Source organism: Ralstonia sp. UNC404CL21Col (assembly GCF_000620465.1).
GTDB classification, from domain to species: Bacteria; Pseudomonadota; Gammaproteobacteria; order Burkholderiales; family Burkholderiaceae; genus Ralstonia; species Ralstonia flatus.
In genome coordinates, this window is record NZ_JIBE01000004.1 from 173015 (window position 1) to 1092462 (window position 919448).

Below are 919448 nucleotides of genomic sequence, written 5' to 3' on the forward strand. Positions count from 1 at the left end.
CTGAAGGGGCAGTTGCAGCCAGGCGGCAACCCCTTCGAGCCGTGGCGCTCGCGGCCGTATCCGAATCCGCCGATGAAGGTGCCGTTTGCATCGGCATTGTTCGGCACGGCTGCAGCATCAATGGGATACCACCCTTACATCCAGCCCTCTGCGCTGTGCACGCGCCCCTACGTGAATACCGAGGGGCTGCCGATGAATGCATGCGTGTATTGCGGCTTTTGCTCCAACTTCGGCTGCGAGCATTTTGCGAAGGCGTCCCCGCAAATCTGTGTCCTGCCGGCCGCGCTCAAGCTCAACACGTTTGAGCTGCGCACGAACGCCCACGTGCTGAAGGTCGAGCTGGACGAAGCGCGCAAGCATGCGCGAGGCGTGACCTATGTCGACGCGAGCGGCCAGCAGTTTTTCCAGCCCGCAGAGATGGTGGTGCTGTGCGCGTTCAGCGTTCAGAACGTGCGGCTGCTGCTCCTGTCCGGCATCGGCAAGCCTTACGACGCTGCCACGGGTCAAGGCGTGGTGGGCCGCAATTACACGCACCAGACAACGTCCGGCGTGAACCTGTTCTTCGACGAAAAGACGTGGCTCAACCCCTTCATGGGCGCCGGTGCCGCGGCGGTAACGATTGACGACTTCAGCGCCGACAATTTCGACCACGGTCCGCATGGCTTCGTGGGAGGCGGCTACATCCAGATCCAGGTGGTGAGCGGTGCGCCCATCGGATACCACCCGACCCCGCACGGCACCCCGCAGTGGGGCAGCGCCTGGAAGCGTGCCGTGAAGCGCTATTACAACCATTCCGCGTCGATCACGATCACCGGCTCGGCCATGCCGACGCGCGGCGGCTATCTCGACCTGGACCCGACGTACCGCGATGTTTACGGCCTGCCGCTGCTGCGCATCACCTATGACTTTCCCGACAACGACATCCGCATGTCGGCCTTCCTCACCGACCGTGGGAACGCAATCGGCAAGGCCATGCAGGGTGTGGTGGCAACCGAGCCCGGCCCACGCAAGCGGCCATACACGGCGACGAGCTATCAGTCGACGCACCTCACCGGCGGCGCCGCGATCGGCGACGATCCGGCCACCAGTGTCGTCAACCGCTTCGGGCAATGTTGGGATGTGCCCAACGTGTTCGTGACCGGGGCCAGCCTCTTCCCGCAAAACTCGAATTACAACCCCACCGGTACCGTCGGTGCCACCGCGTACTGGATCGCCGACGCCATCAAGGCGCGCTATCTGAAATCCCCGGGGAAGGGGCTGGTATGACCGAAGACCGCCCGCCCCCGCGCCGCCTGCCGGTCGTTTTATGGCTGCTGCCGTTGCTCGGCATTGCGCTGCCGATCGGCGCGGTCTTCTATGACGTGTTGTCGGATCGGGGCATCCCGTCATTCCGCAGACCAAGTCACGCGGAAGACCGTACGAAACCGCCAGGCAACGTGGCGGAAACCGGCACGGCGGTCAGGCGCGCCACCGATTTCATCCCCAAGCCGACAGCGTGGTCCGCCCTGCTGGCGAAGGCGCCGCAAGAGGACACCGAGCGCGGGCGGATCCTTGTCACACAGGGCAGTGGCGCCGTGCCGCCTGCATGCGCAACCTGCCACGGTGCGAGGTCGGTTGCGCCGCAACCGTTTCCTGCACTGGAGGGATTGCCGGCCGAGTACATCGTCAAGCAATTGCTCGACTACCGCAGTGGCGCGCGGCAATCGTCCGTCATGCAACCGGTCGCGCGCGAGTTGTCGGACAGCGATATCACGGCAGTCGCTCGGTACTACGCGGCGCAAGCGCGGTCGGCCACCGCAGCGTTGCCCACGGATGGCGCCGCCGCGAGCTTGCATTGGTCGGGCGACAACGGGCGTGCCCTGCCCGCCTGCGCAGACTGCCACGGCGCCTCCGGACGCGGCGGCGGCCCCGTCTTGCCGCCGCTGACGGGGCAACCCAAGGGCATGGTCGCTGCGCAGCTCAATGCGTTTCGCTCCGGCACGCGCGCCAACGACGACGACGGCGTCATGCGTGCTTTTGCCCGCCGCCTGACCGCTGCCGAGATCGAAGGCCTCGACAACTTCTATGCCGCAGCTTCCTCCCCGCAGGGCGGCGTCCGCAAGCCAGCGCAGTAGAAATCGACCTGCCACATCCCGGTGAGATGAGACGGAACCGCTACTTGTCCCAAGGCGGGGCGTTTCCGTGGTACAACCGGCGCCAGCGTCTCATTCACTTCCTGCATTCAGGTTGACATCGGCGCACTTACGGCCCGATTCCCCTTGCCTCGCGCCGAGGCACAACGACACCTCCATTTAGAGAAAACCGTGTTCACTTGCATCAACCAGAGCTGCGGCACGCAGTGGCAGCTTTCCGACGTCGTCATCAAAGACGAGGGCCAAGGGCCGCTGTTCCGCTGTGCGCTATGCGGCGCACGCAACTATCTCAAACGCGTCGAAACCAAAGACGGCCGGGTCATCTACAAGCAAATCGAAGGCAAGCTGCTCAAGTGATCCAACGCAACGACATGACCATCGAACCGACCGCCGCGCCTTTCAGCACCCTAGCGCTCCCCCCGGCCGTGCTGGCGAACCTCACGCAGCTTGGCTACACCGACATGACGCCGATCCAGGCTGCAAGCCTGCCGATCGCCCTTGCGGGCCACGACCTGATCGCACAGGCAAAAACCGGCAGCGGCAAAACCGCAGCCTTTGCGCTGGCCCTCCTCGCACGGCTCGACGCGCGAAGCTTCGACGTGCAGGCGATGGTGCTCTGCCCGACGCGCGAGCTTGCCGATCAGGTGGCACAGGAGATCCGCCGCCTGGCACGCGCGGAAGAAAACGTAAAGGTGCTGACGCTGTGCGGCGGTACACCGATGCGCCCGCAGGCCGCGAGCCTGGAGCACGGCGCCCACGTCATCGTCGGCACGCCGGGCCGCATCATGGACCATCTGGAGCGGGGCAATCTCACGCTCGGTGCACTGAAGACGCTTGTCCTCGACGAAGCCGACCGCATGCTCGACATGGGCTTCTTCGATGACATTGCGACGGTCGTGCGCCAATGCCCGACCGACCGGCAAACGCTGCTGTTCTCGGCGACGTACCCGGAAGGCATTGCGAAGCTGAGCCAGCGGATTCTGCGCAACCCGAAAGAAGTGAAGCTTGAAGAGCGCCACGACGACAGCAAGATTCGCCAGCGCTTCTACGAGGTGACCGACAGCCAGCGGCTGCATGCCGTGGGACAACTGCTCAAGCACTATCGACCGGTCAGCACGCTCGCGTTCTGCAACACCAAGCAGCAATGCCGAGACCTGCTCGACGTGCTGCGCGCGCAGGGCATTCACGCGCTTGCGCTGCATGGCGAACTCGAACAGCGCGAGCGCGACCAGGTGTTGATCCAGTTTGCGAACCGCAGTTGCTCAGTGCTGGTTGCGACCGACGTTGCCGCGCGAGGGCTCGACATCGCCCAGCTTGAAGCGGTGATCAACGTTGACGTGACGCCCGATCCCGAAGTGCATGTGCACCGGATTGGCCGCACGGGCCGCGCGGATGAGAACGGCTGGGCGTTGAGCCTCGCGAGCATGGACGAGATGGGCCGCGTCGGCAATATCGAAGAAGCGATGGGCCGCGAGGTCGAATGGCACAAGCTCGACGAGCTTGATACCGGCAACGATGCGCCGCTGCTGCCGCCCATGGAAACGCTGCAGATTCTGGGCGGGCGCAAGGAGAAGATCCGCCCCGGCGATGTGCTCGGCGCCTTGACCGGCGATGCCGGCTTTCGCGGCGACCAGATCGGCAAGATCAACGTGACGGAATTCTCGACCTACGTCGCGGTCGAGCGCGGCATCGCACGCGACGCGCTGCGCAAGCTCAACGCCGGCACGGTGAAGGGCAAGAAGGTCAGGGTCCGGCTGATGGAGGAGTGACGCTCTGCCCTGCGCCGCGTGCGGTTGCGGCTCGCGGGGCGCGTGCGACTCAACCCAGCATGGCAGCGGCAACACCCGCCGCCGCACACAACGCCACCACGATCAGCGGTGGCGTTTTCCATCGTGTCAGCAGCAGGAACGCGATCACCGCGACAGCAACATCGCGCCATGACCGCACGGCGCTCGTCCAGACCGGCGTGTAAAGGGCAAACGCCAGCAATCCCACCACGGCCGCATTCACACCCGCCAGCAGCGCTGCCATGGAAGGACGCGCGCGCAATGCCTGCCAATAAGGCAATGCCGCGACGACCAACAGCAGGCCCGGCAGAAAAATACCCACCGTGGCGAGCGCGGCGCCAGCCCAGTGATTGAGCCCCGGTGCGATCGTCCACCCCAGGGACGCGGCGAAGGTGAATAGCGGCCCGGGCACGGCCTGCGCGGCACCGTAGCCGGCCAGAAAATCGTTCGACGCGACCCAACCGGTTGCGACCGTCTGCTGCTCCAGCAGCGGAAGCACGACATGACCACCCCCGAAAACCAACGCGCCCGAACGATAGAACGCATCGAACACCTTCGCGGGCATCCACGGATAAAGGTCCGCGGCAACCGGGAGCCCGAACAGCAGCGCGCAAAACAGCACGAGGCTCGCGATGCTGGCCATGTGAGACACGCGGAATGCGCTGCCCTGCCCTGCCTGCAAGCCAGCAGGCACCGGACGGGCCGATCGGCACAGCAACAGCCCCAGCACGGCGCCCAGCGCAATCACGACCAGTTGCGCGTAGACGGTCGTCAACGCACCAAGCAATGCAATGTTGATCACCGCAATGCCCGCGCGTTGCCAGTCGGGACAGAGCTTGCGCGCCATGTCCCACACGGCCTGCGCCACTACCGCAACGGCAACGAGCTTCAAACCGTGGATCAGGCCTGCGCCGACCGGGCCGCCCAGGCTCGGCGCGAGCATTGCAAAGGCCAGCAGCAACAGGACGGACGGCAGCGTAAAGCCGCACCATGCCGCCAAACCGCCGCGCCATCCGGCCCGGAGCAAGCCGACGGAAAACCCAACTTGGCTGCTGGCCGGCCCCGGCAGAAACTGGCAGAGCCCGACCAGGTCGGTGAATGTGGCGTCGTCGAGCCAACGACGGCGCTCCACGAACTCGCGGCGGAAGTAGCCGATATGCGCGACAGGGCCGCCGAAGCTCGTGAGGCCCAGCTTGAGAAAGACCGCCAACACTTCCATGGCAGAGCCCGCTTGCTGTGTACGGGACGGTGTGGCGGAAGCGGTCATCAGGGCGGGATATCGATGTTTAAGAAACGCGTATTAGAACATTGCCGCCATGGCTTGGAAGGCAACTAAAGTGGCAGGATAGGCGTCGCCGTCACCGTCATTGGACTCTGCCGCGTATCCCATCATGCACTTTGCCCACACCATTGGCGCACAGCGTCATGTGTTCAACGATCTCAAGACGCTTCTGGCCAAAGCCAGCCCAGCGCGCTCCGGCGACTACCTTGCGGGCCTGGGCGCGGCCAGCGAGGGCGAACGCATGGCCGCGCGGATGGCGTTGGCGGACGTGCCGCTGTCGGTCTTCCTCAACGAAGCGCTGGTGCCGTATGAAGACGACGAGGTCACGCGCCTGATTCTGGATCGGCACGACGCGCAGGCCTTCGAGCCGATCGCCTCGCTCACCGTGGGTGAATTTCGGAACTGGCTGCTCCTGCACGAGACCGACAGCGCGACATTGACGAGCGTCGCCGCTGGCATCACGCCGGAAATGGCCGCCGCGGTCAGCAAGCTGATGCGCAACCAGGATCTGATCGCCGTGGCCCGCAAGTGCCGCGTGGTCACGCGCTTTCGCAACACGATCGGTCTGCCGGGCCGGTTGTCAGTCCGGCTGCAGCCCAATCACCCGACGGATGATCCCAAAGGCATTGCTGCGTCGATCATCGATGGCCTGCTCTACGGCTGCGGCGACGCGACCATCGGCATCAACCCCGCCGGCGACAATCTCGGCGCCATCGTTTCGCTGCTGCAACTGGTGGATGAGCTGCGCCATCGCTACGCCATTCCCACGCAGTCGTGCGTGCTGACCCACGTGACGAACACCATGCGCGCCATTGACCAAGGCGCCCCGGTCGACTTGGTGTTCCAGTCGGTGGCCGGCAGCGAGCAAGCCAATGCGGGGTTCGGCATCAGCCTCGCATTGCTGGGCGAAGCGCATGACGCAGCGCAAAGCCTCTCGCGCGGCACGGTCGGCAACAACGTGATGTATTTCGAGACCGGCCAGGGCAGCGCGCTATCGGCCAACGCGCACCACGGCGTCGATCAGCAAACGATGGAAGCGCGGGCCTATGCCGTAGCGCGGGCGTTCTCGCCGTTGCTGGTGAATACGGTCGTCGGCTTCATCGGCCCGGAGTACCTCTACGACGGCAAGCAGATCATCCGCGCCGGATTGGAAGACCATTTCTGCGGCAAGCTGATGGGCCTGCCGATGGGCTGCGACGTCTGCTACACCAACCACGCAGAAGCCGATCAGGACGACATGGATACGCTGCTGACGCTGTTTGGCGTGGCGGGCATCCATTTCATCATGGGCGTGCCGGGCGCTGACGACATCATGCTGAACTACCAGAGCACGTCGTTTCACGACGCCCTCTATCTGCGCGACACGCTCGGCCTGCGGCCTGCACCGGAGTTCGAGGCGTGGCTGCAAAGCATGGGCATCGTCGATGCGACCGGCCGCCTGCAAGACGCCACGGCGCGGCAACCGCTGCTGCAATTGGCTCACGCACTGTGAACCCGGTGGAGAAGCCGAACATGCCGAAACACCCCCTCGTTCAGCCCAATCCGTGGGCGCACCTGCGCGCCTTTACCGACGCCCGTATCGCGCTGGGCCGCGCCGGCAACAGCCAGACGACCGACGCCGTGCTGGCATTCGGCGTGGCGCATGCCCAGGCGCGCGATGCCGTGCACCTGCCGCTCGATAGCGCCGCGGTGGCGGCAGCACTTGGGGAGGTGGGCTTCACTGCGGTGACGGCACACAGCGCGGCTACCGATCGCGCGGAATATCTGCGCCGTCCCGACCTTGGCCGCCGTCTTGACGAAGCCAGCCGCGCAAGACTCGGCGCATTGCGGCTAGCGCAGCCGTTCGATGTGGTGTTCGTGATTGCCGATGGGCTCTCCGCGTTGGCGGTGCAAAGCCATGCCGTGCCGCTGCTTTGCAGCGTGCGTGAGCGTCTGCCGGCCGGCTGGTCGATCGGGCCAGTCGCCATCGCCGAGCAGTCCCGCGTTGCGCTGGGGGATGAGATCGGTGCGCTGCTGGGCGCGCGGCAGGTGGTGATGCTGATCGGCGAGCGGCCGGGGCTGAGTTCGCCTGACAGCCTAGGCATTTACCTAACCTACGCGCCGCGTGTTGGCCGCTCCGATGCTGAGCGCAATTGCATCTCCAATGTGCGGCCGGCAGGCTTGTCCTATGACCAGGCAGCGAGCCGGCTGGTGTTCCTGCTCAACGGCGCGTTGGCGCTCGGCCGCAGCGGCGTCGACCTGAAGGACGACACCCCACCCCGTTTCTGCGGTTGCCTCGGGTACGGCCCGACTTGCTGAACGGCAGAACCCATGACACACTCCCTCCCGCTGCCCACACCGGCAGCACGCAGGCGCGGCTGACGCACCAACGACAGCTGCAACACGCCGCAGGAGAGACCGGGCCTAACGCGCATACGCGCAACGCCCGGCGCCGATGGAGCAACCACCCCGGAAACTCTCAGGCAAAAGGACTGTGGCGTCGACTGCGAATCTGGAGAGAGGCGTGCACGCGCGCGCCCACCGAAGGGGAAGGCGCCAGCGCTGCTGATGCCCAAGCTCTCAGGTCCCAAGACAGATGGGGTGAGCCGACCGGATCGTCCGGTCATGACATCACTCCATAGGGACCGCCATGACGCACATCGTCATCGTCGGCGCCGGCATATCCGGCGTCACTACCGCTTACACGCTCTCGCAACTCGGCTACCAGGTCACGGTGCTCGACCGCCACCTGTATCCGGCCATGGAAACCTCCTTCGCCAACGGCGGGCAGCTTTCCGCCAGCAACGCTGAAGTCTGGAACAGCACCGGCACGCTGCTCAAGGGCATCAAATGGATGCTGCGCAACGACGCTCCGCTGCTGCTCAACCCCAAGCCCTCGTGGCACAAATACTCGTGGATCGGCGAGTTCGTCGCCAGCATCGCGCACTACCGCCGCAACACCATCGAAACCACCCGCATGGCCATCGAGGCACGCAAGCATCTGTTTGCGATGGCCGAACGGGAGCAGATCGATTTCGACCTGCAAAAGCGCGGCATTCTGCACGTCTATCACGACAAGGCCAGCTTTGCGGCAGCAGGCAAGGCCAACGCCCTGCTCGTTGCCGGCGGGCTTGAGCGCCACGCCGTGAGCCCCGAGGAGATTGCCGCCATTGAGCCGACGCTGCGCGGCAACTACTACGGCGGCTACTTCACCGCATCCGACGCCACCGGTGACATCCACAAATTCACGCGGGGCCTGGCGCAGGCGTGTGAAAAGCGCGGCGTGCGGTTTATGCACGGCGTGGATGTGCGCGATGTGGAAACCACCGAAAGCGGCGTGCGCCTGCTGTTGCAAACCACGCTCGATGACCGCCTTTCCACCAGCGCGGCGAATGTCGTACAGGACCTTGCCGCCGATGCGATGGTCGTGTGCGCGGGCGTGGGCAGCCGGCATATCGCGCAGCTGGTGGGCGATCGCATCAACGTGTATCCGGTCAAGGGCTATTCGATCACGGTCCACCTGGACGACGATGCCAGCGTGCAAGGCGCACCGTGGGTGAGCCTGCTGGACGAGAGCGCGAAGATCGTGACAAGCCGGCTGGGCACGGGCCGCTTCCGCGTGGCGGGCACGGCGGAATTCAACGGCTACAACCGCGACATCCGCGCGGATCGCATCGAACCGCTGGTGGCCTGGACGCGCCGCAACTTTGCGATTGGCACGTCGCGTGTGGTGCCATGGGCCGGCTTGCGCCCGATGATGCCGGACATGATGCCGCGCGTCGGCCGTGGGCGGCACGCGCGCGTGTTCTACAACACGGGCCACGGGCATCTGGGCTGGACGCTGTCTGGCGCCACCGCCGCGATGGTGGGCGACGTGATCGCGCGAGATTGCCCACTGCATTGATCGCAGCAAACGAAAAAGCCCGCCGGGACACTGGCGGGCTCTTTTTCATTGCGGGAACGAACCAAGCAATCAGAACTTGTGCCGCACGCCCAACATCACGCCCAAGCGCGAGTTGTTGCCGTACGTGTTGCCCGAATTGTTGAATGCGGCCGCGCTGTTCAGGGCAACCCAGGCGCCCTGCAGGCGGGTGTAGTCCACTTCGGCGTAGACGTCGGTGCGCTTGCTGAAGGCGTAGTCGAGCATGCCGGCGGTGGTCAGACGCTTGCCGCTGGCATCAAGATGTTTCATCCAGTCGTACTGCACGGTGCCGATGAAGCTCAGTGCGCCGGAGATCGGCACCTTTGCACCAACATAGGCGGCCTGGTTCTTGTAGTCGGCCACGTCGAGACGGCTGTTCGTATAGCCGAGGTACCACGTGGCAATCGACGTATCGAGTTTGCCGCCAAAGCCCCAGACCGTTTGCTTGCTGGCCTGCGCTGCCGGCACCGCCCCGAAGAACGCCGACGACACATCGCGCGTGACCTGGTACACCGCGCCCACTTCAGCCGCCCCCATGCTGTAGACGATCGAGCCGGCGCCGGCCGAACTCTTGCTGAAGCTGCCGGCTGCTTCGCCAAACGTCCATGCGCCGGCAAGCTGCAGACCCCCGAACGACTTGATGTATTTGACCGTGTTGTCGTAGCGCAGGCCGGTGTAGTTGCCGCCTTGATAGCCGACGATGGAGTTATTGGCGAACGCCATCGCCTCATACGAAGACAGCACTTCATGCGCCAGCGTGTATTGGCGGCCCAGGTACAGCTTGCCGTAGTCGCCCTCCAGGCCCACCACCGCGGTGCGCCCAAACAGACGCCCGCCCTGCTGGCTGCCGCCCGTATCGGGGAAGAAGCCCGATTCCAGGATAAACATGGCCTTGGTACCACCGCCCAGGTCTTCAGTGCCGCGCAGGCCCCAGCGGCTGCCGGTCAGCACGCCGTCCATCATTTGCAGATTGCTGTTGCCTGCCGCGTTTTCGTGCGTGCTGTAGCGGATCGTGGTGTCGATCAGCCCATAGAGCGTGACACCGCCCGCGCTTTGCGCCGCAGCCGGCAGGCTCGTGGCTCCGAGCACCAGTGCGGCAATCATGGTCTTGTTCATGGCTCCCTTGTCTCCTTTTTTCGATATGACGGGCGTGGATGTGCGATGGCTGCCCGCGCTGCCTTTGCTGCGTTGAAATCGCCCATGACTGCACTGGCCATTGGCGGGTGATGGATCAATCGATGGATGAGCGGTGCGAGTTCAGCCGCCCGCGTTGGCGTGTTCGCGGCTCAGTTGCGCCTGCACCGCCATGCGCACGGCGGCGTTTGCGGCGCCGTAGCCCAGGTAGCCGTTGCGCTGGACCAGCTCGAAGAAGAAGCGCTCGCGAAACGGTTCGGTGTAGGTGTGCAGGAAATCGCCGTGCGGGTCGCGGTCGTAGAGCAGGCCGTCGTCGTGCAGGCGCGTGACCAGTGCATCGTCGAGCCCGAGCCGGGCAGCGACGTCGTCGTAATAGTTCTCGGGCACGTGCTGCAGGTGGGCGGCACTGCGGTCGATGGCTTCAATGGTTTCGAACAGCCGCTCGGTGCGGAAGGCAATGTGATGCACGCCCGAGCCCGCGTAGGCGGCAATGAACCGGCCGGTGGCCGTACGCCCGCTTTCCGACACGCTGAGCGGAATCCGCACGTTGCGATCGGGGCTCACCATGGCGCGGCTCTTCACAAGGCCGTACGGGTCGGCAATCTCCTGCATCGCTTCAGCCTGCATGCCGAAGATGGCGCGGTAGAACAGCACGAAGCTGTCGAGCCGATGCGCCGGCAGCGCCTGTGCAACGTGGTCGATCGATGCCCACCCTGCTGCCTCGTCCTGCACCTGCGGCAGCAAGACAAAATCGCTCTCGTAGATGCTGCGATCGGCCTGGCGGTCGTCGATCAAATAGAGCAACGTGCCGTCCGGGGCACGCAGCGCCGGAATGCTGCGCTCCCTCGGCCCGACCGGCCCGCGCCATTCCTGGGCGCATAACTCGCGCGCACGTGTCATGGCGCGCTCGGCGTCGTCCACCTTCAGGCCGATCGCGCAGACAGACGCCCCATGCAACTCGAAATGTTCCGACGCCGCGCTGTCCTGCTCCATATTCAGGATGACGTTGACGCCGCCTTGCCGATACAGGTCGACAGCCTTGGAGCGATGGTGCCCCGCAAGGGTAAAACCGAGCGCACGTAGCCGCGTTTCAAGCTCGTGCCCGGCGGCGGCGTCCACGGCAAACTCGAGGAAATCCACGCCGCCAAAACGAGCGGGAGTCGGCAATGGCGCACCGCCCGCCTCGGACTCCAGCCACCGCAGCGAGCGCATGCCGTCGAGCGCCGTCAAGCGCGCAGGCGCCGCACGAAACTCGTCATTGAAGACTTCCAGCGACAGCGGCCCGGTGTAGCCCGCGGCAAGCAGGTCGCGTGCAAATGCCGTTACGGCCAGCTCGCCCTGCCCCGGGAAATTGCGGTGATGGCGGCTCCAGGACAGCACGTCCATCGACAACTTCGGGGCATCCGCAAACTGCACAAAAAAGAGCTTGTCCGCCGGCACCTCGTTGAGACCGTCCAGCGAGTCGCCCAGCGAGAGCGTGTGAAAACTGTCGAGAATCAGCCCCAGCGCCGGATGATCGGCCTGCTTCACGATCTGCCAGGCCTGGCGCCAAGTCCGCGTGTGCCGCGCCCAGGCCAGCGCTTCGTAACCCACGCGCAGCCCGCGCTGGGCGGCCGCTTCCGCCATCTGGCGCAGATCGTCCGCTGCGCGCGCAGGATCGTCGATGGCGATGTCCTGGATGTTGCTGCAGACCAGCACCATCTCAACGCCCAGTTCGGCCATGACGTCGAACTTGCGCTCCGCGCGCGCAAGGTTGCGGGCAAGGAACTCACGCGGCATGGCTTCGAAATCGCGGAACGGCTGGTACAGCATGATCGCGAGCCCAAGGTCTGCCGCCATCTGCCGCACGCGCGCCGGCGAGCCATCGAAGTTCAGCAGGTCGTTCTCGAACATCTCGATGCCGTCAAAGCCGGCAGCAGCTGCCGCTTCCAACTTTTCAGGCAGCGTGCCGGACAGGCACACGGTGGCGATGCATTTGGGATGGCGCGCTGCGCGGGGCGGATTCATGGCGATGCTTCGGTCGGGCGTCTGGCAATGCCCGCAGCGTAGGTGGGCACACCCCGCGCTCACAAGCGGCATTCGCGCAACAGCGTGCGATCATCGTACAATCGTGCGCACATATCGCTCGTTTTTAGGGTTATCGCCATGACGAAGGAACCGCTGAACCGGCGCGACTGGATCGCCGGATTGGAGAAAGGGCTCGCGATCCTGGAGGCGTTCGATCACGAGCACCCGCGGCTGACGCCCACCCAGGCCGCCGAGCTGACGGGCCTGACCCGCACCGCCGCGCGCCGCTACCTGCTGACGCTCGAGCATCTGGGCTACCTCACCAGCGAAGGAACGCTCTTCAGCCTGACGCCGCGCGTGCTGAAGGTGGGCTGGTCGTACTTTGATTCGGCCCGGCTGCCACGCACCGTGCAGCCTTTCCTGCAGCAGGTGACGGCCGCCGTTGGCGAGGTGGCGTACCTCAGCGTGCTGGACGACTGGGAACTCGTCTTCATCTCGCGCACCAGCACCAGCCGCGTCATGAGCACAGGGTTCGTGCTGGGCGCGCGTGTGCCGGCGCCGCTCGCCTCGGCGGGGGTGATGATGCTGGCCGCGCAGCCCGAGCAGAAGGTCAAGGCATGGCTGGAAACCTGCGTGCTGACGCCCTATACGCCCTACACGATCCTGCAGCGGGACCGTCTGTTCGATGAAATCCGCAAAGCCGGCAGGCAGGACTACGCCGTGGTCGAGCAGCAGTTGCAGATTGGCGTACGCGGCGTGGCCGTGCCGTTGCGCGACCGGCACGGCAACGTGATTGCAGCGTTGAGCGTGAACATGCAAGTCGGCGACGAGACCTCCGAGCAGGCCTTGCACCGTGTGCTGCAAGTGCTGCAGGACACCGCGCTTTCAATCATGCGGGTGCTGTAGTTCCACACGCGCCGCGCGCATACAACGCCCTTTCTCTGGCAGGCGGACAGACTCGGAGAAACCCTTGAGTCGTACGTTATTCGCACCATATTGTGCGATTATCGAACGTTTTCAGCCGACAGTCGCTTGTGCCCCGCCATGGCGGCGGACTACGCTGCGGTGCGTGTACAGACGGCCCTTGATTGCACCCATTGCACGACAGGCCGCACAGATAAAACCGGAGACAACCATGACCGCAGCCCCTGCCTACGAGCCTTTGGGCAAGCACCAGTCGAAGAAAGCTGCCGCCAGCGGCTGGATCGGCTCGGCGCTCGAGTACTACGATTTCTTTATCTACGCCACCGCAGCGGCGCTGATCTTTCCGCAGATTTTCTTCCCCAAGGGCGACCCCAAGACGGCCATCATCGCCTCGCTGGCCACGTACGGCGTGGGTTACATCGCGCGGCCGATCGGTGCATTCGTGCTGGGCCACATGGGCGACACGCACGGGCGCAAGAACGTGCTGCTCTGGTGCATGTTCCTGATGGGCTTTTCGACCATTGCCGTGGGCCTGCTGCCGACCTACGACCAGGTTGGGCTGTGGGCGCCAACGCTTCTGGTCATCATGCGGCTGATCCAGGGCTTTGCCGTGGCCGGTGAAATTTCCGGGGCCAGCTCGATGATCCTGGAGCATGCACCGTTTGGCCGGCGCGGGTTCTTTGCGAGCTTTACGCTGCAGGGCGTGCAGGCCGGGCAGATCCTGGCGGCCGCCGTGTTCCTGCCGCTGGCGCACTACATGCCCGCCGAACAGTTCAACACCTGGGGCTGGCGCATTCCGTTCCTGCTGAGTTTCGTGGTCATCATCGCGGGCTACGTGATCCGCCGCGAGGTGCATGAGACGCCGGCCTTCACGGCAGAAAAAGAGCAGCAGGCGCGCCCGCGTTCGCCGGTGCTTGACGCCTTCAAACACAGCACGCCCAACATGCTGCGCGTGGTCTGCATGGCCCTGATGAACGTCATTCCCGTGGTGGCGACCATCTTCGGCGCGGCCTATGCGGTGCAGCCGGCTTACGGCATCGGTTTCGCCAAAGACATCTACCTCTGGATTCCGGTGGTGGGCAACATCGTTGCCGTGCTGATCATCCCGTATGTCGGCGATCTGTCCGACCGCGTCGGCCGCAAGCCGCCCATCGTGATCGGTTCGCTGCTCGCCGGGCTGCTCGCGTTCGCCTATCTGTACGCCATCAGCATCAAGAACGTGCCGCTCGCATTTGCCATGTCGATTCTGATGTGGGGCGTGGTGTACCAGGGCTATAACGCGGTGTTCCCGAGCTTCTATCCGGAGCTGTTCCCGACGCGCACCCGTGTGTCGGCGATGGCGATTTCGCAGAACATCGGCACCGCCATCACCGCCATGCTGCCGGCCATCTTTACCGCCGTCGCGCCGCCGGGTTCCACCAACATCTGGCTGACCGTGGGCGCCATTGCCTTTGGCGTGACCGTGGTTGCCGCCGCAGCCGCCATGAGCGCACGCGAGACCTACCGCATCCACATGGATGACCTGGGCCAGCCCGCCGCCCAACCCGTCGACAAGGCAGAATACGCCCGCCAACGGGCCGGAGCCCTCGTCGCCTGAAACACGCCTTCCCTGAACCATGATTTCTGGAAAAACCACCCTCATCGCCCACATCGGCTACCCGACCGAGACGTTCAAGTCGCCGATGATTTACAACCCCTGGTTCGACCAGAAAGGCATCGACGCCGTTGTGGTGCCGATGGGGGTCAAGGCGGAGGACTACGCGCAGAGCTTCGAATCGATCTGCCGTTTCACCAACCTGCGCGGCGCGCTGATCACCATGCCGCACAAGGTGACGACGGTGGATCTGGTCGATGAAGTCACACCGGCGGTGCGGATTGCCGGCGCCTGCAATGCGGTCCTCAAGCGCGATGACGGCACGTTGCTGGGCGACCAGTTCGACGGTGCCGGCTTCGTGCGCGGCGTGCAGCGCAAGGGGCGTCAGCTGGAAGGCGCGCGTGTACTGCTTTCGGGGGCCGGCGGTGTCGGCTCGGCGATTGCGGCGTCGCTCGCGGCTGCGGGTGTCGGCGAGCTTGCCTTGTACGACACGCGCGCAGAATCGGCCGAATCGCTGGGCCGGCGTCTGCGGGAGCATTACCCCGCGCTGGTGGTGCGCACCGGTTCGAATGACCCGGATGGCTTCGATGTGGTCGTCAACGCCACGCCGGTCGGCATGAAGGAAGACGATCCGCTGCCCTTCGACGTGGCCCGCATCGCGCCGAGCTGCTTTGTCGGCGAGGTCGTCATGAAATCCGAATACACGCCGCTGCTGCGTGCGGCGCTCGACAAGGGTTGCGACGTCCAGGTCGGCACCGACATGCTGTTCGAGATGATTCCCGCGTATCTGGAGTTCTTCGGCTTCGGCACCGCCACCGCAGATGAGCTGCGGCGCAGCGCCGCCATCGCCTATTGACCCGATGACGCGTCGCCCTTTGAGCTTTGCCCTGCTGCTGCCGTTGCTGCTATCGGCACAGCCGGTCGCGACCGACAGTTACCTCCCCACCCTGCCCGCCATCGCCCAGACACTGGGATCGGCCAGCACGAGCCTCACGGTCTTCGCGCTGGCCTTTGGCATTGGGCAGTTGCCGATGGGCAGCCTGGCTGACCGGTTTGGCCGGCGTCAGGTGCTGCTGATCGGGCTTGCGTGCTACGCCGCAGCGGCGCTGGCAGGCGCACTGGCAACAACCGCTTTCATGCTGACTGCGGCACGCGCCCTGCAGGGTTTCTCGATGGCGGCCATCCTGGTGTGCGCACGCGCTGCCGTACGCGATCTGCATCCGGCACGCGAGGGGCCGCACGTCTTGGCGCGGGGGCTTACCGGATTGGGCTTCGTGGCGTTGGTGGCCCCGGTTCTCGGGGCCTTTGTCGCGCAGCACGCGGGTTGGCGCTGGGTGCTGGCGGGCATGAGCCTTTATGCAATCGTGCTATGGGCGATGTGCTGGTACGGCTTTGCCGAAACCCGGCGGGAGACCGGCAGCGAGGCAGGCGGCGTGCGCGAGATTTTTTCCAGCGCGGATTTTCGCGCCTGGGGACTGCTCGCGGCCTCGACCTATGCCGGCATCTTCTGCTTCCTGCTGCTCTCGCCGATGGTCTACATCGCCTACCTCGGCCTGTCGCCCGAGCTGTATGGCTGGATACCGGCCGGCGGCTCGCTCGTCTATATCCTCAGCACGACCGGTTGCCGGCGCCTGCTGCGTCGCCAAAGCCTTGTGCGGACGGTGCAGCAAGGCGCCACGCTCAGCCTGGTCGGCGCGGGCATCCAGGGCTTGGGCTGCTGGGTGCTTCCCGGGCACGCGTGGCCGCTGCTGCTCGGGCACGCCGTCTATTGCATGGGCCACGGCATCCACCAGCCTTGCGGCCAGGCAGGCGCAGTGGGCGAGCTGCCGCATCTTGCCGGGCGCGCGGTGTCATGGTCGGGTTTCATCATGATGCTGGCGGCCTTCTGCCTGGGGCAGACCGCAGCGGCCTTTGACGACGCATCGCACAGCCTGGGCGCCTGGCCCATGGTGGCGCCGATGATGCTTGCGGGCGGCGCGCTGGTGGCCATCGCGTTCCTCTGGCTCCCAAAGCTGCAGCATCGGACGAATCCACAAAGGGCGGCCGCTTAGCGACTGGCGGTTGGGCATTGCCACGTGCGTGGTACACAATGCGGTGTCCTCATTCTTTGCTTCAGCCACAGGAGTTTCACCATGAGCCGCAACGCCGACCTGCCATTCAAGACCGCCGGCTTGGAGTTCATCGAATTCGCTACGCAAACACCGGCCGCGCTCGGCCAGGTATTCGCATCCCTCGGCTTCAAGGCCATCGCGCGGCATGTGAGCAAGGACGTCACGCTGTACCGGCAAGGCGACATGAACTTCCTCGTCAACGCCGAAGCCGATTCCTTCGCACACCGCTGGGCCGAGGAATATGGCGTGGGCATCTGCGCCATCGGTATCCGCGTCGACGATGCCCAGCACGCCTACGACCGCGCCGTCGAACTGGGCGCCTGGCCGGCAGAGGCAGAGCCGATCGGCCCGAGCGAACTCGTGATCCCGGCCATCCAGGGCGTGGGCGATACGCACCTGCACTTTGTGGACCGCTGGCGCGGCAAGCACGGTGCCCGCGGCGGCCTGGGCGACATCTCCATCTACGACATCGACTTCCGGCCGCTGGACACTGCGACTGCGCATGAGGACTGGCACCACGCCGGCGTTGGACTGGCCCGCGTCGACCACCTGACACAAACCGTCGGCCCCGGCCGCCTGCAGGATTGGATCGATTTCTATCGCAACCAGCTCGGCTTCAGCGAAATCCACGAACTGCACGCCAACTGGCACGTGGCGGCCGATTCACGGGTGATGGTCTCGTCGTGCGGGATGATCCGCATCCCGCTCTATGAGGAAGGCACGCACCGCGCCCACCTCATGCACGCCTACCTGCCCGACCACCCCGGCGAAGGCGTGCAGCACATCGCGCTGGCCACCGACGACATCCTGCGCACAGCGACCGCACTGGCCGCCAACGGCCTCACCTTCGTCGAGCCACCCGCGCACTACTACGACACCGTCGACGCGCGACTGCCCGGCCATGGACTGGATCTGGACGCCTTGCGCCGATACGGCATCCTGGTCGACGGCGAGATCGTCGACGGCGTGCCCAAACTGTTCCTGCAGACCTTCATCAAGCGCCATCCGGGCGAGATCTTCTTCGAGATCGTGCAGCGCCGCGGACACCACGGCTTTGGCGAGGGCAATCTGCCGGTGTTGACTGCGGCGGCCTGACCCCGGGGGAAACGTCGCAAACAAAAAGCCCGCCAAGTTTCGGCGGGCTTTTTTTCGTACTGCGGGTGCTGCGATGCCGATCAATAACCAGCTGCCAGCCCCGTGTTGCGACGCGGGTCATTTGCGCCATAGAAGCGGTTGTTGCCGACCGGCTTGCCGCCCAGCGACGGCGCACCGACAATGATCGCCGCCAGATGGTTGGCCGGCTGCGGCGCACCCAGGTTGTGACCCATCGACGTCAGGATCTTGCGCGTATCGTCCGACAGGGCATACGGCTCGACATTGGTCACATCCGGCAGCCATTGCTGATGGAAGCGCGGCATGTCGACGGCTTCCTGCACGTTCATGCCGTAGTCGATCGCGTTGATCATGGTCAGCATGACGGCCGTGATGATGCGGCTGCCGCCCGGCGTGCCCACCACCATGACGGGCTTGCCGTCCTTGGTGACGATGGTCGGGCTCATCGACGACAGCGGACGCTTGCCCGGGGCGATCGAGTTGGCTTCACCCTGCACCAGGCCGTACAGGTTCGGCACGCCGACCTTGGCAGTGAAGTCGTCCATCTCGTCGTTCAGGATCACGCCCGTCTTGGCGGCCGTGACCTTCGCACCAAACCAGTCGTTGAGCGTGTACGTGACCGACACCGCGTTGCCGTACTTGTCGGCAATCGAGTAGTGCGTCGTGTTGCTGCCCTCATGCGGCTCGACGCCCGGCTTGATGTCCTTCGACACGCCCGCCTTCTTCGGGTCGATCACGGCACGGATCTTGGCTGCGTAGTCCTTGCTCAGCAGGCGGTCCAGCGGGTTCTTCACGAAGTCCGGATCGCCCAGGTAGCTGTTGCGGTCCACATAGGCGTGGCGCATGGCTTCGATCTGGTAATGCGTCGCCTGCGCGGAATGCCAGCCCAGGTCCTTGAGCGGATAGCCTTCCAGGATATTGAGCATTTCGCAGATGATCACGCCGCCCGAACTCGGAGGCGGTGCCGACACCACGTGATAGCCGCGGTAGTCGCACTCGACCGGCGCCAGTTCGCGCGTCTTGTAGCTGACGAGGTCTTCTTGCGTGATGAGGCCACCACCGGCCTTGCTCGATGCAGCAATGGCCTGCCCGACCCAGCCCTTGTAGAAGCCGTCGGTGCCCTTGTTGCTGATCTCGCGCAGCGTCTTGGCCAGGTCGCGCTGGACGAGCTTCTCGCCCACCTGGAACGGCTGGCCCTTGTTCAGGAAGATCGCGCCCGATGCGGCGTCTTCCTGAAAGTCCTTGGTTGAGGTGTGCAGCATGTCGACGTCGCCCTGATCGAGGGTGAAACCCTTCTCGGCCAGCGCGATGGACGGCGCGATCAGTGCAGCGCGTTGCATGGTGCCGTACTTCTGGCGGGCGTACTCCATGCCGGACACGGTGCCCGGCACGCCCACGGCCAGATGGCCCTTGGTGGACGCGCCCTTGATGACGTTGCCGTCCTTGTCCAGGTACATGTTGGCGGTGGCGGCCTTCGGGGCGACTTCACGGAAGTCGAGGAAGGTCTTGCGGCCATCGGCCAGCTGGATGGTCATGAAACCGCCGCCACCGAGGTTGCCGGCAGCCGGATAGACCACCGCCAGGGCGTAGCCCACGGCCACGGCAGCGTCGACCGCGTTACCGCCGCGCTTGAGCACTTCCACGCCAACCTTGCTGGCCAGGTGCTGTGCCGAGACGACCATGCCGTTCTCTGCGGCCACGGGGGCGACGGACGCCGCGTGTGCGACGGTCGTGATGCTGATCGATGCGATTGCGGCGGCGATCCACCGCATGCCTGTTCTGGGATTCTGCATAGAAGCTCCTTTGGTACCTTCATGGACGCCGGTCGTGCCAGCGTACGTGTTATGGCGCGCGAACCTTATCAGGCACAGCGCTGCGGCACTATAGCCTCATCCCCGTATTGACGCATTGCGCCGGCGGTGGAACGGCACGCGTCGCTAGCGCAGCGGCACTTCGAGGCCGACCTTCACCCGATTGAGCACCACGGCCGTGTGGTACCACTTGATGTTGTCGTTGTCGTCGAACAGGCGTCGCGCGAGGGCTTCGTACTCGGTCATCGTGGCGACGTTCAGGATGAGGACGAAATCGGCTTCGCCCGTCACGTAATAGCACTGCTGCACCTCGGGGCCCGAGAGTGCCTTCTTGAGCGCAGCCATCGCCGCGGTATTGGTGCGCTCGGCATGCACCTCAACGATCACGGTGATGGGTTTGCCCACCCGCTCGGGGTCGACCACCGCCACGTTGCCGACGATGATGCCCGCCTCCTCCATCCGCTTGATGCGCCGCTGCACGGCGGCGGTCGATAGATTGACCTCCTCCCCGATCACGCGCAGCGGCGTGGTGTAGCACCGCTGCACAGCATTGAGGATGGCGATGTCGAAGGCGTCGAGTTCGAGCGATTTCTGAGGGGCCATGGCCGGGCTTTTGGCGAGAAATTTTTGCGTCTGGCTGGGCAGAATAGCGGAAATTGCTCTGCCGACGTGACATAGGATTTCGTCATCATTTCGTTCGCAGAGGCCATCCAATGCATTGGCAATCCCAGCTCGTCAGCCCGGAAACACTTGCCCCTGGCGGCTTTCGTTCATTGGTGACACCCGTCTACCGCGGTTCAACCGTGCTGTTCGACAACGCGGCGCAGGTGGTGGACAACTGGCGCCATGCGCAGCACGGCTATACCTACGGCCTGTACGGCACGCCGACGGCCATCGAACTCGGCGCGCGGATTGCGCAACTGGAGCGTGCACGCCACAGCTTTATCGTCCCCGGCGGGCAGGCTGCCATCGCGCTGGTCTACCTGGCCTGCTGCGGTGCGGGCAGCCACGCGCTGGTGCCGTTCAGCGCGTACGGGCCCAATCGGAGCATGGCGGAGGGCCTGCTCAAACGCATGGGCATCGAAGTCGAAACCTACGACCCGCTCATCGGCGCGGGCATCGCGGGGCGCATCCGCCCAAATACCGCGCTGGTGTGGACCGAAAGCCCCGGCTCGGTCACGATGGAAATCCAGGACGTGCCGGCCATCGTGGCCGCGGCGCACGCGCGCGGCGTGCCGGTGGCGCTGGACAACACCTATGCGGCGGGCGTGTATTTCGATGCCTTCGCGCACGGCGTGGATATCAGCGTGCAGGCGCTGACAAAGTACGTGGGCGGCCACAGCGACCTGTTGCTCGGCTCCGTCTCGGTCAACTCCGAAGCGATGTTCGAGCGCGTGGGCAGCGCGTTTGCCGACCTGGGCATGGGCGCCTCGCCCGACGATTGCAGCCTCGCGCTGCGGGGCCTGCAAACGCTGGGGCTGCGGCTGGAGCGCCTGCAAGCCTCCACGCTGGCGGTGGCGCGCTGGCTCCATCTGCAGGATTGCATTGCCACCGTGCTGCATCCAGCGCTGCCGTCATGTCCGGGCCATGAACTCTGGAAGCGCGACTTTACCGGCGCAACGAGCGTGTTTTCGGTGGTATTCCAGGAAAGCGTCTCGGCCGAGCAGGTCAACGCGTTCATCGATGCGCTGCACATGTTCCGGATCGGCATGAGCTGGGGCGGCACGAGCAGCCTGGTGATGCCTTATCCGGATCTGGCGCGGCCGAATCGCCACTACCACGGCCGTCTGGTGCGGCTCAATGTCGGGCTGGAAGCACCGGAAGACCTGATTGCCGATCTGCGGCAGGCCATGGCTCGTGCAGCCATCCAGGAGCCCGCTGTCGCCGCATAACGGCCGGCACGTCAGTCAGCGGGGGCAAACGGCGGCGCGCGCCGCTTCACCGTTTGCGCCTTGACGATGGCGGTATTGGTTTCAGCGTGATAGGCCACGCGATCGAGAATCTCATCGAGCTGATCGATCGAGCGCACATACAGGCGGGCGATGAAGCAATCCTCGCCGGTGACCTTGTCGCATTCGCCGATCTCCGGAATCTCTTCGATCAGCTGCTGCACGATATGCAGCTTGCCCGGCATGGGCCGCACGCGCACGATGGCCTGCAGCGTGTAGCCCAGTGCCGCCGGGTCGATGTCGACGGTGTAATTGCGGATCACGCCGCGCTCTTCCAGCCGGCGCAGGCGCTCCGACACGCTCGGGGACGACAGCCCCACCTGCTCGGCCAGCTGCTTGAGCGAGATGCGGGAATCGGTCAGCAGGACGTCAAGAATGCGTTGGTCCAGGGCGTCGATCACGTTCATTTTTCCTTCCGTGGTCCGTTCTGGCGTTTTGCCTTATTTCATGAGAAGTAACGTGGATTTTGCCTTAGAAAAGCAATGGAAGTCAGGCCATCCGCATGCGATCCTTCTTGCATCCAAAGCTCAAGGTGGTTCGCATGAACGATAAGACGCGCGGCACGGTCGAGATGACCGCCGCCATGATTATCTCCGGGACGATCGGCTGGTTTGTCGTCCGCTCCGGCCAGCCCGTGGCCGATGTTGTGTTCTGGCGCTGCGTGTTCGGGGCGCTGACGCTGCTGGTGGTATGCGCAGGGCTTGGGCTGCTGCGCGGCGCGATCACGTGGCGGCGCGCCGGCATTGCCGCGCTGGGCGGCGTGGCCATCGTCATCAACTGGCTGCTGTTGTTTGCAGCGTATCCGCGCGCGTCCATCTCGATTGCCACGGCGGTCTACAACACGCAGCCTTTCATGCTGGTCGGGCTGGGCGCGCTGTTCTTGTCGGAAAAGCTGACGGCGGCCAAGCTCACGTGGCTGGCCCTCGCCTTCATCGGCGTGGTGCTGATCGTGCAGGTGGGGCCTGCCGCCAGCGCTGGGACCGATTACCTGACGGGCATAGCGATGGCGCTGGGCGCGGCGTTTGCCTACGCGGTGGCCGCGCTGCTGATCAAGAAGCTGGCCGGAACGCCACCGCATCTGATCGCGCTCATCCAGGTGTGCGTCGGCGTGCTGATGCTAGCGCCGCTGGCCAATCTGTCGCATCCGCCAGCCGATGCCCATGCGTGGGTGATGCTCGTCACGGTGGGCGTGGTGCACACCGGGTTGATGTACATCCTGCTCTATGGCGCCATCCAGCGGCTGCCGACGCATCTGACGGGGTCGCTGTCGTTCATTTATCCGATCGTTGCGATCGCCGTGGACATTGTTGCGTTCGGACATCGATTGCAACTGGCGCAATTTCTGGGCGCGGCGGCGATCCTGCTGGCGGCGGCCGGCATGAATCTGGGGTGGTCACCATATCGGTGGCTGCGCGCGCGGAGCGAATCCGCCGTTTCCAAATAACGCAATACGCGCAATAGGCCGCCCCACCGGCAGCACGAATGGGCGGCCCAACTGCTGTTATTCTTGTGCGTTTTCCGCTGGCGCCCGGCGCGCCCTGCGCCTGCCTCTCTCTCCCTTTGGCAGCCAGCGGACAGAAACCCCAAAGATACGTACAAGATGAAGGAAGGTCACCCGCCGGAGCCGGGTCGCGACACCGCGATCGCCTGGATCCTGGAACAGATGCAGATGTACGGCCTGTCTGTCGAAGACCTGCAGGCGCATGGCTGCTTTGACGCGCCACCGCCGCCGCCCGCACCGCCCGCGCCCATCGGCCCCGTCTACATGAGCGCAGACGGCCAGCACTGGGACGGCTCGGGCGACATGCCGGACTGGCTGCAACGCGCCGTCAACGCCGGACAGAGCATCGAGCATTTCCGCGTGGGCTGACACGCAGACAGCGCAGGTACGCCGGTTGCGTGGTTGTTGGCGTAAGCGCTGCCGGTTCATTGATCTGTGAGTTGTTCCACTGCATTGCCGGCCGGCGCTCCAACCCAACGGAGGACGTCATCATGCCGGAACGCAAGACCGTAGAACGTGCGCGCGCCGACAAGCGCCACGGCAAGGCCGCCTCGACGCAGGCAGGCAACTTCGTGAAGGAAGAGATGGATCACATCCGCGAAGGCAAGCACGGTGCGAAAAACACCAAGCAGGCCATTGCGATTGGACTGTCCAAGGCGCGCCGCTCTGGCGTTGCCGTCAAGCCGCCTGGGGAAGGCAAGGCGTCAGCCGCCACCCGCAAGAAGGCAGAACACGACGTCAAGGCCGGCAGCAAGACTGGCGGCAAGAAGAGCAGCCACGCCAGTGCGAGCAAGGAATCCACGGCCAAGCGCAGCAAGACCACGACACGCACGCTGAAGAAGGAAGGCCATTCGGCGGCATCCAAGTCGTCGTTGTCCAAGCAGGCGCATAGCGCGGCTTCGAAGCGGTCGAGCAGCGAGCGCTCGGCGGCGGCCAAGAAGGGCGCCGCCACCAAGGGCGCAGCCGGCCGTTCCGCTGCCGCAAAGAAGGCGGCACGCACACGCGCTGCGCACGCCCGGTAAATTTTTCCTGTCCAGCCTGAAGGCGGCCCGTTGGGGTCGCCTTTTTTTTGGCGGTTTGTCTCGCCTTCTTTGCCCTCCCCAAAAAAAACTCAAAAAAATTTCTGTTCTCCGTGTCAGGAACGCTGTCATGCACCGACGAAGGTGCACGGAACACATCTGCGCGATGCCGCAGTGCACCGTACGGCGAGGGATTTCGCCCTGCCAGCCGTTCAACGACACCTGTTCAATCAAGGAGAACACCCATGAAACAACACGCCATGATCGCCGCCGCCCTGGGTAGCCTGCTCGCGCTGGGCGCACTGTCGACGCCGGTGCAGGCCGCCGACGCTGCCGGCAAGGAAAAGTGCTACGGCGTCGCCAAGGCCGGCCAGAACGATTGCGCCAGCCCCGGCAGCGCCCACGCCTGCGCAGGCCAGTCGAAGATCGACAAAGACCCGATGTCGTGGAAGTACGTGCCGGCCGGCACCTGCGCGCAGATGGGCGGCACGATGCAGCCTGCGTCCAAGTAACGCGCGACGCCGGGTGACCGCCATGCAGACTGCTCTGCCAACCTGCGCCGGCGCAGGCCTGCGCGCGCCGCACTTTCCCGCCCTGCTGCGCGGGGAAGCCCGCTTCCCGTGGGCGGAAGTGCACAGCGAGAACTATCTGTATGGCGGCCCCGCACGTGCAGCGCTGCTAGCCGCGCGAGAGCGCCAGCCGGTGAGCCTGCACGGCGTGGGCATGGGGCTCGGCAACGCAGATGGGCTGGACGTCGAACACGTTCGCGCCATCGCTGCCCTGGCGGACGCCGTTGCGCCTGCCGCGATTTCCGAGCACCTGTGCTTCAACCGCAGCAGCGCACAGGTCGTCAACGATCTGCTGCCCCTGCCCTATTCCCGCGAATCGCTTGAGATCGTCTGCGCCAACGTCATGCGCGCACAGGACATCCTCAAGCGGCCGCTGCTGATCGAGAACATTGCCGCGTACATCGACTGCCGCACGCTGATCGATGCCGACGACGCCGTCTCCGAAGGTGCATTCCTGACCGCCCTCGCCCGGCGCACGGGCTGCGGCATCTTGCTGGACTTGAACAATCTGTACGTCAACAGCGTCAACCACGGCGTGACCGTCGAATCGGTGCTCGCCGATATCGACCCAACGCTGGTCGGCGAGATTCACCTGGCGGGCTTCAGTGCGGAAGACGGCATGCTGATCGACACGCATAGCGCGCCCGTCCATGCGCCCGTCTGGGCGTTGTACGACGCGTGGATTGCCAAGCACGGCCTGCGCCCGACGCTGATCGAATGGGACGCTGAACTGCCGCCCGTGGAGATGTTGCTCGGCGAAGTGGCACGCGCCCAGGCGACGCTCGATCGCCACGCCAACGCCGTCATGCAGGAGCCACGCCATGCGACTGCCTGACTGGGAAGCGCACCTCATCGGCGCGCTGACGGACCCTGCAACCAACGAAGAAACACGCGGCATCGCCATCTACCGCAACGCGCGTCTGGCCATTCTGCGCAACGCGCTGGCGGGGGCCTACCCCGTCTGCTGCGCGCTCGTCGGCGAGGACTGCTTTGATGCGCTCGTGCGCGACACGCTTGCCGTGCAGGCCTCCACATCACCGAACCTGCATCGCTACGGAAATGCGCTGCCGGCCGTCATTGCGCAATCGCCGTTGGCGCACAGCGTGCCCTATCTGGCCGATGTCGCGCGCCTGGAATGGTGCGTGCATTGGGCGCATTACGCCCCGGACGCGCACGTTGAAGCTGCGGACGCCACGCTGCTCGCGCAGCCGGCAGACACCATCCGCGCTGGGCTGGTCGAGGGGGTGCAGTGGGTGGCGTCGCAGTGGCCCGTGGTGTCGATTTGGCGCGCCCACCAGCCGGGCGAATCCATCGGGTTCAATCAAATCGACCTTGGGGTGGGCGAAGCCGCAGCGATTGCCGTGCGCGGGCATCGCGTTGCCGTGCTCGATCTCGATCCCCCGAGCGCTACGTTCCTCGCCGCTTGCGAAGCGGAGACCTCGCTTCAGGCCGCGCTCGAAACCACGTTGGCCGAGCGGCCGGATTTTGATCTGACTGCATGCCTGTCCGGCCTCTATCGCTCGGGGCTGCTCGCACTGTCTGCCTGCTCAACAACCTCGTCTACTGGAGACACGCCATGAACACCCTCACCACGACGTTTGCCCCGCTTACGCGCCTGCGCGCGTCGTTCGATCGGCTTGCCGGTCCGCAAAGCACGCTGTGTTCGGTCATCCTGTTGATCGCGCGTGCGTATCTCTTTTACGTGTTCTTCCGCTCCGGCCTGACCAAGCTGCACGACTGGGACACCACGGTGCTGCTCTTCACCGAGGAATACAAAGTGCCGCTGTTGCCGCCCGCACTGGCAGCAGCGCTCGGCACGTTCGGCGAACTGGTTTTCCCTTCTCTGATGCTGGCCGGCATCGTGCCGCGGCTGGCGGCTGCCGGGCTGTTCTTCGTCAACGTGGTGGCGGCGGTGTCGTACTGGGCCAATCTGTCGGCATCGGCCATCGAATTTCATTTTGTGTGGGGCGTGCTGATTGCGCTCGTGGCAACGGTGGGACCGGGTTGGCTGGCGGCGCAGACGCTCTGGCAGCGCCGCACGCGTTAAGCAGATTGGGTGGGCGGCGGGCTTATGATGTTGGCTTGTCGCCCTCTCTTCAGGAGCATCGATGCGCTTCCCTCAGTTGTCCGTCGCAGCCTCGGTCGGTGTGTTGGCCGCAATTGGCGCCGCAGCATTGCTTACGGCTTGCGCGTGGGGCGATAGCCCGAACAGCGCCGGCGCGCACATGCTCGACGATTCGCTGCTCTCGTACCAGGTCAAGGCGGCGCTGGATCAGGACACCGCGCTCAGCACACGCCAGATCCGCATCCGCTCCACCCCCGACGGCAAGGTCACGCTGACAGGCTGGGTCGATACGCCCGAGATGGCCCGGCGCGCCGGCGACGACGTCAAACGCTTTGTTGACTCGGCCAAGCTCGACAATCAGCTGCGCGTGCTGTCGCGCATGCAGGTGCTGGGCGGCGGCCCGTACATCCCGGCCGGCTTGCCTCCCGAGGCACCCGCCAGCGCCCCGGCCGCGCGCTAAACGACGCAAGCAGTCACGCCGCCCGCGCGCCTGCTCGCCCGGGCACGCGGCCCACGGGCAGCGATTGCAGCAGCCCGAAGCCAACCTCCGCGATCAGGAACGGCACCACCAGCAGCGTCGCGCCCGATGCCAGCGCGTATGCCTGCCACGCCGCAAACAGCCAGCGCGCCACGGCGTCGTACCGGCCGAGCGCCACACTCGTCTGTCGGATACGCAGCACCGACCACACGCACACCACCGACCCCATCAGATTGGCCATCAGCAGATGCGTTGGCTCAAATGCCGGCAAGCTGCCGATGCCCAGCGCATGCGCCAATGCGCTGAGCGCCTGATGCAACAGCGCGAACGTCCACGGCGTAGCAAATGGCGCGGTCACGATCAGGTCATACCAGGCGCTGGCCCGCACGATACGCAGGAAGGTCGATTCGGAAACCATGGGGAAACTCCAGAAGTGAAGTGAAGGAGTCGCCACGGTAAAGCTTGGTGTACGCTCCAAGGTCAAGCCCCGACCGTACCCCTCCTCCCAAACCACCATGCCTGCCGCTCTTCCCGCTCCCATTTCCAATGCGCATGCCGGTGACCTGTCCATCGGTGATCTGGCCGCCGCCACCGGCGTCTCACGGGATGGCCTGCGCTTTTACGAGGCACGCGGGCTGATCCGTGCGCGGCGCCGAAGCAACGGCTACCGCGCCTATCCGCCCGAAATCGTGGAACTGGTGCAATACGTCCGCACGGCCCAGCAGCTGGGTTTCACCCTGGCGGAAATCAAGGAAGGCATGGCGCAGGTGTGGCAGCAACCCGACACCGATGCCGCCGTCACCGCGTTGCTGCGCGAGAAACTCGCCACGATCGATGCCCGGATCGCCAGCCTGCAGGCCATGCGCGATGCACTTGCGACCCGCGTCGGCATGGCATGCCCGCTTGCACCGGCCTGAGACGGCCATCATGTCTTGTCATATAACTGTCGCAGACTGCCGCCGCAGGGCGCGTTTTTGCGCGTTTTCTAACGCCCTGACGGCTTGCTAAGTCGTGAAAGGCGCTTGAAAGTTCGCGTCGGTAAAAACGCTCCCGTCTCAAGGGGAGTCTGCTGCAGTGAAACATCGGGGTGCGTTCCATTCACGGGCGAGGGCCGTGCTGTGCGCGGTGGCCTGCCTGCCACTTGCCGCTGCCTGGGCAGCCACGCCGGCAACGGGCCCGGCCGCGGCCAGCATGCCGGTCGCCACCATGCCGCCGATCAAGCCTTCCGCGCCAGGCGTGACGGGCGCCGGCTTCAACCTGGTCGAACTGTTGCAGGAGTTGAAAGGCAGCAACCCGCAGCTGATCCAGGCACGCCATAACTACCTCTCCGCCAAGTCGATACCGCCGCAGCTTGCGTCGCCCAACAACCCGCAGCTCGGCTACATCTGGAACAGCATCCCCAAGGGATTCCCGCTGGCGGTCAACCGCGCTGGCGGCAGCCAGTACAACCTGACGCAGCAGATTCCGTTTCCGGGCAAGAAAGCGTTGGCCGCCGAGATTGCCGATCGCCAGGCGGAATCGCTGAACGCGCAAAACGACGCGCTGTACCTGCAGCTCTACGCGCAGCTTTCCACCACGTACTACCAGGCGATCGCGCTGCAGAAACAAATCGACGTACAGAAGCTGACCATCACGCGCCTCGAGCAGGTCAAGCAGATCACGCGTGTGCGGTACGCCAACAACGCCGCCGCCTACGCCGACTTCCTCAACGCGCAGGTCATGCAAAGCAGCGCGCAGAATGACCTGTTTGCCGCGCAACGCCAGTACGACACCACGCTGCAGACACTGAACACGCTCATCGGCAAGGAGCCGAGCTTCCCGCTCGTGCTGCGCGCTGACGACGAGTCCGTGCACCTGCCGGAGGAACCGCTGCCCGAGCTGGAAAACCAGGCGCTGCGCGAGCACCCGTCGATCAAGGCATCGGCCGAGCTGATGGACGCCGCGCGCAAGAGCGTGACGCTGGCGCGCAAGGCCTATCTGCCCGACTTCCAGGTCATCGCCACCGTCACCACCGACAACCCGCCGTATGGCGTGCGCCCGAACAGCTACCAGATCGAGCTGGACGTGATCATTCCGTTCTGGTTCCTGACCAAGGAAAAGTACGGCGTGAACCAGGCGGTGGAAAGCCAGATTGCCACCGAGGCGAATGACGTGTCGGTGCGCCAGCAGACGTTATTGGCCGTCGATACCGCTTACAACACGCTGCGCCAGACGCTTGCGCAACTCGACTTCAACAAGCAGCGGCAACTGCCGCAGGCGCTGGCGGCGTATCGCGTCACGATGACCAACTATGCCAGCAACAACGCCGATTTCAACGACCTGCTCACTGCCCAGGGCGCGCTCAAGAACGCGGAACTGGCGGTCGCGCAGGCGCAGGCCACGGCCCTGCAGGCCTATCACGCGCTGCTCGCGGCCACCGGCCGCTCGCCGGTTCAAGCTCAATAACATCATGAAGAAGTTCTCTCCCGTTGTTGCAGTCATCGCCCTGGCCGCAGCCCTCGCTGTGGGCGTGGTGGTCGGACGCAAGTGGCCTGCCGCCGTGCCGGCCGAGACCGCGAAACCTGCAGCAGGTCCGGCCTCTGCGCCGGCTGCCGCGTCGCGTCCGAAACCCGACTCCGTTGAAATTCCGGCCGGCGGCTTCGATCCCCAGCAGGTGAAGGTCGCGCAGGTCGGTCAGCTTTCGGTGCCGGTAGAACTGTACACGCCGGGCAAGCTCGCCTACAACGCCGAACGGACCAAGCTGGCCTCGGCGCGCGTGGCTGGGCGGCTGGACCAGATCCTCGTGTTCGAAGGTGCGCAGGTGCGCGAGGGCCAGCCGATTGCCCAGCTGTACGCACCGGATTTCATCTCCGCGCAGAAGGAATACCTGCTGGCCCTGAATACGGCGCGCCAGCTCAAGGGTTCCAACATGAAAGACCTGCAGGACGATGCCGACGCCACGGTGCAGTCCGCCGCGGGCCGCCTGCACGTGCTGGGCATGTCCGATGCCGATGTCGCGCAGATTGCCAAGCGCGGCACCCCCGCTGAACACCTGACGCTGCGTGCGCCCATCTCGGGCACGATCGTCAAGCGCAACATGGATCCGGGCGCCTTCCTGAACGTGGGCGACTCGTTCATGAGCATCGTCGATACGCGTGTGTTGTGGTTCACGGGCAATGTGTATGAGAACGACATTGCCAGCGTGCGCATCGGCCAGCCGATCTCGCTGCACACGTCGGCGTATCCGGACCGCGAGTTCACAGGCCGCGTGAGCTTCATTGCCCCGAACATCGACCCGGCCACGCACACGTTGACGGTACGCTGCGACGTGCCCAACACCGACGGCCTGCTGCGCCCCGAGATGTACGCCACGGCGCGCATCCAGACCGGAAGCGGCCAGGCCACGGTGGTGCCGAAGTCTGCCCTGGTGAAAGACCATGGCAGCTACTTCGTGATCGTCCAGAGCGATGCCACGCACTTCAAGCGCGTGGAAGTGCACGGCAAGGACACCGGCACTGACGGCAACTTTGCCGTGACGGCCGGGCTTGAGGCTTCGTCGCAGGTGGTGGTACGCGGCGCCGCGCTGCTCAACGAGATGATCGTCAAGGCAGGAGCGTAGGCATGGGCTTCAACCCCATCGCGGGCATTCTCAAGCGCCGGCTGCTGATCGTCTTCCTGGCGATCGCGCTGCTGGTGGCCGGCGTACTGTCCTTCCGCGAACTGCCGCTGCAGGCGTATCCGGGCGTGGCGCCGCTGTCGGTGCAGGCCATCACGCAATGGCCGGGCCGCAGCACGACCGAAGTCGAACAGCAGATCACCATCCCGATCGAAAACGCGCTGGCCGGCGTGCCGGATGTGCAGTCGTTCCGCTCGGTATCGCTGTTCGGGCTGTCGGTGGTGACGCTCAAGTTCAAGGAAGGCACCGATAGCTTCAAGGCGCGGCAGAATTTTTCGCAGTATCTGGCGAGTGCCAACCTGCCGACGGGCGTGCAGCCGTCGCTCAGCCCCGACTCGGACGCGACCGGTGAAATCATGCGCTTCCGCCTCGTGGGCGATGGTGTCGACCTCACCACGCTCAAGAGCTACCAGGACTACGACATCTCCAAGGGGCTCAAGCACGTGCAGGGCGTGGCCGATGTCAGCTCCTTTGGTGGCAAGGTGAAGGAGTATCACATCGTGCCGTCGCCCGCGAAGCTGCAGTCGTACGGCATCACGCTGTCGCAGCTCATCACAGCCATCGGCAACGCCAACAACAACACGGGCGGCAATCTGCTGCGCGACGGCGAGCAGCAGTTCGTCGTGCGCGGCGTCGGCCTGCTGCAGACGGTGGACGACATCCGCAACGTGGTGGTGGCCGCCAACAACGGCGTGCCGGTGCGCGTGCGCGATATTGCCGAAGTGGAAGTCGGCAACGTGCAGCGTCTGGGCCAGGTGCAATACAACGATCAGCCCGACGTGGTGGAAGGCATCGTGCTGCTCAAGCGCGACGCCAACGCCACCGAGGTGCTGGCCAAGGTGCGCGAGAAGGTGGCGGAGCTGAACAACGGCGTCCTGCCCAAGAGCATTCAGATCAAGCCGTTCTATGACCGCCAGGTGCTGCTCGACATCACCATGGGCACCGTGGAACACACGCTGGTGGTCGGGATCTCGCTGGTGCTCGCCGTGCTGTTCGTCTTCCTCGGCAACTTCCGTGCGGCGGCCGTGGTGGCGGCGGTGATTCCGCTGGCGCTGTGCGTGTCGTTCATCAGCATGGAGCACTTCCATGTGCCGGCCAACTTGATTTCGCTCGGGGCGATCGACTTTGGGGTGATTGTCGATGCGGCCGTGATCGTGATGGAAAACATCATGCGGCACCTGGAAGAAGGTGCCGAGAAGCTGGATGACGCCATCGTCAAGGCGACCAGCGAAGTGCAGCGCGCGATGATCTTTTCCACCGGCATCATCATCGTGGCCTATTCGCCGCTGTTCTTCATCGGCGGCGTGGAAGGCATCATCTTCAAGCCGATGGCGTTCACGATGGGCTTTGCGCTGATGGCGTCGATCGTGCTGAGCCTGACGTTCGTGCCGGCCACCACGTCGTTCGTCTTCGGCAAGACGCTGCATCCGCACTCGCCGGCGTTCATCACGGCGATCCTGCGCTGGTACAAGCCCCTGCTGCGCAAGCTGATCGCCCGGCCGATGGCGGTCTTTGCCACGGCCATCATGGCACTCTTGCTGACGCTGTACAGCGCCACGTTCCTCGGCACGGAGTTCCTCCCGACGCTGGAAGAAAACAACCTGTGGCTGCGCATTACGCTGCCCAATACGGTCGACCTCGATTACTCGGCGTCCGTGGCAAGCGACCTGCGCGCGTACTTCGTCAAGCAGCCGGAAATCAAGCAGGTTTCGGTGCAGATCGGCCGCCCGGACGACGGCACCGATTCCACGGGCGTGTTCAACCAGGAGTACGGCCTGTATTTCGCGCCGCCCGACCAATGGCCCGCCGGCATGACGAAGGGCCAACTCGTCGAGCGGCTATCTAAGCATCTGGAGAAGATCCCGGGCATCGAATACAACTTCTCGCAGTACATCCAGGACAACGTCGATGAAGCGCTTTCGGGCGTGAAGGGTGAAAACTCGGTCAAGCTGTTCGGCAACGACCTCAACGTGCTCGAAGCCAAGGCCAACGAAATCCAGGCGCAGCTCAAGAAGGTCTCGGGCCTGGTGGACGTGGGCATCTTCCGCGAGCTGGGCCAGCCGACGCTGAACGTTTCGATCGACCGCCAGGCGGCTGCGCGCTTCAACATCAACGTGAGCGACGTCCAGAACCTCGTGCAATACGCCATTGGCGGCGCACCGGTCACGCAGATCCTGGAGGGCGAAAAGTCGTTCGGCCTGGCGGTGCGCCTGAATCAGCAGGCACGTGCGTCTTACGACGCCATCCGAGAACTGTTGATCGATACGCCCGACGGCCAGCACATTCCGCTGTCGATGATCGCCAAGGTGGAAATGACCGACGGCCCGTTCTTCATCTACCGCGAGGAAGGCAAGCGCTACATCGCCATCAAGTTCGGCGTGCGCGGCCGTGACCTGGGCGGTGCCGTGGACGAGGCACAGCGTGTGGTGGGCAGCAGCGTAAAACTGCCCGAGGGCTACACCGTCAAGTGGGACGGCCAGTTCAACGAGATGAAGGTCGCGCAGAGCAAGCTGATGGTGATCGTGCCATTGACCATCCTCGTGATCTTCCTGCTGCTCTACAGCACGTTCGGCAATTTCAAGGATGCGCTGATGGTGGTGCTGAATGTGCCGTTTGCCGCCATTGGCGGGCTGCTCGCGCTGCACCTGGCCAACGAGACGCTGTCGATTTCGGCGGGGATCGGCTTCCTGTCGCTGTTCGGCATCGCCATCCAGGACGGGGTGATTCTGATCTCGTACGTCAATCGTCTGGCGCAATCGGAAAACGTGCGGGAAGCCACCGTCGACGGTGCCGCGCTGCGTCTGCGCCCGGTGATCATGACCGCCATGCTGGCCGGCCTGGGCCTCTTGCCGGCGGCGCTCTCGCACAGCATCGGCTCGGAAGCGCAGCGCCCGCTGGCGCTCGTGATCGTTGGCGGCATGGTGACGACGACGATCCTCACGCTGCTGGTGCTGCCGGTGGTCTTCACCTGGGCGCACCGAAACCGCCGGCCGCCGTCGCGCGATTCGGACGTCAGCCCGACGGCGGCCATGCTGCCTTAAGGCACGCTCATCCCCAAGCAAAACGGGCGCATCGCTTCACCGGCGGTGCGCCCGTTTCGCTTTGAATCGGCATCAGAAATCGGACCAATCTCATGGTTGCGCGCGCGCCCGACGTGCAGAGTGCACCTCTGACTTCATCGCCGCACCGCCACCATGCAGACCACGCCCAACGTCGACGCCAGCATTACCGCACAGTTCCCGCCGCAGGTCGTCGCCACGCTCATCGACCTCTTTGGCGCCGACGTCCAGCAATGGCGTTTTATCGTCGATCTGTTTTCCGAGACGATGGAACAGGATCTCGCCAACCTGGAGAATGCGCTCCGCGGCGGGGACGACGCGCAGATCGTTGAAGCGGCACACCGCATCGTCGGCTCCGCGCGCATGCTCGGCCATCAGCCGATTGGCGACGCTGCCCGCAGCATCGAGCGCACCGCACAGAGCGTGGGCCCCTATCCCGAGCGCGCGGCGGACATGCAAACCGCTCTCGCCCGCCTCCGCACGCTGGCCGATGAATTTCGCCAGCGCGCAAGCAGCTGCCCGTGGCCGGCCTCATCGGTGACGGGCTAACCGCGCTCCACGCTGTGCAGTCCATCGGTTGAACAGCAGCGGCACCGCGCCCACGGCGATGCCGCCCAGGCCAACCAGATTTGTCGTCAGATCGAACGTCGGTACGCTGTAGGCCGCGATCAACCACAAGAACAACGCGCTGCCCAACGGCCAGCCGACCAGAAACACCGCATTGAATACCGAGCGCAGCGCTTCGCGCCGGTAGTGCCACGCGCAGGCGAAGCCCGCCAGCCCGTAGTAGAACGCCACCTGAAACCCGATCGCGTTGACTGAATCCTTGATGATGGCGTTGATGCTTGGGAAGAACGACGCACCAAACAGCAGCACCAACCCGATCGCAGCAATCACGACGGTGGCCACCCATGGCGTGCGCCAGGTCGGGTGCAGCGTGGCATAGCGCGCATGCAACATGCCATCGCGGCCCTTGGCATACAGCGTGCGCGTGAATTGCAGGATGGAAGTCTCGAGGGTGCCCACCGTGCTCAGCATGACGGCCACCACGGCCACGTAGCTCCACGGACGTGGCAGCAGCTTGTCTGCTACGGCGAAGATGACATTGGTGCTGGACTGGTCGATCTCCGCATCGCTCAGCACGAGCAGAATCACGGCACCAAAACCCATGAAGAGCGCCAGCACAATCACCATGGCCCATAACGCGCCACGGCCGGGCGCGCGATTGGCGTCCCGCGTTTCTTCCGTCAGGTTGACTGTCACGTCCCAGCCCCAGAAAAAGAACAGCGCGGTCAGCGCACCGGTCGCAAACAGCTGCGGTGTAAAGGCCGCGGGTGACAGCAACGCCCACGACAGCGCATGTGCCGGATGCGCGCCGAATTTCACCACCGCCAGCACGATCAGACAGACGAGGATGAGCGTCTCTGTCACCGTCATGGCGATCTGCGAATAGCTCGTCAGCTTGATGCCCTTGATGATGACGGCGGTCACCACCAGCAGCCACGCCGCTGCCACCAGCGCCACCACGGCGGGCTGCGCAGCCAGCGACGGGGCCACCAGTGTGAGCGTGGCCGTTGCGGCTGGAATCGTGCCGGACACCATGAACACGCCCGATGCCACCAGCAGTGCCCACCCGGCAAAGAACCCCAATGTGCGATTGAAGATGGCGCCCACCCAGGCATACGCCGCACCGGCATGCGGGTTGACGCGGTTCAGGTGCAGATAGGCAAACGTCACGCCAAACATGATCAGCCCGCAATACAGAAGGCTGGCCGGCGTAAGGGCCCCGACCGCGCCGATCAGCGTGGCCGTGGTGGCGGCAATGCTGAACGCAGGCGCGGTGCCCGCCACGCCCATGACGACGGATTCGCTCACGCCCAGCGCATGGGCCTCAAGTTGCGTATCGACTGCCATCCGCCACCTCCACGATTGCCTGCCGCCGACATGGCGCGCGCCTGGATCTCGTCAATCCAGTATTGGCGCTCAGAATCGGAACACCAATGGCCGCGATCCCGGACGCGATTTGTTTATGTTTTCGGTCACATAAATTAAGCAATTCGGTTGTAAGTTGCGTAATTCGCAATACAACGGGCGCCTACAACTATTGATCTAGAACACGCTGCCCAACTATCTTTTGCGGGCAACGTCGGCGCAGTCCCACTGCAGCCGGCTGGCACGCACCGGCCATGACCGGCGCGGCCGCACCGTTTCACCACACACGTCACAACACGGGCTCAACTTATCCGGGGGGATTCGATGTCCGAAGCAGTCCTGCATCCATTTTTTTCACGCGAGCGCACCGTCGCCGCGGTTGGTTTCAACCGCTGGCTGGTTCCGCCTGCCGCACTGGCCATCCATTTGTGCATCGGCATGGCCTACGGTTTCTCCGTCTTCTGGCTGCCGCTTGGCCGCGCGCTGGGCATCACCAAGCCGCTCACCTGCGGCGCCGACGTCTCGCTGATCGCCGAGCTGTTCACCACCACCTGCGACTGGCGCGTCTCCAGCCTTGGCTGGATGTTTACGCTGTTCTTCGTGTTCCTGGGCGCATCCGCTGCCATGTGGGGCGGCTGGCTTGAGCGCGTTGGCCCGCGCAAGGCCGGCGTCGTCTCGGCCGTGTGCTGGTGCGGCGGCCTGCTGATCTCCGCGCTCGGCATCCAGATGCACCAACTGTGGCTGCTGTGGGTGGGTTCGGGTGTGATCGGCGGTATCGGCCTGGGGCTGGGCTACATCTCGCCCGTGTCGACGCTCATCAAGTGGTTCCCGGACAAACGCGGCATGGCGACCGGCATGGCCATCATGGGCTTCGGCGGCGGCGCGATGATCGGCGCCCCGCTGGCTGATCGCCTGATGAAACTGTTTGCGACGCCCGAATCTGTGGGCGTGTCGCAAACGTTTATCGTGCTGGCCGGCATCTACTTCGTCTTCATGATGGCCGGCGCGCTGGGTTACCGCGTGCCGCCCACGGGCTGGAAGCCGGCCGGCTGGACACCCTCGCCCGCCAAGGCGAAGGACACGATGGTCACGCAACGCCACGTGCACGCAAATGAAGCGCTGAAGACGCCGCAGTTCTGGCTGATCTGGGCCGTGCTGTGCCTGAACGTATCGGCCGGTATCGGCGTGTTGGGCATGGCCTCGCCGCTGCTGCAGGAAGTCTTCGGTGGAAAGCTGCTGGGCGTGACGACGTCGTTCATGGACCTGACGGCCGCGCAAAAAGGCCAGATCGCGGCCATCGCTGCAGGCTTCACGGGTCTGCTGAGCCTGTTCAACATTGGCGGCCGTTTCTTCTGGGCTTCGCTGTCGGATCGCCTGGGCCGCAAGATGACGTACGCGGTCTTCTTCGTGCTCGGCTTCGTGCTATACGCATCGATTCCGTGGACCTCGCACACCGGCAATATCGCGCTGTTCGCACTGGCCTTCTGCGTGATCCTGTCGATGTACGGCGGCGGTTTTGCGACCGTGCCGGCCTATCTGGCCGACATGTTCGGCACGCAGATGGTGGGCGCCATCCACGGCCGCCTGCTCACGGCGTGGTCGACGGCCGGCATCCTGGGCCCCGTGCTGGTGAACTACCTGCGCGAATACCAGATCGCCCATGGCGTGGAACGCGCAGCCGTGTACGACATCACGATGATGATCCTGGCCGGCCTGCTGATCCTCGGCTTCATCTGCAACCTGCTGGTGCGCCCCGTCAACGCGAAGCACTTCATGACCGAAGCGCAACTCGACGCGCTGCGTCACGCTGCGGCAAGCAAGAGCCCGACGCCGTCGGTGGCTGCGCCGGAAACGTCGCTGGAATGGAAGGCGCATCCGGGTTCGGCCGTGGCCGTGGTGCTGGCCTGGGCCGCCGTGGGTCTGCCGTTGGGCTGGGGGGTTTGGATTACACTCCAAAAAGCTGCCGTTCTGTTCTCCTGAATCTGATCCAACGCCGCCCCGCCACCCATGAAGCACCAGAAGATCGAGTTTTACCGTCACCCGGCCGGTGGCTGGGGCGCGCTTAAAAGCGTTGCGCATCAATTGCTGTCGCAAGGCATCGCGGCCAAGGGCGCCAAGACGATGCTGTCGGCCAACCAGCCTGACGGCTTCGACTGCCCGGGCTGTGCATGGCCTGACCGCGACCACGCGTCCACCTTCGAGTTCTGCGAAAACGGCGTCAAAGCCGTGGCCGCAGAAGCGACGTCCCGCCGCACCACGCCGGAGTTCTTCGCCCAGCACACCGTGCGCGAACTGGCCGAGTGGTCCGACTACGCGCTGGAAGACCAGGGGCGCTTGACGCATCCGATGGTCTACAACGCGGCTAGCGACAAGTACGTCCCAATCGAATGGGACGCCGCCTTCGCGCTCATCGCGCAGCACCTGCGCGCGCTGCCCGATCCGAACCAGGCGATCTTCTACACCTCCGGCCGCACCAGCAATGAGGCGGCCTTCCTCTACCAGTTGTTCGTGCGCGCCTATGGCACGAACAATTTCCCCGACTGCTCCAACATGTGCCACGAGCCCTCCGGCACGGGCATGCGGAGCAGCATCGGCGTCGGCAAGGGCACCGTCACGCTCGACGATTTCACCAAGGCCGATGCGATCTTCATCTTCGGGCAGAACCCGGGGACGAACCACCCGCGCATGCTGGGCGAATTGCGCGAGGCATCGAAGCGCGGCGCGAAGATCGTGTCATTCAACCCGCTGCGCGAGCGCGGGCTGGAGCGCTTTGCCGATCCGCAAAGCAAGATCGAGATGCTGACGCTGGGCTCCACGCGCATCAGCACTGAGTACCACCAGGTGCGCATCGGCGGCGACCTGGCGACGGTCAAGGGCATCATCAAACACGTGATCGAGCGCGATGACGTGGCCCGCAGCCGCGGTGAGCCAGCCATCATCGACCACGCCTTCATCGCCCAGCACACCGGCGGCTACGACGCCTTTGCCGCTGACGTGCGTGCCGAATCGTGGGCAACGATCGAAGCCGAATCGGGCCTGCCGGAACACGAAATCCGCCAGGCCGGAGACACGTACATCAAGGCCGGCAGCGTCATCGCGTGCTGGGGCATGGGGATCACCCAACACAAGCATTCGGTCGCGACGATCCAGATGATCGTCAACCTGCTGCTCCTGCGCGGCAATATCGGCCGCCCCGGCGCCGGTGCGTGCCCGGTGCGCGGCCACAGCAATGTGCAGGGCGATCGCACGATGGGCATTTACGAGAAGCCCGCCCCTGCGTTCCTCGACCGTCTTGAGCACGTCTTCGGCATCCAGGTGCCGCGCGAACACGGCTACGACACCGTCGGCGCCATCGAGGCGATGCAGCAAGGCAACGCGCGCGTGTTCTTCGCCATGGGCGGCAACTTTGCAGCGGCCACGCCGGACACCGCCGCCACGTGGGCGGGCCTGCGACAGTGCGACCTGACCGTGCACGTGACCACCAAGCTCAACCGCAGCCACATCGTGCACGGCAAGGCCGCGTTGATCCTGCCGTGCCTGGGCCGCACCGAGATCGACCAACAGGCCGGCGGCACGCAAGGCGTGACCGTGGAAGATTCGATGAGCATGGTGCACATGTCCGCAGGCATCAACCCGCCAGCCTCGCCGCATCTGCTGTCGGAGCCGGCCATCGTGGCGCGGCTGGCTGAGGCGACGCTGCCCGAGAGCACCATCCCGTGGCGCTGGCTGGTCGAAGACTACGACCGCATCCGGGAACGCATTGAAGCCGTGTTCGACGACTTTGCCGGCTTCAACGAGAAGATTCGCGTGCCGGGCGGCTTCCGCCTGCGCAACACAGCATCCGAACGTGTGTGGAACACGCCCTCGGGCAAGGCGGAATTCCACGCGCATGCCGTGCCGACCGACACGCCGGTCCACCGCGCCCGCGAGCGCCATGCCGACGCCACCGTCTTCACGCTCGCCACGGTCCGTTCGCACGACCAGTACAACACCACGATCTACGGCATGGACGACCGCTATCGCGGCGTGTTCGGCCAGCGCCGCGTGGTCTTCATCAACAAGGAAGACCTGCACACGATCCGCATGAAAGACGGCGAGTGGGTCGACATGGTGACGCTGTCCGAAGACGGCACCACGCGGCGCGCCGATGGCTTCCGCCTGGTGGCGTATGACATTCCGCGCGGCTGCCTGGCGGCGTATTACCCCGAGACGAACCCGCTGGTGCCGCTGTCTTCCGTGGCCGACCAGGCCCGCACGCCGACGTCCAAGTCGATTCCTGTGATGCTGGTTCCGAGCCAGGCCGAACGCACCGCTGACGCCACCGCGGCCAACACGGCGGAAGCCTGATGCCAACCGAGCCGGCGTGGTCTGCGCTGCAACTGGCGCTGCTGGCCGCATTGCGCGAAACCGAGGCCAGCAAGCCGGTGTCGCTGCCCTGGCTGACCAAGCGCGTGGGTGAGCGCGCCAGCACGGTGCTGCGCGCGCTGCATCCGCTGGCCGACGCAGGCCTGTTGCGCGTTGCCATGGACGACACGCGCTGGCTCATTGTGCTGCTCGACCCCGGCCGCGCCCTGCCCGATTTTCCTGCATGACTGCCCTGCCCCACCCCGCCGGCTTGCCCGTCGTTTCCACCTCCGCGACGAAACGCACGCGCGCCGGCATGCAAGACGACACCGCCACCGCCGTCGCCGAAGAAGCGCCGGTGGCGCTCGTCTTCAACGGCATCACGCATGCGGTGATGATGGCGTCGCCGACGGATCTGGAAGATTTCGCGCTGGGCTTCGCGCTGTCGGAAGGCATCATCGACGGTCGCGCCGATTGGCGTGGCGCAGACGTGGAAACGCATCCGCATGGGCTTGAAGTGCATGCGGAAATCGCCTCGCATTGCTTCGTCCGGTTGAAGGAACGCCGCCGCGCGCTCGCCGGCCCGACCGGTTGCGGCCTCTGCGGCATTGAAAGCCTGCAGACCTTTGAAGACGCACCGGCGCCGCTGACGCCGCCCGCATGGCTGGCGTCTCTTGCCGACGCGCAGGTGCTGGACGCCATGCAGGCGATGACGGCACATCAGCCGGCCAACGCGCTTACTGGTGGTTTGCATGCGGCCGGCTGGGTGCCTGCAGACGGCAACGCACCGCTGCATGTGCTGGAAGACGTGGGCCGCCACAACGCGCTCGACAAGCTGATCGGCCGCCTGGCACGACTCGGCATCCGCCCCGCAGACGGATTCATCGTTATGACGAGTCGTGCAAGCTACGAGCTGGCGCGCAAGTGCGTGCAGCTGCAGGTGCCGCTGCTGGCGACCATCTCCGCGCCGTCTTCGCTGGCGATCCGCCACGCCCGGGCCGGGCAGTTGGCGTTGCTGGCGTTCTGCCGTGGGGATAGCGTGACGCGGTTTGCGTAGCGCACCACGCGCTGGGCTAAATCTCCACCTTGCTCCCCAACTCAACCAGTCGGTTGGCAGGAATCCGGAAGAAGTCCGACGGCTTGGCGCTGTTGTGCTGCATCCAGGCAAACAGCGACTCGCGCCACATCGCCATCCCAGGCAGCGGCGACGGCACCACCGTGGCGCGCGTAATGAAGAACGATGTTTCCATATCTTCAAAAACGATGCCCAGACGCTCGCCCACGCTGCGCACGATCTCGTCCACGGCGGGGGTTTCCTTGAAGCCGAAATCCACCACTGCGGTGTGGATGTCGTCGCCAATGGTTTTGATGACGAGGCGCTTGGCGGGGTCCACATACGGCACGGCCAGCGTGCGGAAGTGGATGAACAGCACGCGCTTGTGCAGCACGTGGTTGTGCTTGAGGTTGTGCAGCAACGCCAACGGTACAAACTCGATGCTTGGCGTGAGATACACGGCCGTGCCGTCCACACGATACGGTGGATGACGCAGCAGCCCTTCCATGAACGGCTCGAGCGGAATGCCACCCTCGACATTGCGCGCCTTCAGCAGCTGCGTGCCGGTATGCCACGTCACCATCAGGAAGAAGATCAGGCCACCCAGCAGCAGCGGGAACCAGCCACCCGCGGCGATCTTGAGCAGGTTGGCGGAGAAGAACGACAGATCCACCGCCAGGAACACCGCGCCGATGCAGGCCACCAGTGACAGGCGCCATTTCCAGGCGTTGCGCATGACCACCGTCACCAGCCCGGTCGTCAGCACCATGGTGGTCGTCACCGCAATACCGTAGGCGGCCGCCAGGTTGTCGGACTTGCCGAAAGCCAGCACCACGGCCACCACCAGCACCAGGAGCATGTAGTTGACCACCGGCACGTAGATCTGGCCGATTTCCACATCCGACGTGTAGAGAATCTTCATGCGCGGCGCATAGCCCAGATGCACCGCCTGCGCCGTCATCGAAAACGCGCCCGAGATGACAGCCTGAGACGCAATGACGGTGGCCGCCGTGGCCAGCACCACCATCGGGCCAACAGCCCAGTTCGGCATCAACAGGAAGAACGGGTTCTGCACGGCGCTCGGCTCACGCAGCAGCAAGGCGCCCTGGCCAAAGTAATTCAGCAGCAGGCACGGCATGGCAATGTAGAACCACGCATAGCGGATGGGGCGGGCGCCGAAGTGGCCCATGTCGGCATACAGCGCCTCGGCGCCGGTCAGTGCCAGAAACACCGAGCCGAACACGATGAACGCCAGCACCGTATGCCGGAATCCGAATTCGATGGCGTACAGGGGGCTCAGGGCCACCAAGATCTGCGGCGACTTCACCACGGAGGCCAACCCGATCAGCCCCAGCAGCACGAACCAGATCACCATGATCGGCCCGAACAGGCGCCCCACCACGTGCGTGCCCTGCTTTTGGATGAGGAACAAGGCGATCAGCACAATCAGCGCCAGCGGCAAGACCCATGTCTGCAGCGCGGGCGCCATGATTTCCATGCCTTCAATGGCGGAGAGCACGGAAATGGCCGGTGTAATGACGGCATCCCCGTAGAACATGGCGGCGCCCAGCAGGCCCAGCAGCATCAACGTGCGCGTAAACCGGGCGCTGCCGCTGCTTGCGCGCATGGCCAGCGCCGTCAGCGCGAGGATGCCGCCTTCGCCGTTGTTGTCCGCCCGCATGACGAACAACACGTATTTGACGGAGACCACCAGCGTCATCGCCCAGAACAGCATCGACAGGATGCCGAAGACGGTCTGGTCGGAAAACGGCACCCCATGCTCGGGGTTGAAGCATTCCTTCAGGGCATACAGGGGGCTGGTGCCGATGTCCCCGAAGACCACGCCGATCGCGCCCACCATGGTGGCCATCAACGCGGGATTTTTCTTGGTGTGACTGGCTGCGGCTGTCGTCATGGGTAGGCTGCGACTGGAACGACGGGGGCGCACGCAATTTTCGTGCACCTCTGCGGCACCGGTTTTGCTGCGGGCCCCGAGTGCGGCAGAAGCCACTAAAGCTTAGGTGAAAACGCCCGGTTTTGCGCGGGTGTTTGCACCGATGGCAAGACCGCGCCAACCCTGATGCAGCCCCGAAAACAGCGGCTGCGGCCGCTCCAAACGGAAACCTTAAAAAAACAGACTTTGACGGGGCGACGCGCCAAGCATATATTCACCAAACGATCGTTTGGCCGGTTCGGCCGGGTCTGCCTGCTGTGTTTGTATTTGGCCGGCGGCCGATCGATTTCTCAACTTCACGACTCAAAATCATGGCTACTGGTACCGTCAAGTGGTTCAACGACGCAAAGGGTTTCGGCTTCATTACCCCGGATGATGGCGGCGAAGACCTTTTCGCTCATTTCTCCGCAATCAATGCCGCAGGCTTCAAAAGCCTGAAGGAAGGTCAGAAGGTGTCGTTCGAAGTCACGCAAGGCCCGAAGGGCAAGCAAGCTTCGAACATCGTGCCCCAGTAACACGGAGCACGCGGGCGCGGTAGCCCGGTTTTGGCTTGCCGCGCGAGGTTTCCTCTCGCGCGTGTATTGGCCGGGATATTCCGCCAGGCAGGTTGTTTCAGTACGTGTTTGCCATCAAGCAGTCGGATGGCCGCCGGAAGCGGTGGCCTGGTTTGACGAACCCCTTTTGGGAGCATGCAATGGCCAGCCGAATTGAAGAGAACGCCGTTCAATATGATCCGCCCGCCGGGGCAGCTGCAGAAATGCATGCTGCCCCGAGTTTTATTCGGGATTCGGAGATCCAGTTTTCGCGCTCGCAGACATTCCACGAGGGCCAGCGCGTCAGCTTCGATGTAGAAATCGGGCCCGATGGCGAACTCATCGCCGTCAACATCAAACCAATATGACACGCCGGTTTCAACTCGGCATGTTCAAACGATAAAGGGAGGCATTGCCTCCCTTTCTCATGAGCGATACGTCGGCTTACTTGGCTGTCGGCATCACGAATTCAGCGCCCTTGGCGATCGAATCCGGCCAGCGTTGCATCACGCTCTTGTAGCGCGTGTAAAAACGCACACCTTCTTCGCCATAGGCGTGGTGGTCTCCGAACAGCGAGCGCTTCCAGCCGCCAAAGCTGTGCCACGCCATCGGCACCGGAATCGGCACGTTGATGCCGACCATGCCCACCTGGATCTGCCGCGCAAATGCACGCGCCACGCCGCCATCGCTCGTGTAGCACGACACGCCGTTGCCGAACTCGTGGGCGTTGATCAGCTTCACCGCCTCGGCCAGATCGTGCACGCGCACCACCGAGAGCACCGGACCGAAGATCTCTTCCTTGTAGATCGTCATCTCGGGCTTGACGTGGTCGAACAGCGTGCCGCCCGTGAAGAAGCCCTCGGCGTGGCCGTCCACCGTGTGGCCGCGGCCGTCCACCACCAGCTCGGCGCCCTCTTCCACGCCCTTGGCGATGTAGCCTTCCACCTTGGCCTTGTGTGCAGCCGTCACGAGCGGACCCATTTCGCTGTCGGCCTGCATGCCGTTGCCAATCTTGAGTGCGCGGGCGCGTTCGGCGAGGCGCGGGACCAGCTTGTCGGCCACGTCGCCCACCGCCACGGCCACGGAAATCGCCATGCAGCGCTCGCCGGCAGAACCGTAGCCGGCGCCGATCAGCGCATCGACCGCCTGGTCGAGATCCGCATCCGGCATGACGACGAGGTGATTCTTTGCACCGCCCAAGGCTTGCACGCGCTTGCCGCGTTTGGTGCCCTCGGCGTAGATGTATTCGGCGATGGGCGTGCTGCCGACGAACGAGACGGCCTGCACATCCGGATGCTCGAGCAGCGCATCGACGGCGTCCTTGCCGCCCTGCACGACGTTGAACACGCCGTCGGGCAAGCCCGCCTGCTTGAGCAGGTCGGCAATCATGAGGCTGGGGGTCGGGTCACGCTCGCTCGGCTTGAGGATGAACGTGTTGCCGCACGCCAGCGCCACGGGCGCCATCCACATCGGCACCATGAACGGGAAGTTGAACGGCGTGATGCCGGCCACGACGCCCAGCGGCTGGCGCAGGTTCCAGTTGTCGATGCCGCCGCCGATGTTGTCGGTGAATTCGGTCTTGAGCAGGTTCGGAATGCCGCAGGCAAATTCCACCACTTCAATGCCGCGCGTGACTTCGCCCTTGGCGTCGGAGAACACCTTGCCGTGCTCGCGCGTGATGGCGGCCGCCAGGGCATCCTGGTTTTGATCGAGCAGTTCCTTGAACTTGAACAGCACGCGCGAACGCTTGAGCGGCGAGGTCTCGGCCCAGTCGGCGGCGGCGGCGTGGGCAGCGGCCACGGCGGCGCCCACTTCGGATTTGCCGCCCAGCAGCACTTGCGCGCTCACGGCGCCCGTGGCCGGGTTGAACACATCGGCGGTGCGTGTGCCGCTGCCGGCATGGCGTTGGCCGCCGATGTAATGGCTGACGACGGATTCCGTCACGGCAGGATCAATCGGTCGGTTCATTTCAGGCTACCTCTTGCAGAACGGTACGAACGGTGTCGAAGATGCGCGCGATCTGCGCCTCTTCGATGATGAGCGGCGGCGAGAACGCCAGGATGTCGCCGGTGTAGCGCACCAGCACCCCGCGCTCCAGGCATTTCAGGAAGACTTCGTAAGCGCGCGCGCCCACGGCGCCGGGGCGGGATTCCAGTTCGATGCCGGCCACGAGGCCCAGGTTGCGGATGTCCTTCACGTGCGGCGCGCCCTTGACCGAATGCGCTGCCGCTTCAAACACTGGCGACAGCGAACGCGCACGCTCGAACAGCCCTTCGCTTCGATACAGATCCAGTGCAGCCACCGCCGCGGCCGCAGCCAGCGGGTGCGCCGAATACGTGTAGCCGTGGAACAGCTCGATCGCGCCCGGCGCACCGGCGTCGACAACGGTGTCGTGCACCGACTGGCGCACGGCCACGGCGCCCATCGGCACGGCAGCATTGTTGATGCCCTTGGCCATCGTCAGCAGGTCGGGCGTCACGCCAAAAAACTCCGCCGCCGTTGCCGCGCCCAGCCGGCCAAAACCGGTAATGACCTCATCGAAAATCAGCAGGATGCCGTGCTTGTCGCACAGCGCGCGCAGGCGCTGCAGATAACCCTTGGGCGGCACCAGCACACCCGTGGAGCCTGCCAGCGGCTCGACGATGACGGCGGCGACGGTCGATGCGTCGTGCAGCGTGACGATGCGCTCCAGCTCGTCGGCCAGATGTTCGCCCCATGCCGGCTGGCCCTTGGAGAACGCGTTGTGCTCCGGCGCGTGCGTATGCGGCAGGTGGTCAACGCCGGGAATCAGGTTGGCCGAGAACGCCTTGCGATTCGGCGAGATACCGCCCACCGAGATGCCGCCAAAGCCGACGCCGTGATAGCCGCGCTCGCGGCCGATCAGGCGCGTGCGCTGCCCTTCGCCGCGTGCGCGGTGGTAGGCCAGTGCAATCTTGAGCGCCGTATCCACCGCTTCGGAACCGGAGTTGGTGAAAAAGATGCGGTTCAGCCCTGCCGGCATGATCTCGGCGACCTTTTCGGCCGCACGGAACGCCAGCGGGTGGCCCATCTGGAAGGTGGGCGCATAGTCCAGCGTGCTCGCCTGCGCGGTGATGGCCTCGACGATCTCCTTGCGGCTGTGCCCGGCGTTCACGCACCACAGACCCGCCGTGCCGTCGAGCACTTCACGGCCGTCGGCGTCGCGGTAATACATGCCCTGGGCCGACGTCAGCAGGCGCGGCGCAGCCTTGTACTGACGGTTGGCCGTGAACGGCATCCAGAAGTAGGACAGATCGGTGGTTTCCAGCGGGTGCGGTGCGGGTTTCATCGGTCACTCCGAAAAAACAGCGGAAAGGGAACAGGCTGGCGGGCCAGCAGTTGGAGCAAACTGTACAGAGTCGAACGCGACACGGACATGCACAGATGGCAGTTCTATAAGAAACTGTATAGGCGCCCACCACCGCTCCCATGCCGCATCGCAACATGCAACTCGAACTCGATCCTTCTCATCCCCAGCGTACGTTGGTCGACCAGATCGTCCAAGGCATTCGTGCGGCGGTCGACAGCCATGCCTTGGTGCCGGGCACGCGGCTGCCCTCCGTGCGCAAGTTGGCGCAGGCCCACGACGTGAGCACCTTTACGGTGGCGGAGGCCTACACGCGGCTGGCGGCGCTGGGCGCCATCGTCGCGCGGCCGCGTTCGGGCTACCTGGTGGCGGCTCGTACACCAGCCCAACCGGCTTCCGTGGCCCCGCGCTGGGAGCCGCCGACGCTCAACGCGGCGTGGCTGCTGTCGGATGTCTTTGCCGATCGCTCCATCGCCATCAAGCCAGGCTGCGGCTGGCTGCCCAACGACTGGCTGGACGAGCGCGGTGTGCAGGAAGCCATGCGGGCGGTGAGCCGTGTGTCGGCGTTGCGCGTGGCGGGCTACGGACATCCGTGGGGCTATGCGCCGTTGGGCGAATACGTGGCGCAGTCGCTGGCGCTGCGCGGGCTGCCGGTGGAGCGCTCGCAAGTGCTGCTGACCAGCGGCGCGACGCAGGCGCTCGACCTGATCGTCCGCACGCTGTTCAAAGCCGGCGACGTCGTCGCGGTGGATGATCCGGGCTACTGCAACGTGCTCCAGGTGCTGAAGCTGGCCGGCCTGCGCGTGGTCGGCGTGCCGCGCACGCCGGATGGGCTCGACACCGTGGCGCTGGAAAACATCCTGCGCGCCGACGATGCCGACCGGCCGCGCGCCCTCTTCACCAGCTCCGTGCTGCAGAATCCCACCGGCTCATCCATGACGGCACAGAACGCTTATCGCGTGCTGCAACTGGCTGAGCAGCACGGCCTGTGGATCGTTGAGGACGACTTGCACCGGGAACTGGCCGACCCCGCCGCCCCGATGCTGGCCGCGCTCGACGGCCTGCGCCGCACGCTCTACGTGAGCGGCTTTTCCAAGACGATCTCGCCCTCATTGCGCGCGGGCTACGTGGTGGCCGATGCCGCCATCACCCGCGAGCTGGCGCGCACGAAGATGGCCGTGGCGCTCACCTCGTCCGAAATTACCGAGCGCATCGTGCATGCGTTCGTCACCCGGCCCGTCTATGCCGAACACGTGGCGCGACTGGTTGCGCGACTGGGCGAGGCCCACACACGTGTCGAAACCCTCATGCGCCAACATGGTGCCGAGCCGTTCGATACGCCGGGGCGCGGCCTCTTCCTGTGGGCGCGTTTGCCCAGCCATGCAGATGCCGCCGCGCTAGCCAATCAGGCCATCGACCACAACATCTGGCTCGCGCCCGGCCAATACTTCCGGCCGCATGACGAGCCGAGCCCGTGGCTGCGCTTCAACGTGGCGTATTCCGCCGAACCGGCGCTCTGGGAATTCCTCTCGCACGCCTGACAGGCGCATGCTGCATGCGGCGCAATGACGTATTGCATGCAATCAATCACGTTACGGGCACTCAAACGTGAAATTCGCGTGAACGGAAGGTTGCAGCGTCACAAAGGCGCGACACGATGCGCTGTCGCCTACCGTTCTCTTGCGCCGTATCGATTCCCAACGCGACCTGCAGCCCAACCTGCACAAGGAGTGCCATGGACATCAAGACCATCCGCGAAACCGCCTTCGCGATGCCGCTGACGAGCCCCGCTTATCCGCCCGGCCCGTACCGCTTCATCCACCGCGAATTCTTCATCATCACGTACCGGACCGACCCGGCCAAGCTGCGTGCCATGGTGCCCGAGCCGCTAGAAGTACCCGAACCGCTCGTCGCCTACGAGTTCATCCGCATGGCCGACTCCACTGGCTTTGGCGATTACACCGAAAGCGGCCAGGTCATTCCCGTCACCTACGAAGGCAAGCCCGGCACGTACACGCTGGCGATGTACCTGGACGACCACCCGCCCCTGGCCGGCGGCCGTGAAATGTGGGGCTTTCCCAAGAAACTCGCCTCGCCCCGGCTGGTGACCGACAAGGACACGCTGATCGGCACGCTCGACTACGGCCCCGTGCGCGTAGCGACCGGCACCATGGGTTACAAGCACCGCGAGCTGGATCTGGCCGAGCAGAAACGCCGCCTGGAGCGCCCCAACTTTCTGCTCAAGATCATTCCGCACGTGGATGGCAAGACCGCGCGCATCTGCGAGCTGTCGCGCAACTACATGGTCGACATCGACATGAAAGGAGCATGGACCGGCCCGGCATCGCTGGAACTGGCGCACCATGCGCTGGCACCCGTGGCCGAACTGCCCGTGCTGGAAATTGTCGAAGCGCGGCACATCATCGCAGACCTGACCCTCGGCATGGGCGAAGTTGTGTTCGATTACCTGGCGAAGTAAAACCTGCCCAACGCCATTCCTTTCCCGCCAACCCTCGGAGTACACACATGTCTGATTTGAAAGGCAAAGTTGCCGTCGTCACGGGTGCCGCCAGCGGCATCGGCAAGCAGATCGCCCTCACGCTCGCCGATTCGGGCGCGGCCATCGCCATCGTTGACCTGAACGAAGACGGCGCCAAGGCCGTGGCCAAAGAGATCACCGATGCCGGCGGCAAGGCCATCGGCCTGCGCATGGACGTGACCGATGAACAAGCCGTGGACAGCGGCATCGACCGCGTGGCCGAAGAATTCGGCTCGGTCGACATCCTCGTTTCGAACGCCGGCATCCAGATCGTCAATCCGTTCGTGAGCTACTCGTTTGCCGACTGGAAAAAGATGCAGGCCATCCACGTCGATGGCGCGTTCCTGACCACGCGTGCAGCGCTGCGCCACATGTGCAAGGACGACCGTGGCGGCGTGGTGATCTACATGGGGTCGGTGCACTCGCACGAGGGTTCGCCGCTCAAGTCGGCCTACGTAGCGGCCAAGCACGCGCTGCTCGGCCTGAACAAGGTGCTGGCCAAGGAAGGTGCCGCGCATAACGTGCGTTCGCATGTGGTGTGCCCCGGTTTTGTGCGCACGCCGCTGGTCGAAAAGCAGATTCCCGAGCAAGCAAAGGAACTCGGCATCAGCGAAGAGGATGTCGTGAAAAAGGTCATGCTCGGTGATACCGTGGACGGCGTGTTCACCACCGTGGAAGACGTGGCCGAGACGGTGCGCTTCCTGGCCACGTTCCCGAGCGCCGCGCTGACCGGGCAATCGTTCGTGGTGAGCCACGGCTGGTTCATGCAGTAAATCTAAGCACCCGCAAGGAGGTTGGAGGAGATATGCCCGCACCCAAACTACGCGTGGCCGCAACCAAGCGGCCCACGCCGGCAGAGTCGTCACGCCCCGCAGATGCGCCGCTCACTACAGCGCAGCGCATCGTGCTTCCCGAATACGAAAACATCGCGCTGGTGCTGCAAGGCGGCGGCGCACTGGGCTCGTACCAGGCGGGCGTGTTCGAAGGGCTGGACGAAGCCGGCATCGTGCCGAACTGGATTGCGGGCATCTCCATCGGGGCATTGAATACGGCCATCATTGCAGGCAACGCGCCCAAGCATCGGCGAGAGAAGCTGCGCGAGTTCTGGCAGATCATCACGCAACCGACGTTCTCGCCGCCGCTGCCCGACATCCTGGAGAACGCCTGGTTTGACGGCAACGCGCATCTGCGCAAATGGCTGACCGCCATGCAGGCGGCCGACACCCTGCTTGAAGGCCAGCGCGGCTTTTTTACGCCGCGCTTTCCGGCGCCGCTGCCGGCCAACGAGGTCGACCCGCTCGAAGCCAGCTACTACGACACAACGCCGCTCAAAGCGACGCTGGAACGCCTGTGCGATTTCGACCGCATCAACGACGGTGGCATCCGCGTATCGGTGGGCGCCGTAAACGTCCGCACCGGCAACCTGGAAGCGTTCGACAACACCGAGCGCCGCCTACGGGCCGAGCACTTCATGGCATCGGGCGCGCTGCCGCCGGGCTTTCCGCCCGTGCTGATCGACGGCGAGTATTACTGGGACGGCGGTGTCGTCTCCAACACGCCGCTGTCGTATGTGCTGGGCTCCAAGCCGCGCCGCGACACGCTGGTGTTTCAGGTGGACCTCTGGAGCGCGCTGGGTCCGGTGCCCAATACGATGATCGGCGTAGCCAGCCGGCAGAAGGACTTGCAGTACTCCAGCCGTACGCGGCTCACCACCGACTGGATGGAGCGTTCGCAATCCACCCGCCGGTTGATACGGAAGCTGCTCGATCACCTGCCGCCCAAGGAATTCGAGCGCACGCAGTGGTACAAGCACGCGCAGGAGATGGCCTGCACCAAGCGCTACAACGTCTTCCACCTCATCTACGCTGCAAAGGAACACGAAGGGCCGGGCAAGGACATCCAGTTCGGGCCATCCACCATGCGGGACCATTGGGCCTCAGGCCTGGCGGATATTCGCGAATCGCTTTCGCACCCGGAGTGGCTGGAGATGCCCGATAACGAGACGGGCTTCATCACGCACGACATCCACCGCCATCCGGGCTTAGAGCGGGAAGACAAACGGCTCTGAGCCACACTACCGCGATGCGGCCGGCATACGCAGCGCAGTCGACAGCGGCGGCCGCGGCAGCGCGGCCGTCCATGCACGGCGGATCACCGCGCTGATCTGCTTGTAGACCTCTTTCGAGATCACCGTTTCGGCCAGCATCGTGTCGATCTTGCTCTGGCCGATGTACAGCGCGAACAGCACCAGCAGGCGTTTTTCCAGCGCAGCGCTGTAGTCGCCGAACTTCTCGCGCAGCTCGGCCAGGCCCTCCTCCGCCGCCTCGATACGGGTGATCAACACGCCGTCGAGCAGGTCTGCCATGCGCTCGCCCAGCACGGGCTGCAGCGACGTACGGTTGTACGCGCGCAAGCGTTCCAACACCGTCTGGCGGCAAATGAGCAGCTCAAAGCGATCGGCCAGCGCGTTGGCCAGTGGCCGGTCGATATGCGCCACGCGGTGCAGCCACACCGCAAAGCGGTAGCCGGCGTTCTTGGCGAGGATGCGCCGCGATGCGCGCTTGTAACCCAGGCGGCCCTCCGTGCGCGCCGCGTCGATCATGTCGGCGGTGTTGCGCATCATGGCGTCGAGGTTGCGGATCGAGACGAGGCCGTTGCCGTACTCGGGAATCAGCTCGCGCTCCCGCGTGGCGAGCGATACCAGGCCGATGGTCAGGCGCTCGCGCTCGGACAGCGCTTCTTCAAGGTTCAGCTCGAGCGCGCCGGCCGCGACTTCCCGCCGATACACCTCCGCCGCCTGATCGGTGGCGCCCGACGTGAAATGAAAATGCCCGCCGATACGGCGCATGGTCGATTCCACTTCCTCCGTCGACATGCTCAGCGCCTGGCCTTGCAAGGCTTGCTCTTGCGGCGACAACTGATCGAGCCCCAACTGCCGCATCACCCAGCGCAGCGTCGCCCCGTTGAAGAGCACGCTCACCAGCACAAAGCCGGTGGCGAGGATGGTGACGAAATGACGATCGGCTTCGTGCACGGCCTGGTTTTCGGCCACCCCCAAGGCCAGCACCAGCGTGACGGCACCACGCAGGCCGCCCCACGCAATCGCGAGCTTGTACGCATGGCTGACCGGCGCGGAGAGCTTGAGCCACGCCAGCGCGGGCAGCAGGCCGAACAGCACGGCAAGGCGCGCCACCAGTGCCGCCAGCACGATCACCGCGAGCCATAGCGCGTCTTTCCACACCACGCCGTGCAGCAGTTCCGGCACGCGCACCGCCGCCAACAGAAAGACCACCGCCCCAGCCAGCGCCGCAATCTGCTCCCAAATCAGTTGCAGATGCGACCAGTTGCGCGGCGTCAGGCGCGTGCGGCCCAGCGCGCCGATCACCAGCCCGGCGCAGACCACCGACACCACACCCGACACGCCCAGCATGTTTTCCGCCACGAGATACAGGGGATACGGGAGCGCGAGCGTCCACGCGGCTTCCGCCTGGGCGATGCCGCGCAGCGCCGGCAGCAGGAATGCGGCGATGCGCCCGGCGATCAAACCGAACACCACGCCGCCACCAAACGCCCTGGCCAGCTCACGCAGGCCGGCGACGATGGACGCATCGCCGCCGTGCCCCGTCAGCATGGCAAGCAGCACGCCCATGATCGCAATGGCGGCCGCATCGTTCAGCAGCGCCTCGCCTTCCACCAGGCGGATCAGCCGCGCCGGTGCGCCCACATCGCGAAACACCGCAATCACGGCGGACGGGTCGGTCGTGGCAATCATCGCGCCGAGCAGCAGGCACGTGACGATGCCAAACGGCGTGACGGCCGCCGCTGCGAGGCCGATCACACCCGTAGCCACCACCACGGCCACGATGGCGAGCATCAGGATTGGCGCGGCATCCGGCGCCATGCTCCGCACATCCACCGACAGCGCTGCCTGAAACAACAGCGGCGGTAGGAAGAGCCACAGGTACGCCTCCGCCGGCCAACTTGGATCGACCAGCGGCGCGAAGAACGTGGTGGCAAAGGCAGGCGCGCTGCTCCGCAAGATCACATAGGCGCCGCCGATACCGATGCCCGCCAGCGCCAGCAAGGTCGATTCCGGCAACGTCAGGCGCGAGGCCAGCATCTGCACCAGCGCCACCACCGCCAGCAGACCGCCCGCCACCAGCAACAGGATCACGACGCCGTTCACGAGGCGGTCTCCCGCGCGGCGCACCAATCCGCGCGTTCGGCATCGGTCAGGTCCGGCACGACGGCCGTGCCGGTTTCGGCAGCGGCCACGGCGGCTTCGAGCACAGCCATGACGGCCACCGCCTGCACGGGCGGGACAGGATTTGCGCGCTCGCCGAGGATGGCGTCGCGCACAGCGGCGTAGTACGCGCGCTGATCGCCACCAGGCGTTGCGACGGCGGTTTCGGTGGATGTTGCGCCGTCGATGAGCAGGCCCGCGTCGTCGTCGGCGCCCCAGCCTTGCGCGCCGGGTTGCATGCCGGCCAGCAGCTGGGCTTCCTGCTGATCCATCCGCCGTTTGATGAACGAACCGCGCGTGCCGTGGACGATCCAGCGCGGCGAGCCGCCCGCCACCAGCATGCTCGCGTGCAGGACAGCCCGGCGCTCGCCCAATTCCAGGACGACATGCGCCCAGTCCGGCGTTTGCGCGCCTGGCCGCTGGCGTGCGAACGAAGCGCTCACCGCATCGGGCAGGCCAAGCAGTTGCAGCGCCTGGTCGATCAGGTGCGGGCCGAGGTCGAACCAGATGCCCGTGCCCTGCCCCGCCTGCTCCCGCCAGCGCGCACGCACCTGCGGGCGATAGCGGTCGAAATGCGCCTCGACGTGCATGGCTTCGCCGATGGCGCCACTCGCAATCGCTCCTTGCACGGCCAGGAAATCGCTGTCCCAGCGGCGGTTTTGGAATACCGACAGCAAGCGCCCCGTCTCACGCGCGACCCGCGCCAGATGCCGCGCCTCTGCCAGCGTGACGGTGAACGGCTTGTCCACGACGACATGCTTGCCCGCGCGCAACGCAGCTTCAGCCAACGGCGTGTGGCGGTCATTTGGCGCGGCGATGACGACGAGGTCGACATCCGGGTGCGTGGCCGCCGCTTCCGGCGCGCAGACCACAGCCTGCGGCCGATCCGCATGCACCGCCTCCGGCCGGTTGGAGCCGATGACCTGCAAATGCAGCCCTGGCGTGGCGTCGATCAATGCAGCGTGAAAGAGCTTGCCCGCATAACCGTAGCCGATCAAAGCGGCGCTCAATGGCATCTGATGTGATGAATGCGACATGTCGAAAAAATGGCAGAAAACAGGCGAGTCAGACGACGGCGCCGCAACTTGGTGCCCAAAACCTTAGGGCATCGCGTTAAAAAGTTGCTGGACCCGCGGCCAGCAAACGTTGCGCATCGTCAAAAACACGCTTTAACTCTCTTGTAAATAGGAATTGTTCTCATTATTATCTGCGCCTTCACATTCTGAAGGCGCCGCACCTCGGGGGAGGGAGTCGCGTCCTACTTTTCACTTTACGGGAACTGCAATGCCGCCGAAACGTTTGTGCCTGTCTCTGGCCGTCCTTGGAACGCTGCCATTTGCCCATGTGGCAACTGCAGCCGACACCGTTGCCGCAGCCGATGCGGGCACGTTGCCGACGTCCACGGTCAAGGGCACACGCAGCAGCACGAGCTACGACACGCCCATCGCGAACACCGCCACGAAGATTCCCGTGCCGCTGCGCGAGATTCCGCAGTCGGTGAACGTCGTGCCGCGTGCGGTGATTCAGGACCAGGGCGCGCTGTCGATCAACGACACGCTGCGCAACGTGCCGGGCGTGTCGGCCTCGCTGGGCGACGCGCAGCGCGACCAAGTGACCATTCGCGGTTTCTCGTCGATCAACGACCAGTACGTCGACGGCCTGCGCGACGACTCGCTCTACTTCCGCGACCTGTCCAACATCGACCGCATTGAGGTGTTGAAAGGCCCGGCGGCCGTGCTGTACGGGCGCGGTTCGTCCGGCGGCATCATCAATCGCGTGACAAAGAAACCGCTGGCCACGCCGCTGGCCGAAGTGGGCGTCGTGGTCGGCACGGAGCGCCAGAAGCGCGCCGAGTTCGACCTGAACACGTCCATCAACGACGACGCCATCCGCGCGCGCATTACCGGTGCGGTTGAAGATTCGGGCGGCTTCCGCAACGACTACTTCCTGCGCCGTCAGGCAATCTCGCCGTCGTTCCTGTTCAACCTGGCGCCCGATACCAAGCTCACGGTGCAGTTCGATTACCTGCACGACAAGCGCATCGCTGACCAGGGCGTGCCGTCGTATCGCGGTCGTCCGGTGAACGTTCCGATCGAGACGCGCTATGGCTCGGCCGATGCGGGCGCCGGCAATGTGGAATCCACCGTCAAGAGCGTGACCGGCACGCTGGACCACCGCTTCAACGACAAGTGGTCGTTCCACAGCGTGGTGCGCAACTACGAATACTCGCTCGGCCGCAACAACTACACGACGGTCAGCCGCGTCACCGATGGGCCGATCCCGACCGTCACGCTCGCCGTCAACCAGCGCAACCGCAACGACCGCGGCACGCTGTGGCAGAACGAGCTGACCCAGAAGGCCGAGACCTGGGGCATCCAGCACACGCTGCTGTACGGCATCGAGCTGGGCTATCAGGACAAGAGCGACCGCGTGGCCGCGGCGCCAGGCAGCACGACGTACAACCTGTTCAACCCGACGCTGCAGGTGTTGCCGACCGTACCGGGCAACGCGGTGCCGACCAACTACGGCCTCTCGCACAACGAGACGTATGCAGCGTACGTGCAGGACTTGATCAAGTTTTCGCCGCAATGGACGGTGCTCGCCGGCCTGCGCTATGAAATCCTCAAGCAGAGCCGCGACGACCTGACCCCGCGCAATGTCGATCTGTCACGCACCGACAAGCCGGTCAGCCCGCGCTTCGGCGTTGTGTATCACCCGATCGAGCCGCTCTCGCTGTACGCGTCGTACAGCCGCTCGTTCCAGCCGCTGGCCGATAGCTTTACCTTCTTCCCGAACAGCGGCGCGCTGGCTCCGCAGTCGACCACGAACTACGAGATCGGCGCCAAGTACGACCTCTCGGCCGGCGCGAGCGTCACGGCCGCGCTGTTCGACATGAAGCAGACCAACCTGACGGCGGCCGATCCGGTTACGCTGCTGGGCGTGCCCATCGGCACGCAACGCACGCGCGGGCTGGAGCTGTCGTTCACGGGCGAGATCGTGAAGACGTGGTCGCTGATGGCGAGCTATGCCTACCTGAACGGCCGCCTGGAAAACCCGAACGACCGCAGCGGTGGCGTGGCCGTCAACGGCAACCAACCGTCCCTCACGCCGCGGCATAGCGGCTCGGTGTGGCTCAAGCACGATCTGCCGAACGGCTTCTATGTAGCCGGCGGCGTGCGTGCGGAAGCTGCGCGTTATGCATCGCAGTACAACCTGACAACGCTGCCCGGTTACATGACCGTCGACCTGGGCGCCGGTTATCGCAGCAAGCACGTTGACGTCACGCTGAACCTGCAGAACCTGTTTAACCGCGCGTACTACGTGTCGGCGCATGGCGGCGCCGAGAACTACAACATGCCGGGCGCCCCGCGCATGGCGCTGCTCGGCGTGCGCTACAAGATGTAAGCGTCGAACAGGCGAACGGGCGATGCTGCGACGGGTGCTTTTCCGCTTGCACTGGCTGATCGGGTTGTCAGCCAGCGTGGTGCTGGCCATCGTCGGCGCCACCGGCGCCCTGATGGCCTACGAGGATGAACTGCTGCGCGCGCTCAATCCCGGCGTGCTCACCCTGCCCGCGCGCAGCGGCCCCGCGCCGACGCTGCTGCAGGTCGCAGCGCAGGCGCGTGCGGCCATGCCCAAACGCCCCGTCACCTTCATCACCGCTGCGTCCGCCCCAACCGAGCCGTGGCGCGTCTGGTATGCCTGGCCGCCCGGCAAACACGGCGGCAGCAGCCGCGGAGAGCTGCGCTACATCGATGCCGCCACCGGCACGTTGCTGCCTGAAGCGCGCGCGCAGCACTTCTTTGCCACCGTCAAGCTGCTGCATCGAACGCTGCTTGCTGATGAGATCGGCAAGCAAATCGTCGGAGCCAGCACGGTGGGGCTTGTCGTAATGGCCCTCTCGGGCCTGTACCTGCGCTGGCCGCGTCGCGTCACGAACTGGCGAAGCTGGCTCGTGATCCGATGGAGCCGCGCCGGTCGCATTCGCTGGTGGGACGTGCACACCGTCCTCGGTACCCTGGTGTTGCCGCTGTATTTGCTCGCCGCCTTCAGCGGGCTGTATTGGGCGTATGACTGGTACCGCGATGGCCTGCAGCGCCTGGCCGGCATGCCCGTTGTCACCAAGGCAAAACCGGTGGAAGGCGCGCGACAACCGCTCGACGGTGCGGCATTGGAGCGCACGTGGAACGTTTTCCTGGCCAACGCGTCGAACTACGGAACCGCCACCCTGCGTATTGACGATGCCCGCACGGGCAAGGTCGATATCAACTGGCTGCCCGCAGATGCACCGCATGACCGGGCCTTCAACCGCTTGACGCTAGACGCCAGCACCGGCGTCGTCATCCGCAACGAATCCTTCGCCGACAAGCCGCCGATGCAACGCTTGCTGGCAGGCATGTTGCCGCTTCACAATGGACGCTACTTCGGACCGATCGGCGTCGTGCTAGTGTTGATTGGAGCATTGATGCTGCCGGTGTTTGCGGCAACGGGGTGGTGGCTGTATCTCGATCGGCGCCGACGCGCGCAACCGCAGCGCAAACACGCATCCGCAGCGACACGTCCTTGCTGAGAACGCAGGGGCGTCGACGCGATGTCGGGCGCCTCAACACAACAAGGACAACATCATGGTGATCGAAAAATCCCGCGACCTCTGCCTGCGCCCGCTCGAGCGCAACGACCTGCGTTTCGTGCACGAGCTGAACAACGACGCGAAGATCATGCGTTATTGGTTCGAAGAGCCGTACGAAACCTTTACTGAACTCTCGCAACTCTACGACCGCCACGTGCACGACCAGCGCGAGCGCCGCTTCATCTGCGAAAACGATGCCGGCGAAGCCGTGGGTCTGGTCGAGTTGATGGAGCTGAACTACATCCACCGCCGCGGCGAATTCCAGATCATCATCGCGCCCGGCTGGCAAGGTCACGGCTATGCGTCAACCGCGACGCGACTGGCCGTCGACTATGCATTCATGGTGCTGAATCTGCACAAGCTGTATCTCGTTGTCGACGTGGTGAACGAACGCGCGATCCACGTGTACGAGAAATGCGGCTTCCAGCGCGAAGGCGAGCTGATCGAAGAGTTCTTCAGCAACGGCGCGTATCACAACGCGCTGCGCATGTGCGTGTTCCAGCGCGATTACGTCAAGTCGATCCGCGGCGCCACCTGACGCACAACAGCGCGGCCCTACGCCGTGCGCAGCCACGCATGCAATTCGCGCTGCCCGACCTCAGTCATGTTCAGGGCCCGCGAGTGCTTTTGCCGCGCCAGCCACCCCAGCGCGATACAGCACTCCGCCACAGCGGCCCCGAGCGCGCCTGCCAGGTGGGGGCGACGTTCGCTCCAGTCCATGCAGCCATAAGCAAAGCGGCGTCGGCCGTTGCGCAGTGCATTCACATCGACGCCGATGGCGGCCAGCGCCTGCTCACCTTCGGGCGTGACATCGTAGGCGCCGTGCGTTTCATCGAGCTGCGTCAGCCAGCCGCGCGACAGGAATTTCTCCGACACCTCCGTGCCGAGCTGCCCGGCCAGGTGGTCATAGCACAGGCGTGCCGCACGCAGGTTTTCGGGCACGGCTGAGCGCCGCGGGTCCGCCGGCTTTTCAGGCGCGACCACCAGCAGTGATTCGATCATCTCCGCCACCGCCGGAGAGCGCAGCCCGAAGTACTTGTAGCGCCCGCTCGACAACGAGGTGATGAGCGCATCGGCCTCGAGCCGGCGCAAGTGCGCGCTGGCCGTGGCCGGCTCCACACCGGCGCCGTAGGCGAGTTCCTTGGCGGTGAGCGAGCGGCCTTCCATCAACAGCAGCAGCATGCGGATGCGGGTGGGGTCGCCAATGGTGGCGGCCACGCGGCCGATGTCCGGCTGGGTTGTCGATGCGGTGGCTGGGGAAGATGCGGTCATGGTTCGATGGAGACCAAACTGTTGGTGCGTGACAGGCGGGCGGCCAGTCCAGAGAATGGGAGCCATCTTACTCCCGCGCCCCATGCTGATGACCGCCCTCAACACCGCCCCGCCCGCCGACGTGCTGCAAGCCATTGGGCATGCTGATCCCGCCCCTTACTACGCCGAACTGGCCGCCACGCGTCCGTTCTTCTTCGATGCCACCCTCGGCTGGTGGGTGGCCGCCGGCGCCGAAGCCGTCGATGCCGTGCTTGGCAGTGCCGCCTGTCGCGTACGGCCTGCAGAAGAGCCGGTGCCCAAGGCCGTGGCCGCAACGCCCACGGGCGCATTTTTTGGCCGCCTCGTGCGCCAGATCGACGGCCCTGATCACAGCACACGCAAAGCCAAGGTGATGACCGCGTTGGGCCGACTGGATGTATCTGCGCTGGCCGGCCACGCGCAGCGGCATGCGCGCACTGCGCTGCCCGATGCGGCAAGCCTGGACGCTGCGCTGGATTCCGATGCCCACTTTCGCGTGCCGCTCGCCACGATGGCGCAAACGCTGCTGGACGATCACGCCGATGCGCCTGCCTGCCAGGCCGACATTGCCGCCTACCTGGCCGCGTTGGGCCCGGGGGCCAGCGCAGGGGTGGTCGCGCAGGCCGATGCTGCCGTGGGCCGCTTGCAGCAGCGCTTTGCCGCCTCGCCGTTCGCCGACGGTGACAACGATGCCGACATCGCCAATCTCGCCGCCCTGCTCGCGCAAACCTACGACGCCTGCGCCGGGCTGCTCGGCAACTGCATTGTTGCGCTGTCGCGGCACGCCGGGTTGACTGCCCGGCTGCGCACGCAGCCGCACGCCATCGAGCCTTTCGTGCGTGAAGTCCTGCGCCGCGATGCGCCGGTGCAGAACACGCGCCGCTTCGTCGCGCACGATATCGTGCTGCTGGGCCAGCCGCTGCGCACCGGCGACAAGATCCTGGTGGTGCTGGCCGCCGCCAACGTGGATGGCACAACCAACCCGGACCCACTACGCTTCGACATCGACCGCGCAGCGCCGCGCTTGTGGACGTTCGGCGGCGGCGCGCACCGCTGCCCCGCCGACGCATTGGCCACCACCATCGCGCGCGAAACGGTGCAGCATCTGCTGAGCCTGCCGGGTGTCGAGCGATGGCTCGCCGGCCTTGGCGAGGTGGCATACCGCCCCTCGCCCAATGCGCGCATTCCCCGCTTTCAAGCTTGAAGTTGCACCCACGAACGCATCACGAAAACACCCCACAGGAGACTTGCCATGATCGCCGTCATCTTTGAAGTCGAGCCTGCACAAGGCCAGCGCGACACCTACCTCAACCTTGCCGCACGGCTGAAGCCCCTGCTTGAGCAGGTGGACGGCTTCATCTCGGTGGAGCGCTTCCAGAGCATCACGAATCCGGACAAGATGCTCTCGCTGTCGTTCTTTCGCGATGAAGACGCCGTCAAGGCCTGGCGCAACATGGAGCAGCACCGCGGCGCGCAGCACGTCGGCCGCGACCACGCGTTTGCCGACTACCGCCTGCGCATCGCCCACGTGGTGCGCGACTACGGCATGACCGAGCGCGACGAAGCCCCGACCGACAGCCGCGCCGAGCACGCCTGAGCGCAGGGCCGCGCACCTCTGCGGGCCCGATGTGACGCCTTTTGCGCCCGCCGGGCACCACCTTTGCTTAATCAGTCAGAACCCGCACGGCCGAGCGCGCCGCATCACGGCCCCGGCATGCTGCCGTGCGCAACGATTGCAAAGGAATTGTCATGAATACCGCTTCTCATGAGGCTGAACGTGAGCCGCAAGTCGCTCCAGCCCGTACCGTTCAGAGCCCGGTGCGTTATGCCGTGGTCGGCGCGGGGTGGATTTCCCAGGCCGCGTTTCTGCCGGGCGTAGCGCAAAGCGGCAACTCCGTCGTCACGGCGCTGGTCACCGGCGATGAGGTCAAGGCCACCGCGCTGGCCGAGCGCTACGGCATCGAGCATGTCCACGGCTATGCGGACTATGACCAGCTGCTCGCCTCGGGCGATATCGACGCGATCTACCTCGCGCTGCCCAACGACATGCACCGGCAGTACGCCCTCCCCGCCCTCCAGCGCGGCATCCACGTCCTGCTTGAAAAGCCCATGGCCACCAGCGAGGCCGATTGCGAAGCGATGATCGAAGCGGCCCGCAACGGCAATGCGAAATTGATGATTGCCTACCGGCTGCATTTCGAGCCCGCCACGCTGGCCGCCATTGAACTGGTGCGAGCCGGCAAGCTGGGCCGCATTCGCGCGTTCTCGGCCGTGTTCAGCCAATCGGTGGCGCCATCCAACCACCGAGCCAATCACGGCTATTGGGCCGGGCCGGTGTCCGACATGGGCGTGTACCCCATCAACGCGGTGCGCAATCTCTTTGGCGAAGAGCCGGTCGAGGTGTCGGCCTGTGGCGTGCGCGACCCCGACCTCCCGTTCAACTTCGACGACACCGTCAGCGTGACACTGCGCTTTGCCGACCACCGCGTCGCCCAGTTCGTCGTCAGCTACAGCGGCGCAAGCATCGACCAGTACCGCATCCTCGGGACGAAAGGCGATCTGGAAGTTTCGCCTGGGTTCATGTTTGGCGTGGGGCTGAAATACCGCGCCACCATCGACGGCAAGACGCACGAACAGGCGTTTGACGCGACCGACCAGTTCGGCGGCGAGCTGCAGTATTTCTCCGATTGCATCCTCAACAACCGGGAGCCCGAGCCGAACGGCGAGGAGGGCTTGGCCGACGTGCGCGTACTGGCCGCCATCGAGCGCGCGCTGGAGTCGGGGCAGCCGCAAAACCTGGGGCCGTTCCAGCGTCAAGGCCGCATGGAGACTGCGCAGGTGCGCAGGCTGCCGCCCGTGCCGTCGCCAGAACTCGTGGACGCAGCTGAACCCAGCCAGGGATAAGAAGAACCGAAAAAGAAAAACGCCCGCGACGAACGGCGGGCGTGGGTGGGATTCAGGATTTACAGATTGATGCGCTGGACGGCGTCGCGCATGCGCTTGCGGATCGAAACGTCCGAATTGGTGTTGCTGCTGGAGCCGTCGGTTTCCATGGCGTTATCGCAACGCCATTCCGTGGCTTCGCCGTTGTCGGTCAGCGCACAGACGCGGTGGGTCCAGCGGTCCCACACAAACACATCACTGCCGGCCTCACCGGAGAGCAGCGGCTCAAAACGGTACATCCACAAGTACCCGACACCCAGCAGGGTGACCAGGAAGATCGCCATCCAGGACGCTTTGATTCGGCGCCACATTCTCATTTCTCCTCGTGGAGCCACTGCGCCGGACGCACCTGACAGGGCGTCGCTGGGCCAAAAGCGCGGTACTCCAAGGGGCAAATCGTAACATGTGGCATCCCGGCCCCGGCTCAAGCGGGCAGCCGATGCGGCAGCGCCACAACACCAACAACCACCTTATCGGAGCGTCAGTTGAAGACGTCCTGCCGGTAGCGGCCGGATTGCATCTGCGCCGCCAACCAGTCCGACGCGGTCGACAGATCGCTGCCGTAGCGCGCCTGATGCATGCCGATGAGCGTGTCGCGCACCGCTGGCGCCATCGCACGGCCGTCGCCACAGACATACAACGTGGCGCCCACATCGAACGCCGCCCACACAGCTTCGCGCGCATCCCACAGGGCATGCTGCACGAAGCGATGCGGATGCTCGGCCACGCAGGAATACGCGGGAAAGACGCGCACCACGCCTGCCTCTTCCCACGCACGCACAGTGTCTCGGTAGAGAAAGTCGTGCTCGGGGTGACGGCAGCCGAAGCACAGCAGCGACGTTGCCACCGCCTCGCCCGCCGCCTGCTGCGCGGCGCGCTCCTCCAGGAAGCCCCGGAACGGCGCGATGCCCGTGCCGGCACCGATCAGCACCATCGGCTTGCTGGCGTCTGCGTCGGGTGCGAACGACGGATTGGGCGTGCGCACGGCGGCAGCGATCTCGGCGCCTGCATGCAGCGTCATCAGGTAGGTCGATGCCGTCCCGCGATACGTGCCGACGCCAGACCATGCCGGCCCCGACACCGTGCCCACCGTCAGTGCGGCCACACCCGGCGACACTCGCGCCGACGACGCGATGGAATAGAAGCGCGGGCGCATCGGCCCAAGCCGCGCGAGAAACGCCTCCAGCGTCAGCTCGATCGCGGGGAAGCGGATCAACAAGTCGAGCACGCTGACATGCGCGACTTGAATGTCACGGTCGAAGCGCTCGGCCGCGTCATCGCCTTCCAGCCAGACGGCAAGCTGACCGCGCGTGAACGGACAGCGCGTGGCCGCGTGCAGCGCGGTGATATCGCGCACGGTAGCGGTGTCCTGCAGCTCGACGAAATCGCGCAGCAGCTGGCGCACGGACACCGGCTGGTTCAGCGGCAGGTGCCGCACGTGCACATGGCGCGCAGTCAGGGTGACGAGCGCATCGCCCTCCAACGCAAGCCGCGCGATGGCGGCGTCGACACGGTCATCGGCATTGCGCGGGTAGACGGCGAGGTGGTCGCCGGTGGCGTAGGTCGCGTCGTCGGGCAACCGCACCGTGAGATGACGCGTGGGGCCGCGCGGCGCCTCCCGCGTGAAATCCCACAGGCCGGTGGCGTCGCTGACGAGTTCTTCATTGGCGAGCACCGTCATCGTGCGTGCGGCCGGCGGCAGCGTGGCGGCGCGGAGCGCATCAGGCGCAACGTAGTCGACGTGGACGGACGGGCCGTCGGCGTGGGTTTGGCGGGCGCCCAGGGCGCTCCACAGGCTGCGCGTCCAGGCGTCGACGGCAGCATCGAAACCGGCATTTCCGTCCGCCTCGCCACGCGGCACGATGGCTTGCGCGCCGGCTGCAGCAAGCATCGCTTCCACCCGCTTCGGGAACGCCTGGAACGCGGGCCATTGCGAGTTGCCGCAACCCAGGACGGCATAGCGCAATCCGGCTGCCTGCCTGGTGAGCGCATCGGCGGCATCGAGCCGCGCCTCCAAGGTGCGGGCGCTGTCCGGTGCGCGGCCGTTGTAGGTGGCGGCTACCACAATGAGCGTGCCCTGCTGCGGCAGCGCGTCGGCAATGGCGTCGAGCGGCGCCACCTTGGCGTCGAACCCGGCACGCGATGCGGTGGCTGCGAGTTGCTCGGCGATGTCCTGGCAGGTGCCCAGGCTGCCGCCATACAGCACGTGCATCGGCTCACCGCCGCCGGCAAGTGCAGATTCGGCGGCGTCTTGCGTGACGGCCTCGGTGCACGCAGGCGTGGCGATCGACAGCCGCTCCCGCGCGTTGCGCAGCCGCGCGCGCAAACGGAAACCGTCCGGTTTGAGCGTCAGCGTTTCCTTGATCTGGAAGCCGTAGTCGTACGGGTCGGACAGCGCAAAGCGCTGCAGGATCACCGCAAGCGCCAGCTTGGCTTCGGTCAGCGCAAACTGGCGGCCGATGCAGGCGCGCTCGCCGTTGCCGAAGGGCTTGTAGGCGTGCGGGTGGAGCTTGGCTTCGTTCTCTGGCAGGAAGCGGTCGATATCGAAGACTTCGGGGCGATCCCACACCGCCGGATCGCGATGCAGCGCCAGCAGCACGGTTACCACGCGCTGGTCCTTGCGGATGGCGTAGCGGCCGCCAATGCGCGTGTCTTCATACGGCGCCACGCCAAAGCTCGGGGCGGTCGGCCACAGGCGCAGCGTTTCCTTCAACACGCGCTCGATCACATCCAGCTGCGCGAGGTGCGCATACTGCGGCACGGTATCGCCCGGCAGCACGCGGTCAACCTCGGCATATGCCTGCGCCAGCACGGCCGGATGGCGCAGCAGCATGTACAGCGCAAAAGTCAGCAAGCCGCTCGTGGTTTCATGCCCGGCAATCAGGAAGGTGATGACCTGGAAGCGGATGTTGGTGTCATCCAGCGGCTCGTCCGACACGGGATCGCGCGCGTTGAGCATCAGCCCAAGCAAGTCGCTCGCGCCGATGCCGCCATCTTTTGCCTGACGGCGTGCGCGGATCACCTCGTCCACCAATTGATGCATGGCGGCCACGTCCTGCTCGAACCGCCGATGGTGCTCGTGCATGAAGCGGTCTTTGAGCGGCAGGCGCGTGAGCTTGCCCATCGCTTCGGACAGCACCCCCACCATGGCCGCCAGGAACGGATGCAGCTCCGGCGTATTGAACGAATCGAAGCGATATCCGAAACCCGCCAGCGAGATGGTGTCGAGCGTGAGCCGCGTCATGTCGTCGGCCACGGGGATATCGGCGTCTGGCCCCTGGCGCGCCCATTTGTCGGCCAGCGCATTGGCCACGTCGAGCATCACATCGAAGTAACCCTTCATCGCACGCTGGCTGAAGGCCGGCAGCAGAATGCGATGCGCCTTGCCCCAGTTGGGCTCGTCCTGATGCGCCGTGAAGAGGCCATCGCCCGCCCCCGCCCGCAGGAACGAGAGCGGCGGGCCGATCAGTTTGCGAAAACGCGTTTCGTCGCAGAGTTCGGCCACCAGATCGGCGGAATAGACAAACGGCACGCGCCGCCCGGCAAAGTCGAGCTGGTAGAGACCTTGGGGGAACTGGCGGCTGGTTTCCAGAAGCGTCTGGGCCAGGCGGTCTTTGGGGAGTTGCAGCAGGTTGCCCAGCCACGGCAAGCCCTTAGGCTGGGGGATGGGCTCCGCCGCAGCGGGCGAGGCATTGGCGGGTAACTCGGAGGCGGAACGCATGCGCGGTCGACTGCGAAAATGGGTTGTCCGCCAATGTACGCGCCGCCCTGCCCTGCATCAAACAAAGTCGCCATGTTTGAATGCGGCCCCCTAAAAGTGAATCGGGCGACCCGTGGGCCACCCGATCTGGGGACGATGTGAAGCGCTGGATCAGCGGCGGCGCGGCTGTGAATTGAACGGCGCGTTGACCTGGGCTTCGAGTTCGCGAATCTGACGCTGCAATTCGTCGACGCGGGCGCGGGCGGCACGGCGTTCGATATCCAGCGCCTCGGCTTCCGTGCGGGCGACCTTCTGTCGTTCCTGGGCCTGGGCCTGCTGCTGACGCTGGATATCCAGGTCGGTCTTCAGGCCACGCAGCTTTTCCTGCTGGGCGGCAATCTGGCGCTCGGAACGCTCTTTCTGGGCTTCCAGACGAATCCGCTGCAGCTCCAGATCGGCCATCGTGCGGGTTTGCCGGGCGAAGTCGCTGTACAGACGTTCGGCAGCGGCTTCATTGGTGGTCTTGATGACTCGCCAAAGGTCTTTCTGCTGGAACAGTGTGACGTAGTACGTCAGGTCGCTCTGGGCAAACAGCAGGCTGGCGCCGTAGGCCCCGTTATAGGTGGTGCGCAGCTCGGACAGTTCATGCGCCTGCATGCGCTGTTGCAGCTCGAATACGGCGCTGGCAGGTGCCGGACCGTCGGTGCGGGCTGCGCCGGCGGGCGTGGCAGCCGTACTGGCGGCGGGCGCCGTGGCAGCCGGCTGACCAACCGTGGCGGTCAATGCCGGCACAGGCGCGGCGGCGGCAATCGGTGCAATGGCGGTGGGCGGCGCGGCGGGGCTTTGCGCCACGGCTGATGTGCAGGCGGCCGTACCGGCCACGACTGCGACTGCGGCCGCGATGGCCAATCCCCTCTGAAACGCGCGATGCGACGCTTTCCCTGACTGTTTTTTTGTTCTCATCTCGACCCTGTGGATTCTGCGCAGGTGTTGCAGCCGAAAACTATACGCGATCCGCCGCCCGAGTGGCACGCCGGGCGCCCGCCGCGCGGTAGGGTGTTGTATGGCGTCACTCCAGCTCGCGCAGCTCGGTTTCGCCGTCGGCGATCTGGTATTTGCGCATCTTTTCCCACAGCACCTTGCGGCTGATGCCGAGCGTGGCGGCAGTGTCCTGGCGGCGCCAGTTGTTGGCGTCCAGCGCGGCCAGGATACGGCGGCGCTCTTCTTCGCCACCTGTGCCCCCATTTCCACCGCTGCTGCGCTCGCCATAGCCGCCATGGCTGCCATTACCGCCCTCGCGCTCGAAGGCGTCGCGCTGCAGGCCGGCGAACAGCGGCAGGATGCGCGCTTCGTCCCAGCGGCCGAACTGACGCAGGGTGATGCCGATGCGCTCGGCCAGGTTGCGCAGCTCGCGCACATTGCCGGCAAAGTAGGCCCGGGCGACCGATGCCCGCACCCATTCGGGCACCGGCGGCATGGCGTCGAAGGTCTTGTCGCCCAGCAAATGCCGCAGGAACGAGAGCAGCAGCGCGATCTTGTCGTCCGCGCCGCGCTGCTCAAGGCTGGGGATGCGCAGCTCGATCACGGCCAGGCGGAAGTACAGATCGGCGCGGAATTTGCCCGTGGCGACCATCTCGCGCAGGTTCTTGTTGGTGGCAGCCACCAGGCGGAAATCCAGCTTGACGGGCACCGTTGACCCCAGCCGCGTGCATTCGCTGTCTTCGAGCACACGCAAGAGCTTCACCTGCTGATACAGCGGCAGGTCGCCCAGCTCATCGAGGAACAGCGTCCCGCCATTGGCCTGTTCGAAGTAGCCGCGGTGCGCGTACATGGCGCCCGTGAACGCGCCCTTGGCATGGCCGAAGAACTGCGATTCGAACAGCCCATCGGGAATCGCACCACAGTTGACCGCCACGAACGGGCCTTTGCCGTAGACGCTGTTCTTGTCGTGCAGCAGGCGCGCGATCCGCTCCTTGCCGGCGCCGGTCTCGCCGTAGAGCATGACGTTGCTGTCGCAATCGGCAAAGGTCTCGACCTGCTCCAGCAGCCCGTGCATGGCCGGCGATGCGGCTACGAGGTCGCTCTGGTCCTGCGCCTGAGCCTGCGCAGACGACATCGACGGCAAGACCTTGCTGATCTGTGCGCGGAGTTCGGTCGCGCCAAAATCCGGCCCCAGCACATACGTGTATTCGGGCGGAAAGCGGCTGGAATCATGCTGCGTATCCGCCGCCACCCAGATCACCGGCATGCCTTGGGCAGCCTGCCAGTCGAGCACCGTAAAGCCGCCGCTTTCGACCACCGACGCGCTGATCACCGCCACCGCCGGCTTCAGCCGAGGCTCGGCCGGCTGAAAATCGATCCCACCCGCGCGGATCACCTCCGCCCCGAACGGCGCCATGAACCGCGCCACACGATCGGCAATGTCGTGACGGCCTTCCCAGACAAAAATCTCAAGCGTTTCGTACGCCCAGCGATCGGTTTTCATGTCGTCGCTTCCATGTCAGTAAACCAGCTCGACGGCGTCGCAGTCGAGGGAGAGGAGTTTGATGTCGGCGTAGCCGAGTTGGATGCCGAGGACTTCGAGTAGAGGGGTGAGGACGGCGTCGAGGGTCGAGCCAATCAGAGCCAACACCGGCGCCAGAATCGCCGCACCGATCGGCCCCAGCGGAATTCCGAGGACTGTCAATTGCAGTTGATTGAGATTGCTGTTCAGGATCGAGCCGAATACCGCCTGTGTCGCAACGCGCGGCGGTGAATTGCCGCTCGTATCGGTCTGCGGATTCAAGCCGATCTGAGTGGCCGCGATCGTTTCATCGGTCCAACCAGAATTGGCGGCTGGCGACACATTGGCCTTGATGCTGACCGCGCCAATCCCCAGCAAATCGACGAGATGCGCTGGCGTAGCGGAAGAGCAATTCAACGAGCCACTGACTGCTGTATCTGCACCCGCAGCAATACATAGCGAAACAGGCTGCGGCTGTACCGAGATGGTGGCTGTCGAGTTCTGACGAGGAACCACACAGTTGTTCGATTTCGCGTGTCCTTGCGCGCCGGCAACTTGCAAGCCGATCGGCAACGTAATGCCAGCAAGCCCCAGCACGTTGGCATTGATGCCTAAACCCAACCGAACCTGGGCTGTCCGCGCTTGCGTCCGCCACTGCCCAGCGTTCGGCCCTGACAAGAACTGTCCCGGAGGCCCCACCGCGATGGCCGGCGGCTCGATGATTTTCAGCGACAGCGTGACCGCCCCCAACCCAACAAGGTTCAGCGTAACGGGCGCCACATTCACCGCCGACTGGCTGTTGGCAATCTGTGCAGCCGTTGTCAGAAGATCGAGCACGTTGACGGTGGCATTGAGTGCCGCCTGTTCATTGCCTGCCAGCGCCAGCACCTGGAGCAAGCCCGGCGACGAGGCGCCGCCATCGCCGATATTGATTGGCACATTCAAGTCGTTGCCGAACGACAGCGCATTGCTGGCGCCCGCCCCGCCCACAGATACGCCGGCAAGCCCGGACTGCGATGCGACCGAGATGACGGCATTGAAAAGGCTTCCCAGGCTCGGTGACAAGGACAGCAATTGCTGCATCGAACCCGCTCCCAACGCGACCGCCAGATCGGCGAGCCGGATGTTGGTGGTAGCCAGCCCCTGATAAGACGCGGCGTCGAGATTCAGATTCGTGTGAAGCAAATATCCGAGCAGCTGGTTCAGCAGTCCGTTATTGACGGATGCCAAGCCGGACCCGAGCGAGAACGCCACGATGGACGTGTTCTTGGCAATCGCCGTCGCCTGCAACCTCCGCTGACCGACCATGAAGAAATACGGCACGTTTCGCGTGATCGTCACCTGTGCGGCGTTCGTATTGCCGTCCACCGCAGCTTGCGCGGTGAAGTACGTCGGCGCAGTGCCCGCGCTTGCATCCCACACGCCCGGCACGACGGCCAGCGTGATGTTGGTGCCATCCACCGTGAGCCCGTTCTGCACGACGGACTGCTGGGCTGCGGTCGGCAAATCCAGTCGCTGCACCGCTGCCATGGCGGCGAGGTCGGCAGAGCGCTGCAACGCCCGCTGCGTGTAGAACAGATTGCCAATGTCGATGGACACCAGCACCGCCAGACCGACTGTGGCAATAAAGGTGGCCGTCATCACGCTCACCGCGCCGTGCAGGCGGCGGCGCAGCTTGGCGGCTCGACGAAGGCGGGAGGTGGCTCGAGTCACAGCAGCGTTCTGTGAAGGTTCAACGTGCGGTTGTGGCCTGGCTCGAGCTTGTCGACTTCGCGCTCGAGGCCGTCTGCGAAAGGCCGGGCATCGGCCGACTGAACGAATCCAGGTAGCGCTGGTACGCCAGCGCGGCCTGCTCGCCGCGGAGCGGGACGAACTCCCCCGCATACGTGCCATCGCGTTGCGCCTTGAGCAAGGCGCGCGTGGCGTCGCCCATGTCGCTACCCACGTTGGGCGCGGCCTGCGCTGCGTTTTGCGGATTGCCGCCCGAGAAGCCCTGCGCTCCTGCCGGGTTGGTCATCAGCCATGCCGCCGCACCGGCAGCCATCAGAATGCGGTGGATCATTGTGCGGTCTCCAAGGTGTCGAGCAAGCGGCCGCGCTGCAACGCCAGCGGACGGGATTGGGAGGTGGCATTGGTGGCGGCATTGGGCACAGCCGTTACGGCAACGCCGGCGGCGGACGAACCGACCGCGACGGCACGCGGGGCCACCGAAGCGGCGTCGCGCGCGATGCGACGATCGCGCCAGGCGCCGCGAACGCGCGCCACGTCTTCGTCAATGGCCTTGCGCGCGGAGGCGGTCAGTTGTGCATGCGACGCGAGCGACGCGGCATCGTCCTTGCGATCGTTCACGGCCAGCCAGATCACGAGGTTGCCGGCAATCTTCGGGCTGCCGGCGGCCATCTGCTGCGCCTGCATCAAGGGCACACGGGCTTGCTCGACCTCGCCGGCACGCATCAGCGCATAGCCGAGATCGCTGGCCGTGCTCGCATCGGTCGGATTGGCTTGCGCGGCAAGCTGCAGCCGGCGCGCCGCTTCGGCAAAGTTGCCCTGGCGCCCAGCGACGATGCCCAGGCCGCGCCAGGCCGAAGCATTGAGCAATCCGCCTTGCGTGCCTGCGCCCATGGCCGAGGTGGCGCCCACCACCGCGCGGTATTCGGCATCGGCCGCCGCGAGCTGGTCGGTTTCGCGCAGCGCGTCGGCGCGCAGCAGCATGATTTCGGGCGCCCGGCCATAGCGCTGCTGGTAGGCATCGATATGCGCGAGCGACGCGTAATACAGGCCTTGCTCCTGCATCCGTCGGATCAGCGAAAGATACGTCGCCGGACTGGTGATCTCGGCCTTCTCCTGGCTCTGGCGCTGACGTGCCATTTCGATATCGGCATCGGTGCGCAGGCTCATGTCGGATGTGGCCATCGAGCCGCAGCCCGACAAAAGCAGCGGCAGGATCGACAGCGCGCCCAGCCACGCATGTTTGATGTTCGGGAACGGTGCCATCTCAATTTCCCCCGGTATGTTGCAGGCTGCGCATGACGTTCATGAAGCCCGGCCCAGCTGTGATGATCAGCAGCGCCGGCAGCAGCGTCATGACCATGATCATCGTCATCTTGACGGTCAGTTTGCCCACGCGCTCCTTCAGGCGAGCACGACGGTTTTCCTGCAGACGCCCCCCAAACTGGCGCAGCGGTTCCTGCACCGCGCCGCCAAAACGGTCGACCTGGGTCAGCAGCGTAATCAGCCCCTTCAGATCTTCGTTGTCGAACAGTCGAGCGATACGCAACAACGTCTGCTCGCGCGGCCGGCCCGACGCAAACTGCTGATTGGCGCGTCCGAATTCGCCGGCCAGCACGGGCAGCATGCTGTGGAACTCGTTGGCGATGACCTGCAGGCTTTGATCGATCGACAGGCCAACCCCTTGCAGCAGACGCAGCATGTCGACCATGACGGGCAATTCGTCATCCACACGGCGGCGACGGCTCTCCTTGCGGCGGCCCAGCAGCCATTTAGGCCCCAGGTATCCGAGCGCAAAGCCGACAAAACCCCACACGAACACAAACAGGATCGACGTGGCGTTCAACGCGCCGACCACCGCCAGCACCGGCGGCAGGACAATACGCGTGCCGCCAAAAACGGTGCGCGCGTGCTCTCCGTAGTAGCCGCACTCCTCGAGCAGCTTGCGATCCTCTTCCGTGACGATGCGTTGCCCCAGGCTGGTGTCGATCCAGCGCTGGCCCACCTTGGCGATCTGCTGCTGGAGCTGCTGGGCTTCGCGCGTGCCATGCGGACGCGCCTTGACGGCCGGCGGCACGGCCGGTGCGGCAGTGGTTGCGGCGGGGTTGGCGGCCGTTGCCCGAATGTCGGACAACGCCGTGTCGAGTTTGCGCGCACTGCGATAACGCGTGAGCGTTGCCCGCAGCGCCAGGCCGCCGAACACCAGCACCCCCGCGGCGGCGGCGGTCAGGCTGAGCGTGATGAGCGTCTCGTCCATGCGCCCTCCTTAGACCGATTTCGCCAATCTGGCGAGCATGACCGCACCGATGACTTCCATGCCGAATGCCGTCAGGATCAGCGTTTCGCCGAACGGGTCGCGCCACATCGACATGATGTAAGCGGCGTTGAACATGATGATCACGCCCCCCACCACGACGGGCAGCAGCCCGATGATCCAGGCCGACAGGCGCGTCTCGGCCGACAGCGCAAACAGCTCCCGCTGCGCCTGCTGCCGATCGCGCATGAACGCCGCCGTGCGCTCCATCACAATGTCTGCCCGGCCACCGTAGCGCAACGAGAGGCGCAACACCGACGACAGCAGGATCAGCTCATTGACGCGGTACTGCTGGCCGACCGTCAGTACGGCAGCGTCCAGATCCTTGCCCGCACGCTGCATCTGCGTGATGGCGATCAGGCAGTTGCGCAACGGTTGCTCGGTATTGGCGCTTGCGGCCTGAAACGCGGCCGGCACGGCGCTGCCGATGCTCATCAGCCGCACCACGCCATCCAGGAAGCCCGGCAGTTGTTGCAGCAGGCGCTCGTTCATCTTGCGCGTGCGGTTCCAGAACAGGAACGCGACGATCAACACGTACAACCCGAGCGCCGTCACAGCCGACACCACGCTCGACAACGCCCATACGACCAGCGCAATCGCGACGGCCGGCACGATCAGCACGATGTAAAAGCGACGCGTCGGTTCGATATCGGCGCGGCGCAGCGCGTCGTTCCACACGCGGTGCAGTGAATCGGGCACGCTGGCCGGTGCGGCCTCCACATTCGGCTGGTAGCGCGCGTTGATCTGGTCGGTCTGTGCACGCACGAAACTGCGCGATGCCTCGCGCTCGCGACGGCGCACGGCCTCCGCCCACAGCATGAGCGACGCGCCCATCAGCAGCAGCGCCAGGCAACCGAACCAGAGCGTCATGCTAGACATGGAAACGGCCTCCGCCGCCGAATCCGGTCATGCCGCCGTCCATGCCACCGCCTTCGCTGTTGCGCAGGCGGGCGAGCTTGGGCGAATGCGGCTGCAGGCCCAGCGCCGTCCAGCGGTCGACTTCTTCGCCGTCCGGGCCGATGTAGGGTTCGTAGCGATACAGCTCCTGCGTCGAGATGATGTTGTCCCCCAGCCCAGTGACTTCCGTAATCGACAGGATGCGGCGTTTGCCGTTGGACAGCCGCCCAATCTGCACGATGAAATCAATGGCGTTGGTGATCTGCCGGCGCAGGCTCACCTCGCTGCCCTGGAAACCGGCAAAGCCCGCCAGCATCTCGAGCCGATAGAGGCACTCGCGCGGGCTGCTGGCGTGGATGGTGCCCATCGAGCCGTCGTGGCCGGTACTCATGGCCTGGAGCATTTCCAGCACCTCGCCGCCGCGCACTTCGCCCACGATGATGCGATCGGGCCGCATGCGCAGGCTGTTGCGCAGCAGCTCGCGGATCGTGACGACGCCCGTGCCCTCAAAGCCGCCTGGCCGGCTTTCCAGGCGCACCACGTGCGGGTGGTTGAGCGACAGTTCCGCCGTGTCTTCAATGGTGATGACGCGCTCGGTCGTCGGAATGTGATACGCCATCGCGTTGAGCAGCGACGTCTTGCCCGAACTCGTGCCGCCGCTGACCAGGATGTTGCAGCGCGCGCGCACAGCGGATTCGATCAGCGCGCCGATCTCTTCGCTCATCGTGCCCAGGCCGAGCAGATCTTCAGGCTTGAGCGGATCTTTCCGGAACTTGCGGATCGACACGACCGGCCCTTCAAGGGCCAGCGGCGGAATGACCACGTTGATGCGGCCGCCGTCGGGTAGGCGCGCATCGACCATCGGGTTCGATTCATCCAGCCGGCGCCCGATCGGCGCGAGGATGCGGCGCACGATGCGCAGCAGGTGGTTGTTGTCGGCAAAACGCACCGGAATGCGCTCCAGAATGCCGTGCCGCGACACATAAACGTCGAGATGACCGTTGACGAGAATGTCTTCCACCGCCGGATCCGCGAGCAGGTCTTCGATCGGGCCGAAGCCGGCCAGCTCCTTCGTCAGCGCCTCGGCAATCTGCCGGATCTCCGTTTCGTTGACGGGGATGCGGCGCATGCGCGTAAAGCCTTCCACCTCCAGATCGACAAACCGTTGGATGGCCGTGCGCGACCAGCGGCCGAACTCGGCGCCAAGCTCTTCGATGCGCGTGAGCAGATGTTCGTGCGCGGCTTCCTTGATGTCCTGGAAGGCCTGCGAAACGGCAAACACGCCGTTGCCGGCGTCCGCCTGGTTGGAGAACTCGATGGGTTGTGTCATGTCGCGTTCCGTTCGGTGGTCCCGATATCCAGTTCAGTGGCGTCTGCCGACTTGCGCTTGGAACGTCCGCCAAAGCGCCCACCCAGTCGCGCACCCACGCCTGACACCCAACTCGAGACACCTGAGGCGCGCTCGCTCTGCTGCGCATAACCCAGCGTCTGGGCGATCTGGGCAAGCGCGCGCACGTAGGCGTCGGTGGGGTGCGTTTCGGCCAGCATCGCGCCCTGGTTGGACGCAATCACCAGCGCTTCGCGGCGGTTCGGCACGGTCAGCACCGAGGGGATCTCCAACCGCTCCGCGATCTGTGCCGCGTCCAACGACAAGCGTGTATCGAACTTTGAAATGGTCAGGTGCAGGTGGTCGCGGTCAATTTCGCGCTTCTTGAGTTCCTGCATCAGCTCTGCGGCCGAGACGATGGCGCCCACACTCTGCTCGGTCACGAGCATCACGTCATCAGCGGCCTTGATGATCTGTGCGATGAAGTCGATGTTGCCGAAACCGCCCAGGTCAACCACCTGAAGGTCGAAGAACGTGCGCAAGCGGTTGAGCAGCCCGAGCGCCTCGGAGAACGAGATGTCACGCATCTCCGCAAGCGAAATGGGCAGCGGCAGAACGGCCAGCCCGTTCGGATGCCGCGACAGCGCGGTCTGCACGAACACCTGGTCAAAGCGGCGCAGGTTGCGCACGGCTTCAACAAAATGGAAGTTGGCCTGCACGTTCAGGTACAGCGCGCCATCACGCAGCGGCTGGCCGAGGTCGAGCAGCATCACATCGCTGGCGGAGGTGCGGCGCACCACGGTGGCGAGGTTGGTGGCCAATGTGGTGGCACCCACGCCAGGACGGGCGCCCAACACGGCCAGCACGCGCCCGCGGCGGGTCGGCTCGGCTGAAGCGCGCTCGGCCAGCAAACGACGCACCACGCGCACGGCTTCGGCCGGCGCGCCATCCACATCGACGAAATCCTTTACGCCGGCGCGCAAGGCGGCGAGCATCGCGCGGCCATCGGCAGCCGAGCCCACCGCCACCAGCGGCAAGCCCGGAAACAAACGCGTGAGTTGCGCAACAAGCTGCGTGGCCTCGTTGATTGCGTCGGTGCCCTCGCCCAGCTTCTGGTCCTGGTCGGGTACGTCGATCAGCGTGGGGGACGAGGCAAAGCGCACAAACACCACCTCGGGGTTCACGGCGCCAATCTGCTCGATGAACGCGTCGTGGCCCGTCGTCTCTGCCACCAGCACGCCCAGCTCCCGAATCGCCGCGGCCAGCCAGCGGTGCACGCCTGCCGACTGGGCGTCGACCTGCATGCCGCCACGCGCGCCGCCGTGCAGAAGGAAGTAATCCATGCCCGCCCCTTACTTCGAGAACCCGGGCATGGTGGCCGGATCTGCCACCCCCAGAGCAAACGGCCGCCATACCGGCTCGCCCGCGACATCACGATCCTGCCCGCCGCTTCGGCCCGGCAGCATCTTGTCGATCGGCGCATTGCGTGCCATCGGCTTGACCAGATGCGGCGTAACGATGATCACGAGTTCCCGCTCTTCCTGGTTGTAATTCAGTCGCTTGAAGAACGTCCCGATGATCGGCACGTCGCCCAGGAACGGAACCTTGTCGATGTTGGATAGCGTTGACCGGCTGACCAGGCCGCCGATGACAAAGCTCTCGCCATCGCCCAGTTCCACCGTTGTATCGGCGCGGCGCGTGACGATGGCCGGCACCGTCGCGCCATTGAGCGTGATGCCACGGCTGAAATCGAGGTCGCTCGCTTCGGGTGCCACCTTCAGGGCAATGCGGTTTTCCGACAGGATCGTCGGCGACACCGTCAGCCCGATGCCGAACGGCTTGTATTCGATGGTGGTGGTCCCGAGGGCCTGCGGCACGGGAATCGGAATCTCGCCGCCGGCCAGGAAGTTGGCGCTCTGGCCCGACAGGGCCACCAGGCTCGGCTCGGCCAGCACGCGTGCCATGCCGTTCGATTCCATCAGGCTCAGGTTGGCAAAGAGCCCCTTGCTGACCGACGAGACCAGCAGGTTGAACGCCGAGCCGATGGGCATGGTCGATTCGGTCGTCAAGCCGTTGGAGCCGAACGTGACCTTGGAAAGCGACGACGGCGCAAATGTCCGGAAATCGAAACCGCCGCGCGTACGGCCGAACGTGAACCCGGCTTCCTTGAGCACCGTCTTGCTGAACTCCACGACCCGCACGTCGACTTGCACCGTGCCCGGCACGTTCATCGAGGTGGTGTCGATGACGTTGCCGTCTTTCGGCTTTTCGGCGCCACTGGCCGCGGCGGCGGCGCGGCGGGCGCGGCTCAACGCGTATACATCCTTGGGCTGGCCCGACACGACGGCGGTATCGCCCTGCGCAACCACGGTCGGATCGCCCGCCACAGGCGCAGCGGCGTCCACCTGCACGTTGTAAGTCGTCGCCACGCCGCCCTGCGTCCAGACCATCACGTTGGCCGCGCCCGGCTTCTTGGCGATGATCAGGACACTCGTGGCCGCGCCGCGCCCCTTGAGCAACAGCGCATCGGCAATCTCGGGGTTGCCAATCGCAATGCGCTCCAGCGGCTTGCCCAGGCGAATCTCGCGCTGGCTGCCCGTCAGCAGATGAAGCGTCTGGCCGGTCGGTTCTGTCTGGGCCCATGCGGTCGACACGAAGGCAGCGCAGCCCAACGCGAGTACGCCCATCCAACCGCGAACCATGGCGGCATCAGTCATGTTGCTCCTCACGTTTTCCTGCGCGGATGATCTCGACACCAGTGCCGGCGGTGCTGCTGCGCACCGTCGTGCGTGCTGCGGCAACGGCCGGCAGCGGCGGCGCTTGCACAACTGCCGGCCTGCGCGCCGAACCCGTCAGGCTGGCCATCGACACGCCGGCTTGTGCAACGTCCATCGGGTTGCGGTTGGCGGCTGCCAGCAATGCGGCATCCTGCGGCTTGACGGTCGGTTCGGCGTCGTCGCCGGGGTTGCGCAGCGCCAGCAGCAGACGGCCGCTCTGATGGGCCATCGCCAATTGGCTGACCGCCTCCACCGGCACGGCCAGCACGGCCGTCTTGGCTTGATCGACCTTGCGTGTGACGTTGTTGCTCTCCGGCTGCTTCTGCGGCCCTTCGTTGACGGCCAGCGGGCCGAACGCCAGCACGCGCAGATGCGGCAGCAGCAGGCGCGCCTGGCTGTCTTCGATCTCCTGGCCGTCCTTGCGCATCACGAGAAACACGTCGACGTAATCGCCAGGCATGACGCGGTTACCCACGCCGATCACCTCGTCCACGTTGATGGCAACCGCGCGCTGGCCGGCCTCGACCTGCTGAGCCAATCCGGCGGAGAGTTGCGATGCGATCAACGGCACACCCACGCCAATCGGCAGGACGGGTTCGCGCCCCACCACCTTGCTGACGTCCGAAAACGCATCCGTCGGGTTGATGGGCAACCGTTCGATGGCCACTTGGTCGGCCGTGATGGCCTTGCCGGCTTCCAGCGGCTTCACGGTAATCACAACGGGATATACGGTCTTGCCGTCTTGCTGCACGGCCACCGGCGCAGGCGCACGATGCGCGCTCTTCCACGCTACGGCGCCAAGAATGGCGGCAAGCAGGAGAAGTCCGGCGGCGAAAATCTGGAGATGTTTGCTGGTCATCTGGGCGGCCTGTCTAGGCAATCTTGGGTGCGATGTCAGGTGCGATCAATCAAGAGAATCAGCGAACCGGAAGGGCTTACGAACCCGCTACCAACTGCACGACAGCCGAGCCCGTCAGCGTGGCGGGTGCGGGCAGCAGGGGTATCGCAGGCAGCAGGGGGGTGTTGCCGGAAGTCACGGGCAAGGTCAGCACCACGCTCAGGCATTGCATGCCTGCCACGTTCTGGCAGTTCACCAGGGGTGTGCTGCTCTGATTGGTCTGGACCCGCGCGCTCAGCGAGGCAGGCAGTACCGAAGCAACCGCCGCATAGGCCGCGGCGACACGTTGGGTATTGGAAGGCTGATAGCGCAGCGCGGCGCGCGCGCCCTCTTCAGCCGCCAGCGTCAGCATCTGCTGCATGGCGAGGATCACGCCGTAGTACACGATGCTCAGCATGAGCACCAGCAGCACCGGCACGACCACGGCAAATTCAACAGAAGCCGCACCGCGGCTGTTGTGTCGCGCAAGCCGGCTGGCTACTGGCCTGCGCGTATCTGGGTGCAGGTATGCACCCTCCCGTTCCCATCGCAATGTCGGCATGGCCGACTCCTTTTTATAGGCTGGCCGCTTTGCGGCTCTTCTTCAATGCTTGAATCTTCTGGCTACATGCCCGGCAACCAGGGCATCCGCATCGTGGCGGGCACCCAAGGCAGGCTCAGCAATCCGATCGCCATATAGGCTGCATACGGAATACCGCGGCGTCCGGCCTGTGCGGCGTCCCAGCGCTCCAGCGCCGGGCACATGCGCATCGCGAGCCAGGCCGACGGCGATGACACATCAAACTGGCGCAGCATCAAGATTGCGAGTCCATGCAGCCCCGCGATAAGACTGGAGACCAGCCACACTGCGACGAGCCCGTGCCAGCCGGCCAGCAACCCGGCGACCGTGAAGAACTTGACGTCGCCCGCGCCCATCCAGCCCAACATGTAGAGCGGCAGAAAACAGGCGAATGCAATCACCCCGCCAAGCCAGAAGTCTTGCCAGTCATAGGCAAGTGCCTCGACCCCGCCCAGCTTGATCAGCACGATGGACAGCACCACGCCGGCAGCGACGAGCCAGTTCGGCACGCGCCGCGCGCGGAAGTCCCATGTAATAGCCAGAACTGCGAGAACTACGACACTCGCCCAGCCAGCGGTATCTGCATGGCCGTACCAGCGGTCTAGCACGCGGTATTGTTGTTGACGGCCTTGCAGATGTTCGTGAACACGGTGTTGAGCTGGGTGCCCAGTTTGCCGACGATGACCGTGATCGCTGCTGCGATCAGGCCCGCGATCATGCCGTACTCAACGGCAGTGGCACCTTGTTCGTCGCGAAGGAACTTCAGAACGGCGTTTTTCATGATTCTCTCTCCTGTTTGCACTCGCCCGCGGATGTGTTGATCTCGACCAGCTTTCGGCGCTCCAACCTTAGCCAGTTCATATTTGCTAATAATGGATAAAACGCATGGGGATTTACTGCGATGACACAAACCGCAAAATTTTTGCTGCCTGCGTCGTTCCACTAATGGAACGAAATTCAAACCTCACCGAGCGTAATGTCCCGAACACGCCCGAGGATCACCGCACACCCACCCCATGGGCATTTTTTCGCAGCGTGTCACGTATGTCACGTAACACCCCGTAACAACTTTATAGGCGTGCGGCGCCGCAAACAAAATAACTCAACTGAGGTACTTGCCCCAAATTAGAGTGAAGTCTCTATTTAATTTTATTAAAGATGCGCCAACCCTCTGAAAACTAATGGAAATCCCCTAATGAACCTCAGACCAAACTGATTATTTGGACGGGTTTCCCATTAATCTTCGGGATCAGTCGGGACGCTCCCCATTTCTGTCTAGACAAAAAAAAGGATGCGCGAGCGACGGGAACACGCCCGCGCACCTTCAAGAGCACAGACAGGTACTGCTCAGTGCGCCAGACTGCCAACGCCGCCCAGCAAGTTGGTAATGGGAGCCAGCGGGCTGCCGCCCGAGGCTCCGCCGGCTGCGCTCGTCGCGCCGCCCAACAGATTGGTCACAGGGGCCAGCGGGTTGCTGCCGCCGGCTGCGCCGCCCAGGAGGCCGGTCACGGGCGCCAGCGGATTGGAGCCGCCAGAGGCGCCGCCCAGCAACCCAGTCAGCGGGGCGAGCGGGTTGCTGCCGCCGGTGCTGCCACCCACGCCGCCAAGCAGGCCGCCCAGCGGGTTGCTGCCGGCGGAGCCGCCGGCCGTGGTGACCCCGCCGATTGCGGCGACGGTCGTGCCGACCGACGTCACTACCGGACCCAGGTTCGAGACCACCGGCACGCCCGTCCCGGTGATGGTGTTGCCGGCGCCGGCGACACCGCCGCCCACCGTGCCCAAGAGGTTATTCAGCACCCCGCCCAGGCCGGTGGCATCACCCACCATCTGCGTCGCCCCGCTGACTTGCGTGGTGACCGGCACGATGGCCGTGCTCAGTTGCTGCGTCACCTGCTGAACCGCGCCCGAGGACAGCGCGCTGCCCAGTAGCGTGCCACCGCCGATCAGCGCTTGGCCGACCTGCTGAACGCCGCCGCCCACAGGCTGGGTGATCGGTGCCAGCGGCGCGCCCGCGCCCTGACCGAGGCCCTGCACCAGCGAACCGGCGCTCACCGTGGCCTGGCCCAGATCCGTCACGACATTGCCGGTGCTGGCCACCGTCGTGCCGATCGGATTGGGGTTCTGGCCCATCTTGCCAATGCCGGTCTGGATGCCCAGGCCGAGATCGCTGACAGCCTTGCCGGCGTTGTCCACCGTGCCGCCCAACCCGGCCTTGGCTTGATCGGACAGGCCCGGAATGTTTGCGTTCTGAAGCGTCGAACCCAGGCTGCTGACGGCCTGGCCGGTCGCCACAACGGTGTTGCCCGTGCCGTTTGCGACCTTGCCGATGGGCGTCACGCCCGTCGTATCGTTCGGGCTCGGATTGGGCGAACTGCCCGAGCCGGAGCCTCCCGAAGAACAAGCCGCCAACATGAGAGCGGCAACAGCGCAGGCCAACGGCGCAACGCGAATGGAGTATCGAATGTGAGTCATGGTCCGTCCCCTTCTTGGAATGATGTGTCTTGATGTCTGAGCTCGGTACTGCGGACTGCGGGCCACATTCTGCAAAGGGCATGCCAGGTGCATTAGAAACATGACTCGGATTTCGGAGACCGGCCTGTTTATTGGTTTTGTGGGCGATGTATCAGGTGTTACCCCACCCTCAAAACGCGGTGTTACGCCATTCAAATCCGTGTTTCGGACGTTACGGCGTAACGTGACACGGAACATATTCGTTCCCGACATAACCCCGTAGGCAAACGTTTCACCCCCACTTTGGAGGGGTATGTAAATCACGCATTCTGGTTAGTTTTCACAGTTTCTTCATTTTTATTGAGATAACCGCGGCAAATTTCGATACCTCATTACGCATTGCGTAATAATCACGACATGGCACACCGTTTGCAGAGTCCGGCCACCTCACAGCGAGAGTGAGACATTTTCCTGCTGACTAAAGCGGACTTTTAAAACGGGAGATCCATCATGAATAAGAACATCAAGTGCCTGGCCGCCACCATGGCAAGCCTGTTGGTTTTGGGTGGTTGCGCCAGTTCCGGCTCCGGCGACCTCGGCAGCTCGCTGGGCGGTTCAAACGGCGGCGGCTCGAATAACAACGGTGGCGGTTCGACGCCGACGCCTTCCCCGGCTCCGTCCCCTTCGCCGTCGCCTTCCCCCTCGCCGTCTCCGTCGCCCTCCCCGAGCCCGACTCCGACCCCGGCACCCGCGCCGCTGACCCCGACTGGCGCTGTCCTCAACAATACGGGCGGCATTGTCACGAGCGTCGGCTCGACGGTGACCGGTCTTGGCAAGACGATCGAAACGGCGCCGCTGCCCTCGCAACTGAGCGGTGTGCAAAGCGGCTTGGGCGGTGTCGTCGAAAACGCCGGCGCGACGGTTTCGGCGCTGGGCACGGGCGTGCAGAACGGACTGGGCAGCATCGGCCGCAACGCCAATCCGGTTGGCACCACGGTTTCCAGCCTCGGTAATGTGGTGACCGGTGCCGGAAACACCGTCACGAGCGCCGGCACGCTGGTCAACAACCTGGGCACCGGCCCGCTGGCACCGCTGGCCCCGGTGACGACGCCGCTGGCAGGCGTGGTCACGCAGATCGGCCAAGCCGTGGCCAACGGCGGCGGCACGCTGGGCACGGCCCTGTCGACCGGCCCCGTGGAACAACTTACGCAGCAACTGAGCACGGCCATCGTGCCGCTGACTTCGCAGGTCACCAGCGGTACGCAGACGCTGGGCGCGGCCACCGGCCTGGGTTCGCCGGTCAACACGCTGCTGGGTACGGTTGGCGGGGCCGTTGCCAAGGGCGGCACCACGCTCACCGCGGCGAATGTTCCGGTGGTCAGCGGTCTGGGTGGCGTGGTCACGGCCACGGGCAACACGGTTGCCGCGCTGGGCGGCGTCGTGTACTCGCCCACGGCATCGGGTGGTAACCCGCTGGCGCCGATCACCGGTCTGCTGGGCGGCCTCGGTGGCGCAACCGGCGGCAGCAACCCGCTCGCCCCGATTACCGGCGCACTGGGCGGTCTTGGTGGCACTGGCGGGACCAACCCGCTCGCTCCGGTCACGGGCTTGCTGGGCGGTCTCGGCGGCGCGACGGGCGGCGGCAATCCGCTCGCGCCGATCACTGGCGCTCTCGGCGGTCTGGGTGGCGCAGGCGGCTCCAGCCCGCTCGCTCCGGTCACCGGTCTGCTGGGCGGCCTCGGCGGCGCGACGGGTGGCTCCAGCCCCCTCGCTCCGATTACCGGCGCGCTGGGCGGCCTGGGCGGTGCAGCAGGTGGCGCGGGCAATCCGCTGGGCCCGGTCAGTGCAATCACCGCACCGGTCGGCACGGTGGTCACTACGGTGGGCACTGGCCTGACATCGGCAGGTGCAGCAACGCCGCTGTCGCCGGTGACTGGCGCGGTGGGCGGCCTGCTGGGTACGGTCGGCGGCGTACTGGGCGGCACGCACCACTGATCTAGAGTCCACACAGCGGCGGACCAGCTACCACGCCGGCCCGCCGCTGTCGCGTTTCAAACAGACCGACGCCGCGCAATGCGGCGTCTTCATTGGGCTCGCTGGCACGCACGTGCGCACCATCGGTATCGACCTTGGCCGTTGCGTCGCGTGAACGCTCCCTCTATGTGTCTTGTTGTAAAGCACCATGTCTCGCGGTTATCGTTTGATGCAACGCGCGGCTGTACGGCTTCGCGACACCACAAACAAACACCACGGAGGAGACACGCGTGCGGACCACCACCATGCGGTTGGCCCTGGCCACAGGCGTAGCACTGACCGGCCCGGCACTCAGCTGGGCGCAGAGCAGCCCGACCCAAGGCAACCCGATCGACACGCTTCCCAAGGTCGATACTTCCCGTCCGCCCCAGCAGAAAATCCAGGTCGAGGTTCAGCGGCCGAATCCCGCGCTGGAGAATCTGCTCGCCACGCATCTCACCCCGACCAAGTTCCAGATCGAAGGCGTCAAGACGCTGCCGTTTCCTGAGGTCGCTGCGTATTTCGCACCGCTGGCCGGACACGACATCACCGTCGCGCAACTCCTGCAGGCCGCGAACGAGGTCACCAAGCTGTATGCCGACCGCGGTTTCCCGCTGTCATTTGCCTTTGTGCCCGCACAAACGTTTGAAGGTGGCGTCGTGCGCGTCACCGTGGTCGAAGGCTATGTGGCGCGCATGCGGATCGAAGGAACACCCGGGCCGCTGGAAGGCCGCCTACGCGACATCTCGCAGCGCCTGATGAATGAAAAGCCGTTGCGCCGCGAAACATTCGAGCGCGTGACGGGCGTGCTGGCGCTGCAACCCGGTGTGCAGATCACCGCGACCGTGCAGCCGCCCACCACCACCGACGGCGCCAGCGAACTGGTGTTGAACGTGAAGCGCCAGCCGTACACCATCGGCACGGGCGTCGAATATCGCTCGCCGGGTGTGCGGGCCATCATCACGGGCACGCTGAACAGCGTGACGCCGCTGGGCGAGCAGATCACTGTGTCGACCCTGCAACCGCGCGGGTCGGATCACGAGACGTTCTACTCCGCCACGTGGGCACAGCCGATCGGCACGGATGGACTATTGGCGAAGCTCACGTGGTCGCACTATCGCGGCATGCCCGAGAATCTGCCGCTGGAGCAGCTGGGTTATCAATCGCGCTATCTGACTGACACGCAGCGGCTCGGTTTGTCATTGAGCTATCCGGTACTGCTGTCGAACACCCGCAACCTCACGCTGACGGGCACCTTCTACGGCAACGACGACAAGCAGCGCTATACACCGCAAAACCCGGGCTTTGCGCAGACAGAGTTGGATACCAAAGTCCGCGTGGCCGGTGCCGAGGTTCTCTATACCGAAGTCAACCCGGGCGAGACCCGACGTGCGTCGTTGGGCTTGTACCAAGGCATCAACAGCTTGGGCGCCGGCAAGGGCGCCTCGGCCAACGCCAACAACAACGTCGACCTGAGCTTCCTGCGCACGCGCATCACCGCCAGCGAAGCCCACGACTTGCCCCTAGGCTTTGGCGTGGTGGTGTCGGGGGCAGCACAGTACAGCGGCGCGGTGCTTCCGTCGTCGGAGCAGATCAGCTTTGGCGGACGCTTCTTCGGCCTGGCCTATCCGGCCGGGGAAGTGGCGGGTGACCGCGGCTGGGGCGCGTCGGTGGAAATCAACCGCGCATTCCAGGTATCGATGGACTATCTGAAGACCGTGCAGCCTTACGTGCTGTACGACACCGCAAAGGTCTATTCGAACGCCGGCACGCTGGTGCACGACCAGCTCGGTTCGATTGCGCTGGGCGTGCGCTTCTCCGATCGGAAGTACTACACGCTGGACCTGGCCATCGCGCGCCCCGTGGGCGACAAGCCGATCAACTCCAGCTCCCGCAGCCTGCGGTTCAACGCGGCCTATACATACCAGTTCAACTGACGCACGCCGGCATCGTGAACATGTGCAGGAATTTTTTATATTATTTATATTTTCAGCGCTGAAAGTCGCCCATACTCCCCTCTTAGGAGGGGGATACAGCACCGTCCGAATTTGGGAGCATCAGAAGCGGAATGTTAAGTTTTTCCAAAGAGTTGCCGATTACCACAGAAGTCGCGCAAAACAACAATAATCATTACAGCGACGGCGGCATCACGCCGCACCACGCCGACAGCAAGGGATTGCACTCTGAGCTGTCGCAAATACGCACCGGGGGCCATCATGCTGCAACGTCTATCGGATGACGCAGAGTTCCATCGACTCGTCGATACCATTTACGAGGCGGTACTTGAGCCTGCGCAAATGCCGATCGCACTGGCCCTGCTCTCCGTCTACGCCGGCGCCGAGAGCGCTCACTATTTCGTCTGGGACAAGCACACCGACACGCCGCGTCATGGCGTTTCGTCGGGCTGGTGCCAGCACTGCCCGCAACCGGGCCACTGCAACGCTTTCTGCCAAGACCCGCAACTGATCAGTGCCGCGGCCTCTGACGAGAACGCTTCAGCGGCCGTCACCCTCATCGACACGCCCGACATGCGCGTCACGATGCGACTGCGCACGCGCGACGACGATGTCTCGGAAGTCAGCGCGATGGAGCGCGAGTCCCGCCTGCAACGCGTACTGCCCCACCTGCAGCGGGCCGCGCGCATGCAGCAGCGCAACCTCGAGCTGAACGAACTTGCCGCCCTCGGCATGGCCGGGCTGGATACGCTCGACTTTGGCGTAATGGTCATCGAACGCACCATGCGCGTGAAATACGCCAACGCCTGGGCACGCACGATGACCGCAGAAGACGACCGTTTGTCGCTGGATGGCAGCATGTTGCACTCTGCCGACCACACGCACAACGCGGCGCTGCGCAACCTCATCGAACACGCCGCCGGGTCGCTCGGCGTGCAAGGCGCGGCTGGTTCGTGGATGTATCTGGCGCGCGATGGCCGTCCGGTGCCCTTCATTGCCACCCCGCTTGCCCCCTCCGATGCGATGCGCTCGACGTGGGCTTCGCCGCTCGCGCTGGTGCTGGTCGGCAACTCCGAGACGCGCTCTGTCATGGACGCCGGCGTACTCGCATCGCTCTTCGGACTGACCAACAAGGAATGCATCGTCGCTGCCCGGCTGGCTGCGGGCGAAACGCTGCAGGAGATTGCCGAGCGCGAATTCCTCTCGCTGCACACGGTGCGCGTGCATATCCGCGACATCCTGCGCAAGACCGGCACACATCGTCAGTCTGAACTTGTGCGCTTGCTGCATCTGCTGCCCAGCGTCGATCTGGAACGTGCGGGCGCCGCCACGCCGGCTTCGCGTCGACGCGGCCGGCTGAATGCCTGACCTCACGGCCAACTTCCCGCCCCACCCCGCCTGACCGCCGACGCCCAATCACGGGCGTCGGGCCATCCGCGTATACCCGGGTCACGTTTCCGCAATTTCTGCCGATCCCTCTAGAGAGGCGTGGCGCCGTCATGCCGGCTCGATGCGAGGCGGCTGCGGCGAATGATCCCGACACATTCTGTGAATAGCGCACAACAAACGCGCTTTTTCGCGGCCTGAAACGACAGGCTTTTGCGCTATCCTCGCCGCAAAACACAGACTAGGCGCCGGTCGTAGATCGGGGGGCCGCGCCGGATGCGCTCGCATGCATAACGATTTCCATATTGCGCTGCTGCTGTTTGCGTGGGTCAGCACGGGGCTGACCACGTTTGCCGCACTTGACGCTGCGACACGTCTGCCGGGGGGCTCGACGATCGCAAAACGCCGCAACTGGCGCATCGCCTGCGCGGCCATTCTTGGCATTGGGCTGTGGTCCGGGCTTTGGCTCGGCCAGCTTGGCCTGCATCGGCAGGTCGGCACACCCATATCCGCGCCGATTGCGGCGACGCTCATGACGGCGCTGGCTGCATCGCTGGCGGTCTTCTCCATTGCGTTGCCGGACTCGTCGCCCGCCAACGGCGCACAGGTTCCGCAACGACGCAGCATTGCCATGGGTGCCGTGGCGCTGGGCATCGGGCTGTTGACGATGGAGTTGTATCTGACGCGCCCCTGGGTGCATGACGATGCCTTGTCCCTGCGCCGCACGCTGCTGGGCTGGGGCGGCGGCACGCTCGTCCTTGGCGCAGGTGTATGTCTGGCGGTGTGCATGGCGTTTCATATGCCGCCGGCGCAGCGTCGCGCCGCCGTCGGGTTGCGCGCACGCGCCGCCGCGGTGCTCGCCACCACCGCCGTGCTGTCCCTTGTATTGTGGCCGTGCGCGGCGGCATGGCCGGCCGACGCATCGATGACGCAAACCGTGCCAGTCATCATGCTCAGCGCCGGTGGCGTGCTGATTGCGCTGGGGCTGCATGCGGTGCTGATGATGCTTGAAACCCGCGTCGACTCGGCGCAGGCGCATCTTGAAGCATCGCTGGCGCGCGTGGCAAATCAGACGCCCCGGCCCCAGTTCCACGACACGCTGACCGGCCTGCCAAACCGCCTGCATCTGCGCGAAGCGCTCGAGGCCGCAATCCTGTCGTCCACGCGGCGCGGCCGACCGTTTGCCCTCTTCTATCTGGACCTCGACAACTTCGGCCAGATCAACGACCAATACGGCCGCAACGCCGGCGACCGCGTACTGCAAATCATTGCCGAGCGACTGCGTCAGACCATTCGCGGCGAAGACACGGTCGCACGCCTTGGCGGTGACGAATTCGGCATCCTCGTGGAAGGCCTGGCGCTGCCCGAGGCCGCAGCGACGATCGGCGACAAGCTGTTGTTCCGCCTGCGCGAATCGGTGGAAGTGGAAGGCCGTCGACTGCGTGCCACCGCCAGCATCGGCGTCGTCGTCCATCCGCACAACGGCGCCACGGCTGACGCGCTGCTCGAACATGCCGACACGGCCATGTTCGACTGCAAGCAGTCGACCGGCAACGCCTATCGCTTCTTCGAGCCGCGCCTGAACACCACCGCACACCGTGTGCTGCAGATTCAACGTGCGCTTTCGCATGCAGCGCTCAACGGGCAACTCTCCGTGTATTACCAGCCGAAGTACGATGCGCGCACGCAAGCCATGACGGGCGCTGAAGCGCTCCTGCGCTGGAACCATCCGGAGCTGGGCCCGGTGTCGCCGGCGGAATTCATCCCGCTGGCCGAACGCACCGGCACCATCGTCGAACTGGGCGACTGGGTGGTCGAAGAAGTCTGCCGCCAGATCATGCATTGGGATGCCATCGGCATGCCGCCGCAGCGCATCGCCGTCAACCTCTCGCCGCGCCAATTCCAGCAGCCCGACCTCGTGCAGCGCCTGTCGCAGATCCTGCACCGCTATCAGGTGGCCGCGCATCGGTTGATGTTTGAAATTACCGAGACAGCGGCCATGCGCGATGCCGGCCAGAGCATTGCCGCCATCCGCCAGATTCAGTCGCTCGGCTTTGAGGTCGCCATCGACGATTTCGGCACCGGTTATTCCAGCCTCAGTTATCTGCAGCGCTTCCGCGCCCAGCAGATCAAGATCGACCGCGCATTTGTCTCGGCGCTCGACGACAACCCGGCCGAGGCCGCGGCCATCATTCGTGCCATCTGTGCCATGGCGCACTCCCTGGACATGACCGTCGTGGCCGAGGGCGTCGAAACCGAAGCGCAAATGCAGGCTCTGGTGAGTCTGCAGTGCGATCAGGTTCAGGGCTATCTGCTGGCACGTCCGCTGCCAGCCAAGGATTTCCAGGGTTTACTTGGGCTGCAGTACGCCTGAATAAGTGACATCGAATTAGGCGGCACAGAAAATGCGCCTTTTTGATGCATTCAACCGAACCTTTCGGGAACCTTTCACCTTCATATTTGGAAATATTTCGGCGACGCGCGGACGCGATTGCCGAAGTAATGAAGTAGTCACATAAGAAAAAACTGTGTTGGGATTGCGTCGGCTGCGCAGCGCGTTGATTTCAATACGGCCGAATGACTTTGTAATAGTTCATATGTTTACGACTTCACCATCTCGCGCAAACACACGCCCCATGCAGGTTTGCGCAAAGCGCGGTGCGGCAGAAAATCCACGCCGTTGACATGAGGTCTTAACGAAATTCATTTCTCACCTGCAAAGTCGTTATAATGCCCTGGGCTACGGGGAGCGTGCCCATGTTTCAATTGCAAAGTTGAGGAATCCATAATGCCGACTTACAAGGAAATTGTTCAGAAGATCTCTGAACTGCAGCGCCAGGCCGATGAACTCCGGGCAAATGAACAAGCGACGGTGATCGCTGAAATCAAGCACAAGATCGTGGAATACGGCCTGACCGCCGAAGACCTCGGTTTTGGTGCGAAGGGTGCCGTGGCCTCGAAGAAGGCCGGCCGCAAGGTGCCGGTGCGTTACCGTGACAACAATGGCAATACCTGGACGGGTCGTGGCAAGCGTCCGGGCTGGCTGGTCAAGGAACTGTCTTCGGGCCGGAAGATGGAGGATTTTCTGGTCGCCTGAACAGCGCCCTCCAGCGCAGCATTCCGAGCCCGCACAAAGAGGCGCGCCGGAAACCACAAAGAGAAAGGCCGGCAAATTCGCCGGCCTTTTGTATTACTGCCTCGCAGAGATTCGCGCGGTTACGTCTGGAAGCGCCCCACCGCCGTGCGCAGCAATTGCGCCTGCTCTTCCAGCGACAGCGCAGCGGCCGCCGCCTGTTCCACGAGCGCGGCATTCTGCTGTGTGACTTCGTCCATCTGGTTCACCGCCAGATTGACCTGCTCGATGCCGGAACTCTGCTCTTCAGACGCCGCAGAAATCTCACCCATGATGTCCGTCACCCGCTTCACGGCAGTCACGACGTCCTGGATCACCACACCGGCCTCTTCCACCAGCGCCGACCCGTTCTGCACACGGCCCACGGAATCACCGATCAGCTCCTTGATCTCCTTGGCCGCGCTCGCTGAGCGCTGCGCCAGGCTGCGCACCTCGCCTGCCACCACGGCAAAGCCGCGACCCTGCTCGCCAGCGCGGGCAGCTTCAACCGCGGCGTTCAGCGCGAGGATGTTGGTCTGGAAAGCGATGCCTTCGATCACCCCGATGATGTCGGCGATCTTCTTGCTGCTTTCGTTGATGCCCGACATGGTCTCGACCACACGGCCGACCACCTCGCCGCCCTTGACTGCAATATCCGAGGCATTGACGGCCAGCGTGCTCGCCTGACGCGCATTGTCGGCGTTCTGCTTCACGATGCTGGTCAGCTCTTCCATGCTCGACGCCGTTTCTTCCAGCGAAGACGCCTGCTGCTCCGTACGCTGCGACAGATCGGCATTGCCCGCGGCGATCTGCTTGGTCGCACTGGCAATGGAATCCGCCGAGTTCTTGATGTCGCTGATCGTGCCGGTCAGCTGCTGCTGCATCTCCGACATGGCGAAAAGCATGCTGTCCCGATCGCCCGGACGGGTCTGCACCCGCAACGCCAGATCACCTTTGGCAATGCGCGAAGCAATATCCGCGGCGTAGGCCGGCTCACCACCCAACTGGCGTTGCAGGCCGCGCGTGACCGACACCACCACCACGGTCATCAGCAGGCCAATACCAAACAACAAGCCCAGCGATTGGATCAAAGACGTGCGAAACGCCGCATCCACATCGTCGATATACAGCCCTGTCGTCATCGACCAATCCCACGGCTCGTAGTACGAGACGTAGGTCAGCTTCGGCTCAGCCTTGTCGCTGCCGGGCTTGGGCCACAGATAGCGGACGAACCCGCCGCCAGCCTTGGCCGTCTGGGCGATGTCCACGAACAAATGCTTGCCTTCCGGATCGGTTGCGCCAGACATGTTCTTGCCGACCATCTCGGGCTTGATCGGATGCATGACCGACACGGTGTCGGTTCTCGACAGCGAGAAATAGCCGTCGGTGCCGTACCGCATGTCTTTGAGGCGCGCGATGGACTGGGCCTTGGCCTCGTCCACCGTCATCTTGCCCTCCTGCGCCAGCTGGGCGTATTCCTTGATGACGCTGAACGCCGTCGCGCTGACGTTCTGGAGGTCGCGTTGCCGCTCCTCCATCCGCACAGTGCGCGCCCCCCAGGCGCTCCACAATGTGATGACAAGCAGGCACAGCCAACTCAGGACAAGCGGCAGCCACAGCTTCTGACGAAGCGTGAGTCGATTCATCTTCCTTCCCTCCAAGCGTTTTCTTGTGTCCGCAAGGCACTGGTGCATCGCGGCGCTCCCCTGGCGCGATTACACGCGCTCTGTTTGGGGTATCGAACGCGCGGAGGGAAAACTTGAGTAGGGCATGTACTCAAGAAGACGCTGCCGATCGTAAAAGGCAGGAGAAAGAGACTTCAACGCAACGCGTTGGGGTTGATGCTTGGGAGTGCGCCACCGCTGGCCGGCGCAGGCGCAGCTGTCGGCGCGGATTGAGCCGGGACAGCCTCGGCCGCAGAAGAATCGATCGGCGACCACGACTCCCACAAGCCATGGCGACGCAGCGTTTCGGGCGCTTGCGCAACGGTTGAAGAAGCTGGCGCGGCAACTTCTGCCTCGGCCACCTTCACGACCTTGACCGCCATCTCGATATGCGACCCGGCCATTCGCACGGCGTTGCCGCCGGCGTCGCGCACGGCCACACCGTGCGCAGCCATCTGGCGATAGTTGCCGTCCTTGTGCCGCATCCGGAATTCCGCCACGTACGCCGGCGAGTTGCCGTCAACATGCGCCTGGATGCGGTTGAGCACCATGGGCAGATCATCCGGATGCACCAGTCGGAGATACTCGCTGGTGCTCGGACCGATTTCCTTGAGCGTATAGCCGAGCATGGCCGCAAAGCGCGTGGAGAACTGCGCGGCACGGGTGACCAAGTCGAACTCCCACAGGCCGACGTCCGCACCGTCCAGCAGCAGTTGATGGCGTGCGACCAGTTCGGCTTCGCGGCGGCGGTAGCTCTGCTCCAGGTCGTTGAGCGCCTGCACGGTTTCCTTGCGCAGACGAATCTCGCGGGCAGCGATGGCGGCCGCGGTGTCGCCCGTGGCGCGATCCCGATAGCCCAGCAGCAAAGCCGCGAGCACCGTCGCAACCGCCCCCACCACCAGCAGCACCTGCAACCCTGCCGGCGCATTGGCGGGCATGGCGGAGAACGTCGAAAACGAACCCGCAAGCGACGCCGTGTAGACCGCGTCCGCCGTCAGCGCGGTGCCGAACAGCACGCTCACAAACAGGCTCACGCCCGGGCGACGCACCGCCACGCCCGTCGCGCCTGACCGCGCGGACAGCGCAAACTGCAGCGCCGCCGCGCACGCCACCGCCGACAAGACAATGACGATAGCGAGCAGCCCTGCGTCTTCCCATGCGGTGGTGCTGAAGCTCGTTACACCGGCCAACAGCAGCACCGCCACCGGCCCACTCACGCTCAGCAGTACACCCAGCGAAAGCGCACGCACCATGCCCGCACGGCCGCCGAGGACGCACCACAGCGCCGCAACGGCCAGGCTCCAGCAGAACGAAGCCAGCGTCATCACGAGCACGGCGGTGTCTTCGTGCAGCGGCCAACGTGCAAGCAGCGGCAGCAGCGGCACGGCCCACAGCCCGATCGCGGCAAACAGCGCTGTCATGACCAGCGGCACGCGCGTGCGCGACGCGGTAGCGCTGCGCAAGTCATCGAGCAAACGCAGCAGCAAGCTGCCCGCACCGCAGGCCACGACAAATGGCAGCAATGCAGGCAACGACGCGTGCGCCAGCGTATTGACCAGGTGAGCGATCAACACCTCATCCACGACAGGGCGTCTCCTGTGGGTTCGAGCCGTTCAATGAATCAGCCACGGGTTTGAAAGCCGTCCGGATTCATGCTCTGCCAGCGCCACGAGTCTTCACACATGCGCTCGATGCCGTATTGCGCGCGCCACCCCAGCAGCGACGCCGCCAGCGCCGGATCGGCATAGCACGCTGCAATATCGCCGGGGCGGCGGTCCACGATCTGATACGGGACGGGCTTGCCGCTGGCGCGCTTGTAGGCCTCCACCACTTCCAGAACCGAATACCCGCGGCCCGTGCCGAGGTTGACGGTAAAGCCGCGGCCATCGCGACGCAGCGTGTCGAGCGCCGACAGGTGCCCGCGCGCAAGGTCCACCACGTGGATGTAGTCGCGCACGCCAGTGCCGTCAGGCGTTGGCCAGTCACCGCCGTAAATCGAAAGCTTCTCTCGCTTGCCCACCGCCACCTGTGCCACATACGGCATCAGGTTGTTGGGAATGCCGCGCGGGTCTTCGCCGATCAGGCCGCTGTGATGCGCGCCCACCGGATTGAAATAACGCAGGTAAGCGATTTGCCACGCCGCATTGGAAATCTCCAGATCGCGCAGCACTTGCTCGCCCATCACCTTCGTCTGGCCGTAGGGGTTGGTGGCCGAGAGCGGAAACGATTCGGTGATCGGCACGGTATGCGGATTGCCATACACCGTTGCCGACGAGCTGAACACCAGCTGGCGCACATTCGCATGCGCCATGGCGGCACACAGCGTCACCAGGCCGCCCATGTTGTTGTCGTAGTAGGCCAGCGGCTTCTGGACCGATTCGCCGACCGACTTGAGCGCCGCGAAGTGGATGACCGCAGAGATGCGCGAGCTGGCAAAGAGGTCGTCGAGCAGGCGGCGGTCGCGTACGTCGCCTTGCACGAACTTCGGTGTCTTGGCGGTGATCTGCTCGATGCGCGACAGCACGGTCGAGCTGCTGTTGCAGAGATTGTCGAGACCGATCACCTGGTAGCCCGCATCCAGCAGTTCAACCCAGGTGTGCGAGGCGATGTAGCCGGTAGCGCCGGTCAGCAGAATGGTTTCTGTCATGGGGTGCGAGGTATCGAGGAAGGAGAGAGCTAGCGTGCCGGTTTGAACCGGGCATCGTCGTTCTACGCTGCGCCGACCCGCTTCGCATCGCGTAAAACAGCGCGATCATAGCAAAGCCTGCCAGCCGCTTGCGGGCGGTTTGCAGCCTGTGTTGCACAAAAATTGGAACTACGGCTGGCGGTCCGGATGGGCAGCCGCCTGCCACTCAGCATAGGCCGCGCGCAACCGCCATGCCGACGTCGCATCGCGCAGGCCCAGCGCGTACCCCACCTCAGCAGGGTCCGCGCCAGCGTCGAACAGCGCCGCCGTGTAGCCGTTGCGCAGCGTCTGCGGCGAGAGCCGTTCGCTGCGATGCAGCAATGCCGGGAGCGCGGCAAGCCAAGCCTCGACGCGCCGGTAGACCGACGCTGCGTGCATCACGCGTCCGCTGGCGTCGGCAACGAACACGCGCTCGCCCGGCACCTCGGCGTGTGCGCGTACCGCCAGCCACGCCGCCAGCGCGGGGCGCACGGCTTGCAGCACAGGCGCCCGGTAAGACGGGCCGCGCGGGCGCTCGACGGTGATCGTCTCCAGCGCCTCATCCACTTGGCGGAGCAGCAGCGATTGCACCTGCGCGACCTTCAGCCCTGCCCCATGGCAAACCGCCACGAGTGCACGGTCGCGCGCCAGCTTGAACGCACTGGCATTCGCAGCGGCCTCGCTGGCCTGCGCGCCCACCTCCAGCGAAGCCTCGATCGCCGCGCGCTCGGCGGCTGACAGGAACGTGGTCGGGTCGTTCTCGCCTTCGGCCAGCTTCTGCTGGACAGCGGTGCTTGCCGGGTTGTGCGTGCCCGTGCGTTGTTGCTCGATCTGATGGAAAACGCGCTCGATCAGACGCGCGTAGCGATATCGATGCAGCTTGGTCAGGCCCGATTCGTCGAGAAAGGCTGCGATGTCGGCGGCACTCCAATCGGCCAACGCGCGTTGGTGCGACTGGGCCCAGCGCAGCCATTTGCGCCACATCGCGCGATACACCGTCGCCGACGATTCACGATAGCCGCGTGCGGCGAGCCAGTGCTCGAAGGCTTGGGCGGGCTGCTCGGACCAGTCTTGCAGGCTGGGCTGGAACAGGTCCGGAACGGGCGTGGCGGGCGGCGTGAATGCAGTCACTGCGGCAGCGGAAATACAGAAAGACGGGGCGTGGGCGAACCGGGGGGCAGGCAATTCGCGTATCCTGCCGAGCGTAACACGCAGCTCATGTATCCCATTGCGGACCTCATCGTGAAGAAAACCGACCTCGAAAAACTCAAGGGCCTCAAGATCGCCAACAACCTCAAGCGCGACAGCCTGCGCACCGGCAAGCCCGGCCAGGGCAGCGGCAAGGCCATTCCCCAGAACAAGCTGCTGAAAGCGCTGCTCGGCAAGCCGGCTGAAGACGACGCAAAAAAGTCGGGACAATCCTGACGCGCAGTCCACACATCTAGAGCCCCGCCCTGTTGTTCCAACGGGCGCTTGGGTGCTACCGTCCGGCGCGTTTCCACATCATCGCAGCGCCTCCCCTGCGCCGGACATGCCCGCCTCCACGCCCTCCTCGCCTTACCCCAATCTGCTCAGCCCGCTCGACCTTGGCTTCACCACGCTCAAGAACCGCGTGCTGATGGGGTCGATGCACACCGGGCTGGAAGACGGCAACCACTTCGACCGGCTGGCCGCCTACTTTGCCGAGCGCGCACGCGGCGATGTCGGGCTGATGGTCACGGGCGGATTCGCGCCCAACATTGCCGGTTGGACGAAGCCGTTTGCCGGGCGCCTGGCCACCCATGGCGCAGCGCGTCGCCACCGCACGGTCACCAACGCCGTGCATGAGGAAGACGGCAAGATCGCCCTGCAGATCCTGCATACCGGCCGCTACGGCTACCACCCGCTTGCGGTGGCGCCCACAGCGTTGCGCTCGCCCATCAGCCCGTTCACGCCGCGCGAGTTGTCCGCACGCGGTATCGAGCGCCAGATCCGCGCCTTCGTGCGGTGCGCGCAACTGGCCCGCGAAGCCGGCTACGACGGCGTCGAGATCATGGGTTCCGAGGGCTACTTCATCAACCAGTTTCTCGTCACGCACACCAACAAGCGCACGGACGACTGGGGCGGCAGCTACGCCAACCGCATGCGCCTGCCCGTGGAAATCGTGCAGCGCACGCGCGAGGCAGTCGGCAAGGATTTCATCATCATCTACCGCCTGTCGATGATCGACCTGATCCCGGACGGCAGCTCGTGGGAAGAAGTCGTGCAGCTCGCCAAGGCCGTGGAGCGGGCGGGCGCCACCATCATCAATACGGGCATCGGCTGGCACGAGGCGCGCATCCCGACCATTGCGACGAGCGTGCCGCGCGCAGCGTTTGCGTGGGTCACGAAGAAGATGAAGGGCGAGGTGGGCATTCCGCTCGTAACGTCTAATCGCATCAACACGCCCGAGGTGGCGGAGGCCGTACTGGCTGACGGGTGCGCCGACATGGTGTCGATGGCGCGGCCGCTACTGGCCGATGCCGATTTCGTACGCAAGGCCGCCACGAATCGCGCGCAGGACATCAACACCTGCATCGCTTGCAACCAGGCGTGCCTGGACCACGCGTTCAAGGCCAAGATTGCGAGTTGTCTCGTCAACCCGCGCGCATGCCATGAGACCGAACTCGTCATTCGACCGACGCCCGCCAAGCGCCGCTTTGCGGTGGTGGGCGCCGGTCCTGCGGGGCTGTCCGCGGCGATCACGCTGGCCGAGCGCGGGCACGCCGTGGACCTGTTCGACGCAGCACCGGAACTCGGCGGCCAATTGAACATGGCCAAGACGATCCCGGGCAAGGAAGAATTTCACGAGATGCTGCGCTACTTCACGCGCCGGGTTGAGGCCACCGGCGTGACGCCTCGCCTGGGTGCGCGCGTGGATGCGCAGCAGCTGCTTGCCGCCAGATACGACGAGATCATCATTGCGACGGGCGTGTCGCCGCGCAACCCGAAGATCCCGGGGCAGGACCATCCGAGCGTGCTGTCGTACATCGATGTGCTGCGCCATCGCAAGCCGGTCGGCAAGCGCGTGGCGATTGTCGGTGCGGGCGGCATCGGCTTTGACGTGGCGGAATTCCTCGCGCTCGACGGCCACTCGCCCACGCTCGATCTGCAGACGTGGCGTGCCGAATGGGGCGTGGGTGACCCGACCGAAGTGCGCGGCGGCGTGGATGGCATCCGCCCCGAACCGCAAACACCCGCGCGCGACATCGTCCTGCTGCAGCGGCGCGCCGGCAAACTCGGCGGCGGGCTCGGCAAGACCACCGGCTGGATCCACCGCACCAGCCTGAAGAACCTGGGCGTGCGCATGGTGGGCGGCGTCAACTACGAGCGCATCGGCGACGAAGGCCTGCTCGTGAGCTACGGCGAAAAACGCGAAGCCGCCGAATGGTTGCCGGTCGATTCCATCGTGCTGTGTGCAGGGCAAGAACCGTTGCGCGAACTGGTGGAGCCGCTGCAGGCGGGCGGTGCAAAGGTGCACGTCATCGGCGGCGCAGACGAGGCGCTCGAACTGGATGCCAAACGCGCCATTGACCAGGGCACGCGCCTGGCTGCATCGCTGTAACTGAGGCTTGCCCGCGTAGCGCGTTGCATGAAAAAACTCAGCGTTCGCTTCATGTTTCGCGCTTTCAATGAGAGTTAAAAAAATAGACGCATGAAAGCGCTGTCCTGCGCTTGCTGAAGTGCGTGCCGTGACCTTAGATGCCATTGCGCAAGCCGCTCAACCGGCCATCGGGCCGCGGTAGCACGCAATAGGAAGCGGCACGCCTTGCAGTGGGGTGGGACGGTGCATGGGCACGACCACGGCCATTGCCGGAGGATCGCGCCATGCCCGACCAGCCTTCCAACTCCGGATCATCCGATCTGCTGCGTGCCCTCGGCGCAGACCTGTCGACGCATCCGGGTGTGCTCTCCGAGCGCGAGCGCGAACTGCTCGCCAGCCTCGTCGCACAACTCAAGACGCAGACTACCGACCCGAACGTCGGCAACGCGATTCACACCGCGCTGACGAACACGCTCGGCAAGCGCGCCAGCGATGTGCTCGGGGCGGCCATCGCATCGCATCTGCTGGGCGGTGCGAGCCGCGTGCCGGTACATATCAACCCGGCGGCGGGGCCCGTGATAGCGCATCCGGTCGCACCGGTCGTGTCCGAGCCGGGCATCTTCGGACCGGTCGCACCATCGCCCATTGGGCCTGTCGCGAACGATCCGAGCGGTGGGCCCTGGGTGTGGCCGCCGCTGAATCCGCCGCCCCTTTTTCCGCCATCCATTCCGCCGATCCCACCCAACCCCGGGCCGGGCCCGGTGCCGATCCCCATCCCCATTCCCGTCGATCCGCAACCGGTACCCGTGCCGGGCGTGCCGCCATGGTTTCCGATTCCCGTGCCGCCGTCGCTGCCGCCGGACGACCCGTTCTTCCCGCACGGACCGCAGCCGATCTTCCCGCCGATCCCGCTTGGCGACCCGGGTGTTCCGCCGCCTCCGGAGCCCATCGACCCCGGCGATCCGCAACCGATCGACCCGGGCTGGCCGGGCGATCCGCAGCCGGGTGAGCCGGGCAATCCGGAACCCGTCGATCCTGGCGAGCCGGGCCCTGTCGGTCCTGTCGGCCCCGGCGATCCTGGAGACCCGGGCGGCCCAGGCCCCGTTGGTCCAGGCGAGCCCACCGGCCCGATCAACCCTGGCCCGGTGGATCCGGGTGGCCCCGGGCCGGTCGACCCTGGCAGCCCTGGAGACCCGGGCCCAGTCGATCCCGGCCCGTCAGACCCGGGCGCGCCGGAGCCCGGCCCTTCCGACCCGGAGGGCCGCTGGAACGGCGTGCTGGACCCTGGCGCGCTCGAATCCATCATCGACCAGTTCGCCAGCGTGGCGGTGCTGCAGCAGGTGGCCGGCGTAGTGGCAGCGGCAGGCGCGCGCTTCGAAACGCAGGTCGTCTACACGCGTTCGATCGAAGCCAGCGAAACCCTGGCGCCGGCGCCCGTGCGCATCCAGGTGCTGCGCGACACGCCCCAGGTCGACAAGCTGCTTGTGGGGGCTGTGGAGCGCGCCTTGCCGGGCGCCGCCCGCCGGCTTGCTCCGCGCGCGCGTCAAGTGGGCCGGATCCGTGTTTCCGTGTTGGCGTTGCAGCCGGGCACCAGCACGCGCATCGACCTGGCCAACCAGCCCGCCCATGCCAACGACGTGGTGCTGGTCGCAACGCTGGGCAGCACCGGCACGGCCAATGCATCGCTGCGCATGCTGCGCGGCCCGCTGCGCCTGGCGGGTGTCGACCCGCGCCGTGGGCAGATCGTGGTGCCGCTTTCCACGGGGCGCGCCGTGGTCGTGCCCGCATTGCGCCCGGCGGAAATCGTTGCCCCTGCCGGCGCGCACGCCAGGCCGCTGCTGGTCGCCATCGTGCTGGCCGAGCTGTCCGTCAAGTGAACGGAGGCCAGCGTGATCGCACCCATGCTCGACTATCAGCCGGATGTGCTTGCACCGCGCGCGGCGGTGCAGCGCATCCGGGCGCGGGCCATGTCGGATCAGCCGCTGCATATCAACCCGCGGCTGCGCTTCGGGCAGTCCGAGCAAGGCTGGTTGCTGCATGTTGAAGACCCAGACCGCCGCATCGACCACACCTTCGCCATCAGCCCCAACGCCTGGAGCAGCCTGCGCCGGATGCGCCCCGGCGACATCGCCCCGTCGATGGACCCGTTCATGCAGAACGTGCTCGTCGATGCCGGCGTACTGATATCGGCCGCGCAGGTCGATGCGCCGCACGAGCCGCCGCTCGAAGCTGCGCGGGCGTCGTTCGCGCGCGAAAGCTATGGCGTGGTGACCGATGCCCTGCACCCGTACGAGGTGGCGGCCGTGCGCCGCTATCTTCGCCACGGCGTGCGCACCGGCGCCATCCGGTTTGGCGACCCGCAGGTGCCGCGCCGATACCGCGCGCACAACGACCCGGTGCTGCAGACCCTGCAGACGCGCCTCACGCCGCTCATCTCGCACGTGGTCGGCGTTCCCGTCAAACCGTCTTACGCGTACCTCGCGGCCTATACGCAGGGCGCGGTCCTGCACCGCCACGTCGATCGGCCGCAATGCGAATACAGCCTGACCATCGCCGTCGACTACACGCCCGAACCCACGCTCGAAGCCTCATGGCCGATCCGCCTGGGCCTGCCCGATGCTGAAGTACTCGTCTATCAAAGTCTGGGCGATGCGCTCGTCTACGCCGGTCCGCGTGTGGTGCATTTTCGCGAGGCGCTGCCCGAAGGACACATCTCGACCTCGCTGCTGCTGCACTACGTCAACCTCAACTTCCGTGGGTCGCTCAATTGACGCTCGAACCCCAGCACTTGCCGATGGCATCGCCCGACCTGTTACCGGTGGAGTTGGTCCACCCACCGTGGTGGGCGTCATGCGACGAATTCCTGCCGCCCAACGAACTTGAACTCGTGCGCGGAGCGGCGCTCGCCAACCCGGCGGCATATCGCCCGTCTGCGGTCCTCAACGCGGCAGGCGGTGGTGTCGAGCTGGACATCCGCCGCTCACGCGTGCGCTACGACGAGCCGACCATCGTCGCCCTGTTCGAAGAACGCCTGCTCGCCTATGCCGACAACATTTTCGAGCGCCTGCGCATTGCGCCGTTTCCAGTGCAGCGGCTGGAAGTGCAGCTCACGGTGACTGGCCACGGCGAATTCTTCAAAGTCCACAACGACAACACGCACGCGCAGCTGCGCACGCGCCGCGTCACGTTCATCTACTACTTTCATCGCGAGCCGCGCGCGTTTGAAGGCGGCAACCTGCGCTTGTATGCCTCGCGCACCGATGGCCGGCGGTGGCGCGAAACCGCAGATTTCGTTGACATCGCGCCCGTGCAGAATCGGCTGATCGTGTTCCCGAGCTTCCTCATGCACGAGCTGCGGCCGGTGAGCGTGCCGTCCGGCCGCATGGAGGATGGCCGCTTCACGGTCAACGGCTGGTTTCACAGCTGAGGCGCGATGTGCGCCGATGTGCGCCGATGGCCGGCGACGGTGTGAAGGATTTGCATCCCGCTTCCGTTTTTACAAACACGGCCATTGCCGCGCGTGCCGCAAATGGCGAAATGACAACGTGTGGCGCCGCCGCCCTTTGGCCGGCCCGGTTCTTGCGTGAACAGGCGTATCAAGCACATTCACAAGAACCGGTTTGTCCAAGAACGTCTCTCCTCAGTCTTCTGCCAACGCGGCGCCGCTGCCCCCGCTCGATCTGGGGCAAACTGCCCTCCTGCTCGACTTTGACGGCACGCTGGTCGATATCGCGCCGCAGCCCGATGCGGTGCATGTCTCTGCGCCGCTGCGCGAAACGCTGGCCGCGCTGCATGCCGCCAGCGGGGGCGCGTTGGCGATCATCAGCGGGCGCACGGTGCACGACGTGGAGTCGCGCCTGTCGCTGCCCGGCCTCGTCATCGCCGGTGTGCACGGCGCCGAACGCCGCTATGCAGACGGCGGATTCGTCCGCCTGAGCACCGACGCCGACGCGCTCGCCCGGCTGGAGCGCGAGTTGCGCGCTGAACTCACGCAGTTGTCGACGCAGTTTTCCGGCGTGGTGCTGGAGAGCAAAAGCATTGCATTTGCCCTGCACTACCGCCACGCGCCCGAAGCCGAGAACGCTGTGCTGACGCTGGCTGATCGGCTGGCGCACCGCTATGCCGATCACGTGCGCCTGCAGGCCGGCAAGATGGTGGTCGAACTCAAGCCGCGCGGCGCCAGCAAGGGCGATGTGGTGCACACGCTGATGACCGAGCCGCCGTTCATGGGCCGCACGGTGCTGTTTGCCGGCGACGACCTGACCGATGAAAGTGCCTTCGATGCCGTCAATGCGCTGGATGGCTGGTCGATCAAAGTGGGCGCAGGCCCAAGCCAGGCGCGCTGGCGCGTGCAAGACGCGGCGGCATTGCGGGCCTGGCTGGCAACGCTCACGGCCCCGGCCAAGCGAGGTGCCGCATGAGCCGACTCATTGTGGTTTCCAACCGCGTTGCGCCCGTTGCCGAAGGCCAGGGAACGGCCGGCGGCCTGGCCGTGGGTGTGTTCGATGCGCTGCGCGAAACCGGCGGCATCTGGTTCGGCTGGAGCGGCGAAACCGCGACGACCGTTTCGCACGAACCCAACATCGTCACCAAGGGCAACATCACCTACGCCACCGTCGGCCTGAACCGCAAAGACTACGACCAGTACTACCGTGGCTTTGCCAACGCGACGCTGTGGCCAATCTTCCATTACCGGGTGGATCTGTCGCGCTACGAGCGTCAGGAGTACCACGGCTACCGGCGCGTCAACGCGCAGTTCGCGCATCAGCTCAAGGCGCTGGTGCAGCCCGACGACATTCTCTGGGTACACGACTATCACCTGATCCCGTTCGCCGCCGAGTGCCGCGCGCTGGGGCTGACCAACCGCATCGGGTTCTTCCTGCACATCCCGTTTCCGTCGCCGGAAATCCTGACGACGATTCCGCCGCATGAAGACCTCATGCGTGCGCTGTGTGCATACGACCTGGTCGGCTTCCAGACCGAGACCGATCGCGTCGCTTTCTACGACTACATCGAGCGCGAAGCCCGCGGCTACATCGAACAGAAGGAACAGAACGGCCCCGTGCACGCCTATGGCCACACGCTGCGCGCCGAGGTCTACCCGATCGGCGTGCATCCGGACGAGATCGCCCAGCAGGCGAAGGCGTCGCTGGCGCGGCGCAATCCGTTCATGCGGCATGCGAGTGTGCGCGGCGAGCGCATCGCGCCCCAGGGGCAAGGCCAGGGCCAGCCACCCACGAAACTCATCATGAGCGTGGACCGGCTCGATTATTCGAAGGGCCTGCCGGAACGCTTCCGCGCATTCGAGCAATTGCTGGACGATTTCCCGGACCATCGCCGGCACGTGACCTTCATCCAGATTGCGCCCACGTCGCGCCAGGACGTGCAGAGCTATCAGCAGATCCGGCAACGGCTCGAAGCGGAGTCGGGCCGCATCAACGGCAAGCACTCGGAGCTGGACTGGACGCCCATCCGCTACATCAACAAGCAGTACGAACGGCGGGTGTTGATGGCGCTCTTCCGCAGCGCGCAGATCGGTTATGTCACGCCCCTGCGTGACGGCATGAACCTCGTCGCCAAGGAATACGTGGCCGCGCAAGACCCCGAAGACCCCGGCGTGCTCGTGCTGTCGCGCTTTGCCGGCGCGGCGCGCGAGCTGGATGCCGCGCTCATCGTCAACCCATATGACACGCGCGGCATGGCCGAAGCGCTGAACCGTGCGCTGACGATGCCGCTGGAAGAACGCAAGGCGCGCTATGCCCACATGATGGATCGGCTGCGCGCGGCCAATCTCACCATCTGGCGCGAGCGGTTCGTGGCCGATCTGCGCAACGCGCCGTCGCAATAAGTCAGGCGCCCGCGCTGCCGGTGCGCGGCATCCGGTCGGTGGCCTCCGCTGCATCGGGGGATGCGTCGGCCTCGGGCCACAGCATGTCGGTCAGCACGGCATTCATGCGCGCCCAGTGCGAACCGGGCCAATAGATACGTCGGCAGGCGTCGCACGTGCTGAAGAGCCGCTGGCGCTCGCGCACGCGGGGCGGCACGCTGGCGGACGCCTCTTCCGCGCTCAGCATGCGCAGCGGCACATTGCATTCGAGACAGCGTGAAAACGGCTTCGCCACGTCGGCCAGCCGCAGGCGCGTGACGATCTCGCGCATCTGGGCCTGCGGCTCACGCGCACGGATGAACGCGCCACGCCGAATGCCGCGTCGCTTGAGAAGTTCGCGGTCGCGCGACAGCACGATCCAGTCTTCCTCGTAAGCGAGCGCTTCGATGGCCGCGTCGGCGTAATTGTTGTCGTAGGCGGTATCAAAACCGGCCATGCGCAGCAGGCGCGCCGTGGCGCCGAGGTGCGCGTCGCACAGAAAGTGCAGCGGCGCGGTCGGCAACGAGGGCGCCACCGCGGCCACCGCAACACGGCCCTGGGCCGGGAGCATGGCCTCCAGCGCCATGGGCCGGCCATCCACCAGCACGCGCCCCACCTCGGTATGCGGCACGCCAAGCGCCTCGATGGCGTGCTTGAGCGTGGCGCCCTCTGCCCACGCGCGCGCAACGGGATGCCCGCGCAACGCCAGCGGAAGAAGCGGCGTCAGGTTGGAATCGAACGTGAGGACGACGGTCTGCATGCCTGCCACGATACTCCCAACCCAACATGGGTGCCTTGGCACGTTGGCGCCGCAAGGGTTTTACCAAGCGCCCGAACAATAAAAATGCGGCGTAACCGATGAAGTCACGCCGCAAACAGGGAGGAGGAGAAATTCAGTCGCTGCGCGGTTTATGCGCGCGATGCAGCACCGCCGTTCGGATAGCTCGCATCGCCATTCCACGACAGGTAGCCATACGTGTCAGCCTGGCGATCGGCGCCTTGGCTGTACGGGTCAAAGCGATCGTTCTTCCACGACAGATAACCGTAGGTATCGGCCTGGCGGTCTGCGCCCTGCGTGTACGCGTCGAAGTGGCCAGCCTGCGTTGCGGCCGGCGCATCGAAGTTGGGCTGGATGGAAGCCGTTGCGGGCTGCGACAGCAGCGCGGCGGAAGCCGACACGGTGGCCACCATGGCCAAGAGAGCGCGGCGGGAGAAGGCGGAGAAGAGGCGGGAGTTCATGATCGATTCCTTGTTCGTTTGCGCTCGTTGTTGCGCTTGGAAGGCAGAATAGATCGTTGCTCCCGTCTGATAAATGCGACTTTGCAGAAATAACTGTTCAGGCGGCGCTAACAATCTGCAGCCGTGGATTTTCCTTGAGCTGCAGGCACGGGTGGTCGGAAAACAGCGTCGCCACCCAGTCCACAAACACCCGCACCTTGGGCGACAGGTGCCGGTTGTGCGGATACACCACCGAGATGGGCAACGGCTCGGAGATATAGTCCGGCAGCACCTCCACCAGCGCGCCCGACACCAGGTGCTCGTACACCAGGAAGCGCGAGGTCTGCAGCAGCCCCAGGCCATGCAGCGCGCACGCCACTGCCGATTCGGCATCGTTGACGGACACCATGCTGCGCACCTTGTGGATCTGCTTCTGCCCGTCGATCACGAAATCCCAGTCCATGCGGCGGCCGTTGCGCGCAGAGAAGTAATTCACCGCCGTGTGGTCCTGCAGGTCTTCCAGCGTCTGGGGCGTGCCGCAACGGGCCAGGTATTCCGGCGACGCGCAATTGACCATCGACAGCTGGCCGATGCGGCGCGCGACCAGGCTGGAATCCTGCAACTCGCCACCGCGCACGGCGCAATCCACGCCCTCCTGCACGAGGTCGACCGTGCGATCGCTCATGCCGATCTCCAGCTGAAGATCGGGGTACGCCGCGTGAAAATCGCGAATGCGCGGCACGAGCAACCGTTTGCCAATCGACGCAGGAACATCGATGCGCAACGTGCCGCGCGCTCCCGACGCGCTTTGCGAAAACGCAGCCTCGGTTTCTTCCAGATCGCCGAGCAGACGCACACAGCGCTCGTAGTACGCAGCGCCATCGGCCGTGACATTCACGCGGCGCGTGGTCCGGTGCAACAGGCGCACGCCGAGATGCGCCTCAAGGCTTTGCACCAGGTTCGTCACCGTGGCGCGGGGTAACTGAAGGCTGTCGGCAGCCTTGGTGAAGCTGCTGGCTTCCACGACACGCGTGAAAACCTGCATGGCCTGCAAGCGATCCATCTGCGGCTCCTTAGGGACGGACTCCACGGGGCGGGCGCACTGCCCGAATCAAAACGGGCAATGCGCCGGACCTGTGGAATCAAGGGGTCTGCTCATGCTCGAGAACACGCATGCATTCTGAGCATGAGGCGCGATCAGGATGGCGGCGACTACGGGTTTTCGCAGTGCAACAAGATCGGCCTCGAGCTAGGACACTTTGTAGCACAACCGTAAATATTGATTGTTCGGCTGCAACTAATAGTGATGTCTGATTATAGGCATTTATCTGCGTTCGTCTAATCACCATCATTCAGCCCATCGATATCCGGGTTATCCGCAAAGGTAAGCCCCGCCTGACATCATGGGTTCTTCTCCACCGCGCCTCGTTGTTTCGGATCGATCGCTGACCAGCGATGCGGCCCCGGCCGCTGTTCGTCCAGCGCGACCGTACGCAACGCCCGCCACCAAGAATGTTGCACTGAATAACAATTTGCGCGGCGCAGCATCGACGCTGCCTGAGCAAGCTTCTGCGTCGGGTGAAACAGCTGGCGCGGCGCCGCTGCCGCGCGAGGTCACGGCCGAAGATTATTGGACCCAGGGCTACGCCAGCCGCATCCGCCTGCGGGTGTTCCGCCCCGAAATGCATGCCGACGATGCCGCCGCGCCGCTGCGCCGCCCCGGCGTGCTGTACCTGCACGGCGGTGGTTTCGTGCGCGGCTCGATCGACGATGCCGATGCGCCGGCGCGCCACCTGGCCGCCACATTGCCGGCCGTGGTCGTCACGGTCGGCTATTCGCTGGCGCCCGCCGCGCCGTTTCCCGCTGCACCGGAAGATGTGTATGCCGCGCTGTGCTGCATGGCCGACCATGCCGCCGCATGGGGTATTGATCGTCGCCGCATCGCGGTGGCCGGGCATGACGCCGGCGGCAACCTGTCTGCGGCGCTGTCGATGATTGCGCGCGACCGCGGCGGCCCGCACCTGCGTGCACAGGTCCTGATCGCGCCGATGCTCGACCCGACCATGGCCCGCGTGCGCCCCGACCACCTGGCCAACGCCGACAACTCCGCCGAAGTCTGCGCCGATTGCTATCGCCAGTACCTGCCCCGCCCGACCGAACGTGTGCACCCCTACGCCGCACCGGTGGAATCGCGCCGCCTGCAGGGCCTGCCCCCCGCCCTGCTGCTCACCGCGCCGCAAGACCTGCTGCGCACCGAAGCCGAGCGGTATGCCGCGTGCCTGATCGAGGCGGGCGTGGTCACGCAGGTCGTGCGCGTGAACGAAGCGTGCCATGACTCGATCGCCATGAGCGCCGTGGCGCAAGACGAGATGACGTGCTTCCTGCGCTGGCACCTGGGCATGACGCGGCAGGAAGCAGCCCCCCGCAAACGCCGTCCACGTGCGGACCGCAAGGACCGCACCTCCATAGACCCGACCGGGGAGACGCCTGGCTGAACCCATACAACAAGAAACGGAGTGCGAGGCCGCCCGCGTATTTCTACGCTGCGGCCAACGCGCTTTTATCCAGTCTTTTTTCTCTTTGCTTACCCAACAAAATCGAGAGAGTCATCATGAGCCTGTCCAAACGCACACTCGCCATTTCGGTTGCCGCCGTGCTCGGCGTTGCAGCTGTGGGCACCTACGGTCTGGTCTCCAGTGCCGGCGCTTCGCAGCAGCCGGCCGCCGCGCCTGCCGCCACGCCGGTGGATGTGGCGCCGGTGCTAGCCAAGAACGTTTCCGAGTGGGATGAGTTTTCCGGCCGCATCGAAGCCGTTCAACGCGTTGAAGTCCGCCCGCTGGTGAGCGGCACCGTCACTGCCGTCCACTTCAAGGACGGCTCCATCGTCAAGAAGGGCGACGCGCTGTTCACCATCGACCCGCGCCCGTACGCGGCCGAAGTGGCCCGCACGCAAGCCGCGCTGACGGCCGCCAAATCGCGCGTGGCCTACACCACGTCGGAGCTGGACCGTGCGCAGAAGCTGGTGGCCGACAACGCCATCGCGCGCCGCGAGTTCGAAGAGAAGGAAAACGCCGCGCGCGAGGCCCAAGCCAACCTGCAAGGCGCCGCCGCCGCGCTGGAAGCCGCCAAGCTGAACCTGGAGTACACGCACATCGTGGCGCCGGTCGCGGGCCGCGTGTCGCGCGCAGAAATCACCGTCGGCAACGTCGTCTCTGCCGGGGGCGCTGCGCCGGTGCTGACCACGCTGGTGTCGGTCTCACCGATGTACGTGGCGTTCGATGCGGATGAACAAAGCTACCTGCGTTACTCCGAGAAGGCCGCCCAGGGCGCCAAGACCCCGGTCTACATCGGGCTGGCCAATGAAGACGGCTACACGCGCGAAGGCGTGATCCAGTCGGTCGACAACCGGCTGGATGTGCGCTCGGGCACGATCCGCGTGCGCGCCACGCTGGACAACGCCGACGGCCGCCTCACGCCGGGCCTGTACGCCCGCGTGCGCATGAGCACCGGCGCGCCGCACGACGCCATCCTCATCAGCGACAAGGCCATCGGTACCGACCAGGACAAGAAGTTCGTCCTGGTGGTGGATGCGGCCAACAAGACGAGCTATCGCCCCGTCGTGCTGGGCGCCTCCATCGACGGCCTGCGCGTGGTCAAGTCGGGCCTGAAGGCCGGCGAGCGCATCGTCGTGAACGGCATCCAGCGCGTGCGCCCGGGCGACGCCGTGGCACCCAACACGGTGACCATGGATAGCCTCGTCACCAAGCGCGTGGTGTTGCCGGGTGCACAGCCGGAAGCCCCGGCCGCACCCGCCGAAGCCAAAGCCGACACATCCGCTGCACCCGCCGCCAAGGCCGAAACCAAGCCCGCGAACGCCAAGACCGCAGCCAACGCACAACGCCTTCCGGCCGACCGCGCCTGATGGCCCCGATTGCGCTCAATCGCGACTGAACCTCATCGCTCACAGCCATGAACTTCTCTAAATTTTTCGTGGACCGCCCGATCTTTGCGGGCGTGCTTTCCACGCTGATCCTGCTGATCGGGATCATCTCGATCTGGCGATTGCCGATCTCGGAGTACCCCGAGGTCGTGCCGCCTTCGGTGGTGGTGCGCGCGCAATTCCCGGGCGCCAACCCGAAGGTGATTGCCGAGACCGTCGCCTCGCCGCTCGAAGAACAGATCAACGGCGTCGAGAACATGCTGTACATGCAGTCGCAGGCCAACAGCGACGGCAACATGACCACGACGGTCACCTTCAAGCTGGGCACCGACCCCGACAAGGCGCAGCAGCTCGTGCAGAACCGCGTGTCGCAGGCGCTGCCGCGTCTGCCCGACGTGGTGCAGCGCCTGGGCGTGACGACCATCAAAAGCAGCCCCGACCTGACGATGGTGGTGCACTTGCTGTCGCCCAACGATCGCTACGACATGACGTACCTGCGCAACTACGCGGTGCTGAACGTCAAGGACCGACTTGCGCGGATCAGCGGCGTGGGCCAGGTGCAGCTGTTCGGCTCGGGTGACTACTCGATGCGCGTGTGGCTCGACCCGAACAAGGTGGCCGAGCGTGGCCTCACGGCCAACGAAGTCGTCAAGGCCATCCGCGACCAGAACGTACAGGTGGCCGCAGGCGTGATCGGCGGCTCGCCGTCGGTGCCGGGCACGGACCTGCAACTGTCCGTCAACGCACAGGGCCGCTTGAAGACCGAGCAGGAATTCGGCGACATCATCCTCAAGAGTTCGCCCAACGGCGCTGTCACCTACCTGCGTGACGTGGCCCGCATCGAGCTGGCCGCGTCGGAATACGGCCTGCGCTCGCTGCTGGACAACAAGCAGGCGGTGGCCATTCCGATCTTCCAGGCGCCGGGTTCCAACGCGCTGCAGATTTCGGATGACGTGCGCAAGACGATGGCCGAGCTGAAGGAAGACTTTCCCGAAGGCGTCGACTACCGCATCGTCTATGACCCGACGCAGTTCGTCCGCTCCAGTATCGAAGCGGTCACGCACACGCTGCTGGAAGCGGTGGCGCTTGTGGTGCTCGTGGTGATCCTGTTCCTGCAGACGTGGCGTGCGTCGATCATTCCGCTGCTGGCGGTGCCGGTGTCGATCATCGGTACGTTTGGCCTGATGCTGATGTTCGGCTTCTCGATCAACGCGCTGTCGCTGTTCGGGCTGGTGCTGGCGATCGGGATCGTGGTGGACGATGCCATCGTGGTGGTGGAAAACGTCGAGCGGAACATCGCCGAAGGCTTATCGCCACGCGAGGCCACGTACAAGGCCATGCGCGAAGTGAGCGGCCCGATCATCGCCATTGCCCTGACGCTGATTGCCGTGTTCGTGCCGCTGGCCTTCATGACGGGCCTGACCGGTCAGTTCTACAAGCAGTTCGCGCTGACGATCTCCATCTCGACCGTCATCTCGGCCTTCAACTCGCTCACGCTGTCGCCAGCGCTGGCCGCCCTGCTGCTCAAGAGCCACGACGCGCCGAAGGATTGGCTGGCGCGTGCGATGGACAAGGGCCTCGGCTGGATCTTCCGTCCGTTCAACCGCGTGTTTGGCGCCGCATCGGAGTCGTATGGCCGCAGCACGTCGCGCGTGATCGGCCGCAAGGCCGTCATGCTGGGCATCTACCTGGCGCTGATCGGTGCGACCGCGCTGCTGTTCAACAAGGTGCCGGGCGGCTTCGTGCCGATGCAGGACAAGCAATACCTCGTGAGCTTCGCGCAGCTGCCGGACGGTGCCTCGCTTGACCGCACGGAAGACGTGATCCGCCGCATGTCCGACATCGCCCTGAAGCACCCGGGCGTGGAAAGCGCCGTGGCGTTCCCGGGCCTGTCGATCAACGGCTTCACCAACAGCCCGAGCGCCGGCATCGTGTTCGTCACACTCAAGCCGTTTGACCAGCGCAAGAGTGCCAACCTGTCGGGCGGCGCCATCGCCGGGCAACTGAACCAGCAGTACGGTGCGATCAAGGACGCCTTCATTGCCGTCTTCCCGCCGCCGCCGGTGCAGGGCCTGGGTACGGTGGGCGGCTTCAAGATGCAGATCGAAGACCGGGGTTCGGTCGGCTACGAACAGCTCTTTGCCGCCACGCAAGCCTTCATGGCGAAGGCACGCCAGACGCCTGAGCTGGGCCCGTCGTTCTCGAGCTACCAGATCAACGTGCCGCAGCTGAATGCCGACCTGGACCGCGTGAAGGCCAAGCAGCTGGGCGTGCCGGTCACGGACGTGTTCGACACCATGCAGGTGTATCTGGGCTCGCTGTACGTGAACGACTTCAACCGCTTCGGCCGGACGTACCAAGTGAAGGTGCAGGCAGACGCGCCGTTCCGCGCCCATGCAGAAGACATCCTGCAGCTGAAGACGCGCAACACCGCCGGCGAGATGGTCCCGCTGTCATCGCTGCTGCGTGTGTCGCAAGGCTTCGGGCCGGACATGGTCGTGCGCTACAACGGCTACACCGCTGCCGACATCAACGGCGGCCCGGCCCCGGGCTTCTCGTCGGGCCAGGCGCAGGCGGCTGTGGAGCGCATCGCGCATGAAACGCTGCCCAAGGGCGTGCGCTTCGAGTGGACGGACCTGACGTATCAGCAGATCCTGGCGGGCAATTCGGCCGTGTGGATCTTCCCGATCTGCGTGCTGCTGGTGTTCCTGGTGCTGGCCGCACAGTACGAAAGCCTGACGCTGCCGCTGGCCGTGATCCTGATCGTGCCGATGAGCCTGTTCGCCGCCATGCTGGGCGTGTGGGTCTCGCATGGAGACAACAACATCTTCACGCAGATCGGTCTGGTGGTGCTGGTGGGGCTGGCGTGTAAGAACGCCATCCTGATCGTGGAGTTTGCGCGCGAGCTGGAGCTGCAAGGCCGCACCATCGTGGAAGCCGCCATCGAGGCTTGCCGCCTGCGTCTGCGCCCGATCCTGATGACGTCGATCGCTTTCATCATGGGCGTGGTGCCCCTGGTGGTGTCGACCGGCGCCGGCGCGGAAATGCGTCATGCCATGGGCGTGGCCGTGTTCGCGGGGATGCTGGGCGTGACCCTGTTCGGCCTGTTCCTCACGCCGGTGTTCTACGTGCTGCTGCGCACGCTGGCGGCTCGCCGCGGCCAGCGCTCGGAAGACGCACCCGATCGTGATCTGGACCTGGACGGCGCGCTGCCCGTGCCGTCGACCCAGCACTAAGGTCAACACTCATCAAGACATCGTTATGAACGCGTCGACACAACAACAAACAGGTCCGGCCATGCGCGCGGGCCGCTGGACTCCGCTGGCGCTGGCCGCCGCGCTGTTCCTCGCGGCCTGCTCGCTCGCCCCGACCTACGAGAAGCCGGACGTTGGCACGCCCAACGCCTTCAAGGAAGCAGCGCAGCCAGCGCAGGCGACCGATGCACCGCTGGCGGCAAACGAGCAAGGCAAGTGGAAGACCGCCGAGCCCGCCCTGCCCGCCGACGGCGCGTGGTGGAAGATCTTCAACGACCCGACGCTCGACAAGCTCGAAGCGCAGGCCGCTGAAGCCAGCCCCACGCTGGCTGCCGCCGCCGCCCGCGTGACGCAGGCGCGCGCCTTCGTGCAGGCCAACCGTGCATCGCTGTTCCCGGAACTGGACGTGGGCTTCGGCCCGACGCGTCAGCGGGCTTCGGCGGCATCGGCGGGCCTGCCGGTCGGCGCGCCCGTGCAGCCGCAGACGTACTGGCGCGCGCAGTCCACCGTGGCGTATGAGGTTGACCTGTTCGGCCGCGTGCGCAACAACATCGATGCCGCCGGTGCCGACGCCGAGCGCGTCGAAGCGCTGTACCGTGCCGCCCGCCTCTCATTGCAGGCCGACGTGGCGCAGACGTACTTCAGCCTGCGCACGCTGGATGCGGAGGAGGCTTTGCTGTCCCGCACGCTGGTCGGCCGTGAAGAAGCGCTCAAGCTCGTGCAGCGCCGCTTCAACACCGGCGACATCGGCGAGCTGGACGTTGCCCGCGCCGATGCCGAACTGGCCACGGCACGCTCCGACCGCATCGGCGTACAGCGCCGTCGCGCGGTGCTGGAGCACGCCCTGGCGACGCTGCTGGGCAAGGCACCGGCCGATTTCAACATGGACGCACAACCGCTCACCACGCTGGATGTGCGTGTGCCGGCGGGCCTGCCCTCCGCCCTGCTGGAGCGCCGCCCCGATGTGGCTGCTGCAGAACGCTCGATGGCTGCGGCCAACGCACGGATCGGCGTGGCACGCGCGGCATTCTTCCCGCAGCTGCAGCTGACGGGCGGCTTCGGCTACGAGTCGCACGACATTGGCGACCTGCTCAAGTGGGGCAGCCGCACGTGGATTCTCGGGCCGCTGGTGGGCACTGCGCTGTCGCTGCCGATCTTCGACGGTGGCGCCCGCAGCGCTGGCGTGAAGCAGGCGCGCGCCGCGTATGAAGAGAACGTTGCCAACTACCGCGAAAGCGTGCTCGTCGCCTTCCGCGAGGTGGAAGACAACCTCTCGGAACTGCGCCTGCTGGCCGATCAGGCCAAGGCACAGGACGACGCCGTGCGCGCTTCCACGCGTGCCGCGCAGCTGTCCCGCACGCGCTACAACGCGGGCTCGGTCAACTACCTGGACGTCATCGATGCCGAGCGCAACATGCTGTCCGCCGAACGCATCGGCGTGCAACTGGCCGGCAGCCGCGTGAACTCCACGGTGGGGCTCATCAAGGCGCTGGGCGGTGGCTGGGGTGATCTGCCGCCGGCCAACGCGGCCCAGCCTGCAACGGTGGCGCAACAGTAACCAGGCATTGCTCCCTCTCTCTCTCTGGAAAGCGAGATCTGCGCGGCTTCGGCCGCGTTTTTTTTGCTTCCGTTCAGCGCAATTTTCCAGTCCCGCGCGCGTTCCAGCTCATGGCCCACGCATAGAAGCCGACCAGCGTGCCGAACTGCAGGAACACCGCCCACAGCAGAAAGATCTGCGGGTACCACAGCATCGACCCTTTGAGCAGCACCACCGATGCGAGCGTGTACTGAAACGGAATGAACACCGTGAGATACGCCATGCCCATGACGGACAGCACCAGCTTGCGGATCAGGCCGAAGTCCAGCACGTTGTAGATCAGCGCATAAAGCCATGGCGTGATCAGCACCACCACGACCGACGCCTGCGTGAGCGAGCCGATCGAGCCGCCGCCGTCATACGGAAAGCTGGCGGGCCACATGAAGAAGTAGAACTGGGCGCTCGCCTGCACCACGCCAATAAAACGCAGCCAGTACGCCAGCGGCAACGCGCGGCCGCCGATGAAACGTGTGCCGAACAGTAACGCGAGCGTGACGATCATCCCCACCAGCCATTGCACGGCGGTGGGCAATGCGGCGTCGCTGTGCGGATACGGAATCGCACCGAAGCCCGGCACGAGTGCCTTCACGGCCGCCAGCCGCACCTGCCCCTCAAGGGCGACGCTCCAGAAACTGATGATGCGTTCCCACAGCCTGGCAATGGTCGGCCACAGCGCGCAGTAGCCTGCGGTGAGCGCCAGCGGAATGCCGAGCACATCGATCCAGCGCGAGAGCGGAAACGACAGGCGCCGCATCGCGCGGTGCATGACGATGCGATCGCCGCGATAGCCGATCACCCGCTTGGGCTCATGCCCGCGCAGCCGGCGCTTGGTGGGCAGGTCGTCGGTGGGCCCTGCATCGACGGGCTTGGCGTTCATCGGAAGCTCCAGCGGAAGCCGATTTCACCGTAGGTGCGGTTGTAGAAGGGGTTGTGGTAGTACTGCGCGCCGATGATGAGCAGCAGGTCACGCGCGACACGCTCGCGCCACTGGATGGCGTAGCTCATGCTGTTGTAGTCCGCGCGCTCGGTGCCGGTGGTCAGCACCTGGTAGGCCTCGCGGGCGTGTTCCACGCGCAGGACGAGCGCGCGCTTTTCGTCGTTGCCGATCGTGGCCGCAATGTACTGGCTCGGGCCGAACACCATGCCCGGATTGGCCCGGTTGAAACGCAGGCCGCCCTCCAGCACCACCGACGGGAAATACGCCAGCGTGCTGAGCACCAGCCCCTGGTCATTGCGCACGCTGTCCTGGCCCTGCGCGTAGTAGGCGCCGATGCCCGCCACGAAACGGCGGTCGGGGCCGAACTTGCGATAGCCCGCCACATCCACACGCCACTTCGAGAAGAGCTCGCTGTTGCCCGTGCCCGCGCCAACGAGGACGTAGTAATCCTCCGACAGATCCCGCGTAAGCGAGAGCGCGCCGTACTGGCCCGCAAAGCCAAAGCGGCTCTGCCGGTCCAGCTCGGCCTGCCAGATGCCGTACGAGGTGACCATCATGCCGCGCAGGGCCACGGCGGTGGCACCGCCAAAGCCGTCGCTCATATGGCCGGTGTCGAGCACGGCCTCGATGGCGGCGCGCTCCGGGGCGTAGGGTTCAGGCAGCGGCTCTGGCACGGTGGGCGCGGTGGCACCGGGCGTCGGCACGGGCGTTGCGGCCAACGCCGTTGCGTCTGCCGGCGGCGCGGCGCCTTCCGGTGCGGCCGGTTGCTCTGGGTCCGTTGCGGCCTCTTGCGGTGGTGCCGGCTCGGCCGGTTGCATCGCTTCGGCCGCCTGTGTCGGTTGCGCGTCTTCGGCGGGCTTGGCCGCTGCGACCTGTGCCCATGCCGTGGGCGCTGTCATGCCGCAGATGGCAGCCGCCACCATCCACGCAATTGGAGTTCGATCCACGCTGTATTTCCCCGTCTGTTGTCGATGCGGGCGCCGGCCTTTTTTTTGTGCGTGGCGGCGGCCCTCTCTGCTTGTCGTCTTGTGTCTTGTGCTCAGGTGCCGGTCTTCAGCTTGGCTGCAATCGTCAGCTTGCTGCCTGCGCCCGCCACCACGCGCCAGTTGTTGCCTTCCCGAACCACGCTGGCCTGGCCCGCTTCGACGCGCGGCTCGGCATAACGGTCGGCTGCAAACAGCCACGTCAGCTCGTTCAGGGTGTCCGGGTTCTCTGCCGTCACACGCACGTCCCCGCGCTCGGATGTGGTCTGCCACACGGTCTTCTCGCGGCGCTCGGCAAAGTCGGCCATCTGCGTGATGGTGTGCCAGCGGAAGCGCTTGCGCGCCTCTTGCGCATCGGCGGCTTCCATCAGGGCGTCAATGGCGTGCAGGTAGCGCACCGCACCCGGCGGGTGGAAGTAGATCAGGCGGATCTCTCCGGAGTCGGTGGTGAACTTCACCAGCGACGTCAGCCACGCCGCAATCTCCGCTTCCGGAATGTGCGCCATGTCGGCTTCTTCAATGGTCGCGTACTGCCCGTACGTCTGCACCGGGAACGACCAGATGTGCTCGTCGCGCCGGCCGTTGCGATACGTGCGCGTCGGGCCCTGGCCGATGTTGCCGGTGAAGTAGTAACCCTTGACGTTGTGCTCGTCCAGCCAGCGCGTCGCCCACTCGGGCTGGTTGCCGGTGGGCGCGGAATACTCGGTCTGCGGCTTGCCGGTCAGTGCCTCGATGGCGTCTGCGTTCTTCTGCAGATAGGTCTCCATGGTGGCCTGGTTGTCTTCCGTCACGTTCAGGCCGAACCAGTCGTGAATCCAGCCGCCGTGGCTGCCCACCTCGTGCCCTTGCTTCATCAGGCCGTGCACGACCTCCGCAAACGCGGGGTTGTGGGCCAGGTTCACGCCCAGCCCGTCGCCAAACTGGCGCTGGTCGGGACCGGCAGTGATATGGAAGCTGAACGGGCCGCGCTTGAAGACGCCGTCTTCGATCAGCTTGTCGGTGGCGTCAATACAGATGCGCGCATCGCAGTGCCAGTTCAGCACCAGGCCGCCCACGCCCTGCGGCGCCGGCGACAGCCGCGGCTGCTCCAATACGTGGCTGGCAAAGTAGCTCAGGAAGCCGTGCATCAGCACGCCGTCGGTGCGCAGCTTCAGATACGTCAGGGGCAGGTTGACGAACAGCACGTGGCCTTTGCCCACGGTGCGCTCGCCCGCGATGATCGAGTTGTCTTCCGAGCGCAGCAGCACCTTGCCGGCGTAGTCGCCGTGGGTGCGCAGGGTCGGGTACTGCAGCATGTCCTGCCCGTAGCCCGACAGCACGGCGCGCCCATTCGACACGATCCAGCGCCCCGGCGGAATATGCAGATCGACCATCGCATCGGGCTGGCCGTAGACGGTTGCCTGGCTGGCCATCTTTTCGCGCAGCGTGGAATAGAAACCGTATTGCACGCCGGCCAGCGTCGACAGGCGCGAGGCGCCGTCCTCGTAGAAGCCCTTCTCGTTGAGGATGCCGGCGTCGTACACCTGCATCAGCGCGCCGCCGTCCTGCACGAACTGGCCGATCTGGTTGACGAGCGCGGTCGTCATCGAACGGTGCACGGTGTCCGGCAGGATCACGCCGGCAAACACGCGCTCCCCATTCAACCCGTGGCGCACGAAATCCGATGCCGACATGGTGCGCAGGCGCACGCCCTCTTCCAGCGCCGCGTCTTCCCAGGCCTGCACGTAGATGCGGTTGTCTTGCCCGAGGTTGTCGGGCACCACCAGCACGATGTCGTCGGTCTGCGGGCGGCCCGGGCCGGCACTGAGGTTGCGCGCCAGCAGCAGCGCACAGGCAGCAAAGGCGATCAGGATCAGCAGACTGGTCAGGTGCTTGCGCCAGTCGATGCGCTTGGAAGGTGTGCTCATTGGGAAACAGCCAGTGCATGCGAGAGCCCGATCAGCGCGCCCTCTTCCATCAAGTTCCAGCGGCCGGCTGCGCGCCATTGCGGCGCGGCCTGCAGCCACTTCTGCGCGGTCAGCGCATCGCCCAGCGTGTAGGCGGCCCAGGCGATCAGGCCCCAGGGGAACGGGTCCGCCTTGCCCGACAGCCACGTCTGCCCATGGCGGAACATCCACACCGCCCACTTGCGCCGGGCGGCGGAGCCGGTCTCCAGGTCATGCACCCACGGATACACCGGCGCAACCGCCGTCGGGTAGAAGCCGTACGGCGTGGGCGGCAGGCTCACGCGTGCAGGATCGAGCGCGCCATTCAGTTGGTAACCGTAGGCATGGGCGAGGCCGTCCATCATCTGCTTGTGCGACGGCAGCGCGGCCAGTTCCAGCGTGTAGTGCAACGCGGCCTTGGGGTCGGCACGCAGGCGCTTGAGCGCGCCGGCCACTTCCACGTTGTCGGCAAAGTAGGCTTCGGGCCGATCGGCAAACGCCTGGAACGTGGTGCGCTTCGGGTCCCACAGCGTGGCGAGGTGCGCTAGCGACAGGCTGCAGCTGGCCAGCAGTTGCGGCGGGCCGTGCAGGATCTCGTTGACGAGCAGGCACCAGAACACGGCCTGCGAGTCATCCGCATCGGCGTGGCCGCATGCTCGCCACCCGTCCGTGCCGCTGCGGCAAATGCGCGGGAACGTGCCATTGGCCTGTTGATACGGCAGCAGCCAATTGGCGAGCCCCACCGCCGGCGCCTGCACGTCGACACCGAGGCGGTGGGCGACCAGCAGGGCCTCGATCGCAACGTAGGGCTCCACGTAATCGCCTTGGGCGAAGACGGTCATGGCGCCGTCGGGCGTGGTGAAGTCTTCAAACATCGTGGCACCGTGCACAGCGACAGTCGACAGGGCAAGCCCGGCCAGCACCGCGCCACAGCGGCGAACGCAAGCGCGCCAGAACGTGATCATGCGTGGCTCCTTACCCTTCCACACGCGCAAACTCGTGCGCGGTAATCACGCCATGCACGACGCACCCCGGCGAGACGAACAGGCGGTTGCAGACGAGCGTGGTCGGTGCATCGGGGCGGCCGATGCGGCAGTTCGGCCCGAGCACAATGTCTTCAAAGCCGATGAGCGGGCCCAGCACCGCGCTGCCCGCACCGATTTCCAGGTTCTTGCGCGCCGACAGCGTGCCGGCGATGCGCACGCCGTCGCCCGTGCGCAGGTGCCCGTGCGTCTTGATGCTGCCCTGGAGCGCCATGCCACCCGCGACGCGGCAGTCGCCGCGCACCACGTAGTCGCAATCGGTTGCCTCGTTGGCCGCGAGCGTGGCATCGCCGTCGAGCACGCGGCGCTCCGTGGCCGGCTTCGGCAAACCGACCGGCTGCGCTGCGCTGCGCACGTCGCCAAACATCACTTCACCCGCGCCCGCCCGCTCGAAGCGCGCCGGGGCGGCCATCTCGATGCGCTCCTCCGCCGTGACGCGGCCTTCGACACGCACATTCGGCAGCAACCGCACATTGCGGCCATGCACCCAGCGCTGCACCACCACGTTCTCGCCCAGTTCGATATCGCCTTCGGCGAGGCAGGCACGCAGGCGGGTATCACGCTCGACTTCGACATCCTGCTCGACATACAAATCGGCGCGCACGCGGCTGCGCGGGCCCAGCCACGCGTTGCCCCGGAACACGACGATGTGGTTCACCTTGTCGAGCATGCGCGCCAGCCCCGACTGCTCGGCTGCGGGGCGGCCGCGCGGGTCGCGCGCCACGCTCAGTTCTGCGCTCACGGGCACCTGGTAGGCGGCACCTTCGGCACGCATGGCTTCGACATCCACGCCGTACTGCTCTTGCAGCCGGCGGCGGAAGCTGTTGGCAAAGAAGGTGAGATTGTTCGGCTGGTCACGCCGCATCGGCAGCGGCGCGGAATCGGTCGGGCGCAGCCACTCCGACAGCGCCGGCAGGAACGGCAGCACCAGCAGCCCCGCGACCGAGCCGCTCAGCAACAGCATGCTCCCGATCATGCGCCCTCCGTGCCCGTGGGCACCGGCACGTCGCCGGCCATGATGTTGACCACGCCCGCGGCTTCGGTGCGGAAGCGCTCGGTTTTGTCCCACACCAGCTCGCGCTTCTTCACGGCGTCGATCACCTGCGTCACGCCGGCACGTGCGATCGTCATCATGCTGACGAGGAAGCCGAACAGGTTCAGCGGCAGCAGGCGGATGCGGTTGCGATGGCCGTCCAGGTAGGTGGCCGCCGCGATCTCGAAGAAGGCCGCATTCGTGCCGAGCCCGCCGTAGCACAGCAGCGCGGCCAGCAGCACCCAGCCAGAGACGATCGACTGCGCCGCCGCATAGAACAGGATGACGGCCACCACCCAGCCGGCCAGCTGCACCATCGGCATGAGGAAGATCAGCAGCAGCAATGCGCCGTCCAGCCGTTCCAGCCGGCTGATGCGATCGTTGGCGAGCAGCTTGCGGATGTTGTTCACCATCACCTGGTTGTGCCCGCGCGACCAGCGGCTGATCTGTTTGAGCCGCACCGGCCAGACTTCAGGCACCTCTTCGTAGCACTCGGAGCGGTTCTGGTAGACCGTCTTCCAGCCGTGCTGCAGCAGGCGGAACGTCACATCGGTGTCTTCGGCCAGCGTGTCGATGTTCCAGCCGCCGATGTCGTCCAGCGCACGGCGGCGGATACCGCCCACGGTGCCGCCGTATTGCGGCACCAGGCCGAGGTTCATGCGGGCGGTCTGGTCGACCTGGTAGCCGCCGGAACGCTCCAGGTCGAGCAGGCGCGTGAGCAGGTTTGCGCCGGCATTCACCGGCACCACGCGGCCCATGATGGCGCCCACTTCCGGGTCGAAGAACGGCGCCACGAGTTGCTTGATGAGGCCGCGCGCCGGCAGGTAGTCGGCGTCGAACACGATCATGATCTCGGCGTCGATCAACTGCGTGGCATCGCGCAGCGCGGCCGCCTTGCCGGGCCGGCCTTCGGTACGGTGAAACAGCTGGAAGCGCCCGGGGTTGCGCGCCGCAATCTCGTCGATGATCTCGCGCGTGCGGTCCTTGGAGCGATCGTTGACCGGCATGATGGTCAGCTTGTCGCGCGGGTAGTCCACCAGCAGCAGCGCGTTGAGGCAGTCGGCAATCACGCGCTCTTCGTTGTGCGCCGCCACGCAGACCACCACGCTCGGCCACGCGCCCTGTTCGATGTCGAGATACGGCTGACGCTGACGGCCGAACAGCCGGTTCAGCGTGAACAGGTAGTGCCGTGCGGTGTAGACGACGAGCAGCGTGATGATGCAGAACGCAAGCACCAGCAGGATATCGATCGCAAGCGTGGACATGGTCTTCGTTGCCTTCGGCCGTCAGGCCGCTTGAAGTTCTTCGCCCAGAAACTCCTGGACATGCGCACCGCCCAAGGCGGCCACGATGCGCTGCGAGGCGAGCCCGTCGCCGTATGGGTTCAGGCGCTGCGAGAACGCACGCCAGGCGTCGTCGTTGTCGTACAGGTGGCTGACGGCGCCGACAATGCTGTCCACCTCCGTGCCGACCAGGCGCACGGTGCCGGCCTGCACGGCCTCGGGGCGCTCCGTCACGTTGCGCATGACGAGCACCGGCTTGCCCAGTGACGGCGCTTCTTCCTGCACGCCGCCCGAGTCCGTGAGGATCACGTGGGCGCGCTGCATCAGGCGCACGAAGCGGGCATAGTCCAGCGGCTCGATCAGGTGCACGTTCGGCAGGCCTGCCAGCGCCGCCTGCACGGGCCCGCGCACGTTCGGGTTCAGGTGGATGGGGTAGACGATCTGGATGTCGTCGCGGCGCGCCAGCGTGGCCAGCGCATCGCAGATGTTGGCGAAGCCGGAACCGAAGTTCTCGCGGCGGTGGCCCGTCACCAGCAGGACCTTGCGTTCGTCGTTCAGAAATGGGAAATGCGCATCCAGCTCGGCGCGGAAGGCGTCGTCCTTCAGGATGCGCTGCGTGGTCTGCAGCAGCGCATCGATCACGGTGTTGCCCGTCACCAGGATGCGGCCGCCCAGGTTTTCCGCCTGCAGGTTGCGGCGCGACGAATCGGTCGGCGCGAACAGCAGATCGGCACACACGTCGATGGTGCGGCGGTTCATCTCTTCCGGCCACGGCTGGTAGAGGTCGCCCGTGCGCAGGCCGGCTTCCACATGGCCGATGGGGATGCGGCGGTGGAACGCAGCCATGGCCGACATCATTGCGGTGGTCGTATCGCCGTGTACGAGGATGCGATCGGGCTGCACCGTTTCCAGCACGTCGTCAAAGGCGGTGAGCAGGCGCGCGCTCAGTCCGTTCAGCGTCTGGTTCTGCGTCATCAGTTCCAGGTCGTATTGCGGCGTGATGTCGAACAGGTCCAGCACCTGTTGCAGCATCTGCTTGTGCTGCCCCGTCACGCACACGACGGATTCCATGGCCGACTGCTCGGCCAGCGCTTTGACGAGCGGCGCCATCTTGATCGCTTCGGGCCGCGTGCCGAAGACGGAAAGAATTTTCATAACCGGATAGAAGAAGCGCCGCCTACGCGTCGCAGACGCGCACACAGCTCACAGGACTGACGAAGGGAATCGATTGACGCCTCGTCCGTGCCTCCTTCTTGTTGTCGTGCGACCGTGGGGGCGGGGATATCGTGCGTCGTGCAGGCCGCAATTTTCTCAATGAACGCGCCATTGCCGCCACCCCTCGATTTTTTAAACAGAAAGGCTGACTAGGATTACCCCTTCTTTAGGGGTGACGGTAATGAATGGGAAGCCGCGGAGAAAAAGTGACGAATACGCGCGTGCGTTGCTGAAACTGTCCGCGGGGCGCGGAGCCGCACTGGCGCTTGCATTGCAGCCGATTGATTGCCTGAAATTGAATGACCGGGCAGTGAATCAGCGTTTCATGTCCGGTTTGTCTTGAAAACCGAAGCATGCGCAATTGCAACGCAAATGAAAACACAAAACGCCTGAATCATTCCCACCCATTCGAGGGGTATGTCGATTGATCGGCAAAAAAAATGCGCGGCGTCTTCCAAACGCCGCGCGCTGTGCATTATTGGGGGAAGCACAGAAGTTAAATCGATTCGAGTTCGCGACCGCGTGTTTCCGGCAACGTGAGCGCCGCCACAATCAGCAGTCCATAGGCGCCGGCTGCGAAGATGCCGATGGCATGCCCGAGCGAAGAATGCGCACTCACCTGCCCGATCAGGAACGGAAAGCACGCGCCAACCGCCCGGCCGACGTTGTAGCAAAAGCCCTGGCCCGAGCCGCGCACCGACGTCGGGAACAGCTCGGTCAGGAAGGCGCCCATGCCGGCAAAGATGCCCGACGCAAAGAAGCCAAGCGGCAGGCCGAGCAGCAGCATCATGCTGTCGGTCACTTCCAGGTGCGTGTAGGCCAGTGCCACCACCATCGAGCCCACGGCAAACAGGATGAAATTGCGTTTGCGGCCCAGGCGGTCGGTCAGCACGGCGCTGGTGAGGTAGCCGATGTACGACCCGATGATCACCACGGCCAGATAACCGCCGGTGCCGAGCACGGTCAGATGGCGCTCGGTCTTCAGGAATGTCGGCAGCCACGTGGTGATGGCGTAGTAGCCGCCTTGTGCGCCGGTGGTCAGTACGGCGGCGCGCAGCGTGGTGCTCAACAGCCGTGGCGAGAAGATGGCGAAAAAGCTCGTGCGTTCAGAGGCCTGCGACTTTGCTTCCTGAAACACCTCCGGCTCTTTCACCAGCCGGCGCAGGAAGAATACGAACACCGCCGGCACGATCCCCACGAGGAACAACGCGCGCCATGCGGTTTCAGGCGGCATCACGCTGAAGAACCACGCATACAGCAATGCCGACGCGCCCCAGCCCAGCGCCCACCCGGCCTGCACCATGCCGACGGCCTTGCCACGATCCTGCGCGCGAATGGCTTCGCCGATCAGCACGGCGCCGGCCGTCCACTCGCCGCCAAAGCCGAAGCCCATCAGCGTGCGTGCAATCAGCAGTTGCTCGTAGTTCTGCGCGAGGCCGCAGAGGAAGGTGAACACCGCAAACCAGAGGATCGTGATCTGCAGCGCGCGCACGCGCCCGATGCGGTCCGACAGGATGCCGGCCACCCAGCCGCCTGCCGCCGATGCCAGCAACGTGCATGTGCCGATCAACCCCGCATCGGCCTTGGACAGCCCCCACACGCCGATCAACGTGGGGATGACGAAGCTGAGGATCTGCGTGTCCATCGCGTCGAGCGCGTAGCCGACCTTGCAACTCCAGAACGTGCGCCGCTCCTGCGCGGAAATCTCTCCGTACCAGCGGAACAGACCGCCGGAATTGGCTGCGGCTGAGGCGTCCGGCTCGGCGGGCGCTCGCGCAACCGTGGCTTCGGTTGTCATGGTGTTTCCTCCTTGTTACTGATGCTGTCTCGATGCGTTGATCGCTTATTGCTATAGACGAGCGCCTCTGCGTGCGCCAGTTGGAACCCCGATACCCGTCCGTCTTGCCTGTCTTGTCCGTCTTTCTTCCGGCCCTGCGACCGCGTGTTCAGGCGAGCGCTGCGGTGCGCAGGTCGGTGATCAGCATGTGCCCCGGCGCATGCGTGATGCACAGCTCCGGCCGCGCCTGTTGCACCACGGCCTGGGGTGTCACACCGCAGGCCCAGAACACCGGCACCTCGCCCGGCTGCACGGGCACCGCATCGCCCCAGTCGGGCTGGGAGATATCTGCAATGCCGATGGCCGCCGGGTCGCCAAAGTGCACCGGCGCCCCGTGCGCACGCGGCATGCGCGAGGTGATTTCAATGGCACGGATGGCGTCGGGCACCGTCATCGGCCGCATCGACACCACCAGCTTGCCCGCCAGGCGCGACGTACCGACCGTCTCGATCGACGTGCGATACATCGCCACGTTGCGCGACAGGGCGATATGGCGCAGCGGCACGCCGGCTTCCATCAACGCATGCTCGAACGAGAACGAGCAGCCGATGGCGAAGGCGACCATGTCGTCCGTCCACAGCGCTTCAACGTCGGCCGGCTCGTCGGCCAGTTCGCCGTTGCGATAGACGCGATAGCGCGGCACGTCGCGGCGCACGTCAACGTCCTGACCCAGATGGCGGAATACCGGCACGCCGGGCTCGGTCACGTCCAGCAGCGGGCACGGTTTCGGGTTGAGCTGGCAGAAACGCAGGAACTCGTTGGCCCACGTATCGCGCAGCATCACGATGTTGGCCTGCACGTAGCCATCGCACAGGCCGCTGGTATGGCCGCGCAGCACGCCCGAGCGCGCCGCCAGCCGGGCGGAATACGGATTTGCGTAGGCCACGCTGGCACCCGTGCGGGCCGGTGCGGGTGCGGGCGCCGGTTGTTCCGGCATTCTCTTTGCCTGGGCTGTCTCCACTGCCGTTGTCATGCACGTGCTTCCAAAAAGAGTTGTTCGGTTGTTCGTGCGGCAAATTGTGAAAGCGTGATGAAACGCGGTCCAACGAAAGTTTCGGATTGCCTGCGATAGGAAAAGATGATTGCCGAGGCGACTGCAGCACCCGCGTGTAGAATCCTCGCCCCACCGTTTGCCCTCCTGGCCTGACATGGACTACCAAGCGATCCTGGACACCATCCACCGCGACATCCAGCCGTACCTCGGCCGGGGGCGGGTTGCCGATTACATCCCCGAACTGGCCGGCGCCAGCGCAACGGATTTCGGCATGGCCCTCGTCACGCTCGGCGGCGATGTCTACACGGTGGGCAAGGCGGATGTGCCGTTCTCGATCCAGAGCGTGTCCAAGCTGTTTGCCTGCACGCTGGCCTTTCAGCTCGAGGGCGAAGCGCTCTGGCAACGCGTTGGCCGCGAACCTTCCGGCAACGCATTCAACTCGCTGGTGCAGCTCGAATACGAGAACGGCATCCCGCGCAACCCGTTCATCAATGCCGGTGCGCTGGTCGTGACCGACGTGCTGTGCCGGCGCTTCGTGCAGGCCGAGACCGCGCTGGTGCAGTTCATGCGGCGGCTGGTCGATAACCCGCGCATCGACTACGTGCGACGGGTGGCCGAATCCGAACTGGCCCACGCCGACCGCAATCGCGCAATGGCGCACTTCATGAAGAGCTTCGGCAACCTGCACATGCCGGTGGAAACCGTCATCGATGCGTACTGCCGCCAGTGCGCCATCGAGATGGACTGCACGGACCTCGCACGCGCGGTGCTGTTCCTCGCCAACGGCGGCGTCGTGCCGTGGAGCGGCGAGCGCATCGTCGACGCCAGCCCCGCCAAGCGCCTCTCCGCACTGATGCTGACCTGCGGCACCTACGACGCAGCGGGCGACTTTGTCTATCGCGTTGGCCTGCCCGCAAAGAGCGGCGTGGGCGGCGGCATCGTTGCCGTGCTGCCCGGCGAATTTGGCGTGTGCGTGTGGTCGCCGGGGCTGGACGTCAGCGGCAACTCGCTGGCCGGTCTGCAGGCGCTGGAATGGCTGACGACGCTGACCGGGCGCTCGATCTTCTGACGCTGCCGCCACGGCACGCTTGCGTAGTTCAGGCGGCTCAGGCGGCTTCCGAGTTGCGCTCGACTTCTTCGGCGATGGCGTAGCGCGGGCCGACCGACAGGCAGAATTCCCGCGCCATCGTGCGCGCCAGGCCGACGATGGCCTCGTGCACCTCCAGCCCCGCCCCCGCGCGCCACGACGCGATGATCGGCAAGGTGGGCAACGCCGGCTCCACTTCCAGCACCGTCAAGGCGCCGCTCTCGATGCGGTCGCGCACCAGAACGGTGGGCAACGCGCCCACGCCAAAGCCGTCGCCCACCAGGCGCGTCATGGCGGCCACCGAGTTGACGCAGTTCACGCGCGGTGATTCCACCCCGCTCAGGTGCAGCAGGTTGAGCATGTCCTGATGCGGCCGCGAGTTGCGCACGAAGGTGATGAGCCGTTCGCGCGCCAGTTCGCCCAAGCTGCCATACGGATGGGCCAGCCGCGAATTGGTGGCGACCACCCAATGAATCGGGTACTGCGCGAGCTGCACGTTGCGCACGCTTTCGGCACGCAGCAGATCGGTCTGGAAGGCAATGTCGAGCGCGCCCTTCTGCAGTTGCTCGACGAGGTGCATCGCGCTGTCAGCCACGAGTTCGATTTCCAGCGCAGGGAACATCTCGGCGGTGCGCGCGATGAGCGGCGAGAGCCATGTGTGGATGACGCTGTCCATCGCCCCCACCCGCACGCGCCCTTCAAAGCCCGGGCGCTGCGCCACCGCCGCCTGCAATTGGTGCAGCGTGCTCACCATGCGGTCTGCGTATTCCAGCACCTTGTGGCCGTCGGGCGTGAGCTGCACGCCGCGGGTGTCGCGGTCGAACAGGCGCACGCCCAGCTCTTCTTCCAGCGCGGCAATCCGCGCCGAAATGGAGGCCTGCGTGGTGAACAGCTTGTCTGCGGTGAGGCGAAAACTGCGCAGCCGCGCCACCCAGACAAAGGTTTCCAAGAAACGTAGGTTCATGCCCTGCCCCTCGTATTGTTGTATGCGGCTCGCCTGCGTCGCACCCGCAGCGCCATCGCGCCCATGCAGCGCAGGTTACGGATTTTCGTGCTGCGGCGCACGCCCCTGCGCGCCTGTTCGGTGGTTTTTACTCAAGACCCGCCAAAACTGCCACGAGACTTCGTAGTTTCTACAACGCTGGCGTCACCACGGCCACGCTGCACTACGTAATTCGCCAATAGCTGCGTCGCCAACCGGCGTCCAGAATGCCCCTATCACCCGATTGCTTTCAATCAGGCCCACCCCGCATGGGGCGCCGCTGGAGAACACCATGCCCGCCATCGACGAGATCAACGGCCGCATCGTCTACTACCGTCCGCCGCCCCCTCCGCCGCCTCCGCCCACGCCCGAACAGAAACAAACCGCCGCCGACGCCAAGACCAGGACCGACGCCGCGATCCAGACGGCCAACACGGCGGTCAACAACTACATCAACAACGGCGACGACTCGAAGGCCGCGCAGGCCACGCTCGACAAGCCGCTGTCGGACGTCATCAACTCGGTGCAGAACGAGTTGCGCCGGCAGGCCGACGAGGCGCCCGCCGGCAGCGAAAAGAAGGCCATCGAAGACGCAGCCGCCGCCATCAAGAAGCGCGACCCGGATGCCAAATGGCTCGACAAGATCGTCGACGATGCAAAAGACGCGGTGGAGAAGCAAGACCCGAGCCAGCGCACCGCCTCGGAGGCCCGCGACGGCGTGCTCGACGCGCAGGACAAGCTGCAGGACGCGCAAAGCATCAAGGTCACCAACCGCACGATCGCCGAAGACAAGCAGGACTCGATCAACACGGCACAGGCCAACCTGAACAAGGCCATCCAGGATTTCAAGACCGCGCTCGGCAATGAGCTTTCCACGTATGAGAACTTCGGCTCGGGCGACAACCTGAAGGCGGCCAACGACGCCGCGGATGCGCTGGCAAAAGCCCATCCCGACTGGGACGACGGCAGCCTCGCATTTGCCAGGAACATCGCCACAGCCGATGCGATCCAGTACCAGATCAACCACATCAACCCGAACGACCCGACGCTGTCGGCGCAGGACAAGGCACTCGCCACCAACGACCCGGTGCAGTTCGCGTGCGTGCAGCTGGCACGCCCTCACGCCAACGACAAGAACGCCGAGCAGATCTACGAGCAGATCGGCGCCGCCAGCTACGACGTGCGCGTGAACTACACCAAGGATCAGGTCGCGGCCAAGATGAAGGCGGGCGATGCCGAGGGCGCGCTGAAGATCCTGTCGACAAACATGAACGACGTGTCGGTCACCAGTGCCGACCCCGAAGCGCGCGCGCATCTGTACGAAGTGGCCGGCGCACCGTTCTTCAATGCGCACAGCGACTACTTCAACAAGCAGATCAGCGACCTCACCCAGGTTTACAAATACGATCCGAAAGACGCTGACAGCGGGAAGAAGATGGCCGACGGCACGGTCAAGTACGACGCTGTCGGCAAATGGATGAAGGACCTCGCCAAGGTGGCGCCGCCCGAAGTGGCGGGCAACCTGCTGACCACCGTTGAAGACCGCTTCAACGACAACGGCCACTGGTTCCAGAGCAACTCGGGCGATACCTCCGGCCTCATCCCGCACGGGTCGGATTTTTACGGGGGCTTGAGCCTGACCGCAGCCGTGGCCGATTCGCCGCGCTTTGCCAGCGATCAGCCGAGCACCGACCACGCCCAGCAGGTGGCCAACTGGCTGACCACGAACTCCAACGCCAAATCGTTTCTCTACAGCATGCAGACCTCCGGCTCGGGGGGCAGCATGCCGTCGTGGGTGCCGGTGCAGAACGCCGTGGGCGACGGCAATGGCGCCACCGTCACGAACGCGCTGATCCAGCAGCACGGCAAGGACTTGCCCAACGCCGACATGCTGCAACGCGCCTTCGACCGCGGCAACGAGAAGGTCCAGCAGAAGCAGGCGGAAGCGGACTACAAGACGTTCCAGGCGGACCAGAACGGCGGTCTCAAGAACATCTTCGGGCAGATGTCCAAGGCCACGTTCGGCAAGGACAACCCGCTCTACAACGACAAGACGCAGGCCTTCACCGGCCCTGACGCCGATACGCAGCGCAAGAACTACATCGGCGCCGCGCTGATGATCCAGGCCGACAACGCAGGCGCGCAGGCCAGCGGCGACACCAACGCCGCCTGGTACACCAGCGCCAACGGCACCAAGATCATCAACGAGGTCAACAAGGCGATACACGACGCCGGCGGCGACAACCCGAGCGTGAAGGCCATCCCGATCGCCTATGTCGACAAGAGCGCGGGGGTCATGCCGACCGCGTTGTTCGAAGTCGCGGGCAAGGACGGCAAGACCCACTACATCGACGACCGCGGCTGGGACTACAGCAGCCTCGATGATTACCGCCACAACAACGCGCTGTCCGACGGCGGCACGATCTATCTACCCAAAAACCTTGCAGGCAAGGTCGGGCTCGACAGCAACGGCGTTCCAGACGTCGACCACTTCAGCGCGCACATCACCACCACGGGGCAGAAGATCCGGCACGTTGTCGATATCGTGGCCGGTGTGGCGACGGCGGTGGGCGGCGTGATCCTGTCGGTCGGCACGTTTGGCGGTGCATCCATCGTGGGCGGCGCCATGGTGGCCGTGGGCACGGGCTGGATCGTTGGCGAATCGGTCGATCACCTCCATACGCTGGCCGACCACGGCCGCTCGTGGTCGCCCCTCAATCCGGAAGCGACGAACGACTGGTTGGCCATCGTCACGTCCGCGGCCGGCGAATACAGCCTGGCCGGCAAGGGCCTCGTCGCAGTGTCCGACGTGGCCAACGCATCAAGACTGTTCAAGATCACGCGCTCGGCGTCGGACCTCGTGGCCGGAGGCGGCGGCATGATCATGACCGGCGCGCAGGTCAAGGATCTGCTGATGTACGGCGACCGGATGTCGGGCGAGCAGAAGGCCGAGTCCATCATGTTCCTGGGCCTCGGCCTCGGGCAGGTGGGGGCAACGCGCATGCTGGAGCGTGTTGGCCTGTCGCAGGGCACCGAACGCGTCGGCCTGCTCAATGCACTGAAGAACAACGCCGATCGTTACAAGCCGACCGAGATGGCGCCCGAACCCACCACGGTGGCCGCCAACGACCCGGCCAGCGCCGGGCGCCCGACAACCGATCCGACCACCGAGCGGGTGATCACCCAAGCCGGCGGCAAGACCAACGAGCCCACCGGCAGCGCCCCGGGCAGCGAAGGCAAGGACGGCTCGACCGGCAAGCCCGGCACCGACCCGGTCGACCCGGCCACAAGCAAGCCCAAGACCGCAGGCGAACCGACTACCGAACCCGGCAAAACCAGCCCGCCGGGGGACGAAGGCAGCCCGACCAACACGACACCTGCGCGCCCCTCCCGGCCGCTGCCGCGTGCCTTGGATGACCTCGCCAACCCGGAGGTCACGCTGACGAGCTTTACCGACACGCAAAAGGCGCTGGACGCCGGCACGCAGAACGCGCTGTCGCAGCATGCCGATCTGCTGCTGGACGCAGAGAATTACCGCACCAGCGGGACCACCACCGGCCGCCACCCGCGTGGCATTGGCGTGCGGCGTCTGGCCGCCGCGCTGCGCGAGATGAGCGACGACCAGCGCAAGCTCATCCTCAGCAAGGCCGAGTTCGCGCACGACACCGCCAACATCAAAGACCCGGTACGCATGAGCTGGCGCCAGCGGATGCAGCTCTATCGCGGCAAGTCGTCGGTATTCGGACGCACGGCGGACCGCATCATGTCGCCGGTGGACCGCATCCAGGCCATGTTCATCGACCGTGGCATCCGTAACTTCTTCGTCAAGGGCGGAACAGAAGACGCTGCCGCCGCGCTGATGGGCAAGCGCATCCTGATGGTGACGGGCTTTACGGTGGGACGCGATCCGGCAACAGGCCGCCTGCTGCCCGAAACCGATGGCCCAGTCGGCACCGGCGAGAAAGCGGCAACGCTTGCACAGGCGGGCTACGACATCACCGTTGCCACCGATTCCGCCAACATGCCCGTGCTCAAGTCGGTGCTCGATACCTACCCGGGCGGTCACCTCGTCAAGCTCGAACTGTTCGATGCCAAGCGTGGCCAGCCCGCACGCGATGCGGCAAACGAACTGCTCGACCGGGTGCAGCCCGAAGCCGTGGTCGCCATCGAGCTGCCCGCACGCAACGCCGACGGCGATTACCTGAACATGCGCGGCATCTCGGTCGCCGACGTCAATGCGCCGAAAGACCAGATCATTCTGGAAGCCAACAAGCGCAAGGGCATGATCACCGTGGGAGTGGGCGACGGCGGCAATGAGGCCGGCATGGGCGGCCTGCGCAGCAAGATTCCGCCGGTCACGCTCGCTGACGGCAGCACGGTGGATTTCGCGTCGACCGTGCCGGTGGACTTTCCTGTCACGGCGTGGAACTCCAACTTTGGCGCGCAGGCCATCCTGGCCAACATGCTGCGCAACATGGGCCGCCTGGACCTCATGCCCAAGCCCGAGCAACTGCACGCAGCCATCAAGGCTTCAGTGGAAGCCGGCGCGGTGGACGGCGTGAGCCGCAAGGGCGAAGCCAGCGTCGACGGTTTCGCCTCGCAGGTGCACCAGGGCATGCTTGTGCTGCTGCGCAACGCCATGAACCACATGCCCGACGGCAAGACGTTTGACGAGGCCACGCCCAACGAACCCTTTACCGTTGCCGCCTTCGACTCCAGCAACGGCGGGCTGATCGCGGCCAAGAACATGCTGGCCATCATCAAGGCCGAAACCGGTGAAGACCTGCAGATGGTGCCGGTGGTGGACCATGCCAACGCGCCTTACGGCCCCAAGAGCCCCGACACGCTCATTCGCCTGGTCGGCAACGGCCTGCAAACCGCGCAGCGCCTGAAGGCGGCCATGGTGGCGATGGCGTGCAACACCGCGTGCACGGCGTTCCCGAAAGCGCTGGACAACGTGGACGTGCCCGTCATCAACCTGATTGACGTGACCTCGCGCGCGATGGTGGAACACGGCGGCGATCGCCCCGCCGTCATCGCCACCGCGGGCACCGTCAAGAGCGGCGCATACCAGAACAAGGTGGCCGAGCTGACCCATGGCGAGATCACCCCGCAGGCCGTGGCCGCCCACAAGTTTGCGGATTTCGTCAACGACCTCAAGCACAAGAGCGATGACCCGGCAGTGAAGGCTGAGCTGCAAGCCGCCTCCGACAAGTACGTGGAGGAACTCGATCCGAACACCACGTCGCTGTGGCTGTGCTGCACGCACTATCCGGCGATGAAGGATTTCCTCGTGACCTCGCTGCAGAAGCGCGGGATGGATATTCCTGTGATCGATCCGATGGAGTACCAGGCCAAGGCGCTGCTCAACGAAATCGGCAAGAGCGAATGGCACACGCCGAGCGCGGCGTATTCCACCGATCCGTACGTGGTCACCTCGGGCAAGACCGGCCCGGTGAGCGAATCGGCACACAACCTGATGGAGCGCCCGGACGTGCCCGTGCAGCGGGTGCGCAGGTTCGGCCCAGGCAAGACGCTGGACGGGACCATCCCGCCGAATCCGCGCATGGAGCCGACGCCGATCAGCAACGCCGTGATGGCGATGTTCAACCCCGACATGGCGCGCATTGAAAACCCGAAGGGAGTCGACAACGCCGCCGCTGCACTGCAGGGCAGCAACCGCATCCTGGTGCTGGCCGGCTCGCGCAACGCGCATGGCGCTGTCGACACCGACGGCATTGCTGGCGCCGCCGTGTTCGGTCATGACATGCAGGCCGCAGGCAAGCAGGTTGTGTATGTGGTGCCGCACGAGGCGGTGCCGGTACTGGATGCCGCGCTTCAGGCACGCGGCGCCGCCGTCAACGACTACAGCATCGTGCCGTTTGACGCGGCGCCCGGCGAGCAGGCACGCACCACCGCGCAGGACCTCATCCATCAGGAATCGCCGGACACGATCGTCTCCATCAACGTGCACGGGCGCAACGCCGATGGCCGTTACATCGACCAGGACGGCAACGACGTCACCGACCAGACCGTGCCGCTGGACGAGGTGGTCGCCACCGGCTGGAAGACCAACGGCGTGACGACCATCGGTGTGGGCTCGCGCGGGCATGAGGCCGGCATGGGTAACACGCGGCGCACGGCCCCGCAGGTGACGCTGCCCGACGGCACCGTGGTCGACCCGCGCTCCGTGGTGCCGGCCGACCACTACGTGAGCGCGTCGAACTCCAACTGGGGCGCGCACGGCCTTGCCGCATCCGCGTTGAAGGCCGCAGGCCGCACGGATCTGCTGAGCACGCACCAACAGCACATGGACGCGCTGGAGGCGAGTGCCAACGCAGGCGCCGTGGATGGCGTGACCGGCCGCGCCGACCCGACCGTGGGCGGGCACGACACCAACACCTACCAGACCGTCGTGCAGATGATCAACCTGGCCGCGGGCAAGAAGCCCGACGTGCCCCCGCCGACGGCTGCGAATGCAGCGGGACCGAAGGGTCCCGAGGGCCCGCAGCCCAAAGACCCCGCGTCCACCACGGAGCCCACCGGCAGCAAGACCACCGAGCCGATCACCGCAAAAACCAGCGAAGCCGGCAACGACGGCAACGGCACGCCACCGACCGAACCGGACAGCGCCGCCAACGCCGGCGAACCCAAGCGCAAGCCGTGGATCCGCTGGATTTTCGCGGGCTCGCTCACGGGGGCGTTCTCCACGGCGGCGAGTTCCGCCACGCTCACCGGAAGCGCCGCCACGCACGCGGTGTTCGACCCGTCGCTCACGAGCCCGCTCTCGTTCATGTATCGGGGCAGCATCGCGGCGCTGCGTGCCAACAAGACACGCGCGATCAACGAGCAGATCGGCAAGCTCGGCACGGAAGACTCCGCCCCGGCGCTGGCGTGGCTCAAGGCCAACGTGCGTGACCGGGCCGGCCGCTGGGGCCTGTCCAAGACAGACCGTGCGGCCATCGGCGAGGCGCTGGACCACTTCCAGGCCAACCCGGATGCACTGACCGACGCGCTCAGCAAGAAGGACAACCCCGACGCCCAGACCGATCGCAACGTGCAGCGGCTGCAGGCACTGACGAGTGCACCGGCCAAACTGCTCTCGCCCAAGAGCCCCATGGGCCGCGCGAACGACACGCTGCAGCTACTCACGCTGGCGCTGAACAACGGCAACACGGCTTACTGGTTTGCCACGCACGGCGCGCATCTGAACACACCGGCGTTCTGGAGCAACGCGCTGTTCCTGAGTGCCAACCTCGCGCTGTCGAGCCGCAACTTTGCCGGCCGCCTGGGCGCCACGTTCAACGACAAGGCGACCAACACGAGCCCGTGGCTGAACCGCGCACAGGCCTTCACGATGTCGCTATATACGGTCGGTTCGGTGCCGCTCGCCATGAACGACGCCCTCATGCATACGAACAGCCCCGCCATAGGCGCGACCAAGGCGGCCCTGGACCTGGCCTTCGGTGCGGGCGCACTGCGCATTGCCGGCGACCTGATGCCCAAGATCGGCCAGCGGCTGCCCAGCAACGCCATGCTGCCCGGCGGCGTGATCCTGGGTGTGGCGGCCGTCACGCGTTTCGGCATCGAGCTGTTCGTTCCGAACCAGGCGGCCAAACCGGCCGTTGCGCAAGTGCAGGCCAACGGCAACAGCAACGGGCAGGACCAGAACGGCCAGCCCATTAGCGCGTTCCCGCTGCCCGACATGCAGGGCGTGAGCGGCGATGTGCTGCGCGCCAACGCCCCGCACGCGTTGCCATCGGTCGGCACGGCCAGCTCGCCGCAGTACGCCATCGTTGGCCCGGGCGACACGCTCTGGCAACTGAGCGCCGCGGATGCCGCCAAGCTGCTGGGCACCACGGCCCCGGCATCCGACGCGCGTACGGCCGCCGCACTTAACAAACTGCCGCCCATGAACAGCCAGTTCGACTGGGCGGCGCTGGATGGCAATCCGTACACGCAAGGCGCAACGGGGCTGGACCCGGATGTCGTCGTCCCGGGTGACATCGTGCGCATCGGATAGCCCGGAAAGCGGGCAAGGATCGGCGGACGCAGCAGTCGGGCGTCCGCCTTTTTCTTTGTGCTCGTTCGCGCCGTCTCTACGCTTTCAGGAGGTGGACGACACGTACGGATTGCCGACCGCGTCTGCACCTTCGGCCCAGCGCAGCAGCGCTGCCACATCGCGGAACAGCGTGCGGTCAATGGTGGTATCCATCGGCACGGTGTCGTGCAGCCGCTCGGCCAGGCCAGCGTTGGCGGCAGTCGGCACGAGGTGGTCTTCGGCCATCTGCCGGATGCGCTGGACAGCCTCGCCGCTGCCCTTGGCGATCACCATCGGCAGCGTGCCGTCGCCGGGGTAATACAAGGCCACTGCATGTCGCGCGCTGAAGACGATGGCGGTCGCAATGCGCATGCGATCTTCCAATGCGCTGTATTGCACTTCCAATGCAAGCTGGCGACGGCGCCCCACGATGTGCGGATCGCCCTGCAACTCGCGGTGCTCGCGGCGCAGTTCTTCGGTGGACATGCGGTTCTTCTTGAAGAACTCGAAGCGCACGTGCCAGTAGTCCAGCGCGGCCATCAGCACGTACACCACCGCCGCCCAGCCAAACAGCAGAAGAACGAGATGCGCGACGACCGCCAGAATCGCCGCCGGCCGCCCGTAGCCCGCCTGCAGCGGCAGCGCCAACGACCCGCGAATCACCACGAACAGCGTCAGCGCCAGGCAAGCCACCTTGAACAGCATGATGGCCAGGCCGATCAGGTTGCGCACGGAAAACATCCGCTGGATGCCCTCGCCTGGATTGAGCCGCGACATTTTCGGCGTCAGGCGCTTGGGCGCGAACATGCCGCCCACCTGGGCAAACGCACCCAGCGCCGCCAGCACGGTCACCAGCACCAGCACGGCGGTACTCAACAAAATCCACTCCGCCCCTGCCGATACCAGCGCCTGCCGCACCGCCGCAGTCGGATCGCGTGCCTGAGCCACGGCGGTCACGTTCTGTATCAGCAGACCCCGCATGCGTTCGAGCAGCCAGGGCCCGCCCTGCCACAGCAACATGAGCATCCCGATGAAGACGAGCGCGCTCGTCACGTCGGTGCTGCGGACGACTTCACCTTCGCGCCGCGCGTCTTCCAGCCGGCGCTGTGTCGGCTTGTGCTGTTTCTCGCTCATGCGCCGGGGCTGCGCAGCAATGCGCGCAACAGCCAGACCATCTCGCCGTTGCCGGCCAGGAAGGTGCGCAGCGATTCAAAGACAAAGCCGAGGAACAGCACCATCATCAGCACGGCCAGCAGGCTCTTCACCGGCTGGGCGAACAGGAACACGTTCAACTGCGGCACCGAGCGGTTAATCAATCCAATGCCCAGTTCCGCCACCACCAGCACGATGATCACGGGGGCGGCCAGCTTGAGCGTCCAGCCGAGCACGCTATCGGCCTCGTGCACGGCAAACTGCTCCAGCGCAACCGACGCGCTGGGCAACATGCGCTCGATCGGCCAGAGCTTGTACGACTCGAAGAACGCACCAAGCATCACATGCAGGCCGCCGCCCGTGACGAACAGCGTGACGGCCATGAAGCCGAGGAAGCTGGCGGTCGGGCCGCTCTCGTGCCCCGCCACGGGGTCGAAGAAAGACGCGTTGCCCGAGCCGGTCTGGAAGTCGATCAGGTGGCCGATGTTCTCGATGGCCCACAGCAGCGCACCAAACGCCATGCCCAGCAGCACGCCGATCAGCGCTTCCTTGAGCGCAAGCGCCATCCACAGGCCGCCGCCCTGCACGTTCATCGCCGCCCCGGCCATGGACGGGGCCACGAACACCGCCAGGATGGCGATGAACCCGCTGCGCACCATGCCCGTCACCACGCGCCCGCTGAATACGGGCACGATAAACATGACGGGCAGCAAGCGCGGCAGCACCAGCAACGCCTGGCGGAACAGGCCTTCCATGGAGTGCGGATCGAATCCTTGCATCGGCTCAGGCGGTGGTCGTGCGGCAGCCAAACTGGCGCGCAAGCTGCGCCTCGAGCGCGGCGTCTTCTTCCTGCCATTCCGCCGCGCGGCGCTGGGCGGCTACCACACGCTGTTCAGCACGGTCGACGGCTTCGCATTTGGCGTTGGCGCGCGCGACATGCCGCTGGGCGCGTGCCTGCGCCCTCTGTTCGGCTGCCAGCGCCGTGCCGGTCTGCTGCGATTCGACATGCGCTTCGACAATGGCGCGATCCAGCGCCAGCCGCGCGGCATTGGCGCCGCATAGGAGCGCGACGGCACTGCGCGCATCTTCCCGCACGGCCTGTTCAATGGCGGCGTCGTGCGCGGAACGGGCCGATACCGTCTGCTGCAGCCCCTGCTGTGCCGCCGCGTTCTGTGCGGCAGCCTGCGCCACCAAGGCAGCCTGCTTCTGAGCCCGCGCCACGGCACCGAGCTTGCGCGCCTCGCGCACGCGGGCGAGTTGGCGCAGCACGTCGCTCATAGCGCCTCCACCACGGCTTCGAGATCGGCCACGGTGCGCTCCAGCTTCACACGCACGTCGGCGTCCTGCTCAAAGAAGCGCGACAGCGCGGCATGCGCGCGCAATGCGGTATCGCCGAGGGCATCGCTGCCCTCGCGGTATTCGCCGATCTGCACGAGCAGTTCGATCTCCTGGTATTTGGCCAGCAGTTCTCGCACGCGTTGCGCGGCGGCGCGGTGCGCGGGCGTGGTCACCTGCGGCATCACGCGGCTGATACTCGCCAGCAAGTCGATGGCCGGATAGCGCCCTGCCAGCGCCTGCTTGCGTGAGAGCACGATGTGCCCATCGACGATGGAGCGCACCTCTTCGGCGATCGGGTCGCTCTCTTCATCGCCTTCCACCAGCACGGTGTAGAACGCGGTGATGACGCCATGCGCACCGGCGCCCGCGCGCTCCAGCAATTGCGGCAACACCGAGAACGTCGACGGCGGAAAACTGCGCCGCGTGGGCGGCTCGCCGCTTGCCAGGCCCACCTCGCGCTGCGCCCGCGCAAAACGCGTGAGCGAATCGACCAGCAGCAGCACGTTCTTGCCGCGGTCTCGGAAGTACTCCGCCACGGCGGTCGCGACCAGCGCGCACTTCACGCGCTCCATGGCCGGGCGGTCGGACGTGGAGACCACCAAAACCGTCTTGCGCCGCGTCGCCTCCGGCAGACACAGCTCCAGGAATTCACGCACTTCGCGCCCGCGTTCGCCAATCAGCGCGATGACGTTGACGTCGCTCTGCGCGCCGCGCGCAATCATGCCGAGCAGCGTGCTCTTGCCCACGCCCGACGGCGCGAAGATACCCAGCCGCTGGCCAATCCCCACCGTCAGCATGGCGTCGATGGCGCGCACGCCGGTGGAAAGCGGTGCGTCGATGCGGCGGCGTGACAGCGGGCTCGGCGGCTCTGCATGCGTGGAAACACGCTCGTTGGTAAAAAGCGGCCCGCCGTCATCCATGGGCGCGCCGAGCCCGTCGAGCACCCGGCCGAGCAGCGCATCGCCCACGCCAAAGCGGTGCGCACTGCCGGACGGAATCACCTCCGTGGCGGCCGACAAGCCGTGCACGCTGCCCAGCGGCGTCAGCAACGTGGACTGCCGCTCGAAGCCGACCACTTCCGCATACACGCTGCGCTCGCCCGGCGTCCGCAGTTCGCACACCTCGCCCAACCGCGCCTGGATGCCCGATGCATTGAGCATGAGCCCCACCGCGCGATGAATGCGCCCGCGCATCTGTACGCCGGTGCCCACGCCGTCGGGACGTTCCAGCACGTCGCGCAAGCTGCGTTCCAGATCGCCCGCGTCGATGATGTGGCTGACAGCGGGTTCGGTCATGTTTCGTCCCCGACCAGCGCGGCGTGCAGCGCTGCCAGCTGCGTGTCGATGCCGGCTTCCACCACGCCGGATGCGGTCTCCACCACCAGCGCCTCTTCCGACAGGCTGGCGTCGGGCACCACGCGCACGCGGCGGGTGCTGTCGGTCATGGTCTCCAGCACGCGCTCCAGATCCGACACCTGCTGCGGGGCGATGCGCACCGTCAGCACCGGCTCGTGTTCGACCAGCGCTTCGATGCGCGCAAAGGCCTTGGCATAGATGGCCTCGCGCGGCAGGTCGGCCACCAGCTCGCGCACGGTGCGCGTGACGAGTTCGGCCATCAACTGTTTCATGGCCGCCAGCGCGCGCGCGTTGGCGAGCGCATCGGCGTACAGGCGCGTGGCGGCTTCGCGTTCGCCTTTTTCATAGCCAGCGTCGTAGCCGGCTTTGAGTTGCTGCTCGCGATGGGCCTCGGCGTCTTCCAGCAGGCGCTCGCGCTCTTCCTGGGCGTTGCCGAGGATGCTCGTCGCATCAAGCAGCGCGGCGTACTCGTGTTGTTTGAGCACCTTGCGCTCGCTCAGGATCTGCAGCTTGTCGGTGGTAATCAGAAAAGCCAGTCCCATGCCGGCACCTGTTCAGGAATCAAGCTCAGCCGCAGCAGTTCGCCCAGTTCTGCGCGTTGCGTGCGGCCCAGCAAATACGGCGGCCGATCGGCATCGGCGGCGTTGCGCGGAAACTTCAGCGCCAGCCGACGGATGACCGCCGGGCCGAACGGCACCAGAAAATCGGTCAACAGCCGACGCCCGCGGGCACGCAGCGTTTCCACCGCCAGGCGCGGGTACTGACGCTGCGCATGCAGGGTCTCGGCGACGGCCTCGAAGGCGGGCATGCGCTCCAGCGCAAAGGCCACCAGCGGTGCGCCCAGCGCCAGATCGATGGCCTGGCGCGTCTTACGCGGGACGTCGCCTTCGCGCAGCCACTGGCGGTGCAGACACAGGCCACAGCACACGGCCATGCGCTCCAGCGCGTCGGCGGGCAACAGGGCGATGCGCTTTTCCACGGCAGCAAAGTCGTAGTCCCATTGCCCCTGCAACTGATGCGCCTGCAGCAGCGCCCGCGCCAGCACGGCGCGGCCGGCCTCGCCGTAACGGGCCGGGTCGCGCAGCGGGAGCGGCCAGTCCGCTGGCAGCCACGATGCGTCGATATAGCGATCCGGCCGCAGGTTGAACGTGGCGACCAGCCCCGCGAGGCGCGCATCGACGGTCATGACGCGCGCTCCGGCCCACGTCCGGCCAGGTTGTCGAATACGCCGCGCCGCCATGCCACAAGCCCGGTCACCACCAGCGCCGCGACAATCAGCAGGCCCAGCAGCCACACCAGCGGATTGCGCGTGCTGAAGGTGCCGAGCAGCGCCGCGCCCTTTCGCACATCCACCGGCACCGGCTGCGCGCCCTGCAGGAACAGCGATACGTTGTCGTAGCTCAGCCCCTCGATGCTGTGCGCGACGAGGTCTTTCACCATCGGCGCCATGGCGGTGAGGTTCACGCCGGGCCGGTAGCGGATGTACACGGCTGCCGATGCAGGCTTGGCCTTGTCGGCCAGCGGATCATTCTCGGGAATGACGACGTGTACGTGCGCGAGCATCACGCCATCCACATCCAGCAGCGTGCGTGACAGCTCCTGCGATACGCCGTAGATGTAGCGCACGCGTTCTTCGGCCGGCGTGGCCACCAGGCCCTGCTTCTGGAACACTTGCCCCAGCGACGCGAGGCGCGGGCGCGGCAGGCCCTGCGCACGCAGCACCGCCAGCGATGGGCCCATGTCGGCCTGGTCGACGGTGAGCGTCCAGGTGCGGCCCTCCTGCCCCTGGCCGTCCTGCACGAGCTTCTGGCCGCTGATGCCGGCTGAGGACAGCGCGGCCACCATCTCGTTGACCTCGACCTCCGATAGGCCGGTGTACAGCTCCTGCTCGCACCCGGCCAGGCCGAAGAGGCAGGCAAGCGCCATCAGCACACCCAGCAATCGGTTCATGTCAGCCTTCCTGGTTTTTCAGCAGCGAGTGGCTCACGCCGTTGGCGGCCTGCGCAAAGCTCATGTCCATCTGGTACTCGGCCAGCGTCATCGAGGCGAAGTAGCTGAAGTCGGCCAGCTTCACCATCGTCATGGTCACGTCCATGCTGTCGAGCGAATCGAGCATCTCCTGCCGCTTGCTGTTGATGCTGGTGTAGCGCTCGTTGAGGTCGTGGCCGTAATCGCGCCACTGGCCCATCGCACCGTCGGCGCCGGGCCCGCGCGTGAATGAGAACGACACATCCGGCACGGGCGATGGCGTTGCGTGGGCGGCCATCGGAATCGGCTGCGCCGGTAGCGCCGCCAGCTGCGCGGCGCTGGTCGCAACGGGGCGCATCATGCTGCCGAACTGCTGCGCATCCGTGGGCATTGCAGCCTGCGTTGCTGGAGCGCCGATGCCCTGCTCGACCTGCCCTGGCCCCTGGGCCGCATACGCGGCGGGGCTTACCTGCGCAGCCTGGCTGGCGGCGGCAGCGCCGCCGGCTTGGGCCTGTGCGGCTTGAGTCGCGGCAACGGCCGCAATCGCATTTGCTTCGATCGACATCGTGCCCTCCTGAATTCGATGAAGCGGCGGCAGGCCGCGCCCGCCGCCGCTGGGTTGCGCGTCAGCTCGCGCGCGCGCCGTCGCGGACGGCACCGGCGGCCGAAGCTGCCGTGTTGCTCAGCGATTGGGCCGCGCCGATGATGCCGCTGGCGGCGGCGCCCTTGGCTGCGGCGGCCTGCACGGCCGTGGCGATCTTCAGCTGGTCTTCGCCGGACTGGTTGATGCTGCCGATGGCGCCGTCGACGCCGGTAGCGGGTGTGCCCATGGTGCTCTCCTGGATGTCAGTCAAAAAAGTCAAAAGGGTCAAAAAGGTCAAAACGACCTACTTCACTGCCAACTTCTAGCGGTGGAAGCCGACCTCGCATCTGCCGGCCACCTCCGTACGACACACCGGGCGCATAGGAGAAAGGGGACCCTCTGCGCTACGGTGTTTGCGGCTGGATCGGCCATGTGACCGATTGCCCGCCGCGGTCGAGCACCACACCATCTGAAGCGATGCTCTTCACCTGGAGGCCGCCCTTGAGCCGGGCGCCCTCGAAATACAACTGGCCGTCGCGCGTCTGCACAAAGCGCGTGCCGTCTTCGTCTTCGTACGTGCTGACGATGGCGGGCAGGCCGTCGGCGCGCAGCGTTTCCGCCACGATGTTCGGCGGCGGCGGGCCATCCCACGCCACGTGGTCGACCACTTCGACAGCGGGCTTGGCATCGCGCGCGTAATTGCGGATGCGCTGCCATGCCTGGGCACGATCGGCCGTGCCGCTCACCACGATGCGGCCGTGTCCGTCGTACGCCACGTTCAGCGCGGCGGTACCGCTGGTGCCGCCCGCGCCGAAGTACTGCTGCGCGGCGGCCAGCAGGTCGCTCACCACGTACACCTCGCCGATCGACACATCGGACAACCCGCGCGCGCGGCTCAGCAGCGCCTGGTGGTCGGCCTCGGTCGGCACGTAGCCGGAAACGCGCGACGTGCCATCCGACGCGGGCGTCACCACGATCTCCGGCGGGTCGCCCAAGGCGTGCCGCACCTGCGCCGCTCGCGCCGCAGGGTCGCGGCCCCAGAGCGACCAGCCGTCGTGCCCGGCAAACGCCACCACACCGCCGGCCAGCAAAACCGCAAGCCACAGGCCGATGCCGGCCACCAGCCACGTCCGCCCGCGCCCGGCCTTGGTGGACACCCGCGACAGCCACACCGCCGCGGCCAGCGGCAGCCACGACGGCACGCGCTCTGCCAGCACCGCGGCGCCCGCGCCTTCCACCGCAGCGGCCGGCATGCGGATCGTCCCGACCTTCTCGATGCCGACGCGGATGTCGCCCATGGCAATCACATCGCCCGGCACCACGCTGCGGCGCGTCTGGCCGAACGGCTGGCCGTTGAGCGTCGGCTCGGCATCATCCAGCCGCCGTGCAGACACCGCGATGCCGCCGACCTCGAACATCAGTTCGCGCGCAGCGACGCTGCTGTCGGGCACGATGATTTCGCAGGTGGGCGCCGAGCCGACCACGTTGGCGCCCATCCGCAGCGGCATCGATCTGCCGTACAGCGGACCGCTCAGGAAGCAAAGCTTCCAGGGCGATTTATCCGCGTGCGGCGAGGGTGGTGTGGCTGGCGGGTTCATGCAATCGCGAAACAGGCGGCGTGGGCAACGCACCGACACTGGCCGGCGGCTGATTGGGTGCCGGCGTGTTGGGCAGCGGGCCCGGTTTCCAATCGGTCGCCCCCGGCACCGGCATGCCAACACCCGGGATCGACACGGCGGGCACGTCGTTCGGGTTGGTGCTGGCGGTGGTCAGGACGCGCGGGGTCAGCAGATAGAAGCGCTCCATGTGCTGGCCGGTCTTGTTGGTGTACTTGAACAGGTTGCCGATGAAGGGCACGTCCGACAGGAACGGAATGCCCGACTTGGTGTTGTTCAGGCTGTCGGAGTTGAAGCCGGCAATCAGCAGGCTCTTGCCCTCTTCGATCATCGCCTTGGTCACGATCGAGCGCTCCTGCACCACCGGCAGTTGCGAGACGCGATCGTTGGTCAGGTTGCCGTCGTCGATGTCGATCGACATCATCACGCTCATCTGGCCGGCCTCGTTGACGATGAGCGGCGTGACCTTCACGCTCGTGCCCGTCGTGATGCCGTACAGCGATGCATCCTGAAAACCCGACACCGGCACGTAGAAGTGGATGAGGTTTTCAAGGATGGCCTCGGTGTTGTCCAGCGCCAGCACCTTCGGCTTGGCCTGGAGTTGCGCGTTGCCGCTCTGCGTGAGTGCGTTGATGCGCGCCAGCAGGTAATTGCGCAGGCTGCCGCCAATCGACGCGGTGAGCGCCATGCCAACCGGCGTGGTGGTGCCGGTCTGGCCGTCTTCGGTGGTGCCCACGTTGAAGGTGAGCGGCGGGTTGTTGCCGTTGCCGGATTGGAAATCGCCGTGCTTGGTGTGCAGGCGCCAATCGACGCCGAGGCTGTCGAGCGAATCGGTGCTGATGTCGATAATCGTGAGGTTGATCTCCACCAGCCGCGGCTTGGTATCGAGCGAGGCGATCAGGCGTTCGTACTGTGCCATGTGCTCGGGCACGTCGCGGATGAGCACGGCGTTGATGCCGGCGTCGGCCTCGATGCGGGGCAGGTCGGGCGGCGTACCGCTGCCGGATGCGGCAGGCGCCTGCGCACCGTAACCGGAATCGCCTTGCGCGCCGGCCAGCGGGATCTCGATGCGCGGCACGTTGATGCTGTCGCCGGAGCTGAGCTTCATCTGCCGCGTCGGCCCCGTCAGCCGCATGGCGCGGGTGGGCGACGTGCCGGGGCTGCTGGCTGCCGGGTTGGGCGCCCCCAGCAGGCGGCGCATCATGGTCGCGATGCCAGGAATGGTTACGGGCTTGCCGGACCGGTTGATCTCCACATCGCCCGCCCATGCGTACTTGAGCGGGAATGCGCGAATCTCTGCGCGATCCGCACCGCGTGACGGATCGGCAATCGACGCAATGGCCTGCCGCACGAGTTCCACATAGCGCTTCGGGCCAGACGCGTAGACCGTGTTTTCCTTGTCGCTGACGACGAGCGGGAAGCGCTGATCGGTGATCTGCATGGCGCGCAGGATCTGCGCCAGTTCCGGGCCGCTGCCCTTCGGTATCGGGAAGACCTGCGTCTGTGAATCGTCGGCGCGGTCCACGTAGATGAGCGAGCCGTCGTAGTACCAGGTGAGCCCGTAGGTGGCGCACACGGTGTTGAGCGTGCTGGCCGGCGGACCGGAGAACTTGCCGTTGATGGTGCCCTCCACCTTCGGGTCGACGACCGCTGTCACGCCTTGCGATGCCGCCAGCTCGCGGATGAAATCGCCCACCTTCTTGCCTTCGGCCACCAGCGTGTACGACCGGTTGCGCCAGCGCAGCTCGGCCGCCTCCACCACGGCCGCCGACGTCAGCAGCCACAGGCACGCCGCTGATGCACTCCACTGCAGGAATCGATAGCGTTTGTTCACGCGTGTTCTCGCTCGGTTATGTTGTTGTTCGTTCGGCGCCATCTCGCGATCCCCCCGGCTAGAAAGGCGCCACACCGCCGTAAAACACCTGATCGAGTGCCATGCGGGCAAAACGCAGCACCTCGCGTCCGCCCCACCCCGCCAGCACCACGATGGTCACCATCACCGCAATCAGCCGCACCGACAGGCCGATGCTCTGATCCTGGATCTGCGTCACTGCCTGCGCGATGGCAATCAGCAACGCCGATACCGTTGCCACCGCCACCACCGGCAACGAGACCAGCAGCACCAGCAGCAAGCCCTGGCGTGTGGCTTCGAGAATGGTGGCGCTCATGTTCATGGGCCTGTCTCCTTGCGTGTTCCGCGTGGTCTGTGTGTCAGGCCGGGTTCGTCACCCAGCCCACGGTGTTGAGTTCGATGGCTTCGTCGATCTCCTGGTACGACAGCACCGGCAGATCGCCAAACACCGGCTGCAGCATCGTCTTCACGTATCGCCGGCAGTTGAGCGACACCATCACCGCCAGCGGGCGGCCATGGCGATCTTTTTCCAGCGGCCGGGTGCCCCCCAGGATCTTCACCACCTGGTCGGTGATCGCCTGCTTGGCGTCGCGCGTGAGGCTCAGCACGCTGCCCTGTTTGGTGTGCACCACGGCCTGCTCGATGCGCTCCTGCAAGGACTGCTCGAACAGCACCACATCGAGCACGCGGCTGGTGCCGCAGAACTGCTCGGTGATCTGGCGGTGCAGGTCCACGCGCACCAGTTCCACCAGGCCGATCACGTCTTCGGGCTCTTTGGGCGACCACGTGATCAGGCTCTCGAAAATGGCCCTCAGGTTGCGGATCGACACGCCTTCCTGCACGAGCCGGCGCAGCACTTCGGTAATGCGCTGCGGGGGCACCAGACGCGTGAGTTCGGCCACCAGCTCGCCGTGTTCGCGGCGCATGATCTGGATCAGGTTCTGCGTTTCCTGAATGCCGATGAGCGACGCGGCGTTGCGTTCGATAAGCGATTCGACTTCGGCGGCCAGGCGGTCTTCGGCGCGCATGGCGTTATCGGAAATCGCGTCGCGCTCGGGCAGCGTGCCCTCGGCAGCCAACACGTCCTGCACGAGCAGCGCGTAAGCGTGGGCCGGCAACGTCGCGTCCCAGTTCAGTTGCACGCGCGGGAACACCGCGCCGAGCCTGCGCTGCACGCGCGATTTGGCTTCGGCCAGGCGGGTCTGCAAGGCGACGAGGTCTATGTCGCCGCGCAGGTCTTCCGACAGCCGCACGGCGATGGGCGCCGCAATGCCTTCCGACGGCGAGCCTGCTTCGGGCGCGGTCACCCGCCGTGCATCGGGACCGAGCACCAGCAGATCGAGCGGCGGCGCCTGACGGCGCTGGCGCATCCGGAGAAACGCGGCGGCCGCAGTGCCGATGGCCAGCAGCAGGAACGACCACTTCGGAAACCCGGGCACCAGCAGGAACGCCAACAGCACGCCGCTGGCCATCAGCATGCCGCGCGGGTGGGCGGTGATCTGCGCCCCGATCTGCTGACCGAGGTGGCGCGCTTCACGGTCCCGCGTCGCCACGCGCGTGGTGACGATGCCGGCGGCAATCGACACCAGCAGCGATGGAATCTGCGAGGCCATGCCGTCGCCCACGGTCAGGATCGCGTAACGGTGCAGCGCATCGCCGATCGACATGCCGTGCATCAACGCGCCCACGGCAATGCCGGCCAGGATGTTGATGACCGCGATGATGATGCCGGCAATGGCGTCGCCCTTGACGAACTTCATGGCGCCGTCCATCGCGCCGTGCAGCTGCGACTCCTGTTCCAGCGCTTCGCGGCGGCGCTTGGCCTCATCCGACGTGATGATGCCGGCGCGCAGGTCCGCATCGATGCTCATCTGCTTGCCGGGCATGGCGTCGAGTGAAAACCGCGCGCCGACTTCGGCCACGCGCTCCGAGCCCTTGGCGATCACGATGAACTGCACCACCGCGATCACCAGGAACACGACGCCACCAACGACAAAGTTGTTGCCGACCACGAGCTTGCCGAAAGTGTCGATCACATGGCCCGCATTGGCCTGCAGCAGGATCAGCTTGCACGAGGCGATATTCAGCGAAAGCCGGAACAGCGTCGTAAACAGCAGCACCGCCGGAAATGACGAGAACGCCAGCGCCGACGGCAGATAGATCGATACGCATAGCAGCACGATGCTGGCCGCCAGATTCAGCGAGATGAGACCGTCCAAGACCACGGTGGGCAGCGGCAGCACGAACAGCGCGACCACCGCCACCACAAACACGGCAATCGCAATGTCGTAGTTCACCAGCCGCGCCCAGCGCATGCCGGTAAGCGGAACGTCCAACGCTGCAGCAAGATTCCGAGGCTTTGCCATGGAGCGCCTTTGTGCCTGTTTGGGGCCGTGCGGGCCAATGGCCCACGAATGTCCGTAGAAGCCAGACACCGTTCGGCACCCGCTTCCCTTGCGAAAAGTGTAGAAGTGAGGGGCCTGTCCGCTCAACGCTGAAACTCGTAGTCGCACGGTCAATCTCTGACGAACTTTCGGTGTCGACTACGCTTTTCGGTAGTTCATCGCAGCGTGTGCGCGCCACTACAGTGAGTGCATTCACTTGCCACGCGAGAGGCCACGGTTGACTGCTTCGAATGTGGGTGCCGGCGATGTCCGCGCGCCGATCCTGTTTGGCGAAGAACACATCGTGGTCGATGCGGAATCGATCCGGCTGGGTGCGATGGCGCGCGCCGAGTCCTTCTCTGAAACCGCGCAGGATCTGCGGGCCGCGCACGGTGCGCAGGAACGGCAATTGCTGCTGCGCGCCGTCTTGCGCAGCATCGGCTTCGACTGGCTCTGCTACTACCGGCTGACGCGCATTGGCGAATCGATTACGCGGGTGCTGTACTTTCGCGCCTACTCGCCGCCCAACTGGCCGAAGCGCTACGTCGACGAACGGTACTTTGAAGTGGACCCGCGCCTGGCCTTCGCGCTGCGCTACGAATGGCCGCTCGTATGGGATCTGGCCGACCTGGGCGCCACGCCCACCGCACCGGCGGAGGCCGACCGCTTGCACCGTCTGCTGCAAGACGCGGAGCGCTGCGGCCTTCGCAGCGGCATCAGCTTCGGTGTCGTGAGCCCCCGCAGCCTGGAGCACAGCGTCATCTGCTTCGGATCGGGCAACAACGCCAAGGGCTGGATTGCCGACAACGTGGTCGGCCAGGCCTATGCCGTCGGGCTGGGACTGCATGAATTTCTCATGCAGCACGCCAAGCCATTGCATGAAGACACGCACGCGCGGGCGCTCACGCAGGTGCAACGGCAGATTCTGGAGTTCATCACCAGCGGCCTGTCGGACAAGGCGATTGCCGAGCAGCTGAACATGTCGCCGCACAACGTCGACTATCACCTGCGTCAGCTCAAGAAAAAGTACGGTGCGCAGAACCGCGTGCAGCTCGCCTACATGGCCGGGCGCATGTTCGTGACATGAATACGCTGGACGCCCGCATGCTTTCGGCCGTCGACCCGACATTGGCGCGCACGCTGTCGCGCCTGTATCTGGCGCGCGCCGCACTACCGTTTTCCGTAGGGGACACGCCCTACGAAGCGCGTTGCGAGGCCCATGCCGTGCAGGCTGCGGCACAAGCCTACCGGTTCACGCTAGGCGATGCGCCAGGCTGGTTGTTGCTCGATGCCGCCGCCGAGCGCGCATGGCTGGCCGACGCCGCCGATGCGCACGTACCGCAAGCCCTGCGCTGCGCCGTGCTGGCCGATGCGCTGGCGCCGCTCGCACGTGCCATCGAACACCGCAGCGGACGTGCCCTCGCGTGGTTGCCGGAGGCCGCCTCGCCCGACGTACGTCTGGACCGGCCCGACGTGCTGCACATGATCATCTCGCGCCGCGATGGCGAACCGGCCGAAGATGGTGCCGCATCGTGGCAGGCACGTGCGGGGCTGTTGTTCGACGCGCCGCAGGCGTTGGCCGAACTGTGTCCGGCAGAACTCGCTGCCGAGCCCATCCCGCTGGCTGCCTTCATGGGTACGCAGGTGCCGCTGCGCTTCGAGCTGGGCGCCACCTTTCTGTCGCGCCGCGACTTTGCCGGCATCGCGCTGGGCGACATCGTCCGCATCGAAAAATGGCTGCCCGCCGGCGACGCGCTGCGCTGCGTGGCCCGGGTGCGCGGACGGCTGCACCTGCGTGTGTTCGGGCAAGTGCAAGGCAACCGCATCGTCGTGGAAAACGTGGAGGAAAAACCAATGACAACCGACAGCCCCGCCACCACCGCAGCATCCGCCGCGGAGCCCGCCGCGCGCCCGCTTCCCACCGACAGCCTGGATGACATCGAACTGGTCACGACCTTCGAGCTGGAAGAGCGGCGCCTGTCGTTAGCCGAGCTGCGCGCGTTGCGGCCCGGCACCGTGATGGAGCTGGCGCAGCCGCTCAACCAGGCCGTCATCCGCATCCTCGCCAACGGCATGCCGGTGGGCGAAGGCCACCTGATCGCGGTCGGCAACCGGCTCGGTGTGCGCGTATCGCGCTTCATAGGCCAGCCAGCGCCCGGACAGGCATAACGCCCGCCTCGCGCCTCCCTCAACCAGAACAACGCATCGATACATTCGACACGCACATGGGAAACCTGCCCAATCCCGTAGCGATGATTGCCGTGGTGGCGGCACTGGGCATCGCGCCCTTTGCCGCGCTCATGGTCACGAGCTACACCAAGCTGGTGGTCGTGTTTGGCCTGCTGCGCTCGGCGCTGGGCATTCAGCAGGTCCCGCCCAACATCGTGCTCAACGGCATCGCGCTGATCCTGACGGTGTTCATCATGGCGCCCGTCGGCATGGAGATGGTCGACAACCTGCGCGGGCGCAACTTCAACCTGAGCAGCCAGATGAGCGTGGATGACGTGATCGCCATCCTCGATGCCGCACAGCCGCCGGTGAAGAAATTCCTGCAGGCCCATACGCTGGAATCGGAGCGCAATTTCTTCGTCAAATCCGCCACGAGCATCTGGCCCAAGGAGCGCGCCGCCGGCCTCAAGAACGACGACCTGACCGTGCTTGTGCCGAGCTTCACCCTCACCGAGCTGATCAAGGCGTTCCAGGTGGGCTTCGTGCTCTACATCATCTTCGTGGTGGTCGACCTGGTGGTGGCTAACCTGCTGCTTGCGCTAGGCATGCAGATGATCGCGCCCACCACCATTTCGGTGCCGTTCAAGCTGCTGCTGTTCGTGATGCTCGACGGCTGGTCGGTGCTGGTGCACGGGCTCGTGCTGTCTTACCGATAAAGGTGGCGACCATGCGAGCCCGCGCTTTCATCGCTGCCGCCATGACGTTGGGTGCCTGCATGGCGGCCACGGGGGCCACGTCGGCCGTGGCGGGGCCGCGCATTGACGCGCGCGCCTTCGCCACGCTGGCGGCCACCTGCGCGCCGCGCGTGGACCGCCTCACGCTCGAAGCACTGGTGCGCACGGAATCGGGCTACAACCCGTATGCGATCGGCGTGGTGGGCGGCCGGCTGGTGCGCCAGCCCGCCACGCTGGAAGAAGCCGTGGCAACGGCACGTTCGCTGGAACGCCAGGGCTACAACTTCAGCGTCGGCCTCGGGCAGGTGAACCGCTACAACCTCGCCCGCTTTGGCGAGACGCTGGAAACGGCCTTCGACGCCTGCCGCAACCTGCGCGCAGGCGGCACCATCCTCGCCGAATGCTTTGCGCGCTCATTGCCGCGCTATGGCGATCAGCAGCAGGCGTTGCGGGCTGCGCTGTCGTGCTACTACAGCGGCAATTTCGAGACCGGCTTCCGCCATGGCTATGTGCAGAAGGTCGTCGCCAACGCGGGCGACGTGCCTGCCATCGTGCCCGACGTGGCCGGTGGGCGCATCGAGCCGATTCCCGTTGTGCCCGCCGGCGGCGGTACGCCGGCCCCGAGGGCGCCGCGTGCTGCGCCGGCGCCGGCCCAACCGCGGGTGCTGACGGGCAGCGCGTGCACGGGCCAAACCGGTCGGCAGGTCATGATCCTTGCGTGCAACCGCGCCGACGGCACATCCTGCCTGCGCTGCGTGGCGCTGCCGCGCTGAATGTCGCGCTGAACGCCGCGCGGCAGCGCCCACATCGTCCTGCCGTCCTGCCGTCCTTCCCGATCGGATCAGATGAGGTTCAGGCGGCCCGCAATGTAAGCGAGCTGGGCACGGTTGGTCGCACCGTAGCGGCGGCGAATCAGGCGCAGGTGGTAATCCACGTTGTGCGCCGTGGTGTGCAGCTTGATGGCGATTTCCTTGTCGCTCATGCCGGCAGCCAGGCACGTCAGCACACGGCTTTGCATGACGGTGAGCGGCGCATCTTCTCCGCAGGCCCGCGTATTGCGCGTGAACGTTTGCAGCGGCGCCCGCCAGACCTGGTGCAGCGCCATGCCGAAGAGGATGGACTGGCCAAGCACGCTGTCGCTGATCCACTCGCGCCCCGCATGCGGCGCGCTGAGGCTGACAATCGCGTGGCTCGTGCCCTTGCCGGCGCCCAAGCTGAACATCACGCCGCTGCGCAGCCCGTGTTCGTCCATCGTCTGCAGCAGCAGGCGCAACGCCGGCTCCATGCGCGCCTGACCCCGCGCCAGCGATGCCAGATCCCATACCAGCGGCATGCCGGTCGCAAACACCGCAGGAAGGCGCGGGTCGACGGCGAACAGGCGCTCTTCGCAATAACGCTGCAGAAAGCGCGGCGCCACGTAGTTCTTGAGCATGGCGACCGTCGGCGGCGCGTTTTCGTGGCGTTCGGCCAGCGCGTAGGTCAGCGACGAAAAGCCCATCAGCCCCATCAGCCCCGACACAATGCGCGCGCGCTCGGCGACGCCGCGTGCGGCTTGCAACTCGGCCGCCAGACGCAGGCGGCCGGGCTGTGCAGGCACCGGCTCGAACAGCAGCGCGTGCTCGTCCACGGGAACAACGTCGGTGCCCGGCGGCAGCGGCAGGAAAAAGCGATCGCCATTGGCCGCATCGTCTGCGGCCGTGCGCGCAGCCAGGGAATCGGCGTGGCCGGGTAATGGTGCCGTCAAGGGTGCCGTCAAGGGCGCGGCCTCGGCCCTGGCGGACAGCGCATTCAGGTCAATCTGGACGGAAGCGCTTGCGTGGGCGGAACCACCGGACGGCGCGTCCACCTCGTTAAGCGCGGGGCGCGCGTCCATCAGCAGCGCCAGGTCTTCGGCGCGGGGAAAACGTACTGCCTGCAAACCATCTGAGCGATGTGCGGCGGCCATTGCCGTCCTCCGGTCATGTTGGAAACACCCGCTTGGCTGCCGGAATGCGTCCGGCCATGGCCAAGGCTGTTTCCCCCCCGGGGGATGACATTTGCTGTGCGGTGACCCTGTGCACCGCGGGCGCGGATCGTGAAAAGCGACGTCCGGCCTACGTTTTGGCGCATTGTTGCAAGCCGATGGCAACGTTGTCCAACAAAACTTTTTAGTGCCCCACCATCGACGCGGCTTATGTCGCAATGCAGCGAACCTCGCTTCTGACAATGGCTGCAAGTCGCCCCATGCATGCCCCTTGCCGCATGCCGGACATCACTGTGTCAGGATTGACCGGGCGTTATATCCAACCCTATATTGCGGATAACTCACCCAATCTGTCGCCGGCGCCCAACGCGTCACCCGGCCCTTCGCGGGCATCACCCGGCCGGCCGACGGCACCTTCGCAACGTATCCGCATGTCTGCTTCCATCTGGACGCCTCTGCTGCTTTCACTCAAGGTGGCCGGCTGGGCGACGGTTCTCAATCTCGTGCTGGGCGTCGGTGCGGCGTACGCACTCGCGCGCACGCGCAGCCGTCTGCGCGACGTCATCGATTCAGTCCTGACGCTGCCCCTGGTGCTGCCGCCGACGGTGCTCGGCTATTACCTGCTGGTGCTGCTGGGCCGGCGCGGCCCGATCGGCGGATGGCTGGACAGCCTGGGCATCCAGCTCGTCTTTACCTGGCAGGGCGCGGTAATTGCCTCCACCGTTGTGGCGTTCCCGCTGGTCATGAAGTCCGCACGCGCCGCCTTTGAAGGCGTCGATCATCAACTGGAAAACGCGGCGCGCGTGCTCGGCTTGCCCGAGACCGCCGTGTTCTTTCGCGTCACGCTGCCGCTGGCTGCACGCGGCATTGCCGCCGGCGTGCTGCTGGCCTTTGCGCGTGCCTTGGGCGAATTTGGTGCCACGCTGATGATTGCCGGCAACCTGCCGGGCCGCACGCAGACGCTGTCCGTCGCCATCTACGAAGCCGTGCAGGCCGGCGATGACGCCACAGCCAACACGCTGGTGCTGATCACCTCGCTCACCTGCATCGTGGTGCTGGTGGTGGCCAGCCGCCTGCTGCAGGGGCGCGCGCCGAACCTTCAGGAGCAGCTGGTATGAGCGGCGGCATGATCGACCTCGTCGTGCAGAAAACGCTGGCCAGCGCGGCGCGGGTGTTCTCGCTCGACATTGCCGTGCGCTCCGACAGCCGGCGGGTGGTGCTGTACGGCCCGTCGGGCGCCGGCAAGAGCCTCACGCTGCGCGCCATTGCCGGCCTGATGACGCCCGAGCGCGGCCGCATCGTGCTGAACGGCCGCACGCTGTTCGACCATGCCGACGGCATCAACCTCAGTGCGCAGGAACGCCGCGTCGGCTATCTCTTCCAGGATTACGCGCTCTTCAATCACCTGACGGTGGCGCAGAACATCGCGTTCGGGCTCAAGCGCGGTTGGTTCAACCCGCCGCGCCGCACGCACGACCCGCGGGTTCAGCAGTGGATCGACACGTTCGAGCTGGGCGCCGTCGCCGCCAATTTTCCGACGCAGATTTCCGGCGGCCAGCGCCAGCGTGTGGCACTTGCCCGCGCGCTGATCGCCGAGCCGTCCATGCTGCTGCTCGACGAGCCGTTTGCCGCGCTGGACCCGGCGTTGCGCACGCGCATGCGCTCCGAGCTGTCTGCCCTGCAAGCGCGGCTGCAGGTGCCGATGCTGATGATTACGCACGACCCGGCCGATGTAGAGATGTTCGGCGACCACGTATTCGAGCTGCGCGACGGCCGTGTCGTGGCCGACGCCGTGCGGGCGCCCGATGCGCCACCGCTCTCGCCGTATCCGCATCTGACGGCGGTGGTCAACCGCTAGCGTCAGAACACGCCCAACGCGAGCCCGGTCGCCATGGCCTGCCCAAGGGAACGGCAGCCCTCTAGGTCATCTGCGCCAAGTTGTTTTGGCGCGAGGATGGCCTCCGGCGTTTGCGCGTGCGTGCAAACGATGATCGGCTCGGCCACGAGCTTGAGCCGCCAGCCGGTGGCAATGCGTTCAATCTGACGCACCGCGTTCTGGCCATCGCTGCCCGCGCAGATCAGGCACGCGTATGGACGGCCGTTGATGCGATCGAGCGCGGGGTAATAGCAGCGATCGAAGAAATCCTTGAGCTGGCCGCTGATGGCAGCGAGGTTTTCGGGTGTTGCGAAGAGATAGCCGTCTGCGGCGAGCACGTCGTCGGGACCCGCCTGCGCGGCGTGCAGCAAGCGCACAGTCACACCGCCCTCTTCTGCGGCGCCCGCCAGCGCGGCCTCGGCCATCTGGCGCGTGCCGCCCGTCATCGAGTGGTAGACGATCAGCAGTGTCTTGGGCGTCATGGGCGCTTCAGGCCAATCCCAGAATCACGCTCGACGCTTCAAACACGGCCACGGCTTCCACGCCTTCGGCCAGTGCCAGCGTTTCCACCGCCGTGCGCGAGAGCATGGCCACCAGCACGGTCTCGCCTGCGGACGCGGCAGTCGCATCCAGCAGGCGCAGCCGCACTTCGGCCTGCACCGCGCCATCGCGGATTTCCGTGACCACGCACGGCAATTGGTTCTCTGCCGAGACGCGCCACTCGCCGGCGCCGTGCATCAGCATCACGGCAGGCGCCTTGACGAGTGCAACGGCCTGCACGCCCGGTGCCAGCCCAAGCACGCGCGTGCTTTCCTGCGTGATGGTGGCGGCGACAGGCTGACCGCCAGGCAGGCGCAGCGTCACCACATCGTTGACAGCGCCCGGTGCGACCGATTCGACCGTGCCGAACAGCGTATTGCGCGCGCTCGTGCGCAGCATCAGGCGGCGCAGCAGGTTGACGTCTTCACTGGCGGCTTGCGCGGCGGCATCCAGGCGCTCGACAAAGCGGCGGTGCTCGGCTTCCAGCGCGCGAAAACTCTCGATCAGCCGTTGCGCGCGCGGCGTCAGCACGCTGCCGCCACCGCCCTTGCCGCCCGTGGTGCGCACCACCAGCGGCTCGCCGGCCAGGTTGTTCATGGTGTCGATGGCGTCCCACGCGGCCTTGTAGGAAAGACCCACGGCTTTGGCGCCTGCCGTGATGGAGCCGGTCTGCCCGATGGCAGCCAGCAGTTCGATCCGGCCACGCCCGCCCCAGTTGTCTTCACCGGCGCGCAGCCAGATGGTGCCGTCGAGTTCCAGCATGTTGTCCCGTCTTGGATGGAGATTGCAACATGCAGGATGTTAACGTGTTAACGCCGATGCGCCGGCTCAAGCCGCCGACAGGCGCGGCGTACGCACATGCAGCAGCACCGAGCGCGAGAGCAGCAGACCGCCCAGGAAGCCGAACAGCGCGCTGAACAGCGCCATGAAGCTGCCGGAGTGCGAGACTTCCGGGTGCATCGCCAGCATCACGTTGTAGGCGTAGCGGGCAGAGAACAAGCCGACGATCACCACCATCGGCACCCAGCTTCCGGGCACGCGTACGGTGTCGGCAGTCTCGGACACGGCACCGTCGGGCGGAGACATGTACGTCAGCAGGAATGCCAGCAGAACAGCCACCAGCCACATCGTCAGTGCCAGCGCGCTGCCATGGCTCGCCATCGACACGCCATAGAGCGAGTACGCGGCCACCACGAGCGGCAGCACGATCAGGCGGCGGCGCGACACGATGCGCGACTGCATCTGACGCACCCCGATGCCGATCAGCACGGCAAACACCACGAACACCCAGGCGGGCGTATGCGACACGATGGAGGTAATCGACTCGAGCATGGCGGTCTCCCTGTTGGAATGACGCCAGCTTAGGTGCCGGCCCCCGCACGCGGGAGCGGATTGCGACGAACGGCAGAAACGCCGGTATGAACGGTGGAAAAGGCGCGTTTCCGGCCGGACCGTCAGCCCAGCGCGGCGCGCACGCCGGCATCCACCACCGACAGGTGCGCCCGCAGCAAGCGGTCGAAACCTTCGGCCGTGACCGGCTTGCCGATGTAGTAACCCTGGATTTCCTGGCAGCCCGCCTTGGCAAGAAACTCCACCTGGTCGGCGTCTTCCACGCCTTCGGCGGTGACCGTCATGCCAAGGGCGCGGGCCATGGCGACGATGGCCTCCGTCAGCGCCACAGAATCCGGATCGCCCGGAATGCCGGTGATGAACGAGCGGTCGATCTTCACGTTGCTGATCGGGAAGCGCTGCAGATACGACAGCGACGAATAGCCGGTGCCGAAATCGTCGATGGAGATCCGGATGCCCTGCGCGGTGAGCGCATCGAACATGGGGCGCACTTCGTCCGCACCGCCCATCAGCAGGCTTTCGGTAATTTCGACTTCGAGCGCGGTGGGCGGCAGGCCGGTGTCGGCCAGCGTCTGCTCGATCATGGGCACCACGTCGCCGGCCTGGAACTGGCGCGCCGACAGGTTGACCGCCATGCGGAAGTCGTAGCCAAGCGCCTCGTACCAGATCACGGCCTGCTCGCAGGCACGGCGCAGGACCCATGCGCCAATCGGCACAATCAGACCGGTCTCTTCCGCCACCGGGATGAACTCCACTGGCGAGATCGCCCCGAGCTTGGCGCTGTTCCAGCGCAGCAGCGCCTCGGCGCCGACGATGCGATGGCTGGCGAGGTCGTATTTGGGCTGATAGACGAGCTGCAGCTCGTTGTTCTCGCGCGCGTCGCGCAGCGCGTTTTCCAGCATGTAGCGGCGTTGCAGGCGGGCGTTCAGTTCAGCCGTGTAGAACTGCGCGCGGTTGCGGCCGTTCTGCTTGGCGCGGTACATGGCGGCATCGGCCGAACGCAGCAGGTCGGAACCCGAGATGCCGTCGTGCGGATACAGCGCCACGCCAATCGACACGCCCAGGTAATACCGCCCGTTGACGGTATCGAACGGCTCGCGCATGGCCTGCAGCAAACGTTCGGCCAGCAGCGCAATGCGCTTTCCCTCGACACGCTGGTCGATGAGGATGACGAACTCGTCGCCGCCCAGACGCGCGATCACGTCGCCGGGGCCGATGCAATCGGTCAGGCGCGCGGCGGCGCTTTGCAGCAGCGTGTCGCCGCAGGCATGGCCCGCCGTGTCGTTTACGCTCTTGAAGCGATCCAGGTCGAGGAAGAACAGCGCCAGTTCGCGGCTCTCGTCACGCGCGCCTTCAATGGCGCTTTCGAGGTGCGAGATGAAGAAGCTGCGGTTGGTCAGCCCCGTGAGCGCGTCGTGCGCGGCCAGATGGCGCAGGCGCTGCTCGGCGCGCTTGATGTCGGTGATATCGGCAAACGACAGCATCACGCTGCTGGGCGTCGGCTCGGCGTGACGACGGATGGGAATGATGTTCTGCCGCACCCACATCAGTTCGCCCGTCTTGAGCAACAGCCCATACACGCGGCCGAAGATGGGCTCGCCGGTGCGCAGCACGTGAGCGGACGGCATCATGGTCAGGCCGACTTCCTTGCCGTCTTCATCGACCACGCGTTGAATCGGGTCGAGCCGGTTGCGGCCGACCAGTTGCCCGGGACGCACACGCAGGATGCGCTCGGCGCTGGCGTTGGCCGCCTGCACCACACCGTCCGGCGACATGATGACGACGCCTTCGTGCAGGTTCGAAATCGCCAGGCGATAGCGCTCTTCGCTTTCGGCCAGGCCGCGTTCGACGTTGTCTTTCTGGATGGCAACGCCCGCCAGGTGCGTGACGTCGTCAAGGAAATGCTGTTCTTCTTCCACGGGCATGCACGGCTGTCGATAGAACAACGCGAGCACGCCAAGCTTGTCCCCGCGCGATGAACGGATCGGCAACGCCCAGGCGGAAGCAAAGCCGGCCGACAATGCTGCCGTGCGCTCATGCTGCCAGCGCGGGTCGGTCGCAATGTTGTCGATGAGGACGGTATCGCCCAGGTACACGGCGCAACCGCACGCACCGGCGTCGGGGCCGACAGGATTGTTTTCCAGTGTGGCGGCGTAGGCCGCGGGCAGCGTGGGGGCGGCGGCCACGCGCAGCGTCTGGGAGGCGGCATCCAGCAACAGCACCGCCGACATGGCATTCGGATAGACCTGCTCGACGTACAGGCACAGGTGGCGCAGCACGGTCGACAGCGTCGCATTGGAGGCAAGTTGCGCAAGCACGGCATTCTCCGAAGCGAGCAGGCGGCGCGCATGCAGCGCCTCGGCGCGGGCCTGAACGGCGTGTCGCTCCAACGCATGGCGCGACACGGCTTCACGCAGCACGAGCATGACGGCGGGCTGGCCCTCGTGCTCGCACGCGGCGGCTTCGCTGGCAACCAGAACATGCGTGTAGTCGGCGCGCACGAGACGGTGCTCGACGGGCTGAGAAGATACGCCGCTGCTGACCATACCGGCCAGGCGCGGCACCGTCTGGGCCACGTCGTCGGGATGAATCAGGCCGGCGAGTTGCAGGCCTGCCAGCTGCGTGGGGTCCTGGGCGCCCAGCAAGCGCGCAGCGGCGGGGTTGGCCCGCACCACGCGCCCATCCACGGTCAGCAGGACCGCGTCGGATGACAGCCGAGACAGCGCATCGAAATCGGTATTGCGCACGTCGGCCATCGCCCCGGCCATGACCGCCACCGGACGTTGCGCGGCCTCGGGGCTGGGCGCAACGTCTGCAGGAGAGGCTCCGGCCTGGGCCGGAAGGAACTGGGTCATGGACAATGCGATGGCGTGAGCGATAACGGCAACAGCGACGGCAATGGGAAAGCGAGTCGCGAGACTACACGTGTCTCGACCCTAACCACAACGGCGCGCTGCTGGAAAACTGAAGGGTGTTGCCTGCGATACCCCTGCCGCGCATGTGGTGGCCGCCCTACGTTTGCACGGCCCAAGAAAAAACCCGCGCTCAGTTGACGAGGCGCGGGTTGAAATCTCTGGACCGTGTCGATCTGTTCCAGAGAGGAGAACCGACCCATGGGGCAATCGACGCAGTAACGCGTTGCATCGCCATGTTGTAAATCATAGTGGCCCCCTCGGAAAAACAAAGGGCGGAAAAGACCGGGTATTCCATCCCATTTTCATTTCCGCCGACCCATTTGTTTTTGGCACTGCACGAACCCCACTGCTGCTTGTCCCGTCTGCTTCCATCGCCTGCATGCGCGAGCCTGATGTGCAGCCCGTTTCACGATACCGGCGACGCCGGAAAAATCTCCCCGGCATATTGTTGGTCGCTACATTGATAAGAATGTTCCGGGCGCCGCGATTATGTCGGTCACATGAAGCATTCTGTGCGCATCAAATCACGCTTGAGTGACCTGTGAGGCAGATTGCCGCGTCAAGTTCGGACGCGGCGTGCCGTTATTGGTCGAAAGAGCGCGCCTGTCCCGTGACGTTGCAGGCGCAATTTGGATGCCCGCGTCTGGACTGTCATGCCATCTCTGTCTCCCCCCACTCGACCGCTTTCGCGGCGCACGACACGGTTGCTGATTGCCGTGAGCGTCCTGGCCGCGCTCGTCGCGCTGCCGCGCGCGCACGCTTCCACGACGCCAGCGCCGGCGACTGCTTCCAGCCGGCCACCGGTTGCCGTGGCGGCACCCACGCCCATTCCGGCCGCCAAGCCGGCCAAGGCCACCACGGTGGCTTCCAACGCCCCGACCTGTCACGCGATCATGCAGCGCCTGTCGGGCAGCCTGGCCGCCACACCCAGCACGGCCGACAAGCCCGGCACCGTGATGATCGACGTCGACAAAGCTGGCGTGATGATGGCCTGCAGCCATTCCGACTCGGTGGCCATTCCCGTACCGGGCGGCAAGGCCAGATGACACCGTTCGTGTTCGCGCGCCGCGTCATGGCCGGCATGCTGGCGGCGCTGGCAGCGCTGTCCATGCCGGTGGCCGGCGCCGAACGCTGGGTCCCGCTGCCCGACCAGCCGGACAGCCACGCGTCGCTCGACGTCGGCAGCATCCAGCGCATGCCCAGCGGCCCGGTCAGCGCGTGGGTGCGCGTGGAAGCGTCGAACCGCGCGGGCATGCGTTCGCTGCAGCGCATGTTTGGCGCGTTTCGTGGCGACATGGCCGATTTCTTGTACACCGTCGATTGCCGCAGCCGGCAGTTTTCGGTTTCGCAGGCCAAGCTGTATCAGGGCGCGCTGACCGTCAGCGAAAGACAGATCGCCAACGACGCCGGCTGGCAACGCGTGGATGGCGTCGGCCTGGCGGGCGAAGTCGCGCGTCAGCTCTGCAGCGGATAGCGCTCCGAGGCGCTCCGAGGCGCTGCGTCGCATCGCGGTGCCATCGTTGGTAACATCGACGCGTGCGCCGCGCTCCCTCTTCCCCATCGACCCAACCAACTGATCCTCGCGTCACTGCAGACGCGAGCGTCTTCGGCACGCTTGCACGCGGCTCGCACGCGTCGCTGGAGCGCGTCGCGCATCTGGGCGATGGCGTGACCGCCGCCATCTGGCGCAACGAGCACGACGAGGCGCGCTACATCCAGCCCGAGCACCACACGCTTTCGGTCTATCTGCAGGGCGGGTACACCACGCACCGCCAGGATCTACCGCACCTGTTCGGTGCGCCGGGGCGCGTCTGCATGCTGCCGGCCGAACACCAGTCGAGCTGGGTGATCGAGCAGCCGATGCGTTTCGTTCATCTGTATTTCACGCCGGACGCGTTGGCCGGGCACGCCGTGCGTCTGCTCGACGCAGAGCCCCGTCTGTTCACGCTGCACGACCGCACCTTTATCGAAGACGCGCTTCTCGCCCAAGCCTGCGCGAACATCGCTCAGCTCGATTGGGCCGACCTGGACGACCGCATGCGCGCCAACGCGCTGGCCAACGACACGCTGTCGTATCTGGTGCAGACGCAGGGCCGCACGCGGGCGCTGGCCGTGCGCGGCGGGTTGGCGCCGCACGTGTGCCGGCGCATTGCCGCGCGCATCGATGCCGAACTGCATCTGCCCCTGTCGCTCGGACAACTCGCGGCCGAAGCAAACCTGTCGGAATTCCATTTCGCGCGGATGTTTCGCATGTCGTTCGGGGTGGCGCCGCATGAATGGGTGCTGCAGCAGCGCATGGCGCGCGCGCAAACGCTGCTGCGCACGACCGGCCTTGCGCTGGCAGCGATTGCAGAGCAATGCGGCTTTGCCAGTCCGAGCCATTTCAGCCGGCGATTTGCGCTGCAGCTTGGCGCGTCGCCGTCGCGCTACCGGCAGGCGTGGCAACGCGGGTAAGCCGCAATCTGCCACGTCAATATCCGAACGACCGTGCATCGCGACGGTGCCATCGTAGGGCCGTCATATCGGCCGAAATGCTGTGCTGCACTAGCGTTTTCCACGATAGAGGCGCATGGGCCGGCGCAGTAACGTGGAGGCGGGTTCCCCATGGAGACCGCCATGTTCACCCATATCCTCCTGCCGACCGACGGCTCCGAGCAGTGCCGCAAGGCCATCGACGGCGCGCTGAAGCTGGCGCGCGCCACCGGTTGCCGCCTGACCGCCTACACGTGCATTGAAGAGTTCCCCAACATGGCGTATTCCGCCGGTGTGGGCGAGTGTCCGCATGCGCACTACATGGAAACGGTGCAGGGCCATGCCAAGGACTGCATCGAGCGCATTGCCGAGCGGGCGCGCGAAGAAGGCGTGCAGTTCGACAGCGATGTCTCGCAGTTTTCCGAGCCTTACCTGGGCATTCTTGACGCGGCCAAGCGGCACGCGTGCGACGTCATCTTCATGGCATCGCACGGGCACCGCAGCCTGATGGGCCGACTGCTGATTGGCAACGAGACGCGCAAGGTTCTGACCTACGCGCACGTGCCGGTGGTGGTTTACCGCTAGGAATCCGGTCACGGGCCGCTTGCCGACCGTGAACCGATTCCAGGGCAGCTCGCAGATCGCCGATCGCCGATCGCGCCTCACGCTACATCGCCGCCAGCCCCGGCATCGGCGCACCTTCGTCCTGCTCCGGCGGGAGCCCGGCCACACGCTGGGCCTCGCGATCGGCGATCTGCTTGCGCTGTTCAGGCGTGAGCACCTGCATGACCTTGGCACCGGCCTGCGCACGCAGTTGCGCTTCACGGGCCACGGCGCGGCCGAGCGATTCGGTCAGGCTGCGGGCACGCGCTTCGTCATACTGGCCGGCAGCCACCATCTGATGCAGCTCGCGCCGGGCGTGCTCGATGGCCTTACGCTGCTCGCGCGCTTCCGGCATCTGCGCATATTCGATGGCAAAGATCTTGTCGCGCTGCTCTTCGCTCAGGGCCAGCCCGCGCAGGAAAGGCGCGCCGCCATGATGCGGCCCCATGCCCCGGGGGTGGCCTGGGCCGCCTGGGCCGCCCGGTCCGAATGCAGGGCCGGGCCCCATCATGCCGGCGTCATGCGGCGGCATCGGTGAGAGCGGAGCCGCGCCCGGTGCAGCAGTCTGGGCCATCGCGGCACATGAAAGAACGAGCCCGGCAGCAACAGCGGCCAGGCGGCGGGAAATCACAGCGGTCATGAAGAAGCTCCTGGTAAGAACGTCGGCCGGACACGCCGGCCATACGCTTACTGTAGCCACCGACCCTGCATGAAAAGTGGGCGAACCGTGGAGTTTTCTTGAACCTCAGGCGTCGAGCCGGTAACCCACGCCATAGACGGAATGGATCAGGTCGGTGCCCGGGCTCACCTGCTCCATCTTGCGGCGCAGGTTCTTGATGTGGGTATCGACGGTGCGGTCGGTCACGATGCGGTGGTCGTCGTAGATCTGCTCGAGCAGGTTGGAGCGCGACAGGATCCGCCCCGGCGCAGCGGCCAGCGCCGCCAGCAGGCGGAACTCCACCGGTGTGAGGTCAAGGCGCTGCCCGCGCAGCGTTGCGGCATAGGCGGCACTGTCGATCTGCAACGCGCTTTCCGGCACGCCGCCGCCGCGCTGCACACGGCGCAGGATGGTCTTGATGCGCGCCACGAGTTCGCGCGGGCTGAAGGGCTTGCAGACGTAGTCGTCGGCACCCAGTTCGAGTCCGAGCAGGCGATCGATTTCTTCCACGCGCGCCGTCACCATGACGATGGGCACCTCGCTGAAGGCACGCACCTCCCGGCAGATTTCCAGGCCGTCCTTGCCGGGCAGCATCAGGTCGAGCAGCACGAGTTCGGGCGCCGTCTCGCGAACGCGCTGCGTCGCGTGCGTACCATCTGCCAGCCACTCGGTCTCGTAGTGAGCGGCGCGCAGATAGTCGGTCATCAATGCAGCCAGCTTGGGTTCGTCTTCAATGATCAGAATCATGGTCGGCTAGCGGATCAAGCACATCAAGAACAGGCAGGCGAATGGCGATCCACAGCCCGCCCAACGGCGAATGTCTGGCTTCAATGGTGCCGCCATGCGCGGCGACGATCGTCTGGCACAGGCTCAGGCCCAGGCCGGCCCCGCCCTGCGCCCGGCTGCGAGACGCATCCACACGGAACAGTCGGTCGAAGATGCGCGGCAGCATTGCGTCGGGCACGCCCGGCGCGCTGTCCTGCACGTCGATCTGCTGCCAGCCGCCCTCCTGATGGACATGCACGCGCAGCGTGCCGCCCGCGTCGGTATAGCGCAGCGTGTTTTCCAGCAGGTTCTGCATGACCTGCCGCAGGCGCTGCGGGTCGCCATTGACCATCGTGGCATGCGACGGCGCGGCCGGCACGTCCAGCTGCAGCGCGATGCACTTTTCCATCAGGCGCGGCGTGAAGCCTTGCACGGCGCTGCACACGGTGTCGGCCAGGTCGAGCGGCTCCATGTGAAAGGCGAGCGCACCCACATCGGCCAGCGAAAGTTCATACAAGTCGTCGATGAGCTTGCTGAGCGTCGACACCTCGGCCTGCAATGACGCGAGCGACGTAGCGGTCAACGGGCGCACGCCATCTTCCAGCGCTTCGAGTTCGCCCCGCAGCACGGCCAGCGGTGTGCGCAGTTCATGCGAGATATCGGCCGTGAGCTGACGACGCATCTTCTGGTTGGCCTCCAGCGACGCGGCAAGGTGGTTGAAATCCGCCGCCAGCTCGCCGAGTTCATCGCGCGAATGGACGTCGACGCGGGTGGCGTAGTCGCCGTCGGCCATGCGGCGCGCGGCATCCGTCAGGCGACGCATCGGGGCCAGCAGACCGCGTGCGAGCAGCACCGCCACCAGCGCCGCCAGCAGGACCGACAGCCCGGCGATGATCCACGTAGCGCGCAGCTGCTGCGCCTGGAAGGCCTGGTCGGCGCCTTCGGGCACGCGCACGCGCGGCGGCATGGCCAGCCAGCCGACGGTCTGGCCGTTGTGGTGCAGTTCCTGCCAACGCGCATTGGGGCCCAGCGGCGGCCCGTCGCCAATGATGACGTTGCGCTGGGCATCAAGCAGCCAGATCGGCGAGTGTGGGGTCGGCGGCTCGCCGGGCGGGTGCGGCGGCATGCGGCCTGCAGTGGGCGGCCCGGGCGGCGGCGGCGCGTCTTTGTCCATGCCGGGCGGGAGCGGATCGAAGCGATGGCCTGGCGGCAGGTCGAAGCGGTCCCCGCCCATGCCGTTGGCGCGTGCCCGCGCGCCTTCGCGGCGCAGCAGGCGGAACCACGCCATGCGATCGTCGCGCAGGAAATCCCAGCTGCCGTGCTGCGCGTAGGCGGCCTCCACGCCTTGCGCGAGCGAGGCCATGCGCTCAGCCTCGCGTGCGTTCACGTAGTCGAGAAAGTTGGCGTCGAACCGCCAACGCACCGCCGCGCCCATGGCGAGCGCAACGACGATGCTCAGCATGAACAACGCAACGAACAGCTTGGAGGTGATACCGAAAGACGGGCGCATGGATCAGTCAGGGCTGCGGGGCGCCGCCGGCGGGCGCGGCTCCCGGCCTGGCCAGCGGCAGGCACGGCGCCATCTTACCGGGCGCATTGCCGCAGAAAACCGCAGCATACCAACCGCCCGTGCGCAAAAAATGAGCGAAATGCGAAGAAAGCGTATGCTGCTGCCACGCTGCACCTCCACAGAGCACAGATTCGCGCATTCCCTCACAAGGAACCGCCCTTGTCCAACCGGCCGGCCAATCTCGCGTTTTCGATGCACCGCTGCGCCATGCGCGGCGTGGAAGCCGTCGCCGCCGATTCCGGCCACGCTTTTCCGCGTCACACGCACGGCCAGTTCGGCATCGGCATCGTCGATCGCGGGGCGCAGAAGTCGTTCAGCGGACGCGGCACCGTGGAAGCCGGCGCGGGCGACGTCATCACCGTCAATCCGCTTGAAGTGCACGATGGCACACCCATCGGTGATGGCGGGCGCGCGTGGCGAATGCTTTACCTTGACCCCGGCGTGGTCGCCGACATGGCGACGGACCTGCACCCCGGCCACTACGGCGACGCCGAGTTTGACCGCCCTGTCATCCGCGACGCCACTCTCGCACCGCGCGTGCGCCTGCTCTTTGCGCAGATGACGATGCCCGCCGCCCGAAACGACGCCCTGCTGCGCGAGCAGTTGCTGCTGTCCGTACTGGCGGACGCGCTGCATCCCGCAAACCGGGCGACCGGCAAACACGGCGACGCAGCCCCCGATGCCATCCGGCTTGCCCGCACGCGCATCGACGATGACCCGGCCGCGGCCATCTCCCTGCTCGACCTCGCGCGCGAGACCGGCCTGAGCCGCTTCCAGGTATTGCGCGGCTTTGCCCGCGTCACGGGCCTCACGCCCCACGCCTATCAGGTGCAGCGTCGCGTGGCCCTGGCGCGTCGGCTGATCGCCCAAGGCGAGCCGTTGGCGGACGTGGCGGCCGCTTGCGGCTTTGCCGATCAAAGCCACATGACGCGGCAGTTCGTGCGCAAGTACGGCGTATCGCCGGGCATGGTGGCGGCGGCGCGCTAGGCGGGTCTTTCCAGCCTCGCTGCAATTTCGTTCAAGACGCGCGCATCGCGTGCGCCCATCCTGCGGTTTCCACACTTGCAGGATGCGATATGCCAAAACTGTCCGGACGACTTGAAGGTTGCCTCTACCTTGCCCTCGCGATGGTGCTGGTGGGCAGCACCGTAGCGGCCAGCAAGATCATCGCGGCGGGCTTGCCGCCCTTTACGGCGACGGCGCTGCGCTTTGCGATGGCACTGCCGATGTTCCTCGTCATCATGCGCATGACCCGTTCGCGCTGGCCCGTGCTTGCACGCCGCGACTGGGTGCTGCTCTTCCTGCAGGCGGCCGCCGGCAGCGTGGGCTATACGACGCCGCTCATTTCGGGCCTGCGGCACACGTCTGCCGCAGACGCGGGCGTCATCATCGGGACGCTGCCGGTCATGTCGGCGCTCATTGCAATCGTGCTGCTGGGCGAACGGCCCGGCCGCGCGGTGCTGGGGGCGATTGGGCTGGCCACCGCCGGCGTGCTGACCATCGCCCTGCAACCGCGCGGCGACGCGGCACATCCGCTGCTCGGCAACCTGCTGGTGATGGGTGCCGTGGTGTGCGAGGGGCTCTTCATCCTGCTCAACAAGCGGCTGCGCACGCCGGTACCGCCGCTGGCCCTGTCGGCATTGATGAGTGCGTTCGGTTTGCTGACGGCGCTGGCGCCCGCGCTGTGGGAAGCGCCGTGGCAGTTGCATGCATCGGCGCAGACAACGCACGCGCTGATGGCGGTGGCGTACTACGCCATCGTGCCGACAGTGGGCGGTTTCGTGCTGTGGTACGCCGGGGCCGCGCGCGTGAGCGGTGCGGAAGCATCGTTGTTCACCGCGCTAGCGCCTGTGGCAGCCGTGGTGTTTGCCGCCGCGCTGCTCGGCGAGACCGTCAGCACGCGCCAGATCGGCGGCATTGCGTGCGTGCTGGCGGGTGTGCTGAGCCTGGGTCTGGCGCGCGCGCCCAGGCCGGCCACATCGACGACGTCCTAGGCTTAGGCTTCCGCCTCGGGTGCCGTCACGTCTTCCATGCGCTCGATGCGCACACGCACGATGCGGCGGCTGGCGGCTTCGAGAATCTGGAAACGCAGGTCGTGGCGCACCAGCGTGTCCCCCACTTCGGGCAGGCGGTCCCACTGGTTGAAGAGATAACCGCCCAGGCTCGTGGCGCCGCCGCCTTCGTCGAGCAGCCAGTCGACGTGCAGCACATCTTCGAGCTGCCGCAGGTCAGCCTCGCCAGCGACCTCCCAGCAGCCATCGCTGACTTCCACCACGCCGGGGCGTTCGTCTTCATCGGGGAATTCACCCGCAATGGCTTCGAGCACGTCGATGGGTGTCACCACGCCCTGCACCACGTCCAGCGGATCCGTCACCACCAGCATGCGCCCGCGCGCACGCTTGAGCTGATCCATCAGGCGCAGGATGCCGATGTTGTCCGACACCTTGAGCGCGGGCTTGACGCTGCGGTCTACGTCGATGGCGCCGCGCGTGTCGAGATCGCCCATCAGGTCTTTGGCGCGGGCCACGCCCACCAGGTCGTCCAGCCCGCCGCGGCATACGGGAAACTGGTTGTGCGGCACGGCCAGCAGCAGCTTGCGCGTGACGGCCGCGTCGGCGTCCAGATCCACCCACGAGATATCGTGGCGCGGCGTCATGATCGAGCGCACCGAACGCTCGGCCAGGTCGAGCACGCCGCTGACCATGCTGCGCTCTTCCGGGCGGAACACAGCCTCGGGCACGGGCTGGCCGGCCTCGTGCGAAACCGCCTCGTGCGATTCGGACTCCGCCGGCGCGCCGCGACGCTCGCCCAGGAGGCTCAGCACGGCATCGGCGGTGCGCTCGCGCAGCGGGCGGCGGCGCTCGTAACGTACGGTATTGCGCTGGGCCACCTGGTTGAAGAACTCGATCAGGATCGAGAAGCCGATGGCGGCGTACAGATAGCCCTTCGGAATATGAAAGCCCAGGCCCTCCGCAACGAGCGAAAAGCCGATCATCAGCAGGAAGCTCAGGCACAGCACCACCACCGTGCGATGCGCGTTGACGAACTCCGTCAGCGGGCGCGAGGCAAACAGCATGGCGCCCATGGCGATCACCACGGCCGCCATCATCACCGGCAGGTCGTTGACCATGCCCACGGCGGTGATGACAGAGTCGATGGAAAACACCGCATCGAGAATCACCACCTGCGCGATCACGTTCCAGAACTTGCCGTGACCGCTGCCGTGGCTTTCGTCCTGCGGCTGGCCGTCCAGACGCTCGTGCAGCTCCGACGTGGCCTTGAACAGCAGGAAGAAACCACCCAGCAGCAGGATGATCGATCGGCCCGACAGGTCGACCGGCCCCAGCGTGAGCAACGGCTTGGTCAGCCCGATCAGCCACGACATGGCGGCCAGCAGCACCATGCGCATCAGCAACGCCAGGCCCAGACCGATCATCCGGGCACGGTCGCGCAGCGCTGGCGGCAGCTTGTTGACCAGGATGGCGATGAAAACAAGGTTGTCGATGCCGAGAACGATCTCGAGCACCACCAGGGTAAACAGGCCGATCCAGATGGACGGGTCAGCAAGCCAGGTCATAGCGGGAAGTAGAAGACAGCAGAAAGACGATCCGCCGATGATAACCGCAGCGCACGCGCGGCCTTGCGCGAATCCCCCGCAAGGTGTTGCAACAAACGGGCCGCACGGGGCCGCTGCGGACGCTTAGCGCTGCGCAACGCGGCTGCCGCCTTGGGCGCCGGATTGCGTTGTCCGCACGGGGCGGTAGCCGTCGGTGAGCGTCTTGAGGAAGGCAACGATGTCGCGCACGTCGGCCTCGGACAGCACCGGCCTGTCGCCGGGCTTGCCCCCGAACGGCGGCTCCATGTTGACGTTGGCGCGGTATTGGGCGGGCAGATCGTCGAACTTGTCGACCGTGCCGTCGGCCTTGCGCGGGTACCACTTCTGCGGCTGCGTGTCGCGCTGGGCGTAGAAGCGCACCGCATCTTCCAGCGAATGGATGGCACCGTTGTGGAAGAACGTCTTGCGCAGTGCCACGTTGCGCAGCGAAGGCGTGCGGAAGCGGCCGCAATAGTCGGCGCGGTCTTTCAGATCGGTCCGGTCCGGGCCGCACAGGCCGAGGTCGAAGAACGTCGGATCCGCATTGGCGGCCAGCGTGCGGTTGCGTGGAACGCCCACGGCAATATGGCCAAAATCGGTAAAGGCCGGGAACGCGCCGTCCTGCTTGATGGCGCTCACGTGGCACGAGGCGCAGTTGCCCTTGGCGGGATCGGCGAACACCTGCAGGCCGCGCATCTCCTGCGGCGACAGCTTCACCTGCTTGCGCAAAAACGCGTCGTACTTGCTGTCGTACGGATAGAACTCGGCGGGCGTTTGCTGGAAGACTTCGAGCGCCATCAGCGCCGCGCGGAAGGCCGTGTCTTCGTTGTCGAGGATGTCGTTGCCGAATACCTGGCGGAACGTCTGCGCGTGGCGGCCATTGCGCAGCTTGGCCACCACGGCGGCCTGCGTGCCATTGGCCATCTCGTGCCCCGACAGCAGCGGGATGCGCGCCTGGTCGTGCGTGGACGACACACGGCCGTCCCAGGTGTAGCCGCCAGTCGGGCCTTGGTCTTCCGAGTCGTTGCCGTCGTTCTCGTAGAAATGCTCGGTGAATGCAGGAACGTTCTGGAGATAGCGCAATGACGGCGCGGCACGCACGCCCGTTTTGTTCATGCCCGTGCCACCAAGCTGCACCGACAGATCGTTCGGCGGGCCATAGGCGTGCGTGGGGCTATGGCAGCTCGCGCAGGCCTGCTTGCCCGAGGCCGACAGGGCCGGATCGAAGAACAACGCCTTGCCCAGCGCCGTCATCCCGGGCACCGACGGGCGGCGCGTTGCCATCATCGTGTAGAAGGCTTTCTCGTAGGCCGGTGCCGCCGCTGGCTTGCCGGCCGTTGCTGCTGCGGGTGCCGCTGCCGGCGCCGCAGCGGCCGGTGCAGACGCCGCCATGGTCGCGGCATGGGCTGCCGCCGGCTCCCCTCGCCCGCAGCCACTGAACCCGACGACCGCCCCGGCAAGCGCCGAAACAGCGATCATGCGAAACGTTGCAGCGGGCAGGAAACGAGGCATTTTCGACGGACGAAATTTTGGGAGCCTTGCAACTTAGCATGGCGCCCATGACACTTTGATGTCGTCAAACGCATGTCACGTCAGCCCTTGGAGAGGTCCCATGGTGGCAAATGTCTTCAAACGTTCGGTGGTGCCCCTGCTCATCCTGACGATGGTACTCGCGCTGAACTGGAGCGAAATGCGCTCCACGCCTGCGTTTTCATCATCAACTTGTCACACACGAAGCACAGACTCCGGCTCGCTTTCGTCCCCCACACAACAATCCAGGGAAATCATGAGCCGAGCGCTTCGTCTTCTGCCGCTGACCGCGTTGGTCGCGGCCAGCATGTCTGCCTGTGGTGGCAGTGACTCGAACAGCAGTGCCTCCGCGTCCACCTCGGGCGTGGTGACGGGCAGCTACTTCGAGAATGCCAAGGTCTGTATCGACGCCAACAACAATGGCAAGTGCGATGCCGGTGAGGCCAGCACGCGCACCGACAAAAACGGCGCGTACACGCTGCCGGGTACAGGCGCGATCACGGTGGAAATCGGCACGGACGCGTTCCGCAATGACCCGGACACCGGTGCCCGCACGGCTATCACGCAGCCGCTGGTGTTCCGCGCACCGGCCGGTGCCAACGCCGTCGTCAGCGCCATCTCGACTGAACTGGCGGCCCTGATGGACAGCAACGGCGGCGACATCAACGCTGCCAAGACCGCACTCGCCGCACGCCTGGGCGTGACGATCGACAAGCTGCTGGAAGACCACAACAAGGAAACCGATGCCGGCACCAAGGCCGCGCTGCAGGCTGAAATCGAGCAGGCAATCGCGCTGATCGCCGATGCCGTGGCCAACGGCGGCGACTTCGGCAAGACGATTCGCGACGGCGTGGCCAAGCGCATGGCGCTGACCAACAACGTCAAGACCATCGTGGTGATCTACGCAGAAAACCGCGGCTTCGACAACCTGTACGGCTTGTTCCCGGGCGCCAACGGCATCCCCGGTGTGAACCCGACTTCGACGGGCACTGCCGTTGCGCAGAAGGACTTCGACGGCTCCGTGCTGCCGACGCTGCCGCCCACCTGGGGTGGTGTCACCGCAGGCGGCCAAAGCGTGCAGATCACGCAGGCGTCCACCGCCAACATGCCCAATCAGATGTTCCAGATCGACAGCGCCTCGGGCTTTGGCAGCACGGGCACGGTGGTCGGCCAGAACGTCATCACGCGCGACCTGTGGCACCGCTTCTATCAGAACCAGATGCAGATCAACGGCGGCAAGAACGACAAGTTCGCCGCCTTTGCCGATGCGGGTGGCCTGACGATGGGCTACTACGACGGCAGCAAGATGGCCATGTGGAACATCGCCAAGCAATACACGCTGGCAGACAACTTCTTCATGGGCGCGTTCGGTGGTTCGTTCCTGAACCACCAATACCTGATCTGCGCGTGCGCACCGATCTACCCGAACGCCGCCACCTCCCCGGCCAAGGGCAGCATCGCCAACGTCAAGACGAATGCAGACGGCAGCCCGACGCTCATCCCGGCGGCAAGCTCGGTGATGGCCGGCGCGCCGACGTCATACGCAGGCGCGGGCGACGATGGCAACGCCACGAAGGACGGCAACCTGACGCCGGTCGACAGCAACGGCAATTCCTACGCCGTCAACACGATGCAGCCGCCGTACCAGCCGTCGGGCAACGCCGTGGCCAGCGGCAACGCGGCTTACGCCGATCCGACCAAGGCCACCACCCTGCCGAAGCAGTCGACCACCAACATCGGCGACCTGCTGACCGCTCGCGGCGTCGACTGGGCCTGGTACGCCGGCGCCTGGAACGCGGCCATCGCCGACGCCCCGAACGCTACGCGCAGCGTGATCTACAGCGGTTCGATCCAGTTCCAGCCGCACCACCAGCCGTTCAACTACTTCAGCCGCTTCGACCCGGCCACGAGCACCGGCGCCGCTGAGCGTGCGGCCCACCTGCGCGACTACGACGCTGCGTTCCTGCAAGACGCCGCCGCAGGCAAGCTGCCCGCCGTCACGTTCTACAAGCCGCAAGGCAATCTGAACCAGCACCCGGGCTACGCCAACGTGACCGACGGCGACGCGCACATCGCCAACGTGATCGCCCAGCTGCAGAAGAGCCCGCAGTGGAAGAACATGGTGATCGTCGTGACGTATGACGAAAACGGTGGCTTCTACGATCACGCCACGGTGCCGAAGGCCGACCGCTGGGGCCCGGGCACGCGTATCCCGGCGATCATCGTCTCGCCGTTCGCCAAGAAGGGTTTCGTTGACCACACCCAGTACGACACGGCTTCGGTCCTGCGCCTGATCACGCACCGCTTCGACCTGCCGACGCTGCCGGGTATCAAGCAACGTGACGCCGCGCTCGTCTCCAACGGCAACAAGCCGATGGGCGACCTGACCAACGCACTGGACTTTACGCAGGCGCAATAACGCTGCAGCACAGTCCTCATGAAAAAGGCGGCCGGAGCAATCCTGGCCGCCTTTTTTCTTGCCCGCTATTTGCCCTTCTTCTTGCCGGCGGGCTTTTCGCTCTCCAGCGTCTCGAGCCGCATTCCAACCTTGATCGTCACCTGCCAGTGCGCGATCCTGCCGTCGACCAGATGGCCGCGTGTTTCCAGCACTTCAAACCAGTCCAGGTGCTTGAGCGTTTCGCCCGCACGCGCGATGGCATTGCGAATGGCGGCATCGCTTGAGTCGGGTGAAGAACCGACCAGCTCGATCATCTTGTAGGTATGGGAACCCATATCGCCTCCTTGTTGGCATGGTTGGAACGTCGGCAGGGTGCCTGCGAGGCGCGATGTGCATGCGGTTGGTTCGATGCGCGCGCCATGGCACTTACCAGAATGGCACCTGTCCCCGCACCTTGATAGCCCGGATTTGCACGGGGCCGACAATTCCTGGCGGTTAATTGCGTTTACAAATCTGACAAATCTCGTCAACGGACCGACGCGTGACGTCAAACCCTCGCCAATCCCGCGGCTGCGACCGCAGCCGATGTGCCACTTTTCGGGCGGCCGTACGATGCGGCCACGTCGAACCGGGCTGGTACGGAACCTGCGTTGCGTTGGATACCCGTGTCCCCCAAAGAGGAGGCGCCATGCGCCATCCCGAACAACAAGCATCCGCCTCATACTCGCCGCTGTCGGCCGTGCCGCCGACACCGCCGGCTTCGCACGACACCGCGCGCCTGATCGCCGAGACCATCCCGTTTCATATCGAACGCGGCGGCCGCAGCATCGAGGCCACCTATTCGACCCGCAACGGCATCGTGACCGTCAAATACCGGGGCAAGACGCTCTCTACCTATTCGCCGCAGGGCGACGAAGCCAACTACAAGGCCGTCGCTCGGCAGCTGCTCAGCGTCATGCTGACCATCTGAGCAACACCGCACTGCCTCAATGGCGGACTTTGGCCGCGCGCTGCGCCGGGCGGCCAAAGTCAGCACGCAGTGCATCCTTGGCACGTTCGAGAATCCGGCGCCGCCCGGCGCTGAGGTTGTGCCCCGCCCGATTGATATAGAACGTCAGCATTGACATGGCCGACTGGAATGCCGTCCCCTTGCGCCGCCGGCTGTGCTCGGCGGATGCCTTGAGCGAGGCTGCAATCCGCGCGGGGCTGCGTGACTTGAAGATGTCGGGCTCGATATCCAGCGCGTCGCTGGTTTCCATCACATGGTGCGACCAGCGGTGGGATTTGGACTTGGCCTCCGATTTGGCCTGCGAGGGCTTCGACCGGGTGCGATGCGTGGCCATGATGAAATCTCCTGTAACGATGTACCGGCAGTTCCGCAAGCCGCGTACCCGTGCGGGCGGCTACAGAAGGCGGACTTCCGTTACGATGACGGTCGCTTCACGCCTCCTTTCCGCTTCCTTCATTGATCGCCGGGTTCCGGCGCACATCCAACGTGTCTGGCGACGCCGGTCTTTCCCCCGCTTCCTCTTCCGCATCTGCGCAAACGCTGTCGCATGCGCCATTCTCCTACCCCGCCTTCCGGCTGTTCTGGTTCGCCAGGCTGTCCACCACGTTCGCCTACCAGATGTTCGGGGTGGCCGTCGGCTGGCAGATCTACGACCTCACACGCAGCGCCTATGTGCTGGGGCTGGTGGGGCTGGCGCAGTTTCTGCCGTCGGTGGTGCTGGTGCTGGCCTCCGGCCATATTGCGGACCGCTACGACCGGCGGTACGTCGTACGCGCCTGTCAGGCCATCGAGGCGTTGGTGGCGCTTGCGCTGGCCGTCATGGCAGCGAATGGGCATGCCGGCGTGCAGCCCATCTTCCTGTGCGTGGTCGTGATTGGCGCAATGCGCGCGTTCGAGACGCCGACGCTGCAAGCGTTGTTGCCGACGCTCGTGCCGCCGCAGGCATTGCCGCGCGCCGTGGCGCTGTCCAGCTCGGCGGGGCAGACCGGCGTCATCCTGGGGCCGGCGCTGGGCGGCTTTCTGTACGTGGCGGGCGCGCCCGTGGTGTATGCCACGGCAGCCGGGCTCTTTATGCTCGCGCACGTATTGCTGGCGCTGGTGCGGATGGAGCGCGCCGTGCCGGTCAGCACGCCGGTGAGCCTCGCATCGCTGTTCGCCGGCATCGCGTTCATCAAGGGGCGGCCGGTGGTGCTGGGCGCCATCTCGCTCGACCTGTTTGCCGTGCTGCTCGGCGGTGCGACGGCGCTGCTGCCGATCTACGCGCGCGACATCCTGGGCACGGGCGCCTGGGGGCTGGGGCTGCTGCGCTCGGCGCCGGCGGTGGGGGCGCTGGGCATGGCGCTATTCCTCGCGCACCGTCCGCTGGATCGGCATGTTGGCCGGGTGATGTTTGCCGCCGTGGCCGTGTTCGGGCTGGCGACGCTGGTATTCGGGGTGTCGCGCTGGCTGCCGCTGTCGATGTTCGCGCTGGTGCTGCTGGGCGCGTCGGACATGATCAGTGTGGTGATTCGCACTTCGCTAGTGCAGCTCGATACGCCCGATGCCATGCGCGGGCGCGTGAGCGCGGTCAATTCCGTGTTCGTGGGCGCGTCCAACCAGCTGGGCGAATTCGAGTCGGGCATGCTGGCCGGGTTGCTGGGGCCCGTGGCCTCGGTGGTGATTGGCGGTCTGGGCACGCTGTTGGTGGTGGCCGCCTGGATGCGGCTGTTCCCCGCCCTGACGCAGCGCGACCGCATGCGCGATCCGCACCCGGAACCCGCCGGACACCCCTCTTCAGGGGGATAATCCCGCCAGGCCGCGCCACTGCTGGCCTGCGCAAGAATCGGGCGCTGTCTTGCAAGCGTGTCAGCGAAACCCCGATGGCACCGATGGCGACCAGTTCGTATCCTGAGTCACCTTTGGCTGCTCTGCTCTCTGCCCGGTGCTGCAACCGACTGTGACGTCCATTCCGCCCTCCTCGCCCCGCCCGTCGGATACGCGTGCTGCCGGCCCCGCCCGGCTGGCGGACCCCGGTCCCTTCAGCGCCAGCGGGTTCAACGCTGCACCGGCCATTCGCCCTTCGGCATGGCTGGTAGCGATCGGTGCAGCCGCGGTCGGCACGATCGGGCGGGTGCTGCTCGAATCGGCGATGGGCATCCATCTGCCGTTCTACCTCGCCTTTCCGGTGGTAACGATTGCCGCGTGGTACGGCGGTTTCTGGCCAGGCATCCTCGCCATCGTCTGCTACGCGGGGCTGTTCATGGGCTTGGCCGCCCTGCAAAGCTGGCCTGCCGCGGTGCCGCTGACGTCGGTCCAGCTGACGGTGTTTGGGGTCGGTGCGCTGCTCATCTGCGCGTTGTGCGAGCAGTTGCGCCGCGCCCGCGCGGGGGCTGAGCGGCGCGCGCGGGCTGAAACCCAGCAACGCCTGTCGCAGCAACGCCTGCTGGCCGCGCTGCAGGCTTCGCCCATTTCCCTGTACGACGTCGACAACACGATGCACTTCACGTGGGTGCACAACCCCGTGTTCGGCCTGCAGCCCGAACAGCTGCTGGGGCGGACGGTGCGTGAAGTGTTCGGCCGCCGCGCCGCATCGCGCCTGACCGAAGCCGGCCAGCGCGTCATCGCAACGGGCACGCCGACGCGCGTGGAGTTCGCCTTCCGCCGGCGCCACACGCAGCGCGTGGTCTACGACGTGGTCGTCATGCCGCTGCGCGACGACACCGGCGAGATCATCGGCCTGACCAACGCCGTGATCGACATCAGCGAGCGCCGCCAGGCCGAGGCTCGCCGCACGCAGCTGCTCGAAGCCGAATCCCGCGCACGCGAAGAAGCCGAGCGCGCCAGCCGCCTGAAAGACGACTTCCTGGCAACCGTCAGCCACGAACTGCGCACGCCGCTCAACGCGGTGCTGGGCTGGGCGCAACTGCTGAACATGCGCGCCTACGATGAAGCGATGTTCAAGCGCGGCATTGAAGCCATCGAGCGCAGCGCGCGCACGCAGGTTCACCTGATCGACGATCTGCTCGACATGTCGGCCATCCTCTCGGGCAAGGTTCCGCTGGAGATCGGCCCCGTGGACCTGGCCGACGTGCTGGAGCGCGCGCGCGAGACCATCGAGCCCATGGCGCGCCAGAAGAACATCACCATCGAGACCGAATTCCTGCCCGTGCCGACGCTGCAAGGCGATGCCGGGCGCCTGAAGCAGGTGTTCTGGAACCTGCTGGCCAACGCCGTCAAGTTCACGCCCGAAGGCGGACACATCCGGCTTTCGGTGCATCCGGCGCCCGAAGGCGTGGTGGCCACCGTGCGCGACACGGGCATCGGCATCGAGCCGGCCTTCCTGCCGCATATCTTTGACCGCTTCCAGCAGGCGGATCTGTCCAGCACGCGCCGCCACGGCGGGCTCGGCCTGGGGCTCGCGATTGCCAAGCAACTCGTCGAGCTGCATCACGGCCGCATCACCGCCGCGAGCAGTGGCGCAGACCGCGGCACCACCATGGCCGTGTCGCTGCCGCTGCATGCCGCACAACCGGGCGAACAGGCCAACCGCACGCCGGGCCTCGTCGCAGGCACGGGCATGCCGACGCTGGACGGCATCCGCGTGCTGGCGGTGGACGACAACCCCGAATCGCTCGGCGTGATCGCACTGATGCTGGAGCGCTATGGCGCCGAGGTGGTCACCGTACCCAGCGGTGCGGCGGCGCTCGACGCACTGGAGGAGGCGGTTGCGAACGCCTACCCCTTCGATGCGCTGGTCAGTGACCTTGCCATGCCGGGCATGGACGGCATGCAGCTCGTGCGGGCCGTGCGCGAACGCGGCTTCACCGACCTGCCCGCCATCGCCGTGACGGCATTTGCCGATCCGATCCGCCTCAAGGCAGCGAAGGAAGCCGGTTACCAATCCGTCATCACCAAGCCGATCTTCCCGGGCGAATTGGGGCACGTGCTGGCCGCCAATGTGCATCGCAAGACGGGGCCCGAAACGCTGGCATGACACATCGGCAACCATGCCTTGACGGAATGGTTGACCGAACAAAAGTCATTGGCGCAGTTCGTTGCACATCCGCATACTCGACAGCCTGTGCCGATCGGTGGGCATCTCTCCCCTAGCAGTTGCCAGCACCCGCTCAACCGATCGGCCAGCTTGCCCTTCCCATCAGCCGCGCTCGCGGTTGTCTGCCGTATCCATAAGAACGCCCGAATCCTTCCCTGTCCGTGTGGACTGCGCTGGCATGCCGGGCTCAGAGAGGAGACTGCATCGCCATGCCCATCCGTTCGCTTCCTGTTCTGTTGTCGGCCGTCGCGCTCGGCATGTCCGCGCAGGCCCTCGCCAAAGACACGCCCCAAGCCACCACGCAGAGCATCGTCGTACCGGGCCTATCCAAGGCCGCTGACATCCTGATCGACCGCTGGGGCGTACCGCACATCTATGCCAAGAGCGAAGACGACGGCTTCTTCGTGCAAGGCTTCAATGCCGCGCGAGACCGCCTCTTCCAGATCGACCTGTGGCGCCGCCGGGGGCTGGGCCAGTTGTCGGAAGTGTTCGGGCCGGCGTATGTGGAGCAGGATCGCGCCACGCGGCTGTTTCTCTATCGCGGTGACATGCAGGTCGAATGGAATCACTACAGCCCCGACGCGCAGCGCATTGCCACGCGCTTCGTAGCCGGCATCAATGCGTATGTCGACTGGCTGGCCAGGCATCCGGAGCAGATGCCGTTCGAATTCCGCAAGCTGAACTACGCGCCCGCGCATTGGGCGCCGGAAGACGTGGTGCGCATCCGCAGCCACGGCCTGACGCGAAATCTGCAGTCGGAAGTGGCGCGCGCCAACGTGGCCTGCAAGGCCAACCTCGCCGACGACACCGTCCGCTTCGGCCTGCAGCCCGCCTGGCAAACCCAGTTGCCCGAAGGTCTGGACCCATGCCTGCCGAAGGATCTGCTGAAGGTGTTCACCCTGGCCACGCAAGGCGTGAAACTCACGCCGGAATCGCTCAAGGGTGTAGACGTCGACAGCACGCGCGTCGCTGCCGCGGCCAACCTCGAAGAGACGATGGAAGGCAGCAACAACTGGGTGATCGCGCCGGGCAAATCCACCACCGGCCGCGCCGTGATGGCCAACGACCCGCACCGCGCCTATTCCGCACCGAGCCTGCGCTACATCGCCCACATCAGCACACCCACGCTCGACATCATCGGCGCCGGAGAGCCCTCGCTGCCGGCCGTGTCGATCGGGCATAACGGCCACGTCGCGTTCGGCCTCACCATCTTCAACATCGACCAGGAAGACCTCTACGTCTACGAACTGAATCCGGCCAACAACAGCGAATACCGCTACAACGGCGGCTGGGAGCCCTTCACCGTGCTGCACGAAACCGTGAAGGTGCGCGGCGGTGACTCCCGCCCCGTCGACCTCACCTTCACGCGCCACGGCCCGGTCATCTACGTCGACGCCGAGAAACATCGCGCCTACGCGGTGCGCTCCGCGTGGCTGTCGCCGGGCATGTCGCCGTATTTCGGCTCGGTCGGCTACATGCGCGCACGCACCTTCGCGCAGTTCAAGCAGTCAATGATGAACTGGGGCGCCCCCACCGAAAACCAGGTCTATGCCGACACGAAGGGCAACATCGGCTGGGTGCCTGGCGGCCTCGCCCCGATCCGCCCCAACTGGGACGGCCTGCTGCCCGTGCCCGGCGACGGGCGCTTCGAATGGGCCGGCTTCTGGCGCGGCGATCAACTGCCCAGCAGCTACAACCCGAAGTCGGGCTATTTCACCTCGTCCAACGAGATGAACCTGCCGGCGGATTATCCGTACCGCGAGCGCAAACTCGGCTTTGAGTGGACCAACGGTTCGCGCCACGCACGCATTGACGAAGTGCTGGCTAGGCTCGACAAGGTGTCGATCGAAGATTCGATGCGCCTGCAGAACGACATGGTGTCGATCCCGGCGCGCAGGCTGATGGCCCTGCTGGCGCCGCTGTCGTCCAACGACGCCGACACGCAAGCCGCGCTCAACCTGTTCAAGGGCTGGAACGCGACCATGCTGGCGGATTCCCCGCAGGCCGCGCTGCATGAGGTCTGGTTCACGCATCACCTGGGCCGCGCATTCAAGAACGCCGTACTTTCCAAGGCCAGCGCCGAGGCAATGGCCGCGCCCGACACGGACGTCATGCTCGATACGCTGGAGCACCCGCAAGGCAGCGAACGTAAATTCGGCGAAGACCCGCAACAAGCCGCCGCCAAACGCGATGCCGTGCTGCTCGACAGCCTGAAGAATGCGTGGACCGATATGGTCAAGCGCCAGGGCCCGAGCCCGCAAGCGTGGAACTGGGGCCAGCTGCACCACAACCTGAACGCCCATCCGTTCGCCGCCATCGTCGACGAGGCCACGCGCGCCAAACTCAACGTCGGCCCCACGCCTGAAGGCGGCAGCCCCTACACGCCCAACCAATCGACGTATCGCGCGAGCGATTTCCTGCAGACGAACGGCCCCTCGTTCCGCACGGTGGTGGACGTCGGCAACTGGGACAACTCCCGCGCCGTCAACCTCCCCGGCCAGTCCGGCAACCCCGACAGCCCACACTACCGCGACCTCGCACCGCTGTGGCTCAAGGGCGAATACTTCCCGCTGCTGTATTCGCGCAAGGCCGTGGAAGCCGCGACCGAGTCGCGCGTGCATCTGGTGCCGGGGAAGTAAGCGCACGATGCGCAAGCAAAAACGCCACCGCAAATACGCGGTGGCGTTTTTTTTCCAACAGCTGAAACGTCGACGCTAGCAACCGATCCCCGATGGGGTGGCCGTACCCTGCCCTAGATGGCGCCTTGAATTTCTGTGAGCGGGCGGAAAAAGGAAGGAGGCCTGTCTGAGCGCAGCGAGTTTGCCTCCTTCCCCGCACGGTCACATAAATTCAAGGAGTGGGTCTCCATCTCGGGCGCGCCTTTCTTTGCTTACTTTCTTTGGCAAGACAAAGAAAGTGAGTCAGCCCCGGCAGGGGATGAAACACCAGCGCATCAACAACATCCATTCAGGCAGTCCGCGTGGACGCCAACACCGCCCGCACAACCTCCGCCCGCGGAATCGGCGCCACAGCGCTATACCCCGTCGTAGAAATCGCAGCCGCCACATTGGCATACCGCGCCGCCTCTGCAGGCGGATCCCCGGCAACAATCCGCGCCACAAACGCACCACCAAAACAGTCCCCCGCCCCGGTCGCATCGACGGCATTGACGGTATGACGCGGCACCAGCGTACGGGACTCCGGTGTGGCCACGTAGCAGCCTTCCGCGCCCATCTTCAGCGCCACCAGCTTCACGCCCCAGCCGAGCAGCGTATCGACAATGCCGTCACGGTCATGGCAGTCGAGCAGCACGGTTACATCATCCCAACTCGGCAGGCACAGATCGCACGTGCGCATCGCTTCCTGCATCACGGCGCGGGCACGCGCGAGCGGCCACAGGCGCAAGCGCAGATTGGTGTCAAACGACACCAGCACACCCGCCGCCCGCGCATGCGCCATCGCTGCCAAACCCGCATCGCACGCGGTGTCGCTGATGGCCAGGCTGATCCCCGACAGGTGAAACGCCTTGGCCGCCGCAATCGCCTGCAGCGGCAGTTGCGCGGTCTGGAAGCGGCTCGCGGCCGAGCCTGCACGCAGGTAGTCGAAATGGTGACCGCGCGCGTCGTGCGAAACGAAGTACAGGCCGGTGGGCGCCTGAGCATCGGTGTGCACGTAGGTGTGGTCGACGCCTTCGTCCTGCCACAGCGCACGCAGCGCCTGGCCGAAACGGTCGGCGCCTACCGCGCTGATATAACCCGTGCGCGCGCCCTGCCGCGCTGCAGCAATGCAGAAGTTCGACGTATCGCCGCCGAAGCCGAAATTCCACGACGTGCTGCCGGGATCCGCCTGGTTGAACTCGATCAGCGCTTCGCCATAGGCGAGGATGTCAGCCATGGGCGCCCCGCTCAGAAGTAGGTCTGCACAACGTCGACCACGTTGTAGGCGTCGTCAACGACAGAAATCTGGCGCCACTTGTCGAACGTGAGGCATGGGTGCGAGATGTCGAAGGCGATCATGTCGCCGACCTTGATGTCGTCGCCCGGGGCGATCTTCAGGTAGGCATGCTGATCCATCATGCCGGTGACTTCCCAGTGCGCCGGCGTAGCCGACGGCGTCTTGTCGCCCGGCCGGAAATGCAGCACCGGCAGCGGCAGACCGGCGTCGAATGCAGCATCGCGCTTGCCCAGCGCAATGATGGCGCGCTCGCCCTCCGGCACGGACTGCACATAGGCCCACAGTTGCAGCGCGGGCAGCAGGCTCGAACGCATCTTGTGCGCGATCGGGTTGTTGGCGTCGATACGGGCCTGCGCGGCGCGGTAGATGCCCACGTCGTGCGTCAGATAGCAGCCGGGGCGCAGCACCACATCCAGCGGCTGGCCGATATTGGCTTTGGCGAACTCCTCGGCCACGACGTCGTACCAGGCTGAACCGGCACCCGTCAGCACGGCCGGCGTGCGCTGCAGGCGCCCGTCCTTTGCAAGGTCACCCATCACCTTTACTGCGCGCTGCAGGAACGTGCGGATATCCGCCTCTTCCTTGATCACGCCTTCATAAACCTCAACGCCCGCGAGCTTGACGGCGCCATCGGCCCGCGTGAGCGCATCGAGCACCGATTGCAGTTGCGCGTCGTCGCGCACGCCCGTGCGACCGCCCTGCACGCCCAGTTCGATCAGCACCTGGATCGGGCGCCCCGCCTTGCCGAAGAAGGCGGCAAGCTGATCGACCTGATCCGCCGCATCCACCAGGCAGAAGAACTCGAAGGTCGGATCGGCCAGCAACTCGGCCAGGATCGCCATGTTGCGCTTGCCGACCAGCTGGTTGGCCATCAGCACGCGACGCACGCCGTGGGCATATGCAATGCGTGTCTGGTGCGCCGTTGCCAGCGTGATGCCCCACGCACCGCCGGCCAGCTGACGTTGGAACAGGCGCGGCGCCATCGTCGTCTTGCCATGCGGTGCGAGCTTGGCGCCGTATTCGCTCACGAAGCGCTGCATCCATGCGAGGTTGTGCTCCACGCGCGACTGCGAGAGCACCGCTGCGGGCAGGTTCAGGTCTTCGTTCAATACGTTCCACCGCTGGGCAGCGATCTGCTCCGGCGTGCATGCGGCTTCCAACGCACCCAAGCCCTTGTCGAGCGGGTTGACGACGGCGTTGGCGTCTCCTTGGTACTTTGTATCACTCATGGGAATGGACTCGTGTTCCTTTGGGGGTAAACATCGGGTTGACACAATGATAGCGGCGAAACTATTCTCCGGGCCAGCCTGTTACAAAGTACCAAAGCACTCTCAAAGCCGCTATCCGGACGACTACCGGGGGCCAGAATGCGAGACCCTAAGCCCGACCCGATGCGTGAACCGATGGACATCGTGACCCGACTCTCCCAGCGTGCCGCTGAACTGCGCCCCGCCGAGCAAAAGGTCGCGCAGACGGTCCTGAGCGACATTGCAGAAGCCGCCGCCGGCAGCATCCAGACGCTCGCCGAACGCGCTGGCGTGAGTGAGGCCAGCGTCACCCGTTTTGCCAAGGCGATGGGTTGCCGCGACGTGCGCGAACTCAAGCTCAAGCTAGCGCAGGCAGCCGCAGTCGGCCAGCGCTTTCTGGATGGCGGTGCGGACCGCCCGCCCTCCAGCGCAGACGGCATCCTGGCCGACATCAGCAATGTGCTGGAGGCCAACCGCGCGCTGGTGCAGCCCGAGGCCTTCCGCACTGCCGCTGTCGCACTGGTGGCGGCGCGCATGATTGCCGTGTTCGGCATGGGCGGCGGCTCGACCACCATGGCCGACGAAATGCGCTACCGGCTCGCCCGCCTGGGACGGCCGGTCACCACCTATCATGATTCGATGCTGCAGCGGATGGTCGCGGCCACGCTGAGCCCGGACGACGTGGTGGTCGTGTTTTCCGTGACCGGCCACGTACCGGAGGTGATCGACAGCGTGACCATCGCGCGCGAGTACGGCGCCCGGATCGTCGCCATCACGGCCATGGGCTCGCCCCTGGCGACGCTGGCCGATGTCTTGCTGCCGATCCAGGCCATGGAAACCGATTTCATCTTCAAGCCGTCGTCATCGCGCTACGCCATGATGATGATGATCGACCTGCTGGCGACCGAGGTCGCGCTGCAGCAGTCCGATCGCAGCAAGGAGCTTTTACGGCGCATCAAGTACGTGCTCGATGCGCATCGCGGCGGCGGCAATCGCCAGCCGCTCGGAGATTGACATGCAGCAGTACGACACCGTCATCCGTCAGGTCCGCATTGTGGACGGCAGCGGCCACGAACCCGAGGCCACGCTGTTCGACGTGGCCATCACCGACGGCCGCATCGCCGCCATCGCCACATCCGACTCCACCGCGTGGCTGGGGGATGAGGAAATCGCGGGCGAGGGCCGCGTCCTTGCTCCTGGCTTCATCGACGTGCATACGCACGACGACACGAACGTGATCCGCACGCCCGACATGCTGTGCAAGGTGTCGCAAGGCATCACGACCGTCATCGTGGGCAACTGCGGCATCAGCGCGTCGCCGGCCACGCTCAAGGGCGACCCGCCCGACCCGATGAACCTGCTGGGGCCTGCCAGCGCGTTTGCGTATCCGACCTTCGCCTCGTACGTGGACGCCGTGGAGCGCGCGCAACCGGCTGTGAACGTCGCCGCGCTGGTCGGGCACACGGCACTGCGCAACAACCATCTGGACCGCCTCGACCGCCCCGCCACCGCTAACGAGGTTGAAGGCATGCGCGCGCAGCTGCGCGAGGCGCTCGATCACGGCGCGCTCGGCCTGTCGACCGGCCTGGCCTACGCCAACGCCTTTGCGTCGACCACCGAAGAAGTGATGGGCCTGGCGGAGCCGCTGGCCGAGGCCGGCGCGATCTACACGACGCATCTGCGTACCGAATTTGCGGCGATTCTCGATGCGATGGACGAGGCGTATCGCGTCGGTAAACATGCACGCGTGCCGATCGTGATCTCGCACCTGAAGTGCGCAGGCGCTGCCAATTGGGGCCGCGCGGGCGAGGTGCTGGAATCCATCGAAGGCGCGCAGCGCTATCAGCCGGTGGGCTGCGACTGCTATCCGTACACCGCCAGTTCGTCCACGCTGGACCTCAAGCAGGTGACGGACGAATTCGACATCTTCATCACGTGGTCGGAGCCCGAACCCAGCATGGCCGGGCAGACGCTCAAGGAGATTGCTGCCGCGTGGGGCACCGACCTGATGGACGCGGCGCGCCGCCTGCAGCCGGCGGGCGCCGTGTACCACAACATGTCGGCGCAGGACCTGGACCGCATCATCACGCACCCCGCCACCGTCATCGGCTCCGACGGCCTGCCGAACGATCCGAAACCGCATCCGCGCCTGTGGGGCGCCTTCCCGCGCGTGCTCGGTTACTACAGCCGGGAGCGCAAGCTGCTCTCGCTTGCAGCCGCCGTCCGCAAGATGACGGGCCAGTCAGCCGAGCGCTTCGGGCTGAGCGAACGCGGCCTGGTGCGCGAGGGCTACTGGGCCGATCTCGTGCTGTTCGACCCGGAAACGGTGCGCGATGTCGCCACCTTTACCGACCCGCAGCAACCGGCGACGGGCATTGCGGCCGTGTGGGTCAACGGCCATCTGTCGTATCAGGGAGGCGCCGCGCAGCCCGCTGTGCGGACACCCGGCGCGGGTCGCTTCCTCAAGCGCGGCCCGCGTGCGCCGGCAACGGCGGCCGCCGAGGTCCACTGAATCCAAGTTTTGTTTGCAAGTTTGAAAGAAGGAACGTAGCGATGACGATTACCCGAATTGGCGTTGAAGGCGGCACCGGCACCGGTGGCCAGCACCTCCCCTTTGCCCGTGCGGCGGGCGCAGACGGCTGGCTGTTTGTGTCGGGCCAGACGCCCATGGTGAACGGCGAGGTGGTCGGCAACGGCATCGTCGAGCAATCGCACCAGACCATCAAGAACGTGCTGGCCATCCTGGCCGAAGCCGGCTACGGGCCGGAGCACGTCGTGCGCTGCGGCGTGTGGCTGGATGATCCGCGCGACTTCCAGTCGTTCAACAAGGTGTTCAAGGAGTACTTCGGTGCCAACCCGCCCGCGCGCGCCTGCGTGGTGTCGAGCATGGTCATCGACTGCAAGGTCGAAGTCGATTGCGTGGCCTACAAAAAGCCGTAACCCGCATTTTTCATAAGGGCGCCCTGCACGACGGGGCACCCAGACAACAAGAGCCGTGAATATCCCTGAGGAGGAAACCCGATGGTCCCGATGCAAGGCAACTCGCTATTGCTGACCGCCGCGCTGGCGGTGGTCGCACTGATCTACCTGATCGCTGTCCAGAAACTGAACCCGTTCGTCACGCTGATCGTCGTCTCGCTCGTGCTGGGCGTGGTGGTTGGCATGCCGATGGGCAATATCGTCAAGGCGTTCGAAACCGGGGTGGGCAACACGCTCGGCCATATCGCCTTGGTGGTGGGCCTCGGGACGATGCTCGGCAAGATGATGGCGGAATCAGGCGGGGCCGAGCGCATCGCCAAAACGCTCATCAGTGCCTTTGGCGAGAAGAACGCGCACTGGGCCATGATGGTCGTGGCGTTCATCATCGGCTTGCCGGTGTTCTTCGAAGTCGGCTTCGTGCTGCTGATCCCGATTGCCTTCAACGTGGCCAAGCGCACGGGCACGCCGATCCTGCTGGTGGGCCTGCCGATGGTGGCCGGTCTGTCGGTGGTGCATGGTCTGATCCCGCCGCACCCGGCCGCGCTGCTGGCCGTGACGGCGTATCAGGCCGACATCGGCAAGACCATCATGTATGCGCTGATCGTCGGCCTGCCGACCGCCATCCTGGCCGGTCCGCTGTGGGCGATGCTGGTCTCGCGCTACGTCAAGCCGGACGAGAACAACCCGCTGGCCGCGCAGTTTGTTGAAGCCGACCAGAAGCGCGAGCTGCCGGGCTTTGGCGTGACGCTGTTCACGATCCTGCTGCCGGTGGTGCTGATGCTGATCGGCAGCTGGGCCGACCTGATCGTCCCGCCCAAGACGCTGGCAAACGACATCCTGAAGCTGGCCGGCAACTCCGTGATGGCCCTGCTGATTGCCGCCATCGTGAGCTTCTACACGTTCGGCAAGGCGCGCGGCTTCAATCGCGACACCATCCTCAAGTTCACCAACGAGTGTCTGGCACCGATCGCCACGATCACGCTGGTGGTGGGCGCAGGCGGCGGCTTCGGCCAGATCCTGCGTGATTCGGGCGTGTCGAAGGCCATCGTGGCCGTCGCCACCGATGCCCATCTGTCGCCGCTGCTGCTGGGCTGGGTGGTGGCCGTGCTGATCCGCATCGCCACGGGTTCGGCCACGGTGGCCATGACGACCGCCTGCGGTATCGTCGCCCCGATCGCCGCCGCCTCGGGCGCCGCCGTCAAGCCGGAGCTGATGGTGCTGGCCACCGGCGCAGGCTCGCTGATCCTGTCGCACGTGAACGACGGCGGCTTCTGGCTGGTGAAGGAGTACTTCAACCTGACCGTGCCGCAAACTTTCAAGACGTGGACGGTGCTGGAAACCATCATCTCGATCGTCGCGCTGCTGCTCACGCTGGCGCTGGCGACCGTCGTTTAAGCTTGTTCCGTTGAAGTTGATCTAGGAGAACGTTGTGGGTATCGATTCCGTCGTCAAGGCCGGCCCGGTCATCCCGGTGCTGCAGTTCCAATCTGTCGATGAGGGCGTCAAGGTGTGCCGCGCGCTGTACGAGGGCGGTATCCGCACGTTCGAGATCACGATGCGCACGCCGGTGGCGCTCGACGTGATCCGTACGGTGGTGAAGGACCTGGGCAGCGATGCCATCGTCGGCGCCGGCACGCTCACGCGCCCGGAGCATTTCCAGCAGGCGAAGGATGCGGGTGCAGTGTTCGCGGTGTCGCCGGGCATTACGCCGATGCTGGCCGTGGCACAGGCGAAAGCTGAACTGGACTGGCTGCCGGGCATCGCCACGCCGTCCGAGCTGATCCTGGCACTGGAGTTCGGGCTGACCACGCTGAAGTTCTTCCCGGCCGAAGCGGCTGGCGGCATCCCGATGCTCAAGTCGCTCTACGGGCCGTTTGGCGATGTGCGTTTCTGCCCGACCGGCGGGATCACGCCGCAAAGCGCGCCAGACTATCTCGCATTGCCCAACGTCGTGTGCGTGGGCGGCTCGTGGATGGTGCCCAAGGACAAGGTCGCGGCCGGCGACTGGGCAGGCATCACGGCGCTCGCCAAGGAAGCCGCCGCGCTCAAGCGGTAACCAGCGTCACCTCTCTCGCGCGGCCGGCTGGTCGTCAGACAAAGCTGACCGCGCGCTCCATCTGCTCCCGATATTGAACGATGTCTTCAATGGTCAGCACCGGCACGTTGTGCTGATCGGCGAAGCGCACCGCGTCGTCACGGCGCGCCATGGTGCCGTCGGGCAGCATCAGTTCGCATAGCACGGCGGCCGGCGGCAAGCCTGCCAGGCGTGCCAGGTCGACCGAGCCCTCGGTATGACCGCGCCGCGTGAGCACCCCACCCTCCTTTGCCACCAGCGGGAATACGTGCCCCGGACTGACGACCGATTGCGTATCGGCATCCGGCGCGATGGCTGCGCGGATGGTCGTGATGCGATCCGCCGCCGATACGCCGGTGCTCACGCCGGTGCGGGCTTCAATCGACACCGTGAACGCCGTGCCGTACTGGCTGCGGTTGTCTTCCACCATCGGGCGCAAGCCGAGCGACGCGCTCTTCTCCGCCGTCAGGCACAGGCAGACGATGCCGCTGCATTCGCGAATCAGCATGGCCATGCTGGCCTGCGTGAGCTTGTCGGCGGCGACGATGAGGTCGGCCTCGTTTTCGCGGTCGGCATCGTCGAGCACGACGACGGGCACGCCAAGCCGCACCGCGTCGAGGGCGGCGGCCATGCGCGCGGGCATGTCGGCCGGATCGAAGCGGGCTTCGATGGCATCAAACGCCACATTCGCGGAAGGCAATGCGGGCGGGTGAACTGCAGGGGATTGCTGAGTGGACAACATGGAAACGCTCCTCGCAAGATTGGCGACAAGACGTTCCAGGGCAAGCAGACAAACACGCGCGAGCCATGCAGCCACGCAGCCCGGCACAAAGCCAGGCGCGCTCCTGTAGCACGCGCGTGTTGTTCCGCACATCTTCTTCCATCCGGACTCTGACCGTCGGCCCCGGCATCTCACCGGATCTGCTGACCCTTGCATGCAGGCGCATGCAAGGCGCTCGCGGGCTCACGGACGCACGGTCCGCATACCGCCGGTGGGGAATTTCACCCCGCCCTGAAGACGTACTGAACCGGCAGGATCGCCGGCAAACGCAATGCTACCGCAACAAGTTGCAACGATTCGACCCTACTGACGGGTCGGGCAAAACGCTATGCCGTCATATCGTTATCACGCCATTTCGCTCACCGCGCCCGGGCCAGCATGGCATGCAGCAGCACATCGGCGCCGCGCGTCACATCTTCGGGAAGCGCGTCTTCCGCTTCGTTGTGGCTCAGACCGTTGACGCACGGGATGAAGATCATCGCTGTCGGGCAATGCTTGGCAATGTGGATGGCGTCGTGCCCCGCGCCGCTCACGATGCGCTGATGCGGGTAGTCGAGGGCCTCCACCGCATCGGCCACCGCCTTCACGCAGGCGGGGTCGAACGGCGTGGCCGGGCTGACCCAGTGCTGGTCGATCTGCACGGTCAAGCCGCGGCGCTCTGCAATGTCGGCAAAGCGTTCACGCAGCGCCGCTTCCATCTCGGCAATGCGCGCGTCTTCGTGGTGACGCAAATCCACCGTGAACGTGAGATCGGCGGCGATGGTGTTGCGCGAGGCATTGCGGATGCCGAGTTCGCCAATCGTCACGAGGCCATGCGGCGCAAAGCTGTCGACCAGTACTTCCAGCGAGGTCGCCATCTCCGCTGCCGCAAACATCGCGTCGCGGCGGAAACGCATGGGCGTGGTGCCTGCATGGGCGGCCTGGCCCTGCACATGCACATCGAGCCAGCGGATCGCCTGCCCGCCCGTCACCACGCCAATCGGCACGCCGTTCTCTTCCAGGATCGGCCCTTGCTCGATATGCGCCTCGAAGTAGGCGTCGAACGGTGCACCGGGGATGGCACGTTCGCCCGCGTAGCCCGTTGCCGCCAGCGCTTCGGCCACGGAGATGCCCTGCGCATCACGCGAGGCCAACGCCTGTTCCAGCGGCATGACGCCTGCAAATGCAGCTGAACCCAACATGGCCGGCGTAAAGCGCGCGCCCTCCTCGTTGGTCCACACGACAATCTCGATCGGCTTGTCGGTTTCAATGCCCGCGTCGTTGAGCGTGCGCACGACTTCCAGCGCGGCCAGCACACCGTAGACGCCATCGAAGCGCCCGCCTTCGGGTTGCGTGTCGAGATGACTGCCGCTCGCCACGGGGCGGGCTTGCGCCGATTTGCCGGCGCGACGCGCAAACAGATTGCCGACGCGGTCAAAGCTGAGCGTCATGCCCGCGTCTTTGCACCAGCGCGCGAACAGCGCGCGGCCGGCCGCGTCTTCTTCCGTCAGCGCAAGGCGCCGCACGCCGCCTTTTGGCGTGGCACCGACCGCCGCCATTTCCATCAGGCTCGACCACAGCCGCGCCCCGTTGACCTTCAACATGTCTCCATTCCTTTTGCATGCGCGCCGACCGGCTCGGCGCATCCAGCCGCCTTTATCTGGCAATCGCAAAATGCGCGTCAAATTGCGAATGCTTATTCGGCCTATAAATCAGGCAAATACTGCTGGCCCGAACCGTGCATCCACCCATTGCCAGCATCGCCCATACGCACCGCAATGGCGCGATCAAGGCGTGCAGCTCCCAATCCCAGGGCATAAGCCCGGCTAATACGGGGAATCAAAAATGCGAATTTGCCGCCGCCCACGTCGATGCGCATAAATGGCGGCGTCGGCTGACGACCGACACCCCGCTTCCGCGACACAGACCGATGCCTGAACATCGGCGGCGCGCTGGCGGGGCCATGCCCAAAAGAGGAGGACGCCCCATGTCAACGCTGCAACCATCCACCGCGACGCACCAGCCCGTGCGCGCGGCCACCGCCGCTTTCATCGGCACCGCCGTCGAGTTCTACGACTACTACACCTACGCCACGGCCGCCGCGCTCGTGCTGGGCGAAGTGTTCTTTCCAAGCAGCAACCATTTCCTGAGCACGATGGCGTCGTTCGCCACGTTCTTTGTCGGCTTCATCGCACGGCCGTTGTCCGGCGCAGTGTTCGGGCATCTGGGCGACCGCATCGGCCGGAAAAAGATGCTGCTGGTGACGATGTTCCTGATGGGCATCGCCACCACCGGCATCGGCCTGTTGCCCGGCTACGCGACCATCGGCATCTGGGCGCCGATTCTGCTGGTGTTGCTCCGCGTGCTGCAGGGCATTGCGGTCGGCGGCGAATGGGGCGGCGCGGTGCTGATGGCAAGCGAGCATGCACCGAAGGCCAAGCGCGTGTTTTTCGCGTCGTTCCCGCAGATGGGCAGCCCGGTCGGGTTGATCCTGTCGCTGCTGTCGTTCCGGCTGGTGTCGTCGCTCGACCATGAGAGCTTCATCACGTGGGGTTGGCGCCTGCCGTTCCTGGCCAGCTTCGTGTTGCTGCTCGTGGGAGTGGCGATCCGCATGGGCGTGAAGGAATCGCCCGAGTTCGAGCGCATGAAGCAGAACAACGAGGTGCTCAAGAACCCCGTGGGCGAAGTGCTGCGCACCGCGTGGCGCCCGATCGTGCTGGCGGCCATGGCCACCACCATCGGCTCCGCAGGGTTCTTCTTCACCAACACCTTCATGATTTCGTACGTGACGACGTACCTCGGCATGTCGAAGGCACTGATTCTCGACTGCCTGTTCGTCGTGACGATCCTGCAGCTGCTGTCGCAGCCGGTATCGGCCCTGCTGGCGCAACGCTACGGAGACACGCGCTTTCTGACGTGGGCCGCGTTCATTTCGATGCTCACGCCGTATCCGATGTTCCTGCTGGTGAGCACGCAGAACCCGGTGGCGATGGTGGCTGGCATCACGCTGGCGGTGGTCACGCTGTCGGCCGTGTATGCCGTCATCGCAGGCTTCATGACGCCCGCCTTCCCGACGCGCGTGCGCTACTCCGGCATCTCGATCGCCTATCAGGTCTGCACCATGATTGCCGGCGGCACCACCCCGCTGATCGGCACGATGCTGGCCGAACGCTACAAGGGCGAATGGCTGCCGCTGGCGCTGTTCTTTACGGTGCTCTCCGCGATCTCGCTGATCGGCATCATCGGCCTGGGGCGGTATCGCGACGGCAAGCAGCCTGAAGAATCCACGGCGCTCGCCACAAATTGATGTCTACCTCCATCCGCATTCCCATGGAAGCCCAACCCGTTTCGCTGCACACGCGCCGCCCCGCGGCCTTCTCTGAAACCGAATGGCAGATTCGTACCGATCTGGCTGCGCTGTATCGGCTCGTCGATCATTTCCGCATGACGGACATGATCGACACGCACATCACCGCACGGCTGCCCGATGAAGACGGCCGCCCGACCTTCCTCATCAACCGCTACGGCGTGCTGTTCGGCGAGATGCGCGCATCGGATCTCGTCAAGATCGATCTGGAGGGCAACGTCATCGACGAACGCGCCGATGCGGACCCCGAGCACTACGCCGTCAATGCGGCTGGCTTCACGATCCACTCGGCCATCCATGCAGCGCGCGACGATCTGCATTTCGTGGTCCATACGCATACGGCCGCGGGCATTGCGGTGTCGGCACAAGAACATGGCTTGCTGCCGATCAGCCAGCATGCGCTGAAGTTCTACGGCAAGCTCGCGTATCACGACTATGAAGGCATCGCGCTGGACCTGGGCGAGCGCGAACGCCTCGTGCACGACTTCGGCCAGCACAAGGCGATGATCCTGCGCAACCATGGCCTGCTCACCGGTGGCCACACGGCAGCAGATGCTTTTCACGAAATCTACTTTCTCGAGCGCGCCTGCCAGGCACAGATTCAGGCACTGGCCGGCGGCACGCCGCTGCGCATGCCGCCCGAAGACGTGCGCCAGCGCACCGCGGCGCAGTTCAATCGGGAAGAGTCGCCCGTCATTGCGCGCCGCGCATGGCTCGCGGCGCTGCGGCTGATCGACACGTCCCGCTCCGATTACCGGAGCTGATGCGCATGACGACCCTCGCCCTCATCAGCCGCGACTACGACATGTCGCACCTGGTGCCGTCCATCCTGCGCGCCGCGCCCGAGTTCGACGTGCGCATGTACGGCGAGCCCGCCGCGCGGGACGCCGAGATCGCCGTCTGCTGGAACCCGCCCGAAGGCGCCATCGCCGCCATGCCGCGCGTGCGGCTCGTGCACAGCATCGCCGCGGGCGTCGACAACATCCTCATCGACCCGACGTTGCCGGCGGTGCCGCTCTGCCGCGTGGTCGACCCACAGCACGCACGCGGCATGGCGGAGTTCGTCACCTGGGGCGTGCTGCATTTCCACCGGCAGTTGGACCGCGTGCTGGCCAACCAGCGCAGCGCCACATGGTTCCGGCCCGAACAGCAGCCTCCGTCGACCTGCACCGTGGGCGTGATGGGTCTGGGAGAAATCGGTTCGCATGTCGCCGGAGAGCTGCATCGCCTCGGCTTCAGCGTGCGGGGCTGGGCGCGACAGTCGCGTGATTTGCCCGGTATCGGCGTGTACTGCGGGCAGGCCGGCCTGCCGATGTTCCTGGACGGCACAGATATCCTGATCTGCCTCTTGCCGCTCACCGACGCCACCCGCGGCTTGCTGAACGCCGCCACATTCGCGCGGCTCAAGCCCGGTGCCAAGCTCATTCATGTCGGGCGCGGCGAGCATTTGGTCGCAGCGGATCTGCTCGACGCATTGCACACCGGCCACCTTGGCGGCGCCATCGTCGATGTGTTTCCGAACGAGCCGCTGCCCGCGAGCGATCCGCTCTGGCGCGCACCCAACCTGATCGTCACGCCGCACATGGCGTCCGTCGCAAGCGCCGACACCATTGGCTTACAGGTCGCACAAAACGTGCGGCGCCTGCTCAGGGGCGAGGCGCTCGCCAACGTGGTCGACGTTGTGCGCGGTTATTGACCGCCCATCGTCCCCGACGCAGTCTCCGGATAGCGCGCATCGATAAAGCGATGCAGCGCTTCCAGAAACGCCGCTTCCGCCGCGCTGAACTTGCGGTCGGCCATCCATAGCAGGTGCATGTCGACGTCGGCCACGCCGGCTTCGGGCGGCAAGCGCTGCAGGCGGCCCTGTTCGACGTCGTCCTGCGCAACATGCTCGGGCAGGCAACCGATGCCAAAGCCCGCCACGATCAGCCGCCGCACTTCCCACATGCTCGAAGACGAGCCGACCACGGGGCCGGTCAGGCCCATCTCGTCGCGAAAGAACGTGAGCATCGAGAGCGGATCGCCGATCTTGTCGCCCGTGAACGAGACAAACTTCTCGCCGGCCAAATCGGCAATCTGCACATCGGCGCGGCCGAACAGCGGGTGATATTGCCCGCAGAACAGGGCATAGCGCTGACGGAGGAACAACCGGTGTTCGATCTTCTTCGGCAGCGCGCGCTTGGGCGATAGACCCAGCGTGGCCGTGCGCAATTCCAGGCTGCGCACCACGTCGGCGCTGCGCATCTCCTGGCATTCGAGTTCAATGCGCGGGTAATCGCGGTGGAAGCGGCCGAGAAACGCGTCGTACTCCGGAAAGTCCAGGCCGCTGACGATGGCCACGCGCACCATGCCGGCAATCTCGTGCCCGCCTTCACCACTGGCTTGCGACAGGCGCGAAATGGTGCCGTAGACTTCCTCGGCAATCAGCCGGACCTCCTCACCCGCCCGCGTGACTTCAATGGGATTGGCCTGGCGGTCGATCAATTGCAGGCCGAGCTGATCTTCAAGCCGCTTGAGCGCCTGGCTTACCGCCGGCTGCGTCAGGTGAAGGCGCGTAGCGGCACGGCTGATGCTGCGTTCCCGCGCGATGGCAAGAAACGTGCGCAGCAAATTCCAGTCGAGGCGGTCATTGAGGTAGGTGTCGAGCTTGGCCTTGCTCATGCGCGTTACCGGGAAGGATCATAGACATTTGGCCAGGCTAACCATCCGCTAATCCGGCATCGACTAGAATCCTACCCTTTCCGACCGTGCCCGCGAAGTTCATCCCAGCATGGAATCCCGCCTTGTTTCTTCCCGCCGCTCGCCGTGGATGGCGTTGATCGTTGTCGCGCTCATCGGCGTGTTCCTCGCGCTGTGGACGGACGACCTCTTCCAGCGCTCCACCCTGTTCCGGCCCGATGAAGGCCGCTATGCGGAAATCCCCCGCGAGATGGTGGCCTCCGGCGACTGGGTGACACCGCGTCTGAACGATCTCAAATATTTCGAAAAGCCGCCCCTGCAGTACTGGACGACCGCCGCGACGTTCGAGGCATTCGGCGTCAACGCATGGGGTGCACGCCTGTGGCCGGTGCTGTTCGGCTTGGGCGGCATCCTGATGACGGCATGGACGCTGGCCGTCTATCGCGGTGGGCGCACGGCGGCGACGGGCGCGGCGATTTTGGCCTCGTCGCTGCTGTATCTGCTGTTCGGACAGGTCATCACGCTCGACATGGGCGTGGGCTTTTTCCTGACCGTCGGTGCGTGCGGCTTTGCACTGGCGCAGCGGTCGGGCGCATCGCGTGGCGGACGGCTCGCCTGGATGCTGGTGGTCTGGCTGGCCCTGGCCGGTGCAACCCTGACCAAAGGACTGATCGGGCTGGTCGTACCCGGCCTGATCGGCGTGGCCTACCTGCTGATGACGCGCGACTGGGCGCTGATCCGCCGCATGCATTGGCTCCCGGGCCTGGCGCTGTACCTGATCGCCACGGTGCCGTGGTTCGTGATCGTGCAGCAGCGCAACCCCGAGTTCTTCAACTTCTTCTTCATCCACGAGCATTTCCAGCGCTTCCTCACCAACGAGCACCATCGCAGCGGCAAGTGGTGGTACTTCATCGCGGTGGGCGCGGCCGGGTTGCTGCCGTGGACGCCGCTGCTGTTTGCGGCCATCGGCCGGCGCCTGGGCCGCGTGGCTGATCTCTTTGTCGGCACGCGCCAGTTTGACCTGATGCGCTGGTCGATTGCCTGGGCGGGGATGATCTTTCTGTTCTTCTCGGCCTCCAGTTCGAAGTTGCCCGGCTACATCGTGCCCGCCTTCCCCGCGCTGGCCATTGTGCTGGCTCTGGCGCTGGAAAAAATGCCGACGCGCGCCGTTGCGTGGTCGCTGGGTGTCAATCTGCTGATCGCCATTGGGCTGTGGTTTGCCGTGCCGACGATCGGCGCCAAGGCCGGCGCGAAGATGCCCGCCGAACAGGTGGCGCTGGCCATGCCGGCACTGCGCGAAGTGATGGCCATGCTGGCCGTCGGCACGTTGGTCGCGCTCGCAGCCTTGCGCTGGCAGCGGCGCACCGTCGCCGTGATCGTGCTGTCGATCTCCGCCCTGTTCTGCTGGGACCGTGTGCTCAACGCCAGCGAGATCTTCCGCGATGCGTTGTCTGCCCGCGATCTCATCGAAAAGACGCTGAATGCGACGGGCCCGATTCCGCCCGAGACGCCGTTCTACTCGGTCGAGTGGCTGGACCAGACGGCCATCTATTACTTGGGTCGGCCGATGACACTGGTGTCAGGCTTTGACGAACTCGAAATGGGCGCCGGGCTTGAACCGAGCAAGGTCGTTGCCACCACCGACGAATGGATCCGCCGCTGGACCGACGGGCCGCCGGCCTACGCCTTCATGCGCCGCACGACATGGCAGAACCTGCAAGCCGCTGGCGTGCCGATGCGGCTGGTGGCGGAATCCGCCGACAAGGTGGTGGTGGCGCGGCGGTAAGCGTTGCCAAACCGATCGCATCTTCCAAAACAAAAGGGCCGCAGACGTTGCGGCCCTTTTTGTTACCTGCAGCGACTGCCGGCGCTTACCACGTGCAACTGCCGCGCAGGAATGCCCATTCCTCGCATTCATCCCCGCCGGGGCTCACGCAGGTGCCCACCTCGGCGCCATTCGCACGCGTGGAAAATTCAAGCTGACCGCCGCGCTGCAGGCAATACGTGGATGCCGGATTCGCCATGCCGGGCGTTGCGCGCGGCGGTTCGGTGTCAGCAGCAGGCGGTGCGGTGTAGGTCGGCGGCGGAGTCTGCACCGGCTGCATGGCAGGCGAAGGCGGCAGCGTCGTGGCAGGTGCAGGTGCAGGTGCTGGGGCCGGCGGGGGCGGCGGCGCGGGTTGGATGATCGTGCGCGGCGGCTCCCACGGAGGCATCGGCGACGAGCAACCCGCCAGACCCATCGCCAGCACACATGCGGCAACGGCAGCGGTCATGCGGGCCTGGCCAGCATCCTTGACGAGACAGACAGCGCGATTCATGCGTTTCCTCCCGGAGTTCTGGTGAGCGCACGCAACAAGCGTGCTTGCCTCGCCTAGGATAGCTTACGCAACCGCGTGCCCATATGTCAGTCGGGCGATTGGACGAATGGACAATCGGGCGATCAAGTCGCCGCAGTCGACACCGGAAACCGCATGGTGATGCGAAAACCCGGCGCGGACGCATCCGCCGCCGTCGGTCCAACCGCGAGGTCGCCGCCAAGATGACGCACCAGCCGATCGACGATCGCCAGGCCCAGCCCGCAGTGCGCGTTGCCGCCCCGCGCCGGGTCCAGGCGCACAAAGGGCCGCATGACGCGGTCGAAGTCGGCCGCGGGGATGCCGGCGCCGTGATCTTCCACCGTCAGCGTGTAGCCGGCATCGTCCACGGCGGTGCGCACGTTGACGGGCTCCGCGCCATACGCGAACGCGTTGTCGAGCAGATTGACGACAATGCGCTCCAGATGCGTCGGCTTGAGGCGGAAGCGGTCCCCCGCATGCAGATCGAGCGCGACGTGCTTGCCCTGCTCGGCAAACGGCTGCACCAGGCCGCGCAGATGGCGGTCGACTGACACCTCGCGCGCCTCGCTGTCGCCGCTTTGGGCATAGGCAAGAAACTGCTCGACGATGGCCGACATGGACTCGACATCGCGTTCGATACCGGCGCCGGCTTTCTGGTCGGCCAGCATTTCGGCGCGCAGGCGCAGGCGTGACAGCGGCGTCTTCAGGTCATGCGCAATGCCGGCAAGCATGGTGTTGCGCTCTTCGTCGGTGGCTGACAGGTCTGCCGCCATATGGTTGAACTGCTCGGTCAGCTGGCGAAGCTCGTAGGGGCCGCGCTCCTTGAGCGGGGGCACGTATCGACGGCGCGCCAGCGCACCGGCTGCATCGGCCAGCTCGCGCACGGGGCGCTGGATTTGCCACGCCGCGAAGAGCGAGAACGCAATCGCAATCGCGAGCACCACCATCACGCCGGGCACCACGGCCGAGATGGTGGGCGGCGCATGCACCCACACCAGCGGCATGGCGATCCACTTGTTGCGCTGCGGAAAGCGCACAAACACGCGCGGCGTGGGGCCCGCTTCGAGCCGCAGCTGCGTGTCGGAAGGCAAGCGGCGCGCAAGCTGACGCACCAACTCCGCAGATTTATCGGAGGCCGACGAAGCGTCGCCCGCCGGGGGCTCGGCGGTTTCGGTCACGAGGTCCGGCAGCTTGACCTTCAAATGACCGTCCATCGCTGCCTGAAACGCCTGCAGCTGGAACGCCATCTGGTCTACCGACGCCTGGAACTGCCGCTCGCGCCGCTCCGCACGCAGCACGCCCAGCCACGAAAAATGGCTGAGCACGAGCACCACCACGATCAGCACGGCCAAGCGGCCGAACAGCGTGTCGAATCTGGGGCGGATCTTATTGAACTTCATTGACCTCTTCCCGCTCGTCCGGCACGAAGGTGTAGCCGCGGCCGCGTACGGTCTGGATATAGCGCGGGCGCTGGGCGTCTTCTTCCAGCACGCGACGCAGGCGCCAGATCTGCACGTCGATGCCGCGGTCGGACACGCCGCTGCCCGGCCCGTACATCAACTCGACGATGTGCTCGCGCGTGAGCACCTGCATCGCATGCCCGATCAGCAGTTTCAGCAGCGCGAATTCGGTATCGCTGATGGACAGGGCGCGGTCGCCGCGAAACAGCGTGCGCATGCGGAAGTTGAGCTTGAACGGGCCGAAGCTGAAGCTGTCGCGGTCCTCCGGTGCGGAGGCCGGCACGGCCAGGCGGCGGCGCAGCACGGCGTTGATACGGGCGAGCAGCTCCCGCGGCGAGAACGGCTTGCCGAGGTAGTCGTCGGCGCCGATTTCCAGGCCGATGATGCGATCGATCTCGTCGCTACGGGCGGTGAGCAGGATGACCGGCACGTCGTCGTTGCGGGCGCGCAGGTCGCGCAGGGCGGACAGGCCGTCCACCTTGGGCATCATCAGGTCGAGGACGACCAGCGCGGGGCGCTCGCGCTCAAGCCGGGCTGCCAGCCCATCGCCGTCGTGCAGCACGGAAACGGCAAAGCCCTGCTGGGTCAGGTATTCGCGCAGGAGGTCGCGCAGTTCGACGTCGTCATCGACGACCAGGATCTTGGTGCCGCTCATCTGTCTGGTGGAGTGTCTGGTACACGCAGGAAGGTGTGCTCATGATAGCGACTGTGGCCGTCACGAATCCGGCGCACTTTCACCATATTGTTTCTCCCCGTAACACCGCAACGGATTTGTAATCTGACGTAATAGAACCCGCTGCGCGACTAATTCAGCGCAAAGACGTTGCCTTTAAGCTGCGGTCTGACTGGCACGGGCGCCCGCTATCATGTGCGCTCGTCCCCATATTGCTAAGAACAGGAACGCCAACATGTCCGATCCCAAGGACCAGAAGCCCGGCCAGTTTGACGACGCCGGTCGCCGTACACACGACGGGAAAGAGACGCCCCACGAGGTGTCTCCGACGCTGCTGCCGCCTCCGCGCGAGGGTGGCAAGCGCCGCCGCTGGGGCATCTGGGTGGTGATCATTCTCCTGGTGCTGATCGGTTATGCGGTCTATCACGCGAAGTATCGCAACGCGGGCGGGCCGGGTGGGCCCGGTAGCCGGGGCGGCGCTGGCGGACGCGGCGCCGCCATGGCCAACAAGCCGATGCCGGTAATGGTCGGCACGGCCGTCAAGGGCGACATCAACGTGGTGCTGTCGGCGCTGGGCAATGTCACGCCCGTCAACAACGTGACGGTCAAAACACGCGTGGACGGCCAACTCGTGCGCCTGGCATTTACCGAGGGCCAGACCGTCAAGGCCGGCGACCTGCTGGCCGAGGTCGACCCGCGCACCTATCAGGCGCAGCTCGCGCAGGCGGAAGGTCAGCTGGCGCGCGATCAGGCGCTGCTGCAAAACGCGAAGCTCGACCTGCAGCGCTATCAGACGCTGCTCTCGCAGGATTCGATCTCCAAGCAGCAGGTGGATACGCAGGCCGCGCTCGTGCGCCAATACGACGGCACGGTCAAGCTGGACCAGGGCAACGTCGACAACGCACGCGTGCAGCTCTCTTACACGCGCATCACGGCGCCGGTGTCTGGCCGGGTTGGCCTGCGCCAGGTCGATCCGGGCAACATCGTGCATGCGTCGGACACCAACGGCATCGTGGTTATCACGCAGATCGACCCGATCACGGTCATCTATTCGATTCCCGAAGACAGCCTGCCCAAGGTCATGCCTCGCCTGCAGTCCGGCGACAAGCTGCCGGTGGAGGCATGGGACCGCAGCCAGACCACGCAGCTCGCGCGCGGCGTGCTCATGACAGTGGACAACACCATCGACAACACCACCGGCACGGTCAAGCTGCGTGCGCAGTTCCCCAACCAGAACGCGATGCTGTTCCCCAACCAGTTCGTGAACGTGCGCATGCGAGTGGATACGCTGCGCGACGTGGTGATCGTGCCGGGCGCCGCCATCCAGCGCGGCACGCAGGGCACCTTCGTCTACGTGGTCGGCGACGACAACAAGGTGGCGCTGCGCGTGGTCAAGCTGGGCGTGACCGAAGGTGAGCGCGTGTCGGTGGCGCAAGGCCTGCAGCCCGGCGAGCGCGTGGTGATTGACGGTGCCGACAAGCTGCGCGACGGCTCGCCGGTTGAGGTGATCCAGCCGGGAGCCGCCGCCGCAAGCGCCCCCGCCGCCGGCCAGGCCCATCAGGGCGGGCGTCATCGCCGCGGCCAGGGCGGTGCTTCAGCACCCGCCGCGAGTGCCCCGGCCGCCAAACCGTAAGCCCTGAGTCGTGCATTGCGTGCACGCGCCTGACGAAGTCTTCTGTTCCGAGCTGGCATGAATCCCTCCCGAATCTTCATCCTCCGGCCCGTGGCGACCACGCTGTTGATGGTCGCCATCCTGCTCTCGGGCCTGGTGGCGTACCGGATGCTGCCGCTCTCTGCGCTGCCGGAAGTCGATTACCCGACCATCCAGGTGACGACGCTATACCCGGGCGCCAGCCCCGACGTGATGACATCGTCCATCACCGCGCCGCTGGAGCGGCAGTTCGGGCAGATGCCGGGGCTCAAGCAGATGACGTCGTCCAGCTCGGGCGGGGCCTCGGTCATCACGCTGCAGTTTGACCTGTCGCTCTCGCTCGACATTGCCGAGCAGGAAGTGCAGGCGGCCATCAACGCGGCCGGCAACCTGCTGCCGAACGACCTGCCGATGCCGCCGATCTACAGCAAGGTGAATCCGGCCGACGCGCCGATTCTCACGTTGGCGATCACCTCCAACACGATGCCGCTGCCCAAGCTGGAAGACTTGGTCGACACGCGCATCGCGCAGAAGCTGTCGCAGTTGCCGGGCATCGGCCTGGTCAGCATCAGCGGCGGGCAGCGGCCGGCTGTGCGCATTCAGGCGAATACGTCGGCGCTGGCGGCGCTGGGGTTGTCGATTGACGACATCCGTACCGCCATCGGCACCGCCAACGTGAATGGCGCCAAGGGCAGCTTCGACGGCCCGGCGCGCGCCTCCACCATCGACGCGAACGACCAGCTCAAGTCGGCCGCCGAGTACGGCAAGATGATCGTCGCCTACAAGAACGGCGCGCCCATCCGCCTGACCGATGTGGCGCAGATCGTTGACGGCGCGGAAAACAGCAAGCTTGCCGCGTGGTCCAACACCACACCCGCCATCATCCTGAACGTGCAGCGCCAGCCGGGCGCCAACGTGATTGAAGTGGTGAACCGCGCCAAGGCTCTGCTGCCGCAGCTCAAGGAGACGCTGCCCGGCAACGTGGAAGTGTCGCTGCTGACCGACCGCACCACGACCATCCGCGCCTCGGTATCGGATGTGCAGTTCGAGCTGATGCTCGCCGTGGCGCTGGTCGTGATGGTGATCTTCCTGTTCCTGCGCAACGTGCCGGCCACGGTCATTCCGGCGGTGGCGGTGCCGCTGTCGCTCGTCGGCACATTTGGCGTGATGTACCTGGCAGGTTTTTCGATCAACAACCTCACGCTGATGGCGCTGACCATCGCCACGGGTTTCGTGGTGGACGATGCCATCGTCATGATTGAAAACATCGCACGCTACATCGAAGACGGCGACCCGCCGATGGAAGCCGCGCTCAAGGGCTCAAAACAGATCGGCTTCACCATCATCTCGCTCACCTTCTCGCTCATCGCGGTGCTGATTCCGCTGCTGTTCATGGGGGATGTGGTGGGGCGGCTGTTCCGCGAGTTCGCCATCACGCTGGCGGTATCGATCCTGATCTCGGCGGTGGTGTCGCTCACGCTCACGCCGATGATGTGCGCACGCCTGCTCAAGCACATTCCCGAAGCCGAGCAATCGCGCTTCTATCACGCTGCGGGCGCGTTTTTCGACAACGTCATCGCGCGGTACGGCCGCATGCTGCAATGGGTGCTTGACCGGCAGAAGACGACGCTGCTGGTGGCCATCGGCACGCTGGTGCTGACGGGGCTGCTGTATGTGGTGGTGCCCAAAGGCTTCTTCCCGGTGCAGGACACGGGCGTCATCCAGGGCATTTCGGATGCGTCGCAGTCGATCTCGTTTTCGGCCATGGCGGAGCGGCAACAGAAGCTGGCCGAAGTCGTGCTCAAGGACCCGGCGGTCGAGAGCCTGTCGTCGTTCATCGGCGTGGATGGGGTGAACACCACGCTCAACAGCGGCCGCATGCTGATCAACCTCAAGCCGAAGGATGAGCGCGACGCCGACGCCACCGAGATCATCCAGCGCCTGCAACCCGAACTGGCCAAGGTGGCGGGCATCTCGCTGTACATGCAGCCGGTGCAGGACCTGACGATTGAAGACCGCGTCAGCCGCACGCAGTACCAGTTCACCGTGGAAGACCCGGACCCGAACAACCTCTCGAAGTGGGTGCCGAAACTCGTTGAACGCCTGCAGCAGACCCACGAGCTGCGCGATGTGGCAAGCGACCTGCAGGACAACGGCTTGCGCGCCTACGTGCAGGTCGACCGCGACAAGGCGGCGGTGTACGGCATCACGATGGCGGCAGTCGACAGCGCGCTGTACAGCGCCTATGGCCAACGCCTGGTGTCGACCATCTTCACGCAATCGAACCAGTACCGCGTGGTGCTGGAAACCGACCCGAAGATGCAGCTGGGGCCGCAATCGCTGTATGACCTGCACGTGGCATCGAGCAGCGGCCAGCAGATTCCATTGGGCGCGTTTGCCACGGTGGTGGAGCAGCCCGGCTCGCTCGTGGTGAACCATCAGGGCCAGTTCCCGGCGGCGACCATTTCGTTCAACCTCGCGCCGCGTGCATCGCTGGGCGCAGCGGTCGACACCATCAATGCGGTCGAAGAGGAAATCGGCTTGCCGGCCAGCATGCAGACGAGTTTCCAGGGCGCGGCGCTGGCGTTCCGCGCGTCGCTGTCGAACCAGCTGTGGCTGATCCTTGCGGCCATCATCACCATGTACATCGTGCTGGGCGTGCTGTACGAAAGCACGATTCACCCCGTGACGATCCTGTCGACGCTGCCGTCGGCCGGCGTGGGCGCCCTGCTGTCGTTGCTGGTGTCGGGCAAGGACATGGGCATCATTGCCATCATCGGGATCATCCTGCTGATCGGCATCGTCAAGAAGAACGCGATCATGATGATCGACTTCGCCCTGGAGGCCGAGCGCGAGCAGGGCATGGCCCCGCGCGATGCCATCTACCAGGCGTGTCTGCTGCGCTTCCGCCCGATTCTGATGACGACCATGGCCGCGCTGCTGGGCGCCCTGCCCCTGATGCTCGGCACCGGCGTGGGCTCGGAGCTGCGCCAGCCACTCGGCATCACGATGGTGGGCGGCCTGCTGGTCAGCCAGGTGCTGACGCTGTTCACCACGCCGGTCATCTATCTGGCCTTCGACAACCTTGGCGCACGCATGCGCGACTGGCGCGCGCGCCGTGCCGCCCGACGCCACGGTGCGGCTGGTGCCAACGAGTCTGGCGGGCCGCGATGAACCTGTCCGCCACTTTCATCGCACGGCCGGTTGCCACGGCGCTGCTGACCATCGGTGTGGCGCTGGCCGGTATCGCGGCGTTCCGCCTGCTGCCCGTGTCGCCGCTGCCGCAGGTGGACTTCCCGACCATCTCGGTCAGCGCATCGCTGCCGGGCGCCAGCCCAGAGACCATGGCGGCCACCGTGGCGACGCCGCTGGAGCGCTCGCTCGGCCGCATCGCAGGCATTACCGAGATGACCTCGTCCAGCTCGCTCGGTTCGTCGCGCATCACGCTGCAATTTGATCTGTCGCGCGACATCGACGGCGCGGCGCGCGATGTGCAGGCGGCCATCAATGCTTCGCGCAGCCTGCTGCCCTCCGGCCTGCCTAGCAACCCGACCTACCGCAAGGTCAACCCGGCCGACGCGCCGATCATGATCGTCGGGCTGACGTCCGACACGAAGTCACGCGGGGAACTGTACGACGCGGCCTCGACCATCCTTGCGCAGAAGCTGTCGCAGATCAACGGCGTGGGCCAGGTCACCATCGGCGGCGCGTCGCTGCCGGCGGTGCGGGTCGAGCTGAACCCGATGGCGCTGAACAAGTACGGCATCTCGATGGAGACCGTGCGCACCGTCATCACCAGCACGAACGCGAACAAGCCCAAGGGCATGATGGAATCCGGCGACCGCGTCTGGACCATCTACGCCAACGACCAGGCCAAGAAGGCCGTCGAATACCAATCGCTCATCATCGCTTGGCGCAATGGCTCGCCGGTGCGGCTGGCCGACGTGGCGGAGGTGACTGACAGCGTGCAGGACATCCGCAACTACGGCTCGGCCAACGGCAAGCCTTCGGTGCTGCTCATTATCAGCCGGCAGCCGGGCGCCAACATCATCGACACGGTCGACCGCATCAACGACATCCTGCCGTACCTGCGCAACACCATTCCCGCGCAGATCAACCTCGATGTGATGATGGACCGCACGCCCACCATCCGCGCCTCGCTCAAGGATGTGGAGCGCACGCTGGTGCTGTCGATCGCGCTGGTGATCATGGTGGTGTTCCTGTTCCTGCGCAACGTGCGGGCGACGCTCATTCCGAGCGTGGCGGTGCCGGTCTCGCTCATCGGCACGTTCGGGGTGATGTACCTGTGCGGCTACAGCCTCGACAACCTCTCGCTGATGGCGCTGACCGTTGCGACCGGCTTTGTCGTGGACGATGCCATCGTCGTGCTGGAAAACGTCTCCCGCCACATCGAAAACGGCATGCGGCCCATGCAGGCTGCGCTCAAGGGCGCGCGCGAGGTCGGTTTCACCGTGGTGTCGATGAGTTTTTCGCTGATTGCCGTCTTCATCCCGCTGCTGATGATGGGCGGCATCGTCGGCCGGCTGTTCCGTGAGTTTGCGGTGACGCTGTCGGTGGCCATCCTGGTGTCGCTGGTGGTATCGCTCACGACTACGCCGATGATGTGCGCACGCTTGCTCAAGCCCGCCGCCGAGGAACAACACGGCTGGTTCCATCGCAAGACGGAAGGCTTCTTCACCCTCCTGCTCGACCTCTACCGCAACTCGCTGGCGTGGGCGCTGCGGCACAGCTGGCTCACGCTGCTGATCCTGTTGGCCACCGTGTGCCTGAACGTCTACCTGTACATCATCGTGCCGAAGGGGTTCTTCCCGCAGCAGGACACCGGCCGAGTGATCGGCTTCATCCAGGCGGACCAGTCGATCTCGTTCCAGGCGATGCGCACCAAGTTGACCGACTTCATCACCATCGTTCGGCAAGACCCGGCGGTAGAGAACGTGGTTGGCTTTACGGGCGGCAGTCAGCGCAATACCGGGCAGATGTTCATTCAGCTCAAGCCGCTGGCCGAGCGCAAGATGTCCGCCGACCAGATCATCAACCGGCTGCGCGGCAAGCTCGCGCGTGAGCCGGGCGCGAGCCTGTTCCTGCAATCGGTACAGGACATCCGGGTGGGCGGTCGGGCCAGCAACGCGCAGTACCAATACACGCTGCAGGCCGACGACCTGAACGAGCTGCGCGCGTGGGATCCGAAAATCAAGCAGGCGCTCACGCAGGTGAAGTCGCTGACGGACGTCAACACAGATACGCAGGACAAGGGCTTGCAGACTTCCCTCGTCATCGACCGCGACAAGGCGAAATCGCTCGGCATCAATCCGAGCGATATCGACAACGCCCTGAACAACGCGTTCGGGCAGCGCCAGGTATCGACCATCTACAACCCGCTCAACCAATACCGTGTTGTGATGGAAGCCGCGCCTCAGTACTGGCAGAACCCGGACGGCCTGCGCGACATCTACATCATCACGTCGACGGGTGCGCAGGTGCCGCTGTCGACCTTCTCGCATTACGAGCCCACCAACACGGCGCTGGCCGTCAATCACCAGGGGCAGTTTGCGGCCAGCACGATCTCGTTCAACCTCGCGCCGGGGGCATCGCTGTCGGGTGCCACGCAGGACATCCAGGACGCGATGAACCGCATCGGCGTGCCGTCCTCCGTGCACGGCAGTTTCCAGGGCACCGCCAAGGCGTTCCAGGATTCGCTCTCGAGTCAGCCGGTGCTGATCCTGTTTGCGCTCATCACCATCTACATCGTGCTGGGCGTGCTGTACGAGAGCTATGTACACCCCATCACGATTCTGTCGACGCTGCCCTCGGCCGGTGTCGGGGCGCTGCTGGCGCTGATCATCACCGACACGGATTTCTCGATCATCGCGTTGATCGGCGTGATTCTGCTCATCGGCATCGTCAAGAAGAACGCAATCATGATGATCGACTTCGCACTCGAGGCTGAGCGCAGCCAGGGCATGAGCCCCGCAGATGCGATCTTCCACGCCTGCGTGCTGCGCTTCCGGCCGATCCTGATGACGACGATGGCCGCGCTGCTGGGCGCCCTGCCCCTGGCGCTCGGCCACGGCGACGGCGCGGAGCTTCGCACGCCGCTGGGCATCTCCATCGTCGGGGGGCTGCTGGTCAGCCAGATCCTCACGCTCTACACCACGCCGGTGGTCTACCTGGCGCTCGACCGGCTGCGCCTGCGTCGCGCCGGCCGCAGCAAAGACGCACCGCTGCCCGCATTGGATTCGCAAGGAAGCTGAACATGACAAGAGGCACTCAAGCCCTTCGCACCTCGTTGCTCGCGCTGGCCGCGTGCGCGCTCGTCTCGGCCTGCGCGGTCGGGCCCGATTACAAGCGCCCCACCGCCGAAGTGCCGCAGCAATACAAGGAAGCCGGCGACTGGAAAATCGCCGACCCGAGCGACGCCATCGCCCGCGGCAAGTGGTGGGAGATCTTCAACGACCCGCAATTGAACGCGCTGGAGGAACAAGTCGCGGCCGCCAACCAGAACATCCTGGTGGCCGAGGCGCAGTACCGCCAGGCCCAGGCGCTGGTGCAATCGGCGCAGGCTTCGTTCTTCCCGACGCTGGGGGCCAGTGCGTCGGCCACGCGCAGCCGTTCCGTGCGCACGTCGGTCAATCCGGACGGCAGCCTGTCGACCGGCAACCCGAGCCTGCTGAATTCGCAGAGTCTGTCGCTCAACGCCAGTTGGGAACTGGACCTGTGGGGCCGCATCCGCCGATCGGTGGAGTCGAACAAGGCCAGCGCGCAAGCCAGTGCAGGCGATTTATCGTCCGCTTTGCTGTCGGCCCAGGCGACGCTTGCGCAGAACTATTTTCAATTGCGTGTCACGGATACCCAGAAGGCCGTCCTGCAGCGCACCGTTGCAGACTACGAGCGCTTCCTGAAGCTCACGCAAAACCAGTACGCCGTGGGCGTGGCGCAGCGCTCGGATGTGCTGACCGCGCAGACGCAGCTCAAGCAGTCGCAAGCGCTGCTGCTGGATACGGAAGTCACTCGCGCACAGCTTGAGCACGCCATTGCGGTGCTGATCGGCAAACCGCCGGCGGAGTTCTCGCTGGCCCCGGCCACCGCCACCACCGTGGCCGACTTGCCGGCGCTGCCCGCCATTCCGCTGGAAGTGCCATCGGCCGTGCTGGAACGCCGCCCCGACATTGCGGCCGCCGAGCGCCGGATGGCCGCTGCCAACGCGCAGATCGGCGTGGCCAAGGCCGCGTACTTCCCCACACTCACGCTGGGGGCATCGGCCGGTTTGGCGGCCAACACGCTTTCGCGCCTGGCGACGCTGCCCAGCCGCGTCTGGTCGATCGGCCCGACGCTGGCGGCCACGCTGTTCGATGGCGGCGCACGTGCCGCTGCCGTCGACAAGGCCGGCGCTGCTTACGATGCGTCGGTCGCAACGTATCGCCAGACCGTGCTCGGCGCATTCCAGGATGTCGAAGACAACCTTGCCGCGCTGCGCTGGCAAACCCAGGAATTTGGCGTACAGGCCGATGCGGTCAAGGCCGCGCAGGAAGCCGCGCAGCTCAACCTGAACCGGTATCGCGCCGGCACGGTGAGCTTCCTGGAAGTCATCACCGCACAAGCCACGGCCTACAGCGCCGAGCGCACGCTGCTCACGCTGCAGGGCAAGCAGTATTCGGCAGCGGTGCTGCTGGTGAAGGCGCTGGGCGGTGGCTGGCACGGCGAAGTGCCGGTGGTCGGCAAGGCAGCGCTGCAGCCCGCTTCCGCCCCCGCCGCCCAATAACCCTTCTGGCATTGCTGGTGGCCGACGACGTTTCGCCGCCGGCAATGTCCCCTTGTGCGTAAGCACGCACGCAGTCGGATAGTTCCCCCTATAATCGTCGGAATTTGTTCCGGACCGTCCCGATCATGTGGGCCGGCGGGTGCAGCAGCAGGCGCGCAAATTGCGTCGTCCGGTGCCTTGCAAGCCCGCCCCGGTGCGATCCCGACCGTCCGTTTGCCTGCCACCATGTCCGCCGCGCGCGTGGTTGCCGACGCAGTTGCCCCGATTCACGCGCGCCGTTCAACTGATTTCGCTCTCTCTGATGATCCGATCCGCGCTTCCCCGCTCCGCCAAGTTGCTGGCCACCGCCCTGGGCGCCGCCACGCTGTTCGCCGCCCTGCCTGCCCAGGCTGACCCTTCCGTGCGCGTCATCTACGGCCGGGACAACAGCCACGGCATCGAGAAGTACGGCGTCGATCTGGATTTCGATTCGGGCTTCCACTGGGGCAACCCGCAAGGCTGGTTCGTGAACCTGGATTGGGAAGTGGCTCTCGGCCAATGGCGCTCGACCAAGGGCACCAACCGCCAGAACCTGACCGAATTTGGCGTGACGCCGCTGTTCCGCATCGAAAAGCGCGGCGGCTCCTGGGTGCCGTTCATTGAAGCTGGCATTGGCCCGCGCCTGCTTTCGCACACCCGCACGTCGGATGAGCACAATTTCAGCACGGCCTTCCAGTTCTCCGACATGATCGGCGTGGGCGTGGCCTTCGGCAGCAAGCAGCAGTTCCAGATGGGCTATCGCTTCGAACACCTGTCGAACGCGTCGATCAAGCGTCCGAACCCGGGCACGGATCTGAACGAGCTGTACTTGCGGTACACGTTCTGAGTTTCGAGCGTTTGCAACGCTTGAAGAAAAAACGGCCTGCCTTGCGGCGGGCCGTTTTGTTTGGGTTCGCAGTAGCGGATCAGCGCGCGTCGGCTTCGCCGTCGAGATCGAGATCGCGATTGCGCGATCGCATGCCCATCAGCCGCTCGTAGTTGAGCGAGGCATGGAAGCCGAGGCCATTGCCACCTGCACGTTTGACTTCATACATCGCGGCATCGGCATTGCGGATGAGCGACTGCGCGTCATGCCCGTCAGTCGGGTACAACGCCACGCCGGCACTCACGCCCATCGACAACACATGGCCTTCCACCCGGAACGGCGTCTGCAATTGCTCGATCAGGCGTTCCACGGTTTGCGTGACATCCTCGCGTGTGGCGCAGTGCGTGAGAACGGCGACGAATTCATCGCCGCCCAGCCGCGCGACCGTGTCGGAGGCGCGCAGCCCGCTGCGCAAGCGCATGGCCGTGGCCTTCAGGACGAGGTCGCCCACGGCATGGCCATACTCATCGTTGACGGGCTTGAAGCGATCGAGGTCAATGAACACCACGGCGACCTGCCCGCGCGCGCGACGCGCCGCCTGAATGGCGACGAACAGGCGATCGCGAAGCAGACGTGCGTTCGGCAAGTCCGTCAGCGGATCATGCAGCGCGAGGTGATGGGCCTGATCGAGCGCTGCGCGCCGCTGCGTCACGTCGAGCAGCGTGCCGCTCACGCGTGTGGCCACGCCCCGGGCATCGCGCTCGGTCACGCGCCCACGCGCGGCCACCCAGATCCATTGGCCATGGCGCGCGCGCATGCGCTGCTCGATTTCAAAGCTGTCGGCATCGCCCCGCATATGGCGATAGATGCGTCGCGCGCTCAAGGCGGCGTCCTGCGGATGCACCATGGCGTACCACGCATCCGGATCGTTAGGCAGATCCGTCGGCTCGTAGCCAAGCATGTCGGCCGTCCGGCGGTTGAACGACACATGCCGTGCGCGCGTGGACCAGTCGAACGTACCCAGCCCCGCGCCGTCGAGCACATAGGCCAGCCGTTGCTCCGACGCGCGCAGCGATTCCAGCGCCAGGCGCCGCGCAGTCACGTCCTGCATCTGCACGACGAGGTGCTGGCTGCCAGCATCGCGCGCCACCGCCACGTCGGTCTGCACCCACACGGTGGTACCGTCCTGGCGCACCAGGCGCGTTTCCATCGAGAGCGCATCGCGCTGGCCGGCGAGCAGCGACTCGACACCATGTCGCGTACGTTCAGTGTGATCGGGGTGGCAAAGGTCGAACAGATCGCGCGTGCGCAGCGCCTGTGCTTCGTGACCGGTCAGCGCGCACAGCGCACGGTTCACGTCGAGGAAGCGACCCTCCGGCGCGCACAGGCCGATTCCTATCGGCGAATGTTCGATCGCAGCCTTATACAAGTGGTGGTCCTCAAGCATGGCGATGCTGTTTCGCGAATGCGGCAGTCCCGGGGGTGTGCTGGTGTGATGGCCGTTGCGCCGCAGATGCTCCATCACGCAATGCTTTGCGCTGGGCCCCTGCGGTGGTTGCTGGCGTGATCCCCGTAACCGGTCTCGTGGTCTGCGTAGCCCGGCTGGCAGCCGGCAAACAGACCTTGGTGCGTTGCAAGCGCACGAATCGAGGCGGACTATAGAAGCCGCGAGTTAACGGGGCAATCCCTTCCCGCGAGGGGACATGGACCGCACACGCGCTTTGGGTCCCCTCGTACGCGAAATGACGCGAAGGAAACGCGCCCCGCGTCATTCCCATCTGCGTTTGTCGACGTCCATTGTCGACACCCGTCCAGCGTCGCCGGACAGGCGACAACTCTACACGGGTCGCCCCTGCGAGGGAGCTAGCCGTTCGGCTAGGTCTGGCTGCCGCGGCCACCACGCAACCGTTTGCCGCCTCGGCGTGCGGCACTCTCCACAATGTGAATGTCTGGAGGTGGAGACAAAGCCCCGGACTTCATCCGGAAGGACGAAACGCGCAACCGGGCAGCTCCGTTACTATTCTTCAATATCGCTTCGGGGGGCGAAGTCAGACACGGCGAGCCGCGGCACATCCGCACGCGGTTGTGGGAGGTTGTATGGAATTGAGCTTTGTCGCCCCCGGCACGCACACGCATCGTTACGCGCTCAAGCTTGCTGGCCTGCCCGAAAGTACCGAACCGGGCTCGAAACCGGTCGATCCAGCGTGGGTCGACGATGCGCTCACCGCCGCTGTGCGCGTATTCGATGCGCACCGCGTGCACTTTGCCGATGCCTATTTCGCCTATCGCGCACGCGAGACGGCGCAGCATCCGCCCCGCACCGGCGGCCAACCCGGGCCGGCACGCGTGGCGGGCGATCTCCACGATGACACGCCGCTCCTCGCGGATACGTTTGCGATTGCGCAGTTGGCGGCACTTGTTTCGCTGGAAGCGTCCGGCGTGGCCGATGTCATTGACGTACGGCTGGTCGTGGAACGTCTGCGCGACGACAGCCCCATCCCGCCAACGGACGGCATCGGCGAAGTCACGTTCGTGGCGGAGCCGACCACGGGTCTGCAGAGCGTGGCAAGCCGGCATTAACGCCGCGGGGCCGCTCACGGCCCTTTGCGCGGGGGCCGCTCCAGCACGATGTCCGGTTGCGGCTCCGTTGGCGCACCGACGGTGTCGGCGTCGCGGAACGTCCAGTGCCGGTGGACGAGGAAGTTGAAAACGGCCGTGATGGCCGAGGCGAACACCTGGGCGATCAGGTAATACAGCCCGAGCCCCAGGCCGATGGCCATGATCGTGGCGTTGCAGCCAAGCGCGAGAAAGGCCACCAGGCCAAACCGCACCATCGCCCCGATATGCCCGCGCGTGCTGTTGAAAACGGCCTGCCGGCTGATGAAGTAGTTGAGCGTGGCCCCGATCACGCTGCCCGCCACCGACGCCCGCCACGGCGAGACCCCCACCTGCACCAGCCCGAACAAGATCACATAGTGCGCCAGCGTTGCGCCGCCGCCGATCACGATATAGCGCGCAAACTGCTCCACCGCTGCCCGGAAATGCTGCCGAGACGCCATCCGCGCGCTCACCCCGTTCACTTTGGAACCGACATTGTGCTCGATCATGGCTGCCGGGCCGCAACTCGCGTGCCAGCCTCTGCACAATAAGTGCGCTTAAAGTTGTGCAACATTTGGCCGTATAGAAACGTGGGGCCCCGCGCGGGTGTGGGCTCCCCATTGCCATGCTCGAACTTCAACCTCTCGACATTCCGCTTGCGATTCCCCTGCCGTGGCCGATGCTTGACGCCGACGGGCAGCTGCTCGTCCCGAAGGGCGACGTCATCCACTCGCCGGAGGAAATCGACCTGCTGTGCACGCTGCACCGCCCGCATCGTCAGGCGGACGGCACGCCCGCGCCTGCGCCGGCATTTGCCAATACGCAGTTTCCGAACACGATGTTCCCCGACATGGCCGACGACCCTGACGGGGAACGTACGATCGCGATGGAGCTGCTGGGCCTGCGCCCGGGCGGCATGCTGACCGTGCGCCTGACCGCAGGCGCCGGGCAGACCAAAGGTGCCGCGCGCGTCATGGGGTACAGCCCGCAGCGGCATCTGCTCATCACCATGCCCACCGATGGCGGCCGCACGGTCATGCCGGTCAAGGATGAATTGGTGGAGATTCACGCCTTCTCGGGCGAGGGCATTGCCACTTTCGAATGCACGGTCATGGCGGTAAGCCGCATTCCGTTCGAATACGTCGTGCTGTCGCCGCCGCGCCGGATCAAGAACCGCACGTTGCGCAAATCGCTGCGCGTGCGCGCCAATGTGGTCGGCAAGATGCTGGTGAGCGGCGATCCGCCGCGCATGATCCACATCTCCGACATCAGCACGACCGGCGCGTCGTTCCGCTCGGCGCATCGGCTGGAAGTCAGCGGAGCGCCTGCGCGCCTGCGCTTTCGCGTCAAAACGCGCGACTACCACTCCGAGCTGGTGGCGGCCGCCCTGGTGCGCAGTGAAAAACCGGCCGACCTGCCCAACGTCTACCAATACGGCGTGGAATTCGTCGAACTGCTGGCCGCGCAAAAAATGCTGCTGCAGTGCTTCATCTATGAACAGTTGCTTTGGGGCGGTCAGCGCATGGTGTAACGTGCAGACAGAACTGATATTCGTATCGCTTTGATCAGAATTAATTGCTGCTAAACGTTAAAAAAGTCTACCCGGCCCACACGAAAACATGCCGGGAAACGGCCACCATGGCCGACTTTCCGCTTATGATGCCGCAGGCTTGCTTGTGACAAAGCTATACAATTGACAGTGCATCAAGCGCACGCATTTCCGTTTTAAAGGCATTTGCAGGACGATCCCCATTTATGAGCCGCGCAAGGTCTGCCGCGCCATCGCGTCTGGATCCCATCTCCGGATTGCCGGACCGCGAGCGATTCGTCCAGCTGCTGGCTGCCATGCCGCAACCCGCACGCGCGGATGCCATCGGCGCGCTGCTGCTGATCGGCTTCGACCATTTTGCCGAGGCGACCAACACCCTCGGGCCGCTGGCGGCGCGAGACGTCATCGTCGAATGCGCATCGCGCCTTGAAGCGCTGAGCGTGCCGGCCGCGAATGGCATCGCCCCCATCGTCGGGCGCATCGGCCCCGAAACATTTGCCGTTGCCTGCGCAGATTTCGCCTCAGTGCAGGATGTGCACGATCTCGCGCGGCGTATCTCTGCGGCGCTCACACGGCCCTTCATCACGCACGGTTACGAGCTGGTCTGCTCGTGCAGCATCGGTATGACGCTGTTCGAAAGCATGCCCAGCGATGCGGCGCGGCTCATTGAACAGGCCGACCGCGCGCTCTACGGCGTGCAGCACGGTGCCGAACAAAGCCCTGCGCTGTATGCCCCGGCGGCCATGCCCCCGCGCACGGCCACCGGCACTGGCGATCCGGGAGATGGGGACGATGCAGGCCACAGCGACGGATACGACGCCATCGCCGAACATCCTCGCCTCGCTGCGCAACTGCGCCATGCGCTTGCCCGCCGCCAGTTCAGCCTGAACCTGCAGCCCCAACTGAGCCTGACCGACGGACGGATCGTCGGCTACGAATTCTTGCTGCGCTGGATCTCTCCGGAATTGGGCGGCGTGGCACCGGCCGCTTTCCTGCCGATCCTGGAGCAGACCGGCGACATCCGCCAAGTGGGCCACTGGGTGCTCGATAACGCCGCGCAGATGCTGGCCGGGCTGCTGCGCGAAGAATCGCAGCGCGCGGGGCGCAACAGCCGGCATCAGCCAGGCGTGCATGCGGCCGTCAATTTGTCGGTTGCGCAGCTGCTTGATCCGCAATTGAGCGATGTGGTGCGCGACATCGCCGCGCGCCACGCGGTGCCGACCACGCGTCTCGTCTTCGAGATTTCGGAACATACGCTGCACCGTGCCAACGGCGCCGCGCAAAAGGCGGTGGAAGCGCTGCACGCCTGTGGCGCGCGCGTGGCAGTGGAAGACTTTGGGGCCACTGCGCACAGCCTGGATTGCCTGGCAACGTTCCGCCCGGATCAGGTCAAGCTCGATCAGGCCGTCGTCAACGCCGTGACCAACACGAGCGATCAGACCATGCTGCAACGCCTGGTGACGGCCGCGCATGATGCGGGCGTGCCCGTCACCGCTACGCGCGTGGAAACCGCAGCGCAGCTCGACGCATTGCGCGCCTGCCGGTGCGACGTCATCCAGGGATATTTGCTGTCGCAACCCTTCCCGGCGCGCTGGATCGACGACACACAAGACGTGATTGCCGAGCGCGCGCGCGATCTGATGCCGTAAAGGAAAACGCCCTCCCGCGTGCAAAGCGGAAGGGCGCTGCTGGCGCCTGGGTGTGCCGAGCGGTTTATGCGTGCTCGACGCGGAAGACCGCCACTGCGCTGCGCAGCGCCTCGGCTTGCTCTTCCAGCGACTCCGCTGCGGCCGCAGCCTGCTCGACCAGCGCGGCGTTCTGCTGCGTCACCTGATCCATCTGCGTGACGGCCTGGTTGACCTGCTCGATGCCGCTGCTCTGCTCTTCCGACGCGGCGCTGATCTCGCCCATGATGTCGGTCACGCGGCGCACAGCAACGACCACCTCCTCGATGACCGTACCGGCTTCGGCCACCAGCGTCGAGCCGTTCTGCACGCGGCCCACTGAATCGCCGATCAGTTCCTTGATCTCCTTGGCCGCCGTGGCGCTGCGCTGCGCGAGGCTGCGCACCTCGCCGGCAACGACGGCAAAACCGCGGCCCTGCTCGCCGGCGCGTGCGGCTTCCACCGCGGCATTCAGCGCCAGGATGTTGGTCTGGAACGCAATGCCCTCGATCACGCCGATGATGTCGGCGATCTTGCGGCTGCTTTCGTTGATGCCGGCCATGGTGTCCACCACGCGGCCCACGACTTCCCCGCCCTTGACGGCGATGTCCGACGCGTTGACCGCCAGCGTGCTCGCCTGACGCGCGTTGTCGGCGTTCTGCTTCACGATGCTGGTCAGCTCTTCCATGCTGGAAGCGGTTTCCTCCAGCGACGAGGCCTGCTGTTCGGTGCGCTGCGAGAGATCGGCATTGCCGGCTGCAATCTGCTTGGTGGCGCTGGCGATCGAATCCGAGCCGGTGCGCACCTGCCCGATGATCTGCTGCAGGCTCGTTTGCATGGACGACACGGCGTGCATGAGGCGGGCGGTTTCATCGCGGCGGCCGGCGGCGGTCTGGCCCTCCATACGCGCGGCAAGATCGCCCGATGCCATGCGCTCAAAGACCTGAATGGCACGTTCCAGCGGACGCACCACCGTGCGGCTGAGCACGCCGCGCGCCACGATCGACAGCACCAGCGCGGCGGCCAGCAAGCCACCGGAAATCCAGATGCTCATCGCATAGCGCGATTGGGAATGGTCGAAGCGCTGCTGACCGTATTTGAAGCGCGCCCCGACCAGCGGCCCGAGCGCCGTGTCGTAATCGACGAAGAGCTTCGGCACCAGGTTGGTGTTCAGCTCACGGTACGTGGTGAGGTCGCTGCGCTCCAGGGCGGCAATGGCCGGCTCCAGCGCGGTCTTGACGAACTTGGTGCGGGCGGCGTCGGCAGCTTGCAGCTGCGCGCGGTCGGCATCCGGAATCGGCAGCTTCATGAACTGGGCCCACGCATCGTTGGCCGAGTTGACCATGGTGTGCGCATCGGCCAGCAGCTTCTTGAGTTCTTCCGGCGACGAGACCGAATCGAAATTGGTCAGGTGAATGCGCGCCCACAGCAGGTTGATGGTGTCTTTCGCCAGCAGGTCCAAGCCTTTGGCGTCTTCCAGGTACACCGCGCGCAAATCGTCGTTGGTGGCCCGGCCGGTGGTGATACCCGCGAAGCCGACCACGGCAATCATCACTGCAAATACCGCGACCAGGAACGTCAGCCGCGTGCGAATGCTTGTGTCCATCCACTTCCACATGTCTTTTTCCCCTGCATGGTTGGGCCGTGCAGCGCTGAAACGGTCTTCCCGCGCCGCTCTTCGGGCACCCTGTTCACTCCCAAAGGTGCTAACGGCAGCGGACGGCAGAAATAGAGGGCAGCGCCCCGAATGTCCGGAATGCGCCGCAAGTGATATGCAAGGCGATAAAAAAGATGCGGGGGACGCACCCCACGTGCGCGGGGTGGCACTAAAATGCGGGTTACGCCACCGCCTTGGTGGCAATCACGCGAACATCGTGCGGGATACCGCACGGCTCACAAGGGGATCGAGATGAAGAAACTGATCGCACTGCTGGCCCTGGGCTGCGCCGTTCTGGCTGGCTGTAACACGATGGCAGGCATGGGCAAGGACATCCAGACGGGTGGCCAGAAGCTCGAAAACGCTGCTGACAACACCAAGCAGAAGATGTAATGAAGCAACGGCCGGGCAACCCCTGGCCTGCACTGCAAAACGCCGCCCTTCGCGGCGTTTTTCTTTTGGGGCCCTACAGCAGTTCTTCCGGCGTAAACGGCGCCAGCAGCTGGATCCACGTCCGGCGGCCCAGGCCCACTTCGGGCTCGTGATCGACGACCACGTCCTTGCCGTTCTGGCGCGTGGTCCAGCGCAGCCGGCCGTCTTCCTTAGTCACCCGATAGGCGCTGTCGCGCACCGAGTCGTCAAACAGCTTGGCCACCGCTTCCGACAGGACCGGGCTGCGGATGATGAGCCCCGTCTCGGTATTCAACCCGATGGAGCGGGGGTCGATGTTCATGGAGCCGACAAACAGCGTGCTGCGGTCCACCACAATTGACTTCACATGCAGGCTCGCCTGCGACGAACGGAACGTGCCGATCATCCTGGGGCGATCGCCCAGCGTCGGTCGCAGCTCGTACAGTTCAACGCCGTCGTCGACCAGCTCGCCACGATATTTGGCATAGCCCACATGCACGATCGGCGCGTCGGTCGCCGCCAGCGAGTTGGTCAGCACACGCAGGCGCACCCCGCGATCCTGCAAACGCTTCGCCACTTCGAGGCCGCCCTTGCCGGGTACGAAATACGGCGAGATCAGCACCACCTCGCGCTTGGCCTCGTCGATCAGACGCAGAAGCGTCTGGGCAAGGCGCTCGCCGCCGGGTTCCACCTTGTCGCCCGACACCTTGGCCGGACGATCGACAATCACCTGCGCGGGCGCCCACTCCAGGCGCAGGCGGCCACGGGCGATCTGGTCGGCGAGGAACCAGTCGCGCGGGGCAGGCTTGAGCGGCAACGGTTGCTCCGGCGCCGGGTTGGCGAGGTCGGTCTGGTTGCGGCGTTGCTCGAGCTGCGAGATGGTCTTGTCAGGCGAGGCCTTGCCGGAACCGGAGCCCGAACCCATGTCGATCGGCCGGGTCGGCACGTCGATATGCTGGGGCGGCCCTTCCGGCCGGTTCGACATCGTCACGGGTGCGGGATAGTTGCCGTCTTTCTGCACGGGCGGATGCGCCGTGCTCGGCTCGGGCGCCAGCGCCTGCACCGGATAGGCAAATTCGCTGTTCCAGTAGGCATCGAACGCCGACGACAATTGCCGCACCGCCGGCCCAGCGGCCAGCACGTCCAGATCGACAAAGTTGGTGGTCTCGTTCTGCGTGAAATACTCGGCGCCCAGATTGCGTCCGCCCGTCACGGCCAGCGCGTTGTCGGCAATGAAGGCCTTGTTGTGCATGCGCCGATTGACGCGCCGGAACTCGGCGGCGCCGCTCAGGTACCGCGTGACGTTCGACATGCGGCCGCCCGGAAACGGGTTGAACAGGCGTACGTCGATGTTCTTGTGCGACGAGAACTTGAGGAACGCCAGATCCCGCCCGTCGCTGTGCAGATCGTCGACCAGCATGCGCACGCGCACGCCGCGTTCGGCAGCGGCCAGCACATGACGCATCAGCTCGCGCACGCTGTTGTCGCTCGCGATGATGAAGTACTGCAAGTCCAGCGTGCGCTCGGCGCGGTCGGCCAGGGTCAGCAACGTGGCGTAGGCTTCTTCGCCCGACGGAATCAGCCGGAAGCCCGACACATCCGTCGACGGCGCATTCGTCTGCACCAGGCGCCCCAGCGAGCTGGCCGACTCGGCGTTCGGCAGCGCCGTCGTAACGGGGCGATCGACGTGCTCGGGCAGGCTGGCGCAGCCGGTCAACAGCGCGATGGCCAGGCAGGCAAACCAGGCGCGCAGATACGCGATCGGGAAGTTCCTCGGGTGCCGTTGCATGTTCGATATCGTGTTGGAGACGGCGCGTCGACAGGACGTCGACTTCACACCAGCATGCGGCGTGCCTGGGCCGACCGCCCCGCCAGACTACGCGAGTTGGCAGCCGCGGCAATATCCGTGTTTGTCCGACGCCACCTGCGGCGTGTCAAAATGGCCCACGGTGCGCCCTCTTCCCGCTGCGTTCGATGCTGACCAACACCACGGCATTTGCTGCCTTTCTCTTTCTTGTGCACTGCGTGGGCGTGCTCGCCGCCATGCATGCCGTGCTGACCGTGCGTACGTCGCAGGGCGCCATCGCGTGGGCCATTTCGCTGGTCACGCTGCCGGAATTCACGCTGATCCCGTACCTGATCTTCGGGCGCAGCACCTTTGCCGGTTACGTGGATGCACGCCGCTTCCACAACGCCCGCCTGCGAGAAATCACCCTGTCCGACGACTGGCGCCGCCTGCGCGACCATGAATCGAGCGTGGTCGCGCCGCAGCACACCTGCATGCAGGCCTTGCCGCGCCTGACCGGCACACCGTGCCTGGCGCGCAACCGCGTACGGCTGCTCGTCAACGGGGCGGAAACCTTCGATGCCATCTTTGCGGCCATTGCGCAGGCGCGCCGGGTGCTGATCGTGCAGTTCTTCATCGTGCACGACGACACGCTCGGCCGCCGACTCGCCGAACTGCTGCTCGACCGCGCGCGGGCCGGGGTGCGCGTGTACTTTCTCTTCGACAGCATCGGCTGCCACGCACTGCCCCGCCACTATGTGCATCGGCTCGTCGAAGGCGGGGTGCACGCCAAGCCGTTCTCCACGCACGCCGGGTTCGTCAACCGCTTCCAGCTCAACTTCCGCAACCACCGCAAGCTCGTCGTGGTGGACGGCGAGCGCGCTTACGTTGGCGGCCACAACGTCGGCAACGAATACATGGGCGAAAAGCCGCCGCTTGCGCCGTGGCGCGATACGCATATCGAGATCGTCGGTGCCGCGGTGATGGACCTGCAGCTCACCTTTGCCGAAGACTGGTACTGGGCCGCCCGCGAAGTGCCGCAGCTGATCGTGCCCGAACTGCGGCCCGAAGAAGACATGGTCTGCCAGGTGGTCGCCAGCGGCCCGGCCGACAAGCAGGAAACCTGCTCGCTGTTCTTCATGGAAGCCATTCAGTCGGCGCGCAAGCGGCTGTGGATCACGTCGCCGTACTTCATTCCGGACGAAGCCGTGTTTGCCGCGCTGCGCCTGGCCGTCCTGCGCGGCGTGGACGTGCGCATCCTGATCCCGTCGCGGCCGGACCATCACATGGTCTTCCTGGCGTCCTCGCTGTACGCGTATCAGGCGATCCGCGCGGGCGTGAAGATTTACCGCTACCTGCCCGGCTTCCTGCACCAGAAGGTCGTGCTGATCGACGACGAGGCTGCCGCCGTGGGCAGCGCCAACCTCGACAATCGCTCGTTCCGCCTGAACTTCGAGCTGATGATCATGACCGCCGATTCGCGCTTCGCCAACGACGTCGCGCAGATGCTCGAAGCCGATTTTGCCGAAGCCGCCCGCGTGGGCCGTGACGAATACGAACACGCACACCCGCTGCGCCGCGTGATCATGCACGTGGCCAAGCTGTTCGCGCCCATCCTGTAGCCACGGTCGCGCTCCGAATTTGCCCGCAAGAAGCGGAGCGCATCCAGACATCGCCGCCCCTACCCTGAGCGAACGTTTTCAGGAGTGTGCGATGTCCGATCCCCATGTCCCTGCTGTCGACCGCCTGCCGCCGGGCTTCAACCGGCTGGCCGGTTCCAACCTGGCCGCCCAGTCTGCCGAGCAGATTGCGCTGGCGGCCATGCCAATGGTTGCTGTGCTCACCCTGCATGCCGACGCCAGCACGGCGAGCTGGCTGCAAGTGGCGCTCACGCTGCCCTTCGTGCTGTTTGCCATTCCCATCGGCATGCTGGCGGACCGTTGGCCCAAGCGCGCGTTGATGGCCGGTGCGGAGGCGGTGCGCGCACTGGCGTTGTTTGCTGTGGCGGGGCTGCTGATGGCCGGGCGGTTGAACCTGACGGCGCTGGCCGCGCTCGGCTTTGTGGCGGTGTGCGGCACGGCGGTGTTCAGCGTGGCAGCCCCGGCGCTGGTGCCGTCGCTCGTGCCGGCCGCGATGCTCGCGCGCGCAAACGGCCGCATCGAATTGGCGCGCACGGTTGCATTTGCGTGCGGCCCGGCCATCGGCGGTGCGTTGATCGGCTGGACGGGCGCGATGGCAGCGTTCGTGCTGGCGGCGGCGTTGTCGGCCATGGCGTCGGCAATGTTGGCCGGCGTGACCGCTCGGGAGCCTGTGGCACCGCGCGCAGCGCATCCGCTGCACGACATTGCGGAAGGCGCGCGCTTCGTGTTTCAGCATCCGCTGCTGCGGCCGGTATTCATCACGCAGTTGGTCTTCACCATGTCCTTCTTCATGGTGTCGGCCATCTTCGTTCCGTATGCGGCGCATCGGTTGAATCTCTCTGCGCAGGCGATCGGGCTGACGCTCGGCATGTACGGCGCGGGCATGGTGATTGGTGCGCTGCTGGCCGCGCGGATTCTCGCGCGCTGGCGTTTCGGCCATGTGGTGGCGACAGGCCCCGTATGCGGACTGGCGGGCGGTGTGCTGCTTGCGGCCACGCTGTGGCAGCCGTGGCCCGCGCTGGCTCAGGCCGGCTTCTTCCTGCTCGGTTGCGGGCCGATTCTTTGGGTGGTGAGCACGACCACGCTGCGGCAGACGGTGACGCCGCCCGCGCTGCTGGCGCGCGTATCCGCAGTCAACGTGATGTCGTATGGTGCTCGACCGGTCGGTGCGGCCATGGCCGCGTGGCTTGCCGCACATGCCGGTGTCGGGGCGTGCCTGCTGGTGGCGATGGCGGGCTTTGCGCTGCAGCTGCTGTGCATCCTGCAATCGCCCGCGGTGCGGCTGGCGCGTCAGCCGCGTGCGGATGACCCGTCGGCCGGGCTGGAGCCTGCCTGAGCCGCGTCGCCAACCCGATCACCGCGCTGCGCATCGCGCCACGCGCGCGGCGTCATGCCAAAGTGGGCGATGAACCAGCGCGTGAACGACGCCTGCCGCGTATAGCCGAGCAGCGCTGCCACCCGCCCGATCCGGTAGCTGGGGTTGGCCATGTAGCGAACGGCAAGGTTGTGCCGCACCTCCTCCACCAGATCGGAGAACGTCATGCCGGCCAATTCCAGCTGCCGCTGCAACGTGCGCACGCTCAGGTGAAGATGATCCGCCACCTGCTCCACCGAGGCTCGCTCCAACGGCAGCAGCAGATAGATCGCGCGACGCACGTCCTGCACCACCGCCTCCTGCGCCGATACATTGAGCGGCTCCGCAAGGCTCTCGGCATAGCGCACAAGCGCCGGATCGGCAGCGGGGTTGGGCGTTTCCAGATCGGCAGCCGCACACACGATGCCGTTGAAGTCGCTGCCGAACACGATGGGGCAGCCGAACACGCGCCTGTGCAGGCTGAGGTCGGCGGGGGCGGTATGTGAGAAGTGAATGCTGCGCGGCTTCCAATGCACGCCGAGCAGCGCACTGCACGTCCGGGCGAGCACGCCGACGGCCAGCTCGTTGGCCTGCCGCAGCGGCACCGGCGTCTCGGTGATGACCTCTTCGCGAATTACCACCATGTCACCGTCGGATTCCAGGTAAATCGCCAGCGCGTCGTTCAACAGGTGGCGGTACTGGATGATGGCCTGCAGCGCCTCGCGCAGCGTGCGCTTATGCGCCAGCAGCAGCCCCAGCACACCGAAATCCAGTTCCTGGCGCGCCTCGGCCATCTGCAGGCCAAGCGTCGGGCACGGGGCACTCGCGGCGGTGATCTCCATCAACTGGCATGTCGCCACCACCGGCACGGGCTGCTCCGGATCGGCCAGCTTGGCCGGGTCCAGCCCAAGCTGCCGAAGGGCTTCCTGCGGGTTGAAACCGAGCCGACGCACGACCTGGAAGTAGCCGTTGAGCGAGCGGGCACGCACCATCGTTTCCATCGATTTCAAGGCGCTCCGAGCCGTGTTGGTGTTTACGCGGAATGGCGCGTAAAGAGAAAAACTTGGCGCCAAATGAGAAATTCAAAGCTACCGCTTCCCTATAGTGAAGTCCAGCCGAGACATCCCCTACAGGAGCCCCCACATGCAATTCCTCGATGATTCGCTGCACCCCGAAAACCAGGACAAGGTTGTCATTACCGTGGCGCCGTACGGCCCGGAATGGATGCCGGAAGATTTCCCCGAAGACATTCCGGTGACGATGGAAGAACAGGTGCAGAAGGCCGTCGATTGCTACAACGCCGGTGCGACGGTCCTGCACCTGCATGTGCGCGAGCTGGACGGCAAGGGCTCCAAGCGGCTGTCGAAATTCAACGAGCTGATTGCCGGCGTGCGCGCGGCGGTGCCCGACATGATCATCCAGGTCGGCGGCTCGATTTCGTTTGCGCCGGAAGACGAAGGGCAAGCCGCCAAGTGGCTGTCCGACGACACCCGCCACATGCTGGCCGACCTGACGCCCGCGCCCGACCAGGTGACCGTGGCCGTCAACACCACGCAGATGAACATCATGGAGCTGCTGTATCCGGCCTACCTGGAAGGCACGTCGCTGGCCAACCCCGCGCTGGCCGCCGCCTATGCGGAGATGACCGTGCCCGCCGGCCCCGCCTGGCTGGAGGAACACCTGCGCCGCCTGCAGGCCGCCGGCGTGCAGCCGCACTTTCAGCTGACCGGCATCCACGCGCTGGAAACGCTGGAGCGCGTCGTCCGCAAGGGCGTCTACAAGGGCCCGCTCAACCTGACGTGGATCGGCATTGGCGGCGGCTTCGACGGCCCCAATCCGTTCAACTTCTTCAACTTCATCCACCGCGCCCCGGATGGCTGCACGCTGACGGCCGAGTCGCTGCTCAAGAACGTGCTGCCCTTCAACATGATGGCCATGGCAATGGGCCTGCATCCGCGCTGCGGCATTGAAGACACGATCATCGATCAGCACGGCAAGCGCATGACGTCCGTGCAGCAGATCGAGCAGTGCGTGCGCGTGGCCCGTGAACTGGGCCGCGAGGTTGCCAGCGGCAAGGAGGCCCGCGCCATCTACCGCATTGGCGTGCAATATGACAGCGTGGAAGAAACGCTGGCGAAGAACGGCATGTCTCCCAACCGTGCCCCCAACGTGAAGAACCTGCCGCTGCGCGCGGCTTAAACTGAACGCCGCAGCATCACCGGGCCAACACAGGCGGCGCTCAACGCAAGCGCCGCCACTCGGAGACAACCATGAATCTGCATGCCGCCGACCCGCGCGCAGACCACGACGACTACCTCGTCAGCCGCCCCCAGGCGTGGTTTGCGTTTGCGATGACCTTTGCACTGATGCTGTTCGATTACATCGACCGGCAAGTCATCGTGTCGCTGTTTCCGCATCTGAAAACCGCCTGGGCGCTGTCCGACAAGCAGCTTGGCGCGCTCGTCTCGGTCATCTCGATCGTGGTGGCGGTGGGCGGCTTGCCGGTGGCGCTGCTGGCGGACCGCTTCAGCCGCGTCAAGAGCATCGTCGTGATGGCCACCGTATGGAGCCTCGCAACGATCTCGTGCATGTTCACGCGCAATTACGCACAGCTGTTCACCGCCCGTGCCATTGTTGGCGTGGGCGAGACGGGCTACGGCTCGGTGGGCGCGGCGCTCATTGCCAGCCTGTTCCCCAAACGCCTGCGCGCCACGTTGATGGGCGCCTTCTTTGCGGCGGCCTCCGTCGGTTCGGTGTTGGGCGTGCTGCTCGGCGGCGTGATTGCAGCGCGCTGGGGCTGGCAAGCGGCGTTCGGCGTGGTGGGCGTACCGGGGCTGGTGCTGGCGTTGCTGTATGTGTTCGTGCCGGATTACAAAACGGTGGCGATCGCGCCGGGCAACGGGCACGTGCGGCAGCCTGCAGGCACGCTCCTGCAGCGCGTGGCGGGCGCGCTGACCAGTTCGCGCACGCTCTGGTGGACGTGCCTGGGCGCTGCCTTCCAGTTGATCGTCGTGTCGACCATCTGGTCGTGGCTGCCGAGCTACCTGAATCGCTATCACGGCACGCCGCCGGACCGCGCCGCCATGCAAGCCGCGCTGGTGGTGCTGTGCGGCGCGCTGGGCGCCTTCGTGTGGGGCGTGGTGGCCGATGTGGTCGCGGCACGCCGCCAGCGCAACCGGCTGATTGCGGTGGCGGTGCTGGCGGTGGTCACGCTGCTCGTCTTCATGACGGCGTTCGGTACCGCCATGCCGGCCAACCAGCAGTTCCTCATGATCGCCTTCGGCGGCTTCCTGATGACGTGCACGGTCGCGCCGGCTTCGAGCGTGGTGTTCGACGTGGTACACCCCGGCGTGCGCTCGACAGGCGCCGCGGTGCTGTCGCTGTTCCAGAACCTGTTCGGCCTGGCGATCGGGCCGTTTGTGGGCGGCGCCATGTCCGATGCATGGGGCCTGCAGACCGCCCTGGCCGTGATGCCGGTCTTCGGCGTGGTGGCTGCAGCCTGCTTCTTGCTGGCCGCACGCAGCTACGAAGCTGAACTCAAGCGCGTGGCCAACGTGTCGATCGACGCGGCACCTTCCGCCGCACCCGCCGCCGTGGCTTCCGCATGACAGCCTTGCTCCGCTAACCGCGCGCCGCCTTCAAGGCACCCCATCCCCTCTCCGCTTTGACCGCGTCTCCTCAGCGAGCCGCGCGGGCGGCGCGCACCCCGAACATCTGAAAAAGTAATCCAGGAGATATCCATGGCAACCGCAATCCGCTTTCATGAAACCGGCGGCCCCGAGGTCTTGCGCTGCGAGACCGTGGAGGTCGGCCAACCCGGCCCGGGGCAGGTCCGTCTGCGCCACGAGGCCGTCGGCCTGAACTTTGCCGACACCTACTTCCGCTCGGGGCTCTACCCCGTGCCGCGCCCGGCCGGCATGGGCGTTGAGGCGGCAGGCATCGTTGAAGCCGTCGGCGATGGCGTGGCCAATGTCGCCGTGGGCGATCGCGTGACCTACACGGGCTTCATCAACACGTTGGGCGCGTACAGCACGGAACGCCTCATTCCGGCCGCACCGCTCATCAAGCTGCCCGCCGCCATCGCGTGCGAAACCGCCGCCGCGATGACCATGCGCGGCCTGACGTCGGCCTACCTGCTGCGCCGCATCTACCCGTTTGCGAAGGGCAACACGATCCTGCTGCATGCGGCCGCCGGCGGCGTGGGGCTGATCGTCTCGCAGTGGGCCAAGCTGCTCGGGCTGACGGTGATCGGCACGGTATCGAGCGAAGCCAAGGCGGACATCGCCCGCGCGCACGGCTGCGACCACGTCATCAACTACGCGCACGAAGACGTTGCAAAGCGCGTGCGCGAACTCACCGATGGCTTGGGCGTGAACGTGGTGTTCGACAGCGTCGGCAAGGCCACCTTCGATGCCTCGCTCGATTCGCTCAAGCGACGCGGCCTGATGGTGTGCGTCGGCACGGCGTCTGGCCCGATCCCGCCATTCAACCCGCAGCTGCTGGCGATGAAGGGATCGCTTTACCTCACGCGTCCGGCCCTGGCCGATTACATCGCCGATCCGGCCGAGAAAGCCGAGCTTGCCGGCGAGCTGTTCGATCACGTCGCCGCCGGTCGCATCAAGATCGAAATCCACCAGCGCTATGCGTTGGAAGATGCCGTGCAGGCGCACCGCGATCTGGAAGCACGCAAGACGACGGGGTCGTCCGTCTTCGTCATCTGAGGGGCCGTCATGCGCATTGAACAACTGACCAACGCCCTGGGTGCCGAGCTGACCGGCGTGCAATTGCGCGACGCCATCGAAGACGATGGCCTGTTCGGCGAGATCCGCGCCGCGCTGCTCAAGCACCGCGTGATCTTCCTGCGCGACCAGGACCTGAGCCGCGCGCAGCACGTCGCGTTTGCCCGCCGCTTCGGCGATCTGGAAGACCACCCCGTGGCCGGCAGCGACCCCGAACACCCGGGCCTCGTGCGCATCTACAAGACGCCCGATCACCCAAACGACCGCTACGAAAACTGCTGGCACGCCGACACCACCTGGCGCGAGGCGCCGCAGTTCGGCGCTGTGCTGCGCTGCGTGGAATGCCCGCCCGTTGGCGGCGACACCATGTGGGCCAACATGGTGCTGGCCTACGAAAACCTGCCCGAAGACGTCAAGCACGACATTGCCGGCCTGCGCGCGCGCCACAGCATCGAGGCAAGCTTTGGCGCGGTCATGCCGATCGAAAAGCGTCTCGCGCTCAAGGCGCAATATCCCGATCCGGAACATCCTGTGGTGCGCACGCACCCCGAGACCGACGAGAAGGTGCTGTATGTGAACGGCTTCACGACACACTTCACGAACTACCACACACCGGCGCGCGTGCGCTTCGGACAGGACGCCACCGGCGGCGCGTCGGAGCTGCTGCGCTACCTCATCAGCCAGGCCTACATTCCTGAATACCAGGTGCGCTGGCGCTGGAAACCGAACAGCGTGGCGATCTGGGACAACTCCGCCACGCAGCACTACGCCGTCATGGATTACGCGCCGTGCCATCGCAAGATGGAGCGTGCCGGCATCATCGGCGGGAAGCCGTTCTAACGACCGTCGGGACACATCGGACCCGTCGGCGATCACACCAAGAGGAGACCCTGCAACATGAAGACGAAGCACCTCGCCCCCGCGGCGCTGCTGGCCTGTGCCGGCGCGGCCTGTGCGCAATCCGGCGTCACGCTGTACGGCGTCATCGACACCAACATCGAATATGCGACGAACCTGCCGGGCGCCACACCGGGCAGCTCGGGCAATCGCGTGTCGATGCAAAGCGGCGGGTTGTCAGGCTCGCGCTGGGGCCTGCGCGGCGTGGAGGATCTGGGCGGCGGACTGAGCGCGCTGTTCGTGCTGGAAAGCGGCTTTGCGAGCGACACGGGCCAATCGCAGCAAGGCGGACGGCTGTTCGGGCGTCAGGCCTACGTTGGGCTCAAGAGCAGCACGGTCGGACAGCTCACCTTCGGCCGCCAGTACACGACGCTGTTCCAGTTGCTGGCCAACTTCGAGCCGATGGCGTATTCCACGCAATACGAACCGGCGGCCGTGCAGACCGGCGTCAATTTCCGCTCCGACAACACGGCGATGTACACGGGCAACTTCGGCCCGGTGACGGCGCAGGCCCATTGGTCGTTCGGCACCGGCGCGCCGAGCACCAACCCGACCGGCGGCGGCAACGGCGAAGTGCCCGGCCAGGCGCGGCGCGACAGCGGCTACGGCGCGGGGGTGGCCTATTCGGCGGGGCCCCTGGGCGCCACGCTCGCGTACGACCAGTACAACCCGAGCACGCCGCTGGGCGGCGGCGCATTCAGCTCCGGCACGTTGCGCAAGGCAGCGCTGGCGGGCAGCTACCTCGTTGGCGACGTGTTCAAGATCATGGGCGGCTACCGCTGGGGCCAGAACAAGAACGCCAACGGCAGCGTGGCACTGCGCGACGACTACTTCTGGGCCGGCGCCAACTACCAGGCGACGAACGCGCTGATGCTCTCGCTCGAATACTCGTATCAGAAAATCAAGACCATCAACAGCGCACCGTCGACACAGGCCAACCCGTGGCAGGTCGCGTTCATTGCCGACTACACGCTTTCCAAGCGCACCGACCTGTATCTGACGACGGCGTATGCGCGCAACGCAGGCCTCGCGCTGGATCAGGCCACGGTGGATCTCAACGCCACGGGCTATGGCCTCGCCGCGGGCAAGACCAGCATGCTGGGCGCGGCCGTCGGCATCCGTCACAAGTTCTGAGCGGCCGGTCTCCAAAAGCACCACGGGAGGCGGACTCCGCCGTCTCCCCGGTCGGCATTCGAGGAGGGCGACCTCCTCGTTTTTTCTGCATGGCGTTTCATCATGACGTTGTCCAACACCGCTTCCACCCTCCTCTTCGTACCCGGCCTGCGCGACCACGTAGCCGAACACTGGCAGACGTTGCTCGAAGCCGAACTCCGGGCGGCAGGCCACAAGGCTGCGTCGGTCCCGCCGCTGGAGGTCGACAGGTTGAGCTGCGCAGCACGGGTCGCAGCGTTGGACAAGGCCGTCAGCGCCATCGACGGTCCGGTGATTCTGGCAGCGCACAGCGCGGGCGTGATGATCACCGTGCATTGGGCCCGGCGGCACACGCGCAAGATCCACGGCGCTTTGCTGGCCACGCCGGCCGATCTCGACACGCCCCTGCCTTCGGCCTACCCCACGCAGGACGTGCTGCAAGAAAACGGCTGGCTGCCTTGCCCGCGGCATCCCCTGCCGTTTCCAAGCATCGTCGCCGCGAGCAGGAACGACCCGCTGGCCTCGTTCGAACGCGTGGCCGGCATGGCCGCCGACTGGGGCAGCCGTCTGGTCGATCTCGGGGAGGTCGGACACCTCAATCCGGCATCGGGCTTCGGCCCGTGGCCGGGGGCACAGGCACTCATCGCTGCCCTGCGCTGACTCGGGAGGCCAGCATGTCGCACGCGGTGTCGATCCCCTTGGCGGAACTGCCGCAGGGTCAACGCAAGCTCATATGGATGGCAGACAGGTGCATCGCGCTGTTCAACATCGACGGCGCGGTCTACGCCATCGACAATGCGTGCCCGCATCAAGGAGCCGCGTTGGCCAACGGGCCACTGGAGGGCACGTGGCTGCGGTGCCCCGCGCATGGCCTGCGCTTCAATCTGGCGGCACCGGCGGCGGGCCTGTGCCTGACGCATGTGCCGATCAGCATCGCCGACGACACGCTGACCGTCACGCTCGGCGGCCCGCCAAACAGCGCCTAGCTCCGCGCGCCCATCACACCATGCGGCGGATGCCGAACCGCTGCGCGCGGCGTCGCCACACAAGCGCGTAATACAGCCCCTGCATCACGAACATGGCGAGGAAGGCAGCCGGATACGCAGCCCAGATGCCGTCGGTGCCGATATGGCGGCTCAGCACCCAGGCCACCGGCACTTCCACCGCCGCAATGGCGAGGATGGAAATCGCCGTGGGCGCCATCACCGTGCCGCTTGAGCGCATCACGCCCGAGAAGACGCTCGCCATGCCAAAGATGACCGAGCTCCACAGCGAAATGTGCAGCAGGCTCTGGGCAAGGCTCATCACTTCCGTGTTCGTGGTGAACCAGCCGATGACGGCGCGCGAGAACAGCATCGCCATCAGCACCAGCACGCCGGTAATGGCCACGTTGAGCCACAGTCCCGTGCGCGTGATGGCGTCCAGCCGCTCCGTATTGCCCGAACCGATGGCCTGCGCCCCGAGAATGGACGCCGTGATCGCAATCGACATGGCGGGAAACTGCACGTAGCTGATGATCTGCGTGCCGGCGCCGTACGCAGCCGTCGCGTCGGAGCCGAAGCCGTTGACGAAGGACAGCAGCGCCAGCTCGGCAATCGAAATGACCACAAGCTGCACGCCCGTCGGCACGCCGATCCGCAGCACGGTTTGGAGCACACCCAGATCGACCCACAGATGCCGCGCCAGCACGGCATCGGGCGCGAGCGGATGGTTGCGGCGGCGCAGGAAGAACGCGAGCCACACCAGCGCGACCGTGAACGAGATGATGGTCGCCGCGGCGCCGCTTGCCACACCCAGCTGCGGCAAGCCGAACCAGCCGCGAATGAAGGTCGGCGTCAGCACCAGCCCGATCGCCGTCGACAGCGCGAGCGTGCGCAGCGGCGTGCGTGTGTCACCCACGCCGCGCATCATCGCCGTGGCCAGCAGGTAGACGAACAGGCCCGGCATGGCATAGAGCATGACGCTAGCGTAGAGCGTGGCGTCTTGCAGGATGTCGGCCGGCGTGCCGAGCCACCCCAGCAGCGCGTTGGCGAAGGGGCCGCCCAGCAGTGCCACCGCCAGCCCGACGATGAAGCCCACCGACAACGTTGTCCCGGCCACGGTCTTGACCGCCTCGGGCTTCTTGGCGCCCCACGCTTGCCCGATCAGCACCGCCGCACCGGACCCGAGCCCGATGATGAAAGCGATGAAGAAGAACAGGATCGGGAAGAACGCCGACACCGCGGCGAGTGCCTTCACGCCCAGCATGTGCCCCACATAGACGTTGTTGAGCGTGCCCGACAACGATTGCAGGATGTTGGCCAGGATCAGCGGGCCGAGGAATGCGATGAATGTTCGCCACAACGGGCGAGCGGCAGGCGCTGTCATGCAGCCTCCTGTTGAGGATTGAAGGCCCGGCTTGCCAGTTCGCGTGCAAAGTCGCGCACGTCGGCGGGCCAGGAGTGTGTGAGGGACTCGAACGCCGCGGCATCTGCGGCAAACAGGGCGCGCGTGGCCTCTTCAAAGCCCGCGGCGTTGCCGGCCATCGCCGACATGAAGCGGTACGCCGCCTCTTGCGCAGTCCGGCGGCGGTCGGCGCCTTCGGCAGCGCGCCGGGCATCTTCCACGAGCTTGCGCAGCGTAACCGATGCCCCGCCCGGCTGCGCGGCCAGCCAGTCCCAGTGGCGCGGCAGCAAGGTGACCTCGCGCGCAATCACGCCCAGCTTGGGGCGGCCAGGACCACGCGGGCGACTATCGGACTCTGCCGGTTGCGTGGCAGACGGTGCGGTTGGATCGAGGCGCGCAAGCACGTCTTCCACTGTGCCGCGCAAGTCGAATTCCACGGGCTGTGCGGTGGTGCGGTCAAACACCAGCACCTGCGATTCGGGGTATGCATCGACGTGGATCTTGACGGCCCGGGCGACGTCGCGGACGGGCCCGGCGGCCAGGCACTGCGTGCCGGCAAACGCCGTGCAGATCACAACGGGTGTGGGATGCATGAACTTGCTCCAGAAATACAATGAGCCAAATTCTATCCGGGTTAAATTAGATAAGCAATATCGCCCGGGTGAAAAAGCTGATTTAGTTAAGGAATAGTTAGCCGGCGCACGCCCACGCGTATCCGTACACGGGCAGCTCACCGCCGCCCAACGCATTGCGTCAAGTTTCGTCAATTCCATTCCGGTAGCGCGACAGAGCCACGAGGATGTTTCCTCTTGACCTCTACTGGGAGACCGCTCGTGAGCCAAAGCGCCGCTCGCATCAATCGCCCCGCGAACGTAACCAACACCATCCCTCGATCCGATCCTCACCGCACAGTCAAAGCCACGAGTGCTGCGATCCCCGAGTTGCTGGGCGTGCCGCAGTTGGAGTTCGTGCGCGTGAGTGGGCGCGAAGCCCTGAGCGAGCTGTTCACCTACACGGTCGACCTGCGCCCCGTTTCTGTTGGCGCAGCGCAAGCCATGCTCGAATCGGATCTGGACGACGCCATCGGCCTGGAGATGACGCTGACGATTGAGTTGGACGGCATCGGCACCGGCCTGATGGGTGGTGTTGGCGCCGGCGAGCGCCAAATTACTGGCGTCATCAGCGCTGTCGAACAAGTTGGCGGTGTGAGCGACAACCGCCTCTACCGCTACACCCTGCGCCCCTGGCTCTGGCTCGCCACCCAGACCGCCGACTACAAAGCCTTCCAGAACAAAAGCGTCATCGACATCCTTGATGAAGTCCTGGCCGACTACACCTTCAGCGTCGACAAACGCCTGGACGAGAGCGCCTTCCCCAAACTCGAATGGGAAGTCCAGCACGGCGAAACGGATTTCGCCTTCCTCCAACGCCTCACCGAAGAATGGGGCATCACCTACTTCTTCGAACACGATGGCGGCCACCACCGCCTCGTGCTGGTGAGCGAATCCGGCGCCTGGCGTAGATTTCCCAGCGCTGCGTATCACACGCTGCCGATCTACCCGCAGGGCTTCAAGGTTGACGAAGAGCACCTCACCCGGTTCGAACCCATCAATCGCCTGCGCACCGGCAAGGTCACCCTCAAAGACTACGACCCGCGCCAGCCCAAGGCCGATCTCACCACCGGCGACAGCTTGCCGCGTGACACGTACCACTCCGAGTTCGAACGCTACGAATATGACCCCGGCGTCTACACAAGCCGAGACATCGGCAGCCAGCGCGCCCGCATCCGCATGGAAGAGCGCCGCGCCAAAGGCCGCCGCATGCGTGGCGCAGGCGGTGCGTGGCGTCGCTGCCGGCTGCACCTACCAGATCGCCAACCACGACAAGGATGATCTCAATCGGGAATTCCTCGTCGTCAGCACCGAGCTTGAACTCGAAGACGTCGCCGTCCAATCGGGCAGCATCCAGCGTTACGCCTGTCATGTCCGCTTTGAAGCCCACCCGACGGATGAAGTCTTCCGCCCGCCGCTGACCACCGCCAAACCGCGCGTCAAGGGTATTCAGCGCGCCGTCGTCACCGGCCCCGAGAACCAGGAAGTCTGGACCAACGACTTCGGCTGCGTCAAAGTCCAGTTCGAATGGGACCGCTACGGCCAATACGACCAGAACAGCTCCCCCTGGATACGCGTCGCCAATGGCTGGTCTGGTGACCAGTTTGGCGCCATGCACATCCCGCGCATCGGACAGGAGGTGCTCGTTGACTACCTCAACGGCGACCCGAATACGCCGATCATCATTGGGCGGGTGCCGAATCAGTTGAATCTGCCGCCGTGGCAACTGCCTGGCCAGCATGCGCTCAGTGGTATCGCCAGCAAAGAACTGTTCGGCAAGCGGCGCAACCACCTGTTGATGGACGACACGCAAGGCCAGATCCAGGCACAACTGTCGTCAGACCACCAGACCAGTCAGCTCAACCTTGGCTATCTGACTGGGGTGCCTGGCAACCCGGGGCGCAAAGACCAGCGAGGCGAAGGCTTTGATCTGCGCACCGATGGGCAGGGTGCTATCCGTGGTGCCAAGGGTTTGCTCCTCACCACCGAAGGGCAGATTGCTGCCGTGGGCGGCCACCTCGACCGGCAAGAGTTCATCCGCTGCATGGAGGCCGCGCTCGAAGCCGCCAAATCGTTGGGTGAGTACAGCAGCCAGCACGAAGCCCTGAAAACCGACGCCGGTCCGCAATCGACCCTCACGAAAGCCATTGAGGAATGGGATGCCGGGGCCAACAACCATCAGGACAAGCCAGGCCGAGGTGGCCAGCCCCTGCTGGGCGCCTACGCGCCAGCTGGGATCGGCTTGGCTACACCCAAAAGCCTGACCAGCTACGCGGGCCAGCACATCGACACCGTATCCAAGCTGAACCAGCAGCAAACGGCAGGACAGCAGTACCTCGTCAACGCCGGCACCGGCATCAGCCTGTTTGCCCACAGCGGTGAATGGAAGGGCATCGCTCACCAGGGACAGCTTGTGCTGCAAGCGCAGCAGAAGAGCATCACCTCCAATGCCAAGCAGGATGTGGTCGTCACCGCCACGGACGGCACGATCGTGCTCAATGCCAAGACAGGCATCACGCTCATGAGCGGCAACGCGGGGATCCGGATTGCGGGTGGGAAGGTCGAGGCCTTTGGGCCGACGCTCATCCACCTGCATACGGGGAACTTTGATGTGCCGCCGGCACAGGGCATTGACGGAGCGCTGCCGCAGTTTGATTCGGGCGACACCAAGCGCAGCTTTGCGCTGGTGCGCGAGATCGATGGCGAACCGATTTCCAGCACCGCATACACCTTGACCACTGCCGATGGCAGCGTGGTTGGCAACGGTGTTGCCGCGGATGGCGTCACCCCGGAATCAACCTTGCAGCAGATCGAACACCTGCAAGCCGCCTTCAAGCTTCCCAAACTGTTCTGAGCACCTGCACCGTGAGCACACAAGAATTCAGCCTCTCCGAAACGAACGTCATCGCCCGCGCCCGCGACATCACGCTGCCCGGTGGTGGCGTGTGTAAGACCCCATTCAACGCGCTGCCCGGCATCATCATCTTCGTGCACGGCGTCAATTCCACGGGCGAGTGGTTCGATGCCACCGAAGCGGGGTTGTGCCAGGGACTGAATGAACGCCTGCACCGTAGCGAGTTCGACCAGGCACATGACACCAGCCTTGCCGCTTTGCTACATGCCGCGCGGTATGGGCCCGAACTCACCCCTGACGGCTACCTCGCTCGGACCAAGAGCGACACTGGCGTGCCAGCCAGCGAGTTCGTCAGTGACGAAGCTGCCAGCCCGGTGATCCGCTTCCGGTGGGGATTTTCCGCTAATCAATCCGACTTGAAAAAGGTCGGCCCTAACATCCTGCTCGACGAAGACAACGCCTGGGGCGGTGGCCCATTTGCGAACGGTTGCACCGCGCTGCCCGACATGTGGGGCAGCGGTACCGCCACCGACTTGCTGATGGGCCTGACCGTACAAGACCTCAACACCGAGAGCAGTCGCCTCGTCTTCGACTGCCCGCCCCGGCACTACCAGGCGCACGCCGCGTGGCGTCTTGCCGCTCTCGTCGCGGAGGCACGCAAGCGGCATCGGAATGAATACGACGGCGCGAAAGAATGCCCCATCACCATCGTCTGTCACAGCCAGGGCAACATGGTCGGCATTGCCTCTGCCTTCATCGGCAAGGCAAGGTTTGGTGGCGACGGCGTGGCCGATACCTACATCCTCGCCAATCCGCCTTACGGCGTGTTGCCCAACTTCTTTGACAACTTCGCGCAATACGATGAAGTCACGGGAGAGGGACGCGTCACCGTCTTGGCGCGGCGCAAGACGCTGGACTCGTTCTTTGGCATCGTCAACGAACGTAAGGGCAAGACCGGCAACCTTGCCAGCCCCGCTTGTGTTGATCTCTACCTGAGCAACAAAAAGGCGCCGTGGAGCCAAGCGCAAGACCAGAAGACCTACCCGACACACGGCAACGTCTTTCTCTACGCCAACCCGCATGACCAGGTGATTGGCGTCGCTTCGGTCATGGGCATGGGGTGGCTGGGCTTGCCGCAGGCCGTACTCGCAGGCAAGGACGACGACGCGGGCGACAAGCCCCACGTTTTCAAACACGCACACGGCGTGCTCTACCAACGCATCTGGGCGCAGGGCAACCCGCTCAAGTACAAGACCGAACCCTTCAAGGTGGGTGTCGCCCCCGGTCAGGATTTCGTCTACTACGACAAATACCACCCTGAGCGGGCCGACACCATTCAAGGCAAGAGCGGCGCCTTCTGGCTGCGCACACCGCTCAACGCCCACGTCCACTTCACACGGCCCTGGAAAGACAATCGGCGCAGCATCCCCTCGAAGATCGGTGCCACCTTCATCGGTGGCGTCATCACCCTTGGCGGCGTTCTCATCAAAGTGCTCACCCTGGGTCAGAAGGGCGATATCCCCGTCAACGCCGATCCACCCGACGGCTGGAAGGTCAATATCAACGCTCACGCCGTGCCCAACCCGGTGGTACCTATTGCGCACCACCTGTACCACCCGCAAACCGACGCCACCGGCCAGCAGCCCAAGGACGACGGGCAAGCACGGCTGGACGGCGGAACGCCCGCCAGCGGCAAGGTGGCAGGCGTTTTCGACCAAGGCCCGCAATCGCACACCGACGCACTCCACCGCGGTGCCAGGACCAATGACATCTATGACCAATACCGCGTACAGGGCCAGGGCGGTGTTGGGGACGAAGCCGCGCTGCGCTACGAGCACAACGCCAGCGTGCGCCAGCTTGCGCGCGGCGTGCGAGGCAACCCATTTGACAGCGCCATCGACCAGATGCGCCGCGGCGGCGACCTCTCGGGCGAAAAGCATGCCGCCTTCCGCCAGTTCGATCAGAACGTGCGCGAAGACTTTTTGAAGCAGGCCGTCAACCTGAACGCCAGCAACCACTCCACCATCCTCACCAACCCCGAGCACGCCAGGAGGGTGCTGGCCTACGACGTGAATGTCGGGTTGAACGTGCTGCCCGTGCGTCAGATGAACTGGCTGCGGCAATTTGCGGACTGGCGGTATGGGGATCCGAAGGATCCGGTGATGGCGGAGTGGTGTCCGTACTACCGAACCGGGCGATTGCCTCAAAACATGAGGCTTGAAAAGCACGAGGACTACCAATCCGAAACCCCCGCAACGCTTGGTATCGACACTGAGCGCAGCAACAGCGGCGGGTTCATACAAAGCTACCGCGAACCACACCCCGAGCCGGTAATGCTGCGCGAGCGCAGCCCGGGCGAGGAGTTGCGCGAAGCTCGTCGTGCCGAGCTACTGCGGCAACGGCAGCACCCAAGCGACATTGATCGAGTCTTTGGATCGGGCAACGCGCCGCAGCACGAACTTCCTGGGCCGAGTCGCTCCGAAATTGACCATGTCTTTGGATTGGATACCCCCAATGAATGACCTTCAGCCAAACCGCCCACGCCGGGCGACGCTCGCCGGCCTGTTGGCCGCCACCCTGCTGTTCTCTGCCTGTACTGGAATTTCCATGTCGTCGCAATCCCGATACTTCCGCTTGCCTACCCCCTATCCGCTGCCCGTCAAAACCCCTGTAGAAACCGGCCCCAACGCGCCCGCCGCCTATGTGTTGGGTGTGCTGTGGCGCAGCCCCCTCATGTGGATCGACTACCCCACACACTGGAACCTGTTGTGGACACAGGGCATGGCCGAGCGCAACCCCAATGACACCGACAGCCCTGAGCTCAAGCTGGGCGACCCGACGGGTGTGCTGGTGCGCCCTGTGCGCGTGGTGTGGAAAACAGACAACCCCAACCCGGTCTATTGGCGGACCTTGGTTGAGTTGATCCGCGATCCGCTGTACCCCCTGGGCTATCACTACGCGGTGGACCGAAACTATTTCTACTCCATCCAGCACGGCACCAACCGGCCGGACTTTGCCGACATCAAGGTGTTCGCCGGCATGCCCCGCGCGTGGATCGATACGCCGACCTATATCAAGGAAGAGCGGTATCGCAATGGCAGTGACCGCCTTTCCCGTCACTTCCGTTTGGGCATGCCCGCGCCATCGATCCTGGCCGAGAACGAAGCCCATGCCGAAGCACGCATGCCGGACTTCTTCACCAAGATGTACATCAATCGTGGCGAGCCACAGCGAGGTCTTGGTGCCGACCAAGAAATGACCATCGGCCTGCCCACCTTCACCCTGAAGGCGGCTCGACGGTTGTTCACCAGTGAGGTTTTCAGCGAAGCCAACGCAATGGACCTGGAGTCGTTCCCGCAAACCAAAGTCCCCGACGTGACGGTCATGGCCGGCGAGGAAACGGTCGGCTTCTATGACCTGAAGGAGGCTATCGCCTACCTGAACGCCAACCCGCGCAAGACTGTGTGGGTCTACACCATGGATGCGCCGGGCTACCCGAAGGGCGGGCGCACCGACGAGAACTCGGTCCTGCTCATCCTCGGCCACCCGAATGCCGATTGGGGTTACACACCGCTGTCGGCCCTCTACATCCCGCAGCAACACGAAGGCGGCATTGGCGCCAAGGCGGCCACGCCGGGCGGCGCCTGGAGCGCGCTCATGCAGACCATGCAGGCGCAAGCCCCGTCAGGTCATCCGGTCGGCCGCGTCTATCACGACGTGGACAAGCATGCCGCCAACGTCAACACGTTGATGAGACCGCTGCGCGCCGCTGTGCACCAACAGTGGCCGGACCTGGACCCCATCGAGAACGTGCGCAGCGTCTCCGAACACGCCATCGGCGGCCTACGTGCCGCAAGTGCTGGTCTGAACATCGCCCGCGCCACGGCGTTTGCAGACCAGACCGGCAACAGCGCCGTCGTGACCAGCGCTGCGAATCCGAATGACGCATGGAGTGTCTTGGTGGCGCCGCCGCCGCACTGGGTCAAGCGCGATCCGCCCAAGCAGTGGCCACGCGCTGGTGGACGGACCAATGCGTATCTGCCTTGGTTTGGGCAATGGACTGGCGACCAATAGGTCCTCTTGATTGATAACCAATACAGTGAACGGCAACCGCAGTATGAGCGGGCGTTCAGTTCACGGATTTCGGCTCTTGCGCCCCACTGCCCTTCGCGCGATAAGTGAGCAAACTGCACATGCGAACCGTCGTTACAGCCATGATGGCAACACGGCGCAAAACCTGCTCGCCAAGCAAAGTCACGCCGCCTGCTGCACGCGCGCCTCCACCAGCAACCGCTTCAGCTCCGGCACGCACGAGCCGCAATTGCCGCCCGCCTTCAGGCAGGCCGTGATCTCGCCGGTGGATTGCAGGCCCTGCGTGCGGATGGCATCGCAGATGGTGTTGCGGCCCACGCCAAAGCATGAGCAGACGGTGGGACCGACGTCGACGCCCGCTTCGATCGGCTGGCCGAGCAGCACGCCCGCCCGATCGACGTCTTCCAGCCGTTCTTGCGCGAACAGGCCGGCCAGCCAGTTGCGCGACGGCAGGTCCGGGCGCGGCGAGAGAAACACACAGGCTTCGATGCGGTCGTCCACGACGTGCACGGCGCGGTAGACGCGCGCGGTGGCGTCTTCGTATTCGAGCCAGTCGGCGTGCGGATCCGCTACGCCGAGCAGCGCACGCGCCCAATCGTGTACGGCACCCAGTTGCTGGCGACCGGCCAGCTCATAGCGCACGAATTGCTTGCCCTGGATGCGCGTCCACCACGTTGCATCGTCGGTGTCGAGCGCGCGGCGCGAGAGCACAAAGCCGTGCCATGCCACGTCGAACGGCTCGACCATCACCGGCGTGTGCTTGAACTCGGGCTCGCCGGACACCGGGTCGACCACCGGATTGACGACCGCACCCACACGCGCATCGGAAGCAAACTGGCCGTTCCAGTGGATCGGCACGAACACGCTGCCGCGCGCGATGCCGCCCGTCATGCGCACACGCGCCACCACGCTGCCCCAGCGCGAGGACACGCGCGCCAGGCCGCCCTCACGCACGCCGGCCAGCAGCGCATCGTGCGGGTGCAGATCGACGAACGGTTCGGGCACGTGATCCGCCAGCTTGGGCGCGCGGCCGGTGCGCGTCATGGTGTGCCATTGGTCGCGCACGCGGCCGGTGTTGAGGATGAGCGGATATTCGCTATCGGCCGCATGCGCGGGGGCACGGGCCGGCGTCGGCACGAAGCGCGCGCGGCCATCGGCGTGGGCGAAGCGGCCATCGCTGAACAGGCGCGCTTCGCCCTTGCCCGACGTTGCGATGGGCCATTGCACCGGCGACATGCCGTCGTATGCATCGGCATCGAACCCGGCCAGGCCGCCGAGGTGGAAGACGCGGCGAATGCCGCTCGCACCGTTGGCGTAGGCGGACAGTCGCGCGTGTTCGTCGAACACATCGTGCACGCGCTTGAAGTCGAAGCCCTCGTAACCCATGCGGCGGGCGACGTCGGCGATGATGTCCCAGTCGGCGCGCGCCTCGCCGGGCGCGGGCAGAAAGGCGCGCTGGCGCGAGATGCGGCGCTCGGAGTTCGTCACCGTGCCGTCTTTCTCGCCCCAGCCCAGCGCCGGCAGCAGGATGTCGGCCAGCTCGGTCGTGTCGGTGGCTTCAACGATGTCGGATGCGACGACGAGTTCGCACCTGGCGAGTGCACGGCGCGCCTGGTCCGCATCCGGCAGGCTGACCACGGGGTTGGTGCCGATGATCCACACGGCCTTGACGCGCCCGTCTTCAATGGCGTTGAACAGGTCGACTGCCTTGAGGCCCGCCTTGTCTGCCATGCGCGGCGCGCCCCAGAACGTCTGCACGAGATCGCGATGCGACGGCTCGTTCAGCTCCATGTGCGCAGCCAGCATGTTAGCCAGCCCGCCCACCTCGCGGCCGCCCATGGCATTCGGCTGGCCGGTAATCGAAAACGGCCCCATGCCCGCGCGGCCGATACGGCCCGTGAGCAAGTGGCAGTTGATGATGCTGTTGACCTTGTCCGTGCCCGCCGTCGACTGATTCACACCCATCGAGAACGCGGTGATGGTGCGCTCGGTGTCGGCAAACCAGCTGTAGAAGGTGAGCAGATCGTCGAGCTTGAGCTTGCAGGCCTTGGCGACGGCTTCGACGTCCTCGCTCTCGGTGCCGGCGGCTTCCAGGGCGGCGTCCGGGCCGTTGGTGTGCAGCGTGACGAAGTTGCGGTCAACCACACCGCGCCGCGAGAGGAACGACAGCAGGCCGTTGAACAACCGCACATCGGTACCGGGCTTGATGGGCAGATGCAGATCGGCCAGCTCGCACGTGGCCGTGTGGCGCGGGTCGACCACCACCACTTTCATCTCGGGCCGCGCTTCCTTGGCACGCACGATGCGCTGGAACAGGATGGGGTGGCACCACGCCGTGTTGGAGCCGACCAGCACGATGAGGTCCGCCATTTCCAGATCGTCATAGCAGACGGGCACGAGGTCTTCGCCAAACGCGCGCTTGTGGCCGGCCACAGCCGACGACATGCACAGCCGAGAGTTCGTATCGATGTTGGCCGTGCCGATGAAGCCCTTCATCAGCTTGTTGGCGACGTAGTAGTCCTCAGTCAGCAACTGGCCGGAGACGTAGAGCGCGACCGCATCTGGGCCGTGTTCGTCGATGATGCGGCGGAAACCCTGGGCGACGGTGTCGAGCGCGGTGTCCCATGTCACGCGCTGCAGCGGGGCAATGGAGGCGTCGACGTCATGCGAACGTTCGCGGATGGCGGGATAGAGGAGGCGGCCATCGAGGCTGACGGTTTCCCCCAGCGCGGCGCCCTTTACGCACAGGCGACCTGCGTTGGCGGGGTGGGTCGGATCGCCTTGAATGCTGACACTGCCATCCGCTTGCGGGGTCGCGAGCACGCCGCAGCCGACGCCGCAGTAGGGGCAGGTGGTGCGCACGGCGTTTGTTACTGGGTGGATGGGGATGGTGGTCATCGTCGTCTCTGTGGTGCTTTGCTTGATTGGTGCATCCCTTGTTTCATCCCCTGCCGGGGCTGACTCACTTTTCTTTGTCTTGCCAAAGAAAAGTAAGCAAAAGAAAGGCGCGCCCGAGATGGCGACTTCCCCTTGGATTTTTGTAACCGGGCGGAGACGGGGAAAACTCGCTGCGCTCAGACAGTTCCCCGTCTTTTTTCCGCCCGCTTACAAAAATCCAAGGCGCCATCTAGGGCAGGTAAGTCAAAGGCCACACCGGGGGCGTACGAAGGGTGTTGCCGGTTTCGTATCTTGCCGGTGTTCATTACGCGGCTTCCGCTTCGCAGAGCGCTCGGCCAAACAACAGGCGCTGGCGGATCGACGTGATGGGCACTTCGCGTTGGATCAGGTCGAAGTACCACGGGCCGTCGGCCACGTCGCCGTACAGCACCGCGCCGACGATGCGGTCTTCCTTCAGCACAAGGCGCTTGTAGACGCCGCGGCGCGGGTCGCGCAGCACGATGTCTTCGGTGCCATCGCCGCCGATGAAATCGCCAGCGGAATACAAGTCCACGCCCGTGACCTTCAGCTTGGTCGCCGTGGCCTGCTGGATATAGCGGCGGTGTCCGGCGCCAGCCAGGTGCGCGGCACACACGCGGGCCTGGTCCCAGATCGGTGCAACGAGACCGAACGTTGCGCTGCGGTGTTGCACGCATTCGCCCACGGCGTAGATACGCGGGTCGTAGGTCTGCAGCGTATCGTCGACGATGATGGCGCGTTCGCAATGCAGTCCGGCGGCCTTGGCAAGCTCAATGTTCGGGCGTACGCCGGCAGTCATGACGACGAGGTCGGCGGGAATTTGGGTGCCATCCTTGAAGCGCACGGCAGTCACGCGGTCTGTGCCAAGCAGCTCGGCCGTGTGCGCGCCCAGCAGGAAGCGCAGGCCCTTGGCTTCCAGCGCCTTCTGCAGCAGTTGTGCGGCGGGCTTGTCCAGCTGGCGCTCCATCAGCGTGTCGGGCAGGTGCACGACCGTCACGTCCATGCCCTGGCGCATCAGCCCGTTGGCCGCTTCGAGCCCGAGCAGGCCGCCGCCGATGACGACGGCATGCCGATGGTTGCGCGCCGCCTCCAGCATCGTCTCCACGTCCTGGATGTCGCGGAAGGCGATCACGCCCGGCAGCAAATGCCCCGGCACCGGCAGGATGAACGGCCGCGAGCCGGTGGCGATCAGCAGGCGGTCGTAACGCATCTCCACGCCGTCTCGCGAGCGCAGCGTGCGGCGCGGGCGATCGATGGCGACGACCGGGTCGCCGGCATGCAGCGTGATGTGGTTCTGTGCGTACCACTCACGCGTGTTGAGCATGATGTCGTCAACCTGCTTTTCGCCTGCCAGCACAGGCGAGAGCAGGATGCGGTTGTAGTTGCCGTGCGGCTCTTCGCCAAACACGGTGATGTCGTACAGGTCCGGCGCGAGCTTGAGCAATTCCTCGACCGTGCGCATGCCGGCCATGCCGTTGCCAATGACGACCAGCTTGGGGCGCGCCGACGTCATGCTCACACTCCCACCCAGATAGTGCCGTTCTCGACCTTGGTCGCGTACGCGTGCACGGAGTTGGCCGGCGCTTCCAGACACTCGCCGGTGGTCAGGTCGAAATGCTGCTTGTAGATCGGCGACGCCACGACGATGCGCTCGCCCAGATTGCCGATGAGCCCGCGCGAGAGCACGGCAGCATGGGAATTGGGGTCGTAGTTGCCGATGGCGTACACGCCTTGCGACGTGTTGCCGGCCACACGGAACACAGCAACCTGGTCACCGTCCACCAGCGCGCAGACGCCGGTGTTGGGAACGATGTCGTCCACGGCACAGATGGGCGTCCAACGGGATGCTTGCATGGCGTTCTCCTCTTCTCTCGGGCTCAAGCGGCTTCAGCAACAACGGGAATGCGCACGCGCCGCGTCTTGGCACGCTCCTCGACCGTGGCGGGGCGGATCTGGCCGCGCTCTTCAACGAAGACGACATTCGCATCCTTCGCTTCGCTGTTGACGAAGTGGCGGAAGCGCTTGCGCACGTCGGGGTTGGTCACGGCCGTCTTCCATTCGTCCTGGTAGGTGTCGACCACATGCTGCATCTCGGCTTCGAGTTCGGCCACGATGCCCAGCTTGTCGTTGACGACCACGTCCTTCAAATAGTCGAGACCGCCTTCGAGGTTGTCGCGCCATGTGCTGGTGCGTTGCAGGCGGTCGGCCGTGCGCACGTAGAACATCAGGAAGCGGTCGACATACTTGATGAGCGTTTCCTGGTCGAGGTCGGCCGCCAGCAGTTCGGCATGACGGGGCTTCATGCCGCCGTTGCCGCACACATACAGGTTCCAGCCTTTCTCGGTGGCGATGATGCCGACGTCCTTGCCTTGTGCCTCCGCGCATTCACGCGTGCAGCCCGACACGCCAAACTTGATCTTGTGCGGCGAGCGCAGGCCCTTGTAGCGGTTCTCCAGCGCAATCGCAAAACCGACCGAATCACCCACGCCATAGCGGCACCACGTCGATCCCACGCACGATTTCACCGTACGCAGCGATTTGCCATACGCGTGACCCGACTCGAAACCGGCCGCGATCAGTTCTTCCCAGATCAGCGGCAGTTGCTCCAGGCGCGCACCAAAGAGGTCGACACGCTGGCCACCGGTGATCTTGGTGTACAGGCCGTATTTCTTGGCGACCTGGCCTACGGCGATCAGCCCGTCTGCCGTGACCTCGCCGCCCGGCATGCGCGGCACCACGGAGTACGTCCCATCCTTCTGGATGTTGGCGAGGAAGTAGTCGTTGGAATCCTGCAGGCTGGCGTGCTCTTTCTTCAGCACGAAGTCGTTCCAGCACGAAGCCAGGATGCTCGCCACAGCCGGCTTGCAGATGTCGCAGCCCATGCCGCTGCCGTGCGCTTCCAGCAGCGCTTCAAAGGACTGGATGCGGCCCACGCGCACGAGGTGATACAGCTCCTGGCGCGAATACGGAAAGTGCTCGCAGATGTGGTTGTTGACGGCCAGGCCTTGCTTCTTCATCTCGGCCTTCATCACCTGCGTCATGAGCGGCACGCAGCCGCCGCACGAGGTGCCGGCCTTGGTCGCGTCCTTGAGCGCACCCACGGACATGGCGCCGGCACACACGGCCTGGCACAGCGCACCCTTCGACACATCGTTGCACGAGCAGATCTGCGCGCTGTCGGGAAGTGCATCCACGCCCAATGCGGGGCGCGCGTTGCCATCGGCCTGCGGCAGGATCAGGAATTCCGGCGCCTCAGGCAGCTCGATGCGGTTGAGCATCATCTGCAGCAGCGTGCCGTATTCCGATGCATCGCCCACCAGCACGCCGCCCAGCAGGTATTTGCCGTCTTCCGACAGCACCAGCTTCTTGTAGATCTGCTTGCGCTCATCCGTGAACAGCACGCTGCGGCTGCCCGGCGTCACGCCCTGCGCATCGCCCAGGCTGGCGACGTCCACGCCCATCAGCTTGAGCTTGGTGCTCATGTCGGCACCGCTGAACTCCGACGCGTCGTCCGCCGCCAGGATCTGCTTGGCGGTGATGCGCGCCATCTCGTAGCCGGGCGCAACCAGGCCGTAGACCTTGCCGCCCCACAGCGCGCATTCGCCAATCGCGTAAACATCCGGCGCGGAGGTGCGGCACTCGGAGTCGATCACGATGCCGCCGCGCTCGCCCACGTCCAGCCCGCAGGCGCGCGCCAGTTCGTCGCGCGGGCGGATGCCGGCCGAGAAGACGACCATGTCGGCTTCCAGGTGCGTGCCGTCGGCAAAGTTCAGGCGATGCGTCGCCGTTTCGCCGTCGACGATCTCCGACGTGTTCTTCTGCGTGTGGACGGTCACGCCCAGGTCTTCGATCTTCCGGCGCAGCATGCGGCCGCCGCCGTCGTCCACCTGCATCGCCATCAGGCGGCCGGCAAACTCGACCACGTGCGTTTGCAGGTTCATGTCGCGCAGCGCCTTGGCGCATTCCAGCCCCAGCAGGCCGCCGCCGATGACAACGCCCGTCTTGGCGCGCTGGCCGCATTCGGCCATGGCTTCCAGGTCTTCGATGGTGCGATAGACGAAGCAGTCCTTGCGGTCGCGGCCCGGTACCGGCGGCACAAACGGCGACGAGCCCGACGCGATGACGAGCTTGTCGTACGGCAGCACTTCGCCGGTGGAAGCCGTCACGGTTTTGGCGTTGGTGTCGATGGCCGTGGCGCGGGCGTTGAGCTTGAGCACCACGTCATCGCGATCAAAGAAGCCCGGCGCCACGAGCGAGAGATCATCCGCCGTCTTGCCCGTGAAGAATTCCGACAGGTGCACGCGATCGTAGGCGGGGCGCGGCTCTTCGCACAGCACCGTCACCTGGAGGTGATGGCCGGGTGCATGCAGCAGGCTTTCCAGAAACTTGTGGCCCACCATTCCGTGGCCAATGACGACGATCTTCATGGTCATGGTGATGTCCTCTTTCAGGCGTTGCCGGCGGCGGCCAGCGTGTTGTCGTACAGCGCTTGTTCGCGGGCCTTGTGCTCTGCCGAGAAACGCACGGCAATGGCGCAGATGGCCGACAGCGCCACCAGCACGCCAAGGATGGACAGCGTGGCCTGCGTATCGGCCATGCCCTTGAGCAGGAAGCCCGCCGCCACCGCGCCCGCGTTGCCGCCCGCGCCGATGATGCCGGCCACACCGCCCAGCGCACGGCGATCGATAAAGGGCACCAGCGCATACGTGGCACCGCACGCCATATGCGTGAAGAGGCCGAAGCCGAGCATCGCCAGAATCGCCACCGGCACGCTGCCCGCATGGGCAAAACCGAACAGGCCGAGGCCCTCGCCCAGCATCAGCAGGCACAGCAGTTGTGTGCGCGCATCCAGGCCGCGCTTGGCTGCCACGCGGTCCGAGACGATGCCGCCCAGCGCGCGGGCAAACAGTGCGAGCAGGCCGAAGCTGGCCGCGGCCATGCCGGCAGCCGAGAGCGACAGGCCAAAGTGATCGACGTAGTAAGTAGCGGCGATGTTATGGATGAAGATCTCCACGCCAAAGCACGCGCCGTAGGTGATGAACAGCAGCCACACGCGGTAGTTGCCGGCGGCCGTGACGAAGCTGCCCCAGCCACCCTTCTTGCCGCCGTCGATGGTCTTGCCGGCGGCGCGCAGCGCGCTGAAGTTGCCTTCCGGGCAGTCCTGCGTATAGCGCCAGTACAGCGCCGCAACGATCAGCATTGCCACACCGGGCACCACCATGGCGATGCGCCAGCCCATGCTCTGCGTGACGCCCATCATCACGATGGCGGTCAGCAGCAGCGGCATCGTGCCTTGCGCCACACCGCCGCCTGCGTTGCCCCAGCCGGCCGCCGCCGCGTTGGCCGTGCCCACCACGTTCGGCGCGAACATGACCGACGTGTGGTACTGCGTGATGACGAAGCTCGCGCCGATCGCGCCGATGGCCAGGCGGAAGAACAGGAAGGTCTCGTAGCTTTGCGCCAGTGCCACGCCCAGCACGGGGATGGCTCCCAGCAGCAGCAAGCCGGTGTAGGTCTTGCGCGGCCCGAAGCGGTCGCACAGCGGCCCGACAATCAGCCGCACCAGGATCGTCACCGCCACCGCGGCGATGTTGATGTTGGCGATCTGGCCAGGTGTGAGATGGAATTCGCCCTTGAGCACCGGCATGAGCGGCGCGCAGGCAAACCACGCGTAGAAACACACGAAGAACGCGAGCCACGTCAGATGAAAGGCGCGCATCTGCGGCGTGCGCAGGCTGAACAGGTCGATTCGGGTCGCTTTGCCGGTCATGTTGAATCCCATCAATCAGGGGCCGAAAAAAAAGAAAGGCGTCCGAGAGCCCGGCTGCAGTAGCCGGGGTCTGGGACGCCGTTGTCCAAGTAGCCCTGAGCACCAGGGCCTTCACCACGAAGCGCGCGAATCGCCTTTGACCCGCGCCATGGTGCTATGCAACAGGTATGCCAAGGAGGCAAAGCCTTGAGCTATCGCGGTTTGCGGGAAATTGCCCAGAAATCGGGCGGGGCGCTTGCCTCATGCGCGGGCACCGCGCCGCACGGTTTCGGTGCGAGCGCGATTCGGGATGGTGCGGCACAGCAAATGCGTCGGCCGCCGCCACGGGCAACCGGCACATCACAAGCAGCGCTGACGGGAAGGGACGCTGCCGATCTGGTTTCGGCGTCAGTAGCCGTGCGTCACGATCGACAGCACCGACAGATCCGGATGCGAGCCGTCGACAATGCTGCGCGCCACGTGCACGGCTTCCTCCATGGCCTCTTCGGGGCTGCGGAAGGTGTCATCGCCATCGGCATGAAAGGGTACGACATGACCGGGCAGGTGCGGATCGGCGCCGGGGTGGCACACGTAGCCGGTGTAGGTGTAGCGCGTGGAGTTTGCCCGAGTCGGGCTTGGCACAACGTGAATTTCGAACCCTTCGTAGAGTTCTTGCGGTGCGGTGGTGAATTGGTCAGACATGGTGGCCTCGCCGGGTTAGCGTGTACCGGCCCCGCCGGCGCTTGTGGCGCGGCGGGGCTGCCCTTTGGTTCAACCAGTCTAGGTGATGCGGTGCATGTTGAAACCCGGCGGTTGGATGACATGCGCATCCACCGCCGTTCTTGGCGCCGGTGCTGGCGCCCGCTAGGCGCGCTTGATCAGCCGGATGATGAACAGCAGGATCACCGCACCGATCACCGCCGTGATGATCGAGCCGATCCACCCGCCGCCCAGCGAGATGCCCAGCACCCCGGCCAGCCATCCGCCGATGAACGCGCCGACGATGCCGACCACGATGTCGACGAAGATGCCGAACCCGCCGCCCTTCACCAGGATGCCGGCCAGCCAGCCCGCCACCGCGCCGATGATCAACCAGGCAATCAAACCATGTGAGGCCATGTTTGCGCTCCAGAGAATGTGCGTTTTGAGGGACGTTACTGCATAGGCATAGTAGGCGAAGACAGCACAATCGCCATGTGCGTTCGACGGCGTTTTTGCAATTGCCTCGGGCTCAACGGAACACGTTCACCGCCTCCACCAGGCGCGTGGCCTGAATGCGCAGGCCCTCGGCCGCAGCCGCGCTCTGGCCGACCAGGGTGGCGTTCTCCTGCGTGACCTGATCGAGATGGTTGACCGCCTGGCTGACCTGCGTGATGCCCTCGGTCTGCTGCGCCGTCGCCAGGCTGATGTCGGCAATCATGGCCGAGACCTTTTTGACCTGTTCGACGATGTCGTCCATGGTCTTGCCGGCATCGTCCACCAGCCGCGAGCCCGATTCCACCTTGTCGACGCTGGTGCCGATCAGCTCCTTGATCTCCTTGGCGGCGCCGGCACTGCGCTGCGCAAGCGCACGCACCTCGCCTGCCACCACAGCAAAACCCCGCCCCTGTTCGCCAGCGCGCGCGGCTTCCACCGCAGCATTGAGCGCCAGGATGTTGGTTTGAAAGGCGATGCTGTCGATCACGCCGATGATGTCGGCGATCTGCTTGGCGCTCTGCGAAATGGCGCTCATGGTCGCCACCACCTGCTCCATGGCGCGACCGCCATTGACCGCCGCCTGCGTGGCCTCCCCAGACAACGTGTTGGCCTGCCCCGCGGTCTCGGCGTTGCTGGCCACGGTGGCGGTCATCTGCGTCATCGAGCTGGAGGTTTCTTCCAGGCTGGCAGCAGCCTGCTCGGTGCGAATGTTGATGTCACCGTTGCCCTTGGCGATTTCCTGACTGGCCGATTGCACGTTGACGACCTGCTCCGCCACATCGTCGATCAACCAGCGGAACATCAGGCCAAGCTGGCTGATCGTGCGCAACGTCATGCCGATCTCGTCCACCCGGTCTGCAATGGCGACTTTCCGGCTCTCGCCCGAGGCCACACTCAGCGCCAGCTCCTGCAGCTTTTCGAGCGGCGTGGCGATCTGAACCTTCAACGACCACGACGCCAGCGCCAGGGCCACAAGCAACGCACCGGCAAAACCACCGAGCGCCGCACCGGACATGCCGAAGCCCCACGCCAGCGCCACCAGCGCGGGCAGCAATGTGAGAAAAGTGAGCCGAATGCGCCAGCGCACCGGCATGACCTGAAAGCCCGAACGCCACGCCATCAGCCCGGTTCTCACGATCAGGCCCTTGTGAAACTTGCGGCTGCCCGCTTGGCCCGTGCGGAAATCCTTGTAGAGCGCCTCGGCCCCCGCGATTTCCTCGCGCGTGGGTTTGGTGCGCACCGACATATAACCGCTGGTCCGGCCGTTACGCACCACGGGCGTCGCGTTGGCGCGCACCCAATAATGGTCGCCATTCTTGCGGCGGTTCTTGACCAGCGCCGTCCACGGTTGCCCCGCCTTGAGCGTGGCCCACATATCGGCAAATGCCTCGGGTGGCATATCCGGGTGGCGGACGATGTTATGCGGCTTGCCTTCAATCTCTTCGCGGGAAAAACCGCTCACCTCCACAAACGCCGCGTTGGCATAGGCGATGTAGCTCTGTGTGTCGGTGGTCGACATGAGCGTGGCGTTGTCCGGGAACTCGTATTCGCGCTGGGTAACAGGTTCATTGACACGCATGGGGAATCTCCTTTGATGATTTGCTTCGCAACGGTTATCGGCATGAAAGCCGCGTTATTAAGACCGAGATAACCCCATTTTTTGTGAAGGCTGTTTTCTTGGCATCGTCATTTGCCCAAGCAGTTATTGCAAGATGAAAATGATGATTGGGTGCCTACCTCATATCCAGTAAGCCTTTACCGTAAATCGAAGCGGATTACCTCAGCCCACCTGCTCCGTTAATCCCTCATTTGCGTTAATTCTGGCCGTCTTAATGCGGTGCATATCGCGATAACAACACGCCATACGTTTTCATGTGAGGACGACTCACATGTACGGGGCACGGAACGCCCCCCTGCAACGTCTGCACGCCCGCGACAGCGCGTCACATTGCACCGCCCGTCAGGACGCCTAAAATTTCAGAAATTCCTGAAAATTGAGAAAGATCAAAACAATGCAACTCTCTCCCTTGAAACAGCGCTTCGTCCTGCATTTCGGCGAGATGGGCAGCCGCTGGGGCATCAACCGCACCGTCGGGCAGATCTACGCGCTGCTCTACGCCGCGCGCGAGCCGATCAACGCGGACGAGATCGCCGAGGCGCTGGGCTTCTCGCGCTCGAACGTGAGCATCGGGCTGAAGGAGCTGGAGTCCTGGAAGCTGGTCCGCCTCTCGCACAAGCCGGGCGACCGGCGGGAATATTTTTCCGCCCCGGACGACATCTGGACCATCTTCCGCACGCTGGCCGAGGAGCGCCGCAAGCGCGAGATCGACCCCACGCTCTCGCTGCTGCGCGACGTGATGCTCGAATCCCCGACCGACCCCGACGACCGCCACGCCCAGGCGCGCATGAAGGAGATGTACCAGCTCATCACGCTCATGACGAACTGGTTCGACGACGTGCAGAAGCTCGATGCCGAATCGCTGCAGCAACTCATGAAGATGGGCGCCAAGGTGCATAAGTTGCTGGAAATGAAGAACAAGCTTGCCGTCGTCGTTGGCGGCAAGTCCAAGTAGCCCCCGAGAAAGCCCATGTCACTCGATCCCGTTGTCCTTGCGCGCGTGCAATTCGGCGCCAATATCACGTTCCATATCCTCTTTCCCACCATCAGCATTGCGCTGGCGTGGGTGCTGCTGTTCTTCAAGCTGCGCTTTCGCAAGACCGGCGATGCCGCTTGGATGGCTGCGTACCGCCTGTGGGTGAAGGTGTTTGCCCTGACCTTCGCGCTGGGCGTGGTGTCCGGCGTCACGATGAGTTTCCAGTTCGGCACCAACTGGCCCGGCTATATGAATACCGTCGGCAATATCGCGGGCCCGCTGCTGGCGTACGAGGTGCTGACCGCCTTCTTCCTGGAGGCGAGTTTCCTCGGCATCATGCTGTTCGGCACCGGCCGCGTGAGCGAACGCATTCATACCTTCGCGACGTTTCTCGTGGCGCTCGGCACGACGATTTCCGTGTTCTGGATCATCGCGCTCAACTCGTGGATGCAAACACCGGCCGGTTACGAAATGATCGACGGCCGCGCCCATCCGGCAAGCTGGCTCGCCATCATCTTCAATCCGTCGTTTCCGTATCGATTCACCCACATGCTGCTGGCGTCGGGCCTCACGGTCGCGTTCCTGCTGGCGGGGCTGTCGGCGTATCGGTGGCTGCGCAACGATCGCGCTGCCGATGTGCGCGCCACGCTCAAGACCGGCGTGGTGCTGGCGGCCGTGTTGATCCCACTGCAGATTGCCGCCGGCGATGCACACGGCCTCAACACAATGGAGCATCAACCCGCCAAGCTGGCCGCGATGGAAGGCATCTGGCAAACCGAACGCGGCGTGCCCGCCGTGCTGTTCGGCATTCCGGACGAAGCAACCCGCAGCAATCGCTACGAAATCGCAGTGCCGAAGGCGGCATCGCTGTATCTCACGCATTCACTGGACGGCGAGGTGCGCGGGCTGGACCAGTTCGATCGGCATCCGCCAGTGCTGCCGGTGTTCTCCGCGTTTCGCCTGATGGTGGGCGTGGGCCTGCTGATGTTGGCCGTCTCGTGGACAACCGCCTGGCGCCTGCGCCGCAACGGTGAACTGCCACGCTGGCTCGCACGCGTTCTGGTGGCGATGACGTTTTCCGGATGGCTCGCAGTGGTGGCCGGCTGGTATGTCACCGAAATCGGTCGCCAACCCTGGCTCGTGTATGGCGTGCTGACCACCGCGCAGGCAGCGTCGTCCGTGCCGGCCGCGATGATCGGCAGCACGCTCGCGATGTACCTAGCGCTGTATGCATTCCTTATCGCCGCCTACATCGGCGTGGTCTTCTATCTGGCCCGCAAGGCCGGTGGCGTGATCGACCCCACCGACCCCGATGCCACCGGCACGCCCGTCATCGAAACACCCAACCCGGTCTTTGCCCAACCCGCCCGGAGCCAAGCATGAACGCCATCCCCGACCTCACCCAACCCGCTGGCTGGCTGCCGGTGGTCTTCATGGCCCTGATGGGGATTGCCGTGCTGGCTTACGTTGTCCTCGACGGCTACGACCTCGGTGTCGGCATCCTGCTGCGCCGCGCAGACGACGCCGAGAAGGACACCATGATCGCCTCCATCGGCCCGTTCTGGGACGCCAACGAAACGTGGCTCGTGCTCGGTGTCGGGCTGTTGCTGGTGGCGTTTCCGGCCGCCCATGGCGAGATCCTGGGCGCGCTGTATCTGCCGGTGGCGCTGATGCTGTTCGGCCTCATCCTGCGCGGGGTTGCATTCGACTTTCGGGTCAAGGCGCGCGCGCACCACAAGCCGTGGTGGAACCGCGCGTTCTATGCAGGTTCCGTCATCGCGACGGCGGCGCAGGGCCTGATGCTCGGGCTATACATCACCGGCTTTCAGTACGACGCCGCCAACGTCATCTTTGCGATCTGCACAGCGGGCGGCCTGATTGCCGGCTACCTGCTGCTGGGCGCCACGTGGCTCATCATGAAGACGGAAGGCGCGCTGCAGCTGCGTGCGGTGCAGTGGGCACGCGGCAGCCTGTGGTTCACCGCGCTGGGCGTGGCCGCCGTGTCGCTGGCGACGCCGTGGGTCAGCACACGCGTGTTCGACAAGTGGTTTGCACTGCCGAACATCATCCTGCTGGCGCCCGTGCCGCTGGTGACCATCGTGCTGTTCCTGCTGATCGACTGGGTGCTGCGCCGCCTGCCGCAGCAGATTGCCAAGGGCGATGAACATCTGATCTGGGCGCCGTTCGTCGGTACCGGGGCCATCTTCCTGCTTGCCTTCAATGGCCTCGCCTACAGCCTCTTCCCGTATCTGGTGGTGGATCGGCTCGACATCTGGCAGGCCGCCAGCGCGCCGGAATCGCTTGAATTCATGCTGGTGGGCGTGGCGATTGTGCTGCCGACCATCGTCGGCTACACGATCTACTCGTACAAGGTGTTCCACGGCAAGGCGACGGAGTTGCGCTATTACTGATACTGAACACGCCGCCCGCACACGGCATTGACCGGACTGCGGGCGGACGTTTAGGCTGGTGCGCTTCCGACCTCACCGCACGCGCCATGATCACCTGCTACCTCCGCTACATCATCAACCCGGCACGGCTGGCCGAATTCGAAGCCTACGGAAAGATGTGGATTCCGCTCGTCGAGAAATTCGGCGGCCAGCACCACGGCTACTTTCTCCCATCGGAAGGGGCGAACAACGTCGCGCTGGCCTTGTTCTCGTTCCCGAGCCTGGCCGCCTACGAGGTCTATCGCGAGCGCGCCAAGACCGACCCCGATTGCGTGGCGGCCTTCCAGTACGCCGAAGACACCGGCTGCATCGTCAGCTACGAGCGCAGCTTCTTCCGTCCGGTATTTTCCTGACAGCCGTCTAGCCTTGCGGCCTGCGCTGCGACAGCACCCACAGCATGGCGCCCACCGCCTCCGCCTGCGAGCGCGTGCAGGTCTTTTCAAAGATGGCCCGTAGCTGCGAACGCACGGTCGACATGGCGACGTTGGCATTGGCCGCGTATTCGTCAGGCGTCTTGCCGGCGATCAGCGCTTCGCCCACCGCCGCTTCTGCCGCTGACAAACCGAACGCCTGGCGCAACTGCATGGCCGTTACCGGTGCGGCATCGCCCTTGCGGCGCGCTGTCACGAGCATGGCGGCATCGCCAAATGCGGCATGCGCAGCGTTGGCCGGCAATTGCGAAATACCGAGGAAGACTTCGTGCGGCGCCCCGAGTGCCGGCCGCACGGCAAGGCTCTCGCCCTTGCGTGACTTCGCCACCCGGGCCAGCGCGGCTTGCAGGCCATCGTTGTCGGCAGCAAACGCGGCAGTCAGCCGGCCATGCTCCAGCCGCAGGCAAGTCGATGCGCGCAGCAACGCCTCGGCCTGTGCGTTGGCAAACAGCACACGCTGATCCCGCCCGAGTGCGAACACGGCCAGGCCAAGCTGCTCCATCAGTTCTGCGCCGAGGGCTGCATCGCGATGCAGCACGCGCGTGTCCTGCCAGAGATTGATGGTGCGCTGCAGGTGGCCGGTCATGCCAGCCGCCGTGGCGCGCTCCTCATCCGAAAACGGAGCGCGGCCGTTGGCGCGCAGCATGCCCAGCAGGATGTCGCTGCCGCCAGGACGCGCCAGCCGCACGCCCATCAGGTAGCGAAATCCAGACGGCAGCTGATAGTCCTGGTAGAACTCGCTGCGCTCGACATAGGCATCCGACACGTAGTCCTGGCAGAAGGCAAATTCACCGAGCGCACTACGTGCGACGTACTCGCGCCGCGGATCAAGCGCGCCGTAGTACTGGTCGTAGCGGGCAATGATGTCGTCCCACCCCCTTCCTGGGGAGTAAGTCGAAAGATGGGGCGCATTCCGAACGGGGTCCCAGCTGAACATGTGGAACACGTTGGCGCCCAATGCCTCGGTGACGTCGTGAAACACCTCCAGGAAACCGTCCTGCGTCACCGCAGCTTCGTACAGATCACCAATGAGCTGGTCTTTGAGCACGCGTCCCTCCCCCGAAGGATGGCTGTCTGGCCTTGGCGCCCGCCGTGCTCACCCCATGCAAGCGAAGTGGCAGCGGACATGTTATGTGCGCAAACGTAGCACGTGCGTGCGCCGATCAACATCGTTCATTTGGCAGCACTTTCCTCCAAATGAATGATGCGGACGCTTGGGGCGGGCTTCGAGAATCTCCGTGCCGAATAACGGGATAACGGCGTCGCACGCACGGCGCACCCACGATCCAGGGAGGACTCCATGAAACTCACCCCCATTGCAATCGCACTGGCCACGCTTGCCGTATCGGCCTGCGGCGGCGGCGATTCCGGCAGCAGCGCCAGCACAGCGCCGGGCACCAATGTCCCGGCAGCGCAGACCGTCAGCGGCGTCGCCGCCACGGGGGCAGCCATGCAGGGCGCCACGGTCACGCTGATGGATGCGACCGGCAAGTCGGTCGACTGCCCGGCCAACGCCACCACGGGCGCCTTCCAGTGCACGGTCACCGGTCTTGCCGCGCCGTTCGTGCTGTCGGCGGCCGGCAATGTTGCCGATTCGCAAGCCACGCTGATCGCGCTGTCTGCCAGTGCCGGCACGCAGACGATCAACATCACGCCCATCACCAACGCCATCGCCGCCACCATCGTCGGCGACAACCCGACCAAGCTCCTGGGCAACACGGGCCTGCTGCAAAGCAAGGTAACCGCGCAGACCGTCTCCAGCACCGTCGCCGCCTACGCCGCCGCGCTGGCCGACCTGCTGGCCGCCACCGGCAACACCGGTGCGGACCTGATCTCGGGCCCGTTGACGGCGGGCGCCCCGGGGTTGGACCGATTGCTCGATCAGGTGCGGGTGAACGTGCTGCCGGACGGCAGCGTGCAGATCAGCTCCGTGGCAGGCGCGTCGAGCGATACGCCTGCGCAGTTGCAGCTCTCGCCAGGCGTCGCGCCCCAGCCCAGCGACAAGGCCAGCCTGCCAAGCGTGGCGACCATCAATGGCAACCCCGTCTCGAACCTGCCAACCGCGTCCGATCTGGCGGCGCTGCAAACGGCGCTCAATCAGTGCTTTGCGGGTTCCACGGGCGCGGCGCGCACGGGCGGCAGCGTGCCCGTCTGCGGCCAGATCTTCGTGGACGACGTGGCCAGCGGCGCGCTCATCAACGGCGTGCCCTCGGCCTACCTGAACAACGGCCTGACTGCCGACAAGGAATTCGGCCCCGCATTGGGCGGCGGCGCGCCCGGCCTGTTTGCCGATGACGCGATGAACAACGCCAGCTTCAGCCTGCCGGAGATCATCCGCGTGGCATCCAGCAGCGGTGACACGCTGTGGATCAAGCTCGCCTGGACCCGCGCCGACGGCCTTCGCGACGGCATGCAGCAGCACGTGCAAGTGGCGGTGCAGCCCGCCTCGCGCGCCAGCGGCGACAACGGCTGGCGCATCGTCGGCAACCAGCGCGCCGTGTTCACCAAGGTCAACGCCAACGCGCAGAAGTGGGACTGGTTGAACAGCGCCACCGCAATGACGGGCACCAATGCGTTTGTCGATTCGATCAACATGCAGGTCGGCATCGTCGACGCCGCCGGCACGCCGGTCGATTTTGCGATCGTGACGGGCCCAGGCCTGCGCAATGGCGTGTTCCTGCAGCCGTCTTCCGGCACGTGCGACACGCTGAACATCCGCGCCCAGATTGGCGCAAGCCAGACCCCGGCGCAGCTTGCGCTACTGGCCAAGCAAAGCGCCTGCCGCAACAACTTCCGCCTGGCAGGCGTGGCGCAAGACCCGGCCAACCAGGGCAGCTTCACGTGGCCAGGCGACGCACCGCGCAACAACACGGCCTGGGCCAAGCCGCAACTGACGGCAACGGAGCTGGCGACCATCACGCCGTTCAGCGCCTACACGATCGCCATCTATCAAGGTGGTGTCACCAGCCAGCCGTCGAAGACGTACACGGTGCGCCTGCGCACGCCATCGCCCTCGCCGGATGCGCTGCGCCAGTACACGTGGCAGGACATCTCGCAGGCGACGCGCGACATCCTCACCCCGGGCACGGCATCGACGTTTGCAGGCGGCCCCACCCTGCCCGTCACGTGGACGACCAAGGCCGGCGTGCCGTTCGTGAAGCGCGTCAATGTGCAGATCCGTTCCACGATGTCGGGCCAGCCGACGGTGTTCGTCAATGGCGTGGGCCGCGCCTCACCGGCGGCACCCGGCACCACGCTCACCGTGAACGTGGCGGGCGATCAAGGAACGGCCTTCCCTGCGGTGGCAGGATGGACGGGCACGCAAGACATGTCGTTCACCAACATGTCGTGGGCCGATCCGATGGATCTGAACTTCACGACGTCGGTCGAATACGACCGCTGATACACCGCTGACAAGCAGGGCACACGGGGAAGTGCGGTGATCGGGCCCGCGAGGTGTTGGCCGCCTTGCGGGCCCCGATCAACCCACCGTCGCCTCGAACACGCGCCGGTAGTTGCCGCCCAGGATCTGCCCAACTTCCCCTGACGTGAATCCCGCCTTCAGCAACGCCGTCGCCAGCGCCGGCAACTGCGCATAGCCCGTGAACACCGGCGGCCGGATAAAGCCCAGCATGTCGGTGCCCAGCCCCACGTGCGCCACGCCCACCACATCGGCCATGCGCTTGATGCCCAACGCCATGGCATCGAGGTTGGGAAAATCCGCCGCATTGGGCCATACGCCGATCACGCCGCCCGTCTCCGCCACTGCGCGTGCATGGTCGGCGGAAATCAGCCGGCTGCGCGACCTGGGCGCCCGTGACAACGCCGTATGCGACAGCACCAGCGGTTTGGTGGTCGTCGCCGCGGCCCGCTTGACGAGGTCATACGTGCCGTGCGCCACGTCCACCACAATGCCCAGCGCGTTGCAGCGGCGCACCACGTCTGCGCCGAAATCCGTCAGGCCGCCATGCACCGGCGGTTCGGTCTGGATGTCGCCCAGTTCATTCACGCGGTAGTGCGTCAGTTGCAGGTGCCGCAGACGGTGCTGCGTGTAGGCCTCGTCCACGCGTTCGATGCGGCCCTCCAGAAAGTCCGCACCTTCCGACGCGATGATGACGCTCGGCCCTTGCGTGCCCATGGCGGCCAGCGAGGCGGCGTCGGTCACCACATGCAGTTGCTCACGCTCGATCAGCCGCTGGGCACGCGCAAACTCTGTCATGCCGAGCTGGTAAAGCTCCCCGGGCTCGGGCGTGCGGAACGCCTCGAAACGGTTGCCGCCAGCGCCCACGTGCACGGCCGTGGTGTCGGTCACGATGGCCAGGCAGATGACCTGCATGCCGCCGGCGCGCATCGGCTCCGCCACCGGCAAGAAGGGGCGGTTGGCGCCGATCTTGGGATCGCGCGAGACAGTCACGCGCCCGGCGTGGCTGTGCATATCGACGGTCAACGTGCCGGCCGGCGGCGCCCACATGGACGACGCCTCTGACGGCGCATCGGTGTAGTTGGCAAAGCGGCCCGGCGCGCAAGCTGCCAAGCCCATCGCGGCACCTGCCGCAAGGAACACGCGACGGCTGATGCGCGGCGATCCGGCCGCAGGCTGCCCAGGCGAGAGCGCCGCATCGACCAATTGATAACGCCAGCCCGCAGGGTCGTCGTGCAAACGCACCAACCGGCCGCGGACGCGCGTCACGTCCCCCACCGGCATCGGCTGCGCTGCAAACACCTCGATGCTGGCGGCCGGGTTGCGCGACACGCAACCGCCGCAGCACGGCGCCTCAGCGCTCAGCAGGAAATAGTCGGCAGACTGCGCCGCGGCGTCCAGCGGCATCGCCCAGCCTTCCACGTCGACGATCGTGTCGTGCAGCGCGTCAGCCTCGCGCGTGGCGATGAGGGACCAATCGATGAGCATGCACACTCCGCGAAATTGAGCTGCGGTATTGTGCGCGCGATCGGCCCATCGCTCTATCGACGTTGGTTACACGGCCCTACACGGCATGACCGACGCCGCGACGGAAACACGGGGCCCAACGGCCCCATTTGCGCTACGCTTACAGCCTTTCGCCCGACCGGGCTTTCACCGCCTTTCGCGTCACCTCATGCCCGCCCTGCAACACGTCGACCTCCGCACGGACCCCGCCGCCCGCCCCTTCGTCAAGGATGAGATTGTCCACGTCGACTTTGCCGTCGAAGCCGGCGAGCTGATGAGCCTGGAAGGCCCCAATCGCTACGCCTCCGGCGATGCGCTGATCACCGGTTCAACCGGCGACCGCTGGGTGGTCTCGCGCGAGCGTTTCGATGCGAAGTACGCTCCCGCCGATGCATCGCTCGCGCATGGTCAGGCTGGCGCCTACCGCAACCGGCCGAGCGTGGTGCTGGCCAAGCAGATGCGTGAAGCGTTCTCGATGGCGCGCTCCGAAGCCGGCGATGTACTGCACGGCGAGCCCGGTGACTGGGTGCTCCAATACGCCCCCGGCGACTACGGCGTCGTGCAGGCGCAGCGCTTCGCCAAGGTCTACCGCCCGGCCTGACTTACCAAGAGCGTCACTGCGCCGTCTGCTGGCGCTCGATTTCGTGGTGCTTCATCTGCAGATAATCCTGCCGTTCGATTTCATGCAATTGGCGCGGGTACTGCTCGGTGGCGCTGAACCAGGTGTTCAGCCGCTGCTGCAAGCGCTTGTCCGCCGGTGCCGACAGCGACTTGAGGTAGGCGTCGATGGCGAGGTAGTAGCGCATCGTGTTGCGCTCGAGCAGGCCGCGCACGCCGCCCACATATTCGGGCTCCCCGCCCGATGAAGATTCCGCCGTCTTGGTAAAACCGACCTTGCCGCTGCCCACGGTGGCAAGGTATGTGCGCATCGCCAGGCGCCCCGCCGCGCCGTAACCGTATGCGTAGGTCAGGTGCAGGAAGGTGTGGTTGCCGGCGCCCGGCGCGGGAATGGCCTCCAGCATGATGTGGTAGTCCCGCGTGCTGAGCGGGCCGGAAGCCGCGCTGAGTTCCACGCGGAAGTAATCCGCATTGCTGACAACAGGGTGATAACCGAACTCGAGGCGATAGCTGCTGGACAGCGAGTCCTCCACCTTGCGGCCGAGGTTCACGTTCAGCACGCTGCCATCCGTGCCCTGCGTGGCGTGGCAGTACTTGATATTCAGATGCAGGATGAGGACGTCGCACCAGTTGGCAGCGCCATGCTCCGGATCGCCCAGCGCGCTCTTGACGGTGGCGAACGGGTAGTCGAGCACGCTATAGATGTCGCTCTTGAGCCGTTCGGGCGCTTCGGTGGATTCCAGCACCAACGGACGATGGAACACGTTATCGGCCAGCTGGGGCGCCACGGTCTGGTATTTGTCGCGCAGCGCTTGCGCGTTGTCTGCCGCACGCGCGGGGAGGCTCAGGCACAGGCTTGCCATCAAGGCAATCACGGCAAGCGAGCCAGACCAGGCGGTATGTCGACGGGGGGTCATAGGCATGGCGTTCTCGTGGAATCGTTCTTCATTCTAGGAGGCGCGGATGCACATGCCGTCGCAACAAATGGTCCTGCGCCGGCACATCGTCCATGCGGCGTTCTGTCATCACGGCTGCCAAGGCATGCGCCGATGCGGCTCGGTAAAATGAACGCTTCTTCGCCTCGTGCTTCCCGGCACTTTCGGCACCATGCCCTCGCCATTCGACGCCATTCGCGAACGCATCGCCAATCAGGTCCGCGGCCTGACGCGCGCCACCGGCAGCCTCACCCTCGACATTGCTTCACCGCCCGGCGACCCCGGCCTGTTCGGCCCCGATGCAGTCTGCTGGAAGGTGCACGCCGATTTTCCGGCGATGATGGCCGGCGGCATCAGCGCGTTGTTGTTGCAGGCGCTGCACCCCCGCGCGCTGGCCGGCGTGTGGGACCACTCCAATTTTCGTGAAGACCTGCAAGGGCGCCTGGGCCGCACCGCGCAGTTCGTGGCCGGCACCACGTATGGCAGCCGGCAAGATGCGCTGGCGCTCATCGACCGCGTGAAGACCATCCATGACCGTGTGCAGGGCATCGCGCCCGATGGCCGGCCGTATTCCGCCAACGACCCCGACCTGCTCACCTGGGTGCACGTGGCCGAAATGTCGAGCTTCCTGGCGGGCTATCTGCGCTATGTGGATGCCGGCCTGAGCGGCGCGCAGCAGGATCGCTACTTTGAAGAGACCGCGCTGGTGGCCGAGATGCTCGGCGCGCGAGACGTGCCGAAATCGCGGGCGGCGGTGCAGACTTATCTGAACGCGATGCGCGCCGAGCTGGTGGCCAGCGATCGCACGCGCACGGTGGTGGACGTCTTGATGACGTGGCAGGCGCCGCGCCCGGGGTTGCGTCCAGCGGTCCGCCTCTTTCTGGACGCGGGCATCCAGCTGTTGCCGCCGTGGGCCATCCAGATGCTTGATCTGAAGCGGCCGCCGCTGCAGGCGGCGTTTGCCTCGGCGGCCATGCGCACCGTGGCACCGACGCTGCGCTGGGCGTTGCATGACGGCAGCGTGGCGCGCCGCGCTCGTCGGCGCGCGCTGGCGCCTGCCGCGAGCTAGCGCGCTCGTCTTTTACTCGATGGCTTCGGCAAGTGACACCTTGCCGCGCAGCGCCTTCTCTTCCAGCCGCACGATCAGCAGCGGCGAAATTACCGACACCGCCGCGGCAAAGAAGAACAGATGCCGGAACGCGCTTTCGCCTGCGCGTTGCAACGCCTGGGCGTCGGCGCCATTGCTTGCCAGGGCCGCGTGGAACAGGTCCATCAGCACGTCGCCGCCGGCCGCCACCTGGGCGCCGGGCGCAGCCTGCCGCAGCAGCGCAATCAACACGGAGGTCAGCACCGCCACGCCCACCGCGCCACCCAACAGGCGCGAGAAGGCGGTCAGCGCCGTGGCCAGGCCCACCGTCTGCGGTGGCACCGCGTTTTGCGTGGCGACCAGGCCAGTCGGGAACTGCACGCCGATCGCCAGGCCGAGCACGATCATTGCCAAGGTGAGCGCCAGCACGCTGTGCGGGTCGAGCAAACCCAGCGATGCGACGGCGAACGGCACCACGCTTGCGCCAATCAGCATCAACGGCTTGTAGCGGCCGCTGTGCGTCATCCACCGGCCGGCAATGAAGGCGCCAAGCGGAATCGACAGCGTGAGCGGCACGAGGCGCAGCGCGGCCGCATCGGGGCTGGCACCGGCCACCATCTGAAAGCGCAGCGGCATCAGCACCGACGTGGCAATCAACTGGAAGAAACACAGGAACAGCGCCAGGCAGCAGATCGTGACCGTGCGCACACGGAACATCGACAGCGGAATGATCGGCTCGACGGCACGGTTTTCCTGCCAGACGAACGCGCCCAGCAACACCACCGCGCCCGCCAGTAGGCCTAGGTTGTCGGGCTGCGTGAGCGGCGTGCCCTGTCCCACCCGGGTGATCATCAGCAAGAGCGCGGTCAGCCCCGCGGCAAACAGCAACACGCCCGGCACGTCGATCGGGCGACGCTGATGCGCCACCGGCAGATGCCGCAGCGTGCGGCGCACGACGAGCAGCGCGACGATGCCCAGCGGCAGGTTGATCCAGAAAATCCAGCGCCACGACAAGTAATGCGTCAGGTAACCGCCGATCACCGGCCCGGCGAGGCTGGCCATGGCCCACATGCCGCTCACGTAGCCCTGGTAGCGGCCCCGCTCGCGCAGCGGCACCACATCGGCAATCGTGGCCTGCGACACCGAGATCAAGCCGCCGCCGCCCAGGCCCTGCAGCACGCGCGCAACCAGCAGCATCGGCATGCTGGTCGCCAACGCACACGCCACCGACGCCAGCACGAACAGGACGATGGCCGTCGTCAGCATGGCGCGGCGGCCGTAGAGGTCGCTCAACTTGCCGTAGATGGGCGTGACGACCGTGGACGCCACCAGATACGCCGACACCAGCCACGCCATCAGCGCAAAGCCGTTGAATTCGCCCGCGATCACGGGCAGCGCCACGGCAACGATCGTCTGTTCCAGCGCGCCCAGCAAGATGGCGAGCATCAGCCCGCCCATCACCGCCATCACCGGAATGTCGGCAACCGGTAGCGCGTCCAGCGGGCTGGATGCCGCGCTGGGTGCCGACGCGATTGGCGCAGTGGGCGTGTCGGGCTTGGGCGGTTCAATGCTGGGGCGGGAGGACATGGGAGAGTGCGCGCATGCCGCTCGGAGCATGCACGCCAATGGGGGAAGCGAAGCCATTGATGATACTGCCGATTCGCATTCGTTGCAGAGTCAACGATCGGGTTTCCGAACGATGTCTTCATAACAGCGGCTGACATTCGCCGTGATGCCGGGCAACTCCTCGGCCAGGAATTCGATGAACGCGCGCACAGCCGGCACCAGCCCCCGGCGTGACGGAAATACCGCGTGAAACTGGTGCACCGGCAAGCGGTATTCCGGCAGCAGCACGACCAGCCGACCGTCGCGCACGGGCTCCGCGCAGAGGTTGAACGGCAGTTGCGCCACGCCAATGCCAGCCAGCGCGGTCTGGCCCATCAGGTACAGGTCGTCCGTCACCAATGCGGGGGTGTATTCGATATCGACCGCACCGCCTTCGGCTGTGGTCAGGCGCCAGCGCGTCCGCTCGCCTGCGGCGCCCTCCACGCCCACGCCCATCACGCCGCGCATCGATTCGGGCGTCTCAAACGGGCCATGCTCGGCAACAAACGACGGGCTGGCCACCAGCACCTGGTCGCTCACGCCAAAGCTGCGCACGACGAGGTTGGAATCGTCCAGCGTCGAGCGCACGCGCAGCGCCACGTCGTAGCCGTCGCCGATCACGTCGACACGGCGGTTCGTCACGTCCAGCTCCAGCCTCACATCGGGCTGCGCGCGCAGGAATTTGGACAGCACGGGCGCGATGAACACATGCGCCACGCCCACCGGACAGCTCACGCGCAGCCGGCCCGAAGGCTTTTCGCTCGCGTGCTCCGCCACTTCGAAGGCGGCGCGCGCGGCCTGCGTCATCGATTCGCAATGCGTATAGAACGCCGAGCCCACGTCCGTCACATGCACCGCCCGCGTCGAGCGTTGCAGCAGCCGCACCCCCAGGCGCGTTTCCAGATCGGCCACGCGCCGGCTCACACGCGATTTCGGAATCCCCAGCGCCCTGGCGGCGCCGGAAAAACTGCCGTGGGTCACCACGCTGGCAAACAGGACGAGGTCGTTCAGGTCTTCCATGGCCGTTCTCCAAAGGACCGGCGCATTGTCTCACTCATAGAACGATGTGTGTCGATTCGACCCACTACTGGAACTCGCTGCATCGCACTATCTTTGCAGCAACCCACCTTTTTCTTGGAGAGACACCATGCAAGTCCTTCACATTGATTCCAGCATCCTCGGTGACGCCTCGGCTTCGCGCCTCCTGAGCGCCGCCATTGTCGACGAGCTGCGCCGCGAAAACCCGAGCGCCACCGTCGTCCACCGCGACCTGTCGGTCGAAGCCATCCCTCACCTGGACGGCGCCATTGCCGCCGGCTTCCGCGCCACGGGTGCCGACGATTTTGACGACGCGACCCGCGCCGAGCATGCCCGCTCGGAAACGCTCGTGAATGAACTGCTCGCCAGCGACGTGATCGTGGTCGGCGCGCCGATGTACAACTTCTCGGTGCCGAGTCAGCTCAAGGCGTGGATCGACCGCGTGGCGCAAGCCGGCCGCACGTTCAAGTACACGGAAACCGGCCCGGTTGGCCTGGCCGGTGGCAAGAAGGTGATCGTGGCATCGACGCGCGGCGGTATGTACTCCGCCGGCCCGGCCGCCGCCATGGACTTCCAGGAGGCCTATCTGAAGACCGTGTTCGGCTTCTTCGGCATCACCGATGTGCAGTTTGTACGCGCAGAACGCCTGGCGATGGGCCCGGACGCTCGCGCACAGGCCTTGGAAGCCGCACACGCCGCCATGCGCGACGTTGTAAGCCAGGCCGTGGCAGCCTGAGCGAACGGGATGGCGGCGCAACGGGACGCGCCGCACCCTGCCTCGCACAATGCCAAACGGGCGCCGCATCGCTGCTGGCGCCCGTTTTCGTTTTCTACTGCCGTGACAACAAGGTGCGATCGCCCCGGTGGGCTAATCGGCCGATTACTCGTCGCGGTGTTCGCGCGCCTGATGCATGGCTTCGAGCACACGGCGCGCCCGCAGCTTGCTCCACATGACCGGCACAACGATCGCGGTGGCGATCAGGCACGGTGCAGCCCAGGCGATGGTGGATTCCAGAAAATTCGTCATGATGCATCCCCCCGATATGTTGCCGATGCGCACCGTTGGGTAGCGCGCATCGCATGGTCCCCGCAGGGCTTGCTGCCTCGACTGGGCCGAGGCGCCCTGACATCTGTCTCTATATAAACGGCTATCGGCGCCGCGCGTTCAAACTTGAAGCACAACGTTTGCCGTTTGGTGTATTTCCCGCCTATCTCGACGATCTGTCAATAGTGTGACGATAAGTTCGTGGAACATTGTGGCGCTGCACTGACAGTGCCCGAGCAGGCGCGCGGTGCTCCACAGTCCCGCCGCAAAGGTAACGGCAAATTACGGCGCCCCCGATCCGCGCGTTGCCAATGCGGGCGGGAAGACGGATTACCGGCCTGGACGTCACAGTTTTTCTTACAAACGGTAAAGCGCGGTTGCGAGGCATTTCCATACAGTGAGGCCAGATCAACGGTCACCATCACCACGGAGCCTCATCATGAAACGCACCATCGCCCTGCTCATCCTTGCTGCTGCCGCCACCTCTGCGCTGAGCGCCTGCGTGGTGGTGCCGGCGGGCGGCTATTACGACCGCCCGCATTACTACCACCCGTATTACCGCGGGTATTGATCCGCAAACCGGAGGCTCAGGCCTTGCGCGCTTGCAGCATGCGGATGCGCGCGACGGCCTGGTGGTCGGTCGTGGCGGCGTCATACAGGCGCGCGAGGTCGGCCTTCAATGCCGTGCGGGAGCCGCCATCCAAATACACCATGTGCCCCGACGGATAGAACCCCGCCGACAGGTTCTTGCGCACATCGGCATCCAGCAACGGCATCGCCTTCAGATCCAGCATGGTCTGGTAGAACGGCGTGACGAAGTCGTAGTAGCCGTTGGCGGAGAAGACTTTCAGATCCACGTTCAGGCTCATCGTGGCGGCCAGGTCGCCGGCGGTGTAAAGGGCGACATTGCCATTGGCATCGAGCCCCTTCTGCGCGCCGGTCGGGTCGGTGTGGCGGAAATCCCAGTGGCGGAAGGCCTGGTCGTTCAAGTCCGTGAAGGCGGAGTTGGACGTGAACTTCAGGTCGTCGTTCAGGTAGGTGTTCCACATGGCCGTGTAGACGCCGGACACCGCCGTCATGGTCGGATCGTTGCCGCCCGAGTTGGGATCGACACTGGCCGCAATGCCGGTGTGGATGCCCGTGACGCGGCCGTCGTACGCACCCAGCGACAAGCCCTTGTCTGCCAGCAGTGTGGTCAGGAACAGCGACGTGCCTGCGCCGTCAGACGCGGCCACATCCAGCCGCCAGCCCTGCAGCGTGGCCGCGTCGATGCCGGTGTAGGCCGCCAACGCTTTCAGCACGGCCGGATCGGCATGCGCGGGCTTGGCAAGCGCTTTTTCGTAATCGGTACTGGCAAATACGGCGGCGGCTTCCGCAAAGTCGCCCACGTCAGCGGGCAGCGGCCCGCCTTTGGGCGAGGTGGCACGCTTGTGGAACCACGCGTCCGCCGCGCACGTCGGCAAAAGCCCCACCGGATTGCCCGCCTGCGTGTAGTCGAGGATGGACGACTGCAGCGTGATGCCGTTCAGGTCGACCCCGTCCTCGTGCAGCACATACGAGAGCACGCAGGAACGCGCCGTGCCGTAAGACTCGCCAAACAGAAACTTGGGTGAATTCCATCGATCATTGGCCGTCAGCCAGCGCTTGATGAACTGCGCGATGCTGCGCGCGTCCTGGTCAACGCCCCAGAAATCGAGGTTGCGCTTGGGCGCGATGGCCGTCGAATAGCCGGTGCCGACCGGGTTGATGAAGACGAGGTCGGAGCGATCGAGCAGGCTGTCGGGATTGTCTTCCATGCGATACGGCGCGGGCGGCGTGAACGACGGCATCGACGTCACGATGCGGCGCGGCGCAAACGACCCGAGCAGCACAAACACTGCCGAAGACCCCGGCCCGCCGTTATAGAAGAACGTGACCGGCCGCGCCTGCGCGCCGCCTTCCGGTGCATCGGCCACAAAGGCCACATGGAACATCTTGGCCACCGGCTGCGAACTGCTCGGGTCGACCGTGACGAGGTGGCCGGCGTGCGCGGTGTAGGCGATGTCGCGTCCGCCGATGCGCACGGTGTGGTGCGTGATCGCCATGCCCTCGCTGGTGTCGGTCACGCTGTCGTCGGGGCCGTTGCCGTAGGCGGTGGGGTCGAAGAACGGCTGGTCGGTGGTGGTCATGCGTGCCTCGCTGCTAGAAAAGGTTCGCGATCGCGTCGCCCTTGGGACTGCCCAGGCCGGTGCAGGCGTCCCAACCGGGCGCCGCGGCAAAGGTGCCGTTGTTGCCCTGCTTGATGTCGTTGAACGCGCCGGGGTTCTGATACAACCGCGCATGCAGATAACCGACCGGCCGCCCCTTGATGGCATTGATGCGCGCGATGAGCGCAGCCCACAGCGGCGCGGCCGCGCTGGTGCCACCCACGACACCGGTCTCGCCATCCACGCGGACGACGTAGCCCGTCAGCGGGTCGGCATCGGCCGATACATCGGGCACGCCGCGCCGCGCCAGCGGCACACTCGCGCCCCGCGTCTGCTGCGCCGCCAGGCCTTGCTGCCAGCTTGGTAGCGCAAACACCGCGCTCACCCCGCCGCCGCCCGCACCGCCCTGCGCGCCGGCGTTCCACACCGTTTCCTCTGCGATGCGGTTTCCGCTGGCGCGCACGCTGGTGCCGCCGCATGCGAGCGCGTACGGGCTGGAGGCGGGAAAGTCGACGTGGTCCGTGCGATCAGGCAAGCCGTCGGTGGAGCCGCTGTCGCCCGAGGCCACACACACCGTCACGCCCATCGTCGCTGCGCTTTGCAGTGCGGCGTTCACGGCTTGCATGGCCTGCGGCGTCCAGGCGCTTTCGGGCGCGCCCCAACTGATGGACACCACCGATGGCCGCAGCTTGGTGTCATGGATGGCAGCGTTGATGGCCTGCACGAAACCGGCATCGGTATTGACGGTGAAGTACACGGCCAGCGTGGCGCCCGGTGCCGCAGCGCCTGCCACCTCGAGGTCGAGCATGACTTCGCCGTCCGGGCCGCCCGGGTCGCCCGTTGGCCGATTGGCGCCCTGCCCGACCGGCACAGCTGTCACTGTCGGCATCGGCACGCCAAGCTCCTGGAAGTACGCCCGCAGATCGTCTTCCCGATAGCCGCCGCCAAGTTCAATCAACGCAATGCACTGGCCCGCGCCATCGCCCTGCGGAAAACCGTAGAGCTGCGCGAGCTGCACCGGCGTGTACGACGCCGTGGGCGCTGCACGCGCGGGCCGGATGCCTCCGGGCTCAGTCGTTCCCGTGGGCAGCGGCACGAAACGGAAATGCGGCTCCGCCTGCGGGCGCGAGTCCAGCCCCAGCACGGCAACGACCACGTCCTGCAACGACTCCGGCAAGCGCAGCGGGCCGGAACGCCCGCGGTATTCGCAATCGCCATGTGCCACGCGATGCAGATGCGTATCGAATGCCTTGCAGAACTGTTCGACGGCGCCTTCGAGCGTGACGGTGGCGGCGGCCACGCTCACGTCGACGACTTGCAAACCGTGTTCGCGGGCGAAGTTGCGGACGGCGTCGATGTCGTCTGTGGTGGCGCCAAACTGGGCGGCCCATTGTTCGCGCGTGAGGGGCGTGGGCGGTGGCGTTCCGGCTGCATGCGCGTGTGCAAATCCGGACAGGCGCGCATCCAGATCCGCCTCATTCGGACGGCGCAACTGCACGAGCGCGCGGATCTGCTCCGCGGGGTGCGCATCGCCGAGGATGCGGGCGTCTTGAGGAATGGTGCGTTCGCTGCCGCGCAGGGGGTGCCGGACCATGGGCCATCTCCATGTAGGTAGGTGGCCCGTGCGTCGCAACCGGCGTGCCGAAGGCGCTCAAGAATGCCGACAGGATGCGGCGCCACCTTCAACCACGTTAGGCGATGGCTTGCCCGCTTGACCTACGGGGCCTGTCAGTCGGCGAAATCGGCGCTGCCGGCGCCTTCCGCAGGATGCTGCGGCTTGCCGTCCGCAAAGGCACGGCGGATCAGTGCGCCGCATGCCGCGCTGCGCACATAGGCGCGTGGGCCGAGCGTCTCGCGTACCAGCATGCCGTAGTAGCGTTTGTCGGCGGTAATCCACGGATAGAAGCCAAATGCCCCGGCCGAGCTGAACGCGCCATCGCCGCCGGGCTGATCTTCGATCCAGTAGTTGAGCGCGTAGTGCCACGGCAGCGCGGCCGGCGTGCTGACCGCCGTCGGGCAGGTGCCGGGCTCGGTGCAGACGGCATGCTGGCCGAGCATCTTGCCGAGCTGGTATTCGCCGCGGATGAGGCGGCGCAAGAACTGCCCATAACCGGCAGGCGTGGCGATCATCCCGCCGGCTGGCTCGGGCGCGAGGTAGCGGATGCCGAGCGGCTGGCCGCCGTCGCGCAGGCCGGGTGCATTGGCAAGCTGGCGGTCGAGGTCGTTGTTGAGCGCCTCGGCGTCGGCGCGGCCCAGGCCGAGATCGATCAGCAGCTTCTGGTCATGGCCGCCGTTGTAACTGAAACGCCCGACGTGCCCTGGCGTAAAGGTCGCGTTGCGGCCGCGCTCAAAGCAGCTCTGCACCGTGTCATTACGATTGCACAGCAGCGGATTCAGCCCGTCGTAACCCGAGCGCATGGTGAGTGCATCGATTTCGGCAGGTGTGGGTTTGCCCTTGGCCCGTTCGACCACGTAGGCGCCAAACACCCATTTGGATGCCGATGCCAGCCGCACTGTCTTGTTGGCACCGATGCGCTGGCCCTGCTGCCCGCGCATCAGCACGCCACCGGCGTCGCCAATTTCCCAGTAGTAATCGCCCAGATGCTGGCAGCTGGCCGCACGCGCCAAGGTCGACTCCACGGCGGCGCGGCGCGTTGCCAGGCTTGGCGGGGCAGCGAGCACGGCGGTCGTCACCACCCATGTTGTCGATGCCACCAGGGCGGCGCTCCCCAAACGCCCGAACCCTGCGAACGCCCTGATGTTCCGGGCGTGTCTTGCTTGCGTCATGTTGATGTCCTGCACGTTCTCTCATGCCTTGCCGGCCCGGCGGCACTGTACCGCAGCCGGCGTTGCATTCTTGCTGTTTTACGCTGGAGCGCCCGTTTCTGTGCAGACTTGCAACATGCCCCAACGAAGGCGCATGACTGTATCGGCGGTACCTTGCAGGCAGGTTGCGAGGCACGATCGACCGGCGTTTGAAACGTAAGCGTTTGCGCGTCGATTAATCGTCTTGGCGAGTGATGAATATCACTTCATATTTGCACCCCCAATATGTCCTAAACCTCCCGTTTATGAGCCAAATGGAGGATAAGAATCATGCCAAGAGGCGCTGGCGGTCTGCATAGAGTGTCCTAGAATGCAATCGAAGAAAAGCAGAATTAAATAAAACTAAATACGCGGCATCGACGAGCTTTCGGGAGCGAGCCATGGGAACAATGAAACGGGGAACAGCGGGCTTCACTGCTCGCCTGGGGTGGGAACGTCACACTGCCAATTGGCAGGTGATTCCTACGCGTCGGCGCCTTTTTCAAACGCGCCTCCCCACGCGCGCCTCTACCGTGTTTCTTTGGATGCTGGCCATCTCGATCGCCGTAGGTCTCGGGCTGCTGCACCGATTGTGGTAACCATAAAAACATAAGCAAATTTTGTACGGGGAAGGTCGCAGCGCGAGAGCGAATCGCAGTCAAACACCGAATTGACAGACCGGCATAACGGCACCGAGGGATAGTCCGACCCGCTTTACTGGGTCAACCGCATCCGGATGGATTCAGCATCTGGAGCATCGTCATCCCTCCATTCGGAAATCACGCTCCTGCATGTGGCCACTACGCCGCGAAAGCGGCATGTGGGGCACGCCGCTCATCCGGCGCGCCTGGTCAATGGGGGGAGCATCATGAACATTTCATTCACCGGCAAGACCTTCAGGTCCGTAGGCGACCTGTTCTTCCAAGCCATCGTCGACGGCAAGGTCGTGAGCTGTTTCGTCACATCCGAAGCCCTGTCGCTCTGCGATTGCGCACATCAGAAGATCACGGCCGAAGAGGTCTATCGAAATTACCGCGACTGGATCGAGCTGGCTGCGTCGGACCTGATCCGCGCTGGCTCGCTCGCGCCGGTCATCGTACGTGGCCGCGACCTGGCCGCCTCACGCGCATCGCTGCCGCACGGCGGCGTCCCCGCTTACGACCTGGATCGCGTGCGTCAACTGCGCCTGGTCCCTCGCTCGTCGCGCTGACGTCCCTCAGCGCTGGCGCAGCGGAACGTGCGGTCGGGGGGCCGCACGTTCCGTGGGTGCCAAAACGCCCAAACGCCAGAACAGAACGCGCACATCGCACATCAGTCGGTCGGGAAATCCTCTTCCCAATATTCCTGCAGGTTGCGTACGCCAGCGGTGTTCTCGCTGCGCGCGGCTTCACGCATGCGCAGTTCGACGCGCCGGATCTTGCCCGAGATGGTTTTGGGCAGATCGGCAAATTCGATGCGGCGCACGCGCTTGTATGAAGCCAATCGGCTGCGGCAAAAGCGGAGGATGTCGCGCGCCAGTTCCGGCCCGGCTTCGTGCCCCGCACGCAGCACCAGGAAGGCTTTCGGCACGGCCAGGCGCAGCGGGTCGGGGCTCGGCACAACGGCGGCTTCGGCGATGGCCGGGTGCTCGATCAGCACGCTCTCCAGCTCGAACGGGCTGACTCGGTAATCCGATGCCTTGAATACGTCATCGGCGCGGCCGACGTAGGTCAGGTAGCCGCTGGCATCGCGCGCCGCAATGTCGGAGGTGTGATACACGCCGCCGCGCATCGCTTCGGCGGTTTTGTCGGCGTTGCCGGCGTAGCCTTCCATCAGGCCGGTCGGCCGTGAATTCAATTCGATGCAGATCTCCCCCTCTTCCGCCTCGTGGCCGTCGGGGTCGCGCAGCGTGATGCGGTAGCCCGGCAGCGGGCGCCCCATCGAGCCCGCCTTGACGGGCTGCCCCGGGCTGTTGCCGATCTGGCAAGTGGTTTCGGTCTGGCCATAGCCGTCGCGGATGGTGATGCCCCACGCGGCGCGCACACGTTCGATCACCTCCGGGTTGAGCGGCTCGCCTGCACCAACGAGTTCGCGCAGCGCCGGCTTCCACGTGGCCAGATCTTCCTGGATCAACATGCGCCATACCGTGGGCGGTGCGCACAGTGTCGTCACCTTGGCGCGGCAGAGCACGTCGAGCGCCGCCTTGGGTTCGAAGCGCGCGTAGTTGTAGATGAAGACGGTGGCGCCGGCATTCCACGGCGCGAAGAAGCAGCTCCACGCGTGCTTGGCCCAGCCGGGCGAGCTGATATTCCAGTGCACATCACCGGGGCGCAGACCGATCCAGTACAGCGTGGACAGATGCCCGACCGGGTAGCTCGCATGCGTATGCATGACGAGTTTGGGTTTGGACGTGGTGCCGGACGTGAAATACAGCAGCAACGGATCGCTGGCCTGCGTGGGCGCATCCGGCGTGAATTCGGCGGACGCATCGTAAGCGTCTTCAAAGCGGTGCCAGCCGGCGGGCGCCTTGTCCGTACCGACCGCGATGCGCGTGAACGTGCCCGATACCGCGTCGAGCTTGGCGCAATCTGCCCCGCCCACCACCACGTGGCTCACCTCGCCCATGGCGATGCGTTCGCGCAGGTCTTCGGCGGTGAGCAGCGTCGTGGCCGGGATGATGACCGCGCCGATCTTGATGCTGGCGAGCATCACATCCCAAAGCCCCGGCACGTTGCCGAGCATGAGCAGGATGCGGTCACCGCGCTGCACGCCCAGTGCCCGCAAATGGTTGGCCACGCGCGCCGAGCGCTCGGCCATCTGCGCGAACGACAGCCGCGTCTCGTTGCCCTGATCGTCGACGACCCAGAGGGCGAGCGCGTCGTTGCCGCGCGACATGGTGTCGAAATAATCGAGCGCCCAATTGAAGCGGTCCAGCTCGGGCCACGCAAAGTCGCGCACGGCGGTGTCGTAATCCTCACGGTGCGCGAGCAGAAAGTCGCGGCACCGCAGGAAGGCATCCAGCGATGTCATGCCTGTCTCCTGAGGTTCGGAGCGTGTGATGCACGCTCCAACAGCACGCCTCGTCCGGGCGCTACAGTCCGGGCGCTACAGAAACGCACCTGCAACCGACATCGCCACTTATAGGAGGAATTCCTTCGCCAGACCAGCCCGGATTGTCCCGAGCCATGCGCTCATTGCGAGCGCGGCGGAAAGCGCAACGAACGGCCACCGCCCAGGCTCAGCCACGCCCAGGCCGTTGCGGCCATCACCACGCCCAGCACGACGATCCATTGCGCGCTGACGAGCATCAGCTCGATCGTGCCGGCCATGTCCGGCAATATCTGCGGCCACGCGGGGGCTAGCCAGCCATCGGCGTCGAACCATGCGCCGCGTCCGGCACCCGTGGCGAGTTCCACCGCCAGCAGCGCCGCGTTGATGGCCGCGAATGCCATGCCGCTGTGTGCGAGCAATCGGCTGAACACCGGCAGCTCATACAGCGGTCTCATATATTGGATGTGCCGCGTGAGCGACCACGCGCACACGATCAGCAGCGCCACGCTGATGGCCACCATGGGCGCCGGGCTGCGCAGGCACACGCCCAGCGCGATCCACGCCAGCGCATTGATCTCGTGGCGCCGATAGATGCGCAGCGCACGCGCCGCGTGCAGCAGGCCGATCGGCGGAACACCTGGGGGAACACCGGCAGACGCCATGATGTGCTCCATGAGCGGAGGGTTGGTGCGGCGCCGCACGTCAGTGGCTGGACGGCCCGCAACTGCTTGCAGTGTACCGACGCGTTTTCAGCGGCGCGAGTTCAAACAGCATCTCTCCGCCAAATGACGGACACGCACCCCGCTCAGGCCTCGCGCAAATGCTCGATCAGCTGGCGCGCAAAGACGGGCAGATCGTCGAAATGACGCACGCAAATCCGCAGCAGGCGCGTCGCCCAGGCGTCGGTCAGGCGCACACGGCGGATGGCCATGGAGCGCTGCAGCCGGATCGCCGCATGCTCGGGAATCACCCCGACGCCCACGTTGCGTTCCACCATGCGGCAGACGGCGTCGAAGCTGCGCAACCGCACGCGGTATTTGAGCCGATGGCCGGCGCGCGCAGCATGCCCTGCCAGATACGCCTGCAATGCGTTGTCGCCCGTCAGGCCGACAAAATCTTCCTGCAAGGTTTCAACGAAGGCCAGCTCGCGGCGCTCGGCCAGCGGGTGGTCGCGCGCGGTCACCAGCACGAGGCGGTCGTGGCGGAACGGAAAGGTCTCCAGCCCCGACAGATCGACCGCGTCGTTGACGATGCCGATGTCGGCGCGCCCCTGCGCAATCGCTTCGACAATCTCGTGGCTCACCAGCTCTTCCAGGTCGATATCCACTTCCGGATGCGCGGCGAGAAAAGCGCTGAGCGTTTCCGGCAGGAACTCCGTCATGGCGGCCGTGTTGGAAAGCAGCCGCACGTAGCCCTTCAGGCCACGCGCGTATTCGCCCAGCTCACCGCGCATGCGGTCCATCTGTTGGAGGACCACGCGGGCGTGGTGGACGAGCGTGCGGCCGGCAGCGGTCGTTTCCACGCCGCGCCGGTTGCGCGTGAGCAGCGGCACGCCCAGTGTGTCTTCCATCCCGCGGATGCGCGCGCTGGCCGACGCCAATGTCAGGTGCGCGCGCTCGGCGCCCGCAGTGATGCTGCCGGCTTCAGCGGTGTGGAGGAAGAGTCGGAGGTCTGTGAGGTCGAAGCGCACGATGCGTCTCAAAGTTGGCGTCAGCCTCAGTCCTGCGCTGAGGCTCGGTCAATGTATCGCAGATTGTCGCGGGGTCGCCAGTGCCCGAAACTGAGGCACCTAAAAACAAAACATCTCAGACATCGCCCCCAATGGAATCCACCACGCCGTTGCTTTTTGGCGCGGGCCTGCTCGCCGGCATGATGAATGCGCTGGCGGGCGGCGGCTCGTTTGTCACCCTGCCCGCGCTCATGTTCGCGGGTGTGCCGTCGGTCTTTGCCAATGCGTCGAGTACGGTCGCGCTGCTGCCGGGCGCGGCCACGTCGGCCTGGGCGTATCGCGCGGACTATCGCGGCTTCGGGCACGTCTCGATGCGCGCCATGGTCGCGATCAGCCTGGTGGGTGGACTGCTCGGCGCGCTGCTGCTGATGAACACGTCGTCTCGCGCGTTCGATTTCATCGTGCCGTGGCTGCTGTTGATCGGCTCGCTGGCATTCACCTTCGGCAAGCAGGCCGGGGCGTGGCTGCGCCGGCGCGTGCAGATCGGGCGCACCACGCTGCTGATCGCGCAAGGCGCGCTGGCCATCTATGGCGGCTACTTTGGCGGCGCGGTCGGGATCATGATGATGGCCGTCTGGACCCTGTTCGGCCACGACGACATCAAAGCACTGAACGCCTCACGCACGCTGCTGGTGGGCGCGACCAACCTGGTGGCGGTGGCCTGTTTTGCGCTGGCAGACATGGTGTGGTGGCCGCAGACGGTGGTCATGCTGGTGGCCGCGGCGCTGGGCGGTTATCTCGGCGCGCATGTCGGCAAGCGTCTGCCGGTGCCGGTGGTACGGGCGTTGATTTCCACTTTCGGTTTTTCGATGACGGCGCTGCTGTTTTGGCGCGCCTGGTCGCACGCTTGAGCATGAGGAGAACCGCCATGTCGCACGTGCAGCCTCATCCGACACGCCGCACGCCCGCGCCGCGGGCCCATCGCGATCCACTACCCTACCGCGCCGCGCGCAGTGCCTGGCACGCCCACGTTGCCGAGACCCCATCTGCCGAACCGGAAATAGCGGGGGCGCAAACGGTGTTCTACATCGCGCGCGGTCTTGCCGTCTTGCTGGCCGCCGTGGCCGTGGGCCTGGGAGCCACGTCCAATGACGCGGAACACCCATCCACGGCATACCCCTCTTCTTCGCACGCGACAGCGCGCTGAGGGCGCGCTATCATCCGCCCCCGCCACCGCACAGTCCCGGACAGTACAGATTCAGTATCGACCGGGCAAAGAAAAAGCCCGCGGGCCGGGGGGCGAGCGGGCTTAACATCTTCAGCCTTTGACGACGAAAGATGGTCGGGTGTGCTTTGTGAACGAGCAATGCGCCGGAATTCACAAAGCGAGGCCATTATAAAAAGTGCACGCCCCCCGCCATACCCCAACAACGAGGGGGGTCCGTGTCGTTTTCTGATTAATCCCTGAGCGCTGTTTCCAATAGTTGGGGCGTCAGCAAGCCGCTCGATGCGTGGCGCTTACCGTCCGGGCGCAGGATGATCGTACGCGGCATCTCGCCCTGCCAGCCGGGGTCGAGCGCGGCGCGCAGGCGTTCCGGCATGTCTTCGGCATTGGCGTATTGCGGCACGCGGGCAATGTCGATCTTCCTGTCGCGGGCCAGCGGCGCCAGGGCGCGGTTCAGCATCTCGGCCTGCTCGGGGCCGTCCATCGAGACCATCACCACATCGACGTTCTTCTTGGCCGTGCGCCGCCAATGCGCGATACGGGCGATGTTCTCCCGGCAGTAGCTGCATTCCAGTGACCAGATTTCGACGATGAGCGGGCGCGCCTGTGGCGTCTGCAGCAGTGCCGGCACATCGCGCGCATGCAGCGGCTGGAATTGCAGCGTGCCGGCGGCCTGCGCTGCAAAAGCGGCGGCGGCCAGCGCTACGCCCATCGCAAACGATTTCCATCGTCCCTTCATTTCGATGCCTCCAATGATGGATTGGACGGGCTGACATTGCCGATATCGATCAGCCGGTAGCCCTCGGCCTGCGTGCGCCAAGACAAGTAGACATGGCCGTCGCGCGCGAGCAGTTGCGGGTGGTCGCTGCCGCCATTGGTGCTTGCCGCGCTGGCGGGCGCTGTCCAGTGTGCGCCGCCGTCCGTGGATTTGCGCAGCAGGATCTGCATGCGGTCGTCGGCAAATTGTTTCCAGACCAGCCACAGCGCGCCGTCCGCGGCGAGCAATGCGGGGTGCGATGCCTGCGCGCCGGCTTGTGGCGAACCGGCAAAACCCCAAGCCTCGCCGATCGGTTTGCCGTCGGCCGACAGCCGGCTGTAGAACAGGCCGGGCTTGTCCTGCTGCACGGAGAACCACGCCATGTGCCGCACGCCATCGGCCGTAACGGCCAACGCGGGGCCATGGTGCGGACACGCATCAACGCGCCACTCCGAGAACGTCGCGCGCGTGACGGCAAGCGGCGCATTACCAATCGGTAATGTTGCCAACGCGTGATCGCGAATCTGCCCGGCAAACACGTTGCGCCACAGGGCGAGCATGTGGCCGTCGGCATCGGGCGCGAGCGCAATGCGGCAGCATTCGCAGGTCTGGTCGATGATCTTGCGCTCGGGCGCAAAGGTGGCGCCGCGGTCGGTCGAAACGGTGTAGTACACCGCCGCGCCGTCATACGGCTGTTTGGCCGCTTGCGCGCGCAGCAGGTCGCGCTTGTCGATCCACGTGACGAAGATGCGGCCGGCGCTGTCGACGGCAATCGAATCGAAGCGGTGCGTGATCGGCTGGCGATCGTGGTGGACGGTGACTGGCGCGCTCCACGTCTTGCCGCCGTCGAGCGAGCGCGAGAAACGCACGAAGCCCGTGTACGGCGCATCGAGCGGGCGCGACCAGCTCACATACAGCGCACCGTCAGGGCTGGCGATGACCTTCGGGCGGTTCTCGCCGTCGGTATAGATCGGCTCGGGTTGCGGGTTCACGCGCTGCGGCGCGGACAGCGTTTTGCCGAGATCGTCGGACGAAGCGATCACCACGTGCTGCCCTTCCGCCCACGTCACCCACAGGCGCCCTGCCTTGTCGAACGCGGCCGTCGTGGCGAGCTGCGGTTTGGCGGCCGGCTTGCCTGCCATGGCGCCGTGGTCGTGGCCTTCGTGCGCGGCCGCCACCGTGGCCGCCAAGGCCAGCAGCGCACCGGCAAGGAATCGAGGAATCGACTGCATTACAGACGCCATTTCAGTTGCCCATAGAAGGTGCGCGACGGATACGGGTGGTACACGAAATACCGCCGGTCGGTCAGGTTGTCGACGCCCAGCGCCAGCGTGACGTGCTTGTCGATACGGTAGCTGGCCTTGAGGTCCACGGTGAAGAAGCTGCTGGTGCCGCCGTAGACATTCGGCAGCACATCGGTGTTGTCGAGCGTGCCGTATTGGCGGCCGGAGTAACGCACGCCCGCGCCGACCGTCCAGTCGGGCGTGGCATGCCAACTCGCAAAGAGATTGGCACGCACGCGCGGCATGCGCGGCCAGGTCTCGTCGACGTAGGTCGGGTTGGCCGCATCGGCCAGCGTCTTCGATTGCGTGAAGGCGACGTTGGCTTCGACGTCCACGCCACGCACGCCGGCGCCCTGCAAGACGTCCTGCCCCGAGTACGCCAGTTCGATGCCGCGCGTGCGCACGCGATCGACGTTCTGCACGTTCGTCACGTTGGGCGTGACGGTGATGTTGGTCTGCGTGTAGATGCTGTCGCGCACGTCGCTCTGGAACAGGCTGGTACGCAGCACGCCGTAGGGCACGGCCTGCTCGACGGTGAAGTCGAAATCATTGGCGCGCTCAGGCTTGAGATTCGGATCGTTGTTGACGATCGTGTTGCCGCTGATCGTGCCCTGGAACAGCTCCGCCACCGTTGGAAAGCGCACCGCACGGCCGTACGACAAGCGCAGCAGCGTGTCTTGCGTGGCCTGCCATTGAATGGCCGCCTTGGGCGAAAACGCGTCTTCGGTACGGCTGGCGTAGCCCAACGTGCTTGTGCCGTTGCCGAGCTGGCCGTTGTAGGCGCGCCAGCTTTCGTAGCGCAGGCCCAGGGTGGCAAGCCAGCGCGGCGCAAACGCCCAGGCATCCTGCAGGAACACCGCCTGCGTTTGCGTGTCGCCCTGGTAGCTGGATTTCAACGTGGATAGCGTTTCCGCCGACCAGTTCGTCGCGTTGAAGGTCTGGTTGCGCAGGTGGTATTGGTCGTAGTGGTAACCGGTCGTGAAGGTATGGCCGGACACCGTGGGCGACGTCGCCTTGATGTCGAAGTTGGACCAGCCGGTGCCGTCGCCGTAGAACACCGTGCCGGGTCCATTGCCGGCCGCCGTGTTCGACGCGCGCAGGATGTCGCGCGAAACGTTGTAGGCCGACGCGTTGGTGTCGATCTTCCAGCCGCCGATCTTGCCCTTCACGCCCAAGCCGTAGAGCCAATTTTCCTGGTCGCCGTTTTGCGGGGCGAAGGTGTTCGGGGCGATCGTGTACGGCGTGCCGTTGATCAGCACATTGCCGCCCGTGACGGTGTTGCCGGCCGCATCGCGCAGGAAGCTGAGCGCCTGGTCGTTGAAATGGTTTTCCCAATGGCCCAGCGTGAGCGATGCTTCCAGGCTGTCGCTGAACACGTAGCCGAATCGCAGCGTCTCTTGCAGCTGCTGCGTGCGCTCAAGCATCTGCGGCCCGAGAATCACGCGCGGCTGGCCGTTGGGGCCAAGATCCTGCCGCGCACCCGTGACCGGCACGGGCGTGCCGCCCGCAGTGAACCTTGAGTTGGGCGTGGCGTATTGCATCGGCTGGCTGTCGTTCTCCAGCCGGTCGACCGACAGCGCATACCAGAACTTGCCGATCCGGTCACCCAGCGACGCACTCTCGTGGTTGCCGGTGACGTTGCGCGAAAAGCCGTAGGCATCGTTGTAGTGCTGGCTCATGATCTGCGTCTGCGCCGCGGCCTCGAACTTTTCGGGACGGCGCAACGTCATCGCAATGGTCGTGCCCATCGAGTTGCCCGGCAGCAGCGCAGAGAACGGCCCATACAGAATATCGACGCGCGCAAGGTCGTCCGGCCCGACCATCGACCAGCGCGGCGGGAAGCTGTAGCTCGACCCAAGCAGGTTCGAAAGCAGGATGCCGTCGGCATACAGCAGGCCCCGCGCGCTTTGAATCTCGTTGAAGTCGCGGCCGGCGAAGATGGAGTTGCGGTCGCCAATGAAGCGGCGGCGCACCATCACGTTGGGCTGGTATTTGACGGCGTCTTCGGTGGTGACGACGTTGCGGTCGGCGAGCTGATCGGCCGTGACGCTTTGCACGACCGCCGGCGTATTGCGGGCGAACGGCGCGGGATTGGCGTTGGCCCGGACCACGGTGGGCGCGAGTTCCTGTGTGACAGGCGGGGGCACGGAGGCCGCATCGTCGGCGGCAAAAGCAGACAGCGGTGCCGCTGCGCTCAGCGCGAGCGCAGCACGGCACACCAGCGTGCGCTTAGGGGCAGCGGCCCCGGTGCGCTTGTGGAATGACATCGGAAAGGTCTCCGGATTGCGATGGCGTCGGCCCAAGCGGGGCCGAACGCAAAGGCGCCACGGCGTTACGTCCGCAGGCGCGTCAGATCGACAACGACGGAAACACAGGAGGCGCGCGCGACTCGGCCACGCGCAACGCACTGCGCGCGTACACGGGTGCCGGAGTGGCCGGCTGCCGCACGCGATAGATGAAATGGGCGGAAGGAACATCCAGCGCCGGCAACGAGGCCAGCGCCAGCCCGGCAGCAAACCCCGGGCAATACAGACAGTGCGCCACGCTGTGGTGGGCGCCCGAACCGTCGGCGGAGCCATCGCCTTGCAGATCGATGGCAACCTGCACGGTGCTGCCATGCGGGGCCGTTGCGCTGCACAGCTCGACGTCGAGCGTGCCCGTGGCCGCCGCGCGTGCGGAGGCGAGCACCGGCGACAGTACGTTCAGTACGATCGCAAGCCAGACGAGGAAGAGCCAGCGGCGATGGAGCATGAATAGGCAACGTCAGAATGTGTGGAGTATAGCGCTGCACACAGTTCCCCGAATTGCCTGCGGCACAGTGCCGCGCAATCGCAAATCGGGCCGAGCCGACTGCAATCCGGCTGGCAATTCGGGCGGAATTAGCCTTAATTATTGAATCGACTATAATTTATACCGACTTCCATAATCGAGTCTAAAACAGGGCTTTCCATGGATTCCGACACTGATACCGGCCGCTTCAACTTCCACCGCCAGGACCTTGCCAACACGCTGTGCGACAGCCTGGAAGGCAAGGGCCTGGCCGATGCGCGCTCCGGCTTGTTCCTGGCAGCGCCCCGGCGCACCGGCAAAAGCACCTTCCTGCGCGAAGACCTGGTGCCGGAGGTCGAGCGCCGCAAGTGGATCGCCATCTACGTGGACTTATGGGCCGACCGCGCCCGCGACCCCGGCCTGCTGATCGCCGACGCCATCAAATCGAAGCTGGCCCAGTTCGACGGGCCGATCGCGAAACTCGCAAAGCAGGCCGGCATGGAGAAGGTCGACGTGTTGCGTACGTTCACGTTCAACCTCGGCAAGATCGGGCTGCCGCCGGGCATCACCCTGGCCGACGCGCTCGATGTGCTCTACAAGGCGGTGCAGCGGCCCGTCGTGCTGATCATCGACGAGGCGCAGCACGCGCTGTCCACCGAGGCCGGCACCAACGCCATGTTCGCGCTCAAGGCCGCGCGCGACCAGATGAACCAGGGCGTGGTCGAACCGCGCCTCTTCCTCGTCTTCACGGGGTCGAACCGCGACAAGCTCGCCAACCTGCTGCTCAATCGCACGCAGCCGTTTTTCGGCTCGCGCGTGACCAACTTCCCGCTGCTGGGGCGGCCGTATGTGTCGGCGTACACCGCGTGGGTCAACCAGCACCTGGCGCCCAACAACCAGTTCAAGGAAGACGACATGTTTGCCGCCTTCCAGCTGGTCGGGCACCGGCCGGAGATGCTCAAGGGCATCGTCAGCGAGATCGCCCTGGAGCTGGGTGAAGCCGCCAGCCTGGGCGAGCTGCTCAAGCGCGGCGCGCAGGGTTTTCGGGACCGCATCTGGGGCGAGATCGAAAGCGATTACAGCGCACTGACCGAAATCCAGCGGGCCGTGCTGGCGGTGCTGATCGAGCGTGGGCAAGGCTATTCGCCGTTTTCGGAAGAGTCGATGAAGGCGTATGCGGCCAAGCTGGGCCACAGCGAGTTTTCTACCGCCACGGTGCAGGCCGCGCTGGACGCGCTGCGCGACAAGAACCTGATCTGGAAGGAATCCCGCGGCGCCTACGCGCTGGAAGACGAAAGCCTGGCGCTGTGGTTTCGTGAGACGCGTGGCGCGCATGCCGTGCCGCCGAAGCTGAGCGAATAGCGCGTCCGAGGCGATCATCCCGCGGCACGCAATGGCTTGCGCCCGCTACACTGGACAGACGACACAACAATATTCGGGGAGCAGCCAAATGGCACGCAATCACACCACGTGGCGCGCGCTCGCGGCCGCGTTTTTCCTATTGGCGGGCGGCGGCACGGCTGCCGCGCAAGACGCCACGCCCGCACAGGCACCGGCACCGGCATCGGCTCCGAACTGTCCGCCACCCGCCTCCAGCTTCATCCCCAAGGACGGCTGGGCCGCCGCCGCGCAACGCGCGACCGACCACGGCTTGCTCTGGCGCATCGAGAAGAATGGTCACACCTCGTGGCTCTACGGCACGATCCACGTGGCGCGGGCCGACTGGATGCTGCCCGGTCCCACCGTGCGCAGCGCGCTTCAGCAAGTCGACAGCATCGCGCTCGAACTCGACCTGCTCGACAAGGACGCCGACCGCAAGCCGCTGACCGCGCACAACAGCGCAGAAGACCGCCGGCTCCTGACCGGCCGTCGCGGCGAACGCTTCAACAAACTGCTGTCCGCGGCTTGCCTGCCCGACACGGCCCTCACACAGATCCGCAAGTTCCAGCCGACCATGCAGCTGGCCTCGCTGGCGGTGCTGGGGGTGCGCACGGACGGGCTCTATCCCGATTTCGGCATCGACCTGTTTCTCACCACCTACGCCAAGAGCGTGCACCTGCCGATCGTGCCGCTCGAAACGCTGGCGCAGCAGGTGCGCGTGCTCAACGAGATCGTGCCGAAGAACGAGGTTGCGCAGCAGTTCGATACCGTGCTCGACGCGATTGAATCCGGCGAGGCGCGCACGCAGACGCTCACGCTCGCCAATGCCTGGGCCGACAGCGACCTCAGCACGCTCGAGCACTACCCGCAGTGGTGCGATTGCCTGAAGACGGCGTCGGACAAACGCGCCTTCCAGCGCCTGGTGACGAACCGCAACCGCGCCATGGCCGAGAACATTGCGCGCGTGCACAACAGCGGCCAGCGTGTGTTTGGCGCCGTGGGGGCGCTGCACATGATCGGGCCGAAAGGGATTCCGGCGCTGCTGGCAGCACGCGGGTACAAGGTCACGCCGGTGTTGCCGGCACCCGAGCCGCGTTAGGCGGCGCGCGTTTTCGCTATTCGGTCAGCGCTTTTCCGGCGGCGTCGATCCAACGGCCGCCGCCAATTCGGCATGCGCGGCCAAGTCCGCCCGGCGATGCTTGACCGTCGTACTGGCCGGATACTTGCCCAGGAAGTTGCCGTTCTTCCAATCCTTCGCCGGGCGGATCGGCCGCGCCGTAAAACCGCCGCCGCAGTTCGGGCAGACATTGCCGAACACGCCGTCCGCGCACGTCGCGCAGAACGTGCATTCGAATGAACAGATGCGCGCGTGGGTCGCGTCGGGCGGCAGTGCGGTGTTGCAGTGTTCGCAGGTCGGGCGGAGTTCGAGCATCGCGTCCTCGGTGTGGTGGGTTCAGTCCAATGCAGCCAGGATGCGTTGCGCGCAGGCTTCGTCGGTCACCAGACCGGTCAGCCAGCCGCCTCGCAACGCCGCCCCAATCGCGCCTGCCTTCGCCACGCTGCCGGCAACGGCGATGACGGGGCGAGACGGCATCGGATTGAGCGGCAAGCTGGTAATGCGGGTCTGCAACGGCACATCAAGCAAACGGCCCTGGGCATCGATCGGCCGGCCGATCAGCTCGCCCGCGGCGCCATGGGCGAGCAGATCGTCCACATCCTTCGCGCTGATGAAGCCGTCGACCTGCAATGGGCAACCCGGCCCGATCGTGCCGACACCGATGAAGGTGACATCCGCCTGCGCTGCCAGATCGGCCACCACGCCGTAGAGCCGGTGGTGGCACCACTGGCGCGTGTCTTCGGCGCTGTCGGCAACGAGTGGCGCGGGCAGGAGGTAATAGCGGCTGCGGGTTTTCTCCGCGGCGGCGAGTGCAACGTCGTAGCGGTTGGACGACCCATCCGCCGCAATGGCCCCGACCATCGAGACGATGCGGTGTTGCGGCCGGTCAAGGTCGGGCAGTTGGTCGATCGCGGCGCGCAGCGTGCGGCCGGAGCCGACATTCACCACGCGCGGCGCGTCGGCCAGCAGGTGGCGCTCCATGATTTCCGCGGCGGCCACGGCAATCATGCGTTGGGCGGCGTCGGCGTCGTCGGCATTGGCCGGCACCACGTGGCAGGTCTCCAGCCGGAAACGGCTGCGCAGGCTCTCGGCCAACTCCAGACACGTCGACACCGGGTGCGTCACGCGCACCTTCACCAGCCCGTGCTCCACCGCATAGGCGACCAACCGCTGGGCGATCTGGCGCGACACGCCCAACTGCTCGGCGATGTCGTGTTGCGTGTGGTTGCCCACGTAATAGAGCCACGCTGCGCGGGCGGCCTGGTCTCGTTTCTCTTGCTGCTTGGACACGCAGCGCCTCCTCTAGTACCTCGGCGATATGAGACGCATCGTAGCGTGCTTTTGCTCTTTCAACGAGCATTTGCTTGACAAGCGCAACATCGCATCCAATTATTTGCTCACAACACGGACAATTGCTCAAATCCCGAAGCAAGTCCAGGCGGTGCGCCCGCATCGCCACATTCCAAGAAAGGAGACGACTGCATGTTCCGCACGCTTCTGCGCGGGATGGCCCGCCCATCCCGGCTACTCAAGCTGACCGCCTTCGCTGCCCTCCCGGCCTTCACCGCCATTTCCGCGCACGCCGCGCCCACCACGCTCACCATCGCCACGATCAACAACCCCGACATGATCGTGCTGCAGAAACTGTCGAGCCAGTTCGAGCAGGCGCATCCCGATATCAAACTGCGCTGGGTCACGCTGGAAGAAGGCGTGCTGCGTCAGCGCGTGACGACCGACATCGCCACCGGCAGCGGCCAGTTCGACCTGATGACGATCGGCGGCTACGAGGCGCCGCTGTGGGCCAAGAAGGGCTGGCTCACCCCGCTGGACATGCCTGCCAGCTACGACGCGGCTGACCTGCTGCCGACGGTGCGCGACGGCCTCTCGCAGGGCGGCAAGCTGTTCGCCGTGCCCTTCTATGCCGAAAGCTCGATGACGTATTACCGGCGCGATCTGTTCAGCGCGGCCGGCCTGAAGATGCCCGAGCAGCCAACGTATGACGACATCGCCCAGTTCGCCGCCAAGCTCCACGACCCGGCCAAGGGCGTGTACGGCATCTGCGTGCGCGGTCGTGCGGGCTGGGGCGAAAACATGGCGCTGGTGTCCACGATGGTCAACACGTTCGGCGGCCGCTGGTTCGACGAGAAATGGCAGCCGACGATCGACACGCCCCAGTGGAAACAGGCAGTCAACACGTATGTCGACCTGCTGAAGAAGTACGGCCCGCCCGGTGCAAGCAGCAACGGCTTCAACGAAAACCTGGTGCTGTTCTCGGGCGGCAAGTGCGGCATGTGGATCGACGCCACCGTCGCGGCCGGCATGGTCAGCAGCGCGAAGGATTCCAAGGTGGCCGACAAGGTCGGCTTTGCGAATGCGCCCATCGCCAGCACGCCCAAGGGCTCGCATTGGCTGTGGATCTGGGCGCTCGCGGTGCCGAAGTCGTCGAAATCGCCGGAGGCTGCCAAGACGTTCGCGGCCTGGGCGACATCGAAGGACTACATCCGCGCCGTGGCCAAGGCGCAGGGCTGGGGCGAGGTGCCGCCGGGCACGCGCGCGTCGACGTATGACGACCCCGCCTACCAGAAAGCCGCGCCGTTCTCGGGCTTCGTGCGCCACGCCATCGAAACGGCCAACCCGAACGATCCGTCCGCACAGAAAGTGCCCTACACCGGCGTGCAGTTCGTGACGATTCCGGAGTTCCAGTCGCTGGGCACGGTGGTCGGCCAGGCGATTGCCGGCGCGCTCACGGGCAAGACGACGGTGGACGACGCGCTGCGTGTCTCGCAATCGCAGGCACAGCGTGCGATGCGCCAAGGCGGCTATCTGAAGTGATGCAGCCGCTGCTGCGCCCGGAGGTGTCATGGAACATGTATTGGAGTCGCGGGTGAACGGCATGGGCGGCACGCCGTCACCCGCCCAGCCCGTACAACCACAAAACGGCGCACGGCGCTGGCTGCCGACGCTGCTGGTGTCGCCGTCGGTGCTGGTGCTGCTGTTGTGGATGACGGTGCCGCTGGCGATGACGCTGTATTTCTCCGTCAGCCGCTACAACCTGCTCAACCCCGATCAGACCGGCCTGGCGGGGCTCGACAACTATCGCTTCCTGATCGAAGACCCCGCCTTCTGGCCGGCCATCGGCAACACGCTGGTGCTGATCGGCTCGGTGCTGGCGATCAGCGTCGTGGCCGGCACGCTGCTGGCGGTGCTGTTCGACCAGCCGTTCGCGGGGCGCGGTGTGGCGCGCATCCTTGTCATCAGCCCGTTCTTTGTCATGCCGACGGTGGCCGCGCTCATCTGGAAGAACATGATGCTGCACCCCGTGTACGGCCTGGCCGCCTGGGTGGCGCGGCTGTTCGGCGCCGAGCCGGTGGACTGGCTGGCGACGCATCCGATGCTCTCCGTGATCATCATCGTGGCGTGGCAGTGGACGCCGTTTGCCTTCCTGATCCTGCTGACGGCGCTGCAATCGCTCGACCCCGAGCAGAAGGAAGCCGCGCAGCTCGACGGCGCGAGCCCCGTGCGCATCTTCTGGCACATCGTGCTGCCGCACCTGAAGCGCGCGATTGCCGTGGTGGTGATGATCGAAACGATTTTCCTGCTGTCGATCTTTGCCGAGATCCACACCACCACCGCGGGCGGCCCCGGCACAGCCACGACCAACCTCGCCTACTTCGTCTACAGCCTCGGCCTGCAGCAGTTCGACATCGGCATTGCGTCGGCCGGCGGCATCGTGGCCGTGGTGCTGGCAAACGTGGTGGCGTTCTTCCTGGTCCGCATGCTGGCCCGCAACCTGAAGGGAGTGCACGAGCAATGAGCACCCTCACCTCAACCTGGCGCACGCGGCTGGCCGGTGTGCTGGCGTGGGCGATTGCCCTGGCACTGTTCTTCCCTATCGCCTGGGCAGCGCTGACCGCCTTCAAGACCGAGCAGGACGCCTATACGCCCACGCTGTTGTTCACGCCGACGCTCGACAGCTTCCGCGAGGTGCTGGAGCGCGCGCATTACCCGAGCTTCCTCGGCAACTCGCTGGCGGTATCGATCATCTCCACGCTGCTGGCCCTGGCGATTGCCATTCCGGCGGGCTACGCGATGGCGTTCTTCCCGAACAAGCGCACGCAGCAGGTGCTGCTGTGGATGCTGTCGACCAAGATGATGCCGGCCGTGGGCGTGCTGCTGCCGGTGTACCTGCTGGCAAAAACGGCGGGGCTGCTGGATTCCATCACCGCGCTCGTCATCGTCTACACGCTCGCCAACCTGCCGATTGCCGTGTGGATGGTCTTCACCTACTGCAACGACGTGCCGCGCGAGATTCTCGAGGCCGCGCGCATGGACGGCGCCAACCTCTGGCAGGAACTCGTCTACGTGCTGCTGCCGACGATGCTGCCGGGGCTCGCCTCCACCGCGCTGCTCCTGCTGATCCTGTCGTGGAACGAAGCCTTCTGGAGCCTGAACCTGACGAGCATCGATGCCGCGCCGCTCACCGTGTTCATCGCGTCGTACTCCAACCCCGAGGGGCTGTTCTGGGCGAAGCTGTCGGCGGCCTCGGTCCTGGCCATTGCGCCGATCCTCGTGCTGGGCTGGCTGGCACAACGGCAACTCGTGCGTGGCCTGACATTCGGGGCCGTGAAATGACGCCACATGCCAACGAATATGCCAACACACGCGCGCCCGCCTACCTGATCTGCGATTGCGACGGCGTGCTGATCGACAGCGAGTCGGTGGCGTTGCGCGCGCTGATCCGCACGCTCGGCCCGCACGTACCGCATCTCTCATCCGCCGCGCTGGAAGAAGTGCTCGAGCCGCGCCTGGGCATGAACACGATGGCGCTGCTGACGGAGCTGCAGAGCAGCATCGGCTTTCATCTGTCCGACACGCAACTGGCCGGCGTGCTGGCCGATGTCGAACACGACTGCGCCACGCAATCGCAGCCGGTGCCCGGCATTGCCAACCTGCTGGCCGCACTGCCGCAGCCCAAGGCCGTCGCAAGCAACAGCAGCCGTCCGCGCATTGAAGCAAGCCTGCGCAGAGCGGGCTTGCTCGATATGTTCGGCCCGCACATCTATAGCGCCTACGAAACACCGCGGCCCAAGCCGGCACCGGATGTGTACCTCGCCGCCTGCGCGGGCCTGGGCGCCAGCCCCGCGCAATGCCTCGTCATTGAAGACAGCGACACCGGCGTGCGCGCCGCCCGAGCCGCCGGCCTGACCGTATTCGGCTTTGCCGGTGTCGCACATGTACCGGCAGTTGCCACACAGCGCCTGCTGGCTGCCGGCGCACGCCACGTCTTTACTGACACGCGGGCACTGGCCGATGCGCTGACGTCGACGCTCGCCACGCCCGCCTGATCCGCACACAGAACACGCCCAAGGAGACCTCGCCATGGCCAGCCTGACCCTGCGCAATCTGCAGAAGCGTTACGAGCAGAACACCGTCCTGCACGACATCAACCTCGACATTGCCGATGGCGAATTTGTCGTCTTCGTCGGCCCATCGGGCTGCGGCAAGTCGACATTGCTGCGCACGATTGCAGGCCTGGAGGGCATCGATGCCGGCGACCTGCTGATCGGCGACACGCGCGTGAACGACGTGGTACCCGCCAAGCGCGGCATTGCGATGGTGTTCCAGTCGTACGCGCTGTATCCGCACATGAGCGTGTACGACAACATGGCCTTCGGGCTGAAGCTCTCGGGCATGAAGCGCGAAGCCATCGACGCTGCCGTACGCCGCGCTGCCGAAGTGCTGCACATCGATGCGCTGCTGGATCGCAAGCCGCGCCAGCTCTCCGGCGGCCAACGCCAGCGCGTGGCCATCGGTCGCGCCATCACCCGCGAGCCCAAGGTCTTCCTGTTTGACGAGCCGCTCTCCAACCTCGATGCCGCGCTGCGTGTGAAGATGCGCCTGGAGTTTGCCCGCCTGCACGACGCGTTGAAGACGACCATGATCTACGTCACACACGATCAGGTGGAAGCCATGACGCTGGCCGACAAGATCGTCGTGCTGCGTGACGGACGCATCGAACAGGTCGGCTCTCCGCAAACGCTGTATCACCATCCGGCCAGCCAGTTTGTGGCGGGCTTCATCGGCTCGCCCAAGATGAACTTCCTGCGTGGCGTCGTCGATCGTGTCGATGCATCGGGCGTCTCCGTAGCGCTCGCGGGGGGCCAACAGCCGGTGGCCGTGTCGCCGGGTGAGCTGCGCGCGGGGGATGCCGTCACGCTCGGCATCCGGCCGGAGCATCTGCATCTCGACGCGGCGGGCACCCTGCGCGGCACCGTCACGCATATCGAGTCCCTGGGCGACGTGGCCTATCTGCATGCCGACTGCGAAGCCGCACCCGACGGCCTTGTGCTGCGCGTGCCGGAATCGACCCGGCTCGCGCACGGCAGCGCCATCACGTTGTCCGCCGACGCCGCGCACTGCCACCTGTTCGACGCCGAAGGCCGCGCGCTGCCGCGCTTGCAGGCCCCGCAGGCCCAACAGTCCCAAGAGGCCGCCTGAGGTTCACACCGCCCAACGTTGCACGCCCCGACCATGCCTTCCCCCAACGATTCTTCCACCTGGCTGCACCTGGGTGCCGGCTCCTTCCACCGCGCGCACCAGGCGTGGTATCTGCATCGCCTTCGCGAGACCGGCGACACATCGTGGCGCCTAGCGCTTGCCAACATCCGCGACGATGCCGGCACGCTGCTGCATGACCTCGTTGCCCAGCACGGCGCCTACACACTGGAGACAGTCGACACCGCCGGTCATCGCCAATACACGCGCATCGAGTCCATCGATGCGGTCGTGCCGTGGGATGCCGAACTTGCGGCACTGTGCGAGATCGGCGCGGCGCCCGACACGCGCGTGATCTCGTTCACCGTGACGGAAGGCGGCTACTACCTCGACCAGCAGCACCAGCTCGACGCCACGCAGCCGGACATCGCCGCCGACCTGCGCGGCGGTGCCAGCACGCTCTACGGCGCACTGGCGCGCCTGCTGCGCCTGCGTTTGCAGCGCGGCGGCGCTCCGCTCACGCTGCTCAATTGCGACAACCTGCGCCACAACGGCGAGCGCTTCCGAAGCGGCCTGCGCCAGTTCCTCACGCTGCGCGGCGAGCCCGGCGACAGCGACCTCATCGCATGGCTCGACGCGCACGCCAGCACGCCCAACACGATGGTCGACCGCATCACGCCGCGCCCCACCGACGCCTTGCGCCAACGGGTGGCCGCACAAACCGGCTGGCAAGACCGCTGCCCCGTGATGGCCGAGACCTTTGCGCAATGGGTGGTGGAAGACGACTTCCGCGCCGGGCGGCCCGCGCTCGAACGCGTGGGCGTGGAGTTCGTCGCCTCGGTGCTGCCGTACGAGGAAGCGAAGATCCGCGTGCTCAACGCCAGCCATAGCTGCATCGCGTGGGCCGGCACGCTCCTGGGGCTGCACACCATCGATGAAAGCGTGGCCGTGCCGTCCATCCACCGCATGGCGAGCGCCTACGTCACCGACGATGTCATCCCGTGTCTCACGGCCAACCAGCCCAGCCCCATCGACCTGGCCGCCTACCGCGACACCGTGCTCGACCGTTTCGCCAATCCGCACATCCGTGACACCAACCAGCGCGTGGCGGCAGACGGCTTTTCGAAAATTCCCGGCTTCATCACGCCCACGCTGGCGGAATCCTTTGCGCGCGGGCATGTGCCCCTTGCCACGGCGATGCTGCCGGCGCTGTTCTTCGTCTTCCTGGAGCGCTGGCAAGCGGGCACGCTGCCGTATGCCTACCAGGATGGCCAGTTCGATCCGGTTGCCGCGCACGCCATGCTGGAGGCCGACGACCCGGTTGCCGTGTACTGCCGGAACACTGCCCTGTGGGGCAGCCTTGCGGGCACGGAAGCGCTCACTGGCCTTGTCCGCAACGCCATCGAGCGTGTGCGGGCGTGGCTGGCAGTCGAACAAGCCGCCACTGCCGGCTAATCATCAGCAAACGCAACGGCGGATTCGCGCGACAATCCACGGTTCAAGCAACCGGACCCGGCGGCCTCATGTACCTCGGCATCGATCTCGGAACCTCGGAAGTCAAAGTGCTGTTGCTGGACGCGACGGGCACCATCGTCGGCACGGCCGGCGAGCCGCTCACCGTATCGCGGCCGCATCCGGGCTGGGCCGAGCAGACGCCGGAAAACTGGTGGCAGGCCACCAGCGCCGCCATCGGCAAACTGCGTGATGCGGCGCCGGAAGCCTTCGCTGCCACCCGCGCCATCGGCCTGTCGGGCCAGATGCACGGCGCGGTGCTCCTCGACGCGCGCAACCGTGTGCTGCGCCCCGCCATGCTGTGGAACGACACGCGCAGCACCGCCGAATGCCTGGAACTCACCCGCCGCGTGCCAGACCTGCACGCCGTTGCCGGCAACCTGGCAATGCCGGGCTTTACCGCGCCAAAGCTGCTGTGGAGCGCGCGCCATGAACCCGACGTGTTCAGCGCCATCGATTGCGTGCTGCTGCCCAAGGACTACCTGCGCCTGCGTCTGACAGGCGAGCGCGCTTCCGACCCCTCGGATGCGGGCGGCACGCTGTGGCTGGATGTTGCACGACGTACGTGGTCTGACGAACTGCTCGCCGCGACGGGCTTGTCACCCAGCCAGATGCCGCGCCTGGTGGAAGGCAGCGCGCCCAGCGGCGCCTTGCTGCCCGAGGTGGCCGACGCATGGGGCATGGCGCGTGGCGTCGTCGTAGCTGGTGGCGGTGGCGATGGCGCGGCCAGCGCTGTGGGCATCGGCGCGACCCAGCCTGGCGATGGCTTTCTGTCGCTGGGCACGTCGGGCGTGATCTTTGTCGTCAATGACCGCTTCCGTCCAAACCCGGCTCAAGCCGTGCACGCGTTCTGCCATGCGCTGCCGGGCCGCTGGCACCAGATGAGCGTGATGCTGTCCGCCGCGAGCTGCCTGCGCTGGTTCTGCCGGCTGACGAGTGTGCCGGAAGCCACGCTGCTGCCTGAAATCGCTGCGCTGGCCGCCACGGAACAAACGGAACGCCAGTCAGCGCCGTTCTTCCTGCCCTACCTCAGCGGCGAGCGCACGCCGCACAACGATGCGTTTGCGCAAGGCCATTTTCACAACCTCACGCATGCCAGCGACCGCGCCGCGCTCGGTTACGCCGTGCTCGAAGGCGTCGCCTTTGGCATGGCGGATGGCCTGGACGCCTTGCGCGCAGCCGGCACGCAGGTGGCCTCGCTCTCGTTTGTGGGCGGCGGCTCGCGCAGCCCGTTCTGGGCGCAATTGCTGGCCGACACGCTCAACACCGAACTGACGACCCATGTCGGCAGCGAAGCCGGCGGCGCGCTCGGTGCCGCGCGCCTGGGGTGGATGGCCGACGGCGGCATCGAAGCGGCCGTCTGCGCCAAGCCGCCCGTGCAGGCCACGTATCGGCCCGATGCCGCACGCCACGCGCGCCTTGCCGAACGGCTGTCGACATTCCGTGCGCTGTATCGGCGCGCTTCACCGCTGCCGGTCACGCCTTCTGCCCAAACCACCGATCTCCCCTTGCCTGCATGAGCGACGCCCTGCCCTTGCCCCGCCTCGTCGTCTTTGGCGAAGCGCTGACCGATTTCCTGCACCAAGGCAACGGCCAATGGCTCGCCCGGCCAGGCGGCGCATGCTGGAACGTCGCCCGCGTGGCAGCGCGTCTGGGCATGCGCACGGGTTATGCCGGCGCCATCAGCAACGACGTGTTCGGCGACGCGCTCTTCGCCGATTCCCAGGCCGCCGGGCTCGACCTGCGCTATCTGCAGCGCGTGGATCGCTCGCCGTTGCTGGCGATGGTCACGTCGACCCAGCCGCCGCATTACTTCTTCGTCGGCGATGACAGCGCCGACCTGCATTTCGATGCGCAAGCCCTGCCCGCCGGCTGGCAGACCGCCGTGGAAATCGCCCACTTCGGCTGCATCAGCCTGGCGCGCGAGCCGCTCGGCAGCCGCCTCGTGGCGCTGGCCGAAACGCTGGCCGCGCAAGGCACCCGCATCACCTTCGACCCGAACTGGCGCACGGCGATGAACGCACCGCACTACGCGCCGCTGCTGCTGCGCATGGCTGCCATCGCATCGGTCATCAAGGTGTCGGATGAAGACTTGCGCCACCTGTTTCCCGGGGATGCCGATCCGCTGACCACGCTGCGCACCCTCGCGCCGCAGGCCGACATCCTGCTCACGCTCGGGGCCGAGGGCATGGAATGGCTGGCAGCGGCGCACGGCGGGCAAGACGATGCGCGTATCGCCCAACCGGCCTTTGCCGTGCGGGTGGCAGACACCGTCGGCTGCGGCGATGCTGCGATGGGCGCTTGGCTGGCGAGCCAGCTGCAGTCGCCCGAGGCGCCACCGCAGGCGCATCTGCGCCAAGCCGCAGCGGCGGCCGCCCTCACCGCCACGCGCGCCGGCGCGTATGCGGGCACGCAAGCCGAGATCGATGCGCTACTGCAGGCGCACACCGCCTCGCCCGCCTGAGGTCGAGTGAGACCGCGTGGCAGCGCCGCCCCACATGCCACAATCGGCGCCGTCTACGTCTTGATTGCTCCGGGGCCCGTTTTGGAACTGCTTCGTATTGCCGTGCTGTTTGCCGTCACCGCCGTCGCGGAAATCGTCGGTTGTTATCTGCCGTGGCTCGTGCTGCGGCAAGGCAAGCCGATCTGGCTATTGCTGCCGGCGGCCGCCTCGCTGGCGCTGTTTGCGTGGTTGCTGACATTGCACCCGACCGCGGCCGGCCGCACCTATGCCGCATACGGCGGTGTGTATATCGCCGTGGCACTCGTGTGGCTGCGTCTGGTCGACGGCGTGACGCTCACCCGCTGGGACATCGGCGGCGCAGCCATTGCGTTGGCAGGGATGGCCGTGATCGCCCTGCAACCGCAGGCCAATTGATCGGATTGCACGCGATATTTAGGTTTTCCTGAGCGAAACGGAACCCTAAGCCGCCGCCAGGATCGGAAGGTGGATCATTGCTGCGGCCATCGCGCTGCACGCCGGTCGCCCCTCATCCAACGCTTTGTCCTGGAGGCCGCGATGCCTGCCAACACCCTCAAACACCTCGTCGTGGCCACGATGCTGATGTCCGCAGCGATGACCGCCTCGGCCCTGACCACGTCAACGTTCACCTTCACCGATCAGGATCTGCAAGGGATGCTTGCCCACAGCCAGTCTGCCAAGCCCGCCCAGCAGGCCAAGCCAGCGGAACCGGCCGAACGTGCCGCTACAGAGAGGCTCCGCGTCGGCCTGAGCGATCCGGGCACGCAGCTCGTGCTGCCCTGGTTCCTGGCGGATCTGGTGGATGCGGTCAACCGGCGGGCATCGCCGCAGGATTTCGCGAAAAAGCTGCGGGACGGGATCTGATCGGCCACCGCCGTCAGCCTCCCGTTCACCACCCTCACTTTCCACAGGCAGGCATCACAGTGCTGTATATTCATACAGTTATTTTTTGTGACGCCCTGCCGTGCTTGCCGCTTCCCCCACCCCAGACACCGCCACTGTGCCGGCCACGCCCGGTTACCTGGCCCAGCTGAACGACCAGCAGCGCCAGGCGGTCGAGTTCGGTATTTCCGGGGCAGACGCGGCGGAAACCGGCCCGCTGCTCGTGCTGGCCGGTGCTGGGTCCGGCAAGACGCACACCCTGGGCTGGCGCGTGGCGCACCTGGTGGCCAACGGCGCCGATCCGCAACGCATTCTGCTGCTGACGTTTTCCCGCCGCGCGGCCAGCGAACTGTCGAACCGCGCCGGCCACCTGCTCGCGCGCGCCATGCAGGGCGAGCGATCGAACCACGCGCTCAATTCCGCGGGCACGTCGTACAAGACCACGCTGCCCTGGGCCGGCACCTTCCACGGCATCGGCGCGCGCCTGCTGCGCGAATACGCCGACCGCGTCGGCCTCGCGCCCGATTTCACCATCCACGACCGCAGCGACTCGGCCGATCTGCTCAACGTCGTGCGCCATGAACTGAACCTGTCGACCAAGGAACGCCGCTTCCCGCTCAAGCAGACCTGCATCGCGATCTACTCGCGCGCCATCAACGCCGAAAGCTCGCTGAACGCCGTGCTCAAGCACCACTTTCCGTGGTGCGCGATGTGGGAGACGCAATTGCGCACGCTGTTCGATGCGTATGTCGAAGCCAAGCAGGCGCAGCACGTGCTCGACTACGACGACCTGCTGCTCTACTGGCACGCGATGGTGTCCGACGCAGAGCTGGCGGCCGAGATCGGCGCGCGCTTCGACCACATCCTCGTCGACGAATACCAGGACACGAACCGGCTGCAGTCGTCCATCCTGCGTGCGCTGCGTCCGGACGGCCGCGGCGTCACCGTGGTGGGCGACGACGCGCAATCGATCTACGCATTCCGCGCGGCGACGGTGCGCAACATCCTCGATTTTCCGCGCCACTTTTCGCGGCCGGCGCACACGGTGCTGCTGGAGCGCAATTACCGTTCGACGCAACCGATTCTGGATGCCTCGAATGGCGTGATGCGTTTTGCCACGGAACGCTTTGCCAAGACGTTGTGGACGGACCGCGCATCGACGCATCGTCCGCGTTTGATTTCGGTGCGTGACGAGGCCGAACAGGCGCGTTGCGTGGCCGAGCGGGTGCTGCATCACCGGGAAGGCGGACTGACGCTGAAATCGCAGGCGGTGCTGTTTCGCACCGCGAGCCACAGCGCGCCGCTGGAGATCGAACTCACGCGCCGCAACATCCCGTTCGTGAAATACGGCGGCCTCAAGTTTCTGGAGGCGGCGCATGTGAAGGACGTGCTATCGGTGCTGCGCTGGGCCGAGAACCCGCGCAACCGCATTGCCGGGTTTCGCGTGATCCAGCTGCTGCCGGGCGCTGGCCCGGCCACGGCGGCACGCGTGCTCGACGCCATGGCGGAAGCGGCGGACCCGATTGCCGCGCTGCTCGCCTATGAGCCGCCGGCACGGCTGGCTGGCGACTGGTCTGCGCTGATGGCGCTCATGCAAACCCTGCGTACGCCCAAAGACAGCCTGGAATGGGCCGCTGAACTCGAAGCCGTCGGCGCCTGGTACGCACCGCACATGGAGCGCCTGCACGACGATGCGGCCGTGCGCCAGGGCGATCTGGACCAGCTCGCTCGCATGGCCACCACCTACGCCACGCGCGAGCGCTTCCTGACCGAAATGACGCTCGACCCGCCCGAGCTGACCAGCGATGAATCGGGCGACCCGTACCGCGATGAGGACTACCTGATCCTCTCGACGATCCATTCATCGAAAGGCCAGGAGTGGAAAGCGGTGTATGTGCTGAACGCCGTGGACGGCTGCATGCCGGCCGATCTGGGCGCGGGCTCACATGAAGAGCTGGAAGAAGAACGCCGGCTGCTTTACGTGGCGATGACGCGTGCGCGCGAGCATCTGGACATCCTGGTGCCGCAGCGCTTCTACGTCACGCAGCAAACGCCCAACGGCGACCGGCACATCTACGCGTCGCGCACGCGCTTCATTCCGCCTGCGCTGCTGCCGCTGTTCGAAGCGTGCGCATGGCCGGAACCGGAGCCCGGCGCGGACCCCGCAGCCGAAGCGCGTGCCGCGGCCAAGGTCGACCTGAGCAAGAAGATGCGCGGCTACTGGAAAAAGTAGTCGGCCGAATCGCCGAAGTGCACCCTCCCTCAGTGCACTTCCATCTCGGGCCGCTTGACGACGTGCGTTGACTCGAAGCGCGAGAGCTGCGCGAAGATCCACGCGGCCGCGCAGGTCATGACACCCACGCAGACAAACGTCTTGTGGAACGCCGCCAGCGTGTCGCGCCCTTCCGGGCCGGCGGTGAAGTCGGTAAAGCCCGTCAGCAGTGCGCCGGCGGCGGCCACGCCCAGGCTCATCGACAGCATCATCACCATCGACAGCATGCTGTTGCCCGCGCTGGCCAGCGGGCCGGTCAGGTCCTTCAGCGTGAGCGTATTCATGGCCGTGAACTGCATCGAGTTGAAGGTGCCGAAGATCGCCAGTTGCACGATGCGCAACCACACCGGCACGTTGGGCGTCATCACGGCAAAGCTCGCCATCATCAGGCCGACCATGACCGTGTTGACGGACAGCATGCGGCGATATCCGTAGCGCTTGATGGCCCACGTGCCCAAAGGCTTGGCGGCCATGCCGGCGGCAGCCACCGGCACCATCATCAGCCCGGCCTGCAGCGGCGTGTACCCCAAGCTCACTTGCAACAGCAGCGGAATGAGGAACGGCATCCCGCCGCTGCCGATGCGTGCAAACAGGTTGCCGAGCACACCAATGGAAAAGCTCGGAATGCCGAACAGCGTGCGCGGAAACAGCGGCCCAGCCACGCGCCCCGCATGCAGCCAGTAAGCCGTGAGCGCCGCCAGACCAAAGATCAGCAGCACCAGCACCGTCGCGTGCTGGAAGCCCAGCTCCGACAGCCCGTCGAGCGAGAACGACACCGCCGCCATGCCGAAGGCCAGCATCAGATAGCCCGACCAGTCGAAGCGGCTGTCGTCTTCAGCATGCACATCGGGCATCACCTTGAGCGTGACGAGCGCGCCGATCACCCCCACGGGAATGTTGATCAGGAAGATCCAGTGCCACGACACGGCCTCCACCAGCCAGCCTCCCAGCGTCGGGCCGATCAGCGGACCGATCAGCCCCGGGATGGTGACGAAACTCATGGCCGGCAGGAACTGCTCGCGCGGCACCACGCGCAGCACGGTCAACCGCCCCACGGGCATCAGCAGCGCGCCGCCCACACCTTGCACCACGCGCGAGGCAATCAGCATGGTCAGGCTGCGCGATTCCGCGCACAGCAACGAGCCAATCGTGAACAGGAAGATGGCGGCGAAGAACATCTTTCGCGTGCCGAAGCGATCGGCCATCCAGCCCGAGGCCGGCATCAGCATGGCGGTCGTCAACGTGTAGGCGATGATGACCGACTGCATCTTCAGCGGGCTTTCCGACAGGCTGCGGGCCATGGCCGGCAAGGCGGTGTTGACGATGGTGGAATCGAGGGTCTGCATGAACAGACCCATCGCCACCAGCCAGAGCAGCGGTTTCAGCGATGGGTCGACGGAGGCGGAGGGCGTGGTGGGCATGGGGCGGGGCAGAAGCAGCAGGATGCGACGCAGCCGTCATTGTGGCGCGCCTCGCCTGTGCCCGCAAACCGTGTACCCGGCGCGCCGGATTGCGTAACGTGCCGCCATACCGCCCCTACCACCAACAAGGACACCGCGCTCTGCCTATACTGGAGCGTTCATCCCAGTCACCCCGTGCCATTCCTCTGCCATGACGACCCGTACCGAACGCGACACCTTTGGCCCCATTGAAGTCCCTGCGGACCACCTGTGGGGCGCACAAACGCAACGCTCGCTGCAGAACTTCGACATTGCCGGCGACCGCATGCCGCGCGAGCTGATCGACGCGCTCGCCCGCATCAAACGTGCCAGCGCCGTCGTCAACCAGCGCCTGGGGCTGCTCTCCGCGGACAAGGCCAACGCCATCGTCAATGCCGCTGACGAGGTCATCGCGGGCAAACACCCCAATGAATTTCCGCTGGTGGTCTGGCAAACGGGCTCAGGCACGCAGACCAACATGAACATGAACGAGGTGCTCGCCAACCGCGCCAGCGAGCTGCTCGGCGGCGAGCGTGGCGAAGCGCGCCTCGTGCATCCGAACGATGACGTGAACCGCAGCCAGTCGTCCAACGATGTGTTCCCGACCGCCATGCACGTCGCCGCCGTGACGGCCATCACGCGTCATCTCCTGCCCTCGCTGCGCACGCTGCGCGAGACGCTGGCCAAGAAGGCCGCCGACTTCAACGACATCATCAAGATCGGCCGCACGCACCTGCAGGACGCGACGCCGCTCACGCTGGGCCAGGAGTTCTCCGGCTACGTCGCCCAGTTGCAGCACAACGAAACGCATCTGAACGCCGCCCTGCCGCACCTGTGCGAACTCGCGCTGGGCGGCACGGCGGTCGGCACCGGTCTCAACGCACCGGCCGGTTACGCCGAACAGGTGGCCGAAGAGCTGGCGCAACTGACCGGCCTGCCCTTCGTCACCTCGCCCAACAAGTTCGAGACCATGGCGTCGGCCGATGGCCTGGTGCATGCGCACGGCGCGCTGAAAACGCTGGCGGCCAGCCTGACCAAGATCGCCAACGACATCCGTTGGCTGGCGAGCGGCCCGCGCAGCGGGCTGGGCGAAATCTCCATCCCCGAGAACGAGCCGGGCTCGTCGATCATGCCCGGCAAGGTCAACCCCACGCAGAGCGAAGCCGTGACGATGCTGTGTGCGCAGGTCTTCGGCAACGACGTCGCCGTGAACGTGGGCGGCGCCTCGGGCAACTTCGAGCTGAACGTGTTCCGCCCGATGATCGCGTACAACTTCCTGCACAGCGTGCGCCTGCTGGCCGACGGCATGCGCAGCTTCAACGATCACTGCGCCGTGGGCATCGAACCCAACCGCGACCGTATCGACGAGCTGGTGCAGCGCTCGCTGATGCTGGTGACGGCGCTCAACCCGCATATCGGCTACGACAAATCGGCGCAGATCGCAAAGAAGGCGCACAAGGAGGGCACCAGCCTGCGCGAGGCCGCACTGGCGCTCGGCTATGTCACGCCCGAGCAGTTCGATGCGTGGGTGCGGCCGGAGAACATGGTGGGCCGCTAAGTGATCTGTCATGGGCCCGCAGCTTGCGACGCGTGGCCTATCCTTCTTCCTTTTCCATTGCCCGTTTCAAGCGCGCCGGCCCGGCCGGCGCCCCTTTGCGCATGAAACCCGCTCCCATTCCGACGAACGAACCCGAACGTCTTGCCTCGCTGCAAGACATGCTGTTGCTCTCCACACCCGACGAGGAGTTGTTCGACCGCGTCACGCGCACGACCAAGCGCGTGTTCGACGCACCGATCGTGCTCGTGTCGCTCATCGACGCCCAGCGGCAATGGTTCAAATCGTGCATCGGGTTGAACGTGCGCGAGACCGGGCGCGACATCTCGTTCTGCGGCCATGCCGTGGCCGAGGAGCAGATGCTCGTCATTCCCGACACCAAGGCCGACCCGCGCTTTGCCGACAACCCGCTCGTGACGGGTGCGCCGCATATCCGTTTCTATGCTGGGCGGCCGGTCAAGAATCTGGCGGGCTATGCCGTCGGTACGCTCTGCGTGATCGACCAGAAGCCGCGCCCGTTTGAACAGGCCGAGCGGGAGCTGCTCAATGACCTGGCCAGCTGGGTGGAATCGGGATTCCGCGAACGTGAACTGAGCGAATCCCAGCGCTCCATCCTGACCGAGCTGCAGGTGGCACGCCACGAAAGCCTGACCGATCCGATGCTGGGCATCTGGAACCGGCGCGCGGCGATGGAGCTGCTCACGCGCGAATGCGGCCACGCCATGCTGCACGGGCAACCGCTTTCCTTGCTGGTGGTGGATGTGGACCACTTCAAGCGCGTGAACGATACCTACGGCCACCCCGCAGGCGATGCGGTGCTGGTTGAGATCGCACGCACGCTGCGCGTGAATTCGCGCCCCGTCGACGCGGTGGGCCGCTACGGCGGCGAGGAATTCCTGGTGGTGCTGCCGGATACGACCACACTGCAGGCCACCGGCATTGCGCAACGGCTACGCAGCGCGGTGGAATCGCTGGAGATCGCCACGCCAGAGGCCAACATCCGCTGCACCATCAGCGTGGGCCTGGCAAGCTGCGAGGCGGGCAGGAACCTGTGCACGCCCACAGACCTCATCATGCGTGCCGATGCCGCCCTGCTGGCGGCCAAACGGCTGGGGCGCAATCGCGTGATATTCGACGGTCAGCCGGTGTAGCTCAGTTTGACGGGGGCGCAGTCCCGCGACGGGCGACGCGCACATCAACACGTTGCGGCGTCAACGCGCGCTCGAACACTGCGCGCGCGGCATGCGTCGTGCCGGTGCCGCACATGAATGCGTCGATGGCGGCAAAGCCGTGCTCGGGCCAGGTATGAATCGAAAGGTGCGACTCAGCGAGCAGCAACACGCCCGTCACGCCGCCCTGCTCGCCAACGGGCAAACCCGTGCGCACAGAATCGAAGCGATGCAGGTGCGCATGCAGGATGGTCGCACCGAGCGCGTCGGCCGCATCGCGCAGCGCGGTTTCCAGCGCCGCCGCATCGCGCAGCAGTGCGGGTGCCACGCCGTAAAGATCGAGCAGAAGATGCTCGCCTACGGCGGCGGAGGCTTCCTCCGCAGACAGCGCTGCGTCGGTCCGCGTCACTTGTGGCCCCCGCTGAAACCGCCGCCATAGCCGCTACCGCCCGAAGAACCGCCCCAATAGGACGACCCGCCCGTGCTACTGCTGCCGTACGACGGCGTGCGCGGTGCGGCAAAGCCGGCCTTCCAGTCCATATACGTCGCGCCGATCACCACGGCCACGGCATAGAGAACGAACCAGTTCTTCATTCCCCGCCCCCAATCTTGGCGACCAGCCATGCGGGCACCAGCAACAGCAGCGCCGCGAAGAACGTGATACCGAACACCGAGCCAGGCGCCATGAAAAACGGCACGAGGTTCAGCAGACCAAGCAGCACGCAGGCGACCACCGCCACCGTCATGTAGTTCGACGACGATGCCTTGACGGGCTCGGCGACCACCTTGCCGAACCACGCCTTGATCTGCGCGGCGCTGACCGGCGTGCTCTTGGACCACGTCAGCTCATGCGCGTCGCTCTCCGCGGCGAGGCTTTCCTCGCCTGCGGTGTATTCGACTACGCGCGTCTGGTCGCCCGATTGGACACGCCAGTTGAAGGCGCCAGCGGCGTATGTCACGCGCGAGGTGTAATCCTCATCGCGGGCGTAGACCTTGCCGTCGAGCACCGCGGTGCGGCCGTCGCGCTGGGTGGGCCAGCGGTCGAGCACGTTGGCGCGGAACCAGCCGTCATCGGTTTCAACCATCCAGCTGAAACCGCGCTTGGGCGTGTAAAGCAGATATTCGAACCACTCGCCGCCGCCGTCGACCACCGTGCGACGCATCACGCCGATCACCTGCCACTGCAGGCCGTCGATGAGCGCCTTGTCGCCCAGCTCGAGCGTGGTGGCGACCTGCGGCACCGAGCGTGCGCGCGCAATGATGTCGCCGCGCGGCGTGGCCGCATCGATGGCCGCGCCGCAGCCGGGGCACAGCACATGGCCGGTCACGCCGGGGCTGAACGCGATCGACGTGCCGCACTGCGGGCAATCGAGATTCGTCAGCTTGCCGGGCACGCGGCCGGCGGTTTCCTTGATCTCGGCGTCGGTGCGCAGCAGCTGGCACTTGAGCACGTCGAGCGTGGTGGCTTCACCCACGTAGAGCGTTGGCGCCGTACCGTCGGAGTAGTCCAGCGTGATGAAAGCGTCTTCTCTGCGGCCATCGGCCACGCGCGCATGCCAGCCTTCGCCCACGCGGAACGGCAATTCGCCCTGGCCCCCGGTGCAATCGGCTTCGCGTACGTCGGACAACACGTACTGCTTGCCCTCGGCGTCGTACAGCTGCCCCGGGCGCAGCGCCTCGAACGCGACCGCATTGGCGGGCGTGCCGCGCGCGAACGTCATCGTGACGTGCCCGGACGCTTCGGCGAGCCAGCCGTCGGTGCCGTCGTCGAACAGCACGTACCACTCGTTCCAGAAACCCGCGTCGTAGCGCAACTGGATGCGGCCGACGACGGTGAACGCCTTGTTCTTGTAGCGCCCGGTGGTGCCGATCTGCACGCGTGCATAGTCCTCGAGCACGGCAGACATCTTGCCGATGTCGGAAAGCGTCTCGCCGTCGCGCAGGAGCGTGCTTTTGCAGAAGCTGCACACCGCCATCACGGCCGCGGCAGACTTCAGTTCCACCGGCGCGCCACACGCCGGGCAGTTGGCATGAAACATGGTCAGGTCGTTCGATTGCGCAAAAGATTGCGCAGAAAAACGGGCGGCTTGCGGTGCCGCCCGGTCATCCGGTCAGCGGGGCCGAAGCTCAGCCGCCGGTCAGCGCCTTGAGCACAGCAGCCTTGCCGGCATCAAAGTCGGCTTGCGTGATGAGGCCCTTGTCGAGCAGTTCCTTGAGCTTGGCCAGGCGCGCGGTGGGGTCGTCCGCTGCAGGAGCCGCGGGTGCGGCGGCAGCGGCAGGTTGAGCCGCCGCACCGCCGGCGTTGCCTTGCACCGCCGTGCGCAGGCTGTCGGCCATCGCCTGGCCCATCGCCAGGCCGGCTGCCAGGCCGGCGCCCGTGCCCGCGATGCCGCCTTCGTTGCGTGCGGCCAGCGGCAGCGATTCGGCCGTCTGGTATTGCGTGAAGCGCTGCATGTCGCCGGTCATGTCCATGCTGATGCGGCGGTCCAGCGCGGCCTGCAGTTCGTCCGGCAGCGTGACGCTGGACACCTGGAAGCTGTCGAGCGCCAAGCCGTACTGCGTGAACTGCGGCAGCAGCGCCTCGCGCACCTTGTTCGACATCAGCATCTGGTTGGCGGCCAGGTCCAGGAACGGCACACCGGATTCGCCAAACGCCGTGGCCATCGCACCCATGATGACCGGGGCAAGTTGCGCCTCGACTTCATCCACGGTGTAGATGTCGCGCGTGCCGCTCACCTGCTGATAGAACAACTTCGGGTCGGCCACGTGGTAGGCGTACACGCCAAACGCGCGCAGGCGGATCATGCCGAAATCCTTGTCGCGCACCGTCACGGGCTGCGGCGTGCCCCAGCGGCGGCCGAGTTGCTGGCGCGTGCTGAAGTAGTAGACGTCGGACTTGAAGGGGGACTCGAACAGCTTGTCCCAGTTCTTCAGATACGTGAGAACGGGCAGCGTCTGCGTGGTCAGCTTGAAGGTGCCGGCGCTGAATACGTCGGCGATCTGGCCTTCGTTGACGAACATCGCCATCTGCGAGTCGCGCACGACCAGGGTGCCGCCGTTCTGGATTTCCATGTCCTGCATCGGATAGCGCCAGGCGAGCACGCCGTCTTCGCTTTCCGTCCATTGCAGGATGTCGATGAACTGCTTCTTGATAAAACTGGACAGGCTCACAGCAAACTCCTTCGCGATGATTCGCGGGGCAGGAACAATCAGGACAAGGTCAGGACAGGCACGCCGCGTTGATCACGCCCACGGCCAGCGCGCTCACGCCAAACAGCATACCGGCGGCGATATTGTTGTGCTCGATCTGCAAGCGGTAGTCCGGCATCAGCCGCGTAAGCACCAGAAAGACGACCAGTTGCACCACCGACGCCATCACCGCCCAGAACAGGAACGGCACCAGGCCATCGGCATGCGTGATGCTCGACGCGATGGTCAGCACGAAACCGAGCAGCGCCCCGGCCAGCGACAGCGCCGCGGCGATATTGCCTTCGCGGATCAGCTTGAACTCGTCATACGGCGTCAGGCGCAGGTAGACGAAGAAGAAGCCGGAAAACACCACGGCGCCCGCCAGCAGGTGCGAGGCATAGGCGATCACGGAAGCGGTCATGTCAGGCATGGGGAGGGGCCGTGCAGTACATAGGTGGCGCCACTATAGCGGCTGATGCGCCGCTTGCGTACCCCCCGATGCGGCCACGCAGTTGCCGGCTCGCCGGGAGGGAAAAAAGGCGGCACAATCGCGCTCGCCTTGGCATCCGCCCTTTGTTAACGCCCCTTCATTTTCCACCTTCGCAGCATGTCGACGCCGCAGCCTGACGCCACATACGAACCCACGCAGCCTGCCGGCCGCGGCAATGCCCTGCTGGTCCTCGCCGTCTTCGTGGTGGCCTCGTGCGGGCTGGCGTACGAATTGATTGCCGGGGCATTGGCTTCGTACCTGCTGGGCGATTCCATCCTGCAGTTCTCTTCCATCATCGGCGCCTATCTGTTTGCCATGGGCATCGGCTCATGGCTCTCGCGCTACGTGGCGGACGAAGCGCTGCTCGCCCGCTTTGTCGATCTGGAATTGCTGGTGGGACTGTTTGGCGGCGTGTCTGCGGCGGCACTGTTTGCGTTATTTGCGTTGGAATCGGCGCCGTTCCGGCTGGTGCTGTACGCGCTGGTGACGGTGATCGGCGTGCTGGTCGGCATGGAGATCCCGCTGGTGATGCGCATGCTGCATCGCCGTCAGGCCAAGTTTTCCGATCTCGTCAGCCGCGTGCTGACGTTCGATTACCTTGGCGCGCTGGCGGTGTCGCTGTTGTTTCCGCTGGTACTGGCGCCGCGCCTGGGGCTGGTGCGTACCGGCTTCCTGTTCGGCCTGTTCAATACGGCGATTGCGGTCTGGACGCTATGGCACTTCCGCACCGAGCTAGCGCTCACGGCACGTATGCGCACGGCGATGGCGTGGCGCGCCGGCGCGGTAGCGGCAGCATTGCTTGCGGGCTTTGGCGCATCGGACAAGCTCACGCATTGGTCGGAGCGCGCGCTTTTTGGCGACGAGATCATCCACGCGATTTCCTCGCCGTATCAGCGGCTGGTGGTGACGCGCTGGAAGGACGACCTGCGCCTGTACATCAACGGCAACCTGCAGTTTTCTTCGCGCGACGAATACCGCTATCACGAGGCGCTGGCGCTGCCCGCGCTGGAATCGGTGCGCGGTGCGCGGCGCGTGCTGGTGCTGGGCGGTGGTGACGGCCTCGCCCTGCGGCAGATCCTGAAATACCCGCAAATCGAGCACGTCACCCTGGTCGACCTAGACCCGCGCATGACGAACCTGTTCTCGCACGCGGAAGCGCTGGTCGCGCTCAATCAGCATGCGTTCAGCGACCCGCGTGTCACGGTGGTCAACGCCGATGCGGCGCAATGGATGCAGACTGCCACCGACATGTTCGACGTGGCCATCGTCGATTTTCCGGACCCGTCCAACTTCAGCATCGGCAAGCTGTATTCGGTGCCGTTCTACCGGTTGCTGTCGCGCCATGTGGCGGATACGGGCCTGGTCGTCATTCAAGCGACGTCGCCCTATTTCGCGCCGCGTTCGTACTGGTGTGTGGATGCGACGCTGAAGGAAGCCGGCTATCGCACGTGGCCCTATCACGCGCTGGTGCCGTCGTTTGGCGAATGGGGCTTCATCCTGGCCGCACCGGGCCGCGCGGATTTCAAACCGCCCATGTCGTACCGCGTGCCGACGCGCTTCCTGGACGCCGACACCACGCACCAGATGTTCAGCTTCGCGCCCGACATGCCGCGCCCGCAGGTAGAACCGAACCGGCTGAACAACCAATCGCTGGTGCGGTATTTCGAAGAAGACTGGCACGGCGTGCTGCGCTGATGGCAACGCGACGCAGCTTTCTTGTGGGTGCAGCTGCGGCCGGTGTGGCTGCGGCCGGTGCCGCTTCGTGGGCAGGCTTTCGCGCCTTTACCGAAATCACGCCCAACGTGCGCATGCCGGGCCAGGCTGCGGGCCATCGGCTGCGCGACCTGCGCGCGCTGCCGACACCATCGGAAACGCGGCGCGTGGGCGTTGCCATTTGCGGCAGCGGCATCGGCGGATTGAGCTGTGCGTGGCGACTCGCAAAAAGCGGCCGGCGCGACGCAGTGGTCGTAGAAGGCCCGGAGCGCTATGGCAATGCCGCTGGCGGCGCGTTCGGTACGCAGCGCTTCCCGACGGGTGCGCATTACCTGCCGCTGCCGTCGATGGAATCGACGCACGTGCGCGAGATGCTGGCCGACTTTGGCGTGATCGAGCGCGACCCGTTTGCCCTGCGCCCGACGTACGACGAACGCGTGCTCGTTCACGCGCCCGATGAACGCTTGTGGCTCGGCAATCGCTGGCAAGACGGCTTTGTGCCGCATGAAGGCATTACCGAGGCGGAACGCGCCGAGCACACACGGTTCTTCGCCCACATCGACCGGCTGCGCCAGACCACCGGCGCCGACGGCCGCCGCGTCTTTGCCGTGCCGACGGCGCTCTCGTCCGCAGACCCGGCGTGGCGCGCGCTAGACGCACTCACCTTCCGCGACTGGCTGCACCGCGAGGGCTACCGCGCCGCCACGCTGCACTGGTATGCCGACTACTGCTGCCGCGACGATTACGGCGTCACCGCCGATCACGTTTCCGCCTGGGCCGGCATTGCCTATTTCGCCAGCCGAGGCGGCATGGCCAGCAATGCCGAACAAGGCACCGTGCTCACGTGGCCAGAGGGCCTGGACTGGATGGCGGAGCGGCTGTTCGAAGCCGCCGGCCTGAATAAACCCGGCCGCCTGCTGCCGGGCAGCGCCGCGCGCATCGGCACCACAACCGAGGCGGGCGCCCGCGTCTTCGCCGATGTGCTGCAAGCGGATGGCCGCGTCGTTCGGCTGCTGGCCGATCACGTGGTCAGCGCGATGCCGCTGCACGTTGCCAAACACATCGTCGACGGCTTTGACGTGCCCGACGCCGAGCTGCCCGAAACCGCGCCGTGGCTGCTCGCCAACCTGCTCATCGACGGCTTTCCGCCCGAACACGACGACACGCCGCTGGCGTGGGACAACGTGGTGTATCGCGGTACGGGGTTGGGTTATGTGGTGGCCAATCACCAGGACATCCGTGTTGGGCCGCCCGCGCAGAGCGTGTTCACCGCCTACGTGGCGCTGTCGGACATGACGCCAAAGGCGGCACGTGAATGGCTGCTGAAGGCATCGCCGCAAACGCTGCTCGATCGCGCGCTGGCCGATCTGGATACCGTGTACGGCATCCGCCTGCGCACGCAGATCCGCCGCGCCGACCTGACGCTACGCGGCCATGCGATGGCGATTCCCACACCCGGTTTTCTCTCCCGACCGGGCATTGCGCGCTTGCGTGAAAGCGCCGGGCCGATCCACTACGCGCATGCGGACCTGTCCGGCTATTCGGTTTTTGAAGAAGCGGCGTGGTGGGGGGATCGTGCGGCGCGGCGCATTCTGGGCGGCTGATTGCGCTGCCGCTGGCCTCTAAGGCAGCCGCTCGACCTCGGCCATCAGTTCCCACGTGGCCGGATCGATATCGCTGCGCTCCAGTGCCAGCGACACGTATGCGCCGATCATGTCGACAAACCCCCGCGCAAATGCGGGCGGATAGGCGCTGCCGGTGTACTCCATCAGTTGCTGCCGCAAGAGACGTGGCCGATGCTGCCCGAACTCGAGCACGTAGGCCTGCGTTCGGCAGAGGAAGGCTCGCGCTTCCAGCGCACCATCAAGGTAGACGCGGCGTTTGGTGAGTGTCATGGGCGGCTCCCGGCTCGCAACGGAACGGGACACTGCCGAGGTGGAGAAGGAAAAGACGCGGGGCGACGCCCGCTGAATACAACAGTCATGGAGCCGCCTACGGATTGCAAAAGGCCCGACTAGTCGCTGCTAAACGAGGGTGGCGGGCCCGACGACAGGGTTAGCAGACCGGCCCGTAGGACGCCGGCGACCCGAAGGTCCCCTGCCCGGCCCGCCAAAGTACAAGCGTGCGCGAGCACGGACGTAAAAAGCCGCACAAGGCGGCCGTCCGGCCATACGGTAAGAATAGGCTGCTAAACCCAGCTGCCGTTGGTGCGGCAGCGCCGTGAATTATAGCGGCGGCAACAGCGCAGCCCACATGCGAAATTGCAGCATTTCGTGATCGCGCCGTACCGCCAAACCCGCCGTCCTGTGTGGGCTTACCAGAGCGTGCGGCCGAAGAACGTCAGCGCGCGGTCCCAGGCGTGTTGCGCCCACACCGGGTCGTATTGCGTGATGGCGATGCGGTTTTCGCCCACGGCCGTTTCATTGGCGAATGCGTGATGCGCGAGATAACGATGGAAGTCGACATCGACGCCGGCATCGACGAGCTTCTTTTCCAACGCATCGACCCCTTCGATCTTGAAGGCGGTGTCCTGCGTGCCCCAGTGGCCCTGCACCGGCACCTTGATCTTCGAGGCGTCGATGTATTCGAGCGGAGGATAGCCGTACCACACCACGCCGGCGTCCGCCTCCGGCACGTTGCTCAGCGTCAGGAGCGTCAGCGCGCCGCCCATGCAGTAGCCCGTCACGCCGACGCGGGCGCAGGTCTGCTTGAGGTATTGCACGGCGCCGCGCACATCCTGCGTGGCAGCGTCGCCAAAGTTGAGGTTGGTCATCAGGTGGTGTGCTTCTTCCTCTTCCACCGTCATGGTGCCGCGATAGAGATCAGGCACCAGCGCCACGTAACCCGCGCGCGCGAGGCGGTCGGCCACGCCGCGAATCTGGTCGTTCAGGCCCCACCACTCCTGGATGACGACGATGCCCGGGGCGCCCTCCGCCTTGGCCGGCTTGGCCAGATAGCCCTGGAGTTCCTGCCCATCCGGGCGCTTGAACGTAATCATGGATCCTTGCGATGCTGTCATGCGATGGCTCCTCTGCCTGGAACGAAAGCGCACAGGATAGTCCTCGCCGATGAAATTTGCAGCCGACGCTCGCGGGCAAAGGGGATTGCGCGCCGCTGCCGCGCTGATACCCCACCATCCGGGTGCAGGCACGCGGCACAAAATCTCTATCATGGCGGCACGTTCACTTTTGATGACCGCCATGATCAAAACCCTCGCCCTGCTCGTCTATCTGCTCGTGCTGCTGATCCACGTCTACATCGTCGTACTCGAGATGGTGCTGTGGAAGACGCGCGGCCCCAAGGTCTTCCGCATCACGCCCGAGAAAGCGGCCGAAACCGCCGCCATGGCGTCCAACCAAGGTTTGTACAACGGTTTTCTGGTGGCGGCGCTGGTCATTGGGCTGGTCGCGCCGGACCCGGCCATCAACGCTGCGTTTGCGCTGTTCGGGTTGATCTGCGTGGCGGTGGCCGGCATCTGGGGCGCCATCACGGTCAACAAACGGATTCTCTTCGTGCAGACGGTGCCCGCGGTGGCGGCATTGGCGCTCGGGTGGTTCGCTTAAAGAACTGGGCGATCCGCCTACGGTTTAAGCGGTGATGCGGGCGTTTCTGCGCCGCCCGGCACGACCGCGCCGCGGCGAAACAACGCATACGGCACACCGCGCTCCGGATGTGCCGTTGTCTCGTCGATGAAGCGTTCCACGTCGGGCACCTCGCGCAGCGCGGTCATGAACGGCGCCAACGTGTAGCCCGGCGCTACGCAGCCCTGCACGAGCATCCAGCGCTGCCATATCGTCACCCACAGCGTGGTGTTCTGCTTCCATCCCGGCACGTGGATGGACATCCATTGCAGGCGCCGCTTGGCCGTCTCGGCAATCTCGTCGTCGTAAGAAAACGCGTTGGGCAAGCGGCAGCGGCCTTCGACCCAGCAGTGGTTGCCGTGCTCGATGCGATGGTGCGAATCGCGTTTCCACTCGGCTTCGCTGATGCGCGGACCGGCAGGCTCAGGGCAGTTGGCAACACCGGAGGAAATCTGGAAGAACGGGTCGTGACCGCGGTTCTGGAGGTCGTCGTCTGCGTGGGCGGCGGGCGCCGCCAGCAGCAGGGCCACAACAAGACAGCGCAGAGCAATCATTACGGCGGCCTCCTCGCCCGCACACGGCGTCGGCTTGAGCAATGCTGCCAAGCATAGGCGGTGGGCGGCTCAGCGGCCAGCGATCAACTCAGCGGAATCTCGAAAATCCACTTCAGCGTCCAGCGGTCTGAGGCGCGTGTCAGGCCCCGGCCGATGCCAACGTTAAAGACGAAAGGCTTGCGGTCCACGTCGAACGCCAGAAATACCGTGTGCTGCTGCTCATGCAATGGCGCGATGTGGTTGATGGGGCCCAGCCCGGCGTAATACTCCGTGCCGGCGCGCACGCCTGCCGCAACCGTACGCGCAATCTTGAAACTGGGCGCGGCCTCCGGCACACCGCTGCGCCCATCCCCCGAAAGGTTCCAATCGAGCACCGGGTTGACCGCCCAAAGCCAGCGGTCGTTCTGATACCCATAGATCGGTCGAAGTTCTACAGCGTTTTGGGATGCCTCAAAGCGGCCCGCCACGTGGGCGAGTTCGACGTTGATGCCTGCAAAGTTGCCCACGCCGTCAACCGGCCGCACCGGCATCCATTTCACCCGCACCTTCGGGCCTGTCACGTAGAACGTGTTTTCGCGTGTGAGCGTGGTCGGCACGTAGAGCCCCAGCTCCAGCGAGGGCGTCAGGCCATAGGAGAATTCCGCCGTGGCGCGCCAGCCGTGCGGTGTCGTGATTTCGCCTGGATAGCCGGGCGCGCCGATGCCGCTGGGCGTGGTATTGACATGCAGCTCCAGCCCGAACTCGCCCGGCGCGTTGATATCCCCGGTATAGACCTGAATCTCGTCTGGCAACACCGCGTGCGCCGGCAGCGCACACGCCGAGAACAGAACCGCTGTTCCAATCACGCGCGCAACGTGTGCAACCACCATGATGACCTCCAGAGCAATCTCGAGATCATAGTGAGGCGGTCGCGTGCCGTGCGGAATAACCGGGCGCCGCAGATAAAAATCCGCATAAGAGGCATTCGCATTTGCAGGTAAGGGCTGCGGGCCGCTACCTTGACTTCACATGCGCCGCGAGCATCGACGCACACACATCGTGCAGCTCGGTCTTGCCGAAACGCTGCTCTGAAACACCTTTCTCGACATCGATCTGTCCGGCATTCACCGCGTCGTACAACTCGGTGATGAGCTGCACGTGGTTCGGGCTCAGACCGGCGCGTTGCAGCATCGGCGCCCACGCGGTGCGCGGTACGGCTTCGGCAACAATGTCGCGGCCGACAACGGCGCTGAATGCGCCTGCCACATCGATCAGGCTGACGCGGCGCGGGCCTTCCACGCTGACGATACGGGGCGTCTTTGTCGACGGCGCCTCCAGCAACAACTCGGCCGCCAGCGCACCGACGTCCTGCGTGGCGACGGTCGCGAAGGCGCGATCAAGCGGTTGATGCAGGCTTGGCAGCCGCCCGGTTGCGAGCATGACGGGCAGCATCGCCGCCCAGTTCTGCATGTGCTCGGCTGAACGCAGCAGCGTCAGGTGCGTCGCAAGGGGCTTCAGCCGCGCTTCCAGCAGATGAAACAGCCGCGTCAGACCCGTGCCCTCGTCCAGCTCCGCGCCGTAATCCGACAAGGCCAGCACAGCGGGCGGCGGGTCGGCACGCAGCGCGTGGGCGGCCACGTCAATCATGCGCTCCATGGTCGAGGCCGGCTCGATGTCGCCCACCGGCACAGGACACAGAATCTGCACGGCCGCGGCACCCTTGATGGCCGAGGCAACCGAGGCGGGATCCGTCAGATCGGCAGTCGCCATTTCACAGCCGATCTTGGCCAGCGCCTCGCCTTGCCGCGCGCGGCGCACGACCGCCCGCACAGGCCGCCCTGCATTGCGCAGCGCAACGGCGGTCGCGTGCCCAACCTTGCCCGATGCCCCAAAGATGACAAACATGTTCGTGCTCCTCTCAAGTGGGAGGCACGAGCTTAGGGCGCCACCGCAAACCCGACTTGCAGGAACGGAGGAATTTGGCAGATTCGGTGGATGGACTACGCGGCAGGCGTGTCGGCAGCGACGGCCGACGCCTTGCCGGCTCGGATGACCTCACGTGGCGTCGCGCCGAGCAGCCGCTGCATCCACTGCGTCAGATGGCTCTGGTGCGCAAAGCCGACTTCAAGCGCGATCTGCGACGCACTGCGGTGGCCTTCCAGCAGCAGTGCTTTCGCGCGCTCCACCCGGCGCTGCACGACGTAGCGATGCGCCGGCACGCCCAGCGTTGCACGAAACAGCGCGTTGAAATGCGGCACGCTCAAGCCGGCTTGCGCAGCCAGCTCGGTCAGCGTCAGGCGCGCATGCAGATGGGCTTCGATGTAGTCGATCACGCGCGTGGCCACGCGGGGCGCCAACGTGCCGGCGCTGTGGGCCATCCCGCCAGCCACGTCCCGGCTGCTGCTCAGCAGACGAACGACCAAAGCCGTGCACAGGCTTTCTGCATACAACGCGTTGGAGGTGTCTTCCGCCTCCAGCTCGGCCCCAAGCGCAGCGGCAAGATGATGCACGCGCGCATCGCGCCAGTGCAGACGTGGCGTGATGTCGGCCCGCACGCCGACCTGTTCGCCGATGCTGCGTACAAACGTGTCGCTGAGGGCGATGCGCAGAAACCGACAGTCGGCGTCGTCTGTCCACATGCCTGGCACGCCGGCGGGAATGACGTCCGCATCGCCATGCGCCTGGATGCGCGAAGTGCGGCGGCCGTCGCATACGCAATTCGCCCGCACGGGTGGGCCGACATGCACGCTGATCCGGTGATGCGCCATGGCGGGCACTCGGTACGTCCCGGGACGGATGCTGAGCAGCGTGGCGGCAAAGCCGTCCCAGCCGAGCCCTTCGCTGGAGCGCAGGCTGACGGGGGCGGGTTCAAGCAAGGCGGCGGGCGTGATGGCGTTCATGGCAGGCGTGGGCAGTCTTCGCTTCGACATTCTGCGCCAACGCCGTCGCATCGGCTGGCGACGGCTCGCCAGCCGCGACACACCTCAGGCCGGTTGGGAATCAAGCGCGCGCGGGATACTGCGCGAGCACCTTGTCGCGGATCGACGGCTTGATGTTCGCCAGCGACATGTTGCCGTTGTAGTGCGCCACCACGCGCGGGTTCATCACGCGGAACCACAGCGGCGGCACATAGGCGATCAGGATCATCGCGGCATAGCCGGCTGGCAGTTGCGGCGAATGCTCGAAGTGCCGCAGCGCCTGGAATGACCGCGTCGGGTTGGCGTGGTGATCGGCATGCCGCTGCAGTTGATACAGGAACAGGTTCGTCACCACGTGGTTGCTGTTCCACGAATGCTGCGGCGTGCATCGCTCGTAGCGGCCGCTGGGCAATTGCTGGCGGCACAGGCCGTAGTGCTCCAGGTAGTTCACCACCTCCAGCAGCGATGCGCCGTAGATGGCCTGGATGATCAGGAACGGCACCGCCTTGGGCCCGACAAACGCGATGCACACGCCCCACAGCACCACCGTCATCGCCCAGGCGTTGAGCACATCGTTACGCCAGGACCACACCGAGTGGCCGTGCTGCTCCAGCCGACGCTTCTCCAATGCCCACGCCGATTTGACGCTGCCCACCACCGTACGCGGCAGAAATTCCCAGAACGACTCGCCATAGCGCGCGCTTGCCGGATCGGCCGGCGTGGCCACGCGCACGTGGTGGCCGCGGTTGTGCTCGACGAAGAAGTGTCCATACGCCACGGGCGCGAGCGTGATCTTGGCCAGCCAGCGCTCGAAGCCGTCGGTCTTGTGGCCAAGCTCATGGGCGGTATTGATCGAGATGCCCGTCACCACGCCCACCGAAAACGCGAACGCAATGTAGTCGTACCAGACGAGGTCATACGTGCGCAGCACCCACATCGCCACCGCAAAGCTCACGTAGAGCACGGTGGTCGCGAGGTAGACGATGCGGCGGTAGTAACGCTGTTTTTCCAGCGTGGGGACGACGTCTTCGGGCGGGTTGTCGCGGTCGTCGCCGATCAGGAAATCCAGCAGCGGGATGATCGTGAACACGATGAACGGCCCCGCCCACCAGAGCGGATGCCAACCGGTCGCGAGCGCCGAGACGGCCGCGACGATGGGCAGCGTGATGGTCAGCGCGCCGAGCATCCAGAGATAGCGCTTGCCGTCGGTCCATTCCACGGACGCGACCATGCCGGGTGTTGCCATGTGTCTTCCTCCTGTTTTGCCCCGCTGGGTGGCTTGGCTTGTCTACGCACATGCGTGCGCCGCCGGGGTCGTGCCCGACATCTGCGTTATAGGCGCAGCAGGAGAAGAGACCAACGCCGGAAACTAGGCGCGAAACTCCAAACAAAAGGGCCGCCGGGCAGCCCTCTGAAGGCGGGAAAAAAGCAGGTGATTGAAACGAACGATTTAAAAACGGTCGTTCGATTTTGGTGCGACGCACCTGAACGGAGGCTCGGTGCGAATGCCGATGCCGTGTACTTCGGCCATCTTGCGAACGCCCAGGATCAGGCGGAGGCGCTCAGGAAGGCGTTGACCGCGGCGAGCACCGCCGCTTCCTGCTCCCGATGCGGCACATGCCCGCAACGCTGCACCAGCTTGAGCGTGGCGGGCGCGCCAGCCAGCGTGACGATGCGCTCCGGCTGCGCGGTGGAGCCGTATTCGTCTTCGGTGCCATGCAGCGCCAGCACCGGGCTGCGCACGGCAAGCAGCGCATCGTCCAGGCACCACTGCGCAAATGCCGGAGACAGCCACGTGTTCACCCACGCATCCAGCACCCATTGCGCCTTGCTGCCGTGGTACCGCTCGAGCCGGCCCATCTGGCCGGGCTCTGCAAACTGCGCCTGGGCGATACGGATGCCTTGGCGCGTTTGCTCTTCCACAAACGCCTGCGCCGACTCGGTGATCAAGCCCGCGCAGCGGCCCGGATACGCTGCGGCAATCGACACCGCCATGCCGCCGCCGACGCTGTGGCCGAAGACGATGAAGCGGTCCACGCCGAGCTGGTCCGTCAGCGCGGCAAAGCCACCGTACGCTTCCTGCTGAATGAAGCCCGGATCCAACTGCCCCGGATATGCGTCGGATTGGCCAAAGCCGAGCCGGTCATAGGCGATGACTGCATGCCCGGTCGACTGCGCCAGACGCTGCGGAAAATCACGCCACAGCGCCACGCAGCCGAGCGAATCGTGCAGCAGCACGATGGGCGGTTTGGCGGCATCGTCGACCGGGCCGCCCCATTGCCGGGCATAAAGCCGGCCATCGGGCGTGGTGATCCAGGCTTCGGTCCCGTCAACGGACGGCGCGGAAAGCGATTCGGCCATCCGCGGCTCAGAACAGGCGGTCGAGCCAGCCGTGCGGGTCCGGTGCGCGGCCGTTCTGCAAGTCCACCAGCGCCGCCTTCAGCTTGCTCGTCAACTCGCCAGCCTTGCCATCGCCGATGGTGAAGTTGTGCTTGTGGCCCTTGACCTTGCCGATGGGCGTGACGACCGCTGCGGTGCCGCAGGCAAAGGCTTCACGCAGGCGGCCGCTTTGCGCGTCGGCCTGCCATTGGTCGATGGAGTACGGCTCTTCGCGCACGGTGAGGCCCATGCCGCGCGCCAGCGTGATCAGCGAATCGCGCGTGATGCCCGGCAGGATCGTGCCGGTGAGCGGCGGCGTCTGCAGCGAGCCATCGTCGAAGACGAAGAACACGTTCATGCCGCCCAACTCTTCAATCCACTTGCGCTCCACCGCGTCGAGGAAGACGACCTGGTCGCAGCCCTCGCGTGTGGCTTCGGCCTGGGCGACCAGGCTGGCAGCATAGTTGCCGCCGCACTTGGCATCGCCCGTGCCGCCGGGGGCCGCGCGCGTGTAGTTGTCCGACACCCAGATGGTGACGCCCGACGACGCATCGCCCTTGAAGTACGCGCCCACCGGGCACGCGATCACGCAGAACAGGTATTCGGCCGAAGGCTTCACGCCCAGGACGACTTCGGTGGCGATCATGAACGGGCGCAGGTACAGCGCCGAGCCCTGGCCCGACGGAATCCAGTCGCGGTCCAGCTTGACCAGCTCGCGCACGGCCTGCAGGAAGAGGTCTTCGGGCAGCGCGGGCATCGCCAGGCGCTTGGCCGAGTTCTGGAACCGGCGCGCATTGGCTTCCGGGCGGAACAGCGCACCGCCGCCGTCCGGCAGGCGATAGGCCTTCATGCCTTCGAAAATTTCCTGCGCGTAGTGCAGCACCAGCGTGGACGGATCGCACTGGATCGGGCCATGCGCGCCGATTTTGGCGTCGTGCCAGCCCTTGCCCTCGGTGTAACGGATGGTGGCCATGTGATCCGTGAATACGCGGCCGAAAGCGGGGTTTTCCAGCAGGCGCGCGCGCTCTTCCGCCGGAACAGGGTTCGGGCGCTTCTCGATCGAAATGGCCGATTCGACAACGTTGTTCATACCGTCTCCATGAGTGCAAGGGGGCGCAAAAACGCCCAAACCGCTATTTTGCGCCAACGGCGATGCAATTTGGTTGCGTATTCACGCACATACGGTATTGCCGGCGGCGGAAAAACGAGGCGCCCGACTTGCGCGCGGGCACCTCCAGCACCGTCGCTCAACGGCCGGGACGCCGCTTGGCCGAGTCAGAACCCGCTGCGCCTGGCGAGGCGTCCAGACAGGCCCGCAGTGCTCGCGCGAGGCGCCCGGCGTCCTTCGCGTCAGCCACGTTGGCAAACCCCATGACCAAGCCGCGCGGCGTGTGCCGCAAACGCGCACTGGCGTACCACCACGACAGCGCACCAACGGCAAGGCCCGCGTCGCGAGCGCGCATGGCAACAGCAACGTCGTCGACCGGGCCATCGGGACCGACGGTGAAGCGCACTGGAAACTGGATGCCGCCGTGGGGCATGTCGACGATCATCCGGTCGCCAAACGCCTGCTTCAACGCATCGGCAATCAGCGTGCGCCGTTCGCCGTACAGCGTCCGCATGCGCTTGATGTGCCTGGCGAAATGCCCCTGCTCGATGAAATCGGCCAGGGCGGCCTGTAACAACGCCGGCGATCCGGCATTCATGCTGCCGGCCACGCGCTCGACGCGTTCAACGGCGCGCTCGGGCACCACGGCGTAGGCCAGCCGCAAGCCGGGAAACATCACCTTGCTGAACGTGCCGCAGTAGATCACGCGGTCACTCTTGTCGAGGCTCTTGAGTGCCGGCAAGGGGCGACCGACATAGCGGAATTCGCTGTCGTAGTCGTCTTCGATGATCCAGCGCGATGCCTTCTCGGCCCAGTCCAGCAACGCCATGCGCCGCGCAAGCGACAGCGTGTAGCCGAGCGGCGCCTGATGCGAGGGCGTGACCAGCGCAAAGCGCGCCTGCGGGTCAAGCTCCATGCCGCGCGCGACATCGATGCCGTCTTCATCCACCGGCACCGGAACGAGCTGCACGCCTGTTTCCGACAGGAAGCCGCGCGCAAGCAGGTAGCCAGGGTCTTCAAACCACATGCGGTCGTTCGGGCTCGCCAGGCTGCGCAAGACAAGCTCAAGGGTTGCGCGGTAGCCGCTGGTCACGAACACCTGTTCCGGCAAGCACGTGACGCCGCGCGACAGGCCGAGATACGTGGCGATGTGTTCGCGCAGCGCCGGATAGCCCATGGGATTCGGGTAGGCAAGCATCGCGCGGTCGCCGCTACGCGCACGGCGTGACACCAGTCGGTTCCAGAGCTTGCGCGGAAACACGTCGAGCGCGGGCAGCCCCGGTTGCAGCGGCCTGGGCTCGCCGCTCATGTCGACGGCAATGGGGAGTTCGCGCCGCATCGGCTGGCAGCCCCGCGGGGCGCTCCCCGCCGTCGGCGCGCCCTGCCGGTCTTGCCGGCCTGGCCCACGTTGCGCGCGCGTTGCCGCTTCCGGCAGCGACGGCGACACGAACGTCCCCGCCGCCCCACGCATGAGCAGATACCCCTCGTCCACGAGGATCGTGTAAGCCAGCTCCACCGTGCCCCGCGCGGTATTCAACTGCATGGCAAGGCCGCGTAGCGCGGGCACGCGATCGCCAGGGCGCAAGTGCCCCGCCGCGATGGCGGTACGAAATCGTTCGCAGATCTGCAGATAGATCGGCACCGGTTTCTGTCGATCGATCTCGATGCTCAGGGCGGGCGTTTTTACGGTCATGGCAATCTTTCCGGCAACTGAACTTGGCCTAGTCGAATCGATATTTCTTGGCCCTTACTCCTGGGGCATGATTCTTCCACACTGTCTCCATCCAAGCGCTATGCGCATTTACATTCATCCACGTCCTCAGGAGACTCTGTCATGAAGATCGTCGTTATCGGTGGTTCGGGCCTGGTCGGCTCGCGTCTTGTCAAGCGGCTTGCGGAAGCCGGCCATACGGCGGTTGCCGCCTCCCCGCGCACTGGCGTCAACACCATCACAGGCGAGGGCCTGAGCAACGCCCTGGTCGACGCAGACGTGGTCGTGGACGTCACCAACCCGCCGTCATGGGAGCCGCAGGCGGTGCTCGATTTTTTCCGCACCTCCGCTCGCAACCTTGGCAAGGCGGAAGTGGCCGCCGGCGTGCGCCACCACGTGACACTGTCGATTGTCGGCACCGACCGCATGCCCGAAAACCCGTACTTCGTCGCCAAGGTCGCGCAAGAAGAAGCGGTGGAAGCGTCCGGCGTGCCGTACACCATCGTGCGTGCCACGCAGTTCATGGAGTTCATCGGCGGCATTGCGGATCTCAGCACCAACGACGGCACGGTACGCATCGGCGACGGTCTGTTCCAGCCGATTGCCGTGGACGACGTCGTGGCCATCCTCGCGGAGGTGGTTCTGGGCGCCCCGCTGAACGGCACCATCGACATTGCCGGCCCCGACCGCGCACCGTTTGCGGAAACCGTCACGCGCTATCTGAAGTCGGTCGGCGACGCACGCCCCGTCGTGAAAGACCGGAACGCGCGATACGTCGGCGGGCAGGTCGAGGAACTGTCGCTCGTGCCACTCGGCGAGGCACGCATCGGCCGAATCGGTTTCCAGCAATGGCTGGCCCGGAATCACGCGGAGTAACGCCATGCCGTTCCAAGCCATGAAAACCGTCGTGTCGTGTGCGGCAACGTTGATGCTGCCGCTTCTGCTGGCTGCGGCGCCGGCGATGGCCGCACCGCAAGCGAGCGTCACGCCGTTGCGCACCGATACGCTGCCCGAATACCCGGGCAAGGAAGTGGAGATGATCGTGGTGGACTACCCGCCGGGCGCGGTCGACCCCGTGCATCGCCACGACGCCCACGCGTTTGTCTACGTGCTGGAGGGCAGCATCGTCATGGGCGTCATGGGCGGCAAGGAGGTCACCCTCAAGCCGGGCGATACGTTCCATGAAGGCCCCAACGACATCCATACCGTGGGCCGCAACGCCAGCGCGACGCAGCCGGCCAAGTTCGTGGTGGTGCTCATCAAGAACAAGGGCGCGCCGATCTTGACGCCTGTGAAGTAACGGGAAGCGTATGTGCGCGGGCCCCGGCCACACCGGCGCCCCGCTACGCGGCCCGCAGCAGGAACTGCAGCCGTGTCAGGAAATCCTCGAAACTGGCCCGGTCTTCAAAGAGCCGTTCCGAGACCTGCGTTTTGGCATCGCCGCTGTCAATGGTCAGGATGCGGGACGATTTCACGGTCTGCATTGTCATGCCGGCGATGTCGCGCAACGGCACAACGGTTTTCTCCGACGTGGAATACCGCACCGGAATGGCGATGTCGCTGGACGAAAGCGTGATGCACCGCTCCTTCGCGAGCGCAAGCCGCATGCTGGCGAACCCCAGCGCCACAAAGCCCAGCAAGACCAAGGCGATCAACCACCAGAAAACCCCTGCGCCGTCCAGATCAGGGGCGATCAGGCCATCGAGGACCCAGCCCGCGCCATTGTCCACGGCAAGATAGCCGGCAAACACCGCGCAGAAGAGGAAGAACCCCGTGCCGAGCAATGCGCTTTCGAAGGTGGGCCGGTAGCGGTAGTCGATCGTTCTCTGCGGGTTCACGCTGCGCCTCCTGTGCAGTGCTTGCCAAATGATACAGATTGGTATCTTTTGGCGTCAATCGCACGGCCCCTCCGCACCTGCGCTCGTGCCGTCAGGACTGCCGGGGGCCTGAGGACCGGGCATCACCCCTGCGTGATATGAAGCCCTATGGTACGGTTGTCGGAATGAACACCATGACCCGCCATCCCCTGCTGGTGCACGGCGGCACAGCGGTGCCGCCAGGGAGCGTCACGCACCATGAGTGATGCGAAACACGATCCGCGCCGCCAGATCCACGCCGAGAAAGTCGCCGTCAGCCGCGCCTTGCGGCTCAGCGTGCCCGCGGAGGCACGGCCCGCGCCGGTGAACCGAAAAGACTGGCTCCGGCAACGCAAGGAACAACTGCAGGCCGCCCGCGTGGCCGCCAAACAGCGACGTGATCTGCTCAAGGCGGAAATCCTCTCGGCCGCCCAGGAAATCGCCCGCGAAGAGCGCGTGGCTGCACGGCTGGAAGCGGAACGCATCAAGGCGGAAAGCAAATCGGCCAGCGTGCATGCCAAGGAAGATGCACGTGCGGCTGCCAAATTCGAGCGCAGCAAGCCCGCCCGCTCCGCGTCAAAGCGCAAGACGCTGGGACCAGGAAAACGCAAATTGGTCTCTTACGCCGATCTCTTGCGCATGCGCGGATAAGTTGCCCGCCCTTCTGCTACGGCCAGATACCAACATCACGCCGTACGCCAGCGACAAACCTCCACCCGATATAGACGGAATTCCACCTGATTGCCCGCCAGCGCGAATTACGATGCGCCGAGAGATATCGCGTCTGGACGACGATGCAGGTCCAGGCCTCACGCATGGCGTTCCACGATGGCAAGCACAGGTATGGAGCAGGAGAGCCGCAACCGGCTCATTCGCAGGGCAACGCAACTCTTTTCGGAAAGAGGCTTTCACGTTGTCAGTATCGGCCAGATTGTTGGCGCGTCTGACGACTTGCGCAGTGCCATGCAGCGCAACTTCCGCAGCAAAGAGGAACTCGTGCAGGCCGTGCTGGAACAGCGTTACGACGACATCCTGGGCAGCATCGCACAACGTCTGAAGGCAGTGCCTAATCCGGTCAGCAAGCTCGAGGCAATTTTCGGCTGGTACGGCGATTGGTTTCGTACGCCGGAGTTCTCAGGGTGCCTGTTCGAGCGGGCATTGTCGGAATTCGGTGTCGACGCCGCTGGCATCTCCGATGTGTCGATCCGCTACCGGAGCACGCTGCAGAATCAGATGGCGGACCTGCTGCGCGCGTTGATTCCGCACGCACGCGCCACGCGGCTGGCGGCCACATACATGATGCTCTTGCATGGTGCGACCACGGCGGCGCGTGCCCATGGAGCGCCGGAGGTGGCGCATCATGCATGGCAATCCGCGCACGCGCTGCTCAATGAGGCCAAGCGCGATTGAACAGCAGCGATTGTCAGCGTCTACGCGTTCAGCGATGATCTTCCGCATACCGGGAAAAATTCGTCGCCATGGCCTCGCTGGATGCTGTCCCCGTCTTTCAATTTGCTACCGCAGACTACCCCGAGCGGGACCGCTTTCATCTGTGGGTGAAAGACAACCTCTGCGACTGCAAATTCGAGGATGACGGTTACGGCGCGTTCAACGCCGAAGCCACGGGCGCTGCACTGGGCCCCCTCGTCATCTCCGGGCGGCGCTGGCCGAAACGCCCCAAGCCGCTCGCCTACCTTGTCCACCGTAACCCGCGCCGCATTCGGCTGGATGGCCAGGATTCGTTCCGCTTCACGCTGCTGCTCGGCGGGCGCGTTACGTGCCGCGCCATGGGGCCGGATTCGGTCAAGAAGGCCGGCGATCTGTTCTTTTACGATGTCGCGCAGATCAACGATTGCATGGTCGAAGCCGGCGACGTGATCAGCGTTGTCGTACCCCGGCATCTTCTGCCGAGTCACGCTGCGCTGCTGCATGATCGCGTGCTGACCAGCGGTATCGCCCGGCTCCTGGGCGATCACCTGCTTTCGCTGTTTCGCAACCTCTCCACACTGCGCGAGCAGGACGTCGCCAGCGTTGTGCAGTCGACGCTGCTGCTGATGGCGGCGGCCGTTTCACCGACCGTCGAGGCGGTCCGCGCCGCGCACACGCCGATCAGCACCGCGTTGATTGAACGGATTCGACAGTACATCGATGCGCATCTGCTGGAGCCCGACCTGACGCCCGAGCGCATCTGCCGCGACGTTGGCCTGTCGCGTGCCAAGCTCTACCAGCTGTTTGAAGAAGACGGCGGAATCATGCGGCAGATTCGCCGCCGAAAACTGCGCCATGCCTATCACGTGCTCAGCGATCCGCAGCGTCAGCATGTCCGCATTGCCGAGGTGGCCTGGGCGCACGGCTTCTCAGACGAAAAGTACTTTTATCGCCTGTTCAAGGCCGAGTTCGGCCATACCCCCAAAGACACGCTGGAGCAGCGTCGCGGCCCGGTGTTTCTGCCGTATGGCGACGCCGCAAATGCACCATCGGATGCAGGCAGCCTTCCGGGGTGGACGCTGCCGTTCGGGGTGCTCAACAACTGATTGGCATCGGCGTGAAGCGTGCAGGGATCAGCGCGCCTGCACAGCTTCGGCCTCTACGTTCTTGGCACGCGCCGGCTTGGACTTGGCATCGAGCTTGCGGAAAATCAGCGCAGAAAACGCAGTCACCACGCCCATGGTGAAGAAGGCCAGCCGATACGCCGGCGCTGCCACGCCAAGCTTGACCGAGAACAGGCTGACAAGCCCGCCACCAATCGATACGCCCAGGCCGATGGCGAGCATCTGCACCATCGAAAACAAGCTGTTGCCGCTGCCGGCATCCTGATGCGACAAGCCTTTGAGCGTGATGCTGTTCATGGCCGCGAACTGCATCGAATTCGCCCACCCGAACACCGACAGTTGCACGATCGACAGCGCCAGCGGCCAGCCCGGCGACATGGCCGCAAACGAGGCAATCGAGATGCCAACCACCCACGTGTTGACCTGCAGGAACACGTCATATCCGAAACGGTTCACAAGGGGAACGACCCAGCGCTTGGCGAGCATGCCGGCAATGGCAATCGGCAATAGCAGCAACCCCGAATGGAGCGGCGAGTAGCCAAGCTGCAACTGGAACAGCAGCGGCAGCAGGAAGGGCACGGCGCCCGAGCCGATGCGGCAGAACAGGTTGCCGACGAGCCCAACGCTGAAGTTCGGTTCGCGAAACAGCGCAAGCTGGAACAGCGGCGCCGCACGCCGCTTCGCGTGCGGAATATAGAGCAGCGCGCTCACCACGCTCACGGCGATCAGCACCGCGCTCCACGGGCTCTGCGCGCCGTTTTCGAGCGCCAGCGAGAACGCCACCATGCACAGCGACAGCAGCCCGCAGCCAAGCCAGTCGAATGGCGCCACGGCGCGCACGGCATCGTGCGGCAGATAGCGCCGTACCGCGAACAACCCTACGAAACCCACCGGCACGTTGATCAGGAAAATCCAGTGCCACGAGACATCCTGTACAAGCCAGCCGCCCAGGGCCGGCCCCAGGAGTGGCCCCACCTGCCCCGCTACCGACACGAAGGCCAATGCCGCGATGTACTGCTCGCCCGGAATATTGCGCAACACGGCCAGCCGGCCGATCGGCAACAGCATCGAACCACCAATCCCCTGCAGCACGCGTGCGATCACCAGTTGGGGCAGCGTATGGGCCGTCGCGCAGAACACCGAGCCGAGAACAAAAATCAGGATCGCGGTGAAATACACGCGCCGCGTGCCGAACTTGTCCGCCAGCCATCCTGATGCCGGCGTCAGCATCGCCATGGTGAGCGTGTAAGCCACCACCACCGATTTCAGGTCGAGCGGCTTTTCGCCGAGGCTGCGCGCCATCGACGGCAACGCGGTATTGACGATGGTTGTGTCCAGCGCCTGCATGAAAAAGCCGGCGAAGACGATCCACAGCATGGCGTTTTGCGAAGCGCTCTGTGGGGCGGCGGGAGTGGGGACGGTCTGCATGTGAATCCTGGAATGCCTGTCCGGAAGGCGCCGGACATCCACCCGCAATGCTACCGATGGCGAGCCAATCGGGAACCCCTCTAGAGACGTTGACTGTTATCGAAATCTCCGATGACAATGCGCGCATGCTCAATCCCGTCTGGATCCAAACCTTCGCCACCGTGGCCGCGGCCCATAGCTTTACGGAGGCCGGGCGGCAGCTCGACCTGTCGCAATCGTCGGTCAGCGATCACATCCGCCGGCTGGAACACAGCGTGAACCGGCGCCTGTTTGTGCGCGACACGCATTCGGTGTCGCTCACACCCGACGGCGAGGCGCTGCTGGTCCACGCGAAGTTGATCCTCGAATCCCTGGCCCGCGCCGAGCTGCAGTTCAGCGCGCCCCGATTGCAGGGCCGTGTCCGGCTCGGTTCGTCGGAAGACCTCGCGCAGGGGCCGCTGCCCAATCTGCTGGCAGCGTTTCGGGCGACGCATCCGGATGTCGAACTCGAGATCACGATGGGCATGACCAGCAAGCTGTACGAGGGTATCGAAGACGGCTCGCTCGACCTGATTGTCGGCAAGCGCCGTGAAGGCGGGCGACGCGGTGTGCCGCTGTTCCGCGGGCAGCTCGAATGGCTGGCCCGGCCCGGCACCGTGGTCGACGTGAGTCAGCCGCTGCCGCTGATCCTCGTCAACGAGCCGAGCGTGACGCGCTCGATCGTGCTGGACACGCTGGCCGCGACGGGGTGGCTGTGGCGCATCGTCTGCACCAGCAGCAGTCATTCCGGATGTATTGCCGCAGCGCGCGGCGGGTTGGGGATTACCGTCCGTGCGCAGAACCTGGCGGGCGGCGGGCTAGTGCCGCCGGTCAACGGCGACGTCTTACCGCCGCTGCCGGCCATCGAATTCATCACGTTGTCGGCACGGCGCCTGAGCAAGCCTGCAGAGACGCTCTTGCAGCTCATCCGCAAGAGCGACCTGCGCGCCGGGCGGGCGGACTGAGCAACGCTCAACGTTACGACAACACGGCCTCGTCAACCTGGCCCGCCGCCTGCGCGACCTCAAGCCGATTGCCGCCCAGCGATTTGGCGCGATACAGCGCCTTGTCCGCCGCCGCCAGGGCATCCGCGAGCGACGGCATGGCCGCGTCAAACTGCGCCATGCCGATGCTGACCGTCGCCAGGATTCCAGCGCCGTCGCTGCGGCGTTGAACCGCCTCGGCAAAGCACCGGGCCACGGCCTCGCCGCGCGCCCTGGCGTGGCACGCATCGTCGCCGGACAGCAGCGCTGCGAATTCCTCACCGCCGATGCGCGCGAGCATCACGTCGGGGCCGAGCACGTGTTGCGCGATCTCGGCAAACACCTTGAGGACGGTATCGCCGGCCTGATGCCCGTAGCGATCGTTGATGGCCTTGAAACGGTCGAGGTCGAACACAAGCGTGGCGACCGGGCGGCTGCCCATGCCTTCGATCAGCCGCGCGCCCTGCTCGAAGAACCAGCGGCGATTGCCAAGGCGGGTCAAATAGTCCGTCTGGGATTCGGTCAGGAGCTGGCCGTGGGCCTCGTCGCGAATGAGCTTCAGCAGCGTCATCGGCAAGACCATCGCGTACAGGACGCCCTCGATCATCGTCAACTTGCTGGCCGCCGCCTGCATGGCAGGCCCATAGGCTGAGACGAGCCACGGCAGCGCTAGCGCACGCGCAAGGTAGAGCACCGCATGCAGGGTCGTCACCGCCACGACAAGCTGGCGCGGGCGCAGCGGTTTCATCGCGTCGCATCGCCACATTTCGCGGGCCGTCATCGCGCTGACCAACGCGATCGGAATGGCGCTGACGTGGTTCCAGAGCACGTCTTGCCACTGCGCGCCCCACACCACCCAGACCAGGGCCATGCCGATCAGCACGCCCGCAGCGGCACCGCGATGCTGCCGCCCGCTCAGCGCCGCAACGCCGGACAGCACCAGCAAATAGCCGCACAGCATGATGAGGTTGCAGAGTGCAGCGCCCGTCGCACCCGGCAGCGCGTGGCGGAACAGCACTGCCGTACAGCCGAACGCAAGCGTCGTAAACCCGGCGGCCAGAAGGCGCAACGCCTTGCTGCGCCGGGGGTTGGTCCGATGCTCCCAGAACAGCATTCCCGCGCTGGCGAGCAGAATTCCGACAGCAAGGAGATAAAGGGTCAGGAGATCGACGTACATCCGGATATCAAAACTGGGCGCCGGGCATGGCAGCGCGCGTTCCGGATTTTACGTGGGAAAGCCGCTGTGCATCGGCCGCTGCAGCCCCCTCCCTAGGGGGTGATCGCGCTACCATGCGCCTTCCTGGTGCGCACCGCGGCAAGGTGTTCCTGACTGCCTGTGGCAGCGGCGGCAGTGTTGCTGCACGCGCACCCCGGACTCCAAACCAACGCAGGGGCCAGGGCTGCCACGGCTTTCGCAGGCGGCGCCAGGCACGCACCGGAGCGCATGCATGATCCCCACCATTACTGCCTTTGAACGCTCGCCCGATGGCGGCAAAGGACTGGCGCGCGACACACGCGTTCGCTGGGCCCTGGAAGAGGCGGGCCAGCCCTACGACGTGCGGCTGGTTTCGTTCCAGGCGATGAAAGGCCCCGCGCATCTGCGCCTGCATCCGTTCGGCCAGATTCCCACCTACGAGGAAGGCGACCTGGCCCTGTTCGAAACAGGCGCCATCGTCTTCCACATTGCCGAGCGGCATGCGGGTCTGCTACCGCTCGACAGCCATGCCAAGGCGCGGGCAATCACGTGGATGTTTGCGGCGCTCAACACCATCGAACCGCCGATTCTCGAACTCGCCACCGCCAAGCTCCAGGAAGGCGACAAACCCTGGGCCCCCGAACGCCTGCCGTTGATCATGGACCGCATCCGCGGCCGGCTCGATCAACTCTCAGCACGCCTGGGCGATGCGGATTGGCTCGATGGCGCATTCAGCGCGGGGGACTTGCTGATGGTGTCCGTACTGCTCCGGCTGAGGCCATCGGGGCTTCTGGACGAATTCCCGAGCCTCGCCGCCTATGTCGCACGCGGCGAAGCCAGGCCCGCTTATCGGCGCGCTTTTGAGGCGCAACTGGCGGTGTTCGCCGGACAACCGCCAGCCGGCTGACGAAACTCAGGCCGCCTTGGCCTGTTGCATGGCGTCGAGCTGATCGCCGCCCAGGCTGGCGACGAGGTCGCTCAGCATCCGCGCCAGTTCGCCGGTCATGAGCGCGACATCGGAGTCGAAGCGCTCGTCGTCGTTCTGCGCGGTGGGGTCTTCGGCTTCCTTGATCACGTCGAGCGGCGTCACACGCTTGATGAGGAGCGACGGCGTCAACACGAACGAGACCCGGTCGTCCCACGTCATGGCGAGGCGCATGCACTGCTTGCCCGCCTCGATGTGCCGGCGCATGTCTTCTGCTTCGAGCGCGTGGCCAACGTATCGCACCGTGGCGCCGCCCTCGCCCGTCGAGCGCAACTCGGCGTCCTGGTCGACGGTGAAGCCCCCGGGCGCCTCACCGGAGAGCAGCCACTCCGTCATGGCGGCCACCGGCGAATGCGCGACGTGCACATTGGTGAGCGGCAACTGATCGATCGACTTCACGAGCAGGCCGCGCACGTCGTCGGCCACCGCCTGCGAAGCCGCATCGATCACGAGCCAGCCGTTTGCCGTATCGATCCACACCCGCGTATCGCGGCGAATGCTGAAGGCGCGCGGCAACAGTTCGTCGGTCACCTGCTCCTTGAGTTCGCGCAGCTGCTTGCGGCCGGGCTTGAACCCCTGCTGTTCCTCCAGCTCCAGCGCCCGGGCCTTCGTCACCTGGTTGATGACGGACGCCGGCAGCAGCTTCTTTTCGGCGCGGAACACCAGCAGCATCTGCCCGTTGTTCGAATAGACGAGCGCGCCGTCTTCGCGCGGCGAAGCCCAGCCGGAGGTCTGTTTCTCTACGCTGTTGCCCGGTTGAAACGCGTGGGGTGCCAGCCACTTTTCAAGCTGGTCGGGGGTCACGGCCCAGGGCGCTGGCAGACGATGAAGCTGAAGGTTTTTGAACCACATGGCAGTACGGGCAAAGTCCGCGATTCTAAAGGATGGCGCGCCCCTCCCCCCGATGGTCGATCGCCGATGTCCGGCGCGGCGTGTGCGGCGCGTTCGGATGGCGCGGGTACTAATATGCAAATCCTGACGCTGGCAAAGCCGGAGTCAACCCCGGGGCGAGCTGTTCAACGGACGACGACAGGACACGATATGCCTGAACACGACACAAAGCTGCACGGCAGTTGGCGGTTGGTCTCTTTCGAGACCGAGCTTCAAGACACAAAGGAGCGCTCGCAGCCCTGGGGGCCGGATCCCAAGGGTTCACTGGTCTTTGGCGTTGATGGGCGCATGATGGTGCTTCTGACCGCAAAGGCGCGGGAGCCCGGCAATACGGACGAAAAACTGTTGGCGCTGTTCCGTACGGTGATGGCCTATACGGGGCGGTATCGCGTCGAGGGCGATCGGTTCATCACGAAGGTCGACGCGTCCTGGAATGAAGCCTGGACCGGCACGGAGCAGGAGCGGTTCTACACGCTGGACGGAGAGACACTCGAGGTCCGCACGGCATGGATGCCGAATCCGCTGATGTCCGGGCATCCGACGGGAAGAGGCGTACTCCGTTTCACGCGCGAGTAAGCAGGTCTACGAATTCGACGGCGGGTAATCTAGCGCGATGCACAATCCAACACTGACGTTCCGCAGCCAGCAAGCCTGGGAGGCTTGGCTCGAAGCCAACGGCGAGACGGCGGCCGGCGTCTGGCTCCGCATCGCAAAGCGATCGGCCGAAGACGCCACCGTGTCGTATGCAGAGGCCGTTGAGAGCGCCCTGTGCTACGGATGGATCGACGGGCAAAAGCAGGCAGAAAACGAGCACTACTGGCTGCAGCGGTTCACACCCCGAACCGCCAAAAGCATCTGGTCGAAGATCAACACCGCCAAGGCCGAAACGTTGATTGCCGCTGGAAGGATGCGCCCGGCGGGTCTTCGCGCCATCGATCTTGCCAAGCAAGACGGACGCTGGGAGGCTGCCTATTCGTCTCCCAGTGCATCCACGGTGCCCGATGATCTGCAGCAGGCTCTCGACGCCAACCCGAAGGCCAAGCGATTCTTCGCCACGCTAAACGGCCAGAACCGGTACGCGATTCTGTTCAGAATCCAGAACGTGAAAAAGGCCGAAACGCGCGCAAAGAAGATCGCTCAATTCGTCGATATGCTGAACAAAGGCGAGACGCTTCATCCCTAGCCTTGGCCGAGGCTAAGCCTGATCGATTGCCGAGACCGCCGCGCGCAGCGCCAAAAGGTAGCTCTGCACGCCAAACCCGCAGATCTGCCCGCTGACAATGTCGGCAAATACCGAGTGATGCCGGAACGGCTCGCGTGCGTGGATATTGGACATATGCAATTCCACGACCGGACACGTCAGGATCGCCAGCGCATCGCGAATGCCGTAGCTGTAATGCGTCCACGCGCCGGCGTTGATGAGCACGGCGTCCTGGCCGTCTTCGAACGCACGGTGAATGCGCTCGCACATCGCCCCTTCGCTGTTCGTCTGGAAGGACTCCACCTGCACGCCAAGTTCGGCGCCCAACGCCTGCAACCTTGCGTCGATCTCGGCCAGCGTGATCGTTCCGTACTGCACGGGGTCGCGCTTGCCGAACATGTTGTGATTGATGCCATGCAGCATCAGGATGCGCTTCATTCGGGCCTCCGTGGTCGATTCACTCAATCAAGCGGGACGGTCAGCCGATCGATCACCGGGCGCGTGTCCGGACGCACGCCGCGCCACCACGCAAACGCCTCAGCGGCCTGTTCGACCAGCATGCCGACACCGTCGGCAAGATTGCGCACACCCGCGTTGCGGGCAAGCCGCAGGAACGGCGTCAGGCGCTTGCCATACGCCAGTTCGTAGGCCATCCCTTCCGGGCGGAAGATGCTTGGCGGAACGGGCGGCAGGTCGCCCGTGAGACTGGCCGAGGTGGCATTGACCACCAGATCGAAGCGGCCCATTCCCTCCAGCTCGGCATATCCGCAGGCGACGACCACGCCGCGCCCGGCCACCTGCGCGGCCAGCGCCTGCGCTTTTGCGAAATCGCGGTTGGCAATGACCAGCTCCGCCGGCTTGGCCTCCAGGAACGGCAGCAGGGCGCCGCGCGCGGCACCGCCCGCCCCGAGCATCAGCACGCGCTTGCCGGACATCGGCAGCCCCAGGTTGATCTCGATGTCGCGAACGAGCCCAATGCCGTCGAAGTTGTCGGCGAGGATGCGGCCGCCTTCGAACTTCATTGCGTTGACGGCACCGGCCAACGTTGCGCGCTCACTGCGCTCATCGGCCATTGCAAACGCCTTGAGCTTGAACGGCGCCGTAACGTTCATGCCCTTGCCACCGCCCGCGGCGAACGTGCGGACGACATCGGCAAACGCGGTATCCGGTTCGACCGGGCCCTCGATGGCCGTGTATTCCATGTCCTGCCGCGCCTCTTGCGCAAAAAGGCCGTGAATGAGCGGCGACTTGGTGTGTGAGATCGGGTTGCCGATCACCGCATAGTGGTCAGTCATCATTGACTCGCTTCGAATAGAGAACGCCTTCGGCCTGCATCGCACGGATCTCGTCCGCGTCGAAACCCAGGGCGCGTGCCACTTCGGCGTTGTGCTCGCCCAGGTCGGGCGCCACGTCGCGCACGGTGGTATCGCAATCGGAGAACTTGAACGGCAGGTTGGGCAGCCGCAACGTGCCATAGCGCGGGTGCTGTTGCTCGACCACCATCCCTCGCGCCTTGATTTGCGGATCGGCCAGCACCTCGTCGATGCGCTGCACCTTGGCGCATGGCACATCGATGCCATCGAGCAGTTCCAGCACCGATGCCACCGAACGCGCAGCAACCCAGGGTTCGACCACAGCGAGGATTTCCGCGCGGTGCGCGTTGCGCCCGGCGCTCGCATGAAAGCGCGTGTCGGCGCCAAAGCCCGCCGGGCCGCCATGCGCTTCGAGCAGCGCAGCGAAGCGCTTCCACGCGTCGTCCACCTGCGCCGCAATCACGAGGTCACCGTCCGCCGCACGGAACACGCCGTAGAGCGTCGAGGTCGGCATGTCGTGGCCGGTCTGCTCGGGCAGCACGCCCTGCAGGGTGTAGCACTGCACCGCGTATTCATGCATCGACACCAGCGTGTCGTACAGCGCCATGTCGATGTGCTGTCCGCGCTGGCTCTTCACGCGCCCCAGCAAGGCCGCGTTGATGGCGGCAACGGCGTGGATGCCCGTGTACATGTCACCGAGCGAGATGCGCAACAGCGGCGGCCGCTCGCCGGGCGTGCCGACCATCTGCATGATGCCGCTCTTGGCTTCGGCAATCAGGCCGAAACCGGCGCGATGCGCATCCGGCCCGGTATGTCCGTAGGCCGAGATCGAGCAATAGACGAGGCCCGGATTGCGCGCCGACAGCTCGGCATAGCCCAGCCCGAGCTTGTCCAGCGCGCCGGGTCGGTAGTTCTCGATGAACACGTCTGCGGAATCGCACAACCGCTGCATGAATGCCTTGCCGCGCGGGTCCTTCATGTTGACGCTCACGCCGCGCTTGCCCATGTTGAGCTGCAGGAAATAGCCGCTTTGCTGGTCGTCGAGCACGGTGGCGTGCTGGCGGCCGGCATCACCGGTGCCGGGGCGCTCGACCTTGATCACCTCGGCGCCGAGTGCAGCCAGGCATCGGCCAACGTAGGGGCCAGCAAGAAAGTGGCTGTAGTCGACAACGCGAATTCCTTCCAAAGGACGGGCCTGCATCAGAACGCTCCCGGCCGGCGCGGCACCATCAGGCGATGCTCGCCGCGTTGGACCACCTGACCGTCCTGGTTGATCAGCTCCGATGGCAGCACGACGATGCCCCAGCCCGGACGGCTCTTGCTTGCCCGCATCCCGCCGACTTGGAACTTCACATGCAGCACGTCGTTCACCTTGATCGGCAGCAGGAAATCCCAGGTCCAGCCGAGCGACATGCCGGGCAGGAAACGGTAGTCGCTCTGCGTTTTCAGGCCGTCGGCAATCGACAGCCCGAACAAGCCATGCGCGACGATGCAGCCGAAGTGGCTGGCATTGGCATAGGCCTCATCCACGTGCACCGGCGTGTGGTCACCGGTAAGGTCCGCGTAGGCGAGGATGCGTTCCTTCGTGACCGTGTAACTGGGGCTCACACACGTGTCGCCCTCGCGGGCGTCATCCCAATATTTTTCGACGATGGTCATGGTCATGTTCATGCCTGTGCGCGTGGGTTGATGGCCAATGCCTGCGCCACGCAAGACGCCGGCTTGGCCTGAATGAGTTCGACCGCCAGGCCGTCCGGCAAGCGCAGCCAGTTACGGCCTTGTTGCATTTCGCTGACGCCGAAACCCTGTGCCAGGGCCAGCGCCGCTTCAAGGTCTTCGCACATCACGCCCAGGTGAGCCAGCCGGCCCTCCGGCCCCTCGAACTCCGGGGCGTGGATGAACTGCAGACCGCCGAGGGTCCAGTACTGCCGGGGTGCTTGCGGCGTGCCGTCGATCTCGCGCAGGGTCATGCCCAGCACGTCCTCGAAGAAGCGGATGTGCCAGTGGATGTCCTTCACCCAGATGGCAACGTGTTCCAGATAGGCCTTGGGGGCGTTCATGCGGCGGCCTCCTCGCGTTGACGGTCAGCCATCGCGCGCTCGATGCCCTTGATGCAAGCGACCAGCGTGGCATTGACCGGCGTCGGCACGCCGTACTGCTGCCCATAGCGCACGACCGAACCGTTGATGAAATCGATCTCGGTGATCGACCCTTTCTCCAGGCTTTGCAGCATCGATGTCTTGAACGCCGCGGGCAGGCCCTCGGCGGCAAGCGCCCAGGCCTGCTCCGGGTCTGTCATCGAGAGCTTCACGCCTGCGGCCTGCGCCGCCGCGATCGCCTCGGCCACCGCCGCAAGCGAGGTGGCCTTGAGCAGCGCATCTTCGTAGAGCTGGCCGTAGGTCAGTCGAGTGATGCCGGTCAGCGCGCCCGTGGCGACGTTCACCAGGAGCTTGTCCCACATCGTGCCGACAATGTTGTCGCTGACGGTGGTTGCCAGTCCGGCGGCGTTGAATGCTTCTGCGATGGCCTGCACACGCGGTGTCAGGCGGCCGTCGAGTTCGCCGATGTACGTTGCCTTGCCAACCACGCCGGATTGAATATGACCGGGGCCACGCAACACCCCGCCCACGTAGGTCTTGCCTGCCAGCACACGTTCACGTCCCACGATGTCCGCCAGGATCGCTTCATGCCCCAGGCCGTTCTGCAACGACAACACCAGCGTATCGGGCCCAACGAGTGCGGCCGCGCCGCGCATGGCCGCATCGGTCTGGAAGGACTTGACGAGCACGATGACCAGTTCCGCAACGCCAACCTCTGCCGCTTGCGTCGCTGCAAGCACCGGGATGCGGCGCGTGCCCTGCGCGTCGTCAACCCGCAGGCCCTCGCCGCGCATGGCGTTGACATGCGCCGGTGAACGGCTGATCAGCCAGGCCTCATGTCCACCTTCCGTGAGCGCGGCACCGATGGCACAGCCCAGTGCACCGGCGCCGAGAATCGCAATCTTCAATGGCGTCTCCCTGTCATGTGGTTGCACGATAGGAGGCGGCACTTATACTGACAATACAATGATCAAAATACCGTTATTGCCATGGACAATAGTGCCGCGTTGCTGGCCGATCTGCCCGACCTGAAGCTGCTGCAGCTGTTCGACCTGCTCTACGACGTGCGCAACGTCAGCCGGGTTGCCGAGCAGCTCGGGCAGAGCCAGCCGACCGTCAGCATCTGGCTTGGGCGCTTGCGCGACTACGTGCGCGATCCCCTCTTCATCCGCACGCCGGGCGGCATGGCACCGACGCCGCAGGCCGACGCCCTGATCGGGCCGTGCCGGGAAATCCTCGAATCGTTGAGGCGTTTTACTGCGTGGGAGATTGCGTTCGACCCGGCGACGGCGCAACGGCGCTTCCGCATCTGCATGACAGACGCGAGCCACATCACGCTGCTGCCGCGCCTTCTGGCGCATGTACGCGCGCAGGCGCCCGGTGTCCGGCTGGAAGCTGCTCGAATTGACGGCAATACGGAACGCACGCTCGAATCCGGCGAGGCCGACCTTGCAATCGGCTACGTGCCCTGGCTGAGCGGCGGCATCTATCAGCAGCAACTGTATGAGCAGGACTGGGTATGCCTGGCCAACCGCCATCACCCGAGAATCCGCACCCGGTTTGGCGTGAAGCAGTACTGCGCAGAGGGGCACATCGCCGTCACAGCGGGCACCGGGACGCAGCTTCTCCAGCAGGCGCTGACGCGCGAGCGCATCGAGCGCCAAGTCGTGCTGGAGCTACCGGGGTTTCTTGGGCTGGGTGCGATTGTGCAAACCACGGACTTGATTACCACGCTGCCCCGCCACATCGGCGAGACGCTCGCCCAGGCAAATGACCTGGCCGTTCGCGCGTGTCCATTTCCGGTGGAGGGCTTTGCCGTGCGGCAGCACTGGCATGCCCGGTATCACCACGAAGCCGGCAACCGTTGGCTGCGCGGCGTGGTCAGTCAGCTCTTTGGTGGGTCGCGCTAGCTGGCAGTACCAGCGTTGCGTTGGCGTTGCGTTGGCTGCGGTGTGGACCCAAGCAGCGGACGGGCACACCCACGCTCGCGCCACCCCATCTACGCAACTACTTGGGCATCGGCTGAATCGACGTTCCAGGGACGAAGCCATCAATGATGGCCTCAGCCATCTTCATTGCCGCCCGTTTGGCCACGCCGATGCTTTCCCAATGGTCGGCCGGCAACGCGAAAATACGAGAATGTTCGGTAGTTGGCAGCTCGCCTTCGTCGCAGATCAGCACGGAGGCACTGTAAGACCGGTCCGGACGCCGCTCATGCCATTCACGAGGGGCATCAAACAGGTAGATGAGGGGGTAAACATCGAACCCCTTGTAGCGGCAAATCGGATAGGCGTCCACAGCAATCTCCGTTGAAAGGGGTGGCCCCACTGTACGCTCTTTGTGCCTGCTCCATAGAACTATTCGCGAACAAGCAAATGCGGACGAAGCGGCCTTTGTACGCCACGGGACCCCGCCGGTCTCAGATCTCCCAACCAAGGCTGCACACCCATATCGAGGGCATGGTCGCCTTGTGCCGTTTTTTCGTGGAGGCTGTCTCGTATCACTTGCCCGATGGCCAGGCGACACAAGGCTTCAACGCTACCGGTGGCCACCGATGCCAGGTCCGACGCATTCGCTACGACCCTGAAAGACCTTCTTCCGTCACCCACGAAACTGGTGAACTGCACACAGTTCGGCTGCCCATCGCAGATAAAGCCGACGGTGATGGAATAGGCCATGCCTTTTGCCGCTCCGGGGAGTGTGCAAAGAAAGCTCGTGTTGTCGGACGCGGCAGTCATGTTGTTTCCTGGGTGGTCATGCAAGGCGCCCCTCGCCAACGCGCTATCAAAAAGCTCAGGGGAAAGGACAACAAAAACGGGACGACGTCTTCGCCCACGTGCATCCGCCGGTTGGCTGAAGGTCAGGAATCCACCCCGAGATGGTCGACGGTGATCACGAACGTCTGACCTTGCAGCTGCGCCTGCGCGTGCATGCCCAGACGCGCGCGCAGAAAGCGGTCAAGCACGCACTGCAGCTGACAGAGGTCTTGCCGATCTGCGTGCATCAACTGAGTCATGACATCGTGCGTGAATGCGATATTCAGCGTTCTCACACGCCAGATGCGGCTACCCAGCTCAGGCACCTGCCAGTTTGCCGCCAGCACACCAGGGCCCGTGTTCCAGGTGCGCACATCCTGCCCGGTAATTTCATCGAGCACCGGCTTGATAAACGCGACAAGGTCGAGCATCACGGATCTCCATGACTTACATCGCGAGTCGGGGCATCAGCAGGCAGGCGTCCGTGTGCGGAACAGGCGAGGATGACGGTGTGCAGGGCGTGATCTGCCCAGAAGGAATCACCGAGCGCGGTGATCAAAAAGTGCGGGTAACCGTGCTTTCGTACCAATCTTTCGTGCCAACGGAAGCACGATCCTGCGCACCGTTGTCGATGTGCCACTGTACTCCCATCCATGCACGGCGGTATGACGATCTTTCCAGGTGGCGGACAGCGTGTTGTGCGCTCGCAGTAACCGGCCTGGCCAAGCAGACGGGAAAAAACAACGTGTGCGCCTGGACATGTCGATCAAGACGGCGCAGGCGTTACGAGAAGCTGTTACCATGCGCAACCTTCGCCCGTCGTTCGAACCGATCGGGCTGGCTGCCCAGCAAGAAGACTTACAAAACGCTGGTCACCCGTCGGGCGTACACCCGAATCATCCTGGGCCACGCGGCCCACCACCTAACTGACCGGCGATTTATCCGCTCCGTATGCAGCGCGCATGTACTAGGCGCGGGCCTACGCAAGTACGGTCACTCCGTTTCCAATCGCTTGCGCCATGCATTTGCATGCATGATCCGAAAGCGTTGGCCTTACCCATCGTGGCGTAGCGCATCTGCAGGCATTGGTTTGCTCAGGCACTCCAAGGCTGCCATCTGCTCTCGTCCGAAACCTGGCAGTGCATTGAACACAATCAACTCCCCGTACACCGTCTCCGTGTACCCAATTGAACAAGAACCCGGCGTCTGGTTTGCCACCTATCTCATCAACGAGTACAGGGATGGCACTGAACGCATCCTCGCTAACGTCTCGTTGCGGCATAACGTGCATGGCTCCGAAGCGCTCGCAACGCATGCCGCGCGCGTTGCCGGCAGAGCCGACATCGCACGCTTGGCGCCCCATCACAAAAAGAACTGAACCATGCAAGCCGCGCCGGACCGAATTTTCCGGTCGCGGCGACACAGGCACACGTCAGCCAACAACACGAAGGAAATCACCATGTCTATTAGCGAAGAATGGGAAGAGTTGCATCTGACCCCCGATGGCTGGAAAGATGGCAGCTATCGTCACGTGCCGGGTGAAGCGATCATGGTCGCGCCACCGGCCGATGACGTGCTGACGGTGCGCAGGCATGTGGCCGCGGTCTATGGTGGGCCGTCACGCGTGACAGAAGATAGAACACCGCGCACCGACGACATGAGCCAGATCGAGCAGTTACTGTTGAAGTACGGCGCGCCTGTCTTTGGCGTGTAGAGGGCTTTTGCGCCATATCAGATCCACATTATTCGAGAGAGGAATCGGCATGACACTCTGCTCCGCTTGCCTTGCGATTGAAGTCCATCAGCTTGGTGCGCCAGGCCATGCCTTTCTGAGAATCACCGACACCCAGCGCATCAAGGTTTCCAAGGCTGCAGCCGTCACGGTCAGCACGTTCATCTGCCGCACGTGCGGCGCGAACTGGACCTATCGCGAAGGCAAAAATGTGCCCAATCCCGGATGGTCGCTTGATCAGCAAGCACCCTAGCCGAGGCTTTGAAAAACGCTTGGCGGCACGTCAGGCAACTCACTCCAGGAGTGCATCACCGTGCATCGCCCATCGCAGTTCGCCCAACGCGCGCTACCCGCTCTGTTGAGGCTGTTCGCCTCGCTGCCGCTCCCCGTCATTCACGGCATCGGGCGCGCGGGCGGGCGGCTTCTCTATGCCCTACCGGGTGGGTACCGACGTCATGTCCAGCGCAATGCCGCGCAGGCCGGATTCAATGCGCCCCGCTTTGCGCGGGAGGCAGCAGCGGAAACCGGCGCGATGATGAGCGAACTGCCGCGGGTCTGGTTTCAGAGCGATGCATGCATGGCCCAGGTGATTTGTGAAGACTGGAACGTCATCGAAGAGGCCCTGGCCGAGCGCAATGGGCTCATCATGCTCACGCCTCATCTGGGTTGCTTTGAACTGGCCGCACGCTATGCGGCACGACGCATTCCCTTGACGATCATGTTTCGCCCGCATCGTAAAGCCATGCTGCGCGGCTTGCTGGATGTCGTGCGTGCAACTTCGAACCTGAAGGCCGTGCCGGCAACATCGGAAGGTGTTCGATCGTTTGTACGCGCCTTGCGCCAAGGTGATGCTGTTGGCCTTCTTCCCGACCAAGCCCCGAAGGGTGATGGTGTGTGGGTCCCATTCTTCGGCCGGCTTGCCTACACCATGACGCTTCCGGGCAAGCTCGCCAAGCAGACGAACGCTGCCTTGATCATCGCTGCCGGCGAGCGCCTGCCCAATGGGCGCGGCTGGCGGATGCACGTGAAGCGCCTGACAGGGCCGCTTCCCGAGGGCGCTGAAGCCCAGGCAGCCTGGATCAATGCAGAAATGGAAGAGATGGTCGGGCGCTTTCCTCAGCAATACCTGTGGGGCTACAACCGATATAAAGTGCCGGCCGGGGCGCCGGCAGCTCCCACGGGCATCAACTAAGCGGATTTGCTACTGAAGGGCCCGAACGATTGATCCACCATTCAAAAAACCAAATATCGCCGGGGCTCGGAGACGCAAATGCAGGTGCTGGACCACGAACCGCACAGCTGGTTTCTATTTGAAGCGAAGGGCGCGCTGTATCTCGATGCCAATTGCAATCATGGAGCTTTCGGCTACAGCTTCATGATTCGCCTGACCGCGGCGGAGGTTCAGCGGTATCGCGACGAAGGTCGGGATTACTTGAACTGGCTCGCTGAAGACATACACAATTCCGCGCCGATTTTGTCCGCCAGTTCGTCGCCCTATCGAACCCGGAAGGTGTCTCAGGAAGAGGAAGCCCAGGCGCGCACTGTGTTCGCGGGATGGCAGGCGGAGCGGATTCAAGCGATTCGCGGGGCCAGGTAAATCAGCCCATCGCTGCCGCCGAAGTTAAAGCAGCCAAGCTAATGAAGGCGGCTTGTTTCATGCAGATGAAATAAGCGCGATCGTCACCTAACCAAACGGTTATCCCACGATGTAGGGATGGATTCCCCCCACGTTTTTCCTTAGCATCCGCTTGCGCGAGCGCACTCGCCCGCGCACATACAGACGTTGCTGCATCACGCCTTTCTTTATCGAAAGCGGCCATTTGAGCAACGTCTTGAAAAAACAAAACAGGGGGGTTTTTGATGAAAGCAAGGTACGCCAAGAGTCTCTGGCAAATGAGTTCGGCTGCGACGGCCATTGCATTGGCTGCGGTCACGCTGGTTGCCGGTTGCGGTGGCGGCGGGTCGGATAGCGCTGCTTCGGGCGGCACCAACACCATCACACCTGCAGCCGCAACGCTGACCGGCACCGCGGCCACGGGTAGCGCGCTCGCCAACGCCAACGTTGTCGTGACCGACAGCACCGGCAATTCGCCGTGTGTTGAAACCGCCATCACCACCAGCGCTCTCGGCACGTACACCTGCACGCTCAAATCTGGCGAGACGGCACCGTTCTTCGTGGTCGTGACCGACCCGACCGGCAATACCGCGCCGCTGGTCAGCGTGACCACGACCACCCCACCGGCCGGCACGCCGCTCACGCTCAACGCCACCCCGCTGACGACTGCCATCCTTGCGCAACTGGCTCCGGACGGAAATCCGCTGACGCTGGTCAACGCAAAGACGGTGGATGCAAATGCGCTCAAGGCCGTTACGGCGAACGTCGTGGCACAGCTGTCGTCGGTGCTCAGCGCCATCGGTGCGCCGGCCAACTATGACCCGTTTGCCACCAGCATTTCCGCTGCCACCGCGTCTGGCGTCGGCAACACGGCTGACCAGATCCTGGACGTGGTGACGGTGTCGAAGGACCCGGCCACCGGCCAACTTCGACTGGGTACGGTCGATGGCACCCCCGTGCCGCTGGCGACCGCCACCGGCGGCGGCTCGACGCTGCCCGCACCGGCGTCGAACGTTTCGAGCCTGCCGCAAGGCGCGCAAGCGCTGGCGAATGCGCTGACTGCCTGCTTTGCACTGCCGGCCTCGCAGCGCGTGCTCGGGACCGACTTCACGGTGCCCGCCACGCAAGGCGGCCCGAAGGTGACGTCGCTGGCGCCTGCCTGCCAGAACATTGCATCGGACCCGAGCAATGCCGGCGGCATCGCCTTCCTGCACAACGGTTACGCGTTCGGCCAGTGGATCTTCGGTCTGCTCAACAGCGACGCCATGACCGGCGCGCAGTTCAACGTGCCGGAAGTCATGGCCTTCTATCCGGGCTCGAACACGCAGTTACCGACAGCCGTGTCCCCGATGTCGGCACCGCTCCCAGATCAAGCCGTGCTGAACGCCAAATATGTGGACGCCAACGGCAATCCGGGCAACATCATCTTGATGGTGCGCTACATCGCCTCCGGCACGTCGAACGCGCATCCGTCCAAGTGGTGGGTCGTGGGCAACCAACAACCGGTGGAGGTGATCGACCGCTTGCAAGTTCGCCGGATCGAGCAGGTCAACCCGAACTTTGCGGGCACCAGTGCCAATAGCAACAACTACAGCCACTTCCAGACGGGCATCCAGTTCTGGATCAACGCCAAAGGCCCGGGCAGCGTCAACAACAACGGGACCCTGAGCTTTGCGCGTATCAAGGGGCCAGGCCTGCCCACCAGCGGTCTCGTCTACATCGCCCCGACCGGCGACAGCAACGAGCCCACCCAGGTGTACATGGATGTGAGCAACAAGACCGGTACCATTCCTGGCACGACGCGTTGCAGCAGCATCGCTACGACCTACAACTGCCCCAACTTCTGGCTGGCCCGCACGGCAGGCTTGACCGGCAGTACCGCCGCCACGCTGGCGACCCCTCCGGGCAGCGCAAACAATCCGGTATGGGCGCAGCCGGCGTCAGATACGTTGGATCCGAACCCCGTCGTGAAGGGTGCGCGGTATCAGGTCGAACTGTTCTACGGCTCGCAAACCACGCCTGACCGCGTCTACAGCAAGACGCTGCTGACGGACTTGGTGCAGGCAACCCAGGCCGTGAACCTGCCGTGGAATACGGCGGGCAACCAGACGCTGGCGGCGCTGAATCCGTCCAATGCCGCCACGAACGGCGTGCTGTCTTCGGTGGCGCTGGATTGGGCGCAGAACCCGTCGGCTGAGCAGATTGGGGGTGCGGCTGTCACGGTGGATCTGAAAGGCACCTACAGCGCCACAACCAACGTGGCCCGGGGCGCGACATCGGCGGTCATCAACCTGCCGAACCCGCAACAAGTGCCGGCGCTGACCAGCTCGGGCACGCGCTCGGTGCTGTTCAACTACCGCATGCTCGACAACAGCCTCAAGAGCATGGTGTACACGTACAACTAAGCGCAAAGGTAACGCGCAATCCGGCCGGTCCGCACGCTGCCAAGACGGCGTGCGGAACACAGCGGATCGATCATGACTAGGCGTGCCAGACGGCACGCTTTTTTTTGCCCATTGAGGCTTAAACCGTCGACTGCCGACCCTCAACCCCGCTAGCCGCCCTCCAAGCCCCAACCGTGGGGCTTTTTGCCTCGCCGCTGCTGCTTTCTGCAGCAATGGATCGGACCTTTGACCTCGGCCCATGGCGTTCCGAACGCCACGCATGGGGTTCTGAACTCGACGCATGACCCTTTTTGCCTCGCGCTTGCTGCTTTTTTGGGCACGGTCGCGGTTCTGAACTCGACGGTTGAGGTTCTGAACTCGACTGTTGCGGCTCGGAACCCGGCGTGCCAGGCTTTTTGCTCGGCGTTTGCGGTTCGGAACTCGGAGATTCGAGTCCGGAACCCGGCGCGCGGCGTTTCGGACTCGGCAGTTGCTCCAGGCAGCGACAAACCGCAACTTGCCGCCGCCGCTTGCCGCCCCTAAACTCTGTCCCGCTCGCGCAACCAAGCGCAGCCGGGACTGCAATCCCGAATTCAAGTTCACCCGTGAGTGCCGTTATAGCGCTCGCGTGCCGTCGTTCGTCCCTATGGGCGGGCCCGGCAGGGAGGGCCTCGGCCCTGCCGGTTGTGGTGAACTTGATCGGTATTGCAGACCTTGTCGTGTGCCCGCCCACCCTCACCGGTGGGTGGCTCCTCACTCAAACCAGAGGGCAAGACAATGGATCAACCGACCCAAGCCGTACCCATCCCACGCGGGCATCGCCCCGCACACTGTCAGTTCACCCGCATCGCGCAACGTCTTCCGTCCGGAGGGGCCCGATGAACATCAATGAAAATCTCGTATACGCACAGGGCGCCTTGGCCGCCAAGGAGTATCTGCACAAAGCGCAGATGGATATGAAGGTGAATCGCCGGTTCCAACCCCAGACGTTGCGCTTACATAAGGAGGCCTACCTAAAGGACAAGGCACCCGAATTCCAGGCCGGGTTTATGGACGCGATCGGGGCGTTCATTCTTAGCTCGCTGGATGGCGGGACGGTGGACTTGTTCCGGTGGGATGTTCTGAGCGTGCTGCAGCGCGCGAATCGCAAGAAATAACCAAAACAGCAGGAACGCGACCCCGAGACGGGCGGGGAAGCTTGCAGTCGAGGCGCTATCGAGCGCATTCAACACAGCCGGCAAAGGCGGATGCAGCAATCGGACGCATTCAGTCAAAGCGGGCGCTTCTCAGTGCCGTGATGTAGCGCACTCCAATCGCCTGAAAAGCGATCCACTTCAACTCCACGCCTCCACCCCGGGCACCCGCATCCCCTCCACCTCCGGCAAGTCAATCCCAAAGTACTCAGCCAACAGCCCCCGCAACGCCCTCCGGTCTTCCAATTCAAACCTGTGCGGCGTATTCCCGCGCCAGATCGTTGCATCCCGATTCATCACCGTCACGCGTCCGTCGTCCGTCAAGGCGCGCATCAGGATGCGATTCATGAACGGCGATGCGAGATACGTTGACGTGTAGTGGTTCGCCATTTCGAAGTCGACCGGATAGTCCTGCTCCATCGTGGTGACCCAGGCGTCGACGGGCGTGTCGCTACGTACTTGCGCGCGGAGTATCCAGCGGTCTTCGTCGCGCACCATCCAGTGCAGTTCGCCGTCGATGTTGGCTTGCGTGCCATCCAGCGGCACCGGCACGCGAGGCGCCAGTGCGCCAAAACCGGGATCGACGACGAAGGTGCCTTCGGGCAGCGGCACCGTCAGGAACATGTGCGTGCGGGGTGCTTCAGTGCGCGGGGAAAGCAGGACCACGCGCGACGAATGGCGCGTTGGCTGAAAGCCAAGCTGCTCCAATACGGCGGCAAACAAGGTGGCGTGCTCGAAGCAGTAACCGCCGCGGCGCGCGTGGACGAGCTTGTTCTGCAGGCTTTCCAGATCGATCCGGATGCCGCGTCCGAGCAATACGTCGAGGTTTTCGAACGGGATGTGCCGCATGTGCGCACGCACCAGTTGCGCGAGCGTGTCGTAGGTTGGGCTGGCGCTGCCACCCCACTGGATGCGGTTGAAATAGGCGTCCAGGTTGAGTTGCGATGTCACGTGCTGTCTCCTTGTGCGCCTGGGGCGACGCAAGGTCAGCCCGGTTTGCGGCGGCGGAATTGCTGTTCGGTTACGGTGCTACCCCACTGCGCGCCGGCTTCTTCATGCGTAAGTTGAAAGCCGAACGATTCGTACAGGTGGCGGGCAGCATCCAGGCCCTTGAAGGTGTTGAGGTAAGTCTCGTCAAAGCGCTCGTCGACAAAGCGCATGGCTTGCGACATGAGCTTACGGCCAATGCCGGTGCCACGCAGGGAATCATCCACGATGAACCAGCGCAGGTGTGCAACGCGCGTGTCCGAGTTTCCGTCAATGGCGAGCGATGCGAGGCAGCGGTTGTTCTCCACACACAGCCAGAGTGCCTTGTTGGCGTCGGGCAGGGATTGCGCAAAGTCGGCCAGTTCCTTGGCGACACGGCGCTCGAAGAACACGCCAAACCCCCAGTGCTGCGCGTAGAACCGGCCATGCAGGCTGGCGATATCGCCAATGCAGCCGGGCACGTAGCCTTGCACGATCTGGGGGCCGGCATCGGCGCAGGCATGCGCGGGCGTGTGGTCGTTGTCATCGGCCAGCGCGCTGACGTACTGCGACAGCGACGCGACGAGCCGTTGCTGGTCTGCCGGGGTCAGGTGGCGCAGCGCGTTGGAGACCTGTGCGGAGGCAAATGCGTCGATCTTGCGGCGCACTTCCTGGCCGCTTTTGGTGAGATGCAGTTCGGAAGATCGGGCATCGTCGGCGCACGTGCGGCGTTCGATCAGCCCGGCCGATTCGAGCCGCGTGACCTGGCGGCTGGTGCTCGATTTGTCCAGCCGCAGGCGTTCGGCCAGATCGCGCGCCTGGATGCCGGGCGCACCGGCAATCTCCAGAATCGCGTGTACGGCAGAGGGCGGCAGGTCGCTCTCCGCCAGCGTGTTGCGCATGAAGCCGAGTTCGCGGACAAGCTTGCGCGAGACCTCGCGCAGCTCGCGGATGGTCTGTTCGCGTGACTGCGCGGGGGCTTCGATGATGTCCATGCCGGGCCTCGGTTAGTTGCTTCGTGCAACCAATATAGTTGCACGAAACAACCTTTTCAAGGCCAGCATGCCTACGGAAAAACGTGACTGCGTGCGCCTAGTTGAAAGGCGGTACGGCGTGCGACTGCATGAGGATGGCCGAGGCCGGGGTGTCCTTGGCCGTCTCGTTCGACGGCCGCGCCGGCCGGTGCGGAGTAGACGTCGGCAATGCCGCGCCGCGTTGCGCGCGCCCCAGGAAACGCTGCATGAGGCAGAACACGCAGAGCAACACGCCAATGGCAATGCGCGCCCACCAGGAGCTGAGCGTGCCGTCAAAGGTGATCAACGACTGGATGACACCGAGCAACAGCACGCCCACCACACTGCCGCTGATGAGCCCCACGCCACCGGTGAGCAGCGTGCCGCCGACCACGGTGGCGGCAATGGCGTCCAGTTCCATACCTTGCGCGTGCAGCCCGTAGCCGGACAGCATGTAGAGCGTGACCAGCACCCCGCCCAGCGCCGAGCAGAAACCGCTGAGCACATAGACGAGGATGCGCGTGCGTGCCACGGGCAGGCCCATCAGCAAGGCGGACCGTTCATTGCCGCCCAGCGCGTACACCGTGCGGCCAAAGCGGCTGCAATGCGCAAGCCACGCCGCCACGGCAAACACGACCAGCGCAATCACCACGCTGGGCGATACGTAGTTGCCGCCGCCCACCTGGATCTTGTACTGCGAGAGCGCGGTATAGATCGGGTCTGTAATGCTGATCGAATCGATGCTGATGAGGTAGCACAGCCCCCGCGCGAGGAACATGCCGCCCAGCGTGACGATGAACGGCTGGATGCGGAACACCTGGATCAGCACGCCCATCACCAGGCCGAACAGGCAGCCGACGGCTAGCACCAGCGGCACCACCACACCGATCGACCAGCCGTGATGCTCGACCAGCGCGGCGGAGATCATGGTGGTGAGCGCCACCACCGCCCCCACCGATAGATCGATGCCGCCCGACAGAATGACGAACGTCATGCCGATGGCAACGACGATCAGGAACGCGTTGTCGATCAGCAGATTGAGAAACACCTGCACGCTGAAGAAGCCCGTGTAAGTGACCGAGCCGAAGCCGAACAACAGCGCAAACAGAAACAGCGTGACGTAGAACGGCAAGCGCCGTGGATTGATTCTCATGACTGCGCCCCCGCACGGCTGTGGCGTTGAAAGAGCATGCTGCGAAACGCCGGCGATTGCGCCAGGCACACGGCAAACACCACCACGGCTTTCACCACGAGGTTGATTTCCGGCGGCACGCCCATGGAGTAGATCGCGTAGGTGAGCGTCTGGATGATGAGCGCCCCGATCACACTGCCCCACAGGCTGAACTTGCCGCCCGCCAGCGAGGTGCCACCCAGCGTGACGGCCAGGATGGCGTCAAGCTCCAGCAGGAGTCCGGCGTTGTTGCCGTCCGCGCTTTTGACGTTGGAGCAGATGATGAGCCCTGCAACACCGGCCATGGCACCGCAGAACGCATAGATGCCAAACAGCAGCGCCTTGGTGTTCAGCCCCGCAAGCCGCGCGGCCACGGGGTTGATGCCGACCGCCTCGATGAACAAGCCCAGCGCCGTGCGATGCATCAACAGCAACAGCAGGGCCAGCACAGCGGCTGCGATGTACAGCCCGAACGGCAGCCCGAACAGATAGCCGTTGCCCACGAAGAAGAACGGCTCGTAGTAGACGGTGATGATCTGCCCGCCGGTAATGAGCTGCGCCACGCCGCGGCCGGCCACCATCAAGATCAGCGTGGCGATGATGGGCTGCATGCCCGCGCCCGCCACCAGCAGGCCGTTCCACATGCCGCACACCAGCGCCGCGCCCACCGCCGCCAGCAGCGCCAGGAGCAGCGGCATCTTGGTCACGTAGACGGGCAGGCCGTTCTGCACCACCAGCGTGCCGCCGACAAGCGATGCCGCAATGGCGCCGGAAATGGCGACCACCGCGCCCACCGAAATATCGATGCCGCCCACCGCAATCACCAGCGTCATGCCAAGCGAGACGAGCATCAGCGGCGCCGCGCGGTTGAGGATGTCGATCAGGCTGCCGTACAGATGCCCATTACGAACGTCGAGGTGAAAGAAATGCGGGTTGAACCACGCGTTGAGCAAACACAGCAAAAGCAGCGTTACGCCGGGCCAGAACAATCGGTGGCCGGTCAGCGCGCGCAGATTGGCGGGGTTCATGCAGCGCCTCCGGCGGTGGTGGACTGGGTGCTGGACTGGCTGGTGGGCACGTCGCCGCCGGCAATCACGTGGCACAGGTTGTCTTCCGTCACATCGGCGCCGGCCAGCTCGCCCACCTTCTTGCGATCGCGCAGGATCGCCAGCCGGTGGCTTACGCGCAGCACCTCCGGCAGCTCGCTGGAGATGAACAGGATCGCCATGCCCTTGCGGCACTGCGCGGTCACCAGGTCCATGATGTCGAGCTTGGCGGCGATGTCGATGCCGCGCGTCGGCTCATCCAGGATCAGCATGGCGGGATCGGTCGCCAGCCAGCGCGCGAGCACGGCCTTCTGCTGGTTGCCGCCCGAGAGCTGGCCGATGGGCTTTTCAGCGTCGGGCGTCTTGATGCCGAGCTGGGCGATGTACTGGTCGGCAATCTCACGCTGGCGCTTCTTGGGCAGATAGCGGAACAGGCCGCGCTTGGCCTGCAGCGCGAGGATGATGTTCTCGCGAATCGACAGCTCGGCAATGATGCCTTCGGTCTTGCGGTCTTCCGGGCAAAAGCCGATGCCCTGCCGGATGGCGTCACGCGGCGAGCTGAACTGGTGCGACCGGCCCTGCACGTTGATCGAGCCTGCATCGTTGCGGTCTACGCCGAACAGCAGGCGCGCGGTCTCGGTGCGGCCCGAACCCAGCAGGCCGCCCAGGCCCAACACCTGCCCGGGGCGGACGTCCAGATCGAGCGGCTGCACCACGCCACGGCGGCCCATGCCGCGTGCGCTCAGGAATGCTGGCGCCGTGTCGTCCACGGGCGGCACTTCGGTGCGCTCGAAGCGGCTCGCGTCGATGTCGCGCCCGACCATCTTGTTGATCAGTTGCAGTTGCGGCAGATCGCGCGCGGCGTATTCGCCTTCCAGCCGGCCGTTGCGCAGCACGGTAATGCGGTCGGCAATCGCGTACGTTTGCTCCAGAAAATGCGTGACGAACAGCACGGCCATGCCACGCGCCTTGAGTGTGCAGATGGCGGTAAACAGGCGCGCGACTTCGTCATCGTCCAGGCTGGAGGTGGGCTCGTCCAGGATCAGGATGCGAGCTTCGGTGGAAAGCGCGCGCGCAATCGCCACCATCTGCTGGATGGCCACCGGATACAGCGACAGCGGCAGCGTAACGTCGATGTGGATGTTCAGATCAGCAAGCAACGCCTGCGCCGCCCGGTTGGTGGCCCGCCAGTCGATGCTGCCCAGCCGCATGGGAAAGCGGCCGATGTGGATGTTCTCCGCCACGGTCAGGTTCGGGCAGAGATTGACCTCCTGATACACCGTGCTGATACCGAGCTTTTGCGCCTCCAGCGGCGAGCCCGGCGCGATGGGCTGACCGCCGAGCAGGATCTCGCCCGCATCCGGCGCTTCAACGCCGGTCAGCACCTTGATGAGCGTCGACTTGCCGGCACCGTTCTGCCCCATCAGGGCATGGACTTCTCCCGGAAACAAGCGGAAATCCACCCCGGCCAGCGCCTGCACGCCGGGAAAGTTCTTGCAGATGCCGCGCATGTGCAGCAGCGCGCCGCGTGCATCTGTCGCGGCGGGTTGATCAACGTGATCGGACATGGCTGTGGCCTGTTGAGGGTGCATACCGGCAAGGCGAGTCACCGTCACCCGCCCTGCCTGCATTCCCCGATTCAGCAAAGGGCTTGCGAATGGCCCCCCTCAGTACTTGCGGTTCGGGAACTCCTTGGCCGCCACTTCCATCGGGAAGATGCCTTCCTTGGTGACGATGCGCTTGGGCACGGTCTTGCCTGCCAGCACGTCGCGCGCGGTTTCCATCAGCTGCGGCCCGAGCAGCGGGCTGCATTCCACCGTGACGTTCAGCTTGCCGGCCATCATGGCTTCAAACGCGCCCTTCACGCCGTCGATCGAGATGATGACGATGTCCTTGCCCGGCTTGAGCCCCGCCTCTTCAATGGCCTGGATGGCGCCGATCGCCATGTCATCGTTGTGCGCGTACAGCACGTTGATCTTCTTGCCCTCGGCCTTCAGGAAGGCCTCCATCACTTCCTTGCCCTTGGCGCGGGTGAAGTCGCCGGTTTGCGAGCGGATGATCTTGTAGTGCGGGTCGGCCTTGATGATCTCTTCAAAGCCGCGCTTGCGGTCGATGGCGGGTGCGGAGCCGACCGTGCCTTGCAGCTCGACGATGTTCACGTCGCCCTTGGGCTTGACGTTCTCAAGCAGCCAGCGGCCCGCCTTGCGGCCTTCCTCGACGAAGTCCGAGCCGATGAACGTGGTGTAGAGCGAGGTGTCTTTGCTGTCGATGCCGCGGTCGGTCAGGATGACCGGGATCTTGGCGGCCTTGGCTTCTTGCAGCACGGTGTCCCAGCCGGATTCCACCACCGGCGAGAACGCAATCACATCGACCTTCTGCGCGATGTACGAGCGGATCGCCTTGATCTGGTTTTCCTGCTTCTGCTGCGCGTCGGAAAACTTCAGGTTCACGCCCTGCGCCTTGGCCGTCGATTTGATGGACTCCGAATTGGCGGTGCGCCATTCGCTCTCGGCACCCACCTGGGCGAAACCCATGGTGAACGACTTGTCGGCCGCGTGAGCCGCTGTCGTCAAGCCCGTGGCCAGCAGCACGCCGGCCGTGGCCAGGAAGGTCAATACGGTCCGTCTGGCGCACGCAGCGCTCGTTTTTTGCATCGTTTGTCTCCGTTATGGTGGAACGCAGCCGGTGACTACCCCCGGGGCTGCGCACGTCGTCTTTGCAACGCGATACACGAGTCGAATCCGGCATGCGGCGCGCATCTTGCCGTGCCGGTGATTCGTGCTGAGCCATGGTATGGACAGCGAGACATGACCGTCTAATGCTTTTTTGGGGCCTTACCGATATCGGTTTTGATATCAGACGGTGCGTTTGCGCATCGTGCGGCGCACCAAAATCGCGCGCGCAGGTGAAGGGGCGACGCAGGGGCGGCAGATCAGCCCGATTCGGCCAGCGATGCCGCCACGTGCGAGAAGGCCACGCGCTGGCGCCGGAAGTCATTGGGCGACAGGCCCTGCCGGCGGCGGAAGACCACCGCAAAGTGGCTCGCGCTTTCGAAGCCCACCGCGGTTGCGATCTCCAGGATGGACATGCGCGTCTCGGTCAGCAGACGGCTGGCAAGCTGCAGGCGGCGCTCGGTCACGTACTGATGCGGCGTGCGGCCGCTGGCCTCTTTGAAGCTGCGCGCGAAGTGATGCACGCTCAGGTCGGCAATCTCGGCCATGTCGCGCACGCTGATGGGCTGCGTCACGTTCGCTTCCACAAAGTCGATCACGCGGCGCAGGACATGCGCGGGCAACGACGCGCGCGTGGCGATCTCCTTGTTGCGCTGGGCGCTGTCGCGCGCCTCTTCCAGATGCGTGCAGGCGCGCACGATGATGCGCATGGCGCCGCCCATCACCGTGTCGTTCATCCACGCGCGGTCTGGCCTGGAAGACGACAGGCTGCAGAAGACGATCCAGGTTGAGCGCGGTGTCATCTGATGGCGCAATGGCGCGCCCCACACGATGCCGCTGTGCAGGTTGAAGCGCGCCAGATCGGCAAGGAAGGTTTCGACGCGGGGGTCGCCCGGGCTGTTGCCGACGCGCTCTCGCAGGTAGGGCATGTCCCACGCCAGAGGCAGGCCGCAGTCGCCCTGCAGTGCGATGCGCGGGTCGATCTCGAAATGGCGCTGCTCCAGATAGCGCTCTTCCCAGCCGGCGGGGGAATGGGTGTTGTAGAGCACGCGTTGCTCGCCTCGCTGCTTGCCCGCCTCGCCGATGTATTCCATCAGGCCAAACGAGAGCCACTCGAAGCCGACGTCATGCATGGCTTGCCGCAACGTGTCAGCAAAGCCGGCAGAAAAATCTTGCAGGCGCGTGCCCTGGTCCATCACCCGTATCCGTTGTTTTCGTGCGCCGTCTGAAGTGCGGCGCTCCATGCGTCCGGTGCCGGCCCGCGTGTGCGGTGCGCGGCGGCTCAAAACACTCTCGTCACTATAGCTGCGGCGCACGTCAGAAACCGAGCATGCATATCGAAAAAGCTTCGTTCCGCTGCATACGTCTGCTTTTTACACTGGGCGCACTTGTTATGACGAGTTGCGCCCATCGATGACCACCTCTAATTTGCACCGCCAACCTGCCCCGCCGCTCTATGAGCGCATCAAGGGCACGCTGCGCGAGGGCATTCTCAGCGGCCACTACGCGCCGGCCTCGCTGCTGCCTTCGGAGGCGGCGCTGGGCGAGCAGTTCAACGCCAGCCGCATCACCGTGCGCCAGGCACTGGCCGATCTGCAGAACGAAGGGCTGATCTTCCGCCGCCACGGAAAAGGCACGTTTGTGAGCCAGCCAAAGGCCTTTCAGAACGTGACGGCACTGCAAGGCTTTGCCGAGGCGATGTCGGCACAAGGCCACGCGATTCGCAATCGCGTGCTGACGCTGCGGACCGTCCCGGCGCCGACCGACGTGGCACAGGCGCTGCAGTTGGCGCCCGGCACGGCCGTCGTGGAGTTGCATCGCGTGCGCTTGCTGGACCAGTTCCCGGTGTCGCTCGAGGTGACGTGGCTGCCGGAAGCACTGGGCAGCGTCGTCGCCCGGGCGGACCTCGTCACGCGCGATGTGTTTCTCGTGTTGGAACAGGACGCGGGTGTGGCGCTGGGCCACGCGACGTTGGCCATCGATGCGGCATTGGCCGATCACGCGACAGCCACCGCGCTCGACACGGGCGCAGGCGCGGCACTGCTGCGCGTGGAGCGCCTGACGCACGACGCACAGGGCGCGCCCATCGACTTCGAACGGCTCTATTTTCGCGGCGACGCCTTCCAGTACCGGCTCCGGCTGGATCGGCAGGTGGCGGCGCATGCGCAATCCATCCTTCCTTTGCAAGGCACCGTATGAATACGCTGGAACTGGAGTACGACCTCGTCGTCGTGGGCGGCGGCACGGCCGGCCCGATGGCGGCCATCAAGGCAAAAGAACGCAACCCCGCGCTGCGTGTGCTGCTGATCGACAAAGCGCATGTGAAGCGCAGCGGCGCGATCTCCATGGGCATGGACGGGCTGAACAACGCCGTCATTCCCGGGCATGCCACGCCGGAGCAATACACGGGCGAGATCACGCTGGCCAACGATGGCATCGTCGATCAATCGGGCGTATATGCCTATGCGCAGCACAGCTTCGCTACCATCGAGCAGCTTGACCGCTGGGGCGTGAAGTTCGAGAAGGACGAAACCGGCGACTACGCCGTCAAGAAGGTCCATCACATGGGCAGCTACGTGCTGCCGATGCCAGAGGGGCACGACATCAAGAAGGTGCTGTATCGGCAGCTCAAGCGTGCGCGGGTGGAGATCACGAACCGCATCGTCGTCACGCGCGTGCTGACGGATGCCGATGGGGCCGCCTGCGGCGTGCTCGGCTTCGATTGCCGCACGGCGGATTTTCTCGTGGTGCGCGCAAAGGCCGTGGTGCTGAGCTGCGGCGCCGCCGGGCGGCTTGGCCTGCCGGCTTCCGGCTACCTGATGGGCACGTACGAAAACCCCACCAACGCGGGCGATGGCTACGCGATGGCGTATCACGCAGGCGCGGAGCTTTCCAACCTGGAATGCTTCCAGATCAACCCGCTCATCAAGGACTACAACGGCCCCGCCTGTGCGTATGTGACCGGCCCGCTGGGCGGCTACACCGCCAACGCGCGCGGCGAGCGCTTCATCCAGTGCGACTACTGGAGCGGCCAGATGATGTGGGAGTTCTACCAAGAGCTGCAAGGCGGCAAGGGGCCGGTGTTTCTCAAGCTCGACCACTTGGCCGAAGAAACCATCCAGACCATCGAGACCATCCTGCACACCAACGAGCGCCCGAGCCGCGGCCGCTTCCACGCGGGGCGCGGCACCGACTACCGCACGCAGATGGTGGAGATGCACATCTCGGAAATCGGCTTCTGCAGCGGGCACAGCGCGTCTGGCGTGTATGTGAATGCGCGCGCGGAAACCACCGTGCCGGGCCTTTACGCAGCGGGCGACATGGCCGCCGTGCCGCACAACTACATGCTCGGCGCATTCACGTACGGCTGGTTTGCGGGGCAGAACGCGGCGGACTACATCGCCGGCCGGCAAGGCGACGCCCGCGTCAACGACGCGCAGATCGAACGCGAGCGCACGCGCATCTTTGCGCCGCTGCAACGCGACCACGGCCTCGCGCCCGCGCAGGTGGAATACAAGCTGCGCCGCATGGTGAACGATTACCTGCAGCCGCCCAAGGTCACGCGCAAGATGGAAATCGGCCTGCGGCGCTTCGACGAGATTGCCGAAGACATCACCCACCTGCACGCACGCAATCCGCATGAGCTGATGCGCGCGATGGAAGTCAGCTTCATCCGCGATTGCGCAGAGATGGCCGCGCGCGCCTCGCTCTTCCGCACCGAAAGCCGCTGGGGCCTGTACCACCATCGCGTGGACTACCCCGAACGCGACGACGCCAATTGGTTCTGCCACACACGCTTGTACAAGGACGCACACGGCGCCATGGCAAGCCGCAAGCAGGCCGTCGAGCCGTACGTCATCCCTGTCGATGTGCTCGGCACCGATTCCTACGCGCACATGCGCATTCCGAAGGCTGCATGACCATGCAACAGACGACCGTTCAATTCACCCACACGCCGCACGACATCACCTCGCGCAGCAGCGCGCCCGTAACCATCGACGAAGCCAAGTGCATTGCCGACAAGGGCTGCACCGTGTGCGTCGATGTCTGCCCGCTCGACCTGCTCGCCATCGACCTGACCAAAGGCAAGGCTTTCATGCAATTCGACGAATGCTGGTACTGCATGCCGTGCGAGCAGGATTGCCCGACCGGCGCGGTGAAGGTCGACATCCCGTATCTGCTGCGCTGAGGCCGCGATGACGACAACCCTCCTGGCGCGCCTGCACGACGCCGACGCCGCCACCCGCCGCGTCGCCCTCCTCCAGCTTGCCGATGCGGAAGACGCCGACGCGCTGCCCGATGTGATTGCGCTGCTAGCGCAGGACCCGGCGCCGGAAGTCCGGCTCGAAGCCGCGCGCATCCTGGCGACCTGGGAACAGCCGGACACCGTGGCCGCCCTTGCCCGTGCGCTGGAAGACGTGGATGGCACCGTGCGTGACGCAGCGGCAATCGGCCTGGCGGATTTGAAATCGCCCGACTCGGCGCCCGCGCTGTTGCCTTACGTCGACCATGCCAGCGCCTTTGTGCGCGCCGCCGCGTTGCGTGGGCTGCGTGAGCTGCGCGTGCCCGAGAGCGAAGCGCCCGCGCTGCACGCGCTGCAAGACGCTGACGCCGCGGTGCGCCGCGAAGCCGTTGCGGTGCTCGGCTGGCGCAAGCATGTGGGCGCATTGCCTGCGCTGGCGGAACGCGCACGTCATGACGCAGATGTCGACGTGCGCCGTGCCGCAGTCGGCGCCCTCGGCCTCGCCACCGATGCCGCCGTGCTGCCCGCGTTGCTCGCTGCGCTGCGCGACACCGCCTGGCGCGTGCGCGAGGAGAGCGCCAGCACGCTCGGCAAGCTGCGGGCACTCGCTCCCGACTCGCACGTCACGCAAGCGTTGGTCGAGGCGCTGGCCGATGCGTATTGGCAAGTCCGCCTGCAGGCTGCACGCGCGCTCGGCCGGTGGCGTGCTGCGCATGCCGTCGATACGGTCGCCGCGTTGCTCACGCACCCGATCAGCAATCTGCGCAAGGAAGCCGCGCTCGCCTTGGGCGAAATCGGCGAAGCCGCTGCCCTGCCCGCCCTGCGCAGCGCAGAAACCGATGGCGACCCGGAAGTCGTCAAGGCGGTGCGGATTGCGCTGGCACAAATCGAGAGCGCCCGTGCAGCCCCCTGAGCGCATCGACAACAACGTCGCACAAGGCCGGCTGCGGCTGCACTGGGCAGACGCCGTGGTCGCGCTCGACCACGCGGCATTGCGCAAGGCGTGCCGTTGTGCGGAGTGCCAGTTCAAGCGCCATCACGGCACGCCGATCCACGTGCCGGCAGCCGTGCGCGTCACCACCATCGCGCCCGCGGGTTACGGCGTGCAATTGGTGTTCAGTGATGGACATGCGCGTGGCATCTATCCGTGGGCCTACCTGGCTGAACTGGCTGCCATAGCAACAGGCTGACGCAGCCGCGTCTATGCACATGCAATCTTGTTCGTTCCTTCGCGCGTGCGCGGTCCGTAGCATCGACCGCACAACACCTGACTCGCTGGAGGAATCATGCAAACCCAATCGCCCCATACCGCCACATCGGCTGGCCGACGACGCTGGCTTGCCGCGCTGCTGGGCGCCGGCCTCGCCCTGAGCGCAGGCCTCACCCAAGCCGCAGATCCGGCCGGCACGGTGCGCGTCGGCTTTCAGAAAGCCGGACTGCTGGCAGTCCTGAAAGCGCAAGGCGCGCTCGACAAACCGCTGGCCGAGCTTGGCTACAAGGTGGAATGGAAGGAATTCCCCGCCGGGCCCCAACTGCTGGAAGCACTCAACACCGGCAGCATTGACTTCGGCTACACCGGCGCGCCGCCGGCCGTATTTGCGCAGGCTGCAGGCGCGCGCCTTGTCTATGTGGGGGCCGAGCCGGGCGGCAAGACCAACGAGGCGCTCTTCGTGCTGGACAGCTCACCTGCGCACAGCGTGGCGGACCTGAAAGGCAAGCGCATCGCGTTGCAGAAGGGCTCCAGCTCGAACTACCTGCTGGTGCAACTGCTTCGGCGCGCCAACCTCACGGTGCAGGACATTCAGCCGATCTACCTGCCGCCGGCCGAGGCGCGGGCCGCCTTCGAGAGCGGCGCGGTCGATGCGTGGGTCGTGTGGGATCCGTATTACGCGCTGGCACAGAAGGCGTTGAAGACGCGCACGCTGGGCGATTTCAGCGAGCTGCCGGTATTCAACTTCTACGAAGCGACGCCGGAATTCGTGAAGACGCACCCGCGCGCGGTCAACGCCATCCTGGCCCAGTTGCGCACGGCGGGGCTGTGGGTGAATCAGCATCCGCAGGAGACCGCCGCCCTGCTGGCGCCCAAGCTCGGCATCGAACAGCCCGTTGTCGAGACCTGGCTGCGCCGCGTGCCCTACGGCGTCACGCCGGTCACGCCGCAGATCGTGGCTTCGCAGCAGCAGATTGCAGACCTGTTCCTGCAGCAGAAGCTGATTCCGAAACCGGTGAACGTGCAAAGCGCTGTCTGGCAGGCGAGCTTCCCCGTCGCGGGGTTGTGACCGCATCTGCCGTGGGTTGTCGTTGTCATGCAGTGCTAAGGTGCGGCACCGACACGTAATCGGAGCCGCATCGTGATTTCGAGAATCCCGTTTCTGGCAGCGCTCTTGGCGCTGTGCGCCGCCGGCACCGTCTGCACCGTCGGCACGGCAAGCGCTGCAGACATCAGCGTCCTCACGGCGGGCGCATTCCGGCCCGTGCTGGACGCGTTGGCACCGTCGATCGAACGCACGGCCGGTGTCCACCTGATCATCGCCAACGGCACGGCGGGCGAACTGGCCAAGCGCATTCAGAACGGCGAAGCCTTTGACGTGGCGATCCTGCCCGAGCCCGTGGCAAAGGCCCTCAGCACGTCGGGCTATCTGGCCCCCACGCTCAGCAACGTGGGCCGCGTCGGCATTGGCGTGGCGGTGCCCGAGGGCGCATCCAGGCCCGATATCTCGACGGTCGAGCAGTTCAGACAGACCTTGCTGGCGGCGCCCTCGGTGGCGTATCTGGACCCGGCAGCCGGTGGATCGTCTGGCATGTATCTATCGAAGCTCTTCGAGACGCTCGGCATTGCGCAGGCGATTGCGCCGAAGGCTGTGCTCGTTCACGGCGGGCTGGTGGGCACGCGGCTCGTCGACGGCAGCGCCGCCCTGGCCGTGCATCAGATCAGCGAACTGCTTGCGGTGCCGCGCATCCAGTACGTCGGGCCCTTGCCTGCAGCCGTCCAGAACTACACCGTGTATGCCGTGGGCGTGAGTCCCCATGCGAAGAACCTTGCAGACGCACAGACGCTGATACAGGCGCTGCATGGCAAGGACGCGGCTGCCCTCCTCGAGCGCAAGGGCATGGAACCGGCGGCGCCACGGTAAGCGCGGCGGCCAGCGTCTTCTCTTCAGAAGTTGCCGAAGCGGCCGATCCAGGCGGCGGCGCCTTTGCTATGCCCCTTGATGGCGGCGTCGAGTTCAGCCCGCGTCAGCCCATTGGGCAGCGCGTCCGGCGCCAGATCCGTGGCGATCAGCACAAAGACGTAGTGGTGCATGCCCGTGCCCTTGGGCGGACACGGCCCGAGATACGCCGGCTTGCCGATGGCGTTCTGGCCCATGCGCAGCCCGCTGTCGGTGCCGGCACCTTCCGCCAGGCTCGTCTGCGTGGCCGGGATGCCGTACGCCATCCAGTGGTTCACGCCCAGGCCGCCCGCGCCCTGCGGGTCGGTGGCAATCAGCACGAGGCTGTGGGTGCCGGCCGGGACGTTGGACCAGTGCAGCGGCGGCGAGACGTTGTCGCCCGTGCAATTGGCATTGGCGGGGTTCTTCCCGGCGTACTTGCGGTCCATGACGCCGTTGTCGGCAAAGGCAGGCGATTCCACGGTGAACGTGGTATCGGCCTGCGCATGCACATGCGGCACGGCAGACAGGCACGCCAGCGACAACAACGCGCGAAACAAGGTGGGTTTCAAGGCGGGTCTCCTCACAGGGAAAACAGCGAACGGGCACCACAATACGCGAATGCGCCACGCCTGCGCAGAGACACCGGCGCACAGATCCCCGTCAGATTGCCGTGCGACAATACCGCGCCCCAGCACGCGCGTTTGCCGCGCGCTTTTGCCCGACCTGACCATAGGAGAACCGGACGCATGTTCGGCGATATCACGCGTTTTCTGCTCGACACGATCTTCTCGCTCTTTGGCGCGGCGCTGCTGCTGCGCGCCTGGACGCAAGCGGTGCGGCTGTCACCGCGCAATCCGCTGTCGCAGGCCATCTTCCAGCTGACCGGCTGGCTGGTGCACCCGCTGCGCCGGGTGATTCCGGCCACGGGCTATATCGACTGGTCGTCGCTGGTGGCGGCTTACCTCACGGCGCTTGTGTATCTCTTCCTGCTGCTGGCATCGGTTGGCTTGAGCCCGATTGCGCTTGTGCCGATGGGCTTTGTGGCCGCGCTGTTCACCGTGCTCAAGTGGGCGTTCAACGTGCTGGTGTGGGTGACCATTGCGTCGGCCGTGCTGTCGTGGATGGGCCCGGCATCGCCCATGGGCGCCGTGCTCAACACGCTGGTCGACCCGCTCTTGCGCCCGATCCGCCGCGTGGTGCCGCCGCTGGGCGGGCGGCTCGATCTGTCTCCGCTGATCCTGCTGGTGATCGCGCAGGTGATCGTGATCGCGCTGTCGCATCTTTCGCTGTCACCGCTGTTCATGTGAGCGCGGCACGCGCTTTGCTCGACTGAGGGATATGCCGGCCACTGCTTCTGGCCGGCGACTCAGGAGGACATCATGAATGCATGGAAGACAGCGCTGATATGCGCACTTGCCGCGCTGGCGCCCACGCTCACGGCGTGTACGGCCGGCGGCGCGGTGGCAGGCGGTGTGGCGGGCCACGAAATGACGCACAGCACAGCCGGGACGATAGGAGGTGCCGCAGCCGGCGCCGTCATCGGCCACGAGCTGAGCAAGTAAGCAACACACCACAGCGGCTGACCAGCCGCTTTTTTTCTTTTCAGGCTTGCGCAAACAAGGCGCGGTAAGCGCTGGGCGACGTGTGATACGTCCGGCTGAAATGCTGCCGCAGCGACACCGCGCTGCCGAACCCCGCCAGTTGCGCAATCGCTTCGACCGGCTGGCGCGTGGTCTCCAGCATCCGCTGCGCATAGGCCAGACGCTGCCCCAGCAACCATTGACCGACGGTGGTTCCCGTCAGCTCACGGAAGCGCCGGGTGAAATTGCGGCGGCTCATGGCCGCCCGCTCGGCGAGCGAGTCCAGCGAGTGTGGCTCCGCGAGGTTGGCCACCGTCCAGTTCAGCAGATCCGACAGGCGATCGCCGCCGGGGGCATCGTGCAGCGGTTGCTCGATGTATTGCGCCTGGCCGCCCTGCCGGTGCGGCGCAACCACCAGCCGCCGTGCAATGCGGTTGGCCACCTCCGCACCATGCCAACGGCGCACGAGGTGAAGGCAGCAATCCAGCCCGGCGGCCGTGCCTGCGGAGGTCACAAGACGGCCGTCGGCAGCGTCCAGATAGAGCACATCCGGCACAAGCTTTACGCGCGGGTAGCGCTGCGAGAACGCATCGGCGGCGCTCCAATGCGTGGTCGCCTCATGGCCGTCGAGCACGCCTGCTTCGGCCAGCACAAACGCGCCCAGGCACAGGCCGACCACGGTGGCACCGCGCGCATAGGCATCGCCCACCGCATTCACCATCGCCGCCGGCGGCCGCTCGTCCGTATCACGCCATGACGGCACGATCAGCACGTCGGCGCGGGCGGCATCTTCGAGCGTGAACTCCGTCTGCACGGCAAACCCGGCTGTGGTGCGCAGGCCGCCCTTCCTCGCGGGCTCGTCGGCGCAGATCCGCAGGTGGTAGGACGGCAGCCCTGCCCAGACGCGGTCTTCAAACACAAGACACGGCACGGAAAGGTGAAACGGGCTGATGTCGTTAAAGGCTAGAACGGCGATTTGCTGGGGATGCTGAGATGGCTGGGCTTGCATACAGGCTCCGCGCTTTGGCCCGATTCTTTCGATAAACGTCTTTCGGGCCACTGTCGGGAAGGATAGTCATCCGCGAAGATGCTGTCCACGGGCTCACGCAAATGCCCGATCCAACCGACCTTGAGGAGTCAGCCATGACTACGAACAACACCCCGAAGCGCGCCCTGATCGTCATCGATGTGCAGAACGAATATTTCACCGGCGGCCTGCCAATCGAGTATCCGGACCCGCAGCAGACCGTCGCCAACATCGGTGTCGCCATGGATGCGGCACGCGAGGCGGGCATTCCGGTGATCGTCGTGCAGCAGACCTCGCCGGCCAGCTCGCCGCTGTTTGCCATCGACACCGACGGCTGGCAATTGCACCCAGTGGTGGCGTCGCGCCCCCATGACCACTATCTGCGCAAGCTGCTACCGAGCGCCTATCCGGAGACGGACCTGGCGCAATGGCTGGAAGCGCGCGGCATCGATACGCTGACCGTGGTCGGCTACATGACGCACAACTGCGATGCATCCACGATCAATCACGCCCTGCACAACGGCACGGCGGTGGAATTCCTGCACGACGCATCGGGCGCGGTGCCGTATCAGAACCAGGCCGGCTTTGCGAGCGCGGAAGAGATCCACCGCGTGTTCAGCGTGGTGCTCCAATCGCGCTTCGCGGCGGTCATGTCGACCCAGGAATGGGTGCACAGCGTGAAGACCGGTGCGGTGCCGGTGCGCGACAACATCTACAAGTCGAATCAGCGGGCGCGGGGGCTGCTCAAGGACGGGGTGGCGCAGCAGGCTGCGTGATGCTGCACGCGCAGGCTCAGCGCGGGCTGGTTCGATGTGTGGTCCGATGCCTTAATCACGGCCCGTCGTGCGGCATTCAACGGCTTGGAAGGTGAAATCTTCACCACGCCTGGTCACCTGGCCGATACCGGGAAAGTCGAGATGCGCGCCCGCGACGTAGTAGTCCGGGCGCGCTGTTCTTTCCAGGATCGCCTTGCGCGTAGCACGTGCCTTGGGCTGGCTGTCATCAAGCTCCCAGGTCAGTTCCGGACGCCCGAATTGAATGGACGGTACGTGAATGATGTCGCCCCACACCAGGAGGTGCCCGGCACTGCTTCTGACTTCATAGACGGTGTGCCCTTGCGAATGCCCGGCGGCCCGCACGGCGGTGATCCGATCGCTGACGATCAGCCCATCGTCAACCGGTGCCACACGATCGCGCACTGGCGCGAGCCGCCCGGTGATTTCCGATACCTCTTCCTTCGGGATCAGGATGCGTTCCGCCTTGGGAAATGCCTCCGAACCATCCGGAGCAATAAGCCCGTGCACATGGTCTTCATGCGTGTGCGTGACCGCTACCTGAGTGATGGTGTTTCTGTCGATGCCGCATTCCTGCAATCCGCTCAGGAGGCCGCCCATCGAATCGTCCAGTGCGTTCGATGCGCCGGTATCGATCAGGACAGACGTGCCCTTGTGGACGACCAGGAACGCGTTGACTGACAACCGCAGCTGACCGTTCACGACGGGAACGCCGGCAGGCAGCGTGTCGAGGGGCTCGCCGGATGCCTGGCACAGCCGTGTCGTCGGCACGTCGATGTAGCCATCGCGCAGCGCGACGACCTGGACATCGCCGAATTCAAAGGCAGCGTAGCGCTGGCCTTGCGAAATCAGTTTCATGCTGCCCATGCTTCGCCTCCATTGGTTTATTTCTAAGAAATCTATCTTCTATAGAAGACATTTACAAGAAAAAAATGGCATTTTGACTTGGACGTTCTTCCATCGTGGACATAATGTCAGCCTGGCGAGTTTGCGTCGGTAAGGCAAAGGAGGCGTGTTGGCAAAGCAGGATGAAGACGTGAGGCAGCAAGATGACGACGAGGCGTCGTCGCGTGCCTTTGGTGGGCGTGTGCGCAAGCTGCGGGAGGCCGCCGGGCTGACGCTGGAACAGTTTTCCCAACGCTCGGGCGTCAGCCGGGCGATGCTGTCCAAAGTGGAGCGCGGAGAAAAAAGCCCGACCATCGGGATTGCAGCCAAGATCGCCCACAGCCTGCAGACCTCGTTGACGGAGCTGGCCGGGGGCGGTGCATCAGAAGGCGCGGTGGTGCGCATGCGCCGAGCTGAGCGGCCCGTCTTCCGCGATCCGGAAACCGGCTTTGAGCGGCATATCGTTTCACCGGCGACGGGCGGCGGGCGCGTCGAACTCCTCTATCACTACCTTCCGCCCGGCGTCTCAACCGGGATACTGCCCGGCTACCCTGCCGGGGCCGAAAAGCAAATCGTGGTAACCATCGGCAACCTCGTCGTCGAGTTCAAAAACACCAAGGAATACCTGGGGCCCGGCGACTCGCTGTTCTTTGAGGCGAACGTGGAGCACGGCTTCGCCAATCAGACGGCGGAGCCTTGCGCGTACTTCATGGTCGTGTCGCGCCACGCGTGAGCAAAGTACTCAGCCGGCCACACCTTCTTCGGCCGGCAAAAACCCACGGAACGACACTTCCACCTGCTCCACCATCGACGCCGATGTGGCTTCGCGCAGGGCCGCCAGCAGCGCATCGAACGCGCTTTCCACGGAAGCGCGGTCGGTGGCCTCCACCAGGCGCTGGCGGATCGGATGCTCGGCCGAGCTGAATGTGCGCGCCGCAATGTCCATGAGGTACATGCGCGCCGCCGCCAGCGAACGCTTGCGCGCCGGCGCAGCCGGCTTGGGCGTCTCGGGCTGCGGCTCGGCCACCTGAACGAAGGCGGGCTCGCCGGCAACATCGGTTGCGCTTTGAATGAAGCCTGCCTGCACCAGCTCGAACACGGCCTGCGCTTCCAGGCCGAGCTGGCCGGCACGTACAGCGAGGTCCTCGCCCGTGACTTGGCCATCGACCATGATGAGCAGCGCGCGGCTTGAGCGGCTGAGCACGCCGCCGCGCGTGGCGATTTCACGTCGCCCCGCGTCAGTCTTTTCGAATCGTGCAGATAACGCCTGCATGGCAGCCCCCATCCTCCCCCCGAAGATCGGCCCAACATAGGGCGCGTTGTTTGCAGAATCGTGAAACCGCAAGCCCTCCCCCACTAGCCGGGGGAGCGGCAAACGCTTGCGCTCAGGCAGGTGTCAGCAAATCCAAACACCCTCTCCGAAAGCAGGGCTGATAACACGCGCTATTGCCTGCGCCTTCTTCCGGCTCTACCATGCGTTGTTACCGGTACCAAAATTGCATCCCAGGCTTCCGGAAAGCGCCTCGCCGATTCCCCGTAGAGGGAACCGCCCACCACATAACAACCGAGACACCATGCCCGCCCAACCTCCACGCCGACTGCGCAGCCAGCTTTGGTTCGACGACCCGAGCCACGCAGACATGACCGCCCTCTACGTCGAACGCTTCATGAACTACGGCCTGACGCGCGAAGAGTTGCAGTCAGGCCGGCCGATCATCGGGATCGCGCAGACGGGCAGCGACCTGGCGCCCTGCAACCGGCACCACATCGAGCTGGCGCAGCGTGTGAAGGCCGGCATACGCGACGCGGGCGGCATTCCGATGGAGTTTCCGGTTCACCCGCTGGCCGAGCAGAGCCGCCGACCGACTGCCGCGCTCGATCGCAATCTCGCGTATCTCGGTCTGGTCGAGATCCTCCACGGCTTCCCGCTCGACGGCGTCGTGCTGACCACAGGGTGCGACAAGACCACGCCCGCCTGCCTGATGGCCGCCGCCACGGTGGACCTGCCAGCCATCGTCCTGTCTGGTGGGCCGATGCTGGACGGCTGGCACGAAGGCAAACGGGTCGGCTCCGGCACCGTCATCTGGCATGCGCGCAACCGGCTGGCTGCCGGCGACATCGACTACGAAGGCTTCATGGAGCTGACCACCGCGTCGTCGCCGTCGATCGGCCACTGCAACACGATGGGCACGGCGCTGTCGATGAACAGCCTAGCCGAAGCGCTGGGCATGTCGCTGCCCGGGTGCGCCAGCATTCCGGCGGCGTATCGCGAGCGTGGGCAGATGGCCTATGCCACGGGCAAGCGCATCGTCGACCTCGTGCGTGAAGACATCCGGCCCTCGACGATCATGACGCGCGCGGCATTCGAGAACGCCATCATGGTGGCTTCGGCGCTTGGCGCGTCGACCAACTGCCCGCCGCACCTCATCGCAATCGCGCGCCACATGGGCGTGGAACTCAGCCTCGAAGACTGGCAGCGCCACGGAGAATCGGTGCCGCTGCTGGTGAACTGCATGCCGGCCGGCGAATATCTGGGGGAGAGTTTTCACCGTTCGGGCGGCGTGCCCGCCGTGCTGCGCCAGCTCGACGCGGGCGGGTTGCTGCGGCGCGATTGTCTTACCGTCTCTGGCCGCACGATCGGCGCGATTGCCGATGCCGCGCCCGACGCCGACCGCGATGTCATCTTCCCTGTGGACGCGCCGCTCAAGCATCGAGCGGGCTTCATCGTGCTGTCGGGCAATTTCTTTGACAGCGCCATCATGAAGATGTCGGTGGTAGGTGAAGCATTCCGGCAGACCTACCTGAGCGAGCCCGGCGCGGAAAACGTCTTCGAGACGCGCGCGATCGTCTTCGATGGCCCAGAGGACTATCACGCCCGCATCAACGATCCTGCGCTGGCGATCGACGAGCGCTGCATCCTCGTCATCCGCGGCTGCGGAACGGTCGGTTATCCGGGCAGCGCGGAGGTCGTCAACATGGCGCCGCCGGCGGCACTGGTCAAGCAGGGGATCGAATCGCTGCCGTGCATGGGCGATGGCCGGCAGAGCGGCACCTCGGCGAGTCCGTCCATTTTGAACATGTCGCCCGAGGCGGCGGCGGGTGGCGGCCTGGCGCTCCTGCGCACGGGCGATCGCATCCGCGTGGACCTCAACGCCCGCAAGGTCGATGTCTTGGTGGACGCGGAAGAGCTTGAGCGCCGGCGTGAAACCGCAACGTTCAGCGTGCCGCAATCGCAAACGCCTTGGCAGGAACTCTATCGGCAGTTTGTCGGGCAGCTTTCGACGGGCGGATGCCTGGAGCCGGCAACCCTGTATCTGAACGTGATCGAGACACGCGGCAATCCGCGGCACTCGCATTGACGTTGTGTATAAAGCCGCCGGCTATGCGCTCTCGCGTTCGACCACGCTGAAGTCGATGCGCGAGCGCTTGGGCGCGCCCGTGGCCTCGCCAACGCCGAGTGCATCGAGCAAGACCTCGCCCGTGCGCAGGCCGATGCCATAGGCATCGACGGAAATCGTCGTGATGGTCGGATGGCAGCACCACGCGACTTCAAAATTGCCGAAGCCCGCCACAGCGATGTCGCCGGGCACCGACAGGCCGCGCCGGTGGCATTCCATGATGGCGCCGAATGCGGACATGTCGCTCACGCACATCACGGCATCGGTATCGGGCCACGCTTGCAGCAAAGCGGCCATCGCGGGGCCGCCGTGGCTCATCGTGATGGGCGATTCGCCCAGGCGGATCACACGCGGCTCGCCTAGGCCAAGCGCCTTGATTCCGCTGACGTATCCGCGCATGCGGTCGGTGCCGCGGCGGTCCAGTTCGCTGGCGCCGCACAGGAAGCCGATGCGCCGGTAGCCCCGTTTGTGCAGGTGATGCACCATCGCGAGCGACGCCTTGGCGTTCGAGAACCCGACCGCCCTGTCGATCGGGCGCTCAGGCAGATCCCACATCTCGACGATCGGGATCCCGGCGCGCTCCAGCAGCGTGCGCGTGCCTGCACTGTGGTGGCGCCCGGTCAAGGCGATGCCACGCGGCTGATGGCGCAGCAGCGACTTCACCAGCGCCTCCTCCTGATCGAGGTGGTAGTCGGTATCACCCAGCAGCAGTTGCAGACCATGGGGCGCGAGCGCATCGCTGAGCCCGCGCACGGTATCGGCAAAGTTGGAACTGGCCAGCGAAGGCACCAGGGCGGCGACGAATTCCGATCGGCCGCTGGACAGCATCCCGGCCGCGGCCGTGGCAACGTAGCCGAGCGCGTCGATGGCCTCTTGCACGCGCGCGCGGGTTTCGGGCGACACGCTGCCGCCTGCCAACACACGTGACACGGTCATCTTCGACACGCCGGCAACGCGCGCAACATCGGCCATGCGAGGAGGAGTGGTGCCGGTGGTCATGAGAAACGCCTACGCGCCAAAGGAAAGAGGAAAGAAAAAAGAGGAGTGGCGATCATAGCGGAACCGGCCACGCAGCAGCCCGCCGCTATGCCTGCGCGAGCGCGCGGCCGATGCGGTCCGCCATGCCTGCAACACCGACGACGAGGCGCTTCTCCCGGCGGGCGTCCAATCTGCTGACAGGCACGCTGGAACTCACCGCAACGCGCTTTCCCAGCGGCGTCACACCCACGAACGCCGCAAAGCAGGCCAGCCCCGCCACCACCTCCTCGCGCTCCGTCGCAAGGCCTCGCACGCGAATGCGCTCAAGCTCATTGAGCAAATCGGCGCGGCGCGTGGTGGTGTGCTCCGTCATGGCGGCAAGACGCGCCGGCAGCAGCGCACACACCGCTTCGTCATCGAGGCTCGCCAGCAGCGCCTTGCCCAGCGCGCAGCAATGGGCCGGCAGGCGCAGGCCGACATCCGATACCAGGCGCACCGGCCGCGGCGCATCCTCCCGCGCGATATAGACGACCTCCGTGCCGTCGAGCACGGCGAGCTGCACGACTTCGTTGTGCGTGGCCACGAAAGCGGCGGATTCGCGCCGGAACGCTGCCAGCAGGCTGTCGTGACGGAAATAGGCGTTGCCCAGCTCAAACAACGTCAAGCCGATCAGGTAGCCGTCGCCCCGCTTCTCGATCCAGCGTCGCTTTTCGAGCGACTCCAGCAGCAGGTACAAGGTGCTTCTGGACATGCCCGTCGCCTCCGCCAACGCAGCCGGCCGCACGGGCGACGTCGCCGCACAGAGTATCTCCAGCACGTCATGAATGCGCTTGAGTGCTGGCACCTCATAGTCTGTCTTCACTGGAAACCTGTCCCGTTCATGAGTGGCTCGATTGTCCAACAGGTTGGAAATTGCGTCACAGCGTTGGACACCCTGCATCGCCGTCTCTACGATCACGCGGGTTCCCTGGCAACAGGGGTGTCCTACTCACGGAGTGCACATGACCGACATCGCCAACTATTTGCCGCACGATCTTGAGCATGCAACGCTCGTCGGTCGAGTGTGGCGCACAACGGCCAACGGCGAGGGGCCATCCGTCGTGGTGGTACGCAACGGTGTCGTTTTCGATATCACGGAAGCCGTGCCGACCGTGTCGGATCTGTTCGAGCATCCTGACGCACTGGCCGTCGCCCGGCAGGCACCCGGGGAAGACCTGGGCCGCGTCGAAGCGCTGGTCGAACGTTCCATGGCCGCCGATCGTGCAAGCAACGCTCCCGCCCTGCTCGCCCCGAATGATCTGCAGGCGATCAAGGCCTGCGGCGTGACGTTCGCCGTCAGCCTGATCGAACGTGTGATCGAAGAACAGGCCGGCGGCGACCCCGCCAAGGCCCGCGACGTGCGCGAATCCATTGTCGGCGTGGTGGGCTCCGATCTCTCGAAGATCAAGCCCGGCTCCGATGCCGCCATGCGGCTCAAGGAAGAACTGCAGCGCCGCGGCGCGTGGTCGCAATACATGGAAGTCGGCATCGGCCCCGATGCAGAAGTGTTTTCCAAATCGCAGCCGATGTCGGCAGTCGGGTTCGGCGCCGACGTCGGGCTGCATCCGGCCTCACGGTGGAACAACCCGGAGCCGGAGATCGTGCTGGCTGTCAGCAGCGCCGGGCATGTCGTGGGAGCGGCGCTCGGCAACGACGTGAACCTGCGCGACATCGAGGGGCGCTCGGCGCTGCTGCTGGGCAAATGCAAGGACAACAACGGCTCCTGCGCCATCGGCCCGTTTGTGCGCCTGTTTGACGAGCACTTCACGATCGACACGATTCGCACGACGCAGGTATCGCTGCGTGTTGAGGGCACCGACGACGGCTTCGTGCTCGACGGCGTGAGCCATATGAGCGAGATCAGCCGTGACCCGCTCGACCTCGTCGCGCAAACCTGTGGGCCGCACCATCAGTATCCGGACGGCTTCATGCTGTTTCTCGGCACGATGTTCTCGCCGATCAAGGACCGCGACGCGCCGGGTGCCGGCTTCACGCACCACCTCGGCGACCGCGTGACGATCAGCGCCCCGCCCCTCGGCGCGCTGGTCAACACGGTGCGCCTGTCGACGGAGATCGCACCGTGGACGTTCGGTGTCCGCGCCCTGTATCGCAACCTGGCAGCGCGCGGGCTCTTCCGTCAGGATTGATCGGACGTCGCTGCGGAAACGTCCACGGCACATTCCGTGGATGGGAGCCCCTTGACCGGCGCGCGAAACATAAACAAGCCGCCCGCAAGCGGCTCCTTCTGCAACGCCTCTTCCGTCAGGCCCTTTCGTGCGGTGGTTGCATAGACGGTCTGCAAATCATCGCCGCCGAACGCGAGCTTGGTGATGTTGGAACACGGAAAGGCGACGCGCCCGACGCTTCGGCCGTCGGGTGAGAACCGCTCGATCCGGCCTCCGCCAAACAACGCGATCCACACACACCCGTCTTCATCGACAGCCATGCCGTCGGGGTAACCGGTGCCGTCGATGGCGGTGAAGACGCGCTTGTGTTGCAGGCAGCCGTCGTCACCGAGGTCGAAGGCATAAACCACGCGCTGCAAGGTATCGGTGTGATACAGCGTGCGGCCGTCCGGGCTCGCGGTCGGGCCGTTCGTGATGACGTAGCCCGAATCGCGCACGCTCAACCGGCCATCCCGACCGACGCGGTAGAGCTGCCCGCTCGCCTCGCGCTCCGCATCGTCCATCGAGCCGAACCACAGCGCCCCGGTGCGATCGACATAGCCGTCGTTCAGGCGGTTTCCCGGCCGATCGGTCTCTACGGGCAGCATGCGGCTGAAGGTACCGCTTGCGAAATCGAACCGGTAGAGACCGCCCTGCACGCCGCAGACCCAACTGCCGTCAACGCCGGGCAGCGCAAAGCCGATCTGGCCGGGCGCGACCCAGCTGCGGCGCACATCGGTATCCGGGTCATAGCGATAGAGCCGCCGGCCCTTGATGTCGACAAAGACCACGCAGCGCGATGCGGCGTGCCACACCGCGCCTTCCCCCAGCGTGGCACCGACGCGCCAGACGCATTCCGGAATGATGGGCGCCATCATCCGCCGTACCACCCGCCATCGACGAAGTACTCCCGCGCCGTGCAGCGGGCAGCGTCGTCCGATGCAAGAAACAACGCCATGCGCGCCACGTGTTCCGGCTCGACGCGTTCATGCAGGCATTGCTCGCCCAGCAGCTTGGCTTCGCTTTCGGGGGATTGCCAGAGCGCCATCTGACGCGGCGTGCGCACCGCGCCGGGCACGATGCAATTGACGCGAATGCCGAACCCGCCAAGATCGCGCGCCAGGCCGCGCGTCAGGCCTTCAATGCCGGCCTTGGCCGTCATGTAGATGGCGAGGTCCGGCTGGGCCAGGTGCCACGAAATCGACCCGAGGTTCAGGATCACGCCGCGCCCTTGCTTCTTCATGCTGGGCAACACGGCTTGCGCGCAGAAGAACTGATGGCGCAGGTTCACCTCGATGCGGTTGTCCCAATACGCCGGCGTCACGGTTCCGATCTGATGGCGGTCATCGTTCGCTGCGTTGTTGATCAGGACGTCGATGGGACCGGCGTCGGCCTCGATGTCCGCGAACGTGGCGTTGAGCGCGTCGATATCGCGCAAGTCGCAGTGGCGGAAGACCGGCGGATGCACGCATTCGCCCAGCGATGTCGCCAGCGCTTCGGAGTCAGCCCGCGCGATATCCAGAAACGTCACGCGCGCCCCCTGTTTGGCAAAGCCTTCAACGATGGCCGCACCAATGCCGCTTCCCCCGCCGGTAATCACAACGTTCTTGTTAACGAGGCTCGGATAAATCGCATAAGACATAGGAGATTCCTGTGACAGCAAAGGAGATAAAACGTGTAGCGCAGCCTCAGCGGCGGACGGAGCGCGAGATGACATCGACCCAGACGGCCAGCACGAGAATCCCGCCCTTGACGATCATCTGCCAGTAGGCGTCGACGTCGAGCATCGACATGCCGTTGTCGAGGCTGGCCATGACGAGCGCACCGACCAGCGCGCCGTACACGGTGCCTGCGCCGCCGCGCATGGACGTGCCGCCGATGAAGCACGCCGCAATGGCATCCAGCTCGCCCATGGTTCCGGCGGAGGGCGAACCGGCAGCAAGACGCGCCGTATTCACGATGCCGGCAAACGCGCACATCAGCCCCATGAGCCCGAAGATGGCCAGCTTCACGCGATCGGTGTTGATGCCCGACAGGCGCGTGGCCTCAAGGTTTGACCCCACGGAGTAGATACGGCGGCCGAACACCGTCTGGCTGGCGATCCAGGAAAAAATACCCAGCAACGCCAGAACGAGGAGAACCGGCACCGGGATGCCGCCATAGCTGTTGAGCGTGGCGACAAAGGCGACGATGACCGCGCCCGCCACAACAAGCTTGGCGACGTCCTGCCAAAGCGGCGCAACATCGAGTTCATAACGGCGATGCTCACGCCGCTGCCGGATCACCACGAAGATCAACAGGCAGAAGATCAGCACCGCCATCAGGTCGCCCACGCGGCGCGGCAGGTAGCCCTGGCCGATCAGCACGAAGCTGTCCGACACCGGCGCAATCGTCGAGCCATGCGTCAGGCCGAGCAGGATGCCGCGATACGCGAGCATGCCGCCCAGGCCGACAATGAAGGACGGCACGCCCCGGTAGGTCGACCACCATCCGTTGAACAGGCCCATGCCCACGCCGAGCAGCAGCACCACGGGCACCGTCGCCGTGATCGGCCAGCCCAATCCTTGATCCAGAATGGCCGCCACGCCGCCGAGCAAGCCAAGCAGCGAACCGACCGAAAGATCGATCTCGCCCGCGATGATGACGAACACCATCCCGCAGGCCAGCATCCCCGTGATCGACATCTGGCGCAGCAGGTTGGACAGATTGCGCGGCGAGGTGAATGCGCCGTTGGTCAGCATCGAAAAGAACAGCCAGATCGCGGCCACGGCGATCAGCAACGCCAGGATCTTGTAGCGTGCGAACAGTTGCCTCAGGCGCTGGCTTGCCTTGAACGTATTGCGCGAATCGGCGACCCTGCCGGCGGCTTGTGGGCTGGTTTGAGAAGTCATGCGTGACCTGCCTGATGGAGAGTGGGTGCGTGCCCGGGTGTGTGCCTGGGTGTGTGCCGGACTGGCTGAATGGCGGCGGTCAGAATGTGTTCCTGTGTCAGTCCGTCGTTCACGAAATCGCCGCGCAGTTCACCCTCGCCGATCACGAGCACGCGGTCCGAAATGCCAAGCACTTCGGGCAACTCCGACGAAATCACGATGATGGCCATGCCACGCTTAGCGAGATCGCCGATCAGCTTGTAGATCTCGTATTTGGCGCCGACGTCCACGCCGCGGGTCGGCTCATCCAGAATCAGGACGCGCGGCTCCGTGAGCAACATTCGGGTGAGGACCGCCTTCTGCTGATTGCCGCCCGACAGGCTGGCAATGGGAAGCATCGGATGCGCGGCACGCACGGCGAGCCGCCGCATCTCCTTGCGGATCGTGTCGAGTTCGGCCGCGCCGTCGATGCGACCGAGACGCGCGAACCGCTGAAGGACGGCCAGCGTGATGTTGTGCCCGACGCTCATCAGCGAGACGATGCCGTGACGTTTGCGGTCTTCCGGCACCATGGCGATCCCCGCACGAATGGCATCGAGCGGCGCGCGGATTTTCAACGGCTTTCCGTCCAGGACGAGGTCCGCCTCACTGGCACCTTCATACGCGCCAAACACGGCCTGCATCAGCTCGGTGCGCCCCGCACCGACCAGCCCCGCCACGCCGAGGATTTCGCCGCGCCGCACCGCGAAGGACACGCCGTCGACCCGCTTGCGCGCCGGGTTGTTGACGTCGTAGCACGTCACGTTGCGCGCCTCGAACACCACCTCGCCAATGGGATGCGGTTCACGTGGGAACAGCTGCGTAATTTCGCGCCCGACCATGTGCGCGATGATGCGGTCCGTGGTGAGCGCATCCATCGGCGCGGTGGCCACATGGCGGCCGTCGCGGATGACGGTGACCGTGTCGCATACCGCCTCCACCTCATCGAGCTTGTGCGAGATGTAGACGCACGCAATGCCGCGCGCTTTCAGGTCGCGCACGATGTCGAGCAGGATGCGCGTCTCCGCCGCCGTGAGCGATGACGACGGCTCATCCAGGATCAGCAGCTTGGCGCGCTTGTTCAGCGCCTTGGCGATTTCAATCAACTGCTGGTGCCCGCCGCCGTAGTGCATCACGGGCAGCGCCACGTTGATGCCCTGGATGTTCAGGTCACGCAGCAGCTTGTCTGCGCCCTGGTACATGGCCGCGTAGTTCATACGACCGCCTGGCAGCGTGATTTCGTTGCCGAGGTAGATGTTCTCGGCCACCGACAATTCCGGCACCAGCATCAGTTCCTGATGGATGATGACGATGCCGGCGCGCTCGGTGTCGCGAATACCGCTCGCGTGCAGCGGCCGCCCCTCCCAGAGGATTTCGCCATCCCAGGTGCCGCTCGGGTAGACACCCGAAAGCACCTTCATGAGCGTCGACTTTCCGGCGCCGTTCTCGCCGCACAGGCCAACACACTCGCCCGGCTTCACGACCAGGTTGATACCGTCCAGCGCCTTCACACCGTCGAACGTCTTGACGATGCCGCGCATCTGCAACAAAGGTTCAGACATGCCCCGTCCTTGAGGTACGAACGCGGCCGGCGATGCAGCGTTGGCGCATCGCCGGCACAAAGCGGTCCTGACTGCGGGACCTTACTGGCCGCCGATCTGCGCCTGCGTGTAGAAGCCGTCTTTCACCACCAGGTTGACGTTGTCCTTCGTGAGCTGGGTGGGCTGCAACAGCACCGTGTCGACCTTCTTCTTGCCGTTGTCGTACTGCGCGTTGTACTTCGGCTTGTCACCCTTGGCGAGCGCCACCGAAAGCTGCGCGGCCTCGGTGGCAATCAGCTTGAGCGGCTTGTAGACCGTCATCGTCTGCGTGCCGGCAATCACACGTTTGACGGCGGCAAGGTCGGCATCCTGCCCCGACACCGGCACCTTGCCGGCCAGCTTCTGCGCAGCCAGCGCCTGGATTGCGCCACCGGCCGTGCCGTCGTTGGAGGCGACCACGGCATCGATCTTGTTGTTGTTCGCCGTCAGCGCGTTTTCAACGATACCCAGCGCCGCAGAAGCGCTCCACTCCGGCACCCATTGCGAGCCGACGACCTTGATGTCGCCGCGGTCGATGGCCGGCTGCAGCACCTTCAACTGGCCCTGCCGCAGCATCTTCGCGTTGTTGTCCGTGGGCGCGCCGCCCAGCAGGAAGTAATTGCCCTTCGGGCGCACGTTGTAGACGCCCTGCGCTTGCAGCTCGCCCACCTTCTCGTTGTCGAACGAAATGTAGGCATCAACGTCGGCATCGAGAATCAGGCGGTCATACGACACCACCTTGATGCCGGCCTTCTTGGCTTCGGCCACCACGTTGGTGAGCGCCTTGGAGTTGAACGGCACGATGACGATCACGTCGACACCGCGCGAGATCAGGTTCTCAATCTGCGAGATCTGGCGTTGCTCGCTGGCGTCCGCCGATTGCACCGACACCTTGGCACCCAGCTTTTCCGCCGCTGCGACAAAGTAATCGCGGTCGCGCGACCAGCGCTCCACGCGCAGGTCGTCGATACAGAAGCCAATTTCCGGATGCGCCTTGCTCGCGTGCGCCAGCGGCGCGGCCATCGACAGGCTGGCGAGCACTGCACCGCAAAAGGCGGCCCTCAGAACACAACGGCGTTGGTTCGATTTCATGTCTCACTCCATCTTCTTTTGTTGGTGGGTACCGACGTGGCGTCTGCTGCGCCGCAATAGATTTCGGCCGGCTCGACGGCAGTCGCATGGTGCATGCGCCGCCTTGGCACCGGCAATTACGAAATTGCCCAACCGCCCTAACATTTCTTGCCACCCGGCGGGCATCGTCTGACAGCGCCGCATGCAGCCCATAGAATGTGCGGGCGAGCGGCACGCCCCAGCACCGCCGCCGTATGGCAAACCCCCGCCACCGCGAGCGCCCAATAGCCCATGCACCGTCAATTGCCCGATCCATCGCAGCACGCGCGGATTCATCGCATTGCGCTGCTGTTCAACGCCAACAAGGTGTACGACCGCGAGATCATCGCGGGCATTGGCGACTACATGCGCTCCACCCGCGTGACGTGGGACCTGTTTCTGGAAGAGGACTTCCGCTGCCGCCTGCCCGGCATCGAGCGCTTTGACGGCGACGGCATCATTGCGGATTTCGACGACCCCGCCGTCGCCGAAGCGCTACGTGGTTGCCCGCTACCGGTGGTGGCCGTCGGCTCTTCGTATGAAGACCCGGCGCACTACCCCGCAAAGGAGCCTTATGTCGCCACGGACAACGGCAAGCTGGTCGCGCTCGCCTACCGGCACCTGATCGAAGCCGGCCTGCAGCACTTTGCGCTGTACAGCCTGCCCCAGGCGCCGGAAAACCGCTGGGCACAGCAGCGCGAACTGGCCTTTACGCGCTTGCGCCGGCAGGACAATCCCGCCACGCCCGTTGACCAGGAGATTTACCGGGGCCTGTCGACCAGCGCACCGACCTGGCATCAGGCGATCAGCCAGTTGATCGAATGGCTGCGCGGCTTGCCCAAGCCCATCGGCATCATCGCCGTAACGGATGCGCGGGCGCGGCATCTGCTGCAAGCCTGCATGACGGCAGGGTTCGCGGTGCCGGAAGAGATCGCCATCATCGGCATCGACAACGATCCGCTCACGCGCACGCTGAGCCGGATCCCGTTGTCATCGGTCATTCAGGGCACCGTGGAGATGGGGCGCACCGCCGCACATCTGCTGCACCAGATGCTGGGCGGCGCGCGCCTGGCAGGTCGGCAGATTCTCGTGCCACCCGTGGGCATCAATGTGCTGGCGTCGTCTCGCCATCAGCCGCTTGCCAGCCCGTATGTCATGCGGGCGCGGCACTTCATTCGGCAATACGCCTGCCAAGGGATCAAGACCGAGCAGGTCGCGGACTACGTCGGTATCTCGCGGTCATCGCTCGAAGAACACTTTCGTCGTGAATTGCATTGCACCGTGCACCAGGAAATCCTTCGCCACAAGCTCGACGCGGCCAAGCACATGCTGGCCAGCCGTGATGTCGCTACCGCCGAGGTGGCGGTGCGCTGCGGCTTTACCTCTCCGCAATACATGCATGCCGTATTCCGCCGTGAGCTGGATTGCACGCCGCGCGAATACCAGGAACGCGCCACCACGGAGAGCCAATCATGAGCATCGCGCCCGCGCTCTCCGCACACGCGCCGCTCGACGGCGCCATCTCGTCGGCAACGTGGGGGCACTTGCCGGACGGTGAACCGGTTCGGCTCTTCACGCTGCGCAATGCCTCGGGCATGCGCGTTTCCATCAGCGATCTGGGGGCGACGCTCGTCTCCTGGCAGGCGCCGGATCGCAGCGGGCGTCTGGGCGAGATTCTTCTCAACCATGCGACGCCTGCCGCCTACCTTGAATCGGGCGGCTATCTGGGGGGCTTGATCGGACGCTGGGCCAACCGGATTGCCGGCGCGCGCTTTACGCTCGACGGCATCGACTACGTGCTCGACCGCAACGAGGGCGGCAACCTGCTGCACGGCGGCGCGAGCGGTTTTCATCGGGCACTATGGGACGCCGAGGACCAGGACGGCGCTCTGGTCATGCGGCTCACGTCTCCGGAAGGCGATGCCGGATTCCCCGGCAATGTCGCCGTGCGAGTTCGCTATGCGCTAGACGACGATGGCACGCTGTCGATCGACTACGAAGCCCGCACCGATGCGCCCACGCCAATCAACCTGACCAGCCACGGGTATTTCAACCTCAGCGGCAGACCCGGCACCGACATCCGGGGCCACATCCTGTCGATCGATGCCGATGCCTTTCTGGAAGTCGATGCCAAGCTGATCCCGACGCGAGCAATGAGTGTCGCGGGCACGGCATTCGACTTTCGGCAGGGGGCGCCCATTGGCGCGCGGCTGGACTGGCCCAACGCGCAGTTGGCGCAGGCCGGCGGGTTCGACCATTGCTTCGTGTTGCGCAATATGGCGCCGGACGATCGCCCGCATGTGCGTCCGGTCGCGCGGCTGTATGAACCCGGCAGCGGCCGCGAATTGACCGTGCTCACCGATCAGCGCGGGCTTCAGTTCTATTCGGGCCACATGCTGTCGGGCACGCACGCGCAACGCAGCGGCTTATGTCTGGAAGCGAGCGCGTTCCCGAACCAGGTCAACATGCCCGATGCGGAAGCGGTCATGCTGCGCCCGGGCCAGGTCTACCGGCAGCACACCGCATACCGCGTCTCGGTTGCCGGAGAAACCTGAACCGCGTTGAAGCGCGGCGTTGGATGTTCAATGCGCGGCTGCGGCCGCACCGTGCATGACTTCGTGCGAGCCGCGGATGCCGTTGAACCAGGCGTTCAGCACCACGGCCACCAGCGTGCCCATCACGATGCCACTGTGGGTGATGGGGCGCGTCCAGTCCGGGAAGTGATGGAAGAAGGCCGGCGCCAGCGTCGGCATCATGCCAAAGCCGACCGACACCGCGATGATCAGCAGGTTATGGCGCTGCTGCTGGAAATCGACCATGCCCAGCATGCGGATACCGGCTGCGGCCACCATGCCGAACATCACGATGCCCGCCCCGCCCAGCACGTATTGCGGCACCGATGCCACCACGTACGACAGCTTCGGAAACAGCCCCAGCACGATCAGCAGCACCCCGCCGGCGGCCGCCACATAGCGTGACCGCACGCCCGTGATCGACACCAGCCCGATGTTCTGCGAGAACGACGTATGCGGGAACGTGTTGAACACGCCTGCAACAACTGTCGCCAAGCCGTCGGCACGCAGGCCGTTGGTCAACTCGTTGCGCGAGATCGGCTTGCCCACCACGTGCGCCAGCGCGAGGAACATGCCGGTTGATTCCACCAGCGTGATCACGATCACGATGCACATCGAAATGATGGCGGACAGCTCGAACTTCGGCATGCCGAAGTAGAACGGCGTCACCAGCGTCATCAGGGGTGCGGCGCTCGCGTCGGCCAGCGACACCTTGCCGAACGCCGCCGCCACCAGCGTGCCCGTCACGATACCCAGCAGCACGGCGATGTTGCACAGCAGTGCGTTGCCGAACTTGGTCAGCAGCAGGATCGTCACCAGCACAAGCGCGGCAATGGCCAGGCCGAACGGATCGCCAAACGCCGGGTTCGGCACCATGTGTTTCACGCCGTCCACCACCTGCGGAATCATCTGCTGGCCGCCTGCGGCCCAGTTGATCCCGACGCTCAGCAGCGAAAAGCCGATCAGCATGATGACCGTGCCCGTCACCACGCGCGGGAACAGGCCGAGCAGCCGCCCCATCAGCGGCGCAACGGCAATGCCGAACACGCCGGAAACGATCGACGCCCCGAAGATGCCGGGTAGCCCCATGCCGGGCTCCACACCGATGGCGATCATGGGCGCAACCGCCGCAAACGTGACGCCCATCATGACCGGCAGGCGGATCCCGAAAATCAGGAAACCGAGCGATTGGATCAGCGTGCCGATCCCAGCCGCAAACAGGTCGCAATTAACGAGATACGAGAGATCGCTCTTCGACAGGCCGAGCGCATTGCCGACAATCAGCGGCACGGCGATCGCGCCGGCATACATCACCAGCAGGTGCTGCAGGCCAAGCGCAAACAGGCGCGGCAATGGCAGAAACTCGTTGACGGGATCGGCAATGGCGCCGGTGATTGTCGACGAAGAGGGCGAGGGTTGGCCGGGGGATTGGCGCATTGTCTGTCTCCTGGGGCCGCCCCCGTGTCAATGCCGGGAGCGTGCTTTAGGCGGATGGGGCGGGTTCCATTCGCCAGCATTCATGCGGCGTGATGCCGCGTATTTGCCGGAATCTTGGAGGGGCGCCATTTTTCTGTCAACAATTCCATACGTTTTTTGTGTACATATTTTGCGTTCTGAAACGTATGTGCGCTTCGAGCTTCATCCGACGCTCCTCGGCGCAAAAACAAGACGGAAACCGGTCACCCGTGGGAGGCATCCAACCGCACAGCCTCGGAATGTTCGTAGGCCTGCTGCCGCCGGAGCGTGACTAGACTGGCTCGGTCTATTTCTTCACGAGCCCCACCATGACGATGATCGACGGCGCCAGCATCGGCTATTGGAAAGCGCATGCCCCCACGCCGGAAACTACGGCAGCGTTGGACACACTGAGAAACTTCAACGCCTCGCATCCGCTGAACGGCGGGCCATCGCAAGTGCTCACGACTGCAAAGCTGCTCGCCACGAAGACGTCCGAGCCTGGCGCCAGCGCGGCCATGGAGGCCGTCAACCGTGAGCGCGAGCAGGTCAGCGCGGCAGAGGATGCGTGCCGCACGCTGGTCGCCCAGGCGCGTGCCGGAAAACTCGATACCGACATGCTGCGCGAGGTCCACTCGCAGACGCAGCAGTTTCAGGACGTGGTCAGCGCAGAGGCCAACAGCGGCAGCGAAGCCATCAAGGCGAGGGGCCGGAACTACATGGCGGACGGCAAGCCGGCAGACTTCCTGGCCGACTTCCAAGTCGAGACCCAACGCGCGGACGACGTCAGGAACATCGTGGGCGCACAGAACAGCAGCCCCTACACCGTGATGGACACCGACAGCTATGCGCACAACACAGTCGCACCGCTGCTGGACCAGACCCGACAGGACATGCAGGCAGTCGCGCAATACCTGCCCGGCACCCCGGAAAAAAAGGCCGCGTTGGTCAACCTGACGCATGACCTGAATGAGTTGAAGACCACCCGGCAAACGCTCGAGCAGGATGGCGCTGCCGCCGGCAACATGCAGAACCTCGGCGGTGCCCTGCAAACGCAGGCTACGCAGCACATGACGTGGGGATTCAACCAGTTGAATCAGCTGGAGCCGCTCATGCGGGACGCTACTCAAGTGCAGCGCCAGGGCGTGATCGATGTGGCGATCACGCATACGCCGAATCTGGCGGGGCTGCGTGACAACGCTCTGGCGGCCCTGAATGACGTCGAGGCGGCACACAAGAGCGTGATGGACCCATCCAACGCTGTGACCACAGTCCAGCAGCTGTTGGGCGACGTGATTGACCCGACCACCGGCAAGGCGATGCTGCAAGCAGACATTTATTCAAGCGGTGGACTGGAAGCGCTTATCAGCGATCCTTCGTTGCGGTGGTCGCGCTGATAGGCACCCCGATATGAGAAACACGGTCGCGCAGGCGGCGGGAACGCCGCAAGCTTGCGCGACGGGCATCTTTCTGAAGCCCCCCGCCTGCGCCTCCGTCCCAACATCCTCCTACTGAGTCCCTCCGGTTTCGTCGGTACGTTCCACCAGCGCTGAACGCAGCCGCTCTTCGCAATGCCGCATCTCCCCCAGCAGGTCGCTCAGCGGGGCATCCAGCGCATCGATGTCCTGCAGTGAATCGATCTTCATAAGATCGTCGTGCATGAACCGGACCATGTGTTTGTAAGTGGCGACCAGATCCTGCGTGACAGTCGGCTCCTTGTTGATGACGACGACCTCTTGATCGCCGTCCTTCTCGAAGGCCGAGCGCGATTCCTGGAGACCGCTCGCGCTGGAGGCATCGGCATAGCCCTCGATCGTCTTGCCAAATTCGGCCGTGGCTTCCGCCATCCGCGCCGCCGCGCGCCTGAGCAGTTTGTGGATGGCCGAATCCGACATACCACTCGCATCGGCGTTGAATACTGTCTCAAGTTCCTCAATCATTTGCCCGAGTTTTTCCCACGCGTTTTCGATGTGGCTGATCACGTCTTCGATGGAGTGCGGCTTATCCGATAGCGTTTGGGATGCCCCCTCGGCAGGCTTGGAGCCGTCGCGTGCATATACCCGCTGAAGCAACGCCAGCCTGGAAGACTCCAGATCGGCGCGCTGCGCAAGTTCCTTGCTATACGTCTGTACGGCGGCCGCCAGCTCGTTGCGCGCGCCCTCATAGGCTGCCCGCGCACGTTCGTCTGCCACGCCATCACGGGTTCTAAGCCAGCGGGACAACTGCTGGGCGCGCTGTGCAAGATCAGCGAAGCGCAGTTGCTCCTTTGCAGGCAGCGTAGTCAAACTTGGATCCGAATAGATCTTCAAGGCCGCCCCGTCCAGGACCAACTGCGTAGCACTCCGCTGCTCTACACGGCTGGAGTACGGCTGAACGGGCTCAAGCCTTTTCTGCACAGCGTTGAGCAGATCGCGGGCGGTGTTCGTCTGCGCCAGCGACCGCGCCAGCGACAAATGAGGCGGCAGCGCGCACGGCTTACCTGCAGAAAGGGCCGCTCGCTGCAGATAGCCGCTATAGGTATTCAGATATCTGCGTGCGACATCGAGGTCGCGCGTCAGCCTGGCATACCGCTCGTGGGTGTTTTCTCCAGCTTTGTTGGTCAGCGCGGAAGGGGCCGTCAGTGCCCGCAGATCCTGGAGGATCCCCTGCACGAATGCGCGATCCTGTTGTGCGAGCCCGGCAAGGCGACCCCGCCATTGCGCATCGGGCGAAGCAAGCCGCCTCGATAACGCATCGACCACCCCGGCCGCCCGCCTGACCTGTGCTTTGCTGATCAGTTCCGAGGGCATGCGCCGATGCTCAATTGCGGCTCGGATGAGCGTCACCACGGCACGTGCCAGGTCACGCTGCTCGGCTTGCCCGTCCTCGGCCTGGGGCGGACTGGCGTCGGGCGCACCGATCCCCTCATCTTCGGAACCAGGTTTGCTTGCGAGGTGATCCTCATTGACGGCTGTCTCTGGTGCCGACGGGGCTTCCAACTCAGGCGTACCGGCGCCCCCTCCAGGCCCGCCTATTGGTTTGGGATCCGGGTCTGTTCCGGTGGGGCGGATACCGCCTGTGGGTGGGTCCGGCGGTTCAGGGTCATCGCCGGATGCGGGACTTCCCGGCGGCACGTCAGGCCCCGCATGCGTGGCCGTCTCAGGTGCGTGATCGGCCGCATACCGCTGGGCCTCGGTCAGTACTGCCGGGATAGAAAAGGCTGGATCCTCTTTCACGCGCGTACCGAGGGCCAGCAGCTCGTCGCCCATCTGCATCTGCCATTGCGTATCACCCATCACCCACAAGTCAGGGTGACGATGATTTCGATAAAAGCCGCTTGACCCGATCAGCGTATCTGCAAAGTCCTCGCGCAGCGTACTGGCATCGCCATTCATGCGTGTAGTTGGAAAATCGCCATGTTCCTGGATCAACTCCAGCGCGTGCGCCATGGACGTCACAACCAATGGCGGCGACCCGGCAGGAAGCTCGCGATTGAGATGCTCGATCAACTGAGCCAAGGGCCGGTCAAAACCGGCGCTTCTGCGGCTGAGGTTCTCCACGCTGTTTGCGATGGATGTAGTCAGCCCGGTGTTGCGCCGTAATGAGGCGAGGTCCGTGCCGTGAAACAGCTTCTGCACATGCAGGTGACGCCCACCCGGCACGATCAGCTGTCCACGCGTCGCTTCATCGAACGTGGTCGACATGATCCCCTCATAAACCGTCTCGAGAAACACGGGATCTGTGTGGCCAGCGGCTTCCAGTTGCCGCACGACCATGTCGGCGGATACCCGTTCATCGTGCCCCTCCGGATTCGTCGCCATGCGGCCGTGACCGAGTTGCCCATCGTGGCCGGCGTAACCGACGGCGGTAGCAACCCGGTCGTCGGCGGAAAACAGCGGCGGCAACCCCTCACGCACACGGCGCCCGTCGAGCATGTCGATATTGGCCTGCGCATCTCTTACGCCCAGTCCGCTATGAGCCCACCCGTGTGCGGCGGCGAGCGCGTTGATCTCCGCGCTGCCGCTATAGAACAGAAATTCCTCTTCACCCCTGCCAAACAAGGCGTTCACCACGTAGAGATTTCTGGCGGCAACCAGCAGTTCGGGGCGTTGACGAAGCTCCGGTTGCATGCACGCTCGAACAAAGTTCAGCTGGGCTGCCAGCAATTCCGGCGGCAAGGCTGCAGTGCCATACAGATGCTGTCGAATCAGTTCGAGATCGCGTTCATCGCCAGGCGCCTGCCGTCTCAGCATCTGCGCGTAGGCGAGACTTGGGTCCGCCACGCGAACACCTTGATCCCAATAACCGCTGCCAGCAGCATGAATGTCTGGCAACGCCTGCCCGGCCCAAGATGTGGTTACGTGGAAACCCGCCGCGGTCAAAATGCGGGAACCATCCGGGCGTGCTTGCTCTGTCCAGCCCTCTCCTTCTCGCAGGGCTCGATAGCGTTCCTCGGACACCAGCAGGTGGGTCGGCTGGGCAGGGCGATCCGCCTGATACCCGAGCATGTCGACAACCGAATTGCCGACAACAGCCACCTCGCTCTGGGGCAGCCCCAGAGAACGGACGGATCGATGGATGTCTCGGTCGCGATCGAAGGCGGCGGTGAGTGATGACGCAATACCTCTCAGCTCCCGACTGCCTTCACCGCCTTCATCGCCCGGCAAGCTCAATGGAGAGGAATCACTGGGCGGGATCACTGGCGGTGGCATATCGTGAGCGGCTCCAGGCTCGGCCGGCCCTCCCTCGCTGGGCCCATTTGTGTCACCCGTCGCGCCCCCGCTCTCGCTGCCAGCCCCCTCACCAGCCTGATCGATTGCCACCAGATCCATGCGCAGCGCTTGGTTGTCGGCCAAGACAGATTGCTGCTCTTCGCGTCTGGTGTTGAGCCGTTGGATCAGCATGGCATACGTTGCCAGAGCCTCATCGTCCAAAAGCCCTGTGACTTCGCGGATGTCGAGCAGATTGTCCGTGATGGACTCCGGCACACCACTTTGGGCGAGGTGAGTTCGCAACGCGCCCGCTGCAAGGATGACCGCACGCTCGCTTTCGGCCAACTTCTGATCGTGCATCGCGATAAGAAAGCGCGAGCGCAGTTCGTCGGAGACGACACCCTCTGCGCGTATCAGCTCCAGTTGGACCTCTCTGAGGCACTTCTCGGCATGGTCGAGCAGATCGAGGTTGACGTTGTTGAATGCTGCGTGATCGCGCAGCAACTGCGCGGTCGGAATCTCTTCGGAAAGGATGGTGAAGCGACTGGGGGCAGGAGTCTTTGGCTGACCGACATCTTCTAACGGGACGAAAGCGCCCGCGTCCCGCTGTTGCGCATACGACTCGACAATTTGCAGGAAGGCCTCGCTCAGCACCTGGATGCCCCGCACTGGACATCCCTGCCCAGTCATTGGCTTATTTGTGTAGGCGTAGTCATCTGTCAGCGCATTGTTCTGCTGACGGATAGCCGACTTGAGTTTTGGATTCACCACAGGCTTTCCGTCAGTCCAGACAATCAGATCGGTGTATGCGCGTCCCTGCAGCAGCGTTGGCCCAAGCGCTCCGAAACCGAATCGCAAGGCGAGTTCATCGGGAATCTTGTGCTCGATGATCAGGCGCAACGCCTGAATCGGGTCGTCTGGCCCGCCGTTCTTCCTGGCCAGCGATTGAATGGCTGCATTGGCCACCGAGTCGATTCCATCCAGGAAAACGCCCATCGCGGTTCCCAAGTCGGTGTGAGCAATCAGCTCTCCGTCCTTTGTCTGCATTTGCAAAACCTCATGCGCCAGAAGCCGGCGGGCGGCATTCTTCATGACGACTGAGGCTCGCATGATGTCGGCGGAAAGCTGCTCTCCGTATTCCCCGACCGGGATCGCGAGGTTATCGTTGATGGACGCCTGGTGGTCACCGTCCGGGATGGGCAGGAGTGCTTCCTGAAAAGGCATGCTTGGCAACATGTCCTGCTTACCGACCGGCGCCATGGAGGCAAAGCGCCCCCGCAAGGTATCGACGTAACGCATCGCCTGCAACAGGCTGAAGCCCGTGACGCCATCTGGGAGGACATTGCGAGGAAGCTGATTCTCGTCAAACAGCACATCGGACAGCGGCATCCTCACCATCTTCTGCATATCAAGCGGCGCGAATGGGTTGGCTTGCGAGGCGTTCTCTGCATGGAAGAGCGCGAGCTTCTCGGCCAGAGAAAAGCACAAGGCGGTGAACCCTTTGCCCAGTCGTTTGGCCTGTGCCTTTTTTATCTCTTTGGTTTCAGCCTCCGGCTGGCGCGGCTCGTCATAGCCGCTCCCCGCTTCAAACCAGGCTCGCCGGATACCTTCGGGCAACAGCTTGCCTTCTGCCCGTGTGGCGGCATCCGCTGCATCGGACAGCGCTTTCGAGAACACGTCGTCGTGAACAAGCCGCCCAGTCCAATCCGCGTCATCGAATCCGACTTCCCGAGCAATGAACGCCAGCGCACGAATGCGCGCCAACCGCATTGCCGTGCGTTCATTGACGCTGAGATTGTCCGAATAGCGAGGCCCATACAGCGCCGTACGGCGAGCGTGGCGCTGCGCATGGACGATCTCTTCACACAGTCCAGTGAGTCTCTGCTCAAACGGCGCATCCAGTGCTGCGGCATCCATCTCGATGATCCGCTCCCCCTCGTCCGTCACGTAGAACGCCATCCTTGCGGTATTACCGATCACTTTGCCTTGCTGCCCGGGGCGATGGATCAGGTGTACAGCATCAACGCAGTCACTCAATGCGCCGCCTGACATCGAAGCCTGCGTCGCTTGCCCGATCAGCTCGCGCAATGCAGGCTCCCTGTCACGTAGCGAAGCCGGCACATCGATATCAATGGCGTCTGCGCGCAGCGCGCGCGTTCTTCCTGCCTCCACATGCGGATGAACAACGGCGAGATCGATCTCCGTATCCCCGCGACCAGAGGCATCCGCGTGCCGCGTCGCATCCGCACTGCTTACCGCCTCCTCCGCGTGCATGCGGGCCAGCATGTCCGGCGGCACGTGGATGTTGCTCTCGCCGAGTTGCGCATAGCCGGCGTGGCCCGGCACGGTGCGACTCGCGTCGGTATCGGCCCGCGCGGCCGCACGCCGCTCCCGCAGCGCACGCACACCACCCATCAGCGGCGCCATCCCAACCATGGCGGCAAAGTTCATCACCTGCATGAACAAGGCGTGATCACGCTGCTCGGGGTCGTCCCACACGGCAGCCAATTGCTGCAGCCCTTGCGCTGCCTGCAGGCTGCCCGTCACGCCTGCCACCGCGCGCAGGCGCTGGGCGGCTCGCGCAAGAACGGGGCGCAGGTCCGCTGCGGGTGCGCCCGCGGCAACGCCGTCGACTGCGCCCGCCGCGTGCACACCGGACACTTCCGACGAAACCGCCTCCGTCCCGCTGCGCCCGACTGCGGACGCGTTGCCCGCGACATCGGCTGCTTCAGCCGCAGAGCGTGCCGCCGCCGGCAAACGTGCGCCCCACTCCAGCGTGCGAGCGAGACCCGCGGCGCCGGCCGCCGCCACCATCAGCTCCGTGCCGATCGCCTCCCCCGACGTCAGCGAGCGGCCGTGCCCCGCCATGTTTGCAAGATTGGCCAGTCCCAGCGTGGCTGTGGGCAACGCGATCAGCAATTCCGCCGCCAGGCCCACAGGCCCCGTCGACAGCGCAGCCACCACGCCCAGGGCCAGGCCACCGATCAGCATCGGAATGCCCGTCGCGTCGTTGATGTCATCCAGGGTCGAGTTGATGTGGCCGGCCACCGTCTCCATGGCAATGGCGCCATTGGCACCGCTGCGCGCAACGTTGCCCCCTTTCGGCATGACCAGGCGGTCCTTGGTCGTCAATGCGGTCTGCGTGCGGAAATCTTCCAAGGTGCTGGATGTGGCCGTCGGGTCGTCGGCGCTGCCGCCGCGGCTGCCGACGTAGAACGTGGTACCCCGGTCGCCCTGCACGCGCACGAGCGCCATCTGCGTCTGCCCGGACTGCTCGCCATAAGCGCGCATGGGCATGACGGTGAGCGACCACCGCTCTCGAGGCGCGCGGTTTCTGAACGCCGTGGCGTCGGCCTCCCGGATGCCATTTGCAATCGCCGTGTCGAACGCGCCGATGACGTTGCCCGCATCGGCCAAGCGGTCGCCGGTAAACCACTCCGTGGCTGCATCGATGGGCGCTCCTGGCGTGTTGAGCCATTGCTCCACGCGGTTGGCGCGCGCCTGGGCATCGGTCGACGTACCGATGTTCGTCATGCCGAGCGACAGGCCCAGCGCATTGTGGAAAGCGGTCGACCCGGGCGTATAAGGGGTCTCGCTGATACGTCCCACCAGCGTTTGCAACTGCCCTTCCGCAGCATGGTCGGGAAGCGCCTGATAAGCGGCCCATTGTGTCTTCGCATACGACGCCCGGTCGTCACGGGTCAGGTAGCCCTTGCCGGACACGAAGGATTGCAGCCCGCCCTGGTAGTAGTCATCCAGGCGCTGTGCCGCATCGGGGTCGACCGGCTTGAGCGCGGCGCGCAGCGCTTCGGGAAGCTGTTGGTCGCCGTTGGCGCCCATCTGCTGCGCGCTGGCCAGCAAGGCATCGCGCGTGGTGGCGTCGTAACGCGCCAGAGTCGACTGCGGGCCCGTGAGCCACGTTGCAAACTCGGCGCCACGATTTCTCTCGGGCAGCGCTGCCTGAACCAGTGCGGCAACGCCTTCGTACCACGCGCCTGCATCGGACAGCGCTTCGGGGTTGTTGTCGAACCAGTCTTCCTTGTAGTTCGCCTTGATCCAGTCGAGCGCGCGGCTCGCATCAGCCGCAGACATGTACGGCGCCAACTGCTTCATGAACTGGCCCACGCGCACCAGGCCGACCGTCTGCAAGCCCATGTCGCGCCCGGATGGCTGGAGCAACTGCCCGATCTGATCGGACCAGAATGCGAGCCCAAACGTCGATGCCGTCATTTGGTCAATAACGCCGGCAGCGGCTGGCGTGAGCGCGTTGTTGCGGTTGATCGCTGCGATCTGCATGGCGCTCTGCACGGCGCCGATATGCGATGGGTCACGCGGGTCGCCGGCCGGCGCCTGCGCATTGCAGTGTTCCTGCACCCACAGCACACGGGCATCGTCCGCAGCGGCCACCCAACGGCCCATGATCTGCTTCTGCTCGGGCGTGGCGTGCTGCGCTGCCCACGGAAATGGATCGCGCTGCACTGCCGGGTCGTTCCAGTCGAGCGTCACGCCGGCCAGCTTGAGGATGGCGAGCTGCTGCAGCCGGCCCGCAACCTGCTGGGTGCGACGCGGGTCGGTAAACGCGGCGTCTGCGCTGGAGAGCGAGCCGAGCAACCACACGCGCTCCGCTGCAGGCAGTGTCTGCACCTGGGTGAGATCAAACCGGCTTGTGCGCACCAGACCGAGCGTGACGGTGTCGCACCCGGCAAGGGTCTGCTCGAATGCCGTCAGGCCGGGGGTGCTGCGCGTGAGAGGCGCCGCGGCGCCGTCCACCTGCCCACGCAACGATGCGCGCGCAATCGCCTCGTCCAAGCCTTGTCCGGCATGGGCGCGCTGGGCAGCGGCAACGCCCTGGTCCCAGTCGGCTTGGGGCACCTGAACGGGCTTGTTGGCCGCAGCGGCGTTCTGTTGCGCCTGGGCATCGCGCGCGGTGCGCTGCGCATCGTGAAGGCTGCCGAGGGTGTCCTGCTCTTCCGCCCGGCGCAGGCTTGCGGGCACGGCGCGCGACGCCGATGCCGCGCGCTGTGCGGTCTGCAGCGTAGCGTGGGCGTCATTCGCGTAGGCCTGTGTCGCGTCCTGCGCCACCTCGTTGCCCAGCGCCCGCTTGAAATCGGCCAATGCGCCGCTCGTCGCGCGTTGCAGGTCGGCAAGCGATGCCGCATCGCTCGAGAGTTCCGGCGCGCTGGCCGGCAAGACGACATCCTTGCCCGCGGCAGCGGCCTGCTGCTGCGCCTGCGCGTCGGCCACCTCGGCATTGGCTTGCATCAGCTGACGCTGTGCCTGGTTGAGCGCGGCAGTGTCGGAAGGCGCTTCGGCGCGACGCAGCCTGTCCGGCAACTTGCGATTGCTGTGGAGCACCGTCTGTGCTGCATCCACGCGCGCTTGCGCGGCCTGCAGGTGCTTCTGCGCCAATGCTGCGTAGGTGTCTGCAGCCGCGGCACCCACGTCGGCCGCGGCGCCTTGATCGACGGCCAGCAGATAGAGCGCCATATTGGAATGACGCGTGGCAGACGACTCCGCCAGCACTGCCTGCGCGGCCTGACGGTTGCAGTCGGTCAACTGCTGGTGCAGCTCCGGTGTAGCCGCGGCCACGCACGTTCTAGCGAACGCGTCGACCAGGCCCGCAGCGGCGTCGGCATCGGGCGCGTTGTCGGCAACGCAGCGCATGCCGTTTGTCACCGCGCGCTGCAGGCGCGACAACGCTGCGTTGGCCCGCGCCAACTTGCTGTCTTGCTCACCGGCGGGTGCACCGCTGCGCTCGGCTTCGCGGTAGTCGGCCACGGCTTGATTGCAATCGTCTGTGCTGACAGCAATGTCGGCTTGCGAGAAAGCCAGCGTGAGCGTGGCGGCAGGAAAGGTCGCACCCAGATCGCGCATGGCTAGCGGCAACGCGTTGGCAACCGAGCCACCATGTTCTGCGGCGTCCGCCATCAGCGCGGCCACGGCCAGGTCCAGATCGGTATCCGGCTGTTGGCTCGGCGCCTCCGCGCGCAGCACATTCACGGCTTCTGCGGGCGTCGCGCCGGCCTGCATCTGAACGCGTATGCGGTCTACCAGCGCGGGTGCCGGAGCATGCAGCCGCGTCAGGTCGGGCTTGCCCGCAGCCAACTGAACGGGCCGCTTCAACGATTGGCCCGCCTGATCGACCACCTTTGCATCGAAGACATGCGCATCGGCAACTTGCCGGGTGGCACGATCGATGAGATCGGCGGGTGGCTTTGTCCTCGTATTTGCACGCGCCGACTGCTGCGCCTGTTGGGCCGCCTGCGCGGCAATGGCAGCCATCGCCAACTGTTCGGCACTCGCCAGCGGATTGCTGGCCTGCGCGGCGTGCACGGCGTCTTGCAGGCTGCAGCCCTGGGCCATTCGGCCTTGCACCTGGGCAGTCAGAGAAGGGGGAGGCGGGGGCGCCGGTTCTGGCGCACGCGGCACGACAAGGCCGTCAGGGCGATAGGGAAACATGGGGGAACAAGGCAACGAAAATGGCCACGGCGCGAGACGCCGTCGTGGGCGGGGGCATTGTCACAAGCACGGGCACGCAGCTTGCCTACAACCCTTCGTAAAGTTCTGCGTCTGCGGCGCGTGCCACCCCGGAAAACCAGCTGGGCGATTCAACAATCCCGATGCATTGCGGTTGGCACACGCCTTACGAATCCATGTAGTGCCGGCCGGATGCAGCGGCGGCTACGCTAGGCCGTCCTGTTTGTCTGCCCACGCGCGCCGTGCGATGGGCCACGCCTATGCGCCGCCTTATCGAATACCTCGTCCTGGCTGCTGCCATCGTCGCCATGGCCCTGGCCACGCCGACGCTGATCCGCGCAAGCGAGTACGGCATTTTTCTGGAGCTGACGCACAAGCCTGGTTTCCAACCTGCGTGGGACGCCATGCTGCGCGGCGAAACCGGCCTCCCCGCCTGGCTTCGCGCCGGCAAGGGAACGAGCAGCGAGTACACCGCGCGCACCACCGACGGCCAGACCTTCATCACGGGCGACATGTGCAAACCGCATGACTGCCCTGCGCAGCAGATCTTCGGCGCCTTCCACATGGACACGCCGGACCACGCCAGCGCCGCCTGGGCGGTGCTGGTCGATGTGCAGTACCCGCACCCGACGGACCGCCCGGCATCTGCCTACGCAAAGCTGCGCTGGCTCGGCCATCCGGATGAGCCCATCAAGGCATTGCTGATGAAGAGCGTCCGTCGCGCCAACCCCGATTGGGATCACGCATCATGAACCGCTCGCCCATCGCCGCATCGGCTTCACTCGCCGCGCGCATCCGCTGTGTTTTGGTTGTCGTGCCGCTGTGCCTGGCGGCCTGCCAGACGCCTTACCAGCCGGACCTGGGCTACGGCGGTTTCTCCGAGCAGCAGGTCGGCCCGCGCACGTGGGAAGTGCGGTTTCGCGGCAACGATACGACCACCACATCCACGGTCTACAACGGGCTGGTGTTGCGTTGCGCCCAGATTGCAGTGGCACACGGCTATCGCTATTTCGTGCTTGAGGGCAATGCCGACGCAAGCGAGTTCCATCCGTTCTACACGCCGGACAAGGTCTATGTGGGCCGTCACGGCCGCGTGGTCGGATATGAGCCCGGGCAGGACCTGAGCACCGTGGCGCCCGGGCAAATCTATCGCATCACGCTCACCAACACGCTCACGAAGCGCAAGCCGATGGGCGATGCGCGCGCCATCCTGGCAGCGCACCCGGAACTGGCCGGCGGCCAGGCACGCATCGACTACTGACGCCCTGACGACGCTGCGGTCCCGCCATCGACCTTTCGGCGCGGCCACATGCGGTACACCCAGTTCGACATGAAATAGCAAAGCAGGCCGCCGATGAACACGCCCATGGGCGTAGTGCGGCCAACCCAGAACAAGCCGATCGTGACCACCGCGAGCATCAGTGTGCTGATGGCCGTCACGACCGCCGGCAGCACGGAGGTGATCTCGACATCGGCCTCGCCGACGGCCTCGACGCCCTCGCCTTCCACGATCAGTCGGTCCCGCGCCAACGCGGGGTCATACCCGCTGATCACGACGTGCCCGCGCCGCGCGCCGAGCCGTGCCGCACGCACCCGCGCCCCCAGCATCGTCAGCGCCATCGACAGCGTCATGGTGAGCACCGCCCAGCCCATGCCGACCACCGCCATCAGCGGCGTGGAGGCACGCACCTGCGTACGCAGGATATGCAGGGCAATCGTCCAGCAGATGACGACGCCCACCAGAAAAGCGCCGCCAACCACGATCAAAGTGATGTACGCCTTCCGGCGCGGTGGGCTCGAAGCGTCGCGTTGCATGACGGGCTCCAGAACAGGAAGAAGATGATCCGCCGATTCTGGCAGCGGCCCGCCGGCGCGGCGCCTCCGAGAATTCGTGTTGTGCATCGCCGAATCAGCGCGCTACGACAATCGCAGCACAGTCCGCCACCGCATGGGCAAGCTTGCGCAAGGCCGTAGTGCCTTCGATGAAAGCCGCTCGCTACTCTCGCCTTAAGCGCCACCACGAGCGTGATCGCACAGAAAAGCACAACGCCCCATTCGCATGCGCTGCGAAGCCCGGCGCGAGAGGAAACCCACGGCATGACATCCACCCATCTTGGCCTGGAAGCGGAACACCCGCTGCATTCCCACATGCGCGCGCCCGGCACCCGCGCAATCGTGACGGCGCTGCATACGCTGCCGGCCGCCCATACGCGGCACATCTACGGCTTTGTGCGAGACCACCTCGATGCCGACGCCCACATCGAGCACATCAGCGCGCGCGGCATGACCATCGTGCGTGCCGAGTGCCACGCACCCGCCGAGCCGATGCGCCTGCACCCCGACGTGCTGGCACAGGACTATCGGCTCTACCAGCGGTGGGCCACCGCATCCGCACCGAGCCACGATGTCACTTGGCACAGCGCTGCGAGCCGGCGCATGCGCGTGGCGATCTTCGTCTCGCGCACCGAGCACTGCCTGCAAGCGTTGCTGCAGGCGCACGCTGCCCTCACGCTGCCTTGCGACATCGCCTTCGTTGCCGGCAATCATCCCGAACGGGCCGCGCTGTGCAGCCAGCATGGCGTGCCCTTCATACATGTCGACCATCGGCACGGCCAGGAAGCCGCCGAAGCCGAGCTAGACGCCTTGCTCCAGCTTCACCGTGTGGACCTGATCGTGCTCGCGCGCTACATGCGCGTGCTCACGCCGGGCTTCGTTGCACGGCATGCGGGACGGATCATCAACATCCACCACTCGCTGCTGCCCGCGTTTTCCGGCGCCGACCCATATCGCCGTGCCTACGCCAGGGGCGTGCGCTACATCGGCGCGACCGCGCACTACGTGACCGCCGATCTGGACGAGGGGCCGATCATCGAGCAAGCCATGTCGCGCATTGCCTCCGACGACGGCCCCGACGCGCTGATCGCACAGGGCGCCGCGCTGGAGTGCCAGGCGTTGGTGAACGCCACGCGCTGGCATCTGGAACACCGCATCGTCACCGTTGGCGGGGCCACCGTGGTGGTGCCGCCCAAACCGATCCCCAACATGGAGGCTGTGACATGAGCGCACGCCATCTTCCGCGGCCCACGCCGCGCCGCGTGGCCGCACGCATTGCCATTGCAGGCGCAGCGGCAGCCGTCGTTGCGTGGATGTTTGCCAACGGCTCCATGCACATGGCCGGGGCGAGTGCCGGCGTTGCGCAGGACACGCCGCACGCGCCGGCAGCATCGGCGCACGCGGCCGCCGCGGTCCCCCGCTACTTCGGCGACGAGTACGCCGACGCCGAAGCCCGCCTGCAGACGCAGCCCCAAGGCGTGCAGCCACCCACGTTCTGAACCACGCCATGGCCTCCGCTCACGCCCTCGCGCCGTTCGATGCGGATCTTGGCGCCGCGCCGCCCGCACTCTTCGTGCGCTATGCGCGGCTGTACCTGCGGCTGATCCGACTGTTGTCGCACGATGCATCGGCTGCCGACGAGCCTGTGGTGATCGTTGCCCTGGGCATGGTCCAGCGCCGCGCGCGCGCCCGCCTCGGCACCTGCCCCGACTACGCGCGCGTGCTGACGCGGCTCGTTCTCGTTTTCGGCGATGTGCTGCAGCGTGCCGACGCACTGCCTGGGCTTTCCGGAAGCGACGCGCCGGCCTTGCCGCAAGCCTGGCTGTATGCCTGGGCGGTGGCGCCCATCACCGCCTGCCCGCAAACCGGCTGCGCCGCATTCGCGTGCGAACTGACGGAGCATGCCGCGGCGCTCGCATGATGTGACTACCCGCCGGCCGTCAAGGGCAGACGGCTGCCGCCGCGCCGGCTCGATACGCCACCCACATCGCATCGGCAAAACGGCTGCTGTAGTAGCCGTCGTTGCGGTTGGTTCCGTGTAGCGCGGGGTAACGGCCAGTTCCATCGGAAGCATCTGTGTCGAGCGCGCCGTTGCCGTGCGGTGCATAAGGGTCGGGCTGCGTCCACGCCCCGAAGTTGACCCAACGGTCCGCATAGGCGATCAGGTCTGGGTTGTTCCACAGGCATTGCAGGTGCGGCATCAGGTGCAGGATCAATGCCGTCGCCACCAGCGGCTTGGTGGTGCAGCAGAACTGGTATTCGCCGCCCGGTGTCTGGCCGCCGTCGATGCGGTCGTAGGGGTCGCGGCAATCGCGCGAGCCGCGCGTCGTGTTCTGGTTGAACCAATAGTCGTCGGTGGAACATGGCGCGCCCCATAGCACTTGGTTCGCTACGGGACTGAAATGCAAGTCGCCGTCTTCCTGGTACGTGTTGTAGGGCGCGTCATGAACGAGCGCGGCAATGCCTGCATCGTCGAGCAGCTCCGCGGCAAACGCCAGCACCACCTTGCGCCCGATGCGATGACCACCGTTGGCTGCAAACTGCAGCCCGCCGTGCCGCGCTGCCGCCAGGTCGATGCCGTATTGCAGGTAGCCGACCATCGCCGGCATCTTGGCCTGCAGGCTGTCGGCCAGCATCAGGCGCAGGCCGGCGTCCGCCGTATCTTCGGCCACCTGCGCGCCATAGTCGGGCAGGTTCTGCACGGGGTGGATGTCGGCGCCGGTCCAGTCGTTCATGTGGTCGAGCTGCACGCGTGCGAAGCGGCTGGCGATAGCGTCCAGCGAGGGCGCGTTGTCCACCGCCGCTAGCTTCGGCAGCCGCTCGGTATGCACCCGCGAGAGCGGAATCAACGGCTTGTCGGTCCCGAAATACGGCGGCCGGAACAGGTTGGCGCCGCCCTCGGCCGGGATGGCGTCAAGCACGGTCAACACGGCGGCGCTGTCCAGGAACGTGCGCCCCGCGGGCGAATCCACCAGCGAAATGCTCTTCACCACCGATTCCCCACCGTGCGCGGCATACGGCAACGCAGGCACCAGCGTGGGGTCGAATCCCTCCGATCGGCTGTCGAACCCCTGCCTGTCGACATGCGCCGGGTTGACCTCGAAGCCGTTGCGCGAGCCGGTATAGGCCGGGCTGATGGCGGTGATGGTGACCACGCCACCCGCCGCATCGGGCGCGACCCAGTGGTCACCGTTGGCAAAGGTGCCGCAGGCATAGGCGCGGTCGAACGTGAAGGTGATGCCGTACTGCGCCACCTCGCGGCACGTGGCAACGGATTGGGGTGGCGGGCTGGGCGTGCTGACCGGCGGCGGAGCACTGCTCCCCTGCTGCTGTGAGGACGCGCCATCGCTGCCCCCGCCGCACGACATCAGCGCAGCCACCACGGCCGCGCCGCCCATCAAACGCCCCCATCGCATGCTCATGATTCCATCCCATCGTCTGCCAACGCGCACATGGCCGCCACTGTAGAGACGATCGGCGGCGTGCCGCGCTACGGTCAACCGTAGGCGGGACGGGCCATCGGGGCGCGCTGTCGGCGTTTCGGGGAGCGCGTCGTGCACTTTCATGAACGAGGAGACGGCACCGGGGCGGTGCAAGGCGGCAAATCCATGCCTTTTCAGCATAAGCACAGGCGTTTTAGTTATTGCTCCCAAAACCATCGCCAGTGCTTTTGCCACGCCCAATGGCAGGAACCCGACAATCGTCGCAAGAAAGCGCGCACGCCTCATCAGGCAACGCGCTATCGTTTTCGCAGGCCCTTGTGCAGCCGTGTCTTACGAAAAGCCGGACAACTGCCCAAGTCTTGAAGACATACCCTAGCGTGGCGAATGAACGCCCTGTTTCACGATGTGTACGCGCATGGATCTGCGACAGCTTCGCTATTTCGTTACGGTTGCCACGACGGAGAACATTGCTCAAGCGTCTGAACGCCTGCATATCTCGGCGTCGCCGCTCAGCCGGCAGATCATCCGCCTGGAAGAAACGCTGGGTGTGATGCTGTTCGAGCGCGAGCGCAAGCGCCTCAAGCTGACCGAGGCGGGGCGCAGGCTGCTGACCGAGGCGCGGGCCCTGCTCCAGCAGGCCGACACGCTGGCCCGGCGCATCGTCCAGCCGGACACCAGCCAGACCGACGCCGACGCCGAGCAGCAGACCGAGCCGCAGACCGAGCCGCGTACGCCGCTGACCTTCGCCTATACGCAATCGTCGCTCATGCCCGGCATGCCCGCGGCACTCCAGCGCGTGGTGACGGCCTTGTCGACGAGCGCGCCCGGCATGCGTGCCGACATGCTGGTGATGGCACCGGAACGCATCGTCGCCAACGTCATGCGCGGCGTGTTGCACGCCGGCCTGATCGCGGGCTACGCGCCCGTGCACGACGGTCTGGACCAGGTATCGGTTGCCTACGAACGCGTGACGCTGGTGGTCTCGGTCAACCATTGGCTGGCCCGCCAGAACGTGGTGGACGCCTGGCAACTCGACAACGTGCCCATCGCGCTGGATGCCGCCTTGCACGACGGCCTGTTCGGCGCACTGACGCACTGGTGCGGCCGACACGGCGCCACGCCCGGTCCGCTGCTGATCACGCCCGACGCTGCCGGCGCCAGCGACCTGGCCGCCAGCGGCATCGCCGTCACCCTGCAGGTGGGCCAGGCACATACCGCGCTGCCGCCGGACCTCGTGCGGGTGCAATTGGCGTGGGACGCCCCGCAGATCCACACTGCATTGGTGTACCCGAAGGTCGACTGCCATCCGGTCGTCCGTGCAGTGGTATCGGCGCTGGGCGGCACGCATACCGAAACCGCACCGCCCCCGCAGTCGAAACTCCTGTCGGTGCCCGGCCTCGGTGTGCTGACCGACAAGGGCACGCCCGTCACACCAGCCACCGCCCACATCGAGATACCGACCACCGCGCCGTGCGGAAGCACGGTGCTCGTCGACGACCACCTGGGCTTCATGCACTCCATGCTGGCCTGACGCGCGCCCTATCCGTAGCAGGCGGCCTTCACCAGCTGCACGCGGGTGGTCACGCCAAACAAGGCGCGCAGGCGGCGCAGGTGGTAGTCGACGTTGTGCGTGGTGAGTTCGAGCAACTGGGCGATCTCGCGATCGGTCATCCCCTTGATGAGGCAATCCAGGATACGCTGCTGCACCGGCGAGAGATGCGGGTCACCGGGCAGCGGTCGACTCGGCACCAGCTCGTAGGCGCTCAGGTATTCATGCACCGCCATGCCGAGTGCCAGCGCCTGGCCGATCACGGCGTCAGAAATCCAGCGCCGGTTGCGGTTGCTGGAATGAAAGCGCACCACCACGCGCGCCCGCCCCTCCGGCGCCGGCCAGCAATACGTCACGCCGCTCGACACGCCAAAGGCCGCGCAGTCCAGCAGATACGCCTGCATGCGCGCGAGGCCCGGCGTGCGCTCCGTCCACGCAGCAAGGTCGTCGGCATCCCACACCAGCGGAGTGCCGCTGGCCAGGCACCGTTTGAGGCACGGATCGATCTCGTGATAACGCTGCGAGAAATAGCGATGGATCCAGTCAGGCTTGCCGTACGTGGTGAGGCTGGAGAGCACTTCCACCGTGCCGGAAATCATGCGCGCGACGCTGTACTCGAAGCTGTCGAAGCCGATGCTGGTCAGCACCTCCTGGACCTTCTGGCGGCGCTGATACGGTTGCATGCTGGCGGCCAGCTGCGCGGCGAGCTGCGGCGCATGGACGGCCAGCGTGTGCGGCGGCTGGCGCGTGATGATCTTCTGGTCGTCGAACAACAGAACGCCGCCCAGCGTGCGCATGTGCACGGCATCATGCAGCCCGGCGGTGGCCGACTGGGGCGTGAAGTAGGAAGCTCCGGCGTTATCGCTGGCACTCGTCATGGTGGGTTCCGGGAAAAACCGCAATGGCTCTGCGTAGTCTTGTGGTTGCCTATGCCGCTGTCCATTGCCGAATGAGAACGAGATCGGACGCGTGCGGTCCGATGTTCCGCTCAGTGCCCGAGGCAGCGCACGCAAGTCCCGCGGCCGCAGCTGACCAGCATGACCTGCCGGCCGGCGGGGCAACCCGCAGACGATGTCATCGGGCGTGTGGACAACGGCGACGGTGTGGGCGCTGGCATGGGCGTCGCAGCGGCCTGCACGCGCCGCGACGGCTCCGCCAGCGGGATCGGTTGCGCGCGTGCGGGGGCCACGTCGATCGGCGGCACGCTCGCTTGCGCATTGGCCACTACGCGGCTCACGTAACCTTCTCGGTACCCCACGCTGAAGCCTCCGGAGTAGTAGCAGGACAGCGCGTGCCGCAAGGCTTGCTGTTCGATGGCAGTGCTGCGCGTGGCCCGCGTGAAGCATTCGCCCAGGATGCGCTGGCCGGCGGCCAGATTCCGGCACGGGTCGAGCACCGTGGCGGTGGTCTCGCCCAGGCGGGCAAGGTTGCGCCGGTTGATCTGCGCAAGGCCCAGGCTGAAGTCGTAGCCGCGCTGCTCGAGCATCTGAACGGTGGCCTGCGCTTCTTCCATCGACACCGGTTGCCGCGCCAGCCGCGCGCCCACCACGCCGATCGCGTAGGGGTTGTAGCCGGACTCGGTGCGCACGAGCGCCGCCAGCGTCATCACATCCACGCGCGGTGCGCACTGCTGTGCCACCTGTGCAAACTCCGCAGCTGAAAGCGCGGGGCCTGCATGTGCGGTGGCGGCGGCAAACCCCAGCACGCACATCAGCACGCCGAAAAAGACACGAAACCGCATGGCTGCCCCTTCCGTGTTGACGGTTCAGTGGTACGACAGCACCAGCCCGTGGATCAGCACGGCCCAGCCGTCCAGCATGACAAACAGCAGCAGCTTGAACGGCACCGAAATCGTCGTCGGCGAGATCATCTGCATGCCCAGCGCCAGCAGCACGTTCGCCACCAGCAAGTCGACGATGACGAAGACGATGTAGACCACGAAGCCGATCTGGAACGCCTTGGTCAATTCGCTGAGCGTAAAGCTCGGCACCAGCACCGTTAGGTCATCGGCCTGCAGGTTCTGGGCACGCCCGCTGGGCCAGATGTTGGTGGCGGATTTCAGGAAGAAATTGCGCTCGCGCTCCTGCGTGTGCTTCTGCAGGAAGGCCTTGATGGGCGGCACGCCGGCGTCAACGATGGCCATGACGTCGTCCACGCTGAACTGCGCGCCGGAATTGAAGTTGCGGCCCTTGAGGTTGTTGACCATGTCGCCGCCCACTGGGGCCATGATGAACAGCGTCAGGATCAGCGCAATGCCGTTGAGCACCAGGTTGGGCGGCACCTGCTGGATGCCCAGCGCATTGCGCGTGAGCCCGAAGACGATGACCAGCTTGGTGTAGCACGTCACCATGAGCGCCGCGAACGGGATCAGCCCGATCGCGACGATCATCGCGATCATCGGTACGGGGTTCGGCAGGCTAGGCATGGTCGGGCGTGTCGTGCACGAAGGCGGCGACGCGCACGGCGAGCCGGTTGCCGACGGCCACCAGCTGGCCGCTGCCGACCAGGGTGCCGTTGGCGCGGATCTGCACGGTCGTGTGGTTCAGCGGCTGCTCCAGCTCGATGACCTGCCCTGGCGCCAGATTGCGCAGCACGTGCAGCGGCAGCGCCTGCTCGGCCAGTTCGAACGTGGTCAGCACCTCGATGTCGTCAAACGAGGCCACCGGGGCGCCTGCTGTGGCCGCACCGGGCAAGCCCTTGGCCTGCACCGGTTTGGCGGGGTTCCTCTCATCGGGCATGTCGCGCTCCGTGTGGCGGACGGCGTCCACCATGATTTGTTTGCCGAGTGCATGCGCGGCGATGCCCAGCGTGGGAATGCCCGGCACCGTGCCGACGCACTCCAGCGCCGCACCGCGCGAAGTCCATTTCTCGATGGCGATGATGTCGCCCTTGGCCACGCCACGCAGTTCGGAGGCGCGCAGCTGCGTCTGCCCGATCGAGAAACGCACACCGATCGCCAGGCGTTCCATCCATTGCGGGGCGCGGTTCGCAGTATTCGCAGGCGCGTCGCGGTGCGCTTCTGCACCGGTCACTTCTTCCAGTGCCTGCTGCCAACGCTGCCAGCCGGCAAGGTCATCCATGGCGATGGCACCGCTGCCGCGCGTGGCGCCGTCATCAGTGCCGACGGTAAAGCCCACGGCGTGCTGCATGAGCCATGCAGTGGTCGGGCGCATGCTGACGTCGGGCTGCCAGCGCACCGGCTGGCGCAACTGCGTCTCGACCGCGCGCGACACGTTGCCCAGCGCATCGGCCGCCAGCGCGCAGAAGATGGCATGCGGCACATCGGGCTGCACGCCGTCATCGGCCAGGCGCGTGGCCAATGCCACATCCGCCAGCAGCCAGCCTTCATGCTTGCCCACCGCAAAACGCAATGCATGCCAACCCGGCAGCGGCCCATCCGCCTGGGTTGCCGCATCGGCGCCCAGCGGCGTCCAGCGCAACCGCCAACGCTCGGTACCGACCTGGATTGGCGGCAGCAACACGTCTCCATGCGCCTGCACGTACGCCCACGACTGGGCCCGCGCAACGCCGCTGTCCAGGTGCAGGAGTCCTTCGGCCTGCGCGAGGTCAGTGACCGACACGGGCATCTCTCGCTTCACGTTCTTTCGCGGCTCGCGGTTCGTTGGGAGGGTGGCTGGAAAACGGAGCCACTGTAGTGCCGATGCCCCCCCACGCCCGCTACTCGTTCTCGTAACCGTCGCAAACCTGACCTGCTGCCGTTACGTGAGTTCGGACGCGGCGCCGCGAAGGGCCGCTCTTACACTGGGCTCGCCTTGCAGCACGCCCTGCACCGCATGTGCAGGACAGCGTTCTTCAAAGCACTGCTGCCCCGTCGTGCCCTGCACGCCGCCAACAGATAAGGAAGGTTAGGAAGGCCATGCCGAGCATCCCCAACGCGCAGGAAGCCCTCGCCAAACTGCGGTCCGACCCGAGCCATGCTGCGTTTGCCAGCGGCCTGCTGCGCTATGACCTGCTCATCGCGCTGTTCATCGGGTCCGTGGTGGCGCTGTTCGTGCTGCCGCTGCCCACGGTCGTGCTCGACGGGCTGATCTCGCTCAACCTGGCGGCGAGCGTGATCCTGCTGACAATCTCGATCTACCTGCCCTCGGCGCTGGCGTTTTCTTCGTTTCCGTCGCTGCTGCTGTTTACGACGCTGTTCCGGCTGTCGCTGAACATCGCCTCGTGCAAGCTGATCCTGCTGCAGGCCAACGCCGGCCACGTGATCGATACGTTCGGCAAGCTGGTGGTGGGCGGCAACGTTGTGGTGGGCGGCGTGGTGTTCACCGTCATCGCGATCGTGCAGTTCGTGGTCATTGCCAAGGGTTCGGAACGTGTGGCGGAGGTGGGCGCGCGCTTCACGCTCGATGCCATGCCCGGCAAGCAGATGAGCATCGACGCCGACCTGCGCGCCGGCATCATCACGTCGGACCAGGCCAAGCACCGCCGCGAACTGCTCGAACAGGAATCGCAATTGCACGGCGCCATGGACGGCGCGATGAAGTTCGTCAAGGGTGATGCCATTGCGGGCATCCTCATCGCCGTGATCAACATCCTGGCCGGCATTGCGGTGGGCGCGCTCATGCATGACATGTCGGTGGCCGATGCGCTGCACCGCTATGCCGTGCTCACCGTCGGTGACGGCATGGCCTCGCAGATTCCCTCGCTGATGGTGTCGATTGCGGCGGGGGTGGTCACCACGCGCGTGTCGTCGCGCGAGATGAACGACCGCCACCTCGGGCAGCTGATCGGTGCGCAGATCGCCGCACACCCGCGTGGCCTGCTGATGGGCGCCCTGGTGCTGTTTGCGTTTGTGCTCGTGCCCGGCATGCCGAAGTGGGCATTCCTGTCGCTGGCCTTGCTGGCGGGTGCAAGCGCGATCCACTTCCTGCGCGAGCGCCAGGCGCCACCCATCCTCAACCTCCTGTCGGTCGGCGCCGAAGGCATGGGCGCGCAACCTGGCCGCCCCGAAGAAGTGTCTGCGGCGGCGGGCATTGCCGCGCCGGTGGCCGTGCGCCTTGCCGAGAACCTGCGCAAGGACATCAAGCTGGTGCCGCTGCAGAACGCGCTGGCCCGCTCCAAGGCGGCCGTGGAAGACGACATCGGCCTGGTGTTTCCGCGGGTGCACCTGACCTACAGCGCGCAGACGCTCCCCAATCACTACCGCATCTACGTGCAGGACGTGTTTGCTTCAGAGGGCACGCTGCAGGTCGCGCATCGCCTCTGGACGGAGGCCGCGCCGCCCGCCGGCGTGGACGCAGAAAGCACCGTAGCGTTCGGCCCATTCACCCACGCGTGGTGGATGACGATGCCGGCATCGCAGGCGGATGAGACCGCCAAGGCTGCATGGGGCCAGGCGCTCGAGCCCGAGCAGGTCGTGGCGCGGCACGTGGAGGCCGTGATCCGCCGCCATGCCGCGCAGATGGTCGGCATCCAGGAAGTGCAGAACATGCTGCAGCTCGTGCGCCGCGACCGCGCCGAGCTGGTCGGCGAACTGACGCGCCTCGTGCCGCTGCAGCGCGTGACGGACGTCCTGCGCCGCCTTCTGGACGAAGGCATCCCCATCCGCAACCTGAACACGATCCTCGAAAGCCTCATCGCCCGCTCGCCGCACGAGCCGGATGACGTGACCATGCTGGTGGAGTTGGTGCGCATGGACCTGCGCCGGCAGATCACCGATCACTTCTGCGGGCCGGACCGTTCGCTGAACGTCGTGCTGTTCGAGCAGAGCCTGCAGGAACGCATTGAAGATGCAGTGGTGCGCACCAAGCAGGGCAACCTGCTCGGGCTCTCGCGCGAGGTCCGCACCAACATTGCCGACCAGGTCCAGAACGTGACCGAAGCGGTGCGCCACGGCGAGGCAACGGCGGGCCAGCCGCGCACCGCCATCATGGTGGCGATGACGTGCCGCGCCTATGTGCGCCGCCTGATCGAAGCGACCCTGCCCGACCTGCCGGTCGTCTCCCTGCAGGAGATCGAAGCCGACGTGCAGCTGCACACCGTCGGCTGGGTGCGCAACCCGCCCGAGGATCGCCCCAAGGCCGACCCTGCGGCCGCCGCCGGAGCCACCGCATGATGAACGCCGCCACCGTGATCGAGATCACGCGCCATGCGCTCACGCTCGTGCTGGTGCTGTCGCTGCCGGTGATCCTGGTGGCCGGCATCTCGGCGTTGCTGATCGCGGTGCTGCAGGCCGTCACGCAAATCCAGGACCAGAGCATCGGCCTCACGGTGCGGATGATCGCCGTGATGGTGACCGTGCTGCTCATGGCCGGATGGGCCGGCCAGGAACTGCTGCGCTATGCCGGCGGTGCATTGGAACTCGTTTTGACGGGCCGTCCCGGCCTGCTTTGAGCACGCAGTCTTCATCCACCTTTCTTGAGCACCTCTTCGTGAACCCGCACCGTCTCCTGTGCCTCGCCGCACTGCTGGCCTGCTGTACCGTCGACTTGTCCTCCTCGGCTGCCGCGGCCGAGCTGCACTGGCGCAATCGCCCTTACCAGATCGTGGCCGAGAACAAGCGGCTGACGGACTTCCTGCGCGAGCTGGCCGCCGCGCAGGGCGTCACGGCCGTGGTCGACAGCAAGATTGACGCGACGATCAGCGGACGCTTCTCGGGCTCGCCCGCCAGCACGCTGAACACGGTGTGCGCCACCTACGGGCTCACCTGGTATTACGACGGCTCGTTCCTCTACATCGACCGCGCAGAAGAAGCACAGACCCAGGTCTTTCCCATTCCGAAAGGCAGCGCCGAGCAGGTCGGCCAGGTGCTGCAATCCATGCAGATCACGGACAAACGTTTTCCGCTGCTGGTGAGCGACAAGGACAGCACGGTGTATGTGTCCGGCCCGCGCCGCTATGTCGAACTGGTCAAGCAATCCATCTCCAGCGTGGGCGACGGCGCGCATTCGGGCGAGCGCGCGGAGATTCGTGCCTTCCCGCTCAAATACGCATGGGCGACGGACTTCCAGGTCAACCGCTCAGGCCGCTCGGTGACCGTGCCGGGCATTGCCACCATCCTGCGGCGCCTCTACGGGCAAGGGTCGAGCACGTCGAGCACCAGTGCGGCGCCGCGCCTTGGCAGTGCCACGCGGCAGGTCAAGCTCGGCCAGGGCGCCATGCTCAGCATCCCCCGCATCGACACCAGCAATTACACGGAGCCGCCTGCTGATTCCGGCCCGCCGCTGCTGGCGTCGAACGGCCCGGGGCCAGACCTGCCGCGCATCGAACCAGACCCCGGCATCAACTCGGTGGTGATCCGCGACCTGCCCGAGCGGCTGGCGCAGTATCAGAAGGTGATCTCGTCGCTCGACATCCGCCCGCGTCTGGTGGAAATCAGCCTGACCATCATCGACATCAGTGCCGATTCGCTCGACAGCCTCGGTGTGGATTGGCGCCTGCACACCACGCACGGCGACTTCCAATCGGGCAACGGGCAGAACCCGCCGCTCACCTTCAGCGTGGGCAGCACCGAGCAGGGCTCGACCGGGCCGAGCACGCCCAACGGCATTGCGCTCACCGCGTCCATTGGTGGCAGCCTGCGCAACTACCTGCTCGCGCGCATCAACGCCCTGACGCAGAACGGCAACGCCCAGACGCAGGCCAAACCGAAGGTGCTGGCGCTCGACAACACCGAGGCCATTCTCGAAAACCTCACGCAGTTCTACATCCCGGTCAGCGGCTTTCAGGATTCGTCGCTCTATACCGTGCAAGCCGGCACCAGCGTGAAAGTGACGCCGCTGGTGGTGGATGAAAACGGCAACAAGAGCGTGATGCTCAGCATCAGCATCGACGATGGCAACGTCACGCAAGACACCGTGCAGAACCTGCCCGTGATCCAGCAGCGCGCCATCGTCACGCAGGCCATGGTGGAGGAAGGCAAGAGCCTGCTGATTGCCGGCTTCAACGCCGACGAACAGCACTTCACCAAGAGCGGTGTGCCGCTGCTGTCGGACATCCCCATCCTGGGCAACCTGTTCAAGTACACGACCAAGTCTGGCAAGCACATGGAACGCTTCTATCTGCTGACGCCGCGGCTGGCCACCACGCCGTTCGCGGAGGCGGATGTGCCGGCCTTCCCGCAGCCGATGGAAGGCCCCAACGCGCCCCGCCCGCTGCCGGTGCCGAGCAGCGATGCACCGCCTGTGCCGCCTGCGCCACCGGTGCCGCCGCCCACATCGCCGGCGGCAGACCAACCCGCCGCGCAGGCGCCGCGCCCCGTCGCCACTCTGCTGAAGACGCCGTATGCAACCGACCGCCTCGCTGCCTAAATCGCCGTGGAGCCTGCGCTTCCTGAGCGGGCCGCTGTATGGGCGGTCGATGCCGCTCAAGCGCGGGCAGAACTGGGTCGGCTCATCGGCCGATTGCGATGTGATCCTGCCGGACCGCGCCGTGGCGGGCCGCCACCTGTGCCTGGAGGTAGGCGACATTGCCGTGGCCGTGCGCAACGTGGCAGACACGCCGGCAGGTGCTGAAGCCACGCCCGTGCAACTGGGCGGCACGCCGCTGCCGCAGGGCGTGCGGCGCACGCTGTCACCCAGCGATGCGGTGGACCTCGGGCCGATCCGCTTTGGTGTCGAGCGCATCGGCGGCCCGGCAACGGCGGTGCCGGAACCGCCTGCGCCCGTACGCGAACGGGGCGTGCGCTGGCTGATCGACATGGCTGGTGTGGGGCGCTTTCTGCGCGGCCGAGGGTCGCGCGCCGCGCCCGCGCTGGTGGCGCTGTGGTGCGTGCTGGCCATGATCACGCTGCTGGCGGCGGTGCTCGCCATTCGCGGCGAATTCCGCTTTCGCAGCGAATCCACCGCCGAGCGCATCGCGCAGATTCAACAGGCGCTGGGCAATCCACGTGAAATCGTAGTGGCCCCGATGAGCGATGGCACGTATCAAGCAAGTGGGTACGTCGAAACGCAGGCCGACCGCAAGACGATCGGCGAACGCGCCGCGCGTATCCCCAAGCTCACGCTGGGCGAGATCTATGTGGTGGGCGATCTGCTGGCCACCGCGCAGCAGTTCGTGAGCGACGGTCGGCTCAAAGTGGAATACGCCGGACACGGCCGCGTGGTCGTGTCGGGCGAGACAAACGATTACCGGGTGCGCGACCACCTGCGCGTGTTTGCGCGGGACGCACGCCCCGCCATCGAGGTCGTGGACAACGTGCAGTACAAGGACGGCGGCCCCGTCGAGGTGGGCCAGAACGTGGACATCGCCAAGAACAGCATCGTGGGCGTGTATGCCGATGAAGACGGCATGCGCTTTGTCACCACGCGCGACGGGCAGCATTACTTCGAGGGGTCCCGCATGCCCGACGGCGACGTGATCCGGCAGATCTCCACCACGGGCGTGACGTTCGACCACGGCGGTACGGCGTTTGTGCGGCCGATCCAGGGCGGGGGTGTGGATTTGCAGGCGGCCAGCGCGCCGGCTGCGTCGGACGTGACTGCGAGTGCGGTCAATGCTGCCACCCCGCCCGGGTTGGCGTCCACTTCAGCCCCGGCAGCGGCACCCACACCATGACGCCAATCGCCAACGCCTTTCGAACCCTTTGTGCGCTCGTGCCGGCTTGCCGGCATGGCGGGCAACCGTTGCCTCTCACGAGGCGCCTTTCCCCTTAGACCGATCTGGAGAAAACCATGACTTTGGATGTGAACATCGGCAACACCACCAACACCGCGGCGGCTTCGAGCCAGGACACCATCAACCAGATGCAGGAGAACAACAAGATCCAGATGCAGCTCGCCAAGGTGAGCAGCGACGGACAGTTGACCACCATGCTGTGCACCACCCAGGAGCACAACGCGGAAAACCTCAAGCAACTGGCGTCCGAGGGCTCGCGTCCCCAGTAATACACAAAGGGAGGACCGTACTGCTGCGTCCTCCCTTTGTTTCGGGACGTCGCCCCTCTTTTTCTTCCGGGGGCCATCCCATTCCTCATCAGGAGAAAACACCATGTCGACTGAAATCGCGGCCGCAGCAATGGCGCCCAGCATCAACGCCCCCGCCCCACCTGCGCAGGCCGCCGCACACACCGCGCCCAACCGGGCGGGCGACGTGCAGCAGTTCGACGCCATGATGGCCAACGCTGCCATGTCGAATGCTTCCGCCCATGCCAGCGCGCCCGTATCAAGCTCCGGCGTGATGGTCGAGTTGCGTCGTTACGGCAAGGACGTGGCAAACCGCTATGCCGATCTGGAAGACAAGATCACGCAGGTGCATCGCGCCTCGCAAAGCGGCGACATCATGCAGATGAGCGCTGCGAATACCGAGGCCAGCCTGCTGATCGCTTCCACCACCGCAGACCTGCAGATGAATTACGGCCTCGCCAACGCCGCGAACGGCACCCTGAAATCGCTGCTGCACAACTCCAGTCAATGATGATGGCAATCCCTACCGGCTCGGCCCGCTGGCTGCGCTTCGGGCTGGCATGCGCCGCCGCCCTGCTCCTCTGCAGCTGCGACAAGGAACTCGTCTCCAACCTCGGCGAGCCGCAGGCCAACGAAGTGCTGTCCGCGCTGAGCAACGCCGGCATCGGCGCGCGCAAGGAGGCCGTGGACGAGCACGGCTGGCAGGTGCTGGTCGACGACTCCGACATGGGGCAGGCGCTGGACGTGCTGCGCGCACAAGGCCTGCCGCGCGAACCGCTCGCACGCCTGGGCGAGATCTTCCGCAAGCAGGGCCTGGTGGCGACCCCGGCAGAGGAGCGCGTGCGTTATCTGTACGGCATGTCGGAAGAGCTTTCGCGCACGCTGCAGGCCATGGACGGCGTGGTCACCGCGCGCGTGCACGTGGTAATTCCCGAGAACGATCCGCTGTCCGACAAGGTGCGGCCCTCCTCTGCCGCGGTCTACATCAAGTACCGCGACGGCGTGAACCTGCGCGCCATGACGCCGATGGTCAAAGACCTCGTCGCGCACAGCATCGAGGGGCTGAATTACGACAACGTCTCGCTCGTGCTGCAGGGCACCGATCTGGGTGCCAACGAACGCCGCTCGCGCGCAGCCACGTCGCCGTATCTGCTGATCAATGCGCGCAACCCGCTCGTCTGGCTGGTGGGCGTGCTGATCGTGCTGGGCGTACTGGCGGTGCTGGCCACGGCATTGCGCCGCGGCTGGGAGCCCCGCTGGCCCGGGCCGCGCGGCCTGGGCGGACGTCGCGCGGGGCAGTTTGCCAATGACGGCGACCAGGCCGGCTGACCACAACAATGACCGCCGCCGGCATGCTCACGCCCGACAGCGCCCGCCTGGCGCGTCTGCTGTGCGCGTGGAACCTGCACTTTGACCGGGCGCTGCACCCCAGCTGGCTGCCCGCCGAATGGCCGGCGCGCTTTCGCAACTGGGACCGTTTCGGCCCGCAGGGCCGGCGCGTGCTGATGCAGGAATTGCGCCGGCACGAGCCCGCGCTGGATGGCTTCATCGCCGATGTGGATTCACGCGAGGCACGGCTGTGCCTGCTGCCGCGTCAGGCGCTGATACAACTGTCCACCGCCTGCGGCATCGTGCTGCACCGCGCTTGGATTGAAGACATGGCAGGCAAGCGCCTCACGCGCGTGCTTCACCTGGCGCTCGGCAGGCCGCTGATGGAATCGGCCCTGCAGCATGCGGCCGCCTTCGATGCGGTGGCGGAAAGCCTGTCGCCGTATGCCAACACACCGCGGCAGGTGATCGATGTCTTGCAGGAGCGCGGCGCCCGCCTGCTGATCGACCTGACGATGCGCGCGGCACCCGAGCACGGCCAGCGCCTGGCACTGACGTTCGCGCGCGCAGCGTTCGAGCGCGCGCCGTACACGCTGAACGCGCAACAGTGGCAGCAAGTGGCCGACCTCGTTTTCCTTTGCTTCATTCCTGAACAGCTACCGGCATGGGACTGGCTTTTCTGATCAGCAGCGAACACCTGCAAATCCTCAGCGAGCGCAAGGTGCTCAAGGAGCGCGAATACACCGCGCTGCTCGACGCCGAGGCGCTGCTGGGCGCCGCGCAGGCCGACCGCAAACGCCACGAAACCGAAGCCAAGCGGCAATACGCCGAACAGCGTCAGCTCGGCTACGACGACGGCTTCCAGGCTGGGCGCACCGAGGCCGCGCAATCGACCTACGCGACCGTTCTTCAGGCGGCGGCCATGTTGCAGGCCACGCGCGGCAAGATGGCCGAACTGGTGGTGCGCGCCGTCTCCGAAATCGTGGCCGACGCCGACCCGCGCGCCATCATGCTGAGCGCCGCCAAGCGCATCGCCCAGTATCTGCAGGACGAGACGTATCTGCACATCCGCGTGCATCCCGGGCGTGTGCACATGATGCAAGAGGTGCTTGCGGCGCTGCCGGGCGACCATCTGGAGCGACGCACCATCCGCGTGACGGGCGACCCCGCGCTGCGCTACGGCGACTGCTCCGTGCAGACCCCGTCGGGCACCATCGATGCGGGTGTCGACAGCCAGCTCGCCGCGCTGCGTAAGGCGCTGACCGGAGACGGCCAATGACCTCGCCTGACTCGCAGAGCGCGTTGCCGGACTGGAGCCGCGCATGGGGTGACGCATTAGGTGGCGTATTTGATGCGCAAGCGCTGGAGGCCGAACTCTCGCAGGCGCTTGATCGCTTTGCGCCCATCCAGACGCAAGGCCGCGTCACGCGCGCCGTCGGGCTGCTGCTCAGCGCCTCCGGCCTGCAAGCACGGCTGGGCGAAATTTGCCAACTGCGCACGCCCGGCACGCCGGACACGCTGGCCGAGGTGGTGGGCTTTTCTCGCTCGGGCACCTTGCTCACACCGCTTGGCGAAACCAGCGGCCTCTCGGCTGCCACGGCCGTCATTCCCACGGGGCGCGATCACAGTTTCCCGGTCGGCCCGGCGCTGCTCGGCCGCGTGCTCGACGGCTTCGGCCAGCCGCTGGATCGCGCAGGGCCCGTCGCGGCCGTGACGCGCGCCAGCGCGTACGGTGCGCCACCCAACCCGCTCGATCGTCAGTTGGTGGACAAGCCGCTCGCCACGGGCGTGCGCGCCATCGACGCGCTGCTCACCGTGGGCGTGGGGCAGCGCGTGGGCATCCTGGCACCTGCCGGTGTGGGCAAGAGCACCCTGCTCGGCATGATCGCGCGCGGCGCCACTGCCGATGTGAACGTCGTCGCCCTGATTGGCGAACGCGGACGCGAGGTGCGCGAGTTCATCGAGCACCATCTGCCCAAACAGGCGCGCGCACGCACGGTGCTGGTGGTGTCCACCTCCGACCGCCCCGCCATGGAGCGCGTCAAGTCTGCATTTGTCGCCACCGCCATCGCCGAGTATTTCCGCGACCAAGGGCAAAGCGTGCTGCTGCTCATGGATTCGCTCACGCGTTTTGCCCGTGCGCAACGCGAGGTCGGCCTTGCCAGCGGCGAGCCCCCCGCGCGGCGCAGCTTTCCGCCATCGACGTTTGCCATGCTGCCGCGCCTGCTGGAGCGCGCCGGCCCGGGCGCCAAGGGTTCCATCACGGCGTTCTACACCGTGCTGGTAGAAGGCGAGGAAGAGTCCGATCCGATTGCCGAGGAAGTGCGCTCCATCGTCGACGGCCACATCGTGCTCACGCGCAAGCTGGCCACCGAGGGGCAATATCCGCCGATCGATCTGCTGGCGAGCATCAGCCGCGTCATGCCCAACGTGGCCGACGCCGGGCATATGGAAACCGCCAGCCAGCTCAGACGCTGGCTCGCGCGCTATCAAGAGATCGAATTGCTGCTGCAGATTGGCGAATACAAGGCCGGCAGCGACCCGGATGTCGACCGCGCCGTTGCGGCCCGCGATGCGCTGCGCAGGTTCTTTGCCCAGCGCACCGACGAGCGCGTGCGCTTTGAAGACGTGCTGACCGAAGGCCGCCAATTGGTAGAACGCTATGGACACGACACTGGCCACCCTGCGCCGCGTGCGTGACATCCGCCGCCGCAAGGCACTGGCGCGTACGCTTCAGGCCGCCCACGTGGTGCGCGATGCGGAAGCGACCGTCAATGCGTCGCTGCAATCCATCCGCACGCAGACCGACTTCCGCCAGCAGCGCGCAAGGCTGCTCGATGCGGCGCCCCGGGGCGAGGCGTTGACGGTGGACACGCTGGCAATCGCGCATTACGAGCAAGCCAGGCTGCGGCATATCGTGGCCAATGTGCAGACGACGCTGCAGGAACAGCGCCAATCGCTGCAAAGCGGCCAGACGCAGTTGCAGGAAGCGCGCACCGCCTTCGGCCGCGCAGAAGCCGCACGCAGCCGCATCCAGCATCTGGCCGAGCGCGCCAGCGCCCGGAGCGCCGCCCGTGCCGAACTGCGGGCCGAAGACCAGCTCGACGACCACAACGCCCTGGCCTACGCACGCGCGCTCAGCCTTGCCGATGCCGAGGAGCCACCCGCGACATGACCCCGTCCTTCAGTGGCTGGATGGAAACGGGGCACAGCGTCACGCTGGTGCTGCCGCGCCTGTTGCCAATGTTCTTCGTGCTGCCCGTGTTTGGCGAGCGCATGCTCACGGGCCTGGTGCGCAACGGCCTGATTGCCGTGGTGGCGATGTTCATTTCGCCGCTGGTGCCGCTGAGCGTGCTGGGCGAGCAGACACCGGTCATGTGGATGCTGCTGTTGATCAAGGAAGCGGCGCTTGGCCTGCTGCTTGCGATGGGCGCGTCGGCCATGCTCTGGGCGGTGCAGAACGTCGGTTACCTGATCGACTTCCAGACCGGCACGGGCAACGCCACGTTCTTCGATCCGCTCTCGGGGCAGGAAAGCGGCCCGACCGCCAGCTTCCTGGGCTTTCTTGCCATCACGCTGTTCCTGACGGGCGGCGGCCTGCACGTGGTGCTGGGCGCCTTGTTCGAGTCGTACCGTGTGTGGCCCGTGCAGGCCCTGCTGCCCGATGTGCACGTGGCGCTGGACCAGTTCGTCATCCGAGAAGCCGATTCCATCATGACGTGGACGATCAAGCTGGCCGCACCCGTCGTGCTGCTGTTGCTCGTGGTGGAGATCGGCCTGAGCGCGATCAGCCGGTCGGTGCCCCAGTTGAACATCTTCATGTTCTCGCAGCCGATCAAGAGCGGGCTGGCGATGCTGATGATGGTGCTGTTCCTGCAGTTCCTGTATGACGCCCTGCGCCAGTTCATCGACACCGACAGCGGCATGCGCGGCCTGTTGCAGCTGCTCGGCTTTCCGGCGGCCGGACCATGAGCGACAAGCCGCATCAGCCCACACGCAAGCGCCTGGAAGACCGTCGCAAGCGCGGCGAAGTCGTGCGCAGCCAGGAAGTGGTATCCGCGCTCGTCTTTACGTGCATGGTGGGCGCCCTGTCGCTCACGCCCGCCTTGTGGATGGACAGCATCCGCGCCGGCCTCGCCACCCTCGGCCGGGTGCTCGCAGCGCCGGAGCCCGCCAAGCTCATCGGCCCGCTGGTGGCCGATCTGGCAATCCATGCCGCAGGGCTTGCCGTCGGCATCATCGCGCTCAGCGGGTTCATCGCCGCCTTGACCGCGTTCGCGCAGGTGGGCGCGCTGATGAGTCCGGCCAAGATCACGCCCGATCTTTCGCGGCTCAACCCGGCCAATGGCCTGACGCGCATGTTCTCGATGCGCAATCTGGCGGGGCTCGGGCTCATGGTGCTGAAGGTGCTGTGCCTGCTCGGCATCCTCTTTGTGGTGGGTGCAGGCGCCATCGACGCACTGCTCTCCGCCGGGCGGCAGTCGCCTGCGCAGATCCTGCAGGTGGGTGCGCACGTGGTGCTGGTGCTGCTGTCTTGCGTGGCCATCATGCTGCTGGTACTGGCCGCGGCCGATTACATGGTGGTGCGCGCGCAATACCTGAAGGAAGCGCGCATGACGACCGAAGAAATCCGCCGCGAATACCGCGAGAACGAAGGCGACCCGCACCTGCGCGCCCGGCGCCGCCAGCTTGCCCGCGAGGCGCAGTGGAGCGCCCTGCCCGACCGCATCCGGCTGGCCGTGGTGGTCGTGTACTCGCCGCAGTACGCCGTGGCACTGTGGTACGGCGGCCAGGGCACGCTGCCGGTGGTGGTGGCCCGCGGCGAAGGCGAGATGGCCGAGCGCATCCGCAAACTGGCCGAAGCGCAGCTCATTCAAACGCACGGCAACCCGGGGCTTGCAAGCAAGCTCTACGAGCAGGTTCAGCTCGATGCCGCGATTGACCGGACGCTCTTCCGCGAGGTGGCCGAGACGCTGCGCTGGGCCACCGGCGCGAGCCAGACCAGCGCCTGATCTGCGGCACCTTTCCTTTGACTGAGCACATCGGACCGAAGCGGTCCGTTCTGTGTCCAAAGCGGACGTGGACGGCACATGGGCCGTCAAGTTTCAATGTACGCATTGTCGTCGCCGCCCCGCCGAAACACGCACCAGAACTGCGTTTTCCCGGACTGGGGCGGTCGGTCAAAAGACCATGGCAATGCGCAGCAGCATCGGTTGTCGGGACCCGCGCATCGCACATCAGGAACGGCAGCCCGCAAGGGCATCGGTTGGGGGATTGTTTGCACAATCAGAACATCCCGGAGCCACGCATGGACCTCTTGCACACGCAAGACCTGGACCGCACGTCCACCCTCCGGTTCGATTCCGCCCTGCCGGATTTCGAACTGGCCGCTGAACAACCGCCCATCCAGTCGCACGTGCGGTTCTTTACCGAAGAAGAGCTGACCGTCTGGCGCCCCGACGAAGCACCGCGTGGCACCGTCAACCTGCTGGTCGAGCTGCTTTCCTGCACAACCGCTGCTGAACGCAAGATGCTCGTGCGCCATCTGCTGTTCGACATGGGCTTCGACTCGATGGTCTATGCCATAGCGCGCGCCATCAACGCTCGCTCGACGGCGCGCACCTGCCTGGTGAGCTACACCGACGAAGACTGGGCCCGCCGCTACTTCGAAGAACGCTTCTTCGAAGTAGACCCGCGCCGTGAATGGGTGACCCGCAGCGGCATGCCCATGATCTGGGAAGCCGACGACCTGCGTCGCGCCGCCCACGCCGAGCAAGATGCCGAGCGCAAGCGCGCATTCATCGAGATGTCGCTGGCGTCGGGCGTCAGCAGCGGCGTGTTCATCGCCCTGCCCGGCGCGCAGCATGGCACGCGTGCCGTGATCAGCCTCACGTCGAGCGTGCCGGGCCGGCGCTGGATGTCGGATGCGGTCACGGGCCGCGCGCTGGTGCTGGCGCTTGGCATCCACCAGTTCATCTCCGACTACACGAGCATGTCGCGCATGCTGCTCGGTATGGGCCGCAGCATTTCGCAAACGCAGAAGCGCGTGCTGGAGTGCCTGGCCAGAGGCATGCGCGACAAGGAGATCGCGAGCCAGCTCGACATTCCCGTGCACAACGTCGATTACCACCTGCGGCGCCTGCGTGGCGTGTTCGGCGTGCGCAACCGCGTGCAGCTGATCGAAGCCGCGCTCGAGCAACTGGCGTTCTAGCAGGCGGCGTTCAGGCGCACACGCGAGCGGACATGCAGCGGGACATGTAAGCGACGCGGCACGCATATGGCACCGTATTCCAGGGCGGCTTTGCGCCAACAGCGCAGGCGCCCTTACGGAAAGTCGGCGTTGTGTGGCATGCGGCGCGGCCCCAGCATGAACCGGTGTGGCGTGCGTTGCAGATGCTCCGAGCGCACCCACTACCCACTGTTCATCTAGGAACGGCGTGCATGGGACCGAACTGGCCAGACGGCATCAAACCCCCGGATAGCGTTCTCCAGGCGCAACGCGAAGCGCAGGCCGCCTATGCTCGTGCGCAGGAGCAGGCCGCTGCCGCGCAACGGCAAAAGGCCGCCGAAGACGCGCACAAGGCCACGGTCGACCAGCTCGGCAAGCTGAAGCAGGCCGGCAACCCGACCGCGCTGAACCAGGCCGTGAGCGCCGAAATGGCCGCGCTCTACACCCAGGCGCACAACACGCCCTACAACAGCGCCGACGCCAAGCAATTTGCCGAAGCGTTGGCCCTGTTGCAGAGCGCGCACGACAAGGGCAGTGCCGACACGCTGTTCGCCTCGGCCTGCGCCGATGCCGCCATCGACCGCGCCAACAAGGCCGTCAATGGACCGAAGCAGGACTACGCGGCCGCCATGCGCTCGCTGGCCGGCGACCTGGACGTCAATCACGCCACGCCGGACGTCCTTAACTTCACGCTGGGCGACACGCGCACGCGCGACATCGCCAACCACGCGCGTGGCAGCTCGGCCGACGACCTGAAAAACATCGCCCAGTCGATCACGCGGCCCGATGCCAATGCGCCGGAGTTGCTGGCCATGCTGGTCGACCAGCAGCCGCTGGAAACGCTCACGAACCAGTCCGTCCGCAGTTCGGACCCCGCCGCAAAACACGACGCCCTGCTCAACGACCTGATGTTCATCAGCCAGCGGCTGCAGGGTGCGCGCAAGACGAGCTACTCGCCCAGCGGCGAGGAGTTGAACGATCGGCTGGCGCAATCGCTCGCGCATCGGCTGGAGAACGACCCGCTGGTCGATTACACCGGCAACCATCTGGACACGCAAGGTGAAACGTTTGGCATCAAGCAGCTCGTCGACAAGGGTGCCGATCCGACGCTGATGTTCAAGGTGGCGGACCAGATCGGCCGCGACGGCCAGGCAGGCAAGCTCAACAGCCGCGTGGAAAGCCTGTTCGAGGGCGGCACGCGCAACATCCTGCTCAAGGAGCTGGCCGGCAAGACGCACGACAAGCCCATCCAGGCGCCGGTGGCGGCACCGATCAATCCCACGCAGATCCAGCAGATCACCGGCAAGATGCTCAGCAACCTGCCGGGCAATGGCACCACGCTGGCGCCGGGCGTGGACCCGCTGCAATACGCGGCCATCCTTACGCGGCTGCAGGCCGGCGCGCACGCCGACCCGACGGCATTCCAGACCGCGGCAACCGCAGCACAGGAACAGCTCAAGCCCGAAGACCCGCACATCGATGCAAACCAGCGCACCGACGATGCCATCGGGCAGGTCAGCAACCTGCACCTGTTTGCGGACACACCGGCACCGGCCATCCACCAGCTGCTGGATGCGACACCGGCGCAGCAAGATTCCCCCGCGCTGCAGGCCGATCGACATCAGACCGACCAGGCCTGGAACGACCTCACGCAAGCGCAGATCCGGCAAAAGCAAGCCGCCGACAGCCATGGCGACGTGACGAGCGCCAACCAGGCGCTGGCCACCGCCACCACGGCGTACAACAAGGCGGTCGTCCAGGAACTCAAGGACACGTATCCGCAGATTCCCGGTGACGATCTGCTGCGTTACGGCTTGAGCGGCGTCTACCAGAACGACCTGCAGGCCGCCGTGCAGCAGCTCTACCAGCATCACGATGCACAGGTCCCGCAGTTGTCGGGCACCTATCTGCAGGCGGCCATCGTGACGGAGCTGGTAGACAACACCATGCGCAGCACGCCGCCGGGCCAGGGCGCGGAGGCCCCCGAATTCAAGGGGCTGGAGGCGCTCAAGCAATACACGGCCGCCATGGACAACGCGCCGGGCGGCAACACCGTACGCGACGCCATCCTCGGCGACAGCCGCATCCAGCACATGCGGCAGAACGTGGTGAACACCGTCATCGACCCCGTGCGTGGCGAGCCGCAAGACCGCATCAAGGCGCTGGACCAGATGAGCCACATGCTGTCGTCGTATCTGCCGGTGGATTTCGACCACGCCATCCAGAACGCCGTGGAGAACGACCCGACCGTGCAGCACATGGTGGACGAAACCGCCCGGCTCACCACCACGCTGCCGCCGGCCGACGGCATCGCGCGCACCGCAGACCTGCTCGACAGCCTGGACACCACGCCCAACCTGATGGCGCGGCTCTACGCCGTCATCGACCCGCCCGGCGGCAAGCCGCCCTCGGCGATGATGAACTGGATCGCCAACCACCCGCGCGACCAGAAGGCCGTGGATTACTACCGCAACCTCGCGCGCATCGGCAATCGGCTGTTCAACGGCGGACTTATCTTGGGCAATGGCGAGAACGCACTCGTGGATGGCTACGGCCGCCTTGTCCACGCATTCCAGCAGCGCCTGACCGGCGACAAGCCCGTGCTGTCGGACTACGGCGGCACCGAGGCCGGCATGCTCAGCGTCGACACGAACCTGATGCCGACCATCAGCAAGGCGCTGGAAGCCGGGGCACCGCCCAAACTGTTCCTCTCTGCGCTCAACGGCTACAGCTACCGCGACAAGACGGGTGCCATGACGCAAGCGGCCGCCGGCATTGCGCCGACCGACCGCGTGGTCGATCCGATGAACATGGCGCTCAAGGACGCCAAGGGCGGAGCTGCGTCAGACGACAGCCCAGCCGCCAAGGTCAACCAGTCGTTCTCGTCCGAGTTTCAGCAACTGGCCAAGGCCAGCGGCCTGGCACCGCGCAGCTTCGCCACGTTTTCCGATTTCAGCGATTACGTCGGCCAGCAGGCCGGCATCAGTGCGCGCACGCCCGTCACCGCGGCCGACTGGCAGGCCGTGCATGACGGCACGTTCCGCTACTACGACCCCAACCAGCTCGTCTACCGCAACCAGGACGGCAGCGGCACCACGCTCGACGACCTCGCCCGTGCAGCGTGGCAGGCCGGCGGCGGCGACACCGGCCCCGTCACCGTCACCGGCCTCACCTTTGTGCTGGCCGAAGGCAGCAACGACCCGCAGCAATCCGTGCTGCTCGACGTGCGCCGCGACGGCCACGACCGCTACGTCAGCGCCAGCACCGACAAGGCCCACAAGACCCGCGTGTACGACAGCTGGAGCGACTGGGTCAGCAACAACGATTTCGGCATCGGCCAGGTGTCGTACCTCGTGGGCGGACAGGCGACCTTTGACGACCAGGGCAACGCCATGGCGCTGGTGGCCACGCACGAGACCGGCCACGAACCGTGGCTGACGCCCGAGACGGCGATCATGATCAGCGCGGCCGTGGTGTCGATGGTGGCGGCACCCTTTGCCGCGCCCGAGATGGTGCTGCTGGCGATGGCCGCGCGCGGCACGATGTTCGCCATCGGCGCCATGCAAACGAGCGAAGCCGCCGTGCGCGTGCTGGAACACCCGGACAACGCCGCGGCCTGGGCCGATGCCGGCTTTGCGCTGCTCATGACCGCCACCGACGGCATCGGCACGCTCGGCAAGATCGGCCGGGTCGGCATGATCGGCCGCACTGCCGACGACGCCCGCGCGCTCGAACGCTGGCTGGCCGCACGCCCCGTCAAAGGGTTCGCCGACGAGGTCAACACCTTCGCCGAAGACGTCGGGCGCACGCCGCTGTTCAAGGTCGCCAAATACGGATCGATGGCCGGCATGGGCTGGAACATGATCCAGACCGGCGCGCAATGGAACCAGATGACGCACCAGCAGCGTGCTGTCGCCATCGGCCAGACCTTCGGCTTCCTGGCCGCCGGCATGATCGAACAGCCCGGCGAGGCGCTCATGCTGCGCAAGGTGGCGCGGCGCAACGGCAACGCGGTCGGCACAACGTACGCGCCGATGAACGACGAGCAAGCGACCGCGGCGGACGCGTTGCTCGATCAGTTGCATCAATGGATGCCCAAGCCGGGAGAGGGCCTGCACCCTGTCGTTGCCAAACTGGGGGCGGATGCATTCGACCATCTGCGGGACGCGCTCGCCGGCAGACAGCTGGATGCACCGGCCGTGCGGGCGCTGGGCCAGCTCGCAGCGATGACCAACGAGGCTGGCGCGCTCGCCAACACCACCGTACCCGTCGCGGCCTTGAGCGGCAACGTGATCCAGCTCGATGGCGACCCGCACGACAAGGCTGCCCATACCGAACCCGAGGTGCTTCCCAGTGATCGCCCCAGGCGTTATGGCACGCCGGGGCTGCATTTCGAGGACCTCGCCGACCCGCGTGTTCTGGCTCGGGAGCGTGTTGCCATCCTCGACGACCTGCACGAGGAGATCAACCGGCTGTATCTGTACAGCGGCGAACCCCACGCGGGCATGGGGATGGTCGTCTCCCGCTCCACGCCCGAAGAAGTGCAGCAGCATGGCCTGGACGCGCGGCAGATCCATCGCAACGTGACGGCCTTCGGCTTGTTGATGCACATGGAGCCCGACGAGTATCTCTATCTGCTCCCGCTGGGCAACCTGCGCGTGTCGGACGAGCCCGTGGCGGGCCGACGCACCGAGAACGGCAGGCCCGTCGCCGACGGCCTGCCCGTGGCAAGCATGCAGCCCGCCAGCAAGATACTTGGCTATATCCCATCTGCAACTGCAAGCCAGGGAGGGCCCAGGATCGAGCTGAACTACGATCCGGCTGGCTCCATGCAACCGTACGACGGCAGCCTTGCATTCCTGCCGACCGTCTACCGTGCCGCCTGTGCCGACACGCCGCATATCAATCTGATCGACCCGGAGTTTCCGGACTCCGCGCCGTTCCTGATGCACTTCCCGCAGCGCCCCGCCAACCTCAGCGGCGTACCCACCGACGTGCCGATTCCGTATGGCAGCCCGGCACCGGGCAAAAGCGGCATCACGCCGGCCTATGTGATTGCCGGCGAGGTGGAACACCACGGCATCTGGCTCGACGTGAAATCGGCCTACGGGTCCATCGACGACGTCCCCGCCGGCTTACCCATGCGGCAGTCCGATCACGGGCCGCAGGTGCGGCTGGACGGCGTCGCGCTGGCCGAACGCGTGTGGAACGATCAGACCTTCAGCATGGAGACGACGAGCCACATCGTCGTGCTTGGCTGCGATACCCGCTCGGGGACAGCACCGCCGCTGCTGGTGAATCTGTCGAACGAACTGTCCAACCGCATACGCCAGCGACGCAGCGCCGACGGGCAGATTGCCGACCCACGCCCCGGTATTCGCGTGCAGGGTCAGGACGGGCTCGACTGGCTGCAGCTTTCCGACGGAGCACAAGACGGGCGCCGGCACGTCATCAACGCCCATTTCGATGGGCAGACGCACGGCATCGTGGCGCTGCCCGTCATCTCACATGCCGATGCGCTCTATGCCAAGACGAAAGAGCGGCTGCGCATGCTGTATGACGGCGATGAGCCGGTCTTTCCCGAGGGCGACAGGATGATGCTGCTGCTCGACGAGGCGCACAGCCAGATCGCGGCGGCAAACGACCTGGCGCAACACGGCACGCCGTCGGGCGCCTACAGGACAGCGAGTGATCCGCTGGAACTCCTGGTGGGCTCGCCCGCATCGCACGTTGCCGATGCAGTCAACCAGCGGCCGTTCGCAGACGCCTGCAACCAGATTCTTTCGCTGCTCAATGCGGACCTCCCATCTTCCGTGCTTCGGATGCGGATTGCGGATGTGCTTGGCAGGGTGGTCGCGCATCCTCACCTCACCTACAAGCGCGAAGTGCCCGCCATGCCGGCGCTGGGCAAGCCGCGCCCGGTTACGCTCACGCTCCACGCGAAGGGCGCGCCAGACCCGGCCACCCCCGCGGTTCTCGTTAACGGGCGGCCTGCCTACGACTGCACCGCCTGGGACGACCTGCCCGCCCAGCCGCTGCTCGTGAACGCCAGCACCGCGTTCCACGACAACATGCACTTCCCGGCGGGTATGGTCGGCGCGGCGTTCGACGGGCACGGCCCGATCGTCAACAGCGCAGACAACGCTCTCCTCACGCCGTTCGACATTGCGCGCGCGCTGATCGACACCCCGTTCGACCAGATCCGTTTTGAAGGCACCACTCGCACCCGGGACGTTGGCACCGACGGCGCAATGCTCACGTTGCGTCGCGTGATGGAGATGAATCCGGAAATGGAGGTACCTGGGTTCTTCGTCGCGCTCCAGCATGGGGGCGCAATCATGCCGGAAGTAGCGCGCTGGCTGGCCTTCCTGCTCAAGCGTGACAACGTGCGCGTGTTCGGCCTGGACGGCCAGCGCGCGCCGCTGTCTGGAGGCGTCTTGAGAGACCCCGAAACCGGCAAGCCGACAAGTGAACGCGTCCGCACGGTGCACGAAGACGGCACCGAAGGGCGCATCGTCCTCTACACCGCAAAGGACGGCAGCGACACACCGGCGCTTCCGAGCATGATCAAACCCCGTACCGCCGATATCGGCGCGAAAGCCATCGGCGGCATGCGGTACGCCTTGCCGGAAGACGTGCTGATCGTCGAGGGCAAGCTGCTCGATGGCGACCCGAATGCGATCTGGCTCGACGGCATCGTTGAAAAAAATGGGCGGACCGAGCCATCGATTTTCTCCAGTAGCGAACTGGCCGAGTTGATCAGCGCCCGGCTATGGGCCAAAGGCTTCGAGAACGCTGATGCCGTGCCCGTCGTGTTGATGGTCGACAACGGGCTCAAACTCAGTCAGCGTCTCTCCGAGGCAATGCCCAATCCGGTGTTCGCGACCGAACACAAGATTGACCGCTCGCAGATACACAACCCAGACTGCCGCGTCGTTCCCACGCACCCAGACGACCCCGCGTTCGCCGCTGCCCGCCAGCCTGGATGGAAACTTGATCCAAACGGCCGAGCGTGGCCGCCTTCCGAAGAAACGCCCTACGTACCGCCTACCGAGGCGTCATCCGAGCCACGAACACCACAGGCAACCCGAGAAACACCGCCCGACGAAATGCCGGGCGATCCGGACGTCATCACGCTCGACAGTGGCGGCGGTCCGTCTGCATCGCAACCAGCCTCGTCCTCCGGCGGAACGAGCCAGAGCCCGACCAGCCAGCCGGTGCCAGCGGACAAACCGCTCAGCCGGTTCAAGCGTGTAACGCGTGGGGTGCAGGACCTACCCGCCCGCGCCGCCGTTGGCGCCATGGCCGGTCCCCGCCGCATGCTCGCCCTCATGCCGATGCGCACGGCGGCGGCGCGCGTGGAGCGCGGCCGCGCGCTGCATGTTTCGGGTGAAAACTTCCACCAGGTCGCCATGTCGCACAGCAATGGCGCGCTGGATAGCACGCGCCATTTCACCTACGCATTTGCCCGCAATGAGAACGGGCCGGATACGCTGCTCGGGCAGGTTGTGTTCGACGATAAGGGTGTGCCGTCCTGGCGTGCCCTGGATGCCGGCAAGCGCCACTTCGACGGGCTGGTCCCCATGGCGGACAGCCCGCTGGGCGCACGGACCTCCTACACGCCCGAAACCCTGTTCGTGGTCAGCCAGCGGCCACCTGCGGAAGTGGCCATCGATCAGAGCGTCAAGGAGCTGGGCCGAAAGCGCACGTATCGCGGCGCGGGGCTTGCTGAGTCGGACAAGGCGTCGGTGCGGCCGGAACTCGCCGCCATCGTCGACACCGCAGGCACGCAGGGCAGCAAGATCAAGGAGCGCGGGATCCGCAACGTCGATGCGCCGGGCCTGGCCGCCGTCACGAAGCGATCCCGTCAGAACAGCGATCTTCCGTTGCCTGCACGCATCCGACGCACGTTCAAGGAATCGTTGTTCGTGATGCGCGACTACCCGACCGTGGGTCTGCTGCGCGAGCAGACTGCGCTCAAGCTGCTGGAGAACGCCTGCAGGGTGCTCGGCGTGCCGTTCCCGCGCAAGCTTGCCCAGCACTTCAGCGTAGCCAGTACGGCAGACCGCCGCGCCGTACGCGCGTACCTGAACCTGCCGCATAAGGAACAGGATTTGGTCACGCTGGCCGCGCGCACAATTTCTCCGTCGAACATCGAGACTGCCGGCGAGGCGCTGCTGTGCAAGAACATCGGCGTGATCACCGAGATCCGGGTGGTGGCAGCAGAAAGCATGCTGTCGGCCGCCGGTCTCGGACGCCCGCTGACGCACGTGCGCCGCATGTGGCAGGCCGCAATGCGCGAGCACGGCAATGTCTCGTTCGATGAGAACGTCGGCGGGCTGGTCAACAAGGACGGTGTGATGGTCGTCGCGCTGGACTGGTTGAACCAGGACTCCGTCAACAAGATGCTGGACTTTTCAGCCAAGACCGGCGCGCAGGTCACCCTCTGGATGGACCCGGCCAACATGCGCGTCGGCACCGATGGGCGCCCGGTGCCGGGGCCGAACCGTCCCATCAACATGGTGCGGTTTGGCAAGGCTTATGAAGCCTGGATGCTCGACAATCCCGGCAAACACCCCACGGTGAATGTGTTCGGCACCGGCAACGACAACGTGCTCGATCCGGTGGAGGGCATCGCTTCGCTCAAGGTCGCGCGCACGCTGCTGGACAGCCCGTACATGACCGATGTGCATATTGCGCTGGACGGTACCTCCGACTACACGCGTTCGCAGGAGCTGACGCGGGCCACGGCGGAGTTGATCCTTGAGAACGACAACTGGAAGCGCATCCACTTCGATGCTGCGCTCGGACGGCCGTTGAACCGCCTCACAAAGGAGGACATGTCGATCCTCTACGAGCCCCTGATGAATCAGGTGCGTGAGGTCATTGACGAGCGCAACCTGCAAGTCAAGTTCGAAGACGTGCGTCGCGCACTGTTCGCGGAGAACACAACGCATCGGGTCGAACAAGCGAAGTACAGCACGATCCAATGGGCGCGCTCGAATCGCGATGCACTCGGCGTGCAGTCCAACCCGCGTGCGGACGCCCATGCGCAGCGCTGGCTCGATGAGCACGGTGATCGTGTGCAGCGTAGCCACGTGGCCCCCGCAGAACCTGCACATGATGCCGTCCTGACCGACTGGGACGGCTTGATGACCGACCCTGAACTCGACCCGGCACGCTACCAGCAGCACCGCGACCTGACACCGATTCCCGTGGCAGAAGACGATGCCGATGCCATGCTGCGCGCGCTCGGCTACGGCCCGATGCGCGCGCCTACCAAGCTGCTGCAACGCACCGATGCGCCGTCGGCCTATGGGTCACTCAACCAGCGGGCGCTCCTGCAGATCGGCAAGGCGGTCGCGGCCGGCGCAGGCGGTGCCGCCCTCTCTGCCCTGCTCGTCAGCCTGGGCAAGGTGGACCTGCGCGATTCGGCCTCACTGGCGCGAGCGCTGCCGGCGTTCGGTCGCACGGCACAGCAATGGCGCGCCATCCTCAGCTCGAGCATCCAGCGCGGTGATACCGCGATGATCGAGAACAAGCTCATCGCGTATTACGCAGGCATCGAACGCTATGCCAAGGCACGTGATGTCTCGCCCGAGCGCCTGCCCCACATCCGCGCGGTCATGGAAGAAACGCTGGCTGCCATCGGCATGCTGCGCGACCGGGCCAAGCCTGGTGCCCAACCCCGTCTCAGCGAGGAAGAGCGCGATACCCACATTGCGCGCGTCACGTCCACCTGTTTGCAACTTGTCGACGGCTATCTCGGGCTGCCCGCGTCGCAGATGCACTTCATGCATTCGGGCGTGCGGTCGGGCCAACTTGGGCGCCTGGCGTCCACGGTAGGCGGCGTGGTGGGCGTCGGCGCGTGGGGCGGCATGATGCTCGAAGGCGTTGTGCCACCGGCGCTGGCGATCACCATGATGGCGGGCAGCACCCTCAACGCGTTCTATCACGGCCTGCTGCGCTACAGCTTCCGCCGCGGCTTCGACTTCAACAACAGCGATGTCGTCCGCTCGCTTGTGCACGGTGCGTACACGTTGTCTTCCACGGGCACCATCGTCTCGGCGATGACGCACCCGCCAAGCGTCGCCGGGGCCGTATCGGTGGGCGGTTCGGTGATCTACCTGATGTCGACGCTCAAGGCCGTGGTGCCAAACTTCATGCCGGGCGTGATCCGCGCCAGTGCGGGCCTCACTGCCTTGGCTGAAACCACCGCGCTGATTTCAGCCTGGATCAACTCGGGGCAGGGAGCACAACCCGTGCAGCCCAATCAGCCGCCCCAACAAACCGGCCCGGCACAGCCACCGCCCCATACGCCGGTCCTTCCGCCACCGCCACCCGTGCCGCCCGCACCGGTGACGCACCTGGTGCCCGCCGTCACGCACGACGTACTGGCCGGCGAATCACTCTCGCGCATCCTGCGCAACGAGGCGAACCGCGGCACGATCGTGGTCGGCCCGACGTATCGCGAGCTGGAAGCGGTGATCGACGAGGTTGCGCGACTGAACCAGCTTGCGAATCCCGATCTGATCCATATCGGGCAGAACCTCATCATCGTGCCGGCGCATCAGGCGCCGGGACCCGGCTGAGTGCGAGCGTGCGTGTTGCCGTGTCTACGCACCAGCGTAGTCGCACACGCCCACGCGCCACCCTACGCTGCACATTCCCCTTCACTACGGAGCACGCTCCATGTCGACCCATCACGCATTCCGTTCCCTTCAACCTGCCCTGCGTACTGCGCTGATATGCGCCGCCTTGACGGCTTTGACCACTGCGCCGCAGCTCGCCCAGGCACAGGTGGCGCCGCGTTTGGCGGTGTCGCATTACGACGTCCTGCGTACGGAGTTGTTCTCGGGCATTCCGGTCACGGCGGTCTTCTCGCCGTCGCAATGTCCGAATGGACAAGGCGCCGGCGCCAAGGCAGCGGCGCCGGTGGTGCACGGTGGTTTTGCGGTGCGTGACTTCCTTGAAGTCGAGGGCAGCAACATCGGCTTCTCTAACCAGCATCTGACGCTGCGCCCCGACGGCACGCCTGTACTGGAACTTGCGCAGTACCGCGTGACGCCCGACGACAAGGCCACGGTGACTGTGTCGTTTCTTTCGCCGCTGACGTATCAGGCCGTGTCGGCGCCGCAGACGTTCCAGTGCGCGATCGGCGCGGGCCTGGACTTTTCGATTGGGCTGGCAGGTCTGCTGCGGCGGTAAGCGGACGCGGCCTGCGCGCGCTCACCCCTTGGCGATGTCGCGCAGGCCGGGCAGATCGAGCAGTTCGATCTCGCCATAGGCAACCTTGAGAATGCCGCGCGCCTGAAAATCCTTGAGCACGAGATTGACGGTCTGGCGTGACAGCGCGAGCAGCAAAGCAAGCTGCTCCTGCGGAACGCGCAGCACGCGGCGGGTGCCGAGGCGCAAGTCGCCGTAGCCGGCGGCCATCAGCAACAGGCGTCGCGCCACCCGCACTGAGGCCGGCAACAGCGCCGTTTCTTCCAGCACGGAAAAAGCGAGGCGCAGCTTGTGCGTCAGCAGCAACGCAAAAGCGTGCGTGTGCTGCGGCGCACGTTCAAGCAGGTCCATCAACGCGGCCTGCGGCATGTGCAGCAGCACCGAATCGCCCTCGCCCCACGCATCGTGTGTGCGCGCCTGGTTGTCGAACACGCCGATCTCGCCAAACCAGTTCACGGGCTCCAGCACGGCCAGCAGCGCTTCGCGGCCATCCGCCGTGGTGGCACGCACCCGAATGCCGCCTTCCACCACGCAATACAGCCCGTCGGGCGGATCGCCGCGCCGAAACAGCACCTCCCCGTCGGCCAGCCGGCGCACGATCGCCATGTCGATGAGGATTTCCTGCAGGGGCTTGCCCAGACCGCCAAACCAGTTGCTGGCGTGCAGGCGGTCCCGGTACAGCGCCGCTGAGAGCGGGCCGGGAGGTGGAGTGCTTCGGGCGGGGGCGGAATCCATGGGCGCGGGGCAGTGGAATGTGGCGGATGCGACAGGCCCCAAACACGAATGCGCTGTCTGCGCCACCATCCGGCACGCGACGACACGCTCAACGCATGGCACTGTCTGCGACTGGACGATGATAACGACGGCACCGCCAGGACGTCCACGCCGTACTTGCGTAAGCTATGCGCCACCAGGCATGACTTCAGGTGGACCGCCCCGCCACCACGGAACGCCACGGAACACTTCGCCCATGAAGAATCCCGACTACAACCCCGCCAAGCCGCACCACACGCCGGACGGATTCCGAAACCGCTATCCGCACCCGCGCCCCGACGCCGATTTCTGGCAATGGCAACGGGAGCGTCGCCGCCTGAAGCTGCCCAAGCCGCCCACGCAAGACCTCTCCTGCATCGCGCCCAACCTCGGGGCCATCCACCAACCGCCCGAAGTTCCGCAGCTCACCTGGATCGGCCACGAAACGCTGCTGCTGCAGATCGACGGGCTGAATGTGCTGACCGACCCGGTGTTCTCCAAGCGCGCCTCGCCGCTGCCGTTTGCGGGGCCGCGCCGCCATCAACCGCCAGGGCTGTCGCTCAAGCAGTTGCCGCATATCGACCTGGTGCTGATCTCGCACAACCATTACGACCACCTCGACCGCGCCAGCGTGCGTGCGCTGATGCGCCAGCCCGGCGGCGCGCCGATGTTTTTCGTGCCACTGGGCATCGACCGCTGGTTTGCGCGCAACGTGCGCGGCACACGCCTTGCCGGCGACCAACCCAACGTGCGCGCATTCGACTGGGACGACGAAGCCCGATTCGGCCCCTTCACCGCGCACTTCTGCGCCGTGCAGCACTGGTCCGCACGCGGCCTGTACGACCGCAACCGGACGCTGTGGGGCAGCTGGGCGCTGCTGCATCCACACCTGCGCTTCTGGTTCTCGGGCGATCTGGGGTATTCGCAAGACACGCGCGACATCGGGGCGCGCTTCGGCCACTTCGATGTGGCGGCCATTGCCGTGGGCGCCTACGAGCCGCGCTGGTTCATGAAGGCGCAGCACATCGACCCGGCCGAAGCCGTGCAGGTCATGCAAGACATCGGTGCCCGGCAGGCCGTGGGCATTCATTGGGGCACGTTTGAGCTGACGGACGAAGCGCTGGACCAGCCCATCACCGACCTGGCCCACGCGCTGAAGGCCGCCAACGTGCCCGCCGAGCGCTTCCTTCTGTTCAAGCACGGCGAGACCCGCGTGTGGGATGCCGCCGCCTCGCGGCTCGTGACCGATGTGACCGACGTACCCAAAGAAAAAGCGCGGCCGCGAGATGACTCGCTGGCCGCGCAGTAAGAAACTGGCAGGTCAGGCACAGACCCAGCGTCGCTCGCCATTGGCAGCGGCGCTCGGGTGATATCGGATCAGGTCGGCGTCGGCAGCCATGCGCGATCGCGCAGGCGTGAGCGGATGCGGGCAATCGCCTGGCTATGGATCTGACACACACGCGATTCCGACACGCCCATCACGGCGCCGATTTCACGCAGGTTCAGATCCTGCTCGTAGTAGAGGCTCATCATGAGCTTTTCTCGCTCGGGCAGTGCCTCGATGGCAGCCACAACCGATTCGCGCAGGTCGTGGTCCAGCAGTTGGTCCAGCGGCGTGGCGTCGTTCTCGGGGGCGCGGTTCTCGATGAAGGCGTCGGCGTCTTCGCGGTCGAAATCTTCGTAATACAGCAGCTGGCTGCCTTGCAGGTCGACCAGTTGCTTCTGGTATTCGGCCAGCGACATGCCCAGCGCTGCGGCAATCTCGGTTTCCGTGGGGGCACGGCCCTTCTGCTGCTGCAGTTTCTGGATCGCCTGCTCGATCGTGCGGGCATTGCGGCGCAGGCCGCGCGGCAGCCAGTCCGAGCCGCGCAGTTCGTCCAGGATCGCGCCGCGGATACGCTGGGCCGCGTAGAACTCGAACTGCACGCCCTGTGTTTCCTCGTAGCGCGACAGCGCATCGAGCAAGCCCATCATGCCGGCCTGGATCAGGTCGTCCAGCTCAACGCTGGCCGGCAGCTTGACCATCATCTGGTTGGCAATGCGACGCACCAGGGGTGCGTACGTGGCCATCTCGTCGGACTTGGTCTTGCGACCGGTTGCGGTGTACATATCCATGCCTGCCTTTGACGCTTCGTTCATGCTGCGCCTCAATAAACCAATTCGGCCGCGCGTGCGGTGGCGCCGGGTGTCGCTGTCGATGCCGACATTGACGTTGCTTGCGCCGATTCATCTGCCGGCTCCTCAGCCGGTGCCCGCGCCGACATGACCACCCGTGACGGCGCACTGCCATCACCGGCTTGGGCCTCGGCGCTGGCCCAGCTCAACATTTCTTCGGCAAGCTGGCGGAAGGCCATGGCCGAAGGCGATGCGGGAAACGCACTCGCCACGGGCTTGCCGAGCGAGAGCGCGAGTTCTACGTGCCGGTCCTCGGGGAGGTAGCCGGCGAAATCGATCCGGGTGTTCAGGTACTGGCCCACGGTGTTGGCCAGGTTGCCGAACACGCGCACGGCGGAATCGACCGAATGCGCGCCGCACACCACGGTGCGGATGCCGGCGCCGCCTTGCAGCACGGCGGTTTTCTTGAGCAGCGTGTACGCGCTCTTGATGCCTTCCGGGCCATCCGAGAAGGTCAGCAGCACGTCGTCGCACGCTTCGGCCACGGTGCCGAGCGCCCGGGTGCCGAAATGCGCGGCCACCAGCGTCACATCCGCCGTCTCGTCGTGCTGTTCGAGCACGCCGGCCATGGCCAGCACGGTCTGCGCGCTCACCACAGCGGTATCACGTCCCATGCCGGACAGCGCGATGCGCAGGTTGTCGACAAAGTCATCGACCTGCTCTTCCGCGCCGATCACGAGCACGCGGCGGGCAGCGGCATGACCGAGCATGCGCCGCAGCCCTGCGGCTTGATCCTTGGCGAATGGCGTCGTCATGGTCGCCCCCTTTGTCAGGCGAAATCGAAAGCGGCCAGGCCGGGTTCGCGGTTGCCTGCGTTGCGTAACACCGCACCTTGCGCCACGAGCAACGATTCATCCGAATCGAGCGTGAACGACGACTGCTCCGCACCGGCCCGGAACGAGCGGTGGATCAGCAGCTTCTTGTTCGGCACCGCAATGTCTTCCGGCACGCGCTGGCCGTACGACACGTAATGCAGCGGCAGGCGGCGGCGGATCATCACGTCCATCGCGTGGCCAACGGAAGCGGCCTCGTCGATCTTGGTCAGGATGCAGCCGGCCAGATTGGCGTCGCGGTAGGCACCCACGACTTCATCGAGCGTCTTGCCGTTGCTGGCAGCGTTGAGCAGCAGCAGGCGCTTGATCGACGGGCCCACGGCATGCAGCATCGCCATCTGTTCGGACACGGCGCGGTCGCGCTGGCTCATGCCGATGGTGTCGATCAGCACGACGTGCTTCTCGCGCAGGTCGTTCAGCGCCAGGCTCAGGTCCTGCGCGTCCTTCACGGCATGCACCGAGACGCCCAGGATCTTGCCGTAGATGCGCAGTTGTTCATGGCCGCCGATCCGGTAGCTGTCGGTCGACAGCAGCGCCACGCGCGATGCGCCATGGCGCAGCACGAAGCGCGCGGCCAGCTTGGCGGTCGTGGTGGTCTTGCCCACGCCGGTCGGGCCCATCAGGGCAAACACGCCGCCCTGGTCGAGCAGGCTGTTTTCATCCGACACGGTGCTCAGGTTCTTTTCAATCGCACGCTGCACAAAATCCAACGCGCCTTCGTACGTGTCGTGCTGCGGCATGTTTTCCAGCACGTAGCGCGTGAGCTGCGCCGAGAACCCTGCGTTGAGCATGGTCTGGAACAGGCGCGTACGCACCGGGTCGCCCAGCTTCACGCCCAGCGAGGCGAGGCTCGACATGGCGTCGTTCAGCGTGCTCTTGAGCGTTTCGATCTCGCCGACCATGCGGCGGGTCATCACGTCGGTCTCGGCACGGATGCTTTCCTTCACGTCGGCCTGGATGGCCGAACGCTGCAGGCTCACGTCATCACGCGGGGCTTCGGGCTGGGCCATCGTGTCCTCCACGCGGACGAAAATATCGGACGACTTGCCTGCGTCGGCTTGCGCGTCGATACGCGCCTTCACAGGCGCTTCGGCCTTCCGCTGTTCTGCACGGAGCGTGCGTGCCTGGGCTTCCACGCGCTCGGCAAAGCTGCGCAGCGTGACCGGGCGGTCGTCCTGTTCGCGTGCCTGTTCGCGGCGTGCGGCAAAGCGGGCCGTCGATTCCATCTCCGGCTCGTCGTCTTCCACCGTGGTACGGCGCGCGATGAACTGGGCGGTGCTGGCCATGGCCCGCTCTGCGGATTGGGCAACCTCTGCGTTGGCGCGGTCCAGCGACAGACCCGCCAGCATGCGGGTGGACGCGGCCAGCGCATCTTCTTCGCCAAACGCCACGTCGTCGTCCACGCGCGTTTGCAGCGTGCGGCCGGCCGGCTTGGCGGCCTGAGTAACCGGGGCGACCGGCGCTGCCGGTGCGTCTTCCTGTGCAGGCGCGCGGCGCGAAGCGATGAAGCGGTTGCGCAGACGGGCCAGTGCGTTGGGTGCCGGGGTCTCGGCCTGCGGGGCTTCTTCAGCAGGTGCCTGAGCGGCCGCCACGGCTGCGGTTGCAGCGGCAATCGGTGCGGGCTCGGGAATCGGGGCCGGTGCCATCGGACGGCGCTGTGCCGCCTTGGGCGCCGACGACTGCGTGTCGACCAGCGCATCCACGTGCGAATCGGATGCCGCGATGATCTCGATGCCGCCCGGAATGGCGCGGTTCGACAGGATCAGAGCGCCATCGCCCAGTTGGTCGCGGACCTTGCGCAGGACGTCACGCGACGTCAGTCCGGTAAATCGATGCATTTTCATGCGCGGCCTCCAAGCATGGCGACAACCTTAATCGTTCGGTGATCTGGAATTTCTGCGTGCGACAGCACGCGCAGGCTCGGTGCGGCACGCTTGAACAGGCGGGCAAGCATCGGGCGCAGTGCGGGCGGTACGAGCAGGACGCCCGTCTGACCCATCTGTTCGTGCTGCCGCGACGAGTCCGCTGCTGCTTGCATGAGCGAGTCAGCCAGTTGCGGTTCGATCGGGCCGGCGTTAGAGCCAACGACGCTTTGCAGCAAGATGTTCTCCAGATTCGGGTCAAGCGTGACGACCTGCATTTCGGTCTTGTTCGGGAAGAGCTGCTGGGCAATCGCCCGGCCCAGCGCCACACGCACGGCGGCGGTGAGTTCGGCGGGGTCTTGCGTCCTGCCTCCGTGTTCCGCCAGCGTCTCGACGATGGTGCGGATGTCGCGGATATGCAGGCCTTCGTCCAGCAGGTTCTGCAGCACCTTCTGCACGGTCGCGACGGGCAACAGCTTCGGCACAACGTCTTCGACCAGCTTCGGTGCTTCCTTGCCCAAATGATCGAGCAATTGCTGGACTTCCAAACGGCCGAGAAGCTCGGTGCTATGGGTGTAAATCAACTGATTGACGTGCGTGGCGATGACGGTGCTGCAATCGACCACGGTGTAGCCCTCGGCCTGCGCGCGATCGCGCACATCGGCGGTGATCCACATGGCCGGCAAGCCAAAGGTCGGATCCACGGTCGGGGTGCCGGGCAGTTGCGTGCCCAGGCGACCACCCATGCCACCCAGGCCGCCCATGCCACCGTGGCCGCCCAGGCCGTCCTGCCCACCCGGATTGATGGCGAGGAACTTGCCCTGCTGCACTTCGCCGTGGCCGATTTCCACGCCCTTGAGCGTGATGCGGTACGACGACGGGCCCAGCTCCAGGTTGTCGCGGATGTGCACGACCGGCGCCAGGAAACCCATGTCCTGCGTGAATTTCTTGCGGATGCCCTTGATCCGGCGCAGCAGCTCGCCGTCCTGGCTCTTGTCGACCAGCGGGATCAGGCGGTAGCCGATTTCCAGACCCAGCACGTCGACCCACGACACGTCGTCCCAGCTCGCCTCGGGCGTATCCACCGGGGCAATCGCCTGCAGCACGGGCTCGACCTCGGGCACTTCGCGCTTCTTCTTGAGGTACCAGCCCAGATAGCCCAGACCGCCGCCAAACAGCACGAACGGGATGTGCGGCATGCCCGGCACCAGGCCCAGCAGGCCGAGCACGCCGGCGGTGGTCATCAGCACCATCGGCATGGCAAACAGCTCGCTCGACAGTTGCTGACCGACGTCCTTGTCGGTGGAGACGCGGCTGACCATGATGCCCGCCGCGGTGGAGATCACCAGCGCGGGAATCTGCGCGACCAGGCCGTCGCCGATGGTCAGCAGCGTGTAGTTGGTGGCGGCGTGGCCCACGTCCATGCCGTGCTGGAGCACGCCCACGGCCAGGCCGCCGACGATGTTGATCAGCAGGATGGCGATACCCGCCACCGAATCACCGCGCACGAACTTGCTGGCACCGTCCATGGAGCCGAAGAATTCGGCTTCCTGCGCGATGGCCGTGCGGCGCTTGCGGGCTTCGTCTTCGCGGATCAGGCCGGCGTTCAGGTCGGCGTCAATCGCCATCTGCTTGCCGGGCATCGCATCGAGCGTGAAGCGCGCGCTGACCTCGGCGATGCGGCCCGCGCCCTTGCTGATCACCATGAAGTTGATGATGACCAGGATGACGAACAGCACGATGCCGACGGTGTAGTTGCCGCCCACCAGGAAGTGGCCGAACGCCTCGATCACCTTGCCGGCGGCGTCGGGGCCGGTGTGGCCCTCCATCAGCACCACGCGGGTGGACGCCACGTTGAGCGACAGCCGCATCAGCGTGGTGATCAGCAGGATGCTCGGGAACGACGAGAAATCCAGCGGCTTGAGCGTGTGCATGCTGATCAGCAGCACGATGATCGACAGCGCGATGTTGAACGTGAACAGCAGATCGAGGATGAACGGCGGCAATGGCAGCACCATCATCGCCAGAATCAGGATGATGAGCACCGGGCCCGCGGCGGAGCGGTAGTCGCCCTTGCGCAGGATGTCGGTGACTCGGAGCAGTGCGGCGTTCATTGGAGGGCGTGCAGCGGGGGGCTTTTCGATGGATGCCATCTTGCAGGGGGCGCCGCCAAATCGAAGACGTGAGAAAGCCGCCCAAAAGGCGGCTTTTCTCTGAAATACCCTCCCATCGGGGGGTGCGCTTCTACCCCTTCACGCCGCCAGCGGGGCCGGGGGTGCGTCGTACCAGACTTTCATACAGAATCGCGTACGCAACCAGGCTGTACCCATCCTGTCCCTCAACCGCACCCCTTTCGATACCCTCGCGCTGCAGCGGCGGCGTGGTCGTATGCGCCATGCAGCCCAGGACGCTGGGTATGGGACTTGCAAATCATCCTGAAACGCCGCCCACAAGACCCGGTTCCAGGCATCACCGCACGAAGGTGGTGCAGTGTCCGGTGCGTGGATGCACCAACCCGATCATAGGCAACGTTCAATGAAGCACCCCACCTCTGGATTACCGGACATCCATGATTGTTTGCCGGACTGGCCGTTCATCCGATGAGCGGCGCCATGGACCATCAGCTTCATCACGCAAGCAGCGCCGTTGCAGCAAGCCCTCCCCATGCCGCCCGACACACGATGCTCGAAGACGTCTACGGCATGGCCGTGGGCATGATGTTCATCGTGACGGGGGTGGTGCTGCTCAGCGCAGCCGGACTCGTGACCGGTGGCATTGCCGGGATCGCGTTGCTCGTGTCGTACGTGGCGCCGCTCTCGGTTGGCACCATTTTCACGTTGGTCAACGTGCCGTTTTTCGTGTTCGCCTATTTCGTCATGGGCCCGCGTTTTGCCATCAAGTCGACGCTGGCCAGTTGTGGGATCACCCTCCTGCTGGCGGTGACGCGGCAGGCGTTACACATCGATTTTGAGAGCCCGCTGTTTGCGGCGGTGGTGGGCGGAACGCTCAACGGCATGGGGGTGTTGGCGCTCGCCCGGCATGGCTCCGGCGTGGGTGGCACGGGCGTTCTGACGCTCTGGCTGCAGCGCACGCGGGGGATCAATGCGGGGATCGTGCAGGTGGCCATCGACTCGATGATTCTGCTGACATCGCTCCTGGTGATTCCGACCGGCCGTGTGGGCTGGTCGGCGCTGAGTGCAGTTGCCATGAGCGCGATGGTGATCGCGTGGCACCGCCCGGGTCGATATAACGTCGTGGTGCGGTAGCGGCAGTCGGGGCCTCACCGGCGAAAGCGTCTGCATCAACGTTGGGATTGCCGATCCGTCAGGCGTTACCGGTGACGTCGTCATCGGCGTCGTCCGCGCCGGGCTGCGGCCCCGGGTCCATATCGGCGGGCACCGGGAGGTCGGTCGGGCGCACCGGCACACGGCCGCCCACCTGGTGCAGGCGGCGCAGCTGATAGACATAGGCGAGCACTTCGGCCACGGCGGCGTACAGCGCTTCGGGAATCTGGTGACCGATCTCGGTATGGCGGTACAGCGCACGGGCCAGCGGGGGCGCTTCCAGAATGGGAATCTTGTGCTCCGTCCCCAGCTCCCGAATCTTGGCTGCGACCATGTCGGCGCCCTTGGCCAGCACGCGCGGCGCGCCGCCTTCCTTCTCGGAATAGCGCAGCGCGACGGCGTAGTGCGTCGGGTTGGTGACGATCACATCGGCCTTGGGCACGTCGGCCATCATGCGGCGCTGGGCAGCTTGGCGCTGCAGGTTGCGGATGCGGCCCTTGACGTGCGGATCGCCTTCGGACTCGCGGTGCTCCTTGCGCACTTCTTCCTTGGTCATGCGGTGCTTGCGCGCGTATTGCCACAACGACAGCGGCACATCCACGGCCGCCACCAGCATCATCACCGCCGCCATGCAGAGGAAGGCCACGCCGGCCACGTGCAGGGTGTCGCGCATGGCCACGCCCAGGTCCTGCTGCGGCAGTTCGATCAGGTCGCCCCGGTAATACCGGACGAGCAGCCAGCCCACGCCGGCAATCAGGAACAGCTTGATCAGCAGGCGGGGCAGCTCCATCAGCCCCTCCAGCGAAAACATGCGCGTCAGCCCCTGCAGCTTGAACAGGCGCGAAATATCGGGGGCCAGCGGCTTGAACGAAATGGCCCCGCGCGTGAGCGCCAGCGGCGACAGCGCGGCAATCACGAGCATCAGCATCAGCCCGCCCAGCACCAGGGCGAGCGGCATGAACTGGCCCGTGACGTAGTTCCACTGGTCCTGCCCGCTCGTGTAGTTGTAGCGGTGGAATTCCAGGCAGCGCGCCAGAAACGACGATGCGGCCCGCACGATCGAGTCGCCCATCACCCACAAACCGCCCGCGGACACCGCCGTGAGGGCGAACGAAGCCAGTTCCCGTGATCTGGGAACGTCGCCTTCCTCGCGCGCCTGCTCGAGGCGCCTCGGAGAGGCTGGTTCGGTTTTTTCGAGATCGCTGTCGTCGGACATGCCGGGATGCGAGGGGTGACGGGGGTGGAATGAACAGCATCGGCCCCATGGCCGACCCTTGCATTATTCCGGCACCCCCGTCTGGTCGAAGCGTGGAAAAAGCCGCCCCGGAGCGGGTTTTTCGATGAAATGGCGCTGGCTGCGGCGCAAACGCCGTCCATTCAGAGCTGACGTGGGGTTCGCAATGGCGCGGCAACGGCCTGCCGACCGGCAAGACGCCTGTCCGTCATATCGACCTGCGGAAAACTTCGTCGCCTTATGCAGGCGGCGTCCATAGCATGACCCGTTCTCCAAACCAGAATGCAGAACGGATCAACCGTCATGTCGCCCGATCGAGCCAACTCCCCTGCCTTGCCCTTGCGCCAGCGCATGCTGGCGGCCCTGCTCGCCACCGCCCTTGCCACGCTCAGTGCGTGCGGCAGCGATTCGCCGCCCGGCACGTCCACGGCCGGCACCGACAACAGCACACCGGACACGCCGGCCCGCAAGCCGAACATCCTGTACATCATGGCCGACGACCTCGGCTATTCCGACATCCATGCCATGGGCGGCGAGATCGACACGCCCAACCTCGACGCGCTGGTGCAGTCGGGCCGGCTGCTGACCAACCACCACGCGGGCACCGTCTGCGCCATCACGCGCGCGATGCTCATCTCGGGCACCGACCACCACCTGGTGGGCGAAGGCACCATGGGTGCGCCCAACGATGAGCGCGCCGGGCTGCCCGGCTACGAGGGCTATCTGAACGACCGCTCGCTGTCGGTCGCGCAACTGCTGAAGGACGGCGGTTATCACACCTACATGGCCGGTAAATGGCACCTGGGCAACGGCATTGCGGGCAGCGCCGCCAACCTGGGCAAGACGCCTGACCAGTGGGGTTTCGAGCGCTCGTATGCGCTGCTGCCGGGTGCGGCCAGCAACCACTTCGGCCATGAAAACGCCAACGCCAGGAACTACACGGAAGACGGCGCCTATGTGCAACCGGGCCAGCCAGGGCAACCGGGCGGCGCGGGAGGCAGCCCGGCAGTGTTCTATTCGACGGATTTCTACACGCAGAAGCTGATCAGCTACATCGACTCGCACAAGGGCGACGGCAAGCCGTTCTTTGCCTATGCGGCCTACACCTCGCCGCACTGGCCGCTGCAGGTGCCGGACCCGTGGCTGCACAAATATGCCGGCCGCTATGACGCGGGCTACGACGTCATCCGCGATGCGCGCATCGCGCGGCAGAAGGCGCTGGGCATCATTCCGGCCGATTTCACGCCGTTTGCCGGGCTGCCCGGCACGACCACGCGTTCGGCCGCATCGCCCAACAACGGCACCGCCAATGCGCGCTACATCAACGCCAACCACGGCCCCGCGCAGGGCTATACCGACTACGGCCCCGGCTACGTCAACAAGAAGTGGAGCGACCTCACGCCGCTGGAGCGCAAGGCGCAGGCGCGCTACATGGAGATCTACGCCGGCATGGTCGAGAACCTCGACTACAACATCGGCCTGTTGATCCAGCACCTGAAAGACATTGGCGAGTACGACAACACCTTCATCATGTTCCAGTCGGACAACGGCGCTGAAGGCTGGCCGATCGACTCCGGCGCCGACCCGAAGGCCACCGATGAAGCCAACGCCACCGAGCCGGTCTACTCCAGGCTCGGCACCGATAACGGCCTGGCCAACGCGCAGCGCCTGCAATACGGACTGCGCTGGGCCGAGGTGAGCGCCACGCCGTTCAACCTGGTCAAGGGCCATGCGGCCGAAGGCGGTGTCTCGGTGCCGGCCATCGTGCGCCTGCCGGGCCAGACCCAGGCGCTGCCACCCATCACGCGCTTCACGCATGTGACCGACAACACCGCCACCTTCCTGGCCTTGGCCGGCATTACGCCGCCCAGCACACCTGCGCAGCCGGCCGTGGACGGCAACGGTGTGGACCAGAACAAAGGCAAGGTGCAATACGGCAGCCGCGCGGTGTATCCGGTGACGGGCGTGTCGCTGCTGGCGTCGATCCGGCAATCTGCCGATGCGGGGCCCATCCACACGCAGCCCTTTGGCGACGAGTCGTACGGCCGCGCCTATCTGCGCAGCGCAGACGGCCGCTGGAAGGCGCTGTGGACCGAACCGCCGCTGGGTGCGGCCGACGGCCACTGGCAGCTCTTCGACATTGCCAGCGACCGTGGCGAGACCAACGATGTCTCTGCGCAGCACCCTGACGTGGCCGCCACGCTGTACCAGCAATGGCAGGACTACATGCGCAGCGTTGGCGGTGTAGAGCCGCTGCGCCCACGCGGGTTCTACTGATGGGTGCCGTGGTACAGCAGCGCAGGCAGCGGCGCGTGCGGTGGGTGTTGGCCGGTGCGGCGCTGGCCGCGGTGACCGCCGTTGCCTTGCACCCGGCCGGCGGCAACATGGCGGCCCGCGCCGCGAACGTGGTCACCGCGCACACCGCCCCACGCCTGCCGCTGGGCACCACCGACGCCTGTGCCCGCTACGCCGGGTTGCCGCCCGGCTGGCGGCAGGACACGCGGGCCGGCATGGTGCACGTGAGCAGCGGCAGCTTCACCTTCGGCACCACGCTCGGCTATCCGGACGAACGCCCTGCGCAGCGTGGCGGTACTGCCGCCCAGACGCGCGTGCGCGGCTTCTGGATCGACCAGACAGAGGTGACCAACGCCCAGTTCGCCGCCTTCGTTGCCGCCACCGGCTATGTGACCGACGCCGAGCGCCAGGGCGGCGCGGTGGTGTTTCACGTGCCCGATTCGGCGGAGATGCAGGCACGCCCCTATGCATGGTGGCGCTGGGTCAAGGGCGCGGACTGGCGCCACCCGACAGGCGCCGACAGCAGGCTTGCCGATGCCGACAACCAGCCCGTGACGCGCGTCACCCAGGCCGATGCACTGGCCTACGCCCGCTGGCTGGGCCACGACCTGCCGACGGAAGCAGAGTGGGAATACGCCGGCAAGGCCGGCCGAGACGGCGCCGATCTTGAAAAAGCCCCGCGCGATGGCAGCGGCAAACCCGGCGCCAATTACTGGCAGGGCATCTTTCCCGTGCTGGACACCGCGGAGGACGGCCGCGCAGGCATCGGCCCGGTCGGCTGCTATGCCGCCAACGGCTTCGCGCTGTACGACATGATCGGCAACGTATGGGAATGGACGCGCGACGCCTATACCGGCCCGCATCAGTCGCACGCCAATGGCGACACGCGCGCCGTGGCAGCGCTGGACCAGCCGCAACGCCTTGGTCACAACAACAGCCAGCCAAACCGGCCGGTGGTGATCAAGGGCGGCTCGTTCCTCTGCTCGCCGGATTTTTGCGTGCGCTACCGGGCCTCTGCACGCGAGGCGCAGGAAGCCGATCTGCCAGCCGCGCACATCGGGTTCCGGACCATCCTGCGGGATTGAAGGGGAAAGACAAAAAACAAAACGGGCGTTGCGCACATCGTCGCAACGCCCGTTTTGTTGTGTCCGGCGCCGGGTTCAGAAGCCCAGGCTTTCCAGCAGGTCGTCCACCTGCTCCTGGTTGGCAACCACATCCGGATGGTCCGGATTGATCTGCGGGCCGTTGAGCAGCGACGTCGCAACATGCGCGGCTTCCACGCGCAGGTGTTCCGGCGCGTTGTCGAGCAGGATGCCGACGAGCTGGCTTTCGATGAGCTGGACGACATCCAGCACCTTCTTGATCACCTGACCCGTCAAGTCCTGGAAGTCCTGGGCCATCAGGATTTCCATGAGCTGCTGGTTCGTGTCGCGCGTTTTTTCAGGCACGCTGCGCAGGAAGCCGTTGGTCTGGCCGACCAGCTCGCGGATCTCGTCGTCGCCCAGTTGGCGGTCCATCCACGACTGCCAGCGGTTGACCAGCGCCTGGGAGTCGGACTCCAGCGCGTCTTGCACGGGCCGCGCCGCGTCGATGGCGTTGAGCACGCGGGTGGCCGCCTGCTCGGTCATGTTGGCGATGTAGTTCAGGCGGTCGCGTGCGTCGGGGATGGCCGATGCGGCCTTCTCGACACCCTTGTCCAGGCCCAGCTCGCGCATGCTTTCACGCAGCATGCGCGTGAGGTGGCCGATGCGCTGGAGCATTTCGGGCATGTCGCCGTGGTCTGCACCTTCGGCGGCCGGCGCCTGGGCGCCATCGTGCATCTCGCTCATCACGCCCCCTTTTCGAGCTTCTCGAAAATCTTGCCCAGCTTTTCGTCCAGCGTGGCGGCCGTAAAGGGCTTGACCACGTAGCCGTTGGCTCCTGCCTGGGCGGCGGCGATGATGTTTTCCTTCTTGGCCTCGGCCGTCACCATCAGCACCGGCAGCTTGCTGATGGCGGTGTTGGCGTCGGCACGGATGCTCTGCAGCATCTGCAGGCCATCCATGTTCGGCATGTTCCAGTCCGAGATCACGAAATCGAACCGGCCTTCCTTGACCTTGGCCAGGCCGGCGGCGCCGTCTTCGGCCTCGTCGACGTTGGCAAAACCGAGTTCCTTGAGCAGGTTACGCACGATCCGGCGCATCGTCGGGAAATCGTCGACGACGAGGAATCGGTACTGGCTCTTGTCCATGGACACAATCTCCGCAAACTTACTGAATTGGGGGGTTTCGGGCTTCCTTGGCAATCTTATCGGCGCCTGGGGCCGATTCTTGAGCGCCGGAATGGTTTGGGGCGCCTGACTGCTGCGCCCCGCAACCAATGTACCCGCAAAGTGCAGCGTTAAACCCGCGTCACGCGGCCATGTGCCGACAGCTTGGCCAGCACGTGCGGGCCGATCTGCGACAGCGGCAGGACTTCGTGCACGCCGCCGTGGGCCACGGCTTCCTTCGGCATGCCGTAGACCACGCAGGACGCCTCGTCCTGCGCCACGTTGTAGGCGCCGGCGTTGCGCATTTCCAGCATGCCGACCGCACCGTCCTTGCCCATGCCGGTGAGGATGACGCCCAAGGCGTTGGCCCCGGCGTTGCGCGCGGCAGAGCGGAACAGCACGTCCACGGCCGGGCGATGACGATTGACCGGCGGGCCCTGATCCAGCTCGGTGACGTAGTTGGCGCCGCTGCGGCCCAGCGACAGGTGCATGTCGCCCGGCGCAATGTAGGCGTGGCCGGGCAGCACACGTTCACCGTGCGCGGCTTCCTTCACGCGGATGCGGCACAGGCCGTCCAGCCGCTTGGCGAACGACGTGGTGAAACCCGCCGGCATGTGCTGCACGATCAGGATGCCGGGGCAGTCGGGCGGCATTTCCAGCAGGAAATCCTTGATGGCCTCGGTGCCGCCGGTGGAAGCGCCCACGATGATGAGCTTTTCCGTCGACGAGAAATGGGTACGCGCAGGGGCCGGCGCGGCGGCTGCGTGGTCCGCGCGAACGTGTGCGCCGGGTGCCGATGCCGAGCCGGCCGCTGCAACCGGTGCGGCAGCGCGCGGACGCAGCCTTGCCCGGGCTGCCGCGCGGATCTTGTCGGCAATCTGGTCGGCGTATTCGTTCATGCCGTCGCGCATGCCCAGCTTGGGCTTGGCGACAAAATCCACCGCGCCCAGCTCCAGTGCGCGCAGCGTGGCTTCAGAACCGCGCTCGGTCAGCGAAGAGATCATGACGACCGGCGTCGGGCGCAGGCGCATGAGCTTTTCCAGGAAGTCGAGGCCGTCCATCTTCGGCATTTCGACGTCCAGCGTGAGCACATCCGGGTTGGTCTGCTTGATGAGGTCGCGCGCGATGATCGGATCGGGCGCCACACCCACCACTTCCATGTCCGGCTGGCTGTTGATGATCTCCTTCAGGATGCTGCGGATCAGTGCGGAATCGTCGATGCACAGCACCTGAATCTTGCGTTTGTCGTTCATGTTCGGGAGCAAGTCTTCTGAATGTTGAGACCGTTGCAAAACGAAGCGAAGCGGTTCTGATGGATCAGCGCCGACGCAGACGGTACAAGTCGCACGGCAAGGCGGTGCTGGGCCGTCAGAATCGTTTTTCAGCGGTCTCCTAGGTAAAGAGTTGGAGGCGCGAGGCTGGCTTTGTCGTGATGGACTTCGACAGCTTGCTGGCGTATTGCGCCTCGCTGTCCAGCTCGGCCGCCGAGTTTTGCGAGCGCAGCTTGCGCACCATGATCTGGCCGGTGGACGGTACGAAGTACACCTTGCGCGGGTGCACGTCGAACAGGTCTTTGGCGGCGACCGTCAGGCCTTCGTTGCGCAAGAATTCGAGGACGAACTTGCCGTTGCGCTCGCCCACGTCGAGCGTACTCATGCCGGCCAGCACGGCGGCGCCGCCAAACACCTTGATCTCCAGGCGCTCGCGCTTGGCGCCCGCCTTGTAGAGCTGGTTGAGCAGCACTTCCATGGCGTGCGTGCCATAGCGCATGGAGGGCGACAGGATCGATTCGCCTTCGTTGCGCGAAGGCAGCATGAAATGGTTCATGCCGCCAATGCCGAGGGTCTTGTCCCGCACGCAGGCGGACACGCACGAGCCGAGCACCGTGACCAGCATCAGGTCTTCGGTGGTGACGGAATACTCGCCGGGCAGCACTTTCATGGCGCGCCGGCCGAAGGTGGTGTCGTAATACGCGTGGGTGCTGGCGGACGATTGCGCAAGCGTGGCCATGGCGCCCGCGCTCATGCCGCTGCTCATGCCGCTATCGCCGCGCACGGCGTCGGCCGCCGATTGCGGGGTCGCGCGCTTGCCGAATTCGATCATCGTGCCCCCATCTTGGCGCGCAGCTCGGGCGCGACTTCGTACACGGTCTTGCCGCGCAGCGTCCACGCCTTGGTGACCTGCAGGAAGCTCTCCGAATGGCCGGCAAACAGCAGACCGTCGGGTTTCATCACGTCGATGAAATGCTCAAGAATCTTGGCCTGCGTGGGCTTGTCGAAATAGATCATCACGTTGCGGCAGAAGATCACGTCGAACTTCTGCTGCAGGGGCCAATCGCGGTCGAGCAGGTTGATCTGGCGGAAGTCGATCATGGCCTGCAGCTCGGGCCGCACGCGGGCATAGCCTTCCTGCTTGCCGGTGCCGCGCAGGAAGTATTTCTTCAGGCGCTCGGGCGACAGGGCCGCGACGCGCTCCATCGGATAGATGCCGGCGCGGGCGCGCGCCAGCGCGTTGGTATCCACGTCCGAGGCGATCACGCTCACCTGGCTGGGCGACATCGAGCCAAAGGCCTCGGCAAGCGTGATGGCGATCGAGTACGGCTCTTCGCCCGTCGACGACGCCGAGCACCACACGGTAAACGGCGTGCGCTTGGCCTTGGCGTGCTCGTGCAGGATGGGAAAGTGATGCTGCTCGCGGAAGAACGCGGTCAGGTTGGTGGTCAGGGCATTGGTAAAGGCCTCCCACTCGTCGGGCAGGTGGCCTTTTTCCAGTGCATCCAGGTAGTCGCGGAACGAGCCGAGGTTGACCACGCGCAGGCGGCGGGCCAGCCGGCTGTAGACCATTTCACTCTTGCGATCGGACAGCGAGATACCGACGCGGCGGTAGATCAGATCGCGAATGCGGCTGAAATCTTCAGCGGTGAATGAAAACTCGCGCGACGCGAGCGTCGGCGAAACTGGCGCCAAGGTTTGTGCCATATGTAACTACCCCGTAATTGCGCGAGTCTTGATGCCCGCTTTCAGTGTGTGGCGGGCACCGTTGCCGCTGGCCGCGCCAAGTTTGCTGTTGGCGAGGCTGGCGTCAGAACGTGCTCCAGTCATCTTCATCGGCAGAACCGGTGCTCAGCTTGAGGGCCGGGGCGGCGACAGCCTCGGAAACCGCTGCTGCAGCCACAGCGGCAGCCAGCGGCGCAACCGCGGCATGTGCCTCCTGAGGCGCTTTTTCTGCTTGCGCGGCGGCGGGCGCCTGCTCCGGGGCAGCCTCCGGCGCCATGGCCGGCTTGGCCGGCTTGGCCGGTTTGGTGGCCTCACGCGAAGCCAGGGCGCGCGCCACGGAGGGCACGACCTCGGTCTTCTCCGGGCGGACCTCGCTGCGGACGGCGGGGGCGGAGGCGGAAACGGCAGCCGGCGGCGCCACGACGCGTTCTGCCGAGGCATCGGTGCGGAATGTCGCCACGGCATCGCGCAGCAGTTGGGCCTGTTCTTCCAGCGACAGGGCGGCGGCCGCCGCCTGCTCGACCAGCGCGGCGTTCTGCTGCGTGACCTCGTCCATCTGGTTCACGGCCTGGTTGACCTGTTCGATGCCCGAGCTTTGCTCGTCCGACGCAGCCGAAATCTCGCCCATGATGTCGGTCACGCGGCGCACGGCCACCACGACTTCTTCGATCACGGTGCCGGCTTCGGCCACCAGGGCCGATCCATTGCGTACACGGCCGACGGAATCGCCGATCAGTTCCTTGATTTCCTTGGCCGCCGTGGCGCTGCGCTGCGCGAGGCTGCGCACCTCACCCGCCACCACTGCAAAACCGCGCCCCTGCTCGCCCGCGCGCGCCGCTTCCACAGCGGCATTCAGGGCGAGGATGTTGGTCTGGAAGGCAATGCCTTCGATCACGCCGATGATGTCGGCGATCTTCTTGCTGCTCGCGTTGATGCCGGCCATGGTTTCGACCACGCGGCCCACCACCTCGCCGCCCTTGACGGCGATGTCCGACGCGCTACCGGCCAGCTGGCTGGCCTGGCGCGCGTTGTCGGCGTTCTGCTTCACGATGCTGGTCAGCTCTTCCATGCTGGAAGCGGTTTCCTCCAGCGACGAGGCCTGCTCTTCCGTGCGCTGCGAGAGGTCGGCATTGCCGGCCGCGATCTGCTTGGTGGCACTGGCAATGGAATCGGCCGAACTCTTGATGTTGGTGATCGTGCCGGTCAGTTGCTGCTGCATCTGCGCCATGGCGAAGAGCATGCTGTCATGGTCGCCGGGGCGGGTCTGCACGTGCACGGCCAGATCGCCGGCGGCGATACGGCGGGCGATGTCGGCGGCGTACGACGGCTCGCCACCCAGCTGGCGCGACAGCCTGCGGGCAACGACCAGGCCCAGCACGATGCCGAGCAGCGCGCCCGCACAGGCCATCACCATCATCACCAGGCGTGAGCGGTGTGCATCGTCCCGCGCCTTGACGGTGGACGCGGCGGAGACCTCCTCCACACGCTTGACCATCTTGTCCAGCGTCTTTTCAAACGCCGCGGTGTCGTCCAGCAAGCCGACGTTCTCTGCGGTGACGCGGCTGTCGAACTGGGTCGGGTCCAGGCCCTGCTTGTCCATCAGGGCCACGAAGTCGGTCATGCGCTTGCCCCAGACGGGGTAGATGGCATCGACCTCGCGGATCATCTTCTTGCCTTCGTCCGAGGTGAACAGCGGGCGCACGGTCTCCACACCGTCTTTCAGGTGCTGCATGCTGTCGGCAATCTGCGTGCTGAGCGTCTTGCGCTCGGTGAGCGTGGTGGCAATCAGCAATGCGGTCTGCGCACGGCTGGCATGCGCCAGGCTGTTGGCCGCGCTGCCCATCTGCGTGATGGCGCGCATCTGCTTTTGCGCCAGCTCTTCGCTGGCTTTGCTCAACTGCGTGATCGTATAGATGCCCAACCCGCCAATGGCTGCGCCCATGGCCGCCACGATCAGGAAACCGCCCGTGAGTACCGTGGACACCGGCAAACGCTTGATCCAACCCATGTTGTCTACCCTCTTCCTGTTTTTATATGCCCCCTACCGCTATCGGCCTGCGGGGGACGGCTCTTTAGAACCGCCATGGGGTCATGCCACTTCAGTGGGGGGTCGCCCCGGTTTCAGCAGGCACTAGCCCAGGCAAAAAAAAAACCTGCCCCGGAGGGCAGGCTGCACACCACAAACACACACGAGAGAGCTTTCGCGAGCAGCGAAGATCCCGTGCATACATGGTCAAAAGGTCTCCCAGTCGCTATCGTCGCCGCCAGCGGCAACGAGCTTGGGTACGGGCAACTTGGGCGCTGACGCAGCCGCTTTGGTGACGGCAGCGGCGGCGGTGCGCTCGCGTTGTTGTTCTGTGGCGCCGGCCGGCGCTGCGGATGCAGCGGCGGTCTGCGCGACGGGTTCAGCGGTATTGCGTGCTGCGGCCTTCGGCTTGGCGGCACGGCGCGGTGCGGCCTTGGCCTTCGGCGCCGGCTTGGCAGCCACGCGTGCAGCCATGGACACCGCCGGCGCCACGTTTGCCTGCGTTCCGGCCTGCGTCCGGAAAGCGGCCACCGCCTGGCGCAACCCGCTGGCCTGCTCCTGCAGCGACATCGCAGCGGCGGCGGCTTGCTCCACCAGCGCGGCGTTCTGCTGCGTGCCTTCGTCCATCTGCGTGACGGCCTGGTTGATCTGCTCGATACCGGCGCTTTGTTCGTCCGATGCGGAACTGATCTCGCCCATGATGTCGGTCACGCGCTTGACGGCAACGACCACCTCGTCGATGACGCTGCCCGCTTCGGCCACCAGCGTCGTGCCGTTTTCAACGCGGCCAACCGAATCGCTGATGAGTTCCTTGATTTCCTTGGCCGCCGTGGCCGAGCGCTGGGCCAGGTTGCGCACCTCGCCGGCCACCACCGCAAAGCCGCGGCCCTGCTCGCCCGCACGCGCAGCTTCCACGGCCGCATTCAGCGCCAGGATGTTGGTCTGGAAGGCAATGCCTTCGATCACGCCGATGATGTCGGCGATCTTCTTGCTGCTGTCGTTGATGCCGGCCATGGTGTCCACCACCCGGCCGACCACTTCGCCACCCTTGACGGCGATGTCCGAGGCGTTGCCGGCCAGCGTGCTGGCCTGACGCGCGTTGTCGGCGTTCTGGCGCACGATGCTCGTCAGCTCTTCCATGCTCGACGCGGTTTCTTCCAGCGCCGAAGCCTGCTGCTCGGTGCGCTGCGAGAGGTCTGCGTTTCCGGCGGCAATCTGCTGCGTGGCACTGGCAATCGAATCGGAACCCGAGCGCACCTGCCCCACCATCTTCTGCAGGCTTTCCTGCATGCGTTGCAGCGCCTGCAGCAGACGGCCGGTTTCATCGGCGCGGTCCACCTGGATGGTGTGCGTGAGATCGCCCTGCGTAATGTGCTCGGCCTGCTCGATGGCGCGCATCAGCGGCACCGTGATCGAGCGGCGCAGCGCCCACGTCAGCAGCCCGCCCACCAGAATGCCGCCCAGCAGCAGGCCCGTGGTGAGCGCAGTGAGATTGTGGTGCTCGGCCTGGCTCGCTTCGTAGCTGGCTTTGGCCAGGTCCATCTGCATGCGGTTCATGGCCGCGACCTTGTCCCCCAAGGGGCGGTACAGCGCGGGCATGACGTCCATGACGGTCTTGTTGATGCGCGCTTCGTCGTGCGCCTGCACGGCCTGCATCAACACCTGTGCGCCGTCACGCAGAAAAGCGTCGCGCAGGCCCTCGGCCTCGTCGGCCAGCTTGCGCTCGTCTGCCGCGGCGGGCAGCGCACGGTAGCGCTTCCAGGCCGCGTCGGACTTGTCCAGGAACATCTTGGCGCGCTCGATCGACTTTTCCACGCCGGGCGCGTTGGGCGCCATGGCTGCACGATCGAGGACGATGCGAGCGCTCAGGAGATTGGAATCGGATTCGGCCAATGCCACGGTGCCCGCCAACTGCACGGCATAGCCGTCCTGAACGCGGGTATTGGCGTGTCGCATGCCGATGAGGCCCGACACGCCCACGATAACGGCGAGCACACCAATGCCCGCCATCATCAGCCCCAAACGGAGCCGGATGGTCATTTTGCTGAACATGCTTCCCTCCCCTAACGGCGCCGCACCTGTTGTTACGGTGTCTTGTCGCCCGCTGGGCCACGTGGGCCCTGCCCTCATATGCCGTGAGCACGTCGTCCGTGCCCCGGCTGGATTCATGTTGCGATCAGGCGGCTTCTGCTTCGTCGCACAGTGCCATGTCGGCCGACATCAGCAGGCGCTCGATGTCCACCAGGATCAGCATGCGCTCGTCGATCGAGCCCAGGCCACGGATGTATTCCGTGTCCAGCGCGCCCGAGAACTCCGGCGCCGGCTTGATCTGCTGGCTTTGCAGCGTCAGCACGTCCGACACGCCATCCACCACGATGCCGACCACGCGGTCCTTCAGGTTCAGGATGATGACGACGGTGTACTGGTTGTACTCGACGCGATCGAGCTGGAACTTGATGCGCAGATCAACGATCGGCACGATGATGCCGCGCAGGTTGATCACACCCTTGATGAAATCGGGTGCATTGGCGATGCGCGTGACGGTCTCGTAGCCACGGATTTCCTGCACCTTCAGGATGTCGATGCCGTATTCCTCGCGGCCCAGCGTGAAGGCCAGGTACTCCTCCCCGCCGGTGTCTTCGCCGATCGCGTGTTCCTTGACTTCCATTGCGGCTCCCCTCGGCCCGTTGGGCCACTCAATTGAATTCGTTGTGGGGTGGAATCCCACCCTGCCAGGCGTGAGCGCTTATGCCGCGGCCATCGCCTCGGTCGAGAAACGACCGCCCTGTGCCTCGCCCATCTCGTGCTTTTCGGCAGTAACGGCACGCATCGCGTTTTCTGAATGTCCAGCGCGGGTCTCGCGCATCAGTGCCGATACGTCGACGATCAGAGCAACGCTGCCGTCGCCCAGGATGGTCGCGCCCGAAATGCCGGGCACGCGGCGGTAGTTGGTCTCCAGGTTCTTGACCACCACCTGCTGCTGGCCGACCAGTTCGTCCACCTGCAGCGCAATCTTCTTGCCTTCCGAATCCAGGATCACAACGATGCCTTCCGACGGATCGGGCAGCGACGGCGTGATGCGGAAGCGTTCGTACATCGGCACCAGCGTCAGGTATTCGTTGCGCACCTTCAGCAGGCGACCGCCGCCCGGCACGGCCTTGATGTCTTCCGGACGCGGCTGCAGCGATTCGGCCACGCACGACAGCGGGAGGATGAACACTTCGTCGCCGGTCTTGACGGACATGCCGTCCAGGATCGCCAGCGTGAGCGGCAGCACGATGCGGATCGTCGTGCCCTTGCCCTTCTGCGACTGGATCTCGACGTAGCCGCCCATCGACTGGATGTTCTGCTTGACCACGTCCATGCCGACGCCGCGGCCGGAGACGTCCGTCACCTGGTCGGCCGTGGAGAAGCCCGGCGCGAAGATGAGCTGGTTGATCTCGTCGTCGGTCATGTTGTCCGACACGGGCAGACCGCGCTCGCGGGCCTTCTTGAGGATCTTGTCGCGGTTCAGGCCCTGGCCGTCGTCGCTGACTTCAATAACGATGTTGCCGCCCTGGTGGGCTGCAGACAGCAGCAGCTGGCCGGTGGCGTCCTTGCCGGCGGCCACGCGGGCCTCGGGCAGTTCGATGCCGTGGTCCAGGCTGTTGCGCACCAGGTGCGTAAGCGGATCGATGATGCGTTCGATCAGGCCCTTGTCCAGTTCGGTCGACTTGCCGAACGTCGACAGCTCGACCTGCTTGCCCAGCTTGTGCGCCAGGTCGCGCACCAGGCGCGGGAAGCGGTTGAACACGTAGTCCATCGGCATCATGCGGATGGACATGGCGGCTTCCTGCAGGTCGCGCGCGTTGCGCGTGAGCTGCGACAGGCCGGCAAAGAGGCGTTCGTTGAGCACCGGGTCGAAGGCCTGCGCGGTTTGCGCCAGCATGGCCTGCGTGATGACGAGTTCGCCCACCAGGTTGATGAGCTGATCGACCTTTTCCACGCCCACGCGGATCGACGTTTCGGCGGCTACGGCCGGCTTGTGGTCGGCAGCGGCCGGCCGGGTCGGCATCGGGGCGGCAACGGCCGCAACCGGCTGTGCCGGCGCAGCTTCGTTGGCCGCCGGGGCGTGCACTTCCGTCTGTGCGGCAGCGGGGGTCGGTGCTGCCACCACCGGCGCAGCGGCTTCAGCAGCCGGCGCCACGCCACCGACGTGCGGCGTGATGACGATCTGGTCGGCATCGATGATGAAGCAGCTCACCGCGATGATGTCGTCGGCGGTGCAGGTGCTCTGCAGCACGATGTCGCTGTTGCGGCCGGTGCGCGCGTGGCGCAGCACGGTCCCCAGGTGCTTGAGTTCAGTGACGATCAGCTCGCAGTCTTCGTTCGAGACGTCGATGAGCTTGATGTCCAGGCCGCCTTCGATGTCGCCCACGACTTCGGCCGCAGGCGCTTCGACCACCACCGGCTCGGGCTGGGGCGCGACCACCGGTTCCGGCGTCGCGGCCACGGGCGCCGCAGCTGCCGGCGCGGCAGCAACAGGGGCGCCGTCCTCGGCAGTCAGGCTGTTGAGCTTGGCCACCATGTATTCGAGCGTGGCCGTATCGATAGGGTGCTCTTGCCGGTAGGCATCAAGTTGGCTTTTCAACACGTCTTTCGTTTCCAGGAAGGCATCCACCATGTTTTCGCGCAGCTGCAAGGTACCGGTGCGAGCGCGGTCCAGAATCGATTCGGCCACATGCGTGAGTTCCGTCATGTGTGTGAAACCGAACGTCGCAGCACCACCCTTGATGGAGTGCGCGCAGCGGAAGATGGCGTTCAGATCATCAGAAGAAGGATTGGCGACATCGAGGTTGAGCAGCAGCCGCTCCATGTCGACGAGCAGCTCTTCCGCCTCTTCGAAGAAGGCGCCGAAAAACTGGCTAAGGTCGAGGTTCATATCTGTCGTCTCGGTCGTTTAATGCGTCGATGCAGACCCGTGGGTCTGCGCATGCCATTCGAGCAACTGCATCACCGAATCCGTCAGCCCGTCCGGGTCGAACGGCTTGGGCAGGAAGCCCGTCGCGCCGGCAGCACGTGCCTGGTCGCGGATGGTGCTGTCTGCCTCGGTGGTCAGCATGAGGATCGGGGTGTCGGCGTAGGCCGGCAGCGTGCGCAGCGCACGGATGAGGGTCAGGCCGTCCATCGACGGCATCACCTGGTCGGTGATCACAAGGTGGTGGCTGCCCTGGGCCGCGGTGCGCGCGGCTTCCAGCGCGGCGGTGCCGTCGCCGGCTTCCGTCACGGCAAAGCCGCACTCGCGCAGGCACGCGGCAATCATGCGGCGGATCGATGTGGAATCGTCCACCACCAGGATGTGTTTCTCGCTCATTGACTGTTTCTCCCCTCGGCGCTCTTTATGGCTTGGCCGCAGTCACCGCGTCTGCCACGCCCGTGGCACGTGCGGCGGCGTCGGTCAGCGTGTCCTTGCCGTCATTGCGCAGGTCGGCCACCGGCTCGACCCCACCCGAGCGCACGGCTTCAGCGGCGCGTGCGTTGAGCACGACGATGCTGATGCGGCGGTTGATCGGGTTGTAGATGTTGGCCTTGTCCAGCGGCACCGATGCCTCCAGGCCCACCACGCGGCTGACCTTCTCGGGCTTCATGCCGCCCGCCACCAGCTCGCGCCGCGATGCGTTGGCGCGGTCGGCCGACAGCTCCCAGTTGCTGTAGCCGTGCTGCGTGGCGTACTGCGTGGCATCGGTGTGGCCCGACAGGCTGATCGGGTTGGGCACGTCGTTCAGCGCCGAGCCCAGCTCGCGCAGGATCGTGCGCATATACGGCTGCACTTCGGCGCTGGCATTGGCAAACATCGGGCGGTTCTGCTGGTCGACGATCTGGATGCGCAGGCCTTCGGTGGTCATGTCGATCAGCAACTGGTGCTTGAACTGGCTCATCACCGGGTTCGTCTCGACCATCTCGGCAATCTTCTGCTTGAGCTTGTTCAGCGCCGCGTCATCCGACTCATCGCGGATATTGCGCTGGCGTTGCACGGTCGGGCTGGGGCTCGGGTTGGGCTGCGGCATGTTCTGCTTGAGCGCCGGGCTGCCGTTGAGAATGCTGGACTGGTCGCCCGAACCGGCGCCGCCGAACAGCGCCACCTTCAGCGGCGTGCGGAAATACGTTTCAACCGACGACAGCTCGGCCTTGGTCACCGAGCTGAGCAACCACATCAGCAGGAAGAACGCCATCATGGCGGTCACGAAATCGGCGTAGGCGATCTTCCACGCGCCACCGTGGTGGCCGTGTCCGCCTTTCTTGTTGCGCCGAATGACAATGAAGGTCGGCGTGCTGGACTTGCTCATGGTCCGTTCCCGTCGGTGTGTGCTGCGTCGTTAATGGCTTGGCTCGTTGGCCACGCTCTGTGTCATATGGGGTTCAGCGCTACGCTGTCTTGGCGCCACGGACGTGGTCTTCCAGCTCGGCAAAGGACGGGCGCTCGGTCGAGAACAGCACCTTGCGGCCGAACTCCACGGCAATCGCCGGGGCGTAGCCGTTCATGCTGGCCAGCAGCGTGACCTTGATGCACTGGAACAACTTGGTCGATTCTTCGGCGCGCTGCTCCAGCAGCGAACCCAGCGGCCCGATGAAGCCGTACGCCAGCAAGATCCCGAGGAACGTACCGACCAGCGCGGACGCGATCAGCTTGCCCAGCTCTGCCGGCGGCAGGCCGACCGAGCCCATGGTGTGCACCACGCCCATCACGGCGGCCACGATGCCGAAGGCCGGCATGGCGTCGCCCACTTTGGTGATGATGCGGGCCGGTTGTTCGGCTTCGTGGTGGTGGGTGTCGATTTCCTGATCCATCAGCGCTTCGATCTGGAACGGATTCAGGTTGCCGCCAACCATCAGGCGGAGGTAATCGCAGATGAAATCCAGCGCGTGGTGATCAGCCTGGATGGCGGGGTAATTGGCGAACAGCGCGCTTTCGTGCGGGGCTTCGATGTCGGCTTCAATCGACATCATCCCTTCGCGGCGGATCTTGGACAGCACCACGTACAGCAGCGCCATCACTTCCATATAGAGGGCCTTGGTGTACTTCGAGCCCTTGAACAGGCCCGGCAGCGCCTTGACGGTGGCGTTGATGGCCTTTTTGTCGTTGCCGACCACGAAGGCGCCAATGCCGGCGCCGAAGATGATCAGCAGTTCGGTCGGCTGGAACAAGGGCCCGAGGTGTCCTCCGGCCAGCATGTAGCCGCCGAACACCGACGCGAGAATCACGATGTAACCGATGGCAACTAACACGGGGCGAACTCCTGAATGGGCGATCCTTCGATCAATACAAGAGGGAATATCGGCATCCCCCCGGTTAACTGAAGGCTTGAGCGCCGGCTTTTGCTGCTGCGCGGTGCTTGGAAAACCCTGCCGCCGCGCCCTTCTTCACCAAGAACGGCAACAAAACGGGCGGCTTGAGCACCACCTGGCTGAAAGAGGGCGTTCCCCTAGGCGGATCCAAAGAAAAAGGGACGGAAATCGCTTTCCGTCCCCACTTTTCGCCCGTCTTCCTTCTTTCTACGCGCGGCGGCAAAAAAAATGCCGGTCCGCAGTTTCCCGCGACCGGCCTACCCCCTTCCCCTTTTGTCCTGCCTGAGCCCCTGTGCTTTCCTGCTCTGTGTTCCTTGCTCTTTTGTTCTTTGTATTGTTATGTGCCGGTCTGGCCGGCTATTCGGCTATTCCCGTATTTCCCGTACTGCTACCCGTATTTCCCGTCCGCCCTTTTTTGACCATCCCCCGGCGGTTCTGCAACTCCCGTACTCCCGTACTTCCGACTTCCCGTATCCCTGCAATGCCGTTATCAGGCGTCGATCGTCTTTTCTGCGATCGCATCGACCGGAGCAGCGACGCGCTTTTTCTTCCCTGCGCGTGACGGCGGCTGGCACACACCGCACACGAAATCGTGGTGCAGGTCGTCTGCGTGGGCCACGAAATGGCCGGTGCAGCGCTTGCACTTCACGGTGTGCAGCATCTTCCCCTCGAAGAACTTCAGCATCATCCACGCGCGGGTGATCGACAGCACCTCTTCCTGTTCGTGGACGTGAATGTGTTCCTGGTACAGCTTGTAGGCCGAGATCAGGCGGCGCACTCCCGTGCTGCGGCTGTTCTCGCCCAGAAAACGGTAGATGTTCAGGAAGATCGACGAATGGATGTTCGGCGACCACGTCAGGAACCAGTCTGCCGAGAAAGGCAGCATGCCCTTGGGCGGCGATTCCCCGCGGATTTCCTTGTACAGCTTGACCAGACGCTCACGGCTGAGCGTGGTTTCCTGTTCCAGCAGTTGCAGACGGGCACCGAGCGAAATCAATTCCGCTGCAAGGTGGATCTGCTGAACTTCGTTCATGACGCTGGTGTGACGCATGGCACTGCTCCCGCTTCGCTTGCTACTCATCCAAAGTGCAATCCCTGAACCCGGCGGAACACCCGCCGCAAATGGCTCAGCTGATCTGCTCAACCGCCTGACGTGCCAGCAGGATCGACATTTGCGATTGCTGCAGGCCCTTGTCACGGTGCGGCTGGGTCACCAGACCCAGGATGGCGTGATCGTCGAAGCGGAAGCGGCACAGCATCATGTTCGTGCTGGCCAGCTTGACGATCTGCGCGGGCGACATCGTCAGCAGGATGTCAGCCAGTTCTTCAGAGATGCCGAGGCGAAAGAGTGCGGCATCGCGATCCTTGGCCAGCATCTGCTGGGCAAGCATCAAATAGGTGAGATTCAGCTCGCTGATCTCGGAAACAATGTCTTGCGTGTCCATGTATGTCCCGTCGTGTGCAGTAAAAGTACAACTTGCATCCGGTCTCGCATGGTGATGTCCGGTTGGCGCTATTTTTTTGCGCCTACCCTCGCCGGGCTGTTCACCAATCCCCACAGATCGGATGTTTCCTGCAGTCGGCGCCGTTGCCGGCACTTCCTGCCCCTTCTTACTCACGTCGCTAAAGACATGGCGAAGTTGTTTTCTGTTGAACACATTGTGGTTTGTGGTCCGGGGTAAGTAAAGAAGGGTGGACCCCTACGTTGGAGGGGTGAGGTAATCCGTTTTTTTGTAAGCCGTTTTCCTACAAATCTGTTAATAAACGTTGCAAATGAAGCCTTTGCCGACGCAACAGGCCTGGGTGGACCATGCGCTAAAGCGGGTGTTTGACACGTATTTACCCCAATGAACGGCGAAAGATAGCAATTAAATTGCCTAAAGTTGTCGGAAATCAACAAAGAAGGCGTCGCACTTCTGCGACTGTGAGCATTGGATGCCGGGTTAACCGCTTGTAGGACACTTCTGACCCACTCCTACACGCCGTGTAGGACAGTTCCGACCGCTTTTGGCCCGGTTTTGTAGGAGCACTCCTACAGTGAAATGGCGGTTTTGTAGGACGGCTCCTACCTTTCCGTTTCTCATGTCGAGACACGTCTCACAAAACGATACAAAAACGATCTGTAAAAGCAGTGCGCCCGGGCTAAAAAGGACGAGCCCAGCACTTCTTCTGTTGCAGTGCGCAAAAAAGTGCCGTATGGGCGTCTGCGGAACGAAAAAACGAAGGAATTTTGACGATCTGACAGCCGCCCCGATGTAGGACAGCTGTAGGACAACGTGGGCTGCGACAACAGCCCGCGTTTGCGCTCAGTCGTGGCGGGGCGGCGTCCAGCGGGCGCGCAATACGGTGCCCGTGGCGGATTCGGTGATGACGAGCGAGTGCCCGTCGGGCGTGAGTGCAACGTTGGTAGTGGTGCGCCCCCGGCACGATGCGATGCGCGCCAGTGGTTCGCCATGCGGCGAGACAACGAACACCGCGCCCAGCGATGCATGCGCGACGAAGAGGTGGCCGGCTGCGTCCATCGCCATGCCGTCGGGGCCGCTGGTGCCGTAGAACTGCGCGAAGCGGCCGACCTTGCTCGTGCTGCCGTCGGCGAGCAGCGGCAAACGCCAGACGGCGTTGTCACGCGTCATGGCCACGAACAGCGCGGATTCGTCGGGCGTCAGCACCAGACCGTTGGGGCTCGGGCCATTGGCGAGCAGACAGTCGAGCCGGCCATCCGTGCGCAGGCGATACACGCGGCCGGTCGGGTCATGCAGGCCAGTCTGGCCTTGGTCGGTGAAATACACATCGCCGTTGCGCGCGACGATCAGATCGTTGGGGCCCTTGAAGCGTTCGCTGTTGCGTCGCGTAAGAAACGGCGTGACTGCGCCCGTCGCGGGGTCGAGCGACAGCAGACCATTCTTGTAGTCCGCAATCAGCAGCGTGCCGTCGTGGCGCAGCGCCAGGCCATTCGGTTCGCCGTCGTATTCCGCCACCACATCCCAATCGCCCTGCGAAGAGACGCGCAGGATGCGGCCATGCGGAATGTCGACCAGCCAGAGATTGCCGTGCGCGTCCCAGCACGGGCCTTCCAGGAAGCAATCGACCGGCGCGCCGCCTTTGTTGGCGCGCGACCATTCGGTCGGCACCGGCCGACGCAACGCGGCCGGCATCTCCGCAAAGACGGTGGTTTCGACGATGGGCCAGTTGAAATACGTCATGGTGCGGTGGCCGGCTCGGCTTGCGCCAGATGCCGTGCGGCATGCCCGGTATAGCGGTACGGCAGCTGGCGCGGCATCGGGCCCTTGTTGCGCTCGCCGCGGCCGCTTTGCTCCCAGGCGTGCGCCAGGATGCCAACGGCACGCGACAGGCAGAACACGCCGCGCGCAAGCGGCGCCGCAAAACCCAGTTCCGCATAGATGACGGCCGTGGCGCCGTCGATGTTCATCGGAATCGGCTTGCCCTTGCGGCTGGAGAGCAGCGCTTCGATAGCGCGGCCGATGGCGGCATACCGCCCGCCGACCACGCCGTCCTGCGCTGCCTCGTCCACGAGGGCAAGCAGGCGCCCCGCGCGCGGGTCGACCGGGTGAAAACGATGCCCGAAGCCCGGCAGGTATTTGCCATGCGCAGCGATGAACGCGTCGACACCCGCCGCCGTGGCCGCCTCCAGCGAAGCGCCGTCGAACATGCGCGCCTCGATATCGTGGAACAGCTCGACCGCCTGCTGCCCCGCTCCGCCGTGCACGTCGTCCAGCGCATTCAACGCAGACGCCATCGCGCCGTTGAGCGGCAGGCCACAGCTTGTCGCCATCTTTGCGATCGCAATGGATGGCGCATGCGGGCCGTGATCGACCGACGCCACCAGCGCCGCTTCCAGCAAGGCCGCCTGCCGCTTGGCCGGCAGTTCGCCGCGCAGCATCAGCCAGATCATTTCGGCAAAGCCGATCTGGCCGATCAGTTCCTGGATCGGGTAGCCGCGTACGTGGATGCGGCCGGGTTCGATGTCGATGATGTCGGTGCGCCAGTAATCGGCGGCGAGGCCGGCGGCGTCCTGTGTCGGTGCGGTCGTCATGATCAGATGGCGCCTTCGGCGCGCAAGGCTTCGATTTGGTCGTGGCGGTAACCGAGCCTGGCAAGCCAGTCGTCGGTATGGGCGGAGAGCGATGGCGCCGGTGTCTGCGGGCACGGATCTTCGCCCGAGAGGCGGAAGCCCGCGCGCGTCACGTGCTGCCCGGCCTCGGGGAACGAGGTGACGAAGCCGCGGCCCGTCACCTGTTCGTGCGCCAGCACGCCAGGCACGTCGAGCACCAGCCCGGCCGGCACGCCGGCTTCGATCAGCAGCGGCTCCCATTCGGCGGCCGCGCGCGCGGCCAATGCCGCTTCCAGGGCGTCGTTGAGCTGCTGGCGATGTTCCTTGCGTGCATGGCGCTCGGCAAAGCGCGGGTCGGTGGCCAGTTCCGGATGCCCCACCACGCGGCACAGCGCGGCAAACTGCTTGTCTTCGTTGGCGGCGATGTTGATCAGCCCATCGCCCGTGGTGAATGTGCCCGACGGCGCGGCGGTGAAATTCTGGTTGCCCATCGGCTGTGGCGTCACACCGGCGTTCAGGTAGTTGGAGACGACCCAGCCCATGGTGGCGAGCGTCGATTCCAGCATCGACACATCGACCATGCAGCCCTGCCCCGTACGCTGCGCGCCGAGCAGGCATGCGGTGACGGCCAGCGCCGCCGTGATGCCGCCCACCGTGTCGCTGATCGGGTAACCGACGCGCAGCGGCGCTGACGCGTCGTCGCCCGTGACGCTCATCACGCCGGAAATGCCCTGGATGATCTGGTCGTATGCGGGTCTGCTGCTGAGCGGGCCGTCCTTGCCGAAGCCCGAGATGGCGCAGTAGACGAGACGCGGATTGACCTCGCGCAGCACGTCGTAGCCGAGTTCCAGGCGGTCCATCACGCCGGGGCGGTAGTTCTCGATCAGCGCGTCGGCCTGCGCCACCAGCTTGAGCAGGATCGCGCGCCCCTCGGGGTGCTTCAGGTTGACGGTGACGGACTGCTTGCCCGCATTGACGGCGACGAACGAGGCGCCCATCTTGCGGCGCGCCTGCTCAGGATCGGCGCCCAGACGGCGGGCGAGATCGCCATTGCCCGGCACCTCGATCTTGATGACTTCTGCGCCGAGCAAACCCAGCTGATAGCCGCAGAACGGCCCGGCCAGCACGTTCGACAAGTCGAGCACGCGCAAACCCGCGAGAGGCAAAGCCATGAAAACAACTCCTGCTACACAGTCGGCTCCGCCCCTCGCCCCGCTCAGGAGGTTGGGCGTCTTGGCGCAGCCTAGGTTTTAGAGATCAGTTGGGCAGCGAGACGCAGCGGCGCGGGGTCGCCACCCAGCGTGGACGTGATTTGCGCGGCGTGCTCCAGCACCGGCACGCGCCACGATTGCAGCAGCGCCCCGTCGATGCGCGAGGCCGGACCGGCAAGGCACAGCGCACCCCGCAGCGCCTGCTGCACACCAAACACCGGCACCGACAGGCCCACCGTTTCCCGATCGCGCTCGCCGATCGACACGTAGTAGTGATCGCGCCGGATCGCGTCGTACGTGGCGCCCTGCATGCCCGAGAACGCGCACAGCACACGCCCGCCCGAACCGCGCTCCAGCGGCAGCACGTCGCCCTCGCGCACGTGATCGCGGATCGAATGGTTCGAATCCACGCGGTGCAGGCAGACACGCACATCGCGCTCGCGGATATAGAGCGACACCGCCTCGCCCGTGGCCTCGGCCAGGGCGCGCATGTGCGGCAGCACCACGTCGCCCAGGCGCATGCTGCGCTGGTAGAGCGCGCCGAGCATCAACGGCGCGGCGCCGATCTGGTAGCGGCCGTCTTCCAGCCGAAACAGCATGCGGTGCTGGATGAGCGAGCCGGCAAGCCGCAGGATCGTGCTCTTGTAGAGCCCGGTGCGCGCGGCCAACTCGGCCAGCGTCAGCGCGTAATCGCCGGGGCGGAACGCAAACAGGATCGAGAACGCGCGGTCCAGCGCAGCCACGCCCGACTGCCCCGGCGTGGCGGCATCGCCCTCGTTGGCGGCGGGCGTGATCTCGTTCTGGGTGGTTTGGCGCTCTGCGGTCATGGCGGGTTGGGCGAGACGGTTCACTTGACCGTCTTCAGGGCTTGGTCGACGAAGCGGTTAGTGTACGTTTTCGCCAGGTCGATCTTGGCGTTGCGGATCTTTTCGTCGTAGCTCGAGAGCACCGTCAACGCCACCTTGGCATCGGCATCGGTCATCAGGCCGTCCTTGGAAAAAATCGGCTTGGAGTGGCGCAGCGCATCGACAAACACGTCGCGCCCGCCCACCTGCTGCTCCTTGGGCATCTTGTCGGCAATGGCCTCCGGCGTGCTGGCGTCGATCCATTTGAGCGTGCGGATGAAGGCGTTCACCAGACGCTGCACGGTCTCGGGATTCTTCGTCACGAAGTCGCGCGTGACATACAGCGTGGCGGTCGGGTAGCGGCCGCCGAACACGGCGTTGGAGCCGGCATCGGTGCGCGTATCGACGAGGAACTTGGCGGCGCGGCGCTTCTCCAGCAGGCTGGCTACGGGGTCGAAATTGACGAGCGCATCGATCTCCTTGCGATCCAGCGCCACCATGCCCGGCGCGCCGGAACCCACGGCGATGTACGACACGTCGTTCACCTGCAGGCCGCTCTTGATGGCGTAATAGCGGGCAAACAGATCGGTGGACGAGCCCGGTGCGGTGATGCCGATCTTCTTGCCCTTCAGGTCCTTGCCGTTCTTGATATCCAGGTCGGGCCGCACGGCCAGCACGATGCCGGGCGTAACGTTGAGCAGCGCGACCGAGACAATGTCCTTGCCCTGCGCCTGAATGTGGATGGTGTGGTCATAGAAGCCCACCACCGCATCGGTCGATCCGGCAATCAGCGCCTGCAGCGCCTTGCTGCCGCCGGCCTGGAAGTTCTCCACCTTCACGTTGAGCCCTTCCTTCTGGAAGTTGCCCAGCGACTGCGTAAGCGGCACCGGCATGTAGTTCAGGATCATCGAGCCGACCGACAAGCTCACGTCCTTCTTCTCCGGCTCGGCGGCGTTGGCTGCCGTGCAGACGGCCGCACACAACAGGGCCGAAATCCATCGCTTCATGGTTGTCTCCATCATTGTGATTGGGGCTCAGGCGCCCGTTTCGGGGTCGACCTTCGGGCGCCACACCAGCAACTTGCCTTCGAGCGCATCGACGCTGCGGTCCAGCGCAATCACGAAGGCCGACAGCACGACGATTCCCGAGAACACGCCGGTGGCATCGAACACGCCTTCGGCCTGCGCAATCAGGTGGCCCAGGCCAGCGGACGAGCCGAGGTACTCCGCCACGATCGCGCCCATCACGGCCATGCCGACGGAAGCGCGCAGGCTCGAGAGAATCCAGCTGGTGGCCGACGGCACATACACGTGGCGCAGCAGGCTGATGCGGCTGGCCTTGAGCAGCCGCGCGTTGGCCAGGATGACGGGGTTCACCTCGCGCACGCCCTGGTACGTATTGAAGAACGTGATGAACAGCACCATCGTCGCGCCCAGCGCCACCTTGGAGGTCAGCCCCAGACCGAACCACATCACGAAGATGGGCGCGAGCAGGATGCGCGGGATCGCATTGAAGACCTTGATGAACGGGTCCAGCACCTCGGCCGCGAGCTTGGACAAGCCGAGCCACAGCCCCAGGCTGATACCGAGCAGCGTGCCGATGCCGAACGAGAGAATCGTCTCGGCCAGGGTGATGGCCAGGTGCGTGTAGATGTCGCCGGCGGTGAACCACTCCCAGATGCGCGCGACGATCGACGACGGCATCGAGAAATAGAACGGATCGACCACGCCCGCGCGGCCGAGGCCCTCCCACGAGCCGAACATCCACACCACCACGGCCAGCTGGAACAGGCGGATCTTGGTCTTGTGCGCGAGACCGGCGCGCTGCGTGCCCACGGTAGGCATCGTGTTAGTGCTGGACGGCATGGCTCTTCTCCACTTCGGTGCCGAGGATCGACCAGATCTCGCGATACAGGCGGATGAACGCGTCGGACATGTTGATTTCAGACACGTTGCGCGGACGCGGCAGCGTGATTTCGACATCGCCAACCGGCCGGCTGGCGGGCCCGGCGGACATGACGACCACGCGGTCGGCCAAGGCAATGGCCTCCTCCAGGTCGTGCGTGATGAACAGCAGCGATTTGCGGTCTTCCTGCCAGAGGCGCAGCAGCTCGCTCTGCATGAGGTGGCGCGTGTGCACATCGAGCGCCGAGAACGGCTCGTCCATCAGCACGATCTTGGGCGAGAGGATCAGCGTCTGCGCCATGCTGATGCGCTTCTTCTGCCCGCCCGAGAGCTGATGCGGATAGCGCGCCTCGAAGCCGGCCAGGCCGACCTTCTTCATCCACGGACGGGCGCGCTCGCGGGCCTCGTCTACCGGCATGCCCTGGAACACCAAGCCGAGCGCGACGTTGTCGAGCGCCGTCTTCCAGGGCAGCAGCGAGTCCTGCTGCATCATGAAACCGGCATTGCCGTTGAGCCCGGTCAACGGCTCACCAAACACCGTGACGCTGCCGCCAGCCGGCTTGAGCAGCCCGGTCACCGCATTCAGCAGCGTGCTCTTGCCGCAACCCGTCGGCCCGACCACGGCCACGAATTCGCCTTCACCAATCGACAGGTCAACGCCCTGCACCGCGGTGAAGCTGCCGAACCGCACCGAGACCTGATTGAGCTGGACCGCCGGCAACCCGGCGTGGAGTCGGCCACTGGCGGCCGGAGGGGAAGAAAGCATGGGCGTCTCCTTGAACGCGCCTGAGTCGATGCGTTCTGTTTGATGGAATTTAGTTCTATTTTATAGACCATAACCGACCCAGTTAACGGGCGTAAACCCGTAAACTCCGCACAAACTTGAGATGAGGACGGAGATCAACAGGCTTTCTTGTACAGATATGTTCTTTCTGAGGAAATAATGTTCTTTCTGTCAGAACAACAAGATTCAGGACCCGTCAGATTTATTGGCCTGGAGGCTAAAGTTTTCCGCCCGCCATCCGATGAAAGGCGTACCGATCAGCGAGATGGCCATGCAACTTTCCTCACCTTCCGTTTCTACTGCGACCGCCGGCGCATCGGGCAGCGGAAGCAGCTCGGGCGCCGACATCGAGCGCCTGCAGCGCCAGCTCAAGAACCTGCAGAAGTCGATGCAGGATCTTCCCGCGCAGAATCTGCCGCCCGATCAAGCACGCGAGCAGGCGCAGTTGCTCAGCCAGCAGATCCAGATCGTGCAGGCGCAGATCGCGCGCCTTCAGGCGCAGAACGGCCTCGAGCAAGCCGAGACCCGGCTGGAGAACCGCCACAACACCTCCAAGAACGCTTCCGGCACCGGCAATACCGATGCGGCCGCCAAGGCCCGCACGACAGACAAGGTCACCGGTTCGTCCACCGTAAGCGACACCCGGCAGCACACCCGTGAGGCAGCGCAGGCGCAGGCGGCACAGTCCGCCCACCCCGCCAGCGCAGAGGCCATCACGCCGGCCAAGCCACCGCTGGTTTCCGTCAGGGCTTGACGGGCGCAACGCGGCGGCGGCTTTTCCTGGATGACGCCGTTGCCCGCGCCTGACCGCCCCGCTCTTCACCCCCTCCCATCGGGGGGACGCCAGCTTGCAGCGCCGGCAGCGACAATCGCCGCGCCGCCCTCCCGTGTGCGGCACAGAGAACACGCATGACCTCCGCCGCCAGCGACGCCGCCCTGCCCCCGACCGCCCCTTCCGATCCGCATCCGGAGCGCACGCCATCGCGCAATTTCTTTGCACGCCACTGGCGCGGCGACTACAGCCTCGCCCGGTCGTACTGGCTGCACACGGCGCTGATGCAGTTTGGTGTGGTGGCGCTCAGCGCCGGCGTCACGCACGCGCTGGCACATAACGCACCGGCGCGCGCGGCGTCTGCCGCACTGCTCGTGATTTACGTGATGGGATTGGCGCTGTGGATCTGGGCGGTGGTCGGCACCTGGCGCTCGGCCGATCGGGAGCAGGCGCGCAACCGGCTTGCTGGCTTGTCAAACCCATGGCCGCTGATCGCGAAGGTGATGATCGTGCTCGGCGCCGTCGGCACAAGCTCGCGCGTCATCAACGATGGGCCGCGCCTGAGCGCGCATCTGCGCACCGCGCTGGGAGAACAGGCGGCGTCGCCATTTACGGTGATGCCGCAACGCGATGGGCGCGCCATCCTGTTCAGCGGCGGCATCAACGACGGCGCCGCCGATGCCCTGGAAGCCGCGCTGCGCAAGGCGCCGAATGCCACCGCCGTCGTGCTGCGCTCCGAAGGCGGCTGGCTGCGCGAGGGGACGCTGGTGGCAGACGTCATCCGCCGCCATCATCTGCGCACGTATGTTGAGCGCAGCTGCGCTTCTGCCTGCACGATCGCCTTCCTTGCAGGGGTCGACCGCGCCGCTGCGCCGGGCGCGCGCATCGGCTTCCACCGCCCGCGTGCGGTTGGCGCCGATCACGATCAGAGCCCCGGCTCCACCGACAGCGAACTCTGGCGTGCCTATTCAGATGCCGGCTTGCCCGACGCCTTCGTGCGCCGCGTGCAGGACACGCCGTTCGACCAGATGTGGTTTCCGTCCGCGCAGGAATTGCTGGCCGACCATGTCGTCACGCGCGCTTCGCCCGGTGGTGAATACGCAACCATGGCCACGCAGTTGAACACCCGCGAAGCCCTGGCCGCGGAACTGCGCAGCGCCCCGCTATATGCAGCGTTGGAGCGCAAGTACCCCGCGCACTTCAGCCGCTTGATCGACACGCTGTGGCCAGAACTGCAGCGCAACGTGACGGATGCGCAAGCCATGACGCTGCTGCGGGAGCAGACAGGCAAGCTGTATCGCGCGCTGATCCCGACCGCGCCGAATGCGCTGCTCTTTGCCAACGCCCAACTCACGCTGGAGCAGGCGCAGGCCCTGCAGCGCGTGAGCGCGGAAGCCTGCGTGGCTTATCTGGATGGCACGTCCGGGGCAAGCGCCGCCGCCGCGCGATTGCCGCGCGCGCTGGTGACCCGCGAGCAGGCCTTGTTTTCGGACCTGATGCAGGCCGCCGACCCGGACCACGCGCCGGTTGTCACGCGCGCACAAAGCCTGCCGGTGCTGCAGCTCGCCGTGGCCGCGCTGCCGCTGGCTGAACAGCGCGTGCTGACCGTCCCCGCGCTGCGCCACGCCGCGCCGCCGGCCGAACGCTGCCAGGCGCTGATCGGCTTCTCCCGCTCCATCCTGGCGCTGCCGGAAACCGAACGCGCGCTGGCGCTGCGCGGCATGTACGCCGATACGTCCGCGCCCGATTCGTAGCAAGACGCTTCAGGCCGAACGCAACGCAGCCAGCGATGCACGCTGGCGCCCGTCTTCATCGAAGTTCTCCGGCGACAGCCATTGCTCGAATGCGGCCCGCACCTGCGGCCAATCGGCGTCGATGATGGAGAACCAGGCGGTATCGCGGCTGCGGCCCTTGTAGACCACCGCCTGCCGGAAAATGCCCTCGAACTGGAAACCCAGCCGCTGCGCGGTCTGCCGCGACGGCGCATTCAGGCTGTCGCATTTCCACTCGTAGCGCCGATAGCCGAGATCTTCAAACACGTGCTTCATCAGCAGGAACTGCGCTTCCGTCGATGCGGGCGTCCGTTGCAGCAGCGGCGAGAAGGTCACGGCCCCCACTTCGATCACACCGTGGTCAGGCGTGATGCGCATCAGCGCCAGCGTGCCGACCGGCCGGTCGGTACGCGCGTCGATCACGGCGTACTGCAGCGGATCGCGCTTCGCCGCAATGCGCTCGATATAGGCAACGTGTGCGGCGATATCGGCAAACGGGCCTTCCACCATGTATGTCCAGACGCGATCGTCCTGCGCCTCGCTGAACGCATCGAACAGCGCGTCGGCGTGCCGGGCAGCATCAAGCGGTTCCAGTCGGCAATAGCGGCCGGCGAGCGGCGTGTGCGGCGGCAGCGGTCGGGGCGTCCAGCCGGGCAGCGGCGCGCCGATGGGTTGCTGATATGCGTTGAGCGTGGTCATGCGCAAAACCTGGATCGAGAACATCGAAGAACGAAGAACGAAGCACCTTCACGCTACCGAACATCCTGGCTCCATGAGAAGAGCCATGGAAGCCCATCCTGATAGAGCCACATCGCCCCCCCCCACGCGCGGATTAATCCGTTCGATGCCCCGCCACACGCCGGTGGCGCACCTGCATGCCAATCGATATGTTGAGGGCGGGGGAAGACGGCGCCACGAATAGGCGCGGGCATACGCATTGCTGTGCGTAGGTATGCACACGCCCACGGAATCGTTCGCCATCTTTTCTGCCAGGAGCCCGCGAGTGGCGCCGTACATCGCAACGTGGTACCGCCGCTGGGGCGGTTGTGTCGGATACGCATGCGCAGCCGCATGGATCGCCGCGCTCGGCATGGTGCCGTGGACATCGGCCCGGGCGGCGCCCAGGTTCATCTACCCCGTGACGCAGCGCATTGACGCCAGCGCCAGCATCGCCCTGCCACGCACATGGGGCCCATTGCGGCTGACCAGCGAAACGCCCATTCCGTCCGTTGCGGCCACCATCAACTCACCCTTTGGCCCGTCGCGGCTGGTGTTTGCACAGCAGACCGTCCCGCCGGATAGCTTTGCGCTGGTGACGGTACGCAAGTCCGATTTCGACAAAGGCACGCCGGATTATCTGGAAACCGTGCGCCCGCGCGATCTGGCCATCCTGCTCAACCACATGGAATCGCGCGTGCATGGCGATCGCCCCGCCTGGGCTGCCCGGCTCGTGCGCGGCAAGGCCCCGACCCAGCAGGTTCTTGCCGGCCGCCGGTTGATCTACTGGGAAGGCGAATGGAACACCTCCGCGGCCCGGACTGTGGTCGTTCGGGGGTATGCGTTTTTCGGCAACGGGGCGGTTTATCTGCTGCGCGTATTCGGCACCGCGGGGCATGACAACCCCACTGAGTTTGCCGAAGAAGCCCGTTTTGCCGATCTGGTGGCCGCGACCTTCCGGACGAAATAGCGGGGGCGCCCGACGTCAGTTGTTGCAATGCAGCAACAGATCTGGGCACATGGCGCGGGCGTCTTGCAAGCGCAGAGGCGTCCACGCAAGGGCTGAAATCTGTTGTTACTCTTGGAACAGTCTGTTCACCCCACGCCGTATTGTTCTTCCGCATTGCAACACCTACACTTCGTGACAGTTGTTCAGACATCGATTGCCTGAACAAGCAATGCAAGTGTTGTAAGGAGAACAATGATGAAATGGTTGGATATTGGCGCCGTCATGGCCGCCTGGATTGCGAGCTGCGTGGCAGCCGGCTGGCTCATCAGCGCCGCCGCTTTCCTGGCTTAATGCCCTGCCCCAAGGCATAAGGCAAAACGGCCGAGCGGGAACCCCTTCCCCGCCCGGCCCTGAACACCCCGGTTGATCGATTCGTCAGGCTGGCTTCTGACCCGCCCACTCGACGAATCGGTCGACAAACCCCTGCAAGAACTGGCGCGTCCGCGCATCCGTCACCCCGCCCTGGGCATCAAAGGGCTCCCCCGCAAAGTGGAAGAACACCTCCGGCAACGGCAAGACCTTCACGCCGACCGCCGCGAGCACATTACGTAATTGCGCCTGCGACAACGCCGTGCCGATCGCGCCCGGCGAAGCCCCCGCAATGCCGGCCGGTTTACCGCCCCACACGCTCTGGCCGTACGGCCGAGAACCCCAGTCAATCGCATTCTTCAACACGCCCGGGATGCCGCGGTTGTATTCCGGCGTGACGAATAACAAGGCATCCACGCCCGCCACCGCCGCCTTGAAGCGCTGTACCGGCTCGGGCAGGCTCGCGTCGAGGTCCTGGTTGTAGAGCGGCAGCTCGCCAATTTCGATGAACTGCGCCGTCGCCCCCGACGGCAACAAGCCCGCTAGCGCCTGCGCCAGCTGGCGGTTGAACGACGCCTTGCGCAGGCTGCCGACGATCACTCCGATAGTCAGATTGCTCATGAACACTCCTTGCGTGCAAAACAGTTCGGGATGGCGCTGACGCTCAATCCGCCGTCGCCGGCTCCGGGGCCACCTCGCGCTTGAGACGGTTGATCAGGGCAAACATCAGCGGATTCAGCAGAATCGACAGGATCGCCGCCGACAACAACAGCCCCCGCGCGCGGTCGGGCAGGATCTCCAGGCTGATCCCCAGCCCGATCAGGATGAACGAAAACTCGCCGATCTGCGCGAGGCTGGCGGAAATCGTGAGCGCCGTGCGGTTACCGTGGCCAAACGCGCGCACCACCGCAAACGCCGCCAGCGACTTGCCCACCACCACGATCAGCACCGTGCCCAGCACAGCCCAGGGGTCTTCGATCAGCACCCGCGGGTCGAACAACATGCCCACCGACACGAAGAACAGCACCGCAAATGCGTCGCGCAGCGGCAGCGATTCTTCCGCCGCGCGCTGGCTGAATTCGGACTCGGCCAGCACCATCCCCGCAAAGAACGCGCCGAGCGCGAACGACACGCCAAACAGCACCGTCGCGCCATAGGCGACGCCCAGCGCCGTGGCGAGCACCCCCAGGCGGAACAGCTCCCGGCTGCCCGTCATGACGATGCGCTCGAGCATCCACGGGATCACGCGGCGGCCCACCACCAGCATCAGTGCGGCAAAGGCCACCACCTTCGAGAGCGTGACGGCCAGCACCTTGACGATGTCCCACGTGCTGACCGCCGTGCTGCCGGCGCCGCCCAGCGCCCCCGCCAAGGCCGGCAGCAGCACGAGCGTCACCACCATCACGAGGTCTTCCACGATCAGCCAGCCGACGGCGATGTGGCCTTCGTGCGAGTTGTCGATACCGCGATCTTCCAGCGCCTTGAGCAGCACCACCGTGCTCGCCACCGAGAGCGCCAGGCCGAATACCAGCCCCGGGCCCCAATCCCACCCGAGCAGCCACGCCAGCCCCATGCCCATGAGCGTGGCGAGCGCAATCTGGCCGATGGCGCCCGGAATGGCGATGGCCTTCACCGCCAGCAGCTCCTTCATCGAGAAGTGCAGCCCCACACCGAACATCAGGAGGATCACGCCCAGCTCGGCCAGTTGCGGCGCAAGGCTTTGATCGGCCACGAAACCGGGCGTGAACGGCCCGGCCACCACGCCCGCCATGAGATAGCCGACCAGCGGCGGCAGACGCAGGCGCTGCGCGATGGTGCCGAAGATGAAGGCCAGCACGATGCCACCGATGATGGTCGAGATGAGCGGGGTGTCTACGTGCATGCGGTCCTGAAATGGGAATGGGGCGGGTTCAAAGACGGGCGGAGCGGAAACGCTGGGAAAGTGGAAAGGGCCGGGCGGCCCTTGTGCGACAAGTTGGGGGCGGATTTGTTCACATTGCGTCACAACTATAAGGATTGGCCTTTGCGAAACCTTACGAAGCAAATGTCATGCAGAAGACATCGCGGCAGAAACCGCGCTCCTACACTGCGCCGCAGACCCGCTCGGCCAGCGCGGCCAGGGCGATCCCTAGGAGACACCACATGCGCTACGCCAACAAAGTCCTTCCCGTGGACGAGGCCATCGCCCACGTCCGCAGCGGCAGCCGCCTGATGCTGGGCGAATTCGTGGGCGCCGGCGAGCCGGCCTGCTGCATCGAGGCGCTGCTCGCCAGCGGCATCGGCCAGCTCACGCTCATCACCAACACGCCGGGGCTGCGCGGCGGCTTTCTCAAAGCCCGGCTGTTCAGCTCGGGCCAACTGGCCGAGTTCATCGGCACGCACGTCGGCACGACCGACGAATCGACACAGGCTTACCTGACCGACTCCGTGCGCGTGGCCGAGTTCTTTCCGATGGGCACCTGGGCGGAAAAAGTGCGCGCCGGCGCGCTGGGCCTGGGCGGCGCCCTCGTGCCGGTGGGCGTGGGCATCCTCGACCAGCCCGGGATGTTTCCCAAGCGCGGCGCCCCCAAGCAGACGCTCACCGTCGACGGCACGACGTGCTTCGTGGAGCCGCCCCTGCGCGCCGACGTGTCGATCATCAAGGGCTGGCGCGCCGATACCTTCGGCAACGTGGAGTTTCGCGGCACGGCACTGCAGAACCAGCGCGACATCGCCATGGCCGGCGACTACACCATCGTCGAGGTGAACGAGATCGTCGAAGTGGGCACGATTCCGCCCGAGCGCGTCGGCTGCCCGGGCGTGTTCGTCAATGCGGTGGTGCAGGGGCTGTCGCTGGACGACCAGCACGCGCTGTACAGGCACCACTGGACGAAGCTTGGCCGCCTGCCCGCTGCCGAAGCGTGATCGTCAGACCCACAACGAGGAGACCGCCATGCAAGCCCTGCCCGAAACGCCCAAGCAACGCATTGCCGCCCGCTGCGCGCTGGAACTGCGCGCCGGCGAAGTCGTCAACCTGGGCCTGGGAATCCCCACGCTCACGGCCAACTATCTGGACGCCAATGCCGGCGTCATCTTCCATACCGAAAACGGCGCCTTCGGCTTTGGCGGACGCCCGCCGCTGGACGCCGTCGACAGCGACCTCACCAACGCCGGTTGCGAGCCCATCACGCTGATGCCGGGCGCGGCGCTCATGGACCTCGCCACCTCGCTCGGTGCGATGCGCAACGGCTACATCGACGTGACGATCCTCGGCGCGTTGCAAGTGGACGCGCTGGGCAACCTCGCCAACTGGGCGTGCGATCGCAACGGCAAATGGTGGCCCGGCATTGGCGGGGCAATGGACCTCTGCTACGGCACGCGCAAGGTGATTGCTGCGCTGGCGCACACCGACAAACACGGCAACTCCAAGATCCTGCCGCGCTGCACGCTGCCGCTCACGGGCCGGCGCTGCGTGAAGGTCATCGTCACCGAGCACGCCGTGTTCGACGTGACCGACACGGGGCTGGTGCTGCGTGAAATCCTCTCACATGCGACACTCGACGACATTCGCGCCATGACGGCAGCGCCCTTCACGCTGGCGCCGCTGCTGCAGATGCGTGCAGCCTGAGGAGACTCCATGCCCACCACCGTCGATTGGTTCTTCGATGTCATCTCGCCGTTTGCCTACCTGCAGCTCGAGCAGTTCGATGCGCTCCAGAAGGCGAACGACATCGTCATCCGCCCGCGCCCGCTGGTGCTGGGTGCGCTCCTGCATCACTGGGGGCAAAAAGGCCCGGCGGAGATCGGAGCCAAACGCGTGTTCACGTATCGGCATGCGCTGTTTCGCGCGCAGCAGCTCGGCATTCCGTTTCGCATGCCGCCCGCCCACCCGTTCAACCCGATCAAGGCATTGCGGCTGACGATTGCGATGGGCGGCTCGCTCGACGCCGTGCGGGCGGTGTTCCGGCATATCTGGCGCGACGGCAACGATGTGGCGTCGCCCGAGGGCTTTGCCGCGCTGTGCGAGGCGGTCGGCTTTGCAGAAGGCACAACCGCTGTCGAACAACCGGCCGTGAAAGACGCGCTGCGTGCGCACACCGATGCGGCCATCGCGCTCGGCGTGTTCGGGGTGCCGACGCTGGTGCACGACGGCGAACTGTTCTGGGGTGAAGACGCGACCGACATGTTCCTGCAGAGCCTGCGCGCTGGCTGGCTCTCCACGCCCGAAGCGCAGCGCGTGAGCACGCTGCCGGTAGGCATTCAACGTGGCTGAGCACGACACCAACTCGCGCCCCGGCATCAGCCGCGCACGGCTGGCGCATATCGCGGCGTGGTCCATCGATCTGCCCGCGGAAGAAGCCGACCGCGCCTGTGCCGGCATCGTTGAGAAAACCTACGCGCGCGGCGCCTGCATCTGTCCAAAAAACACGTTGCTGGAGAGCTGGACGGGCGTGGTCACAGGCCTCATCAAGATCGGCACGGTCTCGCCTGAGGGGCGCAGCGTCACGTTTACGGGCGTACCGGCGGGCGGCTGGTTTGGTGAGGGCACGGTGCTCAAGAACGAGCCGCGCCGCTACGACATCGTTGCGCTGCGCGACACGCGCATGGCCTTCATGGACCGCTCCACCTTCATGTGGCTGGTGGAAAACAGCGTGGCGTTCAACCGCTTCCTGGTGAAGCAGCTCAACGAGCGGCTCGGGCACTTCATGGCGCTGCTGGAATACGACCGGCTGCTGGATGTCACGCCGCGCCTGGCGCGTTGCATTGCGTCGCTGTTCAACCCGGTGCTCTACCCCGGCGCGGGCGACCACCTGGAGATCACGCAGGAAGAACTCGGCCTGCTTTCCGGCATGACGCGGCAGGTGGCCAACCAGTCGCTCAAGGCCCTGGAGAAGGACGGCGTGGTGCGGCTGGAGTACGGCGGCGTGACGGTCGTCGACCTCGATCGGCTGCGCAGCTATGGCGCCTGAAGACGCCACCTTTATTAACGAATCTTCATCCGGCAGAGCGGACCGCACCCGCTAGAATCGCGGCACAACAAGACAAGATCATTACGCTGCGGCATGCGGCCCGCGCCGCCCGCAGCCGGAAGAGGGAACAGGGCCGCGCACCCCGTGCGTGCCCGCATCTATGCTGCCGATTCATCTGCTTTCCACCGGCAAGGCGCTGCCGGAGCAACAAGTCACGTCCGCTGAACTGGATGCCCGCCTCGGCCATCGGGCTGGGTACGTGCGCAAGAAGTCCGGCATCGACGTCCGCCACCATGCCACGCTGGCCGAGCACCAGTCGGAACTCGCCGGCGCTGCCGTGCGCGATGCACTGCGCCGCGCCGATGTTCCGGCTGCGTCCATCGACCTCCTGATCTCCGCCTCGGGCGTGCAGGAACAGGCGCTGCCCAACACGGCCGCGCACATCCTGGAGCCCGCCGGGCTGCCGGCCGGCACGCCTGCGTTTGACGTCAACGCGAGTTGTCTGAGCTTCGTGACGGCGCTGCATGTGGCGGGCAGCCTCCTGACCACGGGTGCGTACAGGCGCATTGCCGTGGTGGCGTCCGACCTCGCCTCGCGCGGCATCGACTGGGACGACGCCGAGACCGCATTGATTTTCGGCGACGGCGCAGCAGCCGTCATCGTTGAGGCAGCACCGTCGCAATCCGGCGCGGGCATCCACGCCTACCGCATGGAGACCTACCCCGCCGGCAAAACCTATTGCGAAATCCGCGCGGGCGGCACGCGCCGCAACCCGCGCACCGGTGCGCAACCGACCGATTACCTGTTCCACATGGACGGCAAGCGCGTATTCAAGCTCGCCTCGCAACTGATGGACGGTTTCCTCGATCGGCTGTTCGCGGGCAGCCAATACACGCTGCGCGACATGCATGTCGTCGTACCGCACCAGGCGAGCCACCTTGGCATGCAGCATCTGCGCAAACGGCTGGGTGTGCCGGAAGCCAGCGTGGTCGATATCTACGCGCAGCACGGCAACCAGGTGGCCGCGTCGATTCCCACCGCGCTGCATGAAGCGGTGACGACCCGACGCATGGAGCCCGGCAAGCCGGTTCTGCTGGTCGGCACGGCGGCGGGCCTGACGCTCGGCGGCATGGTGCTGACGCTATGACAACGCTGGTGACGGGCGCCACCGGTGGGCTCGGCCGCAATGCGGTCGATGCACTGCTGGCACACGGCGCCGGCGTACGCGCGACGGGGCGTGATGCCGCGCAGCGCGAGGCCTTTATCGCACGCGGTGCGGACTATGTACCGGCCGACCTCGCACGCCTGACGCCGGCCACGCTCGATGCGCTGCTCGATGGAGTCGACACGGTGTGGCATTGCGCCGCGCTGTCATCGCCCTGGGGCGCGTATGAAGACTTCTACGCGGCCAATGTGCGCGCCACGGCGGCGCTCGCCGAAGCTGCCGTCAAACGTGGCATCCGCCGCTTCGTGCATATCTCCACGCCGTCGATCTATTTCGACTACCAGCATCACGCCGATCTGCCCGAGAGCTATCGCCCTGCGCGCTTCGCCAATCATTACGCGGCGACGAAGATGCTGGCCGAGGCGGCCATCCAGCAGCAGGTCGCCACGCAGCACCGCACGCACTTCGTCATCCTGCGGCCGCGCGGGCTGTTCGGCCCGCATGATCGCGTGGTCCTGCCGCGCATCCTGCACTTGCTGGAGCTGCGTGGCGGCGTGCTGCCCCTGCCCCGTGGCGGCGCGGCGCGCATGGACCTGACCTATCTGGAAAACGTTGTGCACGCCATGCAGTGCGCCACCTCGGCGGACGTGCCTTCCGGCGCCGCCTACAACATCACCAACCACGCGCCTGCCACGCTGCGCGATCTGCTCGATCAACTGCTGGGGCAACAGCTCGGCCTGCGTTATCGCATCCGCGCGGTGCCGTATCCGGCCATGGCATTGGCCGCACGCGTCATGGAAGCCGGCAGCGCCGTCACGCACCGCGAGCCGCTGCTCACGCGCTACAGCGCCGCGGCCCTCCACTACGACATGACGCTCGCCAACGACCGCGCGCGCATCGAACTCGGCTACGTGCCGCCCATCGACATGGCCGAAGGCATCCGCCGCACGGCTCACTGGTTACGTGAACATGGCAACGTTGTCCGTTTTTGAAGCCGGCTATTGCACGCATACGGCATGCGTGGCGCTGCGCGGCGCGGGACTGCGCACCTGCGCGTTTCCTGCACGCGCCTGGCTGATCGAAGCCGCCGGGCGGCGCTGGCTGTGGGACACGGGCTACGCCTCGCATTTCCATGACCACACGCGCAGTGGCCTGTTTGCGATCTATCGCAAGGTCACGCCCGTGTATTTCGACACGTCGGAATCCATGGCGGCGCAGCTTGCGCAACAGGGCGTGCGCCCGGCTGATCTGGATGGATTGATCGTCTCGCATTTCCACGGCGACCACGTTGCCGGCCTGCGCGACTTTCCAGGCGTGCCGGTCATCTGCTCCGGCGAAGGATGGATGCACCTGCGCGCGCTGCGTGGTGTTTCCGCGTTGCGGCGCGCTTTTGTGCCCGGACTGATTCCCGAAGATTTTGAAACGCGCACACGCTTTGTCGAACAGTTCGAGCAAGTCGCGCTGCCCTCGGAGCTGGCGCCGTTCGCATCCGCCTGGGCCTTGCCCAACAGCAACGGCGACGTGCTGCTCGTGCCGCTGCCCGGCCACGCCGCCGGGCACCTTGGCGCGTTCGTGCGCACGCAGGAAGGCTGGGTGCTGCTGGCCGCCGACGCCGCCTGGTCGCCGCTGAGCTATCGGGAGCTGCGTGGGCCGTCGGTACTGGCGTATTCGATCATGGAGGACCGCCATGCCTACTTCGACACGCTGCGCAAGCTGCACGCGCTCGATGCGGGCGGCCACGTGCGCATCCTGCTCACACACGAGGGGGCGTTGTGACAGCGTTGCACCGCCTGCTGTGGTCGTACTGGCAAACGCGCCGGCTGCGGCTGCCTGATCGCGCCGCGCTGGAAGCGCACCAGCAGCGGCAGATCTCGCGCTTCACGCAACGCGTGCTGACTCGCAGCCCGTATTTCCGCCCGTTCGCATCGAAGCCGATGCACGAATGGCCGTTGATGGACAAGGCCACGATGATGGCCAATTTCGACGCCATGAACACCGCCGGCCTGCGCCTGAACGACGTGCTGGCCTGCGCGCAACAGGCCGAGCAGTCACGCGATTTCCGGCCGACGGTCGGTGCGTATTCAGTGGGCTTGTCGTCAGGCACCTCCGGCGGACGCGGCGTATTCGTCGTGAGCCCGACCGAGCGTGCGCAGTGGGCCGGCATTCTGCTCGCCAAGCTGCTGCCGCGCGGGCTGTTGCACGGCGAGCGCGTCGCGCTGTTCCTGCGCGCCAACAGCAATCTGTACACGGCCGTGCGCAACCCGTGGCTGACGTTCTCGTTCTTTGATCTGTTTGCGCCGTTCGAGTCGCACCGCGCGCCGCTGGAAGCATTGCAGCCGACCATCATCGTGGGGCCGGCGCAGGTGCTGCGTGCGCTTGCCATGGAGAAGCTTGCCGGCCGGCTCGACATCGCGCCCGTGCAGGTACTGTCCGGCGCGGAGGTGCTGGAGCCAATGGACCGCGCACTACTTGCACAGGCCTTTGGCAACGTCGGCGAGGTCTATCAGGCCACCGAAGGCTTTCTGGGCGCGACCTGCCCGCACGGCACGCTGCACCTGAACGAAGCGCACGTGCACATCGAGCCGCAATGGCTGGACGCGCGCCGCTTCGTCCCCGTCATTACCGATTTCACACGCCGCACGCAGCCCATCGTGCGCTACCGGCTCGATGACATCCTCATCCGCCGCGACCCGGCGCTGGGCGCCTGCCCCTGCGGCAACCCGGCGATGGCCATCGAGCGTATCGAAGGCCGCTGCGACGATACGCTGGTCCTGCCCGCGCTGGGCGGCGGCACCGTCACGCTGTTTGCCGACGTGTGTTCGCGGGCGCTGGCACAGGCGCTGCCGCTGCACGCGGATTACCGCCTGGTGCAGACCGATGCGAACACGCTCGCGTTGTCCATTCACCCGGCCGACGCCGACATTGCGCGCGCGTGCCGGGCGCACCTGGCCGATGTCTTCGCCTGCCAGGGCGTCGATGCATCGCGCGTGACGTGGCACGCCACACCCGAGCGCATCGCCACCGATTTCACCACCAAGCGCCGCCGCATCGTCCGGCTCGCGGCGCCAGGAGCGGCACGATGAGCCCGCTTGCCACGCGCCTGCGCCATATGGCCTTGGGCTGGTGTTCGGTGGGCCTCGTCTATGGTCTCTGCGGAGCGCTGCAAGGCGTTGGCACGGTCGTGCCGGAAACCGCACTGGACCGCGCCATTCCGTTTAGCACGTCGGGCATCTGGCTGTACGTGTCGTTCTTCGTGCTGATTCCGCTGGCGTATCTGCGGGCCGACGTGTCGCGCCTGCCTTGGCTGGAACGCGCCATGCAGATGAGTGCGCTCGTGAGCGGTGCGGTGTTCATGCTGTGGCCGACCACGCTGCACTACCCGCCGCTGGCGGATGCATCGTTGCCCGGCAGCGTGCAGCGCATGCTGATCGCCATGGATTCGAGCCAGAACTGCCTGCCCTCTCTGCATGGGGCGCTGACGCTGCTCTCGGTGTGGGCGCTCGCGGATTCGCGCAAGCCGATGCGCACGGCGCTCGCGGCCGCCTGGGGGCTCGGCATCCTGTACGCCACGATCCAGACGCGCCGGCACGTCGCACTTGACCTGTCGGCAGGCGTGGCCGTGGGCGTGCTGTGCGGCGCGGCTGTCCGTCTATGGTTGGCGCGGCGCGCGTCAACGCTCTCCATCGAACCGGTGTCCACATGAATGCTTTTGCCCTGCCGCTTGCATTGATGCTCGGCTGCGTGCTGCTGGAACTGGCAGCGCTCAAATGGTGGCGCGGCCAGCCGCTGCCGTGGCGCGACGTCATCCTCAACCTCAACTCCGGCCACGTGCTGATGTGGCTGTGCCGCGGCGTGGAAGTCGCGGGCTTCACGTGGCTATATAGCCATGCCAGCCTGCATTGGGCGGATGGCTGGCACCCGGTTGCGGGTTGGGCCTTCACGTTTGTCGCTTGGGATCTCGGCTTCTACTGGCTGCACCGCATGCACCACAAGCTGGGCTTTCTGTGGGCGATCCACGCCGTGCATCACGAGGGCGAGCATTTCAACCTGTCGCTAGGCGTGCGCAACGCGTGGCTGTCGTCGCTGACATCGCTGCCGTTCTTCGTGCCGCTGGCGCTGTTGGGCGTCACGCCGGAGATGTTCGTAGCGGTGTCGGGTCTGCATTACTCGGTGCAGTTCTACAACCACTGCGGACTGGTGGGCCGCTCGGGCGTGCTTGACCGCATCATGGTCACGCCCGCCAACCACCGCGTGCATCACGGCTGCAACCCGGAATACATCGACCGCAACTTCGGCGGCACGCTGCTCGTGTGGGACAAGCTGTTCGGCACCTATCAACGCGCGCTGGCCGACGTGCCGATCCGCTACGGCGTACACAAGCCCACCCACAGCGACAACCCGTTCTGGGCCAACGTCGTGCCGGCATTGCAATGGCTGGGGCTGCGCACGCCGCATTTGCAACGCGATACGCGCGCCACGCCCGCCGGCTGGATCGCCACCGGCGGTGTGCTGCTGTTTGGCGTGGTGATCGACTACGTGCGCACCGATGGCCTGTGGCCCGGGCACTACTGGCAAGCGGTCTGGTTCGTGCTCATCCTGCTCCTCACGCTGGCGCTGGGCGGCCTGTCGGATGGGCGCGGCTGGGGGCGCTGGCTTTGGCCGCTGCTGGCGCTTGCGTTGCCCATGTTGATGATCGGCATATGCGGCGCGGGCGATGCATTGTCCGACACGTTGGCGGTTGCGCTTGGGTTGCATGGTCTTGCTTGCGGACTGTGGCACGCGCTGCGGACCGAATCGCCGCTCTCTTCTTCGCCGCATGCCGAATCTCGCTAAGCTCCGCTACGCTTCACCGCGCGCCTCGTCGCTGGCCGAAGATTTGCGCCGTGCCGCGCACGACCATCTGCAGGCGCACGGCGACCATCGCTTTGCCGATGTGCAGTTCATTGCCAAGGGCGCCTTCCTCGTTGTGGTATCCGCGCTGCTGTATGGCGTCATGGTCACGGCCACGCACGCGACGGCTTTCGTGCTCGCCTACATGGCCTTTCCGTTCATCGCGATGCTGCTGGCCATGAACGTGCTGCACGACGGCGCGCATCGGGCGCTCTCCCCCTGGGCATGGCTGGATGGCCTCATGACGCGTGTGACCGCCATCCCGCTCGGCATCGAACCGGCCTACTGGACGGTGCGCCACGTGCACTATCACCACGCGCATGCCAACGTGGAGCACTACGATCTGGACACCGCCGCAAACCGCTTCCTGCGGCAAACGCCCTTTCAGCCGTGGTATCCGCAGTTTCGCTATCAGCATCGCTACTGGCCGCTGATTGCCGCCCTCTCGCTGCCGTACATCAACTGGATCTACGACTGGTCGGATCGCCTTGGCCTCACGCCGCTGGCGGCAGACCGCGTGTTGCCCGGCCTGCGCGGCTGGGCGACGTTCCTGTCTGCGAAGGCGTTGCACTTGCTCATTGCGGTGGCGGTGCCGGCCTGGGTGGCACATCGGTTCGGCCTCGGCTGGGGCTGGGTGGCATTCGGCTACTTCGCGGGGCAGATGCTGGCGTCATGTGTGCTGGTCGCGTTGATCCTGGGCACGCACTGGGCAGACGTGACGTTCTATCTGCCGCCCGAATCGGGCCAGCTGCCGCACACGTGGCACGAACATGCATTCCACACCGCGTGCGACTGGCAACCGCAACCGGCGTGGATCGGCTACTGGCTCGGGGGCCTGAACTGGCACCTCACGCATCACCTCTTCCCGACGTATAGCCACCGCCACTATCCGGCGCTGGCCGCACGTGTAGCAGAGGTGGCGCGCGCCCATGGACTTGACTACCGCGCGCTCACCTACCGCGAGTTGCTGACCGCGCAGCAGACCTTTCTGCGCGCCATGGGCCAACGCCCGAACTGACGCGCAGGCAACACGCGCGGCCTCAGTTGCGCGCTTCGACCGCGTGCACCGCGTCCAGAATCACCTTTGCCACATCCTGCGGCCGCGACTGCTGCGGCACGTGGCTCGTCGGCAGTGTCGTCACCTTGGCGCCAATCTTCCTGGCCATGGCGCGTTCCAGATCCGGCTGGATCATGCGGTCGTGCGCGCTGACGATGAACCACGACGGCTTGCTTTGCCATGCCGCCACCGTGGTGCGCTCGCCAAATGCCGTGGCCTTGATGGGACCTTGCGTCGCGGCCATCACGCGTGCCTGGGCGGCTGGCACATCCTGCGCAAAGTCGCTCGCCAGCGCCGCAGCGGGCAGTGACAGATAGCCGTTGGCGTCCGCGACAAGCTTGCCGATGCCCGGCGCGGGCGCATAGTCCTTGCCCACCTCTTCCGTCGACTGGCCGGCGTCCGGCGCAAACGCCGCCACATACACGAGGCCGGCAACCTTGCTGTCCGCGCCGGCTTCGGTGATGACCGTGCCACCCCATGAGTGCCCCACCAGCACGACCTTGCCCGGCTGGTTGCCGATGGCGCGGCGCGTGGCGGCCACGTCGTCGGCCAGCGAGTTCAGACCGTTCTGCACCGCCTGCACCTTCACGCCCTTGGCCTGCAGCAGCGGGATCACCTTGGCCCAGTCGGACCCATCGGCAAAGGCGCCGTGCACGATCACGACGGAAGGTTGATCGGCGTCGGCCGTCGTGGCGGCCAACAGGGGCGCACTGGCGGCCATGCCGAGTGCCAGCACTGCGATGGAAACGGCTTTGCGGTTGAACATGTCGCGTCCTTGTTGTCTGTTCGGTTCTCAGTGGGATGGGGTTGCGCGTGCCGCCGCGTCAGGCGTGCGCACCGTCGTAGTACGGGTTCGCGCTGCGGGCACCGTCGGTGTAGATGTCGGTGGAGCGCGCACCGTCCGTATAGACGTCGGACGAACGCGCGCCCTCGGTGTAGGCGTCCACGGCGCTCTGCACGGCGCGGGCGCCTTCGGTGTACGGGTCGCGAGCGCCGACGGATGAAGCCGCTTGCGCACCGGCAGCGGCCACAGCGAGGGCAACAACAGCAAGAGTCTTGGCGAGATTGCGGGTCATGATCGTTTTCCTTTTGAACGGTTGGGTTGGGAGTGCGGCCCGCCGGTGCCTTGCTTGGCATCAGACCGGCGTCGTGGCCACGGAATGCATTTAAGGCGCCTGACGTATCCGCCACGTAGCGACGTGCTGCCCGTTTTGTCTGGACGTGTACCGGAGCACCCACCGGATACAAACGCATACAAAAACCCCTCCCATCGATCCCATTGCTACAAAGCAATACAAATCGGCGGCATCGTGAAACCGACCGGATACATCGCGGGCGCCCAATGCTGGAAACGAGGTGAGCAAGAACCGCCTCGTCACCACCGTTGACCACTGGAGCCGTCATGCAACCGAATCGATTGACCACCACCTTGCTCGTACTCGCAGGCGCGCTGGGTTCGCACAACGCATTTGCGCAAGCCGCCGGCGTGCATCGGACCGACCTCGTCCATCACGACCTGAGCACGCCCGGCCGCGAAACCCTCCAAGTGCGCGTGGATTTTGACGAGCGTGCGTTTGCCCCCGCGCATGTCCACCCCGGCGAGGAAATCGCCCACGTCCTGCAGGGCACGATCGAATACCGGCTGGAGGGCCAACCGCCCGTGACGCTGAAGACCGGCGATTCGCTGTTCATTCCGGCCGGCGTTGCGCACTCGGCAAGAAACGTCGGCAGCGGGCAGGCCTCGGAACTGGCGACGTATGTCGTGAAGTCCGGTGAGCCGCTGGTCACGCTCGTTCACTAACCCGCTGTCCCCTCCCCCACAAAGAGAGAACCCCCATGTCGAACCCCGTCAACCTTCGCCGTCGCCGCCTCTTGGGCACCACCATCGCCAGCATTGGTGTGCTGGATCTCGGGCTGGCCGAACTCGTGCAGGCGCAACCGGCACCGTCCTCCAGCGCAAGCACGCTGCTGAGCGGGCAGGCCAACCCGTTCGGCGCGCTGCAACAGATCGATGCCGGCGTGCTCAACATCGGCTATGCAGACCTGGGCCCCAAGAACGGCCCCGTGATGATCCTGCTGCACGGCTGGCCGTATGACATCTACAGCTATGCAGAGGTGGCACCGGCGCTGGCGGCGGCGGGCTATCGCGTGCTGGTGCCGTACCTGCGCGGCTATGGCACGACGCGCATCCGCTCGGCAGACACGCCGCGCAACGGGCAGCAGGCTGCGCTGGCCGCCGACATCATCGCGTTCATGGACGCGCTGAAGATCAAGCAGGCGCACTTTGGCGGATACGACTGGGGCGCGCGCACGGCAGACATCATCGCCGCGCTGTGGCCGGAACGCTGCAAGACGCTGGTGTCTGTGAGCGGCTACCTGATCGGCAGCCAGGAGGCGAACCGCAAGCCGCTGCCGCCGGCCGCGGAATTTGCGTGGTGGTACCAGTTCTATTTCGCGACGGAACGCGGCGCGCAGGGCTACGCCGCCAACTGCAAGGAATTCAACCGGCTGATCTGGAAGCTCGCTTCGCCCACGTGGAAGTTTGACGACGCCACGTACGACCGCAGCGCCACCGCGTTCGACAACCCCGACCACGTCGACGTCGTCATCCACAACTACCGCTGGCGCCTCGGGCTGGCGCAGGGTGAAGCAAAGTACGACGCGCTGGAACAACGCCTGGCCGCGGGCCCGGCCATCACCGTGCCGACCATCACCATGGAAGGCGACGCCAACGGCGCACCGCACCCCGAGCCGTCGGCTTACGCGAAGAAGTTCACGGGCAAGTACCAGCACCGCAACATCGGTGGCGGCATCGGGCACAACCTGCCCCAGGAAGCACCGAAGGCGTTCGTGCAAGCCATGCTGGATGTGGTGAAGCTGTAGCGCATCGGGGCGACCGGCGCATGCGGCTCACAGCGCCGAGAGCAACCCTTGGGGCAATCCGCGTGTGAGCGCCAGCAGCGTCATCACGGCCGGCATGGCCGCCGCGGCCATCACCGTCTGCGCGGCGGTGATGCCGGCCATGAGCGGCGCATCACCGCCCAGCTGGCGCGCCATGATGTACGACGAAGAGGCGGTGGGCAGCGCCTGGAACAGCAGCGCCACGATCAATGCGGCATCGGTCAAGCCCAGCGCGTGGCCAAGAGCCAGCGTCAGCACGGGCATGGCCAGGAACTTGATGATCGACGACACGATCACCGGCTGCGCCCACGACCTCACACCGCTGAAGTTGAGCGCGGCCCCCACACACAACAGCCCCAGCGGCATCGATGCCAGACCGAGCGCGCGCACCGCCGGCTCGATGGCCGCAGGCGTCTGCAGCCCCAGCAGCTGCATGGCAATCCCGAGCGAGCAGGCGACCACCGGCGGGTTCGTCACGATCTGACGCACCAGCGCGCGGCCGGTGAGCCGCACCGACCCATAGCGCGCAAAAACGAGCACGCACAGCAGATTGACGGTCGGCACGATCGCTGCGTTGCATACGGCCGCCAGCGCAATCCCCTTGGCGCCGAAGAGGCCCGTGGCGAGCGACACGCCGACGTAGTTGTTGAACCGCACGGCCCCTTGGAACACCGAGGTGAAGGCCGCCCCGTCCACCTGCATCCACGGCCGGGCCAGCATCAGCGCGACGGCCACCAGCAATGTCGCGCCCATCAACGTCAGCACCAGCGGCAGCACGGGCAAGGCCTGCATGTGCGCCGTGGCCAGCCCATGCATGAAGAGCGACGGCAACAGGACGTAGTAGCAGAGCCGCTCAGCCTGCGGCCAGAAGGTTTCAGCGATGAAAGCGGAGCGCTTGAGCCAATGGCCGAGCGCCACCAGAAGGGCAACGGGCGCGAGCGCGAGCAGGATGGCAGCGGTCATGGCCGTGCTCCTGCACAGCGGTGTGCCCGCACTGCGGACGAGAGGCAGGGAAACTTCCGGAACAGCATGCGGGTGCTCTGCAAAAACGGGAACACCACCAAGCTATCACGCGGTCGCAGCAGCAATAATTGTTATTTATCTGGCAATCAATGAGAAATTCTCATTGCAGAAGCGACGACGGCGTCAGCCAACGCCTGCGTAAAGCGCTGCGCCGCCCGCGATTGGTGTTCAAGCAGAACCACCGCGCGATGCAATTGCGGTTGCCCGAATGCCAGTCGTGCGATGGGCGGCAATTGCGTCAACTCGGAGTCGGAAAGCGCCACCACGGCGGCCCCCAATCCGCTGGCCACCATCCGCACGATCGTGTCCTTGTTGTCCAGCACCATCTCTTCACGCACCCGCACGCCCAAGCGCCGCAGCTCAGAAGCGATCATGCGGCCAGCCCAGGCCTGCGCATCGAAGCGGATGAACGGCAGTTCGGTCAGCAGCGCACGCGCATCGTGATCGGCATATTGGGCGGGCGCAAGCAGCCAGAAGCGGTCTTCATACAGCGTTGTCCAGACAAGCTCGGCCGGATGCGGCCGCACTGGGTGCGACGTGATCGCGGCATCCAGCTCACCATCGGCCACGCGTTGCGCAAGCTCGGCCGACATGCCGGCGGCCACGTGCACGCGCAGGCCTGGATGCGCCGTCCGCAGAGCCAGCAACGCATTGGGCAGCGGCCCCGACAGCGCGGTCTGGATGGCGCCGATGCGCAACCGCCCGACCAGCGCCTTCTCATCGCTCAGTGCATCGGGAATGCGGTCATACAGGGCGAGGATCTGTTCGGCCTGGGCGAGCACGATGCGGCCGGCTTCTGTCAGCGCGGGCTCGCGGCGCGAGCGGTCGAACAGGCGGACGTTGAACTCCTCCTCCAGCGATTTCACCTGCAGGCTGACAGCCGACTGCGTGAGCCCGATGGCCTCGCCGGCACGCGCAAACGTGCGGTGGCGGGCGATGGCGACGAGCGTTCTCAAGGCGCGGAGAGACATGGCAGAGGCAAATTCGGGTCCGGTACAGAAGCGCATCGTACCTCCCGCCGCATGCCGCGGCGCCTGCGCCCTGCCGGCCCGCATCCGTTCACGCCACGCGCTGGGCCGCAGCGCTGGCCGCCATGGCTGGTCGGCGCAGTTGGGGCAGCACCGGCTCAATGCTCAGAAAACGCGGCCTTCCTTCAGGTGCTGCGTTTGGCCATTCAGGTGGTAATCCCCCACCACCCGCGCCTTGTGCAGCAACGGGTTGTGGCTGAAGATCGTCCGCAGGTTGCGCCAGTGACGGTCAAAGTTGTGCACGCGCGCCGTCATGGATGCACCGCCCGCTTCAAAGAGCTGCTGCGCGGCATGCAGCGCCAGCTTGCCGACAACCAACTGCGTTTGCGCCGTGGCCAGCGCGCCTTCCAGCACCAGCGCGTCGGCGTTTTCCGCTTCATTGCGGATGGCGTCGGCGGATCGATCCAGCACGCGCGCGTTCTCGCGCACCAGGGCATCGATGGCATGGCTGTGTGCGGCAATGTCGCCCACCACCTGCTGGATGAAGTGGTCTTCCCGCGCGGACGGCGCCGGGCTGTGCAACACCGGCCGCCCATGGTTGACCACATACCGCCGCGCGTCGGCCGCCACATTGCGCACAATGCCTGCCGCCACGGCCACCAGATGCAACTGGCGCAGTGCACCGGTATGGCGTCCCACCAGCGAGCTGCTGACGCGCGAGGCCACCTCGTCTGCGCGCACCTGCACGTGCTCGAACACGATGCTGCCGCTGGCCGTCATGCGCTGGCCCATCCCGTCCCAGTCGTCGATCACCTTCACGCCCTCGCGCGTGACCGGAATGATGATCTGCACGTTTCCGCCTGCGTCATCGTTGACATTGAAGCGGCCGTAATCGGCGAACGCCGTGCCGGTGGTGTAGTACTTGCGGCCGCTGAGGCGGTAGTCGGCGCCGTCGCGCTGGAGGGTCGTGGTCACCTCCCCCGGGCGCGACGTGCCGCGCTCGGTTGAACCGCCGCCAAAGAGGGCGCCCTCCAGCAGCCGATCCAACTGCGTCCGGTGAAACGCATCGAGCGGCGACAGACGGATGACCTCGGTCAGGTCGTAATGAATGCGCAGCGCATGCGCGACGTTCGATTCGTGAGCGGCCAGCGTGCTGATCGTCTCGAACAGGTCGACGAGCGAGCCGCCCAGACCGCCCCACTCCACGGGAATGCGCAGCAAACCCAGGCCCGACGCGCGAAAGTGCGCAAAAGCTTCGTACGGCAGCACGCGCCGCACTTCGCGTGCAGCGGCATCCGTCCCGATGCGCTGGGCCAGGGCGGGCAGCTCGGCAAGGGCTTCCTGCAGGCGGTCGGGGAGATGAAGATCGCGTGGCGTATTCATAAGATCAGCACGATAAAAGCGGCTATGCAGCCGCGCGATTGGTCGGGCGACCGACAGGCCGCGCGAGGCCGAAATGCTCGCGCAGCGTGTGTCCGGCGTATTCGGTTCGAAACAGCCCGCGTTGCTGCAGGATGGGCACCACGCCATCGACGAAGTCCTGCAGCCCGCCCGGCAAGGCGTCGGGCATGAGATTGAAGCCGTCGGCCGCGCCGTGGCGGAACCAGTGTTCGATGTCGTCGGCGATCTGCTCGGGCGTGCCCACCAGCACGCGGTGCCCGCCACCGCCGGCCAGTTCGCGAATCAGTTCGCGTACGGTCAATTGCTGACTGCGCGCCAATGCCAGTGTGGCGTTGAAAAACGTGTGATTGCCATTGCCGTTGTTGGGCAACGGCAAATCGTCCGGCAGGCGTGCGTCGAGTTGCAGGCGCTCGACCGGCACACCGAGCGTGCCGGCCAGCCGCGTGAGGCTGTAATCCCATGGGATCAGGTCGACCAATGCATCGCGCCGCGCGCGGGCCTGCGCCTGCGTGGCCCCGATGATGGTGGTCAAACCGGGCAACACACGAATCGCCTCCGGCCCTCGCCCCAAAGCCTGCGCGCGTGCCTTGAGTCCGCGCGCATAAGCCAGCGCTTCTTCAAAGCCTTGCGATGCGGAGAACACGGCCTCCGCGTGGCGCGCAGCCAGCTCGCGGCCATCGGCCGAACCGCCCGCCTGCACCAGCACCGGATAGCCCTGCGGAGAACGCGGCAGGTTCAAGGGGCCCTGCACACGAAAGAACTCGCCACGATGGGCAATGGGATGCACCTTCCGCACATCGACAAAGCTGCCGCCGACCTTGTCGCCAACAAAGGCATCGTCTTCCCAACTGTTCCAGAGATCCTTGACGACGCTCGTGAATTCATCGGCGCGGGCATAGCGCTCGGTGTGGTCGGGCACGGTGTCCCGGCCGAAATTGCGTGCCGACGGCAGATCGGCGGTGGTGACCACGTTCCAGCCCGCGCGGCCGCCGCTCACATGGTCGAGCGTGGCAAAGCGCCGGGCGATGTTGAAAGGCTCGTTGTAGCTGGTCGACGCCGTGCCGATCAGGCCGATGTGCGTGGTGGCCGCTGCGATGCTGGCCAGCAGCACGGTAGGTTCCAGCGCGGTAATCGGCCTGAAGTGGATCTGATCGACGATGGCGGCGTTGTCTGCCAGGAACACGGCATCGAACTTGGCCGCCTCGGCAATCCGCGCCACCTTCACGTAGTGCTGCACGTCGGCAAAGGCGTACGGATCGCTCTCGGCCAGTCTCCAGGCCGACGGTACAAAGCCGGAGTGCAGGATGTTGACGTTCAGGTGCAATTGACGCGGTACCTGCGTGTCGCTCACGGGAAACCTCGGCGCTTGGACAAGCGCTCACCATACCGGCCATGCCGTGTCGCTCCAACGAAGCAATCGTTGCTTCGATATGCGGATTCACGGCGGTGAACATGCTGCGAATTTGCTACTTCGGTTTTGTTCGTGGACCAGCACTGCACGCCGCTTCTAGACTGGGCCACGTCTTCACAACACACGAGCCGCCCCATGAAACGACGCCCTTTCTTTTACGCCCTCCTGGCCGCTGCGACTGCCCTGACGCTGGGCGCCGGCTCCGTGCTGGCGGCAGACAAACCGATCAAGGTCGGTGTGCGCGGCGGTGTTGATGAAGAAATCTGGGAGGTCGTCACCCGCGTGGCGGAAAAGCAGGGGCTGAAGGTCCAGCCCATCGTCATCACCGGCACCGCAAGCCCCAACGAGGCGCTCAACAACGGTGATCTCGACGCCAATGCGTTCCAGCACATTCCTTTCCTGCGCGACCAGATCAAGCAACGCAGCTACAAGCTGGTGACGGTAGGCAACACGCTCATCTCGCCCATCGCCTTCTACTCGCGCAAATACAAATCGCTCGAAGCCCTGCCGGTGGGCGCCCGCATCGGCCTGCCCAACGACCCGAGCAACCAGACGCGTGCGCTCGTCATCCTGCGCGATCATGGCCTGATCAAACTGCGCGACGGCTTCGATCCCTTTACCGGCACGGCCACGCTGGCCGACGTGACGGCCAACCCGAAGAAGCTCGAGTGGGTGGAGAGTGCATCGGTGGTGCTTTCGCGCTCGCTGCCCGACGTCGACACGGCGGCCATCGTCAACACCTTTGCCTACCAGGCCGGATTGATTGCCACGCGTGACGGCATCGCGGTGGAGAAGAAGGAACGCAATCCGTACGTCAACGTGATCGTGGTCCGGGAACAAGACAAGAGCGCGCCGTGGGTGGCGCCGCTGGTGAAGGCGTATCAGTCTGAAGAAGTGCGCCAGTTCATCCTGAGCAAATACCAGGGCTCGGTCATCCCGGCGTTCTGAGGCAGCCGATCATGCCCCCGCTCGCGCCGCACCTCACTGCATTGCCGAACACGGCAGCCCCGGTCATGCCGCACATTGCGTTCGAACGCATCAGCAAGACCTACCCCGGCGCCAGCACGCTCGCGCTCGACAGCATTTCGTTCACTATCGCGCGCGGCGAGGTGTTCGGCATCATCGGCCGCAGCGGTGCGGGGAAATCCACGCTGCTGCGCACGGTCAACATGCTGGAACGCCCCGACGCGGGCACGATCCGCATCGACGACATCGATGTCGGCCGCCTTGACGAAGACGGCCTGGTCGCGCTCCGCCGGCGCGTCGGCATGATCTTCCAGCATTTCAACCTGTTGTCGGCCAAGACCGTTTTCGAGAACGTTGCGCTGCCGCTTCGTGTGGCGGGTGTGCCGCGCGAAGCCATCGGGCCGCGTGTTACAGAGCTGCTCGATCTGGTCGGCCTGTCCGAAAAGGCCGGCGTGTATCCGGCGAAGCTCTCCGGTGGGCAAAAGCAGCGCGTCGGCATTGCCCGCGCGCTGGTGCATCGCCCGGAGATCCTGTTGTGCGACGAAGCGACGTCTGCGCTGGACCCTGAAACCACCGAACAGATTCTCCTGCTGCTTGGCGACATCAACCGGCGCCTGGGGCTGACCGTCGTGCTGGTCACGCATGACATGGCGGTGATCCGCGACGCCTGCGATCGCGTCCTGGTGCTCGATCAAGGCCGCATTGCCGAGCACGGCACGGTCGATCAGGTGTTCGCCGATCCGCATGCAGATGCCACGCTGGCACTGCTGCGTCCGCTGCGCCAACGCTCTGGCATGACGTCCACCAAACCTGTTGCCCTCTTGGCCGATCCGCCGGGTCGCGCTTACGCCCATGCTTGAAAAATACCTGCGCGCGTTCGGCGAAACGCTCTTGATGGTCAGCAGCGCATGCCTGGTGGTATTCGTCGTCGGCCTGGCGTTGGCCATCGTGCTCACCACGTCGGCGCCGGGCGGCTTGCGGTCCCGGCCGCGCCTGCACCGCGTGCTGTCGGTACTGGTCAATACGTTCCGCTCGATCCCTTTCATCATCCTGCTGGTGGCGATGCTGCCCGTCACCCGGCTCATTGTCGGCACGACCATGGGCACGTGGGCGGCCGTGGTGCCGTTGAGCGCCCATCTGATTCCGTTCTTTGCGCGTGTATCGCAGGTGGGCCTGAATGAGGTCGATCGCGGCCTGGTGGAGGCCGCGCGCGCCATGGGCTGCCGCCGCTGGCACATCGTGCGGCACGTGCTGCTGCCCGAGGCGTTGCCCGCGCTCATCGGCGGCGCCACCGTGACGGTCATCGCCATGATCGGCGCTTCCGCCATGGCAGGTGCGGTGGGCGCCGGCGGGCTGGGCGATCTCGCTATCCGCTACGGTTACGAGCGTTACGAAACCGCCGTCATGTTCAACGTCATCGCCATCCTCATCGTGCTGGTGACGGCCGTGCAGCTGGGCGGCGAGCGGCTGGCGCGCCAGTTCGATCACCGCGGCTGACGGCGCCCACCGAGGCCCGCCGATACCGTCAGTTGTGGCAGACCAGCCCATCCTGCAACTGGCTCACCTCGAAGGCAATGTCGCCGGCGCGCTGTGTGCGGGCGAGGGCCAGCGCACCGCCGGTCTTCCAGACGCGCACTGCACGGTCCACATAGCCGGCAGACACGGCATCGCGGGTGCGCAGGGCGATCTGCGCCGCAGTGTTGTCCGGGGCGATGTCGTCTTCCAGCGTGCGGTAGAAGCGCCATTCCGGCAATTGCACCAGCCGCGCCAGCGCTTGCGCATCGTCTGCCAACGCCTGGCACTCGCCCGAAAGGAATCCCCAAATGGCACGGACCGCCGACGGATATTGCCGGGGGATGGCGCCATCACGCGCAGCCAATCCGCTGGCATACGGGCTGCCCTGTGCAACACAGACCGTACGTGCGCGCAGATCGGCGGCGAAGCGATACGGAGCCTTGCGCAGCACCACCAGCGCGCCCTGCCCGCCGGTGTACGCCGTGGGCACGGGCTGCCACGCAGCAGGCGCCGGTTGGCTGCCGGCGACGATCAGGTCGACATGCGTGTCGTGAGGCATTAGGCCGTCTGCCGGCAGGTTGACCAGCCGCAATTGCAATTGCAGGTGCTGCGCCAGCGTGGCTGCGAATTCGGCATCAAAGTGATCGGGCTCCATCGGTGCGGTCACCCCGGGCGGGGCCGGCCGCGCATAGGCGCGCACCGCGACGACCAGCTCACCATTGCGTTGCGCATCGCGCAGCACCGGGCCCAGCGGCAATGCGGCCCAGTCCGGCTCCGCTTGACGCTGTGCCAGCCAGGCCTGCATCGGCAAGGGCAAGCGCTCGGGCCAATGCGGAACGTGGGACATCAGTGCCGGCGCACCGAACCAGGCCAGCGCGCCTGCCGCTGCAATGCCCAGCGCAGCCAACCAGGGCCTGCGCAGGCGCCGTGCCTGCGCAATCGGCGCGGTCAGGATTGGCACGCGCCATGTGGGCGCACGCTCAGGCATTGAGCGTCAGGCCCTTGCGCCAGCGGGTCAGGCGCCGCTCGATCGATGCCAGGATGGTGTTCAGCACCAGCCCCAGCACGGCCAGCAGAAGAATGCCCGCATACATCGTCGGGATCTGGAACACCTCCTGCGAATTCAGCGTCAGGAAGCCCAGCCCGGAATGCGCACCGATCATCTCCGCTGCCACCAACGCCGTCACGCAATACGTGCCGGCCAGGCGGATGCCGGTGAAGATCGACGGCGTGGCCGCCGGCAACACCACCTTGCGGAACACGAACAGGTTCGACGCGCCCATGGAGCGCGCCGAGTGGATCAGCAACTTGTCGACCTGCCGCACCCCGCCGATCGTGCTCAGCAGCACCGGCCAAAACGAGGCCCAGAAGATGATGGCCACCTTGGACAGCTCGCCGATCCCCAGAAAGAGGATGAACACCGGAAACAGCGCAAATGCGGAGGTCTGCCGAAACAGCTGGAGGATGGGATCGACAATCGCGTCGAAGCGCGTGAACCAGCCCATCAGCAAGCCCAGCGTCACACCCAGCGCGATGGCCAGCAGCAAGCCCCACAAGGAACGCTGCAGACTCGCGGCCACGTGCTTGAGCAGCGCCCCGCTATGCGCGAGTTGCCAGATCGCCTCGGCCACCTGCGACGGCGGGCTCAGGTAGGCATCGCTCACGATGCCCAGGCGCGGCACCAGTTCCCATAGCAGCAAAAATCCTACGATGCCGGCCAACCCCCATGCGTGATCGCCAAGACGGACGGTCAACTTGCGCGTGCTCATCGTGCAGCCTCCGCAACGGCAATCTGGCCGCGGACGTCGTGCTCTGCGGCGTGCAGCACGGCTTCACCTTCCGCGCGCTCCCGCGGATCGGCAGTGGCGCCAAGCGGCCGGGGCGCGGCGCCCGGGTTGGCAAACTGCACTTCGTCCTTGAGGATGTCCCACGCCTGCTGGCGCAGCGCGACGAACGCCTCTGAATTGCGCAATTCCGGCAGGCGCGGGCGCGGCAACGGCACCTCCAGGATCTGCTTGACGGTGCCGGGCCGGCGCGTCATCACGGCGATGCGGTCCGACAGAAAAATGGCCTCATCCAGGCTGTGCGTGATGAAGACGATGGTCTTGCGGTACTGCTCCCAGATGCGCAGCAGTTCGCCCTGCAAGATCTCGCGCGTTTGCGCGTCGAGCGCGGCAAACGGTTCGTCCATCAGCAGCACATCAGGCTTGTAGGCCAGCGAGCGCGCGATCGCCACACGCTGCTTCATGCCGCCCGAAATCTCGTGCGGATAGCGGGCACCCGCGCCCGTCAGGCCCACCAGCTCCAGATGCTCCTGCGCGATGCGGCGGCGTTCCGCCTTGGGCACGCCACGAATCTCCAGACCGACTTCGATGTTCTCCAGCACCGTGCGCCACGGAAACAGCGCGTAGCCCTGGAACACCACGCCTTGCTGCGGGTTGATGCCCGTGAGGGGCTGGCCGTCGATACGGATACTCCCGCCGGTGCGGTCGGTGAGCCCCGCCAGGATGCTGAGAAACGTCGACTTGCCGCACCCGGACGGCCCCAACACCGAAAGGAACTCGCCGTCGCGAATGTCCAGGTCGAAGTCTCGCAAAACGGCCACGTCTTCCCGTTGCCCTGCATCGTTGCGTACGCTGTAATCCATGCGCACACCGCGCGCCACGATCTTGCTGCTCATCGTCGTGTCCTCGTCGTGCCCTTCAAGCCTTGACGTACGGGTTGAACTCGTTGGTGTAGATATCGCGCGCGGCCACCTTGCCCTTCGCAAGCTTGCCCTCGCGTTCGAGCACGTCGATGTAGTACTGAATGGGCGGCTCGGTGATCACCAGATCGTCCACATACGCATAGCGATCGACAAACTGCAGATCGAGCTTGATGCGCTGCGAGACCAGCTTGCGCGCATCCTCCGGGTTGGCGTTGACCCAGTTGCCCGCCTTGGCCAGCGCCGTCACCACGTCGCGCACTGCTTCGGGCTGTTCCCGGATGAACTTGCCGTGCGCGCTGTACGGCGCCATGCCGCCCAGGCCGCCGTCGAGGTCGTAGTCGCTCCACAGGCGCACGAGGTTCTGCGCATGATCGGCGCGGCCCGAGAATGGCGCATGGATGATCGCCAGATCGGTGTTGCCTGTGGCCAGTGTCTGCTCGGCCTGGTCATCGGGAATCACCACGAAATTGATCTTGTTGACGTCCACGCCCTTCTGCCGCAGGAACGTCTTGGTCACAAACTCGGCGCACGCGCCGAAACTGTTGAAACCGACCGTCTTGCCTTCCAGGTCTTTCGGCTGGCGAATCCCGGAATCCTTGCGCACGAAATACTTCATGTGGGGCGCTTCTTCCAGCGTCTTGCCGCCGGCGGCCACCACCTTGATATCGGCGCCGCTGGCATAGGCCGAGATGACCAGGGGCACCATGCGCGAGCCGAAGTCGATCTCGCCCGTACCGACCAGCGGAATGATCTGCGGCGCCGCCACCTTGCCGATGTAGTTCGGCCGCGTGTTGGTGCCGTCGAAGTAGCCGAGCTGGTCGGCCAGGTAGATCAGGTCGAAGGCCGGGTTGTCCGGATATTTGAAACTCACCTTGTCGCCGGCTTTCTTGATGACGGCCGGGCCACTGCCCGCCTTGGCGTTCTGCTGACCATCGCTGCGCGAACAGGCTGTCAGGCCCAGCCCGGCGCTGCCCAACGCGGCAAGCGTTGCAAGGTGTTTCAACGCCCGGCGGCGCGACGTGAGAGAGAAGGCATTGGATGACATCAGGCGTTCCGCAAAGGTGGAGTGTCTGCAAGCGCCCACAGCATGGGCGGAGCCTAGTATTGGATAGGCCATCCCGCACGACAACGAAGCTTTTCGCGCATCCATATCGGTTGCGCGCTGCGCCCCACATCCCGGCCCAGGCCACGGGTTTTCCTCTAATGCCGGCGGCCCTCAAGCTCCCTACAATGACGAGTCATATAGATGAATAGTTGACCACTTTTGATACCCATGCCCGCCGATCTCCGCCTGCCCCGCTATCAGCAATTGCGCGACGATCTGGCCGCGCAGATCGCCCAGCAGCACTGGCGCCCGGGCGACGCCATCCCCACGGAGGCCGAGCTGGCCAAGACGTACAACGTGGCGGTCGGCACGGTCCGCAAAGCGGTCGATGTCTTGGTGGCCGAAGGCCTGCTCGAACGCTTCCAGGGCCGGGGCACCTTCGTGCGGCGCGCCAGCTTTGCCAGCTCCTTGTTCCGGTTCTTCCGCTTCCAGAGTGAAAGCGGCGAGCGGCGCATTCCTGAGAGCCGCATCCTCAAGCGCGATGTGCTGGATGCGCCGTCTGCCCCCGCTGCGGGCCTGCAGATTGAAACGGGCGCCCCCGTCATTCGCCTGACCCGACTGCGTCTGCTGGATGGCGCCCCCATGCTGGCCGAAGAAATCTGGTTGCCGTACGACCGCTTTGCGCCGCTCGCCACGTTGGAACTTGAGGCGTTTGGCGACCTGCTGTATCCGCTGTACGAATCGCACTGCGGGCAGATCATTGCCAGCGCTGAGGAAACGCTCACCGCCGAAGCCGTCAACGCAACGTATGCGCGGCTGTTGCGCATCCAGGCCGGCGATCCGGTGATGGTCATCGAACGCGTTGCGCGCGGCTACGACCGGGTGCCGCTTGAATGGCGGCGCTCCCGCGGCGCGGCGGCGCACTTCCGCTACCACGTGGATATCCGGTAGCGCCGCATACGCTGCAACCCAATCCGACAAAAACACACACAGGAGACAACCATGCAGGCCAACTCACCGACCGCGCCGCCGCTGCTGGACGTGCGCGGCGTCACGCTGCAGTACAAGACACGCCAGCATCTGGTGACGGCCACGTACCGCGTCGACTTCCAGGTCTATCCCGGCGAGCGCTACATCCTGCTCGGGCCGTCGGGCTGCGGTAAATCGACATTGCTCAAGGCCATCGGCGGCTACCTCACGCCCACCGAGGGCGAGATCCGCCTGAAGGGCCAACCCGTGACCAAGCCCGGGCCGGATCGCATGATGGTGTTCCAGGAGTTCGACCAGCTCCTGCCGTGGAAGACGGTGAAAGAGAACGTGCTGTTCCCGCTGCTCTCCACGGGCAAGCTGGGTGCGCGTGAAGCCGAAGAACGCGCGCTGCACTACATCAACAAGGTCAACCTCACCAAGTTTGCCGACCATCACCCGCACATGCTGTCAGGCGGGATGAAGCAACGCGTGGCCATTGCGCGCGGCATGGCGATGGAGCCCGACGTGCTGCTGATGGACGAGCCGTTCGCCGCGCTCGACGCGCTCACGCGCCGCAAGATGCAGGACGAGCTGCTGCAGTTATGGGACGAAACGCGCTTCACCGTGCTGTTCGTCACGCACTCGATTCCGGAGGCGATCCGCTGCGGCAGCCGCATCCTGATCCTGTCGCCGCATCCGGGCCAGGTCCGCGCAGAGCTGCCGAGCCTCGCGCGCGGCGATGATGACCCGGAGCGCTTCAAAGCGCTCGAAGCCGAGATCCACGACATGCTGTTCGCCCGCGCAGTGGAGGAAACCCATGCAGACTGAAACGCTTTCCATGCCAGCCGCCACCGACATCAGCAACCGCGCGCCCGTCTACAGCACGCCCGTGGCGTTCGAGCGCATCGGCGTGGTGGAAAAACCGCTCTCCATTGCCGAGCGTTTGTACGAACAGGCATGGCTGCGCAAGCTCGTCATCCTCGTCGTGCTCGCACTCGTATGGGAAGGCGGTGCGCGCTGGCTCGACAACCCGCTTCTGCTGCCCACCTTCTCTGACACGGTGCAGGCTTTGTGGGCTGGGTTAGCGAGCGGCACGCTGTTCGCTCGCATCGGCACGTCGATGCAAACGCTGCTGGCAGGCTACGCGCTCGGCTTGGCGTTGTCCTGCGCGCTGGTCGTGCTGGGCATCAGCAACCGGCTCGGGCAGGACTTCCTGGAAACGCTCACCGCCATGTTCAACCCGCTGCCGGCCATTGCGCTGCTGCCGATCGCACTCGTGTGGTTCGGCCTCGGCAACGGCAGCCTGATCTTCGTGATCGTGCATTCGGTGGTGTGGGCGGTGTCGCTCAACACGCATGCCGGTTTCCTGTCGGTATCGAACACGCTGCGCATGGTGGGCCGCAACTACGGGCTCTCCGGCATGGGATACCTGACCAAGATCCTCATCCCGGCCGCGTTCCCCTCCATCCTCACCGGCCTGAAGATCGGCTGGGCCTTCGCATGGCGCACGTTGATCGCATCCGAACTGGTGTTTGGCGTCAGCTCCGGCCAGGGCGGCCTGGGCTGGTACATCTACGAAAACAAGAATCAGCTGCAGATTCCGGAAGTCTTTGCCGGCCTGCTGACGGTGATCATCATCGGCCTGCTGGTAGAGAACCTAGTATTCCGCACGCTGGAAGCCCGCACCGTCAAACGCTGGGGCATGCAGAACTAAGGGAGCCCGCGCGACTACCGAAACCGTCCAGGCGCATACGGTCGCCCCCAGACGGTTTGGCCGTACCCTGCCCTATGCGGCGCCTTGAATTTTTGTGAGCGGGCGGAAAAAAGAAGGAGGCCTGTTTGAGCGAAGCGAGTTTGCCTCCTTCTCCGCACGGTCACAGAAATTCAAGGAGTCTTTCGCCGCATCGGGCGCGCATTTCTTTGCTTACTTTCTTTGGCAAGACAAAGAAAGTAAGTCGCCCCCAGCAGGGGGTGAAACAAGGGATGCACCACCAACAAACAACCATATCGACAACAACAAGGAGACAACACATGCAGCACCCCCGCCGCACCATCCTCCGCCTGACAGTCGCCGCCACGCTGGCCACATCGCTCCTGGCCGGCGCCATCACCACCGCCCACGCAGAAGCCACCGAAGTCCGCATCTCCCACGGCTACGGCATCCTCTACCTGCCCATCATGGTCATGGCCAGCGAGCACCTGCTCGAGAAGCAAGCCAAGGCCGCCGGCCTGGGCGACGTAAAGGTCAGCTACCGCATCCTCGACGGCGGCAACGTCATCAACGACGCCATGCTCTCCGGCGCGCTCGACATCGCCTCGTTGGGCGTGCCCGGCTTCCTCACGCTGTGGGACAAAACCCGCGGCAGCGCGATGGAAGTGCGCGGCCTGTCGTCGCTCAGCTCGTCGTCGATGTACCTGATGACGCGCAACCCCAACGTCAAAACGCTGGCGGATTTCTCCGACAAGGACCGCATCGCCGTGCCCGGCATCAAGACCTCGCTGCCCGCCGTGGTGCTGCAAATGGCCGCCGCCAAGACCTTCGGCGACAAGCAGTTCAACAAGCTCGACCCAATCACCGTGCCGCTGCCGCACCCCGACGCCACCGCCGTGATGCTGGCCGGCGGCAGCCAGATCAACAGCCACATGGCCTCGCCGCCGTTCTCGTACACCGAGGCGGCAGCCCCCGGCCTGCACCGCGTGTTCAACACGGTCGACGTGCTCGGCAACATCACGCTGGACATGACCTACACGAGCAAGAAGTTCTACGAGGCCAACCCGAAGCTGTCGGCGGCATTCGTGGCGGCGCTGGACGAAGCCAACGCATTCATCGCCAAGGACAAGACCAAGGCGGCGCAGATCTACATCGCCCAGTCGAAGGTGAAGAGTTCGCCGGAAGAGGTGAAGAAGATTCTCGATGATCCGGATTCGCGCTTCACGACCACGCCGGTGGGCGTCGCACACTATGCTGAGTTCATGCAGCGCGTGGGCACGCTCAAGAACAAGCCGGCGTCGTGGAAGGATCTGTTCTTTCCGACGGTGCAGAGCCGGCAGGGTTCGTAAGCAGGCCGCGCGCAGCATCCACACGGAGACATTCCATGGCACTACGCATCGTCCGGCTCGGCGAGCCGCGTCACCCCGACGAAGGCTTGCGCATCGGCACTGTGCGGCGCCCGCCGCGCGGCGTGCCCAAGGAAGAATTCGCCAGCCGCGATTTCTATGACGTGTGGATGCCGCTGCTTTCGCCCACGCCCGAACTCGTCAAGCAAGCCCAGGCCGCGCAATCCCAGCACGATGAAAAAGCCTGGCAAACCTTCGTGCGCCACTTCCGCACCGAAATGCGCGACGGCAATGCAGCGCGTCTGCTCGACATGCTGGCCGCGCTATCGCACCAGACCAACCTGTCGGTCGGCTGCTATTGCGAAGACGAGGCGCATTGCCATCGGTCGGTGCTGCGCGCGTTGCTGGAGGAGCGTGGGGCGAAGGTGGCTCCATGAACGATCTTTCCACCTGCACAAGGAAACTCATGCCGAACCTGCCCCGTACCTCGCGCTCCGCAGTCTCATCTGCCCTCTTGCTTGCGTTGGCCATGGCGGTCTCGCAGACGGTGACGGCGCAAACCGCCCCCGCGGCGCTGCAACCGGCCGAGTCTCACCACACCGTCGCCACGCTATCGGCCACGGGGGTGCAGATCTACGTTTGCAAGCGCGACGGCGATAAGCCTCTGGCGTGGGTCTTCAAGGCGCCGCTGGCGGAGCTTTACGACGCGAGCGGGAAGCTCGTCGTCAAACACGGTGCGGGCCCCAGCTGGGAAGCTTCTGACGGCAGCAAGATCACCGGAAAAGTCTTGCAGCAGACCCCCAACACCGCGGAAGCCGGCGCCATTCCGCTACTGTTGCTGCAAGCCACCCATGCCGGCGGCGCGGGGCTCTTGAGTGGTGTGCGATACGTGCAGCGGCTCCAGACCCATGGCGGCATCGCGCCGGCACTACCCTGCACGGAAGAAGGCCAGGAAGGCCGCAGCCCCTACCTGGCGCAGTACGTTTTCCTGGACTGACGCGGCGTCGCACAGACAGCGTCCTACCCCATACAGGGGACGCCGCGCTCCCCTGGCACCCCTATAACGAAGAGACACGCGACCGGTCGTTTACCGCGTCGCGCCGTCGTCATTCGTCATTCCAGGAGCACCGCCATGGGCCGCCGCTACATCGATTGCCGCGCCTTCCCCAGCGAGACCAACTGCTCGGTCGCCATCAGCGCCGACAGCGATGCCGAACTGCTGGAGGCGGCCGTGCAGCACGCCGTTTCCGTGCACAAGCACACCGATTCGCCCGAATTGCGGGCGCAATTGCAGACCCTCTTCCAGGACGGCACCCCTGCCGTGGCGCCGCCAAAGATGGCCGCGGCCTGACACAGGCGCGCAAAAACCTACCGGCGCGCCGACAACGCGAGCATCAACCGCACGACATCGCACTGGCTGTGCGTGTTGGTCTTGCGGTAGACGTGCTTGAGGTGCGTGCGCACCGTGTCGAGTGAAATGCCCAGCGTGCGGGCAATGCAGGCTGGGTCGGAGCCGCTTGCGAGCAAGTCCGCCACATCGGCTTCGCGGCGCGTCAGGTGAAACGCATCGGTCAGCCACAGGCTGGCCGGCTGCGCAGGCGAGATGCCCGCGCGCGCTGCAACGCGTTGCCAGCACAACGGCAGCGCCTGCGCAAAGTGCGGCAGTAACGCTTGTGGCGCCGCGCCATGCTGCATGGGCGGCACGCCCGCCCTGCGGTAATCGAGCCATACCGCGCCGCGCACTTCAGCGTCGGCCATCGGCCACACGTCAACACCATCACCTCGCACGGCACGCAGCAACATGTCTGCCGCGCGTGCGCCGCGCGACGCCACCCAGTGCCAGCGTCCATCGACGCGCCACCGGATCATGGCCGCAGCATGGTTCGCGCCGCACGCATCGCGCAGCACATTCATCACGCCCGCAGCATCGCCCGCGCAGGCAGCGACGTAGCACTGGCGCAGCACGGTTGCCGAGGCATGGGATGACGTAACAGAAAGACGCAGCATGAAGGCAATACGGGCGCAGCGGCTTGCGGCCGCGGCGCCCGTTTCGAAAGGGACTTCATTATAGGAAGCGTGTCACCTCCCGCACTGGCCCTTTTGCCCTAAGCCCATGGTGGATCAGGCCAGCGCGCGGCGCGACACCCAGCGTGCGCGCAGATGGTCGTACGCAAGGTTGAAGAAGAACGTGTACGGCAGGAAAAGCAGCATGATGCCGATGTCGAGCACGAACGCTTCCCACAGACCCACGTCGAGCCACCAGGCGGCCAGCGGCACGAGCATCAAGACCAACCCGCCCTCGAACAGGCAGGCATGCACCACCCGCAGGACCACGGTGCGCGAGAGCCTGTAGCGACGCTCCACGCGCTCGAAGATGGCGTTGAACACCATGTTCCACACCATCGCCACTGCCGCAAACATGAGTGTCATCACGCCCATTTCGGCCAACGGCAAATCCATCAGCCAGCTAAACAGCGGGGCGCAGATCAGCATGGCAACCAACTCGAACGTCAGCGCATGTACGAGGCGCTCGGCTGGCGTTTTTTGTATGACTTGCATTGCATATACCTCCAAAGAACGAGGGTCATTTTCATCGGTATGAGCCGCGTGATCCAGTTCATTACTATCGGTTTTTCCGATATATTGACCGGCACACCGCCGTCCGGAGTGTCGAATGCGTCATTCACCTGAAGCTTTACTGGCCTTTGCCGAGGCCGCTACGCTGGGTTCCTTTTCCGCCGCAGCCCGTAAATTGGGCAAGCGACAATCCACGATCAGCGAGGCGATCGCCAATCTTGAAATCGACCTCGGGCTGACACTGTTCGACCGCAGCACGCGTCAGCCCACGTTGACCGAAGCGGGCCACGCGATGCTCACTCAAGTGCGCCGCGTGCTCGACGCCAGCGCGCAGATGGACCGCCTGGCCGCCCAAATGGCCGGCGGTCTGGAAGCGCGCCTGACGCTCGTCGTGTCGGACACCTACCAATCCGATCGCTACGAGCAAACGCTGGCCACACTTGAACAGCGCTACCCCGACCTTGAACTCGAATGCCTGATCGCCGAACACGAAGACGTGGTTGACATCATCCAGCTGGGCCGTGCGCAGATCGGTTTGGTGGCCGCGCAGGCCGCCTATCCGGCCGATGTCGGCTGGGCGACCATTGCAGAGCAATCGGAGATCGGACTGTTCGTCGGGCTGCAGCACCCACTCGCCCGATACGGCGACGAGGAAGTGCCGCACGCCATACTGCGCGAGGCGCGAGAGCTACGGCTGAACACCTTCGTCGACCCGACGGGGCCTCGCACCGACGCGGTGCCCGTGCGCAGCCTGCGTCGCTGGTCTGCGCCGAGCTACCTGATGCTGCTGGAGATGGCCGTGCTGGGCTTCGGATGGACGGAGTTGCCGCGCTGGCTGGTGGACCACTTCGCGGCAGACCGGTTGCATGAAGTGCGTGCGCGGGGCTGGCCGCGCCTCGTGCCGGTTGACGCCGTATGGTCACGCAATCGCACACTCGGCCAGGCCGGCGCCTGGCTGCTGGAGACGATGCTGGCGGGCTAGGCGCTCATGCGTTCTCGTCCAGCCGCTCGATGATCAGATGCGAGAGCTGGGCTGTCTGCTCTTTCGACAGCGTGAATTCCACGCCAAACGAAGGGAACGCAGATGCGGTGGCGCCCAGCGCCGGCGAGCCGCTTGCCACCCGCCCGGTCAGGGCAAAGGTCTCCAGCTGGCCGTCCACGTAGGCGTTGAAATCCAGGGCGAGTCTGTCGCCGGGCTGGAACGCAGGATTGGCGCTCTGCACCAGCGCACCGTTCAGGCAGATGTCGCGGATCACCGCGACGCGATCCGCAGCCGACGCGGCCTGCCCCTGCGCACGCACGCGCGCCCCGATCCGAACCTGCACGCGCTTGGCACGGCGCAACGGCATCTTCTGCATCTTGATTGGCGCAGACAAGACCAGATACGGCGAGGGAAACTGCCCCACCGACACCACGCTGCACATCATCGTGAACACGGCGCGGCCAGAGAAACCGCGCAGGATGAGCACGTCTCGGGGCTCCGGCCGCAGCGTGCGTTTGGCGTCGGCCGGTTGCGTGACAAACAGCGCCTCGCCTTCGATATAGCCGATCAGGCGGCACGGAAGGAGGCCACGCAGCGGCGCGGACTTCTCCTGCACCTGCAATACGGTGCCCACCGTCAGGCCGGCCGACCCGAGCCGGGGCGGCGCTTCTGCGGGCGCGGCGGCAGGCGCAGCGGCAACGTCATCGCCGTCTGCCAGCGCCAGCACCGGGCCGTGATGGAACAGCAGGCGGACGTCTTCGGCATCGGGCACGACGGCACCGGCAGGCAACAGAAGCCGACCCACGCTGTCCGCCAGCGGAAACGGCAGCGGTTGACCGACCGGAACGTCTTCCTGCGTGAGTTGCCGCGTTTTTTGAAGGGTCATGTGTGGCGAAGGACGCGTCTGATCTGTCATGGGCGGGCCAAGGCCAAAGCCAATGCCTCGGCAGGTACGCCCGCCATTTTGTAACAATGGCCGGCAAACCGCCGGAGATCAACTCGCACGAACCCTTCCCACCTGACGCACGTCAACGGCAAGCGTTTGCGTCACCCCGCCATGGCCGTTGCCTCGATCTCGACGGCCAGCCCGTAGTGCAGCGTCGGCACCGGCACCACCGCGCGCGCCGGGCGCAGGTCGCCGATCCACTCGCGATAGAGCGCATCGAACGCGGGCCAGTGCGTTTCCATGTCGGTCACGTACACACGCACCTGCACCAGACGCGAGCGGTCCGTGCCCGCGGCGGCAAGCACGGCGTCGAGGTTCGACAGCACCTGCCGCACCTGGGTCTCGAACGGCGCATCGACGAGCTTTTCGCCGGTAGGCGTCACGGGAATCTGTCCGGCGACGAACACGAAGCCATTGGCGCACACCGCGTGCGAGTAATGCCCCGCAGGCGGGCGCAGTTGCGGCGCGTCCAGGTAGCGTGCGCCGCTCATTTCGCTGCCTCCGCGCCCAGCACCAGCTTGGCGAAGAGTTGCAGATCCACATTGCCGCCCGACAGGATCACGCCGACGCGCTTGCCGCGCACGTCGACCTTGCCGTTCAGCGCGGCAGCGGCAGCCAGGCAGCCGGTGGGCTCGACCACCGCCTTCATGCGCGAGGCGAAGAACTGCATGGCGCTGACGAGTTCTGCATCGCTCACCGTCACGATGTCGTCGACCAGCTCGCGAATCACGGCAAACGTGTGGTTGCCCAGATGCTGCGTCTGCGCGCCGTCGGCCAGCGTCTTGGGTGTATCGATGTGGACGATCTGGCCCGTGCGGAAGCTCTGCTGGCCGTCGTTGCCGGCCTCGGGTTCCACGCCGAAGATCTTGCAAGCCGGGTTCAGCGCGCGCGCCGCCGTGGCGCAGCCGGAGAGCAAACCGCCGCCGCCCAGCGGGGCCAGCAGTACATCGAGCGGGCCGATCTCTTCGATCAACTCCTTGGCCGCCGTGCCCTGCCCGGCCATCACGTGCGGATGGTCGTACGGCGGGATCAGCGTAAGGCCATGTTCTTCGGCCAGCTTGCGGCCAATGGCTTCGCGGTCTTCGGTGTAGCGGTCGAAGAACACCACCTCGCCGCCGTAGCCGCGCGTGGCCTCCACCTTCACGACGGGCGCGTCCTTCGGCATGACGATGACGGCGCGCATGCCGAGCAGCCGGGCCGACAGCGCAATCGCCTGCGCGTGGTTGCCCGACGAAAACGTGATCACGCCCGCCTTGCGCTGCTCCGGCGTGAATTGCGACAGCGCGTTGTACGCCCCACGAAACTTGAACGCCCCCATGCGCTGGAAGCTCTCGGCCTTGAAGAACAGCTCGGCGCCCGTCATGGCGTTGGCGGTGACCGACGTCAGCACGGGCGTCTTGTGGGCAACGCCGTGCAGGCGGGCGTGGGCGGCAACAACGTCGTCGTAGGAAATGGGCAGGCTCATGCGAGGTCCTCTGGAAGGTAGGTGTAGACGGTGGAGCGCGCCACGCCCAGCGTTTGCGCGACTTCGGTCAGTGCGCGACGCAAGTTCAGCAGGCCGCTGGCGGCCAGTTCGCGCATGGCCTCTCGGCGCTGGTCGAGCGTCATGGCCATGGGCGTGGTGTTGCGTGCGGCAGCAAATTGTTCGAGCGCGATGCGCACGTCTTCCACGCGGCGCGATGCGAGCGACTCGGGCACCGGCGGCGCAGCAACGTCGATGCGCATCAGCTGCGTGAGGCTCGACGTCATGGCGCCGAGCATCGATACATCCATGTTCAGGCAGATAGCCGCCACGTAATCGCCGCGGCTGTTCTTCAGCCCGATCGATGTGCTCTTGGCGGGGCGCCCGTCGGGAAACCGGTTGGCGTAGTTTTCGATGACTTCCGGGAAGTCGGGGTCGGCCAGGCGCGCAAGGCCCAGCTCCGTCACGGCGTCGCCAACCTGGCGGCCGGACAGGTTGTTGGCGATGGCGACGACGGCATGATCGGGATCGGTCAGGTCGTGCAGGACGACTTCCACCAGCGGCGCCAGCGTCTTGCCCAGCGCCTCGACGATCTTGCGGCCTTCGCGCAGCAGAAGGCGGTTTTCTTCGATGGGCTTCATGGCATTGACGATACGTCAATTACTGACATTTCGTCAATGCCATGTTGGCGGCCCTGCGCGAGCGTGACGCCCGATGAGAAAAGAAAAAACGCCTGCCCGAGGGTCGAGAGAGAACGGAGGTAACGCGGGCAGGCGACTAAAACGCTATTCAGGGAGCAGCTGTGCTGCGCCTTGCGCGGTCTCTTGCAGCGGAGGCTGCACATGGGCAGCGTGGGCGGGCCGGATCTTGAACCAGATGGAGTACATCGCCGGCAGAAACACCAGGGTCAGGATCGTCCCGGCGAACGTCCCGCCGATCAGCGTATAGGCGAGCGCGCCCCAGAACACCGAATGCGTCAGGGGAATGAAGGCCAGGATGGCCGCCAGCGCCGTCAGAATCACCGGCCGCGCACGCTGCACCGTGGCTTCCACCACAGCCCGGAACGGATCAAGCCCTTCGTCCTTGTTGTGCTGAATCTGCCCGATGAGGATGAGCGTGTTGCGCATCAGGATGCCCGACAACGCAATCAAACCGACCAGCGCGTTGATGCCAAATGGCTGCCCGAACAGAATCAGCGTGGGCACCACGCCAATAAGGCCCAAGGGGCTGGTCAGGAACACCATGACCATGGCCGGGATGGACCGGACCTGGAAGATGAGGATCAGCAGTGTGACCGCCAACATGATCGGGAACAGCGGCAGCATGGCCTTCGTCGCCTTGCCCGACTCTTCGATGGAACCGGCTTGCTCAATGCGGTATCCGCTCGGCAGTTTCTCGATGATCGGGGCAAGCTGCTTGCTGATGGCCGTCGACACGTCGGGCGGTTGCAGCCCATCGGCAATATCGCCGCGCACCGTGATGGTCGGCATGCGGTCGCGCCGGCGCATGATGGGCTCCTCCATGCGCACTTCGATCTTGCCGACTTGCGAGAGCGGAATGCGCTGCCCGTTGGCGCCAGCCAGCGTAAAGTCGCCGATCCTGGCCGGGTCCAGTCGCACGTTGCCGGCTGAGCGCGCGGTCACCTGTACCGTACGGATGTCTTCGCGCACGGCCGTCACCGGAATGCCGCTGAGCAGGAATTGCAGTTGCTGGGCGACAGCGCTCGATGTCAGCCCCACGGCTTGCAGGCGGTCTTGCTGCAAGGTGAAATGCAGCGTGGGGACGCGCGTGCCCCAATCCGTATTCACCGTGCGCATCATCGGGCTGGCGTCCATGACATGCTGCACATCAGCAGCGATACGGCGCAGCGTTTCCGCATCCGGGCCAGTGACGCGATAGGCCACGGGGAACGGCGAATACGGACCGAACACGAGCTGCGTGACACGCACACGCGCCCCTGGGGCAAGGCCATCTGCAACGGCCTGACGCAGCCGCTGCTTCAACGCGTCGCGCTCTTCCTGACTATCGGTGCGGATCACGATCTTGGCGAACGACGGGTCCGGCAACTCCGGCCCCATCGCCAGATAGAAGCGCGGCGCGCCCTGACCGATGTAGGCCGTCACGATCTTGGCTTCCTTCTGCTTGGCCAGCCACGCTTCGAGCTTGGCGGTGGCCGCGTCAGTCTGGTTGATCGACGTGCCATAAGGCATCTGCACCTCGACCAGCACTTCCGGCCGATCCGAAATCGGAAAGAACTGCTTCTTGACGATCGCCATGCCCCCGATGGCCAGCGCGAAAAGGCCCACCACCGCGCCCGCGACCAGCCATTTGCGCGCGATCACGCGCCCGAGCAATCGGCGGAAACGGTTGTAACGCGGCGTGTCGTAAATCGCATCGTGTCCGCCTTCGACCCTCTGGAAGTTGGGCAGCATCTTCACGCCCAGGTAGGGCGTGAACACCACCGCCACCACCCACGACGCAATCAGTGCGATACCGACAATCCAGAACATGTTGCTGGTGTACTCCCCGGCCGTCGATCGCGCGAAACCGTTGGGCATGAAACCGACCGCCGTCACGAGCGTGCCCGACAACATGGGCGCCGCAGTGTGGCTCCACGCATAGGCCGATGCGGCCACACGGCTGTAGCCCTCTTCCATCTTCACCACCATCATTTCGATGGCGATGATCGCGTCGTCCACCAGCAGACCGAGCGCGAGGATCAACGAGCCCAGCGTGATGCGGTCGAAGTTCTTGCCTGTCGCGGCCATCACAACAAACACCACGGCAAGCGTCAGCGGCACGGCCGCAGCCACCACCAGGCCGGCGCGCCACCCCATGCTGACAAAACTCACCAGCATGACCACGAGCAGCGCTGCAAAGAACTTAAGCATGAACTCGTCGACGGAGGCGGCGATGTTGACTGCCTGGTCCGTCACCTTGGTCAGGCTCATGCCGAGCGGCATGTCCGCGTTGATGGCGCCGACTTCCTTGTCGAGCGCCTTGCCCAGGTCCAGGCCGTTCCAGCCTTCGCGCATGACGATGCCAAGCAGCAAGGCAGGCTGCCCACCATTGCGCACCATGAAGGTGGCCGGATCCTCATAACCGCGCCTGACGGTGGCAATGTCGGACAGTTTCAGCGTCCGCCCCTGCGAGACCACCGGCGTATCGCGAATCTTCTGCAGCTCGTCAAACGCGCCATCCAGGCGAATGAACACCTGTGGCCCCTTCGTTTCCACGGAGCCCGCAGCGGCCAGCGCATTCTGGGTGTTGAGCGCGGCAAAAACGTCTTGTGGATTCACCCCTAGCGTCGCCAGCCGGTCATGAGAGAACTCGACGTAGATGCGTTCCGCCTGTTCGCCGATGATGTTGACCTTCTTCACGCCCGGCACGTGCAGCAGGCGCTGGCGCAGCGTCTCGGCATCGCGCACGAGAGCACGTTGTGGCTCGCCCTGCGCCTTGAGTGCAAACAAGGCAAACGTCACGTCCGAATATTCGTCATTGACGATCGGCCCGATCACGCCCGACGGCAGGTTACCCACCTCGTCGCCCACTTTCTTGCGCGCCTGGTAGAACTCCTCCTGCACTTCCGACGGCGGCGTGCTGTCAAGCAACGTCAACGTGGTGAACGCCAGCCCTGGCCGCGTGTATGTTTCCGTGCGGTCATACCAGCGCAACTCCTGCATGCGCTTTTCAATTTTCTCAGCCACCTGGTCCTGCATTTCCTGCGCGGTGGCGCCTGGCCACACGGTGACGATGTTCATCACCTTGACCGTAAAAGCGGGGTCTTCTGCACGGCCCAGCTTGAAGAACGAAATGAGACCTGCCACCGATATCAGGCAGATGAGGAACAGCGTGACGGCGCGCTCGCGTACGGCGAGCGCAGACAGGTTGAAGCGGCCTTGGCTCACAGTCGCACCCCCGCGATGGCAGTGCCGGCATCCTGGCCCGCGACGCGCACCCGCTGCCCTTCACGCAGCAGTTGTGCGCCGAGCGCGACGATGCGGTCGCCCTGCTTGACCTGCCCGCCGACGTGCGCGCCCTCATCCCCAACCTGCGCGATGGTGACGGAGCGCCACGACACCTTGGCAGGTTCACCCTGGATGACCCATACGCCCGGACCCTTGCCGGCGTCGAACACCGCACCGAGCGGCACCTGCACGTCGCCTTGCGCAGTGGCCAGCCGATCGGCAATCTGGATCGTTACGGTGGCGCCGAGCGGCGCATTGGCCAGATCGCCGTCCAGCACATAACGCGCTTCGAAGGTGCGGGTCAGCCGGTCGGCCGCGTCCGAAAGCTGTCGCAGCTTGGCCGGTACGCCGGCGCTTTCGGTGCCAAAAAGCGTTGCCTGTGCAACCGAGCCAATCGCCGGCCGCAAGGTTTCCGGCAGCTGGACTACGGCTTCGCGTCGGCCCGCGTGCGCGAGGCGCACCACAGCCTGCCCAGCGTTGACGACCTGGCCGGGCTCGGCCAGCGTTTCCATGACCACACCGTCGCCGTCTGCGACAAGCTCGGCGTAGCGGCTCGCGTTGCGCGCCACATCCGCCTGCGCTTCTGCGGCGCTGAGTTGCGCTTTGGCCGCGTCCGCCGCAGCCTTGGCCTGGTCGTAGGCCGAGGCAGAAATGGCTCCGGTGCCGCGCAGATCGCGGTAGCGCGCCTCGTCTTCGGCCGTCTGCTGCGCGCGTGCCCGTGCGGCGGCCACGGTTTCCTGCTGCGCATGCGCGGCGAGCTTCAGATCGACGGGATCGATCCGCATCAGCGGCTGCCCGCGCTTGACGGTCTGCCCTGCGTCAACCAGCCGCTCCAACACTTTTCCGGGCACGCGAAAGCCGAGGTCGCTCTGCACCCTGGCAGCCACGACGCCCGTGAAGGAACGCGATGCGGAAACCGCAGGTTGAACGACCACCGCACGGACCAAGGGCGCCTCGGTGCGCGGGTCGACGGGGGCCTTTTCGCCGCACGCACTCAGCGCGAGGGGCAACGCAAAAGCAACGGTAGAGGTAACAAAGCGACGCGAAAACATGAAAGCCCCATCGACGAGATGATCTGGGCTTTCATTCTGGTTCTAGTGACCAAAATAGTCAATGGTCACAAAGAAAAAATCTGTGCGTCACGGGGAAAGACTCCGAAGCACCAGACTGGAGAGCAGGCCGGGCGCCGTCTCGGTGTAGTCAAAGCTGTACTGCAACAGCAGCGGATTCATGTACGGGCGCATGACCAGGTAGATGGCTGCCGTGGCTTCATCCAATGGCGTCTTGCGCTCGAAGTCTCCGGTCTCGCGGCCCTCCTGCAGCACATCGCGCAGCAACGTCTGGATACGGCCTTCATAGGCGATCACAGACTGCCAGCGCTCGGTCGCTGCCGAGGCGGCAATTTCATACAGTTTGCGGTCATGGGAAAACAGCCGCAGGCTGGCCTCCGTCAAGGCTTTGAACATCCGCCGCAGCTTCTCGGGCGGCGAGCCTGCCTCGGCCAGCGCCGCGTTGACGTCGGTCTCGATTTCGCGCAGGCAGTTGGCGCAGATCATCTCGCCAATGGCCTGTTTGGATTCAAAGAACTTGTAGATGTAGGCCTTGGAAAAACCGATGGCCTTGGCCAGATCGGACACGGCGGTCTTCTCGTAGCCGTAGCGGCTGAAATGTTCGGTGGCAGCGGCGACGATCTGGTCCCGCACGTCGTGATCCGCCGGACCGCGGGCGGAAACGGGGTAAGGAGTGGTCTTCATGGGCGTCAGCTTACGCGAGTCGCAATCATTGAACAACTTGTGACCAATTTGTACTATAGTCACCAAAAGTTTCGATGGAAGCCGCCCATGTTGCCAAAACACTCCCTTACCGCACTCATCGTTGCCGGCCTGGCAGCGGGTTGTGCCGTCGGTCCGGACTATGTGAAGCCCGAGATGCCGGCTCCAGCCACATTCCTTGGCCAGACGGCCGTGGAGCAGCGCAGCGCCACCACCGCAGCCGATCTGTCGGCGTGGTGGGCAGGCTTTGGCGATCCGCAACTGACGCGCTTCGTGCAGCTGGCGCTGGAACAGAACCTGGACCTTGCCCAGGCCTTCGCCCGCGTCACGCAAGCTCGAGCAGGCCTTGGTGCCGCCAACGCCGCGTTGCTGCCTTCGGGCAACGTCACAGGCCAGGCGGCGCGCGCCTATCAGTCCGTCGAGACTCCGTTGGGCCGCGTCTTGAACTCCCGACCCGGCTTCGACCGCTATGGCAATGCCTTTGAAGCGGACGCCAATGCCAGCTGGGAGCTGGATGTGTTCGGCGGCCTGCGCCGTGGCCGGGAAGCCGCGCTGGCGGATTACGAAGCCTCCCAGGCGGGCGCGGTTGCCACGCGGTTGGCCGTGGCCGCACAGACGGCTGACATCTACATCACGGTCCGCGGCTTGCAGACACGCCTGCGCGTGGCGCGTCAGCAGGTAAAGACGCAGCAGGAACTGCTTTCCACGGTGAACCTGCTGTACGGCAAGGGGCTGGCGGCAGAACTCCAGGTGAGGCAGGCCGAGGGGGCGCTTGCCCAGGTGCGCGCTTCCATTCCGCAGCTTGAGACGGGCCTCGACGCGGCGATGAACGCGCTCGACGTCATGCTGGGCTCACTGCCGGGCACACACCGGGCCGAGCTTGCGCAAGACGGCGACATCCCTGCCGCGCCACGGATTTCGATCAGCGGATCGCCGGGCGAACTGTTGCGGCGGCGCCCCGACCTCATCGTCGCCGAGCGCCGCCTCGCGGCTTCCAACGCACGCATCGGCGTCGCCATTGCGGAGTACTACCCGAAGTTCTCGCTGGGCGGCCTGCTGGGCAGCGCCACATCCGTGGGCGCGGGCAGCCTGTTTGGTGGCGGGGCCAGCCAGTTTGCCGGCGTGCTCGGCCTGCGCTGGCGCCTGTTCGACTTCGGGCGCATCAACGCGCAGATCGATCAGGCCAAAGGGCAAGAGGCTGAGATGCTGGCCGCATACCGGCTTGCCGCGTTGCGGGCCACGGAAGACGTGGAAGACGCCTTTTCTGCCCTCGTCAAGCGGGAAGAGCAGGCAGCCGTGCTCGCGCAAGGCGTGGATTCGCTGGGCCGCGCGCGCAACGCCTCGTTCGCTGCGTACCAGAAAGGCGTCGTCAGCCTCATTGAAGTTCTGCAGGCCGACGAAAGCCTGTTGCGCGCATCCGATGCGCGCGCCCAGGCGCAAACGGAATCGGCACGCGCTGCAATGGCGGCATTCAAGGCGCTGGGTGGCGGCTGGAATCCGAACGAATCGACCGCCGTTGCCAGCAAATAGCCGCACACCCCCACAACGACCGCCTCCCACCGCACGTTTTCACTCACTGAAAAAGAAATCGCCATGTCGAATTCCAACGTTGTCGTCATCACCGGCGTGTCTTCAGGCATTGGCCGTGCCACCGCTGCAAAGTTCGCCCTGCGAGGCTGCCGGGTCTTCGGCACCGTGCGCAACCTCGCCCGAGCGCACCCGCTGCCGGGCGTTGAGCTGGTCGAGATGGACGTCCGCGATGAAGCATCGGTTCAGCGCGCCTTCCAGACCATCATCGCGCTGGCCAAGCGCATCGATGTGCTGGTCAACAGTGCCGGCGTAACGCTGCTGGGTGCGACCGAAGAAACGTCGATCGCCGAAGCGCAGGCGCTGTTCGACACCAACGTGTTCGGCATCTTGCGGACCACGCGAGCAGTGTTGCCCCACATGCGCACACAGCGCTCGGGGCGGATCGTCAATATCAGCTCGGTGCTCGGCTTTCTGCCTGCGCCCTACATGGGCCTGTATTCGGCATCCAAACATGCCGTGGAAGGCATGTCGGAGACGCTGGATCACGAAGTGCGCAAGTTCGGCATTCGTGTCGCGCTGGTCGAGCCCTCGTTCACCAAGACGAGCCTGGACGCCAACGCGCCCGATGTGGCGGCCAAGGTCTCGGCCTACGACGCGGAGCGCGGCGCAGTTTCGCAGACGATTCGAACGAGTGTTCAAAAGGCTCCGGAGGCCGATAGCGTCGCGAGCACGGTCGTCGAGGCTGCGCTCGGTGCATGGAAGATGCGCCGCACGCCCAAGGGCGAGGCGACGCTGCTGAGCAGGCTGCGCCGCTTCATGCCGTCAGGCCCGGTGGACTCGGGCTTGAGGAAGACGTTCGGCCTGTCCTGAGACTGAAGCTGCAGCTCGAGCGTGTTACCTGAAACAGACCCGGCGGCCCATCGTCGACATCGGAAGAATCCCATGACGCCTCTCGACAGCGCAGCACCCGGAGCATCTGCCACGATTACCGCGGCGTTGCCCACCACACAGACCGACACCGCATCGCCGTGGCCAGTGTTCTGGATCGCCAGCGTGGCGGTGTTTCTGGTCTCGATGGACGGCACGATGCTGTTCGCCGCCTTCAGCGCTTTACGCGCTGGCTTTCCTCACGCCACGGCAGCGGACCTTTCGTGGGTGCTGAATGCCTATACCGTAGCGTACGCGGCAACGCTCATTCCATCGGGCGGATTGGCGGACAAGCATGGGCGCAAGAAGGTGTTTCTGATCGGTGTCGCATTGTTCCTTGCGGCGTCCGTTGCGTGTGGCCTGTCGCCGAGTGTCGGGTGGCTCGTCGCAGCCCGCGTGCTGCAGGCTGTTGGCGCAGCGTTGCTGACGCCCGCGTCGCTCTCGCTCGTGCTGGCGGCGTTCCCCGTCAGCAAGCGCGCGGTGGCGATCAGCCTGTGGGGCGCGGTCGGTGCGCTGGCCGCTGCGGTGGGCCCAAGCCTCGGGGCGTTCGTGATCGCATCGATCGGCTGGCAGTGGGCGTTCTATCTGAACGTGCCCCTGGGCCTGACGGCGATGTGGCGTGGCGCCACCCTTCTCGTCGAGACAAGACAGCACGGCACCAAACGCCCGCTGGATCTGTTCGGGATGGGCCTGCTGATGATCGGCACAGCGGCTTTGGCGCTGTCCATCGTGCAATCGGAGTCGCCGGGATGGTCGCGCGATGAACTCCTCGGGATTGCCGCCATCGGGCTCGCGTGCATCGTCGGATTTGTGGCGTGGGCTCGCGTTGCACAGGCGCCGCTCGTCGATTTGACGCTGTTTCGCAACCCGACTTACCGATACGTCAATCTCGCCACGTTGAGCTTCGGCACGGCGTTCTCGATGATGTTCTTCGGCTTCTTTTTCTACATGAAGTCGATCTGGCATTACTCGCTGCCGGTGGCGGGGCTGGCCATCACGCCAGGGCCGCTGCTGGTGATTCCGGTGGCCATGCTCTCCGGCCGGATCGCGAGCCGGCATGGCCATCGCCCACTGTTGGTCGCGGGCAGCGTGCTCTATGCGAGCAGTGCCGTCTGGTTTTTGCTGGTGCCCGGCCTGACTCCCGCCTACCTGACCCACTGGCTGCCCGGCATGCTGCTCAGCGGCGTGGGCGTTGGCATGGTGCTGCCGTCGCTGTCGGGGGCCGCGGTCAGTCATTTGCCTGCCGAGCACTACGCGGTCGGCGGCGCAATCAACCAGGCGATACGGCAAATCGGTTCCGTCATGGGCGTCGCCCTGACGGTGCTGCTGCTCGGCGGCACCGGTCTGCAGCGCGCCGACTTCAATGCGCTCTACCTCTGCCATATGAGCCTGGCACTGCTGACCGCAGTCCTGTGCCTGCCCGTCAACACGCTGCCCCGGGCCCTTGTTCGGTCCAGGTGATTCGCCCGCCCGTCTGCCGGCGAAACCCGCGCAATTCGTAGAGCACGTGGCAAAGCGTGGGGTGAATTCCGTGAGCGAATTCACCCTACACAACTCAGTCGGCCGCGCGCGAACGCATGTTGGTCTCGGCTTGCGGAGCGTTGATGAAACGCACCAGCTCGGTCATGGTGGCCTCGGGCGCCTCTTCCATCAGCCAGTGGCCGGCGCCGTTGATGGTGACGCCGTTCACGTTGGTCGCCACCATCCGAGCCTGCTCGATCAGGAAGGCGCCGGAAGCCTTTTCGCCCGCCAGTACAAGCATCGGCATCTTGAGCGGCGTCTTGGCAAAGCCCGCAAAGTCCACCGCATCCTTCGGGAAGGCGTGGAAATATTCGAACCCTGCCGCCATGCGCCCGGGTTGGCCGTAGGTGCGCGCGTAGAACTGGCGGTCGGCTTCGGGCACCGAGTGCTTGGGATCGGCCGCAAAGTCGTTCCAGAAGTGCTCGAAGTAGATGCGCTCGCGGCCTTGCACCAGCTTGAGCGGCGTGTCGCCATAGAAGTGGAAGTGCCACAGGTCGCGCAGCAGCCAGACCTTCTGCCAATCACCCACGCCGGGCAGGAAGGCGTCCATGAGCGTGATGCTTTCCACTTCGTCGGGGTATTGCGCGGCATAGGCGTACGCCACCATCAGACCGATGTCGTGGCCGACCAGCTTGACCTTGCGATAGCCCATGGCCTGCACCATGGCGTGGATATCCTGCGCGAGCGTCGTCTTGTCGAAGCCCGACGCGGGAATCGACGAGGTGCCCGCGCCCGGCAGGTCTGGAGCCAACACTACGCGGCGGTCGGCCAGACGCGGAATCAGCGGCAGCCACATGTGACTGGTCTCGGCATAGCCATGCAGCAGCACAACGGGGGTTTCGGAGCCGTTGCCGGCCTGCAGCGTGTGAATCTGCAGGCCCGCGGCGTCGACCATGCGGTCATGCACGGCGGGTGCGGCATGCGCTTGCAGCGCCGCCAGGCCGATGAGGGCAGCGCCCAGGTGGCGCACCAGGTTGGGAAGAATCTTCATGATGATCTCCAGCCGTGCCGCACGCGGTGTGCGGCACGCCGTAACAAGGATTGGGTTAGAGCTGGCTCATGCCGCCGTCGGCAATGATTTCCGTGCCGACAATGAAGGCCGATTCGGGTGCCGACAGGTGCAAGACCGTCAATGCAATCTCTTCCGGCTGACCAAAGCGGCCCAAGGGGATCTGGCTCTGGATCTGTGCGGCGGTGGCCGATAGCGTGTCGGCATCCAGGCCGAGCTTGCCGTACAGCGGCGTCGTGACCGGGCCGGGGCTGACCACATTCACGCGGATGCCCGCGCCGATCAGTTCGCCCGAGAGCGTCTTCGCCAGCGAAATCAGCGCAGCCTTGCTCGCCGCATAGACCGACGAATTCGGCATCCCGATGTGCGCGTTGATGGAGCCATTCAGCACGATCGACGTGCCCTTGTTGAGAATGGGCAGCAGCGCCTGGATCTGGAAGAACGCACCCTTCACGTTGGCGTTGAAGGTCGCATCCCACAGGGCTTCGTCCACGTCCGGGACGGCAGCAAACCTGGCCATGCCGGCATTGATGAACACGGCGTCCAGACGCACACCCGCCTCCTGCAGCTGACGGTTCAGCTCGCGTGCGGCGGCCACGGTGCCGGTTTCATTGCGGATGGCGATGGCCGCATTGCCGCCCACCGTGCCGAGCGTGGCGCGCGCCGTTTCCAGCGCTGCCGCATCGCGGCCGGTAATGACCACGCGGGCGCCTTCCCGCGCAAATGCCTGGGCGGCTGCCAGGCCAATACCGCTGTTGCCGCCAGTGACCAGAACGGTCTTGCCTTCGAAGCGATTCATGATGTCCTCCAGTAGGAAAGTTGAACTTGAACAATCGCGTGACTGCAGTGTGGACGCGGGCAAGCGGTTTGCCATACGATCCGGACGATGAACACGTTCGAAGGAATTGCACATGTTGACGGACGAAGAATTGGCGCTGCTGGAAGCCATCCGGCAAACCGGCAGCCTGTCGCGTGCGGCAGCGCACTTGGGCAAGGCGCCGTCGACCGTGTCGTACGCCGCACGGCAGCTGGAGCAGCGCTTCGACGCCCTGCTGTTTGACCGGCGCCGCTACCGGCTGCAGCTCACGCCCGCCGGGCAACTGCTCGTGGAAGAAGCCGCGCGGCTGGCGCAGGACGTCTCGCGCGTGACGCAGCGCGTGCGGCAGGTGGCCAACGGCTGGGAAGACCGCTTGTGGATCGTGACGGACGAACTGCTGGAGTTCGAATCGCTCATGCCCGTGATGCACGCGTTCGATGCGCTGCAATCGGGCGTGGCGCTGCGCGTGACGCACGAAGTGCTGGCCGGCACCTGGGAGGCCCTGCGCGATGGCCGTGCCGATCTCGTCATCGGGGCGACCAACGAGCCGCCTTCCATCCCGAACCTCGGGTGGTTCGAGTTGGGGGTGGTGGAATGGGTGTTTGCCGTGTCGCCTCGGCATCCGCTTGCCGCCATCGACGCGCCGCTCACGCGCGAGGAAATCGCCCGGCATCGCGCCGTGGTGGTGGCCGATTCGGCGCGCACCACCGCCGGCCGCGCCTACGGCATGCTCAGCGGGCAGCCCACGCTGGCCGTGCCCAGCATGCGCGCCAAGACGCTGGCCCAGCGCGACGGCCTGGGCGTCGGTTGGCTGCCGAGGCACCGCGTGGCCTCCCTGCTTGCGCGCGGCGAGCTGGTGGAAAAGCGCACCACCGATCCGCGCGAGCCGAACCTGCTCTACGTCGGCTGGCGCAGCGGCAAAGGTCAAGGGGACGGCGACGGCGAAGGCCGCGCACTGCAATGGTGGCTTGAGCAGCTACGGCAGCCACGCCTGGCCAAGCGGCTGGTGCAGGGTGTCGACGTGTTCGCCTGAAACTTCGCCGGGCCGCCTGATGTTGCCTATGCTGGGATGGCGCCGACGCCGCATTGCCCGTCTGCGCCTACAGGCGACGTCGACTGTTGCGGAATGATCAACGTTGCGGCGTTTGTCTTCTGACAAACCCTCGGTTTGGTCAACGCGCGCTGTCGGCCAGCGTTAATCGATCACGCACGTATCTCCGTGCCTCGTTGAGGGTCTCGTTATGAAACTGTCTGCGTTGATGTTTTCGATGGGTGCGCTGGTGATGGGGTCGGCGTTTGCGCAGGGCACGGCTGCACCTGTCACCGCACCGGCAGCCGCCCCGGCGGCCGTTCATGCGGTTTGCAAGGACGGCACGCCCTACAGCGGCGCGACGCTCAAGGGCGCTTGCCGCGGCCATGGTGGAGTCGACAAGAAAGCCAGCGCAGGCGGTGCCCCGGCAGCCGCGCCGGCCGCGCCCGCAGCAGCACCTGCCGCTCCGGCTGCCGCCAAACCTGCGGCTGCAGCGCCGGCTGCACCTGCCGCAGCACCCGCTCCAGCTCCGGCGCCCGCAGCCAAACCCGCAGCCGCAGCGCCGGCCAAACCGGCCGCAGCAGCCGCCACCGTTGCCCCCGGCGGTGGCCCCGACAAGGTGTGGGCCAATGCCAGCACCAAGGTCTACCACTGCCCGGGCGATCGCTACTACGGCAAGACCAAGCAGGGCGAATACATGACCGAAGCCGATGCCAAGGCCGCCGGCATCCGCCCAAGCCGCGGCAAGGCCTGCACCAAGTAAGGCACGCCTGACGCCCGCCCGCACGCCGCGGCCCCACCGGGTCGCGGCGTCTTCCATTTCAGCCTGATCACCGCGTCGCATGCCGCCGAGCACCGAACATCCCGCCGCCGCCCTGCAACACCCCGAGAGCTTCGCCCCGCTGGATGCGCCGCCCCAGCCGCCACAGCAGCGGGTCGTGCGCGACGTCATCGCCGGGTTCTCGATTGCAGGTCTGTTGCTGCCCGAAGCCGTTGCCTATGCGGGCATCGCAAGCCTGCCGCCGCAAGCCGGGTTGATCGCGCTGATGTGCGGCCTAGTGGTTTATTCGCTGCTCGGCACGAGCCGCTTTGCCATTGTCTCGGCCACGTCGTCGTCAGCGGCCGTGCTGTTTGCCACGGTGTTGTCGGAACCGGGGGCCAGCGGTGCGACGGCGCTCACGATGGCGGCGGCGCTCATCATCGCCACGGGTGTGCTGTTCATCCTGGCCGGTGCGGCTCGGCTGGGCGGCATGTCGGATTTCATCGCGCGGCCGGTGCTGCGCGGCTTCACGTTCGGGCTGGCCCTGACGATTGCCATCAAGCAGCTGCCCAAGATCCTCGACGTGGCGGTTCATCACAGCGACACGCCCCGCGTTGCGCTCGACCTCATCGCCGGCGCGGCTGGCGCCAATCCGTACAGCGCAGCATTGGGCGCCGTCGCACTTGCCCTGCTTTTCGGCCTTGGGCGCTGGGGGCGCATTCCGGCCACGCTGGTCGTCATCGTGCTGGCCATCGCGGCCGGCTACTGGGTCGACTGGCACGCGCACGGCATTGCCGTCGTCGGCCATATCGACCTGCAGAACATCAGCTTCGGCGTGCCCGACCTGGGTCGCGCGCAATGGATGCAAAGCGCCGAACTCGGCTTCGCACTCATGCTGATCCTCTACGCCGAGTCCTACGGTTCGATCCGCAACTTCGCGCTCAAGCACGGCGACAGCATCTCGGCCAACCGGGACCTCGTCGCACTCGGCTGCGCGAATCTGCTCTCCGGCCTGCTGCACGGCATGCCCGTCGGCGCCGGATACTCAGCCACGTCTGCCAACGAAGCCGCGGGCGCGCAATCGCGTCTGGCCGGGCTGTGCGCGGCGGCCGTGGTCGCGCTGATCGTGTGGCTGTTCCTGCCGCAGCTCGCGCGCATTCCCGAGCCGGTGCTGGCGGCCATCGTGATCTTTGCAGTCAGCCACTCGCTGCATCCGGCCGTCTTCAAACCGTACTGGGCGTGGCGCCGCGATCGGCTGGTGGTGATTGCCGCGTTGCTCGCCGTGCTGGTGCTGGGCGTGCTGCACGGGCTGCTGGCCGCGATCGGCGTGAGCCTGCTGCTCACCCTGCGCCAGCTCTCCGAGCCCAACGTGAGCGTGCTCGGCCGCCTGCGCGAGAGCCACGATTTCGTCGATGTGTCTCTGCATCCGGAAGCCAAGCCGCTGCCGGGGGTGCTGATCATCCGGCCCGAGGTGCCGCTGTTCTTCGCCAATACCGAACGCGTGCTCGGCAAGGTGCGCGCGATGCTGCAACAGCCGCACGAGCCCGCGCTGCGCACCATCATGCTGAGCCTGGAAGAAACGCCGGACGTGGACGGCTCGGCCATCGAAGCGCTGCGCATCTTTGCCGCCGAATGCGCGGCGCGCGGCCTGCAACTGATGCTGGTGCGGCTCAAGCCGCGCGCATTGACCGTCTTGCAGCGCGCGACCGACAACACGCTACGCCCCGAGATGCTGCACGAATTGAGCGTGGACGAGTGTGTGCAGTCGCTGGCGGCAGCGCCGAGCACACCCGCTGGCGCCCAGGTCGACAAGGCCACGGCATCACCGTCAGCCCCGGCGCCGGCAGACTAACGCGGGGCGTTGCCCGCTACGCGCGCACCTTCGAGAATGATGCGCGCCAACTTAGCGTAATCGCCATCAAAGTGATGGCCGCCCGGCAGCTTCACGAGCTGCACCTGCTTCGGGTCGAGGCCCGGGCAGTTGGTGTCTTTCTCTTCCTTGCCGTAGATGCACATGCCAATGCCTGCCGGCAGCTTCTGCACCTCGGGCAGGATCAGCAGGCCGGACGCGCTGCTCGACACCCAGTTGGTCATGTGGAACTCGAAATCGGCGCGCTTGCCCAGGCCCATCATCACGGCCAGCGCAACATGCTCGCGCGACGCCGCCGGCAACCGGTTGACGATGAAGGGCAGCACGTCTGCGCCTTGCGAATAGCCGATCAGCAACGCCTTCTGCTTCTTCCAGCGCGCGGCGTAAAAGCGTACGAGGCGGTCCATGTCGGCCGCAGCCGAAGCGGGCGTGCGCGGCGTCCAGAAGTAGCGCAGCGAGTCGATGCCGACTACCGGCACGCCCGACTTGGACAGCGCAGCAGCAACCTCCTTGTCCAGCCCTGCCCAGCCGCCGTCGCCCGACAGCAGCACCGCGAACAGCTCGGACGACGTACCGGGCTGCGCGGGCACTTCGATGATCGGCAGGTCGGACACCGCTGCGGGCGGCGGCGGGGGCGGCGGTTTGCGTTGTGCGACGAGCTTGGCGAAGGCCGACTTGAACGGCTCGACGGCGGTCACGGGCGGCGCACTGGACGCCTGTGCCGCGGCCGGCAACACCAGCGATTGCGCACCCGAAATCGTATCGATGAAGGCTTGCGTGGCACGCGCTTCGCACAGCGGGCCGGAGCGCCGCGCAAACGACGTCGGCGTGGCCGATTGCAGCGCCACCCACGGCGCAGACAACTTCGTGGCCGGCAGCAGGACCACACCGGCGTTTTCAGGCGGCTTGACGCGCTTGGCCGTGGTGCGGCTCTCGCTCATGCGGCGGCTGAAGTGCACACCCTCGCCTTTGCACAGCGGCTTGCGCAGCTCCAGCACGGGGCAGAACTCCATCGACATGGCGGCGGCAAAGATGTTCGGGCGCGCCTGGGCAATCATGGCGTAGGCCAGCGCACCGCCTTCGTTGTCGCCAACCAGGATGGGCGGGTAGTAGCCCGGCACCTTCTCGTAGGCCTGCAGGAAGCGGCTGAAGTTTTCAAGATCGCCATCGGGGAACGCACAATCGCCGGGGTCGGCTTCCAGGCTTGCGAAGAGCGCGGGCGTCGACAGGCCTGCCACCAATGCGCCCTGCTGGGCGAGGCTTTCTGCCATGCGCGATGCGGCGGGCGTCCAGCCCAGATCGCCCGACAGCATCAGCACGACGGAGCGGATTTCGCCCTTCGGTTTGTAGACCGGCACATCGCGAAAACGCCCATGCGTGACGAACTCGACCGCGCCCGGTGCGGCGGCGGGTGTGGCGGGCGCCACCACCGGCAGCGACAGCACGCCGCCATTGGCGGCCTTGTTGGCCGTCACGGCGGCCCCGCTCATTTGCAGCCGAGGCGGCATATCACCGCGCGGCGGCACTGCCACGACACCACTCGCCCCTGTCATGCCGACGGGCGGCACCAGAACCGGGCCCTGCGCGGGCGCAGGCTTGGCTGCAGCCGGAGCATCGGCGGCGATGACCGAGGACATGGCCAGCGCCATGCCGACCGCACTCACATGCCCGACCCAACGCAAGCCTTTGCGTAGCACTCCCCGATGCCGCGCCTCTTGCGTGCGCGGTGCTTGCCAACTCATTTGGAGATCACTCCCTTCAAGCCACCGCCGATCAGCGCAGCGACGTCCGTCAATGTGAACAGCGGCGCAATACCGCCACGTGCGAGCAGGTAGCGGGCTTCCCACACCGGCTCGAACTTGTCCTTGAAATTGCGCAACCCTCTGAAATTGTAGAAGCGCGCGCCGTGCCGGAACATCATCCGTCCGAAGCGATGCCAGCGCGGCGCAAGCTGATGCTCAACCATGCCCGACATCGGCGCCATGCCCAGCCCGAAACGCTGATACCCCTGCGCCTGGAAGTGGAGGATGACCTTGCCGAACAGGAAATCCATCGTGCCGGGCGGCACGTCGCTGCGATAGCGCATCAGGTCGACGCTCGCCTCGATGCGCAGCACGTCGGGGCACATCAGCGTGGCAAACGCGAGGATGACGCCCTCGCGGCGCACCACGGCGACGGGCTGGCTGCAGATGTAGCGGTCTTCAAATGCGCCGAGCGAGAAACCCTTCTCGCGCGCGTTCTGATTGCGCAGCCATTCATCGGAGATGGCGCGCAATTCGTCGAGCACGGTCGGCACCTCCGCCGTCTGGATGATCTCGAACGACAGCCCTTCGCGCTCGCCGCGCGTCACGCCATGGCGGAGGTTGGCGCGGCGCGAGCCCTTCAGGCTGAACTCCGGCAGCGACACATACGCCTCTTCGCCCAGCTTGTAGGCACGCAGCCCCGCATCGAGATACAGCGACAGCGTCTGCGGCCGCGTCTTGTAGAACGCGGCGCGCCCGCCATGCGCGTCGGCCATTTCGATAAAGCGCCAGATCAGCTCGGGCCATTCCTGCTGCGCGCCCACGGGGTCGGACAACGCCACCCACGAGCGCCCCTGCTTGGCGTACATGATGAACGCGTTGCCCGACGGCGAGAACAGCAGGCTCTTGTCGCCCATCAGCGCGAGCGTGGCATCGGCCGCGGGCTGCTTGCGGACGATCTCGGCCGCGCGGGCGAGTTCTTCGTCGCTCGGGAAGGTCGTAACGCCGGGCTCCTTGCGAAAGAGCTGCCACATGCCGAAGCCGAGCCCCGTCACGGCCACGGCCATCAGCGCGCGGATGGAACGCGGCGCATCGCCGTCGAACGTGAATTGCCACCAGAGCTGGTTGGCGTAGGCCACCTCGCGGTAGGCGAAGAAGAGGATCCACACGCACGCCGCAAACACGCAGACCATGGCAAGCAGCCATCCGGCCTCCAGCCGCTGCGAGAACAACGACGACGGCCGGTCGAACTGCCGGCGCGAGATGACGAGCAGCACCGCCAGCGTCACCAATACCGCCATCTCCGACACGGCAATGCCCTTGGGCAGCGCCAGCACGCCGGTCAGCAGCGACAGCACCAGCGCCGCCCACCACGCGGCGTCCAGCCGGTGCAGCAGCCCGCGCGCGACAAACAGCATGATCAGCCCCGCCACGCTGCCGATCATGTGCGAGGCTTCCACCACGAACAGCGGCACGTGCATGCGCAGGAGGTCTTCCGCCTCGTCGCTGGCCGGGGTGACACCCGAGATCAGCAGCATCACGCCCGCCACCATCGTCAGCGCGGCCAGCAGCCCCGGCGACAGCTTGACCGCAGCGCGGCCGAACGGAGCCCCGGCGCCGGCACGCAGCTCGAACGCGCCGAGCATGGCGGCAGCCACGACAAGCGGCAGCAGGAAATAAATGACGCGGTAGAACAGCAGCGCGGCCAGCACCTCGGCCGGCGGGGCCTGGCCACTGCAGCCCAGCAGGATGACCGCCTCGAACACGCCCAGGCCGCCGGGGCTCTGGCTCAGCACACCCAGCGTGACCGCCAGCGCGTAGAACGCCACGAACGTCGGCAGATCGACCGCGCCGGCCGGCATCAGTACCCACAGCGCGGCCGCCGCCGCGATCATGTCCGCCGCCGAGATCGCAAACTGACGCGCGGCCAGGCCCGGCGGCGGCAGGCGGATTTCCCATCGGCCGAACAGCGTCACATGGCGCTGACGCATGCACAGTACGAGCAACGCCACGACGCCGGCCAGCACCAGCAGTGCCACGACTTCGAGCAGCGCTGCCGGCAAATGCGCAATTGCAGCGATGTGCGGCGCGCCCCACAGCAGCCCGACCGCGCCAAAGGCCGTGGTGGACACGCCCAGCGCCCCAGCATCGAACGCGACCGCCTCCGTCACGCGGGCGGCATCGACCCCGGCCGCCGTGTACAGGCGCGAGCGCACCGCACCGGCCGTCAACGAACCGAGGCCGACGGTATTGCCCAGCGCATAAGCGATAAACGAAGTGGTCGCCACCGTGGCGGGGGCCACGTGCGCGCCGGCATAGCGCAGGCCGGACGCGTCGTAGCCGGTCAGGGCGACGTAACTGAGCGCCGTGGCCAGCACAGCCAGCAGCAGGTGCGAGCGTGGCGTGGCCTGCAGCGCGGCGACCATGTCGGCGTAGTGCACGTGGTCGAGCAGCGCGTACAGGCTGTCGAACACAAGCGCGCCGAGCACGAGCACCACGCCGACCACGATCCAGCCGGCCAGGCCCAGGCCCGAATCGGGTCGGACAGGCGTGGCGGGCGCGGCAGGTGCAGCGTGGGCCGATGGTCGGCGGGGTGTTGGACTGGCGTCGTTGGACGCGGCGTCAGGCATGGTGAAAAACGAAATCCTGCTGGCTGGGCGGAGTGCCGGGTCGAAGCGACATGCGAATCCGGACACCCGGAGGCGGAAGAGCGCGGCAGACCAACCCCCCGAAGCTCACACTTCGGACGTTATCGACTTCTTGATTGGACCTCGGCCTATCGGCACGGGCTCGCGGCGCGCGCCGGCGTTCTCCCGACTCGCGCCGCAAACGGCGCGTGTGCTGGATTCGCACGCTGTGGGCGGTCAACGTAATACGGCTGAAGTGGCCGATCCGTTGACACGCGTTTGTGCATTTTACGGTTTGGGCGCGCTCTCCGGCGGCTTGGGCGGCACATCGGGCTTGCCGGCATCGACGGAAACCGGGTCGCTGGCCGGAAAGGTTTCCTCGATGCCTTCGTCGAGCAGCGCCTCTTCATGCGTATCGGCCACGGGCGGATGCGGATTGGCGGGCGTCGGCGTGGGTGAGGCGCGATCATCTGACTCGGGCATGGCGTTCTCCAAGGATGCTTACCCAGAATAGGCAAAGCCGGTTTGACAGGATGACACGGAGGGCGGCATGGGCATATGTCGGTCGTGGGGCGTGCACGGCGCCGCAGGTGCGGCACTCAGCCCATACTCAGCAAGCCGTGAGCCAGCCGCTCCGAAAAACGTTGCACAAACGGGATCGAATGCGCGTCCGCAAACGTTTTCTCTACGGAAAAGGTCTTAGATAGTATTGCGTAGGAAGGTGGAGTCCGGTACACAATTGAGGCGACCTTTTTCAATATTTTCACAATTCTGCGCATGCCTTTACAGCGCGCCACCGGTGCATTCCTGCGGCGGCCCTCTCTACTGATCATCGGCGCTTCAGTGCTTTCGCTGATGCTTGCCGCACTCACCGCGCTGTCGCTGTGGGAAATGCGCACGGACGCCCTGGCCCGCGCGCGCGATGCCGCCGACAACCTCTCGCTGATCCTGCAGCGCGACATCGCCCGGAACATCGAGGTGTACGACCTCTCGCTGCAGGCCGTGATCGACGGCGTGCGCGATCCCGCCATGCTGGCGCTGCCGCCCAACGTTCGCCAGCTCGTGCTGTTCGACCGCTCGACCAATGCGCAGGACCTGGGTTCGCTGCTGGTGACCGACAAGGCCGGCGACGTGGTCCTCGATTCGCGTTCGGTGCCGCCCCGGCGCATTTACCTGGGCGACCGCGACTATTTCCAGGTGCATCAGGGCTCCGACAACGTCGGGCTGTATATCAGCGAGCCCTTCATGCCGCGCGCGACCGGCCTCGACCGATCGCTGGGACTCAGCCGGCGCCTGAACGGCCCGCACGGCGAATTCAACGGCATCGTGGTCGGCACGCTGCGGCTGAACTACTTCCGGCGGCTGTTCGACGGCATCAACCTGGGGCCCCACGCCACCGTCACGCTGATCCGCACCGACGGCACGCTGCTCATGCGGCGCCCGTACAGCGAAAAGCTCATCGGCCGCAGCCTGGCCGATGCCACCGCGTTCCAGAAGCGGCTGCTCGCGCCGGAAGGCTCCTATGTGGACGTCGCGGGCATTGACGGTATCGAGCGGCTGTTCAGCTTCCGTCATATCGGCGACCACCCGCTGATCGTCACCGTCGGGCTCGCCACCGAAGACATCTACGCCGAGTGGTGGCAGCGTGCGTGGGTGATCGGCGGCATCGTGCTGATGCTCGATGCGGTGTTCATGGCGCTGTCGATCCTGTTTGCGCAGCAGCTGCGCAAACGGTTCGAGATGGAGCAGCAATTGCATCTGCTGGCCAATACGGACAGCCTGACAGGCCTCGGCACGCGCCGCGCGCTGGACGCCGCACTCGATGTGGAATGGCGCCGGGCCAATCGACATCACACGCCGATGGCGGTGTTGATGATCGACGTGGACGACTTCAAGCGCTACAACGACCGCTACGGCCACGCCGCCGGCGACACCGCGCTGCGCACCGTGGCGCGCTGCGTGAACGACAGCATCAAGCGCCCCGGCGACTTTGCCGGCCGCTACGGCGGCGAAGAGTTCTGCGCCGTGCTGCCCAATACGGACCTCAGCGGCGCCGTGCGCGTGGCTGAAGCCATTCGGGCCGCTGTCTTGGCCGCCGACGAGCCCAACGCGGGAAGCGCGTACGGCAAGCTGACGGTGAGCATCGGCGTGGCTGTGCATTCGGGCGTTGCCGCCGAAGACGACACACTGGAGGACCTCGTTCGGCTGGCCGACGGACGCCTGTATGAAGCCAAGGCCGCCGGCCGCAACGTGGTCATGCCCAGACAGGAGCGGCCAAAGCTGGCGGTGGTGTGACCCCGCGACTTACGGCAGCACCGGATGCGCCGTGGCGTAGGCAACCGCCGCATCCGCATCGGCCTGCAACAGGAAACGCCGCGCCACCAGACTGCTTGCCGCCGCCGTGACGGCCGCCACGTAACCGCTTTGCGTGCCATAGCGCTCTTCAATGGAAGGGCGCGGATCATTCGCACTGGCGCGCGCAGCCGCCGTCTTCTGCAACGGGAAGAATGACCCCACCAGCCCCGCCTGATCGACGATGCCCGGTCGGTTGACCATGTTCCACCCCGTGTTGGTGGCCAGAGGCACGGCCACGTCCACGCTGCGAATGCCGGCGATGTCGTTGCCGTCGGCGTCCACCTGCGGCACGAGGATGGCGTAGTCGCGGCCCAGGTATGCCGGCGGCACCTGCGTGGCAATGCCGGTTTCATCCTGCGGCGTGTATTGCGCGCCCCAGTCAAGCAGGTGGTACGTGTTCACCAACCCCGTATACGTCACGCCCGGAATCGCCGGAAACGCAACCTGCTCAGGCGCAACCAGCGTGGCATCGGCAATGCGCGGCACTTGGCTGTCGGGCGGCTGCGTGCCCCGCACGACCCAGTCTTCCAGATCCTGATATAGCGCCCGGATGACCGGCACCACGCCGGTGTTGCCGTTGGTGGCGTACAGCGCGTTGTACGCCGGCCCAAAGACCGAAGCCGCAGAGGCAGCCGGCACAGACGGCGCGCCCAGCAGATGCTGCGAGCTGGCGTAGTAATACACGCGTGCATTGTCGGGCTGGACCAGATCCTTGGTCCCGAACGCGTCGGTCAACATGGGCGAGCCCTGCAGCGTCCAGAACTCCGTCCCGCTGAAGCCGACGAACAGTTTCGGGCACGTGCCCGATGCATCGCAGCGGGTCATGATGCCGCCCTGCCGGCCCGCCACATCATCGACATAGTCTTTCGCCAGTCCGCGCCGGCCGCCCTGGCCAAACGCGGTGTGATCGGCACGCACGCCCCCGCCGCCTCCCGGCACGGCAAAGCGCATGTTGATGTTGGTCTGCCGCGCGGCGATCTGTGCGAACACGCCGTCGAACACTTTTGAGCCGTCGGCAGCCTGGTTGAAACCCAAGTTGATGAACGTCTTCATGAAGTTGCCGCATTGCGAGACGCCCGAGCCGATGGCGTATCGGATGGCGCCCGCGACCGGGTTGGCGACGCCCGACGCGTCGGCCGGTGCACGGCGCAGGAACGTGACCATGTCGCGCACGGCGGCCAAGCCCAGGCCCATTACCTTCGGGTCCTTGGCAACGTAGACGAGTTCATAGAGATATTGCGGGTCCCACCCGCCCTTGACGCAGATGTTGGCCGGGTCCGGCGTGCCGGGAAACGGCACAGTGCTGCTGCATTGGGCGAACTTCCAGTCGGTGGCGGGAATGAGCTGGCGCGGATCGCTCTCGTTGATGCGGCGCGTGAGCACGTAGCCGGGTTGCGTGTTGTCGAGGCTGGCCGGCGCGTACGGCACCATCGCTGCGTTGAACGCGCCGCCAGGCAAGGTCAACGACGCCGTGGTCGACACCGTGGGCAGCAGTTCGGCGCGGTAGGTACCGGTGATGGACGAGCCGTCGGCGTTCTTCGCAACCGGCACCGTCAACGTCACGCGGCCAGCGCTTTCCGGCACGTCGCCCTGCCACGCCGCCGACAGGAAGACGTAGCCGCGCGACGCGAAGTACGGATCGAGATTGACGATGTTGCCCCGGTTGGGCGCGTCATAGCGCAGCACGCCGTTGGCCTTGGACATGTCCACCGGTTTGAACAGCACGAACTCCGAGGTGTATTCCACCTTGCCGTGGGCGTTGCGGGGCGCGAGCTTGAGGTCGGTGATGATGCCGTTGCGTGCATCGGCGGCGTCGACTTCGCCGGTAAAGGTGCCGGTGATCTTCTCGTACGCGCCAACGCTGCCGTACGTGCCCGTCACCGGCTCGGTCTTGCTGATCGTGATGCGATAGGCCGGCGCCGAAGCTGTGCTCGCCACGGGGGCTGGCGGGCCGTCATCCGAATTTCCGCCGCAAGCGGCCAACGCGCAGGCGAGCGCGAGCGTGCCTCCCAGAATCGGAAGCTTCATGGTTTGGTCTCCTCTGTTGGTGGGTCGCTCTTCTTGGCGCGCAGCCTAAGCAACCTGGTCTGCGGGCTGTTGTGTGGTTGTGCGCAGAACTCTAGAAAGCTTTCGTTGATCGGTGAAATGGAATGTTTCGATCAACTATGCGACGGGCGCGATGAATGAAGGGCGCCCCTCCCACGCCCCTCCCCCCGCGTAAAATGCGCGGCTTCCAGCGGATGGCCTCTGCGCATCCGCGCCCTTCTTCAGATCAGGACAGCACACCATGACCAAGGCCACCGGCAGCTTCGAAGCGCTGGCCGCACGCGAAGGCGGCCTGCAGCACCGCCTCTCTTCCGCGCAACTCACCATGATCGCCATCGGCAGCGCGATCGGCACCGGCTTGTTCCTGGGCAGCGGTGCAGCCATTCAACTGGCCGGCCCGGGTGTGATTGCCAGCTACGCCATCGGGGCGTTCATCGCGCTGCTGCTCATGGGCTGCCTTGCAGAAATGGTGGTGGCGCATCCGACCACCGGCTCCTTCGGCGCCTATGCCGAGCACTACGTGAGCCCGCTTGCCGGCTTCCTCGTGCGCTATGCGTATTGGGCGGCCGTCGTCTTCGTCATCGGCGCAGAAGTGACCGCGGTGGCGGTGTACATGGCGTACTGGTTTCCGGGCGTGCCGGCGTGGGTGTGGATCGTCGGGTTCTCGGCCATGCTGGTGTGGATCAATGCCAGCAGCGTCGACGTGTTTGGCGTGGCCGAATACTGGTGCTCGATGATCAAGGTGGTGGCCATCGTCGCGTTTCTGGCGGTGGCCAGCTACGCCATCTATCGCGCACCCGATGGCGGCCCGATCGGCTTTCAAAACTACGTGAGCGCGGGCGGCTTCCTGCCGCACGGCTGGAATGGCGTGTGGTTCGGCGCGGTGGTCAGCATCTTCAGCTTCTTCGGTATCGAGCTGATTGCCGTGGCCGCGGGCGAGGCACGCGAGCCCGAAGCCGCCGCCACCAGCGCCTTCCGCTCAACGCTGTTCCGGCTGGTGTTCTTCTACCTCTGCACGCTCGCGCTGATGCTGGCCGTCGTGCCGTGGCAGCAGGCCGGCACGGGCAAGAGCCCCTTCGTGCGCGTGATGGAAATCCTCGGTATTGCCGGGGGTGCGGGCGTGATGAACTTCGTGGTGCTGACCGCGGCGCTGTCGTCGATGAACGCGCAGCTGTATGTATCGACGCGCATGCTGTTCAGCCTCGCGCGGGGCGGACAGGCGCCTCAGGCGTTGGGTGCGGTGAGCCAGCGCGGCGTGCCGTTGCGCGCGCTGGTGGTGTCCAGCTCCGGTGCGGCATTGGCGGCCGTGCTGAGCGTGGTGCTGCCGGGGCACTCCTTCCTGCTGATGATGTCGCTGGCGATGTTCGGTGCGCTGTTCACGTGGTTCGTCATCTTTGTGACGCACTTGCGCTTCCGGCGGGCCGCCGAGCGCGAGGGGCGCGCCTTGCGCTTTCGCATGTGGGGCTTTCCGGTGCTGACCACGCTTGGCGCGATCGCCATGGCGGTCATCATCGTGAGCACCGCTTGGATGCTTGATTTCCGGATGACGCTGGTGGTGGGTGTGCCGTTTCTGGTAGTGCTGGCGGTGGTGTTCCGCTGGGTGCGCGGCCGGCAGTGAACGCCTGACCGCGCTCCGGCATCAGGCGCGCGCCAGCGCCTGATCCAGATCGGCCAGCAGATCATCGATATGCTCGATGCCGATCGACAGCCGGATCGTCTCCTGACGCACACCGGCCTTGGCAAGCTCCGCCTCGGACAGCTGCCGGTGCGTGGTCGATGCCGGATGCGTTGCCAGCGACTTGGCGTCGCCAATGTTCACCAGCCGTGTGAACAACTGCAGCGCATCCTGAAAACGCGCCCCGGCAGCAAAGCCGCCCTTCACGCCAAACGTGAGCAGCCCGGGCGCCTTGCCTGACAGGTATTTGTGCACGAGCCCGTGGTCGGGGTGATCGTCCAGGCTGGCGTGGTTGACCCACTCCACCTTGGCGTGGCCGCGCAGATGCCGGGCGATCTGCGCCGCGTTCTGCGTGATGCGGTCGATGCGCAGGCCCAGCGTTTCGATGCCCTGCAGGATCAGGAACGCGTTGAACGGCGACAGCGCCGCGCCGGTATTGCGCAGCGGCACCACGCGGGCGCGGCCGATGTACGCCGCATCGCCGAGCGCTTCCGTATAGACGACACCGTGGTAGCTGACATCCGGCTCGTTCAGCCGCTTGAAGCGCGCCTTGTGCTTGGCCCACGGAAACTTGCCCGAATCGACGATCGCGCCGCCCAGGCTCGTGCCGTGGCCGCCCAGGTACTTCGTCAGCGAATGCACGACGATGTCGGCGCCATGTTCGAAGGGCCGCGCCAGGTACGGTGTCGGCACGGTGTTGTCGACGATGAGCGGCACGCCGTGGCGGTGCGCGATCTCGGCCAGCGCGGCAATGTCGGTGATGTTGCCGAGCGGGTTGCCGACGGTCTCGGCAAAGATGGCCTTGGTGCGATCGTCGATCAGCGCTTCGAATGAAGCGGGGTCGCGCGGGTCGGCAAACCGCGTGGTGATGCCCGACTGCGGCAGCGTGTGCGCGAACAGGTTGTAGGTGCCGCCGTACAGCGTGCTGGCCGAGACGATGTTGTCGCCCGCTTCCGCAATCGTCTGGATCGCATAGGTCACGGCCGCCTGCCCCGACGCCAGCGCAAGCGCCCCGATGCCGCCTTCGAGCGCGGCGATGCGCTTCTCCAGCACATCGTTGGTCGGGTTCATGATGCGCGAGTAGATGTTGCCCGGCACCTTCAGGTCAAACAGATCGGCGCCGTGCTGTGTGTCGTCAAACGCAAACGCAACGGTCTGGTAGATCGGTACCGCCACGGCGCGGGTGGTCGGGTCCGCGCTGTAGCCGCCATGGACAGCCACGGTGTCGAGTTTCCAGGCAGGGGCTGTGGTCAGCGATTGCTGCGTCATCGTTGCGTCTCCGGAGGATTGATCTCCGGCGAGCATAGGGTGTGCCCTTCAGCGTGCGAACGACCGTTTTTGTCTTTGGTTATGCGTTCCGCCCCTCTTGCACGCCCCTTGCAGGGCACTCGGTCTGCCAGCGCGTGATCAACGCGCGCAGCGCCGCGTCTCGCACCTCCAGGATGGCGAATACGCCCAGGGCATCGAGCGCGGGAACCGCCTCGCGCATCAATTGCGCCGCCTCGGCACGCTGGGCGCAATCGATGTCGGGATTCAGCCAAGCCTGCGCGTTGGCCAGGAAGGCGGCCACCGTGCCTTTGCGGATGGTCAGTCCATCGAAGTCGGCATGGCTGGCGGTGTCGGGAAGAACATCTTCGGGACGCATGGTCTGTGTGCTCCTGGGTCATTGACCACGCCACTGTAGAGCGGGTAGCTTGGCGTTACTCCGTGATCACCGCCAATCAATACGCTTTTTGAGCCATGTCTTCCAAACCGCTTCTTCCAACTGCGCGCGTGCACTCGGCTGGTGGTCGATGGATCTACGCGGTGGACCAGGCCAGCGCCGCGCCGCGCGCGACCGCACCCCACAGTCATGCGCGCGGGCAGTTGTTCGGAACGGATGTTGGCGTTTTGACCGTGCAGACGGGCGCAAGCCGTTGTGTGGTGCCTGCAGCGCAGGCGGTATGGATTCCGCCCGGCGTAACGCACGGTGCGCAAACGCATGGGCCGTTCGTCGGCTGGGCCGTCTACCTTGCGCCTGATGCATGCGAAGACTTGCCAGGCGCCCCCTGCACGCTGTCGATGTCTGTGCTGCTGCGCGCCGCCATCGCGCGTGCGGCGACGTGGACGGAGGCGCCGCTCGACCCGAAGCAGCAGCGCATCGCGGCGGTGATTGCCGATGAAATCCGCGCGCTCGCCCCGGCGCCCACGGCGTTGCCGATGCCCGTCGACACGCGACTGCGCAAGATCGCCGATGCGCTTATTGCCGATCCTGCAGATACCCGGCGCCTGCAGGAATGGGCCGACTGGGCCGCCGTGGCCCCGCGCACGCTCACCCGGCGCTTTGCCGTCGAGACCGGCTACGCATTCGAGACCTGGCGCCATCGGCTGCGCATGATGTGCGCACTGGAACGGCTGGCCGCCGGCGCAGCGGTGACAACGGTGGCGCTCGATCTCGGCTACGACAACGTCAGCGCGTTCATCGCCCGGTTTCGCGCAACGTTCGGCATCACGCCGGGGCGATACGCCGCCGGCGGATGCGCCGGGCTCACATTGACTTCTTGACCATCGCGCAAGCCGACTCCGCCAGCGTATTGAACGCCTGCTCACCCGGAATCGTCTGCACAAGCTTGTAGTAATCCCAGGCCCGCGCCGACTCCGACGGCTTCTTGACCTCGAACAGGTAGATGTCGTGGATCATCATGCCGTCGGCGCGCACGTAGCCGCCCTGGGTGTACATGTCGTCGATCTTCATCGACTTGAGCTTGGCCATCACGCGGTCGGAATCATCCGTGCCGGCCGCCTGAACGGCCTTCAGATAGGTGAGCGTGGCCGAGTAGTCTGCCGCTTGCAGTGCGCTCGGCATCTTCTTGAACTTGGCATAGAACCGTTCGCCGAACTTGCGCGCGGCCTCGCTGGCATTCCAGTACCACGGGTCGATCAGCTGCATGCCCTGGGCGGTCTGCAGGCCCAGCGCGTGGATTTCGTCGATCGTCATGACCAGGCCGACCACGCGCATTTTCTTGTCCAGGCCAAAGTCCTTGGCGGCCTTGATGGCGTTGATGGTGTCGCCGCCCGCGTTGGCCAGCGCCACGGCCTGCGCGCCGGAGCTTTGGGCCTGCAGCAGGTAGGACGAGAAGTCAGGCGCACCCAGCGGGTGCCTCGTGCCGCCCACCACCTTGCCGCCACCCGCGGCGATCACGCGGCGCGATTCGGCGTCCATGTCCTTGCCAAAGGCGTAGTCCACCGACAGCAGGTACCACGCGTTCACCCCCTGCTTGCGCAGCGCGCCGATAGTGCCGCGCACGTGGGCGTTCGTGTCGTAGGCGTAATGGACGGTGTACGGCGTGCATTCCTCGTTGGTCAGGCGCGGTGTGCCGCCGCCCAGGTTGACGTACACACGTTTCTTGTCTGCCGCGATGCGGTTCATGGCCAGACCGGCGGCCGAGTTGGGCCCCGCAAACAGCACGTCCACGCCTTCGCGGTCGATCCACTCGCGCGCCTTGGAAGCCGCCACGTCGGCCTTGTTCTGATGGTCGGCAGAAAGAACCTCGATGGGCTTGCCCAGCACCTTGCCGCCAAAGTCGGCCACCGCCATGCGGATGGCTTCCAGCCCGCCGGGGCCATCCAGATCGGCATACACGCCCGACATGTCGGTGACGAAGCCGATCTTGACCTTGTCGTCCGAAACCTGGGCGTGGGCAAATGAGGCTGCAATGGCAAGGGCCATCGCAGCCATGGCGTGGCGTGCGGGCATGTGTGTCTCCGGTGTGTTGTGTTGTCTGCGCGTGCTCTGCGGCGCGCGGCATTTGGGAGACATGGTAGCGAGGCCAACCGTGACGAACAGCCTCGCTGGAGGGGACACTCTGTCAAAACGGAGTCAACAGTGGCCCCGCCCGGAAACCGCCTAGGCGAAACCGTAGAGCTTGACCGGATTCGCCACGAAGATCATTTGCTGCCAATCCGCACGGTCAATCCACGCGGCAATCGTATCGAGCAGCGCCGCATCGTCAGGCTTATGCGTCTTCTCCGTCGGATGCGGCCAGTCGGTGCCCCAGAGCATCCGCTCGGGCGCCATGTTGATGAAGGCCTTGGCCACGGGTTCGACATCGGCATAAGCGGGCGCACCCGTCTTGGAATCGACGTAAGGACCAGACAGCGTGACCCACGTGTTGCCCTTGTCGACCAGGCGCTGCGCCGTGCGCATGGCGTCGGACTGCATGCCGCCCGGCTGTGGCACGTGCGCAATGTGATCGATGACAAGCGGACACGGCAGCGCAAGGAGATGCGGCTCCAGCGCGGGCAACTTGGCGCCCTGTACGACCAGTTCGATGTGCCATCCAAGCGCGCTGATGCGTGACGCCAGCGGTGCGAGCATCTCGACGGTGGTGGCGCCCGGATAGCTCAGGTTGAAGCGGATGGCCCGCACACCTGCGGCGTGCATCTCGGCAAGCTGGGCCTCCGTCACGGACGTATCGACCACCGCAACGCCGCGCGCATTGGGCCCGAAACGCCTGAGCGCATCCAGCGTGCAGCGGTTGTCCGTTCCGTACGTCGACGGCGTGACGACCACGTTGCGCTGCACGCCCAGACGCGCCTGCACCTTGCGATACTGCTCGATGCTCGCGTTGGGCGGCCGCAGCGTGGTGCCTGGGGCGCTGGGGAATCGGTCATCGTAGATGTGCATGTGGCAATCCACGGCGCCGGCCGGCAGCTTGAACGTCGGCGGGGCGCTGCCGCTGGACCACAACTCTTCTGCTTCGGTAAGCCCCGGAATAGCGGCCGCCACGGCACCGGCACCGGCCATCTGCAGGAACCGCCTCCTGCTGAATGCGCGCATGGTCAGGCGGTCTCCGTCTTGCTCAGCACCTGCGCTTCCGGCGTGGAGCGGCTCAACAGCAGCAGCGTCGTCACGCTCACCAGCGTCAGCACGGCCAACGGCATCAGCGCCAGTGCATAGCTGCCGGTGGCCTGCTGGACCCAGCCGTACACATTCACCATCAGGCCGCCGCCGATGAGGTTGGCAATCGCGTTGATGGTGGCAAGCCCCGCAGCGGCTGCGCTGTTCGAGAGCATGCCGGAGGCCAGCGCCCAGAACGGCCCCTTGAACGAATACGCCCCGACCAGCACCGCGCACAGCATCACCATGGTCGGCACGAGCGACCCGCTGAGCGACGTGCCGAACAGGCCCAGGCCGATCAGCAGCATGGGAATGGCGGTGTGCCAGCGGCGCTCCTTCAGGCGGTCTGAGCGGCGGCCCCACAGCACCATCAGCACCGATGCCACGGCATACGGCACGGAGTTCAGCAGCCCCGTCTGCATGACGGTCAGCCCGAACGATTTAAGAAGCTGCGGCTGCCATACCGACAGCGTGCTGCCGGCGGCCGATGCGCACACGTCTACCAGCGCAAGGCACAGCACGTAGCGATTGCAGAACAGCTTCGCCAGCGGCATCTGCGCAACTTTCTTCGGCCCGCGCGCTTCACCGGCCAACGTATTCGTGAGCCACTGGCGCTCTTCGTTCGACAGCCATTTGGCTTCCTCGGGCCGATCGCTCAGCACGCGCAAGCAGGCGATGCCCAGCAGCACCGTGGGGATGCCCTCGAGGATGAACAGCCAATGCCAGCCGCGCAGGCCGGCAAACCCATCCATCTGCAGCAGCGCGGCGGAGATGGGCGAACCGATAAAGCTTGCCGCCGGGATTGCAACCATGAACGTCGCCACAATGCGCGCACGGTGTGTTGCCGGAATCCAGTACGAGAGGTACAGCAGCACGCCGGGGAAGAACCCGGCTTCTGCAGCCCCCAGCAGGAAGCGCAAGGCATAGAACGAGACCGGACCGCTCACCAGCGCCGTGGCGGCCGAGACCAGCCCCCAAGTGATCATGATCCGCGCGATCCAGATGCGTGCGCCGTAGCGTTGCAGCGCCAGGTTGCTCGGCACCTCGAAGAAGAAGTACGACACGAAAAAGAGGCTGCTGCCGAAACCGAACACACGGGCCGTCAGCCCGAGGTCATGGTTCATCTGCAGCGAGGCCATGCCTACGTTGCCGCGGTCAATGAAGGCCAGCAGATAGCAGACCATGAGAAACGGCACGAGCCGCCAGACCACCTTGCGAAGGGTCCGCTGCTCGATCTCGGTGACGCCGGTACCGCCGGTCACTTGCATGTGTGTCTCCTGGCGCCGTCGGGGTGCTGTGCGGCGCTGTTTGAATGTCTAGGTAGAAAGGTACTGCGATCACACGATCAGCGTGTTGCGGCTTCACCGGCATCGGCGCCCGGGTCGCCCAGCCAGGCGATGGACAGTGCGCCGATGATCAGCACAGCCGACACCGCCAGCAGCGGTGCCGTAAAGCCCTGCGAGTACTGCTTGATGGCACCGACCATCGACGGACCGACAAAGCCGCCGAGGTTGCCGACGGAAACGATCAGTGCCAGGCCGCCCGCGGCCGCACGGCCCGTAAGGAAGGTGGACGGAATCGCCCAGAACGTGGCCTGGAATGCCAGGATGCCGCTCACCGTCACGCACAGCGCCGCGAGCTTGAGCGCCGGTGCATCCAAGGCCGTGCTGGCCGCCAGCGCAACCGCTGCAACCACCAGCGCGGCAGCCACATACGGGACGCGGTTCTGCGCGCGGTTTGCCGTGCGGGCCCACCACAGCATGACCACCGCACCCAGCGCATACGGGATGGCCGTCAGCCAGCCGACCACGGTGTGCTCGACACCAAACTGTTTGATGATCTGCGGCATCCACAGGCCCACGCCGATGGAGCCCACGATGCCGCAGAAGTTGATGAACGCCAGCACGAAGACGCGCCAGTTGGTCATGGCATCGCGCAGGGTCGCGCCGTGTTTGCTGGCGATGTCGCGTTGCTCCATGGCGAGGCGGCGCGCGAGTACGGCCTTCTCATCTTCGGTGAGCCATGTCGCCTTTTCCGGCCGATCCGCGAGCACGAACAGGCACGCGATGCCAAGCAGCACGGCCGGCAGCCCTTCGATCAGCAACAGCCATTGCCAGCTGCGCAGCCCATGCAGGCCGCCGAGTTCGAGCAGCGCGCCGGAAATGGGTGAGCCAATCATGTTCGCCACCGGAATGCCCACAAGGAACGCAGCCGTCACCTTGGCGCGCCACTTGCCCGGAAACCAGTGCGTGAAGTACAGATAGATGCCCGGCGTGAAGCCCGCTTCGGCCAGACCCAGCAGAAAGCGCGCCGCCGCAAAACTCTTGGGCCCGACCACGAACGCCGTGGCCATCGAGAAGATGCCCCACGTGATCATGATCCGCGCGATCCAGATGCGCGCCCCCACCTTCTGCATGATGAGGTTGCTCGGGATCTCGAACAGGAAATACCCGATGAAGAACAACCCTGCGCCGAACCCGAACTGCTCGGCCGTGAGGCCAATGTCCTTGTTCATGGTGAGCGCGGCAAAGCCCACGTTGGTGCGATCGAGATAGCTGATCACATAGCAGGCGAAGATGAACGGCAGGATGCGGCGGAACGCCTTGGCCAGCGTGCGTTCGCTCGCCTGGTAATCCGCATCGGGCAGCGTGGCGGCGGGGCGCGCATCCGCGCCATGCGCTGGCGTGGTGGCACTCAAAGTCTGGGACATTTGCATGGTCTCCTCCATCGCGCTTCTGTGAGCGCTCAGGGTCGGGTATCGATGAGCTGGGCTAGGGCGTTGGTTGGGTCTGCCTTGCGCGATGCGGCAGCGGGCCGGCGATGTCCATCTCGGTCTTGAGCACCGTGCCGGACACCGATTCGATCATGAAGAGCGTCTTCATTTCGCGGCCACCGAAGCACAGGTTCGTGAGCGATGCACCTTCGGGGCTGGTCAAGACCATGTCCGGCTCCGCACGGTGGTTCAGTACCCATGCGCGGCCGAGTCCGGGGTTGGCCACGAACAGCCGCCCCGCCGTGTCGATCGTCAAACCATCCGGGCCGCTCGGGCCGTACGACGTAAAGAACTGGCCGACCTTGCTGACGGAGCCATCGGCCTGTAACGGCACACGCCACACGCAATTGCCGCGCGTCATGGCGACGTAGAGCACCTTCTCGTCGGGCGACAGCACAAGCCCGTTGGGGCTGGGGCAATTGCCGAGCAGCATGTCGAGCCTGCCTTCCGGCGAGAGGCGATAGACGCGACCCGTCGGGTCTTGCAGCCCCGTCTGGCCCTGGTCGGTGAAGTACAGGTTGCCGCGCGAGTCGAACGTCAGGTCGTTCACGCCCTTGAAGCGCTCGGAGTTGCGGCGCTCAAGATACGGCGTGACTTCGCCACGCTTGATGTCGAGCAGCATCAGCCCGTTGCGGTAGTCGGTGATGAGCAGGTGCGCATCGTCGACGAACTTCATGCCGTTGGGCTCGCCGTCGTATTCGGTCACCAGTTCCCAATCGCCCGCCATCGAGATGCGGAAGACGCGGCCGTGCGGGATATCGGTCACGTACAGATGACCGTGGCCGCGGCCGTCCGGACACCACACCGGTCCTTCCAGAAACGAGTCGGTGGCTTGCCCGCCGCGATTGGCGCGTGCCCATTCCGTCTGGACATCGGGCTTGCGAAACCTGGCAGGCATGCGCGTGAAGACTTCGGCTTCACGCACCGCCGGTGGCGAGAGCAGGAACATGGACATCACGCTGCCGTGCGGGCACGTTCCTCGATCACTGCGAGCACATTGGCCACCGCGCCCTTGCCCATGTTCACGTAGGCCGCATCGCTCACGCCGCCGACGTGCGGCGACAGGATGATGTTCGCAATACCCTGGAACGGATGCGGCACCGTCATCGGCTCCACATCGAAGCTGTCGAGCCCTGCTGCACGGAGTTGGCCGCTGGCCAGCGCGTCCACCAGCGCGGCTTCGTCAATGAGGCCGCCGCGCGCCGTGTTGACCAGGATCGCGCCGGGCTTGAAACAGTTGAACGCGTCGCGGTTCAGCATCTTGCGGTTCTCGGCGGTCAGCGGGCAGTGCAGCGACACCACATCGGACTGCGCGTACAACTCGCCAAGGCTCACCAGCTTGACGCCTGCCGGCGCCTCCTTGGCGTACGGGTCGAAGGCGATGACATTCATACCGAACGCCAACCCGATCGTGGCGGCCCGCCGGCCGATCGCACCCAGGCCGACCAGCCCCAGCGTGCGGCCATCCAGCTCGACCGACTTGTGCGTTGCCTTGTCCCAATGCCCGGCACGCATGCGCGCGTCGAGGTGCGGGACAGACTTGGCACACGCCAGGATCAGCGCCCACGCATGTTCGGCCACGGCCGCAGCATTGGCGCCCACTGCAGCCCGCACCGCGATGCCACGCGCCGCGGCAGCATCCTGATCGATGACGTCGATACCGCTGCCGTGCTTCGAGATCACCTGCAGGTTGCCGCCGGCTGCATCCATGATGCGGGCGTTGACCTTGCCGTAGCGCACGATGATCGCTACCGGCTTGTGCCGTGCGCAGAGCGCGAGGATGTCGTCTTCGGTGGGCTGCTTGCCGGCAAACACCACCTCGAAATCACCCAGCATCTCCATTGCTTGCGGGGCCAGGTCAGCTGCCGTGACCAGCAGGACGGGCTTGGTTGCAGTCGTGCTCATTACAGTGCCTCGCCTTCGGCCAGCATGCCCGCCGCGCGCAGTTCTCTCTCGAGCCAGCCCGGGCGTGTATCGCCCTTGCGGATCGCCGCAATGCGGGCCGCTTCGGCGTCCACCTTTTTCTGTGCGAGCACGAGAATGCGCTCAACGTCGGCACGCGGGATCACGACCACGCCATCTGCATCGCCCACCACCAGGTCACCGGGGTGCACCGTTGCGCCGGCAGCGGACACGGGCAGGTTCACGCGGCCGGCCACGCTCTTGGTCGGCCCGCACGGGTTCAAGCCGGCAGAGAAAACGGGGAACGTGCCGTGCGCCAGCTCGTGCGAATCGCGCACCGCGCCATCGATGACAAACCCGGCGATGCCAGTGGCCTGCGCCTGCGTGGCCATGATTTCGCCGATCAGCGCGCAACTCTGGTCGCCCTTGCCGTCGACCACGATCACATCGCCGGGCTTGGCGACGGCCAGGGCGGCATGGATGGCGAGGTTGTCGCCGGGGCGCACCTCCACCGTGACGGCCGGACCGGCCACTTTCATGGTCGGCGCGAGCGGTTTGACGCGACAGTTCAGGGTGCCGCGGCGGCCGGCAACGTCAGCCAGGATGGCCGCCTGGAAGCGGGCAGCCGCCTCGACCAACGCGGGCGAAACGCGCTCGATATCGCGAACGATGGCGGAAATGCTGTGCGAAAGGGTACTCATGAAAAACCTGCCTCAGACTGTGATGTTGTATCGTGTAAAACTCTGGTGTACTTGGTGAAATCACTATAGCCACGACAGGCAGGTCGATCCACTAGCGTTTACCCTTCCGGCAGATACAACGGCGTTGTACATAGTACAATCACGCCGTTCGGAGTTCGGGGAGTCGGAAAATGGGAAATGACGGCGTTGCCGCAGTAGAAAAGGCGCTGGCCCTGCTGGATTGCTTCAAGCCGGGGGCGGAAGCCCTGTCACTCGCGGCCTTGGCACAAGCATCGGGCATGCACAAGACCACGGTGTATCGGCTGATGAACTCGCTGGAGCGCATGAGCTATGTCACCCGCTCCGAGTCCGGCGCGTACTCGCTCGGGCCGCGCCTGCTGTATCTCGGCAAGCTCTACGAGCAGTCGTTCCACTTGTCTTCCGTGGTGGAGCCAGTGCTGCATGCGCTGGCGGCGGCCACGCGAGAAAGCGCATCGTACTACGTCGTCGATCACGGCCGGCGGCTGTGCCTGTTCCGCGCCGAGCCGTCCGAAGGCCTGCGCGAAACCCGCCTGCCCGGCACATCGCTGCCGCTGGACGACACGGCCATCAGCCACGTGCTGCGTTATTGGGGGCTGGGTGAAGCGCTGTATGACGGCATCCCTGAATTACCGCTCTTCACCTCCGGCGCGCGTGACCAGCACACGGCGGCGTTTGCCACGCCCATCTTCGGTTCCGGCGACAAGTTCATGGCTGCGCTGACGCTGTCGGGCGCAGCCTCCCGGCTGGAAGCGGCACGCACGTCTGGGGATGTCGTCACGAAGCAGTTGCAAGCGGCGTCCGACCTGTCGCGCAAGCTCGGCGCAAGTACGGCGTTGTGCGAACGCTTCTACGGTGTGTGACACAAGCCATGAGCCAGCCCACGCCCGATCTTTTCCAGCCGACCTTGGTCGGCCAGCACGTTGAACTGCGTCCGCTTCTGGCGCACCACGCCTCGGACCTCGTTGCGGCCGCGGCCGATGGGGCGTTGTGGAATCTGAAGGTGACGGTCGTTCCTGGCCCCGAGACGATCGACAGCTACATTGCGACCGCGCTGAAAGGGCGCGACGCCGGCAGCGTCATGCCGTTCGTGATTGTCCGGCGCGACACGGGCCGCATCGTCGGCAGCACGCGCTTCTGGAAAATTGACCGCACCAACCGCAAGCTGGAGATCGGTCACACATGGCTGAGCGCATCGGCGCAACGCTCCAACATCAACACCGAAGCCAAGTCTCTGCTGTTGACGCACGCGTTCGAAACCATGCACTGCGTGCGGGTGCAGTTCACCACGGACGAACTGAACGAAAAGTCCCGCGCGGCCATCCTGCGTATCGGCGCGAAGCAGGAAGGCATCGTGCGGCACGAACGGATCATGCCGGACGGCCGCAAGCGCAACTCGGTGCGGTTCAGCATCATCGACACCGAATGGCCCGAGGTGAAGGCGCTGCTCGAAGCCAAGCTCGCGCCTCCGCGCTAAGAGCGCCCGGCGGATTCAGCCGGAGCCTGCGCCGCCGGTTCCGTTTCGGACGGACGCTTCGCATGGCCAATGCGCTGCGCGTGATAGATGCCGGTGTGGCCCGAGAAGAGATAGCTCACCACGCAGGCAATGCCGGCAAACGTGCCGACTTCGGGGCCGAAGAGTTCCATCGCCATCAAGGTCGACGCGATGGGCGTATTGGCGGCCCCCGCAAACACGGCAACGAACCCCAGGCCCGCCAGCAGCGGGAACGGCAGCGGCAGCACGTAACCCAGCGCATTGCCCAGCGTGGCGCCAATGTAGAACAGCGGCGTGACCTCGCCGCCCTTGAAGCCGGACGCCAGCGTCACGATCGTGAACGCCGCCTTGCCGGCAAAGTCGTACGCCGGCAGCGGAGTGTGGAACGCATCCACGATGACCGGAATGCCGAGGCCGAGATATTTGTCCGTCCCCAGCGCCAAGGCCGCCGCCACGACCACGCTGCCGCCCAGCACGGGGCGCAGCGGCCCGAAGGCGATGCGATGCTTCAACACGCGGCTGAGCCGATGCGTGAGCGCCGCGAATGTCATGCCCGCCAGACCGAAGACGATGCCCGCCACCACGACCAGGCCGATCGCGATGGGCGTGAGATGCGGCACAAACGGAATCGCATACGGCGTGTGGTGCACGCCCAGCAACGGCGGCACCAGGTCGCCCACGATGGCCGCGATGAAGCACGGCAGGATCGCGTCATAGCGCAGACGGCCGATCGCGAGCACCTCCAGCCCGAACACGGCGCCGGCCAGCGGCGTGCCGAACACCGACGCGAAACCCGCGCTGATGCCCGCCATCAGCAAGATGCGCCGGTCCGCCGGGGCCAGCGAGAACAGTCGCGTGAGGTAGTCCGCAAAGCTGCCGCCCATCTGGACGGCCGTGCCTTCACGCCCGGCCGATCCGCCAAAGAGGTGCGTGACCACGGTGCCCAGCAGGATGAGCGGCGCCATGCGCTTGGGCACAACCCGCTTCGGGTCGTGGATCTCGTCGATCAGCAGGTTGTTGCCACCTTCCACCGCGCGCCCCGTGTAGTGATAGAGCAAGCCGACGGCAAGGCCCGCCACGGGCAGGAACCACAGCAACCAAGGATGAGCAATGCGCGTGTCGGTCGCCCAGTCCAGCGCCAGCAGCAATACCGCGGAGCCCAAGCCCGCAAGCATGCCGACAAGCGCGCCCAATGAGAGCCAGCGCAGCAGATACCCGAACATGAGCAGCGGCTCGGAGCGTGTGACCATTTTCTTCATGATGACCAGATTCGAAGAACTCAAACCTGAGCGACAGAACGTCGTTTGGGCGTGTGCCTACAACTTCCTTCGTCCAGGAACTTGTAGGCATCATCAGCCGGACGCGTCATCCGCAACCCGGCGGTTAAGGGAGGCATGCCATCTCCGCAAGGCTCAAGATTGTGCCCGAAGCCAGTTGCTGCCACAACCGGGAACGTTCACCCGCGCTGCCCCAAAAAAAACCAGCCCGGGCATCGTGCCTGGGCGGGCTTTTCCGGCTTCAGGGGTGCCGCCTACTGCCGCAAACCCTTCACGCGGTCAGCGGTGAGATCGGCTGGTTGCCCGCCAAAGCTCGTCCGCAGGTAGTTGGCCAAATCGGCCAGTTCCGTATCGTTCATCTGCGCAAAGCTCGGCATCTCCTGCATGGCTTCCGTGCCCGGGAAGCGCTGCGCTTCAATGCCGTCGAGCATCGAGACGATCAGGTTATGCGCGTCGGCATTGCGCACGGTGGCGTTGCCCAGCATCGGCACGGCCACATGGGGCTTGCCTTCGCCGTCGCGGCCATGGCAACCGGCGCAGACGGCGAGGTAATGCGCGCGTCCGGCCTTGAGCTGATCGACATTCTCGGGCGTGGCGGCCACCGGCTTGAGCGCCTGCGGCGCAGGCGCCTTGTCGCCCAGCAGATAGGTCGTCAGTGCCGCCACATCGGCCTGACTGAGGTATTGCGTGCTCAGGTGGACGACCGGGTACATCTCGCCAAACGCCGAGCCCTGCGGCGCGATGCCCACACTGAAGAACGTCTGCAGGTCGTTCTGCGTCCAGCCCCGTGACACCAGGCCGGCAGGCGTGATGTCCGGCGCGACCACTCGGCCCAGCGCCGCGCCGGCAAGCGGTTTGCCGGCATCGAGCTGACCGGCAAATCCGCGCGGGCTGTGGCATTCCGCACAGTGGCCCAGCGCGTTGGCCAGATACCGGCCACGCTGCCACGCTGCTGTGTTGCCCACCGATGCATCGGGCAGCGCGTTCTTCAGGAAGAACACGTTCCAGCCCGCCATGGCAATGCGGATGTTGTACGGAAAGCGCAGCTCATGCTCGCGGTTGGCAACAGCCGCCGGCTTCACCTGCTGCGTCAGGTAGGCGTACATCGCATCGGTATCGCCGCGCGACAGACCGCGATACGACGTGTACGGCATCGCCGGATACAGGTGCTTGTCGGGCGTGACGCCGTCGTGCAGCGCCTTGTAGAAATCGTCCGCGCTCCACTGGCCGATGCCCTGTTCCTTGTCGGGCGTGATGTTGGTGCCGTAGAAGGTGCCGAACGGCGAGGCCAGCGCCACGCCGCCGGCAAACGGCGCACCGTCCTTGGCCGTGTGGCAGGCTGCGCAGTCGGCAGCGCGCACAAGGGCGCGGCCGCGGTTGATCAGGTCGGCGCCGGTCAGCCTGGCCGGGGGCGGCTGGTCGGCGGCGGGCGGGATATCGGTGGAGCGGTCACCGCAGGCGGACAACGCCGCGGCGGCCAGCAATGGCAGCAGCGCCTTTCGCGTCCATTGAGTGAATTGCGTCAGTTCAGCCATGGCCATCACTTGCTGTCCTTGACGAGCCCGGGCGTGCTGAGGACAACGTCCTTCACAGCCTCGAAGTAGCGCACGTAGCCGGTGCAGCGGCAGATGTGGTCGTTCAGCGCTTCGGTGATCGTCTCGTCAAGCTTGTCGCGCGCTACGGGCTCGCGCTTTAGGCGCTCCACCAGCACCGTCGCGCCATTGACGAAGCCCGGCGTGCAATAGCCGCACTGAAAGCTGAAGTGCTCCAGGAACTTCTGCTGCACGAGCGTGAGCGACACCACCTCGCCCTTCTCATCGCGCTTGGCGTGCCCTTCCACCGTGCGCACCTTCTTGTTCTGGAAGAAATGCGCGCCGGTAATGCACGTGCGCACTTCTTCGCTGGTGCCGTCCGGCTTGTCGAGGATGACCGTGCAGGCGCGGCACACGCCCTGCCCGCAGCCGAGCCTCGAGCCGGTCAGGCCGGCGTATTCGTGCAGGAAGTCGATCATCATCAGCCCCTCGGGCACTTGCGTGGGGCCGACATCCTTGCCGTTGATATGAACGGTGAGCGGTTGTGTCGTGATGGTCGTATTGCTCATGCCAGTACCTCCTGAATCTTTTCCGCGGTCACTGGCAGGCTGGTGAAGCGGTGTCCGATGGCATGCGCGATGCCGTTCACAATGGCGCCCACCACCGGGATCATCACCACCTCGGCAATGCCCTTGGGCGGATCGGTTTCCGACACGGGCGGCAGCACAGTGCCGGTCTGCGTCCACACGGCCACGTCTTTCGCACGCGGCAAGTGGTAGCGGTTGAAGTTCCACGTGCCGTTGCCCGGGCCGTCTTCGTACAGCGGCAGCGCTTCATGCAGCGCGTGGCCGATGCCCATGGCGAGCCCGCCCTGCAATTGCCCCGACACCAGCTGCGGCGATATCTGCGTGCCGCACTCCATGATCGTGTGGTGCGACAGCAGATCGACCTTGCCGCTGGCTTCGTGCACCGACAGTTCGACCAGCGTGCCGACCGCGCTGTAGTACGTGACCGACGCGTTGTTACGCTGCGTCGGCGCGATGTAGACCTTCTTGCGATCCAGCACGTGATACCCGCCCGGAGTGGTCATCTTCGCCTTGCGTGCGGCGTCGGCACCCTCGCCGTAGCGCACGGAAAGCCCGTCGATCGGCACGCGCGTGGCTGCGCCGTTCACCTCGAAATCGGCCTCCGACCATTGCCAGCGGTTGAACACGTGCACCACCGCGCCCGTCACCAGGCCCAGCTCGTGCGCCTTCTTGACGATCTGTTCATAGGGCAGCGCCTCCAGGCCGCCGGCCGTGAGCTTGCCGTCGACCCAGCGCGCGTCTTCCACGCGCACCACCAGCGACGCCGCCTGGCCGCCGCCGATGCCCTGGCTCCAGATCGCCATGGCTGCCGGCCACAGGCCATGCATGAAGACGATGCGCGCCGCCTCACGCGTGCTGTGCGTGAAGTAATACGCCGAGTTGGTCGCGCTCGACGGCGACGCATATGCCGGAGACCAGCGCGGGTTGGCCGATGCCTTGTCCTGATCGGCCTGGCTCATGAGGTACGGGTCGCCGCTGGTCACAACGGGCAGGTCTGCCCAGTCCGTCACGGCCACGCGCACTTCCGCTGCGGGGCGGCCCAGCCAGCGCGCCACGGCCACGGCTTGCGAGGTCGACATGCCGGTGCCGATTTCCGCCGCCACGTGGTGCAGCGCGATCTGCCCGTCAGCGCGGATTTCCACCTTGGCAAACGACGCCTCGGCGCCCGTGCCGAAATCCTTCTGCACGCACGCGAATCCCACGCCGTAGCGCTTGCCCGGGTGGGCGGCCTCAAACTCGGTTTTCTTCTTCGCGCGATTCACCCACAGCGGATGCACCTTGGCCGCCTGCAGCACTTCATCCACGCGGATGGCGCCGGCGGGAATCGCGCCCTGCGTGTTCTTCATGCCCGAACGCAGCGCGTTCTTCAGGCGGAGCTCGATCGGGTCGAGCTTCAGTTGCTCGGCAAACTCGTCGACCATCACCTCGGTGGCGGCCATGCTCTGCAGCGTGCCGTAGCCGCGCGCCGAGCCTGCGTCGATGGCGCGGGAGGCAATCGCCACGGCGGTCAGATCGTTCTTCGGGAAGTAGTAGATCGACTGCGCGGCCGTTGCGCCCACCATCGCAACCGACGGCGAGAAATTGGCTCGCCCGCCGCCATTGGCCTCGAAGTGCCCCTGGAACGATTGGAACAGGCCGGTCTTCCTGTCCACGGCGATGCGGTACCGCATCTTGAATGCGTGCCGCTTGATGGAAGTCTGGAACTGCTCGTAGCGGTCATTCGCCAGACGCACCGGCTTGCCGTCGGCATACAGCGCCGTCACCAGGCCGTAGAACGGGAAGTTGTAATGGTCTTTCGAGCCGTAGCCCACCGTGTAGCACGGATGCACGATCACCTGCTTCACCGGGAACGCACCGCGGGCCTTGGCGATCATCTCGGCCGCACTCTCACCCACTTCCACCGGACTTTGCGTGGGCACGATCATGTGCAAGGTCTGCGTGGTGCTGTCGTACCAGCAGTTGGCGTTGTCGTTTTCCAGCGCGGCGGTATCAACCGATTGCGTGTTGTACTCGCGTTCGAGCACCAGCCAGTCCGCTGGCGGTTTGTCGAGTTCTGCGGCGATCTGGTTGGCGTAGAAGATGCCCTGCTCGCCGAGCTTGCCGTGGTCAACACCGTCGGGCCACACGGGCTCGTGCTTGCGCATCATGCTCGGAAAGATCGGCGCGTTCTTCAGGCTCGAGAACACATCGTCGTCATACGGGCCTGCGCCGCCCACGCGCACAAAGCGGAAGGTGCCCCAAGGGTCGCGCTCGAGCGGCCCCGTCTGCGCGCCGTAGCGGATGATCTTGTCCTGGAACTTGAGCTTGTCTTTCGCAAAACGGAAGCGCGCGAAGTCGTGATAGATCAGGATGGCGACGGCGTGGCCCAGGTAGGCGGGCGTCTTGCCGGTGGGCAGCAGCATGTCGTCGCCGTAGAACGCAGGGAAGGCGACGCCATCGCGCGCCAGGTCGTCTGCGGTCACCACGCGATCGGGCTTGAGGGCCTCGCCCAGCAGGCTCAGGTCGAAACCTTCGTACGTGCGATCGGCCAGCGTGGTGCGCAGGATGAACGCGTGCGACTGCTGCTGCGGCCAGTGCGGCATGTCGCGCGAGCGGATGTCATGTGCGAAGACCTTGTCGCCCGTCACCTTGGCAATGCCGTCGATGCGGAATTTTGGCGTGCCGGTTTTCGGGTCCCACTGGACAGGCGTGAGGATCTTCTCTTCAAACAGGGCCGCAAAAGCGCGGCTGCCCAGCGGTGCGATGACGACCGAGACGCCGGCCACGACGGTCGCTTTGAGAAAAGCGCGGCGTGACGGATGGGTAAGCGGCATGAATTCTTCCTCGACGGGAGGATGATGTGGGGAAAGAAAGGCGGCCAGGTGCGGGTGTTGCAAGCGGCTGCGCCTCTTTCGATTTTGGTGCGCGCGTTGCCGCAAAACAAGGCAGGGGTATGAATACCCTCTATTTGGCGTACGTTATCTGCCTTGGCATGGTCTTGTGCATACGCAGCATTCCAGCATCGCCGCTCGTGCCGCCACGCACGCGTTGTCCAATTGCGTTCACCAGTGTGCGCAATTGGCCGTGGATTGTTCAAGGCTGCTCGATCCGGCATGCTGCATGGATTCAGCAGCCGTCCACCAGAGACCTCGCGCAGGAGACACGCATGACCGCCCACCTGATCTTCGACGATCGCCCCACCGATGCCGATACGCTGCTCGCGCGCGGTGCCGCCCTTGCGGGCGGTCTGCGCCGCATGGGCGTGCAGGCGGGCGACGTGATCGGCGTGCTGCTGCGCAATGCACCGGCTTACATCGACGTGATGCACGCCTGCCGCATCGCGGGGTGCTACTTCTGCCCGATCAACTGGCACTTCACGCCGGCCGAGGTGGAATTCCTCGTGCGCGATTCGGGCGCCAAGGTATTGATCGGCCATCGCGATCTCGTCGACGCGGCCGAACCGCTGCTGCCGGCCCATGTGCAGCTGCTGCGCGTGGACGCCGAAGGCACCGACCGTGCCGACGGCTATGCCAACTGGCTTGCGCTGCAGACGCCGTACGACGGGCCGCTGGTATCGCCGCGCGGGCACATGGCCTATACCTCGGGCACTACCGGGCGGCCCAAGGGCGTGGTGCGTCAGGCCGTGCCGCTCGACCAGCTCGACGCGCATCTGCAGAAGGCACGTGCTGTGGTGGCGGCCACGTTCGGTATCGTGCCGGGCTGCCGTGCGCTGGTGCCGGCGCCGCTCTATCACAGCGCGCCCAGCCTCTTCGCACAGCAAGCCGCGCAGATGGCGGAGCTGCTGGTGGTGAACGCGCGTTTTGATGCGCTGCGCGTGCTCGAGCAAATCGAGCGCTACCGCATCGATACCGTCTACCTCGTGCCGATCATGTATGTGCGCCTGCTCAAGTTGACGGACGAAGAACGCAGCCGCTACGACCTGTCTTCGCTGCGCTTCGTGGCGTCCACTGGTGCACCGTGCGCGCCGGAGATCAAACGCAAGATGATCGAGTGGCTCGGCCCCGTCATCTATGAAACCTATGCGTCGAGTGAAACCGGCATGATCACGGTGATGGACCCGCGCGACGCAGCCGCCCGCCCCGGCAGCGCGGGCCGCCCGGTGTGCGACGCGCGCGTGCGCATCCTGCGTGAAGACGGCACGCCCTGCGCCACTGGAGAGGTCGGCCTGATCTACAGCCACCAACCCGCCTACCCCGATTTCACCTACCGCGGCAATGACGAGGCGCGCGGCAAGATCGAGCGCGACGGCCTCGTCACGCTCGGCGACATGGGCTATCTCGATGCCGACGGCTACCTGTATGTGTGCGACCGCGCATCGGACATGGTCATTTCGGGCGGCGTGAACATCTACCCGGCCGAGATCGAACATGCGCTGCTGCGCCACCCCGATGTGGTCGACTGCGCCGTCTTTGGCGTGCCGTGCGATGAATACGGCGAGCGCCTCGTCGCCGTGGTGCAGACCGAACGCAAAGACCCGCAGGCCGAACCCGTGATCGAATGGCTGCGCGGGCAGATTGCAGGCTTCAAGATCCCGCGCCAGATTGAATTCACCACAGCACTGCCGCGCGACGACAACGGCAAGATCGCCAAGCGCCGGCTGCGCGATGCGTGGTGGGGCGACCGGCAGCGACGCGTATAAGGCTGCACGCACCGCCGCCGGCATCGGTCACGCGACCACCGCCTCCTGCGCTGTGCCCGACTTGGCGAACAGCGTGCGCTCGGTGAACTTGATGTTCTGCGGATCGTAGTACGGGTCGGCCCATGCGCCGGTCGGCTTCAGCACCAGCGGCTTGTCGGCCGTGGCCTTCGATTCCCCCGCGCGGAAGCGGTAGTGGTCGAACAGGCGGATGGCCTCGATCGCATAGGCTGTGACAATGGCCGGGTCGTAGATGGCGATCAGGCTGTCGCCGTTCTGCTCTTCGCCGCCCTTTGACAGGTTGGACGAGCCGCAGAACACGACCGGCTCATCGCCATTGAAATCGCACACGACAAACTTGTGGTGGATGTGCTGGCCGGTGCCGGCATCCACTTCCTGCTTGAACGGCGCAGGCGCTTCGTCCTTCAAATACGCGAACGACACGGTTTGCGACGGCACATCGCGGCCGGGCGCAAAGGCATCGACACCACCCCGCTTGTCGATCACGCCCAGCGAGAGCAGCCCAGCCTTGTGCGGCACCACCTGTTCGAGCGTGGTCAGCATCTTGCCGCCGCCATCGGTGGCCATCACCGCAAACAGTACGGACGACAGCGCGCCCTTCACGCGGTCGGCCGCCTCCGTCAGCAACGCATCGGTCTGATGCGGCGAGAAGCCGAAGCGCGCACGCGGCGTACTGCCTTGCGGCACCGCCTGCCAGCTGGCGGCCAGCGCGTCGGCGCGGAAGGCTGCGGCCACCTTGCGGCTGCCGGCAGCGTTTTCGCCGTATTGGCCGATCCATCCCCACAGACGCTCGAACACCTGCGCATACAACTGCGCAACGTCTTGCTCGAACACGAGCACGCTGTTGGCCTGCACATACAACCCGCGCAGCGAGAAGTTGGCAGAACCGGCCAGCACGCGCACCGGCTTGCCGGCCGCATCACGCAGCAAGATGGCCTTGTGGTGCTGGAACCGCGCCAGGTGCGTGCGGCGGACATCCGCGCCGGCTTGCCGGAAGTATTCGGCAGCCTGCGTCTCAAACGCGTTGTCGGTGCCGTGGCCCGTCGGGCTGGCGCCGTTGCCGACGTAGTTGTCCTGAATCACGCGGACCTTGCGACCGTTCTGCGCAAGCCACGCAATCGCCCGGATGATGTCGGGCTCGTCCAGGTCATAGGCCAGCACGTCGATGCCGTAACCCTCGGACGCATGGCACTGGTTCAGCAGATCGATGATGAGACGGCGGCCGGTGGCGCCCAGGTAGGCGTACTTGTTCTGATACGGCTGCGTGTCGTACAGCAGCGGCGATTTTGTCTGCGCGCGCTTGTCCGGTGCCAAGGCCGTGTTGCCGCCGTAGTGATCGATGAACGCCTGCGACGACACATACCCACGCACCATGCCGACGGTGGCCCAATCGCTCATCGGCTGCTGCAGCGTGACGGTGACGGTGCGCGTGGCGCGCGTCTCCAATTGCACAGGGTTCGTCGACGCGAAGTAGCGCGCGTGCACGGTGTAAGTCAGCTGCGCAGCGGCATGCGGCGGAAAGTGGACCCAGTGGAACGACTGAAACGGCGCGTCAATGGAATCGGCATAGTGGCCGGCCTTCAGCGGCGCATCTGCATGGATGGGCGTGTCGAAGGTCAACCGGTTGGGCACCCAGTAGGGCGCCCCGCCCTGCGGCGTGCACTGGATGGCAAAACCGGCCAGAGCGGCGCGATCGGCATCGGCCACATCAAAGGCGAACAGCACGGCGCTGTCGCCCTGATACACCTTCACCTGAAATGAATCGACGGATGTCGCCATGGGAGCCTCCTGGGGTGGCAGAGCATCCGTCCAGTTAGCACCGCGATTGTGACAACCATCTGACGCCGGGCACCGAAACCCAATTGCCATGCGGGTTGGCAGGCCGTGACTTCAACGCGGTTTCAATCCGATCTGCGGATTCGGGCGGCAGGTGCGAGTACGACCGCGCAAAAAACCGGGCAAAAAAAACGCAGCGGAACCCGCTGCGTACGATGAGAACGTGAGGGGTGACCTCTCCTCGCTCGTGTAAGTTACACGTAAGTGATGACAGAAATTTGTCACGAAACCGACTTATTGCCCTGGGCGGTCTGCAGGAAATGACGGATCCGCTGCTTTTGAGGCATGCCGGTCACATGCCGGTTCAACCAAGCCCCGCCAACGGGTGCACCTCCGCCCGCCAGGGCGACGTCAGAAAATGCCGCACCCGCTCGGGCCGCACCTGCGGCAGCGTGGCCGGCGCCCAGCCGGGCCGGTGATCCTTATCCACCAGATGCGCGCGCACGCCTTCGCAGAAATCGCCTTCCTGGATTCCGCGCGCAACGATGCCCAGCTCCATTTGGAAGCATTCCGCCAGTGACAACTGCCGCCCCCGCAGCAGCGCTTCGCGCGTGACATGCAGCATCGTCGGCGAATGCGTGGTCATGGCGTCAAGCGTCGCCTGCAGCCACTGGCGCGGCTCGCGTGCCGATTCGCGTTCGAGGCTCTCTCGCAGCGTGGCCACAATGCGATCGACCGAAGACCGCCGGTCGAAATAGCGCAACACCCACGGCATCGCCTGTGCAAGCGGCGCGTGCGGAACGATGTTGCACGGCGGCTCGAATACGCGGCGCAGCGCCTGCATGAGGTCGCCATCGTGCGGCATGCGCTGCAGGCGGTCTTCGAACGAGGCGAGCCATTCGGCAGGCACGCACACATCGGCCAGGTGGCAATGCAGCGCATCGGCGCCGGTCAGCGTCACGCCGGTCAGGCCGACATACAGCTCAAGCTCGGGCGACATCACGCTCAAAAAGCGCGTGGCGCCCACGTCGGGCAGAAAACCGATGCGCGTTTCCGGCATCGCCATCTTCGTGCGCTCGGTCACGACGCGCAGCCGTGCGGCCTGCCCAAGGCCCATGCCGCCGCCCATGGTGATGCCGTCCATCAGCGCAACGATGGGCTTCGGAAACTGGTGCAGCGCGTAGTCGAGCCGGTATTCGTCGACGAAGAATTGCAGCCAGCCGTCGTCGCCGTCCATGCGGCCCTGTTGCGCAAGCTGATAGAGCGCGCGCACATCGCCGCCGGCGCAGAAGCCCTTCTGGCCCGCGCCGCGCAGCACCAGGGCGGCGATGCCGTCGTCATGGCGGCATTGCTCCAGCAGCGTGGCCAACTGGCGCACCATGCCGTGCGACAGCGCATTCAGCGCAGACGGCCGGTTCAAGGTAATGACGGCCACGCGGTTCACCACGCGCATCAACACCTCGGGCTCGGCAGCGGCGGGCTGGGGCGCTGCCGCCTGCAGTTGGACGGCACTCATTGCAGCGTCTCCGATTCGTGTGTGGAATGCCAGCGCGGCGCGCGCTTCTCAAGGAAGGCGTTCACGCCTTCGCGCTGGTCCGGATGGTCGAACAGATCGACAAAGCGCTCGCGCTCCACGGCCAGCGCCGCGCTGCGCGGCACGCCATTGCGCGCCTGGTGAATGAGCTGCTTGCTGAAGGTGACGGCCTGCGGGCTCAACGTCGTCACCCGCAGCGCCATGGCGATGGCGGCTTCGCGTGCAGCGCCCGTTTCCACCACCTCTTCCACCAGGCCGATGCGCAGGGCGGTCTGCGCATCGACGCGCTCGCCGGTCAGGATCATGCGCTTGGCCCAGCCTTCATCCACCAGCCATGGCAGCGTCTGCGTGCCGCAACCGCAGCACAACAGGCCGACGGCCGTCTCCGGCACGGCCAGCTTGGCATGGGCCTCGGCGATGCGGATGTCGCATGCCAGCGCGCACTCCAGGCCACCGCCCATCGCAAAGCCGTTGATGGCAGCGATCACCACCGGGCGCGCATTCTGCAGCGCCTCGAACGCGGCACCGAAACGTGCAGCGGCCTCGCGCGCGACATCGCGATCGCCATCGGCAAAGGTGTTGAGGTCGGCGCCCGCGCTGAAGAACTTCGGCCCATCGCCGGTGACGACGATGGCGCGCACGCGTGCATCGGCGTTCAATCGCTCGACGGTGCCTTGCAGCTGCAGCAGACCTTCCGGGGTGAACGCGTTGGCCGGCGGACGCTTGAGCGTCAGCACTGCGACGGTGCCCTCATGCAGCGTTTCCAGTTCGATCATCACGCCGCTCCGTCTTTCCGATACAGCTTGATGACGGCGGAGAAATCCAGCTTGCCATCGCCCTTGCTGCTCACGGTTTGATAGAGCTGCTGCGCCAACGCGCCCAGGTAGACCGGTTGACGGACCGACTTTGCTGCGTCACCGGCCAGGCCCAGATCCTTGAGCATGAGATCGGTGCCGAATCCGCCCGTGTAGCCGCGCGACGACGGCGCGGTCTCGATCACGCCCGGGAACGGGTTGTAGGTGTCTGAACTCCAGCACCGGCCCGTCGACGTGTTGATGATGCCGCCCAGCACCTTCGGGTGGATGCCCAGCGCCTCGCCCAGCGACATGGCTTCGGCCACGCCGGCCATGGTGATGCCGAGCACGAGGTTGTTGCAGATCTTCGCGCCCTGGCCCGCGCCGGTGTCGCCGCAATGCACGAGGTTCTTGCCCATGGCGGACAGCACCGGACGCACCTGCTCGAACGCCTGTGCGGTGCCACCGACCATGAACGTCAGCGTGCCGGCTGCCGCGCCGCCCGTGCCGCCCGAGACCGGCGCATCGACAAAGGTGTTGCCGTGCTCGGCCGCCAGCGCGGCAAACGCCTTCACGCTGGCCGGGTCGATGGTGCTCGAATCGATGATGGGCACGCCCTTGGCGATACCCGCCAGCACGCCGTCTTCCGCCGTCAGCACGTGGCGTACATGCGCGGCGGCGGGCAGCATGGTGATCACGGTTTCCGCGCCCGTCGCGGCGTCCTTGGGAGACGCGGCGGCCATGGCACCGGCTTCCACCAGCGCGCCCACGGCCTGCGTATTCAGATCAAAGACGGTCAGCGCGTGGCCCGCCTTGAGCAGGTTGCGCGCCATCGGGGCGCCCATGTTGCCCAGGCCGATGAATGCGATTTTCATGTCAACGCTCCCGGTGCGATCAGCGCAGGCTGATGGTGGTATTCACGCCACCGGCATCGACCGCGTCGTCAAACCAGCGCGCCGTGACCGTCTTCGTTTGCGTGTAGAACTGCACGACCTGCTTGCCGTACGGGCCCAGGTCGCCCAGCTTGGAGCCGCGCGAGCCGGTAAAGCTGAAGTACGGCACGGGCACCGGAATGGGAATGTTGATACCGACCTGCCCCACGTCGATCTCGCTCTGGAACTTGCGCGCCGCCGCACCGCTCTGCGTGAACAGGCCCACGCCGTTGCCGAACGGGTTGGCATTGACCAGCGCAATCGCATCGTCCAGCGTAGGCGCGGTCAGCACCAGCAGCACGGGCCCGAAGATTTCGTTGGTGTAGATGTCCATATCGGTCTTCACGTCGGTAAAGACCGTGGGGCCGATGAAGTTGCCGTCTTCGTAACCCGCGACGCGCACATTGCGGCCGTCGAGCGCCAGCGTGGCGCCCTGCTGCACGCCCGATTCGATCAGGCCGAGAATGCGTTGCTTGGCGGCGCGTGACACGACGGGTCCGACATCGGTGCCCGGCTCGACACCGGCATTCACCTTGAGCGTTTTTGCCTTGGCGATCAGGTCCGGCACCCACTGCTGCGCAGCGCCCACCAGCACGACGACGGAGGTCGCCATGCAGCGTTGCCCCGCTGCGCCGAAGGCCGCACCCACCAGCGCATTGATCGCCTGCTCGCGATTCGCGTCCGGCAGCACCACGGCGTGGTTCTTGGCGCCCATCATCGATTGCACGCGCTTGCCGTGCTCGCTGCCGAGGCGATACACATGCGTGCCGACCGCGGTGGACCCGACAAACGAAATCGCCTTCACATGTTCGTGCGTGCACAGCGCATCCACCACGTCCTTGCCGCCGTGCACGACGTTCAGCACGCCCGGCGGCACCCCGGCTTCCAGCGCCAGCTCAACGAGCTGCATGGTCGACAGCGGATCCTGCTCCGAAGGCTTGAGCACGAACGTGTTGCCGCACACGATGGCCATCGGAAACATCCACAGCGGAATCATGGCCGGGAAGTTGAACGGCGTGATGCCCGCGCACACGCCAATCGGCTGGCGCAGCGTGTAAGTGTCGACCGCGCCCGCCACGTTCTCCAAGAATTCGCCTTGCTGCAGCGAGCCCACCGAGCACGCATGCTCCACCACCTCCAGCCCGCGGAAGATGTCGCCTTCCGCATCGGGCAGCGTCTTGCCCTGCTCGGCCGTGAGCGTGCGGGCAATGCGCGGCGAGTGCTCGCGAATCAGCGCCTGGAACTTCAGCATGATGCGCATGCGCGCGCCGACCGGCGTGTTTTTCCACGTGGCAAACGCAGCATGTGCGGAGCGGATGGCCGCGTCCACTTCGCCGGCCGTGGCAAAGGGCACGCGCGCCAGCACTTCCTGCGTGGCGGGGTTCACGATGTCGCGCCATTCCTTCGACTGCGATTCGACAAACTCGCCGCCGATCAGCAGCTTGACGGTGGGCGGGGTGTCCTGCTGTGCAGCAGGCTTGGCGGAAGCGAGGGAAGCAACGGCGCTCATGGGAGTCTCCTGGCGATTCGGTATCGGTTGCGGTGGCGGTAGCGGTAATGGGTTCAATGCGGGACGGGCAAATCAGGCGAAGTCTTCTTCCCAGTACTCGCCGGGCAGGCGAGCCGGTTGCGGCGTGCGCTCAAGCTCCAGCCGGCGGAGTTCGACGCGGCGGATCTTTCCCGAGATCGTCTTGGGCAGCTCGCTGAACTGCAGTCGGCGGATGCGTTTGTACGGCGCGAGCTTTTCGCGCGAGAAGAGGAACACGGCGCGCGCCAGCTCGGGGCCGGCCTCATAGCCTTGGCGCACCGTCACGAACGCCTTGGGCACAGACAGCCGCAGCGGATCGGAACTCGGCACCACGGCGGCCTCGGCAATGGCCTCGTGCTCGATCAGCACGCTTTCCAGCTCGAAGGGGCTCAGCCGATAGTCGGACGACTTGAACACGTCGTCGGTGCGACCCACGTAGACGAAGTAGCCGTCGTCGCGGCGCATCGCCACGTCGGACGTGTGGTAATAGCCGTTGCGCATGGCCTCGCCCGTGGCTTTGGCGTTGTTGGCGTAGCCCTGCATCAGGCCGAGCGGGCGGTGCGAGAGCGGCAGCACGATCTCGCCTTCGCTGGCGGGCTGATCGTCGTGGTCGACCAGCTCCACGCGGTAGCCCGGCAGCGGGCGACCGACCGACCCTGGCACGACCGGCTGGCCCGGCGTGTTGCCGATCTGGCAGGTGGTCTCGGTCTGACCGAAGCCGTCGCGAATGGTCACGCCCCAGGCGCTGCGCACGCGCTCGATGATCTCGGGGTTCAGCGGCTCGCCCGCACCAACGATCTCGCGCAGCTTGACGGCGTACGACGCCAGCGGTTCCTGCACCAGCATGCGCCACACGGTGGGCGGCGCGCACAACGTGGTCACATTAAAGCGCACCAGCACATCCAGCGTGTCCTTCGGCACGAAGCGCGCGTAGTTGTAGACGAACACGCAGGCCTGCGCATTCCACGGCGCGAAGAAGCAGCTCCACGCGTGTTTCGCCCAGCCGGGTGAGCTGATGTTCCAGTGGATGTCGCCGGGCTGCAGGCCGATCCAGTACATCGTCGACAGGTGGCCGACCGGATAGCTCTGGTGCGTGTGCTCGACCAGCTTCGGCTTGGACGTGGTGCCCGAGGTGAAATACAGCAGCAGCGGATCGGTAGCGCCCGTCGCACCGTCGGGGACGAACTGCGCGGGCGCCCCGTAGGCTGCGCCCAAGTCGATCCAGCCGCCACGCTGCGCGCCAACGGCGATGCGCATGACGCTCGCATCAACACCGTCGAACTTATGCAGCTCCGCCGCATCGACGACCACGCAGTTCGCGCCGCCCAGTTCAACGCGGTCACGCACGTCATCCGGCGAAAGCTGCGTCGTGGCCGGCAGCACCACCGCGCCCAGCTTCATCGCCGCAAGCATCACGTCCCACAGTTCGACGCGGTTGGGCAGCATCAGCAGCAGACGATCACCGCGCACGATGCCCAGCCCGCGCAGGAAGTTCGCCATGCGCGACGAGCGCTCCGACATCTGCGCAAACGAGAGCTTCAACCCACCGCCCTGCGCGTCATCGACGATCCACAGCGCCGGGTCGTCGTTGCCGCGCGCCATGACATCGAAGTAGTCGAGCGCCCAGTTGAACGTGTCCAGCTTGGGCCACGCAAACTCGCGATACGCGCGGTCGTAGTCGGTGCGATGGCGCAGCAGAAAATCGCGCGCTTCCACAAAACCCTGTGCTGCAGATACCGCTTCGTTCATCGTCGTCTCCTGGTCGGCGCGTTTGCGCTCTTTCGTATGCGGTCGATGTGCGCGGTGCGTGCTAGACGTGCCGTGCGATCACCATCCGCTGGACTTCGCTGGTGCCTTCGTAGATCTGGGTGATGCGTGCATCGCGGTAGTGGCGCTCGACGGCGTAGTCGGCCAGGTAGCCATAGCCGCCGTGGATCTGGATGGCGTTGGAGCAGATTTCTTCCGCCAGTTCCGATGCGTAGAGTTTGGCCTGCGAGGCCTCCGACAGGCACGGTTTGTCTGCACTGCGCAGGCGCGCCGCGTGGTGGACGAGCAGGCGCGCCGCATTCAGGCGCGTGGCCATGTCGGCCAGCATGTTGGCGATGGTCTGGTGCTCGCGCAGCGCCTTGCCGAACTGGATGCGCTCATTCGCGTAGTTGCGTGCCGCATCGAACGCAGCGCGCGCAATCCCCACGGCCTGCGCGGCAATGCCGATGCGCCCGCCTTCCAGGTTCGACAACGCGATCTTCAAGCCCTCGCCACGTTCGCCCAGCAGGTTCTCTTCGGGCACGGCGCAGTCTTCCAGCGTGATCGGGCAGGTGTCTGATGCTCGAATGCCGAGCTTGTGTTCGGGCCGCCCAACGTGAAAGCCCGGCGTGTCCGTCGGCACGATGAAGGCCGAGATGCCGCGCTTGCCGGCTTCGGGGTCCGTCACGGCAAAGACGATGGCGATGTTCGCGCGTGCGCCGTTGGTGACGAACTGCTTGTTGCCGTTGAGCACCCACTTGCCGTCGCGCAGCACCGCACGCGTGCGCAGGTTGTTGGCTTCGGAACCGGCATGGGGCTCGGTCAGGCAGAACGCACCAATCGCGCGGCCGGTGGCCAGATCTGGCAGGTAGCGTGCCTTCTGCGCCTCGGTGCCGAACTTGAGGATCGGGCCGCAGCCGACCGAGTTGTGCACGCTCATCATCGTCGCGCTGGCAGCGCAACCGGCGGCCACCTCTTCCAGCGCGAGCGCATAGGCCACGTAGTCGGTGTACGAACCGCCCCACTCCGCCGGCACGATCATGCCGAGCAGGCCCAGCTCGCCCATCTCGCGCACCACCTCGTCGGGCAAGGCGCCGTCACGGTCCCACTGCGCGGCGTTGGGCGCCAGGCGCTCGGTGGCAAAGTCGCGCGCAGCGTCGTGGATCATCCGCTGCTCTTCGGTATAGAAGTCGTCCATCGCTTGGCTCTTGCTTGTTTGCTGACCGGTGCCGCGTGACGCTGCCTGTGCAGGCGCCTTACACTGTGCAGCCCGCGGCGCTCGGGTTCGATGGGGAAAAAGTGTAGGCACGCGGCTGGGCGGCTTCGATGCCCGTCACGATCAACTTGCGTGAGCGGATTTGCCATACCGATGAAAAACAACGAAAAAGGAACCGTCTCTGTCAGCCTCGTCAACGAGGCCGTGGCGCGCGCCCGCGCGCACGGCGTGGACATGCAGCCCATCATGGCCGCCGCGGGCATCACGCCGCAGATGCTGGCGCAGCCGCGCAGCCGTGTGTCATCGGCGCAGTACGGTGCGCTGTGGGCCGGCATTGCGCAGGCCATGGACGACGAGTTCTTCGGGCAGGATGCGCACCCCATGCGCTGGGGCAGCTTCGTTGCGATGACGCAGGCGGCGCTGACCGCGCGCACGGGCCGGCAGGCGCTGGCCCGGGCCACGGGTTTTCTGCGCCTGGTGCTGGACGATCTGCATGTGCGCGTTGAAGAAGACGATCAGCGTGTGCGTCTTGTCTTTGTGCACCGCAAGGGCACGCGGGTGCCTCCCATGTTCACCTACGCCACGTGGCTCATCATGGTCTACGGCCTGGTGTGCTGGCTCGTGGGGCGGCGCATTCCGTTTATTGCCGCGCGCTTCCGTTGTGCGGCGCCGCCAGACGCGCAGGAATATCGCCTGATGTTCTGCGACGACATGGCGTTCAAGCACGATGCGTCGTTCGTCGATCTTTCGCCGGCTTTCCTGGAGCTGCCCGTCATCCAGACGGCAGCGTCCATCAAGACCTTCCTGCGCGATGCGCCGGGCAACTTCATCGTCAAGTACCGCAACCCGGATTCATTTGCGGCGCGCGTGCGCAAGACGCTGCGCAACCTGCCGGTTGCGAGTTGGCCCGCGTCTGACGCGATGGCACTTAAACTGAACGTGGCCGAAGCGACGATGCGCCGACGCCTGAAGCTGGAAGGCCACACGTATCAGTCCATCAAAGACGACTTGCGGCGCGACATTGCCATCGGCCAGTTGCAGGACACGCGCCGCACGATCGCCGACATTGCCATCGCTGTGGGATTTGCAGAGCCGAGCGCCTTCCACCGCGCCTTCCGCAAATGGACAGGCATGCGCCCAACGGACTATCGGCTGGCCGGCGCAGACTGAGGCTGCGCAGCGGCGGCGCCTTCGCTCGTGCCGCTGACTGCGCGCAGCGTCTCCAGAAAGGCCTTGAGCACTGGCGAGTGATCGTCCACGCGATAGTGCACGTACAGCGGCACGGCTGGCAGCGCGGGCTCCAGCGGCCGGAAAACCACACCCGGCGGCGCCAGGTTGGCCGTGGAGCCCGGCAGCAGTGCCACGCCAAAGCCAGCGTTCACCAGCGCCAGCAGCGTCTGCACCTCGGTCACCTGCTGGCGCACGAGCGGCGCAAAGCCCGCCTGGATGCATAGATGCAGCAGGTGATCGGCAAAGCGCGAGCGCTTGGACTCGAATGCAACGAACGGCTCGCCGGCAAAATCGCCGAGCGCGAGGCTGGCGTGGCCAGCCAGGCGGTGCGTGGCGGGCAACGCCATCACGATCGGCTCGTGCTGCAGCAGCTCGCTGCGCACGGCGGGGTCTTCGTGGCCCAGCCGGAAGATGCACGCGTCGATGCGGCGCTCCTTGAGCGCGGCCACCTGCGCGGCGGGCGTCATCTCTTGCAGCCGCCATTCAACGCCGGGGTAGCGCTCGCGAAACTGGCGCAGCGCTTCGGGCAGCAGCCCCACCATCACCGAGCTGATCATGCCGATTTCCAGCTCGCCCACCTGGCCACGGCCCGCCTGCCGGGTGAGGTCCAGCGCGCGGTTGAGCTGTGCAAACACGAGTGGCGCTTGCTCTTTGAGCGTGCGGCCGGCCGCCGTCAGTTCTACGCGGTGGTGGCTGCGCACAAACAGCGGCGTGCCGATCTCGTCTTCCAGCAGCCGGATCTGCTGGCTCAGCGGCGGCTGCGACATAAACAGGCGCGCCGCCGCACGCCCGAAGTGCAGCTCGTCGGCCAGCACCGAGAAATAGCGCAGCAGGCGGATGTCCACGGTATGCGCTACGCCTTCAGGTCGAAGTTGAACGGCGTCTCGCGCTGGCGCTTGCCGGTCAGCCGGAAGATGGCGTTGGCAATGGCGGGCGCCACCGGCGGGTTGGCCAGTTCGCCCACACCACCGGGCTTGTCGCGGTTGCCATCGATGATGACGATATCGATGGCGGGCATGTCAGACATGCGCATGACTGGATAGTCGTGGAAGTTGCTTTGCTGCACGGCCCCGCCCTGAATGTCCATGCGATCGAACAGCGCATGGCCGAGGCCCCACATCAAGCCGCCGTAAAGCTGCTCTTCCACGCCCGTGCGCGAGACGGCCAGGCCCACGTCCGCCACGCAGGTGAGCTTTTCAATCACAACGCGGCCGTCCTTGCGGGCGACTTGCGCCACGACTGCGATGTAGCTGTCATACGCTTGGTGTGTCGCCACGCCCAGGGTGTGCCCATGCGCCGCCTTGCCCCACCCGGCGCGTTGCGCGGCGGTGCGCAGCACGTGCACATGCCGCGGCCGCTCGGCCATGTGTGCGACGCGAAAGTCGACTGCGTCGCGCTTGGCCGCCACGGCCAGCTCGTCCATGAAGCTCTCGGTGGCGAACACGTTGGGGATAAAGCTGACCGCCCGGTACCAGCCAGTCGGGATACCGGTCTCGTGCCGGACCCAGCCGATATCCATATGGTTGGCCCGGTACGGAAAATCCCACTTCGAGATGGCCTCGGTGGTGCTGTAATCCATGCGGTCGGGGCGGTCGAAGTAGCCCGGCTCCCACTGTTCCGGCGATGCGGGCGACACCGCGCGGATGCGCAGCGCATCGAGCCGGCCCTGCGCATCAAGCGCGCCTTCGAGGCGGTGATACGTGGCGGCATGGCCGTACAGCGCGCGCATCTCGTCTTCGCGGCTGTTCATCAGCTTGATCGGCACGCCGGTCTTCTTTGCAAGATAGCTCGCCTCGAACAGCCAGTATTTGCTCTCGCGCGCACCAAAGCTGCCGCCCGACACCATCTCGTGCAGCACTACCTTGTCGCGCGGCACACCGCAGATCGTCTCGGCCGCTTCCATGGCGGTGGATGGCACCTGGATGCCGCCCCAGTATTGGATCGCGCCGTCCTTGAACCATGCGGTGATGTTGACGGGCTCCAGCGGGTTCTGCTGCTTGTAGGGCATGCGGTAGGCCGCGTCGATGCGCTTTGCGCCGTGGGCCATCGCCACGTCCGTGTTGCCGGTCTGCACGGTGTGCACAACGCGCGCCTTGCCGCTGGCGAGCCAAGCGGCCTGGTGCTGGGCGACATGGCCGCTGTCGAAATCGGCGAAGGCGCTGTCGTCCCACTCGACCTTGAGCGCCGCGTGGCCCTTGTTGGCCGCCCAGTAGTCGTCGGCCAGCACGGCCACGCCCTCCTGATTGCCGCCCAGCACATCGGGCCGCATCGGGATGGTGATGACCTGGCGCACGCCGCGCACCTTCAGCGCCTCGGCGCTGTCGATGCGGCGCACACGCGCGCCGGGCATGGGCGCACGCTGCACCACTGCCACCAGCATGCCTGGCAACGACACGTCGATGCCGTATTGGAACCGGCCTGTGGCCTTGGCCAGCGCATCGCGCTTGTGGCGCAGCTTGCCGATGTATTTGAAATCCGCCGGGTTCTTCAGCGTCACGTTGGCAGGCGCAGGCAGGCGGCCCGCAGCATCGGCCAATTCGCCGTAGGTGGCCTTGCGGCCGTCACTGCAGATGACGGTGCCGCCGGCCGTGCCGCAGTTGGCGGCGGGCACACCCCAGCGTTGCGCCGCTGCACTCACGAGCATTGCGCGCGCCGTGGCGCCGGCTTGCCGCAGGCGCGCATATTCGAGCGACACACTGGTGCTGCCGCCGGTGGAATACACCTTCCAGATCGGGTGGATGTATTCAAGAAAGAACGGGTCTTCTGGCGTGATGACGGCAATGTGCATCGGGTCGACATCCAGCTCTTCGGCCACGCACGCCGCCAGCGCGGTTTGCGTGCCGGTGCCGGAATCGTGCTTGTGGACGACGATCTTCACGGTGTTGTCGGCCAGCACCCGCACCCAGGCATTGGGCTCGAACTCACCCGCAGCCACATCCTTGCCGGCAGCCAGCGCATCGGGCATGCGGAAGCCGACTGCCAGGCCCGCCGTCAGCAGCGCGCCTTGCTGCAGGAAACGGCGGCGCGAGGGTGCATGCAAATCACGCGGCGCGTTCATGCCTTGCCTCGCTCGTCGGCGGCACGCTTGATGGCCTGGCGAATGCGCCCGTAGGTGCCGCAGCGGCAGATGTTGCCCGCCATGGCATTCGTGATGGCTTCGTCGTTGACGGGCGTGCCTGCCGCCAACAACGCCGCAGCCGACATGATCTGCCCCGACTGGCAGTAGCCGCATTGCGGTACGTCTTCAGCTACCCAAGCGCGTTGCAGCGGGTGCGTGCCGTCTTTCGACAGGCCCTCGATGGTGGTCACGCTGTGTCCGGCCGCTGCCGATGCCGGCGTGATGCACGCGCGGATCGGCGCACCATCCAGATGGACGGTGCAGGCCCCGCAAAAGCCGCCGCCGCAGCCAAACTTGGTGCCCGTCAGTTTGAGCCGATCGCGCAGCACCCACAGCAGGGGCATGTCTGCATCGGCGTCATCCAGCGCGTGGGGCGCGCCATTGACCATAATCTCGGTCATCATTGTCTCCTCCAGAATCGGGCCGTCTCATGCGGCCGCGCCTGGCTGCAATATGAAGCCGCGCACGGGCACCCCGCCAGCGACGATTTCTGCCAGCCCGTGTAAGTCGAACTAACAGCTCACCTGCCGCCGCCATGTACAAGCGTTATCCGTCGATCCAGTCGATGCATGCCTTCCTGCAGGCCGCGCGCACCGGCAGCTTTACCAAGGCCGCGCAGCAACTGGACCTGACACACAGCGCGATCAGCCAGCAGATCCGCTCGCTGGAGGAGTTCATCGGCCAGCCGCTGTTCGTGCGTGAGGCGGGCGGCATCGTGCTGACCGATGCGGGTCAGCTCTTCGCGAGCATGCTGACCGACGGCTTCGGGCAGGTGGACCGGGCGCTGTCTTCGGTGCGCAACCGGCACGTGCCGCAAACGCTCATCGTCGATGTCGACAGCGAGCTGGCGCAGGGCTGGCTCAATGCGCGCCTGCCGCAGTTGCTGGCGGCGCTGCCCGGCTACCAGGTGATGTTCCTGTCGACCACGCGCGGCGAACGGCCGTCGTTCGAGCGCGTAGATGTCTCGCTGCGCTACGGCTATGGCGAGTGGGATGACTGCGAGATGGCCCTGATCTGTGGCGACCACGTCACCGCGGTGGCAGCGCCGGCACTGCTGGAACGCCATGGCGTGCAGGCGCCACTGGCCCCATCGGCCGCGATGGCGCTGCCGTTGCTGGGCTACACGCGGCGCTCGTGGATTCCGTGGCTTGACGCCGCCGGCCTGGAGCCGCTGGAACCCGCCGTGGTGGCGGCCTTCGACAACGCCGCCAACATGGTCGCCGCAGCTGAGGCCGGCATTGGCGTGGCGCTCGTCCGCGGGCTGCTCGCAGCCGATGCGCTGCAGCATCGGCGCCTCGTCCCGCTGACGGACGTCGCCATCCCCGCGCACTACAACCTGTATGCCGTCTGGCAGCGCGGGCAGGGGCAGCGTGCGCAGGCCGTGGTGAGCGCGGTGCAACAACTCGCACGCGACACGCTGGGCGGCTGAGGCCGCTTCTCCCTCCGGCCGCTTGCCGATATCGACAACGTATCAAGACCGCCGCCAAATAGTATTGGCCGGCCCCCGGCCCTGACTCCGATACTGCGCCCCAAGCAGCACGCATCCGGCATCACGCGATCCGGCGAGGGGAAGGCACACGCCTAGCAAAGAGCGCCGCGCTGCAGGACGTGCCTGCCCTCACCGGGAAGCCATCACGCGCTTCCTCCCAGTCATCAGGAGATCCAACGATGATCATCGACATCAGCTGCTACCCCACCGACCTGGTGGACCTCGCGTGGTGGCACGACGGCGACCCCTTTACCGGCGAGCGCCTGCTCGAAATGATGGACGGCCCTTACATGATCAACGGCAAGCCGCGCCGTATCGACAAGGCCTTCATCCAGCCGCCGCAGGGCAACACCATCTACACTTGGACGGACGGCGAGCTTTCGGGCCGCGAATCCATCGACGCCTACATGGCGTACACGCTCAAGATGGTGCAGACGTACCCCGACCGCTTCCTCGGCTGCTTCGTCTACAACCCGCGCTGCGGCGTGCAGAACGGCGTGGAGGCCATCGAGCGCTACGTCAAGGAACACGGTTTCAAGATGGTCCAGATGCAGGCCAACATGCATGCATACCGCCCCGACCGCGCGCTGGACTGGGTGATGCCCGCGTTCGAAAAATGTGCCGAGCTGGGCGTGCCCGTCAAGCTGCATACGGGCGACGGCCCCTACAGCATCCCGTCGGAATGGATTCCGATGATCAAGCGCTTCCCGAACGTCGATTTCATCATGGCGCACTTCGGCGTGCAGACCGGCGGCGTCTACGTGTTCGAGCCAATGCAGTGGGCAATGGAGCTGCCCAACGTGTATTGCGAATCGGGCTGGTGCCTGCAGTCGCGCATCGTCGAATTCGCCAAGGTGCTGCCCAAGCACAAGATCCTGTTCGGCACGGACACCCCGCCCAACGAGCCCGGCATGTGGCTGCGCCTGCTGGAAGTGTTGTGCATGGACCCGCCGCAAGGCCTGAACCTCGATGAAGACACGCTCGAGGATTACCTGGGCAACAACATCGCCCGCATGATCGGCCTGGAGCCGACCCGTCCGCCCAAGACCGTGGCCGAAGCCGAAGCGCAGCTTGCGCTGGCTGCCGCCTGAGCCACCGCAGACCGCACGGAGCGCACACATGATTATCGATACCCATCTGCACCCGACCAACCTCGTCGACGAGGCCTGGCGCCACACCGGCACGCCGTTCAACGGCGAACGCATGATCCAGCTGATGGACGGCCCGTACATGATCAACGGCAAGCCGCGCCGCATCGACATGGGCTTCATCCAGCCGCCGCCGGGCAACACCGGCTACCGCGATGGCAACCGCCGTGGCCGTGAAGGCATCCGCGACTACATGGCGTACATCGCCGAACTAACGCAGAAGTACCCCGACCGCTTCATCGGCAACTTCACGTACAACCCGCGCTGGGGCCCGGAGAACGGCGCGGCGGAGCTGGAATTCCACATCAAGGAATACGGCTTCAAGATGGTCAAGCTGCACGCCAACATGCATGGCTATCGGCCCGACCGCGCGCTCGACTGGCTGCGCCCGGCGATGAAGGTCTGTGCCAAGTACAACATCGTGGTGCTGATCCACACCGGCGACGGCCCGTACACCATCCCGACGATGTTCTACCCGATCATCCGCGAGTTCCCGATGGTGAATTTCATCATCGGCCACTTCGGTATCCAGACCGGCGGCAACTACTCGTTCGAAGCGTTCTGGATGGCGATGGATACGCCCAACGTGTACTGCGAATCCGGCTGGTGCTTCCAGTCGCGCATCGTCGAATTTGCGAAGCAGTTGCCGCGCGACAAGATCGTCTTCGGGACCGATTCGCCGCCCAACGAGCCCGGCATGTGGCTGCGCGAGCTGGAGGTGCTGTGCTCGGCGCCGCCGCAGGGGCTGGGCATCGATGAGGACCACCTCGAAGACTATCTGGGCAACAACATTGCGCGACTGGTCGGCATCGAGCCCACCAAGCCGCCCAAGGACCTGGCCGAGGCGGAACTGCGCCTGAAGTCGACTTACGTCCAGACAGCAGAAGCGGCCTGAGCGCCGATCCCGCGTGCGCCGCGCCTCTGTGGTGTTCGGCGCCCGCCTTTAGCGAGGTGTGCCAATGAGCATGACCCGTCTTGGCGAAGGACAGGATTTCCACATCTTCGCCAACCTCTATCGCGAGCTGTACCCCGACGACGTGCTGACCCTGCGCAATGGCGTGAGCGCCGACCAGGATGTCACGGCCGTCATCGACCGGCTTGCCGCATGCAACCGCAATCCGATGCTGATCTGCGAGCAGGTCAGCGGGCTGCAGGTGCCCCTGGTCACCAATGTCTTCGCCTCGCGCGCACGGCTGGCACGGCTGTTCGACGTGCCGCCCACCCAATTGCACGACGCGTTCCAGGCACGCGCCAATGCGCCCATCGCACCGCGTGTCGTCTCGCACGGCCCCATCACCGAAGAGGTGATCGAAGGCGACGCGGTCGACGTTGCGCTGCTGCCGATGATCAAGCACTTCGAGAGCGACCGCGCGCCCTACATCACCAACGCCATCATCGTGGCCGAGGACCCGGTGACGGGCGTGTCCAACATGAGCTATCACCGTTCGATGCGCCACGCACGCAACGCACTGGCGACGAGCCTGCACTCGCGCGGCCACCTGTGGCGCATGCTGCAGACCGCGCGCGAACGCGGCGACGTGCTGCGCGTGGCGATGGTGGTGGGCGCGCATCCGCTGTTCATGCTGGCCGCCGCCGCCCGCCTGCCCTTTGGCGCCGACGAACGCGCCGTGGCGGGTGGCCTGCTCGGCGCGCCGCTCGATATTGTCCGCACGCCGCGCTACGGCATCGGCGTGCCGGCGGCAGCGGAGTTCGTGCTCGAAGGCACCATCGACCCCGCCGCCTATGCCGAGGAAGGCCCGTTCGGTGAATTCACCGGCTATTCGTCCGACCGCTCCACCAACAATGTGCTGCGCATCGATGCCCTGATGCGCCGGCGCGATGCTTGGCTGGTCGACGTGGTGGGCGGCCCGTACGCCGAGCATCTGACGCTGGCCCGCCTGCCGCGCGAGGCCGAGATGAGCGAGAAGCTCAAGGCGCGCTTCCCATCGGTGACGGCGCTGCACTATCCGAACTCGGGCACGCACTTCCATTGCTACGTGGCGCTCAACCCGACGCGCGACGGTGAAGCGCGTCAGGTCATGCTCGCACTGCTCGGCTGGGACCCATACCTCAAGACTGTGATTGCAGTGGATTCGGATATCGACCTGCAGCAGGACGAACAGGTGCTGTGGGCCATGGCGACCCACTTCCAGCCGCACCAGGATGTCTTCATGGTCGACGGCCTGCCCGGCAGCCCGCTCGATCCCTCTTCTTCAGTGCACGGCACGACTTCGCGCATGGGCATCGATGCCACGCGCGGTGCCGGCTTCGAGGGCATCCGCGCGCGCATCGATCCGCAGGCCGTGGCGCGGGCGACCGATATCCTGCGCCAGGCAGGCGTGCAGTCATGAGTGGGCGCCATCTCCGCCCGCCCGCGCCACCACGCATGGTGGTCGGCATCAGCGGCGCGTCGGGCTTCATCTACGGCGTGCGGCTGCTCGAACTGCTGCGCGCGCTAGATGTGGAAACACACCTGGTCGTCACGCGCTCCGCAGTGTTGACGATGACGCACGAAACGCCGTTCAAGCTCGCTGACGTGATGGCCCGCGCCACGCATACGCACCGCGCCGACGACATGGCCGCCGGCATTGCCAGCGGATCGTTCCGTGCGCTCGGCATGATCGTCGCCCCCTGTTCGATGAAGACGCTTGCGGAGATCGCCACCGGCGTCTCGTCGACGCTGCTCACCCGCGCAGCGGACGTCACGCTCAAGGAGCGCCGGCCGCTCGTTCTGATGGCGCGCGAGACGCCATTCACGCTCGCACACCTGCGCAACATGCAGGCCGTCACGGAGATGGGCGCCATCGTCGCGCCGCCCGTACCGGCCTTCTACGCGCGCCCCAATACGTTGGACGACATGATCGACCACACCCTCGGCCGCGTGCTCGATCTGTTCGGGCTCGATGCCGGCACCGCCCTGCGCTGGGGCGAAGAAGCCTTACCTGCCTTAGTCCGTACCCCACCCACGCTCGACAAGGAGACTGCATGAAACCCCAAGCCACGGCCCACGCCACGCTTCCCGGCCCGAACACCAAGATTCCGGTCACCATCCTCACCGGCTTTCTTGGCGCCGGCAAAACCACGCTGCTGAACTTCATCCTGCGCGAAAACCACGGCCGCAAGATCGCCGTGATCGAAAACGAGTTTGGTGAAGTCGGCATCGACGGCGGCCTGGTCATGGCCTCGGAAAACGAAGAGATCTACGAGATGGTCAACGGCTGCGTGTGTTGCACGGCCGAGGTGCGCGAAGACCTCGTGCGCATCGTGCGCCAGCTCGTCGCGCGGCCCGAACGGCTGGACCACATCCTGGTGGAAACCAGCGGCCTGGCCGATCCGTATCCGGTGGCGCAGTCGTTCTTCATCGACGACCCGATTGCCGAACATGTCGAGCTTGACGCCATCGTGACCATGGTCGACGCCAAGCACATCGCCGCGCATCTGGACGACCTGCAGCTGGACGGTGTCGACAACCAGGCCGTCGACCAGATCGTCTGCGCCGACCGTATCGTCATCAACAAGGTGGACCTTGTGGGCCGCGACGATATCGACGCGCTGCGCGGGCGCATCCGCGGCTTGAACGCCACGGCCGACATCGTCACCTCCAGTTATGCCGAGGTCGATCTGAACAAGATCATCGGTGTCGGCGCGTTCGAGGCGACACAGAAGCTGCTGGAGATCGGCGCAGACGCCGGCCACGGCGAGCATGGCGCGCACGAACATGAACATGACCACAAACATGAGCATGCTCACGCCGACGCTCACGAGCATGACCATGACCATGACCATGAGCACGAACATGAGCACGACCACCAGCACGATCCGAGCGTCTCGTCAGTGGGTTTTGACGTGCCGGCCGACGTGGACCTCGTGCGCTTCCACACGTGGATCGACACCCTGCGCGCCGAGCAGGCGGAAACGCTGTTCCGCATGAAGGGCATCCTGGCCGTGAAGGGTCAGCCGCAGCGCTACGTGCTGCAGGGCGTGCACAGCCTCATCGACTTTCGCGCAACGCAGCCGTGGGGCAGCGAAGCGCGCAGCAGCAAGATCGTCTTCATCGGCCGCGACCTCGATCGTGCGGCCCTGCAGGACGGTTTCAACGCGTGTCTGGCGGCGTGAGCATGCCATGACATGACATCCCCTGACCCGAGGGCGGCTCCTGGCACGCCCCGGGCATGACAACGATAGGAGACAACCATGACAACAGCCGTACACCCGGTCGACCAGATTCTGTCGACCCGACAGATGTTGACGTTGGGCTTGCAGCATATGGCGGTGTCGTACATCGGCGCCATCGCGGTACCGATGATCATCGCGTCGGCGCTCAAGATGTCGCAGGCGGACACCATTGTGCTCATCAGCACCACGTTGTTCTGCTCGGGCATTGCCACGCTGTTGCAGACCATCGGGTTCTGGAAGTTCGGGGTGCGGTTGCCGATCCTGCAGGGGGTGGCGTTCAGCAGCGTGGGGCCGGTGATTGCCATCGGCACCAACCCTGCCGTAGGTTTCGCGGGCGTGTGCGGTGCGGTCATTGCGGCCGGGCTGTTTACGCTGCTCGCCGCACCGCTGGTGGGGCGGCTGCGGCGATTTTTTCCACCGGTGGTCACGGGCTGCATCGTGACCGTCATCGGCCTGCAGCTCTTTCCCGTCGCGTATGACTGGGTGGGCGGCGGACGCAACGCTGCCAACTTCGGTGCGCCGTCGTTCCTGCTGGTTGCCGTGGTCGTGGTTGCCACCATCCTGCTCATCAACCGCTTCGGCAGCCCGCTGCTGCGCAACCTTGCTGTGCTGGTGGGCATGATCGTCGGCACGTTGCTCGGCTGCGCCATGGGCATGGGCAACTTTCACGGCGTGGCAGACGCGCCGTGGGTCACGCTGCCGGTGCCGTTCCACTTCGGGGTGCCCGTGTTTGCCGTGGTTCCCGCACTCACCATGATCGTGGTGATGATCGTGCAGATGGTCGAATCGATGGGACTGTTCCTGGCTATTGGCGACATTGTCGAAAAGCCCATCGAAGAAGAGGAAGCCATCAACGGCCTGCGCGCCAACGGCCTGGCCAGCGCCATTGCCGGCATGTTCGCGGCCTTCCCGTTCATTGCGTTCATGGAGAACGTCGGGCTGGTGGTGCTGACCGGTGTGCGCAGCCGCTGGGTGGTGGCTGTGAGCGGCGCGCTGATGTGTCTCGTAGCGCTCGTGCCCAAGGCCGGCGCCGTGATTGCGGCCACGCCATCGGCCGCATTGGGCGGCGCCGGCATTGCCATGTTCGGCGTGGTGGCCGCTGCGGGCATCCAGACCCTGGCGCGCGTCGACTATGAACACAACCGCTACAACGTCCTGATCGTGGGCTTCACGATTGCCGCCGCGCTGGTGCCGGTGCTGGCGCCCACGCTGTTCAAGGCCCTGCCCGACTGGACGCAACCGTTCCTGCACAGCGGCGTGGTCATCGCCTGCCTGGTCTCCGTAGCGTTGAACCTGCTGCTCAACGGCACCGAAGAAGCGCACGTGCCCGCGTCTGTGGTGCGTACGGCCGGCCGCGCCTGATTTTCCAATGGACATTTCCATGCACAACACGCCTCAAGACATCCTCATCCGCCGCCCCATGGCCGTCATGACCGGCCTGCGCGGTGACGCCGCACGCGCCGGTGCGGTCGATATCCGCATCGCCGGGGGCCGCATCGCCGAGATGGGCGCAGACCTCACGCCCCGCCCCGGCGAGCGCGTCATCGACGCCAGCGACTGCATCGTCTACCCGGGCTGGATCAACACGCACCATCACCTGTTCCAGAACCTGCTCAAGGCCGTGCCGGAAGGCATGAACCAGGACCTGCAGGGGTGGCTGGCCAGCGTGCCGTATCCGCGCCTGCCGCTGTTCACGCCCGAGCTGATGCGCACGGCTGCGCGCCTGGGCATGGCGGAGCTTCTGCTGTCGGGCGCCACCACCTGCGCCGACCACCACTACCTCTATCACGCAGGCGGCGGCACCGAATCGGGCGACATGCTGTTCGACGTGGCAGACGAGTTCGGCATGCGCTTCGTGCTGTGCCGCGGCGGCGCCATCGAATCGGCCAGCAGCCACCCGGGCTTCTCGAAGACGGCGCTGCGGCCTGAAACGCTCGACCAGATGCTGGCCGACATCGAGCGGCTCAAACACCGCTATCACGACGACGCCCCCGATTCGATGCGCCGCGTGGCGGTGGCACCGACCACACCGACGTTCTCATTGCCGCCGGCATTGCTGGTCGAGCTGGCCCATGCGGCGCGCGGCATGCACTTGCGCATGCATACGCATTTGTCGGAGACCGACAACTACGTTCGCTTCTGCCGCGAGAAATACAACTGTCTACCGGTGGAGTTCGTGGCCGAGCACGAGTGGCTGGGCCCGGACGTCTGGTTTGCGCACCTCGTGCACCTGCAGCCGTCGGAGATTCGCATGCTGGCCCAGACGGGCAGCGGCATCGCGCACTGCCCCGTCAGCAACAGCCGGCTGGGCAGCGGCATCGCGCCGGTACCGCAACTGGCCGCGGCCGGCGTGCCGGTGTCATTGGGCGTGGATGGCGTAGCGTCCAACGAATCGGGCAGCATGACCGGCGAGGTCAACACCGCCTGGCTGATCCACCGTGCCGCGCAAGGCGCCAGTGCCACCACTGCTGAAGATGTCATTCACTGGGCCACCGCAGGCGGCGCACGCGTGCTCGGCTTGAGTGAAGTCGGCACGCTGCAGGTCGGGCAAGCAGCCGATCTGGTGCTCTACGACATCAACCATCCGCGCTTCTACGGCTTCCACGACCCCGCGCTCGCGCCCGTGGTGGCCGGCGAGCCCATTGCCGTGCGCACCAGCATCATCGGCGGCCGTGTCGTGGTGGACGAAGGTGTGGTGTGCGGGCTGGATGTGGCACGCATCCGCGCTGAAGCCCGCCAGGGTGTGGCGGACTTGATGGCATGCGCCTGACGGTTTAGACGTCGAGTCGCAGCGCCATGTGCTCTTCGTCGTAGAAGCGATCACCGACACGCATGGCGCGGCGCTCGATGCCGAAGGTCTCGAAACCCGCGTTGCGATACAGCGCTTGCGCACGCGGGTTTTCGGCATTGACACACAGGTGGATCTGCAACACGCGCGCCGCACGCGCATGCGCAATGGCGGCGTCGAGCAGACGGGCCGCAATACCGCCCCGCCGATGTGCCGGGTCAACAAACACGCCCCACAGCACGGCCTTGCGGGCAACCTGCGCCAGCGGCTCGCGACGCAGTCCGGCAATGCCGATCAGCTCCGGCCCCGCAAATGCACCGAACACGATCTGATGCTCGGTCGCCCGGATGCGGTTACGGGTTTCCTCCAGCGTGCGGCCCGACTCTTCATCGTGCGTCGGCCAGATAGCGGTCGGCGAATCCTCAATGGCTTTCAGGCGCAGGGCCTTGAACGCTGCCGCATCCTCAACGATCAACGGGCGGATGGCGATGTCGCTCATGGCTGTTTGGCCTCCACGGTAAATGCATCGCCGGTTTCGAAGAACGCGCCGCCCGCCAGGTAATGCACGGTCTTGCTGCCCGCATCGGTAAAGTGCCAGCGGCCGTTGCTGAACAGCGCCGGGTCCGCCCAGGCGGCGGTCACTTCAGCAATGAAGAGGTCGTAGCGCTTCTCGTTGTGCGGTTCGGGAATGACACGGCATTCCAGCCACCCTGCGCAGCCTGCGACGAGCGGCACATCGATCGTGCGGGCTGGCACCGTGGCCAGGCCGAGCGCATCGAACTTGTCGCCGTCCCGGCCAGACAGCGTGCCCACCGTGAGCGTGGTCTCGGCAATTGCGCGGGTGGGAATGTTGAGCGCAAACACGCCCGAGGCTTCGATCAGCTCGCGTGTGAGCGTGCGGCTGTCGACCACGACCAGCACCTTGGGCGGGTCAAAGTCGAGCGGCATCGCCCAGGCTGCTGCCATGACGTTGCGCACGCCGTTGTGGGCGCTGGTGACCAGCGTGGTCGGGCCGTGGTTCAGGAGGCGGTAGGACTTTGCGAGCTCTACTGGGGCGAGTGTGATGGGGTTGGGCATGATGGCGCAGGGACTCAGGGGGAGACGTCATCATAGGGCAATGGTGTTGGAGGGGGTGGGCGGGGGTTTCTGCCTTGTTCTTTTGTTGTTGGTGCATCCCTTGTTTCATCCCCTGCCGGGGCTGACTCACTTTCTTTGGTCTTGCCCAAAGAAAGTAAGCAAAGAAATGCGCGCCCGAGATGGCGAAACATTCCTTGAATTTATGTCGCAGGGAGGGAGGGGAGGCAAACTCGCTGCGCTCAGACAGCCTCCCCTCTTTTTCCTCCCTGCAACAGAAATTCAAGGCGCCATCTAGGGCAGGAAAGTCAAAGGACAAAAGCCGAACCATCTGGGCACAGGCCCAAACGACAAAGGCCAACCGCGCGATGGGTTGGCCTTTCTCTTTTGACGTTGAGCCCTTGATGGCGCCTTGAATTTTCGTAAGCGGGCGGAAAAAAGGCGGGGAACTGTCTGAGCGCAGCGAGTTTTCCCCGCCTCCGCCCGGTTACGCAAATTCAAGGAGTCTTTCGCCATCTCGGGCGCGCCTTTCTTTTGCCTACTTTTCTTTGGCAAGACAAAGAAAAGTAGGTCGTGCCCGGCAGGGTACGAAACAGGGATGCACCACAAAAACAAAACCCGGCGAACCCCCATCAAAGGGGGCCAAAACTCATTCCGCAACGCGCCGCGCAATATGCTCCAGCGCCTCCTCCACCTGATCAATCAAAATCAGGCAGAGATCACCGGGCTGCAACCGCCCCAGCGCGGTGTCGATGGCCAAAAATTCACCACGGATTTCCTCAACACGGCTCGTGCGCGAGGCACCCTGCAGCCCTTCGCGCAGCAACGCAAGCACCTCACCGTCAGCACGCCCACGCTGGCATTGGTCTTCGTACAGCACGACATCGTCAAACACGCCGCCAAGAATCTGCGTCTGCTTGCGGATATCTTCGTCGCGGCGGTCGCCGGCGCCGCTGATGACCACCATGCGGCGCTGCGCCGGCATGGTTCCCACTGCGTTGCACAGCGCCTGGATGGCATCCGGGTTGTGGCCGTAGTCGGCAATGAGCGTCGCGCCCTTGTAGTCGAACAGGTTGAAGCGGCCCGGCGCGGTAGCGGCGTCATTCACGAAGGTGGCGAGGCCGCGGCGGATGATCGTCCAGTCGATGCCAAGTGCCCATGCAGCGGCAATCGACGACATCGCGTTCTCCACCTGGAAGCCGATCGTGCCGTTGCGCGTGAGCGGAATGTCGGCCAGTGCGATGCGCGTTTCGTTCCCACCTTCGGTAGCCACAATCTCGGCGCCATCGACAAACACCACGCGCTTGCCCTGTGCGCGGTGCAGCGCCATGGTCGGCAGGCCCGGATCGTGCGCGAAGAACGTGACCGAACCCGGGCAGCCGTCGGCCATGCGCGCGACCATCTGGTCGGCTGCATTGAGCACCGCCATGCCGCGCGGCGCCACGTTCTGCACGATCACGCTCTTGAGCACAGCCAGGTCTTCCACCGTGCTGATGTAGTTGAGGCCCAGATGGTCGCCTTCGCCCACGTTTGTCACTACCGCCACGTCGCAGCGGTCGAACGCGAGACCTTCGCGCAGCAGGCCACCGCGCGCGGTTTCGAAGACAGCGGCGTCTACGTCCGGATGCAGCAGCACGTTGCGCGCGCTGCGCGGGCCGCTGCAGTCGCCGGTGTCGATGCGCTGGCCCTGGATGTACACACCATCGGTGCCGGTCATGCCCATGCGCAGGCCGCTGGACGCCAGCAGATGGGTAATCAGGCGCACGGTGGTCGTCTTGCCGTTGGTACCGGACACCGCCACCACGGGAATGCGGCCGTCGTCGCCATCGGCAAACATCGTCGAGACGATGGCCTCGCCCACCGCGCGGCCCTTGCCGTACGAGGGCTGCAAATGCATGCGCAAACCCGGCGCGGCGTTGACTTCCACGATGCCGCCGGCCTGGTCCTCGAACGGCTTGAGCATCGTTTCGCACACGGCGTCCACGCCGCAGATGTCGAGGCCGACCATCTGCGCTGCCGCCACGGCACGCGCCGCGATGGCGGGGTGCACGTCGTCGGTCACGTCGGTGGCTGTGCCGCCCGTGGAGAGATTCGCGTTATTGCGCAACACCACGCGCGTGCCCTTGGGCGGCACGGCGTCGGCGCTCAGGCCCTGTTTGGCGAGCGTGGCCAGCGCAATGTCGTCAAAGCGGATTTTCGTGAGCGACGTGGCATGCCCTTCGCCGCGTCGCGGGTCGCGGTTTACTTCGTCGACCAGCTCACGCACGGTGTGCTTGCCGTCGCCAATGACTTGTGGCGGATCGCGGCGTGCGGCGGCCACCAAGTGCTTGCCCACCACGAGCAGGCGGAAATCGTGGCCGGGGATGTAGCGCTCGACAATCACGTCCGACGAAATGTCGGCCGCGACCTCATAGGCCGTCATCACTTCTTCGCGCGTGCGAATGCGCACGGCCACGCCCTTGCCCTGGTTGCCGTCGCGCGGCTTGACCACGACCGGGCCATGGATTTCCTGCGCGGCTTCCCACGCCTCTTCGGCGCTGCGCACCGAACGGCCCAGCGGTACCGGCACGCCGGCCGCGTGCAACAGGGTCTTCGTCAGATCCTTGTCCTGCGCAATGGATTCGGCCACGGCGCTGGTCATGTCGGTTTCGGCGGCTTGGATACGGCGCTGCTTGCTGCCCCAACCAAATTGCACCATCGAGCCCTGCGTGAGACGGCGGTACGGAATCCCGCGCGCCACGGCGGCGTAGACGATGGAGCCGGTGCTGGGGCCCAGGCGCACGTCTTCGTCCAGCTCGCGCAGGCGGTGCAGCGCGTCGTCCAGATCGAACGGCTGGTCGTCGCGTGCGGCCAGGCAAAGTTGGCCGGCCAGCTCGAATGCCAGTCGGCCCACCTCCTCTTCGCTGTATTCCACGACGACCTGATACGTGCCAGGTTCGAGCGTGGGCTCGGTGTGGCTGAACGTCACCGGGCAACCGGCGGCAGCTTGCAGGCCCAGCGCCGCGGCTTCCAGCGCGTGCGCAATCGATGGCGCATCGGCTTCGTCATCCGGGCGCAACGGGCCAATCGCCGGAAAGCGCGCGCGCAGGCGGTCTTCAAAGCCCGGCAGTTCGGCCAGCAGTTGGGATTGATCCGAGCAGGCCACGATGGCTTCGATGGCCGTATGGCGGCACCAGAGGTTTGGGCCGCGCAAGGCCCGGATACGAGAGACTTCCATGCAATCAGCTTTCCGTTGTGCTTTGGGCGTTCTGTTGGATTCAGGCCCGATCGTCAGTTCTGGGATTCGGCGCGGCCCATCCACTGGTGTACCTGCTCGACGGTGCCCTCGATGGCGCACTCGTCGCATTGCAGGACCAGCAGGTCGCCTGCCGTGAGCTGCGAGAGCGCCGCATCCACGACATCCCGGCGCTTGGCCCCTTCGACGACGACTTCAGCCACGCGACCGCCTGCCTGCAACCCTTGCTTGAGCAGCGCGCGTGCTTGGCGATCGAACTCGGCATCGGTGCGCTTGACGCTGGCGTCTTCGCATAGCAGCACGCGATCGAACGTCTGGCCGATGACGGTGCCTTGCGCAATCAGGTCTTCGTCGCGACGTTGCAACCCGGCGCCAAATACAAGCGTGCGGCGCTCGGCCGGGAAGTTGTCCAGCGCAGTGGCCAAAGCTTCCAGCGCCGAGGCGTTGTGCGCGTCATCCACCACGATGGTGGCGCCGTGGTGCTGGAACAGCGTGAAGCGGCCCGGCACGTCGACCTGACCCACATCGAAAGTCAGGATGCCGGCGCGCATCAGGTCGTTCGAAATGCCCAGCGCCCAACCCGTCGCCACGGCCGCCAGCACGTTTTCCAGCTGGAACGGCACGCGGCCGGCGTAGGTCAGCGGAATGGAGGACACGTCGGCCAGCGCCAGTTCGGTCGGGCCGGTGGCGAGCACCACCTTGCCGTCGCGCACGAACACAGCCCGCTTGCCCGCGGCGCGGTGCTCAGTAATGGCCGGCAGATCGCCCGACAACGCGAAGAAGATCACATCGCCGTCGCACAGATCGGCCATTTCAACGAGACGCGCATCGGCGGCATTCAGCACGCCGACGCCGGTCTTGAGCACAACGTCGATCTGCGTGCGCAGGACGCTATACATGCGGTCTTCATCTTCGACGTAGAAGTCGCCCAGGTGATCGGGCTTGCCGAAGTTGGTGACCACACCCACCTGGCAGCGGTCATACGGCAGCCCCTGCGAGAGGATCATGCCGCTGTCGCTCTCGAACACGGCCGCTTCCACGGCGCGGTTCATCAGGATGCGATGGCAGGCGTCCCATGCGGCGCGGTCGGTGCGCGCGCCGGATTCCACCTGGCGGCGATCGAGGTAGAGGCCGTCGCTGCAGCCCAGCCCCGTGTGCCTGCCCGACAGTTGCAGCATCTGCGCGACGAGCTTGGCCACGATGGTCTTGCCGTTGGTGCCCGTGATGCCGACGATGGGAATGCGGCCATCGTCCTGCGCGCCGTCCTTGCCGGAAAACAGGTGATCGACAATCGCGCGGCCCACCGGGCGTGGTTCGCCCTGTGCCGGCCGGATGTGCATCAGCAACCCGGGCCCGGCGTTGACTTCGACAATGGCGCCACGCTGCTCATCCAGCGGGCGCGAGATGTCGTCGGCCACCAGGTCCACGCCGGCAATGTCGAGCCCGACCACGCGTGCGGCCAGCGATGCATGGGCGGCCACGCTCGGGTGCACGCGGTCGGTCACGTCAAAGGCGACGTTGCCGTTGCGCTGGATCAGCACGCTGCGGCCCGCGGGCGGCACGGCGCTGCCGTCGGCATAGCCCTGGCGCTTGAGTTCGAGCCGCGCGGCGGAATCCAGGCGCACGCAGTTCAGGGGGTGTTCTTCGGTGTTGCCGCGGCGCGGGTCGGAGTTGATCTGCGATTCGATCAGTTCTTCGATGGTCGAAGTGCCGTCGCCGACCACCGACGCGGTCTCGCCCATCGCCGCCGCCGCCACGCGGCCGCCCACCACCAGCAGGCGGTGTTCGTTGCCGGAGACGAAGCGCTCGACGATCACGCCGTTGCCTTCCTCGATGGCCACGGCGTAGGCCGTCTCCACCTCTTCGCGCGTCATCAGGTTCGTGAACACGCCGCGGCCGTGGTTGCCGTCGTACGGCTTGACGACCACCGGCACGCCGATGTCTTCGGCCGCGTCCCAGGCGTCTTCGGCGCTGTCGACCATGCGGCCTTCCGGCACCGGCACGCCGCACGACTGCAGCAGGCTCTTGGTCAGGTCCTTGTCGCGCGAGATCGATTCGGCGATGGCGCTGGTGCGGTCGGTTTCGGCCGTCCAGATGCGGCGCTGGCGAGCGCCGTAGCCGAGCTGCACAAGGTTGCCGTCCGACAGGCGGATCGACGGGATGTTGCGGTCATCGGCGGCATCGACGATGCAGGCGGTGCTGGGGCCGAGGCAATGTTCGTCCACCAGGTCGCGCAGCGTTTCGACGGCGGCGTCCACGTCGTACGGGCGGTCTTCGATGGCCGCCATGACCAGATCACGGGCGGCGAACAGGGCAGCGCGGGTCACGTCTTCGTGCCATGCGCGGACGATCACCTTGTAGACGCCGCGCACCGGCGTCTCGCGCGCCTTGCCGAAACCGCCAGGCATGCCGGCCAGGTTCTGCAGCTCGAGGGTGACGTGTTCCAGGATGTGGCCGGGCCAGGTGCCTTCCTTCAGACGCATCAGGAAGCCACCGCGCACGCCGGGGCTGCAGCGGTGCTCGATCAGCGTGGGCAGCCATGTCGACAGACGCTCGTAGAACCCCGGAATCGTGTTGGAAGGGAAATCCTCCAGTTCACCAATATCGACCCATGCCTCCAGCACTGGCCGATATGTCCACATATTCGGGCCGCGCAGCGACATGACATCGAGAATCTCAATGTCCTTCTTCTTCATTGAATTTGCTTGGAAGCAGGGGGCGATGTACCCGTGAATTGGTCCGTGAAATCGAACCGTTACCTTTCAATAACGTTACAACGGCGTCGGCGTTGACGTCTTGAGCCCGGAGTGCGTTGTGCAGCGCACCAAATGCCGTGCTGGCGTGGCTATGTATACTTGCGAGCAAAATTTGCAGGCCGCAACAATTGCGACGCTGCACTCCTGCCTCGATTTATGTTCGTCCTTTTCCCGTTTTGGGCTGTTTTTTGGCCATTTGGACGCGCTTTTTGAATTCTTTGCGCCACTGATGACCCAGTCCTCCCCATCGTCCGCCCCCATCGTCGCCAGCGCTCAGGAACCCTGGAGTGTCGTGCTGGCCCCGAGCCTCGCTCCAGAAGAAACCGTCCTGGCCGGGCTGCAGCTGGATTTGGACGCAAGGCTGCATTTTACCCGCGGGTGGCTGGTTGTTACGAACCGCCGCCTGGTCGGCCAAGCGCCCGGTGAAAAGGATTTGCAAAGCTGGGACATCGCTCCTGGCATGACGCTTGCCCATAGCGACCACGCCGGCGTAGGCACGCTGGAGCTGTCCGACGGACAGCGCCGGCTGGCCAGCTGGCGCTACACCCTGGGCCGCAACACCGACGCGCTGCGGCTGGCCGACGCCTTTGACGCCCAGCGCAACGCCTTGGCCACCGGCGCCCAGGCCGCGCAGCCCGACGCAGAGGTCTGCCCGACCTGCAAGGCGCCCCTGCCGCCCGGCGAAGACAACTGCCCGCAATGCAGCCGTGAACTGGAGCAGCCGCCCTCGACCTGGGCGCTGCTGCGCCTGTGGCGCTTTGCCCGGCCGTATCGGTGGGAATTGCTGGCCGGCTTCGCCCTGCTGCTGATCGGCACGGCCGCCACGCTGGTGCCGCCGTACCTGACGATGCCGTTGATGGACAAGGTGCTGATTCCCTACCAGAACGGGCAACCCGTCGATTACCGGCTGGTGACGCTCTATCTGTCGGGCCTGTTTGGCGCCGCGCTGGTGGCGTGGGTGCTAGGCTGGGCGCGCACCTATCTGCTGGCGCGCGTGTCCGAGCGCATCAGCGCCGACCTGCGCACGACCACCTACGAGCACCTGCTCAAGCTGTCGCTGGAATACTTTGGCGGCAAGCGCACCGGCGACCTCATGGCGCGCATCGGTTCGGAAAGCGACCGCATCAGCGTGTTCCTGTCATTGCACCTGCTCGATTTCGCCACCGATGTGCTGATGATCGCGATGACGGCCGTCATCCTGGTTTCGATCGACCCGTGGCTGGCGCTCGTCACGCTCGTGCCGCTGCCGTTCATCGCGTGGATGATCCACCTGGTGCGCGACCGCCTGCGCCACGGCTTCGAGAAGATCGACCGGATCTGGTCGGAAATCACCAACGTGCTGGCCGACACGATCCCGGGCATCCGGGTGGTCAAGGCCTTTGCCCAGGAAAAGCGCGAAGTGACGCGCTTTGCCGAGGCCAACAAGCACAACCTGGCGATCAACGATCGTGTCAACGCGGTGTGGTCGCTGTTTACCCCGACCGTCACGCTGCTGACCGAAGTCGGCCTGCTGGTGGTGTGGATCTTCGGCATCTGGCAGGTGAGCCACGATGCGATCACCGTCGGTGTGCTGGTGGCGTTCCTGACCTATATCAGCCGCTTCTACACGCGCCTGGATTCCATGAGCCGCATCGTGTCCGTCACGCAGAAGGCGGCGGCGGGCGCCAAGCGCATCTTCGACATTCTCGACCACGTATCGAGCGTGCCGGAGCCGGCAAAGCCCGTGCACATCGAGAAGGTGAACGGCGCGATCGAGCTGCGCGACCTGGGCTTCCGCTACGGCAACCGCGCGGTGATCCGCGGCCTGAACCTGTCGATCCAGCCGGGCGAGATGATCGGGCTGGTTGGGCACAGCGGCTCGGGCAAGAGCACGCTCGTCAACCTGATCTGCCGCTTCTACGATGTGTCGGAAGGCGCGATCCGCCTGGACGGCACCGACATCCGTTCGCTGCCCGTCTCGGAATTCCGCCGCAACATCGGCCTGGTGCTGCAGGAGCCGTTCCTATTCTTCGGGACGATTGCCGACAACATCGCCTACGGCAAGCCCGACGCCACGCGCGAAGAGATCATCGCCGCCGCACGTGCCGCCCATGCGCACGAGTTCATCCTGCGCCTGCCGCACGGCTATGACTCGCTGGTGGGCGAACGCGGCCAGGCGCTGTCGGGCGGCGAGCGGCAGCGCATTTCGATTGCGCGCGCGCTGCTCATCAACCCGCGCATCCTGATCATGGACGAGGCCACGTCTTCCGTGGACACGACCACCGAGAAGGAAATCCAGAAGGCGCTCGACAACCTCGTGCAGGGCCGCACAACCATTGCCATCGCGCACCGTTTGTCGACGCTGCGCAAGGCAGATCGCCTGGTCGTCATGGATCGCGGTCAGATCGTCGAAGTGGGCAACCACGATGAGCTGCTCGCGCGCGAAGGGGCGTACTACAAGCTGTATCAGGCGCAGGCCCGCAATGTCGACGCCGACACCGATCTGACCAGCGACGGCGAGCGCGTGGACGCCGCCGCGCCGGCTTACGCGCAGTGATCCCTTATCCGAAATGACTGCGATGCAAACGCCCGATTTCGCTCTGAGCCGCAACGGCTTCGGCAAGCTTGTCATGACCCTGGCCGACGGCACCGTCCATGAAGGCGTGGTGCCCGTGCGCGCCTTCCCCATCTCCGCCGCCGACGAGGGCTTGAGCCTGATGAGCACCGACGGCCGCGAGCTGGCATGGATCCCGCACCCGGCAGCGCTGCCCGCGCCGATGCGTGCGCTGATCGACGCCGAACTCGGCGCGCGTGAGTTCATGCCCGAGATCCGCAAGATCGTCGGCGTATCGACCTACGCCACGCCGAGCACGTGGACGGTGCAGACCGACCGCGGCCAGACTGACTTGGTGCTGCGCGGCGAAGAAGACATCCGCCGCCTGACCGGCACCACGCTGCTCATCTCCGACAGCCACGGCATCCACTACCTGATCCGCGATCTGCTGTCGCTCGACAAGCACAGCCGCAAGATCCTCGACCGGTTCCTGTAGGGCCGGGTCAACCGCTCAACCGCTCAACCGCTCAACCGCTCAACCGTGCAGCCGCGTAGCCGCGGAGCCGTTAATGCGGCGCCGGCTGTACGGCGGTCATCACGTCGTTGAGCAGGTTTTCGGCCTGCGTCCAGATTGCCCGCTGGTTGTAATCGCCCGCCGTGATGACGACCACCATGTCTAGGCCCGGCACGATCCACAGGCGCTGGCCGCCGTTGCCGATGCCGCCGATCCACGCGTATTCGGCGCCGCCCGCCGCCACCTTGCCGAGCCACCACTGATAGCCGTACTGCATGCCCATGCCCGTGTCGATGTGGGGCGCCGTTGATTCGGCAATCCACTCGGCGGGCACGAGTTGCCGCCCATTCCATTGACCGTGCTGCAGCACGAGCTGGCCGATGCGTGCCAGGTCTCGAGGCCGCAGGCGGACGCCGGCAAACGCCAGCGGGCGGCCGCGGTAGTCATCGACCCATTCCCAGTCGGTGATGCCCAGCGGTTCGAACAGCTGTCTGCGCGCGTACTCCGGCAACGGCATGCCGACGCGCTCCGCCAGCAGCAGCGCCAGCACCGCCGTGTTGCCGCCGTTGTAGTTGAATTGCGAGCCCGCCGGCGCTGCAATCGGCCGGTCAAACACGTAGTGCGCCTGAGACGTGTGCCAGAACAATCCGAACTCGTCGTTGTTGAACAGGCTCGTCGCACGCCATTCGTTCCAGGCCAGGCCGCTCGACATCGACAGCATCTGGGACAGCGTGATCGCTTCGCGGCCGTCGCGATTCAGCTCCGCCAGCGCCGGAAACAGCGACAGCACCGGCGTGTCGAGCGGCGGCGTCTTGCCCTGCCCCTGCGCAATGCCCCACAGCAGGCTGGTCACCGATTTGCTGATCGAGCGAACGTCGTGAAGCGTGCTGGCGTCGAACGTGCGCGTGGTGCGGAACAGGTCCTTCACCCGCTCGTCCTTGCCTGCACGATAGACCTCCGCGACCAGGCGTCCATGTCGCACCACGAGCAGGCTGTGGACATTGATATCGGCGTCTGCAACCTTGTGCAGGACGGCACAGAGCTTGCGGGCGTCGAAACCCGCCGCGGCCGGTTCCGCCTCGATTTGCCAGCCGTCGTTCAACGGGGCAGGCGCGTCGCAAGGTGCCGCCTGCGCGCTGCATAACGCGCAGGCCAATGCCAAAGCGATGCCGATGCTGCGAAAGCGTTGCGTCATCCGAGCCCCCAGGTCGATGTGCCGCCAAGTATCGCAACCGGCACTTCAAGGCGCAAACCCGCTGCGACGAACGGTCGATTTGGCCGCCTGGGCCGCCTGGGCCGCGACGGATCGGCCATCCGGACGACCCTCAGCCCGCGTCGGAACCCCGGTGCGCGTTACCATGTCGGACCATTCTTATTCACCCGCTACATCACAGGCACCTATGGTCACACGTCGAACCCTTCTTGCCTCCGCCTCGGTTACCGCCACGCTGGCAGCCCTCGGCATCACGCCCGAAGCGCTGGCCGCCGATCGCGTCAAGCTCGGCGATGCCGCGCCGTTTTCTTTCGATGCACTGATCGAGCGCGCCCGCACGATGGCCGGCAAGCCGTACACGCCGCCTGCCACGGCGCCGGCCGACATCCTGTCCAAGATCGACTACGAAGCGCACGGCAAGATCAAGTTCGACACCGCCCACGCGCTGTTTGCTGACGGCCCCGGCCAGTTTCCGGTGACGTTCTTCCATCTGGGCACGTTCTTCCGCGCGCCGGTGCGCATGCACGTGGTGGAAAAAGGCGCCGCACGCGAAATCGTTTACGACGAGTCGTACTTCGACATGCCTGCCGACAGCCCGGCGCGCAAACTGCCGCGCGGCAGCGGCTTTGCCGGTTTCCGCTTCCAGGAAAGCCGCCTCGGCGACCAGAAAAAACTCGACTGGAAGAAGAACGACTGGGTCGCCTTCCTGGGCGCGTCGTACTTCCGCGCCATCGGCGAGCTGTATCAGTACGGACTTTCCGCACGCGGCATCGCGCTCGACGTGGCGCAGGCCGGCAAGCCGGAGGAGTTTCCAAACTTCACGCACGTGTGGTTCGACACGCCGGCAGACAACCGCGCCGATTCCGTGACGATCTATACGCTGCTCGACGGCCCGAGCATCACCGGCGCATACCGCTTCGTGATGCACCGCACGAAGGGCGTGGTGATGGACATCGACACGGCCATCTTCCTGCGCAAGGATGTCGACCGCTTCGGCATCGCGCCGGCCACGTCGATGTACTGGTTCTCGGAAACGGCCAAGGGCACCGCCACCGACTGGCGTCCCGAGGTGCACGACTCCGACGGCCTGGCTCTCTGGACCGGCAACGGCGAACGCATCTGGCGCCCGCTGAACGATCCGCCGCGCACGATGGCGTCTGCCTTTGGCGACAACAACCCGCGCGGCTTCGGCCTGCTGCAGCGCGATCGCGATTTCAACAACTACCAAGACGGCGTGCACTACGAGCGCCGCCCGAGCCTGTGGGTCGAGCCGCTGGAAGGCTGGGGCGAAGGCGCCGTGCAGCTGATTGAAATCCCGACCGACGACGAGATCCACGACAACATCGTCGCGATGTGGGTGCCGAAGGCACCGGCGCGTGCGGGCAGCCAGTATCGTCTGCGCTATCGCCTGCACTGGCTGGCCGATGAGCCGTATCCGACGCAACTGGCGCGCTGCGTGGCCACGCGCATGGGCAACGGCGGGCAGCCGGGCCAGCCGCGGCCGCGCGGCGTGCGCAAATTCATGGTCGAGTTCAAGGGCGGCCCGCTGGAGAAGCTGCCGTTCGGCACCAAGCCGGAGGCCGTGCTCAGCACCTCGCGCGGCACGTTCTCGTATGTGTTTACCGAAGCCGTGCCGAATGGCGTGCCGGGGCACTGGCGCGCGCAGTTCGACCTGACGGTCGACGGGAAGGAACCGGTCGACATGCGGCTGTTTTTGCGTGTGGATGGCAAGCCGCTGTCGGAGACGTGGTTGTACCAGTACCACCCGTTCCAATCGCCGGTGGGGCCGGTGGCGTCGTAACGCCGTCGCAACGGTCAATCGCAACAGTCCACAAACAAGGCGGGGATTTCCCCGCCTTTTTCATTACTGGTAGGACAGCGTCACCACCGCCAGCGCTGGCTCCGTCCCCGGCGCGCGCGACAAGGTCAGCGTGCCGTTGTTTGCCATGAGCAGGCTGGCGTTGAAACCGCCGTATTTGGCCAGGACGTCCGCCTTGCTGCGTGCATCGCCCACCCGCAGGGGCCTGAGCGACGATGCCCCACGCGCCTCCACCGACACATCGACCGGCACGGCCCGCACCGCCGTCGAGCGAAAGTCGAGCACCACCTGATCGCCGGACGCGGATGAACGCGCCTGCAAACCCTCGCCCGCGCCCACCGCCCGTAGCGCCGGCTGCACACGGAACCCCGCCTCGACGATGGCGCCCGTGAAATAAATCACGCCGTCCTGGCTGCCGCCCGCAAGCGCGCCACTCGCTCCGACGGCCGTCGTGATGGCGACGGCCATTGCCTTGTAGACCCTGAACATAAGACCCCCCGGATGCTCGCCCCTCGGGCGATGTTTCGCGTCTGGCCCCCTTCCGGCGGACCGCCGCAATAGTTTTTTACGATTTTCATCGTCCTCCGGATCCATCTCATTGTGGAGTGCGGGCATCCCTAATTGCGGGTCAGATAGAGGAACCTACAGGCGCGCGTCTCACGGCGTCGGCCACACCTCCAGGGCCTGCATCAACTGCTTGCCCACCGGAATGCGTTTGGCCATATCGCCCTCGCGCGGCATGTCGATGTTCAGCGCAAACGCATAGACCCGCCCGGCACGCTCGACCCAGCCGACCCACCAACCGATCTCCGGCTGGTATTCGGTGGCGACGCCGGTCTTGGCATACAGCGCGGCATCGCCCTGCTGCTCGATCAACAGCATGCGGTGGACCATGTCCCACGTGCGCGGTTTTACCGGCAACTGCTTGAGGGCCATGCGGCTGGTGAAGCGTGCTTCTTCAAACGCGGAAATCTCCAGCGGGCCACGCAGCCAGAACTGGTCGATCACGCTGCCGAGCTGGCGATTGCCGTAGTCGAACGCGTCGACGTAGGCCTGCATGCGCTCAAACCCAACACGGCGCGCGACTTCCTGATAGATCGGCACGGCCGACAGGCGAATCGCCTCGGGCAACGCCATGTCGTGCTCCCATTGCTTGTAAGGCTGCGGCTTGCCGCCGTAGGGCAGCACTTCCTGATCGTCGCGCACGGCCCCGGTGTCGAAGGCGATCAGGCTGTTCGGAATCTTGAACGTCGATGCCGGATGGATGCGCCGCGCGGCCCGCGCCGGATCGACGACATACGTACGGTCGGCGCTGATGTCTATCAGCACGAAGGTGCCGGAGACGCCGGCGTCGTCGAACACGCGCTTGAGGTCATTGCGCACGACCAGCTCAGCATGAGCGGTGGCGGTGCTGAGGGCAACGGCGCAGGCCGTGAGGCCAAACGCGAAGGTCTTCGACCAGTGAGAGAACATGAGGGGCTCCATGAAATGAGTGAATGGCTGCCGGCTCGCGTCGATGCGGACAAGAGCCGGCGCTGCGCATCGTAGGGAGCGCGCCATGCAGCCGCCAGCGTGCAAGGCAAGCCTCACGTCACGCGCGTAACGCCTGTAACAATGAGCTTGGCGCACAATGGCGCCACGTTTTCGCTTCGCCCGATTGTTTGCATGACGCCTCCGCCCCTGCCCGCCCTCCATGTCGAGCTGACCACGCCGCAAACCGTCGACGGCCGGCGTGCGCCGTTCCAGAGCCTGTGGCTGCTGGTGCGACTGGCCTACGCCTATCGTCTGTCGCCGGAACAACCGCTGGTGCGACTGGCCGACCTGCGCGGTGCCGTATCGGACGCCAGCACGCAGCGCATGATGATCAGCCGCGCCTTTCGCGACTGGCAGAACTGGGGCGTGCAAGCCGGCTGGGGCGAACAGCGCGATCGCGAGCCGCGCTTTCTCAACGCAGACAAGCGCAGCCAGGGCCCGTTCTGGCTTACGCCCGAAGACGCGGCGCGCGTGATCTGCCTGGTGGAAGGACGGATTGCCGATGACACCGATGTGCGCACCTTCCTCGGTATCGCCGCGCCGGAGGGCAGCCCAGATATCGGCGCTGAACCCAACGCCAGCGCACTGTCCGGGCCTGCACCCGGCACGCCAAATCCGGCTTTCTGGCACGCCTTTCTGACGGCGCGCCACGCCATGCGCGAAGGCCGCCTGCTGCATGCGCTGAGCACCGGCACGAGCACCGGCACAAGCGCCTCCGACACCGAGCGCGGCGGCGCCCTGCTCGCCTTGCGCCACGCCGGCGACGCCGCGGACAACGACTTCCAGCGCGCCCTCGTCACCCTGGGCGAGGCAATGGCCGCGCGCCGGCTGGGCGACTCGACACGCGCCAGCGCCTTGCTCTCGCAACTGCGCGCGCACCGCCGGCAGCGCCATGTGCTGGGCAACGATTACCTCGCGGCCATGGAGCGCATCGTCACCGCATGGTGCGCGTATGACCGGCGCGACCTCGACCTTGCCGCGGGCCTGCTCGCGCGCCTGGCCGACGCCGAACCCGGCCGCAGCCTGCTGCGCTATCACCCGCAGATCCGTTTCGAGTGGAACAACCTGAGCGCACTCATCGAACGCGCCCGCCTGCTCTACGCCGATGCCGACGGCATTGCATCGGACGTACGCGCCCAGGCCGCGCAGCGCATCGTCGCGCAGTTCGAAACCGCGCTGGCTGCCGCGCTGGAAAGCCAGGCCTCCGACGCCGTGCAGCAAGTAGCCGCCAACCTCGGCATGACGTGCTGGCTGCTGCGCGATGTGCTTGGCAACGCGGTGCATGCCGACGGCACGGTCGATGCCGTCCGTTGGCTGGCCATGAGCGAATGGCAGGCGCTGCGCAACGGCGGGCCACTGCAATCAGCGTGGAACGCCATCGCACTCATGCGCATTGCACGCGCCGACACAAGCCGCACTGCGCTCACGTTGACCGACCTGCGCACGCAGGCCGGACCGTTTGCCGAAGCCTTTGACGCGCGCTACTGGCCCCAGCGCTGGACCGACGTGGCGGCGCTGCGTCTGCGCGAGCACGACAGTGGCCGTCATCGCTATGGCCACGTCCAAGTGAGCGGCTTGCTTCTGGAGCTGGCGTGGTTTGCCCACGCAGACCGCGATCACGCCACCGCGCGCACGACGATGGAGCGCCTCTCGCAAACCATGCAAGACCTGGCACCGCACGATCGCGCGTACTTCGTCCAGGCACTGAAGCAGCTGACGTAGATGGCGGAAACGCCGCCCTGAGCCGTACGCCGTGCTTCACTCCCAGCAGATCGATGGATGGATAAATTCGTTGCATCCCTAACGATCCGTCGCTAGACTGCCGCACATGTTTGATCACTGCCTGTACTTCAACACCACCGCGCTGGCGCGCTCCGTCGAACGCGAATGGGCGGCAGCGTACGCGCCGTTCGGCCTGACGCCGCCGCAAGGCTTTGTGCTGCGCGTGGTGCTCAAACGGCCCGGCGTGCTCAATCGCGAACTGGCCGAAGTGCTGGGCATTGCGCGGCCCACGGCCACGCGTCTCGTCGATGGCTTGGTCGCCAAGGGGCTGGTGGAGCGCCAGCCGTCCGCAGAGGATGGCCGCGAGTGGAACCTGTTCCCCACGGAAGCGGCCCGAGCAGTGGAAGCCGCGCTGCAGGCGGCCAGCGCCAAGGTGGCGCGGCGCTTGCGCGAGCACGTCGGCGCAAGCGCGTTCGACGATACGGTGCAGGCTATCCGCGACGTTCGGAGTGCACTGAACACGTAAGACAAACGGGGGCGGCCATGGCCGCCTTTTTGATCGGAAAATAGTTGCATCGCTACGCATATCAACCAGGAGCGCGCGCATGACTACCGTTCTCGTCACCGGCATCGAGCCGTTTGAATCCGACCCCACCAACCCTTCGTGGGACATCGCGCAGGCACTCGACGGCACGCAGGTGGGCGGCGCGGTTATCGTGGCGCGGCAGCTGCCGTGCGTGTTTGGTCTCGCCAACGAACAATTGGTGGACGCCATCGAGGCAACATCGCCGACCCTGGTGTTCGCGCTCGGGTTGGCAACCGGCCGAACGGATATCTCGGTGGAGCGCGTGGCCATCAACGTGATCGACGCACGCATTCCGGACAACGCCGGCAATCAGCCCGTCGATACGCCTGTGGTGCCCGATGGGCCGGCGGCGTACTTTTCCACGCTGCCGATCAAAGCGATCGTGCAAACGCTGCGCGAGGCCGGCGTGCCGGCGGGCGTGTCGCAAAGTGCCGGCACCTACAACTGCAACCACCTGTTCTACGGTTTGATGCACCACATCGCCACCCGCGCGCCGCACGTGCGCGGCGGCTTCATTCACGTGCCAACCACGCCCCAGCTGGCGGCCCTGCATGCGGGCCGGCCCAGTCTGTCGATCGATACGCAAATCGAAGGGATTCGTCTGGCGGTGCGTACAGCGCTGGCCACGCGCGCAGATGTGAAGGTCAGTGGCGGGGCCGTCCACTGACACGTGCACCGCCGTGGCCGGGCCCGACGCAATCAGGCAACCAGCGGCATGAGCAACATCCGCGCGGCCAGTTCCTGCCGGAACCCTTCGAAGGCCTGCATGGCGGAATCGGCGCCGCGCGCGGTGTTCTGCAAGCGGATGCCGGCAACTTGATGGATGCCCACCGTGGCAAACACGTACCGCAGATACGGCATCAGGAAATCGGTCTGCGCGTGGGCACCATCGAAGTTGCCGCCGGAGGCGGACACCACCAGCACCGAGCGATCGGTCAGCGTGCCGACCTTGCCCTTTGGCGTGCGGCGAAACGTGCGCTCGGGCCGCACCACCAGATCGATCCACGCCTTCAGCGCCGAAGGCACCGTGTAGTTGTGCACCGGCGTAGAGATCAGCACGGCGTCCGCCGCCTCCAGCTCGCCGATCAGCGTTTCCGACAGGGCAAGTTGCGCGCGATGCGCTGCGGTGCGCTCGGCGTCGGGCATGAGGCTGGCCTCGACAAAACCGGCATCGGGATGCGGCAGCGGCGTCGCCGCCAGGTCGCGCTCGATGATGCGCAGGCCACCGGAGGCTTGCGCCAGTTGCGCAATCACGAACTGCGCACCGCGCCGACTGTGCGAGCGATCGTCGCGGGGGCTCACGGCCACATGCAGCAGGGTTGTCATCGCGTTGCTCCAGGTTGCGTGTTCATGCCGAACCGCAACGCACCCGCGAGCAGCCCGTTGCGGTAATAAAAGCGGTGGCCAAGCACGTTGGACAGCGGCGTGTCGAGCACCAGCCTCGCACAGCCCAGACGCTCCGCTTCGGCCTTGAGATGGTCCATCAGGACGTTGCCGAGACCACTGCTGCGCAGCTTGGCATCGGTCACGAGATCGTCGACATACAGGAACGGCCCGTAGACGAGGTTTTCCTGCTGGCGATAGCCCGCCAGGGCAACCGGCGCGCCGTCACGCCAGACGGCGATGAGGCGATAGCCGTCTTCCACCTGCCGGCGCCAGCGCGCGGCCAGTTCGTCTGCGTCGGCAAGGTGCGGCCGCAATTGATGCATGAGGGGAAAGCACGCACGCAGCGCGGCTTCGTCTTCGATGGGGCGGATGGCGTCCATGGTCATGCACCCTCCGCTGCCGCCGCGGCCGGCACCTGTGGCGCAAAACGCATCGCAACGGCAATGCGGTTCCACGCCTGGATGTTGGCGACAGCGGCCGTGAGAAAGGCGACTTCCGTCCGGGAAAAATGCTCGAGCACGGCATCGTATTCGTGGTCTTCCACGCCGTGGCCGGCGGCGCGGGCCAACGTGGTCAGCGCTTCCGTCCAGGCAAGCGCGGCGCGCTCCCGCGGGGTGAAAACGGCCGGCGTGTCGCGCCAGACCGCCACCAGATCCAGCTTGGCCGGCGCCACACGCAGCTTGCGCGCGAGGTTCAGGTGAAACTGCACGCAAAACGCGCAGCCGTTGATTTGCGAGGCGCGCAGCTTGACGAGTTCGGTCAGCGGTTTTTCCAGCCCAGAGGCGTCCACTGCCTTGCTGAGCGCCTGCAACGCCGGCGCCACGCCGACGGCAGTATCGACAAATTCCGAGTAATCCATGCGCGGGGAAAGATCTTCCATGGCTGGCTCCTGAAGGGGTTCGGGTGGGAGGAGTGGTAATATCAGTGTTCGAACATCATATTCGAACTCTTACATCATGAGCAAGCGCACCCCTGTTGCCACCCAGGAACACGACACATCCGCCAACGCGCCCGCCATTCCGGAGCCCGGCCAAGGCAAACGCGGCGAAGAGGGCTATCTTGGCTACCTGCTGCGCCAAGCCAGCGCCGCGCAGCGGTTGCGCATGGAGCGCGCCATGGCCGACGTGGGCGTCACACTGCCGCAATTCCTGGTGCTCACGATGCTCCGCGCCTACCCGGGCATCTCGAATGCCGACCTCGCCCGGCTCGCCATGCTGACGCCCCAGACGGTGAGCGTGATCGTCACCAACCTGGAGCGCAGCGGCGCTATCACCCGCCGGCCCCACGCCGTGCACGGCCGGATCCAGCACATCGACGTCACGCCGGAAGGTTCCGAGCTGCTCGCCGCGTGCCGAGACCGCTCTGGCGGCATCGAGCAGGATCTGGTCAATGGGTTCACGCCGGAAGAAGAAGAGGTGGTAAGGCGCTGGCTCGTACACGTCGCCAAGCTGGGCACCGAGAAACCTGCCGCCTGATCCGAGGCCGGTTTTTTTCCTGCCGCCGCCACGGATGTCCTTGACTTCTGGATGGCCGCCACTATCATGCGATGTATCTTAAGATATATCTGATGATGCTCTTCAGGAGAACGGCAATGCGCGGATGGTTTGGACATCACCCCAGAATGTGGATTGAGAAACACTTCATGATGGGCCGGCACGGTCATGGCGGCCATGGTTTCGGGCGCGGCATGGGCGGCTTTGGCGGCCCCGGCGGCTACGGAGAAGGCGATGACGAGGGCGGCAGCCCCTGGCGTGGCCGACGGCTCAGTTCAGCCGATCTGCAACTGGTGCTGCTGGCGCTCCTGAAAGGCACCCCGCGCCACGGCTATGAGTTGATCAAGGCGGTGGAAGAGCACTCGCTTGGTTTCTACACGCCAAGCCCGGGCATGGTCTACCCGGCCCTGTCGTACCTGGAAGATCACGGTTTTGCTTCCGTCACCGTCGAAGGCAACAAGAAGCGCTACGGCATCACGCCCGAAGGCGAAGCTTGGCTGGCCGAGCGCCAGAACAGCGCCGACGCCATCCTCGCGCAGCTGCGCGCCATGGGTGAGCGCGTCAAGCGCATGAACGAAGCCATGGCCTTCGACCGCGAAACCGACAACGCCGCCGAATGGACGGACACAGGCCACGACCCGCTGCGCACCGCGCGCTGGCGCCTGAAGTTTGCCCTCATGGAAAAACGCTTCGCTTCGCGCGAAGAACAGCAACGCGTGGCAGACATCCTGCTACGTGCCCTCAAGGAAATCACCGGCGAGCGGTAAGCGGCCAGCAGCATCTGTTCAGCCGCCCCGGGCGATGTTCGGTCGCCCGGGCCACCGCGTCGGTCCAGTCGGTTCATTCCGCAGCCATCTATGTTTGCCTTCAATCGCACACAAGGTCTCATGTCGCAGCTGCTCAGTTCTGTCAAACCCGCCACACGCCGCGTGCGTGTGCGCGCCATCCATACGTTGTCGCCCCGCATGCGCCGCGTGGTCTTTACCGGCGTGGCCGCCACGGATCTCGAGGATCTCGCCGAGGCGCCCCCCGGCGCCGCCATCAAGCTGATGTTTCCGCACGATCGCGCGGGCAGCGGCCGAACGCTCGGTCGGGCCTACACCATCCGCCGCTATCACGCGGCGCGCGGCGAACTCGAAATCGATTTCGTCGTGCACGACGAAACGCCCGCAGCCCAGCACGGCCCTGCCGCACGCTGGCTCGAGCATGCCGCGCCCGGCGATGAAGTCGAATTTGCTGGCCCGAAGCGCGGTTTCCGTGCCGATCCCGCCGCGCCTTGGACGCTGCTCATCGGCGACGAAACCGCGTTGCCTGCGATCTTCGCGATCCTGGAGACGCTGCCTGAGCACGCGCAGGTGCTGACCTACATCGCCATTGGCGACGCCCGCGCCCGGCTGCCGCTGGAAGGCGCCTTGGCCGCGCACCCGCGCAGCCGCAACATCCATTGGGTGGAAAGCGACACGGCGCACGCCGGCGCCATGATGGTCGGAGCGCTCAGCGCGCAAGCCATGCCGGCCGGCACGCCGCAGGTGTTCCTGGCCGGCGAGGCGTCGTTGCTCAAGCAGGTGCGCACGCTGCTCGAGGGCGCCTGGGCCGTCCCGCACGACGCCATCGACGCCAAGGGCTACTGGACAGCCGGCCTCTCGCGTGAAGAACGCAAGGCGAGCGAGGCGCGCTGATCTTCGCGTCGCGTCAGGTCGCGACTTCTGCCTGGGGTGTGGTGCCCCTCACCCACTCCCGCAACAGGCGCTGCCCGTGCAGCAGCGCCGCGTCCATCGCTTCGCGCGGCGAGCCGAAGGTGCATCCGGGCCGCACCGGCTGCGAGCCCGACAACGATTGCCCTTCGGCCCCGCGAAACACCACCTCCACGCGTGCCTCCCAGCCCCGCCCGCCGGCAGGCACCACGCGCGGGACGATTTCAACGTCTCCACAGATCTTGTGCACTCGTTCCTCCATCTGCAGCGCCTGGACGGCGCATTGCCAGCAACGTAGCAACGGCCATGCCAATCTGCGCCGCGCCCGGAATTTGATCCAGATCAACTCGCGGCGCCGGCATCACCTTTAGGCCGCCCGCAGCATGCCGATGCAAAGAAGGACAGCGAGCCTTTCAAGCTCACGCCTCCTTCCGATACTCCGCGCCCACGAAGCGCGGCACCACCATGCGCAAGAACCTGCCGGTCACCCCAGCCGAAACCGCCCTCAACCCGACGGACTACCTCATCTCCCGCACCGATCTCAAAGGCCGCATCGTCTTCGCCAATCCGGCGTTCGTGCGCATCAGCGGCTACACGCAGGAAGAGCTGGTCGGTGCGCCCCACAATCTCGTGCGCCACCCCGACATGCCCGAAGCCGCCTTCGCCGATTTGTGGGCCACGCTGCAAGCCGGCAAGGCGTGGCGCGGCTTCGTCAAGAACCGCCGCAAGGACGGCGGCTTCTACTGGGTGCTGGCCAACGTGACGCCGGTGTTTCAGAACAACGTGGTGGTCGGCTATACGTCGGTGCGTTCCATGGCGACGCCTGCGCAGATCGCGCGCGCGCAACGCGCCTATACCGCCATCAACGAAGGCGACACGTCGTACACCGTGCGCGCGGGCCGCATTCTGCGCACGGGATGGCGGCGCGCCGTCAATCTGTTCCAGATCGACAGCCTGCGCTTCAAGGTGATCGGGCTGCAGACGCTGATTGCATCGGCCATCCTGATCGGCACGGGATGGGCGCACATCGCGCTGGAAGCCGCCGATCTGCATGGCGCAGCGTGGCTCGTGTTCAGCCGCGACTGGCTGTGGCTCACCGGCGTGGGTTGCGCCGGGCTGGCGACGATGTCAGGCGTGCTGCTTGCACGCACGCTGATCCGACCGCTGGAAGAAGCCGCCACGCTTGCCACGCGACTGGCCGCCGGCGACCTGACCACCGTGGTCGAAGTCCGCTCCAGCGACGAGCTGGGCGAAGTCATGCGCGCCATGGGCACCATGCGCGCAAGCCTGTCGTCGATCGTGCGCGACATCCAGGACGGCGCCGCCAACGTCGCGCACAGCACGCTGCAGATTTCCGCCGGCAACCATGACCTCTCCGCCCGTACCGAGCAGCAGGCCGCCGCGCTGGAAGAAACCGCATCGAGCATGGAGGAGCTGACATCGATGGTCGCGCAGAATGCCGACCACGCCCGTGCCGCCAGCGCCCTCGCCGAAGAGGCCTCCACGATCGCGGCCGACGGCGGCCAGGTCGTGCAGCGCGTGGTGCAAACCATGGACGCCATCCGCGCCGACAGCCAGCGCGTGACCGAGATCATCGCCACCATCGAAAGCATCGCGTTCCAGACCAACATCCTTGCGCTGAACGCCGCGGTGGAAGCCGCCCGCGCGGGCGAAGAAGGCCGGGGCTTTGCAGTCGTTGCCGGCGAGGTGCGCAGTCTCGCTCAACGCAGCGCGCAGGCCGCCGCACAGAGCAAGGAGATCATCCGCGCATCCGACCAGTCCGTGCGCGACGGCGTTGATCTCGTCCACAAGGCCGGCGCCACCATGACGCAGATCGTGCAATCGGTGCAGACCGTCACGCAGCTCATGTCGGAAATCTCCGCCAGCTCGCGCGAGCAGAGCAGCGGCATTGCGCAGATCAATGCGTCGGTTTCGCAGCTCGATGGGGTTACGCAGCAGAACGCCACGCTGGTGGAAGAAGCGGCGGCCGCCACGTCGGTGCTGGCCCGCCAGTCGGAAGACCTGAAGCACGCCATCGCCGTGTTCCGCGCGTAGCGCCGCAGCGGCAGCGCTGCCTTACACGGTGAAGCGCGTGTCGCGTTCCAGCAAGGCCGTCACCGCCTCAGGCAACAGCGGCTCGCTGAAGTAATAGCCCTGCAGCACGTCGCATTGGTGGGAGGCCAGGAAGGCCGATTGCGCAGCATCTTCCACGCCTTCGGCACACACCTTCACGCCAAGGTTGTGGGCGAGCACCACGACGGTCGTGCAGATGGCAGCATCGTTGGAATCGCGATCGATGTCCTTGACGAAGGCGCGGTCGATCTTGATGAGGTCGATCGGCAAGCGCTTCAGATACGCCAGGCTCGAATACCCCGTGCCGAAATCGTCGATGGCAATGCGCACGCCAAGCTGGCGAATGGCCGTGAGGTCTTCAATGGTGCGCTCGGTGCCTTCCATCAGCATCGACTCGGTCACTTCCAATTCAAGGAAGCCGGAGCCGAGGCCGTACTGGCGCTGCAGCTTGAGCAGCGTCGGCAGCACGGTGCCGCGCTTGAACTGCAGCGGCGACACGTTCACCGCGAGCGTCAGGTCATCAGCCAGGCCGCGCTTGTGCCATTCGGCGCGTTGCTGCGCGGCTTCGGTCAAGACCCAGTTGCCGATCTCGACGATCAGCCCGCTCTCTTCGGCCACCGGAATGAACGCAGCCGGCGGCAGCAATCCGCGCGTCGGGTGAATCCAGCGAATCAGCGCTTCCAGCCCGCACACGCGGCCGGTTTTGGTGTCGATCTGTGGCTGGTACAGCAAGCGGAACTGGCCCTGCTCCAGCGCAGCACGAATCTGGTGCTCCAGATTCAGCCGGTACGACACGCCGATATCCATTTCCGGCGCGAAGAATTCCAGGCGGTTGCGGCCGTTCTGTTTGGCGTAGTACATCGCCATTTCGGCATGGCGGATGAGGCTATCGGCGTCGGCGCCGTGCGCCGGGTATTCGGCCACGCCGATGCTTGCCGTCACGAACACCTCGTGCCCTTCCACACGCACCGGCTCGGCAAACAGATCAAAGCCGAAGTCGACGCCGCGCGAACCGGCGTGCGAGATCACCAATGCAAACACGTCGCCGCCAAAGCGTGCAACGGTGTCCACCGTATCGGCGGCATCGCGCAGGCGCTCGGCCACCCGGCGCAGCACCTCGTCGCCCAGCAGGTGGCCGAGGCTGTCGTTGACGACCTTGAAACGATCGATATTGACGAGCGCGACATAGAAGCGGCTGCGCTGGCGGGCGGCCATTTCCACCGACTGCTGCACCCGGTCGGCTAGCAGCGTGCGGTTGGGCAGCCCCGTGAGGGGGTCGATGGTGGCGTGCTGGGCCAGGCGCGTGCGCGTCATCTCTTGCTCGGTCACGTCATCCTGGATGCCGACGTAGTGCGTCACCGCGCCCTTGGCGTCGCGCACCGGCGAGAGCAGGAAGTTGTTCAGGAACGCGTGGCCGTCCTTGCGGAAATTGCGCAGCAGCACGCGGATCTCGCTCTCGTCGCGCAGCGCGGTCCGCACCTCGTTCAGCGCGGGCTGCCCAGGCTCGGACGAATGCAGGAAGCGCGCGTTGCGGCCCAGCACTTCTTCTGCGCGATACCCCGTCATGCGCTCGAAGCCGGGGTTCACATACACGATCGGCAGGTCAGGCTCCTGTGCGTCGGCCACGGTAATGCCCGACGGCACCGATTCGACCACGCGGCGCAGCAGGCGCAGCTGCTCGTCGGATTCACGCCGCTCGGTGATGTCCTGCATGGTGCCGAACAGCGCGATGACCTCGTCGCGCTCGTTGCGCTCGATGTTGCCGCGCGAAAGCACCCAGCGGTGCTCACCGTCGCGGCGGATCATCTCCAGCTCCAGCGAGTACGGCTCTCCTTCGGTTACGGCGCGGCTCGCGGCATCGCGCAGACGGTTATAGCTGTCGGCGGTAAAGAACTGCGCCTGCTGGGCGAAGGCCGGCGGCGCACCGGGCGGCATGCCCGTCAACACGTACATGCCCGACGACCATGTCGTCGAGTCACGCAGCACATCCCAGCGCCAACTGCCGAGGAGCGCAATCTGCTCCGCCACGCTCAGGTTCGCTTCGCTGCTGCGCAGTTCCTGCTCGATCGCGGAGCGCTGCGAGATGTCGGTCACCCCGCCGACCATGCGCACGGCGCGGCCGTCCTGATCGCGATACAGGCTCGCGCGAATTTCCACCGTGCGCGTGGCGCGATTGGCGTCGATCACTCGGCAGACGTGCTGCCAGCTGTCACGGTCCGAATTCAGTACGGCGCGCAGGTCCTGGGCGAAGGCATCGACATCGTCCGGATGTACGAACTGGTGGAAGGTCAGCGTGCGCGAGGTGCCGCCCCCGGTGCCATCGTCGTCGCCCTGGCCGAGCAGGGCATCGCTGCCCAGCAGCCGATGCAGGCTGGCGTTGGCCCAGGATTCGCCGGTCGCGATATCCCAGTCGAAGATCCAGTCGTTGGTCGCGCGCGCCACGCGCTGGAAGCGTTCGGTCAGGCGGTGGACCGTGGCGTCGTGGCGCTGGATGGCGGCGCGCATTTCGTTGAAGGTGCGCTCCAGCAGCGAGAGTTCATCGCGCGAGGCGCCGTGCTCGGGCACGCGCGCCGAAAAATCGCCGGTTGCGTAGTGGCGCGCGGCGTCGACGAGCGCGTCGATGCGCGGCATGACCATCCGCCGCAGCGCCATCTGGATCAGCGCGAGCAGCATCACGACCATCAGCAGAATGGCGCCCCCGCCGGCCAGCGTCACGTTGCGCTGCTGGCGAACGATGTCGGTGGCATCCACGCCGCGCACGATGCGCAGATGCCCGCCGGCAGCATGCGGCACCACCATGGCGGCGTAGGCGCGGCGCACGCCGTCGGTGTCGTCCAGCAGCAGCGGCTCGCCGGGCTGCTGCCCCGCCGAAGCCAGGAGCGGCCCGCGCACAACGGCCGGCACTTGCGCCGCAGCCAAGGTGCCGTGATTCGAGAGCACGTTGCCGTCCGCATCCACCAGATAGACCGGCGCTTCCGGCACGCCTTCAATGGCGGCCGCAATCAGCGCGCTTTGCCGTACGGCCGCATACGCCACGCCGCGGATGGCGCCGTCGCCGCCTGCCATCGGCCGCGCCAAAATCAGGACCGCCTGGCTGGAGGCGCGCCCGGTCACGAACGTCGACAAGGAAGACCGCCCCGTCGCCAGGATCTCGTTCAGGTAAGGCCGGTCCGACAGATCGATGCCAAGCTTCGCTGTGTCCGGCGTGCATACCAGCTTGCGGTGCACATCGATGATGCCGAGGTTCGCGAGTTCGCTCTGGTTATGGAAGACGCGGTTGACGAAGCTGCTGCACTCTTGCGGCTCCATGCGCAGCGCCGAATCGTCGGCAAGCACCACCGAGAGAAGCGTATTGGCGTTGGAGAGCACCATGCCGACGCGCGCCGCGGCGGCCTCCGTTTCGTGGGTCAGGTGCTGGGCAAGGTGGTCATTGAGCCGGTCACGGTAAAGCGCCACACCGGCAATCGCCACGACGATGGCCGGCAAGGCGGCCACCGCGGCCAAGGCGAGCAAGCGGCCGCGCAACGTGGTGGGAAAGAGAGCGTGCTTCGGCACTTGAATGACCGGTAGAGCCTTATGTGGAGAGCGGATGCACTCTGCGGTTGCACGATGCGCGGCTCAAGGACCATCCCTCGGCGCACGATGCAGTTGCGGCATCGTGCCGGCTGACGGCTGACGCAGTGCGCAAGCATTTTGCTTGCAATTCCTATCGCACGCAACTTGTGGATAGTCTGTAGTCGACCCGGCCGCAAATCGGCGTGGCAGGCCGCGCGAGGGGTGATGGCAGTGTATGCAGTGTGGCGCGCCAACTGTCGTTGCCGCTGCCTTGGCCGACCGCGATGCACGTCCAGGGCTGCAGCATGGGCACCGCTTGGAGCAGGTCGCTGCGCGGGGCACGCGCCCATAGAAAAAGCCACCGGATAGCGGTATCCGGTGGCTTCAAGAATACGCTTTGAACGGGGAAGTTCAGCGCAGTTGAAGGATAGGCAAGGCCCCCGGTCAGGCCAATACCCAGGATAGGGTAATTTGGGAAAAACCCTGCATGGGCAGCGGATTTGGTCGCTCGCCCCTTCCGCGTGTGCCTTCCGCACAACGCCCGGATCCGTAACAACCGTCCTCCGAAATATCCATCCTGGCGACCAGGTGCCGCAGCCCGTCACATGGGATGTTGCGTTATAATGAAAACGATTCGCATTTAGCTTCTTTGCTGTACCACGTTAAGTTAACGATCACGCACGATGCGGCTTTCCGAGCTTTCCCGCCGGGCGACGGCGGTGGTGGATCACGTTGAAGACCGTGAACCCGCCGATCCCATCAGCCAACGCCTGCGCGAACTCGGGTTCGTGACGGGCGAAGAGGTGCGCGTGGTGGCCGTCGGTCCTTTCGGCGGCGACCCGCTCGTCGTGCAGGTGGGCTTTACCCGCTTTGCACTGCGCCGCCAGGAGGCTGCCCGCGTGCGCGTGCACGCCGAACCGGCCACGCAACCCGCCGCCGCCATCACCGCGCCCGAAACGGCCCCGCCCGCAAAGGTGCGCGAGGCGGCATAGCCCGCCTCCCATTGCCGCAGCTTTACGGCTCCGCTTATCCGGCTTCATGCAGATGCACGCTTCTTCCTCCTCCGCTTCCACCCCCGCATTGCGCGTTGCCCTGGTGGGCAACCCCAACTGCGGCAAGACCGCGCTGTTCAACCTGCTGACGGGCAGCCGCCAGAAGGTCGCCAACTATGCGGGCGTGACGGTCGAGCGCAAGGAAGGCCGCTTTACCGCCCCGTCGGGCCGCCATGTGCAGATTCTCGATCTGCCCGGCGCCTACAGCCTGGTCGCCACCAGCCCGGACGAGGCCATCACGCGCGATATCTGCCTTGGCACGTTCCGCGGCGAGTCGCGCCCCGACATGCTGATCTGCGTGGTCGACGCCACCAACCTCCGACTGCACCTGCGCTTCGTGCTGGAACTGCAGCGCCTCGGCTTGCCGATGGTGCTGGCGCTGAACATGGTCGATGCGGCCGAGCGGCGCGGCATCCGCATCGACCGCGCCAAGCTGGAAGCCGCCCTCGGCGTACCCGTGGTGCAGACCGTGGCCATCAAACGCAATGGCGCGGCCGACCTTGTCGCCCATATCGATCACGAACAGCTGCCGGCCGTGCCGGTCGGGCTACCGGCCGATGCAGATCCGCACGTCGAAGTGAAGCGCCTGCTCGATACCGCCGTGACCATGCCACGCAGCACGGCCGAGCTGGACGACCGGCTCGACCGCATCGTCCTGCACCCGGTGCTGGGCCTGATGCTGCTGGCCGTGCTGATGTTCTTCATGTTCCAGGCGGTGTTCTCGTGGGCGCAGCCGCTCATGGACGGCATCCAGGGTGCCGTGGAAGCCGTGGGCGTGTGGGTCGGCAACGTCATGCCCGACGGCATGCTCAAGAGCCTGCTGGTCAACGGCATCATCGCCGGCACGGGCAGCGTGCTGGTGTTCCTGCCGCAGATCCTGATCCTGTTCTTCTTCATCCTGTCGCTGGAAGAATCGGGCTATTTGCCGCGCGCGGCCTTCCTGCTCGACCGGTTGATGGCGGGCGCGGGGTTGTCGGGGCGCTCGTTCATTCCGTTGCTGTCGAGTTTCGCGTGCGCGATTCCCGGCGTGATGGCCACGCGCACGATTCAGGATCCGCGCGACCGCCTGGTGACAATTCTCGTGGCGCCGCTGATGACCTGCTCGGCGCGGCTGCCCGTGTATGCGCTGCTGATCGGCGCGTTCATCCCGGTGCGGCAGGTGTGGGGCCTGTTCAATCTGCAGGGGCTGGTGCTGTTCGGACTGTACATGGCGGGCATCGTGTCGGCGCTGGTCGTGGCCTATGTGCTCAAGTACCTGAAGCGCGATCGCAACGAGCACCCGCTCATTCTCGAATTGCCGTCGTACCGTCTGCCCAGCGTGCGCAACCTGATCGTCGGCCTCGTCGAACGGGCGCGCATTTTCCTGCGCCGCATCGGCACGGTCATCCTCAAGATGATGGTGGTGCTGTGGTTCCTTTCGACGTTCCCGGCACCGCCGGCCAACGCCACGCTGCCGGCCATCGATTACAGCTTTGCCGGGATGATCGGCCGTGCGCTTGAAGTCGTGTTCGCGCCGATCGGCTTCACGTGGCAGATGTGTATTGCGCTGATCCCGGGCATGGCCGCACGTGAGGTGGCCGTGGGCGCGCTGGCGACGGTGTACTCGCTGTCGGCAACGCATGAAGATGCGGCTGCGCAGCTGGCGCCGATCATCTCGCAGCAATGGTCGCTGGCCACGGCATTGGCCTTCCTGGCTTGGTACGTCTACGCGCCGCAGTGCATCTCGACGCTGGCCACCATCCGCCGCGAGACCAACTCGTGGAAGGTCATGGCGGGCACCGCCGGCTACCTTTTCGCGCTGGCCTACCTGGCCGCTTTCGCCACCTACCAGATCGCACGGGTGCTGACATGAGCGTGTACCACGTTGTCGAAACCGGCGTTGTCGCCACCGTCGTGGCGCTGAGCGCGTTGTCGCTGACCGGCCGCTATGCGCCAGCGATGCGCGCCCGCACGGCGGCGCGCGTGGCAGGCTGGTGTGATCGGCCGTCGCGGCCGGGCTGGATGCGCGCCTTCGGGCAGCGCTTGCTCACGCCGGGCGAGTCGCCTTCCTGCCACTCCGATCCGCTGTCGGGCAGCGCATGCGGCAGCGGTTGCAGCGGCTGCGCCTCGGGTGAATCGGCATCCGCCGCGCCGGCCGAACAGCCGATCCACTTCGTGCGGCGCAAATAACAGCCGACGCAACGCCACAACACTCACGGGCTCGCATCACGCGGGCCCGTTTTGTTTTTGCGCAACGCAGGCGTAGACTGGTCCAAACCTGAACGGGGGACGCGTCATGACCGAAGAGCTGCTGGTCCAGTTGATTGCGGAAGTCGAGAAGGAAGACCCGGTGGATTTCGCCAACCTGCCCTTCGACGAGCAGATGTTGCGAGACCTGGTCTGCAAGCTGGTGTCGCGCCAGCTGACGCAAATGGAAAATGCCCACTTCAGCCAGGACGAGGTGATCGTCTCGCTCACCGCGAGCATCGCCAAGCTGGTCCTCGAGAATCTCGTGCTGAATGCGCGCCTGCTGGCACAGCAGGGGCACGGCGAAAGCGCACGCGCGCTGCTGGAGCGGATCTCCCGCCAGGCGAAGGGATAAGCAGCGCGGTTACCGGGCCGGCACCACGTTGTACTGCGTGCGGGCGCGGGTCAGCAGGCGCTTGGCGACGGACAGGCCGCGAATGGCGGCGGCATCGTCGTCCACGGGAAAATCAAACTCGGCGCTCCAATTGCAGCCGGTGTGATCGGGGCGGTGAATGCACATCGCGCGCAGTTGGCACTGTGCGCATTCGGGATGTTGCTGGACGCAGCGGGCCAGCAAGGCCTTGAGTTCATCTTCGGACTTCAGACGGCGTTGCATCGGCATCTCCTGAATAACAGGGAGTTGGAACCCCGAGCGCGCGGTGAGTTTCGCCATGATCCCGTCGATACTGTTTCAGCAAGTTACCGGGTCACATCACGCATTCAACCCAATCGCGCCGGCCACGCCCGCAGTCGCCTGACACGCCGGGCAAACGCCGTAGAGCGCCAGCGCGTGATCGCGCAGCACGAAGCCGCGCTCGTTGGCCACGCGCTCCTGCCGCGACTCGATGGCGTCGTCGTGAAACTCTTCCACGCGACCGCACGTCAGGCAGATCAGGTGATCGTGATGCGCACCCTCGTTCAGCTCATACACCGCATGACCGGCTTCGAACGTATGGCGCAGCAGCACGCCGGCATCCACCAGCTGATTGAGCACGCGATAAACCGTCGAGATGCCGATGTCGAGTTCCGACGTGAGCAACTGGCGGTACACATCTTCTGCGCTCAGGTGACGGCCTTGTTCCGTACCGGCGGTGAGGATTTCCAGAATCTTGACGCGCGGCGACGTGGCTTTAAGCCCCGCCCGGCGCAGGTCGGTCGAGTTTGGCATGGCGTTCGTTGGGGCGAGATTTGGGTACAGCAGGCGGGGCGTTACAGCGGGCGAGAACCCAAAACGGCAACGTTGCACGCATGCACGCCGGTCGCTGAGTTCTTGAAGAAAAAAAACGGCATGGCTGGCAGCCCGGAAAGTCGCAGTCGGGAAAGCGGGGTCTGAGTGCTTTCCCGACTGTCGGGCGGCTTGCTACTGCCAAACGCTCTGTGTGTCAGAGCGGTCCCCACAAAAGATCGGTTGCCGGGCGCCGGCCCATGAAGCAGCGGGCGCGCAGCGAAATTCGGTTCGATGCGCCGTGCCTTGGAAGATGTGCCCCGGGGAGCGGATCCATCGGCTGCAGCGCTGTCGATGGACACACTATAAATGCGAATGATTCGCATTACAAGCGTTTTCTTTGCGGACCGTGAAAGGCCCCTCCTGGGGCGTGGTCACCTGCGCAGGGCGCGCGTTACACCGGCCCGATCGCGCGGGCGTAGCCGCTGGGGGCAAAGCGCAACGTCGTTACCATCGACGCGATCACGATGGCAATCAGCAGCGCCCACGGCAGCTGGAAACCGCCCGTCAGCTCGCGCAGCCAGCCGACTGCGTAGGGAATGATCCCCGTGATGATGAAGCCGATGCCTTGCACGAACGCTGCCAAGTAACCGGCAGCGCGCGCATCGGGCAGGTGGTCCAGCGTGAGCGTCAGGCACAGCGAGAACATCGACCCCAGCCCACCGCCAATGAGCGCCACCCACAGCGTGGTGCCGGTTTGCGGCGCGAGCAGCAAGCCGACCATGCCGATGAGCTGCAAGACCAGCACGATCGCCAGCCACGGGCGCCGATCGGGCCAGCGGCGCGCAAGCAGCGGTGCAGCCAATGCGCCGATCACCTGGAAGATCGTCATCAGGCCGATCAGGCTGCCTGCGTCCTGCGCGCTCCAGCCGAGCTGACGGTAGAACATCGGCAGCCACGCGATCATGCTGGTGTAGCCGCCGTTGGCCGCGCCAAAGTAGATGGCCAGCAGCCATGCGCGCCGGTTGCCGAAGAAATTGAGCACTGGTCCGCGCTGCGCGGGTGCGGCGGCATCACGCGGGCGGGCTGTCGTCCACAACACGAAGGCTGCCAGCGCCGGCAGCGCCCACACGCCGAGACCGACATGCCAATCTGCGATGTGTGTAATGCGCGGGCTGAGCGTCGCCGCGATGCCGCCGCCGGCCATCAGCGATGCTGAATACAAACCCAGCGCCATCGGCACACGCTGCGGAAACCATCGCTTGACGAGGCCCGGTACCAGCGCCTGGACAATTGCCACGCCGGTGCCGGCCAGCGCGGCGCTTGCGATCAACGCGGCGCCGTGCCCGGCCCACAGGCGCCACACGCATGCGCCCGCAATGGCCAGCAGACTGCATGCCACACCGCGATGCTCGGGCAACCAGCGCGCAAGCCAGGGCAGGAACAGGGCGACGCTGCCCATGCACAGCACGGGAATCACGGTCAGCAGCGAAGCGCCCTGCAAGCCGAGCCCCGTGCCCGCGCGAATTTCTGCCAGCAGCGGCCCGATGGTCGTGAGAATCGGCCGCAAGTTCATCCCAAGCGCAACCACGACCACCACGCCGAGCCAACCGGCATCAGCGCGCATCGACGGAGCCGCGGCTTGAGGTGACGCGTCGGCGGCGGTGCCCTGTGCGGCCACGTCACTCACGCTTGACGTGCCTGCCATGCTTCGTAGAGGCCCTGCTCGCCCGTCGGCCGGCACGAATGCAGTTGCAGCTCGCCGTGCTCCGGTGCTCGGCGCATCTCGGCATACAGGGCGGCGGTCGACATGCCGAATGGCTCGCCATCTTCGTTCGAATACGCAAAGTACGCCGTGCGAATGCCGCAGCGGCGCATCGCGGCAAAGCACATCGGGCATGGATGGCCGCTCGCGTACATCACCGCGCCGCGCAAGTCCGGCGTAGCCAGCGCAAGGCTTGCCTGGCGGATCGCCTGCATTTCGGCATGGGCGGTCGGGTCGTGGGTGGCGCGCACCTCGTTCACGGTACGGGCAACGATCTTGCCGTCGCGCACGAGCACCGCGCCAAACGGCAGCCCACCGGCGTTGACGTTGCCGCGCGCCAGCTCCACCGCCTCACGCATGTACTGCTCATCGGACATCGAGGTTCTCCACAGACGAAATTGCGGGTCGATTATGGTTGCGCCCCTAAACATGTTCAAATTAAATAGTGAAATGATCTTCAGTGGATTTTCAAATGATTGATCTCGTCTTGCTGCGCAGCTTTGTCACGGTCGTGGATACGGGCAACTTCACCCGGGCGGCGGAGCATCTGCATCTGACGCAGTCGACGGTCAGCCAGCAGATCCTGCGGCTGGAGCAGCAGTTGGACTGTCGCCTGCTCGACCGCAGCCAGCGCCAGGTGCTGCCGACCGAAGAAGGCGATCGGCTGCTCGGCTACGCCCGCCGTCTGCTGCGCCTGGCCAACGAAGCGAGCGAGGCGCTCAGCCCAGAACACACCGGGGGCGTGCTGCGGCTCGGCGTGCCCGAGGACCTCGGCAGCGGCGCGCTGATGCCGCTCATCGCGAGCTTTGCGCGCGAGCGCCCCCGGCTGCGGCTGGAAGTGGAAAGCGGCCTCTCACACCACCTCCTGCGTCTGTATCGCAATGGCGATCTCGACATGCTGCTCGTCAAGCAATGGGGGACGGACAGCGACTGCCATGCGCGCTGGGCGGAGCCGGTCTGCTGGATCGATAGCGCCGAGCGGCCGCACACGCTGCCGCTCGGGCCATCGCAACCGTCCTTGCCGCTGGTGGTGTTTCCAGTGGGCGCGCTGTATCGGCAGGAGATGCTGCATGCGCTGGAATCGATCGGCCAACCGTGGCGCATCACGTATTCGAGCCCGAGCCTGGCGAGCCTGTGTGCTGCCGTCAGCGCGGGGCTGGGCGTGAGCCTGCTGCCGGCCAGCACGGTGCAGGCCGGGCATCGCGTGCTCGGCGCTGCGGATGGTTTTCCGGAGATCGGGGGGCTGGAGCTGGCGCTGTTTGCGCGACCGGATCTCGACAGCGCGGGGCGTGCGCTGCGCGATCGCCTTGTCGAGATGTGCGCGGCGCGTGCGCAGGCGCTGCAGTCGGCTGCCGGCTGAGCGCCGAAGCACCAAAGAAAAAGCCGGACCCGCTTATCGCGAAGTCCGGCTTGGTACGGGTACGGCTGCGTTCAGCTTCAGGCAGCTTCAGCCAGCGGCACGCGGATCAGATGGTCGAACGCCGACAGTGCGGCCTTCGCGCCATCGCCGGTGGCGATGATGATCTGCTTGTACGGCGTCGTGGTCGCATCGCCTGCGGCAAACACGCCTTCCGCGCTGGTCTGGCCGCGTGCGTCGACGACGATCTCGCCAAAGCGGTTGCGTTCGAGCGCGCCGTCCAGCCATTCGGTGTTGGGCACCAGGCCGATCTGCACGAACACGCCTTCCAGCGCGACCGTGTGCTCAACGCCATCGACGCGGCTCTTGTAGCGCAGGCCATTGACCTTCTGGCCGTCACCGGTGATCTCGGTGGTCTGCGCATTGGTGACGATGGTCGCATTCGGCAGGCTTTGCAGCTTGCGCACCAGCACGGCATCGGCCTTCAGCTCGCTGGCGAATTCCAGCAGCGTGACGTGGCTCACCAGGCCGGCCAGGTCGATGGCCGCTTCCACGCCCGAGTTGCCGCCGCCGATGACCGCCACGCGCTTGCCCTTGAACAGCGGGCCATCGCAGTGCGGGCAGTACGCCACGCCCTTGTTCTTGTATTCCTGCTCACCCGGCACGTTGACGTTGCGCCAGCGTGCGCCGGTCGACAGGATGACCGAGCGGCCCTTGAGCACCGCGCCGTTGGCGAGCGTCACCTCGGCAAAGCCGCCCGGCTTGTCTGCCGGCGTGAGCTTCACCGCGCGCTGCGTGTTCATGATGTCCACGTCGTACTGGCGCACGTGCTGCTCCAGCGCGGCGGCAAACTTCGGCCCTTCGGTCTCCTGCACGGAGATGAAGTTCTCGATGCCGAGCGTGTCGAGCACCTGACCGCCAAAACGTTCGGCCACCACGCCGGTGCGCACGCCCTTGCGTGCCGCGTACACGGCAGCCGCCGCGCCGGCCGGGCCACCACCGACGATCAGCACATCGAACGCTTCCTTGGCGGCGAGCTTTTCAGCGTCACGCGCGGCAGCGCCGGTGTCGATCTTCGCGAGAATTTCTTCCACGCCCATGCGGCCCGTGCCGAACGTCTCGCCGTTCAGGAACACGGTCGGCACGGCCATGATCTGGCGTGCCTCGATTTCGCCCTGATACAGCGCGCCGTCGATGGCGACGTGCTGGATGCGCGGGTTGATCACGGACATCACGTTCAGCGCCTGAACCACGTCCGGGCAGTTCTGGCACGTGAGCGACATGTAGGTCTCGAAGCGGAAATCCCCTTCGATATTGCGAATCTGCTCGATGACGTCGGCTTCCAGCTTGGGCGCATAGCCGCCCACTTGCAGCAGCGCCAGCACGAGCGAGGTGAACTCGTGGCCGGTCGGGATGGCGGCAAAACGCACGCTCACATCGGCGCCGGTGCGGCGGATCAGGAACGACGGTGCGCGCTCGGCGGCATCGCGTTGCTCGGTCAGCACGATCATGCTGGACTGCTCGGCCACGTCGCGCAGCAGGTCCATCATGTCGCGGGAGCCCTCGCTGTCATCGACGTTGGCGACCAGCTCAATGGGCTGCACGAGGCGTTCGAGGTAGGCCTTCAGTTGGGCCTTGACATCAGCATCCAGCATGACGACTTCCTTTATTCGTTTTGATTCAGTGACAGGGCGCGGCACGTGCCTGCGCCCTTAAGCAAACGGCCGGCAGAGCCGGCCGTTTTTTCTCGCTGCATTTCTGCAGCAAACAGCCTTACAACTTAGATCTTGCCGACCAGGTCGAGCGACGGCTTGATCGTCTTGGCGCCTTCGTTCCACTTGGCCGGGCACACGTTGCCCGGGTTGTTGGCGACGAACTGGGCAGCCTTGAGCTTGCGCAGGGTTTCCTTCACGTCACGGGCGATGGCGTTGTCGTGCACTTCCATCGTCTTGATCACGCCTTGCGGGTCGATCACGAACGTGCCGCGCAGTGCCAGGCCTTCTTCCGGAATGTGCACGCCGAATGCGTTGGTCAGCGCGTGCGTCGGGTCACCCACCAGCGGGAACTGTGCCTTGCCCACGGCCGGCGACGTTTCGTGCCACACCTTGTGCGAGAAGTGCGTGTCGGTCGTGACGATGTAGACCTCGGCGCCAGCCTTCTGGAATTCAGCGTAGTTGTCCGCTGCGTCTTCCACTTCGGTCGGGCAGTTGAAGGTGAACGCGGCCGGCATGAAGATCAGCACGGACCACTTGCCCTTGAGCGACTCATCCGTGACTTCGATGAACTTGCCGTTGTGGAACGCTTGGGCCTTGAACGGTTGGACTTGAGTATTGATCAGCGACATAGTGGTTTTCGGTTGGGTTGCTTGGTTGACAACGGAGTGGATCGTATCGTCGATCGGTGCATTGCACAAGTTGATTGATATGATTTTACCGATTGTTTTTTTCTATTGCCCCGGCAATCGAGCGCCGCCAGCCCGAAGCGCCGCACGCGAGCAACGTGCGCCTGCGCGCATAGACGAAATTACACAGCGCACCCGCAGGTTGCACACGCTGCACGTGTTATCGCAGCGCACACATCACGTCCGGCCTAGGCGGCGTGAGCGACGAGCCACCGTCTTGTCAGCGTCTGTCTGACTGGCATAGGTCTTGCGCGAGGAGGTCGATCGCAAACCTCCGCCGCGCATCGGCGCCCTCCACTGTTCATGCAGCTGGATGACGGCCCGGCAGGCGAATTCCCCCGGGAGCATGACCTTGTCGCTGAACGTTCTCTTCGTCGCTTCTGAAGCTGTGCCGCTGGCCAAGACCGGCGGACTCGGAGATATGGTCGGAGCGTGCGCGAGCGCGCTTCGACGCGCCGGCATGAAAGTCACCGTGATGCTGCCAGGCTATCCCGACGCCATCACGCAGTTGCAGCACACGCGCACGGTGTGCGAGTGGACCGACCTGCCCGGCGGGCGCGCGCGCCTGTTGAGCGGGCACATGGGCGCACAAGGCATTCCGGTCCTGCTGTTCGACGCGCCGGCCCTGTTCGCGCGGCCGGGCAATCCGTATCTGGATGCACATGGCGAGCCGTATGAAGACAACGCCCTGCGCTTCGCGGCGTTCAGCCAGGCTGCTGCGCGCGTCGCCGCAGGGGTGCCGGGTGTGCATCGCTCCGACATCGTGCAGGCGCACGACTGGCACGCGGGGCTGGTGCCGCTGTTCGTCAAGCGGGCGCAGGTGCCGGTGAAGACGGTCTTTACCGTCCATAACCTCGCGTTCCAGGGCAATTTCCCGATGCACGTGGTGCCGGACATTGGCGTGCCGCCCGATGCGGCGCATGAAGCCGAGTTCTGGGGCCAGTTCAGCTTCCTGAAGGCGGGCCTCCTGTGGGCCGATCGCATCACCACGGTGAGCCACGCCTATGCGCGCGAAATCCTGACCGACACGGCGGGTTGCGGCATGCAGGACCTGCTGCGCGCGCGACAGCAAGACCTGGTCGCCATCCTCAACGGCATCGACAACGACGTGTGGAACCCGTCGAAGGATCCCCTGCTGCCGCAGCCATTTGTGGCGTCCAACCTGAGCGGCAAGCACACCGCCAAGCGTGTGCTGCAGCAACGCTTCGGCCTGCCGGAAGACGCCAAGGCGCCGTTGCTGGCCCTGGGCAGCCGCCTGACGCATCAAAAGATGGCCGACGTGACGTTGCAGGCGCTGCCCCAACTGCTGGAATCGAACCCGCAATTGCAGGTGGCCGTGCTTGGCTGCGGTGAACACGCATACGAGACTGGCATGGCCGAACTGGCGGCGCGCTATCCCCGCCAGGTGGCCGCCAAGATCGGCTACACCGAGGCCTATGCCCACCTGCTGCACGCCGGCGCCGATATCCTGCTGCATGGCAGCCGCTTCGAGCCGTGCGGCCTGACGCCGCTCTACTCGATGCGCTACGGCACCGTGCCGATCGCCTCGCGCGTGGGCGGCCTGATGGACACCATCACCGACCACGGCTCGCCCGAAGCCGCCATGCACGGCGCCACAGGTTTCCTGTTCGACGGCGACACCGCCGACGCCATGGTCGCCGCAGTGGAACGCGCGCTGCACGTCTTCGCCCAGCCGCAGGCGTGGCGCATCCTCCAATACAACGGCATGACGACCGACTTCGGCTGGTCGCAGCCTGCCCGCGAATACATCGCGCTGTACCGCACGCTGGTGCCGGCCGCCACGCCCATGCCCGCTGTGGCGCTGGTGCAGGCGCCCGTCGCACCGGACGTTGTGCACACGCCCCGCCCCGACCAACCTGTGCGTACGCCGGCGCGGCGACGCTCGACGGCGCTGTCCGACGAGATCCGAGCGCACGCGGTGGCGCGCGCCGCCAGTGCCGAAAAAATCCGTGCCTGACCGCGCCTGACGCCCTGCCCCGCTTTCACGCATGCCAGAGACCAAGTCGCCCAAGCCCGCTACGCCTCGCAAAACCACTGCCGCACTGAAGGCGGCCAAGCCGCCCGGCAGCAAAGCCAAATCGGTCACGAAGCCGGCCGCGCCGCCCGCCGAAGGGCCGCCGGCTGCGGTGGACGCTCCGTATGCGCCCGCCATCTGCTACGTCCATCCACTGCAACTGGGCAGGCTCGACCGGTGGGACGGCGTGCTCGATCGCATTGCCGCACTGGGTTTTGACCATGTGTTGATGGCGCCGCCGTTTGCCGTGGGTGCGGCCGGCAACGTCTTCGTCACGCGGGACCATGCGCAACTGCATGCAGCATTGGGCGGCGGGCCGGCCGACGCCGCGCTCGCCACGCTGGCCGAAGGCTGCCGCGCGCGCGGGCTGACGTTGTTGCTCGACCTCGTGATTGACCGCGTTGCCGTTGACGCGCCGCTGCGTGCCGACCACCCCGACTGGTTCGCCAGCCACGCCGAAGACGGCGACGCGCTCGACCCGCGCCTGCCGCCGTCGCACCTGGAGGTCGCCTCCTTCCGACACGACGACCCGCGCACCGCCAGCGCCATCCTCACGTGGTGGACGCAGCAGTTGCGCAACTGGGCCGCATTGGGCATCGGCGGATTCCGCTGCGAAGCGCCGGCCCGCCTGCCTGCCGAACGTTGGCGCACGTTGATTGCCGACGTGCGCAAGGAGGCCGCCGCCGTCCGCTTCCTGGCGTGGACGCCCGGCATGGACGGCGCGGCCATCGACGCACTGGCGGGCGCCGGCTTTGACGCGACGTTTTCGTCGCTGCGCTGGTGGGACTTCCGTGCCGGCTGGATGGTGGAAGAACACGCCCGCCTGGCGGCCGTCGCACCGCCCATCGCCACAGTGGAAGCACCGTTCGGCACACGCTACGGCCAGGCGTTTGGCGACGCGATGATCCGTGAACGCGCCTACCGCCGTCTCCTGCACGTGGCAGACACGCTCGATGCCGGCTGGCTGATGCCGCTGGGCTTCGAACGCGGCGCCCTGCTGCCGATGCTGGCCGAGCGCGGCGATCCCTCCGACCAGCAATGGATCGACGCGCATGCCGCATTCGACCTGAGCGATGCGGTGCGCGATGTGAATGCGACCATCCGCGCCGCACGCCAGACGAACACCGTCGCGCCGCACGCCGAACTGCGCATGCTGACTGGCCCCGACGCGCCCGCCACCGCGCTCTTGCGCGCAGATGGCCCGGACCTGCGCGCAGGCGATGCCGCCACGCTGACGGTCATCAACCCCGACCTCTACATGGGCGTATCGGTGCATGCCGACCACTTCCTGCCTGGCGTGGCCGGCGGCTTTACGCGCGGCGTGGCGCTCGATCTGTTGACGGAGCCGGTCGGCAGTTGCGACGACACCTTGCGTGCCAATGCACGTCCGTTAGCGGAGATCGATCTGCTGCCCGGCGATGTGCAGGTCTGGCGCGTCTTCCGCAATGCCCCGGTGCGCACGCCCGCAACGGGCAAGCCCGCCAAGAGCCCGCGCGCCAAGGCCAGCGAAGCGAAGGACCCTGTCAACGCAGCCCTCGCCTCGCCGCGCATCGGTATCGAACAGGTACAGCCCTCCGTTGAAGAGGGACGCTTTGCCGTCAAGCGCCTGGTGGGCGACGACATCGTCGTCGAGGCCGATGTGCTGATGGACGGGCACGACAAATTGGCCGTCCACCTGCTGTGGCGCGCTCAGGATGAAGACACCTGGCAGCACGTGCCGATGGTGGCCCTGGGCAACGACCGCTGGCGCGGCGCATTCCGGCCGGAACGGCTGGGGCGGCACGTGTACGCCGTTGCTGCGTGGCGCGATGCCTTCGGCACCTATCGGTCTGAGCTGGAGAAGAAGCACACGGCCGGCGTTGACGTGACGCTGGAGCTGGAAGAAGGCGCGCGGCTGGTCGCACAGGCAGCCGAGCACGCCCCGCAGGACGCCGCCGCCGACGCGCTCCACAAGCTGGCCCGACTGCTGGCGGATGCCGATCACGCGCACCGTCTCAAGCTGCTGCTGGACCCGGTGACCGCACAGGTGATGGCGCAGGCCTCGCACTACCGGCCGTTCTATGTCGAAAGCGTGGCGTACCCGCTCGACGTGGAGCGCGCCGGCGCAGCGTTCGCAAGCTGGTACGAACTGTTCCCACGCTCGGCATCGGATGACGAACAGCGGCACGGCACGTTCGACGACGTGATCCGCCGCCTGGGCGCCATCCGCGGCATGGGCTTCGACGTGCTGTACTTCCCGCCGATCCACCCCATCGGCCGCACCAATCGCAAGGGCCGCAACAACAGCCTGCGCGCGGAGCCCGACGACCCCGGCAGCCCGTACGCGATCGGCGCTGCCGAAGGCGGACACGATGCCATCCATCCGCAGCTCGGTACGTTGGAGGATTTCCGCCGCCTGATGCGCGCGGCGCGTGAGAAGGGCCTGGAACTGGCGCTGGACTTCGCCATTCAATGCTCGCCCGATCACCCTTGGCTGCGCGAGCACCCCGGCTGGTTTGCATGGCGCCCCGACGGCAGCATCAAATACGCCGAGAACCCGCCCAAGAAGTACGAAGACATCGTCAACGTCGACTTCTATGCCGACGACGCCAAGCCCAGCCTGTGGACGGCGCTGCGCGACGTGGTGATGTTCTGGGCCGACGAAGGCGTGCGCCTGTTCCGCGTCGACAACCCGCACACCAAGCCGCTGCCGTTCTGGGAATGGATGATCGGCGAGGTGCGTGCGCGCTATCCGGATACGGTGTTCCTGTCGGAAGCCTTTACGCGGCCCAAGGTGATGTACCGGCTGGCGAAGGTCGGGTTCTCGCAGTCGTACACGTACTTCACGTGGCGGCACACCAAGCAGGAATTCATCGATTACCTGACCGAGCTGACGCGCACGCCGGTGCGTGAATATTTCCGCCCGCACTTCTTCGTCAACACGCCGGACATTAACCCGGTGTTCCTGCAGACCTCGGGCCGGCCGGGCTTTTTGATTCGTGCAGCGCTGGCGGCCACGCTGTCGGGCCTGTGGGGCGTCTATAACGGCTTCGAGCTGTGCGAAGGCGCCGCGGTGCCCGGCAAGGAGGAGTACCTCGACTCCGAGAAATACCAGTTGCGTGCGTGGGACCACAACCGCCCCGGCAACATCGTCAAGGAAATCGCCCTGCTCAATCGCATCCGCCGGGCCAACCCAGCGCTGCACTCGCATCTGGGCGTGACCTTCCAGCCGGCCTCGGGCGACCAGATCCTGTTCTTCAGCAAATCGACGCCGCCCGTGCTGCCCGCGCGGTTGGAAACCGCACCGGCCGAACTGGCCGAACTGGCCAATGCCCTGTCACCGGACCGCTTTGGTGACAACACGGTGTTCGTCGCCATCAACCTCGACCCGCACCACGCGCACGAATCCGACATCGAACTGCCACTGTGGCAATGGGGCCTGCCCGACCACGGCGCGCTGATGGCCGAGAACCTGGTCAACGGCCAGCGCACGGTCTGGCGCGGCAAGTGGCAGCACATCCGCCTTGAACCCGAGCAGCCGTTTGCCATCTGGCGCGTGCGCCCGGCCCTGCCTTCGGAGGAAAACCCGTCATGACGCGCAATCCGACCGCGCTGCTGGTGGACGACGCGCTCTGGTACAAGGACGCCGTCATCTATCAGCTGCATGTCAAATCGTTCTGCGATTCCGACAACGACGGCGTCGGCGACTTCCCCGGTTTGATCTCCAAGCTCGACTACATTGCCGAGCTGGGCGTGGACGTCATCTGGCTGCTGCCGTTCTATCCGTCGCCGCGCCGTGACGACGGCTACGACATCGCCGAGTACCGCGGCGTGCATCCCGATTACGGCACCATGGCCGACGTGCGCCGCTTCATCGCCGAAGCGCATGCGCGGGGCCTGCGCGTGATCACGGAGCTGGTCATCAACCACACGTCGGATCAGCACCCGTGGTTCCAGCGTGCGCGGCGCGCCAAGCCGGGTTCTGCGCTGCGCGACTTCTACGTGTGGTCCGACAACGACAAGAAATACGCCGGCACGCGCATCATCTTCATCGATACCGAGCCGTCCAACTGGACGTGGGACCCGGTCGCCAACGCGTACTACTGGCACCGCTTCTACTCGCACCAGCCCGATCTCAACTTCGACAACCCGCGCGTGCTCAAGGCCGTGATCGGCGTGATGAAGTTCTGGCTCAACCTCGGCGTGGATGGTCTGCGGTTGGATGCCGTGCCGTATCTCGTGGAACGCGAAGGCACGTCGAACGAGAACCTGCCCGAGACGCACGAAGTGCTGCGCAAGATTCGCGCGGCCATGGACGGTGAATTCAAGAACCGCCTGCTGCTGGCCGAGGCCAACCAGTGGCCGGAAGACACGCAGGAATACTTCGGTGCCGGCGACGAATGCCACATGGCGTTCCACTTCCCGCTGATGCCGCGCATGTACATGGCGATCGCGCGTGAAGACCGTTTCCCGATCACCGACATCATGCGCCAGACGCCGGAGGTGCCGCCCGGCTGCCAATGGGCCATCTTCCTGCGCAATCACGATGAATTGACGCTCGAAATGGTGACCGACGCCGAGCGCGACTACCTCTGGGAGGTCTACGCCAGCGACCGCCGTGCGCGCCTGAACCTGGGCATCCGCCGCCGGCTCGCACCGCTGCTCGAACGCGACCGCCGCCGCGTCGAGCTGATGAACAGCCTGCTCTTCTCCATGCCCGGCACGCCCGTCATGTACTACGGCGACGAAATCGGCATGGGCGACAACATCCACCTGGGCGACCGCGACGGCGTGCGCACACCGATGCAGTGGTCCCCCGACCGCAACGGCGGCTTCTCGCGCGCCGACCCCGAACAGCTCGTGCTGCCGGCCATCATGGGCTCGCTGTACGGCTATGAATCGGTGAATGTGGAGGCGCAGAGCCGCGACGCGCATTCGCTGCTGAACTGGACGCGCCGGCTGCTGGCCACGCGCAAGCGGCATCGCGTGTTCGGCCGGGGTTCCATCCAGTTCCTGCAGCCTTCGAACCGCAAGGTGCTGGCGTATATCCGCGCGCTGGAAGGCGAGGCGCCCATCCTCTGCGTGGCCAATCTCTCGCGCGCCTCGCAGGCTGTGGAGCTGGACCTGTCCGCCTTTGCGCAGCGGGTGCCGGTGGAGCTGATTGGTGGGACGGCGTTTCCGCCCATCGGGCAGTTGTCGTATCTGCTCACGCTGCCGCCATACGCCTTCTACTGGCTGGAGCTGCGCGAGAACGAGCCGGGGCCGACCTGGGCGCAACCGGCTGCAGAGCAGTTGCCCGAGTTCACGACGCTGGTGCTGCGCGCCGGCCTCGATGCGGTGGCCGACACGCGGCAGCGCGAGGCACACCGTCAGTTGATCGAACGCGAAATCCTGCCGACGTATCTGCCCAAACGCCGCTGGTTTGCCGCCAAGGACAGCGTGCTGCGTAACGCGAAGTTTGCGTGGGGCGCGACCGTGCCGGTGGATGCTGCATCCACCAACCGCCCGCTGGCCGGGGCGACGCGGCCTGAAGTGTTCCTCAACGAAGTGGCCGTCACGTTAGGCAGCCCCGACGGCACCGAGCGCGTCGAGCGCTACCTGCTGCCGCTGTCCATCGCCTGGGAATCGTCCACGCTGCCGGCCCTGCCCATTCAGCTGGCGCTGGCGCGCGTGCGGCGCGGCCGCCATGTCGGCTACCTGACCGACGCCTTCACCACCGAAACCTTCGCCCGCGCGCTGCTCACCAACCTCGTGCGCGGCACCACGCTGGAAGCCAATGACGGCACCGTGCATTTCGAGCCCGAGCCGAACCTCGCGGAGCTGGCCCAACCTGCCGAGGCGCCGGAAGCCGGCAGCAAGCGGCCTGCGCCGCTGCCTCTGGCGCCGGACACGCCCATCCAGTGGCTGGCAGCAGAGCAATCGAACAGCTCGCTGGTGATTGGCGAGTCCGTCATCGTCAAGCTGATCCGCCGTATCGCGCCGGGCATCCACCCCGAAGTGGAAATGACGCGCCACCTCACGCGCGTAGGCTATGCGAACACGGCGGCGCTGATCGGCGAGGTGTCTCACCACGCTGCCGACGGCGAACGCGCCACGCTGGCCGTCATGCAGAGCTTCGTTCCCAACCAGGGCGATGCGTGGACGTGGGCGCTCGACTACCTGCGGCGCACCATCGACGAACTCGCCGTGCAGATGGAAGGCGTGACCACGGGCGATGGTGAATCGTCTCCGGTGGCCGTCTCGGAAGCGCGCGTGGATACGGACGAGGCGTTGGCCGGCTACGTCAACTTCATCGGCGTGATCGGCACGCGGCTGGGCGAACTGCATGCCGCACTGGCGGCGCCCACCGAAGACCCGAACTTCGGCGCGCGCATTGCCGACACCGACGATGCCGCCTACTGGATCGCCCGCGTGGGCGAACAGCTCACCCGGGCGCACGACAACCTGACGGCATGGCAACGGCAAAACCCCGACAGCCCGTTGCAAGCCGACGTGCAATGGCTGCTGTCGCAACATCAGGCGCTGCTCGACGCCGCCCGCACGCATGCCGAAGACGGCCTGGGCGCCACGCTGTCGCGCATCCACGGCGATTTCCACCTCGGCCAGGTGCTGGTGGCGCAGGGCGATGCTTTCCTGATCGACTTTGAAGGCGAGCCTTCGCGCCCTGTGGAAGAACGCCGGCGCAAGACCAGCCCCCTGCGCGACGTGGCCGGGCTGATGCGCTCACTCGACTACGTGGTAGGCGCCATGCGACAAGGCCCGGAACATGTGGCCGGCCCAGCTCAGGAGCGTCGCAACGTCCTGCTGGAGCGATTCCGTGCTGCGTCCACCGAACGCTTCCTGGAGGCGTATGCCGCCGCCATTCGGGGGCCCGATCTGAACGCGCTGGATCAGCCCGTGGTCGACTTTCACCTGCTGGATCTTTTCCTGCTGGAAAAGGCCGCGTACGAGGTCAACTACGAAGCGTCCAACCGCCCGACCTGGCTGCCGATTCCGCTGGAAGGCTTCACGCGGGTGGCACGTCGCCTGCTGCATGCAGAGCCACCACCGCCCGCTGCGGAAGACTCGACCGGAGGCCCACCGTGACCGCGCTCGACTTTGCCACCCCAACCAAAACCGCCACCGAACCCGAGGCGCCGATCGTGCTGCCACCGGGCGTCGACCAGATGCGCGTGGATGCGCTGACGCATGGCCGTCTGGGCGATCCGTTTGCCGTGCTGGGCCCCCATCGCCTGGACACGGAGGACGGCACGCGCTGGGTTGTGCGCGCTTTCTACCCGGGCGCGCGACGCGTGCAGGCCATCGACTCGCGCGGCCAGATCATCACGGAGATGACACCGGTCGGCCGCACGGGGCTGTTCCACGGCCCCCTTCGTGCCGATGCGCAGGACGTGTATGGCCACCCGGAGCTTTATCGCCTGCGCATCATCTGGCCTGCGGGCACCGGCCATGAAGCCGTGCAGGAAACCGAAGACCCATACGCCTTCGGGCTCCTGCTGGGCGACCTGGACCTGCATCTGCTCAACGAGGGCACGCACTGGGCGCTGGCAAGCTGCCTGGGCGCGCAGGCGATGCGCATCGACGGCATCAGCGGCGTGCGCTTTGCGGTGTGGGCGCCGAATGCGCAGCGCGTGTCGGTGGTGGGCGAGTTCAACCAGTGGGACGGCCGCCGCCACCCGATGCGCCTGCGCCATCAGGCCGGCGTGTGGGAATTGTTCCTGCCCAGCGGCCTGGGCGTCGGCCCCGGTGCGCGCTACAAGTTCGAGCTGATCGGTGCCGACGGCCGGCTGATGGTCAAGGCCGACCCCGCCGCCCGCCAGACCGAACCGCCGCCTGCGACCGCCTCCGTCGTGGCCGACCCGGCGCCGCTGCGCTGGAACGACGACGCGTGGATGCAAACGCGCGCCGAACGCCAGAAGCCCGGCGCGCCCATCAGCATCTATGAAGTGCATGCCGGTTCGTGGCTGCGCGATCTGGAAGACGGCGGCCGCAACCTGCAATGGGACGAGCTGGCCGACCGGCTGATTCCGTACGTCACGGCGCTCGGCTTTACGCACATTGAACTGCTGCCGGTGGCGGAGCACCCGTTTGGTGGCAGTTGGGGCTATCAGCCACTGGGGCTGTTTGCACCCTCTGCGCGCTTTGGGGCGCCCGAGGCGTTTGCGCGCTTTGTCGACCGCTGCCATCAGGCGGGCCTGGGCGTCATCGTCGACTGGGTGCCCGCGCACTTCCCGACCGACGCGCACGGGCTGGCGCAGTTTGACGGCACCGCGCTGTACGAACACCAGGACCCGCGCGAAGGCTTCCATCAGGACTGGAACACGCTCATCTACAACTTCGGCCGCAACGAAGTGCGCGGCTTTTTGATCGCCAGCGGGCTGGAGTGGCTGGAGCGCTTCCATATCGACGGCCTGCGCGTGGATGCCGTGGCGTCGATGCTGTATCGCGACTACTCGCGCCGCGCCGGCGAATGGGTTCCCAACCGCTATGGCGGCCGCGAAAACCTGGAGGCCGTGGCGTTCATTCAGCAGATGAACACGGTCGTGCACGAACGCTGCCCCGGCGCCATCACCATCGCCGAAGAATCGACTGCGTGGCCCGGCGTGACCGCGCCGGTGGAGTTCAACGGCCTGGGCTTCGACTACAAGTGGAACATGGGCTGGATGCACGACACGCTGCACTACATGCAGCGCGACCCGGTGTACCGCCAGCACCATCACGACGGCATGACGTTCGGGCTGGTGTACGCGTTCTCCGAGCACTTCATCCTGCCGATCTCGCACGACGAGGTGGTCCACGGCAAGGGCTCGCTGCTGGGCAAGATGCCCGGCGATGAATGGCAACGGCTGGCGAACCTGCGCGCGTACCTCGCGTTCATGTGGACGCACCCGGGCAAGAAGCTGCTGTTCATGGGCAGCGAGTTCGGGCAAGTGGGCGAATGGAACCACGATGCCTCGCCGGAATGGCATCTGCTGGACGACCCGCGGCACCGTGGCGTGCAGCGGCTGGTGCACGACCTCAATGCGCTGTACCGGAACGAACCGTCACTGCATGCGCGGGACACCGCGCCGGAAGGGTTCAACTGGGTGATTGGCGATGACCGCACCAACAGCGTGTTTGCGTTCCTGCGGCTGGATGGCGAGGGGCGGCCGATGCTGGTGGTGGCGAATATGACGCCGGTGCCGCGGGAGGGCTATCGCATTGGCGTGCCGCCCGCGGACGGGGCCACGCAGTGGCGCGAGGTGCTGAACACGGATGCTGCCGTGTATGGCGGCAGCGATTTCGGGAACGGCGGGGCGGTGGATGTGGACCACGTGGCGGCGCATGGGCAGGGGCAGTCGTTGGTGTTGCGGCTGCCGCCGTTGGGGGTTGTGGTTTTGAAGGTTTGAGTTTTTGCTGGTGGTGCGTCTCTTGTTTCATCCCCTGCCGGGGCTGACTCACTTTCTTTGTCTTGCCAAAGAAAGTAAGCAAAGAAAGGCGCGCCCGAGATGGCGAAAGACTCCTTGAATTTATGTCGCAGAGAGGGGAAGGGAAAAACTCGCTTCGCTCAGACAGTTTCCCTTCCTTTTTCCTCTCTGCAACAGAAATTCAAGGCGCCATCTAGGGCAGGGTACGGCCACACCGTCGTGGCACTGGCGTTGCAGTGGGAGCACACCGCCTCGTGCGCCGTGCCCTTGCTGCGACTTGGGGTCCGCGCTTCAACTTCGAAGTTCAGAACGCGTACATCGAAGTTGTGAACGGGTGCTTTGGAGTTGAGAGACTTCGACTTTGAGGTTCTGAACTCCGACTTCGGGGTTCCGAACTTGAGATTTGGGGTTCTGAACTCGGACGTTGCGGTTCTGGACTCCGACTCTGAGGTTCTGAACTCGGACTTTGAGGTTCTGAACCTGAATTTTGAGGTTCTGAACCTCAGCTTTGCGGTTCTGAGGCTTCGACATCAAGGTTCTGAACGCCAGCTTTGAGGTTCTGAACGCCGACGTTGAAGTACTCGAACGCCAACGTTGATGTTCCGAACTCCAGCGTTGAGGTTCCGAACGCCAACGTTGACGTTCAGAAGCCCAATCCCGGGGCTTTGAGCCCCGACAGAAAGAAGCACCCAGCGCCACGGGCGGTGCCCAGCCGGTTTGGCCGTACCTGCCCTAGATGGCGCCTTGAATTTTCGTAAGCGGGCGGAAAAAAGAACGGGAACTGTCTGAGCGCAGCGAGTTTTCCCGTTCTCCGCCCGGTTACGAAAATTCAAGGAGGGGTCGCCATCTCGGGCGCGCCTTTCTTTGCTTACTTTCTTTGGCAAGACAAAGAAAGTGAGTCGGCCCCGGCAGGGGACGAAAGCGAGGCAAACCACCAAGGCAAAGACAACCCTGAAATCAATCACGAATGCTCCGCTTCCCCAAAACCCTCTCCCCCGGCAAACCCTTCCCCCTAGGCGCCCAATGGGACGGCCTGGGCATCAACTTCGCCGTCTTCTCGGCCAACGCCAGCAAGATCGAACTCTGCATCTTCGACCCCACCGGCCGCAAGGAACTGACCCGCTTCGCCCTGCCCGAATGCACCGACGAGGTCTGGCATGGCTACCTGCCCGGCGTGGAAGCCGGCCTCGTCTACGGCTACCGTGCCTACGGCCCGTGGGAGCCGCAGCACGGCCACCGCTTCAACCCGCACAAGCTCCTGCTCGACCCCTACGCCCGCCGGCTGGTGGGCTCGCTGCGCTGGTCCGATGCGCTGTTCGGCTATCGGCTCAATTCCAACCGCGGTGATCTTTCATTCGATCGCCGCGACAGCGCCCCGGCCATGCCCAAGGCCGTGGTCACCGACGAATCGTTCAACTGGGGCAACGACATCCGCCCGAACACGCCGTGGTCGCGCACGGTCATCTACGAGAGCCATGTGCGCGGGGTGTCGATGCTGCGAGAAGACCTGCTGCCGCCGGAGCGCGGCACCTTCAGTGCGCTGGGCGACAGTGTCTTCATTGAGCATCTGCAGCGGCTCGGTATCACCGCCATCGAGCTGCTGCCCATTCACGCCTTTCTGCAGGACCAGTTTCTGGTGGAGCGCGGCCTGCGCAACTACTGGGGCTACAACACGCTGTGCTTCTTTGCGCCGGAGCCCTCGTACCTGTCGGCGCCCTCGCTGCACGAGCTGAAGGTGGCGATACGGCGTCTGCACGCAGCGGGCATCGAAGTGCTGCTCGACGTGGTCTACAACCACACGTGCGAAGGCAGCGAACTGGGGCCGACGCTGTCGTTCCGCGGCCTGGACAACGCGAGCTACTACCGTCTCGTACCCGGCCAGGAGCGCTACTACATCAACGACACAGGCTGCGGCAACACGCTCAATCTGTCGCACCCACGCGTGCTGCAGATGGTGATGGACTCGTTGCGCTACTGGGTCAACGCGTTTCATGTGGATGGTTTCCGCTTTGACCTGGGCGTCACGCTCGGGCGCGAGGGCAACGGCTTCGATCCGGGGTCGGGCTTCTTCGATGCCGTGCGGCAGGACCCTGTGCTCTCCACCGTCAAGCTCATCGCCGAGCCCTGGGACGTCGGCCCCGACGGGTATCAGGTCGGCAACCAGCCTCCGGGCTTTGCGGAGTGGAACGACCGCTTTCGCGATGGCATCCGCCGCTTCTGGCGCGGTGACTCGGGCCAGCGACCCGACCTGGCAGCACGCCTGACCGGCAGTGGAGATCTTTTCGACCGCCGCCACCGCCGGCCCTGGGCATCGGTCAACTACGTGGCCTCGCACGACGGTTTCACGCTGCACGATCTCGTCAGTTACGCCGACAAGCACAACGATGCCAACGGCGAAGACAACCGCGACGGCCACAACGACAACTGCAGCGCCAACTGGGGCGCCGAAGGCCCGACCGATGACCTCGCCATCCAAGCCCTGCGCGAACGCGTGACGCGTGCACTGCTGGCCACGGTGTTCTTCTCCAACGGCACGCCGATGCTGTTGGCAGGCGATGAATTCGGCCGCACGCAAGATGGCAACAACAACGCTTATTGCCAGGACAACGCCCTGTCGTGGCTCGATTGGTCGTTGCTGCAGAAAGACCCCGGGCAGGCGCTCGCCCGCTATACGGCGCGGCTGATCGCGCTGCGCAAGGCAAGCCCCGCGCTGCGCTGGCCGCACTACGTGCACGGCAACACTGAGATCCTGCCGGGCGTGCCGGACATCGCCTGGTTCGACGAGCGCGGCCAGGTGCTCTCGCCCGACGCGTGGAACGACAGCGAGGCGCGGGCGTTGGCGCTGCGCCGCGCCTGCGTCGAGACCATCGACGCGGAGGCACGCCCGCATGTGGCGTTGCTGCTCATCAACGGTGCGGCGACGGACCTGACATTCACGCTGCCCGAGCCGGCCATGGACTGGCTGCTCGCCATCGACAGCGCAGCGCCCGAGGAAGACGCTCGACCGCACAGCGGCAGCACCCTGAAAGTGGCGGGGCGCAGCGTTGTGCTGCTGCTGGCCACACAGCTCGCCACGATCGCGCAGATTGCGGGGCAGCCGGATGCAGACGCCAGCGGCGAAACCCTCGGGCAGGTTCATGACGCGCACAACGCACCCGAGAACGCACCGCAGAACGCACCACAGAGCGACATGCCCGAACAACCTGCGACCGACGACGAGCGCGCCGCACCGACCGCCGGCGAAGCCGCCAGCGATGACAATGGAGACGCCACGCGATGACCGCACCCGCCCCCCGGTTTGCACACGACATGCCGTTCGGCGCCACCGTCCTGGCTGACGGCAACACCCGCTTCCGCCTGTGGGCACCGGACGCGACCGCCGCCTGGATCGACATCGACGATGTGCGGGGCAACGAGGCCATCCGCATGGATGCCGAACCCGACGGCTGGTATGCAGCCGTGGCGCCCGTGGGCGCCGGCACGTGCTACCGGTATCGCCTCACCAATCAGGACGGCGTAACGCTGTCGGTGCCCGACCCTGCGGCCCGCGCGCAGTGGCAGGACATACCGGGCCCGAGCCTCGTCGTCGATCCGCAGCGCTATCGTTGGCAGCACGCCGACTGGCAGGGCCGGCCCTGGCACGAGACGGTGCTGTACGAACTGCACGTCGGCGCGCTGGGCGGCTTCAAGGGTGTGCGCGGGCGGCTGCCGGAACTGGCGCGGCTGGGCATCACGGCCATCGAGCTGATGCCGGTGGCGGAGTTTCCGGGCGCGCGCAACTGGGGCTATGACGGCGTACTCCCTTTTGCGCCTGACGCCAGCTACGGCACGCCGGACGACCTCAAGGCGTTGATCGACACCGCGCACGGGCTCGGCATGATGGTGTTTCTCGATGTGGTCTACAACCACTTCGGGCCCGACGGCAACTATCTGCACCACTACGCGCGCAGCTTCTTCCGCGACGATGTGCATACGCCCTGGGGTGCCGCCATCGATTTCCGCAGGCCGCAGGTGCGCGAGTTCTTCATCCAGAACGCGCTGATGTGGCTGATGGAATATCGCTTTGACGGCCTGCGGCTCGACGCCGTGCACGCCATCACCGAGCGCGACTGGCTGGGCGAACTCGCCGCCCGCGTACGGCTGTCGGCCGAGCCCGGCCGGCATGTGCATCTGGTGCTGGAGAACGAGCACAACGCCGCATCGCTGCTGCGCGATGGCGACACCCATGGCGACTTCGATGCGCAGTGGAACGACGACGGCCATAACGTGCTGCACGTGCTGCTGACCGGCGAACGCGAAGCCTATTACGCCGCCTATGCGGACGCGCCCGCGCAGCGCCTGGCGCGCGTGCTGCAAGACGGCTTCTGCTACCAGGGCGAGCCGTCACCGATCCACGAAAACGCGCCGCGCGGCGAACCGAGCGCGCACTTGCCTCCCACCGCATTCGTGCTGTTCCTGCAGAACCACGACCAGATCGGCAACCGCGCCTTTGGCGAACGGCTGACGCAGCTCGCCCACCCCGATGCGTTGCACGCCGCACAGGTGCTGTTGCTGCTGAGCCCGCAGATTCCGATGCTGTTCATGGGCGAGGAATGGGGCAGCACATGCCCGTTCCAATACTTCACCAGCCACCACGGCATGCTGGCCGAAGCCGTGCGGGAAGGCCGGCGCAAGGAGTTTGCGAAGTTCGCGGCATTTGCCGACCCGCACCAGCGCGAGCGCATTCCCGACCCGAACGACGAACTGACCTACCTCGCCTCCTGCCCCGGCGAGGCCAACCTGGCCGAACCCGGACAGCTCAACACACTGAACCGCATGCACCGCCTGCTGGCGCTGCGTCACGCAGAGATCATCCCGCGGCTGCCCCAGGCACGCGCGCTCGATGCGGTAGCACTCGGCAACGCCGGCGCCCTCGCCCGCTGGCGCATGGGCGATGGCAGCGTGCTCACGCTGATGGTGAATCTGTCCGATCAAGCCGTGGCGGTGCCCACGGTGCTGGCGGGCAGCCCCGCGGATCTGTTGCACGAATCGCGCGAGGGCGCCGCCGCTGCGCTCATCGCACATCGCCTGCCGGAGCGCGCGTGCGTGGCATTGCTGCACACGCCATCACCCACCTGACCGCCGACAACCGCAACGCGCCGACGTATCAACGCACCCGCACACCATCCATGGATCGCACGACCAACTTATCCGGCACGCAACGCACCCCGCTCCAGCAACTGGCCACCGATGCCGGCTTGCTGGTCGACTGGGAAGACGCGGCAAGCCAGCCCAAGCAGGTGGCCGACGACGTGCTGCGGGCCGTGCTGCACACGCTGGGGCTGCCGGCCGGCACGCCGGCCCAGGTGTCGGAAAGCCAGGCGCGCCTGCGCGCCGAAGCCGAAGAGGTGGCCATACCGCCGCTCGTGACCGGCGTGGTCGGACAGCCGATCGTGCTGCAGACTGCGGCGCCGCAGGCGGCCTTGCTGGACGGACAAACCTATCGCGTCGATCTGGAGCCAGGCGGCAGCACCGACGGCAACATCAGCGTCAGCGCAAGCGAGCACCATGCAACCCTGCGCCTGGGGCCCGTGCACACCGTGGGTTACCACCGTCTGACCATCGTCGGGGGGCCGGGCACGGTGATCCAGGCCACGCTCGCGATTGCGCCCGCGCGTTGCTATGGCGTGGCCGATGCCCTGCGCCAGCACGATCGCCCCACCGACACCCGCGTGTGGGGCGCTTCCGCGCAGCTCTATGGCTTGCGATGCGGGGCTGAACGCGCCGCCAGCAGCGCCGGCCTGGGCGACTACACCGCGGCCGGCACGCTGGCGCGGCACCTCGCGCAGCACGGTGCGGATGCACTGGCGCTCAGCCCCGTGCATGCCATGTTCACGGCCGACGCGCGTCGCTACTCGCCGTATTCGCCATCAAGCCGGCTGTTCCTGAACGCATGGATGATCGACCCCACCGCGCTCTTCGGAGAGGAAGCCGTGCGGCAAGCCGTGGTCGACTGCAACCTCGTCGCAGACTATGCCCGGCTGGAGGCTGCACCGCTCATCGACTGGCCGGCCAGCGGGAACGCGCGCATGACGGTGCTGCGCGCGTTGCATCACCGCCTGCTGCAGGCGCCGCTTGGGGACACCACCGCGCAGAGACTGCTGGATGATTTTCGTGCGTACTGCATCGACGGCGGCGTCAGCCTGCGCGACCACGCACACTTTGAAGCGCTGACCGCGCACCTTGGACCCGCACACTGGAAGCAATGGCCCGAGCAGTATCAGGACCCGAGCTACCTGGCGGTGCAGGCATTCGCACGCGAGCATGAAGACGCGGTCAATTTCCACCTGTTCCTGCAGTGGGCGGCAGCGCGCCAGTGGGCCCTCGTGCAGCGCACCGCGGAAAGCGCCGGCATGGCCATCGGCCTCATCGCCGACCTGGCGGTGGGCACCGACAGCGCAGGCAGCCACGCGTGGGCCCGTCAGCGGGACTTGCTGATCGGCGTCACGGTAGGCGCGCCGCCCGACCTGTTCAACGCACAGGGGCAGGGCTGGGGGCTGACCACCTTCAGCCCGCGCGCCATGCGCACGCAGGGCTTCTCGGCCTTCATCGAGATGCTGCGCGCGGTGATGGCGGTGCCCGGCGGTGTGCGCATCGACCACGTGCTCGGGCTCATGCGGCTGTGGGTCATTCCGGATGGTGCACGGCCGCTCGACGGCGTGTACCTGCGCTACCCGATGCAGGATCTGCTGCGGCTGGTGGCGCTGGAATCGTGGCGCAACCGGTGCATCGTCATCGGCGAAGACCTTGGCACCGTGCCCGCGGGCCTGCGAGACAAGCTCGCCGAGGACGGCCTGTTGGGCATGCGCATCCTCTGGTTCGAGCGCGAATACACGCGCGACGAGGCGCCCTTCAAGGCCCCACGCACGTGGGCGCCGGCGTCCGTCGCGATGACCAGCACCCACGATCTGCCCACGCTTGTCGGCTGGTGGATCGGCAACGATCTGCGCTGGCAAGCGCAACTCGGCCTGCTGCCCGCCGGCATGAGCGAGAGCGAGGCGCACGCGCGCCGCATGGACGATCGCGCCGCGCTCGTCGCCGCCTTTGCCGAGCACAACCGGCTGGTGCTGGCCGATGGCGGTGTGCCGATGATCGGCGTGGCGCCGCTGCAGGCTGCGCTGGAACAGGCGCGCGCCGCCAACGCCGCGCAAGCCGACGTCATCCTGCAAGCCAGCGCGCAGGACTTTGCCACGGCGGCCACGGTGTTTACGGGCGCCGCCAACACGCCGCTGGCGCTGGTGCCGCTGGAAGACCTGCTGGGGCTTGTCGAGCAGCCGAACCTGCCGAGCACGATCGACACGCACCCGAACTGGCGCCGCCGCCTGCCGGCGCCCGCCCCGACGCTGCTCGACGCGCCCACGGTCCAGGCGCGCCTGTCAGCGCTGACCAACGCGCGCATCAGCCTGTCATGAGCGAACCGACCACACCCCTCACGCCCCTCACATCCCCCGCGCCTGTCACCCTCCAGCGCGTGCCGCGTGCCACGGTGCGGCTGCAACTGCACCGCGACTTCACATTCGACCATGCGCGCGCGCTGCTGGACGACTTCGCCGCGCTCGGCATTTCGCATCTCTACACGTCGCCCATCACCACGGCACAGCCGGGCTCCACGCATGGCTACGACGTTGTCGATCCGACACGCGTGAACCCCGAGCTGGGCGGCGAACCTGCGCTCGAACGGCTGGTGGACGCGCTGCACGCGCGCGGCATGGGCCTCATCGTCGATATCGTGCCGAACCACATGGGCGTGGGCGGCGCACACAACGCGTGGTGGCTGGACGTGCTCGAATCCGGCCCTGACAGCGCCTACGCCAACTTCTTTGATATCGAATGGCAGCCGTCCAACCCGGCACTGCGCAACAAGGTGCTCGCGCCGTTTCTGGGTGAAAGCTACGCCGACGCGCTGGCCGGCGGCCGACTGCAACTGGCCTACGACGATGCGGCCGCGCGACTGGCCATTGCGTACTACGACCACCGCTTTCCGATTGCGCTGGCCGACTACCCCGCGCTGCTTCGCGCCGGCAACACGGACACCGCCACGCATGCGGTGGCTGATCGCTTTGCCGCGCTCGGCACGATCCGCTCACTGCGCACCCGTCGCGAGCGTGCAGACGAAGCACGCAACGCGCTACGCGACCTTGCCACCACCGAAGCCGGCGCCGCACATATCGCCGAAGCCGTGCGCACGCTGAACGCGCAGCCCGATCAACTCGATGCGCTAATGACGCGCCAGCATTGGCGCCTGGCTCACTGGTGCACCGCCAACGACGAGATCAACTGGCGCCGCTTCTTCGACATCGGCTCGCTGGCCGGCCTGCGCATGGAGCGCGCCGAAGTCTTTGAAGCGACGCACGCGCTGCTGTTCCGGCTCTACCGCCTGGGCTGGATCGACGGTGTGCGCATCGACCACGTTGATGGCCTGGCCGACCCGGCCGCCTACTGCCGCCAGCTACGCCGCCGTCTGCAAGCGGAGCACGCTGCGCGTCCTGCTGACCGGCTCACGAGTCACCCGTGGATCGTCGTCGAGAAGATCCTCGCCCACGATGAAGCGATGCGCAGCGACTGGGGCGTCGACGGCACCAGCGGCTACGACTTCATGAACCAGGTGGGCGCGCTGCTGCACGACGCGCATGGCGAGACGGCGCTCACGCAGGGGTGGCTGGAATGGATCGGCGCGCCGGCGGCCGAAGCGCCGTTTTCGGCCACCGCCGTAGCGGCACGCCGTCAGATCCTGCATGCGCACTTTGCGGCAGAACTCGATGCAGCCGCGTCGGCGTTGCATGCGGTGGCACAGCAGGAGCGCAGCAGCCACGACGTGACGTGGCACGCCATCCGGCGCGCGCTGGCCGAGGTGATCGTCCACTTTCCGGTGTATCGCACCTATGCGAGCACGCAGCAACGCGATGCCCAGGACACGGCCATCCTGCAATCCGCGATGTCGGGCGCGGCTGCCTGCCTGCGACGCATCGACCAACCTGTGCTCGGCTGGCTCGACACCTGGCTGGGCGGGCAACCCGCCGGGCAGGACAAGCTGCGCCAGCTCGCATTGCGGCGGTGCCAGCAGTTGTCGTCGCCGGTGGCGGCCAAGGCGGTGGAAGACACGGCGTGCTATCGCTACGGGCGGCTGCTGTCGCGCAACGAGGTCGGCGCGGATCCGGGCGAGTTCTCGATGAGCGCCAACGCGTTCCATCACGCCATGCAGAAGCGCGCCCTCACATGGCCGCACGCCATGCTGACGACCGCCACGCACGATCACAAGCGCGGTGAAGACGTACGCGCGCGGTTGGCCGTGCTGTCGGAGCGGCCCGCGCAATGGCTGGCCGCCGCGCATCAATGGCGTACGGAGCACGCTGCGTGGGTCCGTCATCTGCCGACCGGCCTCGCGCCCTCGCCCGCTGCGCAGTGGATGCTCTATCAAACGCTGGTGGGCATCTGGCCGGCGGGCCTCGACTGGCATGACACCGATGCCGTGCGCGACCTGGCCGAACGTGTCGCGCAGTGGCAAGAAAAGGCGCAGCGCGAAGCCAAGCTGCGCACCGACTGGTTCGCACCCGATGCAGAGTACGAAGCCGCCAGCCGCGATTTTGTCTTGACGCTGCTGACGGGCGAAGCCGCCCAGACGTTCCTGCCGTCTCTCTCGGCTTTCGTGCAAAGCGTGGCCCCGGCCGCGGCCATCAACGGCCTCGCCCAGACCTTGCTGCGCACCACGCTGCCCGGTGTGCCCGACCTCTACCAGGGCGCCGATTTCTGGGACACCAGCCTCGTCGACCCCGACAACCGTCGGGCCGTCGACTATGCCGCACGGCACCGAGCACTGCGTGCATTGCACGCGCATGCAGACAACAGCCTGGCGCCGCTGCTTGCGCATTGGACCGACGGCCGCATCAAGCAAGCCGTGCTGGCACGTGCGCTGGCCCTCCGGGCGGCACTGCCAGCGGTATTCGAATCGGGCGACTACCAGCCGCTGGTCGTAACCGGCAGCGGCGCGCAGCACGTGTTCGCGTTTGCGCGTACGCATGGCGCCGATGCGATCGTCGTGATCGTGCCCCTGCACGCCTCCGCCCTGCTTGGCCATACCGCCACACCAGCGTTTGCGACGGGCGTATGGCGAGACACCACGGTTTGCCTGCCGTCCGCGCTCTCGCAGATTGCCCTGCATAGCGCGTTCGACGGCCAGGCACTCCAGAGTCCGCGCCTTGCGCTCGGCCAGGTGCTGGCGCATCTGCCGGTCGCCCTGCTGCATACCTGATCCCCGCTTCACCCCTCCGCACGGGTTAACACCGACTGCATCGCCTTGGGTCTCGCCCTAAAATTCCTCCATTCATATAGATGACTAGAGCAATGTGTACCGCACATGTCGCTCACGTCACCCGGAGGAGACGGCATGTTCGGCTGGTTCAAAGAGATTTCGAAAGGGGAAAAGCGCACGTTCTGGGCCTGTTTTGGAGGCTGGGCGCTCGACGCGCTGGACGTGCAGATGTTCAGCCTCGTCATCCCGACCATCATCTCCGCCTGGCACATCGGCAAGGCCGAGGCTGGGCTGGTGTCGGGCGTCACGCTGGTGGCGTCCGCGCTGGGTGGCTGGATTGCCGGCGCGCTGACCGACCGCTTCGGCCGTGTGCGTACGCTGCAGATCACGGTGCTGTGGTTCTCGCTGGCCACATTCGCCTCGGCCTTCGCGCAGAACTTCGAGCAGTTCCTGGTGCTGAAGGCCATTCAAGGCTTTGGCTTTGGCGGCGAATGGGCGGCGGGCGCCGTGCTGATGGCCGAGAGCATTCGCGCCAGCCACCGCGGCAAGGCCATGGGCACCGTGCAGAGCGCATGGGCCGTGGGCTGGGGCGCCGCGGTGCTGCTGTATGCGCTCACGTATTCCTTCATCGAGCCCGACCTCGCCTGGCGCGTGATGTTTGCTGCGGGGTTGCTGCCGGCGCTGCTCATCATCTATATCCGCCGTGGCGTGAAGGAACCGGTGCCGGCCGCCAAGCCCGATGCGAACGCCAATGCGATGCCGATCTCGCGCTTTCCGCTGCTCGACATCTTCCGCCCGCAGGTGCTGCGCATGACGCTGATCGGCGGCCTGCTTGGCGTGGGCGCGCACGGCGGTTACTACGCGCTGATGACGTGGCTGCCGACGTATCTCAAGACGGAGCGCCACCTGTCGGTGCTCGGCACGGGCGGCTACCTGGCGGTGATCATCTTCGCCTTCTGGTGCGGTTGCGTGGCCAGCGCGTGGCTGCTGGACGTGCTCGGCCGCCGCGGCAACATCCTGCTGTTCTCGTGCTGCTGCGTGGTGACGGTACTGGTGTATCTGCTGGTGCCGCTGTCGGACGGCGCGATGCTGGTGCTGGGCTTTCCGCTGGGCTTCTTTGCGGCGGGCATTCCGGCCAGCATGGGCGCGCTGTTCAACGAGCTGTATCCGCAGGGCGTGCGTGGCACGGGCGTGGGCTTTTGCTACAACTTCGGCCGCGTGGTGTCTGCCGCGTTCCCGGTGCTGGTGGGCAAGATGAGCGCCTCGATGTCGCTGGGCACGGCCATCGGCATCGACGCGGCCATCGCGTATTCGATCGTCGCAGTGGCGGTGCTGATGCTGCCCGAGACGAAGGGCCGCGATCTCGCTGCCGTTACGGTCTGAACGCCCATCACAACATCATGACGACGCACTCGATCCGTCGCCGCCAGGAAACCCCATGCCCACTCGCCGCGCCTTCAACACCGGATTGCTTGCCATGCTAGGTTCCACCGCCCTTGCCGGCTGCGCCGCCACCGGCAGCAGCGACGCCACGCGCGGCACCTCTGGCCGCATCACTGCCATCGACACGCATGCGCATGTATTCGAGCGCGGCTTGCCGCTGGCGGATGCGCGCCGCTATGCGCCCACGTATGACGCGCCGCTGCCGGCCTACCTGGCGCAGCTCGACGCGCATGGCGTGTCGCACGGTGTGCTGGTCCAGCCGAGCTTCCTGGGCGTCGACAACAGCTACCTGCTGGCTGCGCTCAAACAAGCGCCGCAGCGCTTGCGCGGCGTGGCCGTCATCGACCCGGCCGCGCCCGAAACCCTGCTCGCGCAGATGAATGCCGAGGGCATCGTCGGCATCCGCCTGAACCTGATCGGTGCGGCGGACCCGCAGTTGAAATCGCCCGTGTGGCAAGCCGCGCTGGCACGCCTGCATGCGCTGGGCTGGCATGTGGAACTGCACGTCGAGGCACGCCGCCTGCCCGCGCTGCTGCAGCCGCTGCTGGAAGCGAAGGTGAACGTGGTGGTCGATCATTTCGGCCGCCCCGACCCGGCGCTCGGCGTGGACGACCCAGGCTTTGCCGCCTTGCTCGCCGCCGGCCGCTCGCGCCGCGTGTGGGTGAAGATTTCCGGCGCATACCGGAATGGCGCCGACGGACGCGGGGAAGCCATCGCGCAGGCCGCCATGCCGCGCCTGAAAGACGCACTCGGCCTGGACCGCCTGGTATGGGGCAGCGACTGGCCGCACACGCAGTTCGAATCGCAGATCAACTACGACAAGATGTGGGCCTTCGCTGGCGTGCTGCTGCCCAGCGCAGCGGACCGCAAGCAGGTGCTGGTCGACACGCCCGCGCAGTTGTTCCGCTTCGTCTGAACACGCAATAGCTGCAGCGCGCTTGCGCGATACCCCGTTTCGCGAATCACGAATTTCGCCGCGCGGGCCGCGCTCCTACACTGGCTGCTCCTCATCCCACAAGCCGTAAGGAGCAGCCATGCAGCAGCATCGACTCGTCGACCAGCAATTCGGCCAAGTCGCCCAGGCCTACCTGACCAGCGCCGTGCACGCACAGGGCGCCGATCTGGACGCGCTGGCCGCGCTGGCGCAATCGGTGCCGCACGCCAAGGTGCTCGATCTGGGCTGCGGCGGCGGGCACGTGAGCTTTGCCATGGCGCCGCACGTGGCCACCATGGTGGCGTACGACCTGTCGGAAGACATGCTGAGCGTGGTGGCCGCCGAAGCCGCGCGCCGCGGCCTCGCGCAATTGCACACGCAAGCCGGCCGCGCCGAGCGCCTGCCGTTTGACGATGCCGCGTTCGACATCGTTGCCACGCGTTTTTCCGCTCACCACTGGTACGACGTGCGCAAGGGCCTGGCCGAAGCACGCCGCGTGCTCAAACCCGGCGGCACGCTCGTCGTTGTGGATATCGTCGCGCCGGAAGTACCGCTGCTCGACACGCTGCTGCAAACCGCCGAGGTGCTGCGCGATGCGTCGCACGTACGCGACTACCGTGTGTCTGAATGGCAGGCCATGCTGGTCGAGGCCGGTTTCCAGCCCGGCACGCCACGCACCTGGAAGCTGACGATGGCCTTCGACAGCTGGATCGCCCGCATCCGCACCCCGCAGGTCCGGGCCGATGCCATCCGCGACCTGTTCGACCGCGCCGCCGACGAAGCGCGCGCCTACTTTGCCGTGGCGCCCGACCATTCGTTTGCGATCGACGCGATGCTCATCGAGGCGACCTGAATCGTTTGAGCGGACGAGGCGCCTTCATCCTCCCTCATCCTTTTTGTCACACCCGTTGGAGGGGTGGCCTGATACGGCGCCATTTTCAGGCTTTCGCTTAATCCTGAATGAAAAAAATGTGATATCGGAACACGTGTACGAACGCGGGGTTGCCGGTAGCCTTCCGGGTTACCGTCGACTCCGGTCGCCATTGGCGCGCGGCCATCGCGCCGACTTCCGATTTCCATGTACGCCCTGTTTCCCGCCTTCGTCTCGTCGCTCTTCCTGTTCTACGGCGTCTACGTCGTGACCACGCGCGGCCGCACGCGCGCGAGCCTGGCGTTTCTCGGCATGACCACGCTCACATGCCTCTGGCAGGGCATCTGGGCGTTTCTCTTCCAGACGCATGACGTCGGCACAGCCCAGGTGCTCGCCAAGCTCGGCTGGATCGCCATCCTCGTCATGCCGACCATGCTGTATCACTTTGCCGTGGAGGTGGCCGAAGCGCCGAGCGAGCGGCACTGGCTCCTGGCCGCCTATGCGCTGGATGCCGCGCTGATCGCGCTGCTGCTGACCACCAACCTCGTCATCGATGGCGTGCACGCGTTCCACTTCGGTTTCTATCCGAAGGCGGGCGTGCTGGAGGCCGTGCATATCGCCCAGACAGTTGCGCTGGTCACGCGCGGCATGTGGGTGCTCTACCGCGAGCAGCGGCATGCCACCGCCGAAAAGCGCAAACGGTTGCTGACGTGCCTGTTCGGCGTCGGGCTGATTTCGCTGGCAGCGGCCGACTACGCCGTCAACTACGGCGTTGCGTTCTACCCGCCGGGCGTGCTCCCGCTGGCCATTGCGCTGGGCATCATCGCCGTGGGCGTGGTCAAGTTCGACCTGATGCGCCCGTATGCACTGGCCGCCACCGTTGCACATGAAGTGCGTACGCCACTGACGACCATCCGCCTGCAGGCCGCCGAAATCGCGCGCGCGTGGCCCGACGTCTACCGCGGCTATCAGCTCGCCATCGACAACGGCCTGTGCCAACCGCCGCAACATCCAGCCATGCTGGATCGCCTGTCCAAACTGGCGGGCGCCATCACGTCGGAAGTCGCATCCGCGCACAGCGTGATCGAAATGGCGTTGGCCTCCGTTACGCTGGAGCGCCTCGACCGGCGCACCTTTGCGGCCCACTCGCTGCGCGAATGCGTGGAGACAGCCGTGGCGCAGTATCCCTTTCAGGCCGGCGAGCGCGAACGCGTGCACGTGGAGGCCTTCAACGCCGACTGGCGCTTCGTGGGCTCCGACACGCTGCTGGTCTATGTGCTGTTCAACCTGTTGAAGAACGCGCTGCACGCCATCCAGATCGCGCGCAAGGGGCACATCGAAATCTTCGCCCGTCACGATGGCGACAGCTACGTGCTCGTGGTGCGCGACAGCGCCACCGGCATTCCGCCCAGCGTGCAGCGCCGCATGTTCGACCCATTCTTCTCGACCAAGCATGTCGGCAAGGGCTCGGGCGTGGGGCTGACATTCTGCCGCCGCGTCATGCAGGCATTCGGCGGGCGCATCCAGTGCGAATCCGTGGTTGGGGAATACACGCTGTTCTCCATGCGGTTTCCCCAACCTCCTGCTATCTGACGTTCACACCTTCAGAGCGTCAGGACACGTGCGCCAGCTCCGGCAGCGTGTCCAGCTCGTACGCCTTCACGCGCGTGCGCACGTGGTCCGGCAACCGCTGAATCACGCGCTCAGCGTTGGCGCACACCACCTGCTGATACCCCAGCGACACCAGCCGCCCGCCTGAGACAAACCGGAACACCATGTAGAACGAGCACGGCTGCACCCGGAAGGTGTTCAGGTGGCATTCCACGCGCTGAAACGGAAATGTCTCTTCAACGAATTCCTGATGCGCCAGCTTGGTCACGAAGATCACGCGTCCGCTCATGAGCAGATCTGCGTCAATGCATTCGTGGAACCAGCGCTCGCGCACCACGCCCTGCCACTCGAAATACCGGGCGAAATACGTATTGGCGTAGGCGTTGGAATCCTTCAGATAGACATCGAAGGCGTGTTGGAACGTCTGCTGCGCAGAAATGGCTTCGGGCAGCTCGGCATTGCGCAGATAGTGGTCGACAACTGTGGCAATGGATTGGCCTGTCGGCATCGCATACTCCAAGAATGGACTGGCTGCTGGCGGCAGCCGCGCATGTGCGGTGGTCCCGCGCATGTGTCCATTCTTCCGATGCACTTGCCGTTGCGTAACAAGGCAATGCCGTAGCCCTACGAACGGGCGGTCTACTCCCGGCCCGCAACACTCCGCAGCCCCGGCGGCCCCTGGTGAAAGCGGAATGTATTGCGCCCGTTGCGCTTGGCATCGTAGAGCGCCGCATCGGCCCATTCGAAAAGCACGTCCAGTCGTTCGTCGCCAGGCGTGAGCGTGACGGCACCGGCTGACAGCGTGACGTACGGCGCAGCAACGGAAGCCGCGTGCGGTTCGGCACGTTCAGCCACCATGGCCACGGCGCGGGCCACCGCCTGCCGGGCGTCATCGCGGTTCAGGTCGAACAGCATGGCCACGAATTCTTCGCCGCCCACGCGCGCGATGAAGTCATCGGGGTGACGGCACGCCATGCCCAGCGTGTCGGCCACCATGCGCAGGCATTCGTCGCCTTGCAGGTGGCCGTAGGTGTCGTTGTATTGCTTGAAGCAATCGATGTCGAACAGCGCCAGCGTGACGGGGCGATTCTCCCGGCGGGCATGGTCGAACAGGCGCGGGGCCTGTGTCTCAAAAAAGCGGCGATTGAACAGCTGCGTAAGCGCGTCGCGATTGACATCGTTCTCGAGCACGCTGAGCTTGGCCTGCGTACGCTGCAGCTCGCCGCGCAGCGCGTCCTGGGCGCTGGCCATGCCCGCACGCTGCATCTGCTCGACCGTCACGTCGCGCAACAGCAGGAACATGCCCGCGTGCCGGCCGCGCGCGTCGCTCAGGCCTTCGAGCGTGACTTCCAGCGTGCGGCCCGTGTCGGGCAGCCAGACCTGGTGGCGATTGGGCAGTCGCGTCCGCTCGAATTCGCGCAGGATGCCCGCCACGTTCAGCACGGCGGGCGGCATTGCATGCATCTGGGCGCTGGGCAGCAGATCGCGCGCGGCGGCGTTGATACTCGCAATGGAACCATCGCGGGCCAGCACGATGCAGCCGTCCCGCATGGCTTCGACGATCTTGCCCCGTGCGTAGGCGGCGGTATCACGCAGGCGCGGCCGCAGGACGACCCAGCCCAGCAGCGCGGTGCTGACCGCAAACGTGGCCGGTGTGAGATCGCCGCCGATCGCCGTCGTCCAGCGTTGCAGATACGCCAGGTGCGCCACCAGCGGCAGCAGTTGCCCGATGACAAGCGCCAGTCGCACCTGCGTGCGCGACGACACGTAAAGCCCCGAGCCCGCTTCGTCGATGGGGAACACCAGCAGCACAAGGCTGATGGCGAGCAGCACGTAGTTGTAGGCCGTGCCGATCCAGAAGACCCGCCCGTGATCGAACACGGCGCGCTGCATGCCGTCGATGACGACAAAGCGCGCATCAAGCCATACCAGGTGGTGCAGTTCATTGGTGGCGACCAGCCCGATGAACGCAGCGGCCACCAGCAGCGCCAGCACCCAGCCAGCCCGCACCAGCGGCAACGCATTGAGTTCGGGCCGTATGAGGCCAATCACCATGCGCAGCCACGCCGCCGGCACCATCATGATCCCGAGATAGGCGACCTTGGCCCAGCCCACGCGCACGGGCATGTCGAAGGTCACGACCTCCATGAGACGTGCGCCGCTCCACAGCGCGGTGCCGAGCGCAAGCAGCATGAAGGCCGCGACTTCCGTGTCGTCACGGCGCGGCCATGACAGGCCGATCAGCGCGATGGAGACGAGCGCAGCGCAAGCCAGTGCTGCGATCAGCATGATCGGCACGCCGCGCGCGCATGGCGATGCCGGCGAATGACGACGCCAGCCGGTTGGTCCACGTGTATTCCCCGTTCGTTTGTTGTTCTTGCAGCGTATCGGGCACTGTTGTCGGGTGGATGACTGCGCGATGCGCCTCCACTACCCGTTCCTCCTATCGGCAGGAATTGTAAAAACTGAAGGCCAGCGCGGCTTTGCAGCGCATGGTGGCGCCGTTGCGTGCCGGCATGCGTATATCGATCTGCCAATGAATTCGTTTGCGCGGCGCAGCAATCACCCTACGCTTGAACCCCTAAAAATCATCAGGGGGTTGTCATGCAAGCAAGCGTTTCGGGCGCGTTCTCGTTGTCGGGTCTGGCGCAGGCGTTGGCAAGGTCGTCGCGCCAGGCGGTGGGTGTGGTCATCGGGGCGGCGCTCGCGGTGGCGGTGCTCCACGCGCCACAAGCCCATGCCGACAAGCTGGACGACATCAAGAAGGCGGGTGTGCTGCGGGTGGGTGTGTTCGACGCCAATCCGCCGTTCGGTTACGCCGATGCCAAGACCGGCCAGCCTGTTGGCTTGGACGTGGACTACGCGCAGGAAATCGCCAACAAGCTGGGCGTCAAACTGGAATTGCGCGCCACCAATCCGGCCAACCGCGTGCCGCTGCTCACGTCCGGCAAGGTCGACATCGTGGCCGCCAACTTCACCATCACCGATGAGCGCAAGAAGCAGATTGAATTCAGCACGCCGTACTTTGCCAGCGGCCTGCAGTTCATCGCCAAGAAGGGTGTACTCAAGCAGCCGGACGATTTGAAGAAAGACGGCATCCGCCTGGGCGTCGACAAGGGCACCACGCAGGAAACCACGCTGCGCGACGGCTATCCTAACGCCCGCGTGATTGCCTATGACGATTCCCCGCTCGCGCTCACCGCACTGCGCACCGGTGCCATCCAGGCATTTGCGCAGGATGGTGCCAAGCTGGGCGCGCTGCTGGCCACGCTGCCCAATCGCAGTGAACTGGAGATCTCGCCTTTCGTGCTGACGCGCGAGTACATGGGCATCGGTGTGCCGAAGGGCGAAACGAAGCTGACAGCCACCATCGACCAGATTCTGCAAGGTCTCGAGAAGGACGGCACCGCCGGCCGCATCTATGACCGCTGGTTCGGTCCGAAGAGCGCCGCCCCGCTGCCGCGCGACTTCATCATCGGCAGCACCAAGTGAGCTTGAGCCTGCCGGCCCTCCTCCAACCCCTGCCGCCGCGTTATCTCGGCTGGATGCTGGAGGGCTTCGGGATGACGCTGCTGGTGTCGGCGGCTGCCATCGCGGGCGGGCTGGCCATTGGCCTGCTCCTGACGGCGCTGCGCGCGAGTGCTCAGCCGTGGCTGCACTTGCCGGCCCGCGCGCTGGTGGCCTTCCTGCGCAAGACGCCGTTATTGGTCCAATTGTTCTTCTGGTATTTCGGCGCGGCGCAATTGCTGGGCGAAGACGTGGTCGGTGCCATCACCGGCTGGGGCGGCATCGCCGTGGGTGCCTGGCGATTGCCTGCGCCGTCGTTCGAATTTCTGGCGGCGGCGTTCGGCATCGCGCTGTACGCCGGCGCGTTCTTCTCGGAAGAGCTGCGCGCCGGCATTCGGGCGGTGCCGCGCGGGCAGCGCGAGGCCGCGCTATCGCTGGGTTTCACGCCGCGTGCCGCCTTCCTGCGTGTGGTGCTGCCGCAGGCGCTGCGCGTGTCGGCGCTGCCGCTGCTGGGGCAATGTGCCAACACCATCAAGAACACCTCGCTCGCCATGGGCATCGGGCTGGCCGAGCTTGCGTATAGCGCGCGACAGGTGGAAACCGACACGCTGCTCGCCTTCCAGGCCTTTGCCGTGGCAACCGTGCTGTATGCAGGGCTGATCCTGTTGCTGCAATGGGCCGCGCCCCAGTTGCTGCGGCGGCTCGGCTGGGCATCGACATCGACGCTGCCGAACGGAGCGCCCTCGTGACGACGGAAGCCGTGCTCCTGCACCTGCGTTACCTGCTGATCGGTCCGTATCCGAATGGCCCGCTGGCCGGCGCGGCGCTCACCTTGTGGATGGCGCTGTGGGCGTGCGTGGTCGCCACGGCAGCGGGTGTTGGTGCGGCACTGTTGCTCGACCGGCTCGACGCCATGCCAAGGCTGCGCCGACTGGCGCGTCTGCTGCGCGGGCTGCTGGCCACGCTGCGGGCCATCCCGGTACTGATGCTGATGTTCTGGGCGTACTTTCTGATCCCGATGGCGCTGGGCGTGGCGGTGCCGGAAACCGCCACGGTCGCCGCCGCGCTTGCCGCCGTGGGCGCTGCCTACATCACCCAGAGCATGGAGGCCGGCTTGCGCGCCGTCGGTGCCGGGCAGCGCAACGCGGCGCTGGCGCTGGGCATGTCGCCCACACAGGCGTTGCTGACCGTGGTGCTGCCGCAGGCGTGGCGTATCATGCTGCCGTCGCTGGCCAATCAATGGGTGTCGACGGTCAAGGACACATCGCTGGCCTACATCGTGGGCGTGGTGGAATTGTCCACTGCCGCCAGCCAGGTCAACAGCCGCACCGTGGCCTACCCGGCGGAGGTATTCGGCGCGGTGGCCGTGCTGTATTTCCTGCTGTGCACCGGCATCGAGGCCTTGCCCAACTGGTTGCGCGCGGGCCCCCGCACGCCCGTGGCGCAACCAGCCCACATGTCGACCTGGCAACGCTTTTTGCGCTGGCGTGAACGCCCTGTTTCAGATGCCGTGACATAGGTCACATCGCTATCTTGGGTTCACAAAACGTCGGTATCATCGAGAACATGACCGATACCCGCGCCTCTACCCATCTCTATCCCGCGCACGACCTGGCGATCTGCACCGACGCCAACACTGCCGTCGAGCGCATCACCGCCATCTACGAGCGCTCCGCGCAGGCGATCCGCGATCGCTTCCACGCCTTTGCGCGCGGAGAGGACTGCAGCGAAGACCTCGCCGCCTGCTATCCGTATCTCGGCATCACCGTCGACCCGAAAACGCTGGTGAGCGACGCGCGGCCGGCGTGGGGCACGGTGGCGTATCCGGGCGTGTACGGCACGACGCTCACGCGACCGGACTTGTTCCGTGATTACTACCGCGTACAGATTGAGCGCCTGCTGCACTATCACAACAGCCCCGTCGTGGTGGGCGTGAGCAACCGGCCGATTCCACTGCCGTTCGTGGTGGAAGCGTCGACGGTGGACATCACGCCGGAACAGGCGCGCGCGCTGGGGGGCGCGTTTACGCTGCCCGACCTTGCGCAGATCGACGATTCCATCGCCAACGGCACATACCGCCCGATTGGCGACGAACCGCAGCCCTTGTCGATGTTCACAGCCGAGCGCGTCGACCTGGCCCTGCAGCGCCTGTACCACTACACCGCCACGCACCCGAAGCACTTCCAGCGCTTCGTGCTGTTCACCAATTACCAGCGCTATGTCGATGAGTTTGCCGCCCTCGGCCGCAAGCTGATGGAGGACGGCAACGACGAGGGCTACATCCGCTTTGTCGAGCCCGGCGACACCGAACACGAACTCGGCACGCCCGCGCCGGACGACTCCCACCGCATCAAGGGCCTTCCGCAGATGCCCGCCTACCACCTGGTGCGCGAAGATCGCCTGGGGGTGACGCTGGTGAACATCGGCGTGGGCCCGTCCAACGCCAAGACCATCACCGATCACCTGGCCGTGCTGCGTCCGCACTGCTGGATGATGATCGGCCACTGCGGCGGCCTGCGCCGCTCACAGCAGCTGGGCGACTACGTGCTCGCCCACGCCTATGTGCGCGACGACCACGTGCTCGACCAGGACCTGCCCCCTTGGGTGCCCGTGCCGCCCATCGCCGAGATCCAGGTGGCGCTGCAGGAGGCGGTGGCGCGCATCACGGGGCTCTCGGGCGCCGACATGAAATCGCGCATGCGTACCGGCACGGTGGTCTCCACCGACGACCGCAACTGGGAGTTGAAGTACCAGGCGCTGTACAGCCGCTTCAACCAGTCGCGCGCGATTGCGATCGACATGGAAAGCGCGACCATTGCCGCCAACGGCTTCCGCCTGCGCGTGCCCTACGGCACCCTGCTGTGCGTGTCGGACAAGCCGCTGCACGGCGAACTGAAGCTGCGCGGCATGGCCAACCTGTTCTACCGCCAGCGTGTCAGCCAGCATTTGGACATCGGCATGGAAGCCGTGCGCCTGTTGCGCGAAAGCGGCGTTGAAGCGCTGCACTCGCGCAAGCTGCGCAGCTTTGACGAACCCGCGTTCCGATAGCGCGGGTGAGCACCGACTAGCGCCGGTTAGCGCGGGGGCGGCTCCGGCAGCGCCTCGCGCAGGAAGTCCAGAAATACCCGCACCACCTCGGGCAAGGTGCGGCCCGCCAGGGTCTGCAGTTCCACGGTCCGCCCCCGCATGCCGCGCTCGCGGATCTCCGCGGCATGCAATTCACCGCGCTGCACGCGCTCGCGCACGGTGATTTCCCCGGCAATGCCCAAGCCGCCGCCTTGCAGCACGAAACTCAACAGCCCGTCGAAGCGGTTGCTGACCAGCACCGGCTCGAACACGAGCCCACGTTGACTGCAGCCCATGTCGAACAACTGGCGCACCGTGTTGTCCGGCCCGGAAAGCGCAATCGGGAATGGGTGCATCTGCGCCAGCGTCACGCTGCTGAACTTCGCCAGCGGGTGGTCGGGCCGCATGATGGCAAACACCGAGCCACGCTGCTGATACGCCACGCGAATGCCGTGCACGGCGGCGCGGCTGTAGGTCAGGCCGATGTCCACGTCGCCACGCAAGACGGCCTCGGTCACGCGCATGGGCTCTTCGGCGCGCAGGTCGAACTGAATGCCGGGATGCCGCTCGCGAAACGCCACGATGGCGCGCGGCACAAACTCGATCGCAAAGCCATCGGAACACGCAATGCGCACGCGGCCGCGCTGCAGCCCTTGCAGGCGTTGGATATCCGACACCACGCGCTCTGCTTCCAGCGCCCCGCGCAGGGCATGCGCGGCAAGCAGCTCGCCGGCTGCGCTGGGTCGCATACCGCGCGGTTGACGCTCGAACAGCGGCACGCCGAGCAGCTCTTCAAGCATCGCCACCTGCCGGCTGATGGCGGAGGCGCTGACATGCAGGCGCGCGGCCGCTTCAGTCAACGAGCCCGTGCGCACGACCTCCAGAAAATAGCGGAGGGACGTCTCCTGCAGGCGATGAGATGACATAAGCGACGTAGGCGCAAGGCCCTTCTGCTTTGCATGAAACGCAAAGATATCCCAAGAAAATTCTAATGGTCAAAAAGGTGCGGTATGCGCAGACTCACCCGGAACTGTTCGACCAGCGGAGTGTCCTGATGTCCCTTCAGCAAGCAGCACGTCAATCTGACGCCCCCCGCGCATCCCGTCGCCTCCGGGCGCTGGTGCCGGCACTCATGTTGGGTGCCGCTGGCCTGGCCGGCGCCGCCGAGCTGTCTGCGGCTGATGCCGAACGCCATGCCCAGGCCACCTACCGCGAGTACTTCGAGCTGCTCTCCCTGCCCAACGACGCCATCGTGCCGGAGGATGTCCGCAAGAATGCCGACTGGCTGGAGCAGGCGTTCCGCAGGCGTGGTTTCACGACCCAACAGTTGGCGAACAACGGCAAACCGATGCTCTACGCCGAGCTGCCGAACCCGGATGCCGCGCGCAAGACGGTGCTGTTCTATATGCACCTCGACGGCCAGCCGGTGATTCCCGCGCAGTGGGCGCAAAAGAGTCCGTGGACACCGGTGCTCAAGCACAAGACCGCACAAGGCAACTGGGAAGAGATCGACTCCGCGCAGCTGTTCAGCGGCCCGCTCGATCCGGAATGGCGCGTATTCGGCCGTTCGTCCGCCGACGACAAGGGCCCGATCATGATGATGCTGGCCGCCATCGACGCACTGAAGGCCAGCGGCGGCCAGCCCGCCGTCAACGTCAAGATCATTCTCGACAGTGAAGAAGAGAAAGGCTCGCCGTCGATCAGCAAGGTCATGCAGGCAAACCGCGAGCTGCTGCGCTGCGACGCTATCGTCATCCACGACGGCCCCATGCATGCGAGCAACCTGCCCACGCTGGTCTTCGGTAACCGCGGTGCGGCCGAAGCCCGGCTCACCGTCTACGGCGCCAAGGTGCCGCTGCACAGCGGGCACTACGGCAACTACGCCCGCAATCCAGCCCAGCAGTTGGCCAACCTGCTGGCATCGATGAAGAACGACGCGGGCCGGGTGACGGTGCCCGGCTATTACGACCACGTGAAGATCAGCGCGGCCGACCGCAAGATCATGGCGGCCGTTCCCGACGACCAGGCAGCGCTCAACAAGCGCCTGGGCATTGCGCATGCCGACAAGGTCGGCGCCAATTACCAGGAGGCGATGCAGTACCCGTCATTGAACGTGCGCGGCATGGCGTCTGCGGCGGTGGGCGACAAGGTGGCGAACATCGTGCCCGACAAGGCCGTCGCCGAACTGGACCTGCGCACCACGCCCGACTCCACCGCGGGCTACCTCGGCAAGCTGATCGAGCAGCACATCGAGCGCCAGGGCTACCACCTCGTCAAGAACGCCCCGACCGACGAAGAGCGCAGCCGCTACGACAAGCTGGCCACCTTCACGTATCAGAGCGAGGGCGCGGATGCCGCGGGTTCACCCATCGACTCGGCAGTGGGCACATGGGCCTACAAGTCGCTGACCGACACCTTTGGTGCGAACCCGGCGCCGGTCCGCATCCGCATGATGGGCGGGACGGTGCCCACGGCGGAAATCGTTGGCGTGCTGCAGGTACCGTTCGCGATCATTCCTCTGGTCAATGCCGATAACAACCAGCATGCCGCGAACGAGAACCTGCGGATGGGCAACTACGTGAGCGGCGTGCGCACGCTCTACGGCCTGCTGACGCACCCGCTCTGACACGCCACTACGGTCAAGCCGCGCGAAACAGCCCATGCAGCCCGAGCGGCGCCACGCCGTTCAGGCTAGCCATGGCGACGGGCCCCGCAGAAACCCTCTGTGCATCGAACGCCGTCAATCTGGTGCACCCGGCGTCTACATCGAACACCGTGCCGATCAGCCAGCCCTCGCCTTCGCGGGCGCCGGCCGATGCCGACACGAATACGTGTTCTTCCACCAGCGTGCGGTGGCCGAAGCGGTACTGCTGGACCTGGCCCGAATCCGTATCGACGCGCATGACGGTGTCAAAGCCGTGCAGCGCCTGCGGGCCGCCATCCGACGATGGCGCCGTGTGGGCCACCATGAACAGCGCGCGATGGCGCTGTGCGGTGCGCCGCGAGTCGATCTTCGGGAATTCAGCAACGTGGTCGGTGCTGAACTGCTCGGCGCGGCCCGTTCGCAGATTCAGACGCACTTGCGTGAGACGCGCGCCGGGCGACGGGCGAATCTGCCCGCGCATCAATTCACGCAGCGACGTGGTGACGACCGAGGCATCGTCGGAGCGGATGTAATCGAGATGGATCTCCTGTCCGTCCGGCGACGACCACGCATTGCCCAGGTGGAAGACAAAGCCCGCCGGCAACGCCAACCAGCGCATGCGCGTGACGTCGTCCTTGTCCAGCACCAGCACGCGCATCCCCAACTCCGGCCGCCACACATGTGAATCGAGAAACGACATGCCGGCGTGCGAGCGTTCAACGTCGTACACGAACGGCGGCAGCAGAAACACCAGATGGCGCTGCGTCACGGCAAAGTCGTGCACCATCGCCACGTCCGGCACCTTGATGGACTCCACGCGCTTGAGTGCGCCGTCTGCGCCCACGCAGTAGACGGTCAGCAGACCGGCCGCGCTGCTCACGCCAAAATTCCACAGCGTGCCGTCGGGCTCGACCTTGGGGTGGGCGGAAAACGGCATGCCCTTGTAGTCGTCGCGCCAGGTCTGCACGCCAAGCGTGCGCAGCGAATCCGGATCGACACGCGTGGCCGAGCCGCCTTCCCACAGCGCGAGCATCTCGTCGCCGTGCATCACCAGGCTCGTGTTGGCAACGTTGATGCTGTCGGGCGAGGCCACCGGCTCCATGTCGGGGCTGGCGGTACCGAACGTCGCGCGCAACGGCCGGCCGGCGGTGGTGTCGGCGATGAACTTGTCGGTGCGCACGAACACGCCGCGGTGCGTCACGCCCTGCTCGCTGATGTCGTAGCGCTGGATCATGCCGTCGCCATCGAACAGATGGTGATAACGCACGCCCCCGATCTCATGCCGCGCCGGGCCGTTTCGATAAAAGGCGCCGCGCAACGCGGGCGGGAAGACGCCCTCCACCTTCAACGAGCGGGTCGGCATGTCGGCGCCCACACCCTGATAACCGGCAAGCCATGGAGTTTGCGCACGTGCTGCGGCAAACCCGGCAGCCCACGGGTCGGGGGTGGCGGCCATCACGTCGGTCAAGGTCAAACCAAAGGGTGCGGCGCCCAAGGCCGCAAGAAAGGATCGGCGTTGCATGACGGGCCCTCGCTCAGCATCAGTGCAAGTGAATCGTCACGCGCTGGTCACCCTGCACGTCGATGGCGGCATCGTCAAATGCGGGCGGCCCGAAACGGCCGCGAGCATCACGGCTGAAGCCGTAAGGCTCGATGGGAATGCCGGCCGGGTTGGTGCCAAGTTTGCCGTCGTTGTTGGCGTCATGGAAGACCGACAACGCGTAGCGCCCCGCCGGCAGATTCGGATAGACGAAGGTGACGTTGCTGCCAGACACGCTTTCGAGCGCGGCAATGTCAGCGCGGACGGCCGAATCGGGCTTCAGCCAACCGGCGGTGTCGCGGAACATCGCGGCGCGCACCGCGCCTTGACGCCCTTGTGCGCCCTCCACCACGACAGTCAGCGTTGCGGCGGATGCGCTCGCGGCAAGCGTCGTCGCCAGCAAGGCTAGGGCAATGCGCGGCAAAGAAAACATGGCAGTCATGAACGTCTCCTGAGTGGCCGGCGATGCATTGATGGCCGGCGGTCAGGAGGCAATGTAGGCGGGAGCCCCGCCCGCAGTCAGCGAGCATGCGACGAAGGGCGGATGCCGGGGCGCAAACGGTCGCTTGCGGGCGATGAACGCATCACAGAATTCACAGGACATGCACGTCTGACGTGCCAACGAAAACGCCCGCCGGAGTGGGCGGGCGCTGATGGCGTGGGAGGCTAGTGCGGCAAGCTGGACAAACGATGCTCGGCAAGCAGCACGCTGGCACTCAACGCCAGTTGCGGCGAGATGAAGCCCTCGGGCATCTCGATGTCTTCCCAATCGCACACGATGTGACCGGCACGACAGATTTGAAAACGGGCCGTCCAGCGATGATCGTCGCGTTGCAGCGGGTCAACGAAGATGACATGCGCTCCATGTGTCACTTCCTGAATCGCCATTGTGGTTCCCCGTTGTTGGTCGTTGGAAGACCACCTTAGCAAAGGCCCGTGACACAAATCTGTCCGCCGCTCACCTACAAATGGGGGAGGGCGCACCTCAACCGACCAGCGGATCGGGCCGCGCCGACGAGCGCGTTCCCGGCAGCGGATGGTTGTTGGGGCCGTAGTACGTAAACACGGCCGAGAATTTGACCGCGCCCGTTTGGTTGGCACGTGCGGCGTGGAAGGTGTTGCAGTGGAAAAGCAGGACATCGCCGGGCAGCAGCGGCACGGGGCGCGCGGTATCGATCAATGCGCGGTTTTCCGGCAGTTCCTGGCGCAGGAACAGCTTGGCGTCGAACCGGTCGGCAGGCAGGTCAAGCTTGTGGCTGCCTGGAATGACCCACAGACAGCCGTTATCGACGGTCTCTTCCACCAGGGCCAGCCACGACGACACCAGTTCGTTCCGTTCGAACGACCAATAGCGGCTGTCGCGGTGCCAATGCGTGGCGGTGCCAAACGCGGGATGCTTCGTCATCACGCAATTGTGGTGCGCGAGCGAAAGGTGCACGGGGCCACCGATCAGTTGCGCAATCGCGCCGGCTACGCGTGGGTCGCGGGCCCATTCGGTATACGGCGTGCCGCGTGAATCGGCGTCGAGCAGGCGGCGCACTGTCTGGCCGCCCTCGGCGTCGCGCGAAAGGGGGGCGCCGGCATAGCCGACATCGGTTTCCAGCTCCACCGGCGCCGCAGCGCGGGCCAGCCCGTCCTGCGCAGCCGCAAGCAACGCGGCGGTCACCTGCTGGCTGACGAAGCCGCGCAACACGACGTAGCCGTGCTCCTTGAAGAAGGCTTGTTGCTCGTCGGAAAGCGGGTGTGCGTGGGTGGTGGTGGGGGCAGACGCGGACATGGCGACAAGAGCGTACGGAGACGGCGAAAGACAACGAGTGTAACGCGCCGCCGTAAGCGTTGCAGGCCCGACATACGGCGGGCCTGCTCAGGATCAAACGTGGGGAGTGCTGTCCTGCTGGAGCCTTACCAAAACGCCTGCTGGCCGGACAACCGGAAATACTTTGCGATCACCATCAAACCGAGCAGGCGCTCCTGGTCGCGATCCATGAACTGCGCCACCCACCGGTTGGCGTTGCGGACAATCGCCAATGCATCGCCCGGGTATTTCCGGTAATGCTCCATTTTCTCCTGAAGATCGGAATAATCGTCTTTCAGCAGAACATAATGCACGTCGGGAATCAGCCTTCCCTCCATGAACCACGTCTCATACCGGGGCCGCCTCATGAAGCACAGCGAATTGGACGCCATGATCCATTTCAAATTCGTTGCAACGTCATTTCCTTCGACACTGACAATAAACTTATATTGCAATTGCTCTGCAATCGTCATGGGCGATTTGTAAGTCGCTTTCCCAATTTCCGATTTCCGAGTATCGCCGATGTTGACGTGCGGCAGGTCATGGCATCGCGCCACAAAGGCTTGGCGGTGTTCCTGATGGCAAGGGCCACGGAACACCGCCATGGGCTTCTTGTCGTGAAAGTCGATCGTGTCGCGCGCCAGCGAAAAATGCCGGATGGCGTCGAGCTTCAAGAGAATGCCATTATGGGCGCTGCTCTTGATCGGCCGGCTTTTTACGAATGCGGGGTGGGTAGGCTCGGCCGTCACGTCGCCGCAGTCGTAGTCAAAACTGTAGCCCGGGCCGAAATAATCCATCAGATCGACGAGATCATAGAAATAGGTGCTCCCGATTTCACAATCCTTGTCGACAATGGTGCTTGTAGAGGATTTCAGCAGGAACTTCGAATACTCCACGGCATTGCGGCTCGGGTCGAATGTCTCCGAAATCGAGTTGTAATAGCTCAACCGATCGAAGACGTCCTGCATACGCCGCTGGCCAGTTCTACTTTTTAGAAGTCTCTCGGCCTTTCCATTTTTTGTAGCGGGCGCGAGAAAATGGCTTGAGGCATTCGAAAAGTAATACCAGAATTTTCTTGCAGAGACCCTGCTCAAGCGGTATTTGAGATGACGCATGAACCAAAAGATGCCGCGGAAATTAAACTCAGGGCGTCACTTTTCGGGTGAAAGTTCGGAGCCCATGTACAGAATAGGTGGCGCTTGAGCCACTTTTGCATGCCGCTGATGCACGGTGTCGCCGATCACGCTTGCCCTTCAGACAGCGCGGCGGCCCGGTGATGCTTCGCATCGGCGGCGGCCCTCACTTTACCGTAAGAATCTTGCAACTCATTCCAATTGTGGCCAGCAGGCCGCCGGCTTCCGTACAGAGCCCGTTGCCCGCCGCATGACCGTTGTCATGGCGTCACACTTTTCAGCCACCCCAGGCTGGAGCGCTTTTCCCTCCGACGGCATTAAAGACACGGGCAGGCGTGCGCCCGCCCGCCTTCGTGTTACTGCACGTCCAAAGCCGTTACGGTCAATGCACCGTTCACTTTATCGGCGATAAATCGCACTTTGCTGCCGACCGCTACCTTGGAAAGCATGGCCGGATCCTGGACGCGGAAGACCATCGTCATGGGCTCCATGCCCAGGTTGTCGAGCGGGCCATGCTTGATGGTCAGCTTGCCGGCAGCGGTGTCGATCTTCTTGATCTCGCCTTCGGACATGGGGGCGGCAGTGGTGGCCGCAGGTGCGGAAGCAGCATCCTCAGCTGCGTGGACGAACGGTGCGCCGGCCAGCAGCGCAGTCAGTATCAGGGCGTGACGAAACATGTTGGGCTCCTTGTCGAACGAGATGGTTGGGGAGGGGTCAGGACTTGTTGCCGCGCACCTGCACGGCGCCGCGCATGCCGGCCTCGAAATGGCCGGGCTGCAGACAGGCAAATTCCACCGAGCCGGGGCGCGTGAAGCGCCAGACGATCTCGCCGCGCTGGCCTGGGTCTACGGTGACGGCGTTGGCGTCGGCATGCTCCATCTCGGGGTGCCGGCGCATCTGCTCGGCGTGGGCAACGAGGTCGGCCGGCGTGCCCAGCGTCATCTCATGCCGTACCTGGCCGCTGTTGACGACTTCGAAGCGGATGGTCTCGCCGCGCTGAACGCTGATCTGCGCGGGCGTAAAGCGCATGGTGTCCGCCATGTCGACGCGCACCGTGCGCGTGATGCGGGCGGCGTCGCCGGGTTCACCGATAGCGGCATCGCCATGGTCATGCCCGCCGGCGTGATCGCCGGATGCGTGTGCAATGGCGGCCATCGACATCAGCGCGGCCAGGAAGGTGGAACGGATCAGATTGCGTTGCATGTTTGGTCTCGGTCTACGTTTCGTACGGGATGTGGATTCAGCATCGATCAGTCGTCGATGCCGGTGCCGGTGTATTCGTAGGCGACGGTGCCCTTCGGGTGCTTGTACCAACCGGGGTCGGCGTAGCTGTTGCGCGGCAGATCGCGGCGCACCTTCATCACGGTGAACATGCCGCCCATTTCGATGGCGCCGAACGGGCCCTGCCCCGTCATCATGGGCAGCGTGTTGTCGGGCAGCGGCATTTCCATCTCGCCCATGTCGGCCATGCCGGCCTGGCCCATGCCCATGTAGTCGGGCACCAGCGCGTTCATCTTCTTGGCGAGGTCTTTTTGCTGCACGCCGATCATGGTCGGCACGTTGTGCCCCATGGCGTTCATCGTGTGGTGCGACTTGTGGCAGTGGAAGGCCCAGTCGCCGGGGTTGTCGGCAATGAACTCGATGGCGCGCATCTGGCCCACGGCAATGTCGGTCGTCACCTCCGGCCAGCGTGCGCTTGGCTGGACCCAGCCGCCATCGGTGCCCGCCACTTCGAACGTATGGCCGTGCAGATGCATCGGGTGGTTCGTCATGGTGAGGTTGCCCATGCGGATGCGCACGCGGTCGCCCAGACGCACGGGCAACGGGTCGATGCCGGGAAAGACGCGGCTGTTCCACGTCCACATGTTGAAGTTGGTCATCTCGGCCACGCGCGGCGTGTAAGAGCCGGGGTCGATGTCGTACGCGGCGAGCAGGAAGACGAAGTCGCGGTCGACGCGATGCTGCGCCGGGTCTTTCGGATGCACGACGATAAAGCCCATCATGCCCATCGCCATCTGCACCATCTCGTCGGAATGCGGGTGGTACATGAAGGTGCCGGACTTCTTCATCTCGAACTCATAGACGAAGGTCTTGCCGGTTGGAATGTGCGGCTGCGACAGGCCACCCACGCCGTCCATGCCGGCGGGCAGGATCATGCCGTGCCAGTGCACCGTGGTGTGCTCGGGCAGCTTGTTGGTGACGAAGATGCGCACGCGATCGCCTTCCACGCATTCGATCGTCGGGCCGGGGCTCTGGCCGTTGTAGCCCCAGAGATGGCCCGTCATGCCCGGTGCAAATTCGCGCTCGACGGGCTCGGCCACGAGGTGGAACTCCTTCCAGCCGCCGCGCATGCGCCACGGCAGCGTCCAGCCGTTGAGCGTGACGACGGGGTTGTAGGGCCGGCCGTTGGGCGGCGCAAGCGGCGGCTGCGTGGCGGGCTTCGATTGCAGCGGTGCTTCGGGCAGCGAGGCCGCGCCGGCGCGCGAGACCATCGCTGCGCCCAGCATGGCCGCGCCCGTGCCGCCGAGAAATTGACGTCGGGAAACCATGTTCAATGTCCTTGAGGAGGGTTCGGCGCTGTGGTGGCCGCATTCGCTTCAGCCGGCGGCAGCTTGCCGCCCAGCGCCATCTGCAAGTCAGTCTGCGCAATCCAGTAACCGCGCAGCGCGTCGATGTAGCCGTTCACGGCATTCACCTGCTCGCGCGCATCGGCCAGCAGTTCGAACACGCTCACGAGCATGCCGTTGTAGCGCAGTAGCATCTCGTCGGAGATGCGCTTGCGCACGGGCACGACCTCGTCGCGGTAGTGGCGCGTGAGGTCATATGCGGTCTGGTAGCGCACGTACGATTCACGCACTTCCGAACGCGCACGCACGGCGGTGTCGGCAAGCTGGTCGGCCACCTGCATGTAGATCGCCTGCGCGCGCGCCACGCGGGCACCGCCCCAGTCGAACAGCGGGATCTCGATGCTGATCTCGTAGCCCGTTTCACGTGGCTCGTTGGATTTGCTGTTGCGCACGTAGCCGAGATCCAGCACGTTGATGAAGCGCGTGGCCTGCGTGAGCCCCAGCGACGATGCCAACCCCTCGACCTGCAACTTGCCCGCCTGGATATCGAGCCGGTTGCGCAACGCATAGGCTTCGATCTGCTGCAATTCGGGGCGATCCTTGGGTAGGTCGGGCAGCCGTTCCGGCAGCTTGAAGTCGGTATCCGCGCCCCACACACCCAGCAGGTGGATCAACGCTTCGCGCTCGGCCTGCGCCTGCTGCCGCGAGCGCGCCAAGGTGGCGGTGGCCTCTGCATAGAAAGCGTGCTCACGCGCGCGATCCAGCTTGCTGAAGTTGCCCGCAGACGCCAGGCGCTTGGCGAACTCGGCCCCGGCTTCGGCAGCTTGCTGAACCTGCTCTGCATAGCGTGCAGATTGCTCCGCAGCGACGGCATTAACGTATGCGCGGCGTGTCTCTGCGGCCACCTGCAGCATCTGATTGGCGACAAGCAGCTTGGTCTGTTCGAAGTAACGGCCTTCGATGCGCATGGCCATCGGCAGCGTCAGCAGGTTCAGGAACGACAGCGAGAACGTGCGTTCGATCGACACGTCGTCGCCGCTGCGCGTGCGCTTGAAACTGAAGCCGGGATTCGGCAGGCGGCTGGCCTGCACGAGCGCGGCTTCCGAGAGCCCCAGCTCCGCATACGAAGCCTGCAGGCCACGGTTGTTCAGTAGCGCGATCTGCACGGCGCTGTCCATCGTCAGCGGCTGGGCCAGCAGCTCGCGCGTGCGTTGCGCGGCGCTGTCGCGTGCTTCCGGTGAACGCTGCCAGGTGGCGTCCTTGCCCAGCCGGTCGCGCGCCACATCGGCAACGGTCTTAAAGCCGCTGTCTTGCGTGATGGTGGCGCAGCCGCTCAGCAGCAGCGTGCCCGCCAGCGCGCACAGGGCGAGTCGGCGGTTGGAGAGTTTGAGCATGGCGCCGCCTCAGTGGTGGTGCATGCCGGGCATGGACTCGCCGGCAGGCTTGTTGGAGGAGGCAGCCGGCGCGCTCGCGGGCATGCTGTGCCCCGCGTGGCCGCCATGCGCGGCGCCGCCCGGCGTAGGGCCCACGGCTGCGTTGGTCTCGCGCCAGGGCGCAGGACCGGTATCGCGATACGCGTGGTAACTGTCGAATGTGCGCGGCACGGCGACGGCCGGCACGGCGACGGCCGGCACAGCGGCGTCCGCGTTCAGGGGATCAGGCGGAGATGCCGCCGGCGCAGATGCGGCGCCCTGCGCGACTACCCATGGCGGCACCAGCGCCAGCAGCGCGGCGGCTACGAACCATCGTTTGAAAAGCATGAGAAACCTCGATCAGGCGTGATGACGTACGGCCGCATGCGGTGCATGGAGCCGTCAAACCAGAGGCCAGCCCGTTCTATGGACGGACTGGTGGCGTCAAGCGCGAATCGAGGGTGGACGTTGCAGCGCTTCGGGAATGAAGCTGCGGAAGGAAACAGCCAAGCCACGCGGCGCAGCGGCCGGCAGCTTGATCAGCGGCACGCCAAGGCTGGCGGCCAGGGGAACGACCGAACCCAGCGAACACGTCGCGCAGATCGGGCAGGTCTTGCAGTGCGACTGTGCCGGCGCTTTCGACTCGGCACCGGCGGCCATGGCGTCTTCGTGCTCATGGCAGGCATCGGATATGACGGTAGCGTCATCCGGCGTTGCCAGGGCAACCATCGCATCGTCCATGGCACCGCCGCGCGCCATCATGGCCGTCGCGGCAAACCCTTGCAGGGGCAGTGCCAGGACGACCAGCCAGAGCAGGAGGCGGGTCAGCAATCGGTGCATGGAAAACAGGAGGGCCTGAAAATCATTTGCGGCGCAAACCGGTAGTGTAGCGCGATGCCATCAAATTTCACGCAATGCAGCACAACGTGCGTCGCGCACGGCACAATGGCTGCCTGCTGCGTACCCATTTCTGCGCACCCTGCTTTCCCCATCATCCCTGCTTCAACGCCCCATGAATACGCAATCCCACCAGCTCAGCATGACCGTGCTGATGACGCCCGACATGGCCAATTTTTCCGGCAACGTACACGGCGGCCACATCCTCAAGTTTCTCGATCAGGTCGCGTATGCGTGCGCGAGCCGCTATGCCGGCCGCTATGTCGTGACGCTGTCGGTGGACCAGGTTGTGTTCCGCCAGCCGATTCACGTGGGTGAACTGGTGACGTTCCTCGCGTCGGTCAACTACACCGGCCGCACGTCGATGGAAATCGGCATCAAGGTGGTGACGGAGAACATCCGCAACCAGGTCGTGCGCCATACCAACAGCTGCTACTTCACGATGGTGGCCGTGGACGACGACGGCAAGCCGGCCGACGTGCCGCCGCTGGTGCCCGCCAACGCCGAAGAACAGGAACGCTTCGAAGCCGCGCAGCAGCGCCGCGCCCTGCGCCAGGAAATGGAAGCCCGGCACAAGGCGATCAAGGCAACCTACGGCCCGTCCGGCACGCGCAACTAAGCGCGCGTTGAAATCGGCAGTGCCGCGACACCCCGCGTCGCGCCTGCCTGCCTACGCAGTCAGCAAGGAACTGCGAGCCGCGTGGTATCGCGGTCGCGCATTGTTATCCACAGGCTTACCCACTGTTTCTGTGGATAACGCGCGCAAGCCTCAACGCGGCTTACGGTTGCGGCAGCCCGTGCAGAAATGCAAGCACGGCCGCATTGAACAACGCGGGGCGCTGCAACGGAGCGAAATGGCTCACGCCCGGCAGCAACACAAACTGCGCATCAAGAAGGGTCCTCGCCAAATAGTGTGCGTGCTCGGGCCGGATGAACTCGTCGTGTTCGCTCTGCACGATCGTCACCGGCACGCGCGTCGCGGCAAGCTCCGCGGCCGTGGCGTTGGGTTGCGTCTGCATCATTTCGGTGACGGCCGCGACGAATGCATCGAAATCGTCGGGCGTGGATGAGAGCGCGGTGTAATCCTTTCGATGGCGCTCGAAGCAGCGATCGATGACGGGCGTGGGCGAAAAGGGCTTGGCGCCGGTCGGGTCCATGTTGCAGCCGAAAAAGAACACGCCCGTGGCGCGTTCCGGCGTCTGCATGGCGAGGGTGAGCGCAACGCAAGCGCCGTCGCTCCAGCCGATGAAGGCGGCGCGGTCGATGTGCAATGCATCCATGACGGCCCGCACGTCGGAGGCCATGCGCGTGTAGGCGTAAGGCTGCGCATCGCGCGTGCTGCGGCCGTGCCCACGGCTATCGATGACGATGGGCCGGTAGCCCGCGCTCATGAGTGCCGGCACCTGATTGCCCCAATTGCCGCTATGGCCGAGCCCGCCATGCAGCAGGATCACAGGCATGCCGGCGCCGAACGTGGCATACCAGATGCGGGCGCCGTCGTGTTCGACATGTCCCTCCTCAAGGGCGGCCGGCAGCGGTGCAGCACCGTGGGCCGCAAACCGGGACAGATCGTCGTCGAAGGGGCCCATGTCAATCAGGTATCACGCCGTGTAGCCAAGCGCCGCGAACTGCTGCTTGAACCACCAGTAACAGAGCGCCGCAGCCGCCGCAAAAATGGCCACGAGCACCCAGCCAAGTGGCGTGAGGCGCTTGCGTTCGGCGTCACGATAAGCCAGCTTGTCGCCGCCTGCCAGAAACGCCAGCCCGAACACCAGACACCCCGGCACCAGCACCATCGCCTTGAGCGAGTAATGCACCGTCGGCGCGCCCGCCTGCGCCTGATGCAGCGGGCCAAGGATGAAGAACCATCCGATCACCGCGCCGAGGATGAGCACCAGCACGCCGCCCAAGCGAGTCTTGAGGTCTTGAGACATGGAAGTTCCGAGGGATGGATTGGCCAGCGCCACATCGGCGCCAGCGTGATCCCGCGAGGATAGGGAAGCCCCATCGGCCATGCAACTTGTGTTAAGCCCGTTAACACAGGCCGCCATTCCGCGTCGGACTAGCGCGCCGCTTCGTCTTCGATCTGGATGCCCAGTTCATTGAGCACTTCGCGCGCGGATCGAAAGGCCTCGATGGCCGCTGGCGCGCCGGCATAGATGGCGCTATGCAGCAGCACTTCGCGGATCTCCACCGCCGTTGCACCGTTGTTGATGGCGCCGCGCACATGGCCCTTCAGCTCAGTGCTGCGGCCCAGGGCGGCCAGCATCGCGCAGGTGCACAGGCTGCGCGTCTTGAGGTCGATGCCGTCCCGCTGCCACGTGCTGCCCCAGGCGTGCTCGTTGAGCCAATCCTGCAGCGGCGCCGAGAACGCATCCAGCCCGCTCATCGCGCGTTCCACGAACGCGTCGCCCATCACCTGCGCGCGGCGTGCGCGTCCGGCCTGCTTGTCTTGTTCCGACACGATGCCCTCCTCCGTTCTGAAAGAAACAGTCAATCAGGCTGGCTTGACCAGCAGCATCATCAGCGCGGTACCCAGCAGCACGGCGCAGAACGCCAGCCGCAGACGCCGCGCTGAAAACCGATACGCCAACGCCACACCCCACGACACGCTTGCAATTCCACCGGCCGCCAGCGGAATGCCTGTACCCCAATCCACATGGCCGGCATGCGCATACGTTGCCAGTGCGATGAGCGAGCCGGGCACCACCAGTGCGAGGGCCATGCCCTGGGCGCGTGTCTGCGGCATACCGAAGAACGTCACGAGCGCCGGCACCACCACGAGCCCGCCACCCACCGTGAAGATGCCCGACATCGCCCCGCTGGCAACGCCCATCAATGGCAAGGCTGCGGCCGGCATGGCGCGTGGGGCAGCGTGCGTGGCATCACCGGCATTCGGCTTCTCTTTGAGTTGCGAGGCAAAGTACACCGCCAGCGCGATCAGGAATACGGCAAATGCCGTATGCAGCAGATGAGCATCGAGCCCCGCCGCAAAACGCGCGGCAACGTAGGTCGCCGCCATCGAGAACACGCAGATCAGCGCGACAGAACGCAGATGCACCGGATGCCGCTGGTGATACCGCCAGAAACCGATCAGCACATTGGGCGCAATCATTACCAGCGCGGTGCCCTGCGCCAGGTGCTGGTCCATTCCGTACAGGTAGCCGAGCACAGGAATGGCGATCAGCCCGCCGCCAATGCCGAGCAAACCGCCTGCAACGCCAAGGCCCATGCCGAGCAGCAAATTGACCAGACCCGTGAGAACCGCGTGAGACGCCATGCCGACAAGAAAGGAGGGACGAGAAACAAACGCGGCGGCGCGCTGTATCTGCTACAGCGCGCCGCCGGAAGTGAAGCTCAGATTGTAGCGCCCGCCGTTACGCCGGGGTCTCGGCAAGGTGCGCAGCGAAGCCCGATTTTCCGGGTGCGATTCCGTCCCGCAGCGTGAGCGCCGGAATCTCGTAATCACCGGCGTTCTGCCGCCGGAACGGGATCGGCGCGGTGGTGAACAAGGTGTCGAGTCGCTCGCCCAGCGCGCGCGTCGTCTGTGCAAAGCGCGCCTCGTCCATGCGGCCGGTGCGGTAGCTCACGAACGGCGGCACCACATCGAAACCGGGGTAGTACAGGATGCCGTGCTGGATCGGAAACAGGATGTCGTCGATCGGGCCGTTGATGCCGCGCGGGCTGTAGTGCGACTCCCACCCGCCCGTCGTCACGATCAGCATGGCGCGTTTGCCGGCGAGTGTGCCTTCGCCGTAGCGGTCGCCCCAGTGGGTGTCGGAGTGCTCGCCAACGCCATAGGCGAAGCCATACGCATAGACGCGCTCGACCCAGCCCTTGAGGATGGCCGGCATCGAAAACCACCACAGCGGAAACTGCAGGATCACAGCGTCGGCCCAGCGCAGCTTGGTTTGCTCTGCGGCGATGTCCGGGGACTGCAGGCCGTTCTCGAAGGCGTACTTGGAATCCAGCGACGGGTCGAAACGCGAACCCACCGGCGCGACAGTGCTGTCGCTGGCATCAAGCACGGCCTTCCATTGCATGGCGTACAGATCCGATACCTGCACGGTGTGCCCGGCGGCCTGCAGACGCTGGACGGCAAAGTCCTTGAGGGCACCGTTGAGCGACTTGGGTTCAGGATGGGCGTAGACGATCAGGACATTCATGGCGGCAGCTCCAAATGAGGAATTGGCTCCAGAATGCGGTTCGCCCAGGTATATTGGAAATGAATTGTTCATATTCCAGGCATAGGCATGAATAATCTTAGACGGTTGGACCTGAACCTGCTGGTGACACTTGATGTGCTGCTGACCGAGCACAACGTCACGCGTGCGGCGGAGCGGCTGAACTTCTCGCAGCCTTCCGTGAGCGTGCACTTGGCCAAGTTGCGCGCCATCTTCGGCGACCCGCTTTTGCTTCCGGGCCCGCGCGGTATGCGCCCCACGGCGCGCGCTGAAAGCCTGCGCGAGCCCCTGCGGCTGGCGCTGGAAGCACTGGAGCAGGCGGTCGCGCCCGCCAGCCCGTTCGACCCGGCACACGCTACCAACACGTGGCGCGTGGCCGCCACGGATTACGGCGAATCCACCATCGCGCTGCCGGCGCTGAACACGCTGCGATCAAACGCGCCGGGCACGCGGCTCGCCATACTGGAGCTGGTCCCTACTCGCCTGGAAAAGCAAGCGGAGCAAGGGGAGATCGATCTCGCGTTCCACACCACAGACGCCGCGCCACCGGGCCTGCGCCGCCGTACGCTGTTCACTGAACGCTATGTGCTGATCGGCCGCGCGGGGCACCCGCGCCTGAAGCGCAAGCCCACACTGGCGCAGTTCTGCACGCTCGATCACGTGATCGTGTCGCCCGATGGCGGTGGCTTCTTCGGCGTGACAGATGAAGCGCTGGCGGCAGCCGGTGCCACACGACGCGTCGTGCTGTCGGTGCCGCACTTCCTGTTTGTGATGACAGCGGTGGCGAGCACTGACATGGTCGCCATGCTGCCCGAGCGGCTCGTGCGGGGCGCCAGCGCGCTGCAGGTGGTCGAACCGCCGGTGGAGGTGCCCGGCTATGAGATGTCGATGCTGTGGCATGAGCGCGTGCATCGAGACCCCGGACATCAGTGGTTGCGGGATGTGATTGCAGGCGCGGTCTGAAGGACCGCGCCACCGTTCCCCTATTTGCACTGCTGCTTCTTGATGGAGACCTCCTCCAAATCGGCGGCGGTGTAAAGCGCCGGCACGTTCGGGTCGCCGGCAGCCGTCATCGCCGCGTTCAGGTTCGCCAGTGCCTGAAGGTGGCCGGCCTCGCCGCTTGCAAAGCGCTGCTGCTCCGATTTCGATGCGCCGTACATGCCGTTGCACAGCAGCGCCTTGCGGAAGATTTCCAACACCGCGATCCGCGCAAAGTATGTCTCGCGCCGCTCCGACGCAGTGGCGGGCGCGTGGTTGATCTTGGCGTAGTGGTTGGTGCACTGCGTGCCGAGAATCGGGTACGCCTCCTTGATGCCGTCACAGGAAGCAACCTTCGCCGGCGGTGCAGCCAATGCGGCCGCGGCCGCCAGCGATGCGATCAGGGACACCAACGCCAGCAGCGCGATGCGGATGACGGGCACATTCGAGCGGATGTTCATTGCAGGTTCTCCTCAGTCAGATACGTGAACAAAAAACGCAGCGGCAACCGGTAGCGCTGCGTGAACTGACGATACGGGGGAGGTCTGTGGCGGCGGAATGCACCAGACGTTCTGGCGCAGGCCAGGGGAAACGCGGCACGGGAGAAATGGGCCAAGCCGCCCCACGTGCATTTGACGGCGACGGTTGATTGCCATGGCAACGCGCAACGTGGGCTGCCCACAACGCTTCATGCGGCTGCCAGCCCGTTTGCGCAATCTCCGTTTGCCGGGCTGGCGCGGCCCCGGTAGAGTCTTTCCCCAATGGGTTCACACCCAGAGGTCTGGGCAAAACCGGAGTGATCCGGCGACGCAAAGCTATAGGGACTTCGCTGGACGAAGTCAGCCAGTTGCCCGCCAACCCGCAACGGGAGCGGGCCTGATGACACACGCAAAGAACGGCGTGGTCGGGGGCACATCATGAAAACGATACAAACGGGGGGGCGTTCGCCCGCATCCGCCACGCTGGCCGTGGCATCGCAAACGGGCAACGCAAAGCGCAGGTTCGCGCGGGCCGCCTATGCCGCATTCGCCCTGGTGTCCGGCGCGCTGATGGGCGCATCGCATGCCAGCGCTGAAGGGCTGCTGGTGCCGTCGTACATCTATCCGTCAGGCACAGGCGCAACGCAGTGGAGTGCGCTGGCCACAGCGGCAACGTCGGTACCCACCACGGTCATCCTCAACCCGAACAGCGGCCCGGGCACCACGCAGGATGCCAACTACGTTACCGCCGTCGCCAAGGTCCGTGCCGCAGGCGGCAAGGTGATCGGGTACGTCTCCAGCTCGTACGCCAACCGGTCGTTGTCGGCCGTGGTGCAGGACATCAACACCTACCAGGCGCTGTACCAGGTCGACGGCTTCTTCATCGACGAGATGACCGCCGACAGCACGACCGCGCACATCCAGTTCTATCAGTCGGTCTACAACTACATCAAGGGGTTGTCGCCCAACTACACGGTCACAGGCAACCCGGGCACCAATGTGCCGGAGATCTACGCCAGCCTGCCGGTGGCAGACCAGCTCGTGGTGTTCGAAGACAGCGCCAAGCACTACGCCAGCTATGCGCCGTTGGCGTGGCAGGCCAACTATCCGAAGGCGCGCTTTGCGCACATCGTCTACGCTGCGTCGGCCACGCAGATGCAAACTTTCGTTCGCAACGCGTCAGGCAAGGGCGCTGCTGCGGTGTTCATCACGAACAAGACGTTGCCGAACCCGTATGGCGCGCTGCCGAGTTACTGGAGCCAGGAGGTGTCCGCCACGGCCGTTGCCCCGTGACCGCGCGGGCGTGACGCACGCCGCATGTGCGGGCTGATGCTCCGCACATGCTTTATATTCGGGCCACACCACATCCCCCCTTCGCCGCCTGCCGGCGTTGAGGCAACAACAAGGAGAACCCCGTGGCCCTTTCTTCCAACAAGCTGCCCCCCTGGACTGTCGCCGCCCCGCTGCTCGCGTGGGTGGTGCTGGTCGGCGGCTCGTTCATGACGCCCCCCGGCTGGCTCATCGCACTGATGGCGCTGGCACTGGCGGGGGCCGTCTTCGCTGCCGTCCACCATGCCGAAGTCGTCGCGCACAAGGTGGGCGAGCCCTTCGGCACGCTCGTCCTGGCAATCGCCGTGACCGTGATCGAAGTGGCGCTGATCGTGTCGGTGATGCTCTCTTCCGGGCCGGAGAAAGCAGGCTTGGCGCGCGACACCGTGTTTGCCGCGGTCATGCTCATCTGCAACGGCATCGTGGGCGTGTGCCTGTTCGTGGGCGGCCTGCGCCACCGCGAGCAAGCCTTCCAGGCGCCGGGGGCCACCGCCGCGCTGGCCGTGCTGGCTGCACTGGTCACGCTGACCATGGTGCTGCCCAATTACACGAGTTCCACGCCGGGGCCGGTCATGACCTCGTCGCAGTTGGCCTTTGCCGGCGTCACATCGCTGGTGCTGTACGGCTGCTTCGTCATCGTGCAGACCATCCGCCACCGCGATTACTTCCTCGTCGACAGCGCCAACGAAGACGTGCATGCCCCGCCGCCGCCAGCACGCGTGGCTGCGCTCAGCGCAGTGTTGCTGATGGCGTCGCTGGTGGCCGTCGTGGGGCTGGCGAAGGTGCTGTCGCCTTCGGTGGAAGCCGCCATCCTGAATGCCGGCGCGCCGCCCGCAACGGTCGGCATCGTCATCGCCGCGCTGGTGCTGCTGCCGGAATGCCTGGCCGCTCTGCGCGCCGCCAATGCAGATCGCATTCAGACCAGCCTGAACCTCGCGCTGGGCTCGGCGCTGGCGAGTATCGGCTTGACCATCCCGACCGTGGCCGCCGTGTTCATCTGGATCGGCCGCCCGCTCGAACTGGGCCTGGGCCCCAAGGAAATGGTCCTGCTGTTCCTCACGCTGATCGTGTCGTCGCTCACGTTGGGCAAGGGCCGCACGACCATCCTGCAAGGCGTCGTGCACCTGGCGATCTTTGCGGCGTATCTGTTTCTCTCGATCGTGCCCTGAGCAAGGCGCACGATCGCAGGTCGATGTATGGGGCGCCGGATAGGCGCCCTTTTTTTGGCGCCACGTCAGGCGCTACTGCACCGGCTCCATGCTTTGCAGCAACGTGGGAATCAACTCCGACACCGTCGGGTGAATGTGCATGGCGCGGCTGATGGTCGTGTACGGCGCCTTGGCATACATCACGTCAAGGATCGAATGCACCGCCTCGTCGCCGCCCACACCGAGGATCGACGCACCCAGGATTTCGTGCGTCTGCGCATCGACCACGACGCGCATGAAACCCTGGCTCTCGCCCTTCTCCACCGCACGGCCAACGCGCGTCATCGGGCGGTTGCCGACCAGCAGCTTGCGTCCTGATTGCTTCGCTTCCGAGAGCGACATGCCGACGCGCGCAAGCGGCGGGTCGATGTACATGGCGTACGCCTGAATGCGGTCCGACACCTTGCGCGGATCGTCGTCGAGCAGATTGGCCGCGACGATCTCGTAATCGTTGTAGGCCGTGTGCGTGAAGGCGCCGCGGCCGTTGCAATCGCCCAGGGCCCAGATGCCGGGCACGTTGGTGCGCAACTGATCGTCAACGACAATATTGCCGCGCTTGTCGGTTTGCACGCCGGCCTTGTCGAGGCCCAGATCGTCGGTATTGGGCACGCGCCCGACAGCCATCAGCAGATGCGAGCCCGACACCTCGCGCGCGCCGCTGCCGCACTCCAGGCCGACCACCACGTTGGCGCCGTCGCGTCGCACGCTCAGGCAGTCGGCGTTGACCTGCACGTCGATGCCTTCCGCTTCCAGAATCTCGCGCACCGCCTGCGATACGTCTTCGTCTTCGCGCGCGATCAGGCGCGGGCCTTTCTCGACAATCGTCACGCGCGATCCGAAGCGGCGGAACATCTGGCCGAACTCGAGCCCGACGTAGCTCCCGCCGATCACGACGAGGTGCTCGGGCAGAAAATCCACGTCCATCATGGTGGAGTTGGTGAGGAACGGCACCTGGTCGAGCCCGGGCATGGGCGGCACCAACGCCCGACCGCCGACGTTGATGAAGATGCGCTCGGCTTCGAGCAGTGCGTCGCCAACGCGCACGGTGCGCGCGCTTTCGAAGCGGGCATGGCCCTGGAAGACCGTGCAGTGCTCCAGGCCGCGCACCCATTGCTCCACGCCGTGGCTGGAGCGGCCGGAAATCTCATCCTTGCGGGCCTTCACGCGCTGCATGTCGACGGTGACACCGCCGTCGATCATCACGCCGTATTCGGCCGCACGCTGGGCCATGCGCGCTGCATAGGCGCTGGCCACCATGGCTTTCGTGGGGATGCAGCCGGTGTTGACGCACGTACCGCCAAAGCGGCCGCGCTCGACGATGGCGACCTTCATGCCGGCACCCGACAGGCGCGCCGCCAGCGGAGGGCCGGCCTGGCCGGTGCCGATGATGATGGCGTCGAAGCGTTGCGTCATGGCGCTCTCCTTCGTGTGGTTGCCGACGGCAGCCGTCTCGCTATGGTAGGCGGCGCACGTGGCAACGGCGAGTCGCGACGACCGGTTTTGCCGACCGCGCCGTCGCCGGAAGGAAAGCAAGAAAGCGGCCGGTGCGCTCAGTGGCGAGCGCACCGGCGCATCAGATCAGTGGTGGTGATGGTGCTTGCCGTGGCGACGGTAGCCGCGGCCGCGGTCGTCGCGGTCGGAGTACGAATTGCGCTGCACGTTGCCGCCCAGTGCTGCGCCCGCACCGCCACCCAGGCCAGCGCCCACGATGCCGCCCGTGTGACCGCCCATGGCGTTGCCTGCAGCCGCGCCCACGCCGCCGCCCAATGCGCCGCCCACGATGGCGCCCTTGCGCTCGCGGCCGTTGGCCGTCAATGCGCCGCCCGCGCCGCCGCCGATCGCCCCGCCGATCACCGAGCCGGTCTGCCCGCCGAGTGCGCCGCCCACGGCCGCACCGCCAGCGCCACCCAGCGCGCCGCCCAGGGCATTGCGCAGGTCATCCGCCGCTGCGGGCAAGGCCGTCAGGCCGACGAGCGTTGCCACAATCAGGGCCGGTGCAATTTTCTTCAACATGGTGTTCTCCTTATGCGCAAATGCAGGATGCGGCACTCGACTCAACAGTGAGGGGCCGATCCGGGCTCGATGAGTTCGGGGCGGAGAATACAAGTCGCGCATCAGGGCGGGTTAAACACATTCGTCAATCTCGTAACAGAATGTTGCTAGTTCGAGCCCATCCGTAAGCCGTTGATAAGACAGACAAACACGAGAACAGGAGAACCCATGCCCAGCTACATCGCCTTCCTGCGCGCCGTCAACGTGGGGGGCACCGGCAAACTGCCCATGGCCGAGTTACGCGCGATGTGCGAGTCGATCGGGCTGACCGGCGTACGCACCTACATTGCCAGCGGCAACGTGGTTTTTCAGAGCCGGCTGGCCGAAGCGACCATCAAGGCGAAGCTGGAACGCTGCCTGGAGGACTACGCCGGCAAACCCGTGGGCGTGCTTGTGCGCACGGGCGCCGAATTGGCAGCGGTGTTGGAAGGCAATCCGTTCAAGACGGCGGCGCCCAACCGGACGGTCGCGATCTTCCTGGATACACCGCCGCCCGCCGATGCGTTGGCCGCCGCCACCGGCCTTCGGACGGAAGAGATGGCCCTGGGCACCCGCGAAATCTACGTCCACTACGGCGACGGCATGGCCGATTCCAAACTGAAGATCCCCGCCGCCAAGACGGGGACGGCGCGCAACATGAACACCATCGCCACGCTGGTCGACTGGGCGGCCGAATAGCGGCGCTCAGCGCCGGTCATTGCGCTGTCGACTTGCGCTTGGTCATGTGGTGAAAATACGCCAGCAGATCGTTGAGCTGCGCATCGGACAGCGTCTTCTCGTCGATGGCCGACATGCGTGCGTTGGGCCACCAGCGCAGGGATTGCGGATCGCGGATCAGGTGGCGCAGTTTCTCGTCGCCGAGGTATTCCACCGGGCTGTACGGCACGTTCAGGTCGGGGCCCAGGTTGGCATCGCCAGCGCGATTGAGCGTGTGGCACGAAAAGCAGACGCGCTGGAACGTGGCGAAACCGCGCATGACCGGGCCGTCTGCGGGCAGCCCCGCGGCGGGCCGGATGGCCGCGAAGCGCTCGCCCGGCAGCGCGGCCACGTCAATGCGCACGATGCTGTACGTCCACAGGCTTTCGTTCACGAGCGACGCCTTGGCCGGCGGCGCCGTCCAGATCAGCCGGAACGGGCCAATGTCCTGGCCCTTGAGCGTCGGCCACGGTGCGGCAGGGTCTTCCACGGCCAGCCAGGCGCGCGGGCCGTCCGCGCGATCGCCGAGCAGCAAACGCATCGGCAGGTGCGAAACGTAGCCGTCGCTGGCGGCGGTGGTGGCACTGGCGTCGGGGCTGATCGTCTGCCCTTGGAACAGCGCCGTCACCGGGATCGCCTTGAAGGTCAGGCGGCGCTTCAGGTTCTGGTCTTCCACGGTCACGCTGGTCAGGCGTGGATCGTGCAGCAATGCCTCGCGCGACAGCGTGCGGTGCTCGGTGCCGATGTTGACGGTCAGCGTCGCGCCGTCATCGGGGGCATCGGCTGCATGGGCGGCGCTGCTGAACGCCACGCATGCGCAGAGCGTCCATCCAGCGATCGTCGCAAGCCAGTTCTTCATGGGGTCTCCTGTCGGCAAATCGGGCCGGAAATCGGCCATTTCGTTGCGACGAGAGTGTAGGCAAGCGCACGAGGTTTGGCACGGTTTTCGTTATCGATCCACCTGCGCCTGCACGTGCTGCCTGACGGTCTGCAACGCGGCGTCGAGCCGGTCGAGCGCGACGGAGCCCAGCGCCAGCCGCAGTGCATGCGGTACCTGCTTCGATGTCGCAAACGGCTCTGCGGTGGACACGGAGATGCCGTCTTGCTGCAGCGCCACGGCAACGCGGTCGGCGCGCACCTCGGGCGGTAGCGCAAGCCAGACAAAGTACGAGGTTGGATGCGTGACCAGCGTCAGCCCGGCCAGCGCCTTGCGGGCAATCGCTTGACGGGCCGCGGCATCACGCCGCTTCTCGGCCTCCAGGCGCTCGACCGTGCCGTCGTCCAGCCATGCGCAGGCGAGGCTCGTGACAATGGCCGGGGTGTTCCACGTCGTGGCGCGGATGGCGCGTTCCAGCTGCGGCACCCACGCTGCCGGCGCGGCAACGAAGCCGAAACGCAGGCCGGTAGCCACACTTTTGGACAGGCCGGCGATGTAGAGCGTCGATTCCGGCGCCAGCGCGGCCAGCGGCGCGGGCGGGTTGTCTTCCAGAAAGGCGTAGGCCGCGTCTTCCACGGCGAGCAGGCCGTGGCGACGCACGATGGCCGCCAGCTGGCGCCGCCAGCCGATGCCGCTCACCCAGCCGAGCGGGTTGTGCAGCGTCGGCATGACGTAGACGGCGCGCACACGGCGGCGTGCGCACAGCCGCTCCAGTGCATCCAGGTCCAACCCTTGCTCGGCGGCCGGCAGCGGCGCCAGTTCCAGATGCAGCATCTCGGCGACGACCTTGAAACCGGGATACGTCAGCGCGTCCACCGCCACCACATCGCCGGGCTTGAGCAGCGCCATCGCCGTCACGGCCAGGCCGTGCTGCGCGCCGTCGACCACAAGTACGTTGTCCGGCGCGACAGGCAAACCGCGCCGTGCCAGATGGCGCGCCACGCAGCCGCGTTCATGCGCGCGGCCGCCATGCGGTGCATAGCGCAACAGCGCCTCCAGATCGCCTCCGGCAGCCAGCTTGCGCAGTGCGCGGCTCAGCAGCCGGGCTTGGCCGGGCAGCGACGGGTAGTTGAAGTTCAGATCCACCACGCCGGCCGCTACGGCCTGCTGGTCGATACCGAGGCCGCGCGGCAGCGTGTTTTCGCGCACGAACGTGCCGCGCCCCACTTCGCCGCTCACCAGGCCCATCGCTTCGAGTTCGGCATACACGCGCGTGGCCGTGACCAGCGCAACGCCGTGGCGCTGCGCCAGTTGCCGGTGCGTGGGCAGGCGTGTGCCGGGCGGCAGATGGCCGGTGCGGATCTGCGTGGCCAGTTCGTCGACGAGCGGCTGGTAGCGGGCCTGGGTCATTTCCGGGGTGTACTAAGGACAATTTTTTGATTGTATTGCCCCGTGCGCCTAGCATCCGGTCTATTCCGACGCTGCAGCACATCAATCATGCACATCGCCATCCTGACCTTCGACGGCTTCAACGAGCTGGATTCGCTCATCGCCTTTGGCGTGCTTCACCGCATCAAGAAGCCGGACTGGCGCGTGAGCCTGTGTTGCCCGCACACCGAAGTCACGTCGATGAACGGCGTGACGATGCATGCGCAATCGATGCTGGAAGACGCCCGCACCGCAGATGCCGTGCTTGTCGGCAGTGGCATCCGCACGCGCGATGTGGTGGCCGATCCGGCGTTGATGGCGCGGCTGGCGCTCGATCCGTCACGCCAGTTGATCGGCGCGCAGTGCTCCGGCACGTTGATATTGGCCAAGCTGGGGCTGCTCGGCAGCGTGCCGGCCTGTACGGACCTGACCACCAAACCCTGGGTGCAGGAAGCCGGCGTGGAAGTGCTGAACCAGCCGTTCTACGCCAACGGCAATGTGGCGACGGCAGGCGGCTGCTTTGCTTCGCCCTACCTGGCGGCATGGGTGATTGCGCGCACGGAAGGCATTGACGCCGCCGCAGAAGCCCTGCACTACGTCGCGCCCGTCGGCGAGAAAGAAGCCTACGTAGAAAACGCCCTGCGCAACCTGCGGCCTCACCTGCCTGGCTGATCGCGGTGGCGCGAGCAGGCCGATAGACTGGTTGGCCCTTCACGCATCGCAGATACGCGATCAGGAGTCACTTCTTGAACACGCTGACGACACTGAAGACGCTGGCCCTTCCCGTTGCCGTGGTGCTGCTGGCCCACAGCGCCGGCGCGGTTGCCGCGGAGAGCCTCGCCAACGGCGTCAAGCGCCGTGCGCCGCAGGGCATTTCCACCAGGCTGTATGCCTGCGTCGACAAGGCGCCGGATAACGCCGACGCGATCGGCGCATGCCTCTCTGCAGAAAAGGCCGCGCAGGACGAGCGCCTGGACCGTACGTACAAGACACTGCTCGGCGCATTGAACGGCAAGGCGAAAGACGCCCTGGTGAGTTCTCAGCAGGCGTGGCAGGACTTCCACACCAGAACGGCGGCCTTGGAGACTGCCATTTACGGCAAAGGCAAGCTCGACGATCTGCAGCGCCTGGAGAATGAAGTCTTCCGCCTGAGCGAGCGCGCGAACGCACTCGACAAGTACCTGGCCGCGAAGGGGCAGTAAGCCTTTCAGGCGTTGGCCGTCGCCGACAACCAGTTGCGCAGGATGGCCACGCTGTAGCGTGAATCCACCTGCGCGATGAACTGCGCGAAGTCGACGCTGGCCGCGTCATCCGCGCGGTCGGAAATCGTCCGGATGGCGGCAAACGGCACGCCCCACTCGTGGCACACCTGCGCCACGGCGGCGCCTTCCATCTCGACGGCCAGGGCGTCGGGCAACGCCGTGCGCAGCACCGCGCTTTCTGCCGAGGTGCAGACAAAGCGGTCTCCGCTGACGATCAGGCCGCGATGCACCTGCGGCGCCGCAATCCCGAACGCGCGCATGACATCCGGGCCGAGCAGCGCATGCGGGTCGGCCAGTACGGCGCCGGCGCTTTCCAGCAAGCCGTTGGCGAGCGACGTGTCAGCGGGGAAACGAGCCATGCCGGTCAGCGGAATCTCCCAGCGCGGGAACAGCGGCGACGCGTCCACATCGTGTTGCAGCAGTTCCTCCGACACCACGACGTCGCCCACTGCGACGCCCGGCGCCAGCGCGCCGGCCACGCCGGCAAATACCACCGCGCGGACGTTGAACTGCGTGATCAGCACCGCGGTGGTGGACGCCGCTGCCACCTTGCCGACACGCGACAGCACCACGACCACTGCGTGGCCATCCAGCCGGCCCGTCCAGAAATCACGGCTGCCGATGTGGATGCACTGCGCATCGGACAGGCACGTCAGCAGTTCGTTGATCTCTTCATGCAGGGCGGCAACGATGCCGATCGGGCCACAGGCGTTGGGCTGGGAAGACGGTGGGTTCATGCGGGATGCGGCGCCGGCTTGGGGCGTGGATATGTCGAAAGACGCCATTGTCGCCGCAATCAGCCTTGGCCCGGCGCCGGCGCTCAGAGGCGCTGCGCCGCGCGTTGCACGGCGTCATGGCGATCCGCGCGCAAGCGGTCCAGCCGCGACGTCACCGCTTCGAGAATTTCCGGTGCCGCACGCTCCGGGCGGCCGCAATCGAACGGCGGCGCAGGGGCGTATTCGATACCGAGCTGCACGGCCTGCGCATGCTCGGCTCCGGCAATGTCCGCCATGACCGTCAGCGCCATGTCGATGCCGGCCGTCACGCCGCCGCCGGTGATGAGGTTGCCGTCACGCACCACGCGGGCTTCATCCACAGTGGCGCCAAACGCGGGCAGCAGGTTGCGCCATGCCCAGTGGCAGGCCGCGCGCTTGCCCTGCAGCAACCCCGCCGCGCCCAGCACGAGCGAGCCACTGCAGACGGACGTGACATAGCGTGCGCCGTCGGCCAGCCGCCGCACCTGGCGCACGAACTCAGCGTCTTCCATGGCTTCGATCACGCCAAAACCGCCGGGCACGCAGATCAGGTCTGCGTGCGCAATATCGGCCAGCCGCTGCACGTTCGAGATCGTGAGACCGCCGTCGGCATGGATGTCGCCACCGGCCGCGGATGCCACCACGCATTGCGCGCCGGGCAGCCGCCAGAACACTTCGTGCGGGCCGGTGAAATCGAGCTGGGTGACGCGGTTGTACAGCGCAAAGACAACGATGAACGGGGAAGTCGTCATGGTTCGGCTCTCCTGAAAGTGAAGTGATGTGATGGCGGGTTGACGCTTCACAGGATCGCGCTCTATCGTGTTGGCAGCAATGACCTGTCTCCCACTTTTTCTGCCATGGCCCATCGCATCGCTGTGCTGATCTTTCCGGACTTCCAACTGCTCGACGCTGCGGGGCCGGTGGCGGCGTTTGAAGTCGCCAGCCGGTATCGGGACGACCACTACGCGCTGCGCACGATTGCCGCGCAGGCCGGCCTTGTCCGCAGTTCTTCCGGGGCGCGCTGGGATGCTGACGCCCTGCCCCCGGCCAGCCAGGTCGACACGCTGCTCATTGCCGGCGGCGACGGCGTGGATGCGGCCATGGCCGATGCGCGCACGCGCCGCTTTGTGCAGCGCTGCGCGGCCCGCGGCGCGCGCGTCGCCAGCGTGTGTTCGGGCAGCCTGCTGCTGGCCGCAACGGGCTTGCTCAACGGCCGGCGTGCCACCACCCACTGGAGCCGCAGCGAGCAGTTCGCGCGCACGTTTCCGCAAGTGCAGCTCGAACCCGATCACATCTACGTGAACGACGGCCCGATCTGGACCAGCGCCGGCATCAGCGCCGGCATCGACCTGGCGCTCGCGCTCATCGCCGACGACCTGGGCGAGCGCCTAGCCCGCGCGGTCGCAAGGCAGTTGGTCGTGTACTACCGTCGGCCCGGCGGACAGTCGCAGTTTTCAGCGCTGAATGAGATGGATTCGGCACGCGGCCGCTTCAAACCGCTGCTGGACCACGTGCGCCGCAATCTGGGCGAGCCGCATCGCGTGGGCGATCTGGCCGAGCACGCCTGCATGAGCCCGCGCCATTTCGCGCGCGCGTTCCAGGTCGAAACCGGTCTCACTCCTGCAAAAGCCGTGGAAAAATTGCGCGTTGAAGCAGCCCGCGCCGCGCTGGAAAGCGGGGCTGTCTCCATGCAGCGGGTGGCCGCCGAATGCGGTTTTGGCGATACCGAGCGCATGCGGCGCAGTTTTCAGCGCTTGCTGGGCGTGCCTCCGTCATCGTTGCGCGCACGCTGACACCGCTAAAACCCGCGCCACTCCGCCATCTGGCCTTCTCAGGTCCGAACTTTGCGTCCGAGCCCCGCGCCGCCCGATATCGACAAGAAAGGGCGGGAGCCACGGACACAAGCAACGTAAGGAGCCAAGGAGGAGATGCAAATGGACACTCGGGAAATGCTGGCCATCGTGGGGGTCACGCTGGCCGTGATTACGGCGTATTCGCTGGCCCGCGATCTGACCGACGAGCCGCTGGGCCTGCGGGCACCGCAAACCGGCCTCGTGCACGTGCAAGCGCAGGTGAGTGCGCCGCATCAGTGACGCGCATGGGGCGCAAAGGGCAACCGGCATCCCTGATCGAATGGCCACCGCGCCTGGTAGAAGACATCGCCCGGCGCCGCGCGGTGCTCTTCTTCGGGTCGGGCATTTCGGCCAACGCCCGTTCTGCCGACGGCACACGGCATCCGCCCACCTGGGCGGAGCTGCTGTGCCTGGCCGCAGACGCCATTGCCCCCAGCGCATCAAGACTGGCGGAAGAGGTGCGCGCCTTTGTCGCGCGCGGCGATGTCCTGACCGCTGCAGAAATCGTGCGCCGCGTCCTGGGCCAGCGTCGGCTGACCGCGCTGTTGCGACGTGAACTGGTCACGCCGCGCTTTGAAGCGGCACCCATCCACGACGCGTTGATCGCGCTCGATTTCCGCATCACGCTCACCCCCAACTTCGACACGCTGTACGAAGCGCGTGCCCACTCGCACGGCACAGCGCCGGTCGTGGTGTGCGACTACAGCAACCCCACGGTGGCGGCACGCGTGCGTGAAGACTGCAACCTGATCATCAAGACGCACGGCTCGATGAGCCACCCAGCCTCGCTCATCTTTTCTCGCTGCGACTATGTCCGGGCGCGAGCGCACTACCGGGCCTTCTACGACCTGGTGGAGGCATTGCTGCGCACGCACACCTTCCTGTTTCTCGGCTGCGGCATCGACGACTCCGACATGCGCGCGCTGCTCGAAGCCTACGGCGCCGAACACCCCGGCGCCGAACGCCATTACTTCGTGACCGCCGCCGACACGTTCTCAGACATCACCGCCGCCGTGCTGGAAGACGCGCTCAACCTGCACGTGCTCCGCTATCAGGCGCAGGCATCGGACCATTCAGCGCTGCTTGCGGCTGTCCGTGCACTCGGCACGGCGGTCCAGCGCGAGCGCACGGCCATGCGCGGCCATCACCCGCGCGGCGCCAAGCGATGACCATCCGTATCGGCATCTCGGGTTGGCGCTACGAAGGATGGCGCGGCGTGTTCTATCCGGAAGATCTGGCGCAGCGCCGGGAACTGGAATATGCGTCGCGCCAGTTCGACACCATCGAGATCAACGGGTCGCACTACTCGCTGCAATCGATCACCAGCTGGCAGGCCTGGCATGACACCGCGCCCGACGGTTTCGTTTTTGCCGTCAAGGGACCACGCTACCTGACCCACATGCTGCGCTTTCGGGACGAGACCGCGGTGCCGGCGCTGGCCAATTTCTTTGCCTCCGGGGTGCTGGCGCTGCGGCGCAAGCTCGGCCCCTTCCTGTGGCAATTTCCGCCCAACTACCGGTTCGATGCCGAGCGGTTCGAGCGCTTTCTTTCGCTGTTGCCCCAGGACACGTCAGGTGCGCGTGCGTTGGCGCGGCAGCACGACGGACGCGTCAAGGCTCCGTGGTTTTCCACGCGCGATCAGCAGCCCCTGCGCCATGCGGTGGAAGTGCGCCACGACAGCTTCTGCACCCCGGAATTTGCCGCGCTCCTGCGCCGGCATCACGCTGCGCTGGTGGTCTCGCACGCCATTGCGGATTGGCCGTACTTTGAAGACGTGACAAGCGATTTCGTCTACCTGCGCCTGCACGGCGCCGATGCGCTCTACACCGGCGCCTATGCCGATGCCGCACTGGACCGCTGGGCCGACCGCATCCGCCAATGGGCCGCAGGCCGTGAGCCGCCCGATGCACAACGCGTTGGTACACCCGCCAAACAGCGGCGCGGCGGCCGCGACATCTATTGCTACTTCGATAACGATAAAAAGGTCGAAGCGCCCTCCGATGCGCGGCGCTTGCTCGAACGGTTGCAGCGTGCCGAGTGAGACGGCGGCTCAGGGCGAGCGCGCATTGCCCTCATCGCGCGGTTACGACGCAACCACCTGACCGAGCCGCACCTGCGCCACCAGACCACCGCCTTCGCGATTGCGCAACGTGAGCCCACCGCCTGCAGCCTCCGCCAACTGCTGTGCGATCGCCAGGCCCAACCCCGTGCCGCCCGTTTCGCGGCTGCGCGAATTCTCCAGCCGTACAAACGGCTGCAACACCGCCTCAAGCTTGTCTTCGGGAATACCGGGACCGCGATCGCGCACCTCGATCACCACGGCGTCGCCGTCGCGACGCACATCCATTTCCGCCGCGCCGCCAAACTTGATGGCGTTGTCGGTCAGGTTGGTCAACACGCGGCGCAAGGCATGCGGGCGCGTGACGATCGCGCCGGTGGCGTGCTGCTCCAGCGTGACGGGCTTGCCGGTGTCCTGGTAGTCGTACACCAGGCTCTCGACAAACGATCCGACGTCGATACGCGAGGGCTTTTCACCGTCGCCATGCGCGCTGCGCGCATAGGCCAGGCCCTCGCGCACGAGCGTTTCGATCTCGGCCAGATCGTTCAACAGCTTGCGCTTCTCTTCGGAGTCTTCGCCCAATTCGGCGCGCAGCTTCATGCGTGTGATGGGCGTCTGCAAGTCATGCGAAATGGCGGCCAGAATCTGCACGCGCTCTTCGACAAAGCGGGCAATGCGCTGGCGCATGGCGTTGAACGCGTGCGCCGCGCGCGCCAGTTCGGTCGGGCCGTTCTCGTCCAGCGGCGGCGTCTGCGCGTTGGGGTTGAGCGCATCGGCGGCATCGGCCAATGCCACCAGCGGCCGGATCGACAGCCGCACCGCAAACCAGCAGCACACGATCAGCAACAGCAATTGCACCACCAGCACATACGGCAGCCACTGCGCGATGGGCGTCATGCGCGGATGCACGTCAATGGTGAGCGTGCTGCCGTCGCTGAGCGTGAGGTGCGCCTGCAGTTGCTTGCCGTCGCCGGGAATCGACTCGACCGTCACGGGAAAGCGGCCGCCGCTGGCCTCGCTGATGCGCGCGGCGATGTCCTTGCCGCGCTGGGTCATCTCCGGCACGCCGGGCAAGCCCGGGCCGAGGATGTACTGATAGTTGCCGCGGTTCAGACGCGGCAGCCACTGCGGGCGCTCGTCGGCAGGCAGGCGGTCGAGGATGGCGATGGCGGTGGACACATCGGTTTCCAGCGTGCCGAGCATCACCTCGCGCGCGCTCATGTAGCGCTCGGAAAACAGCACGGCAAACGACAGCGCATACGCCACCACCAAACCCGCCAGCAGGATCACAAAGAGGCGCGAGCCCAGCGTGCGTGGCCATGCCCAGGCACGCGTGCTCATGGTTGCGGTCATTGGCGTGCCTCCTTGATCTCCACCGGCTTGGCAAAGACATAGCCCTCGCTGCGCACGGTCTTGATGTACGCCGGATCGCGCGCATCGTCGTTCAGGCGCTGGCGCAGGCGGCTGACGAGCAGATCGACGGATCGCTCGAACATCTCCGCCTCGCGGCCCTGCGTGAGGTTGAGCAGTTGATCGCGGTTGAACACGCGCATCGGGTGGTCGACAAACACGCGCAGCAGCCGGTATTCCGCGCCGCTCAGCGCAACGATGGTGCCTTCGGCATCGATCAGGTGGCGTGCGGTGGTGTCGAGCTGCCAATCACCAAAGGCCAGCATCTGGCCCGCTTCGGAAATCTGCAGGTTGGGCGGCAGCATGCGCGTGCGGCGCAGTACGGCCTTGATGCGGGCAAGCAATTCGCGCGCGGCAAACGGCTTTGCCAGGTAATCGTCGGCGCCCATTTCCAGGCCGATGATGCGATCGGTCTCGTCGTCGCGCGCGGTCAGCATCAATACGGGCGTCGCCTTGTGCTTGCCGGCGCGCAGTTCGCGGCACAGCACCAGGCCGTCGTCGCCGGGCAGCATCAGGTCAAGCACAATCAGGTCGACGGTGTTGGCCTCCAGGAACGCACGCATGTGGCGCCCGTCGGGCGAGGCGGTCACACGCAGGCCGTTCTTGGTGAGATACGTCGAAACGAGTTCGCGAATCTCGCGGTCATCATCGACGATCAGGATGTGGTCGACGTGGGCGTCCATGGGGGGTGACCTCGGCACGATGGAAGGTGGAAGGAAGGCGCCATTTTGCGCCTCTCCGAGTGACGCAGCGAGCCCGTGTTGTATCGCAGTGCATCTGGCGGATGCGTTTGTACAGTTCGATACAAAGTCACCCCTGCCGTGATACATGCCAGCTACGCGCGCGGCGTCTGATGGAGGCCATCCCGATCCCTTGCGGAGGAATGTCGACCATGAGCCTGCTGATACTCGCCTACCTGGGCGGCGCGCTGACCATCCTCAGTCCGTGCATCCTGCCCGTTCTGCCGTTCGTGCTGAGCCGTACCAATCAGCCCTTTGTACGCGGCAAGCTGCCCATGCTCGCCGGCATGGCACTCACCTTTGCCGGCTTTGCGACGCTGCTTTCGGCTGGCGGTGCGTGGGCGGTGCGGGCCAACGAGGTGGGCCGGTTTGCGGCGCTCGCACTGCTGGCGGTGTTCGGGCTGTCGTTGCTATGGCCACGGCTGGCCGATCTGATGGCGCGGCCCGCAGTGGCGCTGGGCAACCGGCTGGCCGGGCAAGCAGCGACGGGTGGTACAGCGGCCGAGCCTTCGGTGGCGGGCTCGCTGCTGCTGGGCGTCGCCACGGGGATGCTGTGGGCGCCATGCGCCGGCCCGATCCTCGGTTTGGTGCTGACCGGCGTGGCGCTCAACGGCGCCAGCGTGTCCAGCGCACTGGCGCTGGCGGCCTACGCGGCGGGTGCGGCTACGTCATTGGCGGCAGCGCTGGGGCTGGGCGGCCGCGTGTTCAGCGCCATGAAGCGCTCCATGGGGCTGGGCGAGTGGGCGCGTCGCATCATGGGCGCGAGCGTGCTGGGCGGCGTGGCGCTCATCGGCCTGGGGGCAGATACGGGCCTGCTGGCGCGCCTGTCTACCGGCGGCACCACGCAGCTTGAGCAAGCGCTGGTCAACGGGCTGGGCGTGAACCGGCCGGCGCCGCAAGGCAGCCTCAACGTGGTGTCCGAAGCCAACGCCGCGCCCGCGGCCAAACCCAGCGGCTTGCCCGTAGAGGGCCGCCTGGCTTCGTTCGACGGCGCGGTGCAGTGGCTCAACTCCCCGCCGCTCACGGGCGACCAGTTGCGCGGCAAGGTCACGCTGGTCTATTTCTGGACGTACTCCTGCATCAACTGCATCCGCACGCTGCCGTACCTGCGCGCGTGGGCCGACAAGTACAAGGACCAGGGCCTGACCGTCGTGGGCGTGCACACGCCGGAATTCGCCTTCGAGAAGTCGCCCGAGAACGTCGCCCGCGCCGTCAGCGGCTTCCGCGTCAATTTTCCGGTCGCCATCGACAGCAACTACCGCATCTGGAACGCCTTCCACAACAGCTACTGGCCCGCCGCGTACTTTGTCGATGCCCAGGGCAATATCCGGCACCACCAGTTTGGCGAGGGGGACTACGCCGCCTCCGAACGCGTCATCCAGGCCTTGCTGGCCGAGGCAGGCAACCAGCAGGTGGCGGGTGGCGTGGTCGTGCCCGACGCGCCCGGGGCGCAAGCGGCGCCGGACCTGGACAACGTCCGCTCGCCGGAAACGTACGTCGGTTACGCGCAAGCCACGCGCTTTGCATCGCCGGGCGATGCGCAGGTCGGCACATCGCACGCATACCGCGTCGGCAAGCTCGGCCTGAACGACTGGGGCTTGTCGGGCCAATGGACCATCGACGCCGAGCGGGCCACCCTCGACCGCGCTGGCGGCGGCATCGTCTACCGATTCCACGCGCGGGACCTGCACCTCGTGCTCGGGCCCGCCGCCGATGGGGGTGCCGTGCGCTTCACCGTCACGATCGACGGCAAGGCGCCCGGCGACAGCCACGGCGCCGATACCGATGCCCACGGCAACGGCGCCGTCACGCAAACGCGCCTCTACCAGCTCGTCCGGCAAGCCGGCACGGTGGGCGAACACACGTTCGAGATCCGCTTCCTCGATGCCGGGGCGCATGCCTACGCCTTCACCTTCGGCTGACGGCGCGCCGCCGTTTTGTACGCGTTTGTATCCGGCCACAACACAGATACGTACCCAGACAAAACGGCCCTGCCACGCTACTTCAGGGATACGTCGGCCTTCTTTAATACGTCTCGTGGCCCCGGCAACCAGCGAGCACCCAGCCGCTGACGCCGGGACGCAAATCCAACCTTCAAGCCTTTCCCTTTCATCAAAAAGGAGATCAACATGACCCGCATCGAAAACGTTCTGTACACCGCCAAGGTCAACGTCACCGGCGGCCGCGACGGCCAGGCGCACAGCGATGACGACCGCCTGAACCTGAAGCTCTCGCCCCCGGGCAGCAGCGGCCGCGGCACGAACCCCGAGCAACTGTTTGCCGCAGGCTGGTCGGCCTGCTTTATCGGTGCGATGGGCCGTGCGGCCAGCCAGATGAAGATCAAGCTGCCGGCGGATCTGGCCTTGAACACCGAAGTCGACCTGGGCACCACCGACGATGCGTTCTTCCTGCAGGCACGGCTGAACGTGAGCCTGCCCGGCCTGGACCGCGACGTGGCGCAAGCCGTGGTGGAAGCGGCCCACCAGCTCTGCCCGTATTCGAAGGCCACGCGCGGCAACATCCACGTCGAGCTGAACCTGGTCTGACGCACCACACGGCCCACCGCACGCTACATGCCGTACGTCGCAATCGGCCGGCGGGCTTCCGCTCTCAACCTTTTACGGAGTCCACATCATGCGCACAACGTTCCGCGCCGCCCTCGCGGCACTTGCCATCGGCGCCGTCTACTTTGTCGGGACGGGCGCGCCCGCCTTCAGCCAGACCGCCGCCACCGGCGCCGCTGCGCCAGAATTCACAGGTATCAACCAGTGGCTGAACTCGCCGCCGCTGTCCATGAAAGACCTGCGCGGCAAGGTCGTGCTGGTGGATTTCTGGACGTACTCCTGCATCAACTGCCTCAACACGCTGCCGCACGTGAAGCAGTGGTACGACAAGTACAAGGATCAAGGCCTGGTCGTGGTGGGCGTGCACACACCGGAATACGCGTTCGAAAAATCGACCGCCAACGTGCAGGAAGCGCTCAAGCGCCTGGACGTCCGCTACCCGGTCGCGCAGGACAACAGCTACGCAACGTGGTCGGCCTTCCACAACCAGTTCTGGCCCGCGCTGTACCTGATCGATGCCGACGGGCGCATCGTCTACCAGCACTTTGGCGAAGGCCGCTACGCCGAAACGGAAGCGGCCATCCAGAAGCTGCTGGCCAATCAAAAACCCCAGAAGCCCGCGTGACGGCGCCGCGCGAGGCAACCCGCCCCAACCGTGCTTACGAGCGCCAGCGGGCGGGGCGTTTTTCCAGGAAGGCGTCGATGCCCTCCCCGGCGTCTTCTTCCATCATGTTGCGGGCCATGACGTCGCCTGCGTACGCATAGGCATCGGCAAGCGGCATCTGCCGTTGCCGGTAGAACATCGCCTTGCCGTAGCGAATGGCGGTGGGGCTTTTCGAGACGATGTCCGCCACCTTGCGGGCAACGGCGTCATCCAGCTCCGCCGCCGGTACGGCCTCGTTGATCAGGCCCCAGTCGGCCGCCGTGGCCGCATCGATAAAGCGGCCCGTCACGAGCATGTCGAATGCGCGCTTGGGGAGCACGTTGCGCGACAACGCCACTGCCGGCGTCGAACAGAACAGGCCGACGTTGATGCCCGACACCGCAAACCGCGCCGCATCCGAAGCGATGGCGAGATCGCAACTGCCGACCAACTGGCAACCCGCCGCGGTCGCCACGCCATGCACGCGCGCAATGACCGGCACCGGCAGCACCTGGATCGCCTGCATCACCACGCTGCAGCGCGCAAACAGCGCCTGGTAATACGCAAGCTCCGGCGTGCCGCGCATTTCACGCAGGTCGTGCCCGGCACAGAACGCCTTGCCCTCGGCGCCCAGCACCACGCAGCGCACCGTCGCATCTTGCGCAATGTCGTCCAACACGCGCTGCAGCGCATCGAGCATGGCTTCAGACAACGCATTGAACTGCAGCGGCCGATTCAGCCGCAGGGTGACGACGCCGTCGCGGTCATCGCGCAAGACAGGCGGTTCGACGGCAGTCTGGGTGGTGGGTTGAGGTTGCATGCGCACTCCTTTGCAGGGTGGTGCCGTGGGGGCACCAGTCTATTCCCGCGCAGCGCGGGTTGCACTCGGGCGTTCCCCGTAACACCCTGCCGGGCACCAGCGGCAGCAGGCCTGAAAGTTCTACCCCCTTGGCCGCGTTGACATCGGGCAGGCCACTGACTATCACGCGTCTATGACGTCGGTTGCCCCCGGGCAACGCAATCACATCGCAGTCGCACGGCAAGTCACACCACAAGCGAACGCGTGACGCTGTCACCGCAAGGGGGCCAACGTGATGTCGGAAACGCTGGACATGCAGCGGGGCTTGTTACTGAGCCTCTCGCCAGGACGCCGAACGTACTGGATGGCGCAAGCCGTGGCCGTGCTGTCGCTCGTGGTGCTGGTGTCCGCCGTGCCGTTTGCGAAGGTGCAGCTGGCGCAACTTCCGTCGTTCGTACCGATTTACGAATCGGCTCTCATCCTCAATGACCTGATTACCGCCGCGCTGCTCTTCGGGCAGTTCGCCATCACGCGGTCGCGGGCGATGTTGGCACTCGCCAGCGGTTACCTGTTCACGGCCACCACGGCGCTGGGGCATCTGCTGTCGTTTCCGGGGCTGTTCGCCCCTGGCGGGCTGCTTGGGGCGGGGCCGCAGAGCACTGCGTGGATCTACATGTTCTGGCACGCGGGCTTTCCGCTGTTTGTCATCGCTTACGCCGTGCTCAAGGGGCGCGAAGAGCGCGAGCCCGATCGCTTTCCGGCCTACACGCTGACACGGAAAACAGCGCTGTGCACCGTGGCCGCCGTGCTGGGCGCATCCGCCGCGTGCGTGGCACTCGCAACCGTCGGCGAGCACCTGCTGCCACCCATCATGGCCGCCAACCGCTACACGCCCACCATGGCAATCGTGGCCGGCAGCACGTGGTGCATTTGCGTGGCCGCGCTGGTCGTACTGTGGCGCACCCGCCCGCACTTGACGCTCGATGTCTGGCTGATGGTGGTGCTGTGCGTGTGGATCTGCGATGTCGCGCTCAGCACCGTGTTCAACGGGGGGCGGTATGACCTCGGCTTCTATGCCGGCCGCGTGTTCGGGCTGCTGGGCGCGAGCTTTGTGCTGCTGTCGTTGTTGATCGAGAACACCGTGCTGCATTCGCGGCTGGCGGCAGCGCGGGCAGAACTCAAGCAGCTTGCGGCGGGCAACGTTGGGGATCGGCAAGGCTGACGGCTGGGTCTTTCCTTTACATGCTGCTATGCCCGCTCTAACGGAGCAGAGCCCCGCTTGGTACGAGTCGCCGGCTTCCTGCTCGTAACCTTCTTTGCACCGCCATTTCGGGACGCGCTCACCTTTGCAGCTTTCACTTTGGCGTTGGCTCCACGCTTGCCGACCTTCATATTTTCTTGGGAGACGGCCGGCTTGGCCTGCAAGTGCAACCCAAGTGCCTTCATGACCTGCAGTACCGTCGAGAACGCCGGATTCCCCCCTGCGCGCAGTGCCTTGTACAGGCTTGTACGTCCAAGGCCCGTTTCTTCTGCAATTTGAGCGATGCCCTTCGCTCGAGCGATCACGCCGATCGACTCCGCAATAAAAGCGGCATCCCCCGTTTCGAGCGCCGCTGACAAAAATTCGGCCATGGTCTCTTCACTGTCCAGGTATTCGGCAGCGTCAAACTCTCGCGTTGCGATACTCATGGTGCTCACCCTTCAACCTGTTTGGCCATTTCTCTGGCCTTATTGATGTCTTTGCTCTGGGACCCCTTGTCACCTCCACAAAGCAAGATATACACGGTGTCGCCACGTTGCGTGTAGTACACCCGGTAACCGGGGCCGTGGTCGATTCGCATTTCGCACACCCCTTCCCCGACGGATTTCCAATCACCAAAGTTTCCGCTCCTGGCGCGCTGGATGCGGGAAGCAATGCGGGCGCGAGCTAACCTGTCAGCCAAGCCCTGAAGCCAGTTGGCGAATGTCTCGGTCTCATGGATCGTATTCATTCGCAAAATTGTATCCGTCAGGATACAGACAAAAGTTGCAAATTGTCGAGTTCCTATGATTCGGGCGACGCCGCGATATTGGGGTAATCCGCCATTTCGGCCGGCGCCCACCTTTTCGACACTCCTGCCACACCACCAAAAAAAACAAGGGGCGGAGACAGGTATGGACCGGAGGCAATTCGTACGGAGTTCAGTAGCACTGGGCGGCGCAATGATGCTCACGCCCCTGGCGCGCGCGGCGGAAGCCGGCGTGTTTGCAGACAAGATCGTCTTTGGGCAGACGGTGGGGTTCGACAGCGTATGGGGTGGGCTGTACAAGAACTACACCAACGGCCTGCTGGCGGGCTTCGAGCAGGTCAATGCCCAGGGCGGCGTGGCCGGCCGCAAGCTGGTCGTCAAGCGGCTGGAAGACAACTACCTGCCTGACAAGGCGGTAGCCAACGTCAAGGCGCTGGTGCAGGAAGGCGTGTTCGGCCTTGTGTGCATGGGCGGCACCGGCAACACCATCGCCGCCTTGCCGCTGCTGGAGCAATACCGCCTGCCCATGGTGGGCGCCATGACGGGCGCGGGCGCCGCGCGCAAGCCCAGCGCGCCGCTCTTCCACACGCGCGCCAGCTACGCAGACGAAGTCGCGAAGATGGTGCAGCACGCCACGACCATCGGCCTGAAGCGCGTGGCCTTGGTCTACCAGGACAACCCCTTCGGCGCCGGCAATGCCGACGCCGCCAAGGCCGCTGCGGCCAAGTTCGGCGCGCAGATCGTCGCGCTCATCCCGCACAACGCCAAGGGAGATGACATCGACATGGTGGTCGACAAGATTGCCGCCGCCAACCCGCAGACCACGCTGCTGTTTACGTCGCCTGCATCCGTCGCCGACATGCTCACGCGCTATCAGGCCAAGCACGGCCCCGTGCCGCTGCCGCAGCCGTGGATCCTGTCCGTCACCACGCCCAAGACCGTGTTCGAGAAAGCCGGCCCGCTGGCGCACGGCGTGGCTGTCACGCAGGTCATGCCCGGGCCCAATGCTCGCACCCAGCCGCTGGTGCGCGCGTTTCGCGAAGCCAACGACAAGTTTGGCGACCACAACAACCAGACCTACGAAGCGGTGGAAGGCTTTCTCACCGCCCGCGTCATCGTGGAGGGCCTGCGCGCCTGCGGCAGCAACCCCACGCGCGACGGCTTCATCCAGGCGCTGGAAGGCTTCGGCACACGCGACTTTGGCGGCGTGCGCGTCCACTACGACCGCACCAACCACGCCGGGCTGGACTACGTAGACGTCACGATGATCGGCAGCAACGGCCACCTCGTCGGCTGAGCGGGGCGCAAAAAAGCCAACAAGGCAACAAGGCAACAAGGCAACAAGGCAGTGCGCAGCGGATAGCGACTGCAAAAAGGTTGGAGCGGCGGCGTAGAATCCGCTTGCCACGGAAGCCCCGCCCAACCATGCCCGCCCGCGCCATCGCAATACGCTGCGTCGCAATCCTCTGTGCCATCGCGCCTCTCGCAGGTTGCGTGAGCTATCAAGACCCGCGCACGCCCGAACAGCAGAAGCTTGCGCTGCAGCAGGCCGCCAATGAACTGGTCGGCCGCTACACCATCACAGACAGCCGCAACGACGATGGCCGCGGCTACACGCAAGCCATCGTCAGCAGGCAAGACGGCTCAGACCAGCTCAGCCTGCAGTTGATGGGCCCGGCCACCGGCGCCGTCACGTTGGCCGGTTCCGACTGCCGGGGCTGGTATACCGAGAACCACCGCTATACCGCCATGCAGTGCGATGCGCTGACCGGCGAGGTCAACTTCTTCGCGCTGATGCGCCAGGCCAACCCGGCGCCCGTGAACTCCGGCACCATACCGGCTTCATTTGCGACGATGACGGTTCCGGAAGGCAGCTACCGCTTCGACATTGCAGACCGCGGCGGGCGGTATCACCACTACGTGCTGACGAAGACGCCGCTGCAGCAGGTGAGCGAAGCGCCAGGTGCCCCGCGGCGATGGCCGGCACCGCCGACGCCACGCGCATCACAGTAGGCATTGCCGGCTTAGCATTCAGAACAGAACACAACGCAACAACGCACGTTTCAAAGGGGTAGGAGTTGTCGAAAAAGATCATCTCTCTGGTCTTGGCCTGCGCTTGCAGCATGAGCCAAGTGGCCTTCGGACAAATCTCGATGGAGGCGCCGCTGACGGACGCGCCGCCAACCGAAGCGCTGCAGACGGAAATCCTTCAGGCCGGCACACCGCAGGCAGACGCACCCAAGGTTGAAGCAGCGCCGCAAGCCGAAGCGCCCGCGCCCGAGCCCGCGCCAAGGGCGGAGCCCATCGTGAAGGTCGAACAAAGCTATTGGGCGGCCGAAGGCCTGAGCGCGCGGATGCGCAAGGCGCGTGCGATCACGCTGTATTTGATGGACCCCGCCCTGGCGTCGCTCAAGGCCGTGGATGAAGCGCACCTGAAAGACGCCGGCTGCGAATACCGCACCGAAGACGCCGCACTCATCGCCAACTTTGCCGATACCGTGGAAAGCGCCAGCGTGCGCAGCAGCTCGTTCTCACTGCAGTTCGAACCGCGCGAAGCCGTGTACCTGGCGCTGGGCGGCGGCAGCGAGATGAAGCTGCTGTTCGAGAAGCCCTACCCGAATCAAGCGGAAGTGCTGGGACAGATCAACGGTCAACCGGTCTCGGCCAGCAAGAGCCTGGTGGAAGGCCTCTATCGATGGGCCGCAAAGGTGGGGCGCGTTCGGCGGTGCGAGGGCTTTGTGGGCCGATACCGCTAAGCCACCCACGCCGTCCCCTCAAAGCGCAGGCGCAAACGCCCGCAGATTGGCCTCCAGCACAAACTGCTGGCACACGCTCGGCGCCAGCGGGCGGCTGAAGAAATACCCCTGAAACCGGTCACAGCCCAGCGCCGACAGGCGCTTGAGCTGCTGCTCCGTCTCCACGCCTTCCACCACGGTGGACAGGTTCAGCGTGCGGCTCAGGCTGGCAATGCTGCGCACGATGTGTTCATTGACGCTGCCGGCGCTCACGTCGGCCAGCGAGCGGTCGATCTTTACGGTGTCCAGCGGCAGCTCGCGCAGGTAGTGCAGTGACGTATGGCCCATCCCGAAATCGTCGAGCGCGACTTTCACGCCGGCCTCGCGCAGCTGCTTCAGGTTGCCGATGGCGTTGATGTCCGGCAGCAGCATCGTCGATTCAGTGATCTCCAGTTCAAGCTGCGTGGGCGACAACCCCTCGCGATGCAGGATGTCGAGCACGTTCCGATACAGCCTGCAGTCCAGCAGCTGCCGTGGCGACAGATTCACGGCGATCACGAAGTCGTCCGGCAGCACGCCGCGCCAGGCCGCGCGCTGCTGGCACGCGAGCGACAGAATCCGTAGACCCAGCTGATCGATCTTGCCAATGTCATCGGCCAGTGCCACGACGATGGGCGGGGCCACGCGGCCCAGCACCGGATGCTGCCAGCGCAGCAGCGCCTCGGCGCCGAACACGCGCCCGGTGGCGCAATCCACCTGCGGCTGAAACTCCAGGAAGATCTGCCCTTCTTTCTTGATGGCGTCTTCCAGGTCGCTGGCCAGTGCCACCGCCATGCGGCCTTCGTCGCCGGGCAGGTCCAGACAGCGCTTGCCCTTCAGGCTCACCTCGGCCGACTCGGCAATCTGCAGCAAAGACGCCAGCACATCCTGACTGCGCCGTGCGGACAGCACATCCGACATGCGGACGAAGGGCAGGTAAATCGCCGCCCCCACCACCAAACCGACGAGCTGCACCACCGCGCCCCACACCGAGCCCGTGGCCGCATAGCCGCTGAACAGCGCCGGCGTGGTCCACGCCACGGGGTAGCTCGTCTTGGGCAGCAGGTCGGCAATGGTGGCCGCATAGGCGATCAGGATCTGCACCAGCGGCGTGAGCAGGAACGGAATCGCATAAACCGGGTTGAGCACCAGCGGCAGCCCGAACAGCAGCGGCTCGTTCACGTTGAACAGCGCCGGCAGCATGACGACCAGCGCCATCTTGCGGCCGCGCTGCGTGCGCCTGGACATCAGCAGCGCCAGCATCAGGCTGAGCGTGCCGCCCGAGCCGCCCATGCGCGCAAACACCGCGAAGAAGTGATAGGTAAAGATGAACTGCGGCTGCCCGCCCCCGGCCACTGCCGCCGCATTGGCCTGCGTGGCCGGCTCCAGGATGTGCTGATGCACCGCGTACAGCGCGTTCGGCCCATGGATGCCGAACAGCCAGAGCACCTGCGCCACGGTTTCGTAGGCCAGCCCAAACAGCAGGCTGTTGGCGACTTCCGAATACGGCGCTGCCAGCAGCGCATCGCATGCGGCCATCAGTTGCGACCAGCCGGCCCACGCCACGCCGGCTTTGAGCAGCGCAAACGCGAGGATCGTCAGCATGCCGGCGGGCACCACCGACAGCACGTCGCCCACCAGCAGATCGTTGCTCAAATGGTGGGACGGAATGCGCAAACGGCGGATGCTGCACAGCTTCAGAAACAGCGTGCCGCCCAGCGACGCCACCACCAGCGCCCCAAACAGCCCCTGCCCCAGCGAAAGCCACGGCATCAACGATGCATCCGTACCCGGCGCAATGAGCGTAAAGAAGCACGACACCACCACCACGGCCGCCACGGTGGGGTTGACCACGCGGTGCCCGGCGCGCTGGTTGTGCAACTGCGCCAACACATCGGCAAACCCGAACAGCGCGACCAGCGCGCCGATGCCGATCGTGCCGGCCAGCACGCTGTCGCAAAAGGCATCGAGCCCGGGGCCGAAGGCCTGCAGCAGCAGGTGGCGCATGCCGGCGGTAGGCGGATTGCGCAACAGCAGCGCCACCGCGGCCACCATGATGAGCGGCAACGAGAGCGCCAGCCCGCGCCGAATGGCAATGAAATACGGCCCACGGTCGAAGCGCTCGGCAGCGCTCAACAACCTCAGCCAAGGCGATAGCGCCTGCGTCGTCATAGGACTCGATCTTTGTTCGAGGTGGATCGGCAAATCCCGGGGCAGCCCGAAGTGTTGCCTATGGGGCTACGAATCCTAATCGACATGACCCGGAATGCACTTAAGTGCGCGTTTGTGCAATACGCAAAAAAGGTCATCCGCCCATGGCAAGCTTTGTGCAATACCTAGGGGAAACCCGGAGTCTTGCCGTGCTCGCCGCCTCCAAAGCGCACCACGGCAAGGCACCGGCACCAACGTGGCGCCCATCCTGTGTACGGCGCGCCCCAGAATCTGCAACGATCTTGCCTATGTCGATTTCCCTTCGTGCGCCCCGCACTGTGAAACTGCCTGCACCCTTTCTTTCCCTGCTCCGCCTCGTGCGCGATCCGCACCGGCGCTATCGGCACGCGCGGTACATCCATGCCACGCGCGTCGGCCTGGGCGTGCTGCTGTCCATTGCCGTCACGGCGGGCTTTGGCTGGCCGCATGGGGAGTGGGCCACCATCTCGCTGCTGATCGTCATTGCCGGTCTGCAGCACCACGGCAACATCCGCAAGCGCGCGGCGGAGCGCGCCTGGGGCACGCTCATCGGCGCGGTGGCGGGGCTGTTGATCATCGTTCAGCAGACGTGGCTGGGGCACCTGCCGCTCACGTATGCGCTCACAGCTATGGCGTGCGGCATCTGCGCGTATCACGCCATCGGCAGGGGCGGCTATATCGCGCTGCTCGCCGCCATCACGCTCGTCATTGTGGTCGGCCATGGCGACAACAACCTGCTCGACGGCGCGTGGCGCACGCTCAACGTGCTGGTGGGGATTGCGATTGCGCTGCTGTTCTCGTTTGCGCTGCCGCTGTATGCCACGTATTCGTGGCGCTACCGGCTGGCCGATGCGCTGCGCGAATGCGCCCGGGCGTATGCCAATCTCGGCCAGGCAGGTGATGCACCGAGCGAGCGCAGCAAGCAGCTCGGCAAGCTGAATACGCTGCTGGTGCAGTTGCGCTCGCTCATGCCATCGGTCTCGAAAGAAATTGACGTGCCGCTGGAGCGCCTGGAGAACATCCAGCGCAGCCTGCGTATCTGCATCAGCACGCTGGAGTTGCTCAACGCAACGCGCGGCGCGCCGGGCCAACCGAGCCCAGCCGCACTGCCCGCCGCCGGTGCCGGCGCCCGGCGCATTCGCGACACGCTGATCGGCATGTCGCGCGCGTTGCGCTTTGGCACGCTGGCGCGCTTGGCACGGCCGCGCGCCGCCGACTCCGCCGACGTCAGCCACGCCCCCGGCACGCCCACCGTGGAAAGCGCGCTGGCCGACGGCTTTGCCAACGAGATCGACAACCTGCGGCGGCAACTGCTGGCGATTGCGCCGCAGTGGAATATCGGGTGAAGCGCGGGCGCCTGGCGCCCCTTGCAACGTGCCTTGGCGGCGGCCTCGACCTCCGCCAAGCACTGCGGCCTCACCTCGTCTCAACTCACATCACATCGCGGCCAGCGCCGCCACCTCCGCCGCGCTCAATGCGCCCGCTTGAACGCGGAAATCCTGAATGCGGCCGTTGAACGACGGGTGCGCCCAATTGCGGCCCAGGAAGGTGACCTGATCGCCAATCTGGCGCGGCGACAGCAGCATGTCGTCGGACCTGCCCACCTCAGTGCCGTCAACGTACAGGCGGCAGGTATTGCCCTGCAGGGTGACCGCCACATGGACCCAGCGGCGAATCGGCATGGCCCACGGGGCTGCCACAACCTGCGCGTCGTTCGCTCCGGCGCCGAAGATTCCGAAGCGCAGCACGCCACTGCCGGACTGAGGGGCGATGAACATGGAGCTGAATCCATCCTGCCCCGCGAAGAACATGCAGGTGTCCCAGTGCAGTCCATTCGCGTAGGCCCAGAAAGACAGGCTGAAGTCGTCCAGGTCGCTGAACACGCCGGCGGGCAGCTGCAGGCCGGCCTTCTGACCGTCAAACACGATGGCCTTGTCGTTGCGGTGCCCGTCGCCCCAGGTTGCGCCGTCCAGCAGCGTGCCCTCCACCAAGGTCGTGGTGCCGGCGGCGGTGAGCAGCGCGCCGACCGTGCCGGTGCCGTTCGGATCATTCAGCGGCATCGACAGGCGCACCTCACCCGGCACGGCAATGCGCGCCACGTTGGAGCCGGCGCTGGGGGCGCCGCTGCCCTGGGCGGTGATCTGATAGAACCAGACGCCGTTGGGCGGTGTATCGCTGTAGGTGAGCAGCTCGCTGGCCGAAACCGTGCCCAGTTGGGTGAACGGCCCATTGGCCTGGCTTGCGCGCTTGACCGCATACGAGGTCGCACCCACGCTGCCCCACCACGACAACACGACGCGGTTGCCGCGCAGGTACGCCGTGAGGCCAGACGGCGGCTTCATCGGGCTGGCATAGTCGGGGCGGCGATGGACCAGCGTCGGCCACATGACGTCATCGCTGCTGCCGCCGTACTTGGGCTCGACCAACTTCACGATGCGCGAGACGTTGGGCGCCGCCAGCCCCATGCGGTTGACGTAGTGGTTGTAGATCGGCTCCCAGGCGTTGCGGCCGTGCTGGAACGACTGGTTCACCTGCGTCCACAGGTTCGTGTGCGGCTGCGACGGATCCTGTTCACGCGCATAGGGCATCGGGTAGGTCTTGCCGTTCTCGTCCAGCAGGTTGGAGCGCGCCACGTATTCAGCAGCGGCAAGGAAGCGGTTGTTGTGCAGGCTGTAGAGATCGTCGCCCTGGTTCCACGCCATCTCAAGGAGGTCGCCGCCCAGCGACATGCCCAGCGTCGAGTGCCCCTGGTCGCGGCCGCTCTCCTCCCACTGCCCGAAATGGCCCGGGTGCATGAAATAGACGCTGTGCACGATGGAGCCGTTGCCGAACATCTTCAGCGTGCCGCGGTTGTTGCCCGCGTAGTAGTCGCAGGCCAGGCGATAGAGATCGGGCCGGTCGCAGAACACGCCAATCGCCAGCGCACCGCACAGCGATGCCATGTCCCAGTTGGCGTGCGACCCCAGCGCCGCGTTGTTGAGACGGTTTTGCGAGATGCCGGCGAAGACGTTGAGCAGCATGTCCTGAAAGCGCTTCAGGCGCTCCGGCGCCCAGCCGGAGTAGGTACGCAGCACCTCACCGATCTGCGCCAACTGGTGCCCTTGTATGCCGGCCAGGATGATGAAGGTGTGATCGTCATGCGCAGTGGAACCGGGCGGTACCGTGCCAACCTCCTTCAGCGTGTTGGCCCAGGCGTCCAGGAACTCTGCCGCCTTGTCGGCATAGCGGTTGTCCTGCGGGTCAGACAGCTTCCAGCGCAGTACCAGGGTCCAGGCGTGCCGGATGTCACCGTACAGCGCGTACTTGGTGCTGTCGGCCCGGTACACCGCCGGCTGCGGATTGGGCTTGGCGTTCAACGAGGCATTGGGCTCGGCGCACAGCTTGTTCCACCAGCCCGCCCACGGCTCCTGGCCTGCCTTGATGAGCGCGCGGATGCGGGTGAAGTCGTCTTCGGTGGCCAGCAGCCCCGGGTGGCGGAAGATGCCGCTCTCCGAAGCCGGCACGGGCGCCGGTGCGGGGGTGGGCGTTGCGGGTGCAGGAGCGGTCGGTGACTGCCCCCCTCCGGTCTTCTCCTGCGTCTGGCCGACCCCTGTTGCGGAGGCATCGTCCACACCCGCGCCACACCCCGGCAGCAGCGGCAACATGGGGAACAGACCCAGACCCAATGACAACGCCCGACGTATGGGATTGGGTATTTCGTTGAGCCTTGCGTGCTCGACTGACTTTTTGGACATCTTATTGACCCGACTGTTTTTTATATGTGGCGCAACCGTAGGTCAGGCAGCGAATACGCGTCAACGCAATCGCCCAGTCGGTGAGTATTTTTGAGTCTTCGTTCGCACCTTCACCATGCAAGGAATCAGAAGCGATCAGGGCCCACCCAGCAAAAGCGAGCGCCCCCCTTGCGAGCCGTTCAATCCACCACTTCGGCAATCTCGTCCACGTCGAGTGTCCTGCCGAACTTGTTCTTCAAACCCTGCCCCCATGCATGCACGTGCACGCCGGGTGTGAGGTACGACGCCAGCTCTGCGGCCGCATGGGGCGGCATGCGCAACGAGGTGCCATCGTCCAGCAACGCGCCGCGCAGTTCGCCCTTCGGCCCGAAGAGCGACAGCTTGACCTGCCCCGTGGCCTCCATCGGCCGACGCGCACTTGTGCGCTTGGCAGGCTTGTCGCCCTTGGCGGGCGGACCTTCATCAAGGATGACCTTGCCGCGCTCTGTGGTGAGCGAGATCGCGGCGATCATGTCGGCGCCGCGCGGCTTCACCCCGCGTATGCGGACCTTGTCGCCCAGCACGACATGCCGGGCCAGTTGACGCGACAAATGCGGCGGCACGTGAACCTGCCGAAGTGTGCGACCACCCAGCACAAAGCCGTCGACGTCGCCTTCAGGGTTGAGAAGGAAGTTGCGGACCGTGCCGCGGACTTCCGGAAGACTTTCAGGATCGATCCAATGCATTGCGTGTCCTCCTTTGCTCGCTGTGCTTGCCATGAGAAGAGTTGAACGCGCCGCAATGAACATGCCCATGCACCGCAGCCCGCAGAGGCGTGGAGCGCTGACTGCCACCCCGCGGCGACACGCATTCCTCAATTATTCTCACCAGCGCATGCGGGGCAGAGGCACGTAGGTAGACTCGCCCGTAGCCATCTGTTCACGAGCCTCCGTGAAGAAAGTGGTCGGGGAGCCCCGGGGTTGACCACCTCGGGGCTTTTTTTCTTGTTGGGAGGTTGCGGGGCACCAGCGGCGGACCATGCTTCGCGCCACTGCCACCTTGCTGCATGCGAGCCGATTACTTTGGTGTGTCGCCTGCGTTGGCGTTGAGCGCAGCCAGGCCAATCGCACAGCGCGAGTCCACGCCCACCTTTCTCATGATGTGCCCGACGTGCGTGCGCACCGTCCAGTAACTGATGTTCAACGCCAGGGCAATCTGCTTGTCTGACATGCCCTTGAGCATCAGGTGGCAGACCTCGCCTTCGCGCGCGGTCACGCCAAACCGCTGCTGGAACCACGCAGACGAGCCCACCACGCGCGCGAGCAGATGCACCCGAACGACCGGCGCGGCGTTGCCGTCCTCGGCCGGGCGTTCCACACACAACCCGAAGCCGTTCCATTGCCCGCCGCGCAACCCGTTGGCGACCGCGGCCAATTCGGCATAAAGCGCATCGCGCTCTTCACTGCTGACGCCGGCCATGATGGCGCGCGCCTTGGTGTTGGGCTGGGGTGGCGACGTGCCATCCAGCACAAACGTCGGCATATGCATCTCTGCATCAGCGCCCACGTCTTCCGCTTCCTGAACCACGCGAAGCTGCTGGGCATTCAGCAGATGCGGCTTCAAGAGGTTGAGCAGCAAGGTTTCTCGGTCGCCAAACTGCTTGTTGGGATCGCTGGTGCTGAATCGATAGTCGAGCAGCATCCCGTTGGCATCGGGCAGGCGTAGGCTGATGCCCGGATACGCCTGATGCCGGCAAAGATAGTCGGTGAAGTACTCCGAGCGGCCCCATTCCGAGCGGGCGATCTTTCGCTCGATCACCACCGGTTCAAAGCTGTCTTGCAGCAGCTCCGCAATGCAATCGACCGCGTGGAAGTAGTGCCGATATTCCACGCGCATGCCCTGGTCCCGGCCCCACAAGGCGCTGGAATGCGGATGATGCGCACCGCCCGGCCACCAGAACAACTGCGCCATGAGATCTACATGCAGCAGCGCCCCGAGCTTTTGGGCCAGTTCGGGGCGTTCAACAAGGCTGCGGCTCGAGGGCTCGTGAAGACGCCCCGTGATATCGAGCAGCGCGCGCAATTCTGCTGTGGAGAGATCCATCAATCGCTGGGCCGGCTTGTTGCCGGGTCTTGAGTCTGGGAATCCGTTGTGCTGATCCGGTCACGCGTGTCCGTGCAAAACCAAACCGCTCTATCGCGCTCTATCGGCATGACGGCGCGGGGCTATAGCCAATGCACTGTCATGGTGCCAAGCGTTGCGGATGTCAGGCGAAAGCAGGATTTGGCCCACCCCGCGTAGCGCAGCCGCACCGCGCTGACCATCGCTAAGGATAGCGATGGTTGCCCGCCACCCCGTTTTGCGATAGTGCGCCTGCGGAGGAATGCATGCGGCTACGAGCCGGCACCCCGCCACCTTCACTGTTGAAGTTGCATTGTGTTTTTCCGGGGGACCCACATGCCAGCGCCACTACTCACGTCGACCAGCCCGCCGCACTTATGCCGCCCCGGCCTTGCATCGACTGCCATGGTTGCGCGTTGGGACTCGGTTCCCTCCTCATCGCTGGCCGTCATCTTCCTGGATACATCACTCCTCAACGACGCCACCTGGAACTGGCTGCCTTCACACCCCAAGCTGCAGCCGATGGCGCTGGAAGACGTGCAGCAGATGCTGAACGGCGCATTGCAAGGGCCTGCGCCGGCAAGCGGCATCTCAGCCAGCGCATCGCCCGCCGCCCGCGAGCCCAAGCCTCAGTCCAGGCCCCTCACCCGCCGCCAGTGCGACGTACTTCAAGAGGTGGTGTGCGGCCGGTCGAACGCCGAGATTGCGGAGCGGCTGCACATCAGCGTGGAAACCGTCAAAAGCCACATGCGCCAACTGCTCGTGCGCATGGGGGCGCGCAACCGCACTGAGCTGGCGACGATTTATCAGCGGAGTCGGTAGGGATTGCCGGACACAGCAATTGCATACGCTGCAGCACACCTGCTTGGGCCGCCGCGAGAAGGGCAGACATGCGCCATCGCCCCGAGGCCGAAGGCACCCGGGCATACACGTTTGCGGTGAACAAAAAAAAACGCCCTGCACACGGGCGTGACCCTCACCCCTCAAATGAGGCGTCTTAAAACGCAGGAAACGCAAAAGTGAGGACCAATGAGCATCCTGCGTATTCACATTATCGACTGACGTGGCAGAAACTGAATCACGAATAAGACGTAGCTTTGGATTAAGGCCTTCCCCAGGCCCTTGCCTCAGTTTTGCAGTCATGCCTGCACAAGGCGTGTAAACCCGCATGTGCTCAGGCCAGTACATTTCGCTCCGGCGCTGGTACATTCGCTGGGGAGCCCGCGCTCCCCATTGCCTTGAAGGCGGTCCATTTCTCTCCGGACCGCCTTTATTTTTGGCATCTCGTCTATGCCGTCCGAACAAATCCGATTTATGCGGCTACTTGACGCGTCGCTGGGCTTCGATAATGGAAGGGCTTGTCTGTGGCGTGACGGCCGGCAACGGACCAGGGCGACCTAGCAGATAGCCTTGACCCTTGCGTACACCCAGGTCGACAAGCAGACTTTTTTGGTCCGGATCTTCAATGCCCTCTGCGATGAGGTCGCAGCGGATTTCGCTTGCAAACGTCACCATCGCCTTGACTAGCGCCCGCTTGGTGGCGTCGTGTTGGAGGTTTGTAGTCAAACGCGCGTCGAGCTTGATGAGGTCGGGTTTCAATTCAACGATGTGCCGCATCGTCGCGTAGCCGGAGCCCGCATCATCGATGGCGATACGAACCGACTTGGTCCGCAGTGGCCGCAGCGCCGACTGCAGGTCGGGGTAGTCTTCGACCAGTGCGTGCTCCGTAATTTCGAGCACGACGCGGTCGGCGGGAACGTTCTCGAACATGGCTTCAAGTTTGCCGGTGAGGATCGTGCCAGGAGAAGCGTTGACGGCAAGATACAAGTCTGGAAAGGTCGGCAGCGCCCGTAAGCCTTTCCGGATTGCCAGCATCTCGAGTTCGGCCCCCAACCCTGCTTCCCAGGCGTCGGAGAACCAGAGGTACGGTGGTCTGTCTTGCCCGCCTGGAAATCGGGAGAGCACCTCCAAGCCGACCAACTGCGAATCGACAAGCGACCGTATCGGCTGAAACACCACCGTGAGGTTGTCATGCTCGATCACGCTACTGACGCGCGCGTGCTTTTCGCTCAGTTCGCGTTTCGCTTGGTGATGCCGTTCGATCTGCCGGCTGATCACCTTGGAGAACGCAGACATCAGTTCCAGGTCACGAGAGTTCAGTGAGTGGTCGGACCGGTCGCTGAAACAGCAGAACATCCCGAAAATCGAGCCATCGGCGCGCTGAACAGGCACGCTGATATGTGCGCCGACTTGGATCGCGGGCGTGGGAGGAAGCTCCCAGCCCTGCAGCTGGGTCGCATCGTGGATCAGCCTCGGCAGCCGGCCTTCTGCGACGCGTATGCAAAAGCTCTCTGCAAGCGGGTCCGATCTTCCAACCCGCAATGGTGAAGGTTCAACCCCGCTGTCGACATACCGGAAAACGCGCTGCCCGCCGACAAACTCCGAGACGAACGCGAACGGCATGCCCAAATGCGTCCGGACGGTGCGGACAATTTGTGTGATCAGCTCTTCGGCTTCTGCATCTGGTGGCACGAGGCTACCAGCAAGAAAATCCTCCAATTTCTCCTCCTGGCGGACTGGGCGCCTCTCTCCGTAATACCCCGAGCATTTGACGCCGCTATTTCCTCATGGAAAGTATGAGTCGCAATTTCTTCTCCCGCAAAAAAAACATACCGAATGTGATTAATAGGATGCCCACTTTCGCCGCCTAGGGATTTCCACTTATCTGCCTGGGCAAATCCGTGTCGATATGTATATGGACGGTGCCGTTTTGAAACGTGACTCCGCATAGACATGGTGGATTTATCGCGGCGGTGAGCATGGCGAACATTACTCAATCCCAATTATCGGAAGCCATCGCGCAACTTGTGAGTTGCGGCGTGTTCTCCGTGGATCGAGAGATGCGCTTCCTTTCATGGAACCGCTTCATGCAGTACCACAGCGGCCGCTCCGGCGAGGACGTGTTGGGGCGCAATATGTTCGAGCTGTTCCCGGAACTGCCAGAAAAATGGCTGCGCAAGAAAATCGAGAGCGTTTTTGTTCTGGGGGTCTCTGCGTACACGTCGTGGGAACATCGACCCTACCTGTTCCGTTTCAGGCATACGCGGCCAATTACGGACACCATGGAATGGATGCAGCAAAACTGCAGCTTCATCCCCATCGAGGATGAAAATGGCGTCGTCATTGCGGTGGGTGTTACGTTGCTCGATGCCACGGATGTTTGTCTGGCATATGGAGAGCTTCGCAAACGCGAAAAAATCGCCACCGACGCGCTGCAAGAACTGACGGTGCGTAACGGGCAGTTGTCCGCGCTCAACGAAGAACTTGCACAAGCGCATCAGCAACTGCTGCAGTCTGAAAAACTCGCTGCCATCGGGCAGCTTGCTGCCGGGATTGCCCATGAGATCAACAATCCCGTGGGCTTTGTGCTGTCGAATCTCAACACCCTGCAGCGCTACTTGAGCACATTGCTCGACTACGCCCGCGGCATGGAACAGTTGATCACTGACGCGGCCCCGTCGCTGGAGGGTCAGCTTGCTCACCTCGCCCGCACTGCCGATATCGATTACTTGGCCGAAGACGCGCCCGCGCTGGTATCTGAATCTCGTGAAGGCTTAACCCGCGTACGAGACATCGTGGTCGACCTGCGGGACTTCTCTCGGGTAGACAGTTCGCACCAGTGGGAACAGGTCGACATTCACCGCTGCATCGAGTCGACGCTGAACATCGTCCACAACGAAATCAAGTATCACGCTGACCTCGTGCGGGAGTACAGCGAGTTGCCGCAGGTCACCTGTATTCCGTCCCAGGTCAATCAGGTGGTGCTGAACTTGGTGGTCAACGCGGCGCAGGCATATGCAAGCAAGCAGGCGCAAGGCGGCCAGCGCGGAACGATTGCAGTGCGCACCGGGTGCGACGCGGATGATCCCAAGTCGATCTGGTTCGAGGTGGCCGACGCCGGCTGCGGAATACCGCCCGAGAACCTCAAGCGGATCTTCGATCCGTTCTTTACGACCAAGCCTGTCGGCAAAGGCACCGGGCTTGGGCTCTCACTCACATACGGCATCGTCAAAGCCCATGGTGGCCGAATCGATGTGGCAAGCCAAGTTGGTGAAGGAACGACGTTTCGTGTGGTATTGCCGCTGTGCCACGAAAGCAATGCTCCTGCCGCCGACCAGCGCGCGGGCTCACTCGCGCCAGCATGATTTTCAAGTATTTACCCTGAAGGGATATTCACCATGGCGCTACCAGTCATCGTTGCCGACGACTCTTCTTTGGCACGCAAGCTTTTGATCAACGCACTACCGGAAGACTGGGATGTCGAGGTGACCCAGGCCTCCAACGGCGCGCAGGCGATTGAGCTCTTCCGCGCGGGCAAAGGTACCGTGGTCTTTCTTGATCTCACGATGCCCGATATGGATGGCTTCCAGGTGCTGGAGCATATCCGTCACGCGGGCGAGGATGCCTTTGTGATTGTTGTGTCGGCGGACATTCAGGCAGGCGCTGTCGAACGCGTCAAACACCTGGGGGCAATCGGGTTCGTTCCGAAGCCCGTGTCGGCTGAGCGGATTGTTCCGATCCTGCGGGGGTATGGCCTCTATGAATGACTTGGCACTCAATGAAGAGCAGCGCGATGCGCTGCAGGAGATCGCCAACATCGGCATGGGGAAGGCAGGCGCGGCCCTGGCTGCCTTGCTTGGCGAATTCGTGACCCTGTCTGTGCCGGGCATCAAGCTGGTCGACGCTGCTCAGTTGCGGACGGATCTGCTCGGCGGCGACATGGCTGGAGACACGCCTCCACCGGTTCGGCAAGCATTCCAATCCGACATCTCCGGTGAAGCGATCGTGCTCTTTGGCAAGGACGGCCGCGAAGAACTCGAAGAGTTGATGGGCTATGACAACGCAGACGTCAATGTGGGGAGCGAGGCGTTGTCGGACATTGCAAACCTGCTCGTCGGTGCCTGTGTGCGTAGTGTGTTTGAGCAACTGGGGCGGAATCTGTCGTTCTCTCGTCCGAGCTTTGTGCCGCCGTCGGCTCTTCAGCATGCGCTGTCTGACGAGCAGCTCGGGCGCTGGGACGTAGCCCTGCTGCTGGAAGTGCGCTTCACGCTGGAGCGGGGCGGGTTCGTCGCCAAGTTGGTCATGCTGCTGCCCGAAACCGCTATCCGAAAAATGAAAGATGCCCTGGAGCAATTCCTGCAGGCGCTCTGATGAGCCCCGGAACCCCAGACGAAACTGAGAGACCCCGCCATGCTTTCCTACGAAGAAGAAGCAGTGCAAACCATCGTGCCGGAGCCGGGCGTGCAGACGGACGCGCAGCCGGCATCGACCGTGGCCTCCGCTGGCACGCCTCTGATCCTGCTCGTTGACGATGAGCCGGGCGTACTTTCATCGTTGCGGCGCCTGTTGCGGCCCACGGGCTACCGCGTACTCACTGCCGAGAGCGGCGCTGCAGCGCTGGATATGCTGGGCGTCTATCCGGTTGATCTCGTCATTTCCGACATGCGCATGCCTGGCATGAACGGCGCCGAGTTCCTCGCACGGGCCCGTGAGCGCTATCCGGACGTCATGCGCATTCTGCTCACCGGTTATTCGGAGATCGACTCGGCGGTGCGCGCCATTAACGAAGGTGGCGTTTATCGCTACCTGAACAAGCCTTGGGACGATCAGGATCTGCTCCTGACCGTCAAGCATGCGATCGAGCAGCGTGGCCTTGCGCAAGAAGCACAACGCCTTACCGATCTGACGCGCCAGCAGAACGAGGCCTTGCAGCGGCTGAACACGGGGCTGGAGGCACAGGTTCAATCGCGTACCGAGGAAATCAGGCAGACGGTGATGTTTCTGGAAGGGGCGCAGCGCGACCTTAAAACCAACTTCACCAACATGGTTCAGGTCTGCGCCAGCATGATCGAACTCCGGTGCGGAGCGATGGCCCGCCAGTCACTCCGCGTGGCCAACCTGGCGCGACGGATCGCGATGGAAGCGGGCCTCACCGGGCTTCAGGTGCAAGACATTTTCCACGCCGGCTTGCTCCACGGCATTGGCAAGTTGTCGTTGCCGGACGCCTTGCTGAACACGTCGCTCGATCGGCTATCCCCTGAGCAGGCCCAACAGTTTTACCAACATCCGCTTCGCGCTCAGATGGTGCTGACGCCTGTGCCCCAGCTCGAGCATGTGGCGCTGATCGTCCGCCACCAGTACGAGCGGTTTAATGGTCGTGGAACTCCTGATCAGTTGGTGGGCCGGGGCATTCCCATCGGAGCGCGCATCCTTGCCGTTGCCCGGGATTTTGAAGGGCTGCTGGCCGGGGAGATCATTAAGCAACGCGTGCCCGCTGACCAGGCACTGGAGATGATTAAAGCGCAATCCGCCTTGCGTTACGACCCAGACGTCGTGGTTCGCTTCGTGGCTGTTCTGAAGCAGCAAGGGGAAGTGATGCCTGTACGGCAGATTACATCTGGCGAGCTGCGAGAAGGCATGCGGCTTGCCGACGATGTGTTCACTCGACGCGGCGTGCTTCTTCTCACCAAGGACAGCGTCGTCAATGCGCATCAGGTCTTGCAAATTAAGCGCTTTGAGTCGCACGAGGATTTGCCGTTCACCATTTTGATCTACAGCCCAGACAACGCCGCCTGACGTGGGTGTAGCCAGTGCGGCGCCACTATCGAGATGGTAGGCAGGGCAAGCTTCCTGACGCAGAAGCTTGCCTATGGCCGGTCTGGCGGCCCCTCTCTCCGGACCGTCTGTTTTTCTGTGCAGCCCTCGCTCGTTCGGGCGATATCTGCCTGCGAAGTTCGCGCGCATGATCTGCCGCGTGCCGCTTGCTGTGCCGCGTGGCACTCCGGGGTTGACCCCCTGGTTGTCCGAAGCCAAGCGCGTCCGCTTGGCTTTTTTTTGTTCCAGGAAAGAAGGGGGTTGTTGGCAGCCCTCTCGATTTGCGACGCATAGCCACGCTGTCTATGTCTACAAGAGGTTTTCACGGCTGGCGCACTGGACACACCGCAGAGGCAAGAACCAGCGCTACGGCTGCCAGCAACAGTGCTGCGAGGCCGTGGTCGACACGGCCGCCCGTGACGGCCCAAAGCAGAAACCAGATGCATCCGGAACAGGCGACAACCATCGAGATTGCGAAGGGGGCGCTCTGGCGCCATGTCACGCGTCCGTCCTGAATCTGTTCAAGTGCATCCTTTGTCGCGCGGAACAAAAGCCACCACATGCCGCAAAAGAGAAAGGCGGCGCAGCTCCACAAGAGAACGTCGTCTGTCATGCTCACGGCGGATAAGTCGAATGCGGGTGCGGGATAACGCCACGGAATAGCAAACGACATGCCACAGCCCTAGCGGCTACCCGTCGTGGGCTTCTGCGGCTCGGCTGCCGACAGCCCTGCCTGACAGGTCCCTTGATCTGAACGACATTGCTGTCTGAGCCCGACACTCCGAGTGTCTGACCCCCACCTTCGGGGCTCTGAACTCGACCTTTGGAGTTCCGTCGGGCCTTGGAGGGTCGCGCTCGGCCCTTGGGGCTCGGCACGCGAAGGGTTGGGCGTTGTCCCGTACATAGCGCCCCCGCCCGTCTCGGGGTCGCGTTCACTGCTGTTTTAGTTATTTCTTGCGGTTCGCGCGCCGAAGCACGCTCAGAACATCCCACCGGAACAAGTCCACCGTCACGCCATCCAGCGAGCTGAGAATGAACGCCCCGATCGCGTCCATAAACCCGGCCTGGTACTCGAGTGCCTTGTCCTTGAGATAGACCTGCTTATGACAGCGCAGCGTCTGTGGCTCGAACTTGCGGTGCATCTTCATATCCATCTGCGCTTTGTGCAGATACTCCTTGGCGGCCAAGGCGCCCTGTGCGTACAGGAGATTTTCGTCGACGTTCATCGGGCACCCCCAGACGGAGGCCGCTGCGCGATGCGGGTGAACTGACAGTTTGCGGGGCGATGCCCGCGTGGGATGGGTACAGCTTGGGTCGGTTGATCCATTGTCTTGCCCTCTGGTTAAGTGAGGAGCCACCCACCTGGGAGGGTGGGCGGGCACACGACAAGGTCTGCAATACCGATCAACTACTCCAAAACCGGCAGGGCCGAAGCCCTCCCTGCCGGGCCCGCCCATGAGGACGAACGACGGCACGCGAGGGCTATAACGGCACTCGCGGGAATAGTTGGATTCGGGATTGCAGTCCCGGCTGCGGTTGTTGCCGCAGCGGGGGGAGTTTAGCGGGAGCCGTACATCCGGTGCAAGACGAACGGCTAAATTTAAGAAACCTCGCCCCTTATAAATCGACGGACTATGTCCTCGTATATTTCAGCGCCAAACTCCTGAAACTCAAAAAGCAAAAAGAGTGGTTCAACAATACGACGAACATCATCAACAATTGTTTCTTTAATTTTCCCCAGAACAACAACAATCTCCGACTGCGATATATCCTCGTGACATACGCGCGGGAAAACAAGGCGACTACCAGTACTACTGAGAGTTCGCCCAGCAAGTCCGTGGTGAGAGACTCGAATACTTAACGTCGCCTCGGGTGGCACACCAAGATTTGAATAGAAATTTGACGCAAACATCAACGCCTCGGCGACACGAACGATTCTTGTATTAAAGAATATTTTTTTATCCCCGCGCGTATCTTCGAACAAGCTTTGCAACAAATAGAAATCACCATTCTGCCGTGCCGCCCAATAATCGTAAGTCTGGCGACCGAGAAGCGAGTCCTTTGAAATCTCTATCTTTGCCCTCACCCCATCAGAGTAAGGCCGTGGCCGATATTCATCGTTATTTTCCAGAACCGCTCCTATCGGCCATCCGAACGTATGGACCTGGGATTTTCGAATTGAATTCAGCAAATCAAGCTGGGACTTAGAGACTAGCTGATGAAGCCCGAATCGTAGTTCCATAGAGCCACCAAGCCCCATCCGGGCCATACCAGCCCGGGCCCCCTCGCACAGATTGTCAAACCATGGCTCATCCAAAAGCCTGCCTCCCACCCGGAAGATACCTGTAGGTTCGACCACGCGAATAGGCTCAGCATCTTTTGGCAATTCACTCGAGAAGGGATTCATCCCAAGCGGAGGCTTGGCATTTGCTGGAACCCCTAGCAGTTCCCGCAGCAACTCATCGCGCTTGGCTTCATAGGTAGCGTCATCGTTGAAATCTATATAAAGGCGCGGCCCGAGAAAACGAGGAATTCGTGGTTCCGTCGGATTGGCACGGACTAGCGGCACAAATTTCTTCGTATCGATTTTTTGAACTACTTCTCCGGAAACTATAAGCCGCTCAAAGCCAACACCACCAGCTCCACCTTCGGCTTTCTCTACATAGCTTCTTGAGCAAACCAGAATCACTCGATCCGCATCAAGAATGCCTTTCTGCATAAAATTGGTAACATCCTGTCCTGGGACAAGGTCCCATTGATCGAGGGTGGCATCCACCCCCCGCTCACGAAGGTCAACCGCCAGCCGGAGCACCCATGCCTTGTGCTCTTCAGAGTCGTGAGAGTATGAGATGAAGACGGAAGGAGCTTTCACATTTATCCCCAATACCTAAAACTGCATCTCGCTTAAATCCTTATTTAAGCGACTCAATTTCCTTTGAGATTGACTGCAATTCGGCGTAGATATCTTGATTTGATACATCTTGAACCTTTGGATCAATAACTTGGAAGTACTCCCTTGCACCGCGCAAACGACCGCCTTGCTTATTTAGCTTTGGCTCAATAATTTCTATTAAAATTCCCTCTATCTCGTTCAAAGCATCAGAGTACTGAAATCCGGAAACCAATGACTTGACTGACTGCTGACTGCTTAAGGATCCGTTGGCATTGACATCACGAAACCCTACCCAACTGAAATATTCCCATCTATTCCATAAAGCCCCATTCATGTGATGCCGAAGACGGGTAAACAACGTTGCGTTTCCATTTCCTGCTTGGCCCACATACACTATGGATTGATTCCGATCATACAGAACATAGACACCGATCTGGTCTCGAAAGTCGGCTACAAATTTATTCTTCGTGACCCCCTCCAGGTGTCCTGAGTTTCCATTACCGCCAGAGCCTCGATGAATGTATTTTCTCTCCCACAGGAATCCAAAATTCTTTATAATCGGCATTTCTGTTCCAATAATCTTATTGATGATATCCAATTAATAAATTAGCCTTAATCCGTGTACTCGTCGGCTCAGCCCTTGGTTACGAAATTATTCGAGTTCGTTACATCCCTCTCCCCATCTGCAACGTATACCGACACCCCGTCCGATAGTTGCTACACCCCCAAAACGCCCCACTCTTCCCATTCCGCGCCACCAACTTCACCCCGCAAGCCGGGCACGAAGGCGTCCGGTAATCCCCCTCAAACACCCTCGCCAGCAGCGCGGCCTGCTTGTCTTCGGCCAGGGCGCGAATGCGCTCAAGCACCGCCGGCCCGTCCAATAGCTGGATACCGGCAAGCCCGGAATACTCCTGCACCGGGTTGCCGACATAACCGGACAAAGACCAGAACACGCCCCGCTTGACCTTGTGCGCCAGCATGGAGCCGCCCAGCGCTCGCACCTGTTCCACCTTCACGGGCTTGGACCACGCCTTGCACTGGACCACCGCCACGGGCGCGCTCTGGCCAGCCATGTACAGCGTGGCGTCAATGCCACCGTCTGCGCCGTGCGGCACCGTCTTCACCGTAACCCCCATCTCCTCGTAGTACTGCACGCACAGCAGTTCGAACCGCTTCCACTCAAGTGCGTGGATGGCCTCCAGCGTCCAGCTTTGGGGCGCGGCGGGTTCTGCCGGCGTGGCGCCTTGTGGGGGCGTGGGGGTGTTGCGAGTCGGATTAGGCGGATTGGGCGGGTTGGGCGTGCTGCCGCCCGCTGCGTTGCGGGAGGGATGGGGCGGCGCCTTCGGCGGGCGGGATCGCCCAGTCGGTTCAGTGCGCGGGGGGCCGAGCCGGGCATCGGCCTGCTGGCTGCGCTCCCGCAGGTACGACAGCACGGCAAAGAAGCCGAGCAGCAGCGCAGGCATCCAGGCCAGCCCGCTCGCCAGCATGCCGACGCCGCTCAATATCGGGTTGGCCGCAAACGCGCCCGGCAGGATGTTGTGAAAAATCAGGTAACTGGCGCCCGCGCCAATCGCCAGCATCCACCATGGCAGCGACAGGAGTACGTCGCTGGTGGATGCTTGTTTTCTCCTCCGCCCCATTAACCGCCCCCGGCCTAATGCTTTTAGTTATTTAGGACTAGGCGCTTTCTCTGATAATCCGCTTCAAATCAGGGCGCCCGTTTTTAATTGGAAAACAGCATAGGCGATGCATCGGGATTGCGCTGCCCCCGTTGGTGGGGTCTTTGGAGGTTTTTTTGGCGGGGGTTGATAAAGATCGAATGCGGAATACTGATTTATGTTTGGCGAAAATCTGAATTAGAGATTGAGCATATCCGGGGTGCAGTGACGCGCGGCGCTGTATGGCCGGAACCAGCCTTCCGTGGTGGCAACCCGCGGTGTAGCTCGCCCTTCAGGAGGTGGGTGGTTGGTGCGCGGCAGTGAACATGGCGACGGCCGCCCGGCAATAGGATTCGATTTCGTTGTCGTTCTCTGCTCGCGCTTCATCGAAGCGTGCAATAAGCAGCAGATCGGCTCCTTTGAAAAGCGCGGCAAACAAGCGGGCGGACAGGAGCGCATCGGGCACGTGCAGCATCCCTTTCGCGTGCAGCTGACGCAATACGGCCTCGATGTGGGCGACAACATTGGCCGGCCCGGCTTCGTAATGGAGCTGGCTTAACGCCTTTTGATTCGTCTTGTCGGCCAAGACCATGGCTTCGACACTGCGGACGTCCGGGCTCAACAGCGTGCGCAGCAAGGATGAGCCCACCGCCATGAGCTGATCTTCGGCCGAACCGTCGACGCCTTCAGAAAGGGCCTGCGGCGCAAATTGATCGCAGCGGGCCACCATGGCCGCGCTGAACAGCGCCTCTTTGTTCTCGAAGTGCCGATAGATGCTCAGCTTGGATATCTTCGCCCGCTGCGCGACCTTGTCCATGGTCGTTGCTTGAAAACCCAATTCCACAAAGAGTTCGCAGGCGGTGTCGACAATCGTTTGGCGAAGCGCTTCGTTGGCGGGCCGGCCGCGCCGGCTTTGGTTGTTTTCGCTCACGGCAATTACGGTACTTGACAGTATTGAAATTGGTCAATACGATACCACTCAGTATCGCAATGTGCAAGCCAAGGGCAGGTTTCAACCGGTTGTGCAGATCAGGTTTTCCCGGCCCACCCCTCATCCACAACACGGAGCCCATCACCATGAATGACGTCATCATCATCGGCGGCAGCTTTGCCGGCCTTGCCGCCGCCCTGCAGCTTGGCCGTGCCCGCCGCAAAGTCACCGTGCTCGATACTGCCCGGCCGCGCAACCGCTTTGCCGGCCATTCGCATGGCCTGCTTGGCCACGATCACAAGCCGCCGATGGATATCCTGGCCGAGGCGCGGCAGCAGCTGGCGCGCTATCCAACGGTCAGCCTCGTCAACGCGCGGGCCGAGAGCGTGTCTGGCGCCATCGACGATTTCTGCGTCGTCACCGACGATCAAGAAACCCTGAGGGCGCGCCGTCTGATTCTGAGCTATGGCGTCGTCGACCAGATGCCTGATGTGCCGGGCTTTGCCGAAAGCTGGGGCACGTCCATCGTGCCGTGCCCGTATTGCGACGGCTTTGAAGTCGCGGGCCAGCACTGGGGCCTTGTCTGGTCCAGCCCGCAGTCGTACCAGTCTGCCAAGCTGTTCCGCGATTGGACTGACAAGCTGACTGTCTTCGCCGATGGTCGTGACATTGCGCCCGATATTCAGGCCGATCTGGCGCGCCGCAACATCCCTCTCGTCGATGGCCGGATCGTCGAGATCGCCCATCACAAGGGCCGGATCGCCACCGTCAACCTCGATACCGGTCGCAATGTCGCGGTCGACATCCTGTTCGCCAATCCGCGCAACAAGCCGTCTGCAAGCCTGCATGAATCCCTGGGCCTCGCCACGCTCGATACGCCCACCGGCGTGGTCCTCAACGTCGACGACCGACGCCAAACCAGCATGCCCGGCATCTACGCCGCCGGCGACCTCGCCACGCCCTTCTTGCCGTCCGTTACCCAGGCATCCTCGCAGGGTGCGATGGCGGGCATCTTCGCCCAGCAGTCGATGGTGGTTTGAGAGCGCAGGTTCTTTTTCTCCCGCGGCGGCGTCGCCTTCGAAACGGTTGGCGTAGATCGGCGCGGTGAAGGGCAGACCGTCGAGTCGGTGGATCGACTGATTGATCGATAGGCCGGAAGGTGGGGACTCCGCAGCGCTGCGGTAGCCGGTACATTTGGCCGGTGCGCGGCGGCTCGTGCTTGCCACCTCCTACCAAAGTGGGGTGTCACGCCCTGGGCGCGATAAGACGCCGCACGCCAGGCAGGCGTCAACGCCATCTGTTGATTGCCGAGTTTGCTTGAAACTGAGCCTGAACCGCCGGATGGCGTTGGCTTTGCGGGCGGGCTGAAGCGCCATGTTGGTGCGCATAGAACACTCAAGCCGTGGGTGACGTGTCACCCGACAAACTTATAATGTCGCCCGGCTATCCACCAACGCCGCCACCGCCTGCCGCGCATGAAACTTGCGCCGCACCTGCAGTGGCACCGCCGGGCCGTTACACCATCCGGCCAAGCCCTTTTGCCCAACGCCATGCCCTACCGCTTCCGTCCGTTGTCCGTTTTGTGTGCCGCTGCCAGCTTCGCTGCCGCCCTGGCTGCGTGCAGCTCTGCGCCCACGCCGCTCTATCAGCAGGAGCAGTTCGATGCGGCGGCAAGCCCCTATGCGCGCACCTTCCACGCCAAGTCCGATGCGACGTGCGAGGCGGCACGCCGCGCGCTGCTGAGCCAGGGCTATGTGTCGACTTCGCCGCGCCCGGACACGATCGACGGCAGCAAGAATTTCCAACCGAGCAACGATTCGCACGTGGTGATCTCGTTCCACGTGGTGTGTGCAGAGGCCAATGCAGACGGCACCTCCAGCACGGCCTATGTGAATGCCGTGCAAGACCGCTACGCGCTCAAGAAGACGAGCACGTCGGCCAGCGTGGGCTTGAGCATCCTCGGCTCGGTGTCGCTGCCCATCGGCTCGGGTGACGATTCGATGGTGAAGGTGGCCAGCGAGACGATTCCGGCTGGCGTGTTTTACGAGCGCTACTTCAACCTGGTCGACCACTTCCTGAAGGTCGACCCGGCGCGCAAGGACCACAAGGTTGCCAAGGCGGCGGAGAAGGAACACGTGGCCCCGCTGCCTGAGCCCGCGCCCACACCGCAAGGCGAGCCGATGAAGATGACCACGCCCGTGGTGCCCACGCCGGCCGCGCCGCCTGTGCCGGTGGTGGCGCCGGCTTCGGCTCCGGCGGCTACGCCGGCACCGAAGGCGCCTGCTGAGGCTGCACCGGCATCCGCGCCTGCAGTGACCACGCCGCCGGCACCCGTACCCGCAGCGGCACCGAGCCCGGCACCTGCGTCTGAACCCGCCAGTTCCACAACGGGTGGGGCGAGCTGAGGGGCTCCATCAAAAAACAAAGCCGCCTTTGAGGCGGCTTTTTTCTTGGGCGTCGTATGCCGGCATTCACTCAACCCGCCAACGGCGCATGCCGCGCCATCAACGCATCCACCCAGCCCATGAACGCCCGCAGCTTTGCGCTGACATGCCGGTTGGGCGGAAACACCAGATACATCGGCATGGGGGTGAGGTGCCAATCGGTGAACAGCGGTACCAGTTCGCCGCGCGCCACGTGCGGCTCGCCCATGTAGTGCGGCAACCAGATCACGCCCATCCCGGCCACGCCGGCCGCCAGGTAGGCATTGCCGTCATCCAGCGCCACCACATAGCGCGCCCTCACGTTGAACGTTTCGTCGTCACGCTGCAGTGTGAGCGGTCGGAGCTTGCCGCTGAGCGTGCTCAGAAAACCGACGACGCGGTGGCGCGGGTCTTCCAGCTCGCTGGGGTGCAGGGGCGTGCCGGCCTGTTCCAGATAGCTGGGTGCTGCATACACGCCAAGCTGCAACGCGCCCACGCGGCGGGCCTGTAGGGAAGAGTCGGCAAGCTCGCCGCCGCGCAGTACGCAGTCGACGTTGTCGCCAATCACGTCGACCATGCGGTCGCTCGCGCCAATGTGAAGCTGGATGTCGGGATACCGCGCGTGGAATTCGGGCAAGGCGGGGGCGAGGATCAACCTTGCAAACGGGGTGGGCACATCCACACGCAGGCGCCCGCGCGGGGCGGCGGATGCGGTGGACAGGCTGGTATCAGCGTCTTCAAGGTCGGCCAGCAGGCGCACGGCGCGCTCGTAGTAGGCAGCGCCATCGGCGGTGACATTGACCTGGCGCGTGGTGCGGTTCAGCAGCTTCACGCGCAAGCGGGCCTCCAACTGCTGGACGAGTTGGGTGACGGTGGTCTTACTGATCTCCAGCGTCTGCGCAGCCTTGGTAAAGCTGCCGGCCTCCACCACACGGACGAAGGCCTGCAGTGCATCGAAACGGTCCACGTCGGCTCCTGACTCGGGAAGATTGTTTGGCAACGGCAAACAGTGATTGTAGGCATGGGCGGTTTATTCGCGGGGTGCGAATGCATACAGTGCCCTGGCTGCGCAGCCCTTTAGCCCAACCCTTTTTACCCAGCAAGGAAGCGATTCATGTCTGCACGCGATGTTGTGTTTCCGGCCGCGCGCCAAGCGCTGTATGAGCAAAACCGCTATTCACCGGCCATCCGCTCCAACGGTTTTCTGTTTGTGTCGGGCCAGGTGGGCAGCCGGCCGGATGGCTCGCCCGAGCCCGATCTGCAGAAGCAGGTGCGGCTGGCTTTCGACAACCTGAATGCGATCCTCTCTGCCGCCGGTTGCACGTTCCAGGACGTGATCGATGTGACGGTCTTTATCGTCAACCCCGAAACGCAATTCGAGCCGATCTGGAAGGTGGTCGGGGAGCATTGGGGCGAGGCGCCCTACCCCACGCTCACAGGCATTGGCGTGACGTGGCTGTACGGCTTCCAGTTCGAGATCAAGGTGATCGCCAAGCTGCCCGAGCCGGCATGACGCGGGCGCCAAACCTACGAGAATCAGTACCCGGCGCACGCGTAGGAATGTGAGAGAGTGCAAGCCACGGCAATCGCAACGGCAATGGCACCCACGTCACATCACGGGCGCGCGCAACCTGTGGAATGCCTCGACCGCACATGCCGGCGCCCGCCCCTTGAGGAGACATGCATGGTCAGCAAGAACACGATCTGTCTGTGGTACGACCGCGATGCGCTGGACGCGGCCAACTTCTACGCCAAGACCTTCCCAGACAGCAAAGTCACCGCCGTGCACCGCGCGCCGGGCAACTACCCCGCCGGCCAGGAGGGCGACGTGCTGACGGTGGAGTTCACGGTGGCGGGCATTCCGTGCCTGGGGCTGAACGGCGGCCCGCAGTTCAAGCACAGCGAGGCGTTCTCGTTCCAGATTGCGACCGACGACCAGGCGGAGACTGATCGGCTGTGGAACGCCATCGTCAGCAACGGCGGGCAGGAAAGCGCCTGCGGCTGGTGCAAGGACAAGTGGGGCCTGTCGTGGCAGATCACGCCGCGCGCGCTCACGGCGGCCTTTACCGACCCGGACCGCGCAGCGGCCAAGCGCGCCTTCGACGCGATGATGACAATGCGCAAGATCGACATCGCCACGATTGAGGCGGCGCGGCGGGGCTGAGCGTTCATCGCTTACTCGCTTGCTGCATCTGCATTGCCGAGCGCCAGCTGCGGCGGCTCGGCAATGCAGGCCGATGCTTTGGTCAAGCTGCGCCGGTTTGACGGAGCAGCGTGGGCTGCGTGGGCTGCGTGGTCTGCATGATCACTTCTGTGCCTGCGGTGCCGCCCCTTGGTTCTGACGCGGGTCATACCCCGTGAAGTACCAATGCCCGTCGGCACCCAGCTGGAAGCTCACCTTCTCGTAGACGACACGGCCATCGGTCAGCTGCGTCGCGAAGTCGACGTTTGCATACAGCCCATCGGGAACCTCCTTGACCTTTGTATAGGTCAGCCGCGTGACGGATGCCCAGCCGCGCTGCCGGACCGCCCCGACCGACTTGCGCGCTTGCGTGAGCCCGCTGGCAAAGCGATCCGGCGTAAAGACGCCGCGCACGAAAGGCGCGGTCTGCTGCCACAGCGCGGTGTAGTCGCCCGCGTCAATGCGCTTGAGCGCGAGCGCGGCGTTGCCGAGCAACTCGTCGGCGGAGTCACCCGCTTCCGCGCCGTGGGCCAGCACAGAAGCGGCGGCCAGGGCGCAGGCGGCCACCATCTTGAATGCGCTGTTAAAACCGTTCATCAACGTCTCTCCGTCTGATCTGGGTGTGTCTGGTGACTTACTGGGCGGGCTTTGCCGGTGCAAAGGTCTCGCACTGCGGGTCGGCCCATCGCGTCTTGGTTAGGCGGTTGTCGTCGTCAAACTGGATCTGGTACTGGCACGTGACGGGCTTGTCTGCGCTGCGGAAGTGGAACAGGTAGTTCCACACGCGCACGCGGAACACGCTCTCATGAAAGTGCGGCACGCCGATCAGCTCATAGACCTGGCCCTTGGTCATGCCGGGCTCGACCATGCGCAGGTGGTCAACGTTGGGGAACGAGCCCTCGGGCGTCATCGCCGTGTCCGGTTTGGGGAACGCGGTGTCGGTGGGGCCGGGGCCCGCGCATGCCGCAAGGGCGAAGACGCACGAGAGCGTGGCAATGCAGGCGGGGATTGAGCGCTTGTTCATATCAGGAATCCGAAAGAGGTCACGTTGCGGTGGTTGCTGTGTTGGGGCGGGCCTCACCACTGATACCCGGCACCGACCACGGCGCCATACGTGCCGCGCGTGTTGGTGGAAACGGCGGCCTTGTAGATCCAGCGGTTGTTTTCCGACACCGTTGAGATACCGACCGCCTGACCCGATTGGCCGTTGTACACACTGCCTGCCACCGCCACCATGCTCTTGCCGGGGCCGGTCGGTTGCGGCAGACCGGCCATTGCCATCGCCATGGCGGTGCCGCCGTCGGCATCGCGCCGGTACGAATCGATGCTGTTGCGCAGGCCCGCGACCTGGTTGTCGGTGTAGTTGTTGGCTTGCGTGATGGCGTTGTTCAGCTGTGACACGTTGACGGCATCGGTGGGTGCCGTGCCGGCCGCTACGTTGATCACCTGCCGCGACAAGGTGGACGAGCCCACCGAGACGACATCCGTACGGCCGCCGTCATTGCTGCCCGCGCCAATGGCGGTGGACCCGCTGCCGGTTGCCACTGCGCCCGTACCCACGGCAGTGGAGTTGTTGGCGGTTGCCTGCGAGCTGTTGCCCAGCGCCGTGCTGTTGGAGCCCGACGCCACGGCGCCCGTGCCGCCCACAGAAGAGTTGGGGCCCGGCGTGGCGGGGGGCGTGTTGTTGGTGCTGCCGTTGGGCGAGGTGGACGTGAAGGTTCCGCCGTTGTTGTTGATGTACGTCGTCAGTTGCTGCTGAACCGCCTGCAACTGCGACACGTTGACCGCATCGGAGCCCAGGCGGCCGGCCGCCACGCCGGTGATCTGGCGGTTGCCCACGTTCAACTCACCCGACGAGGTTTGCGGCGCCGTCAACCCGAAGGCCATGTAGTTGGTCAACGCGCCTACCGAAGTAAGCGACCCGGCGCCCAGCGCAACGCTGTTGGCAAACGTGGCGTTGGCGCCCGAACCCAGGGCCATGGCATCCACCGCGTTGCTCTTCGCACCCGAGCCGATGGCGATGCCGCCCGCCAATGCCGCATTGGCGTTCGCACCTTGCGCGATGGATTGCGCGCCGTTGGCCGTCGATCCGCTGCCCAGTGCAATCGCATCGGCCTGGCCGGAGGTGGATGCCTGGCCGATGGCAATGCCGCCCGGCGCGGTTTGCTGGACGATCGCGCCGTTGCCGATGCCGACGCCGTTGTCGCCGTTCACCACCGTCGTCGGCCCCACAGCCACCGACTGCGAACCGACCGCGAGCGAATCGGCCGCCGCCGAATTGGCGTGGAAGTACAGCGTGGGCGTGACCGCGAACGATTGCAGCGCGCCGGTCAGTTGGCGGATCGTGGCTGCATCGTGCTGGCCGGTGCCGTCGGCCACGTTGGTCAACTGGCGGTACGTATTGCCTGCGGCGCTACCAAACGACACGGCGCCCAGCAGCGTTCCGTCGGATGTGTTGAACGGCACGGCCTGACTCCCTGCGGGAATCGACCCGATACCAGAAGCAATGGGGCGGTCAGAGATCGCGCCGGAGCCGATCGCCACACCGCCTGCCACCGACACCGTCGACAGCGAACCGAGCGCGAGCGCGTTGGCCGTTTGCGCCTGCGCGCCATTGCCCGCTGCAAGGCTCGTGGCGCCGGCTGCAACCGCCAGCGGCCCAATGGCCACGCTGTCGGTGCCCGTGGCCTGGCTGTCAGCCGCCGTTGAGTTGGCGTGGAAGTACTTGATGCCGCCGCCGTTCTGGATGTTGGTGATCGAGTTGCCGAGGTTCGTGACGTTCTGGTTGGTGGCGAAGAGCTGCGAGCCATTCACCGCATCCGTGCTGGTGGCATTCAACGCGCCCGGTGCAACGTTGGTGATGACGTTCGGGCCCGTGCCGCCGTGGTTGGCGCTGAAGGCGCCCGTACCGCCGTTGGCGGTCGGGTCCCACAGCAGCGCGTCGTTCTTGGTCTGCGTCAGCTCGGTTTGCACCGATTGCAGCTGGCTCACGTTCACGGCATCCGTTGCCGCCGAACCTGCAGCCACGTTGGTGATACGGCGCTCGTTGCCAGCCGACCCCACCGAGACCTCGCCCACCGGCGAGGTGCCTGCCAGCGCTGCCGTGCCGGGGTTGTAGGCAGCGGCGCCCAGGTTGGCCGTGGTGGTGGAATTGGCGCCGAGCGCGACGGAGTTGGCAGCCGTGGCCCGCGCGCCGTTACCCATGGCGACGCTGTTCGCGCCGCTGGCCACCGCCTGCGGCCCAACGGCCACGCTTTCCGTGCCGGTGGCCTGGCTATCGGCCGCCGTGGAATTGGCGTGGAAGTACTTGATGCCTGCGCCGTTCTGGATGTTGTTGACCGTGGTGAAGATGCCATCCACCGCCTGGTTGGTCGCGAAGAGTTGCGAGCCGTTGACGGCATCGGTGCTCGAATTGCTGAGGCGGCCTGCGGCGACGTTGGTGATCTGGCGTTCTGCGCCGAGCGCGCCGACGCTCACGACGCTGGTCGGGTTGGTCCCTGCAAAGTTGCGCGTGGCGCCGGCGATGACGGCACTCGCCGTTGGGTTGGATGCGGCGGTGACGGAACCGGAGCCGAGTGCCACATCGCCGGCATTGGTGGCCCGTGCAGTTGCGCCCAGTGCCAACGCGTTGGCGGCCTGTGCCTGGGCGCCGTTACCCGTCGCAACGCTGTTCGCCCCAGTGGCAACCGCGAGCGGCCCGACGGCGACGCTGTCCGTGCCGGTGGCCTGGCTATCGGCCGCAGTGGAATTGGCGTGGAAGTACTTAATACCCCCGCCGTTCTGGATGTTGTTGACCGTAGTGAAGATGCCGTCCACCGCCTGGTTGGTCGCAAACAACTGCGAGCCGTTGACGGCATCGGTGCTCGAATTGCTCAGGCGGCCCGCCGCAACGTTGGTGATCTGACGTTCTGCGCCGAGCGCACCGACGCTCACAACGCTGGTCGGGTTCGTCCCTGCGAAATTGCGCGTGGCACCGGCGATGACTGCACTCGCCGTTGGGTTGGATGCGGCGGTGACGGAGCCGGAGCCGAGCGCCACGTCGCCGGCATTGGTCGCACGTGCAGTCGCGCCCAGTGCAAGCGCGCTGGCGGCTTGCGCTTGCGCACCGTTGCCGGCTGCCACGCTGTTCACCCCGGTGGCAACCGCGAGCGGCCCCACGGCCACGCTGTCTGTGCCGGTGGCTTGGCTATCGGCCGCCGTCGAGTTGGCGTGGAAGTACTTGATGCCCGCGCCGTTCTGGATGTTGTTGACGGTGGTGGAAACACCATCGACAGCCTGGTTGGTCGCGAAGAGTTGCGAGCCGTTGACGGCATCGGTGCTCGAGTTGCTGAGCTGGCCCGCAGCGACGTTCGTGATCTGGCGCTCTGCACCGACTGCACCGACGCTCACAACGCTGGTTGGGTTCGTCCCCGCAAAGTTGCGCGTGACACCGGCGATGACGGCGCTGGCCGTTGGGTTGGAGGCGGCGGTCACAGAACCGGAGCCGAGCGCCACGTCGCCGGCATTGGTGGCCCGTGCAGTGGCGCCCAGTGCAAGCGCGTTGGCGGCTTGCGCTTGCGCGCCGTTGCCGGTGGCGACGCTGTTCGCCCCACTGGCGACCGCGAGCGGGCCCACGGCGACGCTGTCCGTGCCGGTGGCCTGACTATCCGCCGCTGTGGAGTTGGCGTGGAAGTACTTGATGCCGGCGCCGTTCTGGATGTTGTTGACCGTGGTGGAGACGCCATTCACCGCTTGGTTGGTCGCAAACAACTGCGAGCCGTTGACCGCGTCGGTCGAGCTGCTGCTAAGCCGTCCGGCTGCGACATTCTGGATCTGCCGTGGGGCGGCGGCCGAGCCGACACTGACAACATCGCCCGCCGCCGGCGCACCGCCCGCGAACGTGTAGGTCGTCCCTGCGATGGTGGCGTTCGGCGTCTGCACGGCTGCCGATACAGTCGAGGCATTGCCGAGGACGACTGCGCCGTCCAGGCCACCGGCTACCGTCACGCCGTTGCCCACGACGAACGCGTTGTTCGCATTGATCGTGTTGTTGTTACCGAGCGAATACGAACCCGAGCCCGTGATGGTGCTCGGATCGCCGATCGCCCCGGAATTCGCACCGCTGACGACGTTGTTTGTGCCGATGCTCACGCTGTTGGTGGCCGTAGCCCGCGCGCCCAGACCCATCGCAACGGCATTCGTGCCGGATGCCACCGCGTTGTTTCCGATGGCCGTGCCTGATACACCCGACGCTGTTGCGCCGCTGCCCATGGCAGTGGCGCCACTTTGCGAAGCCACCGACGCGTTGCCCACCGCCACGCCAAAACCGCCCGCGGCTGTCGACTGAACCCCGATGGCGATCGATCCAGTGGCGGATGCCTTGGCGTTCAAGCCGACCGAGGTGGTGCCGTTTGCTGTTACGCCGATGCCCGCGTTCGTGCCGATCGCGACGTTGTCGTTGCCGGATACCAAGTTACCCGCGGAAGCGGCCAGCGTGCCGTCATACGTGACCGTGCCATCGCCCGTGCCGAACGCGACGTTGCGCGTGCCGGTGACGCCAGACCCCGCGCCGCGCATCGCGCTCGCGATACCGCCGCCGACTGCGGAGTTCTGCGCCCCGCTCACGAGCGTGCCGGTGGCGATACCGACGGCAACCGAGCCGGTGTTGCCGGTGGTCGAGCCTGCGCCGGCGCCCTGACCCGCCGCAACGGTACCGTCGCCGATGGCGAGCGCCTGCCCGCCGAGCGCGAGAGCCGTGTTGCCGCTGGCTTTTGCGCCGTTACCGACGGCGGTGGCGGCGGCATTGGTCGCCTGCGCGTTTGTGCCAAGCGCGACGGCGTTGGTTGCGGTTGCCTTGGCCAAAGCGCCAAGGGCAATCGCCGAAGTACCGCTGGCAGCCGCCTGCACGCCCACGCCAATGGCAGAGGTGGCGTTTGCAGTGACATCGGTCCCGATGGCGATCGTCGAATCGGCAGTTGCACCGGTACCCGGAGCGGTACGCGCACCCACGTTGATGGAATTGACGCCGGAGGCAATTGACTGGAAGCCGACTGCCACGCCGTTAAGCCCCGTACTGTTGGCGCCATAACCGACGGCCGTGGCCCCGCCTTGCGTGGCTGTGGACATAAAGCCGACGCACGTCATGCTGCCGCTGTAAAAATTGTACGGGGCCGTAGCGCAGTTCGCCTGCGCCAGCGCCTCTTCCGGCACGGCCGCGCCAAAGACGGCGACCGCCGCTGCAATCAATGTCATCGCACCGCTGGCGGAGTTCAGGCCGGAAGCGCGCCCGATACGCCGGACCGTACCGCCCTTCCCTTTCGCCTTATCCAGCTCCGACGCCGCCACCCAGGCGCCCAGCGCCTCATTCCAGATCGTTTTGTAGGATTTGTTCATTTGGATTCCACCGTGCTCGCCGAGAGCGCAAGAAAAAAGAGAAAAACCGGGTTAGCCACCGCGCGGCACACACCACAAGGACGAACACGCCCTAGGCGCCCGCAAAAGCTGCGGTTCCCGATGATTGGAACTGCCAGAAATTCAAAGGCTGACCACCACGCGGCTTTAAAAAGGACGCAGCAACTCGCCGCTCCGATCAGGAGCGTCTTCAATACGGCAGGCGTTCAATGCTGGTCCGCTGAGCCGAATGTTCAGTGGTCAACGGTTTGGCCCGTCAGGGCGCGAGGAATCAGGGCGGATCGAAAGGCCACTTGATCGCGACTTGAATTGTGCGGGCGGGGCATGGATCGACACGTGGCGCGTGCCTTGTATTTGCCCAAACGTTTGCCCAGACCGTGTAGCTCGTCGTACTCATAGCTACCGTACCCCCGGTAGATGCGGCTTTTTTATTGACGAAGGAGCGCCAACTCAAGCACACACCGTCTTGTTGTGCAGGGGCTGAGCGAGCGCAGAAGGAACACTCTAGATTCTGAACAAAAGTAGACGACTTTGCGAATTGTGTCTAGATATTTAGGACTATGAATATCGGTGTTTTTACAATTGGAAAGGCCAAGTATGCGTGTTTTGGTAAACCAAATGATTTAGATATGCTGGTCACAGAGAATTATTAATAAAAGAAAATATTCACGCGGTATCGATGGATAAAACCACATGCTTATCGGGGCTAATATCATCGATGACATTTCCAAGAACGTTTTTTGCGCAAAGCATAAAAAAGCGGCACGCCTCGGTATGGAGCGTGCCGCTTTTTAATTGCGCACGAATTGGGTGACCTGGAGGACCGCTCCGCGAACTGTGTGTGCTCGTGCCGTTGGACGAACGCCTTCACTGCGCCGCGGGGCGCGGCACCGCCGCACGAAACCGATGCGCGAGCGTGTGATAGAACGACGGCGTCAACGCCTTGGAAACCTGGCTGGACAACAACGCCACCGCCATGAGCGGCAAGACCATCTCGTGGCCGTCGATCATCTCCATCACGATCACAAACGATGTGATGGGCGACTGCGTAACCGCCGCCAGGTAGCCGACCATGCAGAGCGCGGCAAGACTCGGCAGCGGGATCGCCGATGTCACAAGCGACATGACGTTGCCGAGCCCCGCCCCGATCGCTAGCGACGGCGCGAAGATGCCGCCCGGGATGCCGGACAAGTACGAGGCAATGAGTGCCCCGAACTTGAGCACCGCATAGAACGGCGAGAGCGCTTGATGCGTTTCGAGCAGGCCCCGCGCTTCGGCATAGCCGCTGCCGAACGTGGTGCCGCCTGACACCAGGCCAATCAGCGCGATGGCGACTCCGCACAGGAAGGCAAACCAGACCGGTTGCGTCTGCCGGATATCCACCAGCCGCGCAGGCATCCAGCGGGGTATGTTGAGCAACAGCCAGCAGAACACGCCGCCCACCACGCCGCAGAGGGCACTTGCGCCAATCACCACGGGCACCAGCGCCAGATGAAACTGCCCAATCGCCTGGATGCGCCCGAAATACAGGTAGTTGCCTTGCAGGCCCAGCGCGACCACGCCGGAAAAGATAATGGCGGTGATGAGCGTGCCGCTGTTGCGCGCCACAAAACTGCGCGTCAGCTCTTCAATGGCAAACACGACGCCGGCCAGCGGCGTATTGAACGCAGCCGCAAGCCCTGCCGCTGCGCCGGCCAGTGCGAGTTGCCGTTCGATGTGTTGGCTGCTTCGGCGATAGCCCCGCCGCATGGCGTACATGAGCGATGCGCCGATCTGCACCGTGGGGCCCTCTCGCCCGATCGTGAAGCCACAGAGGATGCCCAGGAACGACACCACGATCTTGCCGAACATGATCCGCAAGGAGAGCAGCGAACTGGACAGCCTCCCATCCTCCAGCGCCGCAATGACCTGCGGAATGCCGCTGCCCTCGGCACCGCGAAAGAACCGGCGCGTCAACCAGATGGCGAGTGCCGCACCCAGGGGCGTGATGACGATGGGCAGCCAGAACGCGTGCGAGACGATGCCGCGAAACAGCTCGAATCCAAGATCGATGGCCTTTGCATAAGCGACGGATACCAGACCCACCAGAACGGCACCGAGCCAGAAGACGCCGTAGTTTGCCCAGAGTCTCCTGGCCCGACGCACGGATTGATCTGCGATGTGGAGAGGAGAAAACATGGGGCGGCGGCGTCGGTTCGGAGGAAGCGGAGATTATAGGAGCCGACGCATAGCCGGTGCCCGCCTCACGCCGCGCTCTGGCTGGCCGCCTCGGCGCCCCGCACGTATTGCGCAACGTTGACCGCATCGATCTGTTCGGGCTGCATGAAGCGCTCGGCGTAGCGCAGATACACGCCGCTGCTCAGAAACAGATCAAACAGCTCCGGGTCGATATGCTGCTGGTCTCTCGCCATTGCCATGATCCGCACCGACTCTGACAAGGTCTTCGCCTTCTTGTAAGGCCGGTCGGCAGCGGTGAGTGCTTCGAACACATCGGCAATGGCCATCATGCGTGCGAGCGGGCTCATCTGCTCGCGGCGCAGCCGCCTCGGATATCCGGTGCCGTCCATCTTCTCGTGGTGGTTGCCTGCGATTTCCGGCACATCCCGCAGGGCCTTGGGGAAGGGCATGCGCGAGAGCATGATCTGCGTCTGCACGATGTGGTCTTCGATCTTGAAGCGCTCCTCTTCCGACAGCGTGCCCCGGCTGACCATCAGGTTGTGCAGCTCGCCGCGGTCATACAGGTGCGCGGGCGTATTCAGCTTGAAGCCCCACGGGTTGGCCGGCGCAATGGTGTCGTGTGCAGTGCGTTCAATCACGTGCTCGGGCTTGTCGGCCAGGAGCGGTTCGGCTGTCGGCAAAGGGGGCGCCGGGTGCCGTGCCTTGCGCGCGAGTTCTTCTTGCGAAACGCCCAGGCGGTCGTCCAGCGTGCGCGTCCAGGTACGGGTGGCGATGCGAAGCAACCGCTCTTTCTGCGGCGCATCCATGAATTCACCGCCCAGGTTGCAGGTGGCGACAAACCGAAAATCGTCATCCAGCGCCGCCAGTTCGGTGTCGCGCCGGTGCCGGGCAATGTCGGGGGGCTCGCCGGCGGCGATGGCGTGCAGGCAAGCGATCTCGGCATCGCGCTTGAGTACCTCAAAACGCATCCGCACTTCGTGAATGCGGTCATGCAGCGTTTCGAGCTTGGTCGCCTTGTCGATGACGTATTCGGGCGTGGTGACCTTGCCGCAGTCGTGCAACCACGCGGCCACATGCAGGGCGTGCCACTGTGCCTCCGTCATCTGAAAAGCCTTGTAGGGGCCATCCGTGGCATCGCAGGCGGCGTGCGCGAGCATCTTGGCAAGTTCGGGAACGCGCCCGCAGTGACCACCGGTGTGCGGGCTCTTGGCGTCGATTGCGCCGGCCATGACCTGGATGAACGCATCGAACAGTTTGCGCTGCGCCTCGGACAGTTCCCGCACCTCCAACGCGCCCGCACACAAGTTGGCGAGCATGCCGACAAACGCAAGCTGAGCCGGTTCAATGGGTGTGTCGCGCAAGACCAGGATGACGCCTTGCAGCGCATGCTCGCGCGTGACGAGCGGCACTGCCGCTGCGTGGCACGACGCGTCCGCCGTCAAGGGTGCGAGCCCAGCCGCCCGGATGTCGTCGGGCGTGATGACGCCGGCCCGCGGTGTCATCGCACCGGCCGTGAAGCGGATCAACGGCAGCGCCTGATCCTGACCGGCCGGCACGATCATCGACGCCACGTCGTTGCCGGCGCGGTCGAACGCCACGCGTGCATTCAGCGCATCGTCATTGGCGAGGTACAGCACGCCCGCGCTACCACCGGCTGCGTTGAGCATCTTGCGCAGCAGTACCGGCAAGAGCTGCTCCAGCCGTGCTTCGGCGGAGACCGCCTGCACGATGGTCAGGAAGCGCTGAATCGTCTGCCGCATGTGTTCAGACGTTTCGCCCAGGGCGCTCACCTCGCTGATGCTTGATCGCACGGCAATGGGCTGCTGGAAATCGAAGTGCCGGATGGCGTCCATGCCGTCGGCCAGTGCCTCCATGGGATGCGCAATACGGCGGGCCGACCACCAGATCAACGGCAACGAAAAAAGGATGACCAGGCCCGTCGCGCCGATGCCCAGCCATGCCTGGCGGCGTGCATCCTTCAGCAGTTCGTCTTGCGGCACCGCAGAGATCAGGAACAGTGGCGTGCCGCCGGTTGGCGTGAGCTGGTCGGTGCTGGTGTACCAGGCCTCTCCGCCGGCGGAGATGAGCGCTTGGCCCGTGGGAGATGCCCCCGGGCTGCGCAGGTTTGCGGCCAGTTGCGTGAGGACGGGCAGGCCGTAGTCGGCAGGCGCGGCGAGCAGGCCCGACAGAATGTTGTCCGGCGCGGAGGCAGAGGCAGGTGGCGAACGGTCAATGGCGATGACCTGACCGTTTGCATCCAGCAGCGCAAGCAGACCACGCTCGACAGTCTCCTTGCGCGCGAGCATGCGCCCGAGCAGGTCGAGCCGAACGTCCCCACCCACCACGGCACGACGCGAAGCGGTCGGCACGGCCAGCGTGGCGCCGGCCTGCCGGTCGGAAAAGAACATGTAGGGCTCGGTGCGGATCAACCCGCCCTTTGTGATGGCAGAGACGTACCAGGGCCGCTGCCGGGGGTCGAAGCGCTCGGCAAAGTCGGAAGCGTCGACAGTCTTCACCACGGCCAAACCGGCATCCAGGAAAGTCAGTTTCCCTTGGGCGACGTTGCCCGCGCGCTCCACCGTGCGCACCACATAGGCCGCCTGGCTTGGGGCCTTGAAGACGTCGCGGTCCGCCGTTTCGCGCAGCGGCCGCACGTAGAAGAAACTGCCGTCGTCATAGCCGACATACAACGATTGCAGCACCGGCGATGTGTCCAGCGCATCACGTACGAGTGCCAGGCGCTCGAGCCGTTCGTCGTTCGACACCGCATCCGCCAGCGAGCTGTGACTGACGAGCTTGACCGCCATCTGGGCCGGGGCGAACAAGTCCTGGACCTCGTCCAGCGTTTCGCGACTGATGCGGTGGGTGGCTTCTGTGGCGGCGCGCTCTCGCTCCGCCTTGCTCATGAGGAAGTGGATGCCGCAGATGAGCGCGCCAAGCACCAGTACCAGCGCCCCGAACAGCACCCACAGATGGACATGAAGCGGATAACGCCTGCGCATTTGCATGGCCCCCTCCCTCGACGGGGTACTACACGGCGGTTGCGATGCTGTACAGCACAAGCCCAGGCTGACACGGGCACCGCACAAACTGTCCAGTCCAGTTTCGGTGCCGTCCGGGGGATCGTCAAGGCGGGAGCCATCGGCCCGTTGAAATCCACACAGGCACGCGTGATAGAGTCGACCGCCCTCCCCACCCGGATCGTGTAGCCCTATGTCGACATTCGCGCTGGTTCCCAAACAAACGGCGTTGTTGGTCATGCACTACCAGACCGACATCATGGCGTTGTTTCCGTCGGTGGCACCCGCGCTGCTCGCCAACACCCGCACGCTGTGCGACGCGGCGCGAGCAAAGGGCATCAGCGTCTACTTTGCGAAGTTCCACTTCAGCCCCGGCTATCCGGAAGTCAGCCCGTTGAACAAGAACGGGCAAGGGGTCAAGCAACTGGGGCTGTTCGTTGAAGACCGCATCTCGCCGGAACTCGGCCCGCGGCCCGATGAGCCGATCATCATCGCGCACCGCGCCAGCGTGTTCTACGGCACGGATCTGCAGGTGCGGTTATCCGCCAAGGGCATCGATACGTTGATCATGGCGGGGGTTGCGTCAACGGGCGTGATGCTGTCTTCCGTTGCGCATGCAAGCGATGCGGACTACCGCCTGTTCACCGTGAAGGACTGCTGCTACGACCCCGACCCGGTCGTGCACGAGCATCTGTTTGCGACGGCGTTTGAGTCGCGCACGACGGTGCTGTCGCTGGCCGATGCGCTATCGATGCTGGAGTAAATGGCAAGAGGTTGTCGGCGCGCTCAGGCGCTGACCACCTTGTTCTTGCCGGCGCGCTTGGCCTGATACATGCCACGGTCCGCGCGATGGATGGCGGCCATGGGCGGTTCGGCCTTGCCGACTTCCGCCACGCCGGCAGAGAAGGTGATGAACAAGCGGGTGTCGCCCGCCGCAAAGAAGCGCTGCGTGAGTGCGCGCTGCAGGCGGACGATGGTCTGCACGCCCTCTTCCAGCGACGTGTCTGGCATCAGGATCACGAATTCCTCGCCGCCAAAGCGGGCGAGCGTGTCTTGCGGGCGCATCGATTCGCGCGCCACCTGGGCCAGGTGTGAGAGGGCATCGTCGCCAAAGCTGTGGCCGTGCGTGTCGTTGATCGACTTGAAGTCGTCGATGTCCAGAAACGCGATGGAGAGCGCGCTGTTCTGGCGCGCCGCGCGGGCGACTTCGCGCTCCAGCGCTTCTTCCAGCCCCTTGCGATTGAGCGCGCCGGTCAGCAGATCGTGACGCGCCGACGCCGATGCCATATCGAGCGCCTTGCGCAGTTGCGCCACTTCGGCGGCGGCCTCCTCGGCCTTGACTTTCATTGCCGACAGCACATCGCGATTGCGCGCCGACTCCAGTGACATCCAGCGCGTGGCCGACAGCGCGTCTTGAATGGCCGGGGCGATGTCGGCGATGCTGTTGGCCGATTCGATCTTCTTGGCGCAGGCCTCCATCTGGCGGTGATGCTCGCCCGAGGTTTCGGCGGCGGCCGACAGGCGCTCCATGAAGGCCGCCAGCAGCCGCTTCATTTCTTCCTGGGCTTCGAGCGACTTGCTCTTCAGGGAGCTTTGCTTCTGGATGACCTCCATGAGGCGGCGGCGCAGATCGTCCAGCCGGCGCAGGCTCACGGGCGCTTCGCTGGCTTTCATCAGGGCTTCGATCTGGCCACGCAGCCAGCGGTCGTCCAAGGACAGCTCGGCGATGTTTTCGAACACCAGTTGCAGCAGGCTCAGCAACGCCCGGCGGATCTCGCTCTGATCTTCCGCCGCGAGCGACAAGCGGTGGTTGAACGTCGACAGCTTGGCGTTCAGGTTGGCAAGGCTTTCGAATTCGGACCGGCAGGCCCGGATCAGCGCCCAGGCGGCGGGGCCGATGCTGGCATCGTCTTCGCCGAGCACCGGCAGGCAGCCTTCGACCGTGCGCGCAAGCTGCTCGCACAACTCCCGTACAAGCGCCATCCGTTCAGCATCCTGGGCGTCTGCGTCGGGCTTGCTGCCGGCGATTTCGTAATAGATCGAGGCAAAGTTGTCTGGCGTGGGCGCCAACCTGCGTGAGGCCAGCAGCTTGAGGGCGTGCCGGGCGGTCTCCGAGGGATTGTTTTCTGTCATTCCGAACTACAGGTTGGCGAGCGGGGTTGGAGCGCGATTTTCCACGGTTCCGGGCCGACCGAAAAGCCGTCCGAAGGGTTATGTGGGCATTGCGCTGCAAGGTGGACGCCCGCCAAATTGGGTGTCGCGGCAAGCATCAGTGCGAAGAGCGTGACCCCGTTTGAAATGACCGGTCGAAACCGCGTCTCGGTGGTTCGGCGCATGCCGCGCCCGTTCATGCGGCGCGTCGCACGCCGTCATCAAAGCGCCTGGATATGCCGGAAGAATCCGGGGGATTGGCCCCGCACGCCATAAAACCGGATGACACCCGACACGTCGCCGTACTGCTGTACCAGGTCTTCAGTCGCGGCACGAATGCGCCGCACCCCCGACACGTTCTTCAGAAAGCAATCCACCAGCGCAGGATCGAAGGAGCGACCGCTCTGGTCTGCCAGCGCCTCGAGTGCGTCGTCTTCCGGCATGCCTTCGCGGTAAACGCGCGGCTCGAGCATGGCGTCGAACGCATCGGCAACGGCAACGATGCGCGCGGCCAGCGGGACACCTTTCCCCGCAAGGCCATCCGGATAGCCGCTGCCATCAAAATGCTCGTGATGATGGCGGGCAACGCTCGCGGCCATTTGCAGCAGCGGATCGGCCGTGCCAGCAAGCAGGTCGGCGCCGATATTCGAGTGCCGCTGCATGATCTCGTGCTCTACGTCGGTCAACGAAGCGGGCTTGAGCAGGACGTCATCGGGAATGCCCAGCTTGCCGATGTCATGCACGGGCGCGACCAGGTAAATGCGCTCCTGCTCGGCGTCGTCCAGCTCCAAAACGTTTGCCAGATAGGCCGCGACGGCCGCAGTCCGGACGAGGTGACCAAGCGCAGAGGGATAACGCGATGCGCCAGCAAGCGTCAGGCTGGCGAGCATGATGTGGGGGCGGTTTTGTTGTGCCATGGTGTTGACCTTCTTTGACCTTCTTGGTCGCGCGCCAGCAGGCACGCGGTGAGGCTCGATGGAGGACTGCACGATAGTCATGGCGCCGGTCGACCGCAACCACCCACGGTGCTCATGTTTGATCTATCCCATCTGCAAGCGCCGCCACAACGTGGTCTTGCTGATCCCCAATGCTGCGCAGACGGCATCCCGATTGCCTCCGTGGGCTGCCAGCGCTGCGCGGATCTCTTCCGCTTCAACGCCCCGGCTGCGCTCGCGCAGCGTCTGGGCCGCAGGTTTGCCGGCCGTGGCGTGGGCAAACACTTCGGGTGCAATCAGCCGCAGCACATCTTGCGTGATGGCGTCGGTGTCATCGGTGTAAGCCAGTTCCACGGCAATCCGTTCAACCACGCTCTGCAGTTCGCGCACGTTGCCGGCCCAGGTGTAACGCCGCAGCGGCTCCGCAATGCCAGCCAGCACGCGGGTAGCGTCTTCGGTGTCGGCAATGCGCAGCAGTAGGCGTGGCTCGCGGCGCGCGGCTTGCACGAGCAGTTCGGCGGCCAGGGGCATCACGTCGTCGGGCCGTTCGCGTAGCGAGGGCAGCGCAATGCTGAGGATGTTGAGGCGGTAGTACAAATCTGCGCGGAAGGTGCCGGCTTCCACCGCGTCCGTCAGCGCGCGGTGCGTGGCGGCCACCACGCGGATATCAACGCGCGTGGGCTCGGTTGAGCCCAGCCGCACCACCTCGCGCTCCTGCAACACGCGCAGCAGGCGGCTTTGCAGCGGCAGCGGCATCTCGCCGATTTCATCGAGGAACAGCGTGCCGCGGTGCGCCGCTTCAATCAGCCCGGTCTTGCCGCCCTTGCGCGCACCGGTGAAGGCGCCCTCTTCGTAGCCGAACAGCTCGCTTTCCAGCAGCGCTTCGGGAAACGCGCCGCAGTTGATAGCGACAAACGGAAAATCGCGCCGCGCGCTGAGCTGATGCATGCCCTGCGCGACCATCTCCTTGCCTGTGCCGGATTCGCCCAGCACGAGCACCGTGGCGTCGGACTTGGCATAACGGCGAACGAGCGTACGCACACGCTCCATCGGCAGCGATTCGCCGACCAGGTCTTCCAGACGGTAGCGGGCGCTGAACTGCTGCGGGCGCTGGCGTGAGCGCAGCGTGCGGTCCAGTCGCTCCACCGCGCGGGATTCCTGGAAGGTGAAGACCGTGCCTTCGGGGGCGCCCGCGCCGGCGCTCGCCAGTGGACCGCGGTGGATGACGTAGTTCACGCCCTGCACGGTGCCCAGCGTGTCGCCGTCGCTATCGGGCAGCAGGCCCAGCAGGTTGGGGGCGATGCTGAGCAGCGGTTGCCCGATGGCCAGCTTGGCTTCGATACCCAACGCCGTAGCCAGCCGCTGGTTGATGGCTTCTACGCGGCCCTGCGCATCCAGTGCGACCACACCGTCGCGCAGATGCTGCAGCAGGTTGTCCAGCCGCTGGCGGCGCAGCGTTTCGCGGCGCGTGGCCTGTACGACTTCCAGCGCGGTATCGAACGCAGCCCGCACCGAATCGCGCGAATACAGGAACACGGCGTTCATGCCGGCCTGCGTTGCCAAGTCCGTCACCAGGCCGGGGCCGACCACCACGCCCACGCCGCGGTCGCGCAGGTCCAACACGCAGCTCTCCGCACCCTGGCGCGAGGTGTACGAGGCAAACACCACGTCCATCCCATAGGCGGCGACAAAGCGGCGCACCTCCTCGGGCGTGTCGCCATGGGTGACGAGCGCCACCGATTCCGCATCGCGGCGGGCGCGGGCCAGCGCGTGCATCACGTCAAAACCCGTCGGGTTGATGACGACCACGGGCAACGACAGGCGCGGCTTCAGATAGGCGCCGTTGGACCCGCCCGCCACCACCACGTCGGGTCGGTCCGCGCCCGCTGCGTCGATCTCGCGCACGATGTCTTCAAAGCCGCGCGTGATGACGCGCAGCTCGGCGCGGTCGTTGTACTCGGCGGCAATGTCGAGGAAGAGATCGCTCAGGCGGCTGATGCCGCAGGCCCAGATGCGGGGGCGGTCGGTCAGGTCGGTTGCAGTGGGGCTCATGGTGCGGCGCGGCATGGAAAAACAGCAGTCCGGGCATTATGCGCCGCGCGTTTCCATATTGAAATTGCAGGTTTCATTTCTGAAATGGAGTGCACGCGGGCGGCAACGTCACACCCATACAAATCAACGGGTTACGTCGGCCTGCAAGGGTGGCCCGCTTCCTGCTCTCCTAGGCCGTTCTTTCTGGAGCCACACATGAGCACAACGCAACGACACCCCACCAGCGCCGGCGCCAAATTCCGTGCTGCGGTGGCTGAATCCCAACCGCTGCAAGTGGTGGGCGCCATCACCGCCTACGCCGCCAAGATGGCCGAGCAGACCGGCTTCAAGGCCGTGTACCTGTCGGGCGGCGGCGTGGCGGCCAACTCGCTGGGCATTCCGGACCTGGGCATCAGCACGATGGAAGACGTACTGATCGACGCCCGCCGCATCACCGACGCCGTGCAGATTCCGCTGATGGTCGATATCGACACGGGCTGGGGCGGCGCCTTCAACATCGCCCGCACCATCCGCTCGTTCATCAAGGCCGGTGTGGCCGCGGTGCATCTGGAAGACCAGGTTGGCCAGAAGCGTTGCGGCCATCGCCCGGGCAAGGAAGTCGTTTCCACCGACGAAATGGTCGATCGCGTGAAGGCCGCCGTGGACGCCCGCACCGATGACGACTTCGTCATCATGGCCCGCACCGACGCAGCCGCCTCCGAAGGCATCGACGCCGCCATCGAGCGCGCCGTCGCGTACGTGGAAGCGGGCGCCGACATGATCTTTCCGGAAGCCATGAAGACGCTGGACGACTACCGCCGCTTCAAGGCCGCCGTGAAGGTGCCCATCCTGGCCAACCTGACCGAGTTCGGCAGCACGCCGCTCTTTACCACCGACGAGCTGCGCAGCGCCAACGTCGACATCGCGCTGTACTGCTGCGGCGCCTACCGCGCCATGAACGCAGCGGCGCTCAACTTCTATCAAACGGTGATGCGTGACGGCACGCAGAAGGCGGCCGTGGAAACCATGCAGTCGCGCGCCGATCTGTATCAATATCTCGGCTACCACGCGTACGAAGACAAGCTCGACGCGCTGTTTGCCGCACAAAAATAACGCCTCCGCATCCAAACCAATTCAACGCATCCAAGGAGACCACACCATGAGCGAAGCCGATAACAGCACGCCGAACGCAGGCGCCTTCAAGCCGAAGAAATCCGTGGCCCTGTCGGGCGTGACGGCCGGCAACACCGCGCTGTGTACCGTTGGCCGCACCGGCAATGACCTGCACTACCGCGGCTACGACATCCTCGACCTGGCCGGCGCGTGCGAGTTTGAAGAAGTCGCCCACCTGCTGGTGCACGGCAAGCTGCCGAACAAGGCCGAGCTGGCTGCCTACAAGGCCAAGCTGAAGGCGCTGCGCGGCCTGCCCGCCAATGTGAAGGCCGCCCTGGAATGGGTGCCCGCCTCCGCCCACCCGATGGACGTGATGCGCACCGGCGTGTCGGTGCTGGGCACGGTGCTGCCCGAAAAGGACGACCACGCCACCCCCGGCGCACGCGACATCGCCGACCGCCTGATGGCCTCGCTCGGCTCGATGCTGCTGTATTGGTATCACTACAGCCACAACGGCAAGCGCATCGAAGTCGAAACGGACGACGACTCCATCGGCGGCCACTTCCTGCACCTGCTGCACGGCGTGGAGCCGCCCAAATCGTGGGTCGATGCCATGCACGTCTCGCTCAACCTGTATGCCGAGCACGAGTTCAACGCATCGACGTTTACCGGCCGCGTGATTGCCGGCACGGGCTCGGACATCTACTCCGCCATCACCGGCGCAATCGGTGCACTGCGCGGCCCGAAGCACGGCGGCGCCAATGAAGTCGCCTTCGAGATCCAGAAGCGCTACGACACCCCGGACGAGGCCGAAGCCGACATCCGCCGCCGCGTGGAAGCCAAGGAAGTCGTGATCGGTTTCGGCCACCCGGTGTACACCGTGTCCGACCCGCGCAACAAGGTCATCAAGGAAGTGGCGCGCAAGCTGTCGAAGGAAGCCAGCAACACCAAGATGTTCGACATTGCCGAGCGCCTGGAAACCGTGATGTGGGACATCAAGAAGATGTTCCCCAACCTGGACTGGTTCAGCGCCGTGTCGTACCACATGATGGGCGTACCGACCGCGATGTTCACCCCGCTGTTCGTGATCGCACGGACGTCCGGCTGGGCGGCGCACATCATCGAGCAACGAATCGACAACAAGATCATCCGCCCGAGCGCCAACTACACCGGCCCCGACGACCTGAAGTTCGTACCGATCGGTAAGCGCCCGTAAGAAATAGGAAAGAAGAAAGGAGCGTCAACACAAACCCACCGACGGTGTGGCCGTTGACGTTCCTGCCCTAGATGGCGCCTTGAATTTCTGTAAGCGGGCGGAAAAAAGAAGGAGGCTTGTTTGAGCGAAGCGAGTTTGCCTCCTTCTCCGCACGGTTACATAAATTCAAGGGGAAGTCGCCATCTCGGGCGCGCCTTTCTTTGCTTACTTTCTTTGGCAAGACAAAGAAAGTGAGTCGCCCCCGGCAGGGGGAGAAACAAGGGATGGACCCACACCATGAACACAGCACACCGCAAACCCCTCCCCGGCACAAACCTCGACTACTTCGACGCCAGAGAAGCCGTCGAAGCCATCCAAGCCGGCGCCTACGACAAGCTCCCCTACACCTCCCGCGTCCTCGCCGAGAATTTGGTACGCCGCTGCGATCCAGCCACCCTCACCGACTCGCTCAAGCAACTCATCGAACGCAAGCGCGACCTGGATTTCCCGTGGTTCCCGGCGCGCGTGGTCTGCCACGACATCCTGGGCCAGACCGCGCTGGTCGACCTCGCCGGCCTGCGCGACGCCATTGCCGACCAGGGCGGTGACCCCGCCAAGGTCAACCCGGTCGTGCCGGTGCAGCTGATCGTCGACCACTCGCTGGCCGTAGAGTGCGGCGGCTTCGACCCCGACGCCTTCGCCAAGAACCGCGCCATTGAAGACCGCCGCAACGAAGACCGCTTCCACTTCATCGACTGGACCAAGCTCGCGTTCAAGAACGTCGACGTGATCCCGGCGGGCAACGGCATCATGCACCAGATCAACCTGGAGAAAATGTCGCCCGTTGTCCAGGCGCACGACGGCGTGGCCTATCCCGACACCTGCGTCGGCACCGACAGCCACACGCCGCACGTGGACGCACTCGGCGTGATCGCCATCGGCGTGGGCGGCCTGGAAGCCGAAAACGTGATGCTCGGCCGCGCCTCGTGGATGCGCCTGCCGGACATCGTCGGCGTGGAACTGACCGGCCAGCGCCAGCCCGGCATCACTGCCACCGACATCGTGCTGGCACTGACCGAATTCCTGCGCAAGCAGAAGGTGGTCGGCGCCTACCTCGAGTTTTACGGCGAAGGTGCATCCAAGCTGACCCTGGGCGACCGCGCCACCATTTCCAACATGGCCCCCGAGTACGGCGCCACCGCGGCAATGTTCTCGATTGACGACAACACGCTCGACTACCTGCGCCTCACCGGCCGCAGCGACGAACAGGTCAAGCTGGTCGAGACGTATGCCAAGACCGCGGGGCTGTGGTCCGACACGCTCAAGAACGCCGAATACGAACGCGTGCTGCGCTTCGACCTGTCGAGCGTGGTGCGCAACATGGCCGGCCCGTCCAACCCGCACGCACGTGTGGCAACGACCGACCTGGCCGCCAAGGGCATCGCCGCCAAGTGGGAAGAAACGCCGGGCCAGATGCCCGATGGCGCGGTCATCATCGCGGCCATCACGAGCTGCACGAACACCAGCAACCCGCGCAACGTGATTGCCGCGGCGCTGCTGGCGCGCAACGCCAACCGCCTGGGCCTGACCCGCAAGCCGTGGGTGAAAAGCTCGCTGGCGCCGGGCTCCAAGGCCGTTGAGCTGTATCTGGAAGAAGCCGGCCTCAAGCACGAACTGGAGAAGCTCGGCTTCGGCATCGTCGCGTTTGCCTGCACCACCTGCAACGGCATGAGCGGCGCGCTGGACCCGAAGATCCAGCAAGAGATCATCGACCGCGACCTGTACGCCACGGCCGTGCTGTCGGGCAACCGCAACTTTGACGGCCGCATTCACCCGTATGCCAAGCAGGCGTTCCTCGCATCGCCGCCGCTGGTGGTGGCCTATGCGATTGCCGGCACCGTGCGTTTCGATATCGAGCGCGACAGCTTCGGCACGGATGCCAACGGCAAACCGATCCTGCTGAAGGACCTGTGGCCGACCGACGAAGAAATCGATGCCATCGTGCGCGCATCGGTCAAGCCGGAGCAGTTCCGCAAGGTATACATCCCGATGTTCGAGCAGCGCAGCGCGTCGGTGGCCAACGTGAGCCCGCTGTACGACTGGCGCCCGCAGAGCACCTACATCCGCCGCCCGCCCTATTGGGAAGGCGCGCTGGCCGGCGAGCGCACGCTCAAGGGGCTGCGCCCGCTGGCGGTGCTGGGGGACAACATCACGACCGATCACCTCTCGCCGTCCAACGCCATCCTGGCCAGCAGCGCCGCCGGCGAATACCTTGCCAAGATGGGCCTGCCGGAAGAGGACTTCAACTCGTACGCCACGCACCGCGGCGATCACCTGACCGCGCAGCGCGCGACGTTTGCCAACCCGACGCTCATCAACGAGATGGCTGTGGTGGACGGCGTGGTGAAGAAGGGTTCGCTGGCGCGCATCGAGCCGGAAGGCAAGGTCACGCGCATGTGGGAAGCGATCGAAACCTACATGGACCGCAAGCAGCCGCTGATCGTGATTGCCGGCGCCGACTACGGCCAGGGCAGCTCGCGCGACTGGGCCGCCAAGGGCGTGCGCCTGGCCGGCGTGGAGGCCATCGTGGCCGAAGGCTTCGAGCGCATCCACCGCACGAACCTGATCGGCATGGGCGTGCTGCCGCTGGAGTTCAAGCCGGGCACCACGCGCCTCACGCTCGGCATTGACGGCACCGAAACCTTTGATGTGATCGGCGAGCGCAAACCGCGCACCGACCTCACGCTCGTCATCCACCGCAAGAACGGCGAACGCGTGGAAGTGCCCGTCACGTGCCGCCTGGACAGCGACGAGGAAGTGTCGATCTACGAAGCCGGCGGTGTGCTGCAGCGCTTTGCGCAGGACTTTTTGGAATCGAACAAGGAGGCAGCATGAGCCACCCCGCGCAAGTGAAGATTCCCGCCACCTACATGCGTGGCGGCACCAGCAAAGGCGTGTTCTTCCGTCTGCAGGATTTGCCGCCGGCCGCGCAACAGCCCGGCGCGGCGCGTGACGCGCTGCTCATGCGCGTGATCGGCAGCCCCGACCCGTACGGCAAGCAGATCGACGGCATGGGCGGCGCCACGTCGAGCACCAGCAAGACGGTCATCCTCAGCAAGAGCACGCGCCCGGACCATGACGTGGATTACCTCTTCGGCCAGGTCTCCATCGACAAGCCGTTTGTCGACTGGTCGGGCAACTGCGGCAACCTCTCTGCAGCGGTTGGGCCGTTCGCCATCAGCAACGGTCTGGTCGATGCGAGCCGGGTGCCGCAAAACGGCGTCGCCATCATCCGCATCTGGCAGGCCAACATCGGCAAGACCATCATTGCGCACGTGCCCATCACCAACGGCGCGGTGCAGGAGACGGGCGACTTTGAACTGGACGGCGTGACCTTTCCGGCAGCGGAAGTGCAGCTCGAATTTCTCGACCCGGCTGCCGAAGAGGAAGGCGACGGCGGCGGCGCGATGTTCCCCACCGGCAACCTCGTCGACGACCTGGACGTGCCCGGCGTGGGCACGCTCAAGGCGACGATGATCAACGCGGGCATCCCGACGATCTTCATCAACGCAGAGGCCATCGGCTACACCGGCACCGAGCTGCAGGACGCCATCAACGGCGATGCGAAGGCGCTGGCGATGTTCGAGACCATCCGCGCGCACGGCGCGGTGCGCATGGGCCTGATCAAGAGCATTGAAGAAGCCGCCACGCGGCAGCACACGCCGAAGGTGGCGTTCGTCGCGCCGCCGAAGGACTACGTGGCATCCAGCGGCAAGAAGGTCGGCGCAGGCGATGTGGACTTGCTGGTGCGTGCGCTCTCGATGGGCAAGCTGCACCACGCGATGATGGGCACGGCAGCGGTCGCCATCGGCACGGCAGCGGCCATTCCGGGCACGCTGGTCAACCTGGCAGCGGGCGGTGGAGAACGTGGCGCGGTGCGCTTCGGGCATCCGTCCGGCACGCTGCGCGTGGGCGCGGAGGCCAAGCGCGTGGACGGCGAATGGACGGTCACCAAGGCCATCATGAGCCGCAGCGCGCGCGTGTTGATGGAAGGCTGGGTGCGCGTGCCGGGCTGAAACGGCGGACCGCACATGCAAAGCAAAACCGCCGCATCCGGCTGAGGGCTGGATGCGGCGGTTTCTTTTTTGCTCTCGGCACTCAGCTTGCGCCGGTGTTCTTCATGCCGAGCACCTCGATCGGCGCAATCTCGGGCGGTGAGGCCAGCAACTCGGCCGCATTGGCCATGAGCGCCTTGGCAATCGGGCCGTCGAGATGTGCCTGGCGATCCTGCTCGCTGGCAAAGGCATCGAAGATGCCGAAGACATTGGGCGCAATGCGCAGCGCAAACCAGATGGGTGTGGTCGCTTCCTGGTTGGCCATTTGCAGACCCGCCGAAAGGAAATCGGCGACGGCCTGTTCCTTGCCCGGTTTGGCAATCAGCCGGGCAAACAATGCGTGCTGGATCATTGAAATCTCCTGATACGCGCGGAGGGCCACGCGGTCAGGCGTACTGTATGCCCAAAGCAGCAGGCCGCGTCATACGAACACGCGTACGCGCCGTTCCACAGGGAGCGGAAACGGCTCGAAGACGGGCCAGGCGCACAGGCCGGCCCGCCGTGTTGCCTGCGCTCAGTGGTGCAACGCGCCGCCCACGGTGGTCAGTGCGCCACCCACCGCACCCGTGACAGGCGCAAGCGGCGTCGCAGCCCCAGTGGACGTGAGCGACGTGCCGACGGTGGTGACAAGCGAGCCGACCGGCGCAGTCGCGCCCCCGGCCGTCGTGCCGCCGCCGGCTGCACCGCCCAGGGCGCCCGTCACGCTCCCCAGCGGATTGCTGCCACCGCCCACGCTTCCCACGCCGCCGAGCGCACCGGTAATCGGTGCCAGCGGGTTGGCCGACGTTGCGCCGCCCGGCGTGGAGGTCACCCCGCCCAACGCAGCCACCGTGTTGCCCGTGGCCGTGACCACACCGCCCAAACCGGAGACGACCGGCGCGTTGGTCGCCGTCAATGACGTACCGACATTCGCCACGCCGCCGCCTACCGTCTGCAGCAGATTGGTTGCCGGAGCGCCGAGGCCCGTCGCGTTACCCAGCGTCTGCGTGGCGGTCGTCACCTGCGAGGTGAGCGGCACCACGGTCGAACTGAGCTGCTGCGTGACCTGTTCCACCGGCCCGGTCGACAAGGCCGTGCCGAGCGTGCCGCCCGCGCCGGCCACCGCCTGCCCCACCTGCGAAACCGCACCGCCGACCGGTGCCGCGACCGGCGAAAGCGGCTGCAGCGGTCCGGTGCCGAGACTGCTGACGAGGCCGCCCGTGGCATCGACGGTGTTGCCCACTTGCGTCACCACGTTGCCGGTACTCGATACCGTGGTGCCGATCGGGTTCGGGTTGGTACCGATGCTGCCCAGACCCGACTGCACGCCGGTGCCCAGCGCCGACACCGTCTTGCCTGCGTTGTCGACCACGTTGCCCAACCCCGATGCCCCCGGCAGATTGCTGCCGCCGATGGTCGAACCGAGCCCGCTGACGGCACCGCCCGTCGCCGTCAGCACGCCACCGCCCTTGTTGGCCACGTCGCCGGTGGGTGTGGTCGATGCGGTGGTCGTCGTGCCGCCCGAGCCATTGGAACCTGAGCCGCCACCGTTGTTGGCCGAACTGCCGCCGCTGCCGGTGGTGCCGCTCATGTCGCCCGAGCCGGAGCTGGCGCAACCGCCCAGCGCAAGCAGGCCGGCCAAGGCCGCCGAAACCAGGGTCCCTCGTTGCAATGTCTTCATGTCTGCCTCCCGTTTCAAATATGCGCTTGATAATGCGCCGCCCCGCCCTACTCGGTGTTTTATCGGTGCATTTCCCGATTAATTGGATAGCACGTTCAAATTAAGTCTATTCACCGATGCGGTGTCAATTGCAAACATTGTCAAACGCTGGAAACCCGCGTCATTACGACGATTTGCGTCAGAAGATGACCTCCGAGCGCGGTGCCACCGGTGCGCAAACGTTCGCGCCTTTCCGAATGCACCGATTATGTTTGGAGGCCTTGCTCTAAATTACCCAAAATGAGTTAAATCCCAGCCTTAGGTTATCGGGCAGCCGTTCGCAAAAATGGCAGACGCGGCATTGAAAGACCGGGGGTGCGCTGCGGCACGGTCGCATCAAAGTGATGGCGTTCGATGACGATGCCGCGCGCGGGCGCTGCCTCGATGAAGTGCTCGACCATCTCGCGCACGTCGGGGTCGATGTAATCGGCTCGGGCGGCGTCGACGATGAGCGTGGCCTGATCGGGCACCTGCGCCAGATAGCGCTTGAGCGGCACCTTGCCCATGAACGACACATCCTTGCGGAATGTCAGCAGGAAGTGGTCGTGATGGCGCGCCATGACAATCGTGCGGCGCAGGTTGGCGCGAATCGCCAGCGCGATGCTCAGCGCAATGCCGATCACGATGCCGATCAGCAAGTCCGTCAGCAGCACGCCGACGATGGTGGCGATGAACGGCGCAAAGCGGTCCCAGCCCTGCCGCGCCACCGCCACGAAGAGCGACGGCTTGGCCAGCTTGTAGCCCGTGAAGATGAGGATGGTGGCCAGGCACGCCAGCGGAATCAGGTTGACGATGGCGGTCAGCGCAAACACGCTCGCCAGCAGCAGCGCGCCATGCACGACGGCCGACCAGCGGCTCTGCGCGCCGGCGTGTACGTTGGCGGAACTGCGCACGATGACGGACGTGATAGGGAGCCCGCCCAGCAGGCCTGCCACCAGGTTGCCCACGCCTTGCGCCTTCAACTCGCGGTCCGGCGACGCGGCCCGCTTCTTCGGGTCGATCTGCTCAACGGCTTCCAGGCACAGCAGCGTCTCCAGACTGGCCACGATGGCTAGCGCCACGGCCACGCGCCAGACATCCGGATTGCCCAGCGCCCCGAGCGTGGGCGACTCCAGCGCGTCGAGAAACGCCCCGAACGACGCGAGCGACGGCAGATCGACACGATGCTCGGCCGGCACTGCGATGCCCGGCGCCACGCCTTCGAGGAGCAATGTCACGCCAATGCCAAGTGCCACCACGACGAGCGGCGAAGGCAGCGCGCGGACCACTATGAAACGCCGCAGCATCGGAGTGTCCCAACCGATGAGCACGGCTGCCGACAACAGCGTCACCAAGAGTGCGGCCACGGACATCGGGCCCACCGGCGTGGCGACCATGCCCGCACCGGCCGCGCTGACCGCGCCGTCGGCCCCTGCCAGCCCAAGCGCGAGCGGCACCTGCTTGATGATCAGCAGCAGCCCGATCGCCGCCAGCATGCCCTTGATGACCGACGACGGCACATACGCCGCAAAGCGCCCGGCGCGGAGCATGCCGAACACAAACTGCAGCGCGCCCGCCAGCGCCACCGCCACCAGAAACGCCGAGAAGCCGCCCAGCTTGGCAATGCCATCCACGACGATCACGACGAGGCCGGCCGCCGGGCCGCTCACGCTCAGTTGCGAGCCGCTGAGCAACGCCACCACCAGGCCGCCGATCATGCCGGAAAGCAGCCCCGCGAGCGGGTCGACGCCCGACGCATTGGCAATACCCAGGCACAGCGGCAGGGCGACGAAGAAGACGATGAGCCCGGCGAGCATGTCGCGCGGGAAGAAAGCCGGTGAAGTTGGTGTCTGCATGGTCATTGGAGTTGTATGCACTGCGCACGCGCGAACGCCTGTCTGCGGGCGGGGGCACCGCCGGCATGCGTGAGGAGAAAAAACGTCGGGAAACGGCGGCGGCCGGAAGGGCTACCGCCGATTGGGTTAAGCGATGGCCTCGGCCGGCATCAGGATGTCGCCGCGGGGGGCGTGTTCCGCATCGGGGTCGCCCGAAGCCAGTACGCGGATATGCCCGTCGGCCAGACCGAAGATCCAGCCGTGCACGCGCGGCGGTCGCTCGGCCTCGCGCACGATGGCGCTCTCGCGCAGACAGCGCACCTGTTCGAGCACGTTGAGTTCGGCCAGGCGATTGACGCGCGCGTCCAGATCGGGGACGGCATCGAGTTCTGCACGGTGGTGACCCGCCAGCGCACACAGCGGCGCAATGCGGCGCGCCACGTGCGGCAGTCCGTCGGGCGGCGGCAGCAGCGATGCACGGACGCCGCCGCAGCCGTCATGCCCGCATACGATCACGTGGGCGACCTTCAGCACGCGCACCGCATATTCCAGCACGCTCATCGTGTTGTCGTCCGCCGGGCAAACGAGATTGGCGATATTGCGATGGACGAATAAATCGCCTGGATTGGAATGGGTAATGGTTTCAGCGGGCACGCGGCTATCTGCGCAGCCGATCCATAACACTTGCGGTTGCTGGCCTTGGGCCAAACGCGAAAAGAATTCAGGGTCGCGCGCAGCGGTTTCATGCGCCCACGCGACATTCTCGACAAGCATGCGTTTCGGTCGATGCATTGGTATGGCTCCTGCGGAATCTGCGAAGCCGCTGCAAGCCGGAAACCCAGTCGGGGTTGGCGTTTTCGGCAACGTTGCAGTGCAGCGGAAACGTTACGAAAACCATCGTATGAGAAAGGTTCCCGCAGTGCCAGTGCGGGCATCCACGTTAAACCGGATCGAATATGCACCGATAACGCGCATGCCCTGCGTAATTGTGTCGCACCGATTATCTTCAATCGGGAAAGTGCGTGCAGTTATTGCACGGGCCGAGTTATCTATCCGAAATATTTAAACCTCGGATCGGAAAATATTCCATCACAGGTGAATGACTGGCACGCTCGATAAACCGCCTGGGCGCCCGCTTTTGGGGCACGCTCTTTAAGCCGATTAACAGCTTGGGCGTTCAGCTCAGGCGAACTTGCGCAACGGCTTCGCGCCATTGCGTGAACCGGCGGGCACGCGCCTGTGCGTCGCCGTCGTCGCGGCCATAGCGCAGGGCGACGTAGCCGGCGGCGGCATTGCGCAATGCCTGCGCCGCTTGCGGAAACTGCGCGGCAGCGCGCTCGGCGTAGGCCATCGGGCCCTCCGCCGGCCCACGCGTGCAGCCATGCCGCGCCAGCCGATCACACAGGCGCTGCCACTGGGCCTGCACGGGGTCCGGCTTGGGCTTGCGCTGCTGCCACAGAAGCGGCAGCGCAGCGAGCAGGAAGAGGCCCGACACGCCCCACAGCACCGCGCGGGGGTCCGCTGCGTCCAGCCCCAGCCAGGCGAACAGGCGTGCCTGGCGGTTGCGGTCGTAGCCGAGCACCCAGCTGTTCCAGCCGCTGACAAGGCCATCCAGCCCCCAGCGCACGCTGCGCAGCCAGCTGGGTTCTTCGGCACGGCGCGAACGGAATTCACTGGCAGGCACAGCGGCGGCCAGGCCGCGTTCAACGCGTTGCGGCGCGACGGCCGCAGTCGGGTCCACACGCACCCAGCCGCGTCCGTCGAGCCACACCTCGGCCCAGGCATGGGCATCGGACTGGCGCACGATGATATCGCCGCTGACGGCATTCACCTCGCCGCCGAGGTAGCCCACCACCACACGCGCCGGCACACCCGCCGCGCGCATCAAGAAGACGAAGCTGCCCGCGTAGTGCTCGCAGAAGCCGCGGTGCGTGCGGAAGAGGAAATCGTCGATCTGCTGATCCCGCAGCGGCTCGGGTTCAAGCGTGTAGGCAAACGGTGCGCGACCGAACAGCTTGAGCGCGGCCGATACGCGCTCGGGCGGCGGCAGCTCAGCCCATTGCGCCGCCAGTGCGCGGGCCTGAGGGTTGCCAGCCGGCAATGCCAGCGCCATCTGCTGCGTCAGCGGATCGAGCGTGGCCGCGTCGTCCGCGCGATTGCGCCCAGGCAACCGCGAGCGCGCGTGATAGCGCACGCGCTGGTCGAGCGGTTGCGTGCTGATGAACTCGCCGTCGACGCTGCGGCCGGTGCCGTCGCGTGCCTTGATCGACTGGCCGCGATCGAGCGCAAACAGCCAGCGCTGGCGCGTCGGTTCAAGCGTGATGTTGTAGTCGAACACCCCCGGCGCACCGCGGATTGCGTCCGCAGAATTGGGTACGCTTTCCAGCGCGGGACGTTGCCGCATCGATGCAGCCGTCCACGTCTGGCCATCGAAACGCCACAGCACCATGCCGCGCCAGTAGAGCGTATCGACCGGTGGGGGCGCACCGACAAAATCAACGCGGAAGGCCAGATCGTCCGAGAGGATCAACTGGCCGACGGAGCCGGGCGCCATGCGGTCGGACAAGCCGCTGACGGCGGTGTCGGCCGTTTGCGGCAGGCGCCATAGCGGATGATCGAGCCGCGGAAACAACAGGAACAGCACCGCCGCGCACGGCAAACCCATGAGCACCAGGCGCGCCAGCACACGCGCCGGCGACACCCGCGCACGCGCCTGCGGATGCAGCAGCAACAGCCAGTTGCGCAGCAGCAGCGCCACGGTCCCCAGCATGGTCGCGGCCAGCCAGGGCGGCTGGTCAAACAGCACCTGCGAGAGCAACAGGAAACAGCACAGCTGCGTAACCAACACACCGTTGCGCACCGTGTGCGATTCCATCAGCTTGAGCACGAGAAACGCGCCCAGCAGCGCCACCGACAAGTCCCGCCCGATGTTTCCGCCGGTACGCATGGCGAGTGCCAGCGTCACGACAAGCGTGGCCACGCCCGTCAGCCCCAACACCCACTTGCCGGGCAACGGCGCACGCCGCACCCACAACAGCGCGCGCCAGAGCAGCAGCACGCCGAACACGGCACACGTGACAAGCGGCAGCGCACGCAGCAGCGGCGCGAGCACGACGGCAAGCTGTGCAATGAGCCAGCCGTGTTCGCGATGGGTCAGCGCGCGGGCGGAGCCGAAGGCGGCTGCTTCGGTGCCGATGGTGGCAGTGGTGGTCATGCGGCTTCGCCTTCCGGCATCACAGGCTTGCCCCACAACGCCAATGCACGCAGACACGCATCCCGATGCGCGGCACCGCGCGCCGGGCCAATGACAACGCCTGGCAGGCTCAGCGTGTATTCGGGCTCATCGCCGGCGGGCGCGTGCTCGGCGGCCAGCACCCAGGCACACAGCCGCGACAGGCGTTGTTCCACGTTCATCGACGGCGGCAGCGCCTCCCAGGCGAGCACGCATTGCGCGTGACGCACTTGCTGGCCGGTGCGGCTCATCCAGGTGTCCAGCCGTGCGCTGTGTTTCCACGCAATGCTGCGCAGCGCGTCGCCGGGGCGGTAGGTGCGCAGCTGGTCTGCAGCTTCTTCGACATGGGTGCGCGCGGCGCGCGTGTCGTCTTCGTCGCCAGGGTCGGGCGCAAAGCTCGCGGGCAGGGGCGGCGCTGACGGTTCCGGCGCGGGATAGACGAGCACGGTCAGCGGCGCATCCGCATAGCTCCACGCGCGAAACAGGCCGAGCGGAAAACGCGTCGACACCGTCAGGCGCGGCAGCTTGAACCAGCCGCGCGGCTGATCGGCGAAAGACAGCGCGGCCACGATGGCGTCCTGCGCGTCGAGCGAGGTTTCCACGGCAGCGGCTTGCGCGGCGCTCACATCCACCCCCACGCGCGCCCACGGGGTGACGTTGGCCAACGCCACACCCACATTCAATGCATGCCCGGCAAACACGGCTTCGCCCGCCGCGCCGCGCACTTCCAGATCGACGAGGTTGCGATGCGTCTGCCACATGGCGGACGCCGCCACGCCAGCCAGCACGAACGTCAGCAGAAAACCCAGGCTCACGTTGTAGTTGAGCGAAGTCAGCAGCATCACGACCAGCAGCAGCGCAAAGCCGCCGCCGGCCGCGGTGGGGAGGATGTAGACGTGATTGCGGTCCAGGCGGATGCGGCCTTCGCGTGGCGTGCGCGGCCGCTGCAGAAAACGTTGCACGCGCGCCCGTACAAAGCGGATGCCGGGCAGCACCGCCAGGCCCGCACCGAGCAGACGCAACGGCGCGAGCAGCAGAGAACGCAATCGCGCCATGGCGCTGCCTACTTAGGGAATGGCGACCGTATCGAGCAGCCGCTGCGCCAGCGCGGTCGCCGACAGCGTGCCGCCCGTCGGCAGCAGGCGATGCGCCGCCACGGCCTTGAACACGGCTTGCACATCTTCGGGCAGCACGGCGTCGCGACCGTCGATGAGCGCCCACGCGCGCGCCGCGGCCAGCAATGCCAGCCCCGCACGCGGCGACAGGCCCATCTGCACCTGCGCATCGGTGCGGGTGGCGTTCACGAGCGCGAGCACGTAGTCGACCAGCGCTGGCGCCACGTGGACGGCATCGGCGGCCGTCTGCAGCGCCACGACTTGCGCAGCCGTCAGCACGGCTTCGATGTCCTGCGGCGCACCGCCGCCCAGGTACAGCGCGCGCTCCGAGCTTTGGTCGGGATAGCCGAGCGACAGCCGCATCGTGAAGCGGTCCAGCTGCGACTCCGGCAGCGGATGCGTGCCGATCTGGTTCAGCGGGTTCTGCGTGGCGATCACGAAGAACGGCTCGGGCAGCGGATACGTCGCCCCGTCATGCGTGACCTGCCCTTCGGCCATCGCTTCGAGCAGCGCGCTTTGCGCCTTGGGCGTGGCGCGGTTGATCTCGTCCGCCAGCACGACCTGTGCGAACAGCGGCCCTGGGTGGAATTCGAAGGCGCCCTTTTCTTTCACGTAGATCGACACGCCGATCAGGTCAGTCGGCAGCAAGTCGCTCGTGAACTGCACGCGCTGATATTGCAGGCCGAGCGTGCGGGCCAGCGCATGCGCCAGCGTCGTCTTGCCTACGCCCGGCAGGTCTTCCAGCAGCAGATGCCCGCGTGCCAGCAGACACGCCAGCGCCAGACGGATCTGCAGCGGCTTGCCCAGCACGATGCGATCGAGCGCGCGCTGCGCCTGCGACAACGCGGCCGGCAAGGTCAGCGGCGTGGCGGGCGCCGTACGAATGGGAGAAAGCGGGGCTTGGTTGGGCGTCATCGAGGTGCAGCCGAGGCAACAATGCCAGCGAGTGTAGCGGCATCGCACGACACCCGCGCGCCCATGTCTTGTCTGCGTGAGCGCGCTACAACATCAGTCCGGTTTGCGCGCGGGGATAGCCGCATCGAGCAACACGCGTGCCGTGCGCGGCAGGCTCTTGATGAGGCGCGGTGCATCGGCGCCGAAGGTCTGGCTGGCGGTATAGCCGCCTTCGATCAGGAAAGCGAGGTCGTCGGCCAGCGCATCGGGGTCGGTCGCGCCGGCGGCCTGGGCGCGGTCCCGCAGGCGGGCGAGCAGCAGCGCCTTGTTGCGCTGAACAAACTGCCGCGCCGGATGCGTCATGTCCGGAAACTCCGCCGCCACATTCACAAACGGGCAGCCCCGGTAGCCGGGGCGTGAGGCGCGTTCGGATACGTCGATGAAGAACTGCAGCAGTTGCGCGCGCGCATCGTCGGGATGCTTGGCCACGCTCGCGTTGAAGTAACCCCAGAAGCTCTCGTCGCTGCGCTCGAGGTAGGCGATGACGAGATCGTCCTTCGACTTGAACTGCCGGTAGAGGCTCATCTTGTTGACGCCGGCCTTCTCCACCACGGCTTCGACACCCACGGCCCGCACGCCTTCGTAGTAAAACAGTTGACGAGCCGCCTCGAGCAGGCTGGCGTGCGCGTCCTCACCGCTGATACGGCGCGGCGTCGGCTTGGGTTGATCAACGGGGTCAGCGGTGGAAACCGCGGAAATTGCGCGGGGTCCGCGACGGGCAGCGGTGGCCATGGTGATACTCCTGCAGGCGCGGCGTGAGGCAAACCCCCAGCCACGCCGGTGTCATTCGAATGCTGCTTGACATGTTACCGAGCGGTACCTACTATCGCAACCACGTTGTTACCGACCGGTAACGAATGCGATATTGTTGCCCCCACAAGAATCGAATCGACAAAGAATCGAAACCATCGGACACCTCATGCAGCGACTTGCCCGCCTTATCGCCCCACGTTTCCACTACAGCTGGCTCGCGCTCGCAGTGGTGTTCCTGATCCTGCTGTGCGCCGCCGGCACGCGCGCCACGCCCAGCGTGATGATGCTGCCGCTCGAGCACGAATTCGGCTGGAGCCGCAGCACGATCTCGCTGGCCATCTCGATCGGTATTGCGCTGTACGGGCTGACCGGGCCGTTCGCGGCCGCATCGATGCAGTATTTCGGCATCCGCCCGACGGTGCTCGGTGCGTTGGCGGTGTTGGTGGCGGGCACGGCACTGTCGGCGATGATGCATGAGCCGTGGCAGATGGTGCTGCTGTGGGGCGTGATGGTGGGTGGCGGCACGGGCGTGGCGGCCATCACGCTGGGCGCGACGGTGGTCAACCGCTGGTTCACGTCGCATCGCGGCTTGGCCATGGGCATCCTGACGGCCAGCTCGGCGACGGGGCAGCTCGTGTTCCTGCCGATGATGGCGGCAGTGGTGGAGCATTACGGCTGGCGCCCGGTGGTGCTGATCGTGGCCAGCGTACTCGCGCTGCTGCTGCCGGTCGTATGGCTGCTGCTGCCGGAATCGCCCAAGAGCGTGGGCCTGCGCACGTATGGCGAACCCGCCGATGCGCCGGAAGCCGATCACGGCCCGCGCGCCAACCCGATCACGCTAGCCATGCAGACGCTCGTGCAGGCAGCCCGCAAGCGCGATTTCTGGCTGCTGTTTGCGAGCTTCTTCATCTGCGGCGCGAGCACCAACGGCTACATCGGCACGCACTTCATCGCCATGTGCGCAGACCACGGGTTCTCCGAAGTGAAGGGCGCAAGCCTGCTCGCTGCGATGGGGATCTTCGACCTGGTCGGTACCACGCTGTCGGGCTGGTTGTCCGACCGCTACAACAGCCGTGTGCTGCTGTTCTGGTACTACGGCCTGCGCGGGCTGTCGCTGATCTACCTGCCGTATGCGTTCGGCTTCGAGTTCTTCGGCCTGCCGGTGTTCGCCGTCTTCTACGGCCTGGATTGGATTGCCACCGTGCCGCCCACCGTGCGCCTGACCAACGACGTGTTCGGCAAGGCCGCCGCGCCCATCGTGTTTGGATGGATCGTCGCGGGGCACCAATTGGGCGCGGCATTCGCCACGCTGGGTGCAGGCATGATGCGCGCCTCGCTAGGCAACTACACGCTTGCCTCGATGATCTCTGGTGGGCTGTGCGTGGCGGGCGCCTTCCTGGTGCTGCGCATTCACCGCACGCCCAAGAAGGACGCCGAGCGCGCAGGCCAACCCGCCACGGCGTGAGTGATTACGGCTTCAGGAAACCGTATTTACCCAGCACCGCCTGGCCCGCCGGCGACAGCACGTAGGCCACAAAGTCGGCCGCCTGCTGTGGCTGCTTCGTGCCGGATGTCACAGCGATCGGGTAGGTGAGCGGCACATTCAGCGGCACGGGGCTCGCCACCTTCACCTTGTCGGCGGCGATGGCGGCATCGGTGGAGAACACCAAGCCGGCCTCGACCTCGCCGCGCGACACATAATCCAGCGCCTGGCGCACGTTCTGCGCCAGCACCGCCTTGGCCTCCACCGGCTCCCACAGCTTTGCCGCTTCCAGCGCACGCTTGGCATAGCGGCCCACCGGCACCGACGCCGGATTGCCGATCGCCACGCGCTTCACGTCGGGCCTCGTCAGATCGGCCAGCGCATGCACGGGCACCGTGCCGGCGGCCGGCACGATCAGCACCAGCTGGTTGGCGACAAAGTCGTGGCGCGTCTCCGTCTTGATGACTTTCTCCGCTGCGGCCTTGTTCATCGCTTCCTGGTCGGCGGAGGCAAACACGTCAGCCGGGGCGCCCTTCACGATCTGCTGCATCAGCACATCCGACGCGCCGAAGTTAAGCACGACCTTGGTGTCCGGATGCAGCGCTTCGTACTGCTGGGCGATCGTCTTGAAGGCGTTGGTCAGGCTGGCGGCGGCAGAGACAACGAGGTCCGCCGCCCGTGCTGGCGCTGCAAAACCCATCGACAGTGCAGCGACCAGGCCAATGGCGCGCACGTGCGCACGAACCGAGAAACGTTGCATGAAAGACCCGGAAGTGGATGAATGACCGGGCGTAATATACGAGCCGATATAACGCTTGGTCAACGCGGGATCTGAATGCCGGATATCACGCGCTCACCATGGAGACTTCAGGTGCGTTCGGCGCGTGCGGCTTCGTCAATGCAGTCGGCAAGTCGCCCCGCAATGGGCTGGCGGCTATGGCGCGGGCGCTCGATCAGGCCGATCTCGCGGTAGAACGTGGCATCGCCCAGGCTGACGGCGCGCGTGCCGGGTGGCCAGGCGGCTTGCGCGGCGGTCTGTGGGGCCAGTGCCACACCCTGCCCGCGCGCCACGAGTTGCGTCATGCCTTGCAGCTCGTCGAGTTCGATTACGTCGTGCGGGGTGATGCGCTGGTCGCGCAGGAACTGGTCGACGCGGCGGCCGCCGAACGAGCGGCGGTCATAGCGGATGAACGGTTGATGGGCGAGCAGCGCGCGCCAGTCGTCGCCGGGCACGGTGGCAGGCACCAGCAGCACGAAGGGCTCGGCCACCAGCGTGCGCCATTCCAGATCGGCCGGTACCGCAAACGGCGGGCGGATCAACACCGCGAGGTCGATCTCGCCGGCATCCACCAGGCCGAGCAGATCCAGCGAGACCCCCGGCACGATGCGCGCACGGCAATGCGGGAATTCGCTGCGAAACTGCACCAGCGCCTCCACCAGGAACGACGTCTGCACTGAGGCAATCGCGCCGATGCGCACCAGGCCGCGCTGCTCATTGCCGCCAGCCTGGTCGCCCAGACGGTCATACAGCGTGACGATGTGTTCGGCCAAGGCCAACGTATCGCGCCCGGCGGCATTGAGCGTGGCCGAGCGGCCCGTGCGATCGAAGAGTTGAAAGCCGAGCGATTCTTCCAGCCGCTGGATCTGCGCGCTCACCGCCGACTGCGTGAGGCCGATGCGCTCGCCCGCACCCGCAAACGTGCCATGCCGGGCGACGGCGATGAAAGTCTTGAGTTCTCGAAGCATGAGGCGCGCGGATCAGTGAAGAAGCGCAAGGATACGCGCGCCGCGCGGCCTTACTTGGCAAACAGCGATGCCATGTTGGCAAACGCCTTGATCTCCATCGCATTGCCCGACGGATCGAGGAAGAACATCGTGGCCTGCTCGCCCACTTCGCCCTTGAAGCGGATATGCGGCTCGATGATGAACTCGATGCCGGCCGCGCGCAGCTTATCGGCGGCGGCTTCCCACTCGGCCATGGAGAGCACCACGCCGAAGTGGCGCACGGGCACGTTGTCGCCGTCGACGGCGCTCGTCTTGCGGTGGCCGACTTCATCCGGCGCGAGATGGGCGACGATCTGGTGGCCGTAGAAATTGAAATCCACCCAGTCCGGCGAGCTGCGGCCTTCCGGGCAGCCGAGGATGCCGCCGTAAAAGGCGCGGGCCGCGGCAATGTCGTGCACGGGAAAGGCGAGGTGGAATGGGGCAAGCACAGGCGTGACGTTGCTCATGTGGGGGCGCAGGCCGGGAAGAGTTGGAATCAGGCAGCACCGGCACGCAGCGGGGGGGCCGCTTACGCACCGGGCTACGCGAACGAGTCTATGCGCATCCATTCATGCACAAAAGCGATGTTTTTTTGCGCTGAGCAACATTAGATTTGATCAATCAGGCAAAAAAGAAGCCGCCCAACGGCGGCGAAAGAGACACACGGTAAGCGCACCTGCATCGCGTGCAGGCGCGCGAAGACGAATATCAGGCGAAGGCGAACGGCGTCACGGCCATTTCGGCCTGGGCGAGCGGCAGGCGCACGGTGCAGACCGTGGCGTCGCCCGGCACATTGGCCACGCGGAAACCCGCGTCGCGCGCCAGGCTGATCATGCGGCGGTTGATGGACAACACCTCGCCGAAGACTTCCCGCGCGCCGGACACCCGCGCTGCGCGGATCAGCGTGGCAAACAGGCGTCGCCCGACGCCCTTGCCCTGCCACGCGTCCGCCACCAGGATGGCGAACTCGGCCACGCCGTCTTCCACGACGAAGCGGCCGTCGGCGATCAGGTCTTCACCGGTGCCGTCGGCGCGCGCCACGCTCACAACCAGCGCCATGTGGTTCACGTAATCGATCTGCGTATAGGCGGCGAGCATCTCGTCGGTCAGCCGGCCGCCGCCCACCAGGAAGCGCGCATAGCGCGACTCGGACGACAGTCCCTCGACCAGGGCGGCCTCAAGCGGGGCGTCTTGCGGCAGAATCGGGCGCACGGTGGCGATGGAGCCGTCGTGCATGGTCCAGCGGTCGATCCATTCGGCGGGATAACGGTGGATGGTGTAAAGCATGGGGATCTCCTCACGCGATGGATCGTTGTTATTGGCCGTCAGCACGGGATCGCCGTCTGACTTTCTAATTTGAAGCTAGATTAGCAGAAACCCTGACTTTTGCAAGTAAAGTCAGAATTGACTATGCTTTTGCCATGAGAATTCCGGAACCCTTCCCCGTCCCAGCTGCATCCGAGGTCGTGACATCGATGGAAGAGCCCTGCTCGATTGCGGCGGCCGTATCGATCGTGGGTGAGAAATGGACGCTGCTCGTGCTGCGCGAGGCGTTTTCGGGCGTGACGCGGTTTGATGAGTTTTTGCGCCGCACGGGGTGCTCGTCGGCGATCCTGTCGTCGCGGCTCAAGGCGCTGGTGGCGTACGGCATCCTGCGGCGCGTGCCGTACCAGGAGCCGGGCGACCGCGTGCGCGATGCCTACCGGCTGACACGGGCGGGCGTCGACCTGCTGCCCGCCATCGTCGCGCTCATGCAATGGGGCGACCGCTACCTCACGCCCGATGGCGAAGGCCCCATGTTGTTGCGCGACCGGGAAAGCGGCACGCCGATCCACGTCGCGCTGGTCAATGCGCTGGGCGAGCCGGTTGCGCCCAAGAACTCGATGCGCGAGCGCAATCCGCGTTATGGCCAGGGCCAAAAGCCCCCCGCCACGGCCACGGATACGCCGCCGGCCAACGGGTAACACACAACTTTACAGGTCCGGCAAAACCCCCTATCGTCGCGGATGAATGGGCAAACGGCCGCGTACGACCCGGCTTTCCGACGCATCCGCGCCTATGTGCCATCGCCTGATGGCCGCCCCTCCCGACTTCGCCCTCGACCACGCTGCTCACGCCCGGAACCACGACTGCCATGCCTGATGCCGTGGTACCGCTCTACCACCAGATCTACGTCGTCCTGCGCCAACAGATTCTTGAAGGCCGGTTCAGCGACGGCCCGATGCCGGGCGAGATCGAGCTGGCCCGTCAGTTCGGCGCGTCGCGGGTCACGATGCGGCGCGTGTTCGACTACCTCGTCAAGGAAGGCCTGGTGCGCCGCCATCGCGGCATGGGCACGTTTGTCGTCAAGCCCGATGACCCGGTGACGATGGGCGGCGGCGCCCAGACGCTGCTGCAGAACATCATCGACGTGGGCGAGCGCACCTCCGCCGTCGTCGTCGAATTTGAAGACGTGCTGGCCCCGCCCGACGAAGCCAAATGCCTGGAAGTCGCCCCCGGCACGCCAATCAAGAAACTCGTGCGTGTGCGCCACCTGGAAGACACACCCATGGCACTCATCACCACATGGCTGCCGCTGGACGTGACGAGCAAGCTCACGCTCGACCGCCTGGCGAACCAGTCGCTGCTGCGGCTGATCGAGGGCTCGGGCGTGCGGATCGATCGTGCATCGCAGGTGGTGTCTGCACGGTTGGCCGATGTGGCGACGGCGCAGTATCTGGATGTGTCGGTGGGCGCGCCGCTGCTGTCCGTCCAGCGCATCGTGCGTGAGATGAGCGGGCGCCCCGTGCAACTGCTGCAGGGTCTCTACCGGCCCGACCGCTACGAATACCGCATGGAGCTGTCGCGCGTGGGCGAAGACCGCGCCCGCCTGTGGATCGACAACGCCGGTCACGACGTACAAGGCGGTCACAGCGAAGACGTGGAAGAGGCGCCCACCTCGGCCGCATCCCCGGCCAGCCAGCGCGCCTGACACCACCCCCAGCAAGGTTATTGGCCCTCAGCAGGCGCAGAGGAAAGTTGTTAGCATCGCCGCTTCGCTGCGATGCAGCAATCCCTACATGAGGTTCCCATGTCGACCTCGCCTGCGTCCCAAACGCCTGCCACTGCCACCGCCGCACCTGACACCAAAGGGCTGATCCGCCTGCTGACCGCCGGTGCAGGCATCAGCGTGGCGTGCATCTACCTGAACCACCCGCTCCTGGGCCTGATCGGCCGCGACCTCGCCATCGCACCGCACGCGTTGGGCGTGCTGCCCACGCTGACGGCGGCGGGCTACGCCAGCGGCATCTTTTTCTTCGGCCCGCTGGGCGACCGCTACGACCGCCGCATCGTCATCCTCTGGAAGGCGGTGCTGCTCACGTTGGCGCTCATCGCCAGTTGCCTCGCGCCGAATCTGACACTGCTGGCGGCGGCCGGCTTTGCGGTGGGGCTCTCCGCCACCATCGCGCAGGACTTCGTGCCCAGCGCCGCCGCCATCAGCACCGACCACAATCGCAATCGCAACATCGGCACGGTCATGACGGGGCTGTTGATCGGCATCGTCAGCTCGCGCGTGTTCAGCGGCATCGTGGCGGACCACTTCGGCTGGCGCGCAGCCTTTGGCGTATCCGCAGTGGCGATCGTCGGGCTGGCGATTGCCGTGCGCGCCGCGCACTTTGGTGTGGCACCTCCCGCGACCATGCGGCAGCCGTACCTTGTGCTGCTGCGCTCGCTCGGCACGCTGTTCGCGCAGCACCCGCGGTTGCGCGCGTCCGCCATCACGCAGGCGTTCATCGGCATTGCGTTCTCGGGCTTCTGGTCGACCGTGGCATTACATCTAACGGGTACGCTCGGGCTATCGACGGGACAAGCCGGGCTGCTCGGCTTTGCCGGTGCCGCAGGCGCGCTGGGCGCGAGCATTGCCGGGCGATTGTCGGGCCGCGTTGCGCCCGGCCACATCGCAGCGGGTGGCGCGTTGCTCATGGCGGTGACGTTTGCCGCGATGGCGCTGTTTCCGCAATCGCTCATCGCCATCGTGATCGGCACGCTCGTCTTTGACGTAGGCGTGCAGGCCGCGCTCGTATCGCACCAGACGATCATTTATGCACTGGCACCGGAAGCGCGCAGCCGCATCAACGCGGTGTTCATGACGGCGCTGTTCATCGGCATGTCGTTGGGCGCGTATGGCGCGAGCCTGGCGTGGACGAACGGCCGCTGGACCGGCCTGATGGCGTTCTGCACGGCGGCGGCGCTGGTGGCGCTCGGGTTGCGCGTGATGTTCAACGCGCGGCAGGGGGCGCGGTAACAAGTCTGCTCGGCATTGCGGCTGTGACCATTTGTGAACTATAGTTTACAGATCGAAGTGCGATCCTTGGCATCTCCGCATGCTGACGATCCGCACTACCAACGCTTTCGACACCTGGTTTTCGAAGCTGCGTGACAAGACTGCGCAGCGCCGTATCCAGGTACGCATCGACCGCTTACAGCTGGGTCATCCGGGTGATGTGAAGCCCGTCCGAGCGGGTGTCAGTGAGCTACGCATCAATCACGGCCCCGGCTACCGGGTGTATTTCGCCCAGCGTGGCGCAGTGCTGATCATCCTGTTATGTGGCGGTGACAAGTCGACACAGGAAGCCGACATCCGACGCGCGATTGAGTTGTCGCGCCATCTCGACGTGGAGTGACCATGCCTACCGACAAACCCGTCAAAACTCGCCCGTGGGACTCCGCTGAGCATCTCAAGACCGAAGCCGACATGGCCGCATATCTGGACGCGTGCCTGGAGGAAGCGGCCGACGACCCCGCATTCATCACGCATGCGTTGGGCGTAGTGGCCCGAGCGCGCGGCATGACGCAACTCGCCCGTGACACCGGCATGACGCGCGAAGGGCTGTACAAGGCCTTGTCTGAAGAAGGCAACCCGAGCTTTGCCACCGTGCTCAAAGTCATGCGGGCGTTGGGTATCCGCTTGCATGCGGTCGCGGTGTAAAAGGCTGGGGCGTACCCGTTTCTGCGTGACCTCTACACGCCTGCCGCACGCCTGACGCAACACACCATCTCACCCATCGGGGCAACTCCGGGGCGCGACAACCTGCGACATGTCGCTACAATTCTGAGGATCAGCTTAGGCTGCCCACAGAACAACCACACCGAGACGCCCTCATGGATAGCACTGCCACCCCGCATGCGGTTGACCCGCACGACACACGTCGCCGCATCTTTGCCATCGTCGGCGCGTCGTCGGGCAACCTCGTCGAATGGTTCGACTTTTACGTCTACGCGTTCAGCTCGCTGTACTTTGCGCCAGCGTTCTTCCCGAGCGGTGACCGCACAACGCAACTGCTGAACACAGCCGGTGTGTTTGCGGCAGGCTTCCTGATGCGGCCCATCGGTGGCTGGCTCTTCGGCCGCATTGCCGACAGGCACGGCCGCCGCACCGCGATGATGATCTCGGTGCTGATGATGTGCGGCGGCTCGCTGCTGATCGCGGTGCTGCCAACGTATGCGCAGATCGGTGCGTTGGCCCCGTTCCTGCTGCTCGTGGCGCGGCTGTTCCAGGGCCTGTCGGTGGGCGGGGAATACGGCACCAGCGCAACCTACATGAGCGAGGTGGCGCTGCAGGGCCGGCGCGGCTTCTTTGCCTCGTTCCAGTATGTGACGCTGATCGGCGGCCAACTCTGCGCCGTCCTCGTGCTCGTCATCCTGCAGCAACTGCTGACGACTGCAGAGCTGAAAGCCTGGGGCTGGCGCATTCCCTTTGTGGTGGGCGCCCTCACCGCGCTGATCGCCCTGTACCTGCGCAAGTCGCTGCACGAAACGCAGACGACCTCCGCGCGCAAGGTCGAGCATGCCGGCACGATCCGCGGCGCGTGGCAGCACAAGGGCGCGTTCCTGCGCGTGATCGGCTTTACAGCCGGCGGCTCGCTGATCTTCTACACGTTCACGACGTACATGCAGAAGTACCTCGTCAACACGGCGCACATGGAGACGAAGACCGCCTCCAACGTGATGACGGGCGCGCTGTTCGTCTACATGATCCTGCAGCCCGTATTTGGCGCGCTGTCCGACCGCATCGGCCGCCGCAATTCAATGCTGCTGTTCGGCGCCCTGTCGGTGCTGGGCACGGTGCCGCTCATGAATGCGCTGGCCACGGTGTCGACGCCGCTTGCTGCCTTCGGCCTCATCACGCTGGCGCTGGCCATCGTCAGTTTCTATACGTCGATCAGTGGCCTGATCAAAGCCGAGATGTTCCCGCCGGAAGTGCGTGCGATGGGCGTGGGCCTCTCGTACGCGATTGCGAATGCGGTGTTCGGTGGCTCGGCGGAGTACGTGGCGCTGTGGTTCAAACAGGCCGGCAGTGAATCGACGTTCTATTGGTACGTGACGGCGCTGTGCGCGGTGTCCTTCATCGTGACGTACTTCATGCCCGATCCGAGCAAGGAAGGGTATCTGCGCCACGAGCCGTAATCGCGGCCCGGCGTTTCAACCACGCGCCCATACCGCGACCTCCGATGTCTCAAACGGTGTCGCGGTCGGGCTTCCTGCATCAGCTTCCGGCTAACCCATCGCGCCCAACGCAGCAGCCACCAGGCGACGCTGCTCCGCCTGATGCGCGCGCACCGACGCATGCGCGCCCGATGGTGTCGCGCTGCGGCATACACCGGTCAGTCGGCTCCCCTGCGGAACACAGGCCTCCAGCGCCTCGCGCACGAAGCGCCATGCGCCCTGGTTGGCATCCTCCTCCTGGGCCCAAACGATTTCCTTCAGGTTCGGGAATACCGCCAACGCAGCGGCGAGCGCCTCCTGCGGAAACGGGTAGACCTGCTCCACGCGGACAAGCGCCACATCCGTACGAGCCTCCCGCTCGCGCTGCGCCTGCAGTTCGTAGAAGAACTTGCCGCTGCACAGCACCACCCGCGTAACGGTTTGCCCGTCCACCACCGAGGCGTCCGCCAGCACCGGCATGAAGCACCCGTCGATCAGGTCCTGCACGCGCGAATGCGAACGCCCGTTGCCATGGAGCTGCGTCTTCGGAGACATGACGATCAGCGGCTTGGGCGTTGCCAGCGCGGCTTGCTCGCGCAGCAGGTGGAACCATTGGCCCGACGTCGACGGCATGACCACGCGCATGTTGTCATCCGCGCAAAGCTGGAGAAAACGCCCCAGGAATCCGTTGGAATGCTCCGGCCCGACACCTTCGTGGCCGTGCGGCAGCAACATCGCCAATGCAGACTGGCAGCCCCACTTGTATTCGCCCGAAGCGATGTACTGGTCGATGAAGACCTGCGCACCGTTGACGAAGTCGCCGAACTGGGCCTCCCACAACGTCAGCCGCGACCGGGTCTGCACGCTGTAGCCGTATTCGAAGCCCAACGCCGCTTCTTCCGACAACGGCGAGTTGACGATGTCGAACGTGCCCTGGCACGGCGCCACGTGCTGCAACGGAACGTACCGTCGGCCTTCGTCGGACAGCGTTGCCTGGGAATGCCACACCGCGTGCCGATGCATGAACGTGCCGCGCCCGACGTCCATGCCGGACAACCGGATGCTCTGCCCGTCTTCCAGCAGCGTGGCATGGGCCAGGTTTTCAGCCAGGCACCAGTCGACCGTATGCGCGCCGCTCGAGACCGCCGTGCGCCAGCGCTCGCACAATCCGCGCACGACATCGTGCAGCAGCACGCCGTCGGGCGGCGTAGTCAGCGTCTGCGTCAATACCTGCACGCGGTGCAATGACAACGGCTGCAACTGGCGGCGCGCCGCACCGTGCGGCAGCGAAGCGTCGGCTTCACCCGGGGCGGCACCGGGGCCTGCGTGCAAATCGCGCACGGCCGCGTCACGCAGATCGGCCAGCCGGGCGGGTTCCGCGCTGGCCGCGTGATACAGCTCCGTGACGGTCGGATGCGCGGCAATGGCCGCGTGCAGCGCGGGTTGCGTCACGGCGGGCGTGTCGTGCTCCGAATGTCCAAGGCGGCGATAGCCGATCAGATCGATGACGATGTCGGCGCCATGCTCCATGCGGTACGCAATGGCAATCCGAGCGGCACGCATGACGGCTTCCGGGTCGTCAGCGTTGACGTGCAGCACCGGCGCGTCGACCATGCGCGTCACGTCGGTGCAGTAGTCGTGCGCACGCACGTCCATCAGGTTGGGTGTTGTAAAGCCGATCTGGTTGTTGACGATCACGTGCACGACACCGCCTGCCGTGTAGCCGCTGCGGCGGGTCAGGTTCAGTGTCTCCATGACAACGCCTTGCCCCGCGAACGCCGCATCGCCATGCACCATCACGGGCAGGCACGGTGTGCCGGGGTGCTCGTCCACATGCGCACGCGCCATGCCACACACCACGGCGTACACGCTCTGCAGATGCGAGGGGTTGGGCGCCAGCACGAGCGAGACCTCATCGCCCGCAACCATCCGGCGCGCAACGTCACCAAGGTGATACGGCAGATCCCGCTGGGTGAATGCGATGTCCGAATCCGGATCGAGCCGATCGAGCATGCCGCGCGCCCCAAACCCCATCACGTTGACGAGCGTATTCAGGCGCCCGCGATGCGGCATGCCGAGAAACACCTGCCGCACGCCGTGGCCGGCACCTTCCTCCACCAGCGCATCGAGCAGCGGCACCAGGCTCTCGCAGCCCTCCAGGGAGAACCGCTTGGCATGCGCGAACGTGCCGCCAACAAGACGCTCCCACATCTCCGCCGCCACCAGCCGGCGCAGCAACGTGCGCTTCTGGTCAGGTGCGAGCGGCGGTGCCAGCAGTTCTGCCTCCATGCGCGCGTAGAGCCATGCGCGGCGTTGGCGCTTGCGCACGCTGCTGCAATCGAGGCCGATGGCGCCGCAGTACACGCGCTTGAGCTGCCATTCGAGTTCCTGCATCGTCGTCGCGGTGGGCAGAACCGCGCTGGCGGGATCGCACTTCTGCGCCGGGTCGAGGCCATGAAACCGCAGGCGAAGCTCCGGCACGTCGGGCAGGGGCACGCGTGCGAGCGGGTCCAGCCGCGCGCGCCGATGCCCGTGCTCGCGATAGGCGTCGATCAACTGGGTGACAGGGGTGAGTGGGAGCGCCGTAGCAGGGCCGGCCGGCGCGTTGGACAGGTCAAACCCTGCGGCCGGACCCGGGTCGGCCATTTGAGGAGCGTGGGAGGACATGGTTGTTCAGGAGATAAGAGACACCGTGGGTGGGTCCCGCCATCGGCACGCCGGCGCACCCGCGCGCGCAATCCTCCAACCAGCACAGCGGTTGCGCAGCAGACACCTGTTCGGCAAATGGCGGGACCGTTCGAAACGCCAAAGCAAAGCGCTACGTCGATTCCTTCTGTAACGAGCCGCTTGGCGGCGACCCGTGCCTCCTCCGTTGGACTGCTGACTGCAACATCACTGCGACAACAACTGCGAATGACAAACGTGGTTAAGCGCGCGCCCAGCCAGCTTGCGTCAGCGTGGCCGTCCCGCTCTGTGCGCCCTGCGCATGACCCGACATGTCGCCATGCAGCTTGAACGCGCTGACCATGTCGGCCAGCTGATCGGCCTGGTCCTGCAGCGCCTGTGCCGAGGTCGCGCCTTCCTCGACCAGTGAGGCGTTTTCCTGCGTGACCTTGTCCATCTGCGTGATGGCCTCGTTGATCTGCTCGATGCCTTCGCTCTGCTCGCGGCTTGAAGCGCTGATCTCGGCAACGATGTTGGTCACGTTCTGGATACCGGCCACCACGTCGCGGATGATCTGGCCGGCCTCTTCCACCTTGGCGGTGCCGGTGCCGACGTGGTTGACCGAATCTTCGATCAGCGCCTTGATCTCCTTGGCCGCAGCGGCACTGCGCTGCGCCAGGTTGCGCACCTCGCCCGCCACCACCGCAAAGCCGCGACCCTGCTCACCGGCGCGTGCAGCTTCCACTGCGGCGTTCAGTGCCAGGATGTTGGTCTGGAACGCGATGCTGTCGATCACGCCGATGATGTCGACGATCTTGCGTGACGACGCATTGATGGTGCTCATGGTCTCGATCGCCTCGCCCACGGCATCGCCGCCCTTGGTCGCCACCAGCGATGCATTGGATGCCAGGCGGCTCGCTTCCTGCGCGTTGTCAGCGTTCTGCTTGACGGTAGAGGTGAGCTGCTCCATGGCCGCCGCCGTTTCTTCCAGTGAGCTGGCCTGTTGCTCGGTCCGGCTGGAGAGATCGATGTTGCCGCTGGCCACCTCGCGCGATGCGCGCGCGATGGTGTCCGTACCGACTCGCACACGGCCGACGATCCCGTGCAGGTTCTCGGTCATGCGCTTGAGCGCGGCCAGCAAACGGCCGATCTCGTCTTGCGCGCCAACCTCCAGACGATGCGTCAGGTTGCCCTGCGCCACGGCTTCGGCCAAGTGCAGCGCACGGTTGATCGGGCCGGTGATCGTGCGGGTGATGAACGCGCCCGTGGCAATGGCAAGCAAGGTCGCCAGCACGGCAAGCACGATCATCTGAATCTTCGCGTTGGCACCTTGCTCGGCGGCTTCGCCGACGTCGTGCTCCATCTCGCTGGCCTGGCGGTCCACCATCTTGTCGACCAGCACGTAGTACTGGTCTTGCAGGCGGCTCATGTCACCCTGGTACAGCACGCGAGCGTCTTCCGGCTTGTTGGCATCGATCAGCTCAAAGAACTTGCGCACGCTCGCACCGTAAGCGGAACGCGCGTCGAACTGTTCCTTGAAGAGCGCCTTGCCCGCATCGGTCGTCAACATCTTCTCCAGCCGCCCATACGCCTGCCCGTTGGCCTGCCGGATGGCTGCGTAGTCGTTCATGTACTTCGCTTTCTGGTCGGCCGACGTGGCCAGCAACAGATTGCTGAGAATGCCGTTGGCCTTGTAGCCGTTGTTCTTGATCTGGTTGCTCAGTGCGATCAGCGAATAGCGCTCGCTGACGATCCGGCCCATCTTCGTGTTGTTGTCGTCGAGCCGTTGGATGCCGACGGCGGCGGTCCCGATCAACAGCGCCACGACAAGCGCGAACGCTGCACCAAGGCGCACCCCGATCTTCATATCCGAGATTCTCATTTGCTTCATTCCTGTTTCAGCGGCGTCAGAGAGAGACGTCATGACCTGGGCAATGCCATCGCTACAGCCATAGCCATAGCCATCTGGCGATGCATCAGGTGCATGCGTTGAAGCAGGAGCATCTTGAAGACAGGTGCGGCTGTCGTTGACCGATCTTCAAAGCCGTCGCGCTGCAAGATTGCCCAGGCTGCTTTGACCGGAAATGACGGCACGGCAAAAGGATTCTTGAATGCGATGCTGGGGCAGCAGCGCGCTTCAAACCTGTGCACTCGGCGGGAGAGGTCCGTGCAGATCTTGACCTGCGTGGCGCCAGTATTGGCCTGGCGGCACATCGGCGCCAAACGAAGAGAAGGAACGCGCACCAAATGCGCGCTTTTGTGAACCGTGACGGCGCAGAAACTTCGGATCTGAAATTTTTTTAATTCTCGTATACGGACCGAAATTGAGCTGCCGACTGTGCTGTTACGCGCGCGTTGGCTCCATGCTCGGCGGGCGCGCATCGGACGTGCTGGAAAAGCGGGCCGTCACACGGAAGCAGTCAGCAGACGAACATCCTGCAGCTACGTGCCCCCCGCAGAAGAGGAAGGCACACGCAAACGCGCCGCGATCGCGGCCCCGCCGAAGACCGGTTCATGAGGTTGTCAGATACACGGGGCGAATGATGATTCGCCGGCTTCTTGATGCGCTTTTGCGCAAATACGTTTCATGAGATGCGGATTGACATGTTCAATTGACAATTGCACAGTCAACAAAAACGCAATCAGATCTAAACGTGATTTCACTCTTTATAGGGATGTGTGAGCAAATTGTGAACGTTATGCTTGGCCCCAGTTTGAAGCGCCGTCTGCAACGATTCTTCAGCGCAGCGGCCTGAAGGGGGAAGCACCATGAAGTTCGCCATATTGACCTCAAACCCATCCAGCTTTACCTACGTTGCAAGCTGCCTGTCCAGCCAGGACGCAGAATGCGTCCGCTTTGACGACGCCCTGGCGCTGCTGCGTGCGCGCCGCACGGAAACGTTTGACCTGCTGATGATCGACGCGCAGCACTTCCGTACCGCCGGGCAGCTCGTGCTTTCGTGGCGTGAGTGCAATGCCGACATGCGCTGGCCCACCCTGGTGTTCGGCCAGTTTGCGGATCGCGGTGACATGGCCTCGGCCTTCGATGCGGGCGTGGACGACGTGTTGACGGGCCACTTCACTGCCGAAGAGCTGCAAGCCCGCGTGCAACGGGCCCTGCGCCGCGCCGCGCCGGTGCGCCAGAACGCCGGCATGCACGTCGTGGTGGGGCCGTATCGCCTGTGCCGGCTGACCCGCACGGCGACGGTCAACAGCATCCCCATTCGCATGACGGCGCGGGAATTTGCGACGGCATGGCTGCTGTTCTCCTCGCCGGGTTCGTTCCTGTCGCGTCAGCAGATCGCATCGGCCGTGTGGGGCGCAGACGCCAGCATCGTCGAGCGCTCGATCGAGCAGCACATCTACAAGCTGCGCAAGAAGCTCCAGTTCGGGCCCGAGACCGGCGTGGAACTCAAGACGGTGTACGCACGCGGCTACCAGCTTGCCGTGCAAGCCGCCGGCAACGGGCCGGCAGACGCACCGCCGCCGCCCAGCCTGGCCGCTTAAGCGAGCCTTTTGCGCAAACGATTGCGGCTTTCTGGGCCCAGCGCGCCCACAGCAATCGTTTTTTAGCGTTTCTTAATAACATCATTCAAGACAGACGCATTTGTGCTGGCTTATTCAATCCAGCGCTTGTTTAAAAACGATTGCCTTGTTAATTGTTATCGCGTTAAGGATTTCCTGCTAAGGGAATTCACAGCGCATTGCTGCTATCGCGCACCCCATTCGGTTCAATTGCATCCTGCAAATGGATCGGGGCGTTCTGGAAAAATCTGGCATTCCCGCCCGTCACGGGAATGCGTCAATCCGTTGTTATTGGCTGTAGCCCCGCCGCTCGATGGCGGCTAACACATCCCACGTCTGCGGATCGACGTCGCGGCCCCCGAGCGACATCGAAACGTACGCGTCAATCGCATCCACAAAGCCTTTGATGAACGCCGGCGGGAACGCATGTGCGGAGAGGTGCTGAAGCTCCTCACGCAGCATGCCAGGGCGGCATTGGCCGTGGTTGCGCATGGCTGTGCGTGTGCGCTTGAGATACGCCTGCGCCGCCATAGCGCCGTTCAGATAAGTGCGATTTTTGGTGAGCGTGCCTGCGTCGGATGACGTGGGCGCTGGACTGGGGAGTGGTGCTGGTGGAGATGGATACGACGCTGGTCGCGTCTCGTCTGCAATAGGCATGGAGCCTCCTTGGGATTGAAGGAGCCTCACCATCTCGGCGCTAAACGAGGGTGGCGGGCCTGACAATGGTGTTAGCGACCCGGTCCCAAGGAAACCGGTAGACCCGAAGGTCTCACCATCCGGCCCGCCAAAGTAGGCGCGAACGGAAGCAGCAGTGCGACTGCATGCAGCAATCGTCCGCCTTGGTGTTTCAGGTCGCTAAACCAGACTGCCGTTGGTGCGGCAGCGGGGTGGATTATAGCGAGGGGGGCTGCTTCCAACTTCCGATTCTGTGAACCCAACCTCCGGGCTCCAATGGCCCCCGCGCAGTGCGAAACGAGGCCCAACGCGAGGGGCCGTTGGCCCTCCGCCAAGCACGTCCGCCCTTCTGCTCCTCGCCGTTGTCCTGCAGACAGCCGAGCGCCGCCGTTTTAGGCGCGTGTATGGATCTCAAACATTCGATCTCGACAGTCCGAGAGCGACATGCCACCGTCAGACAGTGGCGCATGGCCCTCGGAGGCCCGAGCACGGCCCAAAAACATTCGACACATCGGACCTCCGAGACCCGAGCTTGGCCCTCAAACATTCGACGTTGGCCCGTTGAGGCTGACGTTCCACCGTCCAAGGGTCGAAGCCGGCAGTCAGAGGTCGAAATTTTCGAGCTTGGACGGTGGAAGGTGTGTGTTTGAGGCCCACGCTCCGCCTGCAGAGGTCCAAGCTTGGCGGTTGGAGGTCCACGTTCGGACCACCGAGGCTCGTCATCGGCGGTTTATGGCTCGACCTCCATCCTTCCGGAAACGTCACCCCAGTTCCCCATACCCACGCATGCGCGCCTCGCGTGCCATCACGGCGATGGGCCGGTAATGCGCCAACGTGGTTGGCACGATGTCTTCCAGCCGTAGCCTCGCGCGCAGGCCGGCGTCATCGTGCAAGGCTTGGCGCATTGCGTTCCTCACGCGCTGCACCAGCGTGTCGCCCGCGCGGCGTGAGGCGATGAAGGGCAGGCCGGCCACATGCCGTGTCGAGCCGATCTGCCGTAGCCCCGCAACCAGGTCTGGCCTGTGCTCTGCGGCAAAGGCCAGCGTGACGCAGTCGATGGCGGCAACGTCGGCCTCGTCGTCGGCCACCGCCGCCAGCGACCGCAGGTGCGAGCCCGTGTGCACGACGGCCCCGAAGAACCGCGCACCGCGCACCAGCGGCGCAACGGCGTGGCGCAGCGCGTTCATGCCGCTGTGCGAATCGGGGCTGTTGCAGGCCACGCGCGCGCCCCGGCATGCGGCCAGGGTGGCGGGGCCATCTTTGGCGCGCACCACGATTGCGCTGCTATAGGCTTCCTGCTGGCAGCCGGGCACCACAAAGCGCGGGGTGCCGATCAGCTGCACCCGCGATGCCAACCCGCGAATCAACGGGTAGCCGCAGGTTTGCGACAGCAACACGTCGTCGCGCCGCCAGAATGTGTGCAGCGCGTCGGGGCTCTCGCCCGGGTCCACGGTGTCCAGCATCACGGGCGACGTGCCACGGCCGAGCGCCTGCGCTGTCCGCTCGATCAGCGTAGCCCAGTCGTCCCGCAACGACGCAGAGACGTTGTACATCGGGAGGGCTGCCACCCAGCGCTCACGCTTCGCCATATTCGCGATATTCCCCAGGACCATGGAACAGCGGATGCGCAACGGGCGCCGCCACGCGGAGCGCATAGCGGATCAGCCATTCCCGATAACCGCGGACATGGAAGCCGCCGTTGCGCGCGAGGTAGTCGTCGGCGCGGCGCCGGTAGACCCACGCCAATGCAAACCACGGTACGGACGGCAGGTCGTGGTGCACCAGATGGTAGTTGTTGTTGAGAAACAGCAAGCGCCACATCAAGCCGGCGTCGTTGATGACGCTGCGGGTGGCGTGGGAATCCGCCGCGCGATGCTCTTGGAAAGAGCGGATCGCCGCCAATGACAGCGCCGGATAGGCCACGCCCAGCAGCATGAGCCAGGCGGGCAGGCCGCAGGCCGTCTGCAGCCAGACGAGCAGCGCCGCGACGGCAAGCAGGTGGGCCGCCCACATCGGCGCGTCGCGCCAGTCGCCCGAGCGCAGCGTTGCGAGAGCATCCGCCGCAATGGCGAAGATCGAGAACGCGGGCTGCAGCAACATCCGCCCCGCCAGCGTATTGCGGGCGGCATACAGCTTGCGCATGGCCGGACTGGCCGCATACCAGTCGACGGCGAAGAGGAAGTAGCTCTCCGGATCGGTGTCGGGGTGCGTGAGTTCAGCTTCGTGGTGCTGCAGATGCAGGCGCCGGTACAGGCCATAGGGCAGCCAGATGCCGAGCGGCGCGGCGCCAAGCAGGGCATTGAGCCACGGCAAGCGTGTCGGGTGACCATGCAGCAGCTCGTGCTGCAATGACAGGTACCACGTGGTGCACAGCGTGAGCAGCACGCACGCCAGCGGCAAACCGAGTTGCCGCACATGCGTGGCAATACCAAACCAGGTCGCATAGACCGTGGCGATCAGCAGCCACGTCGGCAGCTCCGTGCGCCACAGCCAGTGACGGGCGGCCTGCGCCAACTCCGTGCGCTGTCGGTCGTCAAGATAAATGGCCATGCGTGCAGGCTTGCGTTGTGGAACGAAAGCACAGCATACGGGCCGGTCCCGCACGACCGGAACGAAGGATTGCCGATAACGATATGTGGCAGTCGGCCGCTAGCGCACATGGCGTTCAGGGCCTTCTTTGATCCGCATGCAGCGCCGTGACGCAAAGTGCGCATCTGCTGGTCGATGCGATTTGCAGCCCGGTCGCTGCCGCAATAGCAGACGATCGCTGCATCACAAGTGCGCGAATATGCATGCTCCCAATCCTTCGTTGGCACGCGTACACCGGCAGCCCATAGTGATTGCTTCTCGAGTGCAATGAGCGATGGAGCAAACGATGTCTGTGCTGCTTGGATGGCGACGCTGGGTGGTTCGCGCAATGTGGGTGGCGGCAGCCGGTGCTGCCGGACCGGCCGTGGCGGCACCGGCCTCGGGCGAGCCCCTGTACTTTGGCGTGTCCGGCCCGCTGACCGGCCAGAACGCGCAGTACGGCGCGCAATGGAAGGCCGGCTTTGACCTGGCGCTGGAGCAGATCAACGCTGCCGGCGGCATCCACGGGCGACCGCTGCAGTATGTGTTTGAAGACAGCCAGAGCGACCCGCGCCAGGCCGTCGCCATTGCGCAGAAGTTTGTGAACGACCGCCGCATCCTCATCGAACTGGGCGACTTCTCCAGCCCAGCGTCGATGGCGGCCTCGCCGATCTACCAGCGCGCAGGGCTTGTACAACTGGGCTTCACCAACTCGCACCCGGACTTCACCAAGGGTGGTGATTTCATCTGGAGCCCGTCGGTCAGCCAGGCCGATGCTCAACCGCTGCTGGCCGACCTGGCCGTCAAGACCGAAGGCTTCAAGCGCGTGGCCGTGCTCTACCTGAACACCGACTGGGGCCGCACCAGCAAGGATGTTTTCGTGACGGCTGCCAAGCAGCGCGGCGCGCAGGTGGTGGCCACCGAGGGCTATCAGCCCGACGAGAAGGATTTCCGCTCCACGCTCGTGCGCGTGCGCGTGCGCGACGCCAAGCCCGACGGCATCGTGCTGATCTCGTACTACGCAGACGGCGCGCTCATCGCCGGGCAGTTGCGGGCCACGGGCATCCAGTTGCCGATCGTGGCGGCCAGCTCGGTGTATTCACCCAAGTTCCTGGAGCTGGGCGCGACGGCCGTCAACGGCGTGGCCACTAACACCACGTTCTTCCCCGACGAGCCGCGGCCCGAGGTGCAGACCTTCGTCAAGCAGTTCCGCGCCAAATACCAGCGCGACCCCGACGCCTTCAATGCCTTTGCGTACGACGCCGTCATCCTGGCCGCCGAAGCGCTGAAGGCGGGCGGCACGGACCGCCGTGCCATCCGCGATGCCCTGCCCAAGCTGCGCGACGTGCCCAGCGTGGTGTTCGGCCGCGCCACATTCGACCCGGCCACGCGCCGCGTGCTGGGCGTGCGCAGCGTCAACGTGGTGGTCAAGGACGGCAAGTGGGCGCTGCTCGATCGCAAGACCACGGTCGCCGCGCAATAACGGGGCGGATGGATCGAAGATGGAATCGCTGCTGCATGGGGCGTGGCTCGACTACACGGTCAACGGGCTCGTCGTCGGCAATATCTATGCGTTGCTGGCGGTGGGGCTGGCGCTGATCTTCGGCGTCTCGCACCTGATCAACTTTGCGCATGGCTCGGTCTATACGGTCGGTGCGTTCATCGGATGGTTTGCCATCACGCACCTGCATGCGCCGCTGTGGGTGACGATCGCGCTGGTGATCGTCGGCTCGGCGCTGCTCGGCATGGGCATCGAGCGTGTCGGGTTGCGCCCGCTGGCAAATGCACCGCGCATTGCGCCGCTGCTGGCAACCATCGGTTTGAGCTACGTGATCGATCAGGCCGTCCAGTTGCTGGCCGGGCCAGACCCACGTGCGCTGCCGAACCCCCTGCCCGACTGGCGCCTCACGTTGGGCGGCGGCAGCATCGGTGCGCTGGACGTGCTGATCGCGGCGCTCGGCCTGGCCAGTGCGACGGTCCTGTTTGTATTTCTGCGCTACACGCGGCTGGGTTGGGCCGTGCGCGCCACCGCGCAGGACCGTGATGCCGCGCGGCAGATGGGCGTGAGCACGCACGCGGTCAACCAGGCCGTGTTTGCCATCGCCTCTGCGCTGGGTGGGCTGAGCGGGCTGCTGGTCGGCATGTACTACAACAACATCAGCCCCGCGATGAGCTTTCAGGCCACGCTCAAGGGCGTGGTGGCGGTCGTGATCGGCGGTGTGGGCAATGTGCCCGGGGCGATTGCGGGCAGCCTGCTGCTCGGCCTGACCGAGAGCTATGGCGTCGCCCTGTTCGGTACGCCGTATCGCAACCTGTTCGCCTTCCTGCTGCTGGTGGGCGTGCTGGTGTGGCGGCCGAATGGACTATTCGCGCGCAAACCCGCGCTGTCGCCCGAACCGCTGACGGGCACCTTCATCGCACCGAGCCGCCCGATCAACGTGCCGCGTTGGGTGTGGCCCGTGGCAATTGCCGTGCTGGCTGTGGTGCCGCTGACCGGCGTGTCGTCGTATGTCGTGCAGGTACTGACCAACGCATGGCTCTACGCGCTGCTGGCGTTGTCGCTCACGCTGGTGGCGGGCACGGCCGGGCAGATCTCGCTTGGGCATGCGGGCTTGCTGGCCATCGGGGCCTATGCCTCGGCGCTGCTGGCCATCGATGCCCAGGTGCCCGTGCTGCTTGCCGTGCTGCTGGCGGGCGTGGTGACCGCCGCGCTCGGCACGCTGCTGGTGCTGCCGGCATTCCGCTTGCGGGGGCACTACGTGTCGATCGCCACCCTCGGCATCGGCGAGATCATCGCGCTCGTCATCCTCAACTGGGAAAGCGTCACGCGCGGCCCCATCGGCGTGGCGGGGATTCCACCGTTGGCCGCCGGCAACTTCGCGCTCGACTCCGCCGCGGCGTTCTACTGGGTGGGCCTGGCTGCCGTGGTGGCACTGGGGCTGCTGCAGCGGCGCCTGCTGGGCACGCACCTGGGCCGCACCCTGCGCGCGATCCGCGAAGACGACGTCGCAGCGCGCGCCTACGGGGTCTCGCCCGCACGCTACAAGGCGCTGGCCTTTGGGGTGGGCGGCTTCCTGGCGGGCGTTGCCGGCGCGCTGACCGCGCATCTCTACAGCTACATCAACCACGAGACCTTCGGCTCGCCGATCTCCATCCTGGCGCTGACCATGGTGATCCTCGGCGGCCTGGGCAGCGTGGCGGGCGCGGTGATCGGCGCGGTGGCGCTTGTCGGCCTGCCTGAACTGTTTCGCGTCACGGCCGAGTACCGCATCCTGATCGTCGGCCTCACGCTTCTGCTGCTGGTCCGCTTCCGCCCCCAAGGCCTGCTGGGGACGGTCTGACCCGCCTTGTCGCACCACTCGGCACCACTCGGCACCACTGCGCACCACTCACACGAGGATCCCATGAGCACGCTCAACGATTACCTGATCGAAAAACGCGCGGCCGTACTGGCACGCGAAGCACGCATTGCGTCAGGCGCCTTTGAACCGGTGCGCCTGGCCGCCAGCGTCAGCGCTGAAGGCCGCAGCGGCGTGCGCCGCGTACGCATTCGCGAGCACCAGATCATCAGCGACAGCCCGCCCGACTTTGCCGGCTACAACCTCGGGGCCAGCTCTCCGGAACAGCAACTCGGCGTGCTGGGCTCGTGCGTGACGCATATCTTCCTGATCCAGGCCGCGCAGCATGAAGTGCCGATCGATTCGCTGGAAGTGGAAGTCACGGGCCAGATCGACGCCCGCGCCGGTCATCTGGGGTACGAGCACGTTCCGGTGTATCCGCACGACATCGGCTACACGGTGCACATCGCCTCGCCCGCATCGCGCGAGCAGCTCGACGCGCTGTTCGAAGCGGTCGAGCGTACCTGCCCGATCCTGAACCTGCTCAAGCATCCGCAAACCATCCGCGCCACGCTGCAGCACACGCGCACGGGCGGCGCCGACGGCTCGACCGGCAGCGCGACCGACCCGCAGGCAGACCATGCCGTCCCGGCTTGAACTGCGCGGCGTCACGCGTCGCTTCGGCGGGTTGACAGCGGTCGACGGCATCGACCTCGACGTAGCCGACGGCGAAGTCGTGAGCCTGATCGGCCCGAATGGCGCAGGCAAGACCACGCTGTTCAACCTCATCACCGGCGTCGACACCCCCGATGCGGGCACGGTGCGCGTGGATGGCGCCAGCACCACCGGCTGGCGCGCCGAGCAGCTTGCTGCCGCGGGCGTGGCACGCACGTTTCAGCACGGCCGCGTGTTCGGCAACCTGAGCGTGCTCGACAACGTGCTGATCGGCGCGCACACGCAGCTGCGCGCAGTGCGGCCGCGGTGGCCGGTGATTGGTCCGCTGGCCGAACTGGCGCTGGCGCTGTGGCGGCCAGCACGCGTGCGCGATGAGGAAGCCGCACTGCACCAACAGGCGCTCGACATCCTCGCGCTCTTTGGCGAGCGCCTGCTGCCGCGTCTGCATCAACCGACGTACACGCTGTCATACGCCAACCGCCGCCGCGTGGAGATTGCCCGCGCGCTTGCCGCGCGCCCGCGCCTGCTGCTGCTCGACGAGCCCACCGCCGGCATGAACGAAAGCGAAACCGCCGAGATGCAGCAGATCATTGCCGCACTCAAGGCACAGGGCCAGACCATCCTGTTGATCGAGCACAAACTCGAACTGGTGATGCAACTCTCCGACCGCGTGATCGCCATGGACAACGGCCGCAAGATCGCCGAAGGCCGGCCCGATGCCGTGCGCAACGATCCCGCCGTCATCGAAGCCTATCTCGGCCACCGCAGCGTGGGAGCGTTGGACACATCCGCCACCGGGCCCACCGCCCTGGCCGCATGACCATGACGACATCCATCGCCACGCCTCCCCCGCTGCTGCGGTTTGCCGGCATCCACACGCACTACGGCCCGGCCCAGGTGCATTTCGACGTGAACCTGGAGGTGCGGCCCAGCCAGATCGTCAGCCTGCTGGGCGGCAACGCCAGCGGCAAGTCCACCTCGATGAAGCTTATCCTCGGCCTGCACAAGCCGACCGCCGGCGACGTGCAGATCGACGGGGTGTCGACGCTCAAGCTCTCGACGCCGCAGATCATTCGCCTGGGCGTGGCGTCAGTGCCCGAAGCCCGCAGGCTGTTCGGGGCCATGACGGTGCGCGAGAACCTGCTGATGGGCGCCTTCACGCGCAACCCGCACCGGGAGCGCACCGCCATCGCAGAAGACTACGAGCGCATGCTCACACTCTTCCCGCGCGTGAAAGAACGCCTGCATGCGCTGGCCGGCACGCTGTCGGGCGGCGAGCAGCAGATGGTGGCGATGGCTCGCGCGTTGATGGGCCGCCCGCGCCTGATCTGCATGGACGAGCCGACCATGGGCCTGTCGCCGCGCTATGTCGACCATGTGCTGGACCTCATCGCACAAGTCAACGCCACCGGCGTGTCGGTCTTCATGGTGGAACAGAACGCCAGCCTCGCCCTGCGCATCGCCCACCATGGCTACGTCCTGCAGAACGGACGTATCGTGCTGTCGGGGCCGGCGCGCGAACTGTTGCACGATGCCCGCATCCGCAGCGCCTACCTCGGCGGTGAAGCCGCCTGACGCCTGACGCCGGACACCACTCGCATCCCTTCGAACCGGAACCACCATGAGCCTGACCCTGGACCACATCGTCATCCGCGTGAATGACCTGGAGCGCGTCATTGCCGACTACACGGCGCTTGGCTTCACCGTGCAGCGCGGCGGCACGCACGCCGACGGCGTCACGCACAACGCGCTGGTCGGTTTTGCCGACGGCAGCTACCTGGAGCTGATCGCCTTCCTGCAACCCGCGCCCGAGCGCCGCTGGTGGTTGCTCGGCGAGCGGCATGGCGAAGGCTATGTCGACTTTGCCCTGCTGCCGCACAACGTGGGCGCCGTGGTCGATGCCGCGCGTGCGCGTGGTCTCGACTACGAAGGCCCGCTGCCCGGCGGCCGTCTGCGCCCAGACGGCGCCAAGCTCGTCTGGGAACTCGGCCGCCCTGCCACCCCCGACCTCCCCTTTCTGTGCGGCGACGTGACCCCGCGCCACCTGCGCGTGCGCGAAGGCCAGGTGCGCGAACATGCCAACGGCGTACAGGGCATCGCTTCAGTCACGGTGGCTGTTCGGGATATCGAGACCAGCCTGGCGCGGTATCGCGCGCTGCTCGGATCGGCACAGGCGCCGCAAACGGTAACGTTGGCCGGCGTGGGCATCGCCTCGGCGGCGGTGCCGGTGGGCGACGCGGCCGTGGTGCTGGTCAGCCCGCTGCCGGATAGCGGGCTGCCTGCCGCGCTGGATCTGGAGCATCACCTTGCTACCCGCGGTGAAGGCGTCCTGGGGCTGACGCTGTCGAGCAGCGTCGCGACAACGGCCTCGCTGCCCGTGGAGCAGACGCACGGCGCACGGATTTCGGTATATCCGACTGCTGACGCGCGGCACTCAGCAGAAGGTGCATTGGCGGAGGCGACGCTCGCCTGATTCCGGTGGCGGCAGCGATTTTTGTTCGGGTTCGTCAATCAACGAACGAGAGACACGGAGTCTGGCCACCGGCGCGGCGTCTGGTTGGCCAGACTTTTTATCTGTCTACGTTTCAACAGTGGATCTGACGTTTGCGGACCGCCCTAATCCGGCACCACCGCCGTCACCTCAATCTCCACCTTGGCCCGATCCTCAACCAGCGCCGCCACCTCCACCGCCGTCATCGCAATGCTGAAGCTGCCGATCAGCTCGCGGAACGCCTTGCCGATCTCGGGGTAGGCCGCTACGTAGGCCTTCTTGTCGGTCACGTACCACGTCATGCGCACGATGTGCTCGGGCTTGGCATCGCCGGCGGCCAGCACTTCGACGATGTTCTGCAGCGCCTGCCGCACCTGACCGGCCAGGTCATCCGTATGGAACACGCCCTGCGCGTCCCAGCCGATCATGCCGGCCACAAACACCATGCGCCCGCGCGCAGACACACCGTTGGCATACCCTTTCGGACGCGGCCAGTTGGGAGGGAGGAGTACTTCCATGATGCAATTCCTTCTGGTTCTATTGCGACTGCGGTTGAACGCTCGCCTCGATCGCCTGCCGCACATCGGGCGGCATCGGCATCGCGCGATGCGTATTGAGATCGGTAAACACCAGCACCTGCTGCGAGCGCACGCGCTGTTCGTCGCCGGCCCAGCAATCCAGGCCCAACGTGAGCGACGCATTGCCCAGCCGCTCTAGCTTCAGCTTGAACTGCACGTCGTCGCCCATGCGGCTGATGGCGCTGAACTCGCAATGCAGCTTGACGATGGGCAGGCCGATGCGGCGCGGGCCCAGCATCTGCGCATACGAAACACCCAGGCCGTCGGTAAACCAGTCTTCGACCAGGCCGTTGAACAGCACGAGGTACTGCGGAAAGTAGACGATGCCGGCCGGGTCGCAATGCGCAAAGCGGATGCGCGCGGCGCGCTCGAAGTGGTAGTCGCTCATGATTTGTTGTGTTCGCGCAGGCGGTAGCGCAGCAGCTTGCCGACCTCACTGCGCGGCAGGCTCGCGCGAAACTCGATGGCGCGCGGATACTTGTACGGGGCCACGGTCTGCTTCACGAAGTCCTGCAGCGTCTTGACCATCTCCGGCCCCGCCGTGTGGCCGGGGTGCAATACAACGAACGCCTTGACGATCTGCCCGCGCTCTTCATCGGGCTCGCCGATCACGCCGCACTCGGCCACGGCCGGATGCTGCATCAGCGCGTCTTCCACCTCGGGCGCGGCGATGTTGTAGCCGGACGAGATGATCATGTCATCGGTGCGCGAGTGGTAGTGGAAGTAGCCTTCCTCGTCCATCACGTAGGCATCGCCCGTGAGGTTCCAGCCGTTGCGCACGTACGCGCGCTGGCGGTCATCGGCCAGGTAGCGGCAACCGGTCGGGCCTTGCACCGCCAGACGGCCCACGGTGCCCGGCGGCACGGGGTTGCCGGCGTCATCCACAACGCGCGCGACATAGCCAGGGACGGCCTTGCCGGTGGCGCCGGGGCGCACGTCGGCATCGGCGGCGGAGATGAAGATATGCAGCATTTCGGTCGCGCCAATGCCGTCAATCAATTCGATGCCGGTGGCGTTCTTCCACAGCGTGCGTGTGGCCACCGGCAGGGCTTCGCCCGCCGACACACAGCGGCGCAGCGGCGTCGCGCGCAACTCGTCTCCGCGCGCTGCGATGTTGCGGTACGTGGTGGGCGCGGTGAACAGCACCGTCGCGCCAAACGTGCGGATGCCGTCGACCAGATCGTTCGGCGACGCCTTCTCCAGCAGCACCGTCGATGCACCCACGCTCATGGGAAACAGCAGCAGGCCGCCGAGCCCAAACGTAAACGCCATCGGCGGGCTGCCGATGAAGATGTCGTCCGCGCGCGGTTGCAACACATGCGGCGGCCAGCACGCGCAAATGGCGAGGATGTCCCGATGAAAATGCATCGTCGCTTTCGGCACGCCCGTCGTGCCCGACGTGAAGGCAAGCAGGCACGTGTCATCTGCCGCCGTATCCACGTTGGTAAAGGTGTCCGGCTGGCGTGCCATGGCAGCCTCCAGCCCTTCCGGCGTGTCATCGTGAAAGCACAGCATCTGCACGGGCTTGGCGGCTTGCGAGACCGCATCGCGCAACTCGTCGACGAGCCGCGCATCGCACAGTGCGAAGCCGATCTCGCCCTTGCCCAGGATTTGGCCCAGCTCTTTGGCGCGCAGCAGCGGCATGGTCGTCACCGCAATGGCGCCCACTTTCATCACGGCAAACCAGCACGCAGCGAGCATCGGGCTGTTGGGCGAGCGCAGCAGCACGCGGTTGCCCGGCACAACGCCCATCTCATTGACCAGCACGTTCGCGATGCGGTTGGCGTGCGCCTGCAGATCCGCATATGTCCAGCGGATGCCGGGTGCCTGGATGCAGAGGCGGCCGCCCTCGCCAGCAGCAACGCGGCGGTCGAGCAGTTCGGTTGCGCAGTTGAGCTGCGGCGGAAACTGCAGCGCCGGCAGGTCGAAGCGATACACCGGTTGCAGCTCTGCCGGCGGCAGCCGGTCGCGGGCGAAGGTGTCGATATGGGCGCTGGGCATGGAGGACTCTCCGTCTCTGGCGTGGGCGTGGGCGTGTTCAGGACTTGGCGGGTGCCGCCGCACGCAGCAGTTCGCGCGCGATGATGAGTTGCTGCACTTCCGTCGCGCCTTCGTAGATCCGCAGCGAGCGAATCTCGCGGTACAGGCGCTCAACCGGCTGCTCGCTCACCACGCCCAGGCCGCCCCACATCTGCACGGCGGCGTCGATCACCTGCTGCGCGTTCTCGGTAGCGGTCAACTTGGCCATGGCAGCCTCGCGCGTCACGTTGCGGCCCTGGTCGCGCTGCCACGCGGCGCGGTACGTCAGCAGCGCCGCGCTGTCGATGGCGGTGGCCATTTGTGCGAGCTTGGCCTGTGTGAGCTGGAAATCCGCCAGCACGCCGCTGAACATCTTGCGGGTGGTGGCGCGCGCCAGCGCTTCGTCCAGTGCGCGGCGCGCAAAACCCAGCGCGGCTGCCGCCACCGACGTGCGGAACACATCGAGCGTGCGCATCGCCACCTTGAAGCCCTCGCCTGCCGCGCCCACGCGCTGGCTGGCCGGAATGCGGCAGTTGGTAAAGCGCAGGCGCGCCAGCGGGTGCGGTGCAATCACGTTGATGCGCTCCGCAATCTCAAAGCCCGGCGTACCGGCCTCGACGATGAACGCACTGATGCCGCGCGAGCCCGGTGCCTCGCCCGTGCGGGCAAACACGACGTAGAAATCGGCAATGCCGCCGTTGGAAATCCAGGTCTTCTCGCCGTCGAGCACATAGTCGGTGCCGTCTTTGCGGGCGGCGCAAGCCATGGCGGCCACATCGGAGCCGGCACCCGGTTCGGACAGCGCAAATGCAGCGATGGCCTCGCCACGCCCAACCTTCGTCAGATAACGCTCGCGCTGCTCGGGCGTGCCGTGCAACGAGATGGCGCCCGAGCCCAGCCCCTGCATCGCAAAGGCAAAGTCGGCCAGGCCGGAATGGCGTGCCAGCGTCTCGCGGATCAGGCAGATGGCGCGCGTGTCGATGGTCTCGCCTGCGCCGCCGTGCGCGGTGCCGCCCACGGCGTGGCGCAGCCAGCCAGCTTGCCCGAGCGACTTGACCAGCGCGCGGCATTCGGCATCCACATCGGGGCCGTGGTCATGCGGGATGTGCTTCGTGGCCCAGGCGTCGAGTTCGGTTTCGAGCTGGCGGTGCTTTTCGTCAAAGAAGGGCCATTGCAGATAGTCCTTGTCGCTCATCTCAGTTGCCCTCGAATACCGGTTTTTGCTTGGCGACAAACGCGTGATATGCCCGCGAGAAGTCTTCGGTCAGCATGCAGATGGCCTGCGCCTGGGCCTCGGCCTCAATGGCCTGCTCGATCGTCATCGTCCATTCCTGGTGCAGCATTGTCTTGGTGATGCCGTTGGCGAAGGTCGGGCCGGCGGCCAGGTCGGCGGCCAAGGCTTGCGCTTGGCTCAGCACCTCGGCCGGTTCACACAGGCGGTTGAAGAAGCCCCAGCGCTCGCCCTCTTCGCCGCTCATCGAGCGGCCGGTGTAGAGCAGTTCGCTCGCGCGGCCCTGCCCGATGATGCGCGGCAGGATCGCGCAGGCGCCCATGTCGCAGCCGGCCAGGCCAACGCGGTTGAAGAGGAACGCCGTTTTGCTGCGCGCCGTGCCCAGGCGCAGGTCGGAAGACATCGCCAGGATGGCGCCCGCGCCGGCGCACACGCCGTCAACTGCAGCGACGATCGGCTGCGGGCACGCGCGCATCGTCTTCACCAGTTCGCCCGTCATGCGCGTGAACATCAGCAGCTCGGGCGCCTTCAGTTGCACCAGCGGGCCGATGATCTCGTGCACATCGCCGCCGGAGCAGAAGTTGTCGCCCGCGCCGGCCAGCACGATGGCCTTGACGTCATCCGCCCATTTGAGCTGATGAAACAGGTCACGCAGCTCGGCGTACGAATCGAACGTGAGCGGGTTCTTGCGCTCGGGCCGGTTGAGCGTGATGGTGGCAACGCCGCCTTCCACGCTCCACAGGAAATGCTTGGCTTGATAGCCCGCCAGCGGTCGGCGGTTGCCGGCCAGCAGGGCCGGGTCCACATGGTGATTCGGGTCGGTCATGGTTGGGTCGGGTTCGTTCAAGGTTGATCTTCGCGGGCGTCCAGCTCTTGCTCGCGCTGCGCGAGGTGGACGCGCAGGTGGCCGAGCTGCGCATACAGCGCGTCTTTGTTGGCCATGCCAAGGCCGTCGAACATCTCGATCAGCCAGCGTTCGTGTTCGGCGGCCATCTCGGCAAAGTGCCGGCGGCCGGCATCCGTCAGCAGCACGCGAAAGGACCGGCGATCATCCGGATCCGCCTCGCGTTTGACAAGCCCTTCCTTTTCCAGCTGGTCGGTCAGGCCGGTGACGTTGCCGCCGGTCACCATCAGGTAGCGCGACAGCACGTTCATGCGCAGCCCGTCCGGATGGCGATCGAGTTGCGCCAGATAGTCGAAGCGCGGCAGCGTGGTGTTGAAGCGCGTGCGCAGGCGCTGGCGGATCTGTTGTTCGATCTGCGTGCTGCAGGCCAACAGGCGCAGCCAGATCTTGACGTCCATGTGGTCGTCCACATGCGCGCGGGCTTCCAGGCCGATACGTTCATCGCCCAGCGCATGCACAACGGCGTGGTGGCCTGAGGCACGCGTGGCGAGTGCAGTTTTGCGCCGGGTGCGTTCGGTGCTCACATCACCTCCCCGCCGGATACCGAGATGGCTTGGCCCGTGATTGACGACGCGCCTTCGGAGCACAGCCACACCACGGCGTTCGCCACTTCGTCGGGCGCGATCAACCGACCCTGCGGGTTGCCCTTCACCAGCTCGGCCCGCGCTTCTTCCGCGCTGCGTCCGGTGCGAGCGACGATGCGGTCGATGCTTTCACGCACGATGTCGGTTTCCGTATAGCCGGGGCAGACTGCGTTGACGGTGACACCGCGCGCCGCAAGCTCCAGCGCCAGCGAGCGCGTGAGCCCGATCACCCCATGCTTGGCCGCCACATACGCCGACACATACGCATAACCGCGCTGCCCCGCCGTGCTGGCAATGTTGACGATGCGGCCGCGGCCCGAGGCTTGCACATCGGCCAGCGCCGCCTGCGTGCACAGGAACGTGCCCGTCAGATTGACGGCCAGCATGCGCTGCCATTGATCGAGCGTGGTCTTGGCAAACGGTGCACTCTCGGCCTGGCCCGCGTTGTTGACCAGGATGGAGATGGGGCCCAGCCCCGCGCGTGCGGATTCGAATGCGCCTGACACACTTGCCTCGTCCGTCACGTCGCACGTCACGACTTGCGCGCGGGCGCTGTCGGGCAACGTTTTGGCGGTAGCGTGCAGCACATCGGCGTTGCGGCCCATCAGCGTGAGCGTGGCGCCATGCGCCGCGAGTTGCGCGGCAATCGCGGCGCCGATCCCGCGCCCAGCGCCGGTAACGACAGCGTGGTGCCCGCTGAGCATTGCAGGTGTCGCCATCTCAAACCCCCTGCATGCGGTTGGCCTGCTCCAGCGGAGACAAACCCGCCGCCTGCGCCGCCATCGCACGTTCGCGCTCCAGGTTGCGCTCCAGCTGCAGCTTGCCCGCGCGGTATTGCTTGGGCCACGGCATGTCGAGGTAGCCGATGCGCGCGGCTTCGTTCAGCGTCCAGGCCGGGTTGGCCAGGTGCGGGCGCGCCACGGCACACAGGTCGGCACGGCCCGCCGCGATGATGCTGTTGACGTGGTCTGCCTCGGAGATGGCGCCCACCGCGATGGTTGCGATGCCGGCCTCGTTGCGCACGCGGTCGGCAAACGGCGTCTGGAACATGCGGCCGTACACCGGCTGCTCTTTCTTGCTGACCTGGCCCGACGAGCAATCGATCATGTCCGCGCCCGCAGCCTTGAAGACGCGTGCGATTTCCACAGCATCGTCCGGCGTGATGCCGCCCTCCACCCAGTCGTGCGCGGAAATCCGCACTGACATCGGCTTGTTGCTCGGCCACACCTCGCGCACCGCGTGGAAAACTTCCAGCGGAAAGCGCAGCCGGTTTTCCAGCGAGCCGCCATATTCGTCATTGCGCTGGTTCGTCAGCGGCGAGATGAACGACGACAGCAGATAGCCGTGCGCGCAGTGCAGCTCCAGCCAATCGAATCCGGCTTCGGCCGCCAGCCGCGCGGCGTGGACAAAGTCGTCACGCACGCGGTCCATGTCGTCGCGCGTCATTGCGCGCGACCACTGGCTGACGCCATCCAGATACTGCTGGGGCGATGCGGAAATCAGCGGCCAGCTCTGCCCGTCTTCCAGCGGCAGATCAATGCCCTCCCACGCCACGCGCGTCGAACCCTTGGCGCCGGCATGGCCAAGCTGGATGCCCAGCTTCGCATCGCTGTTGGCGTGCACGAACTGCACGATGCGCGCCCAGCCGTCGCGCTGGTCGGTGTTCCACAAACCCGGGCAGCCCGGGGTGATGCGCGCATCGGGCGACACGCACGTCATCTCGGCCATCACCAGGCCGGCACCGCCCATGGCGCGCGCGCCCAGGTGCACAAGGTGGTAATCCGCCGGCTGGCCGTCTTCGCACGAGTACTGCGCCATGGGCGACACCACCACGCGGTTCTTGAGCGTGACGCCGCGCACCGTGAACGGCGTGAACATCGGCGGCACAGGACCGTGCTGCGGCCCGCGCCGAGCGCCTGCCTGCTCGGCAATCCAGTCTTCAAACTGTTCGAGATAGCGCTTGTCGCGCTGGCGGAGGTTTTCGTGGCTGATGCGCTGGCTGCGCGTGAGCAGCGAATAGGCAAATTGCTCGGTCGGCAGGTTGGCGTAACGCGCGACGTTTTCAAACCATTCCGTCGAATTGCGCGCCGCGTTCTGGATGCGCAGCACTTCCACGCTACGCACGGCTTCATAGTGTTCGAGTGCTGCGCGCAAATCCCCCGGGTGCTGGCCGATGCTGCGTGCCAGTTCAATCGAATCTTCCAGCGCCAGCTTGGTGCCGGAGCCGATCGAGAAATGCGCCGTGTGCGCGGCGTCGCCCATCAGCACCACCGGCGTGCCATGCGCGTTGGTATGCACCCAATGCCGGCAGACCACGCGCGGAAAGCGAATCCACTGCGCAGAGCCCCGCAGATGCGTGGCGTTGGAAATCAGCTTGTTGCCGTCAAGGTACTTGGCGAAGAGCCGCTCGCAGTACGCGATGGCGTCTTGCTTCTCCATGGTTTCCAGCCCGGCGGCGCGCCACACCTCTTCAGGCGCCTCGACGATGAAGGTGGAGGTCTCGTCGTCAAAGCGGTACGCATGCGCCTGGAACCAGCCGTGCTCGGTCTCTTCAAACGCAAACGTGAAGGCCTCGAACAGCTTGTGCGTGCCCAGCCAGACGAAGCGGCAGCGGCGCGTGTCGATATCGGGTTGATACGTAGCGGCGTACTTGGTGCGGATGCGGCTGTTCAGGCCGTCGCTGGCGATGATGAGGTCGGCATCGGCGTAGGCGCCATCGCTTTCCAAATCCTTGTCTTGCACGTCGGTTTCAAAGACCAGCTTGACGCCCTCTTCCTCGCAGCGCGCCTGCAGGATGTTTAGCAGGCGCTTGCGCCCGATACCGCAGAAGCCGTGGCCGCCGGAGCGCACGACCTGCCCGCGGATGTGGACTTCAATGTCGTCCCAGTGGTTGAAGGCGTCGAGGATCTGCGCAGCGCTCTTGGCGTCGGCGCGCTGCAGGTTGCCCAGCGTCTGGTCAGAGAACACCACGCCCCAGCCGAACGTGTCATACGGGCGGTTGCGCTCCACCACGGTGATGTCGTGCGACGCGTCCTGCAGCTTCATCAGCAGGGCAAAGTACAGGCCGGCCGGCCCACCACCAATACAGACAATCTTCATGACAACGGCTCCGCATTTGATGCGGTATTACCTTAGTCATGAATAGTTTAGTTGTAAAGCAATTTGCTGAGACGACGCCCCGGGGTTTACACCGAACCGGGCGGCGCCGGGCTCACACACGCATGTGAGCCCCCACTCAGCCCAGGCGCTGCCGGAAGAACGCCAGGATCTCGTCGCGAGCGTCCAACGTTGGCTGGCCGGCCGCGTCGATCAGGTGGGCGGTCACCACGCTGTGCGGACAAGGCACGTGCTCGGCAAAGAACGATGGCGGGTTCGGGTGCGCGGCGCTGTCGGGCAGCACGCGCGGTACAAAGCGCGGGCCCAAAGCGTCCGCATACGCGGCAAAGCGCTCGGCACGGCAGAAGCGGTCGCCCGCAAACCGGTAGGCCAGCACGGTCAGGTCTTCCTGCTCCAGCCGCTGCCGCACGGCGGCCGCTTCGTCCGGCGCGATCTCGATCCCGCCTGGCGCGTTCAGCGGCAAAGACGGCTGACACAGCACCGGCGCCAGCATGGCCGGCTCCAGCATCATCGTCAGCGCGAAATTGCCGGTGAAACACATGCCAATGGCGCCCACGCCCGGGCCGCCGCACTCCGCATGGGCCAGCCGCGCCAGCGCGCGCAGCCATTGCGTGACGGGGCTCGACTGGTTGGCGGCAAACGCACGGAACTCCGCGCTCACGCACGCGTGGCGAAACACCTCTGCCCCCGCCTCCGCTTCGGGCACCGCGCCATCGCGCCCGAACAACGACGGCATGTAGACCGTCAGCCCCGCATCGCGCACCCAGCGTGCAAACCGCGCCACGTGCGGGCTGATGCCCGGCATCTCGGCCATGACGATTACGCCCGGCCCCGTGCCGGCCACGTACACGGCTTTGGTGATGCCATCCAACGTGATCTCACGGCGCGTGAAGTCTTCCAGGCTGTCATCCTGCTGCGTGTGCTGGCTTGTCATGCGTGGGCTCCGTTGGAATGGCCTGGCTCAGGCGACGAGATGCTGAAGATGCGCATAACCAGCCGCCCTGGCGAAATCGGGCAGCGTCCACAGCGCGCCGTTCACACCCCAGGTGCCGTCGGGCACGTCATGCACCATCACGGAGGTCACCACGCGCCGCGCATCATCGGCCGGCAACGCCTGCGCAAACGCCTCGTGCATGTGCTGAACGAAGCGTGCGCGCGCAGCACCATCCAGCACACCGGCCGGCACATGGGCGACGGCCAGGCACGGCACCACCTGCGTTGTCACGTCCGCCCCGCCGCACCACCAGGAGGCGCCCGGCACCTCTTCCACCGTCACCCAGATCGTGGCGCGCCGGCGCGGATCATCGGGAATCTGCTCGGCCTGCGCGGCCGCCTCGGTGATGCGGCGTGCAAGCGTCGCGCGCGCGTCGCCGCCCAAGGTGTTGGCAGGAATCTTGACGAGGATGTTCGGCATGTGGGCACTCGTGAGCGTTGTTGACATGCCTGCATTGAACCCGCGCAGCCGCTAGACTGGCAGTGTCGATTTCGACATCTTTCGGGCAGCTTCGGTCATGGCGGATTTCACCATCCTCGTACTCTCCGGCGCGTACGCCACCAGCGTGGCGGCCACACTCGACATCCTGCAGGCCGCGTCGACACTCGCTCCGCGTGTGAAGGCGCCGCGCCCGACCTGGCGCGTCGTGTCAGCCGACGCGCCCGGCGTGCAGCTCAGCAACGGCATGCAGGTGGAGGCCGCCGCCCTATCAAAGCGCCCGCGCCCCGATGGCAGCACCTGGATCGTGCCGGGCGTAGGCCTCGACCATGCCGGCGTGATCGCCACGCGCCTGACGCAGGACGATGCCCGGCGAGCAACGCGCGCCCTGGCCGCGCAGGTCGCAGCCGGCGGGCAGGTTGCGGCATCGTGCTCGGCGGTATTTCTGCTGCAGGCGGCCGGCGTGCTGCCCGGGCGCTGCGTCACCACGTCTTGGTGGCTGGCCCCGACGCTGCAGCAATGGGAACCCGCATGCACGGTCGACGCAGACCGCATGGTGTGCGCCGACGGCCCGATCACCACCGCCGGCGCCGCCTTTGCGCAGACCGACCTGATGCTGCATCTGCTGCGCACCCGCTTTGGCGTGGCGCTGGCCGATGCCGTGGGCCGTGTGCTGCTGATCGACGGCCGCCACGCGCAAGCGCCGTTTGTGGTGCCCGCCATGCTGGCCAACGGCAACGCGCTGATTGCCCGGCTGGTGGCGCGCATTGAAGGCGCCCTGCCCAACCCGCCCAGCGTGCAGGCGCTGGCCGACGAGCTGGCCATGTCGCAACGCACGCTGTCGCGGCACGTGCGGGAAGCCACCGGCAGAAGCACCCTTGCCCTGGTGCAGAGCGTGCGCCTGAACCGCGCCCGCATGCTGATCGAATCGAGCCGCATGACGATCGACCGCGTGGCCGAAGCCGTAGGCTACGAAGACGCCACCGCACTGCGACGCCTGATGCGCAAGGTGTCGGGCACCAACCCCAGCCAATATCGCCCGGCCGTCTAGGCGCCCGGGGTTACAGGCCGTTACACAAGAAGCTGCCGCGCTTTAATTTTCGTTTAAGACTTGACGCCTAACTTGGTCACGTCGCATCCACCCAGACAGGACCCCACACCATGTCCCCGCAAGAACAGCAAGCGCTGGAAAATTTCCTGGCCCAACTGACGCAGGCGCGCGCCGGGGCCAAGGACCCGCAGGCCGAAGCCCGCATCCTCGACGCCGTGGCCCGCCAGCCGGACGCGGCCTATCTGCTCGTGCAGCGCGCCATGCTGCTCGACCAGGCGCTGGCATCGGCGCAGGCACAGATCGCCACGCTGCAACACCAGTTGCAGGCGGCGCGGGCCGGCCGCGGTACGTCGTTCATGGACTCGGCCAACAACTGGGGCAGCCACGCCGGCAGCCCGGCACCCGCGCCCGCATACGCCCCGCAGCAGGCCGCCCCGGCGCAGATGCCGCAGATGCCGCCGCAGGCCCAACAGGCCCAACCGGCCCCGGCGCAACCGGCGCGCTCGGGTTTCTTCAGCGGCGGCCTGGGCAGCACGCTCGGCAGCGTCGCGACCACGGCAGCCGGCGTGGCCGGCGGCGCGCTACTGTTCCAGGGCATCGAGAACATGTTCCATCACAACAGCAGCAGCGGCGGCGGCTTCTTCGGCCAGCAGCCCGTGATGGGCGGCACCACGGAAACCGTCATCAACAACTACTACGACAGCGACGGCAACGGCAACGGCAACGGCAACAGCGGCAATACCGACACGGCCGCGCGTGGCGACAGCCTTGGCCTGATCGACGACAGCGACCTGGGCGGTAGTGATTATTCGGACGATGATTCGATGTTGAGCTAGGCACGCGACGCCCGCCGCGCAGACTCCGGTCCGAGGGCGCACGGCGGACGCGTTTCTTCGATCGGAGTAGGGCATTTCCGGCCCGGAATGCCTTCATCCGTCGTTACTGCTCGCTATAGCCACGCCGCTCGATGGCGGCGAGCACATCCCAGGCTTGCGGATCGACGTCACGGCCCCCAAGGGACATCGACACGTACACATCGATTGCGTCGATAAAGCCCTTCACGAATGCGGCCGGAAAACTGTGAGCCGAGAAGCTCTGGAGCTGCTCGCGCAGCATGCCAGGCCGGCATTGCCCATGCGTGCACATCGCGGTGCGCGTGCGCTTGAGATAGGCCTGGCCCGCGAGCGCGCCGTTCAGGTAAATGCGATTCTTGGTGAGCTTGCCCGCTGCCGCTGACATGGCGTCGGCGCGAAGGGCGGAAGGTGGTGGCGAGGGGTATGAAGCGATTGGCATAGAGCCTCCTTGGGTAGTTGGAGGCCCGCCGCTCATTTCCACGTGAGGGTGGCGGGCCCGACAGCGGAGGTGGAAAACTGACACCCAAGGAAGCCAGCCAGCCCGTAGGCTGCTCCGCCCGGCCCGCCATAAAACAGGCGTGCGTAAGCGTCTCGGACAAAATGCTGTCCGCCTTGGGTCAATGTCGGGTTTCCACGCCCGGCTGCCGTTGGTCCGGCAGCGGAGGGATTATAGCGACGGGGCCGGCAGCCGAGGTCTGATTTGTCCTTGTCGGGGCCCGGCGCCACACAGCCCACCCCCAAACCCTCGCGCCCCACTCCCAGACACTCAAGCTCGACCCTCAGACACCCAAGCGCCAACCCCAAAGCCCCAAGCTCGACCCTCAAACACTCGATCTCGACCCTCCGAGCGACGAGCCTCACCGTCAAACACTCGCACGCCACAGTCTGAGCCTCGCGCTCGACAGTTTGACCCTTGCGCACGACTCTCGGAGGTCGAAATTTCGAGCGAAAACAGTGGCGTTCCACGGTCTGAGTGCCGTGCCTGAGCCTCCTACTGTGGAAGACGGGTCTCCGAGGGCCGAACGCCGCCCTTCAGCTAAATCGCCTCGGCGCTCGGCTATGTGTCGGTGGCTACCCGCTCTGGCGCCATCATCGATTGCAGCGCCTGCTGCAACTGATCCAGCGTGTAAGGCTTGCGTAGCGCCGTCCACCTGAACGCAAAGCGGTCATGGTCGGGGATCGGGTTGCCGGAAGCGAAGACCACCCGCAGGTCCGGATGCAGTGCGGACGCGCGCTGCGCGAGTTCAATGCCAGACATGTCGGGCATGACCACGTCTGTGAACAGCACGTCGAAAGACCCCGCCTTCAGAGCGGCCAGTGCCTGCGCGCCGCTGGCCGCCTGCTGGGGCATGATCCCGATCAGCATCAACAGCTCGCACACCGCGCCACGCAAGGAAGCGTCGTCCTCCACCACGAGCATGCGCACGCGCGCTGGTTCCCACACCGGGCCGGTGTCGAGGTCGGGCGGCGCGTCACCTTCATCGGGCCCGGTCGCTTGCACCGCGTCACTTCCGAGCACCTGGCGAATCTTGAAGGCGAGCTGCTGGCGGCTGTACGGCTTGCTCAGCAGCTCGACGCCCGGATCGAGCCGCCCCCCATGGACGATGGCGTTCTGCGTGTAGCCAGACGTGTACAACACCTTCAGCGCGGGCAGCATCTGAACCGCCCTGCGCACCATCTCCGGACTGCGCAGTGCCCCTGGCATGACCACGTCGGTAAAGAGCATGTCGATGTGCACGCCGCTCTCGACCACGGCCAATGCCTGCTCTGCATTGTTGGCCTTGAGCACGGCATAGCCGAGGCCGCTCAACAGATCGACCACGGTTTCGCGAACCTTTGCGTCGTCTTCCACGACGAGGATCGTCTCGTTGCCGTGCTTGAGCCCGCTGGCCTTGGAGCGTGCAGGCTCGACCGCCGTGCCGGTGGAGCGGGGCAGATAGACCCGCACGGTCGTGCCCTCCTCAACTTCGCTGTAGAGCCGGATATGGCCGCCGCTCTGCTTGACGAAACCGTATGCCATGCTGAGCCCGAGCCCCGTGCCCTCACCCTCGCGCTTGGTGCTGAAGAACGGGTCGAACGCCCGATCCATGACGTCGGGGCTCATGCCCGTGCCGGTATCCGTGACGGCGAGCATGACGTACTGCCCGGCCGACACATCGGGGACCGACATCACATATTCGTCGTCGAGCGTGGCATTGGACAGTTCCAGGGTGAGCTTGCCGCCCTCCGGCATCGCATCCCGGCCGTTGATCGCCAGATTCAGGATGACGTTCTCCAGTTGATGTGGATCGACCGCGATATTCCAGAGGCCGCCCGCAACCACAGATTCGATCTCGACCGCTTCGCCCAGTGCCCGCCGCAGCAAGTCGTCCATGGCGCGCAGTTGCCGGGCAGGGTTGATCACGACAGGCGCGAGCGGTTGCTGACGGCCGAAGGCAAGCAATTGGGCGGCGAGCTTGGCGCCGCGGTCGACGGCGTCGATGGCGTTACTGAGCCGCTCGGCGCTCCAGGCATCACGGCCATGCCGGCTTTCGAGCAGTTCGAGATTGCCCCGCAGGACTTGCAGCACGTTGTTGAAGTCATGGGCAACACCGCCCGTGAGTTTGCCCAGCGCTTCCATCTTCTGAGCCTGGAACAGCGCCCTTTGCGTTTGCTCGAGCTGCTCGTTGGTGTGCCGCCGTTCCGTGATGTCGCGGGTGACCTTCGCAAACCCGACCAGCTCGCCATCTTCGTAGATGGCATCGATGATGACGTGCGCGAAGAAGCGACTTCCGTCACGCCGCACGCGCCAGCCTTCTGCCTCGAAGCGCCCGTCGCGCCGGGCGGTCTCCAGGCCCCGGAACGGTACGCCCGCCGCGACATCCTCAGGCGTATAAAAGCGCGAAAAATGCGAACCGATGATCTCGGCCTCGGTATAGCCCTTGATGCGCCGCGCCCCCGCATTCCAGCTTGTGATGTGCCCGTCGGTCGACAGCATGAAGATGGCGTAGTCCGTCACGCCCTGAACAAGCAGGCGGAAGTTGCGTTCGCTCTTCAGCACCGCGTCGTGAGCGGTCTTCTTGTCGCTGACGTCCCGGATCACGGTCCCGAACCCGATCAATGCGTTGTGGCTGTCACGCAGTGCCGTCATGGCGACGTTCGCCCAGAAGGGCGTGCCGTCCTTGCGCATGCGCCATCCCTCCTCGACATGCCGCCCGGTCTCGGCAGCGGCTTGCAGCGCGGCCTCTGGCGCACCCGCAGCTCTGCTCTCCGGCGAATACAAAAGTGCGAACGGCTGGCCAATAATTTCATCCGCCTGATAACCCTGCATGAACTCGCCACCCGGATTCCACGTCGAGACAATGCCCTCGATCGACAGTGCAAAGATGGAGTAATCCAAGGTCGATTTGGCCCACAGCTGAAGCCATGCAGAGCCAAATTCTGAGGACGGAGAGGCGGCGGCGTTCATTCAGTTACCAGGTAAGCGGACAGCGCCGCAAGGAGCGCCAGGCGCAGCAATGTGCCCAGGGCTGCCCCTCACGCACCGGCGCGGTCAGCGGTTGCGGGGCGGAGAGCATCTCCACACCCGGCTACCAACTGGAACGCAGTTTGCATACCTTGGAGCGGTAATACGGGCCATCGACCCTTTCAACGGTGTGGGCAATGCCCCCCTCGGCGCCCCACATCACGTCTCAACATGGCTTTCGCAACCGTCGAGGAAATCCATGACGCTATCTGACTTTATCGAGGCAAACCTCGCGGCCCTTCTCGATGACTGGACGGAATACGCACGCACGATCATCAGCGGCCGTGCCAGCCTTTCTGAATCTCAATTGCGCAATTCGGCTCGCGACCTTCTCGGCCGGATTGCCGCCGACATGCGCGAGCGGCAGACGCCCGAGCAACAGCGGGCCAAATCGCGGGGCGACCGGGCGCCCTCGGAGTCCGGCTTCAATGAAGCCGCCCACGAACATGCCGACGACCGTCTTTCCCACGGTTTCGACATCGACGATGTGGTGGCGGAATACCGCGCCCTGCGCGCCAGCGTGCTGCATCGGTGGCAGCAGTTTGCACAATCGGACCCTTCGGCGTTCCAGGAGATGATCCGATTCAACGAAGCTATCGACCAGATGCTTGCAGAATCGGTGCGCCAGCGTGCCCAGCAGACCGAGCGCATGCGCGACCTGTTTGCCGGCGTGCTGGCCCATGACCTGCGCTCGCCGCTCGGCGCGATCCTAGCGTCTGCAGAAACCCTGCTGCACGACGATGGCCTGTCTTCGCGCAGCGTTCGGGCGGTCGCCTTCATCCAGCGCGGTGCGATGCGCGTGCAACAAATGATCGACGACCTGCTCATCTTTACACGCACGCGCCTGGGCGATTTCCTGCCTACGAGTTTCAGTAGCCAGGATATGGGGCGACTGTGCAGCGATGCCATCGACGAAGTGTGTGCGTCGTACCCCGACGCGCAGATCGACCTGCGTCTGGCCGGCGAACTGCGTGGCAAATGGGACGGCAGCCGGATCGGCCAGCTGCTGGTCAATCTGTTGGCCAACGCGGTGCGTTACGGGACGGGGCGCGTCGGTATCGAGGCGGCCGGGCGCGACGGGCAGATGACGATTGCCGTTTCCAACGAGGGCAACCCCATCCCGCCTTCTGCTTTTCCGACGCTGTTTGACCCGCTCACCCGCGCGCAGCGGCCGGACCAGACCGGGAGCGCGGCCGGCATCGGGCTTGGCCTGTACATCTGCCGCTGCATCGTGCAGGCGCATCACGGGACGATCGATGTGCAGTCATCGGAACACGGCACGACGTTCACCGTGCGGATTCCTCTTTTGGTAACGGCTTGACCGTTGCCGGTCGCCCAGCATGAAAAAAAAGGGCCGGCACCCTGAGGTACCGGCCCTTTTCTCTTCCTGCTTGCTGCTTGCAAATCGGCAGCGTCGATCAGCCCGCCTGACGCAGCGCGGCGGCTTGCTCGCCACGCTTGCCCATCAGCAGCTGCACGACCACCGCAACGATGATGTTGAAAGCCAGCGCAGCGAGGCCCGTGTAGACGGTGTACTTGTCGCCGCCAATCACAAAGGTGTGCACGGGCTTGATGCCGTCGGAGAAGGCCAGCCAGCTGCCGGCGATCATGCCCGCCGCCCAGCCGGCCAGCAGCGCCGGTGCACGGAAGCGGTTCGAGATGTTGAACAGCCCGAACACCACCGACGGGAAGGTCTGCACGATCCACACGCCACCGAGCAACTGCAGGTCCAGCGCGAACTTGGTCGGCAGGAACAGGATGAACACCAGCGCGCCCGCCTTGACGATCAGCGAGATCACCTTGGCCACCTTTTCCTCGCCGGCGTGCGAGAGGTCCGGGGCCACGTAGGGCTTCCAGAAGTTGCGGGTGAACAGGTTGGCCGCACCAATCGACATGACCGCCGCCGGCACCAGCGCACCGATGGCGATGGCCGAGAACGCAAAGCCCGTGAACCAGCTCGGGAACAGCGCGTTGAACAGCGCGGGCACCACGTCGTTGTTGTTGGTGACCTTGATGCCTGCGGCGTAGGCCATGAAGCCCAGCAGCGCGATCAGGCCCAGCAGCACGGTGTAGGCCGGCAGGAACACGGCGTTCTTGCGGATGGTGTCTGCACTGCGCGCGGCAAAGATGCCCGTGAGCGTATGCGGATACATGAACGCCGCCAGCGCCGAGCCAATCGCCAGCGTGGCGAACGGCAGGAACTGCGCAGGCTTGAGCGTCAGGCCCGTGGCGCCGCCCTTGATGGCAAACGCATCGTGCGCATTGGCGAACACCGCACCGTAGCCGCCCAGCTTGGCCGGCACCAGCACCACCGCCACCAGCACCACGATGTAGATCATGATGTCTTTGACGAAGGCGATGAGCGCAGGCGCCCGCAGGCCGGCGGAATACGTGTACAGCGCCAGGATGACGAACGCCGCCGCCAGCGGCAGCTCGCCCGTCAAGCCCAGTGCCTTGATCACGACTTCCATGCCGATGAGCTGCAGGGCGATGTAGGGCATCGTCGCCACCACGCCCGTCAGCGCCACCGCAAACTCCAGCGCGCGGGAGCCGTAACGGCCGTACACCGCATCGGCCGCCGTGACGTGACCGTTGGCATGCGCCACCTTCCACAGCTTGGGCATGATCAGGAAGACGATCGGGTACACCAGGATCGTGTACGGCAGCGCGAAGAAGCCATACGCGCCCACGGCATACACGAGTGCCGGCACGGCGATGACGGTGTAGGCGGTGTAGAAATCGCCGCCCACCAGGAACCACGTGATCCAGGTGCCGAAGTTGCGGCCGCCCAGGCCCCACTCTTCAATGTGGGCGCCCTTGTCGGAGTTGCCGCGCTGCCAGCGCGAGGCGATGAAGCCCAGCACCGTGACCAGCGCGAAGAAGAAGATGAAGACGCTGAGCGCCGTCCAGTTGATCTGTCCGTCCATCATTCTTCTCCTTTGCTCTGACCGTTCTTGAAGACGATCCAGATCAGCAGCGAGGTGAGCGGCACCCACAGGAACTGGTACCAGTAGAAGAACGGAAAGCCGAACAGCGCAGGCGTTTCCTGGTTGTAGAACGGCACCCACAGCAGGCCGATGAAAGGCAGTGCGAGCAAGAACTTCATGGGTTGTCTCCTAGTTCGGGGACTTCGGATGTTGTTTTGAACCGGTGAGGTGCCACGCCCGATGCGTGACCAGACGGATGTCTGACGGTCTGCTTTCCGTCTTTGTTGTTATCCGGCGAACTGTGAGCGCGCGCCCTCCGGAGAACCATCCGCACCTGTACGCAGCAGCCACACGTAGTACTACGCAGTAAGCCTAGACTTTTCGCGTGAAATAACCAATCGCTAAGGTGGGCGCAGGTTTCCTAGGGTTTTCACGAATTCCTGTCACGACAGACATCGGCCGATTGCATGCGCCCAACACGCAAGCGGCCGCGGTGCCGCATGGCACCAAGCACAACGGGGAGCCGCAGTGGCTCCCCGTTGGTTGTTGTGGCGCAGCATAAGCCCTGGCGTGCCCAGGGTTTCTGCAAGTGCAGCGCTACTGCGTTGCCCATTCTGTGCGGCCACACGTGCCCCGCGACATTCATCAAAAGGCAAAGGTCTGCTCATGCAGAGGGGCGCGTGCAGCGGGGCGCTTCGCACCAACCGATCCGTACGAATCGATAACGAAAGATGGAATCCAATTAACGTATTTATTCAAATCGAATTAAATCCATCCATGATTATTTATTTCCGTTTTTCCACGCTTTATTTGCTTTCTAAGCGGTGAATTTTGCATAGATTCCAGCCAAAGGAAATCGTTTGCCACTCACCCCGCAAATGGCGCAGTTATCAGGAAAAACCCGTACACGAATAGACATTCAAGCGCCTGTTTCTTTAGAGCAAACACTCAAAAACGTGTGATGTTTTGAATTTGTTTTCAATCTTGCCGAAGAAATACTTGTAAGGTGGATCCATCGTACGGATTCACATCCCACTTAGCCCGGCAATCCCCTCGCCGGGTATTTTTTTGGGCGCTATATCAGATCGCTTCGGGGGCGATGATCCGCCGTAAAACGTAGGACATTGGGAAGCGCTCAGCGGCGGTCAGCACCATGCCGCCATGCCACGACAGCGCATGCAAGTTGCACCGCGCCACCGCACAGCATCGCCACACGCAAACCCGAGGCGCCGCTGCCGCATACGGCATACACCGCGCCCAGGATCGCCACGCCCAGCGTCGCCCCGCTCATGCGGGCCACGTTCACCAGCGCCGACGCCGTGCCGGATCGCTCCGGGCCCACGGCACCCACGGCTGCGCCCATCAACGGCCCGGTGGCAAAGCCCATGCCGAGCCCCGTGAGCGCCAGCCCGATGGCCGCCGGCACGATCGATGCCACGCCGGCAAACGCGCCCAACGTGAGCAATCCCAACGCGATGATGCCCACCCCACCCGCAGTGGCCAGCCGCACGCCATGGCGGCGCGCCACCGTGCCGGACAGAGGCGATACCGCCATGAAGACCAGCGCCATCGGCATCAGCGCAATGCCCGCGCCAATGACGCTGAAGCGCCCGGTGCTCTGCCACATGAGCGGCAGCAGGAAGAGCGCGCCGTACATGCCGAACGTCATGCCGGCCGTGGCGACGATGGCGCCGCGAAACGCGCGCACGCGAAAGAGTTCCAGCGGCACCAGCGCCTCGCTGCCGTGGCGCGCCTCTACGCGGATGAACCACGTCAGCGCGATGAGGGCCACGGCCAGCACAGTCGCCGCCACAGCGGGCGCCTGATGCGCTTCGATGGCGGCGAAGGCGAGCCCGCCCAGCGTAATGGCACCCAACACCTGCGCCAGCGCATCGAAACGGCGATGCGCGGCGTCGGATGATTCCGGCACGACGCGCACAGCCAAGGCCATGATGGCCACGCTCACCGGCACTACCACCCAGAACACCGCGCGCCAGCCGAAGTGCGTGACCAGCACGCCGCCGGCCGTCGGCCCGATCGCCATGGCCAGGCCGTTGCACGCCGCCCAGACACCCAGCGCATGCGCACGTTCGCGCGCGTCGCGCCACACCACCCGCAAGATCGCCAGCGATGCCGGCAGCAGCAGCGAAGCGCCCACGCCCGCCATCGCCCGCGCGCCGATCAGCCACCCGATCGACGGCGCCAGCGCGCACAGCACCGATGCCACCGAGAACACCGCCGCACCCCATACAAATGCTCGCCGCCGGCCGTACAGGTCGGCCAGCAGGCCGCCGCTGAGCAGCAGTGCGGCATAGGCGAGGTTGTACGCGTCGATCACCCACTGCAGCGGGCCGACCGCCGCGTGGAAGAACTGGCCAATCGGGCGCACGGCCAGGTTGACGACAGCGGTGTCGATCTGCGCGACCAGCACGGCCATCGAGAGCACGCACAGCACCAGACGCTGATGTGTCGCGGTGTTGGCATGCGTTGGTTGCATCGTGTATCCGTCCATCTCGGGGCCCTTTGCTTTTGGCTTGAGCAAGCGATGGCCCAGCGTAGTGCGGGCAGACCCGGCAACGCTTCGATGCGTGTCGAAGCATCGCGGCGCGCGGCTCCCTAGAATGGCCTCATGACGAGGAGCCCGACATGTCGCATCTGAACAGCTTTTCCGGCACGGCCTTCCTGATTGCCGACCCGGCACGGGCCGCCATGCTGACGGCGTTGCTCGACGGGCGTGCGCTGCCGGCGGGCGAGCTGGCGCATGCAGCGGGCGTCACCGCGCAGACGGCCAGCACGCACCTGGCCAAGCTGCTCGACGGTGGCTTGCTGGTGGTGGAAACCGAGGGGCGGCACAAGTACTTCCGGCTGGCCGGCGCCCATGTGGCGCAAGCGTTGGAACACCTGGCGGCCATTACGCCCGCAGCGGCCGTGCGGCGCGCCACGCCCAGCCCAAAGGCGCGTGAACTTGGCTTTTGCCGCTGCTGCTACGACCACCTCGCGGGGCAGGTGGGCGTGGCCGTCACGCAGGCGCTGCAATCACGCGGTTACCTGCTGCCGATGCCCGACAAGCAGTACGAGATCACGCCTGCGGGCGTCATGTGGTTTGGCGACGTGGGGCTCGACGTGCGCACCATTCGCCCGACGCGCCGCGGGCTGGCGCGGCAGTGCCTGGACTGGACGGAGCGCACGCATCACCTGGCAGGTCCGCTGGGGGTGCAGTTCCTGCGTCGCCTGTGCGACGTCGGCTGGATGCTGCGCGCACGCGATTCACGCGCGGTGCTGGTCACGCCCAAGGGCTGGCAGGAGCTACGTCAGCGCCTGGGCGTGGATGAAGCATCGGTGCGCAGCCAGGCCGCGCACCGTCATGCATGAATGACATCGTTGGTTAGTGCCCGGCAAATGCCAGCACTTCCGGCAGGCGCGCAAGCAAGGCATCGCGCGAGCGGATACCACCCGATGTCGGCTCAACCTTGTCGTCCTGGATCAGGTTGGCAAACACGTAGGTCTTGTCACCCTTCCTGGCCCAGCCCACAAACCAGCCGTAAGCGTGCGCCTGGTCCCACGTGCCGTCGGGCGACGTATTGCCCGGCGCCGGGCCGGCGGTGCCCGTCTTGCCCTGCACGGTCCAGCCGCCCGGCACCTGCCAGATCTGCACGGTACGGTCGACCATCTCGTAGGTGCGCGCAGACACCGGCAACTGCCGGTTGACGATCCTGCGCATAAACCCGACCTGCTCCTCCGGCGAAATCTTCAGCGACGAGGTGATCCACGAGCGATCCATGCCGTTGTTCTTGCCCGGATCGCCGCTCACGTCCATGTTGCCGTAGTGGAGCTTGCGCACGTAGCCCTGAAAAGTCTGCGCGCCCATCGCATGCGTAATGCGCTGCGAATACCAGACCACCGAATACTTGAGCCACAGCGCCGGGTCGACGGGCTGGCGCCAGGCTTCGCCGCCCCAGTCGGGGTCGCCGCGCCTGAAGTGCTCGACCGGGGTGTGCTCGTCTTTCAGGAAGCCGTGGTCAAAGCCCATGACGGCCAGTGCGAGCTTGAAGGTGGAAGCGGGGGTCACGCGCTCATCGCACTTGCCTTCGTGCAAAACGGCCTTGCCCGTGGCGGCATCGGCCACGATCGTGCAGATCGGGTGCTCGGCGTGGGCAAAGGTGGCAAGCGCGGCCAGCAGGGCGCCGGTGGCGGCGTGGCGGAGTTTCATCATCGATCAACCTCATGTCGGGGGAATGCGGACAACTGCGCGGCAGCGTAGCAGCGAGGTCCCTGCGCTGCTGACCGCCACACGCGTAACGGCTGTAACGCCAGCGCGCCGGTGGAATAGCCGAGCAGAAAAGAAGGGCTTGCAAATTTTTTTGGGGTCGGTAGAATGCGCCGCTCACCTAGCCCAGGTGGCGGAATTGGTAGACGCACTAGTTTCAGGTACTAGCGGGTAACTCCGTGGAGGTTCGAGTCCTCTCCTGGGCACCAGATACAGTCCCAAGCAGTTCAGGGGCGACAAAAAACCCGCGTGGCGATGAGCCTCGCGGGTTTTTTGTTGTCCGGACGGATTCAGCGCGGGGCAGCGGTTGCGCGCCGCCCGGATGCAGCGCGAGCGTGCACCACTAGGCCGGCATCAGCTTAGACTGCGCCACCCGGTTACGGCCCGTCGCCTTTGCGTCGTACAGGGCTTCGTCGGCCGCACGGATGACGGCCGACATGTCAACGTCCTGTTCCGGTGTCCACGCGGCCGCGCCGATGCTGGCGGTGACCCGGCCATACTCGCTGGCCCGATGCTCGATGGCGAGGTTGGCAATCGCCACGCGTATCTTTTCGGCAATGGAGGCCGCGCCCTCTGGCGACGTATCGGGCAAAACCACCACGAACTCTTCACCGCCATACCGTGCGGCACTGTCGGACGGATGGCGAATATTGTCGCCGATGCATTTCGCGACGGCCGCCAAGGCATCGTCGCCGGCTTGGTGTCCGTAGGTGTCGTTGTACATCTTGAAGCGGTCGATATCGACGAACAGCAGGGACAGCACGCTGCGCGTTCGCTTGGCGCGACGCCATTCCTGATCGAGGATCTCGCCCAGGGTGCGACGGTTGTTCAGCCCCGTCAGCCCATCGGTGCGCGCCAGCATGGCCAGCTCCGATTCCGCACGCATGCGGCGCCGCAGCTGCGCCGCGAAGGCGAAGGACAGCCCGATGAAGCCCAGCGCGAGCGCGGCCATCAACGTCGCGATGACCAGCGCGCGATGCTTCCAGGCCGCGTAGATGTCAGCGTGGGCTTCCGCCACCATGATGATGAGCGGCAGGTTGGGCAGGTTCTTGAAGTAATACAGCCGCTCGACGCCATCGAGGGTCGATATGTCCGAAAAACTGCCCTCCGGCGCCAACAGGAACTGCTTGAAGGTACTTGCGTTGCGGATGTTCCGCCCAATCACCTTCACATCGTAGGGCTGCCGCATGACCATCGTGCCGTCTCGCGCAATCAACGCCACCGATCCGTGCGGCCCGAGAGACAGCGCGGCAAACAGCTTGTGGAAATACTCGAGCTGGATGGCAATCAGGACCACGCCCGCAAATGAGCCATCCGGCCGCGAAAGCCGGCGGCTCAGCGGGATGCTGGGCGCGCCATCCCGCAAACGCGACGCGTAGGGATCGCCAACGTACAGCCCGACGTTCGGATTGTCGCGATGCACTTTGAAGTATTGGCGGTCGGAGAAGTTGGCTTTGCGCGGCACATCGCCGGCGGAGTCGATGACGATGTTGCCCTCGGCGTCCAGCACGAGCATCGAGCCCAGATACGTTGCTGTTGCAGCGCGGTCGAACAACGCGAAGCCGCGCAGCCGGGGGGACGCGTTCATCACTTCAGGATCGTTCACGCCATCGACGACGGCCTGGAGCGACAGCGCATAGAGTTCGAAATTTCTTTCGATGTCGCGCTCCGCCAGCAAAGCGAGGTTGCGCGAAGTCTCGGTGGCGCGGGCCATCGCGTCCAGCCGGCTCTGATACAGCACCACCGCGCAGATCACCACCATCGACAGCGCGATGACGACCCCCGCCGCCACGATGGCATGGGGTGTCGTCACCTTGCGGTGATCCCAATGGGAAAAAAGCCAGCGAAGTCGATTGGTCTTGTGATTGCCCTTCACCGTGATCGCCATATTCGTGTGCTCTTGTCAGAAAGACCGCGAAACGCGCGAATACATCATTGCCCTCCTCGCCGGGGCCGTCTGACGCCGTCATAGCCGCCGCAGCCCCGTCAGAAACAGTCTAGAAGATCGATGATCCTCCGTGCCGGACAGCCGATTCAAACGCCTGACTTCAACACTGCCCTAGGCGATATGGCTGAGACGTTGACGTCTCAAGGTTCCAGGCGGTGCTCCGTTATTCCCTTGCATATCAGTAAAATGCAACGGGATTCCCATGACGCGGATACGTATGATCGGTGCGACTTGCGCTGTGCTGTTTCTGTTCGGCTGTGGCGGCGGCGGTGCCGATGGAGGCGAGACTGCAGCGACCGCAGCCGCCCACTCCGCACCGGCGGCCACGGCAACGTCTGCCAAGCTTGTTCTGGGCTATGCGCTGAACACGGCGGCTTCCCTGGCCTCAGCCACGAGCAACGCCAACCCGGTGAATGCCGTATCGATCGATGTTCTGCGCGTCTCCAGCACCGGCAGCCTGATCGGGACGCTGCCGTCCGACCTGCTTGCCAGCAACGGTGCCGCGGGCAAAGCTTCATACGCCTGTATCACCAACCACGGCACGGCGGGCTTTGATCCCGATATCGGCCACGCGGCGCTTGTGACCAATCGCGCCACGACCCTGCAAAGCATCGTCACGCTCGCGCGCACGCAAGGCCTGGCCGGCATCAATCTTGATTTCGAAGGTCTGTATCCTGCAGACCGCGCCGCCTACAGCAGCTTTGTGGCCGACCTGGCCTCGCAACTGCACGCGATTCCGTCCAAGCTCATATTGAGTGTTCCGCCCAAGCTGGCGGACACGTCCAGCAACACCTGGACATGGCCGTACGATTTTGCGTCGCTGGGGCAGTCTGCCGATTTCCTTCAGGTGATGACCTACGATCAGCATTTCAGTCGAAGCGCACCCGGCCCCGTGGCGGGCATCGATTGGATGCAGACCGCCCTGCAATATGCGACCAGCGTCGTACCGGCAAGCAAGGTTCTCCTTGGCCTTCCTGCATACGGCTACGACTGGAACCGGACGGCCAACACCGGCGTGTCGGTCGCATTCAAGAACATGCAGACCCTGATTACCGCGACCAATGCCGTACCGCAGTGGGATACGGTCAGTCAGTCTGCCCACTTCAACTACGTCGCGACCGACGGCAGTGCTCATGAAGTCTGGTACGAGACCCCGCAAGGGCTTCAGGCCAAGGCCCGGTTGGCCAATACCCTGGGCCTGGCGGGTGTGTCAGTCTGGGTATTGGGCAGCGAAGACGGGAGCTTCTGGACGGGCATCTCCACCGCGCTGAAATAATTCGGGCGCGGGTTCGGGCTTGGCGCTTGGGCCGCGCGTGCCCCATTCGCCCACGTCGAAGGTGCACAGCGCCAGGATCGTGATGAAGAACGAGTCGACCATGAACCAGAAGCCGAGCAACGCCACCCCGAACGGGCTGACGCGCTGCTCGGGGTTGTGCATGCTCGCGTAGAGAAAGAAGATCACCCCCGCTGTAACAGACATGCTGATGTGCAGTTGCGTGGCGACAAAAAGCTCTTGCCCCAACCATCCGGTCGACAACGTGTAGGCATGCATGACGGGCCACATCAACGTCAGGGCCCCGGGGATCAGCATGTTGATGAGCGTCAGCGGGTGCAGCACCTTCATGTTGGAGCGAAACATCCGCAGCGACCAGAAGAAGTCACGCAGGCTGCCGCGCCGCCACCGCAGTTGCTGCATGAACAACTGCTTGAGGTTGTTGGGCACCACCGTCCAACACTGCGCTTGCACATCGCAATATGTCTTGAGGCCGCTGAGTAGCAGCAGATGGGTCATGTAGCGGTCTTCGCCATCGCGCACGCCGATTCCAAACCAGTTGCGCTCCTTGACCGTTTGCTCGATCGCCATGAAGTGCTCGCGACGCACGGCAAACAGGCAGCCCGAGATGCACATGACGTTGCGTGTCCAGTTCTGCATCATCTTGCTGACCTGGAAGGCGTAGTAGTAGACCAGTGTCTGGCAGCGCGTGAGGATGTTCTCGGTGGGGTTGCTGACGCCCACCCGTCCACCGACTGCACCGATCCCAGGGTCTGCGAAGCACGCCATCATTTCCTTGATTGCCGGGCCGTCGAAGATGCAATCCGAATCAATGCAGATCAGGATCTCTCCTGACGAATGCGACAGCGCCTTGGAAAGCGTGTGATGCTTGCCCGAGTTGACCGCGTTCCGGTGCGCCTGCACGTTCGGCCACCGTGCCGCAGCCTTCTGCACCCAGGCAAACGTATCGTCGGAAGAGCAATCGTCCACCGCGACGACTTCGATCTTTTCGCTCGGGTAATCGCTCGCGAGAATGCTTTCGATGGTCTTGAAAACGTGCCGCCCTTCGTTGTAGCTGGGCAGCAGGATGCTGACGCTCGGCTGGAGACCGTAGTCCTTCTTGATGAAGGTGGACTTGACGTTCCATCGGAACACCAGCGCCAAGCCAAAGTTCATCACCAGCACGAACCAGGGCAGTGCGAAAACGAGGGAGACGATTGCGTCCATCGGCCTTCTCTCTGTCTACCGTTTCAGTTGAGGCCCAGCACCGGCTGGACAGGAATTGCCGTGACGCGGTCAATGCCGCTGCTCGTGCGCAAGGAGCCTTCCGCCAGCCGTTCTGCGCGAAGCCGGGCCAGACGCTGATCCATCTCGGCCGTCATCAGGTTGAGCCGTAGATGCGCCCTGACTCGCCAGGCTTCAGCGGAATCGATGTCACGCACGCTCGCCAGTTCTTCCTTGAGCCGATTGACCTCGGCATCCAGGGTGGGTTGCGATGTACGCAGGAGGTTCTGCGTCTCGTCGATTGCCTGGCGTATCACGTCGACCTGATGGAACAACTCGTCGTTCTGCTCTCGGCGCAACGCCATCATGGACGCCGTTGCAGCTTCCAGCTTGTGCCCGTAATCGATGGCGTTCAGGTTGTAGTTGAAGGCCAGCGACGCAAACGGCCGGGCATTGGTCGACGAGCCAGACGGTTGGCCCGAGATCGGCTTCTGCATGCCCACCACCACTGATAGGTCCCACGCTTGCAGCTTCTGCTTGCGATTGAGTTCATTCTGTAAATCCAGCGTCAACGCTTCGATCGACTGAATGGCCGCGTCCATATCCACCGGCGGGACCTGTGGAATGCCCGGCTTGTTCGCGTCATCTCTGGCACTCATATATTGGCTGTAGATCTGCTGGCGGCGTTGGGTCAGCGAGACCACATCTGCCAGCGTCGCGTTGCCGCTGCGCTTGCGTGCATTGGCCTGGACGATCTCTTCGTCAGTGGTTTGCAGGATGCGTTGCAGATCCTGCACACGCTGCGTCGCCACATCACGATCCACGGCGGCCATGCGGTATTTCACCGCGCGCCCGAGGTCCACGGTCTGCGCATACAGCCTGCAGTCCAGCTCTGCGGCACGCATGGCGGCGTTGCCCTGCAGATGTTTGGACAGGCTTTTCGATACACCCACCACGGCCTGCTTTTCAGTCGGATTGGAATCGGACTGCCCAAAGCGGCCAAGACCCTGCACACCCGTGGCGAGCGTCTTCTCCGCCGCTGCTCCGTCCATGACGTATTGGCAGTAGGCCTGCTTCTCGCGCTCGGCCACCGTCTGACCATGCGCGAGCCAAGTCGCGCACACCCCAATCAGAAATATCCCCGTTGTTTTCATGCTGTGCTCTCTCTGGCGTTTTTTGTCTGTGTTTTTATCGTTGCCGTACATCAATGCCTGCAATGCTGCTCAGAAAAGCAATGGCTTGCGTCCCAAGAAGACAATGGGCGATTCGCTGGCGTCCGGATCGGTAAATTCAATGCCGGCGAACTTGCCCTTGATGTCGCTCTTGAACAGCGGATGCCGTGCGTATTCTTCTGCGTCATAGACCTGCGTGACCGTGCCCACCTTGCGGCAAAGCACGACCTGCAGATAGCAATCGAACACCGGCGAACCCGGCTGCGCATTGCTCAGGTTGTCGTACTGGATGAACACGACCGGCACTTTCTGGTTGAGCGCGCGGTAGTACGGAGACTGCTTGGCGATCTTCAACACGCGTTCGCCCTCGTCCACGGTGCGCTGAATCTGCGCGACAGATTCCTTGGCCGTGCTTGCTTCCACCAGCGCCTGCGCCACTGCCATCTTGAGTTGCGCGCCGCTGGAGAGGGATTGCAGCGCGCTCAACGACGCCGCGTCGGCCTGGGTCAGCGTGCGGCTGCTGGCGCGCGCCATTCGCGCCTGCTCGCTCAGCACGACCAGATTGGCACGGGAATCCGTCAAGGCGTTCTGTGCGGACTGGATGTCCATGCGGCGGCGCGCGGCCTCATCCTTGGTGATCAGCCCGGCGGCCAGCTCTGCGTCGAGCGATACCAGCATCGGCCTGACATCATCCACCGCGGCGGCGGTGCGCGTAATGTCGTCGCGCTTCTGGCGCAGCACGCGCTCGAGTTGAGCGTTCGTGGTGGACAGCGCCGCCGCCTCGGCATTCCCTGCCAAGTCGAAGTACTTTGTCAGCGCCTGCATCTGCGTGACCTGTTCGGTGATGGCGATGTACTTGTTGTTGGCGGTATTGAGGTCGACGCGATTCTTCAGCAGGTTCGCTTCGAGCGTCGCAACCTGCGGCTGGAACGAAAGAACCTTCTCCTGCGTTGGCGACAGGATGATCGGCGCGGCCCAATTCCGATTGAGGGCGTAGAACGCGATCAGGAACAGATAAGACAGCACGCCCGCCACGATGATCAGCAGAACGCCGGTCATCACCACGCGATACCCGGAAATGATTCCCTTCTGAAAAAATTTGAACGACATGGTCTGGCTCGGTATGGGTCTGTTTTTACGTGCCACCTTCAGCCACGCAGGGCGGTGCCGGGTGACAGCCATTCCTGCCCGTACAGAGACGGGCAGGCGCAATGCAACACAGCGGGTCTAGCGATGGGGGGCTTGCTGCTGCCGCCCCCGGATGACGATCAACTCAAGGCCGCCACAGCACAGCCCGGTCCGGGCAGGCATCCCGATCCAGCACCGCCTTGAGGTCGCTCACCACAAAAGGCGACCCGGGCCTGGCGAGCGACTCCACCAGCGCCCAGCCGCCCTCGCGGTACTCCGTGTGCGGCACGGCCAGCACGATGGCGTCGGCGGCCTTGGCATCGGCCAGACGCGTGAGGCGGAAGCCGTATTCGTGCGCCACTTCGTTGCTGTCCGCCAACGGGTCGATCACCTGCGTGCGGATGCCCAGCGCGCCGAGCTTCTTCACGATGTCGGCCACCTTGGAGTTGCGGATGTCGGGCACGTCTTCCTTGAACGTGGTGCCCAGAATGGTGACGAGCGTGTGCGGCCCGAGCAGATGGCACTGCGTCATGCGGCGCATGAGCTGGTCCACCACGAACTGTGACATGCTGTCGTTCGTCTCGCGCGCAGCCAGGATCAGGCTCGCGTTAAACCCGCACGACGCCGCCTTGTGCGTCAGGTAATACGGATCGACCGAGATGCAGTGCCCGCCCACCAGCCCCGGGCGGAAATCCAGGAAGTTCCACTTGCTGCGCGCGGCGGCCAGCACGTCGTGCGTGTCCACGCCGAGCGCAGCCAGCAGTTGCGACACCTCGTTCATCAGCGCGATGTTCACGTCGCGCTGTGTGTTCTCCAGCACCTTGGCCGCCTCGGCCACCTTGATGCTCTTGGCCGGATGCACCTGCGTGACGGCACCGTACAGGCTGACCAGCGCCTGAAGGGTTTCGGGTGTGTCCCCGGCCACGATCTTGGTCATCGTGGTGAGCGTGTGCACGCGGTCGCCCGGGTTGATGCGCTCGGGCGAATAGCCGACGTGGAAATCCTTCAGATGCTTCAGGCCGCTGTGGCGCTCCAGCAGCGGGATGCAGATTTCTTCGGTCACGCCGGGGTAGACGGTGCTTTCATACACCACGACCGCGCCGCGCTTCATGTGCTTGCCCACCGAGATGGACGCCTGCATCACGGGGTTGAGATCCGGCACGCGGGCCTGATCGACGGGCGTGGGCACCGTCACGACAATCACGTCGGCCTGGCCGAGCACCGTGGCGTCGGTGGTGAAGCGCGCGCCGGATTCAAGCAGTTCGTTGCCGGTCAGTTCGTTGGTGCGATCGCGCCCTTCGGTCAGCTCGGCGACGCGCGTGGCGTCAATGTCGAGGCCCGACACGGCGAAGTGCTTCGAGAACGCTACGGCCAGCGGCGCCCCCACATAACCGAGCCCCACCACCGCAATCTTGACCGTGGCCGGCTCGACCGCCGGCGTTATCGGGTCCGGCCAGCGCGGCGCCGGCTTGATGAACAGATTTTCTGCAAACGTCGACTCGCCACCCCGTGACATTGCCCGCTCCCCTCGTTGAATCCGATCGGCTACCCGTGGGCCGATCCGTTGTGATGGCTCACGCAGACGCTGTTCCGGCGGCGGCTGGTGACCATTTTTATGAGGCCATTTCTGCAAAGTGCGTGCCATGCGCGGTTACAACATCACCTAAACCAGATGAAAACGTTGCCGCACAAGGCGATGCGGGGCAGACAAAGTGTCGGAATAGTCAGTAAAAAATGCTTCTCAAGTCGCTTAAAAACGTTTCGCGTTACGTAACATCCGCACACGCAAACCATGCGCACAGCGGAAAGAATCACGGAATTCGCATAATGCGCCGCACCATGCCGCCGCGCGTTGACACAACGGCGAGCGCCCAGCTGTAGCGCAAATGCGCTACACGGGTGGCCGGCCGGCGACCGTACAATCGACGATCATGCAATCCGTCCGTACCGGCTCCGAGCCGCATCCCATCCACGTCGCGATCGTCGAAGACGACCCGGGCTTCAGCGAGGCACTCAGCCGCGCGGTGCAGGCCGCGTCCGACATGCGGCTTGCCGGCATTGCCATGTCGCGCGCAGATGGCCTTGCCCTGCTGCAAGGTCCACCGGCAGATGTTTTGCTGGTGGACCTCGGCCTGCCGGATGGCTCCGGGATTGACGTGATCCGCGCGGCGGCGCAGTTGTGGCCAAGCTGCAGCATCATGGTCAGCACCAACTTTGGCGACGAGACGCACGTCATGCGCTCGATCGAGGCGGGCGCCGCAGGCTACCTGCTCAAGGACAGCTCGCCCGCCCGGATGGCGGAAGAAATTCGCAGTCTGGCAAGCGGCGGCAGCCCGATCAGCCCGATCATTGCGCGGCAGATTCTGGCGCGCTTCCAGCAAGGTTCAGCGGGCACCGCCACGCGCTCGGAACCGGAGCCGGCTGCGGCCGAGTCGTCAGCACCGCTGCTCTCGGCACGCGAGAAGGAAGTCCTGGACTACATCACCAAGGGCTTCACGACGCAGGAAATCGCCAAGCTGATGGAGCTGTCGCACTTCACGGTGCGCAGCTTCGTGCGGCGCATCTATAGCAAGCTGAAAGTGACATCCAAAGCGGAAGCCATTTACGAAGCGAGGAATCTCGGGCTGCTGTCCGAATAGGCCGTATCGCAGGCGGGGCTGAGCGCACCGCCTGATGTTGCCCCCCCGTAAGCAGGGGTTCCCAAGCTGCGCCCGAACGCATCTCATATTGGCCCGTCCATCTCTTCGAGCGTTGCGACACGCGCGTTGCATGAGAACCCGTCCTGCGTCCCTCTTTGCCAAAGCGGTGTTCGTTTTCTCGCTGACGTTGCTGGTGATTGTCGGCGTGTTCTACGCAGATGCTGGCAGTGGTCCGTCATCGGCCGAGAGCCTGCACCTCAGGCAGGCCGATTGGCAGACCACGGATGGATCGGGCTTTCAGGCGCCGCCGCCCACCGTCGACAGCGCATCGTTGCCGAACGCCTGGCAGCACGCCGCGCTGCCATATGCGCCCCCGATTGCGCTGCTGCGCCAGGCCGGCGCGAAGGCGCAGTCCGGCGTCGTCCATACGACCTGGATCAGGATCCCGGTACCCGCATCGCCCAGGCATTCGGTGCCGCTGGCGCTCTACGGTGTACGCATCAAGACCGACGGCACCATCGCCGTGTATGTCAACGGCAGGCTCGTGCATCGGGCGCAGGAACGGGGGCCGCTGTGGAACAGCACACGCACGCCGCTGTGGGTGGCGCTGGACGAGCCCGGCGACGACGTGCCCGTGCGCGAGATTCTGCTGCGGCTGGAACACACGCAGCGCACGCAGGTGGCCGTGTCGTCGCTGTGGCTGGGCCCGATGGATGCGTTGAAGAGTCGCTACAACGTCCGCCAGTGGCTGCAGCAAGAGTTGCCGGCCGTGCTGAGCGCTGCGTTCCTCGCCATCGGCGTCTTCGCGTTGTTCGTCTGGTTTCGGCGCGGCCACGAAACCGCCTATCTGCTGTTCTTCAACCTGGCTGTCACCTCGTTCCTGCGCGGGCTGCATTTCTACGTGGCGCAGCCGATTGCCAACGACTGGTTTGCCTGGCGGACGGTCAATTCACTGCTGTGGCTCGTGCTGGTGGTGCACTTCTTCCTGCGCCAACTGCATGGGCGGTCGCTCGTGTGGTTCACGCGCACGCTCGTCATGGTGACCGTCGCGAATGGCGTGCTGACGCTGCCGATGCTGGCCGTACTGCCCAACACGCCCAAGGTGACGCCGTTGATCTACCCGATTGCCGCCCTCATGGGCGCCGCCGTTGGCGGGGCCGGCGTGGCCAACGCGTGGCGCCGTTCCAACGAAGGGGTCATGGTGGCCATTGGCGTTGGCATCTGCACATTGCTCGGCGTGACCGACTGGCTGCTGCAGAACAATTTCAGCAGCCCGGAAGGCTGGTATTTCGGCGCGTACACCAACGCCATCACGTTCGGCATTTTCGGCACGCTGATGTACCGGCGCTACGTCAACGCCATTCGCGAAGTCGAACAGGCCAACGCCAACCTGGCGCAACGCCTGAAGGCGCGCGAAGCCGAACTCGAAGTCAGCCACCGGAAGCTGCGCGAAGCCGAGCGGCAGCGCGCCATCAGCGCCGAACGCCAGCGCCTGATGCAGGACATGCACGACGGGCTGGGCGCATCGCTCATCAGCGCGATCCGCTCGGTGGAGCGCGGAGCCCTGAGCGAGGTGGATATTTCGCACATCCTGAAGGGCTGCCTGGACGATCTGAAACTGACCATCGATTCGATGGAGCCGGTCGAGGCCGACTTGCTGCTGTTGCTCGCCACGCTGCGCTTTCGGCTCGAGCCGCGGCTGGACGGCACCGGCATCGCGCTGCTGTGGGAGGTCCAAAAGCTGCCGACGCTGCCGTGGCTCGACCCGTCCAGCGCGCTGCATATCCTGCGCATCGTGCAGGAGTGCATTGCCAACATCCTGCACCACACGCGCGCCAGCGAAATCCGCGTCGGTACCGCTGCCGATCCGGATGGCGTGCGGGTCATCATCGAAGACAACGGCCAGGGGTTCGACGTGGACCGTGCCCTGCGCGACGGCAAGGGGCATGGCCTGCGCAATCAGCAGCGCCGCGCGCAGGCGTTGGATGGTTCGGTCGACTGGGCGTCAGGACCTGATGGAACGCGTTTTACGCTGAGGCTGCCGCTGGCGCGCAGCGCCTGACGTACCGGCACCATGGCTGTCAGGCGCGCACCGCTGTTCCCGCTATGCAGTGCGCGCCGCAGCTCTCCCCCGTTTTGACTGATGCTGTGCTCTTTTTCTTCTTGAAGCCGTCGCAGCATAGCGACGCGCGCTGGATTCGTCTGTGGAACAAATGCGTTACATGGCCCCGCATCAAGCCGCAACGGCTTCCTGCATCCCCAGCAGGGCCAGCGCCTGTGCAACACACGCTTCAACGGATTGCACGCCGGTATCCACCATCAACTGTGGATGTAACGGCGGCTCGTAGGGTTCTCCAACGCCCGTGAGGTTGGCGATCGTTCCGGCTCGGGCCATGCGATACAAACCCTTCGGGTCGCGCGATTCACACACTGCTAGCGGTGTGGCCACGTGCACCTCGAAGAACCGTGACGCGCCCACAATCTGTCGCGCGCGCTCCCGGTCTTCACGGTATGGCGAGATGAGCGCGGCAACGGCCCACGTCCCGGTGTTGTTCATCTGCGCGCACCACTGCGCCACGCGGCGCGCGTGTTCGCTGCGATCCGCGCGCGAGAAACCAAGGTCGGCGCAGAGCTGCTGACGCAAGGCACCGCCATCAAGTACGCGACACGGCAAGCCGCGCGACGTCAGCGTTTCGGCCACGGCCAGCGCCAAGGTGGTTTTGCCGGCGGCGCTCAGCCCGGTCAGCCAGAGTGTGGAAGGTGTGGGTTGCATGTCATGTAGCCCGCCGCAGATGCGCCATCGCGCTGCCACGGCGGGTTCAACTGGCCTGGTGCAACCAAGTATACGAACGCTATACGGCGCCGCTCTGTAGAACAAATGTGCTACAGCGCGCCGCCGGACGGTGCATTTACAATTCCGACACCTTGCCGCTGACGGCGCTGGTTCCGAGTCGCTCCCCGGCCTATCGGACGCGTCAGACGCGACTGAGGCACATTCGGTAGATTGGATTCAAGCAAAAGGCCCGCGGTATTCCTGCGGGCCTTTTGCTTTTTTGACATGCCGGGCGGACGACTCACCAGCCGTGGAACCGCGCCCACATGTGCACCACACCCCGCGGCGACACCGCCTGGTATTCCGGGAACTGCGCGCCCGTGGCGCACGCATGGTTCGGCAGCACACGCAGCTTCGTGCCGACCGGGAAACGCGCCACCAGGTCGTCACGCACCGAGCCATCGCTGGCCGCCAGGATGCCGTGCTCCTGGTTCGCGCCGATCAACGTAAGCCCGTCGAGCGGCGTGCCGTCGAGCGCGCACGGCTGTCCATAGCCAAAATCATGCGACTGTTTGGCCGTGCCACGGTCGCGGCTCATCGCCATCCATCCGGCGTCAACAATCACCCAGCCTTTGTCGGGCTGATGGCCGATCACGGTGGTCAGCACGCTCAGCGCGATTTCGTCCATCGCGCACACCCCCACGTTGTGCATGACCAGATCAAAGAACACATAGACGCCCGCGCGCACCTCCGTCACGCCTTCGAGGTGTTCGGTGGCCAACGCCGTGGGGGTGGAACCCACGCTCACCGCTGCGCAGGGCACGCCGGCTTCGCGCAAGCGCTGCGCCGCGCGCACGCAACCGGCACGCTCCTGCTCGGCCAGGGCCGCCAGCGCGGCACGGTCGTTCAAGTCGTAGCTGGAGCCGGCATGCGTCATCACGCCGCCCACGTCAATACCACCGTCTTTCAGGATGCGGCCGACGTCCAGCAGCGCGTCCTGCTCGGGCGTGATGCCGGAGCGGTGCCCATCGGTGTCGACTTCGATCCACACTTCGCAGCGCTCGCCGTGCGTGCGGGCGTAATCGACCACAGCGTGAGCCGCCTCTGCGTTGTCGACGACGAGCTTGAGATCGCAGCCTCGCTTGCGCAGCGCCATCGCGCGCGGCAACTTGGTGGCCACAATGCCCACCGCGTAGAGGATGTCCTTGATGCCGGCGGCAAAGAAGGCCTCGGCCTCCTTCAGCGTGGACACGGTAATGCCCTGCGCGCCGGCCGCCACCTGTGCGCGTACGACGTCGAGGCACTTGGTCGTCTTCACATGCGGGCGGAATTTCACGCCCAGCGCGTTCATGCGGTGCTGCATGCGGGCGATGTTGTGCTGCATGCGCGGCAGGTCGATCAACGCTGCGGGCGTGTCGATGGTTTCCAGTGTGTACGTGTCGGGGGTCATGGTTGCATCCTCATGCGGCAAAACGGCGGGCCCAGGGCAGCAGGTCGTCCAGCGTGGGCGACGTGATTTCCGGCAGCTGAGCCCCCGGCACCGGCATCAGCCCGATGCGGTTGTGCCAGTACGTGCGCAGGCCGACCACCGCCGTGCCGAACATGTCGTAGCTGGAGCCCGCAACAAACGCCGCGTCGGCTGCCTCCACGCCAAGCTGTTCGAGCGCCATGCGATACGGCTTCGGGTCAGGCTTGTACACGCCGGCCCGCTCAGCCGTGATGACGACATCCCAGGTGACGGGCAACAGCGCGGCGGCTTGCCGGCCCAGCCGCTCCGAGCAGTTGGTAACCACGGCCAGCTTGCAATGCGGCTGGAGTTCGGCCAGCGCTTGCGCCGCGCCGCTCCACGGTGTGAGCTGCAGCCAATTCGCTTCCAGCGCTTCGGGCGCGGAAGCCGGCAAGCCGACGTTCTGCGCGGCCTGCCGCACCATCGCTTCGTAAGGAACGTACGCGCCGCAGCCGTACGTCAGCCGCAGATACTCGGCGCGCCATGTGCGGCCCGCCTGTTCGGAGCCGGCGGCGCGGTTCCACAGCGACCACGAATCGAGCAACGCGGTCAGCAGATCGAAGAGGATGGCCTTGGGATAGCCGGAGTCGGGAGAAACGGTAGAGGCGGTGGAAGCGTTCACGTGGTGACCTGCAAATCGGTGGACATCGATGCAACCGATTGTAGGCACCGCACGCCGGCTTTCGGTGAAGCCAGCTTGAATCAAAGATTCAGTGGTGCTACATCAAGCGCGCCAGGGCGGCTGCGGCTTGAAACGGCTTTGCAGCGCCTGCATGAAGTGACGCGTACGTTGCGGCAACCCTGCGCGGTTGTGCGTGAGGGCGATCACGTTGGCGTCCGGCGCCTTCCAGCCGGGCAGCAACCGCACGAGGCGGCCTGCGCGCAGGTCGTCGGCGACGTCCCATTCCGAGCGCAGGATCACGCCGCGCCCTTCGCACGCCCATTGGCGAATGACATCGCCGTCGTTGCAGATGAGTTGCCTCGGTACCCGCACGCTGCGGCTCGTGCGGCCTTTGCTGAAGTGCCAGAGCGACACGTCTTCCTTGTTCTCGCGCAGCACGATGCAGGGCAGCGCGGCAAGGTCATCGGGCGTTTCCGGCAAGCCGAAGCGCTTCACAAAAGCGGGTGACGCGCAGACAAAGCGCGCGTTCGGCGCAATCGCATGGCCGACCAGGTTCGATACCTGCAGCGCGCCGATATGCACCACCACATCAAAGCGATCCGCCGCTTCGACAAGGGGCGCATCGGAGAGCGCCAATTCAATGTCGACATCAGGATGCTGCTGCTGAAAATCCGCAATGACGGGCGCCACGTAACGCCGCCCAAACCCCAGCGGGGCATTCACCTTGAGCGTACCGACCAGGCCGCCCCGGCGTGTGTGCAAATCCTCTGACAGCGCGTCGAGCTGACGGATCAGCTCTGCCCCACGCTCGCACAGCAGCGCGCCCTCTTGCGTAAAGCGCAGGCTGCGCGCGGTGCGATCGACCAGCCGTGTGCCCAGCTTTTTCTCCAGCTGCTGCAGGCGCTGCGACACGGCCGACGGCGTCAGATCCAACGCGCGCGCCGTCACCACCAGGCTGCCGTTGTCCTGGATGGCGAGCAGGAAACGCAGGTCGGCGGAATCCGTCATGAATTACTTACCGGCAAAGCGGTCCGTTGCGGCCAGCAGCTGATCGAGAATGCCCGGTTCGGACCACGCATGGCCGGCCCCTTCGATCAGGTGGAAGTCCGAATCCGGCCAGGCATGATGCAGCGCATATGCATAGCGCGCGGGGCATGGCATGTCGTAGCGGCCATGCACGATCACGCCGGGAATGCCCGCCAGCCTATGCGCCTCGCGCAGCAGCTGGCCCTCTTCCAGCCAGCACTGGTGCGTGAAGTAGTGGTTCTCCAGCCGCGCGAAGGCCAGGGCGAAATGGTCGTCGGCGTGCTTCGCGCTGTTGGCGGGGTCGGGCAGCAGCGTGATGGTCTCGCCTTCCCACACGCTCCACGCGCGGGCGGCTTCGATTTGCCTGGCGGTGTCGTTGCCGGTCAGCACCTTGCGATAGGCGGCAATCATGTCGCCGCGCTGGGCTTCGGGAATGGGCGCCTGGAAACGTGCCCATTTCTCGGGAAACATCTCCGACACGCCGTACTGGTAATACCAGCGCAGCTCGGCCTGCGTGACGGTGTAGATACCACGCAGCACCAGTTCGCTCACATGCTGCGGATACTTCTGCGCGTAAGCGAGCGCCAACGTCGAGCCCCACGAGCCGCCGAAGACGAGCCAACGATCCGCACCGGCAATTGCGCGCAGGCGTTCGATATCGGCCACAAGGTGCCACGTCGTGTTGGCCTCCAGGCCCGCATGCGGCGTTGATCGCCCGCAGCCGCGCTGGTCGAACAGCATCACGTCGTAGCGTGCCGGATCGAACACGCGGCGGTGGTCCGCCGAAACACCACCGCCCGGCCCGCCGTGCAAGAACACCGCGGGCTTGGCGCCGGGCGTGCCGACGCGCTCGTAATAGATCGTGTGGCCATCGCCCACGTCCAGCATGCCGGTTTCATACGGTTCGATTGGGGGATACAGCGTGCGCAGTGCAGACATGGTCGGTCCTGTCGAAAGGTTGCCGGGAGAATGGGCTGATTCTACAGACGGGTTTCCGCTTGCACATATTTTTGAACGACGTATAAAATTGCACGTCGTTTAATAATAGCGAGCCCACCATGTCGTCCAGTCTGTCCCCCATCGAAGCCGGCCGCCGCGAACGCAAGCGCACCCAGACGCTGGACCACCTGGCGGCCACGGCGTTTTCCCTGTTCGAGCAGCATGGTTACGACGCCGTGACGATGGAGCAGATTGCCGCGCAGGCCGATGTGTCCAAAGGCACGCTGTACAACCACTTTCCAGTCAAGGAAGCCCTGCTGGCGCACCAGTTCCACGCCGAGCTTGCGGCGGGCGGCGCGCAATTGCGTACGCAGATCGAAGCCCAGCCGGATTTCGCATCGCGCCTGGCGGTGCTGCTGTCCGCCTCGGCCGATTGGTGCAACGTGCGCCGGCCCTATCTAGCCGCATATTTCCGCTACCGTTTTGCCAGCGCCGACCTGGCCGCCCGCAACCGTGACGCAGACAAGCGCAGCGGGCTCGAAGCGGTGTTCATGGCACTCATCGACACAGCGCAGCGCTCAGGGGAACTCGACACGCGGCTCGATGCGGAGCACCTCGCGGCGCTCTTCGAGTATTTGTACCTGGGCGCGCTGATGCGCTGGCTTGCACGTCCGGACACCGACCTGCACGCGGGTTTCTCCGCCGTTATCGACCTGTTCCTGCACGGCATGGCCCGCAAGGAGACGTGATGAACCCGCTCGTGCTCGATTGGCCGGCTGCGGCCGCGGCCGGCGCCGCAGTGGCCGGCGGCAAGGGCTGGCAGCTTGGACGGATGGCGATGCTCGGCGTGCCGGTGCCCGATGGTTTCGTGCTGGCTGCAGATGCCAGCCGCGGGCGCAGTCGCGGAGATGCCGTGCCCAACGCCGTGCTGGCTGCCATTACCGAAGCGCTGACGGCGCGCGGCTGGCAGAACACGCCGCTGGCTGTGCGTTCGTCCGCGCCGCAGGAGGATTCCGCGCAACGCTCGTTCGCGGGCATTCATGAGACACGCCTGAACGTCGTCGGTGCGCAGGCGCTGGCGGACGCAGTGCGCGCCGTGTGGGACTCCGCGCACGCACCGCAGGCGCTGGCATACCGCGAGCGCTTTGGCATCGACACCACCGACCTGGCGATGGCCGTGGTCATCATGCCGATGCTGCCGGCGGTGGCCGCAGGCATCGCGTTCACGGGCGACCCGCTGACCGGCCGCGACGACCACATCGTCATCAACGCGCACTGGGGCCTGGGCGAAGCGCTGGTGGGCGGCCACGCCGACGGCGACGTCGACCGGCTGGAAATCGCGCCCCAGGACGACACGCTGCGCGTGGTCGAACGCCAGATCGGCACCAAGCGCCGCATGACGCGCGGGCTGGCCGAAGGCGGCACGGCACTCGCCGACACCGCGACCGAAGACGCCCGCCGTGCCGTGCTGGACGACGCGCAACTCATCACCTTGGCCAGGGTTGCACGCGATACGGCCCGCGCGCTCGACTTTGCCCAGCCCCGCTACGACATCGAATGGGTGTGGGACGGGCAGCGCTTCTGGATCGTGCAGGCGCGCCCGATCACTACGGCCGCCCGCTCCACCTACCCCGCCCTGCAAACCCAACCGACGTTCTGGACGCGCGGCAACACGCGCGAGATGTTTCCCACACCGCTGTCGCCCATCGACTGGTCGCTGTACGGCCATGCGGCCAACCGGATGCTGACGCTGGCGTACTCGCTGGCGGGCTACGCGCTGCTGCCGGGCCTGGAGCGCGCCAGGCTCTTCGGCGGCCACGTATATCTCGATGTCTCGTTGATGCAGTGGGAAGCGTTTGACGCGTTCGGCATTGCGCCCAATGCCATCAACCGCATGCTGGGCGGCACGCAGCCCGAGATTGCGCTGCCCCGCACCACATGGCCGCAGCGGCTGGCGCGCGGCGCACGGCTCATGCGATATCTATTGAGAGCAGGCGCGGCGCGCCGCCATGCGCAGAGCGATCTGAACCGGGCCCGCAAGCAAGCCGCGCAATGGCGTGAAGACGCATGGCCAGAAACAACCGCCGAGCTGGCCACCTGCCTGCGCGAGCGCTTCAACATTGCCCGCCGCGCAGACAGCCTGTTCTTCCTGCAGGGCTCGGCGGGCGGCGCCGTTTCGGGGCTGGTCGACGTGATCGAAAAACAGTGCCCCGGCGAGGGCCACGCGCTGGCCGCCGCGCTCATGGCGGGCGCGGAACCGAGCGTCACCGCACAGCAGAGCTACGACCTGATGGCGCTGGCACAAACGGCCGCCGCCGACATCGAAGCGCTCGCCTGGCTTCGCGCCGACAAACGTATCGGTGCGCAATGGGCGCAGCAACTGCCGCCGCACAGCCCGTTCCGCCAGCATTTCAGTGCGTTTCTGGAGCGCTACGGCCACCGCGCCATTGAAGAGAGCTACTTCCGCCACCCGCGCTGGCGCGAGCAGCCGGACTACTTGCTGGACCTCGTAGTTGGCCTGATCGGCAGCGATGCGCGCGCCGTGCGGCAACGGCAGCAGGCGGCGTCCGAGCGTGCGTGGGTGCGCCTGCCGTTCTGGCTGCGGCCGATCGTGCGGGGCATGCTCAAGAGTGCCGTGCGCGACAGCAACCAGCGCGAAGCGGCACGCAGCGCGCTGGTGGCGTATCTGGAGGCGTTGCGCACCGGCCTGCTGAAACTGGCTGACCGGCTTGTCGGCGAGGAAGGACTCGATGCGCCGGAAGACATTTTCAACCTGACGCTGGACGAATGCGTGGCCGCGGGCACCGGCGCGTTGCCGCTGCGCTTTGCCGCCCAGCGTGCGCGTGAACGCCGCCAGCAGTTGAACGATTGGGCGGCGGTGCAAGAGTCAGACATCGTCACCGAGCACGGCGACGCGCCCGTCGCTTCCACTGCGCCAATCGCTCTCTCCGGAGAGACCTGGACCGGCACCGCGGTGGGCGCGGGCTCGGCACAGGGGCTGGCACGGCTGGTCGACCACGCTGCGGCCGGCACGGCGCTGCAAGCGGGCGACATCCTGGTCGCTCCCAGCACCGACCCGGCTTGGACGCCGCTGTTCCTGAAGGCCGGGGCGCTCGTCATGGAAACCGGCGGCTACCTGTCGCACGGCGCCATCGTGGCGCGCGAGTTCGGGATTCCGGCGGTGGTGAACGTGCCCGGCATCCGGGCCCAATTGAACGACGGCGAGACGATCCGCGTGGATGGCAACGCCGGCACGGTCAGCAGAGTGGCGGGCTAGCCACATCGATGTGGCGATCGAGCGACACTGTCAAATGCAGTTTGCTGCGCTGCAATATCGCGACTAAAATCCGGGTATTCCCTACTAGGGTTATCCCTAAATCAGTCCGCAGAAGGAATCGCCATGAACACCGTCGCTCTCAAAGCCGCCCGCACCTCGCGTTTCGTCCGTTTCTGGCAAATCGTGCGCCGTGAAGCCCGCCGCGCCGTTGCGCTGCACGTGGAAAGCTGCGGCATGATGGCCGAGCTGTATCGCCGTTCGGGCCACTGAGCCGAGTCAGCCTCATGAGCCCCATCGCGCGGCGCTCATGAACATTGCGCCGCGCCATCCCCGATGCGGCGCGGCACGCTCAGATCAGGTCTCGCTCCACTGCCGCATCAGGTTGTGATACACGCCGATCAGCGTGCGACGCGCGGTGGCATCCGCGTCGGTCTGGTTGAGCGTCTGGATGGCGTTGTCCAGGTCGAACAGCATGGCGCGCTGCGCGTCGTCGCGAATCAGGCTCTGGATCCAGAAGAAGCTCGCCACGCGCACCCCGCGCGTGATGGGCGTCACCTGATGCAGGCTCGTTGCCGGATAGATCACCAAGTCACCGGCATTGAGCTTGACGCTGTGCATGCCATACGTGTCTTCAATCTGCAGTTCGCCGCCGTCGTAGCTGGCGGGGTCTGACAGAAACAGCGTGGCCGAGATATCGGTACGCAGCTTTGTGCCGTTGTGCGGGTGGATGCGCACACTGCCATCGACGTGCGCGCCGAAGGTCATGCCCTCGCCGTAGCGGTTGAACATCGGCGGGTACACCACGTTGGGCAACGCCGCGCTGATGAAGCGCGGGTGCCGCTCCAGCACGCTCAGGATGAGCTGCTGGCACTGCAGGGCCACTTCCGCGCCCTCATCGATCTGCTGGTTGACCTTGACCGGCGCCCCCGAATATCCGGCCGACACGCGGCCATCCACCCAGGCGTCGCCCGCGTTGTCGAGCAGATCGCGCAGTGCAGCCACCTGCGCGGCGTTGAAGACGTTCGGAATGCAGACAAGCATGGCGCTCTAAGAAAACGGGGATGCGGCCGAGGGCCCATCCCCCAGCCATTACATCCGATACACCACCGACAGCATCGCCGCACGGCCGGTGCCCGGCACGGCGCGGCCGCCATCGGACGGAATCAGCGCATCGTAATACGTCTTGTTGAACACGTTGAACAGGTTCAGACGGACGTCGTATTTCGGCTGGTGGTAGGCCAGCATCGCATCCCAGCGCACGAAGCCGCCCACCTGCACCGTGTCGGTGTTGTTGGCGTAGCGCTGCGACATGTAGAACGCGCCTGCGCCCACTTCCCAGTTCGGCAGGAAGGCGTAGCTCGTCCACACCGTCGCGGCGTGCTTGGGCGTGTTGGCCGGCGTCATGCCCTGCGTGCCCGCGGCGATGCCGTTGACGATCTGCGCGTCCAGGTACGTATAGCCCGCGAAGATCTGCAGCTTGTCGGTGACGTGGCCCGTCGCACCCAGGCGCGCACCGCGCACGCGGATCTTGCCGGCCGAGGTGTACGTCGTGCTGTCGATCTGCGTGCGGGCGTTGTCCTTGGTGATCTGGAACAGCGCCGAGCTGACCGACAGGTCGCCGTTGAGCAGATCCCACTTGCCGCCCGCCTCGTACGACTTGTTCTTCTCCGGGTCCAACCCCTGCTGGCCCGTGGTGCCCACGAGTTGTTCCAATGACGGGTTGAACGACGTGCCGTATGACACGTAGTACGACTGCCAGTCCGTCGGCTGCCAGATGCCGCCCAGGCGCGTGCTGACAAAGTTCACGGTCTGCTGCGCGTACGGCAGAGCCGTGATCTTGGCCGACGCCGGCGTGTTCGCCGCATTCAGCGAGTTCGAAATGCTCGCCACGTAGCGGTCATAGCGCAGGCCGGCGACGGCCTTCCATTGCTTGGTGAATTCGATCGAATCGTTGAAGTACGCCGCCACCGTGTTGGCCGAGCCGCCCTGCAGGTTGCCCAGGCTCGACGGCGTGCTCGCCGGCGACGTGGTGTAGCTCGGGCTGACCAGCGGCTCGCACGAGACAAAGCCGCTCGTCATGCTCGACTGCGCCAGCGGCGTACCGTTGCACGAACCGTTGCGATAGTAATTCTGGTTGTCGTAGCCGTCGTGGCCGAACTCGGTGCCGACCAGCAGCGTGTGCTTGACCGAACCCGTATCGAACTTGGCCGTCAGCTCGGTCTGGTTGAACAACGAGTAATCACGGATGCGGCGGTCGTGGCTTTGCAGGCGCACCGACAGCGCCGAAAGCGGCAGATTGCTGTTGGTCAGCGCCGTGAACACGCCCGACGAATTGACCGTACCCACCGCGTTGGGCGCTGTCTCGCGCGCGTCGGTCTGCACGTAGTTGAACTGCGTCTGGTTGCGCAGCCGCAGGTTGGGCGAGAACTTGTGATCGATATTGGCCGAGAACGACGCCACGTCCTGCGTGGTGCGGTCATCGGTGTAGCCATAGTACGTCTTGGGGCTGACGTTGACCGGGTGGCCGTTGAGGTTCGGCAGGCCGTAGTCGGGCATGTCGCGGTTGTGCTGCAGCAGCGCGGACAGCGTCACCTCGGTCGGTGTGCCGATGCCGAAACGCCACGACGGCGCGATGCCGAAATCCTGCGCAGTCATCTCGTCGCGCGTGCTCGTCTTGCCGTTCTGCGCCATCGCGGCGATGCGGAAGGCCGAAGTGTCCGACGTCGGCGTGTTGACGTCGGCGGTGGCACGCACCAGGCCGTTGGTGGTGACCGAACCGGTGATTTCCGTGGCGGCCTTCAGCTTCGGCTTCTTCGTCACCTGGTTGATGACGCCGCCCGTCGAACCGCGGCCGAACAGCATCGACGACGGGCCCATCAACACTTCCACCGAATCGAGGGCGAACAGGTCACGGTAGTACTGGCCGCGATCCCGGAAGCCGTCGAGGTAGATGTCGGTGCGCGCAGAGAAACCGTTCAGGTTGATGTTGTTGCCGATCTGCCCGCCTTCGGCCGCACCGATGGTGATCCCGGGCACGTTGCGCAACGCATCGGCCAGCGAGCTGCCGCCTTGCGCATCGGTCAGCGCCTTGGGCACGACCGTCACCGATTGCGGCACATCGCGCAGGTTCTCGGGCAGCTTGGAAATGGAGCTTTTGGCGGCGTTGTAGTCGTCGCGCGGGGCGGCGCCCTTTACAACGGCTTCCGGCAACGTGGCGGTAGCGGGTGCCTGCGCAAGCGTGGCCTGCTGGGCAAGGGCGACGGTGGGCGTGGCAAACAGGGCCAACAGGGCGCTGGCGACGGGCGTGCGGCGGTTCATTGCGTGGTTTCTCCGGCGGCGCTCTTCTATTGAGTGCCAGCCGGGACGGAACGCCCTCCTGCGCCCGTGCCGCCGTGCACGAGAGCGCACTACGTATTGCGGACGCAAATATAAATGATAACGATTCGCAACAGCAACAAATTGTCGCAGTATCGCCTAAAAGTTCCCGAAAACGCACACCAAAAAGCAATCTATCAATCGCTTTTTCTTCGATTTAGCTGACAAGGCAAGCTTGTCGCGTCGCAATGTCTATGACGGAGCGATCGATCAGCGTTAAAGCGTACCTATTTCTGCGTGCCGTCTGATGACGCTGGAAGGTGCCCGGCATTGTCGCCCGTGTCCTCACGATTGCGCGCCAGCGCACGCGCATACACGGACGGCGCGCGCGCTGCATGGGCCGTCACATAGCCGGTAATGCAGGCCAGCATGAGTGGCAGCACCACTTGGTACGACAGCGTCATCTCGAAAATCATCAGGATCGACATGAGCGGCGCGTGCGTGGTCGCGGCCAGCAGCGCGCCCATGCCGACCACGGCGTAACTGACCGGCACCGGCGCCGCATCCGGCAGCAGCGCGTGCATGCCTGTGCCATACAGCAAACCCAATGCAGCGCCGCAAAACAGCGTGGGCGTAAACACACCGCCCACCGCACCGGAACCTGCACTCGACGCCGTCGCCACCACCTTGCAGATCAGCACCAGCGCCACCGTCTGCCACAGCCATGGCTCGTGCAGGAAGGCATTGACCACGCTGTAGCCGTTGCCCCAGACCTCGGGCACGCCCGTGGACAGCGCACCAACGATCAGCCCGCCGGCAGCCAATCGCAACGTGAGCGGCAGCTTGGTACGTGCAAACGCATCGCGCGCGCGGTCGATCAAACCGAGCAGCAGCGGCCCCGCCATCCCCGCGGCCAGACCCAGGCCCACATACGTCAGCACTTCCCAGCCGGAAACGAAATCGAAGTGCGGCATCTCGTAAACGGCCCCGTAGCCGAAGAATTGGCGCACGACGATGTCAGCGGTGACCGCCGCCACCAGCAGCGGCCCGAGCGTCGCCGTGGTGATGACACCAAACACGATTTCGCAGACGAACACCGCACCCGAGATGGGCGCGTTGTAGGCAGACGTAATGCCGGCAGCGGCACCGCAGGCGACCAGCAGACGCAATTGCTCCACTGGCACGGCGGTCCAGTGCCGCAGCACACGGCCGACCAGCGAGCCGCACATTGCCGCCAGCTGCACCATCGGCCCTTCGCGCCCGATCGATGCGCCGCTGGCCACCGAGCACAACGACGACGCACTCCGTACCAGACTCTGCCGTGCGCTCAGCACGCCATCGCCCACCGCAATGGCTTCCATATAGTCTTCAGCGCCTTTTCGCGGAATCCACTTGAGGCCGACCTGGAGCGTGATACCGGCCAGCAGTCCACCCACGGTCGGCACCAGCAGTCGCGCCCACCAAGGCAGCGCCCGCGCCGTGGCCACCAAACCCTGGTCCGTACCTGAGAGCCACCATTGCAGTTGCCGCAGGCATTCGCGAAACAGGATCGTCGACAAGGCACCCGCGCAGCCGATCAGCCCGGCAATCACAAACACGAGATGCTCGCGACCGAAGGGCAGTCGGGCAATCGCGCGCCGCCACCATGGCTGGCGCGGCATATCCGGTTGAGGCGGCGGCGTGTCGGTCATGTCGATTCACATCAGGACAGGTCGACATGATAGCGACGGCGCCGCGCCGGTTTTAAGTCGATGTCGCGACCACGGCGTCTGGCAACCACGCCTGCGGTGTGTCTGCGCTGCGACGATTCGGGCCCCACGTAATGACGCGCACCTGCACGAGGTTTTCGATCACGAAAGGATCGCGCGCGACGATGGCGTCGATCTCTTCGCGGGATTCGGCACGCGCCAGGATCCCACCACCTTCACGCGGGAAGAACGGCCCCGACATCAGGAAGTGGCCGCTCGCATAGTGGGCGTCCAGATGCGCGCGGTGCGCAGGCAGCACACGATCGAGCGCTTCAAGTGGTGCGGTGTAGTTGAAAAGAATCAGGTACAGCATGCGATGGCTCCTTATGGGATGAGGTAACACCTTCGAAACGCGAGACCCGGCGGCGTGAAACAACCACGCTCAGTGTCCCGCAGAAATGGGTACGCTTTGCGCGGAAACCCTTCGCCGCGCAGGGTTCTCAAGGGCGCAAGAGCAACGCGCCGACGGTCTGTCCGGCCTCCAGTGCAGCGTGTGCGGCAGCGGCGTCTTCGAGTGCGTAGGTACCGCCCACCGGCACGCGCACGCCATCGAGCATGCGCTGCAAGGCGGCCTGCACCCCGGTCCGGTAGTTCGACAGATCGGCCATGTACCGGATGACACCCGGCCGCGCCAGCGCAATGGATCGCGATGGCCCGAGCGCCGCAAGATCGACGGCATTCGTCTGGGCGTTGCCGACATCGCCTGCTTGTCCGATGCTCGCCACCATGCCGAAGGGCCGCGTCACCGCCAACGAGGTCTGCAGCATGGCGCCGCCAATGCCGTCGATCACGTAGTCGACACCTTCCCCGTCGGTGAGCTGGAGCACGGCTTCGCGCACATCTTGCTGGCGATGCAGCACGACGTGGTCCGCGCCGTGGCCGATGGCGACGGCGGCCTTCGCTTCGCTGCCGACCGTGCCCATCACGCGCGCCCCCTGACGTTTGGCCCACTGCACCAGCAACGCGCCCAGGCCACCGGCCGCCGCATGCACGAGCAGCGTATCGCCGGCGCGCACCTGCCGTACCCGCGTCAGCAGCATGTGCGCGGTGATGCCGCGGACCAACGTGGCCGCCACGGTTTCGTCATCCAGCGCATCAGGCAAGGCAATCGCCCGCTCCGCGGGGATGTTGCGGTGGCTGGCGTAGCCGCCGGGCGCGCCGTCCATCAGGCCAGCCCAGGCCACGCGCTGGCCCACCACAAAGCCGCGCACCTCCGTACCCATCGCTTGTACCACGCCGACGGCCTCCACTCCGAGCACCGCCGGAAACGCGGCCACCGGATACAAGCCGGTACGGTGATACACGTCGACAAAGTTCACGCCGATGGCCGTGTGCCGCACCGTCAACGCATTCGGCCCAGGCGGCGGCAACATCAGGTTGGCGGCCCGCAAACCCAATGCTGGTCCGGGTTCACGGAGTTGGATCACCTTGGCATGCATGGCAGAAGTCCTCGCAGAAATGGGTACGCTTTTTGGATTCGTCGATGACGGGTACTGCGTTCGTCACGTTGTGAAACAAGCGTAATCCGTTCAGAATCACCCGGGAATTCACAAAAACCGATCAGCTTCTGTGCAAAAAAGCCCAGGTCGGCCAAAAAATGCGCGTGCCTTGGCGCGTGCGGCAGCGGCCGAACCTTCTTCTTCGTTGCAGTGGGATGACGTGCGCTACTTTCTCGTGCTCGCGCGCGAGGGCAGCCTGTCGGCTGCTGCGCGGCGACTGGCGGTGGAACACACCACGGTGGCGCGGCGCGCAGACGCACTGGAGCAATCCCTGGGCGTGCGCCTGTTCGACCGCCTGCCGCGCGGCTGGCGCCTGACCGCCGAAGGCAACGCGCTGGCCGAGCGCGCTGAACGCATGGAGCAGGAAGCGGCCGGCTTTGCTCGTGCCGCTGCAGGCGCGGGCAGTTTGCGCGGGACGGTGCGTATCTCTGCGCCGCCCACGGTGGCCAGCCACGTCATCGCGCCCAACCTGGCGACGCTGCGCCGTCAATGGCCCGGCATCGACCTCGTGCTGCTGGGTGAAAAACGCAACGCCAACCTGATGGCGCACGAAGCCGACCTGGCAGTGCGCTTGTCACGCCCAACCTCATCGGCCCTGGCGACACGGCCGCTGGGCGACCTCGGCTACGGTCTGTACGCCACCGCAGAAGTGCTCGCTCGCCCCGAATCCGAATGGGAATTCATCGGCTACGACGAAAACCTGCGTCACGTCCCGCAGCAGCGCTGGCTGGACAACTACGCAGGCGAACGTCGCGTGGTTTTACGCTGCAGTGATCTGGCCGCGATGCACCAGGCGGCGCTGGCCGGACTGGGTGTCGCGGCGCTGCCTCACCTGCTCGGCGCGCCCGCAGAAACGGGTACGCTTTTGCGCCGATTGCCCATCGACGACCCTGCGTTGCATCGAGAAATCTGGTTGGTGATCCATCCTGACGTTCGACGATCACCGCGCGTGCGGGCCGTAGCCGACGCATTGATCGCGCTGTTCGAGGCACAGCGACACGTTTTGGCGGGGAATTGAACGTACGCAGAAACGGGTACGCTTTGGGATGAAAATGAACCGCAAACCCAATGGATATGCGGTTCTTGCGCCTCGGCAATGTTGCATGCCGAGGCGTGTTCGAAACGCTCAGCCGCCCAGGTAGGCTTCGAGCACGCGCGGATTGCCCAGCAGGTTTTTGCCGCTGTCAGCCAACACGATCTCGCCGGTTTCCAATACGTAACCGTGTTGCGCGATCTTCAGCGCCTGGCGCACGTTCTGCTCGACCAGGAAAATCGTCAGGCCCTCGGCATTGATGGTGCGCAGGATGCGGAAGATCTCCTGCACGATGATCGGCGCGAGGCCCATCGACGGTTCATCCAGCAGCAGCACGCGCGGGCGCGCCATCAGCGCGCGGCCGATGGCCAACATCTGCTGCTCGCCGCCCGACAGGTTGCCGGCCAGACCGTCGATGCGCTCCTTCAGGCGCGGGAACAGGTGGAATACGCGCTCCAGGTCGGAGGCGATCTGGCCCTTGTCCTTGCGCGTGTAGGCGCCCAGCTCCAGGTTTTCACGCACGGTCATCGTGGTGAGCGTGGCGCGCCCTTCGGCCACCTGCACGATGCCGCGTTCCACACGCTTGTGGGCAGACCACTGCGTAACGTCTTCGCCTTCGAACAGGATCTGGCCGCGCACATCACCCTGCGACTTCGGGATCAGGCCCGAAAGCGCCAGCAGCGTGGTCGATTTGCCCGCACCGTTTGCGCCCACCAGCGAGGTGATCTCGCCGGCCTTGAGTGCAAAGTCGATGCCCTTGACGGCTGCGATGTGCCCGTACGACACGTCCAGCCCTTTGACTTCCAGCAACGTGGTCATGCCGTCTCCTTCTGCGCGGCATTGCCGTTCGCTTCATCGTCGTCATCGCGGCCCAGGTACGCCTCGATGACTTGCGGATCGTTGCGGATCGCTTCGGGCGGCCCTTCAGCGATGATGCGGCCGAAGTTCAGCACGGCAATGCGTTCGCACAGGCCCATCACGAAGCGCATGTCGTGTTCGATCATGAAGATCGTGTAGCCGCGCGCCTTGATGTTTTCGATCTCGGCCATCAGGTCGACCTTCTCGCCGGTGTTCATGCCGGCGACGGGCTCGTCGAGCAGCAGCAGCTTGGGTTCGGTCGCCAGCGCGCGTGCCAGTTCGAGCTTGCGCTGGTCGCCGTACGAGAGGTTGTCGGCAATGTCATGCGCCTTGTGGTCGAGCTTGACCCACGAGAGCAGCTCGAGCGCACGGTCGCGCGCGCGGCGCTCGGCGGCGCGATACTTGGGCAGCGAGAGCAGCAGGCCCGGCGCACCGTAGTCCAGATGCCGGTGCATGCCCACCACGACGTTCTCCAGCAGCGTCATCTCCTTGAAGATGCGGATGTTCTGGAACGTGCGAGCGATGCCCATCTGCGTGATCTGGTGCGGCTTCTTGCCGACCAGGTTATCGCCGTTGAACGTGAGCGAGCCACCGGTGGGTGCCAGCAGGCCCGTGATCAGATTGAACACCGTCGTCTTGCCGGCGCCGTTCGGGCCGATCAAGCCAAAGATGCTGCCTTGCGGCACTTCAATGTTGACGTCCTGCAAAACCGACAGGCCGCCAAAGCGCTTGGAAATGGAAGTGAGTTTCAGCATGGCGGCCTCAGTGCGATTCATTGGAAGCAGCCGGGGTGGCGGCCGTGCCAGGCATGGTGCCGCCGCGCTTGATGCCGAACCAGCGCGCGAAACGCGCCGGATCCCAGATGCCCTTGGGCAGGAACAGCACAATCACCATCAGGATCACGCCGTTGACGACCAGGCGGAAATCCTTGAACGCACGCAGCAACTCCGGCAGCAGCGACAGGATCAGGCTGCCCAGCACCGGGCCCGTCAGGCCATTCGTGCCGCCCAGAATCGTCATCGTCAGAATTTCGACGCCGCGGTCGAAGCCGAATTCGTTCGGGCCGATGAAGAACGTGAGGTGCGCATTCAGTGCACCGGCCAACCCGGCGATGGCCGCACCCAGCGTGAAGGCCAACAGCTTAGTGCCGGCCACGTTGATGCCCATAAGCCCTGCAGCGGTTTCGTCTTCCTTGATGGCCTCGAATGCGCGGCCCACCTTCGAGCGACGCATGCGTGCCAGCACGAACAGCGTCGCCAACACGGCCACCGCCACATGCCACCACTCGGTCAATTGCGGAATGCCGTTCAGGCCCAGCGCGCCGCCGGTCCAGTTCTCGGTGTTCAGGATCAGCACGCGCACGACCTCACCGAAACCCAGCGTGGCCATGGCCAGATACACGCCCGAAAGGCGCAGCGTCGGCCGCCCGATGACCACGGCCACCACGGCCGGCGCCGCCATGCCGCCGAGCAGCGCGACGGAAAACGGCATCTCGGCGTTCATCGTCAGCAGCGCCGCCGTGTACGCGCCAATGCCCATGAAGGCCGCATTCGCCATCGCGAGCAGGCCGCACGACAACGTCAGGTAAATGGACAGCGCCAGCAATGCATTGATGCCCAGCGTGAGCACCAGGTTGCTGTAGACCGACCAGAAATTGTCGAACCATTCCATGTCGGTCTCCTTAGGCCTTGCGTTCCAGCACCTTGCCGAACAGCCCTTGCGGCCGCACCAGCAAGATCAGGAACAGCAGACCGAACGCCACCGCGTCGCGCATGGTCGAGCCGATGTAGGCCACCGACAGCACCTCGGCAAACCCGAGGAACAGCCCGCCCAGCATCGCGCCGCGAATATCGCCCAGGCCGCCGAGGATGATGACCGCGATGCCCTTGTGCAGCATCGGCTGGCCCATCAACGGGAAGACCGCGTTGGAGTACAGGCCGATCAGCACGCCCGACAATCCGCCCAGCGCGGCCGCTGCAAACGAGGTCAGCAGGAACAGACCTTCGACATTGATGCCCAGCAGCGCGGCGGCTTTCGGCGACTCCGCAATCGCGCGCAGCGCGCGGCCGAGTTGCGTGCGCTTGAGCAGCAGCATGAGCGCGGCCATCAGTGCAAACGACAGCACGATGATGCTCAGCTCCAGCGGGGTGAGGTGGATGCCGCCCAGATCCAGCGAGGCATCCGAGACGAGCCCGGCCGGGAAGCGCAGGTTTTCGGCCCCGAACACGCCCTGCATGGCGTTGTTGATGGCGATGCCCGCGCCGATGGTGGCAATCATCGGGATCAGGTGCGGCGCGTTGCGGCGGCGCAGCGGGCGCAGCAGCAGCACATCGATGATGAGGCCGGCCACGCCGCTCACGGCAAAGCCCACGGCCAGTGCGGCCCAGAGCGGCAGCTCGAAGTGGAGAACGACCTGCAGCGCCGCATAGGCACCGAGCATGAAGACCGCGCCGTGCGACAGGTTGATCACGCCCAGGATGCCGAAAACCAGCGTGAACCCCAGGGCGAACAACGCATACACGCACCCGAGCGACAGCGCATTGACGAGTTGCTGTTCCAGCATGATGAATCAGAGTGAGGTGCGGCCGAACGTGACCAAGGCAGTCACCGGGCAGCCACAAAAAAAGCGATGGGGCGTAGGTTTAGCTACGCCCCGCCTGTCTCGTTCAAAGGGTTTCAACGAGAACCGAAGATTACTTCTCGATCGTGTACTTGCCGTTCTTGGTCACGCTCACGATCGGCGTCTGCACGGCGTCGTAGCCGGCCGGCTTGCCACGCGCGGTGACCTGGCGGAAGGCAAACGCGCCCGTCGCGCCGGTGTGCTTGACTGCCGGCAGTGCATCGCGGATTGCCTTGCGGTCGGCTTCGAGGTTGCCGCTGAACTTAACCGTCTTCAGCGCCTTGCTCGCGATGTACATGGCGTCATACGCCTGCGCCGCAAACTGGTCCGGCGCTGCCTTGTACTTGGTGGTGTAGGCGGTGATGAACTTGCTGTTCTCGGGCGTGTGGTTCTCGATCGACCACGGGCTGCCCACCCACAGGTTGTCGGACTTGTCCTTGGCCAGGTCGAACACCTTGACCGAGTTCATGCCGTTGCCGCCGATGACCGGCACGTTCAGGCCAAGCTGGCGCGCCTGCACCATGATCGGACCGCCTTCGGCAATCAGCGCCGACAGCACGATCGCATCCGGGTTCGTCGCCTTGATCTTGGTGAGCTGGGCCTTGAAGTCCACGTCGCCCTTGGCGAAGGTCTCGGTGGTCGTGACCGGAATCTTCAGGTCTTCGAGGGCCTTCTTGAAGTTGTCGTAGCCGCTCTTGGTGAAGACGTCGTCGTTGCCGTACAGCACGGCAACCTTCTTCACGCCGGCCTTTTTCACAACGGTCTGGATGGTGGCCGGCAGCACATCGGCTTCGGTCACGGAATTGCGGAAGACGAAATCGCCGATGCTGGTGATGCCGTCTGCGGTGTTGGAGGTGCCGAAGGCCACCGTCTTGGCAGCCTGCGCGATCGGGTCAGCCGCCTGGGCCGAGTTGGACAGCGTGGGGCCGAACACCATCGCCACCTTGTCCTGGAAGATCAGCTTCTTGAAGACGTTGATGGCCTCTTCCTTCTTGCCCTGCTCGTCTTCGATCACCAGCGCGATCTTGCTGCCGTTGATGCCGCCTGCAGCGTTGATCTCATCAGCCGCCAGCTGGAAGCCGTTGCGGATGGCCACGCCGTATTGGGCTGCACCGCCCGACAGCGCTTCTGCCACACCGATCTTGATGTCCTGGGCCGCGAATGTCGTGCCCGTTGCGATTGCCGCCCCCGCAGCCACTGCCGTCAACAGCAGCCGTTTGATCATTTTTTGCATGCGAACCTGCTCCTTGTTTGTCCGTCGCGATTGCTTGAATGCGATGCGTCTCGAAGATGCGCTGGCCCAACACCGTCGCTCCCCCGCATGCGCCCTGCATCGCGTCCGGACGCTCGCCTGCCGGTTTCGCGCCACGCATGACAACGTTGGCGAAACGGCGGAAGACCAGCCGGGCGAGCGATGCCGGATCGGGCATGCGCGCACCGAAAGTGCGTCGGAGTGTGAAGCGAAGGCGCCATGGGTGCAGCGCTCTTGTGCGACGCGCCGGGGTGGCCGGCGCGTGCAGTCAGTCGCGGGACTTTACCGGAAAGCGCACGACCGTGCGATAGGGGATTGTCCGCCGCCCGGCCTGGGGGGCCGATGTTGCGTTGCAATATTGCCTGCGCAATACCGCCGGATCGGCGCCGAGCGTACCCGTTTCTGCGTGCCGTGCGGCGCTGCGAAATCAGCCCGTCGACAGCTCGTCGGCGCTGACAAACAATCCCTTGCCGCGCGATTTGGCTTCATACAGCGCCTCATCGGCGGCTTCGAAGACAGCGCTTTGCGCCAACGTACGCGCGTCGAAAGTCGCGATCCCGATGCTCGCACCGACCTGCACCATCGCCTCGCGCAAGCGAAACGGCTTGTTGCATGCGGAGAGGATATTGGCCGCAACCGTCTTCGCGTCGTCCGGGTGCGACAGGTGCTCCAGGATGACGGCGAACTCGTCGCCGCCAAAGCGCGCCACGCCGTCGTACGGGCGCACCGCCCGCGCCAGGCGCTGCGCGAAGGTGCGCAGCAGCGCATCGCCAACGGCATGTCCGTGCGTGTCGTTGACGACCTTGAAGCCGTCGAGGTCGACCAGCAGCAGCGCGCCGGTGGATCCGGTCACACGCGCCTGGTCGAGCGCCGCCAGCAAACGCTCTTCAAAGCCGGCGCGGTTGGCCAGGCCGGTGAGGTGGTCGGTGGTGGTCAGCGCGCGCAGGCGCAGCTCCTGTTTCTTGCGCTCCGTGATGTCGAGCGTGACCGAATGCACGCCGGCCACGCGGCCTTGCGCGTCGAACTGCGGAAGGTAGCTGACCTCTTCGCAGCGGTACAGATCGCGGCCGCGGAGTTCGCGCTCGAAGACCATCGTCTCGCCGCCCAGCGCGCGCCGCAACGCATCACGAAGGAGGCTGTAAGCGTCGTCACCCACGACTTCACGCAGCGTCTGTCCGAGCATGCTCGAGGCTGAGCGTCCGTACGCTTTCTCGTAGGCGGCATTCAGGAAACGGAAGCGCTCGTCGGTGTCGATGAAGGCCACCAGCGCTGGCAGCGCATCCGTCACGGTCTGCAGCGTTTCGCGGCTGCGCTGCAGCGCTTCCTTGGCGGCCTTGTCCTGCGTGATGTCGCGCATGACGGACGAGAAGTACTCCATATGTCCGGCCGGATCGCGGTGCGCGATGATCATGTGGTTGATCGGGACGACCTGACCTTCGGCGCCACGCACCGTGGTTTCGCCAATCCAGACGCCATCGCGCGCAGCTGCCGGCACGGCCACCTCGCGCAGCCAGCCCATCGTCTCGGGCGGGTAGAAGTCTGCAACGGTCAGGCCTTCGAGATTGGCGTCCAGCGGGATGCCGGCGAAGCGGCGGCCGGCCGGATTCATGTACGTGACGTTGCCCTGGATGTCGCTCTGCGCGACAAAGTCGGTGGTCGAATCGAGGATCTTGGTCAGCACGCGCGACGCCTGTTGCGCACGCGCCCGGACGGTGATGTCTTCCATGGCCCCGACGTGGCCGACCACCTCGCCATCCACCCGCACCGGTGCCGTCGTAACAACGAGCAAGCGCTCGCCGAGACCCGGCACGATCACGCGCTGCTCGGCGTGGTAGCCGGCCCCGCGCGCGACCGCATCGCGCCAGCCGGCCATGATGGCATCGCGGTCGTCCGGATGCAGGCGCGCCAGCCATACGTCGGCCAGCGCCTCTTCATGCGTGGCGCCGAGCAGGCGGCGATACGCCTCGTTGGTATAGACGGTCCGGCCGTCCGCATCCGAGCGAAACAGCCCGAGCGGGGAGGCGTCGTTCACGGCTTCCAGTTCTGCGCGCTGCCGGACGACCTCGCCCATCAGCCTGTGGAACGCCGTCGACACCGCGTCGATTTCGGCTGAGGCACCGAGCCGCTCAAGCGGCGGCGCATTGCGCAAGTCCGTGGCGGAGAGCTGCGTCATGGCGGCATGCAGCCGGCCGAGCGGGCGCAGCAGCCACAGCATCGCCGCCCACACCGACACGCCGATCAGCGCCGCCAGCACTAGGAGCGACCACCGAAAACGCTGGCGCATGAGGAAGAGCTGCCGGTTGGCCTCGGCGCCGGGCAACACGGCAGCGAGCGTCCAACCAGCGGCGATGATGTCTTGCGTGGTGACCACGTCGCCGCCGCGCTCGGGCAGCGCATCGGGGTCCGCGCGGAAGGCTGCGGCGGCCTCCGGATCGGCATCGAGCGGTGCAAGCGTCTTGTCGGCCTCGGGGTGCACGATATAGACCGGGTTCTCACCTCGCGTGGCCAGATAGACATGGCCCGTCTGGCCCACCCGCATGTCGCGCAGATCGCCCAGAAAGTTCGGCTTGAGCAGGTACAGCGACGCGCCGATCAGCCCGACGAGATTGCCATCCCGATCATGCACGGGCGCGGCCATGATGACGATAGGCTCGCCGCCCACGCGGTTGCGCAGCGGTGCGGAGATGGTCGGCTGATCGACCACCATGACCTGCCTGAAGTAGTCCCGATCCGAAATGTCGATGCCGACCACGCTCGCGCGGCGCGTCGAGGTGGTCGTCACCTTGCCGTCGGCCGAGGCCAGGAACACGCCGTCGAACAGGCCGCTTACCGGCTGGATGGACTGGTAGAACGCGGCTTCCTCGACAGGGCTGTTGAATCGCACAGTGCGCATCTGCTGCGCGGTGCGCTCGAGCACGCCGAGATACGTGTCCAGCCGCTGCTTGAGGTCTTCCGCCGACTCCTTGACGAGGGCCGTCTGCTGCACCTTGATCTGCGCCATCACCTCGCGGCGGATCGGCTCGCGTTGCGACCAGCCGAACAGGCTCACCACCGTCACGCTGATGACGGTCGCCATGATGGCCGCCTGCGACTTCAGGGTCAGTTTCATCGGACGGTCGGCTGGCACCGGCGCCCCTCGCGGCCGGCGTCTTGTTGTAGTGGGAGGGCAGACACCATAGTGCGCTGCCCGCCGGTCATTGTCGAGCCGCCGTGGCGTCTAGCGGCGGCCGCAGACGTAAGCGGCCGAGCGCGACGCCAGCGTCCCGGAGCGGATGCGCATCCAGTGTGCGCCGGCTGCGGTGTCGCTATCGAGCGTGGCGCCATCTGGACCGCGGACGACGTAGTCGACCAGGCGAATGCGCTGGCGGTGGCAGTCGATCTCCTGGCGCGAGAGGATGACCGTGCCCGGCCGATAGCGGGCGCCGTGGGCGCGACGTTCGCTGCGCTTGAGCACGGTGCGCGCCAAAAATGTCTTGTGACCTGTGCGGCTGGAGCGCAGCGACGTGCGGTCGATGGAAGCCACAACGGAGGTGGTCGTCAGGTACTCGTGCCAGCGTGCGGCCTGGGCAGACGCCGCCATGCCGAAAGCGCCGACGCCGACACCACATATCCAGATCCACCGCCACATCATGCGTTTCACGACCGTCCGTCCTGCCATATCAAAAGCCAAGAAGCGGCACTGCTGCCGCAGGCACGTATTGTAACAATCGATCCGCAAGACTCGCGCCTGGCCCCTCAGGTAGCATGCGGCCCAATTCGATCGCTCCAACCGCCATCCGCCATGCCCACCGTTGCTTTGTCTGCCCTCGTCTCCCACGCTGCCGCGGCCTTGCTGATCGCCAGCGTGCCGGTCGTCGCGTGGTTCTGGCTGCGGCGGCGCTTTGACCTGGCGTGGCGCGACATCGGTGTGGGCGCAGCCGTGTTCGTCGTGTTTGCGCTGGTGCTGGAGCGCACGCTGCACCTGTATCTGCTGCAACTCAATCCGACGACGGCGCATTGGCTGCGCATGCCTGCGCTGTTCGTCATCTACGGCGCGCTGATGGCCGGTGTGTTCGAGGAAAGCGGCCGCTGGCTCGGCCTGCGTTTTCTCGTGCGCAAGCCCGGAGGCGCCGCGACACCCGTGGCTTACGCGCTCGGGCACGCGGGCATCGAGGCCTGGCTGGTCGGTGCGGCATCGCAGGCGCAGATGGTGATGTTCGGCATTGCCTCCAACCGGGGCGAGCTGGAATCGCGCCTCGCGGCCAGCGGCGCCGAAGCCATGACCGGGACGATTCACGCCATGCTCGCGCAGCTTTCGCCGTGGCTCGCGCTCGGTGCGATCAGCGAGCGCGTTGCGGCGATGCTGATCCAGTTCACGCTCACGCTGGTGGTGTGGCACGCGGTGCGCCAGCGGCGTTTTGTGATCGTCGTGCTGGCGGTCCTGCTGCATGCGCTGGCGGACTTGCCGGCTGCGCTGTACCAGGTGCATGTGCTGCCCCTGGCGGTGACCGAGGCGATCTACGCGGTGGCCGCCGTGCTGCTGGCAGCAACGTGCTGGCCCCCGCAGGGCGGCCGCAGGATCGGCGAATCTTCGCTGCGCTAACTACTGCGGAACCGGTCCGGCTCGATGCCGTGCCGGTTGAGCTTGTCGTACAGCGTCTTGCGCGGCACGGCCAGCAAATCCGCCGCGCGCGCAACGTTCCCCTCCGTGGCGCGCAGCGCTTCTTCGATGGTGGCGCGTTCGACTGCCATCATGCGTCCGGCCAGGGAATGCTGGCTCGATTCGGACGCCACCAGGCCATCGTCCAATCCGAGGCAAAAACGCTCGGCCACGTTCTTCAGTTCACGCACGTTGCCGGGCCAGTCGTGGTGCTGCCAGCGCATCATGTCCTGCGCAGACCAGTCGGGCGCGGGGCGCTCGTAGCGCACTGCGGCCTGTTGCAGAAAGTGCGCCATCAGCAGCGGAATGTCTTCCGCACGCTGACGCAGCGCAGGCAGCGCAATCGATACGACATTCAAGCGGTAATACAGGTCCGCACGGAACTGGCCGTGATCGGATGCCTCCTTCAAATCGACCTTGGCCGCGGCCACCACACGGCAATTGACGGGCACGCTCGCGTTGCTGCCCAGCCGTTCGATGCTGCGTTCCTGCAGCGCGCGCAGCAGCTTGGCCTGCAACGCCAGCGGCATCGATTCGATTTCATCCAGGAACAGCGTGCCGCCATCGGCGTATTCCATCTTGCCGATGCGGCGGCGGTTGGCGCCCGTGAAGGCGCCGGCTTCGTGGCCGAACATCTCGCTCTCGAACACGGATTCGGGCAAGGCCGCGCAGTTGAGTGCGACGAACGGGCCGCGACGTCGGCTGCCTTCGTGAATGGCGCGCGCGAGCACTTCCTTGCCCGAGCCGGTCTCGCCCGTGACGAGGATGTCCGCATCGGTCGGTGCCAGTGCCGTGACGAGCCGGCGCACGTTCTGCATGACGGCGCTCTGCCCGATCAACGGGTACGCCTGCCGGCCCTGCAGCGCTTCGCGCAGACGCAGGTTTTCGGACGTGAGCCGGCGTTTTTCCAACGCGCGCCGCACCACGTCGACGAGGCGCTCTGAGTGGAACGGCTTCTCCATGAAGTCGTAGGCGCCGGCGCGCATGGCCGCCACCGCCATCGTCACATCGCCATGACCGGTGATGAGAATGACCGGCAACTGGCGGTCGTGCTGCAGCATCTCGCGCAGCACGGCCAGGCCGTCGCGGCCGGGCAGGCGCACGTCGGTGACGACCACGGCCGGCGTCTGCGTGGCAAGCGCAGCCAGCGCGCTTTCCGCATCGGCAAAGGACTGCACCGGCACATCGGCCAGCGAGAGTGCCTGTTCGCAGCCCAGGCGCACGACATCATCGTCTTCGATCAGGAAGACGGGCGCGTGGTCGATGGGGGAAGGATCGGGCGTGCCGTGTTCAGTCATGTGGGTTTCACAACGCGTTCAAGCTCGATGATGAATTCTGCGCCCGGCGTGCCGTCGCTGGCATTGCGACCTTCGAGCCGGCCGCCAAAGTCTTCGATGATCGCCAGCGAAATCGCCAGCCCGAGCCCCAGGCCCTGACCATCGTCCTTGGTGGTGAAGAACGGCTCAAACAGACGCGGCAATACATCGGCGGGAATGCCCGGGCCGCAGTCGCGCACGGTGATGCGTACCCATTTCTCGATGGCCTCGACACTCACGCGCACGATCGCCGATCCGGCAGCGGGCGCCTCGGCGGTGGCGTCGATGGCGTTGCGGATGAGGTTGACGAGCACCTGCTCGAGCCGCACGGCATTGGCCCACACAGCAAGGTCTGCCGGCACCGGCTCGATCACCACGGTGACGCCGGCCTGGCGGCGACGCGTCTCGATCAGCATCAGCGCCTGGCGGATGGCTTCGTCCACCGACACCGCTGCGCGTGCCGCATCGCCCTTGCGCGAGAACGCCTTGATGTGTGAAACGATGCGGCCCATGCGTTCGGCAAGTTGGCTGATGTGCGTGAGGTTGCCGCGCACCTCGTCGATGCGGCCGCGCTCGGCAAGCTGGTTGGCGTTGTCGGACAGCGTGGTGAGCGCGGTGAGCGGCTGGTTGAGTTCGTGCGTGATGCCGGCGGCCATCTGGCCAAGCACGGCGAGCTTGCCGGCCTGCACGGCGGCATCGCGCGTTTCGCGCAGGATGCGTTGCGCAGCGTCGAGCGCCTCGACCTTGCCGGCGAGCGCGGTATTGGCAGACGTCAACTCGGCGGTGCGCTGGGCGATGCGCGCTTCCAGGTCGCGCTGGACTTCGCGCAGTGCGGCGCGCGCGCGGTGCTGCTCTTCGCGCCGACGCTGACGCAAACGCAAAGCGACGAGCACCGCAAAGATGAGCGCCATCGCAAACGCCGCGCTGGCCCCGGCCACCAGCGCAGTGCGCTGCTCGTCGCGCGGGTCGATCAGCACGGCGACCTGCCAGCCGAGCAGGCCCACTGGGCGGTACTGCACACGCAGTGTCGATACCGATTTTCCGGGCAACGCCACGCGCACAGTCTGCGGCGGCTGGTCCGCAGAAAAGGGTACGCTCGCGCCTTGCCCGTCGTTCATGCCGAGCGGCGCGAGGATGTGCGGCGCGTATTGGCGCGTCGCGTCGAGTGCGGCGCGCTGGTCCGCGCTCAAGGTGCCGAGCGTGCGGTATTTCCACTCCGGTACGGACGATAGGAAGATCACCCCGTGGCGATCCACCAGCAGCACCGTATCGCCGCTGCGCGACAACGTGGCCTCGAACGCATCGAGGTTGACCTTCACCACCACCACGCCGATCGGCGTGTTGTCTTCGCGCACGGGCGCGGCGACGAAATAGCCCGTCTCGCCCGTGGTGTTGCCGACGCCGTAGAAGCGACCCAGCCCTTCGCGCATGGCTTCGACAAAGTACGGGCGGAATGCGTAGTTCTGGCCGACGAACGAGGTCGGCAAGTCCCAGTTGCTGGCGGCAATCGTGAGGCCGGTCGTATTGATCAGATGAGCGGCAGCCAAGTCGGTGGCCGCCTGGACTTCTTTCAGATAGGCGTTGGCCGCACGGCGCGGAACGGCGTCGCCGGCCTCGGGGTTCTCCAGAAGCGCGACGTGCAGCACGTGCTCCAACGCAGCCAGCCTCGGCAGCGATTCATACCGCGCCAGCGTGCTGCGCAGATTCTGCGCGTAGAAAGTCGTGCGCTGGCCGGCCTCTTCGGCACGCGCGGCAACGTAGCGTTGCAGGGCGATGGCGTAAGCGCCCCAACCCGCCGCCGCGCAGCACGCCGCCATGGCCAGCGCGACGGCCACGCGCCACCCTCGCCCGCGTGCGGGTGGGGCAAGGTCGGCGTGGCCGTCGGTTGGCGACATGGGTCAATGTTCGATGCGGGAATGCTTGCGAGTATCGCGCATGAACACGTACACCAACAGCGACAGGAAGATGGTGCCCGTCACGTACCAATAGAACAGCGACTCGTGGCCCGCCTGCTTGAGCCACAGCGCGATGTACTCCGCCGTGCCGCCAAAGATCGACACCGTAAGCGCATACGGCAGACCCACGCCCAGCGCACGGACTTCTGCGGGGAACAGCTCCGCCTTCACCACCGCGTTGATCGACGTGTAGCCCGAGACGATCACCAGCGCCGCCATGATCAGGAAGAACGCCATCCACACGTTGGTGGTCTGGCTGATGCCGGTCATGATGGGCACGGTGAAGAGCGTACCCAGCACGCCAAAGGCAATGAGGATCGGACGACGGCCGATGCGATCGGACAACCCGCCCACGATCGGCTGCAGCATGGCGAAGAGCAGCAGCGTGGCGCCGGACACCAGCGTCGCCTGGTCCTTCGACAGACCGACCGTGTTGGCCAGGAACTTCTGCATGTAGATCGAGTACGTGTAGAACGCCACCGTACCGCCCATTGTCAGGCCCACGACCGTCGCGACGGCGCGCGGATGCTTGGCCAGCTCCGACAGCGTGCCGCGTTTCTTGTTGGCCTTCGCGGCGGTAAAGGACTGCGTTTCCTCCATGTGCGAGCGCATCCGCATCGCCACCAGCGCACACAGCGCGCCGATGAAGAACGGAATGCGCCAGCCCCACGCCTCAAGCTGCGCCGGCGACAGCACGAACTGCTGCAGCACGATCAGCAGCGCCAGCGCCGTCAGTTGGCCAGCGATGAGCGTGACGTACTGGAAGCTCGAATAGAAACCGCGGTTTTCCTTGTTGGCGACTTCGCTCAGATACGTGGCCGAGGTGCCGTATTCCCCGCCAACCGACAGCCCCTGCAGCAGCCGCGCCAGCACGAGCAGCACCGGCGCCGCCACGCCGATCGTCGCGTAGCTCGGTGTGAGCGCGATGATGAGCGAGCCGGCGCACATGAGCACTACCGAGAAGAACAGCGCGCGCTTGCGGCCGTACCGATCGGCGTAGATGCCCATCAGCCAGCCGCCCACCGGACGCGCCAGAAAGCCCACCGCAAACACCGCCGCGGTATTGAGCAGCTGCGCGGTCTGGTCGCCCTTGGGGAAGAACGACTTGGCAAAGTACAGCGCAAACGCCGAGTAGACATACCAGTCGTACCACTCGACCAGATTGCCAACCGAACCGGAAAAGATGGAACGCAGACGGCGGCGAACATCTGCGGGAGTGTCTTTGGTGGGGGCGTGCGTGGGCGACAACTCGCCCGTGACCGCGCCAGCCTGAGGCTGCGTCATGGTGTCTCCTTGGAGCGTTGGCGGCGACCTTTGCTTGTGACATGTCGGCACACTTGGCTGCGTGCGCGACGTCCGAGCGGTCCGCCGGTTTATGGGTGATCGCTCTTACTCAAGAAGCATTCCATGCGAAAAGCAGACGCGCCGATGCGCCGCAAATGCCCATGGCACAGGGCTTTGCGGGAAATCGACGGAACAGGGAACGACGGGAGGAGTGTGCAGTTTCTCAGAATCGACCGGGGCAACCTGTGCGGAAACCCGCACGACCGATTCTGAGAAAGAGAGAGGCTAGGCTCAGGCGGCCACGCTCAGCGGAATGGTGTCGCGGACCAACGAATCCATCTCGGCAGAAACATCCTGATGTGTTTGGGCCATGCCCAGGCGGTCATGCAAGTACGCCTCGAAGTCAGCACGCACTTCCGGATGGCGCAGGGCAAACTCGACGGTGGCCTGCAGGTAACCGAACTTGCTGCCGCAATCGAAACGCTGACCACGATAGCGATAAGCCAGGATCTGCTCTTCAGCCAGCAGGCTCTGGATGGCGTCGGTCAATTGCAGTTCGCCGCCGGCGCCCGGCTTCAAATTGCGCAGATGGTCGAAGATGCGCGGCGTCAGGATGTAGCGGCCGACCACGCCCAGGTTCGACGGTGCGTCCTTCGGTGCCGGCTTCTCGACGATGCCGTCGAGCTTGACGAGGCGGTCATCCCATTCACGGCCCGCCACCACGCCATACGAACGCGAGGCTTCCGGCGCAATCGTTTCGACGCCCACGATGGAGCACCGGTAGTGATCGTAAAGCTCCGTCATCTGCTGCATGACAGGCGGCTGGTTGTCCAGCAGGTCATCCGCCAGGATCACGGCGAAGGGTTCGTCGCGTACCAGTTTCTGCGCGCACAGCACCGCGTGGCCGAGGCCCAGCGTCTCGGGCTGGCGCACATAGAAACACTCGACGCCGGCCGGCTTGATGGACTGCACCATCTCCAGCAGCGCCTGCTTGTTCTTGGCCGCCAGTTCGGTTTCGAGTTCGTACGCCTTGTCGAAATGATCTTCGATCGCCCGCTTGGCGCGGCCCGTGATGAAGATCATTTCCGTGATACCCGCAGCGGCCGCCTCTTCCACCGCATATTGGATCAGCGGTTTATCGACGATGGGCAGCATCTCTTTCGGGCTGGCCTTGGTGGCGGGGAGAAAGCGCGTACCGAGCCCCGCCACGGGAAACACGGCCTTGGTGATCTTCTCGTTCATGACAACTCCATTGGTGGGACGTAGCGTCATGAGCAAGTCATATGCCAGTGCCCGCCAACGCGTTGAAGCTTTGGCTTGCGCGTGTTTTGGGGCGGAGCGAGGAGGCTTACTGCCTCTGGCTCGACGCCTTTCCTACAACGGGTTGCAACTCCGTCACACGAACTTTCAGCGCCGAAAGTTGAAAAGCGTACCCAATTCTGCGTGCCTGTCTTTGGGATATTGACCCTGTGCAGACCAGTAAGCGCCCGCTAACCGCGCATCAGAACATCAGGAAGATGGTTTGACCCAGCCGCGCGAGACCGGCGCTGCGCGCTCTGCCGTCCGTCGGTAAGCATCGATCTGGGCGTTCAGCTGCGCGACCTCCGCCTCGAGCGTGCGGATGCGCTGGCGCAGTTGATCGGCTTCGTTTTGCGTCTGCTGGCGCACCGCATCGTTCTGCAGGCGCAGAAAGCGCTCCGTACCCGCCAGTGCGCTGGCCGCGCCCTCGAGGCGGGTGACGGTTTCCATGGTCTGTTCAAGGCGCTCGAGCGTTGCATCCGTCAACTTGGGCGGCACGGCCGGCGCCGTCGCGAGCGCCTCGCCAAGACGCCGCTCCAAGTCGGCCATGGCCGCCTGCAGCTGCCGATTGCGGGCGGCTTCGTGTTCGAGCGCGCGCTCCGCGACCTCGGCGCGAATGCGCGCTTCCATCCATTCGGCGCCTGCACCGGGGGCGCCAATGGCGCGTGAGGCGATGCGATTACGCTCGTCGCGCGCAGAAAGCGTACCCGTTTCTGCGTGCAATGGAATCGGCCACGGCTCCACCGCATCTGCCGCCGCGACGTTATTTGCGGCCGGGTTGCGGCCGTGCGCCCGATCCACGGCTTTCTGCAGCGTCGTATTGCTCGGACGTCGGCGTACGCCCGCCTCCGCCAACCACTGCACATATCGTCGAACGCCATAAACGCGGCGCGTCACCGCTTGAACGGCTTCGATGACCTCGTCCAGGAACACCGCGTTGTCATGCGGGAACGCAATATCCAGCCGCTGGATCGCTTCAACGATCCGCTGCTGCTGCTCTGCAGAGAAATGGAGTCCGGGTCGCGCCATGGGGTTAATCAGGTGTATTTATAGTGTACATGAAGGGTTAAAAACATCAAGGCACTTGATAAACACGTCATTATTTGAATATAGCTACATTCTATTTGTAGTACCGTTCTGCAATGGAAACGGCCCCTGCAGCCCACCAAACAGACCTTTTTTGCAACGATTTGGCGAGGCGGGAGGCAGCTGGTGGCGTTATGAGCGAGGCGCCGCACAGAGAACGCAGAAACGGGTACGCCCCGGGCGCTGTGGCCCTCCAGCGCAAGGAAAAGGCGCAAAAAAAAAGCGCCCTTGCGGGCGCTCTTCAGCATGTCTGCGGGAGAACTACAGTAGAGCGACGTCCAGGCCAAAGCGGCTTTTCAGCGCTTCAACCAGCGATTCGCGTGCACCACGATCGCCCAGCTTGACATCGAGCATGACGCGGCCGGAGTCCCATTCCTTGATTGTGCCGAGTAGATCACCTTCAGCGCTACGGATCTTGTACTGGCGGCTGACTTCCTTCACCTTGCGAGTGCGTCCTTCCTGAGCCACCTTGCGGATCTGCTCCACATCGCGGCTCGACAGCCCTTCTTCCAAGACACGGTGTACCAACTCCCGCGTGCGGTCTTCGCCGGCGCTCTTGAAGTACAGGGTCAACTCATAACCGGTGGCGATGCCGATTCCGGCCGGCCGCTCCTTCATCACTTCGAGCACGGACTCCGGCAGCTTCAGCAAGGCGAGGGTCTTGTTGACCGTGCCCGCAGATACACCGGTAATTTCACAAATATCTTCTTCTTTTTTAACTTTTCCTTCGTCCAGTAGCTGGCGCCAGGCGATCGCGTTGTCCAGTACGGACTGGCCGGAGCGCTGCTCGTTGAGGACGAAGGAGAGACGGTAGAAATCGATGTCGGACAGGCCATCTTCGATGAAGCAGTCCATCTCGGCCTTGCCGGCGGCAGCCAAGGCGCGCTTACGGTAGTGTCCGTCGATCAGGACATACCAGCCCGGGCGCGCTGGGTCTGGAGCCGCCAACCCCGGCGTCTGCTGACCGTGCGTGGCGATGGAGGCAGCGCGCTCCTGAACGATCTGCGGATCGTAGATGCGGCGAGCGTTGAGCGGATTCTCTTGCAATCGCTCAAGCGGAATCTTGATGACGCGGCGTTCGGAAGCGTTCGAAGCGGCCGGACTTTCAGCGCTGAAAGCAGGAGCGGGCGCCGGTTGCCCCAACAGGCCGCGCGGGTGGGATGTAATGGCTTTTTCTGCCAACGCAAACCGATCCACCGGTGCCGCCTTGGTCTTTTCGGCGGCAATGCCAGCCAGCATGCCGTCCTTGAGCGATTTCAACTTCGCGCTCATACACGTTCCTCCTGCAACAACTGCAACACCTCGTCGATCAAGATATCGACTTCATTAATCGCCTCCCGAGCGCCGGACACACCGTGCACCGTGGCACCGATCGCTTGGCACTCGCGAAATGCCGAGCGGGAACCGATCATGGAATCCATCAAAGGAATATCACCATCATCACCAAGAATTTCAATTGCTTGCTTGGCGAGCGAGACACGCCGCTGGACCATGTTCGCCAGGACACGAATACGCAGCGTCTCATTGGTGACCTGAGCCTGCTGAGCCAGGGCTTTGGCGGCCACGGCCGCCCAGAGGTCAGGCGGGGAAGGCACAACAGGGATGAGCGCAATGTCTGAGATCAACAACGCGCTGGACGACGACGGCGAGTGAACCGCCGGGGGGCAATCCACAACGATGTAATCGTAGTCCGCCACAAATTTGCGGACCTCGCGATGCATGGCGCCTCCAGAAGGCGCCAGACCGATGACCGAAGCCGGGAAGGGCTTCTCTTCCGGAGCCTGGGCGGCCCACCGTGTGGCGGTTCCTTGCTCGTCCATGTCGACGAGCAGCGTTTTATTACCGCGCAAACCGAGGGTGCCTGCGATATGCATGCTGACCGTGGTCTTGCCGCAGCCGCCCTTCTGATTGAATACCGTTACGATCTTGGCGCTCACTGGCCCTCCACTTTCAGCGCTGAAAGTCAGCAGCGCTCATCTTAGGGAAGACGGCATGAAAACACAAGATCGATAAAATTCAATTCATACAAATTTCATCGAAAAGGACGCGCACAAGAAGCGCCGGGCAGGCGGTTTTCAATCCACTTAAATTGAGATGTAAATGCGGCCTTTGGCGCATAACTACATGCATTCAACACTGCATTTACAGGCTTCCTAGGTGTTTACCAGTGAGATGCATAAAAGCGACATTTCGGAAAAATGCCGCCCATCGACACTCTGCCCCAAACTCGTTATGATGCTTAGACAGTCGTCTGAAGACTTTGTCTACGCAAGATTCGGAATCAGCCGGTTCTTCGTGCGATGTCCGGATCGGCTGGACGACGTGTTTTTTGTTTTTTAAAGGAATTTTTGCATGGCCACGGGTACTGTCAAATGGTTTAACGAAACCAAAGGCTTCGGCTTCATCACTCCGGACGGCGGCGGCGCAGATCTGTTCGCGCACTTCTCCGAAATTCAGGGTTCGGGCTTCAAGACCCTGAAGGACGGCCAGAAGGTCACCTTCGAGGTGAAGCAAGGCCCGAAGGGTCTGCAAGCCTCGGCGATCAAGCCGGAATAAGTTTCAGGCTGATCGCCTGAGATGAAAAAAGGGGAGCTTCTGCTCCCCTTTCTTTTTGCCTGTCACACCCGCTGGGCTTCAGGCCAATTTCCGCACGCTGGTACGCGAAGGCTGCAGAATCAGCGCCTTGGAAGAGTCGGCATCCACCTTGGCGTCCGGATAGACAACCAGCACATCCTTCAGCGCCTTGCGGAACAGTGCACGGAATTTCCGCTCGCTTTCGGTCTCGGTACCAAACTGCATCTGCAGTGCTTCCCAAGGGATCTCTGTACGCTTCTGGATCGTAAAGAAGCGGTAGGTGAGCCACGAATACACATCCAGCGCAAACGGCGACTGCTTGAGCGCCTTCAATGCCCGCATATCCACCGGCACGGGCCGATTCACCAACTCGTTGAAGAACGGCTCGGACAGCACCACAAAGCTCTCGAACATCGAACCTTGACCCGGCTGCATCGGATCCCACCAGGTCGACAGTTGATCAGCCAGCAGGTAACCGATGCGATCGATCGATAGCGGTTCCTGGTTCTGATTCTGGCTGCTCGGTGCCGACTTGTTCTGCACGATGGCAATCGTGGCCGAGAACAGACGAATCATCTGCTGGCGCACCAACGTCATGGTGCCCCGCTTGCCGCCGGTGGCCATCGGGATGCCCAAGTTGTACATGAACTCGGACAACGAGTTACCCAGCGAAATGCGTCGATCTTCCACCGTACCCTGGAACTCGCCGCGCTTTTTCTTGGCCATGATCTCCTTGCCGATCCATGCCAGCATCAGGCGCGGATACGAGCCATAGGGATAGCCGAAGGAAACGGTTTCAGAAACGATGCGCTGCCGCCCATTGCTGGCCCGCTCCGAACGCTGCTGCGTGAAGTAGCCTGGCTGGATCATCAGCGAGATGTTGCCGCTGGAACGCGTCCAGACGGGCGGCGCACCTTTGGGCGCGCGGTAGGGGAGGGTGACCTGCACGCTCGCGCGGCTAAGAAACCCGACCTCGCCGCTTTGCCAGGCGTCTTCGCGTTCCATTGCCTGCGCCTCGTCGAACAGACGCTGAAATTTCTCCGGCGCGGCAATGACTTGCCCTCCCGAGGGGACGATGATGCGGCCGGGCGAATCGTCGTCCGGTTTCCCATTGGGTGTGAGGCGTTTGGTGACCATGGTGGGCAAGATTTGTTCAGAGCCTTTGTACTAAAACGCCTTCGGCTTGTCACGCAGAATTGGGTACGTTTTCCGAATTTTGCTCGTTGTCGCGGGAAGGGCATCGGTGGGCAACCGTCAAGGTTGTCCACGGAAGACCTTTCCTCACTACAAGCCATATATACCTTCTACGTTTACTACAGGTAAACCGTATACGCGGCCCGCAAACCCTTGTCAGTGCTGGGTTCAGAGGGGTAAACCGAACCAGATTCTGCGAAGGTGCGAACCAGATTCTGCGCGATGGCGTACCCGCTTCTGCGCGAAACCGTACCCGCTTCTGCGCATTGGGCGTACCGGAATCTGCGGGGACAACATCATGTTGTCCACAGTGTTATCCACAGAAAACCGACGCACGCCGGCGCAATTCGATGCGTTTTTGCGGTTGCGTACCCGTTTCTGCGCTCGATTCGTCGATTTTTGAAGCCCAGGGAGCTTGATCGCCACTAAAGCGAACCCGTTTCTGCGTACGCGAGCGCAGTTGCAGCGTGCGCGTGCGTACCCGAATCTGCGTGCGAAAGAGCATCTGCCATTTCCATGCTCCTTTTGATTCCAGTACTTTGCTTGAAAGCAAGCACACGCTTCGAAAGTGTCACCCCAGTCTTCATGCGTACCCGTTTCTGCGCCGATCCTTTGGGCGGTTTGCGCATGGGTGCGTTGCTCCAGGTGCTCCGGGCTTTAAGTCCGCGGGAAGAATCAGAACTTTCATCGCTGAAACCTGGGCGACAGGACGTGGTTCGCCGAGCCCCCGGACGCGTGGCCGCAGGCCACCGTACCTGTTTCTGCGGGTAAAAAGCCTTATCAGCCAAGGGCTTGGCGTGGCAGCCTGCAAAAGTAGCGTACCTGTTTCTGCGTAGGTGTTCGCAGAAACAGGTACACCCAAATCCGGGCCTTTGCGCAGAAACGGGTTCGCGTTGGGCCACGGGCGGAACGCAATCGAGCGCAGAAACGGGTACGGACCAACTCTCCACGGATCCGCAGAAACGGGTACGCCGTCGCTTTGTCATCCTGTACTCGCGGATATTGGGAAATGTGTACCCGTTTCTGCGAGGGCAGGCGCAGAAATGGGTACGCCAATCGCTGCGCAGGCCGCGTCGTTTCGGGCTTTCGCAGAAACGGGTACGGTTGCTCGCTGGGCGTTGACCTCCCGTGGCCTAGGCGGCGCGCTACCCGGGGCGTGCACGCCCATGGGGTTTCGGGCATGATGCGCATCCCGCGCGCCGGCCTGGCACTTGGCTGGCGCGTTTTCCATCATTCGATTCGCATGAACCGTATTTCGACCGTGCCGCCTGCGGGCGCCGGAATCTTGCTAAGAGTAGCCTCGCCCCATGGCGGGCGTGCGTCGGGGGAGCGGAGCGCAGGACAGCGCCAGCCAGCGATGACACTTCACAACAAGAGGAGACAACCTGAATGACCTGGATTGCGCGCACCTTCAAGCTCGAGGAACACCAGACCAACGTCCGCACGGAAGTGCTCGCGGGGCTGACAACGTTCCTCACGATGGCGTACATCATCTTCGTCAACCCGAACATCCTGGCCGACGCCGGCATGCCGCACGACGCAGTGTTTGTCGCCACCTGCATTGCCGCGGCGATCGGCACCATCATCATGGGGATGTACGCGAACTACCCCATCGCGATGGCGCCGGGCATGGGCTTGAACGCCTACTTTGCGTACGCGGTGGTCAAGGGCATGGGCTTTACGTGGCAGGCGGCACTGGGCGCGGTGTTCATTTCCGGCTGCCTGTTCCTGCTGGTGAGCGTGTTTCGCATTCGCGAGATGATCGTCAACGGCATCCCGCATTCGATTCGCGTGGCGATCACGGCCGGCATCGGGCTGTTCCTGGGCATCGTGTCGCTGCGGGGGGCGGGGCTGATCGTCGGGAATCCGGCGACGCTCGTGACGCTGGGCGATGTGCATCAGCCCTCGGTCATCCTGGCGGTGATCGGCTTCTTTGTGATCGTGGCGCTGGACCACCTGCGCGTGAAGGGCGCCATCCTGATCGGCATTCTGGCCGTGACGGCCGCGAGCTTCTTCTTTGCGGGCAATACGTTCCACGGTGTGGTGTCGATGCCGCCGTCGCTTGCCCCCACGCTGATGCAGCTCGACATCATGGGTGCGCTGTCGGTGGGCATCCTGAACGTCGTGCTCGTGTTCTTCCTGGTGGAGCTGTTTGACGCGACCGGCACGCTGATGGGCGTGGCCAACCGCGCGGGCCTGCTCAAGCAAGGCAAGATGGATCGCTTGAACAAGGCGCTGCTGGCGGACAGCACGGCCATCATGGCGGGCTCGCTGCTGGGCACGTCGTCGACCACCGCCTATATCGAGAGCGCTTCGGGTGTGCAGGCGGGCGGCCGAACGGGGCTGACTGCGCTGACGGTGGCCGCGCTCTTCCTGCTGTGTCTGTTCTTCTCGCCGCTGGCGGGCGTGGTACCGGCCTATGCGACGGCGCCCGCGCTGCTGTATGTGTCGTGCCTGATGTTGCGCGAGCTGGTCGACCTGAACTGGGAAGACACCACCGAAGCCGTGCCGGCCGTGCTGACGGCGCTGATGATGCCGTTCACGTATTCGATCGCCAATGGCGTCGCGTTCGGCTTCATCACCTACGCGGGCCTGAAGCTGTTCACGGGCCGCATGCGCGAGGTGCCGGTCATCGTGTGGATCATCTCGGCGGTGTTCCTGTTCCGCTTCTTCTATCTGTCCGGCGGGCACTGAGCGCCGGCCCTTCAAGCGAGCCACAACGAACGCGGACTTTCAGGTCCGCGTTTTTCTTTGGGCGTTTGCGCCGAAGCGTACCCATTTCTGCGTGCGATTGCGCAGGCGAGCGTACCCGTTTCTGCGTGCTGCCGTCGACGATTCAACGGCAAAGCGTACCCAATTCTGCGGGCGAGGTAAGCGACAACTGTCGCGCAAATCGCGCCGACAATTGGTGTCGACAATGCGTCGATACGGCACCCACGCAAGCTGGGCGTACCCGTTTCTGCGCGATGTGTGGAGGAATGTCAGGTGGACGGCACGGCCAGTTTGCGGGCGGCGTCGGCAATGCTGGCGGCCAGATCGGCTTCGCGCGCACGCACGGCGACGCTCGGCAGCGCCGCAAGGCCGAGCGCGTGCGCAATGTTGGCTGCCGGCTCACCGGTGGCAAGCCGCTCGCGCAAATGCGCACCGCGCACGCTGCGCAACGAGGCATTCTCGAGGCGCCCAGCCGCGTCGGCGTGGCCGATGGCGCGGGCGTATTCAGCGGCTTCGCCCAGCATGGCCTTGACGATGAGCAGCAGTTGCGAACGTGAGGCGATGCCCTTGCGTTCGCCGAAGTCGCGGCGCAGGGCGGGCGAGTCGATGATGGTGCCGTCGGCGCGTCGCGGCGAACGCTTGCGCACCGACAGCAGCAGCGGCGTGGCCTCGTCCGGCAGCGGCAGTGGCGACAGGCCGAAGGCCGTGCGGTACTCACGCAGCGCAGACATCAGCGCATCGCATGGCAGCCAGCGCTGCGCGCGGCCCGTACCGACCGCCAGAAGCCAGACCGATGCCGGCAGCTGTGCGCCGGCTGTTGCGTGCGAGGCCGGCACGGCGTGCAGCGCCACGTCGCCCATTCGCGCGCTCACCAGTTCCGACACACGCATCCCCGCCTGGGCGAGCAGCACGGCGAGAAAGTGATCGCGCGCCTGGCGCAAGCGCGCTTCCCGGCCAAGGGCCACCCGCGCCCGCACGGCGTCGATCACCAATGCCATATCCGACGCGCCCAGTGCGGTGTCCACGTCGGACGTTGCGAGCGGTCTGTGCGCGGGCGCATGTGGCGCTGGCGCGGTAATGACGATCGCGTCGTCATCGAGAAACGGGTTCGCGCGCAGATAGCCCGTGCGCAGCAGCCAGCCGCAGAGGTTCGCCGCGATGATGCTGCTTTGCCGCGCGGAACGTGCCGAGAGCGGACCACGCAGCGGCGTCCAGTTGGCATCGTCACGTTCGGTGCCGCGCGCGCTGACCGCCCATGCAGGCGGTTCTTGCAAAAAGCGCAGATAGGTCGATGCGTCGTCGCGCTGCCAGCTTGCGATCGGCTTACCGACTGTGCGCGCATACCAGCACACGCGCTCGGCTTCCACGCGGTACTGCGACAGCGTGGAGGCACTCACCGCGCGCGCGCCCGAAGCCCGCGCCGCAAGCCACGCCTGCACGCGCTCGCGCTCTTGGGCGAATGCCTGCAGAGCGGCCTGGGAAGCGGCGTTATCGGGACGAGGCGCGGCGTCGGCGGGGCGCGGTTCGAGCATGCGAAGCGGGTGTGGCGCACAAAGAAAAAATAGATCGCGCAAGTATAGCGATCCGTACTCGCAGGCGGCCGTGCGTGCCGATTCGAGGAAGTCTTCAGGCGCATTGGGCACGCGCCATGCTCAATGCGGGAACGTCGCTTCGTGTGTCGGACGCCTCCGACAAAACGATCGGAACCGGTTCGATAGGCGCGCGGAATGTGCGCGTTTATCTTCAGCTCCGCAAGTCGACAACAACGACCATGGGCGTGCGATGGTTGCGGCCCGATTCATGAAAAGACTCTCCCTCCGAGGTGCAAGATGAAGATACAGATCAGGAAGATCGTCGCCGTGTTGGCGCTGGGTTCGTTGGGTGTATTGGCAGGGTGCGGTGGCGGTGACGACGACATCGGCCAGATCATCGGCACCAGTGCGCCGCAGTACCGCACGGTGCATGCGAACCCGTTCATCGGCAACGTCGATTTCGGGGTGAACGGCACCACGAAGATCTCCAATGTCGCGTTCAAGAACGTCAGCAACTACTTCGGCATCGACGCGACAGCCAGCACGGGCACGGTGTCGAACACGGGCAGCAGTACGCCGCTGGCTTCAACGGGATTCACGCCGGCCAACGGCCACCGCTATACGGCGCTGGCCATCGTGGGCGCCAACGGTTCGGCCACGAGCCTCGCGCTGATCGATGATCCGTACAACAAGTCGATCCTGTCGGACAAGGCGCGCGTGCGTGCCTTCAACGCTTCGTACAACGCGCCCAACGTCGACGTCTACGTGACCGCGCCGAACGTCGATCTTTCCGCCGTCGCACCGACCATGAGCGGGGCCGCCTATGGGGCCGCATCGCCGGCCAGCACGCAGGATTCGATCTACGTCGATGGCGGCACGTACCAGGTGCGGGTCGCGACGGCGGGTACGAAGAACATCATCTTCACCTCGCAGCCGTTCAGCCTGGGCAACAACGCCGACTGGCTGATCACGACGCTGCCGGCGGGGGGCGTGGGTGCCGTCACGCCAAACGCGATTCGCGTGCTCGTGGCGCAGGCCAATGGTGCCTCGCAGACGGCGTCCGAATTGCCCACGCAGTAACGTCGCTGAACGCCCTATGATGCGGTGCTACGGCACCGCATTTTTTTTCGACGGCGCCCTCAGGAATGAAAACTGCTAACGAAGGGCGCAATGAGTGAATCCGTAACGGGCTGGTCGGCACCCGTGCGCGCAGCGCGCGAGACGCGTACTGCACTGGCCGCCACGAAGCAGGTTGATGTGTTCTGGGTAGACGATCCGTTGACGGGAACACGTTTGCACGTGAGCGCCGGTGCGCAGACGTGGGGCGTGCGGGCCGACGCCTTGTGCGGTGTGCGCGACCGCTGGCTTGCCCATGTGCATCCGGACGACCATGTCGCGCTGCGTGCCGCCTGGGACGCCCTGGCGCAGGGGCAGGCCTTTGCGATCGAATACCGCTTGCTTGGCTCCGATCACGGCGAGGTGCGCGAATACCGCGTCCGCGAACGCGGCTACCTCATGCCCCCTCTCGACGGTGTCCCTGCCCACGCCGTCGGCCTGGTTGAAGACGTCACGCAGGGCCAGCAGACCCTGGCCGCGCTCGCCGAGTCGGAATTCCAATTGCAATGGCTGACCGAAAGCGTGCCGTTTCCGCTCGTGCAGATCGACCCCGAGCACCGCGTGCGCTTTGCCAACCGGGCTTACGCACAGCGCTTTGGCTTCGGGTCTGAAGACGTGCTGGGGCGCCATCTGCGCGAGCTGATGGGCGAGGCGGCTTATGCCCGCGTCCTGTCGCACCTGAACGATGCCTTCTCAGGGCAGCGCGTCGAATTCGAAATGGAGTTGCCGTATCCGGCCAGTGTGGGCCGTCGTTTCGTGCATGCCGCGTATTCGCCGCAGCGTGGTCCGGACGGCCGCGTGCAGGCGCTCGTCTGCGTGGTGGAAGACATTACCGAGCGCAAGGACGCCGAGCACGAGCGCTTTCGCCATCAGCGCGAATTTGTGACGCTCGTCGAGAACGCACCCGACGTGATCGCGCGGCTCGATCGCGAACTGCGCTGCGTATATGTCAATCGCGCCGTCACCGAAGCGTTTGGCGTGACGCCTGCCGTGATGATCGGCAAGACGCTGGCGGCCTCGCCGCTCTCGGCTGACGTCGCGCATCCGCTGGAGGATGCGGCGCGCCGCGCCTTCGCGGCGGGCGAGGAGCAGACGCTCGCGCTGCATTTGGAAGTGCAGGCCGGGCGTCCGCGCATTGCGCACTACAACGCGCGTGTCATTCCGGAAGCCGATCGGAGCGGCGTGACGGAATCGGCGCTGCTGATCGTCTATGACGTGACCGAGCGTACCGAGGCCGAGCGCGAGCGCGACGCGCTGTTGCTACGCGAACAGGCCGCGCGTGCCCAGGCTGAAGCCGCAGCGCTAGCCCGCGATCAGTTTCTGGCGGTGGTGTCGCATGAACTGCGATCGCCGCTCAACGGGATTCAGAATTGGGCGTACGTCTTGGAAAGCCAGGTGGCCGGCGGCGCGCCGCTCATGCAGCGCGCGCTGGCGGGCATCAAGACCGGCGTCGAGCAGCAGGTGCGTCTGATCGAAGACCTGCTGGACGCCACGCGCGTGATGAGCGGCAAGCTGCGCCTGACGCGCGAACCCTTCGTGCTGCGCACCGCCCTGGAGGGCGCGCTCAACAGCGTGCACGCGCTGGCCGCCGATCGCCGCATCACGCTGCACACCACCATTGATGTGAACGAACACGAGATCGACGGCGATGCCGATCGTGTTGAGCAGATCGTATGGAACCTCCTGACCAACGCCATCAAGTTCACGCAGGAAGGCGGCGACGTCTGGCTGTCGGCCGATCTACTGGGCGAGGTCGCGCGCATTGTTGTGCGCGATAACGGCCGCGGGATTGCACCGGCCTTCTTGCCGTATCTGTTTGATCCGTTCCGGCAGGCCGATGGTGCGCACACGCGGCGCACAGGCGGGCTTGGGCTGGGGCTGGCGTTGGTGAAGCGGCTGACCGAACTGCACGGCGGCCGCGTGTATGCGCGCAGCGAAGGCGACCAGCATGGCGCGACATTTACCGTGTACCTGCCGCTGCATGCCGGCGCGGATCTCATTACGCCGCTGGCCGAAGACCCCGAGCGCACGGGGCCGTTGCCGTCACTGGCGGGCCTGCGTGTGCTGCTGGTCGACGATCAGCAAGACGCCCGCGACGCGCTCGCCACGCTGCTCACGCAGGTTGGCGCGGAAGTCGGCAGCGTGGGTTCCGGCCACGAGACGATGGCGCTGCTCGATGTCTGGGCTGCACGCGGCGAGGCAGGGCGTCCGCAGGCGGTGGTGTGCGACATCGCGCTGCCCGATGAAGACGGCTACGCGATCCTGCAGAGAATCCGCGCGTGGGAACACGAGCATCTGCCCGCGGGGGCAGCGCCGATGGTGGCCATCGCGCTGACCGCCTTTGCACAGCCGCATGATCGCGCCCGGGCGCTGGCCACCGGGTTTCAGGAACACCTCATCAAGCCCGTATCGCCGTACGACCTCGTGCGTACGCTGCGTACCCTTGCGATGTCGGTTTCGACGGCATCGTAGTCGGCCCGGGGGCACAACTTTTGCGCAGAGAACGGTGAACCACTTTCTCTGCCATGCCACCCGACCCGACGCCCCCCTCCGCCACGTCCGAACCGCTGCATGCCGGCCTGCTTGATGGGCTGCGGCAGCCTGCATGGCGCGTGGCGATGGTGCTCGTCGCCATCGGCGGCACGCTGGTGTTTCTGCAATGGGCGCGCGCGTTTCTGGTGCCGTTCACTTTGGGCGTGGTGCTCGCGTTTGCGTTGAATCCGGTGGTGGTGTGGTTGCGGCGCTGCCATGTGCCGCGCCCCATCGCTGCAGGCCTCGTGGTACTGGGCCTGTGGATCGGTGGTGCGGTGCTCGTCTTTGGGATGCAAGACGGGGTATCCGCCATGGCAGCCCGGCTTCCCGTTGCGGTTGAGCGCATGGCGCAGGCCGTCGACGGTATGCGCGGCCACATGGGCGGTGCGTTCGACAAGGTGCGCGAGGCCACGGTCGCACTCGAGCATGCTGCCGAGGGCGTGCAGGGCAAACCGGCACCCGCGCCCGCCCGGCGTTCACCGGCAGCGGCGCCGGCCGAGCCGCCCACGACGCAGCCCGTGCTGTCGCTGCGCGAGTTTCTATGGACCGGCTCCGCCAATCTCTTCGCACTGGCGGGGCAACTGGTCGTTGTCTCGTTTCTCGTCTACTTCCTGCTCGCTTCCGGCCAGGCGCTCAAGCGCAAATGGGTGCGCGCGGTGGGCACCACATTGAGCGAGAAGAAGCGTGCGGTGCGCATGATGGCGGTCATCGGCACGCAGATCCAGTATTCGCTGCTGGTGCTGTTTGCGACCAACATCGTGCTGGGCATCCTCACCACGGTGGCCTTTGTGCTGCTCGGCATGGAGGACGCGGCGGTCTGGGGCTTGGCGACTGCGGTGCTGCACTTCGTGCCATATCTAGGTTCAGTGGTGATTGCCGTGGCCAGCGGCATTGGCGCGTACCTGCAAATGGGTGCGTGGTCGGATGCGCTTGTGGTGGCGGGCGTCACGCTGCTGCTGGCCACGCTGGTCGGCACGCTGCTCGTGACGTGGCTGCAGAGCCGTGCGTCCAAGCTCGATCCGTGCGTCGTCTACATCGGCCTGCTGCTGTGGGGGTGGCTATGGGGCCTGTGGGGCTTGCTGCTCGGAACGTCCATCACGGCGATGATCAAGGTCGTATGCGATCACGTCGACCGGCTGCGGCCGCTGGGTACGCTGCTGGGCACGACTGACGCGCCGGCCGGCGTATCACAGCGGTTGCTCGATCGAATGCGAGAGCGCCATACGCGACGCTCGCGACGCGTGCGCTGATTCCCCTGAATCACCTTGCGCAGCAAGCGTTACAAGCGCGCATGTAACCCTTACGCAACCATCACACCGTGACGTGCGCCAACACGTCGGTACGTTGCCGCGCCTTCGTCGCGCCATTGTGCAGCGGTGGTGCCGGTCTTGTCGGTGCAGTGATGCACACATGGATTGCGGGCACGTCGGTTGCGGTGCGCAAGGCATTCAGATCACGTCCGCAGGAGGGCGCCATGAATCGACTCCGCCCCGCCTTATGCGGCCCCCATCAGCGCGGCGAACGTCAGGCGGGCACGAACCCGCCGCGTGCGCCCGGCGCGGGCCAAAACATCGAGAGCATCGACAAGATGCATGGCGACGCCGAGCGCGGCGAACCGGCGTCGAGCGCGGCCGAGCGGCTGCCGCACGAGCGCGACCAGCATGTTGAAGAGCAGGGTTCCGAACCGCGCAGCAGCGCCAAACAGGCTGCCCGCGACATCGAAAACGGGCAGCTCGATACCGACCTGCACAACACCCCCGGCGTCGAGCGCGTCGTGCGCGACCGTCATTCAGCCAACCGTGACGATGGCGATCGCCAGGTCGCCAACCGCAGCGCAGACGACCTCGCGCACAAGCGAGGACAGACGGCCGCCCCCTCGCACCGCCGCGACGAAGACAAAGGTTGATCGATCCATGCGCATTGCTTATGTGACCGAAACCTGGCCGCCGGAACTGAACGGCGTGTCGCTCACTGCAGCACGCACCGTGGCGTTCCTGCAGACGCGCGGGCACGACGTGATGCTCGTGCGTCCGCGCCAAAGCGCCATCGACGCCGGCAAGCCTGCACTTGCGGACGACACGTTGCGCGTGCCCGGCGTGCCGATTCCGTTGTATCCGGATTTGCGTATGGGCTTGCCCGCACGCCGGCGGTTGCTCCGCGCCTGGAGCACCTACCGGCCCGAGCTGGTGCATGTGGCCACCGAAGGGCCGCTCGGCTGGTCTGCCATTCGGGCCGCGCGGCAACTCGGCGTGCCGGTCACGTCAGATTTCAGAACGCGCTTTGACGAGTACGGCCGCCACTACGCGTGGGAGGGCGCCGTGACGTTGGTGCGCGCGTATCTCCGCGCCTTTCACAACCGCACTGACCGCACCTTCGTTCCCACGCGCGAACTGCAGCGGCAGTTGAGCGACCTCGATTTCGAGCGCCTGACCGTCAGCACGCGCGGCGTCGATGCACACCGCTTTACACCGCAGGCCCGCAGCGATGCCTTGCGCACGCAGTGGGGCGTCGCGGCCGATACGCCGGTCGTGCTGACGGTCGGGCGTTTGGCGTTGGAAAAGAACCTGGGTGTCGCACTCGATGCGTTTGATGCTGTGCGCGAACGCGTGCCGCACGCCCGCCTCGTCATGGTGGGCGATGGTCCGCAGCGCAACGCACTGCGCAGGCGCTGCCCCGATGCCATCTTTGCCGGCACCCAGCATGGCGAAGCACTGGCAGCGCACTACGCATCTGCGGACCTGTTTCTCTTTCCCAGCCTGACAGAGACCTTCGGCAACGTGGTCGTCGAAGCCATGGCGAGTGGCTTGCCCGTGGTGGCCTTCGACACCGCTGCGGCGGGCATGCACGTGCGCAGCGCCGAGAACGGCTTGCTCGCGCGCGTTGGTGATGCGGCGTCCTTTGCGCGGCATGCCGTCACCCTGGCCACGGACGCCGGCTTGCGGCAACGCTTGGGTCAGGCAGCCCGCGCGACGGCGCAGACGCTCGATTGGCCCCGCGTGCTCGAGCGCTTTGAAGACGCGCTCATCGCCGTGCACGATGCAGCCACCAACGGGGAGGCCTACCATGGCGACCCACGCCTGGCCTGACTGGAAGCGCTGGCGCGAGCGTGATCGGCAGCTCGCCGTGGCGCTCAACCATGTAGCGGGCAATGCGTCGGCGATGCGCTTCTATCGCGGTGTCAGCCGCCTTGGCGACGGCATGCTCTGGTATGCGTTGATGGCGGCGTTGCCCGTGGTGGGCGGTGAAGCGGGCTGGGAATGCGCCAAGCAGATGGGCCTCACGGGGCTGCTCTCGCTCATCATCTACATCGTGCTCAAGCGCGGCGTGTGCCGTCCGCGACCGTATCTTTCCTGCGAAGAAATCCACCTGTGCGGGCGCGTGCTCGATCAGTTCAGTTTTCCATCGGGCCACACGCTGCACGCGGTGTCGTTCAGCATCGTGATGGCGGCGTATTACCCCCGCATGGCGCTGGCGCTCGTGCCATTCACGCTGATGGTCGCCCTTTCTCGCGTCGTGCTCGGCCTGCATTACCCGAGCGACGTGCTCGCGGGCGCCGGCCTTGGGATGCTGATCGGCGGATTGTCGGTGTGGCTGTTCTAAGGCCCGCGCTCAGTACGACGTTTGCGCCTGCCCGGTGACGGTGGTTTCCGGGCCGCCCATCCAGGCCTGCGCCAACACCTGCGCAAAGCCATTCTTGGTGACGGGCGTGCGCGTCTCCAGGCATGCCGCAAGCAGCTCCTGCCAATGGCGAATGACATCGGGATGGGCCGCGTCGGCCGGGTGCAATCCCAGGCGCAGCAGCGGTGCGTCGGCATGCCGCTGTGCCAGCCAGCGCAGGTAATACCGCGACACCAGCCGGCGCGCCGGCGAGCGAACGCTATACGTCAGGCACGGCGCCTTGAGCGGGCGGCGCGGGTGCAGCAAGTAGAAGCGCCGCAGCGTGGTCGTGTAGCGCAGTGGCAGCCCGTCGAGCGCTTCCCACGTGGCCGGGTTCATCAGCCATGCCGGCGCGACAAAGCCATGCAGCGGCCAGCCGTTGGCGGCAAACCACGCGGCACCGGCTTCGATGCGCGCACGCGCCGCTGCCAGCGGAATCGCAGAGAACTCGCCTTCACCGGCCGTGTAGCGCGTGCGGATCAGTTGGTCGATCAGGCCCCCGGGAGGTTGGTCGTCGAGGTGCGCATAGCCGTGCAGCACAAGTTCATCGCCCTCGGCCAGGCATTCGCTCATCACGCGGCAAAAGCGCTCGCTGTTGCGGGCGGTCGGGCCGCGATAGAAGTTTGGGATGACCAGCAGCGATTTGGGTACGCGCGCCACCTCGTCCAATGCGGAGAGCAACACCTTGCACGCAGGCCACGTGGCCGGCGTGACATCGTGCATGGCGAGGATGAGATAGCGCGACATGATGGACAGATCGGTGTGGATTACCGGCCGCGCGATGCACGCACGCGTTCGCGTGCCGGCGGGAGAGTTGTTTCAGCGGCGGTGCCAGTCTGGCGGCCGAGTAGAGCGAGATAGCGTTGCAGCAGTTGCGGCAGCACCGACCGCCAGTCGTATTGCATGGCATGGCGGCGCGCGGCGTGCGCGAGCGTCACGGGGTCTCGTTGGCGCAGCGCATGGAGCGCCTGTGCAAAATCGTCAGCGACGCAGCGTGGGACGGCATACCCGACGTGCTCGTCCACCAGCTCGCTCAAGCCTCCGGCCGCACAGGTGACGACCGGCACGCCGCTGGCCATCGCTTCCAGTGCGACGAGGCCGAAAGTCTCCTGATCGCCCGCATGCACGAAGACATCGGCACTGGCCATGGCGGCGGCCAGGTGCGCCGCATCACCTTCATAAGCGAGCGCGCGCACGTTCTTGCCGCGCGGAGGTGTCGGGCCCGAGCCGATGGTGACGAGCACGCTGCCGTCGTCGAGCTTGTCCACCGCGTCGCAGAGTACCTGCAGGTTTTTCTCCGGCGCATAGCGCCCGACGTAGAGCAGCACGCGTGCATCGCGCGGCAGGTCGAGCTGTTCGCGCCAGCGCAGCGAGCGCCGTGCGGGGTGGAACAGGCGCGTGTCCACGCCCAGCGGCTGCAGTTCAATGCGCTGCACGCCCAGGTCGGCCACCTTCTGCGCGATGTAGCGGCTCGGCACGAAGACCGTATCGAAGTGGGGATACAGCTTGCGGGCATACGCCGCTGCGGCCAGTTCGGCGGGCGGGCCACCGAGCCGGCGGAAGAAGGCGGGCAGATCGGAGTGATAGAACGCCGCCACGGGCACCTGCAGACGCGCGCCGGCATGGACCGCCGCCCACGACAACCGGTATGGGTCGCCGGCTTCGATCAGGTCCGGCGATAACGCACACAGTGCACGTACGGCAGGCCCGGTGCGCAGCGGAATGCGATAGCCGTGCGAGAGCGGCAGCGGCACGCCCGGCACCACGGCGATCTCGTTGCTGGCGTCGTCCGCCGTGCCCGGCACAACGAGCGTGTGCCGCCAGTGCGTGGAGCGCAGAAAGTCGTGCTTGGACCGCAGGTAGCGTTTGACGCCACCGCTTTCCGCTGCCCAGAACATCGTCACGTCCGCCAGATGCAACGAGGCGGCCGTGGCATCGCCGTCGTGGCGATGCGGATAGTGATCGGTGGGCAGCTTGCGCACGGTGGTCAGACCTGGCGCCGCATTTCCGCCGGCGCAATGCGCATGAGCCCGCGATACTTGGCGACGGTGCGTCGCGCAACGATCACGCCCTGCTCGGCCAGCATCTTTGCGAGCGACACATCCGAGAGCGGCGCGTCCGCGTCTTCGGCTTCGATCATCTCCTTGAGCAGCGCCCGCACCGAAGCCGCCGAGCATGCGCCCCCCGTGTCAGTCGCCAGCTGGCGCGAGAAGAAGTACTTGAATTCGAAGATGCCGCGCGGCGTGGCCATGTACTTGTTGCCCGTGGCGCGCGAGATGGTCGATTCGTGCAGGCCGAGTTCTTCGGCCACATCACGCAGCACCAGCGGCTTCATGGCGACCTCGCCGTATTCGAGGAAGTGCTTCTGGTGCGCGACGATCGCCTCGGCCACGCGCTGGATGGTGGCAAAGCGCTGCTGCGCGTTGCGGATTAGCCAGCGCGCCTCCTGCAGCTGATGCGCCAGCGGCGTGCGATGGTGGCCGCGCGTCTGCGCAAACAGCTCGGCGTACACCTTGTTGATGCGCGCGCATGGCGCCACAGCGGGATTCGTGAGTGCAATCCACTTGCCCTTGATCTTGGTGACGATCACGTCCGGCACGATGTAGCCGGCATGTGCCTGCGAGAAGCGCAGCCCCGGGCGCGGGTCCAGCATGCGGATCAGTGCGCAGGCATCGCGCAGCTCGTCTTCCGTACAGCCCAGCGCACGACGCATCTGCGTGAATTCGCGCTTGGCCAGACGCGGCAGGTGGCTGCGCACGATGTCCTGTGCGATTTCCTGAATGCGCTCTTCGGCTTCGGTGTCAGCGGGGCGCGCTTCGATCTGCAGGCGCAGACATTCGGCAAGGTCGCGCGCGGCCACGCCCGGCGGATCCAGGCTCTGTACGAGCGCCAGCGCAATCTGCATTTCCTTCTCGGTCGGCGGCGGCTCCACCGGCGCCAGCGGGATCAGTTCGGAAAGCAGCTGGCGCAGGTAACCGTCGTCGTCCAGCGCTTCGATCAGCGTCTGTGCGACCAGGCAGTCGCGCTCAGACAGGCGATAGCTGCGCAGCTCCTGATGCAGATGCTCGCGCAGGCTCGGCGTGGAGTGCACCCACTCGCCGATGTCGCTGTCTTCACCGTCGCCGTGGTGGGCGCCGCCGTGGCTGTAGTAGGTGCTGAAGTCGGTAGGAAACTCTTCCGATGCGGCCAGCGTCGCGTCGGTCTCGATGGCGCTGGTGGTGGTTTCCAGCGGGGCATCGTCGACAGGCGTGTGGTCGGCCGCGGCGCCGTCCAGATCGGCAGAAGTGGCAATGTCGCCGGTGCGTGCGACATCAGGCTGCGCACCTGCTTCTTGCTCGACTTCTTCCAGGAACGGATTGCTTGCGAGCGCTTCTTGCATTTCCTGCGCAAATTCGGTTGCAGACAACTGCAGCAGCTTGACGGACTGCTGCAGCCGCGGCGTTAGCGCGAGATGCTGCTTCGCACGCATTTCCAGAGCGGCCTTGACCATTCGCCTTGCCTCCTTTGGTGAGTGGGCGTCGACATTGCCGTCGACAGGTCACCGCATCGATGCAAAGGGTATGCCATGTCAACAAACCCAGTCGCCACAAGGCTTTACGGGCGGCTGGCACGCCGGTTTCTACATGGTCATGTCGTTTTTATATGCGCAGTGTTGCCGGCACATGACAGGGCGGGCGTGGGCACGCGCTGCGCCGGCCGGGCCAGATGGGTGGCACCGCGGGTACATGCGTTGCTGCGGTAGGAGACGGGAGACGCGCCGCAGTGCGCTTCCGTTGCCTTCTTATCGAGCATCACATCCCAGGAGAAACCACATGCGAACACGTTTCCTGAGCGCTGCGCTTGTCAGCGCCATCTTCAGCCTTGGTATGGGTACCGCTATCGCCCAGACGACGGCCGCCCCGGTCGACAACCAGGAATCCAGCAACCCGACCAAGGCCCCGGGCAAGCGCACCGACCCGCCGTCGTCGACGGCCGATCGCACAGCCAATACACCGATGGCCGGCAGCGAAGCGGCACCTGCGGCGGGCGGCAGCGATACCAGCAAGCCGATGCACAAGAAGCATCGCAGCCACAAGAAGTCCGGGTCTACCGTGCCGGGCGGTACGAACAGCGCGGGCGACATGTCGCACTCGGGCGTGCAGGCCGGCGGCAATGACGCCGCCACGACGACCGGTAATTCCTACCCCGGCAGTTCCAAGCAAGGTCAGTAACGTTCAAAGGAAAGGGCTCGCCATGCCGATGACACTCACCACCGCCGTCCGCACGGGCCCGCGCGCCCGCGCGGAAACCGAACCGACACCGCGCCGGCCCGCACCCGAACCGCAGGAGCGCCGACGCCACGAGCATCCCGGCGAGCGCGCGCACGCGCATCCGCGCTAAACCTCAGCGCGGATGCAGGGGTACGGCGTTACCAGGTTGAGGCTTGGAGAAGCGCCGCAGTCAGGCCGCCATGGCGGCGGCCGCGGTGCTTTGATAGAGGTCGAGACGGTTGTACAGCGTTTTCAGGCTCACGCCGAGCGTCTTGGCGGCTTGGCGCTTATCGCCATGAAAATGCTCGAGCGTCGCGAGGATCATCGCCCGCTGCGCATCCGCGAGTGTCACGCCCACCGACAGGCTCAGCACACCTTCCTTGACCGTCGGGCGCGCCGGGCCGCGTGCTGGTGCGAGCGGCGTGGCCAGCTCGACGGTTTTCTCGCCGAGGATGTAGCCGCGCTGCACGGCGTTGCGCAGTTCACGCACATTGCCGGGCCAGGTCTGGCTGCGCAGGGCGGTCAGGGCCTGACGCGAGAACACCTTGTCGGTCTGGTGCGCGGCATTGAACTGGGCGAGAAAATGCAGGGCCAGCTCTTCGATGTCGTCGCCGCGATCGCGCAGCGGCGGCACATGCAGCGGCACCACCGCCAAGCGGTACATCAGATCTTCGCGGAAGGCCCCTTCGCTAACCGCCTCAAGCAGGTTGCGGTTGGTGGCTGCGATGATGCGCGCGCGCGTCTGGATCGGCTCGGTGCCGCCCACCCGCATGAACACGCCGGTTTCTAGCACGCGTAGCAGCTTGACCTGCATCTCGACCGGCATCTCGGTGATTTCGTCGAGGAAGATCGTGCCGCCGCAGGCGTGTTCGAAGTAACCGATATGGCGCTGGGCAGCCCCGGTAAAGCTGCCCTTTTCATGGCCGAACAGTTCCGATTCGATCAGGTTGGGCGAGATGGCGCCGCAGTTCACGGCGATGAAGGCTTGGTCAGCGCGCGGGCTCATGTCGTGCACCGTGCGCGCGATCAGCTCCTTGCCGGTACCCGATTCGCCCATGATGAGCACGGTGGCAAGCGTGCCGGACACCTTGCCGATCTGGTCGTACAGCGCACGCATGACCGGCGAGCGGCCGTAGAGGTGACCGAAATCCGGCTCGGCAACAGGTTGGGCAGGAGGCGTTTCAACGTCGGGCGCTACACCCTCTGCGTCGTCAAAGTCGGCCAGGGCAGGGGGATAGCTCAGGCGCCCGGCGGTCACGGCACGTTCGTCGGCGAAGGCTTCGCTCAAGGACATGGCTCCCTCGTGGTTGATCGCGACGGGGACGTCCTGGCGAGCGGCTGCATCTTCAGCGATGCAGTCTCCGGAAGGCTGGGTACGTCGTCATCCCGTCACATTGTGTTGAAAAGTTGAGCCATTATCAGGGCCGCCGAAGCGCGTTGTATGTCGGGCATGCGCTGACGTTTCTTCCATCCTGTCGGCCAAACGCTGACAAGAAACGGGCCTGAGAGGCAGATGCCGCGCGGCTTTCACATTTTCATGCGGCGAGAAGTGTCCATTTCGGCCCGAGGGTGGCGCCGCGCCGACCATCTCAACTATGCTGACTGCTACGTAGTTCCGGGACGGCCGCTGGAGTGATGTATTCGATCCATTTCTTGCACGTGCGCTTGTAAAAATTACCGACGCCCCTCTTGCCGACGCGGGTTTTGAAGCGCGATGGCAGAGGTTGTATTGGATGGAATACTTTTTGCACCTGCCGCCGGTTCTGCAGCCAGGCGCACCGTCGCGCCATGCATGACCGCCGGCAGATGCCGGCTCATCCAACCACATTGAGATGCCACATATCCTGATTGTCGAAGACGATGCCAACGCGCGGGCCGCTCTGGGTGAGCTGGTGGGTGCCGAGGGCTTCACCACCGCGCTGGCCGGGTCGCTGCGCGATGCGCGCATTCAGATGTCGCGTCACAGCCCCGATGCCGTGCTGATCGATCTTGTCCTGCCTGACGGCAACGGCATGGATCTGATGGAAGACATCGCGCCGCACTCCGGCACCGAGATCATCGTCATGACGGGCCACGCCAGCGTGGAGACCGCCGTCGAGGCGCTGCGCATGGGCGCGGCCGACTACCTCGTCAAGCCGGTCAACTTCCAACGTTTGAAATCGGTCCTGGCACGGATTCCACGCCCGGGCGATCTCAAAGCCGAGATCGGCAATCTGCGGGGCGAGCTGCGGCGCCTGGGCCTCTTCGGCCAGATGCTCGGCAACTCGACGGCGATGCAGACGCTGTACGACCAGGTCAGCCGCGTGGCGCCCACCGAGGCGACTGTGCTGCTCATCGGCGAGTCGGGCACCGGCAAGGAGCTGGCCGCGCAGACCATTCACGACCTCAGCCTGCGTCGCAAGCAGCCGTTCCTGCCGGTCAACTGCGGCGCCATTTCGCCCAACCTGATCGAGTCGGAAATGTTCGGCCACGAGCGCGGCAGCTTCACGGGCGCGGATCGCCAGCACAAGGGCTACTTCGAACGCGCCAACGGCGGCACGCTGTTCCTCGATGAAATTACCGAGATGCCGATCGAGCTGCAGGTGAAGCTGCTGCGCGTGCTGGAAACCGGCGTGTTCATGCGCGTGGGCACCAACCGCGAGATCGACTCCGACGTGCGCGTGATTGCCGCCACCAACCGCGACCCCGAAGAGGCCGTGGCAGACGGCAAGCTGCGTGCCGACCTGTATCACCGCCTGAACGTGTTTCCGCTGCAATTGCCGCCGCTGCGCGAGCGCGGCAAGGATGTCGAGCTGCTGGCCCAGCATTTCCTCGACCAGCTCAACGCGCAGAGCAATACCAAGAAGGCATTCCTGCCGCCCGCCATGGAGACACTGCGCAGCTACCACTGGCCGGGCAATGTGCGCGAACTGCGCAACTACGTGCAGCGCGCGTACATCCTGTCGGACGACGCCGGCATCGATACCGCCAACGTGCCGCTGCAGGTGTCGAGCACGCAGACCACGTCGGGTTCCACGCTGACGATTTCGGTCGGCACATCGCTGGCGAGCGCCGACAAGAAGCTCATTCTTGCCACGCTCGAGCAATGCGGGGGTGTGAAAAAGCGTGCGGCCGAGCTGCTCGGTATCAGCCTGAAGACGCTTTACAACCGGCTTGAGGAATACGGCAACAGCGGCGGTGAGGACGGCGGCGAGGGCAACAGCGCTGGTTCCGGCCGCGCGCATGCCACCGAGGCATAACCCGACCTCCTGGCGCGGTACGCGGCTTGCTGATCCCGTGGGGTATCCGCCCCATGGCGGCAAGCTCACTCAACTGCACAGGAGGTCACCATGCTGCGTTATGCAGTCGTCTTTTTCATCATCGCCCTGATTGCGGCCGTGCTCGGGTTTGGCGGCATCGCTGCCGGCGCAGCGAGCATCGCCAAGATTCTGTTCATGATTTTCGTGGTGCTGTTTGTGGTCAGCCTCATCTGGGGCCTGGTCGCGGGCAGAGGATGACGCCGGGATGATGCGCACAGCTTTCAACCCGGCTCTCACGATGCCATGCAACTCCAGGAGCGCTGACTGATGGAACCGTCTCAAACCAACCCCTTTCCCAAATCCGATGCCAACGGCAACCTCATCCGCGGCGACGTGGCGCAAGCCGCCGAGCGTGTGAAGGCGACCACCGCACAGGCCATCGACCGCACTGCCGACGCTGCGGCCACCGCGCTCGACGAGGCCGCTGCCAAGCGCGAGCAACTGCGCGCTTCCCAGCAGCGCCTGATGAGCGATGCGGCCGAATGCATGCGGTCGCATCCGCTTGCGACGATTGGCCTCGCGTTCGGCGCGGGCTTTCTCATCAGCCGGTTGCTGGGCGGCGGTAACGACTGAGGGGCGAAAGCCTTCCTTCGACGGCGGCCACGGTCGCGCGCTTGCGCGCGCGCCGTGCGCTGACTAGGCTCAAGGTCCAGGCCGGCATTGCGCTGGCCGCATCGCTTTGCAAGGAACCTCCATGCGCCTGGCTGCCTGCTTCGACCGTGCCCTGCTCAAGCGATCTGCCCAGGTGCTGATCGGGGCAGTGCAGCAGTGGTCTGCGCATCGCGCCGCGAGCAAGGGCGCGGCGTTGTCGTTCTACACGTTGTTCTCGATGGCACCGGTGCTGGTGCTCGTGATCTCCATTGCGGGCTTGTTCTTTGGCGAACAGGCTGCGCGCGGCGAAATCTTTGGGCAGATCGAAGGGCTGGTCGGCGCGCAGGGTGCCTCCGCGGTGGAAGCCGTGCTTGCAGCAACCCGGCGCTCGGGCAACGGCCTGTTCGCGGCCGTCACTGCCGTCGCGCTGTTGTTGGTGGGCGCCACCACGGCGTTCTCCGAACTCAAGGACAGCCTCGATGAACTTTGGGACGTTCCGCCACGCCAGCAGCCCGGGCTGTGGGGGCTCCTGCGTTCACGTCTGTTGTCCTTTAGCCTGATCCTCGTGCTGGCGTTTCTGCTGCTGGTGTCGCTCACCATCAACGCGGCGTTGGCGGTGGTGGAGCGCTTCTGGGGCGCCTTGTGGTCGGGCTCCGCTTCGGGCATTGCGCTGCTGGCGGCCCAAGTGGTGTCGTCGGCGTTTTCGTTTGCCGTCGTGGCGCTGCTGTTCGGCACCATTTTCAAAATGCTGCCGGAGACGCGCGTGGCGTGGCGCGACGTCGCCCTCGGTGCTGTCGTGACGGCGCTGCTCTTCACGCTGGGCAAGCACCTCATCGGCCTGTATCTCGGCAACAGCGCGGTGGCATCGTCTTACGGGGCGGCAGGCTCGGTGGTGGCACTGATGCTGTGGATTTACTACTCGGCGCAGATCTTCTTTTTTGGCGCGCTGGTCACGCGGCAATATGCGTTGCAGTTCGGCAGCCGTCAGTACGAAGCGGCGGGCCGGGCCCATGCCGCCGCGCAGGCGGCATTGCTCAACCCGGCGCTGGCCGCCAACCTGTCCAATGGAGCGACGACGGGCAGCACCGCCAGCGCCCCACGCGACGGGCGCTAGGGCGCCCGCTCAATCCCGCGTCAACTGCTCCAGCAGCATCCCCGCCACAAACGCCAGGCCGACCGTAATGACCGGATGCTGACGCACGGAGCCGCTCGCCTGCTCCGAGACATTCGCGTGCAAGTTCTTCAACTGCTCAGTGCGTTTGTCGAACTGCGTGAGCGCAGTGGAAAGGACGCTCGCGAGCCGGTCGATCCCCTCGGCGGTCGCGTCTTTCACGCGCTGTGCGGTGTGGTCGATCTGCGGATGCAGCGTGGTGACGGTGGCACCGTTGGTGCCGTTCGCGCCATTGCTGCCGGGCGACTTCGGGTTCAGTTCGGTCATGTGGGCCTCCTGAGCTGGGTAACGTCACCCTGGTGGCAAGCAACCGCCATGCCCCCAACGTTGCGCGATGCCAAAAGAAAAGGGCCACGACTGTGGCCCTCGACACGGTGAGGAACTGCGCGGCTAGCCGACCGTCACCACGGTCTTGCGCACGGCCCAGATTTCAGCTTGCAGGGCGAGTGCGGCGAGTGCCTGCAGGCTGTCCTGCGGCAGGGCCTTGATCCGTTTGCGGCGATTGGCGGCACGCTGCTGACGCGCCGCGCGCACGCTTTGCTCGTCGAGTTGCCACGCCTTGCGGGTGGTCTCGAGGATGCGTTGCACTGCCGGATCGACAGGGATTCGACTACGCACGATGTTGGACTCCTTGCTTCTTTGCTTCTTCAATGTCGCGGCGTACCCAACGGCGGGTTTCGCGACGGACTCCACAATACGGGAGCTTCATGACAACTTCGATAACACCGGTTCCGAAAGGGTTGTCAGTGCATTCCCACAACGGGTTGGTCTCCTCCGTCCGGGGGACGGTTCCTAGGGAGTTTCCCGCGCTTGCGGCCCGGATCAGTTGATCCTAAGCAAGGGCGCCGATCGCGTACAATCTCGGCTGCTCCGGATTGACAACGCCGTCCGGGCAGTCCATCGGCCGCCGGGATGACCCGCCAGCCAGCGCACGTGCCACGTGCGCAACCATCCGCATTTTTCACTTCTTCCCTTTCGGTTTTTTGCCCGTGAGTACGCTGCAGCAGGAGATCCGGCGCCGCCGGACGTTCGCCATCATTGCCCACCCGGATGCGGGTAAAACCACGCTGACCGAGAAACTGCTGTGGTTCGGCGGCGCCATCCAGATGGCCGGCGCCGTGCGTGCACGTAAAGCCAACCGCCACGCCACCTCCGACTGGATGGAGATGGAAAAGCAGCGCGGCATCTCCGTCACGTCCTCGGTGATGCAATTCCCCTACCGGAACGACGGCGGCGACTACATCGTCAACCTGCTCGACACCCCGGGCCACGAAGACTTCTCGGAAGACACGTACCGCACGCTCACGGCCGTCGACTCTGCCGTGATGGTGATCGACTCCGTCAACGGCGTGGAAGCGCAGACCATCAAGCTGCTCAACGTCTGCCGCCTGCGCAGCACGCCCATCCTCACGTTCATCAACAAGCTCGACCGTGAGGGCCGTGCGCCCATCGAGCTGCTCGATGAAATCGAAAGCGTGCTGCAGATCCAGTGCGCGCCGATGACCTGGCCGATCGGCATGGGCAAATCGTTCAAGGGCGTGTATCACCTCGTGAACGATACGGTCCAGCTGTTCGACCCGAATGCCGACAGCGAGAAGGGTGCCACCGCCGGCCTGATTCAAGGTCTGGACAACCCCGAGCTGGACCGCGTGCTGGGCTCGCAGGCGGAAGAACTGCGCATCGACATCGAACTCGTGCGCGGCGCATCGCACACGTTCGACAAAGAGGCGTTCCTGGCGGGCAAGCAGTGCCCGGTGTACTTCGGTTCGGCGGTGAACAACTTCGGCGTGCAGTCGCTGCTCGATGCGCTGGTCGATCAGTCGCCCGAGCCGCTGGCGCGCCCCACCGAAACCCGCGAAGTCAAGCCGATGGAAGAGAAGTTCACCGGCTTCGTCTTCAAGATCCAGGCCAACATGGACCCGAAGCACCGTGACCGCATCGCGTTTGTGCGCGTGTGCTCGGGCCGCTTCGAGCGCGGCATGAAGCTGCTGCAGGTGTCCACCGGCAAGACGGTTGCCATCAACAACGCCATCACGTTCATGGCGCAGGACCGCAACACCACGGAAGAGGCCTTTGCCGGCGACATCATCGGCGTGCCCAACCACGGCACGATCCGGCTGGGCGATGCCTTCACGGAAGGCGAGGCGCTTAAGTTCACGGGTATCCCGTCGTTTGCGCCGGAATTTTTCCGCCGCGCGCGCCTGAACAACCCGCTGCGCCTGAAGCAGCTGCAGAAGGGTCTGCAGCAGCTGGCCGAAGAAGGCGCCACGCAGATGTTCCGCCCGCTGGCATCGAACGACCTGGTGCTGGGCGCCGTCGGTATCCTGCAGTTCGACGTGGTGGCGCACCGCCTTGAGCACGAATACGGCGTCGATGCCATCTTCGAACCGCACGAATGCTCCACCGCCCGCTGGCTGCGCGGCAAGCAGGAAGATATCGACAAGCTGATCGACAAGGCCGGCCACAACGTGGCCCTGGATGGTGCGGGTGACTACGTGTACCTGGCGCCGAGCCAGGTGAACCTGCGCCTGACGCAGGAGCGCTTTCCGGACATCCAGTTCATGGAAACGCGGGAAATCGTCTAACGGGCGATGGGCGAAAGAAACGGGGCCATGTGCCCCGTTTTTATTGACCTGTTCGGCGTGACACCGGGCAAACCGCTTCAAGCTGGCGGGCACCGCTGTCGGCGTTTCGCGGTGAGAGCTGCAGAAGCTGCAGAGGCTGCGGGTCTGCCCCGGCCACTTTGACCGTGACCGGCTTGCCTGTATGGAACAACGCGTAGAAGCGCGCCCGCGACTTTACATCACCCCCGGCATAGGCTTCCATGTCGGACACTTCAAGGCGCGCCGGAATCGTTAAGCGCAGAGGGCCGGAAGCGAATTGGATGCGGAGGGCCGTACCGTTTTGCTCCGGTTGCGCACTTGTGAATACCGCAACGTGGAGCCGCCCGTCCTCGCAGTTGGCGTAAAAGCTCAAGCCATCGGTTTCATAGCCGCCATACGTCAATGACTGTGCGACGTAGTACCAGCTTGCGAGGTCTTCTTCGGCGGTTTCCGTGGTGGCCGCCAACGCGGAAGTGGTCAACAAGGTGGCGATGGCAGCAATGGACCGGACGCGCAATTCGGGGCCTCTCACGAGCGATGAAATCCGGCGCGCAACGATGCCGGAATGCCACTGAAAAGTCCATGACCCAGATAATTCAAAGGCCGTCCCCGCGGCGTTGGCGCTGTATCCGCACCCGCACCGCATCCAGCCCGGCGCCCGCATCCAACACAGCCTCTGCGGCAAACACACCTTGCGCCAGGCGCGCCAGAGTGCCGCCGCCCGGCACCTCCACCGCCATGTTTGCGCCGCGTTCCAGCGCATGCCGCAGCGTGTCGTGCCACAACACCGGCCGAGCCATGTTCCAGGCGAGATCTTCGACGATGAGATTGGCGCGAAACAGCGCCCGCGCGCGACTGCTGCTGACGTAGGTGAGTTGCGGTGCGTGGGCCGTGACCTTTGCGGCAGCGGTCGCTAACTCGGCAGCCTGTGCGTCAAGCAACGGGCAGTGCGACGGCACCGCCATGCACAACCGCGTCGCCTTCGATGCGCCGTGGGCCAGCGCGCGTTCGGCGACCCGCGCGAGCGCTGCGTCGTTGCCGGCCACGACGATCTGCCGTTCCGCATTCACATTGGCGACATAGGCCGGCGTGGCGGTGGCGTCGACTTGCGCAACGATGCCGCTGACCTCCGGTTCGGCGAGGCCGATGATGGCGACCATGCCGTAACCGCTTGGGTAAGCGTCTTCCATGAGCTGAGCCCGCAGGCGCACCAGGCGCAGCGCATCGCTGAACTCCAGCACGCCGGCGAGAACCGCCGCAGGCCACGCGCCAATGGACAGGCCCGCCACCATGTCCGGTCCTGCGTCCTGCCGAGCCAGCGTGCGAGCGACGGCCGCGCCGGCAATCAGGAGACAAAGCTGTACGGCCACCGTCGACCGCAACGCCTCTGCGGTATCGATCGTGAGCGGATCGACGCCGAGCACGTCGCCGGCTTCGGTCAACGTCTGCGCAACAACCGGGTCATCAGGCAGCGCACGCAGCATGCCCGCGCGCTGGCTGCCCTGGCCGGGAAACATGAACAGGATGCTCATGCCGCGTCGCTCCATGGGTCTGCGACGAGCCGGGGGCCGTGGTCGGTCTTGAGCATCGTTTGATGCGGCGATGCCAGCCAGTCGCGTAACGCGAAGCCGCCGTAGCCGGTGTCGATCTGCAAATCGACGCGGCACTCGGTATCGCTCAACAGGCGGACGAGCTGATCGCGTTGCGCAGTCGACGGGGCACGCGGCATGCGCACAACGAGATCGATATCGCTCTCCGCATGCAGCACAGGCAACCCGCTGGCGAGCGCAAAGCCGGCGCCGCCCGTCGGCCCCCACGCCCAGCCGAGTGCGTTGAGTCCGGGCGCAAGCGCACGCAAGGTGCGCAGTGCCGCAAACGGCGCATCGGGCGCAATGGAGGCCGTTGTGGCGGCCAGCGCCTCGGGCGAGACGACACGCGTGATGCTGTTGGCAGCTGCCGTCGCCGCGCAGCGTTCATGCCGGGCGACGCCGCGCAGGCCGACCGGCACGGAACCATCGGTGCCGCGCGGTGCGCGTCGCACCACGACAGGCGCCCCTTGCCGGCATGCCGTGATGGCCCAGTCCGGCAGGGGCGCGCCATCCGTCGCCACGGGTGTCTCAGACACCCACAGCAGATCGTGCGCGCGCAGCGGCGAGGGTGTCATCGCAGCAGCGCTTGTGTGGCCAGGAACAGGATCGACGGTCCGAGCAGGCAGCCGAGGCCCGTATGGAACGTCGCCACGAGCGAGCCGTACGGCACCAGCCGCCGATCCGTGGCGGCCAGGCCCGCCGACACCCCGCTGACCGTACCCGCCAATCCGCCGAACACCATGGCCGCGCGCGGGTTGTTCAGGCCGAGCGCCTTGGCCGCGAACGGCGTGCCGACCATCACCAGGATCGCCTTGACGAGGCCCGTCGCAATCGACAGTGCCATCACATCGGAGGTGGCACCCAGCGCCGCGCCGGTCACCGGCCCGACGATGTACGTGACGGCACCCGCGCCGATGGTGGTGACGCTCACCGGATCGGTGTAACCGAAGGCGTAGGCAACGCAGGCGCCGACGATGAACGGCAGCACCGTTCCCAGCAGCAGCGAGATGGCGCCGATCATGCCGGCCTTGCGTGCCTCGGTCACCTGCACTTCAAAGGCCGTGGCCACGATGGCGAAATCGCGCAGCATGGCGCCGCCCATCAGGCCGATCCCGCCGAACAGCTTCAGGTCTGCCAGGCCACGCTCGCCGCCGGTCTGCATGCCGCCCCAATAGGCGAGTACCAGCCCGATCATGATGGCGATGGCCGAGCCGTGCACGCGCCCGAACGTCAGCTTCTTGGACACCCACATCGACAGACCCATGACGATGCCGACCAGCGCGAACGCCGCGACCAGCCCGTTGTGCTGCAGAACTTTCTCTAGCATTGACAGCATGGTGCGGCTCCTTAGGCGCGGGCTTGTTCGGATTCAGGCAGTGGCGGCAGCGGTTGTCGGTTTTCTGCCTTGCCTGTGCGGTTGATGACCGCGATGCACGCACCGCACACGATCACCGCGCCGATGGCACCGAGCAACGCAACGGGTCCGCCGCGCAGTGCCGTGACGACGTTCTGCGTGGCTGCCATGGCCACCACTACGGGGATGTACATCGCGCCCCAGAATGAGACGCCCGCCTCGGTGGCGGCGGGCATCAGGCCGCGCTTGTGCAGGTAGAGCCGCGCGAAGATCAGCAGCAGCATGGCGATGCCCACGCCGCCGACATTGGCCTTCACGCCGATGGCCTGGCCGAGCAGGTCGCCCAGGAAGAGGCCGGCGATATGACAGAGCGCCAGCAGGGTTGTACCGTAGATGATCACGTCTTTGTCTCCTGAAGGAACGGCGATGGGTCGCCTGTTGTGGTGTTTGGGTGATCGAGGGTTGAGGACTGGTTGTTTTTGCGTTGATTGCGTTGATTGCGTTGATTGCGTTGATTGCGTTGGTGGTGCATCCCTTGTTTCATCCCCTGCCGGGGCTGACTTACTTTCTTTGTCTTGCCAAAGAAAGTAAGCAAAGAAAGGCGCGCCCGAGATGGCGAAAGATTCCTTGAATTTCTGTCGCAGAGAGGGAGAGGAGGCAAACTCGCTTCGCTCAAACAGCCTCCTCTCTTTTTCCTCCCTGCAACACAAATTCAAGGCGCCATCTAGGGCAGGTACGGCCAAACCATCGGGGCGCATGTGTTCGCGCCCTGATGTGTCTGCTATTCGCTATGCGCTTTCTGGCTGGGCGTTCCATTGCTCGCGCAGGCGTTTGCGGACTTCCGACGATGCGTTGCGCAGCGGTGCGCCCAGGCGGCTTTCCAGGCCGCGCGATGGGTCGGCTGCGATGTCGGCCAGTGCTGCGGCGAGTGCGGTCTGCACGGTGTCGACGTCGCTGGCGTCCGGTGCGTCGGCGGATTGCACCTTCAGCAGTTTCCACAGCAACCCGAGCGACGCGAAGCTGGCGATGTCGTACGCCATGGGCGGAATCTCTTGTGCGAGGCGTTCCAGGTCGGCGACGGAGCGCAGGGTTACGCGCGCGGCTGCGGCCTTGCCCATTGCGTGCACCATCACGTCGGCGTCGTCCAGTGCGAGCAGGCGATTGGCCTGGTAGCCGTGCGCGAGCAATGCGCCCGACATGGCGCGGCCGACGATGAGGCCGATGACGGGGTGGCCGGCCAGGCGTGCGGCAGCGTAGGCGTCCGCCGCTGCAGCCAGCGCGAGGTGGATGCCGTAGGCCTCCTCGCGGCGGCCGTAGGCTTGGCTTGCCACATCGATGACGGCGACGATGGCGCGCTTCTTTTCCTGCGCGGCATCTGCAGTCATGACATCGCGCACGGCACGCGCGAGCTGCCAGCCTTCGACGAGGCCGACTTCACCGTTGCGTGCGCGAGGGAAGCGGTTCTCGGCATCGGGCACGACGGCGATGTAGCGCGCGGGCTGGCCCGCGAGCGCGGCATCGACGACTTGCAGCGTGCTGCCGTAACCCGGCACCGGTGTGCCGACGGCGAGCGCGCGCATCCAGGTCGCGCCGCGCGTGGAAAGTTCGTTCTGGCTCATGCGACGTCCTTTGCGTAGTGCGCGCGTACATCTTCTGCCGTGGCTTGGCGCGACGTGTCGACAGCGGCGAGTTGTGCGAGGTAGTGGTCGATCTGCTCGCTGCGCTGGCGCGCGGGTGCGCCGGCACGCAGCCACTCGATCACCTGCGCGCGGATCGTGACGGAATCGTCTTCGATGCAGACATCGGCCAGGCCGGTGGCGGCGCGTTGTTCGCCGCCGGTGAGGCTCCAGATGAAGGGACGATCGCGCGAGTCGTATTCCTCGATGCCGGCTTCCTGTTCGATCACCTGCGGGCCGTTCAGGCCGAGGCGCGCCTCGCGCGTCATCAGCAGATAGCTGCACAGGCCCGCGGCGATGCTCATGCCGCCAAAGCAGCCGACCACACCAGCGGTGATGCCGATCACTGGCCCGTACTCGCGCAGCGCACGGATGCCTGCGTGGATTTCAGCAATGGCGGCAAGGCCCAGGTTGGCTTCCTGCAGCCGCACGCCGCCGGTTTCGAAGACGATCACGGCGCGTGTGGGAATGCCGTTGCGGTTGTCTTCCACCGCCAGCTCCAGCGCGCCGGCAATCTTGGCGCCGGACACTTCGCCCATGCTGCCGCCCTGGAAGGCGCCCTCAATGGCAAGCACCACCGCGGGCTGTCCGCCAAGCGTGCCGCGCGCCACGACGACGCCATCATCGGCCTGCGTAACGATGCCCTGACGTGGCAGCCACGGCGAGGTCAATTGTTCGAACGGGTCCAGCAGCTCTCGGAAGGTGCCGGGGTCGAGCAGCGCAATGGCGCGTCGGCGCGCATCGCGTTCGATAAAGCTGTCGCGTTCAATCGGGTTGCGTGACATGGCTTCTCCTTATGACCCGAGCGCGTTAAGCGATTCAAGCGCCTGCTCAAGCCGCAACCGCACCACGGCCGGTGTCGCACCGAAGTCGTTGATGGTGATCTTGGCCGCCGGCCACGCGTGCGAGCCGAACACACGCGCAAGCTGCGCCTGCCACGTCGCGCTCATGCCATTGACGGACGTGGTGATGGCCACGTCGATCTGGCCGGCGTTGCCCGGCGTCAACAACACTTCGAGGTCGCCCGAGCCGACCACGCCGGCGTATGCACGGCGCCCAGCGGGTGCGCCGCCGGTGAACTGAAAATCAAGATGCTCCATGTTCGGTTTCCTGATGAGCGGATTCGGTGTCAGACATTGCGGGCGCGCTTGCGGGCAGGCGGTCGAGAAAGAGGGCGGCGGCCAGCAAGTCGGCGGCACCGCCGGGTGACACGTGCAGGGCCAGCATGTCGTGTTCGAGCGAGCGGAATGCGCGTCGGCCCTGCGGTGTTGCAAGGCCGCCTTCTGCACGCACGGCGGCCGCGCCCGCTTGCACAACGCGCAGTGCTTGGGCACCGCCGCGTGCGAGCACGCAGGTGTCGTCCAGCGCGGCCATGACGGCGAGCAATGCATCCACGCGGGCGTGGTCTTCACGGATGCCGGCCGCACGCGCTTCGCGCAGCGCAGGCAGCGCCACCTTGATCACGTGCGGGAAGCCGGCGCAGGCCTGGCCCTTGGCACCGCCGACGCCGTAGTCGTTGCAGGCGCGCTCGCCTTTGTGGCCAGTCGAGACGGGGGCAAAGCGATCGGGAATGTTCGCCAGGCGCGCGGCGTGGCCCGCAACAGCGGCCGCGCTTAACGCATGCGGCGCCTGGCTCGCAGCCGTGACCAGCAGGCCGAGCGCCCAGATGGCGCCCCGGTGCGTGTTGATGCCGCCCGTGGCATCGAGCATGGCCGCTTCACCTTCGCGCCCCAGGCGGCCGATGCGCTCGCGCAGGGCAAGTTGCGCACCGGGCTGCATTTCGATTTGCGCGCCGGCCAGCGCCATGGCTTCAAACGCAGGGCGCAGCGTCTGCGCGGAATGCACCATCAGCGTCCAGTCCAGATCGTGATGTGCGCCGTTGCCACGCACATCCACAAGACCGGGCTTGGGCGACAGCGTCACCTCGTCGATGAGGGCGGACTCAACCAGCGCGGCTAACCGCTTTGCACGCGCTTTAGGGCTGGCCGGCAGAGGCCGTTGCAATGTCTTCTCCATTACCAGCTCCGGAAGCGTGCGGGCGGTTCGTACAGGCCGCCGGACCATTCGACCAGGTCGGCGATGCTCTTGGCGGCGAGCAGCTCGCGGCTGGCATCGCTGCGGCGCACGTCGAGGTCTTCGGGCAGGGCGATCAGGCCGTCGCGGCGCATCTGCTCGGTCTTGGACGTGTCGTGGCGCAGACCGATCGACGTGACACCCGCCACCGCGGCAATCATGGCGCGCCGCTCTTCCAGCGAACGTGCCTTGTAGAGATACGCAATGCCGTCTTCGGTCAGCAGGTGCGTGACGTCGTCGCCGTAGATCATGATGGGCGCGAGCGGCATGCCGCTTTGCTTGGCCACGGCCACTGCATCCAGCGTGTCGACGAAGGTCGGCTTGCCGCCTTCCTGGAATGTCTCGACCATCTGTACGACGAGCTTCTTGCCGCGCTCGAGCATCGTCACCGGTTCGGTCATGTCGAGCCACGCGGGCGTGGCGTGACGGCGGCCGCGCGGGTCGTGACCCATGTTGGGCGCGCCGCCAAAACCGGCCAAGCGGCCGCGCGTGACGGTGGACGAATGCCCGTCACCGTCCACCTGCAGCGTCGCGCCAATGAACAGGTCCACCGCATATTGGCCGGCGAGCTGGCACAGCATGCGGTTCGAGCGCAGCGAGCCGTCACGCCCGGTGAAGAACACATCGGGGCGCGCGGCCACGTAGCGCTCCATGCCCAGTTCGGTGCCGAAGCAATGCACGCTTTCCACCCAGCCGGATTCGATGGCGGGAATCAGCGTCGGATGCGGATTCAGCGTCCAGTTGCGGCAGATCTTGCCCTTGAGGCCCAGGCGCTCGCCGTAGGTCGGCAGGATCAGCTCGATGGCGGCCGTGTTGAAGCCGATGCCGTGGTTGAGCGACTGCACGTTGTGCCGCTGGTAGATGCCGCGAATGGCCATCATTGCCATCAGCACGTGCACGGGCTTGATGAGGCGCGGGTCGCGCGTGAAGAGCGGCTCGATGTAGAACGGCTTGTCGGCCTGCACGATGAAGTCGACCCACGAGCCGGGAATGTCGACGCGCGGCAGGTCGGCCGGGTCATCGACGATCTCGTTGACCTGCACGATCACGATGCCGTCGGAAAACGCCGTGGGCTCGACCAGCGCCGGCGTGTCTTCCGTGCTGGGGCCGGTGTAGATGTTGCCGTCGCGGTCGGCCTTGAAACCGGCCACCAGCGAGACATTCGGAATCAGGTCCACCACCAGCCGTGCATACAGCTCGATGTAGGTGTGGATGGCGCCGACTTCCAGCAGCCCGTCGGCCAGCAACTGGCTGATGCGCAGGCTCTGCGGCCCCGCAAACGAGAAGTCGAGCTTGTGCGCGATGCCAGCTTCGAAAATGTCGAGGTGTTCGGCGCGGCTCACGCTCGGCATGATCATGTGCAGATCGTGCAGCCGCTCGGGGTTCACCTTGGCGAGTGAGCGCGAGAGGAAATCCGCCTGTTTCTGGTTGTTGCCTTCCAGCACGACGCGGTCGCCCGGGGCGAGCAGCGCTTCGAGTGCGGCGATGATATCGCCGGTGGGAATGACCTTGCCGTTGGCAATGCGGCGCGCTGCAGTCAGGCGGCGTTCTTTTTCGTCGCGCCGCCGGCGCCATTGCGGCGGGATGGGTGCGTTGACCCCGTTTGCCGATTGGTTGGGCATCGGTTGCATTGGGTGGCGTCTCCAGCCTTGATTGATTTGATGCCCTGTACCGTAGGCTGTAAAAAGGTGCACTTCAATCAACCTAGGCGCGGTTTCATTAACTTGAAGTTAATGAAACAATGGCCAATTCTGATAGCAGCGCGCCCGTAGAACGCGCCCGGAGGAGCCCCTGCCATGGCAATCGATGAAGACATCACCCTAAAGAAGCTCGAGGTCTTCCAGTCGTTCATGACGCTGGGCAACATGGCCCGCGTGTCGGAGGCGTTGGGGCAAAGCACGGTGAGCGTGCACCGCGCGCTGCATTCGCTGGAAGAGGGTTTGCGTTGCCCCCTGTTCAAACGCGATGGGCGCAAGCTGATTCCGCTGTCCACTGCCTATGTGTTTGCCGAGCACGTGGAGCGCATCCTTGCCGAGTGCGAAGCCGGGGTGCGCCGCACGCGCGAAGCTGCGGGCTTTTCGTCAACGACGCTGAAGATCGGTGGACTTTATTCGATGACGGTCGGCACGTTGCCGCGCATCTTTGCGGGCCTGAAAACGCGCCGCTCCGCGCTCGACATCGAACTCACGCTGGGCTCGAACCGCAGCCTGCTCGCCAAGCTGGAAGACGGGCAACTCGACGCCATCGTCATCGCGCTGGGCGAGCCGCTGCGCAATCCCGATCTGCTGACCGTGCCGATGTTCGACGACGAGATTCTGTTTGCTGCACCGCTCGCCTCGCCGTACGCAGCATCGGCCGAGATCGACTTGCAAACCGTGCGCCGTGAAAAGTTCGTCGCACTCGGCGATGACTTTGCGACGTACCACGACTTCATGGCCGCCTTCGACAAGGCCGGCTTTGCCCCACAGATCGCGCTGCGCGTGGGCGACATCTTCTCGCTCATGAACCTTGTGAGCGGCGGTATCGGGTATGCGCTGCTGCCGCGCCGTGTGGCCGATTTCAGCCCCAAGGTGCAACTGATTCCGCTGGCCGCGCGCTATGCGATCAGCCAGCACATCGTGCTGGTGATGCAGCGCAATCGGGAGCGCGATCCGAATCTGTTGGCGTTGTCGGCGGAGTGTCGGTTGCTGGGGGCGAGATAGCGCCGGTGTAAGGGCGGGCGAGCCCAGACAAGCCCAGGCGCCGACGCTGCAACATCGGCAGCCGCAGGCCTGATGCGCCTGGGTCGCCCATCAAGTCAGCGTTGTGGCTTGGAGTGTTCCAGCGTATCTGTCGCGCTTGTAGCGCACGCGTTGCCGGCAGCGTTGCGGTTGAACACTGCGCGTGAATAGGTGGCGCGGGAGATCGAGCGGGTCACGGCATTCCTCTTCATGTGATGAACGGAACCGCGCCCTACCCTTGGGAGGGGTGGGCGAGCACAGGCAGGTTTGGAACACAGAGACATAACGACTTGCAAAGTTGGACTCAAAGGCGGGCGGTCACCGGCGCTGTCAGTCAGATATGCACCCTCATAGACCGCTCCACTTTCGCAGTCCCTCCTGCCATTAATCCAGCGACCCTCCCTTCCTGAATATCGAGAAGGACTTTGATCGCACTCGGAGATGGCGGCTGCATCAGTTGTCCCTGTTCTATGGTCATCACCTCGTCCTTGATGCCCATCTTCTCGTATAGAAAGCACGCCAAAGGACCTGCTGCTGTTCCCGTTGCAGACTCTTCGTCAATCCCGAATCTTGGCGCGAACATTCGTGTTGCCGCTTGACGACCAGCAGTCCGTGTCGATGTCGAAAAGAGGTAATAGCCGATCACGTCGAGTTCGTCGCTAATTGCTTCGATAGCTCGTTGATCTGGGCGGACGGCGGCGACCGAGTCTTCATCGGGTAACGCAACGATAAGGAAGCCATTGCCCGTATTGACGACTGTTGGCTCTGCCGTGCCATAGATATGGGCCGGTTGCATCCCAATCGATTTTGAGATTTTTGCAGCGAGATCGGAATCCCGCCGGATCGGGTAATACACCGGAGCCTGCTGCCCCATCAAAATGACGTCGCCGTCGACAAGAATGGTCCGACAACCATCGATCGTTTCTTTTGACAGTTTCCCATCGGCGACCCTACCGAGCTTCCTCAACAGCGAGAAGGTAGCAATCGTTGCGTGTCCGCAGTGAGCAATCTGGCGTGTTGGGGTGAAAAACTCCAGCTTGATCGTCGCTATGCTGGACTGCGACACGAAGGCTGTTTCTGATAGTCCGACTTGCCGAGCAACCTCCAGCTTCTGGTCGACTTCAAGCGCATCCGCGTCAATCACAACACCCGCCGGATTTCCTCCGCTTTCTCCGTCAGTCAACGAGCTAACGATCTCCACATCGATTTGCATTGATTCTCCACATGCCAACGGCACGTAACAACAGCCTGAATAGTGGCGCGGATTTTCAACGATCTGGCCGCGGGCGTCGAGCCTCCATGGCGATTGATCGGCACCATCGCGGCATCGCTTTCTCTACCTGCCCTCTGGAACGTCGACAACTATTGCCGCAGACCAAACAACCCCTGCCAGAACGACTCGAACGCACGCCGCGGCGATGCAGACTCGTCGATTTTGGAAGCGGGTGCGTCTTCAGGTGTCGGCGCTGGCTGTGCGTCGGACACCACCGTTGCAGGTTCGGGCGAGCGCCGTGCTTCCTGCAAGGCACACACGCTGTCGGCAATGCGCGCGGCGAGTTCTGCATCGCAATCCCTGCCGAGGAGCACGCCGAACAGGACGTCGCGATTGTGGCCGGCGTCGGCAAAGCGCATCGCGATCGCCACCATCTTTTCGTAGTGTTCCTGCGCGAGGCGTTCGCGCTCGCGTTGCGCTTCGCGCTCCTGTGCTTCCTGCGCATCACGCTCCGCTTGCCAGCGCTGCATTTCCTGCGCGAAGACCTTGTCGTAGACGCGCCGCTGCTCAGCGTCGGAGAGGATGGCGTAGGCCTCGCGGATCTCCTGGAACGCCGCATAGGCCTCGGCTTCGCGGCCGGGGTTGCGATCGGGGTGCCACTTCATTGCGGCGCGGCGATAGGCGCGCTTGATTTCGTCCAGGGTCGCGTCCGGCTGCACGCCGAGGGTCGCGTAGATGGTCGTCATGTGCGGTGTGGCGGCTGCCGGGGGGAAGGTCATCCTAGCATGGGTATGTGGACACTTTTGCGGGCCAACGTCGCGCATCGGCACGCGTCGTTGAGCGCGCTTGCATCGACGGATTCTCAAGCGTATAGTTAGCCAAATGGATAACAATGGAATTGCGCTAGACGCGGTATTTCACGCGCTTTCGGACCCAACGCGCAGGGCGGTTATTCAACGGCTCGGCGAAGGGCCCGCGACGGTCAGTGAACTGGCAGGGCCATTCGACATGGCGCTGCCGTCGTTCATGAAGCACATGCGGGTGCTGGAAGGCGTCGGGCTGGTCCGCTCGGAAAAGAGCGGACGAATCCGGACGTGCATGCTCGAGCGCAAGAAGCTGGCTGCCGCCGAGCGCTGGTTTGAGCAACAGCACGCGATCTGGGCGAGCAGGTACGGCAATCTGGACAACCTCTTAGAGAAACTCCAAGGAGAAAGCAATGAAGGCTGATCTTCGGTTTGATTTCGTCGTCGACATGCAAAAGAGCAGCCTCACCGTGAGGCGAGAGTTCGCGGCGAAGCGCCAGCTTGTGTGGGATTGCCATACGAAGCGCGAACTGCTCGATCAGTGGTTTGCGCCCAAGCCGCTGACCACCAAGACCAAGCATATGGAATTCAAAGAGGGCGGCTACTGGCACTACGCCATGATCACCCCCGATGGACAGTCGTTCTGGAGCCGTCAGGACTATCAGAAGATCAACCCGATCGACGGCTATTCGGTCCTTGATGCGTTTTCTGATGAAGCCGGCGCCGTGAATCCGGATCTGCCCCGCGCCCGCTGGGATGTGACCTTTGCCGATGCAAACGAACGCACCCTCGTGACGACCGTGGTGTTGTACAACTCGCCGGAGGATGTGCAGAAGGTCATCGACATGGGTATGAAGGACGGCATGACCTCCACCCTGGAGCGACTCGACGAACTGCTGCTGACCTTGGCCGAGCGCGACGCGCTGGCCTAAGACCGCGCTCGCAGATGAAGACGCCCCGACCTGTTCGGGGCGTTTTGCGTTGGGTATGCGGCGCTGCGCTTCAGGTGACGGTCAGCGTTCCATTCATCGTCTCGTGGCCCGAGCCGCAGAAGATGTCGCACAGGAAATCGAACGTGCCTGTCTTGTCGGGTGTGAGCGCCAGCCGCACGGTCTGCCCCGGCACCACGTCGGCCCGTACGTTGAAATCCGGAATCGAAAAACCCATCAGGATGTCCTGCCCGGTCAGTTCGAACACCACGGGCACACCCCGCTTGAGCGTGATCTTGTCTGGCGCGAACGTGAACTTGCGCGCGTGCACGCGGATGACCGCCGGGCCCTCGCCGTGCGCAATGCAGGCGAGCGCCGCGCCGGCCGCCAGCACGGTGAACTGACGCAGCGCCAAGCGGCGCTTGGGGTTGTGTGCGATGAGGGCGCGCATGTCAGGTGGTCTCCGGGGTTTTGGTGGCGGTGGCTTCGCTGGTGGGTTGGATCGGCTGCTCGGCCAGCGCCCAGGTGGCGGCGTCCTGCTTGCCGTGCTCCGCGATGCTGCGCCAGCCGAGGCCGCGATACGGTGCGGCGGCATCCCAAGGGATCGGGTTGCGTTTGGCCTGCGAGCCCGGCGCGGGCGGTGCGGGCAGCGGGAACATCAGCGAGCGCGCCGAGTGGTGCGCGATGTGCCCGGTCATGTGGTGATGTTCCTGGTGGATGTGGCCGTAGAACACCGTCACGTTGGGGTGCGGCATCAGCAAGTCGATGACCTGCTGGCCATCGCGCGTGGCCCAGTCCCATTGCGGGTACAGATCGAACAGCGGCCGGTGCGTGAACACGACGATGGGCGTGTGCGCCGGCACGGAGCGCACATCTGCCGCCAGCCACGCGAGCTGTGCATCGCCCACGCGCGCCGACGGGTCCGACACGTTGTCGATGGCGATGAAGTGCACGCCCTTGTGATCGAACGAATAATGCGTGCGGCCGAAGAGTTCGATATAGGCCTCGCCGTTGTCGAGCGAGGCGTCGTGCTCGCCCGGCATGTAATGCACCACCGGCACCTTGATCCGCGCGGCAATGTCGCGAAACTCGGCCAGGCGCTTGCGGCGCTCGGCAGGGTCGTCGCTGATGTGGCTGAGGTCGCCCGTAAAGATGACGAAATCCGGCGCCGGCGACAGCGCATTGACCGCCGCAATCGCCTTGGGCAGCGTGCCTTGCGAATCGGGGTTGGGCGCGCCCTTGAAGCCCCAGTGCGTGTCGGATAACTGCACGAAATAGAAATCGTCTGGCTTGGCGCCGGCGGCGCGCGTGGTGGCCGCCATCGCCTGCCAGCCGGGCAGGCCGGATGCGTACACCAGACCGCCGACCGCGGCCAGTTGCAGGAACTGGCGTCGTCCGGGTTGCTTGCTCATGGATGTCCCCTGCAATAGATGGCTGAGTTTGGGAAGGCCCAGCGCGATGGAATTGGATAGGGAGGAAGCGCCGGTCCTGCCTGTCATACCGGCCGGCGTGCCGGCGTATTCCACGAGATTCGCGTTTTCACAAAATTTCTTTGGGGCGGGAATAAACTGGATTGCACCCAGGTATACGGAGGTCAACCGCCTCCAGGCCGCCATGCCCGACCTGCCCGACTTGCCGGACCCCACGCCCGATCTGCCCACCGATGCGCAGCGCTTTGCGCAGGCGGTGTTGCCGCATGTCGATGCCGCCTACAACCTGGCGCGCTGGCTTTCGGGCGACGCGCAAGACGCCGACGACATCGTCCAGGAAGCCTGCCTGCGCGCATTCCGGCTATTCGGCGGGTTTCGCGGCGGCGATGGCCGCCCGTGGCTGCTGGCCATCGTGCGTAACACGTGGTTCTCGGAGTGCGCGCGCCGCAAGCAGGCCCCAGCCCAGCCGTGGGACGACGATGCAGCAGCAGGACAGGCGCACGACGACAGCGCCAGCTACGGCATCGACCCCGCCGCGCTGCTCGCCCGCATCGACGATGTGCGCCGCGTCCATGTCGCGCTGGCGCAATTGCCGGTGCCGTATCGCGAGGTGCTTGTGCTGCGTGAACTGGAGGACCTGCCGTACCGCGACATTGCCGCCGTGGTCGATGCGCCCATCGGCACGGTCATGTCGCGGCTGGCACGTGCGCGGCAGCAGCTCGCACGCCTATTGACGGAAGACACCGCGCCACCGCGCACCAATGTGACGCCCATCCGCGCATCGGGCGGCATGGGAAACAGCACCAAGGAGGCCCGCCATGAACTGTGACGACATCCGCGCGCTGCTGGCCGCCCGCGCCGATGGCGAACTCGGTGCGGCCGACAGCCTGCGCATGGAAACGCATCTGGGCACGTGTGCCGCTTGCACCGACATCGCAGCGCGCCACGATGGCGTGGTGCGAGCGCTGCGCCAGGGGCTGCGTGCGCCGGCGCTGTACATGAAGGCGCCGGCGGGTTTGAACGAGCGGGTGTTGCGCGCCGTGCAGGCCGAAGCCGGTGCGCGGCCCGAACCCGCTGCCACGCGCGCGCCGCGCCGGGCGGAATCGCCATGGCAGCGGCTGGCGCACTGGCTGGTCACGCCATCCCGTGGGCTTGGTCTGGGGGCGGGCGCACTGGCCGCGGTGGCGCTCGGGGTGGGCGTTCTCGTCGGGCGGCCCGATACGGCGGCGCTCACCGCGCACGACATCACGGCCAGCCATGTGCGGGCGCTGCTGGGTGCGCGCGAGACTGATGTCGTGTCATCGGATCGTCATACCGTCAAGCCGTGGTTCAACGGCCGTATCGACTACGCGCCGCCTGTCACCGACCTTGCCGCACGCGGTTTCCCGCTGATCGGCGGACGGCTCGATTACATCGACGGGCGTCCGGTTGCGGTGCTGGTCTACCGCGCGTCGCAGCATCCCGTCGACTTGTACGTACGCCCTGAGGCCGGCAGCGACACCGAGCCGGCGGTACGTACCGAACGCGGCTATCAGCTTGTCGTCTGGCGCAGCGCAGGCATGGGCTACTGGGCCATCACCGATGCGTCTGCCGATGTGGCGCAAGCGTTTGCGCGGGCCGTGCGCGGCGATTGAGTCCGGACAGCGGGCGGCTTGCGTGTGCGCGCACGTGCTCAACGGGCCGCGCTTTGATATTGACCGGGCACGGGCTTACCCTCGTATTGGCGCCAAATCACAAAGGTTTCGGTTCCGGTGACCGATACGTTCCTTTACCATTCCAAACAGTTCTGTGTGGCGGCTTTGCGCCCCTTCCAGGACTTTCTCGCCGCTGTCTTCTCTTTTGGCTTCTTGTAGGTTTCAAACATGGTCTCTGCGACGCCCCGCATCAGCAACGCAACCCTGTCAGGCATGCTTCGCGGCGGCCGTTTTTCCCTTGGCAACCGCATCGTCTTCAGCTTCGGCATGCTGTTCGTGCTGATGGTGATCATGGCCGTGGTTTCCTACAACCGCCTGCGCGCGATCGATCAGGAAGCCCTGAGCCTCGAGCGCGATTCCGTGCCGGGGCTGTATCTGTCGACATCGCTGCGGGCCACCACGCGCAACAGCCACGCGATGCTGGAGCGCGCGCTGTTCGTGGATGCCGACCCCGAGCTTGCCAATCGCGATTTGGAGCGCGCCGCACAACTCGTGCGTGACCTCGACAAGCATTCGGCCGACTACGAAAGCACCATCTACCGCGACGACGACCGCCAGCGCTTCCGCGTCTATCGGGCAGTCGTCGACAAGTACCTGCCGATGTTCAACGAGGCCATGCAGCTCGCCCGTACGTCCAAGCCGGCAGCGCAGGCCGTCGCCCGGCGCGCCGTGCCGGTCTGGGAGGAAGCCACGGCGCTGGCCGACAAGCTCGTTGCCGACAACCGGGCCGTGGCCGACGAGTCGGCCCGCCAGATCCGTGCGTCCGTGCAAAGCACCGAGATCACACTGGCCGTGGCGCTGGGCGTGGTGCTGCTTGCCGCGCTGGTGTTGGGCTATGCGCTGTTCAAGGCCATCACGGTGCCGATGGCGCGTGTAGTGGATGCGCACGACGACATGCGTACCGGCAACCTGTCTGGCCGGCTCGACCTGCGCCGCAACGATGAATTCGGCACGCTGGAAGAAGGCTTCAACCGCATGGCCGAAGAGCTGGCGAGCCTGGTATCGCAAGCGCAGAAATCTTCGCTGCAGGTGACGACGTCCGTGGCCGAGATTGCCGCGACCTCCAAGGAGCAGCAAGCCACCGCCGCCGAAACGGCCGCGACCACCACCGAGATCGGCGCAACGTCGCGCGAGATCTTTGCCACCTCCCGCGACCTGTTGCGCACCATGAACGAGGTATCGAGCGTGGCCGAGCAGTCGGCCACCCTGGCCGGCGCCAGCCAGAGCGGCCTGACCCGCATGGAAGACACCATGCGCGGCGTGATGGAAGCGGCGGGTTCGGTCAACGCCAAGCTGGCCATCCTCAACGAGAAAGCGACCAACATCAACCAGGTGGTCTCCACCATCACCAAGGTGGCCGACCAGACCAACCTGCTGTCGCTCAACGCCGCCATCGAGGCCGAGAAGGCCGGCGAGTACGGCCGCGGCTTTGCGGTGGTCGCCACGGAAATCCGCCGGCTGGCCGACCAGACAGCGGTGGCCACGTACGACATCGAACAGACGGTCAAGGAAATCCAATCGGCCGTATCCGCCGGCGTGATGGGCATGGACAAGTTCTCGGAAGAGGTGCGGCGCGGCATGCGCGACGTGCAGCAGGTCGGCACGCAGCTCTCGCAGATCATTACCGAAGTGCAGACGCTGGCACCGCGCTTCCAGATGGTGAACGAAGGCATGCAGACGCAGGCCACCGGCGCCGAGCAGATTACGCAGGCGCTGTCGCAGTTGTCGGAAGCCGCGCAGCAGACGGCGGAATCGCTGCGCCAGTCGTCGCAGGCCATTGATGACCTGACGCTGGTGGCCAACCAGCTTCGTACCGGCGTGTCGCGCTTCAAGATCGAAGCCTGATCCGACGCGCGTGCGCATTGAAGTGTTTTTGCCGTAGCGAGAATCGCCATGCTTTACCTCCTGTTCCAACTCGATGGCGACCGCTATGCGCTGAACGTGGCGCAGATTGCTGAAGTGCTGCCGCTGGCCGCCACCAAGTCGATTCCGGGTGCGCCTGCGTGGGTGGCGGGCGTGATCGAGCGGCATGGCTCGCCTGTGCCGGTGATCGACTTGCCGCAACTTGCGTTGGGCCGGCCGGCACGGCCGCTGCGCTCCACGCGTCTGGCGCTGGTGCGCTATGAAGCCGAGGTCCGGGGTGACGACGCACCGCTCCTCGGCCTGATGCTCGAGCATGCAACGCACACACGCCGCATCGACGATGCGCGCTTTGCCGACAGCGGTGTCGCGACGCCCAACGCACGCTGGCTCGGCCCCGTGGCAAGCCTGGACGATGGTCTCGTGCAACGCGTGGATACCGAGGCGATGCTGGACGCGCACGTGCGTGCGCTGCTGTTTCCGGCAGCCGTCGGCTGAGCATCATGGTGGCCGTCGACCCCCGCTTTGAAGCCTGGCTCTCACATGAGACCGGCATTGACGCGCCGTCGCTCGGCACGAACGCGCTGGAGCGCGCTGTGCTGGACCGCACGCGCGCCATGCTGGCCGCGCGCGGTATGCCCGACACGGTGGACGCGGTGGATGCCGCAGCGCTCGACGCGTACTGGCTGCGCCTGAACACCGCGCCCGACGAACGGCAGGCCCTGATCGAGGCGCTGGTGGTGCCCGAGACGTGGTTCTTCCGAGACCGCGAGGCCTTTGTCACGCTGGCCCGCGTGGTGGGCGAAAAACTTGCGCGCGAGCCGATGCGCGTCCTGCGCATCCTGAGCGCGCCGTGCTCGACCGGCGAAGAGCCGTATTCCGCAGCGATGGCGTTGCTCGATGCCGGCATCGACCCCGCCCGCTTCACCATCGATGCGATCGACATCAGCACGCGCGCCATCGAACAGGCCCGGCGTGCGGTGTACGGGCGCAATGCCTTCCGCGGGCATCCGCTGACCTTCCGTGACCGGCATTTCACTGAAGCCGCCGGCGGCTGGCAATTGAGCGATACCGTGCGCGGGCTGGTGCGCTTTGCCCAAGGCAATCTGTCCGACGCGCCGGCCGACGACACGCGCTACGACTTCATCTTCTGCCGCAACGTGCTGATCTACTTCCACCGCGATGCGCAGGACCAGGCGATTCGCCGGCTCGATTCGCAACTGGCGGAAGACGGCATGATCTTCGTAGGCCCCGCTGAAACGGGCCTGATGATGCGCCATGCCATGACTTCAGCGCGGATTCCGCTGGCGTTTGCATTTCAGCGCACGGCTGCGGGAGAGACCGGTGCGCGGGCGTCCCTGCCGTTCCGTTTGCCGTTGCCGCCGGAGACCGCCGCTTCCGCGGTCGGGCTGCCCGGCGTGGCGTTGCCGTCGGTGCCGGTGCGGCCCGTGGCGGCGCGCGTGCCCGCCCCATCCCGGCCTAGCCCGGCGCCCAGCCTCGCGACACGCCCGCTGGCGCACCCGTTGGCACGCCCCGTACTGCGCACCATTCCCGAGATTGAAGCCGTGCTGGGTGAGCCGCCCACGGTGGCGGAAGCGCGGCGGTTGGCCGACGCCGGCAATCTTGACGAAGCCGAGCGCGTGGCGCTGGAGATCGCCAACCTGCGCGCGCCCGAAGCCGATACGTTCTACCTGCTCGGCCTGATTGCCGATGCGCGCGGCCGCCATGCCGATGCCGGCGATTTCTACCGCAAGGCGCTGTACCTGGAACCTGCCCACTACGAAGCGCTGACCCATCTTGCCGCGCTGCTCGACGTGGCCGGCGATACCGTGGCTGCACGCCAGCTGATGCTGCGTGCGGAGCGCGCGCTGGCGCGTCAGGGCAAGACACCTTCCGCATCATCCGAATCCGGAACACCGGAGCACACACGAGGAACGCATGGCGCACGCCGTCCATGACCACGCGGGCGTCACCACGCTCGTTGATGACTGCTGGAACCGCATCGGCACGCGCGGCGATCAATCCTGCCCGCGCCTGGCCGAGTATTCGCGCTGCCTGAATTGCCCCATCTTTGAAGAGGGGGCCGCGGCGCTGCTCGATCGCGCACTGAGCGACGCCGACCTGGAAGCCGCCGCGCAGGCGCATCGCACGGCCGTGCCGCTGCGTGCGCTGGAGCACGCGGGCGCGGAGCTGGCCGTGCTTGTTTTCCGCATCGCCGACGAATGGCTCGCGCTGCCGGCTGCGGCGCTGCGGCAGATCGATACGCCGCGCGCCATCCACACGTTGCCGCATCGGCGTAACCGGGTGGTGCTGGGGCTGGTGAACATTCGCGGGGCGCTGACGGTGGCGGTGTCGCTGGGCGAGCTGCTGGGGCTGGATCGCACGGGCAACAAGTACGCCGGGCGCAACGGCTACGCGCGGCTGCTTGTGGCTGCGCACAACGACGAGCCCGCCGTCTTTCCTGTGGACGAGGTGGAGGGCGTGCTGCGCTTTCCGGCCACTGCGCTGCTGCCGGTGCCGTCCACACTCACGCACGCCACCACGGCCCACGCACGCGGCGTGCTGGCGTGGCGCGATGTCACCATTGGCCTGCTCGACACCGATCGCGTGTTCGATTCGATTGCCCGGAGCCTGCGATGAGCGTGGATGACGATCTGGGACGCCAATCGCTGCTGGCCCTGTTCCATGAGGAGGCGCAGACGCAGACGCGTGTGCTTTCCACCGGCTTGCTGACACTGGAGCGTGCGCCCACCGATGCCGCGGCGCTGGAAGCCTGCATGCGCGCCGCACATTCGCTCAAGGGCGCCGCGCGCATCGTTGGCCTGCAGGACGGTGTGGACGTTGCGCACCGCATGGAGGAGTGGTTCGTGGCAGCACAGCGCGCCACGCTCGTGCTGACCGCCGCGCATATCGACGTGCTGTTGCGCGGCACGGATCTGTTGCTGCGCGTCGGCCAGCCCGGCACCGCAGGTCAGCTGCCGCGCGCCGAAGTGGAGGCCGTGCTGGCTGCGTTTTCCGCGCCGGAGCGTGCCGCCGCTGCGCCCGCCGCTACAACGTTTGCCGACCCTGACGCGGCCGCAGAAGACGCCACGATGAAGGCTGCGATGGCGTTGTTGAACGCCGAGGTGGCCGCCTTGTCGGCTCCGCCCGTGCCGGCGCCCGAGCCCGCCGCGCCTGCACCGCATCGTGCACCCATCGGCACCACGCGCGATCCGCACCGCATGCTGCGCGTGCGTGCCGACAACCTCGACCGTCTGCTCAGCCTGTCGGGCGAATCGCTGGTCGAGTCCCGCTGGCTCAAACCGTTCGGCGAGTCGATGCTGCGCGTCAAACGCAGCCACCGCGCGGCCGCGCTGGCGCTCGATGCGCTCTACGAAACGCTGGTCGAACGGCTCGACCGGCATGCCGACGCCGACACGCACGCGGCACTCAACGACGTGCGCCAGATGCTCGGCCACATGCAACAGACGCTGGGCGAGCATATCGACGATCTTGACCGGTTCGACCGGCGCAGCACGCATCTTGCGCAGCAGTTGTACGACGAGGCCCTGCAATGCCGGATGCGGCCCTTCGGGGACGCCACACACGCCTATCCGCGTGTGGTGCGCGACCTCGCGCGCTCCCTGGGCAAGCATGTGCGCTTCAACATCGTCGGCGAGGCCACGCAGGTCGACCGCGACATCCTCGACATGCTTGACGCCCCGCTGGGCCACCTGCTGCGCAACGCCGTCGACCATGGTGTGGAAGCGCCGCAGGCCCGTGAGGCGCAGGGCAAGCCGGCGGAAGCCGCCATTACGCTGGAAGCGCGGCACAGCGCCGGCAAGCTGCTGATTACCGTGGCGGATGATGGCGCCGGCATCGACCTGGAAGCGGTGCGTGCGGCGGTGGTGCGGCGCGGCCTGTCCGATGTCGATACCGCAAGCCGCCTGTCGGATCACGAGTTGCTTGATTTCCTCCTGCTGCCCGGCTTCTCGATGCGTGAGCAGGTGACGGATGTGTCCGGCCGCGGCGTCGGGCTCGATGCCGTGCACGAGATGGTCAAGGCGGTGCGCGGCACTGTTCGCATCCACAACGAGCCGGGGCGCGGCACGCGCTTCATGCTGCAGTTGCCGCTCACGCTGTCCGTCATCCGCAGCCTGCTGGTGGATGTGGGCGGCGAGGCCTATGCGTTTCCGCTGGCTTACGTGCGGCGCACGCTCGAGCTGGCCCGCTCCGAGATCGACATGCTCGAAGGGCAGCAGCATTTCAGCTTCGAAGGCCGCCCGGTGGGTTTGGTGACGGCGCATCAGTTGCTCGGCACGCAGCCGCCGGGCGAAGCGCGCGACAGCGTGCCGGTGGTGGTCATTGGCGAAGGCGCCGAAACCTACGGCATTGCCGTCGATCGCTTCCTCGGGGAACGCATGCTGGTGGTCCAGCCGCTGGATGCGCGGCTGGGCAAGGTGCGCGACATCGCCGCCGGTGCATTGATGGAGAACGGCGACGCGGTGCTGATCGTCGATGTGGACGATCTGCTGCGTTCGGTCGACAAGCTCGTCCGCGGAGGCCAGCTCGACAAGGTGCAACGCGCGCAGGGCGTGGCCGTGCAGCAGCGCAAGCACGTGCTGGTGGTGGACGATTCGCTGACGGTGCGCGAGCTGGAGCGCAAGCTGCTGGAAAAGCGCGGCTATGCGGTCACCGTGGCGGTGGATGGCATGGACGGTTGGAACGCCTTGCGCGGCGCCGACTTCGACCTCGTCGTGACCGACATCGACATGCCGCGCATGGACGGCATCGAGCTGGTCACGCTCATCAAGCGCGACGCTGCGCTCAAAACGCTGCCGGTGATGGTGGTGTCGTACAAGGACCGCGAGGAAGACCGCCGCCGTGGCCTGGATGCCGGCGCGGACTACTACCTCGCCAAAGGCAGTTTCCACGATGAAGCGCTGCTCGACGCAGTGCGCGACCTGATTGGAGAAGCGCGGACATGAATATCGGCATCGTCAACGATATGCCGCTGGCGGTGGAAGCCATGCGTCGGACGGTCGCGCGCAGGCCCGAGCACCGCGTGCTGTGGGTGGCGACCGACGGGGCGCAGGCGGTGGAGTTCTGCGCCGCGCAACCGCCTGACGTGGTGCTGATGGACCTGATCATGCCGCGCTTTGACGGCGTGGAAGCGACCCGCCGCATCATGGCGTCGCGCAACCCGTGCGCGATCCTGGTGGTGACCAGCAGCGTGGGCGCCAACGCGTGGCGCGTGTACGAGGCGATGGGCGCCGGGGCGCTCGATGCCGTGGATACGCCCACGCTGGGCGGCCCGGATGCCGATGCCAACCACCCGTTGCTGACCAAGATCGACCAGATTGGCCGCCTGCTGGAAAAGCCCGTTGCGCCGCGGCCGCGCATTGGTACGCCGGGGCGCGACGGCGCGGTGCCGCTGGTGGCCATCGGCGCTTCTGCCGGCGGGCCCACGGCGCTGGCGACCGTGCTGGGCAAGCTGCCGGCCGACTTTGCGGCGGGCATTGCCGTGATCCAGCACGTTGACCAGGCGTTCGCAGCGGGGATGGCCGAATGGCTGAACGGCCAGACTGCGCTGACGGTGCGCGTGGCCGCGGAAGGTGACCGGCCACGTGCGGGCGAGGTGCTGCTCGCAGCCACCAACGACCACATGCATGTGCTGCCCGGCGGCACCTTCGGCTACACGCCGGAGCCGGCCGGCACGCCGTATCGGCCGTCGGTGGATGTGTTCTTCCACAGCGTGGTCGAGCACTGGCGGGGCAACGCCATCGGCGTGCTGCTTACGGGCATGGGCCGCGACGGCGCCATCGGCCTCAAGGCCATGCGCGCCAAGGGTTATCACACCATCGCGCAGGACGCGGCGACCAGCGCGGTGTACGGCATGCCCAAGGCGGCGGCCGCGCTCGATGCGGCGCGCGCCATCCTGCCGCTCGACCGCATCGCCGACGAACTCATCACGCTCGTGCGCGCATGAAGCACGCACGGGCCATCACACATACATAACCAGAAACGGGGAGCATCACATGACCAACCACCCAACCGAGATGCCGGACGATCCGGACGGTCCGGACGAAACCAAGCCCATCCCCGCAGCGGAAGCGGCACTGGAAGCCGCACGGGCGCTGCTGCGTACGCCGGCCGCCGCCGATGTTCCGGTGATGGTGCTGCTGGTGGACGATCAGGCCATCGTGGCCGAGGCCATTCGTCAGGCCCTGGCCGGTGAAGACCGCATCGATTTCCACTACTGCGCGCGCTCGGACGAGGCGATGATCGCCGCCATCCAGACCCGCCCTACCGTCATCCTGCAAGACCTGGTGATGCCCGGCACCGACGGCCTGACGCTGGTGCGCGACTACCGTGCGAATCCGGTGCTGCGCGACGTGCCCATCATCGTGCTGTCGACCAAGGAAGAGCCGGTCATCAAGAGCGCCGCGTTTGCCGCCGGTGCCAACGACTACCTCGTCAAGCTGCCGGACCGCATCGAACTGCTGGCGCGTATCCGCTATCACTCGCGCTCGTTCGTCAACCTGCTGCAGCGCGACGAGGCCTACCGTGCGCTGCGCCAGTCGCAGCAGCAGTTGCTGGAGGCCAATCTCGAGCTGCGCCGCCTGACGAATTCCGATGGCCTGACAGGGCTGGCCAATCGCCGCTACCTCGACGAATACCTGAGCGCGGAATGGCGGCGCGGCGCACGCGAGGGCACAACGCTCTCGTTCCTCATGATCGATGTCGACAACTTCAAGCTCTATAACGACACCTACGGCCACGTGGCCGGAGACGAGGTGCTCAAGCGCATCGGCAGCACGGTGGAAGCGTGCCTGGGCCGACCCGGCGATCTGGCGGCGCGTTTCGGCGGCGAGGAATTTGCCGTCGTCCTGCCCGGCAACAGCGCCGAGGGCTTGACGCTGCTGGCCGAGAAGATCCGCAGCGCGATCGAGGCCCTGCAAGTGCCGCACATGCATTCGTCCACGGGTGGATATGTGACGGTCAGTATCGGCGGCGCGGTGGTGACGCCGGTGCACGACGTTCCGACCACGACGCTCATCGAAGCCGCAGACCTGGCGCTGTATCAGGCCAAGCACGAAGGCAAGAACCGCGCGGTGATTGGCGAAGGCGCAGGCGCAGGCGCGGCCCGCAGTCTCTAGTCGGGGGGATGACCGCCACTGTGACGGCCTGCGAATGACCGAATCGGCCCGCACCGCGCCGCTTAGGTTTCCGCAAGCTGCCCGTTGACCACAAAGGCTTCAAACGCAGCAGGCGGCACCGGCGGGCAGAAGAGGTGGCCCTGGCCGTAATCGCAACCTGCCGCCACCAGGATCGCCTTCTGCTCCTCGGTTTCGATGCCCTCCGCAATCACCTTGATGTGTAGCGCGTGGGCCATGCTGACGATGGCGCTGCACAGCGCGATGTCCTTCGGGTCGTGTGCGAGGCTGCGGACGAAAGACTGATCGATCTTGATGTAGTTGATGTCGAAGCGCTTGAGATACGACAGTGACGAATAGCCCGTGCCGAAATCGTCGAGTGCGATGTCGACACCCGCGCGCCTGAACTCGTGCAGATGCTCGACCACCTCGTCGCTGTCCGCCATCAACGAGCCTTCGGTAATTTCAACGACCAGGCTGTGCGGCGGAAGCCCCCGGCGCTCGATCACCTTTGGCCAGGACTCGGTGCTCGACAGGTGCGCGCGAAACTCCAGCGGCGATTTGTTGACCGACACCTGCAGCGTGTTGTCGAGCCTGGCATGCCACTGCACGAGCTGATCCAGCGCCTGGTTCAGCACCCACTTGCCGATTTCGACGATGAGCCCGCTGTCTTCGGCCACCGGAATGAAATCCGCCGGATCGATCTCGCCCCGCACAGGGTGCGTCCAGCGGATCAGCGCCTCTGCCTTGCGCACCTTGCCCGTCAACAGATCGACGATCGGCTGATAGTGCACCGCAAGCTGGCCCTGCGTGAGCGCGACGCGCAAATCGCTGGTCACGCGCAGGCGTTCCTGTTCGGCGCGCTGCAATGCCGGGGTAAAGACGGCCCACTGATTGCGCCCCGCGCTCTTCGCCGCAAACATGGCCTGGTCCGCGCGCACGAGCAACGATTCCGCGCTGTCGGCGTCGCGCGGGTACAGCGCCACGCCAATGCTGGCCGACACTTCCACGCTTTCTTCGCCAAGCTGCAACGGCGCCGCAATGCGTGCGAGCAGCGCGCGGATGATGGGCGTGGCCGCTCCGGCATCGGGCAGTTCGGGCAGGATGATCGTGAACTCGTCGCCCGCCAGCCGCGCGACCGTATCGGTGCCGCGCACGATGGCCGAGATGCGTCGCGCGATTTCCTTCAGCAGGACGTCGCCCTGGTCGTGGCCGAGCGTGTCGTTCACTTCCTTGAAGCGGTCCAGATCAATGAACAGCAGCGCCAGTTGCGTCGACGCCTGGCGCGCTCGCGCGATCTCCTGGCGCAGGCGGTTGTAGAACATGTGCCGGTTCGGCAGCTCGGTGAGCGTGTCGAAGTTGGCCTGCCGCCAGATGACCTCTTCGGCGCGCTTCTTCTCTGTCATGTCGTGGATGAGCGCAACGCGGCGCGGCTCGCCCAGCGCGCTGTCGGCAAAGGTGTCGACGGTGAGCAGCGCGGGGAACTCGCTGCCGTCCTTGCGGCGGATCAGGTATTCGCCGCTCCACGAGCCCCGGGTTGAGACGCCCTCGCGCATGGCGTCGATCACGGCGCCGTCATTGCATTCGGAGCGGATGGCGTCGCTGGATTGGCCCTTGAATTCCTGCGCCGTATAGCCCGTGGTGACGGTAAAGGCCGGGTTCACGTCGACCACCTGCCCGTCGAGCGTCGTCACCATCATCGCTTCGCTGCTCGACGCATACACCAAGGACGCCAGGCGCATCTCTTCAAGGTGCCGTCTGCGCTCGGCGCCCTGGTAGCGGAGCGTGAAATACAGCAGGGCGAGCAGCAACGTGGACGCGGCCGCCTCGACCAGCGCGGTGCGTCGATAACCGTCGTAAGGTGCCAGCACCGAGGCCACCGACTCCCCAACCAGGAAGTACAGCCCGATTTCAGGAACATGGTGATAGCCGATGATGCGCTCGACGCCATCGGTGCCCGACACCACGCGGTAGCTGCCCGTTTCCAGCGCGCCCGGCTGGTTGAACTGGCGGCGGCGCGGCGGCTTTTCGATACCCGCGGTCGGGTTCGGCACGCGGGCCAGGATCTGGCCGGACTCGCGGATGATCGTAGCCGCGCCGTCCTTGCCGATCGCGAGCGTGTTGGCAAAGCTGGCGAATTGTTCCGGGCTGACCGACACGACCACCACGCCGGCAAACTGCCCGGCCTTGAGGATGGGCCGCGTGAACTGGATCGACCACTTTTTCGAGACCTTGCCCTGTACCGGGTCGCTGATGAACAGCACGTCGCGGCCGCCCGATTCCTTGTGCACGCGAAAGTGCTCGCGCTGGCTGAGGTCGATGCGGTCTGTCACGGGGCCGATGCTGGAATAGAGCAGCATCCCGTTCTCGTCGATCACGGCCACCTGGAACGTCAGGTCGCGCACAATTTCTTGCCGCTCGCGGATGACCTGCTCGAACACTTCGCGACCGGCCAGCCAGCTTGCGCGCAGATCGAGCAGGAATTCCGACACGCGCCGCGCGCTGCCCAGCGAGTACTCGCCAAACGCCTGCGCTTCGACCTGCGTGCGCGCCTGGGCATCGCGCGTCAGCCGGTCGCGTTCCTGGGTGAGCTGATGAAACGTGAACGACCAGATGAACAGCAGGGCCACCACGGCACCGATGTTGAGCGGCGACAACAGTTCGCGCCGCCATCCTTGCCGCGGCGGGCTGTCTGTCGTGCTATCAGAAGAGGCCTTTGATTGCTCCGCGGGCATCCGCACTCCAGCGTTTGCGTGTCGAGTTGTCTCGGGCACGCGCGCGGCGTGTCCGGTGTCGGCAGTGTCATGTGCCTCTCACTCTATATCGGAGCGGACCACATGTGTCTGAACCCGACCGACGAGGCAGGCCAACTGGAGCGCAATCGTTTGCTGGGGGGCGGCAGACCCCGGACTTACCCTTGGTTGTGGTTTGGGCGGCGCAACGCCTGCAGAAAGCGTTGCGCCGCACGCGGTGCGTTCGCCCGACGGCCCAGGTTTAGCGTTCGTAAAACGCGACGTGTTTGTCTGCCATGTCGCGCAGCAGGGCTGGCGGCGCGAAGCGGCGGCCGTGCTGCGCAGCCAGGCGATCGCACTGCTCGACAAATGCGCTGATCCCCACCCGCTGGATGTGCGACACCGGCCCACCGCGGAATGCCGGAAACCCCCAGCCGAGCAGCGCCCCCACATCGGCATCGCGCGGATCGGTCACCACGCGTTCATCCAGGCAACGTGCGGTTTCCACGGCCTGCACGGTGATGAGGCGGTCGACCAGCGTCTGCACGTCGGGCTGCGCGGCGGCGCTGGGGTATTCGGTCGCCAGCCCGGGCCACAGCATCTTCTTGCCGCCTTCCGGATAGTCGTAGAAGCCGCGGCCCGCCTTGCGGCCGATGCGGCCCAGCACCACCATGCGCTCGGCCACGGCTTCGCCCGGGCGCTCGATGTAGGCAACGCCAAGGTCGGCGCGGGTCTGCTGGTTGACCTTGTGGATCAGTTCGCTCGAAACCTCGTCGATCAACGCAAGCGGCCCCACCGGCATGCCGGCCAGCAGCCCTGCGTTTTCGATCAGCGCAGGCGCCACGCCTTCGGCGAGCATCGCCAAGCCTTCGAGCACGTAGGTCGAAAACACGCGGCTCGTATAAAAGCCGCGGCTGTCATTCACGACGATGGGCGTCATGCCGATGGCCTTGACGTAATCGAGCGCCTGCGCAAGCGTCGCCCGCGTGGTCTGCCGTGCCACGATCACCTCCACCAGCGGCATCTTGTCGACCGGCGAAAAGAAATGCAGCCCGATGAAGTTGCCTGGGCGCTGGCTTGCTTCGGCGAGCCCCGTGATCGGCAGCGTCGATGTGTTGGACGCGAAGATGGCATCGGGCGATAGCACCGCTTCGGCCTGGCGCGTAACGTCGGCCTTGATGTCGCGCTGCTCGAACACGGCTTCAACGACGAGCCCCGCGTCGTCCAGGTCGGCGTAGGACGTGGTCGGCTGGATGCGCGCGAGCAGCGCTTCAGCTTCGTCAGCATGCAGACGGCCGCGCTGTACCTGCTTCTCGACGAGCTTGCGTGAATAGTCCTTGCCGCGTTCGGCGGCTTCTTGCGTGGTGTCGAGCAGCACGACGGGCAACCCTGCCTTGGCGGTGACGTAGGCGATGCCGGCGCCCATCATGCCGGCGCCCAGCACGCCGATCTTGGCGTAGCGCCGCGCAGGCACATCGGCGGGGCGTGCGGCCAGTTTGTTGGCGGCGTTCAGGCTGAAGAAGAGGGTCCGGATCATCGCCCGTGCCTCCGGCGACAGCACCGCCTGCACGAAGTAGCGCGCCTCGGTCTTGAGGCCCGTATCGAGATCGGTGATGAGCCCTTCATACACGCACGACAGAATGCTCGCCGCGGCCGGATAGTTGCCATAGGTTTTCTGCCGCAGCATGGCGTTGGCCGCCGTGAAGAGCTGCTGCACGGCGGGGCTGGCGATGCCGCCGCCGGGCACCTTGTAGCCCTTGATGTCCCACGGTTGCTGCGCGCGGGTCTGGCCTTCGCCGAGCAGCCACGTGCGCGCGGCATCGGCTTCTTCGCCTGCATTGACGACCGCATCGAGAATGCCGAGCTTGAGCGCGTCTGCCGCCTTGATGCGCTTGCCTTCAAGCAGCATCGGCAGCGCCTTCTGCACGCCAATCAAGCGCGGCAGACGCTGCGTGCCGCCGCCGCCCGGCAAAAGGCCGAGCGTGACTTCGGGCAGGCCGAAGCGCGCGCGGGCGTTGTCGGCGGCCACGCGGTAGTGGCAGGCCAGCGCAATCTCCAGCCCGCCGCCCAGCGTCGAGCCCGGCAGCGCAGCGGCCACCGGCTTGCCGCACGTTTCCAGCTTGCGCAGCATGCGGTGCAGTTCGCACGTGCGTTCAAACAACGTGGCGGCGTCGTCGCTGGCCTGCAGCCATTCGAGGTCGCCGCCGGCAATGAAATCGGCCTTGGCTGAGGTGACGAGAATGCCCTTGACGCTGGCATCGGCGCATACGCGGTCGATGGCGGCAAAGAAAGCGGCGCAGGTTTCGCCGTTGAGCACGTTCTGTGCACGGCCCGGCTGGTCCCACGTGAGCGTGGCGATGCCGTCGGTGTCGATGGTGATGTCGATCATGTCAGCACGCTCCTTAAACGCGTTCGATGATGGTGGCGGTGCCCATGCCGGCGCCGACGCACAACGTGGCCAGCCCCGTGCTCGCGCCACGCCTTTCAAGCTCGTCGAGCAGCGTGCCGAGAATCATGGCGCCCGTGGCGCCGAGCGGATGGCCCATCGCAATGGCGCCGCCGTTGACGTTGATGCGGTCATGCGGCACGGCCAGCACCTCCATGAAGCGCAGCACGACGGAGGCGAAGGCTTCGTTCAGTTCGTACAGGTCGATGTCGGCCGCCGACATGCCGGCGCGCTTGAGTGCCTTCTCGGCCGCGTACGAAGGGCCGGTCAACATGATCGACGGCTCCGAGCCGATGCTCGCAAAGCTGCGGATGCGCGCACGCGGTTTGAGGCCCGCGCGCTTGCCGGCCTCGCGGCTGCCGATCAGCACGGCTGCGGCGCCATCGACGATGCCGGAGCTGTTGCCCGCGTGATGCACGTGTTCGATGCGTTCGAGTTCGGGATAGCGCTGGCGGATCACGGCGTCAAAGCCGTATTGCTCGCCCAATTCCGCAAACGAGGGTTTGAGCTGCGCGAGTGTGTCGACGGTGGTCTGCGGGCGGATCATCTCGTCGCGGTCGAGGATGGTCAGGCCGTTCTGGTCGCGCACCGGCACGATCGAACCTGTGAACCAACCAGCCGTGCTGGCCGCATGCGCGCGGCGGTGGCTCTCGGCGGCGTAGGCGTCGACGTCATGGCGGCTGTAGCCCCACTTGGTGGCGATGGTGTCGGCCGACACGCCTTGCGGCACGAAGTACAGCGGGATGGCCGCGGCCGGGTCCACAGGCCATGCGCCGCCGCTGGCACCCATCGGCACGCGCGACATGCTCTCCACGCCGCCGCCGATGGCAAAGTCGCTCTGCCCGGCCATCACCTGCGCAGCGGCCATGTTGCAGGCCTCCAGGCCCGACGCGCAGAAGCGGTTGATCTGCACGCCGGCCGTCGTCTCGGCATAGCCGGCGGACAGGACTGCTACGCGGCCGATGCACGCGCCTTGTTCGCCCACCGGTTCCACACAACCGAGCACGACGTCGTCCACCAATGCCGTGTCGAGCTGATTACGATCGCGGATGGCGCGCAGTGCGGTTGCGGCCAGGCGCAGCGGCGTGACACCGTGCAGGCTGCCGTCCTTCTTGCCCTTGCCGCGCGGGGTGCGAACGGCGTCGTAGATATAGGCTTCCATAGCGTTGCGTCCTGAAGGTCGGGCTCGTTAAAGGGTGCGGGCGATCAGTTCTTTCATGATCTCGTTGGTGCCGCCGTAGATCTGCTGCACGCGCGAATCGGCCCACGCGCGGGCGATGGGGTATTCCCACATGTAGCCATAGCCGCCGTGCAGCTGCACGCAGCGGTCCATCACCTTGAATTGCAGGTCGGTGGTCCAGTACTTGGCCATCGATGCGGTGGCGGCATCGAGCTTTCCAGCCAGCTTGAGCGCGATGCACTGGTCGACGAACACACGGCCGATCTGCACTTCGGTTTTCAGTTCTGCCAGCGTGTGGCGCGCGGTCTGAAAATCGAGGATGGATTTGCCGAAGGCCTGGCGCTCGCGCACGTAGCGCAGCGTCCAATCAAGCGCGCCCTCGGCCGAAGCGATGGCACCGATGGCGATCTGCAGGCGCTCCCACGGCAGTTCCTGCATCAGGTAGGCAAAACCGCGATGTTCCTCGCCGAGCAGGTTCGCGGCAGGCACGCGCACGTTGTCGAAGAACAGCTCCGCGGTGTCCTGCGCCTTCATGCCGACCTTCTTCAGGCGCTTGCCTTTGCTGAAGCCCTCCATGGTGGTGTCGACGACAAAGAGGCTCGTGCCCTTGGCGCCGCCCTCCGGCGTGGTACGCGCCACGACGATCACCACATCTGCGTGCCAGCCGTTGGTGATGAAGATCTTTGAGCCGTTGAGCACGTAGTGGCTGCCGTCGCTGCTCCGCGTGGCGGTGGTGCGCACGCCTTGCAGGTCGGAGCCGGCTCCAGGCTCGGTCATGGCAATCGCGCCGATCATCTCTGCGCTCGCCAGCTTGGGCAGGTAGTGCTGTTTCAGCGCCTCGCTGCCGTAGTGCAGCAGATACGGCGCGACGATTTCCGAGTGCAGGCCGAAGCCCAGGCCCGTGGCACCCGCGCGGGCAATCTCTTCGATCAGCACGGTGCTGTAGCGGATGTCGGCACCCGCGCCGCCGTAGGCCTCGGGCATGCTGGCGCAGTGGTAGCCGGCGGCGGCCGCCTTTTCCCAGATGGCGCGGTCGACGTAGCCCTGGTCCTCCCAGCGCTCGTGGTGGGGCAGGACTTCGGCGTCGATAAAGCGGCGGACGGATTCACGGAAGGCGTCGTGTTCAGCGTCGAACAGCGTGCGGGCAATCATGGCGGCTCCAGAATGGGCGGCAGATGGGTTGCCGTATTTCAACAAGGCCGCGACAATTCCGGTTGATCTGGATCGCCACTTTATTGATATGAAGCGCCAGCCGAAAGCTGCCTCCAAACGCGCCGGTTTGCACACGCGGGCGCGCATTGCCATCCTGCTGCCGCCGCGCCTGTTTGCCGGTTACGTGTTTCTGACCCAGGAGATGTTGCTGGTGGCCGGCACCATGCAGGCGCGCAGCGTGGATGTGATGGGCAGCCGGCTCTTCGATATCGATGTGTTGTCAGCCGATGGGGCGGCCGTCCGAAGCTTTGGCGATATGCCCGTGCCTGCCACCGCCGCGTTGACCGATGCGCCCTACGACGTCGTGATCGTGCCCGCACAGTTCGCCCCGGAGGCGACATTGGATGCGGAAGAAGCACGCCTCGCCGAGTGGCTGCGCAGGCGCTATGACGCTGGCGCCTTGGTCGTTGGCATGAACGCGGCGCCGCTGTTCGCCAAGGCTGGGTTGCTGGATGGTTGTAGAGCGACGGGGCTGGCGAGCGAGCGCGCCTGGTTTGCACGGCATTTTCCCGACGTGCATTACACGCCCGACCGGCCGCTTGCGGTGGATGGCCGCATCATCACTGTCAGCGGCATCAACCCAGCCGTGGACGCCTGCGCGTACGTCATCGATCACTGCCGCGGGGCGGGCGCATCGCGGCGGATGCTGCGCACGGCGCTCACGCAATCCCTGCCGTCATACGAACACATGGCCGTATGGACGGCGCAGTTCAAGCGCCACGGCGATGCCGCCATGCTCGCCATCCAGGAAATGGTGGAGCGGGAACTGGAATCGCCGCCTGCATTGGCCGAGCTGGCCGCCCAGGCAGCGATGAGCGAGCGGACCTTGACGCGCCGTTTTGCTGCCGCCACCGGCAGCAACCTGCGGCGTTACGTGGCGGCGCTGCGATTGGAGCTGGCGGCGTTTCTGCTGCGCACGGGCCGACTGCCGCTCGATCACATTGCCGACGAATGCGGCTACGGCAGTGTCAGCGCACTCAGCCGCGCGTTCTCTGCCGGCCACGGTTGCAGCCCCTTGCAATACCGGGCGCAACAGCGCACGCGCTGAAGCGTCACGGACGCAACAAATCGAAACCAGCCAGCAACACCACACCCGAGAGCGCGGTCAGCGGCAGCGAATGTTGGCCAAAGTACAGCAACGCAGCGGCCAGCCAACTGGCCGCGAAGAAAGCGCTCATGCGGTTCATGATGTCACCTGATCGTTGTTGGGTTGGGAGCGATGCGGCCGGCACATTTACGCGTGCTGGTAGCGGTATTCCTGCGTCTTGCCGCCGTAGCCGTAAGCTGCGGCGCGAACGTCCTGCACATAGATATAGCTCTCTTCGTGCAGATTGCCGAGCAGCTCGGCAAACGCCGTGAATGCCTCGGCGATGTACTGCGCCTTTTCCGCCTTGGTATTCGTTTCGTCCGTCACCTTGATGTCGAAATAGACGCTGTTCTTGCCTTGCGCGACCAGCGTCTGCCCGCCGACGATCCAGTCTTCCGGGTCGACATAGTCGATGGCAATGGCCGTGACCTTCGGGTCCTTGCCCAGGATGCGGGAGGTGAGTTCCAGCAAGGTGCTGGCGATCTTCTGCGTCATTTCTGCAGAACGTTTGGCGCTGACTTTGACGTTGAGGATGGGCATGATGGTTTCTCCTATTAGTTAGCAATGCAACTACATGGCCAAAAAAAATGGACGCTCATGTCAGGGTAGAGCGCACACCTCGGATCTTCGTCACCGTATCGGTGAATTCGGTACTGCCCAGCACGCGCTTCAACCTTGCGGTGACGGCGCCGCTGGCCTCGTTCAACGCCGCACCGATCTTGACGGCTTCCGGCGTCGGGAAAATGGCGGTCTCGCGGCCGTCGGCTTCCGTCTTGCGACGTTCGATCAGGCCCTTGCTTTCCAGCCCATCCAGCGCGCGCGTTGCCGTGGGGCGCGTGACCGACATCGCTTCCGACAACTCGCTTTGCAGCATGCCCGGGCGGTCGACGATCGCACGGAGCATGAAGCCTTGCGGCGGCGTGAGATCGAACGGCGCAAAGGCGTCTGCCCAGACGCGGTCGAGCTTACGGGCCAGGGCGGTGGTGTTGAAGTAGAGGCAGTGGTCGAACATGGTGAGGTGGATGGTAGGGGATGATGGTTAGATATGCAACTTGTTTTTTTGTGTGTTGGTGGTCCACCTTTGTTTCGTTCCCTGCCGGGACCGACCTACTTTTCTTTGTCTTGCCAAAGAAAAGTAGGCAAAAGAAAGGCGCGCCCGAGATGGCGAAAGATTCCTTGGATTTGTGTCGCGGGAAGGGAGGGGAGGCAAACTCGCTGCGCTCAGACAAGCCTCCCCTCTTTATCCTTCCCGCAACAAAAATCCAAGGCGCCATCTAGGGCTCAACGTCAAAAGAAAAAGGCCAACCCATCGCGCGGTTGGCCTTTGTCGTTTGGGCTTGCGCCCAGGGTGTTTGGCTTTGTCCTTTGACTTTCCTGCCCTAGATGGCGCCTTGAATTTCTGTAAGCGGGCGGAAAAAGGAAGGAGGCTTGTCTGAGCGAAGCGAGTTTGCCTCCTTCCCCGCACGGTTACAGAAATTCAAGGGATGGGTCGCCATCTCGGGCGCGCATTTCTTTGCTTACTTTCTTTGGGCAAGACCAAAGAAAGTGAGTCAGCCCCGGCAGGGGATGAAACAAGGGGCGCACCAACAACACCAGAACAAAAACAAAAGCAAAAACAAAAAATCAAAAATAAACCGTAGCACTAGCCCTAAACGTCCGAGGCGCCCCCTGCACCAGAATGAACCCCCAACTCGGCAACCAGTACTTCTCATTCGTCAGGTTGTCGACGTTGAACCGCAGCGTCACCGGCTTGCCGCCCACCTTGGTCGAATACCGCGCCCCCACATCAAACGTGTGATACCCCGGCACGATGTTGCTGTTGTCGGCTTCAAGCGCCGAGTTGCCGACGTACTGCCCACCTGCCGACAGCACGAGCCCAGGCACCGGCGGCACGGCATATTCCACATAGGCCGTCGCCTTGAAGCGTGGCGACCCGTAGGCGCGCTTGCCCAGCACGGAGGCATCGGACTCCGTGTTCTCGGAATTCATGAACAGCACCCCGCCCAGCAGCGTCCAGTCACGCGCGAGCTTGCCGCGCGCGCTGAGTTCGAGCCCGCGATAACGCGTCATGCCGTCTTGCGTATAGACGTTGTCCGGCCGCAGATACGCCAGCCCGCGCTGCACCTGGAACAGCGCCGCGCCGAATGTCCAGTCGTGCAGTTCAGCCTTGGCGCCCACCTCGATCTGCTTGCTCTTGAGCGGCCCGAATACCGTGCCGGCGTTGAGCGCGGTGATCGGTGCGGTGGCGCCAGCTTCAAGCGATTCCACATAGCTGGTGTACAGCGTCACCGGCTGCACGGGTTTGAACATGAGCGCCAGCGTGGGCGTGATCGGCTCGCGCGTGTATTTGGCCGAGGTGCTGCCGTCGGTGTTGTAGCCGGTCTGGTTGAAACGCGTATAGCGCAACCCGCCCAGCACCGACCAGTGCTCGTTGAACTTGGCCGTGTCGCTCGCAAAGACGGACGTCTGGTCGATCCGGGACGTGCGAGCCAGACCGTCGGACGCGGGCACCCGCATCGGTGTCGCCCCCGACGACACGAACGCCGACGTGTCGTACAGGTTGCCCGTGCCGAGCAGCGTGGAAGCAAAACCGCCCGTGGCTTGCGTGAGACTCTGCCACGAGGTGCCGAAGACGAGTTCATGTTCGATCGGGCCTGTGCGCACCTTGCCGTTGGCCATCACCTGCGCCTGGCTGTATTGGTAGCGCTGGTACGAGCTGTACTGCAGCTCGCTGAAGTTGCCCGCGTTGTCCGTCAGCTGGATCGCGCTGTCGGCATTGCCCCGGTTCTGCTGCGTGTAGCGATAGGCGGCGCGCACGTTCCAATCTGGGGTGGCGGCCCAGTTCAGTTCGGTGCCGACGGATTTGATCTCGGTCTCGTAATACGAGCCTCGTGATGACACACGCTGACTGCCGTCAATGGCGCGCGGCGTGCGCACGAACTCCGTGACCGGCACACCAAAATCCTGGCCGGGGATGATGCCGTAGTAGGCGCCCTGCACGTTGCGCTGCATGTACAGGCCGTCGAACGACCACTGCAGATCGGGCGTGATGCGCGCATCGAGTGCGAGCGATGCGGAGTCGCGCTTGATATGGCCACCGTCGACAAAGGTGTCGCCCTCTTCATGCACCACACCCAGGCGCGCGCCCAGGGCCTTGGTGGGGCCGAAGCGTCCGCCCACATCGAGCGATTCCTTGAGCGTGCCGCCGCTGGTAAAGCCGAACGTGGCGCTGCCGCCAAAGGTGTTGGTCGGGCGTTTGGTCACGAAATTGGCGATGCCGCCCGGCGTGCCGAAGCCATACATGAAACCCGATAACCCCTTGAGCAGCTCCACGCGTTCGAAGTGTTCGAGCGGCACATCGCTGCCCCAGTTGGGGACGGCCAGACCGTCGACCTTGTAGCCCTCCAGCAGGTCGAGCTGCAAGCCGCGGATCGTGATGTTCGACGCCTCGCCGATGTAGCCGTCGTTGTTGGCCGTAACCGCCGGATCGCCCTTGAAAACCTCGCCGATCGTCTGTGCCTGACGGTTCTGGATCAGCTCCTGCGTGGCAACGTTGATGGTGAACGGCGTATCGAGCACGGCCTTGTCGCCCAGTGCGCCGGTGCTGGCCTGCTTCGCACCATAGGCCGCCGATTTGCCTGCGGTGACTTGCGTGGCGGGCAGGTCGACCTGCGTGGTGCTCTGCTGCGCGTGGGCCGACGCGCCTGCGCCGATGGCAGCAAAAGCCAGTGCGAGCCTGCGTACCAGCGGCGTTGGGCGAAGGCGGTTGATGGAACGGCGTGAAGCGGGTGGTAAAGCAGCGACTCGCATGATCAGCTCCCCTGAATCAATGTTGTGTGCAGGCGTGCGCAGTCGCGTGCGTGCCGGCGAGCGGCATGCGCGAGTCCTGTGCGGGTGGTTGTGGCTTCTTGGTGGCGGCGTGTAGAGCTATGGCTCTCTGGCGACGCTCGGATGCAGGTCGTTGCCGACGCGCGATTCGCGCACCGGCATGGCCCAGACGGAATCGGGCGCACCCTGGCGCGCCCGGCGCAGCGTCGCCCGTGCGAGGCCGACAAAGCCGCACGCGAGCGCCAGTGCGCCCAGGTCGAAACCGGCCACCATCCAGTCGCCGCGCGCCATCGTGCGCAGCAGGTGGTCGCCGGTCACGACGGCGTTGGTGACGGGCGCAAGCACCGCCGCGATGGCGGCGGCGCTCAGCAGTTCGACGGCGCCGCGTGCGGGCGGCCGCAGCATCGCCCACGCAATCGCTGCGAAGAACACGGTGTAGTACGTCACGCCCGCCGAGCGCTCCGGCCACAGCAGCGCCGCTGGGAACGTCGCCATCACGCCGACGCAGCATCCGATGCACACGCCAACCGTGGCGCGGGCCAGCAGTTGATGCAGACGCGGTTGTTCGGCCTTGCGCTGCTTGCGGCGCGATTCGATCCACAGCAGGTTGCCCGAGTAGAAGACGAAGGCCCCCGCGAGGCCCATCACCAGATAGGCGAGACGCAAGGCGATGTCACCGTAACTGCCGAAGTGCAAGCCGTAGACGAGGCTGTAGAGGGCGTGATTGGTGTCGCGCGCATCGGGCGTCTGGTTGCCGACGAGCTTGCCGCTGTTGGGCTGGTCGGCCGCCGCGTGAATTGCCACCGAGCCGTAGTCGCCGACCGCGCGTGTGCTGCTGCCGCGTAGTTCCGCCACGGCATTCGCATCGCCAATCTGCTGGTAGTGGATCGACTTGACGGTGAAGTTCGGGCCGGCCGCCTCGCGTGCACGGGCCAGCAGCTGCTCGGCCGGCAGCATGGGCGCGGCGTGCTTGGCGGCCACCACCGTGCCCGCCGCCGTGGTGACACGCGGCACCGCGTCGAACAGCTTGCCGTTGAGCGCCACGGTGTTGAACACGGTCATCAGCACGATGCTCAGACACAGCACCGGCGCGGTGATCGCAAAGATCAGGTGGAAGGGCAGGCTGAACAGTCCGAGCACGTTGTGCATGTCCATCCAGAAGCGCTTGAGATTGCGCCCCGGGCGCACGGCCAGCAGATCCTTCTTCAGGCGCGGCAGGTGCAGCAGCACGCCCGAAATAAGCGCCACGCCATAGAGCACCGAGATCACGCCCATGAAGTACATGCCCGGCTCCTCCAGCCCCAGCGAGTAGTGCAGCCGGTTCAGGAAATTGGCCAGCTCGCCCTTGGAGGGTTCGATCGACAGGTCTTTCGGCGAGGTCTTGCCGGCCGCCAGCCCACTGCCGGTCGTCATTTGCCAATCGCCCTTGCTGTTCTGCCAATACGCAGAGAATTCCGGCTCGCCCTCGTTCGGGAAGATGACGTACGCGCTGGCCGCCGCGGCCGGATGCGTGCGCACCAGCGCGTTCACGAAGTGGTCGATATCGGCAGGCGTGGTGGCAACGGCCGCATGGTCGGCGCGCAGCGGGTTCTGCCACGCATGCAGCTCTTCATGGAATACGGTGAGCGCACCGGCAAAGAACGCGATGAACAGCGCCCAGCCCGCCATCAGGCCCACCCAGGTATGCAGCGTCTGATACAGACGTAAGGTCGTCGATTTCATGGCGAGGTCAGGCCACCATCAGGCGCGGCAGCCACAGCACGCCGAATGACACGGCATTGGCGGCCGCGAGCACGCCCCACGCGCGGGCGCTGGTCGGAAACAACACGCTCACGCTGATGATCACCGCCCACAGCGGCAGGCAGACGAGCAGTGCCCCGATGACACCGCTTTCCCAGCCCCCCGGCAGCCAGAGGATCGCCAGCGTGCACAGCGCAATCGACAGCGGCAGCCCCAGCACGGTACCGGCCAGCCACTTGGTGCCCATGCCGCTCATGACGGCGTCTCGCTGCTTGCGCGCCGTTGATGCGTCCACGCGCCCAACATGGGCCACAGCGACAAGGCCCCCGTGACCACCAGCGCCACGGCGATAACCGCCCCTGCCCAGCCGAGCACATCGTTCCACAGCACCACGGCGATGACCGAGAGCACACCGGCGATGCCGCACAGCAAGCGCCCGCGCAGGCGCGAGGCCGGTGCGAGCAACACTTGGTTGGGCGCGGCCGCATACAGGCAGCCCGCTGCAAGCAGCCCGAGCAGGAGGGCAATACCGTGCATGGCAGTGCTCAATTTAACTAAGAACACAAATGATAATGATTCGTATTAAAAATACAAGACAAGGCAGCATGACCTCGTAAGCGAAGGGGAGATGGGAGGTGCATGCGCCGGCCGGATCGCCAACGCATGCCAGGTTGTCAGGACAGCGCTGCCTCGACGAAGTGCAGGCGATCCTGCCCCCAGAACATCTCATCGCCGACAAAGAACGTGGGCGCGCCAAACACGCCGCGCGCCACCGCTTCCTCGGTCGTTTTGCGCAGCGTCTGCTTGACGCGGTCGTCCTGCACAAGCTCCAGCATCAGCGCCGGGGAGATGCCCGCCGCTTCCAGCACCGCAGCCAGCTCCTGCAGATCGCCAAGATTGCGCGGATGCTCGAACATCGCGCTGAAGATGGCGGCGAGGTAGCGGTGGAATTCCGCGTCGCTGCGCAGTTGCATGCCGACCGCACCGCGCATCAATTGCAGTGTGTTGATCGGAAAGTGGGGGTTTTGCTGGATCGGCACGCCAAAGTGTTTCGCCCAGCGCTCCAGATCCACATTCGAGTAGTGGCCCTTGGCGGGAATCGTCGCCGGGCTGCTGTTGCCTGTGGCCTGAAATACGCCGCCCAGCAGCATCGGACGCCAGACGATCTCCGCGCCCGTGGCCTGCGCGATCTTCGGCAACTGGTGATAGGCCAGGTAGCTGTAAGGGCTGCCGACATCGAAGAAGAATTCGACCTGCTTCATGTGTGTGTCTCCTGGTGTCGTGATGTTGTGATGTTGTGATGTTGTGATCGGTTGGAGCGGGTGCCTACCAACGCTCGATCCAGGGCCGCAGGTCGAGTTCATGCGTCCACGCGTCGCGCGGCTGCATGTGCAGATACCAGTAGTTTTCGGCGATGTGCTCGGGGTTGAGGATGCCGTCCTGGTCTTTCAGCGCGTAGCGCTCCGGAAAGTTGTCGCGGATGAACGCGGTGTCGATGGCGCCGTCGACCACCACATGCGCCACGTGTATCCCCTTCGGGCCCAGCTCGCGCGCCATGCTCTGGGCCAGCGCGCGCAACGCATGCTTGGCGCCCGCAAACGCCGCAAAGTTGGCCGCGCCGCGCATGCCGGCCGTCGCACCCGTGAAAAGGATCGTGCCGCGCCCGCGCGTGACCATGCGCCTGGCCACTTCGCGCCCCGCCAGGAAACCCGAGAAACACGCCATCTCCCAGATCTTGAAGTACTTGCGCGCGGTCTCTTCCAGGATGCTGCTCGGCACGTTGGCGCCAATGTTGAAGACCATCACTTCGATGGGCCCGACGTCGCGTTCGATGTCGTCGACGAGCTTGATGACGTCGTCTTCCTTGCGCGCGTCGGATGCGAAGCCCTGCGCCTGCCCGCCTTCCGCGCGGATCGCCTCGACCAGTGGCTGCAGCTTGTCGGCCGAGCGACGCGTGACGCAGGCGATGTAGCCCTCGCGCGCAAAGCGTCTGGCGATGGCGCCGCCCGTGGCGTCTCCGGCGCCGATGACGAGCGCCGCCTTGTTGTTGCTTGTCTCCATGTCCACCTCGTTTATAAAATAACGATCGTTACGGAAAACAAAATTATGCTACTGGTTGCATAGTGTCAAGCGGGGAAGTGCAGGGGAAAACATGCGATACCAGCCCGGTCACAAGGAAGAAAAGCGCAAGGCGCTGCTGAAGGCCACCGGCCGCAAGGTCAAGGTGAACGGCTTTGCCGCGACCGGCGTCGACGCGCTCGCGCAGGCGGCCGGCATGACCAGCGGCGCGTTCTACAGCCACTTCGGCTCCAAGTCGGATTGGCTCAAGGCGTTGATCGAGGCCGAACTGGCCGCCAGCCGGGAGATGTGGGCCGGCAATCCGCACGACACCGCCGAAGATTGGCTGCGCTTCGAACTCGACCGCTACCTGTGCCTCGCCCACGTCAAGCATCCCGAGGCCGGTTGCGCCGTGCCCGGCCTTGCCGCGGAGATCGCCCGCGCCGACGCGTCAGTCCGCGCGCTGTATCAGGAAGAGATGCGCAAGGGGCACGCGATCCTCGCGCAGCGTCTGGGGGACGACGATGCTGCGTGGGCGATGATTGCGCAGCTGGTGGGTGCCATCCATATCGCGCGGGCCATGCCCGACGAGGCCATGCAGCGCATGATCGTCGAGGCGAGCAAGCGGTTTCTGCAGGATGCCGTGACGCGCCTTGCCGCCAAGTCCTGACGGACGATCGACGCTACTGCAGGTTGCCCCAGCGCGGCACGGCGGGCTCGGCGTTGGCCCACTGCCATGTGCTGCCGTTCTGGCACGCGTAAATCGTGTAGCCGGCCCCCGGTGCGTTCTTGGGCGCGAGCGCTTCCTGAACGGTCAGCACCGCTTCGCGGCACGTGGCGAGCGGTGTCGTGAACGTGCGCACGAGCACGACCTGGCCGTGCGCCTTGGTGAAGCCCATCATGCGTTCGAGCGACCAGTTGAGCGAAGGCGTGCTGTCGCTCAACCGCCCGACGGCCATGGCCAGCGCATCCTGCTCGCTGGCGGCCCATTTGCGCGTCGCATATTTGATCGACGCATCGGTCGCGGCGTTGACCGACACCGCAACGCCATAGGCCACCGCCGGGTTGCCTGTGACGGTGCCGGTGGCCACGCCCGCTGCGGCGCCGGTCAACGGCCCGACCGACGAGCAGCCGGCCATCAAGCCAGCCATCAGGCCCGCACACGCTGCGACAAGCCAGCGCTTGCGGCTCATTGCAGCGATCCCCATCGCGCCGTGGCCGGTTCTGCCGTCGCCCACTTCCATTGCTTGCCGTCATGGCAGATCGACGCGACGAAGAAGTCGACCTTCGCCGCACCGTCTTCAACGCCGTCCACGGTGAAGAGGATTTCCTTGCAGTTGACGAGCGGCCCGTTGATCGAACGCGTGACCACCACGCGGCCGTGTTCGTCGGGCTCCAGGGGAATGCGGTGCTTGATCTGCCAGTTGCCGACGGTGTTGTCGGCCAGCGCCCCGGCGATCCGCGCGATGTGGTCTTGGGTTTCGGTGTGGACCACGCGCTGGCTGTGTTGCAATGCGGCCCGTGCGCCGGCTTGGACGCCCAAGCCGATGCCGGTGGCCACGGCCGCGTTGTCGGTCACCTTGGCGGCGAGGGCTGCACCGCCGATACCGGCCGCGGTGGTCGTGCCTTCCGACATCAGCGAACTGCAGCCGCTGAGTGCCAGCGTGCTCAGGGCGAGCGCGCTGCCCAGTAGCGGAACAGATGCGAACCGTGGTGTGCGCATGTGTGGACTTCCAAATCTGCAACAGACCGAATTCTAAAGGACACAGCGGCCCGCAAACGGCGATGCGGCGCGCTTTCTCACAATTGTTTTGAGTTGTGCCGCGCGTGCCATCCAGCCGCCTGCAAGCGGGAACAGAGTCTTTTTGCTGGTCTGAATCGATATCGTCCGATACGGAATCGCTTGACATGTGCATATGCACTGATAAACTGCAGCGCATGTCGCAGTTACCTGAAACCCCCAAGTGCACCGCGCTCGCCGTCCGTCAGGCGGCGCGCTATGTCACGCAGCTTTACGACCGCCATCTGGGCGAGGTGGGACTCACGTCGTCGCAGTTTTCGGTGCTCGTCGCAATTGCCACGGCCCCCGCTGAACCGACGATGGCGTCGGTGGCCGAAGCCTTGGTGATGGATCGAACCACCCTCGTGCGCGCCCTTCAACCGATGCAGCGCGATGGCTTGCTCGTCCAGAAGGCCGCATCCACAGGACGTGCGACGGCGTTGCATCTGACGCCGCGGGGGCTGGCGCTGCTCAAAGCCGCCGAGACGCATTGGCGGGCGGCCCAGCAGGAGATTGACGACAAATTCGGGGCTGAGCGGGCCAGCGCGCTTCGCGAAGCGCTGTTTGCCCTCACCACGACTTGAACCCGCGCCGGGCAACGGCGCATTTTTTTGCAGTAAAACTGTGCATATGCACATATGGAGATCGACGTGGATATCAAAGGTAAGACCATTCTTGTGACGGGCGCCAATCGTGGCTTGGGACGGCAGTTCACGCAGGCGCTGCTGGCCGCCGGTGCGGCCAAGGTCTATGCGGGTGCCCGCGACCCGCAGTCCGTCACGCAGCCGGGCGTAGACGCCGTGCGCCTCGACGTAACCGACGCGGAGTCGATCACCGCCGCCGCAGCAGCGCTGACGGACGTGGATGTGGTCATCAATAATGCAGGCATCATGCAGCCGGCCTCCTTGCTTGCCTCCGGCGACATCGGCGCGATCCACAAGATCTTCGACGTGAACGTGTGGGGCCTGCTGGCTGTCACGCAGGCGTTTGCGCCGGTGCTCAAGCGCAACGGCGGCGGCGTCGTTGTCAATGTGCTGTCGGTCCTGAGCTGGGTGGCGCTGCCGGGCAGCGGGGCCTACAGCGCATCGAAAGCCGCGGCCTGGGCGCTCACCAATGGCTTGCGGCACGAGCTGCGCAGCCAGGGGACGCGCGTGGTGGGCGTGCACCCGGCCTACATCGATACCGACATGACGGCGGGCGTGACTGCACCGAAGTCGACCCCCGAGCAGGTCGTTGCGGAAGTGCTGCGCGCACTCGCGGACGGCCGCGACGAGGTGCTCGTCGATGACGTTGGCCGCCACGTGAAGCAATCGCTTTCGAGCGCAGCGCCCGCTTACCTTGCGGCCTGATCGGTGATGTGCATGGCGGGGCGTTCGGTCTCGCCGCAGATCTGCCGTCGATAGCGTTCGGGCGAGAACCCGACCTGCTTGCGGAACATCGCAATGAACGCCGACGGTGCTCCGTAGCCCAGCGCGAGCGCAATGTCCTGCACCGATCGATCTTCCTTGAGCCACACCAGCGCCCGCAGCAGGCGCACGCGGTTGCGCCATTGCACGAAGCTCATGCCGAGTTCGGTCTGGAAGCGCCGCGCAAGGGTCCGTTCGGTGCTGTGCACGCGCTCGGCCCATTGCTGCAGCGTGGTGGTGTCGGCGGGGTCCAGGCGGATGGCCTGCAGAATGGGCTCCAGCTGGCGGTCGGTGCTGTCGGGCAGGTAGCTGTCCGCGTGGCCGGCACGCACCAACGTTTCGACCAGCAATTCGAACTGGCGCAAGTCCCATTCGTCGGCCATGGCCGTGACGCGGCGCGTGGCGAAGTCTTCGAACAGCGCACGCACCAGTGGTGTCTGCGGAATCAGGCAGGCCACGGGCGGCAGCCGCTGCGCGAGCGGTTCGGCCATGTACAGCGAAAGGAAATCCGTCGCCTGCCGGATCGATGCCGAATGCGGCCGGTTGGCCGGCACCCAGATCAGGTATTCGGCAGGCGCCGTCAGCCGACGGCCATCGACCACCACCTCCATCAAACCCAGGCTGATGCGGTTGATCTGACCCCACGGGTGCGTGTGCGGCTCGATATCGGTTTCGGGCTCGAAATGGTCGTAGCGAAAGTAGAACGGAGCGCCCTCGGGCACCCGTAGATCGGCCTCGCGGTAGGCGGTGTACAGGGTGTCAGCCACGGTTGTCGCTTTCGAGGGGTGAGGTTGTCTGGTTTGCAGTATATGTTTTGGTCCATTCAGCGCCGGGAACGCGCCACGTTTTGGCCGGCCGTGCCGGCGGTCATGGTGACCGGTAAGACGGGGCACTTTGCGGCGCGATAGTCCGGAGAGCGCATCGAGTCGCTGCCGGCCGGTTTGTTAAGCGGTTTTGTATCGAGCGTGGCGACTATCACAGCGATGGCCGCGCGGGTGCGCACGGAATATCGCCCGATCGACGGTGCGGTAGCTGCAGCGCTACTCCCCAATGTCGCTACGCCGGCGCAGATGCTTCTGCTCATTGCAGCCATTGACGCGACGCCAGCCCGTGACGCCTGCGCTCGGAGCCGCTGATAGTTGCCGTGACGGTCGCGGTCGCGTGGGCTGCACTGTGGACCTAGCGTGATCGCAAGCCGCCTCAACATCCACCGGAGCCCGCGGCCTTCTCCGTCAACTGGCGCGTCGCGATCGGTTTCGGGCTATGGACGGGGGCTTTGCTCTTCCGTGCTGCCGTTGCCCGCATTAGGTTGAGACGGTGGCCGTCGCGCTGGCCCACGTGCATGCAGCGATGGCGTCCATCGCTACCCAGGCTGACAGCCGAGCGCTGGCCCCTTCGATAGTGAGAGCTGCGAGCATGCTCGCTGCCGAGAGCGGGGTAGGTCGGGGAATGAAAGGGCTATTCCGATAACCATTCGTAACATGACTGATGCATAGAATTCTTCTCTGATGGCTTAGCTTTACGCATAAATGGAACATCGACCAATGCGGCACAGCAGAATGTCCAGCAACTCAGAGCAACTCATGCATGCCGGAGATGGGATGGAGTGGGCTCCGCATTTATGTCACCATCCAGAGGTCATAATGACCAGCACGAATATCGGCAACCAGACCACTGCGTATTAGTTCGAATGCACTATATCGTCCGGTTCCGGGCGTTATTGATAAAAATCACTGCTTCCTGGCATGTTTCTTCGCCAGACGAAGCGTATGGGCGGGAAGGATGGACAACGCGAACACAGAATTTTCTTCAGTGGTAAATGAACCGCCGCGTGTGGCGGTTTCTGCCACTCTGGCAAACAAGATTAACTTGGCGGATTTTCAGAACGCTATACCCGCTATCCGTGAGCTGACTGTTATTAACGACACGCCGCTGGAATACCAGGGCCTACGCCTGATCATTGCATCTGAGCCGGCGTTCCTTAGAACGAAAATCTGGCACATTGACCGACTAGGCTCCGAGCAGACAGCTCGCATTTCAGATCTCGATATTCCCCTGGATGGCGCCTTGTTGGGACGTTTGACGGAGGCAGAAAAGGCCGTAGTTACGTTCCGGCTGTTGACCAGTGAGTCAAGCGAACTGGCGGTGTCTGAGTTCCCCGTCGAGTTGCTGCCCCGTAACCAGTGGGGCGGGTTGTCGTACTTGCCCGACATGGTGGCGGCGTTTGTTCAACCGAACGACCCTGCAGTGGAGCGGCTACTCAAACAGGCGTCCGAAGTCCTCCGCAAGGCAGGAAAGAGCGGGGCTATTGACGGTTACCAAGGGGGGGCCAAGCGTGCTTGGGAGCTCACCTCCGCACTCTGGACTGCTGTCGGCGCCATGGGGCTCGACTATGCGCTGCCTCCGGCCAGCTTTGAGCATCAGGGCCAAAAGGTTAGGGGTCCCACGCAAATCGCCGAAGCAGGGCTTGCGACGTGCCTAGACCTCACGCTCCTCTTCTGCGCTGGGATCGAGCAGGCCGGCCTACATCCGATTGCGGTGTTCACTCACGGCCACGCGTTCGCTGGCGTCTGGCTGAAGGCAGAGGAATTTACGACAACAGTGGTCGACGACGTCACCGCGCTACGCAAACGAGTTCGCCTGAAGGAACTGGTGCTTTTCGAAACCACGCTCGTGACTCAGCGGCCGTTGCCGCGATTCAGCTACGCGGTCGAACGGGGGGGCCATCAGATATCCGAAGCGGAGGAGCAGAAATTCGAACTTGCCGTGGATGTTCGGCGTGCCCGCCTTCAGCGGATCAAGCCACTCGCTAGCGGAGAGGCTAATGCTCGTAGCAATGTCCCGGTACAGGACATGGAGATCGAACCAGGGTTCGAGGATGCCCCCGACTTCCCCGCTGAAGTGCGAGGAAACCTCAACGATGAAACACCGGAACGACCGGAAGACCGGCTGACCCGTTGGCAGCGCAAGCTGCTGGACTTGTCTCTACGAAACAATCTGCTGAACTTCAAGGCAACCAAGAAGGCAATCAAGCTAGATGCGCCGGAGCCCAGTGAGCTGGAAGATTTGCTGGCAGAGGGACATGCAATCCGGCTATTGCCGCGTCCAGATTTAATGGATGGCAGTGATCCGAGAAGCCAAGCAATCCACGAAGCGCGTGAGCGTGAGAATGTGCGGCGCGCGCATGCGTTGGATGCGCTCAAGCGGAAGGAAGTCTTCGTTGGCATCGCGCAGGAAGAAATGGACGCCCGCTTGACGGAACTGTACCGCTCGTCTCGGGCTGCGCTACAGGAGGGCGGGGCGAACACGCTATTCCTGGCGCTGGGATTCTTGTCTTGGAGGCGCGAAGCCACGGATGATAAGCGGTTTCGCGCACCACTTATCTTGGTACCAGTGAGTCTCGAGCGCAAGAACGCGCGCTCGGGCTTCAGTGTCCAGCTGCACGACGACGAGCCACGGTTCAATCCGACGCTGATCGAAATGCTGCGCCAAGACTTCGATCTAACCTTGGATATCGTGGAGGGTGAGCTCCCCAAGGACGACGCAGGTCTGAATGTGTCAGCCATTTGGAACAGGGTCTCCGACGCCATTAAAGACATCAAGGGCTGGGAAGTCGTCGACGATGTCGTTTTGTCCACGTTCTCATTCGCCAAGTACCTGATGTGGAAGGATTTGGTGGAGCGCACGGATCAGCTCAAGCAGAACCCTGTAGTCAAGCACCTCATAGAGACCCCACGAGATCTATATCCGAGCCCCATCGCATTTCCGGATGCGAGGACCCTTGATCGAGAGCTGCTGCCTCAAGAAACGTTCTGTCCCTTGCCGGCGGACTCTTCGCAGTTGTCGGCGGTCGCGGCAGCCAGCAAGGGGAAGGATTTTGTTCTCATCGGGCCACCGGGCACCGGAAAAAGCCAGACCATTGCGAACCTTATCGCGCAATGCCTTGCTGAGCGCAAGCGCGTGCTGTTCGTCTCCGAGAAGATGGCGGCCTTGGACGTTGTCTATCGCCGCCTGAAAGATGTCGGTCTCGGCGGATTTTGTCTGGAACTGCACTCGAGCAAGGCGCGCAAGTTTGAGGTGCTGGAGCAGTTACGGCGATCGTGGGACGCCGCTGGTGTGGTGGAGCCTTCTGGCTGGCTGGCCGAGGCAGAACGCCTGGGCGCCACGCGAGCGCAGCTGAACCGTTACGTCGAGCGGCTGCATACGCGGCATGCCAATGGGATGTCCGCTTATGACGCGATTGGGCGCGTCGTGGCGGGCAGGCACGTGCCCCTGATTCCGCTCTCTTGGGGCGGTCCGCAGGCACACGACCGAGGCGCTTTCGGTAGATTGCAGGAAGCTGCTGACCTACTAGACGTCAATGTAACAGCTGTGGGTGAAGGCAACCTTGCGGCTTCGCCGTTGGCTCACGTGGAGCACAGCGAATGGTCGCCAACATGGCAAGCCACGCTGGTTGCTAAGGCGGCAGGCATGCAGCCTGCCACCGAGCAATTCGAGGCATGTGCTACCGAGTTTGTTCGATTGTTGGGTCTTCCCCGTGTCGCGCTGGACAGGAAGGGCCGCGCGGCACTGAGCGTACTGGCACGGATTCTTCCGAGCGCTGCCGGGCGCGATTGGACATTTGTCCTGCGGCCTGATGCGAAACAGCTCTTCGAAGGATTGCAACGGAGCGTACAACTGGCTCAAGAGCATGCCGCCGTCCATTCAGCGCTGCCGACGCCGTTGGAGCCGCAGCGCGTAGAGGCCATCCGCCGCGCGATCGCGCTCTTGACGCGTCACCGTGAGCTGATCGGGCAGCTATCTGAGCCGTGGCCCTTCAATGTGGTGGAGAAACTGCGTAGTGGCATTGACCTGCTTGTCGCGATCACGGAGGAGACGCAACAGCTGTCGCTGGTCTATCAATCGAATCTGACGAGCGTTTTCATCAAGCAACTGAAGACGGATCTGGCCGAGGTTGAAGCATCGTGGTGGCCCATGAGGTGGATACGCCGTAGAGCGCTCGGTAAAAAGCTCAGGGATGCTGCGACCGGCCCCGGCGAGCCTGCCATTAAGAGCGATATCGAGCACCTTATCAGGATTGACGAGCTCAAGTCGCAGGTTGTCGGCATCTCGGAACTCAAGCATTCAACGGGCGGGTTGTGGGCGGCGTTGGATACCGATATTGACGTGGCACGCACGTCGATCGTATTCCAAAAGGCCCTTGTTGCCGCGCGTGCGCAGACTGACTGGGAGGATGTCGGCCTTGAGCCCGTTGCACAAGGTGCGTGTGGAGAATCAGTTCGAGCGGATTTGCTGCGTATGCGCGAGCTGCGCCAAATCGATGCAGATCTCGCGAATATCGAGTCTATCGCGGCAGACATGCCCGCTGTTTGGGCTGTCTATCAAACGGACCTTGTTGCCGCAATGTCGTTTGCCATGTATCAGACGGCTTTGCGTGAAGCGGCGGCCGGCAACACCTGGGTAGATAACGGGTTGGGTCCGGCGGAGGCGGGGAAGTGCGGTGACGAGCCTGCGCGCACACTCGCCGATATGCGCAAGTTGGTTCACTTGGAGCGAGAGCTCGATACCTTCGCCGACCTCGGAGGGAAGACCGCAAATTTGTGGAACGGACTGAAGACGAGAGCGCAGGATGTGATCGCCGTTCACGAGTTCTATTTGTCTTTGCTCACAGCGTTGCCTCCTCTCGCCAGTACTCCAGACGCCGCTGCAGAAGTTCACGATAGCTTGGGACACCTCTTAGGCGCGGGCAACATGCTGCTGGAAACGGAAGGGGCAGTCGCAGTCTGCGGAGCGGATTACAACGAGGCAAAGAACGCGTTGGACGCCGCGGCAAGCGAGTTTTCCGCCGCCAGCGGACTGAGTGACGATAGTGCGGCTATTTTCGGCCTTACACCGAGCGAGATTCGAGATAAGGCTGCGCAAGTCATGCGGTCCGAAGGTCGGCTCAACGCATGGTGTGCCTGGAGAAAGGCGCGCAGCCAGGCAATCGCACTTGGCCTCGGCCCCCTGATTGCGGCGGTCGAGCAGGGTGCGGTGTCGGCGGGGCACATACGCGAGACGTTTGATACGGCCTACGCTCGCTGGTGGCTGAATGCCCTCGTAGATGCGGATGAGGTGCTTCGCAGCTTCGTTTCTGCCGAACACGAAAAGCGCATTCTAGATTTCTGCGAACTTGACGACCGTTTCACGAAGCTCACTCAGGCGTGGGTAAGCGCAAGACTCTCGGCGGATCTCCCGAGCCAAAGCAGCGTGTCCAGACACTCGGAATGGGGCCTGCTGCGTTATGAGATGCAGAAGAAAGCAAAACACTTGCCGCTTCGAGAGCTGATGAAACAAGCACCCGGTGCGGTATTGTCGCTGACACCGTGCCTGTTAATGAGCCCGTTGTCGATTGCACAGTATTTGTCGTCGGATACAGCGGATTTTGACCTTGTCGTGTTCGACGAGGCATCACAGATACCGGTATGGGATGCCATCGGGGCAATCGCTCGCGGCAAGCAAGTGGTTATGGTCGGGGACCCGAAGCAGCTCCCACCGACAAACTTCTTCGATAGAGCAGAATCGGATTCCGAGGATGTCGAGATCGAGAGCGACCTTGAGAGCATCCTTGATGAATGCATCGGTGCCAACTTGCCTCGGATGAATCTGTCGTGGCACTACCGCAGCCGACACGAGGGCCTGATCGCCTTCTCCAATCACCGGTATTACGCAGGGGGCCTCGTCACGTTCCCCTCTCCTGTAACGGCAGATCGAGCGGTGAGCTTCCATCATGTGAAAGACGGTGTTTACGAGAAAGGCGGCGCGCGTATCAACAAGCCAGAGGCACACGCGCTTGTTGCGGATCTTGTGGCGCGACTCAAAGCGCGAGGCTTTAGGGAGTCGGGCCTGACGTTGGGGGTGGTTACCTTCAATTCAGAGCAGCAAACGCTCATTCTCGACCTCCTAGACGAAGAGCGGCGCAAGGACCCGAGCATCGAGCCGTTCTTCATGGATACCGAACTCGAGCCGGTGTTCGTCAAGAACCTCGAGAGCGTTCAGGGAGATGAGCGAGACATCATGTACTTCTCGCTCACGTACGGGCCGACGGTTGGTGGCCAAATCTCCATGAACTATGGCCCCATGAACAAGCAGGGTGGGGAACGGCGGCTTAACGTAGCAATCACGCGCGCTCGGCACGAACTGCGCGTCTTCTCCAGTTTGCGGCCAGAGCAGCTTGATTTGTCGCGCACACAGGCTACTGGCGTACGAGATCTGAAGCACTTCATGGAGTTTGCAGAGCGAGGCGCTCGTGCGCTCGGTGAGGCTGTTGCCGGGAGCCTAGGTGGTTTCGACAGCCCGTTTGAGCAAGCCGTTCACGCAGAGCTGGTGCGCAAAGGGTGGAATGTGCATACGCAGGTAGGAATTTCAGCTTTCCGGATTGATCTCGGTGTGGTTGATCCAGATGCCCCCGGTTCGTACTTGGCGGGCATCGAATGCGACGGCGCGACCTATCACAGGTCCGCCACCGCGCGCGATCGTGACAAGCTCCGAGAACAGGTGCTGCGTGGACTCGGTTGGGACATCGTTCGGGTCTGGTCCACGGACTGGTGGATTGACGCTGAAGGTACGGCGGAGAAAATCCATCAAAAACTATTGGAACTGCTGTCGGTGAAGCGCGCAGATAGGGCATCGCAGAAGGAGCAGGCCGACGCGCTGGCAAAGGCCACAATCGAAACTGCGATGGCAAAACGAGCACCGGAGTCATCCACCGTCCAAACGATGACGGGCGCATCCGCGTCGGATCCAGCGGATATCGAACCGTCTGTCGTCTACGCTTCGGACCACTCCGCTGAGCTTTCGCCGCAGGACGTAGGTGGCCGAACTTTTGTTGAGGCGGACCTTGGGGCGGCTGGGTATTCGGGCAATCCGGACGCGTTCTTTGAGCCAACCTATGACACGACGTTGCTTGACATGATCGACCACGTCATCGGCGTTGAAGGGCCCATCAGGGACGAGGTGCTTGCGCGGCGGATTGCCCGAGCGCATAACTGGTCTCGGACCGGCGCGCGTATACAGGATCGCGTGGTTCGACTTGCGGAAAAGCACTTCCTTCCAAGGCAAGAAGACGTCGGCGTGTTCTTTTGGCCTAAGGACAGCTGTGAGAACGCACTGGTGGGATTTCGGAGACCTCAGTCCGGCAATGTGCGTTCTGTTGACGAGGTGTCTCTTTCCGAGTTGGCATCTCTCGCGTGCCAGTACCGAGACGACGGACACGATGAGGAATCGGCATTGCCGCTCATGGCCAGGGAGCTGGGACTGCTGAAATTGCGCGCGGCGAGTCGTGAGCGTCTGCAACTGGCGTGGCGGGGCAGTGAGCCTTCACAATAGAAAACCGGTCTGCCTTTCGCTGTGGCGTGTGATTGCCGTGAGCCCGGAGGGGCGAGGCATGTGGTTTCAATGGCATGGCTGTCCCGCACGCAGAGGAGCGTCTCTTCGCTCAAAGACCACTGGGACACCGAGCACAAACGGACCGCAAAAATTCCAAGCTGGACCCTTGGGCACCCGTAGATCGGCTTCGCGGTAGGCGGTGTACAGGGTGTCGGCCACGGTTGTCGCGTTCTAGGGGTGAGGTTGTCTGGTTTGCAGTATATGTTTTGAACCGGACATTACTACACTGCGGTCTTCCAGTGCTCGAGGAGGCCGCTGTGCCTGTGCTGTATCCCTTGCTGGCGGTGCTGATCTGGGCTGCCAACACAATCGTGTCGAAAGCCGCGGCTGGCGTGGTGGACCCGGCGGCCATTTCGTTCTACCGGTGGTTGCTGGCGGCCGTCGTGCTCACGCCGTTCTGCGCGCGGCCGCTATGGCGCCAGCGTCGTGCCGTGTTGGCGCAATGGCGGCGCTTTGCGGTGCTCGCCCTGCTTGGCATGGTGATGTATCAGTGCCTGGCGTACTACGCCGCGCACAGCACGAGCGCGACCAACATGGGCGTGATCGGCGCCCTGATCCCGATGCTGGGGCTGACCCTGAACGTGGTGGTATTTCGTCAGCCGGTCGGGGCGCAGGCCGTGACCGGCGTGGTGGTGTCGCTCCTGGGCGTGCTGTATCTGCTGGGGCGCGGCGAGCCGGCCAACCTGTTCGATGGCGGCATCAACCACGGCGACGTGCTCGTGCTTGCCGGCGCCACGGCCTACGCGCTCTACAACATCCTCTATCGCCGTTGGGCGCTGCCGTTCGGGCAGTGGATCAACCTGTACGTGCAGGTGCTCATGGCCGTCGTCATGCTGGTGCCGGTGGCCATGACGGCGCACAGCGTGGCCGTGCCCGCCAAGGGCATCGGGCTGGTGGTGTTTGCGGGTATTGCCTCGTCGATCGTCGCGTCGTATCTGTGGATGCAGGGGCTCAAGCGCATTGGCAGCGAGCGCACGGCGGTGTTGATGAACCTGATGCCTGTCTTCACGGCCGGCATGGCCGCGGTGATGCTGGGCGAAACGGTGCACGGCTATCACTGGATCGGCGGCGGCCTCGTCCTGCTGGGCGTGAGCCTGGCGCAAGGCATCGTCCGGCTGCCGATGGGCCGTTCGGGATTGAGCGCCCGTTAGTTTTTTTCGGCCGCGCCGCGTGGGGGTTGGCGGTAAAATCGAACACGTTGGCGGGCGCATGATGGCGCCCGTTCCGTGTTTCAGAACCACATTCGCCAGACCATCGCCAGACCATGAAGCGCAACGCCGGAGCCGTCACTGTCGATGATGTTGCCGCGCATGCGGGCGTGTCCATCAAGACCGTCTCGCGCGTGCTGAACCACGAGCCGAACATCAGCGAGAAGACGCGTGCGAAGGTGGTCGAGGCGATGCAGACGCTCGACTACCGGCCCAACCCGGCTGCGCGCCGACTGGCGAGCAAGCGCGCCGACATCATCGCGCTGGTCTACGACAACCCCTCCGACAACTACATCGTCAACATCCAGCATGGCGCGCTCGAAGCCTGCCAGGCGCTCGACTACAGCCTGCTGCTCACGCCGTGCAACTACCGCGATCCGAACCTCGCTGACCAGATCATCCAGAGTGCGCGCCAGCGTGCCCTGGCCGGCATCATCCTGACGCCGCCGGTGTCGGACGTGCCGTCGCTGATCACGGCGCTGGATGAAGCCGGCATCGACTACGTGCGCCTGGCCCCTGCCGATCGCGAGCACAAGGGGTTGTCCGTCAATACCGAAGACCGCGCCGCCGCGCGCGACATGACGCTGCACCTCATCGGGCTCGGCCACCGCCGCATCGGCTTCGTAGTGTGCGACCCCGCCCACGGCGCGGCGTATCAGCGCGTATTCGGTTATCGCGATGCGATGGCGCAGGCCGGCATCGAAGTCGACGAACGGCTGGTCGAGCAGGGCGAGCACTCGTTCGAATCGGGCGTCGCCTGCGCTGAGCGATTGCTGTCCTGCGAGCCACGCCCCACCGCAATCTTTGCCGGCAACGACGACATGGCCGCCGGCGTGCTCCGGGTGGCCCAGGCACGCGGCATCAAGGTGCCGGAAGAGCTCTCCATTTGCGGCTACGACGACACGCCGCTCTCACGCCAGCTCTGGCCGGCGCTCACCACCGTGCGCCAGCCGATCCAGGCGATGGCGCATGCGGCTGTGGAACAGCTCATCGCAATTCATCGCCCGCACCTGCCGGGGCTGACGCCGCATTCGGTGCACGAGAATTTGCAGTATGAGCTGGTGATTCGGGAATCGACTTGTGCGCCGGCGCGTTGAGCCCGCGCGTTAACTTAGGCAGGCTGCCGGATCAGCGCATACAAATCATCCTGCGGCTCATACCCCAGCAGCTCGCGTCCGGTCTCGAGACCCCAATCCATTCCACGGTTGTTCGACACGCCGTTCACGACGATAGCCGGCGCGGGCCAGCGTGCCGGGTCTGCCGTGACGGAGCAGAGGAACAGCTGGCGCAAATCCCCATTCGATAGCCACATGTTGCGGAACCAGCGCAGTGCGACGCGGCTGGCTTCGTCGGGCAGTTCGGTTGGGACGGGCGTGTCGGCGGTGCCGGAATAGTTGATGTCGTTCGGGTCGTTGTCGTCGGGCAGTGCCCAGCCGATGCGCAGCGACACGATCGACAGCTTGCCGCCGTTGGCTGCCGAGACGGCGCCCACCGCCTTGCAGAGCCGTTCGCCCATGGCCTTGGACGTTCCGTAGGCCAGCGAGTAGACGTCTTCCGTGCCGTTATTCCAGCGCGTGCCTGGGGCAGGGGCCAACTCTGCGGTGAGTTTGCCGGGGCCGATGGTGCCGGCCAGGGGTTGATCCTTGTATGCGCCCATCGCGTGGTTGGACGAGGCAAACACGAAGCGGCGCACACCGTGCGTGGCCGCAGCCTGCAGCACGTTGAGCGTCATGCCGTAGGAGGCCAGCGCCTGTTCCCACGTTGCGTCCGGCGTGGAGTGGATGGCGGCCAGGTGGATGACCGCATCGACGTTGCCCAGCAGATCCGTCCATGCGCCATCGGCTTGCGTGAGGTCGGCCTTGACCCATTGAAAACGTGCGGCCGCTTGCGGCGAAAACTCGACGTTCTGGGCAACCCAGTCGACGCCGATGATGGACGTGCACCACGGGGCGGAGGCCAGGGCCTCGACGACCTTGCGGCCCAGGTTGCCGGCCACGCCGGTCACAAGAACGCGAGCAGGGGTTTGGTAGTCAGCCACGATGTCGAATTCCGTTCGGGATGAGGAGAAAAAAGGACGATCGGCGGCTGGCGCTGCAACGTCGCGCGCCGCCGTGTCGTTCCGGATCAGGGAGGGTGGGCCGGATGGGCCCTGGAGTGATGTGAACCGAGCCGCTGTCAGCCCCGATTGGAGCCCGACAGCACGTCGATCAGCACCGCGACAACCAGCACCACGCCCTTGACGATCATCTGCCATGAGGCGTCGACGTTCATCTGCTGCATGCCGTTGTCGAGGCTGGCCATGACGAGCGCGCCGATCAGTGCGCCGTACACGGTGCCCGAGCCGCCTCGCATCGACGTGCCGCCGATGAAGCAGGCGGAGATGGCATCCAGTTCGCCGCCCACTCCGGCGGAGGGCGATCCCGCCGCCGAACGCGCGGTGGTGATGATGCCCGCGAAGGCGCACATCAGGCCCATCAGCACGAACACCAGCAGCTTGACGCGGCCGACGTTCACGCCAGACAGGCGTGTGGCCTCCATGTTGCCGCCCACCGCATAGACGTGACGGCCGAAGACCGTTTGTGTCGCAACGTACGAGAAGATGGCCAGCAGCACGAGCAGGATCAGCACCGGCAGCGGCACGCCGCTGGCCTGGTTGAGTACTGCGACAAAGCCGAACGAGGCGGCAGCGATGGCCAGGAGCTTCAGCCCGTCGGCCCACATCGGCGTGAGCGAGAGCGACAGGCGCGCACGCTCGCGACGGCGGCGCACGGTCAGCACAACCGAACCCGCCACGATCACAGCCGCCAGCGACCACGCCAGCCATGCCGGCACGAAGCTCTGCGCGAGGTTGCCGAGGTCATCGGGCACCGGGGCGATGGTCACGCTGTCGGTGCTCCACTGCAGCAGGCCGCGGAACGCCAGCATGCCGCCCAGGCCGACGATGAACGACGGCACGCGCAGCTTGGTCGTGATGAAGCCGTTGACCACGCCAATGGCCGCGCCTGCCACGAGCACCGTCCCCACGGCCAGCCACGTGTTCCAGCCCAGGTTGACGGTGAGGATGGCGACCAGCCCGCCCAGCAAGCCAAGCAGCGAGCCAACGGAAAGATCGATTTCCCCCGCGATGATGACGAACACCATGCCGCAGGCCAGCATGCCGGTCACCGACATCTGCAGAAACAGGTTGGAAATGCTGTTCGGCTTGAGGAAGGTGCCGTTGGTCTGGAAGTAGAAGAAGACCCAGATGAGCGCCACGGCCAGCAGGAGCGCAAGCACCTTGTAGCGCACGAACAATTGCTGGATGGCGCGGCCGTCCAGGCGCGGGCCGCCACTGCCACCGTTCTGACGGGCGAGTTGGGATTGCAGGATATTGGACATGGCAATTCAAGCCGCTTGGCGGCCGGGTTCAGCGTTGATTGCAGCAGCCAGGATGCGCTCCTGGGTGAGGCCTTGGTTGACGAAGTCGCCGCGCAGCTGGCCTTCGCCCATGACCAGGACACGATCGCTCATGCCCAGGATTTCCGGCATCTCGGACGAGACCATGATGATGGCGACGCCGCTGGCGGCCAGGTCGGCAATCATCTTGTAGATGTCGTACTTGGAACCGACGTCGACACCGCGCGTCGGCTCGTCAAGGATCAGCACCTTCGGCATCGCCAGCACCATCTTCGTGACCACGGCCTTCTGCTGGTTGCCGCCGGAGAGACTGGCAATCGCCAGCGCCGGACTGGCGGTCTTGATGCGCAGGCGTTTGATTTCGCGGTCGACGGTGGTGAGTTCGGCGCCCTTGTCGACACGCAAGCCGCGCGCGTATTGCGCCAGCGTGGCGAGCGTGATGTTCTCGCCCACGGCCATCAGCGGGACGATGCCGTGACGCTTGCGGTCTTCGGGCACGAGGCAGATGCCGGCGGCGATTGCATCCGCCGGTGAGCCGACCTTGACGGGCTTGCCTTCCATGAGGATCTCGGCGCTGGAGCGGCCGGGGTAGGCGCCGAATAGCGCAGACACCATTTCCGTGCGCCCAGCGCCGACGAGCCCGGCAACGCCGAGGATCTCGCCGCGGCGCACGGCAAAACTCACGCCGTCTGTGCGCTTGCGGTTGGGGTTGGTGACATCCCAGCAAGTGACGTTGCGGGCTTCCATCACCACTTCGCCCACCGTGTGTTCCACCTTCGGGAACAGCGACGTCATTTCGCGTCCGACCATCATCGTGATGATGTTGTCGATGGTCATGTCGGCGGCGGGGCGCGTGCCGATGTGCTTGCCGTCGCGGATGACGGTGACCGTGTCGCACACGCGCTTGACCTCATCGAGCTTGTGCGAGATGTAGACGCACGCCACGCCGCTGCGCTTGAGGTCGTCGATGATGGACAGCAGCACCTCGATTTCCTTGGCGGACAGCGACGAGGTCGGTTCGTCCAGGATCAGCAGGCGCGCGTTCTTGGCGAGCGCCTTGGCGATCTCGAAAAGCTGCTGGTGGCCGCTGCCGTAGTTCATTACGGGGGCGGCCACGTTCACGTCGGTCAGGCGCAGGCGGGCGAGGAGTTCTTCCGCCTTGGCGTGCATGGCGTCGTAGTCCATGCGGCCCCCCGGCTTGGTGATTTCGTTGCCGAGGAAGATGTTCTCCGTGACGGAGAGCTGCTGCACCAGCATCAGTTCCTGATGGATGATGACGATGCCGGCGCGCTCGCTGTCGCGCACGGAATGCGCGCGCAGCGGCTCACCGTCCCACAGGATCTCGCCTTCGAAGGTGCCGTAGGGATAGACCCCCGACAGCACCTTCATGAGGGTCGATTTCCCGGCGCCGTTCTCCCCGCACAAACCGACGCACTCACCCGGCTTCACTGCCAGGCTGACGCCGTCGAGCGCGCGCACACCGGAGAACGACTTCACGATGTTGCGCATCTCGAACAGGGTGCCGTTACTGCTCATGGCGTTCTCCTACTGACTACGACTGACCACTGCATCGGCGGCTTACTTGCCGAAGATCTGCTGATGCGTATAGAAGCCATCCTTGACGACGGTGCTGTCCAGGTTGTCCTTGGTCAGCAGCGTCGGGGTCAGCAACACGGTGTCGACATCCTTCTTGCCGTTGTTCAGCTTGGTGTTGAACTTCGGCGCCGTGCCCTTCACGAGGTCGACGGCCATCTCGGCGGCGGTGGCGGCGATCTGCTTGATCGGCTTGTACACCGTCATGGCCTGCGTGCCTTCTGCCACGCGCTTCACGGCGGCCAAGTCAGCGTCCTGGCCCGACACCGGCACCTTGCCCGCCAGCTTCTGGCGTGCCAGCGCCTGGATCGCGCCGCCGGCCGTGCCGTCGTTGGAGGCAACGATGCCCTGGATGTTGTTGTTGTTCGCGGTCAGCGCGTTCTCAACAATGTTCTGCGCCTTGGAGGGGTCCCACTCCGGCGTCCACTGCTCGCCGACGATCTTGATGTCGCCCTTGTCGACGTACGGCTTGAGCACCTTCATCTGGCCTTCGCGCAGCAGGCGTGCGTTGTTGTCGGTCGCCGCGCCGCCCAGCAGGAAGTAATTGCCCTTCGGTGCGAGCTTGACCACGCCCTGCGCCTGCAGCTCGCCCACCTTCACGTTGTCGAAGGTCACGTAGCCGTCGATGTCGGCGTTCAGGATCAGGCGGTCATACGACACCACCTTGATGCCTTTCTTCTTGGCGCTGGCAATGGCGTTGCCCAGCACCTTGGAGTTGAACGGCACGATCACGAGCACGTCAACGTTCTGGGCGATCAGGTTTTCGATCTGGGCGATCTGCTTGGCTTCGTTGGCGTTGGCCGACTGCACGTTGACGGTCGCGCCCAGCTTCTTGGCCGATTCGATGAAGTAATCGCGGTCGTGCGTCCAGCGCTCCACGCGCAGGTCGTCGATCGAGAAGCCGATGACCGGCGCTTCCTTGCTGGCATGGGCCGAGGTGGCGGCGAAGGTCAGGACCGCCGCAGCGGCGAGCGTGTTCAGTACGCGGGAAATCATGAAAGGTCTCCTATTGTGCGCAAGTGCGTTCTTAGAACGTGACGCCGGTCTTCAGGCCGACGACGAAGGCATTCTTGTTTTGCGAAGTGCCACCCGGATGAAGGATGTACTGCAGATTAGGACGGAAGTACACAGACTTCACCGGCGACCAGCTGTAATACAGCTCGCTCACGTATTCGTAGCCGTCACCCACCACGGTATTGGCGCCGGTGCGAGCATTTGTCTGACGGACAAAGTCGGCATAGCGGCCGTTATTGTGCGTGGCACCCACGGCAAAGCCGACGGTGTCGGACAGGCGATCGAACGGTCCCTTGTACTGCACGCCCACCGAGATCTGGTGATCGGTCTGCGCGGTGTTGCGATCCGCCTGCGAGAAGTTCAGGAACACCGTGGCGCCGCGTCCGTCGGGCGCCCCCGTGATCTGCTGCTGCAGGTTCAGGTAGACGCCGTACTGGCCGTTGCGCTGCTTGGCGTCCAGGCCGGTGATGCCGCGCGCGTTGCCGTTCACGTCTTCGTACAGATCTTTGCCGTTCGAGGTGTTGTACCAGACGCCTGCGCGGTACGTGCCCGGGCGGCCCTCGATGGTGGGCATCCAGCCGAATTCCAGCGGAATCAGCGCGCCGGTGGTGCCGCCGGGGTTGTTCAGCTTCCAGCCGTTGCGGCGGGCCCAGCCGTCATCCACGTAGTTCGGGTTGACCTGGTACACGCCGATCTGTGCATAGGTTTCGGCCGAGGTGTGCACCTTGGCGCGTGCGCCCCACTGGCTGGTCGGCCAGTTCACCCAGTAGCCGCCCACCAGGTTGCCCGGTTGCGAGC

793 protein-coding genes, 1 tRNA gene, 2 pseudogenes and 4 riboswitches (2 of these 800 running past the window's edge) are annotated in these 919448 nt (G+C 65.3%); of the genes and pseudogenes, 372 read left to right on the forward strand and 424 right to left on the reverse strand.

From position 1 onward, the window contains the following. The 4 genes from N511_RS0108990 to dbpA all read left to right on the forward strand — a co-directional run. Positions 1 to 1266, forward strand: the 3' portion of a protein-coding gene (locus N511_RS0108990) for a GMC family oxidoreductase (RefSeq protein ID WP_027678990.1). Its footprint begins 501 nt before the window's first position; the window shows 1266 of its 1767 coding nt (coding positions 502-1767); the start codon falls outside the window, past its left edge; it ends in the stop codon at positions 1264 to 1266. Further along, positions 1263 to 2114 carry a c-type cytochrome gene (locus tag N511_RS23900; RefSeq protein ID WP_051530861.1) on the forward strand — a complete coding sequence of 284 codons (852 nt, stop codon included), beginning with the start codon at positions 1263 to 1265 and terminating at the stop codon, positions 2112 to 2114. Before N511_RS0108990 ends, N511_RS23900 begins: the two co-directional genes overlap by 4 nt. Positions 2115 to 2303: 189 nt before the next feature. Beyond that, positions 2304 to 2489: a hypothetical protein gene (locus tag N511_RS0109000; RefSeq protein WP_027678991.1), complete on the forward strand. Its 186-nt coding sequence runs from the start codon at positions 2304 to 2306 to the stop codon at positions 2487 to 2489. A 14-nt stretch (positions 2490 to 2503) separates the two neighbouring features. After that, positions 2504 to 3901: an ATP-dependent RNA helicase DbpA gene (gene dbpA, locus N511_RS0109005; RefSeq protein WP_027678992.1), complete on the forward strand. Its 1398-nt coding sequence runs from the start codon at positions 2504 to 2506 to the stop codon at positions 3899 to 3901. Positions 3902 to 3950: 49 nt separating this feature from the next. On the opposite strand, the gene chrA is transcribed toward dbpA, so the two are convergent. Continuing rightward, positions 3951 to 5186, reverse strand: a complete 1236-nt coding sequence (gene chrA / locus N511_RS0109010; protein ID WP_027678993.1) for a chromate efflux transporter — start codon at positions 5184 to 5186, stop codon at positions 3951 to 3953. Between the two features lie 124 nt (positions 5187 to 5310). On the opposite strand from chrA, the gene N511_RS0109015 reads away from it, so the two are divergent. From N511_RS0109015 to N511_RS0109025, 3 genes are all read left to right on the forward strand, one after another. Continuing rightward, positions 5311 to 6693: an ethanolamine ammonia-lyase subunit EutB gene (locus tag N511_RS0109015; protein ID WP_027678994.1), complete on the forward strand. Its 1383-nt coding sequence runs from the start codon at positions 5311 to 5313 to the stop codon at positions 6691 to 6693. A gap of 20 nt (positions 6694 to 6713) precedes the next feature. After that, positions 6714 to 7499: an ethanolamine ammonia-lyase subunit EutC gene (gene eutC / locus N511_RS23905; RefSeq protein ID WP_051530862.1), complete on the forward strand. Its 786-nt coding sequence runs from the start codon at positions 6714 to 6716 to the stop codon at positions 7497 to 7499. 80 nt (positions 7500 to 7579) lie between these two features. Next, a riboswitch (glycine riboswitch) is annotated at positions 7580 to 7685 on the forward strand. A 145-nt stretch (positions 7686 to 7830) separates the two neighbouring features. Continuing rightward, positions 7831 to 9084 carry a D-amino acid dehydrogenase gene (locus N511_RS0109025; RefSeq protein ID WP_027678995.1) on the forward strand — a complete coding sequence of 418 codons (1254 nt, stop codon included), beginning with the start codon at positions 7831 to 7833 and terminating at the stop codon, positions 9082 to 9084. Between the two features lie 69 nt (positions 9085 to 9153). On the opposite strand, the gene N511_RS0109030 is transcribed toward N511_RS0109025, so the two are convergent. Then, positions 9154 to 10218 (reverse strand): porin, encoded by a 1065-nt coding sequence (locus N511_RS0109030; RefSeq protein ID WP_027678996.1) that lies wholly within the window; start codon positions 10216 to 10218, stop codon positions 9154 to 9156. 141 nt (positions 10219 to 10359) lie between these two features. Next, positions 10360 to 12243: a bifunctional sugar phosphate isomerase/epimerase/4-hydroxyphenylpyruvate dioxygenase family protein gene (locus N511_RS0109035; protein ID WP_027678997.1), complete on the reverse strand. Its 1884-nt coding sequence runs from the start codon at positions 12241 to 12243 to the stop codon at positions 10360 to 10362. 138 nt (positions 12244 to 12381) lie between these two features. Between N511_RS0109035 and N511_RS0109040 the strand changes: the two genes are divergently transcribed. The 5 genes from N511_RS0109040 to N511_RS0109060 all read left to right on the forward strand — a co-directional run bounded on the left by N511_RS0109040 (position 12382) and on the right by N511_RS0109060 (position 17967). Continuing rightward, positions 12382 to 13149 carry an IclR family transcriptional regulator domain-containing protein gene (locus N511_RS0109040; RefSeq protein WP_027678998.1) on the forward strand — a complete coding sequence of 256 codons (768 nt, stop codon included), beginning with the start codon at positions 12382 to 12384 and terminating at the stop codon, positions 13147 to 13149. Positions 13150 to 13378: 229 nt separating this feature from the next. After that, entirely contained in the window at positions 13379 to 14764 is a 1386-nt protein-coding gene (locus tag N511_RS0109045) for an MFS transporter (RefSeq protein ID WP_027678999.1), read from the forward strand. 19 nt (positions 14765 to 14783) lie between these two features. Then, the gene (locus N511_RS0109050) at positions 14784 to 15617 is read left to right on the forward strand and encodes a shikimate dehydrogenase family protein (protein ID WP_027679000.1); all 834 of its coding nucleotides are present in this window, start codon (positions 14784 to 14786) and stop codon (positions 15615 to 15617) included. Between the two features lie 4 nt (positions 15618 to 15621). After that, positions 15622 to 16812 (forward strand): MFS transporter, encoded by a 1191-nt coding sequence (locus tag N511_RS0109055; protein WP_027679001.1) that lies wholly within the window; start codon positions 15622 to 15624, stop codon positions 16810 to 16812. Between the two features lie 81 nt (positions 16813 to 16893). Then, positions 16894 to 17967, forward strand: a complete 1074-nt coding sequence (locus tag N511_RS0109060; RefSeq protein WP_027679002.1) for a 4-hydroxyphenylpyruvate dioxygenase family protein — start codon at positions 16894 to 16896, stop codon at positions 17965 to 17967. An 80-nt stretch (positions 17968 to 18047) separates the two neighbouring features. Here the strand turns inward: N511_RS0109060 and ggt are convergent, their stop codons facing one another. Together ggt and N511_RS0109070 are read right to left on the reverse strand one after the other, a co-directional pair. Continuing rightward, positions 18048 to 19778 (reverse strand): gamma-glutamyltransferase, encoded by a 1731-nt coding sequence (ggt, locus tag N511_RS0109065; protein ID WP_027679003.1) that lies wholly within the window; start codon positions 19776 to 19778, stop codon positions 18048 to 18050. A 144-nt stretch (positions 19779 to 19922) separates the two neighbouring features. Then, positions 19923 to 20399: an Lrp/AsnC family transcriptional regulator gene (locus N511_RS0109070; protein WP_027679004.1), complete on the reverse strand. Its 477-nt coding sequence runs from the start codon at positions 20397 to 20399 to the stop codon at positions 19923 to 19925. A gap of 110 nt (positions 20400 to 20509) precedes the next feature. On the opposite strand from N511_RS0109070, the gene N511_RS0109075 reads away from it, so the two are divergent. Continuing rightward, on the forward strand, positions 20510 to 21688 hold the full coding sequence (locus N511_RS0109075; protein WP_027679005.1) for a cystathionine beta-lyase: 1179 nt from the start codon (positions 20510 to 20512) through the stop codon (positions 21686 to 21688). Between the two features lie 11 nt (positions 21689 to 21699). On the opposite strand, the gene N511_RS0109080 is transcribed toward N511_RS0109075, so the two are convergent. Further along, a complete protein-coding gene (locus N511_RS0109080) occupies positions 21700 to 22152 on the reverse strand; it encodes an Lrp/AsnC family transcriptional regulator (protein WP_027679006.1) in 453 nt (150 codons plus the stop codon). A gap of 134 nt (positions 22153 to 22286) precedes the next feature. On the opposite strand from N511_RS0109080, the gene N511_RS0109085 reads away from it, so the two are divergent. From N511_RS0109085 to N511_RS0109120, 8 genes are all read left to right on the forward strand, one after another. Then, positions 22287 to 23189: a DMT family transporter gene (locus N511_RS0109085; protein WP_027679007.1), complete on the forward strand. Its 903-nt coding sequence runs from the start codon at positions 22287 to 22289 to the stop codon at positions 23187 to 23189. Between the two features lie 156 nt (positions 23190 to 23345). Continuing rightward, positions 23346 to 23615 (forward strand): H-NS family nucleoid-associated regulatory protein, encoded by a 270-nt coding sequence (locus N511_RS0109090; RefSeq protein ID WP_027679008.1) that lies wholly within the window; start codon positions 23346 to 23348, stop codon positions 23613 to 23615. Between the two features lie 122 nt (positions 23616 to 23737). Beyond that, entirely contained in the window at positions 23738 to 24268 is a 531-nt protein-coding gene (locus N511_RS0109095; protein WP_027679009.1) for a hypothetical protein, read from the forward strand. A 242-nt stretch (positions 24269 to 24510) separates the two neighbouring features. Beyond that, positions 24511 to 24777, forward strand: coding sequence for a BufA1 family periplasmic bufferin-type metallophore (locus tag N511_RS0109100; protein ID WP_027679010.1), 267 nt, complete (start codon positions 24511 to 24513; stop codon positions 24775 to 24777). A gap of 22 nt (positions 24778 to 24799) precedes the next feature. After that, on the forward strand, positions 24800 to 25669 hold the full coding sequence (gene bufB / locus N511_RS0109105; protein ID WP_027679011.1) for an MNIO family bufferin maturase: 870 nt from the start codon (positions 24800 to 24802) through the stop codon (positions 25667 to 25669). Beyond that, positions 25656 to 26414: an HvfC/BufC N-terminal domain-containing protein gene (locus N511_RS0109110; RefSeq protein ID WP_027679012.1), complete on the forward strand. Its 759-nt coding sequence runs from the start codon at positions 25656 to 25658 to the stop codon at positions 26412 to 26414. Before bufB ends, N511_RS0109110 begins: the two co-directional genes overlap by 14 nt. Continuing rightward, positions 26411 to 26881 (forward strand): DoxX family protein, encoded by a 471-nt coding sequence (locus tag N511_RS0109115; protein ID WP_027679013.1) that lies wholly within the window; start codon positions 26411 to 26413, stop codon positions 26879 to 26881. The genes N511_RS0109110 and N511_RS0109115 overlap by 4 nt, the downstream gene beginning before the upstream one ends. A gap of 61 nt (positions 26882 to 26942) precedes the next feature. Beyond that, entirely contained in the window at positions 26943 to 27359 is a 417-nt protein-coding gene (locus N511_RS0109120) for a BON domain-containing protein (RefSeq protein ID WP_027679014.1), read from the forward strand. 13 nt (positions 27360 to 27372) lie between these two features. On the opposite strand, the gene N511_RS0109125 is transcribed toward N511_RS0109120, so the two are convergent. Continuing rightward, positions 27373 to 27795 (reverse strand): hypothetical protein, encoded by a 423-nt coding sequence (locus N511_RS0109125; RefSeq protein WP_027679015.1) that lies wholly within the window; start codon positions 27793 to 27795, stop codon positions 27373 to 27375. 97 nt (positions 27796 to 27892) lie between these two features. Here N511_RS0109125 and N511_RS0109130 point away from each other — a divergent pair, with 97 nt between their 5' ends. The 5 genes from N511_RS0109130 to N511_RS23910 all read left to right on the forward strand — a co-directional run bounded on the left by N511_RS0109130 (position 27893) and on the right by N511_RS23910 (position 34640). Then, entirely contained in the window at positions 27893 to 28294 is a 402-nt protein-coding gene (locus tag N511_RS0109130; RefSeq protein WP_051530863.1) for a MerR family transcriptional regulator, read from the forward strand. A gap of 157 nt (positions 28295 to 28451) precedes the next feature. Then, positions 28452 to 29822 (forward strand): TolC family protein, encoded by a 1371-nt coding sequence (locus N511_RS0109135; protein WP_027679017.1) that lies wholly within the window; start codon positions 28452 to 28454, stop codon positions 29820 to 29822. 4 nt (positions 29823 to 29826) lie between these two features. After that, a complete protein-coding gene (locus N511_RS0109140) occupies positions 29827 to 30975 on the forward strand; it encodes an efflux RND transporter periplasmic adaptor subunit (RefSeq protein ID WP_027679018.1) in 1149 nt (382 codons plus the stop codon). 2 nt (positions 30976 to 30977) lie between these two features. Then, the gene (locus N511_RS0109145; protein WP_027679019.1) at positions 30978 to 34073 is read left to right on the forward strand and encodes an efflux RND transporter permease subunit; all 3096 of its coding nucleotides are present in this window, start codon (positions 30978 to 30980) and stop codon (positions 34071 to 34073) included. 153 nt (positions 34074 to 34226) lie between these two features. Further along, positions 34227 to 34640, forward strand: a complete 414-nt coding sequence (locus N511_RS23910) for an Hpt domain-containing protein (RefSeq protein WP_051530864.1) — start codon at positions 34227 to 34229, stop codon at positions 34638 to 34640. Here the strand turns inward: N511_RS23910 and N511_RS0109155 are convergent. Further along, positions 34623 to 36005, reverse strand: a complete 1383-nt coding sequence (locus N511_RS0109155; protein WP_027679020.1) for an APC family permease — start codon at positions 36003 to 36005, stop codon at positions 34623 to 34625. The genes N511_RS23910 and N511_RS0109155 overlap by 18 nt on opposite strands. A 342-nt stretch (positions 36006 to 36347) precedes the next feature. On the opposite strand from N511_RS0109155, the gene N511_RS0109160 reads away from it, so the two are divergent. Genes N511_RS0109160 through fdhD form a run of 4 tightly spaced genes read left to right on the forward strand, consistent with a single transcriptional unit; the run spans position 36348 to position 41424 of the window. Beyond that, positions 36348 to 38003 (forward strand): OFA family MFS transporter, encoded by a 1656-nt coding sequence (locus N511_RS0109160; RefSeq protein ID WP_027679021.1) that lies wholly within the window; start codon positions 36348 to 36350, stop codon positions 38001 to 38003. Between the two features lie 27 nt (positions 38004 to 38030). Further along, a complete protein-coding gene (locus N511_RS0109165) occupies positions 38031 to 40370 on the forward strand; it encodes an FdhF/YdeP family oxidoreductase (RefSeq protein ID WP_027679022.1) in 2340 nt (779 codons plus the stop codon). Beyond that, positions 40370 to 40615 carry a hypothetical protein gene (locus N511_RS0109170; RefSeq protein ID WP_027679023.1) on the forward strand — a complete coding sequence of 82 codons (246 nt, stop codon included), beginning with the start codon at positions 40370 to 40372 and terminating at the stop codon, positions 40613 to 40615. The genes N511_RS0109165 and N511_RS0109170 overlap by 1 nt, the downstream gene beginning before the upstream one ends. Beyond that, positions 40612 to 41424, forward strand: a complete 813-nt coding sequence (gene fdhD, locus N511_RS0109175) for a formate dehydrogenase accessory sulfurtransferase FdhD (RefSeq protein WP_027679024.1) — start codon at positions 40612 to 40614, stop codon at positions 41422 to 41424. The genes N511_RS0109170 and fdhD overlap by 4 nt, the downstream gene beginning before the upstream one ends. Before the next feature lie 16 nt (positions 41425 to 41440). On the opposite strand, the gene N511_RS0109180 is transcribed toward fdhD, so the two are convergent. Further along, a complete protein-coding gene (locus N511_RS0109180; protein WP_027679025.1) occupies positions 41441 to 43336 on the reverse strand; it encodes a potassium transporter Kup in 1896 nt (631 codons plus the stop codon). A gap of 350 nt (positions 43337 to 43686) precedes the next feature. Here N511_RS0109180 and N511_RS0109185 point away from each other — a divergent pair, with 350 nt between their 5' ends. Together N511_RS0109185 and N511_RS0109190 are read left to right on the forward strand one after the other, a co-directional pair. Further along, positions 43687 to 43890 (forward strand): cold-shock protein, encoded by a 204-nt coding sequence (locus tag N511_RS0109185; protein WP_027679026.1) that lies wholly within the window; start codon positions 43687 to 43689, stop codon positions 43888 to 43890. Between the two features lie 179 nt (positions 43891 to 44069). After that, entirely contained in the window at positions 44070 to 44276 is a 207-nt protein-coding gene (locus N511_RS0109190) for a cold-shock protein (RefSeq protein ID WP_024978714.1), read from the forward strand. Positions 44277 to 44352: 76 nt separating this feature from the next. On the opposite strand, the gene N511_RS0109195 is transcribed toward N511_RS0109190, so the two are convergent. Both N511_RS0109195 and N511_RS0109200 read right to left on the reverse strand, forming a co-directional pair. Further along, positions 44353 to 45876, reverse strand: coding sequence for a CoA-acylating methylmalonate-semialdehyde dehydrogenase (locus N511_RS0109195; protein ID WP_027679027.1), 1524 nt, complete (start codon positions 45874 to 45876; stop codon positions 44353 to 44355). 1 nt (position 45877) lies between these two features. After that, a complete protein-coding gene (locus N511_RS0109200) occupies positions 45878 to 47215 on the reverse strand; it encodes an aspartate aminotransferase family protein (RefSeq protein WP_027679028.1) in 1338 nt (445 codons plus the stop codon). 155 nt (positions 47216 to 47370) lie between these two features. On the opposite strand from N511_RS0109200, the gene N511_RS0109205 reads away from it, so the two are divergent. The 4 genes from N511_RS0109205 (at position 47371) to N511_RS0109220 (ending at position 51840) form a co-directional block, all read left to right on the forward strand. Continuing rightward, positions 47371 to 48774 carry an aminotransferase-like domain-containing protein gene (locus N511_RS0109205; protein WP_027679029.1) on the forward strand — a complete coding sequence of 468 codons (1404 nt, stop codon included), beginning with the start codon at positions 47371 to 47373 and terminating at the stop codon, positions 48772 to 48774. A gap of 194 nt (positions 48775 to 48968) precedes the next feature. Then, positions 48969 to 49712: an acetoacetate decarboxylase gene (locus N511_RS0109210; protein WP_027679030.1), complete on the forward strand. Its 744-nt coding sequence runs from the start codon at positions 48969 to 48971 to the stop codon at positions 49710 to 49712. Between the two features lie 47 nt (positions 49713 to 49759). Continuing rightward, positions 49760 to 50545, forward strand: a complete 786-nt coding sequence (locus N511_RS0109215; RefSeq protein ID WP_027679031.1) for a 3-hydroxybutyrate dehydrogenase — start codon at positions 49760 to 49762, stop codon at positions 50543 to 50545. Positions 50546 to 50577: 32 nt separating this feature from the next. Continuing rightward, on the forward strand, positions 50578 to 51840 hold the full coding sequence (locus N511_RS0109220) for a DUF3734 domain-containing protein (RefSeq protein ID WP_027679032.1): 1263 nt from the start codon (positions 50578 to 50580) through the stop codon (positions 51838 to 51840). A 6-nt stretch (positions 51841 to 51846) separates the two neighbouring features. Here N511_RS0109220 and N511_RS0109225 read toward each other — a convergent pair whose 3' ends face one another. Next, on the reverse strand, positions 51847 to 53958 hold the full coding sequence (locus N511_RS0109225) for a cation:proton antiporter (RefSeq protein ID WP_027679033.1): 2112 nt from the start codon (positions 53956 to 53958) through the stop codon (positions 51847 to 51849). Beyond that, positions 53955 to 55031, reverse strand: a complete 1077-nt coding sequence (locus N511_RS0109230; RefSeq protein ID WP_027679034.1) for an oxidoreductase — start codon at positions 55029 to 55031, stop codon at positions 53955 to 53957. Before N511_RS0109230 ends, N511_RS0109225 begins: the two co-directional genes overlap by 4 nt. Positions 55032 to 55299: 268 nt before the next feature. On the opposite strand from N511_RS0109230, the gene N511_RS0109235 reads away from it, so the two are divergent. The 3 genes from N511_RS0109235 to speG are packed head-to-tail and all read left to right on the forward strand — an operon-like array spanning position 55300 to position 59183. Continuing rightward, positions 55300 to 57420, forward strand: a complete 2121-nt coding sequence (locus N511_RS0109235) for a TonB-dependent receptor (protein ID WP_027679035.1) — start codon at positions 55300 to 55302, stop codon at positions 57418 to 57420. 22 nt (positions 57421 to 57442) lie between these two features. Continuing rightward, on the forward strand, positions 57443 to 58585 hold the full coding sequence (locus tag N511_RS0109240; protein ID WP_027679036.1) for a PepSY-associated TM helix domain-containing protein: 1143 nt from the start codon (positions 57443 to 57445) through the stop codon (positions 58583 to 58585). 55 nt (positions 58586 to 58640) lie between these two features. Continuing rightward, on the forward strand, positions 58641 to 59183 hold the full coding sequence (speG, locus tag N511_RS0109245) for a spermidine N1-acetyltransferase (RefSeq protein WP_027679037.1): 543 nt from the start codon (positions 58641 to 58643) through the stop codon (positions 59181 to 59183). A 17-nt stretch (positions 59184 to 59200) separates the two neighbouring features. Here the strand turns inward: speG and N511_RS0109250 are convergent, their stop codons facing one another. After that, positions 59201 to 59917, reverse strand: a complete 717-nt coding sequence (locus tag N511_RS0109250; RefSeq protein WP_027679038.1) for an ArsR/SmtB family transcription factor — start codon at positions 59915 to 59917, stop codon at positions 59201 to 59203. 88 nt (positions 59918 to 60005) lie between these two features. On the opposite strand from N511_RS0109250, the gene N511_RS0109255 reads away from it, so the two are divergent. From N511_RS0109255 to N511_RS0109265, 3 genes are all read left to right on the forward strand, one after another. After that, entirely contained in the window at positions 60006 to 61139 is a 1134-nt protein-coding gene (locus N511_RS0109255; RefSeq protein ID WP_027679039.1) for a cytochrome P450, read from the forward strand. 48 nt (positions 61140 to 61187) lie between these two features. Beyond that, positions 61188 to 61532: an antibiotic biosynthesis monooxygenase family protein gene (locus tag N511_RS0109260; protein ID WP_027679040.1), complete on the forward strand. Its 345-nt coding sequence runs from the start codon at positions 61188 to 61190 to the stop codon at positions 61530 to 61532. Between the two features lie 152 nt (positions 61533 to 61684). Next, on the forward strand, positions 61685 to 62839 hold the full coding sequence (locus N511_RS0109265; RefSeq protein ID WP_027679041.1) for a Gfo/Idh/MocA family protein: 1155 nt from the start codon (positions 61685 to 61687) through the stop codon (positions 62837 to 62839). 59 nt (positions 62840 to 62898) lie between these two features. On the opposite strand, the gene N511_RS0109270 is transcribed toward N511_RS0109265, so the two are convergent. The 17 genes from N511_RS0109270 to N511_RS0109350 all read right to left on the reverse strand — a co-directional run bounded on the left by N511_RS0109270 (position 62899) and on the right by N511_RS0109350 (position 82053). Beyond that, the gene (locus N511_RS0109270; RefSeq protein WP_009240655.1) at positions 62899 to 63189 is read right to left on the reverse strand and encodes a hypothetical protein; all 291 of its coding nucleotides are present in this window, start codon (positions 63187 to 63189) and stop codon (positions 62899 to 62901) included. Positions 63190 to 63359: 170 nt separating this feature from the next. After that, entirely contained in the window at positions 63360 to 66599 is a 3240-nt protein-coding gene (locus tag N511_RS0109275; protein WP_027679042.1) for a bifunctional cytochrome P450/NADPH--P450 reductase, read from the reverse strand. 150 nt (positions 66600 to 66749) lie between these two features. After that, complete coding sequence (locus N511_RS0109280; protein WP_027679043.1) at positions 66750 to 67541, reverse strand: DUF2968 domain-containing protein; 792 nt, start codon at positions 67539 to 67541, stop codon at positions 66750 to 66752. 106 nt (positions 67542 to 67647) lie between these two features. Then, positions 67648 to 69063 carry a sigma-54-dependent Fis family transcriptional regulator gene (locus N511_RS0109285; protein WP_027679044.1) on the reverse strand — a complete coding sequence of 472 codons (1416 nt, stop codon included), beginning with the start codon at positions 69061 to 69063 and terminating at the stop codon, positions 67648 to 67650. Between the two features lie 15 nt (positions 69064 to 69078). Further along, the gene (locus N511_RS0109290) at positions 69079 to 70794 is read right to left on the reverse strand and encodes a TadG family pilus assembly protein (protein ID WP_269321388.1); all 1716 of its coding nucleotides are present in this window, start codon (positions 70792 to 70794) and stop codon (positions 69079 to 69081) included. 19 nt (positions 70795 to 70813) lie between these two features. Beyond that, a complete protein-coding gene (locus N511_RS0109295; RefSeq protein ID WP_027679046.1) occupies positions 70814 to 71143 on the reverse strand; it encodes a DUF3613 domain-containing protein in 330 nt (109 codons plus the stop codon). After that, positions 71140 to 72075, reverse strand: a complete 936-nt coding sequence (locus tag N511_RS0109300; RefSeq protein ID WP_027679047.1) for a lipoprotein — start codon at positions 72073 to 72075, stop codon at positions 71140 to 71142. Before N511_RS0109300 ends, N511_RS0109295 begins: the two co-directional genes overlap by 4 nt. 1 nt (position 72076) lies before the next feature. Next, entirely contained in the window at positions 72077 to 73066 is a 990-nt protein-coding gene (locus N511_RS0109305) for a type II secretion system F family protein (RefSeq protein WP_027679048.1), read from the reverse strand. Positions 73067 to 73075: 9 nt separating this feature from the next. Next, entirely contained in the window at positions 73076 to 74002 is a 927-nt protein-coding gene (locus tag N511_RS0109310; RefSeq protein ID WP_027679049.1) for a type II secretion system F family protein, read from the reverse strand. Continuing rightward, positions 73995 to 75350: a CpaF family protein gene (locus N511_RS0109315; RefSeq protein ID WP_027679050.1), complete on the reverse strand. Its 1356-nt coding sequence runs from the start codon at positions 75348 to 75350 to the stop codon at positions 73995 to 73997. Before N511_RS0109315 ends, N511_RS0109310 begins: the two co-directional genes overlap by 8 nt. Further along, the gene (locus tag N511_RS0109320) at positions 75347 to 76690 is read right to left on the reverse strand and encodes an AAA family ATPase (protein ID WP_027679051.1); all 1344 of its coding nucleotides are present in this window, start codon (positions 76688 to 76690) and stop codon (positions 75347 to 75349) included. Before N511_RS0109320 ends, N511_RS0109315 begins: the two co-directional genes overlap by 4 nt. 9 nt (positions 76691 to 76699) lie before the next feature. Beyond that, on the reverse strand, positions 76700 to 78064 hold the full coding sequence (locus N511_RS0109325) for a type II and III secretion system protein family protein (protein ID WP_027679052.1): 1365 nt from the start codon (positions 78062 to 78064) through the stop codon (positions 76700 to 76702). After that, the gene (gene cpaB, locus N511_RS0109330) at positions 78057 to 78983 is read right to left on the reverse strand and encodes a Flp pilus assembly protein CpaB (RefSeq protein ID WP_027679053.1); all 927 of its coding nucleotides are present in this window, start codon (positions 78981 to 78983) and stop codon (positions 78057 to 78059) included. Before cpaB ends, N511_RS0109325 begins: the two co-directional genes overlap by 8 nt. 76 nt (positions 78984 to 79059) lie before the next feature. Then, a complete protein-coding gene (locus N511_RS0109335) occupies positions 79060 to 79563 on the reverse strand; it encodes a TadE/TadG family type IV pilus assembly protein (protein WP_027679054.1) in 504 nt (167 codons plus the stop codon). A 62-nt stretch (positions 79564 to 79625) separates the two neighbouring features. Continuing rightward, positions 79626 to 80090 (reverse strand): A24 family peptidase, encoded by a 465-nt coding sequence (locus N511_RS0109340; protein ID WP_027679055.1) that lies wholly within the window; start codon positions 80088 to 80090, stop codon positions 79626 to 79628. A 92-nt stretch (positions 80091 to 80182) separates the two neighbouring features. Continuing rightward, positions 80183 to 80362, reverse strand: coding sequence for a Flp family type IVb pilin (locus tag N511_RS0109345; RefSeq protein ID WP_027679056.1), 180 nt, complete (start codon positions 80360 to 80362; stop codon positions 80183 to 80185). A 566-nt stretch (positions 80363 to 80928) separates the two neighbouring features. Continuing rightward, complete coding sequence (locus N511_RS0109350) at positions 80929 to 82053, reverse strand: collagen-like triple helix repeat-containing protein (protein ID WP_027679057.1); 1125 nt, start codon at positions 82051 to 82053, stop codon at positions 80929 to 80931. Positions 82054 to 82542: 489 nt separating this feature from the next. On the opposite strand from N511_RS0109350, the gene N511_RS0109355 reads away from it, so the two are divergent. The 5 genes from N511_RS0109355 to N511_RS0109375 all read left to right on the forward strand — a co-directional run bounded on the left by N511_RS0109355 (position 82543) and on the right by N511_RS0109375 (position 90483). Continuing rightward, a complete protein-coding gene (locus N511_RS0109355) occupies positions 82543 to 84027 on the forward strand; it encodes a collagen-like triple helix repeat-containing protein (protein WP_027679058.1) in 1485 nt (494 codons plus the stop codon). Between the two features lie 269 nt (positions 84028 to 84296). Beyond that, on the forward strand, positions 84297 to 85982 hold the full coding sequence (locus N511_RS0109360; RefSeq protein WP_027679059.1) for a ShlB/FhaC/HecB family hemolysin secretion/activation protein: 1686 nt from the start codon (positions 84297 to 84299) through the stop codon (positions 85980 to 85982). Between the two features lie 279 nt (positions 85983 to 86261). After that, positions 86262 to 87368 (forward strand): helix-turn-helix transcriptional regulator, encoded by a 1107-nt coding sequence (locus N511_RS0109365; protein ID WP_027679060.1) that lies wholly within the window; start codon positions 86262 to 86264, stop codon positions 87366 to 87368. A 304-nt stretch (positions 87369 to 87672) separates the two neighbouring features. Then, positions 87673 to 89760, forward strand: a complete 2088-nt coding sequence (locus N511_RS0109370; RefSeq protein WP_027679061.1) for a putative bifunctional diguanylate cyclase/phosphodiesterase — start codon at positions 87673 to 87675, stop codon at positions 89758 to 89760. Between the two features lie 414 nt (positions 89761 to 90174). After that, positions 90175 to 90483 carry an H-NS histone family protein gene (locus N511_RS0109375; protein WP_004627393.1) on the forward strand — a complete coding sequence of 103 codons (309 nt, stop codon included), beginning with the start codon at positions 90175 to 90177 and terminating at the stop codon, positions 90481 to 90483. A gap of 119 nt (positions 90484 to 90602) precedes the next feature. Here N511_RS0109375 and N511_RS0109380 read toward each other — a convergent pair whose 3' ends face one another. From N511_RS0109380 to N511_RS0109395, 4 genes are all read right to left on the reverse strand, one after another. Continuing rightward, positions 90603 to 92144: a methyl-accepting chemotaxis protein gene (locus N511_RS0109380; RefSeq protein WP_027679062.1), complete on the reverse strand. Its 1542-nt coding sequence runs from the start codon at positions 92142 to 92144 to the stop codon at positions 90603 to 90605. Between the two features lie 173 nt (positions 92145 to 92317). Continuing rightward, positions 92318 to 93745, reverse strand: coding sequence for a PAS domain-containing protein (locus tag N511_RS0109385; protein ID WP_027679063.1), 1428 nt, complete (start codon positions 93743 to 93745; stop codon positions 92318 to 92320). A gap of 38 nt (positions 93746 to 93783) precedes the next feature. Further along, positions 93784 to 94809: a UDP-glucose 4-epimerase GalE gene (gene galE, locus N511_RS0109390; RefSeq protein WP_009240632.1), complete on the reverse strand. Its 1026-nt coding sequence runs from the start codon at positions 94807 to 94809 to the stop codon at positions 93784 to 93786. A gap of 168 nt (positions 94810 to 94977) precedes the next feature. Continuing rightward, positions 94978 to 95958: a tyrosine-type recombinase/integrase gene (locus tag N511_RS0109395; protein ID WP_027679064.1), complete on the reverse strand. Its 981-nt coding sequence runs from the start codon at positions 95956 to 95958 to the stop codon at positions 94978 to 94980. 87 nt (positions 95959 to 96045) lie between these two features. On the opposite strand from N511_RS0109395, the gene N511_RS0109400 reads away from it, so the two are divergent. The 7 genes from N511_RS0109400 (at position 96046) to otsA (ending at position 104237) form a co-directional block, all read left to right on the forward strand. After that, complete coding sequence (locus N511_RS0109400; protein WP_081785340.1) at positions 96046 to 96252, forward strand: hypothetical protein; 207 nt, start codon at positions 96046 to 96048, stop codon at positions 96250 to 96252. 106 nt (positions 96253 to 96358) lie between these two features. Beyond that, a complete protein-coding gene (locus tag N511_RS0109405; protein WP_027679066.1) occupies positions 96359 to 98410 on the forward strand; it encodes an NADPH-dependent 2,4-dienoyl-CoA reductase in 2052 nt (683 codons plus the stop codon). 263 nt (positions 98411 to 98673) lie between these two features. After that, complete coding sequence (locus N511_RS25575; protein ID WP_051530865.1) at positions 98674 to 100266, forward strand: hypothetical protein; 1593 nt, start codon at positions 98674 to 98676, stop codon at positions 100264 to 100266. Positions 100267 to 100278: 12 nt separating this feature from the next. Beyond that, positions 100279 to 101160 carry a hypothetical protein gene (locus N511_RS0109415; RefSeq protein WP_155954036.1) on the forward strand — a complete coding sequence of 294 codons (882 nt, stop codon included), beginning with the start codon at positions 100279 to 100281 and terminating at the stop codon, positions 101158 to 101160. Further along, a complete protein-coding gene (locus N511_RS23920) occupies positions 101157 to 101816 on the forward strand; it encodes a 2OG-Fe(II) oxygenase (RefSeq protein ID WP_197032038.1) in 660 nt (219 codons plus the stop codon). Before N511_RS0109415 ends, N511_RS23920 begins: the two co-directional genes overlap by 4 nt. Before the next feature lie 193 nt (positions 101817 to 102009). Beyond that, positions 102010 to 102810: a trehalose-phosphatase gene (otsB, locus tag N511_RS0109425; protein WP_027679068.1), complete on the forward strand. Its 801-nt coding sequence runs from the start codon at positions 102010 to 102012 to the stop codon at positions 102808 to 102810. Further along, the gene (gene otsA, locus N511_RS0109430) at positions 102807 to 104237 is read left to right on the forward strand and encodes an alpha,alpha-trehalose-phosphate synthase (UDP-forming) (RefSeq protein WP_027679069.1); all 1431 of its coding nucleotides are present in this window, start codon (positions 102807 to 102809) and stop codon (positions 104235 to 104237) included. Before otsB ends, otsA begins: the two co-directional genes overlap by 4 nt. Before the next feature lies 1 nt (position 104238). On the opposite strand, the gene N511_RS0109435 is transcribed toward otsA, so the two are convergent. The 3 genes from N511_RS0109435 to N511_RS0109445 all read right to left on the reverse strand — a co-directional run bounded on the left by N511_RS0109435 (position 104239) and on the right by N511_RS0109445 (position 106536). Then, positions 104239 to 105015 (reverse strand): Mut7-C RNAse domain-containing protein, encoded by a 777-nt coding sequence (locus N511_RS0109435; RefSeq protein ID WP_027679070.1) that lies wholly within the window; start codon positions 105013 to 105015, stop codon positions 104239 to 104241. A gap of 149 nt (positions 105016 to 105164) precedes the next feature. Further along, positions 105165 to 105494, reverse strand: a complete 330-nt coding sequence (locus tag N511_RS0109440) for a hypothetical protein (RefSeq protein WP_027679071.1) — start codon at positions 105492 to 105494, stop codon at positions 105165 to 105167. Between the two features lie 97 nt (positions 105495 to 105591). Then, positions 105592 to 106536 carry a LysR family transcriptional regulator gene (locus N511_RS0109445; RefSeq protein ID WP_027679072.1) on the reverse strand — a complete coding sequence of 315 codons (945 nt, stop codon included), beginning with the start codon at positions 106534 to 106536 and terminating at the stop codon, positions 105592 to 105594. Positions 106537 to 106876: 340 nt separating this feature from the next. On the opposite strand from N511_RS0109445, the gene N511_RS0109450 reads away from it, so the two are divergent. The 4 genes from N511_RS0109450 to N511_RS0109465 all read left to right on the forward strand — a co-directional run bounded on the left by N511_RS0109450 (position 106877) and on the right by N511_RS0109465 (position 114225). After that, the gene (locus N511_RS0109450) at positions 106877 to 107968 is read left to right on the forward strand and encodes an alpha/beta hydrolase (protein WP_027679073.1); all 1092 of its coding nucleotides are present in this window, start codon (positions 106877 to 106879) and stop codon (positions 107966 to 107968) included. A gap of 116 nt (positions 107969 to 108084) precedes the next feature. Then, a complete protein-coding gene (locus N511_RS0109455; protein ID WP_027679074.1) occupies positions 108085 to 109395 on the forward strand; it encodes an efflux RND transporter periplasmic adaptor subunit in 1311 nt (436 codons plus the stop codon). Between the two features lie 47 nt (positions 109396 to 109442). Then, the gene (locus N511_RS0109460) at positions 109443 to 112649 is read left to right on the forward strand and encodes an efflux RND transporter permease subunit (protein ID WP_027679075.1); all 3207 of its coding nucleotides are present in this window, start codon (positions 109443 to 109445) and stop codon (positions 112647 to 112649) included. 25 nt (positions 112650 to 112674) lie between these two features. Beyond that, complete coding sequence (locus N511_RS0109465) at positions 112675 to 114225, forward strand: efflux transporter outer membrane subunit (RefSeq protein ID WP_269321389.1); 1551 nt, start codon at positions 112675 to 112677, stop codon at positions 114223 to 114225. A gap of 73 nt (positions 114226 to 114298) precedes the next feature. Here the strand turns inward: N511_RS0109465 and N511_RS0109470 are convergent, their stop codons facing one another. From N511_RS0109470 to N511_RS0109510, 9 genes are all read right to left on the reverse strand, one after another. After that, a complete protein-coding gene (locus N511_RS0109470) occupies positions 114299 to 115141 on the reverse strand; it encodes a hypothetical protein (RefSeq protein ID WP_051530867.1) in 843 nt (280 codons plus the stop codon). Next, positions 115138 to 116148 carry a YaiO family outer membrane beta-barrel protein gene (locus tag N511_RS23925; RefSeq protein ID WP_231479602.1) on the reverse strand — a complete coding sequence of 337 codons (1011 nt, stop codon included), beginning with the start codon at positions 116146 to 116148 and terminating at the stop codon, positions 115138 to 115140. Before N511_RS23925 ends, N511_RS0109470 begins: the two co-directional genes overlap by 4 nt. Positions 116149 to 116240: 92 nt before the next feature. Then, the gene (locus N511_RS0109480) at positions 116241 to 118091 is read right to left on the reverse strand and encodes a polysaccharide deacetylase family protein (RefSeq protein WP_037026569.1); all 1851 of its coding nucleotides are present in this window, start codon (positions 118089 to 118091) and stop codon (positions 116241 to 116243) included. Beyond that, a complete protein-coding gene (locus N511_RS23930) occupies positions 118088 to 119074 on the reverse strand; it encodes a hypothetical protein (protein WP_051530869.1) in 987 nt (328 codons plus the stop codon). Before N511_RS23930 ends, N511_RS0109480 begins: the two co-directional genes overlap by 4 nt. A 10-nt stretch (positions 119075 to 119084) precedes the next feature. Then, the gene (locus N511_RS0109490) at positions 119085 to 120128 is read right to left on the reverse strand and encodes a hypothetical protein (RefSeq protein WP_027679079.1); all 1044 of its coding nucleotides are present in this window, start codon (positions 120126 to 120128) and stop codon (positions 119085 to 119087) included. Further along, on the reverse strand, positions 120125 to 121450 hold the full coding sequence (locus tag N511_RS23935) for a glycosyltransferase family 2 protein (protein WP_051530870.1): 1326 nt from the start codon (positions 121448 to 121450) through the stop codon (positions 120125 to 120127). Before N511_RS23935 ends, N511_RS0109490 begins: the two co-directional genes overlap by 4 nt. Positions 121451 to 121471: 21 nt before the next feature. Next, positions 121472 to 122623, reverse strand: a complete 1152-nt coding sequence (wecB, locus tag N511_RS23940) for a non-hydrolyzing UDP-N-acetylglucosamine 2-epimerase (RefSeq protein ID WP_037026571.1) — start codon at positions 122621 to 122623, stop codon at positions 121472 to 121474. Positions 122624 to 123179: 556 nt separating this feature from the next. Next, on the reverse strand, positions 123180 to 124481 hold the full coding sequence (locus tag N511_RS0109505) for an MFS transporter (RefSeq protein ID WP_027679080.1): 1302 nt from the start codon (positions 124479 to 124481) through the stop codon (positions 123180 to 123182). A gap of 148 nt (positions 124482 to 124629) precedes the next feature. Continuing rightward, positions 124630 to 125457, reverse strand: a complete 828-nt coding sequence (locus N511_RS0109510) for a putative hydro-lyase (RefSeq protein WP_037026572.1) — start codon at positions 125455 to 125457, stop codon at positions 124630 to 124632. Between the two features lie 211 nt (positions 125458 to 125668). Between N511_RS0109510 and N511_RS0109515 the strand changes: the two genes are divergently transcribed. Continuing rightward, positions 125669 to 126583: a glutaminase gene (locus tag N511_RS0109515; RefSeq protein ID WP_027679082.1), complete on the forward strand. Its 915-nt coding sequence runs from the start codon at positions 125669 to 125671 to the stop codon at positions 126581 to 126583. A 37-nt stretch (positions 126584 to 126620) separates the two neighbouring features. On the opposite strand, the gene N511_RS0109520 is transcribed toward N511_RS0109515, so the two are convergent. Next, positions 126621 to 127565, reverse strand: coding sequence for a LysR family transcriptional regulator (locus N511_RS0109520; RefSeq protein ID WP_027679083.1), 945 nt, complete (start codon positions 127563 to 127565; stop codon positions 126621 to 126623). Between the two features lie 310 nt (positions 127566 to 127875). Here N511_RS0109520 and N511_RS0109525 point away from each other — a divergent pair, with 310 nt between their 5' ends. After that, entirely contained in the window at positions 127876 to 135606 is a 7731-nt protein-coding gene (locus tag N511_RS0109525) for a glutamate cyclase domain-containing protein (RefSeq protein ID WP_027679084.1), read from the forward strand. An 84-nt stretch (positions 135607 to 135690) separates the two neighbouring features. On the opposite strand, the gene N511_RS23945 is transcribed toward N511_RS0109525, so the two are convergent. The 13 genes from N511_RS23945 to N511_RS23965 form a co-directional block, all read right to left on the reverse strand. Then, positions 135691 to 136758, reverse strand: coding sequence for an EscU/YscU/HrcU family type III secretion system export apparatus switch protein (locus N511_RS23945; RefSeq protein ID WP_051530871.1), 1068 nt, complete (start codon positions 136756 to 136758; stop codon positions 135691 to 135693). Further along, positions 136755 to 137555, reverse strand: a complete 801-nt coding sequence (sctT, locus tag N511_RS0109535; protein ID WP_027679085.1) for a type III secretion system export apparatus subunit SctT — start codon at positions 137553 to 137555, stop codon at positions 136755 to 136757. The genes N511_RS23945 and sctT (N511_RS0109535) overlap by 4 nt, the downstream gene beginning before the upstream one ends. Positions 137556 to 137559: 4 nt before the next feature. Next, on the reverse strand, positions 137560 to 138054 hold the full coding sequence (locus N511_RS0109540; protein WP_027679086.1) for a hypothetical protein: 495 nt from the start codon (positions 138052 to 138054) through the stop codon (positions 137560 to 137562). Then, complete coding sequence (locus N511_RS0109545; protein WP_051530872.1) at positions 138051 to 139409, reverse strand: FliI/YscN family ATPase; 1359 nt, start codon at positions 139407 to 139409, stop codon at positions 138051 to 138053. The genes N511_RS0109540 and N511_RS0109545 overlap by 4 nt, the downstream gene beginning before the upstream one ends. Further along, positions 139406 to 140011: a type III secretion system stator protein SctL gene (gene sctL / locus N511_RS0109550; protein ID WP_027679088.1), complete on the reverse strand. Its 606-nt coding sequence runs from the start codon at positions 140009 to 140011 to the stop codon at positions 139406 to 139408. Before sctL (N511_RS0109550) ends, N511_RS0109545 begins: the two co-directional genes overlap by 4 nt. Further along, the gene (locus N511_RS0109555) at positions 139993 to 140655 is read right to left on the reverse strand and encodes a SctK family type III secretion system sorting platform protein (RefSeq protein ID WP_051530873.1); all 663 of its coding nucleotides are present in this window, start codon (positions 140653 to 140655) and stop codon (positions 139993 to 139995) included. Before N511_RS0109555 ends, sctL (N511_RS0109550) begins: the two co-directional genes overlap by 19 nt. Next, a complete protein-coding gene (gene sctJ / locus N511_RS23950) occupies positions 140652 to 141419 on the reverse strand; it encodes a type III secretion system inner membrane ring lipoprotein SctJ (protein WP_081785342.1) in 768 nt (255 codons plus the stop codon). The genes N511_RS0109555 and sctJ (N511_RS23950) overlap by 4 nt, the downstream gene beginning before the upstream one ends. A gap of 1 nt (position 141420) precedes the next feature. Then, positions 141421 to 142002: a hypothetical protein gene (locus tag N511_RS24565; RefSeq protein ID WP_051530874.1), complete on the reverse strand. Its 582-nt coding sequence runs from the start codon at positions 142000 to 142002 to the stop codon at positions 141421 to 141423. A 61-nt stretch (positions 142003 to 142063) separates the two neighbouring features. Next, the gene (locus tag N511_RS0109570) at positions 142064 to 142267 is read right to left on the reverse strand and encodes a hypothetical protein (RefSeq protein ID WP_027679090.1); all 204 of its coding nucleotides are present in this window, start codon (positions 142265 to 142267) and stop codon (positions 142064 to 142066) included. Positions 142268 to 142424: 157 nt separating this feature from the next. Further along, entirely contained in the window at positions 142425 to 143618 is a 1194-nt protein-coding gene (locus N511_RS23960) for an FHA domain-containing protein (RefSeq protein WP_081785343.1), read from the reverse strand. Continuing rightward, on the reverse strand, positions 143578 to 145512 hold the full coding sequence (gene sctC, locus N511_RS0109580) for a type III secretion system outer membrane ring subunit SctC (protein WP_051530876.1): 1935 nt from the start codon (positions 145510 to 145512) through the stop codon (positions 143578 to 143580). The genes N511_RS23960 and sctC (N511_RS0109580) overlap by 41 nt, the downstream gene beginning before the upstream one ends. 16 nt (positions 145513 to 145528) lie before the next feature. Further along, complete coding sequence (sctS, locus tag N511_RS0109585) at positions 145529 to 145804, reverse strand: type III secretion system export apparatus subunit SctS (RefSeq protein ID WP_024978637.1); 276 nt, start codon at positions 145802 to 145804, stop codon at positions 145529 to 145531. A 43-nt stretch (positions 145805 to 145847) separates the two neighbouring features. After that, positions 145848 to 147803, reverse strand: coding sequence for an FHIPEP family type III secretion protein (locus tag N511_RS23965; RefSeq protein ID WP_231479627.1), 1956 nt, complete (start codon positions 147801 to 147803; stop codon positions 145848 to 145850). Between the two features lie 307 nt (positions 147804 to 148110). On the opposite strand from N511_RS23965, the gene N511_RS23970 reads away from it, so the two are divergent. The 4 genes from N511_RS23970 to N511_RS23980 are packed head-to-tail and all read left to right on the forward strand — an operon-like array spanning position 148111 to position 151548. Next, complete coding sequence (locus N511_RS23970) at positions 148111 to 148959, forward strand: helix-turn-helix transcriptional regulator (protein ID WP_051530878.1); 849 nt, start codon at positions 148111 to 148113, stop codon at positions 148957 to 148959. Next, the gene (sctQ, locus tag N511_RS23975) at positions 148956 to 150041 is read left to right on the forward strand and encodes a type III secretion system cytoplasmic ring protein SctQ (RefSeq protein ID WP_051530879.1); all 1086 of its coding nucleotides are present in this window, start codon (positions 148956 to 148958) and stop codon (positions 150039 to 150041) included. Before N511_RS23970 ends, sctQ begins: the two co-directional genes overlap by 4 nt. Positions 150042 to 150097: 56 nt before the next feature. After that, positions 150098 to 150757: a type III secretion system export apparatus subunit SctR gene (sctR, locus tag N511_RS0109605; protein ID WP_027679092.1), complete on the forward strand. Its 660-nt coding sequence runs from the start codon at positions 150098 to 150100 to the stop codon at positions 150755 to 150757. Positions 150758 to 150768: 11 nt separating this feature from the next. Then, a complete protein-coding gene (locus N511_RS23980; protein WP_081785344.1) occupies positions 150769 to 151548 on the forward strand; it encodes a lytic transglycosylase domain-containing protein in 780 nt (259 codons plus the stop codon). A gap of 68 nt (positions 151549 to 151616) precedes the next feature. On the opposite strand, the gene N511_RS0109615 is transcribed toward N511_RS23980, so the two are convergent. Next, positions 151617 to 152720 carry a helix-turn-helix transcriptional regulator gene (locus N511_RS0109615; protein ID WP_027679093.1) on the reverse strand — a complete coding sequence of 368 codons (1104 nt, stop codon included), beginning with the start codon at positions 152718 to 152720 and terminating at the stop codon, positions 151617 to 151619. Between the two features lie 449 nt (positions 152721 to 153169). Between N511_RS0109615 and modB the strand changes: the two genes are divergently transcribed. After that, positions 153170 to 153856 carry a molybdate ABC transporter permease subunit gene (modB, locus tag N511_RS0109620; protein ID WP_027679094.1) on the forward strand — a complete coding sequence of 229 codons (687 nt, stop codon included), beginning with the start codon at positions 153170 to 153172 and terminating at the stop codon, positions 153854 to 153856. Continuing rightward, on the forward strand, positions 153853 to 154596 hold the full coding sequence (locus N511_RS0109625; RefSeq protein WP_027679095.1) for a sulfate/molybdate ABC transporter ATP-binding protein: 744 nt from the start codon (positions 153853 to 153855) through the stop codon (positions 154594 to 154596). The genes modB and N511_RS0109625 overlap by 4 nt, the downstream gene beginning before the upstream one ends. Before the next feature lie 2 nt (positions 154597 to 154598). On the opposite strand, the gene N511_RS0109630 is transcribed toward N511_RS0109625, so the two are convergent. The 4 genes from N511_RS0109630 to N511_RS0109645 form a co-directional block, all read right to left on the reverse strand. Further along, positions 154599 to 155096, reverse strand: coding sequence for a flavodoxin family protein (locus N511_RS0109630; protein WP_027679096.1), 498 nt, complete (start codon positions 155094 to 155096; stop codon positions 154599 to 154601). Positions 155097 to 155103: 7 nt separating this feature from the next. Next, positions 155104 to 155916 carry a TOBE domain-containing protein gene (locus N511_RS0109635; RefSeq protein ID WP_027679097.1) on the reverse strand — a complete coding sequence of 271 codons (813 nt, stop codon included), beginning with the start codon at positions 155914 to 155916 and terminating at the stop codon, positions 155104 to 155106. A 66-nt stretch (positions 155917 to 155982) separates the two neighbouring features. Continuing rightward, the gene (locus tag N511_RS0109640; RefSeq protein ID WP_027679098.1) at positions 155983 to 156486 is read right to left on the reverse strand and encodes a DUF6622 family protein; all 504 of its coding nucleotides are present in this window, start codon (positions 156484 to 156486) and stop codon (positions 155983 to 155985) included. Positions 156487 to 156608: 122 nt separating this feature from the next. Continuing rightward, positions 156609 to 159359 carry a sensor domain-containing protein gene (locus tag N511_RS0109645; RefSeq protein WP_027679099.1) on the reverse strand — a complete coding sequence of 917 codons (2751 nt, stop codon included), beginning with the start codon at positions 159357 to 159359 and terminating at the stop codon, positions 156609 to 156611. A 713-nt stretch (positions 159360 to 160072) separates the two neighbouring features. Between N511_RS0109645 and N511_RS0109650 the strand changes: the two genes are divergently transcribed. From N511_RS0109650 to N511_RS0109665, 4 genes are all read left to right on the forward strand, one after another. Next, positions 160073 to 160465: a glycoprotein gene (locus N511_RS0109650; RefSeq protein ID WP_027679100.1), complete on the forward strand. Its 393-nt coding sequence runs from the start codon at positions 160073 to 160075 to the stop codon at positions 160463 to 160465. Continuing rightward, the gene (locus N511_RS0109655; protein ID WP_027679101.1) at positions 160462 to 160893 is read left to right on the forward strand and encodes a hypothetical protein; all 432 of its coding nucleotides are present in this window, start codon (positions 160462 to 160464) and stop codon (positions 160891 to 160893) included. Before N511_RS0109650 ends, N511_RS0109655 begins: the two co-directional genes overlap by 4 nt. A 62-nt stretch (positions 160894 to 160955) precedes the next feature. Beyond that, positions 160956 to 161873 carry an AraC family transcriptional regulator gene (locus tag N511_RS0109660; RefSeq protein WP_027679102.1) on the forward strand — a complete coding sequence of 306 codons (918 nt, stop codon included), beginning with the start codon at positions 160956 to 160958 and terminating at the stop codon, positions 161871 to 161873. A 162-nt stretch (positions 161874 to 162035) separates the two neighbouring features. Next, positions 162036 to 162476, forward strand: a complete 441-nt coding sequence (locus N511_RS0109665; protein ID WP_027679103.1) for a universal stress protein — start codon at positions 162036 to 162038, stop codon at positions 162474 to 162476. Between the two features lie 82 nt (positions 162477 to 162558). Here N511_RS0109665 and N511_RS0109670 read toward each other — a convergent pair whose 3' ends face one another. From N511_RS0109670 to N511_RS0109680, 3 genes are all read right to left on the reverse strand, one after another. Further along, on the reverse strand, positions 162559 to 163134 hold the full coding sequence (locus N511_RS0109670) for a Spy/CpxP family protein refolding chaperone (RefSeq protein ID WP_027679104.1): 576 nt from the start codon (positions 163132 to 163134) through the stop codon (positions 162559 to 162561). A gap of 105 nt (positions 163135 to 163239) precedes the next feature. Further along, positions 163240 to 163899: a response regulator gene (locus tag N511_RS0109675; protein WP_027679105.1), complete on the reverse strand. Its 660-nt coding sequence runs from the start codon at positions 163897 to 163899 to the stop codon at positions 163240 to 163242. Then, the gene (locus N511_RS0109680; RefSeq protein WP_027679106.1) at positions 163883 to 165427 is read right to left on the reverse strand and encodes an ATP-binding protein; all 1545 of its coding nucleotides are present in this window, start codon (positions 165425 to 165427) and stop codon (positions 163883 to 163885) included. The genes N511_RS0109675 and N511_RS0109680 overlap by 17 nt, the downstream gene beginning before the upstream one ends. Before the next feature lie 267 nt (positions 165428 to 165694). Between N511_RS0109680 and N511_RS0109685 the strand changes: the two genes are divergently transcribed. Then, positions 165695 to 166474 carry an AraC family transcriptional regulator gene (locus N511_RS0109685; RefSeq protein WP_037026753.1) on the forward strand — a complete coding sequence of 260 codons (780 nt, stop codon included), beginning with the start codon at positions 165695 to 165697 and terminating at the stop codon, positions 166472 to 166474. A gap of 89 nt (positions 166475 to 166563) precedes the next feature. Further along, positions 166564 to 167481, forward strand: coding sequence for a DMT family transporter (locus tag N511_RS0109690; protein ID WP_081785346.1), 918 nt, complete (start codon positions 166564 to 166566; stop codon positions 167479 to 167481). 2 nt (positions 167482 to 167483) lie between these two features. Here N511_RS0109690 and N511_RS0109695 read toward each other — a convergent pair whose 3' ends face one another. Then, positions 167484 to 169064: a TerC family protein gene (locus tag N511_RS0109695; protein ID WP_027679109.1), complete on the reverse strand. Its 1581-nt coding sequence runs from the start codon at positions 169062 to 169064 to the stop codon at positions 167484 to 167486. 123 nt (positions 169065 to 169187) lie between these two features. Continuing rightward, positions 169188 to 170594 carry a cytochrome-c peroxidase gene (locus N511_RS0109700; protein ID WP_027679110.1) on the reverse strand — a complete coding sequence of 469 codons (1407 nt, stop codon included), beginning with the start codon at positions 170592 to 170594 and terminating at the stop codon, positions 169188 to 169190. A gap of 274 nt (positions 170595 to 170868) precedes the next feature. Here N511_RS0109700 and acpA point away from each other — a divergent pair, with 274 nt between their 5' ends. Then, on the forward strand, positions 170869 to 173031 hold the full coding sequence (gene acpA, locus N511_RS0109705; protein ID WP_027679111.1) for an acid phosphatase: 2163 nt from the start codon (positions 170869 to 170871) through the stop codon (positions 173029 to 173031). A gap of 65 nt (positions 173032 to 173096) precedes the next feature. Here acpA and N511_RS0109710 read toward each other — a convergent pair whose 3' ends face one another. After that, positions 173097 to 173345 carry a dodecin gene (locus tag N511_RS0109710; protein WP_027679112.1) on the reverse strand — a complete coding sequence of 83 codons (249 nt, stop codon included), beginning with the start codon at positions 173343 to 173345 and terminating at the stop codon, positions 173097 to 173099. 353 nt (positions 173346 to 173698) lie between these two features. On the opposite strand from N511_RS0109710, the gene N511_RS0109715 reads away from it, so the two are divergent. Further along, on the forward strand, positions 173699 to 173980 hold the full coding sequence (locus tag N511_RS0109715) for a hypothetical protein (RefSeq protein ID WP_027679113.1): 282 nt from the start codon (positions 173699 to 173701) through the stop codon (positions 173978 to 173980). A gap of 16 nt (positions 173981 to 173996) precedes the next feature. Here the strand turns inward: N511_RS0109715 and N511_RS0109720 are convergent, their stop codons facing one another. Then, positions 173997 to 174353, reverse strand: coding sequence for a DUF3175 domain-containing protein (locus tag N511_RS0109720; RefSeq protein ID WP_027679114.1), 357 nt, complete (start codon positions 174351 to 174353; stop codon positions 173997 to 173999). Between the two features lie 152 nt (positions 174354 to 174505). Between N511_RS0109720 and N511_RS0109725 the strand changes: the two genes are divergently transcribed. From N511_RS0109725 to N511_RS0109735, 3 genes are all read left to right on the forward strand, one after another. After that, positions 174506 to 175804 (forward strand): MFS transporter, encoded by a 1299-nt coding sequence (locus tag N511_RS0109725; RefSeq protein ID WP_027679115.1) that lies wholly within the window; start codon positions 174506 to 174508, stop codon positions 175802 to 175804. 151 nt (positions 175805 to 175955) lie between these two features. Next, on the forward strand, positions 175956 to 177992 hold the full coding sequence (locus N511_RS0109730; protein WP_442965434.1) for an ATP-binding protein: 2037 nt from the start codon (positions 175956 to 175958) through the stop codon (positions 177990 to 177992). A gap of 269 nt (positions 177993 to 178261) precedes the next feature. Then, positions 178262 to 180691 carry a penicillin acylase family protein gene (locus tag N511_RS0109735; RefSeq protein ID WP_027679117.1) on the forward strand — a complete coding sequence of 810 codons (2430 nt, stop codon included), beginning with the start codon at positions 178262 to 178264 and terminating at the stop codon, positions 180689 to 180691. Positions 180692 to 181019: 328 nt separating this feature from the next. Here the strand turns inward: N511_RS0109735 and N511_RS0109740 are convergent, their stop codons facing one another. Together N511_RS0109740 and N511_RS0109745 are read right to left on the reverse strand one after the other, a co-directional pair. Beyond that, a complete protein-coding gene (locus N511_RS0109740; protein WP_027679118.1) occupies positions 181020 to 181946 on the reverse strand; it encodes a sugar kinase in 927 nt (308 codons plus the stop codon). Between the two features lie 11 nt (positions 181947 to 181957). Next, positions 181958 to 183235, reverse strand: coding sequence for an amino acid deaminase (locus N511_RS0109745; RefSeq protein ID WP_027679119.1), 1278 nt, complete (start codon positions 183233 to 183235; stop codon positions 181958 to 181960). A 162-nt stretch (positions 183236 to 183397) separates the two neighbouring features. Between N511_RS0109745 and N511_RS0109750 the strand changes: the two genes are divergently transcribed. The 5 genes from N511_RS0109750 (at position 183398) to N511_RS0109770 (ending at position 188288) form a co-directional block, all read left to right on the forward strand. Further along, positions 183398 to 184267: a MurR/RpiR family transcriptional regulator gene (locus N511_RS0109750; RefSeq protein ID WP_027679120.1), complete on the forward strand. Its 870-nt coding sequence runs from the start codon at positions 183398 to 183400 to the stop codon at positions 184265 to 184267. 1 nt (position 184268) lies between these two features. Continuing rightward, positions 184269 to 185765 carry a D-aminoacylase gene (locus N511_RS0109755; protein WP_027679121.1) on the forward strand — a complete coding sequence of 499 codons (1497 nt, stop codon included), beginning with the start codon at positions 184269 to 184271 and terminating at the stop codon, positions 185763 to 185765. A 41-nt stretch (positions 185766 to 185806) separates the two neighbouring features. Further along, on the forward strand, positions 185807 to 186193 hold the full coding sequence (locus N511_RS0109760; protein ID WP_009240594.1) for a RidA family protein: 387 nt from the start codon (positions 185807 to 185809) through the stop codon (positions 186191 to 186193). A gap of 81 nt (positions 186194 to 186274) precedes the next feature. Beyond that, positions 186275 to 187627 (forward strand): GntT/GntP/DsdX family permease, encoded by a 1353-nt coding sequence (locus tag N511_RS0109765; RefSeq protein ID WP_027679122.1) that lies wholly within the window; start codon positions 186275 to 186277, stop codon positions 187625 to 187627. 34 nt (positions 187628 to 187661) lie between these two features. Next, on the forward strand, positions 187662 to 188288 hold the full coding sequence (locus N511_RS0109770) for a bifunctional 4-hydroxy-2-oxoglutarate aldolase/2-dehydro-3-deoxy-phosphogluconate aldolase (RefSeq protein ID WP_027679123.1): 627 nt from the start codon (positions 187662 to 187664) through the stop codon (positions 188286 to 188288). A 34-nt stretch (positions 188289 to 188322) separates the two neighbouring features. Here the strand turns inward: N511_RS0109770 and ribB are convergent, their stop codons facing one another. From ribB to N511_RS25230, 3 genes are all read right to left on the reverse strand, one after another. Beyond that, the gene (gene ribB / locus N511_RS0109775) at positions 188323 to 189048 is read right to left on the reverse strand and encodes a 3,4-dihydroxy-2-butanone-4-phosphate synthase (RefSeq protein WP_027679124.1); all 726 of its coding nucleotides are present in this window, start codon (positions 189046 to 189048) and stop codon (positions 188323 to 188325) included. A 126-nt stretch (positions 189049 to 189174) separates the two neighbouring features. After that, a riboswitch (FMN riboswitch) is annotated at positions 189175 to 189330 on the reverse strand. Positions 189331 to 189446: 116 nt separating this feature from the next. Then, the gene (locus N511_RS0109780; RefSeq protein ID WP_027679125.1) at positions 189447 to 190670 is read right to left on the reverse strand and encodes a Zn-dependent hydrolase; all 1224 of its coding nucleotides are present in this window, start codon (positions 190668 to 190670) and stop codon (positions 189447 to 189449) included. Positions 190671 to 190771: 101 nt separating this feature from the next. Beyond that, a complete protein-coding gene (locus N511_RS25230; RefSeq protein WP_155954037.1) occupies positions 190772 to 190945 on the reverse strand; it encodes a hypothetical protein in 174 nt (57 codons plus the stop codon). A 108-nt stretch (positions 190946 to 191053) separates the two neighbouring features. Between N511_RS25230 and N511_RS0109785 the strand changes: the two genes are divergently transcribed. From N511_RS0109785 to N511_RS0109795, 3 genes are read left to right on the forward strand one after another with little or no spacing between them, the layout of a single operon-like run. After that, positions 191054 to 192373, forward strand: coding sequence for an MFS transporter (locus N511_RS0109785; protein ID WP_027679126.1), 1320 nt, complete (start codon positions 191054 to 191056; stop codon positions 192371 to 192373). A 23-nt stretch (positions 192374 to 192396) separates the two neighbouring features. Beyond that, on the forward strand, positions 192397 to 193197 hold the full coding sequence (locus N511_RS0109790; protein WP_037026578.1) for a class II aldolase/adducin family protein: 801 nt from the start codon (positions 192397 to 192399) through the stop codon (positions 193195 to 193197). 5 nt (positions 193198 to 193202) lie between these two features. Next, positions 193203 to 194129 carry a 2-hydroxyacid dehydrogenase gene (locus tag N511_RS0109795; RefSeq protein ID WP_027679128.1) on the forward strand — a complete coding sequence of 309 codons (927 nt, stop codon included), beginning with the start codon at positions 193203 to 193205 and terminating at the stop codon, positions 194127 to 194129. Here the strand turns inward: N511_RS0109795 and N511_RS0109800 are convergent. After that, the gene (locus tag N511_RS0109800; RefSeq protein ID WP_027679129.1) at positions 194123 to 195094 is read right to left on the reverse strand and encodes a LysR family transcriptional regulator; all 972 of its coding nucleotides are present in this window, start codon (positions 195092 to 195094) and stop codon (positions 194123 to 194125) included. The genes N511_RS0109795 and N511_RS0109800 overlap by 7 nt on opposite strands. 109 nt (positions 195095 to 195203) lie before the next feature. On the opposite strand from N511_RS0109800, the gene N511_RS0109805 reads away from it, so the two are divergent. Next, positions 195204 to 196898, forward strand: a complete 1695-nt coding sequence (locus N511_RS0109805; RefSeq protein ID WP_027679130.1) for an ArnT family glycosyltransferase — start codon at positions 195204 to 195206, stop codon at positions 196896 to 196898. Positions 196899 to 196983: 85 nt separating this feature from the next. On the opposite strand, the gene N511_RS0109810 is transcribed toward N511_RS0109805, so the two are convergent. From N511_RS0109810 to N511_RS0109820, 3 genes are all read right to left on the reverse strand, one after another. After that, positions 196984 to 197430 (reverse strand): putative hemolysin, encoded by a 447-nt coding sequence (locus tag N511_RS0109810; protein WP_027679131.1) that lies wholly within the window; start codon positions 197428 to 197430, stop codon positions 196984 to 196986. A gap of 122 nt (positions 197431 to 197552) precedes the next feature. Beyond that, positions 197553 to 198848 carry an ATP-binding protein gene (locus N511_RS0109815; RefSeq protein WP_027679132.1) on the reverse strand — a complete coding sequence of 432 codons (1296 nt, stop codon included), beginning with the start codon at positions 198846 to 198848 and terminating at the stop codon, positions 197553 to 197555. Beyond that, positions 198835 to 199563 (reverse strand): response regulator, encoded by a 729-nt coding sequence (locus tag N511_RS0109820; RefSeq protein ID WP_027679133.1) that lies wholly within the window; start codon positions 199561 to 199563, stop codon positions 198835 to 198837. Before N511_RS0109820 ends, N511_RS0109815 begins: the two co-directional genes overlap by 14 nt. A 253-nt stretch (positions 199564 to 199816) precedes the next feature. Here N511_RS0109820 and N511_RS0109825 point away from each other — a divergent pair, with 253 nt between their 5' ends. The 5 genes from N511_RS0109825 to N511_RS0109845 all read left to right on the forward strand — a co-directional run bounded on the left by N511_RS0109825 (position 199817) and on the right by N511_RS0109845 (position 209877). After that, complete coding sequence (locus N511_RS0109825) at positions 199817 to 201214, forward strand: MdtA/MuxA family multidrug efflux RND transporter periplasmic adaptor subunit (RefSeq protein WP_027679134.1); 1398 nt, start codon at positions 199817 to 199819, stop codon at positions 201212 to 201214. Positions 201215 to 201271: 57 nt separating this feature from the next. Beyond that, complete coding sequence (locus tag N511_RS0109830) at positions 201272 to 204406, forward strand: MdtB/MuxB family multidrug efflux RND transporter permease subunit (RefSeq protein ID WP_027679135.1); 3135 nt, start codon at positions 201272 to 201274, stop codon at positions 204404 to 204406. Continuing rightward, positions 204403 to 207504 (forward strand): multidrug efflux RND transporter permease subunit, encoded by a 3102-nt coding sequence (locus tag N511_RS0109835; RefSeq protein WP_027679136.1) that lies wholly within the window; start codon positions 204403 to 204405, stop codon positions 207502 to 207504. Before N511_RS0109830 ends, N511_RS0109835 begins: the two co-directional genes overlap by 4 nt. A gap of 2 nt (positions 207505 to 207506) precedes the next feature. After that, on the forward strand, positions 207507 to 209012 hold the full coding sequence (locus N511_RS0109840) for an efflux transporter outer membrane subunit (RefSeq protein WP_027679137.1): 1506 nt from the start codon (positions 207507 to 207509) through the stop codon (positions 209010 to 209012). A 301-nt stretch (positions 209013 to 209313) separates the two neighbouring features. After that, positions 209314 to 209877, forward strand: a complete 564-nt coding sequence (locus N511_RS0109845) for an acyloxyacyl hydrolase (protein ID WP_027679138.1) — start codon at positions 209314 to 209316, stop codon at positions 209875 to 209877. 79 nt (positions 209878 to 209956) lie between these two features. On the opposite strand, the gene N511_RS0109850 is transcribed toward N511_RS0109845, so the two are convergent. Then, positions 209957 to 211303, reverse strand: coding sequence for a diguanylate cyclase domain-containing protein (locus N511_RS0109850; protein ID WP_027679139.1), 1347 nt, complete (start codon positions 211301 to 211303; stop codon positions 209957 to 209959). 650 nt (positions 211304 to 211953) lie between these two features. Between N511_RS0109850 and N511_RS0109855 the strand changes: the two genes are divergently transcribed. Continuing rightward, positions 211954 to 212436, forward strand: coding sequence for a hypothetical protein (locus N511_RS0109855; protein ID WP_027679140.1), 483 nt, complete (start codon positions 211954 to 211956; stop codon positions 212434 to 212436). Positions 212437 to 212450: 14 nt separating this feature from the next. Here the strand turns inward: N511_RS0109855 and N511_RS0109860 are convergent, their stop codons facing one another. Continuing rightward, complete coding sequence (locus N511_RS0109860; protein WP_027679141.1) at positions 212451 to 212963, reverse strand: GtrA family protein; 513 nt, start codon at positions 212961 to 212963, stop codon at positions 212451 to 212453. Between the two features lie 116 nt (positions 212964 to 213079). Here N511_RS0109860 and N511_RS0109865 point away from each other — a divergent pair, with 116 nt between their 5' ends. Together N511_RS0109865 and N511_RS0109870 are read left to right on the forward strand one after the other, a co-directional pair. Then, positions 213080 to 213985: a flagellar brake protein gene (locus N511_RS0109865; RefSeq protein WP_027679142.1), complete on the forward strand. Its 906-nt coding sequence runs from the start codon at positions 213080 to 213082 to the stop codon at positions 213983 to 213985. Positions 213986 to 214209: 224 nt separating this feature from the next. Continuing rightward, positions 214210 to 215652, forward strand: a complete 1443-nt coding sequence (locus tag N511_RS0109870; RefSeq protein ID WP_027679143.1) for a GGDEF and EAL domain-containing protein — start codon at positions 214210 to 214212, stop codon at positions 215650 to 215652. 64 nt (positions 215653 to 215716) lie between these two features. Here the strand turns inward: N511_RS0109870 and N511_RS0109875 are convergent, their stop codons facing one another. Continuing rightward, a complete protein-coding gene (locus N511_RS0109875; RefSeq protein WP_027679144.1) occupies positions 215717 to 217285 on the reverse strand; it encodes a methyl-accepting chemotaxis protein in 1569 nt (522 codons plus the stop codon). Positions 217286 to 217576: 291 nt separating this feature from the next. On the opposite strand from N511_RS0109875, the gene N511_RS0109880 reads away from it, so the two are divergent. Further along, complete coding sequence (locus N511_RS0109880; protein WP_009240575.1) at positions 217577 to 217717, forward strand: entericidin A/B family lipoprotein; 141 nt, start codon at positions 217577 to 217579, stop codon at positions 217715 to 217717. A 73-nt stretch (positions 217718 to 217790) separates the two neighbouring features. On the opposite strand, the gene N511_RS0109885 is transcribed toward N511_RS0109880, so the two are convergent. Continuing rightward, complete coding sequence (locus tag N511_RS0109885) at positions 217791 to 219524, reverse strand: phospholipase D family protein (protein ID WP_027679145.1); 1734 nt, start codon at positions 219522 to 219524, stop codon at positions 217791 to 217793. Positions 219525 to 219709: 185 nt separating this feature from the next. Between N511_RS0109885 and cls the strand changes: the two genes are divergently transcribed. Both cls and N511_RS0109895 read left to right on the forward strand, forming a co-directional pair. Then, positions 219710 to 221143: a cardiolipin synthase gene (gene cls, locus N511_RS0109890; RefSeq protein ID WP_027679146.1), complete on the forward strand. Its 1434-nt coding sequence runs from the start codon at positions 219710 to 219712 to the stop codon at positions 221141 to 221143. Between the two features lie 91 nt (positions 221144 to 221234). Continuing rightward, the gene (locus tag N511_RS0109895; protein ID WP_027679147.1) at positions 221235 to 222497 is read left to right on the forward strand and encodes an MFS transporter; all 1263 of its coding nucleotides are present in this window, start codon (positions 221235 to 221237) and stop codon (positions 222495 to 222497) included. On the opposite strand, the gene N511_RS23985 is transcribed toward N511_RS0109895, so the two are convergent. Continuing rightward, positions 222452 to 223516, reverse strand: a complete 1065-nt coding sequence (locus N511_RS23985) for an AraC family transcriptional regulator (protein WP_081785348.1) — start codon at positions 223514 to 223516, stop codon at positions 222452 to 222454. The genes N511_RS0109895 and N511_RS23985 overlap by 46 nt on opposite strands. A gap of 142 nt (positions 223517 to 223658) precedes the next feature. Here N511_RS23985 and N511_RS0109905 point away from each other — a divergent pair, with 142 nt between their 5' ends. From N511_RS0109905 to N511_RS0109935, 7 genes are all read left to right on the forward strand, one after another. Beyond that, complete coding sequence (locus tag N511_RS0109905) at positions 223659 to 224714, forward strand: 3-keto-5-aminohexanoate cleavage protein (RefSeq protein ID WP_027679148.1); 1056 nt, start codon at positions 223659 to 223661, stop codon at positions 224712 to 224714. A gap of 71 nt (positions 224715 to 224785) precedes the next feature. Then, positions 224786 to 226123, forward strand: a complete 1338-nt coding sequence (locus tag N511_RS0109910; protein WP_027679149.1) for an MFS transporter — start codon at positions 224786 to 224788, stop codon at positions 226121 to 226123. Between the two features lie 132 nt (positions 226124 to 226255). After that, positions 226256 to 227236, forward strand: a complete 981-nt coding sequence (locus tag N511_RS0109915; RefSeq protein WP_027679150.1) for a quinone oxidoreductase family protein — start codon at positions 226256 to 226258, stop codon at positions 227234 to 227236. A gap of 9 nt (positions 227237 to 227245) precedes the next feature. Continuing rightward, positions 227246 to 228094 (forward strand): TauD/TfdA dioxygenase family protein, encoded by an 849-nt coding sequence (locus N511_RS0109920; RefSeq protein WP_027679151.1) that lies wholly within the window; start codon positions 227246 to 227248, stop codon positions 228092 to 228094. Positions 228095 to 228151: 57 nt separating this feature from the next. After that, a complete protein-coding gene (locus tag N511_RS0109925; protein WP_027679152.1) occupies positions 228152 to 229285 on the forward strand; it encodes a porin in 1134 nt (377 codons plus the stop codon). A gap of 102 nt (positions 229286 to 229387) precedes the next feature. Continuing rightward, positions 229388 to 229963 (forward strand): RBBP9/YdeN family alpha/beta hydrolase, encoded by a 576-nt coding sequence (locus N511_RS0109930; protein WP_027679153.1) that lies wholly within the window; start codon positions 229388 to 229390, stop codon positions 229961 to 229963. Positions 229964 to 229977: 14 nt separating this feature from the next. Continuing rightward, positions 229978 to 230289 (forward strand): Rieske (2Fe-2S) protein, encoded by a 312-nt coding sequence (locus tag N511_RS0109935; protein ID WP_027679154.1) that lies wholly within the window; start codon positions 229978 to 229980, stop codon positions 230287 to 230289. Between the two features lie 13 nt (positions 230290 to 230302). Here N511_RS0109935 and N511_RS0109940 read toward each other — a convergent pair whose 3' ends face one another. Further along, entirely contained in the window at positions 230303 to 231670 is a 1368-nt protein-coding gene (locus tag N511_RS0109940; protein ID WP_027679155.1) for an MATE family efflux transporter, read from the reverse strand. Further along, entirely contained in the window at positions 231667 to 232281 is a 615-nt protein-coding gene (locus N511_RS0109945; protein WP_027679156.1) for a DUF2239 family protein, read from the reverse strand. Before N511_RS0109945 ends, N511_RS0109940 begins: the two co-directional genes overlap by 4 nt. Positions 232282 to 232521: 240 nt before the next feature. On the opposite strand from N511_RS0109945, the gene N511_RS25580 reads away from it, so the two are divergent. The 4 genes from N511_RS25580 (at position 232522) to N511_RS0109960 (ending at position 239227) form a co-directional block, all read left to right on the forward strand. After that, positions 232522 to 233580 (forward strand): phage late control D family protein, encoded by a 1059-nt coding sequence (locus N511_RS25580; protein ID WP_269321390.1) that lies wholly within the window; start codon positions 232522 to 232524, stop codon positions 233578 to 233580. Then, complete coding sequence (locus N511_RS25585; RefSeq protein ID WP_269321391.1) at positions 233525 to 235153, forward strand: type VI secretion system Vgr family protein; 1629 nt, start codon at positions 233525 to 233527, stop codon at positions 235151 to 235153. Before N511_RS25580 ends, N511_RS25585 begins: the two co-directional genes overlap by 56 nt. 11 nt (positions 235154 to 235164) lie before the next feature. Continuing rightward, positions 235165 to 237675 (forward strand): T6SS effector phospholipase Tle3 domain-containing protein, encoded by a 2511-nt coding sequence (locus tag N511_RS23995; protein WP_051530882.1) that lies wholly within the window; start codon positions 235165 to 235167, stop codon positions 237673 to 237675. Positions 237676 to 237760: 85 nt separating this feature from the next. Further along, complete coding sequence (locus N511_RS0109960; RefSeq protein ID WP_051530883.1) at positions 237761 to 239227, forward strand: hypothetical protein; 1467 nt, start codon at positions 237761 to 237763, stop codon at positions 239225 to 239227. Positions 239228 to 239407: 180 nt separating this feature from the next. On the opposite strand, the gene N511_RS0109965 is transcribed toward N511_RS0109960, so the two are convergent. The 8 genes from N511_RS0109965 to N511_RS0110000 form a co-directional block, all read right to left on the reverse strand. Next, positions 239408 to 242143 carry a nitrate reductase gene (locus tag N511_RS0109965; RefSeq protein WP_027679158.1) on the reverse strand — a complete coding sequence of 912 codons (2736 nt, stop codon included), beginning with the start codon at positions 242141 to 242143 and terminating at the stop codon, positions 239408 to 239410. 304 nt (positions 242144 to 242447) lie between these two features. Then, positions 242448 to 243674: an NAD(P)/FAD-dependent oxidoreductase gene (locus N511_RS24000; protein WP_051530884.1), complete on the reverse strand. Its 1227-nt coding sequence runs from the start codon at positions 243672 to 243674 to the stop codon at positions 242448 to 242450. 2 nt (positions 243675 to 243676) lie between these two features. Next, complete coding sequence (nirD, locus tag N511_RS0109975) at positions 243677 to 244015, reverse strand: nitrite reductase small subunit NirD (protein ID WP_027679159.1); 339 nt, start codon at positions 244013 to 244015, stop codon at positions 243677 to 243679. 23 nt (positions 244016 to 244038) lie between these two features. After that, complete coding sequence (nirB, locus tag N511_RS0109980) at positions 244039 to 246594, reverse strand: nitrite reductase large subunit NirB (protein WP_027679160.1); 2556 nt, start codon at positions 246592 to 246594, stop codon at positions 244039 to 244041. Between the two features lie 14 nt (positions 246595 to 246608). After that, the gene (locus tag N511_RS0109985; protein WP_027679161.1) at positions 246609 to 247931 is read right to left on the reverse strand and encodes an MFS transporter; all 1323 of its coding nucleotides are present in this window, start codon (positions 247929 to 247931) and stop codon (positions 246609 to 246611) included. A gap of 387 nt (positions 247932 to 248318) precedes the next feature. Further along, positions 248319 to 248612 carry a hypothetical protein gene (locus tag N511_RS0109990; protein WP_027679162.1) on the reverse strand — a complete coding sequence of 98 codons (294 nt, stop codon included), beginning with the start codon at positions 248610 to 248612 and terminating at the stop codon, positions 248319 to 248321. Between the two features lie 162 nt (positions 248613 to 248774). Then, entirely contained in the window at positions 248775 to 249029 is a 255-nt protein-coding gene (locus N511_RS0109995) for a GlsB/YeaQ/YmgE family stress response membrane protein (protein WP_004627540.1), read from the reverse strand. Positions 249030 to 249141: 112 nt separating this feature from the next. Next, positions 249142 to 250686, reverse strand: a complete 1545-nt coding sequence (locus N511_RS0110000) for a methyl-accepting chemotaxis protein (protein WP_027679163.1) — start codon at positions 250684 to 250686, stop codon at positions 249142 to 249144. A gap of 433 nt (positions 250687 to 251119) precedes the next feature. On the opposite strand from N511_RS0110000, the gene N511_RS0110005 reads away from it, so the two are divergent. From N511_RS0110005 to N511_RS0110020, 4 genes are all read left to right on the forward strand, one after another. Next, positions 251120 to 251680: a GbsR/MarR family transcriptional regulator gene (locus N511_RS0110005; RefSeq protein WP_004627541.1), complete on the forward strand. Its 561-nt coding sequence runs from the start codon at positions 251120 to 251122 to the stop codon at positions 251678 to 251680. A 15-nt stretch (positions 251681 to 251695) separates the two neighbouring features. Beyond that, on the forward strand, positions 251696 to 253084 hold the full coding sequence (locus N511_RS0110010) for a cytochrome ubiquinol oxidase subunit I (protein WP_027679164.1): 1389 nt from the start codon (positions 251696 to 251698) through the stop codon (positions 253082 to 253084). After that, entirely contained in the window at positions 253081 to 254112 is a 1032-nt protein-coding gene (locus N511_RS0110015) for a cytochrome d ubiquinol oxidase subunit II (protein WP_027679165.1), read from the forward strand. The genes N511_RS0110010 and N511_RS0110015 overlap by 4 nt, the downstream gene beginning before the upstream one ends. A gap of 86 nt (positions 254113 to 254198) precedes the next feature. After that, complete coding sequence (locus tag N511_RS0110020) at positions 254199 to 254504, forward strand: NIPSNAP family protein (RefSeq protein ID WP_027679166.1); 306 nt, start codon at positions 254199 to 254201, stop codon at positions 254502 to 254504. Between the two features lie 7 nt (positions 254505 to 254511). On the opposite strand, the gene N511_RS0110025 is transcribed toward N511_RS0110020, so the two are convergent. Further along, a complete protein-coding gene (locus N511_RS0110025; RefSeq protein ID WP_027679167.1) occupies positions 254512 to 255630 on the reverse strand; it encodes a helix-turn-helix transcriptional regulator in 1119 nt (372 codons plus the stop codon). A gap of 252 nt (positions 255631 to 255882) precedes the next feature. Between N511_RS0110025 and N511_RS0110030 the strand changes: the two genes are divergently transcribed. After that, positions 255883 to 257985: a hypothetical protein gene (locus tag N511_RS0110030; RefSeq protein WP_027679168.1), complete on the forward strand. Its 2103-nt coding sequence runs from the start codon at positions 255883 to 255885 to the stop codon at positions 257983 to 257985. 78 nt (positions 257986 to 258063) lie between these two features. On the opposite strand, the gene N511_RS24895 is transcribed toward N511_RS0110030, so the two are convergent. Beyond that, positions 258064 to 259491 carry a dipeptidase gene (locus tag N511_RS24895; RefSeq protein WP_231479604.1) on the reverse strand — a complete coding sequence of 476 codons (1428 nt, stop codon included), beginning with the start codon at positions 259489 to 259491 and terminating at the stop codon, positions 258064 to 258066. A 187-nt stretch (positions 259492 to 259678) separates the two neighbouring features. Between N511_RS24895 and N511_RS0110040 the strand changes: the two genes are divergently transcribed. Further along, the gene (locus tag N511_RS0110040; protein ID WP_027679170.1) at positions 259679 to 260110 is read left to right on the forward strand and encodes a PGDYG domain-containing protein; all 432 of its coding nucleotides are present in this window, start codon (positions 259679 to 259681) and stop codon (positions 260108 to 260110) included. A 13-nt stretch (positions 260111 to 260123) separates the two neighbouring features. On the opposite strand, the gene N511_RS0110045 is transcribed toward N511_RS0110040, so the two are convergent. Continuing rightward, positions 260124 to 261050 carry a hypothetical protein gene (locus tag N511_RS0110045; RefSeq protein WP_027679171.1) on the reverse strand — a complete coding sequence of 309 codons (927 nt, stop codon included), beginning with the start codon at positions 261048 to 261050 and terminating at the stop codon, positions 260124 to 260126. A gap of 184 nt (positions 261051 to 261234) precedes the next feature. Between N511_RS0110045 and N511_RS0110050 the strand changes: the two genes are divergently transcribed. Continuing rightward, positions 261235 to 262131 carry an oxygenase MpaB family protein gene (locus N511_RS0110050; RefSeq protein ID WP_027679172.1) on the forward strand — a complete coding sequence of 299 codons (897 nt, stop codon included), beginning with the start codon at positions 261235 to 261237 and terminating at the stop codon, positions 262129 to 262131. 12 nt (positions 262132 to 262143) lie between these two features. Here N511_RS0110050 and N511_RS0110055 read toward each other — a convergent pair whose 3' ends face one another. Together N511_RS0110055 and N511_RS0110060 are read right to left on the reverse strand one after the other, a co-directional pair. After that, a complete protein-coding gene (locus N511_RS0110055) occupies positions 262144 to 263736 on the reverse strand; it encodes an MDR family MFS transporter (protein WP_027679173.1) in 1593 nt (530 codons plus the stop codon). 90 nt (positions 263737 to 263826) lie between these two features. Beyond that, positions 263827 to 264774: a LysR family transcriptional regulator gene (locus tag N511_RS0110060; RefSeq protein WP_027679174.1), complete on the reverse strand. Its 948-nt coding sequence runs from the start codon at positions 264772 to 264774 to the stop codon at positions 263827 to 263829. 127 nt (positions 264775 to 264901) lie between these two features. Here N511_RS0110060 and N511_RS0110065 point away from each other — a divergent pair, with 127 nt between their 5' ends. After that, positions 264902 to 265528, forward strand: a complete 627-nt coding sequence (locus N511_RS0110065) for an FMN-dependent NADH-azoreductase (RefSeq protein WP_004627558.1) — start codon at positions 264902 to 264904, stop codon at positions 265526 to 265528. Between the two features lie 144 nt (positions 265529 to 265672). On the opposite strand, the gene N511_RS25375 is transcribed toward N511_RS0110065, so the two are convergent. After that, complete coding sequence (locus tag N511_RS25375; protein ID WP_037026581.1) at positions 265673 to 265819, reverse strand: hypothetical protein; 147 nt, start codon at positions 265817 to 265819, stop codon at positions 265673 to 265675. A 457-nt stretch (positions 265820 to 266276) separates the two neighbouring features. On the opposite strand from N511_RS25375, the gene N511_RS25590 reads away from it, so the two are divergent. Beyond that, positions 266277 to 266408: a hypothetical protein gene (locus N511_RS25590; RefSeq protein WP_004627564.1), complete on the forward strand. Its 132-nt coding sequence runs from the start codon at positions 266277 to 266279 to the stop codon at positions 266406 to 266408. Between the two features lie 16 nt (positions 266409 to 266424). Here the strand turns inward: N511_RS25590 and N511_RS24010 are convergent, their stop codons facing one another. The 3 genes and pseudogenes from N511_RS24010 to N511_RS0110090 form a co-directional block, all read right to left on the reverse strand. After that, on the reverse strand, positions 266425 to 268158 hold the full coding sequence (locus tag N511_RS24010) for a S10 family peptidase (protein ID WP_081785349.1): 1734 nt from the start codon (positions 268156 to 268158) through the stop codon (positions 266425 to 266427). A gap of 46 nt (positions 268159 to 268204) precedes the next feature. After that, a pseudogene (locus N511_RS25500) lies at positions 268205 to 269617 on the reverse strand (S53 family peptidase); the annotation flags it as partial. A 134-nt stretch (positions 269618 to 269751) separates the two neighbouring features. Beyond that, positions 269752 to 270810, reverse strand: a complete 1059-nt coding sequence (locus N511_RS0110090; RefSeq protein WP_027679176.1) for a hypothetical protein — start codon at positions 270808 to 270810, stop codon at positions 269752 to 269754. Positions 270811 to 271696: 886 nt separating this feature from the next. Between N511_RS0110090 and N511_RS0110095 the strand changes: the two genes are divergently transcribed. Next, complete coding sequence (locus tag N511_RS0110095; RefSeq protein ID WP_027679177.1) at positions 271697 to 272038, forward strand: DUF1488 family protein; 342 nt, start codon at positions 271697 to 271699, stop codon at positions 272036 to 272038. A gap of 101 nt (positions 272039 to 272139) precedes the next feature. Here the strand turns inward: N511_RS0110095 and N511_RS0110100 are convergent, their stop codons facing one another. The 3 genes from N511_RS0110100 to N511_RS0110110 form a co-directional block, all read right to left on the reverse strand. Continuing rightward, positions 272140 to 273837, reverse strand: a complete 1698-nt coding sequence (locus N511_RS0110100) for an AMP-binding protein (RefSeq protein WP_027679178.1) — start codon at positions 273835 to 273837, stop codon at positions 272140 to 272142. 161 nt (positions 273838 to 273998) lie between these two features. After that, positions 273999 to 274520: a hypothetical protein gene (locus N511_RS0110105; protein WP_027679179.1), complete on the reverse strand. Its 522-nt coding sequence runs from the start codon at positions 274518 to 274520 to the stop codon at positions 273999 to 274001. A gap of 143 nt (positions 274521 to 274663) precedes the next feature. Continuing rightward, positions 274664 to 275548, reverse strand: coding sequence for a LysR substrate-binding domain-containing protein (locus tag N511_RS0110110; RefSeq protein ID WP_027679180.1), 885 nt, complete (start codon positions 275546 to 275548; stop codon positions 274664 to 274666). Between the two features lie 131 nt (positions 275549 to 275679). Between N511_RS0110110 and N511_RS0110115 the strand changes: the two genes are divergently transcribed. After that, on the forward strand, positions 275680 to 276438 hold the full coding sequence (locus tag N511_RS0110115) for a sulfite exporter TauE/SafE family protein (RefSeq protein WP_027679181.1): 759 nt from the start codon (positions 275680 to 275682) through the stop codon (positions 276436 to 276438). Positions 276439 to 276984: 546 nt separating this feature from the next. Here N511_RS0110115 and N511_RS0110120 read toward each other — a convergent pair. The 4 genes from N511_RS0110120 to N511_RS0110135 all read right to left on the reverse strand — a co-directional run bounded on the left by N511_RS0110120 (position 276985) and on the right by N511_RS0110135 (position 281543). Then, positions 276985 to 277491 (reverse strand): redoxin domain-containing protein, encoded by a 507-nt coding sequence (locus tag N511_RS0110120; RefSeq protein ID WP_027679182.1) that lies wholly within the window; start codon positions 277489 to 277491, stop codon positions 276985 to 276987. Beyond that, entirely contained in the window at positions 277488 to 278741 is a 1254-nt protein-coding gene (locus N511_RS0110125) for a sialidase family protein (RefSeq protein WP_027679183.1), read from the reverse strand. Before N511_RS0110125 ends, N511_RS0110120 begins: the two co-directional genes overlap by 4 nt. After that, on the reverse strand, positions 278741 to 281059 hold the full coding sequence (locus N511_RS0110130) for a TonB-dependent receptor (RefSeq protein ID WP_027679184.1): 2319 nt from the start codon (positions 281057 to 281059) through the stop codon (positions 278741 to 278743). Before N511_RS0110130 ends, N511_RS0110125 begins: the two co-directional genes overlap by 1 nt. A gap of 82 nt (positions 281060 to 281141) precedes the next feature. After that, complete coding sequence (locus tag N511_RS0110135; RefSeq protein WP_027679185.1) at positions 281142 to 281543, reverse strand: DUF2946 domain-containing protein; 402 nt, start codon at positions 281541 to 281543, stop codon at positions 281142 to 281144. Between the two features lie 198 nt (positions 281544 to 281741). On the opposite strand from N511_RS0110135, the gene N511_RS0110140 reads away from it, so the two are divergent. Then, the gene (locus N511_RS0110140; RefSeq protein WP_027679186.1) at positions 281742 to 282923 is read left to right on the forward strand and encodes a hypothetical protein; all 1182 of its coding nucleotides are present in this window, start codon (positions 281742 to 281744) and stop codon (positions 282921 to 282923) included. 88 nt (positions 282924 to 283011) lie between these two features. Further along, positions 283012 to 284040 (forward strand): TraB/GumN family protein, encoded by a 1029-nt coding sequence (locus N511_RS0110145; protein WP_027679187.1) that lies wholly within the window; start codon positions 283012 to 283014, stop codon positions 284038 to 284040. Between the two features lie 24 nt (positions 284041 to 284064). Here the strand turns inward: N511_RS0110145 and N511_RS0110150 are convergent, their stop codons facing one another. Together N511_RS0110150 and N511_RS0110155 are read right to left on the reverse strand one after the other, a co-directional pair. Continuing rightward, the gene (locus N511_RS0110150; RefSeq protein WP_027679188.1) at positions 284065 to 284373 is read right to left on the reverse strand and encodes a DUF1272 domain-containing protein; all 309 of its coding nucleotides are present in this window, start codon (positions 284371 to 284373) and stop codon (positions 284065 to 284067) included. Between the two features lie 21 nt (positions 284374 to 284394). Next, positions 284395 to 285348: a sugar-binding transcriptional regulator gene (locus N511_RS0110155; protein ID WP_027679189.1), complete on the reverse strand. Its 954-nt coding sequence runs from the start codon at positions 285346 to 285348 to the stop codon at positions 284395 to 284397. 216 nt (positions 285349 to 285564) lie between these two features. Between N511_RS0110155 and N511_RS0110160 the strand changes: the two genes are divergently transcribed. The 11 genes from N511_RS0110160 (at position 285565) to N511_RS0110210 (ending at position 297662) form a co-directional block, all read left to right on the forward strand. Further along, positions 285565 to 286890, forward strand: coding sequence for an ABC transporter substrate-binding protein (locus N511_RS0110160; RefSeq protein ID WP_027679190.1), 1326 nt, complete (start codon positions 285565 to 285567; stop codon positions 286888 to 286890). Between the two features lie 28 nt (positions 286891 to 286918). Beyond that, complete coding sequence (locus tag N511_RS0110165) at positions 286919 to 287872, forward strand: carbohydrate ABC transporter permease (RefSeq protein WP_027679191.1); 954 nt, start codon at positions 286919 to 286921, stop codon at positions 287870 to 287872. Further along, positions 287869 to 288690, forward strand: coding sequence for a carbohydrate ABC transporter permease (locus N511_RS0110170; protein WP_027679192.1), 822 nt, complete (start codon positions 287869 to 287871; stop codon positions 288688 to 288690). The genes N511_RS0110165 and N511_RS0110170 overlap by 4 nt, the downstream gene beginning before the upstream one ends. Beyond that, a complete protein-coding gene (locus N511_RS0110175) occupies positions 288687 to 289403 on the forward strand; it encodes an HAD family hydrolase (RefSeq protein WP_027679193.1) in 717 nt (238 codons plus the stop codon). The genes N511_RS0110170 and N511_RS0110175 overlap by 4 nt, the downstream gene beginning before the upstream one ends. Positions 289404 to 289437: 34 nt before the next feature. Further along, on the forward strand, positions 289438 to 290556 hold the full coding sequence (locus tag N511_RS0110180; RefSeq protein ID WP_027679194.1) for an ABC transporter ATP-binding protein: 1119 nt from the start codon (positions 289438 to 289440) through the stop codon (positions 290554 to 290556). A gap of 33 nt (positions 290557 to 290589) precedes the next feature. Next, positions 290590 to 292008: a D-arabinitol 4-dehydrogenase gene (dalD, locus tag N511_RS0110185; RefSeq protein ID WP_027679195.1), complete on the forward strand. Its 1419-nt coding sequence runs from the start codon at positions 290590 to 290592 to the stop codon at positions 292006 to 292008. Between the two features lie 68 nt (positions 292009 to 292076). Next, positions 292077 to 293585: a xylulokinase gene (gene xylB / locus N511_RS0110190; RefSeq protein WP_027679196.1), complete on the forward strand. Its 1509-nt coding sequence runs from the start codon at positions 292077 to 292079 to the stop codon at positions 293583 to 293585. After that, on the forward strand, positions 293582 to 294529 hold the full coding sequence (locus N511_RS0110195; RefSeq protein ID WP_037026582.1) for a carbohydrate kinase family protein: 948 nt from the start codon (positions 293582 to 293584) through the stop codon (positions 294527 to 294529). Before xylB ends, N511_RS0110195 begins: the two co-directional genes overlap by 4 nt. Before the next feature lie 81 nt (positions 294530 to 294610). Continuing rightward, positions 294611 to 294943 carry a YnfA family protein gene (locus N511_RS0110200; protein ID WP_027679198.1) on the forward strand — a complete coding sequence of 111 codons (333 nt, stop codon included), beginning with the start codon at positions 294611 to 294613 and terminating at the stop codon, positions 294941 to 294943. Between the two features lie 141 nt (positions 294944 to 295084). Beyond that, entirely contained in the window at positions 295085 to 295411 is a 327-nt protein-coding gene (locus N511_RS0110205) for a hypothetical protein (RefSeq protein ID WP_027679199.1), read from the forward strand. A gap of 100 nt (positions 295412 to 295511) precedes the next feature. Beyond that, positions 295512 to 297662, forward strand: a complete 2151-nt coding sequence (locus N511_RS0110210) for an ATP-dependent helicase (RefSeq protein WP_027679200.1) — start codon at positions 295512 to 295514, stop codon at positions 297660 to 297662. 29 nt (positions 297663 to 297691) lie between these two features. On the opposite strand, the gene mdtD (N511_RS0110215) is transcribed toward N511_RS0110210, so the two are convergent. After that, positions 297692 to 299122, reverse strand: coding sequence for a multidrug transporter subunit MdtD (mdtD, locus tag N511_RS0110215; protein ID WP_027679201.1), 1431 nt, complete (start codon positions 299120 to 299122; stop codon positions 297692 to 297694). 190 nt (positions 299123 to 299312) lie between these two features. Here mdtD (N511_RS0110215) and fumC point away from each other — a divergent pair, with 190 nt between their 5' ends. Together fumC and N511_RS0110225 are read left to right on the forward strand one after the other, a co-directional pair. Next, on the forward strand, positions 299313 to 300698 hold the full coding sequence (gene fumC, locus N511_RS0110220) for a class II fumarate hydratase (RefSeq protein WP_027679202.1): 1386 nt from the start codon (positions 299313 to 299315) through the stop codon (positions 300696 to 300698). A gap of 101 nt (positions 300699 to 300799) precedes the next feature. Next, the gene (locus tag N511_RS0110225) at positions 300800 to 301846 is read left to right on the forward strand and encodes a sensor domain-containing diguanylate cyclase (protein WP_027679203.1); all 1047 of its coding nucleotides are present in this window, start codon (positions 300800 to 300802) and stop codon (positions 301844 to 301846) included. A gap of 1 nt (position 301847) precedes the next feature. Here N511_RS0110225 and speD read toward each other — a convergent pair whose 3' ends face one another. The 5 genes from speD to N511_RS0110250 all read right to left on the reverse strand — a co-directional run bounded on the left by speD (position 301848) and on the right by N511_RS0110250 (position 305483). Continuing rightward, complete coding sequence (speD, locus tag N511_RS0110230) at positions 301848 to 302273, reverse strand: adenosylmethionine decarboxylase (protein WP_027679204.1); 426 nt, start codon at positions 302271 to 302273, stop codon at positions 301848 to 301850. Then, positions 302270 to 302458, reverse strand: a complete 189-nt coding sequence (locus N511_RS0110235; protein WP_027679205.1) for a hypothetical protein — start codon at positions 302456 to 302458, stop codon at positions 302270 to 302272. The genes speD and N511_RS0110235 overlap by 4 nt, the downstream gene beginning before the upstream one ends. Then, positions 302455 to 303903, reverse strand: coding sequence for a DUF4178 domain-containing protein (locus tag N511_RS0110240; RefSeq protein ID WP_027679206.1), 1449 nt, complete (start codon positions 303901 to 303903; stop codon positions 302455 to 302457). Before N511_RS0110240 ends, N511_RS0110235 begins: the two co-directional genes overlap by 4 nt. 88 nt (positions 303904 to 303991) lie before the next feature. Beyond that, entirely contained in the window at positions 303992 to 305035 is a 1044-nt protein-coding gene (locus tag N511_RS0110245) for an SPFH domain-containing protein (RefSeq protein WP_027679207.1), read from the reverse strand. A gap of 49 nt (positions 305036 to 305084) precedes the next feature. Continuing rightward, complete coding sequence (locus N511_RS0110250; RefSeq protein WP_027679208.1) at positions 305085 to 305483, reverse strand: DUF350 domain-containing protein; 399 nt, start codon at positions 305481 to 305483, stop codon at positions 305085 to 305087. A gap of 177 nt (positions 305484 to 305660) precedes the next feature. Between N511_RS0110250 and N511_RS0110255 the strand changes: the two genes are divergently transcribed. Together N511_RS0110255 and N511_RS0110260 are read left to right on the forward strand one after the other, a co-directional pair. Further along, positions 305661 to 307238, forward strand: coding sequence for a polyamine aminopropyltransferase (locus N511_RS0110255; protein WP_027679209.1), 1578 nt, complete (start codon positions 305661 to 305663; stop codon positions 307236 to 307238). Continuing rightward, positions 307238 to 308860, forward strand: a complete 1623-nt coding sequence (locus N511_RS0110260) for an NAD(P)/FAD-dependent oxidoreductase (RefSeq protein ID WP_027679210.1) — start codon at positions 307238 to 307240, stop codon at positions 308858 to 308860. The genes N511_RS0110255 and N511_RS0110260 overlap by 1 nt, the downstream gene beginning before the upstream one ends. Before the next feature lie 18 nt (positions 308861 to 308878). Here the strand turns inward: N511_RS0110260 and N511_RS0110265 are convergent, their stop codons facing one another. Further along, positions 308879 to 309151: a hypothetical protein gene (locus N511_RS0110265; protein WP_027679211.1), complete on the reverse strand. Its 273-nt coding sequence runs from the start codon at positions 309149 to 309151 to the stop codon at positions 308879 to 308881. A gap of 419 nt (positions 309152 to 309570) precedes the next feature. Next, positions 309571 to 310275 (reverse strand): dienelactone hydrolase family protein, encoded by a 705-nt coding sequence (locus N511_RS0110270; RefSeq protein WP_027679212.1) that lies wholly within the window; start codon positions 310273 to 310275, stop codon positions 309571 to 309573. 181 nt (positions 310276 to 310456) lie between these two features. Here N511_RS0110270 and N511_RS0110275 point away from each other — a divergent pair, with 181 nt between their 5' ends. After that, positions 310457 to 310819 carry a DUF1304 domain-containing protein gene (locus N511_RS0110275; protein WP_027679213.1) on the forward strand — a complete coding sequence of 121 codons (363 nt, stop codon included), beginning with the start codon at positions 310457 to 310459 and terminating at the stop codon, positions 310817 to 310819. A 17-nt stretch (positions 310820 to 310836) separates the two neighbouring features. On the opposite strand, the gene N511_RS0110280 is transcribed toward N511_RS0110275, so the two are convergent. The 8 genes from N511_RS0110280 to pdxR form a co-directional block, all read right to left on the reverse strand. Beyond that, positions 310837 to 311391, reverse strand: coding sequence for a hypothetical protein (locus N511_RS0110280; protein WP_027679214.1), 555 nt, complete (start codon positions 311389 to 311391; stop codon positions 310837 to 310839). Between the two features lie 83 nt (positions 311392 to 311474). Beyond that, positions 311475 to 312260 carry a hypothetical protein gene (locus tag N511_RS0110285; protein ID WP_027679215.1) on the reverse strand — a complete coding sequence of 262 codons (786 nt, stop codon included), beginning with the start codon at positions 312258 to 312260 and terminating at the stop codon, positions 311475 to 311477. 124 nt (positions 312261 to 312384) lie between these two features. Then, the gene (locus N511_RS0110290; RefSeq protein ID WP_027679216.1) at positions 312385 to 313275 is read right to left on the reverse strand and encodes an NmrA family NAD(P)-binding protein; all 891 of its coding nucleotides are present in this window, start codon (positions 313273 to 313275) and stop codon (positions 312385 to 312387) included. 95 nt (positions 313276 to 313370) lie between these two features. Then, positions 313371 to 314270 (reverse strand): AraC family transcriptional regulator, encoded by a 900-nt coding sequence (locus tag N511_RS0110295; RefSeq protein WP_037026588.1) that lies wholly within the window; start codon positions 314268 to 314270, stop codon positions 313371 to 313373. Positions 314271 to 314370: 100 nt separating this feature from the next. Beyond that, positions 314371 to 315534: an alkane 1-monooxygenase gene (locus tag N511_RS0110300; RefSeq protein WP_027679218.1), complete on the reverse strand. Its 1164-nt coding sequence runs from the start codon at positions 315532 to 315534 to the stop codon at positions 314371 to 314373. Between the two features lie 302 nt (positions 315535 to 315836). Further along, complete coding sequence (locus N511_RS0110305; protein ID WP_027679219.1) at positions 315837 to 316649, reverse strand: alpha/beta fold hydrolase; 813 nt, start codon at positions 316647 to 316649, stop codon at positions 315837 to 315839. A 7-nt stretch (positions 316650 to 316656) separates the two neighbouring features. Beyond that, positions 316657 to 317757 (reverse strand): branched-chain amino acid aminotransferase, encoded by a 1101-nt coding sequence (locus N511_RS0110310; RefSeq protein ID WP_027679220.1) that lies wholly within the window; start codon positions 317755 to 317757, stop codon positions 316657 to 316659. Positions 317758 to 317914: 157 nt separating this feature from the next. After that, positions 317915 to 319468 carry a MocR-like pyridoxine biosynthesis transcription factor PdxR gene (pdxR, locus tag N511_RS24015; protein ID WP_051530886.1) on the reverse strand — a complete coding sequence of 518 codons (1554 nt, stop codon included), beginning with the start codon at positions 319466 to 319468 and terminating at the stop codon, positions 317915 to 317917. Between the two features lie 141 nt (positions 319469 to 319609). On the opposite strand from pdxR, the gene N511_RS0110320 reads away from it, so the two are divergent. Both N511_RS0110320 and N511_RS0110325 read left to right on the forward strand, forming a co-directional pair. After that, the gene (locus N511_RS0110320; RefSeq protein ID WP_027679221.1) at positions 319610 to 320362 is read left to right on the forward strand and encodes an SDR family oxidoreductase; all 753 of its coding nucleotides are present in this window, start codon (positions 319610 to 319612) and stop codon (positions 320360 to 320362) included. A gap of 19 nt (positions 320363 to 320381) precedes the next feature. After that, positions 320382 to 320786 carry a cupin domain-containing protein gene (locus N511_RS0110325; protein WP_027679222.1) on the forward strand — a complete coding sequence of 135 codons (405 nt, stop codon included), beginning with the start codon at positions 320382 to 320384 and terminating at the stop codon, positions 320784 to 320786. A 43-nt stretch (positions 320787 to 320829) separates the two neighbouring features. Here N511_RS0110325 and N511_RS0110330 read toward each other — a convergent pair whose 3' ends face one another. Then, on the reverse strand, positions 320830 to 321324 hold the full coding sequence (locus N511_RS0110330; protein ID WP_027679223.1) for a hypothetical protein: 495 nt from the start codon (positions 321322 to 321324) through the stop codon (positions 320830 to 320832). Between the two features lie 237 nt (positions 321325 to 321561). Between N511_RS0110330 and N511_RS0110335 the strand changes: the two genes are divergently transcribed. The 3 genes from N511_RS0110335 to N511_RS0110345 all read left to right on the forward strand — a co-directional run bounded on the left by N511_RS0110335 (position 321562) and on the right by N511_RS0110345 (position 323876). After that, on the forward strand, positions 321562 to 321993 hold the full coding sequence (locus N511_RS0110335) for a hypothetical protein (RefSeq protein WP_027679224.1): 432 nt from the start codon (positions 321562 to 321564) through the stop codon (positions 321991 to 321993). A 192-nt stretch (positions 321994 to 322185) separates the two neighbouring features. Then, positions 322186 to 322752, forward strand: a complete 567-nt coding sequence (locus tag N511_RS24020) for a TetR/AcrR family transcriptional regulator (protein WP_037026589.1) — start codon at positions 322186 to 322188, stop codon at positions 322750 to 322752. 68 nt (positions 322753 to 322820) lie between these two features. Beyond that, positions 322821 to 323876, forward strand: coding sequence for a helix-turn-helix domain-containing protein (locus N511_RS0110345; RefSeq protein ID WP_027679225.1), 1056 nt, complete (start codon positions 322821 to 322823; stop codon positions 323874 to 323876). A 27-nt stretch (positions 323877 to 323903) separates the two neighbouring features. Here the strand turns inward: N511_RS0110345 and mdtD (N511_RS0110350) are convergent, their stop codons facing one another. Next, complete coding sequence (gene mdtD, locus N511_RS0110350; protein ID WP_037026591.1) at positions 323904 to 325322, reverse strand: multidrug transporter subunit MdtD; 1419 nt, start codon at positions 325320 to 325322, stop codon at positions 323904 to 323906. Between the two features lie 125 nt (positions 325323 to 325447). Here mdtD (N511_RS0110350) and N511_RS0110355 point away from each other — a divergent pair, with 125 nt between their 5' ends. After that, positions 325448 to 326305 carry a LysR family transcriptional regulator gene (locus N511_RS0110355; RefSeq protein WP_027679227.1) on the forward strand — a complete coding sequence of 286 codons (858 nt, stop codon included), beginning with the start codon at positions 325448 to 325450 and terminating at the stop codon, positions 326303 to 326305. A 13-nt stretch (positions 326306 to 326318) separates the two neighbouring features. Here the strand turns inward: N511_RS0110355 and N511_RS0110360 are convergent, their stop codons facing one another. Next, the gene (locus N511_RS0110360; RefSeq protein WP_027679228.1) at positions 326319 to 327500 is read right to left on the reverse strand and encodes a GGDEF domain-containing protein; all 1182 of its coding nucleotides are present in this window, start codon (positions 327498 to 327500) and stop codon (positions 326319 to 326321) included. Positions 327501 to 327771: 271 nt separating this feature from the next. Between N511_RS0110360 and N511_RS0110365 the strand changes: the two genes are divergently transcribed. Then, the gene (locus N511_RS0110365) at positions 327772 to 328425 is read left to right on the forward strand and encodes a glutathione S-transferase family protein (RefSeq protein WP_027679229.1); all 654 of its coding nucleotides are present in this window, start codon (positions 327772 to 327774) and stop codon (positions 328423 to 328425) included. 6 nt (positions 328426 to 328431) lie between these two features. Here the strand turns inward: N511_RS0110365 and N511_RS0110370 are convergent, their stop codons facing one another. After that, positions 328432 to 329355: a recombination-associated protein RdgC gene (locus tag N511_RS0110370; protein WP_027679230.1), complete on the reverse strand. Its 924-nt coding sequence runs from the start codon at positions 329353 to 329355 to the stop codon at positions 328432 to 328434. 189 nt (positions 329356 to 329544) lie between these two features. Here N511_RS0110370 and N511_RS0110375 point away from each other — a divergent pair, with 189 nt between their 5' ends. Next, a complete protein-coding gene (locus tag N511_RS0110375) occupies positions 329545 to 329970 on the forward strand; it encodes a lipocalin-like domain-containing protein (protein WP_027679231.1) in 426 nt (141 codons plus the stop codon). Between the two features lie 37 nt (positions 329971 to 330007). Next, complete coding sequence (locus N511_RS0110380; RefSeq protein WP_027679232.1) at positions 330008 to 330577, forward strand: YdeI/OmpD-associated family protein; 570 nt, start codon at positions 330008 to 330010, stop codon at positions 330575 to 330577. Positions 330578 to 330589: 12 nt separating this feature from the next. On the opposite strand, the gene aroQ is transcribed toward N511_RS0110380, so the two are convergent. Genes aroQ through N511_RS0110410 form a run of 6 tightly spaced genes read right to left on the reverse strand, consistent with a single transcriptional unit; the run spans position 330590 to position 334915 of the window. Next, entirely contained in the window at positions 330590 to 331033 is a 444-nt protein-coding gene (aroQ, locus tag N511_RS0110385; protein ID WP_027679233.1) for a type II 3-dehydroquinate dehydratase, read from the reverse strand. A 23-nt stretch (positions 331034 to 331056) separates the two neighbouring features. Continuing rightward, the gene (aroE, locus tag N511_RS0110390; RefSeq protein WP_027679234.1) at positions 331057 to 331890 is read right to left on the reverse strand and encodes a shikimate dehydrogenase; all 834 of its coding nucleotides are present in this window, start codon (positions 331888 to 331890) and stop codon (positions 331057 to 331059) included. Beyond that, positions 331883 to 333109, reverse strand: coding sequence for a CaiB/BaiF CoA transferase family protein (locus N511_RS0110395; RefSeq protein WP_027679235.1), 1227 nt, complete (start codon positions 333107 to 333109; stop codon positions 331883 to 331885). Before N511_RS0110395 ends, aroE begins: the two co-directional genes overlap by 8 nt. Next, entirely contained in the window at positions 333109 to 333567 is a 459-nt protein-coding gene (locus N511_RS0110400; protein WP_027679236.1) for a MaoC family dehydratase, read from the reverse strand. The genes N511_RS0110395 and N511_RS0110400 overlap by 1 nt, the downstream gene beginning before the upstream one ends. Before the next feature lie 8 nt (positions 333568 to 333575). Then, positions 333576 to 333968 (reverse strand): VOC family protein, encoded by a 393-nt coding sequence (locus N511_RS0110405; protein WP_027679237.1) that lies wholly within the window; start codon positions 333966 to 333968, stop codon positions 333576 to 333578. Further along, positions 333965 to 334915, reverse strand: a complete 951-nt coding sequence (locus N511_RS0110410; RefSeq protein WP_027679238.1) for a ketopantoate reductase family protein — start codon at positions 334913 to 334915, stop codon at positions 333965 to 333967. Before N511_RS0110410 ends, N511_RS0110405 begins: the two co-directional genes overlap by 4 nt. An 81-nt stretch (positions 334916 to 334996) precedes the next feature. Between N511_RS0110410 and N511_RS0110415 the strand changes: the two genes are divergently transcribed. Continuing rightward, entirely contained in the window at positions 334997 to 335917 is a 921-nt protein-coding gene (locus N511_RS0110415) for a LysR family transcriptional regulator (RefSeq protein ID WP_027679239.1), read from the forward strand. Between the two features lie 97 nt (positions 335918 to 336014). On the opposite strand, the gene N511_RS0110420 is transcribed toward N511_RS0110415, so the two are convergent. From N511_RS0110420 to N511_RS0110430, 3 genes are all read right to left on the reverse strand, one after another. Further along, complete coding sequence (locus N511_RS0110420) at positions 336015 to 336305, reverse strand: hypothetical protein (protein WP_027679240.1); 291 nt, start codon at positions 336303 to 336305, stop codon at positions 336015 to 336017. A gap of 59 nt (positions 336306 to 336364) precedes the next feature. Further along, positions 336365 to 336745: a hypothetical protein gene (locus N511_RS0110425; protein ID WP_027679241.1), complete on the reverse strand. Its 381-nt coding sequence runs from the start codon at positions 336743 to 336745 to the stop codon at positions 336365 to 336367. 122 nt (positions 336746 to 336867) lie between these two features. Further along, the gene (locus tag N511_RS0110430; RefSeq protein WP_027679242.1) at positions 336868 to 337194 is read right to left on the reverse strand and encodes a hypothetical protein; all 327 of its coding nucleotides are present in this window, start codon (positions 337192 to 337194) and stop codon (positions 336868 to 336870) included. A gap of 713 nt (positions 337195 to 337907) precedes the next feature. On the opposite strand from N511_RS0110430, the gene N511_RS25510 reads away from it, so the two are divergent. From N511_RS25510 to N511_RS24025, 5 genes are all read left to right on the forward strand, one after another. Beyond that, positions 337908 to 338141 (forward strand): hypothetical protein, encoded by a 234-nt coding sequence (locus tag N511_RS25510; protein WP_027679243.1) that lies wholly within the window; start codon positions 337908 to 337910, stop codon positions 338139 to 338141. A gap of 81 nt (positions 338142 to 338222) precedes the next feature. Next, entirely contained in the window at positions 338223 to 338477 is a 255-nt protein-coding gene (locus N511_RS0110440; RefSeq protein ID WP_027679244.1) for a hypothetical protein, read from the forward strand. 49 nt (positions 338478 to 338526) lie between these two features. After that, entirely contained in the window at positions 338527 to 338748 is a 222-nt protein-coding gene (locus tag N511_RS0110445) for a hypothetical protein (protein WP_027679245.1), read from the forward strand. A gap of 60 nt (positions 338749 to 338808) precedes the next feature. Next, positions 338809 to 339687: a lysophospholipid acyltransferase family protein gene (locus N511_RS0110450; RefSeq protein ID WP_231479605.1), complete on the forward strand. Its 879-nt coding sequence runs from the start codon at positions 338809 to 338811 to the stop codon at positions 339685 to 339687. Between the two features lie 78 nt (positions 339688 to 339765). Next, positions 339766 to 340092, forward strand: a complete 327-nt coding sequence (locus tag N511_RS24025; protein ID WP_197032039.1) for a hypothetical protein — start codon at positions 339766 to 339768, stop codon at positions 340090 to 340092. A 1-nt stretch (position 340093) separates the two neighbouring features. On the opposite strand, the gene N511_RS25235 is transcribed toward N511_RS24025, so the two are convergent. Then, a complete protein-coding gene (locus N511_RS25235; protein WP_155954039.1) occupies positions 340094 to 340375 on the reverse strand; it encodes a hypothetical protein in 282 nt (93 codons plus the stop codon). A gap of 13 nt (positions 340376 to 340388) precedes the next feature. On the opposite strand from N511_RS25235, the gene N511_RS0110460 reads away from it, so the two are divergent. Next, the gene (locus N511_RS0110460) at positions 340389 to 342515 is read left to right on the forward strand and encodes a hypothetical protein (RefSeq protein ID WP_027679247.1); all 2127 of its coding nucleotides are present in this window, start codon (positions 340389 to 340391) and stop codon (positions 342513 to 342515) included. A gap of 857 nt (positions 342516 to 343372) precedes the next feature. Further along, positions 343373 to 343651 (forward strand): hypothetical protein, encoded by a 279-nt coding sequence (locus N511_RS0110465; protein ID WP_027679248.1) that lies wholly within the window; start codon positions 343373 to 343375, stop codon positions 343649 to 343651. Positions 343652 to 343828: 177 nt separating this feature from the next. On the opposite strand, the gene N511_RS0110470 is transcribed toward N511_RS0110465, so the two are convergent. The 7 genes from N511_RS0110470 to N511_RS24570 all read right to left on the reverse strand — a co-directional run bounded on the left by N511_RS0110470 (position 343829) and on the right by N511_RS24570 (position 351751). Then, positions 343829 to 344638, reverse strand: coding sequence for an arylamine N-acetyltransferase family protein (locus N511_RS0110470; protein WP_027679249.1), 810 nt, complete (start codon positions 344636 to 344638; stop codon positions 343829 to 343831). Positions 344639 to 344673: 35 nt separating this feature from the next. Further along, complete coding sequence (locus tag N511_RS0110475) at positions 344674 to 345648, reverse strand: helix-turn-helix domain-containing GNAT family N-acetyltransferase (RefSeq protein WP_027679250.1); 975 nt, start codon at positions 345646 to 345648, stop codon at positions 344674 to 344676. A gap of 97 nt (positions 345649 to 345745) precedes the next feature. After that, the gene (gene yjfF, locus N511_RS0110480) at positions 345746 to 346819 is read right to left on the reverse strand and encodes a galactofuranose ABC transporter, permease protein YjfF (protein WP_027679251.1); all 1074 of its coding nucleotides are present in this window, start codon (positions 346817 to 346819) and stop codon (positions 345746 to 345748) included. Next, entirely contained in the window at positions 346816 to 347865 is a 1050-nt protein-coding gene (locus tag N511_RS0110485; protein WP_027679252.1) for an ABC transporter permease, read from the reverse strand. The genes yjfF and N511_RS0110485 overlap by 4 nt, the downstream gene beginning before the upstream one ends. Next, positions 347862 to 349451 (reverse strand): sugar ABC transporter ATP-binding protein, encoded by a 1590-nt coding sequence (locus N511_RS0110490; protein ID WP_027679253.1) that lies wholly within the window; start codon positions 349449 to 349451, stop codon positions 347862 to 347864. The genes N511_RS0110485 and N511_RS0110490 overlap by 4 nt, the downstream gene beginning before the upstream one ends. Positions 349452 to 349550: 99 nt before the next feature. Then, positions 349551 to 350537: an ABC transporter substrate-binding protein gene (locus N511_RS0110495; RefSeq protein WP_027679254.1), complete on the reverse strand. Its 987-nt coding sequence runs from the start codon at positions 350535 to 350537 to the stop codon at positions 349551 to 349553. Positions 350538 to 350815: 278 nt separating this feature from the next. Beyond that, a complete protein-coding gene (locus N511_RS24570; RefSeq protein WP_051530887.1) occupies positions 350816 to 351751 on the reverse strand; it encodes a helix-turn-helix domain-containing protein in 936 nt (311 codons plus the stop codon). 217 nt (positions 351752 to 351968) lie between these two features. Here N511_RS24570 and N511_RS0110505 point away from each other — a divergent pair, with 217 nt between their 5' ends. The 7 genes from N511_RS0110505 (at position 351969) to N511_RS24035 (ending at position 357932) form a co-directional block, all read left to right on the forward strand. Further along, positions 351969 to 352754 carry a GntR family transcriptional regulator gene (locus N511_RS0110505; protein ID WP_027679255.1) on the forward strand — a complete coding sequence of 262 codons (786 nt, stop codon included), beginning with the start codon at positions 351969 to 351971 and terminating at the stop codon, positions 352752 to 352754. Next, positions 352751 to 354475 carry a fumarate reductase/succinate dehydrogenase flavoprotein subunit gene (locus N511_RS0110510; RefSeq protein ID WP_027679256.1) on the forward strand — a complete coding sequence of 575 codons (1725 nt, stop codon included), beginning with the start codon at positions 352751 to 352753 and terminating at the stop codon, positions 354473 to 354475. The genes N511_RS0110505 and N511_RS0110510 overlap by 4 nt, the downstream gene beginning before the upstream one ends. 2 nt (positions 354476 to 354477) lie before the next feature. Continuing rightward, a complete protein-coding gene (locus N511_RS0110515) occupies positions 354478 to 354744 on the forward strand; it encodes a 4Fe-4S dicluster domain-containing protein (protein WP_027679257.1) in 267 nt (88 codons plus the stop codon). A gap of 7 nt (positions 354745 to 354751) precedes the next feature. Further along, entirely contained in the window at positions 354752 to 355711 is a 960-nt protein-coding gene (locus N511_RS0110520) for a HEAT repeat domain-containing protein (protein ID WP_027679258.1), read from the forward strand. Further along, positions 355698 to 355988: a DUF971 domain-containing protein gene (locus N511_RS0110525; RefSeq protein WP_027679259.1), complete on the forward strand. Its 291-nt coding sequence runs from the start codon at positions 355698 to 355700 to the stop codon at positions 355986 to 355988. Before N511_RS0110520 ends, N511_RS0110525 begins: the two co-directional genes overlap by 14 nt. A gap of 96 nt (positions 355989 to 356084) precedes the next feature. After that, complete coding sequence (locus N511_RS0110530; protein ID WP_027679260.1) at positions 356085 to 357077, forward strand: sulfonate ABC transporter substrate-binding protein; 993 nt, start codon at positions 356085 to 356087, stop codon at positions 357075 to 357077. A gap of 72 nt (positions 357078 to 357149) precedes the next feature. After that, entirely contained in the window at positions 357150 to 357932 is a 783-nt protein-coding gene (locus N511_RS24035) for a molybdate ABC transporter substrate-binding protein (protein ID WP_197032040.1), read from the forward strand. Between the two features lie 23 nt (positions 357933 to 357955). Here the strand turns inward: N511_RS24035 and N511_RS0110540 are convergent, their stop codons facing one another. Next, positions 357956 to 358519: a YbhB/YbcL family Raf kinase inhibitor-like protein gene (locus N511_RS0110540; RefSeq protein ID WP_027679261.1), complete on the reverse strand. Its 564-nt coding sequence runs from the start codon at positions 358517 to 358519 to the stop codon at positions 357956 to 357958. A 177-nt stretch (positions 358520 to 358696) separates the two neighbouring features. Here N511_RS0110540 and N511_RS0110545 point away from each other — a divergent pair, with 177 nt between their 5' ends. Further along, on the forward strand, positions 358697 to 359257 hold the full coding sequence (locus N511_RS0110545) for a YggT family protein (protein ID WP_027679262.1): 561 nt from the start codon (positions 358697 to 358699) through the stop codon (positions 359255 to 359257). A 72-nt stretch (positions 359258 to 359329) separates the two neighbouring features. After that, positions 359330 to 359512: a glycine zipper 2TM domain-containing protein gene (locus N511_RS0110550; RefSeq protein WP_027679263.1), complete on the forward strand. Its 183-nt coding sequence runs from the start codon at positions 359330 to 359332 to the stop codon at positions 359510 to 359512. A 40-nt stretch (positions 359513 to 359552) separates the two neighbouring features. Here the strand turns inward: N511_RS0110550 and N511_RS0110555 are convergent, their stop codons facing one another. Beyond that, complete coding sequence (locus tag N511_RS0110555) at positions 359553 to 360539, reverse strand: GlxA family transcriptional regulator (protein WP_027679264.1); 987 nt, start codon at positions 360537 to 360539, stop codon at positions 359553 to 359555. Positions 360540 to 360673: 134 nt separating this feature from the next. Here N511_RS0110555 and N511_RS0110560 point away from each other — a divergent pair, with 134 nt between their 5' ends. Then, positions 360674 to 361333, forward strand: coding sequence for a cysteine hydrolase family protein (locus tag N511_RS0110560; RefSeq protein ID WP_027679265.1), 660 nt, complete (start codon positions 360674 to 360676; stop codon positions 361331 to 361333). Positions 361334 to 361384: 51 nt separating this feature from the next. On the opposite strand, the gene N511_RS0110565 is transcribed toward N511_RS0110560, so the two are convergent. Next, positions 361385 to 362209 carry an MBL fold metallo-hydrolase gene (locus tag N511_RS0110565; RefSeq protein ID WP_027679266.1) on the reverse strand — a complete coding sequence of 275 codons (825 nt, stop codon included), beginning with the start codon at positions 362207 to 362209 and terminating at the stop codon, positions 361385 to 361387. Between the two features lie 157 nt (positions 362210 to 362366). Between N511_RS0110565 and N511_RS0110570 the strand changes: the two genes are divergently transcribed. Continuing rightward, entirely contained in the window at positions 362367 to 362969 is a 603-nt protein-coding gene (locus N511_RS0110570) for a helix-turn-helix domain-containing protein (RefSeq protein ID WP_027679267.1), read from the forward strand. Positions 362970 to 362978: 9 nt separating this feature from the next. On the opposite strand, the gene N511_RS0110575 is transcribed toward N511_RS0110570, so the two are convergent. Then, positions 362979 to 363509 carry a hypothetical protein gene (locus N511_RS0110575; protein ID WP_027679268.1) on the reverse strand — a complete coding sequence of 177 codons (531 nt, stop codon included), beginning with the start codon at positions 363507 to 363509 and terminating at the stop codon, positions 362979 to 362981. 301 nt (positions 363510 to 363810) lie between these two features. Here N511_RS0110575 and N511_RS0110580 point away from each other — a divergent pair, with 301 nt between their 5' ends. Further along, positions 363811 to 365595: an IlvD/Edd family dehydratase gene (locus tag N511_RS0110580; protein WP_027679269.1), complete on the forward strand. Its 1785-nt coding sequence runs from the start codon at positions 363811 to 363813 to the stop codon at positions 365593 to 365595. Between the two features lie 21 nt (positions 365596 to 365616). On the opposite strand, the gene N511_RS0110585 is transcribed toward N511_RS0110580, so the two are convergent. Continuing rightward, positions 365617 to 366633 (reverse strand): LacI family DNA-binding transcriptional regulator, encoded by a 1017-nt coding sequence (locus N511_RS0110585; protein WP_027679270.1) that lies wholly within the window; start codon positions 366631 to 366633, stop codon positions 365617 to 365619. A gap of 85 nt (positions 366634 to 366718) precedes the next feature. After that, positions 366719 to 367474 (reverse strand): IclR family transcriptional regulator, encoded by a 756-nt coding sequence (locus N511_RS0110590; RefSeq protein WP_027679271.1) that lies wholly within the window; start codon positions 367472 to 367474, stop codon positions 366719 to 366721. 139 nt (positions 367475 to 367613) lie between these two features. On the opposite strand from N511_RS0110590, the gene N511_RS0110595 reads away from it, so the two are divergent. Further along, the gene (locus N511_RS0110595; RefSeq protein WP_027679272.1) at positions 367614 to 368798 is read left to right on the forward strand and encodes a fumarylacetoacetate hydrolase family protein; all 1185 of its coding nucleotides are present in this window, start codon (positions 367614 to 367616) and stop codon (positions 368796 to 368798) included. On the opposite strand, the gene N511_RS0110600 is transcribed toward N511_RS0110595, so the two are convergent. The 5 genes from N511_RS0110600 to xylF (N511_RS0110620) form a co-directional block, all read right to left on the reverse strand. Continuing rightward, positions 368789 to 369694 (reverse strand): SMP-30/gluconolactonase/LRE family protein, encoded by a 906-nt coding sequence (locus tag N511_RS0110600; RefSeq protein ID WP_027679273.1) that lies wholly within the window; start codon positions 369692 to 369694, stop codon positions 368789 to 368791. The two genes, N511_RS0110595 and N511_RS0110600, sit on opposite strands and share 10 nt — an antisense overlap. Next, positions 369691 to 370458 (reverse strand): SDR family NAD(P)-dependent oxidoreductase, encoded by a 768-nt coding sequence (locus N511_RS0110605; RefSeq protein WP_027679274.1) that lies wholly within the window; start codon positions 370456 to 370458, stop codon positions 369691 to 369693. The genes N511_RS0110600 and N511_RS0110605 overlap by 4 nt, the downstream gene beginning before the upstream one ends. A gap of 46 nt (positions 370459 to 370504) precedes the next feature. Further along, positions 370505 to 371707 (reverse strand): sugar ABC transporter permease, encoded by a 1203-nt coding sequence (locus N511_RS0110610; RefSeq protein WP_027679275.1) that lies wholly within the window; start codon positions 371705 to 371707, stop codon positions 370505 to 370507. After that, positions 371704 to 373287, reverse strand: a complete 1584-nt coding sequence (xylG, locus tag N511_RS0110615; RefSeq protein WP_027679276.1) for a D-xylose ABC transporter ATP-binding protein — start codon at positions 373285 to 373287, stop codon at positions 371704 to 371706. Before xylG ends, N511_RS0110610 begins: the two co-directional genes overlap by 4 nt. Positions 373288 to 373368: 81 nt before the next feature. Then, positions 373369 to 374397 carry a D-xylose ABC transporter substrate-binding protein gene (gene xylF / locus N511_RS0110620; protein WP_027679277.1) on the reverse strand — a complete coding sequence of 343 codons (1029 nt, stop codon included), beginning with the start codon at positions 374395 to 374397 and terminating at the stop codon, positions 373369 to 373371. A 270-nt stretch (positions 374398 to 374667) separates the two neighbouring features. On the opposite strand from xylF (N511_RS0110620), the gene N511_RS0110625 reads away from it, so the two are divergent. Further along, entirely contained in the window at positions 374668 to 375891 is a 1224-nt protein-coding gene (locus N511_RS0110625) for a XylR family transcriptional regulator (protein WP_027679278.1), read from the forward strand. After that, positions 375888 to 376970, forward strand: a complete 1083-nt coding sequence (locus tag N511_RS0110630; protein ID WP_027679279.1) for an aldose epimerase family protein — start codon at positions 375888 to 375890, stop codon at positions 376968 to 376970. The genes N511_RS0110625 and N511_RS0110630 overlap by 4 nt, the downstream gene beginning before the upstream one ends. A 27-nt stretch (positions 376971 to 376997) precedes the next feature. On the opposite strand, the gene N511_RS0110635 is transcribed toward N511_RS0110630, so the two are convergent. Beyond that, positions 376998 to 378425 carry a nucleobase:cation symporter-2 family protein gene (locus tag N511_RS0110635; protein ID WP_027679280.1) on the reverse strand — a complete coding sequence of 476 codons (1428 nt, stop codon included), beginning with the start codon at positions 378423 to 378425 and terminating at the stop codon, positions 376998 to 377000. Positions 378426 to 378772: 347 nt separating this feature from the next. Between N511_RS0110635 and N511_RS0110640 the strand changes: the two genes are divergently transcribed. After that, positions 378773 to 379840 carry a hypothetical protein gene (locus tag N511_RS0110640; RefSeq protein WP_027679281.1) on the forward strand — a complete coding sequence of 356 codons (1068 nt, stop codon included), beginning with the start codon at positions 378773 to 378775 and terminating at the stop codon, positions 379838 to 379840. A 111-nt stretch (positions 379841 to 379951) separates the two neighbouring features. Here N511_RS0110640 and N511_RS0110645 read toward each other — a convergent pair whose 3' ends face one another. Then, positions 379952 to 389497 carry a hypothetical protein gene (locus N511_RS0110645; protein ID WP_027679282.1) on the reverse strand — a complete coding sequence of 3182 codons (9546 nt, stop codon included), beginning with the start codon at positions 389495 to 389497 and terminating at the stop codon, positions 379952 to 379954. 374 nt (positions 389498 to 389871) lie between these two features. Between N511_RS0110645 and N511_RS24040 the strand changes: the two genes are divergently transcribed. Continuing rightward, positions 389872 to 390363, forward strand: coding sequence for an Ivy family c-type lysozyme inhibitor (locus N511_RS24040; protein WP_051530889.1), 492 nt, complete (start codon positions 389872 to 389874; stop codon positions 390361 to 390363). Then, complete coding sequence (locus tag N511_RS24575) at positions 390360 to 390872, forward strand: CC0125/CC1285 family lipoprotein (RefSeq protein WP_051530890.1); 513 nt, start codon at positions 390360 to 390362, stop codon at positions 390870 to 390872. The genes N511_RS24040 and N511_RS24575 overlap by 4 nt, the downstream gene beginning before the upstream one ends. Here the strand turns inward: N511_RS24575 and N511_RS0110665 are convergent. After that, positions 390866 to 391426 carry a hypothetical protein gene (locus tag N511_RS0110665; RefSeq protein ID WP_027679283.1) on the reverse strand — a complete coding sequence of 187 codons (561 nt, stop codon included), beginning with the start codon at positions 391424 to 391426 and terminating at the stop codon, positions 390866 to 390868. The genes N511_RS24575 and N511_RS0110665 overlap by 7 nt on opposite strands. Before the next feature lie 282 nt (positions 391427 to 391708). On the opposite strand from N511_RS0110665, the gene N511_RS24580 reads away from it, so the two are divergent. From N511_RS24580 to N511_RS24055, 3 genes are read left to right on the forward strand one after another with little or no spacing between them, the layout of a single operon-like run. Next, entirely contained in the window at positions 391709 to 392671 is a 963-nt protein-coding gene (locus tag N511_RS24580; RefSeq protein WP_051530891.1) for a formyltetrahydrofolate deformylase, read from the forward strand. Continuing rightward, positions 392668 to 392943, forward strand: a complete 276-nt coding sequence (locus N511_RS0110675) for a hypothetical protein (RefSeq protein WP_027679284.1) — start codon at positions 392668 to 392670, stop codon at positions 392941 to 392943. The genes N511_RS24580 and N511_RS0110675 overlap by 4 nt, the downstream gene beginning before the upstream one ends. 8 nt (positions 392944 to 392951) lie before the next feature. Further along, positions 392952 to 393365, forward strand: a complete 414-nt coding sequence (locus N511_RS24055; protein WP_037026598.1) for a hypothetical protein — start codon at positions 392952 to 392954, stop codon at positions 393363 to 393365. Between the two features lie 19 nt (positions 393366 to 393384). Here N511_RS24055 and N511_RS24585 read toward each other — a convergent pair whose 3' ends face one another. Continuing rightward, entirely contained in the window at positions 393385 to 394866 is a 1482-nt protein-coding gene (locus N511_RS24585) for a hypothetical protein (RefSeq protein ID WP_155954040.1), read from the reverse strand. A gap of 436 nt (positions 394867 to 395302) precedes the next feature. Between N511_RS24585 and N511_RS25380 the strand changes: the two genes are divergently transcribed. Next, entirely contained in the window at positions 395303 to 396418 is a 1116-nt protein-coding gene (locus N511_RS25380) for a LysR family transcriptional regulator (RefSeq protein ID WP_027679286.1), read from the forward strand. A gap of 8 nt (positions 396419 to 396426) precedes the next feature. On the opposite strand, the gene N511_RS24070 is transcribed toward N511_RS25380, so the two are convergent. The 4 genes from N511_RS24070 to N511_RS24595 form a co-directional block, all read right to left on the reverse strand. Next, on the reverse strand, positions 396427 to 397314 hold the full coding sequence (locus N511_RS24070; protein ID WP_051530892.1) for a helix-turn-helix transcriptional regulator: 888 nt from the start codon (positions 397312 to 397314) through the stop codon (positions 396427 to 396429). Positions 397315 to 397424: 110 nt separating this feature from the next. Beyond that, positions 397425 to 398177: a lytic transglycosylase domain-containing protein gene (locus N511_RS24075; protein WP_081785354.1), complete on the reverse strand. Its 753-nt coding sequence runs from the start codon at positions 398175 to 398177 to the stop codon at positions 397425 to 397427. A 24-nt stretch (positions 398178 to 398201) separates the two neighbouring features. Next, complete coding sequence (sctR, locus tag N511_RS0110705; RefSeq protein ID WP_027679287.1) at positions 398202 to 398861, reverse strand: type III secretion system export apparatus subunit SctR; 660 nt, start codon at positions 398859 to 398861, stop codon at positions 398202 to 398204. Beyond that, complete coding sequence (locus N511_RS24595) at positions 398854 to 400017, reverse strand: FliM/FliN family flagellar motor switch protein (RefSeq protein WP_197032041.1); 1164 nt, start codon at positions 400015 to 400017, stop codon at positions 398854 to 398856. The genes sctR (N511_RS0110705) and N511_RS24595 overlap by 8 nt, the downstream gene beginning before the upstream one ends. A 296-nt stretch (positions 400018 to 400313) precedes the next feature. On the opposite strand from N511_RS24595, the gene sctV reads away from it, so the two are divergent. The 16 genes from sctV (at position 400314) to N511_RS0110790 (ending at position 425062) form a co-directional block, all read left to right on the forward strand. Next, positions 400314 to 402509, forward strand: a complete 2196-nt coding sequence (sctV, locus tag N511_RS24085) for a type III secretion system export apparatus subunit SctV (RefSeq protein WP_081785355.1) — start codon at positions 400314 to 400316, stop codon at positions 402507 to 402509. Next, positions 402509 to 402787 (forward strand): EscS/YscS/HrcS family type III secretion system export apparatus protein, encoded by a 279-nt coding sequence (locus tag N511_RS0110720; protein WP_027679288.1) that lies wholly within the window; start codon positions 402509 to 402511, stop codon positions 402785 to 402787. Before sctV ends, N511_RS0110720 begins: the two co-directional genes overlap by 1 nt. A 38-nt stretch (positions 402788 to 402825) precedes the next feature. Then, a complete protein-coding gene (gene sctC / locus N511_RS24090) occupies positions 402826 to 404703 on the forward strand; it encodes a type III secretion system outer membrane ring subunit SctC (RefSeq protein ID WP_231479606.1) in 1878 nt (625 codons plus the stop codon). Then, entirely contained in the window at positions 404678 to 405949 is a 1272-nt protein-coding gene (locus N511_RS24095; RefSeq protein WP_051530895.1) for an FHA domain-containing protein, read from the forward strand. The genes sctC (N511_RS24090) and N511_RS24095 overlap by 26 nt, the downstream gene beginning before the upstream one ends. 116 nt (positions 405950 to 406065) lie before the next feature. Continuing rightward, positions 406066 to 406278 carry a hypothetical protein gene (locus tag N511_RS0110735; protein ID WP_027679289.1) on the forward strand — a complete coding sequence of 71 codons (213 nt, stop codon included), beginning with the start codon at positions 406066 to 406068 and terminating at the stop codon, positions 406276 to 406278. Between the two features lie 103 nt (positions 406279 to 406381). Continuing rightward, positions 406382 to 406807: a hypothetical protein gene (locus N511_RS0110740; protein ID WP_027679290.1), complete on the forward strand. Its 426-nt coding sequence runs from the start codon at positions 406382 to 406384 to the stop codon at positions 406805 to 406807. Further along, complete coding sequence (sctJ, locus tag N511_RS24100; protein ID WP_051530896.1) at positions 406804 to 407625, forward strand: type III secretion system inner membrane ring lipoprotein SctJ; 822 nt, start codon at positions 406804 to 406806, stop codon at positions 407623 to 407625. Before N511_RS0110740 ends, sctJ (N511_RS24100) begins: the two co-directional genes overlap by 4 nt. A gap of 8 nt (positions 407626 to 407633) precedes the next feature. After that, a complete protein-coding gene (locus N511_RS0110750; RefSeq protein WP_051530897.1) occupies positions 407634 to 408308 on the forward strand; it encodes a hypothetical protein in 675 nt (224 codons plus the stop codon). Then, positions 408290 to 408904: a type III secretion system stator protein SctL gene (gene sctL / locus N511_RS0110755; protein WP_027679292.1), complete on the forward strand. Its 615-nt coding sequence runs from the start codon at positions 408290 to 408292 to the stop codon at positions 408902 to 408904. The genes N511_RS0110750 and sctL (N511_RS0110755) overlap by 19 nt, the downstream gene beginning before the upstream one ends. Beyond that, the gene (gene sctN, locus N511_RS24105; protein ID WP_051530898.1) at positions 408901 to 410325 is read left to right on the forward strand and encodes a type III secretion system ATPase SctN; all 1425 of its coding nucleotides are present in this window, start codon (positions 408901 to 408903) and stop codon (positions 410323 to 410325) included. Before sctL (N511_RS0110755) ends, sctN begins: the two co-directional genes overlap by 4 nt. Next, a complete protein-coding gene (locus N511_RS0110765; protein ID WP_027679293.1) occupies positions 410288 to 410800 on the forward strand; it encodes a hypothetical protein in 513 nt (170 codons plus the stop codon). The genes sctN and N511_RS0110765 overlap by 38 nt, the downstream gene beginning before the upstream one ends. Then, positions 410797 to 411597 carry a type III secretion system export apparatus subunit SctT gene (gene sctT / locus N511_RS0110770; RefSeq protein WP_051530899.1) on the forward strand — a complete coding sequence of 267 codons (801 nt, stop codon included), beginning with the start codon at positions 410797 to 410799 and terminating at the stop codon, positions 411595 to 411597. The genes N511_RS0110765 and sctT (N511_RS0110770) overlap by 4 nt, the downstream gene beginning before the upstream one ends. Beyond that, the gene (locus N511_RS0110775) at positions 411594 to 412637 is read left to right on the forward strand and encodes an EscU/YscU/HrcU family type III secretion system export apparatus switch protein (protein ID WP_027679295.1); all 1044 of its coding nucleotides are present in this window, start codon (positions 411594 to 411596) and stop codon (positions 412635 to 412637) included. The genes sctT (N511_RS0110770) and N511_RS0110775 overlap by 4 nt, the downstream gene beginning before the upstream one ends. Before the next feature lie 296 nt (positions 412638 to 412933). Further along, positions 412934 to 413836, forward strand: coding sequence for a helix-turn-helix transcriptional regulator (locus N511_RS0110780; RefSeq protein ID WP_027679296.1), 903 nt, complete (start codon positions 412934 to 412936; stop codon positions 413834 to 413836). A gap of 230 nt (positions 413837 to 414066) precedes the next feature. Continuing rightward, positions 414067 to 424446, forward strand: a complete 10380-nt coding sequence (locus tag N511_RS0110785) for a LysM peptidoglycan-binding domain-containing protein (RefSeq protein WP_027679297.1) — start codon at positions 414067 to 414069, stop codon at positions 424444 to 424446. Positions 424447 to 424546: 100 nt separating this feature from the next. Then, positions 424547 to 425062, forward strand: a complete 516-nt coding sequence (locus N511_RS0110790) for a VirK family protein (RefSeq protein WP_051530900.1) — start codon at positions 424547 to 424549, stop codon at positions 425060 to 425062. Positions 425063 to 425083: 21 nt separating this feature from the next. Here N511_RS0110790 and N511_RS0110795 read toward each other — a convergent pair whose 3' ends face one another. Next, the gene (locus N511_RS0110795; protein WP_027679299.1) at positions 425084 to 425815 is read right to left on the reverse strand and encodes a Crp/Fnr family transcriptional regulator; all 732 of its coding nucleotides are present in this window, start codon (positions 425813 to 425815) and stop codon (positions 425084 to 425086) included. A gap of 235 nt (positions 425816 to 426050) precedes the next feature. Here N511_RS0110795 and N511_RS0110800 point away from each other — a divergent pair, with 235 nt between their 5' ends. After that, positions 426051 to 427142 (forward strand): MBL fold metallo-hydrolase, encoded by a 1092-nt coding sequence (locus N511_RS0110800; protein WP_027679300.1) that lies wholly within the window; start codon positions 426051 to 426053, stop codon positions 427140 to 427142. 68 nt (positions 427143 to 427210) lie between these two features. Here N511_RS0110800 and N511_RS0110805 read toward each other — a convergent pair whose 3' ends face one another. From N511_RS0110805 to flhA, 4 genes are read right to left on the reverse strand one after another with little or no spacing between them, the layout of a single operon-like run. Beyond that, positions 427211 to 427972: an RNA polymerase sigma factor FliA gene (locus tag N511_RS0110805; protein WP_027679301.1), complete on the reverse strand. Its 762-nt coding sequence runs from the start codon at positions 427970 to 427972 to the stop codon at positions 427211 to 427213. 8 nt (positions 427973 to 427980) lie between these two features. Then, the gene (locus N511_RS0110810) at positions 427981 to 428763 is read right to left on the reverse strand and encodes a MinD/ParA family ATP-binding protein (protein ID WP_027679302.1); all 783 of its coding nucleotides are present in this window, start codon (positions 428761 to 428763) and stop codon (positions 427981 to 427983) included. Positions 428764 to 428777: 14 nt separating this feature from the next. Next, complete coding sequence (gene flhF / locus N511_RS0110815) at positions 428778 to 430685, reverse strand: flagellar biosynthesis protein FlhF (RefSeq protein ID WP_027679303.1); 1908 nt, start codon at positions 430683 to 430685, stop codon at positions 428778 to 428780. After that, positions 430682 to 432817 carry a flagellar biosynthesis protein FlhA gene (flhA, locus tag N511_RS0110820; protein ID WP_027679304.1) on the reverse strand — a complete coding sequence of 712 codons (2136 nt, stop codon included), beginning with the start codon at positions 432815 to 432817 and terminating at the stop codon, positions 430682 to 430684. Before flhA ends, flhF begins: the two co-directional genes overlap by 4 nt. Before the next feature lie 498 nt (positions 432818 to 433315). Here flhA and N511_RS0110825 point away from each other — a divergent pair, with 498 nt between their 5' ends. Further along, a complete protein-coding gene (locus N511_RS0110825; RefSeq protein WP_051530901.1) occupies positions 433316 to 433969 on the forward strand; it encodes a YitT family protein in 654 nt (217 codons plus the stop codon). A gap of 58 nt (positions 433970 to 434027) precedes the next feature. On the opposite strand, the gene flhB is transcribed toward N511_RS0110825, so the two are convergent. Continuing rightward, positions 434028 to 435203, reverse strand: a complete 1176-nt coding sequence (gene flhB / locus N511_RS0110830; RefSeq protein WP_027679306.1) for a flagellar biosynthesis protein FlhB — start codon at positions 435201 to 435203, stop codon at positions 434028 to 434030. A gap of 321 nt (positions 435204 to 435524) precedes the next feature. Here flhB and N511_RS0110835 point away from each other — a divergent pair, with 321 nt between their 5' ends. Both N511_RS0110835 and N511_RS0110840 read left to right on the forward strand, forming a co-directional pair. Beyond that, entirely contained in the window at positions 435525 to 437498 is a 1974-nt protein-coding gene (locus N511_RS0110835; protein ID WP_037026601.1) for an arylsulfatase, read from the forward strand. After that, positions 437498 to 438601: a formylglycine-generating enzyme family protein gene (locus N511_RS0110840; RefSeq protein ID WP_037026604.1), complete on the forward strand. Its 1104-nt coding sequence runs from the start codon at positions 437498 to 437500 to the stop codon at positions 438599 to 438601. Before N511_RS0110835 ends, N511_RS0110840 begins: the two co-directional genes overlap by 1 nt. A 75-nt stretch (positions 438602 to 438676) precedes the next feature. Here the strand turns inward: N511_RS0110840 and cheZ are convergent, their stop codons facing one another. The 12 genes from cheZ to motA all read right to left on the reverse strand — a co-directional run bounded on the left by cheZ (position 438677) and on the right by motA (position 452052). Beyond that, complete coding sequence (gene cheZ / locus N511_RS0110845; RefSeq protein ID WP_027679309.1) at positions 438677 to 439345, reverse strand: protein phosphatase CheZ; 669 nt, start codon at positions 439343 to 439345, stop codon at positions 438677 to 438679. Further along, positions 439345 to 439746, reverse strand: a complete 402-nt coding sequence (gene cheY / locus N511_RS0110850) for a chemotaxis response regulator CheY (protein WP_004627759.1) — start codon at positions 439744 to 439746, stop codon at positions 439345 to 439347. Before cheY ends, cheZ begins: the two co-directional genes overlap by 1 nt. A 149-nt stretch (positions 439747 to 439895) precedes the next feature. Next, positions 439896 to 441017, reverse strand: a complete 1122-nt coding sequence (locus N511_RS0110855; protein WP_027679310.1) for a protein-glutamate methylesterase/protein-glutamine glutaminase — start codon at positions 441015 to 441017, stop codon at positions 439896 to 439898. A 139-nt stretch (positions 441018 to 441156) separates the two neighbouring features. Then, positions 441157 to 441774, reverse strand: a complete 618-nt coding sequence (cheD, locus tag N511_RS0110860; protein WP_037026816.1) for a chemoreceptor glutamine deamidase CheD — start codon at positions 441772 to 441774, stop codon at positions 441157 to 441159. An 89-nt stretch (positions 441775 to 441863) separates the two neighbouring features. Next, positions 441864 to 442742, reverse strand: coding sequence for a CheR family methyltransferase (locus tag N511_RS0110865; protein ID WP_027679312.1), 879 nt, complete (start codon positions 442740 to 442742; stop codon positions 441864 to 441866). Between the two features lie 103 nt (positions 442743 to 442845). Beyond that, positions 442846 to 444768, reverse strand: a complete 1923-nt coding sequence (locus tag N511_RS0110870) for a methyl-accepting chemotaxis protein (protein ID WP_027679313.1) — start codon at positions 444766 to 444768, stop codon at positions 442846 to 442848. 225 nt (positions 444769 to 444993) lie between these two features. Continuing rightward, positions 444994 to 446838, reverse strand: coding sequence for a methyl-accepting chemotaxis protein (locus N511_RS0110875; protein ID WP_027679314.1), 1845 nt, complete (start codon positions 446836 to 446838; stop codon positions 444994 to 444996). 124 nt (positions 446839 to 446962) lie between these two features. Next, the gene (locus N511_RS0110880) at positions 446963 to 447454 is read right to left on the reverse strand and encodes a chemotaxis protein CheW (protein ID WP_009240463.1); all 492 of its coding nucleotides are present in this window, start codon (positions 447452 to 447454) and stop codon (positions 446963 to 446965) included. A 78-nt stretch (positions 447455 to 447532) separates the two neighbouring features. Beyond that, positions 447533 to 449707 carry a chemotaxis protein CheA gene (gene cheA / locus N511_RS0110885; RefSeq protein ID WP_027679315.1) on the reverse strand — a complete coding sequence of 725 codons (2175 nt, stop codon included), beginning with the start codon at positions 449705 to 449707 and terminating at the stop codon, positions 447533 to 447535. Positions 449708 to 449725: 18 nt separating this feature from the next. Then, entirely contained in the window at positions 449726 to 450139 is a 414-nt protein-coding gene (locus tag N511_RS0110890) for a response regulator (protein ID WP_027679316.1), read from the reverse strand. Positions 450140 to 450164: 25 nt separating this feature from the next. After that, entirely contained in the window at positions 450165 to 451112 is a 948-nt protein-coding gene (motB, locus tag N511_RS0110895) for a flagellar motor protein MotB (protein WP_027679317.1), read from the reverse strand. Positions 451113 to 451191: 79 nt separating this feature from the next. Next, positions 451192 to 452052: a flagellar motor stator protein MotA gene (gene motA / locus N511_RS0110900; RefSeq protein ID WP_027679318.1), complete on the reverse strand. Its 861-nt coding sequence runs from the start codon at positions 452050 to 452052 to the stop codon at positions 451192 to 451194. Positions 452053 to 452159: 107 nt separating this feature from the next. Here motA and N511_RS25240 point away from each other — a divergent pair, with 107 nt between their 5' ends. Further along, positions 452160 to 452531 carry a hypothetical protein gene (locus tag N511_RS25240; protein ID WP_155954042.1) on the forward strand — a complete coding sequence of 124 codons (372 nt, stop codon included), beginning with the start codon at positions 452160 to 452162 and terminating at the stop codon, positions 452529 to 452531. 71 nt (positions 452532 to 452602) lie between these two features. Here N511_RS25240 and flhC read toward each other — a convergent pair whose 3' ends face one another. From flhC to N511_RS0110945, 9 genes are all read right to left on the reverse strand, one after another. After that, positions 452603 to 453163, reverse strand: coding sequence for a flagellar transcriptional regulator FlhC (gene flhC, locus N511_RS0110905; RefSeq protein WP_027679319.1), 561 nt, complete (start codon positions 453161 to 453163; stop codon positions 452603 to 452605). Positions 453164 to 453239: 76 nt separating this feature from the next. After that, positions 453240 to 453557: a flagellar transcriptional regulator FlhD gene (gene flhD / locus N511_RS0110910; RefSeq protein ID WP_004627783.1), complete on the reverse strand. Its 318-nt coding sequence runs from the start codon at positions 453555 to 453557 to the stop codon at positions 453240 to 453242. Positions 453558 to 454418: 861 nt separating this feature from the next. Then, complete coding sequence (locus N511_RS0110915) at positions 454419 to 455315, reverse strand: SMP-30/gluconolactonase/LRE family protein (RefSeq protein ID WP_027679320.1); 897 nt, start codon at positions 455313 to 455315, stop codon at positions 454419 to 454421. After that, positions 455312 to 456166 carry a citryl-CoA lyase gene (locus N511_RS0110920; protein WP_027679321.1) on the reverse strand — a complete coding sequence of 285 codons (855 nt, stop codon included), beginning with the start codon at positions 456164 to 456166 and terminating at the stop codon, positions 455312 to 455314. The genes N511_RS0110915 and N511_RS0110920 overlap by 4 nt, the downstream gene beginning before the upstream one ends. A gap of 2 nt (positions 456167 to 456168) precedes the next feature. Continuing rightward, a complete protein-coding gene (locus N511_RS0110925) occupies positions 456169 to 457356 on the reverse strand; it encodes a CaiB/BaiF CoA transferase family protein (RefSeq protein WP_027679322.1) in 1188 nt (395 codons plus the stop codon). Between the two features lie 71 nt (positions 457357 to 457427). After that, complete coding sequence (locus N511_RS0110930) at positions 457428 to 458222, reverse strand: IclR family transcriptional regulator (RefSeq protein ID WP_009240454.1); 795 nt, start codon at positions 458220 to 458222, stop codon at positions 457428 to 457430. Positions 458223 to 458242: 20 nt separating this feature from the next. Beyond that, entirely contained in the window at positions 458243 to 459247 is a 1005-nt protein-coding gene (locus N511_RS0110935; RefSeq protein WP_027679323.1) for an ABC transporter substrate-binding protein, read from the reverse strand. Positions 459248 to 459274: 27 nt separating this feature from the next. Next, complete coding sequence (locus tag N511_RS0110940) at positions 459275 to 460105, reverse strand: ABC transporter permease (protein ID WP_027679324.1); 831 nt, start codon at positions 460103 to 460105, stop codon at positions 459275 to 459277. Further along, positions 460089 to 460910, reverse strand: a complete 822-nt coding sequence (locus N511_RS0110945) for an ABC transporter ATP-binding protein (RefSeq protein ID WP_027679325.1) — start codon at positions 460908 to 460910, stop codon at positions 460089 to 460091. Before N511_RS0110945 ends, N511_RS0110940 begins: the two co-directional genes overlap by 17 nt. Before the next feature lie 259 nt (positions 460911 to 461169). On the opposite strand from N511_RS0110945, the gene N511_RS0110950 reads away from it, so the two are divergent. Both N511_RS0110950 and N511_RS0110955 read left to right on the forward strand, forming a co-directional pair. Then, positions 461170 to 461682 (forward strand): FlxA-like family protein, encoded by a 513-nt coding sequence (locus N511_RS0110950; RefSeq protein ID WP_027679326.1) that lies wholly within the window; start codon positions 461170 to 461172, stop codon positions 461680 to 461682. Between the two features lie 155 nt (positions 461683 to 461837). Next, complete coding sequence (locus tag N511_RS0110955) at positions 461838 to 463454, forward strand: membrane protein (protein WP_027679327.1); 1617 nt, start codon at positions 461838 to 461840, stop codon at positions 463452 to 463454. A 9-nt stretch (positions 463455 to 463463) separates the two neighbouring features. Here the strand turns inward: N511_RS0110955 and N511_RS0110960 are convergent, their stop codons facing one another. Further along, positions 463464 to 464171 carry a GNAT family N-acetyltransferase gene (locus N511_RS0110960; RefSeq protein WP_027679328.1) on the reverse strand — a complete coding sequence of 236 codons (708 nt, stop codon included), beginning with the start codon at positions 464169 to 464171 and terminating at the stop codon, positions 463464 to 463466. 304 nt (positions 464172 to 464475) lie between these two features. Between N511_RS0110960 and N511_RS0110965 the strand changes: the two genes are divergently transcribed. Continuing rightward, entirely contained in the window at positions 464476 to 465159 is a 684-nt protein-coding gene (locus N511_RS0110965; protein ID WP_027679329.1) for a hypothetical protein, read from the forward strand. A 414-nt stretch (positions 465160 to 465573) separates the two neighbouring features. Here the strand turns inward: N511_RS0110965 and N511_RS0110975 are convergent, their stop codons facing one another. Both N511_RS0110975 and N511_RS24110 read right to left on the reverse strand, forming a co-directional pair. After that, positions 465574 to 466128 (reverse strand): NADPH-dependent FMN reductase, encoded by a 555-nt coding sequence (locus N511_RS0110975; RefSeq protein WP_027679330.1) that lies wholly within the window; start codon positions 466126 to 466128, stop codon positions 465574 to 465576. Positions 466129 to 466171: 43 nt separating this feature from the next. Further along, entirely contained in the window at positions 466172 to 467389 is a 1218-nt protein-coding gene (locus N511_RS24110; RefSeq protein ID WP_081785357.1) for a cation:proton antiporter domain-containing protein, read from the reverse strand. Between the two features lie 260 nt (positions 467390 to 467649). On the opposite strand from N511_RS24110, the gene N511_RS0110985 reads away from it, so the two are divergent. From N511_RS0110985 to N511_RS0111035, 11 genes and pseudogenes are all read left to right on the forward strand, one after another. Then, positions 467650 to 468411: a CoA transferase subunit A gene (locus N511_RS0110985; RefSeq protein ID WP_027679331.1), complete on the forward strand. Its 762-nt coding sequence runs from the start codon at positions 467650 to 467652 to the stop codon at positions 468409 to 468411. A 28-nt stretch (positions 468412 to 468439) separates the two neighbouring features. Continuing rightward, a complete protein-coding gene (locus N511_RS0110990) occupies positions 468440 to 469114 on the forward strand; it encodes a 3-oxoacid CoA-transferase subunit B (protein ID WP_027679332.1) in 675 nt (224 codons plus the stop codon). 18 nt (positions 469115 to 469132) lie between these two features. Further along, positions 469133 to 469759 (forward strand): annotated as a pseudogene (locus tag N511_RS0110995) (2-hydroxychromene-2-carboxylate isomerase); the annotation flags it as partial. After that, positions 469752 to 470456 (forward strand): Crp/Fnr family transcriptional regulator, encoded by a 705-nt coding sequence (locus tag N511_RS0111000; protein ID WP_027679334.1) that lies wholly within the window; start codon positions 469752 to 469754, stop codon positions 470454 to 470456. The pseudogene N511_RS0110995 and the gene N511_RS0111000, both read left to right, overlap by 8 nt. Before the next feature lie 160 nt (positions 470457 to 470616). After that, positions 470617 to 471603, forward strand: coding sequence for a 3-oxoacyl-[acyl-carrier-protein] synthase III C-terminal domain-containing protein (locus tag N511_RS0111005; protein ID WP_037026608.1), 987 nt, complete (start codon positions 470617 to 470619; stop codon positions 471601 to 471603). After that, a complete protein-coding gene (locus N511_RS0111010; protein WP_027679336.1) occupies positions 471600 to 472613 on the forward strand; it encodes an NAD-dependent epimerase/dehydratase family protein in 1014 nt (337 codons plus the stop codon). Before N511_RS0111005 ends, N511_RS0111010 begins: the two co-directional genes overlap by 4 nt. Then, positions 472591 to 473397 (forward strand): MBL fold metallo-hydrolase, encoded by an 807-nt coding sequence (locus tag N511_RS0111015; RefSeq protein ID WP_027679337.1) that lies wholly within the window; start codon positions 472591 to 472593, stop codon positions 473395 to 473397. The genes N511_RS0111010 and N511_RS0111015 overlap by 23 nt, the downstream gene beginning before the upstream one ends. Continuing rightward, positions 473394 to 474704 carry a F390 synthetase-related protein gene (locus N511_RS0111020; protein WP_027679338.1) on the forward strand — a complete coding sequence of 437 codons (1311 nt, stop codon included), beginning with the start codon at positions 473394 to 473396 and terminating at the stop codon, positions 474702 to 474704. The genes N511_RS0111015 and N511_RS0111020 overlap by 4 nt, the downstream gene beginning before the upstream one ends. Next, the gene (locus N511_RS0111025; RefSeq protein ID WP_027679339.1) at positions 474701 to 475324 is read left to right on the forward strand and encodes a phosphatase PAP2 family protein; all 624 of its coding nucleotides are present in this window, start codon (positions 474701 to 474703) and stop codon (positions 475322 to 475324) included. Before N511_RS0111020 ends, N511_RS0111025 begins: the two co-directional genes overlap by 4 nt. Then, positions 475321 to 476454: a sterol desaturase family protein gene (locus tag N511_RS0111030; protein WP_027679340.1), complete on the forward strand. Its 1134-nt coding sequence runs from the start codon at positions 475321 to 475323 to the stop codon at positions 476452 to 476454. Before N511_RS0111025 ends, N511_RS0111030 begins: the two co-directional genes overlap by 4 nt. Continuing rightward, on the forward strand, positions 476438 to 477529 hold the full coding sequence (locus N511_RS0111035; RefSeq protein WP_027679341.1) for an acyl-CoA desaturase: 1092 nt from the start codon (positions 476438 to 476440) through the stop codon (positions 477527 to 477529). The genes N511_RS0111030 and N511_RS0111035 overlap by 17 nt, the downstream gene beginning before the upstream one ends. A 22-nt stretch (positions 477530 to 477551) precedes the next feature. Here N511_RS0111035 and N511_RS0111040 read toward each other — a convergent pair whose 3' ends face one another. Further along, a complete protein-coding gene (locus N511_RS0111040) occupies positions 477552 to 478334 on the reverse strand; it encodes an alpha/beta fold hydrolase (RefSeq protein WP_027679342.1) in 783 nt (260 codons plus the stop codon). 58 nt (positions 478335 to 478392) lie between these two features. Then, positions 478393 to 478644 (reverse strand): hypothetical protein, encoded by a 252-nt coding sequence (locus N511_RS0111045; protein ID WP_027679343.1) that lies wholly within the window; start codon positions 478642 to 478644, stop codon positions 478393 to 478395. A gap of 326 nt (positions 478645 to 478970) precedes the next feature. On the opposite strand from N511_RS0111045, the gene N511_RS0111050 reads away from it, so the two are divergent. Beyond that, on the forward strand, positions 478971 to 479369 hold the full coding sequence (locus N511_RS0111050) for a cupin domain-containing protein (RefSeq protein ID WP_027679344.1): 399 nt from the start codon (positions 478971 to 478973) through the stop codon (positions 479367 to 479369). A gap of 35 nt (positions 479370 to 479404) precedes the next feature. Continuing rightward, positions 479405 to 480451, forward strand: coding sequence for an alpha/beta fold hydrolase (locus N511_RS0111055; RefSeq protein WP_027679345.1), 1047 nt, complete (start codon positions 479405 to 479407; stop codon positions 480449 to 480451). Between the two features lie 27 nt (positions 480452 to 480478). Here N511_RS0111055 and N511_RS24115 read toward each other — a convergent pair whose 3' ends face one another. The 4 genes from N511_RS24115 to N511_RS0111075 form a co-directional block, all read right to left on the reverse strand. Beyond that, the gene (locus tag N511_RS24115; RefSeq protein ID WP_051530904.1) at positions 480479 to 481432 is read right to left on the reverse strand and encodes an AEC family transporter; all 954 of its coding nucleotides are present in this window, start codon (positions 481430 to 481432) and stop codon (positions 480479 to 480481) included. Between the two features lie 146 nt (positions 481433 to 481578). Further along, entirely contained in the window at positions 481579 to 482463 is an 885-nt protein-coding gene (locus tag N511_RS0111065) for a LysR family transcriptional regulator (protein ID WP_027679346.1), read from the reverse strand. A gap of 162 nt (positions 482464 to 482625) precedes the next feature. Further along, on the reverse strand, positions 482626 to 483843 hold the full coding sequence (locus N511_RS0111070) for an acyl-CoA dehydrogenase family protein (protein ID WP_027679347.1): 1218 nt from the start codon (positions 483841 to 483843) through the stop codon (positions 482626 to 482628). Positions 483844 to 483865: 22 nt separating this feature from the next. Continuing rightward, positions 483866 to 485212, reverse strand: a complete 1347-nt coding sequence (locus N511_RS0111075) for an LLM class flavin-dependent oxidoreductase (protein WP_027679348.1) — start codon at positions 485210 to 485212, stop codon at positions 483866 to 483868. 195 nt (positions 485213 to 485407) lie between these two features. Between N511_RS0111075 and N511_RS0111080 the strand changes: the two genes are divergently transcribed. The 3 genes from N511_RS0111080 to N511_RS0111090 are packed head-to-tail and all read left to right on the forward strand — an operon-like array spanning position 485408 to position 487735. Then, positions 485408 to 486220, forward strand: a complete 813-nt coding sequence (locus N511_RS0111080) for a MetQ/NlpA family ABC transporter substrate-binding protein (protein WP_027679349.1) — start codon at positions 485408 to 485410, stop codon at positions 486218 to 486220. Between the two features lie 11 nt (positions 486221 to 486231). Then, positions 486232 to 487098 carry an ATP-binding cassette domain-containing protein gene (locus tag N511_RS24120; protein WP_081785358.1) on the forward strand — a complete coding sequence of 289 codons (867 nt, stop codon included), beginning with the start codon at positions 486232 to 486234 and terminating at the stop codon, positions 487096 to 487098. After that, a complete protein-coding gene (locus N511_RS0111090; RefSeq protein ID WP_027679350.1) occupies positions 487091 to 487735 on the forward strand; it encodes a methionine ABC transporter permease in 645 nt (214 codons plus the stop codon). Before N511_RS24120 ends, N511_RS0111090 begins: the two co-directional genes overlap by 8 nt. Positions 487736 to 487763: 28 nt before the next feature. Here the strand turns inward: N511_RS0111090 and N511_RS24125 are convergent, their stop codons facing one another. The 4 genes from N511_RS24125 to N511_RS0111110 are packed head-to-tail and all read right to left on the reverse strand — an operon-like array spanning position 487764 to position 491505. Beyond that, on the reverse strand, positions 487764 to 488714 hold the full coding sequence (locus tag N511_RS24125) for a transporter substrate-binding domain-containing protein (protein WP_155954043.1): 951 nt from the start codon (positions 488712 to 488714) through the stop codon (positions 487764 to 487766). A 19-nt stretch (positions 488715 to 488733) separates the two neighbouring features. After that, positions 488734 to 489522 carry an ABC transporter permease gene (locus tag N511_RS0111100; RefSeq protein WP_027679351.1) on the reverse strand — a complete coding sequence of 263 codons (789 nt, stop codon included), beginning with the start codon at positions 489520 to 489522 and terminating at the stop codon, positions 488734 to 488736. Next, entirely contained in the window at positions 489519 to 490433 is a 915-nt protein-coding gene (locus tag N511_RS0111105; RefSeq protein WP_027679352.1) for an ABC transporter ATP-binding protein, read from the reverse strand. Before N511_RS0111105 ends, N511_RS0111100 begins: the two co-directional genes overlap by 4 nt. Positions 490434 to 490455: 22 nt before the next feature. Then, positions 490456 to 491505 carry an ABC transporter substrate-binding protein gene (locus N511_RS0111110; RefSeq protein WP_027679353.1) on the reverse strand — a complete coding sequence of 350 codons (1050 nt, stop codon included), beginning with the start codon at positions 491503 to 491505 and terminating at the stop codon, positions 490456 to 490458. A 228-nt stretch (positions 491506 to 491733) separates the two neighbouring features. On the opposite strand from N511_RS0111110, the gene N511_RS0111115 reads away from it, so the two are divergent. The 7 genes from N511_RS0111115 to N511_RS0111145 all read left to right on the forward strand — a co-directional run bounded on the left by N511_RS0111115 (position 491734) and on the right by N511_RS0111145 (position 496882). Further along, the gene (locus N511_RS0111115) at positions 491734 to 492456 is read left to right on the forward strand and encodes a GntR family transcriptional regulator (protein WP_027679354.1); all 723 of its coding nucleotides are present in this window, start codon (positions 491734 to 491736) and stop codon (positions 492454 to 492456) included. Between the two features lie 51 nt (positions 492457 to 492507). Next, on the forward strand, positions 492508 to 493302 hold the full coding sequence (locus N511_RS0111120) for an ABC transporter ATP-binding protein (RefSeq protein ID WP_012430126.1): 795 nt from the start codon (positions 492508 to 492510) through the stop codon (positions 493300 to 493302). Further along, positions 493292 to 494188 carry an ABC transporter permease gene (locus N511_RS0111125; protein WP_027679355.1) on the forward strand — a complete coding sequence of 299 codons (897 nt, stop codon included), beginning with the start codon at positions 493292 to 493294 and terminating at the stop codon, positions 494186 to 494188. The genes N511_RS0111120 and N511_RS0111125 overlap by 11 nt, the downstream gene beginning before the upstream one ends. A gap of 317 nt (positions 494189 to 494505) precedes the next feature. Further along, positions 494506 to 495534 (forward strand): ABC transporter substrate-binding protein, encoded by a 1029-nt coding sequence (locus N511_RS0111130; RefSeq protein WP_027679356.1) that lies wholly within the window; start codon positions 494506 to 494508, stop codon positions 495532 to 495534. A gap of 35 nt (positions 495535 to 495569) precedes the next feature. After that, a complete protein-coding gene (locus tag N511_RS0111135; protein WP_027679357.1) occupies positions 495570 to 495968 on the forward strand; it encodes a DUF488 domain-containing protein in 399 nt (132 codons plus the stop codon). Between the two features lie 29 nt (positions 495969 to 495997). Further along, positions 495998 to 496528 carry a DUF3455 domain-containing protein gene (locus N511_RS0111140; RefSeq protein ID WP_027679358.1) on the forward strand — a complete coding sequence of 177 codons (531 nt, stop codon included), beginning with the start codon at positions 495998 to 496000 and terminating at the stop codon, positions 496526 to 496528. 135 nt (positions 496529 to 496663) lie between these two features. Beyond that, positions 496664 to 496882: a DUF1059 domain-containing protein gene (locus N511_RS0111145; protein WP_024978360.1), complete on the forward strand. Its 219-nt coding sequence runs from the start codon at positions 496664 to 496666 to the stop codon at positions 496880 to 496882. 17 nt (positions 496883 to 496899) lie between these two features. On the opposite strand, the gene N511_RS0111150 is transcribed toward N511_RS0111145, so the two are convergent. Together N511_RS0111150 and N511_RS0111155 are read right to left on the reverse strand one after the other, a co-directional pair. After that, complete coding sequence (locus N511_RS0111150) at positions 496900 to 497538, reverse strand: helix-turn-helix transcriptional regulator (RefSeq protein ID WP_027679359.1); 639 nt, start codon at positions 497536 to 497538, stop codon at positions 496900 to 496902. 114 nt (positions 497539 to 497652) lie between these two features. Next, the gene (locus N511_RS0111155) at positions 497653 to 498090 is read right to left on the reverse strand and encodes a multidrug/biocide efflux PACE transporter (protein ID WP_027679360.1); all 438 of its coding nucleotides are present in this window, start codon (positions 498088 to 498090) and stop codon (positions 497653 to 497655) included. A gap of 115 nt (positions 498091 to 498205) precedes the next feature. On the opposite strand from N511_RS0111155, the gene N511_RS0111160 reads away from it, so the two are divergent. Then, a complete protein-coding gene (locus tag N511_RS0111160) occupies positions 498206 to 499090 on the forward strand; it encodes a LysR family transcriptional regulator (protein WP_027679361.1) in 885 nt (294 codons plus the stop codon). A gap of 4 nt (positions 499091 to 499094) precedes the next feature. Here N511_RS0111160 and N511_RS0111165 read toward each other — a convergent pair whose 3' ends face one another. From N511_RS0111165 to N511_RS0111195, 7 genes are all read right to left on the reverse strand, one after another. Then, entirely contained in the window at positions 499095 to 499976 is an 882-nt protein-coding gene (locus N511_RS0111165; protein WP_027679362.1) for a flagellar brake protein, read from the reverse strand. Positions 499977 to 500137: 161 nt separating this feature from the next. Beyond that, positions 500138 to 500527: a RidA family protein gene (locus N511_RS0111170; RefSeq protein ID WP_027679363.1), complete on the reverse strand. Its 390-nt coding sequence runs from the start codon at positions 500525 to 500527 to the stop codon at positions 500138 to 500140. Continuing rightward, positions 500524 to 501501 (reverse strand): threo-3-hydroxy-L-aspartate ammonia-lyase, encoded by a 978-nt coding sequence (locus N511_RS0111175; protein WP_027679364.1) that lies wholly within the window; start codon positions 501499 to 501501, stop codon positions 500524 to 500526. The genes N511_RS0111170 and N511_RS0111175 overlap by 4 nt, the downstream gene beginning before the upstream one ends. Next, entirely contained in the window at positions 501498 to 502139 is a 642-nt protein-coding gene (locus N511_RS0111180) for a helix-turn-helix transcriptional regulator (RefSeq protein ID WP_027679365.1), read from the reverse strand. The genes N511_RS0111175 and N511_RS0111180 overlap by 4 nt, the downstream gene beginning before the upstream one ends. Before the next feature lie 144 nt (positions 502140 to 502283). Further along, on the reverse strand, positions 502284 to 505406 hold the full coding sequence (locus N511_RS0111185; protein WP_027679366.1) for an efflux RND transporter permease subunit: 3123 nt from the start codon (positions 505404 to 505406) through the stop codon (positions 502284 to 502286). Then, positions 505403 to 506518 (reverse strand): efflux RND transporter periplasmic adaptor subunit, encoded by a 1116-nt coding sequence (locus N511_RS0111190; protein ID WP_027679367.1) that lies wholly within the window; start codon positions 506516 to 506518, stop codon positions 505403 to 505405. The genes N511_RS0111185 and N511_RS0111190 overlap by 4 nt, the downstream gene beginning before the upstream one ends. 87 nt (positions 506519 to 506605) lie before the next feature. Next, positions 506606 to 507220 (reverse strand): TetR/AcrR family transcriptional regulator, encoded by a 615-nt coding sequence (locus tag N511_RS0111195; RefSeq protein ID WP_027679368.1) that lies wholly within the window; start codon positions 507218 to 507220, stop codon positions 506606 to 506608. 87 nt (positions 507221 to 507307) lie between these two features. Between N511_RS0111195 and N511_RS0111200 the strand changes: the two genes are divergently transcribed. The 3 genes from N511_RS0111200 (at position 507308) to N511_RS0111210 (ending at position 511156) form a co-directional block, all read left to right on the forward strand. Next, positions 507308 to 508768: an efflux transporter outer membrane subunit gene (locus N511_RS0111200; RefSeq protein ID WP_027679369.1), complete on the forward strand. Its 1461-nt coding sequence runs from the start codon at positions 507308 to 507310 to the stop codon at positions 508766 to 508768. A 63-nt stretch (positions 508769 to 508831) separates the two neighbouring features. Continuing rightward, on the forward strand, positions 508832 to 509638 hold the full coding sequence (locus tag N511_RS0111205) for an oxidoreductase (RefSeq protein WP_027679370.1): 807 nt from the start codon (positions 508832 to 508834) through the stop codon (positions 509636 to 509638). Positions 509639 to 509710: 72 nt separating this feature from the next. After that, positions 509711 to 511156 (forward strand): MFS transporter, encoded by a 1446-nt coding sequence (locus N511_RS0111210; protein WP_027679371.1) that lies wholly within the window; start codon positions 509711 to 509713, stop codon positions 511154 to 511156. Positions 511157 to 511250: 94 nt separating this feature from the next. On the opposite strand, the gene N511_RS0111215 is transcribed toward N511_RS0111210, so the two are convergent. Next, on the reverse strand, positions 511251 to 512207 hold the full coding sequence (locus N511_RS0111215; protein ID WP_027679372.1) for an alpha/beta fold hydrolase: 957 nt from the start codon (positions 512205 to 512207) through the stop codon (positions 511251 to 511253). Between the two features lie 55 nt (positions 512208 to 512262). Further along, the gene (locus tag N511_RS0111220) at positions 512263 to 513024 is read right to left on the reverse strand and encodes an SDR family oxidoreductase (RefSeq protein WP_027679373.1); all 762 of its coding nucleotides are present in this window, start codon (positions 513022 to 513024) and stop codon (positions 512263 to 512265) included. Positions 513025 to 513136: 112 nt separating this feature from the next. Between N511_RS0111220 and N511_RS0111225 the strand changes: the two genes are divergently transcribed. The 3 genes from N511_RS0111225 to N511_RS0111235 all read left to right on the forward strand — a co-directional run bounded on the left by N511_RS0111225 (position 513137) and on the right by N511_RS0111235 (position 516684). Next, a complete protein-coding gene (locus N511_RS0111225) occupies positions 513137 to 514075 on the forward strand; it encodes a LysR family transcriptional regulator (protein ID WP_027679374.1) in 939 nt (312 codons plus the stop codon). A 208-nt stretch (positions 514076 to 514283) separates the two neighbouring features. Next, positions 514284 to 514835, forward strand: a complete 552-nt coding sequence (locus N511_RS0111230; protein ID WP_027679375.1) for a sunset domain-containing protein — start codon at positions 514284 to 514286, stop codon at positions 514833 to 514835. A 79-nt stretch (positions 514836 to 514914) separates the two neighbouring features. Next, on the forward strand, positions 514915 to 516684 hold the full coding sequence (locus N511_RS0111235) for a SulP family inorganic anion transporter (protein WP_027679376.1): 1770 nt from the start codon (positions 514915 to 514917) through the stop codon (positions 516682 to 516684). Here the strand turns inward: N511_RS0111235 and N511_RS0111240 are convergent. From N511_RS0111240 to N511_RS0111250, 3 genes are all read right to left on the reverse strand, one after another. Next, a complete protein-coding gene (locus tag N511_RS0111240) occupies positions 516681 to 518444 on the reverse strand; it encodes a virulence factor (RefSeq protein WP_027679377.1) in 1764 nt (587 codons plus the stop codon). The genes N511_RS0111235 and N511_RS0111240 overlap by 4 nt on opposite strands. Beyond that, entirely contained in the window at positions 518441 to 521074 is a 2634-nt protein-coding gene (mprF, locus tag N511_RS0111245) for a bifunctional lysylphosphatidylglycerol flippase/synthetase MprF (RefSeq protein ID WP_027679378.1), read from the reverse strand. Before mprF ends, N511_RS0111240 begins: the two co-directional genes overlap by 4 nt. 285 nt (positions 521075 to 521359) lie before the next feature. Further along, the gene (locus N511_RS0111250) at positions 521360 to 521554 is read right to left on the reverse strand and encodes a hypothetical protein (protein ID WP_027679379.1); all 195 of its coding nucleotides are present in this window, start codon (positions 521552 to 521554) and stop codon (positions 521360 to 521362) included. Positions 521555 to 521848: 294 nt separating this feature from the next. Between N511_RS0111250 and N511_RS0111255 the strand changes: the two genes are divergently transcribed. Further along, the gene (locus N511_RS0111255) at positions 521849 to 523366 is read left to right on the forward strand and encodes a sensor domain-containing diguanylate cyclase (protein ID WP_027679380.1); all 1518 of its coding nucleotides are present in this window, start codon (positions 521849 to 521851) and stop codon (positions 523364 to 523366) included. 9 nt (positions 523367 to 523375) lie between these two features. Here N511_RS0111255 and N511_RS0111260 read toward each other — a convergent pair whose 3' ends face one another. Next, on the reverse strand, positions 523376 to 525454 hold the full coding sequence (locus tag N511_RS0111260; RefSeq protein ID WP_051530906.1) for an alpha/beta hydrolase domain-containing protein: 2079 nt from the start codon (positions 525452 to 525454) through the stop codon (positions 523376 to 523378). 259 nt (positions 525455 to 525713) lie between these two features. Between N511_RS0111260 and N511_RS0111265 the strand changes: the two genes are divergently transcribed. Beyond that, positions 525714 to 527090 (forward strand): amino acid permease, encoded by a 1377-nt coding sequence (locus tag N511_RS0111265; protein ID WP_027679382.1) that lies wholly within the window; start codon positions 525714 to 525716, stop codon positions 527088 to 527090. Between the two features lie 21 nt (positions 527091 to 527111). Here the strand turns inward: N511_RS0111265 and N511_RS0111270 are convergent, their stop codons facing one another. Both N511_RS0111270 and N511_RS24130 read right to left on the reverse strand, forming a co-directional pair. Continuing rightward, entirely contained in the window at positions 527112 to 528416 is a 1305-nt protein-coding gene (locus N511_RS0111270; RefSeq protein WP_027679383.1) for an O-acetylhomoserine aminocarboxypropyltransferase/cysteine synthase family protein, read from the reverse strand. 79 nt (positions 528417 to 528495) lie between these two features. Continuing rightward, positions 528496 to 528792 carry a hypothetical protein gene (locus N511_RS24130; RefSeq protein ID WP_051530907.1) on the reverse strand — a complete coding sequence of 99 codons (297 nt, stop codon included), beginning with the start codon at positions 528790 to 528792 and terminating at the stop codon, positions 528496 to 528498. A 95-nt stretch (positions 528793 to 528887) separates the two neighbouring features. Between N511_RS24130 and N511_RS0111280 the strand changes: the two genes are divergently transcribed. After that, the gene (locus tag N511_RS0111280; RefSeq protein WP_027679384.1) at positions 528888 to 529691 is read left to right on the forward strand and encodes an AraC family transcriptional regulator; all 804 of its coding nucleotides are present in this window, start codon (positions 528888 to 528890) and stop codon (positions 529689 to 529691) included. Here N511_RS0111280 and N511_RS0111285 read toward each other — a convergent pair. From N511_RS0111285 to N511_RS0111315, 7 genes are all read right to left on the reverse strand, one after another. Continuing rightward, positions 529675 to 530883, reverse strand: coding sequence for an ABC transporter substrate-binding protein (locus tag N511_RS0111285; RefSeq protein WP_027679385.1), 1209 nt, complete (start codon positions 530881 to 530883; stop codon positions 529675 to 529677). The genes N511_RS0111280 and N511_RS0111285 overlap by 17 nt on opposite strands. A 150-nt stretch (positions 530884 to 531033) precedes the next feature. After that, positions 531034 to 531966, reverse strand: coding sequence for an amidohydrolase family protein (locus N511_RS0111290; RefSeq protein WP_027679386.1), 933 nt, complete (start codon positions 531964 to 531966; stop codon positions 531034 to 531036). 2 nt (positions 531967 to 531968) lie between these two features. Next, positions 531969 to 533294 (reverse strand): MFS transporter, encoded by a 1326-nt coding sequence (locus tag N511_RS0111295; protein ID WP_027679387.1) that lies wholly within the window; start codon positions 533292 to 533294, stop codon positions 531969 to 531971. 77 nt (positions 533295 to 533371) lie between these two features. Continuing rightward, positions 533372 to 534736 (reverse strand): MFS transporter, encoded by a 1365-nt coding sequence (locus tag N511_RS0111300; protein WP_037026614.1) that lies wholly within the window; start codon positions 534734 to 534736, stop codon positions 533372 to 533374. A 61-nt stretch (positions 534737 to 534797) separates the two neighbouring features. Beyond that, entirely contained in the window at positions 534798 to 535748 is a 951-nt protein-coding gene (locus N511_RS0111305) for an SMP-30/gluconolactonase/LRE family protein (protein ID WP_027679389.1), read from the reverse strand. A 5-nt stretch (positions 535749 to 535753) separates the two neighbouring features. After that, complete coding sequence (locus N511_RS0111310; RefSeq protein ID WP_027679390.1) at positions 535754 to 536704, reverse strand: NAD(P)-dependent oxidoreductase; 951 nt, start codon at positions 536702 to 536704, stop codon at positions 535754 to 535756. Then, the gene (locus N511_RS0111315; protein WP_027679391.1) at positions 536704 to 537402 is read right to left on the reverse strand and encodes an RraA family protein; all 699 of its coding nucleotides are present in this window, start codon (positions 537400 to 537402) and stop codon (positions 536704 to 536706) included. The genes N511_RS0111310 and N511_RS0111315 overlap by 1 nt, the downstream gene beginning before the upstream one ends. Positions 537403 to 537572: 170 nt before the next feature. Here N511_RS0111315 and N511_RS0111320 point away from each other — a divergent pair, with 170 nt between their 5' ends. Then, a complete protein-coding gene (locus tag N511_RS0111320) occupies positions 537573 to 538283 on the forward strand; it encodes an IclR family transcriptional regulator (RefSeq protein WP_027679392.1) in 711 nt (236 codons plus the stop codon). 8 nt (positions 538284 to 538291) lie between these two features. Beyond that, positions 538292 to 538897 carry a GNAT family N-acetyltransferase gene (locus tag N511_RS0111325; protein WP_027679393.1) on the forward strand — a complete coding sequence of 202 codons (606 nt, stop codon included), beginning with the start codon at positions 538292 to 538294 and terminating at the stop codon, positions 538895 to 538897. Here the strand turns inward: N511_RS0111325 and N511_RS0111330 are convergent. The 4 genes from N511_RS0111330 to N511_RS0111345 all read right to left on the reverse strand — a co-directional run bounded on the left by N511_RS0111330 (position 538894) and on the right by N511_RS0111345 (position 545124). Then, complete coding sequence (locus tag N511_RS0111330) at positions 538894 to 540174, reverse strand: voltage-gated chloride channel family protein (protein ID WP_027679394.1); 1281 nt, start codon at positions 540172 to 540174, stop codon at positions 538894 to 538896. The genes N511_RS0111325 and N511_RS0111330 overlap by 4 nt on opposite strands. Positions 540175 to 540251: 77 nt before the next feature. Next, a riboswitch (Fluoride riboswitch) is annotated at positions 540252 to 540329 on the reverse strand. A gap of 117 nt (positions 540330 to 540446) precedes the next feature. After that, positions 540447 to 541727 (reverse strand): cytochrome c, encoded by a 1281-nt coding sequence (locus N511_RS0111335; RefSeq protein WP_027679395.1) that lies wholly within the window; start codon positions 541725 to 541727, stop codon positions 540447 to 540449. Between the two features lie 5 nt (positions 541728 to 541732). Next, positions 541733 to 542293 (reverse strand): (2Fe-2S)-binding protein, encoded by a 561-nt coding sequence (locus N511_RS0111340; RefSeq protein ID WP_027679396.1) that lies wholly within the window; start codon positions 542291 to 542293, stop codon positions 541733 to 541735. Continuing rightward, positions 542290 to 545124, reverse strand: a complete 2835-nt coding sequence (locus tag N511_RS0111345; RefSeq protein ID WP_027679397.1) for a xanthine dehydrogenase family protein molybdopterin-binding subunit — start codon at positions 545122 to 545124, stop codon at positions 542290 to 542292. The genes N511_RS0111340 and N511_RS0111345 overlap by 4 nt, the downstream gene beginning before the upstream one ends. 332 nt (positions 545125 to 545456) lie before the next feature. Between N511_RS0111345 and N511_RS0111350 the strand changes: the two genes are divergently transcribed. Continuing rightward, on the forward strand, positions 545457 to 546950 hold the full coding sequence (locus N511_RS0111350; RefSeq protein WP_027679398.1) for an acyl-CoA synthetase: 1494 nt from the start codon (positions 545457 to 545459) through the stop codon (positions 546948 to 546950). A 27-nt stretch (positions 546951 to 546977) separates the two neighbouring features. Here the strand turns inward: N511_RS0111350 and N511_RS0111355 are convergent, their stop codons facing one another. The 7 genes from N511_RS0111355 to N511_RS0111385 all read right to left on the reverse strand — a co-directional run bounded on the left by N511_RS0111355 (position 546978) and on the right by N511_RS0111385 (position 556476). After that, a complete protein-coding gene (locus N511_RS0111355) occupies positions 546978 to 548747 on the reverse strand; it encodes a phospholipase D-like domain-containing protein (protein ID WP_027679399.1) in 1770 nt (589 codons plus the stop codon). Between the two features lie 361 nt (positions 548748 to 549108). Continuing rightward, positions 549109 to 550260 (reverse strand): enoyl-CoA hydratase/isomerase family protein, encoded by a 1152-nt coding sequence (locus N511_RS0111360; RefSeq protein WP_027679400.1) that lies wholly within the window; start codon positions 550258 to 550260, stop codon positions 549109 to 549111. After that, the gene (locus N511_RS0111365) at positions 550257 to 551054 is read right to left on the reverse strand and encodes an enoyl-CoA hydratase (RefSeq protein ID WP_027679401.1); all 798 of its coding nucleotides are present in this window, start codon (positions 551052 to 551054) and stop codon (positions 550257 to 550259) included. Before N511_RS0111365 ends, N511_RS0111360 begins: the two co-directional genes overlap by 4 nt. Further along, positions 551054 to 551947: a 3-hydroxyisobutyrate dehydrogenase gene (gene mmsB / locus N511_RS0111370; protein ID WP_027679402.1), complete on the reverse strand. Its 894-nt coding sequence runs from the start codon at positions 551945 to 551947 to the stop codon at positions 551054 to 551056. The genes N511_RS0111365 and mmsB overlap by 1 nt, the downstream gene beginning before the upstream one ends. Positions 551948 to 551966: 19 nt before the next feature. Beyond that, positions 551967 to 553514: a CoA-acylating methylmalonate-semialdehyde dehydrogenase gene (locus N511_RS0111375; protein WP_027679403.1), complete on the reverse strand. Its 1548-nt coding sequence runs from the start codon at positions 553512 to 553514 to the stop codon at positions 551967 to 551969. 72 nt (positions 553515 to 553586) lie between these two features. Next, complete coding sequence (locus tag N511_RS0111380) at positions 553587 to 555281, reverse strand: AMP-binding protein (RefSeq protein WP_027679404.1); 1695 nt, start codon at positions 555279 to 555281, stop codon at positions 553587 to 553589. A gap of 61 nt (positions 555282 to 555342) precedes the next feature. Further along, positions 555343 to 556476, reverse strand: coding sequence for an acyl-CoA dehydrogenase (locus tag N511_RS0111385; RefSeq protein ID WP_027679405.1), 1134 nt, complete (start codon positions 556474 to 556476; stop codon positions 555343 to 555345). Between the two features lie 171 nt (positions 556477 to 556647). Between N511_RS0111385 and N511_RS0111390 the strand changes: the two genes are divergently transcribed. After that, positions 556648 to 557664, forward strand: coding sequence for an AraC family transcriptional regulator (locus N511_RS0111390; RefSeq protein WP_027679406.1), 1017 nt, complete (start codon positions 556648 to 556650; stop codon positions 557662 to 557664). On the opposite strand, the gene N511_RS24135 is transcribed toward N511_RS0111390, so the two are convergent. Genes N511_RS24135 through N511_RS0111405 form a run of 3 tightly spaced genes read right to left on the reverse strand, consistent with a single transcriptional unit; the run spans position 557640 to position 561243 of the window. Further along, entirely contained in the window at positions 557640 to 558569 is a 930-nt protein-coding gene (locus tag N511_RS24135) for a LysR family transcriptional regulator (protein WP_051530908.1), read from the reverse strand. The genes N511_RS0111390 and N511_RS24135 overlap by 25 nt on opposite strands. A gap of 8 nt (positions 558570 to 558577) precedes the next feature. Beyond that, on the reverse strand, positions 558578 to 560782 hold the full coding sequence (locus tag N511_RS0111400) for a xanthine dehydrogenase family protein molybdopterin-binding subunit (protein ID WP_027679407.1): 2205 nt from the start codon (positions 560780 to 560782) through the stop codon (positions 558578 to 558580). After that, positions 560779 to 561243, reverse strand: a complete 465-nt coding sequence (locus N511_RS0111405; RefSeq protein WP_027679408.1) for a (2Fe-2S)-binding protein — start codon at positions 561241 to 561243, stop codon at positions 560779 to 560781. The genes N511_RS0111400 and N511_RS0111405 overlap by 4 nt, the downstream gene beginning before the upstream one ends. Positions 561244 to 561377: 134 nt before the next feature. On the opposite strand from N511_RS0111405, the gene N511_RS0111410 reads away from it, so the two are divergent. The 8 genes from N511_RS0111410 to N511_RS0111445 all read left to right on the forward strand — a co-directional run bounded on the left by N511_RS0111410 (position 561378) and on the right by N511_RS0111445 (position 570425). After that, positions 561378 to 562271, forward strand: coding sequence for a LysR family transcriptional regulator (locus N511_RS0111410; protein ID WP_027679409.1), 894 nt, complete (start codon positions 561378 to 561380; stop codon positions 562269 to 562271). Between the two features lie 239 nt (positions 562272 to 562510). Beyond that, a complete protein-coding gene (locus N511_RS0111415; protein ID WP_027679410.1) occupies positions 562511 to 563422 on the forward strand; it encodes an amidohydrolase family protein in 912 nt (303 codons plus the stop codon). Between the two features lie 28 nt (positions 563423 to 563450). Next, a complete protein-coding gene (locus N511_RS0111420) occupies positions 563451 to 564374 on the forward strand; it encodes an amidohydrolase family protein (protein ID WP_027679411.1) in 924 nt (307 codons plus the stop codon). Positions 564375 to 564438: 64 nt separating this feature from the next. Further along, positions 564439 to 565830, forward strand: coding sequence for a UbiD family decarboxylase (locus tag N511_RS0111425; protein WP_027679412.1), 1392 nt, complete (start codon positions 564439 to 564441; stop codon positions 565828 to 565830). Beyond that, a complete protein-coding gene (locus N511_RS24140) occupies positions 565827 to 566468 on the forward strand; it encodes a UbiX family flavin prenyltransferase (protein WP_197032042.1) in 642 nt (213 codons plus the stop codon). Before N511_RS0111425 ends, N511_RS24140 begins: the two co-directional genes overlap by 4 nt. Further along, positions 566465 to 567595, forward strand: a complete 1131-nt coding sequence (locus N511_RS0111435) for a CobW family GTP-binding protein (protein ID WP_027679413.1) — start codon at positions 566465 to 566467, stop codon at positions 567593 to 567595. Before N511_RS24140 ends, N511_RS0111435 begins: the two co-directional genes overlap by 4 nt. A 78-nt stretch (positions 567596 to 567673) precedes the next feature. After that, entirely contained in the window at positions 567674 to 569017 is a 1344-nt protein-coding gene (locus N511_RS0111440; RefSeq protein ID WP_027679414.1) for a nucleobase:cation symporter-2 family protein, read from the forward strand. Between the two features lie 19 nt (positions 569018 to 569036). Then, positions 569037 to 570425, forward strand: a complete 1389-nt coding sequence (locus tag N511_RS0111445) for an amidohydrolase family protein (RefSeq protein WP_027679415.1) — start codon at positions 569037 to 569039, stop codon at positions 570423 to 570425. A gap of 4 nt (positions 570426 to 570429) precedes the next feature. On the opposite strand, the gene N511_RS0111450 is transcribed toward N511_RS0111445, so the two are convergent. The 4 genes from N511_RS0111450 to cphA (N511_RS0111465) all read right to left on the reverse strand — a co-directional run bounded on the left by N511_RS0111450 (position 570430) and on the right by cphA (N511_RS0111465) (position 577448). Continuing rightward, positions 570430 to 570942, reverse strand: a complete 513-nt coding sequence (locus N511_RS0111450; protein WP_027679416.1) for a GNAT family N-acetyltransferase — start codon at positions 570940 to 570942, stop codon at positions 570430 to 570432. Then, positions 570939 to 571520 carry a flavin reductase family protein gene (locus N511_RS0111455; protein WP_027679417.1) on the reverse strand — a complete coding sequence of 194 codons (582 nt, stop codon included), beginning with the start codon at positions 571518 to 571520 and terminating at the stop codon, positions 570939 to 570941. Before N511_RS0111455 ends, N511_RS0111450 begins: the two co-directional genes overlap by 4 nt. A 646-nt stretch (positions 571521 to 572166) precedes the next feature. Then, positions 572167 to 574734 carry a cyanophycin synthetase gene (cphA, locus tag N511_RS0111460; RefSeq protein ID WP_027679418.1) on the reverse strand — a complete coding sequence of 856 codons (2568 nt, stop codon included), beginning with the start codon at positions 574732 to 574734 and terminating at the stop codon, positions 572167 to 572169. A 53-nt stretch (positions 574735 to 574787) separates the two neighbouring features. Continuing rightward, complete coding sequence (gene cphA / locus N511_RS0111465) at positions 574788 to 577448, reverse strand: cyanophycin synthetase (RefSeq protein ID WP_027679419.1); 2661 nt, start codon at positions 577446 to 577448, stop codon at positions 574788 to 574790. Positions 577449 to 577737: 289 nt separating this feature from the next. Here cphA (N511_RS0111465) and N511_RS0111470 point away from each other — a divergent pair, with 289 nt between their 5' ends. Beyond that, complete coding sequence (locus N511_RS0111470; protein WP_027679420.1) at positions 577738 to 580044, forward strand: cyanophycin metabolism-associated ABC transporter; 2307 nt, start codon at positions 577738 to 577740, stop codon at positions 580042 to 580044. 22 nt (positions 580045 to 580066) lie between these two features. After that, on the forward strand, positions 580067 to 580537 hold the full coding sequence (locus tag N511_RS0111475) for a cyanophycin metabolism-associated DUF1854 family protein (protein WP_197032043.1): 471 nt from the start codon (positions 580067 to 580069) through the stop codon (positions 580535 to 580537). 70 nt (positions 580538 to 580607) lie between these two features. Here the strand turns inward: N511_RS0111475 and N511_RS0111480 are convergent, their stop codons facing one another. Then, positions 580608 to 581750, reverse strand: a complete 1143-nt coding sequence (locus N511_RS0111480; protein WP_027679422.1) for a serine hydrolase domain-containing protein — start codon at positions 581748 to 581750, stop codon at positions 580608 to 580610. Positions 581751 to 581955: 205 nt separating this feature from the next. On the opposite strand from N511_RS0111480, the gene N511_RS0111485 reads away from it, so the two are divergent. Then, entirely contained in the window at positions 581956 to 583569 is a 1614-nt protein-coding gene (locus tag N511_RS0111485) for a glucan biosynthesis protein (RefSeq protein WP_012430093.1), read from the forward strand. Positions 583570 to 583632: 63 nt separating this feature from the next. On the opposite strand, the gene N511_RS0111490 is transcribed toward N511_RS0111485, so the two are convergent. Then, positions 583633 to 584076 (reverse strand): hypothetical protein, encoded by a 444-nt coding sequence (locus N511_RS0111490; protein WP_027679423.1) that lies wholly within the window; start codon positions 584074 to 584076, stop codon positions 583633 to 583635. Between the two features lie 168 nt (positions 584077 to 584244). Then, positions 584245 to 585060, reverse strand: coding sequence for an OXA-60 family carbapenem-hydrolyzing class D beta-lactamase (gene blaOXA, locus N511_RS0111495; RefSeq protein ID WP_027679424.1), 816 nt, complete (start codon positions 585058 to 585060; stop codon positions 584245 to 584247). Positions 585061 to 585252: 192 nt separating this feature from the next. Between blaOXA (N511_RS0111495) and N511_RS0111500 the strand changes: the two genes are divergently transcribed. The 3 genes from N511_RS0111500 to pcp all read left to right on the forward strand — a co-directional run bounded on the left by N511_RS0111500 (position 585253) and on the right by pcp (position 588095). After that, positions 585253 to 586842, forward strand: coding sequence for a hypothetical protein (locus N511_RS0111500; protein ID WP_027679425.1), 1590 nt, complete (start codon positions 585253 to 585255; stop codon positions 586840 to 586842). A gap of 106 nt (positions 586843 to 586948) precedes the next feature. Then, entirely contained in the window at positions 586949 to 587368 is a 420-nt protein-coding gene (locus N511_RS0111505) for a MarR family winged helix-turn-helix transcriptional regulator (RefSeq protein WP_027679426.1), read from the forward strand. Between the two features lie 79 nt (positions 587369 to 587447). After that, the gene (pcp, locus tag N511_RS0111510) at positions 587448 to 588095 is read left to right on the forward strand and encodes a pyroglutamyl-peptidase I (protein ID WP_027679427.1); all 648 of its coding nucleotides are present in this window, start codon (positions 587448 to 587450) and stop codon (positions 588093 to 588095) included. A gap of 32 nt (positions 588096 to 588127) precedes the next feature. Here the strand turns inward: pcp and N511_RS0111515 are convergent, their stop codons facing one another. The 3 genes from N511_RS0111515 to N511_RS0111525 are packed head-to-tail and all read right to left on the reverse strand — an operon-like array spanning position 588128 to position 589694. Then, a complete protein-coding gene (locus N511_RS0111515) occupies positions 588128 to 588754 on the reverse strand; it encodes an FMN-dependent NADH-azoreductase (protein ID WP_027679428.1) in 627 nt (208 codons plus the stop codon). Further along, on the reverse strand, positions 588751 to 589200 hold the full coding sequence (locus N511_RS0111520) for a GNAT family N-acetyltransferase (RefSeq protein ID WP_027679429.1): 450 nt from the start codon (positions 589198 to 589200) through the stop codon (positions 588751 to 588753). The genes N511_RS0111515 and N511_RS0111520 overlap by 4 nt, the downstream gene beginning before the upstream one ends. Continuing rightward, positions 589197 to 589694, reverse strand: a complete 498-nt coding sequence (locus tag N511_RS0111525; RefSeq protein ID WP_027679430.1) for a carboxymuconolactone decarboxylase family protein — start codon at positions 589692 to 589694, stop codon at positions 589197 to 589199. Before N511_RS0111525 ends, N511_RS0111520 begins: the two co-directional genes overlap by 4 nt. 76 nt (positions 589695 to 589770) lie before the next feature. Here N511_RS0111525 and N511_RS0111530 point away from each other — a divergent pair, with 76 nt between their 5' ends. From N511_RS0111530 to N511_RS0111540, 3 genes are all read left to right on the forward strand, one after another. Then, a complete protein-coding gene (locus N511_RS0111530; RefSeq protein ID WP_027679431.1) occupies positions 589771 to 590289 on the forward strand; it encodes a MarR family winged helix-turn-helix transcriptional regulator in 519 nt (172 codons plus the stop codon). Between the two features lie 116 nt (positions 590290 to 590405). Further along, positions 590406 to 591074, forward strand: a complete 669-nt coding sequence (locus N511_RS0111535) for a PadR family transcriptional regulator (RefSeq protein WP_027679432.1) — start codon at positions 590406 to 590408, stop codon at positions 591072 to 591074. Between the two features lie 90 nt (positions 591075 to 591164). Then, positions 591165 to 591986: a siderophore-interacting protein gene (locus N511_RS0111540; protein ID WP_027679433.1), complete on the forward strand. Its 822-nt coding sequence runs from the start codon at positions 591165 to 591167 to the stop codon at positions 591984 to 591986. A 13-nt stretch (positions 591987 to 591999) separates the two neighbouring features. Here the strand turns inward: N511_RS0111540 and N511_RS0111545 are convergent, their stop codons facing one another. Continuing rightward, positions 592000 to 592251: a hypothetical protein gene (locus N511_RS0111545; protein ID WP_027679434.1), complete on the reverse strand. Its 252-nt coding sequence runs from the start codon at positions 592249 to 592251 to the stop codon at positions 592000 to 592002. A 215-nt stretch (positions 592252 to 592466) separates the two neighbouring features. Here N511_RS0111545 and N511_RS0111550 point away from each other — a divergent pair, with 215 nt between their 5' ends. After that, positions 592467 to 594056, forward strand: a complete 1590-nt coding sequence (locus tag N511_RS0111550; RefSeq protein WP_027679435.1) for a methyl-accepting chemotaxis protein — start codon at positions 592467 to 592469, stop codon at positions 594054 to 594056. A gap of 21 nt (positions 594057 to 594077) precedes the next feature. Here N511_RS0111550 and N511_RS0111555 read toward each other — a convergent pair whose 3' ends face one another. After that, a complete protein-coding gene (locus tag N511_RS0111555) occupies positions 594078 to 597629 on the reverse strand; it encodes an EAL domain-containing protein (RefSeq protein WP_027679436.1) in 3552 nt (1183 codons plus the stop codon). Between the two features lie 683 nt (positions 597630 to 598312). Here N511_RS0111555 and N511_RS0111560 point away from each other — a divergent pair. The 4 genes from N511_RS0111560 to N511_RS0111575 all read left to right on the forward strand — a co-directional run bounded on the left by N511_RS0111560 (position 598313) and on the right by N511_RS0111575 (position 601262). Next, positions 598313 to 598621: a FeoA family protein gene (locus tag N511_RS0111560; protein ID WP_027679437.1), complete on the forward strand. Its 309-nt coding sequence runs from the start codon at positions 598313 to 598315 to the stop codon at positions 598619 to 598621. A 46-nt stretch (positions 598622 to 598667) separates the two neighbouring features. Beyond that, on the forward strand, positions 598668 to 600533 hold the full coding sequence (gene feoB, locus N511_RS0111565) for a ferrous iron transport protein B (protein ID WP_027679438.1): 1866 nt from the start codon (positions 598668 to 598670) through the stop codon (positions 600531 to 600533). Next, positions 600530 to 600850 (forward strand): DUF6587 family protein, encoded by a 321-nt coding sequence (locus tag N511_RS0111570; protein WP_027679439.1) that lies wholly within the window; start codon positions 600530 to 600532, stop codon positions 600848 to 600850. The genes feoB and N511_RS0111570 overlap by 4 nt, the downstream gene beginning before the upstream one ends. Positions 600851 to 600956: 106 nt before the next feature. Continuing rightward, a complete protein-coding gene (locus tag N511_RS0111575) occupies positions 600957 to 601262 on the forward strand; it encodes a hypothetical protein (protein WP_004627974.1) in 306 nt (101 codons plus the stop codon). A 9-nt stretch (positions 601263 to 601271) separates the two neighbouring features. On the opposite strand, the gene N511_RS0111580 is transcribed toward N511_RS0111575, so the two are convergent. The 4 genes from N511_RS0111580 to N511_RS0111595 form a co-directional block, all read right to left on the reverse strand. Continuing rightward, entirely contained in the window at positions 601272 to 601523 is a 252-nt protein-coding gene (locus N511_RS0111580; RefSeq protein WP_027679440.1) for a hypothetical protein, read from the reverse strand. Positions 601524 to 601619: 96 nt separating this feature from the next. After that, entirely contained in the window at positions 601620 to 602075 is a 456-nt protein-coding gene (gene fur / locus N511_RS0111585) for a ferric iron uptake transcriptional regulator (protein WP_027679441.1), read from the reverse strand. 451 nt (positions 602076 to 602526) lie between these two features. Then, on the reverse strand, positions 602527 to 603780 hold the full coding sequence (locus N511_RS0111590) for a CynX/NimT family MFS transporter (RefSeq protein WP_197032044.1): 1254 nt from the start codon (positions 603778 to 603780) through the stop codon (positions 602527 to 602529). Continuing rightward, positions 603759 to 604214, reverse strand: coding sequence for a nucleoside deaminase (locus tag N511_RS0111595; protein WP_027679443.1), 456 nt, complete (start codon positions 604212 to 604214; stop codon positions 603759 to 603761). Before N511_RS0111595 ends, N511_RS0111590 begins: the two co-directional genes overlap by 22 nt. A gap of 95 nt (positions 604215 to 604309) precedes the next feature. Between N511_RS0111595 and N511_RS0111600 the strand changes: the two genes are divergently transcribed. Continuing rightward, a complete protein-coding gene (locus N511_RS0111600; protein WP_012430077.1) occupies positions 604310 to 605197 on the forward strand; it encodes a LysR family transcriptional regulator in 888 nt (295 codons plus the stop codon). Positions 605198 to 605274: 77 nt separating this feature from the next. On the opposite strand, the gene ahpF is transcribed toward N511_RS0111600, so the two are convergent. Together ahpF and ahpC are read right to left on the reverse strand one after the other, a co-directional pair. Beyond that, the gene (ahpF, locus tag N511_RS0111605; RefSeq protein ID WP_012430076.1) at positions 605275 to 606849 is read right to left on the reverse strand and encodes an alkyl hydroperoxide reductase subunit F; all 1575 of its coding nucleotides are present in this window, start codon (positions 606847 to 606849) and stop codon (positions 605275 to 605277) included. 125 nt (positions 606850 to 606974) lie between these two features. Continuing rightward, a complete protein-coding gene (ahpC, locus tag N511_RS0111610) occupies positions 606975 to 607538 on the reverse strand; it encodes an alkyl hydroperoxide reductase subunit C (protein WP_004627987.1) in 564 nt (187 codons plus the stop codon). A gap of 403 nt (positions 607539 to 607941) precedes the next feature. On the opposite strand from ahpC, the gene glgA reads away from it, so the two are divergent. The 12 genes from glgA (at position 607942) to N511_RS0111675 (ending at position 634145) form a co-directional block, all read left to right on the forward strand. Then, positions 607942 to 609573, forward strand: a complete 1632-nt coding sequence (gene glgA, locus N511_RS0111615) for a glycogen synthase GlgA (protein WP_027679444.1) — start codon at positions 607942 to 607944, stop codon at positions 609571 to 609573. Between the two features lie 31 nt (positions 609574 to 609604). After that, complete coding sequence (locus tag N511_RS0111620) at positions 609605 to 613204, forward strand: maltotransferase domain-containing protein (RefSeq protein ID WP_051530909.1); 3600 nt, start codon at positions 609605 to 609607, stop codon at positions 613202 to 613204. Beyond that, positions 613201 to 616695, forward strand: a complete 3495-nt coding sequence (treS, locus tag N511_RS0111625; protein WP_027679446.1) for a maltose alpha-D-glucosyltransferase — start codon at positions 613201 to 613203, stop codon at positions 616693 to 616695. Before N511_RS0111620 ends, treS begins: the two co-directional genes overlap by 4 nt. Continuing rightward, the gene (glgB, locus tag N511_RS0111630) at positions 616692 to 618998 is read left to right on the forward strand and encodes a 1,4-alpha-glucan branching protein GlgB (RefSeq protein ID WP_027679447.1); all 2307 of its coding nucleotides are present in this window, start codon (positions 616692 to 616694) and stop codon (positions 618996 to 618998) included. Before treS ends, glgB begins: the two co-directional genes overlap by 4 nt. Before the next feature lie 985 nt (positions 618999 to 619983). Then, on the forward strand, positions 619984 to 622296 hold the full coding sequence (glgX, locus tag N511_RS0111640; protein WP_027679448.1) for a glycogen debranching protein GlgX: 2313 nt from the start codon (positions 619984 to 619986) through the stop codon (positions 622294 to 622296). Next, on the forward strand, positions 622293 to 624134 hold the full coding sequence (gene treZ / locus N511_RS0111645; protein ID WP_027679449.1) for a malto-oligosyltrehalose trehalohydrolase: 1842 nt from the start codon (positions 622293 to 622295) through the stop codon (positions 624132 to 624134). The genes glgX and treZ overlap by 4 nt, the downstream gene beginning before the upstream one ends. 50 nt (positions 624135 to 624184) lie before the next feature. Then, positions 624185 to 626467 (forward strand): 4-alpha-glucanotransferase, encoded by a 2283-nt coding sequence (malQ, locus tag N511_RS0111650; RefSeq protein WP_027679450.1) that lies wholly within the window; start codon positions 624185 to 624187, stop codon positions 626465 to 626467. After that, positions 626464 to 629304 carry a malto-oligosyltrehalose synthase gene (gene treY / locus N511_RS0111655; protein ID WP_027679451.1) on the forward strand — a complete coding sequence of 947 codons (2841 nt, stop codon included), beginning with the start codon at positions 626464 to 626466 and terminating at the stop codon, positions 629302 to 629304. Before malQ ends, treY begins: the two co-directional genes overlap by 4 nt. A gap of 135 nt (positions 629305 to 629439) precedes the next feature. Further along, positions 629440 to 630687, forward strand: coding sequence for an MFS transporter (locus N511_RS0111660; protein WP_027679452.1), 1248 nt, complete (start codon positions 629440 to 629442; stop codon positions 630685 to 630687). 55 nt (positions 630688 to 630742) lie between these two features. Next, complete coding sequence (locus N511_RS0111665; protein ID WP_027679453.1) at positions 630743 to 631663, forward strand: amidohydrolase family protein; 921 nt, start codon at positions 630743 to 630745, stop codon at positions 631661 to 631663. Positions 631664 to 631781: 118 nt separating this feature from the next. After that, the gene (locus tag N511_RS0111670; RefSeq protein WP_027679454.1) at positions 631782 to 632534 is read left to right on the forward strand and encodes a class I SAM-dependent methyltransferase; all 753 of its coding nucleotides are present in this window, start codon (positions 631782 to 631784) and stop codon (positions 632532 to 632534) included. A 225-nt stretch (positions 632535 to 632759) separates the two neighbouring features. Continuing rightward, the gene (locus tag N511_RS0111675; protein WP_027679455.1) at positions 632760 to 634145 is read left to right on the forward strand and encodes a sensor histidine kinase; all 1386 of its coding nucleotides are present in this window, start codon (positions 632760 to 632762) and stop codon (positions 634143 to 634145) included. 19 nt (positions 634146 to 634164) lie between these two features. Here the strand turns inward: N511_RS0111675 and N511_RS0111680 are convergent, their stop codons facing one another. Beyond that, positions 634165 to 634671 carry an acyl-CoA thioesterase gene (locus N511_RS0111680; RefSeq protein ID WP_027679456.1) on the reverse strand — a complete coding sequence of 169 codons (507 nt, stop codon included), beginning with the start codon at positions 634669 to 634671 and terminating at the stop codon, positions 634165 to 634167. A gap of 131 nt (positions 634672 to 634802) precedes the next feature. Then, positions 634803 to 636452 (reverse strand): diguanylate cyclase domain-containing protein, encoded by a 1650-nt coding sequence (locus tag N511_RS0111685; protein WP_027679457.1) that lies wholly within the window; start codon positions 636450 to 636452, stop codon positions 634803 to 634805. A 315-nt stretch (positions 636453 to 636767) separates the two neighbouring features. Between N511_RS0111685 and N511_RS0111690 the strand changes: the two genes are divergently transcribed. The 4 genes from N511_RS0111690 to N511_RS0111705 are packed head-to-tail and all read left to right on the forward strand — an operon-like array spanning position 636768 to position 640718. Beyond that, positions 636768 to 637655 carry an ABC transporter substrate-binding protein gene (locus N511_RS0111690; protein WP_027679458.1) on the forward strand — a complete coding sequence of 296 codons (888 nt, stop codon included), beginning with the start codon at positions 636768 to 636770 and terminating at the stop codon, positions 637653 to 637655. A gap of 53 nt (positions 637656 to 637708) precedes the next feature. After that, a complete protein-coding gene (locus N511_RS0111695) occupies positions 637709 to 638419 on the forward strand; it encodes an amino acid ABC transporter permease (protein ID WP_081785381.1) in 711 nt (236 codons plus the stop codon). Next, positions 638416 to 639189 (forward strand): ABC transporter permease subunit, encoded by a 774-nt coding sequence (locus N511_RS0111700; RefSeq protein ID WP_027679460.1) that lies wholly within the window; start codon positions 638416 to 638418, stop codon positions 639187 to 639189. The genes N511_RS0111695 and N511_RS0111700 overlap by 4 nt, the downstream gene beginning before the upstream one ends. A 47-nt stretch (positions 639190 to 639236) precedes the next feature. Beyond that, the gene (locus N511_RS0111705) at positions 639237 to 640718 is read left to right on the forward strand and encodes an AMP nucleosidase (RefSeq protein ID WP_027679461.1); all 1482 of its coding nucleotides are present in this window, start codon (positions 639237 to 639239) and stop codon (positions 640716 to 640718) included. Positions 640719 to 640744: 26 nt separating this feature from the next. Here N511_RS0111705 and N511_RS0111710 read toward each other — a convergent pair whose 3' ends face one another. Then, entirely contained in the window at positions 640745 to 641662 is a 918-nt protein-coding gene (locus tag N511_RS0111710; RefSeq protein WP_027679462.1) for a LysR family transcriptional regulator, read from the reverse strand. 206 nt (positions 641663 to 641868) lie between these two features. Here N511_RS0111710 and N511_RS0111715 point away from each other — a divergent pair, with 206 nt between their 5' ends. Further along, positions 641869 to 643362 (forward strand): M20/M25/M40 family metallo-hydrolase, encoded by a 1494-nt coding sequence (locus N511_RS0111715; protein WP_231479608.1) that lies wholly within the window; start codon positions 641869 to 641871, stop codon positions 643360 to 643362. A 13-nt stretch (positions 643363 to 643375) separates the two neighbouring features. On the opposite strand, the gene N511_RS0111720 is transcribed toward N511_RS0111715, so the two are convergent. The 11 genes from N511_RS0111720 to N511_RS0111770 all read right to left on the reverse strand — a co-directional run bounded on the left by N511_RS0111720 (position 643376) and on the right by N511_RS0111770 (position 652667). After that, complete coding sequence (locus tag N511_RS0111720; RefSeq protein WP_027679464.1) at positions 643376 to 644902, reverse strand: carotenoid oxygenase family protein; 1527 nt, start codon at positions 644900 to 644902, stop codon at positions 643376 to 643378. 19 nt (positions 644903 to 644921) lie between these two features. Continuing rightward, on the reverse strand, positions 644922 to 645362 hold the full coding sequence (locus N511_RS0111725; protein WP_027679465.1) for a DUF2141 domain-containing protein: 441 nt from the start codon (positions 645360 to 645362) through the stop codon (positions 644922 to 644924). 224 nt (positions 645363 to 645586) lie between these two features. After that, on the reverse strand, positions 645587 to 645808 hold the full coding sequence (locus N511_RS0111730) for a hypothetical protein (RefSeq protein ID WP_027679466.1): 222 nt from the start codon (positions 645806 to 645808) through the stop codon (positions 645587 to 645589). 97 nt (positions 645809 to 645905) lie between these two features. Continuing rightward, a complete protein-coding gene (locus N511_RS0111735) occupies positions 645906 to 646697 on the reverse strand; it encodes a phytanoyl-CoA dioxygenase family protein (protein WP_027679467.1) in 792 nt (263 codons plus the stop codon). A 125-nt stretch (positions 646698 to 646822) separates the two neighbouring features. Continuing rightward, entirely contained in the window at positions 646823 to 647683 is an 861-nt protein-coding gene (locus N511_RS0111740; protein WP_231479609.1) for a glycosyltransferase family 90 protein, read from the reverse strand. 521 nt (positions 647684 to 648204) lie between these two features. After that, on the reverse strand, positions 648205 to 648525 hold the full coding sequence (locus N511_RS0111745) for a copper-binding protein (RefSeq protein WP_027679469.1): 321 nt from the start codon (positions 648523 to 648525) through the stop codon (positions 648205 to 648207). Between the two features lie 37 nt (positions 648526 to 648562). Then, positions 648563 to 649051, reverse strand: a complete 489-nt coding sequence (locus tag N511_RS0111750; protein WP_027679470.1) for a cupredoxin domain-containing protein — start codon at positions 649049 to 649051, stop codon at positions 648563 to 648565. 47 nt (positions 649052 to 649098) lie between these two features. After that, positions 649099 to 650397 carry a copper oxidase gene (locus N511_RS0111755; RefSeq protein WP_027679471.1) on the reverse strand — a complete coding sequence of 433 codons (1299 nt, stop codon included), beginning with the start codon at positions 650395 to 650397 and terminating at the stop codon, positions 649099 to 649101. 2 nt (positions 650398 to 650399) lie between these two features. Further along, positions 650400 to 651809, reverse strand: a complete 1410-nt coding sequence (locus N511_RS0111760) for a TolC family protein (RefSeq protein ID WP_027679472.1) — start codon at positions 651807 to 651809, stop codon at positions 650400 to 650402. 9 nt (positions 651810 to 651818) lie between these two features. Then, on the reverse strand, positions 651819 to 652175 hold the full coding sequence (locus N511_RS0111765; protein WP_027679473.1) for a hypothetical protein: 357 nt from the start codon (positions 652173 to 652175) through the stop codon (positions 651819 to 651821). Positions 652176 to 652271: 96 nt separating this feature from the next. After that, entirely contained in the window at positions 652272 to 652667 is a 396-nt protein-coding gene (locus N511_RS0111770; protein ID WP_027679474.1) for a DUF2946 family protein, read from the reverse strand. Between the two features lie 172 nt (positions 652668 to 652839). On the opposite strand from N511_RS0111770, the gene N511_RS0111775 reads away from it, so the two are divergent. Then, complete coding sequence (locus N511_RS0111775; protein WP_027679475.1) at positions 652840 to 653343, forward strand: acyl-CoA thioesterase; 504 nt, start codon at positions 652840 to 652842, stop codon at positions 653341 to 653343. A 160-nt stretch (positions 653344 to 653503) separates the two neighbouring features. On the opposite strand, the gene N511_RS0111780 is transcribed toward N511_RS0111775, so the two are convergent. The 5 genes from N511_RS0111780 to N511_RS0111800 all read right to left on the reverse strand — a co-directional run bounded on the left by N511_RS0111780 (position 653504) and on the right by N511_RS0111800 (position 656890). After that, positions 653504 to 654313: an alpha/beta fold hydrolase gene (locus N511_RS0111780; RefSeq protein ID WP_027679476.1), complete on the reverse strand. Its 810-nt coding sequence runs from the start codon at positions 654311 to 654313 to the stop codon at positions 653504 to 653506. Between the two features lie 12 nt (positions 654314 to 654325). Further along, entirely contained in the window at positions 654326 to 654658 is a 333-nt protein-coding gene (locus tag N511_RS25515; protein ID WP_231479610.1) for a hypothetical protein, read from the reverse strand. A gap of 128 nt (positions 654659 to 654786) precedes the next feature. Next, positions 654787 to 655188, reverse strand: a complete 402-nt coding sequence (locus N511_RS0111790; RefSeq protein ID WP_027679478.1) for a carboxymuconolactone decarboxylase family protein — start codon at positions 655186 to 655188, stop codon at positions 654787 to 654789. Between the two features lie 33 nt (positions 655189 to 655221). Continuing rightward, entirely contained in the window at positions 655222 to 656004 is a 783-nt protein-coding gene (locus N511_RS0111795) for a sulfite exporter TauE/SafE family protein (protein WP_027679479.1), read from the reverse strand. A 97-nt stretch (positions 656005 to 656101) separates the two neighbouring features. Continuing rightward, positions 656102 to 656890, reverse strand: coding sequence for an NAD(P)H-dependent oxidoreductase (locus tag N511_RS0111800; protein ID WP_027679480.1), 789 nt, complete (start codon positions 656888 to 656890; stop codon positions 656102 to 656104). Positions 656891 to 656977: 87 nt separating this feature from the next. Here N511_RS0111800 and N511_RS0111805 point away from each other — a divergent pair, with 87 nt between their 5' ends. Beyond that, positions 656978 to 657871, forward strand: a complete 894-nt coding sequence (locus N511_RS0111805; RefSeq protein WP_027679481.1) for a LysR family transcriptional regulator — start codon at positions 656978 to 656980, stop codon at positions 657869 to 657871. 20 nt (positions 657872 to 657891) lie between these two features. Here the strand turns inward: N511_RS0111805 and N511_RS0111810 are convergent, their stop codons facing one another. Beyond that, complete coding sequence (locus tag N511_RS0111810; protein WP_027679482.1) at positions 657892 to 658347, reverse strand: hypothetical protein; 456 nt, start codon at positions 658345 to 658347, stop codon at positions 657892 to 657894. A 313-nt stretch (positions 658348 to 658660) separates the two neighbouring features. Next, positions 658661 to 658741: riboswitch (cyclic di-GMP riboswitch) on the forward strand. Positions 658742 to 658803: 62 nt separating this feature from the next. Here N511_RS0111810 and N511_RS0111815 point away from each other — a divergent pair. Both N511_RS0111815 and N511_RS0111820 read left to right on the forward strand, forming a co-directional pair. Then, positions 658804 to 659658, forward strand: coding sequence for a spherulation-specific family 4 protein (locus tag N511_RS0111815; RefSeq protein WP_027679483.1), 855 nt, complete (start codon positions 658804 to 658806; stop codon positions 659656 to 659658). Between the two features lie 122 nt (positions 659659 to 659780). After that, entirely contained in the window at positions 659781 to 660863 is a 1083-nt protein-coding gene (locus tag N511_RS0111820) for a calcium:proton antiporter (RefSeq protein ID WP_027679484.1), read from the forward strand. Positions 660864 to 660935: 72 nt separating this feature from the next. Here the strand turns inward: N511_RS0111820 and N511_RS0111825 are convergent, their stop codons facing one another. Continuing rightward, positions 660936 to 662315, reverse strand: coding sequence for an FAD-containing oxidoreductase (locus N511_RS0111825; protein ID WP_027679485.1), 1380 nt, complete (start codon positions 662313 to 662315; stop codon positions 660936 to 660938). Between the two features lie 165 nt (positions 662316 to 662480). Further along, positions 662481 to 662915, reverse strand: a complete 435-nt coding sequence (locus N511_RS0111830; RefSeq protein WP_027679486.1) for a hypothetical protein — start codon at positions 662913 to 662915, stop codon at positions 662481 to 662483. A 207-nt stretch (positions 662916 to 663122) separates the two neighbouring features. On the opposite strand from N511_RS0111830, the gene N511_RS0111835 reads away from it, so the two are divergent. Next, a complete protein-coding gene (locus tag N511_RS0111835; RefSeq protein WP_027679487.1) occupies positions 663123 to 663632 on the forward strand; it encodes a DUF1697 domain-containing protein in 510 nt (169 codons plus the stop codon). Between the two features lie 16 nt (positions 663633 to 663648). Here the strand turns inward: N511_RS0111835 and N511_RS0111840 are convergent, their stop codons facing one another. Further along, the gene (locus tag N511_RS0111840) at positions 663649 to 664509 is read right to left on the reverse strand and encodes a c-type cytochrome (RefSeq protein ID WP_027679488.1); all 861 of its coding nucleotides are present in this window, start codon (positions 664507 to 664509) and stop codon (positions 663649 to 663651) included. 90 nt (positions 664510 to 664599) lie between these two features. Next, positions 664600 to 665937, reverse strand: coding sequence for an aminotransferase-like domain-containing protein (locus N511_RS0111845; protein ID WP_027679489.1), 1338 nt, complete (start codon positions 665935 to 665937; stop codon positions 664600 to 664602). An 87-nt stretch (positions 665938 to 666024) separates the two neighbouring features. Here N511_RS0111845 and N511_RS0111850 point away from each other — a divergent pair, with 87 nt between their 5' ends. After that, positions 666025 to 666627, forward strand: coding sequence for a DJ-1/PfpI family protein (locus tag N511_RS0111850; protein WP_027679490.1), 603 nt, complete (start codon positions 666025 to 666027; stop codon positions 666625 to 666627). Between the two features lie 74 nt (positions 666628 to 666701). Further along, complete coding sequence (locus N511_RS0111855; protein WP_027679491.1) at positions 666702 to 667157, forward strand: lysozyme inhibitor LprI family protein; 456 nt, start codon at positions 666702 to 666704, stop codon at positions 667155 to 667157. A 5-nt stretch (positions 667158 to 667162) separates the two neighbouring features. Here N511_RS0111855 and N511_RS0111860 read toward each other — a convergent pair whose 3' ends face one another. Both N511_RS0111860 and N511_RS0111865 read right to left on the reverse strand, forming a co-directional pair. Then, the gene (locus N511_RS0111860; RefSeq protein WP_027679492.1) at positions 667163 to 667954 is read right to left on the reverse strand and encodes a 5'-methylthioadenosine/adenosylhomocysteine nucleosidase; all 792 of its coding nucleotides are present in this window, start codon (positions 667952 to 667954) and stop codon (positions 667163 to 667165) included. An 83-nt stretch (positions 667955 to 668037) separates the two neighbouring features. Continuing rightward, positions 668038 to 668724, reverse strand: a complete 687-nt coding sequence (locus N511_RS0111865) for a DJ-1/PfpI family protein (RefSeq protein WP_027679493.1) — start codon at positions 668722 to 668724, stop codon at positions 668038 to 668040. Positions 668725 to 668829: 105 nt separating this feature from the next. Here N511_RS0111865 and N511_RS0111870 point away from each other — a divergent pair, with 105 nt between their 5' ends. The 4 genes from N511_RS0111870 (at position 668830) to N511_RS0111885 (ending at position 671866) form a co-directional block, all read left to right on the forward strand. After that, positions 668830 to 669765 carry a GlxA family transcriptional regulator gene (locus N511_RS0111870; protein WP_027679494.1) on the forward strand — a complete coding sequence of 312 codons (936 nt, stop codon included), beginning with the start codon at positions 668830 to 668832 and terminating at the stop codon, positions 669763 to 669765. A 141-nt stretch (positions 669766 to 669906) separates the two neighbouring features. Then, positions 669907 to 670065 (forward strand): hypothetical protein, encoded by a 159-nt coding sequence (locus N511_RS25385; RefSeq protein ID WP_186829213.1) that lies wholly within the window; start codon positions 669907 to 669909, stop codon positions 670063 to 670065. Between the two features lie 5 nt (positions 670066 to 670070). Next, entirely contained in the window at positions 670071 to 670994 is a 924-nt protein-coding gene (locus N511_RS24600; protein WP_051530910.1) for an SIR2 family protein, read from the forward strand. Next, complete coding sequence (locus N511_RS0111885; RefSeq protein WP_027679495.1) at positions 670991 to 671866, forward strand: DUF72 domain-containing protein; 876 nt, start codon at positions 670991 to 670993, stop codon at positions 671864 to 671866. Before N511_RS24600 ends, N511_RS0111885 begins: the two co-directional genes overlap by 4 nt. Positions 671867 to 671908: 42 nt before the next feature. On the opposite strand, the gene N511_RS0111890 is transcribed toward N511_RS0111885, so the two are convergent. Together N511_RS0111890 and N511_RS0111895 are read right to left on the reverse strand one after the other, a co-directional pair. After that, positions 671909 to 673225: a sensor histidine kinase gene (locus N511_RS0111890; protein WP_027679496.1), complete on the reverse strand. Its 1317-nt coding sequence runs from the start codon at positions 673223 to 673225 to the stop codon at positions 671909 to 671911. Between the two features lie 8 nt (positions 673226 to 673233). Next, positions 673234 to 673977 (reverse strand): response regulator, encoded by a 744-nt coding sequence (locus tag N511_RS0111895; protein ID WP_027679497.1) that lies wholly within the window; start codon positions 673975 to 673977, stop codon positions 673234 to 673236. A 209-nt stretch (positions 673978 to 674186) separates the two neighbouring features. Here N511_RS0111895 and N511_RS0111900 point away from each other — a divergent pair, with 209 nt between their 5' ends. From N511_RS0111900 to N511_RS0111910, 3 genes are all read left to right on the forward strand, one after another. Next, a complete protein-coding gene (locus N511_RS0111900; protein ID WP_027679498.1) occupies positions 674187 to 675956 on the forward strand; it encodes a cytochrome c biogenesis protein DipZ in 1770 nt (589 codons plus the stop codon). 207 nt (positions 675957 to 676163) lie between these two features. Continuing rightward, positions 676164 to 676580: an organic hydroperoxide resistance protein gene (locus tag N511_RS0111905; protein ID WP_027679499.1), complete on the forward strand. Its 417-nt coding sequence runs from the start codon at positions 676164 to 676166 to the stop codon at positions 676578 to 676580. An 88-nt stretch (positions 676581 to 676668) separates the two neighbouring features. Further along, positions 676669 to 677223, forward strand: coding sequence for a thioredoxin family protein (locus N511_RS0111910; protein WP_027679500.1), 555 nt, complete (start codon positions 676669 to 676671; stop codon positions 677221 to 677223). A 34-nt stretch (positions 677224 to 677257) separates the two neighbouring features. Here N511_RS0111910 and N511_RS0111915 read toward each other — a convergent pair whose 3' ends face one another. Beyond that, a complete protein-coding gene (locus tag N511_RS0111915) occupies positions 677258 to 678061 on the reverse strand; it encodes an enoyl-CoA hydratase (protein WP_037026628.1) in 804 nt (267 codons plus the stop codon). Positions 678062 to 678335: 274 nt separating this feature from the next. On the opposite strand from N511_RS0111915, the gene N511_RS0111920 reads away from it, so the two are divergent. Then, positions 678336 to 679262: an MASE4 domain-containing protein gene (locus N511_RS0111920; RefSeq protein WP_027679502.1), complete on the forward strand. Its 927-nt coding sequence runs from the start codon at positions 678336 to 678338 to the stop codon at positions 679260 to 679262. Between the two features lie 26 nt (positions 679263 to 679288). Here N511_RS0111920 and N511_RS25635 read toward each other — a convergent pair whose 3' ends face one another. Beyond that, positions 679289 to 679729: an addiction module antidote protein gene (locus N511_RS25635; protein WP_081785360.1), complete on the reverse strand. Its 441-nt coding sequence runs from the start codon at positions 679727 to 679729 to the stop codon at positions 679289 to 679291. Positions 679730 to 679734: 5 nt separating this feature from the next. Beyond that, on the reverse strand, positions 679735 to 680031 hold the full coding sequence (locus N511_RS0111930; protein ID WP_027679504.1) for a type II toxin-antitoxin system RelE/ParE family toxin: 297 nt from the start codon (positions 680029 to 680031) through the stop codon (positions 679735 to 679737). 211 nt (positions 680032 to 680242) lie between these two features. On the opposite strand from N511_RS0111930, the gene N511_RS0111935 reads away from it, so the two are divergent. From N511_RS0111935 to N511_RS0111945, 3 genes are all read left to right on the forward strand, one after another. Beyond that, positions 680243 to 681346, forward strand: a complete 1104-nt coding sequence (locus tag N511_RS0111935; protein WP_027679505.1) for an ABC transporter substrate-binding protein — start codon at positions 680243 to 680245, stop codon at positions 681344 to 681346. Positions 681347 to 681543: 197 nt separating this feature from the next. Beyond that, positions 681544 to 682062 (forward strand): hypothetical protein, encoded by a 519-nt coding sequence (locus N511_RS0111940; protein WP_027679506.1) that lies wholly within the window; start codon positions 681544 to 681546, stop codon positions 682060 to 682062. 110 nt (positions 682063 to 682172) lie between these two features. Then, positions 682173 to 682805: a hypothetical protein gene (locus N511_RS0111945; RefSeq protein ID WP_231479611.1), complete on the forward strand. Its 633-nt coding sequence runs from the start codon at positions 682173 to 682175 to the stop codon at positions 682803 to 682805. Positions 682806 to 682823: 18 nt separating this feature from the next. On the opposite strand, the gene N511_RS0111950 is transcribed toward N511_RS0111945, so the two are convergent. Then, complete coding sequence (locus N511_RS0111950) at positions 682824 to 684995, reverse strand: EAL domain-containing protein (RefSeq protein ID WP_027679508.1); 2172 nt, start codon at positions 684993 to 684995, stop codon at positions 682824 to 682826. Positions 684996 to 685282: 287 nt separating this feature from the next. Here N511_RS0111950 and N511_RS0111955 point away from each other — a divergent pair, with 287 nt between their 5' ends. Continuing rightward, a complete protein-coding gene (locus tag N511_RS0111955) occupies positions 685283 to 686359 on the forward strand; it encodes an FUSC family protein (RefSeq protein ID WP_027679509.1) in 1077 nt (358 codons plus the stop codon). A gap of 90 nt (positions 686360 to 686449) precedes the next feature. Here N511_RS0111955 and N511_RS0111960 read toward each other — a convergent pair whose 3' ends face one another. From N511_RS0111960 to N511_RS0111970, 3 genes are all read right to left on the reverse strand, one after another. After that, positions 686450 to 688657 (reverse strand): LamG-like jellyroll fold domain-containing protein, encoded by a 2208-nt coding sequence (locus tag N511_RS0111960; protein WP_231479612.1) that lies wholly within the window; start codon positions 688655 to 688657, stop codon positions 686450 to 686452. Positions 688658 to 688926: 269 nt separating this feature from the next. Beyond that, positions 688927 to 689472: a hypothetical protein gene (locus N511_RS0111965; protein WP_027679511.1), complete on the reverse strand. Its 546-nt coding sequence runs from the start codon at positions 689470 to 689472 to the stop codon at positions 688927 to 688929. Positions 689473 to 689803: 331 nt separating this feature from the next. Continuing rightward, positions 689804 to 690829, reverse strand: coding sequence for a helix-turn-helix domain-containing protein (locus tag N511_RS0111970; RefSeq protein ID WP_027679512.1), 1026 nt, complete (start codon positions 690827 to 690829; stop codon positions 689804 to 689806). A 423-nt stretch (positions 690830 to 691252) separates the two neighbouring features. Between N511_RS0111970 and N511_RS0111975 the strand changes: the two genes are divergently transcribed. Further along, a complete protein-coding gene (locus N511_RS0111975; RefSeq protein WP_081785362.1) occupies positions 691253 to 691669 on the forward strand; it encodes a helix-turn-helix domain-containing protein in 417 nt (138 codons plus the stop codon). Positions 691670 to 692167: 498 nt separating this feature from the next. On the opposite strand, the gene N511_RS24155 is transcribed toward N511_RS0111975, so the two are convergent. Next, positions 692168 to 693406: a sensor domain-containing phosphodiesterase gene (locus N511_RS24155; protein WP_051530911.1), complete on the reverse strand. Its 1239-nt coding sequence runs from the start codon at positions 693404 to 693406 to the stop codon at positions 692168 to 692170. Between the two features lie 260 nt (positions 693407 to 693666). Here N511_RS24155 and N511_RS0111985 point away from each other — a divergent pair, with 260 nt between their 5' ends. From N511_RS0111985 to N511_RS0112000, 4 genes are read left to right on the forward strand one after another with little or no spacing between them, the layout of a single operon-like run. After that, on the forward strand, positions 693667 to 695052 hold the full coding sequence (locus N511_RS0111985) for an ATP-binding protein (protein ID WP_027679514.1): 1386 nt from the start codon (positions 693667 to 693669) through the stop codon (positions 695050 to 695052). Between the two features lie 33 nt (positions 695053 to 695085). Then, positions 695086 to 695454 (forward strand): response regulator, encoded by a 369-nt coding sequence (locus N511_RS0111990; RefSeq protein WP_027679515.1) that lies wholly within the window; start codon positions 695086 to 695088, stop codon positions 695452 to 695454. Next, positions 695447 to 696058 (forward strand): chemotaxis protein CheC, encoded by a 612-nt coding sequence (locus N511_RS0111995; RefSeq protein ID WP_027679516.1) that lies wholly within the window; start codon positions 695447 to 695449, stop codon positions 696056 to 696058. The genes N511_RS0111990 and N511_RS0111995 overlap by 8 nt, the downstream gene beginning before the upstream one ends. Before the next feature lie 39 nt (positions 696059 to 696097). Further along, on the forward strand, positions 696098 to 697483 hold the full coding sequence (locus tag N511_RS0112000; protein ID WP_027679517.1) for an HD domain-containing phosphohydrolase: 1386 nt from the start codon (positions 696098 to 696100) through the stop codon (positions 697481 to 697483). A 340-nt stretch (positions 697484 to 697823) separates the two neighbouring features. Here N511_RS0112000 and N511_RS0112005 read toward each other — a convergent pair whose 3' ends face one another. From N511_RS0112005 to N511_RS0112020, 6 genes are all read right to left on the reverse strand, one after another. Continuing rightward, complete coding sequence (locus N511_RS0112005; RefSeq protein WP_027679518.1) at positions 697824 to 698174, reverse strand: hypothetical protein; 351 nt, start codon at positions 698172 to 698174, stop codon at positions 697824 to 697826. 274 nt (positions 698175 to 698448) lie between these two features. After that, complete coding sequence (locus N511_RS0112010) at positions 698449 to 698727, reverse strand: hypothetical protein (protein ID WP_027679519.1); 279 nt, start codon at positions 698725 to 698727, stop codon at positions 698449 to 698451. 374 nt (positions 698728 to 699101) lie between these two features. Beyond that, positions 699102 to 700373 (reverse strand): toll/interleukin-1 receptor domain-containing protein, encoded by a 1272-nt coding sequence (locus N511_RS24930; RefSeq protein WP_197032045.1) that lies wholly within the window; start codon positions 700371 to 700373, stop codon positions 699102 to 699104. A gap of 40 nt (positions 700374 to 700413) precedes the next feature. Continuing rightward, on the reverse strand, positions 700414 to 700992 hold the full coding sequence (locus tag N511_RS25245; RefSeq protein ID WP_155954044.1) for a GIY-YIG nuclease family protein: 579 nt from the start codon (positions 700990 to 700992) through the stop codon (positions 700414 to 700416). A 67-nt stretch (positions 700993 to 701059) separates the two neighbouring features. Further along, a complete protein-coding gene (locus N511_RS0112015) occupies positions 701060 to 702037 on the reverse strand; it encodes a restriction endonuclease (protein ID WP_027679520.1) in 978 nt (325 codons plus the stop codon). Between the two features lie 310 nt (positions 702038 to 702347). Then, positions 702348 to 702986 (reverse strand): TetR/AcrR family transcriptional regulator, encoded by a 639-nt coding sequence (locus N511_RS0112020; RefSeq protein ID WP_027679521.1) that lies wholly within the window; start codon positions 702984 to 702986, stop codon positions 702348 to 702350. A 146-nt stretch (positions 702987 to 703132) separates the two neighbouring features. Between N511_RS0112020 and N511_RS0112025 the strand changes: the two genes are divergently transcribed. Continuing rightward, positions 703133 to 704026: an NAD(P)/FAD-dependent oxidoreductase gene (locus N511_RS0112025; protein ID WP_027679522.1), complete on the forward strand. Its 894-nt coding sequence runs from the start codon at positions 703133 to 703135 to the stop codon at positions 704024 to 704026. 510 nt (positions 704027 to 704536) lie between these two features. Then, positions 704537 to 705391, forward strand: coding sequence for a DUF2242 domain-containing protein (locus N511_RS0112030; RefSeq protein ID WP_027679523.1), 855 nt, complete (start codon positions 704537 to 704539; stop codon positions 705389 to 705391). Positions 705392 to 705461: 70 nt separating this feature from the next. Here the strand turns inward: N511_RS0112030 and N511_RS0112035 are convergent, their stop codons facing one another. Next, entirely contained in the window at positions 705462 to 706376 is a 915-nt protein-coding gene (locus N511_RS0112035; RefSeq protein WP_027679524.1) for a LysR family transcriptional regulator, read from the reverse strand. A gap of 147 nt (positions 706377 to 706523) precedes the next feature. Between N511_RS0112035 and N511_RS0112040 the strand changes: the two genes are divergently transcribed. Beyond that, positions 706524 to 706922, forward strand: a complete 399-nt coding sequence (locus N511_RS0112040) for a RidA family protein (RefSeq protein ID WP_027679525.1) — start codon at positions 706524 to 706526, stop codon at positions 706920 to 706922. Positions 706923 to 707093: 171 nt separating this feature from the next. Then, a complete protein-coding gene (locus N511_RS0112045) occupies positions 707094 to 707573 on the forward strand; it encodes a VOC family protein (protein WP_027679526.1) in 480 nt (159 codons plus the stop codon). A gap of 141 nt (positions 707574 to 707714) precedes the next feature. Here N511_RS0112045 and N511_RS0112050 read toward each other — a convergent pair whose 3' ends face one another. The 5 genes from N511_RS0112050 to N511_RS0112070 form a co-directional block, all read right to left on the reverse strand. Continuing rightward, a complete protein-coding gene (locus N511_RS0112050) occupies positions 707715 to 708188 on the reverse strand; it encodes a DUF4019 domain-containing protein (protein WP_027679527.1) in 474 nt (157 codons plus the stop codon). Between the two features lie 37 nt (positions 708189 to 708225). Further along, entirely contained in the window at positions 708226 to 708615 is a 390-nt protein-coding gene (locus tag N511_RS24160; RefSeq protein ID WP_051530912.1) for an outer membrane protein assembly factor BamE, read from the reverse strand. Between the two features lie 53 nt (positions 708616 to 708668). Next, positions 708669 to 713963, reverse strand: a complete 5295-nt coding sequence (locus tag N511_RS24935; protein ID WP_027679528.1) for a YadA-like family protein — start codon at positions 713961 to 713963, stop codon at positions 708669 to 708671. Positions 713964 to 714848: 885 nt separating this feature from the next. Beyond that, on the reverse strand, positions 714849 to 716159 hold the full coding sequence (locus N511_RS0112065; protein WP_027679529.1) for a chloride channel protein: 1311 nt from the start codon (positions 716157 to 716159) through the stop codon (positions 714849 to 714851). A gap of 65 nt (positions 716160 to 716224) precedes the next feature. After that, positions 716225 to 719167, reverse strand: coding sequence for an HD domain-containing phosphohydrolase (locus tag N511_RS0112070; protein WP_027679530.1), 2943 nt, complete (start codon positions 719165 to 719167; stop codon positions 716225 to 716227). A 205-nt stretch (positions 719168 to 719372) separates the two neighbouring features. Here N511_RS0112070 and N511_RS0112075 point away from each other — a divergent pair, with 205 nt between their 5' ends. Further along, positions 719373 to 719942, forward strand: a complete 570-nt coding sequence (locus tag N511_RS0112075; protein ID WP_027679531.1) for an isochorismatase family cysteine hydrolase — start codon at positions 719373 to 719375, stop codon at positions 719940 to 719942. Positions 719943 to 719965: 23 nt separating this feature from the next. On the opposite strand, the gene N511_RS0112080 is transcribed toward N511_RS0112075, so the two are convergent. From N511_RS0112080 to prpR, 3 genes are all read right to left on the reverse strand, one after another. After that, a complete protein-coding gene (locus tag N511_RS0112080) occupies positions 719966 to 721312 on the reverse strand; it encodes a GGDEF domain-containing protein (protein ID WP_027679532.1) in 1347 nt (448 codons plus the stop codon). A gap of 239 nt (positions 721313 to 721551) precedes the next feature. Next, the gene (locus N511_RS0112085; protein ID WP_231479613.1) at positions 721552 to 722328 is read right to left on the reverse strand and encodes an HD-GYP domain-containing protein; all 777 of its coding nucleotides are present in this window, start codon (positions 722326 to 722328) and stop codon (positions 721552 to 721554) included. A gap of 42 nt (positions 722329 to 722370) precedes the next feature. Further along, positions 722371 to 724317 carry a propionate catabolism operon regulatory protein PrpR gene (gene prpR / locus N511_RS0112090; protein ID WP_027679534.1) on the reverse strand — a complete coding sequence of 649 codons (1947 nt, stop codon included), beginning with the start codon at positions 724315 to 724317 and terminating at the stop codon, positions 722371 to 722373. Positions 724318 to 724512: 195 nt separating this feature from the next. Here prpR and prpB point away from each other — a divergent pair, with 195 nt between their 5' ends. The 4 genes from prpB to prpF all read left to right on the forward strand — a co-directional run bounded on the left by prpB (position 724513) and on the right by prpF (position 730680). Continuing rightward, positions 724513 to 725409: a methylisocitrate lyase gene (gene prpB, locus N511_RS0112095; protein ID WP_027679535.1), complete on the forward strand. Its 897-nt coding sequence runs from the start codon at positions 724513 to 724515 to the stop codon at positions 725407 to 725409. 46 nt (positions 725410 to 725455) lie between these two features. Further along, the gene (prpC, locus tag N511_RS0112100) at positions 725456 to 726625 is read left to right on the forward strand and encodes a bifunctional 2-methylcitrate synthase/citrate synthase (protein WP_027679536.1); all 1170 of its coding nucleotides are present in this window, start codon (positions 725456 to 725458) and stop codon (positions 726623 to 726625) included. A 276-nt stretch (positions 726626 to 726901) separates the two neighbouring features. Beyond that, a complete protein-coding gene (gene acnD / locus N511_RS0112105) occupies positions 726902 to 729499 on the forward strand; it encodes a Fe/S-dependent 2-methylisocitrate dehydratase AcnD (protein WP_027679537.1) in 2598 nt (865 codons plus the stop codon). Then, positions 729496 to 730680, forward strand: coding sequence for a 2-methylaconitate cis-trans isomerase PrpF (gene prpF, locus N511_RS0112110; protein ID WP_027679538.1), 1185 nt, complete (start codon positions 729496 to 729498; stop codon positions 730678 to 730680). The genes acnD and prpF overlap by 4 nt, the downstream gene beginning before the upstream one ends. 82 nt (positions 730681 to 730762) lie before the next feature. Here prpF and N511_RS0112115 read toward each other — a convergent pair whose 3' ends face one another. From N511_RS0112115 to N511_RS0112150, 8 genes are all read right to left on the reverse strand, one after another. After that, entirely contained in the window at positions 730763 to 731071 is a 309-nt protein-coding gene (locus N511_RS0112115) for a putative quinol monooxygenase (RefSeq protein ID WP_027679539.1), read from the reverse strand. Positions 731072 to 731233: 162 nt separating this feature from the next. Next, positions 731234 to 732379, reverse strand: coding sequence for a collagen-like triple helix repeat-containing protein (locus tag N511_RS0112120; RefSeq protein ID WP_027679540.1), 1146 nt, complete (start codon positions 732377 to 732379; stop codon positions 731234 to 731236). Between the two features lie 302 nt (positions 732380 to 732681). Then, on the reverse strand, positions 732682 to 734253 hold the full coding sequence (locus N511_RS0112125) for a SulP family inorganic anion transporter (protein WP_027679541.1): 1572 nt from the start codon (positions 734251 to 734253) through the stop codon (positions 732682 to 732684). Between the two features lie 126 nt (positions 734254 to 734379). Further along, positions 734380 to 735024 (reverse strand): carbonic anhydrase, encoded by a 645-nt coding sequence (locus N511_RS0112130; RefSeq protein ID WP_027679542.1) that lies wholly within the window; start codon positions 735022 to 735024, stop codon positions 734380 to 734382. A gap of 385 nt (positions 735025 to 735409) precedes the next feature. Further along, a complete protein-coding gene (locus N511_RS0112135; RefSeq protein WP_051530913.1) occupies positions 735410 to 737446 on the reverse strand; it encodes a transglutaminase TgpA family protein in 2037 nt (678 codons plus the stop codon). Continuing rightward, positions 737443 to 738519: a DUF58 domain-containing protein gene (locus N511_RS0112140; RefSeq protein ID WP_027679544.1), complete on the reverse strand. Its 1077-nt coding sequence runs from the start codon at positions 738517 to 738519 to the stop codon at positions 737443 to 737445. Before N511_RS0112140 ends, N511_RS0112135 begins: the two co-directional genes overlap by 4 nt. 12 nt (positions 738520 to 738531) lie before the next feature. Continuing rightward, complete coding sequence (locus N511_RS0112145) at positions 738532 to 739494, reverse strand: AAA family ATPase (protein ID WP_027679545.1); 963 nt, start codon at positions 739492 to 739494, stop codon at positions 738532 to 738534. Between the two features lie 93 nt (positions 739495 to 739587). Next, positions 739588 to 740265 carry a TetR/AcrR family transcriptional regulator gene (locus N511_RS0112150; RefSeq protein WP_027679546.1) on the reverse strand — a complete coding sequence of 226 codons (678 nt, stop codon included), beginning with the start codon at positions 740263 to 740265 and terminating at the stop codon, positions 739588 to 739590. Positions 740266 to 740452: 187 nt separating this feature from the next. Here N511_RS0112150 and N511_RS0112155 point away from each other — a divergent pair, with 187 nt between their 5' ends. Beyond that, positions 740453 to 741751: an MFS transporter gene (locus N511_RS0112155; RefSeq protein ID WP_027679547.1), complete on the forward strand. Its 1299-nt coding sequence runs from the start codon at positions 740453 to 740455 to the stop codon at positions 741749 to 741751. A gap of 4 nt (positions 741752 to 741755) precedes the next feature. Here the strand turns inward: N511_RS0112155 and modA are convergent, their stop codons facing one another. The 4 genes from modA to N511_RS0112175 form a co-directional block, all read right to left on the reverse strand. Continuing rightward, entirely contained in the window at positions 741756 to 742529 is a 774-nt protein-coding gene (modA, locus tag N511_RS0112160; RefSeq protein ID WP_027679548.1) for a molybdate ABC transporter substrate-binding protein, read from the reverse strand. A gap of 107 nt (positions 742530 to 742636) precedes the next feature. Next, positions 742637 to 743515 (reverse strand): LysR family transcriptional regulator, encoded by an 879-nt coding sequence (locus N511_RS0112165; protein ID WP_027679549.1) that lies wholly within the window; start codon positions 743513 to 743515, stop codon positions 742637 to 742639. A gap of 50 nt (positions 743516 to 743565) precedes the next feature. Then, entirely contained in the window at positions 743566 to 744000 is a 435-nt protein-coding gene (locus N511_RS0112170; protein ID WP_027679550.1) for a VOC family protein, read from the reverse strand. Between the two features lie 241 nt (positions 744001 to 744241). Further along, positions 744242 to 744820, reverse strand: coding sequence for a GNAT family N-acetyltransferase (locus N511_RS0112175; protein ID WP_027679551.1), 579 nt, complete (start codon positions 744818 to 744820; stop codon positions 744242 to 744244). Between the two features lie 134 nt (positions 744821 to 744954). Here N511_RS0112175 and N511_RS0112180 point away from each other — a divergent pair, with 134 nt between their 5' ends. The 6 genes from N511_RS0112180 to N511_RS0112205 all read left to right on the forward strand — a co-directional run bounded on the left by N511_RS0112180 (position 744955) and on the right by N511_RS0112205 (position 749980). Continuing rightward, positions 744955 to 745497: a winged helix-turn-helix transcriptional regulator gene (locus N511_RS0112180; RefSeq protein WP_027679552.1), complete on the forward strand. Its 543-nt coding sequence runs from the start codon at positions 744955 to 744957 to the stop codon at positions 745495 to 745497. A 170-nt stretch (positions 745498 to 745667) separates the two neighbouring features. Next, positions 745668 to 746504 (forward strand): GntR family transcriptional regulator, encoded by an 837-nt coding sequence (locus tag N511_RS0112185; protein WP_027679553.1) that lies wholly within the window; start codon positions 745668 to 745670, stop codon positions 746502 to 746504. 99 nt (positions 746505 to 746603) lie between these two features. Further along, positions 746604 to 747818 (forward strand): MFS transporter, encoded by a 1215-nt coding sequence (locus tag N511_RS0112190; protein WP_027679554.1) that lies wholly within the window; start codon positions 746604 to 746606, stop codon positions 747816 to 747818. A gap of 79 nt (positions 747819 to 747897) precedes the next feature. Next, positions 747898 to 748197 carry a type II toxin-antitoxin system RelE/ParE family toxin gene (locus tag N511_RS0112195; RefSeq protein ID WP_027679555.1) on the forward strand — a complete coding sequence of 100 codons (300 nt, stop codon included), beginning with the start codon at positions 747898 to 747900 and terminating at the stop codon, positions 748195 to 748197. Between the two features lie 2 nt (positions 748198 to 748199). Next, a complete protein-coding gene (locus N511_RS0112200; protein WP_037026632.1) occupies positions 748200 to 748502 on the forward strand; it encodes an addiction module antidote protein in 303 nt (100 codons plus the stop codon). 173 nt (positions 748503 to 748675) lie between these two features. Continuing rightward, the gene (locus tag N511_RS0112205) at positions 748676 to 749980 is read left to right on the forward strand and encodes an MFS family transporter (RefSeq protein WP_027679557.1); all 1305 of its coding nucleotides are present in this window, start codon (positions 748676 to 748678) and stop codon (positions 749978 to 749980) included. A 90-nt stretch (positions 749981 to 750070) separates the two neighbouring features. Here N511_RS0112205 and N511_RS0112210 read toward each other — a convergent pair whose 3' ends face one another. The 3 genes from N511_RS0112210 to N511_RS25250 all read right to left on the reverse strand — a co-directional run bounded on the left by N511_RS0112210 (position 750071) and on the right by N511_RS25250 (position 755044). Next, positions 750071 to 752665: a 2-oxoglutarate dehydrogenase E1 component gene (locus N511_RS0112210; protein WP_051530914.1), complete on the reverse strand. Its 2595-nt coding sequence runs from the start codon at positions 752663 to 752665 to the stop codon at positions 750071 to 750073. A 259-nt stretch (positions 752666 to 752924) separates the two neighbouring features. Beyond that, on the reverse strand, positions 752925 to 754544 hold the full coding sequence (locus N511_RS0112215; protein ID WP_027679559.1) for a methyl-accepting chemotaxis protein: 1620 nt from the start codon (positions 754542 to 754544) through the stop codon (positions 752925 to 752927). Positions 754545 to 754582: 38 nt separating this feature from the next. Beyond that, positions 754583 to 755044 carry a hypothetical protein gene (locus N511_RS25250; protein WP_155954045.1) on the reverse strand — a complete coding sequence of 154 codons (462 nt, stop codon included), beginning with the start codon at positions 755042 to 755044 and terminating at the stop codon, positions 754583 to 754585. 387 nt (positions 755045 to 755431) lie between these two features. Between N511_RS25250 and N511_RS24165 the strand changes: the two genes are divergently transcribed. Beyond that, positions 755432 to 756169 carry a response regulator transcription factor gene (locus N511_RS24165; RefSeq protein ID WP_051530915.1) on the forward strand — a complete coding sequence of 246 codons (738 nt, stop codon included), beginning with the start codon at positions 755432 to 755434 and terminating at the stop codon, positions 756167 to 756169. Positions 756170 to 756475: 306 nt separating this feature from the next. On the opposite strand, the gene N511_RS0112230 is transcribed toward N511_RS24165, so the two are convergent. The 3 genes from N511_RS0112230 to N511_RS0112240 form a co-directional block, all read right to left on the reverse strand. Next, positions 756476 to 756844: a hypothetical protein gene (locus N511_RS0112230; RefSeq protein ID WP_027679561.1), complete on the reverse strand. Its 369-nt coding sequence runs from the start codon at positions 756842 to 756844 to the stop codon at positions 756476 to 756478. Positions 756845 to 757623: 779 nt separating this feature from the next. Further along, the gene (locus tag N511_RS0112235) at positions 757624 to 758451 is read right to left on the reverse strand and encodes a phosphate/phosphite/phosphonate ABC transporter substrate-binding protein (RefSeq protein WP_027679562.1); all 828 of its coding nucleotides are present in this window, start codon (positions 758449 to 758451) and stop codon (positions 757624 to 757626) included. Further along, positions 758438 to 759412, reverse strand: a complete 975-nt coding sequence (locus N511_RS0112240; RefSeq protein WP_027679563.1) for a fatty acid desaturase — start codon at positions 759410 to 759412, stop codon at positions 758438 to 758440. The genes N511_RS0112235 and N511_RS0112240 overlap by 14 nt, the downstream gene beginning before the upstream one ends. Positions 759413 to 759737: 325 nt before the next feature. Between N511_RS0112240 and N511_RS0112245 the strand changes: the two genes are divergently transcribed. From N511_RS0112245 to N511_RS24175, 6 genes are all read left to right on the forward strand, one after another. Next, a complete protein-coding gene (locus N511_RS0112245; RefSeq protein WP_027679564.1) occupies positions 759738 to 760913 on the forward strand; it encodes an ABC transporter substrate-binding protein in 1176 nt (391 codons plus the stop codon). Between the two features lie 19 nt (positions 760914 to 760932). Beyond that, on the forward strand, positions 760933 to 762771 hold the full coding sequence (locus tag N511_RS0112250; protein WP_027679565.1) for an ABC transporter permease: 1839 nt from the start codon (positions 760933 to 760935) through the stop codon (positions 762769 to 762771). 63 nt (positions 762772 to 762834) lie between these two features. Next, complete coding sequence (locus N511_RS24170; protein ID WP_037026634.1) at positions 762835 to 763425, forward strand: OsmC family protein; 591 nt, start codon at positions 762835 to 762837, stop codon at positions 763423 to 763425. Further along, complete coding sequence (locus tag N511_RS0112260) at positions 763409 to 764263, forward strand: ABC transporter ATP-binding protein (protein ID WP_027679566.1); 855 nt, start codon at positions 763409 to 763411, stop codon at positions 764261 to 764263. The genes N511_RS24170 and N511_RS0112260 overlap by 17 nt, the downstream gene beginning before the upstream one ends. 2 nt (positions 764264 to 764265) lie before the next feature. Continuing rightward, entirely contained in the window at positions 764266 to 765018 is a 753-nt protein-coding gene (locus N511_RS0112265; protein WP_027679567.1) for an ABC transporter ATP-binding protein, read from the forward strand. A 46-nt stretch (positions 765019 to 765064) separates the two neighbouring features. After that, on the forward strand, positions 765065 to 765916 hold the full coding sequence (locus tag N511_RS24175) for a VOC family protein (RefSeq protein ID WP_037026637.1): 852 nt from the start codon (positions 765065 to 765067) through the stop codon (positions 765914 to 765916). 143 nt (positions 765917 to 766059) lie between these two features. Here the strand turns inward: N511_RS24175 and N511_RS0112275 are convergent, their stop codons facing one another. The 10 genes from N511_RS0112275 to N511_RS0112320 all read right to left on the reverse strand — a co-directional run bounded on the left by N511_RS0112275 (position 766060) and on the right by N511_RS0112320 (position 775781). Further along, complete coding sequence (locus N511_RS0112275) at positions 766060 to 766452, reverse strand: RidA family protein (RefSeq protein ID WP_027679568.1); 393 nt, start codon at positions 766450 to 766452, stop codon at positions 766060 to 766062. 19 nt (positions 766453 to 766471) lie between these two features. Continuing rightward, the gene (locus N511_RS0112280; protein WP_027679569.1) at positions 766472 to 766900 is read right to left on the reverse strand and encodes an acyl-CoA thioesterase; all 429 of its coding nucleotides are present in this window, start codon (positions 766898 to 766900) and stop codon (positions 766472 to 766474) included. After that, positions 766897 to 768513: an AMP-binding protein gene (locus N511_RS0112285; protein ID WP_027679570.1), complete on the reverse strand. Its 1617-nt coding sequence runs from the start codon at positions 768511 to 768513 to the stop codon at positions 766897 to 766899. Before N511_RS0112285 ends, N511_RS0112280 begins: the two co-directional genes overlap by 4 nt. A gap of 37 nt (positions 768514 to 768550) precedes the next feature. After that, positions 768551 to 769726 (reverse strand): acyl-CoA dehydrogenase family protein, encoded by a 1176-nt coding sequence (locus tag N511_RS0112290; protein ID WP_027679571.1) that lies wholly within the window; start codon positions 769724 to 769726, stop codon positions 768551 to 768553. Position 769727: 1 nt separating this feature from the next. Further along, entirely contained in the window at positions 769728 to 770588 is an 861-nt protein-coding gene (locus tag N511_RS0112295) for an enoyl-CoA hydratase family protein (protein ID WP_027679572.1), read from the reverse strand. A gap of 17 nt (positions 770589 to 770605) precedes the next feature. After that, positions 770606 to 771190: a MarR family winged helix-turn-helix transcriptional regulator gene (locus N511_RS0112300; protein ID WP_027679573.1), complete on the reverse strand. Its 585-nt coding sequence runs from the start codon at positions 771188 to 771190 to the stop codon at positions 770606 to 770608. Further along, positions 771187 to 771969: an SDR family NAD(P)-dependent oxidoreductase gene (locus N511_RS0112305; protein ID WP_027679574.1), complete on the reverse strand. Its 783-nt coding sequence runs from the start codon at positions 771967 to 771969 to the stop codon at positions 771187 to 771189. The genes N511_RS0112300 and N511_RS0112305 overlap by 4 nt, the downstream gene beginning before the upstream one ends. Before the next feature lies 1 nt (position 771970). Beyond that, positions 771971 to 774349 carry a bifunctional salicylyl-CoA 5-hydroxylase/oxidoreductase gene (locus N511_RS0112310; protein ID WP_027679575.1) on the reverse strand — a complete coding sequence of 793 codons (2379 nt, stop codon included), beginning with the start codon at positions 774347 to 774349 and terminating at the stop codon, positions 771971 to 771973. Positions 774350 to 774485: 136 nt separating this feature from the next. Next, the gene (locus tag N511_RS0112315; RefSeq protein ID WP_027679576.1) at positions 774486 to 775301 is read right to left on the reverse strand and encodes a dienelactone hydrolase family protein; all 816 of its coding nucleotides are present in this window, start codon (positions 775299 to 775301) and stop codon (positions 774486 to 774488) included. Between the two features lie 27 nt (positions 775302 to 775328). Next, entirely contained in the window at positions 775329 to 775781 is a 453-nt protein-coding gene (locus N511_RS0112320) for a tautomerase family protein (RefSeq protein WP_027679577.1), read from the reverse strand. Between the two features lie 97 nt (positions 775782 to 775878). On the opposite strand from N511_RS0112320, the gene N511_RS0112325 reads away from it, so the two are divergent. Continuing rightward, positions 775879 to 776850 carry a GlxA family transcriptional regulator gene (locus N511_RS0112325; protein WP_027679578.1) on the forward strand — a complete coding sequence of 324 codons (972 nt, stop codon included), beginning with the start codon at positions 775879 to 775881 and terminating at the stop codon, positions 776848 to 776850. A gap of 110 nt (positions 776851 to 776960) precedes the next feature. Then, the gene (locus N511_RS0112330; protein ID WP_027679579.1) at positions 776961 to 777686 is read left to right on the forward strand and encodes a DUF2076 domain-containing protein; all 726 of its coding nucleotides are present in this window, start codon (positions 776961 to 776963) and stop codon (positions 777684 to 777686) included. Positions 777687 to 777789: 103 nt separating this feature from the next. On the opposite strand, the gene N511_RS0112335 is transcribed toward N511_RS0112330, so the two are convergent. Next, positions 777790 to 778143: a hypothetical protein gene (locus N511_RS0112335; RefSeq protein WP_027679580.1), complete on the reverse strand. Its 354-nt coding sequence runs from the start codon at positions 778141 to 778143 to the stop codon at positions 777790 to 777792. A gap of 618 nt (positions 778144 to 778761) precedes the next feature. Continuing rightward, positions 778762 to 781152: a PAS domain S-box protein gene (locus N511_RS0112340; protein ID WP_027679581.1), complete on the reverse strand. Its 2391-nt coding sequence runs from the start codon at positions 781150 to 781152 to the stop codon at positions 778762 to 778764. Positions 781153 to 781408: 256 nt separating this feature from the next. Here N511_RS0112340 and N511_RS0112345 point away from each other — a divergent pair, with 256 nt between their 5' ends. Beyond that, positions 781409 to 782530: a sensor histidine kinase gene (locus N511_RS0112345; protein WP_027679582.1), complete on the forward strand. Its 1122-nt coding sequence runs from the start codon at positions 781409 to 781411 to the stop codon at positions 782528 to 782530. Positions 782531 to 782627: 97 nt separating this feature from the next. On the opposite strand, the gene mctP is transcribed toward N511_RS0112345, so the two are convergent. From mctP to N511_RS0112360, 3 genes are all read right to left on the reverse strand, one after another. Next, positions 782628 to 784136, reverse strand: a complete 1509-nt coding sequence (mctP, locus tag N511_RS0112350) for a monocarboxylate uptake permease MctP (RefSeq protein ID WP_027679583.1) — start codon at positions 784134 to 784136, stop codon at positions 782628 to 782630. After that, a complete protein-coding gene (locus N511_RS0112355) occupies positions 784136 to 784315 on the reverse strand; it encodes a DUF3311 domain-containing protein (protein WP_027679584.1) in 180 nt (59 codons plus the stop codon). The genes mctP and N511_RS0112355 overlap by 1 nt, the downstream gene beginning before the upstream one ends. Before the next feature lie 956 nt (positions 784316 to 785271). After that, entirely contained in the window at positions 785272 to 786633 is a 1362-nt protein-coding gene (locus N511_RS0112360; protein WP_231479614.1) for an MFS transporter, read from the reverse strand. Between the two features lie 149 nt (positions 786634 to 786782). Here N511_RS0112360 and N511_RS0112365 point away from each other — a divergent pair, with 149 nt between their 5' ends. Beyond that, positions 786783 to 787508 carry an ArsR/SmtB family transcription factor gene (locus N511_RS0112365; RefSeq protein WP_027679586.1) on the forward strand — a complete coding sequence of 242 codons (726 nt, stop codon included), beginning with the start codon at positions 786783 to 786785 and terminating at the stop codon, positions 787506 to 787508. A gap of 13 nt (positions 787509 to 787521) precedes the next feature. Here the strand turns inward: N511_RS0112365 and blaOXA (N511_RS0112370) are convergent, their stop codons facing one another. Beyond that, complete coding sequence (blaOXA, locus tag N511_RS0112370) at positions 787522 to 788349, reverse strand: OXA-22 family class D beta-lactamase (RefSeq protein ID WP_027679587.1); 828 nt, start codon at positions 788347 to 788349, stop codon at positions 787522 to 787524. Positions 788350 to 788527: 178 nt separating this feature from the next. On the opposite strand from blaOXA (N511_RS0112370), the gene N511_RS0112375 reads away from it, so the two are divergent. Beyond that, positions 788528 to 788612: transfer RNA gene (locus N511_RS0112375), tRNA-Leu, on the forward strand. A 134-nt stretch (positions 788613 to 788746) separates the two neighbouring features. On the opposite strand, the gene N511_RS0112380 is transcribed toward N511_RS0112375, so the two are convergent. Continuing rightward, positions 788747 to 790291 (reverse strand): sensor domain-containing diguanylate cyclase, encoded by a 1545-nt coding sequence (locus tag N511_RS0112380; protein ID WP_081785366.1) that lies wholly within the window; start codon positions 790289 to 790291, stop codon positions 788747 to 788749. A 262-nt stretch (positions 790292 to 790553) separates the two neighbouring features. Here N511_RS0112380 and N511_RS24180 point away from each other — a divergent pair, with 262 nt between their 5' ends. Continuing rightward, a complete protein-coding gene (locus tag N511_RS24180; protein ID WP_081785367.1) occupies positions 790554 to 791627 on the forward strand; it encodes a glycosyl hydrolase family 18 protein in 1074 nt (357 codons plus the stop codon). Here N511_RS24180 and N511_RS0112390 read toward each other — a convergent pair. The 4 genes from N511_RS0112390 to N511_RS0112405 all read right to left on the reverse strand — a co-directional run bounded on the left by N511_RS0112390 (position 791562) and on the right by N511_RS0112405 (position 796664). Continuing rightward, entirely contained in the window at positions 791562 to 792851 is a 1290-nt protein-coding gene (locus tag N511_RS0112390) for a glycosyltransferase (protein ID WP_027679589.1), read from the reverse strand. The two genes, N511_RS24180 and N511_RS0112390, sit on opposite strands and share 66 nt — an antisense overlap. A 23-nt stretch (positions 792852 to 792874) precedes the next feature. Beyond that, the gene (locus N511_RS0112395) at positions 792875 to 794065 is read right to left on the reverse strand and encodes a hypothetical protein (RefSeq protein ID WP_155954047.1); all 1191 of its coding nucleotides are present in this window, start codon (positions 794063 to 794065) and stop codon (positions 792875 to 792877) included. 6 nt (positions 794066 to 794071) lie between these two features. Further along, positions 794072 to 795130 carry a hypothetical protein gene (locus N511_RS0112400; protein ID WP_027679591.1) on the reverse strand — a complete coding sequence of 353 codons (1059 nt, stop codon included), beginning with the start codon at positions 795128 to 795130 and terminating at the stop codon, positions 794072 to 794074. A gap of 163 nt (positions 795131 to 795293) precedes the next feature. Then, entirely contained in the window at positions 795294 to 796664 is a 1371-nt protein-coding gene (locus N511_RS0112405; protein WP_081785368.1) for a nucleotide sugar dehydrogenase, read from the reverse strand. 415 nt (positions 796665 to 797079) lie between these two features. Here N511_RS0112405 and N511_RS0112410 point away from each other — a divergent pair, with 415 nt between their 5' ends. Together N511_RS0112410 and N511_RS0112415 are read left to right on the forward strand one after the other, a co-directional pair. Continuing rightward, entirely contained in the window at positions 797080 to 797787 is a 708-nt protein-coding gene (locus tag N511_RS0112410; RefSeq protein WP_027679593.1) for a response regulator transcription factor, read from the forward strand. 130 nt (positions 797788 to 797917) lie between these two features. Beyond that, a complete protein-coding gene (locus tag N511_RS0112415) occupies positions 797918 to 799849 on the forward strand; it encodes a sensor histidine kinase (RefSeq protein ID WP_027679594.1) in 1932 nt (643 codons plus the stop codon). A 171-nt stretch (positions 799850 to 800020) separates the two neighbouring features. On the opposite strand, the gene cysC is transcribed toward N511_RS0112415, so the two are convergent. From cysC to pip, 5 genes are all read right to left on the reverse strand, one after another. Continuing rightward, on the reverse strand, positions 800021 to 800560 hold the full coding sequence (gene cysC / locus N511_RS0112420; RefSeq protein WP_027679595.1) for an adenylyl-sulfate kinase: 540 nt from the start codon (positions 800558 to 800560) through the stop codon (positions 800021 to 800023). 301 nt (positions 800561 to 800861) lie between these two features. Next, the gene (locus N511_RS0112425; RefSeq protein WP_027679596.1) at positions 800862 to 802010 is read right to left on the reverse strand and encodes a DSD1 family PLP-dependent enzyme; all 1149 of its coding nucleotides are present in this window, start codon (positions 802008 to 802010) and stop codon (positions 800862 to 800864) included. A 10-nt stretch (positions 802011 to 802020) separates the two neighbouring features. Further along, positions 802021 to 802689 (reverse strand): HAD-IA family hydrolase, encoded by a 669-nt coding sequence (locus N511_RS0112430; RefSeq protein WP_027679597.1) that lies wholly within the window; start codon positions 802687 to 802689, stop codon positions 802021 to 802023. A 102-nt stretch (positions 802690 to 802791) separates the two neighbouring features. After that, on the reverse strand, positions 802792 to 803697 hold the full coding sequence (locus N511_RS0112435; RefSeq protein WP_027679598.1) for a LysR family transcriptional regulator: 906 nt from the start codon (positions 803695 to 803697) through the stop codon (positions 802792 to 802794). Between the two features lie 3 nt (positions 803698 to 803700). Continuing rightward, positions 803701 to 804654 (reverse strand): prolyl aminopeptidase, encoded by a 954-nt coding sequence (pip, locus tag N511_RS0112440; RefSeq protein ID WP_027679599.1) that lies wholly within the window; start codon positions 804652 to 804654, stop codon positions 803701 to 803703. Positions 804655 to 804773: 119 nt separating this feature from the next. Between pip and N511_RS0112445 the strand changes: the two genes are divergently transcribed. From N511_RS0112445 to N511_RS25390, 3 genes are all read left to right on the forward strand, one after another. After that, positions 804774 to 805403: a TetR/AcrR family transcriptional regulator gene (locus N511_RS0112445; protein ID WP_027679600.1), complete on the forward strand. Its 630-nt coding sequence runs from the start codon at positions 804774 to 804776 to the stop codon at positions 805401 to 805403. Continuing rightward, positions 805403 to 807931, forward strand: coding sequence for a PEP/pyruvate-binding domain-containing protein (locus N511_RS0112450; protein WP_027679601.1), 2529 nt, complete (start codon positions 805403 to 805405; stop codon positions 807929 to 807931). The genes N511_RS0112445 and N511_RS0112450 overlap by 1 nt, the downstream gene beginning before the upstream one ends. Before the next feature lie 123 nt (positions 807932 to 808054). After that, on the forward strand, positions 808055 to 808201 hold the full coding sequence (locus tag N511_RS25390) for a hypothetical protein (RefSeq protein ID WP_197032046.1): 147 nt from the start codon (positions 808055 to 808057) through the stop codon (positions 808199 to 808201). An 84-nt stretch (positions 808202 to 808285) separates the two neighbouring features. Here the strand turns inward: N511_RS25390 and N511_RS0112460 are convergent, their stop codons facing one another. The 5 genes from N511_RS0112460 to N511_RS0112480 form a co-directional block, all read right to left on the reverse strand. After that, positions 808286 to 808972: a Fe2+-dependent dioxygenase gene (locus N511_RS0112460; protein ID WP_027679602.1), complete on the reverse strand. Its 687-nt coding sequence runs from the start codon at positions 808970 to 808972 to the stop codon at positions 808286 to 808288. Positions 808973 to 809020: 48 nt separating this feature from the next. Continuing rightward, complete coding sequence (locus tag N511_RS0112465; RefSeq protein WP_027679603.1) at positions 809021 to 811249, reverse strand: TonB-dependent receptor; 2229 nt, start codon at positions 811247 to 811249, stop codon at positions 809021 to 809023. A 284-nt stretch (positions 811250 to 811533) separates the two neighbouring features. After that, complete coding sequence (locus N511_RS0112470) at positions 811534 to 812937, reverse strand: ClcB-like voltage-gated chloride channel protein (RefSeq protein ID WP_027679604.1); 1404 nt, start codon at positions 812935 to 812937, stop codon at positions 811534 to 811536. A 52-nt stretch (positions 812938 to 812989) separates the two neighbouring features. Further along, entirely contained in the window at positions 812990 to 813307 is a 318-nt protein-coding gene (locus N511_RS0112475) for a YciI family protein (RefSeq protein ID WP_027679605.1), read from the reverse strand. Between the two features lie 127 nt (positions 813308 to 813434). Further along, positions 813435 to 814433: a quinone oxidoreductase family protein gene (locus tag N511_RS0112480; RefSeq protein WP_027679606.1), complete on the reverse strand. Its 999-nt coding sequence runs from the start codon at positions 814431 to 814433 to the stop codon at positions 813435 to 813437. A gap of 205 nt (positions 814434 to 814638) precedes the next feature. Between N511_RS0112480 and N511_RS0112485 the strand changes: the two genes are divergently transcribed. Then, positions 814639 to 815511: a LysR family transcriptional regulator gene (locus tag N511_RS0112485; protein WP_027679607.1), complete on the forward strand. Its 873-nt coding sequence runs from the start codon at positions 814639 to 814641 to the stop codon at positions 815509 to 815511. A gap of 108 nt (positions 815512 to 815619) precedes the next feature. On the opposite strand, the gene N511_RS0112490 is transcribed toward N511_RS0112485, so the two are convergent. The 7 genes from N511_RS0112490 to N511_RS0112520 all read right to left on the reverse strand — a co-directional run bounded on the left by N511_RS0112490 (position 815620) and on the right by N511_RS0112520 (position 823914). Next, the gene (locus tag N511_RS0112490; RefSeq protein ID WP_004632384.1) at positions 815620 to 816345 is read right to left on the reverse strand and encodes an ABC transporter ATP-binding protein; all 726 of its coding nucleotides are present in this window, start codon (positions 816343 to 816345) and stop codon (positions 815620 to 815622) included. After that, entirely contained in the window at positions 816342 to 817139 is a 798-nt protein-coding gene (locus tag N511_RS0112495; RefSeq protein WP_027679608.1) for an ABC transporter ATP-binding protein, read from the reverse strand. The genes N511_RS0112490 and N511_RS0112495 overlap by 4 nt, the downstream gene beginning before the upstream one ends. A gap of 7 nt (positions 817140 to 817146) precedes the next feature. After that, positions 817147 to 818055: a branched-chain amino acid ABC transporter permease gene (locus N511_RS0112500; RefSeq protein WP_027679609.1), complete on the reverse strand. Its 909-nt coding sequence runs from the start codon at positions 818053 to 818055 to the stop codon at positions 817147 to 817149. A gap of 10 nt (positions 818056 to 818065) precedes the next feature. Beyond that, positions 818066 to 818947 (reverse strand): branched-chain amino acid ABC transporter permease, encoded by an 882-nt coding sequence (locus N511_RS0112505; protein WP_027679610.1) that lies wholly within the window; start codon positions 818945 to 818947, stop codon positions 818066 to 818068. A 130-nt stretch (positions 818948 to 819077) separates the two neighbouring features. Next, positions 819078 to 820238, reverse strand: a complete 1161-nt coding sequence (locus tag N511_RS0112510) for an ABC transporter substrate-binding protein (RefSeq protein ID WP_027679611.1) — start codon at positions 820236 to 820238, stop codon at positions 819078 to 819080. A gap of 445 nt (positions 820239 to 820683) precedes the next feature. Continuing rightward, positions 820684 to 823365, reverse strand: coding sequence for a PAS domain-containing protein (locus N511_RS0112515; RefSeq protein WP_027679612.1), 2682 nt, complete (start codon positions 823363 to 823365; stop codon positions 820684 to 820686). Positions 823366 to 823473: 108 nt separating this feature from the next. Further along, positions 823474 to 823914 (reverse strand): surface-adhesin E family protein, encoded by a 441-nt coding sequence (locus N511_RS0112520; RefSeq protein ID WP_027679613.1) that lies wholly within the window; start codon positions 823912 to 823914, stop codon positions 823474 to 823476. Between the two features lie 123 nt (positions 823915 to 824037). Between N511_RS0112520 and N511_RS0112525 the strand changes: the two genes are divergently transcribed. Further along, positions 824038 to 824838: a YhfC family intramembrane metalloprotease gene (locus N511_RS0112525; protein WP_027679614.1), complete on the forward strand. Its 801-nt coding sequence runs from the start codon at positions 824038 to 824040 to the stop codon at positions 824836 to 824838. Here the strand turns inward: N511_RS0112525 and N511_RS0112530 are convergent. The 7 genes from N511_RS0112530 to N511_RS0112560 form a co-directional block, all read right to left on the reverse strand. Further along, complete coding sequence (locus tag N511_RS0112530; RefSeq protein ID WP_051530917.1) at positions 824835 to 826193, reverse strand: sigma-54-dependent transcriptional regulator; 1359 nt, start codon at positions 826191 to 826193, stop codon at positions 824835 to 824837. The two genes, N511_RS0112525 and N511_RS0112530, sit on opposite strands and share 4 nt — an antisense overlap. Continuing rightward, complete coding sequence (locus tag N511_RS0112535; protein WP_037026644.1) at positions 826190 to 828106, reverse strand: sensor histidine kinase; 1917 nt, start codon at positions 828104 to 828106, stop codon at positions 826190 to 826192. The genes N511_RS0112530 and N511_RS0112535 overlap by 4 nt, the downstream gene beginning before the upstream one ends. A 3-nt stretch (positions 828107 to 828109) precedes the next feature. After that, positions 828110 to 829450 carry an MFS transporter gene (locus tag N511_RS0112540; protein ID WP_027679617.1) on the reverse strand — a complete coding sequence of 447 codons (1341 nt, stop codon included), beginning with the start codon at positions 829448 to 829450 and terminating at the stop codon, positions 828110 to 828112. 291 nt (positions 829451 to 829741) lie between these two features. Continuing rightward, entirely contained in the window at positions 829742 to 830692 is a 951-nt protein-coding gene (galU, locus tag N511_RS24185) for a UTP--glucose-1-phosphate uridylyltransferase GalU (protein ID WP_051530918.1), read from the reverse strand. A 267-nt stretch (positions 830693 to 830959) separates the two neighbouring features. Then, the gene (locus N511_RS0112550; RefSeq protein WP_027679618.1) at positions 830960 to 831778 is read right to left on the reverse strand and encodes a hypothetical protein; all 819 of its coding nucleotides are present in this window, start codon (positions 831776 to 831778) and stop codon (positions 830960 to 830962) included. A 318-nt stretch (positions 831779 to 832096) separates the two neighbouring features. Beyond that, positions 832097 to 833107: a ParB/RepB/Spo0J family partition protein gene (locus tag N511_RS0112555; protein WP_027679619.1), complete on the reverse strand. Its 1011-nt coding sequence runs from the start codon at positions 833105 to 833107 to the stop codon at positions 832097 to 832099. After that, entirely contained in the window at positions 833104 to 833772 is a 669-nt protein-coding gene (locus tag N511_RS0112560; RefSeq protein ID WP_027679620.1) for a ParA family protein, read from the reverse strand. The genes N511_RS0112555 and N511_RS0112560 overlap by 4 nt, the downstream gene beginning before the upstream one ends. Positions 833773 to 834187: 415 nt before the next feature. Between N511_RS0112560 and N511_RS0112565 the strand changes: the two genes are divergently transcribed. Beyond that, the gene (locus N511_RS0112565) at positions 834188 to 834391 is read left to right on the forward strand and encodes a cold-shock protein (RefSeq protein WP_004632415.1); all 204 of its coding nucleotides are present in this window, start codon (positions 834188 to 834190) and stop codon (positions 834389 to 834391) included. Positions 834392 to 834469: 78 nt separating this feature from the next. Here N511_RS0112565 and N511_RS0112570 read toward each other — a convergent pair whose 3' ends face one another. Then, a complete protein-coding gene (locus N511_RS0112570; protein WP_009240208.1) occupies positions 834470 to 835546 on the reverse strand; it encodes a replication protein RepA in 1077 nt (358 codons plus the stop codon). A gap of 1446 nt (positions 835547 to 836992) precedes the next feature. Here N511_RS0112570 and N511_RS0112575 point away from each other — a divergent pair. After that, the gene (locus N511_RS0112575) at positions 836993 to 838297 is read left to right on the forward strand and encodes an NCS2 family permease (RefSeq protein ID WP_027679621.1); all 1305 of its coding nucleotides are present in this window, start codon (positions 836993 to 836995) and stop codon (positions 838295 to 838297) included. A gap of 287 nt (positions 838298 to 838584) precedes the next feature. On the opposite strand, the gene N511_RS0112580 is transcribed toward N511_RS0112575, so the two are convergent. Beyond that, positions 838585 to 839847 (reverse strand): integrase, encoded by a 1263-nt coding sequence (locus tag N511_RS0112580; protein ID WP_027679622.1) that lies wholly within the window; start codon positions 839845 to 839847, stop codon positions 838585 to 838587. Positions 839848 to 840144: 297 nt separating this feature from the next. Between N511_RS0112580 and N511_RS0112585 the strand changes: the two genes are divergently transcribed. From N511_RS0112585 to N511_RS0112610, 6 genes are all read left to right on the forward strand, one after another. Next, positions 840145 to 840927, forward strand: coding sequence for a DUF4397 domain-containing protein (locus tag N511_RS0112585; RefSeq protein WP_027679623.1), 783 nt, complete (start codon positions 840145 to 840147; stop codon positions 840925 to 840927). Between the two features lie 90 nt (positions 840928 to 841017). Beyond that, a complete protein-coding gene (locus N511_RS0112590) occupies positions 841018 to 843435 on the forward strand; it encodes a hybrid sensor histidine kinase/response regulator (RefSeq protein ID WP_027679624.1) in 2418 nt (805 codons plus the stop codon). 53 nt (positions 843436 to 843488) lie between these two features. Next, on the forward strand, positions 843489 to 844745 hold the full coding sequence (locus tag N511_RS0112595) for an AI-2E family transporter (RefSeq protein WP_027679625.1): 1257 nt from the start codon (positions 843489 to 843491) through the stop codon (positions 844743 to 844745). A 224-nt stretch (positions 844746 to 844969) separates the two neighbouring features. After that, positions 844970 to 845401, forward strand: coding sequence for a hypothetical protein (locus N511_RS0112600; RefSeq protein WP_027679626.1), 432 nt, complete (start codon positions 844970 to 844972; stop codon positions 845399 to 845401). Positions 845402 to 845408: 7 nt separating this feature from the next. Then, complete coding sequence (locus N511_RS0112605; protein WP_027679627.1) at positions 845409 to 846581, forward strand: glycosyltransferase family 4 protein; 1173 nt, start codon at positions 845409 to 845411, stop codon at positions 846579 to 846581. After that, positions 846559 to 847095, forward strand: a complete 537-nt coding sequence (locus N511_RS0112610) for a phosphatase PAP2 family protein (protein WP_027679628.1) — start codon at positions 846559 to 846561, stop codon at positions 847093 to 847095. The genes N511_RS0112605 and N511_RS0112610 overlap by 23 nt, the downstream gene beginning before the upstream one ends. A gap of 9 nt (positions 847096 to 847104) precedes the next feature. Here N511_RS0112610 and N511_RS0112615 read toward each other — a convergent pair whose 3' ends face one another. From N511_RS0112615 to N511_RS0112625, 3 genes are read right to left on the reverse strand one after another with little or no spacing between them, the layout of a single operon-like run. Then, positions 847105 to 847899, reverse strand: coding sequence for a DUF2334 domain-containing protein (locus N511_RS0112615; protein WP_027679629.1), 795 nt, complete (start codon positions 847897 to 847899; stop codon positions 847105 to 847107). A gap of 20 nt (positions 847900 to 847919) precedes the next feature. Beyond that, complete coding sequence (locus N511_RS24190; protein ID WP_037026648.1) at positions 847920 to 849134, reverse strand: glycosyltransferase; 1215 nt, start codon at positions 849132 to 849134, stop codon at positions 847920 to 847922. 5 nt (positions 849135 to 849139) lie between these two features. Next, the gene (locus N511_RS0112625; protein WP_027679630.1) at positions 849140 to 850642 is read right to left on the reverse strand and encodes an RNA polymerase factor sigma-54; all 1503 of its coding nucleotides are present in this window, start codon (positions 850640 to 850642) and stop codon (positions 849140 to 849142) included. 322 nt (positions 850643 to 850964) lie between these two features. On the opposite strand from N511_RS0112625, the gene N511_RS0112630 reads away from it, so the two are divergent. Next, positions 850965 to 851363 carry a hypothetical protein gene (locus tag N511_RS0112630; protein WP_027679631.1) on the forward strand — a complete coding sequence of 133 codons (399 nt, stop codon included), beginning with the start codon at positions 850965 to 850967 and terminating at the stop codon, positions 851361 to 851363. Positions 851364 to 851385: 22 nt separating this feature from the next. Continuing rightward, positions 851386 to 851532 (forward strand): hypothetical protein, encoded by a 147-nt coding sequence (locus N511_RS25395; protein WP_197032047.1) that lies wholly within the window; start codon positions 851386 to 851388, stop codon positions 851530 to 851532. A gap of 60 nt (positions 851533 to 851592) precedes the next feature. On the opposite strand, the gene N511_RS0112640 is transcribed toward N511_RS25395, so the two are convergent. Then, positions 851593 to 852696 carry a sigma-54 interaction domain-containing protein gene (locus N511_RS0112640; RefSeq protein ID WP_027679632.1) on the reverse strand — a complete coding sequence of 368 codons (1104 nt, stop codon included), beginning with the start codon at positions 852694 to 852696 and terminating at the stop codon, positions 851593 to 851595. 538 nt (positions 852697 to 853234) lie between these two features. Between N511_RS0112640 and N511_RS0112645 the strand changes: the two genes are divergently transcribed. The 4 genes from N511_RS0112645 (at position 853235) to N511_RS0112660 (ending at position 856406) form a co-directional block, all read left to right on the forward strand. Beyond that, a complete protein-coding gene (locus tag N511_RS0112645) occupies positions 853235 to 854641 on the forward strand; it encodes a sigma-54-dependent transcriptional regulator (RefSeq protein ID WP_027679633.1) in 1407 nt (468 codons plus the stop codon). A gap of 90 nt (positions 854642 to 854731) precedes the next feature. Beyond that, complete coding sequence (locus N511_RS24945) at positions 854732 to 854899, forward strand: DUF1328 domain-containing protein (protein ID WP_004632450.1); 168 nt, start codon at positions 854732 to 854734, stop codon at positions 854897 to 854899. Positions 854900 to 854968: 69 nt separating this feature from the next. After that, positions 854969 to 855274, forward strand: coding sequence for a hypothetical protein (locus N511_RS0112655; RefSeq protein WP_027679634.1), 306 nt, complete (start codon positions 854969 to 854971; stop codon positions 855272 to 855274). Between the two features lie 121 nt (positions 855275 to 855395). Beyond that, on the forward strand, positions 855396 to 856406 hold the full coding sequence (locus tag N511_RS0112660; RefSeq protein ID WP_027679635.1) for a YihY/virulence factor BrkB family protein: 1011 nt from the start codon (positions 855396 to 855398) through the stop codon (positions 856404 to 856406). A 9-nt stretch (positions 856407 to 856415) separates the two neighbouring features. Here the strand turns inward: N511_RS0112660 and N511_RS0112665 are convergent, their stop codons facing one another. Both N511_RS0112665 and N511_RS0112670 read right to left on the reverse strand, forming a co-directional pair. Continuing rightward, positions 856416 to 856730, reverse strand: coding sequence for a hypothetical protein (locus N511_RS0112665; RefSeq protein WP_027679636.1), 315 nt, complete (start codon positions 856728 to 856730; stop codon positions 856416 to 856418). A 123-nt stretch (positions 856731 to 856853) separates the two neighbouring features. Beyond that, positions 856854 to 857081 carry a hypothetical protein gene (locus N511_RS0112670; RefSeq protein ID WP_027679637.1) on the reverse strand — a complete coding sequence of 76 codons (228 nt, stop codon included), beginning with the start codon at positions 857079 to 857081 and terminating at the stop codon, positions 856854 to 856856. A gap of 371 nt (positions 857082 to 857452) precedes the next feature. On the opposite strand from N511_RS0112670, the gene N511_RS0112675 reads away from it, so the two are divergent. Further along, on the forward strand, positions 857453 to 859048 hold the full coding sequence (locus tag N511_RS0112675) for a peptide chain release factor 3 (protein ID WP_027679638.1): 1596 nt from the start codon (positions 857453 to 857455) through the stop codon (positions 859046 to 859048). A gap of 40 nt (positions 859049 to 859088) precedes the next feature. Here the strand turns inward: N511_RS0112675 and N511_RS0112680 are convergent, their stop codons facing one another. The 10 genes from N511_RS0112680 to mdcA all read right to left on the reverse strand — a co-directional run bounded on the left by N511_RS0112680 (position 859089) and on the right by mdcA (position 867389). Further along, entirely contained in the window at positions 859089 to 859550 is a 462-nt protein-coding gene (locus N511_RS0112680; protein ID WP_231479615.1) for a hypothetical protein, read from the reverse strand. Between the two features lie 112 nt (positions 859551 to 859662). Next, entirely contained in the window at positions 859663 to 860598 is a 936-nt protein-coding gene (gene mdcH, locus N511_RS0112685) for a malonate decarboxylase subunit epsilon (RefSeq protein ID WP_027679640.1), read from the reverse strand. After that, a complete protein-coding gene (locus N511_RS0112690) occupies positions 860595 to 861230 on the reverse strand; it encodes a malonate decarboxylase holo-ACP synthase (RefSeq protein ID WP_027679641.1) in 636 nt (211 codons plus the stop codon). Before N511_RS0112690 ends, mdcH begins: the two co-directional genes overlap by 4 nt. Further along, positions 861227 to 861991, reverse strand: coding sequence for a malonate transporter subunit MadM (madM, locus tag N511_RS0112695; RefSeq protein ID WP_009240185.1), 765 nt, complete (start codon positions 861989 to 861991; stop codon positions 861227 to 861229). The genes N511_RS0112690 and madM overlap by 4 nt, the downstream gene beginning before the upstream one ends. An 11-nt stretch (positions 861992 to 862002) precedes the next feature. After that, on the reverse strand, positions 862003 to 862410 hold the full coding sequence (madL, locus tag N511_RS0112700) for a malonate transporter subunit MadL (RefSeq protein WP_027679642.1): 408 nt from the start codon (positions 862408 to 862410) through the stop codon (positions 862003 to 862005). A gap of 387 nt (positions 862411 to 862797) precedes the next feature. Then, the gene (mdcE, locus tag N511_RS0112705; RefSeq protein WP_027679643.1) at positions 862798 to 863628 is read right to left on the reverse strand and encodes a biotin-independent malonate decarboxylase subunit gamma; all 831 of its coding nucleotides are present in this window, start codon (positions 863626 to 863628) and stop codon (positions 862798 to 862800) included. Continuing rightward, positions 863625 to 864470 carry a biotin-independent malonate decarboxylase subunit beta gene (locus N511_RS0112710; RefSeq protein WP_027679644.1) on the reverse strand — a complete coding sequence of 282 codons (846 nt, stop codon included), beginning with the start codon at positions 864468 to 864470 and terminating at the stop codon, positions 863625 to 863627. The genes mdcE and N511_RS0112710 overlap by 4 nt, the downstream gene beginning before the upstream one ends. A gap of 9 nt (positions 864471 to 864479) precedes the next feature. After that, positions 864480 to 864785, reverse strand: a complete 306-nt coding sequence (locus N511_RS0112715) for a malonate decarboxylase subunit delta (protein WP_027679645.1) — start codon at positions 864783 to 864785, stop codon at positions 864480 to 864482. Then, positions 864772 to 865701 carry a triphosphoribosyl-dephospho-CoA synthase gene (locus tag N511_RS0112720; protein WP_027679646.1) on the reverse strand — a complete coding sequence of 310 codons (930 nt, stop codon included), beginning with the start codon at positions 865699 to 865701 and terminating at the stop codon, positions 864772 to 864774. The genes N511_RS0112715 and N511_RS0112720 overlap by 14 nt, the downstream gene beginning before the upstream one ends. After that, on the reverse strand, positions 865701 to 867389 hold the full coding sequence (gene mdcA, locus N511_RS0112725; RefSeq protein WP_051530919.1) for a malonate decarboxylase subunit alpha: 1689 nt from the start codon (positions 867387 to 867389) through the stop codon (positions 865701 to 865703). Before mdcA ends, N511_RS0112720 begins: the two co-directional genes overlap by 1 nt. Before the next feature lie 165 nt (positions 867390 to 867554). Between mdcA and N511_RS0112730 the strand changes: the two genes are divergently transcribed. Continuing rightward, on the forward strand, positions 867555 to 868460 hold the full coding sequence (locus N511_RS0112730; RefSeq protein WP_027679648.1) for a LysR substrate-binding domain-containing protein: 906 nt from the start codon (positions 867555 to 867557) through the stop codon (positions 868458 to 868460). Between the two features lie 352 nt (positions 868461 to 868812). On the opposite strand, the gene N511_RS0112735 is transcribed toward N511_RS0112730, so the two are convergent. Together N511_RS0112735 and N511_RS0112740 are read right to left on the reverse strand one after the other, a co-directional pair. Next, positions 868813 to 869691 carry a PhzF family phenazine biosynthesis protein gene (locus N511_RS0112735; protein ID WP_027679649.1) on the reverse strand — a complete coding sequence of 293 codons (879 nt, stop codon included), beginning with the start codon at positions 869689 to 869691 and terminating at the stop codon, positions 868813 to 868815. A 149-nt stretch (positions 869692 to 869840) separates the two neighbouring features. Then, a complete protein-coding gene (locus N511_RS0112740) occupies positions 869841 to 870437 on the reverse strand; it encodes a J domain-containing protein (protein WP_027679650.1) in 597 nt (198 codons plus the stop codon). 136 nt (positions 870438 to 870573) lie between these two features. On the opposite strand from N511_RS0112740, the gene N511_RS0112745 reads away from it, so the two are divergent. Both N511_RS0112745 and N511_RS0112750 read left to right on the forward strand, forming a co-directional pair. Then, the gene (locus N511_RS0112745) at positions 870574 to 870918 is read left to right on the forward strand and encodes an ArsR/SmtB family transcription factor (RefSeq protein ID WP_027679651.1); all 345 of its coding nucleotides are present in this window, start codon (positions 870574 to 870576) and stop codon (positions 870916 to 870918) included. Further along, on the forward strand, positions 870908 to 871426 hold the full coding sequence (locus N511_RS0112750; protein ID WP_027679652.1) for an SRPBCC family protein: 519 nt from the start codon (positions 870908 to 870910) through the stop codon (positions 871424 to 871426). Before N511_RS0112745 ends, N511_RS0112750 begins: the two co-directional genes overlap by 11 nt. 70 nt (positions 871427 to 871496) lie before the next feature. On the opposite strand, the gene N511_RS0112755 is transcribed toward N511_RS0112750, so the two are convergent. Continuing rightward, a complete protein-coding gene (locus N511_RS0112755; RefSeq protein WP_027679653.1) occupies positions 871497 to 871874 on the reverse strand; it encodes a cupredoxin domain-containing protein in 378 nt (125 codons plus the stop codon). Between the two features lies 1 nt (position 871875). After that, on the reverse strand, positions 871876 to 872835 hold the full coding sequence (locus tag N511_RS0112760) for a metallophosphoesterase family protein (protein WP_027679654.1): 960 nt from the start codon (positions 872833 to 872835) through the stop codon (positions 871876 to 871878). A 211-nt stretch (positions 872836 to 873046) separates the two neighbouring features. Between N511_RS0112760 and N511_RS0112765 the strand changes: the two genes are divergently transcribed. The 9 genes from N511_RS0112765 to N511_RS0112805 all read left to right on the forward strand — a co-directional run bounded on the left by N511_RS0112765 (position 873047) and on the right by N511_RS0112805 (position 883546). Further along, positions 873047 to 873682, forward strand: a complete 636-nt coding sequence (locus N511_RS0112765; protein WP_027679655.1) for an RNA polymerase sigma factor — start codon at positions 873047 to 873049, stop codon at positions 873680 to 873682. After that, a complete protein-coding gene (locus N511_RS0112770) occupies positions 873672 to 874487 on the forward strand; it encodes an anti-sigma factor family protein (protein ID WP_027679656.1) in 816 nt (271 codons plus the stop codon). Before N511_RS0112765 ends, N511_RS0112770 begins: the two co-directional genes overlap by 11 nt. A 228-nt stretch (positions 874488 to 874715) precedes the next feature. Continuing rightward, on the forward strand, positions 874716 to 876392 hold the full coding sequence (locus N511_RS0112775; protein ID WP_027679657.1) for a methyl-accepting chemotaxis protein: 1677 nt from the start codon (positions 874716 to 874718) through the stop codon (positions 876390 to 876392). Between the two features lie 48 nt (positions 876393 to 876440). Next, entirely contained in the window at positions 876441 to 876905 is a 465-nt protein-coding gene (locus tag N511_RS0112780) for a chemotaxis protein CheW (protein WP_027679658.1), read from the forward strand. A 5-nt stretch (positions 876906 to 876910) separates the two neighbouring features. Then, the gene (locus N511_RS0112785) at positions 876911 to 878365 is read left to right on the forward strand and encodes a CheR family methyltransferase (RefSeq protein ID WP_027679659.1); all 1455 of its coding nucleotides are present in this window, start codon (positions 876911 to 876913) and stop codon (positions 878363 to 878365) included. Then, complete coding sequence (locus tag N511_RS0112790) at positions 878346 to 879047, forward strand: chemotaxis protein CheW (protein WP_027679660.1); 702 nt, start codon at positions 878346 to 878348, stop codon at positions 879045 to 879047. The genes N511_RS0112785 and N511_RS0112790 overlap by 20 nt, the downstream gene beginning before the upstream one ends. Then, positions 879044 to 881374: a hybrid sensor histidine kinase/response regulator gene (locus N511_RS0112795; RefSeq protein WP_027679661.1), complete on the forward strand. Its 2331-nt coding sequence runs from the start codon at positions 879044 to 879046 to the stop codon at positions 881372 to 881374. Before N511_RS0112790 ends, N511_RS0112795 begins: the two co-directional genes overlap by 4 nt. Next, positions 881371 to 882375 (forward strand): chemotaxis response regulator protein-glutamate methylesterase, encoded by a 1005-nt coding sequence (locus tag N511_RS0112800; RefSeq protein WP_027679662.1) that lies wholly within the window; start codon positions 881371 to 881373, stop codon positions 882373 to 882375. The genes N511_RS0112795 and N511_RS0112800 overlap by 4 nt, the downstream gene beginning before the upstream one ends. A gap of 49 nt (positions 882376 to 882424) precedes the next feature. Continuing rightward, entirely contained in the window at positions 882425 to 883546 is a 1122-nt protein-coding gene (locus N511_RS0112805; protein WP_027679663.1) for a diguanylate cyclase domain-containing protein, read from the forward strand. A gap of 62 nt (positions 883547 to 883608) precedes the next feature. On the opposite strand, the gene N511_RS0112810 is transcribed toward N511_RS0112805, so the two are convergent. The 4 genes from N511_RS0112810 to N511_RS0112825 all read right to left on the reverse strand — a co-directional run bounded on the left by N511_RS0112810 (position 883609) and on the right by N511_RS0112825 (position 891053). Then, positions 883609 to 886278 carry a bifunctional diguanylate cyclase/phosphodiesterase gene (locus N511_RS0112810; protein ID WP_027679664.1) on the reverse strand — a complete coding sequence of 890 codons (2670 nt, stop codon included), beginning with the start codon at positions 886276 to 886278 and terminating at the stop codon, positions 883609 to 883611. A 259-nt stretch (positions 886279 to 886537) separates the two neighbouring features. After that, a complete protein-coding gene (locus tag N511_RS0112815) occupies positions 886538 to 888664 on the reverse strand; it encodes a 3-hydroxyacyl-CoA dehydrogenase NAD-binding domain-containing protein (protein WP_027679665.1) in 2127 nt (708 codons plus the stop codon). A 13-nt stretch (positions 888665 to 888677) separates the two neighbouring features. Beyond that, positions 888678 to 889883, reverse strand: a complete 1206-nt coding sequence (locus N511_RS0112820; RefSeq protein WP_027679666.1) for an acetyl-CoA C-acetyltransferase — start codon at positions 889881 to 889883, stop codon at positions 888678 to 888680. 27 nt (positions 889884 to 889910) lie between these two features. Beyond that, positions 889911 to 891053 carry an acyl-CoA dehydrogenase family protein gene (locus N511_RS0112825; RefSeq protein WP_027679667.1) on the reverse strand — a complete coding sequence of 381 codons (1143 nt, stop codon included), beginning with the start codon at positions 891051 to 891053 and terminating at the stop codon, positions 889911 to 889913. A gap of 88 nt (positions 891054 to 891141) precedes the next feature. On the opposite strand from N511_RS0112825, the gene N511_RS0112830 reads away from it, so the two are divergent. Then, the gene (locus tag N511_RS0112830) at positions 891142 to 892161 is read left to right on the forward strand and encodes a GlxA family transcriptional regulator (RefSeq protein ID WP_027679668.1); all 1020 of its coding nucleotides are present in this window, start codon (positions 891142 to 891144) and stop codon (positions 892159 to 892161) included. Positions 892162 to 892165: 4 nt separating this feature from the next. Here the strand turns inward: N511_RS0112830 and N511_RS25595 are convergent, their stop codons facing one another. The 9 genes from N511_RS25595 to N511_RS0112875 form a co-directional block, all read right to left on the reverse strand. Further along, positions 892166 to 892300 (reverse strand): hypothetical protein, encoded by a 135-nt coding sequence (locus N511_RS25595; protein ID WP_004632518.1) that lies wholly within the window; start codon positions 892298 to 892300, stop codon positions 892166 to 892168. A 47-nt stretch (positions 892301 to 892347) separates the two neighbouring features. Beyond that, on the reverse strand, positions 892348 to 892740 hold the full coding sequence (locus tag N511_RS0112840) for a tautomerase family protein (protein ID WP_027679669.1): 393 nt from the start codon (positions 892738 to 892740) through the stop codon (positions 892348 to 892350). Positions 892741 to 892795: 55 nt separating this feature from the next. Beyond that, the gene (locus tag N511_RS0112845; protein ID WP_027679670.1) at positions 892796 to 893212 is read right to left on the reverse strand and encodes a MarR family winged helix-turn-helix transcriptional regulator; all 417 of its coding nucleotides are present in this window, start codon (positions 893210 to 893212) and stop codon (positions 892796 to 892798) included. Between the two features lie 611 nt (positions 893213 to 893823). Next, the gene (locus N511_RS0112850) at positions 893824 to 896010 is read right to left on the reverse strand and encodes a TonB-dependent siderophore receptor (protein WP_027679671.1); all 2187 of its coding nucleotides are present in this window, start codon (positions 896008 to 896010) and stop codon (positions 893824 to 893826) included. A gap of 117 nt (positions 896011 to 896127) precedes the next feature. Further along, positions 896128 to 897750, reverse strand: coding sequence for a PepSY-associated TM helix domain-containing protein (locus N511_RS0112855; RefSeq protein ID WP_027679672.1), 1623 nt, complete (start codon positions 897748 to 897750; stop codon positions 896128 to 896130). Between the two features lie 7 nt (positions 897751 to 897757). After that, positions 897758 to 898024, reverse strand: coding sequence for a hypothetical protein (locus tag N511_RS0112860; RefSeq protein WP_027679673.1), 267 nt, complete (start codon positions 898022 to 898024; stop codon positions 897758 to 897760). Then, positions 898021 to 898305: a hypothetical protein gene (locus N511_RS0112865; protein WP_027679674.1), complete on the reverse strand. Its 285-nt coding sequence runs from the start codon at positions 898303 to 898305 to the stop codon at positions 898021 to 898023. Before N511_RS0112865 ends, N511_RS0112860 begins: the two co-directional genes overlap by 4 nt. 137 nt (positions 898306 to 898442) lie before the next feature. Continuing rightward, positions 898443 to 899030, reverse strand: coding sequence for a 2-hydroxychromene-2-carboxylate isomerase (locus N511_RS0112870; protein ID WP_027679675.1), 588 nt, complete (start codon positions 899028 to 899030; stop codon positions 898443 to 898445). Positions 899031 to 899094: 64 nt separating this feature from the next. Continuing rightward, positions 899095 to 899829, reverse strand: coding sequence for an SDR family oxidoreductase (locus N511_RS0112875; RefSeq protein ID WP_037026652.1), 735 nt, complete (start codon positions 899827 to 899829; stop codon positions 899095 to 899097). Positions 899830 to 899920: 91 nt separating this feature from the next. On the opposite strand from N511_RS0112875, the gene N511_RS0112880 reads away from it, so the two are divergent. Beyond that, the gene (locus N511_RS0112880; protein ID WP_027679677.1) at positions 899921 to 900496 is read left to right on the forward strand and encodes a TetR/AcrR family transcriptional regulator; all 576 of its coding nucleotides are present in this window, start codon (positions 899921 to 899923) and stop codon (positions 900494 to 900496) included. 13 nt (positions 900497 to 900509) lie between these two features. Here N511_RS0112880 and N511_RS0112885 read toward each other — a convergent pair whose 3' ends face one another. Next, positions 900510 to 901019, reverse strand: coding sequence for a hypothetical protein (locus N511_RS0112885; RefSeq protein WP_027679678.1), 510 nt, complete (start codon positions 901017 to 901019; stop codon positions 900510 to 900512). Then, on the reverse strand, positions 901016 to 901549 hold the full coding sequence (locus N511_RS0112890) for a hypothetical protein (protein WP_027679679.1): 534 nt from the start codon (positions 901547 to 901549) through the stop codon (positions 901016 to 901018). The genes N511_RS0112885 and N511_RS0112890 overlap by 4 nt, the downstream gene beginning before the upstream one ends. Positions 901550 to 901764: 215 nt before the next feature. Here N511_RS0112890 and N511_RS0112895 point away from each other — a divergent pair, with 215 nt between their 5' ends. Both N511_RS0112895 and N511_RS0112900 read left to right on the forward strand, forming a co-directional pair. Continuing rightward, positions 901765 to 902190, forward strand: coding sequence for a MarR family winged helix-turn-helix transcriptional regulator (locus N511_RS0112895; protein ID WP_027679680.1), 426 nt, complete (start codon positions 901765 to 901767; stop codon positions 902188 to 902190). A 66-nt stretch (positions 902191 to 902256) separates the two neighbouring features. Further along, positions 902257 to 902955: an SDR family oxidoreductase gene (locus N511_RS0112900; RefSeq protein WP_027679681.1), complete on the forward strand. Its 699-nt coding sequence runs from the start codon at positions 902257 to 902259 to the stop codon at positions 902953 to 902955. On the opposite strand, the gene N511_RS0112905 is transcribed toward N511_RS0112900, so the two are convergent. Continuing rightward, a complete protein-coding gene (locus N511_RS0112905) occupies positions 902940 to 903779 on the reverse strand; it encodes an AraC family transcriptional regulator (protein ID WP_027679682.1) in 840 nt (279 codons plus the stop codon). The two genes, N511_RS0112900 and N511_RS0112905, sit on opposite strands and share 16 nt — an antisense overlap. Before the next feature lie 216 nt (positions 903780 to 903995). On the opposite strand from N511_RS0112905, the gene N511_RS25525 reads away from it, so the two are divergent. From N511_RS25525 to N511_RS0112920, 4 genes are all read left to right on the forward strand, one after another. Continuing rightward, positions 903996 to 904148: a hypothetical protein gene (locus tag N511_RS25525; RefSeq protein WP_231479635.1), complete on the forward strand. Its 153-nt coding sequence runs from the start codon at positions 903996 to 903998 to the stop codon at positions 904146 to 904148. A gap of 646 nt (positions 904149 to 904794) precedes the next feature. After that, positions 904795 to 911379: a DUF3320 domain-containing protein gene (locus N511_RS0112910; protein WP_027679683.1), complete on the forward strand. Its 6585-nt coding sequence runs from the start codon at positions 904795 to 904797 to the stop codon at positions 911377 to 911379. Positions 911380 to 911696: 317 nt separating this feature from the next. Then, positions 911697 to 912590 carry a DMT family transporter gene (locus N511_RS0112915; RefSeq protein ID WP_027679684.1) on the forward strand — a complete coding sequence of 298 codons (894 nt, stop codon included), beginning with the start codon at positions 911697 to 911699 and terminating at the stop codon, positions 912588 to 912590. Positions 912591 to 912703: 113 nt separating this feature from the next. After that, positions 912704 to 913744, forward strand: a complete 1041-nt coding sequence (locus tag N511_RS0112920) for a LacI family DNA-binding transcriptional regulator (RefSeq protein WP_027679685.1) — start codon at positions 912704 to 912706, stop codon at positions 913742 to 913744. A 14-nt stretch (positions 913745 to 913758) separates the two neighbouring features. On the opposite strand, the gene N511_RS0112925 is transcribed toward N511_RS0112920, so the two are convergent. From N511_RS0112925 to N511_RS0112945, 5 genes are all read right to left on the reverse strand, one after another. Further along, the gene (locus N511_RS0112925; protein ID WP_027679686.1) at positions 913759 to 914685 is read right to left on the reverse strand and encodes an NAD-dependent epimerase/dehydratase family protein; all 927 of its coding nucleotides are present in this window, start codon (positions 914683 to 914685) and stop codon (positions 913759 to 913761) included. Positions 914686 to 914822: 137 nt separating this feature from the next. Then, complete coding sequence (locus N511_RS0112930; protein ID WP_027679687.1) at positions 914823 to 916025, reverse strand: sugar ABC transporter permease; 1203 nt, start codon at positions 916023 to 916025, stop codon at positions 914823 to 914825. A 6-nt stretch (positions 916026 to 916031) separates the two neighbouring features. Continuing rightward, positions 916032 to 917579, reverse strand: a complete 1548-nt coding sequence (locus tag N511_RS0112935; RefSeq protein ID WP_027679688.1) for a xylose ABC transporter ATP-binding protein — start codon at positions 917577 to 917579, stop codon at positions 916032 to 916034. A gap of 42 nt (positions 917580 to 917621) precedes the next feature. Beyond that, the gene (gene xylF, locus N511_RS0112940) at positions 917622 to 918632 is read right to left on the reverse strand and encodes a D-xylose ABC transporter substrate-binding protein (RefSeq protein WP_027679689.1); all 1011 of its coding nucleotides are present in this window, start codon (positions 918630 to 918632) and stop codon (positions 917622 to 917624) included. A gap of 31 nt (positions 918633 to 918663) precedes the next feature. Continuing rightward, positions 918664 to 919448: the 3' portion of a carbohydrate porin gene (locus N511_RS0112945; protein ID WP_027679690.1), read on the reverse strand. 571 nt of this gene lie beyond the right edge of the window; the window shows 785 of its 1356 coding nt (coding positions 572-1356); the start codon falls outside the window, past its right edge; its stop codon occupies positions 918664 to 918666.

What these genes read in the sequence shown, in the direction of transcription:
- N511_RS0112070 (WP_027679530.1), bottom strand. Translation starts at nt 719,167, where the DNA reads ATGCAAATGCGCAGGCGTTATCCGCTTCATGTCCATCTGTGGGTGCTG.
- fur (WP_027679441.1), bottom strand. Translation starts at nt 602,075, where the DNA reads ATGCCAAACTCGACCGACCTGCGCCGGGCGGGGCTTAAAGCCACGTCG.
- N511_RS0109685 (WP_037026753.1), top strand. Translation starts at nt 165,695, where the DNA reads ATGCGCGGCGTGGAAGCCGTCGCCGCCGATTCCGGCCACGCTTTTCCG.
- N511_RS0112755 (WP_027679653.1), bottom strand. Translation starts at nt 871,874, where the DNA reads ATGCGCGCCCTCATCGCACACAACCCCAAGCGCCGCTTGGCGCTGCGT.
- N511_RS0111175 (WP_027679364.1), bottom strand. Translation starts at nt 501,501, where the DNA reads ATGAGCCTGCCCATTTCCTACGACGACGTTGTTGCCGCCCACGCCCGC.
- N511_RS0111830 (WP_027679486.1), bottom strand. Translation starts at nt 662,915, where the DNA reads ATGTTGAAGAAAATTGCACCGGCCCTGATTGTGGCAACGCTCGTCGGC.
- N511_RS0111665 (WP_027679453.1), top strand. Translation starts at nt 630,743, where the DNA reads ATGCCCACTCGCCGCGCCTTCAACACCGGATTGCTTGCCATGCTAGGT.
- N511_RS0110560 (WP_027679265.1), top strand. Translation starts at nt 360,674, where the DNA reads ATGACTACGAACAACACCCCGAAGCGCGCCCTGATCGTCATCGATGTG.
- N511_RS0110865 (WP_027679312.1), bottom strand. Translation starts at nt 442,742, where the DNA reads ATGGCACAAACCTTGGCGCCAGTTTCGCCGACGCTCGCGTCGCGCGAG.
- N511_RS0111010 (WP_027679336.1), top strand. Translation starts at nt 471,600, where the DNA reads ATGACAACGCTGGTGACGGGCGCCACCGGTGGGCTCGGCCGCAATGCG.
- N511_RS0110775 (WP_027679295.1), top strand. Translation starts at nt 411,594, where the DNA reads ATGAGCGACAAGCCGCATCAGCCCACACGCAAGCGCCTGGAAGACCGT.
- N511_RS0109180 (WP_027679025.1), bottom strand. Translation starts at nt 43,336, where the DNA reads ATGACGACAGCCGCAGCCAGTCACACCAAGAAAAATCCCGCGTTGATG.
- N511_RS0110095 (WP_027679177.1), top strand. Translation starts at nt 271,697, where the DNA reads ATGAACATTTCATTCACCGGCAAGACCTTCAGGTCCGTAGGCGACCTG.
- N511_RS0111840 (WP_027679488.1), bottom strand. Translation starts at nt 664,509, where the DNA reads ATGAAGAACTGGCTTGCGACGATCGCTGGATGGACGCTCTGCGCATGC.
- N511_RS0109815 (WP_027679132.1), bottom strand. Translation starts at nt 198,848, where the DNA reads ATGAAGTTCAATAAGATCCGCCCCAGATTCGACACGCTGTTCGGCCGC.
- pcp (WP_027679427.1), top strand. Translation starts at nt 587,448, where the DNA reads ATGACTACCGTTCTCGTCACCGGCATCGAGCCGTTTGAATCCGACCCC.
- N511_RS0110365 (WP_027679229.1), top strand. Translation starts at nt 327,772, where the DNA reads ATGATCCCCACCATTACTGCCTTTGAACGCTCGCCCGATGGCGGCAAA.
- N511_RS0110720 (WP_027679288.1), top strand. Translation starts at nt 402,509, where the DNA reads ATGAACGCCGCCACCGTGATCGAGATCACGCGCCATGCGCTCACGCTC.
- N511_RS24095 (WP_051530895.1), top strand. Translation starts at nt 404,678, where the DNA reads ATGCAACCGACCGCCTCGCTGCCTAAATCGCCGTGGAGCCTGCGCTTC.
- madM (WP_009240185.1), bottom strand. Translation starts at nt 861,991, where the DNA reads ATGCTGTCAATGCTAGAGAAAGTTCTGCAGCACAACGGGCTGGTCGCG.
- N511_RS0110125 (WP_027679183.1), bottom strand. Translation starts at nt 278,741, where the DNA reads ATGCAGTCGATTCCTCGATTCCTTGCCGGTGCGCTGCTGGCCTTGGCG.
- N511_RS0112565 (WP_004632415.1), top strand. Translation starts at nt 834,188, where the DNA reads ATGGCCACGGGTACTGTCAAATGGTTTAACGAAACCAAAGGCTTCGGC.
- N511_RS24115 (WP_051530904.1), bottom strand. Translation starts at nt 481,432, where the DNA reads ATGACCGCTGCCATCCTGCTCGCGCTCGCGCCCGTTGCCCTTCTGGTG.
- N511_RS0111420 (WP_027679411.1), top strand. Translation starts at nt 563,451, where the DNA reads ATGATTATCGATACCCATCTGCACCCGACCAACCTCGTCGACGAGGCC.
- N511_RS25515 (WP_231479610.1), bottom strand. Translation starts at nt 654,658, where the DNA reads ATGTCTCAAGACCTCAAGACTCGCTTGGGCGGCGTGCTGGTGCTCATC.
- N511_RS0109380 (WP_027679062.1), bottom strand. Translation starts at nt 92,144, where the DNA reads ATGAATCGACTCACGCTTCGTCAGAAGCTGTGGCTGCCGCTTGTCCTG.
- N511_RS0112820 (WP_027679666.1), bottom strand. Translation starts at nt 889,883, where the DNA reads ATGGAAGCCTATATCTACGACGCCGTTCGCACCCCGCGCGGCAAGGGC.
- N511_RS25250 (WP_155954045.1), bottom strand. Translation starts at nt 755,044, where the DNA reads ATGCGCGCCCGCCGAGCATGGAGCCAACGCGCGCGTAACAGCACAGTC.
- N511_RS0109025 (WP_027678995.1), top strand. Translation starts at nt 7,831, where the DNA reads ATGACGCACATCGTCATCGTCGGCGCCGGCATATCCGGCGTCACTACC.
- N511_RS0111145 (WP_024978360.1), top strand. Translation starts at nt 496,664, where the DNA reads ATGGGCCGCCGCTACATCGATTGCCGCGCCTTCCCCAGCGAGACCAAC.
- N511_RS0110545 (WP_027679262.1), top strand. Translation starts at nt 358,697, where the DNA reads ATGTTCGGCGATATCACGCGTTTTCTGCTCGACACGATCTTCTCGCTC.
- N511_RS0111955 (WP_027679509.1), top strand. Translation starts at nt 685,283, where the DNA reads ATGTCGATTTCCCTTCGTGCGCCCCGCACTGTGAAACTGCCTGCACCC.
- N511_RS0111180 (WP_027679365.1), bottom strand. Translation starts at nt 502,139, where the DNA reads ATGAAGCCCATCGAAGAAAACCGCCTTCTGCTGCGCGAAGGCCGCAAG.
- N511_RS0109715 (WP_027679113.1), top strand. Translation starts at nt 173,699, where the DNA reads ATGCGCCATCCCGAACAACAAGCATCCGCCTCATACTCGCCGCTGTCG.
- N511_RS0109220 (WP_027679032.1), top strand. Translation starts at nt 50,578, where the DNA reads ATGCCCGCACCCAAACTACGCGTGGCCGCAACCAAGCGGCCCACGCCG.
- N511_RS0111725 (WP_027679465.1), bottom strand. Translation starts at nt 645,362, where the DNA reads ATGACTGCCATGTTTTCTTTGCCGCGCATTGCCCTAGCCTTGCTGGCG.
- N511_RS0110115 (WP_027679181.1), top strand. Translation starts at nt 275,680, where the DNA reads ATGGAATCCACCACGCCGTTGCTTTTTGGCGCGGGCCTGCTCGCCGGC.
- N511_RS0111965 (WP_027679511.1), bottom strand. Translation starts at nt 689,472, where the DNA reads ATGCATTGGATCGATCCTGAAAGTCTTCCGGAAGTCCGCGGCACGGTC.
- xylF (WP_027679689.1), bottom strand. Translation starts at nt 918,632, where the DNA reads ATGATTTCCCGCGTACTGAACACGCTCGCCGCTGCGGCGGTCCTGACC.
- treS (WP_027679446.1), top strand. Translation starts at nt 613,201, where the DNA reads ATGACGCGCAATCCGACCGCGCTGCTGGTGGACGACGCGCTCTGGTAC.
- N511_RS0112165 (WP_027679549.1), bottom strand. Translation starts at nt 743,515, where the DNA reads ATGCTTCGAGAACTCAAGACTTTCATCGCCGTCGCCCGGCATGGCACG.
- N511_RS0109160 (WP_027679021.1), top strand. Translation starts at nt 36,348, where the DNA reads ATGTCCGAAGCAGTCCTGCATCCATTTTTTTCACGCGAGCGCACCGTC.
- N511_RS0112030 (WP_027679523.1), top strand. Translation starts at nt 704,537, where the DNA reads ATGCCCTACCGCTTCCGTCCGTTGTCCGTTTTGTGTGCCGCTGCCAGC.
- N511_RS0109860 (WP_027679141.1), bottom strand. Translation starts at nt 212,963, where the DNA reads ATGATCGAGCACAATGTCGGTTCCAAAGTGAACGGGGTGAGCGCGCGG.
- N511_RS0112155 (WP_027679547.1), top strand. Translation starts at nt 740,453, where the DNA reads ATGCAGCGACTTGCCCGCCTTATCGCCCCACGTTTCCACTACAGCTGG.
- bufB (WP_027679011.1), top strand. Translation starts at nt 24,800, where the DNA reads ATGCAGACTGCTCTGCCAACCTGCGCCGGCGCAGGCCTGCGCGCGCCG.
- N511_RS0111915 (WP_037026628.1), bottom strand. Translation starts at nt 678,061, where the DNA reads ATGCAACCTCAACCCACCACCCAGACTGCCGTCGAACCGCCTGTCTTG.
- chrA (WP_027678993.1), bottom strand. Translation starts at nt 5,186, where the DNA reads ATGACCGCTTCCGCCACACCGTCCCGTACACAGCAAGCGGGCTCTGCC.
- galE (WP_009240632.1), bottom strand. Translation starts at nt 94,809, where the DNA reads ATGACAGAAACCATTCTGCTGACCGGCGCTACCGGCTACATCGCCTCG.
- N511_RS0111865 (WP_027679493.1), bottom strand. Translation starts at nt 668,724, where the DNA reads ATGACGACTTCCCCGTTCATCGTTGTCTTTGCGCTGTACAACCGCGTC.
- N511_RS0111035 (WP_027679341.1), top strand. Translation starts at nt 476,438, where the DNA reads ATGCCGAATCTCGCTAAGCTCCGCTACGCTTCACCGCGCGCCTCGTCG.
- N511_RS0111920 (WP_027679502.1), top strand. Translation starts at nt 678,336, where the DNA reads ATGTCGGAAACGCTGGACATGCAGCGGGGCTTGTTACTGAGCCTCTCG.
- N511_RS0112325 (WP_027679578.1), top strand. Translation starts at nt 775,879, where the DNA reads ATGGCGGATTTCACCATCCTCGTACTCTCCGGCGCGTACGCCACCAGC.
- modA (WP_027679548.1), bottom strand. Translation starts at nt 742,529, where the DNA reads ATGCAACGTTTCTCGGTTCGTGCGCACGTGCGCGCCATTGGCCTGGTC.
- N511_RS0111405 (WP_027679408.1), bottom strand. Translation starts at nt 561,243, where the DNA reads ATGACCGAGATTATGGTCAATGGCGCGCCCCACGCGCTGGATGACGCC.
- N511_RS0110640 (WP_027679281.1), top strand. Translation starts at nt 378,773, where the DNA reads ATGACGATGATCGACGGCGCCAGCATCGGCTATTGGAAAGCGCATGCC.
- N511_RS0110780 (WP_027679296.1), top strand. Translation starts at nt 412,934, where the DNA reads ATGGACCTCTTGCACACGCAAGACCTGGACCGCACGTCCACCCTCCGG.
- N511_RS0109490 (WP_027679079.1), bottom strand. Translation starts at nt 120,128, where the DNA reads ATGATCGGGAGCATGCTGTTGCTGAGCGGCTCGGTCGCGGGGCTGCTG.
- N511_RS0111150 (WP_027679359.1), bottom strand. Translation starts at nt 497,538, where the DNA reads ATGCTGCGTCTTTCTGTTACGTCATCCCATGCCTCGGCAACCGTGCTG.
- N511_RS0109540 (WP_027679086.1), bottom strand. Translation starts at nt 138,054, where the DNA reads ATGAGCGACGTGCTGCGCCAACTCGCCCGCGTGCGCGAGGCGCGCAAG.
- mdtD (WP_037026591.1), bottom strand. Translation starts at nt 325,322, where the DNA reads ATGCAGACCGTCCCCACTCCCGCCGCCCCACAGAGCGCTTCGCAAAAC.
- N511_RS0112245 (WP_027679564.1), top strand. Translation starts at nt 759,738, where the DNA reads ATGTCTGTGCTGCTTGGATGGCGACGCTGGGTGGTTCGCGCAATGTGG.
- sctT (WP_051530899.1), top strand. Translation starts at nt 410,797, where the DNA reads ATGACCCCGTCCTTCAGTGGCTGGATGGAAACGGGGCACAGCGTCACG.
- N511_RS0109200 (WP_027679028.1), bottom strand. Translation starts at nt 47,215, where the DNA reads ATGAAACCCGCACCGCACCCGCTGGAAACCACCGATCTGTCCTACTTC.
- N511_RS0109165 (WP_027679022.1), top strand. Translation starts at nt 38,031, where the DNA reads ATGAAGCACCAGAAGATCGAGTTTTACCGTCACCCGGCCGGTGGCTGG.
- N511_RS0110360 (WP_027679228.1), bottom strand. Translation starts at nt 327,500, where the DNA reads ATGTACGTCGATCTCCTGACCCTTTATCTCCTTGCTGTCGGAATTCTG.
- N511_RS23965 (WP_231479627.1), bottom strand. Translation starts at nt 147,803, where the DNA reads ATGCGCTGGGCGCGGCTGGTGAACTACGACATTGCGATTGCCGTGTTT.
- N511_RS0109295 (WP_027679046.1), bottom strand. Translation starts at nt 71,143, where the DNA reads ATGATCCACCGCATTCTGATGGCTGCCGGTGCGGCGGCATGGCTGATG.
- N511_RS0111770 (WP_027679474.1), bottom strand. Translation starts at nt 652,667, where the DNA reads ATGCACCGATTGCTGACCCGCCTCCTGCTCTGGCTGGTCGTCCTGGCA.
- N511_RS0110195 (WP_037026582.1), top strand. Translation starts at nt 293,582, where the DNA reads ATGAGCGACGCCCTGCCCTTGCCCCGCCTCGTCGTCTTTGGCGAAGCG.
- mctP (WP_027679583.1), bottom strand. Translation starts at nt 784,136, where the DNA reads ATGGACGGACAGATCAACTGGACGGCGCTCAGCGTCTTCATCTTCTTC.
- N511_RS0111390 (WP_027679406.1), top strand. Translation starts at nt 556,648, where the DNA reads ATGAAAAACAACGAAAAAGGAACCGTCTCTGTCAGCCTCGTCAACGAG.
- N511_RS0112190 (WP_027679554.1), top strand. Translation starts at nt 746,604, where the DNA reads ATGTCGACCTCGCCTGCGTCCCAAACGCCTGCCACTGCCACCGCCGCA.
- N511_RS0110940 (WP_027679324.1), bottom strand. Translation starts at nt 460,105, where the DNA reads ATGCCGTCCAGCACTAACACGATGCCTACCGTGGGCACGCAGCGCGCC.
- N511_RS0111885 (WP_027679495.1), top strand. Translation starts at nt 670,991, where the DNA reads ATGACCATCCGTATCGGCATCTCGGGTTGGCGCTACGAAGGATGGCGC.
- N511_RS0110265 (WP_027679211.1), bottom strand. Translation starts at nt 309,151, where the DNA reads ATGACACTCACCAAACGCCGCGTCTACCTTGATGGTGCGCTGGAAGCG.
- N511_RS0109780 (WP_027679125.1), bottom strand. Translation starts at nt 190,670, where the DNA reads ATGTTGAAGGTCAACGGGGCGCGGCTGTGGTCGAGCCTGATGGAAATG.
- mdcA (WP_051530919.1), bottom strand. Translation starts at nt 867,389, where the DNA reads ATGCAACCGATGCCCAACCAATCGGCAAACGGGGTCAACGCACCCATC.
- N511_RS0109090 (WP_027679008.1), top strand. Translation starts at nt 23,346, where the DNA reads ATGAAGGAAGGTCACCCGCCGGAGCCGGGTCGCGACACCGCGATCGCC.
- N511_RS0112810 (WP_027679664.1), bottom strand. Translation starts at nt 886,278, where the DNA reads ATGCCCGCGGAGCAATCAAAGGCCTCTTCTGATAGCACGACAGACAGC.
- N511_RS0112525 (WP_027679614.1), top strand. Translation starts at nt 824,038, where the DNA reads ATGCCCACCGTTGCTTTGTCTGCCCTCGTCTCCCACGCTGCCGCGGCC.
- N511_RS0110240 (WP_027679206.1), bottom strand. Translation starts at nt 303,903, where the DNA reads ATGTTTCATGCCAACTGCCCGGCGTGTGGCGCGCCGGTGGAACTGAAG.
- N511_RS0110270 (WP_027679212.1), bottom strand. Translation starts at nt 310,275, where the DNA reads ATGACAGCATCGCAAGGATCCATGATTACGTTCAAGCGCCCGGATGGG.
- N511_RS0109185 (WP_027679026.1), top strand. Translation starts at nt 43,687, where the DNA reads ATGGCTACTGGTACCGTCAAGTGGTTCAACGACGCAAAGGGTTTCGGC.
- N511_RS24565 (WP_051530874.1), bottom strand. Translation starts at nt 142,002, where the DNA reads ATGTCGATCGAAGCAAATGCGATTGCGGCCGTTGCCGCGACTCAAGCC.
- N511_RS24945 (WP_004632450.1), top strand. Translation starts at nt 854,732, where the DNA reads ATGCTGCGTTATGCAGTCGTCTTTTTCATCATCGCCCTGATTGCGGCC.
- N511_RS0111250 (WP_027679379.1), bottom strand. Translation starts at nt 521,554, where the DNA reads ATGCCCGAGTCAGATGATCGCGCCTCACCCACGCCGACGCCCGCCAAT.
- N511_RS0112150 (WP_027679546.1), bottom strand. Translation starts at nt 740,265, where the DNA reads ATGGCCACCGCTGCCCGTCGCGGACCCCGCGCAATTTCCGCGGTTTCC.
- cheZ (WP_027679309.1), bottom strand. Translation starts at nt 439,345, where the DNA reads ATGAGCGAGATGCACGATGGCGCCCAGGCGCCGGCCGCCGAAGGTGCA.
- N511_RS0111810 (WP_027679482.1), bottom strand. Translation starts at nt 658,347, where the DNA reads ATGAACATCCGCTCGAATGTGCCCGTCATCCGCATCGCGCTGCTGGCG.
- N511_RS0111680 (WP_027679456.1), bottom strand. Translation starts at nt 634,671, where the DNA reads ATGCCGACAGGCCAATCCATTGCCACAGTTGTCGACCACTATCTGCGC.
- N511_RS0112605 (WP_027679627.1), top strand. Translation starts at nt 845,409, where the DNA reads ATGCGCATTGCTTATGTGACCGAAACCTGGCCGCCGGAACTGAACGGC.
- N511_RS0109515 (WP_027679082.1), top strand. Translation starts at nt 125,669, where the DNA reads ATGGACTACCAAGCGATCCTGGACACCATCCACCGCGACATCCAGCCG.
- N511_RS0110355 (WP_027679227.1), top strand. Translation starts at nt 325,448, where the DNA reads ATGCTCAATCCCGTCTGGATCCAAACCTTCGCCACCGTGGCCGCGGCC.
- N511_RS0110580 (WP_027679269.1), top strand. Translation starts at nt 363,811, where the DNA reads ATGCCCGCCCAACCTCCACGCCGACTGCGCAGCCAGCTTTGGTTCGAC.
- fdhD (WP_027679024.1), top strand. Translation starts at nt 40,612, where the DNA reads ATGACTGCCCTGCCCCACCCCGCCGGCTTGCCCGTCGTTTCCACCTCC.
- N511_RS0111235 (WP_027679376.1), top strand. Translation starts at nt 514,915, where the DNA reads ATGCCGCCGAGCACCGAACATCCCGCCGCCGCCCTGCAACACCCCGAG.
- N511_RS0111930 (WP_027679504.1), bottom strand. Translation starts at nt 680,031, where the DNA reads ATGAATACGATCCATGAGACCGAGACATTCGCCAACTGGCTTCAGGGC.
- N511_RS0112340 (WP_027679581.1), bottom strand. Translation starts at nt 781,152, where the DNA reads ATGAACGCCGCCGCCTCTCCGTCCTCAGAATTTGGCTCTGCATGGCTT.
- N511_RS0109755 (WP_027679121.1), top strand. Translation starts at nt 184,269, where the DNA reads ATGCAGCAGTACGACACCGTCATCCGTCAGGTCCGCATTGTGGACGGC.
- N511_RS0109840 (WP_027679137.1), top strand. Translation starts at nt 207,507, where the DNA reads ATGACAAGAGGCACTCAAGCCCTTCGCACCTCGTTGCTCGCGCTGGCC.
- N511_RS0112515 (WP_027679612.1), bottom strand. Translation starts at nt 823,365, where the DNA reads ATGAAACTGACCCTGAAGTCGCAGGCGGCCATCATGGCGACCGTCATC.
- N511_RS0109690 (WP_081785346.1), top strand. Translation starts at nt 166,564, where the DNA reads ATGCCAAAACTGTCCGGACGACTTGAAGGTTGCCTCTACCTTGCCCTC.
- N511_RS0112260 (WP_027679566.1), top strand. Translation starts at nt 763,409, where the DNA reads ATGCCGTCCCGGCTTGAACTGCGCGGCGTCACGCGTCGCTTCGGCGGG.
- N511_RS0110495 (WP_027679254.1), bottom strand. Translation starts at nt 350,537, where the DNA reads ATGCAAAAAACGAGCGCTGCGTGCGCCAGACGGACCGTATTGACCTTC.
- N511_RS24585 (WP_155954040.1), bottom strand. Translation starts at nt 394,866, where the DNA reads ATGAGCATGCGATGGGGGCGTTTGATGGGCGGCGCGGCCGTGGTGGCT.
- sctV (WP_081785355.1), top strand. Translation starts at nt 400,314, where the DNA reads ATGCCGAGCATCCCCAACGCGCAGGAAGCCCTCGCCAAACTGCGGTCC.
- N511_RS0109965 (WP_027679158.1), bottom strand. Translation starts at nt 242,143, where the DNA reads ATGACCACCATCCCCATCCACCCAGTAACAAACGCCGTGCGCACCACC.
- N511_RS0111490 (WP_027679423.1), bottom strand. Translation starts at nt 584,076, where the DNA reads ATGTTCAGGGTCTACAAGGCAATGGCCGTCGCCATCACGACGGCCGTC.
- N511_RS0110010 (WP_027679164.1), top strand. Translation starts at nt 251,696, where the DNA reads ATGTCACTCGATCCCGTTGTCCTTGCGCGCGTGCAATTCGGCGCCAAT.
- N511_RS0111745 (WP_027679469.1), bottom strand. Translation starts at nt 648,525, where the DNA reads ATGTTTCGTCACGCCCTGATACTGACTGCGCTGCTGGCCGGCGCACCG.
- N511_RS0112745 (WP_027679651.1), top strand. Translation starts at nt 870,574, where the DNA reads ATGGATAACAATGGAATTGCGCTAGACGCGGTATTTCACGCGCTTTCG.
- N511_RS0112335 (WP_027679580.1), bottom strand. Translation starts at nt 778,143, where the DNA reads ATGCCAATCGCTTCATACCCCTCGCCACCACCTTCCGCCCTTCGCGCC.
- N511_RS0110985 (WP_027679331.1), top strand. Translation starts at nt 467,650, where the DNA reads ATGCGCTACGCCAACAAAGTCCTTCCCGTGGACGAGGCCATCGCCCAC.
- N511_RS0110835 (WP_037026601.1), top strand. Translation starts at nt 435,525, where the DNA reads ATGTCGCCCGATCGAGCCAACTCCCCTGCCTTGCCCTTGCGCCAGCGC.
- N511_RS0112180 (WP_027679552.1), top strand. Translation starts at nt 744,955, where the DNA reads ATGAGAATTCCGGAACCCTTCCCCGTCCCAGCTGCATCCGAGGTCGTG.
- N511_RS0109060 (WP_027679002.1), top strand. Translation starts at nt 16,894, where the DNA reads ATGAGCCGCAACGCCGACCTGCCATTCAAGACCGCCGGCTTGGAGTTC.
- N511_RS0110930 (WP_009240454.1), bottom strand. Translation starts at nt 458,222, where the DNA reads ATGACCGCAGAGCGCCAAACCACCCAGAACGAGATCACGCCCGCCGCC.
- N511_RS0109085 (WP_027679007.1), top strand. Translation starts at nt 22,287, where the DNA reads ATGAACGATAAGACGCGCGGCACGGTCGAGATGACCGCCGCCATGATT.
- speG (WP_027679037.1), top strand. Translation starts at nt 58,641, where the DNA reads ATGGTGATCGAAAAATCCCGCGACCTCTGCCTGCGCCCGCTCGAGCGC.
- N511_RS24140 (WP_197032042.1), top strand. Translation starts at nt 565,827, where the DNA reads ATGAGTGGGCGCCATCTCCGCCCGCCCGCGCCACCACGCATGGTGGTC.
- N511_RS0109935 (WP_027679154.1), top strand. Translation starts at nt 229,978, where the DNA reads ATGTCGCACGCGGTGTCGATCCCCTTGGCGGAACTGCCGCAGGGTCAA.
- N511_RS0112510 (WP_027679611.1), bottom strand. Translation starts at nt 820,238, where the DNA reads ATGCAAAAAATGATCAAACGGCTGCTGTTGACGGCAGTGGCTGCGGGG.
- N511_RS0111895 (WP_027679497.1), bottom strand. Translation starts at nt 673,977, where the DNA reads ATGGACGCCCACGTCGACCACATCCTGATCGTCGATGATGACCGCGAG.
- N511_RS0111155 (WP_027679360.1), bottom strand. Translation starts at nt 498,090, where the DNA reads ATGCAAGTCATACAAAAAACGCCAGCCGAGCGCCTCGTACATGCGCTG.
- N511_RS0112815 (WP_027679665.1), bottom strand. Translation starts at nt 888,664, where the DNA reads ATGATCGACATCACCATCGACACCGACGGCATCGCCACGCTCACGTGG.
- N511_RS0111380 (WP_027679404.1), bottom strand. Translation starts at nt 555,281, where the DNA reads ATGAACGAAGCGGTATCTGCAGCACAGGGTTTTGTGGAAGCGCGCGAT.
- N511_RS0109925 (WP_027679152.1), top strand. Translation starts at nt 228,152, where the DNA reads ATGAAGACGAAGCACCTCGCCCCCGCGGCGCTGCTGGCCTGTGCCGGC.
- N511_RS0112530 (WP_051530917.1), bottom strand. Translation starts at nt 826,193, where the DNA reads ATGACTGAACACGGCACGCCCGATCCTTCCCCCATCGACCACGCGCCC.
- cheA (WP_027679315.1), bottom strand. Translation starts at nt 449,707, where the DNA reads ATGAACCTCGACCTTAGCCAGTTTTTCGGCGCCTTCTTCGAAGAGGCG.
- N511_RS23945 (WP_051530871.1), bottom strand. Translation starts at nt 136,758, where the DNA reads ATGAGCGAGAAACAGCACAAGCCGACACAGCGCCGGCTGGAAGACGCG.
- N511_RS0109865 (WP_027679142.1), top strand. Translation starts at nt 213,080, where the DNA reads ATGCTCGAACTTCAACCTCTCGACATTCCGCTTGCGATTCCCCTGCCG.
- N511_RS0109035 (WP_027678997.1), bottom strand. Translation starts at nt 12,243, where the DNA reads ATGAATCCGCCCCGCGCAGCGCGCCATCCCAAATGCATCGCCACCGTG.
- N511_RS0111055 (WP_027679345.1), top strand. Translation starts at nt 479,405, where the DNA reads ATGTCGAACCCCGTCAACCTTCGCCGTCGCCGCCTCTTGGGCACCACC.
- N511_RS0111135 (WP_027679357.1), top strand. Translation starts at nt 495,570, where the DNA reads ATGGCACTACGCATCGTCCGGCTCGGCGAGCCGCGTCACCCCGACGAA.
- N511_RS0112870 (WP_027679675.1), bottom strand. Translation starts at nt 899,030, where the DNA reads ATGAAGCAGGTCGAATTCTTCTTCGATGTCGGCAGCCCTTACAGCTAC.
- N511_RS0109100 (WP_027679010.1), top strand. Translation starts at nt 24,511, where the DNA reads ATGAAACAACACGCCATGATCGCCGCCGCCCTGGGTAGCCTGCTCGCG.
- N511_RS24020 (WP_037026589.1), top strand. Translation starts at nt 322,186, where the DNA reads ATGGAGCAGGAGAGCCGCAACCGGCTCATTCGCAGGGCAACGCAACTC.
- N511_RS0111310 (WP_027679390.1), bottom strand. Translation starts at nt 536,704, where the DNA reads ATGAGCACGACTGCAACCAAGCCCGTCCTGCTGGTCACGGCAGCTGAC.
- N511_RS0112660 (WP_027679635.1), top strand. Translation starts at nt 855,396, where the DNA reads ATGCGCCTGGCTGCCTGCTTCGACCGTGCCCTGCTCAAGCGATCTGCC.
- N511_RS0110045 (WP_027679171.1), bottom strand. Translation starts at nt 261,050, where the DNA reads ATGCCTATGACCCCCCGTCGACATACCGCCTGGTCTGGCTCGCTTGCC.
- N511_RS0112770 (WP_027679656.1), top strand. Translation starts at nt 873,672, where the DNA reads ATGAACTGTGACGACATCCGCGCGCTGCTGGCCGCCCGCGCCGATGGC.
- N511_RS0111775 (WP_027679475.1), top strand. Translation starts at nt 652,840, where the DNA reads ATGAATACGCAATCCCACCAGCTCAGCATGACCGTGCTGATGACGCCC.
- N511_RS0110015 (WP_027679165.1), top strand. Translation starts at nt 253,081, where the DNA reads ATGAACGCCATCCCCGACCTCACCCAACCCGCTGGCTGGCTGCCGGTG.
- N511_RS0112390 (WP_027679589.1), bottom strand. Translation starts at nt 792,851, where the DNA reads ATGGACGCAATCGTCTCCCTCGTTTTCGCACTGCCCTGGTTCGTGCTG.
- N511_RS24055 (WP_037026598.1), top strand. Translation starts at nt 392,952, where the DNA reads ATGGCCTCCGCTCACGCCCTCGCGCCGTTCGATGCGGATCTTGGCGCC.
- N511_RS0109695 (WP_027679109.1), bottom strand. Translation starts at nt 169,064, where the DNA reads ATGACCTGGCTTGCTGACCCGTCCATCTGGATCGGCCTGTTTACCCTG.
- N511_RS0112535 (WP_037026644.1), bottom strand. Translation starts at nt 828,106, where the DNA reads ATGTCGCCAACCGACGGCCACGCCGACCTTGCCCCACCCGCACGCGGG.
- N511_RS0112460 (WP_027679602.1), bottom strand. Translation starts at nt 808,972, where the DNA reads ATGCTTGTCTGCATTCCGAACGTCTTCAACGCCGCGCAGGTGGCTGCA.
- N511_RS0112750 (WP_027679652.1), top strand. Translation starts at nt 870,908, where the DNA reads ATGAAGGCTGATCTTCGGTTTGATTTCGTCGTCGACATGCAAAAGAGC.
- N511_RS0111260 (WP_051530906.1), bottom strand. Translation starts at nt 525,454, where the DNA reads ATGAAGCTTCCGATTCTGGGAGGCACGCTCGCGCTCGCCTGCGCGTTG.
- N511_RS0111670 (WP_027679454.1), top strand. Translation starts at nt 631,782, where the DNA reads ATGCAGCAGCATCGACTCGTCGACCAGCAATTCGGCCAAGTCGCCCAG.
- N511_RS0112885 (WP_027679678.1), bottom strand. Translation starts at nt 901,019, where the DNA reads ATGAGCCGCAAGCGCTGGCTTGTCGCAGCGTGTGCGGGCCTGATGGCT.
- mdtD (WP_027679201.1), bottom strand. Translation starts at nt 299,122, where the DNA reads ATGCCCACCACGCCCTCCGCCTCCGTCGACCCATCGCTGAAACCGCTG.
- N511_RS0110255 (WP_027679209.1), top strand. Translation starts at nt 305,661, where the DNA reads ATGTCGACGCCGCAGCCTGACGCCACATACGAACCCACGCAGCCTGCC.
- N511_RS0111445 (WP_027679415.1), top strand. Translation starts at nt 569,037, where the DNA reads ATGCACAACACGCCTCAAGACATCCTCATCCGCCGCCCCATGGCCGTC.
- N511_RS0111270 (WP_027679383.1), bottom strand. Translation starts at nt 528,416, where the DNA reads ATGACGCAGCAATCGCTGACCACAGCCCCTGCCTGGAAACTCGACACC.
- flhC (WP_027679319.1), bottom strand. Translation starts at nt 453,163, where the DNA reads ATGCGTCACACCAGCGTCATGAACGAAGTTCAGCAGATCCACCTTGCA.
- N511_RS0109115 (WP_027679013.1), top strand. Translation starts at nt 26,411, where the DNA reads ATGAACACCCTCACCACGACGTTTGCCCCGCTTACGCGCCTGCGCGCG.
- N511_RS0110260 (WP_027679210.1), top strand. Translation starts at nt 307,238, where the DNA reads ATGGCAACGCGACGCAGCTTTCTTGTGGGTGCAGCTGCGGCCGGTGTG.
- cls (WP_027679146.1), top strand. Translation starts at nt 219,710, where the DNA reads ATGCTGACCAACACCACGGCATTTGCTGCCTTTCTCTTTCTTGTGCAC.
- N511_RS0112355 (WP_027679584.1), bottom strand. Translation starts at nt 784,315, where the DNA reads ATGAAGTTCTTGCTCGCACTGCCTTTCATCGGCCTGCTGTGGGTGCCG.
- N511_RS0109205 (WP_027679029.1), top strand. Translation starts at nt 47,371, where the DNA reads ATGCAACTCGAACTCGATCCTTCTCATCCCCAGCGTACGTTGGTCGAC.
- N511_RS0110235 (WP_027679205.1), bottom strand. Translation starts at nt 302,458, where the DNA reads ATGAAGAACTGGTTCGTTCTCTATGCCGTGGCCGTGGTGATCGGCGCG.
- N511_RS0111570 (WP_027679439.1), top strand. Translation starts at nt 600,530, where the DNA reads ATGAGCGTGTACCACGTTGTCGAAACCGGCGTTGTCGCCACCGTCGTG.
- N511_RS0111945 (WP_231479611.1), top strand. Translation starts at nt 682,173, where the DNA reads ATGAGCCAAGTGGCCTTCGGACAAATCTCGATGGAGGCGCCGCTGACG.
- N511_RS24575 (WP_051530890.1), top strand. Translation starts at nt 390,360, where the DNA reads ATGAACCGCTCGCCCATCGCCGCATCGGCTTCACTCGCCGCGCGCATC.
- N511_RS0109745 (WP_027679119.1), bottom strand. Translation starts at nt 183,235, where the DNA reads ATGAGTGATACAAAGTACCAAGGAGACGCCAACGCCGTCGTCAACCCG.
- N511_RS0111825 (WP_027679485.1), bottom strand. Translation starts at nt 662,315, where the DNA reads ATGACGCAACGCTTCGACGCCATCATCATCGGCACCGGCCAGGCCGGC.
- N511_RS0111345 (WP_027679397.1), bottom strand. Translation starts at nt 545,124, where the DNA reads ATGCCGCTTACCCATCCGTCACGCCGCGCTTTTCTCAAAGCGACCGTC.
- N511_RS25390 (WP_197032046.1), top strand. Translation starts at nt 808,055, where the DNA reads ATGAACACCGTCGCTCTCAAAGCCGCCCGCACCTCGCGTTTCGTCCGT.
- N511_RS0110280 (WP_027679214.1), bottom strand. Translation starts at nt 311,391, where the DNA reads ATGATTGCTCTGCGCTGTCTTGTTGTGGCCCTGCTGCTGGCGGCGCCC.
- aroQ (WP_027679233.1), bottom strand. Translation starts at nt 331,033, where the DNA reads ATGAAGCGCATCCTGATGCTGCATGGCATCAATCACAACATGTTCGGC.
- N511_RS0111330 (WP_027679394.1), bottom strand. Translation starts at nt 540,174, where the DNA reads ATGAAGAAAATGGTCACACGCTCCGAGCCGCTGCTCATGTTCGGGTAT.
- cphA (WP_027679419.1), bottom strand. Translation starts at nt 577,448, where the DNA reads ATGAAGAAGAAGGACATTGAGATTCTCGATGTCATGTCGCTGCGCGGC.
- N511_RS25590 (WP_004627564.1), top strand. Translation starts at nt 266,277, where the DNA reads ATGAAACGCACCATCGCCCTGCTCATCCTTGCTGCTGCCGCCACCTCT.
- N511_RS0111105 (WP_027679352.1), bottom strand. Translation starts at nt 490,433, where the DNA reads ATGAGCAGCAAGATCGTGGCGCGCGGTGTGCGCATGGATTACAGCGTA.
- xylF (WP_027679277.1), bottom strand. Translation starts at nt 374,397, where the DNA reads ATGAAATCGAACCAACGCCGTTGTGTTCTGAGGGCCGCCTTTTGCGGT.
- N511_RS0111485 (WP_012430093.1), top strand. Translation starts at nt 581,956, where the DNA reads ATGGTCACACGTCGAACCCTTCTTGCCTCCGCCTCGGTTACCGCCACG.
- modB (WP_027679094.1), top strand. Translation starts at nt 153,170, where the DNA reads ATGTCTGCTTCCATCTGGACGCCTCTGCTGCTTTCACTCAAGGTGGCC.
- N511_RS0109055 (WP_027679001.1), top strand. Translation starts at nt 15,622, where the DNA reads ATGACGCGTCGCCCTTTGAGCTTTGCCCTGCTGCTGCCGTTGCTGCTA.
- N511_RS0109655 (WP_027679101.1), top strand. Translation starts at nt 160,462, where the DNA reads ATGACACCGTTCGTGTTCGCGCGCCGCGTCATGGCCGGCATGCTGGCG.
- N511_RS0110975 (WP_027679330.1), bottom strand. Translation starts at nt 466,128, where the DNA reads ATGAGCAATCTGACTATCGGAGTGATCGTCGGCAGCCTGCGCAAGGCG.
- N511_RS0109895 (WP_027679147.1), top strand. Translation starts at nt 221,235, where the DNA reads ATGTCCGATCCCCATGTCCCTGCTGTCGACCGCCTGCCGCCGGGCTTC.
- N511_RS0109215 (WP_027679031.1), top strand. Translation starts at nt 49,760, where the DNA reads ATGTCTGATTTGAAAGGCAAAGTTGCCGTCGTCACGGGTGCCGCCAGC.
- N511_RS0109075 (WP_027679005.1), top strand. Translation starts at nt 20,510, where the DNA reads ATGCATTGGCAATCCCAGCTCGTCAGCCCGGAAACACTTGCCCCTGGC.
- N511_RS0109710 (WP_027679112.1), bottom strand. Translation starts at nt 173,345, where the DNA reads ATGGGTTCCCATACCTACAAGATGATCGAGCTGGTCGGTTCTTCACCC.
- N511_RS0111985 (WP_027679514.1), top strand. Translation starts at nt 693,667, where the DNA reads ATGGCGAACATTACTCAATCCCAATTATCGGAAGCCATCGCGCAACTT.
- N511_RS0110610 (WP_027679275.1), bottom strand. Translation starts at nt 371,707, where the DNA reads ATGACTTCTCAAACCAGCCCACAAGCCGCCGGCAGGGTCGCCGATTCG.
- N511_RS0109460 (WP_027679075.1), top strand. Translation starts at nt 109,443, where the DNA reads ATGAACTTCTCTAAATTTTTCGTGGACCGCCCGATCTTTGCGGGCGTG.
- N511_RS0109300 (WP_027679047.1), bottom strand. Translation starts at nt 72,075, where the DNA reads ATGGCACCGTTCCCGAACATCAAACATGCGTGGCTGGGCGCGCTGTCG.
- N511_RS0112280 (WP_027679569.1), bottom strand. Translation starts at nt 766,900, where the DNA reads ATGAGCGACTACCACTTCGAGCGCGCCGCGCGCATCCGCTTTGCGCAT.
- N511_RS24040 (WP_051530889.1), top strand. Translation starts at nt 389,872, where the DNA reads ATGCGCCGCCTTATCGAATACCTCGTCCTGGCTGCTGCCATCGTCGCC.
- N511_RS24180 (WP_081785367.1), top strand. Translation starts at nt 790,554, where the DNA reads ATGACGCGGATACGTATGATCGGTGCGACTTGCGCTGTGCTGTTTCTG.
- N511_RS25375 (WP_037026581.1), bottom strand. Translation starts at nt 265,819, where the DNA reads ATGACGAATTTTCTGGAATCCACCATCGCCTGGGCTGCACCGTGCCTG.
- N511_RS0112475 (WP_027679605.1), bottom strand. Translation starts at nt 813,307, where the DNA reads ATGCTGTACCTGATTCTTTTCAACTACACCGCACCACTTGAAGCGCTC.
- N511_RS0110175 (WP_027679193.1), top strand. Translation starts at nt 288,687, where the DNA reads ATGACGCCACATGCCAACGAATATGCCAACACACGCGCGCCCGCCTAC.
- N511_RS0112365 (WP_027679586.1), top strand. Translation starts at nt 786,783, where the DNA reads ATGTCGCATCTGAACAGCTTTTCCGGCACGGCCTTCCTGATTGCCGAC.
- N511_RS0111375 (WP_027679403.1), bottom strand. Translation starts at nt 553,514, where the DNA reads ATGAGCGCCGTTGCTTCCCTCGCTTCCGCCAAGCCTGCTGCACAGCAG.
- N511_RS0109855 (WP_027679140.1), top strand. Translation starts at nt 211,954, where the DNA reads ATGGAATTGAGCTTTGTCGCCCCCGGCACGCACACGCATCGTTACGCG.
- N511_RS0111220 (WP_027679373.1), bottom strand. Translation starts at nt 513,024, where the DNA reads ATGAATCGCTTCGAAGGCAAGACCGTTCTGGTCACTGGCGGCAACAGC.
- N511_RS0110370 (WP_027679230.1), bottom strand. Translation starts at nt 329,355, where the DNA reads ATGTGGTTCAAAAACCTTCAGCTTCATCGTCTGCCAGCGCCCTGGGCC.
- N511_RS0111440 (WP_027679414.1), top strand. Translation starts at nt 567,674, where the DNA reads ATGACAACAGCCGTACACCCGGTCGACCAGATTCTGTCGACCCGACAG.
- N511_RS0111500 (WP_027679425.1), top strand. Translation starts at nt 585,253, where the DNA reads ATGACGCCTCCGCCCCTGCCCGCCCTCCATGTCGAGCTGACCACGCCG.
- glgA (WP_027679444.1), top strand. Translation starts at nt 607,942, where the DNA reads ATGACCTTGTCGCTGAACGTTCTCTTCGTCGCTTCTGAAGCTGTGCCG.
- N511_RS0109830 (WP_027679135.1), top strand. Translation starts at nt 201,272, where the DNA reads ATGAATCCCTCCCGAATCTTCATCCTCCGGCCCGTGGCGACCACGCTG.
- N511_RS0111935 (WP_027679505.1), top strand. Translation starts at nt 680,243, where the DNA reads ATGATGCTCACGCCCCTGGCGCGCGCGGCGGAAGCCGGCGTGTTTGCA.
- N511_RS0112615 (WP_027679629.1), bottom strand. Translation starts at nt 847,899, where the DNA reads ATGTCGCGCTATCTCATCCTCGCCATGCACGATGTCACGCCGGCCACG.
- N511_RS0111805 (WP_027679481.1), top strand. Translation starts at nt 656,978, where the DNA reads ATGAATAATCTTAGACGGTTGGACCTGAACCTGCTGGTGACACTTGAT.
- N511_RS0111765 (WP_027679473.1), bottom strand. Translation starts at nt 652,175, where the DNA reads ATGCTTTTCAAACGATGGTTCGTAGCCGCCGCGCTGCTGGCGCTGGTG.
- N511_RS25385 (WP_186829213.1), top strand. Translation starts at nt 669,907, where the DNA reads ATGGACACTCGGGAAATGCTGGCCATCGTGGGGGTCACGCTGGCCGTG.
- N511_RS24600 (WP_051530910.1), top strand. Translation starts at nt 670,071, where the DNA reads ATGGGGCGCAAAGGGCAACCGGCATCCCTGATCGAATGGCCACCGCGC.
- N511_RS0109875 (WP_027679144.1), bottom strand. Translation starts at nt 217,285, where the DNA reads ATGTGGAAGTGGATGGACACAAGCATTCGCACGCGGCTGACGTTCCTG.
- N511_RS0112085 (WP_231479613.1), bottom strand. Translation starts at nt 722,328, where the DNA reads ATGACTATCGTGCAGTCCTCCATCGAGCCTCACCGCGTGCCTGCTGGC.
- N511_RS0111325 (WP_027679393.1), top strand. Translation starts at nt 538,292, where the DNA reads ATGAGCCAGCCCACGCCCGATCTTTTCCAGCCGACCTTGGTCGGCCAG.
- N511_RS0110665 (WP_027679283.1), bottom strand. Translation starts at nt 391,426, where the DNA reads ATGCAACGCGACGCTTCGAGCCCACCGCGCCGGAAGGCGTACATCACT.
- N511_RS23900 (WP_051530861.1), top strand. Translation starts at nt 1,263, where the DNA reads ATGACCGAAGACCGCCCGCCCCCGCGCCGCCTGCCGGTCGTTTTATGG.
- N511_RS0112410 (WP_027679593.1), top strand. Translation starts at nt 797,080, where the DNA reads ATGCAATCCGTCCGTACCGGCTCCGAGCCGCATCCCATCCACGTCGCG.
- N511_RS0110400 (WP_027679236.1), bottom strand. Translation starts at nt 333,567, where the DNA reads ATGACCATCGTCGAAAAATATTGGGATGACGCCCGCGAGGGCGACACG.
- N511_RS0110945 (WP_027679325.1), bottom strand. Translation starts at nt 460,910, where the DNA reads ATGCTTTCTTCCCCTCCGGCCGCCAGTGGCCGACTCCACGCCGGGTTG.
- N511_RS0110375 (WP_027679231.1), top strand. Translation starts at nt 329,545, where the DNA reads ATGCCTGAACACGACACAAAGCTGCACGGCAGTTGGCGGTTGGTCTCT.
- N511_RS0110145 (WP_027679187.1), top strand. Translation starts at nt 283,012, where the DNA reads ATGGCACGCAATCACACCACGTGGCGCGCGCTCGCGGCCGCGTTTTTC.
- N511_RS0112025 (WP_027679522.1), top strand. Translation starts at nt 703,133, where the DNA reads ATGAATGACGTCATCATCATCGGCGGCAGCTTTGCCGGCCTTGCCGCC.
- N511_RS0109820 (WP_027679133.1), bottom strand. Translation starts at nt 199,563, where the DNA reads ATGAGCGGCACCAAGATCCTGGTCGTCGATGACGACGTCGAACTGCGC.
- N511_RS0110750 (WP_051530897.1), top strand. Translation starts at nt 407,634, where the DNA reads ATGACCGCCGCCGGCATGCTCACGCCCGACAGCGCCCGCCTGGCGCGT.
- N511_RS24070 (WP_051530892.1), bottom strand. Translation starts at nt 397,314, where the DNA reads ATGACGAGTGCCAGCGATAACGCCGGAGCTTCCTACTTCACGCCCCAG.
- N511_RS0109140 (WP_027679018.1), top strand. Translation starts at nt 29,827, where the DNA reads ATGAAGAAGTTCTCTCCCGTTGTTGCAGTCATCGCCCTGGCCGCAGCC.
- N511_RS0109355 (WP_027679058.1), top strand. Translation starts at nt 82,543, where the DNA reads ATGAATAAGAACATCAAGTGCCTGGCCGCCACCATGGCAAGCCTGTTG.
- N511_RS0112710 (WP_027679644.1), bottom strand. Translation starts at nt 864,470, where the DNA reads ATGTCACGCAACCCGATTGAACGCGACAGCTTTATCGAACGCGATGCG.
- N511_RS24110 (WP_081785357.1), bottom strand. Translation starts at nt 467,389, where the DNA reads ATGCACGTAGACACCCCGCTCATCTCGACCATCATCGGTGGCATCGTG.
- N511_RS0109845 (WP_027679138.1), top strand. Translation starts at nt 209,314, where the DNA reads ATGATCCGATCCGCGCTTCCCCGCTCCGCCAAGTTGCTGGCCACCGCC.
- flhA (WP_027679304.1), bottom strand. Translation starts at nt 432,817, where the DNA reads ATGAACGCCGCACTGCTCCGAGTCACCGACATCCTGCGCAAGGGCGAC.
- N511_RS25395 (WP_197032047.1), top strand. Translation starts at nt 851,386, where the DNA reads ATGCCGATGACACTCACCACCGCCGTCCGCACGGGCCCGCGCGCCCGC.
- N511_RS0109040 (WP_027678998.1), top strand. Translation starts at nt 12,382, where the DNA reads ATGACGAAGGAACCGCTGAACCGGCGCGACTGGATCGCCGGATTGGAG.
- N511_RS0109520 (WP_027679083.1), bottom strand. Translation starts at nt 127,565, where the DNA reads ATGAACCTACGTTTCTTGGAAACCTTTGTCTGGGTGGCGCGGCTGCGC.
- N511_RS24160 (WP_051530912.1), bottom strand. Translation starts at nt 708,615, where the DNA reads ATGAACAAGCGCTCAATCCCCGCCTGCATTGCCACGCTCTCGTGCGTC.
- N511_RS0109155 (WP_027679020.1), bottom strand. Translation starts at nt 36,005, where the DNA reads ATGGCAGTCGATACGCAACTTGAGGCCCATGCGCTGGGCGTGAGCGAA.
- N511_RS0109740 (WP_027679118.1), bottom strand. Translation starts at nt 181,946, where the DNA reads ATGGCTGACATCCTCGCCTATGGCGAAGCGCTGATCGAGTTCAACCAG.
- N511_RS0112585 (WP_027679623.1), top strand. Translation starts at nt 840,145, where the DNA reads ATGAAGATACAGATCAGGAAGATCGTCGCCGTGTTGGCGCTGGGTTCG.
- N511_RS24120 (WP_081785358.1), top strand. Translation starts at nt 486,232, where the DNA reads ATGCCCCCGCTCGCGCCGCACCTCACTGCATTGCCGAACACGGCAGCC.
- N511_RS0110855 (WP_027679310.1), bottom strand. Translation starts at nt 441,017, where the DNA reads ATGAACGACAAACGCAAGATTCAGGTGCTGTGCATCGACGATTCCGCA.
- N511_RS0112570 (WP_009240208.1), bottom strand. Translation starts at nt 835,546, where the DNA reads ATGGTCACCAAACGCCTCACACCCAATGGGAAACCGGACGACGATTCG.
- N511_RS0112290 (WP_027679571.1), bottom strand. Translation starts at nt 769,726, where the DNA reads ATGAGCGACAAGGACTATCTGCAATGGCCCTTCTTTGACGAAAAGCAC.
- N511_RS0109030 (WP_027678996.1), bottom strand. Translation starts at nt 10,218, where the DNA reads ATGAACAAGACCATGATTGCCGCACTGGTGCTCGGAGCCACGAGCCTG.
- dalD (WP_027679195.1), top strand. Translation starts at nt 290,590, where the DNA reads ATGCCTTCCCCCAACGATTCTTCCACCTGGCTGCACCTGGGTGCCGGC.
- N511_RS24075 (WP_081785354.1), bottom strand. Translation starts at nt 398,177, where the DNA reads ATGCGGTTTCGTGTCTTTTTCGGCGTGCTGATGTGCGTGCTGGGGTTT.
- N511_RS0109260 (WP_027679040.1), top strand. Translation starts at nt 61,188, where the DNA reads ATGATCGCCGTCATCTTTGAAGTCGAGCCTGCACAAGGCCAGCGCGAC.
- N511_RS0110875 (WP_027679314.1), bottom strand. Translation starts at nt 446,838, where the DNA reads ATGTTCAGCAAAATGACCATCCGGCTCCGTTTGGGGCTGATGATGGCG.
- acpA (WP_027679111.1), top strand. Translation starts at nt 170,869, where the DNA reads ATGAGCCGAGCGCTTCGTCTTCTGCCGCTGACCGCGTTGGTCGCGGCC.
- N511_RS24000 (WP_051530884.1), bottom strand. Translation starts at nt 243,674, where the DNA reads ATGACGTCGGCGCGCCCCAAGCTGGTCGTCATTGGCAACGGCATGGCC.
- N511_RS0110345 (WP_027679225.1), top strand. Translation starts at nt 322,821, where the DNA reads ATGGCCTCGCTGGATGCTGTCCCCGTCTTTCAATTTGCTACCGCAGAC.
- N511_RS0111905 (WP_027679499.1), top strand. Translation starts at nt 676,164, where the DNA reads ATGACCCGCATCGAAAACGTTCTGTACACCGCCAAGGTCAACGTCACC.
- N511_RS0109810 (WP_027679131.1), bottom strand. Translation starts at nt 197,430, where the DNA reads ATGAATCGCGCTGTCTGTCTCGTCAAGGATGCTGGCCAGGCCCGCATG.
- N511_RS0112140 (WP_027679544.1), bottom strand. Translation starts at nt 738,519, where the DNA reads ATGGCGCGATTGCGTTCTCTGCTGCTCGCGCCGTTGCGTCTGCTCGGT.
- N511_RS0110020 (WP_027679166.1), top strand. Translation starts at nt 254,199, where the DNA reads ATGATCACCTGCTACCTCCGCTACATCATCAACCCGGCACGGCTGGCC.
- N511_RS0111660 (WP_027679452.1), top strand. Translation starts at nt 629,440, where the DNA reads ATGTTCGGCTGGTTCAAAGAGATTTCGAAAGGGGAAAAGCGCACGTTC.
- N511_RS0112640 (WP_027679632.1), bottom strand. Translation starts at nt 852,696, where the DNA reads ATGTCCTTGAGCGAAGCCTTCGCCGACGAACGTGCCGTGACCGCCGGG.
- flhD (WP_004627783.1), bottom strand. Translation starts at nt 453,557, where the DNA reads ATGGACACGCAAGACATTGTTTCCGAGATCAGCGAGCTGAATCTCACC.
- prpR (WP_027679534.1), bottom strand. Translation starts at nt 724,317, where the DNA reads ATGAGCCCCACTGCAACCGACCTGACCGACCGCCCCCGCATCTGGGCC.
- nirD (WP_027679159.1), bottom strand. Translation starts at nt 244,015, where the DNA reads ATGCAAGCATCCCGTTGGACGCCCATCTGTGCCGTGGACGACATCGTT.
- N511_RS0112135 (WP_051530913.1), bottom strand. Translation starts at nt 737,446, where the DNA reads ATGACCACCACTGCCACCATCGGCACCGAAGCAGCCGCCTTCGGCTCC.
- N511_RS0111225 (WP_027679374.1), top strand. Translation starts at nt 513,137, where the DNA reads ATGTTGACGGACGAAGAATTGGCGCTGCTGGAAGCCATCCGGCAAACC.
- N511_RS0110920 (WP_027679321.1), bottom strand. Translation starts at nt 456,166, where the DNA reads ATGACGACCGCACCGACACAGGACGCCGCCGGCCTCGCCGCCGATTAC.
- N511_RS0109305 (WP_027679048.1), bottom strand. Translation starts at nt 73,066, where the DNA reads ATGGACGAGACGCTCATCACGCTCAGCCTGACCGCCGCCGCCGCGGGG.
- N511_RS0110205 (WP_027679199.1), top strand. Translation starts at nt 295,085, where the DNA reads ATGCCTGCCAACACCCTCAAACACCTCGTCGTGGCCACGATGCTGATG.
- N511_RS0110275 (WP_027679213.1), top strand. Translation starts at nt 310,457, where the DNA reads ATGATCAAAACCCTCGCCCTGCTCGTCTATCTGCTCGTGCTGCTGATC.
- nirB (WP_027679160.1), bottom strand. Translation starts at nt 246,594, where the DNA reads ATGACCATGAAGATCGTCGTCATTGGCCACGGAATGGTGGGCCACAAG.
- N511_RS0111295 (WP_027679387.1), bottom strand. Translation starts at nt 533,294, where the DNA reads ATGCAAGTGACCGGCGGTACCGGCGTCACCGAGATCGAGCAGCGGACC.
- N511_RS0110165 (WP_027679191.1), top strand. Translation starts at nt 286,919, where the DNA reads ATGGAACATGTATTGGAGTCGCGGGTGAACGGCATGGGCGGCACGCCG.
- acnD (WP_027679537.1), top strand. Translation starts at nt 726,902, where the DNA reads ATGAACACAGCACACCGCAAACCCCTCCCCGGCACAAACCTCGACTAC.
- N511_RS0111690 (WP_027679458.1), top strand. Translation starts at nt 636,768, where the DNA reads ATGCAAGCAAGCGTTTCGGGCGCGTTCTCGTTGTCGGGTCTGGCGCAG.
- glgX (WP_027679448.1), top strand. Translation starts at nt 619,984, where the DNA reads ATGCTCCGCTTCCCCAAAACCCTCTCCCCCGGCAAACCCTTCCCCCTA.
- N511_RS0110445 (WP_027679245.1), top strand. Translation starts at nt 338,527, where the DNA reads ATGACACTCTGCTCCGCTTGCCTTGCGATTGAAGTCCATCAGCTTGGT.
- N511_RS0112610 (WP_027679628.1), top strand. Translation starts at nt 846,559, where the DNA reads ATGGCGACCCACGCCTGGCCTGACTGGAAGCGCTGGCGCGAGCGTGAT.
- N511_RS0109465 (WP_269321389.1), top strand. Translation starts at nt 112,675, where the DNA reads ATGAACGCGTCGACACAACAACAAACAGGTCCGGCCATGCGCGCGGGC.
- N511_RS0112775 (WP_027679657.1), top strand. Translation starts at nt 874,716, where the DNA reads ATGGTCTCTGCGACGCCCCGCATCAGCAACGCAACCCTGTCAGGCATG.
- N511_RS23910 (WP_051530864.1), top strand. Translation starts at nt 34,227, where the DNA reads ATGCAGACCACGCCCAACGTCGACGCCAGCATTACCGCACAGTTCCCG.
- N511_RS0111140 (WP_027679358.1), top strand. Translation starts at nt 495,998, where the DNA reads ATGCCGAACCTGCCCCGTACCTCGCGCTCCGCAGTCTCATCTGCCCTC.
- N511_RS0111950 (WP_027679508.1), bottom strand. Translation starts at nt 684,995, where the DNA reads ATGACGACGCAGGCGCTATCGCCTTGGCTGAGGTTGTTGAGCGCTGCC.
- N511_RS0109280 (WP_027679043.1), bottom strand. Translation starts at nt 67,541, where the DNA reads ATGAGAACAAAAAAACAGTCAGGGAAAGCGTCGCATCGCGCGTTTCAG.
- N511_RS24130 (WP_051530907.1), bottom strand. Translation starts at nt 528,792, where the DNA reads ATGCGTCCCGAAGATGTTCTTCCCGACACCGCCAGCCATGCCGACTTC.
- xylB (WP_027679196.1), top strand. Translation starts at nt 292,077, where the DNA reads ATGTACCTCGGCATCGATCTCGGAACCTCGGAAGTCAAAGTGCTGTTG.
- N511_RS0110485 (WP_027679252.1), bottom strand. Translation starts at nt 347,865, where the DNA reads ATGAACCCCGCCAATCTGCGCGCGCTGACCGGCCACCGATTGTTCTGG.
- N511_RS0110170 (WP_027679192.1), top strand. Translation starts at nt 287,869, where the DNA reads ATGAGCACCCTCACCTCAACCTGGCGCACGCGGCTGGCCGGTGTGCTG.
- N511_RS0111550 (WP_027679435.1), top strand. Translation starts at nt 592,467, where the DNA reads ATGCGCAAGAACCTGCCGGTCACCCCAGCCGAAACCGCCCTCAACCCG.
- N511_RS0109505 (WP_027679080.1), bottom strand. Translation starts at nt 124,481, where the DNA reads ATGACAACCGAAGCCACGGTTGCGCGAGCGCCCGCCGAGCCGGACGCC.
- N511_RS0111600 (WP_012430077.1), top strand. Translation starts at nt 604,310, where the DNA reads ATGATTGATCTCGTCTTGCTGCGCAGCTTTGTCACGGTCGTGGATACG.
- N511_RS0110395 (WP_027679235.1), bottom strand. Translation starts at nt 333,109, where the DNA reads ATGCAGGCCCGTCCTTTGGAAGGAATTCGCGTTGTCGACTACAGCCAC.
- N511_RS0111160 (WP_027679361.1), top strand. Translation starts at nt 498,206, where the DNA reads ATGCGTCATTCACCTGAAGCTTTACTGGCCTTTGCCGAGGCCGCTACG.
- N511_RS0111575 (WP_004627974.1), top strand. Translation starts at nt 600,957, where the DNA reads ATGACCGAAGAGCTGCTGGTCCAGTTGATTGCGGAAGTCGAGAAGGAA.
- N511_RS0109960 (WP_051530883.1), top strand. Translation starts at nt 237,761, where the DNA reads ATGTCGTCGCAATCCCGATACTTCCGCTTGCCTACCCCCTATCCGCTG.
- N511_RS0111335 (WP_027679395.1), bottom strand. Translation starts at nt 541,727, where the DNA reads ATGGCTGAACTGACGCAATTCACTCAATGGACGCGAAAGGCGCTGCTG.
- aroE (WP_027679234.1), bottom strand. Translation starts at nt 331,890, where the DNA reads ATGACTGACCACTATGCGGTGATCGGCAACCCGATCTCACACACCAAG.
- ribB (WP_027679124.1), bottom strand. Translation starts at nt 189,048, where the DNA reads ATGTTGTCCACTCAGCAATCCCCTGCAGTTCACCCGCCCGCATTGCCT.
- N511_RS0109145 (WP_027679019.1), top strand. Translation starts at nt 30,978, where the DNA reads ATGGGCTTCAACCCCATCGCGGGCATTCTCAAGCGCCGGCTGCTGATC.
- N511_RS0111425 (WP_027679412.1), top strand. Translation starts at nt 564,439, where the DNA reads ATGAGCATGACCCGTCTTGGCGAAGGACAGGATTTCCACATCTTCGCC.
- N511_RS0109365 (WP_027679060.1), top strand. Translation starts at nt 86,262, where the DNA reads ATGCTGCAACGTCTATCGGATGACGCAGAGTTCCATCGACTCGTCGAT.
- N511_RS0112265 (WP_027679567.1), top strand. Translation starts at nt 764,266, where the DNA reads ATGACGACATCCATCGCCACGCCTCCCCCGCTGCTGCGGTTTGCCGGC.
- N511_RS0112235 (WP_027679562.1), bottom strand. Translation starts at nt 758,451, where the DNA reads ATGGCGAAGCGTGAGCGCTGGGTGGCAGCCCTCCCGATGTACAACGTC.
- N511_RS25230 (WP_155954037.1), bottom strand. Translation starts at nt 190,945, where the DNA reads ATGCGCATCGACGTGGGCGGCGGCAAATTCGCATTTTTGATTCCCCGT.
- N511_RS0110805 (WP_027679301.1), bottom strand. Translation starts at nt 427,972, where the DNA reads ATGAACGAAGCGTCAAAGGCAGGCATGGATATGTACACCGCAACCGGT.
- N511_RS0111415 (WP_027679410.1), top strand. Translation starts at nt 562,511, where the DNA reads ATGATCATCGACATCAGCTGCTACCCCACCGACCTGGTGGACCTCGCG.
- N511_RS0112575 (WP_027679621.1), top strand. Translation starts at nt 836,993, where the DNA reads ATGACCTGGATTGCGCGCACCTTCAAGCTCGAGGAACACCAGACCAAC.
- N511_RS0109650 (WP_027679100.1), top strand. Translation starts at nt 160,073, where the DNA reads ATGCCATCTCTGTCTCCCCCCACTCGACCGCTTTCGCGGCGCACGACA.
- N511_RS0111860 (WP_027679492.1), bottom strand. Translation starts at nt 667,954, where the DNA reads ATGAACCCACCGTCTTCCCAGCCCAACGCCTGTGGCCCGATCGGCATC.
- N511_RS0110250 (WP_027679208.1), bottom strand. Translation starts at nt 305,483, where the DNA reads ATGCCTGACATGACCGCTTCCGTGATCGCCTATGCCTCGCACCTGCTG.
- N511_RS0111560 (WP_027679437.1), top strand. Translation starts at nt 598,313, where the DNA reads ATGCGGCTTTCCGAGCTTTCCCGCCGGGCGACGGCGGTGGTGGATCAC.
- N511_RS0111355 (WP_027679399.1), bottom strand. Translation starts at nt 548,747, where the DNA reads ATGGCGACATCCGTCGATTCATTTCAGGTGAAGGTGTATCAGGGCGAC.
- N511_RS0111070 (WP_027679347.1), bottom strand. Translation starts at nt 483,843, where the DNA reads ATGAATACGCCACGCGATCTTCATCTCCCCGACCGCCTGCAGGAAGCC.
- N511_RS0111045 (WP_027679343.1), bottom strand. Translation starts at nt 478,644, where the DNA reads ATGACCCGCAATCTCGCCAAGACTCTTGCTGTTGTTGCCCTCGCTGTG.
- N511_RS0112015 (WP_027679520.1), bottom strand. Translation starts at nt 702,037, where the DNA reads ATGGGGCGGAGGAGAAAACAAGCATCCACCAGCGACGTACTCCTGTCG.
- N511_RS0110090 (WP_027679176.1), bottom strand. Translation starts at nt 270,810, where the DNA reads ATGACGCAAGCAAGACACGCCCGGAACATCAGGGCGTTCGCAGGGTTC.
- N511_RS0109070 (WP_027679004.1), bottom strand. Translation starts at nt 20,399, where the DNA reads ATGGCCCCTCAGAAATCGCTCGAACTCGACGCCTTCGACATCGCCATC.
- N511_RS0111800 (WP_027679480.1), bottom strand. Translation starts at nt 656,890, where the DNA reads ATGAATGTCCTGATCGTCTACGCCCATCCTGAACCCAAGTCGCTCAAC.
- N511_RS0109315 (WP_027679050.1), bottom strand. Translation starts at nt 75,350, where the DNA reads ATGACACAACCCATCGAGTTCTCCAACCAGGCGGACGCCGGCAACGGC.
- N511_RS0110290 (WP_027679216.1), bottom strand. Translation starts at nt 313,275, where the DNA reads ATGTTTGTCATCTTTGGGGCATCGGGCAAGGTTGGGCACGCGACCGCC.
- N511_RS0112305 (WP_027679574.1), bottom strand. Translation starts at nt 771,969, where the DNA reads ATGGCGACACCTGCAATGCTCAGCGGGCACCACGCTGTCGTTACCGGC.
- N511_RS0111410 (WP_027679409.1), top strand. Translation starts at nt 561,378, where the DNA reads ATGTACAAGCGTTATCCGTCGATCCAGTCGATGCATGCCTTCCTGCAG.
- N511_RS0110295 (WP_037026588.1), bottom strand. Translation starts at nt 314,270, where the DNA reads ATGAACGCCATCACGCCCGCCGCCTTGCTTGAACCCGCCCCCGTCAGC.
- N511_RS0111080 (WP_027679349.1), top strand. Translation starts at nt 485,408, where the DNA reads ATGAAACGACGCCCTTTCTTTTACGCCCTCCTGGCCGCTGCGACTGCC.
- N511_RS0109555 (WP_051530873.1), bottom strand. Translation starts at nt 140,655, where the DNA reads ATGACCGTCGATGCGCGCCTCGCGGGGCTGGTCGCCACGTTCAACCTG.
- N511_RS0112785 (WP_027679659.1), top strand. Translation starts at nt 876,911, where the DNA reads ATGGTGGCCGTCGACCCCCGCTTTGAAGCCTGGCTCTCACATGAGACC.
- N511_RS0110515 (WP_027679257.1), top strand. Translation starts at nt 354,478, where the DNA reads ATGCAACAGACGACCGTTCAATTCACCCACACGCCGCACGACATCACC.
- N511_RS0109790 (WP_037026578.1), top strand. Translation starts at nt 192,397, where the DNA reads ATGGAAGCCCAACCCGTTTCGCTGCACACGCGCCGCCCCGCGGCCTTC.
- N511_RS0111015 (WP_027679337.1), top strand. Translation starts at nt 472,591, where the DNA reads ATGGCAACGTTGTCCGTTTTTGAAGCCGGCTATTGCACGCATACGGCA.
- N511_RS0110150 (WP_027679188.1), bottom strand. Translation starts at nt 284,373, where the DNA reads ATGCTCGAACTCCGCCCGACCTGCGAACACTGCAACACCGCACTGCCG.
- N511_RS0111300 (WP_037026614.1), bottom strand. Translation starts at nt 534,736, where the DNA reads ATGTCCCAGACTTTGAGTGCCACCACGCCAGCGCATGGCGCGGATGCG.
- N511_RS0110630 (WP_027679279.1), top strand. Translation starts at nt 375,888, where the DNA reads ATGAGCATCGCGCCCGCGCTCTCCGCACACGCGCCGCTCGACGGCGCC.
- N511_RS0111315 (WP_027679391.1), bottom strand. Translation starts at nt 537,402, where the DNA reads ATGAGTACCCTTTCGCACAGCATTTCCGCCATCGTTCGCGATATCGAG.
- N511_RS0110225 (WP_027679203.1), top strand. Translation starts at nt 300,800, where the DNA reads ATGAAACCCGCTCCCATTCCGACGAACGAACCCGAACGTCTTGCCTCG.
- N511_RS0111595 (WP_027679443.1), bottom strand. Translation starts at nt 604,214, where the DNA reads ATGTCCGATGAGCAGTACATGCGTGAGGCGGTGGAGCTGGCGCGCGGC.
- N511_RS0111730 (WP_027679466.1), bottom strand. Translation starts at nt 645,808, where the DNA reads ATGGCGATTCAGGAAGTGACACATGGAGCGCATGTCATCTTCGTTGAC.
- N511_RS0112175 (WP_027679551.1), bottom strand. Translation starts at nt 744,820, where the DNA reads ATGCTTTACACCATCCACCGTTATCCCGCCGAATGGATCGACCGCTGG.
- N511_RS0109265 (WP_027679041.1), top strand. Translation starts at nt 61,685, where the DNA reads ATGAATACCGCTTCTCATGAGGCTGAACGTGAGCCGCAAGTCGCTCCA.
- N511_RS0111870 (WP_027679494.1), top strand. Translation starts at nt 668,830, where the DNA reads ATGGCCCATCGCATCGCTGTGCTGATCTTTCCGGACTTCCAACTGCTC.
- N511_RS0110795 (WP_027679299.1), bottom strand. Translation starts at nt 425,815, where the DNA reads ATGGATTCCGCCCCCGCCCGAAGCACTCCACCTCCCGGCCCGCTCTCA.
- N511_RS0112075 (WP_027679531.1), top strand. Translation starts at nt 719,373, where the DNA reads ATGTCGACATTCGCGCTGGTTCCCAAACAAACGGCGTTGTTGGTCATG.
- N511_RS0112920 (WP_027679685.1), top strand. Translation starts at nt 912,704, where the DNA reads ATGAAGCGCAACGCCGGAGCCGTCACTGTCGATGATGTTGCCGCGCAT.
- N511_RS0110915 (WP_027679320.1), bottom strand. Translation starts at nt 455,315, where the DNA reads ATGACGTATTTCAACTGGCCCATCGTCGAAACCACCGTCTTTGCGGAG.
- N511_RS0112010 (WP_027679519.1), bottom strand. Translation starts at nt 698,727, where the DNA reads ATGAACGTCGACGAAAATCTCCTGTACGCACAGGGCGCCTTGGCCGCC.
- N511_RS0112170 (WP_027679550.1), bottom strand. Translation starts at nt 744,000, where the DNA reads ATGAGCAACGTCACGCCTGTGCTTGCCCCATTCCACCTCGCCTTTCCC.
- N511_RS0111290 (WP_027679386.1), bottom strand. Translation starts at nt 531,966, where the DNA reads ATGCGCGCATTCAGCAGGAGGCGGTTCCTGCAGATGGCCGGTGCCGGT.
- blaOXA (WP_027679424.1), bottom strand. Translation starts at nt 585,060, where the DNA reads ATGTTCTCTCACTGGTCGAAGACCTTCGCGTTTGGCCTCACGGCCTGC.
- N511_RS25525 (WP_231479635.1), top strand. Translation starts at nt 903,996, where the DNA reads ATGGCCGCGCGGGTGCGCACGGAATATCGCCCGATCGACGGTGCGGTA.
- N511_RS0110465 (WP_027679248.1), top strand. Translation starts at nt 343,373, where the DNA reads ATGAACATCAATGAAAATCTCGTATACGCACAGGGCGCCTTGGCCGCC.
- N511_RS0112210 (WP_051530914.1), bottom strand. Translation starts at nt 752,665, where the DNA reads ATGTCCTCCCACGCTCCTCAAATGGCCGACCCGGGTCCGGCCGCAGGG.
- N511_RS0111695 (WP_081785381.1), top strand. Translation starts at nt 637,709, where the DNA reads ATGCTGGAGGGCTTCGGGATGACGCTGCTGGTGTCGGCGGCTGCCATC.
- N511_RS24025 (WP_197032039.1), top strand. Translation starts at nt 339,766, where the DNA reads ATGCAGGTGCTGGACCACGAACCGCACAGCTGGTTTCTATTTGAAGCG.
- N511_RS0112735 (WP_027679649.1), bottom strand. Translation starts at nt 869,691, where the DNA reads ATGCAAATCGATGTGGAGATCGTTAGCTCGTTGACTGACGGAGAAAGC.
- N511_RS0112435 (WP_027679598.1), bottom strand. Translation starts at nt 803,697, where the DNA reads ATGACGGATTCCGCCGACCTGCGTTTCCTGCTCGCCATCCAGGACAAC.
- N511_RS0111815 (WP_027679483.1), top strand. Translation starts at nt 658,804, where the DNA reads ATGAAAACGATACAAACGGGGGGGCGTTCGCCCGCATCCGCCACGCTG.
- N511_RS0112865 (WP_027679674.1), bottom strand. Translation starts at nt 898,305, where the DNA reads ATGCACGGTATTGCCCTCCTGCTCGGGCTGCTTGCAGCGGGCTGCCTG.
- N511_RS0109050 (WP_027679000.1), top strand. Translation starts at nt 14,784, where the DNA reads ATGATTTCTGGAAAAACCACCCTCATCGCCCACATCGGCTACCCGACC.
- N511_RS0110425 (WP_027679241.1), bottom strand. Translation starts at nt 336,745, where the DNA reads ATGACTGCCGCGTCCGACAACACGAGCTTTCTTTGCACACTCCCCGGA.
- N511_RS0112040 (WP_027679525.1), top strand. Translation starts at nt 706,524, where the DNA reads ATGTCTGCACGCGATGTTGTGTTTCCGGCCGCGCGCCAAGCGCTGTAT.
- N511_RS0109885 (WP_027679145.1), bottom strand. Translation starts at nt 219,524, where the DNA reads ATGCAACGGCACCCGAGGAACTTCCCGATCGCGTATCTGCGCGCCTGG.
- N511_RS0111960 (WP_231479612.1), bottom strand. Translation starts at nt 688,657, where the DNA reads ATGTTGCCGCTGCTGCCGGGGTGTGGCGCGGGTGTGGACGATGCCTCC.
- treZ (WP_027679449.1), top strand. Translation starts at nt 622,293, where the DNA reads ATGACCGCACCCGCCCCCCGGTTTGCACACGACATGCCGTTCGGCGCC.
- N511_RS0111845 (WP_027679489.1), bottom strand. Translation starts at nt 665,937, where the DNA reads ATGACCCAGGCCCGCTACCAGCCGCTCGTCGACGAACTGGCCACGCAG.
- N511_RS0111540 (WP_027679433.1), top strand. Translation starts at nt 591,165, where the DNA reads ATGTTTGCCTTCAATCGCACACAAGGTCTCATGTCGCAGCTGCTCAGT.
- N511_RS0111740 (WP_231479609.1), bottom strand. Translation starts at nt 647,683, where the DNA reads ATGCAGGACGTCTTCGATCGGTTGAGCTATTACAACTCGATTTCGGAG.
- N511_RS0110530 (WP_027679260.1), top strand. Translation starts at nt 356,085, where the DNA reads ATGCAAACCCAATCGCCCCATACCGCCACATCGGCTGGCCGACGACGC.
- N511_RS0112665 (WP_027679636.1), bottom strand. Translation starts at nt 856,730, where the DNA reads ATGACCGAACTGAACCCGAAGTCGCCCGGCAGCAATGGCGCGAACGGC.
- N511_RS0111720 (WP_027679464.1), bottom strand. Translation starts at nt 644,902, where the DNA reads ATGCAACGCCGATCCTTTCTTGCGGCCTTGGGCGCCGCACCCTTTGGT.
- N511_RS0112495 (WP_027679608.1), bottom strand. Translation starts at nt 817,139, where the DNA reads ATGCTGAAACTCACTTCCATTTCCAAGCGCTTTGGCGGCCTGTCGGTT.
- N511_RS0109235 (WP_027679035.1), top strand. Translation starts at nt 55,300, where the DNA reads ATGCCGCCGAAACGTTTGTGCCTGTCTCTGGCCGTCCTTGGAACGCTG.
- N511_RS23980 (WP_081785344.1), top strand. Translation starts at nt 150,769, where the DNA reads ATGCGAGCCCGCGCTTTCATCGCTGCCGCCATGACGTTGGGTGCCTGC.
- N511_RS0112400 (WP_027679591.1), bottom strand. Translation starts at nt 795,130, where the DNA reads ATGTCGTTCAAATTTTTTCAGAAGGGAATCATTTCCGGGTATCGCGTG.
- N511_RS0111065 (WP_027679346.1), bottom strand. Translation starts at nt 482,463, where the DNA reads ATGTCTCTCCGCGCCTTGAGAACGCTCGTCGCCATCGCCCGCCACCGC.
- N511_RS0110645 (WP_027679282.1), bottom strand. Translation starts at nt 389,497, where the DNA reads ATGGCCCAGGGCTGCAGCCTGCAAGACGCCGTGCACGCCGCGCAGGCC.
- N511_RS0111750 (WP_027679470.1), bottom strand. Translation starts at nt 649,051, where the DNA reads ATGCAACGCAATCTGATCCGTTCCACCTTCCTGGCCGCGCTGATGTCG.
- N511_RS0109670 (WP_027679104.1), bottom strand. Translation starts at nt 163,134, where the DNA reads ATGACCGCTGTGATTTCCCGCCGCCTGGCCGCTGTTGCTGCCGGGCTC.
- N511_RS0109615 (WP_027679093.1), bottom strand. Translation starts at nt 152,720, where the DNA reads ATGGCCGCCGCACATCGCTCAGATGGTTTGCAGGCAGTACGTTTTCCC.
- N511_RS0112805 (WP_027679663.1), top strand. Translation starts at nt 882,425, where the DNA reads ATGACCAACCACCCAACCGAGATGCCGGACGATCCGGACGGTCCGGAC.
- N511_RS0109800 (WP_027679129.1), bottom strand. Translation starts at nt 195,094, where the DNA reads ATGAGCAAGGCCAAGCTCGACACCTACCTCAATGACCGCCTCGACTGG.
- N511_RS0109405 (WP_027679066.1), top strand. Translation starts at nt 96,359, where the DNA reads ATGCCCGCCTCCACGCCCTCCTCGCCTTACCCCAATCTGCTCAGCCCG.
- N511_RS0111170 (WP_027679363.1), bottom strand. Translation starts at nt 500,527, where the DNA reads ATGAGCGGCGCACGCTACCTGGACGCGCCGCAACTGCGCCCGCCTGCG.
- N511_RS0111520 (WP_027679429.1), bottom strand. Translation starts at nt 589,200, where the DNA reads ATGACCATGGACGCCATCCGCCCCATCGAAGACGAAGCCGCGCTGCGT.
- N511_RS0112550 (WP_027679618.1), bottom strand. Translation starts at nt 831,778, where the DNA reads ATGGCGCGACCCGGACTCCATTTCTCTGCAGAGCAGCAGCAGCGGATC.
- N511_RS0109080 (WP_027679006.1), bottom strand. Translation starts at nt 22,152, where the DNA reads ATGAACGTGATCGACGCCCTGGACCAACGCATTCTTGACGTCCTGCTG.
- N511_RS0112045 (WP_027679526.1), top strand. Translation starts at nt 707,094, where the DNA reads ATGGTCAGCAAGAACACGATCTGTCTGTGGTACGACCGCGATGCGCTG.
- sctQ (WP_051530879.1), top strand. Translation starts at nt 148,956, where the DNA reads ATGAATACGCTGGACGCCCGCATGCTTTCGGCCGTCGACCCGACATTG.
- N511_RS0109350 (WP_027679057.1), bottom strand. Translation starts at nt 82,053, where the DNA reads ATGACTCACATTCGATACTCCATTCGCGTTGCGCCGTTGGCCTGCGCT.
- N511_RS0112800 (WP_027679662.1), top strand. Translation starts at nt 881,371, where the DNA reads ATGAATATCGGCATCGTCAACGATATGCCGCTGGCGGTGGAAGCCATG.
- N511_RS0112345 (WP_027679582.1), top strand. Translation starts at nt 781,409, where the DNA reads ATGACGCTATCTGACTTTATCGAGGCAAACCTCGCGGCCCTTCTCGAT.
- N511_RS0112655 (WP_027679634.1), top strand. Translation starts at nt 854,969, where the DNA reads ATGGAACCGTCTCAAACCAACCCCTTTCCCAAATCCGATGCCAACGGC.
- N511_RS23935 (WP_051530870.1), bottom strand. Translation starts at nt 121,450, where the DNA reads ATGTCCACGCTTGCGATCGATATCCTGCTGGTGCTTGCGTTCTGCATC.
- N511_RS0110310 (WP_027679220.1), bottom strand. Translation starts at nt 317,757, where the DNA reads ATGAACAACGTTGTCGAATCGGCCATTTCGATCGAGAAGCGCCCGAAC.
- N511_RS0110605 (WP_027679274.1), bottom strand. Translation starts at nt 370,458, where the DNA reads ATGTCTTATGCGATTTATCCGAGCCTCGTTAACAAGAACGTTGTGATT.
- N511_RS0109570 (WP_027679090.1), bottom strand. Translation starts at nt 142,267, where the DNA reads ATGGGCACACCCGCTACCGGCGTCGACGGCGCCATCGGCAGCATCAAC.
- N511_RS0112145 (WP_027679545.1), bottom strand. Translation starts at nt 739,494, where the DNA reads ATGACGCCCAACCAAGCCCCGCTTTCTCCCATTCGTACGGCGCCCGCC.
- N511_RS0111385 (WP_027679405.1), bottom strand. Translation starts at nt 556,476, where the DNA reads ATGGACGACTTCTATACCGAAGAGCAGCGGATGATCCACGACGCTGCG.
- N511_RS0110575 (WP_027679268.1), bottom strand. Translation starts at nt 363,509, where the DNA reads ATGCAGGCGTTATCTGCACGATTCGAAAAGACTGACGCGGGGCGACGT.
- cheD (WP_037026816.1), bottom strand. Translation starts at nt 441,774, where the DNA reads ATGGCCACGCTTGCGCAATCGTCCGCCAGCACCCACGCGTATTACGAC.
- N511_RS0110890 (WP_027679316.1), bottom strand. Translation starts at nt 450,139, where the DNA reads ATGAGCGAGAAACACATCCTGGTGGTGGACGATTCCACATCGATCCGC.
- N511_RS25380 (WP_027679286.1), top strand. Translation starts at nt 395,303, where the DNA reads ATGGATCTGCGACAGCTTCGCTATTTCGTTACGGTTGCCACGACGGAG.
- N511_RS0111200 (WP_027679369.1), top strand. Translation starts at nt 507,308, where the DNA reads ATGTTGCCAAAACACTCCCTTACCGCACTCATCGTTGCCGGCCTGGCA.
- N511_RS0110475 (WP_027679250.1), bottom strand. Translation starts at nt 345,648, where the DNA reads ATGGACATCATCGAAGCCCCCGCGCAGTCACGCGAACAGACCATCCGC.
- N511_RS0112080 (WP_027679532.1), bottom strand. Translation starts at nt 721,312, where the DNA reads ATGACAGAAAACAATCCCTCGGAGACCGCCCGGCACGCCCTCAAGCTG.
- N511_RS0110870 (WP_027679313.1), bottom strand. Translation starts at nt 444,768, where the DNA reads ATGGGTTGGATCAAGCGTTTGCCGGTGTCCACGGTACTCACGGGCGGT.
- N511_RS0112555 (WP_027679619.1), bottom strand. Translation starts at nt 833,107, where the DNA reads ATGAGCGCGAAGTTGAAATCGCTCAAGGACGGCATGCTGGCTGGCATT.
- sctJ (WP_051530896.1), top strand. Translation starts at nt 406,804, where the DNA reads ATGATGATGGCAATCCCTACCGGCTCGGCCCGCTGGCTGCGCTTCGGG.
- N511_RS0111995 (WP_027679516.1), top strand. Translation starts at nt 695,447, where the DNA reads ATGAATGACTTGGCACTCAATGAAGAGCAGCGCGATGCGCTGCAGGAG.
- wecB (WP_037026571.1), bottom strand. Translation starts at nt 122,623, where the DNA reads ATGAAAATTCTTTCCGTCTTCGGCACGCGGCCCGAAGCGATCAAGATG.
- yjfF (WP_027679251.1), bottom strand. Translation starts at nt 346,819, where the DNA reads ATGAGAATCAATCCACGGCGCTTGCCGTTCTACGTCACGCTGTTTCTG.
- N511_RS0112230 (WP_027679561.1), bottom strand. Translation starts at nt 756,844, where the DNA reads ATGCCTATTGCAGACGAGACGCGACCAGCGTCGTATCCATCTCCACCA.
- N511_RS0111210 (WP_027679371.1), top strand. Translation starts at nt 509,711, where the DNA reads ATGACGCCTCTCGACAGCGCAGCACCCGGAGCATCTGCCACGATTACC.
- N511_RS0109375 (WP_004627393.1), top strand. Translation starts at nt 90,175, where the DNA reads ATGCCGACTTACAAGGAAATTGTTCAGAAGATCTCTGAACTGCAGCGC.
- N511_RS0109635 (WP_027679097.1), bottom strand. Translation starts at nt 155,916, where the DNA reads ATGCTGGAACTCGACGGCACCATCTGGCTGCGCGCCGGTGAAGACAAC.
- N511_RS0109190 (WP_024978714.1), top strand. Translation starts at nt 44,070, where the DNA reads ATGGCCAGCCGAATTGAAGAGAACGCCGTTCAATATGATCCGCCCGCC.
- N511_RS0109910 (WP_027679149.1), top strand. Translation starts at nt 224,786, where the DNA reads ATGAATCTGCATGCCGCCGACCCGCGCGCAGACCACGACGACTACCTC.
- N511_RS0111040 (WP_027679342.1), bottom strand. Translation starts at nt 478,334, where the DNA reads ATGTTCAACCGCAAAGCCGTTTCCATCGCAGTGCTGGCACTCGGCATG.
- N511_RS0109700 (WP_027679110.1), bottom strand. Translation starts at nt 170,594, where the DNA reads ATGCCTCGTTTCCTGCCCGCTGCAACGTTTCGCATGATCGCTGTTTCG.
- N511_RS0112445 (WP_027679600.1), top strand. Translation starts at nt 804,774, where the DNA reads ATGTCGTCCAGTCTGTCCCCCATCGAAGCCGGCCGCCGCGAACGCAAG.
- malQ (WP_027679450.1), top strand. Translation starts at nt 624,185, where the DNA reads ATGGATCGCACGACCAACTTATCCGGCACGCAACGCACCCCGCTCCAG.
- N511_RS0112580 (WP_027679622.1), bottom strand. Translation starts at nt 839,847, where the DNA reads ATGCTCGAACCGCGCCCCGCCGACGCCGCGCCTCGTCCCGATAACGCC.
- N511_RS0111305 (WP_027679389.1), bottom strand. Translation starts at nt 535,748, where the DNA reads ATGTTCCTGCTCTCGCCACCGGCGGTGCGTGAAGCCGAAGTCTTCACG.
- N511_RS0112285 (WP_027679570.1), bottom strand. Translation starts at nt 768,513, where the DNA reads ATGCCCAGCGCCCATATCGACACCTTCGCCCGCGACCGGCTGCCGCCG.
- N511_RS0111675 (WP_027679455.1), top strand. Translation starts at nt 632,760, where the DNA reads ATGTACGCCCTGTTTCCCGCCTTCGTCTCGTCGCTCTTCCTGTTCTAC.
- N511_RS0109335 (WP_027679054.1), bottom strand. Translation starts at nt 79,563, where the DNA reads ATGCCGACATTGCGATGGGAACGGGAGGGTGCATACCTGCACCCAGAT.
- N511_RS0112780 (WP_027679658.1), top strand. Translation starts at nt 876,441, where the DNA reads ATGCTTTACCTCCTGTTCCAACTCGATGGCGACCGCTATGCGCTGAAC.
- N511_RS0109625 (WP_027679095.1), top strand. Translation starts at nt 153,853, where the DNA reads ATGAGCGGCGGCATGATCGACCTCGTCGTGCAGAAAACGCTGGCCAGC.
- N511_RS0112935 (WP_027679688.1), bottom strand. Translation starts at nt 917,579, where the DNA reads ATGAGCAGTAACGGCACCCTGTTCGAGATGCGCAACATCGTGAAGTCG.
- N511_RS0111435 (WP_027679413.1), top strand. Translation starts at nt 566,465, where the DNA reads ATGAAACCCCAAGCCACGGCCCACGCCACGCTTCCCGGCCCGAACACC.
- N511_RS23960 (WP_081785343.1), bottom strand. Translation starts at nt 143,618, where the DNA reads ATGAACCCGCCAGCCACACCACCCTCGCCGCACGCGGATAAATCGCCC.
- N511_RS0111990 (WP_027679515.1), top strand. Translation starts at nt 695,086, where the DNA reads ATGGCGCTACCAGTCATCGTTGCCGACGACTCTTCTTTGGCACGCAAG.
- N511_RS0109545 (WP_051530872.1), bottom strand. Translation starts at nt 139,409, where the DNA reads ATGACCGAACCCGCTGTCAGCCACATCATCGACGCGGGCGATCTGGAA.
- N511_RS0112645 (WP_027679633.1), top strand. Translation starts at nt 853,235, where the DNA reads ATGCCACATATCCTGATTGTCGAAGACGATGCCAACGCGCGGGCCGCT.
- N511_RS0111710 (WP_027679462.1), bottom strand. Translation starts at nt 641,662, where the DNA reads ATGTCATCTCATCGCCTGCAGGAGACGTCCCTCCGCTATTTTCTGGAG.
- pdxR (WP_051530886.1), bottom strand. Translation starts at nt 319,468, where the DNA reads ATGACCGTAAAAACGCCCGCCCTGAGCATCGAGATCGATCGACAGAAA.
- N511_RS0111350 (WP_027679398.1), top strand. Translation starts at nt 545,457, where the DNA reads ATGACCGCCCACCTGATCTTCGACGATCGCCCCACCGATGCCGATACG.
- N511_RS0110405 (WP_027679237.1), bottom strand. Translation starts at nt 333,968, where the DNA reads ATGAACGCCCCCAAGGCCTATCTGGAACACGTTGCCATCTGGGTGAAG.
- ahpF (WP_012430076.1), bottom strand. Translation starts at nt 606,849, where the DNA reads ATGCTGGATGCTGATGTCAAGGCCCAACTGAAGGCCTACCTCGAACGC.
- N511_RS0110550 (WP_027679263.1), top strand. Translation starts at nt 359,330, where the DNA reads ATGAATGCATGGAAGACAGCGCTGATATGCGCACTTGCCGCGCTGGCG.
- ahpC (WP_004627987.1), bottom strand. Translation starts at nt 607,538, where the DNA reads ATGTCGCTGATCAATACTCAAGTCCAACCGTTCAAGGCCCAAGCGTTC.
- N511_RS0110635 (WP_027679280.1), bottom strand. Translation starts at nt 378,425, where the DNA reads ATGCGCCAATCCCCCGGCCAACCCTCGCCCTCTTCGTCGACAATCACC.
- N511_RS0111190 (WP_027679367.1), bottom strand. Translation starts at nt 506,518, where the DNA reads ATGTTTTCGCGTCGCTTTGTTACCTCTACCGTTGCTTTTGCGTTGCCC.
- N511_RS0109750 (WP_027679120.1), top strand. Translation starts at nt 183,398, where the DNA reads ATGCGTGAACCGATGGACATCGTGACCCGACTCTCCCAGCGTGCCGCT.
- N511_RS0112830 (WP_027679668.1), top strand. Translation starts at nt 891,142, where the DNA reads ATGAAGCGCCAGCCGAAAGCTGCCTCCAAACGCGCCGGTTTGCACACG.
- N511_RS0109195 (WP_027679027.1), bottom strand. Translation starts at nt 45,876, where the DNA reads ATGAACCGACCGATTGATCCTGCCGTGACGGAATCCGTCGTCAGCCAT.
- N511_RS0112630 (WP_027679631.1), top strand. Translation starts at nt 850,965, where the DNA reads ATGCGAACACGTTTCCTGAGCGCTGCGCTTGTCAGCGCCATCTTCAGC.
- N511_RS0111900 (WP_027679498.1), top strand. Translation starts at nt 674,187, where the DNA reads ATGAGCCTGCTGATACTCGCCTACCTGGGCGGCGCGCTGACCATCCTC.
- N511_RS0109665 (WP_027679103.1), top strand. Translation starts at nt 162,036, where the DNA reads ATGTTCACCCATATCCTCCTGCCGACCGACGGCTCCGAGCAGTGCCGC.
- N511_RS0112910 (WP_027679683.1), top strand. Translation starts at nt 904,795, where the DNA reads ATGGACAACGCGAACACAGAATTTTCTTCAGTGGTAAATGAACCGCCG.
- N511_RS0112540 (WP_027679617.1), bottom strand. Translation starts at nt 829,450, where the DNA reads ATGACGCAGCCTCAGGCTGGCGCGGTCACGGGCGAGTTGTCGCCCACG.
- N511_RS0111120 (WP_012430126.1), top strand. Translation starts at nt 492,508, where the DNA reads ATGCAGGCCAACTCACCGACCGCGCCGCCGCTGCTGGACGTGCGCGGC.
- N511_RS0111470 (WP_027679420.1), top strand. Translation starts at nt 577,738, where the DNA reads ATGACCCAGTCCTCCCCATCGTCCGCCCCCATCGTCGCCAGCGCTCAG.
- sctC (WP_051530876.1), bottom strand. Translation starts at nt 145,512, where the DNA reads ATGGCGCCGAACGAACAACAACATAACCGAGCGAGAACACGCGTGAAC.
- N511_RS24580 (WP_051530891.1), top strand. Translation starts at nt 391,709, where the DNA reads ATGACATCCACCCATCTTGGCCTGGAAGCGGAACACCCGCTGCATTCC.
- N511_RS0111835 (WP_027679487.1), top strand. Translation starts at nt 663,123, where the DNA reads ATGCCCAGCTACATCGCCTTCCTGCGCGCCGTCAACGTGGGGGGCACC.
- N511_RS0109870 (WP_027679143.1), top strand. Translation starts at nt 214,210, where the DNA reads ATGAGCCGCGCAAGGTCTGCCGCGCCATCGCGTCTGGATCCCATCTCC.
- N511_RS0109470 (WP_051530867.1), bottom strand. Translation starts at nt 115,141, where the DNA reads ATGAACGCCAAGCCCGTCGATGCAGGGCCCACCGACGACCTGCCCACC.
- N511_RS24170 (WP_037026634.1), top strand. Translation starts at nt 762,835, where the DNA reads ATGAGCACGCTCAACGATTACCTGATCGAAAAACGCGCGGCCGTACTG.
- N511_RS0110050 (WP_027679172.1), top strand. Translation starts at nt 261,235, where the DNA reads ATGCCCTCGCCATTCGACGCCATTCGCGAACGCATCGCCAATCAGGTC.
- N511_RS0111130 (WP_027679356.1), top strand. Translation starts at nt 494,506, where the DNA reads ATGCAGCACCCCCGCCGCACCATCCTCCGCCTGACAGTCGCCGCCACG.
- N511_RS0111285 (WP_027679385.1), bottom strand. Translation starts at nt 530,883, where the DNA reads ATGCCCGCACGCCACGCCATGGCTGCGATGGCCCTTGCCATTGCAGCC.
- N511_RS0112880 (WP_027679677.1), top strand. Translation starts at nt 899,921, where the DNA reads ATGCGATACCAGCCCGGTCACAAGGAAGAAAAGCGCAAGGCGCTGCTG.
- N511_RS0109940 (WP_027679155.1), bottom strand. Translation starts at nt 231,670, where the DNA reads ATGACAGCGCCTGCCGCTCGCCCGTTGTGGCGAACATTCATCGCATTC.
- N511_RS0111265 (WP_027679382.1), top strand. Translation starts at nt 525,714, where the DNA reads ATGACCAAGGCCACCGGCAGCTTCGAAGCGCTGGCCGCACGCGAAGGC.
- N511_RS0111400 (WP_027679407.1), bottom strand. Translation starts at nt 560,782, where the DNA reads ATGAACGCGCCGCGTGATTTGCATGCACCCTCGCGCCGCCGTTTCCTG.
- N511_RS0109310 (WP_027679049.1), bottom strand. Translation starts at nt 74,002, where the DNA reads ATGTCTAGCATGACGCTCTGGTTCGGTTGCCTGGCGCTGCTGCTGATG.
- N511_RS0112520 (WP_027679613.1), bottom strand. Translation starts at nt 823,914, where the DNA reads ATGGCAGGACGGACGGTCGTGAAACGCATGATGTGGCGGTGGATCTGG.
- prpC (WP_027679536.1), top strand. Translation starts at nt 725,456, where the DNA reads ATGAGCGAAGCCGATAACAGCACGCCGAACGCAGGCGCCTTCAAGCCG.
- eutC (WP_051530862.1), top strand. Translation starts at nt 6,714, where the DNA reads ATGCCGAAACACCCCCTCGTTCAGCCCAATCCGTGGGCGCACCTGCGC.
- flhF (WP_027679303.1), bottom strand. Translation starts at nt 430,685, where the DNA reads ATGAAAATGCATCGATTTACCGGACTGACGTCGCGTGACGTCCTGCGC.
- N511_RS0112215 (WP_027679559.1), bottom strand. Translation starts at nt 754,544, where the DNA reads ATGAGAATCTCGGATATGAAGATCGGGGTGCGCCTTGGTGCAGCGTTC.
- N511_RS0110960 (WP_027679328.1), bottom strand. Translation starts at nt 464,171, where the DNA reads ATGACCACGCTCAACGCATATCAGCAACCCATCGGCGCGCCGCTGCCC.
- N511_RS0109835 (WP_027679136.1), top strand. Translation starts at nt 204,403, where the DNA reads ATGAACCTGTCCGCCACTTTCATCGCACGGCCGGTTGCCACGGCGCTG.
- N511_RS0112315 (WP_027679576.1), bottom strand. Translation starts at nt 775,301, where the DNA reads ATGACAAGCCAGCACACGCAGCAGGATGACAGCCTGGAAGACTTCACG.
- N511_RS0112500 (WP_027679609.1), bottom strand. Translation starts at nt 818,055, where the DNA reads ATGGAATGGTTCGACAATTTCTGGTCGGTCTACAGCAACCTGGTGCTC.
- N511_RS24010 (WP_081785349.1), bottom strand. Translation starts at nt 268,158, where the DNA reads ATGCGCGGTTGTATCAGAACCCCGGCGCGTTCAACGACATCAAGCAGG.
- N511_RS0109275 (WP_027679042.1), bottom strand. Translation starts at nt 66,599, where the DNA reads ATGCGTTCCGCCTCCGAGTTACCCGCCAATGCCTCGCCCGCTGCGGCG.
- N511_RS0109720 (WP_027679114.1), bottom strand. Translation starts at nt 174,353, where the DNA reads ATGGCCACGCATCGCACCCGGTCGAAGCCCTCGCAGGCCAAATCGGAG.
- sctT (WP_027679085.1), bottom strand. Translation starts at nt 137,555, where the DNA reads ATGCAAGGATTCGATCCGCACTCCATGGAAGGCCTGTTCCGCCAGGCG.
- mprF (WP_027679378.1), bottom strand. Translation starts at nt 521,074, where the DNA reads ATGCCTGACGCCGCGTCCAACGACGCCAGTCCAACACCCCGCCGACCA.
- mdcH (WP_027679640.1), bottom strand. Translation starts at nt 860,598, where the DNA reads ATGAGCATCCTGTTCATGTTTCCCGGCCAGGGCAGCCAGCGCGCGGGC.
- N511_RS25635 (WP_081785360.1), bottom strand. Translation starts at nt 679,729, where the DNA reads ATGAGTATCGCAACGCGAGAGTTTGACGCTGCCGAATACCTGGACAGT.
- N511_RS0112840 (WP_027679669.1), bottom strand. Translation starts at nt 892,740, where the DNA reads ATGCCCATCCTCAACGTCAAAGTCAGCGCCAAACGTTCTGCAGAAATG.
- N511_RS0109945 (WP_027679156.1), bottom strand. Translation starts at nt 232,281, where the DNA reads ATGCATCCCACACCCGTTGTGATCTGCACGGCGTTTGCCGGCACGCAG.
- N511_RS0112185 (WP_027679553.1), top strand. Translation starts at nt 745,668, where the DNA reads ATGCCTGATGCCGTGGTACCGCTCTACCACCAGATCTACGTCGTCCTG.
- N511_RS0109905 (WP_027679148.1), top strand. Translation starts at nt 223,659, where the DNA reads ATGCAATTCCTCGATGATTCGCTGCACCCCGAAAACCAGGACAAGGTT.
- N511_RS0111505 (WP_027679426.1), top strand. Translation starts at nt 586,949, where the DNA reads ATGTTTGATCACTGCCTGTACTTCAACACCACCGCGCTGGCGCGCTCC.
- N511_RS0110790 (WP_051530900.1), top strand. Translation starts at nt 424,547, where the DNA reads ATGTCGACCCATCACGCATTCCGTTCCCTTCAACCTGCCCTGCGTACT.
- galU (WP_051530918.1), bottom strand. Translation starts at nt 830,692, where the DNA reads ATGAACGAGAAGATCACCAAGGCCGTGTTTCCCGTGGCGGGGCTCGGT.
- N511_RS0111360 (WP_027679400.1), bottom strand. Translation starts at nt 550,260, where the DNA reads ATGAGTGCCGTCCAACTGCAGGCGGCAGCGCCCCAGCCCGCCGCTGCC.
- N511_RS0109915 (WP_027679150.1), top strand. Translation starts at nt 226,256, where the DNA reads ATGGCAACCGCAATCCGCTTTCATGAAACCGGCGGCCCCGAGGTCTTG.
- N511_RS0110000 (WP_027679163.1), bottom strand. Translation starts at nt 250,686, where the DNA reads ATGCGTGTCAATGAACCTGTTACCCAGCGCGAATACGAGTTCCCGGAC.
- motB (WP_027679317.1), bottom strand. Translation starts at nt 451,112, where the DNA reads ATGAGCAAGTCCAGCACGCCGACCTTCATTGTCATTCGGCGCAACAAG.
- N511_RS0109880 (WP_009240575.1), top strand. Translation starts at nt 217,577, where the DNA reads ATGAAGAAACTGATCGCACTGCTGGCCCTGGGCTGCGCCGTTCTGGCT.
- N511_RS0111050 (WP_027679344.1), top strand. Translation starts at nt 478,971, where the DNA reads ATGCAACCGAATCGATTGACCACCACCTTGCTCGTACTCGCAGGCGCG.
- N511_RS0110120 (WP_027679182.1), bottom strand. Translation starts at nt 277,491, where the DNA reads ATGAAGGGACGATGGAAATCGTTTGCGATGGGCGTAGCGCTGGCCGCC.
- N511_RS0112855 (WP_027679672.1), bottom strand. Translation starts at nt 897,750, where the DNA reads ATGAAATCGACGACCTTACGTCTGTATCAGACGCTGCATACCTGGGTG.
- N511_RS0112380 (WP_081785366.1), bottom strand. Translation starts at nt 790,291, where the DNA reads ATGGCGATCACGGTGAAGGGCAATCACAAGACCAATCGACTTCGCTGG.
- N511_RS0112120 (WP_027679540.1), bottom strand. Translation starts at nt 732,379, where the DNA reads ATGAAGACATTGCAACGAGGGACCCTGGTTTCGGCGGCCTTGGCCGGC.
- N511_RS0111100 (WP_027679351.1), bottom strand. Translation starts at nt 489,522, where the DNA reads ATGAGCACGCGCAAGTTGACCGTCCGTCTTGGCGATCACGCATGGGGG.
- N511_RS0110675 (WP_027679284.1), top strand. Translation starts at nt 392,668, where the DNA reads ATGAGCGCACGCCATCTTCCGCGGCCCACGCCGCGCCGCGTGGCCGCA.
- N511_RS0112895 (WP_027679680.1), top strand. Translation starts at nt 901,765, where the DNA reads ATGTCGCAGTTACCTGAAACCCCCAAGTGCACCGCGCTCGCCGTCCGT.
- N511_RS0110285 (WP_027679215.1), bottom strand. Translation starts at nt 312,260, where the DNA reads ATGGTGGTTGCACACGTTGCGCGCGTGATTGGAACAGCGGTTCTGTTC.
- N511_RS0109930 (WP_027679153.1), top strand. Translation starts at nt 229,388, where the DNA reads ATGACGTTGTCCAACACCGCTTCCACCCTCCTCTTCGTACCCGGCCTG.
- N511_RS0112470 (WP_027679604.1), bottom strand. Translation starts at nt 812,937, where the DNA reads ATGACCGACACGCCGCCGCCTCAACCGGATATGCCGCGCCAGCCATGG.
- N511_RS0110325 (WP_027679222.1), top strand. Translation starts at nt 320,382, where the DNA reads ATGAAAACCGTCGTGTCGTGTGCGGCAACGTTGATGCTGCCGCTTCTG.
- N511_RS0109805 (WP_027679130.1), top strand. Translation starts at nt 195,204, where the DNA reads ATGGAATCCCGCCTTGTTTCTTCCCGCCGCTCGCCGTGGATGGCGTTG.
- N511_RS0109795 (WP_027679128.1), top strand. Translation starts at nt 193,203, where the DNA reads ATGACGACCCTCGCCCTCATCAGCCGCGACTACGACATGTCGCACCTG.
- N511_RS0110955 (WP_027679327.1), top strand. Translation starts at nt 461,838, where the DNA reads ATGACCTCCGCCGCCAGCGACGCCGCCCTGCCCCCGACCGCCCCTTCC.
- N511_RS0110990 (WP_027679332.1), top strand. Translation starts at nt 468,440, where the DNA reads ATGCAAGCCCTGCCCGAAACGCCCAAGCAACGCATTGCCGCCCGCTGC.
- N511_RS23930 (WP_051530869.1), bottom strand. Translation starts at nt 119,074, where the DNA reads ATGATCACGTTCTGGCGCGCTTGCGTTCGCCGCTGTGGCGCGGTGCTG.
- N511_RS0112200 (WP_037026632.1), top strand. Translation starts at nt 748,200, where the DNA reads ATGCCTACCGACAAACCCGTCAAAACTCGCCCGTGGGACTCCGCTGAG.
- N511_RS0112505 (WP_027679610.1), bottom strand. Translation starts at nt 818,947, where the DNA reads ATGCTGGAACAGCAACTCGTCAATGCGCTGTCGCTCGGGTGCGTGTAT.
- N511_RS0111705 (WP_027679461.1), top strand. Translation starts at nt 639,237, where the DNA reads ATGACCGATACCCGCGCCTCTACCCATCTCTATCCCGCGCACGACCTG.
- N511_RS0109320 (WP_027679051.1), bottom strand. Translation starts at nt 76,690, where the DNA reads ATGGATTACTTCCTTCTGCACGGCGGCGCGCGTGGCGGCATGCAGGTC.
- N511_RS0112310 (WP_027679575.1), bottom strand. Translation starts at nt 774,349, where the DNA reads ATGAAGATTGTCTGTATTGGTGGTGGGCCGGCCGGCCTGTACTTTGCC.
- sctR (WP_027679287.1), bottom strand. Translation starts at nt 398,861, where the DNA reads ATGCCTAGCCTGCCGAACCCCGTACCGATGATCGCGATGATCGTCGCG.
- N511_RS0110040 (WP_027679170.1), top strand. Translation starts at nt 259,679, where the DNA reads ATGCCCGCCCTGCAACACGTCGACCTCCGCACGGACCCCGCCGCCCGC.
- prpB (WP_027679535.1), top strand. Translation starts at nt 724,513, where the DNA reads ATGAGCACAACGCAACGACACCCCACCAGCGCCGGCGCCAAATTCCGT.
- N511_RS0110305 (WP_027679219.1), bottom strand. Translation starts at nt 316,649, where the DNA reads ATGGCCGAATCGCTTTCCGCGCCGTCCGTTGACGGGACCGAAGCCTGG.
- N511_RS0109445 (WP_027679072.1), bottom strand. Translation starts at nt 106,536, where the DNA reads ATGGATCGCTTGCAGGCCATGCAGGTTTTCACGCGTGTCGTGGAAGCC.
- fumC (WP_027679202.1), top strand. Translation starts at nt 299,313, where the DNA reads ATGACGACCCGTACCGAACGCGACACCTTTGGCCCCATTGAAGTCCCT.
- otsA (WP_027679069.1), top strand. Translation starts at nt 102,807, where the DNA reads ATGAGCCGACTCATTGTGGTTTCCAACCGCGTTGCGCCCGTTGCCGAA.
- N511_RS0112850 (WP_027679671.1), bottom strand. Translation starts at nt 896,010, where the DNA reads ATGCGAGTCGCTGCTTTACCACCCGCTTCACGCCGTTCCATCAACCGC.
- N511_RS0110055 (WP_027679173.1), bottom strand. Translation starts at nt 263,736, where the DNA reads ATGTCCTCCCGCCCCAGCATTGAACCGCCCAAGCCCGACACGCCCACT.
- N511_RS0110440 (WP_027679244.1), top strand. Translation starts at nt 338,223, where the DNA reads ATGTCTATTAGCGAAGAATGGGAAGAGTTGCATCTGACCCCCGATGGC.
- N511_RS0111970 (WP_027679512.1), bottom strand. Translation starts at nt 690,829, where the DNA reads ATGGATCTCTCCACAGCAGAATTGCGCGCGCTGCTCGATATCACGGGG.
- N511_RS0109120 (WP_027679014.1), top strand. Translation starts at nt 26,943, where the DNA reads ATGCGCTTCCCTCAGTTGTCCGTCGCAGCCTCGGTCGGTGTGTTGGCC.
- N511_RS0111530 (WP_027679431.1), top strand. Translation starts at nt 589,771, where the DNA reads ATGAGCAAGCGCACCCCTGTTGCCACCCAGGAACACGACACATCCGCC.
- N511_RS0111780 (WP_027679476.1), bottom strand. Translation starts at nt 654,313, where the DNA reads ATGGGCCCCTTCGACGACGATCTGTCCCGGTTTGCGGCCCACGGTGCT.
- N511_RS0109325 (WP_027679052.1), bottom strand. Translation starts at nt 78,064, where the DNA reads ATGACTGATGCCGCCATGGTTCGCGGTTGGATGGGCGTACTCGCGTTG.
- N511_RS0109240 (WP_027679036.1), top strand. Translation starts at nt 57,443, where the DNA reads ATGCTGCGACGGGTGCTTTTCCGCTTGCACTGGCTGATCGGGTTGTCA.
- N511_RS0112050 (WP_027679527.1), bottom strand. Translation starts at nt 708,188, where the DNA reads ATGAACGGTTTTAACAGCGCATTCAAGATGGTGGCCGCCTGCGCCCTG.
- sctL (WP_027679088.1), bottom strand. Translation starts at nt 140,011, where the DNA reads ATGGGACTGGCTTTTCTGATTACCACCGACAAGCTGCAGATCCTGAGC.
- N511_RS0110130 (WP_027679184.1), bottom strand. Translation starts at nt 281,059, where the DNA reads ATGTCATTCCACAAGCGCACCGGGGCCGCTGCCCCTAAGCGCACGCTG.
- N511_RS0109785 (WP_027679126.1), top strand. Translation starts at nt 191,054, where the DNA reads ATGTCAACGCTGCAACCATCCACCGCGACGCACCAGCCCGTGCGCGCG.
- N511_RS0110060 (WP_027679174.1), bottom strand. Translation starts at nt 264,774, where the DNA reads ATGGAAGACCTGAACGACCTCGTCCTGTTTGCCAGCGTGGTGACCCAC.
- N511_RS0112590 (WP_027679624.1), top strand. Translation starts at nt 841,018, where the DNA reads ATGAGTGAATCCGTAACGGGCTGGTCGGCACCCGTGCGCGCAGCGCGC.
- N511_RS0109210 (WP_027679030.1), top strand. Translation starts at nt 48,969, where the DNA reads ATGGACATCAAGACCATCCGCGAAACCGCCTTCGCGATGCCGCTGACG.
- N511_RS0112740 (WP_027679650.1), bottom strand. Translation starts at nt 870,437, where the DNA reads ATGACGACCATCTACGCGACCCTCGGCGTGCAGCCGGACGCGACCCTG.
- N511_RS0111535 (WP_027679432.1), top strand. Translation starts at nt 590,406, where the DNA reads ATGCGCGGATGGTTTGGACATCACCCCAGAATGTGGATTGAGAAACAC.
- N511_RS0109480 (WP_037026569.1), bottom strand. Translation starts at nt 118,091, where the DNA reads ATGAGCACACCTTCCAAGCGCATCGACTGGCGCAAGCACCTGACCAGT.
- N511_RS24175 (WP_037026637.1), top strand. Translation starts at nt 765,065, where the DNA reads ATGAGCCTGACCCTGGACCACATCGTCATCCGCGTGAATGACCTGGAG.
- N511_RS0110335 (WP_027679224.1), top strand. Translation starts at nt 321,562, where the DNA reads ATGAGTGATGCGAAACACGATCCGCGCCGCCAGATCCACGCCGAGAAA.
- N511_RS24895 (WP_231479604.1), bottom strand. Translation starts at nt 259,491, where the DNA reads ATGCTCATCGATTGGTCCCTCATCGCCACGCGCGAGGCTGACGCGCTG.
- N511_RS0110135 (WP_027679185.1), bottom strand. Translation starts at nt 281,543, where the DNA reads ATGCTCCATCGCCGCTGGCTCTTCCTCGTCTGGCTTGCGATCGTACTG.
- N511_RS0111365 (WP_027679401.1), bottom strand. Translation starts at nt 551,054, where the DNA reads ATGATCGAACTGGAAACGCTGCATGAGGGCACCGTCGCAGTGCTGACG.
- N511_RS0110625 (WP_027679278.1), top strand. Translation starts at nt 374,668, where the DNA reads ATGCACCGTCAATTGCCCGATCCATCGCAGCACGCGCGGATTCATCGC.
- N511_RS0112330 (WP_027679579.1), top strand. Translation starts at nt 776,961, where the DNA reads ATGTCCCCGCAAGAACAGCAAGCGCTGGAAAATTTCCTGGCCCAACTG.
- N511_RS0112465 (WP_027679603.1), bottom strand. Translation starts at nt 811,249, where the DNA reads ATGAACCGCCGCACGCCCGTCGCCAGCGCCCTGTTGGCCCTGTTTGCC.
- N511_RS0111580 (WP_027679440.1), bottom strand. Translation starts at nt 601,523, where the DNA reads ATGCAACGCCGTCTGAAGTCCGAAGATGAACTCAAGGCCTTGCTGGCC.
- N511_RS0111215 (WP_027679372.1), bottom strand. Translation starts at nt 512,207, where the DNA reads ATGAAGATTCTTCCCAACCTGGTGCGCCACCTGGGCGCTGCCCTCATC.
- N511_RS0110565 (WP_027679266.1), bottom strand. Translation starts at nt 362,209, where the DNA reads ATGAAACTGATTTCGCAAGGCCAGCGCTACGCTGCCTTTGAATTCGGC.
- N511_RS0112450 (WP_027679601.1), top strand. Translation starts at nt 805,403, where the DNA reads ATGAACCCGCTCGTGCTCGATTGGCCGGCTGCGGCCGCGGCCGGCGCC.
- sctJ (WP_081785342.1), bottom strand. Translation starts at nt 141,419, where the DNA reads ATGAACCGATTGCTGGGTGTGCTGATGGCGCTTGCCTGCCTCTTCGGC.
- N511_RS0110505 (WP_027679255.1), top strand. Translation starts at nt 351,969, where the DNA reads ATGACCACCTCTAATTTGCACCGCCAACCTGCCCCGCCGCTCTATGAG.
- N511_RS0109285 (WP_027679044.1), bottom strand. Translation starts at nt 69,063, where the DNA reads ATGAAAACCGATCGCTGGGCGTACGAAACGCTTGAGATTTTTGTCTGG.
- N511_RS0112195 (WP_027679555.1), top strand. Translation starts at nt 747,898, where the DNA reads ATGCTGACGATCCGCACTACCAACGCTTTCGACACCTGGTTTTCGAAG.
- N511_RS0112690 (WP_027679641.1), bottom strand. Translation starts at nt 861,230, where the DNA reads ATGACACCCTCGCCGCTGCGCGCGCACGATCTGCTGTGGGTGTCTGAG.
- N511_RS0111165 (WP_027679362.1), bottom strand. Translation starts at nt 499,976, where the DNA reads ATGACCCTTCAAAAAACGCGGCAACTCACGCAGGAAGACGTTCCGGTC.
- N511_RS0112275 (WP_027679568.1), bottom strand. Translation starts at nt 766,452, where the DNA reads ATGGAAGTACTCCTCCCTCCCAACTGGCCGCGTCCGAAAGGGTATGCC.
- sctN (WP_051530898.1), top strand. Translation starts at nt 408,901, where the DNA reads ATGACCTCGCCTGACTCGCAGAGCGCGTTGCCGGACTGGAGCCGCGCA.
- blaOXA (WP_027679587.1), bottom strand. Translation starts at nt 788,349, where the DNA reads ATGATGAAACTCCGCCACGCCGCCACCGGCGCCCTGCTGGCCGCGCTT.
- N511_RS0109510 (WP_037026572.1), bottom strand. Translation starts at nt 125,457, where the DNA reads ATGCCGGAACAACCGGCGCCCGCACCCGCACCGGCCCGCACGGGTGCC.
- N511_RS25575 (WP_051530865.1), top strand. Translation starts at nt 98,674, where the DNA reads ATGCCCGACCAGCCTTCCAACTCCGGATCATCCGATCTGCTGCGTGCC.
- N511_RS0112425 (WP_027679596.1), bottom strand. Translation starts at nt 802,010, where the DNA reads ATGACCCCCGACACGTACACACTGGAAACCATCGACACGCCCGCAGCG.
- N511_RS0110510 (WP_027679256.1), top strand. Translation starts at nt 352,751, where the DNA reads ATGAATACGCTGGAACTGGAGTACGACCTCGTCGTCGTGGGCGGCGGC.
- N511_RS0111030 (WP_027679340.1), top strand. Translation starts at nt 475,321, where the DNA reads ATGAATGCTTTTGCCCTGCCGCTTGCATTGATGCTCGGCTGCGTGCTG.
- N511_RS0109250 (WP_027679038.1), bottom strand. Translation starts at nt 59,917, where the DNA reads ATGACCGCATCTTCCCCAGCCACCGCATCGACAACCCAGCCGGACATC.
- pip (WP_027679599.1), bottom strand. Translation starts at nt 804,654, where the DNA reads ATGTCTGCACTGCGCACGCTGTATCCCCCAATCGAACCGTATGAAACC.
- N511_RS0110415 (WP_027679239.1), top strand. Translation starts at nt 334,997, where the DNA reads ATGGACAATAGTGCCGCGTTGCTGGCCGATCTGCCCGACCTGAAGCTG.
- N511_RS0110595 (WP_027679272.1), top strand. Translation starts at nt 367,614, where the DNA reads ATGACCGACATCGCCAACTATTTGCCGCACGATCTTGAGCATGCAACG.
- N511_RS0110430 (WP_027679242.1), bottom strand. Translation starts at nt 337,194, where the DNA reads ATGCTCGACCTTGTCGCGTTTATCAAGCCGGTGCTCGATGAAATTACC.
- N511_RS0109400 (WP_081785340.1), top strand. Translation starts at nt 96,046, where the DNA reads ATGTATCCCATTGCGGACCTCATCGTGAAGAAAACCGACCTCGAAAAA.
- ggt (WP_027679003.1), bottom strand. Translation starts at nt 19,778, where the DNA reads ATGCAGAATCCCAGAACAGGCATGCGGTGGATCGCCGCCGCAATCGCA.
- xylG (WP_027679276.1), bottom strand. Translation starts at nt 373,287, where the DNA reads ATGTCTGAACCTTTGTTGCAGATGCGCGGCATCGTCAAGACGTTCGAC.
- N511_RS0111890 (WP_027679496.1), bottom strand. Translation starts at nt 673,225, where the DNA reads ATGAGCACGCGTGCCTGGGCATGGCCACGCACGCTGGGCTCGCGCCTC.
- N511_RS0110180 (WP_027679194.1), top strand. Translation starts at nt 289,438, where the DNA reads ATGGCCAGCCTGACCCTGCGCAATCTGCAGAAGCGTTACGAGCAGAAC.
- N511_RS0112600 (WP_027679626.1), top strand. Translation starts at nt 844,970, where the DNA reads ATGAATCGACTCCGCCCCGCCTTATGCGGCCCCCATCAGCGCGGCGAA.
- N511_RS0109435 (WP_027679070.1), bottom strand. Translation starts at nt 105,015, where the DNA reads ATGCAGACCGTCGTCCTCACGTTCGATTCCAACCTGACGCCGCTTCTT.
- N511_RS0111230 (WP_027679375.1), top strand. Translation starts at nt 514,284, where the DNA reads ATGAAACTGTCTGCGTTGATGTTTTCGATGGGTGCGCTGGTGATGGGG.
- N511_RS0109825 (WP_027679134.1), top strand. Translation starts at nt 199,817, where the DNA reads ATGTCCGATCCCAAGGACCAGAAGCCCGGCCAGTTTGACGACGCCGGT.
- N511_RS0111715 (WP_231479608.1), top strand. Translation starts at nt 641,869, where the DNA reads ATGTTGGGTGCCGCTGGCCTGGCCGGCGCCGCCGAGCTGTCTGCGGCT.
- N511_RS0111115 (WP_027679354.1), top strand. Translation starts at nt 491,734, where the DNA reads ATGCCCGCCGATCTCCGCCTGCCCCGCTATCAGCAATTGCGCGACGAT.
- N511_RS0110950 (WP_027679326.1), top strand. Translation starts at nt 461,170, where the DNA reads ATGAAAGGCGTACCGATCAGCGAGATGGCCATGCAACTTTCCTCACCT.
- N511_RS0109990 (WP_027679162.1), bottom strand. Translation starts at nt 248,612, where the DNA reads ATGTCTGACCAATTCACCACCGCACCGCAAGAACTCTACGAAGGGTTC.
- N511_RS0111205 (WP_027679370.1), top strand. Translation starts at nt 508,832, where the DNA reads ATGTCGAATTCCAACGTTGTCGTCATCACCGGCGTGTCTTCAGGCATT.
- N511_RS0112320 (WP_027679577.1), bottom strand. Translation starts at nt 775,781, where the DNA reads ATGCCGAACATCCTCGTCAAGATTCCTGCCAACACCTTGGGCGGCGAC.
- N511_RS0112595 (WP_027679625.1), top strand. Translation starts at nt 843,489, where the DNA reads ATGCCACCCGACCCGACGCCCCCCTCCGCCACGTCCGAACCGCTGCAT.
- N511_RS0110825 (WP_051530901.1), top strand. Translation starts at nt 433,316, where the DNA reads ATGGACCATCAGCTTCATCACGCAAGCAGCGCCGTTGCAGCAAGCCCT.
- N511_RS0112930 (WP_027679687.1), bottom strand. Translation starts at nt 916,025, where the DNA reads ATGTCCAATATCCTGCAATCCCAACTCGCCCGTCAGAACGGTGGCAGT.
- N511_RS0110840 (WP_037026604.1), top strand. Translation starts at nt 437,498, where the DNA reads ATGGGTGCCGTGGTACAGCAGCGCAGGCAGCGGCGCGTGCGGTGGGTG.
- N511_RS0110600 (WP_027679273.1), bottom strand. Translation starts at nt 369,694, where the DNA reads ATGATGGCGCCCATCATTCCGGAATGCGTCTGGCGCGTCGGTGCCACG.
- N511_RS0112000 (WP_027679517.1), top strand. Translation starts at nt 696,098, where the DNA reads ATGCTTTCCTACGAAGAAGAAGCAGTGCAAACCATCGTGCCGGAGCCG.
- N511_RS0110880 (WP_009240463.1), bottom strand. Translation starts at nt 447,454, where the DNA reads ATGGAAGTCAAGGAACACGCGATCGGCGAAGACACCGGCGGGGAGGAG.
- sctR (WP_027679092.1), top strand. Translation starts at nt 150,098, where the DNA reads ATGGGAAACCTGCCCAATCCCGTAGCGATGATTGCCGTGGTGGCGGCA.
- N511_RS0112890 (WP_027679679.1), bottom strand. Translation starts at nt 901,549, where the DNA reads ATGCGCACACCACGGTTCGCATCTGTTCCGCTACTGGGCAGCGCGCTC.
- N511_RS0112295 (WP_027679572.1), bottom strand. Translation starts at nt 770,588, where the DNA reads ATGACCGACCCGAATCACCATGTGGACCCGGCCCTGCTGGCCGGCAAC.
- N511_RS0112730 (WP_027679648.1), top strand. Translation starts at nt 867,555, where the DNA reads ATGGCAATCGATGAAGACATCACCCTAAAGAAGCTCGAGGTCTTCCAG.
- N511_RS24165 (WP_051530915.1), top strand. Translation starts at nt 755,432, where the DNA reads ATGAAGTTCGCCATATTGACCTCAAACCCATCCAGCTTTACCTACGTT.
- N511_RS0111280 (WP_027679384.1), top strand. Translation starts at nt 528,888, where the DNA reads ATGTCTTCCAAACCGCTTCTTCCAACTGCGCGCGTGCACTCGGCTGGT.
- N511_RS0112065 (WP_027679529.1), bottom strand. Translation starts at nt 716,159, where the DNA reads ATGTTTTCTCCTCTCCACATCGCAGATCAATCCGTGCGTCGGGCCAGG.
- N511_RS0110800 (WP_027679300.1), top strand. Translation starts at nt 426,051, where the DNA reads ATGAAGAATCCCGACTACAACCCCGCCAAGCCGCACCACACGCCGGAC.
- N511_RS24935 (WP_027679528.1), bottom strand. Translation starts at nt 713,963, where the DNA reads ATGAACAAATCCTACAAAACGATCTGGAATGAGGCGCTGGGCGCCTGG.
- N511_RS0112875 (WP_037026652.1), bottom strand. Translation starts at nt 899,829, where the DNA reads ATGGAGACAAGCAACAACAAGGCGGCGCTCGTCATCGGCGCCGGAGAC.
- cheY (WP_004627759.1), bottom strand. Translation starts at nt 439,746, where the DNA reads ATGGACAAGAGCCAGTACCGATTCCTCGTCGTCGACGATTTCCCGACG.
- N511_RS0111760 (WP_027679472.1), bottom strand. Translation starts at nt 651,809, where the DNA reads ATGCTCAAACTCTCCAACCGCCGACTCGCCCTGTGCGCGCTGGCGGGC.
- N511_RS0110810 (WP_027679302.1), bottom strand. Translation starts at nt 428,763, where the DNA reads ATGACGACGCCATTCGCCAAGGATCAAGCCGCAGGGCTGCGGCGCATG.
- N511_RS23985 (WP_081785348.1), bottom strand. Translation starts at nt 223,516, where the DNA reads ATGGAAACGATGGTGCGTGCCCGCTCGCTCAACGGCTACTTCCAGGTC.
- prpF (WP_027679538.1), top strand. Translation starts at nt 729,496, where the DNA reads ATGAGCCACCCCGCGCAAGTGAAGATTCCCGCCACCTACATGCGTGGC.
- N511_RS0110105 (WP_027679179.1), bottom strand. Translation starts at nt 274,520, where the DNA reads ATGGCGTCTGCCGGTGTTCCCCCAGGTGTTCCGCCGATCGGCCTGCTG.
- cpaB (WP_027679053.1), bottom strand. Translation starts at nt 78,983, where the DNA reads ATGACCAGCAAACATCTCCAGATTTTCGCCGCCGGACTTCTCCTGCTT.
- N511_RS0111685 (WP_027679457.1), bottom strand. Translation starts at nt 636,452, where the DNA reads ATGCTGATCGCAGCACTGGCTTGCGCTGCGCTCGTCTCCATCGCGCTG.
- N511_RS0111850 (WP_027679490.1), top strand. Translation starts at nt 666,025, where the DNA reads ATGCACATCGCCATCCTGACCTTCGACGGCTTCAACGAGCTGGATTCG.
- N511_RS0112625 (WP_027679630.1), bottom strand. Translation starts at nt 850,642, where the DNA reads ATGGTCAAGGCCGCTCTGGAAATGCGTGCGAAGCAGCATCTCGCGCTA.
- N511_RS0112115 (WP_027679539.1), bottom strand. Translation starts at nt 731,071, where the DNA reads ATGATCCAGCACGCATTGTTTGCCCGGCTGATTGCCAAACCGGGCAAG.
- N511_RS0112715 (WP_027679645.1), bottom strand. Translation starts at nt 864,785, where the DNA reads ATGGAGCATCTTGATTTTCAGTTCACCGGCGGCGCACCCGCTGGGCGC.
- cphA (WP_027679418.1), bottom strand. Translation starts at nt 574,734, where the DNA reads ATGGAAGTCTCTCGTATCCGGGCCTTGCGCGGCCCAAACCTCTGGTGC.
- N511_RS25595 (WP_004632518.1), bottom strand. Translation starts at nt 892,300, where the DNA reads ATGAACCGCATGAGCGCTTTCTTCGCGGCCAGTTGGCTGGCCGCTGCG.
- N511_RS0110735 (WP_027679289.1), top strand. Translation starts at nt 406,066, where the DNA reads ATGACTTTGGATGTGAACATCGGCAACACCACCAACACCGCGGCGGCT.
- N511_RS0111195 (WP_027679368.1), bottom strand. Translation starts at nt 507,220, where the DNA reads ATGAAGACCACTCCTTACCCCGTTTCCGCCCGCGGTCCGGCGGATCAC.
- N511_RS0110740 (WP_027679290.1), top strand. Translation starts at nt 406,382, where the DNA reads ATGTCGACTGAAATCGCGGCCGCAGCAATGGCGCCCAGCATCAACGCC.
- N511_RS0109765 (WP_027679122.1), top strand. Translation starts at nt 186,275, where the DNA reads ATGGTCCCGATGCAAGGCAACTCGCTATTGCTGACCGCCGCGCTGGCG.
- N511_RS0109985 (WP_027679161.1), bottom strand. Translation starts at nt 247,931, where the DNA reads ATGACCGGCAAAGCGACCCGAATCGACCTGTTCAGCCTGCGCACGCCG.
- mmsB (WP_027679402.1), bottom strand. Translation starts at nt 551,947, where the DNA reads ATGAAAATCGCATTCATCGGCCTGGGCAACATGGGCGCCCCGATGGCG.
- feoB (WP_027679438.1), top strand. Translation starts at nt 598,668, where the DNA reads ATGCAGATGCACGCTTCTTCCTCCTCCGCTTCCACCCCCGCATTGCGC.
- flhB (WP_027679306.1), bottom strand. Translation starts at nt 435,203, where the DNA reads ATGTCCGACGACAGCGATCTCGAAAAAACCGAACCAGCCTCTCCGAGG.
- N511_RS0111090 (WP_027679350.1), top strand. Translation starts at nt 487,091, where the DNA reads ATGCTTGAAAAATACCTGCGCGCGTTCGGCGAAACGCTCTTGATGGTC.
- N511_RS0112845 (WP_027679670.1), bottom strand. Translation starts at nt 893,212, where the DNA reads ATGTTCGACCACTGCCTCTACTTCAACACCACCGCCCTGGCCCGTAAG.
- N511_RS0109095 (WP_027679009.1), top strand. Translation starts at nt 23,738, where the DNA reads ATGCCGGAACGCAAGACCGTAGAACGTGCGCGCGCCGACAAGCGCCAC.
- N511_RS0111590 (WP_197032044.1), bottom strand. Translation starts at nt 603,780, where the DNA reads ATGGCAGGCACGTCAAGCGTGAGTGACGTGGCCGCACAGGGCACCGCC.
- N511_RS0111735 (WP_027679467.1), bottom strand. Translation starts at nt 646,697, where the DNA reads ATGTCCGCGTCTGCCCCCACCACCACCCACGCACACCCGCTTTCCGAC.
- N511_RS0109440 (WP_027679071.1), bottom strand. Translation starts at nt 105,494, where the DNA reads ATGAACTCCCGCCTCTTCTCCGCCTTCTCCCGCCGCGCTCTCTTGGCC.
- N511_RS0109760 (WP_009240594.1), top strand. Translation starts at nt 185,807, where the DNA reads ATGACGATTACCCGAATTGGCGTTGAAGGCGGCACCGGCACCGGTGGC.
- N511_RS0111340 (WP_027679396.1), bottom strand. Translation starts at nt 542,293, where the DNA reads ATGAGCAATACGACCATCACGACACAACCGCTCACCGTTCATATCAAC.
- N511_RS0110140 (WP_027679186.1), top strand. Translation starts at nt 281,742, where the DNA reads ATGGATTCCGACACTGATACCGGCCGCTTCAACTTCCACCGCCAGGAC.
- N511_RS0112795 (WP_027679661.1), top strand. Translation starts at nt 879,044, where the DNA reads ATGAGCGTGGATGACGATCTGGGACGCCAATCGCTGCTGGCCCTGTTC.
- N511_RS0111455 (WP_027679417.1), bottom strand. Translation starts at nt 571,520, where the DNA reads ATGCCCAACCCCATCACACTCGCCCCAGTAGAGCTCGCAAAGTCCTAC.
- sctS (WP_024978637.1), bottom strand. Translation starts at nt 145,804, where the DNA reads ATGAGCGCCACCATTCTCGAAGCCACACGCCAGGGCTTGCTGCTGGTG.
- N511_RS0109630 (WP_027679096.1), bottom strand. Translation starts at nt 155,096, where the DNA reads ATGACGCCCAAGACACTGCTGATCGTCTACCACTCGATGACGGGCGGC.
- N511_RS0111125 (WP_027679355.1), top strand. Translation starts at nt 493,292, where the DNA reads ATGCAGACTGAAACGCTTTCCATGCCAGCCGCCACCGACATCAGCAAC.
- N511_RS0110380 (WP_027679232.1), top strand. Translation starts at nt 330,008, where the DNA reads ATGCACAATCCAACACTGACGTTCCGCAGCCAGCAAGCCTGGGAGGCT.
- N511_RS0109230 (WP_027679034.1), bottom strand. Translation starts at nt 55,031, where the DNA reads ATGCCATTGAGCGCCGCTTTGATCGGCTACGGTTATGCGGGCAAGCTC.
- N511_RS0110030 (WP_027679168.1), top strand. Translation starts at nt 255,883, where the DNA reads ATGAAACTCACCCCCATTGCAATCGCACTGGCCACGCTTGCCGTATCG.
- N511_RS0110555 (WP_027679264.1), bottom strand. Translation starts at nt 360,539, where the DNA reads ATGCAAGCCCAGCCATCTCAGCATCCCCAGCAAATCGCCGTTCTAGCC.
- N511_RS0111525 (WP_027679430.1), bottom strand. Translation starts at nt 589,694, where the DNA reads ATGGAAGATCTTTCCCCGCGCATGGATTACTCGGAATTTGTCGATACT.
- N511_RS0111025 (WP_027679339.1), top strand. Translation starts at nt 474,701, where the DNA reads ATGAGCCCGCTTGCCACGCGCCTGCGCCATATGGCCTTGGGCTGGTGT.
- N511_RS0109920 (WP_027679151.1), top strand. Translation starts at nt 227,246, where the DNA reads ATGCGCATTGAACAACTGACCAACGCCCTGGGTGCCGAGCTGACCGGC.
- N511_RS0109645 (WP_027679099.1), bottom strand. Translation starts at nt 159,359, where the DNA reads ATGACCCAGTTCCTTCCGGCCCAGGCCGGAGCCTCTCCTGCAGACGTT.
- N511_RS0109015 (WP_027678994.1), top strand. Translation starts at nt 5,311, where the DNA reads ATGCACTTTGCCCACACCATTGGCGCACAGCGTCATGTGTTCAACGAT.
- sctL (WP_027679292.1), top strand. Translation starts at nt 408,290, where the DNA reads ATGGGACTGGCTTTTCTGATCAGCAGCGAACACCTGCAAATCCTCAGC.
- N511_RS0111475 (WP_197032043.1), top strand. Translation starts at nt 580,067, where the DNA reads ATGCAAACGCCCGATTTCGCTCTGAGCCGCAACGGCTTCGGCAAGCTT.
- N511_RS0109130 (WP_051530863.1), top strand. Translation starts at nt 27,893, where the DNA reads ATGCCTGCCGCTCTTCCCGCTCCCATTTCCAATGCGCATGCCGGTGAC.
- N511_RS0112205 (WP_027679557.1), top strand. Translation starts at nt 748,676, where the DNA reads ATGGATAGCACTGCCACCCCGCATGCGGTTGACCCGCACGACACACGT.
- N511_RS0109125 (WP_027679015.1), bottom strand. Translation starts at nt 27,795, where the DNA reads ATGGTTTCCGAATCGACCTTCCTGCGTATCGTGCGGGCCAGCGCCTGG.
- N511_RS0111240 (WP_027679377.1), bottom strand. Translation starts at nt 518,444, where the DNA reads ATGAGTTGGCAAGCACCGCGCACGCAAGAGGCGCGGCATCGGGGAGTG.
- N511_RS0109110 (WP_027679012.1), top strand. Translation starts at nt 25,656, where the DNA reads ATGCGACTGCCTGACTGGGAAGCGCACCTCATCGGCGCGCTGACGGAC.
- N511_RS0109045 (WP_027678999.1), top strand. Translation starts at nt 13,379, where the DNA reads ATGACCGCAGCCCCTGCCTACGAGCCTTTGGGCAAGCACCAGTCGAAG.
- N511_RS0111975 (WP_081785362.1), top strand. Translation starts at nt 691,253, where the DNA reads ATGGTTGCGCGTTGGGACTCGGTTCCCTCCTCATCGCTGGCCGTCATC.
- N511_RS0111255 (WP_027679380.1), top strand. Translation starts at nt 521,849, where the DNA reads ATGCCTTTACAGCGCGCCACCGGTGCATTCCTGCGGCGGCCCTCTCTA.
- N511_RS0112480 (WP_027679606.1), bottom strand. Translation starts at nt 814,433, where the DNA reads ATGCATGCCAAGGTGATCCAACTCCGTGAACCCGGACCAGCATTGGGT.
- N511_RS0111620 (WP_051530909.1), top strand. Translation starts at nt 609,605, where the DNA reads ATGCCAGAGACCAAGTCGCCCAAGCCCGCTACGCCTCGCAAAACCACT.
- N511_RS0111450 (WP_027679416.1), bottom strand. Translation starts at nt 570,942, where the DNA reads ATGAGCGACATCGCCATCCGCCCGTTGATCGTTGAGGATGCGGCAGCG.
- N511_RS0110460 (WP_027679247.1), top strand. Translation starts at nt 340,389, where the DNA reads ATGAGTTCGGCTGCGACGGCCATTGCATTGGCTGCGGTCACGCTGGTT.
- N511_RS0110320 (WP_027679221.1), top strand. Translation starts at nt 319,610, where the DNA reads ATGAAGATCGTCGTTATCGGTGGTTCGGGCCTGGTCGGCTCGCGTCTT.
- N511_RS0109850 (WP_027679139.1), bottom strand. Translation starts at nt 211,303, where the DNA reads ATGCTTGAGGACCACCACTTGTATAAGGCTGCGATCGAACATTCGCCG.
- N511_RS0109170 (WP_027679023.1), top strand. Translation starts at nt 40,370, where the DNA reads ATGCCAACCGAGCCGGCGTGGTCTGCGCTGCAACTGGCGCTGCTGGCC.
- N511_RS0109255 (WP_027679039.1), top strand. Translation starts at nt 60,006, where the DNA reads ATGACCGCCCTCAACACCGCCCCGCCCGCCGACGTGCTGCAAGCCATT.
- N511_RS0110100 (WP_027679178.1), bottom strand. Translation starts at nt 273,837, where the DNA reads ATGACATCGCTGGATGCCTTCCTGCGGTGCCGCGACTTTCTGCTCGCG.
- N511_RS0109640 (WP_027679098.1), bottom strand. Translation starts at nt 156,486, where the DNA reads ATGCTCGAGTCGATTACCTCCATCGTGTCGCATACGCCCGCCTGGGTG.
- N511_RS0110065 (WP_004627558.1), top strand. Translation starts at nt 264,902, where the DNA reads ATGCAAGTCCTTCACATTGATTCCAGCATCCTCGGTGACGCCTCGGCT.
- N511_RS0112790 (WP_027679660.1), top strand. Translation starts at nt 878,346, where the DNA reads ATGGCGCACGCCGTCCATGACCACGCGGGCGTCACCACGCTCGTTGAT.
- N511_RS0112415 (WP_027679594.1), top strand. Translation starts at nt 797,918, where the DNA reads ATGAGAACCCGTCCTGCGTCCCTCTTTGCCAAAGCGGTGTTCGTTTTC.
- N511_RS0109270 (WP_009240655.1), bottom strand. Translation starts at nt 63,189, where the DNA reads ATGTGGCGCCGAATCAAAGCGTCCTGGATGGCGATCTTCCTGGTCACC.
- N511_RS0111480 (WP_027679422.1), bottom strand. Translation starts at nt 581,750, where the DNA reads ATGACGCAACGCTTTCGCAGCATCGGCATCGCTTTGGCATTGGCCTGC.
- N511_RS0111320 (WP_027679392.1), top strand. Translation starts at nt 537,573, where the DNA reads ATGGGAAATGACGGCGTTGCCGCAGTAGAAAAGGCGCTGGCCCTGCTG.
- N511_RS0109370 (WP_027679061.1), top strand. Translation starts at nt 87,673, where the DNA reads ATGCATAACGATTTCCATATTGCGCTGCTGCTGTTTGCGTGGGTCAGC.
- N511_RS0111755 (WP_027679471.1), bottom strand. Translation starts at nt 650,397, where the DNA reads ATGGTTTCCCGACGTCAATTTCTCGGCGGCACGGGCGCGGCCATGCTG.
- N511_RS0110005 (WP_004627541.1), top strand. Translation starts at nt 251,120, where the DNA reads ATGCAACTCTCTCCCTTGAAACAGCGCTTCGTCCTGCATTTCGGCGAG.
- N511_RS0112825 (WP_027679667.1), bottom strand. Translation starts at nt 891,053, where the DNA reads ATGATTGCCCGCACGCTGTTCGACGCTGAACACGACGCCTTCCGTGAA.
- N511_RS0112490 (WP_004632384.1), bottom strand. Translation starts at nt 816,345, where the DNA reads ATGACCACGTTGCTGGAAGTCAAAGGGCTGGACGTGTCGTACGGGCAC.
- N511_RS0111005 (WP_037026608.1), top strand. Translation starts at nt 470,617, where the DNA reads ATGCTGCCGATTCATCTGCTTTCCACCGGCAAGGCGCTGCCGGAGCAA.
- N511_RS0112130 (WP_027679542.1), bottom strand. Translation starts at nt 735,024, where the DNA reads ATGCATCGACCGAAACGCATGCTTGTCGAGAATGTCGCGTGGGCGCAT.
- N511_RS0110765 (WP_027679293.1), top strand. Translation starts at nt 410,288, where the DNA reads ATGGACACGACACTGGCCACCCTGCGCCGCGTGCGTGACATCCGCCGC.
- N511_RS0112240 (WP_027679563.1), bottom strand. Translation starts at nt 759,412, where the DNA reads ATGGCCATTTATCTTGACGACCGACAGCGCACGGAGTTGGCGCAGGCC.
- N511_RS0112250 (WP_027679565.1), top strand. Translation starts at nt 760,933, where the DNA reads ATGGAATCGCTGCTGCATGGGGCGTGGCTCGACTACACGGTCAACGGG.
- N511_RS0112005 (WP_027679518.1), bottom strand. Translation starts at nt 698,174, where the DNA reads ATGTCGTTTGCTATTCCGTGGCGTTATCCCGCACCCGCATTCGACTTA.
- N511_RS0110490 (WP_027679253.1), bottom strand. Translation starts at nt 349,451, where the DNA reads ATGTCCGATCACGTTGATCAACCCGCCGCGACAGATGCACGCGGCGCG.
- N511_RS0109680 (WP_027679106.1), bottom strand. Translation starts at nt 165,427, where the DNA reads ATGCGCCCGTCTTTCGGTATCACCTCCAAGCTGTTCGTTGCGTTGTTC.
- cysC (WP_027679595.1), bottom strand. Translation starts at nt 800,560, where the DNA reads ATGCAACCCACACCTTCCACACTCTGGCTGACCGGGCTGAGCGCCGCC.
- N511_RS0111795 (WP_027679479.1), bottom strand. Translation starts at nt 656,004, where the DNA reads ATGGCGTCTCACGCGGTTCTCACGGGTCTGGTCAATTTGCTGCTCGGC.
- N511_RS0110785 (WP_027679297.1), top strand. Translation starts at nt 414,067, where the DNA reads ATGGGACCGAACTGGCCAGACGGCATCAAACCCCCGGATAGCGTTCTC.
- N511_RS0112405 (WP_081785368.1), bottom strand. Translation starts at nt 796,664, where the DNA reads ATGTCACGGGGTGGCGAGTCGACGTTTGCAGAAAATCTGTTCATCAAG.
- N511_RS0110520 (WP_027679258.1), top strand. Translation starts at nt 354,752, where the DNA reads ATGACGACAACCCTCCTGGCGCGCCTGCACGACGCCGACGCCGCCACC.
- N511_RS0112760 (WP_027679654.1), bottom strand. Translation starts at nt 872,835, where the DNA reads ATGAGCAAGCAACCCGGACGACGCCAGTTCCTGCAACTGGCCGCGGTC.
- N511_RS24570 (WP_051530887.1), bottom strand. Translation starts at nt 351,751, where the DNA reads ATGGACCAGGGCACGCGCCTGCAAGATTTTTCTGCCGGCTTTGCTGAC.
- mdcE (WP_027679643.1), bottom strand. Translation starts at nt 863,628, where the DNA reads ATGAGCCAGAACGAACTTTCCACGCGCGGCGCGACCTGGATGCGCGCG.
- N511_RS0109995 (WP_004627540.1), bottom strand. Translation starts at nt 249,029, where the DNA reads ATGGCCTCACATGGTTTGATTGCCTGGTTGATCATCGGCGCGGTGGCG.
- N511_RS0109735 (WP_027679117.1), top strand. Translation starts at nt 178,262, where the DNA reads ATGCCCATCCGTTCGCTTCCTGTTCTGTTGTCGGCCGTCGCGCTCGGC.
- N511_RS0111110 (WP_027679353.1), bottom strand. Translation starts at nt 491,505, where the DNA reads ATGTCATCCAATGCCTTCTCTCTCACGTCGCGCCGCCGGGCGTTGAAA.
- dbpA (WP_027678992.1), top strand. Translation starts at nt 2,504, where the DNA reads ATGACCATCGAACCGACCGCCGCGCCTTTCAGCACCCTAGCGCTCCCC.
- N511_RS0109675 (WP_027679105.1), bottom strand. Translation starts at nt 163,899, where the DNA reads ATGATTCTGATCATTGAAGACGAACCCAAGCTGGCTGCATTGATGACC.
- N511_RS0110160 (WP_027679190.1), top strand. Translation starts at nt 285,565, where the DNA reads ATGGCCCGCCCATCCCGGCTACTCAAGCTGACCGCCTTCGCTGCCCTC.
- N511_RS0112860 (WP_027679673.1), bottom strand. Translation starts at nt 898,024, where the DNA reads ATGAGCGGCATGGGCACCAAGTGGCTGGCCGGTACCGTGCTGGGGCTG.
- N511_RS0111910 (WP_027679500.1), top strand. Translation starts at nt 676,669, where the DNA reads ATGCGCACAACGTTCCGCGCCGCCCTCGCGGCACTTGCCATCGGCGCC.
- N511_RS0110925 (WP_027679322.1), bottom strand. Translation starts at nt 457,356, where the DNA reads ATGGCTTTGCCTCTCGCGGGTTTGCGCGTGCTCGACTTGTCGAACGTG.
- N511_RS0109345 (WP_027679056.1), bottom strand. Translation starts at nt 80,362, where the DNA reads ATGAAAAACGCCGTTCTGAAGTTCCTTCGCGACGAACAAGGTGCCACT.
- N511_RS0111515 (WP_027679428.1), bottom strand. Translation starts at nt 588,754, where the DNA reads ATGACAACCCTGCTGCATGTGGCCGTGAGCCCCCGCGACGATCGCTCG.
- treY (WP_027679451.1), top strand. Translation starts at nt 626,464, where the DNA reads ATGAGCGAACCGACCACACCCCTCACGCCCCTCACATCCCCCGCGCCT.
- N511_RS0110585 (WP_027679270.1), bottom strand. Translation starts at nt 366,633, where the DNA reads ATGACCACCGGCACCACTCCTCCTCGCATGGCCGATGTTGCGCGCGTT.
- N511_RS0112720 (WP_027679646.1), bottom strand. Translation starts at nt 865,701, where the DNA reads ATGGAGAAGACATTGCAACGGCCTCTGCCGGCCAGCCCTAAAGCGCGT.
- N511_RS0109450 (WP_027679073.1), top strand. Translation starts at nt 106,877, where the DNA reads ATGGGTTCTTCTCCACCGCGCCTCGTTGTTTCGGATCGATCGCTGACC.
- N511_RS0110300 (WP_027679218.1), bottom strand. Translation starts at nt 315,534, where the DNA reads ATGGCAACACCCGGCATGGTCGCGTCCGTGGAATGGACCGACGGCAAG.
- N511_RS0110935 (WP_027679323.1), bottom strand. Translation starts at nt 459,247, where the DNA reads ATGAAGCGATGGATTTCGGCCCTGTTGTGTGCGGCCGTCTGCACGGCA.
- N511_RS0112125 (WP_027679541.1), bottom strand. Translation starts at nt 734,253, where the DNA reads ATGCAGACACCAACTTCACCGGCTTTCTTCCCGCGCGACATGCTCGCC.
- N511_RS0109455 (WP_027679074.1), top strand. Translation starts at nt 108,085, where the DNA reads ATGAGCCTGTCCAAACGCACACTCGCCATTTCGGTTGCCGCCGTGCTC.
- N511_RS0112360 (WP_231479614.1), bottom strand. Translation starts at nt 786,633, where the DNA reads ATGCAACCAACGCATGCCAACACCGCGACACATCAGCGTCTGGTGCTG.
- N511_RS0109525 (WP_027679084.1), top strand. Translation starts at nt 127,876, where the DNA reads ATGCCCGCCATCGACGAGATCAACGGCCGCATCGTCTACTACCGTCCG.